At 47.8% G+C, this 922,746-nt stretch carries 930 protein-coding genes, 2 tRNA genes, 1 other RNA gene, 37 pseudogenes, 4 riboswitches and 1 other annotated feature (2 of these 975 running past the window's edge); of the genes and pseudogenes, 658 read left to right on the top strand and 312 right to left on the bottom strand.

Annotation, left to right across the window (positions count from 1 at the left end):
* The 24 genes and pseudogenes from VV089_RS11205 to VV089_RS11095 all read left to right on the top strand — a co-directional run.
* Positions 1–811, top strand: partial view of a hypothetical protein gene (locus VV089_RS11205; RefSeq protein WP_334335924.1) — the 3' portion only. The gene continues 1,328 nt to the left of window position 1, outside the view; 811 of the gene's 2,139 nt are visible here — the last part of the coding sequence; its start codon lies beyond the left edge, outside the window; it ends in the stop codon at positions 809–811.
* A gap of 164 nt (positions 812–975) precedes the next feature.
* On the top strand, positions 976–1,212 hold the full coding sequence (locus VV089_RS11200; protein ID WP_334335923.1) for a hypothetical protein: 237 nt from the start codon (positions 976–978) through the stop codon (positions 1,210–1,212).
* A complete protein-coding gene (locus VV089_RS11195; RefSeq protein ID WP_302140352.1) occupies positions 1,187–1,618 on the top strand; it encodes a type II toxin-antitoxin system VapC family toxin in 432 nt (143 codons plus the stop codon). The genes VV089_RS11200 and VV089_RS11195 overlap by 26 nt, the downstream gene beginning before the upstream one ends.
* A 456-nt stretch (positions 1,619–2,074) precedes the next feature.
* Positions 2,075–2,323: pseudogene (locus VV089_RS11190) on the top strand (transposase); the annotation flags it as partial.
* 31 nt (positions 2,324–2,354) lie between these two features.
* Complete coding sequence (locus VV089_RS25260; protein ID WP_442891524.1) at positions 2,355–2,819, top strand: hypothetical protein; 465 nt, start codon at positions 2,355–2,357, stop codon at positions 2,817–2,819.
* Complete coding sequence (locus VV089_RS25255) at positions 2,816–3,688, top strand: VirB4-like conjugal transfer ATPase, CD1110 family (RefSeq protein WP_442891523.1); 873 nt, start codon at positions 2,816–2,818, stop codon at positions 3,686–3,688. The genes VV089_RS25260 and VV089_RS25255 overlap by 4 nt, the downstream gene beginning before the upstream one ends.
* A gap of 125 nt (positions 3,689–3,813) precedes the next feature.
* On the top strand, positions 3,814–4,056 hold the full coding sequence (locus tag VV089_RS11180) for a type II toxin-antitoxin system Phd/YefM family antitoxin (protein ID WP_334335922.1): 243 nt from the start codon (positions 3,814–3,816) through the stop codon (positions 4,054–4,056).
* On the top strand, positions 4,053–4,430 hold the full coding sequence (locus VV089_RS11175) for a type II toxin-antitoxin system death-on-curing family toxin (protein WP_334335921.1): 378 nt from the start codon (positions 4,053–4,055) through the stop codon (positions 4,428–4,430). The genes VV089_RS11180 and VV089_RS11175 overlap by 4 nt, the downstream gene beginning before the upstream one ends.
* 88 nt (positions 4,431–4,518) lie before the next feature.
* Positions 4,519–5,271: a DUF6075 family protein gene (locus VV089_RS11170; RefSeq protein ID WP_334335920.1), complete on the top strand. Its 753-nt coding sequence runs from the start codon at positions 4,519–4,521 to the stop codon at positions 5,269–5,271.
* Entirely contained in the window at positions 5,268–5,516 is a 249-nt protein-coding gene (locus VV089_RS11165) for a hypothetical protein (RefSeq protein ID WP_334335919.1), read from the top strand. The genes VV089_RS11170 and VV089_RS11165 overlap by 4 nt, the downstream gene beginning before the upstream one ends.
* Positions 5,500–6,393: pseudogene (locus VV089_RS11160) on the top strand (lysozyme family protein); the annotation flags it as partial. The gene VV089_RS11165 and the pseudogene VV089_RS11160, both read left to right, overlap by 17 nt.
* Positions 6,394–6,604: 211 nt before the next feature.
* Positions 6,605–6,988: a BlaI/MecI/CopY family transcriptional regulator gene (locus VV089_RS11155; RefSeq protein WP_334336249.1), complete on the top strand. Its 384-nt coding sequence runs from the start codon at positions 6,605–6,607 to the stop codon at positions 6,986–6,988.
* Positions 6,988–8,241, top strand: coding sequence for a M56 family metallopeptidase (locus VV089_RS11150; protein ID WP_334335918.1), 1,254 nt, complete (start codon positions 6,988–6,990; stop codon positions 8,239–8,241). Before VV089_RS11155 ends, VV089_RS11150 begins: the two co-directional genes overlap by 1 nt.
* A 13-nt stretch (positions 8,242–8,254) precedes the next feature.
* Positions 8,255–8,776 (top strand): hypothetical protein, encoded by a 522-nt coding sequence (locus tag VV089_RS11145; protein WP_334335917.1) that lies wholly within the window; start codon positions 8,255–8,257, stop codon positions 8,774–8,776.
* Between the two features lie 83 nt (positions 8,777–8,859).
* The gene (locus tag VV089_RS11140; RefSeq protein WP_334335916.1) at positions 8,860–9,048 is read left to right on the top strand and encodes a cysteine-rich KTR domain-containing protein; all 189 of its coding nucleotides are present in this window, start codon (positions 8,860–8,862) and stop codon (positions 9,046–9,048) included.
* Positions 9,049–9,397: 349 nt separating this feature from the next.
* On the top strand, positions 9,398–10,027 hold the full coding sequence (locus tag VV089_RS11135) for a GmrSD restriction endonuclease domain-containing protein (protein ID WP_334335915.1): 630 nt from the start codon (positions 9,398–9,400) through the stop codon (positions 10,025–10,027).
* Between the two features lie 25 nt (positions 10,028–10,052).
* The gene (locus VV089_RS11130) at positions 10,053–10,289 is read left to right on the top strand and encodes a hypothetical protein (protein ID WP_334335914.1); all 237 of its coding nucleotides are present in this window, start codon (positions 10,053–10,055) and stop codon (positions 10,287–10,289) included.
* Between the two features lie 26 nt (positions 10,290–10,315).
* Complete coding sequence (locus VV089_RS11125) at positions 10,316–10,744, top strand: TIGR02391 family protein (RefSeq protein ID WP_334336248.1); 429 nt, start codon at positions 10,316–10,318, stop codon at positions 10,742–10,744.
* A gap of 448 nt (positions 10,745–11,192) precedes the next feature.
* Positions 11,193–11,780: a helix-turn-helix transcriptional regulator gene (locus VV089_RS11120; protein WP_016290504.1), complete on the top strand. Its 588-nt coding sequence runs from the start codon at positions 11,193–11,195 to the stop codon at positions 11,778–11,780.
* Positions 11,770–12,498 carry a DUF6036 family nucleotidyltransferase gene (locus tag VV089_RS11115; RefSeq protein WP_172544189.1) on the top strand — a complete coding sequence of 243 codons (729 nt, stop codon included), beginning with the start codon at positions 11,770–11,772 and terminating at the stop codon, positions 12,496–12,498. Before VV089_RS11120 ends, VV089_RS11115 begins: the two co-directional genes overlap by 11 nt.
* A 112-nt stretch (positions 12,499–12,610) precedes the next feature.
* Entirely contained in the window at positions 12,611–13,282 is a 672-nt protein-coding gene (locus VV089_RS11110) for an ABC-three component system protein (RefSeq protein ID WP_334335913.1), read from the top strand.
* A gap of 340 nt (positions 13,283–13,622) precedes the next feature.
* On the top strand, positions 13,623–13,811 hold the full coding sequence (locus tag VV089_RS11105) for a hypothetical protein (protein ID WP_135988930.1): 189 nt from the start codon (positions 13,623–13,625) through the stop codon (positions 13,809–13,811).
* The gene (locus VV089_RS11100) at positions 13,804–13,926 is read left to right on the top strand and encodes a hypothetical protein (RefSeq protein WP_334335912.1); all 123 of its coding nucleotides are present in this window, start codon (positions 13,804–13,806) and stop codon (positions 13,924–13,926) included. The genes VV089_RS11105 and VV089_RS11100 overlap by 8 nt, the downstream gene beginning before the upstream one ends.
* A 206-nt stretch (positions 13,927–14,132) precedes the next feature.
* Complete coding sequence (locus VV089_RS11095) at positions 14,133–15,848, top strand: hypothetical protein (protein WP_334335911.1); 1,716 nt, start codon at positions 14,133–14,135, stop codon at positions 15,846–15,848.
* A 505-nt stretch (positions 15,849–16,353) separates the two neighbouring features.
* On the opposite strand, the gene VV089_RS11090 is transcribed toward VV089_RS11095, so the two are convergent.
* Positions 16,354–17,403, bottom strand: coding sequence for a transposase (locus VV089_RS11090; protein WP_334335910.1), 1,050 nt, complete (start codon positions 17,401–17,403; stop codon positions 16,354–16,356).
* Positions 17,404–17,546: 143 nt separating this feature from the next.
* Here VV089_RS11090 and VV089_RS11085 point away from each other — a divergent pair, with 143 nt between their 5' ends.
* The 3 genes from VV089_RS11085 to VV089_RS11075 all read left to right on the top strand — a co-directional run bounded on the left by VV089_RS11085 (position 17,547) and on the right by VV089_RS11075 (position 18,762).
* Entirely contained in the window at positions 17,547–17,795 is a 249-nt protein-coding gene (locus VV089_RS11085) for a BrnT family toxin (protein ID WP_334336247.1), read from the top strand.
* Positions 17,773–17,952: a hypothetical protein gene (locus tag VV089_RS11080; protein WP_120418853.1), complete on the top strand. Its 180-nt coding sequence runs from the start codon at positions 17,773–17,775 to the stop codon at positions 17,950–17,952. Before VV089_RS11085 ends, VV089_RS11080 begins: the two co-directional genes overlap by 23 nt.
* 285 nt (positions 17,953–18,237) lie before the next feature.
* Positions 18,238–18,762, top strand: a complete 525-nt coding sequence (locus VV089_RS11075; RefSeq protein WP_334335909.1) for a VanZ family protein — start codon at positions 18,238–18,240, stop codon at positions 18,760–18,762.
* 103 nt (positions 18,763–18,865) lie between these two features.
* On the opposite strand, the gene VV089_RS11070 is transcribed toward VV089_RS11075, so the two are convergent.
* The gene (locus VV089_RS11070; RefSeq protein ID WP_172542054.1) at positions 18,866–19,381 is read right to left on the bottom strand and encodes a hypothetical protein; all 516 of its coding nucleotides are present in this window, start codon (positions 19,379–19,381) and stop codon (positions 18,866–18,868) included.
* Entirely contained in the window at positions 19,378–19,911 is a 534-nt protein-coding gene (locus VV089_RS11065; RefSeq protein ID WP_334335908.1) for a hypothetical protein, read from the bottom strand. Before VV089_RS11065 ends, VV089_RS11070 begins: the two co-directional genes overlap by 4 nt.
* A 222-nt stretch (positions 19,912–20,133) precedes the next feature.
* On the opposite strand from VV089_RS11065, the gene VV089_RS11060 reads away from it, so the two are divergent.
* The 4 genes from VV089_RS11060 to VV089_RS11045 all read left to right on the top strand — a co-directional run bounded on the left by VV089_RS11060 (position 20,134) and on the right by VV089_RS11045 (position 23,404).
* Positions 20,134–20,625: an NAD(P)H-binding protein gene (locus VV089_RS11060; protein ID WP_334335907.1), complete on the top strand. Its 492-nt coding sequence runs from the start codon at positions 20,134–20,136 to the stop codon at positions 20,623–20,625.
* A 307-nt stretch (positions 20,626–20,932) separates the two neighbouring features.
* Positions 20,933–21,697 (top strand): type IV toxin-antitoxin system AbiEi family antitoxin domain-containing protein, encoded by a 765-nt coding sequence (locus VV089_RS11055; RefSeq protein ID WP_334335906.1) that lies wholly within the window; start codon positions 20,933–20,935, stop codon positions 21,695–21,697.
* Positions 21,687–22,664, top strand: a complete 978-nt coding sequence (locus VV089_RS11050) for a nucleotidyl transferase AbiEii/AbiGii toxin family protein (protein WP_334335905.1) — start codon at positions 21,687–21,689, stop codon at positions 22,662–22,664. The genes VV089_RS11055 and VV089_RS11050 overlap by 11 nt, the downstream gene beginning before the upstream one ends.
* On the top strand, positions 22,655–23,404 hold the full coding sequence (locus tag VV089_RS11045) for an SdpI family protein (RefSeq protein WP_334335904.1): 750 nt from the start codon (positions 22,655–22,657) through the stop codon (positions 23,402–23,404). Before VV089_RS11050 ends, VV089_RS11045 begins: the two co-directional genes overlap by 10 nt.
* 109 nt (positions 23,405–23,513) lie before the next feature.
* Here the strand turns inward: VV089_RS11045 and VV089_RS11040 are convergent, their stop codons facing one another.
* Both VV089_RS11040 and VV089_RS11035 read right to left on the bottom strand, forming a co-directional pair.
* Positions 23,514–24,671 carry a sensor histidine kinase gene (locus tag VV089_RS11040; RefSeq protein WP_120409705.1) on the bottom strand — a complete coding sequence of 386 codons (1,158 nt, stop codon included), beginning with the start codon at positions 24,669–24,671 and terminating at the stop codon, positions 23,514–23,516.
* Positions 24,668–25,348 (bottom strand): response regulator transcription factor, encoded by a 681-nt coding sequence (locus VV089_RS11035; protein ID WP_022024520.1) that lies wholly within the window; start codon positions 25,346–25,348, stop codon positions 24,668–24,670. The genes VV089_RS11040 and VV089_RS11035 overlap by 4 nt, the downstream gene beginning before the upstream one ends.
* A 93-nt stretch (positions 25,349–25,441) precedes the next feature.
* Between VV089_RS11035 and VV089_RS11030 the strand changes: the two genes are divergently transcribed.
* Genes VV089_RS11030 through VV089_RS11020 form a run of 3 tightly spaced genes read left to right on the top strand, consistent with a single transcriptional unit; the run spans position 25,442 to position 27,409 of the window.
* A complete protein-coding gene (locus VV089_RS11030) occupies positions 25,442–25,585 on the top strand; it encodes a CD1871A family CXXC motif-containing protein (protein ID WP_009263530.1) in 144 nt (47 codons plus the stop codon).
* On the top strand, positions 25,578–26,465 hold the full coding sequence (locus VV089_RS11025; RefSeq protein WP_009263529.1) for a 4Fe-4S binding protein: 888 nt from the start codon (positions 25,578–25,580) through the stop codon (positions 26,463–26,465). Before VV089_RS11030 ends, VV089_RS11025 begins: the two co-directional genes overlap by 8 nt.
* A gap of 41 nt (positions 26,466–26,506) precedes the next feature.
* Positions 26,507–27,409, top strand: a complete 903-nt coding sequence (locus VV089_RS11020) for a TlpA disulfide reductase family protein (protein ID WP_120409704.1) — start codon at positions 26,507–26,509, stop codon at positions 27,407–27,409.
* Positions 27,410–27,465: 56 nt separating this feature from the next.
* Here VV089_RS11020 and VV089_RS11015 read toward each other — a convergent pair whose 3' ends face one another.
* Complete coding sequence (locus VV089_RS11015) at positions 27,466–27,702, bottom strand: DUF6061 family protein (protein WP_074731292.1); 237 nt, start codon at positions 27,700–27,702, stop codon at positions 27,466–27,468.
* Positions 27,703–28,151: 449 nt separating this feature from the next.
* Between VV089_RS11015 and VV089_RS25250 the strand changes: the two genes are divergently transcribed.
* From VV089_RS25250 to VV089_RS10925, 19 genes and pseudogenes are all read left to right on the top strand, one after another.
* Positions 28,152–28,340, top strand: a complete 189-nt coding sequence (locus VV089_RS25250) for a hypothetical protein (RefSeq protein ID WP_442891522.1) — start codon at positions 28,152–28,154, stop codon at positions 28,338–28,340.
* Positions 28,341–28,382: 42 nt separating this feature from the next.
* Positions 28,383–29,168, top strand: coding sequence for a class I SAM-dependent methyltransferase (locus tag VV089_RS11010; RefSeq protein WP_172543387.1), 786 nt, complete (start codon positions 28,383–28,385; stop codon positions 29,166–29,168).
* Positions 29,169–29,188: 20 nt separating this feature from the next.
* Positions 29,189–29,812, top strand: coding sequence for a DUF3267 domain-containing protein (locus VV089_RS11005; protein WP_172543388.1), 624 nt, complete (start codon positions 29,189–29,191; stop codon positions 29,810–29,812).
* Positions 29,813–29,951: 139 nt separating this feature from the next.
* On the top strand, positions 29,952–30,371 hold the full coding sequence (locus tag VV089_RS11000; RefSeq protein WP_004055990.1) for a pyridoxamine 5'-phosphate oxidase family protein: 420 nt from the start codon (positions 29,952–29,954) through the stop codon (positions 30,369–30,371).
* Between the two features lie 114 nt (positions 30,372–30,485).
* Entirely contained in the window at positions 30,486–30,977 is a 492-nt protein-coding gene (locus VV089_RS10995; RefSeq protein ID WP_334335903.1) for a winged helix-turn-helix domain-containing protein, read from the top strand.
* Positions 30,978–31,132: 155 nt separating this feature from the next.
* A complete protein-coding gene (locus tag VV089_RS10990; protein WP_334335902.1) occupies positions 31,133–31,894 on the top strand; it encodes a sigma-70 family RNA polymerase sigma factor in 762 nt (253 codons plus the stop codon).
* A gap of 575 nt (positions 31,895–32,469) precedes the next feature.
* Positions 32,470–32,685, top strand: a complete 216-nt coding sequence (locus VV089_RS10985; protein WP_334335901.1) for a DUF6870 family protein — start codon at positions 32,470–32,472, stop codon at positions 32,683–32,685.
* A 138-nt stretch (positions 32,686–32,823) separates the two neighbouring features.
* Positions 32,824–34,398 carry a recombinase family protein gene (locus VV089_RS10980; protein WP_334335900.1) on the top strand — a complete coding sequence of 525 codons (1,575 nt, stop codon included), beginning with the start codon at positions 32,824–32,826 and terminating at the stop codon, positions 34,396–34,398.
* A 74-nt stretch (positions 34,399–34,472) separates the two neighbouring features.
* Positions 34,473–35,150, top strand: coding sequence for a tyrosine-type recombinase/integrase (locus VV089_RS10975; protein ID WP_172543393.1), 678 nt, complete (start codon positions 34,473–34,475; stop codon positions 35,148–35,150).
* A gap of 187 nt (positions 35,151–35,337) precedes the next feature.
* The gene (locus VV089_RS10970; protein ID WP_172543394.1) at positions 35,338–35,496 is read left to right on the top strand and encodes a hypothetical protein; all 159 of its coding nucleotides are present in this window, start codon (positions 35,338–35,340) and stop codon (positions 35,494–35,496) included.
* Positions 35,493–35,819 (top strand): type II toxin-antitoxin system RelE/ParE family toxin, encoded by a 327-nt coding sequence (locus VV089_RS10965; RefSeq protein ID WP_334335899.1) that lies wholly within the window; start codon positions 35,493–35,495, stop codon positions 35,817–35,819. The genes VV089_RS10970 and VV089_RS10965 overlap by 4 nt, the downstream gene beginning before the upstream one ends.
* Positions 35,820–36,294: 475 nt before the next feature.
* Complete coding sequence (locus tag VV089_RS10960) at positions 36,295–36,504, top strand: antitoxin VbhA family protein (protein WP_334335898.1); 210 nt, start codon at positions 36,295–36,297, stop codon at positions 36,502–36,504.
* 40 nt (positions 36,505–36,544) lie between these two features.
* Entirely contained in the window at positions 36,545–37,006 is a 462-nt protein-coding gene (locus VV089_RS10955; RefSeq protein ID WP_334335897.1) for a Fic family protein, read from the top strand.
* A 127-nt stretch (positions 37,007–37,133) separates the two neighbouring features.
* Positions 37,134–37,280, top strand: a complete 147-nt coding sequence (locus VV089_RS10950; RefSeq protein ID WP_334335896.1) for a hypothetical protein — start codon at positions 37,134–37,136, stop codon at positions 37,278–37,280.
* A 41-nt stretch (positions 37,281–37,321) separates the two neighbouring features.
* Positions 37,322–37,570 (top strand): annotated as a pseudogene (locus tag VV089_RS10945) (transposase); the annotation flags it as partial.
* A gap of 365 nt (positions 37,571–37,935) precedes the next feature.
* Positions 37,936–38,214: a BrnT family toxin gene (locus VV089_RS10940; RefSeq protein WP_334336246.1), complete on the top strand. Its 279-nt coding sequence runs from the start codon at positions 37,936–37,938 to the stop codon at positions 38,212–38,214.
* A complete protein-coding gene (locus VV089_RS10935) occupies positions 38,192–38,371 on the top strand; it encodes a hypothetical protein (RefSeq protein WP_120418853.1) in 180 nt (59 codons plus the stop codon). The genes VV089_RS10940 and VV089_RS10935 overlap by 23 nt, the downstream gene beginning before the upstream one ends.
* A 358-nt stretch (positions 38,372–38,729) precedes the next feature.
* Positions 38,730–39,089, top strand: coding sequence for a BlaI/MecI/CopY family transcriptional regulator (locus VV089_RS10930; protein ID WP_172540449.1), 360 nt, complete (start codon positions 38,730–38,732; stop codon positions 39,087–39,089).
* Positions 39,090–39,099: 10 nt separating this feature from the next.
* A complete protein-coding gene (locus VV089_RS10925; RefSeq protein WP_334335895.1) occupies positions 39,100–40,428 on the top strand; it encodes a M56 family metallopeptidase in 1,329 nt (442 codons plus the stop codon).
* Positions 40,429–41,387: 959 nt separating this feature from the next.
* Here the strand turns inward: VV089_RS10925 and VV089_RS10920 are convergent.
* A pseudogene (locus VV089_RS10920) lies at positions 41,388–41,880 on the bottom strand (hydroxyethylthiazole kinase); the annotation flags it as partial.
* A gap of 150 nt (positions 41,881–42,030) precedes the next feature.
* Positions 42,031–42,136: riboswitch (TPP riboswitch) on the bottom strand.
* Positions 42,137–42,242: 106 nt separating this feature from the next.
* Positions 42,243–43,034, bottom strand: a complete 792-nt coding sequence (locus VV089_RS10915; protein ID WP_172540451.1) for a hypothetical protein — start codon at positions 43,032–43,034, stop codon at positions 42,243–42,245.
* Positions 43,035–43,161: 127 nt separating this feature from the next.
* Here VV089_RS10915 and VV089_RS10910 point away from each other — a divergent pair, with 127 nt between their 5' ends.
* The 4 genes from VV089_RS10910 to VV089_RS10895 all read left to right on the top strand — a co-directional run bounded on the left by VV089_RS10910 (position 43,162) and on the right by VV089_RS10895 (position 46,062).
* Entirely contained in the window at positions 43,162–43,608 is a 447-nt protein-coding gene (locus VV089_RS10910; RefSeq protein WP_334335894.1) for a hypothetical protein, read from the top strand.
* Between the two features lie 82 nt (positions 43,609–43,690).
* Complete coding sequence (locus tag VV089_RS10905) at positions 43,691–44,692, top strand: DNA/RNA non-specific endonuclease (RefSeq protein ID WP_334335893.1); 1,002 nt, start codon at positions 43,691–43,693, stop codon at positions 44,690–44,692.
* A 71-nt stretch (positions 44,693–44,763) separates the two neighbouring features.
* The gene (locus VV089_RS10900; RefSeq protein WP_334335892.1) at positions 44,764–45,813 is read left to right on the top strand and encodes a hypothetical protein; all 1,050 of its coding nucleotides are present in this window, start codon (positions 44,764–44,766) and stop codon (positions 45,811–45,813) included.
* A 51-nt stretch (positions 45,814–45,864) separates the two neighbouring features.
* Positions 45,865–46,062 carry a hypothetical protein gene (locus tag VV089_RS10895; protein ID WP_334335891.1) on the top strand — a complete coding sequence of 66 codons (198 nt, stop codon included), beginning with the start codon at positions 45,865–45,867 and terminating at the stop codon, positions 46,060–46,062.
* Positions 46,063–46,193: 131 nt separating this feature from the next.
* On the opposite strand, the gene VV089_RS10890 is transcribed toward VV089_RS10895, so the two are convergent.
* From VV089_RS10890 to VV089_RS10855, 8 genes and pseudogenes are all read right to left on the bottom strand, one after another.
* A complete protein-coding gene (locus tag VV089_RS10890; protein ID WP_172540455.1) occupies positions 46,194–47,072 on the bottom strand; it encodes a LysR family transcriptional regulator in 879 nt (292 codons plus the stop codon).
* 138 nt (positions 47,073–47,210) lie between these two features.
* Positions 47,211–47,843, bottom strand: a complete 633-nt coding sequence (locus tag VV089_RS10885; RefSeq protein ID WP_334335890.1) for a helix-turn-helix transcriptional regulator — start codon at positions 47,841–47,843, stop codon at positions 47,211–47,213.
* A 469-nt stretch (positions 47,844–48,312) separates the two neighbouring features.
* Positions 48,313–49,018: pseudogene (gene thiD, locus VV089_RS10880) on the bottom strand (bifunctional hydroxymethylpyrimidine kinase/phosphomethylpyrimidine kinase).
* 94 nt (positions 49,019–49,112) lie between these two features.
* Positions 49,113–49,754, bottom strand: coding sequence for a thiamine phosphate synthase (gene thiE, locus VV089_RS10875; RefSeq protein WP_334335889.1), 642 nt, complete (start codon positions 49,752–49,754; stop codon positions 49,113–49,115).
* Positions 49,741–50,541, bottom strand: coding sequence for a hydroxyethylthiazole kinase (gene thiM, locus VV089_RS10870; protein WP_334336245.1), 801 nt, complete (start codon positions 50,539–50,541; stop codon positions 49,741–49,743). Before thiM ends, thiE begins: the two co-directional genes overlap by 14 nt.
* A gap of 168 nt (positions 50,542–50,709) precedes the next feature.
* Positions 50,710–50,815, bottom strand: a riboswitch (TPP riboswitch).
* Positions 50,816–51,188: 373 nt separating this feature from the next.
* Positions 51,189–51,713: a hypothetical protein gene (locus VV089_RS10865; RefSeq protein ID WP_334335888.1), complete on the bottom strand. Its 525-nt coding sequence runs from the start codon at positions 51,711–51,713 to the stop codon at positions 51,189–51,191.
* Between the two features lie 16 nt (positions 51,714–51,729).
* Positions 51,730–52,293: a chromate transporter gene (locus VV089_RS10860; RefSeq protein WP_172544465.1), complete on the bottom strand. Its 564-nt coding sequence runs from the start codon at positions 52,291–52,293 to the stop codon at positions 51,730–51,732.
* On the bottom strand, positions 52,290–52,853 hold the full coding sequence (locus VV089_RS10855; protein ID WP_334335887.1) for a chromate transporter: 564 nt from the start codon (positions 52,851–52,853) through the stop codon (positions 52,290–52,292). The genes VV089_RS10860 and VV089_RS10855 overlap by 4 nt, the downstream gene beginning before the upstream one ends.
* Positions 52,854–52,959: 106 nt before the next feature.
* Here VV089_RS10855 and VV089_RS10850 point away from each other — a divergent pair, with 106 nt between their 5' ends.
* The 3 genes from VV089_RS10850 (at position 52,960) to VV089_RS10840 (ending at position 55,147) form a co-directional block, all read left to right on the top strand.
* Complete coding sequence (locus VV089_RS10850) at positions 52,960–53,874, top strand: LysR family transcriptional regulator (RefSeq protein ID WP_172544467.1); 915 nt, start codon at positions 52,960–52,962, stop codon at positions 53,872–53,874.
* 133 nt (positions 53,875–54,007) lie between these two features.
* Positions 54,008–54,811, top strand: coding sequence for a hypothetical protein (locus VV089_RS10845; RefSeq protein ID WP_334335886.1), 804 nt, complete (start codon positions 54,008–54,010; stop codon positions 54,809–54,811).
* A gap of 207 nt (positions 54,812–55,018) precedes the next feature.
* The gene (locus tag VV089_RS10840; protein ID WP_172544469.1) at positions 55,019–55,147 is read left to right on the top strand and encodes a helix-turn-helix transcriptional regulator; all 129 of its coding nucleotides are present in this window, start codon (positions 55,019–55,021) and stop codon (positions 55,145–55,147) included.
* Positions 55,148–55,295: 148 nt separating this feature from the next.
* Here the strand turns inward: VV089_RS10840 and VV089_RS10835 are convergent, their stop codons facing one another.
* The 4 genes from VV089_RS10835 to VV089_RS10820 form a co-directional block, all read right to left on the bottom strand.
* Positions 55,296–57,776 carry an ABC transporter permease gene (locus VV089_RS10835; protein WP_334335885.1) on the bottom strand — a complete coding sequence of 827 codons (2,481 nt, stop codon included), beginning with the start codon at positions 57,774–57,776 and terminating at the stop codon, positions 55,296–55,298.
* Positions 57,773–58,447, bottom strand: a complete 675-nt coding sequence (locus VV089_RS10830) for an ABC transporter ATP-binding protein (protein WP_334335884.1) — start codon at positions 58,445–58,447, stop codon at positions 57,773–57,775. The genes VV089_RS10835 and VV089_RS10830 overlap by 4 nt, the downstream gene beginning before the upstream one ends.
* A gap of 61 nt (positions 58,448–58,508) precedes the next feature.
* On the bottom strand, positions 58,509–59,618 hold the full coding sequence (locus VV089_RS10825) for a HAMP domain-containing sensor histidine kinase (protein WP_334335883.1): 1,110 nt from the start codon (positions 59,616–59,618) through the stop codon (positions 58,509–58,511).
* Entirely contained in the window at positions 59,606–60,277 is a 672-nt protein-coding gene (locus tag VV089_RS10820) for a response regulator transcription factor (protein ID WP_334335882.1), read from the bottom strand. The genes VV089_RS10825 and VV089_RS10820 overlap by 13 nt, the downstream gene beginning before the upstream one ends.
* Positions 60,278–60,498: 221 nt before the next feature.
* On the opposite strand from VV089_RS10820, the gene VV089_RS10815 reads away from it, so the two are divergent.
* Positions 60,499–61,857, top strand: coding sequence for an IS701 family transposase (locus VV089_RS10815; RefSeq protein WP_442891542.1), 1,359 nt, complete (start codon positions 60,499–60,501; stop codon positions 61,855–61,857).
* On the opposite strand, the gene VV089_RS10810 is transcribed toward VV089_RS10815, so the two are convergent.
* On the bottom strand, positions 61,799–62,884 hold the full coding sequence (locus tag VV089_RS10810; protein WP_334335881.1) for a hypothetical protein: 1,086 nt from the start codon (positions 62,882–62,884) through the stop codon (positions 61,799–61,801). The two genes, VV089_RS10815 and VV089_RS10810, sit on opposite strands and share 59 nt — an antisense overlap.
* A 302-nt stretch (positions 62,885–63,186) precedes the next feature.
* Here VV089_RS10810 and VV089_RS10805 point away from each other — a divergent pair, with 302 nt between their 5' ends.
* The 50 genes and pseudogenes from VV089_RS10805 (at position 63,187) to VV089_RS10565 (ending at position 105,632) form a co-directional block, all read left to right on the top strand.
* Positions 63,187–63,417 carry a helix-turn-helix domain-containing protein gene (locus VV089_RS10805; RefSeq protein WP_334335880.1) on the top strand — a complete coding sequence of 77 codons (231 nt, stop codon included), beginning with the start codon at positions 63,187–63,189 and terminating at the stop codon, positions 63,415–63,417.
* A 426-nt stretch (positions 63,418–63,843) separates the two neighbouring features.
* Positions 63,844–64,185 carry a CU044_2847 family protein gene (locus VV089_RS10800; protein ID WP_334335879.1) on the top strand — a complete coding sequence of 114 codons (342 nt, stop codon included), beginning with the start codon at positions 63,844–63,846 and terminating at the stop codon, positions 64,183–64,185.
* Position 64,186: 1 nt separating this feature from the next.
* Complete coding sequence (locus VV089_RS10795; protein ID WP_334335878.1) at positions 64,187–68,071, top strand: trypsin-like peptidase domain-containing protein; 3,885 nt, start codon at positions 64,187–64,189, stop codon at positions 68,069–68,071.
* A gap of 104 nt (positions 68,072–68,175) precedes the next feature.
* Positions 68,176–70,584 (top strand): hypothetical protein, encoded by a 2,409-nt coding sequence (locus VV089_RS10790; protein ID WP_334335877.1) that lies wholly within the window; start codon positions 68,176–68,178, stop codon positions 70,582–70,584.
* Positions 70,585–70,744: 160 nt separating this feature from the next.
* Entirely contained in the window at positions 70,745–71,059 is a 315-nt protein-coding gene (locus VV089_RS25245; protein WP_442891519.1) for a hypothetical protein, read from the top strand.
* On the top strand, positions 71,032–71,733 hold the full coding sequence (locus VV089_RS10785; RefSeq protein ID WP_442891518.1) for an ABC transporter ATP-binding protein: 702 nt from the start codon (positions 71,032–71,034) through the stop codon (positions 71,731–71,733). Before VV089_RS25245 ends, VV089_RS10785 begins: the two co-directional genes overlap by 28 nt.
* A gap of 704 nt (positions 71,734–72,437) precedes the next feature.
* Complete coding sequence (locus VV089_RS10780) at positions 72,438–73,028, top strand: hypothetical protein (RefSeq protein WP_334335876.1); 591 nt, start codon at positions 72,438–72,440, stop codon at positions 73,026–73,028.
* 45 nt (positions 73,029–73,073) lie between these two features.
* Entirely contained in the window at positions 73,074–73,292 is a 219-nt protein-coding gene (locus tag VV089_RS10775; protein ID WP_334335875.1) for a hypothetical protein, read from the top strand.
* A complete protein-coding gene (locus VV089_RS10770) occupies positions 73,267–73,656 on the top strand; it encodes an rRNA biogenesis protein rrp5 (protein WP_334335874.1) in 390 nt (129 codons plus the stop codon). The genes VV089_RS10775 and VV089_RS10770 overlap by 26 nt, the downstream gene beginning before the upstream one ends.
* Positions 73,656–74,777 (top strand): DUF2800 domain-containing protein, encoded by a 1,122-nt coding sequence (locus tag VV089_RS10765; protein ID WP_334335873.1) that lies wholly within the window; start codon positions 73,656–73,658, stop codon positions 74,775–74,777. Before VV089_RS10770 ends, VV089_RS10765 begins: the two co-directional genes overlap by 1 nt.
* A 12-nt stretch (positions 74,778–74,789) precedes the next feature.
* On the top strand, positions 74,790–75,362 hold the full coding sequence (locus tag VV089_RS10760; protein ID WP_334335872.1) for a DUF2815 family protein: 573 nt from the start codon (positions 74,790–74,792) through the stop codon (positions 75,360–75,362).
* Between the two features lie 90 nt (positions 75,363–75,452).
* Positions 75,453–77,744 carry a DNA polymerase gene (locus VV089_RS10755; protein ID WP_334335871.1) on the top strand — a complete coding sequence of 764 codons (2,292 nt, stop codon included), beginning with the start codon at positions 75,453–75,455 and terminating at the stop codon, positions 77,742–77,744.
* Positions 77,717–78,307 (top strand): annotated as a pseudogene (locus tag VV089_RS10750) (hypothetical protein); the annotation flags it as partial. The gene VV089_RS10755 and the pseudogene VV089_RS10750, both read left to right, overlap by 28 nt.
* Positions 78,308–78,321: 14 nt before the next feature.
* Positions 78,322–78,651: a hypothetical protein gene (locus VV089_RS10745; RefSeq protein WP_334335870.1), complete on the top strand. Its 330-nt coding sequence runs from the start codon at positions 78,322–78,324 to the stop codon at positions 78,649–78,651.
* Complete coding sequence (locus tag VV089_RS10740; protein WP_334335869.1) at positions 78,648–78,845, top strand: hypothetical protein; 198 nt, start codon at positions 78,648–78,650, stop codon at positions 78,843–78,845. The genes VV089_RS10745 and VV089_RS10740 overlap by 4 nt, the downstream gene beginning before the upstream one ends.
* Complete coding sequence (locus VV089_RS10735) at positions 78,820–79,251, top strand: DUF7768 domain-containing protein (protein ID WP_334335868.1); 432 nt, start codon at positions 78,820–78,822, stop codon at positions 79,249–79,251. The genes VV089_RS10740 and VV089_RS10735 overlap by 26 nt, the downstream gene beginning before the upstream one ends.
* 2 nt (positions 79,252–79,253) lie before the next feature.
* Positions 79,254–81,485: a phage/plasmid primase, P4 family gene (locus tag VV089_RS10730; RefSeq protein WP_334336243.1), complete on the top strand. Its 2,232-nt coding sequence runs from the start codon at positions 79,254–79,256 to the stop codon at positions 81,483–81,485.
* Between the two features lie 172 nt (positions 81,486–81,657).
* The gene (locus tag VV089_RS10725; protein WP_334335867.1) at positions 81,658–81,969 is read left to right on the top strand and encodes a VRR-NUC domain-containing protein; all 312 of its coding nucleotides are present in this window, start codon (positions 81,658–81,660) and stop codon (positions 81,967–81,969) included.
* Between the two features lie 82 nt (positions 81,970–82,051).
* A complete protein-coding gene (tnpA, locus tag VV089_RS10720) occupies positions 82,052–82,477 on the top strand; it encodes an IS200/IS605 family transposase (protein ID WP_334335838.1) in 426 nt (141 codons plus the stop codon).
* 123 nt (positions 82,478–82,600) lie between these two features.
* Positions 82,601–83,965: a DEAD/DEAH box helicase gene (locus VV089_RS10715; protein ID WP_334335866.1), complete on the top strand. Its 1,365-nt coding sequence runs from the start codon at positions 82,601–82,603 to the stop codon at positions 83,963–83,965.
* Between the two features lie 112 nt (positions 83,966–84,077).
* The gene (locus VV089_RS10710) at positions 84,078–84,536 is read left to right on the top strand and encodes a hypothetical protein (RefSeq protein WP_334335865.1); all 459 of its coding nucleotides are present in this window, start codon (positions 84,078–84,080) and stop codon (positions 84,534–84,536) included.
* A gap of 132 nt (positions 84,537–84,668) precedes the next feature.
* Positions 84,669–85,028, top strand: a complete 360-nt coding sequence (locus VV089_RS10705) for an HNH endonuclease (protein WP_334335864.1) — start codon at positions 84,669–84,671, stop codon at positions 85,026–85,028.
* A gap of 249 nt (positions 85,029–85,277) precedes the next feature.
* On the top strand, positions 85,278–85,811 hold the full coding sequence (locus tag VV089_RS10700) for a P27 family phage terminase small subunit (RefSeq protein WP_334335863.1): 534 nt from the start codon (positions 85,278–85,280) through the stop codon (positions 85,809–85,811).
* Between the two features lie 7 nt (positions 85,812–85,818).
* Entirely contained in the window at positions 85,819–87,075 is a 1,257-nt protein-coding gene (locus tag VV089_RS10695; protein ID WP_334335862.1) for a site-specific DNA-methyltransferase, read from the top strand.
* Positions 87,072–89,351, top strand: coding sequence for a DNA cytosine methyltransferase (locus VV089_RS10690; protein WP_334335861.1), 2,280 nt, complete (start codon positions 87,072–87,074; stop codon positions 89,349–89,351). Before VV089_RS10695 ends, VV089_RS10690 begins: the two co-directional genes overlap by 4 nt.
* An 82-nt stretch (positions 89,352–89,433) precedes the next feature.
* Complete coding sequence (locus tag VV089_RS10685) at positions 89,434–90,186, top strand: virulence protein (protein ID WP_334335860.1); 753 nt, start codon at positions 89,434–89,436, stop codon at positions 90,184–90,186.
* Positions 90,170–90,385 (top strand): annotated as a pseudogene (locus VV089_RS10680) (DUF4314 domain-containing protein); the annotation flags it as partial. The gene VV089_RS10685 and the pseudogene VV089_RS10680, both read left to right, overlap by 17 nt.
* 341 nt (positions 90,386–90,726) lie before the next feature.
* A complete protein-coding gene (locus VV089_RS10675; RefSeq protein WP_334336242.1) occupies positions 90,727–91,674 on the top strand; it encodes an amidoligase family protein in 948 nt (315 codons plus the stop codon).
* Between the two features lie 116 nt (positions 91,675–91,790).
* Positions 91,791–92,483, top strand: coding sequence for a gamma-glutamylcyclotransferase family protein (locus VV089_RS25240; protein WP_442891517.1), 693 nt, complete (start codon positions 91,791–91,793; stop codon positions 92,481–92,483).
* Positions 92,467–92,685 (top strand): hypothetical protein, encoded by a 219-nt coding sequence (locus tag VV089_RS10665; RefSeq protein ID WP_334335859.1) that lies wholly within the window; start codon positions 92,467–92,469, stop codon positions 92,683–92,685. Before VV089_RS25240 ends, VV089_RS10665 begins: the two co-directional genes overlap by 17 nt.
* The gene (locus VV089_RS10660; RefSeq protein ID WP_334335858.1) at positions 92,682–92,873 is read left to right on the top strand and encodes a hypothetical protein; all 192 of its coding nucleotides are present in this window, start codon (positions 92,682–92,684) and stop codon (positions 92,871–92,873) included. Before VV089_RS10665 ends, VV089_RS10660 begins: the two co-directional genes overlap by 4 nt.
* 136 nt (positions 92,874–93,009) lie before the next feature.
* On the top strand, positions 93,010–93,249 hold the full coding sequence (locus VV089_RS10655) for a hypothetical protein (RefSeq protein ID WP_334335857.1): 240 nt from the start codon (positions 93,010–93,012) through the stop codon (positions 93,247–93,249).
* A gap of 101 nt (positions 93,250–93,350) precedes the next feature.
* Positions 93,351–93,728: a hypothetical protein gene (locus VV089_RS10650; protein WP_334335856.1), complete on the top strand. Its 378-nt coding sequence runs from the start codon at positions 93,351–93,353 to the stop codon at positions 93,726–93,728.
* A 125-nt stretch (positions 93,729–93,853) separates the two neighbouring features.
* A complete protein-coding gene (locus VV089_RS10645; RefSeq protein WP_160562223.1) occupies positions 93,854–94,042 on the top strand; it encodes a hypothetical protein in 189 nt (62 codons plus the stop codon).
* A gap of 13 nt (positions 94,043–94,055) precedes the next feature.
* Positions 94,056–94,340, top strand: a complete 285-nt coding sequence (locus VV089_RS10640; RefSeq protein ID WP_334335855.1) for a hypothetical protein — start codon at positions 94,056–94,058, stop codon at positions 94,338–94,340.
* A 117-nt stretch (positions 94,341–94,457) separates the two neighbouring features.
* Positions 94,458–96,065 (top strand): terminase large subunit, encoded by a 1,608-nt coding sequence (locus VV089_RS10635; protein ID WP_442891516.1) that lies wholly within the window; start codon positions 94,458–94,460, stop codon positions 96,063–96,065.
* Between the two features lie 86 nt (positions 96,066–96,151).
* Positions 96,152–96,457 (top strand): type II toxin-antitoxin system RelB/DinJ family antitoxin, encoded by a 306-nt coding sequence (locus VV089_RS10630; protein WP_016289663.1) that lies wholly within the window; start codon positions 96,152–96,154, stop codon positions 96,455–96,457.
* Entirely contained in the window at positions 96,454–96,786 is a 333-nt protein-coding gene (locus VV089_RS10625; protein WP_334335854.1) for a type II toxin-antitoxin system RelE/ParE family toxin, read from the top strand. Before VV089_RS10630 ends, VV089_RS10625 begins: the two co-directional genes overlap by 4 nt.
* Positions 96,787–96,933: 147 nt before the next feature.
* Positions 96,934–98,304: a phage portal protein gene (locus tag VV089_RS10620; protein ID WP_334335853.1), complete on the top strand. Its 1,371-nt coding sequence runs from the start codon at positions 96,934–96,936 to the stop codon at positions 98,302–98,304.
* Entirely contained in the window at positions 98,195–99,013 is an 819-nt protein-coding gene (locus tag VV089_RS10615) for a head maturation protease, ClpP-related (RefSeq protein WP_334335852.1), read from the top strand. The genes VV089_RS10620 and VV089_RS10615 overlap by 110 nt, the downstream gene beginning before the upstream one ends.
* Positions 99,014–99,029: 16 nt before the next feature.
* On the top strand, positions 99,030–100,250 hold the full coding sequence (locus tag VV089_RS10610; RefSeq protein ID WP_334335851.1) for a phage major capsid protein: 1,221 nt from the start codon (positions 99,030–99,032) through the stop codon (positions 100,248–100,250).
* Positions 100,251–100,296: 46 nt separating this feature from the next.
* Positions 100,297–100,572, top strand: coding sequence for a head-tail connector protein (locus VV089_RS10605; RefSeq protein WP_334335850.1), 276 nt, complete (start codon positions 100,297–100,299; stop codon positions 100,570–100,572).
* Entirely contained in the window at positions 100,572–100,913 is a 342-nt protein-coding gene (locus tag VV089_RS10600) for a phage head closure protein (protein WP_334335849.1), read from the top strand. The genes VV089_RS10605 and VV089_RS10600 overlap by 1 nt, the downstream gene beginning before the upstream one ends.
* Before the next feature lie 2 nt (positions 100,914–100,915).
* Complete coding sequence (locus VV089_RS10595) at positions 100,916–101,296, top strand: HK97 gp10 family phage protein (protein WP_334335848.1); 381 nt, start codon at positions 100,916–100,918, stop codon at positions 101,294–101,296.
* Positions 101,297–101,299: 3 nt separating this feature from the next.
* The gene (locus tag VV089_RS10590) at positions 101,300–101,638 is read left to right on the top strand and encodes a hypothetical protein (RefSeq protein WP_334335847.1); all 339 of its coding nucleotides are present in this window, start codon (positions 101,300–101,302) and stop codon (positions 101,636–101,638) included.
* A complete protein-coding gene (locus tag VV089_RS10585; RefSeq protein WP_334335846.1) occupies positions 101,622–102,251 on the top strand; it encodes a major tail protein in 630 nt (209 codons plus the stop codon). The genes VV089_RS10590 and VV089_RS10585 overlap by 17 nt, the downstream gene beginning before the upstream one ends.
* 3 nt (positions 102,252–102,254) lie before the next feature.
* Positions 102,255–102,632 carry a hypothetical protein gene (locus tag VV089_RS10580; RefSeq protein ID WP_334335845.1) on the top strand — a complete coding sequence of 126 codons (378 nt, stop codon included), beginning with the start codon at positions 102,255–102,257 and terminating at the stop codon, positions 102,630–102,632.
* The gene (locus tag VV089_RS10575) at positions 102,629–102,796 is read left to right on the top strand and encodes a hypothetical protein (RefSeq protein ID WP_334335844.1); all 168 of its coding nucleotides are present in this window, start codon (positions 102,629–102,631) and stop codon (positions 102,794–102,796) included. The genes VV089_RS10580 and VV089_RS10575 overlap by 4 nt, the downstream gene beginning before the upstream one ends.
* Before the next feature lie 201 nt (positions 102,797–102,997).
* Positions 102,998–103,252 carry a hypothetical protein gene (locus VV089_RS10570; RefSeq protein WP_334335843.1) on the top strand — a complete coding sequence of 85 codons (255 nt, stop codon included), beginning with the start codon at positions 102,998–103,000 and terminating at the stop codon, positions 103,250–103,252.
* A gap of 106 nt (positions 103,253–103,358) precedes the next feature.
* Positions 103,359–105,632 (top strand): phage tail tape measure protein, encoded by a 2,274-nt coding sequence (locus VV089_RS10565; protein ID WP_334335842.1) that lies wholly within the window; start codon positions 103,359–103,361, stop codon positions 105,630–105,632.
* 139 nt (positions 105,633–105,771) lie between these two features.
* Here VV089_RS10565 and VV089_RS10560 read toward each other — a convergent pair whose 3' ends face one another.
* From VV089_RS10560 to VV089_RS10550, 3 genes and pseudogenes are all read right to left on the bottom strand, one after another.
* On the bottom strand, positions 105,772–106,224 hold the full coding sequence (locus VV089_RS10560; protein ID WP_334335841.1) for a hypothetical protein: 453 nt from the start codon (positions 106,222–106,224) through the stop codon (positions 105,772–105,774).
* A 10-nt stretch (positions 106,225–106,234) separates the two neighbouring features.
* Positions 106,235–107,053 (bottom strand): ExeA family protein, encoded by an 819-nt coding sequence (locus VV089_RS10555; RefSeq protein ID WP_334335840.1) that lies wholly within the window; start codon positions 107,051–107,053, stop codon positions 106,235–106,237.
* A pseudogene (locus VV089_RS10550) lies at positions 107,054–107,620 on the bottom strand (integrase core domain-containing protein); the annotation flags it as partial. It lies immediately after the preceding gene.
* Positions 107,621–107,912: 292 nt separating this feature from the next.
* Between VV089_RS10550 and VV089_RS10545 the strand changes: the two are divergent.
* From VV089_RS10545 to VV089_RS10535, 3 genes are read left to right on the top strand one after another with little or no spacing between them, the layout of a single operon-like run.
* The gene (locus VV089_RS10545; RefSeq protein WP_334335802.1) at positions 107,913–109,031 is read left to right on the top strand and encodes a tyrosine-type recombinase/integrase; all 1,119 of its coding nucleotides are present in this window, start codon (positions 107,913–107,915) and stop codon (positions 109,029–109,031) included.
* Positions 109,024–109,977, top strand: coding sequence for a tyrosine-type recombinase/integrase (locus tag VV089_RS10540; RefSeq protein WP_172543525.1), 954 nt, complete (start codon positions 109,024–109,026; stop codon positions 109,975–109,977). The genes VV089_RS10545 and VV089_RS10540 overlap by 8 nt, the downstream gene beginning before the upstream one ends.
* Complete coding sequence (locus tag VV089_RS10535; protein WP_334335801.1) at positions 109,967–111,007, top strand: tyrosine-type recombinase/integrase; 1,041 nt, start codon at positions 109,967–109,969, stop codon at positions 111,005–111,007. Before VV089_RS10540 ends, VV089_RS10535 begins: the two co-directional genes overlap by 11 nt.
* 91 nt (positions 111,008–111,098) lie before the next feature.
* Here the strand turns inward: VV089_RS10535 and VV089_RS10530 are convergent.
* Positions 111,099–111,629 (bottom strand): annotated as a pseudogene (locus VV089_RS10530) (helix-turn-helix domain-containing protein); the annotation flags it as partial.
* A 133-nt stretch (positions 111,630–111,762) separates the two neighbouring features.
* On the opposite strand from VV089_RS10530, the gene tnpA (VV089_RS10525) reads away from it, so the two are divergent.
* Positions 111,763–112,188 carry an IS200/IS605 family transposase gene (tnpA, locus tag VV089_RS10525; protein WP_334335838.1) on the top strand — a complete coding sequence of 142 codons (426 nt, stop codon included), beginning with the start codon at positions 111,763–111,765 and terminating at the stop codon, positions 112,186–112,188.
* A 340-nt stretch (positions 112,189–112,528) separates the two neighbouring features.
* On the opposite strand, the gene VV089_RS10520 is transcribed toward tnpA (VV089_RS10525), so the two are convergent.
* Positions 112,529–113,050, bottom strand: a complete 522-nt coding sequence (locus tag VV089_RS10520; RefSeq protein WP_334335837.1) for a DUF6431 domain-containing protein — start codon at positions 113,048–113,050, stop codon at positions 112,529–112,531.
* Positions 113,051–113,312: 262 nt separating this feature from the next.
* Between VV089_RS10520 and VV089_RS10515 the strand changes: the two genes are divergently transcribed.
* From VV089_RS10515 to ftsH, 3 genes are all read left to right on the top strand, one after another.
* Positions 113,313–113,516 carry a helix-turn-helix domain-containing protein gene (locus tag VV089_RS10515; protein ID WP_016223867.1) on the top strand — a complete coding sequence of 68 codons (204 nt, stop codon included), beginning with the start codon at positions 113,313–113,315 and terminating at the stop codon, positions 113,514–113,516.
* A gap of 897 nt (positions 113,517–114,413) precedes the next feature.
* A complete protein-coding gene (locus VV089_RS10510; RefSeq protein ID WP_172544631.1) occupies positions 114,414–114,551 on the top strand; it encodes a hypothetical protein in 138 nt (45 codons plus the stop codon).
* 99 nt (positions 114,552–114,650) lie between these two features.
* Positions 114,651–116,495, top strand: coding sequence for an ATP-dependent zinc metalloprotease FtsH (gene ftsH / locus VV089_RS10505; protein ID WP_334335836.1), 1,845 nt, complete (start codon positions 114,651–114,653; stop codon positions 116,493–116,495).
* 90 nt (positions 116,496–116,585) lie between these two features.
* Here the strand turns inward: ftsH and VV089_RS10500 are convergent, their stop codons facing one another.
* Complete coding sequence (locus VV089_RS10500; RefSeq protein ID WP_334335835.1) at positions 116,586–118,235, bottom strand: L,D-transpeptidase family protein; 1,650 nt, start codon at positions 118,233–118,235, stop codon at positions 116,586–116,588.
* 245 nt (positions 118,236–118,480) lie between these two features.
* Between VV089_RS10500 and gltX the strand changes: the two genes are divergently transcribed.
* From gltX to VV089_RS10485, 3 genes are all read left to right on the top strand, one after another.
* Positions 118,481–119,935, top strand: a complete 1,455-nt coding sequence (gltX, locus tag VV089_RS10495) for a glutamate--tRNA ligase (protein WP_334335834.1) — start codon at positions 118,481–118,483, stop codon at positions 119,933–119,935.
* 32 nt (positions 119,936–119,967) lie between these two features.
* On the top strand, positions 119,968–121,797 hold the full coding sequence (locus VV089_RS10490) for an ATP-dependent helicase (RefSeq protein WP_334335833.1): 1,830 nt from the start codon (positions 119,968–119,970) through the stop codon (positions 121,795–121,797).
* A 321-nt stretch (positions 121,798–122,118) separates the two neighbouring features.
* The gene (locus VV089_RS10485; protein WP_334335832.1) at positions 122,119–122,799 is read left to right on the top strand and encodes an MgtC/SapB family protein; all 681 of its coding nucleotides are present in this window, start codon (positions 122,119–122,121) and stop codon (positions 122,797–122,799) included.
* A gap of 8 nt (positions 122,800–122,807) precedes the next feature.
* Here the strand turns inward: VV089_RS10485 and VV089_RS10480 are convergent, their stop codons facing one another.
* Complete coding sequence (locus VV089_RS10480; RefSeq protein WP_172544719.1) at positions 122,808–123,899, bottom strand: GntR family transcriptional regulator; 1,092 nt, start codon at positions 123,897–123,899, stop codon at positions 122,808–122,810.
* Between the two features lie 365 nt (positions 123,900–124,264).
* Between VV089_RS10480 and VV089_RS10475 the strand changes: the two genes are divergently transcribed.
* The 6 genes from VV089_RS10475 to VV089_RS10450 all read left to right on the top strand — a co-directional run bounded on the left by VV089_RS10475 (position 124,265) and on the right by VV089_RS10450 (position 130,051).
* The gene (locus VV089_RS10475) at positions 124,265–124,846 is read left to right on the top strand and encodes a D-sedoheptulose-7-phosphate isomerase (protein WP_334335831.1); all 582 of its coding nucleotides are present in this window, start codon (positions 124,265–124,267) and stop codon (positions 124,844–124,846) included.
* Positions 124,847–124,858: 12 nt separating this feature from the next.
* Positions 124,859–125,833 carry an ROK family protein gene (locus tag VV089_RS10470; RefSeq protein ID WP_334335830.1) on the top strand — a complete coding sequence of 325 codons (975 nt, stop codon included), beginning with the start codon at positions 124,859–124,861 and terminating at the stop codon, positions 125,831–125,833.
* A gap of 40 nt (positions 125,834–125,873) precedes the next feature.
* Entirely contained in the window at positions 125,874–127,382 is a 1,509-nt protein-coding gene (locus tag VV089_RS10465) for a sugar ABC transporter ATP-binding protein (protein ID WP_334335829.1), read from the top strand.
* 1 nt (position 127,383) lies between these two features.
* The gene (locus VV089_RS10460) at positions 127,384–128,355 is read left to right on the top strand and encodes an ABC transporter permease (protein ID WP_334335828.1); all 972 of its coding nucleotides are present in this window, start codon (positions 127,384–127,386) and stop codon (positions 128,353–128,355) included.
* Positions 128,356–128,418: 63 nt separating this feature from the next.
* Positions 128,419–129,450, top strand: a complete 1,032-nt coding sequence (locus tag VV089_RS10455) for a sugar ABC transporter substrate-binding protein (RefSeq protein ID WP_334335827.1) — start codon at positions 128,419–128,421, stop codon at positions 129,448–129,450.
* A 19-nt stretch (positions 129,451–129,469) separates the two neighbouring features.
* Positions 129,470–130,051: an SIS domain-containing protein gene (locus tag VV089_RS10450; protein WP_172544725.1), complete on the top strand. Its 582-nt coding sequence runs from the start codon at positions 129,470–129,472 to the stop codon at positions 130,049–130,051.
* A 105-nt stretch (positions 130,052–130,156) separates the two neighbouring features.
* Here VV089_RS10450 and VV089_RS10445 read toward each other — a convergent pair whose 3' ends face one another.
* Positions 130,157–130,405 (bottom strand): PRC-barrel domain-containing protein, encoded by a 249-nt coding sequence (locus tag VV089_RS10445; RefSeq protein WP_172544726.1) that lies wholly within the window; start codon positions 130,403–130,405, stop codon positions 130,157–130,159.
* Positions 130,406–130,707: 302 nt separating this feature from the next.
* Here VV089_RS10445 and nrdR point away from each other — a divergent pair, with 302 nt between their 5' ends.
* The 8 genes and pseudogenes from nrdR to efp all read left to right on the top strand — a co-directional run bounded on the left by nrdR (position 130,708) and on the right by efp (position 138,022).
* A complete protein-coding gene (gene nrdR / locus VV089_RS10440) occupies positions 130,708–131,160 on the top strand; it encodes a transcriptional regulator NrdR (RefSeq protein ID WP_172544746.1) in 453 nt (150 codons plus the stop codon).
* Positions 131,160–132,062 (top strand): annotated as a pseudogene (locus tag VV089_RS10435) (DMT family transporter); the annotation flags it as partial. The gene nrdR and the pseudogene VV089_RS10435, both read left to right, overlap by 1 nt.
* Positions 132,063–132,071: 9 nt before the next feature.
* A complete protein-coding gene (locus tag VV089_RS10430) occupies positions 132,072–132,608 on the top strand; it encodes a YqeG family HAD IIIA-type phosphatase (RefSeq protein WP_442891541.1) in 537 nt (178 codons plus the stop codon).
* Positions 132,609–132,700: 92 nt separating this feature from the next.
* Positions 132,701–133,780, top strand: a complete 1,080-nt coding sequence (locus VV089_RS10425; RefSeq protein WP_334335826.1) for a M24 family metallopeptidase — start codon at positions 132,701–132,703, stop codon at positions 133,778–133,780.
* Positions 133,781–133,937: 157 nt separating this feature from the next.
* On the top strand, positions 133,938–134,351 hold the full coding sequence (locus tag VV089_RS10420) for a hypothetical protein (protein WP_334335825.1): 414 nt from the start codon (positions 133,938–133,940) through the stop codon (positions 134,349–134,351).
* Between the two features lie 40 nt (positions 134,352–134,391).
* Positions 134,392–135,435 carry a type II TA system antitoxin MqsA family protein gene (locus VV089_RS10415; protein WP_172544729.1) on the top strand — a complete coding sequence of 348 codons (1,044 nt, stop codon included), beginning with the start codon at positions 134,392–134,394 and terminating at the stop codon, positions 135,433–135,435.
* A 369-nt stretch (positions 135,436–135,804) separates the two neighbouring features.
* The gene (locus VV089_RS10410; RefSeq protein WP_334335824.1) at positions 135,805–137,319 is read left to right on the top strand and encodes an FGGY-family carbohydrate kinase; all 1,515 of its coding nucleotides are present in this window, start codon (positions 135,805–135,807) and stop codon (positions 137,317–137,319) included.
* Between the two features lie 145 nt (positions 137,320–137,464).
* Entirely contained in the window at positions 137,465–138,022 is a 558-nt protein-coding gene (gene efp / locus VV089_RS10405; RefSeq protein WP_172544731.1) for an elongation factor P, read from the top strand.
* A 114-nt stretch (positions 138,023–138,136) separates the two neighbouring features.
* On the opposite strand, the gene VV089_RS10400 is transcribed toward efp, so the two are convergent.
* A tRNA-Arg gene (locus VV089_RS10400) sits at positions 138,137–138,209 on the bottom strand.
* Positions 138,210–138,458: 249 nt separating this feature from the next.
* On the opposite strand from VV089_RS10400, the gene VV089_RS10395 reads away from it, so the two are divergent.
* Positions 138,459–139,349: a DUF5688 family protein gene (locus tag VV089_RS10395; protein ID WP_334335823.1), complete on the top strand. Its 891-nt coding sequence runs from the start codon at positions 138,459–138,461 to the stop codon at positions 139,347–139,349.
* A gap of 141 nt (positions 139,350–139,490) precedes the next feature.
* The gene (locus VV089_RS10390) at positions 139,491–140,558 is read left to right on the top strand and encodes an SH3 domain-containing protein (protein ID WP_334335822.1); all 1,068 of its coding nucleotides are present in this window, start codon (positions 139,491–139,493) and stop codon (positions 140,556–140,558) included.
* A gap of 104 nt (positions 140,559–140,662) precedes the next feature.
* Here VV089_RS10390 and fliD read toward each other — a convergent pair whose 3' ends face one another.
* The gene (gene fliD, locus VV089_RS10385; RefSeq protein ID WP_172544734.1) at positions 140,663–141,529 is read right to left on the bottom strand and encodes a flagellar filament capping protein FliD; all 867 of its coding nucleotides are present in this window, start codon (positions 141,527–141,529) and stop codon (positions 140,663–140,665) included.
* 233 nt (positions 141,530–141,762) lie between these two features.
* Between fliD and VV089_RS10380 the strand changes: the two genes are divergently transcribed.
* The 7 genes from VV089_RS10380 (at position 141,763) to VV089_RS10350 (ending at position 148,821) form a co-directional block, all read left to right on the top strand.
* On the top strand, positions 141,763–142,200 hold the full coding sequence (locus VV089_RS10380) for a hypothetical protein (RefSeq protein ID WP_172544735.1): 438 nt from the start codon (positions 141,763–141,765) through the stop codon (positions 142,198–142,200).
* Positions 142,201–142,662: 462 nt separating this feature from the next.
* Positions 142,663–143,586, top strand: coding sequence for a class II fructose-bisphosphate aldolase (locus VV089_RS10375; protein ID WP_334335821.1), 924 nt, complete (start codon positions 142,663–142,665; stop codon positions 143,584–143,586).
* A 13-nt stretch (positions 143,587–143,599) separates the two neighbouring features.
* Positions 143,600–144,871 (top strand): PTS transporter subunit IIC, encoded by a 1,272-nt coding sequence (locus VV089_RS10370; protein ID WP_334335820.1) that lies wholly within the window; start codon positions 143,600–143,602, stop codon positions 144,869–144,871.
* An 11-nt stretch (positions 144,872–144,882) separates the two neighbouring features.
* Complete coding sequence (locus tag VV089_RS10365) at positions 144,883–145,194, top strand: hypothetical protein (protein WP_172544738.1); 312 nt, start codon at positions 144,883–144,885, stop codon at positions 145,192–145,194.
* A 13-nt stretch (positions 145,195–145,207) separates the two neighbouring features.
* Positions 145,208–145,672: a PTS sugar transporter subunit IIA gene (locus tag VV089_RS10360; RefSeq protein ID WP_172544739.1), complete on the top strand. Its 465-nt coding sequence runs from the start codon at positions 145,208–145,210 to the stop codon at positions 145,670–145,672.
* Positions 145,673–145,687: 15 nt separating this feature from the next.
* Positions 145,688–146,668 (top strand): hypothetical protein, encoded by a 981-nt coding sequence (locus VV089_RS10355; RefSeq protein ID WP_334335819.1) that lies wholly within the window; start codon positions 145,688–145,690, stop codon positions 146,666–146,668.
* 98 nt (positions 146,669–146,766) lie between these two features.
* The gene (locus tag VV089_RS10350; RefSeq protein WP_334335818.1) at positions 146,767–148,821 is read left to right on the top strand and encodes a BglG family transcription antiterminator; all 2,055 of its coding nucleotides are present in this window, start codon (positions 146,767–146,769) and stop codon (positions 148,819–148,821) included.
* A 299-nt stretch (positions 148,822–149,120) separates the two neighbouring features.
* Here the strand turns inward: VV089_RS10350 and VV089_RS10345 are convergent, their stop codons facing one another.
* Positions 149,121–153,374, bottom strand: a complete 4,254-nt coding sequence (locus VV089_RS10345; protein ID WP_334335817.1) for an acyl-CoA dehydratase activase-related protein — start codon at positions 153,372–153,374, stop codon at positions 149,121–149,123.
* A gap of 305 nt (positions 153,375–153,679) precedes the next feature.
* Here VV089_RS10345 and VV089_RS10340 point away from each other — a divergent pair, with 305 nt between their 5' ends.
* The 12 genes from VV089_RS10340 to VV089_RS10285 all read left to right on the top strand — a co-directional run bounded on the left by VV089_RS10340 (position 153,680) and on the right by VV089_RS10285 (position 165,691).
* A complete protein-coding gene (locus tag VV089_RS10340; protein ID WP_172544637.1) occupies positions 153,680–153,886 on the top strand; it encodes a LysM peptidoglycan-binding domain-containing protein in 207 nt (68 codons plus the stop codon).
* A 124-nt stretch (positions 153,887–154,010) separates the two neighbouring features.
* Positions 154,011–154,892, top strand: coding sequence for a hypothetical protein (locus tag VV089_RS10335; protein WP_334336238.1), 882 nt, complete (start codon positions 154,011–154,013; stop codon positions 154,890–154,892).
* A 187-nt stretch (positions 154,893–155,079) separates the two neighbouring features.
* Positions 155,080–155,871, top strand: a complete 792-nt coding sequence (locus VV089_RS10330) for a formate/nitrite transporter family protein (protein ID WP_172544638.1) — start codon at positions 155,080–155,082, stop codon at positions 155,869–155,871.
* Positions 155,872–155,964: 93 nt separating this feature from the next.
* The gene (locus VV089_RS10325; protein ID WP_334335816.1) at positions 155,965–156,936 is read left to right on the top strand and encodes an acyltransferase family protein; all 972 of its coding nucleotides are present in this window, start codon (positions 155,965–155,967) and stop codon (positions 156,934–156,936) included.
* A 129-nt stretch (positions 156,937–157,065) separates the two neighbouring features.
* Positions 157,066–158,112 (top strand): aldose epimerase family protein, encoded by a 1,047-nt coding sequence (locus VV089_RS10320; protein WP_172544640.1) that lies wholly within the window; start codon positions 157,066–157,068, stop codon positions 158,110–158,112.
* An 18-nt stretch (positions 158,113–158,130) separates the two neighbouring features.
* Entirely contained in the window at positions 158,131–159,627 is a 1,497-nt protein-coding gene (gene glpK / locus VV089_RS10315) for a glycerol kinase GlpK (RefSeq protein ID WP_334335815.1), read from the top strand.
* A gap of 57 nt (positions 159,628–159,684) precedes the next feature.
* Positions 159,685–160,227: a rubrerythrin gene (gene rbr, locus VV089_RS10310; RefSeq protein WP_334335814.1), complete on the top strand. Its 543-nt coding sequence runs from the start codon at positions 159,685–159,687 to the stop codon at positions 160,225–160,227.
* Positions 160,228–160,436: 209 nt separating this feature from the next.
* Positions 160,437–161,168, top strand: coding sequence for a hypothetical protein (locus tag VV089_RS10305; RefSeq protein ID WP_334335813.1), 732 nt, complete (start codon positions 160,437–160,439; stop codon positions 161,166–161,168).
* A 7-nt stretch (positions 161,169–161,175) separates the two neighbouring features.
* A complete protein-coding gene (locus VV089_RS10300) occupies positions 161,176–163,170 on the top strand; it encodes a LysM peptidoglycan-binding domain-containing protein (RefSeq protein ID WP_334335812.1) in 1,995 nt (664 codons plus the stop codon).
* Positions 163,171–163,283: 113 nt separating this feature from the next.
* Complete coding sequence (locus tag VV089_RS10295) at positions 163,284–164,504, top strand: ATP-binding protein (RefSeq protein ID WP_334335811.1); 1,221 nt, start codon at positions 163,284–163,286, stop codon at positions 164,502–164,504.
* A 144-nt stretch (positions 164,505–164,648) separates the two neighbouring features.
* Positions 164,649–165,332: a FlxA-like family protein gene (locus VV089_RS10290; RefSeq protein WP_172544646.1), complete on the top strand. Its 684-nt coding sequence runs from the start codon at positions 164,649–164,651 to the stop codon at positions 165,330–165,332.
* Between the two features lie 152 nt (positions 165,333–165,484).
* Positions 165,485–165,691, top strand: a complete 207-nt coding sequence (locus VV089_RS10285; protein ID WP_172544647.1) for a spore coat associated protein CotJA — start codon at positions 165,485–165,487, stop codon at positions 165,689–165,691.
* Here VV089_RS10285 and VV089_RS10280 read toward each other — a convergent pair.
* Complete coding sequence (locus VV089_RS10280) at positions 165,607–166,128, bottom strand: hypothetical protein (RefSeq protein WP_334336262.1); 522 nt, start codon at positions 166,126–166,128, stop codon at positions 165,607–165,609. The genes VV089_RS10285 and VV089_RS10280 overlap by 85 nt on opposite strands.
* Here VV089_RS10280 and VV089_RS10275 point away from each other — a divergent pair.
* Together VV089_RS10275 and VV089_RS10270 are read left to right on the top strand one after the other, a co-directional pair.
* On the top strand, positions 166,048–166,290 hold the full coding sequence (locus VV089_RS10275; RefSeq protein ID WP_334336237.1) for a spore coat protein CotJB: 243 nt from the start codon (positions 166,048–166,050) through the stop codon (positions 166,288–166,290). The two genes, VV089_RS10280 and VV089_RS10275, sit on opposite strands and share 81 nt — an antisense overlap.
* A 21-nt stretch (positions 166,291–166,311) precedes the next feature.
* Positions 166,312–166,530, top strand: a pseudogene (locus tag VV089_RS10270) (manganese catalase family protein); the annotation flags it as partial.
* On the opposite strand, the gene VV089_RS10265 reads toward VV089_RS10270, so the two are convergent.
* The 6 genes from VV089_RS10265 to VV089_RS10240 form a co-directional block, all read right to left on the bottom strand.
* Positions 166,461–168,137, bottom strand: coding sequence for a recombinase family protein (locus VV089_RS10265; protein ID WP_334336236.1), 1,677 nt, complete (start codon positions 168,135–168,137; stop codon positions 166,461–166,463). The pseudogene VV089_RS10270 and the gene VV089_RS10265 sit on opposite strands and share 70 nt — an antisense overlap.
* 462 nt (positions 168,138–168,599) lie before the next feature.
* Positions 168,600–168,962 carry a type II toxin-antitoxin system PemK/MazF family toxin gene (locus VV089_RS10260; RefSeq protein ID WP_334335810.1) on the bottom strand — a complete coding sequence of 121 codons (363 nt, stop codon included), beginning with the start codon at positions 168,960–168,962 and terminating at the stop codon, positions 168,600–168,602.
* Positions 168,963–169,568: 606 nt separating this feature from the next.
* Complete coding sequence (locus VV089_RS10255) at positions 169,569–170,084, bottom strand: sigma-70 family RNA polymerase sigma factor (protein ID WP_334335809.1); 516 nt, start codon at positions 170,082–170,084, stop codon at positions 169,569–169,571.
* 519 nt (positions 170,085–170,603) lie between these two features.
* Positions 170,604–171,377, bottom strand: coding sequence for a hypothetical protein (locus VV089_RS10250; protein WP_305139292.1), 774 nt, complete (start codon positions 171,375–171,377; stop codon positions 170,604–170,606).
* Between the two features lie 162 nt (positions 171,378–171,539).
* Positions 171,540–172,943 carry a sensor histidine kinase gene (locus VV089_RS10245; RefSeq protein ID WP_334335808.1) on the bottom strand — a complete coding sequence of 468 codons (1,404 nt, stop codon included), beginning with the start codon at positions 172,941–172,943 and terminating at the stop codon, positions 171,540–171,542.
* Positions 172,927–173,598, bottom strand: coding sequence for a response regulator transcription factor (locus VV089_RS10240; RefSeq protein ID WP_334335807.1), 672 nt, complete (start codon positions 173,596–173,598; stop codon positions 172,927–172,929). The genes VV089_RS10245 and VV089_RS10240 overlap by 17 nt, the downstream gene beginning before the upstream one ends.
* Before the next feature lie 264 nt (positions 173,599–173,862).
* On the opposite strand from VV089_RS10240, the gene VV089_RS10235 reads away from it, so the two are divergent.
* Positions 173,863–174,225 (top strand): helix-turn-helix transcriptional regulator, encoded by a 363-nt coding sequence (locus VV089_RS10235; protein WP_334335806.1) that lies wholly within the window; start codon positions 173,863–173,865, stop codon positions 174,223–174,225.
* A 27-nt stretch (positions 174,226–174,252) separates the two neighbouring features.
* Here the strand turns inward: VV089_RS10235 and VV089_RS10230 are convergent, their stop codons facing one another.
* Positions 174,253–175,854, bottom strand: coding sequence for a CHAP domain-containing protein (locus VV089_RS10230; RefSeq protein WP_334335805.1), 1,602 nt, complete (start codon positions 175,852–175,854; stop codon positions 174,253–174,255).
* A 275-nt stretch (positions 175,855–176,129) separates the two neighbouring features.
* On the opposite strand from VV089_RS10230, the gene VV089_RS10225 reads away from it, so the two are divergent.
* The 8 genes and pseudogenes from VV089_RS10225 to VV089_RS10190 all read left to right on the top strand — a co-directional run bounded on the left by VV089_RS10225 (position 176,130) and on the right by VV089_RS10190 (position 182,570).
* On the top strand, positions 176,130–176,375 hold the full coding sequence (locus tag VV089_RS10225; protein WP_334335804.1) for a DUF6431 domain-containing protein: 246 nt from the start codon (positions 176,130–176,132) through the stop codon (positions 176,373–176,375).
* A gap of 184 nt (positions 176,376–176,559) precedes the next feature.
* Positions 176,560–177,243 (top strand): annotated as a pseudogene (locus VV089_RS10220) (helix-turn-helix domain-containing protein); the annotation flags it as partial.
* A 261-nt stretch (positions 177,244–177,504) separates the two neighbouring features.
* Entirely contained in the window at positions 177,505–178,623 is a 1,119-nt protein-coding gene (locus VV089_RS10215; protein ID WP_334335802.1) for a tyrosine-type recombinase/integrase, read from the top strand.
* Positions 178,616–179,569: a tyrosine-type recombinase/integrase gene (locus VV089_RS10210; RefSeq protein ID WP_172543525.1), complete on the top strand. Its 954-nt coding sequence runs from the start codon at positions 178,616–178,618 to the stop codon at positions 179,567–179,569. Before VV089_RS10215 ends, VV089_RS10210 begins: the two co-directional genes overlap by 8 nt.
* Complete coding sequence (locus VV089_RS10205; protein ID WP_334335801.1) at positions 179,559–180,599, top strand: tyrosine-type recombinase/integrase; 1,041 nt, start codon at positions 179,559–179,561, stop codon at positions 180,597–180,599. Before VV089_RS10210 ends, VV089_RS10205 begins: the two co-directional genes overlap by 11 nt.
* Before the next feature lie 116 nt (positions 180,600–180,715).
* A pseudogene (locus VV089_RS10200) lies at positions 180,716–181,288 on the top strand (integrase core domain-containing protein); the annotation flags it as partial.
* A complete protein-coding gene (locus tag VV089_RS10195) occupies positions 181,289–182,107 on the top strand; it encodes an ExeA family protein (protein WP_334335799.1) in 819 nt (272 codons plus the stop codon).
* 10 nt (positions 182,108–182,117) lie between these two features.
* On the top strand, positions 182,118–182,570 hold the full coding sequence (locus VV089_RS10190; RefSeq protein WP_334335798.1) for a hypothetical protein: 453 nt from the start codon (positions 182,118–182,120) through the stop codon (positions 182,568–182,570).
* 170 nt (positions 182,571–182,740) lie between these two features.
* Here the strand turns inward: VV089_RS10190 and VV089_RS10185 are convergent.
* The 11 genes and pseudogenes from VV089_RS10185 to VV089_RS10135 form a co-directional block, all read right to left on the bottom strand.
* Positions 182,741–183,073: pseudogene (locus VV089_RS10185) on the bottom strand (hypothetical protein); the annotation flags it as partial.
* Positions 183,074–183,085: 12 nt separating this feature from the next.
* Positions 183,086–183,544: a hypothetical protein gene (locus VV089_RS10180; protein ID WP_334335796.1), complete on the bottom strand. Its 459-nt coding sequence runs from the start codon at positions 183,542–183,544 to the stop codon at positions 183,086–183,088.
* Positions 183,541–183,747 carry a hypothetical protein gene (locus VV089_RS10175; protein WP_334335795.1) on the bottom strand — a complete coding sequence of 69 codons (207 nt, stop codon included), beginning with the start codon at positions 183,745–183,747 and terminating at the stop codon, positions 183,541–183,543. The genes VV089_RS10180 and VV089_RS10175 overlap by 4 nt, the downstream gene beginning before the upstream one ends.
* A gap of 14 nt (positions 183,748–183,761) precedes the next feature.
* Positions 183,762–184,460: a hypothetical protein gene (locus VV089_RS10170; protein WP_334335794.1), complete on the bottom strand. Its 699-nt coding sequence runs from the start codon at positions 184,458–184,460 to the stop codon at positions 183,762–183,764.
* Positions 184,460–185,065 (bottom strand): hypothetical protein, encoded by a 606-nt coding sequence (locus VV089_RS10165; protein ID WP_334335793.1) that lies wholly within the window; start codon positions 185,063–185,065, stop codon positions 184,460–184,462. The genes VV089_RS10170 and VV089_RS10165 overlap by 1 nt, the downstream gene beginning before the upstream one ends.
* Positions 185,055–185,234, bottom strand: a complete 180-nt coding sequence (locus tag VV089_RS10160; RefSeq protein WP_442891513.1) for a hypothetical protein — start codon at positions 185,232–185,234, stop codon at positions 185,055–185,057. The genes VV089_RS10165 and VV089_RS10160 overlap by 11 nt, the downstream gene beginning before the upstream one ends.
* Positions 185,218–185,493, bottom strand: a complete 276-nt coding sequence (locus tag VV089_RS10155; protein ID WP_334335791.1) for a hypothetical protein — start codon at positions 185,491–185,493, stop codon at positions 185,218–185,220. The genes VV089_RS10160 and VV089_RS10155 overlap by 17 nt, the downstream gene beginning before the upstream one ends.
* A gap of 14 nt (positions 185,494–185,507) precedes the next feature.
* Entirely contained in the window at positions 185,508–185,813 is a 306-nt protein-coding gene (locus tag VV089_RS10150) for a hypothetical protein (RefSeq protein WP_334335790.1), read from the bottom strand.
* 217 nt (positions 185,814–186,030) lie between these two features.
* On the bottom strand, positions 186,031–190,173 hold the full coding sequence (locus tag VV089_RS10145; RefSeq protein WP_334335789.1) for a SpaA isopeptide-forming pilin-related protein: 4,143 nt from the start codon (positions 190,171–190,173) through the stop codon (positions 186,031–186,033).
* Between the two features lie 201 nt (positions 190,174–190,374).
* A complete protein-coding gene (locus VV089_RS10140) occupies positions 190,375–191,319 on the bottom strand; it encodes a ParB/RepB/Spo0J family partition protein (protein ID WP_334335788.1) in 945 nt (314 codons plus the stop codon).
* Positions 191,273–191,710, bottom strand: a pseudogene (locus tag VV089_RS10135) (ParA family protein); the annotation flags it as partial. The gene VV089_RS10140 and the pseudogene VV089_RS10135, both read right to left, overlap by 47 nt.
* Positions 191,711–191,839: 129 nt before the next feature.
* Between VV089_RS10135 and VV089_RS10130 the strand changes: the two are divergent.
* The 3 genes from VV089_RS10130 to VV089_RS10120 are packed head-to-tail and all read left to right on the top strand — an operon-like array spanning position 191,840 to position 195,045.
* Positions 191,840–193,066: a site-specific integrase gene (locus VV089_RS10130; protein WP_334335787.1), complete on the top strand. Its 1,227-nt coding sequence runs from the start codon at positions 191,840–191,842 to the stop codon at positions 193,064–193,066.
* A complete protein-coding gene (locus tag VV089_RS10125) occupies positions 193,059–194,045 on the top strand; it encodes a tyrosine-type recombinase/integrase (RefSeq protein ID WP_334335786.1) in 987 nt (328 codons plus the stop codon). Before VV089_RS10130 ends, VV089_RS10125 begins: the two co-directional genes overlap by 8 nt.
* Positions 194,038–195,045, top strand: a complete 1,008-nt coding sequence (locus VV089_RS10120) for a site-specific integrase (protein WP_334335785.1) — start codon at positions 194,038–194,040, stop codon at positions 195,043–195,045. The genes VV089_RS10125 and VV089_RS10120 overlap by 8 nt, the downstream gene beginning before the upstream one ends.
* A gap of 130 nt (positions 195,046–195,175) precedes the next feature.
* On the opposite strand, the pseudogene VV089_RS10115 reads toward VV089_RS10120, so the two are convergent.
* Positions 195,176–195,577 (bottom strand): annotated as a pseudogene (locus VV089_RS10115) (ParA family protein); the annotation flags it as partial.
* 175 nt (positions 195,578–195,752) lie between these two features.
* On the opposite strand from VV089_RS10115, the gene VV089_RS10110 reads away from it, so the two are divergent.
* The 3 genes from VV089_RS10110 (at position 195,753) to tnpC (ending at position 198,400) form a co-directional block, all read left to right on the top strand.
* Entirely contained in the window at positions 195,753–196,139 is a 387-nt protein-coding gene (locus tag VV089_RS10110; protein ID WP_172542955.1) for an IS66 family insertion sequence element accessory protein TnpB, read from the top strand.
* Entirely contained in the window at positions 196,132–196,488 is a 357-nt protein-coding gene (gene tnpB / locus VV089_RS10105; protein WP_334335784.1) for an IS66 family insertion sequence element accessory protein TnpB, read from the top strand. Before VV089_RS10110 ends, tnpB begins: the two co-directional genes overlap by 8 nt.
* 274 nt (positions 196,489–196,762) lie before the next feature.
* Complete coding sequence (gene tnpC / locus VV089_RS10100; RefSeq protein WP_334335783.1) at positions 196,763–198,400, top strand: IS66 family transposase; 1,638 nt, start codon at positions 196,763–196,765, stop codon at positions 198,398–198,400.
* 141 nt (positions 198,401–198,541) lie between these two features.
* On the opposite strand, the gene VV089_RS10095 is transcribed toward tnpC, so the two are convergent.
* From VV089_RS10095 to VV089_RS10065, 7 genes are all read right to left on the bottom strand, one after another.
* Entirely contained in the window at positions 198,542–198,721 is a 180-nt protein-coding gene (locus VV089_RS10095) for a hypothetical protein (RefSeq protein ID WP_300838082.1), read from the bottom strand.
* 307 nt (positions 198,722–199,028) lie between these two features.
* The gene (locus VV089_RS10090) at positions 199,029–200,366 is read right to left on the bottom strand and encodes a hypothetical protein (RefSeq protein WP_334335782.1); all 1,338 of its coding nucleotides are present in this window, start codon (positions 200,364–200,366) and stop codon (positions 199,029–199,031) included.
* Between the two features lie 4 nt (positions 200,367–200,370).
* Positions 200,371–202,374, bottom strand: coding sequence for an ATP-binding protein (locus VV089_RS10085; protein WP_217957231.1), 2,004 nt, complete (start codon positions 202,372–202,374; stop codon positions 200,371–200,373).
* Positions 202,371–203,351, bottom strand: coding sequence for a DNA-methyltransferase (locus VV089_RS10080; RefSeq protein ID WP_255202537.1), 981 nt, complete (start codon positions 203,349–203,351; stop codon positions 202,371–202,373). Before VV089_RS10080 ends, VV089_RS10085 begins: the two co-directional genes overlap by 4 nt.
* Positions 203,344–204,258: a nucleotidyl transferase AbiEii/AbiGii toxin family protein gene (locus VV089_RS10075; RefSeq protein ID WP_334335781.1), complete on the bottom strand. Its 915-nt coding sequence runs from the start codon at positions 204,256–204,258 to the stop codon at positions 203,344–203,346. The genes VV089_RS10080 and VV089_RS10075 overlap by 8 nt, the downstream gene beginning before the upstream one ends.
* Positions 204,258–204,866, bottom strand: coding sequence for a type IV toxin-antitoxin system AbiEi family antitoxin domain-containing protein (locus VV089_RS10070; RefSeq protein WP_334335780.1), 609 nt, complete (start codon positions 204,864–204,866; stop codon positions 204,258–204,260). The genes VV089_RS10075 and VV089_RS10070 overlap by 1 nt, the downstream gene beginning before the upstream one ends.
* A gap of 177 nt (positions 204,867–205,043) precedes the next feature.
* A complete protein-coding gene (locus VV089_RS10065; protein WP_334335779.1) occupies positions 205,044–205,256 on the bottom strand; it encodes a hypothetical protein in 213 nt (70 codons plus the stop codon).
* Between VV089_RS10065 and VV089_RS10060 the strand changes: the two genes are divergently transcribed.
* On the top strand, positions 205,243–205,713 hold the full coding sequence (locus tag VV089_RS10060) for a manganese catalase family protein (RefSeq protein ID WP_442891511.1): 471 nt from the start codon (positions 205,243–205,245) through the stop codon (positions 205,711–205,713). The two genes, VV089_RS10065 and VV089_RS10060, sit on opposite strands and share 14 nt — an antisense overlap.
* A 249-nt stretch (positions 205,714–205,962) precedes the next feature.
* Here the strand turns inward: VV089_RS10060 and VV089_RS10055 are convergent, their stop codons facing one another.
* Positions 205,963–206,337, bottom strand: coding sequence for a sporulation initiation factor Spo0A C-terminal domain-containing protein (locus VV089_RS10055; RefSeq protein WP_172544649.1), 375 nt, complete (start codon positions 206,335–206,337; stop codon positions 205,963–205,965).
* A gap of 293 nt (positions 206,338–206,630) precedes the next feature.
* On the opposite strand from VV089_RS10055, the gene VV089_RS10050 reads away from it, so the two are divergent.
* The 17 genes and pseudogenes from VV089_RS10050 (at position 206,631) to VV089_RS09970 (ending at position 228,100) form a co-directional block, all read left to right on the top strand.
* Entirely contained in the window at positions 206,631–207,821 is a 1,191-nt protein-coding gene (locus tag VV089_RS10050) for a MalY/PatB family protein (RefSeq protein ID WP_334335778.1), read from the top strand.
* Positions 207,822–207,897: 76 nt separating this feature from the next.
* Positions 207,898–208,614, top strand: a complete 717-nt coding sequence (locus tag VV089_RS10045) for a DUF3879 family protein (protein ID WP_334335777.1) — start codon at positions 207,898–207,900, stop codon at positions 208,612–208,614.
* A 422-nt stretch (positions 208,615–209,036) separates the two neighbouring features.
* Positions 209,037–209,762: a DUF5058 family protein gene (locus tag VV089_RS10040; protein ID WP_334335776.1), complete on the top strand. Its 726-nt coding sequence runs from the start codon at positions 209,037–209,039 to the stop codon at positions 209,760–209,762.
* Positions 209,763–209,938: 176 nt separating this feature from the next.
* Positions 209,939–210,598, top strand: coding sequence for a hypothetical protein (locus tag VV089_RS10035; protein WP_334335775.1), 660 nt, complete (start codon positions 209,939–209,941; stop codon positions 210,596–210,598).
* Positions 210,599–210,654: 56 nt separating this feature from the next.
* The gene (locus tag VV089_RS10030) at positions 210,655–212,097 is read left to right on the top strand and encodes a M20 family peptidase (RefSeq protein WP_334335774.1); all 1,443 of its coding nucleotides are present in this window, start codon (positions 210,655–210,657) and stop codon (positions 212,095–212,097) included.
* Between the two features lie 549 nt (positions 212,098–212,646).
* Complete coding sequence (locus VV089_RS10025; protein WP_334335773.1) at positions 212,647–213,717, top strand: GntR family transcriptional regulator; 1,071 nt, start codon at positions 212,647–212,649, stop codon at positions 213,715–213,717.
* A gap of 137 nt (positions 213,718–213,854) precedes the next feature.
* Positions 213,855–215,341 (top strand): annotated as a pseudogene (araA, locus tag VV089_RS10020) (L-arabinose isomerase).
* Between the two features lie 47 nt (positions 215,342–215,388).
* A pseudogene (locus tag VV089_RS10015) lies at positions 215,389–216,983 on the top strand (xylulokinase).
* A gap of 154 nt (positions 216,984–217,137) precedes the next feature.
* Entirely contained in the window at positions 217,138–218,253 is a 1,116-nt protein-coding gene (locus tag VV089_RS10010; protein WP_334335772.1) for a response regulator transcription factor, read from the top strand.
* A 9-nt stretch (positions 218,254–218,262) separates the two neighbouring features.
* Complete coding sequence (locus tag VV089_RS10005) at positions 218,263–219,786, top strand: sensor histidine kinase (RefSeq protein ID WP_334335771.1); 1,524 nt, start codon at positions 218,263–218,265, stop codon at positions 219,784–219,786.
* 359 nt (positions 219,787–220,145) lie between these two features.
* Entirely contained in the window at positions 220,146–221,216 is a 1,071-nt protein-coding gene (locus tag VV089_RS10000; protein WP_334335770.1) for a substrate-binding domain-containing protein, read from the top strand.
* 241 nt (positions 221,217–221,457) lie between these two features.
* Positions 221,458–222,975, top strand: coding sequence for a sugar ABC transporter ATP-binding protein (locus VV089_RS09995; RefSeq protein WP_334335769.1), 1,518 nt, complete (start codon positions 221,458–221,460; stop codon positions 222,973–222,975).
* A 1-nt stretch (position 222,976) separates the two neighbouring features.
* Entirely contained in the window at positions 222,977–224,032 is a 1,056-nt protein-coding gene (locus tag VV089_RS09990; RefSeq protein WP_334335768.1) for an ABC transporter permease, read from the top strand.
* The gene (locus tag VV089_RS09985) at positions 224,033–225,046 is read left to right on the top strand and encodes an ABC transporter permease subunit (RefSeq protein WP_334335767.1); all 1,014 of its coding nucleotides are present in this window, start codon (positions 224,033–224,035) and stop codon (positions 225,044–225,046) included.
* Between the two features lie 455 nt (positions 225,047–225,501).
* A complete protein-coding gene (locus VV089_RS09980; protein ID WP_172540252.1) occupies positions 225,502–225,720 on the top strand; it encodes a cation transporter in 219 nt (72 codons plus the stop codon).
* A gap of 64 nt (positions 225,721–225,784) precedes the next feature.
* On the top strand, positions 225,785–227,650 hold the full coding sequence (locus VV089_RS09975) for a heavy metal translocating P-type ATPase (RefSeq protein ID WP_334335766.1): 1,866 nt from the start codon (positions 225,785–225,787) through the stop codon (positions 227,648–227,650).
* 87 nt (positions 227,651–227,737) lie between these two features.
* The gene (locus VV089_RS09970) at positions 227,738–228,100 is read left to right on the top strand and encodes an ArsR/SmtB family transcription factor (protein WP_172540250.1); all 363 of its coding nucleotides are present in this window, start codon (positions 227,738–227,740) and stop codon (positions 228,098–228,100) included.
* Positions 228,101–228,106: 6 nt separating this feature from the next.
* Here VV089_RS09970 and VV089_RS09965 read toward each other — a convergent pair whose 3' ends face one another.
* A complete protein-coding gene (locus VV089_RS09965; RefSeq protein ID WP_334335765.1) occupies positions 228,107–228,733 on the bottom strand; it encodes an ABC transporter ATP-binding protein in 627 nt (208 codons plus the stop codon).
* A 299-nt stretch (positions 228,734–229,032) separates the two neighbouring features.
* Here VV089_RS09965 and VV089_RS09960 point away from each other — a divergent pair, with 299 nt between their 5' ends.
* The 17 genes from VV089_RS09960 (at position 229,033) to VV089_RS09880 (ending at position 248,619) form a co-directional block, all read left to right on the top strand.
* Complete coding sequence (locus VV089_RS09960) at positions 229,033–230,382, top strand: ABC transporter permease (protein ID WP_334335764.1); 1,350 nt, start codon at positions 229,033–229,035, stop codon at positions 230,380–230,382.
* Between the two features lie 186 nt (positions 230,383–230,568).
* Positions 230,569–231,852 carry an ABC transporter permease gene (locus VV089_RS09955; RefSeq protein WP_334335763.1) on the top strand — a complete coding sequence of 428 codons (1,284 nt, stop codon included), beginning with the start codon at positions 230,569–230,571 and terminating at the stop codon, positions 231,850–231,852.
* 328 nt (positions 231,853–232,180) lie between these two features.
* Positions 232,181–233,380, top strand: coding sequence for a sensor histidine kinase (locus VV089_RS09950; RefSeq protein WP_334335762.1), 1,200 nt, complete (start codon positions 232,181–232,183; stop codon positions 233,378–233,380).
* Positions 233,355–234,056, top strand: a complete 702-nt coding sequence (locus VV089_RS09945; RefSeq protein WP_172540245.1) for a LytR/AlgR family response regulator transcription factor — start codon at positions 233,355–233,357, stop codon at positions 234,054–234,056. The genes VV089_RS09950 and VV089_RS09945 overlap by 26 nt, the downstream gene beginning before the upstream one ends.
* A 112-nt stretch (positions 234,057–234,168) precedes the next feature.
* Positions 234,169–234,495, top strand: coding sequence for a DUF1622 domain-containing protein (locus tag VV089_RS09940; RefSeq protein WP_442891540.1), 327 nt, complete (start codon positions 234,169–234,171; stop codon positions 234,493–234,495).
* Between the two features lie 34 nt (positions 234,496–234,529).
* A complete protein-coding gene (locus tag VV089_RS09935; RefSeq protein WP_172540243.1) occupies positions 234,530–235,366 on the top strand; it encodes a Cof-type HAD-IIB family hydrolase in 837 nt (278 codons plus the stop codon).
* Positions 235,367–235,684: 318 nt separating this feature from the next.
* A complete protein-coding gene (locus VV089_RS09930; protein ID WP_172541642.1) occupies positions 235,685–235,867 on the top strand; it encodes a hypothetical protein in 183 nt (60 codons plus the stop codon).
* Positions 235,868–235,871: 4 nt separating this feature from the next.
* On the top strand, positions 235,872–237,548 hold the full coding sequence (locus tag VV089_RS09925) for an IS66 family transposase (RefSeq protein ID WP_334334951.1): 1,677 nt from the start codon (positions 235,872–235,874) through the stop codon (positions 237,546–237,548).
* A 257-nt stretch (positions 237,549–237,805) separates the two neighbouring features.
* Entirely contained in the window at positions 237,806–239,140 is a 1,335-nt protein-coding gene (gdhA, locus tag VV089_RS09920; RefSeq protein WP_334335761.1) for an NADP-specific glutamate dehydrogenase, read from the top strand.
* Between the two features lie 195 nt (positions 239,141–239,335).
* Complete coding sequence (locus VV089_RS09915; protein ID WP_334335760.1) at positions 239,336–240,520, top strand: DUF819 family protein; 1,185 nt, start codon at positions 239,336–239,338, stop codon at positions 240,518–240,520.
* Between the two features lie 339 nt (positions 240,521–240,859).
* Positions 240,860–242,275, top strand: a complete 1,416-nt coding sequence (locus tag VV089_RS09910; protein ID WP_334335759.1) for a transglutaminase-like domain-containing protein — start codon at positions 240,860–240,862, stop codon at positions 242,273–242,275.
* Between the two features lie 35 nt (positions 242,276–242,310).
* Positions 242,311–243,402 carry a dipeptide epimerase gene (locus VV089_RS09905; protein ID WP_334335758.1) on the top strand — a complete coding sequence of 364 codons (1,092 nt, stop codon included), beginning with the start codon at positions 242,311–242,313 and terminating at the stop codon, positions 243,400–243,402.
* 219 nt (positions 243,403–243,621) lie between these two features.
* The gene (locus VV089_RS09900) at positions 243,622–244,725 is read left to right on the top strand and encodes an AAA family ATPase (RefSeq protein WP_172541754.1); all 1,104 of its coding nucleotides are present in this window, start codon (positions 243,622–243,624) and stop codon (positions 244,723–244,725) included.
* On the top strand, positions 244,715–245,506 hold the full coding sequence (locus VV089_RS09895; RefSeq protein ID WP_334335757.1) for a hypothetical protein: 792 nt from the start codon (positions 244,715–244,717) through the stop codon (positions 245,504–245,506). The genes VV089_RS09900 and VV089_RS09895 overlap by 11 nt, the downstream gene beginning before the upstream one ends.
* 4 nt (positions 245,507–245,510) lie before the next feature.
* Positions 245,511–246,485 (top strand): D-2-hydroxyacid dehydrogenase, encoded by a 975-nt coding sequence (locus tag VV089_RS09890; RefSeq protein ID WP_334335756.1) that lies wholly within the window; start codon positions 245,511–245,513, stop codon positions 246,483–246,485.
* Between the two features lie 168 nt (positions 246,486–246,653).
* Positions 246,654–247,946 (top strand): AAA family ATPase, encoded by a 1,293-nt coding sequence (locus VV089_RS09885; protein WP_334335755.1) that lies wholly within the window; start codon positions 246,654–246,656, stop codon positions 247,944–247,946.
* 13 nt (positions 247,947–247,959) lie between these two features.
* Positions 247,960–248,619, top strand: coding sequence for a hypothetical protein (locus VV089_RS09880; protein ID WP_334335754.1), 660 nt, complete (start codon positions 247,960–247,962; stop codon positions 248,617–248,619).
* 551 nt (positions 248,620–249,170) lie between these two features.
* Here VV089_RS09880 and VV089_RS09875 read toward each other — a convergent pair.
* A pseudogene (locus VV089_RS09875) lies at positions 249,171–250,495 on the bottom strand (IS1380 family transposase).
* A 380-nt stretch (positions 250,496–250,875) separates the two neighbouring features.
* Here VV089_RS09875 and VV089_RS09870 point away from each other — a divergent pair.
* The 21 genes and pseudogenes from VV089_RS09870 (at position 250,876) to VV089_RS09770 (ending at position 260,958) form a co-directional block, all read left to right on the top strand.
* Positions 250,876–251,034 (top strand): hypothetical protein, encoded by a 159-nt coding sequence (locus tag VV089_RS09870; RefSeq protein WP_334335753.1) that lies wholly within the window; start codon positions 250,876–250,878, stop codon positions 251,032–251,034.
* A gap of 82 nt (positions 251,035–251,116) precedes the next feature.
* Entirely contained in the window at positions 251,117–251,539 is a 423-nt protein-coding gene (gene tnpA / locus VV089_RS09865; RefSeq protein WP_334335752.1) for an IS200/IS605 family transposase, read from the top strand.
* A gap of 106 nt (positions 251,540–251,645) precedes the next feature.
* Positions 251,646–251,870: an SMI1/KNR4 family protein gene (locus VV089_RS09860; protein WP_334335751.1), complete on the top strand. Its 225-nt coding sequence runs from the start codon at positions 251,646–251,648 to the stop codon at positions 251,868–251,870.
* 85 nt (positions 251,871–251,955) lie between these two features.
* On the top strand, positions 251,956–252,486 hold the full coding sequence (locus VV089_RS09855) for a HEAT repeat domain-containing protein (protein WP_334335750.1): 531 nt from the start codon (positions 251,956–251,958) through the stop codon (positions 252,484–252,486).
* A gap of 237 nt (positions 252,487–252,723) precedes the next feature.
* On the top strand, positions 252,724–253,164 hold the full coding sequence (locus VV089_RS09850; protein WP_334335749.1) for an SMI1/KNR4 family protein: 441 nt from the start codon (positions 252,724–252,726) through the stop codon (positions 253,162–253,164).
* A gap of 60 nt (positions 253,165–253,224) precedes the next feature.
* The gene (locus tag VV089_RS09845) at positions 253,225–253,362 is read left to right on the top strand and encodes a hypothetical protein (RefSeq protein WP_334335748.1); all 138 of its coding nucleotides are present in this window, start codon (positions 253,225–253,227) and stop codon (positions 253,360–253,362) included.
* Positions 253,349–253,639 (top strand): hypothetical protein, encoded by a 291-nt coding sequence (locus VV089_RS09840; RefSeq protein ID WP_334335747.1) that lies wholly within the window; start codon positions 253,349–253,351, stop codon positions 253,637–253,639. Before VV089_RS09845 ends, VV089_RS09840 begins: the two co-directional genes overlap by 14 nt.
* A 168-nt stretch (positions 253,640–253,807) precedes the next feature.
* Positions 253,808–253,984: pseudogene (locus VV089_RS09835) on the top strand (transposase); the annotation flags it as partial.
* Between the two features lies 1 nt (position 253,985).
* Positions 253,986–254,672 (top strand): hypothetical protein, encoded by a 687-nt coding sequence (locus VV089_RS09830; RefSeq protein WP_334335746.1) that lies wholly within the window; start codon positions 253,986–253,988, stop codon positions 254,670–254,672.
* A 210-nt stretch (positions 254,673–254,882) separates the two neighbouring features.
* Positions 254,883–255,101 (top strand): hypothetical protein, encoded by a 219-nt coding sequence (locus VV089_RS09825; protein ID WP_334335745.1) that lies wholly within the window; start codon positions 254,883–254,885, stop codon positions 255,099–255,101.
* Positions 255,085–255,876 carry a hypothetical protein gene (locus tag VV089_RS09820; protein WP_334335744.1) on the top strand — a complete coding sequence of 264 codons (792 nt, stop codon included), beginning with the start codon at positions 255,085–255,087 and terminating at the stop codon, positions 255,874–255,876. Before VV089_RS09825 ends, VV089_RS09820 begins: the two co-directional genes overlap by 17 nt.
* Positions 255,776–256,213, top strand: coding sequence for a hypothetical protein (locus VV089_RS09815; RefSeq protein ID WP_172541739.1), 438 nt, complete (start codon positions 255,776–255,778; stop codon positions 256,211–256,213). Before VV089_RS09820 ends, VV089_RS09815 begins: the two co-directional genes overlap by 101 nt.
* 81 nt (positions 256,214–256,294) lie before the next feature.
* The gene (locus tag VV089_RS09810; RefSeq protein ID WP_334335743.1) at positions 256,295–256,759 is read left to right on the top strand and encodes an SMI1/KNR4 family protein; all 465 of its coding nucleotides are present in this window, start codon (positions 256,295–256,297) and stop codon (positions 256,757–256,759) included.
* A 35-nt stretch (positions 256,760–256,794) separates the two neighbouring features.
* A complete protein-coding gene (locus VV089_RS09805; RefSeq protein WP_334335742.1) occupies positions 256,795–257,382 on the top strand; it encodes a hypothetical protein in 588 nt (195 codons plus the stop codon).
* A 206-nt stretch (positions 257,383–257,588) separates the two neighbouring features.
* Positions 257,589–257,828 (top strand): DUF3791 domain-containing protein, encoded by a 240-nt coding sequence (locus VV089_RS09800; protein WP_172541737.1) that lies wholly within the window; start codon positions 257,589–257,591, stop codon positions 257,826–257,828.
* Positions 257,825–258,295 carry a DUF3990 domain-containing protein gene (locus VV089_RS09795; protein WP_334335741.1) on the top strand — a complete coding sequence of 157 codons (471 nt, stop codon included), beginning with the start codon at positions 257,825–257,827 and terminating at the stop codon, positions 258,293–258,295. The genes VV089_RS09800 and VV089_RS09795 overlap by 4 nt, the downstream gene beginning before the upstream one ends.
* The gene (locus VV089_RS09790; RefSeq protein ID WP_172541736.1) at positions 258,292–258,504 is read left to right on the top strand and encodes a DUF3791 domain-containing protein; all 213 of its coding nucleotides are present in this window, start codon (positions 258,292–258,294) and stop codon (positions 258,502–258,504) included. Before VV089_RS09795 ends, VV089_RS09790 begins: the two co-directional genes overlap by 4 nt.
* 112 nt (positions 258,505–258,616) lie before the next feature.
* On the top strand, positions 258,617–259,165 hold the full coding sequence (locus VV089_RS09785) for a suppressor of fused domain protein (protein WP_334335740.1): 549 nt from the start codon (positions 258,617–258,619) through the stop codon (positions 259,163–259,165).
* A gap of 58 nt (positions 259,166–259,223) precedes the next feature.
* Positions 259,224–259,742 carry an Imm42 family immunity protein gene (locus tag VV089_RS09780; RefSeq protein WP_334335739.1) on the top strand — a complete coding sequence of 173 codons (519 nt, stop codon included), beginning with the start codon at positions 259,224–259,226 and terminating at the stop codon, positions 259,740–259,742.
* Between the two features lie 7 nt (positions 259,743–259,749).
* Complete coding sequence (locus tag VV089_RS09775) at positions 259,750–260,247, top strand: hypothetical protein (protein WP_304528280.1); 498 nt, start codon at positions 259,750–259,752, stop codon at positions 260,245–260,247.
* A 291-nt stretch (positions 260,248–260,538) separates the two neighbouring features.
* Positions 260,539–260,958, top strand: coding sequence for an immunity 22 family protein (locus VV089_RS09770; protein ID WP_334335738.1), 420 nt, complete (start codon positions 260,539–260,541; stop codon positions 260,956–260,958).
* Here VV089_RS09770 and VV089_RS09765 read toward each other — a convergent pair.
* Positions 260,872–261,330, bottom strand: coding sequence for an AAA family ATPase (locus tag VV089_RS09765; RefSeq protein WP_334335737.1), 459 nt, complete (start codon positions 261,328–261,330; stop codon positions 260,872–260,874). The two genes, VV089_RS09770 and VV089_RS09765, sit on opposite strands and share 87 nt — an antisense overlap.
* Positions 261,331–261,839: 509 nt before the next feature.
* Here VV089_RS09765 and VV089_RS09760 point away from each other — a divergent pair.
* The 6 genes and pseudogenes from VV089_RS09760 (at position 261,840) to VV089_RS09735 (ending at position 269,405) form a co-directional block, all read left to right on the top strand.
* Entirely contained in the window at positions 261,840–262,610 is a 771-nt protein-coding gene (locus VV089_RS09760; RefSeq protein WP_442891509.1) for a pseudouridine synthase, read from the top strand.
* A 37-nt stretch (positions 262,611–262,647) separates the two neighbouring features.
* Positions 262,648–264,600, top strand: a complete 1,953-nt coding sequence (gene ligA / locus VV089_RS09755; protein WP_334335735.1) for an NAD-dependent DNA ligase LigA — start codon at positions 262,648–262,650, stop codon at positions 264,598–264,600.
* Positions 264,597–265,415 carry a Cof-type HAD-IIB family hydrolase gene (locus tag VV089_RS09750; protein WP_334335734.1) on the top strand — a complete coding sequence of 273 codons (819 nt, stop codon included), beginning with the start codon at positions 264,597–264,599 and terminating at the stop codon, positions 265,413–265,415. Before ligA ends, VV089_RS09750 begins: the two co-directional genes overlap by 4 nt.
* A 245-nt stretch (positions 265,416–265,660) precedes the next feature.
* Positions 265,661–268,040 (top strand): annotated as a pseudogene (glgB, locus tag VV089_RS09745) (1,4-alpha-glucan branching protein GlgB).
* Positions 268,041–268,071: 31 nt separating this feature from the next.
* Positions 268,072–268,941, top strand: a complete 870-nt coding sequence (locus VV089_RS09740) for a mechanosensitive ion channel family protein (RefSeq protein WP_172542975.1) — start codon at positions 268,072–268,074, stop codon at positions 268,939–268,941.
* Between the two features lie 110 nt (positions 268,942–269,051).
* Positions 269,052–269,405 (top strand): molecular chaperone Hsp90, encoded by a 354-nt coding sequence (locus tag VV089_RS09735; RefSeq protein WP_172542974.1) that lies wholly within the window; start codon positions 269,052–269,054, stop codon positions 269,403–269,405.
* Between the two features lie 28 nt (positions 269,406–269,433).
* Here the strand turns inward: VV089_RS09735 and VV089_RS09730 are convergent, their stop codons facing one another.
* A complete protein-coding gene (locus tag VV089_RS09730) occupies positions 269,434–270,387 on the bottom strand; it encodes an Rpn family recombination-promoting nuclease/putative transposase (RefSeq protein ID WP_334335733.1) in 954 nt (317 codons plus the stop codon).
* 520 nt (positions 270,388–270,907) lie between these two features.
* Between VV089_RS09730 and miaA the strand changes: the two genes are divergently transcribed.
* From miaA to VV089_RS09615, 23 genes are all read left to right on the top strand, one after another.
* Positions 270,908–271,855 (top strand): tRNA (adenosine(37)-N6)-dimethylallyltransferase MiaA, encoded by a 948-nt coding sequence (gene miaA / locus VV089_RS09725; RefSeq protein WP_334335732.1) that lies wholly within the window; start codon positions 270,908–270,910, stop codon positions 271,853–271,855.
* A gap of 146 nt (positions 271,856–272,001) precedes the next feature.
* Complete coding sequence (locus VV089_RS09720; protein WP_334335731.1) at positions 272,002–273,285, top strand: methionine gamma-lyase family protein; 1,284 nt, start codon at positions 272,002–272,004, stop codon at positions 273,283–273,285.
* A 23-nt stretch (positions 273,286–273,308) separates the two neighbouring features.
* A complete protein-coding gene (locus VV089_RS09715) occupies positions 273,309–274,529 on the top strand; it encodes an NAD(P)/FAD-dependent oxidoreductase (RefSeq protein WP_334335730.1) in 1,221 nt (406 codons plus the stop codon).
* A gap of 162 nt (positions 274,530–274,691) precedes the next feature.
* The gene (locus VV089_RS09710; protein ID WP_334335729.1) at positions 274,692–276,308 is read left to right on the top strand and encodes an NAD(P)/FAD-dependent oxidoreductase; all 1,617 of its coding nucleotides are present in this window, start codon (positions 274,692–274,694) and stop codon (positions 276,306–276,308) included.
* Positions 276,309–276,513: 205 nt separating this feature from the next.
* A complete protein-coding gene (locus VV089_RS09705; RefSeq protein ID WP_334335728.1) occupies positions 276,514–276,765 on the top strand; it encodes a DUF4321 domain-containing protein in 252 nt (83 codons plus the stop codon).
* Between the two features lie 86 nt (positions 276,766–276,851).
* Positions 276,852–277,580 carry a RadC family protein gene (gene radC / locus VV089_RS09700; protein ID WP_172541893.1) on the top strand — a complete coding sequence of 243 codons (729 nt, stop codon included), beginning with the start codon at positions 276,852–276,854 and terminating at the stop codon, positions 277,578–277,580.
* A gap of 24 nt (positions 277,581–277,604) precedes the next feature.
* Entirely contained in the window at positions 277,605–278,612 is a 1,008-nt protein-coding gene (locus VV089_RS09695; RefSeq protein WP_334335727.1) for a rod shape-determining protein, read from the top strand.
* Between the two features lie 12 nt (positions 278,613–278,624).
* Positions 278,625–279,476, top strand: coding sequence for a rod shape-determining protein MreC (gene mreC, locus VV089_RS09690; protein ID WP_172543141.1), 852 nt, complete (start codon positions 278,625–278,627; stop codon positions 279,474–279,476).
* Between the two features lie 96 nt (positions 279,477–279,572).
* Positions 279,573–280,139, top strand: coding sequence for a rod shape-determining protein MreD (mreD, locus tag VV089_RS09685; protein WP_172543142.1), 567 nt, complete (start codon positions 279,573–279,575; stop codon positions 280,137–280,139).
* Between the two features lie 2 nt (positions 280,140–280,141).
* Positions 280,142–283,033: a penicillin-binding transpeptidase domain-containing protein gene (locus VV089_RS09680; RefSeq protein WP_334335726.1), complete on the top strand. Its 2,892-nt coding sequence runs from the start codon at positions 280,142–280,144 to the stop codon at positions 283,031–283,033.
* A gap of 11 nt (positions 283,034–283,044) precedes the next feature.
* A complete protein-coding gene (gene minC / locus VV089_RS09675; protein WP_172543144.1) occupies positions 283,045–283,737 on the top strand; it encodes a septum site-determining protein MinC in 693 nt (230 codons plus the stop codon).
* A gap of 37 nt (positions 283,738–283,774) precedes the next feature.
* Positions 283,775–284,560, top strand: coding sequence for a septum site-determining protein MinD (gene minD / locus VV089_RS09670; protein WP_172543145.1), 786 nt, complete (start codon positions 283,775–283,777; stop codon positions 284,558–284,560).
* A gap of 18 nt (positions 284,561–284,578) precedes the next feature.
* On the top strand, positions 284,579–284,857 hold the full coding sequence (gene minE, locus VV089_RS09665) for a cell division topological specificity factor MinE (protein ID WP_172543146.1): 279 nt from the start codon (positions 284,579–284,581) through the stop codon (positions 284,855–284,857).
* 13 nt (positions 284,858–284,870) lie between these two features.
* On the top strand, positions 284,871–285,995 hold the full coding sequence (locus tag VV089_RS09660; protein ID WP_172543147.1) for an FtsW/RodA/SpoVE family cell cycle protein: 1,125 nt from the start codon (positions 284,871–284,873) through the stop codon (positions 285,993–285,995).
* A 15-nt stretch (positions 285,996–286,010) separates the two neighbouring features.
* On the top strand, positions 286,011–286,406 hold the full coding sequence (mgsA, locus tag VV089_RS09655; protein ID WP_172543148.1) for a methylglyoxal synthase: 396 nt from the start codon (positions 286,011–286,013) through the stop codon (positions 286,404–286,406).
* Between the two features lie 145 nt (positions 286,407–286,551).
* Positions 286,552–286,971: a twitching motility protein PilT gene (locus VV089_RS09650; RefSeq protein ID WP_172543149.1), complete on the top strand. Its 420-nt coding sequence runs from the start codon at positions 286,552–286,554 to the stop codon at positions 286,969–286,971.
* Between the two features lie 149 nt (positions 286,972–287,120).
* Complete coding sequence (locus VV089_RS09645; protein WP_334335725.1) at positions 287,121–288,584, top strand: HlyD family efflux transporter periplasmic adaptor subunit; 1,464 nt, start codon at positions 287,121–287,123, stop codon at positions 288,582–288,584.
* Positions 288,577–289,278: a YggS family pyridoxal phosphate-dependent enzyme gene (locus VV089_RS09640; RefSeq protein ID WP_334335724.1), complete on the top strand. Its 702-nt coding sequence runs from the start codon at positions 288,577–288,579 to the stop codon at positions 289,276–289,278. The genes VV089_RS09645 and VV089_RS09640 overlap by 8 nt, the downstream gene beginning before the upstream one ends.
* A gap of 15 nt (positions 289,279–289,293) precedes the next feature.
* On the top strand, positions 289,294–289,821 hold the full coding sequence (locus VV089_RS09635) for a cell division protein SepF (protein ID WP_172543152.1): 528 nt from the start codon (positions 289,294–289,296) through the stop codon (positions 289,819–289,821).
* A 3-nt stretch (positions 289,822–289,824) separates the two neighbouring features.
* The gene (locus VV089_RS09630; RefSeq protein ID WP_334335723.1) at positions 289,825–290,580 is read left to right on the top strand and encodes a YlmH family RNA-binding protein; all 756 of its coding nucleotides are present in this window, start codon (positions 289,825–289,827) and stop codon (positions 290,578–290,580) included.
* Between the two features lie 90 nt (positions 290,581–290,670).
* Positions 290,671–291,777: a 3-dehydroquinate synthase gene (aroB, locus tag VV089_RS09625; protein ID WP_172543154.1), complete on the top strand. Its 1,107-nt coding sequence runs from the start codon at positions 290,671–290,673 to the stop codon at positions 291,775–291,777.
* A gap of 1 nt (position 291,778) precedes the next feature.
* Positions 291,779–292,321, top strand: a complete 543-nt coding sequence (lspA, locus tag VV089_RS09620) for a signal peptidase II (RefSeq protein WP_172543155.1) — start codon at positions 291,779–291,781, stop codon at positions 292,319–292,321.
* Complete coding sequence (locus VV089_RS09615; protein ID WP_334335722.1) at positions 292,299–293,225, top strand: RluA family pseudouridine synthase; 927 nt, start codon at positions 292,299–292,301, stop codon at positions 293,223–293,225. Before lspA ends, VV089_RS09615 begins: the two co-directional genes overlap by 23 nt.
* A gap of 275 nt (positions 293,226–293,500) precedes the next feature.
* Here VV089_RS09615 and VV089_RS09610 read toward each other — a convergent pair whose 3' ends face one another.
* On the bottom strand, positions 293,501–296,344 hold the full coding sequence (locus VV089_RS09610) for a YfhO family protein (RefSeq protein ID WP_334335721.1): 2,844 nt from the start codon (positions 296,342–296,344) through the stop codon (positions 293,501–293,503).
* Positions 296,345–296,473: 129 nt separating this feature from the next.
* On the opposite strand from VV089_RS09610, the gene VV089_RS09605 reads away from it, so the two are divergent.
* The 6 genes from VV089_RS09605 to VV089_RS09580 all read left to right on the top strand — a co-directional run bounded on the left by VV089_RS09605 (position 296,474) and on the right by VV089_RS09580 (position 298,439).
* Positions 296,474–296,556, top strand: a tRNA-Leu gene (locus VV089_RS09605).
* Between the two features lie 132 nt (positions 296,557–296,688).
* Positions 296,689–296,967 (top strand): hypothetical protein, encoded by a 279-nt coding sequence (locus tag VV089_RS09600; RefSeq protein WP_172543158.1) that lies wholly within the window; start codon positions 296,689–296,691, stop codon positions 296,965–296,967.
* Positions 296,968–297,148: 181 nt separating this feature from the next.
* Positions 297,149–297,280 carry a DUF4160 domain-containing protein gene (locus tag VV089_RS09595; protein WP_334335720.1) on the top strand — a complete coding sequence of 44 codons (132 nt, stop codon included), beginning with the start codon at positions 297,149–297,151 and terminating at the stop codon, positions 297,278–297,280.
* Between the two features lie 96 nt (positions 297,281–297,376).
* A complete protein-coding gene (locus VV089_RS09590) occupies positions 297,377–297,640 on the top strand; it encodes a DUF2442 domain-containing protein (protein ID WP_172543159.1) in 264 nt (87 codons plus the stop codon).
* Positions 297,633–297,965, top strand: coding sequence for a type II toxin-antitoxin system HicB family antitoxin (locus VV089_RS09585; protein ID WP_172543160.1), 333 nt, complete (start codon positions 297,633–297,635; stop codon positions 297,963–297,965). Before VV089_RS09590 ends, VV089_RS09585 begins: the two co-directional genes overlap by 8 nt.
* A gap of 222 nt (positions 297,966–298,187) precedes the next feature.
* The gene (locus tag VV089_RS09580) at positions 298,188–298,439 is read left to right on the top strand and encodes a hypothetical protein (RefSeq protein ID WP_172543161.1); all 252 of its coding nucleotides are present in this window, start codon (positions 298,188–298,190) and stop codon (positions 298,437–298,439) included.
* Positions 298,440–298,484: 45 nt separating this feature from the next.
* Here VV089_RS09580 and VV089_RS09575 read toward each other — a convergent pair whose 3' ends face one another.
* A complete protein-coding gene (locus VV089_RS09575; RefSeq protein ID WP_172543162.1) occupies positions 298,485–299,333 on the bottom strand; it encodes a helix-turn-helix domain-containing protein in 849 nt (282 codons plus the stop codon).
* 190 nt (positions 299,334–299,523) lie between these two features.
* Here VV089_RS09575 and VV089_RS09570 point away from each other — a divergent pair, with 190 nt between their 5' ends.
* From VV089_RS09570 to VV089_RS09500, 15 genes are all read left to right on the top strand, one after another.
* The gene (locus VV089_RS09570) at positions 299,524–301,038 is read left to right on the top strand and encodes a sugar ABC transporter ATP-binding protein (RefSeq protein WP_334335719.1); all 1,515 of its coding nucleotides are present in this window, start codon (positions 299,524–299,526) and stop codon (positions 301,036–301,038) included.
* Complete coding sequence (locus tag VV089_RS09565) at positions 301,035–302,015, top strand: ABC transporter permease (protein ID WP_172543164.1); 981 nt, start codon at positions 301,035–301,037, stop codon at positions 302,013–302,015. The genes VV089_RS09570 and VV089_RS09565 overlap by 4 nt, the downstream gene beginning before the upstream one ends.
* A complete protein-coding gene (locus VV089_RS09560; protein ID WP_172543165.1) occupies positions 302,015–303,256 on the top strand; it encodes an ABC transporter permease subunit in 1,242 nt (413 codons plus the stop codon). The genes VV089_RS09565 and VV089_RS09560 overlap by 1 nt, the downstream gene beginning before the upstream one ends.
* 151 nt (positions 303,257–303,407) lie before the next feature.
* Entirely contained in the window at positions 303,408–304,616 is a 1,209-nt protein-coding gene (locus tag VV089_RS09555; RefSeq protein WP_172543166.1) for a substrate-binding domain-containing protein, read from the top strand.
* Between the two features lie 69 nt (positions 304,617–304,685).
* On the top strand, positions 304,686–306,092 hold the full coding sequence (gene rhaB / locus VV089_RS09550) for a rhamnulokinase (protein WP_334335718.1): 1,407 nt from the start codon (positions 304,686–304,688) through the stop codon (positions 306,090–306,092).
* 265 nt (positions 306,093–306,357) lie between these two features.
* Entirely contained in the window at positions 306,358–307,614 is a 1,257-nt protein-coding gene (locus VV089_RS09545; RefSeq protein ID WP_172543168.1) for an L-rhamnose isomerase, read from the top strand.
* 514 nt (positions 307,615–308,128) lie between these two features.
* Positions 308,129–309,196: a class II aldolase/adducin family protein gene (locus VV089_RS09540; RefSeq protein ID WP_334335717.1), complete on the top strand. Its 1,068-nt coding sequence runs from the start codon at positions 308,129–308,131 to the stop codon at positions 309,194–309,196.
* 256 nt (positions 309,197–309,452) lie between these two features.
* Entirely contained in the window at positions 309,453–310,568 is a 1,116-nt protein-coding gene (locus VV089_RS09535; RefSeq protein ID WP_334335716.1) for an Ldh family oxidoreductase, read from the top strand.
* A 153-nt stretch (positions 310,569–310,721) separates the two neighbouring features.
* Positions 310,722–311,051 (top strand): anti-sigma factor family protein, encoded by a 330-nt coding sequence (locus VV089_RS09530; RefSeq protein ID WP_172540626.1) that lies wholly within the window; start codon positions 310,722–310,724, stop codon positions 311,049–311,051.
* A gap of 69 nt (positions 311,052–311,120) precedes the next feature.
* Entirely contained in the window at positions 311,121–313,760 is a 2,640-nt protein-coding gene (gene polA / locus VV089_RS09525) for a DNA polymerase I (protein ID WP_334335715.1), read from the top strand.
* A 57-nt stretch (positions 313,761–313,817) separates the two neighbouring features.
* Positions 313,818–314,408: a dephospho-CoA kinase gene (gene coaE / locus VV089_RS09520; protein WP_334335714.1), complete on the top strand. Its 591-nt coding sequence runs from the start codon at positions 313,818–313,820 to the stop codon at positions 314,406–314,408.
* Positions 314,409–314,562: 154 nt separating this feature from the next.
* Entirely contained in the window at positions 314,563–315,360 is a 798-nt protein-coding gene (locus tag VV089_RS09515) for an MBL fold metallo-hydrolase (protein ID WP_334335713.1), read from the top strand.
* Positions 315,361–315,395: 35 nt separating this feature from the next.
* A complete protein-coding gene (locus VV089_RS09510; RefSeq protein ID WP_172540631.1) occupies positions 315,396–315,665 on the top strand; it encodes an ACT domain-containing protein in 270 nt (89 codons plus the stop codon).
* 23 nt (positions 315,666–315,688) lie between these two features.
* Positions 315,689–317,053, top strand: a complete 1,365-nt coding sequence (locus VV089_RS09505) for a PFL family protein (RefSeq protein WP_334335712.1) — start codon at positions 315,689–315,691, stop codon at positions 317,051–317,053.
* Positions 317,054–317,078: 25 nt separating this feature from the next.
* Complete coding sequence (locus VV089_RS09500; RefSeq protein ID WP_334335711.1) at positions 317,079–317,723, top strand: HAD family hydrolase; 645 nt, start codon at positions 317,079–317,081, stop codon at positions 317,721–317,723.
* 1 nt (position 317,724) lies between these two features.
* Here the strand turns inward: VV089_RS09500 and VV089_RS09495 are convergent, their stop codons facing one another.
* A complete protein-coding gene (locus VV089_RS09495) occupies positions 317,725–319,002 on the bottom strand; it encodes a tRNA(Met) cytidine acetate ligase (RefSeq protein ID WP_334335710.1) in 1,278 nt (425 codons plus the stop codon).
* Between the two features lie 458 nt (positions 319,003–319,460).
* Here VV089_RS09495 and VV089_RS09490 point away from each other — a divergent pair, with 458 nt between their 5' ends.
* The 13 genes and pseudogenes from VV089_RS09490 to VV089_RS09430 all read left to right on the top strand — a co-directional run bounded on the left by VV089_RS09490 (position 319,461) and on the right by VV089_RS09430 (position 333,011).
* Positions 319,461–320,648, top strand: coding sequence for a hypothetical protein (locus VV089_RS09490; RefSeq protein WP_334335709.1), 1,188 nt, complete (start codon positions 319,461–319,463; stop codon positions 320,646–320,648).
* A 224-nt stretch (positions 320,649–320,872) separates the two neighbouring features.
* The gene (locus VV089_RS09485; RefSeq protein WP_334335708.1) at positions 320,873–321,700 is read left to right on the top strand and encodes a PRD domain-containing protein; all 828 of its coding nucleotides are present in this window, start codon (positions 320,873–320,875) and stop codon (positions 321,698–321,700) included.
* Positions 321,701–321,713: 13 nt separating this feature from the next.
* Positions 321,714–323,618: a beta-glucoside-specific PTS transporter subunit IIABC gene (locus VV089_RS09480; RefSeq protein ID WP_334335707.1), complete on the top strand. Its 1,905-nt coding sequence runs from the start codon at positions 321,714–321,716 to the stop codon at positions 323,616–323,618.
* 48 nt (positions 323,619–323,666) lie between these two features.
* On the top strand, positions 323,667–325,097 hold the full coding sequence (locus VV089_RS09475; RefSeq protein WP_334336235.1) for a 6-phospho-beta-glucosidase: 1,431 nt from the start codon (positions 323,667–323,669) through the stop codon (positions 325,095–325,097).
* Positions 325,098–325,372: 275 nt separating this feature from the next.
* Complete coding sequence (locus tag VV089_RS09470; protein WP_172541514.1) at positions 325,373–325,897, top strand: nitroreductase family protein; 525 nt, start codon at positions 325,373–325,375, stop codon at positions 325,895–325,897.
* Positions 325,898–326,099: 202 nt separating this feature from the next.
* The gene (locus VV089_RS09465; RefSeq protein WP_172541513.1) at positions 326,100–326,540 is read left to right on the top strand and encodes a LytTR family DNA-binding domain-containing protein; all 441 of its coding nucleotides are present in this window, start codon (positions 326,100–326,102) and stop codon (positions 326,538–326,540) included.
* Between the two features lie 10 nt (positions 326,541–326,550).
* Positions 326,551–327,021, top strand: a complete 471-nt coding sequence (locus VV089_RS09460) for a DUF3021 domain-containing protein (RefSeq protein WP_334335706.1) — start codon at positions 326,551–326,553, stop codon at positions 327,019–327,021.
* 33 nt (positions 327,022–327,054) lie between these two features.
* Positions 327,055–327,135: pseudogene (locus VV089_RS09455) on the top strand (transcriptional regulator); the annotation flags it as partial.
* Positions 327,136–327,477: 342 nt separating this feature from the next.
* A complete protein-coding gene (locus VV089_RS09450; protein WP_334335705.1) occupies positions 327,478–328,569 on the top strand; it encodes a PD-(D/E)XK nuclease family transposase in 1,092 nt (363 codons plus the stop codon).
* Positions 328,570–328,752: 183 nt separating this feature from the next.
* Positions 328,753–329,406, top strand: coding sequence for a TetR/AcrR family transcriptional regulator (locus tag VV089_RS09445; RefSeq protein WP_172541510.1), 654 nt, complete (start codon positions 328,753–328,755; stop codon positions 329,404–329,406).
* 313 nt (positions 329,407–329,719) lie between these two features.
* On the top strand, positions 329,720–330,964 hold the full coding sequence (locus tag VV089_RS09440; protein WP_172541509.1) for an MFS transporter: 1,245 nt from the start codon (positions 329,720–329,722) through the stop codon (positions 330,962–330,964).
* Positions 330,965–331,138: 174 nt separating this feature from the next.
* Entirely contained in the window at positions 331,139–332,713 is a 1,575-nt protein-coding gene (locus VV089_RS09435; protein ID WP_172541508.1) for an RNA-binding domain-containing protein, read from the top strand.
* 10 nt (positions 332,714–332,723) lie between these two features.
* Entirely contained in the window at positions 332,724–333,011 is a 288-nt protein-coding gene (locus VV089_RS09430) for a DUF1905 domain-containing protein (protein ID WP_334335704.1), read from the top strand.
* A gap of 26 nt (positions 333,012–333,037) precedes the next feature.
* On the opposite strand, the gene VV089_RS09425 is transcribed toward VV089_RS09430, so the two are convergent.
* Entirely contained in the window at positions 333,038–333,580 is a 543-nt protein-coding gene (locus VV089_RS09425) for a DUF2284 domain-containing protein (protein WP_334335703.1), read from the bottom strand.
* 111 nt (positions 333,581–333,691) lie between these two features.
* A complete protein-coding gene (locus tag VV089_RS09420) occupies positions 333,692–334,624 on the bottom strand; it encodes a LysR family transcriptional regulator (RefSeq protein ID WP_172541505.1) in 933 nt (310 codons plus the stop codon).
* 403 nt (positions 334,625–335,027) lie between these two features.
* Here VV089_RS09420 and VV089_RS09415 point away from each other — a divergent pair, with 403 nt between their 5' ends.
* The 30 genes from VV089_RS09415 to VV089_RS09270 all read left to right on the top strand — a co-directional run bounded on the left by VV089_RS09415 (position 335,028) and on the right by VV089_RS09270 (position 363,170).
* Positions 335,028–335,471 carry a MarR family winged helix-turn-helix transcriptional regulator gene (locus VV089_RS09415; protein ID WP_172541560.1) on the top strand — a complete coding sequence of 148 codons (444 nt, stop codon included), beginning with the start codon at positions 335,028–335,030 and terminating at the stop codon, positions 335,469–335,471.
* Positions 335,472–335,539: 68 nt separating this feature from the next.
* Positions 335,540–336,871 (top strand): MATE family efflux transporter, encoded by a 1,332-nt coding sequence (locus tag VV089_RS09410; RefSeq protein ID WP_172541561.1) that lies wholly within the window; start codon positions 335,540–335,542, stop codon positions 336,869–336,871.
* A 660-nt stretch (positions 336,872–337,531) separates the two neighbouring features.
* Complete coding sequence (gene abc-f / locus VV089_RS09405) at positions 337,532–339,070, top strand: ribosomal protection-like ABC-F family protein (protein ID WP_334335702.1); 1,539 nt, start codon at positions 337,532–337,534, stop codon at positions 339,068–339,070.
* 382 nt (positions 339,071–339,452) lie between these two features.
* Positions 339,453–340,412, top strand: coding sequence for an L-lactate dehydrogenase (locus VV089_RS09400; RefSeq protein WP_172541563.1), 960 nt, complete (start codon positions 339,453–339,455; stop codon positions 340,410–340,412).
* A 208-nt stretch (positions 340,413–340,620) separates the two neighbouring features.
* Entirely contained in the window at positions 340,621–341,409 is a 789-nt protein-coding gene (locus tag VV089_RS09395) for a CoB--CoM heterodisulfide reductase iron-sulfur subunit B family protein (protein ID WP_172541564.1), read from the top strand.
* A 15-nt stretch (positions 341,410–341,424) separates the two neighbouring features.
* On the top strand, positions 341,425–341,817 hold the full coding sequence (locus tag VV089_RS09390; RefSeq protein WP_172541565.1) for a 4Fe-4S dicluster domain-containing protein: 393 nt from the start codon (positions 341,425–341,427) through the stop codon (positions 341,815–341,817).
* A 23-nt stretch (positions 341,818–341,840) separates the two neighbouring features.
* A complete protein-coding gene (locus VV089_RS09385) occupies positions 341,841–343,826 on the top strand; it encodes a CoB--CoM heterodisulfide reductase iron-sulfur subunit A family protein (RefSeq protein WP_172541566.1) in 1,986 nt (661 codons plus the stop codon).
* Positions 343,817–344,263 carry a hydrogenase iron-sulfur subunit gene (locus VV089_RS09380; RefSeq protein WP_172541567.1) on the top strand — a complete coding sequence of 149 codons (447 nt, stop codon included), beginning with the start codon at positions 343,817–343,819 and terminating at the stop codon, positions 344,261–344,263. The genes VV089_RS09385 and VV089_RS09380 overlap by 10 nt, the downstream gene beginning before the upstream one ends.
* Positions 344,248–345,228, top strand: coding sequence for a 4Fe-4S dicluster domain-containing protein (locus tag VV089_RS09375; protein ID WP_334335701.1), 981 nt, complete (start codon positions 344,248–344,250; stop codon positions 345,226–345,228). Before VV089_RS09380 ends, VV089_RS09375 begins: the two co-directional genes overlap by 16 nt.
* Positions 345,229–346,251, top strand: a complete 1,023-nt coding sequence (locus VV089_RS09370) for a 4Fe-4S dicluster domain-containing protein (protein WP_172541569.1) — start codon at positions 345,229–345,231, stop codon at positions 346,249–346,251. It abuts the gene before it with no gap.
* The gene (locus tag VV089_RS09365) at positions 346,251–347,105 is read left to right on the top strand and encodes an FAD/NAD(P)-binding protein (protein WP_172541570.1); all 855 of its coding nucleotides are present in this window, start codon (positions 346,251–346,253) and stop codon (positions 347,103–347,105) included. The genes VV089_RS09370 and VV089_RS09365 overlap by 1 nt, the downstream gene beginning before the upstream one ends.
* 21 nt (positions 347,106–347,126) lie before the next feature.
* The gene (locus tag VV089_RS09360; protein WP_172541571.1) at positions 347,127–347,801 is read left to right on the top strand and encodes a 4Fe-4S dicluster domain-containing protein; all 675 of its coding nucleotides are present in this window, start codon (positions 347,127–347,129) and stop codon (positions 347,799–347,801) included.
* Between the two features lie 13 nt (positions 347,802–347,814).
* The gene (locus VV089_RS09355) at positions 347,815–349,419 is read left to right on the top strand and encodes an FAD-dependent oxidoreductase (RefSeq protein ID WP_172541572.1); all 1,605 of its coding nucleotides are present in this window, start codon (positions 347,815–347,817) and stop codon (positions 349,417–349,419) included.
* A 152-nt stretch (positions 349,420–349,571) separates the two neighbouring features.
* Positions 349,572–350,735 carry a permease gene (locus VV089_RS09350; RefSeq protein WP_334335700.1) on the top strand — a complete coding sequence of 388 codons (1,164 nt, stop codon included), beginning with the start codon at positions 349,572–349,574 and terminating at the stop codon, positions 350,733–350,735.
* Positions 350,736–350,961: 226 nt separating this feature from the next.
* Positions 350,962–352,167: a LysM peptidoglycan-binding domain-containing protein gene (locus VV089_RS09345; protein WP_334335699.1), complete on the top strand. Its 1,206-nt coding sequence runs from the start codon at positions 350,962–350,964 to the stop codon at positions 352,165–352,167.
* A 407-nt stretch (positions 352,168–352,574) separates the two neighbouring features.
* Positions 352,575–352,934 carry a DUF3796 domain-containing protein gene (locus VV089_RS09340; RefSeq protein WP_172541575.1) on the top strand — a complete coding sequence of 120 codons (360 nt, stop codon included), beginning with the start codon at positions 352,575–352,577 and terminating at the stop codon, positions 352,932–352,934.
* Positions 352,927–353,124 (top strand): helix-turn-helix transcriptional regulator, encoded by a 198-nt coding sequence (locus VV089_RS09335; protein ID WP_172541576.1) that lies wholly within the window; start codon positions 352,927–352,929, stop codon positions 353,122–353,124. Before VV089_RS09340 ends, VV089_RS09335 begins: the two co-directional genes overlap by 8 nt.
* Positions 353,125–353,839: 715 nt before the next feature.
* Positions 353,840–354,100 carry a DUF2164 domain-containing protein gene (locus tag VV089_RS09330; RefSeq protein WP_334335698.1) on the top strand — a complete coding sequence of 87 codons (261 nt, stop codon included), beginning with the start codon at positions 353,840–353,842 and terminating at the stop codon, positions 354,098–354,100.
* A 245-nt stretch (positions 354,101–354,345) separates the two neighbouring features.
* Positions 354,346–355,020, top strand: a complete 675-nt coding sequence (locus VV089_RS09325) for a response regulator transcription factor (RefSeq protein ID WP_172541578.1) — start codon at positions 354,346–354,348, stop codon at positions 355,018–355,020.
* A 74-nt stretch (positions 355,021–355,094) separates the two neighbouring features.
* On the top strand, positions 355,095–356,324 hold the full coding sequence (locus VV089_RS09320) for a sensor histidine kinase (RefSeq protein ID WP_172541579.1): 1,230 nt from the start codon (positions 355,095–355,097) through the stop codon (positions 356,322–356,324).
* Between the two features lie 63 nt (positions 356,325–356,387).
* Complete coding sequence (locus tag VV089_RS09315) at positions 356,388–356,597, top strand: hypothetical protein (protein ID WP_172541580.1); 210 nt, start codon at positions 356,388–356,390, stop codon at positions 356,595–356,597.
* A 250-nt stretch (positions 356,598–356,847) separates the two neighbouring features.
* Positions 356,848–356,988, top strand: coding sequence for a hypothetical protein (locus VV089_RS09310; protein ID WP_334335697.1), 141 nt, complete (start codon positions 356,848–356,850; stop codon positions 356,986–356,988).
* On the top strand, positions 356,936–357,268 hold the full coding sequence (locus VV089_RS09305) for a hypothetical protein (protein ID WP_334335696.1): 333 nt from the start codon (positions 356,936–356,938) through the stop codon (positions 357,266–357,268). Before VV089_RS09310 ends, VV089_RS09305 begins: the two co-directional genes overlap by 53 nt.
* Before the next feature lie 32 nt (positions 357,269–357,300).
* Positions 357,301–357,996 (top strand): polyphosphate polymerase domain-containing protein, encoded by a 696-nt coding sequence (locus tag VV089_RS09300; RefSeq protein WP_334335695.1) that lies wholly within the window; start codon positions 357,301–357,303, stop codon positions 357,994–357,996.
* A 154-nt stretch (positions 357,997–358,150) separates the two neighbouring features.
* A complete protein-coding gene (locus tag VV089_RS09295; protein WP_172541583.1) occupies positions 358,151–358,822 on the top strand; it encodes a DUF4956 domain-containing protein in 672 nt (223 codons plus the stop codon).
* A gap of 14 nt (positions 358,823–358,836) precedes the next feature.
* The gene (locus VV089_RS09290; RefSeq protein WP_334335694.1) at positions 358,837–360,744 is read left to right on the top strand and encodes a CotH kinase family protein; all 1,908 of its coding nucleotides are present in this window, start codon (positions 358,837–358,839) and stop codon (positions 360,742–360,744) included.
* A 137-nt stretch (positions 360,745–360,881) separates the two neighbouring features.
* Positions 360,882–361,538 carry an HAD family hydrolase gene (locus VV089_RS09285; protein ID WP_334335693.1) on the top strand — a complete coding sequence of 219 codons (657 nt, stop codon included), beginning with the start codon at positions 360,882–360,884 and terminating at the stop codon, positions 361,536–361,538.
* A gap of 173 nt (positions 361,539–361,711) precedes the next feature.
* Complete coding sequence (locus VV089_RS09280) at positions 361,712–362,020, top strand: hypothetical protein (RefSeq protein ID WP_172541586.1); 309 nt, start codon at positions 361,712–361,714, stop codon at positions 362,018–362,020.
* Positions 361,998–362,228, top strand: a complete 231-nt coding sequence (locus VV089_RS09275; RefSeq protein ID WP_334335692.1) for a hypothetical protein — start codon at positions 361,998–362,000, stop codon at positions 362,226–362,228. Before VV089_RS09280 ends, VV089_RS09275 begins: the two co-directional genes overlap by 23 nt.
* Positions 362,229–362,345: 117 nt before the next feature.
* Complete coding sequence (locus VV089_RS09270) at positions 362,346–363,170, top strand: Rpn family recombination-promoting nuclease/putative transposase (RefSeq protein WP_172541587.1); 825 nt, start codon at positions 362,346–362,348, stop codon at positions 363,168–363,170.
* Positions 363,171–363,611: 441 nt separating this feature from the next.
* Here the strand turns inward: VV089_RS09270 and VV089_RS09265 are convergent, their stop codons facing one another.
* Together VV089_RS09265 and VV089_RS09260 are read right to left on the bottom strand one after the other, a co-directional pair.
* Positions 363,612–364,769 (bottom strand): IS91 family transposase, encoded by a 1,158-nt coding sequence (locus VV089_RS09265; protein WP_334335691.1) that lies wholly within the window; start codon positions 364,767–364,769, stop codon positions 363,612–363,614.
* On the bottom strand, positions 364,762–365,628 hold the full coding sequence (locus VV089_RS09260) for a tyrosine-type recombinase/integrase (protein WP_334335690.1): 867 nt from the start codon (positions 365,626–365,628) through the stop codon (positions 364,762–364,764). Before VV089_RS09260 ends, VV089_RS09265 begins: the two co-directional genes overlap by 8 nt.
* Before the next feature lie 358 nt (positions 365,629–365,986).
* Here VV089_RS09260 and VV089_RS09255 point away from each other — a divergent pair, with 358 nt between their 5' ends.
* From VV089_RS09255 to VV089_RS09215, 9 genes are all read left to right on the top strand, one after another.
* Complete coding sequence (locus tag VV089_RS09255) at positions 365,987–366,397, top strand: ester cyclase (protein WP_172541588.1); 411 nt, start codon at positions 365,987–365,989, stop codon at positions 366,395–366,397.
* Positions 366,398–366,626: 229 nt separating this feature from the next.
* Positions 366,627–366,923, top strand: a complete 297-nt coding sequence (locus VV089_RS09250) for a hypothetical protein (RefSeq protein ID WP_334335689.1) — start codon at positions 366,627–366,629, stop codon at positions 366,921–366,923.
* A gap of 32 nt (positions 366,924–366,955) precedes the next feature.
* Positions 366,956–367,222: a hypothetical protein gene (locus VV089_RS09245; protein ID WP_172541589.1), complete on the top strand. Its 267-nt coding sequence runs from the start codon at positions 366,956–366,958 to the stop codon at positions 367,220–367,222.
* A gap of 186 nt (positions 367,223–367,408) precedes the next feature.
* Complete coding sequence (locus VV089_RS09240; RefSeq protein ID WP_172541590.1) at positions 367,409–368,221, top strand: alpha/beta fold hydrolase; 813 nt, start codon at positions 367,409–367,411, stop codon at positions 368,219–368,221.
* A 35-nt stretch (positions 368,222–368,256) separates the two neighbouring features.
* The gene (locus VV089_RS09235) at positions 368,257–368,598 is read left to right on the top strand and encodes a GNAT family N-acetyltransferase (RefSeq protein WP_334336234.1); all 342 of its coding nucleotides are present in this window, start codon (positions 368,257–368,259) and stop codon (positions 368,596–368,598) included.
* A gap of 21 nt (positions 368,599–368,619) precedes the next feature.
* Entirely contained in the window at positions 368,620–369,033 is a 414-nt protein-coding gene (locus VV089_RS09230) for a DUF3788 domain-containing protein (RefSeq protein ID WP_334335688.1), read from the top strand.
* A 97-nt stretch (positions 369,034–369,130) separates the two neighbouring features.
* Positions 369,131–369,688 (top strand): RNA polymerase sigma factor, encoded by a 558-nt coding sequence (locus tag VV089_RS09225; protein ID WP_334335687.1) that lies wholly within the window; start codon positions 369,131–369,133, stop codon positions 369,686–369,688.
* Positions 369,685–370,872, top strand: coding sequence for a hypothetical protein (locus VV089_RS09220; RefSeq protein ID WP_334335686.1), 1,188 nt, complete (start codon positions 369,685–369,687; stop codon positions 370,870–370,872). The genes VV089_RS09225 and VV089_RS09220 overlap by 4 nt, the downstream gene beginning before the upstream one ends.
* A 70-nt stretch (positions 370,873–370,942) precedes the next feature.
* The gene (locus VV089_RS09215; protein ID WP_334335685.1) at positions 370,943–371,482 is read left to right on the top strand and encodes a DUF1697 domain-containing protein; all 540 of its coding nucleotides are present in this window, start codon (positions 370,943–370,945) and stop codon (positions 371,480–371,482) included.
* Between the two features lie 241 nt (positions 371,483–371,723).
* On the opposite strand, the gene VV089_RS09210 is transcribed toward VV089_RS09215, so the two are convergent.
* The 3 genes and pseudogenes from VV089_RS09210 to VV089_RS09200 form a co-directional block, all read right to left on the bottom strand.
* Positions 371,724–373,505 carry a M56 family metallopeptidase gene (locus VV089_RS09210; RefSeq protein ID WP_334336233.1) on the bottom strand — a complete coding sequence of 594 codons (1,782 nt, stop codon included), beginning with the start codon at positions 373,503–373,505 and terminating at the stop codon, positions 371,724–371,726.
* 53 nt (positions 373,506–373,558) lie between these two features.
* A pseudogene (locus tag VV089_RS09205) lies at positions 373,559–373,783 on the bottom strand (BlaI/MecI/CopY family transcriptional regulator); the annotation flags it as partial.
* A gap of 259 nt (positions 373,784–374,042) precedes the next feature.
* Entirely contained in the window at positions 374,043–375,278 is a 1,236-nt protein-coding gene (locus VV089_RS09200; RefSeq protein ID WP_172544760.1) for an ATP-binding protein, read from the bottom strand.
* A 350-nt stretch (positions 375,279–375,628) separates the two neighbouring features.
* On the opposite strand from VV089_RS09200, the gene VV089_RS09195 reads away from it, so the two are divergent.
* Together VV089_RS09195 and VV089_RS09190 are read left to right on the top strand one after the other, a co-directional pair.
* Positions 375,629–376,186: an RNA polymerase sigma factor gene (locus VV089_RS09195; protein ID WP_334335684.1), complete on the top strand. Its 558-nt coding sequence runs from the start codon at positions 375,629–375,631 to the stop codon at positions 376,184–376,186.
* Positions 376,183–377,196: a hypothetical protein gene (locus VV089_RS09190; RefSeq protein ID WP_334335683.1), complete on the top strand. Its 1,014-nt coding sequence runs from the start codon at positions 376,183–376,185 to the stop codon at positions 377,194–377,196. Before VV089_RS09195 ends, VV089_RS09190 begins: the two co-directional genes overlap by 4 nt.
* A 119-nt stretch (positions 377,197–377,315) precedes the next feature.
* Here the strand turns inward: VV089_RS09190 and VV089_RS09185 are convergent, their stop codons facing one another.
* From VV089_RS09185 to VV089_RS09145, 9 genes and pseudogenes are all read right to left on the bottom strand, one after another.
* Positions 377,316–378,920, bottom strand: a complete 1,605-nt coding sequence (locus tag VV089_RS09185) for a M56 family metallopeptidase (RefSeq protein WP_334335682.1) — start codon at positions 378,918–378,920, stop codon at positions 377,316–377,318.
* Positions 378,921–378,974: 54 nt separating this feature from the next.
* Positions 378,975–379,334 (bottom strand): BlaI/MecI/CopY family transcriptional regulator, encoded by a 360-nt coding sequence (locus tag VV089_RS09180; protein WP_172544756.1) that lies wholly within the window; start codon positions 379,332–379,334, stop codon positions 378,975–378,977.
* 356 nt (positions 379,335–379,690) lie between these two features.
* Positions 379,691–379,867: pseudogene (locus tag VV089_RS09175) on the bottom strand (ATP-binding protein); the annotation flags it as partial.
* A pseudogene (locus VV089_RS09170) lies at positions 379,854–379,940 on the bottom strand (cysteine-rich VLP protein); the annotation flags it as partial. The pseudogenes VV089_RS09170 and VV089_RS09175, both read right to left, overlap by 14 nt.
* Positions 379,930–380,010: pseudogene (locus tag VV089_RS09165) on the bottom strand (sigma-70 family RNA polymerase sigma factor); the annotation flags it as partial. The pseudogenes VV089_RS09170 and VV089_RS09165, both read right to left, overlap by 11 nt.
* Positions 380,011–380,117: 107 nt before the next feature.
* A complete protein-coding gene (locus tag VV089_RS09160; RefSeq protein ID WP_334335681.1) occupies positions 380,118–382,256 on the bottom strand; it encodes a M56 family metallopeptidase in 2,139 nt (712 codons plus the stop codon).
* 153 nt (positions 382,257–382,409) lie between these two features.
* The gene (locus tag VV089_RS09155; protein ID WP_334335680.1) at positions 382,410–383,903 is read right to left on the bottom strand and encodes a recombinase family protein; all 1,494 of its coding nucleotides are present in this window, start codon (positions 383,901–383,903) and stop codon (positions 382,410–382,412) included.
* A gap of 154 nt (positions 383,904–384,057) precedes the next feature.
* The gene (locus VV089_RS09150) at positions 384,058–384,456 is read right to left on the bottom strand and encodes a DUF4236 domain-containing protein (RefSeq protein WP_334335679.1); all 399 of its coding nucleotides are present in this window, start codon (positions 384,454–384,456) and stop codon (positions 384,058–384,060) included.
* A gap of 73 nt (positions 384,457–384,529) precedes the next feature.
* A complete protein-coding gene (locus VV089_RS09145; RefSeq protein ID WP_162226826.1) occupies positions 384,530–384,892 on the bottom strand; it encodes a helix-turn-helix domain-containing protein in 363 nt (120 codons plus the stop codon).
* Positions 384,893–385,042: 150 nt separating this feature from the next.
* On the opposite strand from VV089_RS09145, the gene VV089_RS09140 reads away from it, so the two are divergent.
* From VV089_RS09140 to VV089_RS08815, 66 genes and pseudogenes are all read left to right on the top strand, one after another.
* Positions 385,043–385,285 (top strand): helix-turn-helix domain-containing protein, encoded by a 243-nt coding sequence (locus tag VV089_RS09140; RefSeq protein ID WP_120484869.1) that lies wholly within the window; start codon positions 385,043–385,045, stop codon positions 385,283–385,285.
* A gap of 13 nt (positions 385,286–385,298) precedes the next feature.
* On the top strand, positions 385,299–385,460 hold the full coding sequence (locus tag VV089_RS09135; RefSeq protein ID WP_334335678.1) for a BOW99_gp33 family protein: 162 nt from the start codon (positions 385,299–385,301) through the stop codon (positions 385,458–385,460).
* A gap of 38 nt (positions 385,461–385,498) precedes the next feature.
* Positions 385,499–387,079 (top strand): hypothetical protein, encoded by a 1,581-nt coding sequence (locus VV089_RS09130; protein ID WP_334335677.1) that lies wholly within the window; start codon positions 385,499–385,501, stop codon positions 387,077–387,079.
* On the top strand, positions 387,076–387,711 hold the full coding sequence (locus VV089_RS09125; protein WP_103240148.1) for a cell wall hydrolase: 636 nt from the start codon (positions 387,076–387,078) through the stop codon (positions 387,709–387,711). Before VV089_RS09130 ends, VV089_RS09125 begins: the two co-directional genes overlap by 4 nt.
* Positions 387,712–387,713: 2 nt before the next feature.
* A complete protein-coding gene (locus VV089_RS09120) occupies positions 387,714–388,094 on the top strand; it encodes a hypothetical protein (RefSeq protein ID WP_277820640.1) in 381 nt (126 codons plus the stop codon).
* Positions 388,075–388,659, top strand: coding sequence for a sigma-70 family RNA polymerase sigma factor (locus VV089_RS09115; protein WP_120484865.1), 585 nt, complete (start codon positions 388,075–388,077; stop codon positions 388,657–388,659). Before VV089_RS09120 ends, VV089_RS09115 begins: the two co-directional genes overlap by 20 nt.
* 50 nt (positions 388,660–388,709) lie before the next feature.
* Positions 388,710–389,090 carry a hypothetical protein gene (locus tag VV089_RS09110; RefSeq protein WP_334335676.1) on the top strand — a complete coding sequence of 127 codons (381 nt, stop codon included), beginning with the start codon at positions 388,710–388,712 and terminating at the stop codon, positions 389,088–389,090.
* A 12-nt stretch (positions 389,091–389,102) separates the two neighbouring features.
* Entirely contained in the window at positions 389,103–390,470 is a 1,368-nt protein-coding gene (locus VV089_RS09105; RefSeq protein ID WP_334335675.1) for a DEAD/DEAH box helicase, read from the top strand.
* On the top strand, positions 390,470–390,643 hold the full coding sequence (locus VV089_RS09100) for a hypothetical protein (RefSeq protein ID WP_334335674.1): 174 nt from the start codon (positions 390,470–390,472) through the stop codon (positions 390,641–390,643). The genes VV089_RS09105 and VV089_RS09100 overlap by 1 nt, the downstream gene beginning before the upstream one ends.
* Positions 390,636–390,848 (top strand): hypothetical protein, encoded by a 213-nt coding sequence (locus tag VV089_RS09095; protein ID WP_334335673.1) that lies wholly within the window; start codon positions 390,636–390,638, stop codon positions 390,846–390,848. The genes VV089_RS09100 and VV089_RS09095 overlap by 8 nt, the downstream gene beginning before the upstream one ends.
* A 6-nt stretch (positions 390,849–390,854) precedes the next feature.
* Complete coding sequence (locus VV089_RS09090; protein ID WP_334335672.1) at positions 390,855–391,088, top strand: hypothetical protein; 234 nt, start codon at positions 390,855–390,857, stop codon at positions 391,086–391,088.
* On the top strand, positions 391,070–392,197 hold the full coding sequence (locus tag VV089_RS09085) for a hypothetical protein (protein ID WP_334335671.1): 1,128 nt from the start codon (positions 391,070–391,072) through the stop codon (positions 392,195–392,197). Before VV089_RS09090 ends, VV089_RS09085 begins: the two co-directional genes overlap by 19 nt.
* A 2-nt stretch (positions 392,198–392,199) precedes the next feature.
* Positions 392,200–392,649, top strand: coding sequence for a gp33 family protein (locus VV089_RS09080; RefSeq protein WP_334335670.1), 450 nt, complete (start codon positions 392,200–392,202; stop codon positions 392,647–392,649).
* Positions 392,650–392,651: 2 nt separating this feature from the next.
* Positions 392,652–393,203 (top strand): hypothetical protein, encoded by a 552-nt coding sequence (locus VV089_RS09075; protein ID WP_334335669.1) that lies wholly within the window; start codon positions 392,652–392,654, stop codon positions 393,201–393,203.
* A 12-nt stretch (positions 393,204–393,215) separates the two neighbouring features.
* Complete coding sequence (locus tag VV089_RS09070; RefSeq protein WP_334335668.1) at positions 393,216–393,548, top strand: hypothetical protein; 333 nt, start codon at positions 393,216–393,218, stop codon at positions 393,546–393,548.
* A 22-nt stretch (positions 393,549–393,570) separates the two neighbouring features.
* Positions 393,571–394,374: a hypothetical protein gene (locus VV089_RS09065; RefSeq protein ID WP_334335667.1), complete on the top strand. Its 804-nt coding sequence runs from the start codon at positions 393,571–393,573 to the stop codon at positions 394,372–394,374.
* A 70-nt stretch (positions 394,375–394,444) separates the two neighbouring features.
* Positions 394,445–394,798, top strand: coding sequence for a DUF7768 domain-containing protein (locus tag VV089_RS09060; protein WP_334335666.1), 354 nt, complete (start codon positions 394,445–394,447; stop codon positions 394,796–394,798).
* The gene (locus tag VV089_RS09055) at positions 394,795–397,569 is read left to right on the top strand and encodes a DUF927 domain-containing protein (RefSeq protein ID WP_334335665.1); all 2,775 of its coding nucleotides are present in this window, start codon (positions 394,795–394,797) and stop codon (positions 397,567–397,569) included. The genes VV089_RS09060 and VV089_RS09055 overlap by 4 nt, the downstream gene beginning before the upstream one ends.
* A 411-nt stretch (positions 397,570–397,980) precedes the next feature.
* Positions 397,981–398,463, top strand: coding sequence for a hypothetical protein (locus VV089_RS09050; RefSeq protein WP_334335664.1), 483 nt, complete (start codon positions 397,981–397,983; stop codon positions 398,461–398,463).
* Positions 398,460–399,212 carry a hydrolase gene (locus VV089_RS09045; RefSeq protein WP_334335663.1) on the top strand — a complete coding sequence of 251 codons (753 nt, stop codon included), beginning with the start codon at positions 398,460–398,462 and terminating at the stop codon, positions 399,210–399,212. Before VV089_RS09050 ends, VV089_RS09045 begins: the two co-directional genes overlap by 4 nt.
* 64 nt (positions 399,213–399,276) lie before the next feature.
* The gene (locus VV089_RS09040; RefSeq protein ID WP_334335662.1) at positions 399,277–399,474 is read left to right on the top strand and encodes a hypothetical protein; all 198 of its coding nucleotides are present in this window, start codon (positions 399,277–399,279) and stop codon (positions 399,472–399,474) included.
* 11 nt (positions 399,475–399,485) lie between these two features.
* Positions 399,486–399,962, top strand: coding sequence for an ASCH domain-containing protein (locus VV089_RS09035; RefSeq protein WP_334335661.1), 477 nt, complete (start codon positions 399,486–399,488; stop codon positions 399,960–399,962).
* A 1-nt stretch (position 399,963) separates the two neighbouring features.
* Entirely contained in the window at positions 399,964–400,194 is a 231-nt protein-coding gene (locus VV089_RS09030; protein ID WP_334335660.1) for a hypothetical protein, read from the top strand.
* On the top strand, positions 400,187–400,579 hold the full coding sequence (locus VV089_RS09025) for a hypothetical protein (RefSeq protein WP_120484853.1): 393 nt from the start codon (positions 400,187–400,189) through the stop codon (positions 400,577–400,579). Before VV089_RS09030 ends, VV089_RS09025 begins: the two co-directional genes overlap by 8 nt.
* Entirely contained in the window at positions 400,557–400,829 is a 273-nt protein-coding gene (locus tag VV089_RS09020) for a glutathione peroxidase (protein WP_334335659.1), read from the top strand. Before VV089_RS09025 ends, VV089_RS09020 begins: the two co-directional genes overlap by 23 nt.
* A gap of 1 nt (position 400,830) precedes the next feature.
* A complete protein-coding gene (locus VV089_RS09015; RefSeq protein ID WP_334335658.1) occupies positions 400,831–401,079 on the top strand; it encodes a hypothetical protein in 249 nt (82 codons plus the stop codon).
* Positions 401,072–401,461: a hypothetical protein gene (locus tag VV089_RS09010; RefSeq protein WP_334335657.1), complete on the top strand. Its 390-nt coding sequence runs from the start codon at positions 401,072–401,074 to the stop codon at positions 401,459–401,461. The genes VV089_RS09015 and VV089_RS09010 overlap by 8 nt, the downstream gene beginning before the upstream one ends.
* Positions 401,421–401,582, top strand: a complete 162-nt coding sequence (locus VV089_RS09005; RefSeq protein WP_158604906.1) for a hypothetical protein — start codon at positions 401,421–401,423, stop codon at positions 401,580–401,582. Before VV089_RS09010 ends, VV089_RS09005 begins: the two co-directional genes overlap by 41 nt.
* Before the next feature lie 32 nt (positions 401,583–401,614).
* Positions 401,615–402,025 carry a VRR-NUC domain-containing protein gene (locus VV089_RS09000; protein WP_199735710.1) on the top strand — a complete coding sequence of 137 codons (411 nt, stop codon included), beginning with the start codon at positions 401,615–401,617 and terminating at the stop codon, positions 402,023–402,025.
* Positions 402,022–402,258: a hypothetical protein gene (locus VV089_RS08995; protein ID WP_120484849.1), complete on the top strand. Its 237-nt coding sequence runs from the start codon at positions 402,022–402,024 to the stop codon at positions 402,256–402,258. Before VV089_RS09000 ends, VV089_RS08995 begins: the two co-directional genes overlap by 4 nt.
* Positions 402,259–402,272: 14 nt before the next feature.
* Positions 402,273–402,644 (top strand): hypothetical protein, encoded by a 372-nt coding sequence (locus VV089_RS08990; protein ID WP_120484848.1) that lies wholly within the window; start codon positions 402,273–402,275, stop codon positions 402,642–402,644.
* A gap of 83 nt (positions 402,645–402,727) precedes the next feature.
* Entirely contained in the window at positions 402,728–402,991 is a 264-nt protein-coding gene (locus VV089_RS08985; protein WP_334335656.1) for a hypothetical protein, read from the top strand.
* A gap of 23 nt (positions 402,992–403,014) precedes the next feature.
* Positions 403,015–403,521 carry a hypothetical protein gene (locus tag VV089_RS08980; RefSeq protein ID WP_135976323.1) on the top strand — a complete coding sequence of 169 codons (507 nt, stop codon included), beginning with the start codon at positions 403,015–403,017 and terminating at the stop codon, positions 403,519–403,521.
* 708 nt (positions 403,522–404,229) lie between these two features.
* Complete coding sequence (locus VV089_RS08975; RefSeq protein WP_334335655.1) at positions 404,230–405,576, top strand: site-specific DNA-methyltransferase; 1,347 nt, start codon at positions 404,230–404,232, stop codon at positions 405,574–405,576.
* Positions 405,576–406,145: a hypothetical protein gene (locus VV089_RS08970; RefSeq protein WP_162226814.1), complete on the top strand. Its 570-nt coding sequence runs from the start codon at positions 405,576–405,578 to the stop codon at positions 406,143–406,145. The genes VV089_RS08975 and VV089_RS08970 overlap by 1 nt, the downstream gene beginning before the upstream one ends.
* Positions 406,132–408,045, top strand: coding sequence for a terminase gpA endonuclease subunit (locus tag VV089_RS08965; protein ID WP_334335654.1), 1,914 nt, complete (start codon positions 406,132–406,134; stop codon positions 408,043–408,045). The genes VV089_RS08970 and VV089_RS08965 overlap by 14 nt, the downstream gene beginning before the upstream one ends.
* A 15-nt stretch (positions 408,046–408,060) precedes the next feature.
* A complete protein-coding gene (locus tag VV089_RS08960) occupies positions 408,061–408,282 on the top strand; it encodes a peptidylprolyl isomerase (protein WP_334335653.1) in 222 nt (73 codons plus the stop codon).
* A gap of 11 nt (positions 408,283–408,293) precedes the next feature.
* A complete protein-coding gene (locus VV089_RS08955; protein ID WP_334335652.1) occupies positions 408,294–409,937 on the top strand; it encodes a phage portal protein in 1,644 nt (547 codons plus the stop codon).
* A gap of 19 nt (positions 409,938–409,956) precedes the next feature.
* The gene (locus VV089_RS08950; RefSeq protein ID WP_120484840.1) at positions 409,957–410,490 is read left to right on the top strand and encodes an HK97 family phage prohead protease; all 534 of its coding nucleotides are present in this window, start codon (positions 409,957–409,959) and stop codon (positions 410,488–410,490) included.
* 12 nt (positions 410,491–410,502) lie between these two features.
* Positions 410,503–412,071, top strand: coding sequence for a phage major capsid protein (locus VV089_RS08945; protein ID WP_120484839.1), 1,569 nt, complete (start codon positions 410,503–410,505; stop codon positions 412,069–412,071).
* A gap of 18 nt (positions 412,072–412,089) precedes the next feature.
* Positions 412,090–412,443 carry a DUF2190 family protein gene (locus VV089_RS08940; protein WP_120484838.1) on the top strand — a complete coding sequence of 118 codons (354 nt, stop codon included), beginning with the start codon at positions 412,090–412,092 and terminating at the stop codon, positions 412,441–412,443.
* Entirely contained in the window at positions 412,443–412,754 is a 312-nt protein-coding gene (locus tag VV089_RS08935) for a hypothetical protein (protein ID WP_334335651.1), read from the top strand. The genes VV089_RS08940 and VV089_RS08935 overlap by 1 nt, the downstream gene beginning before the upstream one ends.
* Positions 412,747–413,082: a hypothetical protein gene (locus tag VV089_RS08930; RefSeq protein ID WP_243126724.1), complete on the top strand. Its 336-nt coding sequence runs from the start codon at positions 412,747–412,749 to the stop codon at positions 413,080–413,082. The genes VV089_RS08935 and VV089_RS08930 overlap by 8 nt, the downstream gene beginning before the upstream one ends.
* Positions 413,079–413,660: a phage tail protein gene (locus VV089_RS08925; protein WP_120484836.1), complete on the top strand. Its 582-nt coding sequence runs from the start codon at positions 413,079–413,081 to the stop codon at positions 413,658–413,660. The genes VV089_RS08930 and VV089_RS08925 overlap by 4 nt, the downstream gene beginning before the upstream one ends.
* A gap of 4 nt (positions 413,661–413,664) precedes the next feature.
* Positions 413,665–414,183 carry a hypothetical protein gene (locus VV089_RS08920; RefSeq protein WP_120484835.1) on the top strand — a complete coding sequence of 173 codons (519 nt, stop codon included), beginning with the start codon at positions 413,665–413,667 and terminating at the stop codon, positions 414,181–414,183.
* Positions 414,180–414,470, top strand: coding sequence for a hypothetical protein (locus tag VV089_RS08915; protein ID WP_334335650.1), 291 nt, complete (start codon positions 414,180–414,182; stop codon positions 414,468–414,470). The genes VV089_RS08920 and VV089_RS08915 overlap by 4 nt, the downstream gene beginning before the upstream one ends.
* 18 nt (positions 414,471–414,488) lie before the next feature.
* Positions 414,489–415,952, top strand: coding sequence for a phage tail sheath family protein (locus VV089_RS08910; protein WP_334335649.1), 1,464 nt, complete (start codon positions 414,489–414,491; stop codon positions 415,950–415,952).
* 1 nt (position 415,953) lies between these two features.
* Positions 415,954–416,475, top strand: coding sequence for a phage major tail tube protein (locus VV089_RS08905; protein ID WP_120484832.1), 522 nt, complete (start codon positions 415,954–415,956; stop codon positions 416,473–416,475).
* On the top strand, positions 416,475–416,849 hold the full coding sequence (locus VV089_RS08900) for a phage tail assembly protein (protein ID WP_120484831.1): 375 nt from the start codon (positions 416,475–416,477) through the stop codon (positions 416,847–416,849). Before VV089_RS08905 ends, VV089_RS08900 begins: the two co-directional genes overlap by 1 nt.
* A gap of 132 nt (positions 416,850–416,981) precedes the next feature.
* A pseudogene (locus VV089_RS25235) lies at positions 416,982–418,121 on the top strand (phage tail tape measure protein); the annotation flags it as partial.
* Between the two features lie 2,259 nt (positions 418,122–420,380).
* Positions 420,381–420,665 carry a tail protein X gene (locus VV089_RS08890; RefSeq protein ID WP_334335647.1) on the top strand — a complete coding sequence of 95 codons (285 nt, stop codon included), beginning with the start codon at positions 420,381–420,383 and terminating at the stop codon, positions 420,663–420,665.
* Entirely contained in the window at positions 420,662–421,990 is a 1,329-nt protein-coding gene (locus VV089_RS08885) for a phage late control D family protein (protein ID WP_334335646.1), read from the top strand. The genes VV089_RS08890 and VV089_RS08885 overlap by 4 nt, the downstream gene beginning before the upstream one ends.
* Positions 421,991–422,004: 14 nt before the next feature.
* Positions 422,005–422,475 carry a hypothetical protein gene (locus VV089_RS08880; protein WP_207656161.1) on the top strand — a complete coding sequence of 157 codons (471 nt, stop codon included), beginning with the start codon at positions 422,005–422,007 and terminating at the stop codon, positions 422,473–422,475.
* On the top strand, positions 422,466–422,861 hold the full coding sequence (locus tag VV089_RS08875) for a phage tail protein (RefSeq protein WP_135976339.1): 396 nt from the start codon (positions 422,466–422,468) through the stop codon (positions 422,859–422,861). The genes VV089_RS08880 and VV089_RS08875 overlap by 10 nt, the downstream gene beginning before the upstream one ends.
* A gap of 18 nt (positions 422,862–422,879) precedes the next feature.
* Positions 422,880–423,236 (top strand): hypothetical protein, encoded by a 357-nt coding sequence (locus VV089_RS08870; protein WP_334335645.1) that lies wholly within the window; start codon positions 422,880–422,882, stop codon positions 423,234–423,236.
* A 15-nt stretch (positions 423,237–423,251) separates the two neighbouring features.
* Positions 423,252–424,406: a baseplate assembly protein gene (locus VV089_RS08865; protein WP_334335644.1), complete on the top strand. Its 1,155-nt coding sequence runs from the start codon at positions 423,252–423,254 to the stop codon at positions 424,404–424,406.
* Positions 424,399–425,406, top strand: coding sequence for a phage tail protein (locus VV089_RS08860; protein ID WP_334335643.1), 1,008 nt, complete (start codon positions 424,399–424,401; stop codon positions 425,404–425,406). Before VV089_RS08865 ends, VV089_RS08860 begins: the two co-directional genes overlap by 8 nt.
* 11 nt (positions 425,407–425,417) lie before the next feature.
* Positions 425,418–426,020, top strand: a complete 603-nt coding sequence (locus VV089_RS08855; protein WP_334335642.1) for a hypothetical protein — start codon at positions 425,418–425,420, stop codon at positions 426,018–426,020.
* Positions 426,020–427,306 (top strand): hypothetical protein, encoded by a 1,287-nt coding sequence (locus VV089_RS08850; protein ID WP_334335641.1) that lies wholly within the window; start codon positions 426,020–426,022, stop codon positions 427,304–427,306. The genes VV089_RS08855 and VV089_RS08850 overlap by 1 nt, the downstream gene beginning before the upstream one ends.
* A 407-nt stretch (positions 427,307–427,713) precedes the next feature.
* A complete protein-coding gene (locus VV089_RS08845) occupies positions 427,714–428,946 on the top strand; it encodes an RNA-directed DNA polymerase (protein WP_334335640.1) in 1,233 nt (410 codons plus the stop codon).
* The gene (locus tag VV089_RS08840) at positions 428,882–429,157 is read left to right on the top strand and encodes a hypothetical protein (RefSeq protein WP_146040051.1); all 276 of its coding nucleotides are present in this window, start codon (positions 428,882–428,884) and stop codon (positions 429,155–429,157) included. The genes VV089_RS08845 and VV089_RS08840 overlap by 65 nt, the downstream gene beginning before the upstream one ends.
* A complete protein-coding gene (locus VV089_RS08835) occupies positions 429,157–429,300 on the top strand; it encodes an XkdX family protein (protein WP_103240105.1) in 144 nt (47 codons plus the stop codon). The genes VV089_RS08840 and VV089_RS08835 overlap by 1 nt, the downstream gene beginning before the upstream one ends.
* Positions 429,290–429,484: a hypothetical protein gene (locus VV089_RS08830; RefSeq protein ID WP_103240104.1), complete on the top strand. Its 195-nt coding sequence runs from the start codon at positions 429,290–429,292 to the stop codon at positions 429,482–429,484. Before VV089_RS08835 ends, VV089_RS08830 begins: the two co-directional genes overlap by 11 nt.
* A gap of 92 nt (positions 429,485–429,576) precedes the next feature.
* Positions 429,577–429,885, top strand: coding sequence for a hypothetical protein (locus tag VV089_RS08825; RefSeq protein WP_103240165.1), 309 nt, complete (start codon positions 429,577–429,579; stop codon positions 429,883–429,885).
* Positions 429,886–429,955: 70 nt separating this feature from the next.
* Entirely contained in the window at positions 429,956–430,195 is a 240-nt protein-coding gene (locus tag VV089_RS08820; protein ID WP_103240103.1) for a hypothetical protein, read from the top strand.
* 10 nt (positions 430,196–430,205) lie between these two features.
* Positions 430,206–431,561: a phage tail tip lysozyme gene (locus tag VV089_RS08815; RefSeq protein ID WP_120398199.1), complete on the top strand. Its 1,356-nt coding sequence runs from the start codon at positions 430,206–430,208 to the stop codon at positions 431,559–431,561.
* Positions 431,562–431,721: 160 nt separating this feature from the next.
* On the opposite strand, the gene VV089_RS08810 is transcribed toward VV089_RS08815, so the two are convergent.
* The 4 genes from VV089_RS08810 to VV089_RS08795 all read right to left on the bottom strand — a co-directional run bounded on the left by VV089_RS08810 (position 431,722) and on the right by VV089_RS08795 (position 433,211).
* Positions 431,722–431,916, bottom strand: a complete 195-nt coding sequence (locus VV089_RS08810; RefSeq protein ID WP_103240102.1) for a PemI — start codon at positions 431,914–431,916, stop codon at positions 431,722–431,724.
* Between the two features lie 349 nt (positions 431,917–432,265).
* Entirely contained in the window at positions 432,266–432,562 is a 297-nt protein-coding gene (locus tag VV089_RS08805) for a hypothetical protein (protein ID WP_120398200.1), read from the bottom strand.
* Between the two features lie 12 nt (positions 432,563–432,574).
* Positions 432,575–432,787, bottom strand: coding sequence for a hypothetical protein (locus tag VV089_RS08800; protein WP_120398201.1), 213 nt, complete (start codon positions 432,785–432,787; stop codon positions 432,575–432,577).
* 133 nt (positions 432,788–432,920) lie between these two features.
* On the bottom strand, positions 432,921–433,211 hold the full coding sequence (locus tag VV089_RS08795) for a BlaI/MecI/CopY family transcriptional regulator (protein WP_334335639.1): 291 nt from the start codon (positions 433,209–433,211) through the stop codon (positions 432,921–432,923).
* Positions 433,212–433,550: 339 nt separating this feature from the next.
* Here VV089_RS08795 and VV089_RS08790 point away from each other — a divergent pair, with 339 nt between their 5' ends.
* Positions 433,551–433,790 carry a hypothetical protein gene (locus tag VV089_RS08790; RefSeq protein ID WP_172544753.1) on the top strand — a complete coding sequence of 80 codons (240 nt, stop codon included), beginning with the start codon at positions 433,551–433,553 and terminating at the stop codon, positions 433,788–433,790.
* On the opposite strand, the gene VV089_RS08785 is transcribed toward VV089_RS08790, so the two are convergent.
* From VV089_RS08785 to VV089_RS08765, 6 genes and pseudogenes are all read right to left on the bottom strand, one after another.
* Complete coding sequence (locus VV089_RS08785) at positions 433,751–434,116, bottom strand: DUF6194 family protein (protein ID WP_334336232.1); 366 nt, start codon at positions 434,114–434,116, stop codon at positions 433,751–433,753. The genes VV089_RS08790 and VV089_RS08785 overlap by 40 nt on opposite strands.
* 272 nt (positions 434,117–434,388) lie before the next feature.
* A complete protein-coding gene (locus tag VV089_RS08780; RefSeq protein ID WP_334335638.1) occupies positions 434,389–434,565 on the bottom strand; it encodes a cysteine-rich KTR domain-containing protein in 177 nt (58 codons plus the stop codon).
* Positions 434,566–434,567: 2 nt separating this feature from the next.
* The gene (locus tag VV089_RS08775; RefSeq protein WP_334335637.1) at positions 434,568–435,413 is read right to left on the bottom strand and encodes an AraC family transcriptional regulator; all 846 of its coding nucleotides are present in this window, start codon (positions 435,411–435,413) and stop codon (positions 434,568–434,570) included.
* 88 nt (positions 435,414–435,501) lie between these two features.
* A pseudogene (locus tag VV089_RS25230) lies at positions 435,502–435,618 on the bottom strand (DUF5131 family protein); the annotation flags it as partial.
* Positions 435,619–435,681: 63 nt separating this feature from the next.
* Positions 435,682–436,236: a DUF2812 domain-containing protein gene (locus VV089_RS08770; RefSeq protein WP_334335636.1), complete on the bottom strand. Its 555-nt coding sequence runs from the start codon at positions 436,234–436,236 to the stop codon at positions 435,682–435,684.
* Positions 436,229–436,552 carry a PadR family transcriptional regulator gene (locus VV089_RS08765; protein WP_334335635.1) on the bottom strand — a complete coding sequence of 108 codons (324 nt, stop codon included), beginning with the start codon at positions 436,550–436,552 and terminating at the stop codon, positions 436,229–436,231. The genes VV089_RS08770 and VV089_RS08765 overlap by 8 nt, the downstream gene beginning before the upstream one ends.
* 235 nt (positions 436,553–436,787) lie before the next feature.
* Between VV089_RS08765 and VV089_RS08760 the strand changes: the two genes are divergently transcribed.
* The 17 genes from VV089_RS08760 (at position 436,788) to VV089_RS08680 (ending at position 453,350) form a co-directional block, all read left to right on the top strand.
* On the top strand, positions 436,788–437,246 hold the full coding sequence (locus VV089_RS08760) for a hypothetical protein (protein WP_172543649.1): 459 nt from the start codon (positions 436,788–436,790) through the stop codon (positions 437,244–437,246).
* A gap of 2 nt (positions 437,247–437,248) precedes the next feature.
* Positions 437,249–437,506, top strand: coding sequence for a TfoX/Sxy family DNA transformation protein (locus VV089_RS08755; protein WP_172543650.1), 258 nt, complete (start codon positions 437,249–437,251; stop codon positions 437,504–437,506).
* 369 nt (positions 437,507–437,875) lie between these two features.
* Positions 437,876–438,001 (top strand): hypothetical protein, encoded by a 126-nt coding sequence (locus tag VV089_RS08750; protein WP_334335634.1) that lies wholly within the window; start codon positions 437,876–437,878, stop codon positions 437,999–438,001.
* Between the two features lie 26 nt (positions 438,002–438,027).
* A complete protein-coding gene (locus VV089_RS08745; RefSeq protein WP_172543651.1) occupies positions 438,028–438,870 on the top strand; it encodes a fumarate hydratase in 843 nt (280 codons plus the stop codon).
* A 1-nt stretch (position 438,871) separates the two neighbouring features.
* Entirely contained in the window at positions 438,872–439,429 is a 558-nt protein-coding gene (locus VV089_RS08740; RefSeq protein WP_172543652.1) for a Fe-S-containing hydro-lyase, read from the top strand.
* Positions 439,430–439,679: 250 nt separating this feature from the next.
* The gene (locus VV089_RS08735; RefSeq protein WP_334335633.1) at positions 439,680–440,324 is read left to right on the top strand and encodes a Fic family protein; all 645 of its coding nucleotides are present in this window, start codon (positions 439,680–439,682) and stop codon (positions 440,322–440,324) included.
* 55 nt (positions 440,325–440,379) lie between these two features.
* A complete protein-coding gene (gene fic / locus VV089_RS08730; protein ID WP_172543654.1) occupies positions 440,380–440,985 on the top strand; it encodes a protein adenylyltransferase Fic in 606 nt (201 codons plus the stop codon).
* 17 nt (positions 440,986–441,002) lie between these two features.
* On the top strand, positions 441,003–442,706 hold the full coding sequence (locus VV089_RS08725) for an AAA family ATPase (protein WP_334335632.1): 1,704 nt from the start codon (positions 441,003–441,005) through the stop codon (positions 442,704–442,706).
* A gap of 17 nt (positions 442,707–442,723) precedes the next feature.
* Positions 442,724–444,412 carry an AAA family ATPase gene (locus VV089_RS08720; RefSeq protein WP_334335631.1) on the top strand — a complete coding sequence of 563 codons (1,689 nt, stop codon included), beginning with the start codon at positions 442,724–442,726 and terminating at the stop codon, positions 444,410–444,412.
* A gap of 108 nt (positions 444,413–444,520) precedes the next feature.
* Positions 444,521–445,207 (top strand): YoaK family protein, encoded by a 687-nt coding sequence (locus tag VV089_RS08715; protein WP_172543584.1) that lies wholly within the window; start codon positions 444,521–444,523, stop codon positions 445,205–445,207.
* 29 nt (positions 445,208–445,236) lie between these two features.
* Positions 445,237–445,920 (top strand): trimeric intracellular cation channel family protein, encoded by a 684-nt coding sequence (locus VV089_RS08710; RefSeq protein ID WP_334335630.1) that lies wholly within the window; start codon positions 445,237–445,239, stop codon positions 445,918–445,920.
* Between the two features lie 84 nt (positions 445,921–446,004).
* Positions 446,005–448,674 (top strand): DNA translocase FtsK, encoded by a 2,670-nt coding sequence (locus VV089_RS08705; RefSeq protein WP_334335629.1) that lies wholly within the window; start codon positions 446,005–446,007, stop codon positions 448,672–448,674.
* 35 nt (positions 448,675–448,709) lie between these two features.
* Positions 448,710–449,648, top strand: a complete 939-nt coding sequence (locus VV089_RS08700; RefSeq protein WP_172543587.1) for a chitobiase/beta-hexosaminidase C-terminal domain-containing protein — start codon at positions 448,710–448,712, stop codon at positions 449,646–449,648.
* 3 nt (positions 449,649–449,651) lie between these two features.
* Complete coding sequence (locus VV089_RS08695) at positions 449,652–449,954, top strand: Dabb family protein (RefSeq protein ID WP_172543588.1); 303 nt, start codon at positions 449,652–449,654, stop codon at positions 449,952–449,954.
* Positions 449,955–450,078: 124 nt separating this feature from the next.
* Positions 450,079–450,963: a sulfide/dihydroorotate dehydrogenase-like FAD/NAD-binding protein gene (locus tag VV089_RS08690; RefSeq protein WP_334335628.1), complete on the top strand. Its 885-nt coding sequence runs from the start codon at positions 450,079–450,081 to the stop codon at positions 450,961–450,963.
* Positions 450,963–452,348: an NADPH-dependent glutamate synthase gene (gene gltA / locus VV089_RS08685; RefSeq protein WP_172543590.1), complete on the top strand. Its 1,386-nt coding sequence runs from the start codon at positions 450,963–450,965 to the stop codon at positions 452,346–452,348. The genes VV089_RS08690 and gltA overlap by 1 nt, the downstream gene beginning before the upstream one ends.
* A 228-nt stretch (positions 452,349–452,576) precedes the next feature.
* Positions 452,577–453,350 (top strand): DUF1266 domain-containing protein, encoded by a 774-nt coding sequence (locus VV089_RS08680; protein ID WP_334335627.1) that lies wholly within the window; start codon positions 452,577–452,579, stop codon positions 453,348–453,350.
* 84 nt (positions 453,351–453,434) lie between these two features.
* Here VV089_RS08680 and VV089_RS08675 read toward each other — a convergent pair whose 3' ends face one another.
* The gene (locus tag VV089_RS08675) at positions 453,435–454,073 is read right to left on the bottom strand and encodes a hypothetical protein (protein ID WP_334335626.1); all 639 of its coding nucleotides are present in this window, start codon (positions 454,071–454,073) and stop codon (positions 453,435–453,437) included.
* Between the two features lie 160 nt (positions 454,074–454,233).
* On the opposite strand from VV089_RS08675, the gene VV089_RS08670 reads away from it, so the two are divergent.
* Entirely contained in the window at positions 454,234–455,304 is a 1,071-nt protein-coding gene (locus tag VV089_RS08670) for a response regulator (RefSeq protein WP_172543593.1), read from the top strand.
* 101 nt (positions 455,305–455,405) lie between these two features.
* Positions 455,406–455,885 carry a 23S rRNA (pseudouridine(1915)-N(3))-methyltransferase RlmH gene (gene rlmH, locus VV089_RS08665; RefSeq protein WP_172543594.1) on the top strand — a complete coding sequence of 160 codons (480 nt, stop codon included), beginning with the start codon at positions 455,406–455,408 and terminating at the stop codon, positions 455,883–455,885.
* A 28-nt stretch (positions 455,886–455,913) separates the two neighbouring features.
* On the opposite strand, the gene VV089_RS08660 is transcribed toward rlmH, so the two are convergent.
* On the bottom strand, positions 455,914–457,314 hold the full coding sequence (locus tag VV089_RS08660; RefSeq protein WP_172543602.1) for an MATE family efflux transporter: 1,401 nt from the start codon (positions 457,312–457,314) through the stop codon (positions 455,914–455,916).
* A 582-nt stretch (positions 457,315–457,896) separates the two neighbouring features.
* Here VV089_RS08660 and loaP point away from each other — a divergent pair.
* The 23 genes from loaP (at position 457,897) to VV089_RS08545 (ending at position 479,914) form a co-directional block, all read left to right on the top strand.
* On the top strand, positions 457,897–458,448 hold the full coding sequence (loaP, locus tag VV089_RS08655) for an antiterminator LoaP (RefSeq protein WP_334336231.1): 552 nt from the start codon (positions 457,897–457,899) through the stop codon (positions 458,446–458,448).
* A gap of 83 nt (positions 458,449–458,531) precedes the next feature.
* Positions 458,532–458,663: a hypothetical protein gene (locus VV089_RS08650; protein WP_334335625.1), complete on the top strand. Its 132-nt coding sequence runs from the start codon at positions 458,532–458,534 to the stop codon at positions 458,661–458,663.
* Positions 458,664–458,679: 16 nt separating this feature from the next.
* A complete protein-coding gene (locus VV089_RS08645; RefSeq protein ID WP_334334700.1) occupies positions 458,680–459,195 on the top strand; it encodes a transcription termination/antitermination NusG family protein in 516 nt (171 codons plus the stop codon).
* A gap of 63 nt (positions 459,196–459,258) precedes the next feature.
* Positions 459,259–460,545 carry a DegT/DnrJ/EryC1/StrS family aminotransferase gene (locus tag VV089_RS08640; protein ID WP_442891506.1) on the top strand — a complete coding sequence of 429 codons (1,287 nt, stop codon included), beginning with the start codon at positions 459,259–459,261 and terminating at the stop codon, positions 460,543–460,545.
* A 50-nt stretch (positions 460,546–460,595) separates the two neighbouring features.
* The gene (locus tag VV089_RS08635) at positions 460,596–461,297 is read left to right on the top strand and encodes a sugar transferase (protein ID WP_334335624.1); all 702 of its coding nucleotides are present in this window, start codon (positions 460,596–460,598) and stop codon (positions 461,295–461,297) included.
* The gene (locus VV089_RS08630; protein WP_334335623.1) at positions 461,287–462,054 is read left to right on the top strand and encodes a glycosyltransferase family 2 protein; all 768 of its coding nucleotides are present in this window, start codon (positions 461,287–461,289) and stop codon (positions 462,052–462,054) included. Before VV089_RS08635 ends, VV089_RS08630 begins: the two co-directional genes overlap by 11 nt.
* A 43-nt stretch (positions 462,055–462,097) precedes the next feature.
* Positions 462,098–463,423, top strand: a complete 1,326-nt coding sequence (locus VV089_RS08625; protein ID WP_334335622.1) for a nucleotide sugar dehydrogenase — start codon at positions 462,098–462,100, stop codon at positions 463,421–463,423.
* A gap of 31 nt (positions 463,424–463,454) precedes the next feature.
* A complete protein-coding gene (locus VV089_RS08620) occupies positions 463,455–464,432 on the top strand; it encodes an ATP-grasp fold amidoligase family protein (RefSeq protein WP_334335621.1) in 978 nt (325 codons plus the stop codon).
* Between the two features lie 28 nt (positions 464,433–464,460).
* A complete protein-coding gene (locus VV089_RS08615; protein WP_334335619.1) occupies positions 464,461–465,501 on the top strand; it encodes a glycosyltransferase in 1,041 nt (346 codons plus the stop codon).
* 31 nt (positions 465,502–465,532) lie between these two features.
* Positions 465,533–466,723 (top strand): glycosyltransferase, encoded by a 1,191-nt coding sequence (locus VV089_RS08610; protein ID WP_334335618.1) that lies wholly within the window; start codon positions 465,533–465,535, stop codon positions 466,721–466,723.
* Positions 466,689–467,822 (top strand): EpsG family protein, encoded by a 1,134-nt coding sequence (locus VV089_RS08605; protein ID WP_334335617.1) that lies wholly within the window; start codon positions 466,689–466,691, stop codon positions 467,820–467,822. Before VV089_RS08610 ends, VV089_RS08605 begins: the two co-directional genes overlap by 35 nt.
* 39 nt (positions 467,823–467,861) lie before the next feature.
* Positions 467,862–468,404 (top strand): acyltransferase, encoded by a 543-nt coding sequence (locus VV089_RS08600; protein WP_334335616.1) that lies wholly within the window; start codon positions 467,862–467,864, stop codon positions 468,402–468,404.
* A complete protein-coding gene (locus VV089_RS08595) occupies positions 468,401–469,789 on the top strand; it encodes a hypothetical protein (RefSeq protein WP_334335615.1) in 1,389 nt (462 codons plus the stop codon). The genes VV089_RS08600 and VV089_RS08595 overlap by 4 nt, the downstream gene beginning before the upstream one ends.
* Before the next feature lie 26 nt (positions 469,790–469,815).
* Positions 469,816–471,219, top strand: coding sequence for a lipopolysaccharide biosynthesis protein (locus VV089_RS08590; protein ID WP_334335614.1), 1,404 nt, complete (start codon positions 469,816–469,818; stop codon positions 471,217–471,219).
* A gap of 23 nt (positions 471,220–471,242) precedes the next feature.
* Complete coding sequence (locus VV089_RS08585; RefSeq protein ID WP_334335613.1) at positions 471,243–472,358, top strand: SIS domain-containing protein; 1,116 nt, start codon at positions 471,243–471,245, stop codon at positions 472,356–472,358.
* Between the two features lie 30 nt (positions 472,359–472,388).
* On the top strand, positions 472,389–473,225 hold the full coding sequence (locus tag VV089_RS08580) for an SDR family oxidoreductase (protein ID WP_334335612.1): 837 nt from the start codon (positions 472,389–472,391) through the stop codon (positions 473,223–473,225).
* A complete protein-coding gene (locus tag VV089_RS08575) occupies positions 473,203–474,099 on the top strand; it encodes a sugar phosphate isomerase/epimerase family protein (RefSeq protein WP_334336229.1) in 897 nt (298 codons plus the stop codon). The genes VV089_RS08580 and VV089_RS08575 overlap by 23 nt, the downstream gene beginning before the upstream one ends.
* Entirely contained in the window at positions 474,087–474,866 is a 780-nt protein-coding gene (locus tag VV089_RS08570) for an SDR family NAD(P)-dependent oxidoreductase (RefSeq protein WP_334335611.1), read from the top strand. Before VV089_RS08575 ends, VV089_RS08570 begins: the two co-directional genes overlap by 13 nt.
* Positions 474,867–474,892: 26 nt before the next feature.
* Positions 474,893–475,612: an acylneuraminate cytidylyltransferase family protein gene (locus tag VV089_RS08565; RefSeq protein ID WP_334335610.1), complete on the top strand. Its 720-nt coding sequence runs from the start codon at positions 474,893–474,895 to the stop codon at positions 475,610–475,612.
* A gap of 2 nt (positions 475,613–475,614) precedes the next feature.
* Positions 475,615–476,586, top strand: a complete 972-nt coding sequence (locus tag VV089_RS08560) for an aminotransferase class IV (RefSeq protein WP_334335609.1) — start codon at positions 475,615–475,617, stop codon at positions 476,584–476,586.
* A gap of 26 nt (positions 476,587–476,612) precedes the next feature.
* Positions 476,613–477,443, top strand: a complete 831-nt coding sequence (locus VV089_RS08555) for an N-acetylneuraminate synthase family protein (protein ID WP_334335608.1) — start codon at positions 476,613–476,615, stop codon at positions 477,441–477,443.
* Between the two features lie 93 nt (positions 477,444–477,536).
* Positions 477,537–478,937 (top strand): hypothetical protein, encoded by a 1,401-nt coding sequence (locus tag VV089_RS08550; RefSeq protein WP_334335607.1) that lies wholly within the window; start codon positions 477,537–477,539, stop codon positions 478,935–478,937.
* Positions 478,938–479,158: 221 nt separating this feature from the next.
* Entirely contained in the window at positions 479,159–479,914 is a 756-nt protein-coding gene (locus VV089_RS08545; RefSeq protein WP_334335606.1) for a hypothetical protein, read from the top strand.
* A gap of 139 nt (positions 479,915–480,053) precedes the next feature.
* Here VV089_RS08545 and VV089_RS08540 read toward each other — a convergent pair whose 3' ends face one another.
* From VV089_RS08540 to VV089_RS08530, 3 genes are read right to left on the bottom strand one after another with little or no spacing between them, the layout of a single operon-like run.
* Positions 480,054–481,145 (bottom strand): helix-turn-helix domain-containing protein, encoded by a 1,092-nt coding sequence (locus tag VV089_RS08540; RefSeq protein ID WP_334336228.1) that lies wholly within the window; start codon positions 481,143–481,145, stop codon positions 480,054–480,056.
* A 59-nt stretch (positions 481,146–481,204) separates the two neighbouring features.
* Positions 481,205–481,993, bottom strand: a complete 789-nt coding sequence (locus VV089_RS08535) for a hypothetical protein (RefSeq protein WP_334335605.1) — start codon at positions 481,991–481,993, stop codon at positions 481,205–481,207.
* On the bottom strand, positions 481,990–482,442 hold the full coding sequence (locus VV089_RS08530) for a hypothetical protein (protein WP_334335604.1): 453 nt from the start codon (positions 482,440–482,442) through the stop codon (positions 481,990–481,992). The genes VV089_RS08535 and VV089_RS08530 overlap by 4 nt, the downstream gene beginning before the upstream one ends.
* Before the next feature lie 355 nt (positions 482,443–482,797).
* On the opposite strand from VV089_RS08530, the gene VV089_RS08525 reads away from it, so the two are divergent.
* The 13 genes from VV089_RS08525 to VV089_RS08465 all read left to right on the top strand — a co-directional run bounded on the left by VV089_RS08525 (position 482,798) and on the right by VV089_RS08465 (position 501,847).
* Positions 482,798–485,518 carry a hypothetical protein gene (locus VV089_RS08525; RefSeq protein ID WP_334335603.1) on the top strand — a complete coding sequence of 907 codons (2,721 nt, stop codon included), beginning with the start codon at positions 482,798–482,800 and terminating at the stop codon, positions 485,516–485,518.
* Positions 485,519–485,532: 14 nt separating this feature from the next.
* Entirely contained in the window at positions 485,533–488,061 is a 2,529-nt protein-coding gene (locus VV089_RS08520) for a hypothetical protein (protein WP_334335602.1), read from the top strand.
* 643 nt (positions 488,062–488,704) lie between these two features.
* Positions 488,705–489,826, top strand: coding sequence for a hypothetical protein (locus VV089_RS08515; protein WP_334335601.1), 1,122 nt, complete (start codon positions 488,705–488,707; stop codon positions 489,824–489,826).
* 468 nt (positions 489,827–490,294) lie between these two features.
* Positions 490,295–491,398, top strand: coding sequence for an ABC transporter ATP-binding protein (locus tag VV089_RS08510; protein ID WP_334335600.1), 1,104 nt, complete (start codon positions 490,295–490,297; stop codon positions 491,396–491,398).
* Between the two features lie 114 nt (positions 491,399–491,512).
* The gene (locus VV089_RS08505; protein WP_334335599.1) at positions 491,513–492,592 is read left to right on the top strand and encodes a PucR family transcriptional regulator; all 1,080 of its coding nucleotides are present in this window, start codon (positions 491,513–491,515) and stop codon (positions 492,590–492,592) included.
* Between the two features lie 50 nt (positions 492,593–492,642).
* On the top strand, positions 492,643–493,299 hold the full coding sequence (locus VV089_RS08500) for a YczE/YyaS/YitT family protein (RefSeq protein WP_334335598.1): 657 nt from the start codon (positions 492,643–492,645) through the stop codon (positions 493,297–493,299).
* Positions 493,300–493,445: 146 nt separating this feature from the next.
* Entirely contained in the window at positions 493,446–494,282 is an 837-nt protein-coding gene (locus tag VV089_RS08495) for a helix-turn-helix domain-containing protein (protein ID WP_334335597.1), read from the top strand.
* Between the two features lie 160 nt (positions 494,283–494,442).
* Positions 494,443–495,840 carry a sodium-dependent transporter gene (locus VV089_RS08490; RefSeq protein WP_334335596.1) on the top strand — a complete coding sequence of 466 codons (1,398 nt, stop codon included), beginning with the start codon at positions 494,443–494,445 and terminating at the stop codon, positions 495,838–495,840.
* Positions 495,841–495,851: 11 nt separating this feature from the next.
* Entirely contained in the window at positions 495,852–496,565 is a 714-nt protein-coding gene (gene azlC / locus VV089_RS08485; protein ID WP_334335595.1) for an azaleucine resistance protein AzlC, read from the top strand.
* Positions 496,566–496,627: 62 nt separating this feature from the next.
* On the top strand, positions 496,628–496,957 hold the full coding sequence (locus tag VV089_RS08480; RefSeq protein ID WP_334335594.1) for a branched-chain amino acid transporter permease: 330 nt from the start codon (positions 496,628–496,630) through the stop codon (positions 496,955–496,957).
* A 154-nt stretch (positions 496,958–497,111) separates the two neighbouring features.
* Positions 497,112–499,346, top strand: a complete 2,235-nt coding sequence (locus tag VV089_RS08475; protein WP_334335593.1) for an alpha-galactosidase — start codon at positions 497,112–497,114, stop codon at positions 499,344–499,346.
* A 485-nt stretch (positions 499,347–499,831) separates the two neighbouring features.
* Positions 499,832–500,887: an FIST N-terminal domain-containing protein gene (locus tag VV089_RS08470; protein ID WP_172542439.1), complete on the top strand. Its 1,056-nt coding sequence runs from the start codon at positions 499,832–499,834 to the stop codon at positions 500,885–500,887.
* Positions 500,888–500,899: 12 nt separating this feature from the next.
* Positions 500,900–501,847 carry a methyl-accepting chemotaxis protein gene (locus tag VV089_RS08465; RefSeq protein ID WP_172542440.1) on the top strand — a complete coding sequence of 316 codons (948 nt, stop codon included), beginning with the start codon at positions 500,900–500,902 and terminating at the stop codon, positions 501,845–501,847.
* A 152-nt stretch (positions 501,848–501,999) separates the two neighbouring features.
* On the opposite strand, the gene VV089_RS08460 is transcribed toward VV089_RS08465, so the two are convergent.
* Together VV089_RS08460 and VV089_RS08455 are read right to left on the bottom strand one after the other, a co-directional pair.
* Complete coding sequence (locus VV089_RS08460) at positions 502,000–502,977, bottom strand: serine hydrolase domain-containing protein (protein ID WP_172542441.1); 978 nt, start codon at positions 502,975–502,977, stop codon at positions 502,000–502,002.
* A gap of 21 nt (positions 502,978–502,998) precedes the next feature.
* Positions 502,999–503,820, bottom strand: coding sequence for a MerR family transcriptional regulator (locus VV089_RS08455; RefSeq protein WP_334335592.1), 822 nt, complete (start codon positions 503,818–503,820; stop codon positions 502,999–503,001).
* Positions 503,821–504,064: 244 nt separating this feature from the next.
* On the opposite strand from VV089_RS08455, the gene VV089_RS08450 reads away from it, so the two are divergent.
* The 17 genes and pseudogenes from VV089_RS08450 (at position 504,065) to VV089_RS08380 (ending at position 518,258) form a co-directional block, all read left to right on the top strand.
* Positions 504,065–504,751: an alpha/beta fold hydrolase gene (locus VV089_RS08450; protein WP_334335591.1), complete on the top strand. Its 687-nt coding sequence runs from the start codon at positions 504,065–504,067 to the stop codon at positions 504,749–504,751.
* A 63-nt stretch (positions 504,752–504,814) separates the two neighbouring features.
* Positions 504,815–505,357 (top strand): NUDIX domain-containing protein, encoded by a 543-nt coding sequence (locus VV089_RS08445; protein WP_334335590.1) that lies wholly within the window; start codon positions 504,815–504,817, stop codon positions 505,355–505,357.
* A 306-nt stretch (positions 505,358–505,663) separates the two neighbouring features.
* Positions 505,664–505,949 (top strand): annotated as a pseudogene (locus tag VV089_RS25225) (IS30 family transposase); the annotation flags it as partial.
* A pseudogene (locus VV089_RS25220) lies at positions 505,943–506,125 on the top strand (hypothetical protein); the annotation flags it as partial. The pseudogenes VV089_RS25225 and VV089_RS25220, both read left to right, overlap by 7 nt.
* 337 nt (positions 506,126–506,462) lie before the next feature.
* The gene (locus tag VV089_RS08440) at positions 506,463–506,669 is read left to right on the top strand and encodes a helix-turn-helix domain-containing protein (RefSeq protein WP_334335589.1); all 207 of its coding nucleotides are present in this window, start codon (positions 506,463–506,465) and stop codon (positions 506,667–506,669) included.
* Positions 506,663–506,887: pseudogene (locus tag VV089_RS08435) on the top strand (KilA-N domain-containing protein); the annotation flags it as partial. The gene VV089_RS08440 and the pseudogene VV089_RS08435, both read left to right, overlap by 7 nt.
* A 388-nt stretch (positions 506,888–507,275) precedes the next feature.
* Entirely contained in the window at positions 507,276–507,812 is a 537-nt protein-coding gene (locus VV089_RS08430; RefSeq protein ID WP_172542444.1) for a type III toxin-antitoxin system ToxN/AbiQ family toxin, read from the top strand.
* A 279-nt stretch (positions 507,813–508,091) separates the two neighbouring features.
* Positions 508,092–510,554 (top strand): heavy metal translocating P-type ATPase, encoded by a 2,463-nt coding sequence (locus tag VV089_RS08425; RefSeq protein WP_334335588.1) that lies wholly within the window; start codon positions 508,092–508,094, stop codon positions 510,552–510,554.
* 92 nt (positions 510,555–510,646) lie between these two features.
* Complete coding sequence (locus VV089_RS08420; RefSeq protein ID WP_172542446.1) at positions 510,647–510,976, top strand: metal-sensing transcriptional repressor; 330 nt, start codon at positions 510,647–510,649, stop codon at positions 510,974–510,976.
* A 115-nt stretch (positions 510,977–511,091) separates the two neighbouring features.
* Positions 511,092–511,286, top strand: coding sequence for a heavy-metal-associated domain-containing protein (locus VV089_RS08415; protein ID WP_172542447.1), 195 nt, complete (start codon positions 511,092–511,094; stop codon positions 511,284–511,286).
* Between the two features lie 75 nt (positions 511,287–511,361).
* On the top strand, positions 511,362–513,899 hold the full coding sequence (locus VV089_RS08410) for an FAD-dependent oxidoreductase (RefSeq protein ID WP_334335587.1): 2,538 nt from the start codon (positions 511,362–511,364) through the stop codon (positions 513,897–513,899).
* 52 nt (positions 513,900–513,951) lie between these two features.
* On the top strand, positions 513,952–514,329 hold the full coding sequence (locus VV089_RS08405; RefSeq protein ID WP_334335586.1) for an SdpI family protein: 378 nt from the start codon (positions 513,952–513,954) through the stop codon (positions 514,327–514,329).
* A gap of 73 nt (positions 514,330–514,402) precedes the next feature.
* Entirely contained in the window at positions 514,403–515,800 is a 1,398-nt protein-coding gene (locus VV089_RS08400) for an MATE family efflux transporter (RefSeq protein WP_334335585.1), read from the top strand.
* Positions 515,801–515,804: 4 nt separating this feature from the next.
* The gene (locus VV089_RS08395) at positions 515,805–516,392 is read left to right on the top strand and encodes a YdcF family protein (RefSeq protein ID WP_334335584.1); all 588 of its coding nucleotides are present in this window, start codon (positions 515,805–515,807) and stop codon (positions 516,390–516,392) included.
* Positions 516,393–516,443: 51 nt separating this feature from the next.
* Positions 516,444–517,013 (top strand): GNAT family N-acetyltransferase, encoded by a 570-nt coding sequence (locus tag VV089_RS08390; RefSeq protein ID WP_172542451.1) that lies wholly within the window; start codon positions 516,444–516,446, stop codon positions 517,011–517,013.
* A 29-nt stretch (positions 517,014–517,042) separates the two neighbouring features.
* A complete protein-coding gene (locus VV089_RS08385; protein ID WP_334335583.1) occupies positions 517,043–517,702 on the top strand; it encodes a DUF3786 domain-containing protein in 660 nt (219 codons plus the stop codon).
* A gap of 67 nt (positions 517,703–517,769) precedes the next feature.
* Positions 517,770–518,258, top strand: a complete 489-nt coding sequence (locus VV089_RS08380) for a prolyl-tRNA synthetase associated domain-containing protein (RefSeq protein ID WP_334335582.1) — start codon at positions 517,770–517,772, stop codon at positions 518,256–518,258.
* Positions 518,259–518,381: 123 nt separating this feature from the next.
* Here VV089_RS08380 and VV089_RS08375 read toward each other — a convergent pair whose 3' ends face one another.
* The gene (locus VV089_RS08375) at positions 518,382–518,810 is read right to left on the bottom strand and encodes a pyridoxamine 5'-phosphate oxidase family protein (protein WP_334335581.1); all 429 of its coding nucleotides are present in this window, start codon (positions 518,808–518,810) and stop codon (positions 518,382–518,384) included.
* 372 nt (positions 518,811–519,182) lie between these two features.
* On the opposite strand from VV089_RS08375, the gene VV089_RS08370 reads away from it, so the two are divergent.
* The 7 genes from VV089_RS08370 (at position 519,183) to VV089_RS08340 (ending at position 526,852) form a co-directional block, all read left to right on the top strand.
* Positions 519,183–520,499 carry a DUF512 domain-containing protein gene (locus VV089_RS08370; protein ID WP_334335580.1) on the top strand — a complete coding sequence of 439 codons (1,317 nt, stop codon included), beginning with the start codon at positions 519,183–519,185 and terminating at the stop codon, positions 520,497–520,499.
* Between the two features lie 52 nt (positions 520,500–520,551).
* Positions 520,552–521,877, top strand: a complete 1,326-nt coding sequence (der, locus tag VV089_RS08365) for a ribosome biogenesis GTPase Der (RefSeq protein ID WP_334335579.1) — start codon at positions 520,552–520,554, stop codon at positions 521,875–521,877.
* Complete coding sequence (gene plsY, locus VV089_RS08360) at positions 521,877–522,524, top strand: glycerol-3-phosphate 1-O-acyltransferase PlsY (protein ID WP_172542455.1); 648 nt, start codon at positions 521,877–521,879, stop codon at positions 522,522–522,524. Before der ends, plsY begins: the two co-directional genes overlap by 1 nt.
* Before the next feature lie 54 nt (positions 522,525–522,578).
* Positions 522,579–522,857 carry a hypothetical protein gene (locus VV089_RS08355; protein ID WP_334335578.1) on the top strand — a complete coding sequence of 93 codons (279 nt, stop codon included), beginning with the start codon at positions 522,579–522,581 and terminating at the stop codon, positions 522,855–522,857.
* A gap of 33 nt (positions 522,858–522,890) precedes the next feature.
* On the top strand, positions 522,891–523,901 hold the full coding sequence (locus tag VV089_RS08350) for an NAD(P)H-dependent glycerol-3-phosphate dehydrogenase (RefSeq protein ID WP_334335577.1): 1,011 nt from the start codon (positions 522,891–522,893) through the stop codon (positions 523,899–523,901).
* Positions 523,902–524,368: 467 nt separating this feature from the next.
* Complete coding sequence (locus VV089_RS08345) at positions 524,369–524,731, top strand: BlaI/MecI/CopY family transcriptional regulator (protein WP_172542458.1); 363 nt, start codon at positions 524,369–524,371, stop codon at positions 524,729–524,731.
* Positions 524,732–524,758: 27 nt separating this feature from the next.
* Positions 524,759–526,852, top strand: coding sequence for a M56 family metallopeptidase (locus VV089_RS08340; RefSeq protein WP_334335576.1), 2,094 nt, complete (start codon positions 524,759–524,761; stop codon positions 526,850–526,852).
* 24 nt (positions 526,853–526,876) lie between these two features.
* Here VV089_RS08340 and VV089_RS08335 read toward each other — a convergent pair whose 3' ends face one another.
* Both VV089_RS08335 and VV089_RS08330 read right to left on the bottom strand, forming a co-directional pair.
* The gene (locus VV089_RS08335; protein ID WP_334335575.1) at positions 526,877–527,263 is read right to left on the bottom strand and encodes a VOC family protein; all 387 of its coding nucleotides are present in this window, start codon (positions 527,261–527,263) and stop codon (positions 526,877–526,879) included.
* Between the two features lie 61 nt (positions 527,264–527,324).
* Positions 527,325–528,032, bottom strand: coding sequence for an MBL fold metallo-hydrolase (locus tag VV089_RS08330; RefSeq protein WP_334335574.1), 708 nt, complete (start codon positions 528,030–528,032; stop codon positions 527,325–527,327).
* Between the two features lie 267 nt (positions 528,033–528,299).
* On the opposite strand from VV089_RS08330, the gene VV089_RS08325 reads away from it, so the two are divergent.
* The 7 genes from VV089_RS08325 (at position 528,300) to VV089_RS08295 (ending at position 534,821) form a co-directional block, all read left to right on the top strand.
* Positions 528,300–529,328, top strand: a complete 1,029-nt coding sequence (locus tag VV089_RS08325) for an ABC transporter substrate-binding protein (protein ID WP_334335573.1) — start codon at positions 528,300–528,302, stop codon at positions 529,326–529,328.
* A gap of 164 nt (positions 529,329–529,492) precedes the next feature.
* Positions 529,493–530,422 (top strand): ABC transporter permease, encoded by a 930-nt coding sequence (locus VV089_RS08320; protein ID WP_334335572.1) that lies wholly within the window; start codon positions 529,493–529,495, stop codon positions 530,420–530,422.
* Positions 530,415–531,209: an ABC transporter ATP-binding protein gene (locus VV089_RS08315; RefSeq protein ID WP_172542851.1), complete on the top strand. Its 795-nt coding sequence runs from the start codon at positions 530,415–530,417 to the stop codon at positions 531,207–531,209. Before VV089_RS08320 ends, VV089_RS08315 begins: the two co-directional genes overlap by 8 nt.
* Before the next feature lie 482 nt (positions 531,210–531,691).
* Positions 531,692–532,225, top strand: coding sequence for an acetolactate synthase small subunit (ilvN, locus tag VV089_RS08310; RefSeq protein ID WP_172542850.1), 534 nt, complete (start codon positions 531,692–531,694; stop codon positions 532,223–532,225).
* A gap of 170 nt (positions 532,226–532,395) precedes the next feature.
* On the top strand, positions 532,396–533,412 hold the full coding sequence (gene ilvC / locus VV089_RS08305; RefSeq protein WP_172542849.1) for a ketol-acid reductoisomerase: 1,017 nt from the start codon (positions 532,396–532,398) through the stop codon (positions 533,410–533,412).
* Positions 533,413–533,943: 531 nt separating this feature from the next.
* Positions 533,944–534,588 (top strand): Rpn family recombination-promoting nuclease/putative transposase, encoded by a 645-nt coding sequence (locus VV089_RS08300; protein WP_334335571.1) that lies wholly within the window; start codon positions 533,944–533,946, stop codon positions 534,586–534,588.
* Positions 534,540–534,821, top strand: coding sequence for a hypothetical protein (locus VV089_RS08295; protein WP_334335570.1), 282 nt, complete (start codon positions 534,540–534,542; stop codon positions 534,819–534,821). Before VV089_RS08300 ends, VV089_RS08295 begins: the two co-directional genes overlap by 49 nt.
* A gap of 197 nt (positions 534,822–535,018) precedes the next feature.
* On the opposite strand, the gene VV089_RS08290 is transcribed toward VV089_RS08295, so the two are convergent.
* Positions 535,019–535,576 (bottom strand): SIS domain-containing protein, encoded by a 558-nt coding sequence (locus VV089_RS08290; protein ID WP_172542848.1) that lies wholly within the window; start codon positions 535,574–535,576, stop codon positions 535,019–535,021.
* Between the two features lie 338 nt (positions 535,577–535,914).
* On the opposite strand from VV089_RS08290, the gene VV089_RS08285 reads away from it, so the two are divergent.
* The 3 genes from VV089_RS08285 to VV089_RS08275 are packed head-to-tail and all read left to right on the top strand — an operon-like array spanning position 535,915 to position 538,890.
* The gene (locus VV089_RS08285) at positions 535,915–536,907 is read left to right on the top strand and encodes a Gfo/Idh/MocA family protein (protein WP_172542847.1); all 993 of its coding nucleotides are present in this window, start codon (positions 535,915–535,917) and stop codon (positions 536,905–536,907) included.
* Positions 536,904–538,067: an ROK family protein gene (locus VV089_RS08280; protein ID WP_334335569.1), complete on the top strand. Its 1,164-nt coding sequence runs from the start codon at positions 536,904–536,906 to the stop codon at positions 538,065–538,067. The genes VV089_RS08285 and VV089_RS08280 overlap by 4 nt, the downstream gene beginning before the upstream one ends.
* Before the next feature lie 58 nt (positions 538,068–538,125).
* On the top strand, positions 538,126–538,890 hold the full coding sequence (locus VV089_RS08275; RefSeq protein WP_334335568.1) for a 4Fe-4S binding protein: 765 nt from the start codon (positions 538,126–538,128) through the stop codon (positions 538,888–538,890).
* Between the two features lie 6 nt (positions 538,891–538,896).
* Here VV089_RS08275 and VV089_RS08270 read toward each other — a convergent pair whose 3' ends face one another.
* Both VV089_RS08270 and aroE read right to left on the bottom strand, forming a co-directional pair.
* The gene (locus VV089_RS08270; protein ID WP_334335567.1) at positions 538,897–539,541 is read right to left on the bottom strand and encodes an ECF transporter S component; all 645 of its coding nucleotides are present in this window, start codon (positions 539,539–539,541) and stop codon (positions 538,897–538,899) included.
* Positions 539,542–539,727: 186 nt separating this feature from the next.
* Positions 539,728–539,908: riboswitch (FMN riboswitch) on the bottom strand.
* 114 nt (positions 539,909–540,022) lie between these two features.
* Entirely contained in the window at positions 540,023–540,892 is an 870-nt protein-coding gene (gene aroE / locus VV089_RS08265) for a shikimate dehydrogenase (protein ID WP_334335566.1), read from the bottom strand.
* Positions 540,893–541,185: 293 nt separating this feature from the next.
* Between aroE and rsxC (VV089_RS08260) the strand changes: the two genes are divergently transcribed.
* The 16 genes from rsxC (VV089_RS08260) (at position 541,186) to VV089_RS08185 (ending at position 557,524) form a co-directional block, all read left to right on the top strand.
* Positions 541,186–543,147, top strand: coding sequence for an electron transport complex subunit RsxC (gene rsxC, locus VV089_RS08260; protein WP_334335565.1), 1,962 nt, complete (start codon positions 541,186–541,188; stop codon positions 543,145–543,147).
* Position 543,148: 1 nt separating this feature from the next.
* The gene (locus VV089_RS08255) at positions 543,149–543,772 is read left to right on the top strand and encodes a methylenetetrahydrofolate reductase C-terminal domain-containing protein (protein WP_172542841.1); all 624 of its coding nucleotides are present in this window, start codon (positions 543,149–543,151) and stop codon (positions 543,770–543,772) included.
* A 13-nt stretch (positions 543,773–543,785) separates the two neighbouring features.
* Positions 543,786–544,664 carry a methylenetetrahydrofolate reductase gene (locus VV089_RS08250; RefSeq protein ID WP_172542840.1) on the top strand — a complete coding sequence of 293 codons (879 nt, stop codon included), beginning with the start codon at positions 543,786–543,788 and terminating at the stop codon, positions 544,662–544,664.
* Between the two features lie 23 nt (positions 544,665–544,687).
* Positions 544,688–545,785 carry a DUF6709 family protein gene (locus VV089_RS08245; protein WP_334335564.1) on the top strand — a complete coding sequence of 366 codons (1,098 nt, stop codon included), beginning with the start codon at positions 544,688–544,690 and terminating at the stop codon, positions 545,783–545,785.
* 40 nt (positions 545,786–545,825) lie between these two features.
* A complete protein-coding gene (locus VV089_RS08240) occupies positions 545,826–546,044 on the top strand; it encodes a hypothetical protein (RefSeq protein ID WP_334335563.1) in 219 nt (72 codons plus the stop codon).
* A 219-nt stretch (positions 546,045–546,263) separates the two neighbouring features.
* A complete protein-coding gene (locus VV089_RS08235) occupies positions 546,264–546,644 on the top strand; it encodes a cobalt transporter (RefSeq protein ID WP_172542838.1) in 381 nt (126 codons plus the stop codon).
* Positions 546,645–546,673: 29 nt separating this feature from the next.
* Positions 546,674–546,865: a CooT family nickel-binding protein gene (locus tag VV089_RS08230; RefSeq protein ID WP_334335562.1), complete on the top strand. Its 192-nt coding sequence runs from the start codon at positions 546,674–546,676 to the stop codon at positions 546,863–546,865.
* Positions 546,866–547,027: 162 nt separating this feature from the next.
* The gene (locus tag VV089_RS08225) at positions 547,028–547,801 is read left to right on the top strand and encodes an ATP-binding protein (RefSeq protein ID WP_334335561.1); all 774 of its coding nucleotides are present in this window, start codon (positions 547,028–547,030) and stop codon (positions 547,799–547,801) included.
* A 153-nt stretch (positions 547,802–547,954) separates the two neighbouring features.
* A complete protein-coding gene (gene cooS / locus VV089_RS08220) occupies positions 547,955–549,847 on the top strand; it encodes an anaerobic carbon-monoxide dehydrogenase catalytic subunit (protein ID WP_334335560.1) in 1,893 nt (630 codons plus the stop codon).
* Positions 549,848–549,952: 105 nt separating this feature from the next.
* On the top strand, positions 549,953–550,714 hold the full coding sequence (locus tag VV089_RS08215) for an ATP-binding protein (protein WP_334335559.1): 762 nt from the start codon (positions 549,953–549,955) through the stop codon (positions 550,712–550,714).
* A 95-nt stretch (positions 550,715–550,809) separates the two neighbouring features.
* Positions 550,810–552,948: an acetyl-CoA decarbonylase/synthase complex subunit alpha/beta gene (gene acsB, locus VV089_RS08210; protein ID WP_334335558.1), complete on the top strand. Its 2,139-nt coding sequence runs from the start codon at positions 550,810–550,812 to the stop codon at positions 552,946–552,948.
* Between the two features lie 90 nt (positions 552,949–553,038).
* Complete coding sequence (acsD, locus tag VV089_RS08205) at positions 553,039–553,980, top strand: acetyl-CoA decarbonylase/synthase complex subunit delta (RefSeq protein ID WP_172543751.1); 942 nt, start codon at positions 553,039–553,041, stop codon at positions 553,978–553,980.
* A 25-nt stretch (positions 553,981–554,005) separates the two neighbouring features.
* Positions 554,006–555,358: an acetyl-CoA decarbonylase/synthase complex subunit gamma gene (acsC, locus tag VV089_RS08200; RefSeq protein ID WP_334335557.1), complete on the top strand. Its 1,353-nt coding sequence runs from the start codon at positions 554,006–554,008 to the stop codon at positions 555,356–555,358.
* Between the two features lie 77 nt (positions 555,359–555,435).
* On the top strand, positions 555,436–556,224 hold the full coding sequence (acsE, locus tag VV089_RS08195) for a carbon monoxide dehydrogenase/acetyl-CoA synthase methytransferase subunit (RefSeq protein WP_334335556.1): 789 nt from the start codon (positions 555,436–555,438) through the stop codon (positions 556,222–556,224).
* A 284-nt stretch (positions 556,225–556,508) separates the two neighbouring features.
* Complete coding sequence (locus tag VV089_RS08190; protein WP_334335555.1) at positions 556,509–556,835, top strand: helix-turn-helix transcriptional regulator; 327 nt, start codon at positions 556,509–556,511, stop codon at positions 556,833–556,835.
* Positions 556,832–557,524 (top strand): flavodoxin family protein, encoded by a 693-nt coding sequence (locus tag VV089_RS08185; RefSeq protein WP_334335554.1) that lies wholly within the window; start codon positions 556,832–556,834, stop codon positions 557,522–557,524. The genes VV089_RS08190 and VV089_RS08185 overlap by 4 nt, the downstream gene beginning before the upstream one ends.
* A gap of 129 nt (positions 557,525–557,653) precedes the next feature.
* Here the strand turns inward: VV089_RS08185 and VV089_RS08180 are convergent, their stop codons facing one another.
* The 4 genes from VV089_RS08180 to VV089_RS08165 all read right to left on the bottom strand — a co-directional run bounded on the left by VV089_RS08180 (position 557,654) and on the right by VV089_RS08165 (position 561,487).
* Positions 557,654–558,214, bottom strand: a complete 561-nt coding sequence (locus tag VV089_RS08180) for a ClbS/DfsB family four-helix bundle protein (RefSeq protein ID WP_334335553.1) — start codon at positions 558,212–558,214, stop codon at positions 557,654–557,656.
* Positions 558,215–558,355: 141 nt separating this feature from the next.
* A complete protein-coding gene (locus VV089_RS08175) occupies positions 558,356–559,285 on the bottom strand; it encodes a helix-turn-helix transcriptional regulator (protein WP_334336227.1) in 930 nt (309 codons plus the stop codon).
* A gap of 31 nt (positions 559,286–559,316) precedes the next feature.
* A complete protein-coding gene (locus VV089_RS08170) occupies positions 559,317–560,693 on the bottom strand; it encodes an ATP-binding cassette domain-containing protein (RefSeq protein ID WP_334335552.1) in 1,377 nt (458 codons plus the stop codon).
* Positions 560,690–561,487 (bottom strand): sensor histidine kinase, encoded by a 798-nt coding sequence (locus tag VV089_RS08165; RefSeq protein ID WP_334335551.1) that lies wholly within the window; start codon positions 561,485–561,487, stop codon positions 560,690–560,692. The genes VV089_RS08170 and VV089_RS08165 overlap by 4 nt, the downstream gene beginning before the upstream one ends.
* Here VV089_RS08165 and VV089_RS08160 point away from each other — a divergent pair.
* From VV089_RS08160 to VV089_RS08105, 12 genes are all read left to right on the top strand, one after another.
* Entirely contained in the window at positions 561,461–561,655 is a 195-nt protein-coding gene (locus VV089_RS08160; protein WP_334335550.1) for a hypothetical protein, read from the top strand. The genes VV089_RS08165 and VV089_RS08160 overlap by 27 nt on opposite strands.
* Positions 561,656–561,845: 190 nt before the next feature.
* Positions 561,846–562,538, top strand: a complete 693-nt coding sequence (locus VV089_RS08155) for a response regulator transcription factor (RefSeq protein WP_334335549.1) — start codon at positions 561,846–561,848, stop codon at positions 562,536–562,538.
* Positions 562,539–562,562: 24 nt separating this feature from the next.
* Positions 562,563–563,465, top strand: coding sequence for a sensor histidine kinase (locus VV089_RS08150; RefSeq protein ID WP_334336226.1), 903 nt, complete (start codon positions 562,563–562,565; stop codon positions 563,463–563,465).
* Between the two features lie 331 nt (positions 563,466–563,796).
* Positions 563,797–564,720, top strand: coding sequence for an ABC transporter ATP-binding protein (locus VV089_RS08145; protein WP_334335548.1), 924 nt, complete (start codon positions 563,797–563,799; stop codon positions 564,718–564,720).
* Positions 564,713–565,501, top strand: coding sequence for an ABC transporter permease (locus VV089_RS08140; protein WP_334335547.1), 789 nt, complete (start codon positions 564,713–564,715; stop codon positions 565,499–565,501). Before VV089_RS08145 ends, VV089_RS08140 begins: the two co-directional genes overlap by 8 nt.
* Position 565,502: 1 nt before the next feature.
* Positions 565,503–566,282, top strand: a complete 780-nt coding sequence (locus tag VV089_RS08135) for an ABC transporter permease (RefSeq protein WP_334335546.1) — start codon at positions 565,503–565,505, stop codon at positions 566,280–566,282.
* A 15-nt stretch (positions 566,283–566,297) separates the two neighbouring features.
* The gene (locus VV089_RS08130; protein WP_334335545.1) at positions 566,298–566,681 is read left to right on the top strand and encodes a YxeA family protein; all 384 of its coding nucleotides are present in this window, start codon (positions 566,298–566,300) and stop codon (positions 566,679–566,681) included.
* Between the two features lie 653 nt (positions 566,682–567,334).
* Positions 567,335–568,549 (top strand): MATE family efflux transporter, encoded by a 1,215-nt coding sequence (locus VV089_RS08125; RefSeq protein ID WP_334335544.1) that lies wholly within the window; start codon positions 567,335–567,337, stop codon positions 568,547–568,549.
* A 118-nt stretch (positions 568,550–568,667) separates the two neighbouring features.
* Positions 568,668–568,967, top strand: a complete 300-nt coding sequence (locus VV089_RS08120) for a cytidylate kinase-like family protein (RefSeq protein WP_334335543.1) — start codon at positions 568,668–568,670, stop codon at positions 568,965–568,967.
* A 121-nt stretch (positions 568,968–569,088) separates the two neighbouring features.
* Positions 569,089–569,991, top strand: a complete 903-nt coding sequence (locus VV089_RS08115) for a hypothetical protein (protein WP_334335542.1) — start codon at positions 569,089–569,091, stop codon at positions 569,989–569,991.
* A 296-nt stretch (positions 569,992–570,287) separates the two neighbouring features.
* Positions 570,288–570,743 carry an RNA polymerase sigma factor gene (locus VV089_RS08110; protein ID WP_334335541.1) on the top strand — a complete coding sequence of 152 codons (456 nt, stop codon included), beginning with the start codon at positions 570,288–570,290 and terminating at the stop codon, positions 570,741–570,743.
* A 40-nt stretch (positions 570,744–570,783) separates the two neighbouring features.
* Positions 570,784–572,916: a beta-propeller domain-containing protein gene (locus tag VV089_RS08105; RefSeq protein WP_334335540.1), complete on the top strand. Its 2,133-nt coding sequence runs from the start codon at positions 570,784–570,786 to the stop codon at positions 572,914–572,916.
* A 109-nt stretch (positions 572,917–573,025) separates the two neighbouring features.
* Here VV089_RS08105 and sigG read toward each other — a convergent pair whose 3' ends face one another.
* Positions 573,026–573,808 (bottom strand): RNA polymerase sporulation sigma factor SigG, encoded by a 783-nt coding sequence (gene sigG / locus VV089_RS08100; RefSeq protein ID WP_334335539.1) that lies wholly within the window; start codon positions 573,806–573,808, stop codon positions 573,026–573,028.
* A 308-nt stretch (positions 573,809–574,116) separates the two neighbouring features.
* Here sigG and VV089_RS08095 point away from each other — a divergent pair, with 308 nt between their 5' ends.
* The 9 genes from VV089_RS08095 (at position 574,117) to trmD (ending at position 583,030) form a co-directional block, all read left to right on the top strand.
* On the top strand, positions 574,117–575,274 hold the full coding sequence (locus VV089_RS08095; protein ID WP_334335538.1) for a DUF6688 domain-containing protein: 1,158 nt from the start codon (positions 574,117–574,119) through the stop codon (positions 575,272–575,274).
* Between the two features lie 232 nt (positions 575,275–575,506).
* Complete coding sequence (locus VV089_RS08090) at positions 575,507–577,426, top strand: beta-glucoside-specific PTS transporter subunit IIABC (RefSeq protein ID WP_334335537.1); 1,920 nt, start codon at positions 575,507–575,509, stop codon at positions 577,424–577,426.
* Between the two features lie 84 nt (positions 577,427–577,510).
* Positions 577,511–578,929: a 6-phospho-beta-glucosidase gene (locus VV089_RS08085; RefSeq protein WP_172540373.1), complete on the top strand. Its 1,419-nt coding sequence runs from the start codon at positions 577,511–577,513 to the stop codon at positions 578,927–578,929.
* A gap of 145 nt (positions 578,930–579,074) precedes the next feature.
* Positions 579,075–579,407, top strand: a complete 333-nt coding sequence (ylxM, locus tag VV089_RS08080) for a YlxM family DNA-binding protein (RefSeq protein WP_172540374.1) — start codon at positions 579,075–579,077, stop codon at positions 579,405–579,407.
* A complete protein-coding gene (gene ffh / locus VV089_RS08075; RefSeq protein ID WP_334335536.1) occupies positions 579,408–580,757 on the top strand; it encodes a signal recognition particle protein in 1,350 nt (449 codons plus the stop codon). It begins immediately after the preceding gene.
* A gap of 47 nt (positions 580,758–580,804) precedes the next feature.
* The gene (gene rpsP / locus VV089_RS08070; RefSeq protein WP_160563593.1) at positions 580,805–581,050 is read left to right on the top strand and encodes a 30S ribosomal protein S16; all 246 of its coding nucleotides are present in this window, start codon (positions 580,805–580,807) and stop codon (positions 581,048–581,050) included.
* Positions 581,051–581,127: 77 nt separating this feature from the next.
* Positions 581,128–581,358: a KH domain-containing protein gene (locus VV089_RS08065; protein ID WP_172540376.1), complete on the top strand. Its 231-nt coding sequence runs from the start codon at positions 581,128–581,130 to the stop codon at positions 581,356–581,358.
* Positions 581,359–581,456: 98 nt separating this feature from the next.
* Complete coding sequence (gene rimM, locus VV089_RS08060) at positions 581,457–581,966, top strand: ribosome maturation factor RimM (protein ID WP_172540377.1); 510 nt, start codon at positions 581,457–581,459, stop codon at positions 581,964–581,966.
* The gene (gene trmD, locus VV089_RS25215) at positions 581,966–583,030 is read left to right on the top strand and encodes a tRNA (guanosine(37)-N1)-methyltransferase TrmD (protein WP_442891500.1); all 1,065 of its coding nucleotides are present in this window, start codon (positions 581,966–581,968) and stop codon (positions 583,028–583,030) included. Before rimM ends, trmD begins: the two co-directional genes overlap by 1 nt.
* A 53-nt stretch (positions 583,031–583,083) precedes the next feature.
* On the opposite strand, the gene rpmB is transcribed toward trmD, so the two are convergent.
* Positions 583,084–583,269: a 50S ribosomal protein L28 gene (rpmB, locus tag VV089_RS08050; protein ID WP_160567313.1), complete on the bottom strand. Its 186-nt coding sequence runs from the start codon at positions 583,267–583,269 to the stop codon at positions 583,084–583,086.
* A gap of 342 nt (positions 583,270–583,611) precedes the next feature.
* Here rpmB and VV089_RS08045 point away from each other — a divergent pair, with 342 nt between their 5' ends.
* From VV089_RS08045 to VV089_RS08030, 4 genes are all read left to right on the top strand, one after another.
* On the top strand, positions 583,612–583,968 hold the full coding sequence (locus tag VV089_RS08045) for an Asp23/Gls24 family envelope stress response protein (RefSeq protein WP_172540379.1): 357 nt from the start codon (positions 583,612–583,614) through the stop codon (positions 583,966–583,968).
* A gap of 24 nt (positions 583,969–583,992) precedes the next feature.
* Positions 583,993–585,654 carry a DAK2 domain-containing protein gene (locus VV089_RS08040; RefSeq protein WP_334335535.1) on the top strand — a complete coding sequence of 554 codons (1,662 nt, stop codon included), beginning with the start codon at positions 583,993–583,995 and terminating at the stop codon, positions 585,652–585,654.
* A gap of 3 nt (positions 585,655–585,657) precedes the next feature.
* Complete coding sequence (recG, locus tag VV089_RS08035; protein WP_334335534.1) at positions 585,658–587,709, top strand: ATP-dependent DNA helicase RecG; 2,052 nt, start codon at positions 585,658–585,660, stop codon at positions 587,707–587,709.
* Between the two features lie 174 nt (positions 587,710–587,883).
* Positions 587,884–590,751 (top strand): hypothetical protein, encoded by a 2,868-nt coding sequence (locus VV089_RS08030; RefSeq protein ID WP_334335533.1) that lies wholly within the window; start codon positions 587,884–587,886, stop codon positions 590,749–590,751.
* 153 nt (positions 590,752–590,904) lie between these two features.
* On the opposite strand, the gene VV089_RS08025 is transcribed toward VV089_RS08030, so the two are convergent.
* Complete coding sequence (locus VV089_RS08025) at positions 590,905–591,111, bottom strand: alpha/beta-type small acid-soluble spore protein (protein ID WP_160567303.1); 207 nt, start codon at positions 591,109–591,111, stop codon at positions 590,905–590,907.
* A 601-nt stretch (positions 591,112–591,712) separates the two neighbouring features.
* On the opposite strand from VV089_RS08025, the gene VV089_RS08020 reads away from it, so the two are divergent.
* The 10 genes from VV089_RS08020 to VV089_RS07975 all read left to right on the top strand — a co-directional run bounded on the left by VV089_RS08020 (position 591,713) and on the right by VV089_RS07975 (position 604,052).
* A complete protein-coding gene (locus VV089_RS08020) occupies positions 591,713–593,626 on the top strand; it encodes a beta-glucoside-specific PTS transporter subunit IIABC (protein WP_334335532.1) in 1,914 nt (637 codons plus the stop codon).
* 137 nt (positions 593,627–593,763) lie between these two features.
* Positions 593,764–595,182, top strand: a complete 1,419-nt coding sequence (locus VV089_RS08015) for a glycoside hydrolase family 1 protein (RefSeq protein WP_334335531.1) — start codon at positions 593,764–593,766, stop codon at positions 595,180–595,182.
* A 215-nt stretch (positions 595,183–595,397) separates the two neighbouring features.
* A complete protein-coding gene (locus VV089_RS08010) occupies positions 595,398–596,246 on the top strand; it encodes a PRD domain-containing protein (protein ID WP_334335530.1) in 849 nt (282 codons plus the stop codon).
* Positions 596,247–596,249: 3 nt separating this feature from the next.
* Positions 596,250–597,728, top strand: a complete 1,479-nt coding sequence (locus tag VV089_RS08005) for an FGGY-family carbohydrate kinase (protein WP_334335529.1) — start codon at positions 596,250–596,252, stop codon at positions 597,726–597,728.
* A gap of 265 nt (positions 597,729–597,993) precedes the next feature.
* Positions 597,994–598,944: a hypothetical protein gene (locus tag VV089_RS08000; RefSeq protein WP_334335528.1), complete on the top strand. Its 951-nt coding sequence runs from the start codon at positions 597,994–597,996 to the stop codon at positions 598,942–598,944.
* Between the two features lie 640 nt (positions 598,945–599,584).
* The gene (locus tag VV089_RS07995; RefSeq protein ID WP_334335527.1) at positions 599,585–600,580 is read left to right on the top strand and encodes an Rpn family recombination-promoting nuclease/putative transposase; all 996 of its coding nucleotides are present in this window, start codon (positions 599,585–599,587) and stop codon (positions 600,578–600,580) included.
* Positions 600,581–600,597: 17 nt separating this feature from the next.
* The gene (locus VV089_RS07990) at positions 600,598–601,299 is read left to right on the top strand and encodes a response regulator transcription factor (RefSeq protein ID WP_172540396.1); all 702 of its coding nucleotides are present in this window, start codon (positions 600,598–600,600) and stop codon (positions 601,297–601,299) included.
* Positions 601,296–602,255: a sensor histidine kinase gene (locus VV089_RS07985; protein WP_172540397.1), complete on the top strand. Its 960-nt coding sequence runs from the start codon at positions 601,296–601,298 to the stop codon at positions 602,253–602,255. Before VV089_RS07990 ends, VV089_RS07985 begins: the two co-directional genes overlap by 4 nt.
* A gap of 173 nt (positions 602,256–602,428) precedes the next feature.
* Positions 602,429–603,361: an ABC transporter ATP-binding protein gene (locus tag VV089_RS07980; protein WP_334335526.1), complete on the top strand. Its 933-nt coding sequence runs from the start codon at positions 602,429–602,431 to the stop codon at positions 603,359–603,361.
* Positions 603,345–604,052, top strand: a complete 708-nt coding sequence (locus tag VV089_RS07975; RefSeq protein ID WP_334335525.1) for an ABC transporter permease — start codon at positions 603,345–603,347, stop codon at positions 604,050–604,052. Before VV089_RS07980 ends, VV089_RS07975 begins: the two co-directional genes overlap by 17 nt.
* 268 nt (positions 604,053–604,320) lie before the next feature.
* Here the strand turns inward: VV089_RS07975 and VV089_RS07970 are convergent, their stop codons facing one another.
* Complete coding sequence (locus tag VV089_RS07970) at positions 604,321–604,989, bottom strand: DUF3879 family protein (RefSeq protein WP_172540400.1); 669 nt, start codon at positions 604,987–604,989, stop codon at positions 604,321–604,323.
* 271 nt (positions 604,990–605,260) lie between these two features.
* On the opposite strand from VV089_RS07970, the gene VV089_RS07965 reads away from it, so the two are divergent.
* A complete protein-coding gene (locus tag VV089_RS07965) occupies positions 605,261–606,157 on the top strand; it encodes a hypothetical protein (protein WP_334335524.1) in 897 nt (298 codons plus the stop codon).
* A 281-nt stretch (positions 606,158–606,438) separates the two neighbouring features.
* On the opposite strand, the gene VV089_RS07960 is transcribed toward VV089_RS07965, so the two are convergent.
* Both VV089_RS07960 and VV089_RS07955 read right to left on the bottom strand, forming a co-directional pair.
* Positions 606,439–606,882, bottom strand: coding sequence for an FMN-binding protein (locus VV089_RS07960; protein WP_172540402.1), 444 nt, complete (start codon positions 606,880–606,882; stop codon positions 606,439–606,441).
* On the bottom strand, positions 606,879–608,900 hold the full coding sequence (locus VV089_RS07955) for a methyl-accepting chemotaxis protein (RefSeq protein WP_334335523.1): 2,022 nt from the start codon (positions 608,898–608,900) through the stop codon (positions 606,879–606,881). Before VV089_RS07955 ends, VV089_RS07960 begins: the two co-directional genes overlap by 4 nt.
* Positions 608,901–609,110: 210 nt before the next feature.
* Between VV089_RS07955 and VV089_RS07950 the strand changes: the two genes are divergently transcribed.
* From VV089_RS07950 to leuD, 7 genes are all read left to right on the top strand, one after another.
* Positions 609,111–610,391 carry a hypothetical protein gene (locus VV089_RS07950; RefSeq protein ID WP_334335522.1) on the top strand — a complete coding sequence of 427 codons (1,281 nt, stop codon included), beginning with the start codon at positions 609,111–609,113 and terminating at the stop codon, positions 610,389–610,391.
* Entirely contained in the window at positions 610,375–611,082 is a 708-nt protein-coding gene (locus tag VV089_RS07945) for an ABC transporter ATP-binding protein (RefSeq protein WP_334335521.1), read from the top strand. Before VV089_RS07950 ends, VV089_RS07945 begins: the two co-directional genes overlap by 17 nt.
* 3 nt (positions 611,083–611,085) lie before the next feature.
* Positions 611,086–611,643 (top strand): GNAT family N-acetyltransferase, encoded by a 558-nt coding sequence (locus tag VV089_RS07940; RefSeq protein WP_334335520.1) that lies wholly within the window; start codon positions 611,086–611,088, stop codon positions 611,641–611,643.
* Between the two features lie 3 nt (positions 611,644–611,646).
* Complete coding sequence (locus VV089_RS07935) at positions 611,647–613,101, top strand: phospholipase D-like domain-containing protein (protein ID WP_334335519.1); 1,455 nt, start codon at positions 611,647–611,649, stop codon at positions 613,099–613,101.
* Positions 613,102–613,259: 158 nt separating this feature from the next.
* A complete protein-coding gene (locus VV089_RS07930; RefSeq protein WP_334335518.1) occupies positions 613,260–614,636 on the top strand; it encodes a lipase family alpha/beta hydrolase in 1,377 nt (458 codons plus the stop codon).
* A gap of 119 nt (positions 614,637–614,755) precedes the next feature.
* Positions 614,756–616,024 carry a 3-isopropylmalate dehydratase large subunit gene (leuC, locus tag VV089_RS07925; RefSeq protein WP_172540409.1) on the top strand — a complete coding sequence of 423 codons (1,269 nt, stop codon included), beginning with the start codon at positions 614,756–614,758 and terminating at the stop codon, positions 616,022–616,024.
* Between the two features lie 52 nt (positions 616,025–616,076).
* A complete protein-coding gene (gene leuD / locus VV089_RS07920; protein ID WP_172540410.1) occupies positions 616,077–616,562 on the top strand; it encodes a 3-isopropylmalate dehydratase small subunit in 486 nt (161 codons plus the stop codon).
* Positions 616,563–616,858: 296 nt separating this feature from the next.
* On the opposite strand, the gene VV089_RS07915 is transcribed toward leuD, so the two are convergent.
* The gene (locus VV089_RS07915; protein ID WP_334335517.1) at positions 616,859–618,445 is read right to left on the bottom strand and encodes a methyl-accepting chemotaxis protein; all 1,587 of its coding nucleotides are present in this window, start codon (positions 618,443–618,445) and stop codon (positions 616,859–616,861) included.
* Positions 618,446–618,497: 52 nt separating this feature from the next.
* Positions 618,498–619,736: an extracellular solute-binding protein gene (locus tag VV089_RS07910; protein ID WP_172540412.1), complete on the bottom strand. Its 1,239-nt coding sequence runs from the start codon at positions 619,734–619,736 to the stop codon at positions 618,498–618,500.
* Positions 619,737–619,974: 238 nt separating this feature from the next.
* Between VV089_RS07910 and VV089_RS07905 the strand changes: the two genes are divergently transcribed.
* The 7 genes from VV089_RS07905 (at position 619,975) to xrtK (ending at position 627,904) form a co-directional block, all read left to right on the top strand.
* Positions 619,975–620,160, top strand: coding sequence for a hypothetical protein (locus VV089_RS07905; protein ID WP_172540413.1), 186 nt, complete (start codon positions 619,975–619,977; stop codon positions 620,158–620,160).
* A 104-nt stretch (positions 620,161–620,264) separates the two neighbouring features.
* Positions 620,265–622,151, top strand: a complete 1,887-nt coding sequence (gene cooS, locus VV089_RS07900) for an anaerobic carbon-monoxide dehydrogenase catalytic subunit (protein ID WP_334335516.1) — start codon at positions 620,265–620,267, stop codon at positions 622,149–622,151.
* A gap of 16 nt (positions 622,152–622,167) precedes the next feature.
* Positions 622,168–622,614: a 4Fe-4S dicluster domain-containing protein gene (locus VV089_RS07895; RefSeq protein ID WP_334335515.1), complete on the top strand. Its 447-nt coding sequence runs from the start codon at positions 622,168–622,170 to the stop codon at positions 622,612–622,614.
* Between the two features lie 2 nt (positions 622,615–622,616).
* Positions 622,617–623,855, top strand: coding sequence for an NAD(P)/FAD-dependent oxidoreductase (locus VV089_RS07890; RefSeq protein WP_172540416.1), 1,239 nt, complete (start codon positions 622,617–622,619; stop codon positions 623,853–623,855).
* Between the two features lie 141 nt (positions 623,856–623,996).
* Positions 623,997–624,950, top strand: a complete 954-nt coding sequence (locus VV089_RS07885) for an alpha/beta hydrolase (RefSeq protein ID WP_172540417.1) — start codon at positions 623,997–623,999, stop codon at positions 624,948–624,950.
* Positions 624,951–625,069: 119 nt separating this feature from the next.
* The gene (locus tag VV089_RS07880) at positions 625,070–627,097 is read left to right on the top strand and encodes a VIT domain-containing protein (protein ID WP_334335514.1); all 2,028 of its coding nucleotides are present in this window, start codon (positions 625,070–625,072) and stop codon (positions 627,095–627,097) included.
* 27 nt (positions 627,098–627,124) lie between these two features.
* Positions 627,125–627,904, top strand: coding sequence for an exosortase K (xrtK, locus tag VV089_RS07875; RefSeq protein WP_334335513.1), 780 nt, complete (start codon positions 627,125–627,127; stop codon positions 627,902–627,904).
* 201 nt (positions 627,905–628,105) lie between these two features.
* Here xrtK and VV089_RS07870 read toward each other — a convergent pair whose 3' ends face one another.
* Positions 628,106–628,612: a DUF6512 family protein gene (locus VV089_RS07870; RefSeq protein ID WP_334335512.1), complete on the bottom strand. Its 507-nt coding sequence runs from the start codon at positions 628,610–628,612 to the stop codon at positions 628,106–628,108.
* A gap of 248 nt (positions 628,613–628,860) precedes the next feature.
* Between VV089_RS07870 and VV089_RS07865 the strand changes: the two genes are divergently transcribed.
* The 6 genes from VV089_RS07865 (at position 628,861) to queA (ending at position 634,567) form a co-directional block, all read left to right on the top strand.
* Entirely contained in the window at positions 628,861–629,676 is an 816-nt protein-coding gene (locus VV089_RS07865) for a cell wall hydrolase (protein ID WP_334335511.1), read from the top strand.
* Positions 629,677–629,731: 55 nt separating this feature from the next.
* Positions 629,732–629,909: non-coding RNA, 6S RNA (ssrS, locus tag VV089_RS07860), on the top strand.
* A gap of 121 nt (positions 629,910–630,030) precedes the next feature.
* Complete coding sequence (locus VV089_RS07855; RefSeq protein WP_334335510.1) at positions 630,031–631,590, top strand: SpoIID/LytB domain-containing protein; 1,560 nt, start codon at positions 630,031–630,033, stop codon at positions 631,588–631,590.
* A gap of 46 nt (positions 631,591–631,636) precedes the next feature.
* Positions 631,637–632,515: a YihY/virulence factor BrkB family protein gene (locus tag VV089_RS07850; protein WP_334335509.1), complete on the top strand. Its 879-nt coding sequence runs from the start codon at positions 631,637–631,639 to the stop codon at positions 632,513–632,515.
* Between the two features lie 78 nt (positions 632,516–632,593).
* Positions 632,594–633,529, top strand: a complete 936-nt coding sequence (locus tag VV089_RS07845) for a magnesium transporter CorA family protein (protein ID WP_172540423.1) — start codon at positions 632,594–632,596, stop codon at positions 633,527–633,529.
* A 12-nt stretch (positions 633,530–633,541) separates the two neighbouring features.
* Positions 633,542–634,567 carry a tRNA preQ1(34) S-adenosylmethionine ribosyltransferase-isomerase QueA gene (gene queA, locus VV089_RS07840; RefSeq protein ID WP_334335508.1) on the top strand — a complete coding sequence of 342 codons (1,026 nt, stop codon included), beginning with the start codon at positions 633,542–633,544 and terminating at the stop codon, positions 634,565–634,567.
* Here the strand turns inward: queA and aroA are convergent.
* The 3 genes from aroA to aroF all read right to left on the bottom strand — a co-directional run bounded on the left by aroA (position 634,557) and on the right by aroF (position 638,248).
* Entirely contained in the window at positions 634,557–635,834 is a 1,278-nt protein-coding gene (aroA, locus tag VV089_RS07835; RefSeq protein WP_334335507.1) for a 3-phosphoshikimate 1-carboxyvinyltransferase, read from the bottom strand. The two genes, queA and aroA, sit on opposite strands and share 11 nt — an antisense overlap.
* 248 nt (positions 635,835–636,082) lie before the next feature.
* Positions 636,083–637,180 (bottom strand): prephenate dehydrogenase, encoded by a 1,098-nt coding sequence (locus VV089_RS07830; protein ID WP_334335506.1) that lies wholly within the window; start codon positions 637,178–637,180, stop codon positions 636,083–636,085.
* Positions 637,181–637,234: 54 nt separating this feature from the next.
* Positions 637,235–638,248: a 3-deoxy-7-phosphoheptulonate synthase gene (gene aroF / locus VV089_RS07825; protein ID WP_334335505.1), complete on the bottom strand. Its 1,014-nt coding sequence runs from the start codon at positions 638,246–638,248 to the stop codon at positions 637,235–637,237.
* A 286-nt stretch (positions 638,249–638,534) separates the two neighbouring features.
* Here aroF and VV089_RS07820 point away from each other — a divergent pair, with 286 nt between their 5' ends.
* The 28 genes from VV089_RS07820 to VV089_RS07685 all read left to right on the top strand — a co-directional run bounded on the left by VV089_RS07820 (position 638,535) and on the right by VV089_RS07685 (position 668,705).
* Positions 638,535–640,766, top strand: a complete 2,232-nt coding sequence (locus VV089_RS07820; RefSeq protein ID WP_334335504.1) for a transglycosylase domain-containing protein — start codon at positions 638,535–638,537, stop codon at positions 640,764–640,766.
* A gap of 90 nt (positions 640,767–640,856) precedes the next feature.
* Positions 640,857–641,339 (top strand): hypothetical protein, encoded by a 483-nt coding sequence (locus tag VV089_RS07815; RefSeq protein ID WP_172541785.1) that lies wholly within the window; start codon positions 640,857–640,859, stop codon positions 641,337–641,339.
* Between the two features lie 15 nt (positions 641,340–641,354).
* Entirely contained in the window at positions 641,355–642,386 is a 1,032-nt protein-coding gene (locus VV089_RS07810; protein WP_334335503.1) for a type II TA system antitoxin MqsA family protein, read from the top strand.
* A 145-nt stretch (positions 642,387–642,531) separates the two neighbouring features.
* Positions 642,532–644,607 carry an elongation factor G gene (locus VV089_RS07805; RefSeq protein WP_334335502.1) on the top strand — a complete coding sequence of 692 codons (2,076 nt, stop codon included), beginning with the start codon at positions 642,532–642,534 and terminating at the stop codon, positions 644,605–644,607.
* Positions 644,608–644,802: 195 nt separating this feature from the next.
* Complete coding sequence (locus VV089_RS07800; protein WP_334335501.1) at positions 644,803–646,065, top strand: rubredoxin-like domain-containing protein; 1,263 nt, start codon at positions 644,803–644,805, stop codon at positions 646,063–646,065.
* 23 nt (positions 646,066–646,088) lie between these two features.
* Positions 646,089–647,042 (top strand): hypothetical protein, encoded by a 954-nt coding sequence (locus tag VV089_RS07795; RefSeq protein ID WP_334335500.1) that lies wholly within the window; start codon positions 646,089–646,091, stop codon positions 647,040–647,042.
* A gap of 16 nt (positions 647,043–647,058) precedes the next feature.
* The gene (locus VV089_RS07790; protein ID WP_334335499.1) at positions 647,059–647,295 is read left to right on the top strand and encodes a hypothetical protein; all 237 of its coding nucleotides are present in this window, start codon (positions 647,059–647,061) and stop codon (positions 647,293–647,295) included.
* A 253-nt stretch (positions 647,296–647,548) separates the two neighbouring features.
* Positions 647,549–648,358 carry a metallophosphoesterase gene (locus VV089_RS07785; RefSeq protein WP_172544214.1) on the top strand — a complete coding sequence of 270 codons (810 nt, stop codon included), beginning with the start codon at positions 647,549–647,551 and terminating at the stop codon, positions 648,356–648,358.
* A 97-nt stretch (positions 648,359–648,455) separates the two neighbouring features.
* Positions 648,456–649,256 (top strand): segregation and condensation protein A, encoded by an 801-nt coding sequence (locus VV089_RS07780; RefSeq protein WP_172544231.1) that lies wholly within the window; start codon positions 648,456–648,458, stop codon positions 649,254–649,256.
* Positions 649,257–649,290: 34 nt separating this feature from the next.
* Positions 649,291–649,863 carry an SMC-Scp complex subunit ScpB gene (gene scpB, locus VV089_RS07775; RefSeq protein ID WP_334335498.1) on the top strand — a complete coding sequence of 191 codons (573 nt, stop codon included), beginning with the start codon at positions 649,291–649,293 and terminating at the stop codon, positions 649,861–649,863.
* 39 nt (positions 649,864–649,902) lie between these two features.
* Positions 649,903–651,057 (top strand): WD40/YVTN/BNR-like repeat-containing protein, encoded by a 1,155-nt coding sequence (locus VV089_RS07770; RefSeq protein WP_334335497.1) that lies wholly within the window; start codon positions 649,903–649,905, stop codon positions 651,055–651,057.
* Positions 651,058–651,169: 112 nt separating this feature from the next.
* On the top strand, positions 651,170–651,694 hold the full coding sequence (locus VV089_RS07765) for a hypothetical protein (RefSeq protein WP_334335496.1): 525 nt from the start codon (positions 651,170–651,172) through the stop codon (positions 651,692–651,694).
* A gap of 73 nt (positions 651,695–651,767) precedes the next feature.
* Complete coding sequence (gene miaB / locus VV089_RS07760; protein ID WP_334335495.1) at positions 651,768–653,219, top strand: tRNA (N6-isopentenyl adenosine(37)-C2)-methylthiotransferase MiaB; 1,452 nt, start codon at positions 651,768–651,770, stop codon at positions 653,217–653,219.
* A gap of 66 nt (positions 653,220–653,285) precedes the next feature.
* Complete coding sequence (locus VV089_RS07755; RefSeq protein WP_334335494.1) at positions 653,286–653,708, top strand: FMN-binding protein; 423 nt, start codon at positions 653,286–653,288, stop codon at positions 653,706–653,708.
* Positions 653,709–653,938: 230 nt separating this feature from the next.
* Positions 653,939–654,658 (top strand): hypothetical protein, encoded by a 720-nt coding sequence (locus VV089_RS07750; protein WP_334335493.1) that lies wholly within the window; start codon positions 653,939–653,941, stop codon positions 654,656–654,658.
* Positions 654,655–655,245, top strand: a complete 591-nt coding sequence (gene yfbR, locus VV089_RS07745; RefSeq protein ID WP_172544219.1) for a 5'-deoxynucleotidase — start codon at positions 654,655–654,657, stop codon at positions 655,243–655,245. Before VV089_RS07750 ends, yfbR begins: the two co-directional genes overlap by 4 nt.
* Positions 655,242–656,306 (top strand): zinc ribbon domain-containing protein, encoded by a 1,065-nt coding sequence (locus tag VV089_RS07740; protein WP_172544220.1) that lies wholly within the window; start codon positions 655,242–655,244, stop codon positions 656,304–656,306. The genes yfbR and VV089_RS07740 overlap by 4 nt, the downstream gene beginning before the upstream one ends.
* A 37-nt stretch (positions 656,307–656,343) precedes the next feature.
* Complete coding sequence (locus tag VV089_RS07735) at positions 656,344–657,177, top strand: deoxyribonuclease IV (RefSeq protein WP_172544221.1); 834 nt, start codon at positions 656,344–656,346, stop codon at positions 657,175–657,177.
* Positions 657,178–657,379: 202 nt separating this feature from the next.
* Positions 657,380–659,035 (top strand): methyl-accepting chemotaxis protein, encoded by a 1,656-nt coding sequence (locus VV089_RS07730; RefSeq protein ID WP_334335492.1) that lies wholly within the window; start codon positions 657,380–657,382, stop codon positions 659,033–659,035.
* Positions 659,036–659,360: 325 nt separating this feature from the next.
* Positions 659,361–660,374: a phosphate acyltransferase PlsX gene (gene plsX, locus VV089_RS07725; protein WP_334335491.1), complete on the top strand. Its 1,014-nt coding sequence runs from the start codon at positions 659,361–659,363 to the stop codon at positions 660,372–660,374.
* Between the two features lie 5 nt (positions 660,375–660,379).
* Positions 660,380–660,610 (top strand): acyl carrier protein, encoded by a 231-nt coding sequence (gene acpP, locus VV089_RS07720; protein WP_172544224.1) that lies wholly within the window; start codon positions 660,380–660,382, stop codon positions 660,608–660,610.
* Between the two features lie 173 nt (positions 660,611–660,783).
* The gene (gene rnc, locus VV089_RS07715) at positions 660,784–661,473 is read left to right on the top strand and encodes a ribonuclease III (protein WP_172544225.1); all 690 of its coding nucleotides are present in this window, start codon (positions 660,784–660,786) and stop codon (positions 661,471–661,473) included.
* 19 nt (positions 661,474–661,492) lie between these two features.
* On the top strand, positions 661,493–665,050 hold the full coding sequence (smc, locus tag VV089_RS07710; RefSeq protein ID WP_334335490.1) for a chromosome segregation protein SMC: 3,558 nt from the start codon (positions 661,493–661,495) through the stop codon (positions 665,048–665,050).
* A 28-nt stretch (positions 665,051–665,078) separates the two neighbouring features.
* Positions 665,079–666,011 (top strand): signal recognition particle-docking protein FtsY, encoded by a 933-nt coding sequence (gene ftsY / locus VV089_RS07705; protein WP_172544227.1) that lies wholly within the window; start codon positions 665,079–665,081, stop codon positions 666,009–666,011.
* Between the two features lie 245 nt (positions 666,012–666,256).
* Complete coding sequence (locus VV089_RS07700; protein ID WP_334335489.1) at positions 666,257–666,388, top strand: hypothetical protein; 132 nt, start codon at positions 666,257–666,259, stop codon at positions 666,386–666,388.
* Positions 666,389–666,429: 41 nt separating this feature from the next.
* Complete coding sequence (locus VV089_RS07695; protein WP_334335488.1) at positions 666,430–666,747, top strand: hypothetical protein; 318 nt, start codon at positions 666,430–666,432, stop codon at positions 666,745–666,747.
* Positions 666,748–666,810: 63 nt separating this feature from the next.
* Complete coding sequence (ilvA, locus tag VV089_RS07690) at positions 666,811–668,022, top strand: threonine ammonia-lyase (protein ID WP_172544229.1); 1,212 nt, start codon at positions 666,811–666,813, stop codon at positions 668,020–668,022.
* Between the two features lie 35 nt (positions 668,023–668,057).
* Positions 668,058–668,705 carry an L-rhamnose mutarotase gene (locus tag VV089_RS07685; RefSeq protein WP_334335487.1) on the top strand — a complete coding sequence of 216 codons (648 nt, stop codon included), beginning with the start codon at positions 668,058–668,060 and terminating at the stop codon, positions 668,703–668,705.
* Between the two features lie 99 nt (positions 668,706–668,804).
* Here VV089_RS07685 and VV089_RS07680 read toward each other — a convergent pair whose 3' ends face one another.
* From VV089_RS07680 to VV089_RS07670, 3 genes are all read right to left on the bottom strand, one after another.
* Positions 668,805–669,527 carry a glutamate synthase gene (locus VV089_RS07680; RefSeq protein WP_334335486.1) on the bottom strand — a complete coding sequence of 241 codons (723 nt, stop codon included), beginning with the start codon at positions 669,525–669,527 and terminating at the stop codon, positions 668,805–668,807.
* A gap of 71 nt (positions 669,528–669,598) precedes the next feature.
* Complete coding sequence (locus tag VV089_RS07675; protein WP_172541011.1) at positions 669,599–671,104, bottom strand: glutamate synthase-related protein; 1,506 nt, start codon at positions 671,102–671,104, stop codon at positions 669,599–669,601.
* On the bottom strand, positions 671,104–672,198 hold the full coding sequence (locus VV089_RS07670) for a class II glutamine amidotransferase (protein WP_172541010.1): 1,095 nt from the start codon (positions 672,196–672,198) through the stop codon (positions 671,104–671,106). Before VV089_RS07670 ends, VV089_RS07675 begins: the two co-directional genes overlap by 1 nt.
* 376 nt (positions 672,199–672,574) lie before the next feature.
* Between VV089_RS07670 and VV089_RS07665 the strand changes: the two genes are divergently transcribed.
* The 7 genes from VV089_RS07665 to carB (VV089_RS07635) all read left to right on the top strand — a co-directional run bounded on the left by VV089_RS07665 (position 672,575) and on the right by carB (VV089_RS07635) (position 686,042).
* The gene (locus tag VV089_RS07665; protein WP_334335485.1) at positions 672,575–674,671 is read left to right on the top strand and encodes a glutamine synthetase III family protein; all 2,097 of its coding nucleotides are present in this window, start codon (positions 672,575–672,577) and stop codon (positions 674,669–674,671) included.
* A gap of 164 nt (positions 674,672–674,835) precedes the next feature.
* Entirely contained in the window at positions 674,836–676,593 is a 1,758-nt protein-coding gene (locus VV089_RS07660; protein ID WP_334335484.1) for an ammonium transporter, read from the top strand.
* A 53-nt stretch (positions 676,594–676,646) separates the two neighbouring features.
* Positions 676,647–678,227: an asparagine synthase B gene (gene asnB / locus VV089_RS07655; protein WP_172541007.1), complete on the top strand. Its 1,581-nt coding sequence runs from the start codon at positions 676,647–676,649 to the stop codon at positions 678,225–678,227.
* A 230-nt stretch (positions 678,228–678,457) separates the two neighbouring features.
* Positions 678,458–680,056 (top strand): CTP synthase, encoded by a 1,599-nt coding sequence (locus tag VV089_RS07650; protein WP_334335483.1) that lies wholly within the window; start codon positions 678,458–678,460, stop codon positions 680,054–680,056.
* Positions 680,057–680,336: 280 nt separating this feature from the next.
* Positions 680,337–681,755, top strand: coding sequence for an amidophosphoribosyltransferase (gene purF, locus VV089_RS07645; RefSeq protein WP_334335482.1), 1,419 nt, complete (start codon positions 680,337–680,339; stop codon positions 681,753–681,755).
* A gap of 17 nt (positions 681,756–681,772) precedes the next feature.
* On the top strand, positions 681,773–682,876 hold the full coding sequence (carA, locus tag VV089_RS07640; RefSeq protein ID WP_334335481.1) for a glutamine-hydrolyzing carbamoyl-phosphate synthase small subunit: 1,104 nt from the start codon (positions 681,773–681,775) through the stop codon (positions 682,874–682,876).
* Positions 682,860–686,042 (top strand): carbamoyl-phosphate synthase large subunit, encoded by a 3,183-nt coding sequence (gene carB, locus VV089_RS07635; protein ID WP_334335480.1) that lies wholly within the window; start codon positions 682,860–682,862, stop codon positions 686,040–686,042. The genes carA and carB (VV089_RS07635) overlap by 17 nt, the downstream gene beginning before the upstream one ends.
* Before the next feature lie 40 nt (positions 686,043–686,082).
* Here carB (VV089_RS07635) and VV089_RS07630 read toward each other — a convergent pair whose 3' ends face one another.
* Positions 686,083–686,613, bottom strand: a complete 531-nt coding sequence (locus VV089_RS07630) for a flavodoxin domain-containing protein (RefSeq protein ID WP_334335479.1) — start codon at positions 686,611–686,613, stop codon at positions 686,083–686,085.
* Positions 686,614–686,617: 4 nt separating this feature from the next.
* On the bottom strand, positions 686,618–687,118 hold the full coding sequence (locus VV089_RS07625; protein WP_172543786.1) for a MarR family winged helix-turn-helix transcriptional regulator: 501 nt from the start codon (positions 687,116–687,118) through the stop codon (positions 686,618–686,620).
* Between the two features lie 132 nt (positions 687,119–687,250).
* Between VV089_RS07625 and VV089_RS07620 the strand changes: the two genes are divergently transcribed.
* The 4 genes from VV089_RS07620 (at position 687,251) to VV089_RS07605 (ending at position 689,483) form a co-directional block, all read left to right on the top strand.
* Positions 687,251–687,448, top strand: a complete 198-nt coding sequence (locus VV089_RS07620; protein WP_172543781.1) for a hypothetical protein — start codon at positions 687,251–687,253, stop codon at positions 687,446–687,448.
* A 48-nt stretch (positions 687,449–687,496) separates the two neighbouring features.
* Positions 687,497–687,787, top strand: a complete 291-nt coding sequence (locus tag VV089_RS07615) for a helix-turn-helix domain-containing protein (RefSeq protein WP_334335478.1) — start codon at positions 687,497–687,499, stop codon at positions 687,785–687,787.
* A gap of 767 nt (positions 687,788–688,554) precedes the next feature.
* On the top strand, positions 688,555–688,995 hold the full coding sequence (locus VV089_RS07610; protein ID WP_334335477.1) for a LytTR family DNA-binding domain-containing protein: 441 nt from the start codon (positions 688,555–688,557) through the stop codon (positions 688,993–688,995).
* Positions 688,996–688,997: 2 nt separating this feature from the next.
* Positions 688,998–689,483 (top strand): hypothetical protein, encoded by a 486-nt coding sequence (locus VV089_RS07605; RefSeq protein WP_334335476.1) that lies wholly within the window; start codon positions 688,998–689,000, stop codon positions 689,481–689,483.
* Positions 689,484–689,488: 5 nt separating this feature from the next.
* On the opposite strand, the gene VV089_RS07600 is transcribed toward VV089_RS07605, so the two are convergent.
* Entirely contained in the window at positions 689,489–689,818 is a 330-nt protein-coding gene (locus VV089_RS07600; RefSeq protein WP_172543789.1) for a winged helix-turn-helix transcriptional regulator, read from the bottom strand.
* A gap of 314 nt (positions 689,819–690,132) precedes the next feature.
* Between VV089_RS07600 and VV089_RS07595 the strand changes: the two genes are divergently transcribed.
* The gene (locus VV089_RS07595) at positions 690,133–690,651 is read left to right on the top strand and encodes a nitroreductase family protein (protein WP_172543790.1); all 519 of its coding nucleotides are present in this window, start codon (positions 690,133–690,135) and stop codon (positions 690,649–690,651) included.
* 229 nt (positions 690,652–690,880) lie between these two features.
* Positions 690,881–691,441, top strand: a complete 561-nt coding sequence (locus VV089_RS07590) for an RNA 2'-phosphotransferase (protein WP_334335475.1) — start codon at positions 690,881–690,883, stop codon at positions 691,439–691,441.
* A 378-nt stretch (positions 691,442–691,819) separates the two neighbouring features.
* Here VV089_RS07590 and VV089_RS07585 read toward each other — a convergent pair whose 3' ends face one another.
* Entirely contained in the window at positions 691,820–693,055 is a 1,236-nt protein-coding gene (locus VV089_RS07585; RefSeq protein WP_334334736.1) for an IS110 family transposase, read from the bottom strand.
* A gap of 300 nt (positions 693,056–693,355) precedes the next feature.
* Between VV089_RS07585 and VV089_RS07580 the strand changes: the two genes are divergently transcribed.
* Complete coding sequence (locus VV089_RS07580; protein WP_334336225.1) at positions 693,356–694,201, top strand: hypothetical protein; 846 nt, start codon at positions 693,356–693,358, stop codon at positions 694,199–694,201.
* 43 nt (positions 694,202–694,244) lie between these two features.
* On the opposite strand, the pseudogene VV089_RS25210 reads toward VV089_RS07580, so the two are convergent.
* Both VV089_RS25210 and VV089_RS07575 read right to left on the bottom strand, forming a co-directional pair.
* Positions 694,245–694,403: pseudogene (locus tag VV089_RS25210) on the bottom strand (DUF4368 domain-containing protein); the annotation flags it as partial.
* 1 nt (position 694,404) lies between these two features.
* Positions 694,405–694,557 (bottom strand): annotated as a pseudogene (locus VV089_RS07575) (relaxase/mobilization nuclease domain-containing protein); the annotation flags it as partial.
* 546 nt (positions 694,558–695,103) lie between these two features.
* Here VV089_RS07575 and VV089_RS07570 point away from each other — a divergent pair.
* Positions 695,104–696,081, top strand: coding sequence for a helix-turn-helix domain-containing protein (locus VV089_RS07570; RefSeq protein ID WP_334335474.1), 978 nt, complete (start codon positions 695,104–695,106; stop codon positions 696,079–696,081).
* Between the two features lie 246 nt (positions 696,082–696,327).
* On the opposite strand, the gene VV089_RS07565 is transcribed toward VV089_RS07570, so the two are convergent.
* The 3 genes from VV089_RS07565 to VV089_RS07555 all read right to left on the bottom strand — a co-directional run bounded on the left by VV089_RS07565 (position 696,328) and on the right by VV089_RS07555 (position 698,296).
* Positions 696,328–696,657, bottom strand: a complete 330-nt coding sequence (locus VV089_RS07565; RefSeq protein WP_334335473.1) for a restriction endonuclease — start codon at positions 696,655–696,657, stop codon at positions 696,328–696,330.
* Between the two features lie 385 nt (positions 696,658–697,042).
* Positions 697,043–697,888: a TraX family protein gene (locus VV089_RS07560; RefSeq protein WP_172543796.1), complete on the bottom strand. Its 846-nt coding sequence runs from the start codon at positions 697,886–697,888 to the stop codon at positions 697,043–697,045.
* An 84-nt stretch (positions 697,889–697,972) separates the two neighbouring features.
* Positions 697,973–698,296, bottom strand: a complete 324-nt coding sequence (locus VV089_RS07555) for a hypothetical protein (protein WP_172543797.1) — start codon at positions 698,294–698,296, stop codon at positions 697,973–697,975.
* 273 nt (positions 698,297–698,569) lie between these two features.
* Between VV089_RS07555 and VV089_RS07550 the strand changes: the two genes are divergently transcribed.
* From VV089_RS07550 to VV089_RS07450, 21 genes are all read left to right on the top strand, one after another.
* Positions 698,570–698,770 (top strand): hypothetical protein, encoded by a 201-nt coding sequence (locus tag VV089_RS07550; RefSeq protein ID WP_172543798.1) that lies wholly within the window; start codon positions 698,570–698,572, stop codon positions 698,768–698,770.
* A 685-nt stretch (positions 698,771–699,455) separates the two neighbouring features.
* The gene (locus VV089_RS07545; RefSeq protein WP_172543799.1) at positions 699,456–700,040 is read left to right on the top strand and encodes a manganese efflux pump MntP; all 585 of its coding nucleotides are present in this window, start codon (positions 699,456–699,458) and stop codon (positions 700,038–700,040) included.
* A 368-nt stretch (positions 700,041–700,408) separates the two neighbouring features.
* On the top strand, positions 700,409–703,018 hold the full coding sequence (locus VV089_RS07540; RefSeq protein ID WP_334335472.1) for a cation-translocating P-type ATPase: 2,610 nt from the start codon (positions 700,409–700,411) through the stop codon (positions 703,016–703,018).
* 417 nt (positions 703,019–703,435) lie between these two features.
* Entirely contained in the window at positions 703,436–704,830 is a 1,395-nt protein-coding gene (locus VV089_RS07535; protein ID WP_334335471.1) for an acyl-CoA carboxylase subunit beta, read from the top strand.
* A gap of 26 nt (positions 704,831–704,856) precedes the next feature.
* Positions 704,857–705,678 carry an OadG family transporter subunit gene (locus tag VV089_RS07530; RefSeq protein ID WP_334335470.1) on the top strand — a complete coding sequence of 274 codons (822 nt, stop codon included), beginning with the start codon at positions 704,857–704,859 and terminating at the stop codon, positions 705,676–705,678.
* 54 nt (positions 705,679–705,732) lie between these two features.
* Positions 705,733–706,101: a biotin/lipoyl-binding carrier protein gene (locus tag VV089_RS07525; protein WP_334335469.1), complete on the top strand. Its 369-nt coding sequence runs from the start codon at positions 705,733–705,735 to the stop codon at positions 706,099–706,101.
* Positions 706,102–706,141: 40 nt separating this feature from the next.
* On the top strand, positions 706,142–707,293 hold the full coding sequence (locus VV089_RS07520; RefSeq protein ID WP_334335468.1) for a sodium ion-translocating decarboxylase subunit beta: 1,152 nt from the start codon (positions 706,142–706,144) through the stop codon (positions 707,291–707,293).
* An 83-nt stretch (positions 707,294–707,376) separates the two neighbouring features.
* Complete coding sequence (locus VV089_RS07515; protein WP_334335467.1) at positions 707,377–708,783, top strand: oxaloacetate decarboxylase subunit alpha; 1,407 nt, start codon at positions 707,377–707,379, stop codon at positions 708,781–708,783.
* Between the two features lie 195 nt (positions 708,784–708,978).
* Entirely contained in the window at positions 708,979–711,396 is a 2,418-nt protein-coding gene (gene leuS, locus VV089_RS07510; protein WP_334335466.1) for a leucine--tRNA ligase, read from the top strand.
* 70 nt (positions 711,397–711,466) lie between these two features.
* Complete coding sequence (gene rsxC / locus VV089_RS07505) at positions 711,467–712,867, top strand: electron transport complex subunit RsxC (RefSeq protein WP_334335465.1); 1,401 nt, start codon at positions 711,467–711,469, stop codon at positions 712,865–712,867.
* A gap of 33 nt (positions 712,868–712,900) precedes the next feature.
* The gene (locus tag VV089_RS07500) at positions 712,901–713,845 is read left to right on the top strand and encodes an RnfABCDGE type electron transport complex subunit D (RefSeq protein ID WP_334335464.1); all 945 of its coding nucleotides are present in this window, start codon (positions 712,901–712,903) and stop codon (positions 713,843–713,845) included.
* On the top strand, positions 713,833–714,456 hold the full coding sequence (locus VV089_RS07495; RefSeq protein ID WP_172541909.1) for an FMN-binding protein: 624 nt from the start codon (positions 713,833–713,835) through the stop codon (positions 714,454–714,456). Before VV089_RS07500 ends, VV089_RS07495 begins: the two co-directional genes overlap by 13 nt.
* A 39-nt stretch (positions 714,457–714,495) precedes the next feature.
* Positions 714,496–715,185: an electron transport complex subunit E gene (locus tag VV089_RS07490; protein WP_334335463.1), complete on the top strand. Its 690-nt coding sequence runs from the start codon at positions 714,496–714,498 to the stop codon at positions 715,183–715,185.
* Positions 715,186–715,254: 69 nt separating this feature from the next.
* Positions 715,255–715,854: an electron transport complex protein RnfA gene (locus tag VV089_RS07485; protein WP_334335462.1), complete on the top strand. Its 600-nt coding sequence runs from the start codon at positions 715,255–715,257 to the stop codon at positions 715,852–715,854.
* Positions 715,855–716,002: 148 nt separating this feature from the next.
* Entirely contained in the window at positions 716,003–716,806 is an 804-nt protein-coding gene (locus VV089_RS07480) for an RnfABCDGE type electron transport complex subunit B (RefSeq protein WP_334335461.1), read from the top strand.
* A gap of 33 nt (positions 716,807–716,839) precedes the next feature.
* Positions 716,840–717,340: a Gx transporter family protein gene (locus VV089_RS07475; protein WP_334335460.1), complete on the top strand. Its 501-nt coding sequence runs from the start codon at positions 716,840–716,842 to the stop codon at positions 717,338–717,340.
* A gap of 123 nt (positions 717,341–717,463) precedes the next feature.
* On the top strand, positions 717,464–717,817 hold the full coding sequence (locus VV089_RS07470; RefSeq protein ID WP_334335459.1) for a NusG domain II-containing protein: 354 nt from the start codon (positions 717,464–717,466) through the stop codon (positions 717,815–717,817).
* A gap of 25 nt (positions 717,818–717,842) precedes the next feature.
* Positions 717,843–719,138, top strand: a complete 1,296-nt coding sequence (locus VV089_RS07465; protein ID WP_334335458.1) for a chloride channel protein — start codon at positions 717,843–717,845, stop codon at positions 719,136–719,138.
* 120 nt (positions 719,139–719,258) lie between these two features.
* Positions 719,259–720,077, top strand: a complete 819-nt coding sequence (locus VV089_RS07460) for a purine-nucleoside phosphorylase (protein ID WP_172541916.1) — start codon at positions 719,259–719,261, stop codon at positions 720,075–720,077.
* 33 nt (positions 720,078–720,110) lie between these two features.
* Positions 720,111–721,817, top strand: a complete 1,707-nt coding sequence (locus tag VV089_RS07455) for an AAA family ATPase (protein WP_334335457.1) — start codon at positions 720,111–720,113, stop codon at positions 721,815–721,817.
* Between the two features lie 141 nt (positions 721,818–721,958).
* Positions 721,959–723,251 (top strand): fused HPr family phosphocarrier protein/2-hydroxyacid dehydrogenase, encoded by a 1,293-nt coding sequence (locus VV089_RS07450; protein WP_334335456.1) that lies wholly within the window; start codon positions 721,959–721,961, stop codon positions 723,249–723,251.
* A 124-nt stretch (positions 723,252–723,375) separates the two neighbouring features.
* On the opposite strand, the gene VV089_RS07445 is transcribed toward VV089_RS07450, so the two are convergent.
* Positions 723,376–723,789 (bottom strand): hypothetical protein, encoded by a 414-nt coding sequence (locus VV089_RS07445; RefSeq protein ID WP_172541919.1) that lies wholly within the window; start codon positions 723,787–723,789, stop codon positions 723,376–723,378.
* Positions 723,790–723,936: 147 nt separating this feature from the next.
* On the opposite strand from VV089_RS07445, the gene VV089_RS07440 reads away from it, so the two are divergent.
* On the top strand, positions 723,937–724,098 hold the full coding sequence (locus VV089_RS07440) for a hypothetical protein (RefSeq protein ID WP_334335455.1): 162 nt from the start codon (positions 723,937–723,939) through the stop codon (positions 724,096–724,098).
* Positions 724,099–724,121: 23 nt separating this feature from the next.
* Here the strand turns inward: VV089_RS07440 and VV089_RS07435 are convergent, their stop codons facing one another.
* Complete coding sequence (locus tag VV089_RS07435) at positions 724,122–724,370, bottom strand: chorion class high-cysteine HCB protein 13 (RefSeq protein ID WP_172541920.1); 249 nt, start codon at positions 724,368–724,370, stop codon at positions 724,122–724,124.
* Positions 724,371–724,618: 248 nt separating this feature from the next.
* Here VV089_RS07435 and VV089_RS07430 point away from each other — a divergent pair, with 248 nt between their 5' ends.
* The 11 genes from VV089_RS07430 to VV089_RS07380 all read left to right on the top strand — a co-directional run bounded on the left by VV089_RS07430 (position 724,619) and on the right by VV089_RS07380 (position 737,591).
* A complete protein-coding gene (locus VV089_RS07430) occupies positions 724,619–725,425 on the top strand; it encodes a zinc dependent phospholipase C family protein (RefSeq protein ID WP_334335454.1) in 807 nt (268 codons plus the stop codon).
* 36 nt (positions 725,426–725,461) lie between these two features.
* Positions 725,462–726,703: an MFS transporter gene (locus VV089_RS07425; protein WP_334335453.1), complete on the top strand. Its 1,242-nt coding sequence runs from the start codon at positions 725,462–725,464 to the stop codon at positions 726,701–726,703.
* A gap of 78 nt (positions 726,704–726,781) precedes the next feature.
* Positions 726,782–727,005 (top strand) — a binding site (T-box leader).
* Positions 727,006–727,058: 53 nt separating this feature from the next.
* Positions 727,059–728,078, top strand: a complete 1,020-nt coding sequence (gene pheS, locus VV089_RS07420) for a phenylalanine--tRNA ligase subunit alpha (protein ID WP_172541923.1) — start codon at positions 727,059–727,061, stop codon at positions 728,076–728,078.
* 155 nt (positions 728,079–728,233) lie between these two features.
* Positions 728,234–730,654: a phenylalanine--tRNA ligase subunit beta gene (gene pheT, locus VV089_RS07415; protein WP_334335452.1), complete on the top strand. Its 2,421-nt coding sequence runs from the start codon at positions 728,234–728,236 to the stop codon at positions 730,652–730,654.
* Between the two features lie 38 nt (positions 730,655–730,692).
* Positions 730,693–731,412, top strand: a complete 720-nt coding sequence (locus VV089_RS07410) for a LytR/AlgR family response regulator transcription factor (protein WP_334335451.1) — start codon at positions 730,693–730,695, stop codon at positions 731,410–731,412.
* Positions 731,409–732,719: an ATP-binding protein gene (locus VV089_RS07405; protein WP_334335450.1), complete on the top strand. Its 1,311-nt coding sequence runs from the start codon at positions 731,409–731,411 to the stop codon at positions 732,717–732,719. Before VV089_RS07410 ends, VV089_RS07405 begins: the two co-directional genes overlap by 4 nt.
* 228 nt (positions 732,720–732,947) lie before the next feature.
* Positions 732,948–733,103 carry a hypothetical protein gene (locus tag VV089_RS07400; protein ID WP_334335449.1) on the top strand — a complete coding sequence of 52 codons (156 nt, stop codon included), beginning with the start codon at positions 732,948–732,950 and terminating at the stop codon, positions 733,101–733,103.
* A 1-nt stretch (position 733,104) separates the two neighbouring features.
* On the top strand, positions 733,105–733,800 hold the full coding sequence (locus VV089_RS07395; protein ID WP_172540663.1) for an ATP-binding cassette domain-containing protein: 696 nt from the start codon (positions 733,105–733,107) through the stop codon (positions 733,798–733,800).
* A 23-nt stretch (positions 733,801–733,823) separates the two neighbouring features.
* Complete coding sequence (locus tag VV089_RS07390; protein WP_334335448.1) at positions 733,824–734,852, top strand: hypothetical protein; 1,029 nt, start codon at positions 733,824–733,826, stop codon at positions 734,850–734,852.
* 127 nt (positions 734,853–734,979) lie between these two features.
* Entirely contained in the window at positions 734,980–735,948 is a 969-nt protein-coding gene (locus tag VV089_RS07385) for a Gfo/Idh/MocA family protein (RefSeq protein ID WP_334335447.1), read from the top strand.
* A gap of 29 nt (positions 735,949–735,977) precedes the next feature.
* Positions 735,978–737,591, top strand: coding sequence for an AAA family ATPase (locus tag VV089_RS07380; protein ID WP_334335446.1), 1,614 nt, complete (start codon positions 735,978–735,980; stop codon positions 737,589–737,591).
* Between the two features lie 103 nt (positions 737,592–737,694).
* Here VV089_RS07380 and VV089_RS07375 read toward each other — a convergent pair whose 3' ends face one another.
* Positions 737,695–738,282: a DUF1349 domain-containing protein gene (locus VV089_RS07375; RefSeq protein WP_334335445.1), complete on the bottom strand. Its 588-nt coding sequence runs from the start codon at positions 738,280–738,282 to the stop codon at positions 737,695–737,697.
* Positions 738,283–738,549: 267 nt separating this feature from the next.
* Between VV089_RS07375 and VV089_RS07370 the strand changes: the two genes are divergently transcribed.
* The 5 genes from VV089_RS07370 (at position 738,550) to VV089_RS07350 (ending at position 746,211) form a co-directional block, all read left to right on the top strand.
* The gene (locus VV089_RS07370; RefSeq protein WP_334335444.1) at positions 738,550–739,329 is read left to right on the top strand and encodes a hypothetical protein; all 780 of its coding nucleotides are present in this window, start codon (positions 738,550–738,552) and stop codon (positions 739,327–739,329) included.
* A 259-nt stretch (positions 739,330–739,588) separates the two neighbouring features.
* Entirely contained in the window at positions 739,589–740,389 is an 801-nt protein-coding gene (gene proB / locus VV089_RS07365) for a glutamate 5-kinase (protein WP_334335443.1), read from the top strand.
* Positions 740,390–740,425: 36 nt separating this feature from the next.
* The gene (locus VV089_RS07360; protein WP_334335442.1) at positions 740,426–742,123 is read left to right on the top strand and encodes an alpha-glucosidase; all 1,698 of its coding nucleotides are present in this window, start codon (positions 740,426–740,428) and stop codon (positions 742,121–742,123) included.
* A 210-nt stretch (positions 742,124–742,333) separates the two neighbouring features.
* Positions 742,334–744,907 carry a hybrid sensor histidine kinase/response regulator gene (locus tag VV089_RS07355; RefSeq protein WP_334335441.1) on the top strand — a complete coding sequence of 858 codons (2,574 nt, stop codon included), beginning with the start codon at positions 742,334–742,336 and terminating at the stop codon, positions 744,905–744,907.
* Between the two features lie 5 nt (positions 744,908–744,912).
* Entirely contained in the window at positions 744,913–746,211 is a 1,299-nt protein-coding gene (locus VV089_RS07350; protein ID WP_172541374.1) for an ABC transporter substrate-binding protein, read from the top strand.
* A 94-nt stretch (positions 746,212–746,305) separates the two neighbouring features.
* Here the strand turns inward: VV089_RS07350 and VV089_RS07345 are convergent, their stop codons facing one another.
* Positions 746,306–746,713: an RrF2 family transcriptional regulator gene (locus VV089_RS07345; protein WP_334335440.1), complete on the bottom strand. Its 408-nt coding sequence runs from the start codon at positions 746,711–746,713 to the stop codon at positions 746,306–746,308.
* Between the two features lie 189 nt (positions 746,714–746,902).
* On the opposite strand from VV089_RS07345, the gene cysK reads away from it, so the two are divergent.
* The 4 genes from cysK to VV089_RS07325 all read left to right on the top strand — a co-directional run bounded on the left by cysK (position 746,903) and on the right by VV089_RS07325 (position 751,433).
* Positions 746,903–747,835 (top strand): cysteine synthase A, encoded by a 933-nt coding sequence (cysK, locus tag VV089_RS07340; protein ID WP_172541376.1) that lies wholly within the window; start codon positions 746,903–746,905, stop codon positions 747,833–747,835.
* A 358-nt stretch (positions 747,836–748,193) separates the two neighbouring features.
* Entirely contained in the window at positions 748,194–749,495 is a 1,302-nt protein-coding gene (locus tag VV089_RS07335) for an O-acetylhomoserine aminocarboxypropyltransferase/cysteine synthase family protein (RefSeq protein WP_172544340.1), read from the top strand.
* Positions 749,496–749,626: 131 nt separating this feature from the next.
* The gene (locus VV089_RS07330; RefSeq protein WP_334335439.1) at positions 749,627–750,202 is read left to right on the top strand and encodes a hypothetical protein; all 576 of its coding nucleotides are present in this window, start codon (positions 749,627–749,629) and stop codon (positions 750,200–750,202) included.
* Positions 750,203–750,314: 112 nt separating this feature from the next.
* Complete coding sequence (locus VV089_RS07325; RefSeq protein WP_334335438.1) at positions 750,315–751,433, top strand: DUF3048 domain-containing protein; 1,119 nt, start codon at positions 750,315–750,317, stop codon at positions 751,431–751,433.
* 135 nt (positions 751,434–751,568) lie between these two features.
* Here the strand turns inward: VV089_RS07325 and VV089_RS07320 are convergent, their stop codons facing one another.
* The 3 genes from VV089_RS07320 to VV089_RS07310 all read right to left on the bottom strand — a co-directional run bounded on the left by VV089_RS07320 (position 751,569) and on the right by VV089_RS07310 (position 754,627).
* Positions 751,569–752,666 carry a tyrosine-type recombinase/integrase gene (locus tag VV089_RS07320; protein ID WP_334335437.1) on the bottom strand — a complete coding sequence of 366 codons (1,098 nt, stop codon included), beginning with the start codon at positions 752,664–752,666 and terminating at the stop codon, positions 751,569–751,571.
* Positions 752,667–752,900: 234 nt separating this feature from the next.
* A riboswitch (cobalamin riboswitch) is annotated at positions 752,901–753,099 on the top strand.
* A gap of 602 nt (positions 753,100–753,701) precedes the next feature.
* Entirely contained in the window at positions 753,702–754,019 is a 318-nt protein-coding gene (locus VV089_RS07315; RefSeq protein ID WP_334335436.1) for a LysM peptidoglycan-binding domain-containing protein, read from the bottom strand.
* 254 nt (positions 754,020–754,273) lie between these two features.
* The gene (locus VV089_RS07310; protein ID WP_172544345.1) at positions 754,274–754,627 is read right to left on the bottom strand and encodes an Hpt domain-containing protein; all 354 of its coding nucleotides are present in this window, start codon (positions 754,625–754,627) and stop codon (positions 754,274–754,276) included.
* A gap of 205 nt (positions 754,628–754,832) precedes the next feature.
* On the opposite strand from VV089_RS07310, the gene VV089_RS07305 reads away from it, so the two are divergent.
* Positions 754,833–755,582, top strand: coding sequence for an ATP-binding protein (locus VV089_RS07305; protein WP_334335435.1), 750 nt, complete (start codon positions 754,833–754,835; stop codon positions 755,580–755,582).
* Between the two features lie 80 nt (positions 755,583–755,662).
* Here VV089_RS07305 and carB (VV089_RS07300) read toward each other — a convergent pair whose 3' ends face one another.
* The 5 genes from carB (VV089_RS07300) to VV089_RS07280 all read right to left on the bottom strand — a co-directional run bounded on the left by carB (VV089_RS07300) (position 755,663) and on the right by VV089_RS07280 (position 762,543).
* Positions 755,663–758,893: a carbamoyl-phosphate synthase large subunit gene (gene carB / locus VV089_RS07300; protein ID WP_334335434.1), complete on the bottom strand. Its 3,231-nt coding sequence runs from the start codon at positions 758,891–758,893 to the stop codon at positions 755,663–755,665.
* Positions 758,894–758,948: 55 nt separating this feature from the next.
* Positions 758,949–759,383: a D-aminoacyl-tRNA deacylase gene (gene dtd, locus VV089_RS07295; protein ID WP_334335433.1), complete on the bottom strand. Its 435-nt coding sequence runs from the start codon at positions 759,381–759,383 to the stop codon at positions 758,949–758,951.
* Positions 759,384–759,386: 3 nt separating this feature from the next.
* A complete protein-coding gene (locus VV089_RS07290) occupies positions 759,387–760,025 on the bottom strand; it encodes a cytidylate kinase-like family protein (protein ID WP_172544349.1) in 639 nt (212 codons plus the stop codon).
* A gap of 103 nt (positions 760,026–760,128) precedes the next feature.
* A complete protein-coding gene (locus VV089_RS07285; RefSeq protein WP_172544350.1) occupies positions 760,129–760,893 on the bottom strand; it encodes an N-acetylmuramoyl-L-alanine amidase family protein in 765 nt (254 codons plus the stop codon).
* 51 nt (positions 760,894–760,944) lie between these two features.
* Positions 760,945–762,543 (bottom strand): MBL fold metallo-hydrolase, encoded by a 1,599-nt coding sequence (locus VV089_RS07280; RefSeq protein ID WP_334335432.1) that lies wholly within the window; start codon positions 762,541–762,543, stop codon positions 760,945–760,947.
* Positions 762,544–762,815: 272 nt separating this feature from the next.
* Between VV089_RS07280 and VV089_RS07275 the strand changes: the two genes are divergently transcribed.
* The gene (locus VV089_RS07275) at positions 762,816–763,118 is read left to right on the top strand and encodes a hypothetical protein (protein WP_334335431.1); all 303 of its coding nucleotides are present in this window, start codon (positions 762,816–762,818) and stop codon (positions 763,116–763,118) included.
* Positions 763,119–763,193: 75 nt separating this feature from the next.
* Here VV089_RS07275 and glgX read toward each other — a convergent pair whose 3' ends face one another.
* Positions 763,194–765,302 carry a glycogen debranching protein GlgX gene (glgX, locus tag VV089_RS07270; RefSeq protein ID WP_334336224.1) on the bottom strand — a complete coding sequence of 703 codons (2,109 nt, stop codon included), beginning with the start codon at positions 765,300–765,302 and terminating at the stop codon, positions 763,194–763,196.
* A 223-nt stretch (positions 765,303–765,525) separates the two neighbouring features.
* Here glgX and VV089_RS07265 point away from each other — a divergent pair, with 223 nt between their 5' ends.
* Positions 765,526–766,497: an FAD:protein FMN transferase gene (locus VV089_RS07265; RefSeq protein WP_334335430.1), complete on the top strand. Its 972-nt coding sequence runs from the start codon at positions 765,526–765,528 to the stop codon at positions 766,495–766,497.
* Between the two features lie 13 nt (positions 766,498–766,510).
* On the opposite strand, the gene VV089_RS07260 is transcribed toward VV089_RS07265, so the two are convergent.
* The 14 genes from VV089_RS07260 to VV089_RS07195 all read right to left on the bottom strand — a co-directional run bounded on the left by VV089_RS07260 (position 766,511) and on the right by VV089_RS07195 (position 782,875).
* Positions 766,511–767,434, bottom strand: coding sequence for an RnfABCDGE type electron transport complex subunit D (locus VV089_RS07260; RefSeq protein WP_334335429.1), 924 nt, complete (start codon positions 767,432–767,434; stop codon positions 766,511–766,513).
* A 16-nt stretch (positions 767,435–767,450) separates the two neighbouring features.
* The gene (gene rsxC / locus VV089_RS07255) at positions 767,451–768,767 is read right to left on the bottom strand and encodes an electron transport complex subunit RsxC (RefSeq protein WP_172544355.1); all 1,317 of its coding nucleotides are present in this window, start codon (positions 768,765–768,767) and stop codon (positions 767,451–767,453) included.
* 180 nt (positions 768,768–768,947) lie between these two features.
* Positions 768,948–770,075: a 30S ribosomal protein S1 gene (gene rpsA / locus VV089_RS07250; RefSeq protein ID WP_172544356.1), complete on the bottom strand. Its 1,128-nt coding sequence runs from the start codon at positions 770,073–770,075 to the stop codon at positions 768,948–768,950.
* Complete coding sequence (ispH, locus tag VV089_RS07245) at positions 770,056–770,907, bottom strand: 4-hydroxy-3-methylbut-2-enyl diphosphate reductase (RefSeq protein ID WP_172544357.1); 852 nt, start codon at positions 770,905–770,907, stop codon at positions 770,056–770,058. Before ispH ends, rpsA begins: the two co-directional genes overlap by 20 nt.
* An 87-nt stretch (positions 770,908–770,994) precedes the next feature.
* Positions 770,995–772,314: an SMI1/KNR4 family protein gene (locus tag VV089_RS07240; protein WP_334335428.1), complete on the bottom strand. Its 1,320-nt coding sequence runs from the start codon at positions 772,312–772,314 to the stop codon at positions 770,995–770,997.
* 78 nt (positions 772,315–772,392) lie between these two features.
* Positions 772,393–773,052: a (d)CMP kinase gene (cmk, locus tag VV089_RS07235; protein WP_334335427.1), complete on the bottom strand. Its 660-nt coding sequence runs from the start codon at positions 773,050–773,052 to the stop codon at positions 772,393–772,395.
* A 63-nt stretch (positions 773,053–773,115) separates the two neighbouring features.
* Complete coding sequence (locus VV089_RS07230; protein WP_334335426.1) at positions 773,116–774,342, bottom strand: NAD(P)/FAD-dependent oxidoreductase; 1,227 nt, start codon at positions 774,340–774,342, stop codon at positions 773,116–773,118.
* A gap of 54 nt (positions 774,343–774,396) precedes the next feature.
* Positions 774,397–775,170 carry a GNAT family N-acetyltransferase gene (locus VV089_RS07225; RefSeq protein WP_334335425.1) on the bottom strand — a complete coding sequence of 258 codons (774 nt, stop codon included), beginning with the start codon at positions 775,168–775,170 and terminating at the stop codon, positions 774,397–774,399.
* Between the two features lie 14 nt (positions 775,171–775,184).
* A complete protein-coding gene (locus VV089_RS07220) occupies positions 775,185–776,798 on the bottom strand; it encodes a CvpA family protein (RefSeq protein ID WP_334335424.1) in 1,614 nt (537 codons plus the stop codon).
* A 108-nt stretch (positions 776,799–776,906) separates the two neighbouring features.
* Positions 776,907–778,280, bottom strand: coding sequence for an MATE family efflux transporter (locus tag VV089_RS07215; RefSeq protein ID WP_334335423.1), 1,374 nt, complete (start codon positions 778,278–778,280; stop codon positions 776,907–776,909).
* 18 nt (positions 778,281–778,298) lie between these two features.
* The gene (locus VV089_RS07210) at positions 778,299–779,135 is read right to left on the bottom strand and encodes a TPM domain-containing protein (RefSeq protein WP_334335422.1); all 837 of its coding nucleotides are present in this window, start codon (positions 779,133–779,135) and stop codon (positions 778,299–778,301) included.
* Positions 779,128–780,786, bottom strand: a complete 1,659-nt coding sequence (locus VV089_RS07205) for a hypothetical protein (protein ID WP_334335421.1) — start codon at positions 780,784–780,786, stop codon at positions 779,128–779,130. The genes VV089_RS07210 and VV089_RS07205 overlap by 8 nt, the downstream gene beginning before the upstream one ends.
* Positions 780,787–780,889: 103 nt before the next feature.
* Positions 780,890–781,405 carry a GNAT family N-acetyltransferase gene (locus tag VV089_RS07200; RefSeq protein ID WP_334335420.1) on the bottom strand — a complete coding sequence of 172 codons (516 nt, stop codon included), beginning with the start codon at positions 781,403–781,405 and terminating at the stop codon, positions 780,890–780,892.
* 105 nt (positions 781,406–781,510) lie between these two features.
* On the bottom strand, positions 781,511–782,875 hold the full coding sequence (locus tag VV089_RS07195; protein WP_334335419.1) for a hemerythrin domain-containing protein: 1,365 nt from the start codon (positions 782,873–782,875) through the stop codon (positions 781,511–781,513).
* Positions 782,876–783,184: 309 nt separating this feature from the next.
* Between VV089_RS07195 and lexA the strand changes: the two genes are divergently transcribed.
* On the top strand, positions 783,185–783,802 hold the full coding sequence (lexA, locus tag VV089_RS07190; RefSeq protein ID WP_334335418.1) for a transcriptional repressor LexA: 618 nt from the start codon (positions 783,185–783,187) through the stop codon (positions 783,800–783,802).
* Between the two features lie 90 nt (positions 783,803–783,892).
* Here lexA and VV089_RS07185 read toward each other — a convergent pair whose 3' ends face one another.
* The 17 genes from VV089_RS07185 to VV089_RS07105 form a co-directional block, all read right to left on the bottom strand.
* Positions 783,893–784,516, bottom strand: a complete 624-nt coding sequence (locus tag VV089_RS07185; protein WP_334335417.1) for an NUDIX hydrolase — start codon at positions 784,514–784,516, stop codon at positions 783,893–783,895.
* A gap of 61 nt (positions 784,517–784,577) precedes the next feature.
* On the bottom strand, positions 784,578–785,264 hold the full coding sequence (locus VV089_RS07180; RefSeq protein WP_334335416.1) for a DUF554 domain-containing protein: 687 nt from the start codon (positions 785,262–785,264) through the stop codon (positions 784,578–784,580).
* 131 nt (positions 785,265–785,395) lie between these two features.
* Positions 785,396–785,758: a ribosome silencing factor gene (rsfS, locus tag VV089_RS07175; protein ID WP_172540953.1), complete on the bottom strand. Its 363-nt coding sequence runs from the start codon at positions 785,756–785,758 to the stop codon at positions 785,396–785,398.
* Between the two features lie 48 nt (positions 785,759–785,806).
* Entirely contained in the window at positions 785,807–786,391 is a 585-nt protein-coding gene (gene yqeK, locus VV089_RS07170) for a bis(5'-nucleosyl)-tetraphosphatase (symmetrical) YqeK (protein WP_334335415.1), read from the bottom strand.
* Positions 786,392–786,400: 9 nt separating this feature from the next.
* Complete coding sequence (nadD, locus tag VV089_RS07165; protein ID WP_172540951.1) at positions 786,401–787,060, bottom strand: nicotinate-nucleotide adenylyltransferase; 660 nt, start codon at positions 787,058–787,060, stop codon at positions 786,401–786,403.
* On the bottom strand, positions 787,029–787,322 hold the full coding sequence (yhbY, locus tag VV089_RS07160; RefSeq protein WP_334335414.1) for a ribosome assembly RNA-binding protein YhbY: 294 nt from the start codon (positions 787,320–787,322) through the stop codon (positions 787,029–787,031). Before yhbY ends, nadD begins: the two co-directional genes overlap by 32 nt.
* A gap of 39 nt (positions 787,323–787,361) precedes the next feature.
* Complete coding sequence (gene obgE, locus VV089_RS07155) at positions 787,362–788,654, bottom strand: GTPase ObgE (RefSeq protein WP_172540949.1); 1,293 nt, start codon at positions 788,652–788,654, stop codon at positions 787,362–787,364.
* Between the two features lie 95 nt (positions 788,655–788,749).
* On the bottom strand, positions 788,750–789,037 hold the full coding sequence (gene rpmA / locus VV089_RS07150) for a 50S ribosomal protein L27 (protein ID WP_087306297.1): 288 nt from the start codon (positions 789,035–789,037) through the stop codon (positions 788,750–788,752).
* A 4-nt stretch (positions 789,038–789,041) separates the two neighbouring features.
* Positions 789,042–789,362: a ribosomal-processing cysteine protease Prp gene (locus VV089_RS07145; RefSeq protein WP_172540948.1), complete on the bottom strand. Its 321-nt coding sequence runs from the start codon at positions 789,360–789,362 to the stop codon at positions 789,042–789,044.
* A 6-nt stretch (positions 789,363–789,368) separates the two neighbouring features.
* Positions 789,369–789,731, bottom strand: coding sequence for a 50S ribosomal protein L21 (rplU, locus tag VV089_RS07140; protein WP_172540947.1), 363 nt, complete (start codon positions 789,729–789,731; stop codon positions 789,369–789,371).
* Positions 789,732–789,829: 98 nt separating this feature from the next.
* Positions 789,830–791,065 carry a ribonuclease E/G gene (locus VV089_RS07135; RefSeq protein ID WP_334335413.1) on the bottom strand — a complete coding sequence of 412 codons (1,236 nt, stop codon included), beginning with the start codon at positions 791,063–791,065 and terminating at the stop codon, positions 789,830–789,832.
* Positions 791,066–791,095: 30 nt separating this feature from the next.
* Complete coding sequence (locus tag VV089_RS07130) at positions 791,096–791,815, bottom strand: TIGR03936 family radical SAM-associated protein (RefSeq protein ID WP_334335412.1); 720 nt, start codon at positions 791,813–791,815, stop codon at positions 791,096–791,098.
* A gap of 72 nt (positions 791,816–791,887) precedes the next feature.
* Positions 791,888–793,750, bottom strand: coding sequence for a TIGR03960 family B12-binding radical SAM protein (locus VV089_RS07125; RefSeq protein ID WP_334335410.1), 1,863 nt, complete (start codon positions 793,748–793,750; stop codon positions 791,888–791,890).
* A gap of 535 nt (positions 793,751–794,285) precedes the next feature.
* Positions 794,286–794,720: a hypothetical protein gene (locus tag VV089_RS07120; RefSeq protein ID WP_172540943.1), complete on the bottom strand. Its 435-nt coding sequence runs from the start codon at positions 794,718–794,720 to the stop codon at positions 794,286–794,288.
* 25 nt (positions 794,721–794,745) lie between these two features.
* The gene (locus VV089_RS07115; RefSeq protein ID WP_334335409.1) at positions 794,746–794,880 is read right to left on the bottom strand and encodes a hypothetical protein; all 135 of its coding nucleotides are present in this window, start codon (positions 794,878–794,880) and stop codon (positions 794,746–794,748) included.
* 51 nt (positions 794,881–794,931) lie between these two features.
* Positions 794,932–795,222, bottom strand: a complete 291-nt coding sequence (locus VV089_RS07110) for a DUF2442 domain-containing protein (RefSeq protein ID WP_172540942.1) — start codon at positions 795,220–795,222, stop codon at positions 794,932–794,934.
* Between the two features lie 182 nt (positions 795,223–795,404).
* Positions 795,405–795,671 (bottom strand): DUF4160 domain-containing protein, encoded by a 267-nt coding sequence (locus tag VV089_RS07105; protein WP_172540941.1) that lies wholly within the window; start codon positions 795,669–795,671, stop codon positions 795,405–795,407.
* Between the two features lie 119 nt (positions 795,672–795,790).
* Between VV089_RS07105 and VV089_RS25205 the strand changes: the two genes are divergently transcribed.
* The gene (locus VV089_RS25205; protein ID WP_442891494.1) at positions 795,791–796,183 is read left to right on the top strand and encodes a helix-turn-helix domain-containing protein; all 393 of its coding nucleotides are present in this window, start codon (positions 795,791–795,793) and stop codon (positions 796,181–796,183) included.
* Positions 796,184–796,743: 560 nt separating this feature from the next.
* Here the strand turns inward: VV089_RS25205 and VV089_RS07100 are convergent.
* The 12 genes and pseudogenes from VV089_RS07100 to VV089_RS07045 form a co-directional block, all read right to left on the bottom strand.
* Complete coding sequence (locus tag VV089_RS07100) at positions 796,744–798,669, bottom strand: hypothetical protein (RefSeq protein WP_334335408.1); 1,926 nt, start codon at positions 798,667–798,669, stop codon at positions 796,744–796,746.
* A gap of 48 nt (positions 798,670–798,717) precedes the next feature.
* Positions 798,718–799,026, bottom strand: coding sequence for a hypothetical protein (locus VV089_RS07095; protein ID WP_172540939.1), 309 nt, complete (start codon positions 799,024–799,026; stop codon positions 798,718–798,720).
* A gap of 112 nt (positions 799,027–799,138) precedes the next feature.
* Complete coding sequence (locus tag VV089_RS07090) at positions 799,139–800,443, bottom strand: DUF6056 family protein (protein WP_334335407.1); 1,305 nt, start codon at positions 800,441–800,443, stop codon at positions 799,139–799,141.
* 66 nt (positions 800,444–800,509) lie between these two features.
* Positions 800,510–801,598 (bottom strand): bifunctional phosphoribosyl-AMP cyclohydrolase/phosphoribosyl-ATP diphosphatase HisIE, encoded by a 1,089-nt coding sequence (hisIE, locus tag VV089_RS07085; RefSeq protein ID WP_334335406.1) that lies wholly within the window; start codon positions 801,596–801,598, stop codon positions 800,510–800,512.
* 1 nt (position 801,599) lies between these two features.
* Complete coding sequence (gene hisB, locus VV089_RS07080) at positions 801,600–802,187, bottom strand: imidazoleglycerol-phosphate dehydratase HisB (protein ID WP_172540937.1); 588 nt, start codon at positions 802,185–802,187, stop codon at positions 801,600–801,602.
* Between the two features lie 6 nt (positions 802,188–802,193).
* Complete coding sequence (hisD, locus tag VV089_RS07075) at positions 802,194–803,495, bottom strand: histidinol dehydrogenase (RefSeq protein ID WP_334335405.1); 1,302 nt, start codon at positions 803,493–803,495, stop codon at positions 802,194–802,196.
* On the bottom strand, positions 803,496–804,542 hold the full coding sequence (locus tag VV089_RS07070) for an acyltransferase family protein (protein ID WP_334335404.1): 1,047 nt from the start codon (positions 804,540–804,542) through the stop codon (positions 803,496–803,498). It abuts the gene before it with no gap.
* A gap of 64 nt (positions 804,543–804,606) precedes the next feature.
* Positions 804,607–805,296 carry an ATP phosphoribosyltransferase gene (gene hisG / locus VV089_RS07065; protein WP_334336223.1) on the bottom strand — a complete coding sequence of 230 codons (690 nt, stop codon included), beginning with the start codon at positions 805,294–805,296 and terminating at the stop codon, positions 804,607–804,609.
* A pseudogene (gene hisZ, locus VV089_RS07060) lies at positions 805,294–806,259 on the bottom strand (ATP phosphoribosyltransferase regulatory subunit); the annotation flags it as partial. The pseudogene hisZ and the gene hisG, both read right to left, overlap by 3 nt.
* 134 nt (positions 806,260–806,393) lie before the next feature.
* On the bottom strand, positions 806,394–806,927 hold the full coding sequence (locus tag VV089_RS07055; protein WP_172540933.1) for a Holliday junction resolvase RecU: 534 nt from the start codon (positions 806,925–806,927) through the stop codon (positions 806,394–806,396).
* A 21-nt stretch (positions 806,928–806,948) separates the two neighbouring features.
* Complete coding sequence (locus VV089_RS07050; protein ID WP_334335403.1) at positions 806,949–807,503, bottom strand: metalloprotease family protein; 555 nt, start codon at positions 807,501–807,503, stop codon at positions 806,949–806,951.
* 175 nt (positions 807,504–807,678) lie between these two features.
* The gene (locus tag VV089_RS07045; protein ID WP_334335402.1) at positions 807,679–808,662 is read right to left on the bottom strand and encodes an RluA family pseudouridine synthase; all 984 of its coding nucleotides are present in this window, start codon (positions 808,660–808,662) and stop codon (positions 807,679–807,681) included.
* A gap of 383 nt (positions 808,663–809,045) precedes the next feature.
* On the opposite strand from VV089_RS07045, the gene VV089_RS07040 reads away from it, so the two are divergent.
* The 4 genes from VV089_RS07040 (at position 809,046) to VV089_RS07025 (ending at position 812,855) form a co-directional block, all read left to right on the top strand.
* A complete protein-coding gene (locus VV089_RS07040) occupies positions 809,046–810,920 on the top strand; it encodes a flagellin N-terminal helical domain-containing protein (RefSeq protein ID WP_334335401.1) in 1,875 nt (624 codons plus the stop codon).
* 31 nt (positions 810,921–810,951) lie between these two features.
* Positions 810,952–811,329 carry a hypothetical protein gene (locus VV089_RS07035; protein WP_334335400.1) on the top strand — a complete coding sequence of 126 codons (378 nt, stop codon included), beginning with the start codon at positions 810,952–810,954 and terminating at the stop codon, positions 811,327–811,329.
* A gap of 238 nt (positions 811,330–811,567) precedes the next feature.
* Entirely contained in the window at positions 811,568–812,476 is a 909-nt protein-coding gene (locus VV089_RS07030; protein WP_334335399.1) for a helix-turn-helix transcriptional regulator, read from the top strand.
* 79 nt (positions 812,477–812,555) lie between these two features.
* On the top strand, positions 812,556–812,855 hold the full coding sequence (locus tag VV089_RS07025; protein WP_334335398.1) for a YciI family protein: 300 nt from the start codon (positions 812,556–812,558) through the stop codon (positions 812,853–812,855).
* Positions 812,856–813,112: 257 nt separating this feature from the next.
* On the opposite strand, the gene deoC is transcribed toward VV089_RS07025, so the two are convergent.
* The 59 genes from deoC to VV089_RS06730 form a co-directional block, all read right to left on the bottom strand.
* Positions 813,113–813,778, bottom strand: a complete 666-nt coding sequence (gene deoC / locus VV089_RS07020) for a deoxyribose-phosphate aldolase (RefSeq protein WP_172540926.1) — start codon at positions 813,776–813,778, stop codon at positions 813,113–813,115.
* A 33-nt stretch (positions 813,779–813,811) separates the two neighbouring features.
* Positions 813,812–814,522: a purine-nucleoside phosphorylase gene (gene deoD / locus VV089_RS07015; protein WP_334335397.1), complete on the bottom strand. Its 711-nt coding sequence runs from the start codon at positions 814,520–814,522 to the stop codon at positions 813,812–813,814.
* 16 nt (positions 814,523–814,538) lie between these two features.
* Positions 814,539–815,171, bottom strand: a complete 633-nt coding sequence (locus VV089_RS07010; RefSeq protein WP_334335396.1) for a YczE/YyaS/YitT family protein — start codon at positions 815,169–815,171, stop codon at positions 814,539–814,541.
* Between the two features lie 10 nt (positions 815,172–815,181).
* The gene (locus VV089_RS07005) at positions 815,182–816,117 is read right to left on the bottom strand and encodes an ABC transporter permease (RefSeq protein WP_172542724.1); all 936 of its coding nucleotides are present in this window, start codon (positions 816,115–816,117) and stop codon (positions 815,182–815,184) included.
* 1 nt (position 816,118) lies between these two features.
* Complete coding sequence (locus VV089_RS07000) at positions 816,119–817,186, bottom strand: ABC transporter permease (RefSeq protein ID WP_334335395.1); 1,068 nt, start codon at positions 817,184–817,186, stop codon at positions 816,119–816,121.
* Complete coding sequence (locus tag VV089_RS06995) at positions 817,179–818,705, bottom strand: ABC transporter ATP-binding protein (RefSeq protein ID WP_334336222.1); 1,527 nt, start codon at positions 818,703–818,705, stop codon at positions 817,179–817,181. The genes VV089_RS07000 and VV089_RS06995 overlap by 8 nt, the downstream gene beginning before the upstream one ends.
* 32 nt (positions 818,706–818,737) lie before the next feature.
* Positions 818,738–819,577, bottom strand: coding sequence for a YjjW family glycine radical enzyme activase (locus tag VV089_RS06990; protein WP_334335394.1), 840 nt, complete (start codon positions 819,575–819,577; stop codon positions 818,738–818,740).
* An 83-nt stretch (positions 819,578–819,660) separates the two neighbouring features.
* Positions 819,661–820,377, bottom strand: coding sequence for a Crp/Fnr family transcriptional regulator (locus VV089_RS06985; RefSeq protein ID WP_334335393.1), 717 nt, complete (start codon positions 820,375–820,377; stop codon positions 819,661–819,663).
* A 66-nt stretch (positions 820,378–820,443) separates the two neighbouring features.
* A complete protein-coding gene (locus tag VV089_RS06980; RefSeq protein WP_334335392.1) occupies positions 820,444–821,634 on the bottom strand; it encodes a phosphopentomutase in 1,191 nt (396 codons plus the stop codon).
* A gap of 3 nt (positions 821,635–821,637) precedes the next feature.
* On the bottom strand, positions 821,638–822,420 hold the full coding sequence (gene udp / locus VV089_RS06975) for a uridine phosphorylase (RefSeq protein WP_334335391.1): 783 nt from the start codon (positions 822,418–822,420) through the stop codon (positions 821,638–821,640).
* A 475-nt stretch (positions 822,421–822,895) separates the two neighbouring features.
* Positions 822,896–824,440, bottom strand: a complete 1,545-nt coding sequence (locus VV089_RS06970; protein ID WP_334335390.1) for a YjjI family glycine radical enzyme — start codon at positions 824,438–824,440, stop codon at positions 822,896–822,898.
* A 464-nt stretch (positions 824,441–824,904) separates the two neighbouring features.
* A complete protein-coding gene (locus tag VV089_RS06965; protein WP_334335389.1) occupies positions 824,905–826,029 on the bottom strand; it encodes a BMP family lipoprotein in 1,125 nt (374 codons plus the stop codon).
* A gap of 213 nt (positions 826,030–826,242) precedes the next feature.
* Positions 826,243–828,849, bottom strand: coding sequence for an ABC transporter permease (locus VV089_RS06960; protein WP_334335388.1), 2,607 nt, complete (start codon positions 828,847–828,849; stop codon positions 826,243–826,245).
* A gap of 1 nt (position 828,850) precedes the next feature.
* On the bottom strand, positions 828,851–829,525 hold the full coding sequence (locus VV089_RS06955; RefSeq protein ID WP_172543485.1) for an ABC transporter ATP-binding protein: 675 nt from the start codon (positions 829,523–829,525) through the stop codon (positions 828,851–828,853).
* A 269-nt stretch (positions 829,526–829,794) separates the two neighbouring features.
* Positions 829,795–831,108: a hypothetical protein gene (locus VV089_RS06950; protein WP_334335387.1), complete on the bottom strand. Its 1,314-nt coding sequence runs from the start codon at positions 831,106–831,108 to the stop codon at positions 829,795–829,797.
* On the bottom strand, positions 831,029–831,253 hold the full coding sequence (locus tag VV089_RS06945) for a hypothetical protein (RefSeq protein WP_334335386.1): 225 nt from the start codon (positions 831,251–831,253) through the stop codon (positions 831,029–831,031). The genes VV089_RS06950 and VV089_RS06945 overlap by 80 nt, the downstream gene beginning before the upstream one ends.
* A complete protein-coding gene (locus VV089_RS06940) occupies positions 831,220–831,438 on the bottom strand; it encodes a helix-turn-helix transcriptional regulator (protein ID WP_334335385.1) in 219 nt (72 codons plus the stop codon). The genes VV089_RS06945 and VV089_RS06940 overlap by 34 nt, the downstream gene beginning before the upstream one ends.
* A 482-nt stretch (positions 831,439–831,920) precedes the next feature.
* On the bottom strand, positions 831,921–832,082 hold the full coding sequence (locus VV089_RS06935; RefSeq protein ID WP_172540672.1) for a hypothetical protein: 162 nt from the start codon (positions 832,080–832,082) through the stop codon (positions 831,921–831,923).
* A 278-nt stretch (positions 832,083–832,360) separates the two neighbouring features.
* On the bottom strand, positions 832,361–832,600 hold the full coding sequence (locus tag VV089_RS06930; RefSeq protein WP_172540671.1) for a hypothetical protein: 240 nt from the start codon (positions 832,598–832,600) through the stop codon (positions 832,361–832,363).
* A gap of 78 nt (positions 832,601–832,678) precedes the next feature.
* Positions 832,679–833,101, bottom strand: coding sequence for a DUF2000 domain-containing protein (locus VV089_RS06925; protein ID WP_172540675.1), 423 nt, complete (start codon positions 833,099–833,101; stop codon positions 832,679–832,681).
* Between the two features lie 512 nt (positions 833,102–833,613).
* Positions 833,614–834,492: an MBL fold metallo-hydrolase gene (locus tag VV089_RS06920; protein ID WP_334335384.1), complete on the bottom strand. Its 879-nt coding sequence runs from the start codon at positions 834,490–834,492 to the stop codon at positions 833,614–833,616.
* Between the two features lie 15 nt (positions 834,493–834,507).
* Positions 834,508–835,065, bottom strand: a complete 558-nt coding sequence (locus VV089_RS06915; RefSeq protein WP_334335383.1) for a helix-turn-helix domain-containing protein — start codon at positions 835,063–835,065, stop codon at positions 834,508–834,510.
* A 183-nt stretch (positions 835,066–835,248) separates the two neighbouring features.
* Positions 835,249–835,671, bottom strand: a complete 423-nt coding sequence (locus VV089_RS06910) for a hypothetical protein (RefSeq protein ID WP_304431427.1) — start codon at positions 835,669–835,671, stop codon at positions 835,249–835,251.
* 28 nt (positions 835,672–835,699) lie between these two features.
* Complete coding sequence (locus tag VV089_RS06905; protein ID WP_334335382.1) at positions 835,700–836,893, bottom strand: serine/threonine-protein kinase; 1,194 nt, start codon at positions 836,891–836,893, stop codon at positions 835,700–835,702.
* A gap of 26 nt (positions 836,894–836,919) precedes the next feature.
* Positions 836,920–838,482: a recombinase family protein gene (locus VV089_RS06900; RefSeq protein ID WP_334335381.1), complete on the bottom strand. Its 1,563-nt coding sequence runs from the start codon at positions 838,480–838,482 to the stop codon at positions 836,920–836,922.
* Positions 838,472–840,142 (bottom strand): recombinase family protein, encoded by a 1,671-nt coding sequence (locus VV089_RS06895; RefSeq protein ID WP_334335380.1) that lies wholly within the window; start codon positions 840,140–840,142, stop codon positions 838,472–838,474. Before VV089_RS06895 ends, VV089_RS06900 begins: the two co-directional genes overlap by 11 nt.
* A 1-nt stretch (position 840,143) precedes the next feature.
* Positions 840,144–841,823, bottom strand: a complete 1,680-nt coding sequence (locus VV089_RS06890) for a recombinase family protein (RefSeq protein WP_162208655.1) — start codon at positions 841,821–841,823, stop codon at positions 840,144–840,146.
* Between the two features lie 115 nt (positions 841,824–841,938).
* Positions 841,939–842,217 (bottom strand): DUF6870 family protein, encoded by a 279-nt coding sequence (locus VV089_RS06885; protein ID WP_016220746.1) that lies wholly within the window; start codon positions 842,215–842,217, stop codon positions 841,939–841,941.
* A gap of 127 nt (positions 842,218–842,344) precedes the next feature.
* On the bottom strand, positions 842,345–843,943 hold the full coding sequence (locus VV089_RS06880; RefSeq protein WP_334335379.1) for an N-acetylmuramoyl-L-alanine amidase: 1,599 nt from the start codon (positions 843,941–843,943) through the stop codon (positions 842,345–842,347).
* Between the two features lie 151 nt (positions 843,944–844,094).
* The gene (locus tag VV089_RS06875; RefSeq protein WP_004070822.1) at positions 844,095–844,502 is read right to left on the bottom strand and encodes a phage holin family protein; all 408 of its coding nucleotides are present in this window, start codon (positions 844,500–844,502) and stop codon (positions 844,095–844,097) included.
* 246 nt (positions 844,503–844,748) lie between these two features.
* On the bottom strand, positions 844,749–846,155 hold the full coding sequence (locus tag VV089_RS06870) for a hypothetical protein (RefSeq protein WP_334335378.1): 1,407 nt from the start codon (positions 846,153–846,155) through the stop codon (positions 844,749–844,751).
* A 16-nt stretch (positions 846,156–846,171) separates the two neighbouring features.
* Positions 846,172–848,070, bottom strand: a complete 1,899-nt coding sequence (locus VV089_RS06865; RefSeq protein WP_334335377.1) for a hypothetical protein — start codon at positions 848,068–848,070, stop codon at positions 846,172–846,174.
* Between the two features lie 128 nt (positions 848,071–848,198).
* Positions 848,199–848,762, bottom strand: coding sequence for a YdeI/OmpD-associated family protein (locus VV089_RS06860; RefSeq protein WP_334335376.1), 564 nt, complete (start codon positions 848,760–848,762; stop codon positions 848,199–848,201).
* A 74-nt stretch (positions 848,763–848,836) separates the two neighbouring features.
* Positions 848,837–849,034 carry a hypothetical protein gene (locus tag VV089_RS06855; protein WP_172498536.1) on the bottom strand — a complete coding sequence of 66 codons (198 nt, stop codon included), beginning with the start codon at positions 849,032–849,034 and terminating at the stop codon, positions 848,837–848,839.
* A gap of 115 nt (positions 849,035–849,149) precedes the next feature.
* Entirely contained in the window at positions 849,150–849,566 is a 417-nt protein-coding gene (locus tag VV089_RS06850; protein WP_172498535.1) for a YjdF family protein, read from the bottom strand.
* Between the two features lie 198 nt (positions 849,567–849,764).
* Positions 849,765–850,214 (bottom strand): hypothetical protein, encoded by a 450-nt coding sequence (locus VV089_RS06845; RefSeq protein ID WP_004070832.1) that lies wholly within the window; start codon positions 850,212–850,214, stop codon positions 849,765–849,767.
* A gap of 60 nt (positions 850,215–850,274) precedes the next feature.
* Positions 850,275–850,757, bottom strand: coding sequence for a GNAT family N-acetyltransferase (locus VV089_RS06840; RefSeq protein ID WP_162208663.1), 483 nt, complete (start codon positions 850,755–850,757; stop codon positions 850,275–850,277).
* 76 nt (positions 850,758–850,833) lie between these two features.
* The gene (locus tag VV089_RS06835) at positions 850,834–851,196 is read right to left on the bottom strand and encodes a hypothetical protein (RefSeq protein ID WP_172498534.1); all 363 of its coding nucleotides are present in this window, start codon (positions 851,194–851,196) and stop codon (positions 850,834–850,836) included.
* Between the two features lie 2 nt (positions 851,197–851,198).
* Positions 851,199–854,138 (bottom strand): phage tail tape measure protein, encoded by a 2,940-nt coding sequence (locus VV089_RS06830; protein WP_334335375.1) that lies wholly within the window; start codon positions 854,136–854,138, stop codon positions 851,199–851,201.
* A 125-nt stretch (positions 854,139–854,263) separates the two neighbouring features.
* Positions 854,264–854,554 (bottom strand): hypothetical protein, encoded by a 291-nt coding sequence (locus VV089_RS06825; RefSeq protein ID WP_162208665.1) that lies wholly within the window; start codon positions 854,552–854,554, stop codon positions 854,264–854,266.
* Positions 854,554–855,627 carry a hypothetical protein gene (locus tag VV089_RS06820; RefSeq protein ID WP_162208666.1) on the bottom strand — a complete coding sequence of 358 codons (1,074 nt, stop codon included), beginning with the start codon at positions 855,625–855,627 and terminating at the stop codon, positions 854,554–854,556. The genes VV089_RS06825 and VV089_RS06820 overlap by 1 nt, the downstream gene beginning before the upstream one ends.
* Positions 855,628–855,727: 100 nt before the next feature.
* On the bottom strand, positions 855,728–855,892 hold the full coding sequence (locus tag VV089_RS06815) for a hypothetical protein (RefSeq protein ID WP_004070841.1): 165 nt from the start codon (positions 855,890–855,892) through the stop codon (positions 855,728–855,730).
* A complete protein-coding gene (locus VV089_RS06810) occupies positions 855,889–856,266 on the bottom strand; it encodes a hypothetical protein (protein ID WP_334335374.1) in 378 nt (125 codons plus the stop codon). Before VV089_RS06810 ends, VV089_RS06815 begins: the two co-directional genes overlap by 4 nt.
* A gap of 16 nt (positions 856,267–856,282) precedes the next feature.
* Positions 856,283–856,882 (bottom strand): major tail protein, encoded by a 600-nt coding sequence (locus VV089_RS06805; RefSeq protein WP_162208667.1) that lies wholly within the window; start codon positions 856,880–856,882, stop codon positions 856,283–856,285.
* A gap of 5 nt (positions 856,883–856,887) precedes the next feature.
* The gene (locus VV089_RS06800) at positions 856,888–857,205 is read right to left on the bottom strand and encodes a hypothetical protein (protein ID WP_162208668.1); all 318 of its coding nucleotides are present in this window, start codon (positions 857,203–857,205) and stop codon (positions 856,888–856,890) included.
* A complete protein-coding gene (locus VV089_RS06795) occupies positions 857,202–857,555 on the bottom strand; it encodes an HK97 gp10 family phage protein (protein ID WP_334336221.1) in 354 nt (117 codons plus the stop codon). Before VV089_RS06795 ends, VV089_RS06800 begins: the two co-directional genes overlap by 4 nt.
* Positions 857,556–857,592: 37 nt before the next feature.
* Complete coding sequence (locus VV089_RS06790; RefSeq protein WP_162208670.1) at positions 857,593–857,982, bottom strand: phage head closure protein; 390 nt, start codon at positions 857,980–857,982, stop codon at positions 857,593–857,595.
* Entirely contained in the window at positions 857,982–858,260 is a 279-nt protein-coding gene (locus VV089_RS06785; RefSeq protein ID WP_016220758.1) for a head-tail connector protein, read from the bottom strand. The genes VV089_RS06790 and VV089_RS06785 overlap by 1 nt, the downstream gene beginning before the upstream one ends.
* A gap of 41 nt (positions 858,261–858,301) precedes the next feature.
* Complete coding sequence (locus VV089_RS06780) at positions 858,302–859,513, bottom strand: phage major capsid protein (RefSeq protein WP_334335373.1); 1,212 nt, start codon at positions 859,511–859,513, stop codon at positions 858,302–858,304.
* A gap of 254 nt (positions 859,514–859,767) precedes the next feature.
* Positions 859,768–860,478, bottom strand: coding sequence for a head maturation protease, ClpP-related (locus VV089_RS06775; RefSeq protein WP_334335372.1), 711 nt, complete (start codon positions 860,476–860,478; stop codon positions 859,768–859,770).
* 283 nt (positions 860,479–860,761) lie between these two features.
* Positions 860,762–862,066, bottom strand: coding sequence for a phage portal protein (locus VV089_RS06770; protein WP_334335371.1), 1,305 nt, complete (start codon positions 862,064–862,066; stop codon positions 860,762–860,764).
* A gap of 68 nt (positions 862,067–862,134) precedes the next feature.
* Positions 862,135–862,719, bottom strand: a complete 585-nt coding sequence (locus tag VV089_RS06765) for a flavodoxin family protein (RefSeq protein ID WP_334335370.1) — start codon at positions 862,717–862,719, stop codon at positions 862,135–862,137.
* Positions 862,720–862,735: 16 nt separating this feature from the next.
* Entirely contained in the window at positions 862,736–863,047 is a 312-nt protein-coding gene (locus VV089_RS06760) for a hypothetical protein (protein ID WP_334335369.1), read from the bottom strand.
* 130 nt (positions 863,048–863,177) lie between these two features.
* Entirely contained in the window at positions 863,178–864,725 is a 1,548-nt protein-coding gene (locus VV089_RS06755) for a terminase large subunit (protein WP_334335368.1), read from the bottom strand.
* Positions 864,725–865,204, bottom strand: a complete 480-nt coding sequence (locus VV089_RS06750; RefSeq protein WP_334335367.1) for a phage terminase small subunit P27 family — start codon at positions 865,202–865,204, stop codon at positions 864,725–864,727. The genes VV089_RS06755 and VV089_RS06750 overlap by 1 nt, the downstream gene beginning before the upstream one ends.
* A 36-nt stretch (positions 865,205–865,240) precedes the next feature.
* On the bottom strand, positions 865,241–866,869 hold the full coding sequence (gene dcm, locus VV089_RS06745; protein WP_334335366.1) for a DNA (cytosine-5-)-methyltransferase: 1,629 nt from the start codon (positions 866,867–866,869) through the stop codon (positions 865,241–865,243).
* A gap of 2 nt (positions 866,870–866,871) precedes the next feature.
* Positions 866,872–868,008, bottom strand: a complete 1,137-nt coding sequence (locus tag VV089_RS06740) for a hypothetical protein (RefSeq protein ID WP_334335365.1) — start codon at positions 868,006–868,008, stop codon at positions 866,872–866,874.
* A gap of 267 nt (positions 868,009–868,275) precedes the next feature.
* A complete protein-coding gene (locus VV089_RS06735) occupies positions 868,276–869,010 on the bottom strand; it encodes a phosphoadenosine phosphosulfate reductase domain-containing protein (RefSeq protein ID WP_334335364.1) in 735 nt (244 codons plus the stop codon).
* Entirely contained in the window at positions 868,988–869,191 is a 204-nt protein-coding gene (locus VV089_RS06730; RefSeq protein WP_155962118.1) for a hypothetical protein, read from the bottom strand. The genes VV089_RS06735 and VV089_RS06730 overlap by 23 nt, the downstream gene beginning before the upstream one ends.
* A 383-nt stretch (positions 869,192–869,574) precedes the next feature.
* Here VV089_RS06730 and VV089_RS06725 point away from each other — a divergent pair, with 383 nt between their 5' ends.
* Complete coding sequence (locus VV089_RS06725) at positions 869,575–869,793, top strand: SymE family type I addiction module toxin (RefSeq protein WP_016220769.1); 219 nt, start codon at positions 869,575–869,577, stop codon at positions 869,791–869,793.
* 55 nt (positions 869,794–869,848) lie between these two features.
* Here the strand turns inward: VV089_RS06725 and VV089_RS06720 are convergent, their stop codons facing one another.
* From VV089_RS06720 to VV089_RS06545, 36 genes and pseudogenes are all read right to left on the bottom strand, one after another.
* The gene (locus tag VV089_RS06720; protein WP_334335363.1) at positions 869,849–870,202 is read right to left on the bottom strand and encodes an HNH endonuclease; all 354 of its coding nucleotides are present in this window, start codon (positions 870,200–870,202) and stop codon (positions 869,849–869,851) included.
* Between the two features lie 2 nt (positions 870,203–870,204).
* Entirely contained in the window at positions 870,205–870,405 is a 201-nt protein-coding gene (locus VV089_RS06715; protein WP_334335362.1) for a hypothetical protein, read from the bottom strand.
* A gap of 224 nt (positions 870,406–870,629) precedes the next feature.
* Positions 870,630–870,971, bottom strand: coding sequence for a hypothetical protein (locus tag VV089_RS06710; protein ID WP_334335361.1), 342 nt, complete (start codon positions 870,969–870,971; stop codon positions 870,630–870,632).
* Positions 870,926–871,114 (bottom strand): hypothetical protein, encoded by a 189-nt coding sequence (locus tag VV089_RS06705; RefSeq protein WP_334335360.1) that lies wholly within the window; start codon positions 871,112–871,114, stop codon positions 870,926–870,928. The genes VV089_RS06710 and VV089_RS06705 overlap by 46 nt, the downstream gene beginning before the upstream one ends.
* Positions 871,092–872,458: pseudogene (locus VV089_RS06700) on the bottom strand (SNF2-related protein). Before VV089_RS06700 ends, VV089_RS06705 begins: the two are co-directional and overlap by 23 nt.
* Positions 872,439–872,720: a VRR-NUC domain-containing protein gene (locus VV089_RS06695; protein WP_334335359.1), complete on the bottom strand. Its 282-nt coding sequence runs from the start codon at positions 872,718–872,720 to the stop codon at positions 872,439–872,441. Before VV089_RS06695 ends, VV089_RS06700 begins: the two are co-directional and overlap by 20 nt.
* 269 nt (positions 872,721–872,989) lie before the next feature.
* Entirely contained in the window at positions 872,990–875,365 is a 2,376-nt protein-coding gene (locus tag VV089_RS06690; RefSeq protein WP_334335358.1) for a virulence-associated E family protein, read from the bottom strand.
* 72 nt (positions 875,366–875,437) lie between these two features.
* Positions 875,438–877,229, bottom strand: a pseudogene (locus tag VV089_RS06685) (DNA polymerase).
* Positions 877,230–877,304: 75 nt separating this feature from the next.
* Positions 877,305–877,859: a DUF2815 family protein gene (locus tag VV089_RS06680; RefSeq protein WP_334335357.1), complete on the bottom strand. Its 555-nt coding sequence runs from the start codon at positions 877,857–877,859 to the stop codon at positions 877,305–877,307.
* A 4-nt stretch (positions 877,860–877,863) separates the two neighbouring features.
* On the bottom strand, positions 877,864–878,994 hold the full coding sequence (locus tag VV089_RS06675) for a DUF2800 domain-containing protein (RefSeq protein ID WP_334335356.1): 1,131 nt from the start codon (positions 878,992–878,994) through the stop codon (positions 877,864–877,866).
* 2 nt (positions 878,995–878,996) lie between these two features.
* Positions 878,997–879,440, bottom strand: coding sequence for a hypothetical protein (locus VV089_RS06670; protein ID WP_016220780.1), 444 nt, complete (start codon positions 879,438–879,440; stop codon positions 878,997–878,999).
* Positions 879,430–879,825 (bottom strand): DUF7768 domain-containing protein, encoded by a 396-nt coding sequence (locus tag VV089_RS06665; RefSeq protein WP_334335355.1) that lies wholly within the window; start codon positions 879,823–879,825, stop codon positions 879,430–879,432. The genes VV089_RS06670 and VV089_RS06665 overlap by 11 nt, the downstream gene beginning before the upstream one ends.
* A complete protein-coding gene (locus tag VV089_RS06660; RefSeq protein ID WP_334335354.1) occupies positions 879,785–880,153 on the bottom strand; it encodes a DUF7768 domain-containing protein in 369 nt (122 codons plus the stop codon). Before VV089_RS06660 ends, VV089_RS06665 begins: the two co-directional genes overlap by 41 nt.
* Positions 880,153–880,323, bottom strand: coding sequence for a hypothetical protein (locus VV089_RS06655; protein ID WP_016220783.1), 171 nt, complete (start codon positions 880,321–880,323; stop codon positions 880,153–880,155). Before VV089_RS06655 ends, VV089_RS06660 begins: the two co-directional genes overlap by 1 nt.
* 144 nt (positions 880,324–880,467) lie before the next feature.
* Complete coding sequence (locus tag VV089_RS06650; protein ID WP_016220784.1) at positions 880,468–880,911, bottom strand: DNA-directed RNA polymerase sigma-70 factor; 444 nt, start codon at positions 880,909–880,911, stop codon at positions 880,468–880,470.
* A gap of 172 nt (positions 880,912–881,083) precedes the next feature.
* Complete coding sequence (locus VV089_RS06645) at positions 881,084–881,236, bottom strand: hypothetical protein (RefSeq protein WP_022745080.1); 153 nt, start codon at positions 881,234–881,236, stop codon at positions 881,084–881,086.
* Positions 881,237–881,394: 158 nt separating this feature from the next.
* Positions 881,395–881,556 (bottom strand): hypothetical protein, encoded by a 162-nt coding sequence (locus VV089_RS06640; RefSeq protein WP_334335353.1) that lies wholly within the window; start codon positions 881,554–881,556, stop codon positions 881,395–881,397.
* Positions 881,557–881,894: 338 nt separating this feature from the next.
* A complete protein-coding gene (locus VV089_RS06635) occupies positions 881,895–882,521 on the bottom strand; it encodes a CatA-like O-acetyltransferase (RefSeq protein ID WP_016220786.1) in 627 nt (208 codons plus the stop codon).
* A gap of 32 nt (positions 882,522–882,553) precedes the next feature.
* A complete protein-coding gene (locus tag VV089_RS06630) occupies positions 882,554–883,000 on the bottom strand; it encodes a DUF6194 family protein (RefSeq protein WP_016220787.1) in 447 nt (148 codons plus the stop codon).
* Complete coding sequence (locus VV089_RS06625; RefSeq protein WP_334335352.1) at positions 882,987–883,538, bottom strand: GNAT family N-acetyltransferase; 552 nt, start codon at positions 883,536–883,538, stop codon at positions 882,987–882,989. The genes VV089_RS06630 and VV089_RS06625 overlap by 14 nt, the downstream gene beginning before the upstream one ends.
* 11 nt (positions 883,539–883,549) lie before the next feature.
* Entirely contained in the window at positions 883,550–884,311 is a 762-nt protein-coding gene (locus VV089_RS06620; RefSeq protein ID WP_016220789.1) for an MBL fold metallo-hydrolase, read from the bottom strand.
* A 20-nt stretch (positions 884,312–884,331) separates the two neighbouring features.
* Positions 884,332–884,814 (bottom strand): GNAT family N-acetyltransferase, encoded by a 483-nt coding sequence (locus tag VV089_RS06615; protein WP_334335351.1) that lies wholly within the window; start codon positions 884,812–884,814, stop codon positions 884,332–884,334.
* A 33-nt stretch (positions 884,815–884,847) separates the two neighbouring features.
* On the bottom strand, positions 884,848–885,450 hold the full coding sequence (locus VV089_RS06610; protein ID WP_016220791.1) for an alpha/beta hydrolase: 603 nt from the start codon (positions 885,448–885,450) through the stop codon (positions 884,848–884,850).
* A gap of 24 nt (positions 885,451–885,474) precedes the next feature.
* Entirely contained in the window at positions 885,475–885,906 is a 432-nt protein-coding gene (locus VV089_RS06605) for a hypothetical protein (RefSeq protein WP_016220792.1), read from the bottom strand.
* Between the two features lie 36 nt (positions 885,907–885,942).
* Positions 885,943–886,455, bottom strand: a complete 513-nt coding sequence (locus VV089_RS06600) for a GNAT family N-acetyltransferase (RefSeq protein ID WP_016220793.1) — start codon at positions 886,453–886,455, stop codon at positions 885,943–885,945.
* 194 nt (positions 886,456–886,649) lie between these two features.
* Positions 886,650–886,853, bottom strand: coding sequence for a hypothetical protein (locus tag VV089_RS06595; protein WP_334335350.1), 204 nt, complete (start codon positions 886,851–886,853; stop codon positions 886,650–886,652).
* Entirely contained in the window at positions 886,850–887,713 is an 864-nt protein-coding gene (locus VV089_RS06590; RefSeq protein ID WP_334335349.1) for a ParA family protein, read from the bottom strand. Before VV089_RS06590 ends, VV089_RS06595 begins: the two co-directional genes overlap by 4 nt.
* Positions 887,714–887,715: 2 nt before the next feature.
* A complete protein-coding gene (locus tag VV089_RS06585) occupies positions 887,716–887,958 on the bottom strand; it encodes a SymE family type I addiction module toxin (protein WP_016220797.1) in 243 nt (80 codons plus the stop codon).
* Between the two features lie 574 nt (positions 887,959–888,532).
* Positions 888,533–888,742 (bottom strand): cysteine-rich KTR domain-containing protein, encoded by a 210-nt coding sequence (locus tag VV089_RS06580; protein WP_334335348.1) that lies wholly within the window; start codon positions 888,740–888,742, stop codon positions 888,533–888,535.
* A gap of 127 nt (positions 888,743–888,869) precedes the next feature.
* Positions 888,870–889,256: a DUF3592 domain-containing protein gene (locus VV089_RS06575; protein ID WP_334335347.1), complete on the bottom strand. Its 387-nt coding sequence runs from the start codon at positions 889,254–889,256 to the stop codon at positions 888,870–888,872.
* Between the two features lie 11 nt (positions 889,257–889,267).
* Positions 889,268–889,909 carry an ABC-2 transporter permease gene (locus VV089_RS06570; RefSeq protein ID WP_334335346.1) on the bottom strand — a complete coding sequence of 214 codons (642 nt, stop codon included), beginning with the start codon at positions 889,907–889,909 and terminating at the stop codon, positions 889,268–889,270.
* Entirely contained in the window at positions 889,899–890,297 is a 399-nt protein-coding gene (locus VV089_RS06565; RefSeq protein WP_334335345.1) for a hypothetical protein, read from the bottom strand. The genes VV089_RS06570 and VV089_RS06565 overlap by 11 nt, the downstream gene beginning before the upstream one ends.
* Before the next feature lie 167 nt (positions 890,298–890,464).
* Positions 890,465–891,640, bottom strand: coding sequence for an IS91 family transposase (locus VV089_RS06560; RefSeq protein ID WP_334334785.1), 1,176 nt, complete (start codon positions 891,638–891,640; stop codon positions 890,465–890,467).
* On the bottom strand, positions 891,637–892,485 hold the full coding sequence (locus VV089_RS06555; RefSeq protein WP_172544120.1) for a tyrosine-type recombinase/integrase: 849 nt from the start codon (positions 892,483–892,485) through the stop codon (positions 891,637–891,639). The genes VV089_RS06560 and VV089_RS06555 overlap by 4 nt, the downstream gene beginning before the upstream one ends.
* Before the next feature lie 259 nt (positions 892,486–892,744).
* Entirely contained in the window at positions 892,745–893,323 is a 579-nt protein-coding gene (locus VV089_RS06550; protein ID WP_334335344.1) for an ABC transporter ATP-binding protein, read from the bottom strand.
* Between the two features lie 12 nt (positions 893,324–893,335).
* Positions 893,336–893,704 (bottom strand): GntR family transcriptional regulator, encoded by a 369-nt coding sequence (locus tag VV089_RS06545; protein ID WP_334335343.1) that lies wholly within the window; start codon positions 893,702–893,704, stop codon positions 893,336–893,338.
* Between the two features lie 346 nt (positions 893,705–894,050).
* On the opposite strand from VV089_RS06545, the gene VV089_RS06540 reads away from it, so the two are divergent.
* Entirely contained in the window at positions 894,051–895,286 is a 1,236-nt protein-coding gene (locus VV089_RS06540; protein WP_334334736.1) for an IS110 family transposase, read from the top strand.
* Positions 895,287–895,609: 323 nt separating this feature from the next.
* Here the strand turns inward: VV089_RS06540 and tnpA (VV089_RS06535) are convergent, their stop codons facing one another.
* From tnpA (VV089_RS06535) to VV089_RS06525, 3 genes are all read right to left on the bottom strand, one after another.
* Positions 895,610–896,038, bottom strand: coding sequence for an IS200/IS605 family transposase (gene tnpA, locus VV089_RS06535; protein ID WP_334335342.1), 429 nt, complete (start codon positions 896,036–896,038; stop codon positions 895,610–895,612).
* 616 nt (positions 896,039–896,654) lie between these two features.
* Positions 896,655–897,425: a MerR family transcriptional regulator gene (locus VV089_RS06530; RefSeq protein WP_172543986.1), complete on the bottom strand. Its 771-nt coding sequence runs from the start codon at positions 897,423–897,425 to the stop codon at positions 896,655–896,657.
* Positions 897,418–898,329, bottom strand: a complete 912-nt coding sequence (locus VV089_RS06525) for a DUF2268 domain-containing protein (protein WP_172543987.1) — start codon at positions 898,327–898,329, stop codon at positions 897,418–897,420. Before VV089_RS06525 ends, VV089_RS06530 begins: the two co-directional genes overlap by 8 nt.
* A 250-nt stretch (positions 898,330–898,579) precedes the next feature.
* Here VV089_RS06525 and VV089_RS06520 point away from each other — a divergent pair, with 250 nt between their 5' ends.
* Entirely contained in the window at positions 898,580–898,825 is a 246-nt protein-coding gene (locus tag VV089_RS06520; RefSeq protein WP_442891491.1) for a helix-turn-helix transcriptional regulator, read from the top strand.
* A gap of 394 nt (positions 898,826–899,219) precedes the next feature.
* On the opposite strand, the gene VV089_RS06515 is transcribed toward VV089_RS06520, so the two are convergent.
* The 24 genes and pseudogenes from VV089_RS06515 to VV089_RS06400 all read right to left on the bottom strand — a co-directional run.
* Entirely contained in the window at positions 899,220–899,792 is a 573-nt protein-coding gene (locus tag VV089_RS06515) for a hypothetical protein (protein ID WP_334335341.1), read from the bottom strand.
* Between the two features lie 16 nt (positions 899,793–899,808).
* Positions 899,809–900,681, bottom strand: coding sequence for an RsiV family protein (locus tag VV089_RS06510; protein ID WP_334335340.1), 873 nt, complete (start codon positions 900,679–900,681; stop codon positions 899,809–899,811).
* A complete protein-coding gene (locus tag VV089_RS06505) occupies positions 900,678–901,169 on the bottom strand; it encodes an RNA polymerase sigma factor (RefSeq protein WP_334335339.1) in 492 nt (163 codons plus the stop codon). Before VV089_RS06505 ends, VV089_RS06510 begins: the two co-directional genes overlap by 4 nt.
* A gap of 253 nt (positions 901,170–901,422) precedes the next feature.
* Complete coding sequence (locus tag VV089_RS06500) at positions 901,423–901,755, bottom strand: sensor histidine kinase (protein WP_334335338.1); 333 nt, start codon at positions 901,753–901,755, stop codon at positions 901,423–901,425.
* Positions 901,707–902,375, bottom strand: a complete 669-nt coding sequence (locus tag VV089_RS06495; protein WP_334335337.1) for a sensor histidine kinase — start codon at positions 902,373–902,375, stop codon at positions 901,707–901,709. The genes VV089_RS06500 and VV089_RS06495 overlap by 49 nt, the downstream gene beginning before the upstream one ends.
* Positions 902,368–903,078, bottom strand: a complete 711-nt coding sequence (locus VV089_RS06490; protein ID WP_172543993.1) for a response regulator transcription factor — start codon at positions 903,076–903,078, stop codon at positions 902,368–902,370. The genes VV089_RS06495 and VV089_RS06490 overlap by 8 nt, the downstream gene beginning before the upstream one ends.
* Before the next feature lie 90 nt (positions 903,079–903,168).
* Complete coding sequence (locus VV089_RS06485; protein WP_334335336.1) at positions 903,169–903,888, bottom strand: DNA alkylation repair protein; 720 nt, start codon at positions 903,886–903,888, stop codon at positions 903,169–903,171.
* Positions 903,889–903,940: 52 nt separating this feature from the next.
* Positions 903,941–904,447: a methylated-DNA--[protein]-cysteine S-methyltransferase gene (locus VV089_RS06480; RefSeq protein ID WP_334335335.1), complete on the bottom strand. Its 507-nt coding sequence runs from the start codon at positions 904,445–904,447 to the stop codon at positions 903,941–903,943.
* On the bottom strand, positions 904,416–905,054 hold the full coding sequence (locus tag VV089_RS06475; RefSeq protein ID WP_334335334.1) for a histidine phosphatase family protein: 639 nt from the start codon (positions 905,052–905,054) through the stop codon (positions 904,416–904,418). Before VV089_RS06475 ends, VV089_RS06480 begins: the two co-directional genes overlap by 32 nt.
* Before the next feature lie 659 nt (positions 905,055–905,713).
* Positions 905,714–906,076 carry a BlaI/MecI/CopY family transcriptional regulator gene (locus VV089_RS06470; protein WP_334335333.1) on the bottom strand — a complete coding sequence of 121 codons (363 nt, stop codon included), beginning with the start codon at positions 906,074–906,076 and terminating at the stop codon, positions 905,714–905,716.
* 169 nt (positions 906,077–906,245) lie between these two features.
* Positions 906,246–907,031 (bottom strand): 3'(2'),5'-bisphosphate nucleotidase CysQ, encoded by a 786-nt coding sequence (gene cysQ, locus VV089_RS06465; RefSeq protein WP_334335332.1) that lies wholly within the window; start codon positions 907,029–907,031, stop codon positions 906,246–906,248.
* 55 nt (positions 907,032–907,086) lie between these two features.
* Positions 907,087–907,815, bottom strand: a pseudogene (locus VV089_RS06460) (sulfate/molybdate ABC transporter ATP-binding protein); the annotation flags it as partial.
* Between the two features lie 22 nt (positions 907,816–907,837).
* Positions 907,838–908,725: a sulfate ABC transporter permease subunit CysW gene (cysW, locus tag VV089_RS06455; RefSeq protein ID WP_172543997.1), complete on the bottom strand. Its 888-nt coding sequence runs from the start codon at positions 908,723–908,725 to the stop codon at positions 907,838–907,840.
* Between the two features lie 66 nt (positions 908,726–908,791).
* Positions 908,792–909,643, bottom strand: coding sequence for a sulfate ABC transporter permease subunit CysT (gene cysT, locus VV089_RS06450; RefSeq protein ID WP_334335331.1), 852 nt, complete (start codon positions 909,641–909,643; stop codon positions 908,792–908,794).
* A 61-nt stretch (positions 909,644–909,704) separates the two neighbouring features.
* Positions 909,705–910,730, bottom strand: coding sequence for a sulfate ABC transporter substrate-binding protein (locus VV089_RS06445; protein ID WP_334335330.1), 1,026 nt, complete (start codon positions 910,728–910,730; stop codon positions 909,705–909,707).
* A 27-nt stretch (positions 910,731–910,757) separates the two neighbouring features.
* Positions 910,758–912,584 (bottom strand): adenylyl-sulfate kinase, encoded by a 1,827-nt coding sequence (cysC, locus tag VV089_RS06440; protein WP_334335329.1) that lies wholly within the window; start codon positions 912,582–912,584, stop codon positions 910,758–910,760.
* Positions 912,584–913,498 (bottom strand): sulfate adenylyltransferase subunit CysD, encoded by a 915-nt coding sequence (gene cysD, locus VV089_RS06435; RefSeq protein ID WP_334335328.1) that lies wholly within the window; start codon positions 913,496–913,498, stop codon positions 912,584–912,586. The genes cysC and cysD overlap by 1 nt, the downstream gene beginning before the upstream one ends.
* Positions 913,499–913,588: 90 nt before the next feature.
* The gene (locus VV089_RS06430) at positions 913,589–914,713 is read right to left on the bottom strand and encodes a DUF4422 domain-containing protein (RefSeq protein WP_334335327.1); all 1,125 of its coding nucleotides are present in this window, start codon (positions 914,711–914,713) and stop codon (positions 913,589–913,591) included.
* 31 nt (positions 914,714–914,744) lie between these two features.
* Positions 914,745–916,289 carry a glycosyltransferase family 4 protein gene (locus VV089_RS06425; RefSeq protein ID WP_334335326.1) on the bottom strand — a complete coding sequence of 515 codons (1,545 nt, stop codon included), beginning with the start codon at positions 916,287–916,289 and terminating at the stop codon, positions 914,745–914,747.
* 33 nt (positions 916,290–916,322) lie between these two features.
* Entirely contained in the window at positions 916,323–917,714 is a 1,392-nt protein-coding gene (locus tag VV089_RS06420; RefSeq protein WP_334335325.1) for a glycosyltransferase family 2 protein, read from the bottom strand.
* Positions 917,711–918,934 (bottom strand): glycosyltransferase family 2 protein, encoded by a 1,224-nt coding sequence (locus VV089_RS06415; RefSeq protein WP_334335324.1) that lies wholly within the window; start codon positions 918,932–918,934, stop codon positions 917,711–917,713. The genes VV089_RS06420 and VV089_RS06415 overlap by 4 nt, the downstream gene beginning before the upstream one ends.
* A 67-nt stretch (positions 918,935–919,001) precedes the next feature.
* A complete protein-coding gene (locus tag VV089_RS06410) occupies positions 919,002–919,952 on the bottom strand; it encodes a class I SAM-dependent methyltransferase (RefSeq protein WP_334335323.1) in 951 nt (316 codons plus the stop codon).
* Positions 919,953–919,991: 39 nt separating this feature from the next.
* Entirely contained in the window at positions 919,992–920,813 is an 822-nt protein-coding gene (locus tag VV089_RS06405; RefSeq protein ID WP_334335322.1) for a hypothetical protein, read from the bottom strand.
* A gap of 51 nt (positions 920,814–920,864) precedes the next feature.
* A protein-coding gene (locus VV089_RS06400; RefSeq protein WP_334335321.1) for a putative capsular polysaccharide synthesis family protein crosses the window boundary here: on the bottom strand, positions 920,865–922,746 show its 3' portion. It continues 137 nt past the right edge of the window; only the last 1,882 of its 2,019 coding nucleotides appear in the window; its start codon lies off the right edge, out of view; it ends in the stop codon at positions 920,865–920,867.

Here is a 922,746-nt window from a genome sequence, read left to right as displayed (position 1 = left end):
GCCATCTCAACTTATGCAACTATTTTGTATGACTTCTCCCACTACGGATTATTTTGAGGCGTTTTTAGGATTGTTTTCATCCTCAAGGACTTCTTTTGGAATAAATAAGCTTAGCAATGAACAAATGCAGGAAGTTTTAGGGCGAGTAGCTATGTATAAGAGTACAACGCCTGCTTTTGCTGAGAAAGTTCTTTCAAATCAATTGATTCAGTCAACCTTTGGAAAACAGGAGTCGGAGGAAGAAAAGAATCAGCTGATTGATGATGCTATGATTTCGACGGCAGAAGACATGGAGCAGGAGATAAACCTCAAAGATCAAATAATTTCTGAAAAGGAAGAAAGGTTAAAACAATCCGAAGAATCTCTTCGGAGGGCCGATAAAGAGATTCAGATAAAGCAACTTGATATAGAAAGGCTGTCTGAAGAAAACGAGGTGTTAGTAAAACAAACAGCAGCATTAGAACAGGACAATTTAAAGTATAAAGAAAAGTATGAAGTACAAGCAGAAAAAAATGCAAGAAAAAAAGCAATGGCTCGATATGCTATTGGTATTGTCATGACTATAATAGGTGTTATATTAATTATTATTTCAGTTATGGCTCTTTTTCCAGAAACTTCAAGATGTGTACAGCCAATATTTTTTCATATCACAGAAAGTGTATTTATAAAGGAAATAGATTCTCTGATTGATGTTATAGGGGTCTTTGTGACATTAGGTTTGGCGACAATTTCTGGAGGGTATGTTTTATTCAAGCCAGGATATAAGGGACTTCAACAGAAATATTTAAAGAAATATATAGATGAGCTCTAAAATAAAAAGTCTTTTGCAATTTTGTAATAGAGGATAGTATTTTAAATAAAAGTATAATATAATTAAAAATATGATAAGATTATAGAGGGAAGTTAATGTCATTGAAATAAATGAAGAATATATGATTTAATGTAGTTGGAAGAGAAGAGACTGGAGGTGTTAAGATGGTTGCAGTTCAAGGGCTGTATGAAAATGGGCGGATCGAATTATCTGAGGATGCTCCTATGAAGAAAGCAAATGTAATAGTTATATTTCCAGAAGAACAGGTTACAGAGGAACTCATAATTGGAAAATCTGCAAAAGAATTGTTTGAAGAATTTACTGGATGCATATCACGAGAAATTGATGAGAAAGCAGAGCGTATAGGGGCATTGGATGAAAAATATGCAAATTTTGATTGATACAAATGTAATTTTGGATTGGTTGATGCATAGAGAGCCTTTTAGTGAAAATGCAAAGTATATCATGGAAGAAGCGATGTTTGGAAATGTAGAGGGCTATTTGACAGCGCATACATTTTCGGATCTATTTTATATACTTCGCAAAGATATTGATGTAAGCAAAAGGAAACAGTTGCTATTATTGTTATGTGAATATTTTCATATTATTGTGGAAAATAAAGAAACTATTAGAATGGCATTATTGAACGAAAGATGGAACGATTTAGAAGATGGTCTTCAGATGCAATGTGCCATAGAGAAAAATTTGGATTATATAGTTACACGTAATAAAAAAGATTTTTCTTCTTCAAAGGTAAAAGCTATCTTGCCAGAAGAATGGATTGAGTTATATAAAAGGCAGGAGTAACTAATTGTAAATATGCTGGATTAAGTGACTATAAAACCTGAAAGGGCAATATAACGAGTAAATTTGGGGGGAAGAAATTTATCCCCCAAATGGAGAATGGCTATCCCCCAAATTTGAAAAATTAGAAATTGGAAATTTTAGAAAGCAAAATGGATTTTCCCCCAAAATAAAATTTGGGGGATACGGTTGAAAAGCCGCTAGTTTAGAGCAGTCAAAAATCACTGCAAAGCCAGTAAAATACATAGTTCCGGGGATATGTGACCGGAACACGAAAACGGGAAAGTTCGCAAAACAGATGAATCAGTAGAAATTTGTCGAAAACAGGCGAATAGAGATAGGAATGAGAACCCTTGTAAGTGGTGTAGATATGCTACTTGCAGGGGTTTTATATATTTTTACGAATAATAATTGCGAAGATGGATACAGAGTCTGTCTACAAAAAATATTGCAATTTACATGCGCATCGATGTGGCCGATGTCTATTCTCTTCTCAAGGAAAGCTTCAAGGACATCCTGCAGGAGTTGATGGAAGCTGAACTGGACGCTTCCCTTGGTTATGTAAAAAATCAAAAGGGGGAGCTTATCACGGATAACAAACGTAATGGGCATTCGCCAAAGACCCTCAAAAGTCAGTATGGCGAATTCCAGGTGGATGTTCCCAGAGACCGTAACGGCGAGTTTGAGCCAAAGCTCATTCCCAAATTTGACCACCCGTGACCAGAGGATGATGTTTGCGGTGGTGACGCTGGTCCATACGGCGGAAACCAAGGCACAGCTTGACGCAGACACGGACGCCCTTTTAACCACGGCAAGAAAGCATCTGTGCCAGTTTGCAGTTCTTAAGTACCAGCAGATGGACGGCCTCAACACGGCTCTGCCAATCGGACACCGGAAGATAGACGCACTTCGGACCCTGACCACGGAGAGCCTTGCGGTTCTGATGCCGTTCCGGGTGCAGGAGATTATGGATGAGGGAGGCATCTACTGTGGGGAGAACGCCATTTCCCATAACCTCATCATGTGCAACAAGACAAAGCTGTTGAATCCCAACTCGTTCCTTTTGGGCGTGCCGGGGAGCGGCAAATCCTTCAGCGCAAAAATGCTGATTGTGTTCCTTGCCCTTGCCACCGGGGATGACATTTTAATCTGCGATCCGGAGCGTGAGTACGCCCCCTCATCGAGGCCATGGGAGGCGAGGTGATCCGCATAGCCGCAGGGAGCCGGGACCATATCAACGCCATGGACATGGTGGAGGGCTGTGGGGACGGGGGAAACCCGGTGATCGACAAGTCGGAGTTTGTCCTGTCCCTCTTTGAGCAGTTGGACAGGAAGGGAGTGAGTGCAAAGGAGAAGTCCATCATTGACCGGTGCACCGCCGCCGTCTACGAGAACTACCAGAGGGGTGGGGCGGTTCCCACCTTATGCGGACTTCGGGAGAAGATGCTGGAGCAACAGGAAAAGGGGGCAAAGGATCTGGCACTGGAGCTGGAGCTGTTTACCAGCGGAAGTCTGGACGCCTTTGCCCATGAGAGCAACGTGGACGTGAACAACCGGATGGTGGTCTATGACATCATGGATCTTGGAAAGCAGTTAAAGACCATGGGGCTTTTGGTGATTACAGACGCCATGCTGAACCGGGTAACCGAGAACTGGAAGAGGGGAAAGCGCACCCACCTCTTTCTGGATGAATTTCACGTGGTGTTTGAAAATGAGTATTCCGGGGCGTTCTTCAACTCCGCATGGCGGCGTTTTGGGAAAAGAAACGCCTTTCCCAATGCCATTACCCAGAACGTGGAATATCTTCTGGATTTCGTCCTTGCCAGCACCATGCTTTCCAACAGCGAGTTTATCGTGATGCTCAATCAGGCGGCCTCCGACCGGCAAAAGCTGGCAGAGCTTTTGAACATCTCCAACGAGCAGATGGGCTATATCACCAATGCGGACGCAGGGTGCGGCCTCATAAAGTACGGGAGCTCCCTTGTGCCCTTTATCAATAAGTTCCCAAGGAATACGAGGCTTTATAAGCTGATGACCACAAAGCCGGGAGAGGACGGCATATACCAGAGATAAATAGGTGTTAGAAAAGTAATTGGAATGAAATAGATATTTATAGAAACTAGATAGTAAAACAAAAATAGGTTGTATTCTAGCTAGATTCGGCATATACTGTAATCAAGAAAGAGAGGCGATGAAATATGACAATCGATACAGCGGCCATGATTTCAATTACGGAGGCAAACCAGAATTTTTCAAGAGTAACAAAACTGGTGGACGAGCATGGAACCGCAGTGATTTTAAAAAATAATGTTCCCCGTTATCTGGTGGTTGATTTCAGCAGGGCAGAGAAAGAGAAAACCGCAGATACGGAAGATGTGCTTGCCATTTCCGAACGGCTGATCCGGCAGAATATGGAGGCGTATGAGGTGCTTGCAAAATGATTAAACTGACAAAAGAGCAGGTGCTGATGCTCCATGAACAGTTGATTGAAGTTACGGGAGGAAGTAAAGGGATTCGTGATGAAGGAATGCTGGAATCCGCACTTTTCAATCCATTTCAATCCTTTGGAGGGGAGGAACTGTATCCAAGCATTCAGGCAAAAGCAGCACAGCTTTGTTATGGCCTTGTCAAAAATCATGCAATGGTGGATGGAAACAAAAGGCTGGGTACACATATAATGCTTGTCTTTCTGGCATTGAATGGATATGAAATGACATACAGCCAGCAGGAATTGAGCGATACTATACTAGCGCTTGCGTCCGGAAAAATCAGTGTGGAAGAACTTCAGCAATGGATTATCAGCCATTTAAAGTAAAATAGTATCATATTAGAGAAAGCAGTGAGACATATAAAGCGTGACGGTTTTATATGTCTCTTTCTGTGTTCAAAAAAGGAGGCAGAATATGAGTGAAATTCGATTTGCATCAAAGGAGCATGAGCGCTTTTTCTTTTCCATGCTTGCAAAGTGCGGCAACAGTGACAGCTGCCACCGGGCTTTCTTCTACTGCGTAGGCATTTCCGACACGACAAGGGGGAACGTGGAGTGGCTGTTTGATTTTCAAAATGACCGTATCAACCCGGACGGCCTGCATGAGGGCTGGCAGACGGGAGGAACCATGCGGCTTACAAGGCTTGCTTTCAATCTTTGGAACGGGTATGTGGAGGAAACGGAAGAACGCCTGTCCACGCCTAACGAAATCTTTGACTGCGGCTATGCGCCTTATTTTTATGAGGCCGTCCGACAGAGATATCCGGAGGACTGCGATCCTTTTGGAAACGGGGACAATCTGATTGTCTACGGACACCACATCAAGGGTGGAAGAATGTTCGGAGCATTGACGGACTATACAAAAAAGGAGTTTTATGAGAGCCATAAAACCATCCGCTTTGATACGCTGGAGGAAATAGCCGAGTATGAGATCATCGCCGCATTTAAAACCACGGTTTATGATGACGCAGGCTTTCCCTATTACCTCTTTACCAGCGCCCACAAGGAGGAAGAGTTTACCGCTTATATGGAAACGTGCAGGGAACTTTCCCTTTACGACACGGGGGAAACAGCCGTGTATGGAGACAGGCTTTTAACCCTCTCCACCTGTGAGTATTCCGCTCCCAACGGAAGATTTGTGGTGGTGGCGAAAAAGGTCACAGAGTGATGGCAGGACGGGGCATTAAAACCCGCCAGATCCATAAGGATGTGAGGGCCATGGACAAGGCGGTTACCGGCATGGAAAAGATGAAACATGCCTATATCCAGACCAAGGACGGCATGGAGGAGGGGCAGACAAAAGAGAGGACGACGCCCGTTAAATATGCGGAGGAGCAGATCTCCCGGAGTACGGAGAGCGCCGTTATCAAAACATCCCAACAGATACGCAGACAGGGAGGTGGAGGCGTATGAGCCGGTGATCCGAAGATATGAACAGGAATACGGGATACCGGAATATGTGGAGCTTATCAAGGCGGTTATGATGCAGGAATCCGGAGGACAGGGCTTAGATCCCATGCAGAGCTCCGAGAGCGGATTCAATACGGAGTATCCAAGAGAACGGGGCGGCATTACCGATCCGGAGTATTCCATAGCCTGTGGCGTGCAGGAGCTGAAAGCCTGTCTTGAGAGCGCCGGGGTGGAAAGCCCCATCGACATGGAGCACATCAAGCTGGCCTTACAGGGCTACAATTTTGGAGCCGGATATATCTCATGGGCCAAGAGCAGCTACGGGGGTTATTCCGTTTTAAATGCCACAGAGTTTTCAGAGCGGATGGCGGAGCAGATGGGATGGGAAAGCTACGGGGACAGGCAGTATGTCCCCCATGTGCTCCGCTGCTATGTGTTTGGAAGAATCCAGACCGAGGCCGGAAGTGGGGAGATGGTGCAGACAGCACTCACACAGGAGGGCAACGGCGGGGAGCTTTACTGGAGCTGGTACGGCTTTGACGAAGAGGTGGAGTGGTGCGCCTGCTTTGTGTCATGGTGTGCGGATCAGTGCGGCTATCTGGACAGTGGAATGATACCAAGGTTTTCTCTTTGTTCGGATGGTGTGGAGTGGTTCAGTGCAAGAGGGCAGTTTGAGGACGGGAGCTATGTTCCGGTAATGGGGGACATCATCTTTTTTGACTGGGAAGGTGATGGAGGTGTAGACCATGTGGGAATCGTGGAAAGCGTAGAGAGCGGCAGGGTGCATACCATTGAAGGGAACAGTGGAAATGCCGTAAAGGGGCGGAGCTATTCTTTGGGGGATAGCCGGATTTATGGGTATGGTGTTCCAATGTGTTGAGGATAGGCAAAAGGCAGATAATATACATTTCTGTACCTTTTGCCATACATAAATTGGCTGATTTTACTTGTGAGATAGATTATATGTGTAACTTTGAATAAAAATGGAAAACAACTATTAATAATAAACATATGTTATCCGATATATGTTATAAAGATGCTTTTAATAAATTCGCATATTTAAGGAGGGATAATTATTGGAAAATGGAAACATGATGCCGAGTGAAAGTGAATGGCCAATAATGGAGGTTATTTGGGAAAGTAGCATGCCTTTGACATCGTCAGCAGTGATACATAAACTACAAGGAAAATTAAATATGACACCAAAGATGATTAGAGTTCTTATGAATCGTTTATGCCAAAAGGGGCTTTTAAGCTATACGTTGGATGAGAAGGATGCAAGAGTATATCATTATTCAGCTATGAAATCAAAGGAGGAATGTTTGAAAATTAAAAGTAAGAGATTTGCGGATAGTTTTTTTTCTGGTAATCAAACAAATGCGATTGCATCGTTAATTCAAAGTATTGCATTAACAGATGAAGAGATCAGTGAATTAGAAGAGATACTTGAAAAAAGCAAAAGGAAAAAGAAGTAATGGTGGAGCAAGTTTGGTGGAAGTTTCTCGGTTTCATAGTATTACTAAATGATTTTACCACCTATTTTTCGATTCTATTAGGTCGATGTGCATTATTATCATTTCCAATTTTAATCTTTGTAATTATTATGCGAAAAATCTTTTTAAAAAAGAAAATTTTTTTAAAAGGATTGATGTGGGGGCTTTTTTTGTTAGTTCCATTTATGGGAAAGCTGAATTTGTTTTATGATAATACATGGATGCGGAAGTCATTTATGTGGTGGAATGACATTTGCATGATTTATTGGTGGGTTAGATATGGATATATATTATGTATATTACTTTATTTAGTTTATATTGTTCAAAGGTATAGAAAAGTTTGGAAACAAATAAAAGTTATGGAGAAGGGTAACATTTGCGGTCAAAGAATTTTAATTAGTGAAATAATGATTACACCATTTGCAGTGGGGTTATTTCGGGCTAAGATTATAATTCCGAGGATATTACTTGAAAAATTTGAATTTGAAGAATTGAAATTAATTCTACTCCATGAAAAAATTCATATTCGATTAGGGCATTTGTGGTTTTATCTATTGTGGGACATAATAAGAATTTTGCTATGGCCCAATTTGTTTTTGACGCTCTGTATGAAAGATTTTAAAGAAGATATGGAGGATATATGCGATAGAATCACAATAAGAAGAAGTGGAGGGAGTGCAAATGAGTATGGGGAACTACTTATTAAATCTATCAAAATTCTAAGAGAGGAGGCTTTTGAAAGTGTTACAACTTTTGCAGGAGAGAGATGTTACAGGGACACAAAGCAAAGGATCATTAAAATTGCGGATTATAAAGCCTATAAACCAAAATATGCAAGAATTTTATGTGTTTTTTGTTTCATTACATTAGCAGGTTTGTTATTGATGATAGAAAAAAACTCTCTTCCACGTTACATAGAGGAGAACAATATGGTGCTGATAAATAGAGATAAGGAAACGAAAATATTAGAGGATAGTGAAACTTTAAGGAAAGCTATTTTTGTAGATGGCAAGAGTGTTTATATTGATAGGAAAACAATGGATCTTGTTCTTTTGCAATACGAAATAAAAGAAACTGAATTTTGGCTTCTTTTCGGCGGATACACTAAACTACCAGGTTTTGGGGGGAAGGGAAACCTTGTTTATATTAATTATACGGGACAAGAGAATGTATTAAAGATTTCTTATGATAATAGTGACAAGTATCTATCAACAATGATCTTTAAAATGATGTAAGGAGGAATATAGTATGACAAATTTAATATCTGGAGGATTAAGTTATGCGTTGATGTCTGCTGATTGCAGTGCGAAGGCGGCGCTAAAACCTATGAATATGGTATCAAGAGAACTTGAGAAACAAAATCCAGATTGGGAATTGGTAGAACGAGCTGGAAAATATGGAAGGAAAGAGTTAGACCAGGCTGAAGAGGCATTGGTTAAGGCACAGAAGGAATTAAAGGAGTCTCAAAAAAAGGCTAAGCAGGCTGAAAAGGCAGAAATGGAAACAAGGCTGAAAGAGAAAGCCGCAGAAAAAACAAGTGAAGAAAAAGTACAAGCGGATGAAAAAAATGTGAAAAATAATATTGCATCAAATAAGGATTTTGATATTATAGAAATCGATAAGATAATAACACCAACGGTTCAAGGAAAGGGTGATGAAAATTTATTTATTGCTGACAGTTTAGAAGAATCGGTTTTAGAAAAAGATAATTATGTGCCAGAAATGTTTAAAAATTCAATTTCTCAAAATAGAATAGACTTGAAAGTGTAATATTAAATTATTTTTGGTTTAGATAATATTCTTGTAGAATAACAATAATATCATGGCTCGATGAAATATATAATGGTTTTTCTATGGAGAAAATAAATTGGTTATATTGCCCGATTTGTCATAAGAAAACACGGATAAAAATGAGGGATGATACAGAACTGAAAAATTTTCCTTTATTTTGTCCTAAGTGCAGACAAGAAATCCTCATAAATGTAAAACAGAATATTATTACAATTATTGTAGAGCCAGACGCTAAGACGCAGAGTCAATGAACTTGTGAATTATTTTACAGGTCATTGGCTCTTATTTTAAATAGCAGAGATAGGTAAACTCACCTGATAAAAACAGAATTTTGGTGGGCAGTTTTGCTGTGCCCAAATAATTAACTAACAAGCACTCTCCAAACCTGTTTTGTGTTTGGAGGTTTTTATGTGTTAAGTTATAATAGCAACATCGATTTTCAATTTTGTGGTTCGCAGATTCGCAGAGACTACATGTCTTTTGCGGATTTTTTTGTTCTTTTTTGATTGAAATAGAGAGCAAGTTTCTTTTTATTTTATCTTGCCGCTCTCCACCAGACAATCTGGATCTTTAGCAAAAATTCAGATTGGAGGAAATAACATGGAGGGCCATCACCCGAAAAGAAGAAAGGACAAATATAATCCTTATACCATATATGAAAAGGATGGGCATTATTACATTTTGTTCAAAGATGGACAATCAGTACCCTATACGGTGTATAAATATGCATATCAAATTGAGATTAATTTTTCTAATCGAGTGCTTGAAGAATGCTTGACTAGAATGCGTAGCAAACTACCCACATTGGAATCCTTTACGAACAGTTTTAAGAATGTAGGATGGTCCCATCATTGGGCTGTTTATGAAGATTCCAAGAATAAAGAGCGTTGTCAGTTAGTTCTTGCTTTGCTAGAAAAATATATATCAGGGCGAGATATAAATATGGAAGTAACAATTGAACATATTTTGCCTGATTCAGAAAGCATTGATAATGCACAAATCGGAAATCTGTTTTATCTTGAGGAACGTTTAAATAAAAGGTGTGATAATAAGCCGCTTGAAGAAAAGTTTGATATTTATAGTGAGTCTGTATTACAGTGTCCACAAGGCTTTGTTCAGCGATATAGAGGAAAAGAATTTAATCCAGAAATACGAACTAAGTTTTTGGCAAAGTTTCTATATAATAATGTGTTAGGGATACCAGATCAAGGTATTCCTAATGAGGAATAGATTGATAGGATAATATGGTGGTTTTATGAGGGTACCTTATACGAACGAAATTATTGAGCTACAAAAGTGGGTAGAAAGAACTAATAATTGGATAAGTACAGGGCAAGTAAAGATGACTACTGTAGTAGAAGCGCAAGCCGTGTTACAATGGATCAATATTGTAGCAAATGCTATTAATGATGAATATCCATTTTATGCTGATGAACTTCCTGGTATTTCAAAAATATTGTTCTTTTTTAATATTATGGAACACCGGTTTTAAATCATGCGGCTTTTGGAGAACTTTTTATTATAGTAAAACAACTTTTTATTGAGCCACGAAATACGCAATTTTGGACAAATATTCATCCAAAAATAATTTTTGTTAGCAAAGATTTATATTGTGATGGGCATTATGCACCAGCAGCTGAAAAAGCAATCAAGGAAGTTGAAACTCGGTTAAGAGAATTGTTTCAGGAACTAAAAGAGGGTGCAGGAGTTCCGGCTAAAGTTAAAGATATCATAGGTGCATTATTTGGTGAGAATGGAATATATAACTTTTGTGACACATCAACTGTTAGTGGAAAAGATTATCGTCGAGGGGTACAATTGTTGTTGGAAGGAACATTCTCTGCGTACCGGAATCCTGCAGCACATGAAAATATCGATTATACAAGGCGTGAAGCTGTTGAGCAGATTATGCTTGCTAGTCAATTAATGTATGTGTTATATAGTTGATGATCAGTTATTATAAAGATATGTAATAGTGGCTATTTGGGGGAAAGAAGATATCCCCCAAATGGTTTTGGAAATCCCCCAAATTAAAAAGCAGACAGAAATTGCATATTCATCATTTGAAAGTGGCTGTCCCCCAAAAATAAATTTGGGGGAAGATGATGGAAGTGGCACATGAGAAAAATTGAAGATTTGTCAAAAGTCCAGTAAAATCACGGGATTTTGGATAGCTGTCAATCCATTGAAAATAAAAAGTTCGCAAAACAGATGAATCAGTAGAAATTTGTCGAAAACAGGCGAATAAAGATAGGAATGAGAACCCTTGTAAGTGGTGTGTATGCGCCATTTGCAGGGGTTTTTAGTGTTTTATGTTGAATTTTCATTTCTTGACACTGTCACGATATACCGTTATAATCAATAGAAAAGAATCCATGAAATGGAGAATAGAGAAATGGAATTGATGAATTTGTTAAAGGAAAAGCAGCTTTCTGTTTATCAGTGTGCGAAAGAAAGCCATGTACCATATACTACATTATCAGATATTGTGAAAGGGAAAACCAGGATTGAAAAATGTACCGCAGAAACAATATATAAATTAGCGAGGACACTTCATTTGACAATGGAAGAACTTTTAACAGAATGTTTTAAAGAAGATGAAAACGCTCCCAATTTAAGAGATTTTGAAATATATAAAAGTAATATCTGTCATTTAGTGAAAGATAAAGGAGAAATTGATTTTATTATTGACACTTTAAAGGAGAATCAAATAAGGACTTATTGGGAACGGCAATGGTATCGGGAAAGTTTTTATCTTCTGGCTATGGTAGATTATTTAAGCAGGGAAAATGGACTTCCATTGTGCAATGATTATGAAGATATAAGGAACTGTAAGCTGTCGGAGCCGTTATATCCGTGGGATGTTGTTCTTGCTGCAAAATTGGATGGTTCGCTTGATAGGAAAGAACAATGTTTAAAAGAAGCGATTCCCGAATTTCTGAGGTTTAATATTATAGAAAGCGAGATAAGGAATGTCTGTTGAGAAAGGTTTTACCAAAGAAAATTTGGATTATTATTTGAAAGAATTGGCAAAAGAGTTTCGGAAAAGAAATGGGAAAAATACACCTGCTGAGATTGTGTTAGTTGGGGGCGCAGCAATCCTTGCAAATTATGGGTTCCGTGAAATGACCTATGATATCGATGCAGTCATAACAGCATCATCAGCCATGAAGGAAGCGGTGAACGCAGTAGGAGACCGTCTCAGTTTGCCAAATGGCTGGCTGAATGCAGACTTTAAGAATACGAGTTCTTATAGTCCTAAATTGTCGCAATACTCTAAGTATTACCGTACCTATTCTAATGTATTGAATATCAGAACAATTAGTGCGGAATATCTTGTTGCCATGAAATTAATGTCCGGGAGACGTTACAAGAAGGATTTGTCTGATATTATTGGTATCTTAAGCGAACAAGAAGGAAGAGGAAAGTCTTTAAATTACCAGCAGATTGATTGCGCAGTAAAAAATCTGTATGGCGGGTGGGATAATATTTCCGAATATGCAATACAGGTTTTGAAAGCGGCTTTAGATTCAGAAAACCTAAAAGAATTATTCATGGAACAGGAATATGATGAAGCATTGTCAAAACAGGCAGTGCTTCAAGTTGAAAAATATGAAGGGGGAAAAGTAAAGGAAAGTAATGTGGATGAGATAATCCAGAGAGCGTTAAGTAAGAAGAATAATGGCAAGGATGCGAGATAGTTTAATGAAAACTGATTTTTACAAATTTTATCTATCAGATAGCGATAAAAATTTCTGTTATATCTTGATATAATGTGAGTTTAACGAATAGAGGAAGTCAAGAGGTGGAAATGTGAGTAGGGGTAATGATGCAATTCCCACATGGAGTGGATTTAATTACCAAGGTAAAGTAATGCTATTATATATATTAAAGCTGATAAATCAAATAAGTAAAGAGGAAGATGGAAGGGTATATTCTGTAAATTTAGAGGAGATAGAGGATTTTTGTATTTTGCGTGATTTTGAATATATTTCATTTCATCAAGTGAAAGCGTGGTTGTCGGTAACAAAATGGAGCAGCTATAGTACCGCAATGGACAAGCTGTTAAAACATCGAAATGGCTCCTCGAATCCAATGGCAAAATGTTACCTTATGGTAGCGAGGGATGTGGCTGACTGGGATGAAGATTCTAATACATATAATGCAAGCATAGAACTTTATAAGCACGATTCAAAAATTGTAGGAGTGTGCGATGTAAAGGATTTGATTATCGAAGAAATAAAGAAGTTTCTAGAGGAAAAAGGATATGATGAGAACCAAGTTGAAATTATATATGGAGAATTGTGTTTATTTTTAGACGATAGGATTGCCTTGATGCATAAACAAGGTACTAAGAAAAAGGGATTATACCACGGATGGCAGGTTCTTCGGAGCCTGCTTTTCTGTTTTGAGCAGAAAAATGGAGCGCTGCTCCATAGACGATCACTCATCTATTTTGCAACGCCCCCACAGATGAGAAAGTAATATGTGGAAAGCTTATTAATCAGAGAAAGACAGCAAAATACATAGCTTTTTTGACATTTGGCAGGGTATAGACAATGAAAAATTCACAAAGCAGGCTAAATGTAGCAAAACAGATGAATATGTAGAAATTTGTCGAAAATAGGCGAATAGAGATGAGAGTGAGAACCCTTGTAAGTGGTGCGAATGTGCCATTTGCAGGGGTTTTATGTATTTTCTATAATAGTAATTGGAAAGATGGGTATAGAGTCTGTCTACAAAAAATATTGCAATTTACATATTTTTTGCATATAATAAGTAAAAAGAGATAAAGATAGAATTCAATTCGTGAGGAGGTGTTGATATGGCAACATCAAGTATACTTACTAATATAAAGATTACAGATCCTAAAAAGGTGGAAGATTTTGTAGAAGCATTAGATATTTCAGCGCATGAACCAGAAAGGATACCTTCCAAACCTATTATTCCATTAGTTACTAATATAGGAGAAATACGAAAGTTCATGGGAATGGAGAATAGAGAGAATGAATGATTGTATAGCAGTAAATATTCAGGACATGCTTAAAGCAATCGGAGAGGAGAAATTATTAAAGCTTCTCTCCGATTTTTCGTGTCCTTTAAATAAGGAAGTGGAGGATTTTGAATGAGGAGAAAAACATTCTTGTAGGGATTTATACGTTATCTCATAAGGCTATCGAAATTACGAATTCTAATATTAGTAATACAACTCGTAAAAAGTTGTTGAGATATGCGACTTTGGACAAGGATACCAATAAATATAATATTTCTGCATTCCTTTATTATTCGTGTAAGCTTGTTTGGCGTAAATTCGATTGATGAGTTAAAATCAGATGTGAAGAAAGAATGGATTGCTGCTTGGGGTGCAGAAAAAGGTGTATCGCAGGAAAACTCCCAGAGGTTGAATAAAGTTGGTGATATTACTAAAAAAATATTTTCAACAGTGGGAGATTTTTTACCCGACACGGTAAAAAATATTGGAAATAGTATTTTGTCTGTAAATATTATTGATTTCATTTCAATTGCTCCAATAATAGAAAATAAAAAAGTAATTTTAGTATTTGATGATTTAGAGAGGGCAAATATGTCAAAGGGGGATTTGCTAGGATGTATTAATGACTATTGTGAAAACCAACATTTTAATACGATTGTCGTGGCAAACGAAGAAAAGATAAATAATGTAACAATAGGAGAAATTTCTTATGAGGAAATTAAAGAGAAAATAATACAGCGTACAGTGCGTCATATTCCGGATTATACTGAAATAATTAAAGGGGTTATTAAAGAATTGTCTTGTAGGCATGCAAAATATAAGAGTCTTTTGCAGGACAACATCGAAAATATCACGACTATTTTTTCTGGAACTACGGCGGATGGCGTGTCCTTAGATAATTTCGTTATAGCTCAAGAACGCAGATTTGGCAGCAGGGAGGAGAAAGAGCAAGATGAGCAAAGGCGCAGCTCAATTTTGAAAAGACGCCCACATAATATTAGAAGTATAAAATGTGCACTCCAGGATTTTGAACGTGTGTATGATAGAATGAGTAAGGAACAAATAAATTGCAATGAAAAGTGGCTGTGTTCATATTTGGCATATGTAATGGCTTTCAGAGCAGCGCTTGTAGAAGAAAATGAAAGATATGGAACATTACTTAGTGAGGAGAATCTGTCGATTTTGTATCCAGGTTTCTATAATTCTAAGTATATTTTGGAATCAATTATAAAATGGATAAGGACGGGAGAATGGAATTCGGAAGATATTGATGCAGAAATAAAATATGTTATAGATAGAGATAAAGCAATGGAGCCAAAAGACATTGTTCGTACACATAGAATTATTGATATTGAGGAAGAAGTCATAGAAAAGGGATTTCCTGAAATCTTACAGATGGCATATGATGGTGAATTGACCATTGATGAATATGTGAATTTTATACAGAATTCATATTTAGCAAGAGCATACGATGCGCCAATCCCTGATATAGAGTGGCATAAGATACGGACTGGATTAAAAACGAAAATAGATTCTTTGTTGCAGCAAGGCATTGAGCAATCACATACAAGAATGTATATAAGTAATGATCAAAAACAGTATTTTACAGAAGATGAATGGGATACATATGAGCTGATTAGTCAGATGCACGAGAAATCGATATTAATGTTTAATAGGAATCGTAAACGTTATGTACAACTTATGAAGCAGAATTCCGGACAGGCTTTTTCTGAATCACATAACAAGCGGTTTGATTATTTTAGCCATGAGATGGCAGAAGTAACAGCAGATGCTTTTCAGAATGAAGATAACGCTTCTAAATGTATGTTTCCTGGATATTTTGATGGTATGTGGGATCATTATACAAGTAGGCCAGATGTGGAAATAGAAAAAACAGTTGATGGATTTAAAGAATTAAAAGTGCGTTTGGAGCTGATTCAAAATGGGTATAAAAAACAGAAATATAATATAGCGGCGAAGCATACAGAAACTTTTATTAATGTTGTCAATAAGTTGATTGAAAAGGTAGAGGATAAGACAGAGGGTTCTTCAGATTGAAGCTTTTATATTGAAGGTTAATTTTGAGAGTATTATACATTTAATAAAGACGTGATAGAGATATGTTAAGTATAATGAATTATGAATTTGGGGGATACGGTTGAAAAGCCGCTGGCTTAGAACAATCAAAAATCACTGCAAAGCTAGTAAAATGCATAGTTCCGGGGATATGCGACCAGGACACAAAAAGGGGAAAGTTCGCAAAACAGATGAATGCATAAGGCGAAGTTTGCCTGGTTATTTTGAATGAAGAAACCCTTGTGAATGGTGTGGGAATGCCATTTGCAGGGGTTTTTGCTATTTCCTATAGTAATACTTGAAAAGAGATTAGGGAAAATGCAATTGATCTTGAGTTTCCGTAAACTGTAATTAAAAATTGAATATATCTTCCCAAAGTGCCAATCCGCCGTTGTTTTAAGAGTTATAGAATGGCAGTTCTCTGATTAAAGGCACCTTAATAAGCCCCGTCAGAACCGGACTTTGGGAGACATATTCTTTTATCTATTCATACGACCAGCTTAAGGCGGAGCTGGCGGTATGCAGGACGCTTTGTCCTGAACCAGAGCCTGATGCCCTCTTTTGCATGCGATAGTATGCCTGAGATGCCTTTTGCCAGCCGATAATAGCAAAATGCCACTTTTTCCCTTATTGATTTTGCGGTTCGTATGATTTCTGTCTTTAATACGTTTGTTTCTGACTTCACGGACATGTGAGCCAGAAATGCCATGCACAAGGTGATATAAAAGTTTAAGGCATTGATGGCTTTCAGCTTTCGAACCCGGAAGTTTTCAAACTGGAACACCTGCTTTTTGCAGCGGAAATATTCTTCAATCTTCCAACGGGAAAAATAAAGCATGGCTGCTCTTATCACGTCATCCTTGGACCGGATTTCCCTGTTCGTTGCAAGCATCATGGGATGCTCCGTGATTCCATAGACGAGAACGAGGTAAATGTCCTTTCTGGAAGCGGTTATCTGCACTTTGACATGTGAAAGATAGGCCTCATGCATTTTCCCTTTATAGAACAGAGGAAGCTTTACTTTCCCTTTCCTGCGGTTGCGAAGCTCGGTGGCGGATACCCATTTATTATGGCAGAGCAGCTTACGCCTGGAGGTTAGACGGATCACGTAATCTTGTCCCATGGAATCCAGTTTCAGGAACATCTTGTTATCATCATAGCCCTCGTCCATGATAAAGGCTGCCTTCCCGAACAAGGCGGCCGCCCGTTCCATGGCGGAAAAGGCAACATCATTGATGGAGGTGAAATCCTTTTCTTTGGAGGAAGTGCTTTTAGAACCGTCACGGACCCATCCAAGGTCCTCAAATTTACAGCCGTCAGGTTTCACGACGTCGCTGTCGTCAATAAGGATGACGGGATGAGCAGGACACCATTTCCTTAAGAGAGCCAGGTAGGCGTTTAAAGCTTCCTTGGGAGTGCCCTTGGTTAAATGAGCGGAGAGGCGGTCAACGGTGTTGATCTTTTTGCAGGGCTCAAGGAGCTTGTCAGAGATGTCGGTAAGCAGACAGCTCCTGGAGGCGAGGATACCGTAGAGCATGTCGGCAAAAAACTTTCTATCAGGTTTGGAAAGGCATTTGGAAATTTTGTTAGAAAAAGATAAAATTTCTCTTTTCAATTGGTAAGTAAATGATGTAGAATGAGTCATAATGGATCCTTTCTTTTTTGTTTAGGAGATAATGGCTGAGGTGGCTTTATTTTACTACAAAAAGGAAAAGGATTCCTTATATTTTAAGCATTTTTCAAAATTACATTGAAATGTTTGATTTTGAGCATAGTGTTGATGAGGATAGATATATTGCGATAGGGAAAGTCGGCGATGTACTGTTTGTAGTATTTACAGAACGAAAGGAAACGATTCGATTAATTTCAGCCAGGCTTGCAACGAATGCAGAAAAGGAGCTTTATTATGACCAGAACATTAATTATTGAAAGTGGACAAAAACCTACAGAAGAACAATTAAAAGAGGTTGAAGAGGCGAAAAAAAGTCCTATTAACTTTGATGAGGATTGTGGAGAATTGTCGCCAGCCATGATGAAGGCGTTTAAGAGTGCGGTTGTGCAAAGAAATCGTAAGAAGAAAGCTTAGGAATTTGGGGGATAGCACTATCTTCCAAATTTGAATGTAAAATGGTGTATCTTCCCTCAAATTATTATAAGTTATCATATGGAAAATTTGGATTGATGAAAAATATGAAATAATTTATAATATAGGAAGGGTAAAATGAATACTCGGTAGAGTATTTTGTGGACAAGATGGGGGATTATGACGAAATAATACCAGGCAGACGGGTGGAGTTTGTGACCTGGATTCGTGTAATGGATGAAATAATATCAAATAGATTTACCGGAGAAAAGAATAAAAGGAGATATAATGAAGTACCTGACAAAATATTTCATAGATTTTATAGTGTTGGTTTTCCTGTATACTTTCGTCTTTTTCAGGAAGTGGAGAGCCCAGGGCAGAGATAGCCTGCTCGTCAACACTCTCATGTATGCATACCTCTCTCTGGTACTCTATTTTACTATGATGCCGGTGGTTGTATCCATCCCGTTCATACTGAACCACCCCTATGAACCCATGAATCTTGTGCCGTTTATTGACGTCTCTTTGGGGAGAGGGGACTTTTTCAGGCAGGTGTTCTTGAACATTATCATGACTCTGCCTTTCGGGTTCCTGTTTCCGCTGACCCGGGACAAAAGGGCCAAATTTGGTATAACGGTGTTTTTTTGCTTTTTGATGAGCCTGGGTATTGAGCTGTTACAACCGTTTTTCGACCGAAACTCGGATATCACGGATCTGATCACGAATGTGATTGGCGGGGTGCTGGGCTATGGCCTTTATGTTATTTTTAAGCCGGTTACCTTCTGGATCTTGAAGTGTTTGAAAACCAGATGACAGGTTGGTTTGCGGAGGGATTTGAAAAGGATTTTGCAATATTATGCAAGGATAATCAAAAAGTGGCGGATGCTATTGCAGTGGGATTGCATATGGAAAGATTTTATGTGGCGGATGTTAAGGGAAATATTGTGGGACTGCTGGCGGTTTCGGATTGCAATGGCAGAACTAGTATTCCTCCAGCGTTCCATAAAGAAAGAATCGTAGGATGACAAAAACCTTTTAGAGAGGTTTTTTCTTCAAGAACACCATAGAGAATTTGTTGAAAAAATTCCTGAAATTGCCGGATAGAGTTTAGGCTGACGGGAATATATTCTTTCATTAACAAGCACTGGTTATATGCGACAGAAAGTTCTGTGAATTTGGAAAAGCTGTAGCTGACAAATACATTCATGGAAAGATGATTCAACATATCCTGTAATTTTTTTATAGAAGAGCTGTCTTGAGGATCAAAATCCTTTTTGCGGCAGATCCCGATTATAGAGTTTTCATAAAAGAGAAGGATGGCATTTGAAAGAACCCGTCCTATTTGATTAAGATAGGCTGATTTTCGTGTTTGGGCATAAGCAGGCTCCGGCAGAGGAAACTGATAGAGATACCAGATATCTACATTTTTCAAATTCTTTTTTTCAAATACTGCATAGTGGCGCGTTCGTCCACGGAAAATCCTTGCAACAATCGGATCACATAATAGTTTTCTTCTTCCTGTAAAATAGACGCTTGAATTTGATGCTTGATGGCTGTTTCTATCAGAGAAGAGATAACCAGTAGAAGATTTTTTTGAGCATCCGTAAAGGGTGCATTAATATCTGTTCTCCCTAAAGCACCTGCATGGTTTCCATCAATTTGAATGGGAATTGTTAGGGCATGATGTGAGGGATCCTGCCGGAAAATGCTAAGGATAATTTTGGATCCCTGTTTGATTTCCTGCATAATACGGCTGTGCTCATCTGGGTGGATAGATTCTATAGGGGTAAAACCAAAATAAACAACTTCGTTCCAAAGAGTTCCCTGAATGTCTTTTTGAAAAGAACCGGTCTGGTGCAGGACAACGCCGGTTGGATCAAAAAAGGCGATAGGATTATTCAAATAGGTTGTAGCATAGTCTAATAATTCCGAAAGCGGCTTATTCTCCAAAATTAATTCCATACTTCGATCATACCAGAGCTGATATTTAGTAAAATTGGGAGCTATGTTGATTCCGACTTATGTTTTAACACCAATTGCTGGAGATAATTATGGAGCTTTGTTTACACTTGCATCTGGATGTATGATCATCATGTTTGTCTGTGGGTTCTTAATTCCACAATTTGGAAACCGCCAGAAGATATAACTTGCTCAAATGAAAAAATGAAAGGATATGCGTGGTTAATGAAAAAAATATTATTAAACGGTTTGGATGGAAATTTTGGTAGAAAAGCCGCTGAGATTCTTTTAAAACGGCATCCGCATAAAGATTTGATATTTACGGCTCCCACAGAAAAAGGATTGACTAAATATAGAGAAATGGGAATAGATACAAGAATCGCTGATTTTCATGATCCGGATAAGCTTGCAGAAACCTTTAAAGGTGCGGATACGGTAATTTTAATTTCTATGCCGTTCGTAGGATCAAGGCGAAGGACAGCGCATAAAACAGCGATTGATGCGGCTGTAAATGCAGGTGTCAGAAAATTGGTTTATACCTCAATCGTTGGGGCAGGGCATAAGGATATTGATACTTATGAAGTGAATTTGCAATTACCTAAATTTATATTAAAAGACAAAGCAGAAGATAAATGTAAAATAGGAGACAGTCTGATAAATTGTTCAGGCTGTTTTTTGGACTTAATTTGTCGCTATCCCTTGGCGAAATCTAGGTAAAAACTAAGCAAATCCTAAATAGAAAACGAAAAGGTCGCAAAACAGATGGGGCTATGTAATATAGCTCTTTTTAACAAATAGTTAGTATGGAAGGACTTCAGAGAAATCTGAGACTCTTTTTCTTTTATGAAACTGAAATTTGGATTGCGGCATAAGAATTTATTTGTAAAAAATAGTTTAAAAACAAACTGTTTTGATTAAATTTTAAACTTGACAGAAAGAAAAAATTATTACAGTATAGATTAAAAATGCAGCAAAACAGTTTGGGAACAAACTATTTTGAATAAAAAATAAATGGTGAAGCGGTATGAAATTATATTTTGAATTACTAAAATATCCAGTATTCACAATGGAACATGTAAATCAATACTATGATAACATTGAAAGTGCGCGATCGGCGGTAAAACGTTTAGTAAAGAGTGGTTTTGCAGTAAAAATACGAAATAATCTTTACACCTGCATTAGTGGAGAAACAGATGCTCCATTGGCGAACCGTTATCAAATTGCAGGAGCTATTACACCTACCTCTTATCTTTCTCACCATTCGGCAATGGAGTATTATGGAATTAGTGACCAAATTTTTTATGAGGTTTATGTGTCTTCCAGTACTATGTTTCGAGATTTTGAATTTGATGGATACACATTTTGTTATGTATGTTCTAAATGTAATGACGGAGTTGAAACAGTAAAATACAGCGGCGGCGTGCGGATAACAGATAAAGAACGTGCTGTGATCGACAGTATTAAGGATTTGGATAAAATAGCAGGACTGGAAGAAGTGATTGATAATATTCAAGCAGTATCTGTTCTTAGAGAAAAACGTATGCTTGCATATTTAGAATGTTATGATAATCAGTTTTTATATCAAAAAGTTGGTTTTTTACTGAAAAGTCAACAGGAACGCATCGGATTATCAAATGAGTTCTTTCAGATATGCAAAGATAAGATTGGGCGCAGTAAACGTTATTTGACGAAAGATTACAATGAAGGAAAATATGATGCTATATGGCGGCTTGTAGTTCCAGAGCAGATGTATTATTTGAAAAATGAAGGAGGCAGGTGTGAAGTATAATAAGGGACAACTTGGACAAATGGCAAAGCAGTATGGATTCGTTCGGGATACATTTGAAAAAGTGTTGAGACTGAAAGAAATATTGACATATTTGAATGCAGATGAATATCTGCATGAACATCTGGCTTTAAAAGGTGGAACAGCAATCAATATGACCATTTTCAATCTGCCAAGGCTATCTGTTGACTTAGACCTGGATTTTACACCCAATTTGCCATTGGAAGATATGGAAAAAGCCAGGGAGAAAATTACAAAAATGGTGGAAAACTATATGACAGAGGAAGGATATTTTCTGTCAGGATCTTCCAGGTATAGTCATAGCCTAGATTCTATGCTGTTCCAATATCAAAATACTGGCGGTAACAGGGACAATATAAAGTTGGAGTTTAATTATTCCCTGCGCGCTCATATTTTTGCGCCAGTAGAGAGAAGGATGGTAACGGATATTTTTGAAGAAAAAGTTATAGTACGGACCTTGGAACCGATAGAGATATTTGCTGCAAAAGCAAATGCGCTTATGAACCGAGCGGCAGCCAGAGATTTATATGACTTCAATAATATGATTTATTTTGGTCTGTTTGATGAATCGGAGTATGAATTGTTCCGCAAATGCATTATTTTTTATGCATCCATATCAGCAGATAAGATCAATAAGATTTTTGATACATCCGCAATTGATGGTCTGGAGTTTTCAAAGATTAGGCGTGATTTGTTTCCGGTGCTTCGAAAAAAAGATAATTTTAATTTGGATGAACGTAAGAAGAAAGCAAAGAAGTTTATTGAGGAACTTATGGTTTTGACGGGGGAGGAAAAAGAGTATTTGGATATGTTTGAGAAAGGTGAATATATGCCTTCGCTTCTAATTTCTGATAATCAGATTTTGGAAAATATTGTACATTACTCTATAATGGTATTGCAAGACTGGTCAATATGGGTGCAGATATGGAAAATCTGTTTATGGCAGTAATTTACTATGGAACTGGACTGCTGTTTATGGTTATTGGAAATTATTTGCCAAAAGTGAAACAGAATAATACCATAGGAATAAGAGTTGTATGGTCTTTAATGGATGAAGAAAACTGGAATGCAACACATAGATTCAGCGGCAAATTATGGATGGCATCAGGTATTTTATGTATGCTTTGTGGACTTTTTGGGGAAAGCATGGCTGCACTGGTTGTGTATATTATAAGCATTATGGCAGCTGCAATCATTAGCATTCTCTACTCCTACCTTTTTTATAAGAAAAAGCTGGCAACCGGAGAAGGCTTAAAAATTCAGTATAATACAAAAAAAAGTGTGATATATCTGATCATCGCAATTTCCGCTATTGTGTTTACTATATGGACTTTGTTTTGGGGAAGCATTCAGATTCGTTGTAATGATCGTGATTTTAACATTGAAGCAAAAGGATGGAATGATTATACAGGGGAGTATTCGCAAATTGACAGCATTTCTTATGAAGAAAATGTATTGCAGAACGATAATGATTACAGAACTAATGGTTTTGGAAACCTGAAGTATGCTATGGGAAACTTCAAAAACGATATCTTCGGAGATTATATCCGCTACACTCATGCCTCCTGCCATTCATATGTTGTCGTGAACATAGATGGAAAAATATTAGTTGTAAATGGGGAAAATAACGCAGAGACAAAGGAAATCTATCAGAGAATAAGTGAGAAGGTGTCAAAGGAAAGAAAATAGTTGTCGGAAACGCTGAGAAGAAATTATTCTCAGCGTTTTTGAGACTATTCTATTTTTCTCATTTAGCAAATCTGTTTTAATAGCGTTGACAAATGTGTAAAATGGAACGCTACATTGAATGCTGTGCAAAAGTCACCTCGAAAATCGTTCCCCCAGTCTTGCCTGATTTGATACAAATACTGCCATCATGTACTCTAACGATTTCACGGACAAAAGCAAGACCTAGCCCTACGCCACCCAGCTCCCGGCTTCTGGATTTATCCACACGGAAGAATGGCTCGAACACTCTCTCCCTAAGCTCCTTTGGTATTCCGCTTCCCGTATCTTCTACAGACAGATAAACATGCTTGTTTCTCTGATATGCGGTTACTGTAACCTGTCCGAGCGGATGATTATATTTGATGGCATTCTCAACCAGATTGTATACAAGCCTGTAAATAAGGATATCACTGCCTATCATAGTGGCATCCTCACATTTTCCAATCAGCTTTATATTCTTTTCCACGGCAAGAGGCTCAAGGTCTGCCAAAACCTCTTCAACAATAGCATCCAATATAATTTTATCATCCCTTCCCACCGTCTGAAGCTCACTCATGTCAAGAAGAGTCTTTACCATCCTGTTTAATTTATCATTTTGTTCCGTAACCATTTTTATGGTCTGCAAAGTGTCTGCATCATTTCCCGGGTGAGAGGCAGAATTATATAAATCAAGCTGTACCTGCATTAACGCTAATGGAGTACGCAGCTCATGTGCTGCATTTGCAGTAAACTGTCTCTGTATCTCAAATGCTTCCGACAGACGCTCAAGCATCTTATTATAAGAAATACCCAGCTGGTTCAGTTCCTTAACATTGTTTTCCTCTATTCTTGAATCAGACAGATTCTGAGCCTGTACCTCTTCAATTTTATCTGAAAACTCCCTGATTGGTCTGAGTGCATGCCCGCTTATAAAATAAGTGACGACACCTCCCAAAAGCGCCAGCAAAACCGTGATTATCAGACTGTTTCTTTTATAGTCGGCCTTATTATTGTACACCTGAACCGAAAATTCATCCGCAAACTCATCCCACTTATCGTCCGGTATGCTGATATATATTTCATCTGATTTGTTTCCTTTTTCATCCCCCTGTGACTCTACCGCATCCTGCAGAGAATCGATGTAATTCACACCATTTTTATAGACAAACATAGTCAGGCAGCCACATATAATAGCAATACACAATGTAGTAATGCACGTAAGTCTCCACTGTAGCGACATTCTTTTCATCTGTCAGACTCCTCCCGTATTTTATAGCCTTCACCTACCTTGTTCTGAATGGGATCATATCCCAGCTTCGCCTTAAGCTTTTTTCTAAGTGAAGACATATGTACCCTGATTGCTCCGCTAAAGCTGTCTGCCGTGGCATCCCACACATGCTCTATCAGCTCCTCCTGACTCACCGGTCTGCCTATATTGATAAGTAAATATTCCAAAATACCATTCTCTTTTCTTGTCAGTGGAACCGGCTCTTCCTTTGCATATGCCTCGCGTTTAATCGTATCAAACTTTATTTCTCCGCATTTAAGACATATATCATTCTGTACAAATTTCCTTCTTGTCAGGCTTCTGATACGTGCCTCAAGCTCCTGCAGATGGAATGGTTTTTCCATGTAATCATTTGCTCCTGCATCCAGTCCCTCTACCTTATCAGCAATCTGACCTCTTGCAGATAATATCAAAACCTTAGTTTCATCATTGTATTTTCTAAGCTCCTTAAGAAGCTCCATGCCATCCATCCCCGGCAGATTCAAATCCAAAACTATCAGATCATAATTCTCCGACAGTATACATTCAAGAGCCTCTTTCCCATCATAACAGGTATCCACCTCATAACCGGCAGCATACAGACTCTTTGCAACCATATCACATATTTGTTTCTCATCCTCAACAATTAATAATCTCAAAATGTTCTCCTGCTTCTTAACAATAATTTTACAACCTATATTGTATAATACCAAAGTCAGCTGGTCAACAATACAACAAAAAGGAGCAACATTATGTTGAAATACCAAAAAACATGTCAAATCATTCTGCTTATCCTTGGTGTATCTATGATAAGCTATGGTGCAGTCAGAGGTGAGGCGGCTACAGTGCTTGGTAAAGCAATAAAACTATGTCTGGAGTGTGTCGGAATTGGATAAGGAAAAGAAATTACTATCAAGAAAACTGGCAAAAATACGTGGCTGGATACAGGCCGCAGCAACGCTGCTGACCAATATTCATATTCCAAATTTATTTAAGGGTAAAATATATCAGGGCAATGCAAAAACAGTATGCGTACCCGGATTAAACTGCTACTCCTGCCCTGCCGCGACAGGAGCCTGTCCAATAGGGGCATTTCAGGCAGTTGTCGGATCATCAAAATTTAAGTTTTCATACTACATAACCGGATTTTTTATTTTACTCGGTGTAACTCTCGGCAGATTTATATGTGGTTTTTTGTGCCCATTTGGATGGTTTCAGGATTTACTTCATAAAATCCCCGGAAAGAAATTATCCACAGCCAAACTAAAGCCTCTTAGGTACCTAAAATATGTCATTCTTATTGTTTTCGTTATACTTCTTCCGATGCTTGTAACGAACTCTATAGGAATGGGAGACCCGTTCTTCTGCAAATATATCTGTCCTCAGGGTGTTTTAGAGGGTGCTATACCGTTATCTATTGGAAATGCTGCTATCCGTTCTGCGCTGGGAAAGCTTTTTTCTTTCAAGTGTATGATTTTAATTGCAGTGATTGTACTAAGTATCTTATTTTACAGGCCCTTCTGTAAATGGATTTGTCCGCTTGGAGCAATCTACTCATTATTTAATAAGGTCAGCCTGCTCAAAATCACCGTTGATAGCAGCAAATGTGTCGGATGCGGTCAATGCTCAAAGGCATGTAAGATGGATGTGGATGTGTGTAAGACACCGGATCACCCCGAGTGCATACGCTGCGGTGCCTGCATAAAGGCCTGTCCGAAGGACGCCATCTGCTACCGGTTTATGGGAAAATCATGTCAAAAAAATGACAACAGATAGCTATTAAACATTTTACTATTATTTTAAAGGAGAAATTACTCATGAAAAACAAATTATCATTTATTTCTATTTTTACACTCTGCATAGCATTATCACTTACAGCATGTGGCGTAAAGCAAGCTTCCACAACAGATTCTAAGAACACTCAGACTGAAGCCGGCTCAGAAGCATCCGGCAAATCAGATTCCAGGCTTGATGATTTATATCAGCAGGAAAATCAGCTTTTTGCAGATCACGCTGATGTGTGGAACAAGGCATTTGGCATGATGAACAAAAGTGACGCCGATCCAAACGGAAATTATGCTGATTATCTTGCCGGTACCGTAGAATCAAACAAGAATTCATTCACAGACGATGAGCTTAAAACGCTTAATGAGGATATTGAAACCATACGAAAAATTGAGGAACAGATAGCAGAGCTTGAAAACAAAAATACATCATCAGACGATAACAAGAAGGACAGCTCTAAAGCCTCATCTGTATTCAGTGATTTTTCCGGTGAGGATTTTGATGGCAATAAGGTTGATGACAGCCTGTTTTCCGGTAATGCAGTAACAGTCGTCAATTTCTGGTTTACCGGCTGCAAACCATGTGTCGCTGAATTATCCAAGCTTAACGAATTAAATGATGCTATCAAATCAATGGGCGGAGAAGTTGTTGGCATCAACACTGAGACCTTCGATGGCAATAAAACAGCTATCAAAGAGGCTGCCTCTGTTCTTGAAAGCCAGGGTGTCAAATATCGTAATCTGTCAATTGACTCCTCTAGTGCTGCCGGTAAATATGCCTCAGAAATCATGGCCTTTCCAACAACTATACTTGTTGACAGAAATGGCAATATTGTAGGCGAACCAATGCTCGGCGGAATTGATAACAAGGACAACTATGATGCCCTTATGAAGCAGATTCAGTCTGTAATTGATGCAGACAGCACAAATAAATAGAGGTCTACATATAAAAAGCTCCTGTGCATTGCACAGAGAGCTTTTTTTGAACATTACTATAATGTCAAGGAATCTTCTGCATCTACCCACATCTGTAAATTCCCATCAAGATACAGTCTCGCATATTCTAGTGGTTCATCAATGGCAAGTGTGTTTAATGCACAATCTGATCCGGGTGTGGTTCTCAAATTCTTTTCTGCTTCCCAGCAGTCAATGCGAAGCATATAGTCTGCACTGGTATAAACATCAATGCTGTTTCGTCCGGGATTATATTCTGCAAATATTGTTCTCATCGTATCTTATCTCCTTATCGTTCAATCAATTATTTGCTACAAAAATCAGAAGCATTTCAATCAGTTCACCATGTCACTTTTATTTTGTGTTATACTGTTTTATATAATTTTTTTGCCCTTGTATTTTCCCTTATCAGAGTTCGTAAACACTGGTGGGACGATATAACACAAGGGAAACAATAAGGGAAAGCTCACCTGCGACAAATCCAGTGTTTTCAATGGTTTGCGGAGAATTTAATAACAAAATATAACAGTTATTAAATTTCTTAAAACAGGTGAAATCTCAATCGGGATTTACGGAGGTTAATGCTATGGGAAATATAGTTGGAGCGATTGTATTGGGTGTAATAGCAATTATATGTTTTGTATTTAGTTACTTGCAGTTTAATGAAAAAGGGTTCTTGTTTAACAATGCATATATTTATGCATCAAAGCAGTAGAGAAAAAACATGGATAAGAAACCACACTACAAACAATCGGGGATTGTCTTTCTTTTAATTGGAATTATATTTTTGATTAATACAATTAATATAATTTTACAAACGGTCTGGCTGGTTTATTTAGTAATAGGAGTTGTAATAGTTGCGATTGTATATGCGATTGTGTCATCGGTTATGATAGAGAAAAGAAAAAAGTAAAATTCCGGTTTGTCGGGCAAAAGAAATTTATGGAGGCATAGTATGAAGATAACTGATAGAGATATAGATAACGGAAAACCTTTTGATTGGGGGAAAACCTCTTTAGATTATGCAAAGTTCCGTGATATTTATCCAAAAGAATTTTATCAAAAAATTGTTGACCGCAAATTATGTATAGACGGACAATCTATCCTTGATGTTGGAACAGGGACAGGGGTTCTTCCCAGAAATATGTACCAGTATGGGGCGAAGTGGAGGGCTACCGATATTTCAGGAAATCAAATTGAACAAGCCAAAATCCTTTCAAAAGATATGGATATAGATTATTGCGTTGTGCCAACAGAAGATATAAGTTTTTCAGATAATTCTTTTGATGTAATCACAGCCTGTCAGTGTTTTTGGTATTTTAACCATGAAATTGTTATGCCTAAGTTTTATCGTATGCTTAAAAAAGAGGGAAAGATTCTTGTTTTATATATGGCATGGCTTCCATTTGAGGATAAAATTGCGGGAGCAAGTGAAAAACTTGTATTAAAATATAGTCCTAACTGGAGTGGTGCAGGAGAAACGATACATCAAATAGACATACCCGATTGCTATAAAGAAAACTTTGAACTTGTACATCACGAAGAATTTACTGTAAGAATACCATTCACCCATGAAAGCTGGAATGGAAGAATGAAAGCGTGTCGTGGAATTGGTGCTTCGCTTACCGAAAAAGAAATTTCTATGTGGGAACAAGAGCATAGAACACTCCTTGAACATATTGCGCCTAATGAATTTGATATTTTACATTATGGTGCTATTGCCGAACTAAAAAAGCGTTAAATTCAAATTAGGAATTATCTATGGCTGACGATAAAAGAAAATTAACAGAAAAAGAACTGAAACGTAAAGATTGCTTTGAAAAAATAAGCTCTGAAATGCAACAAAAAGGATATAAAATGAAGAATGTGGTTATCAATACACAAAAAGCAAAGTATTTTGCTCTTTTAGTCATGTTTCCGTTTATGGCTTTAACATTTTGGCTCTACAATAATGTGAATGGTTTTAATTTAGATGGTATTTCCTGGGGATATGCTGTGGCGTTGCCTCTGCTTATTCTATGCCTGATTATCGTGCATGAGCTAATACATGGAATTACTTGGGCGATTTTTGCAAAAAATCATTTTCATGCGATTGATTTCGGAATCGTTTGGAGTACTTTATCTCCATATTGCACTTGCTTCGAACCGTTGAAAAAGTGGCAATATCTGTTAGGAACTGCTATGCCTACATTGGTTTTAGGAGGTGGGGGTGCAGTGGTTGCGGTGATGACAAATCAGTTACTACTATTTTTTGCGGCAGAATACATGATTTTATCAGGTGGCGGAGATTTTCAACTTATACTGAGAAGTATATTAGCTGATAAGCGAGAAAGTTTGTATTGCGCCCATCCTTACGAATGTGCTTTTGTAGTTTTTGAGAAATAGGAACGAATACTATAATCGGTGTTTATAGGGGAGAACAAAACATTATCACAGAGCCAGACGCATAGACGCAGAGCCGATGAATAGGTGCGCAATCACAGTTTGGCATACTGAAAAATCACAGTTTAGGAGGAAATTTATTATGATGAGAAATCCAGAAGAAACTATCGGAAAAATTATTGATAAGGCAAGTACAAGTTTTATCGCCTATGTAGATGATAACGGTTATCCAATTACAAAGGCAATGCTAAAACCTAGAGAAAGAAACGGAATTAAGACAATTTGGTTTTCGACGAATACGTCTTCAAATAAAGTAAAGTATTTCAAGAAGAACAGCAAAGCAAGCGTTTATTTTATTGATAAACGCTTCTTCCGCGGTATTAGTCTGATTGGAACAATGGAAGTGCTGGAAACCGCAGAGGCAAAAGAGCGAATTTGGCAAGATGGCGATACTGCGTATTATAAAGAAGGAGTGACTGACCCTGACTATTGCGTATTAAAATTTACAGCGACTAAGGGAAGATATTATTGTAATTTCAAATCAGAGGATTTTGAGGTATAAATATTCCAGAGCTGATACGGAGAATTATGTATTTTGTTGAAGATTCAAAATAATGGTAAAAATCTTGAAATAAAGTTGATTTGAAAGAGGTGGTGACATGGGAAATTAGCCGTATTGGATATATCTGAATCCGGCAGACAAATTGGAGAAAAATTGTTTGCTTTGCTTGATACAGAGCAGCAGAAAGATTTATTGCAGTATATTCTTAATAGAGAAAATCTGAGTGATTTTCCCGATATTTTCCTATGTACTGTTTCTAAATGTCACGGTTTCCAGAATGGTTCAGTTCAACCATTATTGGAAATCCGGGAAGGTGATCTGTATTTTTGCCTGGAAGAAAGAACGGTGTGTGTCGGCAGTCAGGAGATAGAATTAACAGCTAAAGAATTCGATGCACTCCACTTACTGATTGTCAACAAGAAACGGGTATTGACCTTTGAGACCATAGCTTACCATGTTTGGGGCGAAGAATATATTGACGTTACACCGAAAACAATCCATAATCTGTTGAGCCGCCTTCGCCAGAAACTTCAAATTGCACCTAAAGCACCTGAATATGTTATCAGTGTGCGAGGCGTCGGTTATAAATTTGATGCTGGAATATGACAGATAAATTTAGGGCATTTTTAGGACATTACCGGGAAAGGCTGGCGATAAAAAGCGAATATGCCCCTGTATAATATCCCCCATGTAACAGGTTGGGGGATATATCAAAGGATAGTGACAAATCCATTTATACTCCCCCAGATATGGGGGCAGACATGAACATTAGAAAAGTCCTATATTTTCACAGGAAACGACAAAAAAATAGCCAAATATATTTTAGTGCCGCAGTTCAAAAAGCTGCGGCACTTTTTGTATCGACATATTTTTATTTTTTCTCCCAGCAATCAGCAAAATGTTCCATTAAGCGCGCGCCTGTAACAAAACGGGTACGCGCTCTTTTCTTATCTACAAAACAGACAAACTTTCCTGCTGCCTCTGTTGCAGGTGATAGTCCGGGGTGTCGCTCCCCACCCTCTGATTTCGATTTTGCCTATCAACTAAAAAAATCGAAATCGGAGGAATTACACATGAAAGAAATCAATCTGCGGGACTATTACCCGTTCTATACGAAAGATAATATTGTTGAAGTGCCGGACGAGGTGGCCGACCTGCTCCGGGAATATAAATTAAGCGAGGCAGCCCATTTCCTGCGTACATACCGGCATAAGGCATATTTTTCTCTGGACTATGACAAGAATGTTGAACGTGATGCCCTTGTGGTCGTGCTTGCGTCGGAAGATATTCTGATCCATGAGGAAGAACATGGGCGGCTGTACCGGGCCATTACCCTGTTGCCTGAAAAGCAGCGGAACCGGATATGCTCGCACTATCTGTTGGGAATGAGTCTTTCCGAAATTGCCAAAAGCGAACACTCGGCGGTAAGCTCCGTGCATGAAGGAATCCAGCGCGGGCTCCGACGCCTAAAAAAATTCTGGAAGAAATTTAATCCTGCCCCCGAAAATAACCCTCAAAAATGAAATGAATAATAGAGGGACATATTTATCCGGCGGGACAAGCCTGGCGGGTGTGGCCGTACAGCATATGCTCCGGCCCGCCCCAACTGAAAAACTGTCATAACTGCCACGCCCCTCGCTTGCTCCTTGACAACCGAATACACGCTGTTACAGGTACTTCATTCTGTGTTCCGAGCGGCAGATGGGGCGGCGCGGTGACAGGCGGCCTAAGGAGGTGATGAATCCAGGCTGTCCGAGCGGTAAACGCAACCCACGAAACCGGCTGTGGCAGGCCGGACGCGACAACGGCACAGATCATAATGGTACTTCCTCACGGCTCCCTAAAGACTTGGGGAGAGTTCCTGCGGCGTGCGCCTGCTCTGGCAAAGCGGCGGCGTATGCGGGGCTATGATGCGGCAACGCTATCCGCAGCCTGTAACAGCCCTGCCCTGTTCGTTCAGGGCCTGCCGGGGGGCGTGGCAAATACGGCAGCTGATCGAAATCAGATACAATGGGCCGGGTCTGTGAGTGTATGAGCGCAGGCCCGACTTATTCATGTGGTTTCGATAGCCAGAAATTTTCAGGAAGGAGTTGGTATTATGGAAAATACGGTTGTTGCCGGCAGAACCGGCGCACTGGTGGACAGCCGGGAGGTTGCCGTTGATAAGGAGCTTTCCCGTGAGGAACGGATCGCCGAATTTGTACGGCAGATCAAAGACCCTTACCGCTTCAAATGCGGGCGGTTCACCGTACAGGCCAGCTTTGCCGCAGGCGGCGCTACCCTGGAGGAATGTATCAAGGGAATCTTACGGTGAGCCGGATTATTTTAGGAAAAGGGCTGACTTTCCCACAGGGGCGTGGTACAATAAGAACTGGAAAAGGAATTGAATACGGCACAGCCACACTTCTTGGATTGCGGGGATTTTTCTGCGCAATGAAAGGAGTGTTTTTTTATGCAGGTTTACAAAGCCATTAAGTACATCCGTCTTTCTTATACCGATGATAAGACGGTGGAAAGCGACAGCGTCGCCAACCAGCGGCGGCTGATTGATGATTATATTGCCCGGCACCCGGAGATTGAAGTCGTGGCAGAAAAGATTGACGACGGTTACAGCGAGGTCCTCTTTCAAAGGCCGGCTTTCCGGAGAATGATGGATGACGCAAAGCGTGGAAAAATGAACTGTATTATTGTAAAGGATTTTTCAAGATTTGGAAGAGATTATTTAGAGACGGGAAATTATTTGGAACGGATTTTCCCGTTGCTTGGGATACGCTTCATTTCCGTAAATGATCAGTTTGACAGCGAGGACTGCATGGGAATGACAGGGGGAATGAGCATCGTACTGAAAAACATCATCAATTCCATGTACAGCCGGGATTTGTCAAAAAAGGTAAAGAGCGCAATGGAGACAAGAGCCGCCCGTGGTGAATACATGGGTGCGCTCATGCCTTACGGCTACTTAAAGAATCCGGAAAATGTCCACCAGCTGCTCCCCGATGAAGAAGCAGCGGAAATTGTGCGAATGATATTCACGATGGCGGCAAAGGGGAAGAAGAAACCGGAGATCGCACGGTTCCTTAACGGGCAGGGAACGCCTACCTGCATGGAACACTTCCAGGCGATGGGGCTGAAAAGAAAAAGCCACAGGGAAAAGGAGAAAAAGCTATGGACCATTACCACCATTGGCGATATGTTAAAGAATGAGGTTTATCTTGGAAGGACAATCTGGAATAAGACAAGGCAGGCGGCAGCCGGTTCAAGACGGCGGATAAAAAATGACAGGTCTGAATGGATCATTATAGAGGGGACACATGAGCCCCTTGTGACGCAGGAACTGTTTGATATGGCAAATGCAAATGCATTTACGCATAAAAAGAAAAATGTGCCGACAGGACGGAAAGCGCAGCCCATCCTTATCTGTCCGTACTGTAGGAGGCGGCTTACTCTGACCAGTTGGGGAAACGCTTACCGTTGCGGGCAGGCAGCAATTTCAGGCATTGCAGAATGCAAAACAATCCATGTGGATAAGGAACAATTAGAAAATACGGTATTATCCTGTACCCGAATTATGGCGAGCATGGTGGCGGCAGAGGCGTCCGGAAAGAAAAAGGAATGGTCGCAGACGGCAGCAATTGAAGAAAAAATAAAGATGCTGGGAGCGGAGGGAAAGAGGCTGTCCTCAAGAAAACTTAGGCTTTATGAGGATTACCGTTCCGGAAATATCACGAAAGAGCAGTATCTTAAAAAGTGTGAAAGTGCCGCCAGCCGGATCTTGGAAATAGAAAACAGCATACCAGAACTGAAAGACGAGGTAATACAGATCAAGGAACAGATGCAGCACATAGAAGAACGAGGGGCAGAGCTGGAAAGTCTGTTGTCGCTCGAAACGTTTGATAAAGACAAACTGGTTACTGTAATTGACAGTGTGCAGGTTTATAATGAGGAACGGATTGAAATAGTCTGGAAAATGGATGATGGCTTTTTCTCCAAAGTGTTGGGAGAGAAAGAAGTGGTTGCTCTGCAATAAAGCAATGTAGGGAATAATATGGGAAAGACATCATGGAGCTTGTTCTGTGGTGTCTTTTTTGTTGAGAGTGGGAAATGATATTTTTTTTTAGATTTTGCTTGACAAAAGCAGAGCTTGGAGGGTTGAAATGGTGTGATATTGATATGGATAAACAAGTAATTTTTATCAGACGTTCTTTGAGCTGTAGTTATTGCAACGGTGTAAAAAAGGAAATTCTTGTGACACCGAAAACCGTAAATTCTACAAGGCAGATACCATTTATAGGTGAGATGGAAGAAATACTGAAATCACAGAGGGAGAAACAGCTTTCATTGAAAAAAGAGTTAGGCGGCCGGTGGAGAGGAAAGGAAGAATTTGAGGATTTGGTCTTTACCACTGGAATGGGGAGCCCCTGCAGCAGATACATTGTAGAAAAGGAAATAAAGAAGATAATATTGCGGATACGTGAAAAAGAGGCTGTAGCGGCAGTTCAGGAAAACAGGGAACCGAAAGTGATTCGGGATTTTCATCCGCATACATTGAGATATACCTTTGCTACCAGATGCTTTGAGAATAAAATGGAGCCGAAGGTTGTGCAGGCAGTACTGGGGCATTCCAGTATCAGTATTACTCTTAATATCTATACGCATGTACTGGACAATAAGATAGAGGAGGAGATTAAGAAATTTGGAGTGGCAAAGACGCAGAGGATGGAGGCTTATTCTGGAGTGGATGTCAGGAAGGTGAGGATTACGGCGTTGAGCCATTGTTGATAGGATTTGTGGATAAAGCATTTTGGGAACGCTTGTAATCAAATTTGAGTATATGGGTAAAGAAAGTCAAGCAATTTTAAATTGTTTGTTGAAAAGCTTGCAAGGTTAAGGTATCATAAGGGTAAAAGAGGCAAGAGAAATATTTTACTCATTATAGAATATACTAGATTTAGAAAGGATGGTTTCTATGGCTGTTGTAGTAAGAGCTGATTATCAAGCAGCATTAAATGAACAGAAGAAAGAAGTCCGTGGCCTTGTGTTGGCAGGGTTAGAACAAATCAAGGAGGGAAAGACAAAAGACTTCCATACGGTGTGTGACAGATTGGAGAAGAAATACGCAAAATGAAACAGTACAAAATTGAAGTCACCGAACTGGCAGAGCAGGATTTGGAAAATACAGGTGATTATATTGCATATGAGCTTAAAAATCTGACTGCGGCTCAGAATACAGTAAAAGGTATTAGGGCACAGATTGATTCATTGTCTAACTTCCCTGAGAGGAATGAACTGGATGAAGATGAATTGCTTGCAAAGTTGGGTGTCCGCAAGGATTACTATCGTAATTATAAAATATATTATGTGATTGATGCAGACACCATATACATAGTAAGAATTCTTCATATGTTAGTTGACAGCAAGGCATGGTTATATCGCACCTTTGGTTTATAATTTTTGTTTGATATGTAGAGAGCGTATCCAAGCATTAATGATATAGAAAAGGTTTTTTTAATAGGATATTTATAAAAGTGTCGTATTAGTCTAAAATAGGGTTAGATATGTGCCACACATGTCAATTAAGAAATTTATAATAGTGAGGATGCAGGAGATAGATATTTATTCCGAGGTGGATGGTAGATTATAGCGTTGAGCCATCGTTAATGAAGTTTGGAGAGAAAATCTTTCTAAAGATTTTGGAAATTTATCTAAAAAGTATGGTAACAAAAGAACATATAGGGAATAATGGAGAGCTATATCTATTAATAGATATGGCTTTCCTTTTTAGTTGAAATGTAATCAAGAGATATATTTTATTGGATATAAGATATTAATGTGCAATTTAATATATTAAAAAATTTTCAAAAGAGAATTTTTATTCATAGTGTCAATATGCTATAAAAGTTGTAATGGATATTTTTTATAGCGTATGGTAGAATATAAAAAACAGAAATTGGGAGTTGATTTTATGCTAGTCAGTACAGATAAGAAATGGGATTATGCATTAGGTATGATTAAAGTAGACGGATTAGAGCCATCCCCAGAATTTAAAAAATTAATTGAAAAAGAAAGTCGTGGAGAAATGACCACAGAGGATATGCGTAAAGTTTTAGACAAAAAATATAAGATGAAAGAATAAGGACAATATTGTAAAAGATGCCACATTTGTCTTAGATAAAATGAACCAGTGCACTTGGGAAAAGGCATCTATTGATGAAGTGGCAGAAATATTTTCAAAATATTTAGCTGAACTTTGGAAAGTGCATCCGTATCGAGAAGGCAACACGCGCACGGTAATCACATTTTGTAGCCAGTTTATAGAGAGCAAAGGATTTTATATAGATAGCGATTTGTTCAAAGATCATGCGCAATATATGAGGACTGCTTTGGCTGCAGCAACCGCTTTGTTTTCAGATTTAGGAGATAAACGAAAACCGGAATATTTAGAGAAGATAGTTTTGGATGCTTTGGAAAGAGGACAGGAAATGAAACAAAGGGTTTCAGATGTTATAAAAGAAACTGGATTAAGAGTAACAGAAAGTCGAATCCGTAAGATTGTATATTGGAATCGTTTAGAGCGGCACGAGCATGGGGAACAAGATGTTAGATTATATTTATTACAAAATAGGGAATGTGAATAAATGGCTTATATAAAAAATCAAATATTACAGAATAATGCGCTTGAAGCATGGGCAATGGCAGTTAGATATTGTGATTATATTTTAGAGGGAAAGGTAAGAAACTCTGATCAGTAGCGCCCAGACAGATATGGCATATGTCAGCGATGATAATCTGGAAGCCTGTGGCGAAGGGATTACATTAATTGCACGGACAAATACGGCGTTGGCAGCGGCAGCAAACGGAAAACTGGAAGAAGGATTCTGTTACAATAAGGATGCCGGAAATGCCCGTTAAGAGAAAGCTGCCGTGTAGGGAGAGGGAAATCAAAGGAACGGAGTTACAGCATTACCCAGGCAAGCGAAAAGAACCTGGAAAGACTAAAATTTGAGGAGAGTGAATATTTCAGGGAACGGATGAAGATTCGTCATCGGATTGAAGAAAAGAATGGGGAATTAAAAGAAGCCCACGGATTACGCAGAGCGGATTCGAGAGGGCTGTTTGCCATGGAACTGCAAATGTATATCACAGCATTTGTGGCAAATGTCAAGAGAATCACGAGGCTGACGGAGCCGGTTATGCAGTAAGGGAACGCTTTTCCTTGCATGCTTTAGAGCAAACTTGTACACAGATGCTGTTTATATAGAGATAAGAAAACTCCCAACAAAAAAGTGGGAGTTTTTCAGTGCCCTCTAAAATACATAGTTCCAGGGTTGTTTGACCTGGACGCAGAAAAGGGAAAGTTCGCAAAACAGATGAATGCATAAGGCGAAGTTTGCCTGGTTATTTTGAATGAAGAAACCCTTGTGAATGGTGTGAGAATGCCATTTGCAGGGGGTTTTGCTATTTCCTATATTAAGACCTGAAAAGAGATTAGGGAAAATGCAATTGATGGATTGCTTATTTAATGGTATACTGTTAACGTAGAATAATCTAAGAGGAACGGCCAAAAATAAAATTTGAGTGGGACGAAGAAAAAAATATTATTAATAAGGAAAAACATAAAATTTCTTTTGAAACGGCAGCATATGTTTTTGATGATCCTCATTACATTGAAATGTTTGATTTTGAGCATAGTGTTGATGAGGATAGATATATTGCGATAGGGAAAGTCGGCGATGTACTGTTTGTAGTATTTACAGAACGAAAGGAGACGATTCGATTAATTTCAGCCAGACTTGCAACTAGTGCAGAAAAGGAGCTTTATTATGACCAGAACATTAATTATTGAAAGTGGACAAAAACCTACGGAAGAACAATTAAAAGAGGTTGAAGAGGCGAAAAAAAGCCCAATTAACTTTGATGAGGATTGTGGGGAGTTGTCGCCAGCCATGATGAAGGCGTTTAAGAGTGCGGTTGTGCAAAGAAATCGTAAGAAAAAAGCTTAGAAATTTTAAAAAGCAAAATGAATTTTCTGCCAAAAATATTTATAAGGGTGCTGCCATAACGGTAGGCGGCTATTTTTGTTGACTTGAATTCGGACTAGCCGTCTATCGACAGTACCTTTATGTAAATATATCTTAGCAGATTTATGCGGAATTCCTCATAGGCGGGGTAAAAGTCAGAGGTTTCTGTGATAGTATAGGGCATATCTGCTTGAATTAAATCTAAATTCATTTCAAATATTCCAATATATTCCATAATTATTTTAAAATTTAAGACCACAGTAGTATTGACGGAGGTTTAAGACTGTGGTAGTATGTATTTGTATCTACTACTACAGTCTTAAAAAGGAGGTGCTGTTAAATGGACATCAAGCTGTTTGATTCTGAACTGAAAGTGATGTCTGTCCTTTGGCGTAATGGAGATGTTCCGGCTAAGTATATCGCCAAGCTGCTTACCGGGGAATTGGGGTGGAATGTAAACACAACCTATACCCTGATCAAGCGTTGTATTAAAAAAGGAGCAATTGAACGCTCCGAACCGGGATTCATGTGCCATGCGCTTGTTCCGAAAGAGGAAGTCCAGGAGGCAGAGACAAATGAGCTGATTGACAAAATGTATGACGGCTCCGTAGATAAGCTGTTTGCCGCTTTGCTGGGGAGGAAAAAGTTGAGTGCCGCACAAATTGAAAAGCTGAAACAGATTGTCAATGATCTGGAGTGAGGTGATGTGGATGAGTCTGCTTCAGATGAGTTTTGCCGGGGGCATACTGATTTTAGCGGTCATCGCCATACGTGCTTTGGCAATCAATATATTATCCAAAAAGACTTTTAATGCACTTTGGGGGATATCGGTTGTGCGGCTGATGGTTCCCTTTTCTATCCCGTCTGCGTTTAGCGTGTATTCGCTGATGGGCAGCCATGCACCTGGAAATGGTTCACAGGCCATTCGTGAACTGCCGATTGGGGCATCAGGGCAGGCAGCGTCTATGCCGGGCAGCATCACAAATGCTGCGAATGCGGTTTCCGCATGGACGATTGTATGGGCTGCTGGCGTGTTGATCTGTGCGGTGTTTTTTAGTCTGGCATATTGGAAATGCCAGAAGGAGTTCCAGACATCCCTTCCGGTGAGGAATGACTTCACTGAAAACTGGTTAAGCGTCCATCAGCAGAGGCGCAGGATTTCCATCCGGCAGTCCGGCCGGTTTTCTGCACCGCTCACATATGGCGTACTTCACCCGGTGATTTTGATGCCTGCATCTACAAAGTGGGAAAATACAGATTTATTGGAATATGTTCTGGCCCACGAGTATGTGCATATCCGGCGTTTTGACAGTATTAGGAAATTAGTATTGATCGTGGTGCTGTGTGCACATTGGTTTAACCCACTGGTCTGGATTATGTACGTTCATGCCAACCGGGATATTGAACTGTCATGTGACGAGGCAGTTGTCCGCCTTTTCGGTGAAAGTACAAAAGCGGCCTATGCACGGGCATTGATCAGTATGGAGGAGACACGGAGCGGATTGACCCCTCTGTGTAACAATTTTAGCAAAAATGCGATTGAAGAAAGGATAACTGCAATTATGAAGATTAAGAAAACTACAGTTTTTTCACTTATCATGACCGGGTTTATTGTTGTGGGAACTGCAGCAGCATTTGCCACTTCTGCAAATGCACAGCCACAGCAGGCCGAATCTGTGGGGCCGGGCAGCGAGACAGAAATAGTGACCAAGCCGGATTCTATTCCGCTGGTTGATGACAGCTTTGGAATTTTTTTCAAGGATGGTGGAAAGGCTGTGGGTGCTGATGCAGAAGAGATAAAAACGGCTGTGCCGGTGCAGTCAGATGATATTTATGGCACACCAGCAGAAAAAACCAGTGCATTGGCAGATGACCTGTCTGGAAACAATATCATTTACTTTGACACAGAAGCAGAACGCGATGAGCACTTTCGGGCATTGGAGGCAAATGTGGAGGAAGGGTTGGAGCGTTATGCAGGATTTGAGGAAATGTATGCGAGAATAAATACTTCTGAGCCTGTGACGTATATTGTGAAGTAAAATTATCAAGATGGGGCAGCTTATCAATGAAGTAATCCTGCAAAAGTAACCGCCGCATATGGTAGGCCGCCATATGCGGCGGTCTGTCATGTGTGCCCAGTATGTGCGCAATCTAATCGCTGAAAGTCTGTAACACGCCCTGGTAGTGGGAAGTGTATAGCCAGGAGCAAGGGTGTACATCGTGAGGTGGAATGAAGAAAGCTGGAGGCAAAGATCTGGTCTGACGAACAGAAATCACATCAGGCTGCAGTTAGGGATAAGACTGCATGTCAAGCCGAAGTCCAATAACTACCTAGTAGTCCGTACCGGAAATCCTTGTGCATATTTCCAATACGGACTACTAGAACTAACTGTGGTAAATGTGGCAGATATATGGAGTGAAAGATTGTGTTCTTACCTGGGGAGGTCTCGTCTCGTCAGCGGATGGAACTACACAACACATAGGAAATCCGTAGTAACAACGAATGGCGAGAAGTCAGCAGAGATCATTATTACTGCCAATTACCAAGAGATAAAATGGAATGTTATTTTCATAGCCAAGAGGTTTCCTGTTACGAAAGCCCCTTGGCTTTTTCTGCACATTTTTAGCTTTTGCGGTTTAGATACCACTGCTTCCGGCGGTGTGCAGGCTGTTTTTGCAGGCCTTTCCCATGGGTATTCTGACAGGTGCGGCATCGGTATCCCCTATGGAGGCTATGCGCTGCACAGCGCAGGACGATAGGATTTGGATTGTTTCCACTGTTGGGATGACGCTGTTTACATTTGCGATTGGATACAATAGCAGAAGCAGCGGGCCATCCCTAACAAAGATGTACCAGTACGAAGAACCGGTAATAAATCCGTTGGAAACATTATAATTGAATCTGCTTTAGATAAAAGACCCCTTCTTTGCAAATTCGCCGGTCAGATTGAAATTGTGCTGCATGGGCCCCCGGCCTTTTCCCAGATCCAGCATAGCGCCCAACGCACCGGGCAAAATCCTTGGCGAAGACCAGCGTCTTGTCCAGGTTTTCCTCTGTCACCTTATCCGCTGCGTCAGCGTCTACACCCTTGGTAGTGCCGCTGCCCAGAGCCAGGGTCTTGATCTCCGAAATGTTGCCGCGGATCACGGTAAACCTCACCTTTTTCAGCAGTTCCAGAGCTGTGTCCGTCCGCAGCGTGGAGGCTCCAGCCCCCCACTGGGTCCAGCACTACGGGGCGCCCCAGTTCGCTGGCCCGTTTTCCGGCGGCAAACATAGAGGGAATGGTGTGCTGGTTCAGCGTTCCGATGTTGATGTTCAGCCCGTTGCAGATGGCTGTAATCTCCACGGCGTCCTCCGGATCGTCCGCCATGATGGGCGACCCGCCACAGGCCAGCAGCATGTTGGCGCAGTCGTTGACGGTGACATAGTTCGTGATATTATGGATCAGGGGGGATTTCTGTCTGACATTCTCAAACATTTTTTCAAACATAGCTTTTACTCCTTTGAGCTGGGAGAAGACATTTTCGTATGGCGGCGTTCCCCCCCTCAATCTGTGGCAGGCTGAGGCTGCTCGCATTATTTTTTTCCCTGCAGACAACAAAAAACAGGGTACATCCCGACAGGATGCCCCTAAAAAAGTATACGCCCCTTGGCAGCTTCCTCCGACGGCATTATCCGCATCAGGTGTAAGGGTCGAAGGTCTGCCTTCCTCTCAGCCTGTCACACAAGCTCCCCTGTTTACTTTGCTGCGGAAATTATAACACTGTATGTTCCATTTTGCAAGTGACTTTAAAAAAAAACGACATTATGTGATATTATTTGGTGTTACTGTTCACTCCGTGCCCAGTAACATTATTTGTTTCTATAAATCCGTCCCCCGTCTAATTCACTGTATCTGTAATCTTCAAAAAAACCTTGCCCGGTTTCCAGATTTTGCAGCCCCCAGCATTCCAGAATATCGTCAGCACTGTTAAATTCCCTGTGATTGTGCATCCAGGACTGGAACTCTACCGCACCATACAGTTCTGTGCCCGGTTCATGGCCGGCAGCGTCCGGGCTGTAGAGGATGAAATGTGCGCCAGGTTTGAGGGCGGCGCCGTCCAAGTCATTAAGACCATAGGGGTCGCTGGAAATAAAATGAAGGACATAACCGCCATCCAGTTCATCCCATTCTTCTCCCACGCTGCGGCCGGTGTCAAGCACCAGTTCTTCAAGCGTCAGCAGCCAGGAAGCGTCCGTGAGCTTTTCAACTTTGCCAAACCTTCCATGAAAATGACAGAGAGACACCTCGTCTGCATCAGCATCGGAATATTCCCCGGAAAAGCTGCCGTCCGGATTCAAGCCAAGGAATGTCTGCCATGCTCCCGCACCGCTGCAAAAAGACATTCCCAAGGTTTCTGTGATTGGCAGTCCGTCCGTTTCTTGGGGAACGACTGGCTTCTGCGCCGCTGACATGGTAATTTGGAAGTCTCTTAAATTCTCTAGCAAAGACTTGCCTTCATCTCTTATAAACTCCGGCTCCCGGCCATCCAGCCACCACAGGCTGTCATAAAGCTTTCCTTCTTTTTCGAAGGTATCCAGTAAGCTGCTGTCTGTACAAAGCATCGGAACGCTATGGGAAAATAAGTCATTGATTTCATCCATAAAGGCAGCGATGGCTTCCGGCTCAAAGCTATTGTGGATGGGAGAGCCAAAATTTATATCAAAATCATAGAAATGTTACATAATTCTATGCCTATTGGATATGAAACACAAATGTGGTACAATTCTTATGAAACAAATAGACATGAGGAGAGGACCGGATATGACAATTTTTATCTGTGTAGATGATAAGAATGGCATGCTGTTTAATCATAGACGGCAGAGCAGAGACGAGGCTGTTCTAAAAGATATGCTGGACATTGCAGAAGGAAAAGTCTGGATGAATACATATTCCTCAAAACTTTTTTGTGCGGTTCCGGATAGGATTGCAGCAGAAGATGATGTATTTGAATGTGCCCCTAAAGACAGCTGCTGCTTTGTAGAAAATATTCCATTGAAACCATATGAAGACCGGCTGGAGGTTATGATTGTTTACTGCTGGAATCGGACATATCCGGCAGATACCTACTTGGATATAGATTTAAACCTGGATTGGGAAATTACAGAAACAAAAGAATTTGGAGGAAACTCACATGAGAAAATCACACGAAAGATATACAAGCGTAAAAACCAATAAAATAACTTTACTATTAATCTTTTTATTTGCTGTTGTATTATCGGTTTCAGCCTGTGGAAGCTCTGCCGCTGCAGAGCCAGACTTGGAAGTTGAGGAGATTCAGGTAAATGAAGAAGAATCAATAGACGAGGCGGAAGAGGAATCCCCTGCAGAAGAACAGATAGAAGAAGTCCTTTCTATTGATGAAATTGTTACCAGCTTTGAACCGGAATCCGCTGTTGATATTCCGGACTATGCCGGTGAACCTTATGCCGTAATGAACGGTAATATTCCCTTTTTTACGAAAAGCAATCTTCCAACAGCATCTTTTGAATATTATTCGGAATTGGATGAATTGGGACGATGCGGAATTGCCTGTGCGAATATAGGACCGGATCTGATGCCGACGGAAGAACGCGGAGACATTGGAGAGATAAAGCCTTCCGGGTGGCAGACTATAAAATATGATAATGTAGATGGAAAATATTTGTATAACAGATGTCATTTGGTTGGGTATCAGCTTTCGGGAGAAAATGCAAATGAAAAGAATCTGATTACCGGAACCCGGTATTTGAATGTACAGGGAATGCTCCCGTTTGAGAATATGACAGCTGATTATGTGAAGGAAACGGGTAACCACGTATTATACAGGGTAACGCCTGTTTTTGATGAGGATGATCTTCTGGCCTATGGTGTTCTGCTGGAGGGCTGGTCTGTGGAAGATGAGGGAGACGGGATATGTTTTAATGTATTTGTATATAATGTACAGCCTGATATTGTTATAGATTATGCCACCGGCAACAGCCAGATGGATGAACGTGCGTTAGCATCTGCAGAGCCGGAACCGGCAGAATCGCAAGACAGCAATCCGGATACACAAAATGGGAATGAGCCCGGTACGCCGGCGCCTCAAGAATCTGTAGAACAACAGGAACCCACACCGGCTGGTACAGATTATATATTAAATACAAATACGAAGAAGTTTCATTATCCTGCCTGTGGAAGTGTAAAGCAGATGGCCGAAAAGAATAAACAGTTTTATTCTGGAAACAGGGACGATGTGATTGCTATGGGATATGATCCTTGTAAGAAATGTAATCCGTAAATAGAAAGATAATAGGAAATATTTATGATTTTTCTAAATGATAACCAAAACAAATGATGAAAGGATTTATAATGAATAACTGGAAAAGAAAAATTGAAGTTTGGGAATATGAATCCCAAGTTTTTCCAAAGCAGAAAAGCATAAATTGGTCAATTAAGGATTCAGCAAATGACCCGTATAAAACGGTACATAAGGATTTGGAGATAACGTTTTTTCAATTATTGCTTTCAACGGCAAAAAGTATGCTTACAAAATCATATAAGTATAGTACTCAAGTTGCTTTGTTTGCCAGATCTTATTCCGAAGTAATTCAGCTATTGCTGGATGATAAAGACGGATACCTGGCATTTAATTATGAATTTCGTGATATACTGAAAGATTTTTCAAAGGTTACGCGTCATGGAGAGATTGCTCAGGGTATTAATTATTTTTATGCCAAAGAACGTTTGGGGGCATATGCGGTGTATGACTTTAAAGATTATGCAAAGCGTTGTGGAATTTCGAAGAAGTGCTCTGGATATACACCGGATTATGTATACTGCCGCAGCAAAGATAAAGCAATCGGAATTCTTGAATCGAAAGGAACCATGCAGGCTACACCAACAAGCTTTTTGACACATGGCCATGAACAGTGCACAAATGGAGAAAATTACTTAAAAAATCATGGTATTGTTCCAGCTCATTCATATGTATCTGCAGTCAGCTTTGGTACAACATCAAGGGCTATCCGCAGATATAGCCGGATTTACATTTCGGATCCTTCAAACGAGTTTGCTTATGAAGATAAGAATCCAATGAAAAGTAATTTATATGAATATTCCAAACTGTTTTATCTTGCAGGTAAAAGGGAGATTACAGAAAAGCTAATGTCAGGGGAGAAGATTTTAGAATCAGATCTTGAGTTTGCGGGGCGGTTTTTTGTGAATAATGGACTGATAATTGGAGCATGGGATGTGAGAGATGCATTTACAAATAAAATGGTCAGACTGAACGTGGGTCTCAAACCCTCCTTGGTAGATTATTTGATAGGAAAAAATGATGATTTGGAGAAATATGAACATAATTCATCGGAATATCAAGAAGAGTTTTCAGATGGGACATTTATGATTATAGAAAGTTAAAGATATGGGATATGTTGTTTTTGTTTCTATAAACATCATACAAGGATTATTATGGAAAACAGTAACTATCTTGGTACGGAAAAAGTGGGGAAGCTGCTGCAAAAGTTTGCAATTCCCTGCATCTGTTCCCTTATCATTTCGTGCCTTTACAACATTGTAGACCAGATATTTGTGGGCAGCGGCGTGGGCTATCTGGGCAATGCCGCTACCGGCGTAATCTTTCCGATCACGGTAGTAGGGTGGGGTTAAGCCTGTTCTTTGGTGACGGCCTGCTGCGCCTGATTGGTGTGACGGATGCAAACATACAGATGGCGCATATTATAAAAGTGTTTCCGCACAGGAGTGGGTTTTGTATGTGATATCGCTTTTTACCGGGAAAGCTAATGGTAAGATGTGTTCGTTACGATAGAAATAAATTTTTTCAGCAAAGGACTTTGTGAACTTTTTTTATAAAAGAGACCATAGGATAATGGCTCGCTGTTTTTTAGAGGGACGGAACAGATATCAGAATTTACAAAATTCATCTGTGGAAGTACAGAACAGCCATATCCTGCCCTGACAAGAGTAAGAAGCACCTGAAGGTTTTCGCATACATAAGTGGATTCAGGCAGGATATGCTGTGAAATCTGGTTCTGCATTTCTGCGGCTTTGGCAGGAATTGCATAGGAGTTGCAGACAACAATATTCTCCAGATACAATTCTTCTTTTGCAAGCCCAGACCTGGCCGCATAAGGATGCGCAGCGGGAACAATACAGCACAGTGGTATCCGGAATAATTCTTTGTAGACGGTATCGCTTTTTATTGGGATATCATCCTGGAATCCAAACAGCAGATCCAGTTCTTCCTGGTAGAAGAGATTTAGAATGGACCTGTGGGGGATCACTTTCAAAAAAGGATATAGTCCCGGTATCTGTTCCCTGCAGGATTTCAGTATCTTACAGAGCAGGTCCAGATTAGCCTCACTCTGGCAGCCAATCGTTAAGACCTGCAAATTCGTGCTTTGATGGCGCTGCAGTTTCTGTTCGGCAATTTTTAATCTGCCTATAACATTTTTTGCATCTTCCAGAAAGCTGATTCCAGCAGGGGTAAGGGTAACTGTCCTGGTGGTGCGGTGAAGAAGTTTTGTCCCCAGTTCATCTTCCAGCGAATGAATCTGCCGGGAAACGGCAGACTGGGTAATCTTTAAAATTTCAGCAGCTCTTGCAAAGTTTAGGTTTTCGGCAACCTGGATAAAGCTCTTTAACTGGTCTGTATTCATGGGTCTCACCTCATTGTTGCGATTTTGTCATTGATAATACCATATTTTCGCTTATTGTTTCATAAAAAATATGCTTGCTGTTTGCGAGTAATAGAATATATATTTTGGGTATCAAACCAAGCTGATTATTTTCAATTCTTAAATTCGGTTCATAGTCCTATTTCTATATTCCTGAGGATTCATCCCGTAATACCTTTTAAACTTCTTATAAAAAAATCCAAGATTTTCATAACCAATACCATTCGCAATTTCATAGATTGGCAGATCCGTATTAGTCAATTGGAAACAGGCCTGAGACATTTTTTGAGCCATAATCAGCTCCGTAAATGTTTTGCCTGTTTTCTTTTTCAAATATGTACTCAAATAGGCAGTGCTGAAGCCAAAAGTCTCCGCCGTTGTCAGCAGGGTGGCAGTCTTAAAATTATCCTCCAGATATTGAAGAATTTTAATAGTAAGGTTCATTTTATTCAAAGAATAGCGGTTCAGAGTGTTCTTTTGAAATAGAGTGGCAAGATGTGTGAAAATGATGACCATATAAGCATCAATAATCTCAGAACGGCGATACTGCAGATCATAATATTCACACATCAGTTGCTGTATGTAAGTACGCAGCAGTAAATCATTTTCCGTATGAAAGATCAGATAGTGCTTGGAATTTGTCTGATCGGAAAGGATATGGCTGATAAACTGTGCAACAATGCCTTGAGAAGACAGATTAGATAAAAAATGTGTGGTAAAGTTTGCTTTTGCTGCATGCGGAAGATCAGGCAATGAGTACGGAAGTAATAAAGATCATGGTATTGGAGCTGATAGAGCTGTACAAAGAAAGGGATAGAAAGGAGTATATTTAGTGTTCCGGATGATGCAAATGAAAACCCTTCTCCCCAGCTAGGCTGGGGAGAATAGAATTAGTAGAAGCGTAGATTTTGCAATGTACTCACCTGCAAACAGTTCATTCAAAGTAATGTTTAAAAGAGTGCATAAAGGCATAAACAAAGACAAATCCGGCATAAAAATGAACACTTACCAACGGTAGAGTTGGATAAAACGGGACTTTTTAACTCTGCTGATAGTATAGTTCTGAACGGAATTTTGTGATGGAACTTCCAAACCATCGGTTTCTTTCGGTAAAGAGCGTATGGCAGCTTATCATAGAAAAGGCGAAGGGATTTGCAAAAAAAGGGACGGGAGAATGCGATGTTTGGAAAGCAATTTGTAACGAAGTTCACGGATTTAGGTTTTAGATAAAAGAACCCTCCTTTGCGAATTCGCCGGTCAGGTTGAAATTGTGCTGCATGGGCCCCCGGCCTTTTCCAAGATCAAGCATAGCTCCCAACGCACCAGAGAGATAGTTTTTCGACCGCTGGATGGAGACGGGCAGGTCAAAGCCCTTGGCCAGATTGGCGGCAATGGCGCTGGACAGAGTACAGCCGGTGCCGTGGGTGTTTGGATTGTCAATGTGAGCTCCATAGAACCAAGTCCCGATGCCGTCCCCATAGAGAAAATCGTTGGCGTCATTGATATTATGTCCGCCTTTGAGGAGGACAGCACAGCCGTAGGTGTCACTGATGCGTCTGGCAGCAGCCTTAATGTCTGACTCGCTGCGGATGGTTATACCAGAAAGAATCTCCGCCTCCGGGATATTAGGGGTGGCTACAGCCGCCAGAGGAAGTAAGCCGGCCTTCAGCGTGGCCACCGCCTCTTCGGAGATCAGCCGGTCGCCGCTGGTGGCCACCATCACCGGGTCAACCACAATATTTTTCGCTTGATAAAAATTTAGCCGCTCTGCGATCTTCTCAATTAACCCACAGGAGGCCACCATGCCGATCTTGACCGCATCAGGCGGAATGTCCTCGAATACCGCATTGATCTGCGCTCCCCAGATCGGCCTGAATTCCGGCCCCTCCGCTGGGATCTGTCCCAGCGATTGATAATGCTGTTTTCATTGCTGTTTCTCCTCTGTATTATTTTTGTTGAGCGGCTTTAAGAGCAGCGCCTTAAGTCCTCCGCTTAAAGTTCCCCCAATAGCTTTGCGAATCCTCATGGATTTACCATTTTCTCTGCCAGCGCCAGCAGCTCCCGGCAGGCCCCCTCGATGTCCTCCGCTCCGAAGATGGCGGAGACTAGGGCCGCGCCGTCCACTCCGCTGCCGGAGAGTTGGAGGATATTGTCTCGGTTCAATCCGCCTATGGCTACAATGGGCACGTCTGCTGCGGTGCAGATAGCCTGCAGGGTCTCTCCAGGCATCACATCCACGTCGGTTTTGGTGCCGGTGGGGAACACTGCGCCCAGGCCCAGATAGTCTGCGCCGTCCCGGACGGCCTGGCGGGCTTCCTCCACTGTGTGGACGGAGACGCCCAGGATCATGTTTTCTCCTACCCGTCGGCGCGCTTCTTCCGCTCCCATATCCTCCTGGCCTACATGGACTCCGTCCGCACCGCAGGCAGTGGCGATGTCCACGTTGTCGTTGACGATGAAGGGCACCCCATACTGCCGGCACAGGGCGCAGATGTCCCGGGCCTCCTGGAGGAACGCCGCTTCGTCCAGTTCCTTCTCCAGCAGCTGTACGCAGGTCACGCCGCCCTTTAATGCCGCTTCCACCTGCTGGTATAGCGTCTGCTTTCCAACCCAGGCACGGTCGGTGACAGCGTAGAGCAGCATGTACCGTTTATCGCACTTCATAATTGGCTCCCTTCTTCAGCGCCGCCGGGGTCAGACGGTACATGGCGTCGATGATGTAGTTCCGGTAAGAAGAGCTGCCGTCCAGCTTGGTCATACGCTGGAAGGCGATCTCCCCACACAGTCCCATAGCGCGCACGGCAGCGGCAGCAGCCTCCAGGGGCCGGTTTGGATTGGCAGTGACAAAAGCTGCCGTCAGGGCGGAGAGCTGGCAGCCGGTGCCGGTAATGGCAGACATTTCAGGACGGCCGTTGCGGATACAGAAAGCACGTTCCCCATTCGTCACAATGTCGATGGCCCCAGTGATGGCAATGACTGTTCTGGCGCGCCGGGCAAAATCCTTGGCAAAGGCCAGCGTCCCATCCAGGTTTTCCCCTGTTACCTTATCCGCCTCGTCAGCGTCTACGCCCTTGGTAGTGCCGCTGCCCAGAGCCAGGGTCTTAATCTCCGAGATGTTGCTGCGGATCACGGTAAACTTCACCTTTTTCAGCAGTTCCAGAGCCGTGTCCGTTCGCAGCGTGGAGGCTCCAGCCCCCACCGGATCCAGAACCACGGGGTGCCCCAGTTCGTTAGCACGCTTTCCGGCGGCAAACATAGAAGGAATGGTGTGCTGGTTCAGTGTTCCGATGTTGATGTTCAGCCCATTGCAGATGGCTGTAATCTCCACGGCGTCCTCCGGATCGTCTGCCATGATGGGCGACCCGCCACAGGCCAGCAGCATGTTGGCGCAGTCGTTGACGGTGACATAGTTCGTGATATTATGGATCAGGGGGGGATTTCTGTCTAACATTCTCAAACATTTTTTCAAACATAGCTTTTACTCCTTTGAGCCGGGAGAAGACGTCTTCGTATGACGGCGTTTCTCCTCAATCTGCAGCAGGCCGCGGCTGCCGGCATCATTTTTTCCTGCAGACAACAAAAAACAGGGTACATCCCGACAGGATGCCCCTGAAAAAGTATACGCCCCTTGGCAGCTTCCTCCGGCGGCATTATCCGCATCAGGTGTAAGGGTCGAAGGTCTACCTTCCTCTCAGCCTGTCACACAAGCTCCCCTGTTTACTTTGTTGTAGGAATTGTAACACTGTATGTTCCATTTTGCAAGTGACTTTCATAAAAAACAATATGAATCGACAATAGTGTTACTGTTCAGAGGTCAGCTTGTGATAAACAAACCGATGGTGTAGACTAATCTTAGTCGAAGCCATCGCTTTTCCATCCAAAGTACCACAATATAAAACCAACAACCACCAATATCAATGATAGTATCTGCGTATTTTTCCCACTAAAAATCACATAGTATGCACGAGCACAGATAATGGAAACAGGCAAGGCCAAGGAATATTCCTACACCGATAACCACACCATACCATGCAATATTCCAGCCCTCTATTCCGAATAGATTTTTTCTCACATATGGTTGCAGCTGTTTCATCTCTTTCATACAACTAAAAATTCATTTTCCTGTTCAATATACTTGCAGAACACAAAAATACCGCATATTATTTCCGGGGCAAAATCGTCCATAGCTTCTATGTTCCAGCCGCCGACTATTCCCCGGTGGAAAATTTGAATAATTGATTTGCGGGATTTATCGGATAATAAATAGTTCTGGTTGTTCTGCATTACCAGCAAATATTCGTTTTTATCAAACACAACCTTTGCATGATCTACTCTCGGCATACGGCATAAAGGCCAGCCAACTACAGTTGGGTCATCTCCCTTTGCATAATCCGGATTTGCGACTGCACATTTATTACCGCTGCTGTCAAATAAGATATATTGACGATAACGGACATTCCCCGCTTCATTTGGCGGAACCTCTAAGTTTGCTATATCCGTGTGCATAAGCATTGAACCGTTTGCAGAATAGATCTTCTTTTCCGAACCTATAAAGCTGCCTTTTATTCGGGCTGACACTATATCATTGAAGTATAAAGTTCCTGCTTTCATTATGTACTTCATGTTATACCTCCTCGTATCAAACAATGGAATACAGCAATACTCCGGCTGCACCTGCCCCCAACATCACATAAATGGGATTTACTTTCCATTTCCTTAAAACAAAAAAGCCAACAACAAAAATAATTACAGAAATTATGTTGATTCCACTCAAATCAACCGGCAGGTTTCTTTCTCCGTAAAAAGCCATGATTACTAAGGTAATGCCAGCAGATGCAATCATGGCTGCAACAGCAGGGCGAAGACCTGCAAGCACCCCCTGTACCATTCTTAATCCACGAAAACGATAATAAATATAGGCAAGCGTGATTACAATAACGCAAGACGGGAGAATACAGCCTATGGTGGCTATAATCGCTCCCGGAATTCCAGCAACCTGAATCCCTACAAAGGTTGCTGAATTGATGGCAATCGGCCCCGGTGTCATTTCCGCAATCGTCATAATATCTGCAAATTGGGTCATAGTCAACCACGGGTGAACATCAACAACTTGATTTTGAATCAGCGGCATGGCAGCATAACCACCGCCTATACTAAACAACCCAATTTGGAAGAAACTCCATAACAGTTCCAGATAAATCATGCCTGCCTCCCTTTCCTGCCAAGATACAAAGTATCAACTGCACCGATTATGGCACAGATTAGAATAATCAGGATAATGTTGACTTTCATGAAACGGACAGCAACAAAAGATGCAAACAAAACAATAATCGGCAGAACCCGTTTTTTTCGGAAAATGTTTTTTCCCATTGTGATTACTACATCACAAATTACAGCAGCTACTCCTGCAAGCATGCCTGTCATAGCCATGTGGACAATCATATTATCACGAAATGCAGTATAGAAAAAAGAAATGACAGAGATTATGATGAGTGGCGGCAGTACGGTTCCCAGCACCGTTATCAAAGCCCCGAACACGCCTGCCACATGATATCCTACAAGAATAGACGCATTGACAGCGATTGCACCGGGTGAGGATTGTGCGATTGCTGTCAAGTCCATCATTTCCTGTTCCTCTATCCAGTGCAGCTCATCAACAAATTTTTTCTGCATTAAAGGTATAATTACAAATCCACCTCCGAACGTGCAGGCGCTTAACTGAAAAGTAGATAAAAATAGCTTTGTAAATGTATTTTGTTTCAATGTGCTTCCCTCCTTATGCACATAAGTATAACACTTGCTTTTTGATAAAGGAAATAATATAATTTTATCTATATAATAAGTGAATTCATATAAGGCGGGATAAAATATGACAATACGGCACTTAAAAATATTCTTAACGGTTTGCAAAAATAATTTCAATACAACAAAGGCTGCAGAACAACTCCACATGACACAGCCCGCAGTTAGTCTTGCTGTCAAGGAATTAGAGCAGTATTATGGCGTATTTCTATTTGACAGAATCGGAAAAAGGCTTAAAATCACAGAAGCAGGACAACGGTTTTATGAGTATTCTATCCATATCACCTCCATGTTTGATGATATGGAAAAAGCAATGAAAGACTGGGATTCTTTTGGCATTATAAGAATCGGAGCAAGCATAACTATTGGTTCACAGTTTCTTCCCTGCTATATGAAAGCATTTTATAATCGCTATCCTGGTACAGAGATAAAAGTAACCATCAGTCCATCAGAGCAGTTAGAACAGAAAATATTGAATAATGAATTGGATTTTATACTGATTGAGGGTATTTCCCATACACCGGCTTTTGTTTCAGAAGAATATAGGGAAGACAATCTAACTGTTATCTGCCCGGCAGACAGTGGTTTTTATCCGGGGCAGCTGCTTTCCGTTGAAGAATTTCGCCAACAAAATTTTCTTCTTCGTGAACATGGAAGCGGCACCCGTGAAACCTTTGAACGGGTAGTTGAAGCTGCTGGATTTTCTGTTTCCCCTATCTGGGAAGCCATGAGTACCACGGCTTTAGTAAATGCTGTTATCAACGGGCTTGGAATTGCCGTATTGCCGCATCATATGGTAATCGGGCCAATAGAACGCGGTCTTGTTGTTGCTGTCCATGTAAAAGGACTTAGTTTCAAACGAAAGTTCCATATCGTCTATCATAAAGAAAAATTCCTTACTTCATCAGCGAAAGCCTTTATGGATTTGTGTCGAAATTATGATATGGATTATCCGCTGCCCAAATATAACGGATTGTATTAGAATGAGATCCAAGCTCTATCATCAGCTTCATTTCTTGCTTTCGTAAAAAACATACGGAATTATGGGGAATTGTCAATCAAACTAATAATGCATGGTGTGTGATAGGCGGCATGAAAAGGAGAATGGGGCAGATATGAAAGGAAAGATTATGCGCCATGTTGTTTCTTTGTGTGGAGGAGCAACAGCTGCTCTATTATTGACTGGCTGTAATCCAACAGCAGGCGCAACAGAATATGAGGTAATATATCCGTCCGGTTACAGCAGGGATTCCTATGCGTATGATGAAAAATCGCCCATTGAGGGAAGTTCCTGTTATCTTCAGTGGGAAGAAGCGGATGATTACAAGAAAACCTATGACTACGATATACATATCCTGGATGAAAATGGTTCTGTATTATATGAATATCCCGATATGGGGAGCAAAGCCATGCGTGGGAGTGTGCAGGAAGATGGTAATACCTGGGTTTGTGCGGAGCATTGGACAGCTCCACACCACAATGGCTATGTGGAAGGCTGGCTGAAAGAAAGCGAGCTGCTTTTGATCGATCTGAGTTGCGGCGAGATTCTGTTTCAGGATAAGGCAGGAGAAAATGAATTTTACCTCACTTCAAATGGAACACGATGCTATTTCTATCTCCCTGGAAAAGAAGAAAGCGACAAGCTGTTTGGATTGATAAAGATACCTGCGGAAAATGCGGTAATCTATTACAGAGATATTTCGGACTGGACGCAGAAACACACGGTTTACACGTTTGATTATGTGTCAGAGCCTGATATTGATACAAGGAACGGAGTTTTAACACGTATCAAATTTTATATATCTGAAAACCAGCTTAAAGTGGCATGGACATCTTATGAATCGGTTGGGAATGGGAATTGGGAGTACCTGGAGAAAAAGGCTTATGAGATCTCACTTGCCGAAAATGCTTTTCAGTGAGCTAAAAGCACAGATGAGGTGGTACGGGCTATGGAGGACAGTTTTGGTCGATAATGGCTGGACAGGAATGACAGGATTTCGCTGTTCCACTGTATCCAGGAGCTGAAGGGGAAAGAAGAGGTGCTGGATTATTTCCTGGATTATCTGTCCACAGAGGAAAATCCTACTTTGCTGATTTATGCCGTCTGGTGCACGGAGGGCATATAAATGGTGTTTGCTGACAAGTTACAGAGTTTACGGAAATCAAAGGGGTTGTCAGAAGAAGAGGCGGCTGAAAAGTGCAATGTCACAAGACAGTCCGTATCAAAATGGGAAACGGGGGTTTCCCATAGTTAAAGATACCACACCAAATATAACACACCAAACATAACAACACCACGCTTATACGGGACTTAGCACACCCCAAAAGAACATACAGAAATCCCCCATAAGCAACAAGGTTTGCTTTATGTGGGATTTCTTGTTTTAATTGTCGTTTTTGAAATTATTCAACAGTCTCAATAGAATCCACAATGCTCATTCTTGCAATAGAACGCAGAGGAATTGCCGTTGCAAGCAGGCAGGCCACAATAGAAATAATCGCAGCTTCCACAATCGCCATAACCGGAACAGCGACAAGCTGTAAAGCATCGGTCTGTGCTGCTCCGACAAAGATACAGCAGACATAGCCAAACACCATTCCAATCACTGACGCAATGATACCGTAATAAGCGCCCTCCCACAGAAATGTTTTATAAAGGCTTGCGGCACTCATTCCAATAGCCCGCTGCATCCCGATTTCACCGACACGAGTATGAATATTGCTGTAAACGGTATTGATGATGTTCAGGATGCCAATGATACCGATAAAGATGATAAGCACCCAGCACAGCATTTTGATCTGTGCAAAGCTTTCTATCATCTCATTGCTGCTTTGGAGATAGGAAAGCCAATGTGTTCCTGGATAATTGCTGCACCAGCTATCCAACCAGCTTTCAAAGGTATCTGTATCGGCGTTATCCTGTAATGTAGGATAGACTTCTGAATAACTGTCGTTTCCGAGCAGTAAACAGTATATTTCGTCATTCACGATGAGTTGAACACCATTCGTAAAGCCATCATTATTGATTGTGATTGCTGTATCGATCAATCCTAATACACGAAGTGTTCTGTCTCCCAGTTGAATGGTATCACCTACGGTAAGATCAGTCTGCTGAACAGTTGTATCTCCATAAGAAAAGGCAATGGGATTTTTTACAAGGCAGCCTGTTCCATCTTTCAAAGCCTGTTTATCCTGAGCAGACAAGTTAGGAGCATAGATTTGTAATTGTGCTTCATCCACATTTACAAGCTGCAAGGTTTCATGGCTCTGTACGGAAAGATCAGTTTCAAAGGGCAGTATATCACCGGCACCTGGCATAAATACAGAAAGCCGTGTAGTGGAAACACTTTCTACTGCGTCATTTTCCGTTAATGTTTTTACGGCTTCTGATGGGATGCCAACGGTTTCATTTGTAACTGCATAGTCGCTGAAATACATGTCCTGAACGGAACTGCTGGCATCAAGCAGCCCTGTAAAGTTCTGCAAGGCAACAAATACGGTAATACTCATAACCAAAGACAGAATGGTAACTGCTGTTCTTCCACGCCCTCGTTTTAGGTTGAGCCTTGCATAATAGGCTTCAAAATTACGTATGTTGCGGTTCCTTTTTATCCTGCGTTTGATTTTCACAGTCTGCCCCGACATAGCAACAGTAGGAGATACATGGGATGCGTACCGGGCAGCAGGAAAGGCAGCTAGCAGAGCAAACAGAAGTATGACTGCGATACTGGCAAAGAGCATCGGTAGTTTTACCGTACTGGCGGTGTTGATTGCAGAGTTCAATTCGGAAGTGCTGTTTGCCATGAACAGATCGGGATTGAGAAGCCCCGTAGCCACAATCAATACACCTTTTGCCGACAATATACCGAGCAGCAATCCGATAGGAATACCGGCTCCACAGAGAATCAAAAGCTGCAAAGAAACCAAACGATAGATTTGCCCTCGTTCTCCACCAATCGCACGAAGTGTTCCGTATTCTTTGATGCGTTTTGTGATAGAGATTTTCAGAATGTTGTAGATTACCAGCCCAGCCGCCAGCAAGACCAGCACACCCACCAAAATACACGCCGCAGTCATAAATGAAAATCCCGTACCGGTATCGCTGTCTGCCGCTTCATCATAGGAAATACCAATAGCGTCAAGCAAAACCCAGTTATATTGGATATACCGTTCATCCACGTTCAAATCTTCTGCGAGAGCATAAATGATGCTTTGAAAATTCTGCTTGTCATAAGTCTTAAAATCTATGGAATAAAGCAGATACTCTTTTGGCAACAGTTCTTCTGCGGTTCCCTCCCCGACAATCCCCTCAACCGTACCAGATGCGTAGCCGATATAGCTGCTTTCCAGAATGCCCGTCAATACAAAATCAGCAGAATATTCTAACTCTGACAGCGATCCATCCATAACGGAAACACTCAAATCCAGAGAAACGGTATCGCCAATTACAGCGTCCAATCCAAGATATTGAAGCGCATCCTCCGACAGGGCAATCTCATTCGCTTCCTCTGGTAATCGTCCCTCTTTTACGTTTCCGATTGCCGGGTACATAGATAATGCGTTATCGTGATATTCCCGAAGATATAAAGATAAACTACTGTTGCCTAATGGTGTGCTGCCGATAAAGATCGTATCGCCTACATCATATAGGCGATCATCTTCATGCAGCTTTTGAGCCTGTTCCTTGCCAAGCTGATGAAAGGTTGCATAACGGTTTCCGTTCAGACCCGCCGCCTGCTGAATACGCATGGATTGCAATATACCAATAGACTGACCGATCACTGTCGTCATAATCGTGGACATGATAACTGCAACCAAGATCAGGATTGCCGTGATTTTCTGTGCTTTCAGTTCTTTCCATGCAAGAGCTAAATAAGATTTCATCTTGCTGTCACCTCCGAAAGAACACCGTCCACAATTACAAATTGCCGGTCTGCCATTCTTGCAATGCGACTGTCGTGCGTGATGATAACCAGCGTTTTCCTCATCTTTTTCCATATGCTTTGTAGCATTTCCATAACCTCGCCGCCGCTCTTGCTGTCCAGATTTCCAGTCGGTTCGTCAGCAAAAATAATATCCGGCTTTGCGATCAGGGCGCGGGCAATCGCTACACGTTGTTGCTGACCGCCGGAAAGTTCATGGGGCAAATGGGTCAGCCGTTCACGAATACCTAACAAATCCGTAAGCTGATTTAGATATACTTCGTCCGGCTGCTTTTTGTCCAGAAGCAGGGGCATGATGATGTTTTCTTTTGCGGTCAGCACAGGGAGAAGATTGAATTGCTGAAAGATAAATCCGATGCGCCGACGGCGAAATGAGGACAGTTCTTTGTCATTAAAACGATAAATGTCTTTTCTATCGTATGTCAGACTGCCGGAAGTCGGCTTGTCCAGTCCAGACAGCAGGTGGAGCAAGGTACTTTTGCCGCTGCCAGATGGCCCCATAATAGAAATAAAATCGCTGGATGCAATTTCAAGGTTGACTTGATCCAACGCAACGACACGGCTCTCGCCGCTGCCGTAGATTTTCGATAGTTCCTTTGCTTCAATGTTCATAAAAAACACTCTCCTTGTTTATAATATAAGGAGAGTGTAAAACAGAAATCTCAAAAAACGCTCAAGGTTTCTGATTTATTTGGAAAGTAGCAGTAGCCGTTGCGCCATAACTTTTTCTGTTTTCCAGTGTAAGTGTTCCTCCATGCTTCAAACATAGTATCTGGCTGCTGTATAGCCCCATACCAAAGTGTGCGGAGTCTTCTTTCATTTTTCCAAACGGTTTCGGGCCGCTCTGTATTAACTCCACAGGATAGCCTGGCCCATCGTCTGTAACTGATAGATGCAAGAAGTTTCCTTTCTGTTCCAGATGAATTTCAATTTTACTCTTTGCAAACCGAGCCGCATTTTCAATTAGATTTTCAGCAACGGTTAAAACCAATCCATGATCTAATTGTATTGTCCCCTTATCAGGTGTGGAAACAGACGGTTCTAATGCTCCTGCAAGAATTTTTGCTGTTTCCTCTAATTCAGAATGTAGCAGTGAATATGAATACTCGTTTATCCGCACCGGCATTTGTTCTAATCGTTGGATGCTACTCATAGCTTCTACATACTGTTCAATCCGTAATGTATAGCTTTCCAATCTATCAATGGCTTGTTCATCTGCTGTGCCCTGCCGCAGTAATTTTATAGTTCCCTTTAAGACCGTGATCGGATTGCGCAAGTCATGGGAAAAGGCGGCATTTAGCCTTTTCCGTTCTTCTGCCTGCCGCCACAGTTCCTGATTTGATTTCAGGAGTTCTTCACGCATAGTATCAAAGGCGGTGCATAGCTGCCCCAATTCATCATCAGAATGGACAGGCATAGAAAAGTCAAGGTCATGGTTCCGAATCCGTGAAATCCCATTCTGTAACGTGGAGATTGGCTGTTTCAATTTGATATGATAATATAATATGCCGGATAGAGCCAGCCCGCCCATAGGGAGAACAATGCAGGACACAATTTGAATGATACCAAGCATGGACAATATATTTTGCTGGGTCTCTGTGGGGGGTTCCATTTTAACGATTGAACCGTCTGCTAAAATTTCTATTCCACCGGAGGGAAAGGTGCTGCTGATTGAATTGCATATCATAAAGACTAAGCCTAACATCAGGAGAGCCACCAAAACACAGGAAGCAGATAGGACGAGAAAAGTTTTCTTTAATTCCATATTTTTCAGACGTTCCACCGATAACCACACCCCCAAACTGTATCAATATAACTGTGAAGCGTACAAGCAGCCAGCTTCGCTCGGATTTTCCTGATATGTTCCATAACAGTATCACTGTTACCCTCGCCGTCAAGTCCCCACATTGTTTCATAAATACGCTCCCGGTCAAATACCTGCCCGGCATTCAGCGAAAGCAGCTCCACAATATCAAATTCCCTTTTTGATAAAGCAACAGGTTCACCCGCCACTGTGACGGTTCGGGCTGAATAATCAATCGTCAGTTCACCAAAGAAGCGAATTGTCGCTTTATTCCTGTGTCGCTGCTCCCTCCTCAGATGTGCGGCAACTCTCGCCCCTAATTCGTCCAGATCAAAAGGCTTAATGATATAATCGTCGGCACCTGCCTGAAAGCCGATGATTTTATCGGCAGATTCGACCCTTGCCGTCAAAAAAAGAATGGGGCAAGTAATAAGCCCCCGAATTTTCTGACAAAGGGTCAATCCGTCTATGTCCGGCATATTGATGTCGAGCAGGATTAAATCGGGCTGTCTTGCTAATTTTTGAAGTGCTTCATTTCCGCAATAAGCGGTCAACACCTCATATTGAGAAGAAAAATAACTCGCCATCATATCTACAATTCCCGGTTCATCATCAACAATAAGAAGCCTTTGTTTCATGCTATCATCTCCATTTGCAATTCATAATATTTATCGTAACAGCCAAATCTCAAAAAACGCTCAAACTTTTGCCGTCAGGAAAGTATAAAATCAATAGACTGATAAATTTATTATAATATTACACCACTTTACAAGTTTTTTAATAAAAAAAGTATCGTACAGGACTTTCTGATGTATAATGAGTTTGCTACAACCTTTACAAAGGAAAGTGACCCTGTACGATAAACTCATTATACAACAAAGATAACCTGATTGGTAGACTTCATCAATATTTTTTTACTTATTTTGAAACATTTTCTGCCCCTACTGTAGAGACGCTGTTTTTACTGGTACTATCCATACTGGCAATGGAATCAGCCCATTCCATACGCTTCCTTTACAGGCACTTTTTGTCCGGCATCACGGAAAAATCACTGAATGCATTTTACTATGCCTGCTCCCATGCGAAAGTGGATTATTCCAGGTTTATGAACGTAACAGCGGCCATGGCCCTGAAGCTGGTTCCGGAACGCCTGAAGTCACAGCCGGTTTTTCTCTGCATTGACGACACCATGGTGGCAAAGTTTGGGAAAAAGTTTGAGGATGTATCAAAACTTTTCGACCATGCCGCACATAATGGTTCCAATTACCTCAACGGGCATTGTTTTGTCAGCCTTATGCTTTGTGTCCCGGTATGGCGGAAACAGCGGATTGTCTACCTGGCAGTTCCCCTGGGATACCGTATGTGGAAAAAGGAAGTATCCAAGCTGGAACTGGCGGCATCCATGGTACGGCAGGTTATGCCGGAGTTTTCTGCACAGAGAAATGTCATCATCCTGTGCGACAGCTGGTATGCCAAAAAGGACTTGGTGTATGTCGTAGATGAGTATGCCAACCTGGATGTTATCTGCAATGCCAGGTATGACTCTGTTATTTATGACCTTGCCCCGCATCCTACAGGCAAAAAGGGCAGGCCTGCCAAACATGGGAGACGCCTGTCCATAGAGACAGATTTCACCCTTTCTGAGGAAAAGGTTGGGGATTATTACATTGGCGTGCGCCAGGTTCTCACCAGCCTCTTCGGGCAGAGGGAAGTCCTTGCCTATGTGACGGCCTCTGATAAAGCAAAGGGCGCCAGACGTTTGTTTTTCAGCACTATTTTCCCCTGGCAGATGGAGATATTCTGTGCCTGGCAGGAAAAGGCGCCGCTGAACCAGACCGGGAGCAGCCGCATGCAGTTTATTCCCCTGTTGTGTTACTATTTCAGGTGGAACATCGAGGTCAGTTACTATGAGCAGAAAACGTTCTGGTCATTATGCAGTTACATGGTCCGCAGCAGCAAAGGGATAGAAATGCTGGTCAATTTGATTAATGTCGCATACTGCGCAATGAAAATGCTGCCTTATCAAGATGAAGTTTTTTCAAAATACCGTAGCGAAAGCGTGCAGGAATTCCGGTTTGCCCTCAGTGAGGAAATTCGCCGGCAGGTATTTTATGCCACTTTCCTGCAAAATGTCGAAACGGGCATAAAATCAAGTGTCTTTACAAAGGTACTGAAACAGCTGCTTTGGCATCAATGTAGCGGTTGGCATAAGTTGTAAAGTGGTGTATAATATTACTCTGCTGATACAGCCAGTCCGTAAATTCTTTCGGGCTGGCTGTCTTTTCTTTTACAGCCTTTTTTCTCTTCAATGCTTCTTTCTTGAACGCTTCAAAAGCAGTCAGTATTTCTTCCAGCCGGTCAGCCGGGAATCCCACTGTCTTCTTCGCTTTGTTGATCTTATTACGCCAGTTCTGGCACTCGTTTTTATAAAGCAAATCGTAGTTGTTTTCCCTTGCCCTCTCGTCAAACTCCCTCTTGTTTTGAAGCGCCTGTGCTTTGTGGCACTTATCGCTGCACAGCTCATACCGCTGGCTCTTTGCCAGAAAATATTTCCTGCAGACCTTGCACTGCCGGAAGCAAAGCCCCCAGTCATTCAGCCTGTTCAGATAATAGGTAACCAACGGGTAGAGGGACGCATAGGCAGACACACATTCTTCTGTGCGCCGGTTGTCCGGAAACCAGAGGTCAAGCCGGGTATCTTCTGACGGTGCGCCTTTGAAATAAAGGCTGCCAGCTTGAAAATGTTTCGGTTTTCCTGTCTCCCTGTCAAAGCTCATGGCTTCGTTATGGAATACCCCGGTCAGGCTGCTCATTTTATCCATGAAGCGGTCACAGGCAGCGTTACGGTCACGGGGTTCTCTGGCAATCAGATAGCTGTTCCAGATACGGAACGCCACATACATTTTCAGAGGGTCGTTGCTAAGATATTTTCCCCAGAGAAATTCGCTTGCCGCCTGCTCCAGCTCCGGCTGTTTCCATCGGTTGGAGTGGAGGGCTTGCCGCAGTGGAGAAAGCCCGTATAAGTTCCAATTTCTGTCCGTGTCACGCTCAAAGTTTATCAAAAAAGTTCCCAGCGGGCGTGTCATATCACAAAGCACCTCTGTGTTTTGGCTCCCGTTCAGCCGGAAGCGGATCTGCTGTTCTTCCCCAATCAAAATCCGCTCTTTCATTTTCTTCCTGTTCAGCGTCAGGACAAACAAAATCCTCTCAAAACATGGCTCATGCCGTATAAACTGATTCTCCATCCCTATCCCCTGCCTTTTCTTATGGTAATTATATAATTTAGTTATATTAGTTACACTCATGGTATCGCAGAAGCATTGTTTTGTCAAGGATAGTCCGATATGATGATTGCAGTTGGTAATTTTGTACTACACAGTACTTTGACAAGTGAATGACCGTCCAAAAGGGATATGACCGGCAGGAAAAGTGACGCATCCGGCGCACCAATGCAGGGAAACACCGCAGGAATGGGGCAGGAAAACGGCTTTTGGGGAGAACGGCAACAGGAAGCATTTTAACCTATTTGATTTATGGGAGGAACAGAATGAACGATAAAAAGAGATTGAACAGCTACGAGGATTTACCGCTGGTTCTGGATGTGGCAGACATCCAGCGGGTTATGGGAATTTCAAGAGCGAGTGCCTATGAGCTGGTACACACACCCGGCTTTCCGGCGTTCCGCAGGGGCAGGCTTATCAAGGTCAGCAAAATTGCTTTCTTTGAATGGATGGCAAAAGGCTCCGAAACCGTACCGGGAAGCGACAAATACGCGTGATGTATTATCCCCTGACTGCAATACTGCCGCTTTTTCCAAAGGGGCATACAGATGTGTAGAACCAAACTTTGATACAATTTAATGCGGTGTAACGCCTTAAAATACTGTAAATAAGGCTTGCAGGATGGTGAAAATCGTTCTCGTGAGCCTTATTTTTTTGCGGACTGATTAAGGACTTGCCTTCACCATTCGGCAGGGGTGTACAGAATTTGTACACCCCTGCCGAAGTGGACATACACCCAGTACACCTTTTGAGGGCAAAATTAAAAAGTTTTTTTCGATAAGTCTTGATTGTCGAATCATGCAGAATATGTTAAAATATTATCAGCGGTAATTTAGGTAAATACAGGCAATACACAATTTTAAAGTTGTTAAGATTTCTATGAAAAAATAGCAAAAAGGAGGATGATGTCCTAAGAGCGGGCATTGATAAAAAAAATGGGGATAATAAGAACAAAAGCTGGAAATGCAGAAGTTTTGATTGAAACAATGAATGTAAACACTCAGAGTGCTTTTCCCGGAATGACAGATACGGCTTTCAGTGATGCCATTGATGGTAAAGTATTAGAAGTGTTTAAGAGTGCAAAAGAAGTGATTGATGGGATTGCAGAGGAATTTTCGGAGATTGCTACAAATGCAGTCAACCCGCCAGATGAAACAAAGATCGGATTTAGTATGTCGCTATCAACAGAAGGAAACCTTTGGGTAGTGAAAGGAGAAGGCAGTGTGACGCTGAATGTTGAGATGACATGGAAAAGGAATGAGTAAGATGCGTAGTCAGTTTTTTTCAAAAGATTCGGTTGTTTTGGAAAGGTCTGTCTGCTTAGTTACCTGGCAGACAAATGAGAGTAGAAATACAGGAAGCGGTTGGCTTTGTTCTGAAGATGGGTGGATTATTACGGTGGGACATATTTTTGTAAAGGATGGAACTGTTTTTTCAAACGATACTGATATTGCCGCAGGTACGGTTTCTGTAAAATTTCCAGATTGCAGTGAGATGTCGGCAAAACTTCTTTATGCAGAAAAACAAAATAAGGCAGGGATTGATTTTGCTGTATTGAGCTTGACAGAGCGTCCGAAAAAGATATCGCCGTTATATGTAAATTTGGGGAGAGAATATTGTACAGGAAAGGTCTGTATTGTTGGAATGGGGCAAATCTTACAGAAATATTCTGTAGCTGCCATGGGTTATATTGAAGGTCATTTAGTAGATATTGTAGAGGGAAATGATAGTTTTTTGCATATAGTGTCTGAAAATGCAGTACAGCCGCGCTACAGCGGAGCTCCGGTAGTTTCCCTAGAAGCTGGGGCTGTAATTGCAGTTCAAGCAATGGCAAGCGAATCCGGACAACATATGGATAAGAATTGGTTTGTTGCGGAGAGCAGAACGGTAAATGCCATGACAATCCAACTGATGATTGAACGGTATCCTGCGTTGAAAGAACATTTGATTGTATTAAAACGGGCGTTTTCTGGATTTGATGTGTTAAAAGCATTAGAGGAATATCGGCAACGTAAAAATAAGGAAAATCAACATTTTAGTGAAGATACGATTGATGAAATGATTCTGCCGATGATCCAAGAACAGAAAAAAAGAATAGAAATGAAGCACGATTTAAACCAACCTATTCTGGATGCAATACATAAAGCCAATGATAAGAATTGCTTTGTATTGGGTGAAGAGGGAGGAAGTGGAAAGACTATGGTATTGCTGAAACTTTTTTCCTCTATGTTGCAACAAAATACGATTAGAAGAATTCCGATTTATATTGAACTGAGGAACCTTCCTGAGTTGCATAGAGACTATACAGTGTATGATGAACCAGGTATGTTGCTTTCAGATTATTTGGCTTCAGAATTGTATGACAACTATTTTAATGAAAGTAGAGTTTTTGCAGGTAAAAATGATTTGCGTCAAAAACTTTATGATGAACTCAGAGATCCTTCTTGTTATGAAACCAGATATATATTGCTTTTGGACGGGCTAAACGAAGTTTCTCTTTCTAGAAGACAGGAAGTATGCGAAGAGATTCGGTTCTGGTCATGTAATCCATATACACAGGTTATTGTTACAAGTCGTTATAAAGAAGATGCACTTGTCGAAGGGGTAGAGCAAAAGTCAGGCTTTGGCAGTTTTGAAGATTTTATAATGGAAGACAGACAGCTCGATTATGAAAAGGATCAGGAAAATGATTTTCTGCTTTTGGTTATCCAAAAATTAAAAAGATTGGTCATTTTAGAGTATTTACGAACCTGCCAGATTCCAGAAGAAATGATTCAGAAGGTTTTGGATAATCAGAGTTTGTTTGAAATCATGAAAACTCCGATGTATTTAACAATTTTTTCAAAACTGTACCACAGTAAGATTTATTCGCACGAAATCAGTAAGGATGCCGGTTTAGCTGATATTTGTACAAGAGGGGAATTACTCTTCGAATTTTTTGGTGAAAAAAAGTTGCAGATTACGGGTTCCGTAGATGTACAAAAGGATAAACTGGAGAAAAAGAATACTGCAGAAATTCGAAAAAAAATGTTCATGTTCGAAAAAATTGTTCCCTATATTGCATACCATATGGCGGTTGAACATTGCTATAGCATAAACGAAAAAAATCTAATTTGGTTACTGAATGATCTTTTATCAGATGAAAATTCAATTATGAGAAAACGTGCAGTTTATGATCATAGGTATAAAACGATAAATGAAATATACCATAACTATAGTGATTTTTCCGGTTTTTGTGATGTGGATATGCGATATGGGCCTGCGGAGAGAATTGTGAGATTCATTGTGGAAGAACTGCATGTTATGAAAAAGATCCAGAGAGGATGGGAAATGGATGAGAAAGATACAGCGGTCATCACATATGAGTTTTTACATGAGAACCTTCGGGATTATTTTGCGGCTAGACAGTTGCAAGAAGATGTTAACTGTTTTGTATTTTTAAGAATAAATGAAGGGCTTTCACTGGCTTATCCTGATATTCCTAAAACAGTTCTTGAATTTTTTGGAGATATCTGTCGTGAACACGAATCCCGGCCGTTTTGTGACCACAAGAGTTGTCAGTGGGTGATACGGTATAAATCATTTATTATGAATGCTCTTGGTATGTTGCGTGGAAGGCATGATAAGGATGCCAAGGTTATGGTATCTAATATTATTTCTGTGATGCGATACTCCAGAAAAAACGATTTGTCAGGCTTAGACTTTCATAATATTGATTTCTCAGAAACTTGGTTGGGTGGCATCCGATTCAGTCGGGCTTATGGAAATACATACTTATCTACTGTTTTTGATGGGGCAACAATCAATGTTTCTAATTTGCTCCGAACCGGGCATGATGCATCTGTTACCTGTGTGCGTCGTAGCAGGCAAGATCTAGATATTGTTTATAGCGCAGATGTGTTGGGCAGCATCATGCAGTGGAGTTGCAAAAAGAGGAATGGTTTGGAAATCTGTCGACTCGATGATGCCATACGGGATATGATACTTGATTCTGTTGATGAAAATATGCTCTATATTGCTTCTGAGCATGTTATCTACCGGATTGCATTGTCTGATCTAACAGTCAGTAAGCTATATGAAACAAGAGATTTTATAGGGAATCTTAGGCTTTCAGATTCTGGGATTTCCTATAAAACAGACAGAAATCCGGTAGTATGGGTTACTTTGGTGTTCCGTGAGGATGGTTGTCTGATTCCGGCAATCGGAGAAGAGTGCTATATGTCTCTTTGGTTGACTGCTCATTCATGTGAAAGCAGTGATGGTCAATTTTTGATAACGGGTGGCAGCAGCAAGTCGCATCGTGTTGAAGTGTTTCACAGAACAAGTAGCGGAGACTGGAATCGGATTGCAGCGCAAGTTGTGTCGCTTCCTTATGGTAACAGTATGAGATGGATTGAAATGTCTGCAGATGAAAGTAGGATTTTGTTCTGCGTTCAAAAATACATGTATGAGTATTCTTTCGCAGACGGAATGCTGGGTACTGAGATATTTAGAATTGTTTCTAGTCATGAAATTGCTTTTGCATCTTATTGGTATAACGAGATGGGAGATTGTGACGGTATTCTGTATGCTGATGGGGCAGAGATTGTTCTGTTAGACAGATATTATAAAGAAGTGATGCGCTTAAACAGTGGAAATGGAGTTTGTTATCATATAACCCCACTTTTGCTCGATCAGGATTATAGGTTTTCAAGGCAAAGTGGGCTAAAAAGAGGGATACATGAAAAATATTATCTTTATATGAATCAGGAGGTTCAGGAGTTTGATGCTGACACAAATACCTGTAGTCGAATTTTTCGAGTAAACAGTCGTAATATGTTAGGGTATTGCTTAAATAGCCAAAATGTGCGTCTGTTCTTTTCAACGATGCGAAGTATAAATCTTAAGACATCTGAGATAGAAGATATACCGAAGGATGATGTTTTATTTATTGAACATGAGGAGATGCGAGATTCCGTTAGTTTCAGTGTTCAAAACTTGGGGAGACAGATTATCATATATGACCGTTACACTGGTGAAGAGGATTATTTTCAGGCATATCGCGGACTGTTTGTTCAAAATTGTTCTATGAAAAACATTGAGGGCGAAATGAAAGAGCCGATGTATCAAGAAATACTTAGACGTTATGGAGCTATACTGGACACCGATTAAATTTGAAGTAAGAGACTGATGGGGGAAGACTGTTGGTAGAAACAGAATTTGTATAAACTGTAAATCTAACCAGCATGCAGTATATTTATAGGAGAGTGGATATCATGAATTTGGAAGAAGTATATGTGGATGCACGTTTGGACAGTGGTCGAAATTATCCTTATGGGGAGTTTTTATTGGACTGTGGAATAAAGATCAGGGGAATTCACATTCAGCCGAAAAGCAATATTATCTATGTAAATTATCCGTCTGTGCGGGATAAAAAAGGAGATTTTCATCCATCATTTTGTATTCCAGACTCTTTTTCAAATCGGGCAATTAAAAATATTTTAATTGCAGCTTGGCAGCGAGCAAAAGATGATGTTAAAAGGTTCATTTATGGATATCGGAAGGTAAACTGTACCAAGGAAATTCAGGAAATTTCGGCGAATGATTTTGAATGGACGAATGAAAAGAGGGAATGTGAGGCTTCGTTTTCAAATTTGCGTCAGATGTTGGTTAGAGCCGAACTGGTTATGGACAAAAAAAATACGTTCCGTTTCAGACAGGCATTTGCAAAGATTTATTTCGCAAGGGACTTTGTTATTAAAAATGTAAGAATCCTTGCAGATTCGGCAGATAATTTTACAGTACAGTTTCCGCAGCAGAGACGAGAGGAAACGGTCACTTTTTTGTCAGAAGAAGACAGTAGTTGGGTCAAATCCTGTCTTATTGAACAGTTTCAGAGCAAGAGTGGTGATTTTAGAGTAATCAAAGAAGAAAATATCACCGATGAAGAGTACTTGTTTCAGGTGTTATGGAGTGCTTCTGAAAATGGATATATTTTACAGTCTAGAATCCGACAAATTTTGGAACAAAACCAAATTGACTGGAAAAATATTTATCATGTGGATAAGATTTCAAAACTGATTGAAAAGAGTCCGTTTATGTCGGTGCGGCAGTTGGAACCAACACCCGAGCATTATGTAAAATGGGTTGTAATATCTTATGAAAAGGATCCGGAACCAGTAATCATAAAAAATGATTCGAACAATCTTCTTACGGATGAAGTCAAAGAGGAGTTGCATGATATTTTGACTGATTTATATGAACAAAATGGTAAGGTGGATCTTTCCACAATCATTCCTTACCTAAAAGAAAAATATTTGCAGACATTTCAAAAACTCCCAAAAATAAAGTTAAAAGCCATTCTCCAAAGTTGTGACTTTATAAGGTTTGAGGGTGGTCCGAACCCACCAGTATATGTACATGTATTGGATGCGGTTTCAAAGACTGGATACATAGCAGAAGGGCCTAAGATAGAAAACGGCATTAAAAAACAAGAAATTGTATCTGAGACTTTTCATAAGACTATTTCCGATGAAGAGAATCCGGTGGAGAATGTATCTGAGAATCTGCTAGCAAAAAATAACCCATTTTCACTTAGAAAAAATACAAAGCTGGTTTTAGAACAGAGTATTCCAGATTCAAAACTACCTAAGATTACAACAGAACAGTCTATGAAAAATTATTTACTCATGTCAACTTTAGGACATTTAGATTCTATGGATCTAGAAATTTTATACTGGATATCCAATCTTCAGTATGCAAAATCAACATTCTTGTATGATTTAATTATGGGCGGGTTTATAGAAATTCCTGCTGGAAAAAATTTTTCTAAGGATAAGCTGAGTACTCGATTGATGCGACTTTATAAAATAAAATTTATTAATTTTTACAAGCTGTGTTCCGTAGATGAAAAAGGTATCATTACCAATAAGTCTAATCATCGGGTTTTGATGATTACTGCGTATGGTCGCACTCAACTTCGGGCTATTGGGCGGAAAAGTAATTATGAGTTTTTTATGGCATTGGATAATATAGAAAAAATACTCAATAAACTGTCTGTCAATCAATGGTTTACAAAGTACGTTACTGTATTTAAAAGTACTTTTTATTATTTAGATACTATAGTAGTAGCAAAAATTGCTGAAGCAAATGCGGCCAGAATTCCATTGGTCATCAACCTGAATGGCGTACCTGTTTTTGTAAAGGCATACAAAAGAGGAAACCTCTATAATCAGGATGTTCGTTCTGGAGAATTTGCATTTTGGCTTCAGCGTGTTAGCAATTTGTTAGAAAATTACAGTAAACTGTATATTAATAGCCAATATGTAGAGTTTCGGAAAAAGCCAAAGTTAGTTTTTGTTTGCGAAGATTTAGAGCATTGTGAAGAGGTATACCAGAATTTTCTTAACATAGTATCAGAAATGGAGAACCAGATGTTGAAGCAAAATTTGTGGTTTGCACAGGATCTTGATATTTATAATGATTTTTTGCATGCACACTTTCGTTTTGATATGGAAGGAAAGCGCGTTCCTGAGGCTATTGATGAATTTTTAGAAGTGAAAATTACTGGTTACCTAGGGGAAGAACCTGAAGATGCAAATGAACAGAGTACGGATGAGGATGAGCGTATTCTTGAAGAATTGGAATATGAGGAAAGACAGATGACGTTATTGATGGAAGAATAATCAAAAGAAACTGTGTATGAATATTAAAAAGACAAAAGCAAAAATATTCTATCAATTTTGCAAGGGTTCAGGGCTAAATAATGATGATTTATGCAGATTATAATGATAATTATATGCTTTCAATTGCAGAAATGAATGTCAAAGCAGAGGTTCATTTTTCTTGATTAGTGAGAAATGTGCCTATTATATCCCCTTGTGTAGTAATCATGATATGGAAAAGCTGATGATGCCTATTGCCAATATGCTGATGTGCGTTGTTATGTCTTTCCATGTGTTCAGGCAAATTAAGTTGTTCGACATGAGAATTTCCATATTGCGCCTTACTTCTGCAAGCATTGACTGTACCCTGCAGGCAGAGGAAATGGAGCAGATGGATGAAAAAGCAAGGTATTTTCTTCGAAAGGACATGGGATTGAATTTAAAAATGTGCATTTCTCTTATGAGAACATGGAGATACTCCACAGCATTGATGTGACGCTGTCTGACAGGACTACCACGGTGGTCATCGGACTTTCCGGTTCCAGCAAGACTACGCTGTGCAACCTGATCGCCCGCTTTTGGGATGTGAACAGCGGCAGCGTGAAGATTGACGGGGAGGATGTGCGGGAATACACGCTGGAGTCTCTGATGGAGCAGATCGGTATGGTGTTCCAGAATGTATATCTCTTTGCGGACACGATTGAGAACAATATCAAGTTCGACAGACCGCAGGCAACCCATGCGGGAGTAGTGGAAGCGGCAAGGAAAGTCTGCTTTGCAGATTTTATTGAGACGCTCCCGGATGGGTACGATACAGTGATTGGGGAAAGCGGCGCATCCCTTTCCGTTGGGGAGAAGCAGCGTATCTCCATTGCAAGGGCGGTGCTGAAGGATGCTCCCATTGTTATCCTTGACGAGGTAACTGCCAATGTGGATCCAGAGAACGAGGACTGGCTGCAGAAGGCAATCGAAGAACTGACCAGGGATAAGACAATTATCATGATAGCCCACAGGTTGAAGACCGTGCGGAATGCAGACCAGATACTTGTGGTGGATGAGGGGCGTATCGTCCAGAAAGGAAAACGTGAGGAGATGATCGGGCAGGAAGGTATCTATGCGGATTTCGTGCTTGGGCAGAAAGAAGCCATTGGATGGAAACTGCAGGCATAATAGAAATAACCGTTTCAAAATTGCGGGCAAATATATCGGCGACTTGGGAAACTGAGCCGTCTTATTTTTTATGTAAATTTTCATTAAATCATGCTTTCGCAATCCCGAATGTCATGCCCTGTCGTAACTTGCGTTTTGCTACTGTGTTTCTACTGCCAGCCTACGCTTGTTCTACGGTTTTATGCTTTATAATCTATATATTGCCGGTCGCACAGGGGACAAGCCGCAATGAAACACTGTCGTCCCCGGAAAGGAAACGCCATGGGACATATGCCGCATAAAGGGACAGGCTTCATGCCGCCCGCCACAGGAAAATATATACTTTTATAAATACCGCAATCCTTGAGGGGACTGCGGTATTTTTTTGTTCGACACGGTTCTATCGGTTTACTGTAAATTTTCCAATATACGGTTCTGTTTTTCAAAATCAGCGTTTCTGCCCCGGCACAGGGGAGCAATCCCAAAGATGAAAAGGCAGCAGCCGGCCTTTGACGGCTGAAAAAATAATATCGGTTGTCTGAGTGCGCAATTAGGCAAGGATACACATACCGTTTCCGAATGAGTCCGTTATACGGATTTTGTCGGAAACGGGCGGAGTACCCTCGCCCTGTTGCGCCCTTTTTCTGACGGGCCGCATCCGCAGGCGGCAGCACGGCCCTCCCTGTGTGTCCCTGCCTTTCCGCACCAGGCGGAAAGGACAATCAATGAAGATCAGGATTCTGTATGAAGAGGACATCAAAAACGGGGTTCCGCATTACACCACGGTGGAAATCCCGGACGGGGACTATGTGACGGTGCTGGAGCAGGACTACCAGATGCGCCTTGCGGACGCGCCCGAAGGGAAAAAGGATAAGGTGAAGCGGTGCGGCACCCTGCAGGAGCTTTATGACCGCCTCAACAAAGAGACCTATAACGGGTGGCACAGGCACGACAGGCATACGCTGGCAGACACAGCGCCGAAACGGCTTGACGGCAGGAAAGGATACGCACGTCCGGCAGGTGAGGAGGACAGCCCTATGGGCGATTCCATCGACCTGTTCGCAGACAACTCCGGCGAGGCGGAAAGGGAACGCAGGGAGGATTACGAGGCTGTGTGCGCCATGCTCCGCAGGCATCTGAAGCCCGACCAGGCGGAGCTCCTTATCGCTGTACATATTGACGGCATCCCGAAACAGGAATATGCCGCCCGCATGGGTATCACGCCGAGCGCCGTTTCCCACCGTTTGAAGACCGCAGAAAAAAATTTCAGAAAAATTTTCCCGTTACCCTCAAGTTTTGACCCTTCCCGTGGCTAAGAAGCAGGGGCGTTGGAAAATGCCCCGGAAATGGAGGACACGGGCATGAAGCACAATCTGAGAATCAGTGTTTCAAAAAAGCCGGTTTCCGGCGGGATCGTGAGCTGCCGCCATATCTCCGTGAGGGAGCGACTGCTGCGCTTCCTCCTTGGGGAGAAGCAGCGGCTGACCATCATCGTGCCGGGCGATTCCGTCCGGGAGCTGGCAATCAGTGAAGTCATGGAAGGAGGAAACGTACATGGGAAAAGTGAAGTTACTGCTTGACGTCATCGGGGACCTGCGCTCCCTTGCCGACAGCCTGCAGGCCGTTGCGGACGCGGTGGCGGACAATGGTGCGGCGGAGGCAGAGCTGACGACCACGAAGGAGCCAGAGGAAACAGGAAAAGTGGGAAAGACTGGGAAGGCTGCCGCAAAGAATACGGCAAAGAAGGAAGCGAAGGCGGCAAAGCAGGAGCCGGAGGAGAAGCCGCTGACGCTGGAGGAAGTCCGCGCGGTGCTGGCGGAGAAGTCCCGCTCCGGGCATACGGACGAAGTGCGGGAGCTGCTTGCAAAGCATGGCGCGGATAAGCTGTCGGAGATTGACCCGGCGGAATACCCTGCGCTGCTTGCGGAAGCGGAGGTGCTGTGATGGGGAGACACGCTTTACTGTCGGCATCCTCCAGCCACCGGTGGCTTGCCTGCCCGCCGTCGGCAAGGCTCTGTGAGAATTATGAGGATACCGGCAGCGAATACGCGCAGCAGGGTACCGACGCCCACAGCCTGTGCGAACATAAGCTGAAGCTGTCCCTTGGGATGGAAACGGAAGACCCGACCGTAGGGCTTTCCTTTTACGATGAGGAGATGGAGGAGTGCGCCTGCGGTTATGCGGAGTATGTCCTCTCGCTGGTGGAGGAGGCAAGGCAGACCTGCAAAGACCCGGTGGTGCTGATCGAGCAGCGGCTGGACTTCTCCCGGTATGTGGAGGAAGGCTTCGGCACGGGTGACTGCGTGATTATTGCGGACGGGACGCTGTATATCATCGACTACAAGCACGGCAAGGGCGTGGAGGTTTCCGCAGAGGGGAACCCGCAGATGATGCTGTATGCCCTGGGCGCGTTGGAGCTGTTTGACGGCATCTATGACATTGACACCGTCCGCAGGGCGATCTACCAGCCGCGCCGGGAGAATGTCAGCGTGTGCGCCATGGCAAAGGAGGAGCTTCTCCAGTGGGCGGAAGGTGAGCTTACCGAAAAGGCAAAGCTGGCCTATGCCGGGGAGGGCGAGTTCTGCGCCGGGGAACACTGCAAATTCTGCAAGGCAAAGGCGGTCTGCAGGAAGCGGGCGGAGTACAACCTGGAGCTTGCGAAGTATGACTTTGAGATGCCCGCCACTCTGGAGGATGACGAGATTGCTGCGATTCTTGTGAAAGCGGATGAGTTGGCGGCATGGGCGGCGGACGTGAAGGAGTTCGCATTGCAGCAGGCGCTTTCTGGAGTGAAGTATGCCGGCTTTAAGATTGTGGAAGTCCGTTCCAACCGGGAGTACACGGACGAGGATGCCGTGGCGGATACCGTGAAGAAGGCGGGCTTCGACCCGTATGAGCCGAAACTCCTGGGCATCACGGCCATGGAGAAGCTGCTCGGCAAGAAGAAGTTTGCGCAGATTTTGAAGGGCCTTGTGGAGAAGCCGCAGGGCAAGCCTGCGTTAGTGCCGGAGAGCGACAAGCGCCCGGAGATGAACACGGCGCAGGAAGATTTCAAGGAAGATTAGGAGGAAAATCATATGTCAAACACAGCCAACAATCCAACGAAAGTGATCACCGGCCCGAACACCCGGTGGAGCTACTGCAATGCATGGGAAGCGAAGGCAATTAACGGAGGCACGCCGAAGTTCTCCGTGTCGCTCATTATCCCGAAGTCGGATAAGAAGACCATCGCCAAGATCGAGGAGGCGATCAAGGCGGCTTACCGCGAGGGCGAGGCAAAGCTGAAGGGGAACGGCAGGAGCGTCCCTGCCCTTTCCGTTCTGAAGACCCCGCTGCGTGACGGTGACGTGGAACGCCCGGACGATGAAGCCTATGCGGATTCCTATTTCGTCAATGCCAACAGCTCCACGGCTCCGGGAATTGTGGATGCGGACCGTCAGCCGATTCTTGACCATTCCGAGGTGTATAGCGGCGTGTACGGCAGGGCGAGCATCAATTTCTATGCTTTCAACAGCAATGGCAATAAGGGGATCGCCTGCGGGCTGAACAATTTACAGAAAATCCGTGATGGGGAGCCGCTTGGCGGGCGTTCCCGTGCGGAGGATGATTTTGCGGATGAAGCCGGGGACGAGGAGGATTTCCTCTCCTGACGGTATAACAGGGATACACTGCCGGGTGGCGGGGAGAGGGCATCTGCCTTTTCCCTGCCGCCCTTAAGGCGGTGAAAGGAGCTGGTGGAATTGAAGTCTATCGAAATTGATATTGAATCGTATAGCGATGTGGATTTATCCAAGTGCGGTGTTTATAAATATTCTTCCTCGCCCAATTTTGAGATTCTGCTGTTCGGCTACAGTGTGGATGGCGGGGATGTGCGGGTGGTCGATGTTGCCTGCGGGGAGGAAATCCCGGCGGATATTGTGGCGGCGCTTTCTGATGAATCCGTCACAAAGTGGGCGTTCAATGCCATGTTCGAGAGGGTGTGTCTGTCAAATTACCTTGGGGAATGGCTGGAGCCGGAGTCCTGGAAATGCTCCATGGTCTGGTCTGCCACCCTCGGCCTCCCGCTGTCTTTGGAAAATGTGGGTGCAGTGCTTGGGCTGGAAAAGCAGAAGCTGTCTGAAGGGAAAGACCTGATCCGGTATTTCTGTGTCCCCTGCAAGCCGACCAAAGCAAACGGCGGCCGGACACGGAATCTGCCGGAGCATGACAGGGAGAAATGGGAGCGGTTCAAGGCATACAACCTTCGTGACGTGGAGGCGGAGATGCAGATACAGCAGAGGCTATCCAAGTTCCCTGTCCCGGATTTTGTATGGGAGGAATACTGGCAGGATCAGGAGATTAACGACCGGGGTATCGGTGTGGATATGGAAATGGTCAGGAACGCAATCGCCATGGAGGGGCGCTCCAAGTCGGAGCTGTCAGCTGCCATGCAGGAACTGACGGAACTGGAGAACCCAAACTCCGTGCAGCAGATGAAGCAGTGGCTTCAGGAGAATGGGATGGAGACGGATTCGCTGGATAAAAAGGCAGTGGCCGCACTGCTGAAGGATGCGCCGGAGCCTTTGAAGACCGTGCTGACGCTCCGGCAGCAGCTTGCAAGGTCCTCCGTGAAGAAATACCAGGCCATGGAGAATGCGGTATGTACAGACAGCCGTGCGCATGGGATGTTTCAATTCTACGGAGCCAATAGGACAGGGCGGTTTTCCGGCCGCATTATCCAGTTGCAGAACCTTCCCCAGAACCATATCCCGGACTTGGCGCAGGCGCGGGAGCTGGTGAAAGCCGGGGATTTTGATGCCCTCTCCATGCTCTATGAGGATATCCCGGATACGCTCTCGCAGCTCATCCGCACGGCCTTCGTGCCGCAGGACGGGAGGAAGTTCATCGTGGCGGACTTTTCCGCAATCGAGGCAAGGGTGATCGCCTGGATTGCCGGGGAGCGGTGGCGGCTGAAGGTGTTCGAGGGCGGCGGTGACATTTACTGCGCCTCGGCAAGCCAGATGTTCCATGTGCCGGTGGAAAAGCACGGCATGAACGGGCATCTGCGGCAGAAAGGAAAACAGGCTGAACTTGCCTGTATTACAGAGGGGCAGCCTGTCCTTACAGATAAGGGGCTGATCCCGATTGAAGCAGTAACCAGGGAAAACAGGCTTTGGGATGGAGAAAGTTGGGTAAGTCATGATGGAGTTGTATTTAAAGGGGAACGTGAGGTGATTGAATATGAGGGACTCAGGGCAACCCCCGACCACCTCGTGTGGGTTGAGGGGCAACCGGAGCCGGTACAGTTTGGAATCGCCGCCTCCTGCGGCGCACATCTCATACAAACCGGAGATGGTGGGCGAGCGGTACGGATGGGTGAAGATCATCAGTGCGGAAAAACGCTGGAACAGGGCGATGAACCACTGCTATGTATTAACGAGATGCACGGGGTGCGGGACAGTACAGTGGCAGTGCCTTACAAATCTCCGCAGCGGAAAATCAAGGGGATGCCAAAGCTGTTCACAGCCGAGACAGATACCTTTGTGGCTGGACCGACGGCTGACAGCGGCAAAACAGAGGTGCGAGAATCCAAACGATCCCGGATACCGCAATTACGGAGGCGGGGGATAAAATTCATGTTTCCAAGTGTGAAAGAGGCGGGGCTTTATTTGATAAAGATGTACGGGCTGCCAAAGAGGGAACTGGAAATCGACCGCATCAACAACGACAGGGATTATGCTCCTGGGAATCTCCGGTTTGCCACACATTCCGTGAACAACAGCAACAAACGCTGCACGGTCCTCAGCCATTTCTCACAGGAATACTGGCCTTATGCAAGAAGCGTGGTAATCCGCAAACTCTCCCAGGGACTGACCAGGGAAGGAATCATTCAGGATGCGGAAACGGCAGTGTTCGAAAGACGGAAAAACTGGCGTATCATCAGTGCAAGGCTCGACTTTATGACATACGAAATGCCGGAAAATATCACCGTTTTACCGTATCGGGTAAACTCGTCCATAACTGCGGATATGGAGGGGCAGTCGGAGCATTGAAAGCAATGGGTGCATTGGAGGCAGGGATGACAGAGGATGAGCTACAGCCGCTGGTGGATAGCTGGCGTGCATCAAATCCCAATATTGTCAGTTTCTGGTGGGCGGTTGACCGAGCCGTGAAGGAGTGCGTCAAAAAGAGGATGCCAACGGAAACACACGGCATCCGTTTTGATTACCAGAGCGGGATGCTGTTCATCACTTTGTTTTCCGGCCGGAGGCTTGCCTATGTGAAGCCGAGGATTGGTGAGAACCAGTTCGGCGGGGAGTCCGTCACATACATGGGCGTGGGCGGCACGAAGAAATGGGAGCGGCTGGAAAGCTACGGCCCGAAGTTCGTGGAGAACATCGTCCAGGCGGTCAGCCGGGATATTTTATGCTACGCCCTGCGGACGCTGAAAAACTGCTCCATTGTGGCTCATGTCCACGATGAGATCATCATTGAGGCGGACAGGAGGATGTCCCTTCCCGCCGTCTGCGAACAGATGGGCAGGACGCCGCCTTGGGCAAAAGGCTTACTGCTCCGGGCGGACGGTTATGTATGTTCGTTTTACCAGAAGGATTAGGCAGGAGGTGTGCGATGGAACGGCTGCGGATTGAATACGGGACGGGATACATGGAGCTTATTGTGGAGACGTTCTTCCCCTGCAGGATGCCGGCGATGCGGAAGGCAGCAAGGCTCATCAATCAATACTGCACGGATGAGATAAGGGCGGAGCTGCTCTTGGAGCTGTGGGAACTGGCGGACGGGTACAAGACACTGTGCGATATGTACAGGCAGAAGATGGAGGAACTTTCGGAGGAGTTGGCTGCGTATCGGTACTGGAGGGCGCAGTTCAACAAAACGGAAGTCCTCCGCAGACGGATGGAAAATAATATCAGACTAATTTCAGGAGGCGGAAAGGGATGAGCAGGGCGGCAATGCAGGGGTGCAGGACACACGGCGACTGTTTCGCAAACAGGGGCGGCGTCTGCACCTGCCTAAAAAACAATGACTTTGGCGGGAGGGACTGCCCGTTTTACAAGCCTGCGGACACGGTCCGGAAAGGAAACCGCAGGCAGGATAGAGGTGCGTTTTATGGGAATCAGCAGGTACAACAGTGAGGGATACAGCGACCCGACCAGCCATGCGGCACTGTCGGGAATCAGGAAGGAAGAAAGGGCGGCGAAGCGGGCATACCGGCCGCTTGTCTATATATGCTCCTCGTTTGCCGGGGACAGGTCAGGCAACACGCAGAAAGCGAGGCGGTACAGCAGGTTTGCGGTAAAGAACGGCGCGATCCCGTTTGCCCCGCACCTGCTCTTTCCGCAGTTCCTGGATGACGGGAAGCCTGCGGAGCGGGCAATCGGCATGTACATGGGGATGGTGCTTTTAGGGAAATGCGAGCAGCTATGGGTGTTCGGGAAAACCATATCCACAGGGATGGCGGCGGAGATTGAGAAAGCGGAAAAAAGGAATATGCCAGTCCGCTATTTCACAGAAAATTGTGAGGAGGTTGGATTATCTTGAAAATGACATTTTACACGGCAAACTGCAGGGGCAATGCAAAGAACAGTATTTATCCCAACAGGCGCGTCGTTGACAATGAGGATGATATTCTGGAAGTGATGGCATTTGACCATGTATGTGCGGAATTCAAAAACTGCCGCAGGAGCGGGGATAACTTCCTCTCCTGCGATGTGGACGTGATGGACTGCGACAATTCCCATTCCGACAACCCGGAGGACTGGATTCATCCGGAAGACTTGGATAAGAAAATTGGGAAGGATGTGGCGTTCGTTGTGGTGCCAAGCCGCAACAACATGAAGCCGAAGGAGGGGAAGTCTGCAAGGCCGAGGTTCCATGTGTACTTCCCGCATGATCCAATCACAGATGGGGAAGCGTGTGCGGCTTTGAAGAAAGCCATACAGCAGAAATTCCCGTTCTTTGACGCCAAGGCATTGGATTCTGTACGGTTCATCTTCGGGAATCCTGTGGATTCCATCCTCTGGCATGAGGGCGAGATCACTATCGACTGCATCGTGAAGCCGCAGGGCGGCAGGGAGATACCGCAGGGGCAGAGGAACGCCACCATGTCCCATTTCGCGGGGCGCGTGGTGAAACGGTACGGCGCAACGGAAAAGGCGCATGAGATTTTTATGGACGAAGCCAATAAATGCAATCTGCCTCTTGAAGATGCGGAGCTTGCCATGATATGGCAGAGCGCCTGCCGTTTTGCGGAAAAGGTGCAGGGGCAGGAGGGGTATGTCGCCCCGGATGCGTACAATGACGAGTTCGGACGGGAGTCCTTAAAACCGGGCGATTACTCGGACATCGGGCAGGCGAAGGTGCTGACCAGGGAGTACGGCGTGGAGCTGCGCTATACGGCAGCCACGGATTACCTGCGTTTCTGTGGGCAGTATTGGGTGGAGTCCAAGCAGCAGGCAGTGGGCGCGGCAGAGGAATTTTTAGACCTCCAGCTTGCGGACGCGAAGGATGAGATCGCCCGGACGAAACAGGCGCTCATGGACACCGGCATTTCGGAGGATGCCATTACCTCCGGCGGCAAGTCGCTGGAGAAGAAGATCAGCGGCGGGCAGATGGACGCCTACCTTGCGTATATGTCTGCCCAGGCGTATAGGGCGTTCGTGATGAAACGCAGGGACATGAAGTATGTGGTTTCCGCACTGCAGGCGGCAAAGCCGATGCTGGAGATCAGCGTGTCTGACCTGGATAAAGACGGGTTCCTTCTGAACACGCCGGACGGCACTTATTACCTCCCGGACGGGCTGGATGGGAAGCGCGACCACAGCCCGGAGGACTATATCACGAAAATAACGGCGGCAGCTCCCGGCGGCAGGGGGGAGAAACTGTGGCTGGATTCTTTAAACACTATTTTCTGCAAAGACCAGGAGCTGATTGATTATGTGCAGCAGATTGTGGGCATGGCGGCGGTGGGGCGTGTCTACATGGAGTCGCTGGTCATTGCCTATGGGGAAGGGAGGAACGGGAAGTCCACCTTCTGGAACACGATAGCCCGTGTGCTTGGAACCTACAGCGGGAATATGTCCGCCGACACCCTGACCGTGGGGTGCAAGCGGAACGTGAAGCCGGAACTTGCCGAGGCGAAGGGCAAACGGCTTATTATTGCTGCGGAGCTGGAGGAAGGGATGCGCCTGAACACTTCCGTGGTAAAGCAGATGTGTTCCACGGATGAGATTTTTGCGGAGAAGAAATACAAAGACCCTTTCAGCTTTACGCCGAGCCATACCCTCGTGCTTTACACCAATCACCTGCCGAGGGTGGGTGCCAATGATCCAGGAACGTGGCGGCGCTTAATTGTGATCCCCTTCCATGCCAGGATTGAAGGGGCGGGGGATGTGAAGAATTATGCCGATTTCCTCGTTTCGGAGGCAGCACCTTCTGTCATGGCGTGGATTATTGAGGGCGCAAAAAAGGCAATCAGCCGGAATTTCCATATCCCCTGCCCTGCCTGCGTGGAGGAGGCTATCAAAGCGTACCGTGAAGACAACGACTGGCTTGGGCATTTTCTGGGCGAATGCTGCGAGGTGGAATCGGGATATATGGCGAAGTCCGGGGAGGTCTACCAGGAATACCGCAGCTATTGTATGAGGACGGGCGAGTATACCCGAAGCACGGCTGATTTTTATAATGCACTGGAAACAGCAGGATTTAAGAAGCAGAAGAAAAAGGCGGGTATGTATATTATCGGGCTGCAGATCAAGGAAGACTTTGAAAGCTGAAACCCCTGTGTTTATGGGAAAGGTGCAGGTCGTTGACGGTCGCAGTATAAACCCCCTTTAGGGCAGTTTTTTCAGTAAAAAAACACTTATAGAGGACTTTATGTAACGACCGTCAACGACCTGCACCCTAAAGGCTGGAATGCTTGAAAAATAAGGGATTGGAGGCATTTGCATGAGAGAGAAGACCATAGAGCAGAAATTCAGGGCTGCAGTCAAGGCCGCCGGGGGCTTGGCAGTAAAGTTCACATCGCCCGGTTTTGATGGGGTGCCTGACAGACTGGCACTTCTCCCGGATGGGAAAATGGCGTTCGTGGAGGTAAAGGCTCCTGGGAAAAAGCCCCGCCCCCTGCAGCTTTCCTGGCACAGGCTGTTGCGGCAGTTGGGATTTAAAGTGTATGTACTGGATGACGAGTCGCAGATCGGAGGGATGATGAAATCGTATCTATATCCCCCATTTGAAATGGGGGCCGAGGCAAAGCCGTAGCGTTACCTAGAGTAAAAAAATCCTCCTATGTTACAATGATATTGGTTTCGCAGGCCATATCAAAACATAGGAGGTATCCAAAATGGATAATCAAAGTATACAACATACTCGTTGGAATTGCACGTATCATATAGTGTTTATTCCAAAATATCGTAGAAAAATTATGTATGGAGAAACAAAAAGAGACATAGTGGAAATTATTAAGAAACTATGTGAGATGAAACAGGTACAGTTAATCGATGGGAAAGTATGTGTGGATCATATTCACATGTATGTGGCGATACCGCCCAAAATGTGTGTTTCGGAATTTATGTCATACCTAAAAGGTAAAAGTACACTGATGTTGTTTGACAGACACCCAGAGTATCGAAGTAAATATGGGGATAGACATTTCTGGGCAAGAGGATATTACGTTTCAACAGTGGGAAATGTGAATGAAGAGACAGTACGCAGATACATTCAGGAACAAGAAGAGAATGATAAACTAGAGGACGGAAGAAAGCAGTGAGCCCTACATAGGAGGGCAACCAGAAATAATGGTACTGCGAAATCCCGCCTCTGGCGGAACCAGTAATAATCCCCGGAGGGGTAAAATCTAAACCCCCATTTGAAATGGGGGTTGCTAACTTTGATGAGATACAGTCCACATGAATACCAGAAATTTACAGCAGAATACATTGAGGCGCATCCGGTGTCCGCCATCTTCCTGGACTGCGGATTAGGGAAAACGAGCATCACGCTGACGGCAGTCAACGACCTGATGTTTGACAGGTTTGAAATCCACAGAGTGCTTGTGGTAGCGCCGATCCGTGTAGCTTCTTACAGTTGGCCGGCGGAAATTGAAAAGTGGGATCACCTTGAGGGGCTTAAGTACAGCGTGGCGGTCGGAACGGCGGCGGAGAGGCTGGCAGCACTGAAGCGGAAAGCAGATATTTACCTCATCAACCGTGAAAACGTACAGTGGCTGATTTCCGAGAGCGGCATACCGTTTGATTTCGACATGGTGGTGATTGATGAGCTGTCATCCTTTAAGAACCACCAGACGAAGCGGTTCAAGGCATTGATGAAAGTCAGACCGAAAGTAAAGCGCATCGTGGGGCTGACTGGCACGCCGAGCAGCAACGGACTGATGGACTTGTGGGCGGAGTTCCGGCTGCTGGACATGGGGGAGCGGCTTGGCCGGTTCATCGGGCAGTACCGCACCTCCTACTTCCGGCCGGATAAGCAGAACGGGCAGGTGGTGTTTTCCTACAAGCCGCTGCCTGGGGCGGAGAAACAGATATACGGCAAGATATCCGACATCACGATTTCCATGAAGTCCGCCGACCACCTGCAGATGCCGGAACTGATAAATTCCAGATACACGGTGTATCTTTCCGGGAAGGAGGATTCGCACTATGCGGATTTGAAGAAAGACCTCGTCCTGCAGCTGCCGGACGGCGATATCACAGCCGCCAACGCCGCATCCCTTTCCGGGAAACTGTCGCAGATGGCAAACGGCGCAATCTACACGGATGCCGGGGAGACGGTCGCCATCCATGAGCGGAAGCTGGACGCACTGGAGGACATCATCGAGGCGGCAAACGGCAAGCCGGTGCTTGTGGCATACTGGTTCCGGCATGACCTGGAACGCATCACGGAACGGCTGCACAAACTGAAAATCCCATGTTCCCGGCTGGACACGGACAGCAGTATCCGGAAATGGAACGCCGGGGAGATCCCGGTGGCGCTGATCCACCCGGCATCCGCCGGACACGGCCTGAACCTCCAGGCTGGCGGTTCCACCCTTGTGTGGTTCGGCCTTACCTGGTCACTGGAATTATACCAGCAGACGGTGGCGAGGCTGTGGCGGCAGGGGCAGCAATCGGAAACCGTGGTGGTGCAGCACATCATCACCAAGGGCACCATAGACGAGCGGATCATGAAGGCGTTATCCGAAAAGGACACCACGCAGGCCGCACTGATCGATGCGGTGAAAGCAGACCTTAAGATATAGGCGGGGAGAGCCGCCTCCAGTCAAAAAGCAAATCAGAGCCAATCAATGAAAATCAATGACAATCTTTGAAAATCCAGGGGAAGCAAATATATTTTGATTGGAGGCATGGCTTATGAGCATTATCTGGAAGTACCTTGACAAACGGTCGGCGGCCGTGGATGCGCTGAAGGATTACAGCAATATGAAATTTATCATCGAACACACGGATGATGAGATAAAGGCGGCATATGAGAAGATGGGCGGCGTCAGCAGCCCGCAGTCTGACGGAATGCCTCGCACGCACAATCCCCATGCTGTGGAGGACAGGATGATAAAGGGCATCGAGGAGATTGATGTGCTGAAGGAGCGTTACCGTCAGGCGGTAGAATATATGGCATGGTTCCTTCCGGCATGGGAGGAGCTTTCCGGGGATGAGCGCTATGTGCTGGAAACCTTTTATTCCGATGAGGAGAGGCAGACGGATTCCGTTTACGACATCTGCGACCGTTTCCACATCGAGCGGACATCCGCATACAAGAAAAAGAACCGAGCCCTTCAGAAACTGGTCACGCTGCTGTATGGGAAAAGCTGATGTCCAAAATCGCGGACGATTTTCCATATTGGACGTGGTACACTGTTATCATCGAAAACTGCATAAAGACAGCCGGCCTTCGTGGGAACAGCCCTGCGAGGGCTTTCTTTATGCCCGAAGGAGGTGAGGCAGATGCCAAGGAAACCGAAGAGGCCGTGTTCCTTCCCCGGATGCCCGGAGCTGACGGACGGGAGGTTCTGTGAGGAGCATGAGAAACAGGAGAACCGCCGCTACGAGAAGTACGACCGTGACCCGGCTGTACGCCGTAGGTATGGGCGTGCCTGGAAGAGAATCCGTGACCGCTACGCCGCAAAGCACCCGTTCTGTGAGGAGTGCTACAAGAAGGGCGTGCTGCATCCTGTTGAGGAGGTACACCACAAGCTGCCGCTGGCAGAGGGCGGCACGCATGACGAGGGAAACCTTGTGTCGCTGTGCCAGCCGTGTCATGCAAGGATTCATGCGGAGCGCGGTGACAGGTGGCATAAGCATTAATTTATTTTATGGGAATCAGTGCTGTGTTGATTTATGCTGTGGAGGTTTCTGCTGACCCGGAGGGGCGGTCGGAATCTCTACAGCATATTTTCTGTGGAACGGGCGTGGGGTGTCACGCACAAAAACCGGAAATCAAACGGGGGATTGCCCCACTCTGATTTTCCGCATTCCATAGGCTTTTTAGGTGCTGCGGCGTTTGATTTCCGCAGCATTTTTTTCAAACAAAATCAAAGAAACGGGGTGGAAACAGTGGCAAAAGACGGCAGCAACCGGGGCGGTGCAAGGCCGGGGGCTGGGCGCAAGCCCAAGGCGCTCACGGAAAAGATCAGCGAGGGGAAAACGGCCGCGGTCATGATGGAGCCTGCCGAGCTGGAGGGCGTGGATGTGCCGCCCGTGAAAGACTTCCTGAAATCCCCGCAGAAGAGCGGGCGGGAGCTGGTGGCGGAGGAAGTGTACCAGGAAACCTATGTCTGGCTGAAAGCGAGGGGATGTGAAAAGCTGGTCACCGTGCAGATGGTGGAGCAGTACGCCATGAGCGTGTCCCGGTGGATTCAGTGCGAGGAGATCGTGTCCTCCACGGGCTTCCTTGCAAAACACCCGACCACGGGGGCTGCCATCGCTTCCCCTTATGTCACCATGAGCCAGTCCTACATGAAACAGACCAACTACTGCTGGATGCAGATATACCAGATCGTGAAGGAGAACTGTTCGGTAGAGTTCCAGGGGAACACGCCGCAGGATGATGTAATGGAGCGGCTGCTCCGTGCAAGGAAAGGAGTGTAGATAAAAAATGGGTAAGACGACAACCGAGATGCAGCTCATCCCTTTGGGGAAGCTGGTGCCGTATGTGAACAATGCGCGGACGCACTCGCCGGAGCAGCTTGCGAAGCTCCGCTCATCCCTGCGGGAGTTCGGCTTCATCAACCCGGTCATCATCGACCGGGATTTCAATGTCATCGCAGGGCATGGCAGGATTGCAGCGGCGAAGGAAGAAGGCATGGGGGAAGTGCCATGTGTGTTTGTGGATTATCTGACGGAGGCGCAGAAGAAAGCCTACATCCTTGCGGACAACCGCATGGCTCTGGATGCCGGGTGGGATGAGGAGCTGCTCCGCATCGAGATTGAAAGTTTACAGGGTGCGGATTTTGATGTGTCCCTTACGGGCTTCGGTGAGGATGAGATTGCAGACCTTTTCTCCGGGGACGTTGAAAAAGATGTGAAAGATGATGATTTCGACCTTTCCGCCGCACTGGAGAAAGCGGCGTTCGTGGAGCGGGGCGACATCTGGACAGTGGGCAGGCACAGGCTGATGTGCGGTGACGCCACCAGCGCGGAGGATGTGGCGGCGCTCATGGACGGGAAGAAGGCAAACCTCATCGTGACGGACCCACCGTATAACGTCGCATTCAAGAGCGGAAGTGGGCTTTCCATCCAGAATGACAGCATGGAAAACGGGGAGTTCTACACATTTCTGTACAATTCGTTCTCATGCATGGTGGAGCATCTGGAAAGCGGCGGCGCGGCGTATGTGTTCCATGCGGACACGGAGGGGCTGAATTTCCGCAAGGCATTTGTGGATGCGGGGTTCCACCTTGCCGGGGTGTGCATATGGGTGAAGAATTCGCTGGTGCTTGGGCGCTCGGATTACCAGTGGCAGCATGAGCCTGTTCTGTACGGCTTTCTGAAGAACGGGAAACATCCGTGGTATTCCGACCGGAAGCAGACCACCATCTGGAACTACGACAAGCCGAAGCGGAACAAGAACCACCCGACTTCCAAGCCGCTCGACCTGCTCAGCTACCCAATCAGCAATTCCTCCCAGGAGAACGCCATCGTGCTGGACACCTTTGGCGGCAGTGGTTCCACGATGATGGCGTGTGAGCAGACCAACCGCATCTGCCATATGATGGAGCTGGATGAAAAGTACGCATCCGTCATCCTGCGGAGGTATGTGGAGGATACCGGGGATTCAGAAAATGTGTATGTGGTGCGCGGCGGGGAGAAAATCCCGTACTCTGCACTGGTAAAGGAGGTGGAGGCGGAATGAATGCAGATGCGATATATACCCATAGTAGTGAATCCTGCACTGGCAGCGGAAACACACCAAATCCGCAGACTGCGGATTCCAGACTGACCCTCGGCAGCCTGTTTGACGGCTCCGGGGGTTTTCCTCTGGGCGGGCTGCTTGCGGGCATCACGCCTTTATGGGCTTCGGAGATTGAGCCGTTCCCCATCCGTGTGACAACAAAGCGGCTGCCCTCCGTGGAACACCTGGGCGATATCAACAGCATCCGTGGGGATGAAATCGCCCCTGTGGACATCATCACATTTGGCTCGCCCTGCACGGATATGTCGGTGGCGGGAAAGCGGGCGGGACTTGACGGGCGGCAGTCCTGCCTGTTCTACCAGGCAATACGAATCGTAAAGGAAATGAGGTGTGCAACAGATGGAAAATATCCAAGGTTTATCGTGTGGGAGAATGTTCCTGGAGCCTTCTCATCCAACAAAGGGGAAGACTTCAAGGCAGTCCTCGAAGCGGTCTGCTCCGTCAAAGACGAAAGTATTTCTGTACCTGGATCTCCAAAGGGGAAGTGGGCAAACGCAGGAACTGTCGTGGGGGACGGATTTTCCCTCGCATGGCGGGTGCTTGACGCACAATTTTGGGGAATCCCCCAGCGGAGAAAACGCATCTACCTTGTCGCAGATTTTGCAGGCGGGAGTGCCGGAAAGATATTATTTGAGTCCGAAGGCGTGTCTGGGTATTCTGCGGAGGGCTTCCGTGCGTGGCAAGGAGCTGCCGGAGGTGCTGCGGATCGCACTGGAGCGGCAGGCGGCATCTGCTTAAACGACCAGGGCGGGCAGAGGATGGATGTGACGGATGATGTGACCTGCACCCTGCGGGCAGAGGCGCACCATCCTCCATGTGTGCTGGAATCGGCAGGTTTCTGCACGGAACATTCGGCAAAAGCGAGGGGTATCGGTTATGAAGAAGAAACCGCCCCGACACTCCGTGCCGGGACGGTCCCTGCGGCGGTGGCTTTGGAAAACCACCCTGCGGACAGCCGTGTGAAGCTGTCGGAGGACGGCAGGGTGCAGACGCTGACCTCCCGGATGGGGACCGGCGGCGGGAATGTACCGATGGTCATGAGCCGGGAGGATGCCGCCATGGAACCGGAACTTTATGAGAACCATTCACAGGATACGAGATACACGGGACCTTTGGAAACAGCGCCCACGGTCAGCTCCACCTACGGCATGGGCGGAAACAACCAGCCGTTCGTGGTGGAAACGCCCAAGACGCTGAAAATCCGCTCCGGCTGTGAAGGCGGCGGGAAAGGGGCGATCATACAAGATGACAAGTCCGCGACGTTCTCCTACAACAATGACCAGACGGTGTTCGTGCCGTTCTGCAAGGGATACCGCGCCCACTACAAAGGGGATGCGCCGACCTGGAAGGACGGGAAGGTGGCAAACACGCTGAACACCTTTGATGTCGGGGAAAGCCGATGCAATGAGCTGGTGGTGCAGGCATACGGCATCTGCTCCAAGGACAGCAACGCCATGAAATCGGATAACCCGCACAGCGGATTCTATGAGGCGGATACTTCTCGAACCCTGGACGGGAACGGCGGGAATCCCGGCTGCAATCAGGGCGGCATTGCTGTGGTGGCGGTGCAGGGCTCCATGATCGGCAGGAAGGATAAGAACGGGCCGCAGGGGAGCGGCGTGAATGAGGATGTGTCCTTTACGCTTGATGCCGTGGACAGACACGCTGTTGCATACCCTACCTACTGCACCAGCAAGAATTCCCACTTCACACGGGCAGAGAAAGAACTGGCGAACGCGCTGGTGGCTACGGATTATAAGGACCCCCCTGTCATCAACGATGTGCAGACTGCATCTGGAAAGGAAGTGTTCGGCACACTTTCCGCAAGCATGGGCTCCAAGCAGTGGCTCGGCAACCAGGAGGCGTTCAGCGGGGACTACCATATCATGGAGCCGGAGTATATCGTCCGCAGGCTGACGCCGACGGAGTGTGCGAGGCTGCAGGGCTTCCCGGACTGGTGGTGCAGCGGCCTTGGGACGGAAGAGCCAACAGAGGATGACCTTGCCTTCTGGCGGGAGGTCTTTGAAACCCATAGGAAGATTGCAGGGACTTCAACCAAGCCGAAGACCGATAAGCAGATCATCAAATGGCTGAAAGACCCACATTCGGATTCCGCTGAATATAAGATGTGGGGAAACGGCGTGGCGCTGCCGAATGTCTATTTCGTGCTTTCGGGCATTGTGTATTACGCACAGTTCCCGGACTTTTTATTGTGACATTTTTTCTCACATACCGCTTGCTATTTCTGCCGTTCAGAGTGATTAATGTAGTACCGAAAAACGAAGGAGGTACAAAAAAATGAGGTTTGAATTCAACAGGACAGGGGCAGAGCGGAAAGCGCTGGTGCAGGCGATGGGAGAGATTTTAGGGGTGAAGCCGAGATACCTTGGGATGCCGACGGCGGCTTACGAGGTGGATTATTTCCACATCGACAAGACCGGCGCGGTGGAGTTTGACGACCGGGCGGACAGTGAGGAGATTGAAAACCTGATGGAGCGGCTTGCCGAAAGGGGGATCATTGCAGCCCCGGCAGAGACGGCGCAGGAAGGCGGCACGGCGGAAGAAAGCACGGAGCCGGAAAACCATGCGGAGGAGCCGGAAACAGCGCCGCAGGAGGCGGATTTGGGGCTTACGGTGGCAATGCCGAGGGATTCCTTCACGGATGCCGCGCTGGAGAACCTGCGGAAGCTGGTGGATGCCAAGGGCAGCCTCATCAAAAAGGCGCTGGCGGTCGGAAGCCTCCCGATTGTGGCGGATGGGGAAAAGGTTTCTTTCCCATGGTTTTCCGAAACGGACAACAAGTCGGCAGCGGCCTACACCCATTTCATTGCCGCCCTCTGTGACATGGCGAGGAACCAGAAGCGCATCACGGCAACCGAGAAAAAGGTGGAGAATGAAAAATACGCCTTCCGGTGCTTCCTGCTCCGGCTCGGCTTCATCGGGGCGGAATACAAGGGCGAGCGGAAGATCCTGCTGAAGAACCTCTCCGGCAGCTCGGCCTTCAAGAACGGGGAAAGGAAGGAGGCGGGCAGCAGTGAAGTTTCCGAGTAGAGAGATTGTGGAGCGTGTCCGCAGGGAATACCCTGCAGGCACACGGGTGGGGCTTGTGCGGATGGAGGATGTGCAAGCCCCGCCCATCGGGACGAAGGGAACCGTGACGGGCGTGGATGACACGGCGAGCGTCATGGTTGCGTGGGACAACGGCAGCAGCCTCCATGTGGTTTATGGGGAGGATGCCTGCCGGAAGCTGGATGCGGTCAAAACCGTCTGCTACGGAAAAGAGGATGTTTGGGACAGCCGGAAAGAGGCGGCGGACTTCTTCCTCAGAGCCATTGCGGGGAGCGAGGGCAGCGAGTGTGAACGCTATACAAAAATTTATACGGAGCTGCTGATGGGAAAGTCGGTCTGCACGGACGGGGAATGAGGGCTTCAAGTTATAAAAAAACGCTGTAAAATACACAAAAAACAGAGGAAAACATTGTGTGGTTTATGCTCTAAATTGACTTGCTATTATCCCCTTTTAGAGCGAATATGTGTACTACCGAAAGGGAAAACACACAGGCCGGAAGGCAGAAAACGGAGGATTTCAGCATGAACGAAAAATTAGCAAGGCAGGTTGAGGAAATGAAAAAGCAGACCATCGGGGTTGAGGTGGAGATGAACAGCATCGCAAGGGACAGGGCGGCGAGGATTGCGGCTAAGTTCTTTGGCACAGGAAGGTACGAAAACACGGCGGCACGGAACGGCTACAGCACCTGGAGCGCATGGGACGCAGACGGTAGGGAGTGGAAATTCCAGAAGTACGTCAGCATCGCAGGGCCGGACAGCGAAAAATGCGAGCTGGTAACGCCGATCCTTACCTACGCGGACATGGAAACCCTGCAGGAGCTCATCCGGCAGCTGCGGCACGCCGGCGCAAAGAGCGACGCGGGAAGGGGCTGTGGGGTACACATCCACATCGGGGCAAAGGGCCACACGCCGCAGACGCTCCGCAACCTTGCCAACATCATGGCAGGCCACGAAAGCCTGATTGCGGACGCCCTGAACCTTGACAGGGGCAGGATGAACCGCTACTGCCGCACGGTAGACCCGCGGTTTTTGGAGCAGGTCAACAGGAAGAAGCCTTCCACGATGGCAGCCCTCGCGGACATCTGGTACACAAGCCACGGTGCCAATTACGGCAGAAGCCAGCACTACAACGACAGCCGCTACCATATGCTCAACTACCACGCAACCTTCACTAAAGGCACAGTCGAGTTCCGGCTCTTCCAGTTCGACGAGCCGGGAGACGGGCGCAGGGGCGGCCTCCATGCAGGGCAGCTAAAAAGCTACATCCAGCTCTGCCTCGCACTGAGCCAGATGGCGAAGGAAGTGAAAACGGCAAGCCCGAAGCCGCAGCAGAATGAAAACCCGAAATACGCCATGAGGACCTGGCTCCTCCGGCTCGGCTTCATCGGGGACGAATTCAAGACCGCAAGGGACATCCTCACAAGGAGGCTTGCAGGGGACGCATCCTTCAGAGGCGGAAGGGCTGCTTGAAGGGAACGCAGGAGGTAGCCTCCTGCCACCTTTCCTGCCGCGGAAACGGCAGCGGACCGCTACGGCGGTCTTAAGGTGGTAGAAGGGTGCCCCCTTCGGAAAGGATGGATTTCAAAATGGAAAAGAGATACTACATTGCTTACGGCTCAAACTTAAACATCCCGCAGATGCGGATGCGCTGCCCTGGGGCGAGGATCATCGGCACTTCGGCAATCGAAGGCTACCGGCTGCTGTTCAAGGGCAGCAGGACCGGCTCCTACCTCACTATCGAGCCGCAGGAGGGCGCAAGCGTCCCCGTGGCGGCATGGGCGGTGACGGAGGCGGATGAGGCGGCGCTGGACCGCTACGAGGGCTTCCCAACTTTTTATTACAAAAAGGAAATGGAGCTGCCCCTCAAGGGCATCAGAACCGGAAAGGTACGGATGCGGAAGGTTTTCGTCTACATCATGCATGAGGACCGCCCGCTTGGGATTCCGAGTGAGTTCTACATGGAGACCTGCAGGCAGGGCTACCAGAGTTTCGGATTTGATGAGGCATTTTTGGAACAGGCGTATGCCGACAGCACCGAGGAATTTCCGGGCGGGTGGAAAATGGGGGATGCCTGCTTCATGGCCACCAACCGGAAGAACGGCTGCACGGGCAGCTACACCGTGCTGGAATTTGACGGGAGGTATTTCACCCTTCAGAACAGCAGGGGGAGCCGTTACCGCGCATCCGCAGGCCGGATGTTCCGCAGCAGGGAGGCGGCGCTCGCCCCAAGGGAGGAAAACACGGAACCAGGAGGAAACCACGGTGAAAGAAACAGATAATATTGCGAGGATTTCAGTCTGCCCCAGGTGCGGGCAGACCTACCACGGGAGGCCGGCAGTTTCGCGGGCAGACGGCAGAACGCCGCTCTGCCCGGACTGCGGCACCAGGGAGGCGCTGGAGAGCATCGGCGTGGACGGGAAGGAGCAGGAACAGATCCTCGAAGCCATCCACAGATGCTACGGAAGGAGGCAGGAGCCGTGAAAGCGTATGGGAGGAACCTCCGCTGGATAGAGAACCACCAGTACGGGGATGAGATGCACACGGGGATTGCCATGCCTGCGTCGGGGAAAAGGCGCGGGCAGAGGCGGAGGCGCTACAAAAGGCCGTTTAAAAAGTCGGAGCGGCAGCATTCCAAACACATGATCCGCAGGGAGTCTGGCGGGGATTAGCCCGCCATAAACCGCACAAATACATTTGCACATATTTGTGTAGTTTATGCCTGTTATTGACTTGCTATTATCCGCAATCAGAGCGAATATGTGTACTACCGAAAGGGAAAACACAAAGAAAACGGAGGATGCAGGGATGAAGGTTTGGACGCTTGGAAAATTTGAGGAGATGGAGATCGGGCAAAAGGTTCTGGTGGCGAGGTGCGGGAGCGGGCATTCCTACTTCGGGGAGTTCGGCCGGCTGGCAAGGACGACTTCTCGCCACCTGGTTTTTGAAACGGAATCAGGCGCACAGGTAAAGACAGCCATCGACAACATCCACGAGGTGGTCGGAAAAAGCAAAGAAAGAAGGCTATTGGGTAAGCACCAGGATTGAAAACCGCGAGGACGATAAAAATTTTATACACGATGCGGTCAGCTTTTGGGATGAGAAGAAAAGCTGCCTGGTGAAAAAATAAGACAGAGGAGGACGCAGCCATGAGGAAAAGGACAGAGGTCATCCGGGAGTGGATTGACGCGAGGAAGGAATGGGGCGGGATCACAAAATGTATGTTTTACATTACGGTCCCGAAGGATACCGACCTTTGCAAGGATGAGACTATCAAGAAAATTGAGGGGATGCTTGACAGGAACCATGTCAGCCACGGCCATGTCGATACGGTCTGCGGCGCATGGAACCTGAACCGGGACTGGATTGAGACCGGGGAGGTGGACTGCATTGTGGAGTTCTGCGGCGTGTACCCCGTTGATTGGGATTTGGAAGATGTGGCAGAGTTTGAACGGATGGAGACCGAGGGTGAGATCATAGCACTGGTTGACTGGATAGAGGACGGGAAGCACATCCCCAACCATTGAAAACTACACAATTTCCGCTGCGGATATTTGTGCAGCTTATGACAGGAATTAACTTGATAAATGTGGTTTTAGAGCGAATATGTGTACTACCGAAAGGGAAAACAAAGAAAACGGAGGAACACAAAATGCTGAACAGGAAATTTGAAGGAGCCACACTTTTTGAGATTGACTACACGCCGAAGGGGACAAAGACCATGAAGACCGTTTCGGTCTGGGCGAAGAACCGGCTGGACGCATCAAACTACATGATTCTGAACCACATTTGGGGGAAACAGCATGAGATCAGGGTTGCAACGGTCAACCTGCTGAAATAAGGAGGGCGCGGTCATGAAGAAGCATGAGATTGATTTTTTACAGATAACCACAATCGAACACCTGCAGGAGAAAATCCCTTCCTGCTACGGGGCGGTTGTAACCTTCGGGGAGAAGGTCCTTGCCACCATGATGAACTGGAAGGGGCAGTACGAAGCAGCCACCTACGAATTCATCGAAACGCCGGAGGAGACGGGGCTTGGGGATATTGAGTGCAGGCTGAACCTTCTGGAGATTGCGGATGGGACTTTCAAGGACGGCGGCCATGCGATGGCCTGGGCATTGAAAGCGGCTGAGTAAAAAACTGAGACTGAACATTCCAAGGGCGGAGCCGGAAGGCTCTGTATCTTGTACCGATAGATTACGGCTTGCCACAGGCAGGCCAATTTTTATGCCATCTTCGGGGAGGTGATGCCGATGGCAATGCGGAAGCTGAAAAAATACAGGCCAACGAAATTCAGGGCGAAGGACAGCCGCTATGACAGGGATGCCGCCGATTTTGCCGTGATGTTCATCGAGAGCCTCTGCCATACCAAAGGCACCTGGGCGGGGAAGCCCTTTGAACTGATCGACTGGCAGGAGCAGATTATCCGTGACATTTTCGGAACGCTGAAGCCCAACGGCTACCGCCAGTTCAACACGGCCTATGTGGAAATCCCGAAGAAGCAGGGAAAGTCGGAGCTTGCCGCCGCCGTGGCGCTGCTCCTGACCTGCGGGGATGGGGAGGAACGCGCCGAGGTGTATGGGTGCGTCGCCGACCGACAGCAGGCCACCATCGTTTTTGATGTTGCTGCTGATATGGTGCGGATGTGTCCGGCTCTTTCCAAGCGGGTGAAGATACTCGCCTCACAGAAGCGGATTATCTACACGCCCACCAATTCCTTCTACCAGGTGCTTTCGGCAGAGGCGTATTCCAAGCATGGCTTCAACATCCACGGCGTGGTGTTTGACGAGCTGCACACGCAGCCGAACCGGAAGCTGTTTGACGTCATGACCAAGGGCTCCGGCGACGCCCGGATGCAGCCGCTGTATTTCCTCATCACCACGGCGGGGACGGACACCCATTCCATCTGCTACGAGACGCACCAGAAGGCAAAGGATATTTTAGAGGGCAGGAAGATCGACCCTACATTTTACCCGGTGATCTACGGTGCGGATGAAGCGGACGACTGGACGGACCCGAAGGTGTGGAAAAAGGCCAATCCCTCTTTAAATATCACAGTGGGGATTGACAAGGTGGAGGCCGCCTGCGAATCGGCAAAGCAGAATCCGGGGGAGGAGAACAGCTTCCGGCAGCTCCGCTTAAACCAGTGGGTGAAACAGGCAGTGCGGTGGATGCCCATGGATAAATGGGATGCCTGTGCCTTCCCGGTTTCGGAGGATGACTTAGAGGGGCGTGTGTGTTACGGAGGTCTGGACTTGTCCTCCACCACGGATATCACGGCGTTCGTGCTGGTGTTCCCGCCACTGGATGAGGAGGATAAATACTGCATCCTTCCGTACTTCTGGGTGCCGGAGGAGACGCTGGAGCTGCGTGTGCGGCGTGACCATGTCCCCTACGATGTGTGGGAGCGGCAGGGGAAGCTGATGACCACGGAAGGGAACGTGGTGCATTACGGCTATATTGAAAAATATATTGAACGTCTTGGTGAACGCTTTAACATCCGGGAGATTGCCTTTGACCGGTGGGGTGCTGTGCAGATGGTGCAGAACCTTGAGGGTATGGGCTTTACGGTGGTACCGTTCGGCCAGGGCTTCAAGGATATGTCCCCACCCACAAAGGAGCTGATGAAGCTGGTGCTGGAGCAGATGATTGCCCACGGCGGGCATCCGGTCCTTCGGTGGATGATGGACAACATCTTCATCCGCACCGACCCCGCAGGCAATATCAAGGCAGATAAGGAAAAGTCCACGGAGAAGATTGACGGCGCGGTGGCCGCGATCATGGGGCTTGACCGTGCGGTGCGCTGTGGGAACCAGACATCCGAAAGCGTGTACGATTCCCGCGGACTTTTGGTGTTCTGATTTGTGCATCCATACAAAAATCAAGCGGAACGCTTGCATACCGCAAGCAAAAGCGGTATACTATATAGTGAAAGGATGTGGTTTAAATGGCAAGGACATCAAATGTATTCGCGCGTGTGGAGCCTGAGATCAAAGAGCAGGCGGAACGGGTGCTTGACCAGCTTGGCATACCAATGTCAAATGCGGTCGGTATGTTTTTAAGGCAGGTCGTGCTTCAGCAGGGCATCCCGTTCGAGATGAAGCTGCCGAAGAAGGCGCCGCTTGCATACGGCTCCCTTACAAAAGAGCAGTTTGACGCAGAGATAGGAAAGGGCATGGAGGATATACGGGAAGGCAGGGTATATTCAGCAGATGCAGTGGAAGAAGAAATGCGGCGGGATTACGGGATATGAGCTGGGATATCGTATACACGGCCGGGGCGAGGCGTGATCTGAGGGATATATACGAGTATATTGCATATGAACTGCTTGTGCCGGAAACGGCAGCAGGGCAGACGCAGCGGATCATGAAGGAAATCCGCGCTCTTGATGAGATGCCGATGCGGTTCCGGCTGTACGAAGAAGAACCGTGGCACAGCGAAGGGCTCCGTTTTTTCCCTATTGATAATTACCTTGTGTTTTATCTGCCGGATGAAACCAGAAACACAGTGAGCATTGTCCGCATCATGTACGGCGGCAGGGATATCCGCAGACAGCTAAGTGAAACAGAAATAGAATACTGAACAGGAGGGCATCTGCCAGAAATGGCGGGTGCTTTTCTTATGCCGTTTGGACTATACAATTTAACTAAACAGGGCGTGGGCAGACAGAAGGCATCGCTTCGGCGGTGTCTTTTGTCTGTCTGTTTTTCGGAAAGGAGCGTGGTTCCTATGGGATTATTCAGCGGATTGTTCAGGGCGAGGGACGCCCCTCAGAACAGGACTTCCGGCAGCACCTATAGCTTTTTCATGGGCGGCAGCACCAGCGGCAAGCGTGTCAATGAACGTTCCTCCATGCAGATGACGGCGGTGTACTCCTGCGTCCGGATACTTTCGGAGGCGGTGGCAGGGCTGCCGCTGCATTTCTATAAATATACGGATAACGGCGGGAAGGAAAAGGCGGCGGACCACCCGCTGTATTTTCTGCTCCATGACGAGCCGAACCCGGAGATGACTTCCTTCGTGTTCCGGGAAACGCTGATGACGCACCTGCTCCTTTGGGGGAATGCCTACTCGCAGATCATCCGCAACGGGAAGGGGGAGGTCATTGCACTGTACCCGCTGATGCCGGACAGGATGACGGTCGACCGGGATGAAAAGGGGCAGCTTTATTATTCCTACCTGACGGGGAACGATGATGCGCCGACCATGAAAGGCAGCACCGTAAATCTGTCCCCTTCGGATGTGCTGCATATCCCCGGACTCGGCTTTGACGGGCTGGTGGGATATTCGCCTATCGCCATGGCAAAGAACGCCATCGGCATGGCGATTGCCTGTGAGGAATACGGGGCGAAGTTCTTCGCCAACGGCGCACAGCCGAGCGGCGTGCTGGAGCATCCGGGGACGCTGAAAGACCCTTCAAGGGTGCGGGAGAGCTGGCAGTCCACATTCGGCGGCAGCCACAATGCCAACAAGGTGGCCGTTTTGGAGGAGGGGATGAAATATACTCCGATCTCCATCTCGCCGGAGCAGGCACAGTTTCTGGAAACACGGAAGTTCCAGATCAATGAGATCGCGCGGATCTTCCGTGTGCCTCCGCACATGGTGGGCGACCTGGAAAAGAGCAGCTTCTCCAACATCGAGCAGCAGAGCCTTGAGTTTGTGAAATACACCCTCGACCCGTGGGTGTCGAGGTGGGAACAGTCCATGGCGCGGTCTTTGCTGACGCCGGAGGAAAAGAAGCAGTATTTTGTGAAGTTCAACGTGGACGGACTGCTCCGGGGCGATTACCAGAGCCGCATGAGCGGGTATGCCGTAGGGCGGCAGAACGGGTGGATGTCCGCAAACGACATCCGGGAACTGGAGAACCTTGACCGCATCCCGGAGGAATTGGGAGGCGACCTGTACCTTATCAACGGGAACATGACAAAACTTGCGGATGCAGGCATATTTGCGGAAGGGGCATCCGCCCAGAATGGGAAGGAGGAATCCGATGAAAACGAAGAAGTTCTGGAACTGGAAGAAAGTGAAGAACCAGGAAATGGAAGTGACAGAGCGGATACTGGAGCTGAACGGCACCATCGCAGAGGAAAGCTGGTTTGACGATGACGTCACGCCGCAGCTTTTCAAGGATGAGCTGAACAGCGGCACGGGAGACATTACCGTTTGGATCAACTCGCCGGGCGGCGACTGCGTGGCGGCGGCACAGATCTACAACATGCTCACCAACTACAAGGGGAAAGTCACAGTAAAGATTGACGGCATCGCTGCGTCGGCGGCATCCGTCATTGCCATGGCGGGCGACACCGTCCTGGTATCCCCGGTTTCCATGCTTATGCTCCACAATCCCGCCACCATCGCCTGGGGCGACCATGCCCAGATGCAGAAGGCCATCGATATGCTCTCCGAAGTGAAGGAGTCCATCATCAACGCCTATGTGCTGAAGACCGGGCTTTCCCGGCCGAAGCTGTCGCACCTGATGGATGCGGAGACATGGATGGACGCAAACAAGGCGGTGGAGCTTGGCTTTGCGGATGAGATTATGACGTGGGCAAAGACAGAGCCGGAAAAGGACGAGGGGGACAGTCTCGAAGAGGATGAGGAGAAAAAGAAATTCCCTCCCGCTCCAAGCTCCATGCTGTTCTCCCGCAGGGCGGCAAACAACGCCCTTTTGAATAAACTGGCCGCCAAGTATGGGCAGGCAGAACAGAAAAGCAGCATTCAGGCGCAGGCAGAAATTCCTGCACCAGATACAGAAACCGGCCGTTCCGTGGACGCACTCATGGAGCGGCTTAATTTATTAAAGCGATGAGAAGGAGGATTTCATTATGACGATTCTGGAACTGCGTGAGAAACGCGCAAAGGCATGGGAGGCGGCAAAGGCATTTTTGGATTCCCACAGGAAGGAGAACGGCGTCCTTTCCGCAGAGGATGACGCCGCATACACGAAGATGGAGCAGGAGATCACCGACCTTGGGAAGGAGATCGCAAGGCTGGAGCGGCAGGAGGCGCTTGACGCGGAGCTGAACCGCCCGGTCAACAAGCCCCTCACAGGAAAACCCATGAACGGTAAGCTTGAGGATGACGGCGAGGGGAAGACGGGGCGCGCTTCTGATGAGTACAAGAAGAATTTCTGGAACGCCATGCGCTCCAAGTCTCCGGTGCCGAATGTCACCAATGCCCTGCAGATCGGCACGGATACCGAGGGCGGCTACCTTGTGCCGGATGAATTTGAGAACACGCTGGTGGAGGCACTGGAGGAGGAGAACATCTTCCGCCAGATGGCAAAGATCATCCAGACCTCCAGCGGTGACCGCAAGATTCCCGTAGTGGCAACCAAGGGTACGGCATCGTGGATGGATGAGGAGGGGGCATATCCGGAAAGCGATGACTCCTTCGGGCAGGTTTCCATCGGCGCTTACAAGCTGGGCACCATGATCAAGGTCTCCGAGGAATTGTTAAATGACAGCGTCTTTGACCTGCAGTCCTATATTACCAGGGAATTTGCCCGCCGTATCGGCTCCAAGGAAGAGGAGGCGTTCTTTACGGGGAACGGCACCGGGAAGCCGCTGGGCATCCTTGCGGCCACGGGCGGCGCAGAGACCGGCATCACTGCGGCATCCGCTACGGCGGTCACTGCCGATGAGCTGATCGACCTTTATTACAGCCTGAGATCCCCGTACCGCAGGAATGCCGTGTGGACGCTGAACGATTCCACGGTCAAGGCAATCCGCAAGCTGAAGGACGGCAACGGGCAGTACCTGTGGCAGCCGGGCATCACGGCGGGCGCACCCGACATGATCCTCGGCCGGCCGGTCAGGACTTCCACCTATATGCCGGAAATCGCCGCAGGGGCAAAGACCATCGCTTTCGGTGACTTCTCCTATTACTGGATTGCCGACAGACAGGGGCGCAGCTTCAAGCGCCTGAACGAGCTGTTTGCGGCAACGGGGCAGGTGGGCTTCCTTGCTTCACAGCGTGTGGACGGCAAGCTGGTGCTGCCGGAGGCAGTGAAGGTGCTGGCACAGAAAGCAGCCTCCGGTTCATAAAAAGGGAGACAGTTATTGAAATTTTAAGGGAAGGGGGGCGGCAGGCATGGTGGTGACGCTTGAAGAAATGAAGAACTACCTCCGTGTGGATTATGATGATGACGATTCCCTCATCGGGCATCTTCTGCATTCGGCTGAAAAAATCTGCAGGGACATCATCCGCACGGATGACAGGAATGTGCTGGAAAAGGATGGGAATGCAAAGACGGCTGTCCTGTATGCTGCGGCTTACCTCTACGAACACCGGGAGGAAGCTGACCACCACGCCATGATGATGACGCTGCGGGCGCTCCTTTCCGGCAGCCGGAAGGAGGCGTTCTGATGGAGGTTTCCCTTTTGAATGTCCGCATCACCTTCCAGAAGAATGGTGTGGCGGTGGACGGCATCGGCAACCATAAGAACACATGGGCGGATTATTATTCCTGCCATGCCACGGCAGGCGGCGAGGCAGGGAAGCAGACCAGTGAAGTAGATGTGGCAGGGACCGTGGCGGATGAATCGGATATTTCGTTCACAGTAAGGTACTGTAAAAAGGCATCTGTGATTGATTCCACTGGATACCGTGTGGTGTTTGGCGGCGGGATTTACGACATCGTTGCCGTTGACCACATGAATTATAAAAAGAAATGCATCAAATTCAAATGCAGGAAAGCGAGGCGGTGACGATGGCGAACGGCGTATCTATCGACCGGATGGCGGAGGAGATCATGAAAGGTCTGACGGAATATGCGGACCTTGCCACGGAGGATGTGAAAAAGGCGGTGAAGAAAGCCGGGACTGCGGTGCGGAAGGATATTGAAGCCAACGCGCCGAAGGACACCGGGAAGTATGCAAAGTCATGGACGGTGAAGACCAGGTCGGAAACTTCCAATTCGCTGGAGGTGACGGTGCATTCCAGGAACCGCTACCAACTGACGCACCTTTTGGAACACGGCCACGCCAAGAGGGGAGGCGGGCGCGTCCCGGCAAAGCCGCATATCGCGGCGGCGGAGCAGGCCGGCATAGAGCAGCTTGAAAAAGAGATACAGAAAGCATTGGAGGGATAGGCTTTGGAAACATTGATAGCCATTTTGAAAGAGACCGGCATCCCCTTCGCCTATGACCATTTTGCGGAGGGCGAATCGCCGGAGCCGCCGTTTGTCTGCTACCTCCTGCCGCAGAGCGACAATTTCGCCGCTGACGGCATGGTGTACTTCAAGGCGAGTGGCGTGAAGATAGAATTATACACTGACACCAAGGACCTGTCGGTGGAAAAGAAGCTGGAGGACGCGCTGGATAGGCGGCACATCTTCTACAACAAATCGGAGGTCTGGATTGACAGCGAGAAGCTGTACGAGGTCCTCTACCAATTCGATATGGAGGTGGTTTGCGATGCCGAAGAAGAATAAAGTGAAATTTAATATCTGCAATGTGCATTACGCGCTGCTGACGCTGGGGACGGACGGGGCGGTGTCCTTCGGCACGCCTGTTGCGATGCCCGGCGCAGTTTCCCTTTCCCTGGACCCCAACGGCGAGCCAAGCAATTTCTATGCGGACGGGTACGCCTATTACACGGTCAGCAACAACATGGGCTACGAGGGCGACCTGGAGCTTGCCATGGTGCCGGAGAGCTTCCGCACCGACGTGCTGAAGGAGGCCCTGGATGAGAACAAGGTGCTTTTAGAGAACGCCAATGCGGAAACGGAGAACTTCGCCCTGCTGTTCGAGTTTGACGGCGATGTCCGGAAAATCCGCCATGTGCTGTACAACTGCTCGGCGGCGCGCCCGACCATTGAGTCCCAGACCAACGAGGAGGAGATCGAGGTGCAGACCGAGACGCTGTCCATCACGGCAGCGCCTTTGGCGAGCGGCTATGTGAAGGCAAAGACCGGGGACAGCACCACGGACGAGGTCTACCAGAACTGGTACAAGAGCGTGTACCTGCCGGATGCGGCATCAGGAGGCACTTCCGGCGGTGGTACAGAAAATGGCGGCACAACTGATACGGAAGGGGAGGGATAATCCATGAGCATGAAACAGAATATCGAGATTGACGGGAAGCAGGTGCCTTTCAGGGCATCCGCAGCCATCCCGCGGATTTACCGGATGAAGTTCCACCGGGACATATACAAAGACCTGCGTTCCCTTGAGAAGTCCATCGGTGACGGGGATGAGGAAAGCTCCAACCTGGATTTGTTTTCACTGGAGATGTTTGAGAACATCGCCTATGTGATGGCGAAACACGCAGACCCCAGTATCCCGGACAGCCCGGAGGAATGGCTGGATGAATTCAACACCTTTTCCATCTACCAGGTGCTTCCGAAGCTGATACAGCTATGGGGGCTGAACGTGCAGACGGATGTCCAGTCTAAAAAAAACTTCGCCCGACTGACCGGGAAATGACCACGCCGCTGTTCCTGCTCCGGTGCGTACAGCTTGGGCTTTCCATCCGTGACCTTGACCTTCTAACCATCGGCATGGTCAATGATATGTTCGCGGAGAGCAGGAACGACGAATACAAGGGCTATAAGGAAATCGCTACCCAGGAGGATTTCGACAAATTTTGATTATTGAAAATATACAGCAACAACGTTATAATTAAATAAATGATTTTTATGAATGTGTCGTAAAAATTGTTCTCCAACCTTGAGGATTGATTAAATGCAGGGATAATCCAGTAAGTTTATTGCCGGGTTCAGCTAAGAAGGTGACAGAGTGTCCGCTATCTCGTGCGTAATCAGACATATGGAGTCAAGGGGAAAGGAGAAATGCTCGTGGCTAAGAAAAAAGGAGTGTCATCAAAGACACACACGCAGCAGCAGCTTAATGATTATGCAAATCAGAACAATCCAAACAACAAAGCTTACAAAGCCAGAATGTCGAACGACAGGATGACGAAAAAGGTATCCCGTAAGCAGGATGCAAAACGCCAGGCAAAGCGTCAGGCTGAGTTTGAAGCAGAACATGGTGTGCTGTACCCTCTTGATTGGATGTGCTACAGCAATCCATATGATTTTGACTAATCATTGTAAGCGGACAAGGGAAGCATCTATCAGAAATGGTAGGTGCTTTTCTTATGCTCGGAGAAATCCGGGCTTTTTTGTTGCTCAAAAGTAGGAGGTGTCCGCCGTGGCGAACAGAATCAAGGGTATCACTGTTGAGATCGGCGGGGATACCACCAAGCTGCAGACTGCCTTAAAAGGCGTCAATTCTTCCATCCGGGATACGCAGTCGCAGCTTAAGGATGTGGAGAAACTCTTAAAATTAGACCCCGGCAACACGGAGTTGCTGGCGCAGAAGCACCGGCTTTTGGGAGAGGCAGTGGCGGGGACAAAGGAAAAGCTGGAAACCTTAAAGACCGCCGCAGAGCAGGCAAACACGGCTCTTGCCAACGGGGAAATTTCGCAGGACCAGTACGATGCCCTCCAGAGGGAGATCATCGAAACGGAAAACAATCTGCGTGATTTAGAGCGGCAGGCAGGGCAGTCCGCCGTGGCATTGCAGAAAATCTCCGCCACGGGGGAAAAGTTAAAGACCGTGGGGGATAACATTTCCTCCGCAGGACAGAAACTGCTCCCCGTCACGGCGGGCGTTACGGCTTTGGGGACAGCGGCAGTCAGCACGGCGGCAAATTTTGAGTCGTCCATGTCGCAGGTGCAGGCGACCATGGGAATCACGAAGGATGCCATGTCCACGGTCAACGGCGAGAGCGTCAATACGATGGATACACTTTCCGCACTGGCAAAGAAGATGGGCAGCGAGACGGCCTTTTCCGCTTCGGAGTGCGCGGAGGCTCTGAACTACCTTGCCCTCGCCGGATACGACACGCAGCAGATGTGCGACACGCTCCCTACCGTCTTAAACCTTGCGGCGGCGGGCGGCATTGACCTTGCAGCGGCGTCGGACATGGTGACGGACGCCATGTCCGCCCTGGGCATGGGCGTGGATGAGGCGGGGACGATGGTGGACCAGATGGCGAAGACCGCCTCATCCACCAACACATCCGTGGCGCAGCTTGGCGAGGGCATCCTTACCATCGGCGCAACCGCAAAGACCGTGAATGGCGGCACTGCGGAGCTGAACACGGCCCTCGGCATCCTCGCCAACAACGGCATCAAAGGGGCGGAGGGCGGCACACATCTGCGTAACGTCATCCTTTCCCTGCAGAACCCGACCGACAAGGCGGATGCCTGCATGGAGCAGCTTGGCTTGGATGTTTATGATTCTGAGGGGAATATGCGCTCCCTCAATGACATCCTGGGTGACCTGAACACAAGCATGGACGGCATGACGGCGGCGGAGAAGAGCAACATCATCGGGCAGATTTTCAACAAGACCGACCTATCCTCCGTGAACGCCCTGCTTGCCAATACCGGGACCACCTGGGATGAGCTGCAGCAGTCCATCATCGACAGCGGCGGCGCGGCACAGCAGATGGCGGACACACAGCTTGACAACCTGCAGGGGCAGCTCACTATTTTAAAGTCAGCCTTGGAAGGGCTGGCTATTTCTTTTGGGGAGCTTCTGCTGCCCGCCATCAAAATGATTGTCGGATGGGTACAGCAGTTCGTAGACTGGCTGAACGGCATGGACGAGGGGACGAAGAAAGTCATCACCACGGTCGCATTGCTGGCGGCTGCTCTGGGACCCGTGCTGATCGTCGTCGGGAAAGTGGTGTCTGCGGTCGGCACGATTATGACCATAGTGCCGAAGGTGGCGGGAGTGATTAACACAGTCAAGACCGCATTTGCCGCTTTAAACACCACCATGCTTGCCAATCCTATCTTCTTAATCATAGCGGCGATTACGGCTTTAGTGGCGGCGTTCATCTATCTGTGGAATACGAATGAGGATTTCCGGCAGTTCTGGATCAACCTCTGGGAGAATGTGAAGGAGGTCGCCATTGCCGTATGGGAGGCAATCAAAAACTTCTTTGCGGCGGAATGGGAGGCTATTTCCTCCACGGCGCAGGCTGTGTGGAACGGGATCAAGGATTTCTTTTCCGGGCTGTGGGAAGGGATAAAAACCATCTTCAGCACAGTGGTGGAAGTGATTAAAGCCATCATCACTACCTATTTCAATATTTACAAAACCATCATCACTACAGTTTTAAATGCGATAAAGACGGTATTCACGACCATATGGAACGGGATAAAGACCGTGGTCACCACGGTGGTGACGGCAATCCAGACCTTTATCACCACGGCATGGAATGCCATCAAAAATACAGTCACAACCGTCCTGAATGCGATAAAGACGGTCATCACCACGGTGTGGAACGGAATCAAAACCGCCGTTACGACAGTGGTAAATGCCATAAAGACAGTGATTTCTACCGTATGGAACGGGATAAAGAACACGGTCAGCACCGTGGTGTTGTTCTTCAGATTAAAAGAGCATTAGATTTGCAGATTATATTAGCAGGAAAGTAATCTATGATAGATTTCCCGTCACATTGTGGGAACATGGTTTCGCACATTATTCGGAACTGAAAATACCCCTATGCAAATTAATTGCGCAGGGGTATCTCTTCCTGAAAGGATCAGAATGGAAGTTCCTCTTCCTCTGTCAGTGGTTCAGGATATTTATAACGCAGGTACGCATACAGCAGATCTCTCTCTTTCAGAAAATCTATGAGAGTGAGGATCTCACAGCCCAGAAAGGTCTGTGCATCCCGGAGGTACTTTTTTGTCTCATCAAAAGAGCCATGGTCAGAGCGTCTGTCTGTATAAAAGTTAAACAGCTCCCTGTCCGAAGGCTCCCGTAAATCGAGAGGTTCCCTGACGGTGACCCACCGTGCCGTCCGATGCCATTCGATGAAGTCAAAAAAGGTACCATCTTCATGGGTGACCTGTTCCGGATTCTCATAGGGGCTGTTTCCAGCTTCCACCCAGGAACGCAGTTCCCCAAGTTCCAGCCAGCCAAGTGTCCCGGCATAGGCATCCTCCACCGCCTTAAGTTCCCGCTGCAGGGCTTTCCTTTTTATCTTATCCATAAGCGGCCTCCTATCCCAGTTCACAGTCGTTTATGGCCTGCATGACTGTGTCGGCATCCACCAGATCCAGCTTTTTTGCATCTGCACACAGCAGGCTCTGGCAGCAGAGGCGGTTAAGCACACGGGGCGTGCCGTCCGAAGCGTTCAGGATGGCCTCGGTGGCTCCTTCATCAAAGACGGCATGGCTGCATCCCGCCCCGTCAAGCTTTGCCCGGATGAAAGTCCTCCCCTCATCTTTCGTCATGCCCTCCATGTGGAAGTTCATCACGAGCCTCTGGCGCAGAGGCTCGTGGACGGACAGGCGCAGGGTATTGTTCAGCTGCCCCAGGCCGCACAAAAGGATCACGGCCCGGTCCCTGGAATCCATCTCGAAGTTAAACAGGAGTTTTAAGTCATTCAGGATTGCATTGCCTATATAATTCGCTTCATCAATAATGATGACGGGGGTCTTTTTCTTCTCCAGGCACAGCCGGCTGACTTCCTCCTGTATGGAACGGAAGTTATCCGGCTTGCGGAAGGAGGGCTGCCCGCCCAGGGATTCCACGAGGCTGCGGTAGAAATCCGAAACGGTGAGCGTGGAGAGGCAGGAATAGACCACCTTGTAGAGGGAAGGGTTCAGTGCTGCCGCCCAGTTTCTCACGGCAGTGGTCTTGCCCCGCCCCGGCCCGCCCGTGAGCAGGCCGAAGCCCTTTGTCTTAGCCAGATAGGAAAGGCGGAAGAGGGATTCCCGGTACTGGGCCGTCTCCACCAGGATCTCTTTGGAATTCTTCAGGAAAGGGTTGAATTCCAGCCCGAAACGCAAAACCTCCATGGAATGTCCTTTTTCCATTTATCCCTCACCCCCTTCGGAAAGGAGGAGTTTTTCCCGCTTCACGGAAGCGTTCTCCTGCTTGTTCAAGAGCCTTACCGGGAGCAGGGTGCCGTCCGCCTCTGCCACATAGACCTCGTCCATGCCCGGAGAGCAGCGCAGCCGTATCCTCTGCCTGGCAAAGCGCATGTCCACCTCATACTCCACGTTCCCGATGGTGACCACACTGTCTGCGGATACCCTGCGCTCCAGTTCCAGGAGGAAATCCGTTTTCATCTTTTCTTCCGGGAGACGGCGTACCTTTTCCGGCTCGGAGAAGAAACGTTCCTGAGGGGTGCTCCCCTTAAGGGAGGAATGGGCGGAAAGGTTGTAGCCTCGGACGTAGGCGCACAGGCTTCCGGAAAGGGCCTCCAGGGAAGGGAAATCCCGCATATCCAGGGAGGCCATCCACTGGTCCTTCATGGTCCGGAACCATCTCTCTACCTTGGCCTTGGCTGTCGGGGTATAGGGTCTGCAGTAATTAATGGTGGTTCCGATGCGGGCGGCCAGCAGTTCCATCTGTTTGTTCTTATAGGCGCTGCCGTTATCGACACTATCACGATATCGTGATAGTTTCGACTATACCGATGTTTTGACTATTCCGACATATGTCAAATCTGCTTGAAATATATGATTCTTTGCTGAGAAATATCGGAATAGTTTTTATGGTCAGTTAATGGTTTCTATGCCATACTTTCCACGAAAGGAGGTGTGGCTTATGGATAGAAGCACACTAAAGCTAACTGAACTTACGGATGCTATTCTTTCTCAAATGGATGCATCCGGGTTCATGGAATCAACAAGGGGGTTTTATGTAACCCTCTTCAGGAGGCTCTGCCGCATGGCGAAAGAAAGGGGGGATAATTACTATACTATTGAGTTGGGTCAGGCCTTTATAGGCGACCAGTCCCATGTGGTCCCAGAAAATACGGAGCGTTATCATCACGAGCGGACTGTTGCATATAAGAGATGCATAAAGCTTGTTGAGTCTTACCTGGCAACAGGCACTGTTGATTGGACCCCCGCATTACATTGTGCGGCTTTTCCCGTTGAATCCGATGCGCTTCGAACCAGCTTCTTAAAGTTCCTCTCGGAGCTGACGAACCGGGAACTTAAGCCGAATACGATTGATGGATACCGCAGGTTCACCTACTACTTTATTGAATATCTGGAGGGAAAAGGATATAGATCCCTTGCTGACGTTAAACGTGGTGATATCGCAGCTTTTATATCCGTCATATGCAGCGAACGTTACCAGGCAACCAGTCTCGGGGCGCATATGCCAGGCTTGAAACTGTTCCTCTCCATGTTTGGGGAAACAGAACCATTTCTGCCCGAAATACCTGGGCATTTGCCAAAAAAGCGTGACATACTCAAGGTATACAGTGATGATGAATACAACAGGATCATCGCCCATCTTGACGAGGCAGAAGGCCTGTCGTTCCGAAATAAAGCGATAACGATACTGGCCATGAATACAGGCTTAAGGGCGGTGGACATCTGTGCGGTCAGGCTGCGGGACATTGACTGGGAACATGGCATCATCCATATCGTGCAGCAGAAGACGGGAAGGACCCATGATATCCCATTGACAGAGGCCATTGGAAATGCGCTTGTCGACTGCCTTCTGAATGAACGGCCTGTGTCAGACCTGGATTTCGTTTTTCTCAGGTCCGTCGCTCCCCATGGCCCCTTGATGAGCCATGCGGGAATCCGGAACATCCTGTTCAACGTGGTCAATGATTCTGACATTGAAGCCAAAGGGCGGAGCTATGGAACCCGGATCACCCGCCACAGCACTGCTTCGCGCATGCTCAGGAACGGAGTGCCGCTTCCTGTCATATCAGAAGCCCTTGGCCATGGAAATAAGGACAGCGTGATGATATACATAACGACGGATAATGCCAAACTTGCGGAATGCACACTTCCCCTTCCGAGAGGAGGTGCATGCCATGGATAGCCGTACACTTAGGGAAAACGCCACGGAGTTTATCAATTACAAGCGTTCCATAGGCTATGCCTATGAGGCGCAGGAGTACCTGCTGAACCGATATGTCCAGTTCGCTGGGGCAAGGACGTCTTCACCTGTACCCGTTAAGGACACAACGGATGAATTCCTTTCCTCATTAACCGGCTCCCCGGGTACGCTGTACCAGATGGCAGCTGTCCTCCGGGAATTCAGCAGATACCTGCTGGCACGCGGATTTAAGGAGTCTTATGTGATTCCGCCCAAAACGGCATCCCAGCCTACTGCGGAGAATCCGTATTTCTTCACGGAAAAAGAGGTCGATGCGTTCTTTGAAAAGCTCGATGCCATTAAGCCCAATAGTTCTTTCAGGGGAAGGGAAATAGTTCTGCCTGCATTGTTTCGGCTGCTTTATTGCTGCGGGCTGCGGTGCAAGGAAGTACGCACGCTCCTTCGCGTCAACGTGCATACGCAGGATCATTATATCGATGTCATCCAGTCAAAGGGCCCGAAGAGCCGCAGGATTTTTATAAGCCATGAGCTGGCTGGATACCTGGCTGATTACGATGTGCGTATAGGCATCCTTTTTCCTGGCAGGGAATACTATTTCCCAAGCAGTACGGGAGGCTGTTACTCATCACTGTTTGTTTCCAGCAATTTCAGACGTTTTTGGCTGGAAGCGTTCCCGGATTTTGAAATGGCGACACGGCCGAGGGCCTATGACTTCCGCCACCATTTCGCATGGTCCAACCTCAACCGCTGGGCTGCGGAGGGGCTGGACCTGAATGTGATGCTTCCTTACCTTATGAGGTATATGGGGCATCAAAGCGTGAGCGGGACGCTTTACTATTTTCATTTTGTCCCTGAGTTCTTCCCTACATACAAAAGCATGACAGACGCCCTTGAAGATGTCATCCCGGAGGTATCCTATGAAGAATAAGAAAGATGCCTCCAAAAACAGTGCCGTGTTCTGGCAAATGGCGAAGGATTACGTGGACCACAGGCTGCCGGAGATCAGAAAGTCCAGCCCGAATACAGTAAAAGCTTACCGGGACAGTCTGAACAAGTACGTTGATTACCTTGAATCCGAGAAAAAAATAAGGAGGACGGATATCTGCTTCTCTGATTTCAATAAGCAGAACATCACCGACTTCCTTGATTGGATGCTTAATGCGAAAAAATATGCTTATAAAACCTGCAACCTGCGCATCACGGCGATACATGCCCTGCTGGAGTATGCCGCAAATGAGAACAGCACTGACCTGATGGCCCTCTACCTTGAAGCATGCACTGTAAAAGGGTTGAAAGTCACGGCAAACCCCATTGAGTATTTCGAAAGCTATCAAATGAAGGCCCTCCTGGCAGCCCCTGATGGAAAAACAACAACCGGGAGACGCAACCAGATGATGCTTATTTTGTACTATGACACAGCAGCCAGGATATCTGAACTTCTGGAGATGACAGTCAGCCAGCTCCACCTTGATGCCGATATTGCTTACCTGACAATCCTTGGAAAAGGAAGGAAGTACCGCAACATACCACTGATGGATAAGACAGTCAGACATTTAAGAAGTTATCTCCATGCCTTTCACAGGGATACCACTGCAGACTGTCCCCTGTTCTATGCAAGGTCACATGGCAGGATACATCCATTGTCCCATGATACAGTGGAAACCATGATAAGAAGGTATTGCAAGGTTTGCGTTGAAAACGGCACATCCATGCCAGGACAGCCGCATTGCCATATGATAAGAAAAACACGGGCCATGGACCTGTATAAAAACGGCATGCCCCTTGCCCATATCCAGCAGCTTTTAGGACATGAAAGCATGTCAACCACTTCCGGTTTCTATGCCTTTGCGACGATAGAAACCCTTTCAAAGTCTATGTCCGCAACGAATCAAGAAGACACAGGGGCAGGGAAAAAGTGGGATGACCGGGGCATCCTTGAGAAAATCTACTCTCTGTAAATGTAAAAAACTATTCCGACATTTCTGAACCTGAATGACCTGATTCACTCATTCCGGCTCAAAATGTCGGAATAGTCAAAACATCGGTATAGTCGAAATTGAACATCCTGGGCACGCCGTACTTTGCCACAGCGCTTTTCATCACTGACATGAGGTTTACGAAGGTATCCTCGAAGAACACCCCTGCCCCGGTGACAAGGCGGCTTGCGTCATCGATCAGGGCGATCACATATACCCTGCGTTTCCTGCCGTCTGCTGTCCTGAGGTACGGCCCGACGCTGGAATCCCCACACCAGACTTCGTTCACATGGGGGCGTTCATAGCGCCGCATATCCTGGACGGGCGTACTTCCTGCTTCCAGGGCGAGCCGGTTCACATACCTGTTCACAGTGGACTCGGAGACTTCGCCGCCTTTTATGCTGCCGTCCTCCTTTAACTGCCGGAAAATGGCGGCTGCACCCATGCGGGGACAGCGTCCTTTCAGATATGAGATTTTTTCTTTCAGGTCATCGTCCAGCTTTCTGGATCTGCCGCAGTCGTTCCTCCCGGCAGGAAGCAGGGCGTCAAATCCCCCTTTCTGGTAGCTGAAATACCATTTGTAGAGTGTTTTGGGTGCATAATGAAATCGTATCTATATCCCCCATTTGAAATGGGGGCCGAGGCAAAGCCGTAGCGTTACCTAGAGTAAAAAAATCCTCCTATGTTACAATGATATTGGTTTCGCAGGCCATATCAAAACATAGGAGGTATCCAAAATGGATAATCAAAGTATACAACATACTCGTTGGAATTGCACGTATCATATAGTGTTTATTCCAAAATATCGTAGAAAAATTATGTATGGAGAAACAAAAAGAGACATAGTGGAAATTATTAAGAAACTATGTGAGATGAAACAGGTACAGTTAATCGATGGGAAAGTATGTGTGGATCATATTCACATGTATGTGGCGATACCGCCCAAAATGTGTGTTTCGGAATTTATGTCATACCTAAAAGGTAAAAGTACACTGATGTTGTTTGACAGACACCCAGAGTATCGAAGTAAATATGGGGATAGACATTTCTGGGCAAGAGGATATTACGTTTCAACAGTGGGAAATGTGAATGAAGAGACAGTACGCAGATACATTCAGGAACAAGAAGAGAATGATAAACTAGAGGACGGAAGAAAGCAGTGAGCCCTACATAGGAGGGCAACCAGAAATAATGGTACTGCGAAATCCCGCCTCTGGCGGAACCAGTAATAATCCCCGGAGGGGTAAAATCTAAACCCCCATTTGAAATGGGGGTTGCTAACTTTCCTGACCTCCCCGTCCGGATGCAGCAGTCCTTTTTGTGATGTTTTCTCCAGATAGTCCGCCAGATTCCGGTACCCTTCCGGCAGGCCGGGGATGAGCGGAGCGATGGCCGAATAGCGCATCAGCGCGATGGCATGTCTGTATTCCTGTTCCATTGATCTGAAACCTCCTTATGTTTTTATGTCATCATAAGGAAAAGGGGCATGGGAGTCACCCAAAGTTATGTAGGCGGCACAAAGAGGAGGTTCCTGGTATTTTTTATCTGCATGAACTGGCGTCCGAAAAGTCGGATGCAGGACTTAGTGAGGGCATGGGCGGGGGACAGCGGGAGACTTTCGCTTAAGAGACGCTGCCGCCAGAAACGGATATATAAGGACAGGATGTAAAAGACCTGGCTGGGAGAGAGTTCCGGGTTCGTATCCATCACCTCCCTGCCGTCCCTCCCATCTTCAAAGGAAGAAGCTATGGCGGCGTGGTCCGTGAGGAGGACCTGGGAGTAGGGGACGATGCCGGAGGGAAGGAGGGCATGGGTGGCATTGCAGAGGCTGCACTGCACCCTGCGTATGACAAGGGGGATCTTTCCCAGTGCTGTTTTTATGGAGCGGGTATAGGCCCCGTGCCCTGCGAGGCAGCCGCAGTGGCCGCAGGAACACTCCAGCTGGCAGATCTGGATGGAATCCATGGCATCATCATAAAATTCCTGTGAAATTTCGTTGCATTCTTCTGTGATTACTGTTATCATATCCTTGTCTGTGGCGGAACCGTCCGCCATGGTGTGAGTAAGGACAGGGACACAAACTTTGGTCGGTGAGAGTTCCTGTCCTTTTTTCTGCGTATCAGATAAAAGGATAGCACAAAAGGTATGGAGATGAAATAATCTGACGGAAAATATATCAGATTAAAATATCCCATACCTTATTTAATTTGGAGAAAAACTGAGGATTTTGGTTCAGATAAACTAACGAATAACAAACAGTTGCGGAAAGAATGGGAGAGATTGGAACATGAGGAACAAAAAGCTGATACCTTTTGAAGTAATCGAAAAAGCCGTTGCCGGAGAGCCGGAAGCGGTAGACGCAGTATTGCAGCACTACACCGCACACATCAAATACCTGTCTATGTATAAGGGGCATATCAATGACGACACACAGGACAGATTAAAGGCAAAACTGGTTGAAGCCATATTGAAATTCCGCTTCGACCGATAGGAAGTAGCAAAGACGTGAAAAGCTGTCAAGGGTAAACTTCGCGCTATGCGCCCTTGACAGCTTTTCCCGCCTTTGCTAATGGGCAGTCAAGAGGACGAAATCAGTAGACTGCTTTCGCCCTCAATCCAGTATGGAATGATTGTTACACGATAGAGGGTGTTTCTCGCTTGATTTAAGCGCATTACAGCGGCGATAAGGACAAGGGTAAGGGTTTTATACTCCTACCCTTAAAAACGGTGTTCTATTGCGTAACATAGTAAACAATATTTCTTTATACTGCCGTTTCCGTTCCATTCTTTTCCATTCTTGCAGCTCTGTCACTATATTGTGCTTCAAAGGAAAGGGGTTAGGGGAAAGGATAGGAAAGGAATAGATATTTGATTAAGTCTGTATTTGGTTTTTCTTTAGTTAGTTATATCTTTATTTAATTGCGTTGGATTTTCCGATGTCGGATAACCCGGTGTCGGAAAATCCAATATCGGATAATCCAACACCGGGAGTTGTTACGGTGTTCAAAATCCGTCTAATCCAATCGCTTTATAAAACTAATGCTTTCTTGGGTAGGTATGTTACGCAGTAGAGGTTAAAAAGTCCTTGATTTATGCGGCTTTCAGAGCATGGAAAACACTTAGACGATATTTTATATCCCTACCCTCAAAAACAGCGTTCTATTGCGTAACAAAAAGCAGAGAACCGACCACTAATGAAAGTGATGTGTTCTCTGTTCTTGCTTGCACCCTGTTTGTCAGCGTTGATGATAAGTTAGTTTCTATACTTCCTTATCACTGTAAAGCGATGATGTTGATGGCTTTTTTATTCCATGGTATATTTGAATTTGTTGTCAGCAGCTCCGCATAGATTTTTTGTGGCCTTGTATTTTCAAAAAGGAGATTTGCTATGTCAGAATTATTAAACAGTATTCGTCCTCGTATTGAATCATTGGGGATAGGCTTTCAATTTGTAAAAACAATCAAAACCGGTGCGGATGGAGCAGAACGGGAAACATGGCTTCTGGATGGTTTTTCAAAATTTTAGAATTGGTTTAGAATTCTTTCATTGACCTGTGAAGCAGTTAGTGATACACTGCCCTTTGACAAATGAAAACTTTTATGGTATTCGAAACAGGAGAATGATGTGAAAGAAGTAAAAAACCCTAAAAAACCATTTTTGTATTATTATGTGATTGTTGTACTGGTTATGATCCTTTTAAATACTTTGTTTATTCCCAGAGCTCTTGCGCCGAAGGTGAAGCAGGTAGGTTACGATACCTTTCTGGATATGATTGATTCCGGACAGATCAAAGAGGTTCAGGTGGAGGATAACCAGATTATTTTTTCGGATAAGGCGGAAGATACCAATTATTATAAGACCGGCGTTTTTTATGATCCTGGTCTGGTGAACCGGCTGCATGAGTCCGGGGTGGTCTTTGGAACTGAGATAGTAGAGGGGCCTTCGCCCCTGATGTCTTTTTTGGTTTCGCTGCTTCCCTTTGTGCTTATGATTGTTCTCGGACAGTTTCTCATGCGCAGCTTGAGTAAACGCATGGGCGGAGCTATGGGCAATGCGATGACCTTTGGTAAAAGCAATGCCAAGATTTATGTGGAATCCACTACAGGCATTAAGTTTACCGATGTGGCCGGGGAGGATGAGGCCAAGGAGATTCTGACGGAGATTGTGGATTTTCTGCATAATCCGGAGAAGTATGCGGAGATTGGCGCATCGATGCCCAAGGGCGCGCTGCTTGTGGGGCCACCGGGTACCGGTAAGACGCTGCTTGCAAAGGCGGTAGCCGGAGAGGCGGAGGTGCCGTTCTTTTCGATTTCCGGTTCGGAGTTTGTGGAGATGTTTGTAGGTATGGGTGCGGCCAAGGTTCGGGATTTGTTTAAGCAGGCCAATGAGAAGGCTCCCTGTATTGTGTTTATTGATGAGATTGATACGATTGGAAAGAAGCGTGACGGAGGCGGAATGGGCGGCAACGATGAGAGGGAGCAGACCTTGAATCAGCTGCTCACAGAGATGGACGGCTTTGACGGGCGAAAAGGCGTGATTATTCTGGCGGCGACCAACCGGCCGGAATCTCTGGATCCGGCGCTGCTGCGTCCGGGCCGCTTTGACCGGAGGGTTCCGGTGGAGCTTCCGGATCTAAAGGGCCGGGAGGATATTCTGAAGGTACACGCCAGGAAGGTTAAGCTTGCGGAGGATGTGGACTTCAATGCCATTGCCCGGGCGGCAGCAGGAGCCTCCGGCGCAGAGCTGGCCAATATGATCAACGAGGGCGCTCTCAGGGCCGTACGCCAGGGCAGAAAGTATGTGGTCCAAAGCGATCTGGAGGAGAGCGTTGAGGTCGTTATCGCAGGCTATCAGAAGAAAAATAAGGTGCTCTCCGACAAGGAGAAGCTGATTGTATCCTACCATGAGGTGGGACATGCCCTGGTGGCCGCACTGCAGAATCATTCAGCTCCGGTGCATAAGATTACGATTATTCCCCGTACCTCCGGCGCTCTGGGTTATACCATGCAGGTGGAGGAAGGGGAGCACAATCTAATGAGCCGGGAGGAAATTGAGAATAAGATTGCAACGTTTACCGGCGGCCGGGTGGCGGAGGAGCTGATCTTCCGTTCGGTTACTACGGGGGCTTCCAATGATATTGAACAAGCCACAAAGCTTGCCAGGGCCATGGTTGCCCGGTTTGGCATGGCAGAGGAATTCGATATGGTGGCCATGGAGACAGTGAACAACCAGTACTTAGGCGGAGACACTTCCCTGGCCTGCTCCAACGAGACGGCAGCATTGATTGATAAGAAGGTTGTGGCGATTGTGAAGGAGCAGCATGAAAAGGCCAGGAAGCTTTTGAATGAGAATCTGTCCAAGCTCCATGAGATTGCAAAATTCCTTTATGAGAAGGAGACGATTACAGGGGAAGAGTTTATGGAGATTCTGGATGGGAAACCGCAGTTTTTGGATGCAGGAAAAGAATAAGAGCCATTGACGTTATGTTGTAAAATGAAAAGGGGCTGCCGCAAAATACGACAGCCCCTTTTTGATCTTGTGAAGAGTAAGGCTCTGCATTTACTGCGCGGCTTCCTCAACAGGCGCTTCTTCCTGCTGCACAGGCTCAGGGGGAGCCTCTTCCTGCGGAAGATCCTCTTGGGGCGTATCTTCTGTTACGGCGTTCTCCGGGTTGTCCGGATCTATGGGCATCTCTGCTTCCGGAACATATTCTGTGCCAGGCAGGTAGTAGCAGATAACGGGCGTTCCCTTTTCGATATGCCCGTATATTTCTTTTGCAGCGGAATAGGGCAGATTGATGCAGCCGTGGGAACCGTTTGTAAGGTAAATATCTTTCCCGAAGTCCCTTCTCCAGGTGGCGTCGTGCATGCCGATGTTATTGTTAAAGGGCATCCAGTAGGATACGGGTGTCCGGTAGGTTTCTCCTGTCAGTGTGGCATCGCGCTGCTTATAGGTAAGTCCGAAGATACCGCCGGGAGTGGTATAGCCGCGGGATACATTACCGGATACGAAATCAGATTCCAGAATCATCTGCCCGTCCTTGTAGAGGAAGAGATGCTGGGCTGACAGGTTGATCTCTACATAAGTGTCGCCGTAATCCGGTGTATCGTAGGAGGCTGCCGTCTGCCTGTAGACGGGAGTCCGTTCGCCGCTTTTTCCCTGTTCAATCATTTCCGTCAGTTCCGCCGTTTCCTGCTCGGTATCCATCCACCAGCCGTAATCGCCGTTTTTGATGGTGATTTCCGTGCCGTAGCTGGTCCGGAAGGTCCGGGGGTGGAAAATCGTGTCGTACTTTTTCTTAAGAGAGGATACGTATTCCCCTACCTGTTCCTTATCAAGGGTAACCTGGGTGCCTTCTGTATCAAGCCAGCTGCTGATGGTACTGCCGTCAAGGATTTCCTTCTGGCTTCCGAAGGTATAGGTGATGGTAGTCTCCGCATAGCTTTGGAGCTGAGCAAAGGTGTTCTTAAGGGCTTCGTTTTCTACGGTGATCTCTGGTTCCTCATAGCAGCCGGCCTCGTCCAGGTTCACCTCTTCGGCCAGTTCTGCCACAGCCGTCCCTATGGTTTCCAGGGTTTTGCTGTGATTCAGCTTGTTTCCCGGAACCTCCTCTACCATCTGGAACCCCTTTTCGGGTTCATAATCCGTTATGTATGCATCCTCCGGCGCCGTGACGAAATCTTTGTCAAATCCCTTAAGATTTTTTATCTCTGCTTCCAGGGAAGCTGCGTCGTAATCAATAAGATCTGCTATCTCGTGGGTATTTTCCTGGTTTAGAAACCACAGCCAGTTGTTCTGAGACTTTAGTATCTCTTGAATAGGCTCTGTGGAGGAATAGGAAAGTCCGATATCCGCTCCTAAGATTTCCTCTTCCAGTGTGGTTCCGTCTGCCTGGCGCTGCAGAACCCGGAGGCTGTAATCCTGTATCTGGGCTTCTAAGTCTGCAATGGTCATTTTGGACACATCCACCTGATCGATTACAGTGCCGTTTACAAAGTGATTCTGATAATAGAAGGCGCCGGCAAGATAGGCGATCAGAAGGCAGAGCAGAGGCGCGCATAGAAGAAAGGGCAGGATGGGGCGGCGCTTCTTCGGTTCTTCAAAGGAAGCTTCCTCTGATATGGTGTTTTCTGCCTGTTGGGACTCTTTTGTCTGTATATCTGCTTTTGTCAGCTTATTATCTTCTGTCAAATTTGTTTCTGTGTTCATAAGCTTTACTTGTCCTTTTTAAATTTGATTCTATTTACTAGTATACAGATTTTTTGTAAAAAGGCAACCGAAGAAGCAAAATTGAAAAATTGCCGGCAGTTTTCCCTTGTAAAAAGTGCTTTACTTTTTCGTGCTGTCACCCAGCGGCTGCAAATAGGAAAATATAGCTTGTAAACGATTTGGGTTTATTATATAATTTGCAGAGTGGTTTTTGATTTTTTATAGAAGCAGATAGGAGAGAGATTATGGAAAAGGTTCGGACAAGATTTGCGCCCAGCCCCACAGGCCGGATGCATGTGGGGAATTTAAGGACGGCGTTGTATGCATATTTGATTGCAAAGCATGAGGGAGGCGATTTTCTCCTTCGGATTGAGGATACGGATCAGGAGCGCCTGGTGGAGGGAGCGGTGGATATTATTTACCGGACTCTTGAGAAGGCTGGGCTTAAGCACGATGAGGGGCCGGATAAGGACGGAGGAGTTGGCCCCTATGTCCAGAGTGAGCGGCAGGCGGCTGGAATTTATCTGGAATACGCCAGGAAGCTGATTGAAAAAGGCGAGGCTTATTACTGCTTCTGCGATAAGGAACGCCTGGAATCCCTGAAAACCGAAGTGGCGGGCAAGGAGATTGTGATCTATGATAAGCATTGCCTTTCTCTGAGCAAAGAAGAGGTGGAGGAGAAGCTGGCAGCCGGTATTCCCTATGTAATCCGCCAGAATAATCCCACAGAGGGGACGACCACTTTCCAGGATGATATTTACGGCGCCATCAGCGTGGACAATGCGGAACTGGATGATATGATTCTCATTAAGTCGGACGGCTACCCCACCTACAATTTTGCAAATGTGGTGGATGACCATCTCATGGGAATTACCCATGTAGTCCGGGGAAATGAGTATCTTTCCTCTTCGCCGAAGTATAACCGGCTCTATGAGGCCTTTGGCTGGGAGGTTCCCACCTATGTGCACTGTCCGCTGATTACGGACGAAGAGCATAAGAAGCTGTCTAAGCGCTGCGGTCATTGCTCCTTTGAGGATCTGCTGGAACAGGGCTTTCTGCCGGAGACGATTATTAACTTTGTGGCTCTGCTTGGCTGGAGTCCGGAGGAGGATCGGGAGATCTACAGCCTGGAAGAGCTGGTTAAGGTTTTTGATTACCGTCATATGAGCAAGGCTCCTTCTGTGTTTGATTACACCAAGCTGAAATGGATGAACGGCGAGTATCTCAAGGCCATGGATTTTGATGTGTTCTATGAGATGGCTCTGCCTTATCTGAAGGAGGCAGTTACAAAAGACTATGATCTGAAAAAGATTGCGGCCATGGTGAAAACGAGAATTGAGGTGTTTCCGGATATTGCGGCCTTGGTTGATTTTTTTGAGGAGCTTCCGGAGTATGATACGGCCATGTATACCCACAAGAAGATGAAAACCTCTGCCGAGAGCTCTTTGGAGGTACTCCAGGAGCTGCTTCCCCTGCTGGAGGCACAGGAGGATTACAGCAATGATGCTTTGTACGCGCTGCTGACGGACTATGCAGCCAAGAAGGGATGCAAGAACGGCTATGTACTGTGGCCGGTGCGCACGGCTGTGTCCGGAAAGCAGATGACGCCCTGCGGCGCTACGGAGATGATGGAGATTGTGGGGAAAGAGGAATCCTTAAAGCGGATCCGCAGAGCCATCGAACTGTTAGAAAAAGTATAGAATGATTTGTTTTTTACGGAAAAGGTCTATTTATGAATCAATTATCCAATGCACAGCGTCGGGCCGCCTCTCATGTGGACGGCCCCATGCTGGTTCTGGCCGGGCCGGGAAGCGGTAAGACGACCGTGATTACCCGAAGAACCCGGTATCTCATTGAGGACTGTCATGTGAAGCCCTCGGAAATCCTGGTGATTACCTTTACAAAAGCAGCGGCAAAGGAAATGCGCGAGCGTTTCCTGCGGCAGACAAAGAGCGGCGGGACGAAGGTGTCTTTCGGAACCTTTCATGCGGTCTTTTTTCAGATCCTAAAGCTGGCCTACGGCTATGGGGCGGAAAATATTCTTCGGGAGGAGCAAAAATACCAGTTTCTGCGCGACAGTGTCCGCAAGGCGAACCTGGAGCTTGATGATGAGACAGAGTTCCTGTCCGACGCAGCGGCGGAAATCAGCCGGGTGAAGAACGAGCGCTGCGATTTGAACACCTATCATGCGTCTGTCTGCAATTCTGCTGTTTTCAAGAAGATTTATGACGATTATGATAACCGCCTGCGCAGAAACAATCTTATTGATTTTGATGATATGCTGGTGTACTGCTATGAGCTCCTTCGGGAACGGCCGGATATCTTAGGGGCCTGGCAGAGGAAGTACCGCTATATCCTGGTGGATGAGTTCCAGGATATCAATCAGCTTCAGTATGATATTGTGCGGCTTCTGGCTGCGCCGGAGGATAATCTGTTTATTGTGGGGGATGACGACCAGTCTATCTATCGGTTCCGGGGAGCGAAGCCGCAGATTATGCTGAATTTTGAGAAGGATTATCCCAAGGCCCGTAAAGTGGTGCTGGATGCGAATTTTCGCTCTACAGCGGAGATTGTAAAGGGAGCCGGGAAGGTGATCGGGCATAACAAGGAGCGGTTTCCCAAGGAGATTTATGCGGCGAAGGGAGACGGATTTGACATTTTCACCCATGAGTTTTCCGGGCAGGAGGAGGAAAATGCCTGTATTGTAGATAAGATTAAGGCTTATGCGGCCAAGGGAGGGGCTTATTCGGATATTGCCGTTCTTTTTCGGACCAATACCCAGCCGCGGCTTCTGGTGGAGGAGCTGATGTCGGCAGGGATTCCTTTCCGTATGCGCGACCGGCTGCCGAATCTCTATGATCACTGGATTGTGAAGGATATATTTACTTATATCCGGCTGGCCCAGGGGAGCAGGAAGCGGAGTGATTTCCTGCAGATTATGAACCGGCCGAAGCGGTATATCGGGAGGGAATGCCTGGAAGAAGAGGAAATTGCCTGGGAGGTGCTTTTGTGCTGCTATGAGGAAAAGCCCTGGGTGGCAGAGCGGATTGAGAAGCTGCAGTCGGATCTGAAGATGATTGGGAGATTGAGTCCTTTTGGGGCGATCCATTATATTCGGAATATTGTGGGGTATGAGGAGTATCTTAGGGAGTATGCAGAGTATCGGAACCGGAAGGCGGAGGATCTTCTGGAGATTCTGGACGAGCTGCAGGCCCTTTCGAAGGGATTCCAGACTTTTGGGGAGTGGTCTGCCCATATTGAGGAGTATAAGAAGGAATTGGAACGGCAGGCGAAGGCGCAGGAGAGGGAGAGTAATAGTGTGTCTGTGGCTACCATGCACAGCAGTAAGGGGCTTGAGTACCGGATTGTGTTTATTCCGGATGCCAATGAAGGGGTGACGCCTCATAAGAGGGCGGTGCTTGATGAGGAGGTTGAGGAGGAGCGGCGGCTGTTTTATGTGGCTATGACAAGGGCGAAGGAGCTGTTGTATGTTTTTTCGGTGAAGAAGATGTATAACAGGAAGGGGGAACGGTCGCGGTTTTTGGAGGAGCTGCTGGAGTGAAGGGGACGGACGGGGATGAAGCCGAATAAGACAGCAGATTTTCCATATCCTGTGTTCGGACGGTTCACGTACAGGTGTCTGCTCTGGATGTACATTGCATTTTTGGTTTTTGCGTGGGTTTTGGTTTTGGGCAATGTTCATCCATATCAGACGCCTGTGCGTGAACAGCCGGACACTAGATATTGGAAAATCTGCTGTCTTATTCGGCTTCATCCCCTGACTGTGGGGGTGGGAAGAAGGGGGAGCGTTTGGGTTTTGGTTGTTTTTGGGGTGGGTTTGGGGTAGAATGTAGGTGGAGAATGATGAAGGGGAGGGATTGGTATGTTTTTTGTGTCGTTGACGGAGTGGAGCTTGAGGAATGTGCTGCTGCGGATGGCGGCGGCGCTGCTGCTTGGGGGGCTTATTGGGATTGATCGGGGAGCCAAGAAAAGAGGGGGAGGGGCGCGGACGGATGCTGCGGTGTGTCTGGGGGCGGCTATGGTGATGATGACGGCTCAGTATATGGATATTGTATTTCCGGGGAGTACGGATATCTCGCGGATGGCGGCTCAGGTGGTGAGCGGCGTGGGATTTCTGGGAGCGGGCTCTATTATTGTGGCTGGGCGTCAGGTGAAGGGGCTTACTTCTGCGGCCAGTATCTGGATCTGTGCCTGTGTGGGGCTGGCGGCTGGTATTGGTTTTGTGGATGGGGCGATATTGGTGACGGTGGTTCTTTTGGTGGGGCTGCATTTACTGCCTTTTGTTGAGGAGAAGGCTTATCAGTATTCCAGATATGCCAGGCTGTACATAGAGGGGGAGGAAAACAGGACGGCGTCTGTCCTGCTTAGCAGGCTGAAGGCGGATGGATGTAAGATAGATATGTATGATGTGGACAAGCCTAAGACTGGGGGGCAGTCCTTTACGATCCGCATGACGATCTATATTCCCTACAGGCTGAATAAGCAGGAGTATCTGCAGAAGCTGTCGGAGATTGAAGGGGTTATGTTTGTGGATGTGATATAACCGGAAACTCACGGCAAAATACTGCAGACAGAGTCCCGTTCCACCAGATATGGCTGGAATACCATGCTGCCCTCAAAAGAGGGATCGTCGATAATCCGCAGCAGATTTCTGGCGGCGGTGTAACCGATGTGGGTCGGATCCTGGTGAAGGGAGGTAAGCTTCACCGGGTTTGTCTCGCACAGGTAGGAATCGTCAAAGCCGATGATGGAGATATCCTCAGGTACCCGGCAGCCGGACTGGGTGAGCAGCTGGTACAGGTTGACGGCGGCGCTGTCGTTGAAGCAGAAAAAGGAGGTTGTCTTTTTGGCAAGCTCCAGAATTCTGGAATCGTCCGCAGAAAAGATGGATTCCTTTTCGTTATGGCTGAACCACAGAACCGATTCAAAGGTGACGGGTGCGCTGCTGTAGTTGAGTGCTTCCGTAAAACCAGCGTAGCGCATACACCCAGAATATTCTTCGCTGTTCATAATGGATACAAAGGAAGTGTGCCCTTTCCGGATAAGATATTCCGCAGCCAGCTTTCCGCCCATATAATCATCGGTGATCACGCTGGGAATATTGAGAAAGGGAATCCGGTTGCCCATGAAAATGCAGGGAATCCGGTTTGCCTCTATATAGCGGTACAAAAACTGATTCGTATAGATGTGGGCGCTGTCGGAAGGAAACAGAAGGATGCCGGCATAGTCATTCTGAAATGCTTCCTTCAAAAGGGAGGCCTCCGCCTTGGGATTGTAATTGGACAGCTTAATAGTTAGTGTGTAGCCGGTATCCTGAAGGGCCTGCTCGATGCCGTTGATGCTTTTCAGAAAATAAAAATGTTCCGCCCGGGAAGCAATCAGAAGAATCTGTCTGGAATTGCTGATATAGGGCATGGGGGCGGCTAAGGTGCGGACAAAGCAGCCCTTTCCCTGGAAACGGCAGATGAGCCCGTCTGTCTCAAGCTGTTCCAGAGCTTTCCGGGCCATATAGCGGCTGACGCCATACTGTTCAATGAGTTCGCTTTCGGAGGGAAGCTTGTCCTCCGGAAGAAAAGTACGGTTTTCTATTTTGATTCTTAAATCATCATATATATATTCAAATTTCTTATTTATTTTTCCCATGACAGTCTCTTTTCAGTAATTTGTTCAAATCCACAGCTCACAGGAAATACGCTCTCTTTTTTTCAGAGGGCGCTGCGTCAGGAAGTAAGACAGCTTCTGTGGGCTGCAGGAGGCAATTTTATACAGATTTTATTATACACGCAGAAAAGTGCAAAATCAATAAAAGCAGATAAATTAATTACGCCCATACTTATTCGAAAATGTTACTAAAAACAAATAAGTTATTTTGTGAAAATGTCTGAAAAACACGAAAAATGTAAATATTTATTGACTTTAGCGATAAAACTAAATATAATCATAATTAACTTATTCGCATAAGTTAATTTAATTATTTGAATAAGATAAAGATATCCGGAGATAAGAGTATGAAAAGTACATTTAAAAAAGCGGCAGAAAGCCTTGTGGCAAGCCTGATGACCCATGAAGAACAGTATATACAGCCTCTGGAGAAGTGCATAGAAGTGTCGGCAGAGGCAGTTGGAAGACGGAGCTGCATTTTCGTGTGCGGCAACGGAGGGAGCGCGGCGACGGCTTCCCATATTGCCAACGACTTGTTGTGCCATCTGAAAAACTGGAACAGAGAAAGCTATCGGATTCTTGCTTTGACGGACAATGTTTCTGCAATCACCTCTCTGACGAATGATTACGGTCCGGAGGAGATGTTTTCAAGGCAGCTTTCCGCCTTTGGGCAAAAGGGTGATATTCTCTGGGCCTTCAGCACCAGCGGCAATTCAAAGAACTGCGTAAAGGCATTTGAAAAGGCGGGGGAGCTTGGGATAACGACAGTCGGAATCACAGGGCGCAGCGGCGGAAGGATGAAAGAGCTGGCAGATATCTGGATACCGGTGGATTCCGATGAAGTGACAAGGGTAGAGGAGCTTCATATGATTTATGCACACATTCTGGCGGAAAATATCGAAGCCATTGTGTCGCCGATGGAGGAATAGAGGGCCGTTACTATGAAGAAGCATTTTATATTGGCGATTGAGACCGGCGGAACGAAGATTCAGTTAGTGCTGGGATCAGATAAGGGAGAGATTTTTTATCGATACCGCACCTGTGTGGAACGGGAAAAAGGATTTGAAGGAATTCTTGACCGGGTAACAGAAGCGCTGCCGTCTCTGATAAAAAAAGCGGCGGAGCTGGGCGGAACAATCTGCAGAATCGGAATCGGCTTTGGCGGGCCGGTGCATACGTCAACCGGAACGGCAATCTGGTCGGCGCAGATCGACGGCTGGGGGAATTTTCCGGTGGCGCAGTATTTTGAAGAAAAGACAGGGATTCCCACACGCCTGTACAATGACAGCAATGCCGCTGCCTGGGGAGAGTATTGCCTGGGAGCGGGGCGGGGGACGAATATTTTCTTTTACACCAATATCGGAAGCGGCGTGGGAGGCGGAATCGTAATAGACGGGAAGCTTTTTGACGGCCAGGGGTTCGGCGTGGCGGAATTCGGCCAGAGTTATCTGTACGATCCCTGTTATCAGGGAAACTCTATCTATCCGGTGAATCACATCGAGCGCATCTGCTCTGGGTGGGGAATTGAGGCAAGGCTGAGGCGCGAAGCGATACCGGAGGATTCCATACTCCTGGAGCTGTGCGGACACAGGCAGCAGGAGCTGGACTGCCGGATGTGGGGCCAGGGAATTCACAAGGGGGATGCTTTTTCCCTTAAGATTCTGGAAGAGATGGCGGAGTATTTTGCAATCGCTCTCTGTAATGTTTTGTGCTTTTACAGCCCGGAGGTGATTGCTGTGGGCGGAGGTGTTTCGCTGATTGGGGAGCCGCTGCTCGAACGGATCCGCCGCTATACGGAACAGTACGTGTACCAGAACTGCAAGGGAAGATATCGGATCGTCAAAAGTGAGCTGGATGAGGACGTGGTGCTGGCAGGAACGCTGCTGCTGACAGGAGCAGATGAAAGGGCCCGGTGATGCAGGGGCGGAACATTACGGGATTTAGATGGAGGAAGGAATGAGTAAGCAAGCAGATACTATACTGGAATTTAAGAATATTTCCAAAGAATTTCCAGGCGTCAAGGCGCTGAACGATGTCTCCTTCTCAATTAAACGTGGAACGATCCACTGCATTGTGGGAGAAAACGGTGCCGGAAAATCCACACTGATGAAGGTGATTGACGGGCTGTACAAACCGGAAAAAGGAATGATTGAATTTGACGGAAAGCCCTGGAATCCCAAGGGAAGCGCACAGGCCAGACTGAAAGGAATCGCCATGATTCATCAGGAGCTGAATATTATCCCGGAGATGACCGTGGTGCAGAATATGTACCTGGGAAGGGAAGCATCCGGCCCTCTTAAGATTGCGCTGGATGATAAAAGGATGATGGGGGAAGCAAAAAAATACCTGTCAGATCAGGGGCTGTCCTATGACTTGAATCTGAAAATGAAAGAGCTGTCCCTTGCAGATGCACAGATGATCGAGATCATCAAGGCAGTGTCCTGCGACGCCAAGATTATTTTGATGGACGAGCCGACCTCTTCCCTTACGGAAAAAGAAGTAAAATACCTGATTGAGAAGATATTTGAGCTGAAAAAGCAGGGGATCACGATTATTTTTATTTCTCACAAGCTGGACGAGGTATTCCATATTGCGGATTACATTTCGGTATTCCGGGACGGAGCCCACATTATGACCGGAAAGGCGTCGGAGTATTCCAGGGCGGCGCTGATTGAGAAAATGGTAGGACGGGAAATGAAAGAGGTTTTTCCGCCCAGGGATCCGAAGATAGGAGAAGTCCTGCTTAGGGTTGAGAATTTTAATAAAAAGGGCATCTTTGAGGACATTAATTTTGAAGTGAGAAAGGGAGAGATTCTGGGGATATCCGGCCTGGTCGGCGCGGGGAGAACGGAAATCGCCCGGGCCATGATAGGACTTGACCCAAAAGACAGCGGAGAGCTGTACTGTGAAGGGCAGAGGATGGAGATTCGCAATGTGAATGATTCCATCCGGCAGGGGATTGCCATGGTCTCGGAGGATCGCCGCCGATACGGTTTGGTTCTGCTTCGCGACATTAAAGAAAACATTGCAATGGCGGCGCTGAAGCATGTATTTAAGAAGAAAGTCATCCCTCTTTCCAAGGAAAAGAGAATCGTCCATGATATGATGCAGAGATTTGCTATCAAAGCGCCTTCTGCGGCGGTAGAGACCAGAACTCTCTCCGGTGGAAATCAGCAGAAGGTAGTTCTGGCCAAATGGATGGCGGTAGCTCCAAGAGTGCTGATTATGGATGAACCCACCAGAGGGATTGATGTGGGAACAAAGTATGAGATCTATAAAATGATGAACGAAATGACGGATCAGGGAATGGCAATCATTATGATCAATTCTGATATGGAAGAGCTGCTGGGAATGAGCGACCGCATTCTGATTATCCGGCAGGGAAGGGTGGCCGGCGAGCTGTCCCGAGAGGAAGCGACGCCCGGAACGGTTATGAGCATGGCAGTGGGAGGGAATGGAGAATAAGATGGGAAACAAAGAAAAACTCATAGGATTTTACAATAAATATGGTATTGTCGTTATTCTGCTGGGGCTTCTGGTTGTGTGCTCTGTAATTTCGCCGGTATTCCTGTCCCAGGCAAATGTCGTCAATCTACTGTCGCAGATTGCAGTGGTTACGATTCTTACCTGCGGACTTACCCTGCTGATTATAGCCGGGCAGACAGACCTGTCCGGGGGCGCAGTGGTAGCGCTGACGGGATGTATCTGCGTAGGAACATATAAAAATCTGGCCGAGGGAGGCATGAATGGCATGCTGGCGGGAATTCTGGCCGTGCTGGCGGCGGTCGCCGTGGGAATGGCAGTGAATTTTCTCTCCGGAGTGATTGTGACGCAGTTTCATGCACCGGCATTTATCGTAACCCTTGCCATGATGAAGGCAGGAAGAGGCATCTGCTATATCTATACAGGGGGAACCCCGATCTATAACATCGGAAATATTTCCAGGCTGGGCCAGGGAAGGATACAGGGAATCGTGCCCTATTCCGTGCTAATCATGTTCCTTTGCATTGCAGTTACCTGGTTTGTTTTAAAGAAAATGCGCCTGGGCAGGTATATTTATGCAGTTGGAGGCAATGCGGAAGCAGCTACGGCCTCAGGTATCAGCAATCAATGGACAATTATTAAAACCTATCTGATTCACGGGATTTTTGTGGGGATTGCAGGAGCGCTGTTTATGACGAGACTGAATTCCGGACAGCCTGCAGAGGCGGAAGGATTGGAGTTTGATGCGATCACGGCGGCTATTATCGGCGGCGCAAGCCTGTCCGGCGGCGTGGGAAGCATCTACGGCAGTGTGATTGGCTCCATTATCATCGGCGTTATCACCAACATTTTAACCTTGAAGTCGGTACAGTCCTATTATCAAATGATTATCACCGGACTGATTATCGTAGCCGCAGTGGTTCTGGATATTGTGACCAAAGGAAAAAAAGAGTAGGAAAAGCAAAAGGGTGAAATTAATCCTGTAAGGGTTAATGAATAAAAAAGGAGGATGAAGAATATGAAGAGAAAGTTGACAGCAGTGTTACTTACGGTGGTAATGGCAGCTGCCATGGCCGGATGCGGCGGAAGCAAGGAGAGCAGCAATGCACCGGCTCCGGCCGAGGGAGAGACAGAAGAAACGGCGCCTGCGGAGGCGGAAGAGGCGGCGGAAAATGTGGCGGATGCGGCAGAGGGCAGTGAGGGCGCCTACAAGGTAGCATTCCTCTGCAAGAGTTTTACAGATACCTTCTGCCTTTCTGTAAAAGAACAGTTTGAGGAAGCGGCAAAGGGGTATGCGGACAAGTTCACGGTAGACTATTTTGATTCCGAAAATACGGCAGCCACCCAGAACGATCAGATCGAGACCTGCACGGCAGCCGGATATGATGCCATTGTATTCCAGCAGGTAGATGCAGAGGCTTCGGTAGAAGTGGTAAAGGCAGCTCTGGACAAAGGCATTTACGTGGTAGTTACGACGGGGCATATTGAAGATAACGGAGCGAGCTGGTATGTGGACGCAGATCCCTATCAGCAGGGACAGGTTGTAGTGGACTATGCCATTGAGCAGGGCTTCTGTGACGATGCGGAGGTTGCAATCTTAAGCGGCCCTACAGGAAACTTCCATTCCGAGAATCGTGTAAAGGCCTTTAAGGATGCGATTGAGGCAAAGGAGGGTGCGACCCTGGTGGCAACCGAGGTGGCAGAATGGTCCAAAGACAATGCAATGACCGTGGCACAGAACTGGCTGGTGGCTTATCCGGATTTGAAGGTGATTCTGGCGGCAAATGATGACATGGGCATGGGTGCAGTTGAGGCAATCGAGATGGCTGGCAAGGAGGATCAGGTAAAGGTATTTGCTATCGACGGAACTGAGGGCGGCCTGCAGGCAGTATCCGAGGGACGTCTGGGCGCAACCGTAAAGCAGGATGAAAAAGGATACGCCGTGGAAGCGATTAAAATTGTTGACGCGCTCTTAAGCGGCAGTGAGGCAGAGAGCCTCAATATTGACAGTACCCTTGTGACCAAAGACAATGTAGCGGATTTTCAGTAAAAAGGACGATTGAACGCATATGGATTATACAGGCTCGATTAAAAATTATGTGGATGAAGAAATCAGACTGCTGAAGGAACTGGATGTCACGCTTGTGAACGAGCTGCTGAAGGAACTGGTGTCGGCCTATGAAAAGGAGGCGACGGTCTATGTGTTCGGAAATGGAGGAAGCGCCAGCACGGCCTCCCATATGGCCAATGATTTTAACAAGGGAATCTCCGAATATACGGATAAGAAATTCCGGATATGCTGCCTGAACGACAACGTGCCTACGGTGCTTGCCATAGCAAACGACATCGGCTATGAGGATATCTTTTCGTTCCAGCTTCGCAATAAGGTAAAGCCGGGGGATCTGGTCATCGGCATCAGCGGAAGCGGCAACAGCCAAAATGTGATAAACGCCCTTACTTATGCAAAAGAGCAGGGGGCGAAAATCATAGGATGGGTAGGCTTTGACGGCGGCAGGGTTTCTAAGATAACGGATCTTACCTTCCATGTGCCGGTTGGAAATATGCAGCTGGTGGAGGATATGCATCTGATTCTGAACCATCTGATGATGTATGTGATTATGAAAGAATGGGGAATAAAGGCCCATTGCTGACAGCTGAATAAGGAAGTATAAAAACTTAAGGCTGCCGGGAGATAAGATATCAGAAAAGTCCGAAATCTTATTTCCCGGCAGCCTTAAGTATATCTGGATAGAATATCAAGGGCGTCCCTTATCGTGCTCCAGTTCTACCAGAATAATATCCGGCCCAATCTGTTTGATCTTGCACCAGGGGATTTCATACTCGCAGTCTTTTCCAAGAAGTCCCCAGAGTTTTTCATTGCTGGAGGTTACAAGGGCCTGGATGCAGCCGTTTTTCGGATCGAATACCAGATCCGACACACAGCCTAAGCGTTTGCAGTCGCAGATATTGATAACGTCTTTTTCACGTAGTTCACAGAAGGTCATGGGAAGCTCCCTGGAAGGTCTTTCCTTATCATATGCTTTCAGGGGGAAAGGTGTGAACTTTGCGGCTTTGGAGGAACACTTGAAAACAGAATCGAAGTGGAGAAATGTTTTACATAAGGTTTGACAGAAAAGAAGAACATGTACTATACTTAGATAGATGCATCGCTCTTGTGGAGGGCGGTTTGCCAGATTACAGCAAAATGCCGGAAAATCTGTTTCTTTTGGCGGGGCATAGGCGTGCCCGGATGTCTGCCACAGAAGTGATTTTGCGGAAGAGCCAGGAGAAAAGAGGGAGATACGCTATGAAATGTCCATATTGCAGCCAGGAGAACACCCGGGTCATTGATTCCAGACCGGCAGACGATAACAGCTCCATCCGCCGCCGCCGTCTCTGCGATTCCTGCGGGAAACGCTTTACTACTTATGAGAAGATTGAGTCGATTCCCGTTATTGTGATTAAGAAGGACAATAACCGGGAGCCTTATGACAGAAGCAAGATTGAGGACGGTATCCTGCGTGCCTGCCATAAGCGTCCTGTGCCCTTGAAGGACATTAACGGCGTGATCGACGCCATCGAGAGCGAGATCTTTAACCGGGAGGAGCGGGAGATAGCAAGCTGCGTCATCGGGGAAATGGTGATGGACAAGCTGAAGGACTTAGATTCCGTGGCCTATGTGCGCTTTGCCTCCGTGTACCGGGAATTCAAGGATGTGAATACATTTTTAAGCGAATTAAAGAAGATGCTGGATAAATAATGTCCCGGCAGCTTATAAATAAACATGTTAAGACAGAAAGAGACTTGGAAATGACGACAGACAGAAAAAAGGCAGCAGGGCATATCCTTGCCCTGCTTACCATTACCGTGTGGGGTACGACCTTTGTGGCGACGAAAACCCTGCTCAATCATTACGATGCGCTTCAGATTATGCTGATGCGCTTCTTTATCGCATGGGTAGTTTTGATGCTCTATACCCGGAAAGTGGAAAAGCCGGGGGGAGTGAAGGAGGAGCTGGGGATTTTTGCCCTCTCCCTTTCCGGCATCACTTTGTATTACTATTTTGAAAATACGGCCCTGACCTATACCCTGGCCGCCAATGTGAGCATTATCCTGGCGGCGGCCCCTGTTTTTACGGCTGTTCTGGCTCATTTATTTACCAGGGACGAGAAACTGTCCGGGCGGACGTGGGCAGGCTTTTTCATTGCCATTGCAGGCGTTGTGCTGGTGGTGTTTAACGGAACCTTTGTGCTGAAGCTGAATCCCCTGGGAGATGCCCTTTCCCTTCTGGCAGCCCTGTCCTGGGCTGTCTACTCCGTGCTTCTCAAAAGCTATGTGGGGCATATGGACAACTGGATTTTAACAAGGAAAATGCTCTTTTATGCATTGCTGCTGACAGCGCCCGCCGCTCTATGGGGGAAGGGCCTTCCGCCGCTTTCGCCTCTTGTAAGGGGAGACGTTATATTCTGCCTGCTGTTTTTGGGGGTGCTTGGAAGCGCTGTCTGCTACATTACCTGGAATATTGCCATCAAACGGATCGGGGTAGTGAACACCAACAATTACATCTATCTGAACCCCTTTGTGACCATGGTCTGTGCGGCAATTGTACTGAAGGAGCCGGTTACGGCGGCAGGCGTGACGGGAGCCGTTCTGATTGTGGGGGGAATTCTTGTGTCGGAGCTTCCAAAGGGCTTTTCCGTTTTTGGCGGCCTGTATCCCAGGGAGTATATCGCTTCCACCTACGAGATTGATTTTGAAGGCTTGTATCAGGCAGGATACCGCGGCGTCCTTTTTGATGTGGATAACACGCTGGTTCCCCATGATGCCCCGGCTGACCAGCGCAGCATCGCCCTTTTTGAGCGTTTACGAAAGCTGGGCTTTTCCACCTGCTTGATTTCCAACAACAAGGAGCCAAGAGTGACGCCCTTTGCCGATGCCCTGAAAACCCAGTACGTATATAAGGCCGGAAAGCCCAGGCGCAGAGGCTATCAGGAGGGCATGAAACGCATGGGAACCCATAAGGGCGACACCCTCTTTGTAGGAGATCAGCTTTTTACAGACATCTGGGGAGCGAACCGGGCAGGAATGTACTCTATACTGGTGAAGCCTATGAACCCTAGGGAAGAGATACAGATTGTACTGAAGCGTTACCTGGAGAAGCCGGTTTTGTATTGCTATCTGCGAAGGCAGAGGAGGAATTCTTCTTAGGCGGAGCATCCGGAGAAAGCATCCGTGCGCCGGCGGCATAGAAGCCGGGAAAAGTGATACTTGAAGAACATAGAAAGAAGGTTAATAGAAAAATGAGAATCCAGGCAGCAAGAACCTTATTAAAAGAAAAGGGACTGGATGCGGCATTCATCGCATCCCCGGCCAACATCCGCTATCTTAGCGGTTTTGCAGGTACAGACAGCTATCTGTATCTGTCCGGCAGAAAACAGGTAATCCTCACAGACAGCCGCTATACCCTCCAGGCAGAAGAGGAAGGAAAGGGCAGCGAGGTCCGGACGATCAAAGGCGAGCGGGGATACGGCGTTCTCTTAAAAGAGCTTTTAGAGGAGGATAAGGCCACACGTCTGGGCTTTGAGGACGGCGTAATGACCTGGCAGACCGTAAAAAAGCTCCAGGAAGCCCAGGAAGGCGGAAAGGAAGAAGAACGGTGGGTTCCCCTTGGAGAAGACTTGTCCCTGCTTCGGGCAGTGAAAGAGGAAGAAGAGATAGAGAAGCTCTCCCGTGCCGAGCAGATTGGCGACGAAGCATTTTCCTACATTCTGACAGAAATAAAGCCAGGCATCACAGAGCTTGAGATAGCCGCAAAGCTGGAATACTATATGAAGAGCCACGGAGCCCAGGAAAAAAGCTTTGACACCATCGCCGCCTCCGGTCTTCACAGCGCCATGCCCCATGCCGTACCTTCCGAGAAGGCACTGGAAAAGGGAGACTTCCTCACTCTGGACTTTGGCTGCAGATATCAGGGCTACTGTTCTGACATGACACGAACCATCGTGATCGGAAAAGCCAGCCAGAAGCAAAAAGAGATATATAAGATCGTACTGGAAGCCCAGGAGGCAGCACTGTCGGGCCTTCGGGCCGGCATGACAGGAGCCGAAGGCGACAGACTGGCAAGAAAAGTCATAGAAGAGGCAGGATACGCAGAATACTTCGGCCACGGCCTGGGCCACAGCGTAGGCCTGGAAATCCACGAAAAGCCAGCCCTGTCCCCCAAGGATCAGACAATCCTGAGACCCGGCATAATAGAAACCATAGAGCCCGGTATCTACATCCCCGGCTTCGGCGGCGTCCGCATTGAGGACATGACCGTAATCACAGAAAACGGAATCCGAAACCTGACAAGCTCCCCCAAAGAGCTGATCGAGCTTTAATAGGGCAAATACTTTAAGCAAAACAAAGCGAAGATCCTAACACTTCAAAATCCTTCATTCCAGCATATTGCTGGAACAAAATAATAAAAACCCCATTTAAACTTGACATCCAATCAATTGATTGTTACACTATCAATTGATAGCGAACTTGTTGGAGGTGAATCAAATCAAGCTCAGCATACAATCGAAAAAGAATGAAGTTATAAACTTTTTGGAGAAGCTTAATGCAATTCTCTGTGACAATGATTTTAATGCAGACACAGACATCATTTTAATTCGTAAGAAAAAGAAAAAAGAGGAAGAACCCTTTTCAACGCCATATACATTATTAGATTTAGATTATGATGTATCCGACGTTATTAACAGATTAAAAGAACTGACGCTGGAAGAATATGCAGAGACACTTATTGACAAAGATGATTTGAATCCTCCCCTGCTGTTTGTTTTCGGAAAAGAGATCAAGGAAAAGCAGATATACATGAAAGTAAAGGTAAAAGGGAACAGGAGAAAACATGTATTATGCGTGTCATTCCACTATGCCAAAGAAAAAATGTCATTTCCATACGCTTAACAGATATTACGGAACTGGAATGGAGAATGGAGGTAAGACAATGGAAGCTTATACAGTGATAAAAAAGATTCACATGAACTGTCCCCTATGTGACACAATCCATGAAGTAGAAGAAAGAAAACGCCTGGCGGCAGTCACAATCAAGGGCGAAGCAGTAACCTATGAAGAACGGTTTTATTTTTGTGCAAATGGAGACGGAGAAGAGCATGAATTTGAATCCGGCTCTATGACAAATGAAAACCTGCTCCATGCACGCAACGCCTACCGGATAAAGCATGGGCTGCTCACCTCCGGGGAGATTGTAGCCATTCGGGAGAATTACGGATTGTCCCAGGTAGATCTGGCAAAGCTTCTTGGCTGGGGAGAGGCAACCATATCAAGATATGAAAGCAAAGCTATCCAGGAAGAAGCCTATGACACAATGCTCCGTCTTATGAAAGACAATCCCCTGCAAGCATTGGAGTTTCTGAAAAAGAACGGAGATAAATTTCCGGATTTAAAGAGATTGGAAATCCGTTCAAGAATCGTTGAAAAACTGGATTCCTATGGAAAAGAATTTCTTACAAGACAGGCTCTGGAGGGAGAGTATGCCAATTTTGAGGAACTGTCGGATTCAAATGGATTTGTAAGATTGGATATTGATAAAATCGAAGCAGTTATTTCTTATTTTGCAGAGAGGGTTTCAAACCTGTTCAAAGTAAAGCTTATGAAAATGCTTTGGTATGCGGACGCATTATCCTATAAGAACAGGGGAAGAGCAATGACCGGGCTGGTATATAGGCACGAGCCCATGGGAGCCCTGCCCGTTGGACATTATAGCTTGATGAATCTGGAAAAGCTGAATGTCCAGGAGGAATTAAGCTATAGCTATGAACCCATGCTCCATATCTATCCCTGCGAACAGGCAGACTACTCTGTTATCAGTGAATGGGAGAAGGAGATTTTAGAAAAGGTAATTGAAAAGTTCAAGAGCTTTAAAGCAAAAGAAATTGTGGATTATATGCACGAGGAAAAAGCGTATAAGGAAACGGATGCCGGGTCTGTCATTCCCTTTTGTCTTGCCCAAGAGATTCGGGAATTTTAAAATACTGTCAAAATGCTTGACAGGGCCAAAACTGCGATTTATGATCTAATATAGAATGAATCCGTAAGTACAAACAGTCCAGCTGAGAAATGTTAAGTATTCTTTCAAAAATAATTTCTGCTGGACGGTAAAGCCGAGGAGGCGCACGAGAGGAACTTTTATGAGTGCCTTTTCGAATAAAAGTTCCTCTCATAACCGGTGTGCCGAAGCGGCCTTACCCTTTAGTGCCGTCGCGCAGCGACTTTAAAACAGTAATATCCCTCACAGAGCACAAATCGATTTTCAGACGCATGTTTTCTGCGGCTGGAAATTGATTTCATACCTGTGTACTGGGAGGGACATTACGGAACTGGAATAGGAGGAGAAAGCATGAAATACTTATTGGGAATCGACAATGGGGGAACCTTTTCCAAAGCTGCAATTTTCGATGAAAACGGAAAGCAGATTTCCGTAGCCAGCGTTCCGACCGTCACACTCACGCCAAAGCCGGGCTACACCGAAAAAGATTTAAACGAGCTGTGGCAGGTAAATGCGGACGCTATCCGCGGCGCCATAGAAAAGAGCTGCATCGATCCGAAGGACATTGCCGGCGTATCCTTTTCCGGAGCGGGCAAGGGCCTCTATATGGTAGGGCACGACGGAAAGCCCTCCTACAACGGAATTATGTCAACTGACACGAGAGCCTGGGCCCAGGTAGAAGGCTGGTACAAGGACGGAACCAACAAAAAAGTATATGAAAAAACCTTCCAGGAGATCCTGGCCGTGCAGCCCGTAAGCCTGCTGGCCTGGTTCAAGGAAAACCAGCCGGAGGTTCTGGAAAACACAAAATATATCTTCGCAGTCAAAGACTATATCCGCTATATGCTAACAGGCGAGGCCTACAGCGAATACACCGACTGCTCCGGCGGCAATCTGGTAAATATGGTGACCGGAGAGCATGACAAAGAGCTTATGGCCCTCTATGGCCTGGAGGACTGCTATGAAAAGCTTCCGCCTCTGCGCCATTCTGCGGATCTCTGCGGCCATGTAACAAAGGAAGCCAGTGGGAAAACCCTGCTTCCTGAGGGCACCCCTGTGGCAGCAGGCATGTTTGACGTGAACGCCTGCGGCATCGCTTCCGGCCTGTCCGATGAGGAGCAGATGTGCATGATAGCGGGAACCTGGAGCATCAACGAATTCATCGGAAAAGAGCCGGTGACGAACGGAACCGTGGCCTTAAACTCCATGTTCTGTATTCCGGGCTATTACCTTATCGAAGAGAGCAGCCCCACCTCCGCCGGAAATATGGAGTGGTTTGTCCGCAATCTGATGAACTACGAGAAGGAAGAAGCCAAGGGAAAGGGAGGCTCCGTGTACGATATCACCAATGAGTGGGCGGCTTCCGTCGAGCCCCAGGACAGCAACATCATATTCCTTCCCTTCCTGAACGGCTCCAACGAGGATGCCCTTGCAAAGGGAACTTTCGTAGGCCTAACTGCCTTCCACAGCAAAAAGCATATGCTGCGTGCAGTCTACGAGGGAATCGTGTTTTCCCATGTGACCCATGTAAAGAAGCTGCTGCGCAACCGCGAGACGCCGAAAAGCATCCGCCTTTCCGGCGGCGCCGCCAATTCCGACGTGTGGGTACAGATCTTTGCAGACGCACTCCAGATTCCCATTGACGTAATCGCAGACAAGGAATTGGGAGCCCAGGGGGCAGCTATTGCAGCCGGAATTGCAGCCGGAATCTATCCGGATTACCAGGAAGCCATCCGCCGGACTGTGACCATTACCAAGACCATTTACCCCCGGCCTGAGTACAAAGAAATCTATGAGGAGAAGTATGCAGCCTACCGGACAGTGATTGACGGCCTTAGCAGCGCATGGGAGAGATTTAAAAACTAAAAAATACTTGAAAAGCAGATTGTTTTATTATAAAATAGAGCGTAGATTTGTGCAGAGGATCTGCATGAATATAGTTCAAATTGAGACTGGTACAGTATAAATAAAGTACAGTTACGGAAGGAAAAACTAGGAGGAATAGTGAAGAATGATTTCAGCAGGAGATTTTAGAAATGGTGTAACCCTTGAAATTGAGGGAAATGTTTATCAGATTATGGAGTTCCAGCATGTAAAGCCGGGCAAGGGCGCAGCTTTTGTGAGAACCAAGCTTAAGAATATCATCAACGGCGGCGTGGTAGAGAAAACCTTCCGTCCCACCGAGAAGTTCCCGGCAGCGCGTATCGACCGCGTGGATATGCAGTATCTGTATTCCGACGGAGATCTGTTCCATTTTATGAACGTAGAGACCTACGATCAGATTGCACTCAACGCAGAAGACATCGGCGATGCGCTGAAGTTCGTGAAAGAGAACGAGATGTGCAAGGTATGCTCCTACAATGGCAATGTATTTGCCGTAGAGCCGCCTCTCTTTGTAGAGCTTGAGATCAGCGACACCGAGCCGGGCTTCAAGGGTGATACCGCAACAGGCGCAACCAAGCCGGCCGTGGTAGAGACAGGCGCTACCGTATATGTGCCTCTCTTTGTGGAGCAGGGCGATAAGATCAAGATTGATACCCGTTCCGGAGAGTATCTGTCCAGAGTATAAGCTGATAGGACATCACAGGTAAAGACAGAAAGACAGGCTGCCGCAGGTTTTTTGCGGCAGCCTTTTTTTCGGGCAAAACAAAAACCCGATCTGCAGTGAGATCGGGTTATCTGATGCATCTGACTAGATTCGAACTAGCGGCACCTGGCGTCGGAGGCCAGTGCTCTATCCACTGAGCTACAGATGCAAGTGATTAACACCTTGATTATTCTACAACAAAATTTGAAAATGTGCAAGCATTATCTGAAAAAAATCACCGAAAATTAATGTTACGGTTCGCTCCGTGACCAGTAATATATCAATTTCTAAAAAAAGTATAAAGTTCTTGTAATTGTAAAAAATTTACTGTATACTAAAAATGTCTTTCATTCAAAGCAGCGTTTCGCTGTATCAATCCCCAAAAGACAGATAAATCAACAAAGAAAGGAAGGAAAAGATGAACTATCAAGAATTTGTAGGCTCTGTGACCGGGTTTTTGCGGGAAACACTGCCCGGAGGCACAGAACTGAGCCTGATTCCCCTTGAAAAGAACAACGGGGTAATCCTGGAAGGATTGTCCGTGCGCAGGGAGGGAGAACGGGCAGCTCCGGCTATTTATCTGGATACCTATTACCAGGAGTATCTGGCCGGCCAGCCTTTAAGGCAGATTCAGGAGACAATCCTGGAGTGCTGCGAGGACAGTTGTTTTTTCGGGCAGTTTGACGCCGACTTTTTTGCAGATTACCGGAAGGTAAAACCTACCGTTGTCTACAAGCTGATCAATTATGAGAAGAACAAGGAGCTTCTGGGACGGATTCCCCATGTGCCCTTTTTGAATCTGGCTATGGTATTCTACTGCCTTCTCCCGGATACTCCGGTAGGGAATGCTACCGTGCTCATACATAACAGCCACATAAGGTACTGGCAGATCACCTGCACGGAGCTCTGCCAGGATGCAAAGCAGAATACCCCCCGTCTGCTTCCGGCAGAAGTAAAATCCATGAGCCAGGTGCTTTTAGAGCTCTCGGACGGAATGGAGGATTCCAAAGATGAGGTGATTCCCATGTATGTGCTGACTAATTCCCAAAAGGCGCTGGGGGCTGCATGCATCCTGTACGACAATATGTTAAAATACTGTGCGGAATGTCTGGGATCCGCCTATTACCTGCTTCCCAGCAGCATCCATGAAGTGATTCTCGTTCCGGAAAAGGCTGTGCCGGACTCTGGGGAACTGGCAGCTATGGTACGGGATATCAACCGGACACAGGTGCTGCGGACAGAAGTGCTTTCGGATCAGATTTATTTCTATCGGCCCGAATCCGGACGTTTATCCATGGTTAAGGAATAGATTTCACAAATTTATCACATTTTACAGTTGCCTTTTTTCCATAAGTTTGTTACAATCTTTTTATTACGAAATTGTTACATTTGTTAAGCAGATATAACTGTGCCGGATAAATGTAAAAACTAGAATTGAGGATGTGAAAAAATGTCGGATAAGTTTGGAAATTGGATAGCAAGGTATAAGCGTCAGACAGCGGCAGGCTGTATTCTCCTCTGCCTGCTGGTGGTAGCGGCAGTTGTACTGACGGGCAAAAAGAAGGGCGCGGCTCAGGAGGCCGAGGCAGCAGACGTACAGATACGGACAGAGGAAGCAGAAGGCGAAGGCGAAGACAGCGGAGCCGTTGTTTCGGCGGCAGGCAGCCAGGAGGGAACGGTAGCCCAGGTAGAGCCCAATGTGCTGGAGCAGGATGCCTATGAGGATGTGAATGCCATTGTACAGCAGTATTACAGCTTTCTGTCAGCAGGAGACATGGAAGGCCTGGCTACTGTGGTGGATGAGATCAGCGACGACGAGAGAAGCCGGATTCTGGGCTCCCAGAGCCTTGTAGAGGGCTATCAGAATATTTCCTGCTATACAAAGAAGGGAATGGAAGAGGGATCCTATGTTGTCTTTGTCTACTATGAATTGAAGTTTAAGCAGATTGAGACGGCGGCGCCGGGACTTTCTCCGCTGTATGTATATACCAACGAAGAAGGCAGTCTCTGCATTATGAACCGTGAAGCCAGCGACGAGCTGAAGGCCTATGTAGAGGAGATGGCGGACGGCGATGAGGTAAAAGCCCTTCGTGACGAAGTGAAGGAAAAATACGAGGCTGCAAAGGCGGCAGATGAAGATCTGGCGAAGCAGGAGGAGCGGTATGTGCGTCTCTCCTCAGAACCGGAAGAGCCTGTAGAAGTAGCAGAAGCAGAAGAAGAAGCTCCAGAGGAGACACCGGAAGAAGCGCCGGAGGAAACCCCGGAAGAACCGGAGGAGGAGCCGGCAGAGGAGCCTTCCCAGGAGCCTGCGCAGACAGGAGAGGGCACAGCCCAGAACCGTGAGACACGGTTTACAGAGAGTGTGCGCCTGCGTTCAGAGCCAAGCACAGAGGCGGAATATCTGGGCACGGCTTACCAGGGAGAGCATGTGACACAGATCGAGAGCTATGGGGATGGCTGGAGCAAGATAAAGTACAATGATAAGGAATGTTATTGTAAGACTGAATTTTTGGAATAAAAAAAGAATGAAAAGCGGCGGAGCCTTTTGTAAGGCTTCGCCGTTTTTGAATCATGTGCCTGGCGGCACACGTTTCCTATCACTCAAACTGCTTTTAAAAGCAATTATACCAGGGTGTTGAGCATAGAGCCTACCGCATAATAATTGGTAAGATTGTATGCGCCGCCCAGTGCAAATTTGGAAAAGATTTCAAAATCATCCAGATCGCTGATGGAATTTGCCTTGCTTTGCTTTTCGGCAACGCCGGCAATCTTTTCTACAGACGCATGGTCAAGGATGTCGGAAGCCTTGGTAGCCGCGCGCTCTGCCATGCCGAACTGTCCGCCCATAATATCCTTCACAGAATTGTAATTCTTATCCAGAGTGTCCTTCAGCTTATCCTCGTCAACCTGAAGATTGCCGGACTTGTCATAGCTTAAGCCGATTCTAGCCATTGCATCCTCTGTGGTCAGAGCGTTCTTCAGAGAATTCAGCTGTCTTACTACGGTAGAGCTGCGGTCAGAATTGTTCTCCAGGAAAGAAACGGCGTTGTTGTAAGCCTTTGCAAAATCCTTGACTGCGGTAACGATATCTTCCTTAGCCTTGTCTACGGCTGCCTGTGCAGCGGCTTTATCCTCATCGGTGTTTGCCCTCTGAAGATCCTTCATAGCCGTCTCGTATTTGGAAAATACGTTGTTGCGGCTGCCAACGCGCAGCGCCTCGGAGGCAGATTCCAGAGAGGTCAGATTGTGCTTATAGCTTAACAGGAATGTAGACGTGCTGGAGGAACGGGAAGTACTCGAGGTGTAAGAAGAACCGGTACTGCTGGTGTCCTTTTTGTCTGTTGTACTGGACGTTTTGTCGGTGCTGGAGCTTTCAGATGTATCGATTCCTAAGGATTCTTCCAGCTTTTTTTTATCTGCCGCTGCCTGATCCACCCAGGATTGATACTCATTGTTGCTGCCAAAACCAGATACTCCGCTTATTGCCATATTTTCAACTCCTTTCTGGTATGCATTATTGGATCTTCGTAATCCAATAAGTGTAAAATACCGTATTTTTCATTTTTGAAGGAAGAGGTCTCCTTCTAATATATATATCGGCAGAAATTTCCCAAATAAAATAAAAAAGGAATAAAAGACCATATATTTTGTTAGGAAAAGCGCATAAAAGGGGAAAATCTCCACACTCTATAGGAAAAGAGCGTGGGAGAAAGGAGTTTTTTATGCTTACAGGTGAAGATTTCGCGGTGCTCAATGAGGCGTACCGCAACAGTAAAATGGGAGTGGAGACCATCAATGCGATTATCAGTAAGGTTTATGACGAGGATCTGGCTTTGGATCTGAATCGGCAGGCGGTTAAGTTTCTCTCTTTTGAGGATAAGGTGACGGAGAAGATCCGTGAGGCGGATGAACGTCCGGAAACGGGCTCGCCGGTGGGGAAGGCTATGCTTTGGACTTCTATTCAGGCGAATACGCTTCTGAATACGAGCACGGAGCATGTGGCGGATTTGATGATTCAGGGGAATACCAGGGGGATTACAGATTTGATGAAGGCGGTGAAGGCGAATAAGGGGGCTAGGAAGGAGTATTGTGAGCTGGCGGAGGAGCTGATGGATTTTGAGGAGAAGAATATTGAGCAGTTGAAGAGTTATTTGAAGTAGGTGGGGGACGGACAGTTCAGCCAGCCTGTGGCGAAACCGCCCCTCTGGGGGTTCCATATCCGGTGTTCGGACGGTTCACGTACATTCTGTCTGCTATGTACGGACATTGACTTTTTTGGAAGCTTGTGTTTGCAGGGCCTGGGGTCAATGTCCGTTCATATCAGACAGCCTGTGCGTGAACAGCCGGACACTGGATATTGGAACCCCCAGAGGGGCGGTTTCGCCACAGGCTGGCTGAACTTGGTTGTGGGAATGGGTGTAATTTTTGCAGGGGGCTTTTTACAAAAGTTTCCCTGTTTTTTCGTTTCTGCGGCTGATAGAATGGAGGCATCAAGAAGTACTTCTTACGGAACTGGAAACAGTAATATTCCTCGATTTCCAGACGCATTTTTCTGCGGCTGGAAATTGATTTCATAACAGTGTACTTTGAGGGATATTACGGAACTGGAATAGGAGGAACGTATGCCGATTGTTAGAGAGAAGGATTTGTTAGCTGCGGCGGAGGAGAGGGGATTTGCGGTTCCTGGCTTTTTCCCTTTTAATCTGGATTTTATCAGGCCGATTATTGAGGTGGCGGAGGAGGAGGGGGCTCCGGTGGTTCTCTGCCAGGGGCCGGAGTTTATTGAGAGCTTTGGGGAGTATGTGTTTACGGAGGCCTGCAGGACGGCGGCTCATTATGCAAAGGTTCCGGTGGCTTTGTCTGTGGATCATACGTTTGTGACGGATGAGAGGACGATTCCGAAGCTGATCCGGGATATTCATTTGGGGTGGGGGTCTGTTATGGTGGACGGGTCACTGCTTCCCTATGAAAAAAATGTGGAGATGAGTAAGGAGCTGGCGGGAATCTGCCGGGGAGCAGGGGTGTCTAGTGTTGCGGCCCTGGGAGAGGTGCGGCGGTTTTTTCCGCAGGCGATGCAGTATGAGGGGCCTTTTCAGGAGAGTTTTGTGGTGCCGCCGGAGATTATGACGGATCCGGAGCAGGCGAAGGCCTTTGTGGAGGAGACAGGGATTGATACGCTGGCTGTTTCTGTGGGGCAGTATGTGCGCTCTCTGTGGGATGGGGAGCTTCCGCCTTTTAAAAGGACGGCACGGCTGGATTTTGACCGCCTGGAAAGGATTCGGAAGGCGGCGCCGGCTCATTTGCTGCTCCATGGTTCTACCCATGTCTGTGAGGATGACCTGCAGGGGGCCGTTCAATGCGGCGTCAGCATGATTAAGGTGGCTTCGGAGCAGGCTCTCATCTGGTCTAATGAGATCCGGCGGTTTGTTACGGAGAATCCGGATGTGATGTTCCCGGAGGATATTCAGAAGCCGGCTTTGATGGAAGTCAAGGAATCTATGAGGAAATATATTCGTCTGTTCCGGGCGAATCAGCAGGCAGGATAAGGAGGGGAAACGTATGAATATGGTTGTAAATGCACTGAACTGGTTTGGAAAGCTGCCGGGGCCGGTTATGATGTTCTTGTTGTTTTTGGTAATCAATCTGATTCTGCGCATTGGAATCGGAAAGTCTGTGAAGGCGGCTTTTATGTATGCGCTTGGGCTGTTTGCCCTGTCCACCTTTGCCTTTGATGTGTTTTTGGGGACAGTGGCGGCAGTAGGAGATGCCATGGTGGCGAATCTGGGACTGACGAAAACCGTTGTGGACTTTGGATCCGGCGTTACGCCTGTGATTCTGTCCAATCCCATTGTGGTGTGGGCGATTCCCATAGGCCTGGCCCTCAATATTCTGATGCTGGTGTTTAAGCTTACGAAAACCCTGGACGTGGATCTCTATAACATGCTTTATTTCTGGGGAATGCCGGCCGTTCTGGTTCTGACTGCTACGGGAAATGTGACCTTTGCCGTACTTTCCATTGTGATTACGGGCATTTTAACCTTGAAGATTGCGGACTGGTCGGCGCCGAAGATTCATGCGGTGCTGCCTCAGTACCAGGGCCTGTCGTTCCCCTATGTTTACAGCGCCTACTATGGCCCTCTTGCCTATTGGTTTAATAAGCTCTTTGACAAGGTTCCCTTTATCCGGGATTCCAACATTACGGCAGATGCCATCAAGGATAGGCTGGGCGTGCTTGGAGAGCCGGGAATCATCGGATTTATTCTGGGAATTGTGATGGGGCTTTTGGGTGGGTATTCCATTCCGGATGCCTTGAATACCGGCATTAAGCTGGGCGCAGCCTTGTACTTTGTCCCCTTGAGCACCAATATCCTTATCCAGGGCCTCAATGAGACGACCTCGGTGCTCACGGAGTGGGTAAAGCGCAAGTTTAAAGACCGGGAGATTTATATCGGACTGGACGGCGTAGTGCTGGCCGGAATGCCGGAGAATCTGGCTGTCGGCCTTCTGCTTGTGCCAATCGCCCTTTTGGTATCGCTGATTCTGCCCTGGAATACGGTGCTTCCCATTGGAATGCTGTCTGTGGGCTTTATCCTGGTTGCAATCTTTATGCCCTTTTTTAAAATGAATATTTTAAAGGGAACCATTTTCTGTGTGGTTGTAGTGATCTGCGAGCTGTTTATCGGCCAGATGATGGCGCCTTATTTTACGGAGATTGCTATGGGGGCGGGCTATGCCATTCCTTATGATTCTGTCCAGATTACCAATGCGGCAAACTGGCCCAATCTCATTTGCGTAAAATTATTTGAACTGATTCAGGGACTGATTTCTTAGGGAGGAAAGCGATGCAGAGTAAGAGAAAAATTCTTGTTATATGTGCCTTGGGATATGCCACCTCTACCATGATTAAAAAAACCATAGAAGACTTTTTGAAGGAAAAAGGCATTTCCGGCTGGAAGGTGGATGCAGTGGGATTGAATATGTCAGAGGGGCCCGTAAAGGATGCGGCAGTTATTGTATCCTCTCTGGAGCTGAATCCGAAGGATTACGCAGTACCCATTGTCAATGGCATATCGCTGATCAGCGGCATCAATAAAGAAGGAGCTTTGAAGGAAATTCTGGAGCTTGTGCAGAAAGCAGAAGCTGCAAACGGATGAAAGGAAGAGGGGTATGATTACCAGAAAAATGTTGTACGAGCATGCGCAGCTGCTGACCATAACAGGGGGAGGAACAAGTGAAGAGGTTCTTATGGAGCTGGGGGAGTATGCCGTGGAGCATCAATTGGCCAGGGAAGGATTTCCCGAGGCTCTTCTTAGGAGAGAACGGCAGTATCCTACGGGAATCCAGGGAGTTATGGGAGTAGCGATTCCTCATTCCGATCAGGAATATACAAAAGAGGCCTCAATTGTCATTGCATTGTTGGAGGAGCCTGTAAGCTTCCGCCCTATGGGCGGAGGCGGGCAGGTGGCGGTAAAGGTGATTTTTATGCTGCTTTTGAATAAGCAGGAGCACCAGGTGGAGGTACTGGAGAACATTGTGGGATTTATCCAGGACGAGCGTAAGCTGAAGGAGCTGTGGAGCGAAGATGCGCCGGCCAGGATTTACGCGGCCTTTGGACAGTATTTACATGGGTAAGGAGAGAGACAAAGGATGAACACGCAGATTGCCCTTGCTGGAACGATATTCGTTACATTCTTATGGGGTTCCTGGTTTCAGACAGTAAAGCATACCGGCAATTTCCCGGTGCATGCGTTTATCAGTATGATGTATGCCGTGTCTGTTGTGATTGTATGGGGAGCCATAGGATTTTTGGGGGCAGAAATGGTTCCCCATGGAGTTCTGAATGAAATGACTGGGAACCGGCCTCTGGCCCTGCTGGTTTTTGCCTGCGGCCTGGTCTTTGGAGTTGCCATGCAGCTGCAGCTGACGGTTGTGAAAAGGATTGGCTTGATTTTGTCTACATCCGTCAGCGCCACCTGCTCTATCTTAGGCGGAACGGCAGTATCCATGATGTTTGCCGGTATTCCGGAAGGCGTCTCCATTGTGATTCTGGTCACGGCGGCAGTGCTCCTTATTCTGGCTGCGATACTGTGCCAGCTTGCAGGAAGCAGGCGTGACCGGGAAGCCGGGCGCCTGGAAGAGCAGAGTTCGAGGGCAAAGGATGTACTGTTCCTTGTATTCATCAATTTGGTTCTGATGTCCTCCTATCCCCTGGCGACTTCTATGGGCCTGCGCTCTCCATTACGGCCGGAAGGTTTTGCCTCCCTTACCTGTATGGGGCTTCTGGTTGTGGGAGCGTGCATTGGTTCTTCTGGCTTTACTTTCCTCTCATGGAAAAAGGAAGAGAACTGGAGGAAGAGGAAAGAAGTTCCTATGGCCAGGCTTCTTTTCCTGGCAATGCTTGCAGCCTTCTGCCATTTCGGGGGAAATGTGCTGCATGCGGTTTTTGCGCCTGTAGTCAGCGTGGCCATTGCCACGGTAATGGGGAACAGCTATCACTGCTGGAGCTATATCTGGGGACTGGTTTACGGAGAATTCAAGGGAGCATCCGGGAAAACGTGCCTGATGCTTGGTTCCGGGATTTTGATGTTTCTGGCAGGAGTCGTTCTGCTGTCCCTTGAAATTGTTTAGAGAAATCCTTAAGAGTCTGCGGCAGGAGCTGCGGACTCTCCTTTGAGCCCCGGAGCATGCCTGATGATAAGGCATACTCTGGGGGATGGAGATGCGCTATGAATATGTTTACGGTACAGATACTGCAGATGCTGCTCCACGACGGGCAGGCAGAGCTTTCGGATATTCTTTGCAGGCTTGCAGTTACCAGAAGAATGTTTTTATATTATCAGAAGCAGCTCAACGACTTCCTGGAAGCCTCCGGACTGCCCGGCACGCTGCTCACAGAAGAGCGCCTGTATCTGAAAGGACCAGAACGGGAAGCATACATGCGGCTTTTAGAGGGGCTTGACCCAAGAGCATACTATCTGGAGGCAGGAGAACGCCGGGAATGTATGCTGCTTCTGATCGGCATCACAGGAAAGCCTCTGACCCTGGAGGATTTTGTAAATGTATTCCATGTATCAAGAAGAACCCTGCTAAGCGACGTGAACACAATCAAGGATTCCCTGCAAAAGCAGAAGATCGCCCTCTTAAACTGGCCCAAGTACGGCTATTACTTTCAGGGAGACGAGCTTCATATCCGCTATCAGCTTTTTCTCGCATACCACAACCGGGAAAATCTCTGCATCGACCGCATCAAGCGTCAGATCCTGACAGAGGAGCTTGCAAGACAGTATCCAAAGCTTGAGGCAGATGTGTTTCTGGAACACCTAGTCCATCTGCTGACCGAGAGCGAGACATGTGGGAAAGAGCATTTTGTATATTTTTCTGTCCAGGATCTGGCCCAGACCATCCTGCTGACACTCTTAAGGGGAAAAAAACAGCCCATTCTGCCTCTGCTTGACAAGAAAGAGATAAGCTGCACCGAGGGAACAGAATACTTAAAGAAAGGCTTAAGCCGCATGGAAATAGAACTGGAGCCCGGCGAGCAGCAGTACCTGTGGCTGGTATTGCAGTCTGCCAAGGTCAGCGGCAGCGACATCAGCGGCTGTCAAGAGCTCATACTGGAGCTGGCCAGAGACATCCAGACAGAATTCAAAATCGTCTGCGGCATAGACCTCTTTCAGAACATAGAATTTTTCGAAATGTTCCTGCTTCATGTCCGCTCCATGTATTACAGAACCAGATACCGGATAAAAACCACCTCCTTTTACGATCATCCAGAGGAAGTAAACCCGGCATTTTCCCATATCACAAAGCAGGTAATGGAAAAAATAAGCCCAAAGTACAATCTGCTCATGGACGAAGCCGAGATCCAGTTTATCAGCTACTACTTTTTCTGCATGGAAGAGCAGAAGCTTTCTTCCGGGGAAAAGCCGGAAGAAAAAGTCGTCATCGTCTGCGCCTCGGGCCTCGGAAGCTCCGCTTACATCCGCTGCCAGGTCTCCCGGCTCTTTGAGCACGCATTTGCCATCCAGCTTTCCGATTTGAGAAATCTGGATTCCGTCCTGGATGAGCATACCAGGCTTATCATCAGCACCTTAAAGATAGAAGAAAACCAGCGAAAAGGAATCCCCTTTATAAAAATATCAACCATCCTCACCCCACAGAACCGGCAGGAGCTGATAGACTGGCTGCTCCGCCAGGAGGCCTATATACAAAAGAACGGCGCCATCCGGGACATCCTGAGCATCATCAAAAAATACACCGTCATCCAGGATCACGAAAAGCTATTTTCCAGGCTGAACAAATATTTCCGCACAGATCCCCTATGGAAAAGAGACCTTACCCTAAGGGATCTCCTAAAACCCGAGTTTGTGCAGATCTACGACACAGCCCCTGCCTGGCAGGAAGGAATCCGGCTTGCAGCCCAGCCCCTCCTAAAAAGCGGCTATATCAAAGAAGCCTACTTAACAGCAATCCTGCAGACCATCGAAAAACACGGCCCCTACTGCGAGATAATAAGCGGCGTCCTCCTCGCCCACGCAGAGCCCTCCGGAAACGTATGCTGCCCCGTCATGTCCCTGGCCCTATTCCAAACCCCCATCTGGTCAGAATCCTGGAAAAAACACATAACCGCCATATTCATCCTAGGCGTCATAGACCACTACAGCCACGCCTCCGCCCTGGCCGAATTAGTAACAGCCCTATCCAAAAACGAAACCTACCGCCGCCTCCCCCAATACAAAACCCCCCAAGAACTCTACCAAACCCTCACAGAAGATCCCTAACCTAACCCACTCCACCCATACCAAACAAACAACCCACCCACCCACCAACATCACCCCTCGCCAAAACAACCAACTTAAGCACACAAACCTGCCGCCGCCAAAACATACAACTGCGGAAAATAAGACGGCAGGATTTTCCAATATCCAGTGTCCGGCTGTTCGCGTACAGGCGTCTGATATGGGCGGACATTACCAAGCAAAACCAAGATAGTCCCCAAAACCATCCAAGGTAATGTCCGTCCAGAGCAGACGCCTGTACGCGAACCGTCCGAACACAGGATATGGAAAATCCTGCCGTCTTATTTTCCGCCACCCCCCAAATCCCGATAAGCCGTAGCCAACATCAACTTCAACCGATTCAGCTGATTCACCTCACTAGCTCCAGGATCATAATCAATAGCCACCACATTCGACTTCGGATAAACCTTTCTCAGCTCCTTAATCACCCCTTTTCCTACCACATGATTCGGCAGGCACCCAAAAGGCTGGGTACATACGATATTATGCACCCCATTCTCAATCAGCTCCAGCATCTCCCCGGTAAGGAACCACCCCTCCCCGGTCTGATTGCCAAGAGACACAAACCTCGAAGCCATATCCCCCATCTTATCGATATTTCCCGGCGGTACAAAATGAAGGCTCCGCTCAAAAGCCTTCACAGCCGGCTTTCTAAGCCACTCCAAGGCCTTGATCCCCAGCCGTCCCTTTCTTGCAGAAGAGCGCTTCTTACCAAGATAATCCGCCTTAAACTCATTATTCTTAAAGCAGTAAAGCAGGAAGTCCATGAGATCCGGCACCACAGCCTCTGCCCCTTCCGCCTCCAGAAGCTCCACAATATGATTGTTGGCAGAGGGAGAAAACTTCACCAGGATCTCCCCCACAACGCCGACTCTGGGCTTTTTGAGATTTTCATAGATAGGAAGCCGGTCAAAATCTTCAATAATCTCTTTGCAAAGCCGCACAAATCTGCGGTGAGAGGCGTGAGCACTGGAGAGGAACTCCTGGCAGCGCTTTTTCCATTTTTCATGGAGGCGGTCGGCGGCGCCCGGCACCTTCTCATAAGGCCGCATCCGGTAGAGCGCCCGAAGGAAGATATCCCCGAACACCAGCCCGTAAAGTCCTTTCACGGCCAGACGGGGCGTGATCCGAAAGCCGGGATTCTTTTCCAGACCGCTTAAATTCATAGAGATCACCGGAATATCCGGATACCCGGCCTTGCAAAGGGCCCGGCGGATAAATCCGATGTAATTGCTGGCCCGGCAGCCGCCGCCTGTCTGAGTGACAATAACAGCCAGCTTTTCCGGGTTATAGCGGCCTGAGAGAATCGCAGTCATAATCTGCCCAACCACCACCAGAGAGGGGTAGCAGGCGTCGTTGTTAACGTATTTAAGCCCCGTATCAATAGCCGTCTTGTCAGAGTCAGGCAGAACCTCAAGCTGGAACCCGGAGGCCCGGAAAGCCGGCTCGATTAAGTCAAAGTGGATGGGTGACATCTGGGGACAGAGGATGGTATAGGTCTTGCGCATCTCCTCGGTAAATACAATCCGCTCATAGGAGGAGGACACAATGGAACGGCACACGGCCTTTTGTTCCCTCACCCGGAGGGCAGAAATGAGAGAGCGCACCCGGATTCTTGCCGCACCCAGGTTGTTGACCTCGTCAATCTTCAGACAGGTATAGATCTTCCCGGAATTGCTCAGAATATCATTAACCTGATCTGTCGTCACTGCATCCAGGCCGCAGCCAAAGGAATTGAGCTGTATGAGATCCAGATCCTCCCGTGTCTTCACAAAGTTAGCCGCAGCATAGAGACGGGAATGGTACATCCACTGATCCATTACCATCAAAGGACGCTCCACTCCGTAGAGATGGCAGATGGAGTCCTCGGTAAATACGGCAATGCCGTAGGAAGCGATGAGCTCCGGAATGCCGTGGTTAATCTCCGGATCTATGTGGTAGGGACGGCCGGCCAGAACAATGCCCCGGCGTCCTGTTTCCTTCAGATAGGAAAGGGTTTCCTCTCCTTTGCGCATCATATCTTCCCGGGCATTTTCAAGCTCCTTCCAGGCCTTGCGCACTGCGGCAGAGATCTCTGCTGCCGGGATGTGGTATTTCCCTTCAAATTCTTCTATGAGACGCTTCTCCAGAATCCCCATATTTTCAAAGGAAAGGAAGGGGCTGAAAAAGTCAATGGAGCCGTCTGCAAGCTCGTCGATGTTGTTCTTGATGTTCTCCGCATAGGAGGTGACAATGGGGCAGTTGTAGTGGTTGCCGGCATCGGGAAATTCATTCCGCTCATAGGGAATGCAGGGGTAGAAGATAAACGTAAGCCCCTTTCGTATCAGCCAGGTCACATGGCCGTGGGCCAGCTTGGCCGGATAGCACTCCGATTCACTGGGAATGGATTCGATCCCCAGCTCATAAATCTTCCGGTTGGAGGCCGGAGAGAGAACCACCTGGTATCTAAGCTCCGTAAAAAAAGTAAACCAGAAAGGATAATTTTCGTAAAAATTCAAAACCCTTGGAATCCCAACCTGTCCCCGGGACGCCTCGTGGATGGGCAGAGGCGTGTAGCCAAAGAGCCGCTTGTTTTTGTACTCGCAGAGATTAGGGACTTCCTCCTGGTTCCGGGACTTTCCAATCCCCCTTTCACAGCGGTTGCCGGAAATAAACTGACGTCCGCCGGTAAAACGGTTGATGGTCAGGCGGCAGTTGTTGGTGCAGCCCTTGCATTTGGACATGGTAGTGGTGAATTCCAGCCCCTTGATCTGTTCGATGGACAGCATGGAAGTCTTGGAGCCTTCCTGGTAGCGTTCTCTCGCAATGAGAGCCGCCCCGAAAGCGCCCATAATGCCGGCAATGTCGGGCCGAACCACCTCGCAGCCTGCAATTTTTTCAAAGCTTCGAAGAACGGCATCGTTGTAGAAGGTGCCGCCCTGGACTACGATATGACTGCCTAAGGAGGAGGCGTCGGAAACCTTAATCACTTTAAACAAAGCGTTTTTAATGACAGAATAAGCCAGTCCGGCGGAAATATCGGCAACCTGCGCCCCTTCTTTCTGGGCCTGCTTAACTTTGGAATTCATAAATACGGTACACCGGGTTCCCAGATCGATGGGATGCTCCGCAAAGAGGGCTGCTTTTGCAAAATCTTCTACACTGTAGCCCAGGGATTTGGCAAAGGTCTCGATAAAGGAGCCGCAGCCGGAGGAGCAGGCTTCGTTGAGCTGTACGCTGTCCACGGTATGGCTGCGGATGCGGATACACTTCATATCCTGGCCGCCGATGTCCAGGATGCAGTCTACCTTTGGATTGAAGAATTCCGCCGCATAGTAGTGGGCCACCGTCTCCACCTCGCCTTCGTCCAGCATGAGGGCAGCTTTGATAAGGGCTTCCCCATAGCCGGTAGAGCAGGAACGGGCAATACGTGCGTTTTCCGGAAGAAAACGGTAGATTTCCCGGATGGCCCGCAGGGTTGTCTTAAGAGGGCTTCCGTTGTTGCTGCTGTAAAAGGAATAGAGGAGGGAGCCGTCTTCTGCGACCAGCGCAGCCTTGGTGGTGGTGCTTCCGGCGTCAATGCCCAGAAAGCAGTTTCCCTCATAGGCCTGGAAATCGCTGCGCAGAACCTGGTGGCGGCTGTGGCGTTCCTGAAACTTGCCGTACTCATAGCTGGAGGTAAAAAGGGGCTCCATGCGCTCCACCTCAAAGTCCATCTGGATATGGGACTGAAGCAGAAGCTTCAGTCTGTCAAGAGAGGTTGTGACCTCCGGATTGCTGTTCCTGGCGGCTCCTATGGCGGCAAAGAGGTGGGAGTGTCCCGGCGCAATGGTGTGTTCCTCGTCCAGCTTCAGGGTGCGGATAAAGGCAGCCTGAAGCTCAGAGAGAAAATGAAGCGGGCCGCCCAGAAATGCCACATGGCCCCGGATAGGTTTGCCGCAGGCCAGGCCGCTGATAGTCTGGTTGACCACGGCCTGAAAAATAGAAGCGGACAAGTCTTCTTTTGTCGCTCCCTCGTTGATTAATGGCTGGATATCTGATTTTGCAAATACGCCGCAGCGGGCGGCAATGGTGTACAGAGAACGGTAATTTTTTGCATATTCATTGAGGCCCGCGGCGTCCGTCTGTAAGAGGGAGGCCATCTGATCGATAAAGGAGCCTGTGCCGCCGGCGCAGATGCCGTTCATGCGTTGTTCGATATTTCCGCCCTGGAAATAGATGATCTTGGCGTCCTCGCCGCCCAGCTCGATGGCGACGTCGGTCTTTGGAGCCTCGGCTTCCAGAGCCTGGGCCACTGCAACTACCTCCTGGATGAAGGGAACTTTCAGATGTCCGGCAAGGGCTAAGCCTCCGGATCCGGTAATGGCCGGGGCCAGTGTAAGATCCCCGAGAGAGGCTTCTGCTCTTCCAAGCAGCAGGGCCAGCGTCTCCTGAATATTCGCAAAATGACGTTCGTAGTCGGAAAATAACAGGGTTCCCCTGTCATCCAGTACTGCAATTTTAACAGTAGTGGAACCGATGTCGATTCCAAGCTTATATGCAGTCAGATTGTTCATATACCAATTTTTTCTGCAGAATTTGTACTGCAGCCTCCTTTTCTAGCGTCCCGGCACGAAAAACGTTCACAGGGGAACTGTTTCTGCCTGGCGGACATAAGGGTAGAAAAACTACATGATTTTACATTATACGACACTTAAAAAATTAAGGCAAATAAAAAAATTGTAAAAAATATTCTTAATTTTTGCCGGAAATACTGATTTGCGGCATTGTGATTGAAATTTTGAAGCTTTTGGAAACAGAAATTGGGTGAGGTGCATATAGTATTCTATATAATAAGGAAAGAGTTGAGGTAAACTTTTCTATGAATCATTGCCATGGATTTCTTCATATTGTAGAAAAAGGGGACACCCTTTATCTCTTAAGCCGCAGGTATCACGTGCCGCTGTGGGCTGTACTGAACGCCAATCCTTATGTGAATATCTACAATCTCCAGATTGGGGATGAGATCTGCATCCCCTGCAGGATACGGCCCAGGGAGGATTGCGCAGCCCCCTATGATTGTCAGTAACGGCTGTGAACGCTGTGTTGACAAACAGACGGCCCTCACCTATAATAAACCAAAAGAGCACTTGAAAAGAAAAAGGGAGATCCGGGGAAGACCGGAATCCCGGAGAAAGGAAGAAGATTACTGCATGAACTGGATTGATAAGCTGGAGAAGAAGTTTGGAAGGTATGCCGTTTCGAATCTGATGTATTATATTATTATACTGTATGCGGTGGGGTATGTGGTTCTGCTGTTTGCACCGGATTTGTATTACAACTACCTGTCGCTGGATGCATCGGCCATTGTGCACGGGCAGATCTGGCGTATAGCGACCTTTCTGATTTATCCGCCAAGTTCCAGTTTAATCTGGTTTCTGGTGGTGCTGTATCTTTACTATTCCATTGGAAGGGCGCTGGAAGCCCAATGGGGAACCTTCCGGTTTAACCTGTACTTTTTTATGGGAGTGCTGCTGCATATTGTGGCTGCCTTTGTGTGCCAGTATGTGTTCGGCGTAAACTTCAGCCAGCATTTTGGAACTTATTGGCTGAACAATTCCCTTTTCCTTGCTTATGCGGCTACCTATCCGGATATGCAGTTTATGCTGTACTTTCTGATTCCTATTAAAGCGAAGGCGCTGGGTATTATATACGCAATCTATTTCGGAGTGGAGATTGTGGTGGGCTTCCTTGCGGAACATTTAACAATCAATATGCTTTACGGCTTGTCGAGAATCGGAATCATCGTACATCCTGCTTATAGCCTGATGGCCCTTTTGTCCCTGGGGAATTTTGTGATTTTCTTTCTGGGAATGCGGAAGCTGCACCGTTATTCTCCCAAGGAGATTCATCGCAGGCAGACCTATGTGCGCAGCGTGAAGAGAGGGGAAAGGGCTGTGGGCACGCATAAATGCGCTATTTGCGGCCGCACGGAGAAGGACGGGGACAACCTGGAATTCCGCTTCTGTTCCAAGTGCAACGGAAATTATGAATACTGTCAGGAGCACCTGTTTACCCATACTCATGTAAAGTAAAGAAAAAAAGAAGCCTGCTGCCAGGCTTCTTTTTTAAAATCTTCCTACACAACGTATGATGGCATTTCCCGGGGAAGAGTGTTATAGTTTTAACAAGTTGAAATATTACGGAACTATTCATATGTGCCGAAGCGGCTTTACCATTTAGAGCTGCCGCGCAGCGACTACAAATAGGAGGTATGGAGAGATGAATACACCAGCGGAAATTGCACAAAATTATGTGGGAATCGGAAAAAAGAAGACGGAGCTGCCGCCTGTGAAGATGCTTGTGCTCGGCATTCTGGCAGGCATGTTTATCGGTTTCGGGGCGATTGGATTTCAGATTGCCACAGCTACAATCGGAGGAAATCTTGGAAAGTTTGTAGGAGCATTCCTCTTCCCCACAGGACTGGCGCTGGTTCTGCTTGCAGGAAGCGAGCTCTTTACGGGAAACTGCCTTCTGGTCATTCCTTTGCTGGAAAAAGAGGCGTCCCTTGCCGGAGTGCTGAAGAACTGGGTCTTTGTATACCTTGGTAACTTTTTGGGAAGCGCCATACTGGCATTCCTGCTGGTATATGGACATACGCCCTCTGCTATGGACGGTGCGCTTATGAATACCATGATGTCCACGGCAGCCGCCAAGGTGGGAATCAGCGTAGGAGATGCAATATTCCGCGGAATTCTCTGCAACATTATGGTGTGTCTGGCTGTGTGGATGTCCTTTTCTGCAAAGACGGCAGGAGGAAAGATTGCTGCCCTGTATCTTCCCATTGTAGTGTTCGTGCTGGCTGGTTTTGAGCATAGCGTAGCAAATATGTATTATATTATGGCGGGTATTTTCTGCAACGGCGTCTACGGCTTAGGGGAGGCCGGCGTGAATGTCGGCAGTATGCTGGTGAACAACCTGCTTCCGGTTACGGCGGGCAATATCATCGGCGGCGGCCTGGTGGGACTTACATATTGGTTCCTTTACTTAAAGGGCGCCAGGAAGAGCGCATAGACAAAAGAATAAAGATTATTTTAAAGGCATTGATCAAGGGGCTGTCCGTTGCGGCGGTCCCTTGCGTTTGCGTTTTACAGGAGGGAAGCTGTGATGGAACAGGAATTTGGAAGCTTCAGCAGAAAGGTGACATTTGTCTCTTTTTTGATGCAGCTTGGGATTGTGATGGTTCATATGAACACGGATCACTATTTTGAACCGGGTCCAGGGGAGACAGTGACGGACGTTCTCTGCCAATGGATATCCCGGCTGTGCCTGGACGGGGGAACGGTGAGCCTTTCCTTTTTTATGATCTGTTCGGCCTTCCTTCTCTACTATAATCTCACAAAAGAAAATATGCTGGAGAAGTTTCGGAGGCGTATGGCATCGCTTCTGGTTCCCTTTGTGATCTGGAATGCCGCCGGTATGATTTTCTGCGCCTTGTATTATTGGAATACAGAGGGCTTTACAATCATTTTCACCTACATTCCTTTTCAGTTTGCAATGTCCCGTTACTGCCCGGTGATGTGGTTTTCCCAGGCGCTGCTCTTTTTCCTTTTGTTTATCCCAGTGATTCTGTGGGTGATGAAGAAAAGAGTGATAGGCGAGCTTGTGCTTCTGGGAGCTTACCTGGGCGTCCGGTTTTCCAAAGGGATTATTTCCGAGACATACAACTGCCGTGCGGCAAAAGCGGCGGCTGTTATCCTGTGGATAGGGTCTTATGTGCTTCCAGACAGCTTTGCCGCCTACTGTCTGTCCATGCTCAGGCCATTGTACCTGTGGGTTATCCTGGATAAACGGTGGATTACATTCCGGCTTCGATGGTGGATGGAGAACAACTTTTTTATTTATGCAATCCACTACTTTCTTATACTGGCTGTCGTTCCGGTTCTTAGCAGGGTGTATGGCTTTTGGGAGCCGACGGCTGTGTTTGTGATCCTATGGCGTTTTGTGTGCTTTTTCATAATTACTCTGCTGTGCGAGCTTCTTGGGAGGCTGCTGATGAGGTTTGCGCCGAAGGCGTATGGGATTTGCACCGGTGGGAGGGCGCCGGAAGCGTGTTACCGGTCACGGAGTGAACGGTAACACTTTGAAAATGTCATTTAGCGGACGAAAGCGTATTGACTAACGGGCAGCAATCACATATGATAAAAGCAGCTGTATAGAGGCGGATTCTGCGGAATTTCTGCTGAAAAAGAAAGGTGGGCGAGAACTATGAGTATTGAGGTAAAGGACTATGGCGTGACGGCACAGGGGCAGCAGGTAAAGCAGTATGTCTTGGTAAATAAGCAGGGCATGAAGGCTGTGCTGCTGAATTACGGCGCCGTGATTACAGAGCTTCATGTGCCGGACAAAAAAGGGCAGTTCCATGATGTGGTCTGGGGCTATGGCAGTATAGCGGGCTATGAGGTGAATGAACCGGGGCTTGGCTCTGCCATCGGCCGGAATGCGAACCGGATCGGAAAAGCGCAGATTGCCATCGGCGGCAAAGTGTATGAGCTTCAGAAAAATGACGGGGAGAACAACCTTCACGGCGGCAATCCCGGCTACAACCGCCGTATGTGGAAGGGGCTGATTGCCGATGACAATAAGGTAGAATTCTCTCTGGAGAGCCCTGACGGCGATCAAGGCTTTCCGGGAAATGCCAGTGTGAGGATTTCCTACACACTGACAGAGGACAATGAGCTTCGGATCGGCTATGAAGCTTCGGCAGACCAGGATACGATTTTCAATCTGACCAATCACAGTTATTTTAACCTGGAAGGACAAGAGTCCGACAGCGTACTGGAGCATCAGGTGTGGATGGACGCCGATGCCTTTACCCCTACGGATGACGGTCTGATTCCCACCGGCGAGATTCGAAGCGTGGAGGGGACACCCATGGATTTTAGGAGCTTCCACACACTGGGGGAGCGGATTGAGGAGGATTACGAGCCCTTAAAGCAGGCGGGAGGGTACGATCATAATTACGTACTGAACAATGAAGGCGCTTATGCTCTCTGCTGTAAGCTGAGATCCCTGAAAACAGGAATTGTGATGGAGGTTTACACAGATCTTCCGGGCATGCAGCTTTACTGTGCTAATTTCCTGGATAATGAAGCCGGCGGAAAGAACGGACGGGTATACAAAAAGCGGAGCGCCGTATGCTTCGAGTCCCAGTACTTCCCGGACGCAGTCCACCACGAGAATTTCAAGAGCCCCATATGTAAAGCAGGGGAAACATACCGCAGCGTGACCGGATATAAGTTTACAGCTGAGTAAAGAAAAGCGGGAGGGAGTATGGCAAAGTATGTTATGGCGCTGGATGCGGGGACGACCAGCAACCGGTGCATTCTTTTTAATGAAAAAGGGGAAATGTGCAGCTCGGCTCAAAAGGAATTCACCCAATACTTTCCAAAGCCCGGATGGGTAGAGCATGACGCCAGGGAAATCTGGTCCACCCAGATAGGCGTTGCGGTAGAGGCCATGTCTAAGATTGGGGCCGCTGCCTCAGATATTGCAGCCATCGGCATTACCAATCAGAGAGAGACTGCGATTGTCTGGGACAAGGCCACGGGAGAGCCTGTCTGCCCAGCCATTGTCTGGCAGTGCCGCCGGACCTCGGCCTACTGCGATGAGCTCCGGGCAAAGGGACTGACCGAGGTGTACCGGGAAAAGACGGGCCTTGAGATTGACGCTTATTTTTCCGGAACCAAGCTGAAATGGATTCTGGATCATGTAGAGGATGCCAGAGAACGGGCGGAAAAGGGCGAGCTTTTATTCGGAACGGTGGAGACCTGGCTGATCTGGAAGCTGACCAAGGGTGCCGTTCATGTGACAGATTATTCCAATGCTTCCCGGACTATGCTGTTTAACATCCACACCCTTACCTGGGATGAGGAAATCTTACAAGAACTGTCCATACCTGCCTGTATGCTTCCCCAGGTGAAGCCCTCGGGCTGTCTCTATGGGATGACGGATCCGGCCTTTTTCGGAGGGCCGGTGCCGATTGCGGGCGCAGCCGGGGATCAGCAGGCAGCTCTTTTCGGACAGACCTGCTTCGAACCCGGGGAGGCTAAGAATACCTATGGAACGGGCTGTTTTCTGCTGATGAATACGGGCGAGAAACCGGTGTCCTCCAAAAACGGACTGGTAACGACCATTGCCTGGGGCCTTGACGGGAAGGTTACTTATGCCCTGGAGGGCTCGGTCTTTGTGGCGGGCGCAGCCATTCAGTGGCTTCGGGATGAGATGAAGCTGATTGACAGCGCACCGGCCTCGGAGGAAGCGGCTCTTCGTGTTCCCGATACGGCAGGCTGCTATGTGGTTCCGGCCTTTACGGGACTTGGGGCGCCTTACTGGGATCAGTATGCCAGAGGGAGCATTGTGGGGCTGACCAGAGGGGTAAACCGGGAGCATATCATCCGGGCAACGCTGGAGTCCCTTGCCTATCAGGTAAATGACGTGATCGGCGCTATGGAGGCGGACTCCGGAATTGATCTGCAGGCTTTGAAGGTGGACGGCGGCGCTTCCGCCAACAACTTTATTATGGAGTTTCAGGCTGATATTACGGGAGCGCCGGTGAAGCGTCCTGCCTGTGTGGAGACAACGGCCCTGGGAGCTGCTTATCTGGCCGGCCTGACCGTAGGCTACTGGAAGGACCGGGAGGACGTGAAAAAGAACTGGCAGATAGATCACATCTTTGAGCCAAGGATGGCAGAGGAAGAACGCCAGGCAAAGGTGAAGGGGTGGAAAAAGGCCGTGAAATGTGCCTTTGACTGGGCGAAGGATTCATGAGCAGCCTTGCTCTGAAGATAGATTACAGAACCGAAACAAGAAAAGGAGAAAAAGAAAATGAAGGAATTAAAAGGAACAAAGACAGAACAGAATCTGATGACCGCATTTGCAGGGGAATCTCAGGCGAGGAACAAGTATACATACTTTGCGTCCAAGGCAAAGAAGGAAGGCTATGTGCAGATTGCAAAGATTTTTGAGGAAACTGCAGACAATGAGAAGGAGCATGCAAAGATTTGGTTTAAGCTTCTGGAGGGCGGCAGCGTGAAGGACACGATTTCCAACCTGAAGGCAGCGGCAGAGGGAGAGAACTTTGAGTGGACAGACATGTACGCCGGCTTTGCAAAGGAAGCAAAGGAAGAGGGCTTTGATGAGATTGCAGCGCTTTTTGAGGGAGTGGCTGCCATTGAGAAGGAGCATGAGGAGCGTTACCGCAAGCTGCTTGAGCGTGTGGAGGGCGAAGTGGTATTTTCCAGGGATGGGGATGTGATTTGGCAGTGCTCCAACTGCGGCCATATCTGTGTAGGCAGGAAGGCGCCGGAGGTTTGCCCGGTTTGTGCGCATCCGCAGGCTTATTTCCAGGTGAAGGCGGAGAATTACTAATGAAGCTTCCTTGAAGGTATGGCTGAGGCTGTGGGCCGGCTTTAAGAGCTTGTGCCCGGAAAATTGGAAAGAATGAGAGGCTGCATGGACGGCCGGTATACTGACCGTTTGGAAAATAGCTGTTTTTTATTTTTCAGATGGTCAGTATTTTAATGGGGATTTTTTCAGAAGATTTGGGGAGCAGATAAGGCAAAGGAGTGTGGAGAACCGTGGATACATATCAGAAATGGCTGCAGGCGGAGATGGAATGGATTGATATTTATTGCAGCAAGATACGAAGGCAGACGCTATTTGTTACAACGCCGTTGGTTTTGGCCGGAACGGCGGTTTTGATAGGCGCTTTGACGGTTGTTGGCGGCGGAAGTATGGAGGATTTTGGGTATGGGGCTGTCAGCGGCTTTGTTCTGGGGATGATTGTCTGTAGTATCTTTCTGCTGATTCTTTTGCCGACGCTTAGGCCTAAGAGGTATGCGAAGAAGATTGATAAGTGTGTAAGAGGGCTTTCGCTGAATGAGCTGGAGAAGGAGCTGCTTGCCCGGGAAATGCTGGAGGCGGATGAGGAGCACAAGATTTCTTATACGATTACAGGGCCGGGGGCGAAGGGGACGCCAGGGCGGTTTGTTCTGACGCCGCATTTTGCGTTTTTGGAGGGGAGCTGCCCTTATGCGATTCTGGTGCGGCTGTCGGATGTGGCAAAGATTCGGAGGAATGAGGAGAGAAAGACGGCTGCGGAGCGGCATGCGAAGTCTAGGACGGTCTATCGGTTTACGCTGTATACGATTGGGTTTTATCGGAAGGATCGGTTTCAGAGAGGGCTTGCAAATAGTGATCTGCCGGATGAGGCTTTTGGGTTTTTTGATGCTGGGGTTCGGGAGAGGGTGATGGGGCTTTTGAAGGAGACGGGGATTGAGGGAGATTTGGATGGAATGATTGGAGGGTGAAGGGATTATGAGGCTGCGGAGAGGTGTTGCTGGGTTGGTGATTGGGATTGGTTTTTGGGGAATTTTTTGGGTGTGGTTTGGGGGGCGGGGGGAGGCGGATCCGGATCCGCTTTGTGATTTGATTGAGGAGGATCCTTGTTTTGTGGATGGGGTGTTTGAGATTTCTTGTGCGAAGGATTATCAGCGGTTTGTGGGGTATGTGAATCGGGCTGGGAAGGAGAATCCGGAGGATGAGGGGGCAGTGGCGGTTGATGCGCGGCTGATGGCGGATGTGAATATGGAGACGGAGGAGCGGTATGCGCTTCGGAAGAGTCATCCGTATATCCGGCAGGCGATTTTGAGTTATAGCGGGACTTTTGATGGGAATGGGCATCGGATTACCTGGATTTCAGAAGCTGGGAATGGGATGTTTGTCTGTCTTGAACGGGATGGGGTGGTGTGTGATCTTGTTTTTGAGGCTCCTTCTCTTGTCTGGGATATGGATGAGTATGGGGTTGGGATGCTCTGTATGATGAATTATGGAAGGCTTGAGAATTGTGAGACGAGGGGCCGGGTGGAAGGAACGGCCTGTTATGTGGGGGGACTTGCCGGGATTAACCGGGGGGTTATTGAGGATTGTGTGAACCGGGCGGAGGTTGTGGTGGATAGCCTGGGGGATTATGGGGCTGGCGGAATTGCGGGCCTTAGTAAGTGTGAGGTGCTGGAGGGGGAGAGTGAGGAGGATCCGATAATTCCGGAGATTCGGGGATGTGTGAATTATGGAAGGGTTCGGGGAACCTGGGAGGCCGGTGGGATCTGTGCTTACAATGACTGTGCTGATATTTATGGGTGTGGAAATGAGGGGGAGGTTTCGGTCCGGTATCAGAAAGGGTATATTTATCCGGAGGAGCCGGAGTGGTATGAACGGGCAATGGCTGGCGGAATCTGCGGCCGGATGGGGCGGAACCGCCTGGAAGACTGCTATAATAAGGGGAGTGTCTCTATATTGGAGGAGGGTGTGGAGGATACGTATGCCATTGCCGGGGATACGCTTTTTTGGATTCATACGGTTCGTGGGTGTGTGAGCCTGAAAGGGACGGCAAAGGGGGCGATGCGCCATGAGAGTGTGGCGGAGCTTACGGAGGATGAGATGGAGCTGTGGCTTTTGGATCACGAGAGCGTTTCGGACAGGGGGAATAACTGGGAGTTTGATTTGGAGGAGGCGAAGGAGAAGCTTCCGCTGATTCCTCTTGGGGTTACGGAGTCTCGGCTGACTGCCGGGAGGGAGGATGTTTTTCTCTGTGAGGAATTCTGCCTGCGAAGTGAGGATGGATATTCCATTGAACGGATTTCGCCGTATGCCCTCTGTATGGAGGCGTGTGGGGATTCGGATTCCAGGCTGCAGGTGTGGGTGATGCGGGTGCCTGGGGGACTTACGGATATTGAGGCTTATCTGGATGAGTATGAGAATTTTGTAAAGGATACGGGACATGAGGTGTGGCTTGGAATTGAGGGGTCACACTGGCTTCATCCGGGGCAGAGCTATAAGGATGACGTACATGTGAAAACAGTAGACTGTGAGCAGAGCGGACAGTGGGAAACCTGGCTGGTGCATTATCGGGATGACATGCTTGCCCATGCGGCGGTGGCGGATGAGTATGGGATGGTTGACAATGTGGCGGCTCTGCCCCTGCGGCATTCGGAAGTTTCGGGGTATGAGGCGGAGTGGCTGCTGTTATTTACAAACAAGGGGGATAATTACCGGCCCTCTTTGGCTGAGGTGGATGATGTTTTGAAGAATTTCACCTGGCTTCCTTGTGAACGGAAGGTAGAACGGGGGGACTGCCTCTATCAGCTTGCGAAGGAGTATACAGGGGACGGGATCCGTTATCCGGAGCTGGCGGCGGTGAACGGACTGGAGAATCAAGGGCTGCTGATTCCGGGGCAGACGCTTCGGATTCCGGAAGAGTGGCTGGCTTTTTATGCGGAAACACCTCGCAAAACAGCGGCGTATGAACAGTGACGTGATAAATGCTGCATTGCTGGCTAAAATGCGATCGAATCACTGATTGACACAGACAAAAGGAAAGACTATAATCAGTATATATCGAATATCAGCCGAAAAGGAGGAGGCGTATGGAGTATATCAGGCGTGATTTGGAGGAACAGATACCAGTTTTATCAGGGGAATACCCCTGTGTCCTGTTGATTGGGCCAAGGCAGGCAGGGAAAACGACTTTACTGAAGAGGCTGATGGATGAGAAGAGAACGTATGTGAGCCTGGAGGACTTTGAGGAACGGCGGATGGCAAAAACGGAACCGGTGCTGTTTTTGCAGATGCATCCGCTTCCTGTTTTTATCGATGAGATTCAGTATGCCCCGGAGCTTCTGGTGTATCTTAAGATTGCGGTGGACAATGGAGCGGATCCGGGAACCTTTTGGATTGCATCCTCCCAGATTTTCCCGGAGCTTACGGCGCTTTGTGAATCCTCTGCCAAGAGAGTGGCCGTGTGCAGGCTTTCCTTTTTGTCACAGCATGAGATGTATGGAAGCGGAAAGCAGATGCCTTTTTCCGTGCATCTGAACGGGTTGGTTCAGAGAAAGAAGAATCATCGGGCGGCGGATTTGAGCGAGATGTATCAGAGAATCTGGAAGGGGTCTATGCCGGAACTGATAAGCGGAACGGCTAAGGACTGGGCTTCTTTTTATAATTCTTATTTACAGACTTATATTGAGCGTGATGCCGGAGAGCTGGTCAGCCTGTCGGACAAAATGCAGTTCAGTGATTTTATCCGGGCTGCAGCCTGCCGTACGGGGCAGATGCTGAACCTGCATCAGATTGCCCAGGAGGTGGGGATTTCCGATGATACGGCCCGGCGGTGGCTGCAGGTTCTTGAGCGTACGCATCTGGTTTTCTGTCTCTATCCTTATCAGGATGAAAAGCTGAGGCGTGTGATTAAGGCGCCGAAGCTTTACTTTAACGATACGGGGCTGGCTGCATACCTGACCAGGTATGCTTCGCCGGAGATTTTGATGAGCGGTGCTTTGAGCGGCGGCATTCTGGAAAATTATGCGTTGGCGGAGATCCTTAAGTCTTATTGCGTTGGCGGGAAGTGCCGGTTCTGGTATTACCGGGATAAGGAGGGGAAGGAGATTGATCTGATCCTGGAACGGGATGGGTGGCTTTGTCCTTTGGAGGTGAAGCGGTCTGCGAATCCGGAGCAGAAGTGCACGCGTGTATTTTCAATACTGGATAAGGCGTCCCTTCCCAGGGAGAGGGGAGCGGTGCTCTGTCTGCAGGCGGAGCTTTCTGCATTTAACAGCAATGATTTGATGGTTCCTATCTGGATGATTTAAAAATTACACATTAAATTTTCCGGTTCTTTGGCCGATAGTAAAATAGGTGAGATCAATTTACAAATGCATGTTTTTGTGGCTGGAAATTGATTTCAGGCAGGTGTACTTTGAGGGATATTACGGAACTGGAATAGGAGGACAAAAATGCAGGGAATCAACAGTATGAAGATGTCCGGAATACAGAGCGGGCAGCTGCGGATATCACCCATGGGAGATGCGGTGACGAAACGGCTTCAAAGTCAGATAGAAGAGGTTCAGCGTCAGATTCAGAATGTTGCCGCCGACGAAAATATGACAATGGAGCAGAAGCAGAAAAAGAAGCAGGAGCTTCAGGATAAGATCATGGATCTCCAGTCTCAGCTTCAGCAGCATTTATCAGAACAGCGGCAGGAGCAGAAGGAAGAGCAGACAAAAGCGGCAGAGCACAAGACCTATGACGAGACGGGCATGCAGACGGTGATCTCCTCAGATGCTTCTATGAAGCATGCCAAGACACAGGAAGCCACGGCAAACCGTATGGAAAACAGGGCCTCTGTGCTGAAAAGCGAGATGGAGCTGGATGCAGGCCGGAACCAGGAGACGATTAAGAGCAAGGGAATCGAGCTGGCAAAGGCAGAACAAGGAGCAGCGAATGCCCGGGCATCCCAGATGCAGATTTTGGGAAAGACCAATCAGAATCTGGTTGATGACCATAAGAAGGAGCAGGATCCGGAGAGTCTGGAGGAGAAGGAGGCTGCGGAACGGAAAAAGGAAGAGATTTTGGGATATACCAGTGACGGAAAGCCGGTGACGGAAGACGAGGAGGCTCGGATTACGGCTCGGGCGTAGTTTTAGAGTCTAATAAGTATAGGAGCGAGAGGGGCTGTCAGGAAATACAACATCAGAAAAGTCTGATGTCATATTTCCCGACAGCTCCTTTTTTCACCCATTTTTCCCCCTTACATAAGATAAATGGAGATAAAATATGAAAGGAGCCTCTTATGGCAGACTGTAATATGCAATCCATGCAAAGGCCGAGACCCGGAAGCTGCTCCAGGGATCAACTCTCTGGGATGCATCTGGCGATTGCCTATGTGCCGTGGCAGCACTGGAACGAGACGTATCATTTGGATAAAGCAATGCAAACCGGGACAATTTTCCCGGAGCTTGATAAACCATTTCTTGGAAAGCGAGGTGCATGCAGATGATGAATCACGGATCTTTTGGACAGTATCAGAGGGGAAACTCCTGTAACCAGGGAAGAGGCCAGAATTCCTGCGCTCAGCCGCAGCCCCGGGGTACTGCCTCTTGCAATCAGCCGCAGTCCCGGCCTATGCCGTCTTGCAGCCAGACCCGTCCCATGCCGCCCTGCAATCAGCCCAAGCCCTGTCCGCCGCCGTCCTGCGTTCAGCCGCAGCCCCGGCCGACACCGCCCTGCAATCAGCCCAAGCCCTGTCCGCCGCCGTCCTGCGCTCAGCCGCAGCCCCGGCCGACACCGCCTTGCAACCAGCCCAAGCCTTGTCCGCCGCGCCGTCCTGTGGGTCCCTCCTGTCCCTGCAGTGAGATGAACCAGGAACAGCTTCTTCACTGGATTTCCCTTACGAAATTCGCCTGTGTTGACAGTGCTCTCTATCTGGATACGCATCCTTGCGACCCGGAAGCTATTGAGTATTTTAAGGAGCACGTGCAGTTCTACAATGAGGCACTGGCGGAGTATTCAAAGTCCTATGGCCCGCTTACCCTTGCTCATGCCCATCACTGCGACACTTATTGGGATTGGGTAAATCAGCCGTGGCCGTGGCAATAGAAAGGAGGGAAAGGTTTAGTTATGTTTAATTATGAAAAACGTTTGGAATATCCGATTCACATTAAGGAGACAAATCCGAAGCTGGCTAAGGCTATCATTACACAGTATGGCGGCCCCAACGGCGAGCTCGGAGCATCCATGCGCTATCTGTCCCAGCGTTATACCATGCCTTACAAGGAGTGCATGGCTTTGCTCACGGACATCGGTAGTGAAGCCTCTGAAATGTTCCGCCGTGCTTGCAGGGCGTTTTCAGAGGCTAACGCTTTTTTTAGCTGTCTGTCCTTTAGACAGTTTATGCTGCCCGCAACCGTATAGCTCCATTTAAGGGGAAGTAAATTCAGATATACGTCTATGTTTTCTCTGTCATTAATCACCATTTTGTCAAGTAGCTGTGTGTAAAATTCATCCTCGTACTCAATGCCGCCGATAAGCTCATCCACGGCGTTTTTAATGTCCTCCATCAGCTCCTTTTGCTTTGCAATTACAATCTGCTGTTTTTCCATGCTTTCCATCATGGATTTCAAGCTGTTGATTTCGGCATCGTATTTTGCCCTAAGAGCCGTAAATTCGTCACGGTCAATATCGCCGCTTGTGTAAAGGTCAATCAAATCAGTACGTTTTTTCTGCGCCGCTTCAATTTTATCTTCCAGAGTATTTGTATCTGCACCAGTCATATCCAGTGAAATCACCTTTTGAATCGTTTTAATCAAGTTATCCGCTATTTTCTGGCGGTCAATGGTGAGCTGCTTGCAGACAAGATACATAATGTGGATGGCTTCTTCGTTGCGGATGCTTGTTCCAGAGCAGCCCACTTGGTTTCCTGCTTTGTCGATGTGGGGGCTTCCATGCTTTGCGCCCTCAAAGCAACGCCATGCCTTATACTGGCTTCCATCCTTTCGGGTTTTGTATCGAGCAACATAGCTTGCCCCGCATCTGCCGCATTTGATTTTTCCAGAGAACGGATAGCGGTTGCTGTGTTTTGCCTTGCCCTCCTGCGAAAGCGATTTTGCATCTAAAATGCGGTTTGCCTTGTCGAAAAGCTCACGGGAGATAATCGGCTCGTGGTGGTCTTTGAGGATGACAAATTCCTCCTGCCCTCGGTTGTATTTCTTTTCATGGGATAGGAAGTCTGGCGTATAGGTTTTCTTCTGTACTAAGTCGCCGCAGTATTTTTCATTGCGTATCACTCGTAAAATGACGGTATTGCTCCATTCTTTCACACGCATGGGATTTATGCCCTCCTCCCGAAGCTCACGGGCGATAACATGGGTGCCTTTGCCCTCGTCCACAAACTTGCGGAAGATAAGGCGGACGATTTTCGCCCCATCTTCATTGATAGTCATTTTGCCGTCTTTTACATCATAGCCGAGCATACTGCGCCCGAACACAACGCCTTGCTCCATCTGGCGTTTCTGTCCCCATTTGACACGCTCGGAAGTCTTGCGGCTTTCCTCCTGTGCGATAGAGGACATAATGGCAAGGCGAAGCTCTGCATCGCCGTCCAAGGTGTTGATGTTGTCGTTTAGAAAGATAACGCCTACTCCGTGCTTTTTGAGGTCACGGGTGTAGAATATGCTGTCAAGGGTATTTCTCGCGAAACGGGAGATTTCCTTTGTGATAATCAAATCGAAATCGCCGTTTTTGGCACATGCAATCATGCGGTTAAATTCTTTTCTCTTTTTTGTGTTCGTTCCAGAGATGCCCTCATCAGCAAATATGGCATAAAGCTCCCAATCGGGGTTACGTTCGATATACTGGCGGAAATACCGCTGCTGGCTTTCAAATGAATTTGCCTGGTCGTCATTGTCCGTGGAGACACGGCAGTAAGCGGCAACTTTCTTTTTCATATTCTGTATTTTTCTCTCTTGATTGAGGGTTTCGTATTTGTCTATTGACATAAGAATAGCTCCTTTCCCGACAAAAGCCTTGCCGTATTTTAAGTATAGTTTCATAGAGGTATGTTGTCCAATGTGCAAATTTGGAAATCGTACATTTTTATTCTTGATTGAGTAGCGATGGTTCACGAAACATATGTAAAGAGCCAAGCGTTTAGGCTTGGCTGCGGTTGTTCTTTCTGTATTGCTTTTCTATTTCCTCGATACAACGCTCATACTGCGAGTGTGTCAATAGTTCTCTTTTTTTCAGAGAAGCAAGTATTGACTTTTGAAATTGCAGATAAAACGCTGTGTGTTCCTGTTCTGTGATTTGCGGAGCAGGCTCTCCGACATAGACAAACTCACGACACTTCAATCATCAACACCACCTCGCTATATGATATTCGTTAGGGTTTGTACGATATAACGGGATGGTTAGTCCTTTTTGGAAATACCGATGCTGATAGCCAAGGCATCATCTACCAATAACATGAAACGCCTGTCAAAAGTACCGATGTACTCTTGCAGGCGTTGTTTATCAAGTGTCCTTATCTGTTCAAGCAGGATGATAGAATCTTTTTCAAGGCATTCATAGCCTTTTGCGATGATGTGGGTGGGGAGTTTTGCTTTGGCGTGTTCCATGCCCGTAATTGCCGCCACAATGACCGTAGTGCTGTGCTTGTTGCCCATATCATTAGAGATGATAAGTACGGGTCTGTGCTTGCCGCCCTGCTCCGAGCCGACAACGGGATTTAATTTGGCGTAATAAATATCGCCACGCTTGATAGTCCTTTCCATTATGTGTTTGACCTCCTATCTGGATTTAGGCAGGGGTTTCCCGCCTATGTAGCAGCCAGATACAAGGGAGTATTTAAGGTCGGCGGGGTATAAAAACAAAGCCCTGTTTCCATAGACCGCCCTGCATCTGGCTTGATATGATAGGAGCATTTCTATGTTGTCCAAAGCCAGCAGAGCTGGCTTTACACCCACGAAATGCAAATGCGTTAGATAACGCATAGAATCCACCAAACGGTCAGCAGCGAACTGACGCCACGGGAATCGCACCCCAACTGTCGGTCTGACAGAGCCGCCCTCATTGCCTGCGACGGATTGGCTACCGCTCGGACTGTGACTGGACGGGAGTATCATTGTCCTCTTTGTGGGTCATGGCGAAATCGGGGGCTGCCCGATATTTTGAGTCGGTAGTTTCCGCTCACCACCTTTCATCGCTTCTGCTTTTTCGGCAGGTCATGGCGTACCGCTGCACACGCTTTTGCTCATCACAATCACAAAGAGAATGTATTTGGTGAATGGGTATTCGGTTGTCAAGGAGCTGCGGGAAGCCCATAGAAAAGCCCCCTCACTTTTCCAAAGGAAAAAATGAGGGGGCTATGCACGGAAAATTTAATTTTCCAAAAGTTTTTTGAGCTTTTGCAGGATTTTCATAATGTGCCTGCTGACGCTGGACTGGTTAATCCCATAGATACGGCTTAACTCAACCTGCGATTTGCCCTCATAGAAATGCTGTTGTATGAGCTTCCGTTCTTCTTCCGACAGCAGTGTGAGGGAAGATTTCAGCTTGTCCAACATCATTCTGCGGACAACGGTTTCCGCAACATTTACCGCTTCATCAGCTATAAACTCAAAACCGTTACCACTGTCATCAGCATTTTCTATCGCTTCTAAAGACAGCAGGCTGTTGTCTGCATCGAGCTTTTGCAGATAATGCCACCGTTCCTTGTCCCGATAGAACTCGATGTAGTGTGTTTGTTCCGTCTCAATCAGACAGCCCTGCACGGGGATAAAGAGCTTGTCCTTATAAGTTCCGTCCGTTTCCCTGCGGCGGCAGAAGTCCTCATAAGACAATTCCGTGTAGCCGCCATTTTCCTTGATATAGACCTTTCTTGGTGCATACTTCACCGTAAGTACCTCCAATCTGAATTGAGCAGGCTTCTGCCTGCGACGCTTCTTGACCGTTAGGTCAAGAAGATTGCTGTTTAACAGATGTCAAACTAATCCAGATAGAGAGGTGGGGAACGGCATCCCACGGCAGAAAGAGCCTTGCGGCGTATTTCTGCAAAAAACGACAAAAGAAAAACCGCAAAGGCTGTCACACCCATACGGTTTGAAGAGAATTTATTTCTATTATGCAGAGATTTTGCTTCTACTTTTGAGGTGTAAAATCCCCATGTGTAAGTAGAAATTTTTTTGACAAATGAACCTCTGATATATCAAATTGAGATTGTTTATGTACCATAGCGGCATCCTCCCATATGCCGCCACTTTTTTATCATGCTTTAAAAAGCTCTTTTACAACAAAAAACGGCGGCTTCGATTTCTCAAAAGCCGCCGTGTAAGAATAGGCGTGTGAAAATATCCCTGCTGTACGACGACTTTTTTTCTTTTGCCGTCGTGCGGCAGATTAAGGCAAGTGCATTTTTATTTAGTGATTTCTGTTCCTGCGTTGTGAATTTCAATCATATAAATGTCACAAGGCGATAGTTTCATATTTTCGGTAGACAAGCTATTTGCAAGTTCAGTGGACTTGTCTGTGAGCATTTTTTTAATATCGCCGCCCACAATTTCTTCTTCACTTAGACCATTCAAGTAATTTTGCATTTCTTCTTTGAATGTAAGCAACGCCTTATCTCGTTCTGCCACTGATACAAATTTCGGGGCTTGGATAGAATAAACGGCAGTTGCATCAACGAAACAGGTAAAATCATATACCGTTTCCCCCTCATCGTCCAAATAGTCGCAAGGTCTGCTTAGTTTGGAGAGTGGCATAGAAATAAAAAATTCCTCTCCCATATGCTCACCATATAATTCCTGTGACGAAAAACTGATTGTTGTAGTGAAGAAATCATAATTTTCGTCATCGGGGGATATGGTACTTATTACATCAGCTACTGCGGCAAGGAACTCTGTCAATTCATCGGGCGTTGAAGCAAGTGTTGTGTTAAAATCGGCTATGCTCTGCTGCCCGTAGCCCTCGGTCTTGTATGCAATCAGTTTTTCATATGCAGCAGACGTATTAGGGGAAATGGTCGGGCTTGAAGCCCCGGTTGTTGATGTTACAGGTTGGCTAATGTTGGTTTTGCTGCTCTGCGCGGTAGCATTGTTTTGTTCGGGCGAAGAATTTCGTCCTGCGCACCCTGTTAGCGCACTTACCATTAAGAGGGCGGCAAAGATGATGGGTAAACATTTTTTCATAGTAGAATCTCCTTTCTGTGAACAACAGTTTTTTTGTTACCTTTTCCGGGTACAGTTAAAGAATACCGTCCTAACTTGAATCTACTTTGAATTGAATATGTTTTTTATGTGGAGATAGAAAAAGCGGCAAGCTAACTGCTCGCCGCCTTTGAAATATATGTGCTAAAACTGTACAGAAACGATAACACCTTGAATAGTATTAGCAATTTCAACTTTCGCACCATGCAAATCAAAAATTGTTTTTACAATATACAATCCTAATCCTGTGCCGCCTGTTTGCCTGTTTCTTGACTGGTCTACCCTGTAAAATGGTTCAAACAGTTTGGGAATAGCTTCGTCGGGGATATGTGCGCCTGTATTCTCAATCGTAAGGGTGGTTGTTTCAGTTTCTTTCCATAACTTTATCAATACTTGATTTCCGGCTCCCGAATACGCCGCCGCATTTCCTAAAAGATTATCCAATGCTTTTTGAAGTAGCTGCATATCGCCTAAAACATAAATTTCCGGGGATATGGATTGTTCAACCGTCAAATCTTTTTGCATGAATAAATCTTCAAACGCTGTAACGCGGTCAATTATGAAATTGCTAAGATTAAGATTATTTTTTTTGCAAGTATAACCCGGAGTGTCTAATCGGGATATTGTTAAAAGCTCTTGTACCATTTTTCCTAAAGTGTCCATAATTTCCAAAGACTGTGCAAGATACGTTTCCCGGTCTTTATAGCGTCCCACTTGATAGAGCATACCTTGAAGCTGTCCTTTGATAATGGTGATAGGCGTTTTTAATTCATGGGAAGCTGCTGCAAAAAATTCTACCCGCTGTTTTTCAAGCCGCCTTTCCATGTCAATATCAGCTTGCAGCTTTTGGTTGGCTTCCTGCAATTCTGAAAGAGCCACCTCCAATTTCCGGGAGAGTGTATTTAGGCTGTCAGATAACACACCTATTTCATCAGTGCGCCCGGCAGAACAAAATCCGCTAAAATCCATATCTGCCATTTGCTTTGAAAGTTTGCTCACTTTCTTAATAGGCGCAGTCATATACCATGAATAGAAAAAGGCTGAAATGATAGAACCTAACAATACGACAAGGCAAAGCACCGGGAGCGTCCCTTGTATCGCTTCTTCTGTCTGGGTATGTTTTGCAGTATTCCTTGTTACCAATAACGTATAAATCGAATCGCTATCAGCAAATGAAGCGGTGTAGGGTTTTGTTTTTTCAACTTTATCAAAATCTGTAATCTGCCCACCGACAAGTTGGTTAATATCATGTAAGCTCACTTCCTGTCCGTCAGACTGAAAGAAATGCAGTTCAAATTCATTTTCGTATTGTTTCCCTATCCGTTCAGACTCAGCTTCAAGAAACATATAAACGTATTCTTTTTCGGTTCTCGATAATTCATCGGGCAAAAAGCTAAGTTCCAAATCGACATCTTCTATGTCATACTGATAGTTTTTTGGGGCAGCCTGTAAAATGAAACTATATGTTGTAAAACAACACACCGCTATCAATAACAATGTCAGCAAAAAAACTTTAACAGATAATCGGCTTTTAATCTTCTTTATCAATTCTATATCCCACCCCTCTAATCGTTTCTATGTAGTCAGCAGCACCAAGTTTTTTCCGTAAGTTCTTTATGTGTGTGTCAACAATCCGTTCTTCTCCGAAAAACTCATACTTCCAAAGCGTTTGCAACAGGTTCTGTCGTGTCAGAATCCTGCCTTTATGGGTCAACAGTTCCCGTAGAATCTCAAATTCACGGGGTGTTAAATCTATGCTTTTCTCCCCGATATAAACCTTATATCCCTCTAAGTCCAGTATTAGGCTTTTATAGGTCATAGTCTGCGGCATATCACTGTGCTTTGATGAACGGCGCAGGACAGCGGCGATTTTCCTTAGTAGTACGGGCATAGAAAAGGGCTTTGTGATATAATCATCAGCTTGTAAGTCCAGTCCCTTAAGCTGATTTTCTTCGTCATCCAATGCCGTGAGCATGATAATAGGTACATCCGATTTTTGACGAATAACCTCGCATACACCATATCCGTCTATTTTGGGGAGCATAATATCAAGCAATATCAAATCAAAGCTCTGTTCGGAATACTTCGCAAGGGCTTCCACTCCATCAGTCGCCAATACAACATGATATCCTGCTTCCTGTATAAAGTCTTGCAACAAAGCCTGTATAGATAAATCGTCCTCAACAATTAAGATTTTACTCATGGTGCACCTCCTAACCGCAATTATAACAGAGTAATGTGAATCTATTGTGTAGATTTGAAATTTTTATGTTTTTTACTTGTATCCAAGCGTTCTTTTCGTAGTATATCTGTTTGCATAAACAATATCAACTGTGCAAATATGAGTTTTTGCTTCTTGTTATAGGAGATTTAATATCCCGTTTAGAGAGATTTCAAATCGTTCAACCAGAAGCCATATCTCTGTAAAATATAAGGGTAAAATTTTCAGAAGATAGGTGGTGGACTTATGGATAAGAGAAACAATAGTTTTAAGTTTGATTTTACACCCATAGAACAAGCAATAAAAGATGCCAGAAAAGCCAGAGGTATGACAAGGGAACAGCTTGCCAATATCGTTGATTATGATATACGGCATCTTCAAGCGGTTGAAAATGAGGGACAGTACCCAAGTATTGAGTTGTTTATTCAGCTTATCACAATGTTCGACATTTCGGTTGACGAATATATACATACGGATAGAAGAGCTGCTAAAAGCTCTGTCCGCAGACGTTTGGATACCTCTCTTGACCGATTGGACGATAGGGAGCTTTCCGTCATAGAAGCAACTGTAAACGGACTATGTAAGGCAAAAGAGGAAACAGAGGAATAAGCCCCTCTGTTTTTCTTTTGCCCGATTTTAATAGGCAGGGATGCCGTATCCGTAGATAGAACTGCTACCGACAGGGTAGCTCCGCTGCCGACACGCATCTCCAGAGTTGCCCTCCACGGTGTAGACGATGCCGTTCTCGCACCGTTCTACGATGCCTACATGGTCGGTTTCCCCGTCACCCTCCCAGTCAAAGAAGATGATTTGTCCTGCTTCTGGCGTAAAGCTGCCGTCCTGCCATTGTCCCCTGTCCTTAAACCACTGGGAGCCGTTGACGCATCCCGCAAACTTGGGGATAACGCCGCTGTCGATATAGCCGCACTGGTCGGCACACCACGAAACGAAGCAGGCACACCATTCCACACGCCCGTCAAAGCCGTACCAGCTCCAGTACGGCTCGCCGCCTGCGTTTCCCACCTGCGACAGAGCCACGGTGACGATTTCGCCGTCCCCGATGGTGATGCCGTAAAGCACCGCTGACCAGAGGGAATTGTTTTCCTCGGCAAGTAATTCCGATAGCTGCTGCCGCTGTTCCTCGTTGAAGCCGTATTTGTCTGCCATTTCCCCGGCGGTCTTGTGGCTCACGGTGATATAAAGATAGGTCTGGGTGACGGTGGTTCCCGTTTCCACGATGTTCCCGTGACCGTCATCGCTCTCGGTTATCTGGGTTTCGGTCTTGCTCTCGGTGCGGAAGCTGATTTCGTTCATCTCCCAGAAGATGTCCTTTAGGAGCTGCTTCTTGTTATCGTCCATCGTGGCGACTTCCTGCGGGTTGTCTGGGTCGGTGGTGGTCTTGACGGAGTACACTGCAAGCACCTCTTTCCAGACCGCACGGCTTCCAGACATCTCCAGTACATCGTGGGATGTGCCGCCTATGATTTCATCAAGGCGGCTGTCGTAGTCGGCGTTGATTTCACGGACTACGGTCTGCATCGTCATTCCGTTGCCAGAGTCCTCGCCCGAAAAGAAGATGCCGAACACCGAGCCGACAAGCAGCCCGATAAGGCAGATAATGAGTATCACCGCAACGGCAATCCACCCGCCTGCCATGATTGCCGCTATCAGAGCCTTTGTGCCTGCGATAATCGCCTTGATTGCCGCAAGGGTGGCTTTGACTGCCACTTTCACTGCGTAGGCTGTCGCCTTGGCGGTGGCTTTTGTCGCCTGTGCCGCTTTCTGGGCTGTCTTTACAGAAGTCTTTGCCGCCGCTTTCGCTGCCTTGGCGGTCTGCTCCGTGGTCTTAATCGCCGCTTTAGAGGTGGTCTGGGCGGTCTTGATGCCTTTCTCCGCTGTCTTGACCGTACCCTTGGCGGCAGCTCTGGCGGCATCTTTTGATTTTACCGTACCTTGGGCGGCGGCTCTGGCGGCTTCTTTCGTTTTTACCGCGCCTTGGGCGGTAGATTTTACCGTCTTTTCGGCATTTCGGGCGGTGATCTTGATGGTCTGCTTTCCCTGCTGTCTGGTCTTGATAAAGCGGCTCTTTGCTTTTTCGCCTGCATTTGCGGGGTTATCGGGGGCAGGGGAACGGCTCGCCGCCCCGTGATGGGGCTGTGAGCCGTTCCGTTCTGCAGCAGCCTGGGCTTTCTGTTTCTCTGCGGCTTTTGCCGCCCTTTTTTCCTTAAAGTCTGCCACCTTGTCCTTTGCCTTGATGATGTTCTCCTTGGTGGTCTGGACGGATTGTTATTCGTTAGTTTATCTGAACCAAAATCCTCAGTTTTTCTCCAAATTAAATAAGGTATGGGATATTTTAATCTGATATATTTTCCGTCAGATTATTTCATCTCCATACCTTTTGTGCTATCCTTTTATCTGATACGCAGAAAAAAGGACAGGAACCCTCACCGACCAAAGTTTGTGTCCCTGTCCTTACTCACACCATGGCGGACGGTTCCGCCACAGACAAGGATATGATAACAGTAATCACAGAAGAATGCAACGAAATTTCACAGGAATTTTATGATGATGCCATGGATTCCATCCAGATCTGCCAGCTGGAGTGTTCCTGCGGCCACTGCGGCTGCCTCGCAGGGCACGGGGCCTATACCCGCTCCATAAAAACAGCACTGGGAAAGATCCCCCTTGTCATACGCAGGGTGCAGTGCAGCCTCTGCAATGCCACCCATGCCCTCCTTCCCTCCGGCAGCGTCTCTTAAGCGAAAGTCTCCCGCTGTCCCCCGCCCATGCCCTCACTAAGTCCTGCATCCGACTTTTCGGACGCCAGTTCATGCAGATAAAAAATACCAGGAACCTCCTCTTTGTGCCGCCTACATAACTTTGGGTGACTCCCATGCCCCTTTTCCTTATGATGACATAAAAACATAAGGAGGTTTCAGATCAATGGAACAGGAATACAGACATGCCATCGCGCTGATGCGCTATTCGGCCATCGCTCCGCTCATCCCCGGCCTGCCGGAAGGGTACCGGAATCTGGCGGACTATCTGGAGAAAACATCACAAAAAGGACTGCTGCATCCGGACGGGGAGGTCAGGAATTATGCACCCAAAACACTCTACAAATGGTATTTCAGCTACCAGAAAGGGGGATTTGACGCCCTGCTTCCTGCCGGGAGGAACGACTGCGGCAGATCCAGAAAGCTGGACGATGACCTGAAAGAAAAAATCTCATATCTGAAAGGACGCTATCCCCGCATGGGTGCAGCCGCCATTTTCCGGCAGTTAAAGGAGGACGGCAGCATAAAAGGCGGCGAAGTCTCCGAGTCCACTGTGAACAGGTATGTGAACCGGCTCGCCCTGGAAGCAGGAAGTACGCCCGTCCAGGATATGCGGCGCTATGAACGCCCCCATGTGAACGAAGTCTGGTGCGGGGATTCCAGCGTCGGGCCGTACCTCAGGACAGCAGACGGCAGGAAACGCAGGGTATATGTGATCGCCCTGATCGATGACGCAAGCCGCCTTGTCACCGGGGCAGGGGTGTTCTTCGAGGATACCTTCGTAAACCTCATGTCAGTGATGAAAAGCGCTGTGGCAAAGTACGGCGTGCCCAGGATGTTCAATTTCGACTATACCGATGTTTTGACTATTCCGACATATGTCAAATCTGCTTGAAATATATGATTCTTTGCTGAGAAATATCGGAATAGTTTTTATGGTCAGTTAATGGTTTCTATGCCATACTTTCCACGAAAGGAGGTGTGGCTTATGGATAGAAGCACACTAAAGCTAACTGAACTTACGGATGCTATTCTTTCTCAAATGGATGCATCCGGGTTCATGGAATCAACAAGGGGGTTTTATGTAACCCTCTTCAGGAGGCTCTGCCGCATGGCGAAAGAAAGGGGGGATAATTACTATACTATTGAGTTGGGTCAGGCCTTTATAGGCGACCAGTCCCATGTGGTCCCAGAAAATACGGAGCGTTATCATCACGAGCGGACTGTTGCATATAAGAGATGCATAAAGCTTGTTGAGTCTTACCTGGCAACAGGCACTGTTGATTGGACCCCCGCATTACATTGTGCGGCTTTTCCCGTTGAATCCGATGCGCTTCGAACCAGCTTCTTAAAGTTCCTCTCGGAGCTGACGAACCGGGAACTTAAGCCGAATACGATTGATGGATACCGCAGGTTCACCTACTACTTTATTGAATATCTGGAGGGAAAAGGATATAGATCCCTTGCTGACGTTAAACGTGGTGATATCGCAGCTTTTATATCCGTCATATGCAGCGAACGTTACCAGGCAACCAGTCTCGGGGCGCATATGCCAGGCTTGAAACTGTTCCTCTCCATGTTTGGGGAAACAGAACCATTTCTGCCCGAAATACCTGGGCATTTGCCAAAAAAGCGTGACATACTCAAGGTATACAGTGATGATGAATACAACAGGATCATCGCCCATCTTGACGAGGCAGAAGGCCTGTCGTTCCGAAATAAAGCGATAACGATACTGGCCATGAATACAGGCTTAAGGGCGGTGGACATCTGTGCGGTCAGGCTGCGGGACATTGACTGGGAACATGGCATCATCCATATCGTGCAGCAGAAGACGGGAAGGACCCATGATATCCCATTGACAGAGGCCATTGGAAATGCGCTTGTCGACTGCCTTCTGAATGAACGGCCTGTGTCAGACCTGGATTTCGTTTTTCTCAGGTCCGTCGCTCCCCATGGCCCCTTGATGAGCCATGCGGGAATCCGGAACATCCTGTTCAACGTGGTCAATGATTCTGACATTGAAGCCAAAGGGCGGAGCTATGGAACCCGGATCACCCGCCACAGCACTGCTTCGCGCATGCTCAGGAACGGAGTGCCGCTTCCTGTCATATCAGAAGCCCTTGGCCATGGAAATAAGGACAGCGTGATGATATACATAACGACGGATAATGCCAAACTTGCGGAATGCACACTTCCCCTTCCGAGAGGAGGTGCATGCCATGGATAGCCGTACACTTAGGGAAAACGCCACGGAGTTTATCAATTACAAGCGTTCCATAGGCTATGCCTATGAGGCGCAGGAGTACCTGCTGAACCGATATGTCCAGTTCGCTGGGGCAAGGACGTCTTCACCTGTACCCGTTAAGGACACAACGGATGAATTCCTTTCCTCATTAACCGGCTCCCCGGGTACGCTGTACCAGATGGCAGCTGTCCTCCGGGAATTCAGCAGATACCTGCTGGCACGCGGATTTAAGGAGTCTTATGTGATTCCGCCCAAAACGGCATCCCAGCCTACTGCGGAGAATCCGTATTTCTTCACGGAAAAAGAGGTCGATGCGTTCTTTGAAAAGCTCGATGCCATTAAGCCCAATAGTTCTTTCAGGGGAAGGGAAATAGTTCTGCCTGCATTGTTTCGGCTGCTTTATTGCTGCGGGCTGCGGTGCAAGGAAGTACGCACGCTCCTTCGCGTCAACGTGCATACGCAGGATCATTATATCGATGTCATCCAGTCAAAGGGCCCGAAGAGCCGCAGGATTTTTATAAGCCATGAGCTGGCTGGATACCTGGCTGATTACGATGTGCGTATAGGCATCCTTTTTCCTGGCAGGGAATACTATTTCCCAAGCAGTACGGGAGGCTGTTACTCATCACTGTTTGTTTCCAGCAATTTCAGACGTTTTTGGCTGGAAGCGTTCCCGGATTTTGAAATGGCGACACGGCCGAGGGCCTATGACTTCCGCCACCATTTCGCATGGTCCAACCTCAACCGCTGGGCTGCGGAGGGGCTGGACCTGAATGTGATGCTTCCTTACCTTATGAGGTATATGGGGCATCAAAGCGTGAGCGGGACGCTTTACTATTTTCATTTTGTCCCTGAGTTCTTCCCTACATACAAAAGCATGACAGACGCCCTTGAAGATGTCATCCCGGAGGTATCCTATGAAGAATAAGAAAGATGCCTCCAAAAACAGTGCCGTGTTCTGGCAAATGGCGAAGGATTACGTGGACCACAGGCTGCCGGAGATCAGAAAGTCCAGCCCGAATACAGTAAAAGCTTACCGGGACAGTCTGAACAAGTACGTTGATTACCTTGAATCCGAGAAAAAAATAAGGAGGACGGATATCTGCTTCTCTGATTTCAATAAGCAGAACATCACCGACTTCCTTGATTGGATGCTTAATGCGAAAAAATATGCTTATAAAACCTGCAACCTGCGCATCACGGCGATACATGCCCTGCTGGAGTATGCCGCAAATGAGAACAGCACTGACCTGATGGCCCTCTACCTTGAAGCATGCACTGTAAAAGGGTTGAAAGTCACGGCAAACCCCATTGAGTATTTCGAAAGCTATCAAATGAAGGCCCTCCTGGCAGCCCCTGATGGAAAAACAACAACCGGGAGACGCAACCAGATGATGCTTATTTTGTACTATGACACAGCAGCCAGGATATCTGAACTTCTGGAGATGACAGTCAGCCAGCTCCACCTTGATGCCGATATTGCTTACCTGACAATCCTTGGAAAAGGAAGGAAGTACCGCAACATACCACTGATGGATAAGACAGTCAGACATTTAAGAAGTTATCTCCATGCCTTTCACAGGGATACCACTGCAGACTGTCCCCTGTTCTATGCAAGGTCACATGGCAGGATACATCCATTGTCCCATGATACAGTGGAAACCATGATAAGAAGGTATTGCAAGGTTTGCGTTGAAAACGGCACATCCATGCCAGGACAGCCGCATTGCCATATGATAAGAAAAACACGGGCCATGGACCTGTATAAAAACGGCATGCCCCTTGCCCATATCCAGCAGCTTTTAGGACATGAAAGCATGTCAACCACTTCCGGTTTCTATGCCTTTGCGACGATAGAAACCCTTTCAAAGTCTATGTCCGCAACGAATCAAGAAGACACAGGGGCAGGGAAAAAGTGGGATGACCGGGGCATCCTTGAGAAAATCTACTCTCTGTAAATGTAAAAAACTATTCCGACATTTCTGAACCTGAATGACCTGATTCACTCATTCCGGCTCAAAATGTCGGAATAGTCAAAACATCGGTATAGTCGACACTATCACGATATCGTGATAGTTTCGATAACGGCAGCGCCTATAAGAACAAACAGATGGAACTGCTGGCCGCCCGCATCGGAACCACCATTAATTACTGCAGACCCTATACCCCGACAGCCAAGGCCAAGGTAGAGAGATGGTTCCGGACCATGAAGGACCAGTGGATGGCCTCCCTGGATATGCGGGATTTCCCTTCCCTGGAGGCCCTTTCCGGAAGCCTGTGCGCCTACGTCCGAGGCTACAACCTTTCCGCCCATTCCTCCCTTAAGGGGAGCACCCCTCAGGAACGTTTCTTCTCCGAGCCGGAAAAGGTACGCCGTCTCCCGGAAGAAAAGATGAAAACGGATTTCCTCCTGGAACTGGAGCGCAGGGTATCCGCAGACAGTGTGGTCACCATCGGGAACGTGGAGTATGAGGTGGACATGCGCTTTGCCAGGCAGAGGATACGGCTGCGCTGCTCTCCGGGCATGGACGAGGTCTATGCGGCAGAGGCGGACGGCACCCTGCTCCCGGTAAGGCTCTTGAACAAGCAGGAGAACGCTTCCGTGAAGCGGGAAAAACTCCTCCTTTCCGAAGGGGGTGAGGGATAAATGGAAAAAGGACATTCCATGGAGGTTTTGCGTTTCGGGCTGGAATTCAACCCTTTCCTGAAGAATTCCAAAGAGATCCTGGTGGAGACGGCCCAGTACCGGGAAGCCCTCTTCCGCCTTTCCTATCTGGCTAAGACAAAGGGCTTCGGCCTGCTCACGGGCGGGCCGGGGCGGGGCAAGACCACTGCCGTGAGAAACTGGGCGGCAGCACTGAACCCTTCCCTCTACAAGGTGGTCTATTCCTGCCTCTCCACGCTCACCGTTTCGGATTTCTACCGCAGCCTCGTGGAATCCCTGGGCGGGCAGCCCTCCTTCCGCAAGCCGGATAACTTCCGTTCCATACAGGAGGAAGTCAGCCGGCTGTGCCTGGAGAAGAAAAAGACCCCCGTCATCATTATTGATGAAGCGAATTATATAGGCAATGCAATCCTGAATGACTTAAAACTCCTGTTTAACTTCGAGATGGATTCCAGGGACCGGGCCGTGATCCTTTTGTGCGGCCTGGGGCAGCTGAACAATACCCTGCGCCTGTCCGTCCACGAGCCTCTGCGCCAGAGGCTCGTGATGAACTTCCACATGGAGGGCATGACGAAAGATGAGGGGAGGACTTTCATCCGGGCAAAGCTTGACGGGGCGGGATGCAGCCATGCCGTCTTTGATGAAGGAGCCACCGAGGCCATCCTGAACGCTTCGGACGGCACGCCCCGTGTGCTTAACCGCCTCTGCTGCCAGAGCCTGCTGTGTGCAGATGCAAAAAAGCTGGATCTGGTGGATGCCGACACAGTCATGCAGGCCATAAACGACTGTGAACTGGGATAGGAGGCCGCTTATGGATAAGATAAAAAGGAAAGCCCTGCAGCGGGAACTTAAGGCGGTGGAGGATGCCTATGCCGGGACACTTGGCTGGCTGGAACTTGGGGAACTGCGTTCCTGGGTGGAAGCTGGAAACAGCCCCTATGAGAATCCGGAACAGGCCATCCATGAAGATGGTACCTTTTTTGACTTCATCGAATGGCATCGGACGGCACGGTGGGTCACCGTCAGGGAACCTCTCGATTTACGGGAGCTTTCGGACAGGGAGCTGTTTAACTTTTATACGGACAGACGCTCTGGCCATGGCTCTTTTGAGGAGACAAAAAAGTACCTCCGGGATGCACAGACCTTTCTGGGCTGTGAGATCCTCACTCTCATAGATTTTCTGAAAGAGAGAGAGCTGCTGTATGCGTACCTGCGTTATAAATATCCTGAACCACTGACAGAGGAAGAGGAACTTCCATTCTGATCCTTTCAGGAAGAGATACCCCTGCGCAATTAATTTGCATAGGGGTATTTTCAGTTCCGAATAATGTGCGAAACCATGTTCCCACAATGTGACGGGAAATCTATCATAGATTACTTTCCTGCTAATATAATCTGCAAATCTAATGCTCTTTTAATCTGAAGAACAACACATATGGGGACGGCTCTGCTCCCGTAGTAGCCCTCGTGGGTGTCCGACACGTCGAAGTAGTATTTGAGGGTGTTCCTGCGCCCCTTGGTGTCGAATACGGCGATGCCTTTGCTGTCCTTGTTCACCCACCGCTTAAAGAGTTTGTTCCAGACCTCTATGGTGGTGACGGCGGTGGCATCGGGTCTCTGGGCGTAAATGAGGAGCTGCTCGTCAAAGCGGCACTTGTAATTGCGGCAGGCAGAGGACAGGAAGCCCTGCCACGCCTGCGGGTTCCTCGTGACGGTGACGCCCGTCCGCTGATACAGCTCCGTGATGAGCTGGTACTTTGCAGCCATTCTCACACCTCCTTATCGCTCTAAATCCTTGTTCCTGTGTTTTCGGTCATACTCGCCGCAACGCCCGGCAATCTCGGCGTACATCTTATCGTGCATCTCACGCTTAAAGGCTCGGTATTCCTTTGCATTTTCGGTTGGCTTGTACCAGACGCTGTCTTGGTCTGCCTTATCCATCTGCTCATAGCGGTGATTTATCTGGTCGATGTACCTCTTATAGATGGCGTGGGCGGCGGGAGCGTCCTTTGCGTAGCGGTAGCGGTCAAGGCTTCTGTGGGAACCGTGAAGCTGTGCATACTCATAGAGCATACGGATAACTTCACGGTCAAGCCCTGCCTGCCCCTCGGCGGCATAGACCTCCGACAGCCCGCTGCACCGCCACGAATGGAATGGGGCGGTGTCGTTGGAGCTGTGGGAAGATAGATACACGCCGTCTTTCTTCACGGTGATACGGTTGATAAGCTCGGTACTCATTCCGCACCACCGTCCAAAAAGGTGATGACCTTGTTCGCCCTGATGCTCTTTTGCAGGTCGTTGATGAGGGTGATGTCCGCCACCGTGATGCCCTGCATGGAGAGGATGTCGTCCATCGTCATGGCGGCGATGGCTTTTTCCTCGGTAAAGCCTGCGTCTAAAATCTTGTTCAAGACCTTGACGGCTTTCTGGTTTACTGCCATAGTTCCATTCCTCCTTATCGTTCATGGTCTTTGTGCTTCGGTGCTTTCTTGGGAGACGGCGGTTCTTCGGGCTTCGGCTCATAGCTGTGTCCGTTCATCTTCATCTTCTCCGCAAATTCGCAGATGTGGTAAAGGCTGCTGCCTACCTCGGTGTGGTACTCGTCAATGAAACGGCAGGTCTTTTCCGTCTTTTCTCCCCACGCATAGCTGATGATGATTCTGCCGCCGTCTGGGATGCGGAACCTTTCATTATAATGGGGGTCTATGAAGCGGATGCCCTGCCCGGCTTTCTGGATGTGACCGTCAAGCCAGTCCTTGACGTAGCAGTAGCAGTAAAAGTTATAGTCGCCTTTTGTGGGGTTGCAGCGGAGCAGGAAAGCGTGCTTTTCCGTATCCACACGGAAGCCGTACTCGGTGCAGTAGTTCCCCATAAAGGCGGCATCGGGATTCGCCCTTGCAAACGCCGCCATGTCACGGCGGTTGTGCAGAAGCCCCCTGCCCTCACGGAGTGTATTGATAACCTCGTCAAGCTCCGCCTTGAACTCGTCCGTTTTCCACCTGTCCCAATGGTCATCCCATGTGGTATAAAAGCCGTTCCCAGAGCTGTCGAAATCTCCACGCAGATGCCCGATACAGCCCGTCTGCCCTGCAATCTGCGTACTCTGGGAATAGGTGTATTTCTGTTCGGGCTGTGTCAAAGCTCGTACCTCCATCAGCGTCCCTCCCTGCTTTTAGATTTTTTCTCTTTCTCCTGCGCCTTGATTCTGGCAAGGGCTTCCTTTGCCCATTGGGGCATGTGGTCGGGCTTGATTTCCCCAAGGACATCGTACCTTTCCCATCTGCGATGCTCGCCCGTGGCAAGGCATGTGCCGAATACCGCCTGCCCCCTGCCGCCAGTCGCACCGTTTCCGCCGTCCGCAAGCACAAGCTGATAGGCGGAATGGCGGTATTCGTAGCGGTTGACCTCGGCATTGATGACAACGACTTTTCCCACGATGCTGCCGCCCCTATTGTCGGGGATGCAGTCGTCTATGGTGAACGGTTTCATATCGAACTTGAACTGTTCCTGCTCGGCTCTCACAAGCCCTATCTGTTCCTGCACACGCTCCGTGAAAATCTGCATGGCTTCCAGATAGTCATCCGAGCCGACAGCATCCGTCACCCATTCTGCGGACAGAGGATTGTCGTAGGTGCAGTGGCAGACCAAAAAGGGATATTCCGCTTTTTCGTCTACGCCGAACACCACTTCCTTTCTGCCGATGTGGATGCTCTGCGTGACCTCGTAAGAGCTTATCATCCTTTTTTCCTCATTCTCCATCGGGATTCTCCTTTCTCTGCTTTTTTTCTCTCTGCTCGTCTAAAATCTTTCGGATACAGACATCGCAGAAGATGGTGTATTTGTCCTTATATCGGGGATAGGGGCAGGTCGTACAGTCGTATCTTTTCTGGCTGTCCTTGGCAGCCGTATTCTTATCGCCCACGGTCATCACCGTTCCTCTGCTTGGGGGCAGGGGGATTGTTGTAGGGCATACGGCTCTCGGACTGGTATCGCTCATTGAGCTTCTCCCGTGCCGCCGACAGCTCGTTACAGTAATGCCCCCAGAAATAATTGTCCCCGCCCTTGCAGTACCAGCACACATAGGGGTTGGGGGCTTTTGGGTTATGCCCTATGACAAGCTCTGTACTCCCGATGGTACACCTCTCGATGATTTCATATCCTTGGTTGGAGCGTTTTTCTTCCTCCATAATCAAACCTCCGTTCAGTCGCTTTTTGCATATCTGCGGTATGCCTTTTCCCCTCTGGCTCGGAGCTTCTGCATCCGCAGGCTCCCATGCAGTTCGGGGTGCTTCTCCTGCAATCTGCGCCTTGTCCTGCTGATGCTCTCAAAGCTCGGCAAGCCCAGATATTTATGCTGTGCCATGACCTCGGCAAAGGGCATCGCCCCTGCGCCTTTCAGACAGGAATTGCAGACTGCAAGGTAAAGGGTCATGTCATCGTTTCTGGCTTCCTCGTCCTTTTCCAGAATCCGTCTGACCTTGCCCTCAATGGTTTTCAGATTGTGCATAGTGTACCTCCATAAAGGGTAGGGGCGGCATTTTCAGCCGCCCCGTCCCTGCATACTTGGGTTACTTATTTTTCCTGTGGCGTATGTTGAGCCACAAGGCTCCGCCGCCAATGAATGCCACAAGCACGATGGCGATGATGGTCTTTGCGTCCATTCTCATAAGACCTCCTTTCCGGTTTCTGACCGCAGGGGCTTCATGCTGCCCGTGATTCGGTCATCATTCCTCTTTTTTCTTCTTCCCTTTAATCCCAAGGAATCCCAGAACGCCCGCACCGATGGTGAATGCCGCCGCAAGGCTTACCCAGAGGGCAGGGTTGAAGTCATCGCCCGTTTTCGGGGTGTCACGGAGTTCATTGTGCATCTGGACGATGGTGGTGGCTCCCATCTGCACGGCAGCCTGCTTGTCGGCGGGCAGGATATAGCCTGCGGATGCCTTGTCGCTCACCTCGGAAACGGTATACTCGCCAATCCGCAAGCCCTCGATGGAGATTTCGCCGTTCCTGTCGGTCTTAAAGGTCTGGTCGTAGTTCACGCCCGTGATGCGGAAAGAGAAGCCCTCCACCCTGCCGTCCGAGGATGTCTTGACGATTTTGAGGTTCCCTTTCTGGGATTCGTTCAAGAAGCCTTTTCCTGCTTCATTCTCCACGGTGTAGGTCTTGCCGTTTTCCTCGATGGATACGGGGTAAACATTTTCATCAAGCACAAAGCCAGTCGGTGCCGTCTTTTCACGGACAAGGTACTTGCCGTAGCGGAGTTCGGTCATCTGGTAGACGCCTCCCTCCATCTCGGTCATCGTGCCGAGCAGTGCATCGTCCTTATCCAGTTTGCCGTCACCGTTGGTATCCGAATAGACCTCGAACACCGCCCCCGTGAGCTTGTTGTCGGGGTAGTCCTTATCCACTTTTGTGAGGGAGATGCTGCCACGGATGAAGTAGTTCACAAGCTCTACCTCGACAGCTTCATCCACCGCACCGATTGTCACGGCGATTTCTTTCTCGGAAAGTACATATCCTTTAGGGCTTTCAATCTCACGGATTACCCATGTGCCGTAGGGTACTTTGGCAAAAGAAAAACTACCGTCCTCTGCGGATACGGTAGTCGCAATGGCTGTCTCCTTGGTAAATTCAGTCATGCCAGTCTTGAAGATGCCGATTGTCGCACCGCCCAGAGCCTTGCCGTCCTCGTCCGATTTCTTCCCGCTGACAGAGCCGTAGATGAGTTTGTTCTCAATGGCGTTGCCCTCGTTTGCGGAGATATGGACGAGTGCCGTGTCCTGCCCTGCATACGCAAAGACAACAGGGTACTTGGTGTCGCTTGTGAGATAGGCGGCGTTGGTGTTGATTTCCTGCACATAGTAGCTGCCAAGGGGCAGGTCGATGACTGACTTCCCGTGACCGTTCCCGTCAAGGGAAAGCACCTCAAGCAGGCTGTCGGCAGGGATTTCCGCACCGTCTGCGACGGTCAGCCCCTCTGCCGTGTAGAGACCGAAGCTCACATCTCGGATTTCGCCGTTTGTCCCCACGCCATAGGCTTCGTCTGTCTCAAGGCTCTTTACTAGGTCAATCTCCACACGCTGACGCTCATTGTAGAAGTCCGTGGCAGTTTCTGTGACGGCGATTTCCTGCCCTGCATACACAAGCTCAACGGCGTGTACCTCGCTATTCAGCACAAAGCCAAACGGGGCGGTGACTTCCTTAACTTCATATTTTCCAAGATACAGTTCCTTGGACTTTGCCGTGCCGTCCGCACCCGTGGTAACGGTGTCAACCACTTCGCCCTTGGACGCTCGGAGAGTGCCGTCCAAAGTGTAAATGTCCTCGGCGGCGGTAATCTCATAGACCGCACCCTCAAGACCTGCCACGGAGAAAATCGGCTGGTACAGCTCCTTTGTGCCAGACACGGTGCTGAATACCTCGCCAGACTTCCCAACGGTGATAGTGCCTTTCTGTGCGGTGTTGGAGCGTACCACCTCAATGACGGTGATGCCGCTTTCTTCCTCGGAGTTCTCCTGCACCACGTCAAAATAGACTGGCTCGGAGTTTAGGACATAGCCGTAGGGAGCCTGCACTTCCACAAGGGAATATCCCGTGCCGTATTCCAGAGTCTGGGGCGTGATGAGGTCGCCGTCCGCCGTGGTGTAAAAGGTGTCGATGGTGGTCACTTCGGGATAGGTGAACGTCATAGTGACAAGCTCACCGTTGGGGTCGTAAATCTGGAAGCCCACACCTGCGTAGGGGATGGTGTTCCCCGTCTCTGCATCTTTCTTCACCACCTTGATATAGCTCTCAAAGTTGGCATTGTTGATAAGATAGCGGTAGGTGTTGCCGTTTTTGCTGATGAACACGTCAAAGGGCTTCATCAGCTCACGCCCCTCCCATCCAGAGGTCTGCTTTACGGTGTAGATGCCGTAGGGCATGTCCTTGGTCTGGGCGAAGCCGTTCTCATCGCAGGTGAGGATGTCACGCTCGGTTTCCTTGGCGGCTTCATAGCTGCCTGCGGATTTGAGGTAGACTTCAAATACGGCTCCCGTTTCGGGCGTTTCAATCTGAGTCTCGCCGTTGTCGGTGTGCTTGATGATGGCGATATTCCCCTTGATGACCTGCTCGTTCACATCGTTCTTGGCAGAATTGTATTCCACCGTGTAAAGCTCTGGCTCTGCGCCTACATGGTGGATTGTATTGTCCAGAAGATAGCCCTCGGACGGGGAAATCTCACGGATGCTCCAGTCATTGCCGCAGACATAATACTTGGTGGTGAACTGCCCGTTTTCATCGGTGGTGTAGCTGTCAATCAGTTCCTCGCCTTTATAGATGCCGTAGACCGCACCTGCAAGGGAAGCGTCCCCCTGCGGCGTTCCCGTCTCCACGTCCGTCTTTGTCACGGTGACGTTGAACTTCTTCAGCACGTTCACAAAGCTGCGGCTCGTGACTTTTTTCCATTCAATCGGGGCAGTCTGGGACGCAGGCAGCACATAGCGGATGGCTGTATCCACTTCCTCCAGTACATAGGGCGCATCTCCGCTGATAAGCACGTTCTCAAACCTTGCCACGCCGTCTGCGTTGGTGACGGCATATTCATCCACGGGCAGACCGCTTAGGGACGTGCCGAAAAGGTGGAACTTCATGCCCTCCACGATGCCGTCCTCGGAAGTCTTTATCACCTCCAGACTGCCACGCTTCAAGACGTTGTTGAAGTTCACGGTGGTCGTCCTGCCGCCGATTAGGGTCACGGTCTGGGTCTGCTGCGGCTCGTAGCGGTCAATGGACTGCTCGGTGATGGTGTAGGTGGCGGGGAACAAGCCCTCCACGGTGAGGTTGCCCTCTGCGTCCGTCTTTACGGTCTTGTCGAAGCCGTCGCCCTTGATGTGGAAAGAGATGCCCGAAACAACGCCGTCCTCGGAAGTCTTTTTGAGGGCTATCGTGCCGGTGGGGGTCTCGATGTTGAGATACGCCCTTACGCCGCCGACATTCTCCACGCCCGTCACCAAGTCCTGCAGGTTCGGGTCGCCGTAGGCAATCATCTTCGCCCCGCTGTCTACCGTGGGTACGCCGTCCTTGGTGGCGGTGATGCGTACCGTGCCGCCGATGGCTTTCGTGGAGCTGATGGTCAGCGTGTTCCCAGACTTTGTGACGCTCACGTTGGCATCGGAGCTTGCAAAGCTGAAATCGGAGAGTACGCCGTTGCTGTCGTTGAGGGTGAGGGAATATTTCCCGTCCTTGTAGGCTAGCTCCCTCGTGATGTCATTCTCACCGCCTGACATAAAGCTCGGTATGGTGTTGTGGTTCGCCATGAGGGACACAATCTGGTCGTAGGCAGCCCTCGCCCCGTCATTGGCGTAATTGGAGCCGAAGTGCAGGCTGTAGATGGTGCTGCTCGTCTGGTGGTAGGAGCCAGTGGATTCACGGCATCCCGTGACGAACTCCCACACGAGGGTCTGGGTGGCGAGCCATTTCTCGTCATCGCTTCCCGTGAGGTTATGGCGGTTGCCCTGGTATCCGTAGAGCAGGGCAAGCCCCACGGCTTTCCTCTGGCTGTCCGAGAGGGCGTTCCATGCGTCCGAGGAAGCCCGTCTTAGGGTGTTGCCCGTTTTCAGCGGTACGCCGGGCTGGATGCAGAACGCCGTCTCGCCGTCCACCGACATGCGGTACTTGTACTTGCCCGTGCCGCCTGCGGTGTAGCCGCCGATACTGGCACTGGAATTGTACCGCATGGCGTTCCCGCCGCTGTCATAGGTCATGGAAAAGGAAATCGTGCCGATGTCGCCTGCCGCAAACGCCGTGGTTGCGGGAATGACGGACAACGCCGTGACCGCAGCCATGACAAAAGCCGCAGCCTTTCTGAAAAATTTAGGGATTCTCATAGTTACCTCCTGTAATCTGGATTGTTGTTTGCCCGACTGACCGAAAAAAAGCTGCCCGACTGGACAGCTTAAATAAATCTCTTTTTCTCGGATAGTCTTGGCAGTATCAAGGGGGAGAGGTGTGGAGAGGGGGAAAGCCGATTCCGTGGCTATCCACCCATGCCGCAAAAGGGCAGACTTCGCCCTCGGTGTGCGGCAGCCCTACCTTTCCCGGTCTTTGCTCCGCTGCAAGTGGCGGTTGTAGAACTCCAACGCCTTGACAACGAAGTCTGTTTCCTGCCCTCTGGGGATGGACTTGGGGATGAGATTGGTTATCCTTTCGTCCTTGAAAGCAGGCTTTTCTTTCTGGTTGGGCTTTTCCTCCTGCATGATGCTCTGGATAACCTCATTGGTGAGCTTGCCCTCCTGCATGAACTTCTTCATCTTGATAGCCTGTGCAAGCGAGGGCGTGGCATCGCTGTACTCCATCGCTTCAAGCAGGGTGTACTGCTGTCCCTCGGTGAGATAGGATAGTTCCACCGCAGGACGGAACGCAATCTGGCGTTCATCTACCATTTGCAGGATTTCGGGGACAAGCTCGGTTAGGCGGATATAGCGGTAAATTTGTGGTTGGCTGTCACCACTTTTCTGGCTTATTTGTTGTGCAGATGTTGTCCCTTTCAACTTATTATCCAGTGGAGAAGAAGTTAAATCGCTTCTTTCTCCCTGCCTGTTCATAGCTTCAAGCCGCATCTTGTACGCAAAGGCTTTCTCACTCGGCAGAATGGTGGTTCTCTGGAGATTGCTCTCCACCATGACGATAATCGCCTCGTCACGGGTCAGCTCCTTGACCTCGCATTTGAGCGTTTCAAGCCCTGCAAGCTCACAAGCCTTTTTCCGCCTGTGACCGCTGATAAGCTCATAACGCCCGTCCTCTTTCATACGGACGGTGGCAGGTGTCATAACGCCGCTCCGCTTGATGCTGTCAACAAGCTGCTCCATATCCTCGTCCATTAAGACCTTGAACGGATGGTCTGGGAACTCGTCAATCTCCGCAAGGGGAATGTCCCGTATCTTGCTTAGGTTGGCTTCTTCACGGCTTTGGTCTGTTTCAAACAGGTCATCGTATGCGGTCAGCTCGATTTTGCTTTCTCTGCTTTTCGCCAAGCTCTGCCACCTCCTTTCCGAACTGTTCATAAGCTGCGGCTACCTTGCCGCCTTTGTCGTAGGCAAAGATGCTTTTCCCCTCTGCGGTGGCTTCCACGGCACGGATGGAGTGTGGTATCTGGGTATCGAACACCTTGATTTTCTGCCCATAGGCACTCCTTACCGTGGCGGTGATTTCCTTGGAGATGTTCGTGCGGGGCATTACCATCGTCATAAGGATGCCGTCAATCCGCAGAGGGGGATTGATTTGCCGTCTGACTTTCGACACGGAGCGAAGCAACAGCTCTAAGCCTTTGGCAGAAAGATAGTGGGGCTGTGTGGGGATAACCACGCTGTCAGCCGCCGCCAGTGCGTTGATGGTGAGCATACCAAGGCTCGGCATACAGTCTAATGCGGAGTTAAATATTATGCAGAGTAACTATCTGCAATCATTAATAAAACCTATGATTTTCTTTCTGTTTACTCAGCATAATATTCCATATAGAATACCTCTTACAAATCACAGAAAGGGGGTTCCTATATGGAGCAACACGAGGTAACTATTGAAGAATTAGTAAATGGGCTGATGGATCACCTTAAGCTCATTGGCTACAAAGAAAGTACCCGGGAAAGATACTTGGCTTATTATAAAGTCTTTATCAAGTACTGCAGAAAGAAGGGGATTGATTATTTTTCACTTGATCTTGGAAAGCAGTTTCTGTTAGAACATCACAAGCATAAGTGGGTTGATTTTGAAAATCTGACAATGGCTGAGAATTATCTCCAGCGTCACATATGGATGTTGTACGAATTTCAATTGTACGGTGAAATCCGCCAGAAAAAACGACTTTCAAAAAACATGAGACTTGAATATTTTGAGGGTGTTTTAGATGGCTACATTGCACATGAAACAGAAAGAGGACTTAAGGATACAACCTTAAAGGGCAAGGAATTTTCTGCGAGAAAAGTATTTAAGTATTTCGAAAGCATCGGGATAAAAAACACCAGCGACATACGGTCCGAGCATGCATATGGATTTTTGGCAAGCAGATCCTACTACTCTATAACGACAAAAGAGGCTTATCAGTATTTGCTTAGGAGCCTTCTCGCTTATATGAGCCAAAAGGAACTGTGCAGTAAGGATTTAGCTCAGATGTTTCCGGTTATTTCAATTCACACCAAGAATTCATATCCTTCGTATTTCACGCCGGAATGTATAACAAAACTGCTTCAAAGCATCGATACCGAAACGTTGTATGGGAAAAGAGATTATCTGATTCTCCTCTTGGCAGCAACCCTTGGAATGAGGTGTATCGATATATGCCGGCTTACTCTGGATGACATTGATTGGAAAAGGAAAACTATTGGTTTTGTACAGTCTAAAACCGGTGAATATGTTTCATTACCCATTAGTGATGAATTGCTTATGGCTCTTATCGATTATATAAAAAACGCACGTCCCGAATGTGGTTATAGAGAAGTATTGGTCAGCAACCGGGCGCCTGTGAAACCCTTTGATCACAGAAATTTCCATGAAATGCTGCAAAAATATTTTAAGCGTGCAGAAATTACTTTTAAAGAGGACCAGAAGCATGGGATGCATTCCATGCGTTCTTCTTTAGCAAGCAACATGCTTAGAAGTGAGGTCCCTATTCCTGTGATCTCAAATGTATTAGGGCATAAATATACAGATACGACAGGGATATATATCAAAATCGATTTAGAAGGACTAAGAAAAGTCGCATTGGAGGTGCCGAGGTATGAGTGAAAAAGAGATGGCTGGATTCGATGGTTTATATGGAGATACGTGTATCGCCTTTATAGAATACAGACGAAGCCTTGGATATAAATACGAGGGAAGAATCGTCCGTGCAATCAGGGAATTGAACCGATATCTGAATGAGCATGCCGCAGATGACACTATAAATCTGACAAAAGAATTGGTTCTTGGATTTGCTGCTAGGAGAGAAGGTGAACAGCCTATGACCCAAATGCGTAGAGAAGCACTGATAAGGCAGCTTGCAACATATCTGAACAGCATTGGTGTTCCTGCATATGTTCTTCCGGAACATCAGCATGAAAGGTGTTCATTTGTTCCATATATTTTCACAAGGGAACAGATTTGCAGTCTGTTAAAGGCGGCAGACAGCCTTCCGTATGCTTATCGTTCGCCTAATATGTACAATGTTTACCCTTTCCTCATCAGACTGCTCTATTGCTGCGGTTTGAGAATATCTGAGGCCTTATCCCTGAAGATATCTGATATAGATTTTACAGATAAAGTGATTACGGTAAGACAGTCAAAATACAATAACACACGTTTAGAGCCTATGTCGGAGTCCCTGTTCGCATGCTTAAGGGACTATATGAGCGCGGTCAGATACTCGGAAAATGATACCGGTCTTCTATTCAGAAACCGATGGGGTAAGGCTTACCGGCCGAACTCTATACTTCAGAAGTATAAGAAGCTGCTTGAAGAAGCCGGTATCCCATGTACGGCAAGCGGAAAGCTTCCCCGCCTGCACGACTTAAGGCATACATTTGCAGTTCATGCACTTGAGGGAATGACTGCCCAAGGAATTGATATGTATGTTTCCATACCATATCTTGAGGAATACATGGGGCATAGAAATATCAACTGCACAGAGAAATACCTCCGCTTAACAGCAGACTCCTATGATCGGATAATTGATGCACTCACACCATTATACAATGACATGATCAAGGGAGGGGATGCAGATGAGTAAAAAATATTTATCGGATTATCTTACTGACTATCTCACGAGATACCTTCCTCTGCAGATAGGAGCAAGCCCCAACACTATCAGGTCATACAGAGATGCCTTTATTGTATTTTTGCGGTACTGTCGTGATGAATTAAAGATTAAACCAGAGAAGTTAACAATGGATCAGATTTCAAGAAAAATGGTTGAAGTCTATTTGTTATGGCTGGAAGAAAACAAAGGCTGTGCCGTTAGTACAAGGAATCATAGACTTACAGTCATTCATGCATTGATGAGATATATCACGGTAGAAGATCCCCAGTACATGTCCAAATGTCGGGAAATACTCGGAATAGGCTTTAAGAAACGCGCCAAAAAAGAAGTTGAATATCTAACAGTCGATGAATTGAAAATCATTTTTAAGCAGCCTGACAGTAAAAGAAAAAACGGCCAAAGAGATCTTACCATGCTTTCACTTTTATATGATTCCGGGGCAAGAGTCCAGGAACTTGTAGATTTAAAACTGAAAGACATCCGCTTAACAAAGCCTGCAACTGTTACGCTTACAGGAAAAGGAAACAAGGCAAGAATCGTGCCATTGATGCCGGATACGGGATCGCTGATAGAAAAGTATACAAGTAACTATGGTATCACAGTGCCTGATCAGTACCTGTTTGTGAATAAGATGAAACAGAAACTGACGAGATCCGGAGTCGAATATGTGATATCGAAATATGTGGCAAAGGCTCAGGCTAGCCACCCTGAAATAGCCATCTTAAATGTGACACCTCATATTTTTCGCCACAGTAAAGCGATGCATTTGGTACAGGCAAATGTAAATCTGATTTATATCCGTGATTTCTTGGGGCATGAATCAGTCAAAACAACAGAAATATATGCGAAAGCTGATTCTGCCGCAAAAAGAGAAGCTCTTGAAAAGGCAAGCGAAAAAATCATTCCAGAAAGCCGATACAAAGATAAAAAGAGAGAAGAACTCCTTGATTGGTTAAAGGAAATGATTTAAAGAGATCAACAGAATGGAGAATTATTATGCAGAGTATAATACGGCACAATCACAGCGAAATGAATGAATTCAGCGGTTTACTCCGCATAATAATTTACTCCGCATTAGATTGTTTATGTGGTTATCCACATAAAGTGTCCACGAGTACATAGTCATAATTCTTCTTGACCTCGCTTATGCAGGTTTTCAGCACGCTTTCACGGCTTATGGCGTTAATCAGTCTTACTTCCAGTCCCGACAGCTCAATGTTGGACGGGAGCAGGTCAACGCCCTCGCTGTGGTGCAGGATGCCTTGGGCGACATCAACGGATTTATCATCTATGATGTCCTGCATGATGGTGGAGAGAGTGACCTGCAAATCGTCTGGTCTGTGGTAGCCGAGGGACATGGTTAGGTTTGCCTGTACATCGGCATCAATGAGCAGGATTTTCTTGCCCTGCTGTGCCAGAGTTACGCCCAGATTCACCGCCGTGGTGGTCTTGCCCACACCGCCTTTCTGGTTGGTTAAAGCAATTACTTTGCAGTTTGACATGGGTGCGTCCTCCTTTCGCATAGATTTAGCCGCTTTGTCAAGGCGGCTATGTAAAATGCTATACTAAACCACACACTTTTGAATCGTAATCGTCAAAACGCTCGCCTTTCGCTAAAGTCATTTTTAGTCCATACTTGAAAAAAGCAATAGATTTTTCAAGGAGGAACTAAAGACTATGGATCAATGTACTCATGAAGTCCGTGCCGAATACTGGAAGGGAATCATTAGGGCATGCGGACAACGTCCGGCCGGACAGTCGGCAAAGAACTGGATGGATGAAAACGGAATCTGTGAACAAAGCTATTATCATTGGCAACGGAAATTCCGGCAAAAGGCTTATGAAGAAATGCGGAAAAGCAGCGATGCCGTTCCTGCAGTGGCAGAAAAGCCGGAGCTTTCTTTTGTTGAAATTCCCTATTGCTCTTCAGCAAAGAAAAACGGGCAGATGATTTCAGGCAGCACAGTTGCAGTCATCGGTACTTCTACATTAAAGATCGAGATTACCAATGATATTTCGGATTCCCTTCTGAGCCTGATCATAAGGGAGGCGTCCCATGCTTAAAGATGCCGCCGGTATCCGCCGCGTAGTCCTTGCCTGCGGCACGGTTGACCTCAGGAAAGGGATTGACGGCCTGGCAACAATCGTAGGCGATAAGTATGGGCAGAATCCTTTTGAAAAAGGAACTCTTTTTCTGTTCTGCGGAAAGCGGTCTGACCGATGCAAAGGACTTTTGTGGATGGGCACGGGTTTTTTGCTTCTATATAAAAGATTCGAAGCTGGAAGACTGTCATGGCCGAGAAATACACAGGAGGCTGCCGAACTTACGGAAGACCAGTTCCATTATCTGATGATGGGTTTAAATCCCCTGGATCCTAAGATCAAAGATGTGGAGCCCCAAAAAATTTACTGAAATATTTGTGCAAAACAGAGAAAATATATCGCTGTTTTAGCGCATAAAAAATGTCTGTTTATGTAGGAAGCAGACCTGTGCATGAAAGCTTCTATCTGCTGTCATGGACCGTGGAAGAAACGTTTGGACCTTGAAAACCCTATATTTTTGAACGCTGGAATGGGGCATCTGTGTACTGCTGGCGGCATGGCAGAATGACGATGGCCGATTGGGAGCCAAATGGCATCTGTTCCTGTTTTCTGTTATACTTAACCTATAAAGAAAGGCGGCCGTCATGTGCAGAAAATTTACACCAGACGAACTCAATACGATGGATCATGAGTCCAAGAACGATGTCATCTATCAGATGCAGGACCGTCTTGACAAGCTTGAGCATGATTATGAAAACCTCATGGAACAGGTACGTCTTGCGAATCAGCAGCGTTTCGGCCGTAATACGGAAAAACTGGATGAAATCGCAGGACAGCTTTCCTTTTTTAATGAAGCAGAAGCAAACTGCAATGAAAATGTGCCAGAACCAACGATAGAAGAAACCATTGCCTGCGCCATGAAGCCGCCCCGGAAACGCAGGAAGAAAGGGCAGCGTGAAGAGGATCTTAGGGATTTTCCACAGGAAGGAATTTCCCATGATGTCGCGGCGGAGGAACTGGATGATGCCTTTGGCAGAGGGAACTGGAAAAGTATGCCGGATGAGATCTTCTGGCAGCTTCGTTTTGAGCCAGCCCGGTGGACTGCGGAAAAACATGTCATTAAAGTCTATGTTGGGACAGGCGGGCTGCATCAGGATGAATTTCTCCGTGGAGATCATCCTGCCACCCTGTTTAAAGGGAGCATCGCAACCCCTTCCCTGGAAGCGGCAGTCATCAACGCAAAGTATGTAAACAGCAATCCTCTTGACCGCATTGCCCGGGATTTTCAGGAGAATGGCCTGAATCTGTCCAAACAGACCATGTCCAACTGGACGATATGGTCAGCAGAAAGATATTTTCTTCCGCTGTATGAATGGATGAAAAAGCGGCAGCTTGAAGCCCATGTGAATCAGTGTGATGAAACGCCTTTAGAGGTAATCCATGACGGCAGGCCTGCCGGGAGCAAGAGTTATATGTGGGTTCATCTCACTGGCGAACTCAGTCCTGTGCCGAAGATCATTATATATGAATACCAGAAGACAAGGCACAGCGACCACCCCAAAGAGTATTATAAAGATTTTACCGGATTCCTCATGACGGACGGTCTGGAACAGTACCATAAACTGGAACGGGATCTGGAAGGGGTGACAAACGCGAACTGCATGGCACATGCAAGGCGCCATTTTGCCAATGCCATCAAAGCACTCGGCAAAGGGAACCAGAAAGCAGTCCGGTCATCCATTGCATACAAGGCGCTCGTAAGAATCGGAGCCATCTATGATCTGGAGGGAGCGCTGAAAGACCTGACCCCGGAAGAACGTTTAAAAGAACGACAGGCCTCAATCAAACCGCTGGTTGAGGAGTTCTTTGCGTGGATCCGTGAAACACTGGCTGACCAGAAAGTCCTGCCGAAAGGAGAAACAGCCAAAGGATTAAACTATTGTCTGAATCAGGAGAAATATCTCAAAGTATTTCTCACGGATGGAGAAGTACCGATTGACGATTCAGCCAGTGAACGGGCCCTGAGAAATTTTACAATCGGACGCAAGAACTGGGTAACGATAAATACAGTACGGGGAGCACAGGCAAGTGCCATTATCTACAGCCTTACCGAAACCGCCCGTGCGAACGATCTAAATATTTATTATTATGTGAGACATCTATTGACAGAGCTGCCCCAACTCATCTATGCAAATGGAAAGATAGAAGAATCAAGACTGGAACCGCTCATGCCGTGGTCAAAGACACTTCCAGCTGACTGCTACAGTAAGCGCCGCAAATAAGCGGCGCTTCAATTTATAGGGAGCGAAGGATTTGACGCTTACTTTGAATCCATCAATGGTGTGGTTTAATAAAAGGCAGGACGCAAAAAAGCCGCTTACTCTTAGTTGAATTAAGAATAAGCGGCTTCATAACGATGTGCCTTACACATATTCAATTTTTACTTTCTTTATCGGGGCATTGGCTACCTTGAAGATAAGCTCGTCAACGCAGTCCCCATATTTGCCCTGCTGTATGAGCTGATTTTTCAACTCCACAAGGCTATGTAAAAGTAATGATTTTTCCCTGCTGTCTACATATAAGTGTGTTTTCTTTTCCCTCATACCGTCCACCATCCTTTCTTGGCTTCATTGTATTATAAAGGCAATCCATCCTACAATGGTAAAAATACTATGCGGCAGAAATGGCACAATAGATATTGATTTTTCGCTGAGAGCCTTGTACAATAACGGTTGGTTGTTCAGCGTATGTAAAATGGTTGTTCTTTCCATACCTTGTGGGCTTGTCCTTTGTTACAATGTCATCTACCCAGAAGCCCACAAATAAAGGCTGTTCGGGCATTTCGGGAGAATGGAACATTTCCGATGCTTCAGTGGGTCGAGGTTACGAAAATGGCTCACTTCACAATTTCTATTGGATTATCTTTTCTTGAGCAAATGTTTTTAGTAAATCAGAGCTTGGATGGTCAGCTAAAGATACCAATTTATTAGCCATTACAACAGGAACGAGTGAATTATAATATAAGTCACATTTTAAAGCTGTAATATTATATAAAATCTCATTGATATTAATATAGTCGCTTATTTGGGGTTCAACCATTGCTTGAACATTTGGTATTGTTGCCACATATACATTGTTGTGCTCGGATTTAAAGATAACCTTATGCCCATAATATGATGAAATGGCATATGGCTCGCTATCCCTTCCGTTTCCAGGAATAATATACTTGTAAATATAACTATTTCCAAGTAGTAGCATCTGCTTTGGCAACATTTTTTTAGATGCCTGCACTGCATGTTCAACAAAAGAACCGCTTTTTTCAAGTCCAACTAGATAAATTGAATGGTTTTGATTTAAAAAAGTCATCAACTTACGCATAGGTTTATGAAGATTGGCGGTTTGACCGAAAAAAGCAAGGGGTCCATCCTTTACAAACAAGGTCTGGGATAATAAACTCGGTCTTATATTTAGCATTTGCTTGATAAGATATACGATTATTATTTGTTCAACCGCAGTCGTTAAATATCCAAGAATACCTCCTGCACCAAGTTCATTATCAATAACCTCATGAAGTCTTAAAATATCTGTAAGATATATCTTACCACCGCAATGAGGGCAAGTTATAGTGTAGTCATTCTGAACATTCTTTCTCTGTATATCAACGCCTATACTACAATGAGGACAAGTTGCTAAATGCCAAATCTTACTGTTATCAGAAGAACTATATTCTTCAAATATGAGCCATTTTAACGCATCCATAAAACCGTTTCTTTCTGGTTGGGAAATAAAGAACTCATATATAGTTCTTCTGACCGATGATACAAAGTCAATCTCACCATCAAGAGCGATTCCCTTCGTTGGGACTACGAGCTTTATTCTTTGAATATTTTGAAGCTTGGAAAAATCCTCTGGGTCTATAAATGGCTTTTCTTTCAAATCCAGTAAGTCTTGGTGTTTAAAAAACAATGCTCCAAATTGAAAGAAAGCAATCGTCGATGAAGGAAAATCTTCTTTTACAAAAACATTGGTATAACCGCCGTCAATAGTAATGATATTTTTAATCGGATTTTTTGTAGGTTCTTCAAGCATGAGAAGCTCAATATCTTTATCGTCTATTTCCTCATGATAAGGGGGAATTTTACATTTTGATAAAAAAGACTGAACCGTGGTATCGTTTATAATATTTGTGTGCGATGTCTTGCTTGCTCGTTCAAAAGGCTTGTTCGAGTAATCATTTCCATAACTCATATCTTCAATCTCCCTGTGCGGTAAATCTATCAATTTGTACTGGAACAATAAAGGCATTAGAGTATGTTTTCATCCTAATAAATCCTTTATCACTTCCTGAACTGTAGCGAATCAAACTATCACAAAAATCTGCAAAATCATAAAATTTCTTTATTTCTTTTAATTCATCATCATTATTCAAATGTGCAATAAACCAATTCTGTGTATTTTTTAATATATTTGAAGATATCGAACTCACTTCTTGTGTTGCATAGATAAGTCCAATATTTAGTTTAGCACCTTCCTTTGCAATCCGATTATAAATGCCGCTTAAATCCTTATCATCCTTTTTAGGAAATAGATTATGTGCTTCTTCAAAATAGAATTGTATAAAATTGTTAGGACGGTTATTAACAAAATTATCCATAGCGTTTCTAAATACGCTCAAACAAATTTTTTCTGCAAATGTTTGTTGAATAACAGGGTCTCCCTGCGATAAATCTATTATAACAATATTGCCTTTTCGAAGTTGGTTAACAATATCAATTTCAAACGGCGAATCGGATTGAACTGTATGATAATCCTTAAGCGGTACCAGTTTTCTATATCCTGTTAAACTTGCAGCACCAGTTAAATTACGCTTTCTTGTTAAAAATACAAGTAACGCCTTTAAGTCCTCATCTATCCAATCATGTCCATTTTTACTTCTATAATTAACAAAAAACTGGTCATCTTGATTTTCTGCAACCCAAGTCCAAAATGCAATAGCATCATCCAGACTAATGCCAGTAGCAGGGTCGATGGTTCGTCCATCAACAATACGGTTATTTATTTCCTTATTCCCTGTAAATTTCACTTTATAGTTATTAGGCACGGTAAAACCAGCCATTTTCAGACAGCACTGATAAACCGCAGACTTGCGTGCCCATCTGGTATGTGCAGAGCTAAACTTGTCTGTTGGCTCCTCCAAATCTATAGAAGTAAAGCTCTTTATGTAATCTCCGCTCTCATCAGCGAGCAAACTGCAAATCAATTCAAAACCTACTGAAATTTCATTGTAAAAATTCACTTTTAATACTTTAAAACCTGGTTTGTCAAGCACACTATAACGAGTCGTTATCTGAGCATACTTTTCAAATATTGCTGTTCCTTCATCTTGAAGATTAGCATTCGCATACTCACCGTTCATATCAAAAATGATTTGTCCCACTTTATATTTTGGAATACCATCATCTTTAAACTGATTTACATTGTCAATAGCGGAAGACGCTGATGCCTCATTACAAGTATCAGTTGATTTATTACTTATTTCTGTAGTCGCTTCGATTACCTTTTTTACTGTATTAGACTTACCTGTTCTCGTCATACCGAACAAAGCAGTTCGTTTACCTAAAAAATCGCTCGGACTGACATATACGGGAACATCTGGATGTTTATCTTGAAAACGACGACTGGAACTATAACGGATTTTTCCTATTCTGTAATCTGTACTGCAACCAATTGATGTATTTCCATCTCTAAAGTTTACAATCTGCTCAAGGATATCTCCAACAGGCTTATATGCCACATAATTATGAGCACTATAATAATTTTCAACATCAGCACCAAACTGAATTTTTCCGTTTGAATCACGGTAAAAGGTGCCGAGAATTCTACATTCGAGTCCAGAAAAGCTAAAAGTGTATTTCGTGAAGTCATCAAGCTGATTCTTTTTACCTGATGTCTTGAGATTATCTTTATAATATTCTACCATGGATGCAATGACATCATTATCGGTTGGTAGCTTTGCGGGTTTGATAGCTCGAAGTAACAAGCACTCATCTACATCATCATTCTCGTTTTCATAAAATGCGAGCAAAAAAGTACCTTGGGGTACACCGCCAACTTTTTCTTTCCATGCATCTGTTATCAATAAATAGGCTTTATCAAAATCCAGATAATATGGTCTACCGATAAATAAATCCGCTTTTTTAGCTTCTGTAAAAATATCCACCATAGCGAGATTTTTCAATTCCTGTGTTAAGCTCATAATATATTTTCCTCCATTTTTATATCAGAATTTAGAGATGGTTCCTCAAAACGAATAACAGATTGCATACCGTATTCCATATTTGCCTCTATACTTATCCATTTCCGTTTTTGCCTTTCGGCACAAAAACCTGTAGTATTACTGCCTCCAAATGGGTCTAAGACTAAATCACCCTCATCAGTTAAAAACTCAATAAAGAAACTGGCTAATTCGAGTGGCATCCGTGCAGGATGAGGAACAATTCCTCGTTCCTTGCAGGTTTTAGTGAAGAAATCATTTGACTTTGTATTTGATATGCTAAACATGGAATAGGGTAATCGTAATTCTTTATCCTCATTAATCTGTTCCAATTCTAAAACATTGTGCGAGATGCTTCCATGATTATCGGTTAAAAATCCTTTTTCACTTATGACATGTTCTGAAGGTCTTTTCCCAGAATTGAATTTTCCCGACTTAAGTAGCTTTTTCATACTTTTACTATAAGGTCGCAACACCCTACGATTATCTGCTTTAGGATAGTCCGAATTAGATATCCACCATACATGTGTAAAGCTGTCAATCGCTCTTATTCTATGAATTGTTACCCATTGAGCAGGTGACGGCAATCTGGCAGGATTATAACAAATAAATTCTTGACACAACCTAAGTCCCGCCTTTTCATTATTTACAAAACTAAGAAGGCTATTTAAATGAAGTAGTGACTGAACAGGACGATTTTTCTCCCACGCATTTCCCATTTCAATTACTATTGAACCATTTGGAGCTAATACGCTTGAAAATAATTCCGCTAATCCCGTAAACCATTTTAAATATTCCTCCCCATTAAGATTTCCATATTGCTTTTTGTTATTTAAAGGAAAAGGGGGAGAAGTTAGTATCAATTGTACTTTCTTCTGTAAATCTAATTCTCTAATGGTTTCTTCACATTTTCCTATATAGTATTTTCCGAGTTCTGTGCTGTATAATAAATCACTCATTTTCTTTTACCACTTTCCAATTACATTCTATCGAGTGCCATTGTTTTTGCCACTCATCCTCATTCACAATCGATTCAAATACAGGCTCAAGGAAAGTCTTTATTTCCTCAATGACCACCGAAAACTCAAGCGTATCATCTTTTATAGTTTTCAAAAAGAATTTCCACCGCTTCTGCATGTCCGCATCCTCGGCAAGTGTGAGAATACGCTTGAAGCTGTCCTTTTCGTAGGGCGTCCCTCGCCGTTCCAGTGTTCTGGATATTGCCGTCTGCAATCTCGCTCCGTCAAAATCAAAAGTCCTTGCGAGATAGTAAATATCGTAAAAATCTTTCATTCTGCCTGTCAGTTCAAACCGTTGCAGGATAGCGTCAAACTTTTCGGCTATGGTGCTTTCAAGAGAATAAGTCATAACAACAGGAGCTTCAAAATCGGGGAGCTGTGTATGGATAGTCCGTTGCTCGGCACGGGGGACAATCACATCGCCCACGCCAATATCCACATTAAAGGGGACACGGACATTTTTTATCTTTCCGATAATCTGTGTGCTAATACCGTGATATTTCCTTTGCGGCGAGATTTCCTCGAACCCTTTTGCAGTCATCTCAATATAATCATTGCCCGTAGGCGTAGCCAGAATTTTTAGGATAAGTGCTTTTACCTCGTCCAATGAATTGGAAACGCTACGAAGCAGGAAATCCACATCAATCGTCGCTCGGCTTTCAAAATTAGTGAGCGTATAGATAAACAATCCGCCCTTGAGAATAAGTGTATCCTCATATCCAGATTTTGAGAGTTTCCGTAAAAATTCCTCCTGCATAAATAGCTGTAGACATTGCTGATAGCTGATACCAGCCGCCTTCGCTTTATTCTTAAGCTTTGCCAAAACAGATGCCGCAACATCAGCCATCACAGCCACACTCCAATCAGTTCTTTTACTCGTTTTTGCACACGCAACACTTTGGCATATTCCATCAGATTCGGTATATTCTTTTTGGGGTCTTTTACATATCCTTGTATTGCCTTATTAAAAATCTCTTTGTCCATTTTGTTCATATTCCGCAGTACATCGCAAATGGTGCGGTCACGGTCATAGATACGGACATCCACAAAGTTAATGCTGCCTTTTGTTTCGCCGAGGGGTACTAAAACTGGCTCAACTCGATATGCCTTTACAAAGGGGTAGTCGATATTTGTACGACTTCTGGAGACATTTTTATCAATCGTAATATTCCACTCGGCAGGATTGCGGTCGCTGTACTGATAATAAAAGAGGGCAGTTTCCATACAAAGCACTGCATCGGGGAAAAGACGGTTGATAATTTTAACTTCCTGTTCGCCATAGATTTCCGTCCAATGATAATAGCCCCGTTTGATTTTTTCAATGTAGTCCTCGTTTAATAGATGCTGAATATCAGCATAGTAGATTCTATAGGAATCCAGTTGAGCTGTCGTCATTATATAATCGTGTTTGGAAAAAATCTTCCTAACAGCGTTTATCGACTTTTCATCAAGCATTGTCTCACCTCTACTAAACCACACGCAAATTTCTCAACGATTGTGTGTTTTACTATAGTATATCCGATTTGTCCCCAAAAGTCAACTTAGTAAAGCACACATGAGTAAAGCTAACGATGGTGTGGTTTACTATAGAAAAAAGAGCTTGTCCAACTTCTTTCAGACAAGCTCTTTTTCTCACGCTTCATAATTATAATAGACATCTGCGTCCGCTACCGCATAGAGATTTATCCATCTCGGAGTGCCGCCAAGCTCGATAAAATAAGGCTTTCTGCCGCCTTTCCTGTACCTTTCCTCATCCCACTTACCAATTCTTTCATAGCTGACAAAGCTATGTACAGATAAACCGAAAGCACTGGGCTTGTCCGTATAGGGCTTGATTTGGAACATTTCTGAGCACAATGTAGGCACGGAGGAGTTGGGGCATTTTGAAATGATCGCTACGATTGTGCATCAGCTTACCCGGAATATGACCATGGAGGAACTGAAGGCATCGGGGTTTGACGCCTATTATGTGGATCATACATTGGGACTGTGGCCCCAGGCTGCGTCCGGAACGCCTTTTTCAGCAGCAATGTTCCAGTCTGTTGGAGATCCGATTACGGATTTGACGGAGGATATGGCAGCAGAAGAAAAAGCCAAAACTACTTACGACAACATCCTGCGTCTGTCCGTGGATTCTCCGGATGTAACCGACGCCATCCGGTTCCTGCGGGCCAGAGAAGTCGTGCACTTCCAACGTTTCGGCGAAGCCCTCCGCATCGTCCAGGATCACCTGGACGAAAGAAACTTCTACGCCTTCAACCCAGCCTTTGACACCAACGGAGGAAACCCAGGCTGCAGGTAAAACCATTCCATAAAAAACAGTGATCCGGATGCGGGGAGAAGCACAATCGGCTGTCCGCCCCGGTTCCATACAGGCAATAGGTAATAGAGCATAAGAAGCGCTGCAAAATAGACCTTTATTTTGCAGCGCTTCCATGATTTTATTCCCATAGATAACGGTAGAAACCAAGGCGCTGCAGGGAAAAGAATTGGAAAAAGGAAGGCGCGAAAGCATCCGGGACAGACGCTGCGCCTTCCCCTAATACAAGAATTACTGATACTTACAGTCAGAATAGAGAAAATAAAACACAATGAGAGAAAGAAACTGGGAAACCGTGGGTTGTTTCTGGAGACTTTCAGAAGCTAAATCAGACAGAATTTTGGAATGGCTGTCCCAGGATATTCGGGCCACTGTGCGTATGTTGCGTTCCACGCTGCCGGCTGAAGTCTGGAAATTCTTTGCCACATCCGGATACAGGGATTTGGTGATGGTGATCAGCCGTTCCGGTTCTTTCATACAAAGGGCTACTGCGTAGGCAGCCTGGTAAAATCCGATATAGTTCGGGGTAATACCGAGAAGCAGAAAAAAGCGGTAGATTTCAGAGAAATTTTGTTCGGAACTCAAATTCATTTGTATATTCATCATGTGCCCTCCTTTTCTTTCAGTTTAATCCGAAAATTTGCAAAAAGAAAGGAAAACACAATGACTTTTTGGCAAGAAAATAGATGATTTACGACTGCAAAATATGTTTAAAGAAATAAAAAGGAAATTAAAGACAGGATACGACAGAATAAGATATTACCTCATTAAACGCATGCGCTTTTGAGGCTGGCAGAATTCGTCCGGTAAAGTTAAATATTTGCTATTTATGCGCTTCTCTGTTAAAATAAAGCAGAAAAAAATACGCATTGGATAAGAGATAGAATGGAGAAGGAAAGATGCAGTGTATATTTGACAAGCAAATCAACCGCAGAAATACCGGCAGCCTGAAATGGGATGTTGCAGATCATGAGCTTCCCATGTGGGTTGCCGACATGGATTTTGAGACGGCTCCGGAGATCATGGAAGCCATTAAAAAGAGAGCAGAGCACGGCGTATACGGCTACACAGTGCTTACAGAGGAATGGTACGACGCTTATCAGAGCTGGTGGCAGGAGCGCCACAGCTTCACTATTCAAAAGGAATGGCTGTTATTCTGCACCGGCGTTATCCCGGCTATCTCCAGTATTATCCGCAAAATGACAACCGTAGGGGAGAACATTGTAGTTATGACTCCCGTTTACAATAACTTCTTCCATTCCATTTTAAATAACGGGAGAAATGTCCTGGAAAGCAGGCTGCGGTACGAGGGCGGAGCCTATTCCATAGACTTTGACGATCTGGAGGCAAAGCTGGCCGACCCACAGACCTCCATGCTCATTCTCTGCAATCCCCACAATCCCATCGGGAAAATCTGGGACAGAGAAACCTTGAAGCGCATCGGCGAGCTTTGTATCCGGCACCATGTTCTGGTGCTGGCCGATGAGATCCACTGTGATTTGGCAAAACCAGGCTGCAGCTATACGCCCTTTGCATCTATATCAGAAGCATGCAGGGATAACAGCATCACCTGCATTGCTCCCACAAAGACCTTTAATCTTGCTGGTATCCAGACTGCCGCTGTCTTTGCGGCGGATCCGGTGCTGCGCCACAAGGTTAACCAGGGACTGAATACGGACGAGGCAGCGGAGCCGAATGCATTTGCCGCCGTGGCTCCTGTGGCCGCATTTACCAAAGGGGGCGCATGGCTTGATGAGCTGAACGCTTATGTCTGGGAAAACAGAACCTATGCGGAGCAGTTTATAGAGGCAGAGATAGAGGGCGTCCATGCCGTAAAGGGCGAGGCGACTTATCTTCTGTGGATTGACTGCCGGGAGACTGTAGGAGATTTTGCCGGGCTGTGCGGGTTTATCAGAAAAAGCAGCGGCCTCTATGTATCGGACGGCTGCGCCTACCGGAGCGCCGAGGGCTTTCTGCGGATGAATCTGGCCTGTCCGAAGGCCTTGGTTGAGGACGGACTTTGGAGATTGAAGAAGAGTATTGCGGCTTATAAGGCTCAGAAAATCAGCAATTTTCACAATCCTTCTTAAGAAATCCCGCCAAATCAGCGATATAATAATAAAGCATACAGCCAAAAAGAATTTATCGTTAAGGGGGGATTGCGTTATGTCAATGGTTGTAGGTTATAAGCCTTACACAGGTGCGATTGACACAAGCAGCGCGCGCTACAAACGTGCGAAAGCAATGTATGATGAAGGACATCCTGGCGGAGAAAAGCCTAAGTCTGCTGCAAAAGCAAAGCTTGAACAGGATTTGAAAAAACTGAAAATGCTTAAGCTGATGCTTGGGCAAAAATGCGACGACCTTACGCTTGATTTTAAAAATCCACTGGAAGCAGACGAGGAAACCTTTATTCGTAATTATATGGGGCTTTTTGACGAGGACGGTGATTTCGTAAATCCCTACGGTGTGGCGGGAATGGACATTACAGGTAAAGACCCGTCTGAATTCCATAAAATAATAGAAGTTTCCGAAACTGCCCGGCAGGATATGTTTGACGAAACAAAGCGCCATTTCCTGCAAGAAAACGGAGTTGCCAATGGCGATACAACAAAACGAACCGAGGTTTTTACCCGTTATCAGTTAAGCGTTGAAAAAGCAGACAGATTAAGCGGTACATGGACACTTGGACAATATGAGCGGATGTATACAAAAGCCTTTTTTGAAGCTGTTAGAGAAGCGGATCCGAACTGGCAGATTGGACAGCCGTTTGATAAAAACATTGTAAGCAGCATTACGCGCGAAGACGTAGAAAAACGCATTGTAAAAGGCAGCAGCGAATTTGCATTAAAGCCGAGGCCGTCTTTGGACGTTAAGGCATAATCTATAAAGCGGATAAACGTCAAGTCCGCTAAGGGGCAGTTCTACGGCTGCTTCACAGTGGAAGTGCAGCTTCCCCTGTGAGACAGCTGTAGAACTTTCTGCCTTTATAATATTACGGACAAGGCAGGCTATGCCCTCAGTTTCTTTCATTTCTTTATCTGTATTCTTATTTTTCCTTTCTCCATTTAGAATTTCACACAAGTCAATTTCATAGGAAGCTGGTATTTCAATCAAAACACAGTTTCTGCCTCAGAGGAATCCGGCCCATCGTGCGTCTTGGCTGAGGATGGACTTGCCACCCTTGCGTATTTCATGTATGATGGTAAGAAGTGATGCAGCGATCCCGGTCTGCCTTGAAAAGGTGCAGAAATCTACGGAATTGTTACAAAATCATCCGAATGAAAAAGAAAGCGAGGGAGCATATGAATTTTCATCCAAATAGTACACTTTTATTTATTTTAGCCGGGGCAGTGATTGTGTTTGTCATTGCCCAGTCCCTGTTTTTCCTGGTCCGGGCCTTCCGGAGAGGGAAGGAGCTGGGCATGGACATGGGACAGCTTCGCAGAACCGTATTGTCCACGGCGGTATTCACCATTGCGCCGGCCGTGTCCATTCTGCTGGGCGTTATCACCTTGTCGAAGTTTCTGGGGCTTCCCCTGCCCTGGCTGCGCTTAAGCGTTATCGGCGCTATCACCTATGAGCTGCCGGCGGCGACCTCCACGGCCAACGCTCTTGGCATCTCCCTTTCGGAGACTGTCACAGATCCTTCTGTGTACACGGCCATTGCCTGGGTTATGACTCTGGGAATCTTCCCCGGCCTTATCTGGGTGCCTCTGTTTATTAAGAAGATTCAGGGCGGTCTGATGAAGATAAAGAACAAGGACGGAAAATGGGGCGATATTCTGATGACGGCCATGTTCCTGGGCATGATTTCCGCATTCCTGGGTATGGTGTTTGCTGATATCCGATCCGGCCTTAAGGGATGGATTCCCATTTTTGTACTGCTGTTTTCCGCCCTGCTGATGGGAGTCTGCGGAATCCTCATTAAGAAATGCAAGGTAAAATGGCTGGAAAACTACGCCCTGCCCATCAGTATGCTGGGGGCAATGGCATTTGCGGCGGTGATTACACCCATAATAGGAGGATGAGAAATGCCTGGTGTTTTTGAAAACATTTTTTGCTGGACGGTAAAGCTGCAAAGGCGCACGAGAGGAACTTTTATGAGTGCTTTTTCGAATAAAAGTTTCTCTCATTACCAGTGTGTCGAAGCAGCTTTACCCTTTCGTGCTGTCGCGCAGCGACTTAGAATAGGAGGATGAGAGGTATGAAAAAGAGAAGCTACGAAGATATGACGCACATTTACGGACGCATCTGGATCTTAAGCGCCCTGGGGATGATATTTGCCTATCCCATCATTACCTGTATCTACTACAATGCCTGGCCCGGCTGGCGTCCGGTGCTCCAGGGACTTCTGGGCGTGGCGCCCATTTTCTGGACGGTGGGAATCATCGAGGTTATCACCTTTATTCCCATGCTGGGAACGGCAGGCTCCTACCTGGCCTTTGTGACGGGAAACCTTACCAATCTGAAGGTTCCGGCAGCCCTCACGGCTATGGAAAATGCAAAGGTAAAGCCGGGCAGCGACGAGGGCGAGGTGATTTCCACCATAGCGGTAGCCACCTCCTCCATGGTAACGGTGCTGATCATTGCCCTGGGCGTGGCCATGCTGGTACCGCTGACGCCGATTCTGGACAATCCGGCGGTGAAGCCTGCCTTTGACAATATTCTGCCTTCCCTGTTCGGAGGACTGGCGGTGGTATATGTGAGCAAAAACTGGAAGATCTCCGTCGCACCGCTGACATTTATGATTGTGCTGTTTCTGCTGGTGCCCTCCCTGGCCGGTTCCGTAGGCGTTCTGGTTCCGGTGGGAGCGCTGATAGCGATTGGAGGAGCACGGATTCTGTATAAGAAAAATATGCTGTAATAATATGAAAATAAAAAATCAGCGAACATGAAAGAAAAAGAAAGCAGGTGAGACCTATGTTATGGTATGTACTAGGAGCAGCAGTAGGCGCTGTGGTTATATTTCTGGCGGTGATTGTCCTTCGGGCGGCGCAGTTTCGTCCGAAGCCGGAGCTTACACCGTCAGCCGAGGAGGTAACCTTAGAGGAAGAAAAGATTGTGAGGGACATGCAGGAAATGATCCGCTGCAGGACTGTTTCCTACAACGATGCCTCTCAGATTGACGAGGCGGAGTTTGAAAAATTCCGCAAGCTTCTTCCGGAATTGTATCCCCAGATTCACGAAATCTGTGAGCAGACCTTCCTGGGAGTCAACGGAATCCTCTACCGCTGGAAGGGGCGTGAGGCGGGCGATCCCGTGGTGCTGATGTCCCACTACGATGTAGTTCCTGTGGAGGAGTCCCAGTGGGACAAGCCGGCGTTTGAGGGTATCTGTGAGGACGGCGAGATCTGGGGCCGCGGAACCCTGGATACCAAGGGGGCTTTGTGCGGCATTCTGGAGGCGGCGGAGAAGCTTATAGGCGACGGCTTTGTGCCAAAGCATGATATTTACTTTGCATTTTCCGGACAGGAGGAGATCAACGGTTCCACCTGTCCTTCCATGGTGGACTGGTTTGAGGAACAGGGCATTCATCCGGCTATGGTGGTGGATGAGGGCGGCGCTGTGGTGGACAATGTATTTCCGGGAGTGGATCGGGAATGCGCCCTTATCGGAATTGCGGAGAAGGGACTGACGAACATCGAATTTCACGCAAAGAGCGGCGGCGGACATGCTTCCATGCCTCCGGTACATACCATTGTGGGCGAGCTGGCCCAGGCAGTGGTGGACGTGGAGAAGCATCCCTTTCCGCGGCAGCTTACAAAGCCCGTTCGGGAGATGCTGGACACATTGGGACGCCACTCTACCTTTGCTTACAAGCTGCTATTCGCCAATCTCTGGTGCTTTGAGGGCCTCTTCGACAAGGTCTGCCAGAAGTCCGGCGGAGAGCTGAACGCCATGCTGCGAACAACATGCGCCATGACGAAGATGGAGGGCGGAAAGGCATTTAACGTGATTCCGCCTAAGGCCTCCGTGGGCATGAACCTGCGTCTCATCGGAAAGGATACGGTGGAGTCTGCCCGAGCATATCTGGAACAGGTGATTCACAATCCCAACATTGAAGTAACGGTCTTTGAGGGAAGAAACCCTTCCAAGGATTCGGACACTGACTGCCCGGAGTGGGGGCTGCTGTGCCAGGCTGTGGCAGATACCTGGAAGGAAGCGTTGGTGGCGCCTTATCTGATGATGGCCTGCAGCGATTCCTGGCATTACTGCCGGATTACAGACCGGGTGTATAAGTTCTCTGCCATGAAGCTTTCCAAGGAAGAGCGGGGCATGATTCACGGAAACAACGAACGGGTTCCGGTAAAGACACTCGTTAAGACCGTGGAATTTTATGTGCGGCTGATGGAGAAGTGTTAAGGCCGGAGGAGCAGAGGCTTAGCTTGTGACAGCGCTCTGCACGGAAAAACGGCGCACCAGCTTTGTGGAAATCTAAGACTTTTTGTATATAAGAACGGAATCAAACAGCGGACAGGTGTACATAGAAACATCTGGTTCGCTGTTTTAGTTTTCTGTATGTATAACCGTGTATTTTAACATTTCGAAACTTGTATTTTTATAAATAAATACAAGTTACAAAAACGGAAAAATATACAATAACAAAAACATATAAATCAAAGAAAAATCTATTGACAATTTAACATAAAAAAGATATAAATAAAATATAAAATGCTAGAAGTCATATACTATAATTAAAATAGAAAAAATACATTAATACAATATTAGTTGAATCTTACAAAATAAATATAAGTTATAAATAAAATACAAGTTTGACATAAAATACAAAGCTAAAAGGATAATATAGAATTACAAATCAAGCAAACAGAGACATTTTTCAAACCCATGGAACAGACCAGGTTCAAATCCGCTCCGGTAATATACGTTCCATAGAAAGGATAATTGGAATATATGGCAAAATACAAGCTCCTTGCAGAAGCGCTTCGGCAGAAGATCCTAGAGAATATTTATCAACCAGGCAGTAAGCTTCCTTCCGAATCGGAGCTCCAGAAGCAGTTCGCTCTCAGCCGCCAGACCGTCCGCAATGCTTTGGAGCTCCTGGAAAAGCAGGGCTTCGTCAGAAGCCGCCAGGGTAGCGGCACCTATGTGGCAGATCGGGAAGCAGAGGAGCAGAATAAAAGCAAACGCATTGCCGTAGTAACCACCTATGTAGACAATTACATATTTCCCAGGATCATACAGGGAATCGAGGGCGTGCTCTCCCAAGAAGGCTTCCAGGTTCAGATAGCATTTACAGGCAACCGTATCTGGAAGGAAGAGGCCGTTTTAAAGGATCTCCTAGAGCAGGACTTAAGGGGAATTATCATCGAGACAACAAAGAGCGCCCTGCCAAATCCCAATCTTCCCCTTTACCGCAGATTACAGGAAAAAGGAATTCCCATCCTTTTCATCAACAGCCGCTATCCCCAGCTTGACTGTCCCGTGGTCTGCCTCCAGGATCAGGAGGCCGGGCGTCTGGCCGCAGAGTGCCTTTTGGCAAAAGGGCACAAAAAAATAGGCGGATTTTTCAAGCTGGACGACGGACAGGGCATCCGCCGCTATCAGGGCTTTGTGGAGGCGCTGAGAGACGGAGGCATCCGCATAGAAGAGCAGAATATCCTCTGGTTTGACACAGAGGATGCCCTGGACTTTGGCAGCATGGAGGAGCAGATTGTAAAACGCCTGGGCACATGTACCGGAATCATGTGCTACAACGACAGCACAGCCTCCCATGTAATGGAGATCTGGAAACAGCATGGGATCTCCGTTCCGGAAAACGTATCCGTAGTCAGTGTGGACGATACGGATCTGGCTGAGCTCGGGGACGTAGGCTTGACCTCCGTCCACCATCCCAAGGAAAAACTGGGCGAAAAGGCTGCAAGACAGCTTGTCTCCATGATTCGCAGCCGGATTCCGGGAATCTCCTACGAATTCGAGCCTTATCTGGTGGAAAGGAATTCCGTAAAAAATCTGGCAGAGTAAAGGCTGGAAGATAAAAATAAAAAATACCTAGGAAGTAGGAATAGAAAAATATTTTAAATATGTGTGCAAGCGCCTTTTCCGGTTCCCGGCCGGTAGGAGTAACTCATAACAACCCAACTATTTTAGGAGGTAAAAAAATGAAGCAGTACAAGTTTTGGTTTGCAACCGGTTCCCAGGATCTATACGGCGACGAGTGTCTGGCCCACGTGGCAGAGCATTCCAAAAAGATTGTGGAGCATCTGAATCAGTCCGGCCTGCTCCCCTATGAGATTGTGTGGAAGCCCACCCTTATCACCAACGAGCTTATCCGCAAAACCTTTAACGAGGCCAACGCAGACGAAGCGTGCGCCGGCGTCATCACCTGGATGCATACCTTCTCCCCGGCAAAATCCTGGATCTTAGGCCTTCAGGAGTACCGCAAGCCGCTGATGCATTTACATACCCAGTTTAATGAAGAGATCCCCTATGATACGATTGATATGGACTTTATGAACGAGAATCAGTCTGCCCACGGCGATCGGGAGTACGGCCATATCGTAAGCCGCATGGGAATCGAACGCAAGGTAATTGTAGGCCACTGGTCAGATGAAAAGGTGATAAAGCGGATTGCCTCCTGGATGCGTACCGCCATCGGTATTATGGAGAGCAGCCACATCCGGGTTATGCGCGTGGCCGACAATATGCGCAATGTAGCCGTAACCGAGGGCGACAAGGTAGAGGCCCAGATTAAGTTCGGCTGGGAGATTGACGCCTACCCCGTCAACGAAATTGCCGAGTATGTGGGGCTGTGGCAAAAGCCGACATTGACACTTTGGTGGAAGAATATTATGATAAATATGAGATCTTATTGGAAGGCAGAGATCCGGAGGAATTCAAACGGCATGTGTCCGTGCAGGCTCAGATAGAGCTGGGCTTCGAGGGCTTCTTAAAGGAGAAAAATTACCAGGCCATTGTAACCCATTTCGGGGATCTGGGGGCCTTAAAGCAGCTTCCCGGCCTTGCGATCCAGCGTCTGATGGAAAAGGGCTACGGCTTCGGCGGAGAGGGCGACTGGAAAACGGCGGCTATGGTGCGCTTGATGAAGGTTATGACAGAGGGCATGAAGGACGCTAAGGGAACCTCTTTTATGGAGGATTATACCTACAACCTGACGCCCGGCAGGGAAGGTATTCTTCAGGCGCATATGCTTGAGGTATGTCCGACCATTTCCGAGGGCCCCATCGGCATTAAGGTAACACCCCTTTCTATGGGCAGCAGGGAGGATCCGGCCCGTCTGGTATTTACCTCCAAGACAGGCAAGGGCATTGCAGCGTCGCTGGTAGATTTGGGAAATCGGTTCCGTCTGATTATCAACACCGTGGACTGCAAGAAGGTAGAAAAGCCTATGCCTAAGCTTCCGGTGGCAACTGCGTTCTGGACGCCGGAGCCAAGCCTGGCAGCCGGAGCGGAGGCATGGATTCTGGCGGGCGGCGCCCACCATACGGCCTTTACCTACGACCTGACTGCAGAGCAGATGGGAGACTGGGCGGCGGCTATGGGAATCGAGACGGTCTACATTGACAAGGATACCACCATCCGTTCCTTAAAGAACGAAATGCTCTGGAACTCCATTGCTTTCCGGTAAGAAAAAACTGGGATATTACGGAACATAAGATCAGGAGGGTTTTACAGATGAGCAATTTGAAAGAAGCAATTGAAAACGGAAGAACATCCTTAGGAATCGAGCTTGGCTCCACCCGGATCAAGGCGGTACTCATCGACGAGTCCCACAAGCCCATTGCATCCGGCAGCTACGACTGGGAAAACCAGTTGGAGAACGGCATCTGGACCTACGCTCTTGAAGAGGTCTGGAAGGGCCTCCAGGGCAGCTATACAGCGCTTAGGGAAGATGTAAAAAAACAGTACGGCGCCGAGCTTACCACCATCGGCTCCATGGGAATCAGCGCCATGATGCACGGCTACCTGGTATTTGACAAGGAGGGGAACCAGCTGGTGCCTTTTCGTACCTGGAGAAACACCATCACCGGCCAGGCATCCGCAGAGCTTACCGAGCTCTTCCAATACAACATTCCCCAGAGATGGAGCATTGCCCATCTGTACCAGGCGATTCTGAACAAAGAAGAGCATCTTCCGGCCATCGATTACATGACCACCCTTTCCGGTTACATACACTGGAGACTCACAGGACGGAGAACTATGGGAGTAGGCGAGGCTTCCGGCATGTTCCCGATTGATACTGCTACCGGGCAGTTCTACGGACGTATGCTGGATCAGTTTGATGCCCTGACAGCAGACAAGAACTATTCCTGGAAGTTGAAAGAGATTCTTCCGGAGGTGCTCAGCGCAGGCGAGCCCGCCGGAACGCTCACCGAAGAAGGAGCAAAGCTTCTGGACGTATCCGGCACACTGAAGGCCGGCATTCCCTTATGCCCTCCGGAGGGCGACGCTGGCACCGGCATGGCAGCCACCAACAGCGTGGCGCAGCGCACCGGAAATATCTCTGCAGGAACCTCCGGCTTTGCCATGATTGTTTTGGAGCATGAGCTGAAAAAAGTGCATTCCGAGATTGACCTGGTTACCACCCCGGACGGCAGTCTGGTGGGAATGGCTCATACCAATAACTGTACCTCCGATCTGAATGCATGGGTAGGGTTATTTAAAGAATTCGCAGAGGCTTTCGGCATGAAGGTGGATATGAACGAACTCTTTGGCACCTTGTACCGGAAGGCGCTGGAAGGCGATCCGGAGTGCGGAGGGCTTTTGGCTTACAACTATTTTTCTGGAGAGCATGTGACCGGCTTTGAAGAGGGACGGCCTCTGTTCGTGAGAAAGCCGGACAGCAGGTTCAATCTTGCCAACTTTATGAGGGTGCATCTGATGACCTCTCTGGGGCAATGAGAGCCGGAATGGATATTCTGATCAAAGAAGAGGGCGTACAGGTAGATGAGATCGTGGGACACGGCGGCCTCTTCAAGACCAAGGGCGTAGGACAGCGGTTCGTAGCTGCGGTTATGAACGTTCCCGTGGTGGTTATGGAGACAGCCGGAGAGGGCGGCGCCTGGGGAATTGCCCTGCTTGCAGCCTATATGAAAAACCGGGACGAAGGCGAGAGCCTGGGAGCATACCTTGCCGAGAAGGTATTTGCCGGCGAGAAGGGCGAGCGGATGGAGCCGGATGCAGAAGATGTGGCAGGCTACGACACATTTATTGAGCGTTATACGGAAGGCCTTGCCATTGAGCGGGCTGCGGTGGAGCATCTGAGATAAAAGACGTAGAGCCGGAGAGCCCTGCAGCGAGCCGGGCGTATCATAAAGGCAGAATCGAAAAAGAGGATGACGCATATGGAAGAAGCTTTCCGCGCCATCCTCTTTTACGCAGGAAAGCATATATCTGCCGGATGGGTAAAATGAGGGAGGAACTATGATAAAAGTATTTTTGGTAGAGGACGAGGCGATTATACGGCGTGGAATCCGCAACAATATTGACTGGGAATCCCATGGCCTGGATCTGGTAGGGGAGGCGGAGGATGGGGAGTACGCCTATCCCATGATTCTAAAAAGCCGGCCGGACATCCTGCTGACAGATGTGAAAATGCCTTTTATGGACGGCCTGGAATTAAGCCGCCTGGTGAAAAAGGAGCTTCCCAGGACAAAGATCATCATTCTCAGCGGCTATGACGAGTTCGACTATGCCAAGGAAGGGATTAAAATCGGAATCAGCGATTATCTCTTAAAGCCGGTAACCTCGGTTACCCTCATTGAAGCCTTGAAAAAGGCGGCGGAAACCATTCGGGAGGAACAGGAGCATTCCCGCCTTCTGGAGCGGTATTTCGTCGATTATGAAAAATATATGGAATTCCCTGACAAGACTGACTACAGCGGTGTTGACCGGAAGCTTATCAAAAACTTTCTCAAAACAGGAGAAGTCGAAGAGTGCGGAATTTTCATTGACGAATACTTTGAGGCAGTGGGAAAGGAGAACTATATGTCCCTTCTCCTGCGCCAGTATATGACTATGGACATCTTTTACTGTGTCCGGGAATTTGTCAAGGCCGTAGGCACAGAAGAGGCGGAGGATTCTGACGAATGGATGGATCTGAAACGGCTTACAAAGGCCATTGAGAGCGCGGAAAATACCATACATTATTTAAAAGAGCTTTTTACCTTTGCCCTTACGGTAAGGGACAGTAACTCCGGCGACAAATACGGCCAGATCATCCGGGAGGCCAAGGACTACATCGGGGAGCATTTCGGCAACAGCGAATTTTCCCTGAACCGCATTGCTGAGTATATCGGCATGAGCCCCAGCTATTTCAGCTCCATTTTCAAGCAGGGAACCGGGCAGACTCTGGTGGAATACCTGACCCGGGTACGGATCGACAAGGCATGTGAGCTCTTGAAATGCACCAACCTTCGGGCTGCTGAGATAGGAGAGCAGGTAGGCTACAGCGACCCTCATTATTTCAGCGCCACCTTTAAGAAGATTATGGGACAATCCCCAAAGGAATTCCGGGGCGGCAGAAATACGGAGAATTAGGAGGAGAAGATGGAACAGGGAGAGAGAAAAAGGTCTTACCGCTTAACCTTGAAAATGCGCCTGTCCGTTCTTCTGTTTGTGACGGCCATTCCTTTGACGGGCATGATGCTTGGAATCTTAACGATGATACAGGAATACTCCGATTCCTACAATTCCATTATGGCGAATCTGAAGGTGGCCAATGAATACAACATCAAATTCAAGGAGGATATGGAGTATTCCATGTACCGGGTTATGATAGGCCTGATTGACGCCTCCAAGTTTGAAAACGGCGATATCCTGGAGGGCTCCACAGAATATGCCACGGTGGTGAAAAATCCCATCAATATGATAGAATCGGCCCGTCATTCCTTTGGAACGGTCATTGACCGGGTGCCTGGAACCGACAGCTACATTAAGATCCAGGGGATCCTGTCCTGCCTGGATACCCTGGAAACGGCAGTCAACCGGATGATTGCCAATTCCGTCGTGCCAGGCACCTATGGGGAGAGTGCGGCCATCTGGGAAAACGACATCAAGGGCCTCTGCTCTATGATTCAGGACTATATTACCCAGTACACCTACTATGAGCTGATGAATATGGAGGAGCTCCAAAAGCAGCTGGAGGAGCAGGTCAATCAGAGTGTCAGGGGATTTATGGCATTGCTTGTGAGTGTTCTGGCAGCAGGGCTGGTTCTGTCTACCTTGATTACAAAATCAGTTACTACCCCAATCAATTCTCTCAGACAGACGGCGGAACGCTTTGGTATGGGAGACCTGGAGGTACGGGCCAGAATGTATGCCTTGGAGGAGATCAATGTACTTTCCAGAACCTTCAATACGATGAGTGATAAGATAGCGGAGCTGATGAAGAAAACCAAGCAGGAACAGAAGAATCTCAGAGAGGCGGAGCTTAAGCTTCACCAGGAGCAGATTAATCCTCATTTTCTGTACAATACGCTGGACTCCATTGTATGGCTCGCGGAAGGGGGCAACAATCAGCAGGTGGTGGAGATGACGGCGGATTTAAGCGACTTCTTCCGCACCGTCCTCTCAGGGGGAAATGATTATATTACCGTGGCGGAGGAAGAGAGCCATATCAGAAGCTATCTAAAGATTCAGAAAATCCGCTACGAAAATATTCTGGATTACAGTATTTTTATGGAGCCGGGCATAAAGGGAGAGGGGATTCTGAAAATGACCCTGCAGCCTATTGTAGAAAATGCCCTTTATCACGGGATTAAGAACAAGCGCGGCGGCGGAAAAATCACGATACGGGGCTACGGGGAAAGCGATTATATAGTATTCGAAGTGGAGGACAACGGAATTGGAATGGACGAGGAAACCCTAAAGGAGCTGAAGAAAAAGCTTCGGGGCGAAAAGAGCCGTCTGGATTCCCAAAAAGGCGGCTTTGGCCTCAACAATGTGGCTCAGAGAATCCATATGTATTACGGAGATGAGTCAGAGATCACCATTACCTCAGAGAAGCACGTGGGAACCTGTGTCCGGGTCCGTCTGGGGCGTTCGGTGGAGGCGGAACGAAAAAAATTATAAATATTTACGAAAAAAGTGTATTTTTTTCACCGGTGGAGGGATGAAGCGCCCGAAACCGGTGTTTTTCATTACAAAATATTCAACCTTTTTCGAAAAATATCTCATGGTAAATAGAATGTCTGTTTTTTATAATAAGATTGTAAAAAACAAGTTTCATAAACAGTGACTCCTTGAACCACAGCGGAAGGATATGCGCAGGCAGATCCTTCCGGAACTGGAAACGGCAGCATTCTTCCGGTACACAGATTGACTTGCAGGTGCATGCACTTGCCGCCGGGAACTGATTTTGTCGAAGCGTACAGAAGAACTGCCAAAAGGGTGGAACAGGAGCCGCAAAACAAAAAGGAGGAAGAAAAAGTATGAAAAGAAAAGTTGTGTCCGCATTGTTGATTGCAGCGATGACCCTGTCCCTGGCAGCCTGCGGCTCCAAGGAAGCGCCGGCCGACACCCAGGCTCCGGCCGAGACGGAAACTCCGGCAGAAAGCGGCCAAGATGAGGAAGAGACACCGGCTGCAGACACGGGAAGCGGAGATTTGATTACCGTTGGATATGCGCAGGTAGGAGCGGAATCCGACTGGAGAACAGCCAATACTGAGTCCTTTAAGTCCACATTTACCGAGGAAAACGGCTACAAGCTGATTTTCGACGACGCGCAGCAGAAGCAGGAGAATCAGATTAAGGCAATCCGTTCCTTCATTCAGCAGGAGGTTGATTACATTGTAGTGGCTCCCGTTGTAGAGACCGGTTGGGAAACCGTTCTTGAGGAAGCAAAGGAAGCAGGAATCCCGGTTATCCTTTCCGACCGTATGATGGACGTATCCGACGACAGCCTCTTTGAAGCGTGGGTTGGCGGAAACTTCGTAAAGGAAGGCGAGACCTGCGGCGACTGGCTGGCACAGTACTTAGAGGCAGCAGGCAGAGGCGAGGAAGAGATTAACATGGTAACCATCCAGGGAACCATCGGCGCATCCGCACAGGTTGGACGTACCGAGGGTATGGCTAATAAGCTTGCCGAGCATTCCAACTGGAAGATGCTTGAGATGCAGTCCGGCGAGTTTACACAGGCAAAGGGCCAGGAGGTTATGGAGTCCTTCTTAAAGAGCTATGACGACATTGACGTAGTTATCTGCGAGAATGACAACGAGGCATTCGGCGCCATCGACGCAATCAAGGCGGCAGGAAAGACCTGCGGACCGGACGGCGACATCATCGTAGTAAGCTTTGACTCTGTAAAGGCTGCATTTGAATCCATGATCGCAGGCGATTTGAACGCTACCTTCGAGTGTAATCCTCTTCACGGACCCCGTGTAGCCGAGATTATCCAGAAGCTTGAGGCAGGCGAGACCGTAGACAAGATTCAGTATGTAGACGAGGCTTACTTTGATACCAGCATGGATCTGGAAGCTATCCTGGCTGAAAGAGCATACTAAGACAGGCAGAGTGAATGCTCAAAGCTCAATCTGAATGAGTAACAGGAGGCGCAGAGCCGGAGGCTTAGATTCTCCTCTCTGCGCCTTCTTTCTGTTCTGAAAGGAAGTTAAAAACAGCATATTCCAGACAGGGCCCAGATGGGTTTGCGGACACATCTTCTGGAGGCCGGAAATTCATCTGGATTAGGAAGTATTGTCTGGAATATGCGGAACTGGAATAAAAATAGGAGGCACAGCTTTTATGGAGAAAGATTCCGTTCTCGAAATGAGGCATATCTATAAAACGTTCCCCGGCGTAAAAGCGCTCCAGGATGTGGATTTTACCTTGAAAAAGGGAGAAATTCACGCATTGATGGGAGAAAACGGAGCGGGAAAGTCCACGCTTATTAAGGTTCTGACCGGCGTGGAGGAATTTGAAGCGGGGGAAATCACAATGGAAGGCGTGGAGGGCGCCATCATTAACCGCAGCCCCCAGGAGGCGCAGAAGCACGGCATCAGCACTGTTTACCAGGAAATCAATCTCTGTCCCAACCTTACGGTTGCAGAGAATCTTTTTATTGGAAGAGAGCCCAGAAAGGGCGGCATGATTGACTGGAAAACCATGAACAAGAAGGCAGCGGAGCTTCTTGCGGATCTGGATATTTTTGCGGATGTGACGAAAACCATTGACAATTATTCCATTGCCATCCAGCAGATGATTGCCATTGCCCGGGCGGTGGATATGTCGGCAAAGGTTCTGATACTTGACGAGCCTACCTCTTCTCTGGATGACAGTGAGGTGGAAAAGCTGTTCCGTCTGATGCGCAGACTGAAGGGCGAGGGCGTAGGCATTGTCTTTGTTACGCACTTTCTGGAGCAGGTGTATGAGGTCTGCGACAAGATTACGGTTCTGCGGAACGGCCAGCTGATCGGAGAGTTTACTACAGCGGAGCTTCCAAGGGTGCAGCTTGTGGCAAAGATGATGGGCAAGGACTTTGACGATCTGGCGGCTATTAAGCAGACCGAGGGAGAGGGCGCCGTCCACGGGGAAGAGGATATTGTGATCAAGGCGGCGGGCCTTGGGAAGAAAGGGTACATTAAGCCCTTTGATCTGGTGATACATAAAGGGGAAGTGGTTGGATTCACCGGGCTTTTGGGATCCGGACGTTCTGAGACAGTCCGGGTGCTCTACGGAGCGGAAAAGACGGATGAAGGGGAGCTTTTTGTAAAAGGAAAGAAGCTTTCGGCAAAGCATCCCATTCATTCCATGTACGAGGGAATGGCTTATCTTCCCGAGGATCGGAAGAATGAGGGAATCATTGCGGATCTGTCTGTCCGGGAGAACTTAATCATTGCCCTTCAGGCCAAGCGCGGCATGTTCCATCTCTTATCCAGAAAGCAGCAGGAGGAATTTACAGACAAATACATTGATATGCTGCAGATTAAGACGGCCAGCCGGGAGACGCCGATCAAGTCTCTTTCCGGCGGAAATCAGCAGAAGGTGATTATCGGAAGATGGCTTCTGACCAATCCGGATTTTCTGATTCTCGACGAGCCCACCAGAGGAATCGACGTGGGAACGAAAACAGAGATTCAGAAGCTGGTGGTGAAGCTGGCGAAAGAGGGGATGGCAGTTGTGTTTATTTCTTCGGAGATTGAAGAAATGCTTCGTACCTGCGACCGTATGATGGTAATGCGCGACGGCAGCAAGGTGGGCGAGCTGAGCGGCGAAGAGATGAATCAGTCGACGATTATGTCAACCATAGCGGGAGGACAGTGATATGAACGAGACTTTGAAAAATATAACATCCAAACGATTATTCCTGCCGGTGTTCTGCCTTGCCCTGGTGCTTTTGATTAACCTGGTTACAAGACCGGACTTTTTCTCCATTGAGATTCGGGACGGGGTGCTGTATGGATTTTTGATTGATATTATTAACCGTGCCTCGGAGCTGGTGATTCTGGCTGTGGGCATGACCCTGGTGGTATCGGCCTCCGCCGGAACGGATATTTCCGTAGGGGCAATTATGGCGGTCAGCGCGGCTGTGTGCTGCAACATTCTGACCGGAGGAGAGAGGGCGGCTACGGCCTATGCCAATCCTCTGATTCTGGGATTTCTTGCGGCGGTTTTGATTGGAACTCTGATTGGCTGTTTTAACGGGGTTCTTGTGGCGAAGCTGAATATTCAGCCTATGGTTGCCACCTTGATTATGTTTACGGCGGGGCGTGGAATTGCACAGCTTATCACAGACGGACAGATTACTTATGTGCGCGTGGACAGCTATAAGACACTGGGCTCTTCCTTCCCGGGATTTCCAGTTCCGGCTCCCTTTATTGTGTCCATCCTTGTTGTAGCAGCCACGGCGCTGCTGCTGAAAAAAACGGCTCTGGGGATGTATATTCAGTCGGTGGGAATCAATAAGAAGGCTTCCAGCCTTACGGGAATTAAGGCAGTTTTGATTATTTTTCTTACCTATGCTTACTGCGGCTTTTGTTCTGGGCTTTCGGGACTGATTGCTTCCAGCCGTATTTATTCGGCGGATGCCAATAATATCGGCCTTAATATGGAGCTGGATGCAATTCTGGCAGTGGCTATCGGAGGAAACTCTCTGGGGGGCGGAAGATTTTCCATTGCAGGCTCTGTGATTGGCGCCTATACGATTCAGGCCCTTACAACGACGCTGTACGCCATGCATGTTTCCTCGGATCAGATTCCGGTGTACAAGGCCATTGTGGTGGTGGTTATTGTTACGCTCCAGTCTCCGGGCTTTGCAAGATGGCGAAAGGCTCTGGCCCAGAAAAAGGCGGTCAGAGTGGAAGGAAAGGAGGCGGCATAGATGAAAAGCAAACGTACCTTGAATCAGACGGGTTTTCTACTTTTGATTACCATTGCGCTGTTTTTTGTGATGTATCTTGTGGGCTGTGTCCTTTTTAAGGATCAGGGCTTTGCAAAGACACAGAATTTTTTGAATCTCTTTATTTCTAATGCGGGATTGATTGTGATTGGTATTGGAATGACGGTGGTGATGATTACCGGCGGCATTGATATCAGCGTGGGCTCTTTTGTGGCTATGGGCTGCATGATGCTGGCCTGGATGATGGAAAAGGCCGGCATGGGCGCAGTTATGGCTGTGGTGATTGTGCTTGTTACGGGTATTCTGTTCGGACTGGTGCAGGGATTTCTTGTGGCTTATATGGATATCCAGCCGTTTATTGTTACGCTGGCGGGGATGTTTTTTGCCAGGGGTATGACGGCGATTATCTCGAAGGATATGATTAGTATCAGCAATGAGATGTTTATGGCCTGGGCGAAGATGAAGATTTACCTGCCTGTCGGGGGACATCTGAATAAGAAGGGAGTAATGATTTATCCCTATGTGTATCCGACTGTGGTGATTGCGCTGATTCTTTTGGTGATTGCGTTTATTATGCTGAAGTATACGAAGTTCGGGCGCAGCATTTATGCGGTAGGCGGCAATGAGCAGTCGGCGCTTATGATGGGGCTGAATGTGCGGATGATTAAGCTGAAGGCTTATATGCTGGACGGGTTTTTGTGCGGTGTGGGCAGTATTTTGTTTTGTCTCAATACCCTGGGGGGATTTGTGGAGCAGGCGAAAGGGTTTGAGATGGATGCTATTGCGTCGGCAGTTATTGGAGGGACGCTTTTGACCGGTGGTGTGGGGAATGTGATCGGGACGCTGTTTGGGGTACTGATTAAGGCCACGATTGAGGCGTTTATTACGTTTCAGGGGACGCTTTCTTCCTGGTGGACCCGGATTACGATTGCGGCGCTGCTTTGTTTCTTTATTGTTTTGCAGTCTGTGCTGGCTATGTTGAAGAAGAGGAGGTAGGACGGACGGCTTGGGAACAGCCGCCGGGCCCTTTTGGGGTATCTTTGGGACAGATGTAAAATCAGCCGGACGGCTTTTCCATATCCTGTGTTCGGACGGTTCACGTACACGCTGTCTGCTTTTGTCGGACTAACGTTTTGGGGTTTTGACAGGCTTCGCCTGATGGAATTTCGCTTTCGTTTGTCCGCCAATATCAGACAGCGTGTGCGTGAACAGCCGGACACTGGATATTGGAAAAGCCGTCCGGCTGATTTTACATCTGTCCCTGGATACCCCAAAAGAGCCCGGCGGCTGTTCCCAAGCCTGGTTGTGTGGGTGGGAGGGGGAATATGCAGGGGGGTGTGGATGGGATGGGAAAATAGTTCTTGACATTTGAAAATGGGGTGCTATAATTTAAATAACATATGAATGATTGTTCATATGAAAGAATATTAAGTGTATGGAGGATGGATACCATGAAGAAAACGTATAAGATTGATGTGGACTGTGCAAACTGTGCGAATAAGATGGAGGATGCGGCCAGGAAGACGGCTGGCGTGAAGGAGGCTTCGGTGAGCTTTATGACGCTGAAGATGGCGGTGGAGTTTGAGGAGGGCGCAGATTATAAGGCTGTGATGCAGGAGGTAAGGAAGAACTGCAAGAAGGTTGAGGATGACTGCGAGATCTTTTTGTAGAGAGACGGCTTTGTAAGCAGCCGAGGATAACAGACGGTTTGCTGGGAGCGAAAAGGAGGGCAAGATGAATAAAAAGCAGAAAAAAATGCTCGTCCGTATTCTGATTTCTTTCCTGCTTTTGATTGGCTTGAGTTTTATCCGGACAGAGGGGTATCTGCGGTTTGGCTTGTATCTGGTTCCTTATCTGGTAATCGGCTATGATATTTTGAAAAAGGCCTTTAAGGGAATCCGCAACCGGCAGGTTTTTGATGAAAATTTTCTGATGGCTGTAGCTACCGTAGGCGCCATTGTCCTGGGAGATTACCAGGAGGGGACGGCAGTTATGCTGTTTTATCAGATTGGGGAACTGTTCCAGAGCTATGCTGTGGGGAAGAGCCGGAAGAATATCAGCGATCTGATGGATATCCGCCCGGATTATGCCAATGTGGAGCGTGACGGAGGCCTGGAGCAGGTAGACCCGGATGAAGTTGAAGTGGGAACGCTGATTGTGGTACAGCCGGGAGAGAAGATTCCCATCGACGGCGTGGTGGCGGAGGGAAGCTCTACCTTGAATACAAGCGCTCTTACAGGAGAAAGCCTGCCAAGGGAGACGGAAGCGGGAGCGGAGGTTATCAGCGGATGCATCAATATGACAGGCGTTTTGAAGATCCGCACCACAAAGGAGTTCGGTGAATCTACGGTGTCAAAGATTCTTGACCTGGTGGAGAATTCCAGCGCCAAGAAGTCAAAGTCGGAGAATTTCATCTCCAAATTCGCCAGGTATTACACTCCGACGGTGTGCTATGGGGCTCTGGCTTTGGCGGTTCTGCCGCCCCTTGTACAGTTAGGCGCAGGGGCTGCGCCTCAGTGGGGGAGCTGGATTTACCGGGCTTTGACTTTTCTGGTAATCAGCTGTCCCTGTGCGCTTGTGATTAGTATTCCCTTAAGCTTTTTTGCAGGCATCGGGGGAGCCAGTAAAGCCGGGATTCTGGTGAAGGGATCGAATTACCTGGAGACCCTGTCTCAGACGGGCTGGGTGGTCTTTGACAAAACGGGCACCATGACCCAGGGGGTGTTTGAGGTGAAGGAGGTTCACCACAATACCCTTGAGAGGGAGAAGCTTTTGGAGTATGCGGCTCTTGCAGAGTGCGCTTCCTCCCATCCCATCAGCAAGAGCCTTCAGAATGCTTATGGGAAGCCCATTGACAGAAACCGTGTGACCGAGATTGAGGAGATCGGGGGCAACGGCGTCACGGCAAAGGTGGACGGCATACCGGTGGCCGCAGGAAGCGATCGTCTGATGGAGCGGCTGGGGATTGCCTTTGCGCCCTGCCATAAGACAGGGACGGTGGTTCACGTGGCGCTGGACGGAGTTTATGCCGGGCATATTCTCATTTCCGATATGCTGAAACCCAATGCTAAGGAAGCCATACGCCAGTTAAACAAAGCCGGTGTGAAGAATACGGTGATGCTGACAGGCGACCGCAGGGAAGCTGCGGAGCAGACGGCGAAGGAGCTTGGAATCCGGGAGGTGCACAGTGAGCTTCTGCCGGCGGATAAGGTGTCCAAGGTAGAGGAGCTTCTGGAGCAGAAAAGCGGCAGGGAGAAGCTGGTCTTTGTCGGGGACGGCATCAACGACGCACCAGTATTGTCCCGGGCGGACATTGGCATTGCTATGGGGGCGCTGGGCTCGGATGCGGCCATCGAGGCAGCGGACATTGTGCTCATGGACGATGATCCTGTGAAGATAGCCACAGCCATCCGGATTGCAAGAAAATGCATCCGCATTGTGTATGAAAATATTTATTTTGCCATCGGCGTCAAGCTTATCTGCCTGGTGCTGGGAGCTATAGGCATAGCTAATATGTGGGTTGCAATTTTTGCAGACGTAGGCGTGATGGTGATTGCGGTGCTCAATGCGATTCGCGCGCTGTTTGTAAAAAAGCTTTGATATTATCGCCATCTTTGATACCAGATGATGAATGGAGACGGTAAAGCTGCAAAGGCGCACGAGAGGAACTTTTAATAGGAGCAAAAAATGACAGAGAAAATCGAGGGATGCTGTGACACCTTTGAGGTGCATGAAAATCTTTTAAAAATCATTCAGGAAAAAATGCCGGAGGAGACGGAAGCCTACGATCTGGCGGAGCTCTTCAAGGTTTTCGGAGATTCCACAAGAATCCGGATCCTCTTTGTGCTCTTTGAGGCGGAGGTCTGCGTCTGCGATCTGGCGGAGGCTCTGAACATGACCCAGTCTGCCATATCCCATCAGCTCCGCATCTTGAAACAGAGCAAGCTGGTGAAGAGCAGACGGGAGGGAAAGTCCATTTTCTATTCTCTGGCGGACAATCATGTGCGGACAATTATCGACCAGGGACGGGAGCATATTGAGGAGGATTAGTTCTCTTTATGTACACAGGCGGCCGCCTTTCAGCTCATATACCATATCAGCTTCCTTGGCGGTTTCCATGGAATGAGAGACGATTATAACACAGCGGCCGTAATGATGGGCGGCATCTTTGAAAATGCCTGTAATTTCTTTTGCAGACGCTTCATCCAGATTCCCGGTGGGCTCGTCGGCTAAAATAATCGGATTCTGGGACGCAAGAGCTCTTGCAATGGCTGTCCGCTGCTGCTGGCCGCCGGAAAGCTTTAAAACATTTCTTTTGGATTCTTCTTTTGTGAGCCCCAGCTTTTCCAAAAGGGGCAGAGGGGCTTCCTTTGCGGTCAGCAGGACATTTTCTTCCGGCGTCATATAATCGATGAGATTGTAATTTTGAAAAATAAAGGAAATGTTATTTTGCCGGTGCTTATCCAGGCCGTAGGAGGCGATATCCTGATCATAAAAGTATATGTTCCCCTCTGTAGGAGAATCCAATCCGCCAATGAGGGAGAGCAGCGTAGTTTTGCCGCATCCGGAAGGGCCGAAAATGACGTACATCCTGCCGCACTCAAAGGCTGCATTCAAGTTGTAAAGGACAGCAGTTTTTTCCGTGTAACGATATGACACGTCTGATAATTTTAAGATACTCAATGGTTTATTTCCCCCTTAAACGGTTTTTCGAATGAAAATTTGATAATTTCATGTTAATAAATAAATCAATCGAAGTAAATAAAAATTCACAAAAAGCAAAAAAACGTACATGAAGCAGAACGTGTATGTTTTTTTGCTTTTTATGTACAGAATATTTAAAAGAATGAAAAAATTTATTATGATTGACCTAAGAGAGGTGTAGAGCTCAGCCTGATCAAGGCTTCCTGTGATAGAACAATTTATACAGGAAGAGAGTGAAGGAACACAAAGGAAAGCAGGGGAAAAGGGGTGCTCAAAACATGGATTGTAAAAAACGGTCTGTTCTGTATCTTTTGAGAAAGCGAAACCGATCCGTCATTTTATGGCTGATTTTATTCGTCATTACGACCCTTATGCTGGCCTGCATTACCATAGGACATGGAGCTGAGGCGGCAATGGAGAGACTGTTTCAGGCAATGGGCGGATATTTTAAAATTGAGGCGGATCATAAGCAGGGTTCCAATAAGTATGTAAATGACGAATTGGTCAATCATATCATGGATTCCTATGAAATACAGGAATTCAACGGCATGGATACGGTTTATTTTATGGCAGGGGACATGGAGCTGGCGCCGGGACGCTTTACCCAGGAAGGGGATGAAAAGGCGAAGCTGGCCAGATTAATGGGGAATACGGATACCAGCCTGAATGAATACTTTATACTGCAGTCCTTGCTGCTGGCAAAGGGGCGGCATATTACAGCGGAGGATTCCTATAAGGCCTTGCTTTCCCAGGAGCTTGCAGAAAAAAACGGGTTGTCCGCAGGAGACACGATTTCCCTGTCCTATTATGGCGGGGATGCGGGGCTGGATTGGCATACATTTGAAATCGCGGGGATTTTCCAGATAAAGTCGCGTCAGAATTCTTACACTTCCAATACTGCGGAATGTGATATGGTGGAAAATTTTATTTTTACGGATACCCGGAGCATACGGGAGATGGTTGGACGGGCATTGGAAAGGGAAATTGACAGTTACAGGAGCGGGGCGCTCTTTTTTGTGGATCATCCCCAAACGCTGGAGCGGATTGTCAGTGACCTTGCCGCTCAATCGGAACAGGGGAAGGAAGGCTGGCAGGTGGTAAAGAATAACAAGCAGTACCAGGAATCCAGAATTCCTTTGGAACGGTTAAAAAGCCTTACGACGCTTATCGTTGCCATTGTTATTGTGTTGGGATTCCTTATAGTGACCCTCATTCTGCTGCTTTGGATGAGGGAACGGGTACACGAGACGGGGATTTATCTTTCTATGGGAATCAGTAAGATTTCGATTCTGATGCAGCATATGATGGAGAATCTGATACTTGCCTTTTTGGCATTTGTGCTTTCCTGCATCCTTGCAGCAGGCGCTATGCCAAGGCTTGAGCAGGCTGTTCTTGCTGTAATGGATGATGAGTCTTGGTCCCAGACGAACGAATCTGGATCTTTGACAGAACAGGACATAGCACAGCCGGAATCGGAATCAGGCATAGAGGTAACTATGGAACTTAGCTTCCTTACCATTTTACAAATTGGTTTATTGGAGTTTTGTGTTGTGATTTTGGCCACGGGAATTTCGTCGATTTCAATCTTGAAAATGAAACCGAAGAGTATTCTGTCCACTATGAGCTAAGGAAGGGGATTTGTTATGGGAATTGGCAGACGTGCATTGTTATATCTTACACGAAAAAAAGGGCGGAGCTTTCTAATGTTTATGATCTTTTTCCTTTTGGCATGCTTTATTTTAGTTGGCAAAGCACTGGTTCGTAACTCGCAAAATCAGATTGACGTATTAACACGGAATTTAGGTACCAGTTTTGTGATTAAAATAGATGAGAACAATCCCGCTTACCGGGAGGATCGCATAGGGGATGGTTATAGTTATACAGTTTATGCAGGCCCTGAAATAACAGGGGGGATGGTTTCTGATATTTTAGAGATAGAAAGGGTGTCGGATTACTCCATCGACTTGGAAATTTTTGCATGGGCAGATTTAAAATTGAGACCTGGATTATGGACGGATTCAATGGAAGATCAGTATTTTACTCAAGAACAAGTGGACTTATCCGGTCAGACAATACGGGCATACATCTGTTCCAACGGAGACTTAAGCCCTAATTTTAGAACAGGAGCGTTTTCCATTACGTCCGGACATAACATTCAAAAAGAGGATCATTCGGCCGCCCTTATCTCGGAGTACGTTGCAAAAGAGAACGCTCTTTCTGTCGGGGACTTTCTTACGCTGGAAACGAAAAGGGGAATTTATGAACCCTGTGAGGACCCGTATGAAAGGGTAGGCGACCCTGTGGAAGTGGAAATTATTGGAGTTTTTGAAACGAATTTTAAACAGGAAGAGTCCGTTTATACGGCAGAAATGGACTATGCGGATAACTTTATTTACGTTGATTATGATACGGGAAAACAGCTTTATAACAATTTAAGCTTCATAGGCTTCGATAATCTGAATGACACCTATCGGGAAGTTACATTTTTTGCAGACGGTCCGGAGTATCTGCCGGAAATCATGCGTCAGGTGGAAGAGCGGCTTGATATCACTGGCTTACTCATGTATCGGGATGACACGGCATATCATGCATCCGTCAAGCCGCTGAAGCAGATCCGTATCATATCGCTGTTACTGTCAGGCATTGGGATTGCGGGATGTGTATTGATATTGTATTTGGTCTTTGTCATGTGGATGAAAGGACGGAGACGGGAAATGGGGATTCTGCTTTCCGTTGGCGTAAGTAAGAGGAAGATACTTGCACAGCTGCTGCTGGAAAGCATTGTGATAACAACGGCAGCCCTGGGAGCGGCCATAGGACTTTCGAGGCCGCTTGTTGAGGGATGCAGCAGTGTTATGGAGCAGACAATGAGCCCGGATTCGGAAACGGAAGCTTATGTAATGGATGTAAGTGCGGCAAATCCGAATCCCGTGATTCACAAGGTTTCTTCGGATCCCGTTGAATTAGACAGTTATATTTCTATACAGGACATCCTGTTTTTGGGGATCATGGTATATTTTATTTCCTGTGCAAGCGTCTGTACGGCATCTGTCCAGATAACACGGGTTAGTCCGAAATTGCTCTTGCAGGCCATATAGTTTTTAGAAGCAGCAGAAATTATACGCAAAAGAAAGCGGAGTTATTTGTTTCACATTGGGAAATGTGGTATGATAAATGAAATGCTGCCCATTTTAAAAGAAACGCAGCCGAAGAAAGGGCTGATGGATGCTGACGATTTTGGAACCTTGGACATTATGGACTTTTTTTGAGTGCATTTTTAATGGGATCGAAGTAATCTGGATCTATTTGTTTTGCAAATACCTTTTTTGCGGGAATAAGAAAATGCTGCGTCCGGTGATTGGCGCATTTGTTTTCTTTTTTTATATATGCCTATTGAATAATATCCAGACAATCAATGGAACTGCAATGACATTTTTATCCTTATGTGGAACGCTGCTGTACAGTCTGTGCTGTTTCAGGGGACATGTTTCCCAAAAGCTGTTCGCGGGGATTCTTCCCATCGTGATTACGGTTGTTTCCGACTTTGCCGTTTTTTCGATCTCTGTAGTATTGAGTGTTTTTCGGCCGGACAGCGCCTGGGTGCAGTCTTTTGAGCGCTTTATTATGACATTTATCTATTGCCTTATCAGTTCGCTTTTGTATGGAGTTATGATTGTTCTATGCAGAAAAAGCCGGCGGTTCCAGGATTATTCCGGCTGGGCATTGGCTGTTATGCTGCTCCTGTCAGGCATTGGCATTTTAGCGGTTAATGATTTAATCAGCATTGCATCTGCTTTGATGCTGTCAGATTCCGGAAACAGGCATCTTTACTTTTACATCATTTTTATCGGCGATGTATTTCTTGTTTTATTTGGATGCTTTCTGCTTTTTCTTATGAAATGGATAAAATTATCATACCAAAAGCAGGAATTGCAATTGCAGATGCAGTATATGGCATTGAAGGATGAGTATTATGAAAGCCTGCGGCTTGCCATAGAACAGCTTCACTTTTTCCGGCATGATTTTTCAAAGCATATGAATCTGCTGGAGATACTTTTAGAGACGAAAGAGTACCAAAAGGCATCGGCCTATCTGAAGGAATTAAATAATAGTTATGGCAGAAAATTAAACATCATTCATTATACAGAGGATGAAATCGTAAACTACATGATTTCGAATAAAAAACAGGCCGCAGAAGAGCAGCATATAAAAGTGCGTATCTCTGCTGCGCAGGCAGAATTCTCAGCCCTTTCATCCCAGGAATTGTGCTGTGTGTTTGACAATCTCTTTGATAACGCAATCCATGCCAATAGGAAGGTTGAAGCGGAAGAGGAACGATTCATAGAGTTGTTTCTTTTCGAAAAAGGCGGCTGCCTTTCTATTATTATGAAAAATAGATACGACGGCTCTTTTGCGTTTTTGGAATCCCAAATCAGTAAGAAAACAGGATTTAATGAAACGCACGGTTATGGCTTGCAGATTTTGGAGGGGATTGTCACACAAGCCCATGGAGAGATTTCCACCAGAATTGATATAGAGGATCGCATTTTTACAATGGAACTTACCATACCCATTCAGAATCAGGAAGGCGGTGCTTTTGATGAAGGCTGCAATTGTGGAAGATGACAAAGTTTATGCAGATTATTTGGAAAATATGTTATTGCAATGGGCGGAGGCGAGAGTAACGCTGGAAATCTCGAGCTATACGGATGCCAGAGAGCTTCTTGGCATCTCCTTTGATGTGATTTCGACTTATGATATTCTGTTCATTGATATTGAACTTCAATCGATGAATGGCATAGAGCTGGCGGCAAAGCTTCGGAATCAAGGGTTTAGCGGCGTCATTGTATTTGCGACCAATTATGAGAAGTATGCAGTAGAAGGCTATACCGTCAATGCTTATCGATATTATGTTAAGCCGCTGAAGCCAGAGGATATAAGCGAGTGCATGACTTTTGCTTTAGATACCATAAGCGGGGAATATTTTCAGTATTTCTATCACGGAGTAACAAACCGTATCCCTTTTCAAAGCATTCTATGTTTCGAAAGTATGCAGCATTATATGAACATTTATACAAAGGATAGTGTGATACAGATAAAGTATCCATTAAAAAAAGCATTGGAGCAAAGCCCGTCCTATTTTATAAAATGTCATAGATCCTTTATCGTCAATAAGAATTATATTCAATGCCGGATGGGAAACCTGCTTGTTTTAAGGAATCAGAAAAAGGTTGAAATATCGCGGATTTATTCCAAAGCCGTGGCCAATGCCATGAACGGCAAGGCAGGAAACAGGAATTAAACATGCCGGCGGGGGAATGACATTGCATTTTGTGCAGGGCTGTGCTATGATAGAGCAGCAGAAAGGAATGGCAGGGTTCTCTGCCATCCTGTAAGGAAGGCGGAAGAAGATGATTGAGATACTGGAACTGATACTGCATTATCTGGTGGAGGCGACCATTCCTGTATTTGAACTGATAGGAGTGGGGATTATCATTGCCTCCGGTATCCGGGGCTTTTACAGCTATGTGAGCCGGAAGCCGGATACGAAGCTGGCGCTGGCCAAGGGGCTGGCCATGGGCCTGGAGTTTAAGCTGGGCAGCGAGATCCTGCGCACGGTTGTGGTGCGGGAGTGGACCGAGATTGCGACTGTGGCCGGAATCATTGCTCTAAGGGCGTCCCTGACTTTCCTCATCCACTGGGAGATCAAGGAAGAGGAAAAGGGCATTGATGCAGATTAAACGGGAAAAACGGAACTTAAGATAAGGAGAAAGAATGAATCGGATCAAATTGATTGCTTTCGATCTGGACGGCACGCTTTTAAAAGACAATAAGGAGCTTGCCCCTGAAACGATGGAAGCTCTTCGCCAGGCGGCAGAGGCAGGAATCTGTCTGGTTCCCACTACGGGACGTCTCTACGACGGCGTGCCGGAGGAGCTGCGCACCCAGCCCTTTATCCGCTATGTAATTGCGGCAAACGGAGCAGAAGTGTACGACGCCAAAGAAAAGAAATCGCTTTACCGGGCAGAGCTTACGCCCGAAGAGGTACGGCGGTTTTTTGATGCTGTCCGGGATGTACCGGCCATTGTAGGGTGCTACAAAGGCGGACAGGGGCTTATGGGCCGTGAGGATATGGAGAAAATGGAAGCCTTTGCCGCACGGGGGCTTTTCCGCATGATGCGGAGGGTGTATACCCAGGTGGAGGATCTGGAAGCTTATCTTCTGGAGACAGGAGAGACGGTACAAAAGCTGATGCTCTTTTTTGCGGATCTGGAGGAGCGCGTGAGGGTGCTTAAGAGCATGAGGGAGGAGCTGTCGGATCTGGCGGTGTCCAGCTCGGTGGAAAATAATATCGAGGTAAATGCGGCAGCGGCCCATAAAGGAGCGGCCCTTCGGTTTTTGTACCGGCACCTGCAGATAGAGCGGACGGAGACAGCAGCCTTTGGGGACGGGAGCAACGATGTGAGCATGCTCATGGAAGCGGGCGTGGGGATAGCCATGGAAAATGCATGTCAGGAAGCAAAAAAAGCGGCAGATAGAATAACCTTGAGCAATGAGCAGAACGGGGTGGCTCATATGATAAAGGAATTCCTCAATGAGGCTGCCGTCTGAGCACGGGTTACTGTTCACTCCCTACATTTGACGATTGTGAAAAGTGACGAAATTTAAATTTTTTATATGTGGATAAATAAAGCGGACAGAAAAATGATGTTTATAGTTTTTCTGTCCGCTTTATTTATCAGAAAGTTATCCACATTTCTGTCTTCCGTTTCGTCCCAGGCATGCTTCCTTGCCCTCTTTTTATGGATAATATTTACTCGCTTTTTTTAAATTATCCACCGTCAAATTGACCATGCCCTCAAATACGGAAATTCGCATTTTGAGGGCATCTATAGTATAATTGCCTTATGAAAACGGAGGATTGAGAGAATGAAAAACATGGAAGATGAAATCGTCCTGCTTAACAAGGCCGTTGCCTGTCTCGAAGAGGAAGTCCAGGCAAAAAATGAAATCATCAGGCAGCAGGAACGCATCATTAAGGCCCAACAGGAACACAACGGTGAATTATCGGCGCTGATGAACAGAATTCTTGACTCCTTAAAGAAGGGCTGACCACATGAACGCTTCCTTTGAATACACCACCACTCTTGAATACAGGCTGAAAGCGGCCAACGCACAGATATGCGCTTTCAAATCCGGTGAAATATATGTCCGCATGCAGGAGGAATACCTGAAAGAATTACGTTCTTTGGAACGGGAAATCCGGAAATTGAAGGACGAGCTTTCACGTGCCCGCAGTGAAACCGTTTCCGTCCGCAATCAATGGTTTGAGATATTTGAAGAACTTCAAAAGGAATGCGAGCGAAAGCTGTCGGCCTTGCGAAAAGAATTGGAACGAATGGAAAGGCGTGCCATAAAGGCAGAAAGACAGAGAGACGCCGCACTGGACAAGGCAACCCGGCAGCGCCATAAGATCTATGGGCTGGAAACGGCGCTGGAAGAGGAAAAGGGCAGGAACTTGAAGCTGAGGGCGCAAATCAACCGGGATTATGAAAATTCCTCCATCCCTTCTTCCAAAACGCTCCGCCGCAAGAAGATCTCCAACGGCCGGGAAAAAAGCGGCCGTAAGCCGGGCGCCCAGCCGGGACATCCGGGACACCGCAGGAAAAAGCAGATCCCTGCCACGGATCCGGTTCTGCTGCCGCCGCCCCGGGAAGTGCTGGAAGATCCGGATTTCAAAAAGACTTCAAAAACGATCGTGAAACAGCTGGTCAACATACGTACGATACTGGAGGTCACGGAATACCACGCAGATGTGTATTATAATTCCAAAACCGGCGAGCGGATCCATGCGGAGTTTCCTCCCGGCGTTGTGGACGAGGTGAATTATGGTGGAAGCGTCAAGGCCTTCCTGTTTCTGTTGAATAACGACTGCTGCACTTCCATCGACAAAAGCAGGAAATTCCTTTCCGATTTGACTGATGGCAGGCTCAGCATATCCAAGGGCATGGTTAATAAGCTTGGCAGGGAATTTGCCAAAAAAACGGAACAGGAACGAAAAGCGACGTTTGCCGATCTGCTGCTTAGCCCCGTCCTTCATACGGATTGTACCAACGCAAAGGAAAACGGAAAAAATGCTTATGTATTTGTGTGCGCTGCCCCGGATGGAAAAGCGATGTATTTTGCACGCAGGAAAAAAGGGCACGAAGGAGTAAAAGGCACCCCGGTCGAAGATTACCAGGGAATCCTGGTTCACGATCATGAGAAAACCTTTTATAACTATGGTGCACAACACCAGGAGTGTCTTGCGCATGTCCTCCGCTATCTGAAGGACAGCATAGATAATGAGGCTGACCGGACCTGGAACAAGGAAATGCGTGCTCTGGTACAGGAAATGATCCACTACCGGAACGGCCTGCCGGAAGAGGCGCCTCCTGACACCGAAAAGGTCAGGGAGTATGAAGAACGCTACCGGGCAATACTGCAAAAAGCGAAAGAGGAATACGAATACATTCCAGCAAGTGAGTATTATAAGGACGGATACAACCTGTATCTGCGGATGGAAGAATACATGTCCAACCATCTTCTGTTCCTGCATGATCACAGAGTTCCGGCTACAAACAATGAAGCGGAGCGTCTGCTTAGAGGATATAAGCGCAAGCAGCAGCAGGCTGTGTCATTCAGGGGATTCGAGTCCATCGAGTATCTCTGTGAATGCATGAGCATGCTTATTCAGATACGCCAAAACGAAGAATCAAATTTATATAACAGAGTATCCGAGATATTTGGATAAAGAAAACCGATGGTTTCGACTAAGATTAGTCTACACCATCGGTTTGTTTATCACAAGCTGACCTCTGAACAGTAACGAGCACGGATATAAAAATCGGATTTTTATAAAAAACACTTGCAAACAGGCTGTGAGGTTGTGTATAATAGTCTTCGACAAAGGCGTCAAAAAAAGGCGTATGGCTTATGTCATACGCTTCGTTATTTTTTGTACGCTTTTTTTGTATTTGTGAGAGAGATAGAACAAGGAGGAGAAAAAACATGTCATACGTTGATGAGATTATTGAAGCAGTGGTTGCGAAAAACCCCAGCGAGCCGGAGTTTCACCAGGCTGTAAAGGAGGTATTGAATTCTTTAAGACCTGTGGTGGAGGCCAATGAGGAGAAGTTCCGCAGAGAAGCGCTTCTGGAGCGCCTGGTTGAGCCGGAGCGCCAGATTAAGTTCCGTGTTCCCTGGGTGGACGATAAGGGCCAGGTACAGGTGAATACAGGCTACCGCGTGCAGTTTAACAGTGCAATCGGGCCTTACAAAGGAGGCTTGCGCCTGCATCCTTCCGTAAACTTAGGCATCATCAAGTTCTTAGGCTTTGAGCAGATTTTCAAAAATTCGCTTACCGGGCTTCCTATCGGCGGCGGCAAGGGCGGTTCTGACTTTGATCCTAAGGGTAAGTCTGACCGGGAGGTTATGGCATTCTGCCAGAGCTTTATGACGGAGCTGTGCAAATATATCGGCGAGAACACTGACGTTCCGGCCGGCGATATCGGAACAGGAGCCAGAGAGATTGGATACCTGTACGGACAGTACAAGAGACTGACCGGACTTTACGAGGGCGTGCTTACCGGCAAGGGACTGTCCTACGGCGGTTCCCTGGCAAGAACCGAGGCAACCGGCTACGGCCTTCTTTACCTGACACAGGAAATGCTGAAGATGAACGGCATTGATATTGCCGGCAAGACGGCAGCCGTATCCGGATCCGGCAACGTGGCTATCTATGCCATCCAGAAGGCACAGCAGCTTGGAGTGAAGGTACTGACCTGCAGCGATTCCAACGGCTGGGTATACGATCCCGAGGGCATTGACGTGGCAGCTCTGAAGGAGATCAAAGAGGTTAAGCGGGCAAGACTGACGGAGTACAAGAATTACCGTCCGGGTTCCGAGTACCATGAGGGCCGGGGAGTATGGACGGTAAAGGTAGATCTTGCGCTTCCCTGTGCAACGCAGAACGAGCTTCATCTGGAGGATGCCAAGGCACTGGTGGCAAACGGCGTTACTGCAGTGGCAGAGGGAGCCAATATGCCTACGACCCTGGAAGCGACCGAGTATCTCCAGGAGCAGGGCGTGCTGTTTGCGCCGGGCAAGGCGGCCAATGCGGGCGGCGTGGCTACCTCCGCTCTGGAGATGTCCCAGAACAGCGAGCGCTTAAGCTGGACCTTTGATGAGGTAGATGCGAAGCTCCAGGGCATTATGGTAAATATCTGCCACAATATGGCCGATGCGGCAGAGCGCTACGGTTTTGCGAAGAACTACGTAGTAGGAGCTAACATTGCCGGATTTGAGAAGGTTGTGGATGCAATGCTGGCACAGGGTGTAGTGTAAAAAGTATTTTGCAGAATATCAAAGGCGCAGCCGGCCGCAGCATGCCGGCTGCGCCTTTTTCTTTAAAAATACGTCATGGGAAAAGCTGGTAATCCTTGCTTGACACAGGGTATTATTTTGTTGTATAATTATACCAATGTGTTGCTTGTTTTACAATAAATTATGTGCATTTTGCAAGATGAAGGGAGTGGAGTTATGATTCAAAACGGTTTTACCTACATAGCGTTTCTGATGTTCCTGGCGGGGATTCTCCTTGCTGCGGAGAAGTACACCAAGTGGAAGGTGTTTAATTACGTTCCGCCGCTTGTATGGATCTATGTACTGAATATGCTGTTCTGTACCATCGGAATGTTTGATTCGGAAGGGTGTTCTGCAGCCTTCGGCGTGCTGAAGAATAATCTTCTGTATGCGATGATTTTCGTTATGCTGCTGCGCTGCGATATCCGGAAGCTGGCGAAGCTGGGCGGACGGATGGTAGCTATCTTTATGGGCGGCGCGGTTTCCATTATGCTTGGATTCTTTATTGCGTTCCTGGTGTTCAAAGGCGCTCTTGGCGGCGGCGAAACGATCTGGGGCGCCATGGCGGCCCTGTGTGCTTCCTGGATCGGCGGCTCTGCCAATATGGCGGCTATGGAAGCGGCATTTACCATTGATGCCGGCGCTTACGGCTGTGCACTGGCTGTAGACACGGTTTACTATTCCGTATGGATTGCCCTGCTGCTGATCATGGTCCGCTACGCAGGCAAGTGGGACAAGTCCGTGAAGGCGGATACTTCCAAGCTCCAGGAGGTTGCGGATGCGGCCAACGCAGAGATTGAGAAGGAGAAGAAGAGAGCGACGGCAAGCGACTGGATTTTCCTGATTGGCCTGTCTTTGATGGTTTCCGCCATTGCACAGACAGTTGGCGCAGCTGGCAATACGGCTCTTAAGGAAGTGGGCCTTGCTATGTTTGACAAGGGAACGCTGACGACTGTATTTGTAACCATTCTGGGCCTGATTTGTGCTTTGAGCCCTCTTGGAAAGCTTCCGGCAGTGGAAGAGCTGTCCAATATTTATCTGTATGCGGTTGTATCCCTGCTGGCATCTACGGCAACGCTGGTGGATCTGGTGAGCGCGCCTCTGTGGATCGTGGCGGGTCTTGTGGTTATGATTATCCACATTGGGATTATGTATCTTTTGTCAAAGCTGTTCCATTGGGACTGCTGCATGGTTTCCACGGCATCACTGGCGAATATCGGAGGAAGCGCTTCGGCGCCCATCGTGGCTTCTGCTTACAATCCCTCCTATGCCGGCATCGGCGTACTGATGGGAGTTCTGGGAGCGGCTGTTGGCAACTTCTGCGGTCTGGCTATGGGGTATCTGATGCAGATGTTTATTTAGCTTAGGGAAAACGCCATAAGGCTTTTGGCGTATGGCGCGTTCCCGGCTTAAATTCACACAGGATAGGATTTCGTTGGTTCTTCGCCCTTGAGAAGGTGGGCGGAGAACCAATGTTTTATAGGGATGTTTCTGAAATATTGCGCAGCGATTCAGTTAGTCCAGCTAAGAAATGTCAAGAATTTATTAAAAAAACTTTGCTGGACGGTAAAGCTGCAAAGGCGCACGAGAGGAACTTTTATGAGGTTTTTTTCGAATAAAAGTTTCTCTCATTATAGGTGTGCCGAAGGGACTTTGCACTTTAGTGCTATCGCGCAGCGATTTAGAATAGGAGGGGAAGAGGTGCATATCAATGAATGCTTTCGTTATCTCCATGTGGGCCTTCCGGATGATATTTTACAGCGGAAGCTCTACGGGGATTTGGATGGAGCCTTAAAGCTGATTGACAGGCGTCTTGAGGCGGACGCGGTACCAGAGGCTCTGCGCTGCTGTCTGACGGCTCAGAGGGAAATGCTTCTGCGCAGAGGGGAGGATTACCCCTACACAAAGGAGGAAGCCCTGGCTGTGGTTCGGGAGCACATTTCTGATTTCTCGGAGGAGGAATTTGAGGAACGTGTGGATGCCGGAAAAATCGGCTGGATTTACATGAATGGAGAGAGGCGCTTTTTTAACCGGTTTTTCCAGAGTATGTGCAAGTCGGAACCTTCCTTCGGAGCCAGGGCTGGTGTGCAGCTTCCCGGAGTAGAGAGCGCGGGAACGGGAACGGCAGGAGAGGGACGGCTTTCCCGCAGCGCCCGTCTGATGAAGGAGAGGGGGAGCTTAAGCAACCGTATCCGCATCCGGGCCGGCGTGCGCATGAAGGATGAGATTTTTGAGCCGGGAATGTTCCTGCGTGTTCATCTGCCTATTCCCGCGGCCTGTGAGCAGCAGAGTGAGATTGTGATTGAAAAGATGTTTCCGGAAGGGGGGAGGATTGCGCCGGAGGATGCGCCCCAGAGGACGATCTGCTGGGAGACCTGCCTGGAGGAGAATCAGGAATTCTATGTGGAGTATTCCTATGTGCATACGGCCTGCTACCATGATGTGGAGAGGATGCAGGAGGAGGGCCTTTTTCTCACCTGTCCGCAGCCGGATTTTTTTACCAATGAGGAGGCGCCGCATATTCTGTTTACCCCTTATATCCGGGAGCTGGCGGCTGAGCTTATGAAGGGGGCTGCCGGGCCTCTTGAAAAAGCCCGGCGGTTTTATGATTTTATTACGCTGCAGATGAAGTATACCTTTATGCCGGCTTATTTTGGACTGGAACAGATTGCAGAATCCTGTGCACGGAATTTTACGGGGGACTGCGGCGTGTTTGCCCTGTTGTTTCTGACCCTCTGCCGGTGCGCGAGGATTCCGGCCTGCTGGCAGAGCGGCCTTACTGCGGAGCCGGATTTCTGCGGGGCCCACGACTGGGTACGGTTTTATGTCGCGCCCTATGGGTGGCTGTATGCGGATCCTTCCTATGGCATGGCGGCGGTACGGGCGGAGAATGAGGAGCGCAGAAGATTTTATTTCGGCAATCTGGACGCATACCGGATGGCGGCGAACAATGCATTTCAGGCGCCCTTCACCATAGAGAAGGAGCATTGGCGCACAGACCCCTATGATAACCAGCTGGGCGAGATGGAGACCAGTGACCGGGGGCTTAGGTATGGAGAGTTTGAGCGCAGCAAAGAGGTTCTGGCGTGTGTGGAGCTTAATGACAGCATTCTTTAAAGAATGCGGAACTAAAAACAAAAAGGAGTATAGCTATGAAAATTACAGAAGTAAGACTGGGAATTTTATCGGTTCCCTTACGGGTACCATTTAAGACGGCGCTGCGTTCCGTATCCAGTGTGGAGGATATTATTGTGGAGATTCACACGGATTCCGGGCAGATAGGTTATGGAGAGGCGCCGCCTACCGGCGCCATTACCGGCGATACGACAGGAGCGATTATCGGCGCCCTTAAGGATCATTTGATCAAAACCATTGTGGGCAGGGATGTGGATGATTTTGAGGAGCTGATCCAGGCAGTAAACCGCTGCATTGTAAAGAATACCAGCGCAAAGGCTGCAGTTGACATGGCTCTGTACGATCTGTACGGCCAGCTCTACAAGCTTCCCGTCTACAAGCTTTTTGGCGGAAGCCGCAGAAAAGTCGTGACGGACATTACCATCAGCGTCAACGATCCCCAAGTGATGGCGGAGGATACGAGAAATGCTGTGGAGCGCGGCTATGATACCATAAAGGTGAAGGTGGGCATGAATCCGGATCTGGATCTGGCCCGTCTGACTGCCGTGCGCCAGGCGGCCGGCCCAGAGCGGCAGATCCGCATTGACGCAAATCAGGCCTGGAGCCCCAAGCAGGCGGTACGGCTTCTGAATCAGATGCAGGAAAAGGGCCTTGGAATCGAGCTGGTGGAGCAGCCGGTACCTGCTCACGATTTTGAAGGACTCAAGTTTGTAACCCAGCGGTCATATGTGCCGGTTCTGGCGGATGAGAGCGTATTTTCCCCAGAGGATGCACTGAAGATTATGCAGATGGGAGCGGCCGATCTAATCAATATCAAGCTGATGAAATGCGGCGGCCTTTATAATGCGCTGAAGATTGCGACGGCAGCGGAGCTTTACGGCGTGGAGTGTATGATTGGCTGTATGCTGGAAGCCAAGATCAGCGTGAACGCGGCGGTTCATCTTGCCTGCGCTAAGAACATCATTACAAAGATTGACTTGGACGGCCCTGTGCTCTGCAGTGAGGATCCGATTCTGGGCGGCTCTCTATTTGAGGAAAAGAACATCACCGTCTCTCAGGAGCCGGGACTTGGAATTCGCGGAATTGAAGGGTTGAAGTATCTGGATTGAGTTTTGGATGGGATGCCTCCGCATTTTGCATTTTGACGATTCAGCATAGCGTATAAAAAAATCGAGACAGACGCAAAAAAAATACATAGAGATTGCATAAAAAGTTCAAAATATATTGAGGAATGCTATTTTCCATGTTATTCTAAAACCATACACTCAGTGGACAAAGGGACACTGAGTGTAATATTCCTTATGTATAGAATACAAGGAGGTGCGGCTATGCTGCAAAAGTTTAAGGTGCAGAATTTTAAAAATTTCCGTGACGAATTTGTATGGGATTTTTCCAACACAAAAAGCTATGAATTTCACCAAGAGTTTGTACCGCAGGGAATTATGAAAAATGCCATTGTGTTTGGGGAAAATGCTTCCGGAAAGACGAATCTTGGATGGGCTGTCATGGATATTGTGATACATTTGACAGATTCTATGAAGAATATTGCAAATTATCATAATTATGTAAATTTAAACAGCAGTGATAAGCTTGCTCGTTTCGAATATACCTTCTGTTTTGGCGGAAATTTGCTGGTCTATTACTATGAAAAGGAAGAAGTGGGAAAAGTTCTGCGTGAAAAGATAAGCATTAATCACCATGAGATCTTGTCAGCGGAACTGGGGTACGAGGCAAAAGTCCATTTGAAAGGAGCAGAGAACCTGAATTTGGATATGTGGGACGGATCTATTTCGTTTGTAAAATATGTGGTAAGAAATACGGTTCTCGATAGGAAGGATACAGACTGCAGAACCTTTAGACAATTCGTTCGCTTTGTTGAGCACATGTTCTGGTTCAGCAGCGCATATGGAAATAATTATATAGGATATAGTAATCGTGTGGGAAGTATTGGAAAAAATATAGTGGAGCTTGACGCTGTAGAAGAGCTTCAAATGTTTTTGCATGAATTGGGGATTGATGTAGAATTGGCGGCAGGAGAGGATGCGGAAGGAAAGAATTTGTACTGTGTCTACAAAAATAAAGCAGTTCTTTTTCAAAATATCTGGTCCAGCGGTACCAGTGCTTTGACATTTTTATTTTTGTGGTATCTGCAGATGAAGGATATGTCCTTTGTGTTTATTGATGAATTTGATGCCTTTTACCATTATGAACTGGCAGAAGCTGTTGTACGAAAATTGCTTGCTCTTGATACTCAGATTGTATTTACGTCACACAATACGGATTTGATGACAAATGAACTTTTACGTCCAGACTGTTATTTTGAACTGAGAGACAATCAAATAAAATCCTTTGCAGATCGAACCTCAAAGGCATTGCGGCAGGTTCATAATATCCAAAAAATGTACAAAGCAGGAGCATTTAATGAGAGATAGAAAGAAACATATCGCTTTTGTGTACGAAGGAGAAAAGACAGAAAAAGTACTGGTGGAGCGGATGCAGGAGTTGTTTTTTGAGGAGATTGCAGATGTGATGATTTTTTCTTTTCCGGCATGCGGCAATATCTATATGATATGGAATAAGCTCCGGGAATATGAATTTGAAATTGATGTAATTGACGCAATCCGGGAGATAAGTCCGAAGGCAAAGGAACTTTTGGAGGGGTATTCTATAAGCGATTTTTCAGAGGTATATTTGTTTTTTGATTATGATGCCCATAACGATAATCTGCCGCAGGTTTACCGCAGAACAGATGTGGTAGAAAAGCTGCTTCAGGCCTTTGATAATGAGACAGAAAATGGAAAGCTTTATATTTCTTATCCTATGATAGAATCGCTTCGGGAAATGAGCATAGAACAAGAGGATTATAAAAGCTTTTATGTGCCAATTGACGAACTGATTCATTATAAGCAGTATGTCTCGGAAGAGCTTGAGTTTCGGGATTTCCGCCATCTCACACAGGCGCAATGGTATACAGCTTGCCGTGGGTCAGTCAAAAGAGCACACTTGATAGTAAACTTCCAGGACGTGCTTCCTACATATCATTACTTTTTAAATGAATTGACACAGAAAAAGATTTATCATGCGCAGAGAGAGCGGTTTGTAAAGCTTAATCGTATGATAGGAGTGCTGAATAGCCTGCCCTTATTTTTGCTGGAATATTTTAAAGAAGAATTTTGGAAACGTGTTATTTGCAGAGAGTGTGAAAAGGAGTAAACAGATGAAAATTGTAATTCTGGACGGCTATACGGAGAATCCTGGTGATCTGAGCTGGGAAGGCTTCGAGCGGCTTGGAGAAGTGACGCTTTATGATCGCACTCCGGTAAAGGATGCGAAGGAGATACAAAACCGAATCGGGGATGCAAAGATTGTGATTACGAACAAAACTCCGCTGACAAGGGAAACGATAGAAGCCTGCCCCCAGATCCGCTACATTGGTGCACTGTCCACAGGTTACAATGTTATCGACATAGAAGCGGCAAGGGAGAGGGGAATTCCGGTGAGCAACATTCCGGCCTACGGTACGGATGCGGTGGCCCAGTTTACCTTTGCCCTTCTTCTGGATATCTGTCATCATGCGGCGCATCACAGCCAGGCTGTCCATGAGGGGCGCTGGAGCTCCTGCGCGGATTTTTGCTTCTGGGAGTATCCCCTTATTGAGCTGGCCGGAAAAACCATGGGCATTGTAGGCTTTGGACGCATCGGGCAGGCCGTGGGCAGATTGGCAAATGCCTTTGGTATGAAGGTACTGGCCTATGCAGCTCACAGAAGGCCGGAGCTTGAGACAGAGGCGTGCCGTTATGTGGAGCTTGAGGAGCTTTTTGCCAGATCCGATATTATATCTCTCCACTGTCCCCTTTTTCCGGAAACGGAAGGGATGATCAACAAAGAAAGTATCGCCGGAATGAAGGACGGCGTGGTGATTCTCAATACAGGCCGCGGTCCTCTGATTGTGGAACAGGATCTGGCGGATGCTCTGAACAGCGGCAAGGTATACGCTGCCGGGCTGGACGTGGTGTCCGCAGAGCCCATCAGTGAGGATAATCCTCTGCTCACGGCCAAAAATTGTCTAATCACGCCCCATATTGCCTGGGCCTCTAAGGAAAGCAGGCAGCGGCTGATGGATACGGCGGTGGGGAATCTGGAAGCATTTCTGGCAGGAACGCCGGTGAATGTGGTGAATCAGGGTATCTGAAAATAGGGGCTGTTGTAAAGTCAATGTCAAACAGTTAAGAGTAAACAAGCAAAATAAAATCTTTAAAAGCTGCTATGAGAGTGGTACAATACAAGCATGGATAAATAATAATAATTATTTTGTTATTGTTAAATAATAAAGAATAGATAGTAGTTAGAGGCAGCAATTATGTATTTAAAAAAAATATCTTTAGAAAATTTTAAGTGCTTTGAAAAATTGGATATGGATTTTCACAAAAATCTTACAGTTGTTATAGGAATCAACGGCGCTGGAAAAACATCTCTTCTTGAGGCTGTCGCAATTGCTGTAAGCACCATGTTTGCGCCGATGGATGGCCCCAAAGGGATTGGAATTGATAAAACCCAGGCACATTTGAAGGCGTATGTTATTGGAAGTGCAAGTGATATACAGCCGCAATATCCGGTAAAGGTTTCTGCAACGGCCATGATTGATGGACGGGAAGTGTATTGGCAGCGATGTTTAAACAAGGCCAAGGGTCAGACAACAATTAAAGAGGCAAAGGAAATGATTTCTGTTGCGGCTGACTATCAGAAAAGACTTCGTGATGGGGATACTACGTTAATTTTACCTATTCTTGCTTATTATGGAACAGGACGCCTTTGGGACTATCATCGTGAAAAGCAGACAGACATTTTTGAAACAAGTACAAGAACAAACGGCTATATTGACAGTGTTGATGGAATTGCAAATATCAAGCTGATGATGAATTGGTTTTTCAAAATGACAATTCAGAAATACCAGAATCAAGAGAATGGCCTTGGAGCGGTTCCGGAATTAGAAGCTGTATTTGCCGCAATGGAAAAATGCTATAATCAAATTACGGGTTCTGGCAATGCGAAGATTCAATATAATATTGGGACAAATGAACTGGATGTGGCTTATACGGATAAAGAAGGAAAACGGATGCGCATTCCGATAAATCAGTTAAGTGACGGATATAAAAGTACAGTTAGCCTTGTGGCAGATATTGCTTACCGCATGGCAGTCCTGAATCCGCAATGTTTGGGGAATGTATGTAATGAAACCAGTGGCATTGTTTTGATTGATGAAGTTGATTTGCATTTGCATCCAGCATGGCAGCAGCGTATTTTAAGTGACTTGACCTCTATTTTTCCTAAAGTGCAGTTTATAGTCAGCACTCATGCACCGGAGGTTATCAATTCGGTACCGAAGGAGAATGTGATTATAATTGAGGATAATTCGGCAATTCCTGCGCCCGTAGAAACATATGGGAAGGATGCAAATGGCATTCTTCGTTCTGTTATGCATGTGAAAGAACGGCCGCAGATTATTATGGAGAGATTTAATGAGTTTTACAGTGCGATAGATACTGAAGATTATGCAAAAGCAGGGGATATACTGAATTGCCTTGAAAATGATATAGGTGAAGATCCGGAACTTGTTTCCATGCGTGTGCAGCTTGATTTAGAGCAGCTTTGAGGTGGTACACAAAATGATAGAGATAAAAAAAGGAAATGAACCAAAGGAATTATTGCAATATCGCCAGCAGGATTTTGCATCATATGCTGATATGCCTTCGGATGTAAAGAAAAAGGTAATAGAAAGTCTGCTTTCGGAACAAGGTCATCTATGTGCGTATTGTATGAGCAGGATTGACGGAGGAAAGCATCGGGCTACGATTGAGCATTGTATACCTCAGTCAGCTTCTACCGAAAAAGAGCGATTGAATTATAAGAATATGGTGGCCGTTTGTTGGGGAAATCGTGACGCACATTCAAATAATGATAAAAGCTGCGATGCGAAAAGAGGAAGCCTGCCTTTGGAACAGCAGGACATGAAGAAATTGGATGTTTTTGATGGCAGAACATTAATGGACATTCAATATACCGCAAATGGGACTATTTTTTCTGAAAATTCTGATGTAAACGAGGATTTGAATAAAAGGTTGAATCTGAATTGCGAAGCACGCAGACTGAAAGAATGCCGATTGCAGGCACTTCGTACATTACATAGCAAAATCAACCAAAAATATCCAAATAGAACTGCCCCAAAGAAATATTTGCAGGAGTTACTTGCCCATTACATGGCTCAAAGCGAAAACAGAGAACCATATAGTGGGATAATGATTGCGTGGCTCAACAAGAAAATATAAAAATTTATTTATTCTAGCAGCATACAGTTAAGAAACAGGAAAATAGTTTTTATCTATTTCCTGTTTTTTAGTGTGTCCAGCAGCGCATATTTCTAACAGGTTAAAGTCCCGAATCTGCCCGGTAGTGGGAAGGATACAGCCGAAGGCGAGGGTGTCCATCGTGAGGCGGACTCTGACCCCTGCTTATACGGCCCGGCTCTGGAAAACGGGCATCCGTTTTACTCCCGCCAAGGCATAAAATCCTTTTGACAGTGCGTTTTCCTAATGCTGGAAGTCTTTTGGAGGAAAATAATGTTTAAAGTGTTTAATGCATTAGAAGAATTATATTTAAAGTCAAAAGAAAGCAAAACCTTAGAGTGTACAGATTTTCTTGGAAATATAATTCAACCTGAATTATTCACGGAACAGTATTTGAACTGATAACTGTACCATGAATCTGAAAATTGATCCTTGCAACCATAACATCACTCAATTAACCCGTCAAAAGGGCATAAAATCCCCGTGACAGAGTTCAGAGCAGTTGTTAAGCTGTCAAGGTTCGTTAATAGTTGCTATTCCAGCTGTACATTCAGCTTACCGATATTTGAAAGTGTCTCAGTGAATTCATTCTTATAAGGGCAGCTGCTACACAGCTTGAATATGATATATCTTGCTGAATGAATTACTTTTACAGCAATCTTCAGCAGTTTTAAACGGACAGTATCAATACGTTGCTTTCGCATATTTGCTGATAACGCCAATCGTCTAAACCAATTAAATATGTTATACGCAAGAGCGTGTATCTGAAGTCTGTTGGCATTTACCATTCTGGTATGACTGCTTACGGACGCAAAATCAAAACCGGATTTGCTTTCTTTGATGAAGTTTTCCATCAGCCCTCTCTTGCAGTAAAATTTGATGAGATACTCTGGGGAAGAATCCATGTTTGTGACAATAAATGTGTACATGTAAACCATCTGGTTTTCCGGTTTTTCAACTTTGCATACCACGCGCCTTTCATAAGGCCATGAACCTGCTTTGTACGTGAATTCACCATAAACTACCGCATAATCAACTTTATTATTCCTGGTGATCTCATCAAGCCCATCCACAAAATGGGATGCTTTTTCACGGAGAATGCCATTCTCTTTCAGCCGAATCACATAGCTTGTGCCATTTTCCTCACACTGCTTGTAAAGGTCAGGCGCAGCAAAACCGCTGTCACCCCGAAGCAGAATACGGATTTCCGGATAATCATCCAGGTATTCATCAAGTATCGGCTGCAGGAAGTCAACCACTCCGGTGCAGGAATACTGTGTTCCGTCACGAAGTTGGATTTTTATTAGATCTCCGGTCATTCCATCATAACAAACAAGTGGATGATAACCATTGCTTTGATAATGAAAATTAAAGGCGCTGCCTTCCTGTTTGCCGTATGCATCAAGAAGAGTGGAATCCAGATCCAGAATAACAGCCTGCGGCATCTGAATACTGTAAATTTTATTCCGAAGTATTCTGCCAATCGCAAGAAACTGGTTTAAGGTATCTTCATCCATACGGTTAAAGAATCTGGAAACAGCAGGCTGTGATGCAAGGGCATCTTTTTCAAGTATGGACTTGAATACGGGATCGTTTGTCAGTTCATCGGAATTATCATCTTCAAAATAACCGGCAATGATCATATAGATCATCTGGAGCAAGTTTTCCTGATCCGTATGATATCTGAATAATGCAGAATCATTGGTCTTGAAAGCTTTGCCTAATAGCTTATCAATCCCAGTTTGCTTACGAATTCTTTGATGAGAAGCAAGCCTGCATCGGAGGATAAATCTCCTCCATCAAAATTTATTTTAATCTGTCTATTGCTTTCTAATGGTAAGGTGTTTACAATACTCATAAAGGGCTCCTTTTGTTGGTATTATTTGAGATTAGACACCTTAATTTTATCACAAGTGGATGCTCTTTTTTCATTCACTTGACAGGTGAAAAGCAATATTCAGTTAAAATACAGCAACTATGTGGCTTTCAGACACTTTCACGGCTGTGCCGTGAATAATCTAGGTTAATTTAAATAGTAATGATAAATTTCTTGTAGATAATTTCATAAAAGGTATGAGGGAAAGGTGAGGTGAGTGAAAAATTAGTAATAACTCCTATCTGAATTAGGGGATGAAATTGTTTCAAAAGGAGTTAATGAAGACGCTGAAAAGGGATTTACAAGTTCAAGAAAAGAAGTTTAAAATAGATTTTTTGAAATAATATTACGGAAAAAAGGAAATGAAAATTAAAAGGGTAATAGATTTGACAGGAGAAAATTTTGATAGAATTAATTTTGAAGAGGCAGAAATTTTAAAATTTGATTTTAGAAATAAAGATATAAATAATGAAATAGACATATATCCCCCATTTGAAATGGGGGCCGAGGCAAAGCCGTAGCGTTGCATAAAGTACTAAAACCTCCTATGCTATAATGATATTGGTTTCGCAGGCCATATCAAAAGCATAGGAGGTATCCAAAATGGATAATCAAAGTATAGCACACACCAGATGGAATTGCACATATCATATTATCTTCATACCGAAATATCGAAGAAAAATCATGTATGGAGAGACGAAGAGAGATTTGGTAGAAATTATAAAGAAATTATGTGAGATGAAACAGGTGCAGCTAATGGACGGGAAGGTATGTATAGATCATGTGCATATGTATGTGGCGATATCGCCAAAGATGTGTGTATCGGAATTCATGTCATATCTGAAAGGGAAGAGTACATTAATGCTGTTTGACAGACATCCGGAGTACCGAACGAAATGGGGAGACAGACATTTCTGGGCCAGAGGATATTTTGTATCAACAGTAGGGAATGTAAATGAAGAAACAATTAGAAAATATATACAAGAACAAGAAGAGAATGACAAGTTAGAAGATGGAAGAAAGTAAAAGGCCCCCTGTAGGGGGCAACTGGTAAAGATGGTATTGCGGAACCCCGCCTTAGGCGGAACCAGTACTATACCCCGGAGGGGTTAAAACTAAACCCCCATTTGAAATGGGGGTTGCTAACTTAGTAAAAGAGACTCAACGATTTAGAAAGTATGGGTTGTCAAAAGAATATATTGTAATTAGGAACGTAGATGAATGGATATATTGTTTCAATAATCATAATGGTGAAGTTTCAAGTTGGGATAGAATTGAAAAAAGCCATTTAATTAAAGGGGACGATCTTGAGAAATATATTCTCAATGAGCTAATGGAGGCAAAGGAAGAATGGTAACTGGAACATCTGGTCAACTAGGAAACGGCAGGAGATAACCAGGGATGGCGAGCCGTCGGGCTGGTATATTGGGAGGATTTGAAAAATGATTACAAGGTTGGAGGCATTTTCCTTTTTAGAATCACATCAACCTATGCCTAGTGATGAAAAGCTTACGGAGATAGAAATTAAAAAATATGAAGAAGTTAGGACTTTTTTTATAAACAATCCAGATGAACAGTGTGTACCTTTGTTTTTGAATTCATTTGGAGGAAAAGATGGTTTAGGAATATACCAGATGGTTGAAGATGTAATTACAATGTATAAAAAAGAGATTGTGCTTCCACATATATTGCAGGCATTAAAAAATCCATATGAAGGTGTACAGTACTGGTGCATTCAGATTGCATCGAATTTTCCAGACGAAAGTCTGCTGTCGCCGTTGTCAGCTTTTTTACAATCGGAGGATCAAGATATAAAAGCAGCAGCAATAACAGCAATAGCACAGCTGGCCTTAAACCATATTAAAGCATACGAAGTGTTAGAAATACTACAAAAAGAGATTAAAGAAATATCAGATATGGATACGAAAGAATTTGCTATTGAAGTATTAACAGATATTCAAAATAGTATATAATGCAGATTACCATTTTATATCTTTTGGCTGGATAGGTGAAAATTAGTGTGATTGCAAGATAGAAAATTATTTAGTTTTGACTCCAATGTTATGTTTTTGAAGGAAGAAGGTGATTTTATATTAAAAGAAACAATGGAAAAGTTGAAAGAATTTAATCGGTCTTATGATGAGGAATTGGTATTAAGTGAAAAAATTTAAAAGTATATAGATAATTAAAAAATAAGGAAATTGATAAACATGGATAGTCTAAATTTTAAAAATATGATTAAGGAATTTTCTAATAAAAGACCTCTATTATTGTCACTGAATACAGATCAGAAGGCTGCTGAAGAAATGATTACAGACGTTGAAAAATATTATGATATAAAATTACCAAAACAATATAAAGAATTTGTAAAGGACTATGGAGGAGGGTATTTTGGTTTTATAGTAGTCTTTTCTTGTGATCATAATAGCATGTTTTATATTAAAGATAATGTTGCAAAAAATTGGATTTATGAGAAAAATTTTATTCCGATCATTGATTTGGAAACTGGGGATTTTTTGGGTTTTGAAATAAAGAAGGGAATATGTCAAAAGACTGTTGGCTTTTACTCTCACGAGGAAGATGAAATACAAGAGTCAGCAATGGACTTTTTTGATGTATTAATTAAATACGGTTTCAAGAGTAAAATCTAAATTACTGATGAGCATATACAAATATGACCGGCAGGTACTTATAGAGGAGATTTAATAAATGTGAATGCTCCATTAGGGCCATTACATCCGAATGTTGCAAATCCTGATCATGCGAATTATCCACATTATAATATTAAATTACCAGATAGTAATAAGGCAGCAATAATAAAAGGAGAAGACAGAAATGGAATTAAATAGTTTGATACAACATATGAAGCTGAGTAGAAATAAATCAGTGATTGTTGATCGATGTATACCAAAAGAATATCCCGGATATGTAAGAACCATAACAATTATGCAAAATAGCATTGCACGAGTAGAATTTGAGGTATATGGTTATGATGAAGGAGGTATAACTTACTTTATACAATATCTTGATTATGAATGCTTGGTAAAAAATTTAGAAGAATATTTGACAAAAAAATTGATGATTGGGATAATATTAATCAAACAGGGTTTTATCCAGAGGAAATGACTGTTAACGACATTGATACAATACATAAAAAAATTAAAACAGATTTGATCAATAAAAGGATAAGTCTGCCTCTTGGAGGGATAAAAATTTGGATGCCAGATGGATATTGGAAGACATTGATTGATAAACCGAACAAAACTGAAGATGTTTAGAAATTAACTTGAATGCAAGGTGGAAAACTTCATCAAAGAAAGCAAAAGCGGATTTGACTTTGCATCTGTCAGCAGTCATTCCAAAGCAGTAAATGCCAGCCAAATGCAGATTTACATGCTTGTGTACAAGTTATTCAATTGGTTCAGGCGATTGGTACTTCCTGCAAATGTGCGAAAGCAACAGGTTAATACGTATGAAAATTTCAGTAAAAAATCAACAAAGTGATTTAGATAATGAAGATATTAAATGGTACTTGTCAGAAGAAAAATTGTGGATAACCAAACACAATGAATATGCGGAAATTGAAAATAGTATTGAGAAATCAGTAGGAAGTTTTAATTGGTTATATGAAATTAATGATACTATTTTATTTAGCAAGAAAGATAAGAGATTTGAAACAGCGATTATTGATTTGTCAGGGAAAATAAGAGTTAGTGATTTGGAATCTGCTTTTGTAACTATGAAAAAGCAAGAGAAAGGAGAGTTGTTTTTTGCTGAAGAGGGAAATTGTGATTTTCAATTTTCATCTGAAATCATTTATATTAAAGATAGCGATGTCTTAGCTGCATATTCAGCAAATCCAGAAGAAAAAATGGCGTTTATATTATTGATTGCTGATGATTTTGGATTTGTTATTAACAATGCGCAACTTGAAGGATGGGTTTTAAAAAATGCAAGTAAACATATTTGTATATCGCAGCCATGTAGAAGTATGCATGAAGATGGGGGAGATTTATTAGAAAAATATTTAAATGCTTTAAATCTATGGGAAGAGGATGAAGAAAATACAACAGAATTGAGGAACCTTTTAGAAAATATTAAAACCAAAAGTGATCTTCTCAGCCTTGCCGTTAAAGAGAGTATTATAAATATTTTGTAAAAACACAAAAGGGGTTTAGAGAGCAGCGGCCATCTGGGATTAGGAATTGAAGCGCTCCAGAGGAATTGCAACATCTATTATTACCACAAGGATGAGCAATTGAGCACAGTACTTATGAATGCTCAAAATGGAGAAATCCAAAACCATTATCGCTATGATGTCTTTGGAAACCTGTTGGAAAGCGAGGAGAAGGCACAGAGGAGATAAATAGTGAGTACTGAAGAAATGAAAACCAGGATTGAAGAATTAAATATTCCAAGCAGATATTATTCTATAAATGGTAATATAGCATCTGATAGGTATATTTTCAGACAGATATATACTTACTGGGAATGCTTTTATATTGATGAAAGAGGTAATCAAATGGACTTTTGCGATACTTGTAAAGATAATGAAGGAGTATATATGAATTATGCAAACAACAATTAATAGAATAATACCTCAAAAGGGAAGTGCAAAGACAATTATACAAAGACTAAGAGCTTATATAGATCCGGTGGATGATACTTGGAGTACCAAAATACGACCAGCGAATGAAATGCAAATAGAAGAATTAAGGCAACAGTTAAATTTAGTTGAAAGGGGATTGGAATTACCAGAAGCCTATGTAGAATTTTTACATCATGCCGGAGAATGTGCTGGAGGATTATTTTCAACTTTTTGTGCAGAAATGTCAATATCTTCTTTAATATCAGATAATGAAGGTATATGTATTAACAATGCGGATGATACGAAGCCGTACTGTTTCACGTTTTTAAAGGATTATTTAGGAATATGTTATACAATGAATCTAGATAATCAAAACCAAAAAATATTTATGGAAGAGGACTATGCTGTTAGTGAGAATTTTGAAAATTTAGTTTTTCAGAGTGCAATTACACAATATGAGAAAAAATATTATCCTTTTTATGTATATTTTTCGTCAAGTATTCATGGATTAAATACTTCAGAAATAGGGATAAAAGAGATTGATTTGTTTGATTATGCAGATCAAATAGTGAAAAAGTATTGTTTAAATAAGTTATGGTTTAGTGATTCCTATTGTTTTTTTGCATGTTCAAATGAAATGTCTCTTATGCTGAATCGCAGTGGCGGGGGCGTTTATGGAGCAATTTGCTTTAATGAAAAAGAAATGCAAAGAGAAATGGAGAAAGTTTTATTATCTAAAATTAACACAAAGATACGTAAAAATTATTGCAGCTAATGAAGTTGTGAATATTTCTAAAGAGGATAGAGAATTGCTTATTTATAATAGTTGGGGGCTGGATGAAACAGATAAAGAGTTTTACCTGCTTCCAACTGATTTGAGAAAAGAACTACTGGATTTTGATGAACCTCAAGAGAATATCATGTCATCTAAATATGATAAACTAGTGAAAATATCTTGTGAATCGAGCTATAAACAATATACAAATGAAAAAATTGAAGCAATCCAGAGGAATCAGAGCATCCATTATTACCATAGAGATGAGCAGTTAAATACGGCATTTATGACTGCTCAAAATGGTGAAATCCAAAATCATTTTCGCTATGATGCATAAGGACAGACAGAAGGCAAAATAAAGTCAACAAATTGTTAAGCTTAAAAACAATCATAAGAATAAGCAGGAGGAAAAACCATAATGGATATTTTAAAAAATTTGAATGACAGATTAACTATGGCAGATGAAGAAGAGGTATGCTCTGGTGGAGAGGAGGACATTAAAGAAGTAATAAGCAAATCACCAGTGCAGTTACCAGAAGACTATATTGAATATTTGAGATGTACATCAGGAGGAAATGTTGGTGCTTCGTTCCTTGTAGATAATACTAGAGAGGAAATATATATTTGGAATGCAGGAACTGCGTTGGAAAAGTTTAAAGAATTCTCATACCCCATTCCAGACGATGATTTTTTTAAACAAGCATGGCTCATAGGAAGTGATTTGGGAGATTTGGTTTATTTTTATGCGGAAGGAAAAGATGGATTTGGCATTTATAGAGATGAAGCTGGTAACTTATACGTTAGAGATGGAGAAAAAATAGCAGATACACTTACAGATTTTCTTGTGAAAGGAACAGGGATTGATATTGCTCTAACACTGTGAAGAAATTATCTTTTACAAGGAAGGGGGGCTCTATATTGAATAACTCAATAGCTAAAAAGAAAGCAATGAATGAGTTATTTGAAGAATTTTTGTTTTTGTCTGCAAGATTAAGAACCAAATACGTCGATAGTTTAGGAGAAAGAAATAATAATTGGGAAAAGGTGTTTTATGACCTTTATGGTGAAATACCGGAATTATTTCAAGTTATTTACAATAAAGTGTCAGGAACTAGAAGGAATATCGCAGACCAAACACTTATGGATTTTATTCCTGGATTTAGACTAATTCATATTTGTGAATTGAAAGAGGAATCTGTTAAGTTAAATAGATATTATAATGATAAAATACAGGTAATAATTCCATTTTTGGCAAATTATTCAAGTGATTATATCTGCTATTGTAGAACTAATGCTGGAAAGGAATATATTGGCTCTATTTCTCATGATGATTTAATGGTAATACAAATGCATAAAAATATAAAAAAGTTTTTTGAAACGATTTGTGCATTTTATCAGTTTAATGTGTATTTTTTAGATACGGATGGATATCTAGATTATGATTTAGAGTTAGAAGGAACAATAGGGGCAGAAATAAATTTAGGTATCCCATATTGGTTAGAATAAATCAACCCTTTGTATTGTTTTTAAATTTGTTGCATAAGAAATTTTGAGATTTGATATTTGGCATTCTTTGATTGCTAAAAAATGTATTTCTGTGATATGCTGATTAAGAATTGTAGACAATGAATTTTAGTAACCAAGTTAAAACAAGTGCATCCTGTCAATCTTCCAGGATGTTTTGGCTAAAATAAAATAAAGGGAGACTATTTGTGATGCCGAACGAGAAAATCAAAAATTCCAGAGAGCTTGAATTTGCAGTATTCTGCATTGAAAATGTCGCCGCAAAGCTTGGCGTGGATGCAGAGCGTGTCTATCGGGCATTTACCAAAAAAAGCGATATTCTGAACGGCTACATCGTGCCGGAGTATGAAATGCTGCACACCCAGAGCCGGGAATATATCGTAGACGACCTCCTTACCGTGATGAAAGAAAGGGGTGTGGAAGTATGATGCTCTATCATGGTTCCTATCTGGAAATCGCAGAGCCGGACTTGATCCATTCCCGTCCCAATGTGGATTTTGGGCGTGGATTCTATGTCACGCCGATATATGAGCAGGCGGCGAAGTGGTGCAGCAAGTTCAAACGCCGTGGAAAGGCGGGAATTATCTCCTGGTATACGTTTGACGAAAGCCGGGAAGCGGAATTAAAAACGCTGAAATTTAATTCCTATTCCGAGAGATGGCTGGACTTTATCTTGAACTGCCGTAGCGGAAAAGACATAACCGACTATGATCTTGTGGCTGGCGGCGTTGCTAATGATAAGGTGTTTAATACCGTGGAACTGTTTTTTGACGGATTGATTGATAAGAGCGAAGCTATCAACCGTTTGCGCTATGAGAAGCCGAATCTGCAAATTTGTTTCCGCACAGAGAAAGCACTGGGGCTTCTGCGCTTTGAAGGGAGTGAAGATGTATGAACGCAAACCGGATTTTGCTTCAAAAAAAATATAGCCGTGTGATTGAGTGCTTTGCCAAACAGCAGGGTATCTCGTTGGATGCGGCACTGGACTTCTTCTACCATTCCGAGGTCTATCAGCTGATTCGGGACGGAGTATCTGATATGCACTGCATGAGCGATGCGTACCTGGCAGAAGAGCTGGAACAGGAATATAACCAGAAAGAATAACTCCAATGGCGTTATTAACGTTAATGAAAACCCTAATCCCCCAGTTAATCTGGGGAGCTGTTCAATAAGATTATCGGTGCTTAAGCAAAATATTCAGAGAAGATGAAAAAATATGGATTATAGTGAAAGTATAAAAGAACATTATAGAAAATTTTTTGGGGGATTTACAGAGCATGAATTCAATAAAGGACCGGTTAATGAGCTGCCTATAGGGTTTAAAATTTTAAAATTTCCACCCAATAGTAAGCGTAATATGTGGACATATGCGACTTGTGGGATGTCTGATAATTTAGATGTAAATACCATCGAAGTCCATATGTTTTCATCTGTTGAATATGACTTTTTAATAGAATTACTTACTATAATTGCACATTACCATATAAGAGGCGGCAATCTGGGCTTAGGTCATACTATTAACTTTGGATGTCCTTGGTATAAAGATTCAAATTTAGAATATGGGTTAATTTCATTACCTTATCTGGATGGGCCAATATTTGAGAATTTTCAAACTAAATCGAGAAATATACAATTTTTGTGGATTATTCCTATAACGCTTAATGAAAAGAATTATAAAAAACAAATGGGATTGGAAGCGTTAGAACAAAAATTTGACGAAATAAATTTAAACTATTTAAATCCATTTAGAAAAAGTGTCATTTAAGATCAACGATGAAAAGCCAAGAAAAACAATTTGGATTGTCTGCAAAGGGAAAAAGTTGATGTGTAGTTTAGAAGAATTGATAGGAGAAAAAGATAAATTTGCAATACAATATAAGATATTAGGGGTGGAAAGACCGTTTATTTTGGGGCATATATGTTATTGGATAAAAGGTGAACCAATTGGAGATTTTCAAAGTTCTACAATATTAAGTGATGTATATGTTTTTCTGCCACGAATTCTTTATAATAACGATAATAGACAACATGAAAAGTTATTTAAAATGAAAAAAGAAGATGTTCTTTATTTATTAGGCGGCCAAGCATATTTGGATGATGATAAATATGAAGAGCAGGCTCTTATAGAAATGTGGTCTAGATTCAATATTGAAATAGGACTGGATGTATTCAAAGGTACAATTGTAAAATTAATAGAAAATGCGAAAGATGCTCGTGCAATATTTTTTAGTAATAATGGATTTTTAAATGAGTTATATTTAAAGAAAGGAATCATAGATAGAGTTTTTGAAATTTTTGATGAAAAGCTTAATTTAATTTATAAAGAAATGAATTTTGAGTAAAAACATTATGGCAAACTTTAAGTATTATTCAGAGACGGTTAAACCTGTATTAGTTTTAGAGGAATATATACCTATACAAATTGAGTGGAAAAGAAAGAAGGAGGTGGTACAATATTTAGAATATGATGATGGACATAAATCATTATTAGAAATTGTTATTGGGGCTGAATCAAGAAAAATACATAAGATAATTATGCCATTATGTGATAATTATGTGGATAAAGAGTTAATAGAGTCTTATAATATTGAAGCATTAGATAATATCGGATTATATATAATAACAAATAGTGATAAAGAGCAGGTAAAATGTGACATAAATCTATACATATATGAAAATGAGATTAATATAGTTTTGTCTAGCGAGCCTTGTGAAGTGTACAAATATATTGAAAATGGAAGAATCCGATTTGGCATGGACAAGTTTGACTGTTTGATAAAAATAGACATAATGGATTTATCAAGTAAAGAAAAAAAGCATATAATTCAAGAGTTGGAATTGCAATAGCAAGGAATAATTTGAATGGATGGATTAATATCTGAATGAAATCACCAATCCCACAGCTATGCTGGGGAGAATAGAGTAAGCCGTAGTGAAGAGGGTGTCATAAAAAAGCTCCCTATTCTAATATGAGAAAGGTGTCGCAAGCCAATCTCAAGAATAAGAGCCGCTCCAAATGGGCAGTAAAAGTTTATCATATACAAGGTGAAAGATAAGCCATGCTATGATATTTGTAAGGTTATAAATTCAGCTTAATTTTGCTATGTTTATAAAAAAATGAAAGGAACAAAAATAAAAATGAGAGAAGTAGAAAAGAAAGATTATACGTTTAGTAACGATGAATATGATTCTATTTTTGTGGGGATTTGCAAATCACAGGAATTGCTTAATGAGTATTTTGATAAAGATTATGAATTGTTAAGCCTTGGTTATATTGGCTCTGAATTTGGAGTGGATTTTAATATCAATACTTATGATGAAGATTTTCTGGTATCGGTCGTAAATACTAAAATGTCAAACAATTTAGATGAAATATTTGCTAATGCAACAACTTTTGATATTGATTTGCTTAAAAAGGATTATCCGGATAATTTAGACAGACTTTACAATACGGCTATTGTTATAGGCGGATTAAAATATGAGGGAGAAATAAAAGAAATTCAAAATGAGGAATTTGGCTATTTCAAATTTTTGGGAACATATCCTGCTGAGGAATAAGCAGATTATTTGAGAGATAAGTTTCTTATTCTCTTTTGCCAGCTGGGACGGTATGGACTTCCATATCATAGAAATTTTCGGGAATTCGCTGATATTGGGGTGCTTGGCAAAGGTCTTTTCTGGCACGATCTTCTGGGCACTGGCCAGCATCAGATTCTGTAGAATGCGATCTACATCTTTGGTGATCTCAAAAAACTGCTTGTATTCCTCATTTTCATCAAAGTTAAAGTAGGCTGTATTTTCATAATAACGTCTGCCGAATTCTTTGAGAATCCAAGTTTTACCCACCTGACGCACACTCTTTAAAATTAACGGTTTGCGGTAAGGTGAATTCTTCCAATTCAGCAGCTTATTCAAAATCAATCGCTCCATAGATACATTCCTTCACACTTTTATTAGGATTATTGTGCATCATGATCACATTTTTGTTATATGCCAAGCCCGTGAAAAATACAACCCGTATCCCATAATTATTCTTGTATTATTCTTGTATTATTCTTGTACTCTGCCAGACTGTTGACAGAATCTACCTCATACTGGCACTTTTGCCATTACTGTTTATGTGATGCTGTTCTGCGAGGTGTTTCCGTACATTTTGTGCGGAAACATAAGGTTGTCTGCCGAGGGTGTCTAATTTTCTTGCAACTCCGTTCAAGATCCTCTATAATTAAGGTACATTGCAAAGAAAACATTTTGCAGAAACACCTTACAGGCAAGGTGAATTTGCCTGTAAGGCAAAGAGAAGGCGCCCTGGGGCGTATACCTTTATGCACAAAAAGATGTGTAATCTAAGGAAACACCCTACGGGCATACCTTTATGCACAAAAAACATGTGCAAATTAAGGAAACACCCTACGGGCATACCTTTATGCACAAAAAACATGTGCAAATTAAGGAAAGGATCACATCATATGGAAGAAATCCGTTTGAATAAATTTTTAAGCGAGGCCGGCGTATGCTCCAGGCGTGAGGCGGACAGAATGATTGAGGAAGGCCGCATTACCGTAGACGGCAGGAAGGCCGAGACGGGCATGCGCGTGCGCCCGGATCAGGAAATCAAGGTGGGAAAGAAGATCATTTCTATGGAGCGTGAGGAGGAAGTGCTTCTGGCAGTTTACAAGCCTGTGGGAGTTGTCTGCACCACCGACAGAAGGGAGAAGCGCAACATCGTGGACTATGTGGGCTATCCAGTCCGTATCTACCCGATCGGGCGTCTGGATAAGGATTCCGAGGGACTGATCCTGATGACCAACATCGGAAGCCTGGTCAATAAAATGATGCGTGCCGCCAATTACCATGAGAAGGAATACCTGGTTACCGTTCATAAGCCGGTGACAGACGCCTTTCTGGATCGTATGGCCAAAGGAGTGCGTATCCGCAAGGAGGAAAAGGGTGAGGTGCTCTTAGACGCCATGACAAGGCCCTGCCAGGTGGAAAAGCTTGGAAAATGCAGCTTCCGCATTATTTTAACCCAGGGCTTGAACCGGCAGATCCGCCGGATGTGTGAGGCGCTCGGCTATCAGGTAACCCATTTAAAACGAGTGAGGGTTCTGAATATCGAGTTAAAGGGCATGCGCCCGGGGACATGGCGGAAAGTGACGGACAAGGAATTAAAAGAGCTTTTCGAATTGCTGAGAGGATCTGCCGGATGAAAAGGCGCAGGTGCGGCATAGAAAGGAAGCAGTAGCAATGGACGAAAAAAAGGCGAGAATGAGGGAACTGGTAGAGCTTCTGAACCGGGCTGGACGGGCTTATTACCAGGAAGCCCGTGAGATTATGGACAATTATGAATATGACAAGCTCTACGACGAGCTTTTAAAGCTGGAAAAGGAAACAGGAACCATTCTGTCAGGAAGCCCCACGGTTCATGTGGGCTATGAGGTCTTAAGCGATCTTCCCAAGGAACGGCATGAGAGTCCAATGCTTTCCCTGGACAAAACTAAGGAGGTAGAGGAGCTGAAGGAGTGGGTAGGCGCACACAAAACCCTTCTTTCCTGGAAGCTGGATGGTCTGACCATTGTGCTCACCTACCGGGAGGGACGGCTTTTCAAGGCAGTTACCCGGGGAAACGGCGAGGTGGGCGAGGTCATTACCAACAATGCCAGGGTGTTTCGGAATATCCCTCTGCAGATTCCTTACCAGGGCGAGCTTATCCTTCGGGGCGAGGCCGTAATCGGCTACCAGGAATTTGCCCGGATTAATGAAGAGATTGAGGATGAACAAGACAGGTATAAAAATCCCCGGAATCTGTGCAGCGGCTCCGTCCGTCAGCTCAACAACGAGATAACCGCAAAGCGGAATGTGAACTTTTTTGCCTTTTCCCTGGTGTCGGCGGAAGAAGAGAGCTTTGAAAATTCCCACGAAAAAGAGTTTCTCTGGCTTCGGGAGCAAGGCTTTGAGGTGGTGGAATACCGGGTGGTGACGGCGGAAAATCTGGAGGAGGCTGTCCGCTGGTTTTCCGAACATATTTCGGAAAATGATTTCCCCTCCGACGGACTGGTGGCTGTTTACGACGACATTTCCTATGGCAGATCCCTTGGCCGGACATCCAAATTTCCTCGGGATTCCATGGCTTTCAAATGGGCCGACGAGATTCGGGAAACAAAGCTGAAGGAAATCGAGTGGAGCCCCTCGCGGACGGGCCTCATAAATCCGGTGGCCATCTTCGAACCGGTGGAGCTTGAGGGCACCACCGTAAGCCGGGCCAGCGTCCACAACATCAGTATTTTAAAGGCTCTGGAGCTTGGAATCGGCGATACCATCCAGGTTTATAAGGCCAATATGATCATTCCCCAGATAGCGGAAAACCAGACCCGGAGCAAAACAGTAGAGATTCCCAAGGTCTGCCCGGTCTGCGGAGGCGCTACGGAGATCCGGAAAGTCAACGATGCAGAGTCCCTCTACTGCACCAACAGCGAATGCCAGGCCAAAAAGATCAAATCCTTTACCCTGATGGTCAGCCGTGACGCCCTGAACATCGAAGGCCTTTCCGAGGCCACCCTGGAAAAGTTCATTGCCAGAGGCTTTATCCACGAACCGGCGGATATCTTCCGGCTGGAGCGCCATCGGGAAGAGATGGTGAACCTGGAGGGCTTTGGGGAAAAGTCTTATGAGAATCTTATGGCAAATGTGGAAAAGGCCAGGAATACTACCTTGGCCAGAGTGATTTACAGCCTGGGCATTCCGAACATCGGTCTGGCCGGGGCAAAGCTTATCTGCCGGGAATTTGACAACCGGACGGAAGCGATGCTGAATGCAGAACCGGAGGAGCTGGCGGCCATTGAAAGGATAGGTGATGTGATTGCCGAAAGCTTTGTGGGCTATTTTCGGGACGAAGGGAAAAAGGAGCGTTTCTTAAACCTGCTGTCAGAGCTTACCATTGCACAGGAGGAGAGGGCGGATGAGGAGCAGCAGACCTTAAAGGGAAAGGTGTTTGTTATCACCGGAAGCCTCAATCATTTTTCCAACCGCACAGAGCTTAAGGAACTGATTGAATCCAAAGGAGGGAAGGTGACTGGAAGCGTAACAGGCAAGACAGATTATCTGATCAACAATGACACAGCCTCGGGTTCCTCAAAAAACAAAAAGGCAAAGGAGCTGGGTGTGGCGATTATTTCGGAAGAGGAGTTTTTGACATTATGAAAAAGGACAGAAGGATTGTGTTTTTTGACATTGACGGGACTATCTTTGAACAGGGCAAGGGAATTCCAGACAGCACCAGGGAGGCCCTTGGACTGTTGAAAAAAAACGGACATATTCCAGTGGTGTGTACAGGGCGGTCCATGGCCAGTGTATTTCCGGAGATCCTGGATCTGGATTTTCCGGCGGTGATTGCAGGGGCCGGAACCTATGTGGAATATGAGGGGAAGGTGATCCGCAGCCAGCTTCTTGACCATAGACTTGTGGAGCGGACGGTGCCTCGCCTGGAGAGCTGCGGATGCTCGCTGGTTCTGGAAGGCCCGGAATATCTGAGCTACCGGAAGGAAGGGGATGCCACTGACTTTTATGAGGTTCTGAACCGGCTTCACAGAGAGTATCCCCATCGGATCAAGGAGATGGAGCCCAAGAAGGATGAGGCAAATAAGATTTCGGCCAGAATTTCGGATCCGGAGGCTTTTGGGGTTTTGGCCAGGGAGCTTGAGAAGGATTTTTCCATTGTCCGCTATGAGAGCTATCCCTTTGCGGAGATGATGCCGGCCGGAATCAATAAGGCAGCCGGGATTCAGATATTGATAGAGCATCTTGGAATTCCTCATGCCCATACATATGCATTTGGGGATGGCCCAAATGACTTAGAAATGTTACAATATGTACAGTACGGAACAGCCATGGGCAATTCCGAGCAGAGCGTGTTCCAGGCGGCAAAATACCGGACTAAGGGCATCTGGGAAGACGGAATCTACCTGGCGCTTAAAAGATATGGGCTTATCGGAGCAGGGGCTGCGTGCACTGTTTAAGGTTTGCGGAACTGGAAAACAGCAAAGCTTGAATAGTACACAGAAGAATTTACGGACACAATGTATTGTGACCGGAAATTCTTCTACCCATCGTGTACTATTTAAGGTTTGCGGAACTGGAAAACAGCAAAGCTTGAACAATGCACAGAAGAATTTACGGACACATGTTTTAGTGGCCGGAAATTCTTCTACCCCCGTGCATTGTTCAAGTTTTGCGGAACTGTAATAGAAAGGAGCAAAAAAGTATGGATGAAAAATTGTATGATTTGATGAACTGGCCCAGGATTGAGGCGATTGTTTATTCTGAGGAGGATCAGCCCCAGGAGATTCTCGGAGCTCACAGGGTGGGAGGCGGAATTCTGATTCAGACTTTTTTGCCCACAGCCGTAAAAGTAACGGTGGTCATCTATGGAAGCGGACGGGAATTCCCCATGGAGAAGGTAGATGAGAGCGGTTTTTTTTGCAGTTCTGCTCCCAACCGGAAGAAAGCTTCCGGAATATACGTATATGGTCGAGTATGACAACGGAACAAAGGAAGAGCTGGCCGACCCCTATTCCTTTACGCCGAAGGTATTTACAAAAGCAGATTTGGACAAGTTTGCGGCAGGAATCCACTATACCATTTATGAGAAGCTGGGTGCGCATCCCATGGCCGTTGACAACATGTACGGGGTATACTTTGCTGTCTGGGCTCCCAATGCCACGCGGGTCAGCGTGGTGGGAGACTTTAATCTTTGGGACGGGCGTCTTCATCCCATGTGCAGGATTCCGGATTCCGGCATTTTTGAACTTTTTATTCCCGGACTGCAGCCGGGGGAAAATTATAAATTTGAGATCAAGACCAAGAGCAGGCTTACCATGTTAAAGGCGGATCCCTATGCCAATGGGGCGCAGCTTCGGCCGGATACGGCTTCTGTTGTCCGGGATTTGACGGATTTCACGTGGACGGACAAAGCCTGGCTGGAACAGCGGAAAAAGACGGATTACAAAAAGTCCCCCATGCTGGTTTATGAGCTTCACTTAGGCTCCTGGAAAAAGCCGGAGGAGGAATCCGGAAGGGAATTTTACAATTACCGGGAGATTGCAGAGGAGCTGGCTCCTTATGTGAAGGAAATGGGCTATACCCATGTGGAGCTGATGCCGGTGATGGAGCATCCTTTTGACGCCTCCTGGGGCTACCAGGTGACCGGCTACTATGCGCCTACGGCCCGGTACGGAACGCCGGAGGACTTTATGTACTTTATGAATTATCTGCACAGTCAGGGCATCGGCGTGATCCTGGACTGGGTTCCGGCTCATTTTCCCAGGGACACCTTTGGACTGGCTGCCTTTGACGGGACATGCCTCTATGAACACTGGGATCCCAGGCAGGGTTCCCATCCTCACTGGGGAACCCTTATCTACAATTACGGCCGGCCCCAGGTAAAGAACTTCCTGATTGCAAACGCCCTGTTCTGGACAGAGGTTTACCATGCGGACGGCATCCGTATGGATGCAGTGGCCTCTATGCTGTACCTGGATTATGGGAAAAATGACGGAGAGTGGGTAGCGAATATCTACGGCGGCAAGGAGAATCTGGAGGCCGTAGAGTTCCTGAAGCATCTGAATTCCATTTTCAAGAAGCGCAGGGACGGAGCTCTGCTCATTGCAGAGGAATCCACCGCATGGCCCAAGGTAACAGGGGCTGTGGAGGAGGAAGGCCTGGGCTTTGATTTCAAATGGAATATGGGCTGGATGAATGACTTTATCGGATATATGCACTATGATCCGGTATTCCGTGCTTACCATCATGGGGAGCTCACATTCAGCATGATTTATGCCTACAGTGAGAGCTTTATCTTAAGCCTTTCCCACGACGAGGTAGTTCACGGCAAGGCATCCTTAGTAGGGAAAATGCCGGGAGATCGGGATTCCCAGCTCAACAACCTTCGGGCGGCTTACGGTTATATGATGGCGCATCCGGGGAAAAAGCTGCTCTTTATGGGGCAGGAGTTTGCGCCCTTTGAGGAGTGGAATGAAAACGTGGGTCTGGACTGGGAGCTTCTGCAGTATCAGGATCACAGCAATATGAGAGATTACGTAAAGGCTCTGAACACCTTTTTACGGGAGCATCCGGCTCTTTATGAACAGGATCATGAGCCGGAGGGCTTTGAGTGGATCAACAATATTTCCGCCAATGAGAATATGCTGGTGTTCTTAAGAAAGGCGAAAAAGGCCAGGGAAACGCTGCTGATTGTGTGCAACTTTTCACCTCTTGTATACGAAAAGCATAAAATCGGCGTGCCCTTTGAGGGAAGGTATAAAGAGATCTTCAACAGTGACAGCGAAGAATTCGGCGGAAGCAGCGTGCGGAATAAACGTGCGAAATTGTCGAAAAAGTCCGAATGCGACGGCCGGGAGAATTCCATTGAGATCACGGTTCCGCCCATGGGGATTGCCGTATTTACCTGTACGCCGGAGAAGGTTCCGGTGAAGAAAGGAAGGGCCGGGAAAACGGAGAAGCTCATAAAGACAGAAAAGCCTGAATTATCCGCTGGGGAGAAAAAGGTGTCCAAGACAGCCAGGGCTGAAGCGAAGAAGGAAACAAAAGCTGCAGAAAAAAAGCCAGCAGCAAAGAATAAATAAAAGCGTTGAAGAATAAAGTAGAGGAAAAGTTATGTTGGAGAACACAGATACGCCACAGGAAATAGAAGCAATTACAGAGGAAATAGACCGATTTCAACGATATATTGACGAGTATCTGCCAGGAGTCGTAGCTTTCGGCCTGCGTGTGCTGATGGCCCTTCTTGTATTCTTTATAGGCTCCCGGCTCATTAAGCTTTTACGCCGCATTGTGCGCCGCTCCATGGAGCGGGCCGGGGCGGACGTGGGTCTGGTACAATTTATAGACTCCCTGCTAAAGGCACTGCTGTACTTTGTACTGGTGATGCTCATAGCCTCCGGTTTCGGAGTGGACACCACTTCCGTAGTGGCCTTGGCAGGATCCGCAGGTCTGGCAGCAGGCCTGGCTCTCCAGGGCAGCCTGGCCAACTTCGCGGGCGGCGTTCTGCTTCTTATGGTGAAGCCCTTTAAGGTGGGTGACTATATTATTCAGGGCGATCTGGAGGGAACGGTTTCGGAGATTCAGATGATCTACACCTGTCTGCTGACCCCGGACAACCGGAAGGTGGTGATTCCAAACGGTAAGCTGGCTGACAACAGCCTTATCAATGCCACAGCCCAGGAAAAGCGGCGTCTCGACATTGATGTGGGAATCTCCTACACGGCAGATTTGAGAAAGGCTAAAGAAACAAGCATGGAGCTTTTGGAGAGGGAAGAGCGCGTGCTGAAAGAAGAGGAGCGTTTGACGGTAGTCTCCGAACTGGCGGACAGCGCTGTGATTCTGAAGCTGCGCTTCTGGGTGAAGCCGGAGGATTACTGGAACGTAAAGTGGGATATGACAGAGGCAGTGAAGCTTGCTTTTGACGCAGAAGGGATTGAGATTCCCTTTCAGCAGATGGATGTGCATATCCGGGAAGAAGCATAGAACGAATTTTGCTGTGGCAGCTCAATGCTAAGAGGGAGCATATTTTGCAATAGGACACAGTGTGAAGCATCTATTGTTTTAAACATAATAAACAGAAAGGATGAAAATTTATGAGTCAGACAGGAAAAGAGTATGTAATGGAAAAGGCAAGGGAGCTGATGGATGCCCATACCTGCTGCGCGGAAGCAAGAGAGGCGGCACAGGCGTGGTTAGATGCCATCGGGACGGACAAGGAAGCAGAGATGGCAGAGAATCTGATTGCGGAGCTAGAGGAAGATTTGATGCCGGTAGAGCAGCTGATCGCCTTTGCCGAATCCGAGGCGGGCGCAGGTGTTTTCGGGGACAAGGCAGGAGAGGTGGCTGCTCATGGCAGGACAATCAGAGAGGCCGGCGGAAAATACTGCGATTGCCCGGCTTGTGCGGCAGTGGAGGCGATTTTAGAGAAAAAGGGAGAGCTTCTGTAAGCCGCATAACAGACGGGACAGGCTGTTTCTATACCATCCAGTACTTTTTTAAATATTCCTCCGCTGTTTCAGGTGAAAGACAGAGACGGCGGATCAGCCTGGAGGAGGTTTCTTCTCTGGAACGGGAATCCTCCAGGCACATTTCAATGAGGGCTTTTGCACCCTGTTCTATACCTTGCTCTATGCCTTGCTTTATACCTAACTCCATTCCTTTTTTCTGGCCTTCCTCTCGGCCTCGTTTCAGATTGTAGTCCATTAGATAATTGTGATCCCGAATAGCTTTTTCCCTAGCCTCATATTCCAGGCGTTTTTCTTCGTCCGCACTGATATCTATTAGACGTTCATAGGCTTTTTCCACTTGTGGACTTGCCTCTGCTGCCATTTCGAATTCCTCCTTTTGTTCCGCATTGAAAAAACGGGCCCAATTCAAAAGCTCGGTACTGGGATAATTTCGCTCTTTAAGCTTGGGAAGCTCCAGGATATGGATTTCAAGCTTATCCGTATACAGCTGGCGTCTGTGATCCTCCCAGAGATGAAAACAGGAGTAAAATTCTTCCTCTTCCTCAAAGAGCACAAAATCCAGAATCCCCACATGGATGCATTTCTTAAGCACTTCATAGCTTTCGCCTTTGTGAATCTCTCCTGTAAACATCTTGGCCAGATAGAAGATAGAACGTTCCGGCCACAAGGGAAAAGGCGCAAGCTGAATTTCCAGATCCATCTGGCTTTCTTTTCTTGAGGCGGTGTTATCTGCCTCTTTTATCTGTTCGTAAACGGAAACACGGATATCCAGGATTCCAAGCTTATCCTCTGGATGATTTTTTCTTAAATGTGTGGGCAGAAGCTTTGTCCACGCAATTTCTTCCAGCCTGATGCCTAACAATGCGGAGATAAATCCCTTCCGAACCTCTGCATCCTCCATTAGTTCCTTGAAGCAGAAGTCTACCTTTGGTTTCATTAAAAATGTTTGTTCACAATTCAATACTGTGTTCTCCTTTCCTTGCTCTGCTTGTGTTTTCCGAGCATAAAGGTGTATGCCCAGGACACTTTTTGAAAGAAAGATATGAACAGCAGTAAATCTGCTTTTATTATAAGAGATTTCCCTCGCAGATACAATATCTTTCTTTCCCTGTTACCTTTGGTTTTATCTCATGGATTTTTTTGACGAAAACGTCGGAATATTTCTTAGAATCCCTGGATAGGAACAGTATATAACAAATTTTTCCAATTGACAAGCGGTTTTTTTACATTGATGAAAATGAAAAGGGATAAAAATTTTTCGGCAGGGAAAGGCCAGCTGTATTTGGAATCTTTTTCTTGCAAATCCCACCTCCATTCACTATAATAAAGCAGGCAGCGTATGATAGCGTTTGGCGCAGCTGGGCTGGCTATTTATTGAAGGCCCCTTAGGGAACAAGGCGAATACCTACTTGTTTCCTGAGGGTATTGTACTGTATGGGTATTACGGAACTTTGGAACTTTGAACAGGAGGCAGGAACAAAATGAAGGCTCCCCTTGTGATTCTCACCGGCCCTACGGCCGCAGGCAAGACAAAGCTTTCCGTCGCGCTGGCAAAGGCCATAGGCGGGGAAATCATATCGGCGGACTCCATGCAGGTCTACCGCCATATGGACATCGGCTCTGCAAAAATCCGGCCGGAGGAGATGGAAGGGATTCCCCACCACCTCATCGACATCTTAGAGCCGGAGGAAGAATTCAACGTAGTGCGCTTCCAGACCTTGGCCAAGGAGGCGGCGGCGCAGATCTATGAAAGAAACCGGATCCCTATTGTGGCGGGAGGAACCGGCTTCTATATCCAGGCCCTTCTCTACGATATTGATTTTACGGAAAATGAAGAGCATCCCAAGATACGCTCTGAGCTGGAAGAACTTGCAAAGGAAAAGGGAGCAGAATTTCTTCACCAGATGCTTAGAGAAGCAGATCCGAAAGGGGCAAAACAGATTCATGCCAACAATGTAAAGCGTGTGATCCGCGCCCTGGAGTACTACCGGCTGACGGGAGAGCGGATGTCTGAGCACAACGAGGCGCAGCAGAAGAAAGAAAGTCCTTATAACGGGGCGTATTTTGTGCTGAATGATGAGAGAGAGCATCTTTACCAGAGGATTGACGCCAGGGTGGATACAATGCTGGAAGAGGGACTTCTGGAGGAAGTAAAAGCCCTTAAGGCCATGGGCTTAAGCAGGGGGATGGTCTCTATGCAGGGGCTTGGCTATAAGGAGCTGCTTTCCTATCTGGAAGGGGAGCTTAGCTTTTCGGAAGCCGTAAGAATTCTGAAGCGGGATACGCGCCATTTTGCCAAGCGGCAGCTAACCTGGTTTCGCCGGGAACGGGATGTCATCTGGCTCAATCAGCCTGATTTTCAGTACGATCAGGAAAGGATCCTGGAAAGAATCCTGGAAGTGTTAAAGCAAAAAGGAATATATGGATAGTACCCTGCAGGTACAATGCACACTTTCGGGCCGGCCTTCGTTAAGGCATGCCTTAGGGGTATCCCATTTATGAATGTCTCTTTGAGGCTGGCGGACTTTGTCCGGTAAGGAATGTAATGCTATATTGGAAGAAATGGAGATTATGTATGAGAGAAACAGACGCCCTCTACCAGGAAATGGGAATCAGCCAGCAGGTTCTGGCCTTTGGCGCCCAGGTAGAAGCAGAATTGAAGGAGCGTTTTGACGCCATAGAAGAAAACGTGGAATACAACCAGATGAAGGTTCTTCACGCTATGCAGAAGAACCGCGTGGAAGCGGCCTGCTTTGCAGCCACCAGCGGCTATGGCTACAACGATCTGGGACGGGACAAGCTGGAGGCAGTCTATGCAGATGTGTTCCACACAGAAGCAGCGCTGGTGCGTCCCCAGATCGCCTGCGGCACCCATGCCCTGGCCGTGGCCCTTTCCGGGAATCTAAGACCGGGAGACGAACTGCTCTCCCCGGTTGGAAAGCCTTATGATACCCTGGAGGAAGTGATCGGAATCCGGCCCTCTATCGGTTCTCTTGCCGAGTACGGGGTATCTTACCGCCAGGTGGATCTGCTGGAGGACGGCAGTTTCGACTATCCGGCCATTGAAAAGGCATTGAATGAGCGCACGCGCCTGGTGACGATTCAGCGTTCCAAGGGCTATCAGACACGGCCCACCCTCTCTGTAAAACGAATCGGGGAGCTGATTGCATTTATCAAGGAAAGAAAGCCACATGTGATCTGCATGGTGGATAACTGCTACGGAGAATTTGTAGAGCCCATAGAGCCCACAGACGTGGGAGCGGATCTGTGCGTAGGCTCCCTTATCAAGAATCCCGGCGGCGGTCTTGCGCCCATCGGCGGCTATATTGCAGGAAAAGAGGCTTACGTGGAGAGGGCGGCTTACCGCCTGACTTCCCCTGGGCTTGGCAGGGAGGTTGGAGCCTCCCTGGGAGTTATGACCAGCTTTTACCAGGGCTTATTCCTGGCCCCCACAGTCGTGGGCGGGGCCTTGAAGGGAGCCGTCTTTGCAGCCAATCTTTATGAAAATCTGGGCTTTCCTGTTGTGCCAAATGGCAGTGAAAGCCGGCACGATATCATCCAGGCCGTGACCTTTGGAAATCCGGAGGGCGTGATTGCATTCTGCAAGGGGATTCAGGCAGCTGCGCCTGTGGACAGCTACGTGACCCCGGAGCCCTGGGCTATGCCCGGCTATGACAGCGACGTGATTATGGCGGCGGGCGCCTTTGTGCAGGGCTCCTCCATTGAGCTCTCGGCGGACGGCCCCATTAAACCGCCCTATGCCGTGTATTTCCAGGGAGGACTGACCTGGCAGCATGCGAAGTTCGGAATTCTCATGTCCATGCAGAAGCTGTATGAGGCAGGACTGGTGAAGCTATAGTTTGAGCAAGGGGATGAGGACATATGAGACAGGTACTTATTATAGGAGGCGGAGCCTCGGGCCTGATGGCCGCTGTCAGCGCAGCCCGGGCCGGAGCAAAGGTGACGGTGCTGGAGCAGAATAAGCAGGCCGGAAAGAAGCTTCTGGCCACAGGCAACGGGCGCTGCAATCTGACCAACCGGGATCAGACACTGTCCTGTTACCGCGGCAGCTCCCCGGAATTTATACAGACAGCGCTGGATGCCTTCGGGCTCTCCCAGACATTGGAATTCTTTTACAGCCTTGGAATTGTGATAAGAGACCGGGACGGGTATCTTTATCCCTACAGTGATCAGGCTTCCTCCGTTGTGGAGGTTCTGCGCATGGAGGCAGAACGTCAGAGGGTCAAGCTTGCGCTGAATACAAGGGTACAAAAGATTCGCCTGGAAAAGGAAGGTTTTCTGGCGGAAACTCCCGGATGGAGCTATGTGGGAGATGCCTTGATCCTGGCGGCCGGTTCCTGCGCAGCTCCCGAGACCGGCTCGGACGGAAGCGGTTATTCCTTTGCCAGAGCCCTGGGACATAAGGTAATAGAACCTTTGCCGGCCCTTGTTCAGCTCCGGACCAAAGATCCGGCCTTTCCAAAGCTTAAGGGGATCCGCATGGAGGCAGACGTGGCTCTTTATTCAGAAGGGACACTGCTGGCCAGGGATCAGGGTGAGGTTCAGTTTACGGAATACGGCTTGTCGGGAATTCCTGTATTCCAGGTAAGCCGTTATGGCGTGAGGGCGCTGCGCCAGGGAAAGAAGGTTCAGGTTCTTCTGAATCTGCTGCCCTTTTTAAAAGAGGGAGAGGCGGACGCTTTCTGGCAGGAGCGGATTCTGGCAGGAGCGTGCAAAAGCGCTGGACAGCTTCTGGTGGGGCTGTTTCCCAGGAAAATGGCAGACTGCCTCCTAAAGAGGGCCAAAATCTCCGCCGATCAGACAGCCGGGACATTCACAGACCGGGAGCGGAAGGCTCTGGTATCGGCCTGTACCGCTTTTGAGGTGGAGATATCAGCCGGCAACGGCTTCGACCGGGCGCAGGTCTGCAGCGGAGGCGTGGATACAAGGGAAGTGAACCCGAAAACCATGGAATCCCGGAAGGTGCAAAACCTTTACTTTGCCGGCGAGCTTCTGGATGTGGACGGAGCCTGCGGCGGCTACAACCTGCAATGGGCCTGGACCAGCGGCCGCCTGGCCGGGATACATGCCGCTGGAAATTGATTTCATACGAGTGCATTGAAAAAGATATTACGGAACTGGAATCAGTAATATCTTTTGCAATACACAAATCGATTTCCGGGCACATGTTTTTTGTGACTGGAAATTGATTTCATACGAGTGCATTGAAAAAGATATTACGGTACTGGAATAGGAAAGAAATTTATGATACGCATTCAACAAGTAAAACTGGCCATAGGCCATACAAGAGAAGAATTGGAGCAAAAACTCTGCCAGGAGCTGAAGCTTTCCAGGGAGGGTCTTTTACACTATGAGATCCGCAAGCAATCCATCGACGCCAGGAAAAAGCCCATCCAGTATGTTTACACCGTAGACGTACAGGTAAGGGAAGAAGCCCGTGCCCTGAGACGGGCCCGGAATCCCAAAGCATCCCAGGCAGAGATTCACCCCTATCAGCTTCCTAAGCCGGGATGCAAGCCCCTGAACCATCCCCCTGTAGTGGTGGGAAGCGGCCCGGCAGGTCTTTTCTGCGGCCTGATGCTGGCAAAGGCGGGCTATTGCCCTATTATTCTGGAGAGGGGGAAACCGGCCCGGGAGCGGAAAAAAACGGTGGAGCATTTCTGGAGTACGGGAGAGCTTGACCCAGGTTCCAATGTTCAGTTCGGGGAGGGCGGCGCCGGAACCTTTTCCGACGGAAAGCTCAATACACTGGTAAAGGATACGGGCGGCCGGAACCGCCTGGTGCTTGAGACTTTTGTGAAGGCCGGGGCTCCCAAAGAGATTCTCTGGCAGAATAAACCCCACCTGGGGACAGACTTACTGATAGACATTGTAGAGAACATACGCCGTCAAATAGAAGCCCTGGGAGGACAGATCCGGTTTGAGAGCCGGATGACAGACTTGAGCTTAAGGGAAGGCCGCGTGGAACGCATAGAGGCGGCGTGCAGTCAGGGAACAAAGGAAGAAACCTATGAGCTGGAAACGGACGTTCTCATACTTGCGCCGGGCCACAGTGCCCGGGATACCTTTCGGATGCTTTGGGAAAAAGGAATTCCCATGGAGCAGAAATCCTTTGCTGTGGGCGTCCGCATGGAGCATCCCCAGGAAATGATTAATTTCAGCCAATATGGGACAGACTATCCAAAGGAGCTTCCGGCCGCTTCCTATAAACTGGCGCGAAAGGTTTCCGGCAGCCGCGGGGTCTACTCCTTTTGCATGTGTCCCGGGGGCTATGTGGTCAATGCATCTTCGGAGGAAGGCGCTTTGGCCGTGAACGGCATGAGCTATCAGGCCAGAGACGGACGCAATGCCAACAGCGCCATGGTAGTGACCGTGGGAGAAAAGGATTTTGGCAGCAGCCATGTGCTGGCAGGCATGGAATTTCAGAGGAAGCTTGAGAAAGCGGCCTTCCTGGCAGGAGAGGGACGGGTTCCCCTGCAGCTTCTGAAGGATTTCTGCCAGGGCACAGTAAGCAAAGCCCTGGGCGATGTGGAGCCTTCCATCAAGGGCGCCTGGGCCTTTGGCAATGTAAGGGGAATTTTCCCTAAGGAGCTCTCCCGGGCTTTGGAGGAAGGAATCCTGGGCTGTGAGCAGATTCTTCCGGGCTTTACCAGAGGAGACGCACTCTTAAGCGGAGTGGAAAGCCGCACCTCATCACCCATCCGGATTCCCAGGGATTCCCGGATGGAGAGCGCCATAGGGGGACTGTATCCCTGCGGTGAGGGAGCCGGTTATGCGGGAGGAATCACCTCTGCGGCCATGGACGGCATTAAGACTGCCGAGGCAGTGATCGGGCGGTACGCTCCTGGAAAAGGAAGGTAAAGGCTTGCAATTGCTGAAAAATACTGTAAAAATATGACGAAAATGAGCAGAAAAACTTAAGATTTCTTCTCTATACAAGTGATTTTGTTTATGCTATTATATAAGTTGACCTAATACTGAGGAATGGTATTAATTTACAGATATTGAAGATTATGTAAACAAAAACCGGGGATTCCCTGGTGAAAATGCAGAAGATGGAGGGGTTATGAAGTCAAAAAATGGCTGGGTGCTGCTGATCATGCTGCTGTCAGGGATTGTTCTGGGAGGATTTATCGGGATGCTGACGGCCAATGTATCGGGCTTAAGCTGGCTGAATTATGGACAGAGCTTCGGGCTGGAAAGCCCGGTTGTCCTGAATCTTGGGCTGCTGGTATTGACCTTCGGCCTTACCATTCAGATTTCCATTGCCAGCATTATCGGCGTTGTGCTTGCAATCATTGTTTATCGGAAGCTGTAAGAACTGCTCTGAATATTTGGAGATCTGAACAATTTTTAAGCGCCGTATCCGAAGCCGGACTGCCTGGAGAGCGGAAAGGAAGACGGATGAAGGCAACCATGAAGGAATTATACGAGGGAGAACGGCCTTATGAGAAGTGCTTAACCTGCGGATCAAAAGCCCTTTCGGATAAGGAGCTTCTGGCAGTGCTGCTGCGGACAGGCACGGCGGGAGAGAACGCCCTTGAGCTGGCCGGCCGGATCTTGAACCTCCCGGGCTACCAGGGGCTTGCCGGCTTTGGCAGGATTCCTATGGAGCGCCTCTTAAAGCTTAAGGGCGTTGGAAAGGTAAAAGCGGTACAGCTGAAATGCGCCGCGGAGCTGGCCTTGCGTATGGCCAAGGCTGCAGCGGGAGAGCGGCTCTGCCTGAAAAGTCCGGCAACCATTGCCGACTACTTTATGGAGGAGCTTCGCTATGAGGAACAGGAGCAGTTGATCGTTCTGTTTCTGGATACAAGAAACAGGCTTTTAAAGGAAAAGCTGATGTTTAAGGGAACGGTGAACGCATCCCTGGCATCGCCCCGGGAGATTTTTCTGGAAGCCCTGGAGGTGCATGCAGTACATGTGGTTCTGGTACACAATCATCCCAGCGGGGATCCGGCTCCCAGTCAGGAGGATATCCAGATCACACAACGGATTTGCTATGCAGGAGAGCTTCTCGGCATCCGGCTTTTGGATCATGTGATTATCGGGGACGGCTGTTACTGCAGCCTTAAGGAATTGGAGATCCTGCCGGAAGGAAAAGAAGAACAGAAGGTCTGTATGGCAGACGGATGAACAGAAGAAGGAGAGGAAAACGAAATGCCTGCACAGAGTTTTGGATGTGACTTTGGAACAAGCAGTATTAAAATCTACAGTAGGGAGAGCGATACCATTTACTGTGAAAAGAATATGGTAGCCATCGAGGAAAAGAAAGGAATGATCGCCTATGGGGACGAAGCCTTCGATATGCATGAGAAGGCTCCGGCCAATATCGAGGTGCTCTATCCCATGTCCTTTGGCACGGTGGCCAGCATTACCTATATGCAGGATTTCCTGCGGGCTTTTCTGGAATCCCATACCAAGGGGAATTTGAAGGGAGCGGAGTTTTTGGTGGCTCTGCCTACCGACGTACAGGATCGCGTGTTTACGACCTTGATTCAGGGAACCGGCTTAAAGTCCAAGAATGTCCAGATGATTGACAAGCCCGTTGCGGCTGGTCTGGGTCTGGGCCTGGATGTAACCCAGGCCCAGGGCGTGATGGTGGTGGACGTAGGCGCAGACACCACAGAGATTTCGATTCTCTCCCTGGGTGGAACCGTAACCAGCAAGCTGATCAAGGTAGGCGGCAATAAGATAGACGAAGCGATTTCCAGCGCTATCCGCCGGGAATACGGCTATTTTATCGGCAATAAGACGGCGGAGATTCTGAAAAACGAGCTGGGCTATATGCCGGGCAATACGGAAGCAAAGCGGGAGATCTGCGGCCGCAATATGGCTCTGGGCCTTCCGGCCCTTCTGGAGATCACGGCTGATTTTGTGGCAAAGGCCATCTCCGAGCAGTTAAAGTCGATTGTGGATGCCATTAAGATGATTCTGGAGCGCACGCCGCCGGAGCTTGGCGTGGACATTATCCGCAACGGCATCTACCTTACAGGAGGCGTAGCGAACTTAAAGGGGCTGGATGAGCAGATTGCCAAGGCGACGAATATCCGGGTCAATATGGTAGACAGGCCGGAGGAATGCGTGGCAAGAGGCCTGGAGCGCGTCATCAAGGAGAAGGAGTTCCGCAGCCTGACCTTTGACACTAAGGAACAGGTTTTCAATTAATTCGGGTGCACTATGAAAAAACGAAATCATTTTTCCATACCGACAAAGTATATATTTGCGGTACTTGCGGCCGTCTGTGTAATATTGATGTTCCTATCCTACAGCACAGGGCTTGGAGGCACGGAGCTTGGCAGGATAGCCGGTTATATCTTCGTGCCCTTTGAGCAGGGGCTTAACGGGGTAGGCGGCTGGATGAGAGAAAAGAAGGACACCCTGGAAGATCTGGCGGCAGTCCAGGCACACAACCAGGAGCTGCAGGCTCTGGTGGATGAGCTTACCATGGAGAACAGCCTTCTTACCCAGAATCAGTATCGCCTGGCACAGCTGGAGGAGCTGTATGAGCTGGATCAGACCTACGGCAATTTTAACAAGGTGGCGTCCAATATCATTGCCACGGACGGCGGAAACTGGTTCAATACCTTTGTCATTGACAAGGGAAAAGAGGACGGAGTGGACGAGGGCATGAATGTGATTGCCGGCAGCGGCCTGGTGGGGATTGTCACCAAGGCCGGCGACAACTGGGCGCAGGTCCGTTCCATCATCGACGACTTAAGCAATATAAGCGCCAAGACGCTTTCTACTTCGGATCTCTGTTTTGTGAAGGGGGATCTGCAGCTGATGAACGAGGGCTTTATCCGTCTGGAGGAGCTTAAAGATCCAGATGATCAGATTGCCATAGGGGAGAAGATTGTGACCTCCCATGTCAGCGACCGTTATCACGAGGGGATACTCATCGGATATGTGAATGAGATTGAAATGGATTCCAACAATCTTACCAAGTCGGGTACCATAACGCCGGCAGTGGATTTTGAGCATCTTCACACGGTACTTGTGATTACGGATTTGAAGCAGGCGGTAGAGTAAAGACATTTTCTTATAAAAACAGCACTTTTTGACAGTGCACAACTGGCTGCTGGTCACGAAGTGAACAGTAACCACAACTGGAATAGGAATCTTTTTATGAAACAAAAGCTGGTAACTGCACTTTTGATCATGGTATGCTTTGTCTTACAGTGTACCGTGTTTAAGGCCCTGGCCCTGGCGTCTATTTCGCCCAACCTTCTTTTGATTGTGACATCTTCCCTGGGGTTTATGAGGGGAGAACGGGAGGGGCTTGTGATCGGGTTTTTCTGCGGCCTGCTGCTGGATATTTTCTTTGGAAGCCTCTTGGGCTTTTATGCGCTTTTGTATATGTTTCTTGGGTATGGGAGCGGTCTGTTTCATATGGTTTTTTACGATGAGGATATTAAGCTGCCTATGGTCTGGATTGGCTTAAGCGAGCTGGTCTATGGCTTAAGCATTTATTTCTTTATGTTTCTGATGCGCAGCAAGTTTGAGTTTGGTTATTATTTTATCCATATTATCGTGCCGGAGCTGATTTACACCGTGGCCCTGACGATCCTTTTGTATCAGCCGATTCAGAAGTTTAACGGGCTTCTTGATCGGCTGGGCGGAGAAACTGTCCGGGATTACTATACTTCATCGGGAACGGCGGGGCAGACAGACAATAAGATAGAGGAGCCATAGGATTGTTTAGAGATATCAAAGAAGCTTTGTGGAACATAATAAAATCAAGAATTTTCCTGCTGGCGTCTGTGTTCATAGTGATGTTTGCGATCCTGCTGCAGAGAGTGTTTTATCTGCAGATTGTAAAGGGAGATGAGTACCAGAAGACCTTTTCCCTGATGACGGAGAGAGAGCTTTCCTTAACCAGCACCCGTGGGGACATTTATGACCGGAACGGGAATGTGCTGGCCTACAGCGAGATCTCCTATTCCGTAACCATCCAGGACAACGGAACCTACCCCAACAACAAGACGAAGAATGCCCAGCTGAACCAGACCATTTACCGGCTGATTAAGCTGATTGAAAAGAACAAGGATCAGGTAGTCAGCGATCTGGGAATTGTCTATGAAAACGGGAAATACAGCTTTTCCCTGGAAGGAAACGCCCTTCTGCGTCTGAAAGCCGACGTTTACGGGAAAACTAAGATTAGTGACCTTACGGCGGAACAGGAGCTTTCGGATGCAGAGGCAGTGATGGAATATCTCTGTGAGAAGCGCTATGGCATTATGGAGTCTTACACAGAAAAGGAACAGAAGGATTACGGCCTTAGCGTATCCGGCTATACGCCGGAAGAGCGGCTTAAGATAGCTACCATCCGTTATTCCATGGCCTCCAACAGCTATAAGCGCTATGTGGCAACAACGGTGGCCGTCAATGTGTCGGAGGAGACGGTTGCGGCTGTGCTTGAGAACCAGGACGGCCTCCAGGGTGCGGATATTGCCCAGAGCAGCCGCCGTATTTATCCGGACAGCGAGTATTTTTCTTCCATCATCGGCTATATCGGAAAGGCTTCCCAGGAGGAGCTTGATGCCCTTCTGGCGGAAAACCCCGACTATGAGCTCAATGATATTGTGGGAAAGGCCGGAATTGAGCAGTATATGGAGCTTGCGCTCCAGGGCTCCAAAGGCTATGAGAAGATGTATGTAGACAGCGTAGGACGGGTTCTTGAGGTCATAGAGAGCAAGGAGCCGGTTCCCGGCAGCAATGTATATCTGACGATTGACAAGGATCTGCAGATTGCCGTTTACAATTTGATTGAGCAGAAGCTTGCCGGCATTCTCATCAGCAAGATTGACAATATGAAGGAGTATGTGCCGGGGCCCAACGCCAGTGCGGAAAAGATCCGTATTCCGGTCTATGATGTATATTATGCTCTCATTGAGAATCATATTCTTGATATTACAAGATTTTCCGGCGAGGATGCGTCGGAGCTGGAGCGGAGCATTTATGAGCGTTTCCTTGGAAAACGGGAAAGCGCCATAGCCGCCATATTATCCGAGCTGAATATGGAAAATCCAACGGCTTATCAGAATCTGTCCAAGGAAATGATGAATTACATGAGCTATCTCGTATCCGATGTTCTGATGGGGGAAAACCAGGTGCTGATGGGAAATGCCGTGAATACCTCCGACCCCACCTATATTGCCTGGACCACAGACGAGGTAATCAGCCTGCAGGAATATCTGAAGTACGCCATTTCCATGAACTGGATTGACGTGACCAAGATTTCGGGAGACAATCCCTATCTGGATTCCCAGGAGATTTATCAGTCCGTTCTGGAATATATGAAGGAGTACCTGATGGAGGACGATACCTTCTCAAGGATGCTCTACAAATATATGATTCTGGATGATCTTGTGACAGGAAAAGAAATTTCTCTTTTATTATATGAGCAAGGTGTGTTAGAATATGATGAGGAAACAATTTCCAAATTGAATACAAACCAGCTGACGGCTTACAATTTTATGATTGAAAAGATCCGGAATCTGGAGATTACGCCGGCCCAGCTGGCCTTGGAACCCTGCAGTGCGGGCGTGGTGATCGTAGATGTGAACACAGGGCAGACCCTGGCCTGTGTGACTTATCCCAGCTATGACAACAATCGTCTGACCAATGTGATGGATTCCGCATACTTCGGCAGCCTTCAGCAGGATCTGTCGTCGCCCTTTGTAAACCGTGCCACCCAGGAGAATCTGGCTCCCGGATCCACCTTCAAACCAGTGGTTGCCGTGGCCGGCCTGGAGGAAGGGGCAATCTCGGTGGGAGAGAATATTTACGGACGAGGCATTTTCACGGATGTGACAGATCGTCCGCCTACCTGTTGGATCTACAACCAGTACGGGGGCCATCACGGGGATGAGAATGTAAGCACGGCTATCCGTGATTCCTGTAATTACTATTTTTACGAGGTAGGCTACCGGCTGGCGGGAGGAAGAACCACCAACACCTACTCCACGGATCAGGGTCTTTCCAAGCTGGAAAAGTATGCCAGAATGTTTGGCCTGGGCGATAAGTCGGGCCTGGAGATTCCGGAGTATGACCCGCAGATTTCCGATATTGACCCGGTGCGTTCCGCCATCGGGCAGGGCACCAACAGCTTTTCCGTATCCCACATTGCCAGGTATATTGCCACGGTGGCCAACCGGGGAAACTGCTACAATCTGACTCTTCTGGATCGTCTGGAGACCACGGACGGGACTCTGGTGGAGAAGTATGAGCCCGAGCTTTATAACCGGGTGGAGATTGCAAAGAGCAGCTGGGATGCGGTTCAGGCCGGCATGCGGATGGTGGCGGAGAAGACAACCTCTTTAAACAGCCTGGGAATTACCATGGCAGGCAAGACCGGTACGGCCCAGCAAAGCAAGAGCCATCCAAACCATGCGCTGTTTGTAGGATATGCGCCTTTTGAACAGCCGGAGATCGCCATGGCAGTCCGGATTGCCAATGGATATACTTCCGGAAATGCAGCGGATCTGGGGGCGGATATTTTGAAGTATTATTTCCATCTAGCGGATGAAGAGGAACTCATAAGCGGAACCGCCAGCGAGGGTACCGGACAGAATATTGCAGATTAGGAGAGAAGATCATGGCAAACCAACCGGTTATTATAAAAAGTAATAAATACGGCTTGATTGTGATTTTGGATTCGAAGCTTTCTTTTGAGGATTTAAAGAAGGAAGTGACAGATAAGTTCCAGTCCTCCGCCAAGTTTTTCGGAGAAGCCCAGATGGCAGTCTGCTTCCAGGGACGGGAGCTTACCCTGGAGGAGGAGATGGAACTGGCGGATACCATATCGAAGAGCTGTCAGATTCAGGTTGTCAGCATTGTGGACGAGGACAAAGAGCTGGAGGAAAAGATGCAGAGAGCCGTGGAGCGGAAGGAAGAGGAGCCCGGCGATCTGATGAACCTTCAGGACGGGCGTTTCTATAAGGGAACCCTGCGGTCCGGCCAGGTACTGGAGTCCGAGACAAGCGTGATCATCCTGGGGGATGTGAATCCAGGGGCCCGGGTCATATCAAAGGGCAATGTGATTGTACTTGGCTGCTTAAAGGGCAATGTATTCGTGGGAGCCGCCGGCAATGAAGCCGCCTTCGTGGCGGCGCTGACCATGGATCCCATGCAGATCCGCATCGGGGACGTGATTGCCCGCTGTTCGGACAACGTTTCGGTGAAGAAAAAGAAAAAGGCGGCAGATACGCCCAAGATTGCCTATGTGGAAGATGGCAATATTTATATCGAGCCTATCACCAAAGAGGTTTTAAATGAGATAGATTTGTAACTGGTACTAGAATGAAAGAGTTGGAGGAAGAAATTGTATGAGTGAGGTAATTGTAATTACATCCGGAAAAGGCGGTGTGGGAAAAACCACTTCCACAGCGAATATAGGTACGGGGCTTGCAAAGCTCGGCAAGAATGTGGTGATGATTGATACGGATATCGGCCTTCGGAATCTGGATGTAGTCATGGGGCTGGAGAACCGGATTGTGTACAATCTGGTAGATGTGGTGGAGGGAAACTGCCGTATTAAGCAGGCGCTCATTAAGGACAAGCGTTATCCCAACCTGGCCCTTCTTCCTTCCGCTCAGACCAGGGACAAGACAGCCGTGAATCCGGAGCAGATGGTAAAGCTCATTGAGGAGCTGCGCAGTGAATTTGATTACATACTTCTGGACTGCCCGGCGGGAATCGAGCAGGGCTTTAAGAATGCCATAGCTGCCGCAGACCGGGCCATCATTGTAACTACGCCTGAGGTATCCGCAATCCGTGATGCAGACCGCATCATCGGCCTCCTGGAAGCCAATGAGATTCACAAGATTGATCTGATTGTAAACAGGCTTCGGATGGATATGGTAAAACGGGGCGATATGATGTCCATAGAGGATGTGATTGATATTCTGGCCATTGATTTGATCGGCGCTGTTCCCGACGACGAGAGCATTGTAATCGCCACCAACCAGGGAGAGCCGCTGGCCGGTGATTCTTCCATGGCAGGAACGGCTTACATGAATATCTGTAAGCGTGTTCTGGGTGAAGAAGTTCCCCTAATGAATCTGGAGGTCAATAATGGGTTCTTTGCCAAAGTTGCAAAGCTGTTTAAATAATCAAAGGGGGAAAGAAGAATGGCTTTAATGGATTTTTTCCGTAAAAAAAGCTCTGGTGATGTGGCAAAGGACCGTCTGAAGCTGCTTTTGATTTCAGATCGGGCCAATTGTTCCCCGGAGATTATGGAGCTTATTAAAAATGACATTATCAAGGTGATTTCCAAATACATGGAGATTGACTGCGACGGGCTGGACATTCAGATTACCCAGACAGAATCGGAGGGAGAGAACGGACGGGTGCCCGCTCTGTGTGCCAACATTCCCATTAAGGATATGAAGCATGGAATGGAACGCTAACTGAAGGAGTATTATGTTTAAACAGTATCAGCTAAGGGATTACAGATTCAGACTTTTGTTTTATGTATATGCAATCAGCATCATTGGAATTATGGTCATCGGAAGCGCCCTCAAATCCGTCCAGAGCTCTCAGATAAAGGGGCTTATTATCGGGACGGCCGCCATGGCTGCAGTTTCTCTTATGGATTACATCTGGGTTTTGAAGTTTTACTGGCTGATTTATGTGTTTAATCTTGTTCTGCTTGCATTGGTGAAGATTCCCTTTGCCGGGATTGAGCCCTTTGGCAAGGAAGTAAACGGAGCTACCAGGTGGCTCAACATCGGAGGGTTCCAGTTTCAGCCCTCAGAGCTTTCCAAGCTTCTGCTGATTCTCTTTTTTGCAAGGTTTTTTGAAAAATACAAGGAACAGCTGAATACCTGGAAGATACTGCCGTTGACGGCGGTGCTATTTGGGGTTCCGGCGCTGTTTATTGTGGAACAGCCGGATCTTTCCACCACCATTTCCATTACCGTGATCTTTTTGATTTTAATCTTTATCGCCGGTTTAAGCTATAAGCTGATTGGAGGAGCCCTTGCAGTGGCCGTCCCCTCTGCCATTGTTTTTATCAGTCTGATTCTTCAGCCGGATCAGAAGATTCTAAAGGATTATGCCTTCCGCCGGATTATGGCCTGGCTGGATCCGGCAAAGTATGCGGACGACGCCTACCAGCAGCTGAATTCCATTATGGCCATCGGTTCGGGACAGCTTGCGGGAAAGGGCCTGAATAACAATTCTGTGTCCTCTGTGAAGAACGGAAGCTTTATTGCAGAGCCCCAGACGGATTTTATCTTTGCGGTGACAGGGGAAGAGCTTGGTTTTATCGGTTGTGCAACTATTATTTTACTATTGGCGCTAATTGTGTTAGAATGTATTTGGATAGGAAAACGTTCCAGGGAATTTTCCGGAACCTTAATCTGCTGTGGGGTGGCAGGATACATTGGGTTCCAAAGCTTCGTCAATATCTGTGTGGCGACGGGAATTATGCCTAATACAGGAATTCCTTTACCCTTTGTCAGTTATGGCATGACCTCCCTGGTTACCTTATTCCTGGCTATAGGTTTTGTTTTGAATGTCGGCTTGCAGCCGAAAAAATATTAATTTGGGGGTGTTCGCATGAACATTGGATTGATTGCACATGATGCAAAAAAGAAATTGATGCAGAATTTCTGCATTGCGTACAGAGGGATTCTGTCAAAACACAATCTGTACGCCACCGGGACAACCGGGAGACTGATCGTGGAGGTAACGAATCTGAGCGTGCACAAGTACCTCGCAGGCCATCTTGGGGGAGAGCAGCAGCTTGCGGCGCAGATTGAGCACAATCAGATTGATCTCTTGATTTTTCTGAGAGATCCTTCGGAGCCGAAGAAGCATGAACCGGACGTGAACAATGTGATACGTCTCTGTGATACCTACAATATTCCTATGGCTACGAATCTGGCCACGGCGGAGCTGCTGATTAAGGCGCTGGATCGCGGAGATATGGAGTGGCGCGAGCTTTACGTATAGGAGAGAGCAGGATACAGAGGCTGCTGGCCGCAAAGTGGACAGTAACATACAGAGAAAGAGGTTGTCTTTTTCACAGTGATAGACTATAATATTACTATCACACATCAGAATATTGATAAAATAGAAACCCAAGGAGGACAAGGCTATGGTACAGTTAATCATTGGAAATAAAGGAGACGGAAAGACAAAGCATTTACTGGATAGAGTGAACAGCCAGATCAAGACGGCATCGGGGAACATCGTATATCTGGATAAGAGCACAAAGCATATGCATGAGCTGAACAATAAAGTGCGTCTTATCAATGTGACGGATTATCCTTTGAAGAACAGTGATGAATTCATCGGCTTTCTCTGCGGAATTATTTCCCAGGACTACGATCTGGAGCAGGTATATCTGGACAGCTTTTTGAAGATTGCGCATCTGGAGCATGGGGATCTGACGGACGCCCTGACACAGCTCAACCAGATCAGCGAGCAGTTCAAGGTGGATTTCTGCATCAGTATTTCCGTGGAAGAGAAGGAACTTCCGGATTTTGCAAAGGAGCAGGTTCTCATTTCCTGTTAAAGTACGGTACATAAGAGAGGGGCTGTCTGATTCACGGCAGCCCCGCATTTTCTATCTCACAGGAAAAACAGACAGGCTCTGCGGCTGCGCCTCCGTCTCAAAAGGGATGCCGGCTGCATGCTGCAAAACTGGAATAAGGAGTTGTATTCGTGGCAGGTTCCAGGAAAAAGAATAAGAAGGTTATCAAGTACCGGCGCCCTATGAATATCGGCGTTGTATTTTTTGGGTTTATAGCAGTTTATCTGATTGTGTGTGTTTATACGTTTTTTAATTCCACCCATATTTCCGGTTATGAAGTGATAGCGGGAAATCTGGCTGCGGATTATCATTATACAGGAATCGCTCTGCGCACAGAACAGGTTTTTCAGTCGGAAAAAGCCGGATACATCAGCTACTATGCCAGAGAAGATGAGAAGGTCTCTGTGAATTCCGCCGTGTATACGGTGGATGAAAGCGGCCGTATGGCGCAGGCCTTAAAGGACAGCGCCGGGGAGCTGAGCTTAAGTGAGGAAGATTACAATCAGATCCGCAGTGAGATAGCCGTTTATATGAGCAATGCCTCTGACATGAACTTTTCGGAGGTGTATGATTTTAAGACAGGGATAAACGCTACCATTCTGGATCTGATGAATCAGAATATGATTGCACAGCTTGACAGTGCGGAGGAAAGCGGCGGTATATTTGCCCGTTACAATGCAGGAACCTCCGGGGTTGTGGAGTATTATGTGGACGGCTTTGAGAATGCCTCCCTTGAGTCCCTAAGCAGCAGCTGGTTTGACCAGGAGGCTTATGAAAGGACGAATCTGCGGACCGAGGAGCTGGTGGGCCAGGGGGAACCGGTGTATAAGCTGATTACGGAAGAGACATGGAAGCTGGTGTTTCCCCTGGACGAGGAGATGGAGACGTATCTTTTAGACAAGATCCGGGAAAATCAGAAGACGGCAGAGGACGGCACGGTAATACAGAATACAACCTATATTAAAATCCGTATGGATAAGGATAAGGAAGAGCTGTGGCCGTCGGTGACGGTGGAGTACCGGGAGGGAAAGGCTTATGGGGTTCTGGATTTTGTGAATTCCATGATCCGCTACGCAAACGACCGTTTCCTTACATTTGAGGTTCTGATTGAGGAGACGAGAGGGCTTAAGATTCCCAAAACTGCAGTGACGGAAAAGGAGTTTTTTGTTATTGACAAGAATTATGTGACAACCTCCGGATCCAACAATAATATGGGAGTCATGAAGCAGACGGTGGGCGAGGACGGCAGCAGTCAGGCCGAGTTTGTGAATTGCACCATCTACTACCAGGATGAGGAGTACGCTTATGTGGATCCCAAGGAGGAGAATTTCAGCACCTCCGAGAAGCTGCTTCAAAGCGGCGACATGCTGATTCGGACTGATTCCGCAGAGTACTATCAGGTGGGACAGACGGCGAAGCTGAAGGGCGTTTACAATATCAATAAGGGCTACACGGTATTTAGGCAGATTCAGATTCTCTATGAGAATGAAGAGTACTGTATCGTAAAGGAGGGAACCAGCTACGGGCTGTCCGTTTACGATCATATTGTGCTGAATGCGGATACGGTGAATGAGGATGAGGTAATTTATGACTGACAATCTAGTAGTTAAAAATCTGGCAGAGGTAGAAAAAAGAATCCGCGGGGCCTGTGAGCGTTCCGGGCGGAAGAGAGAAGAGGTGACGCTCATTGCGGTGAGCAAGACAAAGCCCGTTTCCATGATCGAGGAGCTTCTCCCGGGAGGAACCTTAGACTTTGGAGAGAATAAGGTCCAGGAGCTCTGCAGCAAATATGAACAGCTTCCTAAGAATATCCGCTGGCATCTTATCGGGCACCTGCAGCGGAATAAGGTCCGGTATGTGGTGGACAAGGCGTGCATGATTCATTCCGTGGACTCCCTGCGGCTGGCTCAGGCCATCAGCGAGGAGGGGGTCAAAAGGCAGCTTACTGTGCCGGTGCTGATTGAGGTCAATGTGGCGGGGGAGGAGAGTAAGTTTGGCGTCCGGCCAAAGGAAACGGAAGAGCTTATCCGGAAAATCGCAGAGCTTCCGGCAATTTCCGTCCGCGGATTGATGACAATTGCACCATTTGTAGAGGATCCGGAGGAAAATCGTGCACATTTTGCCAATTTGAAGAAATTAAATGTTGACATAAAAAGGAAAAGCATTGATAATGTATCTATGAATGTCTTGTCCATGGGCATGACAGGAGACTATGAGGTTGCGATTGAGGAAGGCGCTACCATGGTCCGCGTTGGAACGGGGATTTTTGGGGAACGCAATTATAGTTAGATTGGAGAAGGTAAAATGAGTGTAATCGATAAATTCCTGGACGTCATGAAGCTGGGCGGTGATGACGACTACGATGATTATGACGACTATGATGATTTCGATGATGACTACGAGGACGAAAAGCCGGAAAGAAAAAATCCTTTTCGACGCAGAAAGGAAGAGGACTACGACGATTATGAGGCGGAAGAGCCTTCCAGGGAACGCAGCAAGGTGACCCCGATTCGTCAGACTTCGAGAAAGCAGGGGAAGGGTAGTATGGAAGTATGTGTGATTAAGCCCACAAGTTTTGATGATTCCAGAGAGATTGGCGAGACGCTTCTCAGCAACCGCACAGTTGTATTGAATTTTGAAGGCCTGGATGTGGATGTGGCACAGAGGATCATTGATTTTACATCTGGTTCCTGCTTTGCCATCGGCGGCAATCTGCAGAAGGTTTCCGGGAGTATCTTCCTGGCAACGCCAAGGAACGTGGATATTTCCGGCGATCTGCAGGATATTATCAGCGGCTCTATTGAGATACCTTCCGTGTACGGTAAGTTTTAGCCTATGACAAGGGAAGAACAGCAGCTTGAAAAGCGGTTTCTGGATTTGGCGGAGACGGCTTATCAGCGTGGAATTGTAACGTATTCGGATTTTCTGAATCTGAATGAACAGCATATTTTTCACAGTATCCGACCCAGGCTTTCCTACATACAGGCAGAGAGCTTTGGCGGATACGAAGCAGCGGAGCGTCAGATGGCAGCTTTTGTGCCTGATGCTCCCATGTTTTGTCCAAAATATCCCATTGCCTGCATCAAAATAGAGCCGCTTCAGAAGAAGTTTGCGGAGAAGCTGGCTCATCGGGACTACCTTGGAGCGCTTCTGAATCTGGGAATTGAGCGGTCTAAGACAGGAGATATTCTTGTGGAGGAGGAGCGGGCTTTTTTGTTTTGCCAGGAAAAGCTGGCGGATTTTGTCTGTGAAAATTTAACCCGGATACGCCATACTATGGTGACGGCCCAAGGGGTGGAGAAAGAGGATTTTTCCTATGAGCCTAAGCTGCGCGAGATTACCGGGACTATGGCTTCTGTCCGATTGGACAGCCTGTTATCCCTGGCTTTTGGCGCTTCCAGAAGCAGTCTCACCGGGCAGATCGAGGGCGGCAAGGTCTTTGTCAACGGAAGACTGGTGACTTCCAACGGCTGCCAGCCTAAGGAGGGAGATCTGATATCGGTCCGGGGAATGGGCCGTTTTCGTCTGGAAGCCATTGGCGGACAGTCGAAAAAGGGAAGAAGCTATGTGACGGTTTTAAAATATATTTAGGACTTCCTGTGAAGGCAGGTATCTTATGTGTTATTGTTTACAGAGTGAACAGTAACTCTTATGCAAAGCAGGAAAGGCCGGAGGAACAGGATGGAAGAGAAAAAGAGAGTTGTTTTGCCGGTGAAGATGGACGGAAGGTTCAGCTACTCCATTGTTCTGGAGGACAGCTTTGAGCAGCTTGCCCGAGAGCTTGCGCCTCTTGAGACAGAGGAGCGCAGGATCTGTATTGTGACGGACAGTCAGGTTGGTCCTTTGTACGGAGAGCTGGTAAGGCAGGAGCTTTCCAGGGTTTGTAAAAAAGTGACGGTTTATACCATAGAGTCCGGGGAAGCCCATAAGACGCTGGATACGGTGAAGGGGCTTTACGAGCATCTGATTCTGGAGCATTTTGACCGGAAGGATATCCTGGCGGCCCTGGGAGGCGGTGTTGTGGGAGATCTGACGGGGTTTGCGGCAGCCACGTATCTTCGGGGAGTCCGTTTTATCCAGATCCCGACGACCCTTTTGTCCCAGGTGGACAGCAGTATCGGGGGAAAGACGGGGGTGGACTTTGACAGCTGGAAAAATATGGTAGGGGCTTTTCATATGCCCGGCCTGGTGTATATGAATCTGTCTGTCCTTAAGACGCTTCCCAAGCGGCAGTTTGCTTCCGGCATGGCAGAGATTTTGAAGCATGGCCTGATACGGAATGCGGCATACTATGACTGGCTCCTTGAGAATCAGACAGCTATCCAAGGCCTGGAGTATGAGGCGCTGCTTCCTATGATAGCAGAGAGCTGCCGGATCAAGCGGGCTGTGGTGGAGGCAGATCCTACGGAACAAGGCGAACGTGCGCTTCTGAACTTTGGCCATACCATTGGCCATGCAGTGGAAAAGCTAAAGGATTTCCGGCTGCTGCATGGGGAGTGCGTGGCGGTGGGGATGGCAGCGGCAGGCTTCATCTCCTGGAAGAGGGGCTTATTAGATACGGCTGATTTGGAGAAGCTTACCGGGGGGCTCCGGGCGTTTTCCCTGCCGGAGACTGCGAAGGGGCTTGAGGCCGGGAAGGTGGTTGAGACGACCCGTTCGGATAAGAAGATGGAGGCAGGCAGCATTAAGTTTGTCCTTCTGCGCCGCATGGGAGAAGCCTTTGTGGATCGGACAGTAAGGGAGGAAGAGCTTCTTGAGGCTGTTTCCTGGATTTTAGAGGATCGATGAGATGAGAAAAAATATGAAATATAACCTGGCAGGCTTTGGGGCTGTGATTCTGCTCACGCTGTTGGATCAGTGGAGCAAGGCTCTCGCAGTCCTGCATTTGAAGGGACAGGAGCCCCTTGTATTGTGGGAGGGTGTGTTTGAACTGAATTATCTGGAGAACCGGGGGGCGGCCTTTGGCATTTTCCAGGGGCAGAAAGCGGCTTTTTTGGTGTGCACGGTTCTTATACTTGGTCTGGTGGCCTTTTATTATTTCCGGCTTCCGGAAGGGCGGCGCTTTTTCCCCATACGTTTTGTGGGAATTCTGCTGGCTTCCGGAGCTGTCGGGAATATGATTGACCGGATAGAGAACTCTTACGTGGTGGATTTCTTCTATTTTAAATTGATTGATTTTCCGGTGTTTAATGTGGCGGACTGCTACGTGACGGTGGGAGCGGCTCTTCTGGCGGTTTTGATTCTCTTTTACTATAAAGAGGACGAGCTGGAATTTTTCACGATGAGAAGGAAAGGGAAAGCGGCGGAGGATGGAAAGAAAGAAGAGCTTTGAGGTGGAGGGGAAGGCAGGGCTTCGGATTGACCGTTATCTGGCGGAGGAGCTGCCGGAGCTTTCGCGCTCTTATCTACAGAAGGTGATTAAGGAAGGCGGGGTCTGCCTTGGGGGAAGGCCCCTAAAGGCAAATTATAAAGTGAATCCAGGGGATGTGATTGAGCTTGCGCTTCCTCCTGCCGTGGAGACGGAGGTTGAGCCGGAGGATCTGCCCCTGGATATTTTATATGAGGATTCGGATCTGATTTTTGTGAATAAGCCGAAGGGGATGGTGGTGCATCCTTCGGCCGGGCATGCTTCCGGGACTCTGGTGAACGGGCTTTTGTATCACTGCCGGGGGGAGCTTTCGGGGATCAACGGGGTGATGCGGCCGGGAATTGTGCACCGGATAGACAAGGATACTACGGGGGTGCTGGTTGTGTGTAAGAATGACAGGGCACATAACGGGGTGGCGGAGCAGCTGAAGGTGCATTCGATCACCAGGCGGTATCGGGCGATTGTCTGTGGGGATCTGAAAAATGATACTGGGACTGTGGATGCGGCCATCGGGAGGCATCCGGTGGATCGGAAGCGGATGGCTGTGACGGCGAAAGGCGGAAAGAGGGCAGTTACGCATTACCGGGTGCTGGAGAGATTTGGAACGTATACGTATATTGAGTGTGAACTGGAGACGGGGAGAACTCATCAGATTCGGGTGCATATGGGGAGTATCGGGCATCCGATTCTGGGGGATGAGGTTTATGGGAGGGGGAAGCTGCCTTCCTGGATGCAGGGGATTCGAGGGATGCAGGGGCAGGTGCTGCATGCTATGGTGCTGGGGGTGACGCATCCTTCTACGGGGGAGTATTTGGAGGTGAGGGCGCCGCTGCCGGGGTATTTTTTGGAATTATTGAAAAAGATGTGAGGGGGACGGGATTTTTGCAGAATAAGCCGCCAGACGTTTCCGTATCCCGTGTCCGCGCGGTTCTCGTACACGCTGTCTGCTCTGGATGGACATTACCTTTTGTGTTTTTTGGATGCTGAGGTTTTTGGAGGTAATGTTCATCCATATCAGACAGCGTGTGCGCGAACAGGCGGACACTGGGATATCGGAAACGTCTGGCGGCTTATTCTGCAAAAATCCCTGTGGGTTGGGGGTGGCAGGGATGAGGGATATTGGTTTTGTGGCAAGGGGCTGTTTTATTTGGTGTTGGTTTGCTGGTGGGTAGAGGTGTGGGGGGCTTTTTTGGGGGTTCGCAGTCTGGGGTGGATGGTTTTGTCTGGCAGGAGGTAGAGGAGCCAGAGGGTTAGGGCCAGGGCAGTGATTAGGAGGCCGGGTTTTAGGCCGGGGGTGGTGTAGTGGAGCCGGATGGTGTGGGTGCCGGCTTCCAGGGGGAGGGAGAGGTACATGGTGTTGGACTGGAGGAGAGGGGCCGGGGTTTCGTCTACCTGGGCGGTCCAGCCTTTGGAGTGGGGGATGGACAGGCAGAGGACGCTGGGGCCGGACAGGGTGATGGCGCCGGTTATCTGGTTGTCGGTGAAGGTTACATTTTCCAGGTGTTCCTGGCTGAGGGCGGCTATCTGCTGGGTGAGGGAGTCCAGGGGGAGGCTGTGGATGGAGATGCCCTGGAAGGTGTAGGCGCCCCGGTAGGGGAAGGTGATGGTGATGGTGTGCTGGCTTTCCTGGGTGCAGCCCATGTTCAGGAGGAAGTCGGAGCGGTCGTAGGAGCTTTCGGTCAGCTGGTTGTAGTAGCAGAAGGTGGTTTCCAGCGCTTCGGAGGTGCAGGTGATTGGGAAACGGGATATGTTGGGGGTGTTTCGGTGGTCTTTCTTTTTCTGGCGCAGCTCGCGGGCAGTGAGGGAAGCCAGTTCTTCCTCAAAGTACGGAGCGGCGGCGTCCAGGGTGTAGAGATCCAGCTGGCTGAGGCTGTGAGCTTCCATTCCTTCCAGGAGGAGGTAGGTTTCGCAGCCGGGGACGCTCTCGAAGCTTATGGTCAGCTGGGCTCCTTCTTTCATGCAGTAGTAGGTGCCGTTTTCTTCGCAGATGTCGGAGCCGCAGGTGATGGATGCCGGGAGGGGCTGATCCTGGAAGGTGAGTGCCGGGGCTTTTGCGCCGTCTGGCAGGGTTTCGCAGACTACGCCCTGGAGAAGGGCCTGCTGACGCTCAAGGTAGGTGAGGGCGTTGTAGGTTTCCCGGGGAATGAGATTGCTGCAGGTGTAGCCAAAGGGCAGGTAGTCGCTTGTTTCGGAGACATAGTAGAGATCCCCCTGGTAGTCGTACACATTCAGGCCGTCGAAGGGATAAGGGAGGTATTTGTTGGGGTCATACTGGATGTACCAGCGGACACCGGCCAGGGCGTGGAGCTGTGCCCGGTTGTCCAGGCTGTCGTATTTGAAGGAACGCTCTTCGAAGGGAAGGGCCAGTTCGTTGAAAAAACGGGTAACGGCTCCGTTGGAAAGGCTCCAGTAGTAATGGATGCTGTTTGCTTTCTGAATGAGGGTATCGTTCCGCAGGGGGACGATGTCCTGGGCATAGCGGCAGAACTCGGAAGGATCCTTGAGGAAAAGGCTGACCATGCCGGAGGCGGAGTGCTCCAGGACAGCGAAGCCTTCTCCTCTGTCTACAAAACGGCTCAGATGGCTTTCTACGTTGTTCCGATAGTAGAAAAGGGAATTGGCGCAGATGTTTATGGATATCAGCAGGAACAGGCAGAGCTTAGCGCCCCTGGGATGTTTCTTCACATAGGGGGAGAGAGCCGTCAGGAAAAAGAGGGTTAAAAGCAGCAGGAACAGAGCGAAAAAGGCCTGGACGGATCCGATATTGGGCAGCAGGAATAAAAGGGCTCCATATACGAGAAGCAAAAAAGCCAGACAAAAGGCTTCTTTTTTGCTTAAGGAAAAGAGCTCGGGCCACAGATAAGCGGTGATAAAGGCAATGAGAAAGGAATAGCCGAAGCACCAGCGGTTGGCCGGATAGGAAAAGCCGTTCAGGAAGGAACCGGCAGCCGGGAGCAGGAGCGTAGCAGTCAGAATCAGAAAACCGGCTTTCAAAGCCTTCAGCCGCTTCCTTTTTAGGAATAGAAGGAATACGCAGAGGAGGGCCGGCGCTGCGAAGCAGAGATTCGTCCAGCTGGAAGAGTAGGACAGGGAGAGGAACTGATCCAGGATGTGCTCATAGTAGTCCGGCCTGTAAAGGGGGGAATAGGTAAGGCTTGTGTCGGAACGGGAGTCCGAGAGAAACTGCAGCAGCATGGGCAGCAGAAGAACAGCCGAAAGAGCGGTTCCTGTGAGAGAAAAGAACAGAGTCCGCCCCAGGCTGCTTCCAAGGTCTTTTTTCCAGTTTTCATGCTCCATGGTACAAAAACGAAGGATAAAGTATATCACAGTCAGTATGGCCAGCATGTAAAAGAAGTAGAAATTGCTCAGGGAAGCGAGAGCTGTCACGGCAATGAGCAGATTCCCTTTTTCTTTGTGAAGTACGCGCTCTACGCCGATAAGAAGCAGGGGGAGATAGATCATGGGATTGATAAAATATGGATGGACGGGGGCAAGGGCAATCCCGTAGCCGCAGAAGGTATAAATGAGGCTCCCGGCAAAGGCAGCCATGCCTTCACGCTTCATCCGGAAACAATAGCAGGAAAATGCAGCCCCGGCAAGATACAGGCGCAGAAGAACCAGGAAGGCGTATAAGCCTTCCAGAAAGCGCACCGGTGTCAGCAGGGACAAAAGATTCAGGGGATCTCCGATTACATAATAGTGAAGGGTCGTTAAAATATCGGAGCCGTAACCGATAGAGAAGTCCCACAGGGGGATGGAAAGCCGGTGCTCCGTAAGCAGCGTGCGCACAATGGACACTGCCCAGTTGCGGAAGTAAACCAGAGAAGTGAAGTGCTGGGTCAGGCCGTCCGGCTTCCAGATAAAGGATTTTCCGCTTAGGATAAATGGTGAAAATACAGCGGCAGACAGGAGAAGAAACGCCAGGGTATAGCAGAGAAAATAAAAACGCCGTCCGGCGGTATGTAATCGGAAGGTAAAAGGTTTCATAGCTGTGCCTCACAAATATTTTTTTTATTATTATATAGGATAAAAAAGGAAAAGTCTATGAACTTTTTGCTTGCCATTTTCGAAAACTTGTGATACAATGATCTTCGTTGCAGAGAAGAAAACACGCAGGCCGGCGTGTCGGAATGGCAGACGAGGCAGACTCAAAATCTGTTGTGGGCAACCACGTATGGGTTCAAGTCCCATCGCCGGCAGTATTAAAAAAGTTCGTAATGTCAGCAGATTAAGACATTTCAGAACTTTTTTTATTTTTGTATATTTTATCCACTTTTAGCATATGCTTCAAATATAATAAATAAGTGTGCAGATAAGGAGGACAAACTACAATGGCAGGAAGACCTGGCAGAAAGCCAAAGATGACATTAGAAGAGCAGATTGAACAAGTTTCGAATGACATAGAAGCATACAAGGAATCTGTTAAAACCTTAGAGGATAAGAAAAAAGAACTGCTAAAACAGAAACGTGAAGAAGATTTGTCTGCATTATATGAGCTTATGCAGGATATGAATTTATCGGTTGATAATGTCAAAGGTATTTTAAATGATATAAAAAATCAACAGGGTAAAGAGGAAAGTGATAGTTTGGAAGCTTTAAGGGTGGTGTGATTTAAAATGGCCTCTATATTGCCTTTATTTGGGCATATAGGGGTTTTTGTTTCTTTTATAGATATACATAGTAACTATAGATAGTTGCACGCTTTCTTGGCGGATGGTACAATATAATAAAAATAACCAAAGGAGAAATATAAAATGCCGGAAATAAGTAGATTTTATGGAATAGATTAAAATGTTTTTCAAACCGAAGGAACATGAACCGAGTCATTTGCATGCTCTATATGGTGAACATATAGGAATTTTTGATTTACGGACAATGGAAATGACAGAAGGCGATCTTCCAAAAAAGCGCAAGAGCTTGTAAAAGAGTGGATGAGAAACAATCAGAAAGAGCTGCTTGAAATGTGGGATAGTCAAAATTTAAGGAAATTACCGCCTTTATAAGAAATGGAGGGTTTATATGATTCCTAGAATTAAAAGTGTAAAACCATTAGAAAATTATATATTACATGTTATTTTTGATGATGGACGGGATTGTTTATATGACGTTGGAGAAGATATAGAAAATATAAAAGAATATGAAGATTTAAAAAGTGTTTACGGCCTTTTTGAAAATGTACAGCTTGATGAAAGCCGGACTTGTGTTTTCTGGAATGATTTTATTGATCTTCCGAGTGACATTATATATGAATACGGAAAGGAAGAAGCAGAATTACATGAGTGATTTATTATCATATAAGAATTACAATGGTACAGTAGAATACTCCAAAGAAGACAGCTGCCTTTTTGGAAAAGTGATGGGAATAAAGTCTTTGTTATCTTATGAAGGAAATTCTGTACAGGAATTAGAACGAGGCTTTCAGAATGTGATTGATGAATACCTGACAGATTGCAAAGAGCGAAATGTGGAACCTGAACAGCCTTATAAGGGTTCATTTAATGTTAGGATTAGTCCGGAGCTTCATCGAAATATTGCCGTGTATGCTATGGAACATGGAAAGAGTTTGAATGCTGCTGTTGAGGAAGCAATCGGAAATATGGTTGGATAAAAAATAGAATCAAGGAAGCTTTCACCGATTTTTTTGCATAAATTATCCAGGACAGGCATATACTGTCAGTAGTATATCCGCGATATTACGGAACTCAAAACAGTAATATCCTTCACAATGCACAAATCGATTTCCAGACACATGTTTTCTGTGGCTGGAAATTGATTTCAGACCAGTGTATTGTGGAGGATATTACGGAACTAGAAATAGGAGGACAAACATATGGCAAGGCCAAGAACAAGAGCAAGAAAAACCTACGACGAACTACTGGCAGAAAACGAGGAGAAGCTTAGAAAGCATACAGAAGCCGTTTCCCTGCTTCAAAAGGAAAGGGAAGAGCTGTTAAAAGCAAAGCGTGACGAAGAGATGCAGGAGCTTTATACTTACATGCAGGAGAACGAGCTTTCCGCACAGGATGTTCTTGTAAGCTTAAGAGAACAGAACAGCGATCTGGAAGAGCGGGAGGCTTCGTAAAAAGCCCGTCCGCTGCAAAAGCATATGGGGCGCCCCCGGCAGGCGCTAAAAGGCCTCCCGGAACTCGCTGGGCGTCATATCCATCAGCTTTTTAAAGGCCCGGCTGTAGGTCAGCGTATTTTTAAAGCCCACTTCCGTGGCAATGGCATGGATAGACAGCTTAGAATAGGTAAGATACTCTTTGGATTTGTTAACCCTGTATTCAGTCAGATACTGATACAGGGTTTTTCCTGTATGTTCCTTAAAAATCTTGCAGAAATAAAACTTGGAAAAATTCACCTTCTGGCAGATGCTGTCCACGGACAGGTCATCCTTGTAATGTTCGTCGATGTATTTCAGAGCTGTATTCACGATGGTCTGCTGGACGGGTGTGAGGAGCCTGGCCTCGTCAATCTCATGGGTGACGATCAGAAGCTCATGGATAATCTGATGGAGCAGGTAGCAGGCCTCCATCTGAATAAACAGATCCTTCGTATAATGATAGGAACACAGAGAAGTAAAATGTACGGAAATATTGTGAAGAGGGGTAACCGGAATCACGCCCTTCTTTCCGCGTATCATATTGTAATACAGCTTGGCATGGGTTCCGGAGAAAATAATATAAAAATACCGCCAGTTAGGCGTAGCCTTTGAAAACCGCAGCCGTGTATTGCAGTTGGAAATGATGATATGCTCCTTATGGACGTACTGGACATCCTTATATTTGGTATACTGGGCGATACCATCCAGAATATAAAAAATGATAAATTCCGAATAGTTTGCATTGCATTTTAACTCCCGTTCGTTGGAATATCCGCACTGGAGAACTTGAAAAGGCAGGTTCACGGACTTGTCGGACAGAAGATTTGACTTATGGATATATTTTGGGGGATATTCTTTTTGTGGTAATTTCATACGAAATAAAGTCCTTTCCTGGGAACAATTGTTTGAAATGACAAATAATTCACATGTTTTCCATCACTATAGCACAAAAATGCCAGAAAAGCAAGAAATGATACCGAAAAAACAATATTTGATATTGAATATTCCATATTTTTGAGGTTATCTAGTAGCATAAAGACCAAGCAAGGAAGGAGAAGACAAGGTGAACGAGCAAAATTACATTCTCGAGCTGAAGGATGTGGTCAAAACCTTCGGCGGCGTCACCGCCCTGGCAGGTGTGCAGTTTCAACTGAAAAAGGGTGAAATACACGCGTTGATGGGTGAGAACGGCGCAGGAAAATCCACCTTCATCAAAGTTATCACAGGCGTTCATAAGCCGGACAGCGGAATCATGCTGCTGGAGGGAGAGCGGATCAGCCCCCGGAACACCATGGATTCGGCAAAACTGGGAATTGCGGCGATCTATCAGCACGTAACGGCATTCCCGGATCTGTCTGTGACTGAAAATATTTTTATGGGGCAGGAGATTAAGAACAAGCTGGGCATGTACGACTGGCGTCAGATGAACCAGAGAGCCAAGGAACTGATTGAGCCTCTGAGCAAGGAGATTGACGTGACAAAGCCTATGGGTTCTTTAAGCGTTGCGGCACAGCAGCTTGTGGAGATTGCCAAGGCTCTTTCCAGAGACGCAAGAATTCTTATCATGGATGAGCCCACGGCTTCCCTGACTGCCAACGAGTGCGAGGAGCTTTATGCCATTGCAGAGCGGCTCCGGGACGAGGGCGTTTCCATTATTCTGATTTCCCACAGGTTTGAGGATATGTACCGCCTGGCAACCCGGGTAACCGTATTCCGTGATGCGCAGTACATAGGCTGCTGGGATGTGGATAAGATTTCCAACCAGAAGCTCATCGGTGCCATGGTAGGCCGCGAGCTGGATCAGATGTATCCGGAAAAGACGGCCAAGATTGGGGAAACCATACTGAAAGTGGAAGATATCTCCAAGGAAGGGTATTTTAAGAATATTTCCTTTGAAGTAAAGAGGGGCGAGATCCTGGCGCTTACGGGGCTGGTAGGAGCAGGGCGTACCGAGGTCTGCCAGACTATTTTCGGTATTATGAACCCTGACAGCGGAAGAATTCTTCTGGAGGGACAGGAGATTCATGTAAAGACGCCGGTGGAGGCTTTCCGCTACGGCATCGGCCTGCTTCCGGAGAACCGGCAGACACAGGGGCTTGTCAACGAGCTTCCCATTTATCAGAACGTGTCTTCTGCGGATATGACGCAGTTTGCAAAGGCAAATATGCTGGACGAAAATGCAGAGATTCAAAAAGCCATCGAGCTTTGCCAGAAGATTTCTCTCAAGGCCAAGGATATCAGCGCACCGCCTTCCTCATTGTCAGGCGGAAACCAGCAGAAGGTAGTATTTGCCAAGCTGCTCAATTGTTCCCTTAAGGTTCTGATTCTCGACGAGCCTACCAAGGGTATCGACGTAGGCGCAAAGTATTCGATTTATGAGATTATGAACGAGCTGGCGGCAAACGGCTATGCGATCATTATGGTTTCCTCCGAGATGCCGGAGGTTCTTGGTATGGCCGATCGGATCGTAGTTATGAAATCCGGCCATGTGACCGGCGAGTTTGACAACAAAGAAGTATCCCAGGAAATGATTATGGCAGCTTCCTTGGGAGAGCAGAGGAAGGAGGCCAGGGCATGAAAAAAGTATTCGGATACCGTAACATCGGTCTTATTTTCGGTCTGATAGGGCTTCTGGCGCTGGCAGGAATCATTACGCCCTCGATGTTTTCTCTCAATACCATTATTTCCATGCTGAGAAATAATGCGGTTTACGTATTCCTGGCTATGGGTATGATGGTCGTTCTGGTGACAGGAGGAATTGATCTGTCGGTTGGTTCTATTCTGGCTTTGTCCGGCGTGGTCTGCACCTCGCTGATGAGCAGCCATATGGAGATTCCCAACATCGTGTGGGTGATTTTAAGCCTTGTAATCGGAATTGTCTGCGGAGCCTTTAACGGTTTTGTAGTCGGCTATCTGAAGGTGGTTCCCATGATTGCGACACTGGGCACCATGTATATCTACAGAGGCTTTGCATTCCTCTTAAGCGGCGGCAACTGGTGGTTCCCCCATCAGATTTCCGAGGGCTACCAGGCATGGGCAGGCAGACAGATTCTTGGAATCCCAAGCATTCTCTGGATTGCGGCTATTGTATTCCTGACAGCGTACTGGTATCTCAGCTACCGTACCACCGGCAGGCGCATCTATGCGATCGGAACGAATGTAGAGTCTGCCAAGGTTGCCGGTATCAAGGAAGCGAGAATCCGTTTTCTGGCATTTGTAATCTGCGGCGCGCTGGCCGGCATCTCCGGTATGCTTTACACGGCCAACTATGCAATGTGTACCTACACCATCGGCGACGGCTATGAGCTGCAGGCCATCGCAATCTGCATCCTGGGAGGCGTCAGCATCACAGGAGGCCGCGGAACCGTGGACGGCGTATTCATCGGATGGCTGATGATGAGCGTGATTACGCAGTTTATCAGTCTGCTTCCGGGCTTGTCCGTATGGCAGAAGGCTCTGCAGGGCGCTATTATTATTGCGGCCGTATTCTTAAATATTGCGATGACACGCTCTTCTGAGAAGCGTTTCCTCAAAGAAAGGGGGGCACTGCTCTAATGGCTGAGAATAAAGCTGCGGTCAGAGATCTGACTGTCAAAGAGGGTTTTCAATTAAGCAAGTTTCTAGTAAAATGGGAAATGATCCTGGTTTACATATTGATTCTTATTAATCTGATTCTGGCGGCTGCCAGACCGGGATTGTATTTTAATATCGGCACCATTCAGTCTATTATTCAGTCCGGACTGGACCTGTCGCCTATGGTAATGGGTATGGTGTTTGTGCTGATGCTTGGAGACATTGACGTATCCATTGCTTCTAATATGGTACTCTCCGGTATGACAACGGGACTTCTGTATCAGAACGGAGCTCCGGCTGTTGTGGCTGTGCTGGCAGGCATTTTGACAGGGGCAGTCTGCGGAGCCTTTAACGGTATCCTGGTTGGATATGTGAAGATGCCCGCGGTTATTGTAACCATTTCCACCTCCATGCTGTTCCGCGGAATTGTAGAGATTATCCTGGATGTGAATTCGCTGAAGAATTTCCCGCCCTTCTACAATGCCATCGGCTGGAGAAACTGGTGGATCTTCCCCATTTGTATGGTGTTGTATATCATCATTACCGTGATTTTCTACTTTGTCCTTCATCGGTCTACCTTTGGACGGAAGCTGTATATCGTGGGAAATAATCCTGTGACGGCGGAATATTCCGGTATCCGGGTAGAGCGCGTAAAGCTCATTGTGTTTATCCTGATGGGCGTGATGGCGGGAATCGGTTCCATTTTCTTTGTAGGACGTATGGGCGGCGGACTTTCCTCCTCCATGGGTACAGGATATGAGATGGACACCATCGCTATCTGCGTATTGGGCGGCGTGTCTACCAACGGCGGTAAGGGTAAGGTATACGGTCCCTTTATCTCCACCTTTATTATGGCCTTCCTGCTGTACACTCTGGGACTGATTGGCGTGGATGCCAACACCCGGAAGATTGTAACAGGTATTGTGCTTTTGATTGCGGTTCTGATTCCCAGTGTGAACCGGCAGCTGATTGCAGACGTGAAGCTCAAGGTTCTCTATAAGAACAACAAGAACATTGAGGCTCTCAACATAAAGACGGCCGCTGAGGTAAAAGAGCTTAAGGCAGAGATTGCAAGGCTGAAAAAGACGGGCGATCCCGATGGAAAGATCCGTAAGGCGGAGGAGAGAATAGCATCCCTCCAGAATACCTGTAAGGAAAAAACCGCCCAGATGAAGGCGGAGCTGGAAGAGAATGCCCGGAAGAATAAAGAGCGTTTTTCTTAGGGAGAAAGCTTAGTATCTGTGAGGAGGGTATCTCACGGGCCAATTAGGAGAGCAGACCTTATTCTGCTGACATATGGTATATCCGGGGTTTAGAGCGCCCCGTATATATAAAAAGAGCTATAAAGCAAAAATAAAAGGAGGATATTTCATTATGATGAAAAAGATCTTAGCTCTGATGCTCAGTGTGAGCATGATTGCAGGACTTGCAGCCTGCGGTTCCAAAGAAACAGAAGCTCCGGCAGCTGAAGCTCCGGCAGCAGAGGCTCCTGCCGAGACAGGCGGAGACGACGCAGAGGCAGAGGCTCCTGCAGCACCGTCTGCAGAAGGCGGAAAGCATGTATTCATGTTCAAGTCCACCGGCAACAAGTTCGGCGATCTGATGTATGAAGGCTACAAAGAGTACATGGAAGCAAAGGGCTACGTAACCGAGTATGACAGCCCGGCTGAGACAACCGTAGCTGCTCAGGTTCAGATGCTTGACGAGCTGATTACCCAGGGTGTTGCTTCTATCGTTATTTCCACCAACGGAGATACCGGATATGATGAGATTTTCCAGAAGGCAAAGGATGCCGGAATCCCCATCGTTTCCATCGACTCTGAGGCAAGCGTTGATTACCGTCTGGCACACATCAACCAGGCAGAGGTACAGGATATCGGATCTTACCTGGTACAGGCAGCCGTTCTGATTACCCTCGGCGTAGATTATCCGGAAGATAAGACCATGGAAGAGGTTGTAGCAGAGCAGCTTGGAAGCTACTCAGGCGATGAGATCGTTCTTGGCGTTCTTTCCGCTGGTATCGACACTCCGGTTCAGAACAGCTGGATCGCAGCAATGGAGACAGAGCTGGCAAAGGATATGTACAAGGGCAAGGTCAGCCCGGAGCTTGACAAGAAATACGGAAATGACGACCCGGTTGAGTCCACAACCCAGGCAAATGCTTTCGTAGCAGAGAACAAGGTTGATTGTATCATTTCCCCGACTACTGTTGGTATCGCAGCAGCAGGACAGGTTCTTAAGGGCGCTAACAGCGAGATTAAGCTGACAGGTCTTGGACTTCCTTCTGAGATGCAGTCCTTCATGCCCAACGCAGCAGAGGATGATGCATTTGCATCCGTGTGTCCTTACATGATGCTGTGGGATGTTATCCATCTTGGCGCTGTAGCAGGTGCTGCAATTGACGCTGCTCTGACCAACGGATGGGCAGGAACTGACGGCGAGACCTTCACCATGGCTGCTTTCCGTGACTATGCTGAGGAAGATTACACTGTTTATACACAGGGTGACGGAACTTTCGTTCTGGCCGGTACACCGTACATCTTCTACAAGGGCAACATGTCCGAGTGGATCAGCAAGCTGTAAGATTTTAAATGTTATAAGCACTGGGGGACTGCACCTGCAGTCCCCCAGTTTTAAAGAAGGAGAAGAGGGATGGGAAACACCTATTATCTGGCAGTAGATATCGGGGCCTCCAGCGGACGCCATATTCTGGGACATCTTGAGGACGGGAAAATGGTTTTGGAGGAGATCTACCGTTTTGACAATGGCATGAAGCCGAAAAACGGGCATTTGTGCTGGGACGCAGAGGGTCTGTTTGGAGAAATCAAAGCCGGGATGAAGCGCTGTAAGGAGCTCGGTAAGATTCCGGCAAGTATGGGTGTGGATACCTGGGCGGTAGACTATGTTCTTCTTGACAAGAACGGGGAGCGTCTGGGGGATGCGGTGGGCTATCGGGATAAACGGACAGAAGGCATGGATCATAAGGTCTATGAGATCATTTCTCCGGAAGAGCTGTATGGGAGAACGGGAATCCAGAAGCAGATTTTCAATACCATTTATCAATTGATGGCCGTAAAGGAACAGCAGCCGGAGCTGATGGAAAAAGCGGAGCGGCTTTTGATGCTTCCGGATTATTTTCACTATCTGCTGACAGGCGTGGCAAAGACGGAATATACCAACGCCACTTCCGGTCAGCTTGTAAGTCCTGCGACAAAGGATTGGGACTATGAATTGATTGAACGTTTGGGGTATAAAAAGGAAATCTTCGGGCCTATCAGCCTTCCGGGCACAGTGGTAGGACCCTTAAAAAAAGAGGTGGCTGATGAGGTTGGCTTTTCCTGCATGGTGATGCAGCCGGCCACCCATGATACGGCTTCTGCGGTTCTGGCCGTTCCTTCCACAGAGGAGGATGTGATCTACATAAGCTCCGGCACCTGGTCTTTGATGGGAACGGAGTTAAAGGAAGCAGATTGCAGAGAGGAAAGCCGCAGGGCAAACTTTACCAATGAGGGCGGCGTGGACTACCGGTTCCGTTTCTTGAAGAATATTATGGGATTGTGGATGATCCAGTCTGTCCGCAAGGAGCTTCCGGTAAAATACAGCTATGCCGAGCTTTGCAGGATGGCCGAGGAGGTTTCGGCCTTCCCTACGGTGATTGACGTGAACGATCAGAGCTTTCTCTCCCCAGACAGCATGATTGAGGCCATCAAGGAGTACTGCAGGAAGCATGACCAGGCAGTGCCGGAGACACCGGGAGAGCTGGCGGCGGTAATCTACCAGAGCCTGGCCCGCAGCTACGGGGAGACGGTCTGGGAGATTGAGGAGCTTACCGGAAAGACTTATGACAAGATTCATGTAGTGGGAGGCGGCTCCAATGCGGATTATCTCAATGAGCTGACCGCCTGGTATACAAAGAAGGAAGTCCTGGCAGGGCCGGGAGAGGCCACGGCGCTTGGCAATCTGGCGGCCCAGATGATTGCAGCAGGGGAGCTTAAGGACATCTGGGATGCAAGGGTGTGCATCCGCAATTCCTTTGAGATACGCTCTTTTCGGGCCTAAAAGCAGTCATATCCTTCCCGGCGCCCAGGGAGAGATAAAAACGCAACTAGCAGAGCTGCCGCGCAGCGGCTATAATTAGTCCGGCTAAGAAATGTCAAGTATTTATTAGAAAAAATTTCTGCTGAACGGTAAAGCTGCAAAGGCGCACGAGAGGAACTTTTATGAGAGCTTTTTCGAATAAAAGTTTCTCTCACTACCGGTGTGTCGAAGCAGCTTTACCCTTTAGTGCTGTCGCGCAGCGATTTAGAATAGGAGGATGGTAAGTATGAATGTGAAAGAAAGATACGAGTCAGCAAAGGCAATGTATGCGAAAATCGGTGTAGACACAGATGCGGCTCTGGAGCGTCTGAAAGGGATTCCCATTTCTATGCACTGCTGGCAGGGAGATGATGTAATCGGATTTGACCATGACGGCCCTTTGACCGGGGGAATTCAGACTACAGGCAATTATCCCGGAAGAGCGAGAAACCCCGAAGAGCTGATGGCAGATATTGAGAAGGCGCTGAGCCTGATTCCCGGAAAGCATAAGGTGAACCTGCATGCATGCTATGCCATTTTTGAGGACGGCGAGCGGGCAGATCGGGATAAGATTGAGCCTAAGCATTTTGCAAAATGGGTGGAGTTCGGCAAGAAGAACGGGGTTGCCTTTGACTTCAATCCCACCTGTTTTTCTCATCCCATGGCAGAGGACAGCCTGACTCTCTCAAGTCCCAACGAGACAGTCCGCAAGTTCTGGGTGGATCACTGCATCGCATGTATTAAGATTTCCGAGTATCTGGCTGCAGAGCAGGGCTGTCCCTGCGCCATGAATATCTGGATTCCCGACGGAATGAAGGATGTTCCGGCAGACCGCCTTGGGCCCCGTGCAAGATTTAAGCAGTCCTTAGATGAGATTCTGGCCGTACCCTATGACAAGGAGAAGGTACTGGTGTGCCTGGAGTCTAAGGTGTTTGGCATCGGCATGGAGTCTTATACCGTCGGCTCCAGTGAGTTTACCATCAATTATGCCGCAAGAAACGGCATCATCAGCCTGATGGACAACGGACATTACCATCCCACCGAGGTGGTGTCCGATAAGATCTCTTCCATGCTGCTGTTCAATGACATGATTGCCCTTCACGTGACAAGAGGGGTGCGCTGGGACAGCGACCATGTGGTGCTCTTTGACGATGAGACGAGAGAGATTGCCAAAGAGATTGTCCGCAACGATGCCATTGACCGTGTTCTTCTGGCTCTGGATTACTTTGATGCAAGCATCAACCGGATTTCCGCCTGGGTAACGGGTATGCGCAATATGCAGAAAGCGCTTCTCTACGCCCTGCTTTCTCCCAATAAGAAGCTCAAAGAGCTGCAGGATGCCGGAAAGTTCACGGAGCTGATGATGCGCCAGGAGGAGATGAAAACATATCCTCTGGGAGATGTGTGGAATTATTTCTGTGAGCTCAACGGCGCTCCGGTGCAGGAGGATTGGTTTGCAGAGATTGAAAAGTACGAGGAAGAAGTGCTCTCCAAGCGAAAATAGACGGTAAAGCTGCAAAGGCGCACGAGAGGAACTTTTATGAGTGCCCTTTCGAATAAAAGTTTCTCTCATAACCGGTGTGTCGAAGCAGCTTTACCCTTTAGTGCCATCGCGCAGCGACTATAATAAATGGTAAAGCTGCAAAGGCGCACGAGAGGAACTTTTATGAGTGCCCTTTCGAATAAAAGTTTCTCTCATAACCGGTGTGTCGAAGCAGCTTTACCCTTTAGTGCCATCGCGCAGCGATTATAATAAATGGTAAAGCTGCAAAGGCGCACGAGAGGAACTTTTATGAGTGCCCTTTCGAATAAAAGTTTCTCTCATAACCGGTGTGTCGAAGCAGCTTTACCCTTTAGTGCCATCGCGCAGCGATTATAATAAATGGTAAAGCTGCAAAGGCGCACGAGAGGAACTTTTATGAGAGCTTTTTCGAATAAAAGTTTCTCTCATAACCGGTGTGTCGAAGCAGCTTTACCCTTTAGTGCCATCGCGCAGCGATTTGAAATAGGAGGAACGTATGATTGATTTAACGAAATTGGTGGAGATGTCAAACAAACACGGAAAGAATCCGGATCTGGTACTGGCCGGCGGAGGCAATACCTCTTACAAGAAGGACGGGGTTCTCTATGTAAAATGCTCCGGCACCAGTCTGGGAACCATTACAGCCGACGGCTTTGTGGCTATGGATATTGCAAAGCTTACGGCTCTTATGGAAAAAGACTATCCGGCGGAGGATGCGGCAAGAGAGGCGGCCTTTCTTACGGATGTTATGGATGCCCGGTGCGACGAAGATCTGAGCAAGCGTCCCAGTGTGGAGGCCCTCCTTCACAGCCTGTTTCCGCAGACCTATGTGCTTCACATTCATCCGGCGCTCATCAACGGCCTGACCTGTTCTAAGGGCGGGGAAGGACTTGCAAGGGAGATTTTCGGAGCGCAGATGATCTGGATTCCCATCTGCCGTCCCGGTTATACCCTTGGAAAGCTCTGCAATGAGGCTATGAAGGTTTACAAAGAAGAGCAGGGCCGGGAGGTACAGGTTGTGCTTCTGCAGAACCACGGTATCTTTATTGCGGCAGAGACTACAGAGGAGATTGACCGGATACTGGAGGATGTGATTGACAAGCTGGAGGCTTATGTGCGCACGGAAGGCAGAGAAGAGCTGACGGCAAAGCTTCACTCCATTACGGGCCGCGCGGCGGAGTTCCTGCCGATCCGTGAGGCTGTCCACTTTGTGAGCAGCAGGGAGAAGGCCCAGGCGCTTTTAAAACCCTTTACGCCGGATCACATTGTGTACTGCGGTGCGTTTCCGCTTTTTGTGGGAGAGGACGAGGATCTGGAGACGGCTCTGAATGCATTTAAGGAGAAGGAAGGCGATTATCCCAAGATTGTGCTTTTGCAGAATGTGGGAGCCTTTGCCCTCTGCCAGAGCGAGAAGGAGATCGGTAATGCCGAGCTTCTTCTGACAGACGCCATGAAGGTGGCTTATTATGCGGAGAAATTCGGGGGAATCCTGCCCATGACGGATGAGCTGACTTACTTTATCACCCACTGGGAAGCAGAGTCTTACCGGAAGAAACAAGCTTGATAATTTGATTTTGCCTGTAAAAACCAGGGATAGCTGTTTGTGCGGCAATCCCTGGTTTTTTATAGGCTTGTTTTGAATGTGAAGAACCCCATTGTATTGTTGAGATAAAACGAATATTATTAAGGTATACCCCGTCGGGAAGAGGGGACTTCGTCCCATAAGGGTATACCTTGCGGGTATCCCATTCATGCATGCCCCTCTGGGGCTGGCGGACTATGTCCGATAAGGTAAAGTAATAAAAAGGAGAGTATGCGGTATGGAAACAAGGCCTTATGTATCATGGGAATTAATGAATGATTTTATGATTGACGTTTTTGAGGCATACGGAGTACCTCGGGAGGAGGCGGCGATTTGTGCCGATGTGCTTCTGGAATCGGATCGGAGAGGGATTGAAAGCCACGGCTGCAACCGGTTCAAGCCGATTTACCTGGATCGTATTAAGAACGGCACGCTGCTTCCTGTGACGAATATCGAGATTTTAAAAGAGACGGAGACCACCTGCGTGATGGACGCTCACGACGGCATGGGAATGGTGGCCAGCTTCCGCATGATGGAAAAACTGATTGAAAAAGCAAAAAAATATGGAATGGCAGGAGGAGCAGTCTGCAATTCCACACATTATGGAATTGCCGGGTACTGGACAACCATGGCCTGCAAAGCCGGCATGATTGGAATTTCCGGAACCAATGCCCGTCCGTCCGTGGCTCCGACCTTTGGAATTGACACGATGATGGGAACCAATCCGCTGACATTTACCATGCCAACCGATGAAGATTTCCCTTTCAATTTTGACTGCGCAACTTCACCGATTCAGAACGGCAAGATTGAGTTCTATGCCCGTTCCGGCAAGGAGACGCCTGCCGGGCTGGTGGTAGACAGGGAAGGCAATGCCATGACAGACTCAGCCAATATCCTTACAGAAATGCGTGCCGGGAGAGCGGCTCTTGTACCCTTAGGAGGACTTGGGGAAGCGACTGCCGGATTTAAGGGATATGGATTTACGACGGTTGTGGAGATTCTTTCTGCAGCTTTGGCAGGGGGGCCCTTTATGCTGGATCTGAGCGGCAGGGATGCGGACGGCAATCATCAGATGTATCATCTGGGGCATTTCTTCTTTGTTATCAATCCGGAATTCTATATGGGTCTGGAAACATTTAAGAAGATTGCAGGCGGCATCTGCCGCGGACTGCGGAATTCAACGGTAGCCCCCGGAGCGGAACGAATCTATACGGCGGGAGAGAAGGAGTATCTGGCATGGCAGGAGCGGAAAGACAAAGGAGTGCCGGTGGGAGACGCCATTCAGAAGGAACTTATCTGCCTGCGGGATGAATTAAATTTAGATTATCATTTTCCTTTTGAGACGAAGGAATGATTAGCGACGTGTGAACAGCAATGGATATGATGGAAGTATAAAAAGAAAATGCGCCAGAGGTTTACTTTCATTGTTGAAAATAGTATACTGCTAATGATGGGGCTGTCTTATTTTGCAACAGCCCCTGATACATTGACAGAGAGGAGCCTGTCCATGACCTGTAAAGAAGCAGAGCAGATGGTAATGCCATACATTAACAAAGAGCTGACAGACAAGGAGTTAAGCGCCTTCCTGTCCCATATCCGCATATGCCGGGACTGTTACGAGGAACTGGAGATCTACTACACCATCTACACCGGCCTGGCCCAGTTGGAGGACGGAGGGAAGGATCAGAATATTCACAGGCTTCTGGAGGAATCCTTAAGAGTATCGGAGCTGCAGATCCGGGGCAGGAAGTTTTTTCAGGTGTACTATGTACTGTCTCAGGTACTGGCTATGGCGGCTTTGACAGCCATTATGGTAATGGAGTTTTTAAGCATTTAAGGACATATGCTCCTTCGGCCGGAAATGGTTCCGGGGCAGGGGGATTTTACGAGGATTCGGAGGAAAAATATGAGCGAAAAAATATTACTTGTTGACGGACACAGCATTATAAACAGAGCCTTTTACGGAGTGACCAATCTCACCAATTCCCAGGGGCTTCACACCAACGCTGTTTTCGGTTTCTTAAATACGCTGTTCAAGGTTTTGGAGGAGGAGAAGCCGGATTATATCACGGTAGCCTTTGATGTCAAGGCCCCCACCTTCCGCCATGAAATGTACGCAGAATACAAGGGAACAAGAAAGCCCATGCCCGAGGAGCTTCACGAGCAGGTTCCGGTATTGAAAAAGCTGCTCCATGCCATGGGAATCCTCACTATGGAAAAGGCCGGCCTGGAGGCGGATGACCTGTTGGGAACCGTGGCAAAGCGAAGTGAAAAAAGGGGGTTGGAAGTTACGGTGCTTTCCGGCGACCGGGATCTTCTGCAGCTTGCCACAGAGCACATCCGCATCCGCATGCCCAAGACCAAGGGGGGCGTGACGGAGATTGAAAACTACAATACCCAGGATGTAATCAACCGCTATCAGATTACGCCTTTACAGGTGATTGAGCTGAAGGCCCTTATGGGTGACTCCTCCGACAACATTCCCGGCGTTCCGGGCATCGGGGAAAAGACGGCTACCAGCCTTGTAGTCAAATACGGAACCATTGAGAATGCCTATGCCCATGTGGAGGAAATCACGCCGAACCGGGCAAAGGAGGCTCTGCGCAATCACTATGATATGGCCAAGCTTAGCAAAACCCTTGCCACCATCAACATTGACTGCGGCTGCGAGTACGACTGGGAAAAGGCCCGGCTGGGAAATATTTATACCCAGGAGGCCTATGAGATACTAAAGGAGCTGGAATTTAAAAATATGCTGTCCCGGTTTTCGGTGGAAGCCCCGGCCAATGAAGCCATTGAAAAGAGCTTTTTGACGGTGTCGGACCTGGGCGGGGCGGAGAATATTTTTGAAAAAGCAGGGAAGAGGGAGCGCCTGGCTTTTGAACTGATTCGGGAAAATGGGGCAGTACTGGCTCTTTCTCTGGCCTTATCAGGGGAAGAGGTATACATTTTCCCGGTACAGGGCTTTCTTACGGAAGGGTGGCTTACCGAGCGGCTGTCCCGTACCCTTACCGGAGTGAAGGAGATTGTATGCTTAGGGCTTAAGGAGCAGCTCGGATTTTTAGAGGTAAAGGAGCCAAAAGCCTTCCGGGATGTGGAGATTGGGGCATACTTACTGAATCCCTTGAAGGACAGCTATTCCGGTGAGGAGCTTGCAGGAGAGTACTTAAGCCTGTCCGTGCCTTCCAGGGCAGAGCTTTTCGGAAAGCAGCCCTTGAATGGGATTCTTGAGGAAAAGCCGGAGGAATTCTGCATCTATGCAGGCTATCTAAGCTATGTGCTCTATGAGGTGTTTCCCTTGGTGGAGAAGCGCCTTCAGGACGAGGGCATGGAGGCTCTTTACCATGATATGGAGATGCCTCTGGTATTTACCCTCCATTCCATGGAGCAGGCAGGCATACAGGTGGAGGCAGAGGAGCTTAAAAGCTATGGCGATGCTCTGGCTGTGCGGATAGGGGAATTGGAAAAGGAGATTTACGTGGAGGCTGGGGAGGAATTCAATATCAATTCTCCCAAGCAGCTGGGTGTTATTTTATTTGATAAAATGGGGATGAAGGGCGGAAAAAAGACGAAGACCGGCTATTCTACCTCGGCGGAGGTGCTGGAAAAGCTGGCCCCCGATCACCCTATTGTCTCGCACATTCTGGAATACCGGCAGCTTACAAAGCTGAAATCAACTTATGCGGATGGCCTGGCAGGGTATATTGGGGCGGACAGACGGATTCATACCACCTTTCAGCAGACGATTACGGCTACGGGACGCTTAAGCAGCGTGGAGCCCAATCTGCAGAATATTCCCATCCGTATGGAGCTTGGAAGGCTTATCCGCAAGGTTTTCGTCCCGGCGGAAGGCTATACCCTTCTGGATGCAGACTACTCCCAGATTGAGCTTCGGGTACTGGCTCATATGTCCGGGGACGAGAACCTTATCCAGGCTTACCGGGAGGCTCAGGATATTCACCGGCTCACGGCTTCCCAGGTGTTCCATATTCCCTTTGATCAGGTAACGGATCTTCAGCGGCGCAATGCTAAGGCGGTGAACTTTGGGATTGTGTACGGCATCAGTTCCTTTGGGCTGTCTCAGGATTTGAGCATTACCCGGAAAGAAGCCCAGGAATATATTGAGAAATATTTTGAGACATATCCCAGAATCAAGGAATTTCTGGACGGCTGTGTAAAGGAGGCCAGGGAAAAAGGATATGTGACGACGATGTTCGGCAGGCGGCGGCAGGTGCCGGAGCTGAAATCCTCCAACTTTATGCAGCGGTCCTTTGGGGAGCGTGTCGCCATGAACGCGCCGATTCAGGGAACAGCGGCTGATATTATTAAGCTTGCCATGATACGGGTGGATCGGCGGCTTAGAGAGGAAGGGCTGCGCTCAAGGCTGCTGCTCCAGGTTCACGACGAACTCCTGGTGGAGGCACATTGTGAGGAAACGGAAAAGGTGAAGGAGATTCTCTCTGAAGAAATGCACGGCGCAGCTAAGCTTTCGGTGCCTTTGGAGATTGATATGAAGCAGGGAAAGAATTGGTACGAGGCCCATTAACGGCAATGCCGGGAAAGGATGGAATCCGGCTTTGGGAAGCAGAGGAATTTAAAAGGGATGAGGGTTATTGGAATTACAGGAGGCGTAGGGGCCGGGAAAAGTGAGATTCTGGCCTTTCTGGAAAAGGATTGCAAAGCCAGAGTGTTCCAGGCGGACGCAGCCGGGCATCGGGTGATGGAGCCGGGGACGGATGCCTTTGAACAGATTGCAGCCTTGTTTGGCAGCGAAATTCTGGGACAGGAGGGAAGGATTGACCGCAGGGCCCTGGGAGCGGTGGTATTTTCTGATGAGGAAAAGCGGAAAGCCCTGAATCAGATCATCCATCCTGCGGTAAAGGCTATGGCTTTGGAAGAAATTGCCCGGGCGGGGGAAGAAGGAGGCTGTGAGCTTTTCGTGATTGAGGCGGCTCTGCTGATAGAGGATCATTATGAGGAAATTTGTGACGAGCTGTGGTATATTTATGCGGAACCCCAGGTGCGCAGAGAACGCTTAAGGGCATCCCGGGGGTATTCGGATGAGAAGATTTCGGCTGTATTTGCCAGCCAGCTTTCGGATGAGGAATTCCGGAAGCACTGCCAGGCGGTGATTGACAACAGCGGTTGTATAGAGGAGGCTTATAAAGAGATACAGGGGCTGCTCACTTCGTGACCGGTAACCTGCCGGGAGTTCTGCTGTTTGGTTTTGCCGGGGCAGATTGACAAAGCGCTTGAAATAGCGTATCTTTTAGAAGAAGCTGACAGTCTGCCAGGCGCCGGCAGAAAGGAGCCGGGGACTGCGTGTCTAGATTAGGAGAACGAAAGATATGAGAATGTGCAGTATCGCCAGCGGAAGCAGCGGCAACTGTATTTACATTGGTTCCGGGAGCAGTCATATCCTGATTGATGCAGGAATCAGTGGGAAACGAGTGGAAGCAGGCCTTAAGGATCTGGATCTGAAAGGAACGGATGTGAATGGAATTCTCATCACCCATGAGCATTCGGATCATATCCGGGGACTTGGCGTGCTGGCCCGGAAATATGAGATTCCCATTTATGCCACGCCGGGGACGGCGGCGGCTATCCGTGGGATGGACGGTCTTGGAAAGATAGAGGAAGGGCTGTTTGTGGAGATTGGGGCGGATGCGTCCTTTTTCATTGGGGATTTGAAGATTTCTCCTTTTCGGATTTCCCACGATGCGGCGGAGCCGGTGGCTTACCGGGCAGCCTGCGGGGGGCGTTCGGCTGCAGTGGCTACGGACTTAGGCGTTTATACAGATTATACGGTGGACAATCTGAAGGATCTTGATGTATTATTGTTAGAAGCGAACCACGATATACATATGCTTGAGGTGGGGGGCTATCCCTATTATCTGAAACGGCGGATTGCCGGGGAACGGGGGCATCTGTCCAACGAGTCTGCAGGAAAGCTTCTCTGCCGGGTGCTCCATGACAATCTCAAGGCCGTGTTTCTGGGGCATCTGAGCAAGGAGAACAATTATGCCGAACTGGCCCGGGAGACGGTAAGGCTGGAGATTCAGCTTGGGGATACGCCTTACCAGCCAGAGGATTTCCCTATCAGCGTTGCCAGCCGGGATGAGATATCGCCTTGTGTTGAGATATAAGCGGGATATTACGGAACTGGAATAGGAGGAACACTATGAAAAGAACGATTATTACGGTAGTAGGAAAGGATACGGTAGGCATTATTGCAAAGGTATGCACTTATCTGGCACAGAACGGAGTAAACATTCTGGACATTTCCCAGACCATTGTACAGGGCTTTTTCAATATGATGATGGTAGTGGACACAGGAAAGGTAAAGTCCTTTGAAAGCCTTTCTTCGGAGCTGGAGCAGATCGGAGAGGAGATTGGCGTTGTAATCAAATGCCAGCAGGAAGAAATTTTTAACCAGATGCACCGGATCTAAAGAACCTAGGGGGAAATGTATTTATGATTAATTTATATGAAGTAAGAGAAACCAACCAGATGATCGAGCAGGACAACCTGGACGTGCGCACCATTACCCTGGGAATCAGTCTTTTGGACTGCATCGACTCCGATTTGGATAGGCTGAGCCAGAAGATTTACGACAAAATTACGACTGTGGCAAAGGATCTGGCGGCCACGGGAAAGGCCATTGAGCGCGATTTTGGAATTCCCATTGTAAATAAGCGGATTTCCGTAACGCCCATGGCTTTGATTGGGGAAGCGGCCTGCCGTTCGCCGAAGGATTATGTAACCCTTGCCGAGACCCTTGACCGGGCGGCAAAGCAGGTGGGCGTAAACTTTATCGGGGGCTTTTCCGCCCTGGTATCCAAGGGTATGACAAAAGGGGAGGAATATTTAATCCGTTCCATTCCGGAAGCCCTTGCCAAAACAGACAGGGTATGCAGCTCTGTCAACGTAGGCTCGACCAAGTGCGGAATCAATATGGACGCCGTGCGTCTGATGGGTGAAATGATTTTAAAGACGGCGGAGTATACAAAGGAGCGTGATTCCCTGGGCTGTGCCAAGCTGGTGGTATTCTGCAACGCGCCGGATGACAATCCTTTTATGGCAGGAGCCTTTCATGGAGTGACAGAGGCGGATGCCATTATCAATGTGGGGGTCAGCGGCCCCGGTGTTGTGAAGCACGCACTTAAAAAGGTCCGGGGGGAGAGCTTTGAGGTTCTCTGCGAGACGATTAAAAAGACGGCCTTTAAGGTGACGAGGGTGGGCCAGCTTGTGGCACAGGAAGCCTCTAAAAGGCTTGGAGTTCCTTTTGGAATCCTGGATCTTTCTTTGGCTCCCACTCCGGCCATCGGAGACAGCGTAGCGGAGATTCTGGAGGAAATCGGCCTGGAGCGCTGCGGCGCGCCCGGAACGACGGCGGCCTTGGCCCTTCTCAATGACCAGGTGAAAAAGGGCGGCGTGATGGCTTCCTCCTATGTAGGCGGCTTAAGCGGAGCTTTTATACCGGTCAGCGAGGATCAGGGAATGATTGACGCGGTACAGGCCGGGGCGCTGACCATAGAGAAACTGGAGGCTATGACGTGTGTCTGCTCGGTAGGCCTGGATATGATTGCGATTCCTGGGGATACGAAGGCAGCGACCATTTCCGGCATCATTGCAGATGAGATGGCTATCGGCATGGTGAATCAGAAAACTACGGCAGTACGCCTGATTCCGGTGATTGGCAAGGATGTGGGAGAGATGGTAGAATTCGGCGGTCTTCTGGGGTATGCGCCTATTATGCCGGTGAACCGCTTCTCCTGCGACGCTTTTGTGGGGCGTACCGGGAGAATTCCGGCTCCTATCCATTCCTTTAAGAATTAGACAGGAGCTGCAGGGAGGGACAGCTATGAGGACTTATTCGCATTTGGTGTTTGATATTGACGGCACACTGATTGATACGGTGAAGATCCATATGATTTCCTTGGAGAGGGTTCTGAGGGAATACTGGGGAGAGGATGCAAAACTTCCGGATCTTAGATTTTCCTTTGGCATCCCAGGGGGAGCAGCGATGGAGGCTTTGAAGCTTCCGGATCCGGCAGAAGCTCATAAAAGATGGGAAAAAGAATACTTATCCTGTGCAAAGGAATCCCCGGGACAGCTGTTTCCGGGGATGGAAGAGACACTGGAGAAGCTGAGCGGAAGAGAGGTTCATCTGGGACTTATCACCTCCAAAACACGCTCTGAGTATGAGGCGGACTTCCGTGACCGGGAGCTTGGGGGGTATTTTGACTGTGTTGTGACATCCAGTGATACGAGGAAAGGCAAGCCTTTTCCTGATCCCATGCTGGAATATCTGAAACGGACGGGAGCAGAGCCCGGAGAGGTTCTTTATCTGGGAGACAGTGTCCACGACATGGCCTGCGCCCGGGATGCCGGGGTGGATCACGGGCTGGTTCTCTGGGGCAGCCTGATGCCGGATGGGATTGAGGCTACTTACCGGCTGGAGAAGCCGGAAGAGATTCTGGGCTTTGTGAAAGGGACGGATGTCTGACTCAAGGCAGTATGACGGGTGTCCGGGTGTATTCGTGGATAAAGTCTGCGCCATACCGGCACAGGCTCTCGGATTCGCAGATATGGGCTGCGAGGACGTCTTTTTCAAAAAGTGCATATTGAACTGGTGTGAGAATTGTCTGGGCGTCTGCCGCTTTTACAAGAAGCGGCGAGGCGCCTTTTTCCTTGACGGCGGCTAAAAGGGGGGCGGCGCTTTTTCGAAAGCCCAGGGGTTTTAGGTAGACGGGCCAGCCCTCTGCTTTTAAGGCGTCCAGCTCTGCCTGGCGAAGATCGAACAGGATATGGCAGAGGGCACGGGTGATGCGGCTGTGGGTCAGATCCTTTGTTTTTAAGAGATCGGCAAAGGCAGTGCAGCAGGTAAAGCGGAATCGGTTGTTTTCTATACGCGCAGCCAGTTCCGGGGAGATGTCCTGGAAGGAGGAGAGCTCCTGCCGGGAGAGGGTGAGGAGGCGGTAGAAGAGGAGGGAGGAAAAATCGTCTATGGTGAGGGGAGGGCAGACCTTGAAAGCCTCTTTTAGAAGCCGGAAGGAGGCTTTGGGAAGCTGGGCCTCTACGGACGCAGACAGGCCCTCCCTTTGAATGGCTTTCCGGATAGCCGAGGCGGAGGCGAATTCGCTGTCCATGGCGGTGTCGTGGTAGCCTGCAGAGACGCGGCGCAGGGTTATGGGGCGGATGCTGCTGCGGCGGCTTAGGAGGGCGCGGCAGTATTCGATTCCCAGTATGTTGTTGGGATGCTCAAGAAGCTCGGACTCCTGTCGGCAGTCGGCATCGTCCCGGGAGCAGACGCAGACGTGCTCGGTGTAATGGAGATATTCTTCGGCGGCTCTGCTTCTGGAGGCCGGGAATGAGAATCCCTGTTTCAGATAGTATTTTAGAAGGCTTTTGTAGTCCTCTGGCTCTTCTTCGAAAAGACGGGCGTAGGAGGAAAGGGCGTTCACATCTCCGCATTCGCTGCCAAAGCACAAGGCGTCGATGATGCCCAGCTCTTCCAAAAGGGATACGGCGCCTTGGGCAAAAGCCTCGGCGCTTCCGGCGGCGTAGGGGATAGGGAGCTCCAAGACGAGATCGGCTCCGTTTTCCAGGGCCATTTTGGCCCGAGTGTATTTGTCGGTTAAGGCTGGGAGGCCTCTCTGGGTAAAGGGGCCGCTCATAGCAACGACTGCGTAGTCCGCGGCGGCGAGGGATTTTGCTTTTTGGAGATGGAAGGCGTGGCCTTTGTGGAAGGGGTTGTATTCGGCTATGATTCCTACGGTTTTCATGGGGGCTCCTTTCTGCTTGGCGCCTTAGGGTGATATGGGGTTATTTTAGCATGGGAGGACGGGGGAGTAAAGGGGGCGGACGGGGATGCGGCAAAATAAGACAGCCTCCCTTTCCATATCCTGTGTTCGGACGGTTGGCGTACACGCTGTCTGCTCTTGGCGGACTAACGTTTGGGCTTGGGTGGCAGGCTTCGCCTGTTGGAGGTCTTGTATGTTAGTCCGCCAATATCAGACAGCGTGTGCGCCAACAGCCGGACACTGGATATTGGAAAGGGAGGCTGTCTTATTTTGCCGCATCCCCTGGAAATGGGGGAGGTTTTTGGGGATATTTTGCAATGTGCACAAAAAAGAAGGGGAAATTGGGAAATATGTGTATGGGGTTTTGTATTGTAAGATTGGGTGCAAAATGTTATGATGTACGCGGTAACGGAACGAATGGAAAAGGAGTTGGCGGATATATGATGAAGAAAGTGTTGGCGGTTTTGCTTGTGTTGTGTATGACGGCTGGTCTTGCTTCCTGTAAGGGAGGAAAGGAGGAAGAGCCGGGTTTGGCGGAAACGGAGGAGGGGCAGGAGGAAGCGGCGCCTCTTGGCAATCAGATTTATGTGATGACGGCGGCTCCGGACCACGGATGGACGGGTCAGGGGGCGGCTTATGCGGCAGCTTTTGTGGATGAGATTAATATGGGCATTCATGGGGATTATGCGGCTACTCATTATATTGCGGATAATGGGGAGACACAGAATGAGCAGGTGCAGGAGATTCTGGCCAATCAGGATGCGGCGGGAGTGATGTTCTGGGGCTGTGACGAGGCGGCCGGGGAGGGGCAGCAGGCTTTGACGGATGCGGGAATTCCTTGGATTTCTTATGACAGAATTATTGAGAGTACCATGAATGGCGCTGTTCTGAATTATTCCGGTGATAACTGGCAGTCGGGAGTTGCCGTTGCCTATTATTTGATTACCAATGGAATGACGCCGGACAGTACGCTGGTTCAGTTTTCCGGTGATGCTTCTACGGTGTCGGAGCGGAGGCTTGAGGGCTTTCAAAGGTTCCTAATGGGACAGGAGGATTATTACGATGCGGAAGGTGACCGGATCTATACCATGGAGGAGGTAAACCAAGGGAAGATCTGGACCCAGGAAGAGGTGGACAGGCTGTGCACGGAGAATTATTTTGAATATAATTGTGAGTGGTCCAATGAGAAGGCGAAGGAATACATTGGGAGCAATCTGCCTTCCTGGATTGAGGCGGCCAAGTCTACGGCTCATACGATGTTTATATTTTCCATGGATGATGAGATGTCTATGGCTTTTCTGGAGGTTCTGAGCGGGGACACCTTTGATGAGAGTGTGAAAGGGGATCTGGAGGCTCTGACGGTTTATATGTCTGCGGTGGGCGGTATGGAGGAGATGTATGCGGTTCTCCGAGGAGATAACCAGGAGCTTTGTGCTGCGGCGGATACTTATTTTGATGGCCTGATGTCGGTGTATTACAATCCTGTTATGACGCAGACGGCGATTCGGAAGCTGCTCGATTACCTGGATGGAACCTGGGATTATGTTCTGGGGGCGGAAGATTATGAGCCGGTATTTATTGTGGATTCGGAAAATGTGAAGGAGTATGAGGGATTTATCGGCAGGTAGGCTTAAGAGCAGGCTTTGCTGCGGCCAGTTTTTGAATATTTTTGAAAAATAGTACTTGACAAACCCTCCTGTGGTAGTTAAGATATTTTTAGAGTGTTACTGGTAATGCAGGCATGACTGGAAGAATGTACATAGTACATCTTTGAAGTCATGCCTTTTTGTTTTGCAGAACAGGAAGGATGCAAAGCAGAGGACGAAAGAAAAACGAAGGGGAGGGGACAGCCGTGAAGCTGATTAAGGCACTGAACAACAATGTGGCGCTGGTGCGGGACAGGAAAGGACAGGAGGCGGTTGTCATGGGCAGGGGGGTGGCCTTCGGGTGTAAGCCCGGAGATCCCGTTCGGGAAGCTCTCGTTGAAAAGCATTTTGTACTGAACGGAGACAACGGTAAAAAAGATTTTGACAGTCTCTTAAAGCGCATCACTGTGGATGATATCGAACTGGCCAGCGGTATTGTCCGGGAGGGCGAGGAGCAGCTTGGCTACCGCTGCAACGACAGTATTTTGCTGACATTATCAGATCACCTGGGAATGCTGCTGGAACGCATGAAGGAGGGCATCCATTTCGGGACGCCTCTGGAATGGGATATTAAGCTGATTTATCCAAAGGAATATGAGTTTGCAAGGAAGGTCGTAGCAGATTTGAGCAAAAAGACAGGCTATGAGATTCCGGAGCAGGAGGCGGCTTTTATCGTTCTGCATTTTATCAATGCCAATTCCAGCGGAAGCGGCATGGAAGAGACCATGATGTATACGAAGATTATCCAGAATATTCTGAATATCAGTAAGCTGCATTATGGACGGGAATTTCAGGAGGACAATTTTGATGTGAGCCGGTTTGTGACCCATGTGCGTTATTTTGTGAAACGGCAGATGAGTGGGGAGCGGCTGGAAATTGACGAGTCTATTGCGGCTGTCATTGCGCAGAAGTGTCCTGAGGATTACAAATGTGCCAGAAAGATTTCCCGGTTTCTTCACCAAACCTATGGATGGGAGGTCAGCGAGGGCGAGGAGCTTTATCTGACACTTCATCTGAATCGAATGAATAATTAAAGGAGAGTGCGCTATGAAATACACTGAGGAAGCAAAACAGATTGTAGCCCTGGTGGGCGGAGAAAAAAATATCAACAGTCTGGTGCACTGCGCCACAAGACTGCGTTTTGAATTGAAGGATGAGGGGAAAGCGGATAAAGAGGCTTTAAATAAGCTTTCCTACGTGCTGCAGGTGGTGATAAGCGGCGGACAGTATCAGGTTGTGATTGGGCCGGCAGTCCATGACTATTACGAAGCCATCCTGTCCATTGCCAGGATTGGAGGAGGAAGCGGCAGCTCCAAAAAGGAAGAAGGCAAAAATCAGAGCCTGATGAGCCGTGCCATGAAGGTAATTTCCGGTGCATTTTCTCCATTGATTCCGGCGCTGGCAGGTGCAGGTATGGTGAAGGCGCTGCTGACGCTTTTTACAGAGTTTGGAATTATGGGATATGAGGATCCGACCTATCTGATTCTGTCAGCGGCTGGCAACGCAGTGTTCTATTTCCTGCCTGTGTTCCTTGGAATTACCCTGTCTAAGCAGTTTGGGGCCAATCCTTATGTGGGAGGCACCATTGGAGCGGCCCTGCTTGAGCCGAACTTTACGGGACTTTTGAGTGCCGAGGGCGTGAATTTCCTTGGGATTCCGGTAACGCCTATTGATTATGCGGCAACGATTTTCCCGATTTTTATTGCAGTGATTATTTACAGTCTTTTGGAGAAAGGCCTTAAGAAGATTATCAAACAGGAACTGCAGCTCTTTCTGGTTCCCATGCTGTCTGTAATGATCATGGTGCCCTTTACGGTGATTCTTTTCGGACCCTTTGGAACAACTGTGGGCAACGGGGTTTCGGATGTCGTGGTGGCGTTGTTTAACTTTAACAGTCTGATTGCAGGACTTATTCTGGGCGCTGCATATCCCTTCCTTACGATGCTGGGACTGCACTGGGGATTTACGCCGGTAACCCTTCAGAACCTGGAGATGTTTGGAGGCGATGTCCTTGAGGGCGCGGCTGTCTGTGCGGTTTTTGCGCAGATTGGCATTGCCGTCGGCGTTTATCTGAAGGGAAAGAAGCATTCGAAGATCCGCGGGATTGCGGGCCCCACAATTATCACCGGCATCTGTGCAGGTGTGACGGAACCGATTCTCTATGGTATTGTGATGAATTATAAGCGGCTGATGGCTGTAGTTGCCATTGCCGGAGGCGTGGGCGGAGCGATCAACGGAGCTTTCCATGTGACCTGTGACGCTTATGTGTTCCACAATATTTTTGCCCTTGCCATGCGGACCTACTCGCCTTTTGCAGGATATCTCATCGGAATTACGGCAGCCCTGGCGGTTGGACTTCTGCTTACGTATTTCTGGGGAATTACAGAGGATGATAAGGAGGCCTTTGAGCCGGAGCAGCATGGGGATGAGAAGAATCCGGAGCTGTCCGCCGCCCTTGAGATTGCCGGGACAGACAGTGAAGAGGCGGCAGGAGAAGAGAGTCTTGAGGTTTGTTCTCCTCTGTCAGGCGAGGTTGTGGAGCTGAAGGATGTTCCGGATGAGGTGTTTGCAAGCGGCGTGGCCGGACAGGGGGTAGCGGTGAAGCCTTCGGCTGGCGAGGTGAAGGCTCCCTGCAACGGAGTGATTTCCGTGCTGTTTCCCTCAAAGCATGCCATTGGGATTGCGGCGGAGGACGGTACGGAGCGCCTGATTCATATTGGGCTTAATACGGTGATGCTGGACGGACAGGGCTTTGAGACTCTGGTGGAACAGGGGGATAAGGTGAAGAAAGGACAGCCTCTCCTTAAATTTGATATGGATTTTATTGAAAAGCAGGGATATTCTCTGATTTCACCAGTGCTTGTGACGAATGCGGATGATTATAAGGAGATATGCGTCCTGGGGAAAAAGCAGGTTGAGACAGGCGAAGCGATTTACCAGGTGATTAAGTAAAAGAGTATTGGTAAAAAGGAAGCTGCCAAGAATGAAACGGAAAAGGAGATTGCCATGAAAGAGAATTTTCTTTGGGGCGGCGCTGTGGCTGCCCACCAGGTAGAGGGAGCCTGCCAGGCCGGCGGTAAGGGTTTAAGCATTGCAGATGTAATGACGGCCGGGAGCAGGACGAAGGCGAGAGAGATTACGGACGGCATTGTGGAGGGAAAGTATTATCCCAACCATGAGGGAATTCGGTTTTATGATTTTTATAAGGAGGATATCGCCTTATTTGCGGAAATGGGATTTAAGTGCTTTAGGACTAGTATTGCCTGGAGCCGGATCTTTCCCAACGGGGATGAGGAGACGCCCAATGAGGAAGGCCTGCGGTTTTATGATGCATTGTTTGATGAGCTTCTTTCTCATGGGATGGAGCCGGTGGTGACTTTGTCTCATTTTGAGATGCCTTTTGGCCTGGTGAAGAAGTATAGGGGATGGCGGAGCCGGGAAATGATTGGTTTTTTTGTACGGTTTGCAGAGACGGTTATGGAGCGGTACCGGGATAAGGTGAAATATTGGATGACCTTTAACGAGATCAATAACCAGATGATTCTTTCCAATGGAATTTATGCTTTTACAAATTCCGGCATTTTGTTTGAGGAGGGGGAGGATCGTCTTAAGACGGTTTACCAGGCGGCCCACTATGAGTTTGTGGCCAGCGCTATGACGGTGAAGCTGGGGCATGAGATAAATCCGGAGTTTAAGATTGGCTGTATGGCTGCGGCTACGCCTGTTTATCCCAGGACATGTAATCCGGATGATGTGCTGCTGGCTATGGAGGAGGATCGGAAGAATCTTTTCTTTACAGATGTTCATGCCAGAGGCCGTTATCCTTCCTATGTGAAAATGGATTGGGAACGGAGGGGTTACGTCTTTGATATAACGCCGGAGGATTTGGCGGCTATGGAGCAGGGATGTGTGGATTTTATTGGGTTTAGCTATTATCTCAGCAGTGTGATGAGTGCAGATCCTAAAGTGGAAAAGCTGGGGGATGATCTGGCCGCAAGTCTGGATGCGGTGGAGAATCCGTATCTTGAGATGACGCCCTGGGGATGGACGATTGATCCGAAGGGGCTTCGTTATGTGCTGAATCAGTATTATGACAGGTATCAGCTTCCGCTGTTTGTTGTGGAAAATGGTTTTGGGTATGAGGATCGGCTTGAGGATGGGCAGATTCACGATGGGAACCGGATTGAGTATCTGGGGAATCATATTCGCCAGATGGTGATGGCTGTAGATGAGGATGGTGTGGATCTTTTGGGATACACGGTCTGGGGATGTATTGATCCGGTTTCCTTTGGTACGGGGGAGATGCGGAAGCGGTATGGGTTTATTTATGTGGATAAGGATGATGAGGGGAATGGGTCTTATAGGAGGATTCGGAAGGATAGTTTTTATTGGTATCGGGATGTGATTGCCAGGAATGGGGTTGATGTTTAGCATCGGGTTTTTGGATGAGAATAGGTGAGGGACGGACGCAGTCCGCCAGCCCTGAAAGGGCATGAATTACGGTGTTATACTTTAACATAGTCCAGCTAAGAAATGTCAAGTGTTTTTGAAAAATAAATTTTGCTGGACAGTAAAGCCGCAAAGGCGCGCGAGAGGAACTTTTATGAGAGTCCTTTCGAATAAAAGTTTCTCTCAATACCAGTGTGTCGAAGCGGCTTTATCCTTTAGTGCTGTCGCGCAGCGACTACAAATAGGAGGTTTTTCAGATGGATTTATTAAATGTTATGCAGAAAAGACGCAGTGTGAGAACGTATACGGAGGAGGCTGTGACTGAAGAAAAGTTAACTTGTATTTTGCAGGCGGGATTATTGTCAGCTTCCGGAAAGGCTATCCGGCCTTGGGAATTTATTGTGGTGCGGAATAAGGAGGCTTTAAAAATTATGTCCCAGTGCCGTGTGGCAGGATCTAAAATGCTTGCATCTGCGGACTGTGCAATTGTTGTCCTTGGAGATGAGGAAAAATCGGATGTCTGGGTTGAGGATTGTTCTGTTGCAATGGCAAATATGCATCTGATGGCAGACAGCCTTGGCGTTGGAAGCTGCTGGATTCAGGGAAGGCTTCGTGAAGCGCCGGAGGGAAGAACTACGGAGGATTTTTTAAGAGAGCTGCTTAAGTTTCCCGGCAGCTGCCGGTTGGAGGCGATTCTTTCTCTGGGAATGCCCAAGGATCATCCGGCGGCACATGAGCTGGAGAAGCTGCCTGTAGAGAAAGTGCATCGGGAAGTATTTTAAGGAAAACAGAAAAAGGATCACAGAGGCAGATTTTTCCAATTTTGGGAGAGCTGCCTTTTTTGTTTCAAAAGTTCTATCACTTTCATTTTGCCGGAAAAATACATTTTTATGACCGCTTATACTCTGAAATTAACCGACTATCGCAAATCTATTGAAAACAAAAGCTATTTTTCCTATAATGAGGTCACAAAGGAGGGGGCCTATGCAGGTTGAAATTAAGATGGACAATGCATATACCGAACCAAAGCTAATCCTAATGACCGCATCCATGACGAAGGAGGTTCAGCGCATATTAAGAAAGCTGTCTGAGGATGCGCCGCAGATTATTTCCGGCAGCAGAGATGAGAAGATTGAGGTGCTTAATCAGGAGGATTTGATTCGGATCTATGCAGATGCCGGAAAAATCTACGCTGTAACCGAAAAAGGAGAGTATACTTTGCGGCTTCGGCTTTATGAGCTGGAGGAACGGCTGGATGACCGGAAGTTTGTCCGCATTTCCAATTCAGAGATTATTAATCTGAGAAAGGTTGATCATTTTGATCTGAGCTTTACAGGTACCATTTGCGTCTGTCTGTCCAACGGAACCACAACCTATGCTTCAAGACGCTATGTTTCCAAAATTAAAAAAATTTTAGGAATATGAGGTGGAGATTATGAAAAAGAAAATCCTTTTACGGGGGGCTTTGGGATTCCCTCTTGGAATTACAATCGGATATATAATCAGCATTTTTGTCTCACTTCTGTGGGCCAGGGGCTATTATGTGCCCTGTGAACCGGAGCTTGTGACCATAATGGGAAATGAAATTAAAGCCGTTATTTTTCAGGCGGTGCTCTGCGGTATTCTGGGTGCAGGTTTCGGAGGGTGTTCCGTTATTTGGGAAGCAGAGGAATGGAGCCTTGTAAAGCAGACGGGAATCTATTTTCTCCTTGTTTCCATTATTATGATGCCGGCTGCTTATTTTAACTGTTGGATGGAGCACAGCGTAGGCGGATTTTTAAGCTATTTTGGAATTTTTGTTCTTATATTTGTAATTGTCTGGGTGGTACAATTTCTGATTGGCAGGCAGATGGTTAAGAAAATGAATGATTGTCTGTATCAGGTGAAGGATGGCATGGATGGGTAATGGGGGCGCTTTATCTGATGGGATCAGTATCATATGAATGAAAAAGAGCTTGTTGTTATGGAGGCCACAGCCGAAGGGAGCAAGAAAGCCAGAGAAACGGAGCTTCTAAAATAGGAACCTCCGTTTTTTCTGTTTTCAGAGAACGAGCAAAATCAAGGTTGATTTAGTACTTGCAGAGAGAAAAATTTTGTGTTAAGATAAGGTCTATGGACAGGAATAATTTTCCAGTTGCAATTCTTTTGCAATCAAAAGTCTTTTTGTCAATGTCTCCGGTTCGGAGAGGTTTTCAGCAAATTAAGAAATGGTACACCCGATAAGTATCCTTTATAGGAATAATGCATTTTGTGTCTCTTTTAGGCAGCGGATTTCATCCAGTAAGGTTATAGTTCAAAAATGTCCGCTTGTTCCATGGAGTCAAAATGTGCAAAAAATATTGTGGCGGAAAGGAGAAGGTGTATGGCAGATTTGAAGGAGTATTTTCCCATGATTCGGGAACGGAAGGAGGTTATGGAGGAAATAGGGAAGAAGGACAGTCTACGGGTGATGTTTGCATCCTGGACAGAAGAGCAGCAGGAAGAATTTCTGGACTGGTGTATGGGTGTGAGAGGTATTCGGATGCTCTATGACGGATTTTTTAAGGAGATTATGAATCCGGAAAGCACACCGGAACGATTGGACGAGCTTTTATCATTGCTTCTGGGATTTCCGGTGAGGATTCGCATGGTGCTTCCTAACGATTCCACCAGGCTTGCGGATGAATGTTCTCTACTGGTTACGGATTTGGTGGTGGAGCTTAAGGATGGAAGTCTGGCAAATGTGGAGGTGCAGAAGATTGGCTATATGTTTCCCGGACAGCGCAGTGCGTGTTATTCGTCCGATATGCTGCTGCGTCAGTATAAACGTGTGAGAAGCAAAAGAAGAAAAAAGTTCAGCTACAGGGATGTAAAACCAGTCTATACAATTGTGCTTTTTGAGACCAGTACAAAGGAATTCCATGAGTTTCCGCACGTGTATGTTCATCGGTTTGGACAGAGATCGGACACGGGGCTTAAGGCAGAGCTGCTGCAGAAATATATTTTTATCCCTATTGACATTTTTAAGAAAACACAGCAAAATAAAGATGTAACAGGGAAATTAGATGCATGGCTGCTGTTTTTGAGTACGGATGAGCCGGAAGAGATCATAAAGCTTATCAAAGCCTATCCGGAATTCAAGCCCATGTACCAGCAGGCGTATGAGATATGCCGGAACATGGAGGTTGTGATGGGATTTTTTTCAGAGGAACTGCGGGAAATGGACCGGAATACGGTACAATTGATGATTGATGAGATGCAGGAAGAACTGGATCGGAAGCGTGGAGAGCTGGAGAAGACGAGTGAGGAATTGGCTCGAAATAAAGGGGAACTAGCACAAAGCAAAGAGGAATTAGCACAAAGCAAAGAGGAATTAGTACAAAGCAAAGAGGAATTAGCACAAAGCAAAGAAGAGTTAAAACAGGCTCTCCTTCGAATCGCACAGTTGGAAAAGGAGCAGAGGCAGCGGGTTTAAAAATTTAAACAGAGAAAGCAGGAAAGGCTTTTTCATCGAAATGATTTTGTATTCACTATTTTTCGTAAATATATTTGACAAACATACTGATGGTATGTTAATATACATACTATCGGTATGTTTGGTGAACAACAAATTTTTAGTTTTTGTTCTGTCAAAGGAAAACGGGGAGGTACATGTACCATGGCGCGCAATAAAAACCCGGAGGAAACCGTAAATCGGATTTTGGACACGGCATACCGTTTGTTTTTGGAAAAAGGATACGAGCATACTTCCATCCAGGACATTATTAACCATTTGGGCGGGCTCAGCAAGGGAGCCATTTATCACCATTTTAAGTCCAAGGAGGATATCTTAGAGGCAGTAACAAACCGGATAACTGAGCAGTCTAACCGGATGCTTGCCGAGATTCGGGATAGAAGGGACTTGAATGGAAGTGAAAAGCTGAAGGCAATCTTTCAGGAATCCATTAACCGGCCGGTGCAGGATGAGATTTTTGCAATGGCTCCCAACTTTCAGAATAATGCCAAGCTTATGTTCAGTATGGTGACTGACAGTATAAAGCAGGTGGCGCCGAACTATATTCTTCCTATTATAGAGGAGGGGATTGCAGACGGAACCATTGTCACTGATTATCCGGTTCAGCTTGCGGAGCTGATTATATTTGTGGCAAATATCTGGATGAATCCGATGAATTTTGGGGATACCCAGGAGGAATCTTTCGGAAAATTTATGGTATTTCAGCAGATGCTCAAAGGATTTGGGCTGGATATTGTAGATGAGAAGATGCTTGAGCGTCTGCAGGAGCTTACAGTCATTTATCTGAAGAAAAAGTAGTACATGGGCAGTTGTGAAAATGGGGCTGCTGATTGAGAAGTGAGCAGCGGCTGATTTAACCGCAATGAGCAATGCTTAGTAATTGAAAGGCTGTTGATAGGCAGCTCTTTCTTTTAATCTTATACATACCAACGTTTGGTATGTAATGCTGCCAATATTTATTGTGGAAAAATTGCGGCACTTCTGCTAAGCTGCTCAATAGGACAAAAAGAAGTATCATATATCGACGGCTTAAAACTAGTAGTCCGTACCGGAAATCCTTGTGCATATTTCCGGTACAGACTACTAGTATTGAAAACATGGAGGTTTAAAAATGAAACAGAACTTATTTTCCAGAGACTTTACCCTGGTGGTCATCGGACAGATTATTTCCCTCTTTGGAAATGCGACCATACGATTTGCGCTGCCCCTCTATCTCCTCAACCAGACTGGTTCCTCGGCTCTTTACGGGACCGTGATGGCCTGCGCTTTTATTCCAACCATCCTGCTGTCCCCCATAGGGGGCATCGTGGCGGACCGGGTAAATAAGCGAAATATCATGGTGATTCTCGACTTTTTTACGGCGGCTGTAATCCTTATTTTTTCCCTTTTGATGGGTAGTGTGAACCTGGTAGTGCTTTTGACAGTGACAATGATGCTGCTGTATGGAATTGCCGGCGCCTATCAGCCTGCCGTACAGGCTAGTATTCCGGCTTTAACAGATCCGGAGCATTTTATGGAGGCCAATTCCGTCATCAATACCATCAGTTCCTTTGCCAATCTCATCGGCCCGGTGCTTGGCGGCATGCTCTACAGCGCCTATGGTCTGAAAATGGTGCTGATACTCTGCATGGTGTGCTTCTTCCTGTCGGCGGTGATGGAGATTTTCATCCGGATTCCTTTTGTCAGGCAGGCTTCAGAAGGAAGCATTTTGAAAATGGTAAAAGGTGATTTTTATGAAAGCTTCCGATTTATCCAAAAGGAAAAGCCCCAGATCGGGAGAGTGACCCTGGTGGTCTGCGGAATCAATCTCTTTTTATCTGCCATGATCATGGTAGCAGTGCCGTATCTGGTTACGGAGGTACTTAAGTTTGGCTCAGAAAATACGGCCAATACCCTTTATAGTTTTTCACAGGGAGCCTTGGCGGCGGGCGGTCTGACAGGCGGCATTCTGGCAGGCGTTCTGGGGAAAAGACTGTCCGTACAGAAGGCGGGAAGCTTGATTGCGGCAGCGGCGGCAGCAGTTTTCCCCATGGGAATTGCTTTGGCATTGGATCTCCCTGCCATGGAGAGTTATCTGGTGATTACAGGCTGCTGCTTTGCGATTATGGTGCTCTCAACTATGTTTTCCGTGCAGATGATATCCTTTGTCCAGGCAGAGACACCGGGACACCTTATCGGGAAGGTGATTGCGGTGATTCTCACCATTGCCATGTGTGCGCAGCCCTTGGGAAATGCCTTGTATGGAGTGCTGTTTGAGCTTTGCAAAGGCTTTGAGTTTGCGGTCGTTCTGTTTGCAGGGGGGATTTCTCTGGTGATTGCACTTGCAGCAGGGCGGCGGTTCCGGGAGCTTGCCTGAGAATTTGGGAGAGAGGGCGGAAAAATGCGTGTTACTGGACACGGAATGAACAGTAACAAATGCGTATGGAAAAAAGCCGGATAGCAAAAAATAATTTTGCAGGCACTGTTTTTCTGTGGTAAAATTTGGTCAGAGATATACACCACAATCTGTTTGGACAGAGGGGGCGGAAAAATGGATTTGAATACATTTCAGTCTATACTTACAATCGGAGAAACCATTGCGGTAGAATTTAAGCGCTGCGGAGATGGAATCGGGCCGGATGTTTACGAAAGCGTATGCTCCTTTTTGAATCGTTTTGGAGGGGATTTGTTTTTAGGTGTACTGGATGACGGAACAGTAACAGGCGTGCCGGAGAAAGCGGCGCCGGGTATGATTAAAAATTTTATCAATGTTATCAGCAATCCCAATCAATTTATGCCGACTATTTATCTTGCGCCGGAGCTGCTGGAGTACGAGGGTCATACGGTGATCCATGTTCACGTACCGCCTGGCGCCGAGGTTCACAGCTATAAAAAAGTCATTTATGATCGAATAGATGATGCAGATGTTAAGGTGACTTCTACGGCGCAGATTGCCTCTATGTATATTCGCAAGCAGAATATTTTTACAGAGAAACGAATTTATCCTTATGCGTCTTTGGATGATCTGCGTCTGGATTTACTGCCCAAGGTAAGGCAGATGGCTGTAAATCATGCAGGAGGCAGGCATCCGTGGGAGAATATGAGCGATCAGGAGCTGTTGATAAGTGCGGGACTTTATGGAACAGATATAGCAACAGGCGAGAAAGGGTATAATCTGGCTGCCTTACTTTTGCTAGGTAAGGATGAGGTGATTTTAAATGTCTGTCCGGCATACGAGACAGATGCTCTGGTTCGCAGAGTGAATGTGGATCGGTATGACGACCGCGAGATCGTCCGGACAAATCTGATAGAAAGTTATGATCAGCTGATGGAGTTTACCAGAAAACATCTGCCGGATAAGTTTTTTCTGGAAAATGACAACAGAGTGAGCCTAAGGAATATTCTTGCAAGAGAAATGATCAGCAATATTTTGATGCACCGGGAATTTACCAGCTCTTATGCGGCAAAAATGGTAATTCAGAAAGAGCGGATGTATACGGAAAATGCCAATCGTGCCCTGGGGGAAGGATTTATCACACCGAATAATCTGGAACCAAATCCAAAGAATCCGATTATTGCATCTTTTTTCCGAAATGTCGGCAGAGCGGACAGGCTTGGCTCCGGAGTGAGAAATTTGTTTAAATATAGTAAGCTTTATTCCGGAAAGGATCCGCAGTTTCAGGAAGGAGACATCTTTCGTTTGATTGTTCCGTTGAATGAGGAATATTCTTTTGATTATACTTTGTTAGACAAAGTCCCCTATCCCGAAGAAGTATGCGTTAATGAGGTATCTGTAAAGTATAGATTAGCCAATGAGATAAATGAAAAGGTTGAAATGGAAACTAGCGCAATGACTAGCGCAATGACTAGCGCAATGACTAGCGCAATGACTAGCGCAAAGTCCGGTTTAAAAAGCGAGAAAGAAATATTACGGAAATTAACAGATACAGAGCGCAGAATCATAGAACAAATCAAAGAGAATCCTTTTATTACACAAAAGGAGCTGGCTGCCGCAACGGGAATCTCTCATGCCGGAATTCGTTATGCAATGAAGGGGTTGAAAGAAATGGGCCTGGTAATTCGGATTGGAACGAACCGGATTGGAAAATGGCAGCTAAAAGACTAGGAGAGCAGCAGTGAATCAAAAGGTTTATGAATATGAGTCACTTATCTACGCAGCCGGAGACACAGGGGGAGCGTATGTGATCTTCCCCTATGACATCCGGAAGGAATTTGGCAGAGGCCGGGTGAAGGTGCACGTCACCTTTGACAGCGAGCCTTATGACGGCAGCATTGTCAATATGGGCGTGAAAAATGAGGACGGAAGCATCTGCTATATCATCGGCATCCGCAAGGACATCCGCGAAAAAATCAAGAAACAGCCGGGAGACTGCGTGCTTATACGGTGTGTTCAAAGAGAGTAAACCAGAGTTCCTGCGCAGAATGCAAATTACAAAGTACGCTCATCAAAGCAGTATATGCTGAAAAAAGCCGTAATACCCGGGGCGCAGTCGTAATCCATATGGCAGCGCTCCGCCATATCCTTTACAAAGATACAGTAAGCGGACATACAGGAATATTGAAGCTTTGGAAAACGGCAGGGCTGTTCCTCTGTGACGGCACAGGGATTGCAGAGGCTGCAGCCGCTGGCGCCGATCATCAGCCCCGGTTCCCCTGCCTTGTCAATCAGCTGACGGGTCAATTGGTTGTGCTGTGACTTGACCGGCTTAATCTGCGCTTGATCCAGGGGATCGTCAATATCCCACATGGTCTGCAGGACAAGGGCCTGCCGCCAGTGCAGGACTTTTTCGCGCATTTGCGCCACCGTGCCGCAGTCCGGGGGACAGGCGTAGTTGACGCCGTATTTTCCGCATAGGTTTTCCTCGCAGAGAGCGCGGAAGTTAGGGACAAATACCAGATCCTCCGTATGAATAACGGCCGCGTCCGCAAAGCCGAGATCCAGAGCCAGTTTTATAAGTTCTTTTCCATTCATAATGTTCCTCCTGTCTTTTTTGCATGTTTTATCGTAGATACTTCTTTTGGTACATGTTCTATACCGAAGTTCCCTTATTCCTAAGCTTTTCCTTTTCCAGAAATCACAGGCTTACCTTTTCTGGTTTATCAGCTCCCGAATCAATTCCGGATTCCCCTGCTTTGTAGAAAATACAAACCCAATCTCCCGGGAAGCAATGGGAAAGGGGGCAGGCAGCTCCAGAAGGGTTTCCTCCCTCAAATCAGTCTCCACAAACTCCCGGATTACACAGGCGATGCCAAGGCCGATTTTTGCAAAATCAATCAGAAGATCCATGGAGGTCGTTTCCAGTATATTCTCTGGGAAAAGCTGATGCTCCTTGAAGTATTGATCCAGATATTGACGTGTCAGATTGTCTTTATCCAGGAGCATTAGAGTTCCGGATTTCAGCAAAAGGGCAGAGTCAGAGGAGGAGAGGCTGGAAAGATTGGAACAGCCTTCAAGGCCTTCCTGCCCCGGGAACAGCAGCAGGTGTTCCAGATATTCCCGGGATGCCACGAATATATCCTGGATGTTTCGAAGAGGATAAAACTTCATGCCGTGCAGATGCTCAGGGCGTCCCGTAAGTCCAAGATCCAGCTCTTCCTGTTCCAGCATTTGAAGGGTATGGTTCGTAGACTGGCAGGCAATGGTCACCTGGACATGGGGATGAAGCTTTACAAAATCCGTAAGATAAGGCAGCAGCACGTATTTGCAGAGGGTAGAGCTGACCCCGATGCGCAGATGCCCCACCCCAAGCTCCCGGCGCAGGCGGAGCTGATGCTCACCGGCTTCCAAGGTCTGGAAGGCAGATTTTACATGAGCAAAAAGAAGCTCTCCTTCCTCCGTAAGCTGAACACCCCGGGAATTGCGGACAAAAAGGGCAGTGTCCAGGGACTGCTCCAGCTTTTTGATTGACTGGCTGATAGCCGGCTGACTGATAAAGAGCTCATCGGCTGCCTTGGAAATATTTCCGGCCAGGGCCGCGGCATAGAAAATGCGGTACAGGGATAGATTCTGGTTCATGGGCGCTGCTCCTGCTTCTGTGTTTTGGTTTCATAAGATAAAATTATGACAATGTGCTTTGCTATATGGTTAAATTATAAAATGCCTGTTTTGGAAATGCAAGAGGAAAGGTTAGAGGTTACTTAGTCTTTTCCTTAATTAGCTGACATTGTGAGAGAACCGTAACGGTCAGAGAAACTGTCTATGATTTTCACAGAATATTCACTTGACTTAAGTATGATTTCGTACTATACTAGCAGACATATTGGTACGAAATCGTACAAGATATTACGGAACTGGAATAAACAGTAATATCCCTCAAAGTGCACAAATCGATTTACAGACGCATGTTTTTGCGGCTGGAAATTGATTTCATACCAGTGTACTGGGAGGGATATTACGGAACTGGAATAAGAGGAATACCATGAAGTCCTATAGCTCAAAAGATATGAAGCGCTGCAATCACCTTCTTGGGGAGATTGAGGCAGTATACCATGAAATAGCTTTAAAATTCGGTCTTTCCGACAGCACTATGATCATCCTTTACACCATCTGCGACGAGGGGGACAAATGCCTCTTGAAGGATATCTGCCGCCGCTCGGGGCTTAGCAAGCAGACCGTCAATTCGGCTCTTCGCAAATTGGAAAAAGAGGGGATTGTACGCCTGGAGGCAGCGGGAGCCAGAAGCAAAAATGTCTGTCTGACGGAAAAGGGAAAGGATTTGGCAAAGGGAACGGCCGTCCGTGTGATTGAGGCGGAAAATGAGATCCTGGCTTCCTGGGGCCAGGAGGATGTGGAGAAATATCTGGAGCTTTTGGAGCATTTTTTAAGGGATCTTACAGAGAAAATGAAAGAGATAGTCCCGTGAAGGAACATAAAACGTTCCTTTGAATTTGCGCCGGGAGAATATGGCACCGGCTGGAACGGGAGGATAAGATGAGAATTTTACTATCGGATCACTTTAACTATAAAAAATTACTGCGGTTTACGCTGCCGTCCATGGTTACTTTGGTTTTTACATCCATTTACGGTGTGGTAGACGGATTTTTCGTGTCCAATTATGTAGGGAAAACGCCCTTTACGGCTGTGAATTTTATTATGCCTTTTTTGATGATGCTGGGCTGCGCCGGCTTTATGTTCGGGACCGGCGGAGGTGCGCTGATTGCCATGACTCTGGGACAGGGAAAGAAGGAAAAGGCTGTGAGCCTGTTTTCCCTGATTGTGTATGTGTCTGGGATACTGGGGATTGTACTGGCGGTTCTGGGCTTTGTTTTTCTTGAGCCCATAGCGGTTTTTCTTGGGGCAGACGGACAGCTTCTGGAGGACAGCCTTATCTATGGGCGCATTATTCTGCTGGCGATTCCGTCGTATATTCTGCAGTATGAGTTTCAATGTCTCTTTGTCACGGCAGAGAAGGCTGCGCTGGGGCTTTATGTGACCATTGCGGCAGGATGCACCAATATTGTTCTGGATGCCCTTTTTGTGGCAGTCTTTCACTGGGGGCTTCCGGGGGCGGCTGCGGCTACGGCGGTCAGTCAGCTTGTGGGCGGCGTGATTCCGCTGGTTTACTTTGCCCGGCCGAATGACAGCCTTCTGCGTCTTGGAAAGACAAGGTTTGACGGAAGGGCTTTGGTAAAGGTATGTACCAACGGCTCTTCAGAGCTTTTGAATAATATTTCCATGTCTCTGGTGAATATGCTTTATAATCTGCAGCTTTTGAAATACATTGGCCAGGACGGGATTGCGGCTTACGGGGTACTGATGTATGTGAGCCTGGTGTTTCAAGCGGTTTTCATCGGGTATTCCGTGGGCGTGGCGCCGATTATCGGTTATCACTATGGGGCGCAGAATTCTTTGGAGCTGAAAGGCGTGCTGAAAAAGAGCCTGGTGCTGCTGGCATTTTTTTCCGGGGCTATGTTTGGAGCCTCTTACCTGCTTGCGAGGCCCCTTTCCTTTGTGTTTACCGGTTATGATGCAGAGCTGCTTGCGCTGACGGTACGTGCTTTTTCGCTGTTTGCCTTTTCCTTCCTGTTTTCGGGGTATGTGATTTTCGGCTCCTCCTTTTTCACGGCTTTGAACAATGGGCTGGTTTCTGCGGCGATTTCCTTTCTGCGGACGATGGTGTTCCAGACAGCGGCGGTTCTTATCTTTCCGCTGATTTGGAAGGTGGACGGGATTTGGTTCTCCATGGCCGCTGCGGAGATACTGGCTCTAGGGGTGACGGTGATCTTTCTGGGAGCGGAAAAGAGGCGGTACGGGTATTGGTGATGGTTCCTATATCATTCTGCATTGCGAAGCGTGTTACTGGCCACGGTGTGAACAGCAGTGCGAATTGAGTTTTAAGCAAAGTTTTTAAAGATAGATACTTGACAACAGGCTTTGGTTTTTGTTATCTTAAACAAGAATACAACAGAAAGATTGACGAATTGACGAACAGGAAAAGGAGCTGAAAGGATGATTATTTATTTCTGCTAAGCAATGGTAAGTGAACAGTGAGCGAGATCGGGGCGGCGAAGGCGGCTCTTAAGATGTCCGGCAGAAATGAAATTCTTTCAGTGTATACCCAGTTACCTTCCTTTCCGCACAACTTTTGGGGGCAGGGGGGCGTCCGGTAGGGATAAAAAGCAGACAGACGCATAGTTTCAGTGGGAGCAGCAGGCGATACCTTCTTTTTGCGCATACGAAAGGGGGATGGCTTCGAAGATAAGTTCCATTGGGAGAAGGCGTATATGCGGCACGGAGAATGAGTTCTTCGTGCTTTTTTGTATAGTAAAAAGGATACCGCATCAGAGAAATCTGCTTATTCTGCAAAGGAAGAAGAGGGGATTTAGGAATTTCAGGATTGCTTTTTGATAGAGAAGAAACATCTGCCGAACAAGCAGGAAAAGCAGCGGGAGGGCTGTGAATGAAAGAAAGGATGTGGCTTGTATGGCTCAGATAAAAGTGAATGATTTAACCTTCTGTTATGAAGGCAGCTATGATAATATATTCGAACATGTAAACCTGCAGATAGATACGGACTGGAGATGCGGCCTGATTGGGCGGAACGGAAAAGGAAAAACGACGTTTCTAAAGCTGCTGACAGGCGCCTATGAATATTCCGGTTCGATTACAGGGCCGATGGAATGCGTATATTTTCCCTATACTTTACCGGACGAAGAAGGGGTATGCGTTAATGGGGTTACCTTGCCGGATGCAGCCGGTTCCTCACAGACTACCATGGAATTGCTGGAGGCGCTCAATCCGGAATACGAGCTGTGGAAGGTGTGCCGGGAGCTGGAGCAGCTTTCGGTGGATCCGGAGGTCTTAGGCCGCAGTTTCTCCACCCTGAGCGGAGGCGAGCAGACAAAGCTTCTCCTGGCTCTGCTTTTTTCGGGAGAAAACCGTTTTCTCCTGATTGACGAGCCAACCAGCCATCTTGACATGGAAGGGAGAGAAAAAACGGCGGAATATCTGCGGAAAAAGAAGGGCTTCCTGTTGGTCTCCCATGATAAGTGGTTTCTGGATCAATGTGTGGATCACGTACTGGTACTGGAGCGGCAGGGCGTAACCGTTATGCAGGGGAATTTCACCTCCTGGCAGGAGCAGAAAGCCAAAAGAGACGCCTGCGCCCTGGCGGAGAATGAGCGGCTGCAAAAGGACATTTCCCATCTGAAAAAGGCCGCGCGCCAGGCAGAAGGGTGGTCCAATGCAGTGGAAAAGACAAAGCTTGGAACACGCACCGGCGGCCTGCGTCCGGATCGGGGCTTTATCGGCCACAAGGCCGCCAAAATGATGAAACGATCCAAAAACACACAGCGCCGTATGGAGAAGGCCGCCCAGGAAAAGGAAGGGCTTTTGAACAACCTGGAGACAACGGAGGAGCTGAAGCTCTTCCCCTTAACCTACCATAAAGAATGCCTTATAAAGGCAAAAGGACTGTCTCTCTCTTACGGAGAAAAGCCCGTCTGCCGGGATGTCAGCTTTGAACTTAAAAATGGCATGCAGTTAGCCCTAAAGGGCGGAAACGGCTGCGGCAAGAGCAGCATCCTGAAAAAGATCCAGGGAGCCGGCATAGAGAGCAGCGGAGAGCTTCTTACGGCCTCCGGCCTGGTGATTTCCTATGTGCCCCAGGATGTAAGCCGGCTTTGTGGGAAGCTTTTGGACTTTGCCAGGGAGAGGGGGCTTACAGAGCATCTTTTTTTAGCCCTCCTTCGGAAACTGGATTTTCCAAGGGTGCAGTTTGAAAAGGATATGAGCTGCTACAGCGAAGGGCAGAAAAAGAAAGCTGCATTGGCGGCAAGCCTTCTGACAAAAGCGCACCTGTATATCTGGGATGAACCTTTAAATTACATTGATATCTTTTCCAGAATGCAGCTGGCAGATCTGATTCGCACCTACCGTCCCACGATGCTTCTGGTGGAGCACGACAGGAGCTTTCTTGAGGAGATCGGGGCGGAGCAGGTGGAGATAGAAAAATGCTTCTAATCTGCCGGGAAATAAAATATCGGCCTTTTGGTTAATAGAGTTAAGAATTTAACAATCTATTCCGGAATCTAAGGAGCTGCTCAAATGTGTATAAAAAGGCGAAAAAAAGGAATAATTGGAAAAACACAGAGAATATTCAAAAAGCAAAGAGGTTTCCTTTGGATTCATGTGGCATTATGTTTTTAAAAAAACTTTAAAATAATCTTTTCCAGGGGTTGTTAATTGTTTAACAACGTGTTATAATAAATCCAATTGATATAAAATTATCAATCAGTCCCGAAACAGAAAAGAAATCTGCTGTAGTTCCCCTTCCTGCCTTTACACGGATGACCGGCAAGGGGCCGGCTGCGGCAGAAATCAAAGGAAAGAGAGAGGTAAAAGTATGAGTCAGCAAACAGCAAACAAGATCGTTGTAGTCGGCGCAGGTAAGGTAGGAGAAACCATTTGTTACACCTTGATGCTGAAAACACAGGTAAGCGAGATTGTCATCATCGACGTAGACGAGGATCGCGCCAAGGGCGCAGCTCTGGATATCTCCCACGGCACGGCATTCTACAGCCAGGTACGGGTACGCCAGGGCGGCTATGAGGAGTGCGCCGATGCGAAGGCAATCATCGTGACGGCAGGCGTTCCCAGAAAGCCCGGCCAGACACGGCTCGATCTGGCAAAGGTTAACACCGGTGTGGCGAAGAGCATTGCCAGAAACATTATGGAGTACGCCAAGAATCCGCTGATTATCGTAGTTGCCAATCCGGTAGACGTGAATACCTACTTGATTCAGAAAGAAACCGGACTGCCCACCGGCCGTGTCATCGGTACGGGAACCTCTCTGGATACAGCCCGTTTCCGTTATCTCATCAGCGAGCGCTGCCATGTGGATATCCGTGACATCCAGGGCTACATCTTAGGCGAGCACGGAGACGCACAGGTGCCCATCTGGAGCGGCGTGAACGTGGCAGGAGAGCCGGTAGATCACTTCCTCTCCCAGGATCCCGAGGTACGGGCAAAGGAAAAAGAGGAGATTGCCCAGAAAGCACGCTCCGGCGGCGCAGACGTTATTTCTTTAAAAGGAGCCACCTTTGACGGAATCGCTATGTCCACCCTGCGAATTGTAGAATCCATCATCAAGGATCAGAACACGGTACTTCCCGTAGCCCATGTATTAGGCGAGGATTACGGCGATATGGCAGATTCGTGCATCAGCCTTCCCTGCGTGGTAAACAGCGACGGAATCGGCAAGGTTCTGAAGATCAGCATGACGGAGAAGGAAGAGCAGCAGATGGTTCATTCCGCAGACACCCTGAAGGCATTTATCAAAGATGTGTGCAGTAAGGAAGCATAATTTCATATATTGGAAAATGACTTCTAAGAAAAGATATGTTATTATTTAAAGAAGTACATTTTGGAAGTTAAAAAGCACGATTCACAGCAGCCGTCCGCCCGTGCATGCAGGCAAAAAAAGACTGTGGATCGTGACATCATGTATGCTCAGACTGCTCACGATAAGCATTGGGACAGTTCTGAGCGCATCAAAAAAGGAGGTTAGCCAAATGGTATACAGCTATTATCCGGGCTGTACCTTGAAGAACAAGGCCCAGGACCTGGATCAATATGCCAGAATGTCGGCAGAGGCTCTTGGCTTTACCCTGGAAGAAATCGAGGAATGGCAGTGCTGCGGCGCTGTCTATCCCCAGGCTTCCGACGAGATAGCCACAAAGCTTTCAGCAGTGCGCGCATTAAATGACGCAAAGGAAAAGGGCCGGGATCTGGTAACTCTGTGCTCCGCCTGTCATCATGTCATCAAGCGCGTCAACGATGATATGAAGCATGTGGAGGACATCCGCACAAGAGCCAACAACTACTTAAAGCTTGACGCGCCCTACGAGGGAGAGACGCAGGTTCTTCATTTCCTGGAGGTCTTAAGGGACAGGGTCGGCTTTGACACCGTAAAGGAAAAGGTGGTAAATCCCTTAACGGGCAGAAAAATCGGAGCCTACTACGGCTGCATGCTCCTTCGTCCAAGCGGCGTTATGGCCTTTGACGATCCGGAGAATCCCACGATTATAGAAGATTTTATACGTGCTCTGGGAGCCGAGCCGGTGGTGTATCCCTACCGGAACGAGTGCTGCGGCGGTTACATATCCTTGAAGGAAAAAGCCCTGGCCGGAAATCTCGTAGACCAGGTGATGGAATCTGCCGCAGACAAGGGAGCGGAAGAGCTCATCACAGCCTGCCCTCTGTGCCTGTACAATCTGAAAAACAGCGGAGGGGCGAAGAAGCTTCCCGTCCGTTATATTACGGAGCTTCTGGCAGAGGCCCTTGGTCTTATCACAGAATAAAGGAGGTCGGAAAAGGTGCACAGAACAGAACAAGAACAGGCAGAGCTGATCAAAGAGATCAGCGGCGTCAACACAAAAAAATGTATGAAATGCGGAAAATGCTCCGCCTCCTGTCCGGCCTATGAGGAAATGGACATCCGTCCCCATCAGTTCGTATCCTACGTGCAGAATGGAGATGTCAATGCACTTCTTGCATCCAAAAGCATCTGGAAATGCTTATCCTGCTTTGCCTGCGTGGAGCGCTGTCCCAGAGATGTAAAGCCGGCGAAGCTTATCGAGGCAGTCCGTCTTATGGTCATCCGTCAAAGAGGCGGCAATTATCTGACGCCGGACGAGGTGCCGGAACTTCTCGATGAAGAACTTCCGCAGCAGCTCCTTGCAAGTGCATTTCGCAAATATAGTAAATAACAGAAAGGTTGGAGGTGAATCGCGTGCAAAGAATAGGAGTATTTGTCTGCCATTGCGGCACCAACATAGCGGCAACCGTCGACGTTGCCCGGGTGGTGGAAGCGGCGGCTCGTGAGCCGGGGGTTGTCCATGCAGAGGACTACCAGTATATGTGCTCCGAGGCCGGACAGCTCAAGATCCGCGAGGCAATCAAAGAAAAAAACCTGACAGGCATTGTCGTCTGCTCCTGCTCCCCGCGGATGCATGAAAATACATTCCGCCAGGCCGCAGAGCGCGCAGGCATCAATCCCTACATGGTAGAGATCGCCAATATTCGCGAGCATTGTTCCTGGATTCATAAAGATATAGAAGAAGCAACAGAAAAAGCAGTGATTCTGGCAAGGGCGGCTATCGCAAAGGTAACCTTGAACGCCCCCTTACAGGCAGGCACCAGCAGAGTGGTAAAGAGAGCTTTAGTCATCGGCGGCGGAATCGCCGGTATTCAGACAGCCCTTGATATTGCGGACGCAGGCTATGAGGTAGATATCGTAGAAAAGACGCCGAGTATCGGCGGAAGGATGTCCCAGCTGGACAAAACCTTCCCCACCCTGGACTGCTCGGCCTGTATTCTGACGCCGAAGATGGTGGAGGCGGCGGCCCACGACAAGATCACCATTTACACCTACAGCGAGGTGGAAAAGGTATCCGGCTTTGTGGGAGACTTCCAGGTGGACATCCGCAAAAAGGCCAGAAGCGTCGATATGAGCAAGTGTACCGGCTGCGGCGTCTGCCAGGAGAAATGTCCATCCAAAAAGACGCCCAACGAGTTCAACCGGGGGTTAAATAACAGAAGCGCCATCTACACGCCCTTTGCCCAGGCCATCCCCAATGTGCCGGTGATTGACCGGGAGAGCTGCATCAAGTTCAAAACGGGAAAATGCGGCGTCTGCTCCAAGGTCTGCCAGGCCGGAGCCATTGACTATGAGCAGAAGGATGAGATCGTAACCCAGAATTACGGCGCAATCGTAGTAGCTACCGGCTTTGATACCATCAAGCTTGACAAGTATGACGAGTATTCCTACAGCACCAGCCCCGACGTCATTACGTCCTTAGAGCTGGAGCGCATTATGAACGCTGCAGGGCCGACCAAGGGACACCTGGAGCGTATGTCCGATCACAAGGCGCCCAAGTCCATGGTATTTATCCAGTGCGTGGGCTCCCGCTGCGCAGACAAGAGAGGGAAAAGCTACTGCTCCAAGATCTGCTGTATGTACACGGCCAAGCATGCCATGCTCATCCGCGACAAGTATCCGGATGTAGAGGTAACCGTATTTTACATAGATGTGCGTACACCTGGCAAGAACTTTGACGAGTTCTACCGCAGAGCCGTGGAAGAGTACGGCGTCAATTACATCAAGGGCCAGGTAGGAAAGGTAGCCGAGAAGGGCGGCAGGCTTCTGGTTCAGGGCGTGGATCTTATTGACAACAAGCGGATCCTTATGGAGACGGATATGGTGGTTCTGGCAACAGCCATTGAGCCCAATCCGGATGTGCGTAAGATTGCTACCATGCTCACGGCAAGCATTGATACGAATAACTTCTTAACCGAGTCCCACGCAAAGCTGCGTCCGGTGGAATCGCCTACGGCAGGTATCTTCCTCTCCGGCGTCTGCCAGGGACCCAAAGACATTCCGGAGACCGTGGCCCAGGCCGGCGCAGCCGCCGTGAAGGTGGTAGGGCTTCTGGCCAAGGATCACCTGGTGACGAATCCCTGCACGGCCAAGTCCGACGAGCTTTTGTGCAACGGCTGCTCCTCCTGCGAAAAGGTATGTCCCTACGGCGCCATTTCCTATGAGGAGAGGGAGGTCAACGATCACGGCATCCGTGAGACAAGAAGAGTGGCAAATGTCAACAGCGCACTCTGCCAGGGCTGCGGCGCATGTACCGTTGCCTGCCCCTCAGGAGCCATGGATCTGCAGGGCTTCTCAAACAGACAAATTCTTGCGGAGGTGGATGCGATATGCAAGTAGACAAAACAGAAGAATTCCGTCCGAAGATCGTAGCCTTTTGCTGCAACTGGTGCAGCTACGCCGGAGCGGATCTGGCCGGCAGCAGCAGACTTGCCTATCCGGCGGACGTGAAGATTATCCGGGTGCCCTGCTCTTGCCGGGTGAATCCCATGTTTATCTTAAGAGCCTTCCAGAGAGGAGCCGACGGCGTGATTTTGTGCGGCTGCCATCCGGGGGACTGCCACTATACAACGGGGAACTATTATGCCAGAAGAAGAATGACCTTACTGTTCTCCATGCTTGATTATCTGGGCGTGGAAAACGGCAGGACCCGTGTGGAATGGGTATCCGCCGCAGAGGGCGTGAAGTTCTCCACTACCATGAATGAGTTTGCAGCCAAGATTCATTCCCTGGGCGAAAATGTAAGATTGGGGGATTTGCGATGCAAGAGAGATTAATGGAACGGGCAAAGGAACTCCTGGCAGACGGAACCGTGGTACGCGTTCTCGGATGGAAACGGGGAGATCTGGGCTACAATCCGGAGCCGGCTTATTTCAACAGCCCGGAGGAATTAGAGGATTTCGTGTACGACGGCTTCTGCGGAGCCAACCTAAGCAAATATATGATAAATGCCGGAAAGCAGGAGGGAAGCACCCTGGTATTCTTAAAGCCCTGCGACACGTACAGCTTCAACCAGCTTATCAAGGAGCATCGGGTAAACCGGGATAAGACATATATCATCGGCGTGGGCTGCAAGGGAACCCTGGACATTGACAAGGTAAAAAATGCAGGCATCAAGGGAATCGAGACCATTGCTGCAGAGGGAGACACCCTGAAGGTACAGACCATTTACGGAGAAAAGGAATTTCCTTTTAACGATGCCCTTTTGGAACGCTGTACCGTCTGTAAGGGCAAGACTCATCAGGTATACGATGAACTGATTGGCGCAGAGGAAGGCGAGGAAGCGGGCCCGGTGGGAAACCGTTTTGAAATGGTGGAAAAGCTGGAGGCCATGACGCCCCAGGAGCGTTTTGCATTCTGGCAGGGCGAACTGTCCAAATGCATCCGCTGCAATGCCTGCCGCAACGTATGTCCGGCCTGCAGCTGCTTAAAATGCGTCTTTGACAGCAATAAATTTGACTCCGTCCAGAAGGCCAATGTGGATACCTTCGAGGAACAGATGTTCCATGTAATCCGGGCCTTCCATGTGGCGGGACGCTGTACGGACTGCGGAGAGTGCAGCCGGGTATGCCCCCAGGGCATTCCGCTTCATCTCTTAAACCGGAAGTTTATCAAGGATATCAACGAGTTCTACGGGCCTTACCAGGCAGGAGAGGACACGGACAGCCGGGCGCCTCTTACGGACTTTACCTTTGAGGATGCGGAACCCGGTATCGTGGCCGAGAGAGGAGGGAAGCGCTAAATGTACCAGATAAAGAAAGACCGCCTGCCGGAATTGTTTGCGGCTATGGCAGAGGCACAGGATTTGTTTCTTCCCATCCGGAAATGCAATCAGACCAACTACGGTCTCTGGAGCGAGGAAGCCCAGGTGGATCTGGATACCTTAAAAACCGTGAAATCCGGCAAAGACTGCTTCTTCCCTCAGAGCGAGACCTTATACAACTGCAAAAAGGAAGAGGGAAAGCTTTCCATCGATCCGGCAAAGCTTACAGATACGCCTTTTGTGGTGTTCGGTATGCGTGCCTGCGACGTACAGGGCTTAAAGGTTCTGGACAATGTATTTTTAAACGACCCCGTGGACAGCTTCTATGCGGCGCGCCGGGAGCACGGCACCGTGGTAGCCATTGCCTGCCATGAGCCGGAGGAAACCTGCTTCTGCAAGGTCTTCGGCATTGACGCAGCCAACCCGGCGGCAGATGTGGCGGCCTGGTTTGTGGGAGAGGATTTTTACTGGAAGGCGCTTACCAAAAAGGGCGAAGCTCTTACGGAATCTGTGAAAGAGCTTTTGACGGATGCGGACGAGGCGGCTGTGGAGGAAGAAAAGAAGCAGATTCAGGCTGTCATCGAGAAGCTTCCCTATTCCCATCTTGACCTTTCACGGTTTACCCCGGAAAGAACCATGGAGCTGTTTGACTCTCCTTTGTGGGAGGAAATGTATCAGCCCTGCCTGGCCTGCGGCACCTGTACCTTTGTGTGTCCCACCTGCCAGTGTTACGATATCAAGGACTTTAACACAGGAAGCGGCGTTCAGCGTTACCGCTGCTGGGATTCCTGCATGTACTCTGACTTTACTATGATGGCTCACGGCAATATGCGTACCAGCCAGATGCAGCGGTTCCGCCAGCGTTTTATGCACAAATTAGTATACTATCCGGCTAACAACGACGGAATGTTCTCCTGTGTGGGATGCGGCCGCTGCGTGAGCAAGTGTCCGGCTTCCTTAAATATAGTAAAGGTGATTAAGAAACTGGGAGGTGAAGGGTAATGGGCGAGTGTACCTGTGGAGGAAATCATAAACACGACAACCTGATCCCCATGATTGGTGTGATTACGGATATTCGTACGGAAACTCCCGATGTGAAGACCTTCCGTGTGGTAGGACGGGACGGAAAGAAGCTTTTTGAGCATATGCCGGGCCAGTGCGCCATGGTATCCGTACCAGGCGTGGGAGAGGCTATGTTTTCCATTACCTCTTCTCCCACCAACAAGGAATTCCAGGAATTTTCCATCAAGCGCTGCGGCAGCCTTACGGACGTCCTTCACGGAATGAATCCGGGGGACGAGATTACCGTGAGGGGACCTTACGGAAATGCATTTCCGGTGGAGACGGCCCTGAAAGGGGAAAATCTTCTGTTTATTGCCGGAGGAATCGGCCTTGCGCCCCTTCGCTCCGTGATCAATTATGTACTGGACAACCGGGAGAATTACGGAACGGTGGAGATTCTTTACGGCTCCCGCTCTGCGGATGATCTGGTGCAGCTTGAGGAGATTCAGCAGGTATGGTGTAAGACAGAGGGCGTGGATGTGTATCTGACCATTGACCGGGAGCAGGAGGGCTGGGACGGCCATGTGGGCTTTGTTCCCTCTTATCTGAAGGAAATCGGATTTACCACCAATAAGAAGGTTCTTGTCTGCGGGCCGCCCATTATGATTAAGTTCGTTCTGGCAGGCCTGACGGAGATGGGCTTTACCAAGGAGCAGATATACACCACCCTGGAGCTTCGCATGAAGTGCGGAATCGGAAAATGCGGCAGGTGCAACATTGGCTCTAAGTATGTATGCAAGGACGGGCCGGTGTTCCGGTTTGATGAAATCGACGAATTGCCCCCTGAGTACTAAGAAAGGACTGGTATAAATAAAATGCAGGAAATGGTAAACGTATATTTTTTTGGAAAACAGTATTCCGTACCGGCAGAATTGACCATTATGACCGCAATGGAATATGCAGGCTATAAATTAGTCCGGGGCTGCGGCTGCCGCCATGGGTTCTGCGGTGCCTGTGCAACCATTTACAGAATCAAGGGAAATAACGAGCTGAAAACCTGTCTGGCATGCCAGACACAGGTACAGGAGGGCATGTATGTGGCCACCCTGCCGTTCTTCCCTACTGACAAGCGGAAATATGATATCAACGAGGCAGAGGCCAAGCAGAAGATTATGATGGAGCTTTATCCGGAGATCTACAGCTGTATCGGCTGCAATGCCTGTACCAAGGGCTGTCCTCAGAGCCTGAATGTAATGCAGTACATTGCATACGCCCAGAGAGGCGATTTTGAGAAATGCGCAGAGGAATCCTTCGACTGCATCGGCTGCGGCATCTGTTCTTCCCGGTGTCCGGCAGGCATTTCCCATCCTATGGTAGGCGTGCTTGCAAGACGCCTTACGGGAAAATACATTGCTCCCAAGTCCCAGCACCTGGCCGAGCGTGTGGAGGCTATTAACAGCGGCGAGTTCGACAGTCTCATTGAGCAGGTGATGCAGAAGCCTATCGAGGAGATGAAAGAACTCTACAACAACAGGGATATTGAGAAATAGGAGGGGAGCGTATATGTTTACAGCAGAAATGTTGGAATCCATTAAAAAGGTAGAGGCTACCAGAGCCGGGCGCATCGGCATGGAGCCCAGAAGAATGACGGCTGAAGAAAAAGACGAGCTTCTCCGCAAATTCCATCCCGATTACCGGCAGGAGGGCTTTCAGGAGCTGAAGGTCGGCCCCAATAAGGGAGAAAAGGTGCCCTTTGAGCTTGGAACCTTACTTCACTCCAACAGCCGGATCAAGGATGTTCCCATTGACTTGAACCAGGCAGCTTATGACGTGGATGTGTTGGTCATCGGCGGCGGCGGCGCGGGCTCTTCCGCAGCCATTGAGGCTCATCAGGCAGGCGCCAACGTAATGATGGTGACGAAGCTGCGTATCGGCGATGCCAATACCATGATGGCAGAGGGCGGTATCCAGGCGGCGGATAAGGAGAATGACTCTCCCCAGCAGCATTATCTGGATGCTTTCGGCGGCGGACATTTTGCCGCAAGGCCGGAGCTCCTCCGCCGCCTGGTGATGGAAGCGCCCGATGCGATTAAGTGGCTCAATGAGCTGGGCGTTATGTTTGATAAGGATAAAGACGGAAGAATGGTAACCACCCACGGCGGAGGAACCTCCAGAAAGCGTATGCATGCCTGCAAGGATTACTCCGGCGCAGAGATTATGCGTGTGCTTCGGGACGAGGTTTGGAACCGTCAGATTCCCATTGCAGACTTTACGGCGGCTGTGGAGCTGATTAAAGATGACAAGGGACAGGCGGCCGGCGCCGTACTTCAGAATATGGAGACCGGCGAGTACAAGGTGGCCAAGGCTAAGACGGTGATTATTGCTACCGGCGGCGCAGGACGGCTCCACTACCAGAATTTCCCGACCTCCAACCATTACGGGGCGACTGCAGACGGTCTGGTGATGGGGTATCGTGCAGGCGCGCCTCTGTTGTACCAGGATACCATTCAGTATCATCCCACCGGTGTGGCTTATCCGGCGCAGATCTTCGGCGCACTGGTGACGGAGAAGGTGCGTTCTCTGGGAGCTATGCTGATCAATGCAGAGGGCGAGGCCTTTATGCATCCTCTGGAGACCCGGGATGTGTCTGCGGCTTCCATTATCCGGGAGTGCAAAGAGAGAGGCAAGGGCGTGCCTACGCCTACCGGCTTTGGTATCTGGCTGGATACGCCTATGATTGAGATGATTCACGGCGAGGGAACCATTGAGAAGCGGATTCCTGCCATGCTTCGGATGTATCTGAACTATGGCATTGATATGAGAAAGCAGCCCATTTTGATTTATCCTACCCTGCATTATCAGAACGGCGGTCTGGAGATCGGCGGCGAGGGCTTTACCAAGGCGATTCCCAATCTTCTTGTGGCTGGAGAGGCCGTGGGAGGCATTCATGGAAGAAACCGTCTGATGGGCAATTCTCTGCTTGACATTATCGTGTTTGGCCGGAATGCGGGTAAGGCTGCGGCGGCCAAGTGTAAAGAGGTGGAGCTTGGAACCATGAACCTGGATCACATCCAGGCTTATGCAGGAGAGCTTGAGAAAGCGGATCTGCATACGGGAGAGGTTTCTCCGCTGCTTCTGCCGAAGTATACCTTTGGTATGCCGAAGTAAAATATCACACAGTAAGCTGTGAAGTGTTTCATTTCTGCGGCGGCTGCCGGATCTTCATGCTGGCACAAAGTAAGCCCTGGGGCGAGAGGGTGTCTTGGGCTATGGATGTCCGGTTGGCTGTCCGCAGGAATAAAATTGAAAGGGAGTGTGTTATGGGAGTCGTAACATGGTTTCAGGAAAGTATATTTTCCAATACACTGATGATGGTGTTTCTCATTGCCGTTATCGGCTATTTGGTTGGCAGTATTAAGATTTGCGGATTGGAGCTGGGGACTGCCGGCATTTTGCTGGTGGCTCTGGTTTTTGGACATTTTGGAGTGGAGATTCCATCGCTGGTTCGGGAATTGGGTCTTATCTGCTTTGTGACATCCGTAGGATTTATTGCGGGACCGAAGTTTTTCCGGAATTTTAAGTTAAATGCTACTTCCTATATTTTGCTGGGAATTATTGTGATTGCGGCAGGTGCCCTTACTTGTGTGGCAGTGATTAAGATGTTTGGCGTGCCTGTGGATATCAGTTTGGGTATGATGACAGGAGCACTTACCAGTACGCCGGGACTTGCGGCGGCTTTGGATGCTACGGGATCGGATGCGGCGTCCGTGGGTTATGGAATTGCTTATCCCTTTGGCGTTGTGGGCGTGGTTCTGTTTGTGCAGCTTGTTCCGAAGCTTTTGAAGACGGATATGGCGGCGGAGCGTGCCAAATATGAGGCGGCGGCTAATGTGAGTGAGGAAGAGTACCACAAGACGAAGAAAGAAGAGCTGTTCTATGCGGACAGTATGGGATTTTTTCCATTTTCCCTGGCAATTGCTTTTGGGATTATTCTGGCGAAGATTGAGATTCCTCTGCCCGGCGGTGCGGTGTTTGCTCTTGGAACTTCCGGCGGGCCTTTGATTGCCGGATTGATTTTGGGGCATTTTGGACATATCGGCCGTTTAAGTGTTAAGGTGGAGAAGCATGTTCTGGAGTGTCTTCGGGAATTTGGACTGGCGTTGTTCCTGCTTGGGGCAGGTTCTCAGGCCGGGGCGGGCTTTGTGGAGATCTTAAAGGAACAGGGTGCGTTGTTGTTCCTTTATGGTGCTTTGATGACGCTGATTCCTATGCTGCTTGGGTATGTGTTTGCGGCGAAAGTGCTGCGGCTTAGTATTTTTAATACGCTTGGGTCTATTTGCGGCGGAATGACCAGTACGCCGGCTCTTGGAACGCTGATTCGTGTGACGGAGACGGATGATGTGGCTTCGGCTTATGCGGCTACTTATCCCATTGCGCTGGTTATGGTGGTGCTGGCCAGTCAGTTTATTGGGATCTTTTTGTAGCGGGAAGTTATGTACAAAGAGAACGGATGGCGTTCGGGATATTTTCGTACAAGGCAGAGGCTTACATGGACAAAGGATATCAAGCGGCCCCGATTTATAACAGCATACTTTACCCTTAGTGTGTAAGGGGACACACGCCCCATAATCGCAAATCTGTGGTGCAAAACCGTGTGACTGCTTGTACACTGAGGGTATTCGCATTGGAGCCTGAAACATGGAGATAAATATGAAAAAGAAGAAATTTTATATTTCTGTTCAATGGAAGATTTATGGCTGCATAGGGATTCTGCTTTTGTGCATTGGATATTTGAATGGCTGCGCCAGCCCTGTAAATAATGCAGCGGCAAAGGAAAGCACAGAGGATGAGTTTCAAGGTATCTATGCAGAGGATAACAGATTAGAATTCGTCAGTCATGAAACCTATGAGTATGACAAAGACGGTTCTTCCAATAGCAGTCTCTACTATGCACAGATAAATAAAATCTATGATGAAGAAGAGATTGCAGAGATTTCCCATGCATATTTTGACGAACAGAATCGTTTGCTCTATGTGTTAGGGTATTCGCCTAATATACTCGGCAACAGCTGGAGCTACTGTGAAGAAAATGTTTACCAGCGAGATGATGAAAAAGGTACGTGTAGATACATTTACTTTAAGTCGAACAGTATGCCTTACAGGGACGGCTATTATGTGGCGGCCCGGTATATGTTTGAGGTTTCGGATTATCAGTTTGATGAAGAGGGCAGACTACAGCGGAGTTTGACCTACAGGCGTGAGGTAGGTTCTGATCCCAACGGTTACAGCCCGGAGCTTTTTTTCAGCCGTGGATATCAGGCCTCTTATGAGGGAGCCCGTCTTATGGAGGAGCTGCAGTACTATGATTACTGGGGAACAAATGAAGTGGGTGCATGGGAGCATCGCCTCTATCAATACAATGATCAGGGAATCCCTATTCTGGAAGTGGTAACAACAGAGGACGAGATCACGCTCTATTCCTATGAATACCATGAGGACAGAGGGCAGGCAGAGGTATATACCTATCTGGTTAAAGAGGATTGGGAGCTTTCCTGCGAGGATGGAAGCATTTATTGTTTTCGTCCCCAATGGGAATCGCCTGCAATTAAGAAAGTGGCAGCGGACGGGACTGTGGAAAAAGAACTATTTTATGGAAAAGGGATGGATCTGGGGCAGCAGCATTATCTGATGCCGGAAGAAGTGGAAGAAACGATGGATGATCATAGGTATATAGTAAGTCCGGGGGACTGTCTGTGGAATATTGCGCACAAAAGCTATGGATGTGGTGAATATTATGACCTAATCTATCGTATGAACAGAAGTGTTATTGGCTGGGATGAAAATCTGATTCTGCCGGGAACACGATTATATATACCAGAAGTAGGAAATGAGCAGGATACGAAAGTGGGCGGCTGATGAATTTTCAGAACAGTCAGAGATGTATTCCTTGGATATTTCCTGTAATTTTAATTCTTTTATTGATACCCTCAGTGTACAGAGGTGTATATCCTTCTGTACATTGAGGGTATTTTTGAAATATTTCTATAAAAATAAAAAATCTTGTTAATGAAATTTGGTGATAAACTATATCAGGATAAAAAATGGTGTTTCTTTGTTTTTTCAATAAATTTTCTTAAAAGTTTCCTGCAAAGAGCCGAATCTATCTTTATCTTTTACAGTGTCCATATTAGTCAAATGGAATGACAAGTACGATTCTGAAAAATACTTTAAAACTTTCAATATATAATTTGACTTTCATTTTTTTGTGTGGTATATTTATAACATAAAGAGCGAAATACACCTCATACGAAAGGAGAATTTTTATGAAACGCAGGATTAACTACTTAGGACTTTTATCTCTGTTAGCATTGATAGCGATTTTAGGGTGGCAGACAGAAAATAAAGGTCTATATGGCTTTTTTGGATTTGCATATTATTTTCGTTATTTCTGGGTAATACCAGATGAATTTTTTCGGCTTAATGTACAAAAAGCTGCTGTATTTGCATTCATGTCGGAAATGATTTTGCTGGTTCCTTTTATCTTTGTCTGTACTTTTATTTATGGTGCTGCGAAAGCTGTTCCTGCTTCTTTTTCCTTAAGTTTTGCAGTAACCATTTTAGCGTTTACTATTGCTCTTATTTTTTTAGAGTGGAGAGAACGAAAGGGAGCAGAGAATGATTAAAAACCGGATAAAAGAATATAGGGCAAAGTACGACATGAAGCAGGAAGATTTGGCTAAACTTGTAGGAGTTCGCAGAGAAACGATTGGAAATCTTGAAAAGGGTAAATATAATCCCTCATTGGTTCTGGCATGGAACATTGCAAAGGTATTTCATGTTTCAATCGAAGAAATTTTTACTGTTGAGGAGTAGAGCCGATCAAGGGAGTAACAATACAAGAAAATTTGACCAGACAATCGTGTCTAATGGTGAAAATAGGGAATTTCCTGCTTTGTGTCGTGTTTTGCTGTCGACATTTATGGTAATGTGCAAGGAGGAAAACAGGATGGATACGAAAAAGGAGGATTTCTAAAGATACTTCGCAGGGAAAAAGGACTGACACAAGAACAACTTGCGGAAATTCTCCTTGTATCGGGAAGGAACGACTTCCAACCGCTTCCCGGTATCATTATCAACGAAAATAGAAAAATAAATCTTTCGTTTGCAATGTGAAAAATCATCGATGGATATATTCTTCACTTCGTAATTGATGACTGGATCAGCTTTTTTAATGATTCTCAGAATGATATTGTTTAGAAAGAGAGCTTGACAATAAGAAGTGCGAGCTGATCGCCTATGAGGATCTGGGCACGGAGTGAACAGTAATTAAAGAACAGGCTAAGGTTATGGTTACATGATTTTAGCCTTTTTTATGATGGAGTTAAGAAGTCTATGATGAGCCTAAACTGCTTATCTTTCCAACAAGGTGTGGTTTGGGGTGGTGAAAAAGTGAATGTGTGTTGTAAATGGGGGGTGGTTATTTTATAATGGGGTTAGTTTGTTGGAGTGATTGGATAGGCGAGGGGTGTTTTTGGGCTTGTGTTTTTTGGCGGGGGTTGAATGATGGAAGGATTGGAGGAGAGGTTGTATGAGAAGGAATTTGAATGAGGTAATACGGTTGAGTGACAGGCAGAAGGAGCGGCTTGTTCGGGAGATTAGGGCGTTTTATCTGGATGTCCGGGGGGAGGAGATTGGGATTATTGAGGAGCGGCAGCTGCTGGATTTGTTTTGTGAGCATCTGGCGCCGATTGTTTATAATAAGGCGTTGGATGATTCTATGCGCTGGTTAAAGGAACAGGTGGGGAATATTGAGGTTGATTATTATTTGTTGTATAAGGATGTGGAGTAGAGGGGGAGTTTGTTAAAAAATGTTGATTATCACCCTTGCCACTGCCAGTGGCGGATATTCCAAGTAAAATCGGTGGATTGCTGCATCAATATTTGGTAGGATAAAAGCGGCTGCCTGTGTTTCGAAAAATTTAGTCTCTCTTAAGCCTCATATGGTAAGCTATGCTTACTGGATGAAGTCCGGCTGTCTTGATGGAGCAGGCATTCACAGGTATTCCAAGGCTGCGAAGAAAGCGAGGTGAGAACATGAGACTTTTGATAGCAGAAGACGATCCCAGACTGCTGAAAACATTAATTCATATCTTTGAAAGCAATAAATTCATCGTAGACGGTGTATCAAACGGCACCGATGCCCTTGCCTATGGGGAGACGGAAGAATACGACGGCCTGATACTGGATATTATGATGCCTGGGTATGACGGCATACAGGTGCTGCAGGAATTGCGCAAGAAAAAGATCACAACCCCGGCGCTTTTTCTGACGGCTCGCACGGAGGTGGAGCAGAGGGTGGAGGGGCTGGATGCCGGGGCGGACGATTATCTGCCGAAGCCCTTTGCGGCCTCCGAGCTTCTGGCGCGGACAAGGGCCATGCTGAGGCGGAAAGACAACTACTGCCCGGATCTGCTGGCGCTGGGAGATGTTTTTCTGAACCGCTCTACATATGATTTAAGCTATAAGGAAGGCATACAGGCATTGAGCGGAAAAGAATTTCAGATTATGGAAATGCTGATGCAGAAGCCTCATATGATTATATCGACGGATCAGTTTATATCACATATCTGGGGATGGGACAGCAACGTGGACACCAGTGTGGTGTGGGTACACATTTCCAATCTGCGGAAGAAAATCAGCGGGCTTCATGCGCCTTTGGAGATCCGGTTTGTCCGCAGTGCGGGATATGTGCTGGAGGAAATCCCTTAAAACGGTAACGCAAATCTACCCGGATGATGCAGTGATACCCATGGGCTTTTGACTGTGTCAGAAAAGAGGAAATAATGATTTACAGCTTACGCAGGAAATTTATCCTGATCTCTACCATTTCCGTATTTTCCGTACTCATTGTTATCTTTGCGGTTATGTATGTGATGAATCATATGCAGCTAAATCACACAATGGATACACTGGCGGATGCCATAGTTTCAAATGACGGTGTTTTTCCAAGACATGATAAGGGGGGACGGCCCTTTCCATCCGGCGGTGCACCACACATGGACATTATTACAAAAGAAACCCCTTTCAGCACCCGTTTTTTTACGGTGTGGCTTGGGGCGGATCACCAGATTGTAAAGGTAAATGTGGAATCTGTTTTTTCCATCACAGAAGCAGAATCCCAGGAATATGTAGATCATGCACTGGGAAAAAAGTGTGAAAGGGGCTGGGTATCCGATTACCGTTTCTGCGTTTTCCAGTCGGGGAATCAGACGGCAATCGTTTTTGTGAATGGTGAAATGAACCGTATGATGTCTAACCGCTTTCTGCTGACTGCCCTTCTGACTTTGGTGGGAAGCGGTATGGCCGTTCTGTTATTGATTATTTCTATTTCAAAGAGGGCCGTTTATCCGGCTGCGGAAAGCTATGAAAAGCAGAGACAGTTTATCACGGATGCAAATCACGAATTAAAGACGCCTCTAACACTGATATTATCGGACTTGGATATCGTGGAATCGGAAGTCGGAAAAAATGAATGGCTTGACGATATGCGAAGCGAGGGCGAGAGAATGCGTACCCTGATTAACCAACTGGTTACCTTATCCAGAATGGATGAGGATCAGGCGAACTTAAGCATCGCTCCCTTTGATTTGAGCGGAGCAGTATTAGACACCGTATCCGAATTTCAGTCCCTGGCGGAAGAACGGAAAAAGCATCTGACGGCCAAAGCGGAGCCGTCGGTAGAGTATTGCGGCGATGAAGGGCTGATCCGTCGTCTCCTTACAATTCTTCTGGACAATGCAGTGAAATACTGCGACGAAGGCGGCAGCATAGAGGTCATGCTCTATCGGAAACGCCGTCCGGTCATCAAGGTTGAAAACACCTATGGAAATGTGGACAGCCTTAAGCTTGACAGGCTGTTTGACCGTTTTTACCGCGGGGATAAGTCACGAAGCTTTGACGGAAGCTTTGGCGTGGGCCTGTCCATTGCCAGAGCAATCGCCAAAAATCATCATGGAGACATTGCTGCGTATAAAAAGGAACAGACCATCGGATTCAAAGTAGAGTTAAAATAGAGAAGCAAAAGCGGCTTTACCCTTTAGTGCTGTCGCGCAGCGACTATAGATAGGAGACAATTCATGGAACAATATCAGAAACAAAAAGCCTCGTCTGAGGGCATCCGAATTACGCTGAGTGATTTAAAGGAGCAATTATACACCCTTAACATGCAGATGCTGCTGGCAATACAGTGCCGGGATGAGAAGACACAGGAGGAAATCAGAAAGAAAATGGAGGAGCTGCAAAAGCAGATGGCTCGTTTGAGTATGGGAGAAAGGCTGTCCTCCTAAAATATACTTACAAATTTACAAAAATCCCCGTTAGGAAACACAATGCACCAAGGCATTGATTCCTGTGGGGATTTTTTTAGCTTTACAGCAGTCCGGAGCTTACGGCGGCCCCTTATTTCACAGACTGTTCACAAGCTTCTTTAGGTAAGCTTTAGGCCGTGCTGGTATCGTAATGGAAGCCGGCACAGCCTGCATTTTTGGGCAGGCGGATGCAAAAAAGCAAATGGCAAAAGCAGCAAGGAGGCTTACGATGATTTCAGTAGAACATTTAACAAAATGCTATGGAGACGTAACGGCCATTGATGCTCTCTCCTTTGAGATTGATGAGGGGCATGTATATGGATTCCTCTGGCCAAACGGTGTATACATTTACCTCGGAAGAAAGGGATGAAGAACAGATCTGGTATTACCAAGAGGAAGAGCTTTCAGACTTAAGAACGGCATTGGTATACCTGGAGGCAGACCGTTTTACGGAGGAACAACAGGCCGGGAAGGAGGAAATCAGTCTGACGGTCTATCTGGAAAATGAGAATTGGCCCAAAATCGAGATAAAGCTGTACCGGTATGACGGGGAATACTGCCTGGCCGCAGTGGACGGAGAGCCTGTTTCCCTTGTCAAGCGTTCTGTGGCAGTGGATTTGATGGAAGCAGTACGCGGGATTGTGCTTTAGAATACAGACTGTTTGAAAGGAGTGGGATTGCGTTGAAGGATAAAAGCGAAGCATTCCGGCACGAATTGAAATACCGGATCAGACCAGCCGACTACTATGCCATCCGCCAAAGGCTGCGCCCGGTTATGAAGCCGGACGAGCATACAAGAGCAGACGGGCGGTATCTGATTCGGAGCATTTACTTTGACAATGTGCAGGATAAAGCGCTGCGCGAAAAAATAAACGGTGTGCAGAAGAGGGAAAAATTCCGCATCCGCTATTACAATGATGATTTTTCCTTCCTTATGCTGGAGAAAAAGATAAAACGGAACAATCTGTGTATGAAAATAGACGCAGAGCTTACGAAAGAGGAGTGCCGGGCTATGCTGGCCGGAGATATGGGATGGATGATAAGCCATCCTTCCGGCCTGGTGCAGGAGCTGTACTGCAAAATGAAGAGTCAGCAGCTGCGCCCAAGGGTTCTGGTTTCCTATGTAAGGGAACCATATGTATATAAGGCAGGAAATGTCCGTGTTACCTTTGATTCCAATATTCGAAGCACCCTTTTTCACAGGAGATTTTTAGAAGAAACTGTGACAGACATCGGCGTGGCCGGCAATCCGGGCGAGATGATATTGGAAGTGAAATTTGATGCTTTTCTGCCGGAGGTGATTCAATCCCTTCTGCAGACAGAGGGAATCTGGCAGCAGGCATATTCAAAATACAGCGCATGCCGCAGATTTGGTTAAAAAAAAATTGGAATATTACGGAACTGGAATAAAAAACAGTAATATTTCTCACAGTGCACAAATCGATTTCCAGGCGCATGTTTTTGTGACTGGAAATTGATTTCATACCCGTGTACTGGGAGGAATATTACGGAACTGGAATAGGAGCAAAAAGATGAGTTTTAATGACATTTTCAAATCAAGTTTTCTGGAAAACGTATCAGAATTTTCTATGATGGACACTTTTATTGGATTGGCAGCGGCCCTGGTGATCAGCCTGTTTATTTTTGTTATCTATAAAAAGACCCTGACCGGCGTGATGTATTCCGACAGCTTTGCCTTAACGCTTGTGGGGCTTTCTCTTGTAACAACACTTGTTATCATGGCGGTTACGTCCAACGTGGTTCTGTCCCTTGGCATGGTAGGCGCTCTGTCTATTGTCCGCTTTCGGACGGCAATTAAAGAGCCGGTGGAAATTGTTTTTTTATTTTGGGCCCTGGCCGCCGGTATTGTGATAGGAGCTGGGATGATTCCCCTGGCCATGATTGGATCGGCGGTTATCGGCGTGATTTTACTGTTGTTTGCCAATCGAAAGATACATAGCTGCCCTTATATTCTAGTCCTGGAACTAAAGAACGAGAAGACGGAAGAGGCTGTTTTGCAGATTTTGAAACAGAGTGTTGAGCATTACATCGTAAAATCCAAAACAATAAATGCAGCCGGTATGGAGCTGACAGCAGAGCTGCGCACAAAAGACGCCGGGACGGCATTTGTCAACCGAATTCACGATGTTCCGGGAGTGGAAAACGCAACGCTTGTGAGCTACAACGGCGAATATATGTCTTAACGGAGGAGCAAGCTATGATCGCACAGAAACACATGGCCAAAATCGCCGCTGCACTTATGGCCGCTGCCGTCTGCCTGTGCCTGGCCGCAATCATTTTTGCAGGAAAGATTTCAGAGAGCCTCGGCGGTTCGGGAATCGGGATGGAGTATAAGTCCAGGCTCTTTGACACGGAAGAAATCCTCTGCATCAATCTAGTGATGGACGAAGAGGATTGGGTGGATATGCTTGCCAATGCTGCGGCAGAAGCCTATTATTCCTGTGATGTGGAAATCAATGGAGAAATGTTTTACAATGTAGGGATCCGTCCCAAGGGGAATACGAGCCTTACTGCCATTGCCGGTGACCCGGATACAGACCGGTACAGCCTGAAGCTGGAATTTGATCAATATGTGGAAGGCCAGACCTGCTATGGGTTAGACAAATTGATTTTAAATAACGGCTATGCCGATGCAACCAGTATGAAAGAGGCATTGGTTTATGATATGTATCAATACCTGGGTGTGGATGCCTCTCTTTATAATTACGCAAAAATATCGGTCAACGGCGAATACTGGGGTGTGTATCTGGCGCTGGAAGCAGTGGAGGACAGCTTTCTTCTGCGCAATTACGGGACAGAAAAAGGCGCGCTTTATAAGCCGGACAGTATGGATATGGGAAACAAAGATGGAAAAAGCTTTGGCGGTATGCAGCCGCAGGAGCGCAAAGAGAAGAATGATTTTAACCCCGGAAGGCAGGACGGACCCACAAATGAAAATGCTTCCGCAGAAAAAATGCCTGATATAGAAAGAATGCCTGACGCAGAAAATATGCCTGACGCAGAAAATATGCCTGACGCAGAAAATATTTCCCCTCTGAGAGACGGCAAAGACGGCGGTTTTTCTATGAACGGCAGCGGAGCTAATCTGAACTACACGGATCAGGACTTGGACAGCTATTCCGCTATCTGGGAGGGAGAGGTGACAGATACCACGGACGCGGATCATAAACGTGTAGTAAAAGCGTTGAAAAATATTTCAGAAGGTACAAACCTTGAAACATATATGGATGTGGAGAATCTTCTCAGGTATATGGCGGTTCATGTGTTTTCTGTCAATGAGGACAGTCTTTCCGGAATGATGGCGCATAATTATTATCTGTATGAATCTGGCGGCCAGCTCAATATGCTTCCCTGGGATTACAACCTCGCTTTCGGCGGTATGGGAGGTATGGGAGGAAAGGGCCGCAGCGACAGCAAAGATAGTACGACAAGTATGGTCAATGACGCCATCGACCATGCCTTTTCCAGTACGGAATTTTTTGATATGCTCATGGAAAATGAGGAATATCATGCAAGGTATTATGGTTATCTGAAGCAGCTTGCGGAGGAATATATAGATGGCGGTGGGTTTGAAACGTTTTACCACCGTACGCGCAGTCAGATTGACTCTTTGGTTGAACAGGACCCTACGGCTTTTTATACCTATGAAGAATATGAGGAAGCGGCAGAGACCCTTTACGAAACTGTACGGCTTCGCGGCCAGTCCATAAGTGGGCAGATAGAAGGGACGATTCCGGCCACGGAAGAGGAACAGAGAGATTCGGATGCGCTGATTGATGCCTCCCATCTGGATGTGAGCGTCATGGGCAGTATGAGTATGGGGGATCGTATGAGGGACTGGAACGGAGAGGAAGGGGAAGACACGGCGTCTCCATCCGATGGCAGCGAAGCTTTGCAGAACCTAGAGACACCTCCATTTGACGAAGAAATGCCAGGCGGCGCACAGCCGCCTGGAACTGGTATGGAAAACATGCCCAATATGAATTTTGACAGAAGCAGCGCAGGCAAGATGACAGCGGATAATCTGCTCTTGTATGGCGTATGCGTGGGCATTTTGGTGATTGCGCTTGTATCTGCAAAGCGGTATCGAAGGCGAAAACATTGATGTTTGCAATAGCGAGGCAGCGGATTCATCGAACATAGAGGCTGTCGAACATAATAGGATGTATATAAATATCACGCCGAAAGAAAATGAAGTGATTGTAAAATCCTTTAAAACTCGTTATACTAGGAGGAATGATGATGAAAGCAGCTTTTATGGATTATACAGGTACGATTGTGCAGGAGGGCGGAAAGGAAATGCAGGAAACCGTCATGACGATGTGTCAGAATAGTAACCTGCACGAACCAAAAACTTTACTAAAAGAATGGTGGGGAATTGTCAAGAGATTGGAAGCGGAGAGCTGCGGCGATTCTTATTTGTCTGAGGATGAGATTGCAGATCGGGCGCTGAATTTCTTTGTAGAAAAATATCAACTTAAAGCAGACCTGGAAGAATTACATAAATTGATACAAGGTTTTTGGGTAAATGCTCCTGTTTTTTCAGATGTAAAGGAATTTTTTGAGGCATGTCCCCTGCCGATTTATGTAATCAGCAATAATGGAATACAGTATGTGAGCCGGGCAATGGAATTAAACAGCCTGTCACCGGCGGGGATTGTGTGTGCAGATATGGTTCGTGCCTATAAACCTCATAGGGAATTATTTGAAAAGGCATTAGAAGTCAGCGGCTGTGCGCCTGAGGAAGTGCTTCATGTAGGGGATTCTTATCAATCAGATGGAATTGGGGCAGTATCGGCGGGAATTAAACCGGTCCTGATTATAAGAAATGGGCCCAATGAACATCCGGAAATTACGACTGTAAAAAAATTATCCGAAGTATTGGATTTGCTGCATTGATGGAGAAGCACGAAAACAGCAGGCAGCATCCTCCCACTGATGAGCCGGGAACCAAAAAACAGGTTTCCGGCTCTGATACTATTTATTTACTCTTTCAAAACAGCGATATAATAAAAAAGTACAAAATCAAAAAAGAAAAATGATAAAAATTGGTATTGCGGCCGGTTTGTTCATTGGCGGATTATTTCTTTCTGGGACACAGAAATAAGCATGAATCAGAATTAACCGCTGCTTATGCCGATAAAAAGAAATCATCTCATATTCTTAATCTTGTTGGGATTGCTTTTATTGCCATTGGATTTTTATTCTGTCCAATGATTGTGCCTGCTGAAATGTATGTTTTAGATAATATCGTTTTGGCTTGCGGAATGGTATTAGCCGGCACAGGAGCTTTCTTATGCGTATATATGGCTGGTATTGTCCGGGCATACCGATTACTGATTATGAATGAAGAATATCATGAAAAAAGAAAGGCTTCCTAAAGGGGCAGAATTCGTTGGAACATTTCAGCTTTCACAGGAGGAGACAATAAAATTCGGAGAAAGCGAAACGAACAAAGAATTGTATCCTGTATGCGAAATACTCTGTTATAAGGATATACCTTATGTCACACTGGAGATTGCCGGTATGAAAATGATATTTAAGATATCAGACACGGCTATGGAATATCTTGCAGGTTATTTTCGCTAATACATTTTTAATACTTGTTATCAATTCCAATCAAAAGCACACCGGCTTCCGGCTTGTAAAATCAGGAGGTTTATGGTAGTATGAAGATACAAAACGGAAAGAAAGGCAGGTGTGGGGATGTTGACAACGGCGGAACAGCAACATCAGGAAGATCTACAGCGTCTGCGTGATTTACGGCCGATTGATGATGACTTCATGCGTTGTCTTTTTAAGGATAATATACCATTAGCAGAATTGGTGCTGCGCATTATCACAGATAAGCCGGATTTGATTATTACTGATTGTGAAACGCAAAAGGATATGAAAAGGCTGGCCGGGGCACGCTCTATTTGTCTGGACGCATACGGCACAGATTCAGCCGGAAAAAGATACGATTTGGAAATTCAAAGGCAGGAAAAAGGAGCAGATCCCCATAGGGCAAGATACCATTCCAGCGTGATGGATGTAGAGAATCTTCATTCCGGGCAGGACTTTAAAGAACTGCCGGACACCTACACGATCTTCATTATTGAGAAAGACTTTTATGGCAAAGGAGAGCCGGTTTATCCGATTGAGAGGATCAACCTTGCTACAGGTAAATTTTTTGAAGATGGGGAACATATCCTTTATGTAAATGGCGAATACAGGGGAGAATCCAATCTTGGAAAACTCATGCATGATTTTAACTGTACACAAGCATCTGATATGAATTTTGAACTGATGGCAGACCGAACACGGTATCTGAAAGAAAACCCGAAAGGAGTGAGTGAGATGTGCCGCATCATGGAAGACATGAGAAATGAATCACTGAAAGAGGGAATAAAAGAGGGAATAAAAGAGGGAATGAAAGAAGCAGCACTTCGTATGTTAGCTGCCGGAAAATACGCCTTAGAAGAAATTGCGAATATTTCGGGGCTTTCCCTGGAAGAAGTAAACCAACTGAAAGCAGAGCGAAACGCATAAGTTGTTCGTATCAATGGGCCAGGAATCTAAAAACAGGTTCCTGGCTCTGATATTGTAAATAAATGGGGCTAAACCAAATGAACCATTTCACAACAGGAAAATTTATATCAGAAATAACAGGAAAAAAATTTGACACAGGAACAGCCGGCAGATTATGATATAGTTCTTAAGGAAAGTATCAGATTCAGAGCAGAAAAAGAGAACAGCTTTATACAAAAGATAAAACTGCTCGGAATGTGATTCTTTCCAATTGTACCAATTCGCGGACGTGCAGCCGGTATGTATATGGGGATAGTATCTTTTCCAGCTCCCCTAAACAGGAGAATCCTATGAAAAAAGGCTGTGAAGGCAGGTCTTTGTTATGCGGTATTCGTATTTAAGGGCATGCTTCACAGACCTTCCGCCGGGAGGTCTTGAAAAACAGTATGAAAAAACGCTGTTTTATCCGGAAGGCGCATGCATTCTTCCAAGCTGCTTCATGGAAGCACAGCCGCACTCCGGGCAGATGCGGATATCAAAACCCCAGACCGCTTTGAGCAGTTCTGCCATGGCCATACCGGCATAACGCTGCCGGAAACGCTGTCCGCCCTGAAGTTTAAAAATAACCGTCAGGTTGTGTGTCTTCATGCGGTTGTTCAGGAAACCATAGTACCGGATTTTCTGAAAACCGGAAGGCAGGACGTGCATCAGATAGCGGCGGATGAATTCAATGTTGTCCAGTGTAATGGTGCGTTTTGGGTCATTAGGTTTTAAACCTCTGGCAGAAAAAGAGACCGAATCCCGTGAAACGGAAAGGAGCCTGCTGTTTGAAACAGCAATTCTGTGGGTGTAACGCCCAAGATATTCAATTGCATTGCCGAATCCGTTGAATGTTTCTTTTATGTAAGGGCACCAGTCCTTTGCATAAAGGGAATCCTTCCACTCCCTGAAAGAGCAGGGATTTTTAAGAGCGGAGCAGGAGGAAGGAAAAGCAAGGGAGCCGTCTTTGTAAAGCAGGCTGAGGCAGGCCATAAACTTTCCCTTGAATTTATCCCTCAGAACCCTGACCGGAATAAAAAAGTTATTGGAAGAGAGGCGTATCTTATGGTCCTTTGTAAGACCGCCTCCGGAAACAATACAGTGCATATGGACATGGTAGGAAAGCTCCTGGTTCCAGGTATGGAGGACCTGTATGATGCCGGGCACAGCCCCGAGATATTTCCTGCTTGAAGCTAATTCGAGAAGGGTCTGGGCGCAGCATCTGTGGAAAAGTCCGTAAAGAAGCTTTTGGTTGTGGTAAAAGAGCGGCCCCAGTTCATGCGGAAGAGTAAATACCACATGGAAATAGGGGGAATCGATAACCTCGGCCCTGCGCTTGTCCACCCAGATTTCTTTTAAGACAGCCTGACAGTCAGGGCAGCTGCGGTTACGGCAGGAATTATTGTGGAATACCATATGTCCGCAGCAGTCACAGCGGCTTACGTTACACCCGAGGGAAGGGGATTTACATTTCAGGATGGAATGTGCCGCTTTACGCTGTACATCCGACAGATAAGGCGCTTTTGCGGAATAAGCCTGATAAGAAGCTTCAAATACCTGCCGGATCTTAAATTCACCCATGAGAAACACCTGCCATGCGGTCAAAAGGGCTGACGGCGGAGCCGGTGCCATTGGAGGCCAGATGGACATAAATGGCGGTGGAGCTTAAAGATTTATGTCCCAGCAGAGCTTTAATGGTAAGCAGGTCAACGCCATCCTCATACAGATGGGTGCCGAAAGCATGCCGGAAAGAATGGCAGGTGAGCCTGCGCTCCCAGCCAAGGCGGTCCTCATGGGCATGGATATGCCTGGAAAGGAAAAAGGTGTCAATGGGCCTGTCCTGTCCGTTCTGCTTGGGGAAAAGATATCCCCGGGGCTTTCCGTATTGAAACCAGTACTGGGTAAGCAGGTCAAGAGCGGCTGTTGAAAGGATGGCATAGCGGTCATGGCGGTTCTTGCCATGAGTGATATGGAGTCTGAGATTCTTTCTGTCAACATCTTCATAACGCAGGGAGCATACCTCCCCGATGCGGAGGCCGGAGGAATACATCAGGGCAGTCATGGCCTTCTGCTTTAAATCAGGCATAGTGGATATGAAAGTCCAGGTATCCTGTCTGGAGGGGACATAGGGAAGATATTCATCGAACCTGCGGAAGGGTAGCTGGGTATCGTCCCATGTTTTGTGGAGGACATAGATGGTAAAAAAGCGGAGCTGTGAGATGGCACAGTTGATAGTCCTGTCAGAAAGGTTTCTGGATTTCTGGAGCCAGCGGATATAATCACGCAATTCATTCCAGGAAACATCTTCGGGAGCTTTAAGGAGAAAGCGGGAAAGGTAATCCAGATAGGCACGGATATAGGTGCAGTAATTTTTGAGTGTATGGTCCGTAAGGCCACGCAGGGAGATCATCTCCCGGAAAGTGTTTAAATAATTGTCCATAATAAAATCTCCTTTGATGAAATGTAAGAAAACAACGGGTTACATTTCAGAAAAGGCGGCGGACGAGGAAAATAAGATATACAGTTGTTGAAATGAGAAATCCATGATAAAATAAGCATAGCAGTTTTGGTTGTTATGTGATTGTGGATTAGGGGTAATTCAACAATACAACATAAAAACAAAAACTGCTACTTTTTTCTATAATGTAGCGAGAATAATTATAACTGGAGCTAGCCGTCGCGCTAGCGACTTGGTACAATATACCATATTATAAAATAAACATTTACAAACGCTGAATATACGGATGGCAATAAGCAGAGTTTCGTTTCAACGAAATTTGAAGTAATGGAGATAAAGGATGAACAATAAAGACATTGTAAAATATTTTTACGAAGTGATCGTTTCAGAAAATAGACTTGAAGCTCTTTCTAAGTACATAGCAGAGGACTGTATGCAAAGAACTGGTGAAAAAACAATTTTCATAGGAATAAACGGAATGAAGCAGCATGTTATAGCTGTGAAAAAAACGTATCTTGACTACACTATGAAAATTATTCGCCAATATGCAGAAGATGATTATATTATTTCAGAATTTATTATGAGAGGAACACACAGGGGAGATTTTGTCGGGATAACACCTACAAATAAAGTTTTGGAAATTACAGGGGTTAATATTGATAAAGTCATAGATGGAAAAATTGTTGAACATAGTGGTGCTGCGAATACCTTTGAAACCTTTTTTGAACACCATTTAATTAAACCCGTATAAAAGAAACCAAAAGAAATATGTTTGATTAGGTATTGTTCAAATGCTCTGCCCGGAGCTTTGCTGCATGGGGGTGGATAGAGGAAATCTGCAAAATGGGGTTATTTATAGAAAAAATCTCTTATCTGCTAACCAAAGAAAATGTATCCATTCCAATGATAAGATTAAAAGGAAATGAGAATATCATAGAAAAACTACAACATTTACTCTAAATCGTAAAAGGGAGGATATCATGTCAGTTCATGTAGCAGAAACATTTGAATTGTTGTTTGATAAAAATAATACAGCTGCTTATAAAGCATTACAGGAGTTACAAAAAGAAAGTGAAAACACGAATAGCGTTTATCTTTATATGGACAGATTAAGCGATATGCTTGACAGTGATAATTCTTATATTTGTACAAGAGGGCTTGTATTGCTTGCTCTTTTTGCACTTCATAATGCAGACACATCGGTTTATGACGATAGTATGCAGCCACTCGTTTATAAGGATATTCAAAAAGCATTGAAAGAAATAGAAAAATTGTAACAGATGCATTCAGAATTTAAAAGAGACCATCAATGGAAAAAGCAGATATAAAAGCAATTGTTGAAAACAGGTTCCGTGAACTTGGAGCAAAGCAAGTAGAATTATATCCCTCCGGCATTTGCTGGACAATGAATGGAGAATTTTTCAAAGTATCTACATTAACAGATTTTTGGGTCATAGAGTGGACGGATAACCATTCCTATGCTTCAAATTACTGCTTTGAAGATATTGACCCAATGCCATATGATCTATCTGAACAAGAGATAATCCGGCACATAGATCAATTATTGCTACAATAACGCATTGCCGCAAAGCAAAGTTTGCAAAGGAGAAATGTTCAACTTTTTCCCTTTCATTGGCAGTGATTTGACAATTAACCTTGTGGGATTTACTGGACTTCTGCTTGTAATTGTAATAGGCATCTGCCGGATTATTGATACAATCCGAAACAAAAGTGAATAATTCCGGCTTATGGAGACAGACAAATGATTGAAAAAACATATACAACACCATCAGGCACGATCCATTATTGGATTCATACAATAGCTGCTGACACCGCAGCCTTGGTTTTCCTGCCGGGACTGACAGCTGACCACAGATTATTTGACAAACAAATCGAATACTTTAAAAACCGCTACAATGTCCTTGTATGGGACCCGCCCGCCCATGCATCCTCATGGCCCTTTCAATTTGATTTTGATCTGATGGATAAAGCAAAATGGCTGAACGGAATCTTTGAACAGGAGAAAATAACAAAACCCGTGATTATAGGACAATCCATGGGCGGCTACGTTGGACAGGCCTACGCCCAGCTATATCCGAAGAACTTAAAGGGATTCGTTTCTATTGATTCCGCTCCATTACAAAGAAAGTATGTAACAGGAATCGAGCTCTGGTTATTAAAAAGAATGGAACCCGTTTACTTTTATTATCCCTGGAAATCCCTGTTAAAGTCCGGTACAAATGGTGTTGCAGTATCGGAATATGGGAGAAAACGGATGCATGAAATGATGATGGTATACGACGGAGATAAAAAGCGGTATTCCCAGATAGCCGGTCATGGATTCAAAATTCTTGCAAATGCAATGGAAAAGGATCTGCCCTATGAGCTCAAATGTCCTGCACTATTAATCTGCGGTGAAAAAGATCACGCCGGTTCCTGCATCAGATATAATAAGGCATGGCATCGAAACACCCATATCCCTTTAAAATGGATAAAAGACGCAGGACATAATTCAAACACAGATCAGCCGGAGATTGTAAATCAGCTGATTGAAGAGCTGGTAAGAAACATTTGATCAAATCGTCCCTGCCAGTGTAAAACCGCACCTTTATTCCATTTGTTAATCAAATATGGCAAGGGGATTATGACATAGAAAGAACACAGTGTGCATTATCCAGAACACGAAACATAACCGCCTATGACAATAAAATGCTAATAGGGTGCTTACGCATTCTTACGGATGGCTATTTTTTCGGAACAATTACGGAGCTGCTTGTCCTGCCGGAATATCAAAAACAGGGAGTGGGAAGCAAGCTTCTTCAACTGGCAAAGGAAAATACGCCTACTATGTTGTACTTTGGTGCACAGCCGGAGGCAGAGGGATTTTATGAAAAAAATGGCTGTCAAAAGAGCTTACAATCCTACCTCATAGAAAAGCAACCGATAACTTAAAATTTATATTAGGAGGCTGTCATGCTTGAAACAATACCTAACGCAGAAGAGATGACAATTTTAGTGGGAGAACCACTATACGATATCTGGAATCAATTAATTGCTGTCATTGATTCCAGATATGACATGGACTGTTCCTGGAATAAAGGCGGTAAAGCGTGGAAATATGAATATAAATACCGTCGGGGCGGCAAAACTTTATGTGCATTATATGCAAGAGAAAACTGTATCGGATTTATGGTTATCTTAGGGAAAGACGAAAGGTTAAAATTTGAGACAGATAGAGAGAATTATTCAAAAGAGGTTCAAAGGATTTATGATGAAACGAAAACCTATCATGATGGAAAATGGCTGATGTTTGAGCCGATGGATACGACCTTGTTTGATGATTTTATGAGACTTCTTGGAATCAAACGAAAGCCAAACAGAAAGTAGCTTCTTCGTACACATATTTTTGATAAAAATTAAATAAGGATGAGACATTTCATGTAAAAACCGTAGTATAAAGGTGAGGCAGAAAGGATGTGAAGAATTGGAAGATAGTAAGATCATCGATTTGTTCTATGAGCGCTCAGAGCAGGCAATCGTTGAACTATCTAAGAAATACAATTCTGTATTCACCAAGGTTGCAGACAATATATTAAATGATGTACGTGATACGGAAGAATGTGTAAATGACGCATATCTCGGAGCATGGAATACAATACCGCCTCAAAATCCAAATCCACTCTTGAGTTACGTCTGCCGCATTGTTCGTAATCTCGCCATCAAAAAGTATCATGTAAACACTGCAGCAAAACGAAACAGTATTTACGATGTTTCCCTGAATGAACTGGAAAACTGTTTTCCGGCATCCGCTTCGGTTGAAGATGAATTTCATGCAAATGAGCTTGCTCTTGTTATAGACAGATTTCTTGAAACACTGGATCAGGAAAATAGAATCATGTTTGTCCGCCGATACTGGTATTCCGATTCCATTGGAGATATTGCGGCGCTGTTTCATACAAGCAGCCATAACATATCGGTTCGGCTCTCCAGAACCCGTGGGAAACTGAAAAAATATCTGATACGAAACGGGGTATCCTTATGAGAAAAAGAAAAATTTCCGAAATCATCGGCAATATCAATCAAAAATATGTAGACGAAGCTGCCGCTTATACCGGCATTGAAAAGCATGACCGCCCTTATGCCTGGAAAAAATGGAGTGGGCTTGCAGCCAGCTTTGCCCTGCTTATGCTTGCAGGAGCAGCAATCCTGCCGGCAGTCCTTAAGGGCAGCGAAGCGGATTCGGCAAAATATAAATATCATATTTCTGGGGCGGAAGGGGATATGGAATGGCCCTGGGAATACAAAACCGACAGCGAGAAATATCAAACCATCGAATTTAACGGCAATGCATATAGCATTAAAAATCTAAATTCCATTGACACAGAATTGCTTGGAGATGCCCTTGGCACCTGCAAAGCAGAGGGGATAGATCCCTATACCGGAAAAGAATACACCGAGACATTTGAAGTGCGAAAAATCAATGGTGTATCAGAGGAAAGACTTGTTGCAGCCGGCAATGACAATGGATTCTATGTTTACCGGCTAAACGAAGAAACAACGCCTGCAACGTTCGGAGAAATGATAGAGCTCTATGGGCTGGCACAGAACCTCCAATTCAATCACTATACGGTCTGTGAGGGATATGATGAAAAAGGTTACTTTACTGTAAATGATGATGCGTATATCTGGCAGATCCTTTCAGAATGCCGTGATGCCAGGCTGTACAGCGAAACGGATGTATTTGACGGAAGTAATCGAAATTATCTGACATTTACCGCAACATCGGATGCTCTGGGGGTATACAAAGGGGCAGTATATATTTCTGAGGACGGATACTTTGCAACCAATATCTTTGACTACAGTTATATTTATTTCATCGGAGAAGAAGCAGCGGGAAAAATCATCAACTATGTTAAAAATAATTCTGCAAAGGCAGCATTTGAGCCTTATGAGCTTACCATAGCCGGAACACTGACTGAGATTGGTGACGGCTATGTGCTGGTTGACGATCGTGTTCTTTGCACAAACGAAGAGGACGGTACGGTCTACAAAATCTATACCGGCGATATAAGAATGAGAAGATGCATCGAATGCATAGACATAAAAGTTGGAGATACTGTTGCAGTAAAGTATAGAGGGAATATTTCTGATGGCAATGAAATTGGCAGTGCATATTCCATGTATAAAGGAACACTGGTTGACGGCGGTTTAGCCATCCCCGAATAATAAAGGAACAATGGACGGCATCACAGAAACTGAATTATTAAATCTGATTTGCATGGAGGAATCCGTACCTATGAAGAGATATATTGCATTTTTGCGTGGCATTAATATAAGTGGGAAAAATAAGATATCAATGGCAGAATTAAAGAAAGGCTTTGAAGAACTTGGCTTTCAGGAAGTTAAAACATACTTAAACAGCGGCAATGTGATTTTTTCAAGTGAGAAAGATGATACAGGAAGCCTTATAAACCAGATGGAAGCCATGATAAAAAACAAATTTGACTTGGACATTCCCGTTTTTGTTCTGTCACAAGAAGAGCTTGCGGACATTCTGCACCATGCACCTGACTGGTGGGGCGGGGAAAGCAAAGAAATCTATGACAATCTGATTTTCATGATACCTCCGGCCACATCAGCCGAAGTATTCAGTGAAATCGGAGAGCCCAAGGCAGAATTAGAGCAGGTAAAGGGTTACAAAGAAGTGATATTCTGGTCGTTCAGCCGAAAGGATTATCAGAAGACAAACTGGTGGTCAAAGACAGCAAGCACAAATATCAGCAGCAAACTGACAATCAGAACGGCAAACACGGTCAGGAAAATCGTGAACATGTAATTTGCTTTCCGGGTTATTCCTGCAGGCAATGAGCGAGACAGATATGTTAAATTCCGGCTTGCCGGTTTATAGAGTTGTTAAAAGGGGAGCAAAGATCAAAGAAAATCTGTCAGCAGTCAAATCCGGCCGGATAAACGAATGAAAGTGATTTTGATGGTTTGTGGGGATTTAAAAATCCCCACAATAAGCGGCAAACTGATCCTTTTTCTGCTGACAAAGGACAACTCTTATAAGCGGTACTTTATTGAATAGCATATATTTCTCCCTCGTCAGCAATATCTATCAGTGTAATTTCAAAGGACAATGTCATAGCTTCGCCGGACAGGCTGTCTGCAAGCTTAGCGGCTTCGTCTGTGAGGGCTGCTTTGATGCTGCCGTCTATGGCGCCGGCCGTAATTTCCGCTTCGCTTAGGCTGTCCAGGTAGTTTTGCATTTCTTCTCTGAAAGTTAATAAGGTCTGCTCCCTTTTGGCAACCGTTAAAAGTTCCGGTTTGCTGATGGAGTAAGTGACCTGGAGATCAACAAAGCAATTGAAGTCATACATGATTTCCCCCTCATTCAGCTCTTCTAAGGGCCAGCTCATTTTTGATATTGATGCGAAATATGTAAATTCTTCTCCCATTTTCTCGCAGTATAATTCGTTGGTGGAAAGATTCATGGTTGTTGCGAAAAAGTCATAGTTTTCATCATAGGGCGATATGGTGTTTATTACATCGGCCTGTGCTGCAAGCAACTCTGTTAATTCATCGGGTGTTGAGGCCAGTGCGGCGTTGAAGTCGGCTACACTTTGGTCTAAATAGTTTTCGGTTTTGTATGTTAGCAGCTTTGCATATGAGGGGGAGGAACTGGAAATGCCACCGATACCTGCTGCGGTTTTCATGATGAGTTCCTTTTCTGCCGCCGTAAGGGATTTCATTTGTTCGCATTGTTTTACAACGTCTTCCAAAAGTGTTTCCGAATTGGGGAAAGGACCGACAGTAGTATAGCTGCCTTTTCGCACTAATACAAACTGGATGTTTCCGGCGGTAACGGAAGCCTGCGGTTTGTCTTTTTCTTCTGCGCCATCGCAGAAGATGTAATAAACACCGTCTTCTGTTAAAACTTCGTTCTGTATTTCTCTGTCTTTCCATGTGGTTTTATTGCCGGATACGGCGTAGGCGCCCATTGCAAAAAAGCAGATACAGATCGCAGTGGAGAAAACAGCGGTAGCAGCAATAATGGTTTTTGATTTTTTCTTGAAATTGATAATAGCACCTAACCTTTCTTTTAATTGTTCTGCTCCTTCTGTCAAGGTGAGGGAAGCCAGGGAGCTTTTGTAAGGATTGCCTGTTTTTATAAAGGATATGAGTGTATCTCCATATTCACGTCTTGCCTTATGGTCAAGTAGGCTTATAACTTTTTCATCACATGCTAATTCACAGGCTTTATTTACCTCTGTTTCCAGTAAATATACAAAGGGGTTGAACCAGTGGATGCAGACAACAAATTGTATCAGCCATTTGTATAACAGGTCTTTTTGTCTGCAGTGTGTCAGTTCATGTATAAAGATATAGGAGAGCTCCTTATCTTTTAATTCGCCGACGGGTAAAATAATGTCTGGACGAATGAAGCCGGTCATTATGGGAGAAGCGGTCAATGAATTTTGGGATAGTTCTACGCTCGCTTTGATATTCAGTTTTTCTTTGCAGTCAGACAGGAGGTTTAAGATTTTGATATCGGATACCTCCGTACTACCGGCGTTCATGTATTTTAGAAAGCTCTGATACATGGTTATTTTGCGGACAAACAGAACCAGTGCGGATACGAACCAGATGAGAAACAGACAGATGTATCTGTCAAATGGCTTATCCGGGGCAGGGGCGCTTATATCTTTAATTATCTCTGGCGGTTCTGGGCTGTTGTCAGCCGTATTGATGGAAACGGGTGTATGCTGGCCTGTGGAAATTGTGTTTGCCTCGGGGGCTGTATCAAACCTTTCGAACAGGCTTCCGACAATCGTAGTGTCGGGGGTAAAGGGGAGCAGGAACCGCAGCGCTGCGATGATAAAGATGTAATACTGCCAGCGTCTGCCGAAAGAATGTCCTGCCGCAATAGGGTTGATACCAGATTTTTTACGTTTCCCCCGTAGACTTTGTCAAGAAATCTGTGGGTCTGCATGGCCTGGTATTCTGCCTCTGTTACAGTTGCCGTATATTCGTTCCGCCTGCCTATTTTCTTGATTTTCAGGAACTTTTTTTCTGCCAGACGGGAGAGCAGGGTGAGTACGGTGTTGTTCTTCCATTCGTTTTTGTCTTTTTCCAGTTCTTTTTTGCATCAGGGATCATATTGCTCAGCTTTCATATTCCCTTTCATTCCGGTTCCACGGATGAAGATCGGGAAGTGATTCCTGCAAAGAAAAAAATCAAAGGGTGCTCATAGCGCTCACCCTTTGATTTTAAAGTCTCCCACTGTCTGGCAGGAACTCTCCTGATGATGGTTTCCCATCTCTGATATTGTCATACGTTTTGGTAAGAAATATGTCAATAAAAATGAGCATTATATTGTACAGGGATTTTAGTCCTTATGTTTCACATAACAGCCAGTCAATCAAGTACAGGGACTTGATTCCGTCATAGGAATTAATATAGCTTCTATCCATGGACAATACAATTTTCTCGTAATTATCAGGTATCAGGCGCAATGGTCTGAGTTCCCGTTCACGGGTTTCAGGTGACAGCATGCTTTCCGTTACCTGAATATACAGCTTGTCATTGGGTTTTTCGGCCACAAAGTCAACTTCTGTTTCTCCCACCTTTCCGATAGAGACACGGTAGTCACGCCGAATCAGTTCCAGGAACACGATGTTTTCGATAATATGGCCCCGATCCCCGTCTCGATAGCCCAGGAGCATGTTGCGAAATCCCATATCAATGATGTAGTTCTTTCCTAATGTTTTCAACAATTGCTTGCCTTTTACATCATATCTTCCAACAGAGTAGAAGATAAATGCGCTGTGCAGCATGGAAATGTATTTATCTATGGTTTTTCCTGCGATATTTTTGCCTTTTCCATTTTGAATGCCGCCCTCATTGGACAGAACATTGCCGATGCTGTTGGGAGAGGTAATGCTGCCAATATTGGAGCAAAGGAACAGCACGATTTTTTGGAGGATTCCTTGATCCGCCTGATTGTTTCGCTGGAGAATATCACGCAGTACGACGGTGGAGTAAATACCCTCCAGCGCCTGATTGCTTCTTGCTTCATTGAAGTGATATTCTCTCAAAATCGGCATACCGCCAAACTGGAGATATCTCTGGAACTTCTCTTCCGCCGTGACAGAGGGGTCAAATTCGTAGAAAGTCAGAAATTCCTGAAAGGACAGCGGCAGCATACGGATTTCCACGTATCTGCCGGACAGCAGCGTAGAAAACTCCGTAGAAAGCAAGTAGGCATTGGAGCCGGTAATGTAGATATCTACATCAAAATCAAGGCGAAACGATTCCACGGCCTTTTCCCAATGCTCCACAGCTTGAAGCTCATCAAAAATCAGATAGGTCTTTTGTCCTTTCGGAATGCGCTCACTGACGTAGTCATAGAAAGCAAGGTAATCAGAAAGATTCCGATAGCGCAGGGATTCCAGGTTCATATGAATGATATTGGAATCAGCCACTCCATTGTCAGACAGATACTGGTGAAACAGATCCAGCAGGGATGATTTTCCGCATCTGCGGATACCGGTGACGATTTTGACCAGATCCACATCTTTGTTTTGGATAAGCTGATTTAAATATTTAGGGCGATTTATAAGTTCAACCATAGCGCACCTCCTAAAGCTCTTATCCTTATTATACCCAAAAAACCGGAAAAAGCAATTGTTTCGGACTTGAAATTCAGAAAATTAATAAAATAATATATTTTCAGACTTATAAGTCTGAAATTCTTATAATAGATAAAGTTTCATATGTGAAGGTCAGAAAAAATATTCAGAATACTTGATTCAAGGTCAGACAGTCAACAATTCCGGTCCGCCTTTTTCTTTTAGAATCATACGGGATACTGTATAATGTGAAAAAAATGAATAAAAAAACGTAATTCTCCCAATATTATTCCCTGTTTTGCGGCTATATAATGTGAAGAAACTCAAATTTTTGGGAAAGGAGACTGCAGGTGGAGGATGAACAGATTATTAAATGGTACCTTGAACGCAATGAAAAGGCGCTAAAAGAAACACAGAATAAGTATGGCTCCTATTGTTTTGGCATTGCGAAGAATATCCTTACTGTCCGGGAAGATGCGGAAGAGTGCGTAAATGATACCTGGCATTTATCATGGAATAAAATTCCGCCGGTTATTCCGGTGTCCTTAAAGGCATTTCTCGGAAAGCTTGTGAGAGACACGGCAATCAGCCAATACAGGGCAAATCATGCGAAAAAGAGATACAGAGGAATGGAAATGCTTTTTGATGAACTGGAAGAATGCATTCCCTCAGATTTCGATGTGGAAGAAAATTTTGCTCATCAGCAATTGGCGGAATGGATAAATAATTGGCTGGGAGAGCTTCCGAAAGAGGATCGGGTTCTGTTTATCAAAAGGTACTATTATGGTGATGCAGTAAAGAAATTGGCAAAAGTGACTGGCTGCACGGAAAATCAAATGGCACAAAGGATGCTGAAATTAAGAAAAAAATTGAAAATGTTTTTATACGGAAATGGGGTAAGTGTATGACGGTAGAGGATTTGTATCATGGGATATCAGAAATTCATCCAAAGTATTTAGAAGAGGCTGATGCTTATAAAGTACGAAAGCCCGCCGGGTGGAAAAAATGGGCAGCTGCTGCATGCATATGTGTCTGCTTTGGTTCTGCGGTGCCGGTTTTATCGGCTGCGGATAATAAAATTGCGTATGAGTTATTATATATGATTTCTCCATCTGCTGCTCAGAAATTAAAACCTGTCAGGATTTCCTGTGAGGATAATGGGATTAAGATGGAGGTAGCGGCGGCAAATATTGAGGGTCATAAGGCCGCAATCTTAGTGTCTATGCAGGACGTAAAAGGAAACCGCCTTGATGAGACCGCAGACTTATTTGACAGTTATAGCATTCATACTCCGTATGACCAAAGGGGAGGCTGCTTTTTCGCTGGATATGATGAGGAAACTGCAACAGTCACATTTCTGCTGGAGATTGAGCAGATGAATGAAGTGCTGATTCCCGGGGACAAGATTACTTTTTCAGTCGGAGAAATCCTGGTTGGAAAGAAACACAGCGATTTGAAGCTTGAGACAATAGACTTAAAGGAATTACCGGTGATAAATAATTTTAAGGCGAATCCTGATATCAGCGGATATGGCGGAATGGATCTGGATTCTTTGGAGGAAGATAAGATACGGCTTATGGAACCGGATAAGGAATCCGCAGTTGTTCTGGAAAAGGGTGTTGCCTTAACCGGATATGGAATTCTGGATAATGAGCTGCATGTACAGGTGCGATACGCTGATATTCTTGAGACAGATAACCATGGCAGGATTTATTTGAAAAATGAAAATGGGGAAGCAGTCTATGATCAGTATAGTGTCAGCTTTCGGGATGACGATGGAAGAGACAATTATCAGGAGTATGTTTTTCCCATACCTGCTGATGGTTTAGACAGCTATGAAATATGGGGGGAATTCTGGACGTGCAGCAGCGGACCCATAAAAGGCAATTGGCAGGTGACTTTTCCGTTGACTGATTAGCAGCGTGCCGGGGAGTGGGAGTGCTCCCCGCAATAGAAAAGGATAATTTCCATAAGTTGGAAAATATCCTTTTAATGGTGCAGTCACTTTTTCTCGCCTATCCCTTTTTACAAAATACTTTATTCAAATTCGATCCTGTACGCATGGGGATAATAATTCTGCAATTCCTCTACCTCCGTTTCCTGCCCCGCATAGGTCTGAAACCAGTTTTCATAGTCCGGGTTATTCCAGAAGCTTCCGTCCTCAAATACAACCTGCTTTAAACAAAGCAGTGCGTATGACGCCTGATACGCTTCGGCATACATAACTTTCGGGAAATCCTCTGTTATTTTATTGTGATACAGCGACCAGCCGCCGCTGTATTCCTCTGTTTCACCCGGTAAAATGTTCTTTTTTGCACGGACAATATTTTCAAAGCTGCCATCCGAACTGCTGTCAATGAAATACCAATGGAGCTTTAATGGGGAACCGTTTTCCTTGTACGCCAGCATACAATACTGGATTTCCGTAATGGTTTTGTCTGTATTGTTGGTAAGTATATCGTGAATGTAAGCATCCCCGTTTTCGTAATAGAGAATATCTGCGCTTTCATGGACAATGGACATGGCGCTTTTTTTGTCTGCGGCAATTGCTTTTGCATTTGTCCGTGGGTCACGGACCGGGGGCGTCCCGGTAAGGCTGCCGTCCGCTGAAACTGCCGGAGAGGTGGCGAACAGGCTGACCATAACAAATACGGTAAGGCAGGCGGACAGAAGAGCGGCAAGAGTGGTCCGTTTTGTTTTCATAATTGCAGTAATCCTTTCTTCGGCGGCATTTTTGCTGAAATTGCTGGAAAAGGGTGACAGTCCGCTTTTCTCCGCTTCCATGCGGATAAGCATTCGGGAATAGTCCCCTTTCGACTTTTCGCCCAATTGTTTTATAACACTTTCATCGCATGCCAGTTCTATGTCACGGTTGAAGAGAATGTACATAAGCCAGACAAAGGGATTGAACCAGTGAATACAAAGGGCAAGTGCCGCAATCAGCTTTGTAAGAGTGTCAAAACGGCGGATATGTACATATTCATGTGTGAAAATATATTGTAACTGGCTTACATTTTCCCAATCCGTTGTTTTCGGCATTAAAATAACAGGACGGAAAATACCATAGGTCAGCGGCGCAGAGATTCTGTCCGACTGCCGGACTGAGATTTGGCGCTTCAGGGAGTGTTCCTTTAACCATTGTCTGGCATAAGTGTTGCTAACAGGTAAGGCGGTCCGAAATTCCATCCGGCAGCGTAAGTAAGACAGGATGAAAAATACGGTCAGAAGTATCATTCCGGTGCACCAGATAAGAAACCAAACAAAGACAGAGAGACTGCTTGCCGGCAGTAAATCCGGTCCCTGTGTTGTGATAAGAGGTTCCTGTGATACGGCGGAAGTCACAGGGGCCGCTGGGGCTTTAAAAAACGGCGGAAATAAGGTATCGAATATCTGGTGATTGACACCTTGACGGAGGAAGCCCGTCTGCTCCAAAGGGGCTTGTATTAAGGGGTACTTATAGGGTATAAGTGTATAGACACTAAAAATGGACGGGATGGTAAAGGGAATCATCAGTCTTAAAAGTATCATTTCCCACAAAACAAGAAAGGTTTTTTTCGGAAGATGATTGATTGCTGCTGCCCGGATAATAGCAGCTGCAAGGATAAAGACAGCCCCGGAAAAACTTATTTCCAGTAAATTCATGGATTTTTCCTCCTGACATGGTTGCTGTGAAAGTAGTCTTCCAAACTTATTGCCTTATTCCAAGTCCGTAACAATCTGCTTCAGATTTTCTATCTGTTCTGCAGAAAGCTTTTTCCTGCTCAGCAGGGCGGCAAACAGCTTGTCTGCGGAGCCGTCATAGACTTTGTTAATCAGTTCGTTTGTCTCTGCTTCCTGCACTTCTTCCTTTGGAATCAGGGCATGGCACATGAATTTAGGTTCGGAACGCTCAATGGCTCCTTTTTTGATGCAGCGCTTGATCAGTGTATAGGTAGTGTTCACGTTCCAGCCTGTTTCCTCTTTTAAAACATCCGAGATGTGTTTTGCGGTTGCGTCGCCCTCCCTCCAGAGAACGTCCATTACTTTTAGTTCGGAATCGAAAAGTTTGATATCCATTGCTGTTTCCTTTCGTATACTACTGTAGTAGTTTCTGATATGTATATATTACCCTGTTTGGGGTTGATTGTCAATACTATCGCAGTAGTATTACGGAAAATTATGAAATTGCCGAGGGGTAAGTATTTGTCTTGAAGCGTATGATTTGTCTGCTGATTTAAAAGAACGGATGGAACGGTTCCGTGAAGGTACTGATGAAATTCTGGCGGAGCGTAGAAATGAGGAGCACAATAAAACCTATCAGGACCACAGAGCACTTCGGCATTAGTCAATAGGGAAAAAGAAAAAATGTATCTTTTTTCAGTAGGTTACACTGTCCTTGTCATTGTTCGTAGGCTCTCCTTTCCGTTCATCAGTTATTTTAACTGTTCCATTTTCCTCTGTGCCGTGGATTTTCTGATATTCTCTCCAGTAAAGAAAAGAGGGCAGCACATTTCAAGCAGACGGTCATAAATCCGGGCATGGGCAGTGCCCTCCGGGTGCTGCAATTCCTCCAGCGTCAAATTGGTTGTGACTATCAGCAGCTTCCAGCTTCCCGTCAAAGGGAAGCACGGCGGCAATGAACCAGCGGCAGAGAAGCGAATAGCTGATACTCTGCACATATACGTATGACGACTTTGCAGAAACCATTGAAAGAATACATGATATGTTCCCTGTATGCTTCTGTGCAATCCATAGAAAATCCCCCCTTTCTCCCACATGGGAAACAATATTGATAAGTTCATTTATTTTGCAAGAGGCAGCGTTGTTTTAGTCGGCTGCCCCTTGTTAAACCATAACAATTTAATCAAGCAATTCATCAGATAAGACTGCAGCAAAATTAGTTTTCTTATCTGTTTGCACCCTTTTCAGCCATTCCTGTTTTTCTTCCTTTGTCATGCAATCAAGTAGAATTGTAAACCGGGCAATATTATTAGCTTCATAGTATTTCTCGGCATATTTTTTCAAATCACTTGATTGCATATAATCTGAAAGTACGGCAAAGAAATTTGATTTATTATCCTGTTCCGATTTATCTACATACTGTAAAATTAAATCTGCGTCCATGTCCTGTACAATAGTTGAAAAGAGCGCAATTTTATCAGCGTCATATGCTTTCTTGTAGTAATTTTTTTGAGCTGCTTCGTCTAATACCGAAAAGAGTGCAGAAAATCTAATCAAGTCCTCATTTTGAAAATATTTTTCCGTCAATGCTGGTATATCATCAGCTGCAACAGGCGTTATGCTCATAATCAAAGGCATTTCTATTGCCGGACTAATATTGGCACTTTTCAAAGAATAAATCAATTCTTCTATTGCCGAAACAGCTCCGCTGTCATTTATATAATCTTTCGCAGTATCAGAAAAATACACTGTCATTTTCGAGTTGTCTTTCATGACAATTTCTGTTACTCCATAGTATTGCTGGGCTTTTGCATATACGTTCCAACCCATTTCAATAATATAGGAATTGCAGTAATATCCGTTTTGTGTATAAGTGTATTTGTATGATTCATCATTTTCAAAATCTGTTCTATCCAAATTTTCATTATCCAGATACCAACCAACCCCTAAATTTTCATCATAAATATATGTATCTGTTCCGTTGTTTTTCTTCTCTGCTATTGATGCCGCAGTTTCTATAACTAATTCCTTTTCTTTTTCTGTAAGATTTTTCATATATTTGCACTGTTCTGTGACATCTTCAAGAAGTGTTTCCTTATTGTCAAACGGTCCAATAGATGTCCAGCTATCTTTTCGCACCACAACAAACTTGATGCTTCCAACTGAAACAGATGCCTGTGGTTTATCTTCTTCGTCCGCACCTTCACAAAAGATATAGTACACTCCATTATCTGTTAAAACTTCATTCAATATTTCGCTGCCCTTCCACGTTTTCATATCATTAGCAACAGAGGGGGCAGCGTATGCACCAGTCACAAAAAAGCAGACACAGACAGCAACCGTAAAAATAGCAGTGACGCCAATAGTTATTTTTGATTTTTCCCTAAATTTCATAATCGCACCTAACCTTTCTTTTAACTGTTCTGCTCCCTCTGTCAAAGTGACGGAAGCCAAAGAACTTTTGTAAAGATTGTTTGACTTCAAAAAGGAAATCAGTGTATCTCCATACTCTCGCCTTGCGATATCGTCAAGTACAGATATAACTTTTTCATCACATGACAATTCACAAGATTTATTCACTTCCTTTTCCAGCAAGTATACAAAAGGATTGAACCAGTGGACGCACACAACAATCTGTATCAGCCATTTATAAAACATATCCCTTTGTTTATAGTGAGTTAGCTCATGCACAAAGATATAAGACAGCTCTTTATCTTCCAATTCGCGGACAGGTAAAACAATTCTTGGGCGAAAGAAACCAATCAGCATAGGGGAAGCAGCCAACGGATTACAGGATAGTTCCACCCTTGTTTTGATATTCAGTTTTTCTTCACAATCAGATAGCAGATTCAAAATTTTTATATCTGATACCTCTTTATTTCCCATTTTGATATATTGGATAAATCCTTGATAAACCGTTATTTTACGGACAAATAAAACCAGTGCTAATGCTGACCAGATAAAAAACAGGCAGACATATATATTAAATGGCTCACGCATAGCAGTGCCGGTTATTTCCCGGTTTGTCTGTATTGGCTCTGCTTTGCTGTTACCCGTACCTGCTGGAACGAATACGTTGGGGCTTGTAGGGATTTCATTTGTTATTGCTGCCGTATCGAATTTTTCAAACAGGCTCCCGACAATCGTAGTATCGGGAGTAAAGGGAAGCAGAAACCGCAGCGCAACAACTATCCAGACATAATACTGCCAACGCTTGCTGAACCTGTTTTTATACAGCGGCTTCAATCCCAAAATGAAAAGCAGTAACAGTGTGCCGGAAACAGACAGCGACAATAATATTTTTATAAATTCATTCATTTTCTTTTCTCCAAAATGTTTCAATCTCTTTCAATTCGTCTGCCGAAAGAATATCCTGCCGCAACAAGGTTGATACTAAGTTTTTCACATTCCCGCCGTAGACTTTAAAGAGTAAGCGGCTATTTGTTGTATAGAAACAAAAGCCGCCTTTCTTTAACAAAAAGCCCAGTATATAGTTATTTCCCCGTTCAATACTACAACCTTTTCTATAAGGCTATGCACCAGCGAATAGAGCCGATCAGCGTCCCCGGCTTCAATTACCCCGGCGAGAGAGGCAAGGGCGTCCGTAGCTTCCTTCTTAGACATTTTCCCGGAGTTTTCCCCCTCGGCTTCTTCCAGGCAATTCTGCGCCGTTTCCCGTTCTTCTTTAAGGGAAGCAAGGCGGCCTTGTATTTCTTCCAGGCTTACGATCCCCGTTTGATAGAGATTAAGGAGCCGCGTTATTTGCTTTTCGATATTTGCCAGGCGCTCCCGGAAGGCGTCCAGGTTCGGAGCTGCACGGGAGCCGCTTCTTTCTTCCACCAGGGCATCCAGGGACGCCGGATCGAGGGCGAGCTTTTTTATTTCCCCAAGAACCAGGGCATCCAGGTCGGCCACATTAAAATGGTTTTTCCGATTGGAGCAGGAGTCCGACCGGATCATCCGTTTAGAACAGCGGCTTACAGAGTAGCATATATATTTATTTACTTTGCTTCCTTTCCAGCCCCACTGGCGGATGGAAAGCCGCGCCCCACAATCGCCGCAGAACAGCAGGCCGGAAAGCAGGCCGTCCGAACCGGTATACGCCCGCTTATAGGCTTTTTGGTTTTGAGCCAGCCGGTCATTGACCTGCTTCCAGACTTCCGGGGAAACCAGGGCCTCATGCTTCCCAGCGTATTCCATATCATTCATAAAGACGCGGCCAGCGTAAACCGGATTACGGAGGACCCGGCTGCACTGATCCGCAGCAGCCCGCCGGTCCCGATCAGCATATACACCGTATTTCTTTTGAACATATACGCCGACTTCCCCCAGGCTTCGACCGGAGCTATAAAGACGATACATATCCTGGACGGCCTGGGACATATAGGAATCCACGACAAGCGCCCGCTTTCCGTTTTCTTGCAGTTCGGACTTGTAGCCGATAGGCGTTATGCCTGAGTAATAGTTACCTTCCTTAAGCCCGGCTTGCTTCCCCATCATTAAGCGGGATTTTATATTTTCCCGTTCCATTTGAGCGAAGGCGGCCAGTATTCCAACGATACACCGACCGAAGGGCGTGGCCGTATCAAAACTTTCCATAAGGGAAACGAAGTTACAGCCGTTTTCTAAAAAGACATCTTCCAGAAGCACAAGGGTGTCTTTTTGGGACCGGGAGAGCCGGTCCAGCTTCCAGACTATAACCTTTTTCACACAGCCAGAACGCACGTCCTTAATAACTTGATTGATGCCGGGACGGTTGAGAGTAGCCCCGGAGTACCCCGGATCTATATGGACCGCGTTTACAGTAAAGCCCATAGCGGAGCAGTAGGAGCGGAGCCGGGCCTCTTGTTCCCCGACGCTATAACCTTCCTCCGCTTGTTCCGTTGTAGATACCCGGATATAGAGATCGGCAACATTATCCAGGGAGAACGCCGCCGGAGCCGGGCTTATATTTCCTTTATTCATAAATACACCACCTTAAAAAAGAGCGCAAAAATAGCCCTACCTTTTACTTGTGTTTTCCGGCGGGCTGATGTATAATTAAGTAGCTCGGAATGTTTATACATGGCAGCCAGCCAGCCCGCGCCGCTTACACCAATAGGCGGCGCGGGCTTCCTTTTTATTCTTCAACAATTTCTTTTCGGCGGAGCCTTGCCGCCGCTTTCTTTGCCAGGTAAAACAGTTTTTTCCCTAAAAACACTACGAACTTACATAAAAGCACGGTGAACTTCCAGAGGTAAACAAAGATCATGCAGCAGGCCCAGATCGTAGCGACGAGAAGCCACCAAGTAAGATTTACAATGGCGGCGATAAAACCGCCGCCGCCTTTTTTAGACGACATTACTTTTCTATAGCGGAAGTTCGTCCCAGGTATTCCAAGACTTAATCCGACACGCCCTTTAGAGTTTACGCTGACACGGGCGCCCTTGACGCCAGCACTCAACCCGGCGCTTTTCTTTCCAACATTCAGCCGGACGCCGCCGCCCAGGTTTTTAGATTTTCGATATTGCAATCCCATATTACAGCCCCTTTCTAAAATTCTATGTACGTTATTTTTCCTTCGGTTCGGTACTTGTACTTTTTGCCATTTCTTACGCTTCCCTTTTTTGAGCCGCTGGCGTTTCCTTATAGGTCATTACGGCCATTTGCATTGTTTGAAGTATATACTTTTTGCCTTCGCTATTAAGGCTTCGGAAGTCCTTTAGTAACTTTTCTTCATCCGGATGCATTGCGTTATTTTTTGGCCCCAGTTCCTTCATACCATTAAGCCGCTCCAGGGAAACACATAGCCCCTTAGAGATTTTCATAGCAACCTCAAGAGCTACGGTTTTATTTTTCCTAGTTATTATACTGCGAAGCGTTGAGTCAGAAAGCCCGCAAGCCCTGGCCGCTTCGGGAATACTTAACCCTTTTTCGCTTAGTATTTCTTGCAGTATAGAGTAAAAATCCATCATACGCCTCCTTCCTTCCCTAATACGATAGCATAAAAAATCACGCATTGCAAGAAAAAATTTAGGAATAGGGCTTGACATTTCACGCATTGCACGATATTCTTTTATTGTACTTCACGCATTGCACGATTTTAGAAAAGGAGGGAAGCAAGCATGGCAAGAACAAATATAGCATTTGAAAACCTTCGGGCCGAGATGGCGAGAAACAATATAGCCATTAAGGACATGGCGGAGGCGGCAGGCGTTACCAGGGACACCATGAGCAACAAACTTTCAAGGAAAACGCCTATAAACCTTAACGAAGCCTTTTTAATTGTTACAAGATGCTTTCCAGGTTCGGACATTTGGGTGCTATTCAAAGAACTTGCAGACGACACCCAGACAAGCAGAGCATAAAGGAGGGCGCCGGATGGTTAAACACATTTTAGCAGACGGAACGGAGCTTAAAAGCATAGAGGGGCGGATCATACCGCCCACCGGAAAAACCGAAGCCGTTTACAAATTGATTGCTAACTTTTTAGCAGGCCAGAAGCCCGGCACGGAAGCAAAAACGCGGACAAGCCAGGCGTAAGAGGGCAAAGAAACCAGATAGACAAGGAGGGATAAGAAGTGAAATACCAGGACTTAAAAGCAGGCATAAGAAGCCACCTGGAGGACGCCGCCGAAGATTTTTTTATGGTTGGTTACTTTCTTCGGCAGATCAGCGAAAACGCACTTTTCACGGAGGACGGCTATAAAAGCATATGGGAATTTGCAAAAGGCGAGTACGGCTTAAGCACTTCCAGCGCTTCACGTTTCATGGCCATTAACGCCCGTTTTTCCATTGACGGCGGGGAGCATATGGCGGAGAAGTACATCGGGATGGGCGTAAGCAAGCTGCAGGAAATGTTAGGCTTGCCGGACGAGGAACTCGAAAAGGTAACGCAGGAAACAACGGTCCGGGAGATACGCGCCATGAAGAAAAGGCAGGAGGCGCCGCGTTCCTTCTACGGCTTTCCGAAAACGGAGCGCCCGGAAGGTTCCTTACTTACCACACCAGGATGCGGCGACGGAAAATACGATTGCTTTTCATGTTGCAGGGAGTGCGCCATAAGGCAGGAACCCAGGCACTGCAGAACCGCCCCGCTGGGGAACCCGTTCCCTTGTACCAGGGTAAACAACGAAGAATGGAAAAAAAATATAGCCTACAGCCTTTACAAAGACGAGTGCCAGCTTTTACACCCGGAACTCGCCCCGGTACGGGAAGGCGACAAGGAGCCAGACCCCTGCTGCCTTAATTGCACAAATAAAACTTGCTTCAACCGTTGCGACGTCGCAAAGAAAAAGGACGAGGACGAGAAAAAGCAGGCCCAGGAGGAACTGCGGAAGCAGCAGCGCGAGGCCGAAGCAAAGAGGCCGGAACCTTCCGACCGCGATATAAAAGCCTTTTACGACTGGGCCGGTATTAAGACCACGGACAACATCACGGCGGAGGACTTAAAGAAACGGTACAAAAACGCAGGAGGCGGAGGCGGCAGGGGAGCCGCGCTGCAGGATTACACCGGGAGCGCCAGGGGCATCCGGATCAACCACAAAAAGGAGCTTACCTGGGTGCAGATTGCTAAACGGATTAAGGAGATCCAGGAGGCGGAGAAAAAGAAGGCCGACTTTGTGGAGCGTTCCAACGGGGCGCAGAAAAACGTCCGCGACCTTATTAAGCAGCAGGAGGAAAAGCGCCGGATTGAGGCTGAGGAAAAGAAGGCAGCCAGGGCCGCCGCGAAGCTGCAGGCAGAGGCGGAGGAACCGGGAAAGCCGGAAATCATAGACGGCGATTTTCGGGAAGTCGAGGACGAGCCGATGGACGATCCGGCGCAGGAGGCAGCAAAGACCAGGGACGAGCGGCAGGAGCCGGAGCCGGTACTTTGCGACACTTGCGAGCATGAGGGTGAGTGCGCGGGCAAAAAGACCCACGAAAACGGCTGTATGGGGTACGAGGAAAAGGCCCAGGAGCTGGAGGCCGAAGCGGAGCCGAACCCGGAGGAATACTCCCGCTTTGACGTTGCGGACATTCTTAAGAGAGAAAGCGCCTACCTTAAGGACGGAGGCGAAGCAGGCGCCCCGGCAAAGTTTATCCGGAACCACAAAATCCTGGTTGACGCCTTAACCCTTTTACTTGAAAAGATGGACGCCGAAGGAGGTGCGGAGGATTGACGCGCAGAGAATACCGCAGACGGAGAAGGCGGAGGGCGCGGCGCCGGTACTTGATAAAGCGGATAGCAATAAGCAGCGCCTTTCTATTGGCAACCGGAAGCGTGTTCTTTTCAGTATACGCTGTGACGAACCAGGAGCGCCCAGCATTGGAGGAAACGGAAGCGGTCGGGGAAATGCCCACCATAGCGCCGGAAGCGCCTACAGAGGCGCACAGCGAGGCGCAGGAGGGGAAGGACTTAGGCTGGACAGCCGCCGAGGAATACAAGGCCGCAAGGATGGCCATGGCGGAGGCGGAGGGCGAGGACACCGAAGGGAAAGCGCTTGTTATTCTTGTAATTTATAACCGGCAGCACTCCGGGAAGTTCCCGGACACCGTAGGCGGCGTTATTTCCCAGGAGAACGCCTTTACTTCCTACCATAACGGCAGGTACGACCGAGTAAAGCCGGATGCGGACTGCTGGGCGGCGCTTGACTTGATACAGATCCAGGGCTGGGACGAAAGCCAGGGGGCGCTATACTTCGAGCGGACGCCGGAGGACGAGGAAAGCACCTGGCACAGCCGGAACCTTGAACGGCTTTTCATACACGGGAACCATACATTTTATACAGAGAAGGAGGCGAAAGCAAATTGAAGATGGCCATGAAGGAAGGGCAGATCCTTATAAAAGAAGCCGATAACACACAATTCACAATTATAAAGAGCTGGGGCAAGATGAAGTGGAGCAAAGCGGAGCGGATGTTTTACGGCCCGGCGGAGATTGAGCTTTTAAACAAGCTGGCCGGAATAGTACGGCTTCCGGGACCCATTGAAGCGGAACGGCAGCGGCTTAATATTATCGCCCAGGCAGTAGACGCGGAGCGCATGAAGCCGGAGCCGGAACCGCTTTACAAGTATCCGGTAAAGTTCCCCCTTTACAAGCACCAGACCAGGGCGGCAAACATGGCTCTTATTACTTTCGGATTAGTACCGCCGCCGGAGGATAAGGAGGGCGGTCATGGAAGCATTGAACAGTAAAGAGCGCAAGTTTGCGGAAGAAAACCACGGGCTTATATATTCTTTCTTGAATTACTACCGGCTTACCGAAGCGGAGCATTACGACATATGCGCCATAGCTTACCTGCAGGCGGTAAAGGAGTGGCACAGAAAGCCGGAGCTTCGGGACAAGTATAAGTTTTCAACGATTGCCTTCAAAAAGATGGAGTCCGCAAAAATAAAGAAATACCACGCGGACCGGCTGAGGGACTCTTACATATTATTCAGCCTTAACGACCTTAACGCGGAGGGCAACGAGTACCTGGGACAGATTGCAGATCAGCGCGACGCCATCCGGGAGATTGAGGACCAGCAGAACATAGAGGACCTTTTAAACGAGGTTATGCCAGCGCTTACGGAGCGGCAGCGGAAGCACCTTATGAGGATGGTAAAAGGCGAAACGCCCGTAGAGATTATGCGGGGCGGCCATACGGCAATAACGGAATTTTGGAAAGACAGAGAGCGCATAAAAAAGGCAGTATCCGCAGTTTTTGTGCGGGGGGGGGGTATTGAGGCGTGGGGCGGGCGGGTGTTATTGAGCTATTAAGGCTTTAAGCCTTGATATAAATAAAAAACGAAAAGGAAGGTATAAGCAGAATGAGAAAAGTAAAAGTATTGATTGAACACGAGGACGGCCACAAACAGGAGCTTAACGGCGATACGGTTATCTGCTTCACAGTAAGCAAGGCCGGGGAGTTTTTGGACGGGAAGGCGCAGCTTATAGACGCGCAGGCAGCATTTATCGGCAGAGAAATCCCCGCCCCGATTTACCCGGACACAATAGGGAGCCTCGTCGCTTCCACGATTGAGAAAAGCAGCGGAAACGCCGTAAGGGCGGGCTTCATTCTTCACATGGTGGCGCAGATTTTAGAGGCGAAAAGCAAAGAGGTTAAAAGCGGACTTACGGAGCAGGAGAAAAAGGAAGCCTTTAACCAGGTCATGGAAGAACTTTTAAAGGCCGCCGTATTTGGCAAGTAAGGAGGAAAGCGGATGGCAAAGAGGCAGCAGGCCGCCGCCCAGGGTAAAGGCTTCGGGCTTTTGTTTGAAATGGGCTGCGGCAAGACATTAACAGCGATTGCAATCGCGGGGGCAGCATACGAAAAGGGAGCCATTGAGAAGGTTTTAGTGGTTGCGCCTACTTCGGTTTGCAGCGTATGGCCGAAGGAATTTAAGGACTACGCGGACTTTAAATACAAAGTAAACGTACTTTTGGGCGACAAGAAAAAGCGCCTGCAGGAGCTGGAAGCCCTTAACAATTTTCCTTTTAAGGCGCTTAAGGTTGCGGTCATAAACTACGAAAGCACATGGCGCGAGGGATTGTTTGAGGCGCTTCTTGATTGGAAGCCGGATATGGTTATAGCGGACGAGAGCCAGCGGATCAAGACGCCCGACGCCGAACAGAGTAAGGCCATGCACCAGATCGGGGACATAGCGAAGTATAAGCTCATTCTTTCCGGTACGCCGGTACAGAATGACGCTATAGACCTTTTCAGCCAGTACAGATTTTTAAACCCTAACATTTTCGGCTATAACTTTTACGCCTTCCGGGGGCGCTACGCCATTATGGGCGGCTTCAACCGAAAGCAGATTGTAGGCTATAAGGACTTAGATCAGCTTATCCAAAAGGAGCATAGTATAGCTTACCGGGTAACGAAGGCGGAAGCCCTGGACCTGCCGGAGCAAACATTTTTAACGCGGTATATTCAGCTTGCAGGGAAGGAGAAGCAGCTTTACGACAAGATTAAAAAAGACAGCTTCGCAGAGCTGGAGAACGGCGGCATGATAACGGCCCCGACGGTACTTACAAAACTTTTGAGGCTACAGCAGTTTACCGGAGGTTTTATCCAGGCGGACGAGGGGACGAAGCCGGAGCTTGTATTTAAGGGGAAGCTAAACGCCCTGGAGGACATTTTAGAGGATTACGTTATAGGCGAAGGAAAGAAGCTGGTTATTTTCTGCCGGTTCCGCCCGGAGATTGACTTAATACAGAAGCTCCTGGAAAAGAAAAAGATACAGTACCGCAGCATATACGGCGACATCAAGATCGACGACCGGGGGCCGATTGTAGCGGACTTCCAGAAGATACCGGAAATAAAAGTATTCCTTGCACAGATTGACACCGCCGGGCTGGGGATTACCTTAACAGCAGCCGACACTTGCGTCTATTACAGCGAAAACTTTAATTACGCAGCGTACAGCCAGAGCCTGGCCCGTATTCACAGAATAGGGCAGAGGAACACCTGCACATATATCCATTTGGTAGTAGAGAAAACCGTAGACGAGATTATTTTAAAAGCACTTTCCAAAAAAGAGGACCTGGCAAAAACCATAGTAGACGATTGGAGGCAGTATTTTTGATGGAGGCTATTAAAGTAACCCGGAACCTTGACGGCAAGGGGCGCTTAATTCTTCCGAGGGATTTTAGAGAGGCCGCAGGCTTCGAGCCGGATCAGAGGGTGAGCGTAGCCCTTGCAGATTTTGAAGGGGAAAAAGTTTTCATTATAAGCAAGAAGGAGGAAAGCCATGAGTAAACCGAGCAAAGAAAAGGCAGTTTGTAAAACCTGCAGCAATTTATTGATGGAGGGCCGGAACTGCGGGAGAAACAACTTTTATTGTATGCACCCGGAAGCTAAGACAGAAACCATGCCGCACCGCAGGATCGCGCAGGACAGGGCGGACGAAATACCCATCAAGACGGCGCCGCGCTGGTGTCCGCTTAACCAGAAGGAGGGATAAGGAACCATGCCAAAACAGACCGAGCAGAAAGAAATTGTTATTTGCAAGCACTGCGGCAAGCCGGAATATTGGGGCGCTATGCGCTGGCTTTCCGGGCGTTGCGCTTGCCGGAATTGTTACCGCAGCTTTTGGGAGGACCAGAATCACAAGCGCTACACCTGGGACGACTTAGACGGGCCGCGCCCGACGCTTGAAGAATACAAAGAGCAGGAGGCAAAGAAATGCGAAAATACGAATTAAGCATAAGCGCCGACTACGTCCCGGAGTGGGGAGTAGTTGAGGCAACAAGAGAATTTTTTCAAAATTCCATAGACGAGCAGACCAGGGACGGCAGCAACAAAATGTTTTTCAATTACGACAGCGAAACCCAGGTTATGCGGATCGGAAACAAGCATAGCGACCTGGATATAAAAACGCTTCTTTTCGGCGTAACCACGAAGGCAAAGGACAGCGAGATGATCGGGAACCACGGCGAAGGCTATAAGATCGCTACCGTTGTTTTCCTTCGTTTGGGGAAAAGCGTTGTTTTCTACAATTACTGCCGCCGGGAAATTTGGCGGCCCCGGCTTGTAAAATCCAGGAAGTACGACGGCGCCCTGGTTCCTACGTTCTTCGTTGAAAACGAAGCCATATGGAAGGAAGTACCGGAGCATAGCTTAATTATTGAGGTCGGCGGGATAACGCCGGAGGACTACGAGAAAATACAGAGTTGCAATTTACACCTGCAGGAGAATTACAGCCGCAGGGAAACCAGCTACGGCGCGATCCTTGACGACGAGGAATACATAGGCCACATTTTCGTCGGAGGGCTTCATATTTGCAAGGACCAGCGGCTGGACATTGGAATCGACTTTAAGCCGAAGATCGTAAGATTGGAGCGCGACCGGAGCATGGTAAACAGCTTCGATGTTCAGTGGTACGCAGCCCGCATGATTGAGGAATTGAAGGACGCCGAAACCACAAAGAAAGCGCTTGAATCATACAGCGGGGTATATATCAATTCCTATTCAGTTCCGGCGGAGCTTCGGGACGAGATCGCGGAGGACTTCATGAACACACACGGAGCCAAGGCCGTCCCGGTAAGCGACCAGGAGGACATGGAAAAGATAAAGAAGCGGGGATATAAGCCGGTCATTGTTTCCCAGGCAAAGCGGGACGTTATTCTGAAATCGGAGCTTTACGCAGATATTAAAGCGGAAAACGATAAGGAGAGGGAAAAGGCCCGCCCGCTTTACGACCGTTTCTGCGAATTTGCAGAGAAGATCGAGAACCGGCTGGAGGAAAGCGAAGTAGCAACGCTTTATGGATTTTTGGACGAGATATCAGAGCTTGAAGAAAAGGAGGAATAAAAGTGGCAGATATTTTTACATTGATTGACGAATACAAGGGACTGCTGGACGAGAAGGACCGGCTTAAGGACGCCACCACGGAAAACAATAAGGAGCTGGAGAAAAAGCGCAAGGAGTTGGCGCAGGCCATGATCGACGCGGAAAGCCCGAAGGTAAGCCGGGGCGGCTTCCTTTACAGCTTGCAGGATAAGACCAAGTACAACAAAATCGGTGACTGCGACGAGGACGGCTTTTTTGAAACATTGGAGGAACATGGGCTGGGGGATATTATTAAGCGCACCGTAAACGCGCAGACCTTGAACGGAGCTATGGCGGGACTTGTTGAGGAAAACGACGGGGAGCTGCCGGAGGACTTCGAGGAATATATAAAGCCTTATCAGTATTACGACGTAGCAAAGCGCAAGGAAACAAATAAGGCGGCAAAGAACGCCAAAAAGAAGAAGGGAGAGTAAGCATGGATGCATACGAGCAGATGGAGATCGACGTAAGGCTCGAATCGGAAAAGGATCTTAAAACCAACGTAGGGAAGGTTATTAAGTTCTTCTACGACAAGCGCCGGATGGAGGCTGAGGAAAGCGGCTGGCCGCTTAAGAAGGTAGAGAGCAAACACGAAGGCTACGGAATCGCGGCGGAGGCATACAGCAAGATCGGAGCCAAGGCGAAGGTCCTTAAGAACGGCATGGAGGACTATTTAAAACTTTTGCAGGTAAAGGGCGAGGACGGCGTGAGCATTTGCGGGGATATTTACAACCAGGCGCTGGAGCTTGCTATGGAGGCCATAGGGATGGCAGCAGACGCTACCCGGATATTGAACGACCTTTATTACGGCTACGACAGCCGGACGCCGATAGAGCAGGCCATAGCCGAAATGAAGGCCCAGGACGGCCAGGAGGGCGCCGAGTTTGAGGACGCGGAAGAATCCCAGGGCGAGGGCGAAAACGACGCCCAGGAGGCGCAGGAGAGCGCCGAGAGCTACGATCCGGACGCAGAGCCGGGAGAAAATTAAAGGAGGGATAAGATGGCTTTAAAAGTAAATGAGATTGTAAAAGTTGAGGTTGAGGCCAGCGACGGCCAGGTCTTGAAGGAAGGCGACGCTATTATGCTTCGCATTAACCGGAGAACCCCGGAGGACGTCGTCTGCAGATACGCGGGGCTTTCAAACGGTTACTTTGTTACCACTACCCTGGACGGGCAGCACGAAAACAAATACCGCCAGGCAAGCATTGAAACCTGTTACCGCATTAAGGACGTAGAGAAGGTCCCGCCCCAGGCATTGAAGGAAGCTGGCAAGGATGCAGCAGAGGGAGCAGCGCAGGACGCCGCAGCGCCTTTATTGACGCCGGGCGCATAAATAAAAAGGAGGACACAAAACCATGGCAAAGAACGAATTGAAAGTAGTAGACAGCTTCGACCTGCAGACCATAAGCGGAGATTTGGCGCAGGCAGTAGCGGAGGAAATGGACGGGCTGGGGAGCCTTCCGTTTGACCGCGTTAAAATTCCTTCCGGGGGCGGCCTTGCCTTCGAGGTTCCCGGAGAGGACGACGAGAACCCGGAGAGCGCAACGGAGATCGTAGGCGTTATTTTGGACCACCACCCGGTCAATGCATACTGGCGCGAGAAGTTCGCAGGCGGAAACGAGCAGCCGGACTGTTCCAGCTTTGACGGAAAGCAGGGAGTAGATCGGGAAACCGGGGAAATTAAGGACTGCGCGAGCTGCCCTTATAACCAGTTCGGCAGCGACGACAAGGGGAAGGCTTGTAAGAACGTACACCGCGTTTTCATTCTTCGGGAAGGGAACCCCGTACCCCTGGTGCTTTCCCTTCCGCCGACCAGCCTTAAATATATGCGGGACTATATCGCAAAGCGCGTTATTTTAAAGGGCTTCCGTTGTTGGCAGGTTGTAACCAGGATTACGCTGAAGAAAGAAAAGAACGCCGCCGGAATTGCATACAGCCGCGCCGTATTTTCCTTCGTTGGTAAGTTAAGCTCCGAAAAGGAAAAAGAGGCCGGAGTCATGAAGGACTTTATTAAGCAGCAGCACCGGCAGATCGACATAGGCGACGACGATTACGCAAAGACCGGCAGCAGTACCCAGGAGGGACCGGCAGCACCCAAAGCAGACGAAGCGGGCTTTATGAACGTACCGGAGGGCGCCGAGGATTTACCCTTTAATTAAGGCACAAAAGCCTGGGGGCGCGGGCGCTTACCCCCCCCCAGGCGAAAATAGACGGTTGGAGGATAAGCGCATGAAAAAGGTATACATTATTTCACGCTACCGGGCCTTTACGGAACGGGGGCGCGAGTTTAACCGCAGGGTGGCGCGGTATTTCTGCAGGAAGGTTATTTTAGAAGGTAAGCAGCCTATAGCTCCGCACCTTTACTATACCCAGTTTTTAGACGACGGGGACGAGAGGGAGCGGCGGATCGGGACGCAGATAGGCATAAAAGAGCTTCGGGAAGCTGACGAATTTCTTTTAATTTTGATTGACGGGAAGATCAGCGAAGGGATGTACGCAGAGATCCGGGAGGCGACGAAGGAAGGGAAGCGCGGAAGAATAATATGCATGACCCGAAAAGAGATTGAGGAAGTGATGGAATGAACGCCGAGCAGCTTAACATTGACGATTTTGTAAATTACGAAACAGAATACCGGGCAATCATAAAAGGCGCGAAACCAAGCGGCGGGAACCTTGTAGGCCGCTGTCCCTTCCACGACGACCAAAAAAACAGCTTTAGCGTAAATTTAAAGACCGGCCAGTGGCACTGCTTCTCAGAGGATCGCGGCGGAAATTTTATTGATTTTTGGGCGGAGCTTAACGGCGTAGACACCAAAGAAGCATATAAGCAGATTTTAGAGAAGTACGGAAAGCTGGAGGAACCGAAGCAGGATAAAAAGCCGAAGCAGAAATATAAAAATTATAGCCTTGCAGAATACACCTTTACAAAGCATTTGCCGGAGGACTTCTTAAAAGACACTTGCGGCATCACCACGGCGAAAGACAAAGACGGCTCACAATACCTTAAAATGCCTTACTTCAACGAAGAAAACACAACCCCGATTTTTCGCAAGCGCTACGGCGACAAGGAATTTAGATGGAGCTGGGGCAGTTCCGGCAAGTTGATTTTATACGGCGATTGGAGGCTGCCGGAGCTACGCAAGACCGGCTGGGCCGTTTTGGTTGAGGGGGAAAGCGACACCCAGACTTTATGGTATTTGAAGGTCCCGGCGCTGGGCGTTCCGGGCGCAAGCAATTTTAACGCCCGGATGGTTCCAAAATTGCAGGACTTGAAACTATACATCCACCAGGAGCCGGACCAGGGCGGCCAGACGTTCCTGGCTAAAATTTGCCGGATATTGCAGGAGTCGGAGTTTGTGGGCGAGGTTTACACCTGGAGCTGCAAGCAGTACGGCGTTAAGGACCCTTCGGAGCTTTATCTTAAAGAGGGCGCAGAGAAGGCCACGGAGAAAATACAGAAGGCAATAAAACGGGCGCAGAAGATAGACCTTGACGACATATCCAGCGCGATCCCGGAAGCCATAAAGGGCGCACCCGTAAACCTTAGACAGCCGGAAGGCTGGATCTATTCAGAAAAGGGCATAAGCCACATAGACGAAAAGAAGGCGATACCGACCACGGTCTGCAGGACGCCGATCATATTAACCCAGCGCTTAAAGAGCATGGAAACCGGCGAGGAAAAAATAGAGATTGCCTTTAAACGGGACGGCCAGTGGAGCCGCGCTATATACCCGCGTTCTACGGTTTTTACTTCCCGGAACATAACAGCCCTTGCAGATTTGGGATGCACCATCACCAGCGAGAACGCAAAGCAGGTGGTGAGCTTCCTGGCCGCATTGGAGGCGGAGAACATAGACATCATACAGAAGGCAGACTCAACGTCCACCTTCGGCTGGCAGACAAAAGGGCGCTTCCTTCCAGGACACGGGGACGACATAGTCCTGGATATTGAGCCATCCTTAAGAGGCTGGGCGGCAGCATACCACGCCGCCGGAACCTTCGAGGGATGGGTGGACACCATGCAGCCACACCGGAGCCGGGACAAGTTCCGCTTTATTTTGGCGGCCAGCTTCGCGGCCCCGTTGCTTCGGATATTACAACAGCGGATATTTTTTGTATATAACTGGGGCGGCAGCAAGGGCGGAAAGACCGCAGCACTTAAGGCGGCGCTTTCGGCCTGGGGCGACCCGGAGCGCCTTATGGTAAATTTTAACGCCACCCAGGTCGCCCTGGAAAGGATGGCGGGCTTTTATAACGACCTTCCACTCGGCATTGACGAGCGGCAGCTTGCAGGCCAGAAGCAGGAGAACCTGGAAAAGATTGTTTACATGATCGCCAGCGGAACCGGACGCGCCAGGGGCAGCAAGGGCGGCGGCTTGCAGGCGCTTAATACATGGCGCACCGTAGCCCTGGCAACCGGCGAGGAACCCTTAAGCACAGACACCACGCAGACCGGCGTAAGTACCCGTGTTCTGGAGATATACGGCGGCCCTTTCGACGACGAGAAGTCCGCCAGCCTTATGCACCAGCAGGCGCCCGTAAATTGCGGCTGGGCGGGGCCGGAATTTATAACCCGGCTTCTTGAAACAGACGAGCGCACCATAACGGATCAATACGAAAAGATGGTAGAAGAAATTTACGCAGCAGCCAACGGAACCAGCGGCGCCCACATAGCCGGGATAAGCGCGGTCGCCCTTGCGGATGCGATCATAGATACATGGATATTCAGAGAGGGAAAAGCGGAGCAAAACGGCCAAAATTGTGACCAGGAAGCCGAAAATTGTTATCAAAACGGCGAAAAGCGTAAGAAAGCGCTTGAAATACGGAAGGAGTCATGGGAGCGGGCCGTACAGATGGCGAAAGCAATTATACAAGAACAGCTTACCGCAGGAGTAAGCGACGTAAACGAGAACGCGACACAATTTATAGTTGATTGGATATTGAGCAACCGCGCCCAGTTCGGGGACAAGGCAATCGGAACCTGCCTGGGCTTCATAAGTTCGACACAAGACAAGGCTTATATATTTCCTTCGCTTCTTAACCAGGCATTGACAAAAGCAGGATATAGCCCGCGAAAAACCATGAAATATTTAGCGGATAAAAATATTATTGCTTCCCAGCCCAAAAAGAACGGCGGCAGAGAATACAGTATTTCAAAATGGTTTGATAACAGATCAAGCCGCTTTGTTGAATTTGATATAGGGAGATTTTCAAAAGCTATTGACCCATTGGAAGAAGATGAGGCAGCAGAAGCCGCAGGAATTAAGGAAAAACCGAAAGCGGAGGAATGGCAGCAATTAGACTTTGACACAAAGTCGCCTTTCGAGGAAGAAGAAACGGAGCTGCCATATTAAACTATACCTTCTTCCTATCGCCTAAAAAATAGGCGATAGGTTAGGCGATAGGTTAGGCGATATGTAAAAAACACCGAAAACAAGCGGGCTTTTAAGCCTATTATATATATTCTTACGCCCTATCGCCTATTATATAGGCTTTATTGCAAAATAAAAAAGGTAAGAAATTTTAGACCTTTTTCAAAAAGTACGGGTATATTTCCGAAAATTAGGCGATAGGCGATAGGAAATACATTTAAGCCCCATAAATACAAGATTTTATTCATGTCGCCAAAGAGAAATAAAAAGGCGATAGGAAGAATAGGCGATAGGAGGTGAGCGGCTACGGAAAAAGCAGAAAAATCCCTTGAAAAAGCGGCGGTAACGCTTGAAAAATACCGGAAAAACAAAACGCTTGTCCCGCCGGAGGAATTGGCCGGGAGGTATAAAAAACCTTTTGAGAAATTGAAGCAGCAGCTCAAGGAAGAATTAGAGGAATATTTAAGGCTTTTTATTTTGGACGGCCTACAGTTCCGGGACGACGACGAAGGGCGGCAGCTTGTAGACGAGATTAACCGGGCCTTTAGGGAGGGGCAGATCGGAAAGCGAGTGGGGCGGGCAGCCTTCCGGGAATTTGACTTAGAGAAGATAAAGCAGATCGCCCAGGAACACCGCCAGAAGGTAGAGGGGATATATAAAGCATACTTCGACCGCCACACTTGCCTATACGCCGCCGGGCCTTCCTGGGACCCGGACAATCCACAGCCGCCGCTTATTTACAACGATATTGTGGACAAGTTTTACGACGAAGCAGCGGGCGGGTGGATAAGCAAAGAGAAGCCCCCAGGGGCGGCAATATTGATTTTCATAAAAAGTGAAAATAAAACAACCGAGCAAAAGGAGGAAACACCATGAACAGAGAGGAAAACGTAAAGAGCTTTGAGGAACTTATGGGCAGGGTAAACCGGGAAGGAAAAGACGCCTTGATGGACTACATCAGAAAAAGCGACTTCTACACGGCCCCGGCTTCTACCCGGTTCCACTTAAGCACCGAGGGCGGATTATTGCAGCATAGCCTAAACGTATACCGCTGCTTAAAGGCGAAGCAGGCCAGCATTTACTGGGGGCCGATTTTGGAGGCAGCAGGAAACGACGCCCTTATAATTTGCCCCTTGCTTCACGACCTTTGCAAGACGCATTTTTACAAGATCGATTTTAAGAACCAAAAGACCTATGACCCGGAGAAGGTATTAGCGGCGGAGCGCTGGCAGGTAAAGAAGGATAACGCCGGGGCTTTCATTTGGGAGAGCGTACCTTGCTACACCATAGACGACCGGGTGCCATACGGCCACGGAGAAAAGAGCGTTATGATGATTGAGCAGTTTATGAGGCTTACCGGCCCGGAGCGCTTCGCGATCCGCTGGCACATGGGATTTTCAGAAGCGCCGCAAGTACATATGCAGCTTACCCAGGCAATGAACAAATACCCGCTTATCCTTGCCTTGCACGAGGCGGACCAGGAGGCCAGCACGCTGATGGAGGACGAAAAGGACAATAAAGCCTGGCCGACCGAGAAGGCGCAGGACGACGCCCAGGAGAAGCCTGCTGCCGGTTGCGACTTTGAGGACGCGGAGGCGATAGGGGAAGAAAAGAATGGAATTTAATATTTTTCAACCGTTATGCCCTTACAACAGTTTAGCCTACGCATACCAGGACGACCACACGCGGATGGAGCCAGTATGCAATAGGGACGACCGGAGGCCAGACGGCCATAGTTGGAGTATTTGCGACGAGGCGCACTGCCCATATTTTGGAGTCCGCATAGTTGGAAACAACGCCACCATATACAACGGCCAGGGCGCAAGGCTGGGGGATTGTAAAAGTATTGAGGCAACGGCAGTATTAGATCCCGAAGATTACGAGTAGGAGGTGGAGGCTTGAAAGCTATAACCGTTTGGCAGCCCTGGGCGCAGCTTTTAGCGGAGGGCAAGAAGCACGACGAAACGAGAAGCTGGCGGACAAATTACCGGGGCGAGATATTAATCCACGCAGCGAAGAAAGATCCGCTTTTTGGAATTTCACAGATGCCGGACGAGGGATGGGAAAAGGCGTTACTTTCCTTCGGATTATACGAAGCATTTAACCGCTTTGAGAGGTTCCCGACCGGAGCAATAATCGGCACGGCGATTTTAACAGATTGCAAGCTGATAGATCAGACATACCACGACTTCATAAAGGAACTTTGTCCGGAGGAATTTCTTTACGGCGACTTCACGGTCGGTCGGTATGCCTGGAGGTTTGAGAAGCCGCAGCTATTCAAAAACCCGATACCGGCCTCCGGGAAGCAGGGCTTATGGACTTTCGGAGAAAACGTCCAGATCCGGGGCGGCGAACTATTCATAAAGGAGGCATAGCATGGAGGACAAAAAAGTGGAATTGACCAAAGAGCAGATCATAGAGAACCAGAAGAAAGAGCTGCGGACGCTGGCATCCCAAAATTGCATTTTAGGGGACCAGTTAAAAGAAGCGCAAAAAATAGCCGTGCAGCTTAAGGAGGAATTGAGGATCACCAGGAGCGACAACGAAACATTAAAAGAAGCTATTGTAAACCGTTTTATTTCAGATTGGGGGATAAGGCATGAATAAAAGCAGAGAGCCGCAGCGCTTCCCGGTTGAGCCGGAAACGGTTATGGCGGCATACGAGATTTTAATAAAAAATTGCAGGAACCATCACCACACCTGCCAGGGCTGCCCGCTTCACATTACAGATCCGGAGCCATACCAGAGCGGAATCCCGCGCTATACCTGCGCCGCATTTCCGGGCGACAATATACCGCCAGCAGCATGGCCGGAGCTTGACGCGGAAAACGCGGAAGGCGGGCAGGTCGTAGCAGTAGAGCAGGAGCCGCAGCGGATCGCCATAGCGATGGCCAGGGCAGGCCAGCGGAACCCGGAAGGGGCGCGGGCGTTCTTTAAATTGATTGAAAATTTTTGTAAGGAGGCGGAGCATGGGAAAGCAGAAAAGAAGTGAGTATTTGATAACGCGGGCAAGGTATAAGTCAATAAAGGCTTTCGACCACCGGCAGATGGAAAACTTTTGTGCGGACATTTATAAGAGCGGCTACGAGGACGGAAGGGCGAGCGTTCCTGGCGTCGACGTTGAAACCATTATGGAGGCAATACGGAGCGTAAAAGGGATCGGGGCAAAGAGGCTCTACGCCATCCGGGACAGCATAGAGGCAACATTTAAGGGAGCCGGAGAAGATAAAAAGGAGGAATAAGATGGATATTGAACAGAGAACTAAAACGCTTACTAAAGCGTATATTCATTCCTACAATTTGGCGCTGCAGGAGGTAAAAAATCCGAACCTTGCGGTGCAGATAGCAACGGCGGTTATTATAGTTATTAATACAAACATCCCGGAGCAACCGGCAATAAACCCTTTAGCGGCTTTCTTCGCACAGTTGGCAGAGCAGCAGAGGAAAGAGCCGGAGCCGGAGCCTGGGGAAAAGGAGGCAAGCAGTGACTAAAGAACAATACGACAAGGCGACGAAGATTAACGAGGAAATACGGAAATATACGAACCTGCTTAATAGCATTGAGTCCGGACGTTGTACCAAAATAATAAAGGACAGAGCAGCAAGAAAAACGCTGGAGAAAAGAGGCGGCGACCATAGCACGAGGTGGCAGCTTCTCCGGTTTTTCAGTTTAAAATTTGAAAAACAAAAGGTTATTGCTATACCGCATTACGAATTTTCACAAGGAATAGAGATGGACGCAGACCCGGAGCTGATCGCCGTTATTATTGATTATTTGAAAAAGAAAAAGACAGCCTATGAGGCAGAATTTGAGAGAATAGGAGGCGAGGACCGTGACAGAACAGAAAATGCAGCAGATAAACGCATGGCTTAAGAGGATAAACAAGGGCAAGCTGGAGATGCAGGAGAAGATGGCCATAGCCAACGCCACTATGGAGATGTTGGAGAAGTTGGAACCCATTTACGACAAATACAACGGCGGAAAGAAAGCGTAACCGTTGCGACGTCGCAACAAAAGGAAGAAAAGATGATTGATTTTGAACAGTTCAGAAGCAAGGCCGAGGTCATAAAGTACCTTAAGGCCACGAAGGACATATCCTGCCGGACAACCAAGGAGGCGGAGAAGTACCTGCGGGCGCACTTGCCGAAAGAAAGCTATTACCAGGATAAGATCATAAAACACATAAGGGAGCTGCTGCCTTCCGCTTTTGTTTGGAAGGCGGCGGCGGGGCCGTATAGCCGCCAGGGAATACCGGACGTTTGCGCCATAGTAAATGGCAGGTTTTACGGCTTCGAGGTAAAGCGGCCCTTTGTCGGAGTATTGAGCAAAATCCAGGAGCGGACCATAAAGCAGATCCAGGAGGCAGGCGGGAAGGCTTACGTTGTTACATATCCGGCGGAGGTTACAAGGATATTGCAGAAAGAGGTGAAATCATGATACAACCAAAGACCCCTAAAAAGATTAAGGGAGCCAGGAAAAAGCGAAGGGCGCAGGAAAAGGAAAAAGAGAAAGAAAAAAGAGAAGATACCGGGATATATAAATGCGGGAACACGCTATACATAAAGCGAGAGGTGCTTAATTCATACCTTGAAGCCGGACTTATAAAAAGCGGTATTGAATATTGCGCTATACCAGAATTACTTTCTTATTTACAAGTTCGGGGATATTAGGAAGGAGAAATACCATGAGCAGAGAAGCGGAACTTATACAAAACATTGACGAACACATAAAAAAAGCGGGCGGTCTTTACGGTTTGGAGCTTCCAAACAGCGACCTGCAGATCATACGGGCGGCACTTGTTGAGAAGAAAATCCGGAAAAGCAGGATCGAGGCGGGTGACGTTGTAACAGACAACGGCTACCACGGCCAGGTCGTTATAACACGCATTGACAAAAAGGGATATTTTGAAGGCTACTATGTAGTGGATGGCGTAACAGTAAAGGGGCTTGAAATTAAAGATTTTGTTAAGATTGCAGACAAAAGCGGAGAATGGAAGTCTTGCAGAAACGGCGCATATTTTCAGCGCAAGGGAGGCGATCCACCCATTGAGAAATAAAGAAGGATATAAGGACCCGACCGCCGGAGCAGCAATCGCCAGCGTAAGGCGGCGGGAGAAGCGGCGAAGGAAGGAGGAAAAGCGTGAACAGAAAGCAGGCACGAGCCATGAAGCACGGGAAGGCGAAGGGGCCGAACCTAAACGACCCCAGGCAGGCGCAGGAAATGCTTGAAAATTTACCTATTGCCACATTGGTGGCCGGAATTAACAATAGCCTTGCAATTCTTCAAAAAAGAGGTATTCCCATTTCAGACTGGGACCAGAAAAAGCGGGAATTGTATCGGCTTAAGGTTTTCGGCGGCAAGGTTTATTTTTTGGCGGCTAAGTTAGACAGATCCGAGCATTAAAACAGAGAAGGAGAACAAAGCCGATGGATCAGAAAAATAAACAGCGGAAAAACGAAAGAAACGAGGACAAGGAGCTGCTTAAAGCATATTTAAACCAGTATTACGCGGGCCGGATTAAGCGAACGCAGCTCGAAAGACGGCTTAAAAATATCCGCGAAGAAATGGCTACCCCCATAGGCGGCTACGGATATTCTCCGGTAAATTACGGAGGCACAAACAAGGTCGGACCCGGCGCCGCTTCTTTCGTTTACCGCATGAGCGAGATCGAAACCCGGATAGAGAGCCAAAAAAGCCGGGTAGAAAAAGCCCTTTTAAAAGTCATGGATATTATGGACTTTTTGGAGGAAAGCAGCACGGAGCGGATGGTTTTAGAGCTTCGCTTTATTGATTGCAAGCCCTGGGCAGCCATTGAGCGCGAGTTGAATTTAAGCCGAAGCTCGCTTTTTCAGTACCAGAACGAAGGGCTTGAAAAATTATTGCAGTATAAAAAGGTCCGCCAGATTTTGAGGGAGTATAAAAAGGCCGGTTAAATATAGCCCCCCTATGATACCCCCATATAATACCCCGTATTTTTCCCCGCATTTTTTTACAAGGGGAATTTATACGGGGCATTTTTTACCCAGGCAAAAGCGCGGAAAAGCCAGTATATACAAGGCTTCGGCGGCTTTTTTAAAGTTCGGACTCTATTGGACTTTTAAGTGTGCTATTATAGTAGCATGGGAAATAAAGAACAGCACCCCCACATATAGGCCAGGAAGCAAGCCCCTATTTTATACAGCCACTATTATATAGGCGTATTATAGGGGCGTTATTTATATACACCCCCATATAATAGCGGGCATATATAAGCCTATTATTATGCACACCCCCAGGCATAGCCACGCATAACAGAGCGGGAAATATATAGAGCATACACAAGACAAGGGCGCTCTATAGCATGGCAGCACAGAGGCAAGGCAGCCACGCAGCACGAGGCAGAACAAGCACAAGCGCAGGCGTTGAGGCAAGGAAGGCGAGGCAGGCAAGGCGCACCACGCACAGCCTAAACGAAGAAACAAAGCGCAAGGCGGCCAGGAGGACAGCGCGGCGCGGAGGCATACCCGCGCAAAAATTAAAAGGTACTTCCAGGACCTAAAAAGCCATGCGGGGCGAGGAAGGCGCAGTATTTTCGGCGCTGAAATCGAAAAAAAATTTTGCTTTTCGTTACGCGAAGCATAGGAAGGAGGGAAAACGGAACCATGGAGCTGATAAAACGGAACCTTTCAGACCTTAAACCGGCGGAGTATAACCCGCGCAAAGCGCTGACGCCCAGCGATCCAGAATACCAGCGCATAGCCGCCAGTATAGAAGAATTTGGGTACGTTGACCCGATTATTATAAATTCAGACAATACCATCATAGGCGGCCACCAGCGCCGCACGGTTATGCTTGATTTAGGCTATACGGAGGCGGACTGCATCCTGGTGGAGATGGACAAGACCAGGGAAAAGGCGCTTAATATTGCCTTGAACAAAATAACCGGGGAGTGGGACGAGGCAGCCTTAAAAGATTTATTGATTGATTTGGATAAGGCAGACTACAACGTGAACCTTACCGGCTTCGACGGCGACGAGATCGAAAAGCTCTTTGCAGCCGTTGAGCTTACCCAGGAGGCAAACGACGACGGCTACGATCCCGAAAAGAAGCTGGCGGAGCTTACCGAGATACGGACGCGGCCCGGCGACATTTGGCAGTTAGGCAGCCACCGGCTGATGTGCGGCGACGCTACGGACCTTTCCGACGTTGAGCGGCTTATGGAGGGCGCAGCGGCAGACCTTATCATCACCGACCCGCCGTACAACGTAGACTACGAAACCAAAGACAAGAGCCTGGAGCGTTCCTATAAGCGGAACCGCACCCGGACAAATAACGAGATCCAAAACGACAAGATGAGCGATAACGCCTTTTACAGTTTTCTGTACAAGGCGTTTTGTAATTTCAGCGAAGCAGCACGGCCCGGCTGTTCGGTTTACATTTTCCACGCCGACAGCGAGGGTATAAACTTCCGAACCGCCATGAGGGAGGCGGGCTTTTACCAGGCGCAGACGCTTATATGGGAGAAAAACCAGTTTGTTATAGGCCGCCAGGATTATCACTGGAGGCATGAGCCTATTCTTTACGGTTGGAAGGAGGGCGCCGGTCATTACTTCGGAGGCGGGCGCGGGCAAGATACCGTTTTTATTGAGGACGATATAGACTTTTCAGCCATGAAGAAAGCGGAGCTTATCGCCTACATTGAGGGCATCCGGGAGAAGCTGCAGCAGGACACAACGGTCTTATACGAGAAGAAACCGGCCCGCAGCGATAAGCACCCGACAATGAAGCCCGTATCCCTTTTCGGGCGGCTAATTTCCAACAGCAGCAAGTACGGGGACAGCGTAGCTGACTTCTTCGGAGGCAGCGGGACGACGCTGATCGCTTGCGAGCAGCTAAACCGCAGCGCGTACCTTATGGAGATCAACGAAAAGTACTGCGATATTATTTTAGACCGTTGGGAGGAATACACCGGCCAGAAAGCCGTAAGAGTAAGGGAGGGCGGAGAGTAATGGCGGAAGAAAAAAACAACGGCGGCCAGTTCGTAAAGGTTGAGGTCATAGCTCAGATTTTCGGCGTTACCGTCCGGAGAGTACAGCAGCTTACCCAGGAGGGCGTAGTTAAGACTACGGAGATCCCCGGAGAGGGCAGGCGTTACGAGCTGGTGCCGACCATTAAAACGTACATTCAATATTTGAGCGATAAGGCATACGGCAAGGGGAAATCCGAAAAGGAAACGGAGTTAAGGCAGCAGAAGCTGGAGGCGGAAATCGCCTTGAAGGAAAGCCAGGGAGAGATGCACCGCATGAGGGCGGAGATCGCCGCCGGGAAATATGTTGACGTTGAGGAAGTGGCGCTGGATTACCAGAAATTTTTTGTTACGTTTAAGCGCTTCGCGTTAAGTATTCCTTCCCGGCTTGTAAGCATGATCAGCGACAGCCTGGAACCGTTGGAGGCCCGCCGCGTAGAGAAGGAGATGAATGCCGAAGTAAAGCGTATGCTTCGGGCTTTTGTTGTTTCCGGTTGCGTACCGGAGGAACCGGGGGAGAAAAAGGCAAAGAAGAACCGTGCAGAAGCCTAAACAGCTACGCATAAGAAAATACGATTGCAAGCAGTACCAAAAAGCCGCGCTTGAATACTTAAACCCCCCGGAAGAAATGACGGTATCCGAGTGGGCGGAGCAGTACAGGATGCTTGACAGCAGGACCAGCGCGGAACCAGGTCCATGGAATAACGAGCGGACGCCGTACCTTGTAGAGATAATGAATGAGCTTCTAAACTACGAAACGGAAGAAATTATTTTTTGCAAGTGTACGCAGGTAGGCGGGACGGAGGTCGAGCTTAATATGTTAGGCTACGCGATCCAGCAGGACCCCTCACCGGTTGAAGTTGTTTACCCGACGGAAACCATGGCGAACAGCGTATCGGAAAAAAGAATAAAGCCCATGATTGAAAGCACGCCGACGCTTTACAAAAAGTACGACAAGAACAGCAGCAACCTGGAGCTTGACTTTGATGATATGTTTATAAAACTTGTTTGGAGTAACAGCCCTTCCGGCCTTGCTTCCTTTGCCATGAAGTATCTTTTTCTTGACGAAGTAGACAAGTACCCAGGAGCCAGCAAGAAGGAGGCCGACCCGATCAGCCTGGCGAAAGAACGTACACACACTTTCCGAAACAGCAAGGTCTACATAACCAGCACCCCGACCATACGCACGAACCACATATGGAAGGCGAAGGAAGGGGCGGACGCGGAAAAGCATTTCTTCATACCATGCCCGCACTGCGGGGAGTTTATAGAGCTTATCTTTGACAACCTTAAGTGGCCGGGCAAGGATAAGGACCTGGTGGAAGCATACGGCGAGGAAGCCATAAAGGAGAAGCTCGGCACATTGGAGCCGGTAGACGAGTCGGAAGGCTTAAGCAACGCGGACCGGGCGGAGTTTGCCTTTTACGTTTGCCAGGAATGCGGCTGCATTATTTCAGACGCGCAGAAGCAGCAGGCCGTAAAGAAGGGACACTGGGAAACGGTAAGGCAAAGAACCCGGTTCGTAAAAAAGGTTTGCTTTTGGATAAACGTGCTTTATAGCCCCTTTGTCCGCTTTTCAGAAATTGCGAAGGAATTTATGGACAGTAAAGACGATCCGGAGCAGCTTCAAAACTTTGTAAATTCCTGGCTTGCGGAACCGTGGGAAGATACCAAGCTAAAGACCAGCAAAGAGCTGGTTTTAGATAGGCAGACGGAGCTACCGGAGTTTATAGTCCCAGGATGGGCGAAGCTACTTACCGGCGGCGTAGATGTTCAAGAGAGCTGCGTATATTGGACCATAAGAGCCTGGGGCGATTACGTTACAAGCCAGAACGTAGCCCACGGCCAGGCATACAACCTGGCTGAGGTTGAGAAAATTATGAACCTTGAATATAAGACGGAGGGCGGCGGCGTTGCAATAGTAAACCTTTGCTTCATAGACTCCGGCTACGAGGCCGACGCGGTTTACGATTTTTGCGTCGACAATATGGACTGGGCGAAACCGGCCAAAGGTTCCAGTAACCCCATGCAAAGCCATTTCAAAATAAGCACCATAAACAGAGAGGCATCCAGGGCATACGGAATGGAGCTTGTTATAGTTGACGGCGACAAGTATAAGGACATGATCGCCAGCAGGATGCATAAGAAAAACGGGCGGGCAAGTTGGATGGTTTACCAGGGCTGCGACGAGGAATACGCCGAGCAGGTAACGGCGGAGCATAAAATCCTCGTTAAGAACGGAAACAGCAAGCCCCGGCTTAAATGGGTGCCGAAGCACAGCCACGCAGACAACCATTATTTAGATGCCGAAGTATACGCTATGGCAGCAGCCGACACCATGGGCGTCCGGATGCTTCATTTGCAGGGCGAGCAGCAGCAGGCGCAGCCGGAAAAGAAGGAGCAGTACACGCCGGAGGAAGAATGGATCAGCCAAAACGAGAGCTGGCTATAGGAAGGAGGAAACCGGGTGGAACAACAGATGACAGCGCAGGAAATGCTTACCGAAGTAAATAACGCTATTTACGCTATTTGCGTAGGAGGGCAAAGTTATAAAATCGGTTCCCGGCAGCTTAACCGGGCAGACCTTAACACGCTATACAAGATTAAGAACGACCTTATGGCGCAGGCCGCCGGAACTACGCCGGGCTTTTTGGACGATTGCTACGTCGCAGTATTTGACCGGAGATAGGAGGGCAAAAGTTGAGTAATTTTTTAGACAATATAATCGGCTTCATTTCCCCGGCAGCAGGAGCCAGGCGGGAAGCGTGGCGGCAGTACCTGGACGAACAGCGCCACTATGACGCCGGAAGCTACGACCGGCTTAACGCCGGGTGGGTGGCTTATAACCAGAGCGCGGAGCAAACGGACCGTTACAGCAGGGACACGATCCGCGCAAGGGCGCGGGACCTTGAACGAAACAGCGACATGGCGAACAGCATAATCGGGGCTTACCGCCGGAACGTAGTAGGCCACGGCTGGACGCTTCGGGCGAGGACCAGCAGCGAAACCCTTAATAAAAAAATCCAGGAAGCCTGGGCGGAGTGGTGCAAGCGGAAAAATTGCGACGTAACCGAAACGCAGAGCTTTAACCAGATGCTTAGAATGGCGGAGCGCCGGAAGAAAGTAGACGGCGGAATCCTTTTTAAGAAATGCTACACCGGCGGCGGCCTTCTTCCCTTTAAGTTGCAGGCGCTGGAGGTTGACGAGCTGGACACCGGCAGAGTGGCGCCGCATAACCCGAAGTGCCGCGTTATTGGAGGAATAGAGCTTAACACCTATAACAAGCCGGTCGGCTATTGGATAAGGCAGTATAACGTAGACGGCTTCGGGCAGATCGACCCCGTATACGTTCCGGCGAAGGATATTATTTATTTCTTCACGAAGGACCGCCCGTCCCAGGTGCGCGAGATGAGCGACCTGGCCCCCACCATTACCAGGGTAAGGGACGCAAACGAGTTTATGACAGCCGTAAGCGTAAAGGAGCGTATAGCCGCCTGCCTTGCGGTTTTCGTAAAAAAGATTATTCCCACAACGGGGAATTTTGCGAGGGGCATAAACCAGGACAGCAGGCCGCGTGAGGACTACGACGGGAAGCGGATCAGCCCCGGCATGATAAAGGAGCTTAACGCCGGGGACGAGATCCAGGTCGTAAACCCGACCGGGCAGGCGACGGACGCCGCCAGCTACATCAAGCTGCAGCAGCGGCTCATAGGAGCCGGGCAGGGCTTAAGCTACGAGGCCACGAGCCGCGACATGAGTCAGAGCAATTACAGCAGCGCCCGCCAGGGAATTATTGAGGACGGCCAGACCTACATAGAGGACATAGAGCTGCTGCAGGAGGTTGTGATGGATGAGGTATACGAAACCTTCATAATTTCCGGCGTTCTTTCCGGCCTGTTCAATATTCCCGGATTTTGGGAAGATAAGCAGAAATATTTTAAGCACGAATGGGTGGCAGCCCCGAAAAAGTGGATAGACCCAGGCAAAGAAGCGACAGCTACAAAGATCGCGTTGCAGACCGGACAAAAGACATACCAGCAGATCGCGGCGGAGAACGGCAAAGACTGGAAAGAGCAGATAGACGAAACCGTCGCCGTTTTGGAATACGCCAGGGAAAAAGGCTTAGAGATGGGAGGTGTTATATTTGACAGAACAGAAGCAGACCTTACCCCTGCAGACGAAAAAGACAAGCAGGACCCGGCAGCCGTACCAGTACCCGCAGACCAGGGCGGCGGAAACCAGCCCCCAGGGCAGCCGGCAGGACAGCAGCCAGGGAACCAGCCGGCAGAACAGCCAGCAGCCGGCAACGGACAGCAGGAGGGAGAATCAAACAAGGGCGTTTAGTACGGCAACCATACGCGCTATGGAGGGCGAGGGGAACGAGCGAAAGTTTATTCTTTCCTTTTCTTCGGAAGAACCCTACGAGCGTTTCTGGGGGAAGGAGATTTTAGACCATAACCCGGCAGCCGTTGACCTTACCAGGCTTAACAGCATAGGCGTCCTTCTTTTCAACCATAACCGGGATAAGGTTATAGGCAAAATTAACCGGGCATGGATTGAGAACCAGCGCGGCATGGCTGAGGTAGAATTTGACAGCGACGAAAAAAGCGAGGTTATTTTCCAGAAGGTAAAAGGCGGGACGCTTAAGGGCGTTTCCGTTGGGTACAAGATCGGCGTGATTGAGGAAGTTATGCCGGGGAAGGTATCCACCGACGGACGCTTTAACGGCCCTTGCGACGTCGCAAGAGAGTGGATGCCTTACGAGATAAGCATAGTAAGCGTACCGGCGGACGCTACCGTCGGAGTAGGGCGTAACTTAAGGGAGCAGAAACCAAAGGCTCCGGAAACTTTAACTTGCTTTGAGGCACAGCTTCAAATAAATAAAAACAGAAAATAGGAGGTAGACCACATGACACCGAAACAGAGAAAAGAAGCCGCCATGCTGAAGCAGCAGGCCATTGTGAACGCCGCCAAAGCGGACGGGAACCGGGCGCTGACGGCGGAGGAGCAGGCACAGTTTAACGACCTGCAGCGCGAGATCGACGACGCCCAGGCAGAGATCGACGCCCAGGAAAGAGGGCTTGCAGGAGGCGCAGGAGCGCCGTCAGCGCCCCCGGCAGCATTACCCCAGGGAAACACCGCCCAGACGGCTACAGCGGCAGCAGGGGCGCCCCAGGACGGCCAGAGGGCAGCAGAGGCAGAGCGCACCCGCGCAGCGGAGATTATGGCGCTTTGCAGAGATTTTGACATTGACCCTACGGAGTACGTCCGCAACGGTTCCACCATGGAGCAGGTACGCAGCGCGATCCTTGACAGCATGAGGCAGACCGGAAGCCCGGTGGGCGTCCAGGTTACGAGGGACGAGGGCGACACGTTCAGAGAGAGAGCAACCGACGCACTTATGATGCGGGCGGGCGTTTCCGTTGAGAACCCGGCAGACGGAGCGCAGGAGCTTAGATCCATGAGCCTGCGGGATCTGGGTATTGAGTGTTTGAGCAGGGACGGGCGCGACGTAAGAACCCTTTTACGGATGGACCCCGACGAGATGTACGGCGAGCTTTGCCGCCAGTTCTACAACCCTACGTCGGCCTTTCCGGCGATCCTTGACAACACGATCCGGAAAAGCATTGTGCAGCTTTACAACGCAGTACCTACGACCTTCCAGGCATGGACCACGAAGGGCAGCCTGAAGGACTTCAAGACCACGGCAGACCACGAGTACGTGATCGGAGGCATGGGCGACTTTTTACTGGTTCCCGAAAACGGAGAGCTTAAGCCGGATAAGCCGAGGACGGAGCTGCTGCCGAACCGTAAGCTGGATACCTACGGGCGCACATTCAGCATGACCCGCCAGGCGTTTATTAACGACGACATCGGCTTTTTAACCGAGGTTCCCGGACTTTACGCCCAGGCCGCGAAGAAAACCATTGATAAGCAGGTCTACAGCTTGCTTTACAACAACGGGAAAATTTTCGACGGCGTAAACCTTTTCCACAAGAATCACGGGAACCTTATGACGACGGGAAGCAAGCCGACGCAGGCAAGCATCCAGGCGATCATATTGCAGATGCAGCACCAGAAAGACCAGTTCGGGGAAGCGATTTACATTACGCCGCAGCACATGATCGTGCCGGTTGGGTACGAATTTGAGCTTGCAGTAATTATGAGAAGCGCCCAGGTAGTAGGCAGCAACAACAACGACATTAACCCGCTGTACAACTACCCGCTTAACATCATTCAGACCCCGGTACTTAACGCCCTGGCAGGGGAAAACGAGGTGCCGTGGTTTATGGTTGCGAACACCGCAAGCGCAAAGCATATCCAGGTGGACTACTTGAACGGGCAGGAAACCCCGACCGTAAGACGCATGGAAACGCCGGGCGTTTTGGGCTTCCAGTGGGACATTTATCTTGACTGGGGTATTTCAGTAAGGGACTTCCGCGGGATTGCAAAGAACCCCGGAGCGAAGATCGAATAAGAGAAGGAGGACAAAACCATGACTAAAGCCGCATTTTGGCAGAGAGGGGAAACCCTTGATTATACAAACCCCGGTACAAGCACCATTGAAGCAAATACAGTTATTTCCTTCGGAGGGCATATCGGGATCGCCGGAACGGACATTTTACCCGGCGAAGTTGGAACGCTTCACGTTACCGGAGTATTTGAGATGCCCAAAACGGCAACCACAGCCATCGAGATGGGGGCATCCGTATATTTTGACGGTACGGGCATTACGACCGCAGCCAACGACGGAGCAACGTCGAACCCGACAGCGTACCCCCTGGCAGGCTACGCGGCGCAGGCAGCCGCCGCAGGCGATACGGCTATCCTCGTTAAGTTGGCAGGCTGATGAAGCAGCTTATAGCCGTTTCCCCGATCCTTTTTGAAAGCGTAAATTATGAGCCGGGCAACGAGCTGCCGACACATAACGCCGGGCTTGTAGAAATATGGATCGGGAACGGCGCGGCCATTTGGCAGGACAACGAGGAACCGAAGAAAAAACCGGTAAAAGGGAAAGCGCAGACAGCGCCCGCAGGTCTTACGGGCGACGCTTACCCTTCCGCCGGGCCGGAGCAGGATTTAGTAGGGAAGCCGCCGTCCAGGAGCGCAAGGGGAGCGCCGCCGGAGCCGACGAAGGGAAGGAGGAAATCCCGTGCTTAAGAAGATGGGCTTTAAGGAGCTTTTGCGCCAGGACGTAAAAAATGTTTTTCTTAACCCCGCAGAGTTTGGAGAGGAACACACCGTAAACGGGAAGCGGATGCAGATCATAATTGACGACAACGAGCTGACGGAGCGCGAGAAGCGGATGAAAAGCAACATGGACGGGATATACAAGAAGCAAACGCTTATATACGTTTCCGCTTTGGATTACGGCCCGCTTCCGGGAATCGGCAAGCCGGTCAAGATTGACGGCGCAACCTTTATCGTTACCGACAGCCTTAACGAAGGCGGCGTGTATTCCTTGCATTTGGAGGCGAATAAAAGTTGATAGAAATAAGCTACGACCGGAATATGCTGGAGCAGGTTGAACGGCGGTTAGGCAGGATGAAAAGCGAGGCGCCGAAGGCGCTAAAAAACGCGATTAACCAGACAGCCAAGCAGGCCAGGAAGGACCTGGCGACCGAAGCGCAGAAAACCTATACCGTAAAAACCGGGCGCTTCAACAAGGCAATGAGGATTAAGAACGCGACCCCGTCCAGGTTGGAGGCGACCATAAAGGCAACGGGCAAGGTTATGGGGCTGAAAGATTTTAAGGTAAGCCCCGCCACCATGCGGACCGGAGAAAACCGCCCGGAGGTAGTAAAGGCGAAAGTATTAAAATCCGGCGGCATGAAGCCCCTGCAGATGGGCAGCCTTAAAGCCTTCGTTACAAAGTTCGCAAGCGGCCATGTTGCAGTAGCGCAGCGGCGCGGAGGCGAGCGTAAACCGATTAAGACTTTTTCCGCCAACTCCATCCCGGTTATGTTGGGAAACGAAAAGCGGGTATACGGCGTAGTAAAGCCGCATATTAAAGAAAACCTTAAGCGGAACGTACAAGCCCAGGTAACAAAGATTTTGGAGGGATAAAAAGATGGTTGCTACATTTCTGCAGCAGGAGCTGGCCGACGAGCTTAAAAAGATTTTTGAAGGCTTCCGGCTTAAGAATCCGCAGGGAGAGGAAAGCGAGCTTAATATATTTGAGCAGCTTTTACCCATGCCAGAACCGGCGGCGCAGGAGGAAGCCCCTCCGGAGCTTTTAGAGAACGGCCTGGCAGAAGAACAGACAGCGCCGGACCCGTACCCGTATATAATCGTCCGGATTGCCGACGGGGAAATAAAAGACGAGAACAGCGCTCAGGATGCCAACGTAACCCTGCTTTTTGGCATATACGAACCGGACTACGACAAGCAGGGACACAAAGACATATTAAACATTATAGCCAAAATCTATGAGAGGTTCGCAAAGTACCCGGTACTTAACGGAAAGTATACAATACAGTACCCCATATTATGGACTTTGCAGGACGAAGAATCCTACCCCTTTTATTTTGGGGGCATGAACTTAACTTTTGAGATTGCGGCAATAAGAAGGGAGGACCCATACGCATGAGCGAAGCAACAGAGAAAAAGCAGACGCCCAAAAAGGCAGCGGCAAAAGAGCCGGAGAAGCAGGCGGGGATCGTGGTCTATATTGGCCCGGACATTCCCGGAGCGAAGCAGTATACGACATACAACAACGGCTTGCCGGATGCATTGAAGGACCGCGTAAAAACGCAGCCCTTTTTTAATTCACTTATTGTGCCGGTTGAAAGACTGGCGCAGGCCAGCGCGGAGCTGGCGAAGGAGGGAAGCGCCTTAAGCGTTTTCTTCAAAAGAGCAGCAGAAAGCAGAAAATAAAGGAAGGAGAGAAAAGAGATGGCCTATAATCACGGCGTAAGAATTTTAGAAAACCCTACCAGCCTTACGGCGCCGATCCTCGGTACGGCGGCTTTCCAGGTAGTAGTCGGCGTTTCCCCGGTCAATTTGGCAGCGGACCCCTATAAGGCTACCAACGAAGTGAAGCTGGCTTACAGCTTCGCGGAAGCCAGCGCAGCGGTCGGGTATTCTAATAACTTAAAAGATTACACATTAAACCAGAGCATAAGCGCGACTTTCAAAAAGTTCGCGGTTGCGCCGATTGCGCTTATTAACGTCCTCGACCCGAAGAAACATAAGGACGCGATCCCCAAAAAAAGCTACCAGGTAGACGCCCTGCAGGCGACCGTAGATATTGAGGGAATCCTGCTTGATACCTTAGTTATTGAGAGCGGGGAAACCACGCTGCAGGCGGACACGGATTATGTAACGAGCTTCGACGACAACGGCTACGCGGTTATTACGCTTCTGGAGGACGGAGCGGGAAAAGACGCGACGTCCTTAAGCGTTTCCGGCGACAAGATCGACCCGTCCAAAGTAACAAGTAACGACATTGTGGGAGGCTACAACGTAAGCACCGGCAAGGAAAGCGGCCTGGAGCTTGTACGGCAGGTTTACCCGCTTTTCGGCATGACGCCCGGCCTCATTACCGCGCCCGGCTATTCAAAAGATCCCGTTGTTGCTTCGGTTATGGCGGCGAAGTGCCTTAAGATTAACGGTATTTTCACTTGCGAGTGCATCGTTGACCTAGACAGCACCGCAGACGGAGCGACGAAGTATACGGACGTAAAGACCGTAAAGGAGAAATCCGGCTTTATAAGCGAGCATATGTCGGTGGTATGGCCGAAGGTAAGGATCGGGGACGAGGTTTATTATTTCAGCGCCATTTATTCAGCGCTGATCGCCTACGTTGACGCCAGCAACGACGACGTGCCGAACCTTTCAGCCAGCAACAAGCCTATTCCTATTACCGGCCTTTGTTTGGACGACGCCACGGACAGCGAGATCGTCGTAGACCAGGAGCAGGCGAACCTGGTAAACAGCTTCGGAGTATCCACGGCGATCAATTTTAACGGCTTCCGTTCCTGGGGAAACAACAGCGCAGCATACCCCGGAACCACGGACCCGAAGGATCGCTGGTTTTGTTGCAGGCGCTTCTTTTCCTGGTGGGGGAACAGCTTTATTTTAAGCTATTTCCAGAAGGTAGACGATCCCGCAAATACGCGGCTCATTGAGTCGATTTGCGACGCGGAAAACATCCGGGGCAATTCTTACGCAGCCCAGGGGAAGTGCGCGGGCGCAAGAATTACTTTCAACCAGGACGAGAACCCGATCACGGACATTTTGAACGGAAAAATCCAGTTCCACCAGTATCTGGCGCCGTATACACCGGCGGAGGATATTCTGAACGTATTGGAGTTTGACCCGACCATGTTAGAGGAAGCGTTAGGAGGTGGCGAGTAATATGGCTTACAATATTCCTTCAAAAATAAATTCATTCAACGTATACAAAGATGGGACGAAGCTGGTCGGCATTTCCGACGAGGTAACGCTGCCGGACTTCGAGAGCTTAACGGAAACCTTAAGCGGCCCCGGCATTTTGGGCGAGATTGACGACCCCACCCTGGGGCACTTCCAGAGCATGGAGATGGAGATCCCGTTCAGACAGATGGACAAGGATTTATTTATTCTTTCGGACGATATTTCAAGCGTTACGGTTACTTTGAGAGGTTCGATCCAGTACACCGTAAACGACACCGGAGCAACGGCCTTTAAGCCCATGCGCGTGGTAGTTCGCGGAAAGAATAAGGGCATCACCGGCGGCAAGGCGAAGCAGGGGACCGGGACGGGAAGCAGCATAAAGCTGGAGCTTCTTTATATTTTGATTGAGATCGACAACGTAACGGAGATTGAGCTTGACAAGCTCAACTTTGTTTACAAGGTACACGGCAAAGACTTATTAGAGAAAGTGAGGAAAATGTGTTGATGGATAAGGAGAAAAATTTAACCCAGGCAGCAGAGGCAGAGGCGGCAGCAGTTGAGGCAAGAAAAAAGCAGGAGATGGAGGACAACCCCTTTCTGGTATTCTTTAAGAAGCCCTTCACCTTCGAGGGAACGACCTATGAAAGCGTGGACTTAAGCGGCTTAGAGAGCTTAAGCGCAGCAGACATGATCGCGGTAAACAAGACCATTGAGCGCGGCGGAACGGTAAACGTATTACCGGAAATGTCCCTGGAATACGCCTGCCTTATTTCCGCCAGGGCAAGCGGGAAGCCCGTAGAATTTTTTAAGGCACTTCCGCCGAAGGAGGCGCTCAAGATTAAAAACCGCGTAACAAATTTTTTGTACGGCGAGGACTAAAACCCACCGACGGCTCCAGCCTTCGGAAACTTACAATACATCTTTCAATTATTTTGCGGACAGGCTTAGACGCATTAGAGAGCCTGTCCGTTTTTGAATTATTGGAGATAGCAAAGGAGGTGACGGAGATTTATGGCAGCGAGCGGCGGCAAGGAAATGGAAATCGCTATTAAAATAGCGGGCAAGGTTGAAAGTTCTTTTAAGAGCGCCATCGGAGCGGCCACAAAGGGCCTGGGCAGCATTACGAAAGCGGTCAGCGCAGCGACAGCAGCAGCGGCGGCAGCCGTAGGAGCCATAGGCATGGCTGCCATAAATACCGGTAAGGAGTTTGAAGGAGCCATGAGCCAGGTCGCCGCCACCATGCTGATCGACAAGACCACGGCGGAGGGGCAAAAGGCTTTTGAAACATTGGAGAACGCCGCCAGGGAGTGCGGGGCAAGTACAGCCTTTTCAGCGACGGAGGCGGCGGAAGCCTTGAACTATTTAGCCCTTGCAGGTTACGACGCGGACAAAGCAGCGACGGCGCTGCCGACCGTTTTAAAACTTGCAGGGGCGGGAGCCATGAGCCTGGCAAACGCCAGCGACATGGTAACGGACAGCATGAGCGCCCTGGGGATTGCAGCAACGGAAGCGAACCTTACGCAGTTTTCCGATCAGTTGGCGCAGACGGCCAGCAAGGCGAACACCAGCGTCGCGCAGTTGGGCGAAGCCATTTTAACAGTAGGCGGAACGGCAAAGGGACTCGCCGGAGGGACTACGGAACTTAACACAGCGCTCGGCATTTTGGCCGACAACGGACTAAAAGGAGCGGAAGGAGGTACACACCTTAGAAATATTATTCTTTCCTTGCAGAACCCGACGGACAAGGCGGCAGCTTCCCTGCAGAGCTTAGGCGTTGACGTATACGACGCCCAGGGGAATATGCGCGGCCTTAACGACGTATTTAAGGACTTGCAGGGAGCCATGGCCGGGATGGATAACGCCTCGAAAGACAGTATTTTGTCTACGCTATTCAATAAAACCGACCTTACGGCAGCAAACGCCATGCTTTCAAATTGCGCGGACCGGTTCGACGAGTTAAGCGCAGCGGTAGAGAACAGCGCCGGAGCTTGCGAAAATATGTACGCTATTCAGCTTGACAACCTTAACGGGGATATTGCCATCTTGAAGTCCGGCCTTGCCGATTTGGGAATCAGCATATACAAAGACCTAAACGGCCCATTACGGGAAATGACCCAGTTAGCCACCAGTATGGTCGGGGAGCTTTCCGACGCATACAAGGAAGGCGGCATGGAGGGCATGGTCGGAGCAGTAGGCGGCTGCCTTTCCGAAGTAGTAAACACAATAGCGGAATACGCCCCGCAGGTAGTAAGCATGGGCGTGGACCTTTTGGAGAACTTCATAGGAGGGATAACAGAGAACTCCGGCGCACTTGCGGACGCAGCAGCGGACGTATTGAGCGCTTTTGTTGAGGGGCTTTTTACTTTGGTTCCGCAAGTTATACTGGCCGGAATAGACCTTATAACGGAGCTTGCGGACAGCGTAACACAGCAGGCCCCGCAGCTTATAAGCAGCGGAACGCAGGCAATCACGAATTTTGTAAGCGGAATTATTCAGCGCTTGCCTTCGGTTGTTTCTACAGCATTAACGCTGGTTCAGACACTTGTAAACAGCATAGGCAGCAACGCCCCGCAGCTTTTGAGCGCGGCGATCCAGCTTATAGGCGGATTGCTGCAGGGGATTGTAACCATGCTTCCCGAAATTGCAAATATGGCGGTCCAGCTTGTAACGGGCCTTGCTTCGGCAATTTTGGAAAACGTACCTTTGCTAATTGATACGGCGGTACAGCTTGTGCTTAACCTTATAAACGGGCTTCTTTCCATGCTTCCGCAGATTTTACAAAGCGGAGTACAGCTTGTAATGAGCTTATTGCAGGGGATTATATCAGCCCTTCCGGGAATAGCGCAGGCGGGCGTCCAGCTCATACAAGGGCTTGTGCAGGGGCTTGTAAGCAACTTACCGGCCATTTTGCAGACGGCCATGCAGATGGTTATGCAGCTTATACAAGGCATTGTAACCATGCTTCCCCAGATAATTAACGAGGGTATGCAGTTAGTATTGAGCTTAGTCCAGGGAATAGCGTCGGCGCTTCCTTCGATATTACAGATGGCCGTACAGCTTGTTGTACAGTTTGTAACCGGTTTAGCTTCCATGCTTCCGACGATTGTGCAGCAGGGCCTACAGCTTATTGTAAGCCTTGTCCAGGGAATAGCGGCTAATTTACCGGCCATAGTTCAGTCAGCAGTACAAATTATTTTTTCATTGATTACGGGCTTAATCCAGGCGATACCGCAGCTTATAGCGGCCATACCCCAGGTAGTAGGCGCGATAATTGATACGATTTTAAGCACAAACTGGCTCGACGTCGGCATCCAGATTATAAAGGGATTGATTGACGGAATAGTCAGCACCGGAAAGAGCTTGTGGAACGCTATAAAAAGCCTATTCACGGGCGGAGAGGTTGACATCCCGGACACTTCCAGCCAGAGCGCGGCTGTTGTGAACAGTTACGCATCCGGAATAAACAGCAACGCCGGAACGGTAACGGCAGCAGCGAACAGCATGGCAACAAACGCTTTCAGCAGCATGGAAACAACGGGAGCAACGACAGCGGGAGCGCAGGCCGGTCAGGCATTTTCTACCGGCTTAACAGACAGCCTCGCGGCGGCGCCTATCAATACCGGGGCGCTTACGGTTGATACTTCCGCATTTACCACTACCATGACGACAGCCGGAACCCAGGGAGCGACAGCAATCGGAACCGGGATGACCGGAAACAGCCAGGCAGTAACCCAGGCGGCAACGACCATGGGGACAGACATAAACACCGCTTTAGACAGCGGATGGCAAAAGGCCAACACAAACGCGCAGACGGCAATGCAGCGCCTTGCAACGACCGTAACGGACGCGGCCCGCTCCGCAGCGAGCGCGGTAAAAGCAGCATTTGAAAATATGACCATAACGATCCCGAAGCCGAGAATACCGGTTATAAGCGTTTCAACGAACTCGGTATCCTACGGGGACGGCGGAAGCGTAAGCGTACCGCAGTTTTCCGTAAATTGGAACGCGCTGGGCGGCATTATAGACCAGCCGACCATATTTAACACGTCCGCAGGAATGCAGGGCGTAGGCGAAGCGGGGCCGGAGGCAATTCTGCCACTTGATACATTATGGGCGAAGATGAAGGAGATCTTAAACGAGGCCATCGCGGCCAGCGGCGGAGCTTCCCTTATTGACGCCTTTATCGAAAAGCTGAAGGGCATAGGAACCGGAGGCGGCGGCCAGGGTACGCCGGAGCTTGCAGGAGCAGGCGGCCCACCAATTCAGTACAGCCCGGTCTACAACCTTTACGGGAGCGCCGGGAAGGACGAGATCGCGGAGGCCGACAAGTTGAGCCAGGCAGAATTTAACAAGCTGATGAAGCAATACGAGAGAGATCGGCAGAGGCGGAATTTATAGGAGGTGGCAAAGTTGGCAGCAACATATACCACGATACAAGGGGAAACCTGGGACCAGATAGCCTATAAGGTATACGGCGGCGAGGAATACGCCGCCTTCCTTATGGCGAACAACTACCCTTTTTTGGATATTCTTGTATTTTCAGCGGGAACCGTTCTTAATACTCCAGGCTTGCCGGAGGAAGAGGACGGGGAGCTGCCTCCGTGGAGGATCGGAGCAGAGGACGACGGGGACGACGACGAGCCGGACCCTTACGACGATTTTAACGACGAGGACGAAGCGGAGGACGACGAATGACAAAAGAAACACCCAGGCAGGCGAGCGTAAACGTAACATACCAAAAAAAAGTAAAATCCAAAAAGGCGGGCGGGGCAAAGAAGCGCCCCGCGTCCGTCATGGCGGAGTACAACGAAGGCTTTTCTTATACCGATCCGGCATCCGGAGAAAGCGACACTATAAGCATAACCTTAACAAATATAGACTTGCGCTGGGCAAACAAGTGGATGCCCAAAAAAGGCGACAAGTTGACAGCTAAAATCATTGAAAAGAGCTGGGACAAGCAGGGGAAAAAGAAAACTTTCTATTGCGGCAAGTTCTGCCTTGACGATTTGAGCTACGACGGCCCGGAGTGTACCTGCACGATTGGCGGGCTTTCCGTACCGGAAGGAAACGCTTTCAGAAGCACCGGCAGGAGTAAGACCTGGAAGAAAGCGACGCTTAAGGAAGTGGGTACAGAAATAGCTAAAAAGTACCACCTTAAGCTGCACTATACCGGCGGGACAATTAAGCTCGGAACCATAGAGCAGAGCAACGAACCCGACAGCAGCTTTTTAAAAAAGGTTTGCGAAGATTACGGGATGGCCATAAAAATCTATAGCGGGAAAATTGTTATTTACGACAAGGGCGCCTTTGAGGCGAGAAAGCCCGTTGCAACCTTGAAGCCCGTAGACCTGCAGGACTGGCACTACAACACCACCCTGGTCGGGACGTATACGGGCGCCCGCATAAAGTACACTTCCGGCAAAGACGACAAGGAGATGAAATGCGTTGTCGGCAGCGGGAAGCGCATACTTAACATTAACGAGAAGGTCGAGAGCTTGCAGGAGGCACAGCTTAAAGCCTGCGCCAAAGTAAACGCCGAGAACGAAAAGGCCGTAACGATGAGCGTTACCATCATGGCGAACAACCGGATCGCAGCGGGAAGCACGATACGGATAAAAGGGCTTTACGAGCTTTCCGGGAAATACTTTGTTGACAAGGTAACGCACAACATAGGGACGGACGCAGCATACACCATGAGCCTGGAATTGCACCGCTGCCAGAAGCGCATAACAAAAGCTACGGTTATGAAGGAATACCAGGGGCAGAAAAAGGCAGTTGCTACAAAGAAGGCAACCGCGCCGCCAGCAGCAACGGAAGCGCTCGCCGTGGGCGATAAGGTTATCGTAAACGGCCCGGCATATTGGGGCGGAAACGGCGGCAAGGCAAACCAGTGCAGCAACATGACGATGTACATTACGCAGATTTTAGGAGGCGGCTATAAATACCAGTACGGCGTGGCAAAGCGTAAGGGCGGGACCCGGTACGGCTGGTGCGATAAAGGCAGCCTTAAGAAAGCATAAGGAGGCGGGAGGCATTGAGCGACGGAGGAAACAGAATCGGAACCGTAAGCAGCGTAGACGCGGACACGGGAATGGTAAGCGTTGTCTTTGAGGACCGGGACGGCGAGGTCACGGAGCTACTACCCTACGCCACCTTTAACGAAGAATATAAGCTGCCGCAGTTGGGCGCGAAGGTTGTCGTTATTCACTTGAGCAACGGCGGGGAGATGGGGATCATCTTAGGGACCTATTGGAACGAATACAACGCAGCAGGGAACCCCGGAACCTTCCATAAGGACCTGGGCGGCGGCGCCTATATAAATTACAAAGATGGCGTATTGACGCTGGCGTCGGAGCATACCGTCATAGCTTCTTTAGACGGCAGCGAAACACACCAGGGCGCAGACGTTGAAACAATTCTTCTGAAGCTACACGACCACGAAAAGAGGATCGCAGCTTTAGAGAAGGCCGTAGGAGTAGGGAAGGGGGTAGTTGAATGGCCATAGGACACATCGGGAAAACGGTTGTATTTGAAACCAGCGACCGGAAAATCCTTAATTTTACAAAGATGCAGCGAACCGTAAAGGGGCGCTGGGCTTCCCATTCCCGCATAGGCAAGAAGCCGAAAAAACAGTTTTTAGGCCCGGACGCCGATCAATTAACTTTCAGCATTACATTGAACGCGGAACACGGAGTGCGGCCACGAAAGACCATAGAAAACATAGAGAAGCTGATCCGGACGGGGAAGCCCCAGACCGTAGTTATTGGCAGTAAAAAAGTCGGTTCCAACAAATACGCCATAACGGAGATCAGCGAGAGCTGGGAAACCATTCTAAACAAGGGCGAGGTCGTAAAAATTACTTGCGACATTACCCTGGAGGAATACTTATAAAGGGAAGGAGGCGGCCAGATGTTCAACGCACCGGAGGTGGCTATAATTGGCTTCGACTACCTTAACGCGACGGAGCTGGAGGAAATGCAAAGAAACCTTGATTTACTTTACAGCACCAGGGCTGGCACTTGCCCAGGCGACCGTAATTTTGGTTTGGAGCAGACCTTTGAGAGCTGCCCGACCAACGTGGCGCAAAATCTTTTTGCATTGGAAGTAATAGAGAAAACGGAGATATACGAAAATAAGGCGGAAGTATTAAGCATTGAGTACACGCAGGCTGAGGACGGAAACCTGACTCCGAAAATAACCATCGGCCAAAAGGAGCCGGACGACACCGACGAGGACGCCGACACCGACGCGGAAAACCAGGAATAAGGGAGGTGGTAGACATTGTCGGACATTCTTAACACAATAGATAATTTACCGGATATCAGCTTTATAGACGGGCTTACTTTGGAGGACTTGCAGAGCCAGATGTTAAGCGACTTCATGGAGAAGTACCAGGAGGTCACCGGGAAGAAAATACAGCTTTCAAAATCGGACCCGAACCGCATTATTATGCTTTCTTGCGCTCAAATAATTTACCAGGGCTTGCAGAACGTAGACAAGGCGGGCAAGATGAATTTTCTTAAATACGCCTACGACGACTACCTGGAGAATATGGGGGCTCTTAAGAAGGTAACGAGGAACCCGGCGAAGTTCGCGCAGGTTCCGGTCAAGTTCACGCTTTCCGGGAAAAGGGAGGCGGCCACCAGCATCCCCCAGGGGACCAGGGTAACGGCGGCCTACGAGGTTTACTTTGCTACGATTGAGTACGCGGAGATCCCGGCAGGGGAAACGGAAATAACAGTTATGACGGAATGCACCGAGGCCGGGACGATTGGAAACGACTTTGCAGCCGGAGAGCTTACGACGCTGGTGGACCCTATAGGCTTTATTTCAAAAGTATCCAACACGGAGAAAAGCACCGGAGGGACAGAGGTGGAGTCCGACCAGAACATGGCAGAAAGAATTTACCTTGCACCTTCCAGCTATTCAACCGCAGGACCGGACGACGCCTATGAGTACTGGGTAAAGGATAGCAACCCGAACATAGGGGATGTTAAAATAACCAGCCCGACACCCGGCGTCGTAGATATACGCTTTGTTATGACAGACGGGACGGTCCCGGACGATACCACAATAGCAGCAACTACGGCAGCAGTAACCCAGAGAGGGAAACGCCCGCTTACGGACCATGTACAAGTAAAGAAGCCGGAAATTGAGGAATACAGCATAGACGTGACATATTACATTAACACCAGCGACAGCAACGCGGCCACGGCCATCCAGGCGCAGGTGGAAAGCGCCGTAGAAAAGTATAAGTTATGGCAGGCTTCCAAAGTTGGCCGGGACATTAACCCGGACGAGCTGGTCGCCAACATAAACGACGCAGGAGCCAAAAGGGCGGTCGTAAGGGCGCCGGTCTTCCGCGTTATAGGCGAAACGGCGAAGGCCCAGTGTACCGGCGTAAACGTAATTTACGGAGGGCTTGAAGATGATTAGTTACTACGACGGGCAAATAACAGACATTCTGCCCGGAAACATAACCAAAAAGCCGGAAGTAAAGGCGTTAAGCTACGCCCTGCAGCAAGCCTGCCGCCTTCTTTACCGATACAGCAGGCGCTTATATATTTATACAAGTTTGGACGAGCAGCCGGAGGAAGTTATAGACCTTCTGGCTTCGGAGCTTCGCACCCAGTATTACCGGAGTACCCTGGACCTTGACACGAAGCGGCGGCTTGTAAAAAATACGCTTATTTGGTATATGAGCGCAGGAACCCCGGAGGCCGTAGAGGAACTCGTAGCGGTTGTTTTCGGGGAGGGCGAAGTAAAAGAGTGGTACGAGTACAGCGACGATCCTTATTACTTCAAAATTGCCACCAACGCCATATTAACGCCGGAGATGAACGACTTTTTTTCAATCATGATACGGCGGGTAAAGAATACCCGGTCACACCTTCGGGCGATTGACATCCACCGGACCATAGATCAAGAGCTTTTCGCAGGCGTAGGACAATTCCCGAACTACCGGCCCCCTGCAGTTATTGACGGCTACAGCGTAGACCGGAGGGCGGAGCAGATCATACACGCCGGAGCAGCTACGCGCCAGGAGAACCGCCCTGCTGCCATTTTGGACGGCTTTAAGGTTGAGGGTAAGGAAATCACCGGCGAAGTATTCACGGGCGCAGCAGGAGCCACCAGGACGCGCCAGGCGGCCATTGTGGACGGTTTTAGCTTCGAGGGTAAGCAAGTCATAGGGGAAGCGTATATAGGCGGCGCTGTGGCGGCCACAGAGCGCCAGGCGGCCATTATAGAAGGTTTGGAGGAACACGCGGAACCGGTAGAAGCCCAGGCACACGCCGGAGCTGCAGCAGGCCCAGGAGCGCCACAGAAACCGGCAGCAGTACGGGAGGGCTTAAGCACCCAGGGGCAGACCGTAATAGGGACTATTTCAGCCGGATCGGCGGCTGGTAGTAAATACAAAAATATTGTAAGAGAATAGGAGGAAACAAGATGCCACAGCCATTTAACAACGCAGTCATGACCAACGCGGGGGCGCGGCTTCTTACCAGGGCGCAGGCCGGGGAAATTAAAATAGAGTTTACCCGGATCGCCACCGGAAACGGAAGCTACACCGCAGCGGAAAAAACGCTGGATGCCTTGCAGAAGCGCACGGCCTTAAAATCGCTTAAGAATAGCTATCCCCTTTCGGATATTGACATATTCAGCGATTACAGCGTGAAGGTAACGGCGCTCATTACGAACCAGGACCCCGTAACGGGGCAGACGCTTGTAAACGCCGGGTACTACATTAACGAGATGGGCTTGTACGCCAAAGTAAAGGACGGGGCAAGCAGCACCGAAGTGCTTTACAGCATCACCACGACCGCAGGGGACAACGGCGACTTTATGCCGCCCTACAACGGCTATAACCCGGCGCAGATTACGCAGGATTATTTTGCAACCGTAAACAACAGTGCGGAGGTAACGATCAACAGCACCGGCGCGGCCCTTCTTGTTGAGGATGCAAACAAGATTAAGGACGACGCCACGAACCAGAAGTACAAGCTGGGAATTGATAACGGCTTGATTTATATTCAGGAGGTAGACGAGTAATGGGAGAAAAAATTTATATTGCAGACAAGGAAACGCTGGACAAGGTTTATAATATTTTGGCTTCCGATCCGGTTTTCGGATTTATTGAGCATAACAATATTTTAAGCCCCGGCAGCCGGATCGAGTACATCGGGCTTAACAAGGATTACGCGCCCCTGGTAAGGAATAAAACCAACGGAAGCATGGCCTTGAATAGTTGGGCGGACTTCCCGCTCATTAAGGCGAATAAGCCTTACATGGTTCGGGCAGACGGCACGCCGGACTACAGACTGAAGGAAACGGACTACACCCAGCGCGAGAGCGGCGGAGCTTCCGACGTTGCAAACAGCAACTACAACGGCGGCGCCTTTTCGTGGCTCATGAAGATTTATAAGAACGAAGAAATGGTAGGCGACGACCGGATCGTGCGCTTTTCCTTTACCGCCCGCGACGGGTATGAGCCGGTGGGCTTCATTGACCCGAACAATAAGGAGCTGGAGGGCGTATGGCTTCCCATGTATTACGGTTCCATTTTGGGCGCGGACGGAGCCACGCCGAGGATGGTAAGCCTTTCCGGTATGCAGCCGCACCACACGAAGGACACGGCAGCGCAGAAAACGGCAATTACTAATTTCAGCAGCCGGGCGGTATTCCTGGGCGGGCCGATTGTAGAAACCATTACCGACCTTCTTATTATGTTCGCAAAGACCACGAACCTGCAGGAAGCCTATGGGTACGGAAATTGTGCAGGCTACGACGCCAGCCAGTCCCCGACCTACGGAGTAAAGCAGAACGCCGTAGTGGGCGGCGGGCAGTTCTACGGAACCGACGATCAGCACAGCCTTAACAAGATTTTCCACAGCATAGTCCTGGGCAGCTACCAGCAGTGGATGCGCGACCCTTACGAAGTAGTTGTAAACGGGCGGGTGAAGGTAAGCAAAAATTACACCTACGACCCGACCGGGGCAGCATATACGGACACGGGGATCGTCGTACCGGACAATAAGACCTGGGACACGAACCACAACGCCCTGGACTACCCGGCCCATTTCAGAACCGTTCCGGGGTACGGCAGTATCCCGGCTTTAGGAATGGACGGAGGGAGCAGCGCGACCGGAGGATGCGACGGCTTATGGAGAAAAGACCCGAAGCAGACTTTCACGGGCGTCTGCCTACGGTTCGGTTCTTGCAACTATGGGCTTTATTGCGGCTTGCGGGCGCGGGATTGGGGCAACACGGCCGCGAATGCGGGCTGGGGCATCGGCGCCGCCGATCTTCTTTTGCCACCTGTCGGCGTAGCCGTATAAGGGGGGACCGGGGGCGCGAAGCACTCCCCCGGAAGATACCGGAGCTTTGAAGCAGCGTAAATTATAAACAACAAAATATAAGGGGATAGGGACGGCGTCACCTGGGGGCGTCTGCCTACGGTTCGGTAATTGCAACAATGGGCTTAATTGCGGCTTGCGGGCGCGGAATTGGAACAACACAGCCACGAATGCGAACTGGAACATCGGCGCCGCCTTTATTCTATTCATACGGAGTATTAACTTAAAGCCGTCCCTATTCCTACACCCCTGGGCGTTGAAATACGCCTTAACCGCCATAATTGGAAGGGTAAGTGGTAAATTAACTTGATACAGGGCGCACGGTAAAGCGGTCGCACCTGCCGTGCGTAGAGGATAGAAGAAAAAATATTCTTATAGGAGTATTGCTTATGCGGAGGAAGGAGCTGTGGCGGAAGGCAGAGGAAACCGCCCAGGAAAAAGGCGTAAAACAATACAAATATTTGTATCGACGGATGCTTGACGAAAATATTATACGGAAGGCATACAAGAAGCTGCGGAAGGGCAAAACGAAGCGAAAAGAGATACAGCAGATAGACGCCGATTTGGATAACGAAGTCGCCGCCATGCGGCGCATGATAGAGAACACGAAACCGCCGGACGTTCCGGTGGAACACCCGGAACTGGCATACAGACCGAAAAGACGAACCCCGAAACTTATAAGAGAAAAGGGGAAGCTCCGGAAGATTTTTATGCCGGAGATACACGAGCAATGGCTACACCACATAATCGTCCTTATTTTGGAGCCGATTATAACGGCCACGGCTTACCCATATTCCTGCGGCAGCTTCCCGAAGCGGGGCGCCCATTACGGAAAGAAGCGGCTTTTAAAAATTATACGGGGCGGAAAGAATATCCGAAACTTTGCAAAGATAGACATCCGCCATTTTTACGACAGCATACGCCTGGACATTCTTATGCGGGAGCTTCGCATAAGAATAAAAGACGAGCTTTTTCTTTACATAGTTGAGCTTTGCTTACAAGGCTTTAAGAAGGGAATACCCCTGGGCTTCTACATTTCCCAGTGGCTGGCAAATTATTTGTTGGAGCCGCTGGATCACTTCATAACGGACAAGCTGGGAATACCGAACCTTATCCGCTATATGGATGATATTGTTTTAGGACACGACAACAAAAAGAAGTTGCACCAGGCAATAGTAGAAATTAAGAAATTCATAGGGCGGAGGTTCCGGCTGAAGCTGAAGCGAAACTACCAGGTCTTTAAGTTCAACTACCAGAAGAAGAACGGGAAGGTCGTAGGGCGCGTTATTGATTTTATGGGCTTCCTTTTCTTCCGCAACCGGACAACGATGCGGAAAGCTATTATGCTTTCAGCCACCAGGCTGGCCAGCAAGCTACACGCAGCAAAGGAAGCCGGGAGGGGATATTTTAAGAAACACTTAGAGGCAATGTTAAGCTATATGGGCTGGTTCAGTTGTACGGACACTTACGACGCATACCAGGACTATATAAAGCCTTACATAAAAGTAAGACAGCTTAAGAAAATTATTTCAAAATTGACAAGGAGGGCAAACAGAAATGAAGCAGTGGACACAGGAACGAAGCGCAAGCCGGCCGGCAGAATTGCAGCTTGTGGCGCCTGATACTTTCATCCAGCGCCGGAACATTCAGCAGGAGGAACACGAAGCCACGGAGCAGGCGGCAGCCTATACGGACTTCGTATGCGAGAGCCGGGAGATCAGCGTCGGAGAGTACGAGATGCTTAAGAGCATAGAGGAAATCCGGACGGACGAGGCAGTGAGCGCAGCTATTGACGAGTACACGATGCAGCTTATGGAAGGAGGGCTTTTATAATGGCTTCGATTTTAGTAAACAGCCTTAAGAGGCTTTATGCAGCAGGCAGAGTCACCAGGGAACAGATCGGGGAACGGGTAGAGAAGGGAACCATCACCGAAGCCGATTACCAGGAGATCACGGGGGAGGAATATGGAGAATAGGAGCAGCGGCCCGCTGGAGATAGTAGAGCAGCAGAACGCCATTATAAGAATCCAGAGCGGCGTTATTGACGAGCTTTTCTTGCTTCTTATGCAACACATAAGCGCAGAAGAAGCGGACGGCCTTCCGTGTATTGCCAGGATTAACCAGGCGGCGGAAATCCGGGCGGGAATCGGCTTAGACTAATATTTCTACACTAAAAGGCAAAAGGCCCAGGAAACGGCGCAGGACGCGCCGTGGAAGGGGCTTATTTTATTGCAAGAAGGGAGGGCAAAAGCATGGACACACCCATCACCAGGGCAGAGCATCAGGAATTTGCAAAACGGCAGGACGAGGAAAACAAGCGGCAGAACAAGCGGATCGACGAGCTGGAGGAAACCGTGCGCCAGATTGGAACGCTTACCGCTTCCGTTGAAAAGCTGGCCGTAAGCATTGAGAGCATGGCGAAGGAGCAGGAGCAGCAGGGAAAACAGCTCCGGGAGCTTGAAGCAAAGGACGGCGAGATGTGGCGGAAGATTGTAGGCTACATAGCAACCGCCATTGTCGGCATTGTTATCGGCTTTGTTTTCAAGCAGATCGGGATGTAACAGGGCAACCGCGCCGGAAGGTTGGGAAACCCCGGCGCAAAAAAAATAAACCTTAAAGGAGGACAACACCATGAAACAGATTAACTGGGTAAAGAAACTTACAAGCCGGAAACTTTGGACGGCGGTCGCTTCCTTCGTTTCCATGATGATCCTGGCAACGGGCGGAGCCGAGAACACGGCGACGCAGGTAACGGCACTTATTATGGCCGGTGCTTCCGTTATTGCCTACATTATCGGGGAAGGATTGACGGATGCGGCAAACATTGAGGGCGAGGTCGGGATCGAGGTCCAGGAGGATACCGAGGAATAGGAGGCAGACCATGGGCATTATTTGGGGAGGCGTAGAGCGTGAGCTTTACGCCTTTTACAGTAGCAAGGGACTTTGTAACAATGGCATTTTCGGGCTGTTCGGCAACTTTTACGCAGAGAGCAGGATGAACCCGAAGAACCTGCAGAACAGCTTTGAAAAGAAACTCGGCTTTACAGACGAGAGCTACACGGCAGCAGTTGACAATGGAAGCTATAAGGACTTCGTACACGACGGTGCAGGCTACGGCTTACATCAATGCACATTTTGGAGCCGGAAACAGGCTATGCTTGCTTTCCACCAGGCAAAGGGCGTATCCATTGGCGACACCTTGACGCAGGCGGAATTTATTTACAAGGAGCTTTCCGAGAGCTTCCCGGCAGTCCTTAAAGTTCTTAAGACAGCCGCCAGCATCCGGGAGGCTTCCGATGCCGTACTGCTACAGTTTGAGAAACCGGGGGATCAGAGCGAAGCCGTCCAGAAGAAGCGGGCGGGCTATGGCCAGGAGTACGAAGCTCTTTACCAGAAAGAAGGAGGGAACGAAGGTATGACAGAGGCACAGGCAAGACAGAAGGTCGTAGGCATTATGCAGGGCTGGATCGGGCTTAAGCGTTCCGACAAAAGCCACGCCCCGATCATTGACACATATAACGGCGATAAGCCGCTGCCCAGGGGGTACAAGGTTACTTACACTGACGCATACTGCGCCACCACGACCAGCGCGGCGGCGATCAAGGCAGGCTATACGGATATTATCCCGGTAGAGTGTTCCTGCTATTATTTGATTGAGAAAGCCAAGGCTATGGGCATTTGGCAGGAAAACGACGCATACATCCCAGCACCGGGCGACGAAGTTCTTTACGACTGGGACGATGGGGCGAACTTTGCTACCACGGATTGCACCGGAACACCGGAACACGTCGGCATGGTTGAGGCAGTAAGCGGAAACACGATAAAAGTTATGGAGGGCAACATGAGCGGCGGAGTCGTAGGACGCAGGAACCTGCAGGTCAACGGCAGATATATCCGGGGCTTTATTTGCCCGAACTACGCCAGCAAGGCGACGGAGAAAGCTCCGGAGAAAAGCATAGACGAGATCGCCACGGAAGTCCTGGCAGGAAGATGGGGGAATAACCCGGAGCGCAAGCAGAAGCTGGAGGCGGCCGGCTACAACTACGAAGCCGTCCAGGCAGCAGTAAACCAGAAAGCGAAAAGCGGAGCTTCTGCAAAGAAAAGCGTTTCTGCAGTAGCCCAGGAGGTACTGGCAGGCAAGTGGGGCAATAACCCAGCCAGGAAGAAAGCCCTGGAGGCGGCCGGCTACGATTACAACGCCGTCCAGGCGGAAGTAAACAGGCTTTGCCAGAAGTAGTCACATTTTCACAAAGGAAAGCCCGGTATTTTGTCTATTTCAGTGAATAGATGAAATCGGGAAACAGGCGTATAATTGTGCGCCAGAGGGGGGTATAAGGGGGTAAAACCCCAGCCCCGAAAAGCGAGAAAAGCCCCGCTGCCGTTTTGGCAGTTGGGGCTTATTTTTTAATTCCAGATATGATTATTTTGTCGCCATCGAAAGAGGCTACGACGCTTCTATTATTCAGATCCACACCCAGGGCAGCCGCCCAGGGCTTCGGTACTGAGAGCTTGAAACCAACGGAACCAGAGCCGCCCTTATTGGCGATTAAGTTAAGTTCCCTTGTTTCAATTCCTTCTGTTGTTTTCTTCATTTCCTACACTTCCTTTTGCGACGTCGCAACGAATTTTATATAAAAGAGGCTTCCCGGCCGCCCTTCGGTATAGCCCGACGGGTAGAGCTTGCATAGCTCGGCTTCACATCACCTATTAACCTTTCTTCCACGCGCCAGGCGCAGATCCTGCGGAGGTTTACGAGTTGCACCGTTTCCCCGGACGGTTTTAAGATTTTCCCATTAAAAATCAGTAAAACTTGTTGAACGACACTCAGGCCGGGAAGCCTTGATTTATACATAGCACCCATCCCACAAGCTGGGGAGCTTGCTTTACTTCTACCCGCCGGGCTTTGGACCGGCCGTCGGTGGTTTAGTGCCAGGGCAGCAGCTACGCCGCCGCCCGTTCAATTTTAAATAACCAGTTTTCCTCGTCTTCGGTTACAAGCCCGAAGTATTCATCCGTCCGGGTAAAGTTGTATTCGATACCGAAGAACTGAAGGAGAACCATTTTATATACTTCCCATTGAGCCTGGCACCAGTCCGCAACCTTACGCTCGCGCTTGTATTCTTCGGTATAATATTCATTTACCCGGCAGGAGTCCAGAGCTTTGTCCCAGGATATAATACAGCACTTAAGCTCCGCCCCTACTTCCGTCTTTAAAAACTTTTCCTTATTCAGCTTCATAATTGCATCCTCCTATTTGTTCAGAGCTTTAACGGCATTTTTAAAACAACGCTCTTTTGCACTCGGTTCGTTTCCATATTCCCGGCGGCTTTTCCGCTTTCCGTTTTCCATAACCATATATCTCACACAGCAATCATCCAAGATGCAAACCACGCAGCGGGAGCAGTTCAGCCCTTCGTAATATTCCTTAAACATTGTATCTTTAACTTTCTTTAATTCAGCCATTTTTATCACCTTTCTTGCTTCCGTTTTTTTGTTTCCGTTCCCTTAAGGTGTGTGTATGGTAACTCTGAAAAGACGGTACGTCAAGTCTTTTTTGAAAGTTTTTTAAAAGAATTTTTAGTGGCATTTCTTACGGTTATTTACACAACAAATACCAGCGTATTATAACAAGAAAGCTGTGGGTCTGCATAGTCTGGTATTCTGCTTCTGTTACCGCAGCCACATACTCATTTTTCCTGCCGATTTTTTTGACTTTCAAAAATTTTTTTTCTCCTAATCGGGAAAGCAGCGTGAGTACGGTGTTGTTCTTCCATTCATTCTTGTCTTTCTCCAATTCTTCCATGATGAGGGAGTATAAAGCTGCCCCTCCATTCTTCCAAATGATTTTCATTAGTACCAATTCGGATTCAGAAATTTGCTGTGCCATAGGGTCCTCCTCTTATCTTAACGCTTTGTAGGTGTATATTCATCTTAACACTTTGTAGGTGATAATGCAATACTATAAAACAAATTAACAACATTTCCAACGGGCGGTGGGATAATCGATATGGAAATAAACTATGCTGCCTTATAGCTGCCCTTGCCCATATAATACCGCTGGAAGCCATGCCGCCGCCACACTTCCCCGCACTGATTTCTACCTACATAAAGACCGTTATAGGCGTGGGCTATAAGTTTGCTTCCGAAAAATGACAGACAGATTGCTATTGCCGGATAAATATAATACCCTCAGTGAATCCCCATAGAATGTAAAGGAGAAAATCGTATGGAAAAATTGATGTACATGATGATGATTGAGAAAAGCAAGACCTATAATAAAATGACAAAACAGGTAGTTGTGGAACACGTTGAGAACATAAGAAAGCTGGACGATGAGGGAAAGCTGGAAATCTGCGGTGTCTTTAAAGGTTATCCGGGAATGGCAGGTATGTATATCCTAAAAACAGAGAGCCGTGAAGTACCAAACTACCTGCGTTTCTTAAACTTCTCCTTTGCATACTCATAGGCTTCTTGGATATATGGTTTCAATTCCTCAAATGTCTTTTCAGAGGGGTTCAATGCACATATCCACGCCATCCATGCGTAGACAGGATGGGGGAGTATCTCATTCAATACGGTAAAGTCATAATCCATATCTACAACGCCGTCTGCTGGCGGACGTTTTGGGATTGCTCCAAACAATTCCGCAAAAGTGCTTTTCCGTATTCCCAGATTCACACGGCAGACGTTCTCTCTGTTTAAACCAGAACCTTTGTCATTATCACCGTCTTTTTCCTTAACAGTCAATATATAAACGCCACGCTTCAGCACATGGTCTGGGTTATAGAAAATCCCTTTCTCGCCCCAACTCTCAACTATGACTGTCCCCTCAAGATTTTGGGCAGATTTTTTAGTATTCCCTGCGGATGGGAATTTGATTCATATAATTTAAAATTGGGTGAGAGAATTTTATCCCTCACCCAATAGCCCGTTGGAAAATGGATTGTCTTAGAAACTTATAAGATTTTCTTCAGCTTTTCCATAAGTGTTCCAATCTTGCATAAATCGCTCCTGCAATCAATACCGATAATAGAGTTTCATTTTCAATATCATTCAGCAAGCCCTCAACGGTCTGGCTCTTTGATGACGGTTACTTGTAAATGTGTTACTTCAACCAATGTTTCCTGCTTGCATTTTGGACAGAATAGTGGGAAATTCTTTAGCTCTGTATCTTTCCTAATTCTGGTTCGGCTCTTGTTGCCGCAAATAGAGCAGTATATCCATTGTGTCTTAGTATCCATAGCTATTTTTTTACTACAGGTATCCATACTTCATATTGTGCATTTTGCGGGTCTGGATTTAGGTAAACCTCGACATCGGGAGCATTACCATATTCGTATCCCGATGTCGGCAGCCATTCTGTTACGATACGTCGTTCTAATTCCTGAATAGACTGATTTGTACCCTCTCCAGAAAAGATTGCCCATGTAGCTGCTGGCACGATATATTCTTCAAGTTCATTCTTTTCTTGTGAAGTTGATACTGCAATATAATACTTCCACGGTTCCGTATCATTACAAGTGCTGACGCCAAGTACTCCCATAGGCGGCGTATCCATCATACCGATTAATCTTTGCAATGTTCCGTTCATGGATATTTCCTGCCACTTTGGAGGTATCACTGTAAAATTTTTTTCAATGTCCTTATGAAGCGGTACCGATACGCCTACAATACGGAATGCATCTTTTGTTTCAATTCGATAATTCATTTCTTCCACTCCTTTAACTGTAATTTTAAATAAGATAGGCGGGAAGGATTTTACGGATACACCCTCGTTTTTAACAGCAGATGGGGCGACTCCATGAACAGATTGAAATGCTCTGTTAAATGCAGTAGGGGAATTATATCCATATTTTCCTGCCGCATCAATGATTTTCATACTTTTACTCTGTAAATCTACAGCGGCAAGTGACATTTTTCTCCTGCGGATGTATTCAGATAAAGAAATTCCTGCCATATAGGTAAACATTCTCTGGAAATGATAAGAAGAACAACAGGCAATCTGCCCAAGCTGTTCATAATCCATTTCATCTGTCAAATGTTCCTCAATATAACCGATTGCATCATTTAATCTTTCAATCCATTCCATAACAAAAATCCTCCTAACAGTTTTTAGTATAGATTATGATTCCGTTTTTTTCCTCTCAATCTTTGCACAAAAAAGAGAGGTGATTATTTTAGTAATTGCTATTTGCTTTTCTTGCTTGACTGCATAAGTTACGGGTAGATAAAGTATAGCTTTTTCCGTCTTTGATAAAATGTGTCCCACACTGCCGAAATTCAAAATGGATTTTCGTTTGTTTATGCTGGAGTGTGTACCCCGTTGTCATTGATGGCAGCTTTTATTCATATAATTCCTATCTCATACCACCATATTTATTTTTCAGCTTCCGAAGCTTAAATCCGCAATGGATAAATAAGTAAAGATACACGATCAGCAGAAGGGATATTAGAATGGTAAACATATCCGCAAAAGGATGGCTATACTCCATGCTGTTAACGAAGCTAGGGAACAGACAGCAGAAAAAAATGCATATCAGCGGAAGCATACGGGTTTTGACAATGTGGTTTACCATATCAATGCGGGAGTTGGCATCGGAGAATATCTCCGTATCCTGTTCCATATTTGTCTCTGACACAGGCTTTCGGAAGTAGAGCCATCCCGTGCAGCGTGTAACATATTCCCAGCCATAGTCCCGGAAGATTTGAAAATAATCATTGTTTTCCGTATTATTTTTATAATCCAGACGGTAGACAACATCCTTAGGCGTACAGCTTTCAAAAATAAAGAAGCATGGTACAATCATTTTCACCAGCTTCCAGCCATTTTGATGCTGACTGCGAAGCCAGATTTCTTCCTCCTCATAATCGGAAATGGTAAAAAAGCGTATCAGGGTCTTGCGGTTATTCATTTACATTCTCTCCTTTACTGTTTTTATACAGGCGTTCGATGCGGTGAAGCTCAAGAGTTAAGATTTCCTGCCCAAGCTCGGTGATCTGATACAGCTTTCGCTTTTCTTCCTCCCGCACAAAGGCAATCAGTCCGTCCTTTTCCATTTTGGAGAGGGTTCCGTACATCGTACCTGCGCTGATGGTCAAAGCGCCTCCTGTCATCTGCCTGACCTGCTGGCTGATTCCATAGCCATGCTGCGACTGCTGCAGACAGAATAAGATATAAAATCCGCTTTCTGTCATAGGTACATAGATTCGTCTGATCCTGCTGTCCATAAGTGCTCCTTACTATGAAAGGTTTACTATCCTGCTTCGATATATCGAGGTTCGAACTATATTATATCGAACCTCGATGTATTTGTCAACATTTTTTGCAATTGATTTGTCACTTATCATACTTATGAAAGGAAGAGATTATGGGCGGCAGCTTGCCATTGTAAATAATCAGTAATTATTTTATAATGAAAAATATAAGCCAGAATTTGAGATTTTGAAAGGAAGGGTGATTCTTATGGAAGAAATTATTAGAAAGCGTGAAATTCCGCCTATGCCGGAGGGCATCAAGATTCGTATGGCCAGCCGTGGATCATTGCCCAGTCAGGAAATCAGTGACATTTCCCAGTTGGGCGTTCAGGATATAGTCAAAAAAGTCCGCACCGGAAAATACCGTAGCGTGATGATGGCTCCGGATGAGGACAACGAGGAGGGCTTTTTAATGATGGAATCCTCTTCGGACTTGATTTTTTTGCAAATTTGGGATGCTGAAACGGAGACTGCCTGGGCCTGTTTTAACCCGGGATTGCTGGATTCTGATGAGGAAGCTCCCATTGAGCCAAGTGATGGGCAGTCCGTTTTCCCTTTGAAATGCACCATGGGGGATCGGGAGCTGGCGGCAAAATGCGTGGAATGGTATGCACACACATGTGAGCCGTATCCAGGTATGGACTGGCTGAAGAATACGGAGGAATAAATATGTCAGAATTAACATCCATGATGAATATTGGCAAAGAAATGGCAAATAAGCTCATATCGGTTGGCATTGAATCTTCCGAGGAGCTAATTGAGACAGGCGCAAAAAACGCATTTCTTAAGCTAAAGCAGAAATATCCGAAAGTGTGTCTGGTACATTTATATACATTGGAGGGAGCAATCCATAATACGGAATACAACAGACTTTCAGAGGATACAAAAAAGGAATTAAAAGAATTCAGCGATTTTCTGAAAAAATAGCAGGGGTGTAAAATGTTTCTATATGCATATTAGAACTGACGGAGCAGGAAAAGAAAAAATTCTGGGGAGTAATTGTAACTGTGGTAATTGGATCCGTGCTGATTTTGTTAGTGCCTGTAGTCTGCCATATTATTTTTTATGAGAAATAATTCGGACTTTGGCTAGGCAGTGCTTGCAGTTTGCTCTGAAAATAATTGAAATACTTTGTAAGAGACAGTATAATTAAATGAAAAATAAACCAGTGAATATGCATTGCAATTATTACGGATTTATTTTAAAATCAGATATAGAATTTGAAACCATTTCAAAATCAATGCAGATATTTAGGTAAATGTATTCATATTCATTCTCACCAAAAAGGAAACAAAGATGGGACAGATTGCGAATCAGATGGCCATTGAGCTTTACTGCAAGCTCAAGAAAAAGGCAAAGGAAGCAAGACTGCAGAAGCAGTCAGCCAAAAAACAGAATGGAATGAAACAAATTTCATTATAAATATTAAATTCAGGAGGTGGTTGCTCATGCGTGAGATTCAGGCACAGCAGATTACGGATGTTGTGGAGAAATTATGTATTGAAGCAAATCAGTATCTTCCCGAGGATGTTCAGGGTGCCATTCGGCGCTGCCGGGCATGCGAGGACTGGGAGATTGCCCAGGGGGTACTGGATAAGATTATTACAAATTTTGAGATTGCAGAACAGGAGAACGTTCCTATTTGCCAGGATACCGGAATGGCTTGTGTATTCCTGGAGATTGGACAGGATGTGCATATCGCGGGCGGCGATTTAAGAGAGGCCGTGGACGAGGGTGTGCGCCGGGGCTATGACAAGGGATATCTTCGGAAATCTGTAGTAAAAGACCCGGTGCGCCGTGGAAATACGGGAGACAATACACCGGCTATGCTCTATACGGAGATTGTTCCCGGAGAGCAGATTAAGGTGACAGTTGGGCCTAAGGGCTTTGGAAGCGAAAATATGAGCGCTATCCGTATGTTTAAGCCCTCCGCAGGAATTGAGGGAATCAAGGATTTCATTCTGGAGACTGTGGAGACGGCCGGTCCCAATCCATGTCCGCCTATGGTTGTGGGCGTGGGAATCGGCGGCACCTTTGATAAGTGCGCATTGCTTGCGAAGAAAGCTCTCATGCGCAGCACGGATGAGAGGAACCCGGACCCCTATTATGCGGATCTGGAGGCTGAGATGCTGGAAAAGATTAATAAGCTTGGCATTGGACCTCAGGGCTTTGGCGGAAAGACTACGGCTCTGGCTCTTAATATTGAGACGCTGCCTACACACATTGCAGGAATGCCCTGTGCAGTGAATATCAACTGCCATGTGACGCGCCATAAGACGGAGGTGATCTAGAATGGAAAAACATATTCAATTGCCGCTTACGGAGGAAATTGCAAAGACACTTCATGCCGGAGACAGTGTTTATCTGACCGGAACGATTTATACATCCAGAGATGCGGGGCATAAAAGGATGTGTGAGGCCCTGGCAAGGGGCGAGGAGCTTCCCTTTGATCCAACGGATGCGACTATTTACTATGTAGGGCCTACTCCGGCTAAGCCGGGACAGGTGATTGGTTCCGCAGGGCCTACTACCAGCGGCCGGATGGATGCTTACGCACCTACCATGATGTCAGTTGGCGCCAGAGGCATGATTGGCAAAGGAGCCAGACTGCCGGAGGTTGTGGACGCCATGAAGAAGTACCACGGCGTTTACTTCGGAGCCATCGGCGGAGCGGGTGCGCTTCTGGCAAAGTGTATTAAGAAGTGTGAGCTGATTGCCTATGAGGATCTGGGAGCAGAGGCTCTTCGGAAGCTCTATGTGGAGGATATGCCTCTGGTGGTGATTATTGACAGCGAGGGGAAGAATCTTTACGAGGACGGGAAGGCCGCTTATCTGGCTTCGCAGAAATAGAATGAAAAATACATAAAAAACAGGCCAAGGTTATGGATACATGATTTTGGCCTGTTTACGTTCCATAATGATTCTGGTGGCTTTTACAATGGGAAAATGATATAATTATGAAGGATACAAGCAGAGCGGTGAATGAAGGTGATTTCTGAATTTTACTGCTGCGGAAAACAAATGGAAAACGAAAACTGCTTGAAATAGATGTATTCCTGGTAAAAAGAAAAAGATTTATGAATGCTGGAGGAAAAAGAGAATGCATGATTCGGCTATAGAGATGGCAAAAAGAATGTTGGTGGATAGTATATGGAAAAGTGCGAATCTTGAAGGACTGGGAACTACATTTCCAAAGACCGAAGCAATTCTTGCAAATGCTCCTACAACTACGAAAACCGAAGAAGTATTATTTGTTATAAATATGAAGCGTGCATGGCAATTTTTGTTAGACAATCTTGAGTATCATAATTGTATTATGCTGTTGAGAGAGTTTGATAAGATTGTTGGAGAATTGTTGTTTCATTATGCTGGTGAAATAAGGACAATTCCGGTTCAGATTGGCGGCACATCATGGGAACCGGAGCTGCCGCATACAGGAATTATCATGGAAGCAATGAATGAAATAGAGCAAATAGAGGAGATTGAATTAAGAGCTTTAAAATATTTTTGTTTTATTGCGCGGACTCAAATGTTCATTGATGGAAATAAACGGGTAGCGCAGTTAATGGCCAACAAAGTTTTAATTGAAAATAATATAGGAATTTTTCAGATACCTATCGAAAAGCTGGAAGAATTTAAGGGGATGCTGATTGATTTTTATGAAACAGGAAATGATACAAAGATTATCGGATTTATGAAAGAATATTGCATTAGAAGGATACGGGGGGTAAAAGGATTGCTTTAACGATACCAATTGGAAGGGAAAGAAGAATAAAATAATAGATTTATGGAGGATTTATATGGCTCTGGAAAACAAATTAGGTATTAATGATTCGGCAGAGCTTGCGAGGGCAGAAGAAAGAATAAGCAAGACGAAAGCCGTTAGATTATATGAAAGTAAAATTGCCGAAGATTTTGAAGTTGGGAAATTTTCTGGACTTGCGAAGATTCATAAATTTTTATTTGACGAGATATATGACTTTGCCGGCAGGATAAGAACTGTAAATATAGCAAAAGGCAATTTCAGATTCGCACCTGTAATGTATTTGGATGCTGCGTTAAAACATATTGGTGATATGCCTCAATCTACATTTAATGAAATCATCGAAAAATATGTGGAAATGAACGCTGCTCATCCTTTTAGAGAAGGTAATGGAAGAAGCATGCGTATATGGCTTGATTTCATATTAAAAAAAGAATTAAAGTTAGTTATAGATTGGAATAAAGTTGACAAAGAAGATTATTTACTTGCTATGGAAAGAAGTCCGGTTAAGGATGTGGAAATAAAGGTTTTACTAAAGAATGCATTAACTGATCAAATAGACAACAGAGAAATATTTATGAAAGGAATTGACGCAAGTTATTACTACGAGGGGTACAATACATTTAAGGCAGAAGAATTGTAGAAAAGGAGGGAAAATGTGTGGCGAGAACAATCAGCATTGGATGTCAGAATTATGGGACGATTCGAAGAGAAGGCTACTTTTATATAGATAAAACCTCGTTCATCCGTGAATGGTGGGAGAGCGGGGACAGCGTAACCTTGATTACACGGCCCAGAAGGTTCGGAAAAACCCTTACCATGAGCATGACAGAGCAGTTTTTCTCTGTAAACTATGCCAAGAGGGAGGAGTTATTTGAGGGGCTTTCCGTTTGGGAAGATGAAAAGTTTCGAAAGCTCCAGGGGACGTATCCCGTTATCAGCCTGTCCTTTGCCAATATAAAGGAACAGAATTACGAGACAGCACGCAGGAAGCTCTGCCATATATTTTCCAATCTTTATTCCCAGTATGATTTTCTGTTAGAAGGGTCTTTGCTGAATGAGAAGGAAAAAAGATTTTTCGATGCTGTGTCTGTGGATATGGATGATGTAACGGCTACTCTGTCGCTGCATCAGCTGTCCTTGTACCTGTCGCGTTACTATGGAAAAAATGTGCTTATTCTATTAGATGAATATGATACTCCTATGCAGGAGGCCTATGTGCATGGATATTGGGAGGAAATGACGGCATTTACGAGAAGTCTTTTTAATGCGGCTTTTAAGACGAATTCCTGCCTGGAACGCGCCCTTATGACAGGGATTACCAGAGTGAGCAGAGAATCGATTTTTTCCGATCTGAATAATCTGAAGGTAGTAACAACTACTTCGGATAAATACGCAGACAGCTTCGGCTTCACAGAGGAAGAGGTCTTTGCGGCACTGGAAGAATTTGAACTGCCGGAGCGCAAACAGGAGGTAAAGAGGTGGTATGACGGCTTTACTTTTGGAAGCCAGACAGATATCTACAATCCCTGGTCAATCCTAAATTATCTTGATACAAAGCGGTTAGGCGTCTATTGGGCTGACTCCAGCTCCAACAGTCTGATAGGAAAGCTGATACGGGAAGGAAATAAGGAAATCAAGCAGGAATTTGAAAATCTGTTAAAAGGCGGAACGCTCAAGGTAGAGATAGATGAGCAGATTGTGTACGGGGAGCTTTACGGCAAGAAGAATTCTATCTGGAGCCTTCTGCTTGCAAGCGGTTATCTGAAAACCCTTGAGGTGGAATTCACGGAGGAAAACGGACAGTGGAATTACAGTCTGGTACTGACCAATAAAGAAGTGGGCATTATGTTTTCCAATATGATCCGCGGCTGGTTTTCCGGTTCCGACAGCAGCTATAACGAATTTATAAAAGCCTTACTGAAAAATGATTTAAAGGCCATGAATGCCTATATGAACCGGGTAGCGCTTGCGACCTTCAGTTATTTTGATACAGGAAAGCGCCCTTCCGGTTCAGAGCCGGAGCGGTTCTATCACGGCTTTGTACTGGGACTGATGGTGGAGCTTTCCGACCGCTATGTGCTGACCTCCAACCGTGAAAGCGGCTTTGGCCGGTACGATGTGATGCTGGAGCCGAAAAACGCCCAGGACGACGGGATGATTCTGGAATTCAAGGTGCAGGAAGAGGAAGAAGAGCGTGAGCTTTCCGACACAGTGCAGGCAGCCTTAAGACAGATTGACGAGCAGAATTATGAGGCTGCGCTTATGGAAAAAGGGATTGCCAAGGAGCGGATAAGAAAGTACGGCTTTGCATTTTGTGGGAAAAAAGTATTGATCGGGGCAGGACATCGCGCAGCGACTTAAAATAGGAGGGAAAATGTGTGGCGAGAACAATAAGTATTGGATGTCAGGATTATGGGACGATTCGAAGAGAAGGTTACTTTTATATAGATAAAACCTCATTCATCCGTGAATGGTGGGAGAGCGGGGACAGCGTAACCCTGATTACACGGCCAAGAAGGTTCGGAAAAACCCTTACCATGAGCATGACAGAGCAGTTTTTCTCTGTAAACTATGCCAAGAGGGAGGATTTATTTGAAGGGCTTTCCGTTTGGGAAGATGAAAAGTTTCGAAAGCTCCAGGGGACGTATCCCGTTATCAGCCTGTCCTTAGCCAATGTGAAGGAAAAGGGATACAAGGCTGCTATCCAGAGGATTTTTCAGATTTTAACGGAGTTGTACAATAAAAATATATTTCTTTTGGAAGGCGATTTGCTGACAGAGGAAGAAAAGGCTTATTTTCGCAGCGTGAATTACCGCATGGAGGAGGTAACGGCTACCTGGGCGGTGTATAAAATGTCGGATTTTCTGTCCCGCTATTATGGGAAAAAGGTGATCATCTTACTGGATGAGTATGATACTCCCATGCAGGAGGCCTATGTGGATGGATATTGGGAAGAGATGACGGCATTTACGAGAAGCCTTTTTAATGCGGCTTTTAAGACGAATCCGTACCTGGAGCGCGCCCTTATGACAGGCATTACCAGGGTGAGCAGAGAATCGATTTTTTCCGATCTGAATAATCTGAAGGTAGTAACAACTACTTCGGATAAATACGCAGGCAGCTTCGGCTTCACAGAGGAAGAGGTCTTTGCGGCACTGGAAGAATTTGAACTGCCGGAGCGCAAACAGGAGGTAAAGAGGTGGTATGACGGCTTTACTTTTGGAAGCCAGACAGATATCTACAATCCCTGGTCAATCCTAAATTATCTTGATACAAAGCGGTTAGGCGTCTATTGGGCAAACTCCAGCTCCAACAGTCTGATAGGAAAGCTGATACGGGAAGGAAATAAGGAAATCAAGCAGGAATTTGAAAATCTGTTAAAAGGCGGAACGCTCAAGGTAGAGATAGATGAGCAGATTGTGTACGGGGAGCTTTACGGCAAGAAGAATTCTATCTGGAGCCTTCTGCTTGCAAGCGGCTATCTGAAAACCCTTGAGGTGGAATTCACGGAGGAAAACGGACAGTGGAATTACAGTCTGGTACTGACCAATAAAGAAGTGGGCATTATGTTTTCCAATATGATCCGCGGCTGGTTTTCCGGTTCTGACAGCAGCTATAACGAATTTATAAAAGCCTTGCTGAAAAATGATTTAAAGGCCATGAATGCCTATATGAACCGGGTAGCGCTTGCGACCTTCAGTTATTTTGATACAGGAAAGCGCCCCTCCGGTTCAGAGCCGGAGCGGTTCTATCACGGCTTTGTACTGGGACTGATGGTGGAGCTTTCTGACCGTTATGTCTTGACCTCCAACCGTGAAAGCGGTTTTGGCCGGTACGATGTGATGCTGGAGCCGAAAAATGTCCAGGACGACGGGATGATTCTGGAATTCAAGGTGCAGGACGAGGAGGAGGAGCGTGAGCTTTCCGACACAGTGCAGGCAGCCTTAAGACAGATTGACGAGCAGAATTATGAGGCTGCGCTTATGGAAAAAGGGATTGCCAAGGAGCGGATAAGAAAGTACGGCTTTGCATTCTGTGGGAAAAAAGTATTGATTGGACGGGGATAAAGAAGAGGGGGCATGTTTCCTTGGGATGACTTGTAATATCAAAAAGAATTCGCTATACTAAAAGGAAGGCAAAAAGGATAAACAGTTTACAAAAAGGAGCGCCAAAACATGAAGCTTCGTTTGGAAAAGGCATCGGAGTCCTATTTGGTGGGTGTTTTATTGGCCATTGCAGGCGGATATCTGGATGTCTATACCTACATCTGCCGGGGCGGCGTGTTTGCCAATGCCCAGACAGGCAATATTGTCCTTCTAGGCATTAATGTGGCCGATAAGAACTGGGACAAGATTTTATTTTATATGTACCCGATCCTGGCCTTTATGGCGGGAATCCTGATTACGGAGTACGTGCGGAGGAAATTCCGCTATAATCCGGGGCTCCACTGGAGGCAGATAGTGATTGTTATTGAGTTTGTGGTACTGTGGGTGATAGCGTTTACCCCTTCCGGCGTGTGTGATGATCTTATCAACTCTGCAGTGTCCTTTGTATGCTCCATGCAGGTGGAGAGCTTTCGGCGTTTTAACGGCAGCGCCTATGCCACTACCATGTGCACGGGGAATCTGCGCAGCGCCACAGAGCAGCTTTTTTATTATAACATCAACAAAGACAAAGAAGCGCGGAAAAAGAGTCTGCAATATTACGGCATTATTCTCTTTTTTATCCTGGGTGCAGTCCTGGGAACGGCCATAACCCGGGCTTTTCTGGAACGCTCCGTACTTATTGTCTGCCTTCTGCTGCTTATGGTATTTGTCATTATGTTTATCCCCCCGGCGGAGCAGGCGCCGCCGGAGAAATAGCGTGGAATTTTTGAGAGAGGATAAAAAACGTGGATTATTCGGAAATCGTTTTATTTACCATGGAAATTGTGGGAACCATCGCCTTTGCCTCCTCCGGGGCCATGCTGGCCATCCGCAAGAACATGGACTTATTCGGTGTCGGCGTTCTGGGAGTTATCACCTCTGTGGGAGGCGGAGTCATAAGGGATCTGATTCTGGGCTGCACACCCCCGAATATGTTCCGGAATCCCGTATATACCATGGTAGCTTTAGGGGTATCAATCTTTCTGTTTCTTGTTATATATACCCTGCGCAGCTCCCGTCAGAGCATACCCTCTGGGGATGCTAAAGGAGTGCGCGCCCTGCCGGAGAAGCTTGCGGCGGCCTATGATAAGACGATGACACTCTTTGATGCCCTTGGGCTTGGAATCTTTACGGTAATGGGGATCAATACGGCCCGGACGCTTGGATATGATCAAAGGTTTCTTTTGATCTTTGTCGGCGTTATCACAGGCGTGGGAGGCGGACTGCTGCGGGATGTGATAGCGCAGGAAAAGCCCTATATACTGACAAAGCATATCTATGCCTGCGCATCCATTGCAGGCGCTTTTGCCTGTGTATACGCAGGGGAAAGACTTGGAGAGCTGGCCGCTATGGCATTGGGGGCCCTTGTTGTAATTCTTGTGCGCCTTTTGGCGATGCATTACCGGTGGAACCTGCCCCGGATTGGATGAATACGCAGCCTGCTTGTTTACTTTTCCAAAGAAAAATGATACAATGTCGAATGGTTAGTTTGAACTGGGAGGGACATAAAGGTTATGGCAACAGGCACATCCGGCAGACGCCGGGCCAGTACAAAAAAGAAAACGACAGCGGCGTCCAGAAAGGCAGCGGCAAAAAAACGGGAAGAGACGGCATTCATTCGGGATGAGGTTCTCATACTCGTTCTTTTTGCCGTGTCCGTTCTTCTGCTTATCAGCAATTTCGGCATTGGCGGGGCTGCAGGCGGATTTGTCAGCAGCGTGATGTTCGGTCTTTTTGGAATATTTGCATATTTACTGCCAATCGGGCTGTTTCTGCTTACGGCGTTTTCCATTTCCAACCGGGAGAATACCATTGCGGCGATAAAAGCGGCGGCTATGGGAACGGCGTTCTTTCTTCTGTGCGCAATTGCACAGCTTGTCAGCGGCGAAAAAGAAGGAGCAGGGACGGCTGGGGCTTTCTATGCTTACAGCGCAGAGCATAAAACGGGAGGCGGCTTTTTCGGAGGCCTGCTCAGTAAGATGCTTACGGGGGCTTTCGGAACCATCGGAGCCTGGCTGGTGCTTCTGGTGCTTCTGATTATCTGTGTCGTTGTGATCACGGAGCGTTCCTTTATCAGCGGTGTCAAGACAGGCAGCAAAAAGGTCTACAATACGGCCAGAGAGGATGCGAGACGCCATAAGGCGCTGGCCGGCGAACGCAGGGAAGCCCGCAGAAAGGCCATGGAGGAGCAGGAAGCAAAAGAGGAAGAGGAACGGAAAAAGAGCCGCATGGAGCGGAAGATTTCCGGCGTGGCCCTGGAGGGAACTACCATCAAAAAAGAAGCCTATACGGATGAGATGCGTGAGATTACCTTGTCGGAGGAACCGGATCTGAAGGATTTGGACGAGATGTTTGAGATTCCCATCCAGCGCCAGAGAAAGCTCCAGGAGGAACCGGAGGCAGAAGAGGAAGAAGCAGCAGATCAGATCGAAACAGAGACCGTAAGAGAGCTTCGGCCGGAACCGGAAGCCGTACAGGAGGAGGCTTATCCGGAGGAATGGGAAGAGGAGGAGCCGGAACCGGAACCGGAGGAGCCTCCCCGTATGGATACACGGCAGAGCGCGGCGCCTGCTTCCCGGGAATTTGCAAGACAGCCTGCGCCGGAGAATTCCGTCCGCCGTGTGGAGCCTGTTTCCCGGGCGAGCGGACAGAGTACGGCCCATTCGAATATTCCGTCCTCCGGCGGCGGACAGCGCATTTTCAAGAAGGCGCCTTATCAGTATCCGCCTATTCGGCTTTTAAGACAGGTAAAAAATAATGAAAATAAAGACGCAGACCGGATTCTTAAGGAGACAGCCATTCATCTGCAGCAGATTTTACGTGACTTTGGCGTAGGGGTAACCGTGACCAATGTAAGCCAGGGGCCGTCGGTGACGCGCTATGAGATTCAGCCGGATCAGGGAGTGAAGGTCAGCAAGATTGTATCCCTGGCGGATGACATCAAGCTGAACCTGGCTGTGGCCGATGTGCGTATCGAGGCGCCGATTCCGGGAAAAGCGGCCGTAGGTATTGAGGTTCCCAATGCGGAAAATGCCATTGTATCCTTCCGGGAGCTGATTGCATCTGCGGAATTTAAAAACCACAAGTCAAAAATCGCTTTTGCAGTGGGAAAAGACATTGCCGGAAAGATTATGGTGACGGATATCGGCAAGATGCCCCATCTGCTGATTGCGGGAGCCACAGGATCCGGTAAATCTGTCTGTATCAATACCTTGATTATGAGCATTCTCTACAAAGCCGACCCAGAAGAGGTTAAGCTGATTATGGTTGACCCTAAGGTGGTGGAGCTGAGCGTATACAATGGAATTCCTCATCTTTTCATTCCGGTGGTTACGGATCCCAAGAAGGCGGCCGGCGCTTTAAACTGGGCGGTGGCGGAGATGACAAAGCGTTACAAGCTGTTTGCGGATTATAACGTAAGGAATCTCCAGGGATACAATGAGAAAATCAAGGGAATCGAGCATATTGAAGATGAGAATAAGCCGGAGAAGCTGCCGCAGATTGTCATTGTGGTGGACGAGCTGGCAGACCTTATGATGGTGGCGCCGGGAGAGGTGGAGGATGCCATCTGCCGTCTGGCGCAGCTGGCGAGAGCGGCCGGCATTCATTTGATTATTGCAACCCAGCGGCCTTCCGTAAATGTTATTACTGGCCTTATTAAGGCAAATATGCCCTCGCGGATAGCATTTGCCGTGTCTTCCGGCGTGGATTCCCGGACAATTCTGGATATGAACGGGGCGGAGAAGCTTCTGGGAAAGGGCGATATGCTCTTTTATCCCTATGGATATCCCAAGCCTGTCCGTGTCCAGGGCGCCTTTGTCTCCGATGAGGAAGTAAGCGCTGTGGTGGAATTTTTGAAGGATACCAATGCTGAGGCTTCCTACAGCAATGAGGTGGAGGAGCATATGAATACCGTTCAGCCGGCATCACTTGACACAGGAGCTTCGGGAGAAGGGCCCCAGCGGGACGCACTGTTTGCGGAAGCCGGAAAGTTCATTATTGAAAAAGACAAGGCTTCCATCGGCATGCTGCAGCGGTGGTTCAAGGTGGGCTTTAACCGGGCAGCCCGGATTATGGATCAGCTGGCAGAGGCTGGAGTCGTGGGGGAGGAAGCAGGAACAAAGCCAAGAGAGATATTGATGACGATGGAAGAATTTGAACAATACATAGAGGAATGTGTATAAAGCAGGTGTCTTTGGAAGAGAAATGAGGGAAGTACATGCGGTGTCCCAAATGCGGTGCGGAGCTGGAAGCAGGAAGCATTTACTGTAATGTCTGCCTGCAGGAGCTTCAGATTGTTCCGGACTACGATCCTTTAGATGAAATGGTGATTGGTCAAGAGCCGGAAGAATCCCAAAAGGAAACAGAAGAACAATTACATATGGAACAAAAGCCTGTGCCAGGGCAGCTAAAGAAAAAGCTCCGGCAGTCGAAGCTGTTCTGGCAGCTTCTGTGTACATTTTTTGCTGTGCTGGTCTGCTTTGGGATCTTCCTTCTTTCCTATCGCTCCATGGGAAAGCAGAACAATTATTCCTATCAGCTGAAAAAGGGAAGAGAGTGCATGGAGGCGGAGCAGTATGAGGACGCGCTTCCTTTTCTCAAACAGGCACAAAGCCTTCTGGGCAATACGGAGGGAGGCGACATAGAGCCGCTGCGCCTGTTGGCGGAGGCTTATGTCCAGCTGGACGCAAAGGAGCTTGCACTGGAATGCATGAAGGATGCCATTTTGGTGGAAGCAGCCTGCAGAGGAGATCAATATGAGCTAGAGGAGCTTTATCTTGAGCTGATGGAGCTGCTGAACCAGACGAAACAGACAAATCTCATCGGGGAAATAATAGAGGAATGCGAGTACGAGGGGATTAAGGAGAAGCTGGAGCCTTACCGGATTGAAAAGCCTGTCTGTGATATGGCGGAGGGAACTTATCATTATTATGTTACGCTGGAACTGAAAGCAGAATATGGAACCATTTACTATACGCTGGACGGCACGGAGCCCACGCAGGACAGCATTCGTTATGAAAAGCCCATTGAACTGACAGAGGGAGAGAATCTCTTAAGCGCAGTGGCAATCAACAAAAAGGGCATGGTCAGCGAACCGCTGGTACAGATATACCGGCTGGAATTTAAATATAACCCAGATATGGACAAGGAGGACTAAAGCATGGTAAAACACCTGGTAATGTGGAATTTCAGGGAGGGTTTCCCGGAGGAAAAAAAGGAGGAGAAGGCCCGGGAGGCAGATGAACGCCTGAAGGCTCTGGTGGGGCAGATTAAAGGGCTGGCATTTGCAGAGATGCGCCTGAACCGGCTTCCTGGAAGCAGCCGGGAGCTTCTGCTGATTTCGGAGCTTGAGACGCCGGAGGATCTGGATGCCTACCAAGTACATCCCCTTCATGTGGCAGTGGCGGAGGAAGTGATTAAGCCCGCCGCCTGCGACCGGGTCTGCTTTGATTATGAAATGTAGGTTTTAGTTGAAATCTGACGAAAATTGCATTATGATATTAGAGATGAGTAATTCTGCGCAGTGGATAAGCATATATATTAGAAAATAAGGCACTGTACAAAAATGATACTCCAGGAGGAAGCATATGTTCAAGATTTTGAAAGCAGAGCAGCTCTCTGCAAATGTCTACATGAAAGTCGTTCATGCTCCAAGAGTGGCAAAGTCTTGCGAGCCGGGACAATTTATTATCGTAAAAGTGGACGAGACGGCAGAACGTATTCCGCTGACCATCTGTGATTACGACAGAGAGGCCGGAACCATCACCATCGTGTTCCAGCCCATCGGCGTTTCCACCCACAAGATGGTGGATCTGAAGGAAGGCGATTTCTTTGAGGATTTTGTAGGCCCCTTAGGAAAGCCCTCTGAGCTGGTAACGGATGATTTGGAAGAGGTAAAGAAAAAGAAGGTTGTATTTATCGCCGGCGGCGTGGGAACGGCTCCCGTATATCCCCAGGCAAAATGGCTTCACGATCATGGAATCGAGTGCGATATTATCGTAGGCGCCAGAACGAAGGAGCTTCTGATTCTGGAGGATGAGATGAGCAAGGTGGGCAATCTCCATCTGTGTACCGACGACGGCAGCTACGGCTTCCACGGCGTGGGAACCGCCATGCTGGAAAAGCTGGTGAGCGAGGGTCACAAGTACGATCTCTGTGTAGCCATCGGCCCCATGATTATGATGAAGTTTGCCTGTCTGACCACGAAGAAGCTGGGCATTCCTACCATTGTCAGCATGAATCCGGTTATGGTGGACGGAACCGGTATGTGCGGCGCCTGCCGTGTGCTGGTAGGGGACGAAGTGAAGTTCGCCTGCGTGGACGGACCGGAATTTGACGGCCATCTGATTGATTTTGACCAGGCTATGAAGCGTGCGGCCATGTATAAGACCGAGGAGGGCAGACGCCTTCTGGCTTACCAGGAGGGAGACACCCATCACGGCGGCTGCGGAAATTGCGGAGGTGACAAATAATGGGAGACGTATTAAAGAAAGTACCGGTAAGAGAGCAGGATCCGAAGGTTCGTGCTGCAAATTTTGACGAAGTATGCCTTGGCTACAACAAGGACGAGGCAGTAGAGGAAGCCCAGCGCTGTATCAATTGTAAGAATGCAAAGTGTATGGAAGGATGTCCCGTACAGATTCATATTCCGGATTTTATCAAAGAGGTAAAGGAAGGCAACTTTGAAGGCGCTTACCAGGTTATCAGCAAGTCCTCCGCACTTCCGGCTATCTGCGGCCGCGTATGCCCCCAGGAGAGCCAGTGTGAGGGACGCTGTATCCGCGGTATCAAGGGCGAGCCGGTCTCCATCGGCAAACTGGAGCGCTTTGTGGCTGACTGGGCCAGAGAGCAGGGCATTAAGCCGGAGGTTACCGTAGAAAAGAACGGCAAAAAGGTTGCCGTTATCGGTTCCGGCCCGGCGGGCCTTACCTGCGCCGGAGATCTGGCAAAGCTTGGTTATGACGTAACGATCTTCGAGGCTCTCCACAAGGCCGGCGGCGTGCTGGTATACGGAATTCCCGAGTTCCGTCTGCCCAAGGACGGCGTTGTGCTTCCCGAGGTGGAGAATGTAAAAGCCCTGGGCGTTAAGATTGAGACGGACGTTATCATCGGCAAGTCTGTAACCATTGATGAGCTGATGGAGGAGGAAGGATATGACGCTGTATTTATCGGATCTGGCGCAGGACTTCCGAAGTTTATGGGAATCCCGGGAGAGACGGCCTGCGGCGTGTTCTCTGCCAATGAGTACTTAACCAGAAATAACTTGATGAAAGCCTTTGATCCCAAGTACGATACCCCCATTGCCATCGGCAAGAAGGTTGCCGTAGTAGGCGGCGGAAATGTGGCTATGGATGCCGCACGTACTGCCCTGCGTCTGGGCGCTGAAGTACATATTGTTTACCGCCGTTCCGAGGAAGAGCTTCCGGCCCGTGTGGAGGAGGTTCACCATGCAAAGGAAGAGGGCATTATCTTCGATCTGCTGACCAATCCCACGGAGATTCTCGTAGGCGAGGACGGCTGGGTGAATGGGATCCGCTGCATCCGCATGGAGCTTGGCGAGCCGGATGCCTCCGGAAGGAGACGTCCCGTTGAGGTTCCGGGATCTGAGTTTGATATTGAGGTAGACACAGTGATTATGTCCCTGGGCACCTCCCCCAATCCCTTGATTTCTTCTACGACCAAGGGCCTGGAGATCAACCGGAGGAAATGTATCGTTGCCAGCGAGGATGTGGGAGCTACCTCCAAGGAAGGCGTATTTGCCGGCGGCGATGCGGTAACCGGAGCGGCAACCGTGATTCTTGCTATGGGCGCAGGCAAGGATGCGGCCAGAGGAATTCACGAGTATTTGAGCAAATAGCGAGTATACCCTTGTCCACTGAGGGTAAGAACGTTGTCGGAATTATGACAGCAATAAGAGGCTTTGGAGTGTATATGATGCATTCCAAAGCCTTTTTGTTACAAGATTTTTGAAAAAACAGCAGAATTATTATACAGTAAAAGAAAATGTCAGAAAAATAATAATCAGTGATTGACAAAGCCTTTTCCACAATGTTACCATAAAAGAAAGGCCAGGAGGGCAGGGCTTATGAAGAAGAAATTTAACTTCAAAAGAGTGGCAGCTTATTGTATGATCTTGGTTCTCGCTATCACAGGCACAACAGGGTGCGGTTTGAAGAAGGAGGAATTGCTGGAGGAGATAGAGCTGACGGATACTGTCCGTTGGTTTAATGCTACTTACGCCATATTGACGGAGACGAACAACTGGGATTACAATCTCTTTGGAGGCCTTACGAATACAGAGAAAAACCGGAAAGACGTCCGGAAGCTTTTAAATGAACGGTGGGGGGTTACAGACTGGAATTCAGCGGACATTAATCTGGAAACCATTCGGGATAAGGGCCAGCGTTCGGAATTTGCCAGAATTGTAAAGACGATGGAGAGGGACGGTATGAGCGATATCCCAAAGGAAGAGAGGGAAGCCTTTCTGATTGAGCATTATGATATCGGCGGCGAGGATCGGGCCGGCCTCTATGTGAGCTGGTATGAGATGTATGAGGAATACGGAATTGATGCCATCACAGGCTGGGACTACTGCCGGGCCATGAGCTTTCTGGGATATTATTACATTGCAGGCTATTACGGCAAGGAGGAGGTTCTTGACTTGTCGCTGGAGATTGCCCAGAAGATACAGCCCCTCTATGATTCCTGGGATGAGCTGATGGACAGCTATCTGCGCGGTTATGAATTCTGGTCCGAGGAGAGCAGCTCCTCCAGAAGAGCCTTATATGAGAAGATCAAGACCAGGGACGACAGTCCTTATGAGGTGGATTTTCATATGGAGCTTGAAAAGACGTGGTAAGACATATGGACACTGGAAATAAAGCATAAAGATAGAAAGGGAAGGAATGGGCTGTGATATGCGCCCTTCCTTCCCTTTCTATCTTTATGCTTCCTCGCAGAAATCGGAAGCCAGCTTATTCAGGAGATCCTCTTGAATATCCGGAAAATGTTCCCGTATCAGTTCGGAGACGGCCTCATATCTGCGAAGGTAAAAAAGCTCCTCGGGCAGGGAAACGTCCAGGGCTGTCACGGCTTCTGCGTGGATACCTTCCAAATGATACCAGTCTGTAACCTTTTCAATAAACGCATGCTCTGAAGCAGCCAGAAGTTTAAGCTTTTTTGCGCTTTGGAAGGAAACCATGCCGCCTGCAAAAAAGCCTGCAAAAAGCAGCAGCATTACAATCAGGGCAAAGTCATGGAAAGGAAAGGTCAGAACTCCAGTGAGAGCCAGGATCATAATCACAAGTCCGATACCGCCTACCGATACAAAAGTCCAGGCAGAAGAGCGCATGTCTGCATAGCGTTCCTCCGGGCTTTTGTAAGCTTTCACATATGCAGGCTTCTCCTTTGGCTCATCCAGAATGGCGGCCGGATCAAAATCCTCCGGAAATTCAAAGTCCTCGGGAATCTCAAAGTCCTCTTCCTGCTCCGGTAAAAGCTCCTCTACCAGATCTATATCACAATCAGGACAGTGGGTGATTCCTTCTCGATATTCATTTTTACATTTGGGACACCAGGCCATGGTTGTGTCCTCCTTTCTATCTGTGAACTATTATCTGAAATTTTTACGTTTGTGTCAAGAAAAACATCCTTGGAATAATTGAAATTCTGTCTTAAAAATCTTATAATAAGAGAAGATTTTGAAGTTACAATTCCCGGCCTGTGGGAAAAGGAGTGTTATTATGCAAAGGATATTAGTAGTGGACGACGCGGAGGTGAACCGCGAGCTGCTATGCGATATGCTGAAGGATGAATACCAGGTAGAGACGGCGGCAGACGGGAGGGAGGCTCTGCGGTTTCTTGACAAATACCCAAGAGAAATGGCAGCCGTCCTTCTGGATCTGCATATGCCGAATATAGACGGCTATGCCGTAATGGCGGAAATGGGCAAAAAGGAGTGGCTGAAAAAGATTCCGGTGCTGATTATCAGCAGTGAGCTGGCGGTAGAGGCAGAGAGCAGATGCCTGGAGCTGGGGGCTTCGGATTTTATTCATAAGCCCTTTGAGCGTGTTATCGTAAAAAACCGCATCCGTAATGCCATGCGGCTCTATACCCGGAAAAATCAGCTGGAGCGGAAGGTCGAGGAGCAGGCGGTGATGCTCAGAAAGCAGGATCAGATTATCCGGATTCAGGCGGAAAAGCTTAAGGAAGCAGAGCCCTTTCACCGTATGATGCTGGAATATCAGGCAGCGATCATGGAGATTGAAACGAGGCTTAAGATCCTAAATGCGGAATTTTCCCAGGAGTATAAACGGAATCCTTTTGAATCTATTAAGAGCAGGCTGAAATCTCCGGAGAGCATCTACGAAAAGCTGGAGCGGAAAGGATATCCGGTGACGGTAGAAAGCATTCAGGAGAATTTAAAGGATGTGGCGGGTATCCGTGTGATTTGTTCCTTTCCGGATGATATTTACCGGCTGGCGGATCTCTTGATTAAGCAGGATGACATTATCCTGCAGAGGAGAAAGGATTATATCCAGGCCCCGAAGTCCAACGGATATCGAAGCCTGCATTTGATTATCAGCGTGCCTGTTTATCTGTCCAGAGAGAAGAAGTATATGATGGCGGAGGTTCAGTTTAGAACCATTGCCATGGACTTCTGGGCGAGCCTGGAGCACAAGCTGAAGTATAAGAAGGTTGTGGATAATACGGAGGAAATTGTGCGGCAGCTGAAGATCTGTGCAGATTCCATTGAGGAGCTGGATTATCAGATGCAGAAGATTCGAAATCAGATTGATCATTCTAAGGAATAAAGTGAAAGACATGGTGTGGAAGTGCGGCATCCGGCGTACCTTTGGAGGGGGGAAGTTTGACGGGACGGCGTTGGAATGCGGTATTGGAGTAGGAGGGCTTATTGAAGATCACATGTATTGCCGTGGGGAAGATTAAGGAAAAATATTATACGGAGGCCGTGAAAGAGTACGCCAAGCGGCTGAGCCGTTACTGTAAGCTGGAACTCATAGAGCTGCCTGATGAGAAAACGCCGGACGGAGCAAGTCAGGCGGAGGAAGCGGCCATTCTGGAACGGGAAGGAGAGCGTATCCTGAAAGCGCTTAAGGAGGACGCTTATGTGATCGCCTTAGCCATTGAGGGGAAGGCTTTGGATTCGGTGGAGTTTTCCCGCAAGCTTGAGCAGCTTGGCGTGAGAGGGAAGAGCCATATTGCTTTTGTGATTGGAGGGTCTCTGGGACTGTCTTCTGCCGTGATGCAGAAGGCAGACGAGGCCGTAAGCTTTTCGTCCATGACCTTTCCGCACCAGTTGATGCGTGTGATTTTACTGGAGCAGGTGTATCGCGGGTTTCGGATTATGAAGGGAGAGCCTTATCATAAGTAAGGCTCTCTTTTTTTGATCCTCTAAAGTCTTAGGTTCTGCAGGGAGAATGCTTTTTCTCCGGCAAGAGCTCTTCACAGTGGGCAGATCCCAGCTTTTTCCCATAAACCTTTAGAATGTAAAAATACATACCTATCAGCAGCGATCCGGCCAGAACCCAGGCAGCCGGGCTTGCCAGGCAGACACCTAAGTAGCTGTGCTGCCTTGCGGCAATGACAGCCACCACGCCGCGGCCAGCCAATTCAGCTATGCCGGCTGTCATAGGCAGAAGACCGAAGCCCATGCCCTGGATGCCGTTCCGGTAGATATTTACAATGGTCAGAGGCAGGAAGAAATAGCCGATGCAGTTTAGGTAAAGATCAACCTTTCCGATAATATCCAGCACATGCTCTGACACAAAGAGATAGGTCAGATATTTCCCACTTGTCATTACAAAGGCAGAGGCCAGAATACTGTAGGCAAAGCCTATCAGCGTAGAGGCCCGGAAGCCCTGGCGCACGCGCTGCAGATCTCCGGCTCCTACATTCTGGGCGCAGTAAGTGGAGATGGTGGTGCCAAGAGCAACGTAAGCCTGGGTGACTACCTGCTCAATCTTGCTGGCAGCCGTAAAGGCTGCCACGGAGAGGGAGCCAAGCAGGTTCAGAGAAGACTGCATCATCATAGTTCCTATGGCTGTGATGGAGTATTGAAGGGCCATAGGGAAGCCGATTCCCATCTGAATCCGGGCCAGATGCCCGTCCGGAAGCCAGTCGTCCTTTTTAAGCTTTAAAAGAGGAACCTTCCTTATAATATAAATCAGACAGAGAAGGCCGGAAACGCCTTGGGAAATCACAGTGGCGAGAGCAGCTCCGGCTACCCCCATTTCAAAGTTGATAATCAGTACCAGATCCAATACAATATTCAAAAAGGCCGCTAAAATCAAAAAATACAGAGGCGTTTTGCTATTCCCAAGTGCCCGGAGGATGCAGGAGAGCAGGTTATAGAGCACCTGGGCAAAGATTCCGGCGCAGATGATCATAATATAAGTATAAGCATCTGCAAAAATATCATCGGGTGTGTTCATAAGCTTCATTAAAGGACGCATACCGAGCATACTGACTGCCGTCATAACCAGAGAAACGACCAGAGACAGCAGGGCAGCGCTTCCTACCGTTTTGCGCATGCCGTCCATATCTCCTGCTCCGAAGCGCTGGGCCGTGAGCACGGTAAAGCCTACGGTCATGCCCATAAGGAAGCCGAGAATCAGAAAGGTAATGGTTCCGGTGGAGCCTACGGCAGCCAGCGCCGGCGTTCCTACATATTTTCCTACAATGATGGTGTCAGCCATGCTGTAAAGCTGCTGAAATACGTTTCCAATAAAAATGGGAAGGGTGAAGCCGAGAATCATTTTCGCCGGGCTGCCCTTTGTCATATCTTTTTCCATAATTTTCATCCTCATGCGGCTGAAGCTTTCGCCAGCCGGTTTCTATCAATATCTGCGCTATTATAATAAAATGAAGAGGGAAGTGCAAGAGCTTTCAAGAAAGATTTTCAGGTCTGTGAAAATCAGAGAAGCCTGTAAAAAGCTGGATTTTCCATAGAGGGGAAAATGACAAAAATTCTGCTTTGAAGGCAGAATTTTTTGGAGATGACGGGTAGGAGGGCGGTTTGCGGTGAAGGTTTGTTTGTATCGAGAGAAGAGAACTATTGAAAATAAAAAAACAGAACCGAAGTTCTGCTTATTTTTCTTAGAGTAACCTGCTCTACGAAGAAAAAGATTAGGTTTTATGTTCAACGTTTATTATTATAACCAGATCTATGAAGTTTTTCAAGCTGAATTCTAATTTTTTCATTGTATTCTTTGTCAAATCATATAAAAATCCCCTTTTTTTAACAGATACAAGAAAATAGTGCTCTGTTTGGTGTGGTGAAAGACATATTGAAATTACAAAATTTAGAAAAATATATAAATTATTTCTTTTTGGTTTCGTAGAGCAGGTTACTCTACGAAAAATGCAGGCGCTGAACGGTTCCTATATTTTGTAGAAGAAACCGGGAAGCACAGAAAGGGGTCTTTGTTATCTGGTATGTACTTTACTGTCCCAATCAAAAGGAAGAAGAACTGCTGGGCGTATGTAAGCAGCGTTTGACCCGGGAGGCTCTGGAGGATGCTTTTGTGTTCACCTACGATCGCATGCGCCGTTATGGTGGTATATGGCATTTGGAACGCCAGCTTTTGTTTCCGGATTATCTGTTTCTGGAAAGCAGGGATGAGGACAAGCTTCGGGAAGAACTGAGGCAATATTCCCAGGTGCTTTCTGTGTTTGAAAATGACGGAAAGCTTGTACGGGTGGAACCGGAGGAGGAGAAGCTTCTGCGGATGCTCTGCGGATCAGGCCATCATTCACGGATGTCCAGGGGATATATCCGGGACGGACAGACTGTTGTGACGGAAGGGCCTTTGAGGGGAAGGGAGAATCTCATCCAGAAGATTGACCGCCACAAAAGGATTGCCCGGGTGGGGATGCCCTCTGTGGGGCGGTTGCGGGAGATGCAGGTGGGGCTGGAGATTGTGTCGAAGAGTTAGAAAAAGTATCATATCTGTTCTACAGTTTCAGACTGCGGAGCAGGTAGAAGTGCGTTATAAAGGAAGAAGATTTTATTTGGGGTATGGGCCGCAAAATGGCGAAGCATACCCATTTTCATATCCTGCCAGTATACCGTGAAGTATCTTTTGGCAGCCACAGAGTTTATCTGACAGGAGATACGCAGGGACTTTTGGAGCTTACGGGAAAGGGATAACGGGAGGAGCAGAAGTATGTGGTACGCCGTACAGACGATCACCGGAAATGAAGAAGAGGCCGCAAAGGAAATACGAAAGACGGTGGATGCAGACATTTATGAAGAATGTTTCCTGCTGAAACGGGAAGCGGTCTGGCGCATCCAGGGAAGCTGCCGGGTTCATGTGGAGCGGCTGTTTCCTGGATATGTATTTATAAGCACACAGCATCCAAAGGAACTGTACCAGCAGCTGAAACGGGTTTCTTCCTATACAAAGATACTTGGAAAAGAGGAAGAAGAATTTTATCCCGTTTCACCGGAGGAAGAGGAATTTTTAAAGGAGCTGCTTAATGGGGATAAGGAGCATACGGTGCGCCTTTCACCAGTAGAAACAGACGTGCAGGGGAATATCACAGCCTGCGGAATGCCTCTGAAGAAATATCTGGATCAAGTGGTAAAAAAACGGATCCGCCTGCGGTATGTGGTTATCCGGGTGCATCTGTTTGGAAGGAGCCGGGAGATTCTGATGGGGATCCGGCTGAAAGGGGATTAGAGGAATATGGAAAACGGGCAGGAGCTGTCTGAAGCATTATTAGGATAGATTAAGGGGAAAGCAATGGAACTTAACAGGAACAGTGAAACAGCAGAGAAAAAAATAAATATTTCATTTTCGCCTCCGGACATTTCAGAAGAAGAAATCAGGGAGGTTACAGACACGCTCCGCTCCGGCTGGATTACAACCGGGCCGAAGGTAAAAGCCTTGGAGGCACTGCTGACAGACTATACCGGGGCAGACGGCTGCGTCTGTCTGAACAGCCAGACCGCAGCCGGGGAAATGAGCCTGCGGCTTCTTGGAATCGGAAAGGATTCCTGCGGCATAGACGGGATATACGGCAGCGAAGAGGATGAGGTCATTACCTGTGCTTACACCTACACGGCATCCGCCTCGGTAATCTGCCATGTGGGCGCAAAGCCTGTGCTGGTGGACTGCCGGGAAGGGAGCGTGGAAATGGATTATGACGCCCTGGAGAGGGCTGTGAATGAGCATACCAAGGCGGTCATTCCCGTGGATCTGGGCGGAATCCCCTGCGACTATGACAGGATATTTGAAATCCTGGAGAGAAAGAAAGGGCTTTTCCATCCGTCCAACAAGCTTCAGAAAGCAATCGGGCGCGTGGCCGTAGTGGAGGATGCAGCCCATGCCCTGGGGGCCTCTTATAAAGGAAGAACCATTGGATCCATTGCAGATTTCACCAATTTCAGCTTCCATGCAGTCAAGAACTTTACAACGGCTGAGGGGGGAGCTCTGGCCTGGAAGCTGAAGGACAGGGATGCGGAAGAAATATATCACCGGCTGCAGCTGTTTTCCCTCCACGGACAGAGCAAGGACGCTCTTGCCAAGACAAAGCTCGGGTCATGGGAATACGACATTGTGGGGCCCTGGTATAAATGCAATATGACGGACATTATGGGCGCCATGGGGATAGCCCAGTTTGAAAGGTATCCGGATATGCTTAGGAGGCGCAGAGAGCTTATCAGCCGGTATGATTCCGTATTAAAGCCGCTTGGGGTGGAGGTGTTACCGCATTTTACAGAAGAGCATACATCCTCCGGCCATCTCTACATGACCCGGATTCCGGGCATAGGCCTTAGGGAGCGGCAGGAGATCATAGAAAAGCTGGCAGAAGAGGGGGTTGCGGCAAATGTCCATTACAAGCCGCTGCCTATGCACACGGCATATAAGAGGCTGGGCTTTCTGATCGAGGATTACCCCAACAGTTATAAGCTGTTTGAGAATGAGATAACACTGCCGCTGCATACGAAGCTGACGGATGAAGAGGCGGAGTATGTGCTGGAGAAGTACAGCAGTATCCTGGCTGGGTATCTGAAATCCCCCAAATAGGCTTAAGCCCAGGAAAAGGTTTCGGGAAAGGTGAAAATGGGAGAATGACTTTGAGAAAATGGGAAGATCTGCCGCAGTATATGCAGGTGAAAGAGGTAAGGAAGTATTATGATATATTGTACAGAAAAAAGAACATCCTTCTATTAAAGCGTATGTTTGATATTGCGGTGTCAGTCATACTGCTTTTTTTACTTTCACCGTTATTTTTGATTCTTGCAATTATGATAAAAGCAGATTCAAAGGGCCCGGTATTTTACCGGCAGGTCAGGGTGACCCAGTATGGGAGGAAATTCCGGATTCACAAGTTCCGCTCCATGATAGACAGGGCGGATGAGAAGGGAAGTCTGGTGACGGCAGGAGACGACAGCAGGATCACAAGAGCGGGCAGGTTAATCCGGGATAAGAGGCTGGATGAACTGCCGCAGCTTATCGATGTGCTCCAGGGGAATATGACTTTTGTGGGGGTGAGGCCGGAGGTGCCTAAGTATGTGAAGGCGTATACGCCGGAGATGAGGGCGACGCTGCTTCTGCCGGCGGGGATTACAAGCCTTGCTTCTATATATTATAAGGATGAGGGGAAGCTGCTGGATAACGCAGAAGATCCGGAGCGGATTTATATAGAGGAGATTCTGCCTAAGAAGATGGGGTGGAATCTTAGGGGGATAGAGGGGGTTGGGTTTTGGAATGATATTGGGGTTATGCTTATGACGTTTTTTTCCGTGTGTGGAAAGAACCCTCTTAATGAAAGGTAAGAAAATGATAAAAGGGCTGGTTTCTATTATAATGCCAACATATAATTGTGCCTCATTTATTGGAGAGACAATAGAGTCAATTCAAGCCCAGACATATGCGAGATGGGAACTGCTCATTGTGGATGACTGTTCTACGGATAATACACATGAAATAGCAGCGAGGTATATGGAAATAGATCCAAGAATAAAGTACTGGTGTCTGGAAACAAACTCTGGGGCGGCGACAGCCCGAAATGTGTCCATGGAGCAGGCAAAAGGTGAATATATAGCGTTCTGTGATTCAGATGACTTGTGGATGCCGGACAAGCTTGCAAGACAATTAAGGTTTATGAAAAAAACAGGATACAATTTTACATGTACTGCATATGAGCAGATAAAGGAAAACGGAAGAAGTCTGAAAAGAATTGTCAGACCCAGAAAGAAATGCAATTATAATCGAATGCTTCTTGACTGCCCAGTGGGGAATAGTACCGTAATGTACAATGTTGAAAATATGGGAAAATTTAAAGTTCCCAATATTCGTAAACGGAATGATGATGCTTTGTGGCTTACAATGTTAAAAAAAGAAAAATATATATGGGGAATGGATGAGGTTCTGATGCGTTATCGAATTCGCCAGAATTCTATTTCCAGTAATAAGCTGAAGGTTATTAAATATCATTGGATCCTTTACAGAGATATAGAGCATTTGAGTATTTTAAGAAGTATTTTTCATATTGGCTACTGGTGTTTTATAAAAACATTAAGAATAAAATAAATAAGGCTGGCTGCAGTATGTACATGAGGAAAAGGGGAATGATATGGCATCACTTTATGAGAAGCTGTTAAACAAAGAAGAAAAGCTGTCGGTAGTAGGGCTGGGTTATGTAGGAATGCCGATTGCTGTTGCATTTGCAGGAAAAGGAGTAGATGTAATTGGCTTTGATCTAAATCAAGAAAAAATAGATCTGTATAAAAGAGGGATAGATCCCACGAAAGAAGTAGGGGATGAAACAATTAAAAATACAATGGTACATTTTACAACAGATGAAAGCTTTCTGAAAGAAGCAAAATTTCATGTGATAGCAGTACCTACTCCTGTCAATATGGATCATACACCCAATCTTGCGCCTGTAACAGACGCTTCTAGGATCGTTGGCCGCAATCTGAGTAAAGATTCTATCGTTGTATATGAGTCAACGGTATACCCTGGTGTTACGGAAGATATCTGTATTCCGATTCTTGAACAGGAGTCAGGAATGAAATGTGGTATAGATTTTAAAGTTGGTTATTCTCCGGAACGTATTAACCCGGGAGATAAGATACACCGTTTGGAAAATATTCATAAGATTGTCTCTGGCATTGATCATGAAGCACTTCAAGAAATTAAAAAAGTTTATGATCTCGTGATTGAAGTCGGCACATATCCGGTATCCACGATCAAAACGGCAGAAGCTGTCAAAGTGGTGGAAAACAGCCAGAGAGATATTAACATTGCTTTTATGAATGAATTGGCAATGGTGTTTGATCGCATGGGGATAGACACCAATGAAGTAATAGACGGCATGAATACCAAATGGAATGCACTGGGTTTTAAACCAGGTCTGGTAGGGGGACATTGTATCGGAGTCGATCCCTATTATTTTACGTATGAGGCAGAAAAACTCGGATATCACAGCCAGATTATACTGAACGGCAGGATTGTCAATGACAGCATGGGCAGATACGTGGCTGATGCGGCAATTAAAAAGATGATTGAATCCGGCCAGGCGCCAAAGCATTCAAAAGTTGCTGTTCTGGGATTGACGTTTAAAGAGAACACTCCGGATATCAGAAACAGTAAAGTTGGTGATGTTATAAAGCGCCTAAACGAATTTATGATTTCTCCGATTGTTGTTGATCCCTGGGCAAATGAAGAAGATGCAGAAAATATGTATGGAGTGAAGCTCGCCCGGCTGGAGAATGTTGAAGATGTTGACTGTATAATCATAACCGTAGCACATGAAGAATTCAAAACGTTAGAGCTGGCGCAGATTAAAAAGCTGTTTAAAAAAGGCGAAGATATAGAAAAGGTTTTAGTAGATGTGAAGGGTATTTTTAAGGTGGCAGATCTAGAGGAATCGGGGATGAATTATTGGAGACTGTGATTCAGATATAGAGACACAAGGAGAAAACAGAATGCAGATTGAAATTATAAAAGGGATTAAGTCTGCTTTAAAAAAGAATGATGAATTAGCGTGGCGTTTAAAGCTTATTAATATGCAGTACAACCGGTATAGGGCGAAGCATGACAATGACAGAGATTTTATCATCAGACAGTATAAATTACGTACCGGTTTGGAACTTGATCTGGAACATCCGCAGACTTATAATGAAAAGATTCAATGGATGAAATTATATTATCGGGATCCGCTGCTTCATCAATGCGTAGATAAATATGAAGTGCGTAACTATGTAAAACAGAAATTACATGGAGATGAATATGATGATATTCTGATTCCCTGTTATGGATTATATGAATCAATAGAAGATGTAGATTTTGATGCTCTGCCGGAAGAATTTATTGTAAAGCTGACAAACGGTTCCAGTTTTAATTATGTATGTTATAAAAAAACAGAAAAAGAGATTCAAAAAATTAAAACGAGGTTTAGAAAATGGTGCAGACAGGACTACTATACGTATGGCCGGGAGTGGGCTTATAAGGGAGTGCCTAACAGGATAGTTATCGAAGAGCTTTTAAAACCTTCTAACGGTAATCCTCCGGAGGATTACCGGTTTTTTTGCTTCGACGGAAAGGTGAAAGCTATTTCTGTAGATATAGATTCCGTGGTAAATGGAGTTAAACAGGCAAATTATTATCGAAATATTTATGATTCATCCTGGAATAGAATTCCGGGCCGGATAGAATATCCGAATAAAAATGATATTGAGGCAGTATGTCCGAGGCAGTTAGATAAACTTGTAAAGATAGCAGAGATATTATCAGAGGATTTTCCGGCGGTGAGAGTTGACTTGTACTATTTTGATGAAAAAATATATTTCGGAGAATTAACGTTTTATCATTCGTCCGGATATCAGAAATTTTCACCCCAGGAATTTGCCGTACAGATGGGGTCGTGGATTAATTTAAGCAAAATGGATTCTAAGTATTGCTGAATCTTTTTTGAAACAGGAAGAGGTACAAATGGAGCGAATAGGGATTATCGGCTGCGTGGCAGAGGGAAAAAATCTATATGACGGACAGACTGTTTCTACAAGACTCTGGAAAGATGAGCTTGGAAAAAAGACAGGCCGGAAAGTGTATGTTGTAGACACATATCAGTATCGCAGACGTCCTTTTAGCGTCATGATTCACTGGCTGGTCTGTATGCTGTTCTGCTCCCATATAGTTATTATGTTATCCGTAAATGGATTACGCTTTTTCCTGCCTTTATTATACTATTCAAATAAATTATTTAAACGTTCTATTTATCATCGTGTCATAGGCGGCAATCTGCCTGAAACGGTGGAGAGGTATCCGGATTTTATTAAATATATGAATTCATTTGAAGTTAACTGGGTTCAATCATCCGTGATGGTAAAAAAATTAACGGATAAGGGGCTGAAAAATGCCGAGTATCTGGAAAATTTCCGGCGTATCAGACCGGCAGCTGTTTCTGAGATACAAAAGCCGCATTGCAAACCTTTTCGTTTTTGTACCTTTTGCCGTGTTTCAGAGGCAAAAGGTATAACAATTGCAGTTAAAGCGATAGAGCAGGTTAATAAAATCAGAGGAGAGCACATAGCAGTTCTCCATGTATACGGCCCGGTAGAAAAAGAATACCAGACAGAGTTTGAAATGCTGCAAAAACGTTACAGTGACTGCATGGAATATAAAGGATGTGTCCCTTCCAATGAAGCCGTAGGAGTATTAAAAAATTATTTTATGCATCTGTTTCCTACTACCTGGGAAGGGGAAGGTTTTCCCGGAACTTTAATTGACTGTTATAATGCCGGACTTCCCACGATTGCAAGCAGCTGGGCGTTTAATTCTGAATACGTTCATAATGGGAAAACCGGTTATGTGTATGACTGGAAAAGGCCGGAAGGACTGACAGAGAATATATTAAAAGCGATTGAAAACAGTAAAGACATTGACAGCATGAGGGCAGAATGTTTAGAGGAAGCCAGGAAGTATCACCCGGATGTAATCATGGGGAAAATAATACGGAAGATGGGACTTTAACCATACTATGTCTGTGGAGTAAAGAGAAAATATGAAAAACATATTGTTTTTGATTGAACATATACAGGGCGGCGGTGCAGAAAGAGTTATATGTGAATTATCTGCCGCATTTGAAATAAGTGATAAAGTAACGCTGGCAGTATTTGAAGAAAGAGATACTACTTATCGTCATTGCCATGATGTGATTAATCTGAATATACCAGGTACTTCAAATCCGATAAAAAAATGTATCAATCTGTTAAGACGGGTCAGGGCGGTCAGAAAGATCAAGAAAGAGAGAAAGATAGATGTTTCAATCAGCTTTATCAGTACAGCAAATATTGTAAATGTATTGTCCGGAAGAACTCATACTATCTGTTCGATCAGAACCGTGCTTTCAGATGTAAGAAAGGGAGAAATTGCGAGAAAAGCAGAAAGGTTTATTCTTAACAGATCAGATAAAATTGTAACATTATCAAAAAGTGTTGAGGCAGATCTGGTTTCTAATCTGAGTATAAAAAAAGAAAAGGTTGTCACGATATACAATCCCTGTATGGTTGATAAAAAAGAATTCGGGGCGGAATCTGCAAATAAAGATAAAGATGTTTTTGAAATTATAACAGCAGGACGGATGGTATCTGTGAAAGGACAATGGCACCTTATCAGAGCTTTCCGCCTGTTTCTGAAGAGTAATCCCGAAAGCAGATTAGTGATTCTGGGAGAAGGTCCCCTGCTGCAGACTTTGGAAGATTTGTGCATAAGCTTAGGAATCGAATCAAAAGTAGAATTCAAAGGATTTGTGAGTAATCCGGCAGAGGAATTGATGAAAGCAGATTTGTTTGTCCTTACTTCACTGTGGGAGGGGTTTGGTAATGCATTGGTTGAGGCTATGGCCTGCGGACTGCCTGTCATCAGCACGGACTGCAGCGGCGGTCCCAGAGAGATCATTGCACCAGATATGTTTGGGGAGGAACCTGTAAAAAAGGCAAAGACAGCCGACTATGGAATATTGATACCGGCTTTTCCTAAAAATGATCTGGAAATCAGAAAAAATTATGAATTAACAGAAGAAGAAAACCAGTTATACAGTGCGATGCTGAGCATTGCAGAACAGCCGGAGCTGAGAGCAGCATTATCGGCAAAAGCAATATTAAGGTCTGAAGATTTCCGGATGCCAGTTATTGTGTCACAGTGGAAGAAATGCATGGATGAGGTGCTTGCCGGTGGGATTGGGAATATTTGAATTTACGCAGGATTGGAGTACAAGTTATTTCATATTGTTTGTCGGGGTTTCTTTCGTGATTGCCTTTTTATGCCAGAAGGCAGCAGCGGCAAAAGGGCATGAGGCAGTAGAAACTTCCCGGTTTTACTACTGTATTGCATTTCTTATATTATTTAGCCTGGCAGCCTTCCGGTCAGACAAAGTGGGGAATGATACGGAAGAATATGTTGAATTTTTTGAGACAATGGGGCGTAATGGTTTTGCTTATGCAGTCAATTCTAAATTTGAGGTACTCTTTAATATCTATATTTTTATCATAAGCGCTGTTTCAAAAAATTATACGATTCTGTTTATGTGCAATGCCTGTATCACAATAGGTGTATTAATAAAATATATTTCTTTAAAGTGGAAAATGGGAGACAGTTTTGTCCTGCTCCCTTTATTTATTATTGGATTTCAATATGATCTGTCTGCCATGAGAAGCGGACTGGGTACAGCATTTATTCTGGCATCGCTGATAGCGCTTGATAATGAAAAATATATGAAAAGTATATTTTTATCAATTGCAGGGGGATTGTTTCATACAACCGCATTTTTTAATTTGTTTATTATATTCGCGCAGATATTATTAAAGATGAAAAAAAGATGGAAAGCAAAAACACTTTTTTGGGGGGCAGTTCTGGGAATTCTGGTTTTAAACGGTTCCATATATTATATACAGTCCATTCTGCTGGAAACAAGATATCAGGGCTATGTAAGGAAGCTTGGAAACGGCTGGTTTGGGAATTGGTATCTGATACTGGCAGCAATTTTGTCAGCCATAATTATAGGCAGAAGCTATAGAAAGAAGATGCCGGCTGCTTCAGAAAATATTGTAAATCTTCTTGTGTTATCTATGCTGCCTGTGTATGTAAGATTAAATGCATATAGAATTCCGAAGTATTATCTTATGTGCAGATGCTCAACTTACAAAACAATGTGCAATATTGTGGAGAGCAGGCAGCCCGATTTTCAATCAAAAATGTTTGCGAAAATCATAGAATTTATGATTCTTGTGTTTGGCTTATTATACTTTTTCAGCAGGAACGCAGCAGGAACATTATATGAATTAAGATTTTAAATATTTTTATAAGAAAAGGATAAAAAGGATTATAAAATAATGCTTAAAAAGTTATTTAAGGTCATAAAGCAATTATGCATGGATTTTAGATATTGTAACGATCACGTTTCTTATGCGCGAAGGATCGGGGTTAAGGTAGGAGACAACTGTAAGTTTTTATGCAATGTCCGCAGATGTTTCGGAAATGAACCTTATCTTATAACAATCGGGAATCATGTGGAAGTATGCGATTCTGTGCGGTTTATGCCCCATGACGGAGGACTTTGGGTATTTAGAGGTGAGAGGCCGGATTGTGCATTATATGGTTCCATTACAGTAGGAAATAATGTTTTTATAGGAATAAACAGTATTATTCTGCCAGGCGTCACAATCGGCAATAACGTTGTGATTGGAGCCGGGGCGGTGGTGACGAGAAACATTCCGGACAATACGGTGTATGCCGGTGTTCCGGCTAAGCAGGTTGGTACAATAGAAAAGTATAGAAATAAAATGGAGAGATATGGAGCAGATATATTAAAATTTTCAGCAGAAAAGAAAAAGGAATATTTAACCTGTACGACAACGGAAAGGGCCGGAAAATGAGCAAGTTTGAAGATATAGCAGAAAGATTTTGGAAAATGGAAAGGGAAGAGCGTCTGTTAGACTATGATTTGAATGGAGTTTTGATATGGAAGCTCATTCGGATTTATGTATTTGAAAAATTAGTTCAAAAAATTACTAAGACTGAGATAGGTCATCCTAATTTAAAGTGTGGTTTAAAAAAGCGGTTATATGAAAAAGTTCTGATTTTTAATCTGCTATGTACCAAGAATGCCTTTTTTAATAAGAAATCAGTTAAATATTTAGTTTTTCGCCATAGGAGAAGAATTAATGTAGATGGAAAAAATATTGAGGTTAATACGGAATTTATAGAGAACATCATAGATGATATTAATAAGGATAATACAGAATTTATAGAAACCGGCATAGCTTTTGAAAATCGAAATATTGAACAAAAAGCCCAGTTTTTGCTGGTTAATCCAATTAGAAATATCGTTGCTTATTATTTTTGCAAAGTATCGTATAGATTTAGGAATGAATATAAAGCAATTGACAGAATTAATAAAATAATTTTTTCTTATTTTGGAATTCATCTGGACATAACAGATATGGCTTTAAAAAACCGGATAGGTTTTAAAAATATGTATAATATTTTTTATAAATATATATTATTAAAAAAACCTCAGGGTATTTATCTCGTATGTTCCTATGGAAAAGAAGCATTGATAAAAGCGGCTTTTGATCTGAACGTGCCGGTATATGAGATTCAGCATGGTGTGATATCAAAATATCATATGGGATATTCTTTTCCGGGAGTTGGCAATGTTCCCTATTTTCCGGATAAAATATTAGTATATGGAGACTATTGGAGAACAGCAGCAGAATATCCAATAGATATAGAAAATATAATAGCGACAGGCAGCCCCTATTTTGAAATGCAGCTAAAGAAATACGCAGATATTTCAAGTGAAAAAAAGAGTATTATGTTTATTTCTGCCGGAGATATTGGAAAAGCAATGTCTGTGATTGCTTCAGATTTTGCGGATATGAAAACGGACTACAAAGTATATTATAAACTTCATCCCAGTGAATTTTCAGTGTGGAAAGAAATTTATCCTGCATTAACAGGGAAACAAAGGGATAATTTGATTGTTATAGAAGATGAGATTAATTTATATGAATTATTTGCAAGAAGTTCGTATGTTATAGGTGTGAATTCTACTGCTATTTTTGAATCCTTTGTGTTTGAACCTAAATTAATTCTTTTTAACAGGCCGGGCGTTGAATTTATGAGCGAACTTGTTAAAAATTATAAGATTCCAATCGTAAATAATGCAGAGGAACTAATAACTATTGTTAGTAATTATCCAGTAATGAAAAAAATAAAAAGAGACTATTTTTACAAAAATATATCAAAAATTATTTAGTATGCATAAAAATTGTGAGGCAGTGGATGTTTAGTTTAAGTAGTAATATTAAGAGTGTAAATAAAACCTTAATTCTTAATATCTGCAGTGTTATTTTACTCCAGGGAATTTCTTTTTTTACAGGCCCGATTTTTACAAGAATTTTAGGAGCAGAACAGTATGGTTTGTATTCGGTTTTTAATGCATGGGTATCTGTTCTTGCATGTGTTATGGGTTTTAACGTTAGTTCCGCTTTAGTTACAGCCAGATATCAGTTTAAAAATTCTTATGAATTATTTAAAAGCAGTGTACTATTGTTTGGAACAATCATATGTGGAGCTGTTGCTGTATTATGTATATGTTTTATTCGGCCGATTGCTGCTTTGACAGGATATTCTTATGGAATGGTAATATTGCTGCTGCTTATGGCATTTGCAAAGTTTGTAATAAAGTTTGCACAAGACAGTTGGACTTATGAAAAAAAAGCACAGATGAATTTTTTCGTTTCAGCAGCTGTAAGTATAATGAGTGTTAGTTTATCTTTGCTTATGGTATTTTCTATGAGTCCGGAAATAAGATATTTGGGCAAGATTTATGGGTATGCAATTCCTCATATAATTGCAGCTGTTATAATATGGTTTGTAATTTATTTGAAAAAGCCTGCCGGAATGAACCTGGATTATTGGAAATATTCTTTAACAATAGGTTTTCCTGTCATTTTTCATTCTTTATCACAAAATATACTGACACAATCGGACAGATTAATGATGGAGTATATGAATATCACTAATTCAAGCATAGGTATTTATAGTGTGTTCTATGGCTTGACAGCCGTTCTGGGCATTATTTTGAGTTCTCTGAATACTTCCTGGTGCCCATTTTATTATGATGATTTAGAAAATAAAAAATGGGAAGTTTTGGATAGAAAATGCAAAAATTATATAGAATTGTTTGTAGTTTTAACTTGTGGATTTATTTTGCTGTCAAGAGAAGCAGGATACCTTTATGCGGGGAAAGAATACTATGAGGGAATTAATGTAATACCAATATTAGTACTCGCAATTTTCTTTACGTTTATGTATCAGTTTCCGGTTAATTTTGAGTTCTTTCATAAAAAGACAAATATTATTGCTGTAGGCACTATGGGAGCTGCTGTTTCAAATATAATATTAAATGCAATAATGATTCCCAGGTATGGAATGTATGGCGCGGCTATGGCAACGGCAATTTCATATGCTTTTTTGTTTTTAGCGCATTATACCATAGTGAAACATTTTAAAAATAAATTTCATCTGAATATAAGAATTTTTATTCCGGGATTACTATTAATATCAGCTGCTGTCATGTTGTTTTATGTATTTCCCATGTTCTGGTATATAAGGTGGGGGATAGGCGGCATGCTGGGCATATTTGAAATATACCGCATTTGGAAACGTAAAAGTATTTTTTAAATAGATATTTGAAGGAGAAGAACATGATTGAAATAGTTTGTCTTGATATTGACGGTGTACTTACAGATGGTCTAAGCTATATTGATCAGAACGGAAATGAGTTTAAATCTGTAAGATTAACAGAACTGGATGCTTTAAATGATATTAAGAAACTTGGATACAAACTGGCAGCAATTACAGGTGAAGATACCCCTATTGTGGATGTATTCCGGAAAAGGATAAAATGGGACTGGTTTTCTTCCGGGTGCAAGGAAAAACTATCTGCAATAAAGGAGATAGAGATATATTTTGGTGTTACGAAAGAAGAGATATGCTATATGGGAGATGGAAAATATGATGTCCCGGTTATAGAAAATGCAGGGTTGGGAATATGCCCTAAAAATGCAATCCGGGATGCGAAAAATGCCGCGGATATAGTTACGAAAGGAGAGGGCGGCGAATCCTGCATAATGGATTTATATGAAATATTGAGGGGATTAAAACTACAATCTTGTAATAATAAAAAAAACTGCATAAATGATAGAAAGGAAGATGGTTATATGGATAAACAGAAAGGGATTGCATCCTGTCTTTATGATAGGTTGGACAGGCATATAGAGCTGTTCAAAGAATTGAAACAAAACAATGAGGTACAGATAAAAATACAGCAGGCAGCAGAGATTTTGTTGTGCTCCATCCGTAACGGTGGAGCGCTTTATTTATGTGGAAACGGCGGAAGCGCGGCAGATTCCCAGCATATCGCAACAGAATTTGTGAGCAGATTTTATAAAGAACGCAGGGCCATGAATGCGGAGGCATTGACGGTCAATACATCAAGCCTTACAGCGATTGGAAATGATTATGCTTTTGATAAAGTATTTTTACGGCAGCTGGAGGCCAAGGGAAAAGCCGGGGATGTGCTTATTGGTATAAGTACGAGCGGAACAGCACGGAATGTTATCAAAGCAATGGAATATGCGGCTTTTCACGGTATTCATACAATCCTTTTTACGGGAAATCGTAATAATAACTATGACGAGGAGATATATGAGTGCGTAATCCGGATACCTTCAGAGGATACGCCGCGAATTCAGGAAGGACATATATTTGTTGGGCATATATTGGCGGAATATGTGGAAGCCAATATGGATGAGAATTGATTTCATTAGCAGGGTTAGGGAGGAATGCATATGAGTAATACAATGGACATGTTTCTGATTGACGGGAAAATATGTATTATTACAGGCGGTGCAGGTCTTATGGGGTATAATCATGCGTCAGCGATTTTGTCAGGAGGAGGGATTCCGATTCTTCTGGATATAAATGAACCGGCACTTGAACAGGCAAAAATAAAGCTGTGCAGCGAATTCCCAAAAGGTATTGTGGAAACAAGAAAGGCAGATATAACAAACAAAGGCGAACTTGAAGAACTGAAAAACGAATTGCTCCAAAAATACCAGCATATTGACGCCCTGATAAATAATGCGGCGAATAACCCTAAGATGGAATCAAAATCAAAAAATCTGGGCGCTATACAGTTTGAGAATTTTCCGTTGGAAATGTGGAATGAAGATATAGCAGTCGGCTTGACCGGAGCGCTCTTCTGTGCTCAGATTTTCGGGGCACAGATGGCGCAGCAGGGAAGTGGTGTGATTTTGAATATATCATCAGATCTAGGGGTGATAGCTCCGGATCAGAGAATCTATAAAAAGGATGGTTTGTCATCAGAAGAACAGATTGTAAAGCCTGTAACCTATTCTGTTACAAAGCATGGCCTAATCGGACTGACCAAGTATATTGCAACCTACTGGGCAGATAAAGGAGTGCGGTGCAATGCCATATGTCCGGCCGGAATTGAAAATGGACAAGATGACAGTTTTATGAAAAAATTGACGAATCTTGTACCCATGGGAAGAATGGCCAGGAAAAATGAATATCAAGGAACAGTGCTTTATATGATTTCGGACGCAAGCAGCTATATGACAGGAGCAGTCGTGATTGTTGATGGCGGAAGAACCTGCTGGTAAAGAAGGAGAGAGAGTAATGATAACTTACGGTATCATGCAGGGAAGGCTGACCCCTTCGCAGGGAAGGGGAATACAGTTTTTCCCTTTTGAAAACTGGAGAAATGAGTTTTATGAAAGTGCAAAGCTTGGTCTTAATGAAATTGAATGGATTTTTGATTTTGATGATTATCAAAACAATCCGCTTTGGAGTGATGACGGATGCAGCAGCGTGAATCAGATTATAGGAGAAACAGGAGTAAAAGTTCATTCCATATGTTTTGACTATTTTATGCGGAGACCGTTTTTTAAACAAGAGTGCGATTCGGAGTATGTATTAAAAGAAAACCGGCTGATTATGAAAAAAGTCATCAGCAATATGAAAAAAGTCGGAGCTGAGCTGCTGGAAATCCCTTTCGTGGATGGTTCTTCTGTAAAAACGGAAGAAGAAGAGATACGGGCGATATCTTTTATCAAAGAGGCTGCTGATTATGCTGGAGATAAAGGAATTATAATCGGCCTGGAAACAGATTTTCCTCCGGGAAGATTTCGAAGTTTTCTGGGGGAGATAAAAAGAAGTAATGTTTATGCCAATTATGATTCGGGAAACAGTTCTGGATTAGGGTATGATCATGAAGAGGAAATCATGTCGCTGCATCAGCTGATTGCAAATGTGCACATCAAGGATCGAAAACTGCATGGGACAACGGTGGATTTGGGGACGGGAAATGCAGATTTTGATAAAGTCTTTTCTTCATTAAGAGCAGTCGGGTATGATAAAGCAATCATTCTGCAGGCAGCCCGTACAGAAGACGGCACAGAGACTGAAAACATATCTGCCCAATTATTGTTTGTAAAAAAGTATGTAGAGGAGTATGGGTTAATATGCATAAAATAGGAGCTTTTGAGGGAAAACGGATATTTATTTCCGGATCTTCAAAGGGAATTGGTTTGGCAGCTGCAAATAAGTTCTTAGAAGAAGGGGGAACAGTGGTTCTAAATGGAAGGGATAAAAACCGCTTGCGGAAGATATCAGAGCTTCTTAGTGAAAAGTATTCCCAAAAAGTGTATACTGCCCCGGGAGATCTTACAAATGGCAAAGATGCATATAGTGTTGCGGAAAGGATAAAGCAGCTCATTGGTAATTTAGATATTGTAGTAGCGAACGTTGGAAACGGGAAACCGGAGGGCGAGAATCCTCTTGAGCCTGCGGAATGGAAGCGTTTTTATGATATAAACGTGATGAGCAGCATTAATATTTTAAATGCGCTGTATCCAATAATCAGAAAACAAAACCAGGCAAATGTAATCCTGTTATCTTCTATTGCCGCGAAAGAAAAGATATCAGCGCCATGCGGATATGCAGCTGCTAAAAGTGCAATTGTTACATTAACAAGGTATCTGGCACAAGACTGGGCAGCAGACGGCATACGGGTGAACTGCGTAATGCCGGGCAATATATATTTCGAGGGGGGACGCTGGGAGGAGCTGTTTCGTGAGGACAGGGACGGCGTGAAAGCGTATATTTCAGAAAATGTGCCAATGAAAAGATTTGGAGAACCAAAAGATGTTGCAGAGGCAATTTGTTTTTTGGCATCAGAGAAAGCGTCTTTTATTACCGGAATATACCTTCCTGTTGATGGAGGACAGCTTAATATTATATAGAAATAAGTATTTAGGGAGAGATGAAAGTGGAAAAAGTTCCAGTAATAATACCTGCACGCGCAGGCTCAAAGGGGATTAAAGGAAAGAACATTATAAATTTCTGCGGCAGACCTCTTATTGCATGGTCGATTTTACAGGCCCGGCAGAGTAAGAACATTTCAAATATCTATGTCTCTACAGATGGGGAAGAAATAGCGGATATTGCACGGAAATATGGCGCAGTTGTTATCAAAAGACCTTCTGAACTTGCCTCTGATACGGCCAGTTCGGAGGATGCTTTACTGCATGCCGTAAATGAAATTACAAAAACAGAAGTATTTCATACGCTTGTTTTTTTACAGGCAACATCACCGATCCGAAGGGCATTTGATATTGATGCAGCAGTAGAAAAATTTGTGAAAGAAGGTCTGGATTCTCTTTTTTCCATGACGATATTAGAGGATTACTGTCTTTGGAAAAGGGGAAAAAATGGATTGGAAAGTTTCACCTATGATTATAAAAGTCGTGGGAGAAGGCAGGAGAGGGAACCTCTTTATCTTGAAAATGGGTCTCTCTATGTTTTTTCAAAAGAATTATTTATTAAGGAGAAGAACAGGCTCGGCGGAAATATAGGGATGTATGAAATGCCGATAGAATGTTCTTATGAAATTGATACAGAACAGGATTTAAAAATATGCGAGCAGATTATGGAAGCAATGAAGCTGAGTGCTGTTAAGAACACACATACAAAATACGAGGAGGATTAAAAATGCGTAAGGTATATTACAATGGAGAATTTGTTGATGAGGCCCGGGCCTGTATCAGTGTCTATGATTCGGCTCTTATGTTCGGAGATATGGTATTTGAAATGACCCGTTCTTTTCATAAAGAGCAGTTTAAACTTAGGGAACATATAGAGCGTCTCTATGCATCAGCAAAGTATCTTAGAATTGATCTGGAAGAAGCAATGTCAAAGGAGCAGATGGAGGCGGCAATCAAAGAAACAATACGAATAAATGAGGGAGAGTTTCAAGAGGACGATGAGCACAGGATTATGATTGATGTAACGAGAGGATTGCTGTCAATTTATGAAGGAGTTGTAGGTACACACAAAGGCTTGAATATTATTATTGCAGATTTTCCGCTTAGATGGACAGTAAGAGGGATGGGAGAGCTTTTTGACAAGGGAATCAATGCGGTTATTCCATCACAGAGAGCAATTCCGGCATCGCTGATTGATCCAAAGGTGAAAAACAGGAGCAGGATTCATTATCTGATGGCGAATATGCAGGTATCAAATTATGAAGGCAGCCGTAACTGGGCGCTCCTTTTGGATACAGATAACCATGTGGCAGAGGGGACAGGTGATAATTTTTTCATTGTAAAAAATGGTATCCTTTTAACTCCGGAGCCAAGGAATATTCTCAGAGGAATTTCCAGGGAGTATGTTTTTGAAATTGCAAAGGATCTGGGAATAGAGTATCAAGAATGTAATTTGGATGTCTATGATGTTGTAAATGCAGATGAAGCCTTTATGACAGGTACACCCTTTTGTATTCTTCCTGTTACAACGATTGACGGGCAAAGAATCGGTACAGGCAGACCGGGACCGGTTTTTAAAAGGTTAATTGATAAGTGGGGAGCAAACGTCAATCTGGATATTATTAAGCAGATTAAAGCTTGGAATGCATGCGAAGATCCTTCAGAAATTACAGTAAGTCCATATTCTTTTAAAAAATAATACAGTTAATCGAAAGGGGAAAAGTCATGAAAGAAACATTTGTTATTGCAGAAATAGGAATTAATCATAACGGTAGTCTTGAGATTGCCAAGCAGCTCATCGACTGGGCAGTTTTGAGCGGATGTAATGCCGTTAAGTTTCAGAAACGGACAGTGGAAAAGGTATACTCGAAAGAGGAACTTGACCGTTATCGAGAGTCGCCGTGGGGAACGACTAACAGAGAACAGAAAATGGGATTGGAGTTTGGAAAAGAAGAATATGATGAAATTGACAGTTATTGCAAAGAAAAAGGAATTGAGTGGTTTGCTTCTGCATGGGATATTGATTCTCAGCTTTTTCTGGCACAGTATCATTCAAAATATAACAAGATTGCATCTGCAATGCTGACAAATGTGGAACTTCTGGAAACAGTTGCAAAAGAGAAAAAATATACTTTCATTTCTACAGGTATGAGTACAATAGAAGAAATTGATGCAGCAGTTGATATATTTAAAAAATATGAATGTCCTTTTGAGCTGGTACACTGTAATAGTACTTATCCTATGAAGAATGAGGATGCAAATCTTAATGTGATCAATACGTTAAGAGAGCGGTATGGATGCTGTGTAGGATATAGCGGGCACGAGATAGGACGTATTGTGTCCTTTGCGGCTGCGGCTATGGGAGCCTCATCTATTGAAAGGCACATTACGTTAGACCGTGCGATGTATGGTTCTGATCAGGCAGCATCATTGGAGGTTCAGGAGCTGGTAAAATTAGTAAAGGATATCCGAAGCCTTCCGATGATTATGGGAAGCGGTGAAAAGACGCTCACAGCAGCAGAGACTGAGGTGAGGAAGAAGCTTAGAGGCAATTAATAGTGAAGCCAGACAGGATTACTGTGAGTGTATAATAGTTGAATTATAGTAAATGAGGGGTCATCAAAAATGGGCTGCAATAGATGAGCATAAATGAAAATGGTAAAAATTTACAGCGAGGGAAGAACCGTGAAATTATTTCCAAAATGGAAGAAAATTGTATTTACTGTTTTTGCGGCATTCACATTTATAAGAATCGTGTACATCCTAAACGGCGAAATAGAGAAAGAATATTATACGTCTAAAGACATTATTCTGGATGATGCGAGAGAAATTCCATGCAGAAATGTTTCCCAGACATTTTTATTAAATGGTGAAAAACGTTTAAACAGTATTGAGTTTGCCATGAATGGAATTCCGGAGGAAGAGAGTGGAACCATTGTTTTAACGATACAGGCGGAAGATGCATTTCTTTATCAGGCAAAGATATCTGCAGAAAATATCATCAATTGCAAGTGGAAGAAAGTCTATATTAATTTACCGGCAGTGCCGGGAAAGGAGTATAAAATCAGTTTTGATGCCAGAGATTTCACGCAGATTCCGACAATGCTGCTGACAGAAGGGGATAATGTATCTTTGGAAGCTGTTGTAAGCTATGCGGCCGGAAAACAGCTGGACGGCCAGGCAGCAGTGAAATTCGGCTATATGAGGGAACCAGTAATATTTGACAAACTGATGAATATAGCCGTCTGCTTAATCTGGCTTTTTATTGCAGCGATATTTTTGTATTATTTTGAATCTATCTGTAAAAGTCCCGGAAAAGTAGTGGGGGATATTGGCAGAAATACAGAAGTAATAGTATTCATATCTGAATTATTTCTTTGTCAGATTCTGCTTTATTCCGGAAGAATAGAGTTTCAAGAACCGACTAAAGTGATTTTTTACATTATATCTATATGCAGTGCGTGGAAATGGAGAGAAAAAAGGGCAGAGATTAGAAAACTGACTAATACGTATGGAAAGAAAACAGGATTGGTTTTATTATATTTATTTGGTTCGTTTAGTCTGGCAGGGCAGAGAATTCTGGTTTATCCGTTAAATCTGGAAATTACCCCGGATGGTCTGTTTGTATTTATTATTACAGCTATATGGTTTGTTCCGGTAATGGATACGATAATATATTTATACAGACATTTAAGCAAAAGGCTGCTCACGAAAACAGATATAAAGTACAGTAATTTTAAATTTGTTTTTATATGTGCTATTTTTCTGCTGCTGCCGGCAGGATTCAATTTGTATGCCAATAATCCGGGTATTTCAAGTTCGGATACACTTACCTGCATGGTTACAAATGCCCATCATTTAAGAGGAATGTTTGACTGGCATCCGGCTTTTTACTGTATGGTGCTAAGGGTGATTTTATCATTTTGGGATTCAACTTATGCAGTGATTCTGGTACAATATTTTTTCTGGTGCTATGTTGTGATAGAAGGCCTGTTATATCTTCGTGAAAAAGGCTTGAATCAGATATTTCTTTTGACAATCGCATTTTAAATACAATATGGAAGGATATACCGTATACGCTTTCATTATTGTGGAGTGTTATTCTTCTGGGGAAACTGGCACTTGATTTTAACAAGTATAAAAGAAAATGGTTTATCTATATAGAATTATTTGTCTCTCTTTTAGGAATATTCTTTTATCGTAAAAACGGTATGGTTTCATTCTTGATCATAGCTGTATCCATGATGTTTTTTTTAAAGCAGAACAAGAAAATGTGGATGATTCTGGCAGCGGCTGTGCTGGCGATATTTACGATAAAAGGCCCGGTTTATAGTTATTTTGAAATTGAAGATGCAGGAAAGCATGGAATTTATATTGGATTGAGCCAGGATATTCTCGGCGCGTATTATGCCGGAGGAGAGGTATCGGAAAAGACCTTACAGATGATAAATGTTATGACTTCCTACAATACTGCAGAGTATGAATATACACCTACCTGGGCAAGGCAGTCTTACGATTTGGATGTTCAGCCAGTGGAATTTATTATAAGCTATTTAGATACATTTATTAGGAATCCGGTATCTATGGCCAGGGCAGCAGCGGCACGCGAAGATGCTTTATGGAATATATTCCCTGGCGAAGATGCTGTTCTGGGCTGTGTAAATCGTACAGGGACAATTGAGAAAGAAAGCGAATGGAATCGTTTCTATCCTAAAAGGGTATACAATAGTTTTTACAATGCAATGGGGCGTTTTACTGCGTATACGGCAAGCACCCAATGGATTGCTGCACTTCAATGGAGATGCGGCGTTTTTACTTTACTTGGTCTGGCAGCAATTTTAACGATGGTATGGAGCGCAGGTTATAAAAAATATCTGCTTATATCAGCGCCGATTGCAGGCCATATTATCAGCCTTTTATTATCTACGGGATGGTCGGAGTTTCGATACTTCTGGCCGCTGAATTTAATGAACTTATTTTTACTGCTTTTTATGATCCCGGTTCTTAATGGGAACAGTGGAAAATAGACAGTATTTTTGCCTGCAGGGGAGGTAGAAATGTAAGGAACTCTCTTGCAGGTTTTAAAGAAGAGGGCATGTCAAGAGTATTTTTCATTTTATAGCAATTTTGGTGTTAGGAAAAAATCATAAATTTTTTGATTTTGCTTTAAGTATTTTGACTAAAAGCTTTATTATTAAGAATTTTCTGCGCTAAATAATGATAGATATGCTCATCTGCCTTCGTACTGATTTTATTGTATTTACTACTCATGGAGTATTCTCGCAAAAGTGATATCATTTTTACTTTATCTTCCATTTTATAAGAACCCTTGCGCAATTTTGATTCATCCATCCGGTAAACTTCTAATGATTCGCAGCCCTTTTCAAATTCGTCTATCAGTTCCCTCATTTCATTACAATCAAGAGAAGATTTTTCTGTCTTCTTTAATTTTTCATATGCATCTTTTTCTATAATAATGTCTGAGGTGTTTAACAGGAGTTGACCTCTTAAAAGTTTGGAATCCTCTGCTTCCGGATTTTTTACATCAAGGTTTATCCGACTGATCAGAAGCCTGTGCATAGTTGGACGCTTATTCCCCCCTGAAGAAACGGTTACTACACATGCCAGTCTGCATACAAGATCTTCGTGAAACAGAAACATATGGTTAAATGTCAGAAAACATATTTCGCCAATATTTTTTTCGGTTAAAATACAATAGCATGCAGACATGGACAGCGAGATTATCAACTTTCCTTTATAATATTTTTGTATCGGTTCGCCATTTTCTTTTCTTTTGTCTGTATCCAGAACCAGTTCGGCTACGCAATATTTTCCGTTGATGGAAGGTTCAAATTTCAAATTTCCCTGCAGAATTTTATTTTCAGATGAAATTGTTGAATTAAAATACACTTTAAAACTGCGTAGATAGCCTTTATATGCTGGATGGCTGGGGCTATATATGAGCATGTCTTCTTCATCAGATACATTTAAAATTTCTTCCCGGCAATCCTTGTCGTTAGTAAGAGAAAGTATATCCCCGGGATCGATCTCTAAAGCACGGCAAATTTTGGCTACATGAATCAGAGAAACTCTCGTATCTCCGGACAGAAATTTGGAAACGGTTGACTGTCCAAGTCCGCTTTTCAGAGCCAGTGTACCTTGAGAGATATCCCGTTCCTCCATAATCAGCTTTATTCTGACAATTACCTCTTTGCAGTATTCGTCTGCAAATTCATCATAGTCTTCATACCACATCATTTGTTTCAATGCCTTTTCCTCCATGCGCTTGTTTTAATTATTCTAAAAAATGTTGGCTCTTATTCCAAAACGGAATTACTCTTGGAATCCAGTTTTACCAGAAAGCGGTATAATTCCTTAGCTCGTTCCTTATAAATTTCTGCTACGGATGATTCATCCCGGCAAATATCGTGATAACGCATTACCATGTAATGAAAAATATCCTCTCGTATTTTTTCGGACATCTGGTATTTCAAGGCTTCCATACAACAGTAAATGCTCATAGAATAATAGTACAGGATAGCTGTTTCGTTTGCAGTCTGTGTTTCATATTCTTGTGCGTAATATTGGTTATCATTAGCGAGAAGCCACCATAGCTCATAGCATCCCGTATTTCCGTCAACGGTAATGGAATTTAATTGTTTTCGTCCGTTTATATATTCTTCCATTTCGGAAGAATGTGGGGCATTTTCAAGCCATTTTTTATAGTCAGTCTCCTTAGAAAACTGAGAAACTTTTTCTTTAAAATTATCCTCAGATGTTGTAAAGGTATTGTAAGTGTTTCCTTTATCATCTTTAAGTGTATTAGGAGTTGTGCCGCTTTTTTTGTGTTCGTATATTTTGTTCATAAGATTTAACACATACTCTTCTGACAGATAACTATTTTCGTTTCCCAGGAAATATACTTGTTCCTCGATCTCTTGTTGTAGAAGCAGATTTATATCTGGTTCATCTAAAATAAAGCGGTATTTTTGTGGTTTGGGAATACGCTGTTCTTCTGGCTGAGAAGATACTGTTTCAGAATTCTCTGTTTGGGGGTTATGTGTGGGTTCTTGCTGCTCTTCTTCATTTATACCTAAAATATTCAAGACGCCATTCCAACAAGCTTGTGCATTGTTAGGATTAAAGTAACAAATGACAATGAGCATGCATAAAAAAATGCTATTCTTATTAATGGCCGCTTTGAATAGTTTATAGTTTTTTTCCAGGTTTTGCGCTTTATACAATCTAAAGTATATCCAAATCCATCACAAGACAGGTGGTTGGCGTTCCTGTCATCATAGGCTTTTCGCAGTTTTTTACGTTCTTTTCTGTAATATTTGCAGCTGCCTATAATCTTTTTTAAAATAAGCAACTCGTTTCTGCATAATTCTTGCAATAGTAAATAAAGAGATATTGCAAAAACAGCACGAGGCAATTCGTTCCCAGGATGCCCCAAAAGCATGTCTTTTATTGCTAATACAGACTCAAGCAAAGGGATTGCTGCAATTATTTTATCCCAGGACCATTTTTCCTTTTGGCTATCCTTGGCTTTCATCTCCTGTTCTCCTAGGCTCGTCCGGCTTTGTATAAATTTTGTTTATTGGTATTATATCATAGTGCGCCACAAATAAAAAGTTATTTTTGGAAAAAATTCCGATAAAGAATTTTATAATTCTGATAAGGAAATAAGGGATTCTTTTTTGGAATTTGCATAGGAACATGTCAACCTTTTTGAGCGGTTAGTTCACATATAACAGGAGAGTATTTATTACGCTTTTTTCTAGATACATTTAATATATTTTATCTTGTTTTATAAATACATATAGTAATTGCCTCTTTAATTTTATATAATATAAGCAGCTGTTTTATATCAGATACTTTTAAACAATATATCAGATAGGAGAACTATAATGACAAAAGATAAAATATTAACCATTGTCAGAGGTGAAGAATTTAAAATCAATGTAAAAAAGGAGATTGAAGAAACTGACATATTTTATGAACAGTATGTAAAAGCTGCGAGAATCCTTGACGATATTGCTGCATCTGATAGTATGCCGGAAGTCAAGGAGTGGCTTAAAACAGAGTCTGAAAATAATATCATTGCTTTCTGCGGGGAACGGGGAGAGGGGAAAAGCAGTGCTATGATGAGTTTTATAAATGCAGCTTATACTTCTGATGCCGGTGCAAAAAGGACGATTTTTGGCGATTGCGAGAATGTAAAGAAAACGTTGTTTGCTGAACCGATTGTTATGGATCCATCCATGTTTGATGATGTGCATAATGTGTTGGATATTGTACTTGCGACATTGTATAGAAAGTTTCGAGTGAAGTACGATCTGGATAATCAGTGTCTCGGTATGAATGAAAGAGAAAAGCTGTTAGATCAGTTTCAAAAAGTATACCGTTGTGTGTCTTTAATTAACAACCAGGCAAAAATGCTCGATAATGAGTATGACTATGAGGGAAATATTAGTAAGCTTGCGAAACTTGGCGAAAGCACAGGATTGAGAAATGAACTAAAACAGCTTATTGAGCAGTATTTAAACGTTATGCTGGGCGTTCCAGGTCCGGATAAAAGCCAGAAAAGCTTACTGATTGCCATAGATGATTTGGATTTATGCAGTTCAAATGCTTATAAGATGACAGAGCAGATAAGAAAATATTTAATTATTCCCAAAGTAGTAATTATAATGGCAGTTAAAGTTGAGCAGCTGCAGTTATGCGTGTTGGAAGAGAATTTCAAAAGCTACGAAAATATTATAGGTTCTGGAGAACGGAAATCAGAGCTTTTTAATGAAATGAACAGTATGGCGGAACGGTATATAGCAAAACTGATTCCAAGGGCGAGGCGTATATATCTTCCCAAAGTACAGACAATCCTTCATGCAAGAATTTTGTATGAAAATAAGAACAAAGAGATTATTTTTGAAGGCAGTGTCAAGGACTCAATGAATGAAGCTGTTTTGGATTATATTTTTTTGAAAACTGGAATGAGGTTTTTGATAAATAAATCAAATGTAAACTTTCTTTTGCCGGATAATTTACGGGATATGGTAAATATGATAACTCTTTTGGGAGATATGGAAGAACCCGGAGGGGATAATAGCATTTATTACAATAACATTCAAAGGTTTTGTGATTATTTTGAAAAGGAATGGCTCCCGTCAAATTTAGAGTCAGAAGATTACAAGGCAATTCAAAAAGCTGTTCATAATAATTATATTCAATTGCATGAAGATGCCGAATTTGCATTGCGTAAATTTTACAATATGACTGAGAAAAAGGTGGATGTAGCTGTTGCAGATTATTTTCCAGAGGCAAATCACAGCTTCTTTAGAGTTATAAATTGGCTGGAGGTTTTCCGCCTAAATGTATTTGGAAATTTGGAAGAGAAATATGCATATGCATTTTATATCCTTTATACGATTCGTTTAAATGAATTATTAAGACAAAAAGAATATGATGAAATGGCAAAATTTATGGGCGGATATATATGGGCGGGCAGTTTTGTGAATGTCTTGCCAAATGTACAAGGGAATATGCTTAGCCGTTCAAGATTTATCCTTCCGACTATACGTGTTTTTAATACGATTGGCAGAATGCTTTATCCAGATGCAGATATTTTATTAACAGGTACAGCAGTTACTGAAAATTATGTGTCTAAGATTTCGGAAAAGGACGGAAATAGAGAAAAAAAGATATGGGTATGGCTGCTGCTGGGCTTATTATCAAATACGTATGGTTTTAATCAATCAAATCAAATTGTTTATACTTTTTATACCTTACGGGTTATTTTCCCTAATTATGTGCTTTTGCAGAATCTCCATGTCAGTTTGGAAAATTTTATGATAAGTCTATGTAACTTGACGAGCTTATATGAAAAAATAAACATGGAATTGCTGGGTATAGAAAAGGATGAATTTGTTAAATATATTGAAAACATAGAAATGTATAACAAAGATGTTATAGATGTTTTTAGAAATATTTTGATCAATATAGATTTAAGCTTAAAATTTAAAGAATACTGTCAAGAGCATAGAGAGAGTAGAGAAAGAGGTATAAAAGATGAGGTGGGAAGGACAAAGGCAGCTGTAGATCAATTTTTTAGAAATGTTGAAAATTTTGCAGATAAATATTTGGGAGGACCTAATGATGACTATACACGAATTAGGTTTAATTCTCTTGTATTGGACTGTGATAAGGAGGGGAATGTTACAGAGGTTGATATCAGTCAATTATATGGATTTCTGGTACAGGCTTGTGTGCAAAATGTTGAGAATATTCAAACAAATACAAACAATAAAAAGAAAGAAGAAGAAATAAACGTATTTACCTCAAAATTGAGAGAGAGAGTTCTTTTTGAAATTCCGCTTAGAGTTGTTTCTAGTTATTTACGAAACAAAAGTGCAGAAAATGTAAAAGCAAATATGGACAATCTAGCATCTAATATCCAGAGATATTATTCAAAACATCCAGAAGAAAGGATAGAAAATTCAGAAATAATGGCTCTGAGTAGTTTTTATTCTAAAATTATAGATTTGTTTATAGAAGATCCGAAAATGAATATTTCGGACGAATTACATGAAGAATATAAAGATATTGTTTATAAATTCCAAAAGACATGTTAATTTAGGGAGCGGCTATGGATATAGAACGAGGCAATCTGGAAATCCTTTTCCGGAAGATTCCATACAATTACATTGGCAGGAGATATGCACATACTTATAAAAATGTGAATAAAGCTTTGTATATGCGGTATTCCGTTGAAATTTTTGGGAATGAATCTGAAGATGAAAGAGAAAACAATTATGCTCTAATGATTCAACAGATGAGAGATGAACAAAAGGAAGGTTTAGGCGTATTTCGACTGATCTCAGATCTTGCAAAAAGAATGCTGATTCTGGACGGAGATGAAATCAAATGTAAATTTGAACAGTTGCTGCGCTGGAGAGAGATATCTTTTCAACTTGGACAGGACTTCTTTACCTGTGCATATCTGGCCGATTATGATTTAAACAGAGGCTGTGAAACAAAATGCTTTTCTTGGCTTCCTATTATCAAAAGCAATAATGACAGGCTTCATAATATCTTAAATGAAGGAATTGCTGAAAATCATTTTCATCTTAATGGCTCTACAAAGGTATTTGAATTAAACTGGCTTTGTCTGATGAATCTAATTGACGGCCGCTTACACGATTTTAAAAAAATCAACAGAACTCTCCAGGAACGGCACATGGATCGATTTGATGATACAGTTAAAAATGAGAGCTTTTATGCAGAATGCCAAAGGGCTGCTTTATACAGAGTATATCTGTTTTCAATAATGAAAAAAGATACATTTTTGACAGAGAAGCTTGAAAAATTGCTGCTGTGGATAAATAGGGGAATGGCATTGGAAGAAGTGGTGGCAGAAATACAGGATGCAATTACGATGGCAAAGAGTCTTTATGGGGCAAGGCTTGATGGAAATCTTCTTGATTATGCCCTGGAAAAGAGTATTATAGGTGAAAATAGTAATGAGTGCCGGCTGCTCGCAGGTGAAAGAAAGTTTCTATACGATTGCTATAAATATGCAGCAGCAAATCAATTTACCGAAATACAGAAAGATTTATTTTATAGTTATTTGGTGATTAGGAGTGATTTTCGTGGTGAAATTATTCAGATAAACAGGCAGGTCGGTTTTGCTAATTTTTCGGATTATCAGAATAGAAAAGAATATTTTATTGAAGGGGAAAAGGCTTATGAGAATGAACTGGTACGCCTTGCGTTAAATGAGACTCTCAGTAAGATAAATGTGATTTCACTAGAGGCACGTATTTGTCCGAAAAAAACGTCATCAGCATTATGTAAAACCTTTAAAAATTATGAAAATATCGTAAAAGGAAATAAAAAGGAGAAAAACAATAAAGCATATGAAAAGTTGATCTATGTGCTGCATTTCCCGAAGTTGGCAGACAAATCCTTTGTACCAGGCATTCCAAGAAATAACAATGTGCGTATGCTGTCCATGCAGCAGGCAAGAAGCATTGTATCATTGGTAGAAAAGCGTATGGAGATTAACCGGCATATCAGAGGAATTGATGCGTGTTCCAGTGAAATTGCATGCAGGCCGGAAGCTTTTGGTCAGATATTCCGGTATTTATCGGATGTTCCTGTGGTATGTGAAGATGGGCTTAAAAATGTGCCGGAAGGCAGGTGCCATACGAGAAGTCTGCATACAACATACCATGCAGGAGAGGATTTTTTTGATATTATAGATGGCTTGCGTGCAATTGATGAAGCATTGTTGTTTTGCGGTTTGAAAAGAGGAAGCAGGCTTGGCCATGCCCTTGCGCTGGGGATTGCGCCAGAAGAATATTATAGGTTTAAAGGATACAGAGTAGTATTATCCAAACAAATTTTATTGGACGATATTACATGGATGTTATGCAGGGCAGATGAATGGGGATGTAATGTGGATGGGGCTCTGCGAGCTGATTTGGAAGAAAAGTTTTATAGTTTATATGAAGAGATTTTCAGAGGTAACACAGGTAATAGATATCATCCGTCAATTTATGATTATTATCAGAGCTGGAAATTGAGAGGTGATAAACCGGAGTTATATAGATTGAATATGGAAGAACTCGAAAAAAAGATGGAGAATACAGAACTTCAGAGATATGATAGGTATCAGTTTAATAATAGAATTGGTGATGTCCTTAGAAAAAATGAAAATTATCGGAACTTGTATTATTGCTATCATTTTAATGGAAAAGTACGAGAGAAAGGTGATGAGATTACAGTGCTTAAAATTGAGCGGACCTATATAAGACTTACAAGACAATTACAAGATAAAATGATTCGACATCTGGTGAATATGGGAATTGGAATTGAGACAAATCCCTCATCCAATTATCTGATAGGTACAATTAAAAAATATCAAGAACATCCAATTGTCCGGTTTAATTCTAGGAAATTGAGAGAAGTGGAACCCAATATGTCTCTAAGTGTTTCAATTAATACAGATGATCAAGGTGTCTTTGATACATTGCTAGAGAATGAATATGGGTTAATGGCACTGGCTTTAAAAAAGGTAAAAGATAAGGATAACGTTTCTCTCTATGATTTAGAAAATATATATGAATGGATAGATTATGTCAGACGAATGGGAATTGAACAGGTATTTCGGTAAAATAAAAATCTGCCAAAAGTTTGTCATGTCCGCACATGGCGAAAGATAAAAATGTCTTTTTGATCCGGAGGGCAGGGTGAAGGGGGCTCATTGAGACGAAGTATAAGGAGGACGAAGCTGCCCTGGAGACTGTGCGCAGCTTGTTTGGCTATATAACCAGGGATTTTATCACCACTGTTAATGAAAAAACCATTGTTCTTGTAAAGGAAATATCCGGAGCCAGGCTGTTTAGAGATGTAAACCAATGGCAGATTGCTTTCTAAACTGCAAAGCGGTTGCTCTAGAGGTAAAGGGCGTCTATACTAGAGGAGCATAAAGCAATAAGAATAAGAAGTGGCAAACTCGGGATGATTTTGAATGGAAACGGCAAATCTGCATTGTCCATACTATCTTTATGTGAATTTTTTACAAAACATTTCCGGAAATTCTTGAAAATAATTTATGATTCTGCTATTATGATGATACTGCAATATATCTGATAATTCTGAATCTTCAGATACGTTTTGATTCAACCGTTTATGGCCGGTCGCCATAGTTTTCATTCAAATCATAATAGCAGGATCATACATATGAAATACCATCTGTTTTGCAGGCAATGCATCTTGCAGCTATTTCTATTTGTGAATCCGGAAAAGGAGGGTATGTGGGTAAGAATAGAACCCAGGAGGAAAAACAAACAGAAGAGAAGCTTTTAGAGGAAGAGAGCATGTTTTCCGATCAACTTCCGGAGGAAGTACTTAGGGAATTGACCCCGGAGATTCGGAGGCAGTACTTCCTTTGGGATGAGATACTAAAGAGAGAGGTGGAGCTCTATCCATGGCTGACCCTGCCGCTGATAGAAGAAAATTTTCACAAAAAGTACCGACAGAATACAAGGATTCAGCTGCTTTCCACAGAATATACCGTAAGCCGCATTCACAAAAAAGGGGAGAAGCTGCTGCATTCCATTCGTGCGGATTTACTGCTTCGGATTGGAACGGATCTGTACCATTTAGAATGCCAGATGAAAGCGGACAAAACCATGGCACTTAGAATGCTGGAGTATGATACTCATGTTGCCCTTGTACATGGGGCGAACAAGAACCAGCTCTCCTTTCCAAAATCCGTAGTCCTTTATTTGAGTCATTCAAAAAATATGTCGGATTATGAGGAATGTATGCTTCATTTTCAAGATGGTTCCAGTCATTTATACCAGGTGCCCATAATGAAAGTGCAGAGCTATTCTCTGGAAAAGATAGCGGAAAAGCATTTAAATATTCTGATTCCCTTTCTGCCGATCCGTTTTATGAAACGCATAAAGAACGGGAAAGGAAAGAGCAGAAAAAGGCTGAAAGAGGATTTGACAGAATTCCTGGCAGAATGTATCATGATATTAAATCGTGAGAGAGAAAAGGGAGCGTTGACAGAGCATGCACAAAATGATATAGGAGAATTTTTATATAAAGCATGTGAACATCTGTTGGCGGAGGAACCGGAGCTGCTTGGGGAGGTGTTTGAAGCTATGGAACCGGCAATTAAGCTAAATCGGGAAATTATAAAGGAGCTGCAGGATGACAAAGATCAGCTTCTGCAGGATAAGATTCAATTAAGCAGACAGCTTCAGAACAAAGATACAAAATTGGAAAGTGGAATTGTAAAATTAATCCGCAGAATCAGGGACGAGGGAAAGACTGCGGCAGATGCCGAGTATGCCCTGGAGGATGTATTTTCTCTGGAAAAAAAGGAAGCCCGGGATAAAGTGATACTTTATTGGGAAAAGGAATAAACTTAGTTTTCTGCTGTGCAGAAAAGAGAAATTTCATTGTAAAAAATAAAACGCTCTCGATTTAAGTAATCTGCTTAACCGGGAGCGTTCTTATATGGATACGTATATAATATACATGCATGTATTGTACTTAAAGGTGTGTACTAGTAGGGTGTAAATTACAGCCGGGTACAATTGTGGTTTATGAATCTACTGTATATCTGGGAGTAATCGAGGATGTTTGCATCCTGATATTAGAGCGGCAATCCGCCGAAAAAATAAAAGTATTTTCGCCATTCTGCCGAAAATACAGTTACCGTTTTCCCCACAACAGCATTCCCCCCAAAAGATCCCCAAAAACTTTGGGACATCCGCCCATACCACAACCCCGGCTCCTCCGTTATACTTTCTTTAAAGACGATTCCATGCCAGAGCCAGAGGCCGGCATGGAGAATAAAGCGAAAAAACAGAAGGCATGGAGGAAGAAAAATGGCAGGCTTATCCTTAAAGCACATATGTAAGGTATATTCCAACGGTTTTGAGGCAGTAAAAGATTTCAATCTGGAGATTGAGGACAAGGAGTTTATCATCTTCGTAGGCCCCTCCGGATGCGGAAAGTCCACAACTCTGCGCATGATCGCAGGCTTAGAGGATATCTCCTCCGGGGAATTGAAGATTGGAGACCGGCTTGTAAACGATGTGGAGCCAAAGGATCGTGATATTGCCATGGTGTTCCAGAACTACGCCCTGTATCCCCATATGAATGTATTTGACAATATGGCCTTCAGCTTAAAGCTCCGCAAAGTTCCCAAGGCTGAGATTGAGAGCCAGGTGAGAGAGGCAGCCAAGATTCTCGATCTGGAAAAGCTTCTGGACAGAAAGCCTAAGCAGCTCTCCGGCGGACAGCGTCAGCGTGTGGCCATGGGCCGCGCCATCGTGCGTAATCCCAAAGTATTTCTGATGGATGAGCCCCTTTCCAACCTGGATGCCAAGCTTCGTGTACAGATGCGTACCGAGATTGCCAAGCTTCACGAGCGTCTGGGCGCTACGATTATTTATGTAACCCATGACCAAACGGAGGCAATGACCCTGGGAACCAGAATTGTCGTAATGAGGGACGGCATCGTTCAGCAGGTAGATACGCCCCAGAACCTGTACAATAAGCCCTGCAACCGGTTTGTGGCAAGCTTTATCGGCTCTCCCCAGATGAATTTCTTTGAGGCAGTCTGTGAGGAGCAGAACGGCAGTGCCGTCTTAAAGATAGGAAATGATTCCATCAGTCTTCCAGGCGAAAAGGGCAAGGCGCTGCTTTCGGGCGGTTACAAGGGAAAACAGGTAATTATGGGGATACGTCCCGAGGACGTCCATGAAGCCAAAGCCGAAGAGACGGAAAATGTAATCCAGTCGGAGGTGACCGTTTATGAGCTTCTGGGCGCAGAGGTCTATCTCTACTGTGAGATTCAAAAAACCAATGTGATTGCCCGGGTAGCCGCTTCGACTACGGCCAAAGTAGGCTCTAAGGTACGGTTTGCCTTTGACACGGAGAAGATTCATGTCTTTGATAAGGATACGGAAAGAATCATAACCAATTAGGAGAAGGAACACAAAGCCGGATATCTGTGCTTGCACAGATATCCGGCTTTGTGTTATTTTAAATAGAGAAAAGGGAATGTATAGGAGCTGCATTCAGACAGGAGCGGAACAGAGATGATTTCAGAACAGAAGATACAGGCCGTGATTGATGAGGTGCGCGACATTGCCCGGCTGGATGTGTGCGTATTTGAGCCGGAGGGGCGGCCGGCAGCCTCTACCATAGAGCCTGGGGAGCTTCCCGGGAAAGAGCTGGTGGAGAGCTTTGCCTTGTCCCCGGCGGAGAACCAGACTGTTTTGGGCTGGCATTTTTTCAAGGTGGCGGTAAAGGGACAGACGGAATACATTCTGGCAGTAAGAGGCTATGGACAGGATGTGGATGTGATCGGCAGACTGGCTGCAAGCCAGCTGGGAAGCCTGATTTCGGCCTACGAGGATCGCTATGACAGAAATGCATTTATCCAGAAGCTTCTGATAGACAATCTTCAGCCCTCCTATATCTGCAGATGGGCCAGAAAGCTTCACATCCGGCAGGAGGCAAAGCGGAGGGTTTTTCTTATTGAGACAAAATATGAGCAGGACAAAGCTGCCTTAGAAACGGTGCGCAATTTATTTGGCCATGTGTCCGGCGATTTTATCACAACGGTTGACGAAAAAACCATTGTCCTGGTAAAGGAGATGACGGGGGAGCGAAAAGAGCCGGAGCGCATTGCCCGAACACTGGTGGATATGGTAAATGCGGAGGCTATGACCCAGGTGAGGGTTGCCTACGGAACGGAGGCGGAACGCCTGGAGGAAGTGGTGAAGTCCTGTGGGGAGGCCGGAATTGCCCTGGAGGTGGGCCGTATCTTCTATGGGGAGCGTGTGGTGATGTCTTATGAAAGGCTCGGCATCGGCCGCCTTATTTATCATCTGCCCCTTGAGCTGTGCGGGCAGTTTGTCCGGGAGGTGCTGGGAGAGGAGACGGAGGAGCTTCTGGATGAAGAAACCCTGGGAACGATCCACAGGTTTTTTGAAAACGGGCTGAACATGTCGGAGACGGCCCGGCAGCTTCATTTGCATCGGAATACGCTGGTCTACCGCTTGGAAAAGCTTCAGAAGGCCACAGGGCTTGATATCCGGGTATTCGAGGATGCCATGACCTTCCAGATTGCACTGATGGCCTCTGCTATGGAGAAATGGGTGAAGAGCAGATAATGGGAATGGTTTTGAATGAAATAGAGAGAATGTGGAGGAATGTACATCTTATGAAAAGGACTATGAAAGAGACGCTTTTAAGAGTGCTTATTTTACTGGCAGGGCTTACGATTGCTCATCTGGGCGTGACCTTGTTCCTGCTTGCGGATCTGGGGGCAGACCCTTTTAACGTACTGGTGCAGGGGATTTTCCGAACGGCCCGTGAAGCGGTGGGCTGGGAGGCTCTGACTCATGGCTATACGCACATTGCCATATGTTTTTTGATTATTGTGGTGCTTTTGTTTGTAGACAGGAGCTATATTAAAATCGGGACTTTACTCTGCATGGTCTGCGGCGGGCCGATTATTGACTTTTTTACATATTTTCTGGGATTTCTTTTTGCGGCGGAGCGGCCTTTGTGGTTTAAGCTTCCCATTCTGGCAGCCGGCTGCGTGATTCTTGCTTTTGGCATGACAATTGTGATTAAATCAGATGCCGGAACCGGGCCCAACGATCTGGTGGCCCTTGTGATTAGCGATAAGAGTTCTTTTAAGTTCAGCATTGTCCGTGTGATTGTGGATGTCTGTTTTGTGGCTGCGGGCTTTTTGCTGGGAGGGGCCTTTGGGATCGGCACCCTTGTGTGCGCCTGCCTGGTAGGGCCGGTGGCGGGATTCTTCCTGCCAAGAAGCGAGAAGCTGGTGAATAAGTTGATTTCTTTGGTAAACTAACGGTAGAATCGTGCTTCTAAACTGTAAATCGGTTGTTCTTCCCGGAGACGTCCTTTATACTGAAGGAGCGAAAAGGTTATTCACGGAAAAAACTTTGTTCACCGAGAGTAACACTATTTTACAGCGCAGAAGGAAAGGATAAATCGATGGAACGTGAATTGCATGAACAGGAAAAGATGGCTAAATTCATATTAGAAATGAGAAAAGCCAGGAATTTAACGCAAAAGGAGCTGGCGGAACAGCTGGGAGTGACAGACAAAGCCGTTTCCAAGTGGGAACGGGCGGTCAGCAGTCCGGATATCAGCCTGCTGATTCCTTTGGCGGAGGTCTTGGGCGTATCAACAGGAGAGCTTCTTGGCGGAGAGAAAGCGGAAGAACGGACAGAGGCCATGGTAAATGAGGCGCTGAAGTATTCTCACAAATCAGCCGAACAAAGGGTGAAAAGGCTGTGGGAGCTCTTGTTTGCAGGAATTTCCGCAAGCTTTCTCTTGGGGGCTGTCGTATGCCTTATCTGTAACTATGCGGTTTCGAGGGAGCTTTCCTGGTCTCTTTTGGTACTTGTGTCCCTTGGGGCGGCCTGGGGAATCCTTGCGCCCTTGTTCAAGGCTGGGCAGAAGCGCATCTTCAAAGGCCTGCTGGCTTTAAGTCTGCTGCTCTTTCCCTATCTGGCGGTATTGAGCTTTCTTTTGAAGGTTACGCTTCTGCGTACTATGGGAATGTGGATTGGAGCTGCGGCTCTTTTGGGACTGTGGGGCGTCTACAGTATTCTCATCCGTGTGGGAGGCGGAAAAAAGTATTTTGCCCTTTCCATGATATGCTTTCTCTTGGTTGCGGAAGAATATGGAATTAATCGTATTATAGACGCATTTTTGGTAAGAACGGCAGAAGAGCAGTCCTTCAATTACCTGAAAGATATCATTATTTTGATATTGGCGGCGGCCTGCCTTGGCATGAGCTATTTTCGAGAATGGAGAAAGCAATAGATATTATTTAGAGTATTGGGAAAATCATTGTTAAATTTTACCTGCTAAAAGGCTTGCGTTCCCACTCGGGTTCCGATACAATAGAGAGACATAGCGTTATCTTTTTGACAGAAGGATAAAAAGGTAAGGATGAATGTAAGGAAATACAAGGAGGACGAGAATGAGGGAAGGTGAAAATACGGGAGCGCTGCTCCATGTGGGAAGAGCCAGGAGCAGCTTTTCGGGCAAAATGGGCTATGTTCTGGCAGTTGCCGGATCGGCTGTAGGTCTGGGAAATATCTGGCGTTTTCCCTATCTGGCGGCAAAATACGGAGGAGGCATTTTTCTTCTGGTGTATCTCATTTTGATGATGACCTTTGGCTATGCCTTGATTGTATCAGAGACGGCTCTTGGGCGTATGACAAAGAAAAGCCCGGTGGGGGCCTTTGGAGCCTTTGGAAAAGGAATAGCTTTCCGGCTGGGAGGATGGATCAATGCAGTAATCCCCATGCTGATTGTGCCCTATTACAGTGTGATCGGCGGATGGGTGACAAAATATCTCTTTGAGTATCTGAAGGGAAATACGGCGGCTTTGGCGGACGGCGATTATTTTACCGGTTTTATCGGAGAGGGCTTTTCGGCGGAGCTGTGGTTTCTGCTTTTCAGCCTGGTGGTTCTTGCAGTTCTTTTTGCCGGTGTGAAGCAGGGCGTGGAGCGTGTTTCAAAAGTCATGATGCCGGTGCTTGTGATTCTGGCTGTTTTTGTGGCAGGCTATTCTATGACGCGGCCCGGCGCCTTTGAGGGGGTTAAGTATTTTCTGGTTCCCAAGTTTGAAGATTTTTCCTGGATGACGGTGGTAGCTGCCATGGGACAGATGTTCTATTCCCTGTCGATTGCTATGGGAATTCTCTATACCTATGGTTCCTATATTAAGGAAGATGTGGATATTGAAAAGTCCACAAACCAGGTGGAGATTTTTGATACGGCCATTGCCATGCTGGCCGGTCTGATGATTATTCCGGCAGTCTTTGCTTTTTCCGGCGGTGAACCGGAAACGCTGCAGGCAGGCCCGTCCCTGATGTTTATCACCATTCCCAAGGTATTTGCCAGCATGGGCTTTGGAACCGGGGCGGGTGTGATGTTCTTCCTGCTGGTGCTTCTTGCGGCTCTTACCAGCGCCATTTCCCTGGCGGAATCCGGCGTGTCTACCTTTGAGGATCAGTTGGGATGGAACCGTCACAAGGCGACCCTTTTGATGGGGGGGATTATACTGGCCTTTGGTTCTGCCTCGGCCCTTGGATTCGGCGTCCTGGATTTTGTGAAGATTCTGGGAATGTCGATTCTGGACTTCTTTGACTTTCTGACCAATTCTCTGCTGATGCCGGTGGCGGCGCTGGCAACCTGCTTTTTGGTTACCCGGGTGGCGGGCCTTGACCGGATTGCGAAAGAAGTGGAGCAGTCCTCACGTTTTCGGCGCAAGGGAATGTACTGCCTCTTTATGCGGTTTCTGGCGCCTGTCTGCATAGCGGTGATTTTATTGAGCTCTATTGCAAGCGTGCTTGGATGGATTTCTATGTAGGAGGCTTTGGGATGTCGGAGAAAGGAATATGCAGAAAGGCCTTTAAAGCGGCGTTTCCTCATACGATTCCCATTTTTGCCGGGTTCTGGTTTCTGGGAATGACGTATGGGATTTATATGAATGTTTCGGGCTTTCCCTTTTGGTATCCGATGCTGATGAGTCTGACTATTTTTGCAGGATCCGTGGAGTTTGTGGCCGTGAATCTGCTGCTTGGGGCGTTCAATCCGCTCCAGGCGCTGGCCATGACGCTGATGATCAATGCCCGGCATTTGTTTTACGGGCTTTCCATGCTTGAGAAGTATCGGGGAAATGGGTGGAAGGATTTTTATTTGATTTTCGGTATGTGCGACGAGAGCTTTTCTATTAATTATACGGCGGAGATCCCCCAGGGAATCCATAAAGGGTGGTTTATGTTTTTTGTCACCCTGCTCAATCATTTTTACTGGTTTTTCGGCGCTTCTTTGGGCGGAATTTTTGGCTCTCTCATCCAGTTTGATACAAAGGGGCTGGATTTTGTAATGATGGCTATGTTTGTGGTGATTTTTATGGAACAGTGGATGAAGGAGAAGGAGCATGCAAGCTCCCTTGTGGGGCTTGGGGTTACGCTTCTGTGCCTGATTGCTTTTGGGGCCGACCGCTTTTTGATTCCGGCGATGGCGGTGATTCTCGGTGTGCTGACCTTTCTTAGGAAGCCCCTTGAGAGACGAAGAGAGGCCGGGGATTGAGGCATGCCAAGTCTCAGGGCTGCTGAGCCGGAAAAATTACGATAGAATTGGAATATGTGATTATGACATTTACAGAACAGATGATTACGATTGGAATGGTGGTTCTGGGGACTGTGCTGACCCGGTTTCTGCCATTCTTGATTTTCCCGGCGGGAAAGCCTGTGCCCAGCTATATCCGCTATCTTGGGAAGGCGCTTCCGCCGGCTGTGTTTGGGCTTCTGGTGATTTATTGCCTTAAAAATGTGAGCTTGTTTGCAGGCAGCCATGGGGTGCCGGAGTTTCTTAGTATTGCGGTTGTTGCGGGGCTTCATCTATGGAAACGGCAGATGCTCGTTTCCATAGCGGGAGGGACGATCTGCTATATGGTCTTGGTGCAGGCGGTGCTGAGGTAGGCGCCGCTTGTTTTCGAGATTGTTGTACCAGGAAACATTTTGACTGTTTTTTGAAACAAAAACATCTAACGGCTTCGAAAAAGTGCTGATACAATAGGACAATGAAAATCACAAAACACAGGCCGGGCAGTTCCGGCGGAAAAAGGAGAATCAAATGGGAATTGTATACCACGAAAGCAGCAGAACCTTTCATCTTTATAATGATACCATAAGCTATGTGATGGTTATTTTGAAAAACAGCCACCTTGGACAGCTTTACTATGGAAAGCGGATTCGGGACAGGGAGGATTTTTCATATTTTCTGGAGACAAGTCCGCGGCCTATGACGGCCAGAGTTTTTGAGGACGATGATACCTTTTCCCTGGAGCATATCCGGCAGGAGTATCCGGTATTCGGCACCACGGATTTCCGCCAGCCGGCAGTGGAGGTCTGCCAGGAGAACGGAAGCAGGCTCTCAGACTTTCGCTATCAGAGCTGCCGGATAGAGGGAGGAAAGCCGAAGCTTCCGGGACTTCCGGCCACCTACACGGAAAATGAAGGGGAGGCTGAGACCCTGACAATTACCCTCAAGGATCCCTTGACAGGGGTCAGGGTGGAGCTTTTCTATACGATATTTGCAGAAGGAGGCGTTCTTACAAGAAGCGTGGGCTTTCGAAATGAGGGCGGTGAGACGGTGCGCCTTACCCGTGCCATGAGCCTTTCCCTGGATCTGCCGGATCGGGACTACGTATGGCAGCAGCTTTCCGGCTGCTGGGCCAGGGAGTGCCATATCCACAGCCGGAGGCTGGAGCCGGGAATCCAGGCAGTGGGAAGCATGAGGGGCAATTCCTCCCACGAGCACAATCCCTTCCTGGTGCTTAGGCGCCCCCATGCAGATGAGCGTCAGGGGGAGGTCATCGGGCTTTCCCTAATCTACAGCGGTAATTTCCGCATCCAGGCAGAGGTAGATGCCCATGATACCCTGCGCATAATGGCAGGGATAGATCCGGAGACCTTTACCTGGAAGCTGGAAGCCGGGGAGAGCTTCCAGACACCGGAAGCGGTTCTGGTCTATACGGATAAGGGAATGAACCATATGAGCCAGACCTTCCATAAGCTTTACCAGAGACGGCTTGCCAGGGGATACTGGAGAGATAGGACGCGGCCCATTCTGAACAACAACTGGGAGGCTACCTACTTTGACTTTACAGAGGAACGGCTTCTGGAGCTTGCAGCCAAGGCAAAGGAGTGCGGTGTGGAGCTTTTTGTCCTGGACGACGGGTGGTTTGGCAGGCGCAGCAGCGACCACGCAGGACTGGGGGACTGGCAGGCCAATCTTGAGCGTCTGCCGAATGGAATCACCGGCCTTGCGGAGCGGATGGAGGAGCTCGGGCTGAAATTCGGCCTCTGGTTTGAGCCGGAGATGGTGAATAAGGATTCGGATTTTTACCGGCAGCATCCGGACTGGATTCTGGCGGCGCCGGGACGAAGCCAATCCCAGGGACGCCATCAGTGTGTACTTGATTTTTCCAGGCAGGAAGTGGTTGAGGCTGTCTATGAGCAGATGGCGAAGATTCTTAAGGAGGCAAAGCTTTCTTATATCAAATGGGATATGAACCGGAGCATTACGGAGTGCTTTTCCAAGGGGTGGCCGGCTGACCGCCAGGGGGAGGTTTATCACCGGTATATTCTTGGGGTGTATGCCCTCTATGAGCGGCTGACCTCGGAGTTTCCCCATGTGCTTTTTGAATCCTGCGCAAGCGGCGGCGGACGCTTTGATCCGGGAATGCTTTATTATGCGCCTCAGGGGTGGCTGAGCGACGACAGCGATGCCGTGGAGCGTCTGAAAATCCAGTACGGTGCATCCATGTGCTATCCTGTCAGCAGTATGGGGGCTCATGTGTCGGTTACGCCGAACCATCAGGTTTACCGGAACACGCCCCTTCATACCAGGGCCAATGTGGCCTGCTTCGGAACCTTTGGATATGAGCTGGATTTGAATAAGCTTTCCAAGGAGGAGACGAGGGAGGTTAAGGATCAGATTGCTTTTATGAAGAAATACCGTCATATTCTGCAGTTTGGGACGTTTTACCGGCTTAACAGTCCCTTTGAGGGAAATGAAGCGGCCTGGATGGCGGTAAGTGAGGATAAAAAGACGGCTATAGTTGGATGGTATCGTATTTTGAACGATGTGAATGGGCGGTATATGCGTCTTCGGCTGGAGGGGCTTTGTCCGGAGTATGCGTATCGGAATCGTAACAGCGGTCTTATCCATTATGGAGATGAGCTGATGTATGCAGGATTAATTACTACGGATGATACGGCAGGGCAGGTGTCGGAGGAGGCTCATTCTACGGATTTTGAGTCGCGGATTTATGTGTTGGAGGCGGACGGGTCGACGGCAAAATAAGCCAGCCTGCGTTTCCATATCCCCAGCAATAAGGAATCCTCCCGCCTTGCGGGTCCCTCCTTATCACAACGGTTCGGACGGTTCACGTACACGCAGTCTGCTCTGGACGGACATTGACCTCTCGAATCTTTTGGTTCGGGAGGTTTTTTAGGCCAATGTCCGCCCAGCTCAGACTGCGTGTGCGTGAACAGCCGGACACTAGATATTGGAAACGCAGACTGGCTTATTTTGCCGCGACCCTGCGGGTTGGGGGTGGCAGGGGAGAGGTGTGGATGTGTGTTGGAAAAGGTGGGGGGATGGGGAGGCGTTTTGGGGAGGAGTTTTTTGGCGGGGTGAAAATTTTTGTTGACGGGGGGAGGGGGTGTACCATATAATGTATTTGGTCTTTGTGGCTTTTTTTGGAAGGGTATGGGGGCTGTTTGGATTTGATTGGATTTTGGGTTTAGATATGGAAGGTACTCGGATTGAGAGAGGAGCATTTTGGCATGAGGCAGTTTTATGGTAAGAGTGAGTTTGGTGATTTGAAGGAAGCGGTTCGGGGGCTTAGTAATCCGCAGTTTCTTATGCTGTTTTCGAATAAGGATCAGTTTGATTCTCATGTGGCGGAGCTTGAGAAGCTTTATCCAGGGGTTCCCAGTATCGGCTGTGTGGGGATGTGCTATGACACGCGTGTTGTGGAGAAGGGTGTCGGGGTGATTGCTTTTTTGGATGGGGTCCAGGCTGCGGTGAATGTTCTGGAAGAGGTTTCTGTGATGCCGGTGAAGTATATCGAACGGCTGATGCAGGATGTAAAAGCGGTGAATGGCTCCCAGGAGAATACGATTTGTATTGATTTTTGTGCGGGGAATGATGCCTGTGCGCTGACGACGATTTATTCTGTGCTGAAGAATAGGGGGATTTCTCTTGTGGGAGGCACGGGGGATGCCAATAAGGTGTCGGCGAACGGACGGGTTTATGAGGATTCGGTTGCCTATGGCCTGGTGAAGAATCTGCATGGCAAGGTGAAGGCTTATAAGGAAAATATTTATCATCAGATGAAGGACTACCGCTTTATTGCTTCTCAGACGGACAAAGCCAGATATCTGATTGGCGCTTTGAACGGGCGGCCGGCTAAACGGGTGTACCAGGATATTTTACATATTTCAGACGAGGAGGTTCAGAACCAGACTTTTAAGAATCCCTTCGGCAAGCTGAATGGAAATGATATCTGTATCGTGTCTATCAAAGAGGTGGTAGGGGATGCTTTGACCTGTTACCGGCAGGTAAATGACTCGGATGTCCTGGTGCTTCTTCAGCTGGGCGATTTCAGGGCCACTGTACAGAATACGGTGCGTACTATACAACATGAGTTTCCAAGGATTTCGGCTGTGTTTTCTATTAATTGTCTTTTCCGTTATCTGCTGTTCAGCCAGAATCATTATATGGACGAGTATCTGGCGGAAATGGGCAGGCTGGGCGGTCATGCAGGCCTGGTGGGCCTGGGAGAGCACTACAATAACCGGTTTATTAATCAGTCTATGTCCTGTGTCGTATTTGAGTAGAGGGGGAGCATTATGTTGTTTGGAAGGAAGAATGGGAGAGAAAAAGGAATGCCGGCAAAGGAGAAGTCTCTGGCTCCTGTGCTGCATGTGATAGATACTTTGAAGGATTACCGTACAGAGCTGGTGCAAAAAGAGGTGAGTTCCCTGGAAGAGCTTGGGAAGATTAGAGGCTCTTTTGGAAATGTCCTTCAGGAGGCGGAGAATTTTGAAGAAAAGCTTCAGGATTTCGGCCAGAATTTTACCAGTATTGAGATGGTGTCGGAGCGGTTTGTGGAGGTAAGGGAGACGATCTCCAAGTCTGTTTCCCGGGCCCAGAATGAGGTAGAGGAGTTAAAGAGCAGCTCCATGCAGGTGGAAACATATTTTGGAGAGATGGAGAGTACCTTTGAGGCTCTGCAGGAGGCTGTGTCTAAGATTAAACAGTGTACGAATAAGATTGTGTCCATTGCGGAGCAGACGAATCTTCTGGCGATCAATGCGTCTATTGAGGCTGCCAGAGCCGGACAGCAGGGGAAGGGCTTTGCTGTGGTGGCTGTTGAGGTTAAGAAGCTGGCAGATGAGATTAAGGAGCTGACCGGGGAGGTTGACTCCGGGGTTCACGATGTGGAGAAGGGGACGGAGCAGCTCAGCAATAGCATCGCCACTTCCCAGCAGGCCCTTGGAGCCAGCATTTTTAAGGTAAATGAGACGTATGATATGTTTGATGAGATTACCCGGTCGGCGGACAGCGCCACGACGGTGCATACGGAGATCTCAGGAGTGATTGAACAGTCGAAGGAGGCTCTTCAGAGGCTTTGTGATTTCTTTGTGCAGGTGAAAGGGCAGTACCAGGTGGTGGTGAAGCATATTAATCAGGCCAGTGCTTTGGGGACGACGAAGAGCACGATGTTTGAGGATATTGATAATATGATGGCGCAGATGCCTCCGATTATTAAGGAGTATGAGGAGGGACGGAAGTAGGGAATTCTCTCGGCTTGCGTGCCCCTCTTTAAGGCAGCGGCTCGGACGGTTTACATACATGCAGGCTGCCTTGACGAGATACAGACCTCCCGGATCTTTTGGGTTCGGGAGGTTTTTTACCCCCTTTGGGGTTGGCTATCCTATAAACAGTTTTACTGAAACAGGGGTTCAAGCTCTCTTTTTATGAAAGTTACCCTGTCTTTCACTCTTGGAGCAAAGAGGGAAGAAACAGCAATCACAATTCTGCCTTTCGGATTAACATAGATCGCATTTCCGCCGTCGCCTAAAGCGGCATACGAATGCTCTGCCTCATCTATCACCCACCACAGATACCCGTACTTTAGATGGCGTGCTTTCCAAACACTTTGTACCTGTGTACTCTCTTCAATCCATTTTCCGGAGACAATCTGTCTGCCGTTCCAATATCCTTCATTCAAATACAACTGCCCTAATTTTGCCATGTCGTTAGTTGTAAGGGATAATCCCCAGCCGGCCGTATTCGTACCCTTTGGGTCGGAAACCCAGCCATTTTCACCTTTTGATTTGTAAAAAGCGAGCTGTTCTTCCTTGCTTTGAAAAGATATACTTTTATCAACAGAGATTCCCAAGGGAGAAAAAAGATTGTCCTGTGCAAATGTTAAAACGGATTTCCCTGTAGCATGGATCAGTATGCCGGATAAAATATCAATTCCGATGACAGGCGCATATTTGAAATCCCCAATCTTTCCGCTTCCGCCCAAATAGTCAAGGGAGGATATGACCCAATCCTCACTGGAAAAATATTTTGGATAAGGGTTGAATCGATACTTATAGGGGGCAGTCATGGTAAGCAGATTCCGGATTGTGATATGCTGCATTGTTTTTTCCTTTTTCTTGATTTGATAAGCCGGAAAGAAATCAATTACCTTTTCATCGAGATTTTTGATATAGCTTTTCTCTAAGGCAATTCCGAATAACATGGAGATGATGCTTTTTGTCACCGAAAAGATATGGATGGGGTCATTTTCTGAACACTGATTAAAATAATGTTCGTAAACAGTATGATTTTCTTTAAGTACAATGATTCCGGCTATATTGCCATATTTATTTTTCACTTTATTTTCTAAAGCTGCTGTCTGCTCCTGCTTCATGGTATTTGGTGAACCTCCGTTTCATATCTTTCTAATGGGATAATAGACTTCTGTAATCAGTTCATCCTCTGTTGTAACTTGAGAGGGGTCTGTTACATATACCTCAAACAATGCGCCGGTACATTCGTACCCTTTTTCTTCTGCCCATTTTGTCTGCCTGGCATATACAGAGGACAAAATCGAATAACTTCCCTTTATAACGGTTTTCAGACATAGCCCTGCCTTGAAATCCCTTGTTCCGGTTACATATTCCCTAATAGGGATGGCAAATTCGGTGTCTAAGCCGAAAGGGCTGAACTCCTTGCTGTGGAATAAGACCATTGGGGGATTGGCTATGGTTAAATTTTCTTTTCTTATCCGGCCTGACAGCTTCCCAAAACAGATACCGTATTCATCAGAAAAAATATCGGCTTGAACCATTTTGCGGACAGAGAGGAGACGCATCACTGGAACTTCTGCAAGCTCTACATCAATCATATCTAAATAGGACATGATGGGCTTTCCGTTTTTTAGGTTTGCTATATCGCATTCCAGCTGATGCAGGCTCTTTTGTTGTTCATGTAATTGTTTTTTCATATCTTCCCGTTTTTTGGTTAGGGCAGCATACAGTTTTTCCTCGTTCCATTCTCCCGATTCTATGGTCTGCTTTATTTCCTCCAATGAGAAATTGTAGGATTTCAAACGGATAATAAGCAGCATAGTTTCCAGCTGTTCAATAGCATAGTACCGATACCCGTTTTCTGGGTTGATTTCGCTGGGCAGAATGAGCCCGATTTCAGCGTAGTATCTGAGCGTTTTTGCAGACACCTTGCATATTTTTGAAAACTCGCCAATAGACAGCACGGATAACCACCTCCCTTTTCTTTCTTACAAGTATACACTTTGCCCTAAGGGGAAAGTCAAAGGCATTTTTAAAAATTCATATTTTTATCCGAAATGAAAGGCTGGGATTACTTAACATTTTGAGCGGATCATATTTTGAAACATTTCAACTTCGTGATTGATTTTTCAAGGTTTATTTTGTATGGTTATTTTATATAGAAATGTTCTAATAGGAATATATGAAATGATTTGTGGGGAGATGTAAATGAATATATCATTATATTATCAGGAAAAGGGAAATAAGGAGCCTTTCATCCTTTTGCACGGGAACGGAGAAGACAGCTCTTATTTCAAACATCAAATCGATTATTTCAGCGACAGATATAGGGTAATTGCTATAGACACACGAGGCCACGGCAAATCACCAAGAGGCACGAAACCTTTTACGATTGAGCAGTTTTCCCATGACTTATATGATTTTATGATAAGTCATAAAATTTCAAATGCGGTTATTTTGGGATTTTCTGACGGGGCAAATATTGCAATGAAGTTTGCAATGAAATATCCTGACAAGGTAAAGGCGTTGATATTGAACGGGGGCAACCTGAATCCGAAAGGGGTAAAAAGAACGACGCAAATTCCTATCGAATTGGGATACAGAATAGCCAGAGGATTTGCTTTAAAATCGTCTGGTGCAAAAAAGAGCGCTGAAATGCTTGGGTTAATGGTGAACGAACCGAATATTGAACGAACCGAACTGTCAAGAATAACTGCCCCCACGCTCGTAATCTGCGGAAGAAATGATATGATTAAGGAATCCCATACAAAAGAAATTGCGGAAAATATACCGGGTGCAAAATTGTCCATTGTGAAAGGCAGTCATTTTATTGCAAATAAGAGATACCTTGCATTTAACAAAGAGGTTGAAAGCTTTTTGGAGACAATTCAATAAAGTCTCTTTTACAGAGCAGGTACAATCAAGAAGAATGAACTTACGGAGGCAGAAGAATATAAAATGCGTATTTTGTTTGAAATGGATAAAAAAGATTATGTTCCTGACGGAAGCGTTTTTAGCAGGCCTTCTGCAAGAGCTATCATCATTAAAGATGGAAAAATAGCAATGGTTTATAGCAAGAAATATAATTATTATAAATTTCCGGGCGGAGGCATAGAAACTGGTGAATATGTGGAAGAGGCTCTGATAAGAGAAGTATTAGAGGAAACAGGTTTATGCGTTATTAGAGATTCTATTCGCGAATATGGGCAGGTTCATCGCATTCAGAAGGGTACAAAAGAGGATATCTTTATACAGGATAATTTTTATTTCCTGTGCTGCGTGAAAGAGAATATAGAACAACAAAGTTTGGACAAGTATGAAGCGGAGGAAGGCTTTACGCTTGAATTCCTGAATCCGCAGCTTGCGATAGATGTAAACAGGGAAACTATACTGGATGATTTTGCTCAGGTAATGGTGGAACGAGAGGCGCTTGTATTGGAATTACTGATACAAGAGGGATATTTTGAATGTGGAGGTAAATTAACTTGTTGTGCTAGTTGATTGTTGATATAGAAAAACTTCAACACCATATGCTGCCCTTTAGTTGTACATGACTAGTCGAAAATACGTTTTGTTGGAAATTATATTGCTTTTTTTGCAAATATCCTCAATTGCAATCCAAGATTCCATACCTGCTATTCCAGATAAGTATAGAAGTTAATCATTATTGGCGCAAAAGAAAGGTATAGATTTTCTTTTGCAAATGAAATGGGGCTGACTGAATAGTTGGCTTCTTTTCTGTTATGCTTTGATTTCTGGTGACTGGAAAGGAGTCATCATGTCAAAGTTTTGTCCTATAAAGATCGAATGCTCATTGCTCAACGCCTTCAAGAGAATGCCTCTTTTGGTGCAATCGGAAAAGACGGACAACCATCGCTAAAGAAATTAAAAAGTATTCCTACGACAAGAAAAGTGGCCGTCTCGGATACCCTTATAATCATGCAAATTCCCCACCATATGTAAAGCAAAGAAATTGTGTGGAATGAGCTGCACACATCCATCTGCTTACAAATGCAGCCTATGTTCGGAGTGTACACTTCACTGCCTGGATTTTATGGAGGATGTTTGTTCTGTTAAAAATAAACTGCCTTATTGATGAGCCATATCAATTCTTACAAACAAGAAAAGCTGAACAACCGTAGCCCATACGAAGTGTTCAGCTTTTATTACGGAGAAGATGTGCTTAAGAAACTGGGATGTTCAGTGGTTGCTTATCCAAGCAAAACAGGGATGGAATCTCCGAATACAAAAATTTTGAGAGGGAATTGAGCTCTGGCTGTTGTATACAAATTTATTGCTGAACGTATTATAACATATCGAAATAGGAATGAAAATCCGGGAATTTTACTTACAAAACGGGATTTTCAGTTACAAATAGGGAATCTTAGTTGCAAAACGAGACTCTTGGATTATAAATTGGATTCTCGGCTTGCTGTTTACCATATCCTCAATTGCAAATATATTAAATAAAAACATCAAGAACTTGCGATTTTTGTCACAAACGCAGCTTAAAATGTTGACATTTTAATGTTGGTAATATACAATCATATTTATAAAGGTAAATAGCAAGCCGAGAATCATATTTATAAAATGAGGAATGTGCATTATGAAGATAAGTTATAAAAAATTATGGATACTGCTTATTGAAAAAGATATATCTCCTGCTACGCTAAGAAGGGATTTAAATATTGCTTCTGGGACAATGACAAAAATGCGTCGAAATGAGGAAGTAGCCCTATCAGTACTTTTACGAATATGTGAATATTTGGACTGTAATATAGGTGATATATGTGATGCCATACGGATGGTATGACTGCGAAACAATGGAGAGATAAAAATTCTGATAAAAAAGGCAATATCCGGGATTATGCAAGTATAAATGAATTGATATGCCTATCAAACATGGAAAACATCAATGCAGTGCTGATTGAAGATGGGCTGAACCAAAAAGAACGCTTGATAAAACTGAATAAAATTGCAATACATCAGATGTCTATTTTGGAAGAACAGACTACAAAGGTCTTGAAGTGATTTAATTCCCCCGAATTCGGGGGAATTAAAATTACCACAGTTCAAGGATGTCTCCAGCATAAATCCACATTAGCAAGTTGCCATCGAGTGCTAAGCAGGAATATTTAAGCGTCTCATTTATTTCTAAGAGAAGCGGAGGATTTCTTTAAGGCTACAGCTTTTGGGAGTTATGGTATGCTTCTTTGAAAAATGTGGAATCACTAAAATAGAATTGAGTGATTTTATGTATTTACGCAAAAAAAGATTGACTATTTTTGGAAATATGGTATTATACTACTAGTGGTGAGTCCTACCGCAAAGTGGACTGCTAAAAGCGTTAGCAACTCTAATGGAGTTACTACACAAATGGCTATGTGGAAACGCATAGCCATTTTTTACGAGGAGAAATATGCAGACAGATTTTAACTTATACAAGGTAGATATGAAATATATCCGCAATTTACATAATATAGATGATAAAGTGCTTTCTGTTTCGCCACAGACGGGAAAAGATAACAGGGTTTTTGTTGGAATTGTTATTATCTGTGGTATTTATAAATATTGTATACCACTTTCATCACCAAAAGAAAAGCATAAAAAAATGAAGAACTCTATAGATTTTTCAAGGATTGAAATAAATGGGAAGCTTTTAGGTGTCCTGAATTTTAATCTGATGATACCTATTGAAGAAGAACAATTACAGCTTGTTGATACAACTATTTTTAAGAGAGACAGGGAAAACATCAAATATTATAAACGATTGTGTGTTCAAGAATTAGAATGGTGTCGGATCAATAGTGAAGTAATCTGTAACAAAGCAAACGTCTTGTATAAAAAGTACATCTCCAATGAGCCATTTTCAGGCAGAAATCGCTGCCTGAATTTTCCTAAATTAGAATCAGAATGTGAGAAATATAATTCAAAAATAAAGAGAGGAACAGACTGAATCCCATATCTTATTGAACTTGTGAAATAAAATTGCAGTTCGCTGGTTCTGTTTATTCTGGAACAAAGTGGAGGAGTTCTTTAAGGCCGCAGCTTTTGGGAGTTATGGTATGTTTCTTTGAAAAATGTGGAATCACTAAAATAGAAATAAGCGCAATTGTGAAAAATCTCCTTGACAAAGATACCCCAATGGGGTATATTGAAAATAAAGATACCCCAATAGGGTATATAACTTGGCGGTAAAACTGGTTTGCTGCCAGATAGGAGAGGAGTGAGTTACATGAATCAGGAAGTAACATTGATAATAGAAGGAATGACCTGCGCCTCCTGCAGTGCGGCAGTGGAGCGTGTCACCGGGAAGCTGCCCGGAGTGGCAAGCAGCCAGGTGAATCTGGCAACCAACCGGGCGCGGATTGTGTATGATCCTAAGCAGGTAACGGTAGAGATGCTTTGTGAACGGATTGAGCGTGCCGGTTTTGGCGCCAGAGAGGAGCAGCGGGCAGAGGCGAAAAACCAGGAGATCACCTTGAATATAGAGGGGATGACCTGTGCCTCCTGCAGTGCGGCGGTGGAGCGTGTCACCAGAAAGCTGCCTGGAGTCATCAGCAGCGAGGTGAACCTGACCACCAACAAGGCGCATATTGTCTACGATCCTACCAAGGTAAAGCTTGCGGATATTAAGCTTAAGATAGAAAAAGCCGGCTTTGTTCCAAAGGATGTGGAAAAAGAAGACCGGAGCGCAGAGCAGAACGAGCAGATGGAGAAGCTGCGCAGGCAGAAGCAGAACCTGATTGTTACGATTTGTCTGGCAGTGCCTCTCCTGTATATTTCCATGGGACATATGATACCTGTTACACTGCCTCTGCCGGATTTCCTGCATATGCACAGCCATCCGCTGAATTTCGCCTTGGCCCAGCTTATTTTAACGGTATTGATACTTTGGCACGGGCGGAAGTTCTATGTTGTAGGATTTAAGACGCTGTTCCGGGGGCATCCAAATATGGATTCCCTGGTGGCAATCGGAACGGGAAGCGCCTTTTTCTACAGTCTCGCCATGACTGTGGGCATTCCCTCGGATCCGGCCTGTGTGGAGAATCTCTACTATGAGTCGGCGGCCGTGGTGGTAACGCTCATTATGCTTGGAAAATATCTGGAGGCGAGAAGCAAGGGAAAGACCTCCGAAGCTATCCGCAAGCTGATGGAGCTTGCGCCGGATACGGCCATTCTCTTAAGGGACGGTCAGGAGATAGAGGTACGGGTGGAGGAAGTGGTTCCCGGTGATATCCTTCTGGTAAAGCCGGGCAGCAAGGTTCCTCTTGACGGAACGGTGACGGGAGGATCCAGCAGTGTGGACGAATCCATGCTGACGGGAGAGAGCATTCCGGTGGAAAAGGAAGCAGGCGACACTGTAATTGGCGGCAGTATGAATTTTAACGGGGCCATGGAGATTGAAGTAACCCATGTGGGGGCGGATACCACTCTTTCCCGGATTATTCAGATGATGGAAGACGCTCAGGGCAAGAAAGCCCCCATTTCCAAGCTTGCAGATACGGTGGCAGGATATTTTGTGCCGACGGTTATGGGGATTGCGGTTGCGGCGGCCCTTATCTGGGCTGCTCTCGGACACGATGCGGCCTTTGTGCTGACTATTTTCGTATCGGTTCTGGTGATAGCCTGTCCCTGTGCCCTGGGACTGGCAACGCCCACGGCGATTATGGTGGGAACGGGACTGGGAGCCAGCCACGGAATTCTGATAAAGAGCGGCGAGGCTCTGGAAACTACCCATAAGGTGCAGGTAGTGGTTCTGGATAAGACAGGAACGATTACAGAGGGAAAGCCAAAAGTGGTGGATGTGATTTCCCATGAAATGGAGCCGGATGAACTTCTCAGATTAGCCGCAAGCTGCGAGCGCTCTTCGGAGCATCCTCTGGGTGAGGCCATTGTGGCCGGCGCACAGGAAAAGGGACTTTCCCTTGCCCAGACAGAAGCCTTTCAGAGCATTACCGGCAAGGGCATTGAGGCAGTTCTGGAAGGACATTATTTCCATATCGGAAACCGAAGGATGCTGGAGGGAAATAAGGTATCCCTGGGAGAATACGAGGAAGCAGCAAAGAAGTCCGCAGGCAAGGGACAGACGCCGATGTTTGTTGTGATGGACGAAAAGCTTGTGGGAATGATCTGCGTGGCAGATACCATTAAGGAAACGAGTAAGGAAGCCGTTGCCCAGATGCGTAATCTTGGAATCCGCGTGGTGATGCTGACAGGGGACAATCAGCTCACGGCAGATTATATCGGAAGCCAGGTACAGGTAGACGAGGTCATTGCTGAGGTGCTTCCGGGGGATAAGTCCCAGGTGGTGGAGCGTTACCAGAAGGAAGGCTTCTCCGTAATGATGGTGGGAGACGGCATCAACGATGCGCCGGCCCTGGTTCAGGCCGATGTGGGGGCTGCGATTGGAAGCGGAAGCGACATTGCGCTGGAATCCAGCGATCTTGTACTGATGAAGTCGGATTTGAAGGATGTGTACAAGGCCATCCATTTAAGCAGGGCAACCATCCGCAATATTAAGCAGAATCTCTTCTGGGCTTTCTTTTATAACACTTTGGGGCTTCCCATTGCGGCCGGATTGTTGTATGCTTTAGGTGGGCCCCTGCTGAACCCGATTTTCGCCGGGCTCGCCATGTCTTTCAGCTCAGTGTCTGTGGTCAGCAATGCACTGCGGCTTAAGAGGCTGAAGCTGTAGGAGAGACAGACACATGTAACTGTGGCTGGAAATTGATTTCATAAAGATGTGCTTTGAAGATTTTTATGGTACTGGAATAGGAGATTTTAAGTATGGAACAAGAGAAACGCAAAGAGAGCTGCAGCTGCCAGGAGGGCTGCTGCGTGAAAACGAAGCACCGGGACAGTGAAGAGTACAAAAGCCTGATTCACCGCCTGAACCGCATCGAGGGCCAGGTACGGGGCATCCGCAGCATGCTGGAAGAGGAGCGCTACTGCGTGGACATTCTCACCCAGGTATCTGCCATCCAGTCAGCCTTAAACGCCTTTAACAAAGAACTGCTTTCCAACCATATCAAAACCTGCGTGGTGGAGGATATTAAAAAGGGAGACGAGGCCGTGGTAGACGAGCTCTGTGATACCATCCGCAGGCTGATGAAATAACAGAATACACGCACCCAATAGTTTCCCAAAACATATTCTGTGGCGCAAAGGGAAGTCTGCCGCAGGAAGGTGCCGGGTATAAATGCATTTTAAGAAAATGAAGGAGGAACAAAAAATGACCGTATTAAAAGCAGAGGATATGCACTGTGAGAAATGTGTAGAGCGCATCACCAAGTCCCTTACAGGAGCAGGACTGGACTTCAAGGTAAGCCTTGCAGACAAAACCGTCACCATCGACGGCTGCGAGAACTGCGTAGCAAAGGCCCGGGAGCTGATGGATGATCTGGGATTCGAGACTACCGTGGTTTAAATCGGAAAACAAAAAAACAAATCACAAGCTACAAGGGTTGCCGGCAGACGCTGACAGCCCTTTAAGGAGGTAAATATGGAAGCAAAGGCATATAAGCTCAGAGAAAACTTCTACTGGGCAGGAATTCTGGACGACAGACTTCGTGTATTTGACATCATTATGTACACAGAATTCGGCACCACCTACAATTCCTATGTATACAAGGCAGGAGATAAAACCATCCTGTTTGAGACTGCAAAGGCGAAATATTTTGACGAATATCTGAAGGAACTGGAAGAAATCGTAGATGTAAAGAAAATTGACTACCTGGTTGTAAGCCACACAGAGCCGGATCACGCCGGAAGCGTGGAGCGTCTTTTGGAGCTGAATCCAGGGCTTAAGGTGATCGCCACCCCTACGGCTGTCTCCTTCCTTAAAAATATCGTAAACCGGGATTTCTGCAGCATAGCGGTAAAGGACGAGCAGGAGATGACCTTAGGGACGCTTAAGCTGCGTTTTCTTCATGTGCCCAACCTTCACTGGCCGGATACCATGTACACCTATCTGGAGGAGCAGCAGATCCTGGTGACCTGTGATTCCTTCGGCTCCCATTACGCATTTCCGGAAATTGTGTCCAGCAAGGTGACGGCAAAAGAGGATTACTGGAAAGCCACACGTTATTATTTTGACTGCATTATCGGGCCCTTTAAGCCCTTTATGCTGAAGGCTCTTGACCGGATAAGCGATCTGGACATTTCCATGATCTGTACGGGGCACGGGCCTGTTCTGGACAGCGGCATTGACCGGATGCTGAATACCTACCGGGAGTGGTGTACCGTAGTCAATCCCAATCCAAAGAAAACCGTGGTCATCCCTTATGTGAGCGCTTACGGCTACACGGCGCAGCTTGCCGAAGAGATTGGAAGAGGCATTGGGGACAGCGGCGATATTGACGTGCGAAGCTACGATCTGGTGACGGCGGATCAGGGCAAGGTACTGGAGGAGCTTGGCTTTGCGGACGGTATTTTGTTTGGAACGCCTACCATTGTTGGAGAGGCCTTGAAGCCTGTCTGGGATTTGACCACCTCCATTTTTGCCGGAACCCACGGCGGAAAGCTGGCCAGCGCTTTTGGAAGCTACGGCTGGAGCGGAGAGGGCGTGCCTCATATTATAGAGCGTCTGGAACAGCTGAAAATGCGTGTGACAGAGGGCTTCCGGGTACGGTTTAAGCCCAGTGAGGTTGATCTTCTCAATGCCTACGAGTACGGCTACAATTTCGGCTGCATGCTTCTGGATAAAGAGAACCCCAAGAAGGCAGCAGGGAAAACAAGCCTGGTAAAATGCCTGGTATGTGGAGAAATTTTTGATTCCTCCCTGGAGATCTGTCCAGTCTGCGGCGTGGGAAAGGAAAACTTTGTGCCGGTGGAGAGTGAAACGACGGCTTACCGGAAGGATACCAGCAATCTCTACGCCATTCTTGGAAACGGGGCAGCCGGGTTCAACGCGGCAAAGGCCATCCGGGAACGGGACAAGACCGGCGGCGTCTACATCATTTCCAATGAGGAATATCCCTCCTACAACAGGCCGATGCTGACAAAGTCGCTGGTGGCCGGGCTGGATGCGGATCAGATAGCCATTCAGGACGCCTCCTGGTATGAGGAAAACAATGTGGTTCAGATTCTGGGCAGACAGGTGACATCCATTGATACAGAGGAAAAGGAAATTCTCACAGAGGACGGGGCAAAGTTTAAATATACAAAGCTTATTTATGCCCTTGGCTCCGAGTGCTTCATCCCGCCGATTACAGGCGCAGATAAGTCGGAGGTTGTGGCGATACGAAAGCTTTCCGATACGCAGAAGGTGACGGAGCTTTTGGAGAAGACAAAGGAGGCCGTGGTCATAGGCGGAGGCGTGCTTGGCTTAGAAGCCGCCTGGGAGCTTAAGAAGGCCCACTGCAAGGTGACGGTTCTGGAGCTTGCTCCCCGTCTTATGGGACGGCAGCTGGATGCGGGAGCCGGAGAGATGCTAAAGAGCATCGGTGAAGGCCAGGGGATTGCCATTCACACCGGAGTGCAGATTTCTGCCATCGAAGGAGAGGAGCATGTGACCGGCGTCCGTCTGGGCGACGGAACCGTGATTCCGGCCCAGCTTGTGATCGTGTCCTGCGGCGTGCGCTCCAACATTCAGATTGCAAAGGAAGCAGGCGCTGCCGTTGACCGGGCAGTGATTGTGGACAGCCATATGGCTTCCAGCGTGCCGGATATCTATGCCTGCGGCGATTGCGCCCAGTACGAGGGCATCAATTATGCCATCTGGCCCCAGGCAGTGGAGCAGGGGAAAACAGCCGGGGCAAATGCAGCCGGCGAGGAGCTTTCCTACACCACAGTTCCGGCGGCTCTGACCTTCCATGGTATGAATACGGCGCTGTTTTCCATCGGGGATAACGGCGGCAATCCGGATCTGGTTTACCGGACGGTTGAATTCAAGGATATGTCCAGGAAACAGTATGAGAAATACTACTTCCGCAACAACCGTCTCTGCGGAGTGATTCTCATTGGGGATGTGTCGAAGATGGGAGAAATGACGGAGGCTGTGGAGCGCAAGGCTTCCTTCAAGGAGTTGTTCGGGCGGTAACGTGCGGTAAAATGTAAAACCATTTGAAGGCTTATAAAAGTGAGGTGTGCTTATGGGATTCTGGGTTTTAATGCTGTTTATGAATATGCTCGTTCCCCTTACGATGATTGGCTTTGGAGTGATGTTTCTGCACCACATTCCGAATGAGCTCAATATGGCATTCGGATACTGCACAAAAATGTCCACCAAAAATCAAGATACCTGGGAATTTGCACATCAATACTGCGGAAAACTATGGGTTATCTGTGGGCTGGCACTGCTGCCTTTATCGAATGTTCCTATGCTCTTTGTGATAGGGCAGAGCGAGGATGTAGTAGGGAATCTGACCGGTGTGATCTGTATTGTTCAGTGTGTAATTTTGACGGGAACTATATTTCCTACGGAACGGGCGTTACGGAAAAATTTTGATCAAAATGGGATAAGGCGGTAAATGTTTTTACCGCCTCATATCTTCTGCCGGAAAAGACGGGTGGAAGAGGTTACGGAAAAGGACGGAAGAAGCCATGAAACAGGCAATGACTGCGGAAGAAAAATATAAAATGATGATGGATACGCCCATCAACAGGCTGATTCCCCGTCTTGCGGTGCCTACCATCATCAGTATGCTGATCACTTCTATCTACAACATGGCCGACACTTTTTTCGTAAGCCAGCTCAGCACCAGTGCATCCGGCGCCGTGGGAGTGAACTTTTCGCTGATGGCCATGATCCAGGCAATCGGCTTCACCCTCGGAATGGGCAGCGGCAATTATATGTCCCGTATGCTGGGAGCTAAGGAGACGGAAAAGGCCCAGACGGCCTGCTCCGTCTCCGTCTATACGGCTCTGGCCTTCGGCCTGCTGCTGGCTGTGGCGGGAATCTGGAATATCGACGCCCTGGTATCGGCTCTGGGAGCTACGAAGACAATCGCCCCCTATGCAAAGGATTATGGAAAATACATTCTCCTTGCCGCGCCTTATATGACGGTGTCCTTTGTGTTTAACAATCAGCTGCGCTCCCAGGGAAACGCCATGCTTTCTATGATCGGCATTACCACAGGAGGCATTCTCAACGTGATCCTGGATCCGATATTGATTTTTAACTTAAAGATGGGAATCTCAGGGGCGGCCATTGCCACGATTTTCAGCCAGTTTATCAGCTTTTTGATCTTGCTGGCCCTGGTAATCCGCTCGGAAAATGTATTAAAGCCTCATCCAAGGTATTTTACGATGAAAGCATGGGTCTATAAAGAGATACTGTCTGCCGGTCTGCCCACGCTGGGACGCCAGGGCCTGGCAAGCGCAGCCTCGGTACTGTTAAATGTGGCGGCTTCCGGCTTTGGCGACGCTGCAGTGGCGGCGATGTCCATTGTAACCCGGATTATGATGTTTATTAATTCTGCGCTCATCGGCTTTGGACAAGGCTTTCAGCCGGTCTGCGGCTTTACCTTTGGGGCCAGGCGGTATGACCGGGTGCTTGAGGCTTATTACTTCTGTCAGAGAGTGGCATTTGTGTTTCTTCTCATCATGGGAGTGGTGATGTTTTCCGTCTCCACGCCGATTATGCGGATCTTCCGCCGGGAGGATGCGGAAGTGGTTCGAATCGGAGCGCTGGCGCTTCGGCTTCAGTGCACATTGCTGCCTTTGCAGGCATTTACCATTATCGGAAATATGCTCACCCAGTCCATCGGCTATAGTTTCCGGGCGACCTTGACGGCCATCGGAAAGCAGGGCCTGTTCTTTATTCCGGCTATCTTGATTCTGCCGGGAACCCTCGGCCTGTTGGGGCTGCAGCTTGCCCAGCCGGCAGCGGATCTTTTGACCTTTGTTTTTACCCAGGTGATTGTGGTCTTTGTGCTAAAGGAGCTAAAGGAGATGCGGCGGGAGCAGGAGCAGTCCGGCACAACAAAAAGACAAGGTTAAAACCATGAAAAAAAGAACAATCATTGCATCCGTTATTTTTCTATTCCTTTTTTATATTCTTGAAAACATCATAAGCATCTGTGCTTATAGCATCCGGGACGAGCGCTGCGAGGCGGACGTGGTCATTGTCCTGGGGGCAGCCGCCTATGACAGGGGCGTTTCCCCGGTGTACCGGGAGCGGCTGAATCACGGCATCTGCCTGTATCAGCAGGGGCTGGTCAAAAAGATCATTGTCACAGGCGGAGTGGCAAAGGGAAATAAGCATTCGGATGCATACTCTGCGAAAGAATATGTGCTGAGCCAGGGTGTTCCTAAGGAGGATATTCTGATGGAAGAGGCCTCCGTAATCACCCAGGAAAATCTGGAGAATTCCAAGGCGCTGATGGAGAAAAACGGATATCAGACAGCTATCGTAGTCAGCGATCCGCTCCACATGAAGCGCGCCATGCTGCTGGCAGAGGATGCAGGAATGAAAGCCTATAGCTCCCCCACGCCGACCACCATGTACCGCAGCTTAAAGACAAAGCTTCCCTTTCTGACCCGGGAATTGTTTTACTGCGTGGGGTATAAATGGTATCGGATTTTTCATTAAGGGAAAGAGCATAGAAGCTTCAAATTACAACATAAGGATAGGAGACTCTATATGACAGTTCAATTAGTGCCGGCATATCAGTTGCCCCAGGAGGTACGGCAGCTATTTTCAGAATACACAGAGATGCTGCTGCAGGGAGATCCTGCATTTCGAGAGTATCTTACCGTGCAGAATTATGAGGATGAGCTGGAGCATCCTGAGAAAAAATACGGTTTACCCGGAGGAAGGCTGTACCTGTGCTATGCATTTTCGGAGGACACCGGCCGGCCTGAAAAGGATGGGAACCGCGGTATAACAAAAAGGCACGGGCTGCCAGAGAAAGGGAAGAATAGCGGCGGAAATCTGGCCGGATGCATCGGCCTGAAAAAGCTTGATGAAGCAGGCTGCGAAATGAAGCGTCTCTATGTAAGGCCCTGTTTCCGGGGACAGGGAATAGGGGACATTCTGATTCGGCAGATTATTAAGGATGCAAAGGAAATCGGCTACCGCCATATGCTTTTGGACACCCTGCCGTTTCTGCAAAGCGCCATACATATGTACAGAAAATATGGATTTTATGAGATTGAGAGCTACAATGACAGTCCGATGGACGCTTCCATATATATGAGGCTGGACTTATAATTGAGAAAGGACGGTCGAAGTGGAAAAAAATGGAAATAAAAAACAGAGCTTCGAATTATGAAAAAATGAAAGACCAGATGGCAGAAGTCTTTTTGCAGTACGATCAGGAAAAAATGATTCAAAAATTTGAGCTGGAGCATGACAAAAGTTATCTCTACCTATATTTTATAGGGCGGAAGTACCGCATACATCGGCTGACCGGAGCAGCCGCCTGGTCAAAGGATTCCTTTCAGACCGAGGAAAAAGCGGACTATAATGAGGCTATGACAATTTATGATGTGCTTTGTTATTCCAAAGAAGACTGCAGACTGTCCCATGAGTGGGTAAACATAGACAGTTGTTCGTCTGTTCAGGGAGGCTCATTGGCAAAAGGGAATCAGTTTTTTGGGCATGCCGCAGAAGCCTTTGATGGAAAAGAGACGGCATTTGCCGCGGCATGCGAGAAGCTGGGAGGAAGAAAAATTAATAAAGGGGATGCAGCATACGACATAGACATGTTTCCATTTCTGCCGGTGTCATTACGTTATTGGGCATCTGATGAGGAATTCCCGGCAAGCCTTCAGATTCTTGTGGATAAAAATATTTTGGATTATATGCATTATGAAACATTGATGTTTGCAATTACACATTTGCTCTATAGATTGAGAAGCGAATGTGAAGAATATGAAAAAACAAAGGCTGCACTATAAATTACATAAGCCAAAGAGCAGCGGAAATCTTGGGCTGCTTACTGCAAAACTTAAAAGGGAAGTAATCATGAATAAACAAGAGGTATATGAATATCTGAAAAACAGAGGCATCTGGCATGAAATCACAGAGCACAAAGCCGTCTACAATATGGAAGAGCTGTCCGGGGTAGAGCTGCCCTACCCGGCGGCCGATGCGAAAAATCTTTTTGTACGCGACGATAAAAAACGCAGCTATTATCTGATAACGGTGCCGGGAAGCAAACGGGTGGATCTCAAGGAATTTCGCAGGAAAAACGGCACGCGCCCCTTAAGCTTTGCCTCAAAGGAAGAACTGATGGAGCATCTCAAACTCCTGCCCGGTGCGGTAACGCCTCTTGGCCTTTTGAATGACGAAGCCCACAGCGTGCAGTTTTTCCTGGACAAAGCATTTCTGGAAGATCCGGGGCTGATAGGCGTTCATCCAAATGACAATACGGCTACTGTCTGGATGAAAACCGAAGATTTGCTGAAAATCATAGAGGAGCATGGCAGCCGGGTCTGCTTGTTGGAGATTTAACAGTCTTTCCAAAGAAACGAAGATGGAATTAAAGGAATTTAGCGATTATTTAAAGAGTTGATGCCAGTAACCCCATATGCCGTCCGATTACCGGGCGGACAGTAAGGTGGCAGATTCCGGGCGTCAGCTCAAATCCGCAACAGAAAAGCTTTCCGATCTTAAATCACAGTAATGACGTCCCTTAACCGCTGTGAATTTCAGTACACAGTAATCGGGATCTGTCACGCCCTGCTTGTAGAACATATTGTCCCCGGTACGCCAGATTTCCTTTTTGATTTCCTCATCCTGCAAAACTTCCATATTACCAGTCAGCATAATCCCTTCATATCGAAAGCGTCCCCGGTTGTAAAAATAAATGCTTGCCCTGGGATTTTTCAGAAATTGCTGTGCACGCATGGAGGAGGTATTGGTGGTAAAATAAAAACAATTCCCCTCAATTTTACGCGGCGCAAACATAGCCTTCATATTGGGAAAGCCATCTTCATCTACGGAGGCAATAAAGGCAGTCTTTTGCTTCCGAATAAATTCAAGTATCTGTTCTTTTGTTCTCATTGAAATCCTCCAAGTGGTCAGCATACCCGTATAAGCCGGATTTTCAGACACAAGTACATATGCTGTAAATCTATGTGAGTATTTTATGGGAATATGCTGTTAAGATTGTTTGTTATTTGTCTGAGAATAACATAGAAGCCGGGGAAGCGCAAGATAAAATGAAACTTGCACACAAGGTCCGTAATGTGTAAAATTAACATAGAGGAAATCGCTGGAAATGAAAGCCCGGAGTTTCTGCGGTTTCGTAAAATCATGCAGAAAAAAATACCCTTTGAGTACTCTAAGAATACATACCACTTTGGGCAGCGAACTTCATTCGGAAGGGTATGAGATATAAAGGATAAGCCGCAAAGAAAAAGGAGGCTGCAAGCCATGAAAAAAAACAAAGAACACGTCATCAGCCGGATAGAACCGGGCAGCATAGCGGAGGAGCTTGAACTGGCGCCCGGCGACGCGCTGGTATCCGTCAACGGCCAGAGCATAGAGGACATTTTTGATTATCACTATCTGATTAACGAGGAATATTTGGAAATCCTAATCCGTAAATCCGACGGAGAGGAGTGGGAGCTTGAGATTGAAAAGGAGTATGAGGACGACCTGGGGATTGTATTTGAAAACGGCCTTATGGACGAGTACCGCTCCTGCCGGAACAAGTGCATGTTCTGCTTTATCGATCAGCTTCCCAGGGGAATGCGTGAAACCCTCTATTTCAAGGACGACGATTCCCGTCTGTCCTTTTTGCAGGGAAATTATGTAACCTTAACAAATATGAGCGATGAGGATGTGGAGCGTATCATCCGCTACCATCTGTCCCCCATCAACATATCCTTCCACACCATGAACCGGGATCTGCGCTGCAGGATGCTCAATAACCGCTTCGCCGGGGATGCCTTAGACAAAGTAGAGCAGTTTTACAAAGCCGGCATCACCATGAATGGCCAGATTGTACTCTGTAAGGGAATCAACGACGGGGATGAACTGGAGCACAGCATAGAAGCGCTGACAAAATACCTCCCCCATCTCCAAAGCCTTTCCGTGGTTCCTGTGGGACTTACGGATCACCGGGAAGGTCTGTATCTTTTGGAGCCGTTTACCAGGGAGGATGCGCTGCAGGTGTTAAAGCAGCTTCACGCCTGGCAGGATCGCCTCTATGAGAAGTACGGAACCCACTTTGTTCATGCCGGCGACGAGTGGTATCTTTTGGCCGGGGAGGAGCTGCCGAGGGAGGAAAGCTACGACGGCTACCTTCAGCTGGAAAACGGTGTCGGCATGGTGCGGCTTCTCCACGAAGAACTTAAGAACGAGCTTGCCTGCCGCTCCGGCGACGATAGAAGCCGGAAAGTGACCATTGCCACCGGAACACTGGCCGCCCCTATCCTTATGAAAGAGGCAGAACAGATACGCAGAAAGTATCCTAATGTGGAGATTCAGATTTTTCCTGTCAAAAATGACTTTTTCGGCAGATCTATCACAGTGGCCGGCCTTCTCACCGGACAGGATTTGAAAAAACAGCTAAGCGGACATGCTCTGGGAGAGGAATTGCTGCTGACAGAGCACATGATGAAGAGCGGCGAGCGCATTTTTCTGGACGATATGACGGTGGAAGAGCTTTCCAGGGCTTTACAAGTGCCCGTAATTATTGTAGAATCAGACGGAAAAGCTTTGTTAGAGGCAGTATTAGGAGACTGAGGAAAAGCAGTGCCATAAAACTGCGGAACTGGAATAGGAGATATGTAATATTATGAGCAGACCAATCGTAGCCATCGTAGGGCGCCCCAACGTAGGGAAATCCACCTTGTTCAACGCCCTGGCAGGCGGGGAGATTTCCATTGTAAAGGATACGCCGGGTGTAACCAGGGATCGCATTTACGCAGACGTTACCTGGCTTGACCGGGCATTCACACTCATTGACACAGGCGGTATCGAGCCTGACAGCCGGGACGTGATTCTCTCCCAGATGCGGGAGCAGGCCCAGATCGCCATTGACACAGCGGATGTCATTGTATTTCTCACCGATGTACGCCAGGGGCTGGTGGATGCGGATTCCAAGGTGGCCGATATGCTCCGCCGTTCGGGAAAGCCGGTGGTTCTGGTAGTCAACAAGGTAGACAGCTTCCAAAAGCTGATGCCGGATGTGTACGAGTTCTACAACTTAGGTTTAGGCGATCCCGTTCCCATTTCCTCCGCCTCCCGTCTGGGACTGGGAGATATGCTGGACGAGGTGGCGAGCCATTTTCCGGATCATTCTGAGGAAGAGGAGGAGGACGACCGTCCGAAGATTGCCATTGTAGGCAAGCCCAACGTGGGAAAATCCTCCATTATCAATAAGCTTACGGGAGAAAACCGCGTCATAGTCTCGGACATCGCCGGAACGACCCGGGACGCCATTGATACTAACGTGATGCATAACGGCCAGGAGTATGTCTTTATCGACACGGCCGGACTGCGGCGCAAAAGCAAGGTCAAGGAAGAGCTGGAGCGCTACAGCATCATCCGCACCGTGACAGCGGTGGAACGTGCCGACGTGGTGGTGCTGGTGATTGACGCAGTGGAGGGCGTTACCGAGCAGGACGCCAAGATTGCAGGCATTGCCCACGATCGGGGCAAAGGCGTCATCATTGCGGTGAATAAGTGGGATGCCATTGAGAAAAATGACAAAACCATCTACGAGTATACAAACCGAATCCGCACTATCCTGTCCTACATGCCTTATGCGGAAATGCTGTTTCTCTCGGCTCTGACAGGACAGCGGCTTTCCAAGCTCTTTGATCTCATAGACCTGGTGATTCAGAACCAGAACCTGCGGATTGCCACCGGTGTGCTCAATGAGATTGTAACCGAGGCTGTGGCTCTGCAGCAGCCGCCGTCAGACAAGGGGAAACGGCTGAAAATCTTCTACGTCACCCAGGTAGCCGTGAAACCGCCCACCTTTGTAATCTTTGTCAACGACAAGGAGCTGATGCATTTTTCCTACACCCGGTATCTGGAAAATAAGATCCGGGAGGCCTTCGGCTTCAAGGGTACGGCGCTTAGATTTTTCGTTCGGGAAAGAAAGGGGCAGCAGTGATGGAACGCCTTATTTGCGTACTTATAGGATATGTGTTTGGTCTGTTTCAGACAAGTTACTTATATGGAAGAATGAGGGGAATTGACATCCGGGAGCATGGAAGCGGCAACGCCGGAGCTACCAATGCCTTAAGAACTCTGGGGAAAAAGGCCGGGGCCATTACCTTTTTCGGAGACTGCTTCAAATGCGTCTTTGCGGTGATTGCAGTAAGGCTTCTTTTTCGCAATTACGGCGATCCCTCAGAGAACATAGGCGTTCTCTTTGGCATGTATGCCTCCATGGGTGTGATCCTGGGCCACAATTTTCCCTTTTACCTGGGATTTAAGGGCGGCAAAGGCATCGCAGCCACAGCCGGCCTGTTTGTGAGCCTGGATCCGGTGCTGATGGTCATTGCGGCGGTCAGCTTTGTGCTGTCTGTGGCTGTGACAAAGTATGTGTCCGCAGGCTCTGTTCTTGTGGTAATAGAACTGATGGCCGGCGTGCTGATTTACGGCTTCCTTGGAAAATGGGGCCTTGCGCAGCCGCATTTGTATGAGCTGTATGCCATCACGGCTTTTCTGACGGTTCTTGCCCTTTACAGGCACAAGAAAAACATCAAAGGACTTATAAACGGAACAGAGCGGAAGCTGGGACAGAAGGCGGATTGAGGCGGCTTTACCCTTTAGTGCTATCGCGCAGCGATTTAGAATAGGAGAATGAATATGTGGTTGTTTTTTTGCATCATTGCGGCAGCAGCGGCGGTATTAAATGTAATATGGACAATAAAAGGCGGGGAGGCCAAATGGTTTCGGTTTATCAGTTTATCATTTACGGCTTTCACGCTCTGCGCATTTTACAGCGCCGATGCAAAATGGGTGCTCAGCGAGGACTGGAGCGCGCTGCTGGACGTCACTCCGGTAATGTCCAAGGCTTTGTGGATAGGCACGGTTATTTCGATTGTGATTAACAGTGTGTCTTTATTTAAAAGTCCAAAGAAGTAAAAAATAAAAAGAATCAAAAAGGAGACGGATACAATGGCAAAGGTAAGTGTTATAGGAGCTGGAAGCTGGGGAACGGCCCTGTCCATATTGCTCCACAATAACGGACATGAAGTAACTTTGTGGTCGATTATGGAAGCCGAGGTGGCGATGCTGAACCAGCAGCATGAGCACAAGGATAAGCTTCCAGGCGTAAAGCTGCCGGAGGATATGCGTATTACGACAGATCTTGAGAGCAGCATCAAAGGCGCAGAGATGATGGTACTGGCAGTTCCGTCTCCCTTTACCAGAAGCACGGCTCACAGTATGGCTCCCTTTGTGGAGGACGGGCAGATTATCGTAAATGTGGCCAAGGGAATTGAGGAATCCACCCTGATGACCCTGTCGGAGATTGTGGAGCAGGAGATACCAAACTGCCGTGCAGCCGTACTTTCCGGCCCGAGCCATGCCGAGGAGGTAGGCCGGGGGCTTCCCACGACTGTAGTAGCCGGGGCCCATGACCGGGAGACGGCGGAATATATCCAGAATATTTTTATGAACCAGGTATTCCGTGTGTATACCAGCCCTGATATGCTCGGCATTGAACTGGGAGGCGCTCTTAAAAATGTCATTGCTCTGGCGGCCGGCATTGCAGACGGTCTCGGCTATGGGGATAATACAAAGGCGGCTCTTATCACCAGGGGAATTGCGGAGATGAGCCGGATCGGGCTTGCCATGGGAGGAAGGATTGAGTCCTTCAGCGGCCTGTCTGGCATTGGTGATTTGATTGTAACTTGTGCTTCTGTCCACAGCCGGAACCGGAAGGCCGGATATCTGATGGGACAGGGGAGAACCATGAAGGAGGCCATGGATGAGGTGAAAATGGTGGTGGAGGGTGTTTACTCTGCCAAGGCTGCCGTGGGGCTTGCGAGAAAGTATGGGGTGGAGATTCCGATTATTGAGCAGGTGAATGCGGTGCTGTTTGAGGATAAGCCGGCCAGGGAGGCTGTGAATGAGTTGATGATTCGGGATAAGAAGATTGAGAATCCGTTGATGCCTTGGGAGTAGGGGTGGTTGTGGCCGCTGGTGTCGCAAAATAGGGCGGCAGGCTTTTCCATATCCTGTGTTCGGACGGTTCGTGTACACCTTGTCTGCTCTGTACGTACATTGCCATTTTTTGTTGTTTTGGGTGTTTGGTTTTTTGGCAATGTTCGTCCATATCAGACAAGGTGTACGCGAACAGCCGGACACTGGATATTGGAAAAGCCTGCCGCCTTATTTTGCGACACCAGCGTTGTTACGTTGTTGGGGGGACGAGTGGGAGGAGGTGGATTTCTATGCCTCGAAGCTTGATGGGCTGCTGCGTGATCTGGAGAAGAAGTATGGGGATGATGAGCTGCTAAGGGAACCGGTGTACAGCAATTTTTTCTTGACATATGAGACTACTTGTAGTAGTCTTATGATATAGACTACAAATTGTAGTACAGAAGAATTGATGATAGGAAGCAGAGAACAGCAGGAAAGGTGAGGGGATCATGGCAGAGATACAATTAGGCGTAATCGAGGCCCGGTTTGCAGATATGATTTGGGAGCATGAGCCGGTTACTTCTTCGGAGCTTGTGAAACTGGCGGCAGAAGCGTTTACCTGGAAGCGGACGACTACCCATACGGTTTTAAAGCGGCTGTGCAGTAAGGGCTTATTTGAAAATCAAAAGGGAACCGTGACCAGTCTCATTTCCCGCGGGCAGTTTTATTCCATGCAGAGCCGCAGGTTTGTGGAGGATACTTTTGACGGCTCCCTTCCGGCCTTTATTGCCGCCTTTACCAAGAACAGCACTTTGACCTCGGAGGAAGCGGCCAGGATCAGAGAAATGATCGACAAAGCCGAGGCGGATTAGGAGCAGGTTTCACACAGAGGTGAGAATATGGAAAAGATCTTTTTAAAATTGCTGAATATGAGTATTGCCGCGGGATGGCTGATTCTGGCTGTGATATTCCTTCGGATACTGTTGAGAAAAGCCCCTAGATGGCTGTCCTGTATTCTGTGGGGAATCGTGGCTGTCCGCCTGGTATGCCCTGTTTCCTTTGAAAGCTCTCTGAGCCTCATTCCAAGTGCGGAAACCATCAGCCCTGAGAGCCTCGGCCAGTCCCAGGCGCCTATTATGAGCAGCGGTATCCCGGCGCTTAACAGCACGGTAAATCCCATACTGCAGGAAACCATCGGCGCAGCCTCCAAAGCTTCCGGCGCAAATCCTTTGAATACAGGAATGCATTTGGCAGGGATTTTCTGGATTCTCGGCATGATTTTCCTGCTGCTGTATGCCTTTGTAAGCTATCTGCGCCTTTCTGTCCGGCTTCGGGAGGCTGTTCCGCTGGGGGAGGCAAAGAAACATATCTGGCTTTGCGACGGGGTGAATTCTTCTTTTATTCTGGGAATCCTGCGTCCCCGGATCTATCTGCCTTCCGGTCTTAACCAGGAAGAAACCAGGTATGTCCTTGCCCATGAACGGGCCCATTTAAAGCGAGGGGATCATTTCTGGAAGCTTCTGGCCTATGTGCTGCTGTCTGTCTATTGGTTCCATCCCCTTATGTGGGCGGCCTATATGTTGTTTGGCCGGGATGTGGAGCTTGCCTGCGATGAAAAGGTGATTGGCTCTATGAACAGCAGCGGAAAGAAAGCTTATTCCCACGTTCTTGTCACCTGCAGCGAAGGGAAAAAGATGGTTCTGGCCTGTCCTTTGGCCTTTGGAGAAATCGGAGTCAAAGCAAGGGTCAAGGCAGTGCTGAATTACCAAAAGCCTGCCTTCTGGGTGATTCTGACTGCTGTTCCGGTCTGTATTGCAGCAGCCGTCTGCTTCCTGACCAATCCCAGGCAGGACGCCTATCAAGTGAGAATTGTAATTCCGGCAGGCAGCGAGGGCGGAATCTATTATTCTGACGAAGAAATTTCTCCCAATAAGGGAAGCCTTACCCTCTGGGCGGGGGAAGGCTTAGGCGATACGGAGGTTGTCCTGCTGCCTGTTGACGCAGAGAAGGAGCAGCTCGATACGCCTGCCTATATGACGCCGGGGATGCCGGTAGAGATCAAGGCGGAAAAAGGCGCCTGGTTCCGAATCGGCGTAAATGCTGATAATTCCACAGATGAGGATAGGACGGTCTATGTAAAGGCTGAGGGCGTGGAAGTCAGAATTGCCTCAGGAACAGAAGAAGATAGGAAGTATGACGTGATTCCTATGGTTCTGGTAAATGATAAATATTATTATGATACCGGAAGGGAGAGCACAAAAGCGGACCGAAGCCCGGACATGGACGGAGAAATCACCTCTGCCGTAGACGGAAGCGAGATACCGGCGGAAAATAATCAGTCCAATTTCGGCGCAGGCTACAGCTACCAGTTTGGAGAAAAAGATACCATTGAGATTCAGGTAAATGGAAAATGGATGATTTTTGAGTACCGGGGCGGAGACGGCAGTCTCATCCGCTACCACAATCACTGGTATAATGTGAATGATTTGTCCGAGGAAACCATAGAATGGCTTAAGTGGTATAACAGCCTTTCCGAAGAGGAGCAGCTTTCGGTGAGCGCTGTACCATGGGATCTGCAGCTTAGTGAGAATCCTGATAATAGAACAGAGGATGCAGTAAAGCCTCAGGAAGCCCAAGGTTCTCTGGAAGAGGCTGTTTCCCTTGATACGGACAAGGCGGTAGAGCAGCTGTTAAACACCATATGCAGCAGTCCGTCCGCTTCCTCCAATCCCCGGGATTATGTAGAGGAGCATTACGCAGAGTACAGGGAGCTGGTTTATTATGGAGAATACACGCTCCGCTATTGTCTGAACCGTTTTCAAGATGGAGAGGAAACCGGTTTGGAGGGCCGGATTATGGCCCTGATCTGTGAAGAGCTTTTGCAGACAAAAGGAAAAATCCCGGCCGATGCGGACACGGCCGGGACGGGGCAGTTCTGGTACGATACCCTTTATGCACATGGAAGTAATCTGCTAGAGCCGTATTTGGAATAAAGGGAAGTTTGACGCCCCATCAGCTTACTGTGGGGTGTTTGACTTGGCCGGGACTATCTCAATCCAATAGCCATCCGGATCCGCAATAAAATAGATTCCCATATCAGGATTTTCATAGCAGATACAGTTCATTTCCTGGTGCTTTTTGTGGGCGGCATCCATATCGTCGGTGGTGAATGCCAGATGGATTTCATTGTCGCCCAGATTGTAGCGATCCCCTTCCCAGTCACGAAGCCAGGTGAGCTCAAGCTGAAAGCCAGTCTTGCCGTCGGTTAAGTAGGAGAGGATAAAGCTGCCGTCCGCAGCTTCCTTTCTCCGGGCCTCCTTAAGTCCAAGGGCTTTCTCGTAGAAGTCCAGGGACTTCTCCAGGTTGATTACATTGTAGTTGTAGTGTGCAAATTGAAAATTCATGGCAGTTTCTCCTTTCATGGCTCTGCATATGTTTTAAATGCGAAAAGGCATAGGGCGGCTTTCACTGTATAAAATGCTGGCCGCGCCCTGTAACGGGTACAATCCGCCGGCGCTCTGGATGGCTTGGATGCTCCGTAAGCCATTGGTCAATGATACGGTAATCCTCCCAGCAATGCATAGGATAGATGCGTTCATCCTTATTTCCCTTGGCAGTCAGAGACAAAAAGTAATCAAACCCCAGAGAATAGTATGCCTCCTGCCTTGGATCCAGTGGAAGAAAGGCGGCGTCTATGTGCATATCGCGCAGGGGTTCCACATAGTTGTCATAATGTTCCTTCATCTGCCGGTTCCAGTTCTCCGGCTCTCCCGGCCAGCGCCAGTCATTTAGATCCCCCGCATGGTAGAGGGTCTTTCCTTCAACCCAAACCAGAAAAGCGACGCCCTCATCCGTTGATTTCAGCGTTCTTAAGGACAGGGAGTCCAAATCACGGCTTTCTCCTGGTTTTAGGCGTAATGTCTGGCTGCGGCGCTCTTTGGGAATCCGGCATTCCCAGATATCTTTGGACAGGCAGAAGAAGATATTCTCATGTGTCTCTGCCAGAGAAAAGATCTCCGGGTTAAAATGATCCGGATGCCGGTGGCTGGCAAACACGTAGAGCTGTTTTTCCAAGGGAAGCTGAGGCAGAGAGCCTTCGTAATAGTCAAATAACAGGAGGGTTTCCCGAAGCTCAACCAGAAAACCGCTGTGTCCAATGTATGTGATCTGCATAGTTCATCCTTTCTCTCTTCATACTATAACGTTTCCCACGGCTTTGCGCAAGCTTGAAAATTTTAGTTTTTGATTGTTTCACGATCGATAACGAGAAATAGCGAGAAAAATTCAAAGAGAAGGTTCAAAGAGAAAAAATCATGGATTGACAAATCTTCTTCTTTGGTATACAATTTCTAAGGTGGGTTAACGCTTTAATGCGTCACAGCGTTGTGGCGGAAAAGCAAAAGCTCCCAAACAGGAAAATTTACTAGGAGGAAGATAAGTATGAAAAAGTTATTGGCAATGCTCCTTGCGCTGTCCATGGCAGTATCTGTGGCAGCATGCGGCAGTAAGAGTGAAGAACCGACAGAGGCTCCTTCCGAGACGCAGGAGGAAGCTTCCGGCGAAGAGGCAGGAACAGAGGCACCCACAGACGGCGCTGAGTACGTGGTAGGTATCTGCCAGCTTGTACAGCACGATGCGCTGGATGCTGCGACCCAGGGCTTCAAGGATGCGCTGACAGAAGAATTCGGCGATAAGATTTCCTTTGACGAGCAGAACGCTTCCGGCGATGTGCCCACCTGCTCTACGATTGTAAATCAGTTTGTATCAGACGAGGTAGATCTTATCCTTGCAAATGCAACCCCGGCGCTCCAGGCGGCACAGGCAGGAACCGGAACCATTCCGATTCTGGGAACATCCGTAACAGAGTACGGCGTGGCTCTGAACATCAGCGATTTTAACGGAACCGTCGGAGGCAATATCTCCGGTACTTCCGACCTGGCGCCCTTGGATGAGCAGGCACAGATCGTAAAAGAGCTGTTCCCGGATGCAAAGAACGTAGGACTGGTATACTGCTCCGCAGAGGCCAATTCCCAGTACCAGGTAGACACGGTTCAGGGCTTCCTGGAAGAGCTTGGATACACCTGTAAGCAGTACTCCTTCGCAGACTCCAATGATCTGTCGTCCGTAACCCAGACAGCCGTGGATGAAAGCGACGTCCTCTACATTCCTACCGACAATACGGCTGCAAACAACACAGAAGTCATCCGGAATATCTGTGAGCCGGCTAAGATGCCTGTAGTAGTAGGAGAGGAAGGCATCTGTGCAGGCTGCGGCGTTGCAACCCTGTCTATCAGCTACTACGATCTGGGTGTTGCTACCGGCAAAATGGCTGCAAAGATTCTGAAGGGTGAGTCTGATATCGCAGCGATGCCGATTGAGTACGCTCCTCAGTTTACCAAGAAATACAACCAGGAACTGTGCGATTCTCTTGGCATCACCATTCCGGAGGGCTACGAAGCAATCCAGTAAGCCCGGCAGCAGGTGAGAAAGCAGCGCATAAATCATTGTTTTGCTTGAAAAAGATTATAAAAAGCAGCAAAAAAGACTTTCCTTTTTTGCTGCTTTTTGTTATAATTATGAAAGCTTTGTGCCTTTTGACAGGACATTGCGGAACTATACTAGGAGGAACAGTTATGGAAATTGTGAAGTTTTTGAATGCGCTGCCAGGAGCCTGCGCCCAGGGGCTTATCTGGGGGATTATGGCGATTGGCGTCTATATTACCTATAAGGTTCTGGATTTGGCAGACCTGACAGTGGACGGAACGATGGCCACAGGAGGAGCGGTCTGCGTCATGATGATGCTTAGCGGACATTCCGCAGGCTTTTCCCTGCTTGCAGCAGTGGGAGCCGGCATGCTTGCAGGTCTGGTAACGGGAATCTTACATACGGCTATGGGGATTCCTGCAATTTTAGCGGGGATTCTCACACAGCTTGGACTTTATTCCGTCAATCTGCGGATTATGGGAGGAAGAGCCAACCAGTCCATCGGCGTGGACCAGTATGAGCTGTTGGTATCTCTGCGCTGGGTGAAGGATGTGCCTTTTTATCAGAATCCGATTTTCGTGGTAGGAATCTTTGTACTTCTTTTGATTGCAGTTCTTTACTGGTTCTTTGGAACAGAGCTTGGCTGCTCCATCCGCGCGACGGGCTGCAACGCAAATATGTCCCGGGCACAGGGAATTAACACAGACATCAGCAAGATTCTGGGTCTGGTGATTTCCAACGGTATTGTGGCGTTTTCCAGCGGACTCTTTGCGCAGTATCAAGGCTTTGCGGATATCAATGCAGGACGGGGCGCCATTGTCATCGGCCTGGCGGCTGTGATTATCGGCCAGGTGGTGTTCGGAAAGATTCGGGGAAATTTTGCTTTTAAGCTTTTATCGGTGGTGTTCGGATCCATTATTTATTATCTGGTACTTCAGGTTGTGTTAAAGATGGGCCTGGATTCGAATGATTTGAAGCTTCTGGCTGCGGTTGTAGTTGCTGTTTTCCTGGCAATCCCATATTTGAAAGGGAAGTATTTTGCAAAACCGGTGAAAAGGGGAGGTGCCTCCAATGCTTAGGATAGAACATATCTGGAAAACCTTTAACGTGGGTACGGTAAATGAGAAAACGGCCCTTAAGGATTTGTCCCTGGAATTGAGGGAAGGAGATTTTGTAACGGTTATCGGCGGAAACGGAGCCGGAAAGTCCACGATGCTCAATGCGGTGGCCGGGGTGTGGCCTGTGGACGAAGGAAAGATTTTTATTGATAATATTGACGTGACCCGGCTGCCGGAGCATAAGCGGGCGGCTTATCTGGGACGGGTGTTCCAGGATCCTATGACGGGAACGGCGGCAAATATGCAGATCCAGGAAAATCTGGCTCTGGCTTTAAGAAGGGGAAATTTCCGTTTTTTGAAGTCCGGGATTACCAGGGCGGAACGGGAGGATTACAAGGAGAAGCTTAAAGTGCTGGATCTGGGCCTTGAGGATCGGATGACCAGTAAGGTAGGTCTGCTTTCCGGAGGACAGCGGCAGGCTCTGACCCTTTTGATGGCAACCTTGAAAAAGCCGAAGCTCTTGCTTCTGGATGAGCATACGGCGGCTCTTGATCCCAAGACGGCGGCAAAGGTTTTGGATGCTACGGAGCGGATTGTGGGGCGTGATCACCTTACAACTCTTATGATTACTCATAATATGAAGGATGCCATTGTTCATGGGAACCGGCTGATTATGATGTATGAGGGAAATGTGATTTATGATGTTTCCGGGGAAGAGAAGAAAAAGCTGAAGGTGGCGGATCTGCTGGCTAAGTTTGAGCAGGCCAGCGGCGGGGAGTTTGCGAATGATCGGATGATTTTGAATTGATAGGGGGCGGACGGGATTGTCGGAAAATATGCCATCCGTATTTTCCATATCCGTGTCCGGACGGTTCTCGTACACTCTGTCTGCTCTGAACGGACATTGATTCTTTTTTGTGGTTGCATAACTGTTTGGTTTTGGGCAATGTCCGCCCAGATCAGACAGAGTGTGCGCGAACAGGCGGACACTGGATATTGGAAAATACGGATGGCATATTTTCCGACAATCCCTGACTTTGATGGACGGTTGGTGTGAAGCGGCTTTGGGTGTTGGAGTGCGGCTGTTTCGAGGGATTGGGGCGGATGTTGTTTTGAAGCTGACTTGAAGATTTGATTTGATTGACAAGGATTGGATAACTTGTTAGAATTGAGGAAGTGTTATTTGGTGTTGGCCTGGGGCTGCGGGGAGTCTTTTTGGTTTGGTTGGAGAGGGCTCTGAATTTTGCGGTTTTGGGATGTGGAATTTTGGACGGAGAGGTGAAAGGGTTTATGAGAAAAGTTGTTTTTTCTATGTTGGTGGATAATACGTCTGGTGTTTTGAGCCGGATTGCCGGGCTGTTCAGCAGGCGTGGATATAATATTGACAGCCTGACGGTTGGCGTGACGGCGGATCCCCGGTATTCCAGGGCTACGGTGGTGGCGAAAGGGGATCGGACGATTCTGGAGCAGATTGAGAAGCAGCTCAGCAAGCTGGTGGATGTGATTGATATTAAGCGGCTGGAGCCGGAGAGTTCTATCTGCCGGGAACTGATTATGATTAAGCTGAAGGTGAATGAGGAGAACCGGCAGTCGATTATTTCGGTGGCCAATATTTTCCGGGCTAAGATTGTGGATGTGTCGAAGGAGTCTCTGCTTATTGAGCTTACAGGGAATCAGTCTAAGATTGAGGCGTTTATTGATCTGTTGAATGGGTATGAGATTCTGGAGCTTGCGAGGACGGGGATTACGGGACTGTCCCGGGGTGTTTTTGATGTGAAGATGTATGATGAGGACGGGCAGCTGATGGATTATGATTTCAGCTGACAGCGGCGTGATTTGCTGATATGCGGCCAAAGAGCTGGATAGTCCGCAGGGATGGTACGGTATTTGAGAAAAGCCGCGCTGAGTTTGAAAGTTGATGGAGAAGCTTTACTTTGGCTTTGAAGTTTTTACCCTGCTTGTAACTATAATTAAGAAAATGGAGGAATGAAAAAATGGCAAAGATTTATTACCAGGAAGATTGTAACCTTTCTTTACTGGAGGGCAAGACGATTGCGGTGATTGGCTATGGAAGCCAGGGACATGCCCATGCGCTGAATGCGAAGGAATCGGGCTGTCATGTGATTATCGGCCTTTATGAGGGCAGCAAGTCCTGGGCGCGTGCCGAGGCCCAGGGATTTGAGGTGTATACGGCTGCAGAGGCTGCGAAGAAGGCAGACATTATTATGATTCTGATTAATGATGAACTGCAGGCCGCTATGTATAAGAAGGATATTGAACCCAACCTGGAGGAGGGCAATATGCTGATGTTTGCCCATGGCTTTAATATTCATTTTAATCAGATTGTGCCGCCTAAGAATGTGGATGTTACCATGATTGCGCCTAAGGGACCGGGACATACGGTGAGAAGCGAGTATCAGGCCGGCAAGGGCGTTCCCTGTCTTGTGGCTGTACATCAGGATGCTACAGGGAAGGCTCTGGAGAAGGCTCTGGCTTATGCTCTGGCTATCGGCGGCGCGAGAGCGGGCGTTTTGGAGACAACCTTTAGAACAGAGACGGAGACGGATCTTTTTGGCGAGCAGGCGGTTCTGTGCGGCGGTGTCTGTGCGCTGATGCAGGCAGGCTATGAGACCTTGACTGAGGCAGGCTATGATCCGAGAAATGCTTATTTTGAGTGTATCCATGAGATGAAGCTGATTGTGGATTTGATTTATCAGTCTGGATTCGAGGGGATGCGTTATTCCATCTCGAATACGGCAGAGTACGGCGATTATGTGACTGGGCCGAAGCTGATTACAGAGGAGACAAAGAATACGATGAAGAAGATCCTGAAGGATATCCAGGATGGATCTTTTGCTAAGGAATTCCTGCTTGATATGTCTTCTGCAGGCGGACAGGCGCATTTTAAGGCTATGCGGAAGCTGGCGGCTGAGCATCCTTCAGAGAAGGTCGGCAAAGAGATTCGGAAGCTTTATAGCTGGAATGGCGAGGATAAATTGCTTGATAATTAAAGATGTGTGAAAGATTTGCCGCAATGTGAGACAGCAGGCTTTTCCATATCAGCGTCCGGACAGATGATGTACGGACGCTGATATGGAAAAGTCAGCTGTCTTATTTTGTGACAGGCCTATTGATGCTGTGGTGATATGGAAAAGAAAATGGAATTTTTTCGTACCCCTTAGTTTATGAAAATTTTATTTGTTTTTGAGTGTAACTTCGTTTATACTGTTTCTATCGAGTGATTCAGACGTTTCTGTCAGAGATATCCCGTAGATGATGAAATGAGCAGGACGCAGGAGATGTGTATGCTGCTGGTTACAGAGTGGGCGGTAATATGTATATATTACTGGGCACGGAGTAAACAGTACCATGTATATGGTTTTTGGAACTGGAGTGGAAAGAAAGATATTGTGCCAGATGGGGAGATCCATTATAATAAAGGCAGATGTACTGCTTTCTGTATTTTCTTTCCAGGGATGCCTTTTGGGGCAGGGCTTTGTTGCTTGGAAAATATGAGAGGATTAAGAAAAGGAGAGAGCAGTATGAGTAATGAACAGACATTTTTAATGAAACCGAAGGTGGATTTCTGCTTTAAGGAGTTGATGGAGGATGCGGAGGTACGAAAGGGATTTATTTCGGCTCTGCTGGGGGTAAAGCCGGAAGAGATTGAGCATACAGTGCTTTTACCTACCCATTTAAGGCAGGAGCATCCAGAGGATAAGCTGGGGATTCTGGATATTCGTGTGTTTATTTTTGAACGGGGAAAGGGGAAGGATGCAGCTTCCCAGAGTAGAAAGCAGATGGATCTGGAGATTCAGCTTGCGCCTTTTCCTCTGTGGCCGGAGCGTTCCGTATTTTACCTGGCTAAGATGTACACCGGGGAGATTCAAAAGGGAGAGAGTTATGGGGTACTTCAAAAATGTATTCATGTAGGAATTTTAGATTTTGTCCTTTTTGGGGAGGATGAGGAATTTTATTCTTGTTTTCATCTCTGGGAGGATCATGGACACAGAATGTATACGGATAAATTGGAACTCCATATTTTAGAGCTTCCCAAGATTGCAGAAAAAGAGTATCAGGAAACGGAGCTGTTGAACTGGGACGTTTTTTCAATGGGGAAAAGAAGGAGGAGTTTGAATTGGCAGCGCAAGGAAGTTTTTATATTGAAAAAGCTTATGAGAGGCTGACAGAAATTAGTGCGGATGATTTGAAGCGCCTGGAATATGAAGCCAGGGAAAAAGCTATTCGGGATCACAATTATCTGATGGATTATAATTTGGAGCTTGGGATAAAAAAGGGGCTGGATCAAGGGGCAAAGGCTCTGATCGAAACCTGCCGGGATTACTCCTGTTCAAGAGAGGAGGCATTTTCCAGGCTGGTAGAGAAGCTATCCCTTTCCCCGGAAGAAGCGGAGAAATAACAAATAATATTTTTAGCTCTTTGTGTCCTGTGCCGTCCGGTAAGCCGTATATTACAGCAGCAGTATTTCTGCAATGAGAAGCATCTGCAAGCTGATGGAGGGTCATGGTTCTACAGTCTTCCTTGTGGCAGGAGATATACTGCCAGATGAGGCGGTCGCTTGCGCTCATATGCTCATAATGCTCTTGTACCAGATCATCAAGCTTCATGGTCAGCCTCCTTTCGCTGGTGGTATTCCAGATATTTTAAAAAGAGGATATCGATTAAAATAAAATAAGCCGTGGTGGATTCATACTGCCAGTGCATAGGTGTTTCAAAATGATTGCTCTCATCTACGTACAGGTTAAAATCGCAGAGATGGGCCAGCGTATTTTCCCTGTTTTTGGTGATGGACATCAGATTGACGCCGGCAATGCGGAGTTTCTTAGCGGCCTCCACCATCTTTTTGTTCTGGCCGGATACGGAAACCAGGAGGGTGCCGAACATGCCCATATCCAGGGTTTTGATATTGGCAATCATAGCAAGGCCGCTGGGGAGACCGATGACGAATAAAAGCGGCAGCTGATTGAACACACACCAGGCGCCTTGAAGAATGACATTCCAGATTAAATACCACATACTGGTCGGGGCAGCCAGGGAGCCTAGAACTGCTTCTGTGGTGCACAGGGTGCCGATTCCGACCATGATACCTGCAAAGGAGAACAATAGTACTGGGGTGAACATGGCACCGCCAAACTTTTGAATCTTTTGCATCATTGTTACAACACTTCCCTTCTTTTTGTTTTTGTTACTTTTGCATAATATCATTCTCCCGGGATGATGTACTTGAATAATATCTTGTGGTGAATTCATCGTAGCAGGTCAAGGTGGGAAATGCAATATGATGGGAGGATTCTGGTATGGGGTTGGAGAGGTTGGTATTTGTAACAAAAAGTGTGAAACGTAACGGGCACATTCCTTGGCTGCAGCCGCAAAGGAAAATGGTTCTTGACAATTAGTAAAAAGAGTGTACAATATAAAAATAAAGTAAAAGCGTTGTACTAATTAGCGTAATCAGGATACATGTATATCAAAAGAAATGGAGGACAATTGTGATGAGAAGAATTAAATGGGGCGTTTTAGGAACAGCATATATCTTTGAGCGCGATACGGCAGAGGGAATGAAGCAGGCGGAAAACTGTGGGCTATATGCAATCGCAGGCCGCAGCATGGAAAAAGCACAAGCCTTTAAGGAAAAATACGGTTTCCAAAAGGCTTACGGAAGCTATGAAGAGCTGCTTTCCGATCCGGAGGTAGAGGCAGTCTATATCCCACTTCCCAACACCCTGCATTATGAATGGACGCTCAAGGCCTTAAAGGCAAAGAAGCACGTTCTCTGCGAAAAGCCCTTAGCGCCCACGGCCGAAGAGGCTGAAAAGATGTTCAAGACCGCCCGGGAGGAGCAGGTTTTGCTGATGGAGGCTTTTGCTTATCAGCACAGCCCTTACATTGCGCAGGTTCAAAAAGAGATTGAACAAGGAACCATCGGGGAGGTACGCTATATGGAGGCCGCTCTGATTACCTCCGATTATGTAGAGGGGAATATCCGCATGCGCCGGGAAACACTGGGGGGAAGCACTTACGATCTGGGAGTTTACTGCAGCAGCCTGATTCTCCGCATGACAGGAAAAGAGCCGGAGACGATCAAGGCCGTCAGCACATTTTCCAAGGAAGGCGTAGACATGTACACAACCGTCCTTATGGAATATGAAAACGGCATGCGCGCCAGCTTTGACTGCGGCATGGTGCTTGCCACAGAGAAGAATTCCGCTTTAGACCGCTTCCAGATCCACGGAACGGAAGGCTCCATTGAGGGAGTGGAGTTCGGATTTAACGCTCCGGGAGAGCTGAGCTACCGGGTACGTACCTTTGACGGCAGGGAAGAGCTGAAAACCGTGGCGGTTCCTCAGAACTACCGACTGGAGGTGGAGCAGCTTGGACGCTGCATTACAGAGGGTGAGACGCCTGCCGTATCGGAAGCATTTTCCCTGGCAAATGCCCGGAGTATTGATCGCATTTTGAAATGCATCGGATATTGTCAGAGATGAGGGACGCAGGACTGAACAATACGACACTGCGGAAACAAAACCGGGGACTTGTTTTAAAGCTGATTGCCACAGATGAATGCGCGTCCAGAATCGAGCTGTCCCAAAAGACGGGGCTTTCCAAGATGGCGGCAACACATATTATCGGCGAATTTCTGGAAGAGGGAATCATTGAGGAAAAGGAATCTCTGCTGGTGAAGGGAAAGGGGCGCAATCCCATCCGCCTGAGTCTTTCCGAACATGCCCCCAAGATGATAGGAGTTCATATTTTCCGGGATGAGTGCAGTGTGGTATTGTGCGACCTTCAGCTTCATGTGAAAATGCGCCGGAAATTTGCCATAACCGAGGAAAACCACGAAAGCATCTGGGAGCGGTTGTATGAAAGCATTGACGCAGTTCTTCAAAATGCAAAAGGGGAGCGGATCTACGGAATAGGGATCGGCTCCCTGGGCCCAGTGGATATCAAGAAAGGTAAGATTCTGAATCCGCCTAATTTCTACGGGAAAAAGGATATTGAAATTGTATCCATGCTAAAGGAACGGTACAGCCTGCCGGTCTTTTTTGACAGCCAGTATAATTGCGCGGCTCTGGCTGAGAAATATTACGGAAACGGCCGGGATGCGGAGGATTTTCTTTTTGTGGGAATTTCCAACGGAATCGGTTCCGGCGTGGTGTCCGGGGGAGAGATTAACCGGGACTTTTGCGGTTTTACAAGTGAGCTGGGCCATGTGAGCATTGACTGGAACGGCAGAAGGTGCACCTGCGGCCGCAAGGGATGTCTGGAAGCGTATGCAGGCAGCAGGGTTATTACAAAGCGCATGGCTGAGCTTACCGGCAGGCATCTGGAATTTCAGGAGCTTTGCCGTCTGGCAGAGGAGGATTCCCTGGCTCACAGTATATTTGAGGATATGGTGGATAAGCTGGCCTGCGGCATTACGAATGCGGTAAATCTGTATAATCCCCAGAAGGTTCTGATCGGACACGAGGGCTTCTGGCTGCCAAAGCGGTATCTTTTAAAGCTGCAGGAGCAGATTAACAAAAGAAAGCTTTTGGGAGATTACCATGAGGTAAAGGTAGAGAAGCCGGCATTCCGGGAAAACTCCCATGTGATTGGGTGTGCCTGCAGCCTGCTGGAACGGATTTTTGAAGGGGAAGTGCTCTAGGAGATCGCTGTACTAGGAACAGACCAAGCCGAAAATGTACGGGAAAAGGAGAAAAAATATGTCTGTTTATGAAATTCATTTCAGCCCCACGGGAGGCACAAAAAAGGTTTCCGATATTTTTACAAAAGCCTTTGCGTCGGAAAGCACCTATCTTGATCTGACGAAGCGGGAGGATGATTTTTCCACATATGCATTCCAGAAAGAGGACATCTGCATTGTGGCGGTTCCTTCCTACGGGGGCAGGGTTCCAGATGCTGCCGTATCAAGGCTGCGCCAGTTAAAGGGAAACGGGGCCCGGGCAGTTCTGATGGTGGTGTACGGCAACCGTGCCTACGACGATACTTTTGCGGAACTGCAGGATGTTCTGGAGGAGGCCGGTTTTTCCTGCGTGGCCGGGATAGCGGCAATTGCCGAGCATTCCATTATGCGCCAGTTTGCCGCCGGAAGGCCGGATGCCCAGGATGAAAAGGAGCTTGCCGGTTTTGCCAGGGAGCTTCGTGCTAAGATAGAAGCAGGAGAAGCGTCAGCGCCCGTAAAGCTTCCGGGAAACCGGCCTTACCGTGCGTATGGCGGCGTTCCCATGAAGCCCAGGGCAGGAAAAAACTGCAGCCAGTGCGGTCTTTGCGCCAAGGAGTGTCCGACAGGTGCGATTTTGCCGCAGGAGCCGTCAAAAACAGATACGGATGTCTGCATTTCCTGTATGCGCTGCATCGCAGTCTGCCCACGGGAAGCCAGGAGCGTCAGCAAAGCGCTCCTGGCGGCAGGAAGCATGAAGCTGAAAAAGGCTTGCAGCGTCCGCAGAGAAAATGAATTATTTTTATAAGAAGGGTTAGATGATACCCTTCATTACAAGCACGGAAACTGCGCAGGTTGCAAAGAGGAAGAGGGAGAATACAATCACTCCCTTGGAATCCCCGGTCTGCTCTGCGGTGGAGGGCAATGCAAGCTTGGCTTTCCGAAGAGCCGTCACCACAGGCTTGTAGAAGAGAAGTGCAATCGCCGTATTAAGGCCGCCCTTTAACAGGTTGAAGGGCAGGAAAGCGGGCAGCAGCAGCTCGGCTACGGCGGCTCTCGGATATCCCATGTAAATAGGAGTCACTAAGTAATTCCACAGCAGCATTACCATAACCATGACGCCGCAGCCGGCAAAGAGGCCAAGCATGGCTCCCGATTTGGTGTGTTTTTTCTTGTAGATAAAGGCGGCGGTGCAGGCAAAGCTGCAGCTTGAGAGCACATTCATAATAAAGCCGATGATGCCGGTATCGCTGGCCGAGATCATTTCGATAAAGGAAACCACCACTGAGATAATAAAAGAGGCAAAGGGTCCCAAGAGGAAGCCGCCGATGACAATCATGACATCCTTGGGATCGTACTTTAGAAAGAGTACGACCGGAACGCGCCCTACCACCATCAGGGCGTAGGCGATGGCACAGAACATGCCGATTAAAGCGATTCTTTGTGTTTTCTGGTTCATTGTTATATTCCTCCATTTCTGATTCCGGAAGCTTCCTTGAAGCTGCAAGTGTGAAATCACTTTGGGGAAGACTCCGGATTTTACTGTAACAAAAGACACCTAAAAAACGTTCGTCTTCCAGGTGTCATAATCATCAGAATAAAAAGCAATACAACAAAAACTCTGCCAAAACAATTCTGACCTTGTACACATCTTCTCTCATCCAGACTATACTGTCGGTTTTGGAATCTCACCAAATCCTGTCCTGAACAAGAAACCAATCCAAAGGCATACCTGCCCTTTGGGAAAAGCTTCTCTCAGAACCTGCGCATACACGCTCGCGGACTATACCGCCGATCGGGAATCTCACCCTGCCCCGAAGACTTTCCGTATTCAAATGTCGATTTCATTATAGCAAGCCCTTTTATACCTGTCAATGAATAATTTGCGAATTTACAATATTTTACAAAACCATTCTTGAAAGCTCCTTTTTAAGTACACGCTACTGAAAAAATTTCTCCCGGATAGTCCCCACAGGCATATCCTGCCCTGTCCACAGGCGGAACGCCATAGCCCCCTGGTGAAGGAGCATATAAAGCCCGTTGAACACCATACAGCCTTGCTCCTTAGCCATATGCAGGAGCGCCGTAGTTCTTGGATTGTAAATCACGTCCCCCACCGCCAGATCCGGATGAAGCATGGAAGCATCGGGAATCAGACAGGCGTCCGTCTTAGGCGCCATTCCCACAGACGAAGCGTTGATCAGGCAGTAGCTGTCCTTAAGGCTTCTGGCAAGCTGGGAATGATCCTGCAAATCATACAGATGCAGAAGACAGGCAGTCTTACTGCGGATAAGGTCTGCCTCCTGGGCAATAAGCCGGGTGGAAGCGCTGTGAGGCCTGGAAAAAATATCAATGGAATATACGCCGTCCAGAGCAGCCTGTGCAATGATCGAGGCGGCCGCCCCTCCGGAGCCGAGAACCGTCAGACGCTTGCCGGCAGCACGAAGCCCGGCGTCAGCCATAGACTGCATAAAACCGTAGCCGTCCGTATTGTCTCCGTATAAAACACCGTCTTTATTTACCACCGTATTGACAGAGCCGGTGAGAAGGGCCGTATCCGAAAGGACGTCCACTCTCTGATGCATCAGCCGTTTTAAGGGCATGGTGCAGTTCCAGCCGGTTGCGCCTATGGCAGTGAGCCCGTCGACAGCCTTTCGGAAAGTGTCCTCCGTCACGTCAAAGGCCAGGTAAGCATAGTCAAGCCCCAGAAGACGGAAGGCTTCGTTGTGCATGGCCGGGGAGATACTGTGTTCCACAGGACTTCCAAGCAGCCCGGTTAGTTTTGTTTTTCCGGTAATCATATCTTTCATGGGAAATGCCTCCATAATAAAAATCCAAAAGAACCGCAGTGAAACTTCCGCAGGGTTCCTAAGATTATGGCTATAGGCCGTATTTTTCTATTATGGCTTATGCTATAGGAGTTTTGCAAAAAAGTCAAGAAGAAGAGACGAGGGATCAGAAACAGGAGGTACTAGTCACAGAGTGAACAGCAACACAGACGACAAAAAGATATAAAATACAAAATATTTAGACTGGAAAGAACCGAAGATATATGATATATTGATAAAAGATTTGTGAATCAATTTAACAGGAAGGTGATCAATTGGAAAACTATACGAAGTATAAGTTGAAGAGCAATGAAGAACTGGCGTCATTACTGGACGGAAAGGATCAGCTGTTCCTGATTGCATGTAACAAGTGCTTCAAGGAATTCGAGACTGTTGACGAACCGGACTGCGGCGAGCTTGAGAAGCTGGCCCGCGAACTGGGAAAGACGGTTACGGGCAGCGTGAAGGTTGACTTTTTGTGCAACAAGGTACAGACGGAGAAGAAATTGCAGGGCTTGATTCCGGAAGGAACCGAGAATGTGATTGTTATTTCCTGCGGTCTTGGCGTTCAGACGGCTGCCGGCATGGGGGACAAGCCCGTATATGCGGCTGCCGACTCCATCAATTACAGAGGCCATCACGGCATGGCCCTGACCCAGAAAAACTGCGGCGCGTGCGCGCAGTGTTACTTGAATAGTACAGGGGGCATCTGCCCTGTGGTTGACTGCTCCAAGAGCCTGCTGAACGGACAGTGCGGAGGCGCTAAGAACGGCAAGTGCGAAGTGGACAGCAGCAAGGACTGTGCGTGGGAGAAGATTTACAAGCGTCTGGAAAAGCAGGGACGGCTTGCGGAGTTTTTGGCCGAACCCGTACATATGCGCGACTTTTCCAAGATCAATCATAAGGCAATTCAAGACTATGTAAAGTCCATCCGGGAGAACCGCTTTGCCGGGTATTACGGCGGCGTGCATCCTTTGGAGCGCAAGGAATTTACAGAGCATCTTGCTCTGCAGAGATTCCCGGAGCCGGAGGTTGTGGTGATTCCGCTGTCCATGCATGCGGGCGCCCCAGCCAATCCCATTGTGGAGGTGGGCGATACGGTGAAGGCAGGCCAGAAGATCGGGGAATCGGCCGGATTTATCAGCAGCCCCGTTCATTCCAGTGTCAGCGGAACCGTAACGGCAATCGAGGTACATAAGCATGCCACAAGAGGCGAATGCTTGTCCGTAGTGATACGTTCCGACGGAAAAAATACGCTGGACGAATCCGTAAAGCCGGGCAAGAGTCTGGACAGCCTGACGCCGGATGAGATTGTTGAGATTGTCCGTGAGGCGGGAATCGTAGGCATGGGCGGCGCGGGCTTCCCTACATCGGTAAAATTAAAGCCGCCGAAGCCCATTGATACCGTGCTGCTCAACGGCTGCGAGTGCGAGCCGTATCTGACTGCGGACCACAGGGTGCTGCTGGAATTTGCGGACGACGTGATTTTCGGTCTTAAGGCAATTGTCAAGACCGTAGGTGCGGAAAAAGGAATCATTGTTATCGAAGACAATAAGCCGGACGCCATTGAACTGCTGACGGCCAAGACGGCGGATATGGCTGAACTTGAAGTTGTTACGGCTAAGACAAAATATCCTCAGGGCGCTGAGAAGATGCTCATTAAGCGCGTGCTGAAAAGACAGGTTCCAAGCGGCGGACTTCCGGCGGATGTAGGCTGCGTGGTGAGCAATATCAGCACCACGAAGGCAATCTCCGACGCCATCCAGAAGGGCATGCCTCTGGTGGAGCGCGTGGTGACGGTTACCGGCGAGCATGTGAAGAAGCCGGGCAACTATATTGTGAAGATTGGCACGAATACAAAGGATCTTCTGGATTACTGCGGCGGTATCACTGGTGAGGATGTGACCATCAAGGCAGGCGGCCCCATGATGGGCTTCGTTCTGACCGACACGAATGTACCGATTATGAAAGGCTCCAACGGAATTATTGCCGTGGATACCGGCCATACGGCTGAGCAGCCATGTATCAAGTGCGGACGCTGTGTGGATGTATGTCCCATGGAACTGTCTCCTTTGTATTTTGCAAAATTTGCAGACGAGGAGAACTGGCAGGGCATGAAGGATAAAAATATCATGGATTGTCTCGAATGCAGGTGCTGTGAGTATATCTGTTCCTCCAGAATTCCGCTGGTTGCCAAGATCAAGGCCGGCAAAAATGCAGTAAGGGGGATGAAGTGATATGTTGATTACTGGGTTAAAAGAGAAAGAAACACTCCTGTCACTGACAGGCGGCAGAAAGGTCTTTATCATAAATTGCCATGGATGCCGGGAGGTTCATTTTCCGGAAAAAGAAGCGGAGGAGCTTCAAAAGGAATTGCAGGCTTCCGGCAATGTGACGGGAAGCATAACAACGGAGTATGTCTGTAACCCGGAAAACATGAAGCTGAATCTTGAGAGGAATATGGACAAGATAGAAGCGGCCGATGTGGTCTTTGTATTTTCCTGCGGTATCGGCGTGCAGACTATTTCCGAGTATCTGGAGAACAAGACGGTATATGCGGCCTGCGATACATATCCCCTGCCGGGCTTTCAGGGAGTGACGCCCTTAGAATATGATTGTGATCAGTGCGGAGAATGCTACTTGAATCTGACCGGAGGGATCTGCCCCATCACGGCCTGCTCCAAGAGCCTGGTCAACGGTCAGTGCGGCGGATCGAAAAACGGAAAGTGCGAGGTGGACAGCGAGATGGAGTGCGGCTGGGAGCGCATCTACAGACGCCTTGCACAGATTGGACGCCTTGATGTATTAAAATGCCCCACACAGGTGCGGAATTTCGCAACTGACAAAGAAGCAGCTGAATAAGGAGAGTGAAATCATGAAAATTACGGAAGCATTTGAGCGTGGTGAATTTGTAGTTACGGCGGAAGTAGGACCGCCAAAAGGATTTCATATTGAACATATGCTGGAGGAGGCTAAAACCTACTTGAGCGGCATTACGGCAGTGAATGTAACGGACAATCAGTCCTCGGTTATGCGCCTTGGTTCTCTGGCAACATGTAAGGCTCTGAAGGACGAAGGCCTGACCCCTATTTTCCAGATGACCTGCCGTGACAGAAACAGGATTGCGCTGGAGTCGGATCTGTTAAGCGCCGCATTGTTCGGGATTGAGAATCTGCTGCTTCTGACAGGAGATCATACGACGCTGGGCGATCATCCTCAGGCGAAGCCGGTATTTGATCTGGATTCCGTATCTTTGATTCATGCGGTGAAGCAGATGGAATCAGGCGTTGATCTGGGCGGAAACGAGCTGGTCGGTGAGCCGCCGAAGTTTGCCAAGGGAGCGGTTGTATCACCCTGCAGTGATTCTGTGGATGTCCAGCTGGCCAAGATGGAACGCAAGGTTGCCGCGGGAGCGGAATATTTCCAGACACAGGCAGTCTATGAGCCGGAGAAGTTCATTCAGTTTATGGAGAAGGCAAAACAGTTTGGCAAGCCGGTTCAGCTTGGAATCGTGATTCCGAAATCCGTGGGAATGTGCAGATATATGAATGCAAATGTTGCCGGGATTCATGTTCCGGAGGAAATGATTGAGGAATTGAAGGCGGATAAGGAAAAGACGAAGGCAGGCATCACTGGCGTGGAGATTGCGGCCCGTGTGATTAAGGAGTGCAAGCCTTACTGCCAGGGAGTACATATTATGGCTATGGGATGGGAATCTAAGGTTCCTGAGCTTCTTTCGCAGGCCGGAATTTAAATATTCTGTTTTAGGGGGACAATATGTTAGATATACTGAGAAAAAAAGCAAGAAAATCAAACATTTGGCGGATTGTTTTATCCGTTGCAGGTGTTGTGATATTGCTGGCAATTACAAAATTTGCTATCTTTGACGTCATTACGGGGCCGACCCGTATGGATATTACCGAAGATCCTGCATCTTATGAAGGCAAGTATGTCACCATTGACGCCGAGTTTTTCCTGTACGACTACGTAGAGCACACGACTACCACCAAAAAGAAATACGGCGGCAGTTCCACCTCCACGGACGGATACAGCTATATTGCGTTCCAGTGGGTGGACGACTACGAGAATGACGCGTCTGTCTGGTATTTTTACAGTATTTTCCTGAAAAAAGACAGGCAGAATGAAATGAACTCCAAGATCGATCAGGCTTTTGCTTATCTGTCTGACGAGACAGGCAGCACGCCTCCTCCGGAACCAGTCACGGTTACCGGTGTCTGGAATAAAATGGACTACCAGACAGAAGAATATTTCAGGAGTTCCATGGCGGAATTAGGCATTACGGAATCCGAGTACGACAAGTTCTATTTTTATGAACTGGATACAAAAAATATCGGCGGTGTGAATGGCCTGTTATTCTGGGTTATGATGGCTGGCGCTGTCGGCCTTCTCGCATTTGCTGCTTTAAGCGCCGCCGGTCTTTTCAGTGATTCTTATTCCAGGCCTATCCAGCAGTACCTCCAGAAAGAAGGTTCCGTCTCTATGGCAGCCATTGAGGAGGACTTTCATCAGGCGCGGCTGATTGGGTCAGGTGTATGGGTGGGAAAAAGGTGGACCATCTACATGCAGGGCAGCAAGGCTAAGATTCTGGCCAATAAAGATTTGGTTTGGGGATATTATTTCAGGCGTACCGGCCGGAACAGCGTAAGTGAGATGCGTCTCTTTACGAAGGAAAGAGACAGGTTCGGAATCAGCCTGTCGGAAGATAATACCCAGGAAGCCTTAAGGGTTTATGAGGCGGAACAGCCTCATATGGTGATTGGATACAGCGCTGAACTGGAAAAGATGTATAACAAAGATTTCAATGCATTTTTGGGATTAAAATACCATACTGCTGCAAGAGAAACCGAATTCTAAAAAAGAGAGGGAGGGGCTGTCTGGAAATACAACATCAGAAATGGCTGATGTCATATTTCCAGACAGCCCCTCCAATTCTGTATTGGGAAGATACAAAATTTTACAAAACTCTCAAAAGTTGCATCTGGACTTTCTTCTTACAATCAATTATGATGTGGTTGACATAAAAGATGCTTTAAAAAGCGTACCTGTCCCTGGCCGGAAAAATCGCTGCGGTGCAAAATGTATTGAAAAAAAAGCAATTCCCCAAAGGAAATGAACTTGATTAAATCCCCCATATAGGGTATAATAACCCTAAGTTTGTGATGAAATTAACACAATATAGTGATTGATATGGGACTTATTACGGAACTGAAAACAGTAATATTTCTCAAAGTGCACAAATCAATTTACAGACACACGTACTTGTGGCTGGAAATTGATTTCATAGAAGTGTACTTTGGGAAATATTACGGAACTTTAAATAGGAGGAGAAGTTATGCATATCGTAGACGGCGATCATGGCCATACCCACGGCCATACACATGAACATACCCACAAGGACGGCTGCACCCACACCCATGCACATGAGCATGCCCACGGACATGAGGAGGAACACAACCACACCCATGAGCATGAACATTGCGGAAACTGCGGCGGCTGCGGAGGAGAGCATCCGGCCAATGAGCAGGAGGCAATTTTAGCATATATGCTGGATCACAACAAGCATCACGCGGCAGAGCTGGCAGAGATTGCGAAGCAGTTCCGCAAGGACGGAAAGGAAGAGGCGGCGTCACAGATTGAGAAGGCTGTTGAGAACTTTGAGAAGGGCAACCTGTATTTGAGCGTGGCGCTTTCCAGTGTGAAGACTCCGCAGTAGAGCGGAAGAACCGGAATGGAGGTAGCATTATGTGTCTGGCAACGGTTTATAAAACCACCAAGGATACGGAAGAAGTTGTATTAAAAAATGTAAGCAAGATTTACGCAGAGGGAAGCCAGGTGCGCCTGGTAGATATCATGGGAGCCGAGACAGTGGTGGAAGGAAGCATTTCCTTTGTAGATCTGGCCGGTTCCGTTGTAAAACTGAACTGTCCGGCTTAAAAGCCGTATGAATTGCAGATGGATATTGCGGAACTGGAAACAGCAATGTCCCATTCAGTACCCAGATGGATTTACGGACGCATGTTTTTTTGCGGCCGGAAATTCATCTCTGATACTTGGGTACTGAAGGGGACATTGCGGAACTGGAATAGGAGATAAAAAATGGCACACACAATAGCGGTAGCCGGTAAGGGCGGCGTAGGTAAGACAACCCTGACAGGTCTTTTGATTGAGTACCTGTGCCAGAAAAAGCAGGGCCCCGTACTGGCGGTAGACGCGGATGCGAATTCCAATTTGAATGAAGTGCTTGGAGTAGAGGTAGAAGCAACCTTGGGCGAGATTCGGGAAGAGATTGCCCAGGCGGAGATTTCCAATACCAATCCCATTCCTCTGGGGATGTCCAAGCAGGATTATGCGGAAATGAAGTTCAGCTCCGCACTGGTAGAGGAGGACGACTACGATCTTCTTGTGATGGGTCACACCCAGGGCAAAGGCTGCTACTGTTTTGTAAACGGACTTCTGACGGCCCAGATTTCCAAGTACGCCCAGAATTACAAATATGTAGTGGTGGACAATGAGGCCGGAATGGAGCATATCAGCCGGGGAATACTTCCCAAGGTTGACACGATTATTCTGGTCAGCGACTGCTCCAGAAGAGGCGTCCAGGCAGTCGGCCGTATCGCCAAGCTGATTCCTGAGTGCGGCTTAAAGCCCAATACGGTAGGGCTGATTGTAAACCGCGCCCCGGGCGGCGTCTTAAACGAGGGAACAAAGGAAGAGATTGAGAAGCAGGGCTTAACCCTGCTGGGCGTGGTGCCCCAGGATGAGCAGGTTTTTGAATTTGACTGCGACGGAGTGCCTACCGTGAAGCTTCCGGAGGATTCCCCGGTGCGCAAGGCCCTGTACGGCATCATGGGAAAATTGGATTTGTCATAAGAGTTTGTTCCGGCTTGCCGGAACGAGGGAATATCATCAGGAAAACGAGCAGATATTCTTACAAATGCGGAACATGATAAGAGCAGGCCCATTGCCTTACAGGTTTAAAATGAGCTTGCAGATTTTTATCATAAATATTTTAGGAGGTTTATAATGGGAGACTTTAAATTAACAACGGTGGAAGAATTTGAAGCCGCAACAGCCAGACTGTTGGAAACAGGAGCGAAGGTGGGCGCCGATTCCTGGCAGCTTCGTGTGAAGAACCAGACCCCCCACTGTAAGTTCGGTGAGCAGGGCGTCTGCTGCCGAATCTGTTCTATGGGTCCCTGCCGTATTACACCCAAGGCGCCGAGAGGTATCTGCGGATGTGACGTACACGGTATTGTAGGACGTAATTATCTGAAGTTCACAGCCGGCGGAGCTGCAACCCACTCTGACCATGGCCGTGAGATCTGCCACACCCTGCACTGCACGGCGCCGGACGGAAACTACAAGGTAAAGGATCCGGAGAAGCTCATCCGCATTGCCAAGGAGTGGGGCATTGAGACAGAAGGCAAGGATATCTACGATCTGGCTCACGAGGTAGCCGTAGAGGGCCTTATGGAGTATGGAAAGCCCTTCGGACATCAGCGTTTCTTAAAGAGAGCGCCTCAGCATACCCAGGAGCTTTGGGAGAGAGAAGAGATTGCTCCACGTGCTATTGACCGTGAGGTTGCAAGCTCCTTACATATGACGCATATGGGATGTTCCTCCAAGCCGGAGGCGCTGATTCGCCAGTCCTTACGTACCGGTCTTTGCGACGGATGGGGCGGTTCCATGATGGGTACAGAATTCTCGGATGTACTGTTTGGAACACCGAAGCCCATTGATACCGAGGCAAACCTTGGCGTTATGGTAGCAGAGAATGTCAATATCGTGGTTCACGGACATGACCCGTCACTTTCCGAGATGATCTGCGAGTACGCAGACGATCCGGAGATGATCGCATATGCCAAGAGCGTAGGTGCAAAGGGCATCACCATTTCCGGTGTATGCTGTACTTCCAACGAGGTTGCCATGCGTCGGGGAATTCCCATGGCAGGTAACTTCTTACAGCAGGAAAACGTAGTACTGACAGGCGCTTGCGAGGCGATTGTCGTAGACGTACAGTGTATTTTCCCGGCTTTGGGACCCTTAAGCAAGTGCTTCCATACAAAATTCGTAACTACTTCTAAGATTGCACAGATGCCTGATTCCGAGTTTATGCATTTCACGGCAGAGACAGCGGGCGAGAATGCAAAGGCAATCGTGAAGATGGCTATTGATAACTTCAAGAACCGTAAGCCTGAGCTGGTTTATATCCCGGATATGAAGCAGAAGGCAACGGTAGGATATTCTGTAGAAGCTATCAAGAAAACCCTGGATACCGTTACCAATTCCTACGTGGATGTGACGGGAACCACCATGCCTTTGGTTGAGTGCGTGAAGTCCGGCGTACTGCGCGGCGCCGTTGCCATGGTAGGCTGCAACAATCCGAAGATTCGCCCGGACGTTGCACATATTGAGCTGATGAAGAAGCTGATTGCAAATGATATCATTATCATTGCTTCCGGATGTTCCGCACAGGCAGCTGCAAAGGCCGGCCTGATGAACAAGGATGCCAAGGAGCTTTGCGGCGCAGGCTTAAAGAGAGTCTGCGAGCTTGCAAACATTCCTCCTGTACTGCATATGGGCTCCTGCGTGGATATCAGCCGTATGATGATTCTGGCAGCTGATATTGCCAAGGATTCCGGCTGGAACATTTCCCAGGTTCCTGTTGTAGGCTGTGCTCCCGAGTGGATGTCCGAGAAGGCCGTTTCCATCGGAAACTACGTAGTAGCTACCGGTATTGACACCTTCCTGGGCGTAGATCCTTATGTATGCGGCTCTACAGAGGTAGATAATCTTCTGAAGCACGGCATCAAGGATTGGGTAGAGGCTTCCTATACCGTAGAGAAGGATATCGACAAGCTGGTTGACGCAATGATCGACCGGATTGAAGAGAAGAGAACGGCTCTGGGTATCTAATGCGGAACATGCCTGTAAGGGAATTTTCCGAGCGGAGCGGATGAGGCGTAAAGCAGTTCAAACGTATAAATCAGATGGATAAGCAGCAGTTAGGAGTGTAGATGTATGAAGATTGCAATTACCGGTAAGGGCGGCGTTGGAAAGACCACATTTGCGGCAACCCTTGCAAGAATCTGTGCAGAGGAAGGCAGGACGGTACTGGCAGCGGATGTGGATCCGGATGCAAATCTGGGCCTGGCATTGGGATTTCCGGAGGACATTCTGGATACCATAATCCCCATTTCCCGGATGCGCAAGCTGATTGAAGAGCGCACGGGAGCGGGAGCCGACAATACCTTTTACACCTTGAATCCAAAGGTGGACGACATACCGGATACTTACAGCAAGACTTATAACGGCGTCAAGCTTCTGACCCTGGGAACCGTGGAAACCGGCGGAGGCGGCTGCGTCTGTCCCGAGCATGTGATGCTGAAACGGATCCTCAATTACTTAAGCCTCCGGAGCAAGGACGTGGTCATCATGGATATGGAGGCCGGTCTGGAGCACTTGGGGCGGGGCACCTGCGAGGGTGTGGATCAGTTTGTGGTAGTCATTGAGCCGGGAGCGAGAAGCGTACAGACTTACAAGAACGTGAAGCGTCTGGCGATGGATCTGGGCGTGAAAAGAGTACGTGTAGTTGCCAACAAGGTACGCGGGCCGGAGGACGAGGAGTTTGTCCGTTCCAAGATCCCGGCGGAGGATTTGCTTGGCTTTATCCATTACAATACGGATGTCATCGACGCAGACCGGCAGGGGAGATCCCCCTACGACATCAGCCGGGAGGCGACGGAGGAGATTCGAAAAATAAAGGAACTATTAGAAAAGTAAAAAGTTTCCGCAGTGCTAAGCTCGAAAAACCATTCCGTTTTCAAAGTTTTTGCCGCGCACTGCTTGCAGCTAATAAAAAATAGGAGGTTTATACCGTGACATTATTTGACAGAGTATTCAGCGGTTCCAACGAAATGTATGCCTGGGCCGAGAAATCGGTTGCAGAAGCATTGGAAAAGTATGGTGCCGACGCGGCAGTATCCCTGCCGAGCACCGCATACAGCCTTCCCTGCTACTATGCGGTAACAGGAGAGAAGCTGACCACCTTAGGAGAGGTGAAGGCCGCTCTTGAGGGAAGAATCAAGGAAATGATGACAAGAAAGGAACGTTTACATAATGTATTTCAGTCTGGTATCGCAACAGCCCTGGCGGCAGAGATCATCGAGACGATGAAGTACATGGACGGCGCTGCGCCCTACGAAGAGCCCTATGTAGGACATTTTACAGACGCTATGATCCGTGAGCTGGGCGTTCCTCTGGTAACAGGCGATATTCCCGGCGTGCCGGTTATCATCAACGCAGCTCCCTCAGTGGAGGAGGCCGTTGCTCTGGTTAAGAGCTACCAGGCACAAGGCAACTTTGTTACCTGCGTAGGCGGCATCTGCGATCAGCTCATTGAGGCCGGCTACAACACAGGCTTCAATGTTCGTGTAACTCTGATGGGCAAGGACATCACCTCCGCAGCTCACGTAGTTTCCATCGCACTTCGTGCGGCACTGATCTTCGGCAACATTACACCGGGCGATCTGCCGAATCTGATGAAGTACACCTTCGAGCGTGTATTTGCCTTTGTAAATGCATTTGCTCCTGTTGACGATTTGACCGTAGGCTGCGGCGCCGGCGCAATCGCATTCGGCTTCCCGGTTATCTCCAACGATCTGGAGAGCCTAAAGGGCATGAATGTACCTAAGAGCCTGATTCTCCAGGGCGATACCGAGAAATTCAATCCTACCTCCATTGAGGCAAGAGATGTGAAGATCAAGGTAACGGATATTGATATTCCGGTAGCATTTGCATCCGCATTTGAGGGCGAGATCATCCGCCGGGGCGATATGCAGGTTGAGTTTGACGGTTCCCGTGTAGACTGCTTCGAGCTGGTACAGACCAAGGAGGCTTCCGAGGTAGAAGACCATAAGATCGAAGTCATCGGGCCGGATCTTGACGAGTTTGAGGTTGGAACAAAGCACAGCATCGGCTACATCGTAGAGGTTGCCGGACGAAACATGCAGTCCGACTTTGAGCCGGTATTCGAGCGTAAGTTCCACAGCTATCTGAACTGTATCGAGGGCGTAATGCATACCGGACAGCGCGATATGATCCGTGTGCGTGTGGGCAAGCCTGCATTTGATGCCGGCTTCCGTGCAAAACACATCGGCGAGGTGCTTTACGCTAAGATTAAGAATGAGTTTGACGCTGTTGTTGACAAGTGCCAGGTGAAGGTTATCACCGATCCGGAGAAGTGTACGGAGCTTCGCCATAATCTGGCAATTCCGTCCTTTGACAAGCGTGACGACCGTCTGCGCACCCTGACCGACGAGTCTGTAGAGGTTTACTACAGCTGTATCCTCTGCCAGGCATTCTCCCCATCCCACGTATGTGTGGTAACTCCGGAGCGTCTGGGCCTGTGCGGCGCCGTTTCGTGGCTTGACGCCAAGGCAACCAACGAGCTGGATCCCCAGGGACCCTGCCAGGTAATCACCAAGGAGCGCATTATCGACGAGCGCACCGGTGAGTACGAAGATGTTAACGAGGCTGTTAAGATGTACTCCCAGGGAGCGCTGGAGAACGTATCTCTGTATTCCATTATGGAGAACCCCATGACCTCTTGCGGCTGCTTTGAGTGTATCTGCGGTATTGAGCCCTTCTCCAACGGCGTTATCATTGCCAACCGTGAGTACGCCGGCATGACGCCTCTTGGAATGACCTTCCCGGAGCTGGCTTCCATGACAGGCGGCGGTGTGCAGACACCGGGCTTCATGGGACATGGAAAGCACTTCATCGCTTCCAAGAAGTTTATGAAGGCAGAGGGCGGCATTGAGCGTATCGTGTGGATGCCCAAGGAACTGAAGGATACTGTTGCAGAGCGTCTCAACGAGTCCGCGAAGGAGCTTTACGGCATCGACAACTTTACCGATATGATTGGTGACGAGACCATCGCAGAGGATCCGGAAACATTACTTGCATTCTTAACAGAAAAAGGCCATCCTGCACTTGGCATGGACCCGATGATGTAGTATAATATGTGTTAGCATTTTGGTTTTAAGCATAGGGGATTTTCTTCCTATGCTTAAAACCGTGTAAAAGATAAAGGAGGTAACTAAGAAATGCCGTTTAATGGAAAATCAGGAAAGTTTAACGCTGCTATCCGTACCGTAGAGATCGGTACCGGCGACAAGGCAGTGAAGCTTGGCGGAGAGAATGTATTGCCTTTCTATACATTTGATGCGCCAATCGAGAATGCACCCAAGATAGGAGTTATGATTACTGACATGGGTCTGGAAAATGAGCCTGAGGGAATCAAGAATTACTACAATGGATGCACAAGCTTTGCAGAGATTGCAAAGAAGGCTGAGGAGATGCCGGGCGCAGACTTTGTTGTACTTCGTTTTGAGGGCGCGGATCCCAACGGCGAGAACAAGTCCGTGGAGGACTGTGTTGCCATTGCAAAGGAAGTGGGCGACGCCATTACAGCTCCCCTTGTGATTGAGGGCTGCAAGCATGTGGAGAAGGACGCTGAACTCTTTGCCAAGGCTGCAGAGGCTCTCCAGGGAAAGAACGTACTTATTTTATCTGCAAGAGAAGAGAACTACAAGGGCGTGGCCGCCGCTGCAGGACTGGCTTACAACCAGAAGGTAGGCGCAGAGTCAGCCGTAGACATCAACCTTGCAAAGCAGCTTAACGTACTTATCGGACAGCTTGGCGTAGATCAGGCAAATGTTGTGATGAACGTAGGTTCCGCAGCAGCAGGCTACGGCTTTGAGTATGTGGTATCTACCATGGATCGTATCAAAGCTGCGGCTCTGTCCCAGAATGACGCACAGCTTCAGATGCCTATCATTACTCCCGTTGCGGAAGAAGCATGGAGTGTGAAAGAGGCAATGGCTTCCGAGGCAGATATGCCGGAGTGGGGTTCCCAGGAAGAGCGTGGCATTGATATGGAAGTAGAAACGGCTGCAGCAGTATTGGCGTCTGGTTCCAATGCGGTAATTTTGAAGCATCCCACATCAGTTGCAACGATTTCGAAATTAATCAAAGAACTGGTTTAAATCGAGGGAAGGAGGAAAAATTACCATGGCATTAAAAGGCTTAGACATTTTTAAATTAACACCAAAGACAAACTGTAAGGAGTGTGGAAGCCCTACCTGTATGGCATTTGCTATGAAGGTGGCTCAGGGCGCAGTTGATATTGCCAAGTGCCCCCACATGTCCGATGACGCGCTGGCAACTCTGTCCGAGGCTACCGCGCCGCCTATGAAGACCATCAAGGTTGGAACCGGTGAGGCAGAGTATACCCTGGGCGGCGAGACTGTACTGTTCCGCCATGAGAAAACATATGTAAGCAAATCCCGCTATGCGGTTTCCGTTTCCTGCTGTGAGGAAAATATGGATGCCAAGCTTGAGGCTGCAAAGGCAGTTGATTATGACCGTATCGGCGAGCGGATGCATGTAGAGATGCTGTACCTGGATTACTGCGGCGACTGCGATGCAGCCGGCTATGCGGAGTTCGTGAAAAAGGCGGCAGAGAGCGGAAAGACTCTGGTTCTTGGCTGCACCAACGTAGATGCGGCAAAGGCTGCTTTAGACGTATGCAAGGACAGCAAGCCCATCCTGGACGGCGCTGACGCTTCTAACTACGAGGCAATGAGCAAGCTGGCGGCTGAGGCCGGTGTTGTTCTGGGTGTTCGCGGCGGAGACATCAACGAGCTCTATGACACCGTTGCAGCTATTGAGAAGCTTGGAAATAAGAACCTGGTTCTGAATGTAGGAACGGCTTCCATTAAGGATGCATTTGCCACAACCGTTCAGATTCGCCGGGCGGCACTGAAGAATACGGATCGTACCTTTGGATATCCTTCCATCGTGAATGTCGGCAAGCTGGCTCCCGGAGATGCTGCGATGCAGGCAGCTCTGGCTTCCCTGTTTACCGTAAAATACGGCTCTGTGATTGTAATGGAGAGCATGAATTATGCACAGGCGCTTCCCCTTTACGGTCTGCGTCAGAATGTATTTACCGATCCGCAGAAGCCCATGAAGGTAGAGCCGGGCATCTATGCTCTCAATGGCGCAGATGAGAATTCCGTATGTCTGACCACCGTTGACTTTGCTTTGACTTACTTCGTTGTATCCGGCGAGCTGGAGCGCTCCGGCGTTCCCTGTAACCTGGTGATCAGCGACGCAGGCGGACTTTCCGTACTGACTGCATGGGCGGCAGGCAAGCTGTCCTCTACTTCTGTTTCCAAGTTCATCATTGAGAACGTAGAGCCGAAGGTAAAGAGCAGAAAGCTTATCATTCCCGGCAAGGTTGCCGTTCTGAAGGGTGACATTGAGGCGAAGCTTCCTGGATGGGAAGTAATCGTGGCGCCCAACGAGGCTGTTCAGCTTGTGAAGTTCTTGAAGGACATGCAGGCAAACGGAGAGATCTAAGAACGTATTTGAAATCGTAGTGATATAGAAAATAGTTGGCGGCAGCCAGGCTGCCGCCCGGATAAAGGAGAAGAACTATGGCAAAATTTGTTGTTATTGGCGAGAGACTTTCCACAACCGCACCGGCAATCAACCGTGCATTCACTGAGAGAGATCCGGAGCCGATCTTAAAGCGTGCAAAACAGCAGTTGGATGCGGGCGCAACCTATCTGGACGTAAACATCGGACCGGCTGAGAACGACGGGCCGGAGCTGATGAAGTGGGCAGTTGAGCTTCTGCAGGGCAGCTTTGACAATGTTCCTCTGGCGCTTGATACCTCCAATGTGGCAGCTATCGAGGCTGGTATTTCCGTTTACAATCGTTCCAAGGGAAAACCCATTGTAAACTCTGCTGACGCAGCAGGCAGAATCGAGTACATTGACCTGGCTGCAGCGAACGATGCGATTGTTATCGCTCTTTGCAACGGCGAGGGTATCGCTAAGGATAACGATGAGCGTATGATGTATATGCAGACCATGATGGAGCGTGGTATGGAGCATGGCATGGCGGTTGACGAGGATATGTGGTTTGACCCGCTGTTCCTGGTTATCAAGGGAATGCAGGATAAGCAGATGCAGGTTCTGGAGTTCATTAAGATGATTTCCGATATGGGTATGCAGAGCACCGGCGGTCTGTCCAACAACTCCAACGGTATGCCCAAGCACATTCGCCCGATTATGGACTCCGCTATGGTTGCTATGGCTATGATGAACGGCCTGACCTCCGCTATCGTGAACCCCAACGATCTGCGTCTGATGGAGACCATTAAGTCTTGCGATATTATTAAGAATAATAATCTTTATGCAGATTCTTATCTGGAGATCTAATCCGGAATTGGTTCTATAAGAGCCGGAACTTATACAAAAGAAGGAGACCTGTGAGACAGGCTCCTTCTTTTGTTGTTTTTCTAGTTACGATTCTTGACGTATCTGTCAAATGTTTTCCGTTGATTTACCCAACATATGAAAAAACTTATTGATATTACAACAAAAATGTTGTATACTATAAAACAAGAAAGGAATCAAAAAGTATGAATAGGACTTTTATATTTGACGGAGGACGAGAAAAAGGCATTTAAAGCCGTGGTAAAAATTTTGAAGGAGGATAGTTCATGGGAGATTTTTTTGACGATACCATGCAAGGGCTTTTAGAGGCAGTTGAGATCGAAAGAGGAGAGATTCCTTTGGTACAAAAGGAAGACATGCCGGCGCCTACATTTACTGCTTATGACAAAGAGAAGGAGTTGATTGATGAAATCATCCGCCTAAGAAAAGCACAGAAAATGTCCCAGAGCCAGCTGGCAAAGCTGACAGGGAATAAGCAGCAGGCGATTTCCCGCATCGAGAATAAAGAGCACAGTCCGTCTTTAAAGCTGTTTTACAGTATGGTCAGAGCTTTGGGGTATGATTTGGAGATTGTGAAGGAGGGGAAAGTTTGAAGATTACCATCATCCATGGCCAAAGCCACAAGGGTTCCACCTATCACATAGCAGAAATGCTTGCAGAAAAACTGAATGGCGATGTCACGGAATTTTTCCTGCCAAGGGATTTCGGCGCTTTTTGCATCGGATGCACCAATTGTTTCGGAAAATCAGAAGACATGTGTCCTCACTATGAGACTTTGAAGCCCATTACAGAAGCCCTGGACAATGCAGATGTAATTATCCTGGCAAGTCCGGTCTATGTATATCATGTGACGGGAGCGATGAAAAGCTTTCTAGATCATTACGGTTATCGCTGGATGGTTCACCGCCCGGAGGAGCGGATGTTTCAAAAGCAGGCTGTCTGCATCTCAACTGCTGCTGGAGGAGGAATGAAGAGCGCCAATAAGGATATGGCAGACAGTACCTTCTACTGGGGCATTCCAAAGACCTACCGGTACGGCGCAGGCGTAGCGGCAGTATCCTGGGAAGGGGTAAAGCCCAAGCTAAAAAGGCGTATAGAAGCAAAGACAACTGCGCTGGCACGGAAAATTCAAAGGAATCAAGGCAGGGTGAAGCCCACCCTCAAGACAAAATGCTTTTTTTATATTATGAGACTGCTGCAGAAAAGAGACTGGAATCCAGTGGATGCGGACTATTGGAGAGAAAAAGGGTGGCTTGGGAGAAAGCGGCCGTGGAGAAGATGATAGATTTATTACACTTGCGCCAATGGTGTGGGAATTGGAGAAGAAATGGGCAGAGTGGAGATTGGCGGGAAGATATACGGATTTCAGAGAGCACCGCTAAATTTTGATGCTCTCTGATTTTACATGTATTTAGTTGTCAGATACTGCTGCAAGGCTTTTACAATTCTTCTTATGCGCCTTCAGCTTCTTCATCGCCCAGTCATAATGGCTGGAAGTGGTGCTGACAAAGTAAGAGCCCAGTGTGCTTGTGCCCACCCATTTATAAACGCCTTTTGAAAAAAGCTCTTCATTAGAATAGCTTTCTGCAAGCTGCAGAACCTCCTTATGCGACTTGAAAAACAGCTCCCGGGCCTCCTCCAAAGGAGTATCTTGATGCTTTTTCCAGAAGCCCGTATTCATATCCCCGTAAGTTTTCCAGGTATAGGGCCGTGGAATAAAAGGCTTCGGATCCCCGTTTTCATTGGCGGCAGTCCAGCGAAGAAGAAGCTGATGCCATTCATAGAGATGGATATAAATATCCCGAAGATTCTTATCCCGTCTCCAGTGACGCTCTTTCTTTTTCTCATCATTCGAAAAGTCAAAGGGCGCTGCCTGCTCAGTCTCAGTAAGCGAAGAAATAAGCTGATTCAGTTTTTCAAAGTTAACAGCGGCGGCAGTGAGTAAATCCGATTTTGAAGCTGGTCTTCCCATAATATTTCTCCATTCTTTTCATAGGGCATTCTTGGACGAGAACCCTTATCCATAAGGAATGCATGGATGGGAAACTCGTTGAATATAGGTTATCTTGCATTTGTTACATACAGTATAAGCCCGAAAACATGACATATTATGTCAGGTTTTAAATTTTTCATAAATTAATTTCCCCTGCCTGGCCAGAATCTCCTTCAGATAAGCCGGTTCCATCACATCCACCTGATCCCCGAAGGACAAAAGAAAGCTCACAAGCCATGCGTCCGCAGGCATATAAGCAGACACCAGAAGCGTTCCGTTTTCCTCCTGGGTAACGTACTCCCGGTCAAACTCATCATAGACCCGGTAAGCCAGCTCCCTTGGAAAGCGAAGTGTAATCTGCGCGCAGGCAGCATCCGAAGTCTCTTCCCCGTCCGGAAAAGCACGAGGCACAAAGCCCTCCTCCAGAACCTCCAGATCCAGAATCCGGTTCAATTTAAAGATCCGGAAATCCTGCTTCCTGGTACAAAAGGCCTTGAGATACCAGGCCGCTCCCTTATAAGCCAGCTTTAAGGGCTGCACCGTCCGTTCACTCAAAGCCCCATAAGAATTGGCATAAGAGATCCGCACGCATTTACACCGCAGAATGGCCGACTTCAAGAGCGAAAACGAATCACTCTGCCGCTTCGGTTCCCACCACCTGGAAAAATCCACTTCAAACCAATTTTCCGAAGAAACCTGAAAAATCCCGGACAGCTTTTCCAGAATCCCCAGCTCAAAATCATGTCCCACCACCGCCAGGCTCTGCAGGGCAGAGAGAATCTCCTGCTTTTCCTGGGTAGACAGCACCGCCCGGTCCAGCACAAAATCCTCCATCAAACGAATCCCGCCATTCCTTCCGGCCTCTGTATAAACCGGAATACCGGCGCCGCTAAGGGCATCAATATCCCTGTAAATGGTCCGCACAGACACCTCCAGCTTCCTGGCAAGCTGCGGAGCAGAAGTCTGGCCATGCTGCAGCAAATGATACAAAATTTGAAACAATCTGCTTTCCTGCATATCCGCCTCCTCTTGTTCATTGAAGGTAAGTATAACACAAAAAATCAGACAGTCAATGTCAGTATTAAAAAAATAAAATCCAATCACAAACATTCAGGTAATCACAATTTTCCACCGTCAAGATAACAACCCCGATTCCTTTTCCTTTCAGCAAATTAATGATTTCGGCAATATACTTCTTAATGGCCAGATCATTTTCCGAAAAAGGACAGTTAAAAATCACAAGCCTGGGATGCAGCAGACAGAGCCTTTCATAAAGCAGCCAGATCCGCTGCTCCTTAGTGAGAAACTCAATACTCCTGGCATCCACAAGATTCCCGGCCGTTTCCCTGGCATTCTTCTTAATCCCTTTCAAAACACGTTTGGAGCGAAAAGGCGTGTTCAGACGCAGATTAAGGCCGATACAGAGATTATCCAGATAACTCAGCTCATTCATCATCATTGTATTAGCAAGATCCCTCTGAACAATCAGGATACTGTTAGGTGATGGGGGACACTGGTAAAAGTCTTTTTCTTCAAATACAATCTTCCCGATATCCGGCCTCCTTATCCGCTGAAAAAGCTGAAGGAACAGAAGAAAGTCCTTCTCCTCCCGTCCCCGGATTCCGATACATTCCCCTGCCGCTACAGAAAAGGTCAGATCATAGAAGGTCTCCAGATACAGATGGCTGACCTGCAGCAGAGGAGGCGCCGTCCGCTCCCTGGTACAAGGGGCAGGAACAGAGATATAGTCAGAGAGGAGGCTGCGCATAGCATACTGGTTATGGCGGTCTGTCACCTTTACGTCATGGCCATTGTGAATAAAGAGACACCGGTCACAGCTGTGGGAAAGATACTGGTGGGGAAAGCAGATAAAAAGAACGGCAAACTGATGCCGCGCCACCTGTTCCAGAAGCTTTTTCACAGCCGCAAACTGGCTTTTGCTTAAAACCTCCTCCAGCTGGCTTATGATAATCAGCTTAGCCTCCGACACCACGGCCCGGAGAATTTCAATAACACACCGCTGGAAGATGGTGATTTCCTTGCTGTCCGCATCCAGAACGGAGGAGAGCCCGTACTCATTGCACAGCCAGAGAAATTCCCGAAGCTGCTGCTTTTTCCGGATCATAAACCGGGTAGACTTTACCGGCGACAGAAAAATATTGTCAATCACCGAGAGATCCGAGATCAGCTTGCTGTTCCGATCCACGATGCTGATTCGGTTCCTGGTAAAATTGCTGTAATCATGCCGGTTCACCAGCTGCTCCCCTATGTAGATGCGTCCGGAGGAGATAGGCCGGTTGTAGCACAGGATTTCCATCAATTTGTCTACGCCCACATCGTTCAGCTTTACAATGGCCGCCGTCTCCCCTTGAAAAAGATTCATATTAAAATCATCCAGGTTGGACAGGGCTGAATCCTGTGTGGACACATGCTCCATCCGTAATATTTCCTTCTTCAATCGGTCACCTCATCCTTGCTGCGGACAATCGGAAGAGTAATATTCACATCCGTGCCCTCCCCTGGTATGCTTCGGATATAGATTCCATAGATATCCCCAAAGAGCAGTTTGATCCGTTCATTTACATTGCTGATGGCAATCCCTCCTTTTTCCGTGTCGCTGGAGGGAATATTCCGTGCCAGGCGGTCGTTGAGGGTGTTCAGCGTGTGGGGCGGCATTCCCACGCCGTTATCCGACACCTGTATCAGAAGGCGCTGCTGGGTGAGAATAAAATGAATCACCACCTCGCCGGCCCCGGCCTTCTTTTCAATCCCGTGAAAAACAGCATTTTCCACCACAGGCTGGAGGGTAAGCTTCGGGATGTAAAGCCCCGGAATCTGGTTCGTGTCTCCCTCCATATCGATTTTCAGGGACAGGCGGCTGCCGAAGCGGTAATGCTGGATGGTGTAGTAATTGTTGATGTTGTCAAGCTCCGCAGAGACAGGTACAAGCCGGTCCAGATCGGAAATGGTGTAACGAAAGAAGGTAGCAAGGGCCTCCGTCATATTTGCTACCGTATCTACCTTGTGGATAAGGGCTTCGCTGCGGATGCATTCCAGCGTATTGTAGAGAAAATGGGGATTGATCTGGTTCTGCAGCGCCAGGTACTGGGCCTGCTTTTTCAAAATCTTCATCTGCCTGCTCCGATTGGCGGATTCCCGGATGGTCTGGTAAAAAAGAAGCTCGGTGGAATTCCAGATAAGAGAGCCATGCACCAGGCAGTCCTCATGCTTGGTCAGAAGGTAATCTTCCATGTTTTTCTGCTTCTGAAGAAGGGAAATAAGAAGATAGAAAGAGCATACGCCAAGGACTGCAAGGAAAGCTCCGGCCGGGATGAGAAGCAAAAGCCCGGGAGCCCGGCGCAGGGCATCCAGAAACAGAATGGCAGAGAGCGCTGTCTGGCATATCAGAACAAGCTTTAACAAATTTGTTTTTGAAAAGGCTCTGTATCATGCAGGGCTTTTTTGTTTGACAAAAGGACAGAATGAATGAGTGGGATTCCACAATGCAATTTTAGGTACTTGTCATTGCCAAAATTTCCACATATAATTATAATGCGGCTGTAATCTCGGCATATGGATATGTAATTTGATAAACGGAGGAATGTCAATCATGAACAGGATTTTGATTATAGATGATGACAAGGAACTTTGTGTACTAATCAAGCAGAGTGTTTTACAGGAAAGCATAGAAGCCGACTGCTGTCATTCCGGAAAATCCGGTCTGCAGCAGCTGAAAGAAAAAGAATACCAGCTTGTCATATTGGATGTCATGATGCCCGGCTTTGACGGCTTTGAAACTTTGGAACAGATCAGAAAAGAAAGCAGCCTGCCAATCCTGATGTTTACATCAAAAAATGATAGTGCTTCAAAAGTGCGCGGTTTACGGGCGGGGGCTGATGACTATCTAACAAAACCTTTTGACATGGACGAGCTGATTGCCCGTATTCTATCATTGATTAGACGCTATACTCGCTTTAACCCCAAAGACGGACAGCTGCAGACATTTGATTTTGACGGGCTGGTTATTGACTTTAATAACCGTTCTATCCATGCGGTAAATGGTGATTTTGAACTGCCGCCGAAAGAATTTGATTTACTGTTGTTTCTTGCAAAAAATCAGGGAAAGATACTGACAAAGCAGCAAATTTATGAGAATGTATGGGGAGAAGATTATGTCTATGATGACAGCAATATTATGGCAATTATCAGCCGTCTGCGGAAAAAGATAGAAGAGAATCCGGGCAATCCACGGTATATACAGACCGTGAAGGGGATTGGCTATCGTTTCAATAGGGAGGTGTGAATATTGTATACAGAAGCAGTTACAATGATTGCACTGGGTGCTGCGTTTGCTTCGGTTTGCGGGGCTTTTTTTATAGTCCAACGTGTGAAAAAGCAGCTATTAGAAATGTCTGATGTTTTGAAAGATGTAAAAAACGGAAATGGAAACAGGCGTATCTTATCGGAGACACATGAACTTGTGGCTCCGCTTGCTTATGCAATCAACGATATTATCCTGTCCTACGAGAACAGGCTTTCTGCCTATCGTCAAACAGAAGAAACCAACAGGCAGCTTATGACGAGTCTTTCCCATGATGTAAGGACACCACTCACCACACTGATTGGATATTTGGATGCTGCACATAAAGGGATTGTTGATGGAAAAGAACGTGATGATTATATAGAAACAGCCCGCCGGAAAGCCCACGATTTAAAAGAATATATAGATGTGCTTTTTGACTGGTTCAAGCTGGGTTCAAATGAATTTTCCATGAATATATCTGTTGTTGATTTAACGGAACTGACACGGAACATACTGATAGATTGGATCCCCATATTTGAAGATACGCAGATAGATTTTACAGTGAACATTCCGGAGCAGCCATTTCGGGTGCAGATGGATCCGGATGGATATATGCGGATATTAAACAATCTGATACAAAATGTGATTTCCCATAGCCATGCGGATAAAATAGAAATCTCTTTATCAGGGCAGGGAGGGAATATAAAAATTCTTTTGTCTGATAATGGAGTAGGGATTGATAAGAAGGATTTGAAACATATTTTTGAGCGGCTTTACAAATGCGATAAAGGGCGGTCTGAAAAAGGCAGCGGACTTGGTCTGTCTATCGTACATCAGCTTGCAGCCAAATTGAATGGAACAATAACAGTGGAAAGCACGCCGGGAGAGGGAACCGTTTTTATCCTGCTTTTCCCACTGGCAGAATGAATCAGCACTGTTTTATGGTGGCAATAGAATCTCCGTCCTGCGGGGATTTTATTTTTTCAGAGAGTTGCTTCTTTAAATGCAAGGTTAATGCAAGGTTCGTGCAAGGTTTCTGCAAGGTTGGCGTGATAGAATAGCAGATATGAAAAGTCCAGCTAAGAAATGTCAAGTATTTATTAGAAAAAATTTCTGCTGGACGGTAAAGCTGCAAAGGCGCACGAGAGGAACTTTTATGAGAGTCCTTTCGAATAAAAGTTTCTCTCATTACCGGTGTGTCGAAGCAGCTTTATCCTTTAGTGCTGTCGCACAGCGACTTAGAATAGGAGGTTTCGTAATGAGCAAATATGTAATTGAAACAAAAAATCTTACAAAACAATATGGAATACAGAAAAGTGTTGCCAATCTGAATATCCATGTTCAGAAAGGGCGTATCTATGGTCTGCTTGGCAGAAACGGAGCCGGAAAAACGACGACAATGAAAATGCTGCTTGGACTTACGCAACCGACTTCCGGGGAAGTTTCGATTTGGGGAAAGCCTTTGGCGGCAAATGAAAAGAAGCTGCTGCCCCGTATTGGCAGTCTGATTGAATCCCCCGGATTTTATCCGAATCTTACCGCTACGGAAAACCTGCGCATTTTTGCTGCTCTGCGGGGGGTGCCGAACCGGAGCGCAATTAAAAACGCACTTGATTTGGTTGGTCTGCCTTATAAAGATAAGAAGCTGTTTTCCCAATATTCACTTGGCATGAAGCAGCGGCTGGCGATTGCCCTTGCCATTATGCACGACCCGGAGCTTTTGATTTTGGACGAACCGATTAACGGTCTTGACCCGATTGGAATCGCAGAAGTCCGTTCCTTTATCCGTGACCTCTGCAATAAGCGTGGAAAAACAATTTTGATTTCCAGCCATATCCTTTCTGAAATTGCATTATTGGCTGATGATATAGGCATTATTGACCACGGCGCATTGCTGGAAGAAGAAAGTCTTGCGCAGCTGGAAGCAAAGAGCAGCAAACATATCCGATTTGCTGTTTCGGATACGGCACAGGCAGCAAGAATTTTAGAGCGTACCTTCCATGAAGGCCGGTTTACCATACAGGATGACCACAAGATACAGGTGCATAACCTTGATTTACCAATAGGAAAAATTGTTACTGCTTTTGTAGAAAATGGCTTGGAAGTATCGGAAGCCGTAACTTCAGAAGAAAGTCTTGAAGATTACTTCAAACGTGTAACAGGGGGTGAAGGGATTGCTTAAACTTGTTATTTGTGAGTTTTCGAAATTGAAGCGAAAAAAATTTATATGGCTGGTTGTTCTTTCGGCGTTTTTATTTCCAGTGCCGCTGACAGCATTGATGACTATGCCCCAGGCAGCAGGACAATATGACAGCAAAATAGATATTTTTAATGATTATTTTCAGTGTGTTATGGGATATGGGGTAGAACTTCTTTTGCCATGCGTGATCGGAGTGATGGCAGCCATGCTCTTTTTTATGGAACGGGATAATGATACGTTTAAAAACCTGCGTACAATCCCTGTCACAAGCACACAGATGATTTTGGCAAAAATAATTGTCCTGTTCTTTTTCGGGAGTGTTTTTAGTCTGACATCGGCATTGATATCAATCCTTTGCGGCGGGATGATTGCAGAAGTAAACAGTATTGCTTACCGATTATTTTTTGCGCTGGAAATGGGTGTATTTATTACCGCCGGGACACTGCCGTTAGTCGTTCTTGTAGTGTTCTTTAGTAAGAACTATGTATTTTCTGTTTTATTATGTGTTTTTTACAGTGTCCTAAGTTTGACAGCCGAATCATCTTTTGGCGCACTGCCTAAAGTGATGTGCTGGTTAATGCCGATTCCGTTTACAACCCTTTGGAGTGCAGGGGATTTAACTGCACATGGAGCTATGGACGGCGTGGGGATGCTGGAATATTTAATTCCGACTACATTTCAGACAATCATTATTTTAGCCGTTATTGCTTTGCTTTCTGTTATATTGGTTGATTATATGTATAAAAAGAGAGGAGATGAATGATATGTTTCGCATGGTTAAGACCGAAATATGGAAATTAAAGCGGTATCATATGATATGGGCAGGTGTTTTTCTGATGCTGCTTTCCGTCCTGCTGACGCTTTTTTCCACAACCGCATTGGACGGAACAGTCTGGACATTTTCTTTCTTTACGGAACAAGTGATCAAAAACAATGTTACCATGATTTTTCCCATGTGTATTGTTTTGATTGCCGGATATATCATAGCAAGGGAAGCAAAAGATGATACGCTGAAAAGTATTTTGACGATACCTGTTTCATATAGCAGTTTGTTGTGGGGGAAGCTGCTTGTATGTGCATTGCTTTCTTTGTTTTTTGGACTGGTAAGCGCAGCATTTACGGTAATCGCTGATTTGATGATGGGATTTCCGGGAATTTCTGTAACATCAATCTTGCAGACATTTATTCAGATTATTTTTAACTGCCTGTTTTTGTATATTGGTGTCATGCCTGTTATTGCATTCGCTGCCCGTATACCAAACGGACATATGATCGGAACAATTATTGCTTTTGTTTATGGTTATGGCGGTATGTTTGCCTCTGGAAATGCTGCATTAGCAAATGTTTATCCTGTTACTGCAAGTTTAGGCTTAATCAGTTACAGAAGCTACGATCCGGCTGTACATTGGAATGTGTTAATCTGTCTGTTTAGCATGACTGCCGTATTGATGATTACTGCTGTTTTCGTATTCACGGCAAAAGAAAACGTGCCGGTCAAGGCAGCAAAAAAGCACAAAAAAACAATAACAAAAAAAGGCTGGTAAGAGGAGGATATAGGAATGAAGAAAAAATTGTCTATCGGGATTGCGGTAGTTGTAATAATTGTTGTAGGTTTTATTGGTTTTTGTATGTGGTTCCTTTCGGGAACTGGCAGCACGTACTACTATTCACAGATTGATAACAGTAAAATAGAACAGACCGAATCAAAAGGCGGTGTAATTAACTTTAGCGGAAGTATGGATTACTCATACACTTTATTTTCTTACGATGAGAATGGAAAAGGAAAAGACATTACATTCGGAGCATCAAAGGAATTGAAAGAGGGAGCTTTTATCCGGTTAACGGTAATGCCGATCCGAGGTGTTCTTGAATGGAAAGAGGTACAATATGATGAACTTCCTGCTGCTGTGCAGAGCAATTATGCAGCGCCTGCAAATGAGTAAAGTTCGTTGTCTTTAGTAAATAAAATAAGGGAAAGATTGAAAAGCGATATGGATGCTTTCCGGTATCCATACCGCTTTTTTGTGTGAAAGCGAATAGTAAGGAACAGCCATACCCTGCCCTGGCAAGAGTAAGAAGCACCTGCAGGTTTTCGGCAGCCTGGATAAAACTTTTTAACCGGTCTGTATTCATGGACTCCACCTCCATTATTGCGTTTTTGTCATTGATAATACCATATTTTCACTTCTCTTTCAAGAGCAAGTGTGGTTTAATATGTATTGCAAAGATTAGCACTCAAAAAATATGAGTGCTGACAATAAAAAGAAAGGCAGGTATCGGGGAAGAGAAGTTAGAGATTTTTTCAGATGTGTTAAAGAAAATGCAGAAGAATATGAAGCTGACAGAAAAGGGAGCCGGGTATGGATAAGATGCCGGATACCCACTCAGCAGATTTATAAAACCGGGAGGTAGAAAATGGAAGCAGCAATAACGAAAATCAACCCTCTCGGCACAGAAAGGGTTGGAAAACTGATGATGCGTTATGCAGTGCCAAGTATTATTTCCATTGTGGTGAATTCACTGTATAACATGGTAGACCAGGTCTTTATCGGCCAGGGGGGTAGGATATCTTGGAAATGCGGCAACGAATGTAATTATGCCGATTTCAACGATTATGCTGGCCCTCGGCTTTATGTTTGGGGACGGGGCGGCAGCTTTTATGAGCCTGCACCTTGGGAAAAAGGAACCGGAAAAAGCTGCAAAAGGCATAGGGAATATGGTAGCGATAGTCATTGGAACCGGAATTGTCCTGATGATCTTGTTTGAATTGTTTTTGACACCGCTTTGCCGGCTGTTTGGGGCTACGGATAACGTACTTCCTTATGCGCTGGACTATGGACGGATCATTGTACTTGGATTTCCCTTTTCAATCATCTGTTCTGCTTTTGGAAGTCCGATCCGTGCTGACGGCAGACCGAAGATAAGCATGGCCGGTCTCCTGATCGGATGCGCTGCAAATATGATTCTTGACCCGGTTTTTATTTTTGTATGTGGGTGGGGCGTAAAAGGAGCTGCATGGGCAACGATACTGGGGCAGGTATTGAATGCGCTTTACTTTATTATCTGTTTGTTTCAATTTAAGACAATTAAAATAAAAAAAGAATATTTTATCCCGGATGTAAGGGTTGTGGGGAACATCGCTTCTCTTGGAACATCCAGCCTTATTTCACAGATTGCTTCGGTGTTCGTTATTGCAATTATGAATAATATGCTGGTAAAGTACGGGGCGGTTTCTAAATATGGAGCTGATATTCCATTGGCAGCGTTGGGTGTCACGATGAAGGTCAGCCAGTTGATTACCGGGGTTACATTAGGGATTGCAAGCGGCGTGCAGCCGATTCTTGGATACAATTACGGAAGCAGACAGCATGACCGTGTTAAAAGTACATTGAAATGGTCGCTTATTTTGGGTACCGCAATCATGTTTGCGGCATTGTTTATCTTCCAGGTTTTCCCGGAGCAGATCATCGGTATTTTTGGCCAGGAATCAGACCTTTATGTAGAATTCGCGGTAAAATGTTTCCGCATTTATCTGCTTGCCTGTTTTCTGATCCCGTCGGGCGCAGTTGTAGGTATTTTTTTTCAGGCAATCGGAAAGCCGATTCCAGCTGCGGCGCTTACCCTTTCAAGGCAGATTATCCTGTTGATTCCTGCTATGCTGATTTTAGGTTATACAATGGGGGTGGAAGGAATTTTATGGGCAGGCCCGTTTTCTGACGCTTTGTCTGGAATTATTGCATTGATTACAGTGAAAGTATTCTGGAAACGTATTTTTGAGAATAAGGGACAAAAAGAAACAGCAGGGAGGTAATGGATTATGGCAGGTCAGGCTATTACAATCGGACGGCAATGCGGAAGCGGCGGACATACCATAGGGGAGCAGGCTGCTAATCATCACGGAACTTGCAGAAAAAGGACCCTGTGTGATCGTGGGACGCTGTGCGGATTCTATTCTGAAAGAAACAGGAAACAGTCTGAATATCTATATTCATGCGGAAAAAGCATATAAGGCAAAGCATCTTATGGAAAGAAACCGTGTGTCTTATGATGAGGCTGTCAGAGAAATGGAACGGCTGGATAAACGCAGGGCTTCCCATTATAAATATTATACGGACCAGGTATGGGGCCTTGCAAAGAATTACCATCTGTGCCTGGACAGCAGCCTGATTGGGATTGAAAAATGTGTTTCTGTAATCTGTGATATTTATCAGTCCATAAATGCAGGGTAATAGAGAAGAAACCATCCATTTGCTGTAATTAAAGGTTAGCCAATCGAGACTATCTGCCGATATAACTATAAAGAAGTGTAAAGCTTGTGAAGATAGAGGCAAGAAACGGGAGGTGTAGTTTTTGGATTTTACAGCAATACAATCATTGGGCGTATATACAAAAAATATGGAAATGCAGTTGAAGTGGCAGAAGAAAAAGGCGGACAATGACTTTACTGCGGACGGAAGCACAAAATTGACGGATCCCACAGCACGTCAGGCCGAGGAGATTCGCAAAGCGCAGGCGGACGGCTCCGCCAAGCTTTCTTCTCAGATACGCACAAAGCTGGCCACAGGCAAAAAGCTGACCCAGGAGGAGATGGCGTATCTGGAGAAGCACGATCCCCAGATGTACCAGAAGGTAAAAGCCATCGAAGCCGAGCAGAAAAGCTATGAAAAGAAGCTGAAAAGCTGCAAGACGAAGGAAGAAGTGCAGCAGGTCAGGACGGAGCGTGTGGCAGCGTCCTTAAGCGTCGTAAACAATGTGAAAAATAATCCGGCCATACCCGAGGGAGCCAAGCTTGGAATTATGTGGCAGGAGCTCCAGAAGAATATGGCAGTGGAAGAGACCGTAAGAAAATTTGTAGAGAGCGGCCAGTATGCCCAGCTTCCAACAGAAGCAGAGAAACAGGAAGTGGAGAAGGAACTCAAGGAATTAAAGGAAGCCGAGCTTGGAATCAAGGATACCCAGGAGAGCGGCAAAGAGAAAGAACCGGCGGAACATACCGAAGAAAAGGAAGGAAAAGTACAAGAGCCTGGGACAGGCAGCGTGAAGGAAAATATTCCGGCAGAACATGCAGAAAAGGCAGAGAGCCCTGAAAGCGCCAAAAAGGAGCAGCTCCTCTTGCAGGAGCGAAGGTTTACACGTGCCCGGCTGGAGGCAGCGCCGGAAACGCTGAAGGTGAAGCGTGCCAAAGCCAGGGCGGCATATAAAGGAAGCAGTGTTGAGATTCCGGAACAGATTGTGGATGTTAAAGTAAAGTGAATAACATCCTGATCAAACGGAATCACATATAAGGAAATCCCTGAAAAGAAAATATGCGGCGCAGAGCCGGAGCAAGCCCCTGTGAAACGAGACAGGCGCCTGCTCCGGTTTTTTGTATCCCTTATGAGAAATTTCTCAAAAAGGATATTACTTGAATAAGAATGGGATCTATGTTAATTTCATAGAAGAAATTTTATGTTTTTTGTACAAATTTCTTTTTTTTCTGCAACATTTCAACAATTCAGAGACTCTATATTATTAGAAATGCATTTCAAGAACAAGTGAGGTGGGAGGAAATGGAACGCTTTTTGGAGCAGTACCAGGCAGTTTATCAAGACATGTATCGCCTGGCTTATTATTACATGGGCAATGCCCAGGATGCCGAGGATGCAGTTCAGGAGACAGCGCTGGCCGCCTATGAGAATTTTCATAGATTGAAAGACAAGGAAGCCTTCCGCCCCTGGATCTTCCGAATCCTGGTAAACCGCTGTAAGAAAAGCTTAAAGAAACGAAACCGCTGGGGAATTCGAAAGGAAGCGCCGGAGCCCTTCTATGAGCCAAGCCTCACTTCCCAGGCAGAGGTTTTAGAGCTTCTTGGAAGACTGGAGGAAGAGGAACGCCTGATCGTAGCCCTTACCGTATTCGGCGGCTACAAAGGGGAGGAAATCGCCCGGCTGCTGAATAAAAACCACAGCACTGTCCGCTCCAAATACCGCCGGGCACTCAAAAAGCTGGAATCGGAGCTTACATAAGTGATATTGACATTCGGAACTGGAAATAGGAGATGCAGAAATGAAGAAAGAAGAAGAAATTTTAAATAAAATCCGTGAAAAAGGGAAGAAACTAGAGATTCCGCCCGGCCTGGCTCCGGAATGGATGCAGGAAACCTTAAAAGAGCATGCAAGAAAGCAGTACTTCCGCAAAGGCCGCCTGTATCCGGCTCTGGCTGCCGCAGCCAGCTTTTTTCTGATAGCCGGACTTTTACTGCATATTGCTTCCTTAGGCCTTCTGTCTCAAAAAAATTACCTGGATGTGAAGGTTCTTCCCCAAGTAGAAATAAATAATCCCCAGGGGCAGCCGGAGGCCCCAAAAGAAGAGCAGGAGCTTTTAAACCTCCCAGAGATGACCTACGAGGAAATCTATGCCCGTCTCTCCGAAAGCTGGCAGTCTTACCAGGAGGACTTAGCCTATGAAGCAAGAAGAGAAGCCTCCTATGATACGGCTGGCAATTCTGCCGCTCCGACAGTGGAGCAAAAACAGGAGGCAGTCAAGGATGCCGAGGCTGAATCAGCCTTTGGCCGGACCAATATACAGACAGCCGGAGTTGACGAGGCCGACCGCATTAAAAACGACGGCCGTTACCTGTACCAGATAGCCAGAAAGCAGATAAAAAAAGAGGACGGCGCGCCGGAGGGAGAAGAACAGGGCATTCAGATCCTGGATACCAAGGACGGTCTTAAAGAAGCAGCCTTTCTGGAGGGATTTGAGAACCTGGAAGAATTTTATCTGTGGGAGGATTTCATCATTACCATAGAAAATAAATACTACGAAACGGAAGACACTGTTTCCATGGCAAAAAAAGAAGGCGTCAAAGAAGCAGAGGATCTGGCAGTCTGCGGCGCAGATCTGCAGAGGGCCTACCATGAGATCACCATCTACGACATTGCAGACAAGAGCAGTCCGAAGAAACAGAAAACCTTCACCCTCCAGGGAACCTGCGAGAGCTCCCGGATATCCGAAGGCTTCTTCTATGGAATCAGCTCCTTTACAGCAATGCCGGGAGAGGGAGAAAAAGACTATGATGCCTATATACCCACCCTGGACGGCAGCAAGCTGTCCGCTGACAAAATATACTGCCCGGACTATGTGGAAGGAAGCAGTTTCCTGGTACTGGTATCCATTGATCTTTCCAATCCCACAGAATTTGCGGACACCCGGGCTGTTCTGGCCGGATCCGGCGACTGCTATGTAAGCCGGAAAAACATTTACATGACCTATTATCAGTCTGTCTACGAAAAAGAACCCCTGCAGGAAGGCCCTGTCCTTGACAAAACCAAGATTCTGCGTTTCTCTTACTTAAAAGGCCGGTTCTACGCCCAGGCAGAGGGTGAAGTCCCGGGACGTACAGACAACAGCTTTTCCCTGGACGAATACCAGGGCGACCTCAGAATTGCCACAACCGTCCAGGAATACCAGGCTCGAAAAATAACCGATGACCGCACCGGCGGGGTCCTTGGCTACGACTACGGAGAAAGCAAAGAAACCAACGCTCTGTACGTTCTGGGACGCTCTCTCAATATAAAAGGAAAAATAGAGGGCTTAGCAGAAGGCGAACACATCAAATCCGCCCGTTTCCTAGGAGACACCGGCTACCTCGTCACCTTCCGTCAGACGGATCCCCTGTTTGCTCTGGATCTGTCCGACCCTGAGAACCCAAAAGTCTTGGGCGAACTGAAGATAAGCGGATTTTCCGAATATCTCCATTACTACGGAGAAAATCTGCTCCTGGGAATCGGAATGGAAGTCGACGAAGAAACAGGCCGGGAAGAAGGCATGAAGCTGTCCATGTTCGACATTGCCAATCCGGCTTCCCCGAAAGAGCGGGCGAAGCTGAATCTTAAGGATTATAATTACAGCGAAGCCTTATGGGATCACCATGCTCTTCTCATTGACACCACTGAAAACATCATAGGCTTCGAAGCCGAAGGCAGCAGCCGCGGCAGCTATTGGAAGGAATATCTCGTCTACTCCTACGAAAACGGTGCTTTCATCCAAAAATTAAGATTAAAGCCCTCAGATGACACTCAAACCTGGAACCGGACCCGCGGCACCTTCATAGGCGAAACCTTTTACATCCTCTCCGAGAACGGAACAGCCAGCTCCTACAGTCTTGCCACCGGCGCATTAATAGAAGAATTGAAGTAATACCATCCTGACTGTGACTGCGGAAATTCCGATTCGAAAACCAGGAAACGGCAGGAGCCTGCTCCACAGACTCTTGCCGTCTTTCTATATTTTAAACCTCTCTCGTTTTTTAAGAAATCTTCAAATAATTTCTCATATTCTTCAAAGCATTCTTTTCCAGCCTGCTGACCTGCGCCTGGGAAATCCCAATCTCATCCGCCACCTCCATCTGCGTCTTGCCCTGGAAAAACCGCAGATTAATAATATAATTTTCCCGTTCCGGCAGTTTCTTCATAGCCTCCGAGAGTGAGAGCTCCTCCACCCAGAGCTCTTCCTTATTCTTCTTGTCACTAATCTGATCCATTACATACAGCGTATCTCCGCCCTCTGTATAAACGGGCTCATAAAGGCTCACCGGGCTCTGAATCGCATCCAGAGCAAAAATAATATCCTCATCGGGAATCCCAATCTCCTCTGCAATCTCGCTAATCGTAGGCTCCTTAGAATTCTTCCGCATCAGCTCTTCCTTGGCATAAATCGCTTTATAAGCCGTATCGCGAAGAGACCTGCTCACACGAATGGAATTGTTATCTCTCAGATATCTTCGGATCTCCCCGATAATCATCGGCACTGCATAAGTAGAAAACTTTACGCCCAGCTTATCATCAAAATTGTCAATGGCTTTCATAAGCCCGATACACCCAATCTGAAACAGATCGTCCACATTTTCACTGCTGGCAGAAAATCTCTTAATCACACTCAAAACCAGCCGCAGATTTCCCTTGATGTATAGTTCCCGTGCTTCTTTATCCCCCTGTGAGATCCGCGCCCACAGTGCGTCCTTTTCCTCTTGTTTCAGAAGAGGGAGCTTAGCCGTATTTACTCCGCATATTTCCACCTTGTTTAATGCCATCCCGCGAAAGTCCTCCTTGCTGTCTTAAGAACCGCAACAAAAATCTATGTAAGGATTTTCCTAGATTGTTTGTGCTGTTTCCTGTTATTAAAAAGATTTCCAGCAGCTATGTTTCTATACGCAGTAAGTGGAAAATAAAAAAAATAATAGTCCTTGACAATTGAAAAAGAACGGATTTTATTGAAAATCAATAAAAATTTTTTGAAAAATGAAGTTATCAGAGGTATAATAAAAAACAGGAAGATATAGAGCTTTTTCCGGTTTTAAGGGAATCATGTTCTACATTGAAAAGAAAGAGGTGCAAACATATGGGGTATCTGCTGCTGTTTCTTCTGTTCCTTGGCCTGATGCTGATTCCAGGCCCTCTGCTTACTGTCTGGAATATTCAGAATCTGCTGCTTCAGCGGGAACATACAGGGAAGTTTGAAGCTGTATTATTTGGCGTAGGCATCCTTTACAGCTTTCTGCTTTATGGTCTCTGGGATCCCAGAGGCTGGAAGGAAAGCATTCAGATAAATCAGGATATGTCTTCCCTTCATGAGCCTCTCTCCGGTGAGCATATGCTGAGCATACTGGCGCTGATAGCGGTAGGCTTGATTTCCTATGCCTATCTGAAATCAAAAAAGGATACGGCGCCGCCTTTGGCAGCCGTGCTCTCCATGGCGGGAGTGTATCTTGGCATTATGGTGAATCTGCTGGTGATTGTGCAGTTGTTTGGGGGAGCTGCGGCAGATGTGCCCTTTGGAAACACATTTCCCGGAGATATTCTTTTGATGATGCTGGTTCCCTTTAATTATATTCTGCTGTCGGTGCATCTTTTGCTCCGGGTAGTAAAGGGGCAGAGCAGGAGGGTGCAGAGCGAGAGAGCAGAGCAGCAAGGGGCTGGGACGGGGGAAGAGCCTGGGCCTTATAAAACCCCTTTTTTAAATGACTGCAGCCGCATTCTGGGAGAAAGTGAGCATTGGGCCTTGTATGCCCTGCTCTTAACACTGCCGCTGCTTTGCATCATCGCTTCGGCGCTGCTGTTATTCGGACAGCGGCCGGACAGCGTTATCCGGGCTTTTACAGAGACAAGCGACTGGGCCTTGTCTGCCAGGGTATCGCCGCCGGAGGTGCTCATTGACAGCCATTATCTGTGTACCGTGGCCATGCAGGGCCATCGGGAATTGGTGAAGCCCCAGAGGCTTGGACTTCGAAGGGGCAGTAAGATCATGGTAAACCGCCAGCTCTGTGTAGCCAATGCCTTTGAGCAGCTGCTGGAGGAGCGCACACCCAGGTTTCACCGGGCAGTGCGGAAGTTTTATGATACCTGCGGTTATCCCATTTCCAGGCATATCCGCACGCCGCTGACAGCCGATATCATCTATTTGATTATGAAGCCCCTGGAGTGGCTGTTTGTGGCAGCGCTGTATCTCTTTGACGCAAAGCCGGAGGATCGTATTGCCCGGCAGTATCTTCCGCTATAAGCTTTACAACGGACTACCAGGAAAACCTCTGTTACAAAGACAGGGGTTCTTTTTTGACGATTTCTGAAACGATGAAACTATCCTTTTTCCATTCATTGCTGGAAAAGGGCGCTTATGCTATATTCGATTTAACAAAAGGAGGCCAAAGCCCATCGCCCGGGGAAAGAAGATGGGAATATAGCTGACAGGAAGCTTCGCAGTGATCCTTGAAAAAATGAAGGAGGGAATATCTATGGGAAAATACCATGAGCTGGCAAAAGAGATTGTAAAAAATGTCGGCGGAAAAGAAAATATTTTAGGACTTGTACACTGTATTACGCGGCTTCGTTTTACGCTGAAGGACGAGAACATTGCAAAAGACGAGGTGCTTAAAGCCATGGAAGGCGTTGTGACCGTAATGAAGAGCGGCGGACAGTACCAGGTGATTATCGGCAACCATGTGCCGGAGGTATTTGAGGATGTGATGGAGCTGATTGATTTAAAGGAGGGAACTGCTCCGGCGGCAGAACAGAAATCCGGAAGGTTTTTTGATCGGGCCATTGACGTGGTGTCCGGCATCTTCCAGCCTATTCTTGGCATTATGGCAGCCTGCGGTATGCTGAAGGGCTTAAATACGCTGTTTGTGGCTCTGGGGCTGTATAGCGCCGAGTGCGGCGGATATCTGATTATCAATGGAGCCGGAGACGCTCTGTTTACCTTTCTGCCCTTGTTTCTGGGTTATACGGCGGCAAAGAAGTTCGGTTTAAAGCCTATGCTCGGCCTGGCTGTCGGCGGCGCCATGTGCTACCCGGGCATCCAGGCAGGAACCCTCTCGGCAGGACTGGAACCTATGTACAGCATATTGGAGGGAACCATGTTTGCTTCCCCGGTTTACATTGATTTTTTCGGCATCCCTGTTATTTCCATGGATTATACGGGAACGGTGATTCCCGTTATCCTGGCAGTGTGGTTTGCGTCCAAATGTGAGAAATTTTTTAATAAGATCATTCCGGATCTGGTAAAGTTTTTCTTTGTGCCTATGCTGACTCTGCTGATCACACTGCCTGTATCCGTGATTTTCCTGGGGCCGGTTGCAGCCTTCGGATCTACCTTGATTTCAGAGCTTACACTGGGGATCCGCAGCTTTAGTCCGCTGCTTGCAGGGGGAATTGTGGGCTTTACCTGGCAGATACTTGTTATCTTTGGCATGCACTGGGGCTTTATTCCCGTTTACATCAACAATGTAATGACGCTGGGCTATGACAATGTGATGATGCCGTTCTTTGCATGTACCTTTGCAACCTCTGCGGTGGTATTGGCGATTTTCTTTAAGACAAAGGATAAGAAGCTTCGGGAGATGGCGATTCCCAATTTTATCTCCGGCATTTTCGGTGTGACGGAGCCGGCTATATACGGTATTTTGCTGCCTTTGAAAAAGCCCTTTATTATCAGCTGTATTGCCGGCGGCATCGGAGGAGCTTTTTACGGACAATTCAACTTCCGGAAATTTATTCTGGGCGGTATGGGTATCTTTGAGCTGCCTAATATGATGAACCCGGACGGAACCATGGGAAACATGATTGTGGCCTTGGTGGGAATTGCCATATCCATGGCAGTGGGATTTTTTCTTACCATGCTGTTTTATAAGGATAAGGAACCTGAGGAGGCGGAGAAGACGGCTGCGGTGACAGAGACGAAGGCGGCTGCAAAGGCAAAGGATGAGGAGATTACGCTTGCAAGTCCCTTGAATGGAAAGATTGTGAAGCTGTCGGAGGTGAAGGATGAAGCATTTTCCTCCGGCGTCCTGGGACTGGGCGCAGCCATTGAGCCGGAGGAAGGCGTGCTTTATGCGCCTGCAGACGGAAGGATTTCCGCCCTGTTTCCCACAGGGCATGCCATCGGCCTTACGACAAAGACCGGATTGGAGCTTTTGATGCATGTGGGAATGGACACGGTACAGCTTGACGGGAAGGGCTTTAAAGTCTTTGTGGAGGCAGGCGAAGAGGTGAAGCAGGGGCAGAAGCTTCTGGAGTTTGACAGGAAGCTCATTCGTGAGGCAGGCTATTCTCTGGTGACACCTGTACTGGTGACAAATTCCGACGAGTTTGAGCTGGTGGAGCCTACCGAGGCAGAGAAAGTCCAGGCAGGAGACTTACTGCTGCGTGTTATGTAGGTTGTGTATTGTTTTTGGTGTCTGGAAATTGATTTCATAAAGGTGTGCTGAGAGGGAACTTTCGGAACTGGAATAGGAGACTATATGAGAAAAGATTTTTTGTGGGGCGGCGCTACGGCCGCCAACCAGTGTGAAGGCGGCTGGCAGGAAGGCAAAAGGGGCATGGCCCTTGTGGATGTGATTCCTTATGGGGAGAACCGGATGCCCGTGATGGAGGGGCGTATGGATTACCGGGAGCTGCCGGCGGATTCCATTTACCCGGGGAGAGAGGCCATTGATCTGTACGGACATTATAAGGAGGATATTGCACTCTTTGCGGAAATGGGCTTTCGATGTTATCGCTTTTCCTTGTCATGGTCCCGGATTTTCCCCACAGGGGAAGAGACGAAGCCTAATGAAGAGGGGCTTAAGTTCTACGAGGCGCTGATTGACGAGCTGCTGCAATACGGCATAGAGCCGGTTGTGACTATCTGCCACTTTGATATTCCGCTGAACCTTGTGGACAAATACGGTTCCTGGCGCAATCGGAAGGTCATTGATTTTTATCTCAATTACTGTGATGCCGTTTTCCGTTATTTTAAGGGCAAGGTGCGGTACTGGATTACCTTTAATGAAATCAATATGCTGATGCATCTTCCTTTTATGGGAGCCGGAATCCGCTTTGAACAGGGAGAGAATGAGCTTGCGGTTAAGTACCAGGCGGCTCATAACGAGCTGACTGCTTCTGCCTATGCAGTAAAGCTGGCCCACGAGATCAATCCGGAATACCAGGTGGGATGTATGCTGGCAGCAGGAAGCGTGTACCCCTACAGCTGCCGTCCGGAGGATGTGTGGGAGAGCATGAAACGGGATAGGGAAAATTATTTCTTCATTGACGTACAGGCCCGGGGGGAATATCCGGCTTATGCAAAGAAGCTGCTGGAACAGAAAGGCATCCAATTAGAAATGGGCCCCTGGGACACAAGGATACTGAAGGAACATACAGTGGATTTTATTTCCCTATCCTATTACAACAGCCGCTGCGTCCGGGCTGACGGCCAGGGAGAGGCCTCGGGAGGGAATGTATTTGCCTCGGCGAAAAATCCTTATCTGGAATGCAGCCAGTGGGGATGGCCCATCGATCCCCTGGGACTTCGCATTACATTGAATGCGCTTTATGATCGCTATCAGAAGCCCCTGTTTATTGTGGAAAATGGTCTGGGAGCCCGGGATGAGCCGGATGAAAATGGAAGAATTGCGGACGATTACCGGATTGATTATCTAAAGGCTCACATCCTGGCTATGATGGACGCTGCGGATGAGGATGGTGTAGATTTGATAGGATATACGCCCTGGGGGTGTGTGGATCTAATAAGCGCCACTACAGGAGAGATGTCCAAGAGGTACGGTTTCATTTATGTGGATAAGGATGACAAGGGGAACGGCACCTGGAAGCGTGTGCGGAAAAAATCCTTTTTCTGGTACCGGGAAGTAATTGAGGCGAATGGGGAGAATTTGAGATAAAAAGAGTAAGGAAAATGTAGGAAATCCCTCGCAAAACAGTTATGTGTGAACAGTACCCTTAAAACTTCCGGGAAAAATATTGTCAAGAGAAAACACTTGACACACGTGCTTTTTTCGTGTAAGATAATCCAGGCAGGTGATAAGCATGGAAAAAATTCTGGAGCAGACACTGCTGTATGATTTTTACGGAGAGCTCTTGACGGAGCACCAAAAGCAGATATACGAGGACGTGGTTCTCAACGACTATGGTTTCAGCGAAGTGGCCCAGGAGCAGGGTATCAGCCGCCAGGGGGTTCACGATCTGGTCAAGCGGTGCAGCCGGATTCTTAAGGAATACGAAGCCAGGCTCCACCTGGTAGAGCGTTTTCTGACGATCAAGAGCAGGATAGAAGAGATAGAGAGCTCCCTAAGAGATACCGAAGAGCCGGACAGGGAAGCGCTTATCCGGCAGCTACAGGACATATTGGAGAATTTGTAGATGGCATTTGAAAGTTTATCCGATAAATTGCAAAATGTATTCAAGAGCCTGCGGGGCAAAGGCCGTCTCACCGAGGCAGATGTAAAGGCAGCCTTGAAGGAAGTAAAGATGGCCCTTCTGGAGGCTGACGTAAGCTTCAAGGTGGTGAAGCAGTTCATCAAGTCCGTGGAAGGACGTGCTGTAGGAGCCGATGTGATGAACAGCCTGACTCCGGGACAGATGGTGATTAAGATTGTCCATGAGGAGATGATAAGCCTCATGGGAAGCGAAACCACAGAGCTCAAGCTGAAAGGCGGCAATGAAGTAACCATCCTGATGATGATGGGCCTTCAGGGCGCCGGCAAGACCACCACAGCGGCCAAGATCGCCGGGAAGCTCAAGGCCAAGGGAAGAAAGCCCTTGCTGGCCGCCTGCGACGTCTACCGCCCGGCTGCCATCAGGCAGCTTCAGGTAAACGGAGAAAAGCAGGGCGTGGAAGTATTCACCATGGGAGAGAACCAGAAGCCGGTGAACATTGCCAGGGGAGCCTATGAGCACGCCAGGAAGAACGGTTTCAACGTACTGATTCTGGACACTGCGGGCCGTCTTCACGTAGATGAGGACATGATGGCGGAGCTTCAGGAGATAGCGGCCAATCTGGAGATTGACCAGGCCCTTTTGACCGTAGACGCCATGACCGGCCAGGACGCAGTAAACGTAGCAAGCACCTTTGACGAAAAGATTGGAATAGACGGCGTTATCCTCACCAAGCTGGACGGAGACACCAGAGGCGGAGCCGCGCTGTCCATCAAGGCAGTGACCGGAAAGCCTATCCTCTTCGTAGGTATGGGAGAAAAGCTAAGCGACCTGGAGCAGTTTTATCCAGACCGCATGGCCTCACGGATCTTAGGTATGGGCGATGTGCTGACGCTCATCGAGAAAGCCCAGGAATCTGTGGATGAGGAAAAGGCCAAGGCCATGACCCAGAAGCTGAAAAAAGCCCAGTTCGGCTTTGACGACTATCTGGAAAGTATGAACCAGATGCGCAAGATGGGAGGGCTGACAAGCATTCTCTCCATGATGCCCGGCATGGGCAGCCAGCTAAAGGGCTTAGAGGATGCCATTGACGAGAAGAAGATGGCTCAGATTGAGGCGATTATCCTCTCCATGACTCCAAAGGAGCGGGCTAATCCGGAGATTTTGAATCTGTCCCGGAAGAGCCGCATTGCCAGAGGCGCCGGGGTGGATATTGCAGAGGTCAACCGGCTGGTAAAGCAGTTTGACCAGATGCGCAAGATGATGAAACAGATGCCCGGCATGATGGGCGGCAAAGGTTTTGGTAAAAAGGGACGTTTCCGAATGCCCTTTTAACATAAAAAGAAAACAAAAGAAGAATTATATTTTGGAGGTGAAAAGAGATGGCAGTAAAAATCAGATTGAGAAGAATGGGTCAGAAGAAAGCTCCTTTCTATAGAATTATCGTAGCAGATTCCAGATCCCCCAGAGATGGCAGATTCATCGAGGAGATCGGTACCTACGATCCGAGCACAGACCCCAGCACATTCAACGTAGACGTTGAGGCGGCAAAGAAGTGGCTGAACAACGGTGCGCAGCCCACAGAGGTAGTAGGCAAGATCTTAAAGGCCGCAGGTGTTGAGAAATAAACCGCAAAGCTTTGGAAAGGCAACAGCGCAGCAGCTGTTCTCAATAGGAACGGCAGCATCGCATTCGGAGGAAAAACATGAAAGAATTGGTAGAGGTGATTGCAAAATCACTGGTGGAGCATCCGGAAGAAGTTGCTGTGACAGAGACGGAGAATGAGAAAACCATTCTCGTTGAGCTTCGCGTGGCACCGTCCGATATGGGAAAGGTGATCGGCAAACAAGGCCGTATCGCAAAAGCGATCCGCTGTGTGGTTAAAGCAGCATCATCAAAGGAAGAAAAGAAGGTTGTTGTGGAGATTCTGCAGTAGAATTTATCACAGGACAGACAGGCGGGTGGAAACACCCGCTGTTTTTCACAGATTGAGAGAAAAAAGGACGCAGGCAGACAGGCAAAAAGGAGAAAAGCATGGAGTCTTATTTAAGGGTAGGCGTTATCGCATCCACCCATGGCTTAAAGGGCGAGGTTAAGGTATTTCCCACCACGGATAATCCAAAGCGTTTCCGCGAGCTGAAGAAGGTGCTTCTGGATACAGGACATGAATACAAGCCCTTAGAGGTGGCCGGAGTGAAATTTTTCAAAAACCAGGTCATTCTGAAATTCCGGGAATTTGACGATATCAACGAGGTAGAGCAGTACAAAGGGAAAGATCTTCTGGTGACACGGGATCAGGCCGTGCCCCTTGAGGAAAATGAAAATTTTATCACAGATCTCATCCACATGGAGGTTTATACGGATGAGGGGATCCGCCTTGGAACTCTGACGGACGTCCTGCAGACAGGGGCCAACGACGTCTATGTGGTAGAGACAGAGGAAGGAAAGGAAGTGCTTCTTCCGGCCATTCCCTCCTGCATTCTCAAAGTAAGTGTGGAAGAAGCCCGGATGACTGTGCATATATTGGAAGGATTGTTGGAGTAATGAAGTATCACGTATTGACCTTATTTCCGGAAATGATTGAGCAGGGACTTCGCACCAGCATCCTGGGCCGTGCCATGGAAAAGGGAATCATAAGCCTTGAGGCGGTAGACATCCGGGATTTTACAGAGGACAGGCACAGGAAGGTGGATGATTATCCCTACGGCGGAGGAGCCGGCATGGTGATGCAGGCGGATCCCGTATACCGTGCCTGCGAGGAAGTGCAGAGCCGGCTCAAGGGAGCGGGGGCCCGGGTTATCTATGCGACGCCCCAGGGAAGGGTTTTCGATCAGGCCCTGGCCCAGGAACTGGCAAAAGAGGAGAATCTGATTCTGCTCTGCGGTCATTATGAGGGAATTGACGAGCGTGTTCTGGAGGAGGTCGTGACGGACTATGTGTCCATCGGGGATTATGTGCTCACAGGAGGGGAGCTTCCCGCCATGGTGATGATCGATGCCGTTTCCCGTCTGGTTCCCGGAGTTCTGAGCAATGAGGTATCGGCGGAATTCGAGTCCTTCCACGACTATCTGCTGGAATACCCACAGTACAGCCGCCCGGAGGTATGGAAGGGAAAAAAGGTTCCCCAGGTACTCTTAAGCGGAAATCACGACCGCATTGAGGATTGGCGGAGAGAGCAGTCCGTCCTGCGTACCAGATCGCGCAGGCCGGATCTTTACGAGCAATATCAGAAAGAACAGAAAGAGAAAAAGAAGAGCTCCGCCAAAAAGAGGCTAAAGCTGATTCTGGCGGAAAAACAGGTTTTGGAAGAAAAAGCCTGGGCACAGGAATTTCAGGAGTTTATTCTGGAATCGGGCCTGGAGCTTGTTTTGGTATCCGGGGACAGCCCGGACAGATTCTGCAGAGCTTTGGAGGGGAAAAAGCCGGGAAGGCAGGGTGTTCTTGTGTTTGCTGCTTCGGCAGAAGGAGTGCTTGCGGCGAGGGCAGATAAGCTCCGAACCGTCTATTTTGCAGCAGACGGAAGAGAAAAGGAGCCAAAAGATCTGATTTACTACAGAAAGATTTCCGATCTGCTGGAAGGAATAGCTGTTTTGCGCAGACTGATATAAAAGCAAAAAAAGAAGCTGTCACATTCGCAACAGCTTCTTTTATTATCCACGCCTTACGCTCTTTCCACTTTGCCGGATCTCAGACAAGAAGTACAAACATACATCTTCTTGGAGCCGCCATCAACCTTAACTCTTACAGACTTAACATTGGATTTCCACATCTTATTGGAACGTCTATGTGAATGACTTACAGCATTTCCGAAGTGAGCGCCTTTTTCACAAATCGCACATTTAGCCATCTTAGCACCTCCTTGATCTTTAGTGAACCCTATATCTAGGCTCGCAACATGTATTATTCTAGCAGAAAGTACTATATTTTGCAAGTGTTAATTTGAAAATATTGCAACTTTTTGAGAAACTGGTTAAAATTTGAAAAATCACTTTGAATTTTAAGGGAAAAAGGGTATACTGTCAATATAGAATCATCATACTCCGGAAAAAGCCTGATGAAATGCCGGAGCGTTCTCATAGGGAAAGCTACATAGTTCATTCAGCTTCCGTTGCGGCAAAGGCCGTAACCGGCTTTCCACATACCGGCGAAAGGGCCGGACATGTTAAAAACATAAATGGAGGTAATCATAATGAAGGGACTTATGAATACACAACTAGGCGCAGTAATCATCGACCCGGAAGTCATAGCCAGATATGCCGGCTCCGTAGCCGTGGAATGTTTCGGCATTGTGGGTATGGCTATGGTCAATGTCCGTGACGGCATTGTCAAGCTTTTAAAGGGCGACAATCTGACCAGAGGCGTTAACGTCCAGATCAACGACAACCGCATCACCTTATCCTTCCATGTGATCGTATCCTACGGAGTCAGCATTTCTGCAGTATCCGACAATCTGATCAGCAATGTAAAGTACAAGGTGGAGGAATTCACAGGTATGTCCATTGAGAAAATCAACATCTTTGTAGAAGGTGTACGGGTAATAGACTAATAGCAGGAGGAGCTTAGCGAAGTTATGAAGACCATAGATGTAGAAACACTGACAAAGATGTTCCTGGCCGGTGCCAAAAATCTGGAGGCGAAAAAGGAATGGATCAATGAGCTGAACGTATTCCCTGTTCCGGACGGAGATACGGGAACGAATATGACGCTCACCATTATGTCAGCCGCCTCAGAGGTGAATAATCTGCCGGCGCGCACCATGGAGTCCGTGGCAAAGGCCATTTCCTCCGGATCCTTACGGGGAGCCAGAGGCAATTCCGGCGTGATCCTGTCCCAGCTTTTACGAGGCTTCACCAAGGGAATCCGCAATTATGAAACATTAGACACGGTGATCTTTGCAAATGCCTTTCAGAAAGCCGTGGAGACGGCCTATAAGGCAGTTATGAAGCCCAAGGAAGGAACCATCCTCACCGTAGCCAGAGGAGCTGCGGACAAAGCGGCCGAGCTTGCCCAGTCCGAGGAGGATCTGGAAGTTTTCTTCCGGGAGATTATCGGGGAGGCGGAGGCGGTTCTCTTGAAGACGCCGGAGCTTCTTCCCGTGTTAAAGGAAGCAGGGGTGGTAGATTCCGGCGGACAGGGCCTGGTGGAGGTGCTGAAAGGCGCCTATGACGCCTTCTTAGGCAAGGAGGTGGACTACACCTTTGAAGCTCCCAAGGCAGCGCCGGTGAAGATCAGCCCTCAGACCGAGGCGGATATCAAGTTCGGCTATTGTACCGAATTTATCATTATGTTAGATAAGGAATTCCCCTCCGAGACGGAGCATGAATTCAAGCAGTTCCTGGAATCTATCGGTGATTCCATTGTGTGCGTGGCCGATGACGACATCGTGAAGATCCACGTACATACCAATCATCCCGGGCAGGCCATTGAGAAAGCTCTGACCTACGGTTCCCTGTCCCGGCTGAAGATTGATAATATGCGTGAAGAACACGAGGAAAAGCTTATTAAGGATGCTTCCCGGATTGCCGCCCGTCAGGCGGAGGAGGAAGCGGCAAAGAAGGCGGCGCAGCCCAGAAAGGAGATGGGCTTTATTTCCGTGTCCATCGGCGAGGGAATCGGGGAGATCTTCCGGGGACTCGGCGTGGATTATCTCATCGAGGGCGGCCAGACCATGAATCCCAGTACCGAGGATATGCTCAATGCCATTGAGCAGGTGAATGCGGATCACATCTTTATCCTGCCGAACAATAAGAACATCATCCTGGCAGCCAACCAGGCCCAGGCGCTCTGTAAAGATAAGGACATCATTGTAGTGCCCACCAAGACAGTGCCCCAGGGAATCACGGCCATGATCAACTACATTCCTTACATGTCTCCCCAGGAGAACGAAGAGCGGATGACGGCGGAGATTCAGAATGTAAAGACCGGCCAGGTAACCTATGCCGTCCGGGATACCCATCTGGATGATAAGGAGATCAAAGAGGGCGACATTATGGGAATCGGAGATCACTCCATTCTGTCTGTGGGAAGCGGAATTTCAGATGTAACCCTTGATATGCTTAAGGAACTGGTTGATGATGATTCGGAGCTTATCAGCATTTACTATGGTGAGGGCGTCAGTGAGGAAGATGCGGAAGAACTGGGAGCAAAACTTGGAGAAGTCTGCCCCGATTGTGATATCGAGGTGCATTTCGGCGGCCAGCCCATCTACTATTATGTGGTATCAGTGGAGTAATATATGGATTCACCAATTACAAGCATCAAAGGAATTGGAGAAAAAACAGCCATGCTCTTTCACCGTGTGGGAGTTCACACGGTGGGAGAGCTGTTGTCATATTATCCCAGAACTTACGACATGTACCAGGAGCCTGTGACCTTTGCCAACTTAAAGGCAGAGGAGATTCAGGCCGTTGCCGGCTTTTTAAGGAAAGCGCCGTCAGTCACAAAGGCAAAGCGTTATGCCGTGACCACTGTGGTCTTGGAGGAATTCGGGGAATATCTGCATCTTACCTGGTTTAATATGCCCTTTTTAAAAAATACCCTGACTCCTGGGAGTACTTACATTTTCAGGGGAAGGGTTCAGAAGAAAAAGGGCCGTCTGGTGATGGAGCAGCCGGAATACTTTACGCCGGAGGCCTATGAGGAGAAGCTGAATACCATGCAGCCCATTTACGGACTGACGGCAGGCCTTTCTAACAAAACCGTGGCAAAGGCCGTAAAGCAGGCTCTGGACGGAAGGAATCTGAACCCGGAGTATCTGCCGGAGGAGATTCGTATGAGCCAGGAGCTTGCAGAGTACAATTTTGCCCTGCAGACCATTCATTTTCCGGTGAAATGGGAGGATCTGCTGCTGGCGAGAAAGCGCCTGGTTTTCGATGAATTTTTCCTGTTTATTCTGGCACTGCGCCAGATGAAGGAGGCGTCGGAACTAAGGAAAAACGAATGTCCCTGCTCTCCGGTGAAGGAGACACAGCAGCTTCTTGCGTCCCTGCCCTATGAGCTGACAGGGGCGCAGAAAAAGGTCTGGGAGGAGCTTCAAAGGGATCTGTCCGGGGAGGGCGTTATGAGCCGCCTGATTCAAGGGGACGTGGGATCGGGCAAGACGGTGGTGGCTCTGCTGGCTTTGGTCTGCGCCGTGTACAACGGGTATCAGGGAGCGCTGATGGCTCCCACGGAGGTTCTGGCCAGACAGCATGGGCAGTCCATCCGGGAGATGCTGGAGGGCGCCGGGCTTTCCCTTTCCGTAACAGTTCTCACAGGCTCTATGACTGCAAAGGAAAAGCGGCTGGCATACGAGGCCATCGAGAGCGGGGAGGCCAAAATCGTGGTCGGCACCCATGCTTTGATACAAAACCAGGTTCGTTTTTTGCGTCTTGGGCTGGTGGTAACGGATGAGCAGCACCGTTTTGGTGTCCGCCAGAGAGAGACACTCACAGATAAGGGGGAGTATCCCCATGTGCTGGTTATGAGCGCCACGCCTATTCCGAGAACCCTGGCGATTATTCTCTACGGGGATCTGGATATTTCCGTTCTCGATGAATTGCCGGCCAGCCGGCTGCCCATCAAAAACTGTGTGGTGGACGAGAGCTACCGGGCGACGGCCTACCGCTTTATGGAAAAGGAGATTGCAGCCGGAAGGCAGGTGTACGTGATCTGCGCCATGGTGGAGGAGAATCCGGAGCTTGAGCTGGAAAATGTGGTGGATTACACGGAAAAGCTAAAGAAGGCCATGAATCCCTCCATCGCCATCGAATATCTCCACGGAAAAATGAAAGCAGCAGAAAAAAACAAGATTATGGAGCGTTTTGCTGCCGGAGAGATCCAGGTATTGGTATCCACCACTGTGGTGGAGGTGGGCGTCAATGTACCAAACGCAACAGTGATGATGGTGGAAAATGCAGAACGCTTCGGCCTGGCGCAGCTTCATCAGCTTCGGGGCCGGGTGGGACGGGGAAAACACCAGTCCTATTGTATCTTTGTCAGCGGAAATGACAGTCCGGATACGAAGAAGCGTCTGGAGATTCTGAACAAATCCAACGACGGCTTTTACATTGCCAGTGAGGATTTGAAGCTTAGAGGGCCGGGGGATCTCTTCGGCATCCGCCAAAGCGGCCTTCTGGAATTCAGAATCGGAGACGTATTTACGGATGCCGGGATTCTGAAGGCGGCCGGAGAGGCAGCGGCCAGGCTGCTTCGGGAGGATCCCTCCCTTCAAAAGGAAGAGCACCGGGAGCTTCGAAAAAGGCTGTCCGCCTGCCGGATGGGTGGAGACGGGAATGTAAGCCTGTAAGACTGTTTTTTTGAGTGGATGCAGGGGTTGTAAAATGTGAAATATTCGTGATCAAAATTGACATTTACCTGTTTTATGGTAAACTAATACAGACTTATACTGTAAAAGCAGCATATCATAAAAGCAGAATCCGGCAGACAAAACATGTTTTGGCGGTAAAGATAGGAGAACGGCATGAGAGGAAACGGCAGAAAGAGAAAAACCTTTGCAGGCGCATTGCTTATGGCAGCTTTACTGGCTGCCCTGTGGAGCGTGCCTTCTTATGCAGAGCCTGAGGAAAAGGAGCTTGATCTGGCAAAAGGCGATATTGTGATCACAAACGGAGGCTACACCCAAGGGGGAGGCAGCGAGGTATCCCACCAGGGAAGCTACGTTATCACAAGCTCCGGAACAAAGCCCGCTGCCCATACCATTACCGTACAAAGCGATCTGGCGGATATCACCTTAAAGGATGTAAAGACAGCCTCCAAGGGAAGCCCCTTTTCCCTGGGGAGCGCCATGGATCATGCCATGGTGCGTCTGAGTCTTGACGGAACCAATATCCTTCAGAGCATTGAGGGGGATCATGCGGGGATTTACGTGCCGGAGGGCGCCTTTCTTGTAATTGAGGACAGCGCCGGATCTTTGTCCGTCACCGGATCGGGAACAGCAGCCGGAATCGGCGGCACCGGAAAATCCGAGGCCTTGGAGGGAACCTCTCCCGAAAACTGCGGAAACATCACCGTTCACGGAGGAATTGTTACTGCAACAGGCGGAACCGGAGGAGGAAGCGGAATCGGAGGGGGCGTAAAGGGATCCTGCAAAACGATTGAGATTACCGGCGGTTCCGTGACGGCTTCGGCCTCCACCAGCGGAACCGGATTGGGAAGCAGCCCCTTGTGGGAGGACAAAGAGGCGGCGGGAACCATACATATCATCGGCGGCACGGTCAAGGTGAACGGAAGCCTGGGGATGTCTGGGGACGTGCTTACCGGAGATGAGGAGTCTGCCTCCTGGGTGGAGGCGGATCAGAGAAAAGCCAGAATCAGCGGTTTTTCCGGCGTGCTTTTTGAAGGGCGCATGGGGCAGTTTTACGGAAATAAAAATTATGTCCTGGAGCAGGATCGGGTGATTCCAGTGGGAAACACGCTGACGGCAGATGCCGAGACAGTTTTTGAGATTCGTGAGGGAGCCAGCCTTACCTTAAACGGAAAATTGGTAAATGAGGGCTCTCTGCGTCTGGCTGCCGAGGACTGCATCAAGCAGGGGAAGGAAGGAAAGCTGGAGGGCAGAGGAAAGTTTACGGTTCCCGGAATCACGGCGGATATGATTCTTGTGCCGGATAATCTGGTGTATGACAGCGAAGAAGGGGAGGATATCACAGAGAGCGTCCTGGGGCAGATTGAGCTGAACCGGAAGCGGAGGGGGCATAAGGAACTGTTCGGCGCAGAGTTTTCCGTGATACCGGACTTTACCGGCTGGGACACAAAGGAAATCGACTGGCCCATTCTGGAACCAGGAGAATATACGGTGACCTATTCCAAGGCAGGAGAAAAGTCCTTAAGCAAGCGCTTCATGGTGTATTCTCCGGGAGAAGCGGAGCGTACCGGCCTTTCTTCCATCAAGGTATTTCAGAAGCCCTATCAGATGACGTACAGCTACGGCGATCCTTTCGACGGCACGGATTTGATTGTGACGGGCACCTATGAGGACGGCAGCGTCCGCAATGTAACCAGCCTTACTAAGGTACAGTGGGAAACCCTGGATCTGGGCGTTCATTCCGTGGACATTACCTGCGCCAGGGATGAGGAGCGGCAGGAACTGCGCTGTGTTCTGGACGGAATAACCATTGTGGCAAAGGAGATTGACGTCTCAGGGGCGTACTGGGATATCACAGAGTTTGTGTACGACGGTATGGAAAAGACTGTGTCTTTGGAGGGCACGCTGCCGGAAGGAGTGATTGCCAGCCGGAAAACCTCCAGCGGAACGGAGGCCGGAAGCTATAAGGCAAGCGTCTATTTTTCTCTGAGCGGAAGTCTAGACAAAGAACACTATGTAATTGTAGGGCCCAATCCCCTCCAGGCAGAGTGGAAGATTGAGCCCAAGGAGCTGGCCTGGGATACCACAGGACTTTCGGCAGCCGGCCAGGCCGGGGAGAGCTTCGACAAAAGTATTTCCATCTATGGAAGCCTGGGGGTAACGGGGATTCTCTCCCAGGATCGGGAGGAGACGGAAAGCCAGTGGCCGGCCGCCCGTCTGGAGGGCTCTTATGAGGGAACGGAAGCCGGAGAGCAGGAGATTACCCTGGCATGGAAGACCGGCCGGGAGCCTTCGGTAGGGGGCAATTATTGTCTGCCGGAGGAGATGCCGGTGATTACGGCAATGATCAACGATGTAAAGGCCCTGCCGGAGGCGGAGGAGCTTGCCGGAAACGGGCTTAGCTGCCGTCAGGAGATGGAGATTGGAATCTCCCATGTGCCGGATGCACTTATGGAGCTTCCAAAGCTCAACAGCCCCAAAGGGGTTGAGACAAGAATGCGCACGGCCATTACGGAGAAAGACCCGGCGGTGCTGATTACCAATACCAGTGTTTATGATGTGCGGCTCTTAGTCCAGCAGGAAGATAGCAGCTGGAAAAAAGCCGGGCAGGAGGTTTTTCCGGAATCAGGCATTACGGTGAGGCTGCCTTATCCCAGCAATACGGCTAAGGGAGGGCCCTATGAATTTACGGCAGCCCATATGTATACGGAAAAAACAGGCTCCCATAAGGCCGGGGACATTGAATACCTTGCAGTGAATCAGACGGCAGAGGGGCTTGAGCTTAAGGTGAAGAGCCTGTCGCCTATTTCCATCGGATGGAGGCTGGCAGCACAGGGAGCGGTAAGTGAAAATGAGAGCCCTTCCAGAACAGTTTCCAATGACGTGATTGCCGTGTCGGTGATCCTGGTAATTGCAGTGCTTACCGTGACTGCATTGATTGTTATTGTGCGGCTTGGAATTCTGCCAAGGCTGAAAAGGAAAAAGAAGACGGCGCCCAAAAGGCATATTGATTACAGAGCTTAGCTGCCTGCATCGTATTCTGCCTGCTGTGGGAGCATTGCCTTTTTGAAAGGCATAAGAAAGGCCGATCCGAAAACAGATTTGTCTGCGGATCGGCCTTCTCATTTTTTAATCCCTGCTTCTTGGGATTTTACAGAAAATCAAAGCTGCCGTCTCTTATTTGCCGGCCATCTGTCTTTCCTGTGCCTCAATCATTTTCTTAACCATATAGCCGCCTACGGAACCGTTCTGCTTGGAAGTCAGATTTCCGTTGTAGCCGTCGGTGAGAGGTACGCCAAGCTCGCTTGCTACCTCATACTTGAACTTGTCCAGAGCGCCCTTTGCCTCGGGAACGGCTGCGGTGTTAGATGATTTGTTTGCCATAATAAACGCCTCCTTACTGCAGATATTAAAAAATGCTGTCTGCGGTTTGTTGTTGTTTATCCGTGACGGCTTCCTTTATCCGGGCCTTTTATTTTTTAAAAGCCTGCGTGAAGCTGCCGCGGTTGTTACGAGAATAGTATGTGGGATTTTTTTTTCAATACACTGGCAGTTGCTTGTTATTTTGATAATATTTGACAAAGTGTTTCACGGCATTTGTTTTTTCCTTATTACAATATAAAAGGCGCCGGAGTAGTTTTGTTTGGATTAAAATCTAAAAAAGAATCAAGCTGTAACCAAATAATCATAAAAATGTATTAAAACAATCTTAAAAACTATTGAAGATTTAGGATAAATGTGTTAAAGTAAGGTTGTTCAAAAACATATATAGAATGACGTGTTACTGGTAAAGCAGGCAAGATCAGATTGAAGCAGGGAAGAGACAAAAGATGTTTCTTCGTATTTTCGATTTGATCTTTTTTATTTCTTTCATTTCTGTAAGCCGGCAGACACGGATGGGCAGTCCGGACAATCTGTGCAGTGTATAGCCCGAAATCAAGCGCTGTACATAGAAAAAAGAAAAACATAAGGAGAGGATGAGGTTATGGATTACGGCAGAATCGCCAGTGACATTCTGGCAAATGTAGGCGGAAAAGAAAATGTAAAATCAGTTACCCACTGTTTTACCCGGCTTCGCTTTGTCTTAAAGGATGACAGCAAGGCTAAAAAGGATGTGGTGGAGCATCTGGAGGGTGTAATCTCTGTTGTGATTGCAGGGGGACAGTTCCAGGTGGTCTGCGGTGCGAAGGTGACCAAGATTTATGATGCGGTGCTTCCCCTGGTGGGAGATCTGGACGAAAGTGCTTCCGAGGGCGGCGGCAAAGGCGGCTTCAACCTGGTTCTTCAGAAGATTTCCGAGATCTTTACACCCATTGTTCCGGCCATTGCGGCGGCTGGACTGATAAAGGGACTTCTGGCGGCTTGCTCCAGACTTCCTATGTTTGAGGCTTTTACGGCTACCAGCACCTATACGCTGCTCAACACGGCCAGCAATATCATTTTCTACTTTATGCCTGTTTTTCTGGCTTATACGGCTGCAAAGGCTCTGAAATGCAACCAGATCATTGCCATGGTTTTAGGCGGCTTCCTCTGTCATCCCGTTGTGGACGCGCTGATCCAGGATGTGGCGACACCCTCCACGATTTTCGGCCTGCCTGTGATTAAAAAGGCATTTACCATCGGAGAATCCACTAAGGTGTTCAGCTACACGGAGTCGGTGATCCCGATTATCCTGGCTGTGCTGGTCATGGCTGCGCTGGAGCGGTTTTTGAAGAAGGTGATTCCGGAGATTCTGCAGATTATCCTGGTTCCCGGCCTCTGCCTTATCATTATGCTTCCGGTTATGCTTGTGATAGTAGGCCCTGTGGGAATCTATGTGGGTTACTTTATCCAGTGGCTGTATCAGATGCTTTACTCCTTCAGTCCCCTTCTGGGCGGTATTATTGTGGGCGGCTTGTGGGGCGTCTGCGTTATCTTCGGTGCGCACCGGGCTCTTTTGCCTATCGGTCTGAACGATGTGGCGATTTCCGGAACCAATACGCTGATGTGCTTTGCGGGAGCGGCAAACTTTGCCCAGGCAGGAGCGGCTCTCGGCGTTACCCTGAAGACAAAGAGTGCAGAGACAAAGCAGGTGGCGGGAGCGGCAACCTTGTCGGCCTTCCTGGTCGGTATTACGGAGCCGGCTATTTACGGATGTAATCTGCGTCTCAAGCGTCCGATGATCTGCGCCGTGATTGCAGGCGCTCTGGGCGGTGCCATTATGGGTATCGGTAACGCAGTGAATACGGGCTTTGCAAACAACGGTATTTTAACAATTATGTCCTACTACGGCGAGGGAACCAGCTTTTCCCGGTTCCTGGCTTATCTGATTGGTATTGCAGTGGCATTTGTGGGAGCCGCAGTTCTTACCTATCTGGCAGGCTTTGAGGAGGTTGTTCCCGGGACAACGGCAGCGGCGATTCCGGAGAACACAGCTCCTTTTGTAAAGGTAACAAAGGAAAATGCAGATCTGACAATCGGCTCTCCGGCAGAGGGCAAGGCGGTTGCTTTAAAGGAAACGGCAGACGAGGTATTTGCTTCGGAGGCCCTTGGAAAAGGAATTGCAGTGATTCCTTCGAAAGGAGAGATCCTTGCGCCGGCAGACGGAACCCTTTCCGTGCTGTATCCGACGCTCCATGCTCTTGGCTTTGTGCTGGACAATGGGGTGGAACTGTTGATTCACATCGGCATCAATACGGTGGAATTAAACGGGGAGCATTTTGAGAAGTATGTAGAGCAGGGCGCCAAGGTAAAGAAGGGCGACCGGCTGGTGAGCTTTGACATTGATGCCATCCGGAAAAAGGGATACGATCCTACGGTTATGGTTCTGATCTCCAACACAGACCAGTACGCCGGCGTGGACGGCGTGCCGGGAGATCGGGTTTCTTTGGAGAAGGATGTTATCTTGATTAAGAAATAGGCAGTTACGGAATTGGAAACAGTAATATTCCTCAAAGTGCACAAATCGATTTACAGACGCATGTTTTTGCGGCTGGAAATTGATTTCATACCCGTGTACTGTGAGGGATATTACGGAACTATAAATAGGAGATAGTTATGAAAGCAAAATTTCCGGAACATTTTCTCTGGGGCGCCGCTTCGTCGGCCTTCCAGATTGAGGGCGGATGGGATGCAGACGGAAAAGGAATGACAGTTGCGGATTTCAATTCCTTTAAGCGCTCTGACCGCCAGGCAGACAGCAAGGTGGCAAGTGACTTTTACCATCATTGGAAAGAAGACATTGCTCTGATGAAGGAGCTTGGCCTTAAAACCTATCGTTTTTCCCTTTCCTGGGCGAGGATCATTCCCGACGGAGACGGGGAAGTGAACCCTAAGGGCATTGATTTTTACAACCAGGTCATTGACGAGCTGCTGGCCAATGGAATCCTTCCTTTTGTGACCCTGTATCATTTTGATCTGCCCTATGCCCTGGTGGAGAAATACAATGGCTGGGAGGACAGAAGGTGCGCCTATGCCTTTGAGCGGTATGCGAGAGTGTGCTTTGAGGCCTTTGGCGACCGGGTGAAATGGTGGCTGGTGCACAATGAGCAGAATCTGATGATCCGCGTGGACGAGCGCATGAATATTGTGGAGAAGGATAACTGGAAGGCGGATAAGATCCGCGCGCAGATGGATTATCATATGTTCCTGGCCCATGCGCTGGCGGTAAATGCCTGTCACGAAATGGTTGAGGGAGGTAAGATTGCCCCGGCGGTCTCTTCTACCTGCACGTATCCTTTGACGAATAAGCCGGAAGATGTGTGGGCGGCTAAGATGAACGACTGGTTTAAGACGAATTATTGTCTTGATATGCATTATTATGGGGAATATCCTGGGTATTATATGCGGTATCTGAAGGAGCGGAATATCGTGCCGAAGACAGAGGCAGGGGATACGGAGCTTTTGAAGAGCGCAAAGATGGATTTTATTGCCCTGAATTATTATCGGACGCTGTGTGCAAGCTATCTGCCGGCGGACGAAGAGCATCCTGTGGGGATGCGCGTGTTCCGGGGAAATGAAGTTGATTTTGACCAGTATGGATATTGCCGGGATGAGAAGAATACGAATCTGAAAGCCAGTGAGTATGGGGCGCAGATTGATCCCATGGGGCTTCGGATTGTGCTGAATGATTATTATGCGCGGTATCATCTGCCGCTGATTATTACGGAAAACGGCCTGGGGACGCCGGATGTGCTGACGGAGGACGGGAAGGTTCACGACGATTACCGGATTGATTATATCCGGGGGCATTTGGACGCTATGGCTCTGGCTATGGAGGATGGCGTGGAGCTGATGGGGTATTGTCCCTGGTCAGTGATTGATCTTTTGAGCTCTCATCAGGGATTTCGGAAACGATATGGGTTTGTTTATGTGAATCGGGATGATATGGATCTGAAGGATTTGGGACGGGTTCGAAAGGATAGTTTTTATTGGTATCAGAGGGTTATTAAGACGGACGGGGCAGGCGCAAGCTAAGCCATCAGGTATTTCCATATCCTGTGTTCGGACGGTTCACGTATATCCTGTCTGCTCTGTACGGACATTGCTTTGAAGGTTTTGGGTGTTGATGTTTTTGAGGCAATGTGCGTCCATATCAGACAGGGTGTACGCAAACAGCCGGACACCGGATATCGGAAATACCTTCTGACTTAGCTTGCACCTGCCCCTAATGTTGGGATAGGGAGAGGGATATGCGGGTAGTTAAGGTTTTGAATAATTCGTTAGTGCTTGCTTTGGATGAACAGGGATGTGAAACTATTTTGATGGGGAAGGGGATTGGGTTTCATAAGGCTTCGGGGTATGAGTTTGAGGCGGATGAGGTGGAGAAGGTTTTTGTGCTCCGGGATCGGTCGGTTGCCAGAAGTATTATCCGCCTGGCGGCTGAGACGGATGGGGTGTTTTTTGAGATTGGGAAGAATGTGATTGATTATGCGAAGGATACGTTTGATATGAAGCTTCTGGATCATATTTATCTTTCGCTTACGGATCATCTGGCTTTTGCGGTGCGGAGGGTGGAAAAGGGGATTCTGGTGCCGAATTTTTATACCCAGGATATGCAGCATTTTAATCCCAATGAGTTTCAGGTGGGACATTTTGCGCTGCGGCTTGTCCGGGAACAGATGGGGGTGGAGCTTCCGGAGGATGAGGCTGGGAATATTGCGTTTCATTTTATTAATGCGCAGGAGGATCATCCCTTTAATGAGAGAAACAGGAAGATTCAGCAGCTTACGGAGGATGTGCTGGATGTGGTAAAGTATTATTATCAGTTGGTGTATGATGAGGATAGTATTGCTTATTCCAGGTATCTGACGCATATCCGGCTTTTTGCCCAGCGGCTGGTGGCTGGGCAGCAGCTTCCGGAGGACAGATCCAGGCTCTTGTATGATCAGATTGCCCAGGTGTGTACCTCGGAGTTTTCCTGTGTGAACCGGGTGGAGCGGTTTGTACGGGAGCGGTTTGGCGTGGGATTGACGAACCAGGAGGGGATGTACCTGGCTTTGCATATACATAGGGTTCTGGAAGGCGGAAGAAAGGGGTAAGGTATGAATACATTGATTGTTGATATTGGAACTTCCAGTATGCGTGGAATTCTTTTTACGGAGCAGGGGGAGCGGCTTGCTTCCTGTCAGGTGCTTTATGAGCCGGTGAAGTATCCGGACGGGCGGATTGAGCAGGCGCCTGGGGATTTTTCAGGGGCTCTTAGGGAGATTGCGTCCAATACTGCAGATGAGGCTGCAAAGAGGAACGTGTCTGTGGATGCGGTGGCGGTGACAGCCCAGCGCTCGTCGATTATTCCGGTGGATCGGGACGGGAAGCCTCTGATGGATACGGTTATGTGGCAGGATCGGCGGAATGCAGGGATTTGTATGGAGCTGGAAGGGAAAAATGATTTAATTTTTGAGCGGAGCGGCGCCCGGATCAATACGGTTTTTTCCGGCAGCCGGATGGCCTGGATCCTGCGGAATTGTCCCAAGGTCTGCGAGAGGCTTTTTAAGCTTGTGAATATTCCGGAGTTTGTGATGCATGAGATGACGGGGGAGTATAAGACGGATGTGACGTATGCCAGCCGTTCTCATTTGATGAATCTGCGGACGCGGCAGTGGGACGAGGAGATGCTTGCGCTTTTTGGAGTGCCAGGGGAGCTGCTCTGTGAGATTCTGGAGCCGGGAAGTGTCTGCGGCAGGGTGACGAGGGCTTTTTCGGAGGAGACGAGACTGCCGGAGGGGATTCCGGTGATCACGGCAGGCGGTGATCAGCAGTGTGCCGCCGTGGGACAGGGAGCTTACCAGGAAGGGACGCTTTCTCTTGTGGCAGGTACGGGGGGCTTTTTGGTGACAGCTCTGGATGCAGTGCCGGAACGGCCGGATCCGCAGCTGATTTTTAATTGCTCTTCGGTGAAGGGACGCTATATGGTGGAGGCCAATGTGCTTACCTGCTGTTCGGCTTTTGACTGGTTTGGCAGGAATTTTTACCCTCTTAAGGAGGGAAAGATTGATTATGGGGCCATCAATGGAGAACTTGAGGAGCTTGAGGGGAAGGTGAGCAGCGTTTTGGCGCTGCCATATTTCCAGGGGCGCAGCACGCCTGACTGGAATCCGGGGGCAAAGGCTCATTTCGGGGATATTTCTCTGGCTTCCGGACGGGGGGAGCTGGTGAAGGGGCTTCTGGAAGGGATTTTTTTGGAGATTCGCAATAATATTCTGCTGTTTGGGGATTATGCCGGCATCCGCAAAGCTTATATCAGCGGAGGGCTGACCAACAGCGAAGCGATCAATCAGATCCAGGCGGATGTATACGGGATTACCCTTTATCATATGGAGGACAGCGAGTCTACGGCTTTTGGGGCGCTGATGGCGGCTTTGACCGGTCTTGGCGTTTACGGGACTTTGGATGAAGCTTTTTCGGCCGTGAGGGGCGGTTCAGGGATGAAGTGCTATGAGCCGCAGAGGGAGCTGTTTGCGGAGTATGAGAAGAAGCGTGAACGGATGAATGAGATGTATAAGAAGCTGTATGGGATTTGAGGCTTTGCCTGTCCGGCAAATGGGGCAGATCGATGGAAGGACGTCGGTCTGCCGTTTTTTGCGGTCGATATCAAGATTGAGCTTCGTCAATGTACGCCCAAATCAAGTTACTGTTTAGGTGGCGGCGGTGTGGGCGGACAGTAATAAAATCAGACACGCATACGGGAACAGTCTGGTAATGGTGTTACATTAAGGATATATTTGTGGTATGATGGTTTACAGCACAGAATATTTGGAATAAGCGAAAGAGGAGGAAATTCGGGAAATGAAAAGAAAAATGGCTGTCATATTGCTGTTAGTCTGTATGGCTGTCGCAGGATGTACGGCGAAGGGAACAGGGAATGAGGGCGATACAGAAGCAGCAGAGCGTATGGAGGATGAAAGCGCCAAAAGCGGTGTGACGGATGGGGAAGCGGGGAGAGACGAGAATGCGCAGCAGCAACGGCAGGCTGAGCCGGAAGCCGCCGTACAAGAGGAGGATATGGAGGACAGTATGCTTTATCGGGATGCGGTTTTAACCAGAGAAGCTCCGGAAGATAAGGTATCTATTCTTGTTCAGCCTTCCGTGTTGAGAACCTATAGCTCTTATTACTATACACCCGGCGGCGTGGATCAGGAATGGCTTCGGCAATTTATGGATTCGCTGCCGGCCGGGGGAGAATCCGGGACGGGATTACAGAAGGGCTTAAAGGAAACCGGCTGGCAGATTGCTTACGGTGATAAATGTTTTATGGCCTTTGAGGGGGGATACCTGCAATGGAGCGATGTGGATGAGAAGGGGGATTTTGCCGAATATTTTACGGAGGCTCCGAAGCTGTGCGACTATATACAAATCATGTTACAGGAAAAATTGGGCTATACTTCGTTTGAGCCTGCCGATATCAAAGATATCGTATCGGCGAGATTGGACATTCGCAGCTTCTCTGCCGGCAATGAGCTTTACAGCCAGACAATAACGGATAAGGAAGCTTTGAAATTATTGGAAGGATGGTTTTCCAATGCCGAATATATCTATGGAGGGGCGGATTGCGGAAATCAGTGCGCCTGTCTGGAACTAGCCCTGGCGGATGGATCGGCAGTCTGCTTATCAATGGCCGTGGACAGCTGTTCCAACTTTGGCATCAATGGTGTGTATTATGACTATCGGCCAGTATCGGACTGGGACAATCGGGAGTTTTTTGAGCTGTTTGATGAGATACTGTGGGACTGGAACTAAACGGTGCAGGCGGCAGAAAAGGAATTGTAATTTTTACGTGGGCAAGACAATGTTTACCAAGGAATGGCGGGAGAATCAGGATATGGTGACACGGATCGTCTGGTCGAGCTGTTTTGGGAAAACCCTGAATTAAGTCTGGTGGAGCAGTTCTTTTTCCGTGAAATGCGTGAATCGTGGAGAGCTGCTTGGATATACCGATGTATTGTAAAGAGTGTTACAGAACTGGAATAAGAGAGGACAGGAGGGAAAGAACTGCTATATTGTAGTTGATGTGATTCAAAAAACTATTTTAGGGAACTATATTCTTGATTTGGACGAATTATATGGTTCGGGATTTCCGCACATAATGTGCAAAAACATCTTGCAGAATAGTTGTGCGTGAACAATAACGTGTTGATCAGTGAATCTTTATCTATCTAAAAATTTCGCTTGCTATTTGGTAAAATCTGGTATATACTGACTCTGTCGAAGGATTCTAAGCAGTTTTCAGACATTTCCGTCAGAAAAATCCCGAAGATAATAGCATTTTGTAAGGAAAGAAAGATATTGTATCAGATAAGGAAATCCTTTATAATAAAGACAGATTTACGGCTGTTCCTATCTTTCTTCCGGAAGCATTCTGCAGGAAAGGAGAACCGTATTGAGCAGGGAACAGACATTTTTAATGAAACCAAAGGTGGATTTCTGTTTTAAGGAATTGATGGAGGATGGAGAGGTCCGAAAGGGTTTTATCTCCGCATTGCTGGACGTGAAGCCGGAGGACATCCGGAGTACGGAGCTGCTGCCGACTCATCTGAGAAAAGAGCATGAGGAGGATAAGCAGGGGATTTTGGATGTCCGGGCATTTGTCAGAAGCCAGGCGAAAGGGAAAGAAGGCACATTCGAGGAAGAAAATCAGGAGGAGGTAAGCCAGATGGATCTGGAGATTCAGCTTGCGTCCTTTCCGTTATGGCCGGAGCGTTCCATATTTTATCTGGCTAAGATGTATGCAGGAGGTATTCAAAAAGGGCAGAGCTATGAAGTGCTTCCCAAATGCATCCATGTAGGGATTCTGGATTTTCTTCTCTTTGAGGAGGATGAGGAATACTATTCCCGGTTTCATCTCTGGGAGGATACCAGACGCCGGATGTATTCGGATAAGCTGGAGCTCCATATCCTGGAGCTGCCGAAGCTTGCAGGGAGAGAATATCCACCGACAGAGCTGCTAAAATGGGCCAGCTTTTTCAGAGCGGAAAAGAAGGAGGAGTTTGAGATGGCGGCAGAAGGAAGTTCTTATATTGAAAGAGCCTATGAACGACTGACGGAAATCAGCGCGGATGACTTGAAGCGTCTGGAGTATGAGGCCAGGGAGAAGGCCATTCGGGATCATATGTATCTGATGAATTATAACTTGAAGAAGGGATTGGAGGCAGGAAGAGAAGAAGGTAGAAAAGAAGGTAGAAAAGAAGGTAGAAAAGAAGGTAGAAAGGAGGGCCTTGAGGAAGGCCTGGAACGGGGATCGAAAGCTTTAATAAAAATGTGCAGGGAATATTCCTGTACAAGAGAAGAGGCTTGTTCCAGGTTAATGCAGGAGTTTTCCATTTCTTCCGAAGAGGCAGAAAAGTATCTGGAAAAATACTGGATCGCTCAGCCATAAACAGGGAAGGAGTATCAATGAATAATAACACAATCCTCCTGGTAGAGGATGACAGGGAAATCAGCGAAATGCTGCAGAGCTATCTGACAGCGGAAAATTTTGAAGTGCTCTGCGCCTATGACGGCAGGGAGGCATGCCGGATATTTGACCAGACGCAGGTGCAGCTTGTGCTTTTGGATCTGATGATTCCAAAAATCAGCGGCATGGAGGTTATGCAGTATATCCGGAAAAGCAGCTATGTTCCTATTATGATTCTTTCCGCCAAGGATTCCGAAGGCGACAAGACGCTCGGCCTTGGCCTGGGTGCGGATGATTACATCACAAAGCCCTTTTCCCTGGCAGAGCTTCTTGCGCGGATCAAGGCGAATCTCCGAAGAACCACCCAGTACGATGCGGCGGCCGCGCCGGCGCCGGTTGTACTTACGGCAGGAGAAGTGACCATGAATCTGTCTGACTATACTGTGTCCAAAGGCGGAGCGCCCCTTGAGCTGACCGCCAAAGAATTTGAAATCTTAAAATTATTTCTCCAAAATCCCAAAAAGGTTTATACAAAAGAACAAATCTACGCCCTTGTCTGGAAGGACGCCTACTATGGAGATGAGAATGCCGTCAATGTACATATCAGCCGATTGCGAAATAAGCTGGAGGACGATTCCCGGAATCCAAAGTATGTGCTGACTGTCTGGGGAATTGGCTACAAGCTGGGGGATGCCTTATGAACAGCCCGATTCTTCTATTCTTTTTGTGCCTTCTTCCGGGTATTCTCTCTGCCCTCCTCCTTTATCAGCAGTACGCCTTCCGGACAGGCACGCAGGCAAAGCTTCGCGGCATTCACGAAAAGCTGAAGGAAATCCTGGACACGGACAGCCAGGAGCGCATTCTGGTTTTCACAGAAAATAAAGAGCTTCAGGAGCTGACCGCCCAGCTCAATGAGCTCCTGGAACGCCATGCAAGGGTAAAAGCCGATTACCGCAGGATGGAGCAGACCTCCAAAAGAATGCTCTCCAACATTTCCCATGATATCAAAACGCCCATGACGGTGATTCTGGGCTATCTGGAAATGATGCGCTTAAACGGCGGGGCTGCGCCGGAAATGCTGGGGAAGACGGAACAGAAGGCAAAGGATGTGGTGGAGCTGGTGAATCAGTTCTTCACCCTGGCCAAGCTGGAGGCAGGGGATATGGATCTGACCCTTTCTAAAATCGAGCTTACCGAAATCTGCCGGGAATGCGTTCTGGGCTTTTATGAAATCTTGCAGGAGAAGGAGTTCCAGGTGGAGCTTTCCCTTCCGGAAACACCTGTCTTTCTTTATGGAAATCGGGAGGCCCTATGGCGGATTCTGACCAATCTGATTTCCAATGTGATCCGCTATGGATCAGAGGGAAAGTATCTGGGCGTCTTTCTTAAGGAAGAGGAAAAAGCAGTGTGCCTGGAAGTGGCAGACAAAGGGCCAGGGATTGGGGCGGCTATTGGAAATCGTGTGTTTGATCGTCTCTTTACCATGGAGGATTCCAGAAGCCGCAGCATCCAGGGCAACGGTCTTGGGCTGACCATTGCAAAGCATCTGGCGGAGCAGCTTGACGGCGAACTGACCTTTGAGAGCGAGCCTTATGTCCGGACGGTATTTATGCTGAAATTGAAAAGGAATATTCTGCCTGAGCCCCTTGTCCCATAAGTGGAATGCTGCTGACTGGGGAAAATTGGAGAGCTGTTTTAACGTCATTTTACAAAAGAAAGAAATTTGTAAGATTTAAGCAAGAGTTTTGAAAATCAAAGCCGTTATGATAGAGTTCATAGAAAAGAGGCTGAAGCTGCACAGAATAGATGCGGTTCAGGAAAGGAGAATAGATGTCTTATATTTTACAGACAAATCATTTGACAAAAACCATTGGCGGCAAAACTCTTGTGAGAGATATCAATCTTCATGTGAAAAAAGGAGAGATCTACGGCTTCTTAGGCCCCAACGGCGCAGGCAAAACCACGGTTATGAAGCTGATTACCAATCTGTGGAAGCCTACGGCGGGAACGGTAGAGCTTTTCGGGAAAACACTTACCCCAAAGTCCTATGAGGTTCTGAAGCGGATGGGAAGCATCATTGAATTTCCTACTTTTTATGAGCATCTGACAGGGTATGAAAATCTGAAGCTTCATGCCGAGTATATGGGCTATTACCAGCATGGCAGCATTGAAAATGCCCTGAAGCTGCTTCATCTGGCGGATGCAGGAGAAACGCCTGTGAGGAATTATTCCCTTGGGATGAAAGAGCGTCTGGGGATTGCCAGGGCAGTGCTCACCAGGCCGGAGCTGCTGATTCTGGACGAGCCGGCCAACGGCCTTGACCCGGCAGGTATGAAGCAGATCCGGGATCTTCTCAAGACGCTGTGTGCGGAGTATGAGATTACGATTATGATTTCTACGCATATTCTTTCGGAGATTGAGAGTATTGCAGATACCATCGGCGTGATTCACCACGGAAGGATGCAGAAGGAAATCACGATGGAGGAGATTCAGGAAATGAGCTTTGCTTATATTGAGCTCTCGGTGGAGAATCCGAAGGGGGCGGCTTATGTGCTTTCCGAGAAGCTTGGGCTTACGAATTTTAAGCTGGCTGCAAAAGGGCAGATCCGTATTTATGACAGCCGTGTTTCCGTTCAGGAGCTTTCTAAGAAGCTTGCGCTGGAGGATGTGGCTGTGACGGCTCTTGGGAAAAGGTCGGAAACCCTGGAAGATTATTTCTTGAAAATGACGGAGGAGGTATCGCCTTATGTTTCAGCTGATTAAATTGGAGTGGAAGAAAAATAAGATTGGGAAATATATTCGCAATGCTGTGATTCTGGATGCTGTTTTGTGCCTGTTTGTCTTTGCATTTGCGTTTCTGGGGATTGCAAATGATCCGGAAACGGGGGTTCCGGACGTAGCTTTTGAAACGGGAATGCTGTCTTCTACCATTGAGATGCTTACCAATATGTGTTTTCTGGTCTTTACGGGGGTGATGCTGGCTTCGTTTGTTGTGGGAGCTTATAAGAATAAGACTATGAATATTATGTTTTCTTATCCCATTAAACGGCAGAAGATTCTTGCTGCGCAGATGCTTGCGGTGTGGATTTTTGATTTTGCGGCTTTAGCTGCGGCGAAGCTCCTGGTTTATGGGTGTGTCCGCCTGGGGGCGTGTTTTATGGAACCGGCGTTTCCGGTGGATTTTGATATGATGAGCGCCGGGTTTTATGTGCAGGTACTTGTGAAATCTTTGGTGATTGTGACGATGGGGTTTGCTGCGCTGTTTGTGGGGATGCGGATGAGGTCTTCTAAGGCGGTGATTGTTTCTTCTTTCCTGCTGATCTTTTTGACACAGGCGAATGTGGGGGATGTTACGCTTCGGGATAATGTGGTTTTTTTGGTGGTACTGATGGGGGTATCGGCGGGGTTTGCTTTTCTTTCGGTTTTGGGGGTGGAGAAGAAGGATTTGGGGTGAGGGGGGATGGGGGACGGAATTGCCCCCAAATAAGCCAGCAGGCTTTTCCATATCGGTGTTCGGACGGTTCGCATACACGCTGTCTGCTCTGTGCGGACATTACCTTGGAGTGTTTTTTGGATGTTTTGGTTTCTTGGTAATGTCCGTCCATATCAGACAGTGTGTTCGCGAACAGCCGGACACCGGATATTGGAAAAGCCTGCTGGCTTATTTGGGGGCAATTCCTGGTTGTGGGGGTGGTTATGAATAAGTGGGTGGCGAGGGAAAGTTATGCTTTTTGGTTGAAGGGGTGTTGGAGGTGGGATTCTATGGATTCACGGGTGACTTTGTCTAGGGCGCCGGAGGGGATGGGGCGGCCTAGCTGCCAGGTGGGGTCGGCTTCTTTGGCGGCGGTGAGGAAGGCCTGGCGGCAGGCGCGTTCGTATTGCTGCATGGTGTAGCCGGCAGCGAGGCGGTCGTTTTTTGGGACTTTGCGGTACATGTTGGTGTAGACGTCGGAGCGCCGGGTGGTGTCGCCGTTTAGGATGCCGTTTTCTTGTAGGAATTCTTTTTTGGTCTGGTTGAACATTTCTTCTTTGCTGCTTTCTGGGATGGGGATGATGCGGCTGCGGCTGGCGGCGTTTTCTTCGGTGAGGAGAAGGCCTGCAAGACCGGTGGTGGGATCGATGTAGTCGCCGTCCTGATCGTAGGATTTCATGGAGTTTTTGATGGCCTGGATGTTGGTGTACATGGCTCCGTTTCCTTTGCTGGCCTGCATCATTTCTTTTATGACGGCTTTGTATTGCTTGCTGTTGGTGTCGATTCCGGCGGCTCTCAGCTGTGCCTGCACGGAGCGGCTGTTTAGATTGGAGAGCTGGAAGCTGCCTATGGGATTGGCGGCTTTGGCTGCGCCGGGCAGATTTTGAAACAGGTAGCTGTAATCTATGATTCTTGGCATGTGTGGTTCCTCCTTGCTATGCTTGTGAGATGGAATTGGTATGTTTTCTTGGTTTTTACCCTTATGTATATATCGAAAAAAACGATAGAAACTTTATGCATTTCACATCATTTATGAACAATTTCATGTCATTTTGGCTCTTGTTATGGGCGTGTTCTTATCGTATAATAAATAATAAGTGTGAAATTTTGTTATGGCTGGATGTGAAGAAGGCAGCAGATATTTGGATGTTCCCAATCCAATAAATATAAAGAAAAGGAGTTGTATCAAAATGTTCAATTTATTTGGGAAAAAGGAAGCTTCAGCTGATTCCGTAGGGGATTGCCAGCGGAAAAAGGACTGGGCAGGGCTTGCGAAGGCTTACTATCGGATGGGTGTTGAGGCAATGGAGCAGGATAGGCTCAATGAGGCGAATCTGTGGCTTCACCGGGCGGATACTATCTACAGCGCAGTGGATGAGATTTATGAAAAGGTAGGAGAGGGGATTACGGAGGACTGCTCCGAGCGGATTGGAGAATTGGAGGATGAGGCCCTTCTTTATAATGATGTTCCGGCAGAGGTGGAGGAGAGATCTGAGGCGCTGCGGTATGCTAAGGTGCGGATCTGGGGGCTTTTGTCATTGGCAAGGCTTGTGAAGCTGGGTGAACGGCTGTCATCCCTTCCGGGCTGCGAGGTTTTTGGAAAGCTTGATTGGGCTGTGGACACAGCATTCCGGTGTCTGCAGGGGCCGCCCAGCCAGGAAGAGTTTAACGGTCTGAGGGATCTGTGCGGTGCGCTCTATGAACTGGGGGATGATCCGATCTTCTGGGGAATGGGAAGCGAGATCAGTGTTCCGGGCGGCGCGCCCTTCCAGGTGTTTGACTTGAACGGACTCTACGGGGTTCATCTGGAGATCGATGCTTATTTGGACGGAATCCTGCAGATGGTCTGTGCCTTGAGCCAGGATGAAGAGCCGCCTTCACCGGAGACAGGCATTATCACAGGAGCGCTGCTTCCCGATTATTATGTCCGCACAGGGGCCGGCAATCTGGAGGAGGTTCCCCAGATCAAGGCAGAGCTTGAACGGATTTGGAGAGATTATGAGTTTGTGAGCGGTGATATCACTTGGGAGATGATAGAAGATCGGATTGCGGAATATAAGAAACTGGATGTTTTGGCGCATATTTAACAAAAATAATTTGTAATATAAAGGTTATTGAAAAAGCCTATGAGAGATTGATTCTACTCAAAAGAGAAAACTGCCTCAAGATTGATTCGGATGCTTGACCTTTCACAAAAGGCGGCGGAAGAATATGTAGAAAAATACTGGAAGGTTTCAAAAGAATAAAACCCGGCTGTTCGGACACAGACGCTGAAAAGAATGGGGAGATGCGGTTTTTCGAAGCCGCATCTCCCTATTCCGGCAATAAGAGCAGGTATAGGATTTTGATCGCAGAAGCCGGCTGCGTTCTAAGAAGCCGTATCAACAATCACAATGCTGGAATCCCCTTTCCGGGCCTGCTCAAGCACTGCTTCCGCCAGCTTTTGAAAGGAACTGTGGGAGGAGGTGGCGCCTGTTAAGGCGTCAATCCCGTCCGCCTGTCCGTCCTCCAGAAGCTGACTGGCATAAAAGCGCATATACTCATTGGGATAGGTTCCGTCGGAGTGGAGCATGGTCTGCATATAGGCATTGTCCCAGCTTTTAATAAAACCGCTGGGATTTTCTGCATTGTACTCCACAGAGACAATGCTTCCACCCTTCACCATAATCGTAATGTATTCCTTCCAGCCATGGCTGAACTCAGATGCCTGGGCCGTGTAGTAGCCGTCCTGCAGCTCCGAAGCTGTTTTGCAGGAGGCCAGGGGCGTTACAAGCAGCAGAAGAAGGAGTGTCATGCATAAGATTCGTTTCATCGGTTATTTTCCCCCTTTAAAACAAATTTTTTCACCTGATCCTGGAGAGCTTCCGCTTCCTTTGCAAGCAGGCCGCTGGACTGCTCCGTTCCGCCGGCGTTCTGCAGGTTCTGATTTGCAATGGCGGAGATAGCCTCAATCCGTTCATCCATGATGGCCAAGGCGCTTTCCTGCCCATGCACGGCAGCTACAAGCTGATCCGAGATGGCGGAAATCTCATCCGAGACAGAAGAGATGGCCTGCAGGGAGCCGGCTGTATCAGCCGTCAGTTCTACGCCCGTCTGGATGATAGACCGGGTATTGCTTACCATTTCCGTAGCGCTCTGGGCGGCCACGGCGCTTCTTGCCGCCAGATCCTTTACCTCATTGGCTACCACGGCGAAGCCCTTTCCGGCGGCTCCGGCCCTGGCTGCCTCCACAGAAGCATTGATAGCCAGAATACTTGTCTGGAAGGAAATATCCTCAATGGCTTTTGCAATCTTGGTGATTTCCTGGGCATTGGCGCTGATGTTATCCATGGCATGTGTCAGAGATTCCATCTGTGTATTGGCATCCTGGACACATCTGGTGATTTCCTCTGTTTTTGTCCGGGTCTGGGTGCTGCTTTCCGTTACGTTGGCAAGACGCTCCTTTACACGGGTTACCTCCTGGACCAGAGACTCTGTGGTCTGATTCTGTTCAAGGGAGGCCTGGTGCAGGATACCGGACTGGCTGTTAAGCTCCTCGGACATATCTGTAAGCCGGACGGCTGCAGAGCGGAAGCCGGCAAGCGTATCGTTCATAGACTGAATAATGGTGCTTAAGCTTGTGCGTATGAGAGCAAAATCACCCTGATATTCTACCTGGGGCTCCACACAGAGATTGCCTTTTGCAACCTGGGTTAATACCTCCTGGATATCGTCTATGTAACGGTTGAGGCTTTTCACAGTAGCGTCCAGGGTCTGGGTCAGTACCTCCAGCTCATCACCGGAACGTACCGATTCCACCTCTGTGTGCAGGTCGCCGTCCGAGAGCGTTACCATCCGGTTTGTCACATGCTTTACCGGACGGGAGATGGAGCCGGCCAGGCGCAGAACCAGCAAAATAGAAACGGCCAGTACGGCCAGAGTTGTAAGAACCGCCGCAAACACTGCCGCATTGATCAGTGAATTGTAGTCGGCCTTTGGAACTTCAATGACAAGTGACCACTGGGTTCCCCGAACGGGAGAAAAAGCGGCTATCATCATCTCGCCGTCTGCGGAAAATTCGGCTGCGCCCGTCTCTCCGGTGGTTACACCGCTCAGAGACTCGCTGTTTCCGCCGCTGAGATCTGCCAGAGTACTTCCTGCCAGCACCAGGGACTGTTCCGGATGTCCGGTGACAATGCCATCCCGGTTCACCATATAAGCGGCTCCGTGTTTTCCGATATTGATACTGCTGATTACATCATTTAAGGTATCATATTTGTAGACACCTACTACATAGAGGATGGTTTCCCCGTTTTCCTTTACCGGCATCCCCATGGTGATACCGAGCTTATCCCCAAAAATCGTAGAGGAATAAGTAGTCAGATTATCCGTCTCCTTAAGAAGTCCGAAAAAACCGCTGTCCAGGCTTTCCGGCGCGCCGCCGATTTCCTGAAGCTTCCGGCCTTCCGGATCGTAAAGAGCGATGTTGTGAAGCTCATAGGTTTCGGCCGCCTCAGTAAGAAGGCTTTCCCGGCTCTCGTAAAGGGCTTGTGCGCCCGAACCGGCCGTGTTCTCCCCGGCAGTCAGGGTCATACGGGGATCTCCGGCAATGGTCATCATGCGATCCGCAAGCATGTGGATGTTGGCCTCCACGGTTTTAGCCGACTGTCGGGCCATGGGCTGCAGGCTGTCCAACAGAATGTTGTTTGCCAGCGACTGCATCGAGAACGCCATAATTACGCAGCAGATAATCACCAATACCAGAATATTAAGTGTGGTGCTTCTCAATATCCTCCCATTGAGGCTCCGTCGGAACTCCCGGTGGCGGGAGATCGTTCTTTTTCCAGTCACGTCTGAATCTCTCCTTTTCGTAAAATCTTTTTTTGCAAAATACGCCGTTTTTTAGTATACCACAGTCAGAGAGGCAAAGGAAGTAAAAATACTCACTTTTCGCTTTGTGAATTGTAAAAAAATATATGTTTTTTCTTGAGTTCTCGTTAAAAACATGTTTATAATAAGCATAACAAGTGTGATTAATAATCCTAATTTAAAATGAGGGCCATGCAGGAGACTTATTCTTTTTTTATCAATAAAAAAATAGAGCTTACAAAAGGGATGGCATTTCTTGTGCTTCTGATATGCTATTCATATTTTGGCGAGGCTTTGGATACCGTTTTGATGCGGCGATTTAGTCCGTTTAATCGGATCTATGTATGCCGGCTTGCCTTTTTTGCGCTTCTGGCAGGCCTGACCGTATGGATTTGTATTCGTTTCCTTTGTTATATCAAAAGGAACTGGGAAAGCTTGTTCCTGCTCGGAATCACTCCTTTCGAGTTTCTTTTGCTGTTTTTTCTTACAAATACGGAGGTCTTGTTTCTGCAGCTTTATCTGGGCACTATGCTGTTTTGGATACAAGGCGCTGAAGGCGGCATTGCCTTAGCGAGCAATGTGCTCTGGAGTATCTTGATCTTCCTGGCGGGAGTGATGCTGGGCCTTAAAGCTCACACAGGCAGTCTGACTGTCATAGGCTCTTTGTCGGCGGTGGGGCTTGCTTTTTTGCTTGGAACCGGCCGGCTTAACTATTCTATGGTTTCCGGGTGGGTGATGTCCGAAAGCATAAGCGGTATGTTTGGGGAAAACTACTGTTTTTTTGTGTTGCTTCTTTTGTGCCTTTCGATCTTTTGGATGCTTGGACTTTGGATGTATCAAAGGGCTGATTTGTCTGCAATTGCGGATTCACAATATGCCTTTCACGCTTATTGGATTGGCGATTTGCTTCACAGGCTGAGTCGATGGTGCATTTGGAAGAAGAATTATATTTGGATATACCGGAACAGAGAGTTTCTTTTTTGGAAGCTGTCTGCCGGTGTGTTCTTTGCTATGGTCTGTTGTCTGTCTGAGAGCTTTTTGGCAGTGTTTCTTACGGCCTATGGAATCTGCCTTGTTACCTCTTTTTATCTTTTAGAGGTTTACAGGTTTGAGCGAAGAAATTTTTTGATATATTTTATGTCTGATTATTCTTATCCGAGACTTTTGCGGGACGAGGTATGGGGAGGCTTCTGGCTTCTTGGGGATCATATTTTTCTGCTTTTTGCGCTGCTTCGCCTGCGGAATGGGACAGAGCTTTTTTATCTGCTTCTTCTGGCTGCTGTTATTTTTCTTCTTTCTGCTTTTGTAAATGGAGGTCTCTTTGCTTTTTATCCGAAGAAGCAGTGTACCGCAGACATTTGTGTAATTTTGCTGAAGCTGCATCTGCCGGTTGTGCAGGTGTGGTTCTTGCATCGATGGATTCGACAGGGAAAAAAGAATTGGGAGCATTTGAGCTATGAATACCAGGCATGAATTGAGCTTTGAGCATGTGACAAAATTATATCGTGGAACGTATGGAATCCAGGATCTGTCAGTGAAGCTTACCTCTGGGGAGATTGCGGCGTTTATCGGGCCGAACGGCGTGGGAAAGACCACGCTTGTGAAGGCTGCGGCCGGATTGCTTTCATTGTCCGGAGGAAGTGTCAGTCTGTGGGGGCAGAACACAAAAGAGAGGTCCTGCCGGGCTGAGATTGGCTATATGCAAAGCGACATGAGTTTTTATGAAAAAATGACCGTGTATGAGGTATTGGATTTTTTGAACAGTGTGAAATTCGGCGGCCGTTATTTTGCGGAAATTGAGTCCGGCCTTTATCGTTATCATTTGCACGAACAGAGGAACACCCGGATTCATCAGCTTTCCCTTGGCATGAAGCGGAAGCTCTCGATTCTTATGGCCCTTATGGGGGAGCCAAAACTGATTCTTTTGGATGAGCCGGAGAGCGGGGTGGATACTTCCGGGATTATACGTCTTAAAGCAGATCTGACCGCCTGTGCGGCAAGAGGGGCTATCGTGATATTGACCGGCCATGTACTGGATTTTTTGGAAAAGGTGTGCACACGCTGTATTTTTTTGAAGGACGGAAGAATTGTGAAGGACGTTTCCCTTAAAGAAAAGAGTGTGGGGTTAGAGGCGCTTTATGAGGAGATCTATGGAGGAAATTGAAACATGATTGAGATTCGGAAAGGAACCTTAGAGGATGTTTCCCAGGTTGCAGGGATTTATGAGCATATTTTAGATAAAGAGGAGGCCGGTCTTAGCGTAACCGGATGGATCCGGGGCGTCTACCCGACGGAACAGACAGCAAGAGAGGCAGCAGAAGCCGGAGAGCTGTTTGTGCTCTTAAGTGACGGGACGGTGGCAGCCGCAGCCAAGATCAACCGGATCCAGGTGCCGGAGTATAGGGACGCTGACTGGGAATACGCCGACGCACCGGAAGCTGCGGTTATGGTTCTCCACACCCTTGTGGTAGATCCTTCCTTTGCAGGAAAGGGATACGGCACCCGGTTTGTCAGCTTTTATGAGCAGTATGCCGCTGAGAACGGCTGTCCTTATCTGCGTATGGACACCAATGCCAGGAACCAGGCGGCGCGCAGACTGTACGGGCATCTGGGCTACCGGGAGGCAGGAATCGTTTCCTGTGAATTCAACGGCATACCCGGAGTACGGCTGGTGTGTCTGGAAAAGACTCTGTCCCTTGAACACTGTGGGCAGCGTAAGGAGTAATATATGATCCGAAAATCAAAGAAAGCAAGAAAGCATTTCCTGGCGCACAAGCTTCTCTGCCTGGTATTGCTTATATTTGTCTATCTGATCACAGGGGCCACGGTTCCTTTTATGCGTTTTCCAAAGCTTCGTCCGGAGACGGCAGGGGAATTTGATCCTTCTGCTTTTCGTAATGGCGTCCCTGGGGCGGATCGGGCGGCTCTTCTGGAGACAAATGAAAGCGCCTGGGAAGAGCGGATCCGGCTGATGGCCAGAGCCAGGGAGCGGATTGTGCTCTCTACCTTTGATATGCGGCCGGGGGAGAGCACGATGGATATTCTGGCGATGCTTTTAGAGCGGGCGGACAAAGGGGTACAGGTGCAGATTCTGGTGGACGGCTTCAGCGGAGCTATCCGTATGGAAGGCAAAGCCCTGTTCTACGTCCTTTCTTCCCATCCCAATGTGGAGATTCGGATTTACAATCCAATGAACCCTTTGTTTCCCTGGAAGCTCCAGGGGCGGATGCATGACAAATATGTGATTGTGGATGACCAGGCCTATATCCTGGGAGGGCGCAATACCTTTGACTATTTTATCGGAACCTACACAGACAAAAATGTGAGCCGGGATCGGGAGGTTCTCATATACAACACAAAGCCGGGAAGCACGGAAACCTCCCTTTGGGAGCTGGAGGAATATTTCCAACAGGTCTGGAATCTGGAGGTCTGCAAGCCTTTCCACAACGATGAGGGTTTGGCCCAAAAAGAGAAGGTGAAGGAGCAAAGAGCCCTTTTGGAAGAACGCTATGTCCAGCTAAAGGAAAAAGCTCCGGAGCTCTTTGACATGGAATGGGATTATGTGCAGCACACCTATGAGGCAGGCAGCATCCGTCTTATCTCCAATCCCACGGGGATCTACGCCAAAGAACCGGTTGTATTTTACAAGCTGGTGCAGCTGATGAAGGAGGCCGGAGAGAGGGTTGTGATTCAGTCGCCCTATGTGGTCTGCAATGCTTATATGTGCGAACAGCTTACCTCCTTAAAGGAGGCTGTTCCCGATGTGAAGATTTTGCTGAATTCCGTAGAAAACGGTGACAATTTCGTGGCTTCCAGCGATTATCTCCGGAATAAGGATAAGATTCTGAATACCGGAATCCCTCTATACGAGTATGACGGCGGAATCTCCAATCATGCAAAGAGTATCTTGATTGACGATGATTTGTCCGTGATTGGTTCCTACAATCTGGATCTGAGAAGCTCCTATCTGGATACGGAGCTGATGCTGGTGGTGGAGAGCCGGGAACTGAACCAGGAGCTTGGGGGCTATATGGAGGAAATGGAGGCAGACAGCCGCAGAGCCCTCCCTGACGGGACTTATGAAGTACCGGAGCATGTGACGGTGGAAGAGGTTCCCTTCTGGAAAAGGGCCGCCTGGAGTGTCGTAGGTTTTCTGCTGCAGCCCTTCCGGATGCTGGTATAAGCCCGGAAGAAGCAGAATGCTGTCGCGCAGCGACTTTAACAGTAAGTGTTTTCCAGTGCACAAATCAATTTCCAGACGCATCTTTTTGTGGCTGGAAATTGATTTCATATCCTGTGTACTGGAAGGCACTTACGGAACTGGAATAGGGGGTGAAAGCAATGAGTAAGGCCATAAAGCGTTGTATTCTGGCAGCGCTTCTTCCATGCATGATGAACGTTATCCTGCTGTCCGATGCGGTCAATCAAGAGATGTCAAAAGCCCAGGTTTCTCTCGTGCCGCGCATGGCAGCTTTGTTCACCCTTGCAGTGTGCTTTGGCCTTATTTATCTGGGCTTTCTTGTGATGCCTGCCTTTGACCGGGTGAAGACAGGGCTTCGTGTCCGTATGATGCTTGGCGGCCGAAGCCTGGTGTACGAAGGCTTTTACGCAATCATAGTCCAGATGCTTGTGTTTGTGATTTTTTACATATGGAGAGCGGGTCCCTTTGATTTTGGCGCCGGGGTTCTGATTGCCAACGGGATACTGGCGGTTCTGGGAGCTTTTCTCCTGATATTCGCAGGAGCCGTCCGGATTTTTTTCACTTCCCGGCGGCTGAGCATTGCCAGGCGTGCAGTGATGCTTCTTACCATGTGGATTCCGGTGCTCAACCTTTTTGTGCTCCTCTATGCCTGCCGTCTGGTCTATGAGGAATATGACTTTGAACGGGAGAAGGTTCTGCTTAGGGAGCTCCGGGTGGACACAAAGCTTTGTAAAACACGTTATCCGCTGCTGATGGTTCACGGCGTGGGGTTTCGGGATCTGCGGTATTTTAACTATTGGGGCCGGATTCCGGCGGAGCTGATGCGAAACGGAGCAGTCGTTTACTACGGCAATCAGGAGGCTTTCGGAACCATTGCCTGCAACGGAGAAGATATCCGCAGAAGAATTTTTGAGATTCGAAAGGAGACAGGAGCCGAAAAGGTCAATATCATCGCGCACTCCAAGGGAGGATTGGACGCCCGTTATGCCATTTCTACTTTGAATATGGCTCCCTATGTGGCCTCCTTAACCACCATGAGCACCCCTCACCGGGGATGCCGTTTTGTGGACTATGCCTGCCGCCTGCCGGAGGGGCTCTACCGTTTTACCGCCTCCTGCTTTGACCGGACGTTTGGAAAGCTTGGCGATAAAAATCCCGATTTTTATACGGCCACCCATCAATTTGCTACAGAAGCCAGCGCACAGTTTAACAGGGAAAATCCCGATGCTTCCGGGGTGTATTACCAGAGCTATGCTTCTAAGATGAAGTACCCCTGGAGTCATCTGCTGCTTGGGATTCCCTGGTGCCTGATACGTCCCTTAGAGGGAGACAACGACGGACTGGTGAGCATTGAATCTGCAAAATGGGGGGAATTCCAGGGCGTGTTCTCCAACAGCCGGACACGCGGAATCTCTCATGGGGATATGATTGATTTGAAACGCCAGGATTATAAGGGCTTTGATGTGGTGGAAGCCTATGTGCAGCTTGTGGCAGGCCTTAAGGAGCGCGGATTTTAGCTGTTTCGTAATATAATCTTTACTTATAAAAGCTATTAATAATATATATTTTACTTATATCAACACACATGTTAGAATACATACAGAAAACGGAACTGGAAGTAGGAGGAGTAGACAGTATGGGAATGACAATGACACAGAAAATCCTTGCGGCCCACGCAGGCCTTTCAGAGGTAAAGGCCGGACAGCTTATTGAGGCAGAGCTGGATCTGGTTCTGGGAAATGATATCACAACGCCTGTAGCCATCCGCGAGATGGAAAAAATGAACAACAAAGAAGTATTCCACAAGGATAAGATTGCCCTGGTAATGGACCATTTTATCCCCAACAAAGACATTAAATCCGCTGAAAACTGCAAATGCGTCCGTGAATTTGCCTGTAAGCACCAGGTAAGCAATTACTTCGATGTAGGAGAGATGGGCATTGAGCATGCTCTTCTTCCGGAAAAGGGCCTCACTGTGGCAGGCGACTGCATCATCGGCGCAGATTCCCACACCTGTACTTACGGAGCGCTGGGAGCCTTTTCCACGGGTGTAGGCAGTACCGACATGGCCGCAGGCATGGCAACCGGCAAGGCATGGTTCAAGGTTCCCTCCGCCATCCGGTTCAACATCATAGGAAAGCCCTCCAAATGGGTCAGCGGCAAGGATGTTATTCTGCACATCATCGGCATGATCGGCGTAGACGGAGCTCTTTACAAATCGATGGAATTCACAGGCGAGGGCATTCAGAACCTGTCCATGGACGATCGTTTCACCATAGCAAATATGGCAATCGAGGCAGGCGGAAAGAATGGCATCTTCCCGGTAGACGATCTGGCAAAGGCATACATGAAGGAGCATTCTGTAAGAGAATATAAGATATACGAGGCAGATTCAGACGCAGAGTACGATGAGGAATACACCATTGACTTAAGCACCTTAAAATCCACAATAGCCTTCCCCCATCTGCCCGAAAATACAAAAACCATCGACGAGATCACAGAGGAGATTGCAGTAGACCAGGTTGTAATCGGATCCTGCACCAACGGCCGCATGGACGACCTTCGCGCCGCGGCAGAGATATTAAAAGGCAGAAAAGTGAAAAAAGGCCTTCGCTGCATCGTGATTCCCGGAACACAAAAGATCTACATGGATGCCATGGAAGAAGGACTCTTAAAAATCTTCATCCAGGCCGGAGCCGCTGTAAGCACCCCAACCTGCGGCCCCTGTCTCGGCGGCTATATGGGAATCCTTGCAGCCAAAGAACGATGCGTATCCACCACAAACCGGAACTTCGTAGGCCGGATGGGACACGTAGATTCCGAAGTTTACCTGGCAAGCCCGGCAGTAGCCGCCGCCAGCGCAGTAACCGGCAGAATATCCGCACCGGAAGAGCTTGGATTATAAAAATAAAACGAAAAATAATAAAATTTCCGAACAAAGACAGGAGAACATATCTATGCAGGCAAAAGGAAACGTATTTAAATATGGAGACAATGTAGACACCGACGTAATCATCCCGGCCAGATACCTGGCCATCGCAGATCCAAAAGAACTGGCAGAACACTGCATGGAAGACATTGACAAAGAATTCATCCAAAAGGTACAGCCCGGCGACATCATGGTAGCAAACAAAAACTTCGGCTGCGGCTCCTCCCGGGAGCACGCCCCCTTAGTCATCAAAGTATCCGGCATCTCCTGCGTAATCGCCGAAACCTTCGCCCGGATCTTCTACCGCAACGCCATCAACATCGGCCTCCCCATCATCGAATGCCCCCAGGCCGCACAAGACATCAAAGACGGCGACCAGGTAGAAGTAGACTTCGACAGCGGAAAAATCCGCAACCTCACCACCCAAAAAGAATACCAGGGCCAAGCCTTCCCCGAATTCATGCAGCGCATAATCAAAGCCGAAGGCCTAATCAACTACATCAACGAAAACTAACCTACAAATCCATGTGCAGAATAAAAAACAACTGCAAGAAATAAACAATTGAACCACTCCCAAGCAGAGGTTTTGTGAGAAAAGAGGCACCCAGGGGTTCCCAATATCAAGTGTCCGGCTGTTCGCGCACAGTCTGTCTGAAATTGGCGGACTAACGTCCAAAAACTCCAACAGGCGCAGCCTGTCAAAGCAAAAAAACGTTAGTCCGAAAAGAGCAGACAGACTGTACGCGAACCGTCCGAACACAGATATGGGAACCCCTGGGTGCCTCTTTTCTCACAAAACCGACCACCCCACTACAAATTATCAAACACCACCGTCTCCTCCTTCAACTCCCCGACAATAGCCTGATTAACCCCCATCCTCTGCGTAATATCCTCCATATCAATCACCAGATTCCTCGTACTATCCGCAACCCCCGTAATTCCGGAAGCGCCTTCCCCAATCGCCGTAGTAATAGCCCCAATAGACTCCACAATTCCCGACATAGATCCCCTCAGATGCTCCGTCCGCTCCTTAAAATTATCCATAGACTGCTTAATATAAGCCGCATCCTCCTGATACTGCTTTCCCGACCGGACAAAATCCTGAAACTCTGTCAAAATAGAGCTGTTCATATAATCTACCAGATTCTGTGCATTCTGAGAAAGATTATAAACAGCAGAAGTAACAACCGAATTAATCTCCTGAATACGATTGGCCGCATCGCTGCTGGAATTGGCAAGCTGACGGATTTCCTTGGCAACCATAGAGAAGCCCTTGCCGGCCGCCCCTGCATTAGCCGCCTCCACCGTAGCATTCAGGGCAATCAGCCGGGTAGTCTGCGAAATCTTCAAAATTTCGTCCGTAAGGCTGTTCACCTGATCCACACTGCGGCTCTGTGCAATCGCCTCATTTAAAGACTCCAGAATATCCGCCGCCTTTGCGCTGGTAATCTCCACATTCGCCTTAGCCGACTGCTCCATATCATCCGCCCGGGTTTTCATAGCCACAGAGTAGGCTGTGATACTGGCGCATTCCTCCGCCGTATTGTGGGCATCCCGGTTCACTTCCTCAGCGCTCTGTGTAATCACCGAGGCGTTGCTGGCGACTTCTTGAATGGTAGATGAGAGCTGCTGCATCAGATTGGACAGATCCGATACACTTTCACGGGAAGTAGCCGTCCGCTTGCGCACTTCGCTGGTCATATTGTCAATGCGGTCCGAGCTTTCACGAATCGTACTTAAGATACTCTTAATCGGCGTCACCACATATTTGATAATTAAAGAAATCGTTCCAAACACAAGGGCCGTGCAGATGGCAATGGAAAGAAGGCTGATAATCAGGGAAATGACATACACTGCCGAAAGCCGCCCTCTGGCATCAGAGGTCTGCTCACTGATGGAGGCATCAAGAGCGTCAATGCTGCTCTCGATGGTTTGGGCATAAAGGGCCACATCTTCATTGGCCAAAAGGTAAGCTTCCTGGGTCTTATGCCCGGCACTTTTGCATACCAGCTTTACCAGAGCATGCTTAAAGGAATCATAAGCAGACAGAAGGGCATCATAATCCTTTTTGTCCTCCTCTGTGACAAAGCCTTCATACTCGGAGAGCATATTGTCCAGCAAGGCTTCCTCTTCTTTGATCTTATTTACCACGGTGATCATGGTATTGTAATCCGTAGCCACAATGTGAGAGAGAGCCAGATTGTGAATATTCATGGCAGACTGGGAGATCTCCGCAAGCCGGCTTTTTCCCGACATAAGATTGTCGGCAATGTTGGCTGCGTTGGAATTGACATTATGTATGTTAATAACAGCTAGGGCATTGGAAATAAGAGCCACAATGCCAAGAAGGGCAATAGGCAGAATTAAACGCCGTTTGAGGCTGATTTGTTTCGTCATAGTAATAACCTCCAAAATATTTGCTGCAATATTCAAATACGTACATGGCGTGTTAAGGCGCCGTGATATCCTCTACCATTTTATCAAGCTGTTCCTGGAGCCCCTGTCCGGTGGGATTGCCTGCGGCCATATTTCCGGCAAAGACAGTTACAGGATCCCAAAAATTACCGCCCAGACGCTGCACTGTGGAAAATTCGGACTGGCTGAGAAGCGCGGAAATAGCAGGGGAGCTCTGCACCTCCTGGGAAGCTGCCGCATTTTTGTTGGCAGGCCCCTGTCCGCGCAGCTCAAAACGAAGCTTCTGGCAGGCTTCGCTGGAAATCCACTGAGCCAGGAGGGAAGCCCACTCATGGGAGGCGGAATAAGCGTTGACGCCGATAAGCTTATAGCCGGAATAGGAGGCCATCTGAATCTGCTGTCCGCTGCAGTTGTAGGAGGGAAGCCTTGACGCTCCGTAGTCCGCCCCCCAGGCTTCTTCTATGGCTAGGGCGTTCCAGGTGCCGCTGACTCCAGCGATCACCGTTCCATCCTGGACGCCTTTTAGAAAGCCTTCGTCCGTAGTATTCAAAAATCCGGGACTTGCCGCCAGATTCAGCATAGACTGGGCCACGTCCGTTCCGCGGATGGGGCCCTCAGTTCCGTTCCAGGTACAGAAATTGGTGATGCCGTCGTCATTGAGGCCTACTTCCAGTCCCGTGTTCCCAAAGAAGGAGTACACATACCACCCGGAGGACCAGTCCATACTTACCTTCTTTTCCTGGGCGGCAGCAATCTCCAGCATTCGTTCCAGAGAAGTGATATCTGCTTCGGTAAAATAGCGTTTATTATAATAAAGAAAATACCCGTTGTCCGCAGTAAGGGGATAGGCATACAGGGTATCCCCCACACAGGCGGCGTGAACGGCCTCCAAAAGATTGGAGGCTTTGATTGTATCTGCCGGTTCCACCGGCTCTAGAGCGCCCGCGGCCACCAAAGTATTCAACTGATCATCCGCAAAGGCAAAAACATCAGCGCCGTTTTCCAAATCATTCATCAGGGCGTCCATACAGCTGCTTTCGCTCTGAGGGGAAAAGGTGATATGAAAATCGGCCTCTCCCTGGTACTTTTGCTGAAAGCTTTCAAAAATCTGATTGAGCAGAGCTTCGTCCTCCGCTGCGCCCCAGACCAGAAGGTCTACCTGAGCCGGAGCTTTGGCTGAGGCATCGGCCGCTTCCGGATCGGCTTTTTTGCATCCGGCAGAGAAAACGCAGAGAAAGGCGGCCAGGATGCATAGATAAGTTGATTTCTTCATAATCGTGTCTCCGTGATATTCCCTTGTGGGTACAGATACCCCGCGAGCCTGCCGCGAGGTATGAGAGTATGTACCTTTTGGGATTTTTTCTACTGAAAATTTTATCATTTAGAGGAGAATTCTGCAAGTGGTTTTGAAAGACTTCTTTATTGCAAAATATCAGAAAATTCACTATAATAGAAAAGAAATGGTGGAAAAGATCGGAAACCCTTTCACACAGGAGGCATAACAGGAGTCTATGAGACAAAAGAAAGAGCCAAAGAAAAAAGAGAGAAACGATTCCCTATGGTTTACCGCAATTGTTTTAATTATGGTATACGTGATCCTTATGGATAGTATGTCCGGATCCCGGGAGAAGGCATGCACAAGCCGTCTAAGAGAACAGCTCCAAGTGATTTCAGAGGAGAACGGGAGCGAACAGTAACTTTCAGACACCTAAATTTCCCCAAAAAAATCGGATAATTCTTGCGGATTTTCTGACAAAATGCTACAATCACAATAATAATTATTACATAAAGGAGAACCCATATGAACGAATGCTACGGATGCAACACCTGCAAGAGTGCGGATAAGCCCTTAGAGGAATTTATCGCCGGACTTCCCATGGAGACTTCCCATCACCGGGTAGACAGCCAGAAGACAAAATGCGGCTTTGGCTTAAAGGGCGTCTGCTGCCGCCTGTGCTCCAACGGCCCCTGCCGGATCACCCCGACAGCCCCCAGAGGAATCTGCGGCGCAACGACAGACGTTATTGTAACGCGGAATCTGCTTCGGGCAGTCGCAAGCGGAAGCGGATGCTACATCCACGTTGTGGAGAACACCGTCCGGAACCTAAAGGAAACTGCCCTCGCCAAGGGAACCGTCAAGGGAGAAAATGCCCTCCGGCTTCTGGTTCACGAATTTGGCCTGGAAGAATCCGATGATTTACATAAAATGGCCGAGGCGGTTGCCGACAAGGTATTGTCCGATCTCTACAAACCCGATTACGAAGAAATGGAGCTCATAGAAAAGCTTGCCTACGCTCCCCGCTATAAAAAATGGAAAGAGCTCGGCATCCTCCCCGGCGGAGCAAAATCCGAAGTCTTTGCCGGCGTGGTAAAATGCTCCACCAACCTGAACTCCGATCCCGTCAATATGCTGATGACCTGCCTGCGCCTCGGCATCTCCACAGGACTTTACGGACTGACCCTGACCAACCTGTTGAATGACGTGATGCTGGGCGAGCCCCAGATCCGAATGGCTCCCGTAGGCCTCAATGTCATTGATCCCGATTACATCAACATCATGATCACCGGCCATCAGCATTCCATTTTCGTAGATCTCCAGGAGCGTCTTGCGTCTCCAGAGGCAGTGGAAAAGGCAAAAGCCGCAGGAGCCAAGGGCTTCAAGCTGGTAGGCTGTACCTGTGTAGGGCAGGATCTGCAGCTGCGCGGCGTACACTACACAGACATTTTCGACGGCCATGCGGGCAACAACTACACCAGCGAGGCCGTACTGGCAACGGGAGCCATTGACGCAGTGCTCTCTGAGTTCAACTGCACCCTTCCCGGCATCGAGCCCATCTGCGAAGAGTTAAAGATCAAGCAGATTTGTCTGGACGATGTGGCAAAGAAGGCGAACGCAGATCTCATGCAGTTTTCCTTTGGCAAGAGGGAAGAAATCAGCAGTCAGGTTATGGACGCCATTCTCGCCTCCTATAAGGAGCGCAGGGGGCAGGTAACCCTTCGCCTTCTTCCGGAGCACGGAAACAAGAATACCCTCACCGGTGTCAGCGAAGGCTCCCTCTATGATTTCCTAGGCAAATCCTGGAAGCCTCTTCTGGATCTTATTGTATCCGGCAAGATCAAGGGCGTTGCAGGGGTAGTAGGCTGCTCCAATCTGACAGCTCTGGGCCATGACGTGTGCACGGTTGAGCTGACAAAGGAGCTCATTAAGCGCGATATTATCGTTCTTTCTGCTGGCTGTTCCTCAGGAGGAATCGAGAACTGCGGCCTTATGACGCCGGAAGCAGCCGAGCTTGCAGGAGACGGCTTAAAGGAGGTCTGCAAGAGCCTTGGCATTCCGCCGGTGCTGAACTTCGGCCCCTGCCTTGCCATCGGCCGTCTGGAGATGGTAGCAACTGCCCTGGCAAAGGAACTGAATATCGATCTTCCGCAGCTTCCCCTGGTGCTTTCCGCGCCCCAGTGGCTGGAGGAGCAGGCCCTTGCAGACGGAATGTTCGGCGCGGCCCTTGGACTTCCTCTTCATCTGGGACAGCAGCCCTTTATCGCAGGCAGCGATCTCACCGTAAAGGTGCTTACCGAGGACTTGAAGGACATCACCGGCGGACAGGTGATCGTAGAGCTTGATCCGGTGAAGGCCGCCGATAAGCTGGAACAGATCATTGAGGAGAAGCGCAAAGGGCTTCAGATTTAGGAAGGGAGGCACTAACATGAAACGAATCATGATCGATCCTTCCAAATGCGACGGATGCAAAAGCTGTGCCCTGGCCTGTATGGACAGCCACAGAACAGACGGAAAGACAGGGGTGGAGACATTGAATTTCAATGATCTCGCCACCGAATCCCGAAATGAGATTGTCTGCGACGGTAAGGGCGGCTATCTTCCCATGTTCTGCCGTCACTGCAGCTCTCCGAAATGTATGGAAAGCTGTATGAGCGGCGCGCTCTACCGGGATGTCGAAACGGGACATGTGCTCTATAAGGAAGAGCGCTGCGGCGCCTGCTTCATGTGCGTGATGAACTGTCCTTACGGTATTCCCAAGCCTGACGCAGCCAGGAAAAAGATTGTGAAATGCGATTTCTGCATGGATCGGGAAGAAGGCCCGGCCTGTGTGGCAGCCTGTCCCAAGAAGGCTATTTACGTGGAGGAGGTGTGAGTATGGTAAGACCTTATGTGATCATAGGAACCGGGGCGGCCGGAATGGCGGCGGCAGAGCGGCTGCGTCTTTTAAAGCCCGAAGCGCCCATACAGATGATGTCCGTCGACGAGTATTCCCACTCACGCTGCATGCTTCATAAATATCTGGGCGGCGAACGGGACGAAAAGGGGCTTTCTTTTGTGGACGAGGACTTCTTTGAAAAGAAAAACATCATGTGGGGAAAGGGGCAGACGGCGAAGGCCATTGATCCCAAGGAAAAACGGGTGATCCTGGAAGAGGGCTATCAGCCCTATGAAAAGCTGCTGATAGCGACTGGTTCCGTGTTTGGAATTCCCCCAATTCCCAATTTCCGCACAGCCGCCAATGTATTCGGCTTTCGGGATTTAAGCGATGCCCAGAAGATGAACAAGGCCATCGAAGAGCTGAACGCAAAGCAGGTGTTTATCGTAGGAAGCGGACTTGTGGGCCTGGATGTAGCCTATGCCCTGATAGAGAGAGGGATTCAGGTGACAATAGCCGAGATGGCGGATCGTGTTCTTCCCTTACAGACAGACGCAGTTTCCGCCAAGGCTTATCAGGAGCTCTTTGAGAAGGCAGGCGCCCGGTTTAAGCTTGGCATCGGCGCCAGCGATTCCGTGATAAATGACAAGAACCAGATCACGGCAGTAAAGCTGTCAAACGGGGAAGAGATTTCCTGTGATTTCGTAGTCTGCGCAGCAGGCGTAAGGCCCAATCTTGCCTTTCTGGAGGGCAGCGGCCTTGCAGTGGAGCGAGGGCTTGTAGTGGATGAAATGATGCGTACCTCTGACCCGGATATCTATGGAGCCGGCGATGTGACGGCCCTTTCCGGCATCTGGCCGAACGCCATGGATCAGGGGCGGATTGCCGCCGCCAATATGTGCGGCCGGCAGCAGAAGTATACGGATACCTTCTGTATTAAGAATACCATCAACTTCTTCGGCCTTACCATGCTTTCCGTGGGAGAGGTGGAGCCGAAAGAGGAGGGAAGCCAGGTATTTACCAGGGAATGCAGGAACGCTTATCAGAAAGTGATTGTAAGGGACGGAGTCGTAAAAGGCGTTCAGTTCCAGGGAGACATCTCCCACACGGGATTCTGGCAGTACCTTATTAAAAACCAGATCGACATTTCCGGGAAGCTGAAGGAGAAATCCGTATTTGATCTCGGGTACGGAGATTTCTATGGAACGGATGAGCTGGGTGAGTATCAATATAGATAAAGTAATACAATAAAAAAGTCAGGCCTGCGTACTTAAGACGCATGCCTGCAGATTTAATGATGAAAGAACAGGGATGCCGGAATGTCAGGCGCATATGCCTGGAAAAAAGGCATCCCTGCAGGTTTGGAGGCTTGTTTCAAAATGAAGATACTGATAGGAGCATGCATACTGCTTGTGTCTCTGTGCATACTGATTGTTTATATCACCTACCGGCAGGTATTTTATGCTGTCCCCAAGGCGGACGAGGACGCGCACGACATACCTGGCGGAGAGCAGTATAAGAAAATCGAGGATCGGATGCACACTCTGATTGGCAGAATGGAGCAGCTGCCCTATGAGCTGCTCTTTATTCAGGCATGGGACGGAACACGCCTTGTAGGGAGATATTATCACGTAGAGGACGGCGCGCCTTTTCAGATCCAGTTTCACGGCTACCGGGGCAGGGCCCTTCGGGATTTCTGCGGAGGAAACAAGCTGGCCCGGGAAATGAGGCATAATACTATCGTGGTAGACCAGAGGGCCCACGGAAGAAGTACCAGCAGGACGATTACCTTCGGCATCAAGGAGCGTAAGGACTGTTTAAGCTGGGCCAATTACGTCTGTGAAACCTTTGGCAGCGATACGCCTATCTTCCTTTCCGGTGTCTCCATGGGAGCCGCTGCGGTTCTCATGGCTTCCAGCCTGGATTTGCCCCAAAATGTGCTTGGCATCATAGCGGACAGCCCATACTCCTCCCCGGCAGCCATTATCGAGAAGGTCTGCCGGGACCGGGGATATCCAACCTCCGTGATGCTTCCCGTTATTCGGCTGGGAGCCAGATGCTTCGGCCATTTTGATCTGGATGAGGCAACTGTCATAGATGCCGTCCGGCGCACAAGAATCCCCATTCTGCTGATTCACGGAGAGGACGATCGTTTTGTGCCCTGCCGTATGAGCCAGGAGATCTGGTCTGCCTGTGGAGGCCCCCGGACGCTCAAGACATTTCCCGGCGCCGGACACGGGCTTAGCTACATGGTGGATACGAAACGCTATGAGCGTCTGGTGCGCCAGTTTGTGGAGGAATGTATGCAGAGACAGCGGCTTAAAAACAGCTGACTTACTTAAAAATGATGCAAATATGATGTTTTCGTGACGCTCTTCTGACGCTTTGTGGGTGTAAGTTTATCTTATCAACAGACAACAAACCCATCAAAGAACAGAAGAGGTGTATCAGAATGAAAAGGAGAAACAGATGGCTGTGTGCAGCTCTGGCAGGTATTCTGCTGCTGTCCTGCCCCATGACGGTTTTGGCGGGCCGTGAGGAGTCAGAGCAGGATAAGGACGTAACCCTGGCGCCTTATTTTTTTATTGAAGGAACCGATCCATCCACCGATCCTTTCCCCTTAAAAGGAACCGAAGTCACGGCAAATGTAAACGGCGCCATCGCCGAGATCCGTCTAATCCAGCGCTACGCCAATGAGGGAGAAAATCCCATCAACGCAAAATACGTATTTCCCACATCCACTCGTGCTGCCGTCCACGGCATGACCATGACCGTAGGCAGTCACATGGTACGGGCACAGATCAAGGAAAAAGAAGAAGCCAAACAAGTGTATGAGGAAGCCAAGAGCGAAGGCAAAAATGCCTCTCTTCTGGAAGAGCAGCGCCCCAACGTCTTTTCTATGGATGTGGCCAATATTATGCCAGGAGACGAGATCGCCATAGAGCTGACCTACACCGAGCTTATTGAGCCGGAAGAAGGTGTTTATCAATTTGTATTTCCCACCGTAGCAGGCCCGCGCTACAGCGGCCAGGTATCGGAGGAAAAGGCAGAGGCAGACCAATGGGTGGAAAGCCCCTATCTGGAAGAGGGGACGCCGGTGGAAAGCACCTATGATATCACCGTCAACCTGTCCACAGGCGTTCCGATTACGAATCTTTCCAGCAGTTCCCACAAAATAAACATCCGCCAAGAGCAGGATACAAAGGCAGAAGTAACCCTGGCCGACAAAGATACCTTTGCCGGAGATCGGGATTTCATTCTGAACTACGAGCTGACAGGAGAGACTATGAACTCCGGGCTCATGCTCTATGAGGGAGAAAAAGAAAACTTTTTCCAGCTTACCGTACAGCCGCCCAAGCGGTACGCTCCAAAAGAAATTCCCCCCAGAGAGTACATATTTGCCCTGGATGTATCTGGCTCCATGGACGGCTATGCATTGAATACAGCCAAAAAGCTTATAAACGACCTGGTGTCTGATCTCAAAGAAACCGACCGCTTCAACGTCATCCTCTTTTCCGACACGGTATGGACCCTGTCCCCCAATTCCTTGGAGGCAGTGAAGCCTAATATCGACAGAGCCCTGCAATTAATCGAAGATCAGAAAGGCGGAGGCGGAACTGAGCTTCTGTCAGCCCTTCTGACCGCTTACCACATACCCAAGGAAGAGGACGCAGCCAGAACCGTGGTTATGATCACCGACGGCTACATCTCCAATGAAAAAGAAATATTCGCTCACATCCGGGAAACGCTGGGAGATGCCAGCTACTTTGCCTTCGGCATTGGAAGCTCCGTCAACCGCTATCTCATCGAAGGAATCGCAGCCACAGGCATGGGCGAAGACTTTGTAGTCACAGAAGAATCTGAGGCGGCCGTGGCAGCAGAGCGTTTCCGCACGTATGTAGAGGCACCCCTTCTCACAGACGTCCAGATAGAGTTCGACAGCATGGAGGTCTACGGAACAGAACCTTCTAATGTACCAACCCTATACGCCAGCCGTCCCATCGTTCTCTATGGAAAATGGCGCGGCGAGCCAGGAGGAACCGTCCGCATCACCGGAAAAAGAGGCGGCGAAGATTTTGTAGAAGAAATCCCCATAACCGAAGAAAGCATTTCCCAGGAAAATGAAGCCATTCAGTATCTCTGGGCCAGAAAACGGGTAGAAATGCTGACCGACTACAGCTCCGACACAGGAAGCCAGGTAAGAAAAGAAGTCGTCTCCATCGGCCTCAAATACAGCATGGCCACCCCTTACACCTCCTTTGTAGCCGTCGTAGAAGAAGTGCGGAACCCCGGAGGCGGCAGCAAAGACGTAGATCAGCCCAACACCCTGCCCTTCGGCGTATCAGGACTGTCCGTAGGAGGCGGCTACATGACAGGCGCAGAGCCAGACACAATCCTTCTGATCCTGCTGCTTTTCATAACAGCCCTGCCCCCTTATATCCAAAAAGCACGTTCAAAAACAAAAAGCCCGGCCCATTGACCGCAAGAATAAAAACGAGGCAGAAAAATGAAAAATAAAAAAACAGCAGCCCTTTACCTTCTGGCATTCCTAATTGTCATATACCTAAAACACTATGCCGACAGAGCAGGCAGCGACAGCCTGCTCTGGATCCTGCGCCCCACCACATGGTGGACCAGCCTCCTAAGCGGCCACTCCTTCACCTACGAACAAGGAACCGGCTACATAAACCACAACCTGCGCTTCATCATCGCCCCCGCCTGCGCCGGCCTGAAATTCTGGATGATAACCTCCCTAATGCTCACCTGCTCCTTCCTGCACAGAATAGAAGGCCCCAAAAAACAACTCCTCTGGCTCCTAATCTGCTTCCCAGCCGCTTTAGCAGCCACCATATTTACAAACGGAATCCGCATCACCCTCTCCATCACCCTGCCCCAGATCCTCCAAGCCCAAGAAAACCTGCCCCCCATCCTCACCCCGGCCCAGCTTCACACAGCCATCGGAACCCTGGTATACTTCCCCTCCCTAATCCTGCTATACAAACTAGCCGACCACCTCACCCAAAACCCAGAAAAACCAGAACCCCCCCCAACCTCCCCCAACCCTCTATGGAAAAAATACCTCCCAGCCCTATGGTACCTAACCCCAGTACTAGCCCTCCCCCTCCTAAGCCGCCTAGCCCACAGAGACTACAAAAACCTCACCCGCTACGAACTCCCAGTCCTCACAATCTCCACAATCATCATCCTCCTCTACACCCTGTTGCTCCTGCGCACCCCAAAGAAAGTACACAATAACACCCCACATCCCCAACCAACAGCAAAATAAGGCGGCAGGCTTTTCCGATATTCCAGTGTCCGGCTGTTCGCGCACACCGTGTCTGAGCTTGTCGGACGAACCCCAAAACCCTACAACAGGCAAAGCCTGTCACAGCCCCAAGCGTTCGTCCGCCAAGAGCAGACACGGTGTACGCGAACCGTCCGAACACGGAATACGGAAAAGCCTGCCGCCTTATTTTGCGTCCCCCCCTCACACCGTATAAAACATAGGCAGCCCCGGCGGACTAAAAGTAAAAGAAAAAAAGCAAATCACCAGCAGCAGCAAAAGCGCATAATTCGCCAAAAGCGGCAGATGCATCCCCGGGCACTGCACCTCAAAATACCGCGAACACAAAAAAGTAACCAACACACTAAACACAAAGATCAAAATATCAGCCGCCAGAAAATCCTTCCCACTGATCCCCGTATAAGTAAAAAAAGCCGCCACAATAAAAAACATTCCCAAAAGCACCCCGGCAATCCGCGAAGTAAGAAACCTTCCCGAAGTCTTAAAAAGCACAATCACCTCAAAAAGCGTATATAGAAAAACCGGGAAAAACAGCATTTTCAGATGCTCCCACACCGATTCATTCACCGGAGCAAACAGAGCCACAAAGGGGTTTTCCATACTCCATTCATAAGCAAAATGCAGAAGAACTCCGGCAACAATCGTAAAAAGAATTCCTAAAAGCAGATTCGTACCTTCTCTGATTTTCATGGTAATCTCCTTATATATTTCATAAATATTAAAAAAAACTAATATCAGTGTAACATATCCGCAATTATTATATGCAGCTTAGAACCGGAAAAACTTCTAATAATACGCAGACATTTATAAGAAAATTTGTCCACAATCACCGTAATAAACTCATAAATGGATAAAAATGTAATTAATTTACAAAAACAGTAATGAAATTATGGATGTACGGTTGACGGACAGGCGGAAGCTTTTTATAATATGGTATTATGAACAAGTTAAGAGATTGTGCAATTGTGCTGGGATTGGCGGGAGCCCTGCTTATGGTAACTGCCGATACGAAAGAAGTAGAAGCAATGAATAACATCTCTTACAAAAGCGAAACAGTCGCCTGCATCAGCTTTCAGGTAACAGGCGGTGAGTGGTTAGAAGCGGGAGAAAGCGAGCTTATAAGAATCCAAGAGGAACAGGAGATAGAAAAAGAGCTTGCAAGGCAGGCAGCCGAGCAGGCAGAAAAGGAGCGAAAGGAGGCAGAAGAGAGAGCAGCAGAAGAGGAGGAACAAAGAGCGATAGAGGAAGCTGCTAAGGAGGAAGAACGAAAGGCGGCAGAGAAAGAGGAAGCCGAAGCATTGAGTGCGGAAGCAGAAAATGCACTTGCAGAAGAGGTACAGCCCTTCGGAAACGAGGGATGGATCTATGAGGTATCGGAAGCCGACTATGCGGCCCTTTTAAAAATCGTGGAAGCAGAGGCCTCCGGCGAGGATGTAACCGGAAGGATGCTGGTAGCCAATGTGGTATTAAACCGGGTCAAAAGCGGCGCATTTCCCAGTACCATAGAAGGAGTCGTCTATCAGACAAAAGGCGGAAGAGCCCAGTTCTCCCCGGTAGCCACCGGAAAGATTGAACGGGTACGGGTATCCGATACCACCAGAGAGGCCGTGGAGCGCGCCCTCTGCGGCGAGGATCCCTCACAGGGCGCCCTGTACTTTGTGGCGCCGGCCTATGCAAATCCGGAAAATCTTCAATGGTTCCGCAACAGTCTGACGCTGTTGTTTGCCTACCATGGACATGAATTTTATGTTTGAATTTTCTAGTTGCCAAGAGGCATAGAATAGGGTATAATGACAAAAGATAAGAAAGTAAATCCTGGGGTGTTCGTTGAGCCGCTATTTTGAACCTACATTTACGTTCATGGGATTCCAAAATCGCAGTTCGGATGTCAGGCCTCCGTTTGCAGTGGAAGGCAGAAGGGCTGTTGAGGTTACCCACCTAGCTCTGCTAGGCGTCAAAATTGCGGAGACGGCATTTTGGGTTTACTTAAAGAAAAGCAGCCGTAATGCGGCTGCTTTTTTGCGGCATGACATTCCTGGAAAAGCTTCTAAATACAGCCCCTTGAGAATAAAGTAAAAGATAAGAATGATTTTTAAGGACAGGTTAAGATGAGAAAACAGATCGATCCCATGCTGAAAACAAAGCTGTACCTGTTAGCCATTGGAATACTGATCCTGGCCGTGCTTCTGGTCAAGACAAAAGAGGAACCCCAAAAGCAGCCGGAAAAAACAGAACCGCCCACGCAGGAGGAAGAGGCGCCCGAGACGGAGCCAGAGGAAGAGAAGGAGCAGGAGAGAAAGACGCCGGTTTACAACGGCAGCATCCGGGTGCTTTTAAAAACAGACGGTTTTGAAAGCGAAATCCATGAGACGGTAAAGCTGGCCTGCGGCCAGGAGCTTGTGGTTCTGGGGAAAGGAACGGATGAAAACGAAAGCCTGGAGACGGAGTACGGCAGCGGTGTGGAACTGACCTTTTCCAGAGAGGAGGAAAGCCTGTTTCTAAACGGCGAGCTTCTGGCAGAGGCTCCGGCCTGCTTTGTGATTCGAAACAGAGAAGAGGGGCAGGCAGAGCCTGTCTCGGTGGCCAGCATAAACCGGGGATACGGAGCGCCCTCCTACGAAGGAACCCTGGAGATCTGGCCGGTGGAAGGAGGCTTTGTGCTGGTCAATGAGCTGCCCCTGGAGACCTACCTCAACTATGTAGTGCCAAGCGAAATGCCTTCCCGTTATTCTCAGGAAGCGCTGAAGGCTCAGGCTGTCTGTGCCAGAACCTACGCCTACAAGCACCTGCAGTCCTATGGTTATCCCGACTACGAAGCCCATGTGGACGACAGCGTCCGCTACCAGGTATACAACAACACCAGCCCGGCAGAAAGCACCACTCAGGCCGTGGAGGAGACGGCAGATCTGATTTTGACAAGTCAGGGACAGCCCATTACGGCATATTACTTTTCCACCTCCTGCGGCTATACGGGAAACGAAGAGGTCTGGTGGGAGGGATCTTCGGAGATGACCCCCTACTTAAGAGGAAAGACCGTCAACGAGGCAGGCGAATGCCTGGATATGACAGATGAGGAAGTTTTCACAGCGTTTATTCTTGAAACAGATGACACCTGTTATGACCGCAAGGTAAGCTGGTATCGGTGGGAGACGGAAATTGACGTGGAAACCCTCTCTGATAACCTGAATGAAGTCCTTAAGAGCCGTTATGAAGCAAACCCAGAGGCCGTCCGGACAAAACGGGGGCGGAATTTTGTAAGCAGGCCCGTGGAGACCATCGGAACCATAAAGGAAATCGAGATTCTGGAGCGAAATGAGGGAGGAGCCGTCCAGCGCATGCGCATCAGCGGAAGCCGCCGGACTATCGAGATTGCCACGGAGTACAATGTGAGAGCCCTTTTAAATGTAAAGGGCGGCGTCATTGTCCGGCAGGACGGAACCACGGCAGAGGGAGGAACCCTGCTTCCCAGCGCTTATCTGATCGTCACCCCGGTATTCGACGAGGAAGGAGCCCTGTCCGGTTTCCGCTTCCAGGGAGGCGGCTATGGGCACGGAGTAGGGATGAGCCAGAACGGCGCGAACGGAATGGCGGAACAGGGAAAAAGCTTTGAGGAAATACTCCGTTTCTTTTATACGGACGTGGAATTGACGGCGATTCATACTTTATGATAAGATATCCAGGATAGTTTTAAAAGACAGACATAGAGGGAATAGAATGAAACTGATTCAGAAAATCATAAAACTGGTAAGGGGCTTTTTAAAGGCCATGAATGAGGATCACGTAGGCGCTTATGCGGCACAGAGCGCCTACTTTATTATGCTTTCCTTTATCCCGTTTATCATTCTGCTGCTGACGCTGATTCAGTATACGACACTGACCCGGGCGGATATCTATGGGGCGGCGCAGGTGATTTTTCCCGACAGTATGAATGGGTTTGTGATAGATATTATCAACGAGGTCTACAGTAAGACAGCGGTAACCGTATCCCTTTCTGCGATTACGGCGGCCTGGTCTGCCGGAAAGGGTTTTCTGGCTCTGATGCGGGGCATGAATTCCGTGTATGATGTGGAGGAATTGCGGAATTATATTGTTCTGCGGTTCCGCTCTGCCATTTACACCCTTATCTTTGTGATTTCCATTATTTTGTCCCTGGTGGTTCTGGTATTCGGAAATTCCATCCACCAGGCGGCTATGGTGCATATGCCTTTTCTGGCTGTGATTACGGGCATGATTCTGCGGTTAAAGGATGTGGTTTCCATTGCATTTCTGACGCTGGTGTTTATGCTCCTCTACAAATTTGTGCCCAATCGGAAGGCAAAGCTTTTGAGCCAGGCCCCGGGAGCTGTATTTTCCTCTGTCTGCTGGTATCTCTTTTCCATCGGATTTTCCCTTTACGTGACGTATACGCCGGGACTCAGCAATATGTACGGAAGCCTGACAACGATTATCCTGGTAATGCTGTGGCTGTATTTCTGCATGTACATCATACTTCTGGGAGCGGAGATCAATTCCTACTTTGAAGAACAGTTCCGTATGGTCAGCCGTTACCGGAGCCTGCTCCACGAAGAGAAAAAAACCAAAACGGAAAAATAAACGTGACACCGGATATTTGTCCGTGATAGAATAAATTATGCTTTCCGTTATAAGACAAAAGAGAGGGGGCTTGGCAGAATGTTTTATTCCATACATGAGAAGGAAATCCGGGAGGTCGCTCTGGAGCAGATTGACAGCCATGATATCTGCGTAGGCTATCTGACCCTGGAGGAGCTGCGCAAATGCTATGACAAGCTGGGCCTGTCTGAGGTAGCGGTGAAGGACTGCATGACCGATTTTACCCATTTTCGGACAAGCATCGATGTGTACGATGAATTCAGCTTCGGCATGATCAACATTGTGGATATTCTGAACTTAAGCAGCAAGCGGAACCGGATCGGTTTTTTTATTAAAAAAAATCTGTTTATTATAGTGAAAATCATTGATAAGGGCGACAGCATCCGCCAGATGTTTCAGGACGCCATCGGGCGTTTCCGTCAGAATGCTACTATGGAGAAAGTGATCTACGGCGTGCTGGAGCGGCTCTTATCCAGCGGCAACCGGGGACTCGTCATGACAGAGCGGCAGATCATTGCCATGGAGCGTGAGGTGGTCAACGGCAAGATCGACGAGGATCTGAACAAAGAGATTTTTGATCTTCGAAACCGCCTGTCTACCTTGAAGAATTATTACGATCAGCTGATTGACATCGGGGAGGCCCTCCAGGAAAATGAAAATGATCTATTTGAGGAAGAGGATCTGCGCTACTTTAAGATTTTCACGGACAAATCCGAGCGGCTGAGCAACAATACCCAGCTGCTCTGCGACAATCTGATTCACTTGAGAGAGGCTTTAGATGCCACCCTCAATTACAATCTCAATAATACCATGAAGCTGTTCACCATTGTGACCATTATTTTCCAGCCCTTGACGCTGATTGCAGGGTGGTACGGCATGAACTTTACCAATATGCCGGAGCTTGTCTGGAGGTTTGGCTATGTGTATGTGATTGTGCTCAGCATTACCGTGGTGGCAGGAATTCTATTCTACTTTAAAAAGAAAAAATATATGTAAGGAAGCGTTCCAATGAAAACGAGTGATTTTTATTATGATTTACCCCAGGAATTGATTGCACAGGATCCTTTGGAGGAGCGGAGCAGTTCCAGGCTTCTGGTTCTGGACCGCAAGACGGGAGAGAGGGAGCACCGGGTATTCCGGGAGATTGTTGATTTTCTGCATCCAGGGGACTGCCTGGTGGTAAATAATACTAAGGTGATCCCGGCCCGGCTTATGGGCGTAAAGGAAGGAACGGGGGCAGGCATCGAGGTTCTGCTTCTAAAGCGCTGTGAGGATAATGTATGGGAAACCTTGGTTAAGCCGGGAAAGAAGGCGCGGCCGGGAGTGCGAATTTCCTTCGGAGAAGGGCTTCTTACAGGGGAAGTGCTGGAGGTGGTGGAGGAAGGGAACCGCCGTATCCGCTTTACTTATGAGGGGATTTTTGAGGAAATCCTGGACAGGCTGGGACAGATGCCTCTGCCGCCCTATATCACCCATCAATTAAAGGATAAAAACCGGTATCAGACTGTTTATGCCAGGCATGAGGGATCGGCTGCGGCTCCTACGGCTGGGCTTCATTTTACGCCGGAGCTTCTGGAAGCGATTAAGGAAAAGGGCGTAAAGCTTGCCCATGTAACTCTTCATGTGGGGCTTGGCACCTTCCGTCCGGTGAAGGTGGAGGATGTGGCCCAGCATCATATGCATTCGGAATTTTATATGATAGAAGAGGAGCAGGCCCGGCTGATCAACGAGACAAAGGGAGCGGGAGGCCGGGTAATCTGCGTGGGAACCACAAGCTGCCGGACTCTGGAATCGGCGGCAGATGAGAAGGGGGTACTTCACGCAGGCAGCGGCTGGACAGATATTTTCATTTATCCAGGCTATGGATTTAAGCTGATGGATGCTCTGATCACCAACTTTCATCTGCCGGAATCCACCCTTTTGATGCTTGTGTCAGCCTTTTCCGGAAAGGAGCAGGTGATGGCGGCTTATGAGGAGGCGGTAAAGGAGCGGTACCGGTTCTTTTCTTTTGGGGATGCGATGTTTATCCAATGACATCCAAATCCCTATAAAACCCGGGATAAGAGATATTCACACACTCTGCGCCAAGAATCTTAGTTTCTCCGTCTGCATTCAGCCCTGCAATGGCAAAGGACATGGCAATCCGGTGATCCAGGCGGCTGTCAATGACAGCTCCATGCAAGGGATAGCCGCCCTCAATGATCATTCCGTCCTCTGTGGCTGTGATATGCGCGCCCATAGCGGACAGATTCTTTACCATAACGTCAATCCGGTTGGATTCTTTCACCTTCAGTTCCGCAGCATTCCGAATAACCGTTCTTCCTTCCGCAAAACAGGCCATCACCGCAATTACCGGAATCTCATCAATCAGGGCAGGAATCAGATCCCCTTCCAGAATACAGCCCTGTAAACGGGAGGTTTTGACCAGAAGATCCGCCACAGGCTCCCCGTCACTGTTGTCTGCCGGGAAAACAGCCACATCCGCCCCCATCCTTTTTAAAACACGCAGAATGCCGTCCCGGGTGGGATTGACGCCTACATTTTGAATCAAAAGCTCAGAACCGGGGGTGATACATCCGGCGGCAAGAAAATAGGCGGCGGAAGAAATATCGCCGGGCACACAAACCTTCTGCCCCGTAAGGCGCGGCTGAGGTTTTATGGAAGCCGTTGTTCCGTCCGTCTCAACACTGGCGCCAAAAGAGCGGAGCATCAGCTCCGTATGATTGCGGGAAAGGGCAGGCTCCGTGACACTTGTGGGGCCGTCCCCATACAAGCCGGCCAGGAGAATGGCAGATTTCACCTGGGCAGAGGCAACCTTTGTGGTATAGTGAATGCCGTGAAGAGGACGGCCTTGAATCCGCAGAGGTGCGCAGCCGTTTCCTTTCAGACTTTCTATGGAGGCTCCCATCAAAGTGAGGGGTTCCATAATGCGGCCCATGGGGCGTTTCTGAATGGAGGCGTCTCCGGTGAGGGTGGTTTCAAAGTCCTGGCCGCTCAAGATGCCGGAGATCAGCCGTGTCGTAGTGCCGCTGTTGCCTGCATCCAGAATATCCTGGGGCTTTTTAAGCCCATGCAGTCCCCTTCCGTGAATCAGAAGCCTTTCCTTCCCCTGTTCTTCAACCAGAATGCCCATCCGGCGGAAGCAGTCGATGGTAGAAAGGCAGTCAGCGCCCGGAAGGAAGCCTTCGACTTCCGTAAGCCCTTCAGCCAGGGCGCCGAACATGACGGCCCGGTGGGAGATAGATTTGTCGCCGGGGACGGTGAGTTCACCTTTTAGATTCTTTTTACGCGTAAATATCATTTTCTGCTCCTATTTATAGTTCCGTAAGTGTCTTCCAGTACACGGGATATGAAATCAATTTCCAGCCGCAAAAAACATGCGTCTGTAAATCGATTTGTGCACTGGAAGGCACTTACTGATCCTAGTTCCGTAATATCCCTCAAAGTACACGAGTATGAAATCAATTTCCAGCCGCAAAAACATGCGTCTGAAAATTGATTTGTGCACTTTGAGGGATATTACTGTTTCAAGTTCCGTAAGATTCAGTTTCAACGCTCATATATGGTATACCGGTATTTCCGAAGGAGGGCAATCGCCTTTTCATAGGAAGCCTCGTCGTAAAGCTCTACCTTCAGCACGGCCTCTTCAAACTCCCGGTTGTGAATAATCCCGATATTTTTCAAACTGACGCCGCCTGCTGCCAGGATGGTTGAGAGAACTGCAACGCCGCCGGCCTCATCTACCATGTCGCAGTAAAAGGCGTACATTTTTTTGATCGGCCCGGCAGAGGAATCGGGAATGGAATTCCGGTAATTTCTGGAGGTTTCAAAAAATCGGTAAAGTCCGTCGCTGTCCTGTTCCTCCAGCTGTTTTTTCACCGCGGCAAGCTGTGTGAGATAGCAGTCGAGAACCTGTATGAGATTTTCTTTATTTGTCGTACAGATTTGCTCCCACATTTCCGGCGAGGAGGAGGCGATACGGGTAATATCCTTGAATCCGCCTGCGGCAATGCGTTTCATTAAGGCGTCTGTGCTGTCAAGCTCCTGCACCAGATTCACCAGGGAAGAGGCGATCAGATGGGGCAGGTGGCTTACAGAGGCCGTAATAAAGTCGTGCCGGCGGTAATCAAGCACCAGGGGCAGAGCCTTCAAGGAGGCAATAAAAGGCACAAACACATCCACCGCTTCCTTAGGAACCCGGGCGGAGGGGGTAATAATATAGTAAGCATTCTCAATGAGATGGGGCTTGGCATTGGCATAGCCCGTTTTCTCCGACCCGGCCATGGGATGGCCGCCGATAAAATGCTCCTCCAAATCAAGCGCCGTCACGCGCTCATGGATGTCGGTCTTCGTGCTTCCCACATCCGTAAGAATACAATCTGTTTTGATCACAGGCTTTAGCCGTTCCAGATACATAGCATTGGTAGAAACAGGGGCGCAGAGGAAAATGCAGTCGCAGGCGGCAAACTGGCCGTCTACCCCAGTGCAGGCAATGTCCACGGTTCCTTCGTTGGCCGCCTCAATCAGCGTGTCCGTGGTCCGCATATAAGCCATGATCTGAATTTCCGGGTGGAAAGCCTTAATGGCTTTGGCGATGGAACCGCCGATCAGCCCAAGACCTACAAACCCTACGGTTTCTATCTTCATATTTTTGCTCTCCTATTCTAGTACCGTAACATCTCTTCCAATCCTCCCAAAAACTTAAAAGCTTCTGCCGGAAAGGGCTGCATAGGCCTTTAGTTCTTTTGCAAGCTCGTCAAACTGGGCAAAGGTCAGGGATTGGGGCCCGTCGGAGAGGGCGCAGGCCGGGTTGTTATGTACCTCGATCATCAGGCCGTCCGCTCCTGCGGCTACTGCGCATTTTGCAAGGGGCGCCACATAGGCCCGGACACCGGAAGCGTGGCTTGGGTCTACGATTACCGGCAGATGGGACTTGGATTTCAGCACCGGAACGGCGCTGATGTCCAGGGTATTGCGTGTGGCCGTCTCATAGGTGCGGATGCCGCGCTCGCACAGAACGACATTCCGGTTGCCCTCGGCAATGATGTACTCTGCCGCATTGAGCCATTCATCAATAGTAGAAGAGAGCCCGCGTTTTAAGAGAACCGGAAGCCCGGACTGCCCGGCTTCCCGGAGAAGCTGGAAGTTCTGCATATTCCGGGCGCCGATTTGGAGCATATCCACGTATTTGACAGCCGCCTCAATGGAGGATTCGCTGATAACCTCGCAGACAGTGGCAAGACCCGTTTCCTCCTGGGCCTTTTTCATATACCGCAGGCCTTCCTCCTCAAGGCCTTGAAAAGAATAAGGAGAGGTACGAGGCTTGTAGGCGCCGCCTCGCAGGAAGGAAGCGCCGGCTTTTTTGACAGATTTTGCAATCAGGAGCAGCTGCTCCTCCGATTCGATGGCGCAGGGGCCGGCCATGAGGGCCAGATGGCCCGGGCCGATAAAGGTATTCCCTACCTGGACGGAGGTGGGATCCGGGTGGAATTTGCGGTTGCTGAGTTTATAGCTTTCCGTAATGGGAACGATTTTATCTACATCCGGCGCAATTTCCAGATTGGAGAGGTTCAGACGGGTCTTGTCTCCCACGACACCAATAATCGTAACCTGCTTACCTTCTGACAGATGGGTTTCCAGGCCGTTTTCACGAATGATTTCCATTACATGTTCAATGGAAGCCTTGGGAGCTTTTGGTTTCATTACAATAATCATAAAAAATGCCTCATTTCTTTCAATTCTCTTTGCAGCACACAAACAAGTATCAGTTTACGATTTTTTTATGGGAATGTCAATACTCTTTTGCTTTAAAGCGATGAAATTGAAAAGTGAGAGTTACTGTTCGATCCGTGCCAAGTAACAAATGAGGAATCATAGAACATTAACAGATATTCCAAAGAAAAATATATTTTTTTGGTAGGGCGATCCCCTTTACCAAATGGAGAAAGTAATATAAAATAACTGCATACTCTATTAAGAAGCATGAAGATGGAACAACTCTATGAAAGTAATAAAAAGAATCTTTAAAATCCTAATCATTCTAACCGTCACAGCCCTCCTTGTCCTGGGCGGCGCCGTAATTTACAAGGTCTACCCTTTGTATGAGGAATACAGCCTGGAGGCTGCGCGCGCTGTGGAGGAGTCAAACAGCAATACTTTTAAGCGGAACCTGACCAGTTATTTCTACGACGACGAGGGGGGTCTGCTCACTGAGCTGTCGGGAAATGGAAGCAAGATTTACTTGACCTTCGATGAGATCCCGGAAAATGTAGTGAATGCCTTTATTGCTGTGGAGGATCGGAGCTTTTGGGAGCATAAGGGCATTGATTTAAAGGGCATTGTCCGGGTTGGGATTGAGTTTGTCACCTCCGGAGGCGAGAGGGTTCACGGAGCCAGCACCATCACCCAGCAGCTTGTGCGGAACGTATTTATCACAAAGGAAGTTACCCTGGAGCGAAAAATCAAGGAGATCTGCTATGCCCTGGAGGTAGAAAAAAAGTATTCCAAGGAAGAAATTATAGAATTCTACATCAACAACATTTATTTTGCAAATAACTGCTACGGCATAGAGGCGGCGGCACAATTTTATTTCAACAAACCGGCCTGCGAGCTGTCTTTAAATGAGACAGCCTATTTGTGCGCCATTCCCAATTCGCCCTCCTACTACGATCCGCTGAAGAACAAAAGCAACGCAATTCCCAGACGGGATAAGGTTCTAAAGGACATGCAGGAATGTGAGATGATCACGGAGACCCAGCGCATCCAGGCCCTCCGGGAGGACCTGGTTCTCAATGAAAAGAAGCCGATTGAGATCAAAGATTATGAGACTACCTATGCCATTGACTGCGCCGTGCGCTACCTGATGAAGCTTGACGGCTTTTTGTTCCGCTATTCCTTTGCAGCCATGGAGGATTATAACTTCTATATGGAGACCTACAATCAAGCCTACGAGCGGATTCGGGCAGAATTGTATACAGGAGGCTATGTAATAAAAACCACATTAAATAAGGAAAAGCAAGAGCTCCTTCAGATGAGTGTAGACAATGCCCTTGCCTTTGACGAGGAGAAAGCGGAAAACGGCCAGTTTGCCCTCCAGGGAGCCGCCACGGTGATCAACAATGAAACCGGCAAGGTAGAGGCGATTGTGGGAGGGAGAACCCAGGGTGGCGGCACTTATACCTTAAACAGGGCCTACCAGTCCTACCGTCAGCCGGGAAGCTCCATTAAACCGTTGATTGTCTATCTTCCGGCTTTGGAGCGGGGGTATACAGATCGTTCTGTTTTAACGGACATTGACGTGGAAAAGGCAAAGGAGGAGCCGGAGAAGGTTCTTGAAATGTACGGCGCCAAGATTACTTTGCGCGCCGCGGTGGAAAGCTCAAAAAACGGTGCGGCCTGGCGGCTTTTCTGTGAAATCACGCCTAAGGAAGGCTTGTCCTATCTCCAGAATATGAGCTTTAACCGGATTGTGCCGGATGACTATTACCCGGCTTCCTCTTTAGGCGGATTTACCTACGGGACTACGACCGTAGAGATGGCAAATGCCTACTCCTGTGTGGCAAATCACGGCCAGTTTCAGCAGACAGACTGTATTGTGTCTATTTTAGATAAATATGGGGAGGAGCTTTACGAGCCTTATGAGATCAGGCAGGTGTATGGGGCTGAGCAGGCAGATCTGATGATCGATATTTTAAAAGGCGTGATCAAAAAGGGCACTGCAAGAAAAATGGGCTGGAAGAGCACCGTGGAGGCCGCCGGAAAGACAGGCACTACCAACAACAGCAAGGACGGATGGTTTGTGGGAAGCACCCCGGACTATGCCATGGCAGTCTGGGTGGGCTACGATATGCCAAGGGAGCTTAGCAATCTCTACGGAGGAAGCTATCCGGCCCAGATTTGGAAGGATGCCATGGAGGCGCTTGTGGAGGGGACAGAGCAGGAGCGCTTTGAGACCGCCGCGGGGATTGCGAACGGCGATGAGAAGTATTATCCGGGACGGGACGGATCCGAGGTTCTTTCGCCAGGCTATACGATACAGAATTACCGGGACGATCACGCCCTGGCAGACCGCATTGAAGCCTTGATCCAGCAGATTTCCCAGGAAACCGACCGGGGACAGCAGGAGGCTTACTATGAGCAGGCCTTAACCCTGGCGGAGCAGATTTACGGCCAGACGCTCAAAGGAGCCCAGAGAAGGCGGCTGGAGGAAGTTTATCATATGTATTTCGATTGAGACAGAGATAATTTTCTGGCGAATAGTTGACATTATTTTTTGATAAGTGTAAAATGGTATCAAATGATACCGGAATAGAGGAGTACAGAGTTGGCAGATGGAAAGGAGAGAGTTGAGAGTGAACCAGAGGTTCGCGCTTATTTACAAAATTTGAAATATGCCCTGGAGCATGATGCCCAGATTGCATTTCAGGAGATGCGCCAGATTGATCAGAAGCGGGATATACGCTATACAAATGCATATACAGTTGCAGAATTATTTCCCGGTGAGAATCCGGTAGATGCATTGCGCAGAGAATTGCAGACTTTAACGGTAAAGGAATATATGCGCACTGTAAAAGATTTGCGGTTTCCAAAGAGAAGCGAAATGCGTGAATTCGGAAAAGTATACAATGGCACCAAGGATGTGTATATTAAGATAAGAGTAGAACTGCTGGCGGCATATGGCAGGCATACAACCTTTATTATGTCTTTTCATTTTGCGGCACAAGCTTTTACTCCAGAGATGTTTCCTTATGGAGATCATACCGGCAATATCTCTTCAACCGTTGAAGTGAATAATGAGCAGGAATAAGAAAGCGGTGAAATCATGAACAGGAAATTGCTGAATCGAAAAAAGATGCTTTGTTTAAGCTGCATGGAAGAGCATGAAGTAGAGATGGTAAGTTATATAGACAAAAACATTTTTAAAGGTGTTTCCGTAGAATTTCCGGCAGAGTATTATTATTGCAGCAGAACGGAAGAATATTATGCGGATGAAATACAGATGTGCGCCAATGATATTTCCATGAAAGATGCATACCGGCAAAAGCAGAGGCTTCTGACTTCAAAGGACATTTCAGCTATTCGTGAAAAATATGGGATTAGCCAGAGTGATCTCAGCCTTTTGCTTGGATGGGGCAAAAAGACAATTACCAGATATGAAGGGCATCAGGTACAGGATGCGGCCCATGATACGATCTTAAAAAAGCTTAGGGATGATCCGGAATGGTTTCTGGCCTTGCTGGATCTGGTGAAGGAGTCTTTTACGGAATCTTCTTATGCAAAATATAGGACTAAAGCGATACGCATTTTTGAGCAGGAACGGGATCAGTATCTTCGAAAGGCAATTTTTGCCCAATATGCAAGATTTTCCGATAATTTTGAATATAGTGGGAATGTGCGGCTTTCTCTTGATAAAGTAGTTGATGTTATCCGCTATTTTTCCAATGCGCCGCAGGTAATCAAGCTTTACAAGGTAAAGCTTATGAAGCTTTTGTGGTATTCGGATACACTTTCATTTAAGCGCAGAGGCCATGCGATAACAGGCCTTATCTACCAGGCCCTTCCAATGGGGGCAGTTCCCATTGCCCATGATTCCATCATTGATCTTTACGGTGTTGATTATGATGAGGTTGAACTGGGGGATGGCACAGGGTACTATTTTAAAAAATCAGTAAATGAACAATATCAGTCTCTTTCCAAAGAAGATATGGATATCCTTGATGAAATTATTCGTGTTTTTGGAAGCTGTACCAAGGATACGATTATTCATGCTATGCATATGGAAACAGCCTATGTAAAAACAGCTTCAAGAGCTGTTATTTCTTTTCAGTATGCAAAGGAATTGTCTATTCCATAAATAAGGCGCTTGCATCCCAGGCTTTCGTCTGTCGATTTGTATAAAACACTTGAACTTTCCTTTGATTTTTAGTAGAATATATACATGGCAGTCTCCGGGGTGGAAACGAGGCACGGAGGCGCAAAAAAATATTGGAGGATAAGGCATGAACATTTACACAACTGACAAGATTCGGAACGTAGTGCTCCTGGGACACGGCGGCTGCGGCAAAACCAGTCTGGTGGAAGCCATGGCGTATGTATCCGGGCTTACGACCCGAATCGGTAAGGTAACCGATGGGAATACCATCAGTGATTATGATAAGGAAGAGATTAAGAGAAAGTTCTCAATCAGCACTTCCGTGATTCCGCTGATTTGGCAGGACTGCAAAATAAATATTTTAGACGCGCCGGGATATTTTGACTTTGTGGGAGAGGCAGAGGAGGCAGTTGCAGCTGCGGACGCTGCGATCATCGTGGTATCCGGCAAGGCCGGCGTAGAAGTAGGAACGGAGAAGGCCTGGGAGATGTGTGAAAAGTACAAGCTGCCCCGGATGTTCTTTGTGACCGAGATGGACGTAGACCATGCATCCTTCCGTCAGGTTGTGGAGGACTTAACTGAGCGCTACGGTAAGAGGATTGCTCCCTTCTATCAGCCTATCCGTGAGGACGAGAAGTTTGTAGGTTATATCAATGTATGCAAGATGGAAGGCCGCCGGTTCACAGATATCGGAAAGCGCGAGCCCTGCGACATTCCGGAATACTCCAAGGAAAATCTTGCAATCTGCCGGGAGGCCCTTCTGGACGCAGTAGCGGAGACCTCCGATGAATTTATGGAGCGCTATTTCAACGGTGAGGAATTTACCGTCAGTGAGATTCGTGCAGCCATGAAGTTCAATGTGGGCGACGGCTCTGTGATTCCCGTTTCCATGGGATCCAGTGCGGAGCTTCGGAACATCCACAATCTGATGAACGACATTGTTGAGCTGTTCCCAAGCCCGGATAAGAAGGCCTGCAACGGCATCAACACCAAGACCAACGAGATTTTCGAGGCAAACTATGATTTCTCCAAGGCAAAATCCGCTTATGTATTTAAGACCATCGTGGATCCCTTTATTGGAAAATACTCTCTGATTAAGGTGTCCTCCGGTGTTATTAAGTCCGATGATACCCTCTACAACCAGGATAAGGAAGCAGAGGAGAAGCTGAGCAAGCTTTATGTGATGCAGGGCAGTAAGCCCATCGAGGTTACCGAGCTTCATGCGGGCGATATCGGCGCCATCGGAAAGCTGAACAGTACCAAGACGGGAGATACTCTTTCTACCAAGGCTGTGCCGGTGGCATTCGGAAGAACCGAGGTTTCCAAGCCCTATACATATATGTGCTATAAGGCAAAGAATAAGGGAGATGAGGATAAAATTTCCCAGGCTCTTACCAAGATGATGGAGGAGGATCTGACCCTTAAGGCAGTCAACGATTCCGAGAACCGCCAGACGCTGCTTTACGGCATGGGCGATCAGCACCTGGACGTAGTTGTGAGCAAGCTGGAGGAGAAGTTCAAGGTTGCCGTGGAACTGAGCCGTCCCAAGGTTGCCTTCCGTGAGACCATCCGTAAGAAATCCGATGTGGATTCTAAGTATAAGAAGCAGTCCGGCGGACACGGACAGTACGGCCATGTAAAGATAACCTTTGAGCCCTCCGGAGATCTGGAATCTGCTTATGTGTTTGACCAGATCGTAGTAGGCGGAGCAGTTCCCAAGAACTATTTCCCCGCAGTGGAAAAGGGCGTTCAGGAATCCGTTATCAAGGGACCCTTGGCCGGATATCCCGTTGTGGGCGTGAAGGCAGTGCTCTACGACGGATCCTACCATCCGGTAGACTCCTCCGAGATGGCGTTTAAGACGGCTACCATCCAGGCATTTAAGAAGGGCTTTATGGATGCCGGCCCGGTGCTTTTGGAGCCTATCTGCTCTATGACCGTAACAGTTCCCGACAAGTATACGGGCGACGTTATGGGTGATTTGAATAAGCGCCGCGGCCGCGTACTGGGCATGAACCCGGTAGCCGGCGGAAAGCAGGAGGTTGTGGCGGATGTGCCTATGACTGAGATCTTCGGATATTCTACAGACCTGCGTTCCATGACGGGAGGAAGCGGCGTCTATGCTTACGAGTTTGCGCGTTACGAGCAGGCTCCGTCTGATGTACAGGAGAGGGAAGTGGCAGCGAGAGCTGCAGAGGAATAAGATACATGCTGCAGAAAAGCTTTTGACAGCGGCAAAAAGTATGGAAAGGGCGGATTTTCTCACAGAGGAATCCGCTCTCATACTTTGAGCGGGGGGAGTTCCCCAGTCCATGGGACATGCATTGACGCGGCAGCCCAGGGCATAATACAAAGGTACAAGAAATGCAGTGCATCAAACAGTGAAAGGATAACAGGAATGGACAAAAATAAGATTCAGAAGGTATCGGATCCCATCATCCGCCTTGCGGATGTGCATTCTATGGGAGTGATTGGAGATCCGGGCTGCGAGGGCCTTGGAACCTACAATATGAAGGTATATGCAGGCGCTTTGGAGGAGACCGGCAGGGACGGCATCACGCTTGTTGTGGGAGATCTGGTGCCGGCGGGGACCCGGCATCATTATCAGACTATACAGGAGCTTACAGAGGTTCTGGCAGGAAATGAAGTCTACGCCCTTCGCGGAAATCACGATACGGGAGCTTACACAGACTACTTTGGGGAAAAGAATTATGCGCTTCTTATGGAGGAATTTGCAGTGGTTGTGCTGGACAATGCGCAGCGCAGCTTTGAAGAGGAAGGCATTGAACTTTTGTCCAGGGTGCTGGCTATGGAGGAAGTGGAGCAGGCAGTCATTGCGTTTCACATCCCGGTGCCCAATCATTTTATTCGAAACTGCGTGACTGAGGAGGAGTTTGCACGCCTTCAAAGGGCCTATGAGCCATGGAAGGAAAAGGTAAAATACCTTCTCTGCGGCCATGTTCATTCCGGATTTGAGGACTGTGTGGACGGGATTCCTCTGATCTGCACCGGCGGAGGCGGAGCTATGATTGAGGATGTGTCAGAGGATATCCGGGCCAGTGATGTGGAGCACCATGTGGTTCATTTCTATGTGAAGGATGGGGCATTGTGCCATTATACTGCGAACCTTTCCGAGGACTGCTATCGCCGTGAGCGTGAGGACGGAATTTTGAAGCAGAAGCTGAAAGAGAGCGTAGAGGGGGAGCTGATGGCCCATTTCAAATATATGATGTTTGCGGATCGGGCAGAGCGCAGAGGAATGAAGAGGATTGCCAATCTCTTTCGCGCCCTTGCGGCCTCTGAATATTATCATGCACGGAGTTTTTATTCCGTACTGGACCGCCCGGCGCCTTTTTTGGAGACAGTGGAAACCTTTCTTCCGGGGGAAGCGTTTGAGCAGAAATATTTTTACCGGATGCTTATGGATTACGCAAAGGAGCACGAATTCCCGCTTGCGGAGCAGGCGTATGCGGGCGCTGCCGCAGCGGAAAAGGAGCATACCATGCTGTTAAAGGAAGCGGCGGGTATGGATGGATTTTCAAGGGATGTGATTTATGTCTGCCCTGTCTGCGGCTATGTGATGACCGGCGACAAGGCCCCGGAGCGCTGTCCAGTGTGCGGTGGGCCGAAGAAGCAGTATGAAGCCTTTACAGGAGAGTGATGTAAGAAAACGGGAGGATGGATATGAAAAAATGGTATCGAACAGGGATGGCAGGAGCTTTGGCTTTGCTTCTGGCAGCGGCCGGCTGTTCCTCAAAAGCCGGGAAAGCGGAGCCGGAAGATCGGATCTTAATGGTTAATGATATTTTGTATTATGGAACGGAAGAGACTGGCCCTATGGGGGATGCAGGATGTGTGGAGGGAAAGATCCAGTCCAGTGCCGAGGCAGGTGAAACTCCTGCTGAAAACGGCCAGTCCAATTTTGGGTGCGTGGGGAATCCTTACACTTATGATTTTGGAGACGGAAGAATCCAGGTGTTTGTAGAGGATGAGTATTTTTGGTTTTATGCAAAAGATAAAGAAGCTGTGGAGAAATTATTGGGACAGGCAGAGGAATTGAGCGAAGAAGAGGAAGAAGCGCTTCCCGGCGTTTTTCCCTGTGATTTTGTTTTTTCCAGCGGAGCGGGAGCCTGGGGAACCTTTCTGACCCTGGAGGGGGACGGAGCCTTTACGGGAGGCTATAATGATTCCGATATGGGAGACAGCGGGGAGGGATATCCCCATGGAAAGCATTATTATTGTGAGTTTCAGGGGAAGTTTGGAAGCTTCGAGAGGATAGACGAAGATACCGTTTCCATGACATTAGAAGAGCTGGCCTTTCAGCCGGAGGAAGGATTTGAAGAAATCAAGGATGAGATTTTGTATGTTGGGGCGAAGCCCTTGGGGCTGGATTCCGGAACGGAATTTATCTTATATCTGCCGGAAAAATCACTTACCGATTTGCCGGAGGAATTTTTAAGCTGGTGGCCGGGGCGCTATGAATGGGATGGGGAGACAAAAAGGCCGCTTGGCTGTTATGGAATCTTAAACCAGGAGACAAAAGACGGCTTCTTTTCAGGTTCGGCCTGTGCAGCCTGCGGCGCTGCGTCTGTTTCGCTTCAGACAGGAGTATGCGGTATGTGCGGGGCTTCCCAGTAAAGGAGAGAAAATTCGGGTGAAAAAGGGGTTAAATGGAAACCAGCTGAAAATCATTGCCATGTCTGCCATGACCATAGATCATGCGGCCTTTGAGATGTTTACTGCCCTTACAATTCCTATTCTAAAATGCTACAACGGCCAGAGAGGGAAGTGGAAGGGGATGAAGTGGTTCTTTTATCTCTATTATCCGCTGCATCTTTTTCTGTGCGGCATTCTAAGGCTTGCGCTCCATGGAAATGCAGGGGTGTTTTAACAATTCAGACAGTCAGAGGCAGAGCGGCCAGACCGGATTTTCCAATATCAGGTGTCCGGCTGTTCACGCACATGCGTCTGATATTGGCGGACGAAAAGTCTGACAAGAGCAGACACATGTACGTGAACCGTCCGAACACAGATATGGAAAACCCGGTCTGGCCGCTCTGCCTCTGACTGTCTGAATTGTTATTGGGCGGATCGGGGGTAACAAAGAAATTGCTTTTTCTAAAGTTTTATGATATTCTATCCCCATGTCTGAATTTAAACAATTTCATTATCATTTGAATACGGAAAAGCTTTTGAGGGGCAGTGGGGATCTGACCTTTCTTCTTATGTCTGATATGCATAATCATGTCTATGGCCCTGGGAACGAATTGCTTTTGAGGGCTGTGGAGGCACAAAAACCAGACGCGGTTCTCGTAGCCGGCGACATGCTGATAGCCCGCAGCGAGGAGTCTTTCGCTCCGGCGTTGGAGCTGTTTCGGCGGCTTAGGGAGAAGAAGCTGCCTGTTTTTTACGGAAACGGCAACCATGAGTACCGTATGAGGCTTCGTCCGGAAATTTACGGAACCATGTACCAGGAGTACACAAAAGGACTTCGGGACTGTGGCGTGATTCTTTTGGAAAACAAAAGCATACCCTTTGAGAAAAAGGGGCTTAAAATGCGGATATACGGCTTTGAGCTGGATTGGAAATATTATGAGAAGAGGAATCATATCCCCTTTTGTCCGGAGGAGCTGACAAAAGTATTTGGAAAGCCGGAGGAGGAATGCTACAATATTCTTCTGGCTCACAATCCGGTGTATTTTGACAGCTATGCCGGCTGGGGAGCGGATCTGACCGTCTCAGGGCATCTTCACGGGGGAATTATCCGGATTCCTGGGATTGGCGGATTGATTTCGCCCCAGGCCAGATTATTTCCCAAATATGATGCGGGTCATTTTGAGAAGGACGGAAAGGATTTGGTCGTCAGCCGCGGACTTGGCACTCATACTGTCAACATCCGGATTTTCAATCCGGCGGAGCTGTCAGTGATTCATCTGCATCCAAAAGAAGCGTAAGTGCTGGATAAGAGGCATATGCGTTTTGCGGCTGGAGATTGATTTCATATCCGTGTTCTTTGAGGGATATTACGGAACTGGAATAGGAGATATCATTATGGGCATCCCCGTAAAATTACCGATATTTGAAGGTCCTCTGGATCTTCTTCTGCATCTGATAGAGAGCAATAAAATTGATATTTATGACATTCCCATCGTTATGATCACCGAGCAGTATATGGAATACATCCGCGCCATGGAGACAAGGGATCTGAATACCATGAGTGAATTCCTGGTTATGGCCGCTACGCTTCTTGAGATCAAGGCCAAGCTTCTCCTTCCGGCAGAGGTGGATGAGGAAGGGGAGGAAATCGACCCCAGAGCCGAGCTGGTGGAGCGTCTCTTAGAGTACAAGATGTACAAATACATGGCCCTGGAGCTGAAAGACCGCCAAAGCCTGGCGGCCAAGGTTCTTTATAAGGAAGCTTCCATTCCCGATGAGGTGGCCTCCTATATAGAGCCAGTGGATCTAGAGAAGCTGGTGGGCGATCTGACCCTTCAGAGGCTCAACGAGATTTTTAAGTCCATCCTGCGCAGGCAGGAGGACAAGATTGACCCAGTGCGCAGCAAGTTTGGGGATATCGAGAAAGAAGAGGTCAGCCTGGAGGAGAAGATGTCTTTTGTGGAAGTTTATATCCAAAAGCACAGGCGCTTCAGCTTCCGGAATCTTTTAGAACAGGAAGCAAAGAAGAGCAAGATTCACGTGATTGTAACCTTTCTGGCCGTATTGGAGCTGATGAAGACAGGAAAGGTCGCCGTCCAGCAGGAAGAGACCTTTGGCGAGATTCTGATTGAGGCAAAGGAACCGGTTTTCGGGGAAGAAGCCGGGATACAGGTGTCGGCATCTTCTTTGGGCTGAATTTTGAAAAAGGGAAAACGAGGAGTAGTATATTGTGGAAAATCAGAGACTGACAGCAGCTATCGAGGCCATCCTGTTTACAATGGGGGATTCTGTAGAAATCACTCAATTGGCGGCAGCCCTGGAGGTGGAGGCTGAAAAAATACAGGATCTTCTAAAGGAAATGAAACAACGCTATGAAGAAGAGGATCGGGGAATCCGTATTCTGGAGCTGGAAAACGCCTGCCAGCTCTGTACCAAAACAGAATACTACGATTATCTGATCCGCATTGCAAAACAGCCGAAAAAATACGCCCTCACAGAGGTACTTTTGGAGACGCTCTCCATCGTGGCCTACAAACAGCCGGTAACCAGGCTGGAGATTGAGAAGATCCGGGGAGTAAAATGCGATCACGCAGTAAATAAGCTGGTAGAATACGGACTGATTGAGGAGGTGGGCCGTCTGGACGCCCCGGGCCGTCCTCTTTTATTCGGCACCACCGAGGATTTCCTGCGGAGTTTCGGGGTTTCTTCCACGGAGGCTCTGCCCAGGATGTCGCCGGAGCAGATAGAGGACTTCAAAGAGGAAGCCGAGGAGGAAATTCAGCAGAAGATTCATAAAAAATAGTTTATATGGTTGAAATGAATGGGGAAGCAGGCAGAATGCATGAATGAAAAGAAATTGTTTTGGACTTTGGTTGTACTCAGCCTGGCATCGGCGGTTCTTCTCGGCTTCTTTTTTCTATCCGGTTTTCTGCCGGGCGGGGAACGGCTGGATGCGGAGATGAAGGTTTATTTCGGAGAAAACACAGAGTTTGTAAAAGACGAAGAGGATAAATACATTTACTGCGCATACAGCCTGCGTGAGGAACCGGAAGCTGTATGGTTTCAGGTGGATAAGAAAAGCCCTTTAGAGAATAATTTTATAGAGCAGATGATGAAACGGGATGCGCTGACTTTCTGGAGGACGAAGAAGCGGGAGGTTTACTTTGTAAACCGTAACAAAGAAGTATATACATTAGAAGAAGCACAGACTTACCGGCTGGAAGAACCAGTATATCTGAGCCTTTCCTGCAGTTCATGGGAAGATCTTTCTGCCTGTGCGGACGAAATGAAAGAATGGGCAGAGTATGTCAGGAAGGAGCCGCGGTATTTCTGGAATTATCACCAGGCCGATGTTGCGGCCTCTTTCAGGGATGTTTTTTCACAATTCGAAGTGCGGATAAAAGGAAAAGCATTCTGGGTAGATTTTTCCGGTGCCTGGATTTTGAATACAACGTCCGGACTTAAGGAAGAATTAATGGATTTGATGGAGACAGAATTTGACAAGCTGTTTCCTGATGAACCAAAGCCGGAAAAGCCAAAGGAGGAGCCTGCTGCCGAATATGAGATCCGGCAGAGGGCTTTGGAGGAAGAGGAAGCCAGGCAGGAGGCTTTGACAGAAGAAGAGGCCTGGCAGGAGTCTATGGAAAAATGGATACAGACTTATGATGGTGAATTTGAACCGGAAGCTTCGGCAGAATTCCTTCTGGAGGACAGAAACGTCTGCTACCGGCTTATAAATACAGACTATATCATGGGAGATTGCTTTTATGTTCTCATCAAAAGCACAGACGGGAAAAAGACCTGGGAGCTGGTGAATGCAGATCCCTTTGACGGTTCCATGTATGGGGCGGCGGAAATCACCTTTCAGGATGAAAACCACGGAACCATTGCGGGAATTTACACCGATCACAGCAGTAACCAATACCGGAAAAAGATTTATGTTACGGAAGACGGCGGAAAAACCTTTGTTGAAAGCAAACGGCCGCAGCCGCGGTAAATGCAGAACCGCCTATAGAGGGACCAGCCAGGCAATACCATTATATGGAAAAATGCCGGGAATGGGTTCGGAGATTCTGAAGCGATACAAGAGGGGGGAATAGGGAGGGATTATGGAAAGAAATATAAGTGTTATAAAAGATGTGAATGGGAAACAGATTGTTATTGTAAATGATATTCGTTTTAAGGGAAAAAGAAATATAGATTGGGATGACGTGGAGCAGTATTTAAAACGGTATGTTGGAGAATTTATAGAAATTGCCGAAAGTAAAGAAATTATATATATTGGCAGTGACCTGCCTGATGAATATTCGGGCTCGAAGTATACTGCAAAATTAAAAGGAGCATTAGCAAAGGCAAAAGCAAATGCCGCACAGGGAATTCCGGAGATAATAGAAATTGCGGAAAATAAAAGATTTCAGGAAAATTTGGAAAGAAAACATAGCAAAAATGCAAAATATGGCTGGTATCGATATGATTCCAGATTTGCAATACCGGTTTTTGATGAAAATAATGATGTTTTGCGGTATAATGTATTTCATGCAGAGTTGGTGATAAGACATTCTGAAAACAGAAAGCTGTATTTATATGATATCATAAATATAAAAAAAGAAACGAGCACCCCGCTTGAGCCATAAAGCTGTACGGTAAAAAACCCGTTTCTTTTTTATGCATTAATTATATGATAGAAAGGGAAAAAAGTCAAGAAAAATGTATCAGGAAATTGATTTAGATAAAATAGACATTTATACAGAACCGCCCATAGAGGAGCCGGCCAGGCAATACTATTATATGGCGAAATGCCGGAAGCTGGTGGAAAAAGAGACAAAGCAGAGGGGACGCCCCTTCACGTTTTGCGTCACCACCTTCGGATGCCAGATGAATGCCCGCGATTCGGAAAAGCTTACCGGAATCCTGGAGCAGGCAGGCTTCCTTCCGGCTCCTGACGAGCATGCAGACTTTGTGATCTACAACACCTGCACGGTAAGAGAAAATGCAAACCTCAAGGTCTACGGACATCTCGGCCTTTTAAAGCACGAGAAAAAATCCAATCCTCATATGCGGATCGCTCTCTGCGGCTGCATGATGCAGGAGCCCAAGGTGGTGGAGAAGCTGAAAAAAAGCTACCGGTTCGTGGATCTTATCTTCGGCACCCACAATATCTTCAAGTTTGCAGAGCTTCTGGCCCGGACGCTGGAGGGCCAGGGGCAGGTAATTGATATCTGGGAGGGCACGGATGAGATTGTGGAGGATCTGCCCCTTGAGCGGAAGTATCCCTTTAAATCCGGGGTGAATATTATGTTCGGCTGCAACAATTTCTGCAGCTACTGTATTGTTCCTTATGTAAGGGGCCGGGAGCGGAGCCGCCGCCCGGAGGATATTCTGCAGGAGATAGAAATGCTGGCGCAGGATGGAGTTTCCGAGGTTATGCTTCTTGGGCAGAATGTCAACTCTTACGGAAAAACGCTGAAGACTCCCATTTCCTTCGGAGAGCTTCTTCGCCGGGTGGAGCAGATAGAAGGCATCCGGCGGATTCGGTTTATGACTTCCCATCCTAAGGATTTGTCGGAGGAATTGATTCAGGTAATGAAGGCTTCAGAGAAGATCTGCCGCCATCTCCACCTGCCCCTCCAGTCGGGAAGCACCCGGATCTTAAAGGCCATGAACCGCAGATACACCAAGGAGCAGTATCTGGATCTGGCAGAGCGGATCCGCAGGGAGATTCCCGATATCTCCCTGACGACGGATATTATTGTGGGATTTCCGGGGGAGACAGAGGAGGATTTTCTGGAAACTCTGGATGTGGTGCAAAGGGTGCAGTATGACAACGCCTATACCTTTATCTACTCCAAGCGTACCGGAACCCCGGCAGCGGCCATGGAGAACCAGGTGCCGGAGGCAGAGGTGAAGTCCCGGTTTGACCGGCTTCTGTCCCTGGTGCAGGAAAATGCCAGAGCACGGACGGCCCGCTTTGCGGATACGGTCCAGGAGGTGCTGATAGAGGAAGTCAACGAACACGATCCCTCTCTTTTGACAGGACGGATGAGCAATAATCTTCTGGTACATTTTCCCGGTGACGCAGCACTTATGGGAAGCATCCGCAAAGTGCGGCTGAATGAGTGCAGAGGTTTTTATTATATGGGAACATTGATTTCGGATTAAAATGAATCAAAACGGGGTATGCTGATTTAGAAGAGGACGAAAGATATTTTTCTAAGGAGGCATAGTATGGCGATACAGGCTGAACCAAATAAGAGGGGAATTCTTTCTCTGATTGCGATTATCATTCTGATGGTTCTTGTTACTGCGTTATCCAATCCCATTTATAAGGCCCTGTCCGGGAAAGGCGGCCAAGTTACGTATACGGCTTCGAATCAAGGCTACGGCGGCGAGGTGATTGTGACCCTGACTGTGGAGGACGAGCGGATAGAGAGTCTTACCGTCCAGGGAGATTCCGAGACGCCGGCCATCGGGCAGAAGGCGGCTGCCCAGTATAATGAGACAATCTTTGCCGAGCTTTCCGATGCCTATATTGACGAGGTGAGCACCCACCTGGATGCGGTCAGCGGAGCGACCATTACTTCCGGGGCTGTGGCAGCCGGATTTCAGGAGGTTGTGGAAAAGGCCCAGGCAGCGGAAATGACAGAGTGAGTGATCCGGCCCGCAGCTGTTCGTACATGGAATGTCTGATATTAGAGGACTTTTGTCTGGTAATATCAGACATTTTCTGCGTAAAACCTCCGAATACAGGATAGAGATAGGGGATGTATTGAAAACATAAAAATTCTTATTTCAAAGGGCAGGGTATGATGACATCTGCCTTTTTTTGTGGTATACTAACAAAGCAGGCATTTATGAAAAAAGCTATGAGGAGAAATTGTATGGAATCAAAGCGTTACTGCCTAAGGCATCCATATTTTTCGATAAAGACACAAAATGATTGCTCCTTTGGGGGAAGCCAGACCTGGTCTGCCAGCCGCATGATGCGCAAATACGGCTGCGGTGTGGTGGGGATGGCGGATGTGCTTTTGTACCTGGGCCTTCACCAGACCTCCTGCGAGACGGATCTGCTCTATGGGATGCTGCGTGAGGACGGTTTTTTATCCTATCCCCGTTATGAGCGCTATCTGATAAAGATGCGGCGGAGATATCTTTCTGTGATTCCCGGCTTCGGAGTCCCGGGTTTTTTCCTGCCGATGGCCATGAACCGCTATTTCCGGCATTACCGCATTGATCTGAGAGCCGCCTGGTGTCTTCGGCCGGGAAAGATTCTTCCGCGTATTGAGGAGATGCTGCGGCAGGATATCCCTGTGATTCTGGCCATAGGCCCCAATTTCCCCATGTTCTGGGGCAGGCGCAGGGTTCCCTTTTACCGGAAGGAGAACGGAGAATATCTGTATGCCACGGAAACAAAGGCCCACTTTGTGGTGGTAACCGGCATGATGGACGGTTATCTGCAGATCTCATCCTGGGGAAAAGAATACTATCTCCCCTGGGCAGAGTATCAGAAGTATGTGAAAAAATACAGTACCTGTCTTACCAGCAATATCTGCCGGATTCGGCCGAAGCGGAGATGGAGAAGGGCGGGGGAAAAGGCATGAACAGTTTTTTTGCCATGATGTCCCGGATGAAATATATTGACCGCTGGGCCTTGATGCGCAATTCACGGAATGAAAATTTAAGCGAACACAGTCTGGAGGTCTCCATGATCGCCCATGCCCTTGCAGTCATAGGCAACAGCAGCCTTGGAAAGAAGCTGGATACGGGAAAGGCTGCGGTGCTGGGGCTGTATCACGATGCCACGGAGATCATTACAGGGGATATGCCCACTCCGGTAAAATATTACAACAAGGAGATCCGCAATACCTACAAAGCCATAGAACGCCGGGCCTCCGAAACTCTTTTGGGAATGCTTCCGGAAAAAATGCAGGATTCTTACCGGGAGATTTTTGAAAAGCAGGAGGAGGATGCCTACCTGTGGAAGCTGGTAAAGGCAGCCGACAAGCTGTCTGCCTACATTAAGTGTGTAGAGGAGGAGCAGACGGGCAATCTGGAATTCGTCAAGGCAAAGGAGCAGACCTTGATACACATCCGGCAGATGGAGATCCCAGAGGCAGATCTGTTTCTGGAATATTTTATGGACGCTTACGGAAAAAATCTAGATGAACTAACAGGAGGAGAGCCATGAGTGAAAAACGAGATTTTGATTTTTGTCCCCGGTGCGGTGCATTGATGCAGAACGGCGTATGCCAGAGCTGCGGCCGCGGAATGCCAAGGCCTCCCCAGATGACAGACGGATATTATACGCAGAATCCGCCCAATCAGACGCAGATGCAGCAAGGGAATCCGGGCATGCAGTACGGTTCCGGCGTGTCGGGCGGTCCGGGAACAGGCCCGGTCTACATACATGCCGCGCCTGCAAAGCGGAAAAACCATACGGCTGCCATTGTGATCGGCGTAAGTCTGACGGTCATTCTGATCGTGGGACTTCTGACTGCCTTGATTGTCTCTTTGGCGAATTCTGCAAGGAACAGCGTTAACAATGGAAGAGATCGTTCGGGAAGAGACAGCTATGATGAATACTACGACGATTATTACGGCGGATATGACGATGAGTATGATTACGGCTACTATGAGCCGGATGAAAATGATCCCTACTATGAAGAGATTGTAGACTGGACCCGGACAGATCTGGATTACGGTATCCAGTGGGTTGTGGAATCGGTGGATCCCGATGACGAATCGGACGACTGCACCTATTATACCACATACCCCGTTCTGGACAGGGAAGGTTTTGAAGAATTTGATGCTGTCAATGAGAAGATCCGACAGAAGGCAGTATCCTACCGGGCTTCCTATAAGGATTATGAAGGAGGCGTATCAACCTTCGGTTATGTTACGATGATGGACGAAGAGAAAATAAGCGTCGTATTTAAACACAATTTTTATAAGGAGGATGTTGTAGAGGTCCGTCTGGATGCATGTACCTTCTGGATTGATTCCAAAGAGGAAGCGGCGCCGGAGGAGATGACGGATCTTGACCTGGATCTGGCCATGCGCTTCCAGTCCCAGGATAAGATTCAAAACGACGGGGTGGAATATGTGCAGAATCTCACAGGAGAGGAGCTTCTGGAGATTTTAAAGGATCCGAAACAGGCGGTGTTTTTCTATACGCCTGTAGGGCTGGAAGTCGGATTGAATTATGAAAGCGGCTGGGTAACCGTCACCTTGAAGGAACAGGCTCTTTGATACAGTTGGCCGCTTATGAAAAAGGAGTTTTTACGTCATGATGAAGATTGGAAACCATATTTCTTCCTCCAAAGGTTATGAAGCCATGGGAAAGCAGGCGTTGAAGCTTGGAGCCAGCACCTTTGCCTTTTTTACCAGGAATCCCAGAGGAGGCAGTGCAAAGGCCATTGTTCCGGGAGATGTTGCGGGCTTTTTGGAGCTTTGGCAGGAAAAGGGGTACGGGCAGATTGTGGCTCACGCTCCCTATACCTTAAACGCCTGTTCTGCCAAACAGGAGGTGCGGCGCTTTTCCTGGGAGACCTTTGCCGATGATCTGGAGCGTATGGAATATACTCCCGGAAATTATTATAACTTTCACCCGGGCAGCCATGCAGGGCAGGGGACGGAAGAAGGAATCCGCCTGATTGCCGAAATGCTCAATGCCTATTTAAAGCCGGAACAGACCACAACGGTACTTCTTGAGACAATGGCGGGAAAGGGCAGTGAAATGGGCCGAAGCTTTCAAGAGCTTCAAGGAATCCTGGATCGGGTAGAGCTTTCGGATAAAATGGGCGTGTGCCTGGATACCTGCCATGTGTGGGACGCCGGCTATGATATTGTTGAAAATCTGGACGGCGTATTGGAGGAATTTGACCGGACACTGGGGCTGTCAAGGCTGAAAGCCGTTCATCTCAATGACAGCATGAATCCCAGAGGGAGCCGTAAAGACCGCCATGCCCGCATCGGAGAGGGAGCCATCGGGCTTGAGGCTTTTAAAAGGATAATCAATCATCCGGCCCTTCGGGAACTGCCCTTTATTCTGGAGACGCCCAACGACGACGAGGGCTGGGCAAGAGAGATTTCTATGCTGCGGGGATATTACAGGGAATGACAAAAAGTATTTACAGATTATTTGAAAATTAATTGAAAGAATCCCACAATTATTAAGAAGAATGTATTGAAAAAGGGTATGGGTCTATGGTACACTATATCTGTACCGACAGTTGACAGGAGCCGGAAGATATGCTTTTGTCAATTTCGGGTGTTATTTTTTAGAAATTCTATTATATAACAAAAAAGGAAGGTAGATAGTCATGCGTAAAAGCATCAAAAAAATGGTTGGAATCCGAGTAGCGGTTGCTCTTGCCGCCGTCCTTCTGTTCAGTGTGATGATGACCATCAACATTATGCGTGTTGACCGTACACAGACAGCCAGCATTCAGGCAAACGCTCTGCTTGACAGAGCACAGAAAGCAGAGGTGGCCCACTATAAATGGTCCAGCAATTTGAGCAACGCCCTCTATGCAGGAACAGAATTTACAGGAAGCATTGATCCCACCACCTGCGTTCTGGGGCAGTGGCTTTACGGAGAAGCAGGCACAGACGATGCCCAGATTCTTTCCCTGCGGTCACAGCTTGAGCCTTTACATAAAGAGCTGCACGAATCGGCAACAGAGGTTCTTGAGATGCTTAGCACCAATCCGCAGCAGGCGCAGTCTTATTACCAGGAGACCATCCAGACGAATCTCAACACCTTGGTAGGCCTTTTGGAAAATGTTGTAGAGCGCGGAACGGCCCTCAATGACGAAACGAAAGAGGAGATGTCCCAGACGCTTGTGATGATGCACATTACCTCGATTGTCGGACTTGCGCTGTCACTGATTGCTCTGATCAGTCTTGTTCTCTATGTGTTAGGCAAGATTGTAAAACCGCTGATTCTGATTACCACGAAGAGCAAGCCCCTTCAGGAGGGACAGTTGGAGCTTGAGATTAATTATCATACAAGGGATGAGCTGGGAGAGCTGGCCGAAACCCTGGAGCTTTCCATGGAGCGGATCGGCGGCTATGTGAATGATATCAACCGGATGATGGGCCAGTTATCCTCAGGAAACTTTGACGTTCAGGTTTCCGAGCCTTATATCGGGGATTTCCGTTCCATCGAGGAGTCTCTTACCAGCTTTACGAGAACCATGTCCTCGGCTCTTGCCAATATCAACGGAGCACAGCAGAAGGTATCCGGAGGAGCGGCACAGCTTTCAAGCGGAGCCCAGGCGCTGGCTCAGGGAGCTACGGAGCAGGCAAGCGCAGTGGAAGAGCTTTATGCAACTCTGGATGAGCTCTCCAAGAGCGCGGCACAGAACGTGAAGGTGGCTTTGAACGCCCAGGAGGACGCGCGCCTTACAGGCGAGCAGGTAACCTTGAGCAGCCAGCAGATGGAAGAGATGGTAGCCGCTATGCATGATATTTCCGTATCCTCCCAGGAGATTGGCAAGATCATCGCAACCATTGAGAACATTGCTTTCCAGACGAATATTCTGGCATTGAATGCAGCGGTAGAGGCTGCAAGAGCGGGAACGGCAGGAAAGGGCTTTGCAGTGGTATCCAGCGAGGTAAGAAGCCTGGCTACCCAGTCCGATCAGGCAGCGAAGGCCACCAAGGAATTGATCGAGAATTCCGTTCAGGCCGTAGAACGGGGAAGCCGCATTGTAGGGGAGGTATCCCAGACACTGAGCAAGACGCTGGAGCTTGTTATGCAGTCCGGCGACACCATCGGCGATATTGCCAAGGCTGTGGAGCGCGAGGCAGATTCCATTTCCCAGGTGACGGACGGCATCGGCCAGATATCTTCCGTTGTACAGACAAACTCCGCAAGCAGTGAGGAGTCTGCGGCAGTCAGCAATGAACTGTTCGAGCAGGTACGCTTCCTGCAGGAGCAGACAAAGAAATTCCGCTTAAAGTCTGCCCGTTAGGCACAGGGGCTTCCTTTGTGAATGACAGCAGAGATGCTTAAAAAAAGAAGAAAATGAGGCTGCCGCAGGAGCGATTCAGCGGCAGTCTTTTTCTGTGAAAGAAAGAAAATAAAGGATTTTCACAATCCCAGGAAGCCCGTGGCCGGCTCTCTGGGGCAGTAAAGGGAATGAAATAAGAAGCAGTAAAAATATTAGGTTGATTTCTCCAACAATATTTAGTATGATGATAGAGGATCGGCATGAAGGGTGCAAAATACGAGAGACTGTATCTTGGATTGACAACAGCTTTGGAAGCATCCGGACATGGGATTAGGAGGAAACTGACATGCAGGAAATGATTCGGGTTGCGGTGGACGCAATGGGCGGCGACAACGCGCCGGATGAGATTGTCAAGGGCGTAGTGGAAGCCGTGGGCCTAAGAGAGGATATCAAGGTATTTCTCGTAGGAAAAGAAGAACTGGTAAAAGAAAAGCTGAAGGCTTATTCCTATAAAGAAGATCAGATTGAGATTGTGGATGCCCAAGAGGTCATTGAGATGGCGGAGCCGCCGGTGGCGGCTATTCGGAAGAAGAAGGACTCCTCCATTGTAGTGGCTTTAAAGATGGTAAAGGAAGGAAAGGCAGATGCCTTTGTGTCAGCCGGAAGTTCCGGCGCGGTTCTGGCAGGAGGACAGCTGCTGGTGGGACGCATCCGGGGCGTGGAGCGGCCTCCCCTGGCGCCGTTGATTCCTACAAGGAACGGTGTTTCCCTCCTGATTGACTGCGGAGCCAATGTGGATGCCCGTCCTTCTCATCTGGTGCAGTTCGCCAAGATGGGTTCCATCTATATGGAGCACGTAGTGGGCGTGAAAAATCCCCGGGCTGCCATTGTGAACATCGGAGCCGAGGAGGAGAAGGGCAATGCCCTGGTGAAAGAGACCTTTCCTCTTTTGAAGGAATGCAGGGATATCAATTTTATCGGAAGTATCGAAGCCCGGGATATTCCGGCAGGAGGCGCAGACGTGATTGTCTGCGAGGCATTTGTTGGAAATGTGATTTTAAAGCTTTACGAGGGAATGGGTTCCGTTCTCCTTGGGAAGATTAAAGAGGGTATGATGACCAGTCTGCGCAGTAAGATAGGCGCGCTTCTGGTGAAGCCGGCGTTGAAGGAGACCTTGAAATCCTTTGATGCATCGGAGTACGGCGGCGCGCCGCTGTTAGGTTTGAATGGTCTTGTTGTGAAAACACACGGAAGCTCAAAGGCGCAGGAGGTGAAAAACTCCATTATCCAGTGTGTAACCTTTAAGGAGCAGCAGATTAATGATAAGATCAGAGAGAATATTATAAGAGAGGAAGGATAAGGCGTATGGAATTTGAGAAACTGAAAGGAATCATTGCAGATGTTCTGAACGTGGACGAAGAAGAGATTACCATGGACACGACTTTTGCGGACGATCTGGGTGCGGACTCTTTGGATGTGTATCAGATTATCATGGGACTTGAGGAGGAATTTGATATCGAGATTCCTCAAGAAGAGGCAGAGAAGATCGTTTCCGTAGGTGATGCGGTTGAGCAGATTAAGAAAGTTACTGCCTAGCATGGATAATAGCTAGTGTGTCATCTGTCTGGCAACAGACATCTTTGCCAGCAGTCAGAATGGGTACACTGGGTTTATAGAAGGATGGGCTGCCACAAGTGTAAGACTGTCAGAGAGGACAGTGGTTTCTTTGTGGCGGCTTATTTCATGTGTGAGGCGTGAAGGAGGTATGGATGAAATTCGAACAGTTAGAAGAGAGGATTGGGTATCGTTTTAAAGAACCGAAGCTTCTAAAGCAGGCCATGTGCCACAGCTCCTTTGCCAATGAGCGGCATATGGACAGGCTTTTGAATAATGAAAGGCTGGAGTTTCTGGGGGATGCGGTTCTGGAGCTGATTACCAGTGAATTTTTGTTTAAAAATTATCCCAAGATGCCGGAGGGGGAGGCCACCCGGACAAGAGCCAGCATTGTGTGCGAACAGACCTTGGCGCTCTGTGCCAGGGAGCTTGGGCTTGGCGCTTTTCTGCTTCTTGGGAAGGGGGAGGATCTGACCGGAGGACGGGACAGGGATTCCATTACCTCGGATGCTTTGGAGGCTCTTTTGGGAGCCGTTTATCTGGATGGTGGTTTTGCTAGTGCAAAAGAATTTGTGCATCGTTTTGTTTTGAATGACATTGAGCACAAGAAACTCTTTTTTGATAGCAAGACTATCCTTCAAGAGGAGATTCAAGGGGAGACCACAGAGCTTCTTCATTATGTGCTGACAGGGGAGGAGGGCCCGGATCACAATAAGCGGTTTATGGTTCATGCCTGCCTGGGCAGCCAGGTGATTGGAGAGGGAAGCGGCCGGACGAAGAAGGCGGCGGAGCAGGAGGCGGCTTACCGGGCGCTGATTGAGCGCCACCGGGCAAGGAAGGATTAAATGACTAACGGAGCAGAGTATGTATTTAAAGAGTATTGAGGTGCAGGGCTTTAAGTCTTTTGCAAATAAGATTGTTTTTGATTTTCATAACGGAATTACAGGCATTGTTGGGCCGAACGGCAGCGGTAAGAGCAATGTGGCGGATGCGGTGCGCTGGGTTCTGGGGGAGCAGAGGGTAAAGCAGCTCCGCGGCGGAAGTATGCAGGATGTGATTTTCTCCGGAACGGAGAGCCGCAGGCCCTTAAGCTATGCTTATGTTGCCATTACCCTGGACAACGGGGATCATCAGCTTGCCATTGATTACGAGGAGGTGACGGTTTCCCGGCGTCTGTACCGATCCGGGGAGAGTGAGTATCTCATCAATGGGACTGCCTGCCGGCTTAAGGATATCAACGAGTTGTTTTACGATACGGGTATCGGAAAAGAAGGGTATTCTATTATCGGGCAGGGACAGATTGACCGGATCTTAAGTTCCAAGCCGGAGGAGTCCAGAGAGCTCTTTGATGAGGCGACTGGGATTGTAAAGTTTAAGCGGCGGAAAAATACAGCCCAGAAGAAGCTGGAGGACGAAAAGCAGAATATTCTGCGTATCAACGATATTCTTTCGGAGCTTGAAAAGCAGCTGGGCCCTCTGGAGCGCCAGTCGGAGACGGCGAAGGTTTATCTGAAGAAAAAAGAGACATTAAAGATTTACGATGTGAATATGTTTCTTTTAGAGACGGCCCGTCTGGAGGAGCAGCTTTCTGAAGTAGAGAAGAAGTCGGAGACGGCCCAGAAGGAGCTTGAGGATACCACACGGGCCTATGAAAGCATTAAGCTTGAGCATGCCAAGATTGAGGAGGAGCTTGAGCAGCTAAATACGGATCTGGAGCAGACGAAAGAGTCCTTTTCCCAGGCAGGCATAAGCCGTCAGCAGCTTACAGGGCAGATTGAGCTCTTAAAGGAGCAGATCAATTCTGTGAGGGCCAATGACGAGCATCTGGAGGGGCGCCTGGCGGCCATTGGCACGGATGTGCTGGAAAAGAAGGAGTCCAGGAAGAAGCTGACGGAAGAGCAGAAGCAGCTCGATACGCAGCTTAAGGAGATTTCCGGCCGTTCCAGGGAGGCTTCAGAGCGGTTAAACGGCATCCGCCGGAAGGCGGAGGCGCTGAACAGCCGGGTGGAGCAGCGGAAAAACGCTATTATCGGCCTTTTGAATGAGCGTGCTTCTACAAAGGGAAGGCTGCAGCGGTATGACGCCATGCAGGAGCAGGCTCAGATACGCAGGGCAGAGCTGAATAAAAAGCTTTTGGAAGCACGGAGCAGCGAGGCTGAGCAGAAGGAGCTTTATGAGGAGTTCAAAAATAAGCTGGAGGGAATTTCCTCCGGGATTCTGGAGCTGACGGCTGCTCAGAGGGAAAAGGAGGAGGAGGCAGAGAGCTGCCGCCGTACCTTGGGAAAGCTTAATGAGCAGCTGGAGATCGGGCAGACCGCATTTCACAGGGAATCCTCCAAACTTGAGTCTCTTAGGAATCTGGCGGAGCGGTATGACGGCTATGGCAGCAGCATCCGCAAGGTGATGGAGCGCAAGGAGCAGACCCCGGGGATTCTGGGTGTTGTGGCGGATATTATTAAAGTGGATCAGAAGTATGAGACGGCCATTGAGACGGCTCTCGGGGGCAATATTCAAAATATTGTCACGGATAATGAGGCAACAGCCAAGGAGCTTATCGCCTATTTGAAAAAGAATAAGCTGGGGCGCGCCACATTTCTTCCTCTGACCAGTGTAGGGGGAAGGGATAATTTTCCAAAGAAGGAGGCTCTTTTGGAGCAGGGGGCGCTTGGGCTTGCAAGCACTCTGGTAGAAGCGGAGGATAAGTACGCCGGCGTGATTCAATATCTCCTTGGGCGTGTTCTGGTGGTAAAAGAGATTGACGCTGCTATCCGCATTGCCCGGAAGTATCATCATTCCTTACATATCGTGACTTTGGAGGGTGAATACTTAAGTCCGGGAGGCTCTATGACAGGAGGCGCTTTCCGCAATTCCAGCAATCTTCTGGGACGCCGCCGGGAGCTTGAGGAGCTGGAGGAAAATGTGAAGCGTCTGGAAGAGGAGATGAATGCCGCCAGGCTTCGGATTGAGGAGGTTAAAGATCGCCGCCGTGCCTTCCGGCAGGAGGCGGAGGAGTTAAACGTCCGTCTCCAGGAGCAGTATCTGCTGCAAAATACGGTTTCTTTGAATGCAGACCAGGCCAAAGAGAAGCTTGCGGAGCTGGCTTTGGGCTACGAAGGACTGAATGGGGAGCTTGGCCAGCTTGAGGAGCAGCTTAAGGATATCGGCGAGAGCCGGAAGGCCATCAGCCTGGAGCTTAAGGCTTCGGAGGAGCAGGAGAAGGAGCACGAGACAGATACCATTAAGGCCCAGAAAGAGTTAGAGGAGATCCGGGAGCAGGAAGAGAGCAGCGTGAAGGAGTGCGAGAGCATTCACCTTGAGGTTGCGGCCATTACTCAGAAGGCGGAGTTTGTCAATGAAAATGTGGCCCGTATTGACCGGGAGCTGGAGCGTTTCCGTATGGAGGAAGAGGAGCTTAAGGCCGGGGTGGTACAGGGCAGCCAGGACATTAAGGCCAAGGAGGAAGGCATCCTGGCCCTTACCGGGCAGATTGAGCAGCTGAATTTGAGAAGCCAGACTTTGGAGGAGAGAACCGTCTCCCTGACGGAGAAACGGGATGCTCTTCTTAGCGGCCAGAAGGAATTCTTTGCCAAGAGGGAGGAATTGTCTGAGCACAGGAGCCGTCTTGATAAAGAGGCATTCCGCTTAAACAGCCAGAGAGAGCGTCTTGAGGAGAGCACGGAGGCTCAGGCTAACTATATGTGGGAGGAGTATGAGCTCACTTACAATTCAGCTCTTCCGCTTCGAAATGAGGAGTATGAGGATCTGGGTGACTTGAAGAAGCAGATTTCCTCCTTGAAGGATGAGATCCGCAGGCTTGGGGATGTGAATGTCAATGCTATTGAGGATTTTAAGAATTTGTCTGAGCGCTATACCTTTATGAACAATCAGAGAAATGATCTGGTAAAGGCGGAGGAGACGCTGCTTGGCATTATAGCGGAACTGGATTCCGGTATGCGCAGGCAGTTTAAGGAGCAGTTTGAGCGGATCCGGGTGGAGTTTGACAAGGCCTTTAAGGAGCTGTTCGGAGGCGGAAAGGGGACTCTTGAGCTGAATGAAGAGGAGGATATTCTGGAGGCAGGCATCCGTATCATTGCGCAGCCCCCGGGAAAGAAGCTGCAGAACATGATGCAGCTTTCCGGCGGAGAGAAGGCGCTGACGGCGATTTCGCTGTTATTCGCCATTCAGAATCTGAAGCCGTCGCCTTTCTGCCTGCTGGATGAGATTGAGGCGGCCCTGGATGATTCCAATGTAGGACGTTTTTCAAAATATCTTCATAAGTTGACAAAAAATACACAGTTTATTATTATTACACATAGGAAGGGAACCATGGAGGCCGCAGATCGGCTGTATGGCATTACCATGCAGGAAAAAGGTGTGTCGGCTCTTGTTTCCGTGAACCTGATTGAAGAGGATTTGACGTAGTATATTTTATGATTAGGGGGACATGGCTGTGGCAGAGGAGAAAAAAGGATTTTTCGGAAGATTGGTATCAGGGCTTGCTAAGACGCGGGCAAATATTGTGGCCGGGATGGACAATATCTTCAGCGGCTTTTCGGCGATTGACGATGAATTTTACGAGGAGATTGAAGAAACGCTGATTCTTGGGGATATCGGCATCAATGCGACCAATGCTATTATCCAGGATTTGAAGGCCAAGGTGAAGGAGCAGAAGCTTAAGGAGCCCTCTCAGTGCAAGGATCTTTTGATTGCCAGTATCCGGGAGCAGATGGAGGTGGGCGAGGTGGCCTACCGGTTTGAGGCGGAGAAGTCCGTGGTTCTGGTGATCGGGGTCAACGGGGTCGGCAAGACGACTTCTGTAGGAAAGCTTGCCGGGAAGCTTAAGGATCAGGGGAAGAAGGTGATTCTGGCGGCTGCGGATACCTTTCGCGCGGCGGCAGGCGAGCAGCTGACGGAGTGGGCTTCCAGGGCCGGGGTGGATATTATCAGCGGCTGCGAGGGGGCGGATCCGGCTTCTGTGGTGTATGATGCGGTTTGTGCGGCGAAGGCCAGGAATGCGGATGTGCTGCTCTGTGATACGGCTGGGCGGCTTCATAACAAGAAAAATCTGATGGAGGAGCTGCGTAAAATTAACCGGATTATTGACAGGGAGTATCCCGAGGCTTATCGGGAGACGCTTGTGGTGCTGGATGGAACTACGGGGCAGAATGCCCTGGAGCAGGCCAGGCAGTTTAAGAGTGTGGCGGATGTTACGGGAATTATTTTGACAAAGCTGGATGGCACGGCTAAGGGAGGAATTGCGGTGGCTATTCAGTCGGAGATGGGGATTCCGGTGAAGTATGTGGGGGTTGGGGAGAGTATTGATGACCTGCAGAAGTTTAAGGCGGATGAGTTTGTGAATGCTTTGTTTCATCAAGGGGAGTGAGGGGACGGACGGGGCTGCTGCAAAATAAGGCGGCAGCCGTTTCCATATCCTGTGTTCGGACGGTTCGCATACAGGCCGTATGCTCTGTTCGGACATTGACTTTTTGGGTTTTGGGATGGATTTGATTTTTGGGCCAATGTCCGTACATATCATACGGCCTGTACGCGAACAGCCGGACACTGGATATTGGAAAAGTCTGCCGCCTTATTTTGCAGCAGCCCCTGGTTTTTGGGGAGGGTGTGGGGATGGGGTGGTGTGTTTGGGGGGGTGTTTATTTGCTGGAGGCTTACCGGGAAGGGGTGCTGGAGGGGGAGCGGATTGTTGCTTTGGCTAAAATTGCTGCTTTGACGGGGATGTTTTTAATGAAACAAACATGAGAATGGCGTTGGAGAAATATATACCTGACGGGGAGACGTTATTGGCGGGTATACATGCTATTGCAAAGGAAACGAATATTATAGGTATATTTGATAAGTGTATTTGTACAGAATATAGTCTGCGTCCGGATGAAAATGGCGGGATGAATGATATTGGGACATGCTATAATTTGACGGATATTCAAAAGTGTGAGATAAAAAAGGGGTGGATGGGTTCTGTGAAGTGCAATATTGCGATGAAGAACGGAACTTATTTTAAGCTTCTGCTTCCAAAGCTGGGGGGACTGGGTGGAGATATGCCCAATCATACACAGTACAGGGATGCTATTATTGCGCGCCTGGGCGGAGGGAGTATTTAGGGCTCAAAAGGCAGCTTTTTGCAAAGTTATTTATAGAGATCAAAGAAAAGGAGTACCAGAACCATGCTGACATTGGAGAAGTTTGAAGAAGCATCAGAGGTAGTAAAGCAGGTGGCAATTGAGACAAAGCTGCTGTACAGTGCGTATTTCAGCAATCAGACGGGTAATAAAGTCTATCTGAAGCCGGAAAATATGCAGCTTACAGGCGCTTACAAGATTCGGGGCGCTTATTACAAGATAAGCACGCTGAATGAGGAGGAACGGAAAAAGGGACTGATCACAGCCTCCGCCGGCAATCACGCCCAGGGTGTGGCTTATGCGGCCAAGGCGTTTGGGGTAAAAGCTGTGATTGTTATGCCTACCACAACACCGCTTATGAAGGTGGAACGCACGAAAAGCTATGGGGCAGAGGTGGTGCTCTACGGAGATGTGTACGACGAAGCCTGCGCTCATGCTTATGAGCTGGCGGAAAAGGAGGGGTATACCTTTATCCATCCCTTTGACGATCCGGCCGTAGCTACGGGGCAGGGCACAATCGCCATGGAGATTGTAAAAGAGCTTCCGCTGGTAGACTACATTCTTGTTCCCATCGGAGGGGGCGGACTTTGTACAGGCGTTTCCACGCTGGCGAAAATGCTGAATCCCAATATCAAGGTTATCGGCGTAGAGCCTGCCGGGGCCAACTGTATGCAGGTTTCTCTGAAGAATGGAAAAGTGACCACTCTTCCTTCTGTAAATACCATTGCCGACGGCACGGCGGTAAAGACGCCGGGAGAGAAGATTTTCCCCTATGTTCAGAAGAATCTGGATGATATTATTACTGTGCCGGATGACGAATTGATTGTGGCCTTCCTGGATGTGGTGGAGAATCACAAAATGGTGGTAGAGAATTCGGGACTGCTGACCGTGGCGGCCTTGAATCATCTGGATGTGAAGAATAAGAAGATTGTATCTATCTTAAGCGGCGGCAACATGGATATTATCACCATGTCCTCCGTGGTGCAGTTCGGACTGCGTCAGAGGGATCGGATCTTTACCGTGTCCGTACTTCTGCCGGACAAGCCGGGCGAGTTGGTGCGGATCGCCGATCTGATTGCGAAGGAGCAGGCAAATGTAATCAAGCTGGATCACAACCAGTTTGTCAGCACCAATCGAAATGTAGGCGTGGAGCTCCGGATAACCGTAGAAGCCTTTGGAACAGAGCATAAAAACCGGATCTTCAATAAGCTCAAGGACATGGGCTGCAGGCCGAAATTAGTGAATGTAATGATGTGAGGAATATTACGGAACTGGAATAGGAGGTTTGTTTTATGGAAAGACATGCAGCTGCAATGCGGATTCAGCCTGGATGCTTCAATACATACAGGCGGAAATTAGGCGAGGTATGGAAACCTCTTGTTGAAATCCTGGATCGAATCGGAATCCAGAATTTCAGTCTTTGGAACATTGAGGACAAGGTATTCGGCTACTGTGAGACACCGGACGGCGTGACTGTATCGGAGAAAGACTGGGAAGCGTTTCACAAGCTGGAGGAAATGATGGAGGGCACCTTTTCCTGGATATCCACCCCGGGAGAGCCTATGCGCTTGATGTATGAGGATTTCGGTGTCGTACGGGAAAATAAGGAGCAGATCCGCCACCGGGTATTTGTGACGAAATTAAAGCCGGGAATGCAGGAGGAGTACAAGCTGCGCCACGATCGCCTGGCGGAAGCAAGAAACGGAAAAATCACACAGGGCCCGGACAGCAATTTCTCCATCTGGAATGCGGGAGATTACATCTTCGGCTACAATGAGATCGACATAACCATGGAAACAGAGGAGACCGAAGAAAGCCGTCAGGATACCATTGCCTGGGAGACAAGAATGCTGGAGATCATGAGCTGGTATACCGACGATGTGGACTGGATCACAGGGCTTCATCATAAGCATATCCAGAGGATTGGGTATCACAACTAAAAGATAAAATTCCGAATGGCTGATGTCATATTTCCCGACAGCACCTTTCCTCCTTGTGTAGAGAACACCAACAAAACCGAATGCCAATGGTCTTGTTTTTCAATTTGCCGCATACATCTGTTTATACGGATTTTTACTGTCTGGCGTGACGACAGTAAAAGGCTCGGATAAAAGTTCGTCCATAGAATAACCGAAGTCTGAGCAGTATTCAGACAGATATTCCCGGATTTCGTCTAAATCTTCTGAGGCTGCGCCTCGTGCGGTAACCTGTTTTGGGAAGCGGATATTCTCGCAGCTGCCACGCAGGAACATCTTACCTCCATGCATTCCGGTACAGGGGAAATTGCCTACAAGGCTTCTGTTATTTTTATGAAGTCCAAGGACAATGATCACGCCTCCTGCCTGGTATTCTCCAAGAAAGCTTCCGGCACATCCGCCGATGATCATAACAGGAATTTTTTCTTTGTAAGCCTTCATATGGATTCCGGCGCGGTATCCCGCGCTGCCCTGTACATAGATTTTGCCGCCGCGCATGGCATAACCGGCAGCGTCTCCGATGCTGCCATGAATCAGAATCTTTCCTTCATTCATGGTATCGCCCACAGCGTCCTGTGCATTGGCATTTACCGTAATATTGGCATTGTTTAAGTATGCCCCCAGCGCATTCCCCGGTATCCCGTTAATTGTAAGATTCTTGCCGGACATACCGGCGGCAATAAATCTCTGGCCGCAGCAGCCTTCGATGATGTAATCGCTTCCTGCTTTACGCAATGCTTCATTTATAGCTCTGTAATCTAAATTTGCTGCATCAATCATTTGCATCTGACACCATACCTCCCCAAAATCTTTTTGTTTTTCTACAGAAAATGCAGTAGAAGTAACTGCTTTTTCAATTATTCCCCGGCATGAGAGATACCGAGTATCTCCAGCTCCTTTTCCGTTAAGCCGATGCCGCGGAGCATCAGCCGGTTTCCCCGTAAAGCCTCAATGGAATTGATTCCCATACCGCCCATGAATTCTTTTATTTCATGCTTCCATGCGGTCATCAGATGGATCAGGCGTTCACTGCCCACTGCAGGATCAAGCCTTTTCACAAGCTCCGGCCGCTGAGTTGCGATGCCCCAGCTGCATTTACCGCTTTGGCAGGTGCGGCAGAGATGACAGCCAAGGGCAAGCAGGGCGGCAGTCGCTACATAGCAGGCGTCTGCACCGAGCGCAATGGCTTTTACTACATCTGCCGCGCTTCGGATACTGCCGCCGGCCACAAGAGACACATGGCTGCGGATCCCTTCATCCCGAAGTCTCTGATCGACGGCTGCCAGGGCCAGCTCAATTGGAATGCCTACATGATCGCGGATCCTGGTCGGCGCAGCTCCGGTACCGCCGCGGAATCCGTCAATGGCGATGATATCTGCTCCGCTTCGGGCAATGCCGCTTGCGATTGCTGCAATATTATGTACGGCGGCGACTTTTACAATCACAGGTTTTTTATATTCCGTAGCTTCTTTTAGAGAGAAGACAAGCTGGCGTAAATCTTCGATGGAATAAATATCATGGTGGGGCGCCGGGGAAATGGCATCAGACCCTTCCGGGATCATACGGGTACGGGATATATCTCCTACAATTTTTGTACCGGGAAGATGCCCTCCGATACCTGGCTTTGCACCTTGCCCTATTTTGATCTCAATGGCTGCGCCTGCCTCCAGATAATCCGCATGGACGCCAAAACGGCCGGAAGCTACCTGCACGATGGTATTTTCCCCGTAACAGTAAAAATCTTCATGGAGGCCTCCTTCTCCGGTGTTATATAAAATACCAAGCTCTGCAGCTGCAAGCGCAAGGGACTTGTGGGCGTTGTAGCTGATGGAACCATAACTCATGGCAGAAAACATAACCGGCATAGACAATTCCAGCTGCGGAGGCAGCTTGCAGTCTAAGGTTCCATCTTTTGCCCGTTGTACTTTTGACGGCTTCTTTCCAAGATAAACTCTGGTTTCCATGGGTTCCCGCAAGGGATCAATGGAAGGGTTCGTTACCTGTGATGCATTGATCAGGATTTTGTCCCAATAAACGGGGAAGGGCTTTGGATTACCCATGGATGACAAAAGAACGCCGCCGCTGCCAGCCTGTTTATAGATCTCTTTTATCATTTCCGTTGACCAGTTGGCGTTTTCACGGAGGGTACAGTCGCTTTTTACAATCTTCAAGGCTTTTGTGGGACAAAAGGAAACGCAGCGCTGGCAGTTTACGCATTTTGAGTCGTCACATGTCATGATTTTGTGCTTTTCATCGTAGCTGTGGGCTTCGTTTGCACATTGTTTTTCACATACACGACAGGAAATACATCGGTTTTCGTTTCTGATTACTTCAAATTCCGGATAAATAAATGCGATACTCATTAAAATGCACCTTCCTTTACTTGAACGACGACAGGCTCGCCGCCTGCCGGAGACCATATATTTTCTGCATTCGGCTCCATAGTCCGGATAGCGGCTTCTTCACTGGCAATGAATACCCGGTCATCCTTTTCCCCCACAACCATGGAACGAAGCTTCAGCCGGTCATTCAGCGCCATCAATCCGCCCTCAAATCCCAAAACGATAGAGAACGGACCGGTGATCAGAAGGCTCGGAAACATCGTTCTAAGGTAAGTATGTTTCTTTTGATCTTCCAAATCCGTTTTTGCCGCAATGGTACTCCAGAACGGGGCAGCGATTACACTTGCGGCTTCGCCCAGCGTAAGCCCCTGTACGCGGAGCAGGTAATCCATCATATAGGTAATGACTTCCGTATCGGTCTGGAGGGTGCATTTATAGCCAAACATCTCGATAAACCGGCGGTTGGCATCATAGGAAGATATTTCTCCGTTATGCACAACGGAATAGTCAAGCAGTGTAAAGGGATGCGCGCCTCCCCACCAGCCGGGAGTGTTTGTGGGATAACGTCCGTGTGCCGTCCAGGAATATCCTTCGTATTCTTCTAATTTATAAAAGACACCCACATCCTCCGGGAAGCCGACCGCTTTGAAGGCGCCCATGTTCTTGCCGCTGGAAAAGACGTAAGCACCGGACATTTCGGCGTTGATCTTCATAACGGTTTTGGCCACAAACTCTTTTTCTTCTAACTGTAAAGATACAAGAACGGATTTTAAGGGCGCGGCAAAATATCTCCATATGATCGGTTCGTCTGTGACTTCCGGAATCTTCCGGGTCGGAATAATTTCCGATTGGATGATTTCAAAGCGTTCTTTTAAGAAGGCTTCACATTCCTTGCGTGTGTCCCGGGAATCAAAAAACATATGGAACGCATAAAAATCTTTATATTCCGGATAAATGCCGTAACCAGCAAAACCGCCGCCTAATCCGTTGGAACGGTCATGCATGGGTTTCATGGAATTTGTGATCATTTCACCGGACATCTTATTTCCGTCTTTGGAAATGACTGCTGAGATTGCGCACCCGGAAGGGATTCTTACTTGACCTTCGATTTTCATAAACCTTGTACCTTCCTTTCAACATAAATCAAAAAAGCAAAGGCATCCGCTTTTGGGGCAGGTGATCCCTGCTCCAAAAATGAACGCCTTTGCTCATATTTTATATTTATACAGCGGATGAGGTACTTTGTCAATCTTTTTTGGAGACGATAGAAAAAATAAAAAAAGGATTGACAAATGATTTTGAAAGGTGTATCATCCAACACGTAAAGGCAAAGGCGTCTTTGAGAGGAAGCTCTCAGAGACGCTTTTTACTTTACAAATGAAAATACATACAATTTGATATAAAAAGGCAAGGGAGTCTTTTGCGGCGCAGGAAAACGCACCATGAAAGCTGTCCTTGCCTTTTTCTTTTCAAATTGGAAGGAGTGGGATTATGAAAAATGTATCGGATTTTTTTGGATGTAACGTATTTGATGACAGAGTGATGAAAGCAAATTTATCGGCAAAGGTTTATCAGTCTTTGAGAAAGACGATTGATGAAGGCGCAAAGCTTGATATCGGCGTGGCAAACGCAGTGGCGGCGGCTATGAAAGACTGGGCGGTGGAGCATGGCGCTACGCACTATACCCATTGGTTCCAGCCCCTTACCGGCGTTACAGCAGAAAAGCACGACAGCTTTATTTCTCCGTCCCCCGATGGCGGTGTGATTATGGAGTTTTCCGGAAAGGAGCTGATCAAGGGAGAACCGGATGCTTCGTCGTTTCCCTCCGGCGGACTTCGGGCTACTTTTGAAGCACGTGGATACACAGCATGGGATCCTACATCTTATGCATTCATAAAGGGCAATACCTTGTGTATTCCGACCGCCTTCTGCTCTTATGGCGGAGAAGCCCTGGATAAGAAAACGCCTCTGCTCCGTTCTATGGAAGCCTTAAATAAGCAGGCAATCCGTATTCTTCACCTGTTTGGAAACGACGATGTAAAATGTGTCCGCACGTCCGTAGGGCCGGAACAGGAATATTTTCTGATTACAAAAGAAATGTATGAACAGAGGAGAGATCTCCAATTTACAGGACGCACGCTTTTTGGCGCAAGACCGCCAAAAGGACAAGAGATGGACGATCATTATTTCGGCGTGATCAAGCCGAGGGTTGCAGCCTATATGGAAGAATTGAATGAGGAGCTCTGGAAGCTGGGTATTCTGGCAAAGACAGAGCATAATGAAGTTGCCCCCGCACAGCACGAGCTTGCCCCTATCTATACCACAACAAACATTGCAACAGACCATAACCAGCTGACCATGGAAATGATGCAGAAGGTTGCGGCAAAGCATGGGCTTGTATGCCTGCTGCATGAAAAACCATTTGCTGGAGTAAACGGAAGCGGAAAGCATAACAACTGGTCTCTGACTACAGATGGAGGCGTGAATCTGTTGTCGCCGGGGGAAACGCCGTATGAAAATGCGCAGTTTTTATTATTCCTTTGTGCGGTTATTAAGGCGGTGGACGATTATCAGGATCTGCTCCGTCTTTCTGTCGCAACAGCAGGAAATGATCACAGACTTGGGGCAAACGAAGCGCCTCCGGCCGTCATTTCGATCTTCCTTGGCGAGGAATTACATGCGGTACTGGAAGCGATTGAAACCGGCACTCCCTATGCGGGAACGGAAAAAACACAGATGAAGCTGGGCGTGGACGTACTTCCAAAGTTTAACCGGGATACCACAGACCGCAACCGCACGTCGCCCTTTGCATTTACCGGGAATAAATTTGAATTCCGTATGCTTGGCTCTTCCAACAGCATTGCCTGTGCCAATATTATGCTGAACAGCGCGGTTGCGGAAAGCTTGAAAATCTATGCGGACAGACTGGAAAAAGCAGAGAATTTTGAAGATGTGCTCCATGAAATGATTCGCAAGACCATCAAAGATCATAAGCATGTTATTTTCAACGGGAATGGTTATGACGACACCTGGATCAAGGAAGCCGTGGAAGAGAGAGGGCTTCTTAACTATCGTACAACACCGGATTGTATGCCGCATCTGCTGGATGAAAAGAATGTACGGATGCTGACAAGCCACAAGGTTTTTTCGGAAGCAGAGCTGAAGTCCAGATGTGAAATTATGCTGGAAAACTATTGTAAGGCGGTTTTGATTGAAGCAAATACTATGATCGATATGGCAAAGACAGAAATTGTTCCGGCAGTAAGTGCATATGTACTGGAGCTTGCAAATACAGCGGCGGCAAAAAAGGCAGTCGATGATTCCATTTCATGCGGTTATGAGACGAAGCTTGTGAGAAACCTTGCAAAATTAGAAGAGCAGATTGCGATCAAGACAGATGAATTGGAAGAAGCCGTGATGAAGCTTCAGGACGCAGAAGATGTGGAAGCAGAAGCTTATAGGATTCGGGATGCTGTTTTGGGAAAAATGGGAGAATTAAGAGCTGCCTGCGATGAAGCAGAAGCGATGACGGCAAAGAAATACTGGCCGTTTCCAACTTATGGCGATTTACTGTTTGGCGTAAAGTAAGATGATGACTTGTACTTTAGTACTGTCGCGCAGCGACTTTGAATCAGTAATATCCTTCAAAGTGCACAAATCAATTTACAGACACATGCATTTGTGGCTGTAAATTGATTTCATACCCGTGTACTTTGAAGGATATTACGGAACTGGAATAGGAGGAAGAGAATATGGATGAAGCTATGAAAGCGTTTGTGCAGGAAGCAGTATCCGGCGAAGTGTTCGGAGTCTGGTTTTTAATCGGAGCCGCATTGGTATTCTGGATGCAGGCAGGTTTTGCAATGGTAGAGGCAGGTTTTACCAGAGCAAAAAATACAGGAAATATCATTATGAAGAACTTGATGGATTTTTGTATTGGAACCGTAGTATTTATACTGATTGGGTTTGGGCTGCTGATGGGAGAAGACCTGTTTGGGTTTATCGGAAAGCCGGGATTTGATTTGTTTACTGCATATGCGGAGTTTGATTTTTCAAGCTTTGTATTTAACCTTGTATTCTGTGCTACAACGGCAACCATCGTATCCGGCGCAATGGCGGAACGTACAAAATTTCTATCCTATTGTATTTATTCCGGTGTAATTTCTGCGTTGATTTATCCAATCGAAGCACACTGGATATGGGGAGGAGGATGGCTGGCACAGCTTGGCTTCCATGATTTTGCCGGCTCCTGTGCGATTCATATGGTAGGCGGTATTTCCGCATTGATTGGTGCAAAAATTCTTGGTCCGCGTATCGGAAAGTTTACCAGAGATAAGAGCGGAAACATTGTGAAAGTAAATGCCTTTCCGGGGCACAGCATTGCACTTGGAGCACTTGGGGTATTTATTCTTTGGCTCGGCTGGTATGGATTTAATGGTGCGGCTGCAGCTTCTATTGCACAGCTTGGTTCTATTTTCCTGACAACAACCGTTGCGCCAGCTGTTGCAACGGTTGCCTGTATGATCTTTACATGGATAAAATATGGAAAGCCGGATGTTTCCATGTGTCTGAACGCATCTTTAGCAGGACTTGTGGCAATCACAGCACCGTGTGATGTGACAGATGCATTCGGTGCGGCTATCATTGGAGCCGTTGCAGGCCTTTTGGTTGTGTTTGGCGTATGGCTTCTCGACCATGTGCTTTATATTGATGATCCGGTGGGGGCAGTTGCCGTGCATTGCATGAATGGGATCTGGGGTACACTGGCAGTTGGATTATTTGCTACAGACACAGCTCCTGGATACAATATTGCAGATGCTTCGGGAGAAACTTTAACCGGTCTGTTTTATGGCGGCGGATTTGATTTATTAAAACTTCAGTTTATCGGCTTTGCCGGTGTCGCGGCATGGACAGCGGTTACGATAACGATTGCATTCCTTGTGATTCGAGCGATTGTTGGTCTTCGCGTAGACAGAGAAGAAGAAATGACTGGCCTTGATGCGGCAGAGCATGGTCTTCCTTCTGCATATGCAGGCTTTGCAATGCTTCCGGAGTATATTGAAGAGGGAAATGACCCTGTGGCGGTATCCGGTGACACTCCGGTTGCGGAAGCGATTCCGGTTAAGAAAGTTCCTGCATTTGAAGAAGGCACTCCGAAGTTTACAAAAATTGAGATTGTCTGCAAGGAATCAAAATTTGAAGCATTAAAGAATGCAATGATAAAGCTGGGAATTACCGGTATGACAGTATCCCATGTCCTTGGATGCGGAATACAGAAAGGCAAGCCGGAATATTATCGCGGTGTACAGGTAGAAGCGAATCTGTTTCCCAAAGTACAGGTGGACATTGTAGTCAGTGCAGTTCCGGTCCGTAAAGTGATTGAAACAGCCAAGAAGGTACTTTACACAGGGCATATTGGAGATGGAAAGATTTTCGTCTATGATGTGGAAAATGTGGTGAAAGTAAGAACCGGAGAAGAAGGCTTTGACGCCCTTCAGGATGTGGAATAAAAGCCGGGACAGATAGAAAGCTGAATTACTTAAATTTATGGAGGTATATTCCGATGTGTTCTATTATGGGATATTGCAGCCGCGGCGCTGCTTTTGATGCTTTTATGGAAGGATTTAACAGGACGAAGTCAAGGGGGCCGGATGACAGCCGGATTGTTGAAACGGGAGAAGGCCTGCTTGGATTTCACAGATTATCCATTATGGGGCTGGCTCCGTCGGGGATGCAGCCGTTTAAACTAGGTAACAGCTATATAGTCTGCAACGGAGAAATATATGGTTTTAAGAAGCTGAAAGAAAAACTGTCAGAGAAATATACTTTTAAGAGCGAATCGGATTGTGAGGTTCTTTTACCGCTGTATCAGGAATATGGAACAGCTATGTTCGCCATGCTGGATGCAGAGTTTGCCTGTATTCTTTATGACGGAGACGCAGGAGAATTTATTGCGGCAAGAGATCCGATTGGGATCCGGCCTTTGTATTATGGATATGACAAAGAAGGAGCTGTTATATTCGCCAGCGAGGCGAAAAATCTGACAGGGCTTACGGATAAGATTATGCCCTTTCCCCCAGGACACTATTATAAAAGCGGTCAGTTTATCCGATACTGTGACATTGCTAAAGTGGATCGTATCTGCCGCGATAATCTGGAAACCGTATGCAGACACATTCACGATAAACTGACAGCCGGAGTGGAGAAGCGTCTTGTCGCTGACGCAAAAGTGGGTTTTTTGCTTTCCGGCGGACTGGATTCTTCTCTGGTATGTGCGATTGCGGCAAAGAAAAGCAAAGAACCCATCAGAACCTTTGCCATTGGTATGAGAGAAGACGCCATTGATTTAAAGTATGCAAGGCAGGCGGCGGATTATATTGGAAGCGACCATACAGAGGTTTATATGACGCCGGATGAAGTGCTTTCTTCTCTGGAGACAGTCATTCAGCTCCTTGGAACGTATGATATTACAACAATCCGTGCATCCATGGGAATGTATCTGGTGTGCAAGTGGATCCATGAACAGACGGATATCCGTGTTGTGCTGACGGGGGAAATATCGGATGAACTGTTTGGATATAAATATACAGATTTCGCACCGGATGCAGCGGCTTTTCAGATGGAGGCGGAGAAACGAATCCGGGAGCTTCATATGTATGACGTTCTTCGGGCCGATCGCTGTATCTCCGTAAACGCACTGGAAGCAAGAGTTCCTTTTGGCGATTTGGATTTTGTAAAATATGTGATGTCTATTGATCCGGAATTAAAAATCAACACGTATGGAAAAGGGAAATATCTGCTGCGCCGTGCATTTGAAGGTGGTGATTATTTACCGGAAGAGATTTTGTGGAGAGAGAAAGCGGCGTTTTCAGATGCGGTTGGACATTCCATGGTAGATTACTTAAAGGAGTATGCAGAGCGTAAATATACGGATAAAGAGTATGAAAGTATGTGTGAAAAATATACATATGCCAGACCGTTTACAAAGGAATCCTTGCTATACCGGGAGATTTTTGAAACCTATTATCCGGGGCAGGCCGGGATGATTGCCGGCTACTGGATGCCGAACAAGGAATGGAAAGGATGCGACGTGAAGGATCCTTCTGCAAGGGTGCTGTCAAACTATGGAGACAGCGGAAAATAGAGTTTTCTGTAGTCCAGCTAAGAAATGTCAAGTGTTTTTGAAAAAAAATCTGCTGGACGGTAAAGCTGCAAAGGCGCACGAGAGGAACTTTTATGAGAGCTTTTTCGAATAAAAGTTTCTCTCATTACCGGTGTGTCGAAGCAGCTTTACCCTTTAGTGCTGTCGCGCAGCGACTTTTAATAGAAAGAATGATAACAGCAGTGAAATTTGAATAAGGAAGCAAAATGATTATGACAAAATATATATTTGTGACCGGAGGTGTGGTATCGGGTCTTGGAAAAGGGATAACGGCAGCTTCTCTTGGACGGCTTTTAAAGGCGAGAGGCTTGAAGGTGGCGGCTCAGAAGCTAGACCCATATATTAACGTGGATCCCGGCACCATGAGTCCTTATCAGCATGGCGAAGTGTATGTGACGGAGGATGGGGCTGAAACAGATTTGGATTTGGGGCATTATGAACGGTTTATCGATGAGAATTTGAATCAGTATTCCAATCTGACTACAGGAAAAGTCTACTGGAATGTATTGAATAAGGAGCGAAGAGGGGAATACCTTGGTTCTACGGTTCAGGTAATTCCCCATATCACGAATGAAATCAAGGAATTTGTGTATCGTGTGGGAAAAAAGACAGGAGCAGATGTGGTGATTACAGAGATAGGCGGAACCATTGGCGATATAGAATCACAGCCTTTTGTAGAGGCGGTACGTCAGATCTCTCTGGAAGCAGGCAGAGAGAACAGCCTGTTCATTCATGTGACATTGGTTCCGTATTTAAGCGGTTCCGGAGAGCATAAATCAAAGCCGACGCAGCACTCGGTAAAAGAGCTCTGTGGGATGGGCATTCACCCGGATATCATTGTTCTGCGTTCCGACAAGCCCTTAGAGGAATCGATTTTTCAGAAAATTTCTCTCTTTTGCAATGTAAAACCAGATTGCGTCATCGAAAACCGGACATTGGAGAATATTTATGAGGCCCCCCTGATGCTGGAGAGGTCAGGGTTTTCCTCCGTTGTGTGCAGGGAACTGAATATGAAAGCGCCAAAACCGGATTTGACGGATTGGGAAGAGATGGTGGAACGCATCCGTCTGCGATCAGAGGTAGTACATATCGGATTGGTTGGAAAGTACGTAAAACTTCATGACGCATATCTGTCAGTGGCGGAGGCCATGAACCATGCAGGATATGAACGGAATGCATTCGTAAAAATTCACTGGATTGATTCGGAAACGATCACGAAAGAAAATGTAAATGACATATTAAAAGGAATGAATGGGATTATTATTCCGGGCGGATTTGGAAATCGCGGCATAGAAGGGATGATTTTATCGGCGAAATATGCCCGGGAAAACCAGATACCTTATCTTGGAATCTGCCTTGGTATGCAGATTGCAGTTATTGAATTTGCAAGAAATGTATCGGGAATTGCAGATGCGCATTCTGGGGAATTTGATGAGCAGTGTAATCATAAAGTAATCGATTTTATGCCGGGACAGAGCGAGGCGGTTGATAAAGGCGGAACACTGCGCCTTGGAAGCTGTCCCTGCAGGATTAGGCCGGGAACAACAATGGAAAAATGCTATGGCACAGAGATGATACAGGAGCGTCATCGCCACCGCTATGAATTTAATAATAAGTATCGCAAAGAACTGACCGAAGCCGGGCTTGTGATCAGCGGTACATCGCCGGATGACAGTCTTGTGGAAGCGGTAGAGCTGCGCGAGCATCCTTTTTTTGCAGGCGTGCAGTTTCATCCGGAATTTAAAAGCCGTCCCAATCAGCCGCATCCGCTGTTTAAAGGATTTATTGCGGCTGCATTGGAGCAGGCATGAGCAGAATGCTCTACATAGTCCAGCTAAGAAATGTCAAGTGTTTTCGAAAAAAATTTCTGCTGGATGGTAAAGCCGCAAAGGCGCACGAGAGGAACTTTTATGAGTGCCCTTTCGAATAAAAGTTTCTCTCAATACCAGTGTGCCGAAGCAGCTTTAAAACAGTAATATCCCTCAAAGTGCACAAATCGATTTACAGACGCATTTTTATGCGGCTGAAAATTGATTTCATACCTGTGTACTTTGAGGGATATTACGGAACTGGAATGGAGGAAATAAGGTTATGGCTATCCATGAAGAGTGCGGCGTATTCGGAGTGATGGGTACAAAAAAGGAAAATGTGGCAAGCATTGTTTATTATGGGCTGTATGCCCTGCAGCACAGAGGACAGGAGAGCTGCGGAATTGTTGTGAACGATGACGGCGTATTTTCTTCCTACAAAGATCTGGGGCTTGTCAGTGAAGTATTTTCGAAAGATACATTCAATCATTTTCCCATGGGAAATATGGCAGTTGGACATGTAAGATATGGAACAACCGGAGGAAACACAAGAAATAACTGCCAGCCTATTGAAGTCAATCATCAGAAAGGAAAGATGGCGCTGGCGCACAATGGAAATCTAACCAACGCATTAGAGCTTCGCGATAAGCTGGAATTATCGGGGGCAATTTTCCATACAACCAGTGATACGGAAACCATCGCTTATGTGATTACGAGAGAACGGCTTATGACGCCAAGCATTGAGGAAGCACTCAGCAATACCATGGGTTTACTGGAAGGCGCTTATTCGCTGGTGCTGATTTCTTCTACAAAGATGATTGCGGCAAGAGATCCATATGGGTTTCGGCCGCTTTGCTATGGAAAGACGGCGGACGGGGCATATGTGGCTGCATCCGAAAGCTGTGCGCTGTCAGCGGTAGGAGCAGAATTTATCCGTGATGTGCTGCCGGGAGAGATTCTGGTGTTTACAAAAAACGGTGTGGAATCAAGGAGAGAGCACTGTGAAAAACAGAGAAAAAAAACCTGTATTTTTGAATATATCTATTTTGCAAGACCGGATTCTGTTATAGATGGCATATCCGTACACGAATCTCGTATGAAGGCCGGAGCATTGCTGGCAGAGAGTTATCCCAAATGCGCGGATATTGTGATAGGAGTTCCCGACAGCGGATTGGATGCAGCATTGGGGTATGCGGAAAAATCCGGAATTCCTTATGGGATTGGGCTGATAAAAAACAAATATATTGGCAGGACATTCATTTCTCCGGGACAAAATGAACGTTTGGACAAGGTCAGGATTAAGCTGAGCCCGGTCAAGAAGGTAATCGATGGAAAAAGGGTTGTGCTGATTGATGATTCCATTGTCAGAGGGACGACCAGCAAACGGATTGTAAAGCTTTTGCGTGATGCCGGAGCGAAAGAGATCCATATGAGAATTTCTGCTCCTCCATTTTTATATCCCTGTTATTATGGAACAGATATTGACTCGGAAGAAAACCTGATTGCATGTCATCATAGCATGGACGAGATTGCAAAGATAATAGGAGTAGATTCTCTGGGATATTTGCCGATAGAGAAGCTGAATAAACTGATAGACAGCGAGGGTTATTGCGCTGCCTGCTTTCAGGGGGAATATCCGACGAAAATCCCGGCAGATCTGCGTAAGGACCGTTTTGAAAGGAAGCTGTCTGAACGGGTTTGAGCGAAAGAGGTGCATGTATGATGAAAAAATTTGACAGAAAACTGATTCTGTCCGACGGCAGCGAATACTGTGGATATGGATTTGGTTCTAAGCTTGAAAAAATGACGGAAATTGTATTCAATACTTCTCCGGTTGGATATCAGGAAATCCTTTCCGATCCCTCCTATACTTATCAGACAGTCGTGATGGCATATCCTTTGATTGGCAATTACGGAATGGCAGAAGATGATTTTGAAACGGATATTCCGACTATCGGCGGACTGGCGGTGCGGGATTACAACGGCCAGCCGTCCAATTTCCGCAGTAAATACACCTTATCGGAAATTATGGAGAAATATAAGATACCGGGCATCTACGGGATTGATACAAGAAAGCTGGTACGTTCCATACGCGACCTTGGAAGCCGAAAGGCATTGCTCACAGATATTGATACATCCTTAGAGGATGGACTTCGTAAACTGGATTTATATGATATTCCAAGGGACGCCGTGTCGCAGGTAAGCCGGAAGGAAATGCAGCAATACCTTGTGCCGGATGAGAAGTATCATGTGGCCGCTGTTGATTGTGGGATGAAACAGAATATTGTGAGGACTCTGAACCGGAGAGGATGCAGCGTGACAGTCTTTCCGTGGAATACTTCTGTGCGGGAAATCGAAAAGTTGAGACCGGACGGAGTCTTTTTATCCAACGGACCGGGAAATCCCGAAGATGTGCAGACGGTGGTAGAACTGGTCAAAGAACTAAAAGGCAAATACCCGATATTTGGCATCTGCCTTGGCCATCAGCTGATTTCTCTTGCATATGGGGCCAGGATTTATAAGCTGAAGTTTGGCCACAGGGGAGGAAATCATCCGGTGAAAAATCTGCAGACCGGCAAGATAGAGATTACGTCCCAGAACCATTCCTATGCAGTGGATGAAGGAAGCCTTGCAAATACCCGATTGAAGGTAACGCATCGAAATCTGCTGGATCAGACGGTAGAAGGCGCGGCCTGTGAGGAAGATAAGGTATTCGGTGTGCAGTATCACCCGGAAAGCGCGCCTGGGCCGCAGGACAGCGGTTATCTGTTTGACCAATTTATAAATATGATGGAGGGAACAAAGAATGGCGAAAAGAACTGATTTAAAGAAAATACTTGTCATTGGTTCCGGCCCGATTGTGATTGGCCAGGCAGCAGAATTTGACTATGCAGGTACGCAGGCATGCCTCGCATTGAAAGAGGAAGGATACGAGGTTGTACTGTGCAATTCCAATCCGGCAACCATTATGACGGATACGGCGGTTGCGGATAAAGTGTATATGGAACCGCTGACGCTGGAATATGTGGCGAAGATTGTCCGCCATGAGCGCCCGGATGCCATTGTGCCGGGGATTGGGGGGCAGACCGGACTGAATCTGGCGATGCAGCTTGAAAAAAAAGGAATTTTAAAAGAATGCCGGGCGGAGCTTTTGGGAACGTCTATTGAAAGTATTGAACGGGCAGAAGACAGGGAACAGTTCAAAAAGCTTTGTGAAGAACTGGGAGAGCCGGTACTTCCCTCTGCCATTGCGAATACGGCGGAAGAAGCGGTAAGGGCAGCGGAGCAAATTGGTTATCCGGTGGTGCTGCGCCCTGCGTTTACCCTTGGAGGAACGGGTGGAGGCTTTGCGGATGACGAGCAGGAATTTATGGGACTGATTAAAAATGCCCTTGCGTTATCTCCGGTTCATCAGGTATTGATTGAAAAAAGCATCAAAGGCTTCAAGGAAATCGAATACGAAGTGATCCGCGACGCCAACGATACGGCAATCACAGTCTGCAATATGGAAAATCTAGATCCGGTGGGAATACACACAGGAGATTCCATTGTGGTATGCCCATCCCAGACACTGACCAATAAAGAATATCAGATGCTGCGGGACAGCGCATTGAAAATCATCCGTGCACTGAAGGTAGAGGGAGGATGTAATGTGCAGTTTGCCCTTGATCCGGATTCTTTTCAGTATTACCTGATTGAGGTAAATCCGCGGGTCTCCCGTTCTTCCGCCCTTGCATCAAAGGCAAGCGGCTATCCAATTGCGAGGGTGTCTGCAAAAATCAGCGTGGGGATGAGGCTGGATGAGATTATGCTGGTAAATACGCCGGCTTCCTTTGAGCCGGCATTGGATTATATCGTGACAAAAATGCCGCGTTTTCCATTCGATAAATTTACGGATGCAAACCAGGAGCTTGGTACGCAGATGAAAGCTACCGGGGAAGTGATGAGTGTAGGAAGAACTTTTGAAGAAAGCCTGTTAAAAGCAATCCGTTCTCTGGAAACGGGGGCCTATCATCTGTACATGGCAAAGTTTGAAAAGGATCCTGTAAACGCATTGATGGAATCTATAAAAATTGGTACAAATGACAGAATTTTTGCTATTGCACAGCTATTAAGATTGGGCGTCTGCGTTTCAGAGATTTCCGGGCAGACCGGAATTGACAGCTTCTTCCTTAACAAAATGAAAAAGGTGATAGATCTGGAAACGGAACTGAAATCATGCGCCGGCGACAGGGAAGCTCTGTATCAGGCAAAGAAAACAGGCTTTTCCGATAAGGCTGTGGCAGAGCTGTGGAATAGGACAGAAGCAGAGGTTTTTGAGCTGCGTAAGAAATGGGGTATTTTTCCGGTTTATAAGATGATCGATACCTGTGCGTCAGAGTTTGAAAGCTATGTTCCGTATTTCTATTCTACCTATGAGGAAGAAAATGAATCGGTAATCGAAGACAGAAAGAAAATCGTTGTGCTTGGCTCCGGCCCAATCCGTATCGGCCAGGGTGTGGAGTTTGATTATTCCACGGTACATGCAGTTAAGGCCATCAAGGAAGCCGGATATGAGGCAATTATTATCAATAACAATCCGGAAACCGTGTCTACGGACTATACTACATCAGACAAGCTGTATTTTGAACCCTTATGCGTGGAAGATGTTATGAATGTGATTGAAATGGAAAAGCCGGATGGGATTATCGTATCTTTTGGCGGACAGACTGCGATTAATCTGGCAGAGCCATTAGAAAAAAGAGGAGTAAAGCTCATGGGTGCAGATTGTGCAGCCATTGAAAAGTCTGAAAACAGAGATGCTTTTGAAAAGCTGCTGTCAGAGCTTTCCATCCCAAAGCCAAAAGGACAGGCTGTGACATGTATGGAAGATGGCGTAAAAGCTGCAGAAGAGATCGGCTATCCGGTATTGGTACGTCCAAGCTTCGTGCTCGGCGGAAGAGCCATGCAGATTGTGGCAAAGGAAGAGCATCTGCGCCATTATTTAAAAACAGCCGTAGAAATTGATGAAGATAAACCGGTGTTGGTGGATCAATACATCTGCGGCAGGGAAGTGGAAATTGATGCTGTTTGCGACGGAAAGGATGTATTTGTTCCTGGAATCATGGAGCTGGTAGAAAGAACCGGCGTACATTCCGGTGATTCCATCTGCGTATATCCTGCCTTCAGCATATCCGAAAAGGTAAAAGAAAGGATTCTGGACTATGCAGAGAAATTGGGGCTTGGCATCGGCATTGTCGGTCTGTTCAATATTCAGTTTATTGTGGATAAAGAGGAGAAAGTATCTGTCATTGAGGTGAATCCGCGTTCTTCGCGAACCGTACCGTTTTTATCAAAAGCAGCCGGGTATCCGCTGGCTGATATTGCAGCGAAAGTCATTCTTGGAAAGAGCCTGAAAGCACAGGGGATTGATGAAAGATACCCGAAAGAAAAGCAGCGATGGTACGTAAAAGTACCGACATTTTCCTTTTCCAAATTAAATGGAATGGATACCTACCTTTCACCGGAAATGAAATCCACGGGAGAGGCAATCGGATATGACAGGAAGCTTCACAGGGCCATGTATAAAGCCATGACTGCCTCTGGTATCCGCGTGCAGAATTACGGGACTGTAATCGTGACACTTGCAGATGAGGATAAAGGCGAAGCCCTTCCTTTGATCCGGCGTTTCTATGATATGGGGTTCAATATAGAGGCAACCTCTCTCACAGGAGAGTATCTGAAGCAGCATGGGATCCGTACCCGTATACTGGGGAAGCCTTCGGAAGGCAGCAGTGAAATTCTGGATGCAATCCGGGCCGGATATGTCAGCTATGTCATCAATACCCGCGCAATTCTTTCCGGCGTTCATTATGAAGATGGCGCAGCAATCCGAAGGGCGGCAGCACAGAGCAATATTACGATGCTTACATCACTGGATACGGTGAGGGTGCTTTTAGATGTGCTGGAGGAAGTGACCATTGGTGTGTCTACGATAGATGCGGAATGAAGCGGTAAAAATATGAGGTATGGCGGCTGCCATACCTTTCCTAAAATGCATCTTTTTTCAAATATTGCAAAATCGGTTCAATATACTTTTTGTCCGAAATATCATAAGACGAAGAAATCATTTTTACCATGATCTGTTCTGCTTCAGTCTTATTCTTTTGGGCTTTAAGTGCTGTTACAAACATTTTCATAATAAGTTTCGACGTTATAGACATTTTTTCATAATTGAATCCGCCCGGGCAGTAGAAAGCTTTTACATTTTTCTGTTCTGACTCGTTGAAATTCCGTTTAAGAGCTATGTCAATTTCCGGGTTGTCGACGGGACTTGCTCCAACACAGAATGCAATCAGCTTCTTATCGGCCCATTTATCAATATTTCCCTTGAACCATTTTATTTGGCTGATGCTGCCGGCACAGGCCCAGCCTCCGAAAATGATTGCATCATAAGCGGTCAAATCTTTCTTTTTTGCGGCGGATAATTCAAAACAGTCCGCCCTGGCCGCTTCCGCTATCCACTGGGCATAACGTTTTGTAAACCCTGTTTTTGAAGTATAGATTACGATTGTCTTCATCTGCTTAAATCTCCCTGTCTTTTTTCATTGCAGCTCTCTTTTCCAGATTTTCTATTCCGGCATACAGCTGTGATAGAAGAATGAAAAGAGTTTCGACCTCTTTGTCGGTATAAACTTCAAAAAGATAATTCAAATCCTCTTGGTATTCTGCAAAATCATTTACATAAAAGGCATCTGCCTTTTCGGTGGGGCAGATACACATAGCTCTTGTGTCATGGGGGCTTTGCTGAATCGTAATAAATCCTTTTTTCATCAGGACATTGGCCAGTTTTTTGATATTTTGTCTTGAACAGCCTAACAGATTTCCCAACTGGGTGAATGTCAGCGGTTCCTTTGACTGCCTGACGATTGACAGCAGCATAAATTGTTTTAACGATACCTCTGGAATATAGTTGTCAAAAAGTGTCTGCAGCTTGTTTCCGGCAATGAATAATGTGCTGAAAATGGCCTTTCTTTGATTTTCTGTAGAACTTGAAAATTTTGCAGTCAAATCGTCTAGATTCATACAGTCCTCCTGATTGGAAACTTGTTACGCATTTAATTGTAGCAACATGTTACCTATATGTCAATATGAATGATAGAAATGAGATAAGGATAAAATTCAAAATTTTGTTTAAGACAACAGGTACAACATTTTATGATTTTAGCAATGACCTTCTCAAAAACGGTCAACAGATATATAATATACTTGCATGAACCTACAAAACAAGCAAAGCATTTTGCCAATGGAGATAATCCAGAGCAGGTAAATACGGAAATAGAAAACTTTATCATCGAAACTGTCTGCCAAGAAATCAACTGCTGGTTGAATCTTTCAAAATCAACCAATGGTTAGTTCTAGAGCAATTTTTTCTGTTATACTGATGAAAAGGAGGATGGAAACATGAACCAGGAAACGATAGGAAAATTCATTGCAGCCTGTCGGAAAGACAAGGAACTTACACAGACACAGTTAGCAGAAAAGCTAAATATTACCAACCGGGCAGTGTCAAAATGGGAAACGGGAAAAAGTATTCCGGATGCCTCCATTATGCTGGACTTTTGTAAAATACTTGGTATCAGTGTAAATGAACTGCTCAGCGGAGAAAGGATTGCTATGGAAAATTATCAAAAAAAGCAGAAGAAAATCTTGTGGAATTGCAGCAAAAAGCAAATAAAGCCCAAAAAAGCATAAATTTCTTTATAAGGCTTGTAATCCCAATTTTAGGAGTGTTCTTTCTAGTCAAATATGGAATAGGAAGCAGAACCTGGCATTTTGTAGATTCCACCAGTATGGAATTTATCCTGATTCCCTGCCTTCTGATACTGCTGTGTACAGGATATTGGCGGGACTTTCTAAAGGCATTTGTCTATATAATTAAGAGAGAGAATTGCACGGCTGAAATGATAAGGGACAGCTCAAACGCACTTAAGCTGGTATGCAGATCCAGTTTGATTTGGAGAAGCATCGGTTTTACAATCAACATGGTGAATCTTTTGCGGTATCATATGCTTGATTCCGAGTTTGCTTCACCTACATTATGGGGCGATATAGCGGTGGCTCTGGTTTCCTTGTTTTACGCCCTGGTTATAAATGCAGTACTTGTTCCATTGTATTTTGAGCTAAACCGTTTACATAGGAAAAAAACAAAGTGAGAGTATGAAATCGCCGACTTTTCAAAACACGCCGCTATAGGAAGGAACGTATAAAAGTTATTTGTATATGATGCGGTAAGATAAAAAAGAAGCACCAACAGATGAATCAATCATCCAATGGTGCTTTCTTTTTGCCCTGGATATGCAAGAATATGCAGGATACTTCAAATTTTTGTCGAAAATATAACTCCCCATATTTTTACATGGCAGCTTATGTGGGAAAAACGACATCCTGCGTGCAGGCCTCTTGATAAGCCGCTTATTTCGGATATAATAAATCACATCCAGACCCAAGGAGGTGAGGCTTTGAATATTGAAATACATGTGGATGATCAGGCAGAGGAGCTGAGCGTCTCCATTACATGCCGCCGGCTGACTCCCGATGTGGAAAAAATACTGGCGACACTGCGGATGATGAACCATCAGTTAACGGCGAAAAAGGATGACGAGATTTATTTTCTGGATATTGCACAGATCGTATATATCGAGAGCGTAGACAGAAAATGCTTCTTATACACCTTGGATGAAATATATGAATCCGATCTTCGCCTGTATGAACTGGAACAGCAGTTGGAGGAATACGGTTTTTTTCGTGTAAGCAAGTCCTTCCTGATCCATTTGCAGAGCATCCGGACATTGAAAGCAGACATCAACCGAAGAATCCGCATCACCATGTCGGGCGGCGAGGAGATTATCGCTTCCAGGCAGTATGCGGAAAAATTGAAAAAAAGATTAGGAGTGAGATAAGTATGGAAGAGAAGAGAAGTATTTTGGATTATCTGGCACAGGTGTTATTGATATTCGGCTTTGCAATGGTGATGATCAATCTGTTCTGCCTTGCATTTGGAGCTTCTGCAGAGGAGGTCTCCGCCATGTTTTCCCTGGGGGATAAGGGGATTCCGGTGAATGTTGTTTTTCAATTCCTGGCAGTATCCCTTTTGATTACAGCCCTTCGTTTTATGTTTTTTACAGATACTTTCATCCGGAAAATGGCGCTCTGGCTTAGAAGCCTTTGTTTGTTCACAGGGATTGTGATTGTCATATCCGCATTTATCATAGCTTTCCGCTGGTTTCCGGTGGGAATGTGGCAGTCCTGGGCAATGTTTTTTGCCTGCTTTGGGCTTTCTGCCCTGGGGAGTTACCTGCTGATGAACCTGAAAGAAAAGGATGAGAACAGACGGATGGAAAAAGCCCTGGAGCGGTTAAAGGCAGAAGAAGGGAAAGTAAACGGGTAGGCAGGCTATTTGCAGCTCTGTCCGTCTAAATAACCTTCGCCCCAATTACACATGGCGTCTAAAACAGGAATGATGCTTTTGCCCAAATTGCTTAAGGAATATTCAACTTTCGGCGGAACCACGGGATAAACAACACGGATAATTAAAAGATCTCTTTCAAGCTCCCGTAATTGCTGGGTAAGCATTTTGGGCGTAGCTTTGGGAATTAATTTGCTGATTTCATTAAAACGCAGCGTTTTGTTAATCAAATGCCACAAGATAAGCGCCTTGTACTTACCGCCGATCAAATCGATGGTTGCTTCTACGGGACAATTATAATTACCTGCACATTTCATAATTTTCTCCATTCCAGTTCCGTAGAACTTCATTCAGTACCCGGTATCTAGTAGTCCGTACCGGAAATCCTTCTGGCACAGTATGAAGTTCTGCTGTTTCCTTACATGATCTCTTACTGGACGAAGTCTGCCCGCCCTGTAGGGGATGCATGAATGGGAAGATTTGCAAGGTATACTTTTGGGTACTATATATCAAAAAAGTGCGTTCTTGCCTTTAAAAAAATAAGTGTTAGAATTATAGCATAAGGCAGTGGAAATATCAACTCCAGCCTTAGCTTGCAATCAAAGTACATACAAAGAAAGGAAGGAATGTTATGAGTTTTTTAGAACTTGCAAAAAAGAGGTACAGTGTCCGTTCCTACACACCGCAGAAAGTTGAAGAGGAAAAGCTGGACAAAATTTTACAGGCAGCTCACGCAGCTCCCACAGCCGCCAATCTTCAGCCGGTTCGTTTAATTGCAGTACAAAGCGAAGAGGGACTTGAAAAAATCGGGAAAGCAGCAAATATCTATGGTGCGCCCCTTGCCGTCATTGTCTGTGCAGATCACAATAAGGCGTGGGTGCGTCCCTTTGATAAGAAGCAGACGGCAGATATAGACGCTTCGATTTTAACCGACCATATGATGCTGGAGGCAGCGGAGCTGGGTTTAGGTTCCGTCTGGGTTTGCTATTTTAAGCCCGATATTATAAAAAAGGAATTTGAATTGCCGGGCAATCTTGAACCCATCAACATCTTGGCGATAGGGTATTCAAACGAAGAAGCTGCCGATCCGGAACGACATTCACAGACCCGTATTCCAATAAAGGAACTGGTATCTTACGAAAAACTGTAGGCCTATTCCAGTGGCTCTGCAAAGAAAAAACGATACGTACGCATTTAGGGACTGTCAGAATCTGACAGTCCTTTTGAATACCCGGAATTGAAACTGTTTGTCCGGCGGTATATGGAAGAGCATTCTACACAGTAGATGATGCACCGTTTATATGGAATAATTTGGATAGTTTTTTGTGAGAGGGTATGCTATACTTATAAATTAAGGATTGATTTTATTTGGAGGATATATGGGAAAGTTAGATAAATTAAGTGTATTTATTAGTCTGGTGTTAAGACACAAACCAGACGCAGCAGGGATTACTCTGGATGAACATGGATGGGCAAATGTTGAAGAACTTCTTGATGGCATAAATAATATCGGGCGTAAGATAGATATGGGAGTATTAGAAGAAATTGTTAGAACGGATCATAAACAGAGATATCGTTTTAATGAAGACAAGACGCTGATTCGGGCAAATCAGGGACATAGTATTCCAGTGGATGTAGAATTGAAAGAGGAGGAACCGCCAGAATTTTTATATCATGGAACTGCGGATAGATTTATAAAAGCTATTATGGAAGAAGGCTTGAAACCAATAAGCCGTTTATACGTACATCTTTCAAAGGACATTGAAACTGCAGCTAAAGTCGGAAAACGGCATGGAAAACCAGTCATCCTGAAAGTACATAGCGGACAGATGTGCCGGGAAGGAATCAGGTTTTACCTTTCTGAAAATGGTGTGTGGCTGACTAAAAAAGTGGAAGTCAGATATATAGAACAAATGAATGTCCGGCAGGGTATCAGATAATGAGGATGTGTATATTTTAGGAGATTTTAATGCAGATAAATTAAGATATGCCTGGAGTGATTCATAAAAACTGGCTTAATTGGAGGTGGCAAAGTGTCAGAGAAAAACGTATATGAAATTATGCATATGGACAGAAGAGTTGCAAAGATAACTGATTCTGGACAATGTAAAATATATTATAAGTCATTTATGCCATATCATTTATATTTAGAGGAAGCAAAAGACATTGATACGTTAGTCAATAACATTACAAACTTCAATTATTGGTGCGCAACAAGAATTCTTACTTTACTGTGAAACATAATCTTCCGGGTAGCCAAAAAAGCGCAGACTGCCCCTATCAAGCTTAAAAGAAGTTTTTGACCCTGTCTGGAAGACTCAGGCGGCAACTACCGGGGCTTCCCAACCAAGTGCTTTTAACTTTTTCAGATACGCATTGATTTTGCGTTCTTTGTTGAACTGGTTATAATAATCAGCTCCAAGATCCTTGAACACCACTCCGTCTTTGAGGATATGGTAAATGGCTATGAGCATGGAATGGGCAACTGCGACATAGGCCCTCTTCTTTCCCCTGTGGGAGCTGATCCTCATGAACTGCGCATGGAAATAGGACTTTTTATTCTTTACAGCTGAATGCGCGCAGGTAATCAGGGTTGTCCGCAAAAGGGAGTTCCCTTTTCTGGTCTTGCCGGACTTCCTCTTCCTGGCGCTTTCATTATCACCAGGGCATAATCCGGCCCATGACGAGATATGCCTGTCCGTAGGAAAACGTTCCATATCCGTGCCAATGACGGAAATGATGGCCTGCGCGCTGGTATTCCCTATACCAGTCACATCCTGGATGGCATGGGAAGCCTGTTTTTCCTCCGGCTTCATGAAGTTGTCAATCTCATCATTCAGATTTTTGATGTGGATATTAAGCTCGTCCAGGTGTGCCAGAAGCTCCTTCATCATCCGGCGCTGGAGAGGGCTCATCACACCATTGAGGTCGTCTATGATCTGCTCCTTGGTGGCCTTGAGATTATGGGCGATGATCTTCTGTTCATACATCTCATCATATTTCGGTCCATCCACGGACGCCCCGGTGAGAAGATACTCCAGGATGTTGCGCGCGCTCTTGCCGTTGATATCCGACACAGTACCGGACAGCTTGATGTTGGCGCCTTCCAGCATCTTCTGGAGGCGGTTGAGCTCCCTGGTGCGTTCACCAACAAGGCTCTTGCGGTAACGGACCAGCTCACGCAGTTCCCGCTGCTCTTTATCAGGGATGTAACTGGGCTGGAGCAGCCCATGCTGAAGAAGATCCGCAATCCATTCAGCATCCCTGACATCTGTCTTGCGTCCTGGGACAGCTTTCATATGGCGGGCATTGACCACCATAGCGTTCAGGCCGGACGATTCAAGGATGTTATACAGAGGCTTCCAATAAGATGCCGTGCTCTCCATTGCGGTCATTTCACAGCCGCCGTCTTTGAGCCAGTCAGCCATTTCGAGAAGTTCTCTGGTTGTTGCGCCAAACTCCCGTATCTCCTGCTTATTGCCTTTTCGAAAGCAGGCAACGATGAGTTTTTTGTGCACGTCAATACCACAACAATTGTCGTAAATTCTATCCATAAAGGCACCTCCTGGGTAAATTTACGGCATGGTACTCTGTCTGTTATCATTTTACTGTACGTCCTTTTGCCGTAAGAGGCTGGACAGGTGGTGGTGCAAATGAGAGTACCTGAAATCAGTTTAGAAAACGGGCTGCAGGCCCAAAATTAAAACGATCTTTGCCGTTGGTTATAGTATAGACAATGGCAAAAACAAATTCAATAACCTATCGCTTGCACAGTTTCATTTATGGTGGTGCCAAATGTGGGGCATGAGGGTTTAGACAGAAAGTATGCAAAAGAAATATTAAACAGCATCGGAATGTTACAGGCAGTGACTGACAAAGAAAGGGCAAAAATTGCACTCACATATAGATGTGCTTCATTAACAGATGTTTTTTGGGTAAAATTAAAGCAAGAAAAGATTTTATTCAAAGATATTAATTTATATGAAAATCATTTAGATAACACATTTATTGATATTGCCTTAAGAGGGAGGCAGTATAGCGTACAAAATGAAAATTTAGCGAGAGACTTATCAACCAATGGGTGTTTTCCGAAAGCCTGGCAGAGGATTCCTGATGGATTTAGGCTTTTGAAAGACGGCGGCGCAGAAGCAGTTGAAAGAGAACTGCTTGCCAGTCAAATCTGCAGATGTTTTGATGTTTCACAAGTATTATATGAGAGGGATTATTTTGACGGAGAAAAAGTCAGTGTAAGCAGTAATATTACATCAAAAGAATATTCAATTGTTTCTATGGAAGCATTCGAGGTATATGCAGCAAACCACGGCAGGAACACAAAAAAATATATTCTTTCTTTAGATAAACATAATTATTATATGATGAATATTATTGATTATCTTATTGGAAATACAGACAGACATTGGGGAAACTGGGGGGTATTCGTTCGCAATTCCAACAATAAGCCAGTAAGGCTATATGATTTAATGGATTTCAATCAGGCTTTTAATTCCTATGACAATATAGATGGTTCTAATTGCCAGACGATGTTTGGAGAGCATGTCAGCCAGAGGGAGGCTGCAATTAAGTCTGTTGAAAAAATCGGCTTAAATCAAATCAAAGAAGTAAATAAAACATGTTTTAATGAATTACCTCAGTTCTATCATATGTTTTGTAAAAGATTAGAATTATTAAAATCAATATAATTTTAGTTTAATGTGTGAAATTATTCCAATAACGGGCAGCAGATTCGTGGATTACGATTTTCTCCACAAATTCCCACAACAGGGTAGGGGTGAGTTCCTCAAAGCTGGTGTACTTGCGGACTATTTTCATAAACTTCTCGGCGTTCGCCGTGGCTTCCAGTGTCCTTGAAAGCTCGCCCTGCAGAACAGCGGCTTTCTCTTTAGCTTTGAAATAATTCCATAGCTGCGTCCGTACAGCGGTGCTTGCAGCCCTCCCTTGTGTCCGCTGGTCTTTCCATGTAGGGAAGCAGCGGCACTTCCGCAATCCGTAGGGAATTGATTACGATATGCACATGAATGCTGCCGCTGTGGTTATAATTCAAGGTGCGGTAACTGTTTGAACTATTCCGCTCCTTAAAATTTTCTCTGGCAAAATCATAAAAGTATTTATTTTGACAACTGGCGTTATTCTGTTAATGGTTGTCAAAATATTTAAAACACACTGCATAAACTATATGGCTTAATAAAAATATACCTACAGCAATCATGCAACCTACCATATCTGCCTTGCAGATAGCGGAATACAAAGCAAGAACAATAAAACCAATATTTGCAAATTCAGATACAAGGCCGATAATCATGGAACAATCACAGCGAGGGATAATTACGAACTGACCGCCATGCTCTATACAAGGCAAAAAACAAGGCAAAGGGGTCTTGAGTAAACTTAAATGGAAGTATGTTTGCATTTGTGGTAGAATAAAGCCATTAAACAATTCTATAAAATTGGACTAATAGCAGAAAAAACAGCAGTTGCAACTAATAGTTGCCATATAGTTGCCCATATTTTCTATATAGTTGGTAGAGTGCAATTGGATAAATCAGTATATTATCGCTATCAGAATTATACGGAGGTGCGTAATATGAATGAAAATCGATTGGCAGAAAATCTAATGTACTATCGCAAAAAGAAAGGACTGTCACAGGAAAAAATTGCAGAATATTTGGAGGTCAGCCGTCAAGCCGTAACCAAATGGGAAACTAATACTTCAAAACCAAACTCTGACAATTTAATTAAATTAGCACAATTATTTGAAGTTGAAGTTGATACATTACTAGGGAATGAGAGTGGGGAAAAATCATCAACACAAGGGGAAGTATCAATAGGAAAAATGTCATGGATTTTTATAGGAATATCTGTTTTGTGTATATTGGCATATATCATTTACAGTGCATTAACGGATATTTTTCGTGTTGGGATATTCATCTGTATGTTTATTCTATGTATGCCCATACAACTGTTCCTGCATATCTATTTTTCCAATGCGATAAAAAATAATTCTTTTAATGGAATTGCAGGATTTGATGACAAGATAGAGTATAATATTTTTGAAGTGAAGAAACTGCTTGTACAGATTGATTTGCATATTGGAATCATGTCTACTGTATATATTTTTCTGCTTTGTGTGATAAATGGGATAAATTTGAAAATGCAATGGTTTAATAGCGTTCTGATCGTTGCATATATACTGAATTTTACCACAAGCATAGAAATGAGCAACTACAAAATGATAGATAAAATCTATCGCAGAGAAGATGACAGGAAACGTGCCAAACGCAGTATTCCAGCAACTGCAATATTTTTCTTAATATTATGTGCAGGAATAGGAATGGCGGTTATTGTATTTGAAATAAAGGGAATTGAGAATAATACACTGCCTGCGACGAAAATATGTGGATTGCTGCTTTTGGGTATAATAAGTGCAACCACTGGATTCTTATTTGAAAATAGCAAAATAAAAAAGTGGAATCCTGCAAATACAAACTATAGAACAAATAAAGTAAGTATTATCAGTTTGCTTATATGTGCGATAATGTATGGGCTGATGTGTGTTGTATAAAGATATGTGGAGCGTTATTCTTATTTATTCGCAAATATTAAATAAATATGTCATGTTAGAAGAAAGTTGAAAAATTGAATACGGTTTACCTTTGGGTAGCGATTATCTTAACAGACAATCCGCTGCCTTTTTTATTCTCCCAATTCGTTTATTTGTTGCTACTGACTATCTCTGCCCCACACAGCTTATATTTATACGGAAAATGAATATTTCACTCCCATTAAAGCCCAAAATAAAGGGCATCCCTTAACTCATTGCATATGCTCTTGTCTCGCTTGACATACGGTTATTTGTTATTACTACCGGATACCCGTCATTTCCAAAATAATTACATCCTGTATATACTTCTTGTACAGGTGTCTTTCCAACTGGTCTGTTATGGAATTTACATTGTATGTAATATTTTAAGTGACTTCCCCTTTCTCCCAGTGTCGCAATAATGTCAACACCATTGTCATTTCCCTTTGTCCGCTTTGCGTCAAATTTTAATGCGGTCAGTATCCCTTGCACCCATAGTTCAAAGTCATATCCTGACATACAATTTTTTGGCATAAAGCCATCTGTTTTATCGAGCATTAGTTCGATTTCCTTAAAAAGTACTCACAGTTATCCTGTTGTACTTTTTAATATTTGAATGTATACAGGCATTAGATGGGTGTAGTAACTGGCACGTATACAACTCATTTGTAACGTATAGCCCCTTTTTGTCTCCGAACCATATTTAATTTTAATCATATTGTGTATTGGGTATAAAATATGGGCTGGAATCTCTAGATTTTGAGTACGTGATAAAGGGCATAAAAATAGACGATGGTTTTGAGCCATCGCCTATAATTACATCAATTGATTGTATACTGTTTTTCTTGGCAAGTTAATTGATACTATCGTTTTATGTGAACATTCAGCTATTAAGCAAAGCATGAAAGCAGTAAAAAATGTTTGCAATCTTTTTCACAAATTATCAAAAATCTCTTATATGCAGGATGAAAAAGAGAAGATATACGTGAACAGGGTAATAAATGTAAAATAAATATTTAAGGCTATGACCTTTTTCTCCATTGTAGAGGAGCATAAACGGGATTGCCAAACACATACACCATTGTGTATCCACAAACAGATCAAATATACTACAGACTGCTGGCGTTAACATAACAGGACAACCTGTCGTGATGAAAGAAACTGGTATTATCGTACAAACAAGTGATAATGCCGCAAATATAGCACAATTTATTAGTCTATTATTGATAAAATACCACGCAATTCCCATTAGAACAAACAGGATGGAATAATCTACATTCATAGGAGATGGGAAAAATATGGATATGATTCCCCACGCCGTACTATATCCGTATCTTGGCAAAATAATGTTGAGTGCATAAAATAAAAATGGAATAATCAATCCACATATTGCAGTACAAACAACTTTCAGATTTTTAGGATTATTTACAATATGTTCTATGCAAATGATAAACAACGCTGTATAGAAGAACATTGGTAATGTATTGCCAATTGAAGGTCCTTCTGTGGCTCCTTCTATTATTCGATTTACTATCTCAATCACAGTGCCAGCCATATACAATCGAAGAAGATACTTAGTTTTGTTTCGTGTATGACGCACACCCTCTACTACCATAAATAGAAACAGTGGTGCAGCAATTCTACCAATGATTCCCAATCCATCGTTAATTGTCCGATTTTGAGTGATTGTTTGATAGCTGCTAATGTGGTCTAAAGTCATTGTAATTAACGCAATCATTTTTATTTGGAAAGCATTAAAACTAAATGTATGTTTGAAATTCGTTTTCATATTTTCTCCCAATATTCATTCTGTTAAAATCAAGAATACTTTTTGCATTTATAAAATTCAAAGCATAACCTAAATTATACATGATTAGCTTTTCACAATAGTAATGTTATATACTTCTCCCAACTGTGCAGGATAGGATTCTAAAATATCTCCGTTATATTCAATTTCAATAATATTTCCCGTTTGCAATTCTAGCCCGTCTTTGTTTGGTATACTGAACTGATCTGATGAACTAAGTTCCGAAGAACCCTCTATCGGTTCTACTAAAATTGAATTACCTGTGACTTCAATTACTGTTGCTTGAAATGTTACCGTTTCGGTAATGCTGTCTACGGAATTGTTACATGCGCATAACATAATCGAAACAAGACTACATAAACAAATAATGTAATATAACTTCTTTTTCATGGTTATAATCCTCAAAAAATACATTTTATATCATACATTATTTTATTGTATATTTCAACGTACATATATCAATCTTAAGAATGAATGAAAAATATATTGACAATATTCTACTGATACAACTATCGTAGACCAAATATCCTATTACTGGGAAAATGTATAAAATCATTGAAAATGTATATTTATACACGTATTTCACCAGCAACAATTAAACGAACTGGGACTTTTTATTTTCCGAAACTATTAACACAGCACAGAAAGAATGAGGTATCAGAAATGATTGAGAACAAACAGGAAATCAGAAAGGACTTAGAAAAAGCATTACAGGTATTGCAACAGGCAAAACAGCGTGTAGCCAACGAAAAGAAAAAGCAGAACGAGAAGAAACGCAAAGCCGAGAACCACCACAAGTACATCATGGGCGGTATTATCGTGAAGTATTTCCCCGACTGTTACCGCTATGATGAGGGAGAGTAAAACCGCATCTTGTCGGTATGGAGCCATAACAGATAGGGCGGCGGGGATAGTCAATGCCTATTACCGCCGCCCTATTTTAGTTTTTTATCTGCATGAATTTTTTGAGACTCATCCAAAAGGGACAAAATTTGTGTCAACATTTCTTCAGCCCAATCTATGGGGACACGCTCCAGTGCCCGACGGACTTTTGACTCAAGTTCAAGGCACAAAGGAGCTTCCCGTGTGCCACATACGGTAAACAAATATTCCCACTCGTTCCATAGATGTTGCATCCCTATGTTCAGATAACTCTGAGACGAAGAATTAAAAATTTTTCTTGCCATTCGTGGTAAAATGTAGTAAAATACATCAAAACACCCATACAAATCAGCTATAAGGGAGTAGTTGGCGGCTCAGCACTTTAAAGGACTGGGACGTAACAAGATCAACATCATGGCTGCAAGGCCTGGTTTTGTTTGAAACAACGAGACTTATCTACAGAGAAAAACTGTGGATAAGTCTTTCTTTTTTACAAAACAACCCTATCCTTTCAATGACACAATGTAAGGGAATCTGCGGAACTAAAACAGCAAAATCCCTTACAATGCACAAATCCAATTCCAGGCAGACGGTTTTGTGACTGGAATTGGATTTCATAGAAGTGTATTGTAAGGGAGTTTGCGGAACTAAACATGGAGGAAAAAACATGAATCTACCAGAAATATTTTTACTGGCAGTAGGCCTTTCCATGGATGCCTTCGCCGTATCCATCTGCAAAGGCCTCTGCGTCCCCAAAGCAGGCATCCGTGAATGCGGCACAGCCGGAATCTACTTCGGAGGCTTCCAGGCCCTCATGCCCCTTCTGGGATTTCTCTTAGGCGTACAATTCAAAGAGTACATTACCAGCATCGATCACTGGATAGCCTTCATCCTGCTGGGAATCATCGGTATCAACATGCTTCGGGAAGCCAGAAGCAAAGAAGAGGACTGCGAAGTCTGCTCCAGCGAAAGCACAGAGAACCCCTTTTCTTTCAAATCCATGCTCCCTCTGGCCGTTGCCACCAGCATAGATGCCCTGGCCGTAGGCGTAACCCTGGCCTTCCTCCAGGTAGAGATCTTCCCAGCCATCACCTTTATCGGAGCCGTCACCTTCGCAATCTCCGCCGCCGGCATCCGCATCGGAAACATATTCGGCAGCAAATGGAAATCAAAAGCCGAATTTGCAGGAGGAATTATACTTATCTGCATGGGAATGAAAATTTTATTGGAGCATTTGGGAATAATAAGGTAAACGGAACCAGAATATCGTAGAATTTTACGGAACTATTAACAGTAAAATTCTTGCTTGTGCACAAATCAATTTCCAGACACATGTACTTGTGGCTGGAAATTGATTTCAAGGCAGTGTACAAGGAAGAATTTTACGGAACTATTAACAGTAAAATTCTTGTTTGTGCACAAATCAATTTCCAGACACATGTACTTGTGGCTGGAAATTGATTTCAAGGCAGTGTACAAGGAAGAATTTTACGGAACTATTAACAGTAAAATTCTTGTTTGTGCACAAATCAATTTCCAGACACATGTACTTGTGGCTGGAAATTGATTTCAAGGCAGTGTACAAGGAAGAATTTTACGGAACTATTAATAGGAGGCCAAATGAACAGTCACAGTCAAACTATAGAAGAACTGCAGAAACACCTAAAAACCACCCCCGAAGGCTTAAGCAGCATTGAGGCCCAAAACCGCCTCAAAGAATACGGTGAAAACCGTCTGAAAGAAGCCGGGAAAAAATCCATCCTGGCAAAATTTCTGGAACAGTTCAAGGATGTCATGGTACTGATCCTTTTAGCTGCAGCCGCCGTATCTTTTTTTGTCGCCCTGTCTGAGCACGACAGCGCCGCCTTCTTTGAACCGCTGCTTATCCTGCTCATCGTCGTATTAAATGCAGTCATGGGCGTTGTCCAGGAAAACAAAGCCGAGCGATCGCTGGAGGCGCTGATGCGCCTTGCCGCACCCCACGCCCGCGTTCTTCGCGGAGGACAGGAGCAGGTCATAGACGCCGCCCAGCTTGTTCCCGGCGATGTCATCAAGCTGGAAGCAGGCGATTTCGTCCCGGCTGACGCAAGGCTGCTGACCTCCTCCAGTCTCAAATCCGAAGAATCCGCCCTCACAGGAGAATCCCTCCCGGCAGAAAAAGACGCAGCCGCCATCCTGAATACCGATGCACCCTTGGGCGATCGGATCAACTGTGTCTATTCCGGCTGCAGCATCGTCTACGGAACCGGAACTGCCATAGTAACCGAAACCGGCATGAATACCCAGATGGGCCGGATCGCAGGCATGCTGGAAGGAGAGAGTGAAGTCCAGACCCCTCTGCAGCAGAAGCTTGCCCAGTTAGGAAGATACATGGGAGCCTTAGTCCTCGTAATCTGCGCTGCTATCTTCTTTATGGGACTTGCCGGAGGCATGCCGGTAATGGAGATCTTTATGACCGCCGTATCCTTAGCAGTATCCGCCATCCCCGAGGGCCTTCCGGTCATTGTAACTATCGTCCTCTCCATCGGCGTGGAGCGGATGGCAAAACAAAATGCCATCGTCAAAAAACTTCCGGCCGTAGAAACCTTAGGCTCCACCTCCGTCATCTGTTCTGACAAAACAGGAACCCTGACCCAGAACAAAATGACCTTGACCCAGGCATACGCAGACGGCGAAGACGAAACAGAAGCAATCAACGGCGAGAACACCCCAGGCGTTTGCCGCCTGCTCTTATACGGAGCCCTCTGCAGCAACGGCTCCCTCCGCTTTGAAGAAGGACGGGAAATCCACATCGGAGATCCCACAGAAACAAGCATCCTGTCCGCAGCCCGCAAAAACGGCATTTACCAGGAAGAAATCAAAGCCCAATATCCCAGGATAGGAGAGCTTCCTTTTGACTCCGACCGGAAGCTTATGACAACCATCCATACCATAGACGGAAAAACCATAGCCATCACAAAAGGAGCCTTCGACATGCTCCAGGAGCGCTGCGTCCAGGGGGATCTGGAAAAAGCCGCCGCCGTTACCCGGCAGATGAGCTCCCAGGCCCTCCGGGTTCTGGCCATAGCCTGCCGCACCCTGGATCAGATCCCGGAAGAGCTGACAAGCGAAGAGCTGGAACAAAACTTAACCTTCTTAGGACTGGCAGGCATGATCGATCCTCCAAGAGAAGAGGCAAAACAAGCCGTGGCACTCTGCCGGCAGGCCGGAATCCGTCCCATCATGATCACCGGTGACCACGTCATCACCGCCTCTGCCATAGCAGAGCAGCTCGGCATCCTCTTAGAAGGCCAGGAAGCCATAACCGGAACAGAGCTAAAAGCTCTGACAGAAGAAGCCTTCCACAAAAAGCTGGAAAACATCTCTGTCTACGCCCGGGTAGCCCCCGAGGACAAAATCCGCGTCATAAAAGCCTGGCAGAAAAAAGGCAGAATCGTTTCCATGACAGGAGACGGTGTAAACGATGCCCCGGCTCTCAAAGCCGCCGACATTGGCTGCGCCATGGGGATCACCGGCACCGACACAGCTAAGGGAGCCGCCGACATGACCCTCCAGGACGACAACTTCGCAACCATTGTCTCCGCCGTCCGGGAAGGCCGCGGAATCTACAACAACATCCGCAAAACCGTAGGCTTTCTCCTGGGCACCAACATCGGAGAGGTACTATTAGTATTCAGTTCCATGCTGCTTTTCAAAGCCTCTCCCTTACTTTCCATGCAGCTTTTGTGGATCAATCTAGTCACCGACAGTCTCCCAGCCATCGCTTTAGGCATGGAGCCGGTAGAAGACAGCGTTATGAACACAAAGCCAAGACCCAAAGAAGAGGGAATCTTCGCCCACGGCCTGGGAATCCAAGTCATTCTCCAGGGAATCATGTTCGGCCTCCTGTCCCTGTCCGCCTTCTGGATAGGATGCAGCTCCTCCGGCGGCCTGAAAGCCGGACGGACGATGGCCTTCCTAGTCCTGGGCTACAGCCAGATCCTCCACGCCTACAACATGAGATCCGCCAGATCCCTCCTAAAAACCGGCATCTTCACCAACAAAAAACTAAACCTGGCAGCCCTGACCTCCACCCTGTTCATGTCCTGCGTCCTATTCATTCCGCCCCTGGCCCAAATATTCGGCCTGACCACCCTCCAGCCCGGAATGTACGGAACCGGCTTCACCCTGGCCCTCTTCCCCATAGCTGCCCTGGAGCTAACCAAGGCCCTGGGCCTGACAGCCCGCTAAAACAGCCGCACCATCAAAAAATACCCTTTTCAGGAAAAGGAAACCCAATAAAAAATCATCCCATACACCCCCGCCGCTCCCCACCCTTACCACCCCCAATACCAGGGAAGGTCACAAAATTGCGCGGCAGGCTTTTCCAATATCCTGTGTCCGGCTGTTCGCGCACACTCTGTCTGATATGGACGTACATTGTCAAGAGACCTAAAAGCCCTCACACAAAAAAACAATGTACGCCCAGAGCAGACAGAGTGTACGCGAACCGTCCGAACACAGATATGGAAAAGCCTGCCGCACAATTTTGTGACCGTACCGTCCCCCTTTTTTTCACAAACCCCTTGATTCTTTGACAAAAAATTGCTAAAATGGTAAACGGCATGAAATGGTTTAGAATTATCATATAAAAATGGAGGGCTGAAAATGAGTACTACAGCACAAACCTTGGCAGGTAAGAGAATCGAGAGCTTACTTGACGAGAACAGTTTTGTTGAAATCGGCGGCATGGTAACAGCCAGAAGCACAGATTTCAACATGCAGCAAAAAGAAACACCGTCCGACGGCGTCATCACCGGATACGGCGTCATAGACGGCAATCTTGTGTATGTATACAGCCAGGACGCATCCGTACTGAACGGGACCCTTGGGGAGATGCATGCAAAAAAAATCACAAAACTCTACGACATGGCCTGCAAAATGGGCGCGCCCGTCATCGGTCTCATCGACTGCGCAGGCGTCCGTCTTGAGGAAGCCACAGACGCATTAAACGGCTTCGGAGAGATCTATCTCAAGCAGACTCTTGCATCCGGCGTAGTTCCGCAGATAGCAGCCGTATTCGGAACCTGCGGCGGCGGACTGGCTGTAGTCCCCGGACTGGCTGATTTTACATTCATGGAAGAGAAAAAAGCAAAGCTCTTCGTAAACTCCCCCAACGCCATCGAGGGAAATGAGATCTCCAAATGCAACAGCGCATCCGCAGCTTTCCAGGCAGAAGAAGCCGGAACCGTAGACGTAGTAGGAGACGAGGCAGGCATCCTCTCCCAGATCCGCGAGCTTATCACCATGCTCCCGGCCAACAACGAGGACGATGCTTCCTACGAAGAATGCATGGACGATCTGAACCGCGTATGCGAAGATTTGGGAAATGTAGAGTACTCCGCACCCTACATACTTTCCAGTATTTCCGATGGAAACGTATTCTTCGAGACGAAAAAAGATTATGCAAAAGATATGGTAACCGGCCTCATCAAGCTTAACGGAATGACTGTAGGAGCAGTGGCAAACAACGATACAGAGCTGACAGCCAGAGGCGCCCAGAAAGCGGCAGACTTTATCAGCTTCTGCGATGCCTTCAACATCCCGGTGCTTTCTGTAACCAATGTGAAGGGCTACAAGGCAAACATGTGCACCGAGCGCAACATCGCAAGAGCCATGGCTAAGCTTACCTACGCCTTTGCGAATGCCACCGTACCCAAAGTAAACGTCATCGCAGGCGCAGCCTATGGAAGCGCCTACGTATCCATGAACAGCAAGGGAATCGGCGCCGACATGGTTTATGCATGGACAGGTTCCGAGATCGGCATGATGGATGCAAAGCTGGCGGCGAAAATCATGTATGCCGATGCCGATGCAGCCACCCAGAAGGAAAAAGCAGCCCAGTACGCCGCACTTCAGTCCAGTCCTGAGGCAGCAGCTAAGAGAGGCTATGTAGACAGCATTATCGAGCCCAAGGACACCAGAAAATACGTCATTGGCGCATTTGAGATGTTATTCACAAAGAGAGAAGATCGCCCGGACAGAAAACACGGAACGGTTTAAGAGAGGTGAATAATATGAGAAGAAACATGAAAAAAATAATCAGCCTTCTGGCAATGCTGATTTGTGTCCTGTCCCTGGCCGGCTGTGCGGCGAGAGAGAAGCTTCCCAAGGAAGAGATGTACCAGGCCAAATCCGATCGGTATGTCCAGATGCTGGCCTCCATGAGCGAGGAAGAGTTAAATGAGCAGATTGCAGGACTGGAAGAAAACTTTGAGGACTTTGAGCAGGAAGTAGCCCTGTATCCCTATATCAGCGGAGCAGGCCAGAAGTTTGACTTTACGGCTGAAGCTTACCTGACCCTCTTCAAATCCTATGCAGGCAACATGGACGAGTTCGGCGCCTATGTGGGTCTAAAGGAATACGAAGGCGGCGTGGAAAACGACGGCGAAGTTACCTACGATGCGGTGTACGAGTTTGAGAAGCATGACATGCGGCTTTCTCTGGTGTACGACAGCCACGACATTGTTATTACCGTAACGGCCGATCCCATCTACAGCACCGGTGAGATCCTTCAGAAAGCAGGTATGAACACCCTCCTTGGAATGGGAGTCGTGTTTGCGGTTCTGATTCTCATCAGCCTTATTATTTCCTGCTTCAACTTTATACCGGCTATCGAAAGAAAGTTCGGCAAGAAGAAAGCGGCGGAAAAGAAGGCGGCGGCTCCGGCAGCTCCTGCAGCAGCCCCGGCCCCGGCAGCTCCTGCAAAAGCAGCAGAAGCAGCCGACGATCTGGAGCTTGTGGCAGTTATTACGGCAGCAGTGGCGGCTTCCATGGGAACCACGTCTACGGACGGCTTCGTAGTGCGTTCTATCAAGCGTAAAAGCAGCCAGAAGTGGAAAAGAGCGTAAAAATAAATCTGGAAATAGTACACATCATTCAAATTTTTAGGAGGAATCAATAAGATGAAAAATTATACAATCACCGTAAATGGCGTGGCATATGATGTAACCGTAGAAGAAGGCGGCGCAGGAAGCACACCGGTCCGCACAGCGGCTCCGGCGGCAAAACCGGCGGCAGCTCCGGCACCCGCAGCAGCAAAGCCCGCAGCAGCGGCGGGCGGAATCGAAGTGAAGGCTTCCGTTCCCGGCAAGGTATTTAAGGTAGAGGCTTCCGTAGGCCAGGCAGTGAAGGCCGGAGACAGCATCGTGATTCTGGAAGCTATGAAAATGGAGATCCCGGTTGTTGCTCCCGAGGATGGTACGGTAGCCAGCATCAATGTCGGAGTAGGCGACGCAGTAGAATCCGGTGATTTACTGGCATCCCTGAACTGACAAAACACTGGAATCCTATCAAACTAACGGAGGTTAAGACATGGGATATATATTAGAAACACTGGGAAATCTCATGCATCAGACAGCGTTCTTCAATCTGACCTGGGGAAACTATGTCATGGTCGGTGTTGCATGCTTTTTCCTGTTCTTGGCTATCAAAAAGGAATATGAACCGCTTCTTTTGGTTCCCATTGCTTTTGGTATGCTGCTGGTAAATATTTATCCGGACATTATGCTCAGTCCGGAGGAATCTGCAAACGGCGTAGGCGGCCTTCTCTATTACTTCTATGTGCTGGACGAGTGGGCGATTCTGCCGTCCCTGATTTTCATGGGCGTTGGAGCCATGACCGACTTCGGGCCGTTGATCGCAAACCCCAAGAGTTTTCTGCTGGGCGCTGCGGCACAGTTTGGTATCTTTGCCGCTTACCTTGGCGCTATGGCCATGGGCTTTTCCGACAAGGCGGCAGCGGCTATTTCCATCATCGGAGGAGCCGACGGCCCTACATCCATTTTCCTGGCCGGAAAACTGGAGCAGACAGCGATTATGGGCCCCATTGCGGTGGCAGCCTATTCCTACATGTCTCTTGTTCCTGTCATCCAGCCGCCTATTATGAAGCTGCTGACTACGGAAAAAGAGCGTAAGATTAAGATGGAGCAGCTCCGTCCCGTATCCAAGCTGGAGAAGATCCTCTTCCCCATCATCGTTACGGTAGTAGTCTGCCTGATTCTGCCCTCAACCGCACCCCTGGTAGGTGCGCTGATGCTTGGCAACCTGTTCCGCGAGTCCGGCGTAGTCCGCCAGCTCCAGGAGACGGCTTCCAATGCACTGATGTACATCGTGGTTATTCTTTTGGGTACCTCTGTAGGCGCAACCACAAGCGCCGAGGCGTTCTTGAACTGGGATACCATTAAGATCGTGCTGTTAGGTCTGGTTGCATTTGCCTTTGGCACGGCGGCAGGCGTTATATTCGGAAAGATTATGTGCAAGGTTACAGGAGGCAAGGTAAATCCGCTGATCGGATCCGCAGGCGTGTCTGCGGTACCTATGGCAGCCCGTGTATCCCAGAAGGTAGGCGCGGAGGCAGATCCCACCAACTTCCTTCTGATGCACGCCATGGGCCCCAACGTAGCCGGCGTAATCGGTACGGCCGTAGCAGCCGGAACCTTTATGGCTATCTTCGGTGTAATGTAATAATGGAAAACAGCAATGCTCAGTTTTTTTCATGCACGGTCTGAGTATTGTAAAACAGGAATAAGAATAGGAGGTTTTAGAGAATGTCACAGACAAAACCGGTAAAAATTACCGAAACCATACTGCGTGATGCCCATCAGTCTCTGATTGCCACACGTATGAGCACAGAGCTTATGCTTCCCATCGTAGAGAAGCTTGACCAGGTAGGCTATCACTCACTGGAATGCTGGGGAGGCGCAACCTTTGACGCGTCTTTGCGTTTCCTTCACGAAGATCCCTGGGAGCGTTTGAGAAAGATCAAAGAAAAGGCAAAGAAGACGCCTCTGCAGATGCTGTTCCGCGGACAGAATATCTTGGGCTACCGTCCTTACGGCGATGACGTAGTAGAGTATTTCGTACAGAAATCCATTGCAAACGGCATTGACATCATTCGTATTTTCGATTGCTTAAATGACCTGCGCAACCTGGAGACAGCCGTAAAGGCTTCCAACAAGGAAAAAGGCCATGCACAGATCGCTCTTTCCTATACTCTGGGCGATGCTTACACGCTGGAGTACTGGACGAACATTGCAAAAGAGATCGAAAGCATGGGTGCGGATTCCATCTGTATCAAGGATATGGCCGGCCTTCTGCTGCCCTATAAGGCAACGGAGCTGGTAACCGCATTGAAGGAAGCTGTCAAGATTCCGATTCAGCTCCATACACACTATACCTCCGGCGTAGCTTCCATGACCTATATGAAGGCCGTAGAGGCGGGCGTGGACGTGATTGACTGCGCAATGTCACCCTTGGCGCTGGGTACTTCCCAGCCTGCAACTGAGGTTATGGTAGAGACCTTTAAGGGAACTCCCTACGACACCGGCTACGATCAGAACCTTCTGGCAGAGATTGCCGATTACTTCCGTCCCTACCGGGATGAGTGCCTGGAGAGCGGTCTGCTCAATCCGAAGAACATGGGCGTTAACATCAAGACCCTGCTGTACCAGGTGCCGGGCGGCATGCTGTCCAACCTGACTTCACAGCTTAAGGATCTGGGCGCAGAGGATAAGTACTATGAGGTTCTGGAAGAGGTTCCTCGTGTACGTAAGGACTTCGGCGAGTGTCCTCTTGTTACACCGTCTTCACAGATCGTAGGAAGCCAGGCCGTTATGAACGTAGTGGCGGGCGAGCGCTACAAGATGGTAACCAAGGAGACGAAGGACGTTCTTTCCGGCAAGTACGGAAAGACGGTAAAGCCCTTCAATCCCGAGGTACAGAAAAAGTGTATCGGTGATGCAGAGGTGATTACCTGCCGTCCGGCAGATCTGGTTCCCAACGAGCTGGAGACTCTGGAAGCAGAGATGGCACAGTACAAGGAGCAGGATGAGGATGTATTATCCTATGCACTGTTCCCTCAGGTAGCCGTAGACTTCTTTAAATACAGAGAAGCCCAGAAAACCAAGATGGACGCTTCTGTGGCAGATACCAAGAACGGAGCGTATCCCGTATAAAAAATACTGAAACAAAGAGGCTGGCGGCTTATGATGCTGCACAGCCTCGTTTTTTGAATCTTTGAAGGGGCAATTAACTTGACAAACTGCCCCTTCATGTTTATGATAAAATTTAGTGAAATCAGGCTCAATTGCGGCAGATTACTGCGCCGTATCCAACTGGGGCCGAAAAAGAGAAAGAGGAGTGTAAAAACAATGGCAGTACCTTACAATCACCGCGCAGTAGAAGAAAAATGGCGCAAGCACTGGGAAGAGCATCCAGTGAATGTCAATGACGGAAAAAAAACAAAATATTATTGTCTGGATATGTTTCCTTATCCCTCCGGCAACGGACTGCATGTAGGCCACTGGAGAGGCTACGTCATCAGTGACGTATGGAGCCGCTATAAGCTTATGCAGGGCCATTACATCATCCACCCCATGGGCTGGGACGCCTTCGGCCTTCCGGCTGAAAACTATGCAATCAAAATGGGCGTTCATCCTGCCAAATCCACCGCAGAGAACGTGGCGAATATTAAAAAACAGATCAACGATATCGCCGCCCTCTACGACTGGGATATGGAAGTAAATACCACGGATCCCGAATTCTATAAGTGGACTCAGTGGATCTTCGTAAAAATGTTCAAAGAGGGTCTGGCCTATGAGAAGGAATTTCCTATCAATTGGTGCCCCTCTTGTAAGACGGGCCTGGCCAACGAGGAAGTGGTAAACGGCGTCTGCGAGCGCTGCGGCACCACCGTGACAAAGAAGAACCTGCGCCAGTGGATGCTGAAGATCACGGCCTACGCAGAGCGTCTCTTAAGCGATCTGGACAAGCTGGACTGGCCGGAAAAGGTAAAGAAGATGCAGACCGACTGGATCGGCAAGTCCTACGGCGCAGAGGTAGAGTTTCCCGTGGAGGGCCGGGAAGAGAAGATCACCGTCTACACCACCCGTCCCGACACGCTCTACGGCGCAACCTTTATGGTACTGGCTCCGGAACATGCCATTGCAAAGGAGCTGGCAACCGACGAGACAAGAAAGGATGTAGAGGATTACATCTTCCGTTCCTCCATGCGTTCCAATGTGGATCGTGTCCAGGATAAAGAAAAAACAGGCGTATTTACCGGAAGCTATGCCGTCAATCCTATGAACGGAGCCAAGCTTCCCATCTGGCTGTCCGACTATGTACTGGCAGACTACGGCACAGGAGCAATTATGTGCGTACCGGCCCATGACGATCGTGACTTTGAATTTGCCAAAAAATTTGACATTCCCATTATTCAGGTAATCGCCAAGGATGGGGTAGAAATTGAAAATATGACGGAAGCCTATACGGCTGCCAGCGGTACGATGATCAATTCCGGAGACTGGAACGGCATGGAGTCCGCTGTCTTGAAGCAGGAGGCGCCGCTGATTGTTGAGAAAATGGGTGTGGGAAGAAAGACCGTAAACTACAAGCTTCGTGACTGGGTATTTTCCCGCCAGCGTTACTGGGGCGAGCCGATCCCCATTATCCATTGTCCTCACTGCGGCAATGTACCCGTGCCGGAGGATCAGCTTCCCTTAACCCTGCCAGATGTAGAGAGCTATCAGCCTACGGGAACCGGGGAATCGCCTCTGGCTGCCATTGACGAGTGGGTCAACACCACCTGCCCTGTCTGCGGAGCTCCGGCCAAGCGTGAGACCAACACCATGCCCCAGTGGGCAGGATCCTCCTGGTATTTCCTGCGCTACGTGGACAATCACAACAGCAAGGAGCTGGTAAGCAAGGAAAAGGCAGACAAATATCTGCCGGTAGATATGTACATCGGCGGCGTGGAGCATGCGGTGCTTCATCTGCTGTACTCCCGTTTTTACACCAAGTTCCTCCACGACATCGGCGCAGTGGACTTTGACGAGCCCTTTACCAAGCTGTTCAACCAGGGTATGATCACCGGAAAGAACGGCATCAAAATGAGCAAATCCAAGGGAAATGTAGTATCTCCCGACGATCTCATCCGGGATTACGGCTGCGACGCCCTTCGGATGTATGAGCTTTTTGTAGGGCCGCCGGAGCTGGACGCAGAGTGGGACGACCGGGGAATCGACGGCGTTTCCCGTTTCTTAAAGCGTTTCTGGAACCTGGTTCTGGACAACAAAGATAAAGATGCGAAAGAAACAGCCGAGAGCGTGAAGCTGCGCCACAAGATGGTTTACGATATCAGCACCCGGCTTGACAGTTTTAGCTTAAATACGGTTATTTCCGGATTTATGGAGTATAATAACAAAATGATAGATCTTGCCCGGAAGGAGGACAGCATTGACAGAGAAACTCTGGAAGCTGCCATTACGCTCCTTGCACCCTTTGCGCCTCATATTGCAGAGGAGCTTTGGGCACAGATGGGACACCAGGACAGCGTATTTGCCCACGGATGGCCCTCAGCGGACGAAGAAGCCATGAAGGACGACGAGATCGAAATCGCAGTCCAGGTAAACGGCAAGACGAGAGGAACCGTCACCATTTCCAGCAGCGCCTCCAAAGAAGAGGCCATCGCAGCCGGAAAAGAAGCAGTGGCAGACCGTCTGAGCGGAACCATCGTGAAAGAAATCTACGTTCCGGGAAGAATCATTAATATTGTGGTAAAACCATAGAACAGGTGTGTCGAAGCGGCTTTACCCTTTCATACTGTCGCACAGCGACTTAGAATAGGAGAATTTGAGTATGGGTTATGGAGGTTTTCGCGGCGGGGTGCATCCCTTCCGCGGAAAGGACATAACCAAAGAGAAAGCCATTTCGGAATATCTCCCCCAGAAAGAGCTGGTATATCCCTTGTCACAGCACATCGGCGCTCCTGCCAAAGCAGTTGTGTCAGCGGGAGATGAAGTACTGGCAGGCCAGATACTTGGAGAGGCCGCCGGCCCCGTGTCTGCCAATGTCATAAGCTCCGTATCCGGACGTGTCCGGGTCATCGAGAGGCGGATGCTGGCGACCGGGGTGATTTCCGATTCGGTAATCGTAGAAAACGACAGAGAATACCGTTTGGCGCCCGGAATTGGAAAGGCCCGGGAGCCGAAGGAGATGACAAAGGAAGAAATTCGCACAGCCGTAAAAAATGCCGGAATTGTAGGCTTAGGCGGCGCCGGATTTCCCACCCATGTAAAACTGGCGCCAAAGGACGATGACGCCATTGAATATGTGATTGTAAATGCGGTGGAATGCGAGCCTTACCTGACTGGCGACTACCGTCTGATGCTGGAAGAAGCAGAGGGAATTCTTGCCGGGCTTCAAGTGCTTTTGCGCTTGTTTGAGAAGGCAAAAGGCATCATAGCCATAGAAGCTGACAAGCCGGAGGCCGCAAAGCGGATGAAAGCCGCAGTCGAAGAAAAGGGCCTTGGAGATTCTGTCGAGGTATGCGTTTTAAAGACGAAATACCCCCAGGGCGCCGAGCGGAATCTTATTTTTTCGCTTACAGGCAGAAGGCTGAACTCCAAAAAGCTTCCGCCGGATGCAGGCTGTATCGTATCGAACGCCTCCACCGTTCATGCAGTGGGACAGGCCGTCTGTGAAGGGCTTCCGTTGATGAACCGCATTATCACAGTTACCGGAAACGGAATCGCAAATCCGGGAAATTTCCGGGTAAAAACTGGTACCAATTACGGGGAACTGATTGAAGCCGCAGGGGGATTTGCCTGCCGGCCGGAAAAAGTAATTGCCGGCGGTCCCATGATGGGAATGGCCCTTACAGTTCCCGATGTTCCAGTGACAAAGACTTCCTCTGCCCTTCTCGTATTTGAAAAGGATCCGGTTGCAGAAGTGAAGCCGGGAAGCTGTATCCGCTGCGGCCGCTGTGTGAAGGCATGTCCCTGCCGCCTGCTTCCCTTGAAAATGTGGCAGGCCTGCAAGCATTACAATTTAGAGTTGTTTCAAAAGCTATACGGAACAGAATGCTATGAGTGCGGCTCCTGTACCTATGTCTGTCCGGCGAGGCTGTCTCTGACCCAGAGCTTTAAGCAGGCCAGGATGATGGTGTTCGACCAGAAAAAACAGGCCCGGTCTAAAACAGACGGTATCCAGAACCAGTTTCAGCTGCAGGAATCTGCGGCCCCAGATGGTTTGAGATGAGGGTACTTACAGGACTGGAATAGGAGGAGCTGGATGAAAGAATTGTGGAATGTGTCGTCGTCGCCTCATGTGAGGGCGTATGCCGGCACGCAGAACCTGATGTTTGACGTGGCTCTGGCTCTGATGCCGGCCGCAGCCTTTGGCGTCTATCGTTTTGGCCTTTATGCCCTGTGCATTTTGGCGACGGCCGTAGGCTTTGCCCTGCTTACGGAATATACCTACGAGGCCTGTGCGGGGAAGGAAAGCACCCTGTGGGACGGGAGCGCTCTGGTGACAGGGCTTCTTCTCGGCATGAATCTGCCGCCCTTTGTGCCTCTTTGGATTCCCATGCTTGGCAGTATCTTTGCCATATTTATTGTAAAGCAGTTATTCGGGGGAATCGGGCAGAATGTGGTCAATCCGGCTATGGCAGCCAGATGTTTTCTGCTTATCTCTTTTGCAGAGCAGATGAACTGCTATTTTGGAATGGACGGGATATCCGGGGCAACCCCTCTGGAAATGCTGAAAAACGGAGGAACTGTAGATCTGGCAGCTATGTTTACAGGCTTCACCACAGGATCCATCGGCGAAATATCAACACTGGCTCTTCTTGCCGGAGGTATTTACCTTTTGGTAAAAGGGGTAATTGACTGGGTGATCCCTGTGGTGTATTTGGGCAGCTTTGCTCTGTTTATGATAGTATTCGGCGGACATGGGGCGGATCCCGCCTACCTTGCGGCGCAGCTGTGCGGAGGGGGACTGATGATAGGGGCCTGGTTTATGGCCACGGACTATGCCACAAGCCCTGTGACGGAAAAAGGAAGATTTCTCTATGCCTTATTTTTGGGAATGCTCACCGGAATTTTCCGGCTGTGGGGCGCTTCGGCAGGAGGCGTGTCCTATGCGCTTGTTACGGCGAACTTACTGGTGCCGCTGATTGAGAAAATAACCATACCGAAGGCATTTGGATGGGAGGGACAAAAAGGATGGATAAGATAAAGGACGCTCTGACACTGACGCTGATTACTTTAGCTGCCGGAATTCTTCTGGGAGGCGTGTATGAGCTGACAAAGGAACTGATTGTGCAAAGGCAGATTGAGGCCAATGCCAAGGCGTACCAGATGGTACTGCCGGAAGCAGCAGAATTCCGGGCAGACGAGAGCCTTTCCGGAAAAGTAGCCGTATCGGACAATCTGCTGAAGCAGAGCGGCTTATCTATGGAACAGGTGACCATTGACGGAGCCCTTTTCGGCTATGATGAGAGCGGCGCTTTTGCAGGCTTGATTGTGGAGGCAACCTCCAAGGACGGATACGGAGGCGCAATTAAGCTTGCCGTAGGCATACGGGAAGAGGGTTCGGCGAAGGTGATTTCCGGAATTGATTTTCTGGAAATCAACGAAACAGCCGGACTTGGCATGAAGGCTGTGGAGCCGGCTTTTAAGGAGCAGTTTGCGAATAAGCAGGCCGATCATTTTGAACTGACCAAGGACGGGGCCCTTGAGGAATACCAGATTGACGCTTTAAGCGGAGCCACAAGAACTTCCAACGCGGTCACAAACGCAGTAAACGGCGCACTCTACTTCGCACGGGAATCTGCGCTGAAGCAGTGAGGCGGAACTATTACGGAACTTAAATGGAGGCAGATATATATGAATAGTTATCTGGAGCGATTATATAACGGCATTGTAAAGGAAAATCCCACCTTTATTCTGATGCTCGGCATGTGTCCCACCCTTGCGGTGACCACATCGGCCTTTAACGGCCTGGGAATGGGCCTTTCTACCCTGGCGGTTCTGGTGGTGTCCAACCTTATCATTTCGGCTCTGCGGAATGTGATTCCGGACAAGGTGCGGATTCCGGCTTACATTGTGATCGTAGCTTCTCTGGTGACGGTTGTGCAGCTTTTGATTCAGGCATACATTCCGGCCCTTTACGATGCCCTTGGCATCTACATTCCTTTAATTGTAGTGAACTGTATTATTCTGGGCCGGGCAGAAGCCTATGCTTCCAAGAATCCGCCTCTGCTGGCAGGATTTGACGGAATCGGCATGGGGCTTGGGTTTACCATTGCGCTCACCTGCATGGGATTTTTCCGGGAGCTGATTGGCGCCGGAACCGTATTTTCGGGAACCTCCTTCGCCTACAGCCTGCCAAAGATTTACGAGCCCGTATCCATCTTTGTTCTGGCTCCCGGCGCTTTCCTGGTATTGGCCTTGATTATCGCCTTCTTAAACGCCATGAACATAGAGAACAACGGAAACAAAAAGGTAGACGGCTGCGGCAGAGCCTGCGGAACCTGCAAAAAAGCCCCAAACTGCGACAAAGCAGCACGAAGATAAATAAGAAATGCTTCTGGATAGGGTGTACGGAACAAGGATTTGCGGAACTGGAATAGGAGATAAAAGACAATGAAAGAAATGATGCTCGTTTTAGTGGGAGCGGCTTTAGTTAACAATGTGGTTTTAAGCCAGTTTTTCGGCCTCTGTCCCTTTCTTGGTGTTTCCAAGCAGGTCAAAACAGCGGCCAGCATGGGAGGAGCGGTGATTTTCGTAATCACTATCTCCTCGGCAGTGGCGAGTCTGATTTATGACTTTGTTCTCGTGCGGTTCGATTTGAAATATTTACAGACCATTGTATTTATTCTGGTGATTGCTGCCCTGGTGCAGCTTGTAGAGATGTTCTTAAAAAAAGCGAGCCCAGCTCTGTACCAGGCCCTTGGAGTGTATCTGCCGCTGATCACAACCAACTGTGCCGTATTGGGCGTGGTGCTTCAGAATGTGCAGAAGGAGTACATTTTTTCAAAAATGGGCTGGAACGCTCTGCTTGTCAGCGTGGTAAACGGCTTCGGCACGGCAGTCGGCTTTACCATTGCCATCGTGATTATGGCCGGGATTCGGGAGCGGATAGCTTACAACGACATTCCGAAGCCCTTCCAGGGAGCGCCCATAGTCCTGCTGACGGCCTGCCTGATGGCCATTGCATTTTTTGGATTTTCCGGGTTAATCTAAAAATATACGGCATATTACGGAACTGGAATCAGTAATATGCCTTATAGTGCACAAATCGATTTACAGGCACACTATGTGTGACTGTAAATTGATTTCATGGTGGTGTACTGGAAGGCATATTACGGAACTGGAATGGAGGAATATAAGTATGAATGTGATGGGAGTAGTTTCAGCGGCTCTGGTAATCGGAATTACCGGGCTGTTCGTAGGCCTTCTTCTTGTGGGCGCAGCGTCTAAATTTCATGTAAATAAAGATGAGAGAGAAGAAAAAGTACGCGGCCTTCTGCCAGGCAATAACTGCGGCGGCTGCGGTTATGCAGGCTGTGACGCCCTGGCTGCGGCCATTGCCGCAGGAGAGGCGGACGTATCCTCCTGTCCGGTAGGCGGAAGCCGTGTGGGGAAAGCCATTGCCAAGATCATGGGTGTAGACGCAGGGAACAAGGTGCGTATGACTGCCTATGTAAAATGCGCCGGAACCTGTGACAAAACACGGGATAAGAGTAATTATTACGGGGTAGAGGACTGCCGCATGGCCGTGATTGTTCCCGGAAGGACTTCCAAGAAATGTACCTACGGCTGTCTGGGTTACGGAACCTGTGTGAAGGTCTGCCCCTTCGACGCGATCCATCTGGAAAACGGCATTGCAAAGGTAGATCCGGGCGCCTGCAAAGCCTGCGGAAAATGTGTGGCTGCCTGTCCGAACAGTCTGATCGAACTGGTCCCCTACCGTTCCCGTTACCGGGTACAGTGCAGCTCCAACGACAAGGGAAAGGCTGTCCGGGAAGCCTGCGACGCCGGCTGCATTGCCTGCCGCGCCTGCGAGCGTGCCTGCGAGTACGGCGCCGTAATCGTAGAGAATAATCTGGCCCGGATAGACAGTGAAAAATGTGTAGGCTGCGGAGCCTGCGCTGCGAAATGCCCCACCGGGGTAATCCGGGTGGAAGGGAAATAGAATATAAAGGAACCGGAGTAAAAGGGGGATTGGATGTCAAAGAAGGTAGCTGTTTATGGGATGCTGGTGGCTCTGGCGTTTCTGCTGAGCTATGTGGAGACGCTGATTCCTTTTTCCTTTGCCATACAGGGAATCAAGCTTGGCCTTGCAAATCTGGTTGTAATTACGGCTCTTTACTGTGTGGGAGAACGGGGAGCTTTTGCCGTTTCCATGGTGCGGATAGTGCTGACTGGCCTGACCTTTACCAGCCTTTCCGTCATGCTGTACAGTCTGGGCGGCGGCCTTTTAAGCTTTTTCTGTATGGTTCTGGCAAAGCGCTTTACCTCTTTTGGGATTACCGGGGTCAGCGTTCTGGGAGGCGTTACCCATAACCTGGGTCAGCTTCTGGTGGCGGTTTTTGTTGTGCACACAGGCAGCCTTTTGTATTACTTTCCGGCTTTGCTGGCTGCCGGTACGGTGGCTGGAGCCCTGATTGGACTTCTGGGCAGAATGGTAACAGAGCGGCTGCGGCCTTTTTTACAGCAAGGCGTATGAAGCTTATCAGAAACCGGAAAATACGATCAAAACCGGAAACATACGATCGAAGCCAAGGAGTTGTGCACATACAGCATACAGAGCTTTGTTTCATGGATGCCATAGGGAAAGGTAGGAAAAAAGGTGAAAAAGCAGGATGGTATTTTAATTTTGGTTCTTCTGACGGCTGCGGCCGTTTTCTTTTTGGGTTACCGCATTTGGAATCGGAAAACGCCGGAGGAGGTTGTGGTCTATGTGGGAGAACAGGAGTATGCCCGGTTTCCCATTAAAGAGGATCGGGAGCTTCTGATTGAAACGGAAAAAGGCATCAACCGCCTGATAGTAAAAGATAAAAAGGCAGATGTGACAGAAGGCTCCTGCCCGGATAAGATCTGCGTGCGCCAGAGCCCTATTTCCCAGACAGGGGAAACCATTGTCTGTATGCCTAACCAGGTGATTGTGACTATAGAGCAGGCCGCCGGTACACTGCGGCACTAATCTTTGCAGAGAAAGAAGGACTTTTATGAAGCTTTGGAAAGAAAAACTGACAAAGAAGCTGCCGGAGGCATCTGCCTGGGTGCAGCATACCATCGGGAACCGCCTGCTGCTGTTGGCGCGGTGGCTGCTCTTTTCTGTGATTACCGGAGGCTGTCTTGGACTGACCGGAACCTTTTTCGGAAAAAGCGTGGCCTATGTGACGGAGCTGAGGACATCCCACCCCTGGCTGCTCTTTGGCCTGCCTTTCGGCGGCCTTTTGATTGTGTGGATGTACCATTGGGAGACAAAGCAGGAGCGCAGCAGTACCAACCGAGTTCTGGACGCCATCCATGCGGAAAAGGAGATTCCCATCAAGACGGCCCCCCTTATCTTTGCCTCTACCGTGCTGACCCACCTTTTCGGCGGTTCTGCGGGCAGAGAGGGTGCGGCCCTGCAGCTTGGAGGCAGCATCGGAAATTTCCTCGGCAAATGCTTCCGGATTGATGAAAATGATAAGCGCGTGGTGATTATGTGCGGAATGAGCGCCGCCTTTTCCGCCCTCTTCGGAACGCCTATGGCTGCGGCTGTATTTTCCATGGAAGTCGTAAGCGTGGGAATTATGCACTATGCGGCGCTTGTTCCCTGTGTGGTGTCCTCTTACATAGCGAGCGCCATTGCCAAGTCCTTCGGCATGGAGGGAGAGCACTTTGTAATCGGGCAGATTCCAGAACTTACGCTGTTAAACGGAGGGAAAATCCTGCTTCTTGGCTTCCTGTGCGCAGCTGTCAGCATTCTTTTCTGCGTAGTCTTACATAAAACAGAGCATATCTTCCATGAGAAGCTTCGGAATCCCTTTTTGCGTACCTTTGCGGCAGGATGCCTGATTATTGTTCTGACCCTTGGCTTTCGGACGACGGATTATCTGGGGTCCGGGATGCACATTATTGAGGCGGCTATGGAGGGAAATGTAATCTGGGCGGCATTTCTGCTTAAGATTATTTTTACGGCCCTTACCCTGGCCGGGGGCTTTAAGGGCGGCGAGATTGTGCCGACTTTCTTTGTGGGTGCGACCTTTGGCTGCCTTGCAGGAAAGGTTTTGAGGATTTCTCCTTCGCTGGCGGCGGCCTGCGGCATGACATCTGTCTTCTGCGGCGTGACCAACAGTCCCATTTCCTCGCTGCTGATTGGGCTTGAGATGTTCGGCTTTGAGGGAGCGCCTTACCTGTTTCTCTCCTTGGCAGTCAGCTATATGCAGTCCGGATATTACGGGCTCTATCACAGCCAGCGGATTGTGTATTCGAAGGTGAAAACGGAGTTTATTAATCAGAATACGAAGGAGTAGAAAAATATGTATAAAATAGGCCATTTGGCCTTATTTTACAGCACATAATATTGTATACTGTTCTTATCAGATAAAAGCAGAAGGATATGTGCAGCAGCTTAGAATAGGAGGAATCAGAATATGACATTTTATGACAAAGTACAGGAATCAGCGCAGTATGTAGAAAGCAGATGTAAGGAAAAACCGACCATTGGCATTATTCTGGGAAGCGGCCTTGGAAGTCTGGTGGATATGATGGAGGATAAGGTGATTATTCCATATAAGGATATTCCAGGTTTTCCCCAGTCCCATGTAGCAGGCCATGCAGGAAATCTGGTAATCGGCCGGATTGGAGCACAGGTGATAGCTGCCATGCAGGGAAGATTTCACTATTATGAGGGCTTTGAGATGAAGGAAGTTACCTATCCGGTGTATGTGATGAAGCTTCTCGGCATTGAGAGCCTTATTGTGACCAATGCCTGCGGCGGTATCAACCGCAGCTTTGTGCCGGGAGATCTGATGATTCTTACGGATTATATCAATATGCTTGGTAAGAATTCTCTGATCGGGGAAAATGACGAGCGCTTTGGCGTCCGCTTCCCGGATATGTCGGAGGCTTACTCCAAGGAGTTGATTGAAAAGGCGGAGCAGGCGGCAGAGAAGCTTGACATCTCCTACAAGAAAGGTGTCTATGCCATCTTTTCCGGCCCCTGCTATGAGACGGCGGCAGAGATCCGGGCCTATGAAACCCTCGGGGCGGATGCCATTGGAATGTCCACGGTTCCGGAAACCATTGCGGCCAATTATCTTGGCATGAAGGTATTCGGAATCGCCTGCATCACCAATATGGCCACAGGAATTGCCACAAAGAAGCATACACACGAGGAGGTTGTGCGGATAGCAAACGAGAGCAGCAGCAAGCTTTGTGCCTGGGTAAAACAGCTTCTTCTGGACTTTTGAGAAATGTATTAAAAAGGAAAGGAGCAGACAAGCTTGCAGGAAATAAAAAAACTGCCCGTAGGCGTTGAGAATTTTGAAAAGCTTCGCACCGAAGGATTTTACTATGTAGATAAAACGGGGATTTTGAAGGAGTTATTAAACAATTGGGGAGAGGTGAACCTGTTTACCCGTCCCAGAAGATTCGGCAAATCCCTGAATATGGACATGCTGAAAACCTTTTTTTCCTATGGCTGTGACGCCAGTCTCTTTGAAGGACTTCAGATTGCAGCGGAAAGAGAGCTTTGTGAGAAATATATGGGAAAGTTCCCGGTGCTCTCCATTACCCTGAAGGATATGGATGCCAGGGATTTTGAGGGCGCAAAGGCGGCTCTTAGCACCATCATCGGACGGGAGGCTCTTCGCTTTTCATTTTTGTCAGAGAGTGGGAAGCTCACAGAGGAACAAAAGGCGCAGTATGCACAATTAATAAGGAATGATACGGCTGGCCGTCAGATATTTTCCGTGTCGGACGAAGCTTTGAAGGACGCTTTGCGGACTTTGTCCGAGCTCCTTTACAGGCATTACGGACAAAAGGTGATTCTGCTGATTGACGAGTATGATGTACCTTTAGATAAAGCGCACCTCTTTGGCTATTATGACGAAATGGCTGACCTGCTGAAAAATCTCTTAAGCCGTGCTCTAAAAAGCAATGAAAGCATTTACTTTTCCGTATTGACGGGATGTCTGCGGATTGCAAAGGAAAGTATCTTTACCGGACTTAACAATTTTAAGATTTACTCCATTTCCGATGTCCGCTTTGATGAATATTTCGGATTTACCGAAGAGGAAGTCAAAGCTATGCTGGGCTATTACGGCCTGGAAAAATATGAGTCCCTTATAAAGGAATGGTACGACGGCTACCTTATTGGAAATACCAGCGTGTACTGCCCTTGGGATGTGATCAACTATGTGGATCTTCTTCGAGCCGATCCGGATGCCGCCCCAAAAGCCTTTTGGATCAACACCAGCGGAAATGACATCATCCGGACATTTCTTAGCATGGCAAAGCAGAGTACAAGGCGGGAGATTGAACAGCTCATCCAGGGTGAAACCGTGGCAAAAAAGATTCGCGAGGAGCTGACCTACCGGGAACTTTATGAAAATCTCGACAATCTCTGGAGCGTGCTTTTTACGACAGGCTATCTCACCCGAAGAGAAAAAGCCGAGGGAGAAATCTACCGCCTGTCCATTCCGAATCTGGAGATACGCAGGATTTTTACAGAACAGGTTCAAGAATGGTTCCAGAAGGAGGCCAAAAAGGATGTGCCAAAGCTGGACGCTTTCTGCGAAGCTTTTGTCCGGGCCGACATTGAGACCATCGAAAAGCAGTTCAACGCTTATCTTTGCAAAACCATCAGTATTCGCGACACAGCTGTGCGGAAAGAAAAAAAGGAAAACTTTTATCACGGTATACTCCTGGGGCTTTTAAGCCACAGAGGAGACTGGGATATCGTATCCAATGCAGAATCCGGGGAGGGCTATAGTGACATTCTTGTAGAAATTGAGGATAAGGGCATTGGGATGGTAATAGAACTTAAGTATTCGGAGACAGAGGATATGGAAGCTGCCTGCCGGGAGGCATTGCAGCAGATCGAAAAAAAGGATTACAAGTCTCGTCTTATCGAAGATGGAATGGAAACCATTTTTCAATATGGAATTGCCTGCCGGAGAAAGAAATGCCAGGTAAAAGTCCTTAAGTGATAATCGTAACGTACAGATGATAGAATTCTAAGGGTCTCCCTGTCCGTGAAAGCCATGCATGATCATGGGTCATTTGGATATATTATTTCTAAGAGCGTGTAAACATGCCCAAAGATGTCCAGATGAAGGAGAAGGAAGCCCATGAAAGAAATCATATATCAAGTAACAAATCCCTTAGGAGTACATGCGCGGCCCTGTGCGCTGCTGGCACAGTGCTGCGTGGATTTTAAGAGTCTTGTGACCGTCACAGCCAATGAAAAGACAGCCGACGGGCGCAATGTGCTGGAGCTTCTGGCTTTGCGCATAAGAAAAGGAGATACCTTGCGGCTTGAGGTAAGCGGAGAGGACGAGGAACAGGCATGGAAAGCCGTCCGGGAAGTGATTGACCGGGAATTCAATGAGAAGAAGGCCGCGGCCCTCTTACGAATTGCATTTTTCGGCACCAAGGATTATGACCGTATCTTTTTCAGCGGGCTTACGAGAGATAAGGGGGAGGGAACCTACAATTCCGATATCAAATATTTTACCTCAAATCTGGGGCCGGAGACCGTGAATCTGGCGGAGGGCTTTGACGCAGTCTGCGTGTTTGTCAACGACAACGTATCCCGTCCGGTGGTGGAGCGTCTCAAGGAGAGCGGCGTGAGGCTCATCCTGCTGCGCTGTGCCGGCTTCAACAATGTAGATCTGGCGGCAGCCAGAGACTGCGGCATGACCATCCTGCGCGTGCCGGCCTATTCGCCTTATGCAGTAGCGGAGCATGCCATGGCCATTGTACAGATGGCGAACCGCCGTCTCCACAAAGCATACAACAAGGTAAAGGATAACAATTTTGCCTTAAGCGGCCTTTTGGGACTGGATCTCCACAACAAAACGGCCGGAATCGTAGGTACAGGCAAGATTGGCGTCTGTATGGCAAAGCTCTGCAAGGGCTGCGGCATGACCGTTCTGGGCTGGGACGCCTACCCCAATGAGGAGCTTGAGAAAGAGGGGCTTCTGGCCTATGTGGAGAAGGAAGAGCTGTTCCGGCGCGCAGATTTGATTTCTCTTCATGCGCCTTTGTTTCCGGCTACCCATCACATTATCAATGAGGAGAGCATTGCCTTGATGAAGGATACGGCCATGCTGGTGAATACGGCAAGAGGCCCGCTGATTGACAATGAAGCCCTCATCCGTGCTCTGAAAAAAGGAAAATTCCAGGCAGTGGCTTTGGATGTCTATGAGGGAGAGGATGAGAATGTCTATACGGATCGCAGCGACAAGGCAATTACGGATGATATTACGGCACGGCTGCTGATGTTTCCCCAGGTGGTGCTGACCAGCCACCAGGCGTTTTTTACAAGAGAGGCGATGCAGGCCATCGCTGTGGTTACCATGGAAAATGCCCGGAATTTCAATGAGGGAAATGATTACGGCAATGCAGAGGTAAAGGCCTGACGCTTTCAAAAAAATCCTTCTATGACGTAATGAACATGAGGCCAAAGGCTGATTTCATTATATCATAGAAGGATTTTTAAACAGTCATTTGAAATTTTGGCATAAGCTTAGGGCCTGGTCATGCTTACTGCATAAAGCTTTTTGCCAACTGTACCATCTGCTCCATCCGGGCAACTTCCTCCGGGGATTTTCCCTGCTTTAATGTCTCGAAAATCTGGTTGAATTCCTCCTGAGACATCTGCTGATTGGAGTTTTTGGCTGCGTTCATCATTTTCTGAAAATCATTTGGATTCATGGACTCACTCCCTTCCGGCATGGGTGGCGGGGAAAATGGATCCGGATCCGTGCCCTCCCCAGATTGATTCTGCATATGAAACATATGAAATAAATCCGACATGTCAGGCATCATACTGGAATACTGCATATAGGTGGTAAGCATTTCCATAATCCGGATAATGGAATCAATTTTCTGATTTAATTCATTGCATTTTTTCTGCACATCGTAAAGAAGCTTGTAGCTGTCTTCTGTGAAATTCATAGAAATTTCCCCCTCTTCTTATTCAATATATGTACGCTCATAGAAAATATGAATATCATAAAGGTGAATCTGTTGTTTTATTCAAAAATGGCTGTTGTCTGATCCAAAAACAAAAAAGGCAGTATGCAGCCGGAACAGGAGGCTTTTATGGGACGTTTGATCATAGATGATACGACGATTTACGAGATGGACGAAGAGTGCCTGCGGCAAAAAGAAAGGAAGGAAAAGGATCTGAAGTCAGCAAATGTGGAATCATGGGAAAGCAAGGCTTCCCATACAGACAAAGGGAAGGAAAGGCCGGCTCCATAGAGCCGGCCTTTCGGGATGGCTGATTAGCAGCCGCATCCGCCATTGTTTCCGCAGAAGCCGCCATTGCCGCCGCAGCAGAACAGAAGCAGGATGATCCACAGACAGCTGTTGTCTCCGCATCCGCCGTTGCCGCCGAAGAAGCCATTGTTTCCGCCGCATCCGCCGCAGCAGGAGAGCAGGAGAAGGATCCAGATCCAGGAACAGCAGCTGTTGTTGCCGCCGGCCATTTCATTACATCCACATCCACAGTTTGTAGCAGTCAAATCACTCATGAGAAATCCTCCAAAATAATTATTTACAATCCCATACTATGTAGAAGCAAAGAAAGTGTGAATCCCGGTATGATGTTTTCCAAGGGACAGAGTGGAAAAATTTACTTGTACAAACCCGTCCTTTATGAGAGAATAAGAAAGAGGAAATTATAGAAGGATAAGAAAGAGTAAGACTGCCTCGCAAATAAGAAAGAAAGGACTGCGGCCTTCAAAGAGCTGGTACAGGCCGTGGGAATAGGAATAAAATTATGCCTGCAACTTATGCACATTATCATTTCGGCAAGCTGGTCTTCCAGGCGCTGCCAAAAGAGATACGGACTATGATCAAAGAGAATAAGGAGGCGTATCTTCTGGGGCTTCATGGGCCGGATCTTGTCTTTTATTACCGGCCTGTGGGGAAGAATCCGGTGAATCAGCTCGGAGTACAGATGCACAAGGAGTCAGCTTCCGGTTTTTTTGAGAAGGGAAGGCAAAATTACCAGGAGCAGCCAAGCAATGTGCTTTTGTCATATCTGTGCGGTTTTCTCTGTCATTTTATGCTGGACAGCGAGTGCCATCCTTATGTCAACCGCTATGCAGAGAAGCACCATCTTGGCCATTTAGAGATCGAGACGGATTTTGACCGTTTTTTAATGGAAAAGGACGGCAGGGATCCGGTGCGGCAGAATTGCACGGCCCACCTGCGCAGGGATTATGACACGGAGAAAGCCATTGCTTCTATGTTCGACGGGGTAACCTCACGGCAGATTGACCAATCCATCCAGGGCTTCCGCCGGTGTATCCGCTTTTTCCAGTGCCGCTGTAAAGCAAAAGCATTGTTTTTGAGGGCATTGTCCAGGATTGCCGGACAGGATAGAGAGATTGGCGGCCTGATTATGGACGGGATACCGAAAGCTGCCTGTGAAGAGAGCAATCTGGAACTGGAAAAGCGGCTTTCTGCTGCGGTCGTCTTGACGGCTCCGGTTATTGAGGAATATATTTATGAGATTGCTGCAGGGGAAGCCCTGAACCCACGGCTTGACAGAGACTATGAGAGAGAGCCCGAGCTGCAGTAAGGTCCGTGTCCTTTGGAACAAAAGTAGGAGTGCAGAATGGATAAATTGACGAATTTGGAGAAAAAATGGATTCTTTATGATGTAGGCAACTCGGCCTTTGTGCTTCTGACTGCCACCATCATTCCCATCTATTATAAAAATATAGCCGAGACAAGCGGAATCACTGCGGCGGATTCCACTGCGTATTTCAGCTATGCAACCTCGATTGTGACGATTATTGTTGCCGTATTGGGCCCTGTGCTTGGAGCATTGGCAGATACCAAGGGCTTTAAAAAGCCGGTATTCACCTTTTTTATGATGATGGGCGTCCTTGGATGTGCCGGACTTGCCGTACCAAAGACCTGGCTTGTCTTTCTGGTGGTCTATGTGCTGGCGAAGGTGGGCTTAAATGCCAGTCTTGTCTTTTACGACGCCATGTTGGGAGATGTGACGACGGATGAACGGATGGATGTAGTTTCGGCCCAGGGCTATGCATGGGGATACATCGGAAGCTGTGTTCCCTTTATTTTCAGCCTGGTCTTTGTGCTTTTTTCGGAGAACATCGGTATCAGCGGAAATACGGCTATGGCCATAGCCTTTCTTGTCAATGGGGCCTGGTGGCTTCTGGTGACGCTGCCGCTTCTGAAAAGTTATGAACAAAAGCATTATGTAGAGCGCACCCTTCATCCGGTGAGGGACAGCTTCGGGCGTCTGGCCGGTATCTTTTCGGAGATTCGCAGGAAGCCTTCTGTGTGGTGCTTTCTCCTTGCATTCTTCTTCTATATTGACGGTGTGTATACAATTATTGATATGGCAACCTCCTACGGCAAGGATGTGGGGATCAGCGATACAAACCTTTTACTTGCGCTGCTGCTGACGCAGGTGGTTGCGTTTCCATGCTCGGTTCTTTTTGGCTTCCTTTCCAAGCGCGTGAAAAACACGACGCTGATTCAGGTGTCGATTATCGGATATTTCGGAGTCGTGCTGTTTGCCCTGCAGCTGGATAAGACCTGGGAGTTCTGGTTTCTAGCCGTGTGGGTGGCTGTGTTCCAGGGGGCGATCCAGTCTCTGTCCCGCTCCTATTTTGCGAAGATTGTGCCCAAGGAAAAAGCGACGGAGTACTTCGGGTTCTTTGACATCTTCGGCAAGGGCGCGGCTTTTATGGGTACAATGCTGATGGGAATCTCCACACAGCTTTTCGATACTTCCCGGGCCGGAGTAGCAATTCTGGCCGTGATGTTTGCCGCAGGGTTTCTTCTCTTCCGGAAGGCGGTGGAAAGGGCGGAAAACGCTGCGTGATCGGAAAACAGCTGTCTTTTGATTAAATGCTTGACAATTCTGCCATACTTGTTATAGAATAAATCCCAGCAGAAAAAATCAAATGCAGTGAAGGTGCAAAGTAGATGATTCTTCTTCTGACAGAGAGGGAATGTCACCGGCTGAGAGCAGTCCCAAGTTCAGAAAATCATTGAATTTCCCACCGGAGCAGCGCCGCTGAAGGAGATAGTAGGCGGCGACGGGTTGTACACGTTACGTATAGAATGAGCGCCTGCAAAAAGCAGGAATCAGGGTGGTACCGCGGAAATGATTTCGTCCCTATTTAGGGACGTATTTTATTTCTGCGTATTTTTATGGACAAATAAAGGAGAGTAAAATGAAGGAGAAGCTGCAGAAAATCCGTGAACATGCCATGGTGCAGATTCAGTCAGCGGAAAATTTGAACATGCTGAACGATGTACGCGTAGCTGTTCTCGGAAAAAAAGGGGAATTAACAAGTGTTCTGAAAGGCATGAAGGACGTTGCGCCTGAGGATCGGCCGAAGGTAGGCCAGCTGGTCAACGAAACACGTGAGGAAATCGAGCATGTCCTGGAGCAGGCCAAGAAAAAAATGGAGGCTTTGGTCCGGGAAGAAAAGCTGAAAGCCGAGGTTATCGATGTAACCCTCCCGGCCAAAAAGAATCAGTCCGGCCATCGGCACCCCAACACCATTGCCTTAGAAGAGGTAGAGCGTATCTTCATCGGCATGGGCTACGAGGTAGTGGAAGGCCCGGAGATTGAGTATGATCTCTACAACTTTGAAAAATTGAACATTCCTGAGGGCCATCCGGCCAAGGATGAGCAGGATACCTTCTACATCAACAAGGAAATCGTACTGCGCACCCAGACCTCGCCATGCCAGGCCCGGGTGATGGAACAGGGAAAGCTTCCCATCCGCATGATCGCCCCGGGGCGGGTGTTCCGTTCCGATGAGGTGGATGCCACGCATTCCCCCTCCTTCCATCAGATCGAGGGCCTGGTGGTAGATAAAAATATCACCTTTGCAGACCTAAAGGGAACCTTGGAGGAATTTGCCAAGGAGCTTTTCGGGCCGGAGACCAAGACCAAATTCCGTCCCCATCACTTCCCCTTTACGGAGCCAAGCGCCGAGGTAGATGTAAGCTGCTTCAAATGCGGCGGCAAAGGCTGCCGGTTCTGCAAGGGAAGCGGCTGGATCGAGATCCTGGGCTGCGGCATGGTGCATCCACACGTACTGGAGATGTGCGGCATCGATCCCGAGCAGTACACAGGTTTCGCTTTCGGCGTAGGGCTGGAGCGTATCGCACTGCTGAAATACGAGATTGACGATATGAGGCTCCTGTATGAAAACGATATACGGTTTTTAGGACAATTTTAAGCAGTAGTACCCTGGGATATTGTAGAACTTTAAACAGCAATATCCTTCAAAGTGCACAAATCGATTTACAGACGCATATTTTGTGCGGCTGGAAATTGATTTCATACCCGTGTACTTTGAGGGATATTACGGAACTTTAAATAGGAGATATGAGTATGGATACATCATTATCATGGATTAAAGCATACGTGCCGGATCTGGACGTGACGGCACAGGAATACACCGATGCAATGACCCTTTCCGGAACAAAAGTGGAGGGTTATCGAGCCCTGGATGCGGATCTGGAACACATCATCATCGGACAGATTTTAAAGATAGAGCGCCATCCGGACGCAGATAAGCTGGTGGTATGCCAGGTGGATATAGGAGGGGAAGCTCCGGTTCAGATCGTAACAGGCGCCCCCAACGTAGAGGAAGGCCAGAAAGTCCCGGTAGTTCTGGACGGCGGCCGTGTGGCAGGCGGCCACGACGGAAAAATGACGCCGGGGGGCATCAAGATCAAAAAAGGCAAGCTGCGCGGCGTAGAGTCAAACGGCATGATGTGCTCCATCGAGGAGCTGGGCCAGACCCGGGAGCTGTTCCCGGAGGCCCCGGAGAACGGCATCTACATTTTCCCTCAGGATGTGACGGTAGGAGAGAGCGCCATCAAAGCCCTTGGCCTTGATGATGTGATCTTCGAGTACGAGGTTACCTCCAACCGGGTAGACTGCTACAGCGTCATCGGCATTGCCAGAGAAGCGGCGGCTACCTTCCGCAAGCCCTTCATTCCCCCCAAGGTAAGGGTAAAGGGCTCCGGCGGCGATGTAAACGACTATATCCGGGTCGATGTAAAGGATGCGGATCTCTGCCCCCGTTACTGCGCCAGGGTCGTAAAGAACATCAAGCTTGCACCCTCACCGAAGTGGATGCAGCGCCGTCTGGCAGTAAACGGAATCCGCCCCATCAACAACATCGTAGACATTACCAACTACGTGATGGAGGAATACGGACAGCCCATGCACGCCTACGATCTGGATACCATTGCAGGGAATCAGATCCTGGTGCGCCGTGCAGAAAAAAATGAAAAATTCGTCACCTTAGACGGCCAGGAGCGGACCATGGACGATTCTGTGCTGATGATCTGCGACGGAGAGAAAGCAATCGGTATTGCCGGAATCATGGGCGGAGAGAATTCCATGATCACCGACAACGTAAAAACCATGCTCTTTGAGGCCGCCTGCTTTGACGGCGTCAACATCCGCCTTTCCGCAAAGAAAGTAGGACTGCGTACCGAGGCTTCGGGCAAATTCGAGAAGGGTCTGGATCCCAACAACGCACAGGCTGCCATTGACCGTGCCTGTCAGCTGATCGAGGAGCTGGGCGCCGGTGAGGTTGTGGACGGCATGGTGGATGTATACACGGGGATCAAGGAGCCTGTCCGTGTCCCCTTTGATGCAGAAAAGATCAATTCCCTTCTGGGTACGGATATCACGAAGGAGCAGATGCTTTCCTACCTCCATATGGTAGAGCTGGAATATGACCAACAAACCGGAGAAATCCTTGTGCCAACCTTCCGGCAGGATGTTCTTCGCCTGGCAGACTTGGCGGAGGAGGTCGCCCGGTTCTACGGCTATGACAACATTCCCACAACCCTGCCAACCGGAGAGGCAACCACCGGAAAGCTGCCCTTTAAGCTTCGTGTGGAGGAGGCTGCCCGGGATATCGCAGAGTTCTGCGGCTTCTCCCAGGGAATGACCTATTCCTTTGAGAGCCCCAAGGTTTTTGACAAGCTGCTGCTTGAGGAGGAAGATCCCCTGCGCCGTGCCATTACCATATCCAATCCCTTGGGAGAGGATTTCAGTATTATGCGCACCACTTCCCTAAATGGGATGCTGACCTCTCTGGCGACCAACTACAACCGGAGAAATAAAAATGTCCGTCTCTACGAGCTGGGAAATATTTATGTGGCAGAAGAGCTTCCCCTGGCCGGGCTTCCCGACGAGCGGATGCAGTTTACCCTGGGTATGTACGGAGAGGGAGACTTCTATACTATGAAGGGCGTAGTAGAGGAATTCTTTGACAAAATCGGCCTTCACAAAAAGGAGGTTTACGATCCAAAGGCAGGCAAGCCCTTCCTTCATCCCGGCCGTCAGGCGAATATCATCTACGACGGCAAGACCGTAGGCTATCTGGGGGAGGTACATCCTGCCGTGGCCGATACCTACGGAATCGGAGAAAGAGCCTATGTGGCGGTTCTTGATATGCCGTCCATAGAACCCTTCGCCACCTTTGACCGGAAATACGAAGGGATCGCAAAATATCCGGCAGTAAACCGTGATATTTCTATGGTAATTCCCAAGTCCGTCTTAGCCGGACAGATCGAGGAAATTATTGAAAATAAGGGCGGAAGCTATCTGGAGAGCTGCCAGCTTTTCGATGTGTACGAAGGCGCCCAGATTAAGAAGGGCTATAAGTCCATGGCTTACTCTATCGTATTCCGCGCCAAGGATAAGACCCTGGAGGAAGCAGATGTGGCTTCGGCTATGAAGCGGATTCTGAAGGGCTTGGAGGCGCTTGATGCGGAACTGCGGCAATAGAATGATGTTTTTCTATAGCAGGAACCGGAGGGAAAGGAATGCTGCAGATTGCAATTTGCGATGACGAACAGGAGATGGCAGCGGCCCACAGACAGGCCGTGGAAGCTGCCTTGTCAAACTGCAGGGCTGTGGGGGAGATTGCAGTCTACACCCACAGCGATAACCTGTTCTGTGATATTGTGGAGGACGGCTTTCATTTTGATTTGATCCTTCTTGATATTGAAATGCCGGGGAAAAACGGAATGGAGCTTGCAAAGGAGCTCCAGCCGTGCCTGCCCCATGTTAAGATTATTTTTATCACCTCCCATGTGGAATATGCCATTGACGCCTATGAGCTGGCTGTTTTTCGATACGTTCCGAAAAACGACGAAAAAAAGCGTCTTATGTCAGCCTTGGAGGATGCGATCCGTCTGCTCCTGATTGAGGACGGCAAGGTCTATACCATCCAGACAAACAGCCGCTTGGAGAAAATCCCTTATCGGGAGATTTACTTTATCGAGCGCGACGGGAAAAATGTCAGTATCACCTGGGAAAAAGGAACCTCAAAGGTGCGCGGCAGCCTCCAGCAGATTTATGATGAGCTGGCAGCGGAGGAATTTATTTTTATCGATCGGGGCTGTATTGTGAACCTTATTCATGTGATGCAGGTGAAAAACAGCATGGTTTTCCTGGAAAACGGCGCCAGCCTTCCGGTCAGCCGTTCCCATCTCCAGGGTGTGAAGGAGCAGATCAACGCCTACTGGGGGATGCACATATGAGACAGGGAATGATTGTATCGTCCGTATTTCTGACCGGAAGCCTACGCACCTGGCTGTATTTTCTTCTGGCAGGCTGTGTATTGGAGAAAAAGAACCGGGCGGAACAGAAAAATATCCTTCTGGGAGCTTTGGGAGCGGGGGGAATTGGGGCGCTGCTTTTCCTGCTGCCAGTGCCGGATTACGGAAGACTCTGCCTGGAAGCCCTCTGGCTTGGAGGCTGCGGGGCTTATTTTCTGGGGACAGAAATAAGGATGAGCCTTTTTTTGGGTGTGTTTTATGAGATAACCTTCTCACTGTGGCAGTTTTTGCTTTCGTCAGCCTTGGGAATATGGCAAAATACCGGAGTCTTTCTGGATGGACGCAGTCCGGAAGGACAGGCAGGCGCCTGGCTGGCCTTCTGCTTTCTGGGGTTTGTGGCTCTCTATGGGGCAAAGCGGCCAGGGATGAGAGAGCAGGAGTATTTTAGGCTTTTGTCTTTTCCGGTTCTGGCCGGATTCCTTGGGATAATAACCCTGTCTGAGCAGCGGCCCATTTTTATCCAGGAGGATCTGCTTGATATCTGGACTATGCTGTCTCTTGTGCTTTTGATGGGCCTTCTGGTCTTTCATATGAACCGGCAGTACCGGATAGAGCAGGAGCTTGCCAGTCTTAAGGCGGAACAGGCGGAACTTTTGGAACGTGATTACCAGGCGCTGAATCAGTCCTATGGGGCCAATGCCCGTCTGTTTCACGATATGCACCGCCATCTGGAGGCTCTTTACCGCCTCCTTTCCCAGAAGCGCTATAAAGAGGCAGAAGGATATCTGGAGGATCTGCAGGCTCCTATCCGGGAAATGGCAGAAACCGTCTATACCGGGGATGAGGCCGTGGATTATCTGCTGAACAGCCGGGCAGCGGCGGCCGCCCGGGAGGGCATTGCTCTGGAGCTTCAGGCAGAATTTCCCCGTCATACCAATCTGCGGAGCGCTGATCTGTGCGCAATTCTGGGGAATCTTCTGGACAATGCATTGGAAGCAGCCAAAAAAGTGGCAGATCCAGGAGGGAGGCAGGCGGCTCTCACCATCCGGCGGATTCACCAGATGCTCGTGATTAAGGTGGAAAATACTTTCGCTGAGGAGGTAACGGAAGAGGACGGTGAGCTGAAAACCTCAAAAACCGAAGAAGGGCTTCACGGCTGGGGGCTGAAAAGCGTCCGGACTGCGGCAGAGAAGTATGAGGGAACGCTTCGCACCTCCTGGGAAGGAAAAAAGTTCCGTGCAGTGGTAACCCTCGCATACCAGGGGATGCCGGATGAAAAAAATCTTTGAAAGGCCTGGAACGCTGTTTCCCAAATCATGGCAGATCGTATTGTAAGAAAGAGCTTGCACTTATCAAATGAGTAGGGCTCTTTTTTTCGTTTCCTTACCAATGGCGGTCAAAAAACGACCGATTATGGACATTTCGGCAGAGCGGATCATTTTGAGTTATGCTTTAAGCACAACAAAACAACCGATGTGAAAACAAAAAGAAATTTTATCGAACAGGAGGACTTAAATATGCGTCATGTTTGGATTCGCAGTATTCTGGCTTTGGTTTGGCTGGCGGCAGCTCTTATAAGCGGGGGAGCCTTGAATGTGGTTCTGGGAATGGTATTTCTTGTTTCCGCTTACTCCGCCTGGAAACGGGAAAAGAATGGGAAGGGAGAGGACTAAAATGTCAGATCTATTGTCTATTCAGAATCTGAATGCCTGGTATACACCCGGTAAGCCGGTGCTGAAGGGACTTTCGCTGGAGCTTCATGCCAATGAGATCACAGGGCTGATAGGGCTGAACGGGGCTGGAAAAACAACTTTTCTGAACATCCTTTCCGGCCTTCACAAGGACTTCCAGGCAGATGGGCTGAAAAAAAACAGAAAGCCGGTATCTTTCAGGGATGAGGTTTTTAAGAAATGCCGTTACACTGTATTTGCGGAGGATCACTCCTTTTCCTTCTTTACCTTTCGGGAATATGTTTCCTATGTATTCGGAGCTTATAAAAAGCCCCTTCCAAAGGCAGAGGATTTGATACAGGGCTTTGGATTCGAGGCATACACGGATAAGCTTTTGGGGGATTTGTCCATGGGAAACCGGAAGAAGGCGTTTTTGATAACGGCATTCGCCCTGAAGCCGGAGCTGCTGCTTCTGGATGAGCCGGTAAACGGCCTGGATTTTTCCGGTACGGAATTTTTATATGAGCAGATAAAAGGGTATGGAGCTTACGGAACCCTGTTATTTTCTTCTCATGTTCTGGAAAGCGTCACCCTTACGGCAGATCGGGTACTGGTGATGGAGGAAGGGCGGATAAGCCGAAGTGTGTCCCGAGAAGAAATGGATGGGGAGGAGCTTCGGAAGTCCTTAAAAGAAGTATAGGAGTTTCGAAGGGGGACAGGATTATGTGGAAGGGATTTGCAGTTTATTTATTCGGTTCAAGGTATGAGAAGGCAGGAAAGAGCAGCCTGATTTGCCTGTTTGTGTTCTGGGGGTTAAGACAGGCGGAGGTTTCGGTGCAAATTGCGCCGGGTATCTTGTATCTGATGGCGTTTACTGTTACTGCCGGCTCTATGTGGCAGGATCTTGCGGCAAACAACGAAGCCTTGAAGGGAAAGAATCTTTTTATGCTGCCTTTTTCCGGATGGAAACTGACAGCGGCCTATATAGGCGCGCTGGGGGCTTATACCTTTCTTACACGTACGGCCCTTGTTCTGGCTGCGGCCCTGGCTGTCTCCTCCTGGGGAGCCATGGAACTGACGGGCTGCCTGCTCTTGTCCCTCTGTGGGATTCTGCTGACGGCCTGGGTTTATGGGGAACGGCGGTATCATTTTCAAAAAAGGCTGGATGCCTATGCATTTTATGAGGAGGATGCGGCTGCAGCCAGGGCAAAGGAACTAAAAAGTGTTGAAACGGCTCTGATTTGGACGTATTTCTTCCGGTATCTTTGGTATCACAGGAATTATCTTGTGAATACGCTGATCCTTTGGGGCGCTGCCGCAGGCCTGCCCTTTTGCCTTTTACAGATAGAGAGAAGCTTTGCGCTTCCAATCGGTTTCTCTCTCCTTACCTTAAATACGCCTGCCTGCATCCTTTTGTCCTGTGATCCCCATCTGGAACAGGCGCTTCGGATGCTTCCTGGACAAAGGAGGAGCTTTCTCTTTCCCTATGGTTTGTTTCTCTTTCTCTTGAATCTGACGGGGGATTTTATTTTTCTCCTAAGCTTTTGGCTTCAAGGAGGCGGCTCGGATGTAAGGTACGTGTTTTTCGCTGTGCTGTCTGCCGGCTTGGGGGCTGCGGGGTCAGTAGGAATGGAGTGGTATTTTCCCATACGTAACTGGAAGACCCTAAGCGATCTCTGGCATCATCCCAGAAAATACGCAGTACCTGGAAGCCTTCTTCTCTTATCTGGGCTTCTGAGCCCATGGATCTAATGTACACGGCCTGGGCGACGCTTACAGATTTCCAATCCCATCCCTTTCCGGGGATTGAAATACTGGGAAAAGTAGGGTACAATCAGAGTATCAAATACGGAATTTGTATAGTAAAAGGAGAAGAGCGATGAGAGTAGGTATTGCAGGTGCCGGCATGATTGTGCCCACCTTTCTGGATGCGGCGGCTTTGGTAAAGGAGATGGAGATCTACGCTGTCTTTGCAAGAAGAGAAGAGGTGCGCGAGGAATTCTGCAGCAAATATCAGATTCCCGTTGGTTATGCCTCCTATGAGGAGCTGCTGGCGGATTCCAAAGTAGATGTGGTTTATGTGGCGCTTCCCAATAACCTGCATTTTTCCTTTGCAAAGGAGGCGCTTTTGGCTGGAAAGCATGTGATTCTGGAGAAGCCTTTTACCGTTACCTATGAGGAGGCGGAAAAGATAGCGGCAATTGCCAGGGAGAAGAAGCTGTATCTCTTTGAGGCCATTACCAACCAGTACAATCCCAACTACGATAAGATGAAGGAGCTTCTTCCAAAGCTTGGGGACATCAAGCTTGCGGCTCTTAACTTTTCCCAGTATTCCAGCCGGTATGACAACTTTAAGAAGGGCATTGTAAGCCCCTCCTTTGATCCGAAGAATGCCGGAGGCGCTTTGATGGATCTGAATATCTACAACATTCATTTTGTGGCAGGGCTTTTCGGAAAGCCTTTCAAGGTGCGTTACTGCCCCAATATGGAGCGCGGCGTGGATACTTCCGGAATCCTGGTGATGGAGTATCCTGATTTTCAGGCTGTGTGCATTGCCGCCAAGGACTGTGGAGCGCCTCTTAGCGTCAGCATTCAGGGAAATAAGGGCTTTTTCCACAGCGATTACGCTTCCAGTATTTTGGCGGAGTTTACCTTCCAGGAAAATAAGTGCGAGCCCGAGCGCTATCATCTGGCCGACAACCCGGAGCGGCTGTTCTATGAGCTTGAGACGTTTGCGAAATATTATGAGGAAAAAGATTGGGATGCCTTTGATAAGCGGCTTGACCACAGCCTGATGGTGATGGAGATTGTAGATCAGGCCAGGAGGATGGAGAATCAAGGGCTGTAAGAAAACTCTTTTTGAGAAGGGGGCAGGAGATGGGCGTTTACCTAAACAGTACAACTGCATATACGCTGTACAAAAGTGAAATGGCAAAGCCTTATTTTGTAGATAAGACGGCGATGTTGAAGGAGTTGTTTCCCCTTGTGGAAGAAGGAAACAGCTATATATGCGTTACCAGACCAAGGAGGTTTGGAAAAACTGTTACTGCAAATATGATTGCCGCTTTTTTCTCCCAATCGAATAACACGACGGAATTATTTTCTACTTGTGCCATAGGGAAGGAGCTGGATTGCCCACATTACCAGAATCAATATCCGGTTATCCACATTTCCTTTCATGATCTTCCGAAGCGCTGTGATTCCTATGAAGATTATATCTCCAGGATTGAGGAACGGATGATACGCGATCTGCGGCAGGAATATCCAATGACAGAGATAGAACCAGAGGAAGCTGTCTGGGATATTCTGACCGATATTTATGCAGAGGATGAGAATGCCAGGTTTGTATTTGTACTTGACGAGTGGGATTTTATTTTTCACCAGGATTTTGCCCATGAAAAGGATAAAAAGGCTTACCTGCTGTTTCTTCGGAATCTGCTGAAGGATCGTCCCTATGTGCGGCTTGCGTATATTACAGGAATTTTGCCGATTGCCAAGTATTCCAGCGGATCAGAACTGAATATGTTTGTGGAATATACCATGGTTACGGAAGAGAAGTTCAGCTCTGCTTTTGGATTTACGGAAATGGAAGTGGATGGGCTTTATAAACGGTATCTGGAAAATACGGAAAATGTCAGGATTTCCAGAGAGGAGTTAAAGGAGTGGTACAATGGATACCATACTTTTTCAGGAGAGCGTGTCTATAATCCCCGTTCGGTTGTCTGTGCGCTTCGGAACAATAATCCGGGAAATTACTGGACATCATCGGGGCCCCATGATGAAATCTATTATTATATTCAGAAAAACATAGCAGAAGTAAGAGATGATCTGGTACGCATGGCTGCCGGATTTCCGGTACAGGCAAAGGTGCGCGAGTATGCGGCTTCCTCCATGCGGCTTCAGACCAGGGATGAGATTTTTTCTGCTATGGTAGTGTATGGATTTTTAAGTTATGAAAACGGAAAAGTTTCCATTCCGAACCGGGAACTGATGGAGCGCTTTGACGAAATGCTGCAGAAAGAAAGCTCTCTTGGATATGTAAACCGTCTGGCAAAAGAATCAGTTCGGATGCTGGAAGCAACCCTTGCCGGAGATACAGAGACGATGTGTGAGATTCTGGAAATGGCTCATAATACAGAGGTTCCGCTGCTTCACTATAATAATGAGACAGAGCTGACGGCAATTGTGAACCTTGTTTATCTGGCGGCAAGGGATCAGTACCGGATAGAGCGTGAGGAAAAGGCCGGTATCGGATATGTGGATTTCATCTTTTATCCGGAACTGGATAAGAGTGCAGATTGCATTATATTAGAATTAAAGATAGATCACTCTCCGGAAGAAGCGATTCGGCAGATTCGGGAGAAACAGTATGATTTGCGGTTTCGGGGATACCTTGGGAAAGAATCAGAATACACTGGGAAAATCCGGGCTGTTGGAATCGGGTATGATCGGAAATCAAAAAAGCATAGCTGTAAGGTTGAGATTTTTTGAATCGGATACATTCAAATGAAGCCCCTCCGCAAAAAAGCGCATCCTTGCCGGATTTTAGGCGGAGGGGGATGAAAGATTCTGTCCCTAAGCGCAGCCAAGCCTTCTACACATGAGCAAGCCACTTGCACTCAGTAATTTCCATATTGGAAAAGGAAGCCTGAAAGGAGGAGTCCTCCGGTGAGCAGGCGTAGATGCCGAAGCGGATTTCCCCGGCTCCTTCCTGCATATGGCAGATCCGCATCTGCTTAAAATGTTCCCCGTCCACAGAGCACTCGATACAGTAGTCAGATTCCCGGCGGCTCAGACGATACCACATGGACTTGATTTCCGCAGAAATATCGGTGGTTGCCCAGTCCGAATAGCCGTGATTGGTCACTACGCTGCCCAGACGCTGGAAACTGTCATTTTCATACTCAATGGAAGCTTTCAGCCAGTTCTCACTGTCCAGATACATGATAATGCCGCACTGGTCAAAACGCCGCTTGCTGGCGAATTCTGTTTTTACCACAAAAGAAAAATAAGCCTCTGCTGTTGTAAGCTGCAGGAGAGGGGCATTGTCATTCTGAAAGCCGTAGTAGGTTCTCTGCCAGAGATCCGTTCCCGGCTCAGTGGTAATCGTGATGCAGTCCTCCTGGATGGTAAATTCTCTTGGTTCTCTTGTCCATTTCAAATCGTTTAAATCCCATTTCATAGTAAGTTCGTCCTTTCTGCTGCAATATGTATTATTATACCAATTGTAATAATCTGCATCAATATCAGATTTTTGTCCCTGACTGTTTTTATACCTGGAAGATTCTAAAAAAAGTAGTAGATATACGGCATAAATCTTAGTATAATATCGTTAGGCATCAAAGACATATACAGGCTTTGGTGCAAAAGCTATGCTGCCGGGAGCGAAAAAGGCGATTCCCGGCAGAACCATCTGACTTAGATACGAACCAGAACCAGGAGGAATAAAATGGGACTTGACATTTACGCCGGAACACTCACACGCTACTACGCACACAACTGGAAGACCGTCACACAGCAATGGGCCGAGGTCAACGGTTTTTCTTTTTCACGCATTACCCCTCAGGGCGAGAGGGCGGAACAGGAAGAAAAACAGGATCCCCAGGAAATCAAAAAAGCCATGGAAAACTGGCAGAGCCAGATCCTTGCGGCTGTTTCCCCCAAGGAGGGGCCTTCCTACGAGCCCTGGACTGAGGACAACGAGACGGCCTATTACACCGACAAGCCTGACTGGGACGCCTTTGGAGCCCTCCTTCTCTATACGGCTGCCAGAACCTATGGGGAGCCTTTGCAGGAAACCGTGGAAAAGAACTGGGATTTTGAAAATCATCCTTTGATTCAGCGGATGGGAGAGGATGAGGAGAGAGGGGTCTGGTCTCTGTTTATCGGGGCCAGCTGGTGGCTTCCCATAGCGGACGGCCTGGCCTTCAACGCCCCCTGCCCCACAGACGAGGAGATCACCTTCTCCACTACCGGCGCATTGAAAATGGAGCTTGAGCAGATTAATTCCATAGGCTTCCAGGCAGATGAGAAAACCATTTTAAGCTGGTCCCGGACAGAGGGCTACCCGGCAGACGGAGAGATTCACAACGGGAAGCTGACAAAAGAGGGCATCAAAGAGCACACCCTATACAACACAGAATCTCTGGCGAAGTTCGCCTTTTCCATCCTATGGCGGGCCGTTAAGTTCTCCATAGAAAAACAAGTGCCGATATTGTTAGATTTTTAACAGCCAGCATGCCTTTTGCGGCTGGAAATTGATTTCATAGCCGTGTATTTTGAGGGATATTACGAAATTATAATTAGTCCAGATAAAGAAATGTCAAGTGTTTTTGAAAATAATTTCTGCTGGATGGTAAAGTCGCAAAGGCGCACGAGAGGAACTTTTATGAGGGCCCTTTCGAATAAAAGTTTCTCTCATTACAGGTGCGTCGAAGCGACTTTACCCTTTAGTGCTGTCGCGCAGCGACTTTAAATAGGAGAAAAAGATGAGTCTAAAACAAGAGAGAATCGTTATTAAGGCAGGCACCACCACCTTAACCAACGAACTGGGCAACAGCAACCTCCGCCGCATGGAGGAGCTTGCCATGACCATTGCAGATATTCAGAATATGGGACACCAGGTGATCCTTGTATCCTCCGGCGCCATCGCCGTAGGAGCCAACAAAATGCGCTTAAAGGAAAAACCGGACAGTATGCGGATGAAGCAGGCAGCCGCAGCCGTTGGACAATGCACCAACATGTTCCTCTACGATAAATTTTTCGGCTACTACGACAAAACAGTAGCCCAGATCCTGCTCAATGCCGAGGACATCACACAGGAGGAAAAAAAGGAAAACCTGACCAACACCTTTGATGCCCTCTTAGAGCACGGCGTCATCCCCATTGTCAACGAAAATGATTCCGTAAGCTACACGGAGATTGAGTCCGAGGAAAAGCTGTTTGGAGATAACGATATGCTGTCTGCAGTCGTGGCAGTCCTCTGCAATGCAGATAAGCTGATTATTCTCTCCGACATTGACGGCTTTTACAACAAAGACCCGCGTCTCTATAAGGATGCCGTGCTGATTGAACAGATAGATGAGATTAACGACAGCACCTACGAGCTTGCGGGCGGAGCCGGCTCCAGAAGAGGCACCGGCGGTATGCGCACCAAGCTTCAGGCCGCAGATCTTGCAACCTCCCAGGGCATTGACACCATCGTAGCCAACGGCAGTAATCCGGCTGCTCTGTATGACATTGTAAAAGGGAAAAAAACAGGGACAAGATTTACCGCCAAAAAAAAATAGGAGCAGCAAATCTAAATTTTGATTCTGGAGGCAGAGATGAAAAAAAGATGGTGGCACAATAAAACAGCATATCAGATTTATCCCAAAAGTTTTCTGGACAGCAACGGGGACGGCATCGGGGATCTTCGGGGAATTATAGAAAAACTAGACTATCTAAAGGAACTGGGAATCGGGATTGTCTGGATATCCCCCGTTTACCAGTCGCCTTTTGTGGATCAGGGCTACGATATCTCCGATTACTACGCCATCGATCCGGCCTTCGGGACTATGGAGGATATGGAAGAGCTTCTGGCCGAGGCAAAAAAGCGGGACATCGCCATTGTCATGGATCTGGTGATCAACCACTGCTCCGATCAGCACGAATGGTTTCAAAAGGCCTTGAAGGATCCCTTCGGCCCTTACGGAGCATATTTCTACATACGAGAGGGAAAGGACGGCAGGCCCCCCTGCAACTGGCGCTCCTACTTCGGCGGCAGCGTGTGGGAGCCCCTTCCCGGCTATGACAATCTCTTCTACCTGCATATGTTTGCAAAAGAACAGCCGGATCTCAACTGGGAAAATCCAAAGCTTAGGCAGGAGATCTATAAAATGATACGCTGGTGGCTGGAAAAAGGCGTAGCCGGCTTTCGCATAGATGCGATTATCAACATCAAAAAGGATCTGCGGTTTTCAGACTTCCCCGCAGATCGGGAGGACGGCATGTGCGCCGGAACCACCATGCTGGCCTGCGCCCACGGAATTCTGGATTTTCTGACAGAAATGAAGGAAGAGGCTTTCGCCCCTTACCACGCATTTACCATCGGAGAGCTTTTTGACTTCGATCAGCAGGAGCTAAAACGCTATATCGGAGAGGAGGGCTGCTTCGAATCCATCTTTGACTTTGCGCCCCACCTCTTAGGAGGCAGTGATCATGGCTGGTACAACCGGAAGCCCGTAACGATGGACCAGTTCCGGGACGCCGTCTTTGAAAGCAAGGCCATTTCCCAGGAAATCGGTATGATGGCAAATATCATCGAAAATCACGATGAGCCAAGAGGCGTCAGCCGTTATCTTCCGGCAGAGGGACAGACGGAGAGAGGCAAAAAGCTTCTGGCAGGCATTTCCCTTATGAGCTTCGGCCTCCCCTTCCTCTACCAGGGACAGGAGATCGGCATGACCAACAAAACGTTTCATTCCATCCAGGAGGTGGACGATATCAGTACTCTGGATGAATACCAGACAGCACAGGAGCATGGTTATTCCAATGACGAAGCCCTTGTGCTTGTGGCCCAGATGAGCCGCGATAACGCCCGGACCCCTATGCAGTGGAATGGAGAGCTTCATGGAGGCTTTACCACAGGTATCCCCTGGCTTCCCGTAAATGAAAACTATCACCAGATCCGTGTAGACGAGCAGGAGCGCCGGGAAAATTCTGTTTTGAACTTTTACAAAGAGCTGATTGCACTTCGGACAGATGCTGTGTATGGAGAAACCGTCGTCTATGGAAGGCAGGAGCCCTTTCTTCCGGATCAGCCTGATTTTACAGGCTTCTACCGAAAAGGCAGAGAGAATACCCTTCTTGTCCTGGCGAATATACGGGAGACGCCAAGAACCATAGAGGTTCCGCTAGCCTTAAAGAAGGTTTTATTAGATAATTGCAGTACCGGACACAAGGCGGAGGAAACCAAAGAAACAGCGGCGGGCAGCCCCGTTTGTATGCAGGGCTTCCAGTTTCTGGTTTTGGAAGTCTTTTAGGCTGCCGGCCGCGAAGCGGACAGTAACTGTTTTAAGTATTCTTGTTTCCTCAGACTAAAGAAACGTTTTGACCTAAAGCCCTAAGACTGCTATAATAATAGTGACAGTTCTTTCTGCACTTAGGCCAAGCAGCGGTATGGAAAGAAAAACATTTGTTCTAAAGCTTCACATATTGTTTATGGAAAGATTATCAAAAGGTCATTGGATAAGATGAAAAGAGCGAATCAGGAGAAAAAAAGCAGCAAAAAAATTTTAATTGTGCTTATTTTGACAGTATTTATCATTCTGGGCAGCTTTGTATTCTTCATTGCCGCAAGAATATCGCATGAGATGTCTCAGTCTGCCATTGGGAATCTCAGTGAAAATCTTGAGCTTTTAAAGGGCACCATAGAAGTACTATTCCAAAGAGAAGCCCAATACCAGAAAATGATAGCGGAAGAACTGTCTATCATTGAGGATCCAAAAGAGTTTATTCTCTCCTATGATCGAAACGGCAATCTGGCTAAAATGTCCCTTGTATTTACCGGAGAGACAGAAGGCATTTCCAATACCGGTGAAGTATTTTATCCGCAGGAACTGGATTTTTCCAACCAGGAAACGGTAGAAGAACTGCCCGTTTCTGTCTCCTATATCAATGACATGGGAACCTGGGCTTATACGATGAAAAGCCCGGTTACCAAGGACGGCCGGGAGATTGCCTGTCTTTATGTGGAATATATTTATGATTCTTTTGACAAAGCCCTTCCGGAGCGGCTTTACAACGGAAGCGCCACGCTTTACATTATGGATGGAAAGACTGAACGGTTCCTTTTAAAGCCCAAAGGCGTAGGAGAGAGGGATGCCGGCCATCTGAATTTACAGGATTTTTACCGTGCCAACGACATTTTAGAAGAAGATCTTCAGAAAAACGTACACGAAAGCATAAAGAATAACGGGAATATGATGTTCTATCACAAGATACGGAATAAGGATTCCCTGATTTTTATGTGGGCGGTAAACAACGGTTCCGTGTACCTTATCGGTTATGTGCCGGTAGAAGCCATTCAGAGAGAGGGCAATGCCGTCAATCAGAATATTCTGACTGTAGTGATCTTTATGCTTGCAGCCTTTTTCATCTGCTGTGCAGTATTTTTCTTTTATGAGCGGCAGCAGAATAAATTCCGCCGGGAACAGGAGGCAGAACGGGAGCTTCATAATGAGCAGCTTGGGCAGGCTCTCAGAGCTGCACAGGCGGCTAACAACTCGAAAACCACCTTCCTTTCCAATATGTCCCACGACATTCGGACACCCATGAACGCCATTCTTGGATTTACCACTCTGCTGAACAAGGATGCGGAGAATCCGGCCAAGGTAAGGGAATACACCAGGAAGCTTGCAGCCTCCGGACAGCATCTTTTAAGCTTAATCAACGACGTATTGGATGTGTCAAAGATTGAGAGCGGAAAGTCTGTGCTTACCATTGGGGAATTTCGCTTAAATAGTGTGATTTCCTCTGTTGACGCCATTATCCGTCCGGCTGCCAAGGATAAGAAGCAGAACTTTGATATCCTGGTAACAGGAATCCGCCATGAATGTCTCATAGGCGACGAGACAAGGCTGAATCAGATCCTGATCAACCTTCTTTCCAATGCGGTGAAATATACCCCCGAGGGAGGCACCATCTGGTTCCGCATCATTGGCCTGGAGCAGCGCTCCAGCCAGTATGAGCATATCCGTATTGAGGTGGAGGATAACGGGTACGGCATGACCCAGGAATACCTGCAGATCATTTTTGACGCCTTTACCAGGGCAGAGAACAGTACCACCAACAAGGTACAGGGTACAGGGCTTGGAATGGCCATTACCAAGAATATTGTGGAGCTGATGGGAGGCACCATTGACGTTGCCAGCGAGGTGGATAAGGGAACGATCTTTACGGTGGAGCTGGAGCTCCGTATTTCCGATCAGGAGGAGGATTCCAGGTTCTGGAAGAACCACGGCGTCAGCCGGATTCTGGTGGTGGATGACGATGAAGATGTGCGTGAAGGCATCCGGGCACTTATGGAGGATACGGATGTCCGGATCGATTTTCTGGAGGACGGCGAGACTGCCGTGAAGATGACCGCAGAAGCATATGAGGAACAGGATCCCTATTATATGGTGCTTCTGGATTGGAGGATGCCGAAGATCAGCGGTATTGAGACGGCCCGACGCATTAAGACGGAGATTGGAGCCTACGTTCCGATTATGCTGCTGACAGCCTATGATTGGGATGAGATTGAGGCGGAGGCTCTGGAAGCAGGGATTGACGGTTTTCTCACAAAGCCTTTCTTTGTCTCTGCATTGAAGGAAAAGGTTCTGGAGCTCTCTGCCCGCAGCAAGGAGTATACCCGGATGGAGGGAGAAGCCATCAGCCTTGAAGGAATGCATTTCCTGGTAGCGGAGGATAATGAGATCAATGCCGAGATCCTGGAGGAGCTTCTGGATATTGATGGGGCAGACTGTGAGGTTCTCGGAAACGGAGAGCTCGTTGTGGAGCGTTTTGCTCATTCTGCCCTGGGAGAATTTGATGCGATTCTCATGGATGTGCAGATGCCGGTGATGAACGGCTACGATGCGACACGGCACATTCGTGCTCTTGAGAGGGAGGATGCGGCGGTCATCCCCATTATTGCCATGACTGCAAATGCTTTTGCGGAGGATGTCAGGGATGCCATGAATGCCGGGATGAACGCCCATGTATCGAAACCGGTAGATATGGAAGTGCTGAAGAGGACCGTAAAAGAGTTAAAGAGAAGAGGTTAGTTGATATGAAAAGGCAATATAAACTATGTTTTATCCTGCTTTTGACAGTAATGCTGTTTGTGGGAGCAGCAGCCTGCGGCAAGAAGGATGGTATGGTAAATCTTGCGGAGGATGTAAAAAAGAATACAAAGGTGGTAAATCTGTTCGGCCCCATGGAAAAGTCCAATCCAAATGCAGATAATATAGCCAGAAGCGCTCATGATCTGACTGTGATTATGGCAGAGGAGGCTTTGGGGCTTACGGTAGAGTATCGGACTTATACGGCAGAGGACTATCAGGATAAAACATATGATGACGTGGTTCTGGCACGGGCGCGCAATGACATGGATGATGTTTATCTTCTGAATCCGGATACGATTCAGGTTCTGGGGGCAGAAGGGAAGCTTTTGGATCTGTCCTGCCTTGAGAGCGCTGCCAATCTGCGTGAGGTTGTGAAAGTGTCTAATACGGTGGACGGAAAGCTGGTGGCGATTCCCCAGGAGGTTGTGGTATATGGTCTTTTTGTGAATCAGGATATGTTTGATGAGTATGATTTGAAGCTCCCCAACACCCCGGAGGAATTTTTGGAGTGCTGCAGAGTTTTTAAGGAAAACGGGATTGAGACTCCTGTGGGGGCCAACCGCTGGTGGCTGGAGAATTTTGTGTTTTCCCAGGCTTATGCGGATCTGTATAACGGGGGAAATACGGAAAATGAGATTGCGGCTCTTAATAGCGGCGAGGCAAAGTACAGCGACTATATGCGCGAGGGCTTTGAGTTTCTAAAGACGCTCATGGATCTGGGGTATGTGGATGCTGAGAAGGCTTTAACCTATGAGGCTATTGAGGGAGAGGGGCCGGACTTTCTGGCTCAGAAGACTCCGATCGTAATGGCGTACTGGGGAGCGGCCAATGCGGACACGGCTTATGGAAAGCCGGATTTTAATCTGCAGGTAATCGGGTTCCCGACCAATCGCGGACAGATGCCGGTGGTATCGATGTCAGGTTATGGAGTCTGTGTGAACGCAGAGCATCTGGAGGATACCATTGCGGTGCTGGATATTATGCTCTCAGATGAAGCCCTTCAGGTTTATACGGAGACGAATAAGGTGATTTCGCCTTCTAAGAATGTGGAGGTGGAATGTATTGATGCGCTGAAGCCCTTGAATGATCTTGTGAATGACGGCGTTTATGTGCTTGGATCGAATGCCGGTATGAAGCTGGAGCAGTGGGGGAATACGTGCCTTGTGGTGCGCAGACTTCTGGAAGGGGCTTCGGTGGAGGAGTGTTTGGAGGAGATGGATCGGCTGCAGGAGGACGCAAAATAAGCCGGCAGACTTTTCCGATATCCCAGTGTACGCGAACCGTCCAAACACGGGATACGGAAAAGTCTGCCGGCTTATTTTGCTGGTGAATTCTTTTCTAGAAGCGCCCTTCCATCAAAGCTTCCAGTGAAATCTGAAAAAAGAAATCATGTACAAGCGCATCGTACTTCTCCCAGAGCGGAAGCGTGATACAGCCTTCCTTCCTTGGACAGATCTGCGCGCCGGGCAGGCGGCAGGCAACGCAGGCAAGGGGCCCTTCTGTCAGCTCGATAATTTCCCCGATGGAATAGTCCGATGGCTTACGGGTAAGCATATAGCCTCCGCCTTTTCCCCGAAGCCCTTTTACAAGCCTTCCCTTTACCAAAAGACGCAGAATAATTTCCAGATATTTTTCGGAAATCTCCTGCCGGGCGGAAATATCCTTCAGCGGAATATAAGCATCCTCCCGGTGCTGTGCTAGATCGATCATCACTCTCAATGCATAACGGGCTTTCGTTGAAATCATAGCATTTTCCCCCTGTTTCTTTTGTCTATTATAACCCGGCGGAAAATTTTTTTCAACAAAAACCTATATTCCTATTGACTTAGTATGTAAATAGTGGTATTCTCTCTTCAACGGCAGAAGTAAGAAATGACAGATCTGGATAAATATTGAGGAACTGGAAACCGGACTACAGAACTAGGAGGAAGTATTATGGGAAAATATTATAAGGGAGCAGTCGAGCTAATTGGAAACACACCTCTTTTAGAGGTGGCAAATATCGAAAAGGAGCTGGGGCTTCAGGCTGCGGTTCTCGTAAAGCTGGAATATTTAAACCCGGCTGGAAGCGTAAAGGATCGGGCGGCAAAATCTATGATTGAGGATGCGGAGAGCCGGGGGCTGTTAAAGGAAGGTTCTGTCATCATTGAGCCTACCTCCGGCAATACAGGAATTGGTTTGGCATCAATTGCAGCCGTGAAGGGCTACCGGATGATCCTCACCATGCCAGAGACCATGAGCGTAGAGCGCAGAAATATACTGAAGGCCTACGGCGCTGAGCTGGTGCTGACAGAAGGCGCAAAAGGAATGAAAGGAGCCATCGAAAAGGCCGAAGAGCTGGCCCGTGAAATTCCGGGCAGCTTTATTCCCGGCCAGTTTGTGAATCCCGCTAACGCTGCCGCCCACAGAACAGCCACCGGGCCGGAGATTTGGGAGGACACCGGCGGAAAAGTAGATATTTTTATTGCAGGCGTTGGAACCGGCGGTACCATAACCGGAATAGGAGAGTACTTAAAGGAGCAGAATCCCAATATTAAGATTGTTGCTCTTGAGCCGGCCGATTCTCCGGTATTATCTGAAGGAAAGGCAGGTCCGCACAAAATACAGGGAATTGGGGCTGGCTTTGTCCCGGAACTCTTAAATACCTCCGTCTATGATGAAATTTTTCAGGCACAGAGCGAGGATGCCTTTGCCGCCGCAAAGCTATTAGCAAAAAAGGAAGGAATCCTGGTGGGCATTTCCTCCGGAGCCGCCCTCCACGGAGCCATAGAGCTTGCAAAACGGCCGGAAAACCGGGGGAAAATGATCGTCGCACTTTTGCCTGATTCCGGCGATCGGTATTACTCTACGCCTTTGTTTACAGATTAGAAGTATAAATACAACGTGTGCCGAAGCGGCTTTACCCTTTAGTGCCGTCGCACAGCGACTAAAAATAGTCCAGCTAAGAAATGTCAAGTGTTTTAAAAAAATTTCTGCTGGACGGTAAAGCTGCAAAGGCGCACGAGAGGAACTTTTATGAGTGCTTTTTCGAATAAAAGTTTCTCTCATAACCGGTGTGTCGAAGCAGCTTTACTCTTTAGTGCCGTCGCGCAGCGACTTTAAAACAGTAATATCCCTCACAGTGCACAAATCCATTTCCAGACACATGGGTTTGTGGCTGGAAATGGATTTCAGACCAGTGTACTGGGAGGGATATTACGGAACTTGAACTAGGAGGATTCAAAAAATGGCAGATATCAGAGATTCAAAAAACTGGGGATTTGAGACAAGACAGTTGCATATCGGACAGGAACAGGCAGACCCGGTCACAGATGCGAGAGCCGTGCCGATCTATGCATCCACATCCTATGTGTTCCACAACTCACAGCACGCAGCAGACCGCTTCGGCCTGCGCGATGCCGGAAATATCTACGGAAGGCTGACTAACCCCACAGAGGATGTGTTTGAGCAGAGGATCGCATCCCTGGAAGGCGGAGCAGCGGCGCTGGCCGTAGCTTCTGGAGCGGCAGCCATTGCCTATACCTTCCAGGCCCTTGCCAAGGCAGGAGAGCACATTGTGGCATCCAAGACCATTTACGGAGGTACCTACAATTATCTGGCCCACACCTTTCCATTGAATAATCAGGTGACAACTACCTTCGTAGATCCTTATGTGGAAGGCTCCTTCGAAGCGGCCATTCAGAAAAATACAAAGGCAATCTTTGTAGAGACCCTAGGCAATCCCAATTCCAATCTGATTGATCTGGAAAAGCTGGCCCGGATTGCCCACAAACATAACCTTCCCCTGGTGGTGGATTCCACGTTCGCAACGCCTTATCTCATCCGCCCCATCGAGTACGGGGCAGACATTGTGATACATTCCGCCACAAAGTTTATCGGCGGACACGGAACAGCCATTGGCGGCGTGATTATAGACGGAGGAACCTTTGACTGGAAGGCGTCTGGGGCATATCCCTGGCTATCGGAAGCAAATCCAAGCTATCATGGGGTATCCTTTACAGATGCTGCCGGGCCTGCAGCATTTGTAACTTATATCCGCGCAGTCATTCTCCGGGATACGGGAGCAACCCTTTCCCCCTTCCATGCGTTTCTCTTCCTGCAGGGATTGGAAACCCTCTCTCTCCGTGTAGAACGCCATGTGAGCAATGCCCTGCAAATTGTAGATTATCTGAACGGCCACCCACAGGTAGAGGCGGTGCACCATCCGTCACTGCCTGCAGAGCCAACCCATGAGCTGTACAAAAAATATCTGCCGAAGGGAGGCGGCTCCATTTTCACCTTTGAGATCAAGGGAGACGCAAAGACAGCCCAGGCCTTTATCGACAACCTGGCCATCTTCTCTCTGCTGGCAAATGTGGCGGATGTGAAATCCCTGGTGATTCACCCGGCGACTACCACCCACAGTCAATGCACGGAGGAAGAACTCTTGGAGCAGGATATCAAGCCCAATACCATCCGCCTGTCCATAGGTATTGAGAAAGCAGAGGATTTGATTGCGGCGCTGGATGCAGCCTTCCATTCGGTTTGAAGGGAGGCTGCTCCTGGTAAGTAAAGTTTAATATTTTCTGAATTTAACAGTAGAAATATTGACATTTTTACATACGTCTCTATAATCAAAAACAGAAAAATATTTATTTTACACCAGGAGGAAATTCAAAAATGGGCAGTTATTACAAGCATAAAAAGAAAGAGACGATTGATGTATCCTATTCCTTCCGCTGCGAACAGTGTATGAAGGAAAGCGGCCCTCAAAAAGCAGTCATTTCCGGCATGGAGGCGGAGATCAACAGCAATTATAAGACCCTGGATGACAAAAAGCAGAGCAGCTTAAACGAAATGGCCCATGCAAACCTTGTAAGCGCCGTAAAGGAAGCATACAGCAATGCTGTGGAAAAGCATATCTTCGTAAAAGCCTTTAAGGACGAATGTCCCCACTGCCATAAGCCCCAGACCTGGGGACTCAGCGGTCTCAAGGATGATATGTTCGGCACGCCGATTGTCTGTGTGATCCTGGGAATTATCCTTGGGGCCGGATGCTATTTCTTTTCCGGAGTGGAGAACAATCTGATGATCGCTTTGGCAGCCGCCGGAATCTGCTTTGTAATCGGAGCAGGCAGTCTTGTTCTGAACATCCTAAAGTTAGGAAACAAAAAGAAACAGACAGCCGGCGTTATTCAGAAAAATGAACCCGTAATTGATTGGAGCAGTGTACAGCACATTTTAAATGAAAGATAAAAGAAAGAAGGATTTATTACAAATAATTCTAGAATATTTTAAAAATGTGTGTTATAATTGTTACGAATTTTAATAATTCAACACACAACAGGAAAACAGAAAGGAATCACTTATGAGGAAACGAGTATTGTGGATTCTGCTGGCACTGTCACTTGGAATCTGCGCAGCAGGATGCGGCAAAAAGGAGGCAGAGGTATCTGCTCCGGCCGAAGAAGAGCTTTCTACCGAAGATGAGATCTTAGCGGAAGAGCCGGAAGAGACATCGGAGGAGGAAGAAGAGGAAGAGGAGATTGGCCCGGAGGGAATGTACCGGAGCGAACTGACCAATGAGTGGATCAGCGAGGATCTGAAAGAGCAGCGCCCCATTGCGGTAATGGTGGACAATGAGAAGACAGCATTGCCTCATTACGGACTTACAAGGGCAGATGTGGTTTACGAGATGATGAACAGTACTCTGAACGATCAGATCACCCGTTTCATGGTTCTCTTTAAGGATTACGACAGCGTTGATCAGATCGGAAGCGTGCGGAGCGTGCGTCCTACGAACCTGATGATTGCTCCCGAATGGAACGCCATTGTCTGCCATGACGGCGGCCCCTTCTACATCAACCCTTATCTTGAGAAGCCCCATACGGATCATTTCAGCGGAACCTTCTCACGTGTGAACAATGGAAAGCCCAGGGAATTTACCGAGTATATTCTTCCGGGCGATATGGAGAAGAACTTCAAAAATTCCAGCGTTTCCAGAGAGTATAACGATTACAGGCCCACAGAGCCCCATTTTGAGTTCGTATCTGAAAAGAAGCCTGTAAAAATGGAAGAAAAAGAAGGAAACTTTGACTGTACTTTAGTGGATCTTCCCTTTGGCCACAACGGTTCTCAGCTTGATTACGATGCGGCCTCAGGTACATATCTGTACTCCGAGTACGGCAGTGCACACAAGGATCCGGGCAACAATAATGAACAGCTTGCATTCAAGAACGTAATCCTTCAGAAAATGACCTTCAGCCAGCTGGATTCCCATGGATATATGGTATGGAACTGTCTGGGAAGCGGTGAGGGTTATTATATCACGGACGGAAAAGCCATTCCCATCACCTGGGTGAAAAATGCAGAGCAGGAGCGTACCGTTTATTTTGATTCCGCCTCTGACGAGATTGAGGTAAATACAGGAAAGACTTATATCGGCTTTGTTCCGGATACCCGCTGGAGCGAGCTGGTTGTAGAGTAAGCCGTCAAAGTACGCTGTTTTGAAAAACATGTAATACCATAAAAATTAAAAGATGCCGGAAAAGTCAGATAACTGATTTTCCGGCATCTTTTTTCCGAATCTTCTTTATAAAATAGTTTTACTGTTCCTTTACCGTTAATCTTCACGAAGTTTTACTGCCTTGGCAGCCATCCGGCGGCGGTTCTCATCCTGGGCTGCATAATGCTTCCGGGTGGTATTCACATCCTTATGGCCAAGCACATCAGCGACCAGGTAAATATCCCCGGTTTCCTGGTACAAGGTAGTTCCGTAGGTACTTCGGAGCTTGTGGGGAGTGATTTTCTTAAGGGGAGTTACCTGCTTTGCATATTTCTTCACCAGGTTTTCCACAGCACCTACGCCGATGCGACGTTTTTGGGTGGAGTAGAAGAGTGCCAGTTCATGCCCCTCCTGGGGAATGACCTCTTTGCGGCTCCCATTGATGTAATTCTGAAGAGCCTGCTCCACCTCTTCCCCAAAGTAAACAATCATCTCTGAGCCGCCCTTTCGGGTCACCTTGATTCCGTTGTTATGAAAATCCACGTCTGTAATGTCAAGGCCCACACATTCGGATACACGGATACCGGTTCCCAGAAGGAGGGTGACAATCGCCAGATCCCGTTCCTTCGTCTTTTCATAATATACCTTTTTCTGCCCCGTAAGACCGTCGCCGCCATGCTCAATAAAGTCCAGAAGCCTTGCAGTCTCATCAACATCCAGACGAATGATCGCCTTGTCGTGGAGCTTTGGCATGTCCACAAACACCGTAGGATTGTGCTCTAAAAGCTGCCGCTTATAAAAATATGCATAAAAGCTCCGCAAAGCGGACATTTTTCGTTTTAATCCCCGTTCGCCATTGGTAATATCTATGGTGTCGAAGCTTTCCTTCTCCTTATCCGTACCGGAATAAGCAATTTTTTTCTGATACAGCTTCAGATACTCCTGATATTCTTCAATATCCACAGCCTCAACCCGATCCAGATCACTCAGCTTAAAATCTGTAGTTTCATAATTTTTGTAAACCGGGTTTTCTTCAATGAGAAATCGAAAAAAAACTCGGATATCATAGGCGTAGGAGATTCGGGTCTTTGTGGAGGTGGTAGGCTCGATTGCCCGAAAATAATCCTTGGCAAAGGATGGCAGTGTTTTCAATACCTCTCGCAGCTTACGAATATTTTCCATATCGTTTTGTTCATGGTAGGTTTTGTATTCCATAATTGAAAAATTCCTTCCTAAGTATTGTATAGGTTCCCTATATAATATATAAGTTTACATAATAAAATTATGTAACTTATCAATCAGTTTCTCGTTACAATTCACACCTATATCAATTTTGAACTATTTCCATTCATTGCTGGTGCAAATTGTAAAGATCATAACAACTCATAACAAATAGCACTAAGAGTACCTTGACGTATCACCAGGTCAATGCTATACTTAATAAGTACAATTCCATATAAGGTATTAAGTGCCTGCCTAATTAAAAATTTTGGCAGGAAGAGGGAATTAGGTGCGAGTCCTAAGCGATCCGGTCACTGTAAGCAGGGAATATTTCCTAACGAATCCATTGTACAACTTTTTGTATGAGAAGGAAAGGAAAATATGCAGATCTGTAAGCCAGGAAACCTGCTTAATACTTGAGGAGAGACTTCCGAAGAAAGTTCAGTTCCTGTCAAAAATGCCTTTTGGCTTTTTGTATGTGTCTGTTTCCATGGGAGCAGGCATTTTTTATCATATGGAATGCTCAATGTGGAAGAACGTACCATCTGAAGGTGACATATCCTAAACGCGCAGGTCTGATAAGCTGTGACGGCATTCGGCTTACTCACGCCTTTCCCAGGTTTCCTTTGGATGCCCTGGCGTCTGTCTGGGTTTTGTTGTAAGAAGCTTTTGTACCGATGAAAGAATATCTGCAGCTGTTCTTTTTCGGAATACAGGATGCTTTCTGAAAACAATTCTTGTGGCAGGCGCTTTTTTTACAGTCGGACTGGCATACGAACAACGCTTGCCGAAATTTTTGCCTTTAGATCTATGTGAAAAACATGTGTTTGTCGCATAGATCTAAAGCGCCGTATTTATAGAAGGGCTAATTGAAATTGCAGATTTTATTTCTACTCTCTGTTAGGTTTTGGCAAAACCTAGCAGAGCTTTCCGCTCTCCATAAGGATATCGATTTCAAAAAGCCGCCTTGGGGATCCGATATCATCTCCAAGACGGCATAATCAAAAAGCCTCCAGGCAATTAACAAGCTTAAAGTTTATATTCCGTAGAGTAATACGGCATAATCAGAGTCTGGCCGGAAATGATCTTACCGTCCTTAATAGAGTTTAACTGGCTTACTTCCTGAATGTACACTTCTTTGGACTCATAATATTCCAAAAACTCATCTGCCAGATCCCACAGGGTGTCGCCAGGCTGGATCTCAATGCTGGTATAATACTTGTAATAAGTAACCTCCGGCGCCTTATTCTTCGCCTTTGACAAAAAGCTTCCGAATGTAAAAGCCAAAGCCAGAATCAGACAAACCGTTAAACAAACCGTTAAAGCAACCTTTCTTTTCCTGCACATATCTCTTCCCCCAATAAAAAAATCGAACATATCTTCCGAACAATTGTTTCTTATCTATATTGCCATTATACACACAGAACAATTGTTTGTCAATACATATGTTCGAAAAATGTTCGTTTTTTTGTTCGGGCTGATGTTAGAAAAATCTGTCTGAAACGCTCTCTTACACGGTTTCTTTCTTTTCACGGGCTGTATATAAAAAATCACCCGGATGTCCTGAAAATCTGCATCCGGGTGATAAAATCTCGTCTTGCTTAATCCAACTGCTTAATACAGTCAATGGTAACCTGGTAATCTTCCTTAACCTTCTCAAGCACAGGCTCTAGGTCTGCGCTGTAGTCCTCCTTGTTACGCAACAGTTCAGCAAGGTTGTTGGAGGATTCGTAGAGCCGGTCCAGGGAAAGATTCTGGCAGATACCTTTTATCGTATGGGCTGCCCGGAAGGCCTCAGGCATATTCCGGTCTTCGATTGATTTGCACAGCAGCTCATAGCTGGAATCATTGAGAACGCGAAGCACAAACTTCTTAATCCGCTCTTCCGTTCTCAAGCGTCCTTCTACGTCTGCGTAATTTCCTCCCATAGCATCATAGCATTCTCTAATTGTCATTTTATCTTTACCTACCTTTCTGTTGCTCCTTCTTACAATTTATCATAATTGCGCCCGTAATTCAAGATAAACGCCGAAATTTAGATGATATTTCATTACTGTTCACTCTGTACCCAGTAACGATATTTCGCTTGCCAGACAGGTGCTTACATGGTATCATATCCGGGATGGATTTTGAAAAACAGAGAAAGAAGGCATTTACCATATGAAGCTGCAGCAGCTCTTAAGCTATACACGCAGAGCCGTGGATGATTACCATATGATACAGGAGGGAGACAAAATCGCCGTAGGAATCTCCGGCGGAAAAGACAGTCTTGCCATGCTCTATGCCCTCCATGGCCTGAAGCGCTTTTATCCGGCCTCCTTTGAGCTGGAAGCCATTACGGTAGACCTGGGCTTTCCAGGCTTTGATTTAAGCGGAATACGGGCCCTGTGTGAGGAAATGGGTGTACATTATACCGTTGTGGCCACAGATATCTATGATATTATCTTCCGTGTCCGCAAGGAAAGCAATCCCTGCGCCCTTTGCGCCAAGATGCGCAAAGGAGCTTTGAACCAGGCCATCAAAGAAACCGGCTGCAATAAGATAGCCTACGCTCATCACAAAAATGACGTGGTGGAGACGATGCTCCTCTCCCTTATCTTTGAGGGGCGCTTTCATACCTTTGCACCGGTAACGTATCTGGATCGGATGGATCTCACTGTGATTCGCCCACTAATGTATGTGGATGAGGCTGATGTCATCGGCTTCCAGCACAAGTACAGCCTGCCTGTCTGCAAAAGCCCTTGTCCGGCCGACGGCCATACCAAGCGGGAATACGCCAAGGATCTGCTCCGCAGTCTGAACCAGGAGCATCCGGGCACCTCCGAGCGTATGTTCCGGGCGATTCTGGAAGGTATATACAAGCCCTATGAAGCCTTGGAATACGTCCAGGCATTGTCTGAGACAAGATAAAGAAGGTGCCGGGAACTATGATATCAGAAAAGCCTGACGTTATAGTTCCCGGCACCTTTTTCAAATGAATGGGTCAATCCTTACCCAACCTCAATCTCACTGTGGAGCTGCTGCAGGGACTTCACCTCCAGCTTGCCTCCTTTTTCTTTTGCCTTGCGGATTCCCTCTGTGGTGGCGATAGCCGCCGCCATAGTAGTCATATAAGGAATCTTCCCCTTAATAGCCGCCTTGCGGATATAGCTGTCGTCATAACGGCTCTCCTTGCCAGAGGGCGTATTGACAATCAGCTGAATCTCTCCGTTGGCAATGGCATCCATAATATTCGGCCGCCCCTCCTGGAGCTTCTTCACCTTCTTGGCCGGAATTCCGTCCGCCGCAATCATATCGTAGGTGCGTCCTGTAGCCATAATGGAAAATCCGTCTTTATAAAAGCCTCTCGCCACCTGAAGCACCTCCGGCTTATCCCGGTCGCTGACACTGATCAGCACCGTACCCGACAGGGGCAGACAGGTCTGGGTAGCCTCCTGGGACTTATAGAAGGCCTCTCCAAAGTTGGAAGCAAGGCCGAGAACCTCTCCCGTAGAACGCATTTCCGGTCCGAGAAGGGGGTCTACCTCCTGGAACATATTGAAGGGAAACACAGCCTCTTTCACTCCGTAATGATGGAAATGGCTCTCCTTTAAATCCGGAACCGGCGAGGGCGTTCCCGTCAGCTCCTCTGTAATTACCTGGGTTGCCAGCTGCACCATCTGAATGTTGCAGACCTTGGACACCAAAGGCACAGTACGGGATGCTCTGGGATTGGCCTCCAGTACGAATACCTTGCCGTCCTCAATGGCATACTGCATATTCATCAAACCACAGACATGCATTTCCTCCGCAATCTTTTTCGTATATTCCTTGATGGTCTTTAAATTCTCTTCCGAAATATTTAAGGAAGGCAGAATACAGGCCGAATCACCGGAGTGGACGCCGGCCAGCTCAATATGCTCCATCACCGCGGGAACAAAGGCATGTGTTCCGTCACAGATAGCATCCGCCTCACACTCCATGGCATGATGCAGGAAACGGTCAATCAAAATGGGCCGATCCGGCGTCACGCCCACAGCCGCGCGCATATAGCCAATAAGGCTTTCCGGATCGTGAACCACCTCCATGCCCCGTCCGCCCAGCACATAGGAGGGGCGCACCATAACGGGATAGCCGATCTTCTCCGCAATGGCCAGAGCCTCGTCCGCATTGACTGCCATTCCGGCTTCCGGCATAGGAATCTCCAGCTTCTCCATAATCGCCCGGAAGCGATCCCGGTCTTCTGCCAGGTCAATGATCTCCGGACTGGTGCCTAAGATGCGCACGCCGTTCTTTTCCAGCTCCGCCGCAAGATTGAGAGGCGTCTGGCCGCCGAATTGGGCAATTACGCCCACCGGCTTCTCCTTCTCATGGATGCTCAGCACGTCCTCCAGAGTCAGCGGCTCAAAATACAGCTTATCCGAGGTGTCGTAATCCGTGGAAACCGTTTCCGGATTGCAATTTACAATGATCGTCTCAAAACCCAGCTTTTTAAGTGCAATGGCTGCATGGACACAACAGTAATCGAACTCAATGCCCTGTCCGATCCGGTTGGGGCCTCCTCCCAAGATCATAATCTTGGGCCGATCCGTGCTGACCGTACTGTGATCCGGCGCATTGTAGGTAGAGTAATAGTAAGCATTGTCCTTGGTACTGCTTACGTGTACGCCCTCCCATGCTTCCGTAACGCCGATTGCCATCCGCCCGCTGCGGATATCCGCCTCGGGAACCTCCAGGATCTGGCTCAAATAGCGATCCGAGAAGCCGTCCATCTTGGCCTTTTTAAGAGCCTCCGCCTCTGGCACTCTTCCGCGGCTGGAAGAAAGAAGCGCCTCCTCCTCTTCCACTAGCTCCTTCATCTGCTCGATAAAATAATGCTTGATCTTTGTCAGCTGGTGAAGCTCTTCCACTGTTGCGCCCTTTCGGAGGGCCTCATACATTACAAACTGCCGCTCGCTGGTAGCCGTATCCAGCAGCTTTAAGAGCTCACGCTTGGTTTTATCGTGAAAATCCTTGGCAAAGCCCAGACCGTAACGGCCGTTTTCCAGGCTTCGTATGGCCTTCTGAAAGGCCTCCTTGTAGGTCTTTCCGATGCTCATAACCTCGCCCACAGCCCGCATCTGGGTGCCCAGCTTGTCCTCCACGCCCTTAAACTTCTCAAAGGCCCAGCGGGCAAACTTAATGACTATATAATCTCCGTCCGGCACATAGCGGTCCAGCGTTCCGTATTTGCCGCAGGGAATCTCATCCAGAGTAAGGCCGGAAGCAAGCATGGCAGAGATAAGGGCAATGGGGAAGCCTGTAGCCTTGGATGCCAGGGCAGAGGAACGGGAGGTCCTAGGATTGATCTCAATGACAATATCCCGATCTGTCACCGGATCATGGGCCCACTGCACATTGGTGCCGCCGATGACCTGGATGGCCTCCGCAATGCGGTAAGACTTCTCCTGGAGTCTTTTCTGGATATCTTCCGAAATGGTCAGCATAGGAGCAGAACAGAAGGAATCTCCCGTATGTACTCCAAGGGGATCGATATTCTCAATAAAACATACGGTAATGATATTGTTCTTGCTGTCCCGGACAACCTCCAGCTCCAGCTCCTCCCAGCCCAGGATGGACTCTTCCACCAGCACCTGGCCAACCAGGCTGGCCTGCAGGCCCCTTGCGGTAACGGTTTTCAGCTCTTCTACATTGTACACCAGGCCGCCGCCGGCTCCGCCCATGGTGTAGGCCGGACGCAGAACCACCGGATAACCCAGCTTTTCCGCAATGGCTACGGCTTCGTCTACCGTATAGGCTACCTCGCTGCGGGCCATCTCAATGCCGAGACTGTCCATGGTATGCTTAAACTCGATCCGGTCTTCCCCCCGCTCAATGGCATCTACCTGGACGCCGATAACCTTTACATCGTACTTTTCCAGGATGCCGGCTTTGGAAAGCTCTGAACAAAGATTAAGACCGGACTGTCCGCCGAGATTCGGCAATAAGGCATCTGGTCTTTCCTTCTCAATAATTTGTGTCAACCGTTCCACGTTGAGCGGCTCAATATAGGTGACGTCTGCGGTTTCGGGATCGGTCATAATGGTGGCCGGATTGGAATTCACCAATACAATCTCATACCCCAGCTGCTTTAAAGCCTTGCATGCCTGCGTGCCGGAATAGTCAAACTCACAGGCCTGCCCGATGATAATGGGGCCGGAACCGATAATCAGAACTTTGTGGATATCGTTTCTTTTACTCATAGATGTTCTCCTTTATATATTAACAGAACAAGCTGAAAAACTGTCCTGCTTCTAGCTACTCCAGAATGATGGTAAAGGGCCCGTCATTTAAAAGCTCTACCTTCATATCTGCGCCGAAGCTTCCATGCTGTACCTTGGAAGCCCGGTCTTTACAGCTCTCGATAATATATTCATATAACTCCTCGGCAAGCTTCGGATCTCCGGCATTCGTAAAGCCTGGCCGGTTTCCGTGGCTGCAGTCAGCATAGAGGGTAAACTGGGAAACCAGAAGAAGCTCCCCCTCTACATCCCTTAAAGACAGATTGATCTTTCCATTCTCATCGGGAAAAATCCGAAGGCCCAGCATCTTTTTTACCAGACGATCCGCCTCCGCCCTGGTATCTCCCTGTCCGACGCCGATGAGAACCAGGTAACCTTTTCCTATATTTCCAATAACAGTCCCATCCACCGTTACCGATGCATGGGACACTCTCTGTATGACAAATTTCATAGACTAAATTCTCTCATGTTCTTTTTCTTTATATGTAACAAATTCCCGGATCAGATGGACAGTGCCGTCAATGCCCAGGGTACTGGTATTGAGACACAGATCATAGCCTGAGGCCTCTCCCCACTTTTTACTGGTATAGTAATTGTAGTAGCTGGCACGGCCCTTATCTGTCTTGCGGATCAGATCCTTGGCCTTGGCGTCGGTGAGATCATGCCGTCTGGCAATGCGAACAATCCGGGAGGGAAGATCCGCATATAGAAAGACATTCACCACGCCTGGAATATTCTCAAGGGCATAGTCGGCACAGCGTCCTACGATCACGCAGGGCCCTTCCGCCGCAATCTTCTTGATGCTGTCAAACTGCGCCAGAAAAACCTTATGGTTCAAGGGCATCTCAGAAAATGCCGCTGAAGAATAGCCGGTGGAATAAGTGTCCATCACCAGAGAATATAAAAAGCTGTTGGTAGGCTTCTCGTCGTGATTCTCGAAAAGCTCCCGGCATAAGCCGCTGTCCTTGGCCGCCCTTGAGAGAAGCTCCTTATCATAGAAGGGAATTCCCATCTTCTCCGCCAATTTGATTCCGATGTCGTGTCCGCCGCTGCCGTATTGCCGTCCGATGGTAATAACCGTATTGTTTGCCATATGGGTGTCACTCCTTTCTGAAACTAAGTGAAACTGCTTCCTTGCAGCGGGATTCAAAAAATATCCGGCGCTGCCTTTTATCTATAAAAACAGTATACACCAGTTACTCGGTTTTTTCCAGACTCATAATAATTCCTTTGGCGATTCCTTTGGCCACATTGTTCTGGTAGGTGTCGTCTGCAAGGCTTGCAGCTTCCTCTTCATTGCTGATATAGCCTGCTTCTATGAGGACAGAAGGCATCTCTGTATCGGAAATAATGCTGAAGCTGCCCTCTTTCGTTCCGCCGTCAGCAGCGCCGCTTTCTTTTAAGAGAGCCTCCTGTATCTTTTCCGCAAGATACTGGCTCTGCTGATTGTCCTTGTTATAGTAGCTGACCGCTCCGGAAACGCCGGAATCATCCGAATAGCCGCCATGGATGCTTACCAATAAATCCGCCTTGGAATCCAGGGCCTTTGCAAGCCGCTCCTCTTTGGAAATCCGGGTATCATCCTCACGGATCAGAATCACCTGGTAACCCTGGCCTTCCAGCATGGTTTTCAGCTTGGAACAAATCTCCCAGGTTACGTTCTTCTCCACCGTCTCCCCACTGCTTCGTCCGATATCCTCGCCGCCGTGACCGGCATCAAGTGCTATGACATAGGTATCTCCATTGGCAGCGATTCCCTTGGAGGAACCGCCGGAAACCAGACGGACAATTCCGAAAATAATCAATCCGATAACGGCAAGCACCAGAATACCGCCTCCAAGCAGGATCATCATCCGTATCCGCCTTTTGCGGGCCCGCTCCTTCTGCCGGCGCTTTCTGGCCTCCATTCTTCTACGGCGTTCCGCCGGGGTCATCTGCCTTTCTCTTTCGCTGCGCTCCATTGCTTTTGTTCATCCCCTCATTTTTTGTCAGTTGTTCGATAACCAGGCTGCTTATTTCTCCCACTTTTCACAGAGAGCCTGCAGCTGGTCCGCAAGTTTGGCCAGATCCTTATTCGCCCATCCCTTGCTCTTGTCGATCAAGCGCATAAGTCTCTTACCAACCTCCACCAATCTATCATAAACGGTAGAGGACGGTTTGGCAAGCTTTTTATCCCGCTCAATGCGTATCTTATTGCCCACTTCAAGATGGGTATTCGTAATCAGATCATAGCAGCCGCCGCTGTAAGGCGCCCTGGCGTCATAACCATAGTTTTCCAGGCACTCCACAAAGTGATCGCAGACCGTGTCCTCTCCGTGAACGACAAAGACTCTCTTTGGCTTCTTCTCAAAGCCCTGGAGCCAGGAAATCAGCCCCTCCTTGTCCGCATGTCCGCTGATGCCCGCCAGCTTCATAATTTTAGCCCGGATCTCTATCTCCTCGCCAAAGAGCTTCACAGTAGAAGCGCCTTCCACAATGGCCCGGCCAAGGGTTCCCACGGCCTGGTAGCCTACAAAGAGAATCGTGCTGTCCTCTCTCCAGAGATTATGCTTCAGATGATGGCGGATACGTCCCGCCTCGCACATGCCGGAGGCAGAAAGAATAACCTTGGGTTCATCATCAAAATTGATGGCCTTTGACTCATCGCTGGTAATCGACAGGTTCAGTCCCGGGAAGGCGATGGGATTGATCCCTTTCTTCACAAGAGCCATCGTCTCTTCGTCAAAGCATTCATACATATTTTTATTGAAAATGGTGGTTGCCTGAACAGCCAGGGGACTGTCCACATAGACCTGGAAGCCTTCATGCCCCTGGATAAGCCTCCGCTCCTTAATCTCCCGGAGAAAATAGAGCATCTCCTGGGTTCTTCCCACGGCAAAGGAGGGAATGACCACATTGCCGCCCCGGTCAAAGGTATCCTTAAGGATTCCGGTGAGGGCTTCCACATAATCCGGCCGCTCTCCGTGGCTGCGATCCCCGTAGGTGGATTCCATAACCACATAATCCGCCTCCGCTACCGTCTTAGGCTCCTTTAAAATAGGCTGGTTGTGATTGCCGATATCGCCGGAGAATACGATCTTGCGCTCCTGCGCACCTTCGGTCAGCCAGATCTCAATGCAGGAGGAGCCCAAAAGGTGTCCCACATCCGTAAAGCGGATGGCGATTCCCTCCGCTACGGATATCCGCTCTCCGTAAGCGCAGCCGCAGAACAGCTTCATGGCGCCGTCCGCATCGGCCATATCATAAAGGGGAACATACTCTTCTCCGCCGGAACGTCTCGCCTTCCGGTTCCGCCATTCTGCCTCGAACATCTGGATATGAGCGCTGTCACGGAGCATGACCTCACACAGATCCCGGGTAGCCTTCGTTGAAAAAACAGCTCCGCGAAAGCCTTGCTTGTACAAAAGGGGCAAAAGTCCGGAATGATCGATGTGAGCATGGGTCAGAAATACAAAATCAATGTCCGCCGCAGCTGCCGGAATCTCCCGGTTCTTGTAATAATCAGGGCCCTGTTCCATACCATAATCTACCAGTATCACTTTGCCGCAGGCCTCCAGCATATGGCAGCTTCCAGTCACCTCGTGGGCCGCTCCCAAAAATGTAAGCTTCATTCGCCGTCTCCTTTCCATTTTTCCAGAACACATTTATTATCTATTATTATAACGTTTTCTCATTGGAAATACAATGAAAAAGTTTCAGAAAAATGGGTTCCAAAAGAGCATCCAAATCCCTTTTACGTTACAATTCACACTGACGTCAGATTTCATCCATCCTATTTGCAGCTTTTTTTATCATTTCGTGACATTCTCTTGCTTTTTCACATCGGAAGAATTGATTTTCCCACAGGAAGGCTTTATGATTGAAAAAAACGAGGTGATTATCTATGAGCATCCATTCTATAAGCGCCGGAACCCCTGCCCTCCAGGGAGGAGCTTCCGGGTCTAAAGAAGAGTCCCAGATCAAAACTCTGGAGCAAAAGCTGTTACAACTGAATAAAGAGAAGGACAAAGCAAAAAAAGCAAAGGATATGGACAAGGTAAGGGAACTGGAGCAGAAAATCCAAAAGCTAGAACGCCAGTTAGAAGAGCTTCGAAACCGGAAAAACGGCAAAGAAGATGAGACGGCCCAGGCCCGGCCTTCTGCCTCCCCGGACGATATGGGGAATTATGTGGATGAATTTGCTTAAAAAGCGCTGCCAGGAAATGAGACATCCGAAAAATCCGGTGTCTCATTTCACGGCAGCGCCTTTTCCTATCCAGTCTTAGGAGGGCCCTGTCTTCCCCACCAGAACTATCACACTTCTGGCCTTAATGACAAGATTTCCTCTCACAATTCTTCCGGGCTTTTGCTCTTCCTCCCAGGTATCTGCCGCAGCCTCCCAGTGCATTTCCCTGGGCAGGGCAGGCAGAACTGCCTCAAGCTCCTCCCAGTAAGCATTGGAGGCAAGGTAAACCACCTCCGGTCTTTGGCCGGCTTCCTGTCCGGCGAACATAACGCCTATATAATGATCGTATTCCTCAAACTGTTCCTTCCAGGGCTTGGTTCCGTGGAAGCTCACATCCGGGAAGCCGAGAGCCCCGTTGCTGACATTGGTACGCAGCACCCGATGGCTTTTGCGGAACTGAATCATATATTTGAAAAACCGGAACATTCCCTGGTGCTCGCGAAGCTGCCGCCAGTCCAGCCAGGAGGTCAGATTGTCCTGGCAGTAAGCGTTGTTGTTGCCGAACTGGGTATTGCAGAACTCATCTCCGGCCAGGAACATGGGAATTCCGCGGCTGCACATCAGCACTGCAAAGGCATTGCGCATGAGACGGCAGCGCAGGGCCAGAACGGCCGGATCCCTTGTCTCCCCTTCTACACCGCAGTTCCAGCTGTTGTTGTCATTGGCGCCGTCCGTATTGTTCCACCCGTTTTTTTCATTGTGCTTGTTATTGTAGGAAAAGAGATCGTTCAGCGTAAAGCCGTCGTGGCAGGTGATAAAGTTCACGGAGGCATTTTCACGGGAAAGGACCCCGTAGATATCCTGGGAGCCGCTGATCCGCTGGACAGCCGCCTGGGCCATGCCGGCGTCTCCTTTCAGATACCGGCGCAGATCATCCCGGTAACGTCCGTTCCATTCCGCCCACCGGTTCCAGGAGGGGAAGCTTCCCACCTGGTACAGCCCGCCTGCGTCCCAGGCCTCGGCAATCAGCTTTACATCTCCCAGAATGGGGTCAAAAGCAAGGGACTGGAGAAGGGGCGGATTGCTCATAGGCGTTCCGTCCTCATTCCGGGACAGAATGGAAGCCAGATCAAAACGGAATCCGTCTACCCGGTAAGTGGTAACCCAGTAGCGCAGACAGTCCAGAATCATCTGACGCACAATGGGATGGTTGCAGTTCAGGGCATTGCCGCAGCCGCTGAAGTTGTAATACTTCCCGTCCGGCGTAAGCATATAGTAAATATTGTTGTCAAAACCCTTGAAGGAGAAGAAGGGCCCGTTCTCATTGCCCTCCGCCGTATGGTTAAACACCACATCCAGGTAAACCTCGATGCCGTTCTCATTGAAATCCCGGATGAGGCTTTTCAGCTCGTTGCCCTCGCGATTGTATTCCGTGCTGGCCGTGTAGCTGGTATTGGGGGCAAAAAAGCTCACTGTATTGTAACCCCAGTAATTGTAAAGCTCCTGTCCGTCTACCTGGCGGTAATCCTGCATCTCGTCAAATTCGAAAATCGGCATCAGCTCCACCACATTGACTCCCAGTTCCTTTAAATAGGGAAGCTTTTCCCTCAGACCCGCAAAGGTGCCAGGCTCAAAAACCCCGGAGGACTCATGCTTTGTAAAACCCCTGACATGAAGCTCATAGATAATCAGATCCTCCATAGGCAAAAGAGGCGCTTGCAGATTCTCCCAGTCAAAATCATCCTTAACCACCCGGGCTTTGTAGTGCTTATCTGCAGAGAAGGAGGCGCCCCACACACTCTGCCCTGTAACGGCCTTGGCATAGGGATCCAGAAGATAGCGGTTCTTGTCAAAAATCATCCCTTTCTCCGGCTCGTATGGCCCGTCTACCCGGTAAGCATATTCAAATTCTTCGATATTCAGTTTAAACACAATCATGGAATATACATTGCCGATGCGGTAATGCTGGGGAAAGGGGAGCACGGCAAAGGGCTCGTCCTGCTCCCGATGGAACAGAAGAAGCTCAATGGAAGTCGCCCCGTGGGAATGAACCGTGAAGTTTACACCTCCCGGAATAGCTGTAGCCCCGTTCACATCATAAAAGCCGGGCCGCACTTCAAAGCCGCCCACAATGTCCAGAGGGACCAGATGAATGGTGCGCGGAAGGCCTACCTCCTTTATTGCTTCATACTTTTGGGACGTCATGCGCCCTGTCTTACTCTCATCCATATAAAATTACCCTCCATTAAGAGTTCCGCAATATCCTTCACAATACACGGATATGAAATCAATTTCCAGCCGCTTAAAGCTGCGTCTGTAAATCGATTTGTGCATTGTGAAGGATATTACTGATTAGAGTTCCGTAACATGTCCCCTTGACAGCCCTTTCTCCGATCCGATACAATAGTACAACGAAAGGAGGCTGTCCATGAAGCGTAGCATTCACTCCCTTTTCCCCGTTATACTCTGTTTCCTTCTGTGCCTTTTTCTTGGAAGCTGCAAAAAGGCGCCGGAACCTATTACGAAAACAAGCTTTAAGCTCAATACAGTTGTAACCATAACAATCTATGATTCTTCGGACGTATCGCTCCTGGAGCATTCCATGGAGCTTTGCGATTACTATGAAGATCTTTTCAGCCGTACCCGGGAGACAAGTGAAATCTATCAGATCAACCAGGGTCTAAAAAACAATCTCTCCCCGGAAACGGAGGAGCTTCTGGAGACGGCTCTCTCCTACAGCCGTATCTCCGGAGGTCTTTTTGATCCAACCATCGGGCCTGTTTCCAGTCTGTGGGATTTTCACGCAGAGCAGCCGGAGGTTCCAGAGGATGCCCGGATTCAAGCGGCCCTTCCCTTGATTGATGCCGGAAAAGTCCACATTCAGGATCATACCATTTCCATGGATGAGGGCATGATCCTGGATCTGGGCGCTGTTTCCAAAGGCTACATTGCCGACCGCATCAAGGAATACCTGGTAGAAGAAGGGGTGAAAAGCGCCCTGATCGACCTGGGAGGCAATGTGCTCTGCATCGGAAACCGCCCGGACGGCACGCCCTTTCAGATAGGCATCCGCCAGCCCTTTGCAGATACGGTATCTGCTGTCACAGCCCTTTCCGTCACCGATCAGTCTGTGGTAACCTCCGGCATCTATGAGCGCTGCTTTACAAAGGACGGTATCCTCTACCACCACCTGCTGGATCCCGGTACAGGCTATCCCTGCGAAAATGAACTGGCCTCCGTGACCATCATTTCCGATCACTCCGTGGACGGAGATGCCTTAAGCACCTGCTGCTTCCTGATGGGACCCCAGAAAGGGATGGAGCTCATAAACAGCCTGAAGGATGTCCGGGCCGTCTTTCTCACCCGGGAAGGCGGGCTTCTTTACTCCGAAGGCTTTTAAATGAAACTGGATTCTAACGTCTTCGCCCAAAGGCTCTTGGAACCGTTATCTTTTCAATAATAGGCGTCAGAAGATTCGTCAGAAGTATGGCGTAGGATACGCCCTCCAGGGCGCTGCCGTACAGCCGGAACACAGCGGCCAGGGCACCGATGATGGCTCCGTAGAGAAGCTGCCCCCTTTTTGTAATGGGAGAAGTGGTATAGTCCGTGGCCATAAACCAGAAGGCAAGCATCAGCCCTCCGCTGCAAAGCTCCTGAACCAGGTAGATCTCGTCAAAGCCTCTTCCCCCTAAGAAAATCAGCATTCCGGTAAACACCGCAAAGCAGGAGGCCGGAATCCGCAGATTGATAATTCCGAATCCCAGAAGAATGACCGCCCCAAGCAGAATGGCCAGGGCAGAGGTCTCTCCGATACACCCTCCCGTATTTCCAAAAATAAGATACAGCGGATCTACCGCATCGCCCTGTTTCAAGGCTTCCAGAGGCGTGGGGCCGGTGTAGGCGTCGCAGGCAAAGCTGGTCATATGCCTTGCAAAGGAAATCAGAAGAAAGCAGCGTCCCGCCAAAGCCGGATTCACGATATTCTGCCCGATTCCACCAAAGAGCATCTTCACAATCAGAATCGCAAACACACCGCCTGCAAATCCAATCCAGAGGGGCGCATTGACCGGAAGGGACAGGGCCAGTAAGAGCCCGGTAACCGCAGAGCTGAAATCTCCGATTGCGACAGGCCGGTCTGCAAAGGCCTCATAGGTAAATTCCGTAAGCACACAGGTTACAATACACACAATCATATGATAAAGGGCACGGATGCCGAAATTGTAGATGCCAAATCCGGCCGCAGGCAGCAGGGCCAGAATCACAAGCCTCATAATTTTGGAGGTAGACATGGTTCCTCTGATGTGAGGAGCTACCGATACATTTCTTTTATTTTCCATCTAAGCTTCTCCTCTCCTACCTCTTTCCCTTTGCCAGAAGCCCCCGGCGCATGGCCCGGATGGACTGGGTCAGATGCCGCCTGGCCGGGCACACATAGCTGCAGCTTCCGCATTCCATACATTCCATACCGTACATAGACCGGAATTCTTCTTCCTTAAAATGTTCCGCCAGCTCTGCCAGCTTTGCAGGCAGAAGCCCCTCCGGACATGCCTCCACACAGGAGCCGCAGCGGATACAGGCGCTTGGCCGGAAGCGCGCCGCGTCGTCCTTTGTCATACAGAGCAGGGCGGATGAGGTCTTGACAACAGGCACATTCAGATCGAAAAGACTGATTCCCATCATGGGGCCTCCTGCCACAAGCTTCTTAGGCTCCACGGAAAAACCGCCCGCCGCGTCAATGAGCTCTGCAAAGCTGGTTCCAATGGGAACGTTAAAGTTCCGGGGATTCACAAGGGCTTTTCCCGTCACCGTCACCACCCGTTCTGTCAGGGGACGTCCAAAGGCCAGAGCCTGGTAAATGGCGCAGACCGTATCAACATTGTGGACAATACAGCCTGCATCCGCAGGGAGCTTGGAAGAATTGATCTCTTTTCCTGTGCAGGCATAAATCAGCATCCGCTCAGAACCCTGGGGATACTTGGTCTCCAGTACCTTTACCTCCATCCGGCTTTCCTTTCCGGAGGCAAGCTGCAGCGCCGTGACAGCATCCCGCTTGCTGTCCTCAATGGCAAAGATGCCTACGGCGCGCTCAAAGAGGCTTAAGATCATCTTAAGTCCCATCACAAGCCACTCCGGATTCTCCACCATCCGACGGTAGTCTGAGGTCAGATAGGGTTCGCATTCAGAGCAGTTTACAATTACGGTACGGATTTTCTTTGGATTTTTTACTGCCAGCTTCACATGAGTGGGAAAACCCGCGCCTCCCATACCCACAATTCCGGCTCGCTGAATCTGCAGAATCCGATCCCCCGGCTCCAGCTCCTGCCAGGGACGGAAGCTTTCAATCGGGATACGCTCATATTGATTGTCATTTTCCACTACAATGGATAACACCGCATTGCCGGAAACGGTCATTCGGGGTTCAATGGCCGTTACGGTTCCGGACACCGATGCATGGATGGGGACAGAGATATAGCCGTCCGCTTTGGCAATGACCTGCCCCTTTAACACCCGTTCTCCCACCTTTACAATGGGAACGGCCGGGCCTCCTATATGCTGGGACACCGGATAAACCAGCTCTCCCTTGGGATAATACTCCCGGATGGGCTTTTCTCTGGTAAATCGTTTCCGTTTATGGGGATGAATCCCGCCTTTAAAAGTTGAATGTGCCATAAGTTCCTCTCTTCCTACAGCCGTTACTTTCTTTTGTGATCATGCAGGGCCTGATTCCTGAAATAAAAGAATGTCTCTCTTTACAAGGCGCGAGGACACGCACGCTCGTGCCTGTCCTCCCGTCACTTATCTCACTCTTTAATTTCTGCAAATAATATGCCGGAGCCGTCCGATGGATGCTTACTCTTCCTCAGCGGCAACTGCATCAATATCTACGTCTGCCACGTCCTCATCATATTCCTCTTCCGGTTCACTCTGGGATGCCTGAAGAGCCTTCATGCTCAGGCTGATCTTCCGATCCTCTTCATTGAAGTCTACGATCTTTGCTTCGATCTCCTGGCCGATTGCAAGAATATCAGCCGGCTTCTCTACATGCTCTCTGGAAATCTGGGATACATGAAGAAGGGCGTCCACACCCGGTTCCAGCTCTACAAAAGCGCCGAAATCCGTCATTCTGGCTACTCTTCCCTCTACGATGTTGCCCGGTGCATACTTAACAGCCGCATCTAACCAGGGATTCTGATCCTCAAACTTCAGGCTCAAAGCAATCTTGGTATCGTTGATATCTTTAATCAGAACCGTGATCTCCTGGCCTACCTTGAATACCTTCTTGGGATTCTCCACACGGCCCCAGGACATCTCGGAGATATGCAGAAGGCCGTCAGCGCCGCCCAGATCCACAAAGGCGCCGAAATCCGTGACGTTCTTTACTACGCCGTCTACCACGTCGCCTACCTGGATGCGCTCAAACAAAGCCTTCTGAAGCTCTGCCTTCTCAGCAACGACAAGCTGCTTGCGGTTGCCGATAATTCGGCCTCTTCTGGGATTGAACTCTGTAATAATAAAGCTGATCTCCTGCCCCTCATACTTGGCAAGATTCCGCTCATAGGTGTCGGATACCAGGCTGGCAGGAATAAATACTCTGGACTCGTCCACAACAACGCTCAAGCCGCCGTCAAGGGCCTGGGTTACGGTTGCGGTAATTACCTCTTCATTCTCGAATGCTTCTTTCAGCCGCTTGCTTGCTCTCTCGGCTGCCAGTCTCTTATAGGTAAGGAGTACTTGTCCTTCCCCGTCATTTACCTTCAGTACCTTAACCTCCATGGTATCGCCGACGGATACGCAGGTGGTCAGATCCACCGGAGTGTTGCTGTATTCGTTCTTGGTAAGAATACCGTCTGATTTGTAGCCTATGTTTAAGATGATCTCATCTTCTTTGACATCAATAACAGTGCCCTCGACAACCTCTCCATTCCGTATTGTTTTTAATGAATCTTCCAGCATTTGTTCAAAACTTAATTCCGACATGTTTTTGAACCTCCTCAATAATTTTCTTTGGGGTGGAAGCCCCTGCGGTAATACCTACGCAACGAATGGATTGCGATGCCTTTAAATCCAAATCCTCTAGTTTCTGTATATGGTAAGTATTTTCACATTCCTTCTTACATATTTCAAATAGCTTCTGCGTGTTGGAGCTGTGGCTTCCGCCTATGACAATCATGGCATCTGATTGGGATGCAATCTGCCTGGCTTCCGTCTGCCGCTCCTCTGTGGCACTACAGATCGTATTTAAAACAATTATATCATAACCCTTTTTCGAAATAATTTCAACCATATCTTTAAATTTCTTGTAGTTAAATGTCGTTTGCGATACGACGCAAAGCTTTTCCCTGGGATCCACGGTGAAATTTTGGGCCTCTTCTATGGATTCAACCACATAGGAGGAGGTACTGCACCAGCCGCGGATGCCTTCTACCTCCGGGTGTCTGGCATTGCCGATGATCAGAATCTTCCGGCCGTTTGCGCCTTCCTTCTGGACGATGCGGTGGATCTTGCGGACAAAGGGGCAGGTGGCGTCCACCAGGCGGATTCCTTTATCTTCCAGCAGATCATAGATATGCTTTCCTACGCCGTGAGCACGGATGATGACGGTTCCCTCTTTTAAGCTGCTCAACTCTTCCTTTGTACTTAGGACACGGACGCCCTGCTCTTCCAGCTCCTGTACCACGGTTTCGTTATGTACGATGGGGCCATACGTGTAAATGGGAAATGCTCCTTCTTCTATCTGGGTATAAACCGTGTCAACGGCTCTTTGCACGCCGAAACAGAAGCCGGCGGTTTTGGCGAGTTTTACTTCCATAGTGGGATCCTTTCTTTTATTACTTTTATTTGGCATTGGCCGTTTAAGGCAAACGATATCCGACAAGATATAAAAACATTCCATATCTTATCTGCGGCAGCTTATGGACAAAGCAGCCAAAATTTCCTCATGCTCTAAGGGACAAAGATGCAGATCCGCTTCCTTCAGATTCGGCATTTCCAGCAAAAGTCTGCAATCAGAAAAATTCGTGCCGTACAAAGACAGCCTGCGTACATTTCTACAATATCTTAAAAAGGAAAAATCATCCACATAAATATGCTCGATGACAAGGGTCCGCAGTCCGGTCATTTTCCCGATGATGGACCAGTCATAAAGATCATAGTAATAAGGCTCCGGCGGAAAATACTCAGAAGGCGGACAAATATAAACCGTATCCGTCCCCTCCTTCCTGCCCCTTGGCTCCAGCTTCAAAGTTTTCATACGACCTAAGTCCTTCCCCCAGTCATAGGCCGTCAGGGGAAGGCGGTTAAAATATTCCTTCATTGCAAAAGCCACAATAGGATGAACGGCAATCCCACCCGGCTTGCGGGGACGTTTCATACCCAAATCCTTTTCCTGGCTTGTTGTAAGCCGCAAATGATACGGTTGATACCTTGGTTTTGGAGCCGACTGCAGGGCCTGAAACATCTGCTGCTGCATCTCTTCCCTATCCTGCTCTCTCCGATTGGCCGTAATCAAATCATAATAATCACCGCTAACCGTATAAAAATACAGCCGTTCCAGCTCCGTATCCAGACAATTGCCAGCCGCTTCCAGCCGTTCTGGATCAATCCCTCTCTTTTCAAGCGCCTTCTCAATCTCCGGCAGTTTTGTATACCGTTCCTTACTGTGATAGCCATACGCGGCCTCCGCAAGCATCCCCTTTAAAAACACCTCCGTATTATCCGCACACCTTTTAAAAGTAACAAAATCATCCTCCGTACTCATATAAACCGGAGGATCCGCCGCCCCGTCCTGCAAGTCCTTTATCAAATATCCCGCATTCCAGACTCCCTGATTCTCCGCCCAGATCAGCAAATAATTGTCCGTAACAGTCCCCCATTCCGCTTCTGGAAGCTGTCGCAGCGTAAAATACGCATTATCCGCATAATCCCCCTGGCATCCATTCCTCCCAGCATCCAAAAACTCCTCTTCCCATTCCTCAAGGGTCTCGCGAACCGCCTCATAAGAAGTAAAAATCTCCTCCGGAGGCTTATTCAGCTGATTATGCCTTGTATTCACATCATCCTTCCCATACTCCAAAAGAAATCTGCGATAACAAACAGGAAAAGACACCCCCACCCTTTTCTCCGCCGCCTCAATCTCCGCCTCAGAAAATCCGCGATGCTCCCCCTCACAAAAGAAATCCATCAATTCCGAAACACTCAAACCATACCGAATTCCCACAAAAATCCCCTCTTCATTCTAAAATTCCCAAACAAAAAACAGCACCATACCCTCTTACCACAGCCATAACACTCCCCATCACCTTTTAACAAGCGCGAGTATCTTTTCCACAACCTCCTGAATCGTCAGTTCCGAAGAATCCAGAAGAACCGCATCCTCCGCCTGCCGAAGAGGTGAATGTTCCCGTGTCATATCCTGATGATCACGCTTCGCAATATCTGCCTCAATCACTGCAAGATCGCAGGCCTCACCCTTAGCCGTCAGCTCGTCAAACCGCCTCTTCGCCCTGCAGCCTACAGAAGCCGTCAGATAAATCTTTACATCGGCAGCCGGAAGCACGCAGGTTCCGATATCCCGGCCGTCCATCACTACGTTCTCCCGGCCCGCCAGCTCCTGCTGCAGCTCAACCAGCTTCTTCCGCACATCCGGATTGGCCGAGGAAACAGAAGCCATATTCCCAACCTCCTCCGTGCGCAAAAGCCCCGTCACATTCTCCCCGTCAAGAAGCACCTGCTGAAGCCCGTCCTTGTAGGCAATGGTGATATCCGCCGCCTGGCTGGCGTCGCTGATTTTCCCAGAGTCATCCATGGGAATCTCCTTGCGCAGCAGATACAAAGCCATAGCACGGTACATAGCTCCCGTATCCACATAAATAAATCCAAGTCTCTTGGCAATCTCCTTGGCAATTGTACTTTTCCCGGCGCCCGCCGGGCCGTCAATAGCAATCTGGTAACTCATAATCATACTCCTCCTATTAAAAGTCGCTGTGCGACAGCACTAAAGGGTAAAGCCGCTGGTACATCAGACCCCGTTCCCAGCCGCATAAGCGGTAGACCAGGCAATCTGCAGGTTAAAGCCTCCGGTAACTGCGTCCAGATCCAGAACCTCTCCGATAAAATAGAGTCCCGGAACCAGCTTAGATTCCATGGTGGAAGGATTGATTTCTTTAACGGACACCCCTCCCCGGGTGATAATCGCTTCCTCAAAGCCCCTAAGCCCGGTGACGGTCATTTCCAGATGCTTGATAAGAGATGCAAAATGCTGCCGCTCCTCCCGGGAGATCTCGTGAATCTTCTTGTCCGGGCTGATGCCGCTTAAAGAAATCATAACCGGAACCAGCTTTGCCGGAAAAAGTCCGGTGACGGCATTTTTAAAAGCTTTATTTTTATGCTCCTCAAAATCCCGGAGAATCCGCTGATCCAGCTGTTCCATGGTCAGAGCCGGCTTCAGATCCAGAACCATGGTTAACTCCTGCCTGGCAGCAAGCTTTCCTACATGGCTGCTGGCCGTGAGAATCAGAGGGCCGCTGACGCCGAAATGGGTAAAGAGCATCTCCCCAAATTCCCGGTAAAGCTCCTTTTTGCCGTTTCGGATACAGATTTCCACATTTTTCAGGGAAAGTCCCTGGAGCTCTTTTACAAAAGGCTCACGGATATTAAGGGGAACCAGAGCCGGCTGGCAGGGGGTTACCTTATGCCCCAGCTTCTCGGCAAAGCGGTATCCGTCCCCAGTGGATCCGGTGCTCCTATAGGAGAGGCCGCCGGTTGCTATGATAACGGCGTCCCCTGTAATCTGCTTTCCGTCAGACAGACAGATGCCGGCGGCATGTCCTTCTTCTATTATAATGTCTGCCGCTTCCGCATGCAGATGCACCTGGACTCCCGCCTGCTTCATCTGCCGGCGCAGCCCGTCCAGTACATCGGCCGAGCGGTCCGACCTTGGAAACACCCGGTTTCCCCGCTCTATCTTCAGAGGAACCCCTGCCTTTTCAAAAAAATCAATGGCATCCTCATTGGTAAAGCCGTAAAAAGCACTGTAAAGAAACTTTCCATTGGTGCAGACGCTCTCAAACAGCGTATCCATCTCGCAGGCATTGGTAAGGTTGCAGCGGCCCTTGCCTGTGATATAGAGCTTCTTTCCTGTCTTTTCATTTTTTTCAAAAAGATGAACCTCATGGCCATTGCGTCCGGCAAATACAGAGGCCATCATCCCGGCAGCTCCGCCGCCGACAATTAGGATTTTGCTCATACTGCTACTCTTCTTCCTATCCCCGGTGAGCAAGGGGAGATATGTCTCTCTTTTTCACAACAAAACTTCATAAGCCGTATAGGGATGAGACATCTGATAGCCAAGCTGCCGGGCCAAGGCCAGGGATTCCGGATTCTGGGCGTCCCAGCTTGGATACAGGCCGCGCTTTCGGCATTCCAGAATTAATGCGGCGCCGCAGGCGCGGGCCAGCCCTTTTCTGCGGTGATCCCTTCTGGTATCAATCTGGATCTCGATCCCTTCCTGATAAGCAGAATAAGAGGACGCTCCCGCTATGATTTCATTGCCCTTTAAGACGGCAAAGCCAAGTCCAAGCCTCTCATATTCTGCAAAATTCCGGTACTGGCCCACCAAATCCCGGCTCCATTCCCTGTTCCTGCATCGAAGGTACAGTTCTTGATCAATGGGCCTTATGACACATCCTTCAGGCAGCCGGGAAGCCATTTCCAAAAGCTTTTTCCGGTCAAATACATCCGGGTCTTTTTTCACCGCATACCGTGTGACTTCCTTTGCTTTTTTCCCCCAGCATTCCAAGATAGCCCTGCCCCATGCCTCGTTTTGCGGAATCATGATGATAAAATCCCGGCTGCTGCCCTCCGGCTTATATGAGGCAAGAGCATGGCTTGGCTTTCCGGCCAGAAAGCAGAAATCGCCAAGGATCGCTGCCGCAGAGGCCGGCTCCTTGGGATGATCGCCGTATACACCGCCCATAACGCCCTGGAGGCAGGACCAGATAAGGGTCTCTTCCCATTCTGCAAACAAGGCTGCGGCACACTGAGGCTTCTGCAGCCGACTGATGAGCTGTTCCATTTTGAATTCCTTTCTTACTTAAGCTCTACAACCTCCCAGGTGTCCGTCCCTTCCAGACAGCCCATGGAAATACGGTCTCCAGGCTCATAGCGGACGATTCCGACGAAATCAGACAGACTGATTTCAAAAATGTCCTCGGAGTTTTCCAGCATCAGATAATAATAGGTATTGCCGTCAATCACTCCGGGGGTAATCTTGCGGATAACGCCCGTCCGTTCCTGGATGGCATCCGCATCTGTCTTTGTAATCTGATTTTCCGCCATCAGAGAGCGGTAAGCCTTTTCACACTCTGCCGCCGTATCGCCGATAGCCACTATCTGATAACGCTGGATATTCACCATGGCATACTTCTTCACCAGACCCGCGCTGTCCTTTAAGGCAAGAAAATAGGTAGGCTCTCCGGATATATTGAGCAGCAGGGGGAAGGCGGCCCGGTAGCCTAAGTTCTGTACCTGTCCTTCTGCTGAGGACATGGCGGAATATTCTTCCGCGCCGGCGCAGGTATAGTACCGTGTCTCCATCGTCCGCTGGTTCATCAGCACAAAACCTACATTAGACTCGTCTCCCGATACGGAAGTTACGCCGGTATATACCCACACGTCGTCGTCCATGGCAATGTAATTGAAGCCGTCCGTCGTCCGCAGACAATCCCTCTGTCCTAAGATACTGTTAAAATAGCCGTTTTTCAAAATACCGTGATAATCATAAAGCTCCACCAGCAAATCTGCCGGATAAACGCGATCCACCCACTCCGGAACCTGATCCACGTCCATACTCTGGGTTTCCCCGGTAACGGCATTGCACAGAACCACCTTTCCGATGGTCTGGCCGCCGAACAGGCCTACATTGAACTGCTTCACCGGACAGATCCAGTAAGGCGTTCCCTCGTCGTCAATCTCAAAGCTGAGCTGATCGAAGATATAGGTGGGATAATTGAAACGCAGATGGCGGTAGATATTCCGCCCAAAATACTCGGACATGGAATACCGGATAGGCTGCGCCAGCTTGACGCACTCCGTCTCCTGGGTCGCCATATCGATCATAATGTAAGCCGGAATGCCGTCGGCCTGGTTGGTCAGCCATTTTATAGGGCTGGCATAGACCAGGGGCGTTACACGGACAGGCTTCCCTTGATAATTGATCTGGCTGTAAATGCTGCTGACCTCAAACTGAGATACGTACTCCACCATGGTTCCCATTTTCCGGTTGCCCAAAAGCTCGGCGGAGGCTTTGTCAAGAAGGGGAATCTGGTTGTAGTCTACAGGTTTGATGTCCTCTGCAAACTCCCTATTTTCCACCGTGAGCAGCTGCTGGTACTTTTTCGCATTGATAATGGGCGAGGACAAAAGGCTTCCCACCAGTAAAACCAGAACCAGCAGGCCCAGAATTCCAAAACCAAGCTTGGCGAAGGTGAATCCTTTTTCCTTTTCATACTCCAGCTTTCCGTTCTTTGTAAAACGGATTTTTCTAAAAGAAAATAAAAAAACAATGACGGCCCAGCCGCAGATGAGAAACATCCAGGTTCCAGTGGAGTGGATGTTGAAGGCCGGGATGGTTACATAATAATAAATAGCGGCTGCCAGAAGAAGCACAATGATAAGAGGCAGCTTTTTCAAGGATTTTTTCATTCAATACCTTCCTTTCAATCCGGGGACGGCAGAGGTGTAGATTTCTGCACATATGTTTTAGATATAGGAGGTATTGTACTCCGTTTCAGAGAATTTTACAAGAGATTTTCAAACCAGCCGTCCGGTCAGCCATTTTCCACGAAAAAGCCGGATCAGAAAGAGTACTCCCCGGACGCACAGCTCGACGCACATGGCAAGCCATACTCCGGCAAGTCCCAGACGGGGAGCCAGAAGCAGGGACAGGGTAATGCGGACGCCCCACATGCTTGCCAGATTCAGAATGCTTGGGATCAAGGTGTCTCCGGCTCCGCGCAGCGCCCCGGCCGCCACAATAGAGGCTGCAAACATAGGCTCCGCAAATGCCTCAATGCGCAAGACCCTTGTTCCCAGAAGCCGGATAGCCGGATCGGGCGTCAGCAGGGAAAACATCCATGGAGCGCCCAGGAACATCAGCCCTCCGGTACACGTCATAACTGCCATGCCAAAGAGTACACAAAGCCGGGCATAATCCTTTGCAAGCTTCTCATCTCCTGCTCCGATGCTCTGTCCCACCAGCGTTGTGGCCGCAGCTCCGATTCCGTAGCCCGGCATGTAGCAGAGGCTTTCCGCCGTCACACCCAGGGAATTGGCCGCCACGGCTACCGTTCCAAGGGGCGCCACAATCCGGGTTCCCATGATCTGCGCACCACAGAGAATCGTATGCTCCAGAGCCATGGGAAGCCCCAGGCGGAAGGAGATATTTAAGCATTTCCCTTCCGGCCGCCATGAGCCGTGAGGCTCAAGACGCAGGCTCTTAGAGCGGAAGCAGACTGCATACAGCATAAGAAATGCGGTGATAAGCTCCGAAACCGCCGTCCCAAGCGCTGCGCCCACCACGCCAAGTCCCACTCCCGGTATGGGGATCGCAAAACCGGATATAAGAAGCTGCCTGGCCGGGAAGATCAACAGACTGTTGAAAAACACATCCAGAAAGCACATGAGAATATTCAGGCGGCTGGGGGTGCGCATATCTCCGCTGCACTGAAGCATATTTCCAGCCAGATGGCGAAGCTGCACGGCAGGAAGGGCACAGGCATAGATCAAAAAGTAACGGGAGGAATTCCGGGCCGTATCTCCTTCTCCCCCCAGCCACAGGGGAAGAAAAGAGCTGATACTGATTCCGACAGCAGCAAGAGCCAGGCCAAAGAGAAAGGTACATAAAAGCCCCTGGCGCAAAACCCGGCGCGCCCCTTCCTGTTCTCCCGCGCCGATAAGCTGCGCTGTCTGTACGGAAAATCCGGCTGCCGCTGCCATGCAGAGCCCTCCGAACAGCCAGGTGGTACTAGCAACAAGGCCGATGGCCGCAGTGGCCTCCGCTCCAAGGCTTCCGGCCATTGCCGCGTCAATGTACTGCATAATAATGGAGCTTATCTGGGCAAGAATAGCCGGAATACTTAGCTTCAGCACATGCCCAAGGTGCTCCCTGTATGTTTTTACTCTCATTTCCATCCTTCCCGGCCTTTAAAAGCTGTGTCCGCCGCCACCGCCGCTTCTTCCGCCTCCTCCCCCTCCACCGCCGCCGCTTCTTCCGCCTCCTCCGCTTCCTCTGGACACCGGATCGTAAATCTGTGTCTGGTGGGTGTAGGTGCCCACAATACCGGAATAATGAAGCTTTCTGTGGATATCAGCAAGAATGGCGTCCTCTCTTGGCTTTCTCAATCGGGTAAAGAAGATAATAAGCCCGAAATTCCCAAGGAGGGCAAGGATCATGGCCAAAAGGGCATTGCTGATGTATTTCATGGGCTGGGCTATCTTCTGACCCTCAAGCAATGCCTGGATTTGCCGGAATGCTTCCCTGGCACAGCCGTAATAATCTTCCCTGGAGGCATAGCGGTATACATTGTCCGTTATGGTATTGGCATAGGCGGCCGTTATTACCTGATAGATGCCGCCGTCGCTGTGAATCCAGATATTGCGGTTATCCATATCAATCAGAAATACGGTTCCGCTGTCCGTTCCAAACTGCTTCCGGTAATAACTCCGGGCCAGCTCCTCGGTACTGCCGTCATTCCTGTCTACAGTGAGAAATGCGGCATTTCCGTAGGCGGTAATCTTCTTCATCTCTTCCAAAAGCTCCAGGCGTTCTTCCTCGGTAAGCAGCTCTGCCTCATCCTCCACTACAATCCGGCAGCCGGTATCGGAATTTTCATAAAGCTTCTGGGTCTCATCCGGTTCTTTCCCGTAACATTTCGGCATTTCAAAAGACAGCATCATACTGCAAAGGATGAGGAAAGTCCCAAGAACAGGAAGGAGCCGAAGCCGTCTTTGGTTATTCTTTCTGTACAATGCGTTATCCAATCTCATCACCTCCCCGTCTGCCAAGCTGTGGAAGCTTCCGGGTGGTCAGCAGGTTATGCTGCCGGATGATATCCATAATTGCCCAGAGCACTGTTCCCATACACACGAAGGCTCCTATGTAATAAAACCAGTCGGAAACCGGATTCCATATAAGAATCATAAGAGCAAGAAGGATACCAGCCAGGGGCTTCATAAGAATGGGCCATTTTTCCTTGAAATGTCCGCCTAAAAAAGGCTTTTTCCTGGAAGTGCGCCCTCCTTTGTACCGGTTCCCCGCACCAAGGGCACGAAAAGCTGCCGTGAAGATTAGGATCGGCAGAAAGACGGTCAATAGGGAGCCAATCCCCGCTCCCACACCGCCCAGCATAGCAAAAAGCATGGGAAGGAGCAATGTAATTCCCAAAACCGCTGCCGCCGTAATAAGCATCTTTTCCAAAGGGCCTAACAGGCCTCTGGTACGCTTTTTTACGGCCCATTCGGGAAGGGGCCGTTCGAGTGTCCGGCTTTTACTTAAAACCCCTTTGTCATCCTCTCCCGACTCCCTGGCCAGAATATGCGTAATCTGGCTGTTGGAGATGACAATGCAGAGAAATGCCAATAAGGCTGCAATCATCAGGAGCTTCCCTGGGATAATGGTGAAATTAAGATTCAGCCAGAAAAACAGGGGGACCGCCAGTAGCAGAGAACCGAGCAGATACCGCTTTTTATCTACAGGAAGATCCGCCGCTGCCTTTCCTGTCTGGCCGTTTACCACCGCATAGCTGACCCGGTCGCCGTTTCGGCAGGACAAAAACCAGACCGGCAGCAGGGCAAGCTCCGCACTGCTGCCAGAAGGGCGCAGGGCATTTTTCAAGGCATACTGCGTCTCTCCCCGGCCTGCTCCGTAATTTCTGCATACCGGCTCCCTTGCCAGCGTGCTGCAGGCATCCTTAAGAACAAACTCCTCTGCGTCGCTAAGATAGACCTCCGCCTCCACATCACGGGTATCGGCATAAAAGCCGCTTAAAAAGGAAGGGGTGAAGGCCTTTTTCTGCTTTAGGTCAAAAGGTGCAATGGCTTCGCTGAGACTGTCCGAAAAGGAGGCTGAGGCGTCATAGGCCAGGCCGCTGTATTCTGCGTCTACCCGGCAGTCCAGCCGGTAGTGTTCCGTGATCAGATAGTCTCCGCTTCGATAGGTGTGTGCGCCGGGGAACTGGATACGCTCCTTTTTTTCAAAGGAATAGACCCAGTAAGGCATGTAGATGCCTCTGAATTTTTCGATCAGTGTTTCGTCCTTCAATTCTTTTGGGGCGAACCAGGCCCGGCGCAGCATTTTTCCGTAAGCCGCCCGGCAGTCTTCCTTTGTCCTGGTAAATGGAATGATGGAACCGGGACGCCGTTCCAGGCTCACGCGGCTGTCTAATATGGTGGAGGCGCCGCAGAAGCTGCAGAAGGTAGCGGCCGTGGTATCCTCACTGATCAGTTCGGCGCCGCACTGGGGGCAGGAGAATATGGTCGCCTCGTATTCTCCTAAGGGAGATTCCCTTTCTTCTGCGTCCTTTTCCCGGCGGCAGCCGTAGGGATCTATCCTCGTCTCGCAGTAGGTGCAGCGCAGCATTTGACTGGCGATGTCAAAAGTTAGATTTCCGGCGCAATTTGGGCATTTGTACATGGCTTTCTCCTTTTGAATCGTATGTAACCTATGGCAAATGTGTATTTTCCTGCAGATTTGCCATATAAAAATAAGGGCGTAAGCTATGTATCACATTACCGAACTATTCCTTCGGAGATGTTCCAAGCTTTTCATAGGCCAGTCTCGGATAGGAATCCTCCTCCACATAAATCGTTCCGCAGTGGACAAAGCCGCATTTCTTTAATAGGTTCTGCATCACAAGATTGTCGCTGTGGGTGTCTATGCGTAAATGACCGCCGCTCTGCCGAAAAGCCCATTCCAGGCAGAAGCTTCCGACTCCTTTTACAGAACCGCTGGATGCCACCCGGTGAACAACGCCGTAAGGGCTCTCATCCAGCCATGCGCCGTCCTCTATCACCTGGTAAGCAGGCTCAATATCCTTTCCCTGGCAATAGAAAAATGTCCCCGCAATCTGTCCGCCGCAGACGCACACATAACTATTGCCCTCTGTGATGTCCGAACGTATCAGTTCCTCTGGCGGCCAGTTTGCGGGGCCCCATTGATTGGGATTTCCGTGCTCCTTCATAAATTGCCGTGCGTGTCGATACAGTTCCATAATAAGGGGAATATCCGCTATTGCTGAATGACGTATTTCCATTTTTTGTGTCTCCTCTGTGTATTCATATGCTTGTGTGCCGGCGGATTTTCCGCTTTTCCGTTTTAGAAAGGGGTTGTATTTTCCTACAACCCCTTCGCTGTACTTCTATTTTTTTGCATTTTTCTTTTCAAAAAAGGCATCGATTTCCTTCTTAATCTCTGCCGGCTTTGAGCCCTTGATCAGATATCCGGCCGGTTTTAAGGGCATCACCTTGATCATACTCTCCGGATCCCTTCTTCCTGTAAGGAAAATAACCGGAATATCCTCGAATGCCTTCTCAGAGCGGAGCATCTCCAGTGTCTGTCTTCCGTCACAGACGGGCATCTCATAATCCAAAAGCACCAGATCCGGCTGATTCAGGGTAATGGTCCGGATAGCGGCTACACCGGATTCGGCAACCGCAATCTCATAGTCTTCTCCCAGAAGCTGACGCATTCCTTCCCGGATAGTCAGCGAGTCGTCTACCACCAGGATCTTCGGCTTTTGATTTATGATCTCCTGTTCCTCCCGCTTCATCAGGTACTCTTCCACCTCAGTCAAGGCATTATCCTCCCCGATGGGCGTCCCCACGCCGTTTTCCAGGAGATGAGGCGCGATGACGCAGTAGGAAAAATATCCGGCGCCTGTGTTAAATAAAAGGCTGGCCTGGAGCTTTTCGCTCTCAAAGATCTTTCGGAATTCCTCATAGGACAGAAGGTTCTCTTCCTTCAGCTTATAGTCCTCAGTCGTTGGGAAATGCTCCAGTATCCGCCCGACAAACTGCTGCGCCGTATACCGGGTGGCATGGATCAGCTTGCTCTCCAGCTTATTGGTCTGGAGCCCCATAGCCTTTCCCACAGTGTTGATAATAAGCTTCTCCTCAAATACAAGAATAATCTCCTGCTTCTGATCTTCCTTCCCAGCTCCGTAAACCATGCGGTAGTAAACGCCTCTTCCGAACTTTTCACCGTTGTAGGCATCACTGATCATCTGGGATTCCAAATGGAACATGTCAAATACAAGCTGAACAATCACCTTCTTCATGGCCGCAAGCTCTTCACCGGGCAGAAGATTCTCCCATTTCCGAATCTTCTTTCCTACTATAGCCATATCCTCCGTCAGGGTGTGGCCAATCAGCCAGCCGGCGCAGACGCCGAGAAAATGATCCACCGTATCCTCTGTATAACCTGACTGCTCCAGCTCATGCTCCAGAGCCGGAAGGGTATTCTCGCGAAATCCCTTATGTATCCGCCTGTGCTGCTCCAGCCCCTCGTATCCGATGGATGTCATATACGCTTCTTCTTCTGCAAAATGCTTCACCGCATGCCCTTTAAAAAACTTAATTCCTTCCTGGCATGCCCATTGATTGTTTTTTTCCTCTTCCTTCATTCTGAAAAGCTTGTTGATAATCTTAAAAAGTCGCTGGTGTTCTTTATCGATGCTGTCCACACCGATAACAAACTCCTCCTGCCATTCAAACTGGGCGTCCATGAAAAAAATCCTCCTTTGCCGTATTCCTTATTTTTTTGCAAAACCGCAATGAAACCCCTTTTATGGGGTTTTTCTTATACTCATTATACAACATTTTGTGTTTGTTATGCAATGGCAAAAATGCAGATTTCCTCTGCAAAACACAGAATTTATTAAGCTGCGCAGAGAAAAAAGGAATAATTTGTAATACTTTTCCAAAGGTTAAGAACAAACTTTCAAAACATTTGTTTGCATTTTTTTCGAACATATGTTATACTAGACCCAGTTGGAAGGTTAATCACAGAATCAGAGTGAAGGAGGATACATTATATGCCCTATGGCAAGATTTCCAAGAAGCAGACAGAAATTTTAGAATATATTAAGTCACAGATTCTGAACAAGGGCTATCCGCCCTCCGTTCGGGATATCTGCGAGGCCGTGGAACTGAAGTCCACCTCCTCGGTACATTCCCATCTCGAGACTCTGGAGAAAAACGGCTATATCCGCCGCGACCCCACTAAGCCCCGGGCCATTGAGATCATAGACGATAATTTCAATCTGGTGCGCCGTGAGGTTGTCAATGTGCCTATTGTCGGCCGGGTGGCAGCAGGACAGCCCATTCTTGCAGTTGAGAACGTAGAGTCCTACTTCCCCATTCCCATGGAGCTTATGCCCAATGAACAGTGCTTTATACTGAAAGTACAGGGAGATTCCATGATCAATGCCGGCATCTTTGACGGGGACACGATTCTGGTGGAACAGCGCCAGACTGCCCGGAACGGGGATATGGTGGTGGCTCTTGTGGATGATTCCGCCACGGTCAAGACCTTTTACCGGGAAGCCGACCACATCCGCCTTCAGCCGGAGAACGATTCTATGGAACCCATCATCGTTCCGGACTGTCAGATTCTCGGCAAGGTGTTTGGCGTTATGCGCTTTTTTAAATAACACAAACTATAGTACAAAAAGTACCGGGGCTGTCGGGAAATATGACATCAGGCTTTTCTGATATCATATTTTCTGACAGCCCCTTGTTTTTTATACTTTGCAGCCTTCCAGAAAACCAAAGGGCTTTTTGGGATCGTCATGGAGAAAATGCATCATCATATAAGCACACATAAGAGATACATGCTCTTCCTTCAGTATCCGCAGAACCTCCTTCCGGTCTGCAAGGACAACCTCGATCTCCTCCGTCTCCTCCTGCCCCTTTTTCGAGATCTCCCCCTCTGCCGTTCCGTAGACAGCGGCGCAGGCCTCATCCGTCATGCCAATGGTGGTAAAATAAGGCTTGGAATAGATGGGATCTGTCTCTATGGGATGAAAGGTAAGTCCTGTTTCCTCCCAAAGCTCCCGGATACCGGCAGCATGGAAATCCTCGCCCTCGTCTACCAGGCCGGCCGGGAATTCATAGATATACGTGCCGATGCTGTAACGGTACTGCCGGATCAAGACCACCTGCTCCTGCTTCTCGCCGTAAAGGGCATAGATAATCACTCCGTCAGGCTTGTTTTCCCCTGTGGAGAGCTTCAAGGCTTCCTTATGCCGGGCTCTGGACGCTACCTGGTAGGAATGGCGGTTTCCGTTCTTGTCCTCCACATCCAGATCATACATGTTTAAGAAACGGTTGTCCGTTACCTGTGTTACGTTTAAAATTTTACCCATTTGTACCCCCTTATTCCATATAACATCCGACGCAATTGGTCTTATGATTTTGAAGGCTGCATTACATAAATCTGCAAAGAAGAATCGGCAGAAACACAGCCGGTATAGAATTCATAACGCAGATCTTATTTTTAAAGAGCATGTTGATGGCCACTCCTATAATCAGCAGGGAACCCACGCAGGTCATTTCATGGATCACAGAGTCTGTCAAAAAGGGCCCGATAAACTGGGCGCACAGCGCCAGCCCTCCCTCATACACGAGACAGAAAATGCCGGCAAAGAGAACGCCGAAGCCCAGGCTTGAGGCCAGAACCACGGCTGCTATCCCGTCAATCAGGGATTTTGCAAAGAGGGTACTGTGATCCAGGGACAAGCCGCTCTGAAGGGAGCCTACGATGGTCATAGCGCCTGTGCAGAACAAGAGGCTGCTGGTGACAAAGCCCTCTGCTACAGATACCTTGCTGTCTTTGGACTGAAATTTATTCTGGATCCACTCTCCCAGCTGCTCCATGCGCTCATTTAAGTTAAGGAGCTCTCCAATCACTGTTCCGCCTGCCATGGACACAATGGCTATCAGCACATTTTCTCCCTCAAAGGCTCCGCTGATGCCGATGTAAATGACACAGAGGGAAAGGCCTTTCATAATGGAATCCCCCATCCGTTCCGGAAAGCCTTTTTTCAGCAGAAGGCCCACTGCGCTTCCTGCGAATACGGCAAGTGCATTCACGACTGCTCCTGTCAATATCATTGGTAACTTCCTCCTATAAAAGTCGCTGTGCGACGGCACTAAAGGGTAAAGCTGCAGAAATTATTTTTCAAAAACACTTGACATTTCTTAGCTGGACTGTTAAATGCTGTAGTAACTGCCGTGCCAAGGCTTTATGCATCCAAGTCTTCCGCTTTTATCAGAGCGCCGTCCCTCCAGATACGTTCCAGATCGTAGAAAAGGCGGTTTTCCTCGTCAAAGACATGGATGATGATATCGCCGTAGTCCAGAAGAACCCAATTGGCTGTATGGTAACCCTCTATCTGCCTGGGATCAAAGCCGGCCTTGTGAAGCTCCTCCTCCACATTGTCCACCATTGCCTGAACCTGGTTCCGGTTGGAGCCGCTTGCAATGAGAAAATAGTCCGCAAGCACGCTGACTTCGGAGATATCCAGAATGCGTACATCCTTTGCCTTCTTATCCTCTAAGGCCTGACAGGCTCTCTTTGCCATTTCCTTTGAATGCTTCAGTGTCATAAAAGTTCCTCGCTTTCTTATTCCAGTACCGCAGCGCTTCCGCTCGTATCATAACGCCTCTTGCGCTGAGCGGTAGTATTCATAGGCTTTCACGGTCATCTCGTCAATCTCTCCGGATCCCTTGTCCAGATAGCCCAAGGTATCTGAGAGAATCCGGTACAGGGCCTTATCAAGATCTACAAAGGCCAGCTTGCGCACTTCCGGCAGATTCTCTGCTTTGTTTCGCTTTGGCTCTATATAATCAGCTACATAGACAATCTTATCTAAAAGTGACATGTTGGGCTTTCCTGTGGTATGATTTAAAATGGCGCTGATAATCTCCTTATCCGTTATCCCATACTGATCCATGGCCAGAAACGCCCCAAGCTTTGCGTGAAGCAGAAAAGGATTTCTGCGCTCTGTCTCTGTCATCTGGATGTTATGCTTCTCACAGAGCTTCAGCTTCTTTCCGTTGGGAATGCATTTGGCGCAGTCGTGAAGCAGTCCTGCAAGCTGGGCTTTCTGGATGTCGTATTCATAGCGCATGGCAAGGGCTGCACAGGTATACATCACGCCCAGGGTATGCTGATAACGCCCTTCATCCATCTCATGCTTCAATTTTTTCTGATAAGCTTTCATATCATAATTTTTCATACGAATGCCTCATTTCCTGTGGTTTTCGCAATATAAATTTTGTTCCCGGATATAGGCTTCCACGGCTTCCGGCACGTAGTAGCGGATGCTTTTGCCTTTCTGCACCCGTTCCCGGAGCATATTGGAGGAAATGTCAATGTTCGGTGTCTCCAGGGGCTCGATTACGGCGCCGAACTCTTCTTTTAAGCGTTCTATATGGCCCCGAAGCTCCTGAATCTCCATGCGGTCTCTTGCAGCCGCCAGTATCCGGCAGCACTTGCAGATCCGGCCTGGCTCCATCCAGGTGTGGAAGTGAACCAGGGAGTCGGCTCCCAATATAAAATAGTAATCCGTATCCGGATGCTCCTGCACCAGGAACTCCAGTGTCTCATAGGTATAATGATAATCCTGGGGTGTTTTTTCAAAATCTGACACTTTCAAATGCTCGTTGTCACCGGAGGCCAGCTCTGCCATGCGGGTGCGCTGTGCCATGGATGCATGAACCTGGCCGGGCTTGTGGGGAGGATTGCCGTTTGGCATAATCAGAACATAATCAAGCCGGAAGGACTCGAAGGCTGTCTCTGCCAGGATCAGATGGCCTGTGTGAATGGGATCAAAGGTTCCTCCCAGGATTCCTACTTTTTTTCGCTTTTCCCCTTTACCGGGGCAGTTCAATCCGTTTTTTGTCATCCTTGCCCTCTTTGTAGAGTACGATTTTTTTTCCGATTACCTGTACTACCTGGGAATGGGTGCGCTCTGCGATTGTTTCTGCGATTGTTCTGGGATCGTCGGCGCAGTTTTGCAGGACGCTTACTTTGATTAGCTCTCTGGCGGTCAGCGCCTCTAGGATGGCTGCTGTCAGCTCTGGCGTTACGGAGGATTTTCCAATCTGGAAAATGGGATCCATGGTCATGGCCAGGCTTTTTAGATAAGCCCTTTGTTTGCTTGTCATCTGTAGAATCTCCTTTTGTGCTGGATGTGATTTCCTTGGCTAGCGGAAGTATTCGAAGGCTAAGCCGTACATTTTTACGGTGTCGCCTTCCTGAATTCCGGCTGCTTCTAGTTCTTTCAGGATGCCTGTGTCTTTTAGGAAGTTTTGGAAGAATACGAAGCCTTTTTCGGAGTCTAAGTTTGTGTAGCCTAGCATCTTCTCAATTTTGGGGCCTTCTACAATGAATACACCCTCTTCTTCATCGGATTTTTCTACCGTGTAAGGAAGCTGTTCGTCTATGCGCATTTCTTCCGGGAAGAATTCCTGCTCAAATACGATGGGCTCCTGGCTGGCGCTGTTAAGAAGCTCTCTGGTATGATAGAGAAGCTCTTTTAGGCCTGTCCCGGCGGCAGCTGAGATGGGGAGTACACGGATACCTTTTGGTTCGAACTCTTCTTTCAGCCGGTCAATGGGGCTTTTTTCGCCGCCTTCGTATATGGCGTCTATTTTGTTGGCGGCTATTACCTGGGGCCTGGCGGCTATTTCTTCGCTGTAGGCGGCCAGTTCCTGGTTGATGGCGTACACATCGGCTACGGGATCCCGGCCTTCTGTGGATGCGGCGTCTACCAGATGGATGATGACCCGGGTCCGTTCGATGTGGCGCAGGAATTCGTGGCCTAAGCCTACGCCCTGGGAGGCGCCTTCAATCAGGCCTGGGATATCGGCTATGACAAAACCGCCGCCCTCCAGATCCACGACACCCAGATTGGGATTCAGGGTGGTAAAATGGTAATTGGCGATCTTGGGCTGAGCGTTGGTGACACGGGACAGGAGGGTGGACTTTCCCACATTGGGGAAGCCTACCAGGCCTACGTCTGCAATTACCTTCAGTTCCAGAAGGACTTCCAGCTCCTGGGGCGGCTGGCCAGGTCTTGCATATTTGGGGACCTGCATGGTGGAAGTGGCAAAGTGCTGGTTGCCCGCTCCTCCAAGGCCTCCTTTCAGTATCACCTGACGCCGGTTGCTGCCGGACATGTCGGCTATGACTTTCCCGCTTTCTGCGTCTTTGACTACGGTTCCTTCGGGAACCTTTAATATGATATCACCGCCGTTTTTTCCGTGGCAGCGTCGTTTTCCGCCTTCTTCTCCGTCTCCGGCCTTGAATTTCCGCTTATGACGGTAATCGTAGAGGGTGTTGAGTCCCTCGTCTACCTCAAAAATCACATCGCCGCCCTTACCGCCGTCTCCGCCGTCTGGGCCGCCGTTGGGAACGTAGAGCTCCCGGCGGAAGCTTACATGGCCGTCTCCGCCTTTGCCGGAGCGGATCCATATTTTCGCTCTGTCTGCAAACATGAAAATACCTTTCTGATTTAAAAGAGGCTTCAAATCTATCGACTTGAAGCCTCATCCGACTTATTCTGCGTTACTGGGCACGAAGTGAACAGTAACTATTCTGCTGCTACCGGAACGATAGAAACCTGTTTCTTATCTCTTCCTTTTCTTTCAAACCGGACAATCCCGTCTGTCAGTGCAAACAGGGTATCGTCTCCTCCGCGGCCTACATTCACTCCCGGATGAATCTTGGTTCCGCGCTGCCGGTAAAGAATGTTGCCGGCCTTTACAAACTGTCCGTCTGCTCTCTTTGCGCCAAGACGCTTTGACTCGGAATCTCTGCCGTTCTTGGTAGAACCTACACCTTTTTTATGTGCAAACAACTGAAGGTTCATCTGTAACATGGTCTTACACCTCCTTGAAGATCAATCTGATATATTGCTTTCCATAGTTATTCTGTACGTCTGTTAAGCCTAGCACCATGGAATCCATCAGAAGCGCCGCCTGTGAAGACAGGGGAGCTTCAAACTGGCAGGTGAGAAATCCGTTTTTCTCCTCCGCCACAAGTCTGTCTCCGGTAAACCGCTCAATGGAATTTACCGTGTTCACCGTCAGAGCGCTGGCTGCGGCACAGATGATATCAAAGCCCTCCTGGGCGTAGCCTGCATGTCCCTCTACGGAAAATCGCTGATACTGACCGGAATTCTTATATATGGTAACTGTAATCATAACGACTTATACCGCTGCTTCTGTCTCAGCTTCTTCAACAGCCTTCTTTGCCCGCGGCTTTCTCACAGAGATCTTCTCGATCTTAACTTCTGTGTACTGCTGTCTGTGGCCGTTCTTCTTGTGATATCCGCTTTTTCTCTTGTACTTGTAAACGATGACTTTCTTGCCTTTTCCGTCACCGACTACAGATGCGGTAACAGTTGCTCCAGCCACGGTGGGGGTTCCAACTGTCAAGGTGTCTCCGCCCACTGCGAGAACCTGATCAAACTTATACTTTGAACCAGCCTCCGCGCCGAGCTTTTCCACTCTGATAACATCGCCCTCGGATACTTTGTACTGTTTACCACCTGTTGCAATAATTGCGTACATATGGCACCTCCTATTATCATTACTCGCCAGCTTCGGTGACATGCATTTTCTTTAAAAAAGCACATACTTTTACCCCACTGTGCGGCATCCTTAACAGATTAGCATGTGGGCTTGAAATTGTCAAGCATTATTTTTCCGGCTTTTGCCTGTTCTTTCAAAGTTTTCCGCACCTTTTTCCGGGTGATCTCCACAAGGCCTAAGGGCGTCATGTCAACCAGGACGGTTTTTACCGGATCCTTTAAAAGCTCCTGCTCCAAAAGCTCCATCAGCGCCTTCTTGTCTGCCTCCTCCTCCATATCAATGAAGTCCACCACAATGATCCCGGACAGATTCCGAAGACGAAGCTGGCGGGCAGTCTCTCTGGCTGCCTCCAGATTGATGCGCAGGAAGGTTTCCCGGGACTTTCCACGGCCGTCGTACTTTCCCGTATTCACGTCAATGACCGTCAGGGCTTCCGTTGGCTGAATGATAAGGTAGGCCCCGGATTTCAGCCACACCCGTTCCTGTAAGGCTGCTTTTAAGGAAGAAGCAACTTTGTAGAGCCGGTTTAAGTCAGGGCTTTCCTCCGTATAAAAACGAAGCTTTCCCCGATCTTCCGGCTGATATGTCAAAAGATACTCGGAGAGGGTCTCGTAAATCTCAAGATCGTCCGTTATAATCCGGGAAAGCGATTCTTTTTTCAGACTGCGGATCCCAGCGGCATAAGCCGGAGGCTCCCGGTAAACTCTGGAAAAGCAGCTCTGATGCTTTCCAGCGGTCAGAACCTTGCGGCAAATACTGCTTAAACGCTCAAATTCTTCCCGAAGAAGTTCTTCCGGCGCCTGGGCTGCATTGGTCCGCACTATGACGCCGAATTCCCCGGTCAGAAAAGGCTCTGCAATGACCCGAAGCCGCTCCTTTTCCTCTTTGGAAAGCTTTGACGAAAGCCCCAGCTTTTTTTCCCCCGTAGTCAGCACCAGGTATTTTCCCGGAAAATTCAGATTGCAGGTAACGGCCGGGGCCTTGGTTTTTACTGCTTCCCGGTTTACCTGCACCAAAAGCTCGTCTCCCGGGGACAGCCTGCTCCCTGTTTTCTCCTTGATGTAAAGAGGCTCTTCCTGTTCCCTAAGGGAATAATAACAGAGGATCCCACCTTCAATTTCGATAAAGGCGGCTTCAATATTTTTCACAATATTCTTCACTTTTCCGATGTAAATGCTGCCAAGAAGCTCTGTCTCTTCCGGACAGAAGCAGGACAGCTCCACAGCCTTCCCATCCTCATAATAGGCTGACACAATCAGCTCCTGCTCCTCTTGCCTTTGTCTCGTAATGATAAATGTTCCGTTCTGTTCCATATCCATGCTCCCAAAGAATCAAAATAGAATTCAAGCCTGGCCTAAGTAAAGCTCTTCCCCAAGAGACTCCAGGGATACCAGCTTGCGCTGCTCTTCTGTCCCTGTGTTTCCATAGAGCTCCAGCCTGTGTACCAGAAACGCAAATTCCGGGAACGAAAGGCCGGCCCAGGCAGCAAATGCTTCCATTACCAGCTCCGGCTTCAGATTCCGGGCGCTTCCGGCTGCTGTCTGCATAAAGATGCAGTCCTCACGCCGTTCTATCCGGTAGATCAGAGGGCGGATGTCCACTTCCCGTTCCCCTTTTTTTGATTTTTTTATTACTTGGACTGATTCCAGGCTGCAGAACCGGTCAAAGTCCTCCTGCCATCCCTCCGCCGGGGCGCAGCCTTCCCGAAACCGTACCTCATAGTCGGCAGCTGCCGTAAGAGCCATGGCGTTGGAGGCTTTCCCGTCGGCGATTTTCCGGAAGGAGACAACCTCCATTCCTTCCGCCATCACGGAATTCAGACGCTGCAGGGCATCCTTTGAGGAGCAGGCCTCTCTCACTTCAATATCCAGATATTCTCCGCTGCTGGTAAGCCCTACGCCAAGAGGCGATGCAAAGGACATAATCATGTGGGGGCTAAAGCCCTCGGAATAACAGATATCGATTCCGGCCCTGCGGATAGCTTTCTGAAAATAGCGCATCACGTCCAGATGGCCGATAAATTTCATAACTCCGAATTTTCGGAATTTAATCCGGATTTTCATAACGTTCAGATCCTCGTTTTCTTATAATTCGTTTCTTTATCGTATCTTAGGTGCAGTGCCGGGAATGAATTTTTAACTGCGCTCTAGGCAGACACCGCTTTGATACCGTCCTGCGCCGCATCCCTGGCACTGCATGCGGCAGTTAGGCGTAACCTGCTCTTCCCTTGCCTTCTCCCACTCCCGGTAAAGGAACTTCTTTGTAACGCCGCTGTCAATAAAGTCCCAGGGGAAGACCTCCTCCGGCTTCCTCTCCCTTGTGATGTAGAAGGAAAGATCCGTCCCGGTCTCGGTAAAAGCCTCCATCCACCGCTCATTGTGAAAGCTTTCCGTCCAGGAATCAAAGAGACAGCCCTTCTCATAGGCCTTAAGAAGCAGGCTTGAAAGCCTTCGGTCGCCCCTTGCAAACACTCCTTCCAGCACCGTCACATCTGCCTCGTGCCAGTTATACTTGATGCTTTTCCGGTTTAACTGGTCTTTAATCTCCATATTCACCCTATGGGCCCTATCCAGAAATTCCTCCCGTGTGCACATCCTGGCCCACTGGAAAGGCGTAAAGGGCTTTGGTACAAAGAAAGAGGTGCTGACGGTAATCTGGCATTTTCCGTTCCTCTGATCCTTTGGGATCTCGTAATAACGCTTTGCAATCTTTTCGGCCAGCCATGCAATGCTCTTCTGATCTTCCTCCGTCTCGGTGGGAAGTCCCAGCATAAAGTAGAGCTTCACCTTATTCCAGCCGCCTTCAAAGGCCGCGCCTGCGCCCTCCAGAATCACTTCCTCCGTAAGACCTTTGTTAATCACGTCCCGAAGCCGCTGAGAGCCTGCCTCCGGCGCAAAGGTAAGGCTGCTTTTGCGGATATCCTGTACCTTGCTCATCACATCCAGGGAAAAGGCGTCAATCCGCAGGGAAGGCAGGGAAATATTGACCCCCTCTGCGCCGAAGCTCTCCAGCAAAAATGTCACCAGCTCCGGAAGCCTTGAATAGTCGCTGGAGCTTAGGGAGCTTAAGGAGATCTCCTCGTGGCCGGTGGCTTTCAGCATCTTCTTGGCGGACTCCTTCAGCATTTCCAAATCCCGTTCCCTTGTGGGCCGGTAGAGCATTCCGGCCTGACAGAAACGGCAGCCCCGGATGCAGCCTCTTTGAATCTCCAGCACCACCCGGTCCTGGGTTACCTTAATGAAGGGAACCAGAGGTTTTTCCGGGTAAAAGGTATGGGTCAGATCGGTTACGGCCTGCCGCTGTACCTTGGAAGGCGTCAAGGGACTTTCCGGCTCCATGGAAGCAATGGTTCCGTCAGAATGGTATGTCACTGTATAAAGCGACGGTACATAGATGCCTGGAATCTGTGAAGCCTTCAAGAGAAATTCTTTCCGGCTTCCTCCCGCCTTCTTATGCTCCTTGTATGCATCAATCAAAGCATAATAAGAGGTCTCGCCCTCGCCGATGTAAAAGAGATCGAAGAAATCCGCCAGGGGCTCGGGATTGCAGGCACAGGGGCCTCCTCCGATTACAATGGGATCCTCCTCCCCCCGCTCCCTGGCAAAGAGGGGAATGCCGCTCAGATCCAGAATCTGCAGCACATTGGTATAGCACATTTCATACTGGAGGGTAATCCCCAGAAAATCAAAGCTCTTCACTGGATCCTGGGATTCCAGGGCAAAGAGGGGTATCTTCTTCTCACGCATTACCTGATCCAGATCCACCCAGGGGGAGTAGACGCGTTCGCACCATACATCCTCCCTCTGGTTAAACATATCGTAGAGAATCTGGATTCCCAGATGGGACATGCCGATCTCATAGACGTCTGGAAAGCACATGCAGAACCGCACGTCAATCCGGGACTTGTCCTTCTGCACGGCATTGATCTCATTTCCCAGATAGCGGGCCGGCTTTTCTATTTTCAATAATATGGTATCGTCAAGAGCCAGTTTTTTCATACATCTTCATCCTTCATCATTCCTTTGAAAAAGGCTGCTGCAAACGCCTGTGAACTTTTGCAGCAGCCTCTTACTTTATTCAGTATATAAGCTTTGTTAAAAAAAGTCAATCCTGCGGACAAAACATGCGTAACGGTTGCTTATTTTCGATATATTTGCAAATAGGGAAATAAACGATGATTAAATTTGAAAATGAAAATGCCGATAGAATAGTATAGGAGAAGGAAAGAAATGAATAACAAAGAACGCCTGCCATACATAGAAAAATACTTAGTTCCAAATTATCTTTCGATTAGTTAAAAAATATTTTGCCCTAGAATACGGATATGCCGGGTCATCGATTGAATTGAGCAGCAAAAGACATTTAATTTTTGCCGGATATAAAATAGGATTGGAATCTATGGAGGCCAAATGAATCTACTTTTTTTGTGCAGTCAAAATAAGAGGCGCAGTTTAACGGCTGAAAAAATCTTTGACGGGCAGAACGGACATATGGCACGCTCTGCAGGGACAGAGAAAAATGCCAGAATAAAAGTTACACCAGGGATTCTTGGTCAGGAACGATTAATTCAAAAGAAAATGTACGTTCTTTTCTGTTATTCATAACAAATAATCTGACTTCGGAAAAATTAAAATAGTCAAATAGCATTTGCTTATAATCATGTGAATGGTGCTCAGTGTATCCAAGTTGAAAGTTTTTATCTAATCTGTTTTGATTCCATGTGATAATATCATCAAAAGAATCATTTTCAAATCCCCAATAACCACTTTTAAACACAAGCCCGGAATGGATCAGGGTTTTACAAAAGGAGTCAATAGCATCTCGGCCTTTATTCAGTTCAAACGTTATTGAAAAATATGCTGGCATGATAGTTCTCACAATACATATTATGTTTTTCGTAACACCTCTTAGAGCAAATGGTGAGTTAGATTCTTTATCATTTCTTTCATGAAAAGCTATATATTCCATAAACCTTTCCATCCTCCTACGGTACTTAGCTAAAGAAATCAAACTCATCCACCGCAAAAGCGATGTCAATCTGGAAGGGCTCACGCTGCGGCATCTGCAATCCCTGTTCGTCTGCAATGACCAGATAGCTTCTGTTGAATTTTGGACTCACTGAATCCAAAATTGTATTTAGTGCTTTAGAGATTTTCGCAAAATTCTGTTGTATAGGAATCTATATCACCATTGAATATTCATAACTATTATCATACATAAATTCTGGTGCACAATCAATATTCCCATCATCCCAAGTAACCACACCATGATCTATAACAGGATTTTTAAATACATCCTCTTTTTTTAAAGGTTCAAATACTTCTCCTTGTAAAATTGTTGCATCAAACAGCCGTTTTTCACCTGTCGAAAATGATACAAGCATAATCATATCATCTAATACTTTTACACTAGATATTTCTATACTTGCGGCAGGCTCTCCACCATAAACAAAACCATTCATAATATACATTTTCTGCCTCCTAATTTAAATCGCTGCGCGATAGCACGAAAGTGTAAAATCGCTTCGACGCACCGGTAATGAGAAAAACCTTTATTCGAAAAGACACTCTTAAAAGTTCCTATCGTGCATCTCCTCGACTTTACCGTCCAGCAGAAACTATTTTAATGAATACTTGATATTTCTTAGCTGGACTATTTCAACGGTTCTATTTTAGAAAATGGCTTTTCTCTTACTGCATTATTCCATGCCATATACAATTCATCCTCATGTAATGCCATCCACCCAGATATCATTCTATATTGCTTTAATGGTAACTTACCCTCTAACATTTCACCATCAAGAGCTACAGATGCTTCATATTCACCATAATAAACATGAACATGTGGTTTGTGATGCTTTTCGTTATCTTTAAATATCATTTTTATTACAATACCATAGAAACGGCTTATTTCAGGCATTTTTGTTACCTCCTGTATTTATTATATTATATGAAAAATTTTGCTCTTTTTCAAGTCAAACTTAAAACATCCGCCCCAGCGCATGCGGTTGCCAGGAGACAAGCCTTCCCTTTTATAAGGTGGCTGAAATATTAAATGTATCTCGACAGGCAGTCTCAAGATGGGAAACGGGAGATGCGAGCCCGTCAATAGACAATTTAAAATGTCTGAGCATCTTATATAAAGTGTCAATAGATTATTTGGTTAATGATAACGAGGAGGATTTCCGTGAGGATCACAATGTTCAGGTAAAAAGTGACTGTGAAGAAAAGAAGGGACTTGCATCAAATCCCAGATTAATGTTCAAATTAGGGTTGTTTTTTGTATTTCTTATGGTGCTGATTGTAATAGGAAACATATTTAACATTCCTATACAAATGTTTATTATATGCGAGTGGCTTTTGATATTTGCCTGTATTGCCTGGGCAATACGGGCAATAAAAAGAAGGGGACGCAAGGCAGACTGCCAATAACTTAATATTCATTGTACCAGTGCAAGGGGGCACACTGTATGGATAAAAAAATTAGAATTGTTTACTATGTAACAGACGGAATAACAATTGGTGCAAGTTCTGCTTTGGCATGGTATCTGCACTACACATTTTTAATAAATTATTACATAGAAATTCCATCTATTCTTTTTTGTTCTCTTTTAACGTGCTTGATTTTTATACATTTATTGTTGTATAAACTCTATCACCTATATGATTTAAAGCCGGCTTCCTCCGGTAAAACGGAGACTTTGTCTATTTGTAAGGCCAATTTAATGAGTATCTGTATTATGATATTCATTAAAGTTTTGAGCAGGCAGAACCCTTATATGTTTTTTATATCCTATACTTTTTTTGCTTTATTTTTTGCAATAAATATGTGTACAGCCATCATTATAAGGAAATGTGTGCACAGGCTGAGATTCTCCGTATAAAAAAGTACTGACTGTAGACAAAGAATTGAATTTTAAATAACTTTAAAAGCGGCCTCACCATTGATTGATGAGACTGCTTTTTTACAATTCACGCAGGAACAAGCCCCGTCAAGGCAGCACCACCCGGTCGGGAACCAGATTCGGAACCCCCACATGCCAGAAGGCAAAGAGGGACAGCAGACAGGTACAGACCAAAATCCACCGGATCACCTTGTCCTTTTCCGGCTCCTTCGTCCTTGCCGCCAGATAGGAAATAAAGAACAGCACCGGCAGAAGATAACGTCCCTGGGGCTGGAAGTCGATAAACCAGGAGTTAAATACAACCAGGGCGTACTGCAGGAAGCAGCAGAAAGCCGCCGCCCCGTATTCCTGCCACTTCTGCCGATCCTTCATCTTTACAAAACACCAGGTAATCCATCCAAGAAGACCCAGGTACAACATCCCCATAACAAGATAATACCAGTCCCTTTCCCCAAAGGTGTAGGTTCCAAAGAAGCCTGCAAAGGTCCGGAACAGATTCGTGTGAAAATCAAACTGTGTCAGAAGCTGTCCCAAAGTAATGCCCTTTCCGAAAAAGCTCATGGAATAGGCCTGTTCTATAGGAGGCGTGGAGGGCTTATAGCCATATTCCGCCCGCAGCTCTGTCACCTCAATCACAACCCCAAGTTTGTTAAAGCCATAGTAGGGATAATCCGTGATAAGATACCTCACCACAAAGATTCCCAGGGTCAGTCCCACAAGAATCAGATACTTGCGAAGCAAAAGCCCCCTCTCCTGCTTTTCCTGATGCAGAAGGCGTATCAAAAGAATCAGGAATAAAAAGACCAGGATAGGATAAAAGGATGCTTTTGCCCAAAAAAGATGCACAAACAAGATGCTTAAAAGCCCGTAATACAGCAGATGCCGTCTGCGATAGGGTTCCCTCAGCAGGCGGTTCAGCATACTATGATCCTCTAAAAGCTCATACAGACTTAGAAAGCCTGCAAAAAAATCCAGAGCGTCCGAGGTAGAATAGCTGAAAATATACCATACCTGCGGGGTCAGTAAAAGGATCAGCAAAAAGGAATAGTGCTTACGAATATTTTTAAGCACAATTCCGGCCATAACGGAAAAGAGAATCAGGCTGAACAGCCGCATCTGAACGGCCGGATCCGAAAAAAAACGTCCCAGCTTGCCGGCATAAAAGTAAAAAAGATTCCACTCAAAATGCCGGGAAGTCCCATACACAGGAAAGCTGTCTGTAATGATATCGCTTCGGATGTCCGGCGGCATAAAATGGGTGAAATAATAATTAACCGCCGCCTTCACATCATACTCATCCGGGTTCAGCCAGAAGGGACTCCGAAGCCCCGTGTAAACACACATAAGAACCGCGCCCAAAAGCCCGGCGGCAAAGAGAAAGCCTGTCCACCGCTGGAGGCCGGAAGCATCCCGAAACTCCCGGTACAGCCAGCGGCACAATAAAATCAGAAGCGCCCAGACACCTAAGGACGCTAGAAAGCCCATAAAAAATACCGGAAACCGGAACTGCCGGTACAAGGAACAGAAGCTTTCCTTGGGAAGCAGCTGGGGATCCTCTCCCGTAACGGCAAAGGTAAAGCCGGTCTCGTCCGTAAACTGCACATGCTCATTTCCCGTAAAGCACTCCCGAAGCTCCTCCCCGGTAAGATCTATGGTCAGAAATCCGTTCTGGCGGACGGTCAGCCGTTCCACCGTCAGCGTTCCCTCGGTGTAGGACTGATCCAAGGGATCGATCCGCTTCAGGGAACAGTGAGTTCCGTAACGGACATCCAGAAAAGAGATCCGTGCCGTGCCGCTGTTCACCACCCGGCTTCTGGCGTCGGAAGGACGAACATGCTGCCTGGGGCCTGCATATACGGTTGTGATTACCTCGCCCCTGGGATCTTCTGCGAATTCCAATGCTACAGTCGTGTACACAGGTGTAACTATCATACAGGACAGAAACCAGAAAACAATTGCTCCCAGTACGAAAATCCGATATTTTTTTCCAAGGCTGCTCCATCTTCTATTCATAAATCTTTTCTTATGCTCCTCAAAATATAACTCGTAAAAGTCTTTCGTTTACGGTGACAGGGCTTCCTCCCCTTCCCCGGATACCCAGATATTGTCAAGGGCTTTGCCAAGGGTTTCTGCAAGATCCAGATCTTCCGTCAGATCCTTTCTGACCTCCGTACAGATACGGGCGCTGTCCACTTCATAAACGGATGCCTTTGTATAATCCAGAATCACATAACAGAGAAAGAGACAGAGGCAGATGTAAAACCGGATACGGAAAAAGCTTACCGGTTCCTCCGTCTCGGCCGTCTGGTGTCCCTGCTGTGCCAGCAGCATCTGTCGGTACTGCCCTCCTGCTTTTTGTGCCTTTGCCATAAGATCTCCTCCCTTTTGGAAGCTTATGTTACGTTTCACTCTGATAAACGAATCAGAATTGTAACCTTTGTATGATCTTATGAAAGCCGGGACAAAAATATGAACGCCCCTGTTACGCTGCTCTATGCCGCCGGGAAACCGCCCTCGTCCTGTTCCATTCCAGAGCGCAGAACATAGCCAGAAACAGAAAGCCGTAGTTCATAAACACACTGGTACGCTCCACGGAGATCCAAACCGTAGGGGACATTCCCATACTAGCCTTGGAAATAACGGCGCTTGCCAGAAGCACAATCATATCCAGGCATTTTTCCGTGGATCCCCAGATAAGATAGAGGGTATAAACCACGCAAAAGCAGCAGACGGTATAAATCAGCATCAGAAGCCTTGCCTTGTTTGGAAGGGAGCCCTGATACCACACCACAGGCTGATCAAATTCAAAAATATTCACAATATAGTGAACCAGCTCTATATTACAGTAAGGGGCAATCCCTTTGAGCGCCAGAAGACCTGCATTGGAGGCCAGGGGAAGCCCTGCAATCACAAGTTCCAGAGGCCGCCGCTTCCTGGATGCCGCCGTCAAAAACAACACTCCGGTGAGCAGCACATAAGTCCAGTTCATTTCCTTGTACAGGGTCAGAAGAACGCCGTACCATCCCAGAAGCCCTTTCTGAAGCAGATGAAAGCCGGCATAGCCCGGAAACCACATATCCGCGCTGAAATCACTTCGTATGGCATTGCCCGGACAGGTAAGAATCCCGTACAGCGACACAAGGGTAAAGACCAGCAGCAGATATACATACCAGGAGGCCTTGCGCTTCAAAACCAGATCCCGAAGCGCCATATAGAGGGCCATGGTCAGAACCAGCAGGCAGATCTGCTCATGGTTGATGGAAAACACAGCCGCCGGTACAGCCGCCCCATAAGCCCATTTTCTTCCCCTGCTTTTTTCCGGAAAGGTAAAGGGTAAGAAGGCTATGAGAATGGCTGCCAGGGACCACCAGTAATTGATGGTAGTCGTGATCCATCCTGCCGAGGACAGTTCCCGGAAATCATAGGAAAGCAGCAAAAGCAGCAGAAATACAGCCAGAGGCGCAGAGACGGAATGCTCAGCCTCCCGGTAAAAGAGAAACCGCACCACAAGAACTGCAATAAGCATGGATACCAGAATATCCAGAACCACCCACACTCCGGAGGGCAGCTGCACAACCAGAAGCAGAAGCCCCTCAATGATGCTCCGGGAAGACCAGTCATTCCAGCGATCCAAAAGAATTGTCAGAATCCCGTCTTCAGCCAGGCAGGCCTGGTAATAGGAGTCATCCCCCTCTCCAAGCTGCAGCCAGAAGAGATGGAATGCAATTACCAGGATGCCGTAGATCAGAAGTACGCCTTGTATTTTTCTATCCTTAAATGGAGCCATCCCGTATCCTTTCCCACTCACATGTCTCAAAGTTCATTCCGGTCTGCCCGGCCAAAGCCTGCAAGCCTACCGGTTCGCAAGCTCTCTGATAACATCCTCCCAGGTAACGCCCCTCTCCACCATAAGCACCATGGCGTGATAGAGAAGATCCGACAGTTCATACTTGATTTCCTCGGGATTGGGATTCTTAGCTGCAATGATAAGCTCCGCCGATTCCTCGCCAATCTTTTTGAGTATCTTGTCAATTCCCTTATCAAAGAGGTAGTTTGTATAAGAGCCCTCCTTGGGATGGGCCTTCCGATCCCCGATAATCCCGTATACATGCTCAAACACTTTCAAGGGATTGGTGTTCTGATATTCCGTCTTTGCAATCTCATGGAAAAAGCAGGAATGGTTTCCCGTGTGGCAGGCCGCCCCTGTCTGGGACACTTTAGCCAGAATGGTATCACAGTCGCAGTCCACCCGAAGCTCCTTCACATACTGATAATGGCCGCTGGTCTCCCCTTTCAGCCAAAGGCTCTGACGGCTGCGGCTGAAATACGTCATTTTCCCCGTCTCGATGGTCTTATGGAAGGCTTCTTCATTCATGTAAGCTGCCATCAGAACCTCGTCTGTCCGGTAATCCTGGACTACAACGGGAACTAAGCCGTCCGGGCCCAGCTTGAACTCGGGCCATTCCATATTGCAGTTCAGGGGACGGAGCTGTTCTTTGAAAGGCTTTAACTCTTCCATGGAAATCAGCTCGCTTACGTACTCCTCTGCCAGCGCGGCAGGGGCGCTCACCACATCGGAGCTGTCCACGGAGGCGGCGATTTTCTCTTTTCCGAAGCGCGTTGAAACCTCTTTTGTGAGATCAATGTTGCTCTGCTTGGCGTAATTTAAAATCACCTTTGAGCATCCGGCATAGAGAAACTTCTTTACATCCTCCGTCCGCTCAATATGCCCCCCGGCCTTTACCGGAACCTCCGCCGCCCGGCAGATTTCCTTGAGCATGCCGATGGATGCCTCATGTTCCGCCTCGGTATCTGAGCAGTCAAAGACAAGGATCTCCTCTGCTCCGTTGTCGCTGTAATACCTTGCAAGAACCGCCGGATCCTGCTCCTCTTCCGCTGTCTTTTTATTCAGATAGATTACTGCACGATTCTTTTCCATCATTCTACAAACTTCCTTTCGTTGATAACACGTCTGCAATTCTCGGATCCAGTGCAACTGCCATATCCAGAGCCTTTGCACATGCCTTGAACATTCCTTCGATCATATGGTGGCTGTTCTCTCCGGAGAGCAGCTTAAAGTGGAGATTCATACCTGCGCTGTAAGAAAGGGCGTAGAAAAACTCCCGGACCATCTGGGTATCCATGTCCCCCACCCGTTCTGTGGGAAATACTGCATCGGATACATAGTAAGGCCTGCCTGACAGATCCAGCGAGCACAGCACCAGAGCTTCGTCCATAGGAAGGATGCAGCTTCCAAAACGCACCATGCCCTTCTTGTCTCCTACGGCCTCCCGGATGGCCTGCCCCAGCACAATTCCCGTATCCTCAATGGTATGATGGCAGTCCACCTCCAGATCGCCCTTTACATGGCAGGTAAGATCAAAAAGCCCGTGGCGGGCAAAGCCGTTCAGCATATGGTCAAAAAATCCTACCCCCGTAGCAATGTCGCCGCTGCCCGAGCCGTCCAGGCAGAGGGTTAGAGATATCTGGGTTTCTTTTGTATTTCTGGTAAGGGATGCGGTTCGCTTCATGGCAGTTCACTCCTTTTCCTCTTCAAAGCGCACGGCTATGGAATTGGCATGGGCCGTAAGCCCCTCTGCCTGTGCAAAACGGACAATATCTTTCTGCACAGCCGACAGCGCCTCTCTGGAATAATAGACAAGGCTGGATTTCTTAATAAAGTCGTCCACACCAAGGGGGGAGAAAAACTTCGCCGTTCCGTTGGTGGGCAGCACATGGTTAGGCCCTGCAAAATAATCCCCCAGGGGCTCGCTTGCGTATTCTCCGATGAAAATAGCGCCTGCATTGCGTATCTTTGTCATAACCTGGAAGGGATCCTTTGTGACAATCTCCAGATGCTCCGAGGCAATGGCGTTTGCCGTGTCGATGGCTTCCTCCATGGTGTCCGCCACCAGAATCCACCCATAGTTTTCCAAGGATTTCATCAAAATATCCTTCCTGGAAAGCCGGGTTAAAAAAGCATCCGCCTCTGCCGACACCTCTTGGGCCAGCGTGGGGCTTGTGGTCACCAGAATAGCGGAGGCCATCTCGTCATGCTCAGCCTGGGACAACAGATCCGCCGCCACAAAACGGGGATTGGCCGTCTCGTCGGCAAGCACCAGAATCTCGCTGGGGCCGGCGATGGAATCAATGCTCACAAAGCCGTAGACTGCTTTTTTTGCCAGGGCCACATAGATATTCCCGGGGCCTACGATCTTGTCTACCTTTGGAATGCTTTCCGTCCCGTAAGCCAGGGCGCCGATGGCCTGGGCTCCTCCTGTCTTGTAGATCTCGTCCACACCGGCTTCATGGGCGGCTACCAGCGTGTTCGCACTGATTTTTCCGTCCTTTCCAGGGGGCGTGGTCATAATGATCCGCTCTACTCCGGCAGTCTTGGCCGGAACAATGTTCATCAGTACAGAGGAAGGATAGACGGCTTTTCCGCCGGGCACATACACGCCCACAAGAGCCAGCGGGGTGATCTTCTGCCCCAGCAGGGTTCCGTCCGGCTGGCTGTCAAACCAGCTGGTGCGCTTCTGCTTCTCGTGGAAGCTTCTGATATTCGCCAGGGCTTTGCGGATGACCGCAAGGAGCTCCGGATCTATCTGGGCATAGGCCTCCTCGATCTCCTCCTTTGTCACACGCAGGGTATCCTTTGTAAGGGTTACGCCGTCAAAACGCTCCGTAAAGGAAAAAAGCGCCTCGTCTCCCTTTTCCTTTACCTCCTTAAGAATGGCGTTTACCTGCTCGGTGTAAGCCTCATAGTGATTGGGGCTGCGTTTTATAAGCTCGTCCAGCAGATTTTTCCGGCTGTCTGCATTCAATGCTGTGATTCTCATTTATGTCCTCCCAAGTAAATATTTAAAATAACGGTTAAAAATCCAGATAATCGGAAGCTCCGCCACGCAGGCCGCAGCCGCGATACTGATATAAAGAACCAGATCCGTCATAGGAATAAGCTTCCGGACAAAAAACATTCCCAATGATACATAGTATAGCACGAACATGCCCGTATGTGTACACATAATGATCAAAGAATTCCGTCCAAGATAGGAAACAGCCCTGCTCACCGGCGCCGCTCTCAGCAGATTCAAAAGGCCTGCACAGGAACAGGCGGCCGCCCCATAGTGGAGGGGCGAGAGAATCAGATAATGGAGATCCATAACCGGAAGCTGCCCGGATAAGAAGATTCCCATTCCCAGAAACAAAAGGCCGGATAAACACAGCATTGATTTTTTCTCTGCACCGCTGCTTATTTTCCCGTACAGATGCCCCAGCCAGAAAAAGGGCTGTACAATCAGCGCCCGCAAAAATACAATCAGAATATCCATGACTGCATACCAGCCAAAGGTTCCTTCCGTAACCGGGTATTCCGTCACATGAAGCACAGAGGCCATAAGAAGCCCAAAGCCAGACAGCAGGAAAATATAGAAGCCCAGCCGCAATTGTCCATACCGCTTACCTCTCAGAGAACGGCACAGCAGGGAAAAAAGAAGGCCGGAAAGGAAGTAAGCCGGAAGAAACCACAGGGTGTAAAGACCGTAGCCAGTCAGGCTCTCTACAAACTCCTTGATAAGCTCTCTTCCAGTGATCCGCTCCGGCTGTACAAAATATTCAAAGGTTCGCATGGTGAGCATGATCACGGAAAAGGAGACATAGGGAACCAGGATTCCTTTTGCTCTCCTTATCCACTGCTCCCCCAAGGAAGAAGGGGAAGCTTCTTTTACATAGGCCAGGACGCCGCCCGCCACAAAAAACAAGGGCATATGGAAGGAAGCAATCCACCGTTTTATATCCGGATCCAGATACTCAATGTGGCCGAGAATCACCAGAAAAATTCCCACGCCTTTTGCCATATCCAGATAATAAAGTCTTTTGTTCGGCATACAATCTCCCTCTTCAAAAAGACGCCCGTCTGCGCCTGCCGCCTGTTACGGCTGCCAAAAGCGGCTACAGAACAGCCTGAAGATCCCGTATCAGTCCGGTAATCCGCTCATGCTCAAGCTTCATGCTCACCTGGTTCACCACCATCCGGGCGGAAAGGGGCATAATCTCCTCCAGAACCTCCAGGCCGTTTTCCCGAAGGGTGGAACCTGTCTCCACAATATCTACAATCACTTCCGAAAGCCCCACTAAGGGAGCCAGCTCAATAGAGCCGTTCAGCTTGATGATCTCCACCGTCTGATGCTTCCGGTTATAAAAATAATCTTTGGCAATATCCGGATACTTGGTAGCCACCCGGATCTGCTCCTGGTGGTTCAGCTTTTCCCTGGCTCCGGCCGGGCCGCAGACGCACATCCGGCATTTTCCAAAGCCCAGATCCAGCACCTCATACATCTTCCGGCCTTCCTCTGCCAGAGTATCCTTTCCCACCACGCCGATATCGGCGGCTCCGTACTCTACATAGGTAGGCACATCCGGCCCCTTTGCCAGGAAAAACTTAAGCTTCTGCTCGTGGTTTACAAAGATCAGCTTCCGGCTGCTGGGATCCTTCATTTCCTCGCAGGTGATTCCCGCCTGCTCCAAAAGCTCCAGCGTTTTCTTTGCAAGCCGTCCCTTGGTAAGAGCTATGGTCAGATACCGCTCCTTTTGGGAAACCGGATCCTTGTCCACTCTCTCGCTTCTTTCCACGGCGCGCATAAGCTGATCGATGACAATGGCAAAGCCCACTGCCGGAAGCTCCCGTCCAAAATGGGACAAAAGAGTATCATAACGTCCTCCCTTCACAATAGGCTCCCCATATCCGTAGGAATAGGCCTGGAAAATAATTCCCGTATAATAATTGTACTTGCTCAGCATTCCTAAGTCAAAGCTTACATAATTCTCCAGAGATAATTCCTTTAAGCCCTCGTAAATCTGTTTCAGCCGATCTAAGGCCTCCCGGGCTTCCTCGTTGCCTGTCAGGGACTTGGCTCTTTCGATTACCTCCGGGCCGCCGGAAAGAGTCGTCATCTCCAGAAAAAGGCTGCGAAGCTCATTGGGCAGCTCCCACTCCGAGAGCAGTTCCTCTGCGCCAAACCTGTTTTTATCGGAAATCAGCCGGCGCAGCCGCTTCTGCGTCTCACTGTCAATGCCGGCCTCCTTTAAAAGGCTTTTAAAAAACATAACCTGGCCGATGCTGACCTGGAACCGGGAAAGTCTGGCCTCCTTTAAAGATTTGATGAGAAGGGAAAGCATCTCCACGTCTGCTTTTACGCTTCCGTCCCCCATCAGCTCCGCTCCTAACTGGGTGCTCTCCTTTAGGCGTCCCAGATACTTGTCATAATTGATAAAGGTATTCCCCATATAACAAAGGCGGATGGGTGTCTCATGGTGGAAATACTTTGCTGCCGCCCGGGCAATGGAAGGGGTAATATCCGGGCGCAGCACCAGGGTGCTGCCCTCGCGATCGAAAAACTTATAGAGCTCCCGGGAAGGAACCGTTCCCACCTCTCTGGAAAATACGTCAAAAAATTCAAGGGTCGGGGTCTCGATGCCCTGATACCCCTCTTTCGCCAGCATCTGGTAGAGCTGCTGCTGAAGCTCAAACTTCTGTATAAATTCACTTCCGTAAATATCCCGGACGCCTTCCGGGGTATGTAAAATCTGTTCCTGGTTCTTCATTCTGCTTTAACCTTTCTCTGGTAATCCATACCGGAAACCTGTATACGTATTTTAGACGGAAACGTCCGGTCTGCGTCCCCTGCGGCGCTTTACCCTGCTAATTCAACAAAGTAACAGGTGCTATTATAAAGCATTTACTCCATGCTGTCAATTACCTTTTGAATGCCGTCAAGATAAGGAACCAGATATCCCCCGTGAGGCGTGAGAACGTATCTTGGATCAAGCTCCTCATGGCGGAAGCTTTTGCGCCCTCCATTCCTGGCCCTGTCCCAAAACCAGCGCATCTTTTCATAGGTAAGGAAATACAGTTCATTCCGATGGGAAAACAAAAGGATGAGAAAGGCAATTCCCTCCTGTTTTTCAAAATCCTCCATAAATTTTACCTGATGCTCATGAATATTCTGGAGGGGAAAGGTATCGCTGTCGCATTCCTTGGCGTCAAAGCACACAGGAAGCCCCTGGACAGCTCCGATATAATCCACAGTACTTTTCTGCTCAAAATAAGCCAGCGTAATATGCCGGTGCTCTTTGTCGATCTTAATCGGAGTGATGGGGGTGGGCACCTTCTGAATCAGTGCAAGCCCCTGCTCCCGGTATTTTTCATTGGTCCGGTTTACAAGCTCTTCTAATGTGGAGCCTCTAAGCCCTCTGGAATTCCAGGTTGCCATCGTTCTTTTTGCCTTTCTAAGCTACAATATATGTATTAAGAATCCTGTGGCCAGCACGGTAAGCACGGCCGCATACGTCAGATCCAGCCATAAGATTTTTTCAATGGAGCAGATATAGATAAGCGCCACAAAAGGAGCCGCTATTACTTTCCATAGCTGGCTTGCCTTGGGATTCTTAATGATACGGCTTATCATAACCTTTGCGTCCCCTCTGCTTGGAAAGGCATGCATCAGAATGGAGAACCCCAGCCATCCGGCCAGCAGTATTAAAGGATTATTATACTCCCGAAAGACCATAAGGTCAATGGATATGGGAAGAAGAATCGACATTCCAAGTACGCTGTTTATAAAAAACGGGCCCATACAGGTGAGAAATACCTTCCAGGAGCAATCTGTGGATTCGTGAACCACATATCCATTGGGATTACTTAATTGGAAATATTTTACTTTATAGACCTTAAGGCCGCAAAATATACAGAATATCTGATGCGCCAGCTCGTGAACGACTACTCCCGGAAAGGTTATCAGTGAAATCAGAATTCCCAGTTCCAGAGAACAGCAGCATTGAGCATCCATGGTATCGCCCCCTTCCCCTTTGCCTTGCTCATTGCCTGTGAATATTATTTCAAATTATAAACCAATTCTGCAACAAATGCAATTAACAGGAAGCAGCGGAAGGGAACAAAAATCGACAAAAAAGGACTGCCGTTCCAAGCAGTCCTTTATCTGTTTCAACGAATTGGTTTTTAAGCTATGTTCCCTCCAGAATTTTTTCAAAAACCGACGGCAGGGGCGCTTCATACTGCTGATTGGAGAGCTGTTCCAAGGGGCCGGTAAGCGCCGGAAATTCCAGCCGGAAGGCATGCAGAAGCTGATGCTCCAGACCAAAATGCGCCCGGAAATAGCGGTTTACCTCCGGATTTCCATACTTGGCGTCGCCGATCAAAGGATGGCCGATACCTGCCAGATGCGCCCGAATCTGATGGGAGCGCCCCGTAATCAGCTGAACCTCCAGATAGGTATATGCTCTTCCTCCCTCCTGAAAGGTTTTAAGAGGCAGATACTCAGTGCAGATATACAGGCTTCCCTTCTCTTCTTTTTCAAAAAGAGCCGCCTGATTCGTTTTCTCATTCTTTTTCAGCCAGCCCTCTATCCGCTTCTGCTGTTTCAAAGAGCCGGCTGCAATGCATCGGTAAAATTTGCACAGCCGGTGCTCACGGATCAGTTCATTCATTGCCTGGAGGCCGGGAAGGGTCTTTCCGGCTGCGACCAGGCCGCTGGTATTCCGATCCAGGCGGCTGCAGATGCCCGGACGAAAGCTTCGCAGCTCCTCCTGGCTGATCTGGCCGGATTCCAGCAGATAACCTGTCATCTGCTCCACCAGGGAAATATCCTCCGGCTTTGCTTTCTGGGACAGAAGGCCCGCCGGTTTGTTTAAAATAAGAATATGGGAATCCTCATGGATAATGGAAAAGCCAGGCCTGGAGTTCTGCTTCTCGTTGGTATATATACGTAAGGTTGTGAAGCTTTCAATGGTCTCCTTCGAGAGAAACAGGCGGATTTCGTCGCCTGCTTTCAAACGCTCGCTGCCTTCGGCCTTTCTTTTGTTTAAGGTTATATTTTTCTTTCGCAGCATTTTATAGAAAAAGCTTTTAGGCGCTTTATCCATATATTTGGACAGAAATTTATCCAGGCGCTGATCTGCTTCGTTTTGTTTGATAATAATAACTTTCATAAACGCTTCCTGTGCTTTTCGCTTTAATTATCTTAGAACTCTTTCAAACGGAATCTGTATATCGGATAAATTCAAAAAAACATGCTGTTTGTTGTGCCTGTTCTTTTCTACGACATATTAACATAAAACTTTTGAATATTCAATTCATTTAAACCCTCTCTTAAATACCGCCTCCTGGAAGTCATTACTATTCGCTCCCGTGACCAGTAACTGACATTCGTACTGCCAAATCCGAAAAAAGTATTGTATAGTTATGGCATAAAAATGACGGTTTTCTGATAGAATAGCTTAAGTTACAGTGTTAAAATGCCGATAGCCTGTTATACGAGTACTTTTCATTTAGTAAATCTAATAGAAAAGCAAATGGAAAAGAGGTGAGGCGCTTGCGTATCCAGCATAATGTGACAGCTTTGAATGTTCACAGAAATTTGATGGGAAATAACAGCTCGGTAGCAAAGAATCTGGAAAAACTCAGTTCCGGATACAAAATCAACCGTGCTGGAGATGATGCGGCAGGCCTTGCCATTTCTGAAAAAATGCGGGCGCAGATTACCGGACTTAAACAGGCCACGCAGAATGCTGAGGACGGTATCTCCCTGGTTCAGACAGTGGAAGGCGCCACCACGGAAATCCATGCCATTCTCAACCGCATGATGGAGCTCTCCGTTCAGTCTGCAAACGGTTCCTATTCGTCTCAAGAGCGTTTTATGATGAATCAGGAAATCGAACAGCTGAAAACGGAGATTTCAAGAATTGGAGACGCCACAACCTTTAACAGCATCCAGCTCTTCCCCGGCCACAGCTCTATGGGAACAAAAGAAGCTTCCACTACCACCTACAATCTTACAGTGGATCTAAAAAACCGCACCTGCCAAGTGGCTTGTACGGACAGCTCTGCAGCCGTCTCTCCCGGAAGCCTAAGCAAAGCTGCAAGAGCCAACGATCAGTTGACGGAAAAAATTGCCAAAGAATATTTTCCCAATGCCATAAGTCAGATTTTAAATGCCTTTCCTACATTGAATACAGCGATTGGAACCGACACCATCGGCATGGAGCTCCATATCAGCCGTATAGACGGCAAGGGCGGAATGCTTGCCTATGCGCAGTTTTCTTTTTACGCAACCGGTAAGGCCGGCAATATGCTGATCAAGCTGGACTCCTCTGATTTTTCGGATGCCTCTCTTTCGGGGCCGGACGCCGTTGTACTGGAGTCTACCATTGCCCATGAGCTTATGCATTCAGTTATGCAGTACACCATGACAGATCAGATGAGCGGCCGGAACGGAGCAGAAAAATTCCCCGAATGGTTTTCGGAAGGAACCGCACAGCTCTCCGGGGGCGGCTTCCCCACCAACTGGAACGACGAGCTGGTTCAAATTGGAAAATCTATTACCAGCGCCAACGATACCTCCCAGGATGCTGCAATCGCCAATTATCTGCGGAAATATTCCGTAGCGGGGAGACCCTACGGGCACGGTTATCTGGCAAGCGCCTATATCGGCCATCTGGCAAGCGGCGGCGGCGCTGCAGTGAGCGGAGCCAAAATTGCGGCCGGAATGGATAAGATTTTTGACGAAATTATAAACAACAACGCCGGATTATACGGCGCTATATCCCAGCATACCGGCGGAAAAATCCACGACGGAGGCAGCCTGGAGCAATTGTTCCGCCAATCCGATGCGGATCTTGTAGAATTTGTCAGAAAGCTTATCTATGAATCCAAAAGCGGATCCGGTTCTGTCATAACGAACAGTTTAGGCGATCTCTCCATGATTGGCAGCGGTGCAGTGGGAAATCAGCCCTTTTACATTACAGATATAGCCACCAAACCTACAGGCACAGGTATTGCCAGCACTGACGGCATTGAATTGATGGTAGGAGAACGCAATAAAGAAGAAAACATCATCCGCGTAGAGCTTTATCAGATGAGCCCGGACGCCCTGGGACTTATGGATACGGATATCTTGGAACAGGACAATGCCCGTAACGCCATCGACGACATAAACAGCGCAATTGATCAAGTCAGCTCTGTGCGGAGCTATTACGGCGCTCTTCAAAATCGGCTGGAGCACACAGTCTCCAATCTAAACTGTACCGTGGAAAATCTGACCGCATCCGAATCACGGATTCGAGACATGGATATGGCGAAGGCCATGATGGAACATGTACGCAACTCCATTCTGGTTCAGAGCAGCCAGGCCATGCTGGCACAGGCAAATCAGCAGCCCTCCTCGGTTCTGCAGCTGCTTGGAGCTTAAGGAGAGGGCAGATTAAGGAGAGGAAAACATTATGGGTAGGGTTAACCGGTTTATATGTCCTTCCTGCAAAATGACCTGGCAGATTCAGCTGGGCCACGGATTCCGTCACGCACGGCTGGAAAACGTGCTGGATGCATTTCCGGCAGACATTCAGGAGAAAATTCTTGCAGATACAAAAGGGGAAGCCTTTCCTTCTTTTGAATTTCAATACAAGGCTGCCATATGCCCCAAGTGCCGGCAGGTACTCTCCGTCCCTGTGATTCATCTTCACCAAAGCGGAAACACCTACGCTCCTGCCTGTCCGGACTGCGGAATTTCCGTGCAGATTAAAGAGGAAGAAGAAACGCTCATCTGCCCTGTCTGTGGGGAAAGCCCTCTTTTTTCCGAAGATGCCGGCAGATGGGATTAAAGCTGCCTGCAAAATTTTTAACCCCTTATTGATCTTTTAATTTCTATGTATACTGCATTTTGTAAATACAGGAGCTTTGGACGTTACGCCTAAAGCTCCCTTTTCATATGCATAAGACTATAAAATATAATTGAAAAGCCATATAAAATAAGCTATATTAAAAATAATCATCAAATATGACAGCTACCTGTCGCATTTCATGTGTTATAGTGAAACCACAGCATAAGGAGCGGCCGCCATGCAGATAGAACGTCTGGTACAGATGGTATTTTATATCGTCAGCCACGGGCATGTAACAGCAAAAGAATTATCCGATTATTTTCATGTATCCACAAGAACAATCTATCGGGATATCAACACCTTGAGCATCGCCGGAATCCCTATCTTATCTACAAAGGGAACCGGCGGCGGAATCTCCCTCATAGAAGGATACACCATTGACAAATCTCTTCTGTCCAAAGAGGAACAGCAAAGCATTTATCAAGGCCTGCAGATTCTGCAGGCAGCAAAATACCCCACAGCAGAAATGGCCCTGAGCAAGATCAGCGCTATTTTCCGAAATGCTATGGAATCCAGATGGCTTGACATTGACTTTACCTATTGGGGAAGCGGCGAAAAAGAAAAAATAAAAATTTCCGAGCTGCAGTATGCCATCCTCAACAAACATGTCATCACCTTTGTATACCGCAATACAGATCTGAAAAAGTCAGAAAGAACCGTTGAACCACTGCGATTGATGTTCAAATCACACGCCTGGTACATTGTAGGATATTGCCGGTACAAGCAGGAAATCAGAACCTTCCGCCTGTCCAGAATCAAACAGCTCCAGGTTATGCCAGAGCTATTTGAGCGAGAGCTTCCAAAAGACGACACACTCTCATCCGAGTGCACAGAAGAATCTTCTTCCCCACTCTTTAAACTAAAATTCTCGCCCAAAATTGCCCACCGGCTGTACGATGAATTTCAAGAAGAACAGGTCTCATTCCAAGAAGATGGAAGCTACTATGTCACCATACCATACGAGCTGAATCACTGGACTCTTCACTATCTCCTATCCTTTGGAGAATATGTAGAAATTCTCGAACCCGAAGAAGCCCGTATTATGCTGAAAGAAAAAGCAGCCAAGATCGTGAACCTCTATCCTTAGCGTATCGTCATTTCACCGCTTCACCAGAAGCCAAGGCTGCCAACTCAAAACAAAACAATTTCAAAAAGGAGAAAACAACATGGAAAAATGGTTATACGTCATGACAATCAAAAAAGGAAAAACCTTTAACAAAGTCACAAAAGCCGTAATCACCAGACACGTAGAAAACCTCAGAAAACTAGACAACGAAGGAAAACTCGAGCTCTGCGGCCCCTTCAAAGGATATCCCGGAGTCGCAGGCATGGTAATATTTAAAACCGCATCCTACGAAGAAGCCGAAGAGCTCTGCAAACAAGAACCACTCGTATCAGAAGGATTTGCAACCTACACCCTTGCATCCTTACAAGTAGCCAACAAAGAAAACAATTATTTACTTTAACGCCACACCTCTCCCCCACCCCCAAAAACCAGGAGCATCCGCAGCAGCAGAAGGCCTGTGGGTTTTCCAATATCAGGTGTCCGGCTGTTCACGAACACTTTGTCTGATATGGACAGACATTACCAAAAACCACAAGCTATAAACCCATAGCAAAGTAATGTCTGTACAGAGCAGACAAAGTGTACGCGAACCGTCCGAACACCGATATGGAAAACCCACAGGCCTTCTGCTGCTGCGGATGCTCCGTCCCCCTAAACTTAATACCCCGAAGCCGCCTCATTCCTCACAATCTTCACAATCCGGCTCGTCCCAAGGCGATCCGCCCCAAGCTCCAGGAATCTCTCTGCATCCTCCATAGAAGAAATCCCCCCGGCAGCTTTCATCCGCACACCAGGCCCGATATTCTCCGAAAACAGCTTAATATCCTCAAAAGTAGCCCCAGCCTTAGAAAATCCCGTAGAAGTCTTAATAAAATCCGCCCCAGCCTTCGTAACCGCATGACAAAGGGCAATCTTCTCCTCATCCGTCAAAAGACAAGTCTCAATAATCACCTTCAGAATCTTCTCACCGCAAGCCTCTTTCAGCGTCCGGATCTCATCCTCAATGGCATCAAACTTCCCTTCCTTGGCCCAGCCGATATTAATCACCATATCGATCTCATCCGCGCCGTTTAAAAGGGCATCCTTCGTCTCAAACTCCTTAGCGGCCGTAGTCATATATCCGTTCGGAAACCCAATCACCGTACAAACCGCCATCTTATCCTGCACATACTCCTTCACCTGCTTCACAAAGCTTGGCGGAATGCAAACCGACGCAGTTTTGTAAGCAATGGCATCGTCACAAATCTGCTGAATCTCCGCCCAGGTAGCCGTCTGTGTCAGCAGCGTATGATCCACATGTCCCAAAATCTCTTTTGCTTCCATATTTCGTTCTCCTATTTCAGTTCTAAAAATAAATTAAGCCAACTCCAAAGCAATCTCCATCATCTTCCCAAAGCCGACCTGCCGCTCCTCGGCGCTTAAAGCCTCGCCTGTATAAATATGATCTGAGATCGTCAACAGACAAAGCGCCTTCTTCCCGGCCTTCGCCGCATTCATATAGAGAGCCGCCGCTTCCATCTCCACCGCAAGCACACCCATGCTCCTCCACAGATCATTGGCATCGCTCTTGGCATTGTAAAATACGTCAGAAGACAGCACATTTCCCACAACCACATGGGTTCCCTGCTTCTCTGCCACGGCAATGGCTTTGCTCATAAGTCCATAGTCCGTTGTAGGAGCAAAGGTTCCCGGAAGGCCGAACTGATAAGCATAATTGGAATCTGTACAGGCTCCCATGCCTACTACCACGTCCATCACCTTCACATGATCCTGCAGAGCCCCCGCCGAACCGATGCGGATAATATTCTCCACATCATAAAAGTTGAACAGCTCATAAGAATAAATTCCAATGGAGGGCATTCCCATACCTGCTCCCATGACGGAAATTTCTTTTCCATGATACGTTCCCGTATAACCGAACATATTGCGGACAGCCGTCACCAGTCTGGGATTCTCCAGATAAGTCTCCGCAATATACTTTGCTCTCAAAGGATCTCCCGGCATCAGAACCGTCTTGGCGAAATCTCCTTCTTTTCCCCCGTTGTGGGGAGTTGGTATCTTAGACATATTCTACTCTCCTCTCTTAACATTTATTATTTTTAATGAAATACTTTTTCAACAACCTTGTAAAAAACTGAATCACCGGCCCTACAGCCAATGCGGTAACTACCGTGACGACTCCAAGCCTGCCGCCCAGAAGCGTTCCCAGGATCACCATAGTCAGATCAAATCCAATCTTTACATAACGGTACTCCTTTTTCAAACCATCACGCAGCACCAGAACTACCCCGGTAAAGGGATCCACGCCAATGTCCACCGTAATATAGATGGCCACGCCCAGGGATAAGAGCACACATCCCAGCACACTGAAGACAACCCTCACCCAGATATCCTCCGAAGCTCCATGCAGGCCATAGAGGAAATTCCCCAAATCCACACAAAAGCCATAGGGAAGCAGGTACACAAAGGTGCCGACGCTCACATAACGCCTCCCCACAAAGAAGAGGAACACCAGAAGCACAATATTTACCGCATTGGACGCCATGCCAAGCTGGGCCTGGTTCATGCCGCTGATACTGCGGATTCCGTCATAAACGATCCCCACAGGATCGTTTCCGAATCCGGCACAATTATTAAAAGCAACCCCCACACCCACCAAAAGAACCCCGAAGGCTGCGGCGAGAATGCTTTTTCCTGTAATCTTACGCTTTTCCATGAGACACCTGTTATTTCGACTTTACGAAAATCTTTCCGTTTGCCGCAGGTGTATGAGCCTTTCCGACAAAGAGTACCAAAGCCAGAATGGTCACAATATAAGGAATCATGGAAATCAAGTTGGGCGAAACCGTATTGCTCTGTCCGGCCAGGGTCTTGATGCCGCTGCACAGGCCAAAGAGCAGACAGGCCTTTGTCGCTCCTCCCGGAGAGAACTTTCCGAAAATAACTGCCGCAATGGCAATAAAGCCCTGTCCCACGATTACGCTGGGGCGGAACTGGTTGATAGTTGCCAATGTCACAAAGGCTCCGCCGAGACCGGCCATGAAACCAGAGAGGATCACACAAGTATAGCGGACCTTGTATACGTCAATGCCAAGAGACTCACAGGCCTCCGGGTGCTCTCCCACTGCCCTCAGGTGTGCGCCGAACTTTGTCTTATAGAACACAAACCAGCAAACAAGGGCCAGGAGAAATACCAGGTACGCCACCGAGTACACATTCAGCACATTGCTCCAGAAGGATCCGGCCGGGAATACGCCCTGGAACAGCTTGGGAAGCTTGCAGCTGGGATCCATAGCCGGTGTATCCGAGGAGTTGTTGTACATAGCCTTACATAAGAATACCGCAAGGCCAGGCCCAAGGAAATTGATAGCCGTCCCGGCAATGGTCTGATCTGCATGAAAAGAAATACACGCCACTGCATGAATCAGCCCGAACAATGCCCCGGCCAGACCGGCGCATAAGAATGCAATCCAGCCGTTTCCCGTCGTCAGTCCCATAACAGCCCCCGTAAAGGCCCCAATGGTCATCATTCCTTCGATTCCAATATTGACAACGCCGCTGCGCTCGGAAAAGCAGGAGCCCAGAGCCGCCAGCAGAAGAGGCGGTGTGGCAATCAAGGTTGCGTTGATAAGTAACCCAAGATCTTTAATAATCACATCCATTCTACTTTCCCTCCTTTTTTCCGAAACGGGCAAACAGTACCCGGAATATCTGGGAAATAGCGATAAACAAAATGACGCATCCCATGATAATGTCTACAACTTCTGAGGGCGCCTTCACGATACTGAGCTTGGAGCCGCCGTATTTCATGGCGCCATAAAACAGTCCGGAAAAGATGCAGCCGATGGGACTGGAAGAACCAATCAGCGCAACCGTAATTCCCTCAAAGCCAAAGCCCTCCTGTCCGGCAAACTGGCTTAAACGCCCGGACATACCAAGAATCTGCACAGCGCCTCCAAGACCGGCCAGGGCGCCGGAGATGCCAAGAGCCGTCAATACAGACCGGTCTGCATTGATTCCGGCATACAGGGCTCCGTTGCTGTTGAAGCCAACGGCCTTTAATTTATATCCCAGAGTGGTTTTTTCTATAATCACCCAGATAATCACAGCCGCCAATATGGCCATAACAATGCCCCAGTTGGCTGCGCTGCAGTCGAATGCCTTGCGAAGCCCCTCCGGGAAGAGAAGCCTTGCGGAGTCAAGCACATCCTTGGAAGCCTCGCCGCCGCCCTCTTTGTGGATGACTGCCAGGTTTACCACATAGTTGGACAGATAAAAGGCAATCCAGTTAAACATAATAAAGGAAAGAACCTCATGGATTCCCCGTTTCACTTTTAAAATTCCCACAATCAAAGACCAGATCATTCCGGCTGCCGCCGCTGCAATGATGCAGAGGGGAACGTGAATCACTGCCGGAAGATCCACCAGAATTCCAAGGCTGCAGGCTGTCAGGGCTCCCACTACAAACTGTCCCTCTGCGCCGATGTTAAATACGCCGGTACGGAAGGAAAAAGCCACGCTGAGGCCTGTAAAAATCAAGGGACTGGCGTAGATCAAGGTCCAGAACAGATATTTCGGTTTTCCGAAGATACTGTTGAACAGCTTTCCGTAAGCTACCGCTGGGCTGATTCCTGCAATCAGCAGGAAAACGGCTCCGATCACAAAGCCGGCCCCAATGGCAATCAAGGTATAGAATACATTACTTTCCAGGATACTCTTCTTCTTATTCATGCTTCTTACCTCCCGCCATCATAAATCCAAGCTCCTTCTCGTCCGCATCCGTCCCGTGAACGCTTCCCGTGATCTGTCCGTCAAAGATAACCTCAATCCGGTCAGACAGGCTCATAATCTCGTCCAGCTCAAAGGAGACCAGAAGAACCGCCCTGTTCTTATTCCGCTGCTCCACTAGGTATTTATGTACAAACTCAATGGCCCCCACGTCAAGGCCTCTGGTGGGGTTCACTGCGATCAAAAGCTCCTTGTCATTGGTCACCTCTCTGGCGATAATAACCTTCTGCTGATTTCCTCCCGACAGCGTCCCGGCCGGAGCGCCCTCGCAGCCTCTGGGCCTTACGTCGAATTTCTCAATCAGCTCCAAGGCATGATCCCGTACTGCCTTCCGGTTCAGGATATGCTTCTTTGCAAAGGGCTCCTCCTCAAAATGCTGCAGAATCAGATTATCCTCATTGGAGAATTCCAGAATGAGCCCATGCTTCTGACGGTCCGCCGGAATGCTGGAAATACCGCTGTCAAAGGTTTCCTTCGGCGTTTTGTTAAATACATCCTTTCCAAGAAGGGACGCTTCGCCGCTGTCTGCCTTTCGAAGGCCTGTCAGCACCTCCACAAGCTCTGTCTGTCCGTTGCCGTCCACGCCTGCAAGACCTACAATCTCCCCTCTCCGCACAGTCAGATTAAGGCCTTTTAGGATCTCCACATCCCGGTAATCCTTTGCATGGAGATTTTTTACCTCCAGAACGACCTCGCCGGGTGTCATTTCTTTTTTGTCCACCTTGAAGTTTACATCCCGGCCTACCATCATGGCAGCCAGCTCGTTTTCATTGACCTCGTCTACCTTCACGGTGCGGATGTATTTTCCCTGGCGGATGATGGTGCAGGTGTCGGAGCAGGCGGTGATCTCCTTGAGCTTATGGGTGATCAAAATCACGCTCTTGCCGTCTGCCGTCAGATTTTCGATGATCTCCATCAGTCCCTCAATCTCCTGAGGCGTGAGGGAAGCCGTAGGCTCGTCCAGGATCAGAGTGTCCGCCCCACGGTAAAGAACCTTCAGAATCTCTACTCTCTGCTGCATTCCAACGGAGATGTCCTCCACCTTTGCGTCCGGATCCACCTTCATTCCGTACCGCTCGGAGAGCTCCAGAACCTTCTCCTTTGCCGTGTTGTGATCGACGACAAGCCCCTTTACAGGCTCTACGCCAAGAATGATGTTGTCTGCAACGGTAAACGGCGGAATCAGCATAAAGTGCTGGTGCACCATTCCGATTCCGATGTCAATGGCATCCTTGGGACTTGAAAAATGGACTTCCTTTTCGTTGATAAAGATCTGTCCGCTTGTGGGCTTGTAAAGTCCACAGAGTACATTCATCATCGTACTCTTGCCTGCGCCATTTTCTCCTAAAATGGCATGTACCTCTCCTTTGTGCACGGTGAGATTGATGTGGTCGTTGGCTGTGAAATCGCCGAACTTTTTCACGATGTCCTTCATCTGGATGACAACCTTGCTCTCATCCATATGGCTCACTTTTCCCACTCCCTCTACCTCCTTTAAATAATGATAATGTCTTGAAATCCGCAGCTTCTTAAGATATCCGCCATTTTCTCCAGGTATTTTGGATCCGGTACCCGGCAGTCGGCATATTCCCTGCGCACGCCCATGGGTCTGTAGGCAATCACCTTGATGCGGAATGGATTGACAGCCAGACAGGGGGCAAGAAATTCTCCCATTCTGCGTATACTGCGCTCCGTGTCGTAAAGATCGGGAGCGATTACAGTTCTTACTTCATATAGTTTTTTATGCTCGGCAAGCCAGAGCGCATTGGAAAGCACCGTCTCATTGGAAACCCCTGTGAGGGCCCGGTGCTCTTCGCTGTCAAAGGCTTTGATATCCAGCATAACCCCATCCGTCACTTCCATCAGATGGGGATAGCTGCAAAAGGGGACGGTTCCGTTGCTGTCAATCAGGGTGGTAAGGCCATCTTTTTTTGCCAGACAGAACAGTTCCGTAAGAAAATCCGGATGCAGCATACACTCGCCGCCGGATACGGAAATCCCCCGGATAAAGGGAAGCTGGCTCTTTACCCGTTCGTATGTCTCCTGGGGCGTCAGCTCTTCTGTCCTGGGAGAGCTGTCATGGGGACAGATATGGATGCAGGTGTCGCACTGGACACATGCCGAAGGGGTGAACTGAACCTTCCCTTCTTCGATGGAAAGCGCACCTGCCGGACATTGCTCCACGCAGAGGCCGCACTGCCTACACATGCCTCGTGTCTCCGGGTTGTGGCAGTATCTGCAGTCAATGTTGCAGCCCTGAAGAAAGATAGCCGTGCGGTTTCCGGGGCCGTCTACGCTGCTGAAGGGGATAATCCGATTGATTACTGCTTTCATTTTTTGCTGTCTCCTTTGTTCTTTCTCTGTCTGCACCCTATCCGGTTTTTAAGCAGTCCCCGGCTGAATCAGGCGGCGCCGGCTTACTCGAATGTATATAGCTTATCCTCCAGCAGCTCCCGGATCATCTCATACTGCTTTTCGGAAATGCGGATCTTCCAGCCCTCTCTTGTAATGCAGCCCTTTTCCTCCAGTCCCTTTAAGGTACGGGTTACGGTGCGTTCCGAGATGCCGGCTGTCTCCATAAAATCCTTTCTGCTCATATACAAAAGACAGCTTCCGCCCCTGGCGTAATTCTGATACATTTTATAAAGGACAAGATAAATCCGCTCCACCCCCTGGAGCAGCACATAGAGCCGTTCTTTTCTGGCCTGCTCAAGGAGGTAATGGCCTACCTTTTTGCACTCCATCCGATAGGCGCAGAAGTCGTGCTCAAACCACTTCCGGAAGGCTTCCCGGCTTGTCTTTAAAAACAGACAGTCCATAGTGGCTGCCAGGGTGGTCTGGTAGACATCCATCTCAAACATCAGCTCCATGACCCCGAATACCTCCACAGGGGCAAACCGGATAAAGCCGTAGGTCATATCCTTTACACGGTGCTCCTCTGCCACTACATTTCCCTTTAAAAGAATGTAAATGTCCTTTGCCGGATCTCCCTCTGTGATAAAGGTTTTATTTCCGGGCAGGCGAAGAACCTGAAAGGCCTCCATCAGCCAGAAAGGAGCGCCTGCAAAGTAAGTCTCCAGATAAAGTCTGTCTTGCTTGTTCAGTTGTCGGATCAGATTAAGGGCCTCGCTCATAAGAGAATCACCTGTCATGTAAAAATCCGTGTTTGATAGTCTCAAAATGCCCTGTGAAGCATGGCCTTACTGCAGCTTCTCAAGAAGGGACGTTCCGACGGTTCCTTCGGGCATGGCAATTCCGAAATTGTCGGCTACCGTCGCTCCGATGGCGCCGAAGGTATCTGTCTCCGGAAGGGCGCCGTGTCCTTCCATGGAGGGGGAATAAGCCAGGAAGGGAACCTTTTCCCTGGTGTGATCCGTTCCGGTGTAGGTGGGATCGTTGCCGTGATCTGCCGTGATGATCAGAAGATCATCCTCCTTTAACAGTTCAAGAAGCACCCCGAGGTTCTTGTCAAATTTCTCGATTTCCCGGGCATAGCCTTTGGGATCTCTCCGGTGCCCCCATAAGGCGTCAAAGTCTACCAGGTTTACAAAGCATAAGCCGTGGAATTCTTCTTTTGCCACGTCGATGGTCTGCTCCATGCCGTGAACGGAGCTCTTGGACTTTAAGGCTCTGGTGATGCCCTCCCCGTCAAAGATATCTTTGATCTTTCCGATGGAGATTACATCCAGTCCTGCGTCCTTTAAGGCATCCAGAGCTGTCTTTCCAAAGGGCTTTAGGGCGTAGTCGTGGCGGTTGCTGGTCCGCTTGAATTCACCGCGCTTTTTTCCTATATAGGGCCTTGCTATGATGCGGCCTACCTTCCACTCGTCCTTCATGGTGATTTCCCTGGCGATCTCGCAGCAGCGGTAAAGTTCCTGTAGATCAAAGGTTTCCTCGTTGCCGCAGATCTGCAGTACGGAGTCTGCGGAGGTGTAGACGATCATATGGCCGGTAGCGATTTCTTCTTCCGCAAGCTCTTCCAGTATCTCGGTTCCGCTGGCGCTCTTATTGCCGATGATTTTGTGTCCCGTCCGTTTTTCCAGCTCTTCGATCAGCTCCGGCGGAAAACCGGTTTCCGTAAAGGTCTTGAAGGGCTGCTTTCCCTCTAAGCCCATAATCTCCCAGTGTCCGGTCATAGTGTCCTTGCTTCGGCTCTTTTCGTTCATTTTGGTATAGTAGGCCAGGGGCTTTTCTACCGGGGGCACTTGCTTTAAGTTGCACAGATTGGCAATGCCAAGCCTTCTTAGGTTGGGAATATCGAAGGTTTCCACGGACTCGGAGATATGCTCCAGGGTGTTGACGCCTGTGTCTTTGTATTCTTTGGAATCTGTCATTTCTCCCACGCCTAAGGAATCTATTACGACTACAAATACACGCTTACATTTCTGCATGATTTATTTTTCCTTTCCCATATCTTCTTTGATTAGCTTCCGCAGAGCCTCTACTGCAGTGCGGATGGCCATGTCGGTGTCATGGACCACAGGGTTTTCCAATCCCTCTCTTTCACGCTCCTGGTTGGCTACTACCAGGAAAATGGATCCGACCCGGACATGGAGGCTGCTTGCCACGATGAAAAGGGCGGCTGATTCCATCTCGGAGGCCAGGCAGCCCAGGCGCTTCCAGGCTTCCCATTTGTTCAGAAGCTCGTAGCTTACAGGCATGGTTTCCGGGGAATGCTGTCCGTAGAAGGCGTCCTTGCACTGTACGACGCCTGCGTGACAGCCGGTTTCCATCTCTTTTGCCGCGGCCATCAGTGCGTTTACAATATGGATGTCGGCTACGGCCGGGAATTCGATGGGGGCATATTCTTTGCTGGTTCCTTCCATGCGGATGGCTCCGGTGGCTATGACGAGATCACCGCTTTTAACATCTAGCTGCATTCCGCCGCAGGTGCCTACGCGGATGAAGGTGTGGGCGCCTGATTTTACCAGCTCTTCCATGGCGATGGATGCGGAGGGGCCTCCGATTCCTGTGGAGGTGACGCTGACTTTTACGCCTTCCAGATAACCGGTGTAGGTGACGTATTCGCGGCTGTCGGCCATTAGCTTTGCGTCGTCGAAGTATTTTGCGATTTTGGCGCAGCGCTTGGGATCTCCGGGAAGGATGACGTATTTTCCGATGTCTCCTTCGCCGACCTGGATGTGGTATTGCTTGGTTGCATCTTCTGAATAATTCATGGGGGCCTCCGTTTCTTGTATGATGTGTTTCTTGGATTTTTGTTCGTCATTTTTTGGTTTTTTTTTGAACTGTTTATATTATTTATATCATATTTTCACAAATTAAAAAAGGACATTTGGCAAATTTGAGAAAAAAATTCATAATGAGGGGGGGGGGACGGGAAGTCACAGAGGAAGGCGGCAGGAGGGTCCATATCAGTGATCGCGCGGTTCTCGTACACACTGTCTGCTATTGTCGGACAGGGGGGATGTTTTGGGATGTTTTTTGGGATGGACTGTCCGCCTATAGCAGACAGTGTGTGCGCGAACAGGCGAACACTTGATATTGGACCCTCCTGCCGCCTTCCTCTGTGACTTCCCTGGCTTTTGGGGGTGGTAGGTGGGGGTGGTTCTTTTTTGGGGGGGAGTGTTTTTTTGGATATAAAGTATCCGCCGTCGGTGAGGGGACGGCGGATAGTGGATTTAATTATATGGGTTAGCGGATTTTTCGTTCTAGGATGTGGCCGTTTTTGGAGGCGCCTAGGCCTAGGCCGGTGGTGTTTTGGAGGACGGCTAGGCCGCTGTCTAGTTTTTCCATTTCGGAACGTTTTACTAGGTAGCCGGTTACGCGGATTACGTCGCTGTCGCTGGAGTAGAAGGACAGGTAGCGTAGATCCTGCCGGAAGGCTCCTTTGATGATGTCTAGGACGAATTCTGGGTTTTTATGTACGGTTAGGTCGATTGGGAAGATGTCGCCGGTTCCGGATGGGAAGTATTTGTGGAAGCGGTTTAGTACTTTTAGGTGGTCTATCAGCTCCTTGGGTTCTTCTCCGATGGGGATCCGGGTTCCGGGGGTTACGTGTTCGTCCTCTGCCAGGCCTACCTGGGCGTGGAGGAGGTAATGGCCGCCGGTTACTTCGCAGTAGGGGGCTTCGTGGCTGCTGTTGAACTGGTCGATGATGTTCATAATCTCTACGCCCAGATCGTTGGCGGCTTCGCTGTGGCCGAAGCGTCCCTCTTTTCCTTCTTTTTCCATGAGGATGTTTACGCATTCTGCCAGGCCTACTAGGCCGAACATGGCGGTGAAGCGGTCTCTTGCTACAAAGCCTTCTTTTACCAGGAAATGGTTTTCAAAGAAGCCGCTCTCTTCTACCTCGAAGCGGACGCGGGCGTCCATGTACCTTGCCATAATGTCAAGGACGTAGGGAAGCTCACGCTCTTTGAAGTCCTGGATGTTTTTGGCGCGCTTGGCGATGTTGCCCAGGATGAGGCGGCAGAGGGTGTAGGCGCCTCCGCCTAAGGGCAGGCCGTTGTAGCAGCTTGCGATCACGTATTTTTCGGTGAGCTCGCTCTTAAACATGGCGTGGTTGGCGAAGCTGGGCTTTGCGCTGTGCAGGGCACATTCGATGGCTTTCAGTGCAAATGCGTCGTCTGTTACGCCTTCTTCGTATTTCATGGTCAGGTTGGGTACGGCATGTTCCAGCTCGGTCTCTACTTCCAGAAGAAGTCTTCCAGCCTTTGTGGCCTTGGGGCCTATGTTGGCGTGAGAGAAGGAGTCCAGGACGGTGCGGTCAATGTGAATCATAAACATGCGGAGAAGCTTCTTGGCCTGGGCCTCGTCTACGGTGTCTATGAAAGGCTCCAAAAGCTCGTCGAGCTGTCCCACGTATACGGGATAATTGGTGACGCTTGGCACATGCTTGTAGAATATGAGCAGGCTGTTCAAGGCCTCGTAGAGATCCGCAGGCGCAGAAAGCTGAAGAAACCCGCAGCCCTCATTCATAAATTTTGCGTAGTCCGGCGCTATGTAACGGGGGCGCACCGGGGCGTGGCCTTCGCACAGATCGCAGATGCACTGTTTGTCGATGCCTGTATTCAGAAGCTCATCCAGGCCTTCTGGCAGCTCCAGTACTTCCATTAAGGAATCCGCCTGGTTTGCAAGGTTGGTCAGCTTCTGCTCATGGGTCAGTACGGGGCTTTCGATAATCTCCAGTATCTTTTCCCTCGTTTTGTTTACCCGTTCCATGGAAATGTCTCTCATAGATAGAATCCTCCTATTTAAAGTCGCTGTGCGACAGCACTAAAGGGTAAAGCTGCTTCGCCACACCGGTAATGAGAGAAACTTTTATTCGAAAAAGCGCTCATAAAAGTTCCTCTCGTGCGCCTTTGCAGCTTTACCGTCCAGCAGAAATTTTTTCTAATAAATACTTGACATTTCTTAGCTGGACTATTCCAGTTCCGTAATATCCATCCAAGTACACTGGTATGAAATTTTTATGTATTATTTATACCACAGAAGGGCCCTGTATGCAAAGGCCAGATGGCACTTTTGATAAGAATATTTCACATAATAACGGGAGCTTCTCTAGTGAATTATGAGGCATCCGCCTTGCGCGCTGAAGGTAAGGCGGCAAAGCGCCGGGACGCTCTGTTCTTGGAACAGACGCAGCCCCGGCGCTTTCTCGTTATGTAGCTTTTCACTTTTTCAAGCTTTTGTACAGGAATTTAGTCTAACTCGTATACGTCGCCGTGAGCAGCCTCGAACTCGGCCTGGGTGGACGGTACGGTTACTTCGCCGCTGATGATCTTAGCCTTAACTTCCTCTACTGCCTTGATAACGTCGTCGGTCAGAAGATCCTGTGTCGGTGCAATGTCTACGCCGCCTGCAGCAAGATCGTAGGTGTGAACGCCGCCTTCAAGAGTTCCGTTGATAAGAGCCTGTACGGAATCAAATACTGCGTTGTCTACTCTCTTCATTGCAGAAGTGATGATGGTCTCCGGTGCAAGATGTGCCTGGTCGCTGTCTACGCCGATTGCGTATACGCCGTCAGCCTCGGAACAAGCCTCAATGACGCCCTGTCCGGTTGCGCCTGCAGCGTGGAAGATGATATCTGCGCCGTCGGTGATGCACTTGTTAGCGCTGCTCTTTCCAGTTGCCGGATCTGCGAAGGAGTTGGCATTGATCTGCTGAATCTTTACATCGGGATTGGCATCCAGCGCACCTGCGCAGTAACCGTAGCCGAAGAGGTTCATGTTCTCATTTGCCATACCAAGAACGAAGCCGATGTTGTTGGTCTGTGTCATAAGGCCGGCTACATAGCCTACCAGGTAGGAAGCCTGCTCCTGCTTGAACATCAGGCAGCTTACATTGTCAAGCTCGATGGTAGCGTCGTCAATGATTGCAAACTTCACATCGGGATTCGCCTCTGCTGCGGTTCTGGTAGCGTCTGCAAGCATATAGCCTACGCAGATGATGAGATCACACTCTTCGTCGATAAAGGTCTCGATGTTGGGAACGTAATCTGCATCTGTTGCGGACTCAAGATAGCTTGCTTCTACGCCGAGCTCATCCATGGCTCTCTGAAGGCCTGCCCATGAGGACTGGTTGAAAGAACCGTCGTTTACTCCGCCTACGTCTGTGATAAGGCCGATCTTAAAGTCAGCGCCGTTGCCTGCCGGAGCTTCTGCCTCCGCGTCTTCTCCTTCTGCCGGAGCTTCTGCGTCATCGCCTGTCTGCTCGCTGCTTTCAGCAGGAGCTTCTGTCTCTGCGTCCGAAGAGCCTCCCCCACATGCTGTCATGGCAGCCACCATAGCAGCGGTCAATAGAAGTGCCAGAATTTTCTTTTTCATATGTTTCTCTCCTTTTTCTTTTTTGGCTTTCGCCGGAGTCTGTTCCAACCTGCAAGCTCTGCCGTCCGGCATAACGGCAGAATCGCTGTTGCACATGGGGACAATCTCCTATGCCCTATCTTAACATCTTTTGAAAGAAAAAGGAAGCCGGAAATTTTTTTTGTTTTTTGTCTGTCTATCGTAAAAAATTGTACATTTTATCTGTAAATTCCGTCATTCAGCCTCCCGAAGCCTTTCAACTACGCTCTGACGCTCCACGGTCCGGTAAGCCAGCGCCGGAATCAGCATGCCGAGAGCCAGGAATACCAGAAGCATTCCAAGGATGGGGATCCAGATCCATTTTGCCGTAAAAAACCACAAAATATGCTCTAACTGCCCAAGCACCAGGCTCTGCATCAGAAGGCTTAAGATCAGCGACAGAAGGATGGCGGATATCCCGTAGGCGCAGCCTTCCAGCATCAGCATTTCCTTCAGCTGCCGCCCGGTCATGCCGATGCTCTGAAGCATGGCCATCTCCCTGCGCCTGGCGCGGATTCCCGTTACAATGGCGTTAATGAAGTTTAAGACGCCTACCAAAGCCACAACCAGGCTGGCTGCCGATCCAATCAGAAGAAACATCTGACGGAAGGATTGAAACTGGCTGCTGAACCCCTTTTTGGATTCAAAATCCAGATCCGAGTCTACATTTTCTATATATTTTTCCAGAAATTCCTCCATCTGATCCTCCATGCCTTCCTCCATATTCACAAGGCAGCTCATACGGGAAGCTTTTTCTCCCGCTTCTTTTTTCAAGTTCTCCGAGGCAAACGCAAAATTCGCACCGCCAAATCTCCGAACGGTCAGAGGCCCCGGCAGAATGGCTGTAGCGCCGATGGTATAGGTTTTCTCATGGCTTTTGTAAATGACAAGCTCTGCATCCATGTCATCGCCAATGTATTCATACTCATCCGCAAAGGTAAAGGTTACTTCATCTCCCACGGAATAAGGCGCTCTTTCAAGGTATGGATTTCCGTAATCGTCCTGATGAACAAGCTGGATGATTACATTTCCTTTTTTTAATTCCTCATAATCCACTTCCCCGTCGACAAACTTCAGATATTGGAAGGGCATCTCGTCCAATCCATAGATACCCACAGAAGGGTTGGTAAGATCCTCATCCTTAAGCGCCTGGAATTCATCGCCCAGGAACTGAAGCTGCATGGGATCCAGGAACCGCAGGTACTGGGCTTTTGTCATGGGGGCTGTGGTATTTCCCGTATCATAGTAAATCAATCCGGATTCCTTAATTCCCTCTACGCTGCTGACAGAGGCAATGAACCCATCCTTTAGCTCCTGATTTTCGCTTCCGAACCGATTCTTAAAAACATCTTTGTGGCCTGCCAAATAGTCGGCTGTCACGAATTTTGCAACGAATTTATCCATATCAAAGCCTGCGGAAAATGCGCTTACACCGTAGAGCAGCACCACGCTCAAGGACAGAGAAAGGATGACGAGAACCGTCTTTTTCCTGTTTCTTCCCAGGTTGGCCAGGGCCATCTGAAATACCTTGGGGCCTGGCGTGTCTTTTTTACGCTTTTGCTTCCTGCCGGAAGCCCTTTCCGTATAGCGCACCGCCTCTATAGGAGACACAGCCCCGGCTATCCGGCCGGGCTTGTGGCAGCTTAGAAGAACCGTCAGCAGGGAAAACAGGGCCGCCCCAAAGAAAATCCATGGGTTCAGGGTCTGATAAACCTGCTGTTGCGACATATTTTTTATAACAATAGCCGAGATCCGGTTTCCAGCCAGGTAACCGGCAAGAAGTCCCAGGGGAAGCCCCAGGATACACAGCTTTAAGGCCTGAAGCCTTATCATGGCGCGGATCTGCCGTCTGGTTGTACCGATGGTTTTCAAAAGTCCGTAGAAACGGATGTCGGTTGACACGGAGATCTGAAAGATGTTGTAAATAATCAGATACCCGGTCAATACAATCATCAAGGTAAGAAATGCAACAGCCGCAATGCCTAAGAGCTCGTCTCCCTGACTGCTGTGGGTGCTTAGGTAAGCCCAGTTGACGCCGGTATGCAGATAATTTTCAGCCCCGGCATCTTCGATCTGATAACCATGATCTTCCGCAATTGTTTTCAGATTTTCACGAATATTTCTGCTGTCGGCAAAGCAGATATCCAAGTTCCATTTGCCTGCGCCCATAGAAATCATCCGATTGTCCGGCGTATATTCCGAGAGCATTTCGTCTACAAATTCCTCAGACAGCCACATCTCACTGACTATGGCGGCGCTGTCCTTTTCCCAGAAACCGCTTAGGGTGAAGGTTTCTTCTCTGGTTTCTCCGTGAAAGACAAAGGGTACGGTGATCTGCTCTCCGATTCTATGGGGAACGCCCAGCTGATCCAGAACCCATGTATCGGCCGCAAGCTCACGTGCTGTCTTTGGGAGGCTGCCGGTTGTAGGGCTGCAAAAGAACATATCGGCGCCTATCTCGTCTATATAGCGGACTTCTACGCGGTTTTTTTCAAAAACCCCCTCCTCTAAGGCGGTCAATACTTTGTTTGTACCGTATTTTTCGATCAAGGGATGGTTTTTCAAGGCTTCTTTTTGTTCTTCTGTCAAATCCTTAAAGCCGCCGTGGGCGTAGCCTCCTACCTGGCGCATGGTGGACTGTTCGGCGGAATATTTGACGGAAACAGCCGTGGTAAAAAGGGCGCTGAATAAGAGGGTGGTTAAAATGACGGCTATCACTGCCATGATGTTCCGCAACCGGTTGGCCGAAAAGCTCCGGCTGGCAAGACGGCGGATGGTTTTCTGATTTCTTACGCGCAGCATGTTACTCACCGTCCTTTACAATGCGGCCGTCCTCGATGCGGATGATGCGGTCGGCAGTCTGGGCGATCTCCTCGTTGTGGGTGATCATAACGATTGTCTGATGAAAGCGTTCGCTTGTTACCTTCAACAGACTCATTACGTCCTGGCTGGTCCGGGAGTCCAGGTTGCCGGTGGGCTCGTCGGCCAGGATGATTGCCGGCTTTCCTGCCAGGGCCCGGGCAATGGCTACTCTCTGCTGCTGGCCGCCGGAAAGGCTGCCTGGAAGGTTTTGGAGCTTTTCTTCCAGTCCTAAGAGGGCGATGATTTTCTGGATGTATTTTTCATCAGGGCGGCCGCCGTCAAGCTCGATGGGAAGCAGGATGTTTTCCTTGACGTTCAGAACCGGAATCAGGTTATAGCTTTGGAATATGAAGCCGATTTTTCTCCGGCGGAAAATGGTGAGGGCTTCTTCTTTTAAGGAGAAAATGTCTTTTTTATCTACAAAGACTTTTCCTTCTGTGGGGCGGTCCAGGCCGCCGAGCATATGGAGCAGGGTGGATTTTCCGCTGCCGGAGGTACCGACGATGGCGGTGAAGGTGCCGTTCTCAATCTTTAGGTTTACGCCGTCTAGGGCTTTTACGGTGTTTTCGCCGGAATTGTAGTATTTTTTTAAGTCTCTTGTTTCCAGGATGGTCATAGGATAAGTCCTCCGTTTCTTTTATGGTTAAGCGGTATAGGCGGCCCGGGACGCAGGGTGTAAAAGGCGGTTCGATCCTTGGCTGCGCGCGCGGGGCGGCCTGGGGCTTTATGAAAAGAGTATAACATGGGGGGCTTTCTCTGTTCTTTCAGGAATATAACGGAGGTGTAAGATTTGTAATTTTATTTTGGCGAGACAGACAGGAGAAGGGCAGGATGGGGTGATTTGGGCTGGGGCGGGTTGTTGGGGCTGACAGTATTTTTTTGAAGCTAGTTTTTGTATTGGTTTGTCAGGGTTTGGAGGTTGGATTGGATTTCTTTTTTATTTACGCTTTGGATGGTAATGGTGCGCTGTAGGGTGCGGGGGGCTTGGGTAGTTCTGGTTATGCCGGTTTCGGTGTGGTCGTAGTAGATGAGGGTATTGTATCCGTTGAGGATGTAGCGGTCTGTGGCGGTGAGTTCTGTTAATTCTTTATTGTTTTTTAGGGTGGCGCCGCAGGCCTCAAAGTCTTGGTTATAGGTGATGGTGTAGCAGGTGTTTTGGTTGTGGTCTTCTTTTTTGATGGAGGTTATGGCTTTGGGGTTGATATTTGGCAGGGCTGTGTAGGGTTCGTTAATCCAGAATTCGGGTTCGTCCTGGTTTTCTGCCCATAGTTCGGCCCATTCGTTTTCGGAGATCCAACGGCCTTCATGGGCCATTTCCCAAGAGAACGGATCTTGGGATTTGCGGTGGTATTCGCGATAGATGGTTTCGTCGTTTCCTGGATTTAAGATCTGGTTGTAAAGTTCTCCGTCGCTTGCAAGGCAATGGACGTGGAATAGGTCATAAAGGCTGTCCTCTTCGTATATGGGTTTTTCTGGCTGGGTATCGGTTTTCAAGGTATAGTCCATTTGGTAGTTTGACAGGGCGTAGTAATTGTTGATTCCGTGCTCTACTTCTTGTACCATGCGTTGTTCTTCTTCTGTGAGGAAGGACAGGTTTATTTGCTCTGCTCTGGCGGAAAAGGCGAATATGTCCAGGGAAATAAAATACAGGGCTAAGAGCGTTCCGCAGACTGCCGGGATCCAGGATTCGCTTTTTTGTCCTTTTTCTTCCATGGTTTCGTCCATAAGCCAGGCATAGTGTAAATACGCCAGGTGGCACAGTCCCCAGTATAGGATAAGGCCGGCGGCAAGCATAATCCAGGGAAGCGGATGGCTGGCTCCGTAAACGGCCCAAAATAGAAGCCAGGCAATAACGCCGTTCTCAAGGCCAACCAGGATATAGGAAGTCTTTCCCTTGCTGCGGTCATAGAATTCCTGATTTCCAAAATAGCAGCTATATAAAAAACGTCCGCTTTCTATAATCGTAACAATCTGAAATACCATGATATTCGGCAGAAGATTGAGGCCTGTGTCTTCGCCCGTATAAGCCCTTGACAAAGAGACGATACTCGGCCACAAAACGGCAAACATAATAAGCAGCTGTATCAAAGTCTTATATGACCAGTAATAGTTTTTCCACTCAATCTGCTCCATCCGTTCGTCCGCCGTGATATCCTCCGGATTCTGAAGCACATTCCATAAGAACCATTCCTTTTTCATCGCTCTCTCCTATTCCAGTTCCGTAATATCCTTCACAATACACGGGTATGAAATCAATTTCCAGCCACAAAAGCATGTGTCTGTAAATTGATTTGTGCATGGTGAAGGATATTACTGTTCTTCCAATTCCGTAATATCCTTCCAAAAAATCTCATCCAAAGTTTTCCCCAAAACATGGCAGATGCTCAGGCAAAGATTCAAAGTAGGATTATAATCCCCCCGTTCAATCATATTAATCGTCTGCCGAGACACACCAACCAGCTTCGCCAAATCCTCCTGAGAATAATCAAGCTCCGCCCTCGCCGCCTTCAGCTTCAGATTCTTAGCCACACCCTGCCACCCCCAATCCACAAAACAAAACCCACTCCCACCACCCAGCAGTCCGCCTCAAACGCCAAGCTTCCACCACGTCCACTTCCCAGCAACCCACTTACCCTCTTATCTTTTCTAAACTCATCTTATCACCTACACGACATTTTGTCAAATATAATTGACATGAGAAATCCAAAACGGACACTCTAGGTTACTATTCACTCCGTGCCCAGTAACACGCTTCATCTGATAAGAATTGTAAAGTATTGATGTGGATTGTTTGAAACTATGGGGTTGTTGCTCCTTTTTGGTTTCTGCCATATTCTCTGCTTTACATAAAAACAGAGCGCATAGACTGGTTTCTATACGCTTTGATGCTGTGTTATATTCCTTATTCAGTTGTGATTGTGGTAATGGTTGTTTTGACAAACTGGAATTTGTTTAATTGTTCAGCGCTGTTATTTTACCACAACCGCATACACAATTCCATTAAATTTTACTTAATCTCTCTTTACCCTATTCTTTGCAATCATCATCTGTCTTGCCCGTTCTCTCTGCTCGGTACTGACTGCCCTCAGTTTACGGCAGCCGATAAAAGACTTCGGAAAGGAATAGGTCTTAGATACCTCGTCCTGCCCTGTCAGCTTGTTCCACAAACTCATTCAGCTTGAGCGTTGTCATTTCCTCTGCGTTGCTGTACCTCTCAGCCAATTATAAGAAACGTGCGGCAGATTTGCGGTCATTTTCATACTGTGCCTGTTCCGTTCTGTAACCGTCCAGTTCGCTCTGCATCCGAAGCCAGATTTTGCTATTCCTGTTATATCCATTTCAATCGCCTCTCTGTTTTGCCGGAAAGTAAGCATCTATGAACACAATTCTGCTAAAAGTGACTTGTACCTTTACAAGGGATGCCTTTAAGCACTTTCTCTGCTCAAGGTAATTATGAGACTGCTGCAAAACCTCCACAGCACCATGCTCCCGTTTCAGCTATTCCACAACCTCCTCCAGTGTATGGGGATTGGTGGTAATCTGCTTTTTTTATCCTATTCCTTCTTATTTTGAGGAAATAATTCTGTATGCGTGTTCTAAGTTTTACCTTACCGCCTTTCCCGGCAATAAAAATACTTGTCGGCCCGTCCGCCCCACCTATAATGGATACGCTGCTTGCAACCTTGTCCATACCTACATCTCCCTGCGGAAACGTCAGACCACCGCATATGGCGATCTACCATATGCGGCGGTTACTTTTGTGTATCCTTTATCTCAGCAGCGCCATACTCCCTGTCAACTTGTTTACTTTCTTTTTCGCACCGCAGATGGCAACCCCATAATAATTCAGTTCCGTTTCGGAAACATCCTTCATCTTTTCAATAAACTCATCATAGGTCTTGCACCCCTGCGCAAGGTCTGAAAAATCCACCACCGTTAAGTCCGAAAACTCCGGCTCATACAGCTTTTCACGGACAGACTTGATCACCTCCACATTGCCCTTTAAGATCGGCACCGGAAATTCAATGATCCCCAAATGCCCGTTACCCGTCCTGTCATACACATCTGTGCCTACAACTTCCGGCATCTGCTTCCCCAGCGTGATGCCCATAATAGCCGCCGTGTTCACTATGATACCAAGCGGCAGGTTCTCGTCAATCACCATGACACATTTTTCATTCTGTAAATCCATCCTTCAATCCTCCTGATTTTTTTGATAACAGCGGTAGAGATAAGCCCTGCAAACCGCAGGATGTCCTCCAAGCCTATATCTGACAGGTTCCCGTCCAGCAGGAATAAAAGCCCTTGACACTTTACCCCGGTGACCGTCTCTCCCGCCATGACATATTCCGTCCCACTGTTCCCACTTTTTATGAACAGCCTCTCTGGCATTTTCCCTTTCAAGCAAAGTTCTTCGGTATCCGTTGTTAAATTCCATTCGCTGACCACGCCGCATTTTTCCAGCCCATACCCATTGTCCGTAAGGATGGAACTCAGATCCTTACTTCTTTCTTCATGTGGATTACCTTCTTGTCAAGAGCCATTTTACCTCTTATTTTTTTCTGCGTCTTGTAAAATATCTTCATTTTTCAGATTGATCGGTTTTATTTCTCGTGGTGATGATCTGATTTTTTCAAGTGATTTCTGTAAAAATTAACCGCCGCATATGGAATAAAACCATAGCGGCGGTCTGGATATGTCCTCTTATATCCTCTGCCAGAGCAGCATACTGTCCTGAAATTCAGCCGACAATTTTTCTGTATCTTTCAGCCACGAAAGGCAGGACCGCACCGTGCTCCCCACCAACACATACTGCTCAAAATTCATGGCAAGTCCATAGCCTTTGAATACTTCCTGCAAAATCCGCTCAAAACACATTGGTTCTTCACAGATTGATAGAATCCTCTCTGCAATGCTCTGCACCTTATCCCTATTGTAACGGACAAGCTCCTTCACATCAGCAGAGGCATCCGCATGGGCGGGGACAAACATGGCCGCCTCCATCTGCTCCACCTTATCCAGCGTCTCCAGATAAGCACCTACGTCATAAATGAAGGAAACCGCATATTTATCCAATATCTCCCTACTGCTGATACAGTCCGCAAGGAACACCACATTGTCCGGCATACGGAACCCCGCCATGTCAAAGAAATGCCCCGGCATGGGAATCACCTCAATCTCCTTCGGGAAACTTTCATCTGAAAAATCCGTCACATCGCTTTCCTGCGCCATCAGGAACTTATGCCGCAAATCCTTACACGGATAACCACCGTAAAGGAAGGACGGCTCCAAGAGCGGGTATTTTGTAAAAGCCGCCTCTATGCCGCCGGAATACACCTTACAGCCCGTCTGCCCCTGCAGGTATCTGTTCCCACCGATATGGTCTGCGTTGGAATGGGTATTCAGGATTGCCGCCAGATGCCATCCGTTCTTATCCAGTATCTGCCGAATCTTCCGCCCCACATCTTTGTCATTTCCGCTGTCAACCAGATAAACATTATCCTTGTCTGCCACATAGACACCTATCTTCGCCGGACAGTTTATGTAATAGCATTTCTCACTGACTTGAACCAATTCATACATTTTTCGTTGCCTCCTTTAATTGTTCGGATAAAATATCACATTATAAGCAGCGCAGGCTTTATCTGAAGCATTGTGGTATGCGTGGGAAACATCCGCCCCAAACCGTATGGACTGTTTTTCCTGCAGCACTACTTTCTTCCTGCCTATTACCATTTTCAATGTCCCATGCACCATAAAAACATATTCCTCCACACCCGCCACATGAGGAAGCGATTCGTGCTGCACCCCTGCGTCAAACTCAATATAGAAAGCCTCCACATTCCTTATCGGGTCAAAGGGAAACAGTGGGTAAGCCCGCATCCCTCCGTTTTCCTCTGTAATCACATTCTCCCCGTCAAGCCCGGCAGCCATGTATTCCGCTTCTTCCTGTTTGCAGAAAAAGGACAATGGAATTTTCAGCCCTGTTGAAATCTTCCATAATATGTTGATGGTGGGTGAGGACTGCCCACGCTCGATCTGTCCCAACATGGGCTTGCTCACGCCAGTCAGTTCCGCAGCATCATCCAGCGTGAGCTGCCTTGTATTCCGGATTTCTTTCAGCCGCTCCCCTATCTTTAATGAAACCTGCTCCATGCTTCTCTCCCTAAATATGTTTTGTTAAATAAAATATATTATAACATATTCACAGCTAAAACAAAAGAAAAATATGTTGAACCGCAAGGCAGCACCGATTTCACACGTTCATCGGCTCTGCTTGTGTCAAGTAAAGGACAAAAAATTTTCCAACTTTTTTATTCCTCTATATCAAGACTCCCTTTATGCAATTTTCAATACTTCATATATTGCCTCTAAACAATCTTCTATTGTAAGTGCTTTACCGTTTTCAAAAAACACTGATGTAACAGCTTGATTTTTGCAACTCTCCTGAGTGGATAAAACATCATCAAAAATATCCCTAACCTCATCCAAATCTGCTCTGGAAATATCTAATGCATTTTTCCAATATCTAACAAAATGTTTCTTAAAAGATTCATAGTCCGAATAAAGCCCCATTGGATTATCCTGTAGGCCATATCGCATCGGCTGAAAAAGAGACGCTATATCCCTTACATATTCATATACCAACTTTTCTTTACCTCTGACATTTGACATATTTGCTGATGCCGAATTGATATCAAGATTAAACTTCATCCACATATGACTTTGAAACTGATTTCCTGTGATAAAATATTGTTGCATATTCCTACCCTCTTTCTAATATTTTTCATTAACTAATTATTGCCAACAACTCTCCACAATCCCCATACCGGTCCTCCAAATTTCCCGCCAGACACTTCATCACAATATTAATCTGCCTATCTGATAAATCCGGAACGGCATTGCCCAAATATGTCCTCATGTCGCTCCCATGGGGCGCTCTCCCACAAAGCAGCCAGTACCAGATTGCACCTATGGAATATATATCACTCCTGCAATCTCTCAATTTTGGATTTTCCTGCAATAAGGGATCAATAAAAGCACCGCCCGCCACAGCTTCACCCGTCTTGGTTAGTTTTGTATTATTTTCCGTATCTAAAAAGGCGCTAACTCCAAAATCAATAATCTTAAATATCTTCTCCTTTGTTGAAAACACCACATTGCTCGGTTTTAAGTCCCTATGTATAATCCCCTTTCCATGGGCATATTTTAATCCGTTCAAAATAGGCTTTATTACTTTTACACTATATTCAAAACTTAACATACCATACTTTTTCTGCAGTCCATTCAAATCATACCCTTCAATATACTCCATTCTTATAAACGGTCCTTCTGAAATCCTCCCCGCATCATATATTTTAACAATATTCATATGATTCAACTGAAACAGCATTTTAGCCTCTCTGAAAAAACGCCTCTCCCCCTCTCTCTGCTCATCCGATGATACAAAAATAGGTGAATATACCTTCACAGCAAAATCCATATCCAAACAAGCATTGTGATATTTAAAAACAGAGCCAAAGCCCCCATATCCTATCTGTTCCACTCTTTTATACTGCTTTATCTGTGAAAACGGATCTGCTTCTTCATCAGAATGTTCCTCTATATATTCAATCAGACGATTTATGGAATCCGTGATCAACGTCCTTCTTCCCGCATAATTGCCGGACTCATTCTGCATATATCTTCTAAATTCATCTGCTGTCCTGCAGCTTCTGATAAATTGGGGAATCTGTTCTTTAATGCTTACGTTTTCCAGCAATGCGTTTCTTGTCTGAATATAATATTTATCGTCAATCGTTCCGTCTGTCGCCTTTGACAATAACCCCATCTTATACTCGTCCAGCATATCTATCAATTCTGTTTTTGTCACTGTCCCACCTCTCTCTTTAATCCAACATCTTTCCAGACAAAAACAATTACATTCTTCGCATCCACAGCCATTATACCCCAAAACCACCAAAGCCACAAGCACCCCGCTCATGGCTCCGTCAATCTTCCTACAAATTTTTACGAATCTCCCCCGCCGAACATATCCCCGCCCTTCCAAACAACCTCAATCCGCCCTTCTCCAAACACCCTGATTCTCTCAATCCCCTTCCGCAGCACCCCCTTATCAAACTCCCGCAGAGCCGCAATCCCCTCCAGCGCAGCCTCCCCCTCCTGGGAGCCACACCCTTTCAGCCTCTCAATCCCATCCTCTGCCTCCCCCATCTCCTTCCCAATCTCCTCAACCCTCACACCCATACTCCCCGTCCTCCCCACAAACTGCTCCCGCGACATCCCCCCAGACCGGTACTTATCATACAAAAACATCTTCTCCGCCGAAATCCGCTCCTTCTCCCTCCGCAGAGACTCCAGCTTCCTCCCCAATGCCTCCCACTCCGCTTCCACATCTTTCCGCCTGGAATTGCCCAGCATCACCTCCGCCGTCTTCCGCACATACTCCATAACACTCCCTTCCAGCTTCTCCATATCCTCCACCGCCCTCCTGCACTCCGTATCAGTCCCGCAGGTCCGGTAACGGCAGCAATACTTATGGTTCTTCTTCACCATAGACCGCCCGCAGTACCCGCAAACAAACAGCACCTCCCGCTTAAAGCCGCTCATATCCACGCCGCTCCTGTCCCTCTTCTTCGGCTTCGCCCTCTCATTCGCCAAAGCAAACAATTCCTCCGACACCAGCGGCTCATGCTGCCCGTCCACAACCACCCACTCCGAACGGTCATGCCACAGCATCCGCTTCCCCGTAGTGATAGACTTTTCCGAACGGTTCCACACCACCTTCCCGATATAAGTCTCATCCGACAAAATAGAGCGCACCGACTGGGGCCCCCACAGCTTCTTCACCCCGCCGCCCGGATGCTGATACCGGCTGTTCTTCCCCTGCTTATACTCCACGCAGGTAAGCACACCATTATCATTCAGATAACGCGCAATCCCCGAAACCGTAACCCCTTCCGCCGCCATGGTAAAAATCTTCCTCACCACCTCCGCCGCCTCCGAGTCAACCACCAACCGGTGCTTATCCTCCGGGGACTTCTCATACCCATACCTGGCAAACCCGCCCAGATACTCCCCTTTCCGCGCCCGCGCCATCTGCGCAGACCGTATCTTCTTAGACAAATCCCTGCTGTACAGCATATTAATCAGGTTCTTAAACGCCACATTCAGACCGCCAGCCGTCCCCAGCACACCCTCACTGTCATAATGGTCATTCACCGAAATACACCGCACCTCCATCAGCGGGAAAATCTGTTCCAGATAACTCCCCACCTCAATATAATCCCTCCCCAGACGGGAAAAATCCTTCACAATGACACAGCCAATCTCCCCACGCTTCGCCGCCTCCATCATGCCCTCAAAACCGGGGCGCCGGAAATCGGTCCCGCTGAACCCGTCATCACAAAATTCCAGCACCCGGCACCTTCTAAGCCCCGCATCCCCCTCAATAAACCCGTCCAGAAGCCGCCTCTGGGACACAACACTGTTGCTCTCCTGCTTCACGCTCCTCCCGGTATCCACATCCTCATCCGACAGCCGGATATACTTAGCCACCACATCAACCTTCATCCTTCTCCGCCTCCCTTTCCCTCACAGCTCCCAAAAGCTCCGCAAGCATATCATCATAGGCCAGGACCACCTCACAGTTCCCATCCCTGTCCACAGAAACCCTCGTCACAAAAGCGTCCACCATCCCCTGGGTCAACTCCCGCTCCCCCAGGGACCCGCGCACCGTCTTCTCCCAGCCTTCCTCTATATGAAAATCCCTCTCATACCTCTTCCGCTCCAGCTCCGCAGAAAGCGCCTCCGCCTCCTTCGTATACCGCTCCGACAGCGCCGCATATTCCTCCCCGTCAATCAGCCGCTCCGCAAAATCCGCATACAGCCCCGCCTTCTTCCCAGCAGCCTGCCGCATCCTCTCCCGGATACGTTCCGCCTGCCTGGATATCAGCCTGTACCGCTCCATCCCCTGCCTCCCGGCATTCAGCTTCCGGACCAGCCGTTCCGCATCCAGACAGGCATCCATATGGCTCCTGATAACCCCGAACACCGCAGCCTCCAGATCCTCCAGCATGACCTTATGCCGGTACGGACACACCTTCCGGCTCCTGTTATGGGAACTGCAGCCATAAAAAAACTTATCCCCCTCCTGCGATACCGCCCGGAACAGATACATCGTCTTTCCACAGTCACTGCACACCACCTTCTTCTTAAACTTATTCCTCCCCGCCGCACAGCGCCTGCCCTCCGCACGTTTCCCGTTATAAACCCGCACCTGTTCCGCCTTCATCTCCTGTACCCTGTCAAAATCAGCCCTAGAGACCAGCGCCTCATGGGTATCCCTTACCACATACCCACCGGCGTCCGCTCCCCCGCCGGAGCCGCCCCCAAACAGCTTCCCGCCGGTCTTCCCATGGACAGAATCCCCCGTATAATACTCATTCGACAACAGCCGCTTCACCACGATCCCCGTCCATTCCACACACCCCTTATGCCCCGTCACCGGAAGCCCCCTTGACTTCCGGTAGACCTCCGGACATGGGATGCCCTCCCCGTTCAGGATTCCCGCAATCCTCCCATAGCCGTTACCCTCCAGGAACAGCCGGAAAATACGCTTCACAACCCCCGCCGTCTCCCCGTCCACCACCAGGCTCTGCTTATCCTCCGGAGATTTCAGATACCCGTAAGGAGCCAGCTTGATCACAAACTTCCCCTCCGCCCGCGCCGTATTCAAGGCAGAAGTCACCTTCCGGGAAATATCCTTCGCATAATACTCATTTACGATATTCTTCAAAGGCATGGACAAATCCGTCCCGCCCCGGAAAGAATCAAACCCGTCATTCACCGAAATAAACCGCACATTCAGAAACGGGAACACCCTCTCAATATAATTGCCGGCCTCCACATAATTCCTCCCAAGTCTGGACAGATCCTTAACAATGACACAATTAATCTTCCCGTCCCGGATATCCCCCATCATCCGCTCAAAACCCGGACGCTCAAACGTGATCCCCGTAAAAGAAGCGTCAGAATACGTCTCCTGCACCACGATATCCTCCGTCCCCTCCACAAAGCCCCTCATAAGCTCCATCTGCGTCTCAATAGTTCCCCGCTCCCGGTTCACCCCGGACTCATAAGAAAGCCTCGCATACAGCCCCGCCCGGAACAGCACAGCCTTCTCCACTTTCCCAACAGCCCCGTTCAGCTTCTTCCTGCTCTTCCTTGCCATGTCAGACCGCCTCCCTTCCGGCAGACAACCCTTCCGGTCCCGGACACTCCCTGCCCTCCACATATTCCAAAGCCTGCCGGTACTGGTCCGCAAAATCAAACACCACCTCAATATTCTCCCTGTCATACACCCGCACTTCCGAAATCAGGGCCACCACCACATTCCTGGTCAGCTCCCCGATATCCCGATACTCCTTAAAATAAGAAATCCACCGGTACTTGTCCTCATGCCCTTCCAGGACAGCCCGGATCTCCCTCTCCGCCTTCCCTGCCGCCTCCTGCGCCTCCTTCCCCCTGGCCTCATACGCGGCATGGAGCTCCACATAATCCTCCTTCGTGATCACCCCGTCCTTCATGTCCTCATAAAGCATCATACGCAGCTCCCGGCACCTCTCCGCCTCGCCTAACAGCTTCTCCCGCCGTTCCTCCAGCTTCCGGACATCCAAGTCCCTAAACGGCACCGTCCCCGCATATTCCAGCACCCTCTCCAGATCCAGGATACACCCTATATGCCTCTTCAACAGGACAAACACCGCATCCTCCAGCGCCTGCACCGGAATCCGGTGAGGGCCGCAGCTCCCGCCCGCCTTATGCCCGGAACAGATATAATAACAATACCTCTTCCCATTCACCGAAGACACCTTCCGCACCATCGGGGCCCCGCAGTCCCCGCACACGGCAATCCCGGACAGCAGATACACGCCCTCCCTGTCCGGCGCCGTCCTCGTATCCATCCCCAGCAGCTTCTGAACAACCGCAAAATCCCTCTCGCTGACCACCGGCTCATGGTTCTTCTCAACCCTCACCCAGTCCCCTTTATCCTTCCGTATGGATTTCTTCACCTTATGGTTCGGCGTGGACTGCCTCCCCTGCACCAGATTTCCAATATAGACCTCATTTTCCAGAATACGCCTCACCGCCACCGGGCTCCACCCGGACGCCGCCTTCACCCGGAACGCCGTCCGGAAATTGATACCCCGGCTGTTCTTATACTCCATCGGAGAAAGGATACCGTCCCTATTCAGCTTCCCGGCAATGGCATCCTGGCTCATGCCGTGCAGCTTCATACGGAAAATATCCCGCACCACCCCGGCCGCATAAGCATCAACCACAAGCCTATGGCGGTCCTCACCGTCCTTCTGATACCCATAAGGCGCAAAAGCGCCGATAAACTCCCCGTTCCTCCGCTTCACTTCCAAATGGCTCCGGATCTTCACCGAAATATCCCGGCAGTAAGCGTCATTGATCAGGTTCTTAAAAGGAACCAGAATCTCGTCCCCCTGCCCGTCCCCTCTCAAACTGTCATAATGGTCATTCACCGCAATAAAGCGCACCCCAAGAGCCGGGAACAGCCGCTCAATATAGCGTCCCGTATCAATGTACTCACGCCCGAACCTGGACAGATCCTTGACGATCACACAGTCCACCGCGCCCCGCCGTATATCCTCCAGCATCTGCTGGAACCCAGGCCGCTCAAAACTGGAACCGCTGTACCCGTCGTCCACCCGTTCCGAAACCACCACAATATCCTCTTTGTCCTTCAGGAAATCTCTGATAAGCTCTTTCTGATTAGAAATGCTGTTGCTCTCCGCCTTAGACGCGCCCGCAACATCGCCATCCTCCTTCGACAACCGGACATAGATGGCGGCATGATAGATCTTCTTGAATTGTTTGTTCTTCATGTGCTCCCGCTCCTTTCTAATTTGCCAGAATCACCTGCAAAATCAAAAAGGCGGATGCACTAACTTGTCCCTAAGACAATCATAGCGCCTCCGCCCCCAAAAGTCCAATGTTATTTTAAACATTCCGCAGCATATTTTCAAAAGCCTCTTCAAAAGAGCCTCCGCCCTCCATAAACCGCACCCTCACCTTCATATCCCCCACACGCACCGCATAAGGATTCCCCACCGCTTCCAGATAAGCCCTCTTCCTTTCCTCCAGCGGCAGGCTCCGGTCAATCTCCACCTCCCGGATATCCACAAGCCCCTCCTTCTCCACAGTCCTCACATCCACGTCTTTCAGCGCGTCCAGCTCCATCACCGTCATAACCAATTCCCTTACCTTTCCAAAATTCATACCAACGGCATGGTATGTACCGCCGGGGAATCCCCCGGCCGACGCGCCGCCCAGACCTCAACAGCCCTCCGGCAGCATATAGCAAGACAAAAAAATAAGGCATCCCTGCCCCTCAACAAAAACGCCCTTACAGCCTCGTCACAAAATCCAGCGAAATCCACCCGTTCCGCTCCCTCTTATACGACTTCAAAAGCCCCCATTTCCCGGCTCCCTTCCCGTCCGCTTCCTCCACAACCGTAAACACACCCACACCCGTAAACAGCCCCGTCCGGGCAAAATCCGTCCCCGGCCCCTTGCGGATATTCAGATCCGGGATATCCACCCGCACCAGATAAGAAGACTTCCCCGGCAGCCTCTCCATAAACATCACATACTCCGCATCCGCCGTGATAAAAAGCCCCGATTTCAGCCTGTACCACCGCCTGTCCGCGCTGATGCCCGTAACCGTATAAATCCCCTCATACACCACCTGGTCCACATTGTCCCCCATGCAGGGAGCAGTCCGCACATTCACCCCGTCCCTGCCCTTATAGAACACCTTCACAAACCCGGCCATAGGCTCCACCGGATTCCCCGGCACACCGCAACCGCTTCCGCCGCTCCCGGCCTCCCCGGTAATCTCCCTCAAAATCCCCAGGACCTTCTCCCCATACCCGGCTCCCGCAGCCCAGCCTTTCCCCTGGGGATTCTCCTGGACACCCAGCCACTCCACATAAGGCGCACACCCCCTTGCCACATACCTAAAGCGCGGGTCCACATTCCCATTCACCAAATCCTCCGTACAGGCATAGGCTTTCAAATGCTGCACCTGGCACCGGATACCAAGCAGCGCCGTATTAAAACACAGCCCCTTCACCCCGTTTTTCACCACGCCCATCCCGGCAAAATTATTCTGCTCCAAAGAGACCGCCGAACCCGAAAACGTAAAATTCCCCGTCTCCAGGCACGACTGGGCAAAAGCCACATCCCCTCTCACGCCCTCGGCCTCCCCTTCCGACAGATACAGCGGCACCATATCCAAAACCGACTGCGCCACCCCCGGATTCTTCCCCTTCACATACTCCCGCATCTGCTCCGCCGTCGCCACAGCCTTCCCCATAATCCTTGTAAGCCCGGAAACACCCGCGCCAGAACCGCCATCCCCGCCGCTGTCATTCCCAGTCTCCGCACCGTCCATAGCCGCCCTGATATCCTTCCGAAACTGCCCCATAGACAGCCCAAACCGCTTCCAGATATGCTCCACGTCCCCGTGATTGCTTGCAATCCCCCTCCTATGCCCCTCGGAATGGGAAACCACAACCCCGTCCGCCAGAGGGTCCAGCCCAAACATCTGGCACAGATAAGCAAACAGCTCCACCGCATACCCATAAGCGGCAAGCACATGATCCCTCGTGCCTCTCCCGTCCCCGGTCTCCGTCCAGGCCGAACCGCCCGTATACCGGATCGTGGCAGGCTCCGTCATCTCCACCCCAATATGCGTCCCGTTCCCGTCGCCGCCGCAGTGCCATCCCCTATAATCCCAAGGCAGAAGCTGGTACACATCCCCTCCCGGTTCCACAATAGCATGGACACAAGCCCCCGCATCCGCCTTATCCCAATTCTTCATAAACACAGAAGCCTTCGGCTGTGGACACCCCACCGAATGGATCATCAGCCCCTTCACCGCAATCTTCCTCCCCGCCTGGTAACACCCGGACTCCGTTAAAAACTTCTGAATCAGCTTCATACAAAATCACTCTCCTTCTCCCGTTCCCTGCCCGGAACATTCTCCAATTCACTGCACGAAAAAAGGCACCAGCTTTCACACTGATGCCCGCTCACAAAAACCCTAAAAAATATCTCCCTCTGTACTTCCCGCCCTTATCCTCCGTACTTTCCTACTCCTTCCCCTTTTCCTCACGCAACTGCGCCAGAACCCCTTTCAGCTTCTCCGGCACCGGCAGCCCAATCCTGGCCGCATTCTCCAGAATCGAAATCCCCTCATTGGACAGATAAAAGAAAATCACCGCCGTCCGCACCGCGCTCCCGTTCTGAATAATATGCGTGTCCAAAATATGCCCCAGCGCCACCAGACAAAAAATCACAATCTTCTTAAAAATCCCCCGGAACCCCACGCCGCTAGACAACCTCTTCTCCACCGCCGCGGCCATCAGCCCCGTCACATAATCCACCGCCACAAACACCACCAGGGCATACAGAAAACCGTCAAACCCTCCCATGGCCCAGCCCAGGTATCCGCCCATAGCCGCAAACCCGCACTCTATCACACTCACAAACTCCTTCATACAAAATCCCTCGCTTTCTCTGATTTTTCTATGGAAAAAGCGGCCCGCTCCCAAAAGCCGCCGCCCTGTTCCCAATCCCAATATCCGCACACCATTCCCTAACATTTCATCCCATTCCCACACACCTCAGCCCATTTCCCTGCACTCCATACCATTCTCCCATATCCCAAACCATCCCCTGCTCATCCCTGCCGTCCCATGCCGTTCCCGCCTATCTCAATCATTCTCCGCCATTCCATACCTTTCTCACCCCTCCCCACTCGCAGCCTCCGTCAGCGTATAAGTAATCTTCATGGTCTTATTCGCATCCTTCACCACCGCCGAAGAAAGATTATTGATCGTAGCCAGATAAGGCGTCAGCAGATACATATGCCGGTACTCATTCCCATAACTGCCTCCCCACCCCACCAGAAACTGCTTATAGTGGAACAGCGGCGTAGCCGCGCTCCCCAGCCTCGCGCTCCCCTGGGTATGGATAACCACATCCTCTGCCGTCACCTGAAAATCCCCGCCCACAATCAAATCCCCAACCAAAGTCAAGAACAGCTCACAAGTCCCCGACTCACAAAGCGGCTTCATCTTAGAAGTAAACCCAAAAGCAATCAGCGACACATCCGCCGTATTCGCCACATTGATCTTATAAATCCCCTTCTTGTCATAGGCCGGCACATACAGATACCCATTCCTCATACAGCACCGGCACTTCCGCTCCGGATAACTCCCGCTCATATCCCGCTCCCCCACAGCCATCAGCCTGGCATTGGAAAGCGTCCACTCCCCCTCCGTCACCGAATAATCCGCCTTGGAAATCCTCACCCAAAGCACCCTCGCGCTCCCGGAAGAATTGCCCTCATTGGAAAACCCGTACCAATACCCGTCCTTCCCGTCCAGAAACTCCCCATACAGCGTATAACTCCCCAGAAACAAAAATGTCTCCACCGAAACCGCATGGTCCTCCAGCACCCTGTAAGAAGAATCATCCAGCCTCTCATTCAGCCCCACACTGAAAACCGGCAGCCTCACCTTCCGCACCCTCACACTGGAATCCTCAAAACAAATCGAATACAGCAAATCCCTCTCAAAATCCATCTCCACTGCTTCAAACAACACAACCTGCCTCGCCTTCCCCAGATCCCCGATATCCAGCTTCTTGATCTGCAGAAATGCGCTGCCATCCCCCACCAGGCTCCCGTACCCGTTCTGCCCGCCCTGGGCGCTGGTCAGCGCCACCGCCGCAATCGTCCCGTTCCCCTGGCTCGGCGTAAACTCCCACACAAACTTATACCCATCCTCCAAAACCTTGCTCTCCGTCTGGTTCAGACTCCCCCTGGCCGCATTCGCCGTAGTATTCATATTATTGGAAGCATAAGCCACCGGCAGATTGTCCGACAACTCATAAATATGCCCCGCATCCTCCTCCAGCGCCTTGGAAAAAAGCAGAATCCCCCCTACCATATTCGGGCAGACCGGCAGCAAAACATCATTCCACGACAACACATCCGCCAGCCGTTCCTCCGAATAAAACACTCCCATGGGGTTCATCCCCAGAATATCATTCACCGCCTCCGTCACCATATTTTCCTCCGTGACCGTCTCCACCTCCCCCGTGGCCCCATCCGTCAGTTCCAGAACCATTGTCCCTTTCAGTTTCATACACGCCCACTCCTTCCTAACCAATCTCAAAAGGCTTCCCAAAAGCCCCGATCAATACCTTCCCCATACTGTCCCCATAACTCCTTTGCACCAGCTCCATGGTCTCAATCCCCATATCCCCGGCAAACACCTTCATCCCCAGGCCGCCGCCCAAAGCAAACCGCCTCATAGGTTCCTCTACCGTAACCGTACCGTCCCAGGCAGCCGCCGCGGCCATCCCCTGCCCGCTGATAGAAGCAATACACCCGCCCGTCTCAATCTTCCCCGTGCCGCCCTCCATCCGCAGATACACATTGAACGTATTGGTAATATTCGGCACAAGACCATCAATCGGATAATACAAAGACAGAATATGCCTCCCGCTCCCCCAGGTCTCCACCGGCCGGTGAGCCAGAATCTCTGAATCATTCAACTCATAAGTAACAAAAACAGCCGCCTGCCCGTCCTCCGTCCAAATGACAGGAAGCTCCACCTCCACCGTGACATTCTCCGTACTTTCCCCGGTTCCGCCATCATCCCCGGCACTCCCGGCCTCTTCTCCGTCACCGGAAACCGCACCAACAGCCACTCCGCCGCCCGTTCCTCCGCCAGCCCCCGCCACAGGAACCGGGACCACAACACTCCCGGACGCACAAGCCCTCCGCTCCACCTGCGCCGCCCTCACATCCAAAACCACCTGCCCGAAAAACTGCACATGGGTCTCTTCCTTCGCCGCAAACTCAATACTGATCACCCGCACCCTGTCCTCCGCCACCACATAAGCAGAAGCATTGGTAAACGTATGAATCCCCACCTTCCCGGCCTCAATCTGGTTCAAAAGCCCGGAAATATTCTTGTCATTCTTAGACTTCGCCTGGGCCAGCCTGGGATTCTTACCCACACATTTCAGGCTCTGCCTCCCGCCAATCCTGCACTGGAAAGACGTGATACAAGTCATCTGCTCCCCGTCCGCCTGCCCGCCCGTAAACGTCAGCACATCCCCCAGATCCAGCGCCGGATTCCCTATGGTACTGGAATCAAAAGGCACATAATTCACCGCCGCCAGGTCAGCCAATATATTCCCGCACAACTGCCTCCTGGTCTCCTCCAGCCCAAACTGCAAAAGCGGGTTCACCCCCAGATTCATGGTCAGCCCGTCGTCCACCTCCAGCCCATAATACTCCGCCGTCTGCGTCCGCAGGTTCGTAGAACTCACCGCCGTATACCTGGTAATAAAATCAGAAAAACTGCTGGAAAACCGGTGCCTCCCCTGCACCTCCAGCACCGGCTCCGCCCCGTACTTCCGAAGCTCCAGCCTCCCCCGCCGGTTGATACAGAAAAACCCGCCCAGCACCTGCCCCACAAAAAACAGCACGTCCCGGTACGTCCCAATATCATTCTCCGGGTAGATCGAAAGCAGCTCCCTCCCGTTGGGCATCCCCTCAATCTCCCCCTGCGTATTCTCCATCTCCACACCGCAGGCCTTACAGCACAGCTCCAGAAAAGCCCAGGCATTCCCCACAGACTCAAACCCGTTAAAACTCTTCTCAAACCGCAGCATATAATCATAGGCTTTCAGTTCCAGGCAGTGCAACCTCCGGTTCGCCTCGCTCACCTCAAAAATCCCCATCGGCACTTCCTCAAACCCACCGCCCTCCACCCGCAGATGATAGAAAAGCTCCACCTTCGCCCCGTCCAGCGTATACCGATCCACCTGTGAAAACAACGTAACGCCCATCTCCGCCGCATACACCGTCCCCAGCTCAATCTCCGCGCTCCCGCAACACTGGGCGAAAATATACCCGCTCCCCTTCACAATATCCTCATACCCGAACGGATAGACCGCCCCGCCCTTCGTAGTGATCCGCCCCGTCCAATAATACCTCCGGGTATTCTCCTGCACCGCCCGCAGGAACGCCTCGCTCACCGGATACATGAAAACACCCCCTTCCACGCAAAAAGCACCAGCCCTTTCAGACTGATGCCTTCCCTAAAAACAATCATAATCTCCTTAAAAAATAAGAATCTTTCAAAACACATTCTATCAATAAGCACATGTACCGACTACATAGGTTTTAGATTTTTATTAAGTCTATCCACCATCCACGCAATCCGCTTTTCCCGTCCGGCATCCGTCTTTGCGTCAAGAAACGCCCGTGTATAAGTCTTCTTCACAGATAAAGACATCGCCTGAAAATTTGTGTAAGCTGGCTCACAGCTTTCCAATATCGCAGAAAGCCGCGCAATCTGCTCTTCCGTAATAACCGCCAGCGGATTTACCGCATCCCATTGGCCGTTCTTTTTGGCATCCTCTATTTTCTTTCTGCCATGATCAGTCATACGCCCCTGCTCTTCAAGCCTTTTGGCTAATTCCTTATTTTTGTCCGACCACTTGCTATTCTCCCTGCGCATCGAAAAATACTTTTTATAAGTTTTCTCGTCAATCTTTTCCATCTGGCCGTCAATCCATCCAAAGCAGAGCGCTTCTTCCAGCGCTTCTCCCGCCTTTATTGTTTTCGGTCCGCCAGCCTTGCCAAACAAAACCCAAATACCGGCACTTGAAAGGCAGTTATCACAGAGCCATTTTCTAAACTCATCTCTGCTCCCAAATTCCATTAGATCGCTCATTACGCGCCACCCCCTTTCCCATGTCTCATCCGCCAAAGGCCCGCTATCTCCACAAAAATGAATTGAAAATACCTTTAGATCAATTCCAGAGCCCTTTTATAAAGCGGGTCCATCTCACAGCCGCAGCTCCCGCATTCCCTATCCGCCTGCTTAACCGCTGATATGAATGCTTCCCTGTCAAACTTCCCGTCTAACCATTGCTGTGCCGGAACAGATATCAAATCCCACCCCGATGCAGCAAACTTCTCCATAATAGATTTTAATTCTTCCATAATGTGCTCCTTTCATAATAAAAGTTTTCGGCTCCTTGCCACCATTATACAAGACATCCCACCAAAAGCTCCCGACTGATACCCATTGATACAACCATACCCGAAACACAAAAGCCTACCTGCCCCTGTGCTTCTCCTTCCGCTTCTGCTGTTTCAGCTCAAACATCCGCTGCTTCTCGGCCTCCTTCTGCTCCCTGCCGGCCTGCCTGCGCTCCGTCTTCCTCTCTTCCCTCTGCAACTGCAGCGCCTGCTGGGACTTCGTACCTATCCCCGCCTGCATGGTCTGCCTCCCGGCCTCCCTCTGCCTCCGCTTCGGGTTCACCTTTCCGTCCCTCACAGCCACCGGGGCAGCCGGACTAAACTTCAAGCTGTAATAATTTTTAAGGATAAACTCCCACACCTCATAGTCCCTGGGTTCACTCCCAAAAACCACCCGGCATACCGAAAGTTTCCCGTCCTCAACACGCTCAAACACGCCAACCCAGAACGGCCCCTCAAAAAATACCGTCAAGCCTGCCTTTCCTCTGTCCATAACGAATCCCTCCTTAAAATGTGTTATGAACAAAGAACGGACAACCCAGGAGGGCAGGTTACTTACCCTGATACCATCAGGACGGCCGGGCTACCTACCGGCTCTGGCACATCCAAAAGATGCACGTTGCGTTTTTATCTTTGCTGTTTATATTTCCAGCAGGATAAACTCCCGCTAAAAACCAAAATCTATCCCTTCCTATAACTTCTGTATCTCCTTCAACGCCTTTTGAATATCCTTATAAACAAGCGGCTGCATACTGTCATCATAAAAAGATATATCCGCCCTCTCCAGCGCCGAACAAATATCATTTCTCAACTCCGGCTTATCCTTCGCGATCATGGGCAGCAGCTTTATACACTGTCTTGCCGTGATCGGCTTCACGTCTGTTATATGCTTCAAATATCCGTCAATAATCTCATCAATCTTATTATCCTTATCCCATCTCGCATTATAGGCAATCAGCGTAAGCCCCCTGGTACGGATATAGGAATTGTCACTGTCAAGCATATCACCCAGCCTGTCCATATAAGGATAGACCTTGTCCGTTTCCACGCTTTCTTTCTGCAATTCCTGTAATGCCCTGTATGCCGTCTTATTATTTTTATCAAACAGCAATTCAAATGCTTCTGCTGTATCCATCGACATAATAACACCCTTGCCTTTCACTGCCGCGTTTGGTCTATTCAAAGCCAAACGGACATTTATCTATTTTTCCATAATCAATTCTTTGCACTTCCATTCTTCACCCAGAATACAATATTTTTCTGTTGTATCAAGAACTACATCGCTAAAACCGACTGCTTTATAACAATAATAAGCCGGAAGATTATTCTCAAAAACGCCCAATGATACTTTTTTTGCCCCATATATTTCAAATACAAATTTCAGACCTAACCGGAGCATAGCTTTTCCATAGCCTTTTCCTCTCTTTTGAGGATTAACGATAACAAAGCCAAAGCGCAATTCATCCAGTGATCCATCAGGATTCCTTAGTGTAAAAAAGCCAATAATTCCCGTTTCATCAAACGCAGTAAACGGCATTAGAGATTCAACAAAACAAAATTCATTTTGTGTTATAGGATAATTACCAAGTATACCTGCTGTCCATTGATAAAATGCTTTTTCATCCTGGCACCACGATAATATCGTATCTGCATCCGAAGCTTTATATGGTCTTATTCTAATCATACATTTTTCCTCACCAAATTCTGATCCATGCTTCCCATTATACAGGATATCCCGCTAAAAATCACTCTCTATTTTCTTAAAATTCCCTCAACGTAAAACTCACCTTCCAAAGCCCCTTAAAAGAAGTATCCTTCACCAGCACCGCCTTATACCCCTCAACAAACATCTCCGCCTCCTTCATCTCCAAAGTCTCCGTATCAAAATACCCCACAGAAATTTTCTCCCTCTGCTTAAACCCCGTCAGCACTTTCAGCCACTTGGGGGAAACCGAAAAACTCACCGCAATAGACACCACCCCCAGCCTTACCACATCCCTCTGGGTAGTCCCCGCCTCCGTCTCCCCGCCCGAATCCGCCTCCACATCTGCCAACTGCACCTCATAAGAATCCGGCAGAGGAAGCAGAACACCGTCAAACACCAGATACTGTACAAACGCCATCCCTATCTCCCTCCCGACCTAAGATTCTGCCTAGCCTGCGCATCCACCACCACCTCATCCAGCAGCGTGCCGCCCACATACACCGGAATACAGATCGTCCCAAAATTCTCCCCGCTCTGCATCCCCGCAAACATCTCCCGCAGCCCAGAAACCATCTGCCGCACAGCCTCCAGAGAAGCCCCCTGCGCCTGGACCGCCTGCATATCCGCCATCTTCGGGCTCACCACCATATCCCCGGCCACGCCCTCCACAGCTTTCCGCACCAGCCCCCGGCTCCTCTCAATCCCTCTCGCCAGACCGCCCATAAAATCCGGCATCCAGCTCTCATAATCCGTCAAAGGCCCCTCGTCCGGCACAGAAAAATGCAGGAAAGAACGTATCTTATCCGCCACGTCAGACACCGCGCTCACCACATTCCCTACGGCACTGCGGATACCCTCCGCAATCCCGTTGATAAAATCCATCCCCCACTGCAAAGCCCGCCCCGGCAGAGACGTAATAAACCCAATCGCCGACTGGAACCCGTTCTGCACCACGCTCCCCAGAGAACCCAGCGCCGAACCGATCCCCGACACCATCCCCCGGAAAGCCTCCACCGCCGACTGCCTCAAATTCCCCGCCACGGAAACCACCAGATTTTTCAGCCCATTCCATGCAGCAACCGCCGCCGAAGACACCACAGACCACAGGTTCCCCATGAAATCCCGCAGCCCCGACAACAAAATAGACACATGGTCCACCAGCCCCTGCACCGCAGAACCCACAACTTGCTGTATGCCGGACCAAATCGTGGAAGCCGCCTGCTGAATATTCGTCCAGATATGCAGCGCATCCTCTTTCAGCTTCGTAAAATTCCCCGTCACCAAGTCAATCAGCAGCAGGACCGGCCCCAGCACCACATTCTTAATCAACTCCCAGGCCTCCGAAGCCGCAGCCTGAATCCCAGACCAGATCCCCTGCAACGTAACAGAAAGATTCTCCCACAAAGAGCGGATCATATCCACAATCCCGGCCAGCACCGGATTCTCCATCATGCCCGTCCAGACACTCCCGAAAAAATCCCCCACCGACTGCCAAAGCCCCGACCACCAGGCCGGAATCCCCTCAAAAAACGAAACCAGCGCCTCCCAGGCCGCCGGTATAGTCTCCGTAAAAAACGAACAGATAACCTCCCAAGCAGAAACAAAAAAGTCCCTCACCTGCGCCCAGACCGCATCCACCGCATCCCGGAACCACTCACACTTATTATAAAGCAGCACCACAGCCCCAATCACCGCAGCAATAGCGACAGGAACCCACCCGATAGCCGCCACCACCGCCGACAACGCCGGAACCACCGTCCCCGACACAAACCCGATCACCCCGGAAACAGCCCCCGCAACCTTCGGAACCACCGTCAAGATCGTCCCGACAGCCCCGACAACCTTCCCGACCACAATCAACACCGGCCCCAGAGCCGCCGACACCAGAGCCACCGTCACAATGACCTTCTTCGTCCCCTCGTCCAGACCATTCAGCCAGTCCACAAGCCCTTGAATCCACCCCACAATCTGCCGGATGGACGGCATCAGAATCTCCCCGATAGAGATTGCCAGTTCCTCCAACTGGCTCTTCAAAATCGTAAGCTGCCCCGCCAGATTGTCCTGCATGGTCTCGGCCATCCGCTCCGCCGTACCGTCACAGTTATTGATAGCGCTGTTCAGCTTCTCAATATCCCCAGGAGCCGCGTTCATCACCGCCAGGAACCCGCTCATGGCATTCTTCCCCACCAGAGCCTCCGCATTGGCCGCCCTCTCCGCCTCCGACATCTGCGAAAACGCCGCCCGGCAGTCTCCCAGGATATCCCCCAGGCTTCTCATACTCCCGTCCGCATTGACCGTCTGCACCGTCAGCTCCCCAAAGGCATCCCCTACAAATGTCACTTCCCCGGTAAGGCTCGTCAGCATGGTCCGCATAGCCGTACCCGCCTGGGAAGACTTGATTCCCGCATTGGCCATCAGCCCGATAGCCTCCGCCGTATCCTCCGCCGTGAATCCCAAAGCCCCGGCAACCGGCGCACAATACTTAAACGTCTCCCCCATCATGGCAACATTCGTATTCGCATTAGAACTCGCCGCCGCCAAAATATCCGCAAAATGCCCCGAATCCGCCGCCGACAGCCCCAAAGCCGTCAGAGCGTCCGTCACAATATCCGAAGTAGTCGCCAGGTCCTCCCCGGAAGCCGCCGCCAGGTTCATGATTCCCTCAATCCCCTCCAGCATATCCCCGGTCTTCCACCCGGCCATAGCCATATAATTCATAGCCTCCGCCGCCTCCGAAGCGGAGAACTTCGTCTTACTCCCCATCTCCCTGGCCTTGTCCCACAGGGCATCCAGCTCCTTCCCCGCAGCCCCGGACACCGCCGCCACCTGGCTCATGGCAGAATCAAAATCAGAAGCCACCTTCACCGCAGCCGCAGAAAGCCCGCCCACAGCCGCCGTCACCGGCATCAGCTTCCGCCCGGCCCCCTCAATAGCCGGACCCACATCCCGCAGCTTCTCCCCCGCAGCCCCAATCTTCTGCAAAGCCACCGAAGACCGCTCCGCCTGCCTCTCCAAGTCCCGCAGGGCCTGCTCCGTCTCCACAATCTCCCTCTGCAGGGCATCATACTGGCTCCGGGAAATCTCCCCCTTCGCCAGAGCCTCATTCGCCTGCTGCCCCGCCAGCCTCAACGCCTCCAGCTTCTCCCTGGTCTCCCCCACAGCCTGGGCCAGAAGCCTCTGCTTCTGCGCCATCAGTTCCGCATTGCCGGGGTCCAACTTCAACAGCTTGTTCACGTCCTTCAACTGCGCCTGCGTGTCCCGGATTTCCTTATTCACCTTTGAAAGCGCCGTGGAGAGCTTCGTAGTATCCCCGCCAATCTCCACCGTAATCCCCTGAATCCTGGATGCCACAACCCTCATCCGCCTTTCTCCAACGAAAAAAGGAGCCACCCCGGCTCCCATAAAAATGCAACAAAAAGCGCCTGCCATTCCTGACAAACGCCTTATGTAAAAATCTTCCCTATTCTGTTTTCAATTCTTTATTGCTATTTATCCGAACTTAAAGTCTCTTTTGCAAGTTCCGCTTCTTTTTCTCTTTTTAGTTTTTCTAAAAAACCATAGGCGTTACTTGCATTTTCCTGGATAGTGCTAGGCATACTGGAACTCGCCATGTTATGAATACATTTCTCCACAAAATGCTTTTGCGTCAACTCGCCTCCCAAATAGTTCTCCAGCTCCTGCATATTATTCTCATTCAGAAGTTTATTAATATGTCCTTGTTCCTGTACAATATCATTTATTTCTTTCAATAATTTGGCTCTTTTATCCTGGCTCATTAGTTATCCTCTCTTTCATCATTTTCCCCATTATCTTCTTCCCATTGTTTTTGTAACCGCTGATAATATCCCGGTTTAGTACAAAGCATATATCTATTTTTCTCTGGAAATTCACCCATATTAGCATTTCCATTCGCATACACCAATACCTGCACCATTTCCACAGCCAAATCAAAGCTGAACTGTTGATAATAACAGTTTTCGTCTTCACTAAGCAGACTATCTTGGAGTTCCCATATAAAAGAACATTGTACTGCCCTATTTCCACCTTTCCCATCAAAATATAATTGAAAATGAAAATTCTTTTCTTTTATCAGCCTCACTTCATTCAAAAGTCTTTGATACAGTTTTTCATATATACGATTACGAATAGATTTATTAGCAAAAAGAAAATCCATTTCCCCATATGCCGCTGTTAATGCATTCGTGCGCACTTCCTGAAATCTCAAAAATGATCTCATAGCATCTTCTAACTGTCTGCTATATTTTTCTATTTTCTTTTTACATTCTTCATCCAAATATTCCTTAATTTGAAAAGGTTCCTTATAAACTTCTTTTGTTCTTTCATCCGTATTTTGCCATACATAATCTCTAAACGCATTTTGCGCATCATAATCTAACTTCATATAATTACGACTGTATACTTCATCTGCTTTTTGTTGATTCTCAAACTTTGCAGTACCTTCTGCTAAATGTTTATTGAATCTCATATCACTTTCATTATTATCCAATTCACCTAAAACACTTTGCACAAGTTCTTTCGGCTCATCTGGAAGAAAGTATTTTATTTTCAAAAACTCCCGTTCTAAATCCTCTGCCGTTAAATACATATTTTCCAAGGCTTCTACCCGTTCATTCCTATATTCAACAGCAGAAATCAAAAATGTAACCAAAGCACTTGTAAACAAACCACTTGTTATAACTATCCCCAACTGTTTGAGATTAGATAAGAACTCTGTTCCGCCCGAAATACCTATCAACTCATAACAGCGAAACTGTAAAATAATAAATCCTACAATTCCTATTATAGCAATAACACCTGAAATATATAGTGTGCCTTTTTTATTTTTCAATTAAATTCCCCTTTTCACAATATAACAATTCCTTCTTTATTTATCAGCCTTTTTCCACCACCAAATTATAGCAGAAAAAGGCCGCCATATCAATCAGATTTCAAAACCGGTCCATATCCTCCTGCGTCCCAATCTCCGCATACCTGCACTCGTCATTCCGGCTCTCCACAAACATATCATTCACCAGCCCAATAGACAAAAGCTCCATATCCGCCATAGAAATCCCAAGCTGCACACACCGGAGCAGGAACAGCGGCGTAGTCATCTCCCGCTCTGTTGGCCGAAGTTTTTTTTAGCCTCCGCCTCCGTCTTCACATTCAGCCCCCACAGCTTGATCAGCTCCGGCAGCACCTGATAAATCGAAAACGTATTAAACCCGTCCAGCCATTCCTCCACATCGTCCGGGATAGCCGGGTCTGCGTGCTTCGCCATCGTATAAGCGATATTCTCAAACATCTCCAAAGAAAACAAATCCAAGTTGGAACGCTCCTCATCCCCCTCCCCAATGCTCTTCTCCAGAATCCGCAGATCCTTATAAATATCCCTCTGGAACTTCAACCGGTAAATCCTCGGGATCGCCGCCGATGCCTTAAACAGCACCTCCTTCCCGTCAATCCCGACCTTCCTCACAATACTCATACCCTTTCAGCCTCCTTCAACCCTGTCCCTCTTCCTCGACACCGCCGCCGGCCTCCGCCCTCGGAACCGGCAGATATACACTCTTATACCAACCCTCATACGTCTCCGCCGAAGTCTTATTCCCCGTCTTCGCCTTCACATACCCGCTTGCCAGCGGCCTGGCCTTCACCGTCAGCGTCTCCGTCTGCACCTCCCGGCTTTCCTCATTGGTCTTCCCCTCAATCTTCGGCCTGCTGGCAGAACAATTATACAGCACATGCCGGATCTTCCTGATATCCCCGTCAAACTCAAACAAAAGCGCGAAAGCCCCCGTCTCCGAATTGGCGTTCTCCACCAGCACCTCATTCCCGTCCGCTTCCTCCTTCAACACATCCGTCCGGAAACTCTCCGGGATCAACGCCAGCTCCAGATCCCCGTCATACCCCATATTGTTGGCAATAATATAATACTCAATCCCGTCCGCATAAAACGACTCCGGCTCCCCATTGGGGTCCAGCGCCAGCGAAACCGCCCCTGGCATCGCCACCGGCACGTCAAACGTCATCTCCCCGTCCTCCGCCACCCTCTGCAGCGCATAATGACAATTACAGATATTAAACTTCACCTTGTTATTCATCCGCCCTAAACCTCCATCTCATACAAAACCTCATACAGCCGCTCCGACTCGATCCAGACCTCACTCTTCCCATAGAAAATCCCATGCCTCAACAGCACCGCCTCTATGCCCTCCTCCAGCTCCGGGTCCTTCAAGTCCGTATACACCTCAATATCCAGCGCATTCCTCTTAAAATACGCCACCCCGTCCGCAGAAAAATTATCCGCCCTGGGATAAAGGAACACCGCAAACGGCGGCTCCGGCGCCTCCCCTTCCACAAAATGGTCATAGGCAAAAGGAAGCCCCAGTTCCTCCATCATTTTCAGCACATCCTCATGGTTCATCTGGACAGCCCCCTTTTTATCCCCTCTTCCAGCTCCCGGACACCCTTTTCCTCCGCCGGGGCAATATGCGGAATGGCCCTCACCCTCCCGCCGCCCCGCTTCGCATGACCCTTCTCCAGAAGATGGGTAAGCTGATACCGGTCCCTGCTATGCACCACCACCTCCAAAACATTGGAAGTCTCCCTCTGCCGCCTCACCGCCCAGCTCTTCTTATACCTCCCGGTCTTCACCGGCGCGCCCGTCTTTGCCTCCCGCTTCACCGTATCCCCGGCCTTCCTCACACAGTCCTTCATAACGTCCGCGGCAAGCTCCGCATACTCCGTAAGCCCCTCCATAATGACATCCGCCATCCGGTCCACAGACACCCTCTGATTCTCCGACACCCAATCACCTCTTCACCAAAGAAGCCCGCAGCTTCAACATCCTGTTCTGATACCGCACATTGTCAATAAACGTGATATTATACACCTGCCCCCGAAACAAAACCCGGTAATGCTCCGTGTCCATACCGGCCACCTCCGAACAATACCGGATAATAAAATAGACATCCCTCTGCGCGTTCACCTGCGCCGCCTCCCAATACTCCTTCCCGGAAAGACCGTTCACAAAAGCCGAACAGCAAAAATAATCCTCCCAGACCAGCACATGGTTCCCGGCCTTATCATTCCCCAGGGAACTTCTCTGGATCATGATCCGCTCCTTCCACTCCCCCAGAGGATACCCCTTCCGGAACCCTCCGCCGTCCCTGCTGCCGCTGCCCCCGCTCCACTCCGCCATCAGAACACTTCCCTCCTGATACCGAACAACAGAGAGCGCAGCGTCTGTACCAGTTCCTCATGGTCCGCCTGCTCCCTGTGCTCATACAGATAAGCAGTGACATACAGAACGGCAATCCGCGCCATAGGAAGATGCCCTTCTAACTCTTCCGCTTCCATCCGCGCCATATCCGCGCACATGCTCTCCCCAGTCTCCAACAGCCCGGAAATAAACCCATCCTCGTCCCCGCTGTCCACCCGGAGATACTGCTTCGCCTCTTCCAGCGTCACAACCGCCATCCTGCATCCCTCCTGCCTTTAAAACCAAAACACCCCGAACCTTACGCCCCGGCGCTGCTCCCCTTGATCGCCATAGTCTTCACCGCCTCCGACAGAATCAGCTTCCCATCCACCCTCTGGCTCGCCAGGAAACCCACCTGCCCGTTAGCCGCAAACAGCTCATTCAGCCTCTTAAAAGACCTCCCCTGCCGGTCCGCGATCCAGTAATAAGAAAAATCCCCGAAAGCCATCACCTTCGCCCCGGCCGCCACCTCCGGCACATAAGCCGAAGTATAATAAGGCCGGTTCAGGATCATATCCGGCTGCCCCGCCTGCACCGACGGCTGCCAGATATAATTCCCGTTATTGTCCTTCAGCTTCCGCAGGGCCTTCACCGTCGTATCATTCAGCACCCAGACCGCCTTCCTCCGATACGGCGACTTCAAAGCATAAAACAGATCCATCACATCATCAAAAGAAATACCCGCCGCGGCCGTAGTCACCCCGTCAGAAGCCCCGCCCACGGCATTAAAAATCCCCGTAGGCTTCCCCTTCCCGTCCCCGGTAAAGAACGCCTCTTCCTCCTTCGTCCCGATCCTGCGCCCGAACTCCTTAGAGATATACGCCTCCAGGTCAAACACACTGTCATTCAGAAGCTCATCCGACACCTTCAACATCGTAGCCACCTTATAAGCCCCAATGGAAACCTGCCCGAAAGAATCATCCGACTCCGGGTAAGCCCCCTCCTCGTCAATCCAGGAAGCCGTCCCCTTCGTGGCCACCACCGGGATCTTCCGGTCCCCGCTGGAAGTCTGGATCACCGTGGCGATCCCCCGGAAAAAATTCTCCTCCTCCAGAGCCTCCACCAGCGTATGCTCAAACTCGTCCGGCACCAGATACCCGCCCTCCGAATCCGTCCCCACCTGCAGGGCATTCTCCACATCATAAAAACTCTTCCGCCGCATGGCATTCCAGAAAGTCCTCCGGTACTTGTCCGAAGCCCTCCCCTTCTTCCCGTCCCCCTCCGGGTCATTGTTCGGCTTATTCACAATCGGCTCCGAAGTAGGCTTATTCAGCTCCGCGTCAATCGCCGCCTGCCGTTCCAGCCTCTCAATCTCCTTCCCCAGATCCACAACCTCCTGCTCCATCCTCTCATAAGCAGCCGTATCCTCCGCCGACAAAAGGCCGTCCTCGCCCCTCTTACTGTCCAGAAAAACCTTCGCCGCCTCCCATGCCTTCGCACGCTTCTCCCTCAACTCCAAAATCTTCTTCATCTCCATACCTCCATCAATCAATTTTTTATAAAATTTCCAGAACCAACACTTCCAGTCTGTACACAGCCCCGGCCCCTCACAACCGTTTCCAAATCTCCCGGCTCCCAGGATTCCCGAACCGCCGCAGCCCATAACCTCACCAAAAACCACACTGTCTTAAAAGCGTCAACGTCTCAATATCTTAACGGCCCCAGCGTCTGAATGCCTTAACACCTCAACACCTCAAAGCCTTAACATCTCAATGCCATAACGCCTCAATGCCGCAAAAGCCCCAGCCGCTTTTCCAACTGCTCCACCGGAACCTTCTTCTCCGTTTCCTTATGCTCCGGTATCAGCTTAGACAGCAGCGAATTAGTCACCGCCATGCGCGAAAACATCACGCCCTCCGGCTCCCCACTCCTGGCCTTATCCTCCGTACCGCTCCCATGCAGAACCCCGTCCGCAAACCCAAGCTCCACCGCCTTCCTTGCGTTAAACCAGCTCTCTGCATCCATCAGGTGGGAAATCCTGGCCCGGCTCATGCCCGTCTTAATCTCATAGGCATTCATGATACTCTCCTTCACCTCGTCCAGCATCTCCCCCGCCCTCTGCATCTCCTTACTGTCCCCAATGGCAATCGTCATGGGATTGTGGATCATCATCATGCCCACCGGAGACATCAGGACCTCCGTCCCCGCCATGGCGATCACAGACGCCGCCGAAGCCGCCAGAGCGTCCACCTTCACCCACACGTCTCCCTTATACTCCATCAGCATGTTATAAATCCGCGCCGCCGCAAACACATCCCCTCCCGGAGAATTGATCCAGACCGTAATATCCCCCGTCCCTGCGTCCAGCTCCTTCTGGAACAGCGCCGGCGTAACCTCATCCCCATACCAGGTCTCATCCGAAATCTCCCCATTCAAAACCAGCGTCCTCTCCCCGTCCGCCTCATTCCGTACCCAGTTCCAAAACTTCCGCTTCATCCCTGCACCTCACTTTCCGATTTTTCCAAAACTTCCCACCGGTTCCCATATAAACCGGCACACAAAAAAGCCAGCAGATACACCCGCCTGCCAGCTCCCAAAACTCCCTGTATGCCCTTCTCCCTCTACTTCTCTACTCTATCTCTTCCGCTTCACACAAATCCTAACACAGCAAATCCCGAAACCTGCCGTCCATATCCGCCAAACAACATTTACCACGGTTCATCTCTACAGCGCCACGCCCATGAAAGCCGGAACACTCCACTTTCTAAATATCCGTACCTCACAGCCCCAGCCCGGAATCCCCCTGCCGAAACTGCCTCCCGTCCGGCGGCTCCTGCCCCGTCTGCCCTTTTCCCGCAAACAGCCCCGCATCCTTCAACTTACACAGATTCCCATTCACCAGATACAAGTCCCCGCCTTCCTCCGCCGGGATCGGGTTCATATCCTCCATCTCCCTGATATCATTCGTAGACAGCCACCCATTCTGCCGCCCCACAGAATACCCGGTCATCCGGCTCTGATAATCCCCCCACAGAAGCCCGTCCACATTCAGCTTCACAAAATACTCCCGCTTCTCCCGGGGCAGCAAAAGCGCCCTCTGCAGCGACTGCTCCCACCGCACCACCCAGGGGTCCAGCGTATACTTCACAAACTCCAAAGACTGCTGCTCAATATTACTAAAACTGCTCTTATCCAGATCCCCAACCATATGCGGCGGAATCCGGTACAGCCTGGCGATCTCATCCACCTGGAACTTCCTGGTCTCCAGAAACTGCGCCTCCTCCGGCGGAATCCCAATCTGCTGGTACTTCATGCCCTCCTCCAGAACAGCAACCTTCCCCGCATTCTTAGAACCCCCGTAAACAGCGTGCCAGCTCTCCCGCACCTTCGCCGGGTCCTTCAACACCCCCGGATGCTCCAGAACGCCTCCCGGCGTGGCCCCGTTCTCAAAGAACCCCGCCCCGTATTCCTCACAGGCCAGCGTCATCCCCACCGCATTCTTAGCCATGGCAATAGGCGAATACCCCACCAGCCCGTCAAACCCAAGCCCGGGGATATGCAACACATCCTCCCGCCGAAGACACACCCTGCCGTACTCCCCAAAATTCGGATTCTCGTCACTGTACCGGTCATAAACATAAAAAATCTCCCCCTTACCGTCCCGGTCAACCTCCACCCGGTCCGGCAGCAGCGGATACAGCCCCAGCACCCGGCCCCCGCCGTCCCGTATAATCTGCGCATAAGCATTCCCCCATATCAGCAAGTGACTCATCAAAGTCTCCCGGAACACAAAAGAAGTCATCTCCGGGTTCGGCTCGTCATGCAGGAGATAATACAAAGGATGGTCATACACCCGCTCCTTCCCCTTCCCCGCATACCGGTACAAATGCACCGGCAGAGACGCCACAGCCTCCGCCAGAATCCGCACACAAGAATAGACCGCCGTAGCCTGCATGGCCGTCCGCTCATTCACAACCTTCCCGCTGCTGCTTCTTCCAAAGAAAAAAGAATAAGCCGGCCCCCTGTACCTGTCCTCCGGCTTATCCCTCGCTCCCCTGATACCCAAAATCGACGCTAACCCCATACACACCTCCTGCTAAAAATGAACAAAAGAAAAGCACCTCCGAAGAGATGCCATTTCATGTAAGTATTTCAGTCCCTATAAAGATTTTTCCCAAACTCATACGCTTCCCGCAGATGCCCAGTCTTATCAATCTGCGGCTTCCCGTTCGTATCTCCACAGCCACCGGCCAATACCATCCCCCTGTCATGGAAACCTATATAATTGACAACCGCAAACTGATAATAAGACACCGCCTGCTCAAAAGTCCAGAAAAATTCATCCGCCGATGTCATAAGCAGCGCACTGTCCTTCACCGGATACCTCTCATACCGTCCATAAGGCGGGTCAGCATCTTCCTCCGCAATACAATAAAACCTCTCAATAAAAGCCTTCAACTTTGAAGATATCGTCCAAAAATACAGAGGCGACGCAAACACAACCAAATCCGCCCCCTTAATCTTCGGAACCAGCTCATTGAACCCGTCCTTCTGAACACACTGCTTCCCATACCTGCAGGCATTACACCCCAGACAGCCCTTTACCTCCGTTTTCAACAGCGACACCTTTTCCACCAAATGCCCTGCTTCCTCTGCGCCCTTCACAAACGCATCCACAAGCTGCGCCGTATTCCCCTTGGGACGGCCTCCGCCCATCACAACCACAATATTCTTCATAAATAAACCCTCCAAATTATAGTTTTTTAAAGGTATTTGTCTTTAAGCTATCCTTTTTTTGCACTTGAATCCCCAAAGTTTTTTGATGTTCAAATAGCTTCACACCAAGATTAGCTGGTGGAGTATCAATAAGATCTCTCAATGCAAATACTGTATCCTTCTCCATCCTAGAAATTTTATCTACAACAGTCTTCCATAGATTTCCATAAGTCCTATCTTCTAAAACAACATCTTTACAATAACTTGGTACATCTGGATATCCTGCTTTTTTAGATAATTCTTCCAGCTTGTTCCATTGCATATCATCTACACTAAATTGAACTCTCATAAACCAATCTCCTTCTACATGTATTAATATTTAAGGCATCTGTTCAAATCCCTTTTATAGAATATCATGTTTAAGGCGTTTGTTCAAGTCCCTTTTTATATTTAATTTAGCGATTCTTAAAAGCCGAATCTTAAAGGGACAAAATCCCCCTCTCATCATACACGCTCCCCGTACTCCCGCCATTCCTTACCGCCCGGTCCAGCGCCATAACCGCCGCCACAGCGCCGTCAATCTTCTCCGTAGACTTCTCCTTGTCCGGCTTGATATTCCCCGCCGGGTCCGTCCGCACAAAAATATTATCCATCATCCACCGCAAAACCGGATGCCCGCCATGGGCAACATTCCTCTCCAGAACCAGCTCCATCAGCCTCTTCGTAGGCGGCGACATATCCTTGAACCCCTGCCCGAACGGAACCACCGTAAACCCAAGCCCCTCCAGGTTCTGGACCATCTGCACCGCTCCCCACCGGTCAAAAGCAATCTCCTTAATATGAAACCGCTTCCCCAGCTCCTCAATAAACCGCTCAATAAACCCATAATGGATCACATCCCCCTCCGTAGTCTCCAGAAACCCCTGCCTCTCCCACACATCATAAGGCACATGGTCACGCCGCACCCTCCGCACCATGTTCTCCTCCGGTATCCAGAAAAACGGCAGGAACACATACCGCTCCGAATCATCCCTGGGCGGAAACACCAGCACAAAAGCCGTGATATCAATAGAACTTGACAGATCCAGCCCGCCATAACACTCACGCCCCAGAAGCTCCCCCTCATCCACCGGAAAAGCACAGGCATCCCACTTCTCCATCTGCATCCACCGTGTAGACTGCTTCACCCACTGGTTCAGCCGAAGCTGCCGGAAAATATTCTCCTCCGCCGGATTGTCCCTGGCGCTCAAACACGCATTCCGCACCTTCCCAATATCAATCGTATACCCCAAAGACGGGTTCGCCCGATACCACACTTCCTCCGAAGTCCAGTCCGCATCATCCGCCGCCCCATAAATCACCGGATAAAACGTCGGGTCCACCTTCCGCCCGCACAAAATATCCTCCGCCTTCTGATGCTGCTCAAAACAGACCGAATGCCGGTCCGTCCCCGCCGTAGTGATCAGAAAAAACAAAGGCTGTGTCCTGGCATCCCCGGAACCCTTCGTCATAACGTCAAACAGCTCCCGGTTCGGCTGGCTGTGCAGCTCGTCAAAGATCACCGCATGTACATTCAGCCCGTGCTTCGTATACGCTTCCGCAGACAGCACCTGGTAAAAACTGTTCGTCGGCTTATACACCAGCCGCTTCACCGACATCACCGGCTTGATCCGCTTCTTTAACGCCGGGCACTGCTCCACCATGTCCACCGCCACGTCAAACACAATGGAAGCCTGCTGCCGGTCAGAAGCACAGCCGTAAACCTCCGCGCCCCACTCATTGTCCCCGCAGGTCATGTAAAGTGCCACCCCCGCCGCCAGCTCCGACTTCCCGTTCTTCTTCGGGATCTCCACATAGGCCGTATTATACTGCCTAAAGCCGTCCTCCTTCACCGTCCCGAACACGTCCCTGATGATCGTCTCCTGCCACGGCAGCAGGTCAAACGCCTGTCCCCGCCATCTCCCCTTCGTATGTTTCAGGCAGCGGATAAACTCCACCGCCCTCTGCGCCTTCGCCTCGTCAAACACTATCCGCCGCCTCCCTTGAACAACAGGAGCTCCATGGCATCGCTCTCCTTATCCTCCCCGGCATCCGCCACAATCCGGCTCCTGGAAGAAGGCGTAAGCCCGAACTGCTCACAGAACCGGTTCATGATCTTCAGATAAGTCTGCGCAATAGACACCTGCGGGACCTGCTGGCAGTACCCGGAAGGCGTCTCCATGATCGCCCCATGCTCTGAAATATATTCCTCCGCTTCCTTCCACCTGGCATACGCCTGGCAGTATCCCGCAAAAGCCGCCATGTCAATCTCCGTCAGAATCCCAAGCCGCTCCATCTGCTTCGCCATCCGTTTCCATTCCTTCTTTGCCTCCGCTTCCAGCCATGCCGGACACCTGGGGGCCTTCTTCTCCGGCTTCGGCTCCCCCGCATTCAGCCCCCGCTTCCCAGGATTCCCCTCCAGCACCTTCACCGCCGTAGGCTTCGGCTTCCGCCCTCTCTGCGCCACCGCACTCACCTCCCTCCGTACCGGCTCACGCACCATCTAATCCAAAAAATCAAAATCCCCGCCAGGCTCCGCCACGGAATCCCCCGGAACTTCCCCTGCCGCATCTTCCATTTCCATATCTCCAAAATCATCCCACTCTGTACCTGATACAGAATCATCAAAATTTCTACTTTCCATTTTCTCCACGGAATCACCAAACTCTTCCCACACCGCCTCCATCTGCGCCAGAAGCTCCCGGCTCTCCGGCAGGGCCATGGCAACCGCATAAGCCACCGTCGCCGTGACCGCATTCCCGGCCTGCTTATAAAGCTGTGTCTCCGAATTGACAGCCGCCGCCCGCTCATACAGCCCATCCGGGAACCCCTGCAGGCGGAAACACTCCCGGGGCGTCAGCCTCCGTATCCTCCCGCACCTCGTCACCGTCCCCATCATGCACCCCGTATCCAGCGTCTGCGAACAGCCCTTTCCAACCCGGCCCCGCCTGGATTCACTTTTCGGATATGACAGCACAATCCCGTCTCCCGGATACGCCATATCATATCCCTGCTTCGTAGCATTGCGTACAGGCAGCGCCATCTCTGGCTCCGCACCCCCGCCCGCCTCTTCCGGCAGATAAATCCCGTGCTGGTCCTGCGCCGTCAGCGTGAACATCGGCTCCCCGGCCTCCTTCATCCGCCTGCCGTTCTGCCTCTTCTCCACCCGGTCCGGCGTCAGCACCGCCCTGGCTCCCGCCATGCCGCCGTCCCCGCTCACGGCTTCCCAACCTGCGGTTTCCAACACCCCCGAATTGCCATAATTCGTAAGCCCGGCATTATACTGTGCCACCAAACACCGGGCAACCTCCGTAACCTTCGGACGGTTCAGCGTCTGGTCCACAAACACCTTGCTCCCCTGGCCCTTGTTCACAGTGACAGCCGGCGCAAGCCCCCTGGCATCATAGACACAGCCGTTCATCCCCTTCCCGCTAGGGTTCACATTCCCCACGCAGTAAAGCCCGGTCTTCGCGCCCATACCCCCGCCGCTGGCCCCGATACTCACCGAAATCCCCGACGGGTCATACACCCGGTATCCCTGCATCCCGCCTATAACCTCTTTAAGAGCTCCGCCGTCTTCTCCGGTGACAGGTAATACTTCCCGTCCACCTCTGCTTCTAAGAACTGCGATAAGGAATACCCTCTCCCGGTTCTGGGGGACTCCGAAATCCTTGGAGTTAAGCACCTGCCACCGCACATCATACCCTGCTTCGTCCATTTCAGACAGAACCTCGGCAAAATCGAATCCTCCATTGACTGATAACAGGTTCTTAACGTTCTCAACAAGTAAGTATGTGGGCTTATCACCTTCCTCTTTGCCTTTGATGAGGTCAATAATGCTGTAATAGATCCCACTTCGCTTTCCTCTAAGCCCCCTCTGCTTTCCCGCAATAGAGATATCCTGGCATGGGAATCCAAAGCACCAGATATCTGCATATGGGACATCCCCCGATCTAAGTTCTGTAACGTCATACGCCTTCCACTCCCCCTCCGTATCATACATGGCCTCATAAGAAGCCCTCGCAAACTTATCATACTCACAATACCCAATACACTTATGCCCGGCCCATTCCAGCCCCAGCCGGAATCCGCCAATCCCCGAACAGATATCCAGAAACGTAAGCCGCCCCATAATCAGACCACCTCCCCGCTTTTTCCGCCGGCGCACATCCCATCAGCACCCATTTCCCCAAATTTCAGGTCATAAAAATAAGCGGCCTCCGGAAACCGCCGCTCAAAATCCTCCAGATATTTAAAACAGGCGCTCTGCCTGCCATTCATCTCCCCAAACTCCCGCAGGCTCTTTTTATAAAAAAGCCCCGGCTGGTTCGCCCACCTCGCAATGGTCACATACATCCCCCGGAACGGACTCTCCCTGTACCGCTCATACCGCATCACATAAGGCAGACACCCGTATTTCATCAAAATCTCCACCCGTTTCAGCAGTCCGAAAACATCATCCGCCCAGAAATCCCCATCCCACACGTCCGCCCGGTCAAACCCACAGAAACAGTAAAACCGCAGGCGCACGTCCGTATGCTTCCTTACCAGAATGAGCTTCCTTTCAATCAGCCCAGCGTCCCCCACGTCATCAAAGGCAAACGTATAATTCCCGTCATAACGGCTGGAAAACAGCTCCCGGCACTTCCCGTCATCCAGAAGCCGCTCGTCCAGCCCCTGCCGGAACTGAAAAGGCTTCCCCGTCCGCTTTAATGCGTCCAGCATCTCCTTCCAACGGGGATGCCCCAGAAAATTGTCATCCAGCAGGCACACCTTCCTCCGCTCCGGGTCCAGGAACTCCTCCAAGGGGCTGTGTATACACACCCGGTCATAATTCCTGTTCACACAGAACGCACACTTCCGGAAACGCCCCCTTGTGAGGAACCCGATAGAATAATCCAGATAAAACTGAAAATCACTCCGCTTCGCCCCGGCATCCAGCCTCCCCTGCACCCACCCGTCGTACAGATGATAGTCCGGCATACAATGTTCCACTTCCTCCGGCAGAGACGGCGCCCTGTCATAAAAGAACCCCGTCCCTCCATAAGACACATTCCCCATCCCAAGGACACCCTCCGGCACTTCCGTATCCGTGAACACCTTCGACACATACACCCGGTCAAACCCGTCCAGCCCCTCATAATCCGTTTTCAGCGCCACATCATCCCCGCGCCCCTTGTGGTATCCCGACAGCTTCATGCAGGCAAGGTTCGGGAACCTGTGCTTCCTCCTTCCAATCAAATCCGCATCAATCACCGCAACCCGTTCCATCCTGCACCTCCCCTTCCGCAGACCCCCGCCGCCATGCCCCACGGAAAAATCCGCACCGGCAGCACATTAAACCAAATCCAAATACCCCATAGCAGGCTACAAGGTATTTTTCCCTCGCAGCAGTCTCCAAATAGACATGCCAGCATGTCCGTCTGGCTCTCTACCTGTAAGAATAACACTGCCTACAGCCGTCCCCGGCTCAACCAAAAGACCTGCTGCCCACAGCTTCTCCCACTGCCACATTATCCATATAATCCAAAGCATGAATCACCCATGCTCCCTAATCCGCTCCCGCAGTTCCCGGAAAAATTCCTTCCCCCGGATACGCTTTCCCTCCCGCACCCGCTCTTCCTCAAACCGGAACCTGATCTCCAGTTCCTCCACAGAAAAATCCTTCCGGAAATTCCGCCATGTCTGCGCCTCCCATTCCAGAAGCTGCTCCCACAGCTCCGGGAACTCCCGCCGCAGCGTCCGCAGTTCCTCCAGCCCCTGCAGAGGGCAGCACCAGCAGGATACCCGGTCAAACAGCCGGTACAGCCCGCCCCAGTCATACCCCCGCTCATAGCAGTAAGCCAGACAGTCCTTCTCCGTCATCCCCCACTCCACCAGGGGATACCGGTATTCCTTCACCCTCTGGGGCTCATCCGCCGCAATGCCGATATACTGCACAACCTCATACCGCTTCCGCAGCCCCGAAAGGTATTTATTAATCACCGCCGTCTTCAACATAGAAGTACACCACCGGTTCTTAGGCCCCGCCCAGCTCATCCCCGGCTTATCCGCATAGGGAGAATCCGGGACCGGCAGCTCCTTTTCCAGCCTCCCCACATGCTCATACATCTGGGGAAATTCCAGCCCCGTGTCACAGAACATCACAAAGGCCAAAGGCCAGCCTTCTTCCACCAACCGCAGAAGCATAGCCGTGGAATCCTTCCCGCCGGACAGCGAAGCCGCATACAGCTTTTCCTTTCCGCCGTCCTCACGCACCCGGCATGGCGGCACTCTTCTCCGCCATCTCTTTCTGCAGGTTCAGCCTCACAGCCTCCCCATAACCTTCCATCCCGTTCGCCTTACAGTAATTCCGCACAATGTCACGGGACAGCCCCACGGCAGAGGCCACAGCCTTATAGCCCTTCCCCTGCATCCGAAGCTCCCTAATCCGCTCCGCCTGTTCCTTCGTCATATCTTCACCCCCAAATAAAAAGAGCCAAAAAAACACCCTTTTCCGACAGTTTTTCAGCCCCAAAATGCAGGATTTATAAAGGCTCCCGGAACCGCTCCACCCCCGGAAATCCTTATAAATCCCGCATTTATGTATACCGGGATAATGTGCCACCTATCCCCCCTGCCAATTTCTGCGAAAATTCACATTTGAGGGGGCGGCGGTGTCCAGGGGGACGGCTTCTGGAGATTCACACCGCCCCTCCCCTCCGGCTCCCGGCAGAACCTACAGCTCACGGAAAAAATCTTTGTGAAGATCACCGGCCAAATTTTACTGGAGATCCACACGGTTCCCCGGTAAAATAGTAGTCAGCACCACACCAAATCCAAAGGAGGCACATGTCTATGAAATCAAAGCTGATCAAAGTAATCACTTCCTCACGTCTTACCTATCCCAAAAACCCTTTTGACGACACCAAATACATCCGGACACCTAAAATCCAGATAGAAGGAAACTGGCTGGAATCCCTCGGCTTCCACATCGGGGACCGCCTGCAGGTGGATTATGAAGAAGGCTCCATACACATCCACCCTGCGCCGCCGGAATCGGAATGTCCCGCTTAACCTGCATTCAAGAACACTGCAAAAAGCCTTGGAATTTCCCAGGGCCTTTTTGCTGTCAATACTTATATTCCTGATATCTGTCTTCGGTCATAGTCTTACTGTCATGGCAGCTTTTACAAAGCGCCTGCCAGTTCGATTCATCCCAGAACAGCTTCTCATCCCCTCTGTGCGGCACGATATGGTCAACCACCTCCGCCTTCACGAACCGCCCTTTCTCCTTGCACTTCTCACACAGCGGATGCCATTTCAAAAAACTTTTCCTCGCTTTCCGCCACCTGCCGTCATACCCACGCCCGGAAGCATCCACACGGTCAGCCCTGTGCAGTGCCGCATGTTCCTCACAGAACTCCCCGTCCGTCAGCTTCGGGCATCCCGGATGCCTGCACGGCTTCTTCGGTCTCCTCGGCATGACTACCACCGCCTCACTCCGCCGTAATACTTATCCGCTATGGCATCCTGCTGATGCTCCGGCAGGCTCCTTAACCGTTCCCTCGCTTTCTCCAAAGACCGCTCCTGTTCCTCTTTCGTCTTATGAAAACCGCAGGACTTCCCCTGGCACTGCCTTCCAATCACGCCACAGTACCCATTCCTGCATACCGCAAAACAATCCATCAAAATCTCCTTTCCATCCCCTCAATCTCAAAAAAGGCAGCGGTGAAAGGATGAAGCCCGCTGCCCTGCAAAGACAAAAGAAAAAGCCCCATGGACATATCCACAGAGCTCCTTACAGTTCTTCGCATTCTAAGAATACCACAGCTTCCAATAAACTTTCAATAAACCCTTACCGTACCTTTACTAAACCATTACCCAACCATTACTAAACCAAAGCCCGCCAATCATTCCAGAAGGAACCGCCCCACCGTCTTCTCCCGTATCATGTACAACTCCTTCATCTCCGCCAAAGCCTTTTTCCTGTACTTTGCTATCATCGTCTCGCTCACATTATACTTTTCCGCCATCTCACGCCATGTCATCTCATCAACCACCATGTCCCGTACCACCTCCGGCAGCCTCCCGCTCAACTGCCCCACGGCATACTCAAAAAACTCCAGTTCTTCCTTCACCGCCTGATACCGCCCCAGCAGATACTCGAACCAGTCATCATCCAGCCGCTCCTTCACCTGCCGGTACTTCACCGCCGTATTCCCCGTCTTATCCGAAGTCCCGCCGCCCTGCACCTTCTCCCCTGGGGCTGCCCCAAACACATACTCCTTATCACGTCCTCATACGGCACACCCTCAAACCGTGACAGCTCAAACTCCAAAAGCCCCATATCCTTCTTCCAGCTCCGGTATTCCTTAAACAGCTTCTCTATCTCCATCCTTTCCGCCTCCAATCCTCGCCCTCACCGCATCCACAAGCGCCGCCTGTCCGCAGTCCTTCCTCTCCAGGGCCGCCATCACCCGCTCATCCAGCGTCCCCTTCGCTATCAGATGGTGGACCACCACCGTATCCTCCTGCCCCTGCCGCCACAGCCTTGCGTTTATCTGCTGGTACAGCTCCAAAGACCAGGTAAGCCCGAACCATACCAGCGTGGAGCCTCCCGCCTGCAGGTTCAGCCCATGCCCCGCAGAAGCCGGATGGATCACCGCCACCGGGACCTCCCCGGCATTCCACCTTTGCATATCCTCCGCCGTGTCCAGCTCCACCGCCCCAACCCTCTCCCGTATCCGCTCCAGGTCATGCCTATACCAATACGCCACCAGCACCGGCTTCCCGTTCGCCGCCTCAATCAGATCCTCCAGCGCTTCCAGCTTCCGGTCATGGATACGCTTCACCTTCCCGTTCTCGTCATAGACCGCCCCGTTCGCCATCTGCAGCAGCTTATTGGAAAGCCCCGCCGCGTTCACCGCATCAATATCCCCGTCCGCAAACGGCAGCAGCATATCCCTCTCCAGCCGTTCATACAATTCCATCTCCCTCCCGCTCATGGAAACCTCCACCCAGTTATACACACACTCCGGCATATCCAAATAGTCACAAGCCCTCATACTGATACAGATATCAGAGATCAATCCATAAATCGCTTCCTCCGCCCCGTCCCTGGGCTTATAGGAAAATACCATCTGCCTGCTCCGCTTATCCGGCAGAAAAAACCGTTCCCGGTATCCGCCGATAAACCGCCCCAGCCTCTGCCCCATATCCAGCAGCCCAATCTCCGCCCACAAGTCAATCAGCCCGTTCGGTGCAGGCGTCCCGGTCAGCCCCACAATCCGCCTCACCCTCGGCCGGACCTTCTTCAAAGCCTTAAACCGCTTCGCCCTATGGGACTTGAAAGAAGACAGTTCATCAATCACCACCATGTCAAAATCCCACCTGCCGGAATCCACCAGCCACTCCACATTCTCCCGGTTGATGACATACACCTGCGCCTCCCGCTCCAAAGCCGCCAGCCGCTCCTTCTCCGGCCCCAGCACCTTTGACATCCCAATCCCGGACAGATGCTCCCACTTCTCCAGCTCCCCCCCCAGGTATCCCTCGCCACCCGCAGAGGCGCAACCACAAGCACCTTCCGGACATCAAAATAATCAAACAACAACTCCCACACCGCCGTCAGCGTGATCACCGTCTTCCCAAGCCCGCAGTCCAAAAACAGCGCGCTCACCCTCTCCCTGATGATAAACTCCTTCGCATACTCCTGATACTCATGGGGAACATATCTCATCCAGCACACCTCCAATCTGTTCCACCCCGTCCATCACATAGACCGGAAACCCCAGTCCCTCCAACTGCCTCTTCCGCTTCTCCTGCAGCGGCCTCAATCTCTTCCCAGGCGCCTTCAGCTCCACAAAAGCAACCTTCCCTCCCGGCAACAAAACAATCCGGTCCGGCACCCCATCCAATCCGGGCGAAACGAACTTCACCGCCATGCCGCCCAGCCGCTTCAACGATACGGCCAGCCGCCGTTCAATCTCACTCTCCCGCATCCATACACCTCCGTCCCGTCACGGAACAAAGCCCGGAACATGGATACAAAAAATCCCTTATACCTTATACGTGTATATATCACGTACAAAACCGCTTCTTTTTCTTATTACCCATACCCCACTAAGAGATTCTTGTTCCCTTGTTCCAGCCTGCCCCGCAACCCTTGATTTTACAGAATCCCCTGTATGGGAACTACCGTCAGAACAAACTCCCTCTTGTTCCGCTGGTTCCGTTCTGCCTTGTTCCACCACAGACAGACTTGTTCCACCTATTTCCCGTCTCGTTCCCGCACATACGCCCTCTGTTTCCCGTAAATCGGAAAACCGGACATCCCGTTCTTCGTCTCCGCATACTTCCCCCATCCCTCAATCTTCCGCATAATGCCGCTGATCTCATAGGAATCTATCTTTTTCAGCGCAGAGGACTCCCGCCCAAAACACTCACACCAGATCTCCATATTGCACACCATCATCCGGCGCACCGTACCAGTCTGCCGTTCCTCTCCAAACTCGCTGCCGTTCAGAAAATTCCTCCGGTCATACAGGCTCATGGAATCCCAGTTCTCCGGCAGGAGCGTGTCAAGATACGTCCGCACCAGCCCTTCCCGGTCATCCGTCTCCATAGCCTCCGCCTGCTGGGACACAGCCATGGCCGCAACCTCCCCCTCCAGGTACAGCCGCTCCCCGCCTTCATAGACAGCCTTCGCCTCCGCCCATACCTGCAGCACATCTTCCCCGGAAATTTGCCATGGCTTCTTCACACTCTCACCATTTACCCGTACCGGCCAGAAGCGCCGGTTCCCGGTAATGTCCCGCAGAAACCCGCTCTCCGTGTTCGTACTCCCCACGATCACGCACTGCCTTGGGTGGCTCTCCACATTCAGCCCATAGCTGGCCCGGTACTTGTCATCCACCCTGGAAAGAAAAGACTTCACCGTCTCCACGTCCGTCTTCTTCATCCCCGCAAGCTCCCCCAGCTCCAGAATCCAGTACCCCTGCAGCTTCTCCGGCCCCGACTTATCCCGCATGTCCGTAAGCGTCAGGCTGTCCGAAAACCACGCCCCCGCAAGCCTGGCAAACAGCGTGGACTTCCCGATCCCCTGCGGCCCGTTTAAAATCAACACACTGTCAAACTTCGTCCCCGGCTGGTAGATCCTCGCCACGGCCGCCGCCAGCGTCTTTCTAATGACCGCCCTCGTATATGCGGAATCCTCCGCCCCCAGATAGTCCGCCAGCAGCGTGTCAACCCGCTTCACCCCGTCCCACTCTGGCAGGGCATCCAGATACTCCTTCACCGGATGGTATGCCCGCTCCGAAGCCACAGCCAGCAGAGCGTCCTTCGTCTTCGTGGGCGCATACACCCCGTACCCCTTATTCAGATACACCTTCAAAGACGCAAAATCAGAATCATTCCACCCCGGCTTGATCTGCTTCCAGGGCAGACCCTCCCCGGCATCAATCCCGTCCCTGTGCAGATTAAAAGCGATAGACTGCAGGCCCTCATCATGCCGGATCGCCAGCACCAGATTATCCAGCGTGTCCTTCACCTTCCCCTGCCGGTCCAGTTCCAGCCCCTTGCGCCAGTCATCCTCCCCGGAAAACTCCCTCTTGGCAGACTCCGCCCGTTCCTCCGCCAGCGTCAGCTTCACCCTTTCGTCACTAACCGCAAACTCACTCATAGCCCTAAAAGACGGCAGCTTACAAGCCTCCGTATCCTCCGAAGCCCTCACGTCCAGCTCCCCGAACCTGTGAATCCGCACCATATCAAAAGCATTCATCAGCTTCCCGCAGGCCGGGTCCGTGGCATGATGGGAATAAGCAAACCTCCCCTCATAGACCACCACCCCCGCCTGGGAATCCGCCGGGACATAATCATACCGCCCCTGCATCACACTCGGCCGGTACACATCAGCCAGAAACACCTCCACCGCTTCCTCAATCGAATACGTCCGGCAGAACGCCCCAACCACGCCCTCCTTCCCAAGCGGGTCCGCCTGCTTCTTCATCTCCCTCAATACCACCGCCTGCTGCCGCCCGCTCACCGGCCACTCCGAAGAATCCCACCAGTCCCTATACCTTGCAAGCACCACATCCGGGTCCAGTATCTCCCCCGCAACATCCCGGAACACAAACTCCCCGTCCGCAGACGTGGACGGCCAGTACATCAGGCGGGACGGCTCATAAGTGGTATCGTCAAACAGCTCCATCCCGATATCCTCCGCCACCTTCCGCGCCACCGCCGCGTACTCGTCCGGCGACACATTCCTAGATAAAGGAATCACCAGCCGGAACCTGGGCGCCTCCGGCGTATGCTTATGCGTAGAATAGATCAGACACCGGAAATCAAAAAACAACTCCATCTGCTCCGGTACATCCCCCACGGCATGGTCCATATCCAGCGTCAGCGCGGACCGGAACACCACACAGTCCTTCTTCCGCCTGCCGCCCTTCAACTTCCCCATCACAAAACCGCCCACGTCCTTAATGGAATCCTGCCTCGCCTTGGACAGCTTCCGGTACTGCTCCACCGTCTCCGCCGTCCGCACCGTCCGGGAAATCCTCCGGACAAAATCCTCCAGCTCCATCTCCCCGCCGTTCCACCGCTTCTCCATCCTCGAATTGCCCGTAGAAACAAAAACCTTCATACACACATACCCCCATTCTCCCCTGTCAATTTCCTTCCCGCATCATTCCCGTACCCCATAAAAAACGTCCTCCTACTGTTTCTGATAAAACCCACACTCATACCCGTCCGCCCGCAGCGGCAGCCCCTCCGCCCAGGACGGGCAGACCGCCATCATCTCGCACATTTCTTCCACAGAGCCGGTCCTCTCCGGCACCTCCGCAATGATCTCATCATGGCAGTGCATCACAATGGGATAGCCTTTCCTCTCCACCCGCAGCATAGCCTCCGCCAATAAATCCCTGGCCGTCCCCTGCACGATATTCTCCACCAGCTTAGGCCCGTAAGTCTCAATCCGCCCCCACTTCTTATTCTCCAAAATCCCCTCATAAGTCAGGCCCTCCCGCCCAAACCTGTTCACCCCCATCCTCGGCTTCACATACGCCAGCCTCCGCCCGGACGCAAGCATGACAAACAGAATCCCGCTCCTGTACTCAAACGCGATCCTCCCCGCCCGTGTCCTCGTTCTCTTCACCACAGCCTCCACAGCCGCCTTATCCACATCCCACCAAAACTGCGTGATATGCGGGTTCGCCCTGCGCCATACCGCCACCAGGGACGGCAGCTCCTCCTCCGAAAGCCCCATATCCAAAGCCCCCATAGAAATCAGCGCCCCCGCAGCCCCGCCGTACCCCAGGCCAAGCTCCGCGATCTTCCCCTTCTGCCGCAGAGGGGAACCCTTCGTCACTTCCTCCACCGGCACATGGAACATAGCGGCCGCCGAAGCCTCATAAATCTTCCCATGGGAAGAAAACACCTCCAGCCGCCACGTCTCCCCCGCAAGCCACGCCAGCACCCGCGCCTCAATCGCAGAAAAATCCGCCACCACAAACCGGCACCCCTCCTCCGGCACAAACGCCGTCCGTATCAGCTCCGAAAGCACCTCCGGCGTGGAACCGTAAAGCATCTCCACATCCTCAAACCTCCCCTCCCTCACAAGCCCCCTCGCCAGCTTCAGATCCGGCAGATGGTTCTGCGGGAGATTCTGCACCTGCACCAGCCTCCCCGTCCGCCCCCTCGATCAGCTCCGCCACCGCCTTCCTGGACAGGCTCTCCGCCTCCACCCCGTTCTCCCCCAGCCAGCCCTTCAACTGCGCCACAGAGTTGGGATTTTCAAGCCCAGTAAGCTCATATGCCCGCTCCGTCACAACCTCCTTATGCAGACGCTCACACCTCACCGCCTGCCGCACCAGCCCCATATCCACCAGCACGCCCCGGTCATTGATCCGCTGGTCCAGCCGGTACACCTCCATCTCCCCCTCCGGTATCGGGAACTTCCCCAGCTTCCGCCGTATGGCCTTCTCCACATCCACGTCCCTCCTGCAGTAACGCTTGAACACCTCCCACTTCTCCGGCGCATGGCACGGCAGATTCCGCCTCCTGCCCCCGTTGGCCTTCGTAGGCTTACAAGGCACACAGAAATACCGTATCAGCTCCCTCCCCTCCTTCATCTTCCGCTCGTCCAGTCCCAGCACCGCCCCCACGTCCTCCAAAGACCTTGGCAGCGCCAGCACAGCCGCCTGGACCGCGCTGCAGTGCCAGGAATCCGGCGGAAGATACCGCCCGAAATACTTAGAAAGACACGTCCGCTCAAAATTCGCATTGAACGCCGTCTTCACCACAGAACCGTCAAAAACCGCCTCCACAACATCCCCCGGAAGCACCTCCCCCTGCGCCAGATCTATCACCCTGGTCTCCCCACCGTCAAACGAATAGGCAAACAGCAGGACTTCAAAAGCAGGGCTGTCCGCATAAGCGTAAACCCCGCACTTTATCAAATCCACATCACTGAACGTCTTAATATCAATCCCTAAAATCCGTCCCATAACACCACCGCTCCCTTCCTCCTGTAATTCTCCCCAGCGGGAAACGGGCGGCAGTCCCCCGCCGCCCCCACAAACCTATCCCAGGAAATCTTCCTCGTCATCCACTTCCACCGCGTCAAAATCATCCTCGGCGTTCGTCCTCCCACCCAAAGATTCCCCGTCCCGCAGCTTCTGGATATTCCCCAGCCCCGCCGCGATCCCACGGTTCCCGTTGCTGTTGAACCCGTAAAAATTCACACTGATCCGCCCATAACACCCGGAATACACCTCCGACTGGTCCAGGATCGGCTGCACATTCTTATCCACCACCTGCGGCGTCTGCTTACTATTTGCATTAAAGAAATAACTGTCCGCATAAGCCTCATCCTCCGGCCGGTCAATATCCCCGTCCCGCAGCGGCAGCTTCAAATTCGCCGGGACCTTCCCGCCCCACTTGGAAACCGAATCCTTCTTCGCCTGCTCAATCGCCCTCTGAATCTTCCCAATCGTCTCCGTGTCCGACTTCGGAATGATAGCCGACACCGAATACTTCGGGTCCCCGTCATTCACCGCATTAGGCTCCCAGCAGTGCAGATAAGAAAACCTGCAAGGTACGATCACTTTTGTCAAACTTACATTTTCGTTACTCATAAATTCATTCCTCCTTAAAATCCGCCTCCGCCGTCGCCAACACTTCCTGCCTCTTATCCGACTCCGGCACCAGCGTAATCTTCCCCTGGGGCTTATACACCAGCTTCCCCAGGACCTCCGCAAACCTCTTCTTACCCATCAGCTTCTCCATCTCCGTAATCCCGATCAGCGACCTCTTATAAATATCCTCATACCCGGCAGCCACAGCCGCCTCCGCCGCCTCTTCCTCATCCGTATACTTCCGGCAGCTCCTGCCCTCCACCAGCTTGAACCCGGCCCACTTCTTCCCCTTGGACACAGCCTCGTCCTGGGCATAGGCATACACATCCGCAGACCACCTGGCCAGCTCGTCCGCCGCCTTCAAGACCTCCGCCACCTCGTCATCCGTCAAAAGCGCCGGAACCTTAAACTCCATCTGCGCCAGCCTCAAAAATCCCTCCGCCCGCGCCCTGCAGGTATTCTTCGCTTTACAGAACCGGCACCAGGAACCGCTCCGAAACTCCCCCTCGCCCGCAATGGCAAGGGCCGCCCTGGGCTTCAATTCTTTATCCACCCACTCCATCAGGTCAGATACGGAAATCTCCCAGGTACTCACCGATTCCAGCCGCGGCTGATAAATAGCCATACGCACTGTCTCAATATCATAGATCGCCCCGAACAGCTCCAGAGCGCCCAGCCCATACAGCATCATCTGCGGGTTCCACTCCGCATCCACCGCAACGCCCTTCCCGTACTTCAAATCAACCACCGTCAGCACCCGGTCCGCCACGATCAACAGATCCCCTGTGCCGAACCCCTCCGGCACATAAGCCGAATAATCCAGCCGCTGCTCGATCAGCACCACCGGGTCCTTACACTCCTGCCTGGCAAGCTCCACCTGCTCCATGGCATAAGCCACATACCCGTCCGTGCATTCCTCCATCTCGTCACACTGGTAATCCGACACCGGACGCTTGGACCTCCGTTTCAGGCACCGTTTCAGCTTATGCTCCGCAAGGGCATGGGCGGCAGTCCCTTCCTCCGCATACACACTATTTCCCGTCTCTTCCGCAAACTGCTCTTCCATCCTTGCGGACGGCGTACAGTTCAGCCACCGCCTAGAAGAAGACGCCGACAACAACGCATGTCTCCCCATAATCAAAGCACCTTCGCTTCCTTCAAAAGCGCCGGGTAATGCTCCGGGTCCACCCCGGACAGCTTCACCGCCCCGTATTTCTGTAGCAGCTCCTTGATCCCCTGCGACTTCCCCTCCTGGGTCTTCTGCGCCATCACCGCCCGCACATCCTCAATCGCCACAGCCTTCTTAGAATCCGCCGCCTTCTTATCCACCTTCTTATCCGCTTCCCCGGCCTTCTGCCCCTTCCCGGAACCAGAATCCCCGGCCTCCGCAGCACCGGTCTCCACGGCATCCCCGGCCTCTCCCGCTTTCCCGGCAGTATCCACAACAGCATCAGCCTCCGTCACAGCCGCATCCTTCTCCGCCGTATCAGCAGCACCGTTCCACTCCATACCGGCAAGCCCCCTAAGCCCGTCCGCCACCATGGAAAACCCGTCCGCGATCCTCAACAATTCACTTCCCATCTTGCAATCCCTCCATATCTTCCAATCGTTCTATCAGTTCCTCGGAGTACATGGCGCACACCAGCATCTCCTTCCCAATCTCCGGGCGGCTGAAATACTGCGCCTTCTCCCCGTACCTCTTTTGTACCTCCGCCTCCATCAGCCTGCGCCGCTCGCCCCTCTCAAAGCCGAACACCCAGATCCCGTCCGCTTTCTCCATCAGCCTGGACACCAGAATCCCCTCCACAGCGCTCCCAAGCTCATCCTTGAAAATCCCGTGGAAACAAAGGAACGGACTCACCGGGATCTTCCCCTTATGGGCCGCATACCGGCAGTATTCCTCCGCCCTCTGCCGGTCCAGCTCCTCACTCCCCGTCAGATGCGTCAAAACCAGCACCATCTCCATGCCCGTTCCCTCCTTCCATGCCTTCCGGCTCCATGAACCTCACCCCGATCCCATGCTCTGCGGCAAAAGCGATCTCCGAAGCCATCCCTTCCGTGGCCTCCCCGAACACCCACACCTCGTCACAGCACAGGAGCAGCTCCAGCCCCATGGCAAGCCCCGCCTGCCGCTCCGCCTCGATCCCCTCATTCAGAAACTGCGGGAACAAAAGATGCGGCGCAACCGGCAGGAACCCTCTCTCGCAGGCCGCCCGGCAGTACCCGGCCGCCTTCCTTGCATTCCCCTCCATGTCCCCACGGAAAGGGCTGCAGATAAACACCTTCTTACGCATCACCACTTCCATCCTTTCTTCGCTTTCCGTCTGCCGGCCACTGCCGCCGCACCGGATTCATACGCCTGCACACTTTTCTCAATCTGCATCAGCTTCACCGCCAGGCTCTTGGCCACAATGCTGATCGCCTGCAGGATACCAATAAGCTCCTGCGTATTCTCTCTTTCCACTGCCTTCATCCCTCCTTTCCGGGGCTGTCGTATCTATCCCCTTCACTGCCGTAATGACACTTTTTTTAAAATAGGCAACGAAATCCTAAAACTTTTTCAAAAACCATTCGACACAGACAAAAAATATTGTCGAACGCCCCCATATCACACATCTATCCCCCTCTCTCGAAAAAAGCGGCGCAGCTTTTCCAGCACCTTATTCTTACGGAAATCCAGCGTCCGCCGGTTCTTCCCGCTAACCCTCGCATACTCATAGACACTCATTTCCTCCCCAAACACCTTCTCCGCTATCTCCCTTTCTTCCGGCAGCAGGTTATCCAGAGCGTCCTTCAATACCCCCAGCAGCATCCTCTTCTCCGCCAGTTCCTCCGTATCCTCCGCAAACAGTTCATTCCTCATGTCGTTCTCCTTCCATTCCTCATAAGACTCCTCCGTATACCCCTTTTCCTCCATCGCCTCCCGGTTCCTCTGCTCCCTCTTCTTCTGCCTCCACCACGGGCGGAAATACCTCTGGTACTCTTCCTCCGTGACCTCCATCCTCACTTCCTCATTCCCAGACCTGATGGTAACGATCCTCTTTCCAGACATAAAGCGTTCCTTTCTTTACGCCTTCGTAAAGCCAGAAACGCCGGAAGCTCTATGCGGGACAATTCCGTAAAACCAAAAAAGGCCGGAGTAAGCTACTTAATTCCTAGCTTTACTCCGGCCATTCGGTGACTCGACACTATGCGGTCCCACTCGCTCGGTCGTAAAAATACATTCAGTTCTTCAATCCTGCACGGGCTGGCAGCACAATCCTCACAATCTTCCCGCAGTGCGGACACCGCAGTTCAAAAGCAATTTCATATGCCCGGTCCCGCCTCACGTCCAGGAGCCTCCTGCCGCACAGCGGACAGACCTTCTTTTCCCCCACGCCGCCTCCTTTCCTGCCACTACAGGGACAGCGGCACGGCATCCATGCCATAATTTTCCATGCATAATCCAAGTATTCCCCATTTCCCGCAGGATAAACACCACAACGCAAAAAAAGACGGCCCCCGCACCCTCGCAGAAGCCGTCCCGCTTATGTACCTATCTTTTCTTTTGCTTTTTCTTCTCACTCTTTGGTTCCCAGTACACCGTAACAATATGATTGCAGTTCGGGCACCTGGTCTGTGCCTCCACTGGCTTCGGGGATTCCGTGCAGATATCCATAATACGCTTTCCGCACCTTGGGCATTTCAGTCTCTCCATTCATGTCCACCTCCTCGTATACAGCCCCGGTTCCTGGCTGCCGGGGCTCTAACCTGGCGATTGTCTCATTGTCTACCTCCTGTCAAATTTCTATCAACACTTTCCCGTCAGGAAAGCCTTCTTCCTCATGTGCCTCCGTCTATCTCTTCCGTCCTATCACAAACACGTCCAAACCGCCGCCCATGCCTATAAATCTCCTGAACCTCTCTCCCTCCATCCCGGCACATATTTACGCGCTATCCCAGATCAAATCCATATCCAGATCCAGATCAAACCGTGATACCTTCATCTGGCCGTGTTATTGACATAATCCTATATATAAAATCCAACCTCCGCTCCTAAAATGAATCCAAATATTCCTGGAGCCTATCCACAAACTGTCCAACATGTATCCCATCCACAAAAGAATGATGAGCCTGGACCGATACGGGCATGACAATCTTACCATCCTTCTCATAATACTTCCCCCAGTCAAACAAAGGCGTCGCATTATCCTTTTTTCCGGAATTGGTATGTGAAATATGCGTATAGGTAATCCACGGCATAGGCGAACACTGGAACACATCATTTCCAAGAGGGCCTGTAAAATATTCCTTCTGCTCCCTTGCAATCCTCCCCGCCGTCTCCACATATTCCTGGATACTGCCCCGAAGCGGCACATTGACCACTTTGAACAGCCCCGTATCCTGATTCAGATAAGTAAACGCAGTATCAATATGCTCAAAAAGAACCACCTTCCCATCCAGAAAACGATACCGGAACGCTTCAATCTCATCCGCGCATTTACATACCGCATACACAAACGCAAGCGTAAAAGAAAGATCCTGCGCCTTCACCTTCCGCCGGAAATTCGTGATATCCGCCTCAAATGTCACACAGAAAGCAGGCTCCACGCTTCCCCTGAAAACTATACAGTGCATGGCCCTCTCCCAATTTTTCTCGTCTATCACCTGATAAGTATTCATCCCAGCTCCTCCCTTTTGTTTCCCCACACATTTCATTTTCTTTTGGCAAATTTCTCTTTTGCGTATTCATATGCTTCCCGAATATACGGCCTCAAAGCCTCAAAAGTCTCTTCCGATGGGTTCAGCACACACATCCACCCCATCCACGCATAGACCGGATGCGGCAAAAAACAGTCAGCCGCAGAAAAATCATAATCCATTTCCACAACCCCGCCTGCCCCCGGACGTTTTGGCACAGCCCCGAACAGCTTCACAAACGTATCCTTACGGACACCCAGGTTCACCCGGTAAACCCCCGGCCTGTCCAGCTTAGAGCCTTTATCATTATCCCCGTCCTTCTCCTTGACCGTCAATATGTACACGCCCCTTTTCAGCACACGTCCGGGATTATAAAAAATCCCCTTTTCTCCCCAGCTCTCCACAAGGACGCTGCCCTCCAGATTTTCCAGACAATACTTCAATATCTCATCCGGCTTCATATCCCACCCCTATACTTTCCAAATCCTTTTTATAAATCTCCAATTCATAAGTTTTCCCACTGCGCTGGTCTGTCCTCCGCTCCGAATACTGATAAGTCAATCCACAGGATAAGGCCAGTGCCCTTGAAGCAAGATTCCCTGCCCGTGTAGAATAATAAAATTCCTGCCCGTCTAAAGAAATACAGTATTCCATCAATAAACGCAGAATCTGTTTCCCATATCCCCTTCCCACATACTCTGGCCCCAGGGCAATACCAGTCTCATGAAAAATACGCGGCTCTGTTTCCTCCACTCCGGCAAAACCAATGGCCTGCCCGCTGCCCCTCTCATAGACCAGCCACGCATCATGGGTTTCCTGCCACGCGATTGTCCTCTGTATCCTCTCCCTGGCCCCATCCTCATCAGCCGTCACTTTCCATACCATATATTCTGCTGTTTCCGGCCTTGACCACACATTCCGGTATATCGATCTCCAATCCTCATATTTTGCCTTTCCTAGAATAATATCTTCTGTCTCCATCCTGCCTTCATCCCTCATAAATACCCCCATCACAGCCAGACCGCCCAGTCTCCGTAATCAAAAGTTCCGCTCCCATGACGCAGTTTCCCGCTCTCCTTCAATCCCCGGAAAGCATCCCTCATACGGCCGATGATCTCCGGCTGGATATCCATGGAATGGTGCGCCGGAAACACCCTTTCCACAGGAAGAAGCGCCATCTTTTCCAGTGAGGAAAGATAAGCTCCCGGATCTGTAGATGGATAATACGCAAACAAGGTATCCTTGTAGATCAGATCCCCTGTAAAAAGGTATCCTCGCTCCGGTTCCCAAAAGCACATATGCCCCGGTGAATGTCCCGGCGTATGAAGCACCTTTATCATCCTCCCGCCAATGTCAATCTCTTCCCCGCCGTGCAGAATCATGGACGGTCTCCCCTGGAACATCTCATAGCTGCCCACATCATAACCTTCCGGCAGTTCACAACGGTCAACTACCATGCCCCTGACCGTTTCCATAGGCAAAGGAAATCCGCCCGACAGCCACCCCAGTTCCTCTTCATGGGCATAGAAATCCGGAAAATATTTATGCCCTCCGATATGGTCCCAATGGATATGCGTGGCAACAGCCGTAACTGGCTGGTCTGTCAGCTTCACCACCTCGTCATAAATATTACAGATCCCAAGCCCCGTATCGATCAGCAGGCTCCGCCCGGAACCATTCAGCAGATAACAATGTGTTTCCTCCCAATGCCGGTATTCGCTGATGATATAAGTATCCTCGTCTATCCTGTCAACCGTAAACCATTTATCCATCTGTTCCCTCCTGAAAATCTTTATCCCTTTCCATCTGCCGCCTTTTCCATTGTATGGTAACAGAGATAATCCCCGCCCCCTGTCTCAATCTTCTCATAGGTTTTTATCCGGTATCCCCGTTTCAAATACATACTTTCCGCCGGAAAAGACGCATCAATATGTACTGCCTGATATTTCCTGAAAACCATATCTTCCAGGAAATCCATCAGCCTGTTTCCATACCCCTTTGCCTGGCATTCCGGTAAGATAAACAGCCTGCAGATTTCATTCCCCCGGATGCTCCCGGTTCCCACAATTTCCCCCTGCACCTCCGCAAAATAAATATCTTCCCTGGCAAGCGCTTCCCTTATCCTCCGCTCGTTATGCAGATCCAGAAAAAACTGTACTACCCCAGAAGGATAATAATGGGGATAGACGGCCCTTATTGTCTTCTCCACGATCTCCGCAACCTTTACGGGACATTCCGCCCGCTTCAACTCCATACGAAAATCCACATTCCTCATCTGGCTGCCTCTTTCTCTCCAATTTCTATCATTTTAACATATTACCCTTTTCATCCAGCCATCTAAAAAGGCAAGCTGTTTATCTGTATGAAACCAATGCTCCCCATTTTCCATCACAGTAAGAGCCACATGATGACTACTGACAAACATGTCCACTGTCTGACGGGATATAAGGGTATCGTTTCCTGCATATAAGATCTCCGTAGGAATATTCCATGTTATTGGATTATCCCTGACGAAACATAAATATGTCCATGACAGCTTTTCTCCAAAATCAGTAATAATTTCCTCCTTTTCGCACAGTTCCCTCTCCGATACATCTGCCCACCCCATCATATCCAGTATAAGCCTTTCCATATCAAGTACAGGCGATATAAAGAAAGCCTTCTCAATATCACAATTTTGTAATGCGTGCATTGCAAAGTAAGCTCCTATACTATTCGCAATGATATAAATATGGTTATATCTTTCACAGGCTTTATCGTATGCCGCCCGAATCTGATCCTGCACAACCCACGGGACATCATCCTGGTAGTCTATCCCAACCATATCAAAGCCAATACAATTTTTCCTGTACTGTTCAACTTCCATATAACTTCCATTTTTTCCATGAATATATAAAATTACTTTTTCCATAAAATTGCCTCCATATAGCCAAAATCATCCTTTTCTCTGCTTTAATAGTTTCATCCCTAATAGAAAGCTAAACCCACCAAGCAATACAAAGAATAACCATACCGCATTCCAATAAATCGAATCTACATCAAACATCCACAACAAAAGTTTATTCCAAAATTCCAATCCAGACGCAATCGCATATAGATCAAATAGCACATAAGCGCCGCCAAATAGATATATCCATCTCCACCAATAGTTGTTACCCCGGCATTTCGTAAAAGTAAAGATTCCTAAAACGCACAATCCTGCCAATACTCCCATCAGCGTAAAGTAAAACGGCCCTTTACTTCCTAATATGCCCATCCAAAACCCGGCATAAGAATCTCTGTCTATCACTCCCCATATCCTATGCAGATGGAACAGCCCAAAAGCCATGAAGAACCATGGTTCCCATATTAACACTTTTTTCTCCATTCTAGTCTCCACAATGCCCAATCCAAATTCTAAAATCTATACTTCCTCTTTCAACAGAGAATACATTTTCATATCGATCACTTTCCCGTTTTTTACCGCATTATTTCTTAACGTCCCCTCATACTGAAAACCTGCTTTTTCCAGGACACGGCAGGATGCCGTATTATACGCAAATGGCTCTGCATAAATACGGAGAATATCACTTTTCTCAAAAACATATTTGCAGACCTGTTTTACAGCCTCTGTCATAATCCCTTTTCCCCAGTATCCTTCCGCAATATAATATCCCAGCTCGGCTGTCTGCCTGTGGATATTCCCCTGACGGAAAACACCGATACTTCCCACCACCCGTCCATCTGCAGTTATGGCAAAAGCAAATGTTTCATTTTCATCAGCAGACAGCATAGCAGAAATAAAATCCACTCCGTCTTGTTCCGTATAAGGATACGGCAACCCATCTCTAAGATTATCCTGTATTTTTCTATTGGAAAGAGCCGCCGCCAAATCCGCCGCATCCGCCAAATCCCATTTTCTTATTTTACAAATCACTTTTCCGCCTCCCTAATGGATCGTCTTCCATAACAGACTCTATTATACAGCATATCGCCCGCCAATGGAACGGACTTTCTAAGAACTTACCAAAAACAAATCAATACATATACAGCTACAATGTACTTACATAAGAAAATTCCGACATATATCAATATGCCAGAATTTTCCCTATTTTACCTTCAAGCCATATATTACGAACGCTTCCGTCCATTCATCTGAAACACATCATGCCCTTTGATACTCTTCACCGCCTGCCCCAGACTCCTGGCCCTCCCATGCTGATGATACGGCTGGGAAGCCCTGTGCTTATGAAAAATAACACACTCCCCCTCCCCCGGATACTCCGGATTATGGATATACCAGATATGCCCCGTATTCTTCGACTGGAGCGTCACATCATATTCCTCCACCAGAATAATGTTAAAATAAGACCTATCCAGCCTCCCGATCTCTTCCGCCCGGAACATCGGCCGCTCCCCCTTTCCCGAACCACGCCGCCAGCGCGTCCTCCACGATACCCGCCACATCCGCAGGCTTCACACTCCGCCACCGGCAGGCTGTAATAAATGCTCTCCCCCACCTTCACCGTACTGGGAATCCTCGTCTCAAACACCCGTATCTGCTCCTGGAAGTTCTCCGTCACTTCCTCCGTCAGCACCTTACACAGCTTCGTTCTGGACTCACACATGGTCATCAGGATACTCGCAATCCCAAGCCCCGGATTGATCCGCTTCCGTATCTTCACCACCGTCCGCAGAAAATCCTGCATCCCCATCATAGCCAGAAGCTGGGGATTCACCGTAATAATCACCTCGTCCGAAGCAGCCAAAGCATTAATCGTCAAAGTCCCAAGGGACGGGCAGGTATCAATCAGAATATAATCATACCTCTCCCGCAGCGGCTCCAGAATCCCGGACAGCATCTTCTCCGCCCCCATTTCCAGCCGCAGCTTTGCATCCACCACCGACAGATAAATAGACGATGGGATGAAATCCACCCCGTCCTTCGTCCGTATGTACCTCTTCGGGGATGGCATCTTCTCGTCCTCAATCCGCACCATCATCAGATGCCCAATAGTATCCTCCAAAACCCCCGTATCCTCCACGCCGAAACACGTTGTCAAGTTCGCCTGACTGTCAAAATCCACAGCCAGAACCCGCTTCCCCATCTTCCGCAGACAGTACGCCAGATTGAACGTAGTGGTAGTCTTGGCCGTACCCCCTTTTTGCGAACCGATCATATATATCTTTCCCATTCTCAATACCTCACTTTCTTCTCCGCAACCATGCTCAACTGCTGCTCCTCAAACACATCAATATAATCCACTGTCTCCCTCGGAACAATGACCAGCTTCCCTTCCTCACACCGGACCGTCAAAAGCGTCCCCGCCCCGAACCCCAGCTCTTCCAGCCACAGCCCCTTCAACATGATCGTAGGCGTGGGCTTATAATTATGCCCGCTCTGCTCATACACCTTAATCTTCCGAACATCCTTCTTCATCTATATCCCGTCCCTTCCACCGGCCCGCAGACCGGACTATCCATTGCTTCTCCGTCACTGAACTAACCCTGGGATTTTACAGAAACCGCTCCAGGCGCAACAGCCCGTGCCTCTCCCTGTAAAACAGAACTATTTGTTTCCGAACGAAACGATATGCCATCTATAAAAATCAAAAACTCCGCTACACAAAAACTTCAAAACCATCACAACAATATGGGCGCTGTAAGTTCCCCGGCTTTCCGTAAATAAATCTCATTTGTTCCCATGGTACAGAAACACAGGTTTAACCCTCCCATGGCGCCCGGTTCACATTAAACCCGGCCGAAACCTGTCAGCCAGTATTACAACGCCCCCGTTGCAACCCGTCAGCATTTATAAGGACTTCGGACCTTCAAATCCATCACCAGAGGATGGTATGGTTGCTTTAATCGCTATCAGACTTTCATACTGCTGGCCAGCAATATATGTACGGCTCCCGGACGGAAACCAGAAATGCGGTGATTCCGTTTACCCTTTTGAGGGCAAAAAAATAAGGGGACAAGTTAGTGCAACCCCTTGATTTTACTGGGTTCCTCTAACTTGTCCCTATTATAACACGGTCATCTGCATCTAAAGTGTCTGGCTCTGTGAGGACTGTTATCTGTAAATTCTTTACATCACTCAAGGCTTCCTGCTTGTATTTCGGACAGTAAAGAGGATAGTTTTTTAAAACCGTATCTTCTCTGATTCTGTCACGGGTTTTGCCGCCGCAAACAGGGCAGCGTATCCATTCAGTTCTTTTCATTATTGTCCAATTCTGCTATTTCTTTCTGCTTTTCCATGCTTTATAAATCAAGTTTGCAATAGGAAGCAGAATACAGATCATTACAAACCATTCTGGAAAATGCGGCATATCCTTTATCCCCCTTTCTCTAATGGATTTGCATAAGTACAGCTATCAGTACGCTGCCTATGCCAATTAAAAATCCCATGATGATTCGTTTCGCAGAATAACTGTATATTCTCTCTGGTTGGTTTCGGTCATAACGAACGGTAATCGGTGTTCCTATTTTGGATGTTAAAGGTACTTGTATGCGATTTTTAGATACAATGTTTCTGTCATTAACCCGATAGGAAATCTCTGCCAATTTTGCATTACGCCACTTTTCATTCATCGGATTTGTTGATTTTATGGAAACAATCGTTCCATTCGTTTTCGTTGTCTTTCCATGTTTTGCGAGAAAAAGAATACAGTTGAATAAGGCAAAGGAAAACGATACACCCGCTATTATATACAAGACTATTACATCACGTTCCATATGAAAACCTCCTATGTCAAATCACTTTTTTCAAAAAACCGAATTGACAGAATGGCTGATATTGAAAAGGCGGCAAGACTGATGATAATGCTTAAAATTGCTATCGTTATTGTTGAGATACTGTCTAAAAAGCTAAATCTTACTGCATTTTCTGGTTTAAACAGAAAGGCAAATAAAACAGGGGATGCCATAATAATTATGACAAATACAAATTTTGTCTTTTCGTATCCCAATTTATACAAAGCAGGAAAATAAAAAGATAATGGTATCGTGATTACCAAAAAAGTGATAGCCGCCATTCTTATATCAAATGTTCCTAATTTCGGGAAAATGATTGTGTCAATCCCAAAAACCAAACAGCAGGCCGCATAAATAATCAGACAAAAACAGTATTTTGAAAGCACAATCATTTTTCGGGGATAGGGCAATGCACAAAGCAGGGTAGTTGCCTTTGGATACTGGTATTCTTTTAAAGAAACATACTGGGTCAACATGAAAATGCTAAAAATAACAGTGAGCGTAAATCCCATTGCCCCCGCCACTTCTGGCATCCGCCAAAGCATAATGGGCGGAATCAGAAATGACACGATAAGCATGATGCCTACATATTTCTTTACAATCAGAAATTCTTTTTTCACTAAGCTAATTAACATCTTTTTTTCTCCTTTCCACATTCGCAAGCATGATGTCCTCTATTGTGGGTCTTTCTGTAAGAACATCCTGCATATGCTCCATAACATCAGAACCCTGTTTTGTGATTCCCGTAAAGCCGAAAGCACTTTCCTCAATGTTCAAAAAATATTTTCTTGTATCCGTATTCAGTTTTTCAGTGCTTCCCTTTATGATTCGGCAGCTGTCAAGCAACTGGTCTTTTTCCTCTTGAAAAACAATCTCACCGCCATCAATCATAATCAGCATATCTGCAATCTTTTCCAAATCGTTAAGGAAAGAATCGAAGGTGGTGCAAACGAAAAAGCAGCTTTGATCTTTCGATAACTGCCCTTTCGTTTGCATCAGTTTCGATTTTTCCTGGTTGAACAAAGGCGCGTCTGGGTAGCCGCTGTATATGGGCTTTCAATTTTGACGCTCTTTGCAAAACAGTATGTTGGATACCTGTGCATATGGAGAGGAATTTTTAAAAATCATTTCCAGCGCACCACGAATAAGCCCCCATAGGAAGCTTTTTTTAAATATTCAGCTACTGGTATTCAACATAATAAGTGTGGCTCAAGTCTTATGCAATACCTGCCAGATGGCAGAGGAATGATGTTCCCTCCGCAGGATGAGCATTTGCAGACATCCTTGTTGTAGAGCAGCTTGATAATAGCGGGCACATCAAGAGCCTTAAGTCTGGAAATGTATCTCTTACAGCCAAGCAGGTTGCGGCATAGTGTAATCTTCCTGTTTTTATTCCGGGAAGAAAGCAGACCGTAATGCCGGATCCGCACAAAACGCTTGGGAGGAACATGCATCAGAAACCTCCTGATGAATTCCTCCCCGGAAAGTGTGAGTTCCTTCCACTGCCCATGGTTTTTGTAATCCTTCACAGTAAACGTAACCGTGGAATCCGTCATACCCTTTATGCGGTAGTTGCTTATGGCAATCCTGTGGGTATATTTGCCAAGATATTTGATAACAGACTCCGCACCATGAAATGGCCTCTTGCAATAAGGAATCCATTCTTTGGCATAGCACGCGTCCAAAAGCTGTTTGAAAGCATAATGATTTTTGTAAGGTTCCGCTGTTCCATAGAACTCCAGCTTTCCATCCACCCATAGCTGTTTTAGCCCGGCAAGATACTTGCCCCGAAAAACCTTGGAAAGGACCTTGACAGGGATAAAAAAATCCTCACCGTTATCCTTCCAGTGGTTCTTAGCATCCAGACCTCCGCCTAACACGATGGTGTGGATATGGGGATGGAAATTCATTGCACTTCCCCAGGTATGGAGAATGCAGATATAGCCTATGTCTGCCCCAAGATATTTTTTATCTCTGGCAAGTTCGCTTAAAGTATCGGAGGCAGCATGGTAAAGGGCATTGTACAAAAGCTTCTGGTTGCTGTAAATGACGGGATTAAGTTCTTCCGGTACAGTGAAAACCACATGAAAGTATGGGGCGTCCAGTATATCCTCCCTGCGGGCATCCACCCATTTTTCCCTCGGGAACTCCTGACACATAGGACAACACCTGTCCCGGCAGGAATTATAATGGACGGAAATACAGCCGCAGTCCATGCAGACGCTTACATTGACACCAAATGCGCCGGTTTTGCAGTTCATGATGTGATAAACTGCTTTCTGCTGTGCTGCAGACAGTCCATGGGTTTTCTCATAGTCAGGATAAAAGCGGTTAAACACATCCTGTATCGTGCAGTTTTCGCTCATGACTCACCGCCTTCCGAAACATCAAAAGGGCTGCGGATTCCAAGCAGCGTTTTGTTGCTTACATGCAGATATACATCTGTAGAGCGGGGATCGACATGGCCAAGAAGTGACTGGATATATTTGATATCCACCCCGCTTTCGAATAAGTGACTGGCAAAACTGTGACGGCAGGCGTGGGAAGACACGCGGCGTATTATGCCGGCCTTTTTAGCGCTTGCTTTGAAAAACTGGTTAACGCTTGAAATATCGAGGTAATCCCCAGTCCATGAACTCGGGAAGAGAATGCCCTTTGGTCTGCCACACTGAAACCAGTATTCGGTAAGCAGGTCGAGATTCCTCTGGGAAAGGATCGTATATCTGTCGATGCGGCCTTTTGTTTCCCGGACATGAATGGTCATGTTAGTACGGGAAATATCATCATAGTGCAAATGGAGAGCCTCAGATACACGCAGCCCGGAAGAATACATGGTAGCGATGATGGCCTTATGCTTAAGGTTATCAGTCGCTTCAATGACAGCATTGATCTCCTGTGGCGTAAGCACAGTTGGAAGATTCCGCTCACGCTTCATGGCAGGGACTTCCTCGTCATCCCAGGCAATCTTCAGGACTCTTTTGTAGAGAAACTTGATAGAGGAACGATAGTGATTATGAGTTTCAGGGGATCTGCCCTCCAGACGTTTCATGGTAAGAAAGGCCTCTGCATCCTCAAGCGTGAGGTCAGTAACAGGCTTATTGGTGCAGCGCAGGAAATAGCTGACATTACTGCAATACAGTTGAATTGTCCGTTCTCTAAGGTTGCGTTTTTCCGCAGCATGGCGGATGGATTCAAAAATATCTTCGTACATAAAAAACCTCCATGATAAGTAGTATTGAGTGTTTAAAGTGACGTCTACTTACCAGGGAGGTGCATTGGCATCATAATTCCGGTTGCGGAAGACACCAAAAAATGATATTGTATTCATAGGCAGTGGAGGTCTCCGTATTTGATTGTTTTGTGTGGTAACTTAACAATACCGTATTGCGGAAGATTTTTCCACTGCTTTTATTTAGAGGAACGTAAAAACTGCGCCACAGCCCTGGCAGGCCATCGCGCAGCGATTTTGTTCAATCGGAAGTAATATGTGTAGAAAAAAATACGCCCTTTCCACCTTTGCCCATATAGTCCTTTAATATATTTAAAAGCCAGCTTCGGACTAATGGGTCAAGACCGCTTGTTGGCTCGTCCATGATAAGCAGTTCCGCTTTATGGGAGAGTGCCAGAGCTAAAGCGTATTTCATCCGCATTCCTTTTGACAGGGTATTGATTTTCTGTTTCGGATTCAATGAAAACTGTTCCATGTAATCTATAAAGTCCTGTTCGCACCAATTCCTGTAAGCAGGGGCAATTACATTTTTCATTTCTGAAAGCGTTAGTTCATCATAAAAACATCCTTCATCAAACACAATGCCAATGCGGTCTTTTATTTTACTTTCATTCCCATCCATGTCCATGCCAAAAAACTTTATATTTCCAGACACCTTGTTTGTAAGCCCTAAGATGCTTCGGAGAGTAGTAGTTTTTCCCGCTCCGTTGATTCCGACAAATCCCGTGATACAGCCGTCTGGCAAATAAAAGGAGATGTCTTTTAAGGCAAAATCACCATACCTTTTATTTAATCCAGATACTTCTAAAATGTTATCCATTCAGTTTTCCTCCTACTCGTATAAAATGTCCATCATGGCATTTAATTCATCTTTACTAATGCCCAAAGATTTCGCCGTCTGAATCATATCAAGCATTTTTTTCTCCACAAGCCGCCGCTTGGAATCCCGCAATAATTCAATGTTGCTTGTAGAAACAAAAGTGCCGATACCGACTTGGCTTGTTACAAATCCCTCTTGTTCCAACTCATCATAGACTCTTCGTATTGTTAAGACGCTGACCTTTAAATCATTTGCAAAGGCACGAATAGACGGAAGTGCATCACCCTCTACTAATTCTCCTTTTAAGATTGCGTCTTTTATCTGGTCTTTGATTTGTTGGTAAAGGGGGGCTTCCGATGTGTTCGATATTACAATCTTCAAATATCCTGCCTCCTTTAATGTGATGTTAACACATGCACATTATATACATACAGCACTTACATGTCAATATTATTTCTCTTTTTTCTAAACCCTCATGCCCCACATTTGGCACCACCATAAATGAAACTGTGCAAGCGATAGGTTATTGAATTTGTTTTTGCCATTGTCTATACTATAACCAACGGCAAAGATCGTTTTAATTTTGGGCCTGCAGCCCGTTTTCTAAACTGATTTCAGGTACTCTCATTTGCACCACCACCTGTCCAGCCTCTTACGGCAAAAGGACGTACAGTAAAATGATAACAGACAGAGTACCATGCCGTAAATTTACCCAGGAGGTGCCTTTATGGATAGAATTTACGACAATTGTTGTGGTATTGACGTGCACAAAAAACTCATCGTTGCCTGCTTTCGAAAAGGCAATAAGCAGGAGATACGGGAGTTTGGCGCAACAACCAGAGAACTTCTCGAAATGGCTGACTGGCTCAAAGACGGCGGCTGTGAAATGACCGCAATGGAGAGCACGGCATCTTATTGGAAGCCTCTGTATAACATCCTTGAATCGTCCGGCCTGAACGCTATGGTGGTCAATGCCCGCCATATGAAAGCTGTCCCAGGACGCAAGACAGATGTCAGGGATGCTGAATGGATTGCGGATCTTCTTCAGCATGGGCTGCTCCAGCCCAGTTACATCCCTGATAAAGAGCAGCGGGAACTGCGTGAGCTGGTCCGTTACCGCAAGAGCCTTGTTGGTGAACGCACCAGGGAGCTCAACCGCCTCCAGAAGATGCTGGAAGGCGCCAACATCAAGCTGTCCGGTACTGTGTCGGATATCAACGGCAAGAGCGCGCGCAACATCCTGGAGTATCTTCTCACCGGGGCGTCCGTGGATGGACCGAAATATGATGAGATGTATGAACAGAAGATCATCGCCCATAATCTCAAGGCCACCAAGGAGCAGATCATAGACGACCTCAATGGTGTGATGAGCCCTCTCCAGCGCCGGATGATGAAGGAGCTTCTGGCACACCTGGACGAGCTTAATATCCACATCAAAAATCTGAATGATGAGATTGACAACTTCATGAAGCCGGAGGAAAAACAGGCTTCCCATGCCATCCAGGATGTGACTGGTATAGGGAATACCAGCGCGCAGGCCATCATTTCCGTCATTGGCACGGATATGGAACGTTTTCCTACGGACAGGCATATCTCGTCATGGGCCGGATTATGCCCTGGTGATAATGAAAGCGCCAGGAAGAGGAAGTCCGGCAAGACCAGAAAAGGGAACTCCCTTTTGCGGACAACCCTGATTACCTGCGCGCATTCAGCTGTAAAGAATAAAAAGTCCTATTTCCATGCGCAGTTCATGAGGATCAGCTCCCACAGGGGAAAGAAGAGGGCCTATGTCGCAGTTGCCCATTCCATGCTCATAGCCATTTACCATATCCTCAAAGACGGAGTGGTGTTCAAGGATCTTGGAGCTGATTATTATAACCAGTTCAACAAAGAACGCAAAATCAATGCGTATCTGAAAAAGTTAAAAGCACTTGGTTGGGAAGCCCCGGTAGTTGCCGCCTGAGTCTTCCAGACAGGGTCAAAAACTTCTTTTAAGCTTGATAGGGGCAGTCTGCGCTTTTTTGGCTACCCGGAAGATTATGTTTCACAGTAAAAATACCTATATGTCTTCCAAAAAAAACGACAGAGCCTTTACACTCTGCCGCTTTGTCTGCCTATGCGAAAGTGATTTCTTCGTTCACAATCTCCCTCGCACAAGCTCTTATGCTGTTGAACCGTCCTAATCACCAACCCCCACTTCAAGTGGGGGTTTGAAAAACGCCCCCAAGGGCTCTGTTACTGCTCGCCTGAAAGGCGGGTATCGCAAGCTTATACTACTTGCCTCCGCTAAAAAGCGGCTCCCTCACTTTCTTCTTTTTGGGACTCTTCTGACTGATCCCGGATATATTTTTTTATGGCATCCTCTGTTACATTTCCTACCGTTGCTACATAATACCCTCTTGCCCAAAATGCTTTATTCCATTTGCTTTGTTGCTCCGGATGCCTGTCATATATCATTAGCGTACTCTTCCCCTTTAGGTATCCCATAAAATTTGAAACACTTAGCTTTGGCGGAATACTTACGCATATGTGTACATGGTCGGCACACACTGCTCCTTCTATTATTTCTACTCCCTTGTATCTGCACAATGTACTTATTACTTCTCGTACATCGAGCTTCAACTGACCGAATAATTTCTTTTTTCGGTATTTAGGTATAAATACAATATGGTACTGGCATTTCCATCTTGTATGTGATAAACTTTTACTGTCCATTTGGACCGCCTCCTATTCTTGAGATTGGCTTGCGACACCTTTCTCATATTAGCATAGGAGACTTTTTTAAGGTATCCTCTTTGCTACGGCTTACTCTATTCTCCCCAGCATAGCTGGGGGATTGGTGTTTTCATTGAATGTTACACCGTTTTCCATTATCATAGAATTCATCATACAGTCCCTTATCTTTGTTTATTCGCAAACTCAAGCATCGGTGTACAAGGGGTACAAACAAGATTAAAAAGAAATGTTAGATTTGAAAGTAAGTAGAGTGGCAAAATCAAGAGTGTTCAGATTTTCCACTCTACTTGAACGTGGTCGCTGGTTGCGCTGATTGAAATAATCAGGCCGTCAGCGGCTTTTCTTTTGTCGTCAAAGTCAATGCTGTCCCAGTGGTCAAGGAAATAGGAAAGCTCCTGTTCTTTTTGGGGTGACATTGCTTGAAATTTGTTATTTCAAAACCGCCGTAAGGCTACTGCATTTTGTTTTGGCGCGTGAATATCCAGCCGCCGAAACAACGGTTTTTTTATATGCCGTTGTTTCGGGGCTCATTCGTTTTATTCTAAGAATATCCTTTTTAGCAAGAGTAACAACGAAATTGTTTTGTCCCCAATTTCTATCCTTCTGATACTGAGCAATATATTTTAATTGCTTCATTAAAAAAATTAGCCAAATTTCCACAGCCAAATCTATTTATATATGAGGAAAAACGTTCATCTGAAATATAGAGTTTGCCTAAATATGAAAGCATTTCTTTGTTACAACTATAAAAGTGTTCTGAAATGTAGTCTCGCCATACTTGCACAATTTGCTGAACCTCTTTGCAAGCGGGAGATTGCGTTTCATATAGCGCAAGTTTTTCAAATATCGTTTGCGCCATCGAAAGAAACCTTTCCATTTCTTCATTTTGGATTTTTTTACTTTTTGTAGAAAACATAGCTTCAAACTCTTTAAAACTATGAGTTTCCCCCCATTTTTCCAAAATTTCCGCTCTGAAGCTCTCCTGTAATTCAACTATTTTTGAATGTGAAAATGCGGAAAAGGAGTTGACTTGCTCTCCACTAATTTCTGCTTTTACCAGTTTGACTAAAGCATCTATCCGCTCTCTTTGTGCTTCTAAAATTGCAAGTTGCTTTTTTAGCACTTCAGATCGATTGTAATATGGAGAGTTAAGTAACTCTTTTATTTCTTTTAGAGCAAACCCCACTTCACGAAAAAACAGTATTTCCTGCAATCGACTTAAATCATCTTCTGTATATAAGCGATACTTCGCATCCGTAAGCATAGTAGGTTTTAGCAAGCCTATTTCGTCATAATAGTGGAGCGTTCGTATTGTTATACCGGATAATGTGGCTACTTCATGGACAGTCATAGGCTTATTATTCATTCCAAAAATCCTCCGAAACTTCCAAAATCTCGCTTGCGGGCAATAAGGTTGCTTCAACAATGCTTTTGCCTGTCTTTTTCAGATAATGCTTTACTAAATGATACCCACAGGCATATCCTGCACAATAAGGCAAGCCGACAGCCGGATAGCTTTGCAGATTTGCCATTTCATCTCCATACAAATAGGCATTAAGATTTTCAAGGCCCTGTACATTTAATCCATCATAAATAATCGGTTTGATATATTCGTTTAAGGTTTTTATATCAGTTTTAGTTACCCACGGCCCCGCTTTATCTTCGCCATATAAATAAGTTGCAAAATTTTCAGCAAGTCCTTCGCTAACCATCATTTCGGCCAGTGTAATGTCATTTCTCCATCGAATAAATTGAAATCGAATATTATGATTGACTTCATGTGCAAGAGCAACTGGCAACCGCTCCAAAGTATATTGATTGGGAACAAGCCATGCAAAAATATAGCCGGGAATACCTCCATCGCCACAATACCCTTCATTAAGTGAAATATAGGGACTTTCGGGATCTGCTAACAAAATTGTAAAAAGATATTCCTGTACTGGTACTTCAATACCACTGTTTGCAAAGCAATCCAAAGATTTCTGAATAGATTGTTGACAAGCAGTCCACAGTAAATCAGAAGAAATTTGCTCAATATTTTTCTGCTGGGATTTGTCTACTCTATTTGGAGCAATATGACCAAGCATACTGCTTGCCATTATTACATCATATCCATTAGGCGTTGATGCTTTCATTGGGACACTATAACAGTCCCATTTTTTCTTGAAAGGCATCATTAACTCATAACGATAGATGTCATTTTTCTTTTCAATGGACGCATTTGCGATTTTTTGATAAACGCCGTCAGAACGAATATACTTTACTTTCATTTTAATCATCCTTTCCTGTTTTCTCTATAATACACTATGACGTTACGTGAAAGTCAAGCGTGTAGAAGTTGTTTTTGCCGTTCAATATAAAATTAAACAGTCATTAGTATGAAATATATAATCGTTCAAATAATAACACCTGAAATGTAAAATTACATTAGGTGATATTATGAAGATTGAGAGAGATGAACGACGATTTGATTTTCACGATATAGGGCTCGCCATCAAGCGAGCGTGGGAGGCTGCTGGAATGACGCAGGAGCAACTGGCCTATATTGTTGACCGGGCTCCGCGCACCATCATGTATAACGAGAATGACGGCCAGCCCCCCAGCCTCAATACCTTTTATCAGATGGTGACAATGTTTGATATATCGGTAGATCAATACTTCTATCCGTCCAAGAACAAGGGGAGCGAATGCAGAAAGCGGATTGACGCCATGCTCAACGCCCTGGACCCAAGCAGAGTTCCGGTGGAAGTCTCCGTTTGTTTATAAGTTCGCACCTTAAGGTATAAAGTAATCTTAAAGCTTCTTCGCCAGCATTTGTCAATACATTGTATCTTTTGCATGGCCTGCTATATCTTTCTGCGGTATAATAAGGATAACTATGCCAAAGAACTTACCGAAAAAAGCGATCTGAATGAAACCTATTTTGAGGTGCAGGAGCCTGCTTGGACGGACGGATTTTCCAATATCCTGTGTCCGGCTGTTTGCAAACGCTCTGTCTGATATGAGCGTACATTGCCAAGAGATCTAAAAGCCCTCTCACACACAAAGGCAATGTACGGCCAGAGCAGACAGAGTGTACGCGAACCGTCCGAACACAGATATGGAAAATCCGTCCGTCCAAGCAGGCTCCTGCACCTTAAATCGTCCCCCTCACCAAAATCTACCACCTATAATTAATCCCCGTAATCTCAAACCCTCCATTCACCACCCCAAAAGTAATACTAGCGCTCCCCTCCGCATCATAGTCCATTAGGGTAAACCCAGCCATACTAGCAGCCAAATCCTCCACATCCGCCTTCTCAATAGAACTCTGCATCCCCTCCGAAAACACCTCATCCGGATCAAGGGCCAAAAAGGCCTCCTTCGTCTCCACTACACCAACCTCGTCCAGTCCAACATAAACCGGAAAACCCGTCAGCTCTGCAAGCTTCCCCAGATCCTTCTCAGCCACAGCCTCTTTGATCAAAGCCGCAAAATCCGCAACCTCACCCATATCCGCATCAAAATTATCCAAATTACTATCCGGTTCCGTCATTCCATCCTCAGAAGCTTCCACCTCATCTCCTGGTTCTGCTTCCTCCTTTGCAGGAATCTCCTGTGCATCCTCCGCCTCATCTTCCGTCTGCTCCACAGCCGCCGGAGTCTCTTCCTCTTTCTTCTCATCCCCCTTACAGGCCGAAAGTCCCATCACTAAAACCATTGCCACTGCCAAAATAAATCCTCTTCTTTTCATATCCATCATCCTTTCCTTATAAAGCAATCTCAAACTCCACCTCACCCATACTACCGGGCGCAATGGCGTATTTTTCAAATACAATCACCGGATTCCCCTTGTCATTCACATAGAAATCAGGTTCTGCCTCAATCGTTTCAAAACCGCCCTCCTCCGCTGTAAAGAAGGACTCACCCTTTTTTGTCCGTTCCTCAATCTGGGCGCGAATGCTTTCGTTTGCCCTCTCCATATAGTCCGGCCCCAGAAGATCTCCAAGCGTCAGAAATTCACAGCTGTCCAAATCCAGATTATAAAAACGAGTCTCAGCGTAAGCGCTCGTCCAGCTCTCAGTCCCCTTTACCACAAACGACAGAATCTTCTCCGTCTGATTCTTAATCTCATACCATACATTGATACGGATATCATGCTCCGCCCATTCTTCTTCTGTGCCTCCGGTTTCCAGGAAGGCCTTTTTATACTCCTCAGCCCTCTGGACAGCTTCACGCTCATACTGGGCCGTCATTTTCTCAATCTGCGCATTCACCTCCTCTGACAGGCTCTGTCCGCTCTCGCCTAGAGCCACACCTGGAATCTCTGCGGCAATCTGAGTGTCTCCTTCTGTTTTTTCATAAGAACGGATCGTCAGAATCCGTGCAAGCTCTCCAACCACAGGCAGCTTCTGCGCTTCCATTGCAAAAGCCTCGCTGGTATTCAGCCCAATGACAGTCGCTGCGGCGAATGCGGCCGCCATTCCCATGGCCCATTTGTACACCTGCCTTTGTCTGCTTCTAAGAAGCCTTTTTGCTCTCTTTTTCCGGGATGCTTTGACAGCCTCCTGTACCTTTTCCTCCAAAGCCTCCGGAATCGGGATTCCTTCATAAGTCTCTCTGCTCTTCTCCAAGTCGTTCAAATCTTCATTCCCTCCATTTCCACACGCAGGGCCTTAAGACCCCGATAAAGCTTCGCCTTCACCGTATTCAGATTAAGCATTGTAACCTCCGCAATCTCCTGCAGGGACAATTCCTCATAAAACCGAAGCCGGATGATATTCTGCACCTCCGCCGGAAGCCCTTGAATCCGTTCATACAAGTCCTCCCTGCCGGCGTATTCCGGATCGCAGACGCAGGCTTCCTCGTCCAAAGGCTCCGAAAGCAGCAGTTCCCTGCGGCTTTTCCGAAGAAAGCTCATGCTCTCGTTTGTCAAAATCCTGTAAAACCAGGTCTTTAACGCATGGATATCCCGAAGATCCGCCGCATGCTCCAAAGCCTTACAGACGGCATTTTGCACCACATCCATTGCGTCCTGCTCATTTTGCACATTCGAATATGCAATCCGGTAAAACTTTTTTTGATTTTCTAAAATGTATTCCACAATTTCTTCAAAATGATCCTGCTGCATTTTTCCCTCCTGACTGCGCAGCCCTTGTCTCTTTCACCAGTACAAGTTATCAAACAGTATTCTTTTATAATGATGTAAAAAAGCTTTTTTACCCTTTCATATGATAGACTATAGAATCCTTGGAAAAGTTGCAGACTTTATAAAAAAACAGCATTGCATAAATAACAGTGAATCCTGGCCCGGATAGCGGGCGCAGGATTCACTGTTATTTATACCTATAGGATAACCATTCTGTACCAGGCAGACATTTTCCTTATTCCGCCTTGGCTTTGCATACAATGGCTGTAAGATACGCTTCTTCCCTCTTTGGAAGAAAGATGGAAAACACCGTCTTCTCTCCCGATGCCACCTTCATATAGCCTCCCTGGACCCGGATAATTTCCCTTGCCAGATAAAGGCCAAGCCCTACTCCTTCCTCCTCCCGGTTCTTAGGCGAGCGGTAAAATCTCTGAAAGATCTTTGGAATATCCTCCTCCGGAATTCCCTTTCCATGATCCGTCACATCAATCCGGTAAAAGAGCTCATAAGCACGCCCTTCTATAAGAACCGTATCCCCATGGAAGGTATACTTGACGGCATTGTCCAAAAGATTCCACAAAGCCTCCCCGTCCACTTAGGGTCAAACCAGGCCAGATCCGTCCCCTCCTCAACCTGCCATGCAAGGCGTACTCCCTTTTTCTCTGCAAGAAAAGCGCCTTCTTCCACAGTCCCTGCCACAAGCTCACGAACGGAGTTCATCTTGGGAGAAGGGCAGATAATTCCATGTTCCAGACGGGAACCCTTGATAAGGGATGTAATAAGAAATTGAAGCTTTTCCGCCTGCAGGGTAAGCTGCCGGGAAAGCTCTCTTGATTCTTTTGGCACCTGCTCCCCAAGGAGGCCGGCATACAATACCAGATTGGCGATAGGCGTCTTCGTCTGATGGGAGATATCTGCAATCAGTCCGTGAATTTCTGCTTGTTCCTTTGAAAGCCTCTGTTCCTTTCCTGACTGCCGGCTAAGATACTGGCAGAGCCTTGCTTCAAAGGAAGAAAGGCGGCTTTCGTCATAATGCTGCTCTTCAAAGCTTCCGTCTATGGCTGCTTCCAGCATTTGATCCATCCGATCCAGATGACGGTGGATCCTGCTTCTCTGTACAAGGATACAGACGGCCAGCGCTGCCGCAATGACAGCAAATACGGCACAGAGGATCGTCTCATTATCCATGGGTACCTCTCTGCATGCCTCCTATACGCTCATCCGACCAGGTATAGCCGATCCCGTAGACAGTTTTGATGTATCTGGGGGCAGAGGAGTTATCCTCCAGTTTATCCCTGAGACGCTTGATGGTGACGGATAGGGCATTTTCATCTACATACTGGGCGCCGTCGGTCCAGATGCGATCCACAAGTTCACCCCTTGATAGGGTGAGCCCCCGGTTCTCCACCAGAAGCTTTAGGAGCTTCTGTTCGGTTTTACTAAGCTCTATGCGCTGGTTTCCTTTGATAAACTCCATACTGGAGAAGGAAAAATAAAACTTTCCTGCCTGGTATACCTGCAATCCGCCCCGGCGCATTTTCCGCATCTGGGTGTTGATCCGGGCTCTCAGCACCATAAGGCTGAAGGGCTTGGTGATATAGTCGTCCGCCCCAAGCTCCAGTCCGGTGACAATCTCGGTTTCCAGATCATTTGCCGTGAGTATCACTACCGGCGTCTCCTGCTTTTCCTTAATCTCCGAAAGAAGCGTAAGCCCATTGCCGTCCGGCAGATTCAAGTCCAGAATCACCAGGGAAATCTCTTGACGCTCTAAGGTTTTCCTGGCCTCTGCCAGATCATGGGCCTGTAAAAACAAATAGCCTTCCGCTTTTAATGCCAGGGCAATGCCATTGCTTAAGGCTTTATCATCCTCAACAATCAAAATCTTTTCCATTTGTTATGCTCCTTCTTGCTGTCTGATGTACCAATGTTTCGATTGTAGCGGAAGAATTTTGAAAAAGGATGATTCTTTTCTTAAGAATTCTTAAATTTTCCGCTTCATCCCGCGCAGCAGCTCCTTCATCTCCTTCTCCACCCGGTAGGATTCTGTAATCTTCTGAATGGCCTTATTGTAGGTCCAATTATCCAGCTGGTTGTTCTTTAAATACTTCATGCTTTCTTCCGGGAAGTGCACAAAATAGACGGACACGGCCCAGGCTACAGCCATACGCACATAATAAGCATCACTGTCAATGGCGTCAAAGGCTGCAAAGGCCTTTTCAAGATAAGCTTCCTCCACAAAATGGCTCAAAAGCATCACAACCCCGAAACGAAGCTCATACTCCTCCTTGGACTTCAGATACGGCTGAAGGAACTCCCATACTTCTTCCTTGTGCTTCTTCGCCTCCTTAAAAGAGCCGCAGAAGATATCACAGACCGCCCAGTTGTTAATGCGCGGAATAAATTCCCGGGTCAGCTCAAGACGGCGGTCAAACTCCATCTTAGCCGAGGCAGTCACCAGCCCCTGAAGCATATCCTTCTCATACCACTCCCGGTCATTTTCCAAAAGAAAGGCCTCCCAGTCCCCCTTCGCAATCTCCTTTGCCAGCTTGCGCAGATCTGGTACGCGCACTCCCAAAATATTGTCAACTCCCGGAAGAAGTCCTCCATGGAACTCCCTGTATCTGCCGTCCGCAAGCTCCAGAAGGCGTCTGCGAACCGCCTCCTTATTCAAGCCATAAGCCGCTTCTTTTGTCATATCCATTTGATTCCCCTCCGATTCCACAGGCTCTCTTCCAATCGCATCAATACCCTTATTACAGCTTTACGCCTTCCAGCTTCAGCAGATACGCCTTGATATCCAGCGCCTTATTCTTCCCGGCATACCCGGTAAGGCTTCCATCCGCTCCAATTACCCGGTGACAGGGAACAATGATCGCAACGGGATTACTCCGGTTCGCCATTCCCACCGCCCGGCTTCCTTTCGGACAGCCAATCGCTGCCGCAATTTCCCCATAGCTTCGAGTCTCCCCATAGGGAATTGCAAGAAGCGCCTCCCAGTCACGCATCTGAAACTCTGTCCCGTGGAGGGAAAGCGGAAGCTCAAACTGCTTACGCTCCCCTGCAAAATACTCCAGAAGCTGACGCTTCGCCTCAAGAAGAAGCTCCGTCTCCTCCTCCGGAACATCCCCATTCTCCGAAGAAGCTCCAAAAGAAAGGCTGCAGATTCCCTTCCCGTCCTCCACAAGCTCCAGCTCCCCCACAGGCGTCCCAGCCATACACTTTTTCTTGTTAAATATAGTTGCTGCTTCTCGCTTCGTCATAATAAATCACATTCTCCTGTCTTAAAGTAATCTTCCCCTCATCCACATCCAGAATCGAAACCCCGCAATTCTTATGCACGCCCCCATTCCAGAAATCCTTCAAATCCGTAATGGTGAAACTGCTCAAAAGCCCCTTCACCACAGCTCCATGGCCAGACAGCAGAATCGTCTTATCCTGGTAATCGGGATGATGAACCAATTCCTGCAAAAACTCCGTAGTCCGCTCACAAAGATGCCGGATAGACTCCCCTCCCTCCGGCGGCACATACGCCCCTGGATTCAGAAAGAAATTCCCAAAATCCGGATCCGGAATATTCCACCCGTCCTTATGGCAGCAGAGCCCCTCAAAAGGCCCAAAAGCAATCTCCCGAAGACGCTCATCCGGAATAATCGGAATCCTGCGCTCCCCCCGGATAATCTCCGCCGTCTGCCTCGCCCTCTTCAAAGGACTGGTAAAAATCACATCAAACTCCACATCACAAAGCCCCTCCGCCGTAAGCTGCGCCACCTCAATCCCATTCTGATTCAGCGGAATATCCGTAGCCCCCTGCAAAAGCCGCTTCGTATTCCAATCCGTCTCTCCATGACGAATCAAATAAATCACCATCGCATGATCCACTCCTCACATCCATATTTTCCAAACAAAAAATCCAGCTATCCTCCAGTATAGCGGACTTTAAACCAGAATACAAGATTTTAAAGTTTCATAAAAACCACTCCACCCATTCCCAAAACCAGGGACAGCTGAAAAATAAGTCCTGCGCCTGTTCCAATATCCAGTGTCCGGCTGTTCGCGTACACAGTGTCTGATATTGGCGGACAAACGTCAAAGCACACAACATGCCATAACAAAACCACGTTCGTACGACAAGAGCAGACACTGTGTACGAGAACCGTCCGAACACAGATATGGAACAGGCGCAGGACTTATTTTTCAGCTGTCCCGTCCGTCATACTTCATAGGCAATTCCCCAAAATCACTCTCCAAAATCGCATCCCTCACCTCAGGACTAAAAATCCCATCATAATACCGAGAAAAGGTGCTCCAAGAATTCACCAAAAATTGATTATGGCTGGTATCCGACCGATTAATATGCAGGCTGTGCTTTTGAAGCCCTCTGCCCGGTCTTGTTCTCCTCATTCTGCTGCTCTATGCCGAAGGCTCTTCCCTGGGACATTTCCGCAGAAACAAACGGACTATAAGCACCATTGCGAACACATAAGATCCTGCCAGGCTCATATGGCAGATGGATTGAAACAACGCTGTCATAGCCTTCCCTCCTTATAATCCTCAATCATCTGTTCAATCTCCGCCACCTGCTCTGCTGACAGGCGTTTCCGTTCCATAAAAGCAGCAATCATTTTCGGAAGAGAGCCGTGAAAGGCTTTCTCCACAAACTCCTCCCCCCGGCTTTGCAGGTAAGCCTCCCGGCTGATAAGCGAGGTTACGGTTGCCTTCTCATTTTTGAAAATGCCCTGTTCGCAAAGCTTTTTTAAAAATGTATAGGTGGTAGATTTTTTCCATCCAAACCGGTCGCTGCAAAGCCTTACCAGCCGGCCGGAACCCACCGGCTCCTGCTCCCAGACTAGGTCTGCAAACTTTTCTTCCGCCTCTGTCATTTGATACATGGTACACCTCCCCCAATTTTTATCTGATAATAACGCTTCTGAGTTCTCGATACAGTAAAAGGTCGGTAAATTATAGACCTCATCCTCAAGAAAAGTCTATAACACACCGACCTATTTGTCAAGATGAAAACAAAAAAATGAATACAGCCTCTTTGTAACTATATAAATGTTACACCAGCAGATTCTCCGCCCGATTCACAATATAAAACCCTTTGGAATTCAAGCTGTCCGCTCTGTTGTAAGTCATAACCGTTCCGTCCATCTGCCGGAATACGGCTCCGGCTTCCTCCGCAATGCACTGCATGGCTGCAGTATCCCATTCCATTGTTGGATTAAAGCGGTAGTATATATCTGCTTTATCTTCCGCTATCAGGCACCCTTTCAGGGAGCTTCCCATCTTCACCAGGTTCTTAAACTGATATTTTTCTATCAGTTCATTCATCTGCGCACACTCGTGGGAATTGCTTGCCACAACCCTGAGAGAGGCTGTATCCGTATGTTCCGACACCTTCAGCCTCTTAATTTCCCCGTCCGATGTTCTTTTATAAGCCCCATACCCCCGGGCTGCATAATACAGATCGCCTGCCGCCGGCACATAGATAACGCCCATCACTGCCTCATGCTTATACGCCAGGGCAATATTAACCGTAAACTGTCCGTTCCTTTTTAAAAACTCCTTTGTCCCGTCCAGGGGATCGACCACAAAGCAGAGATCCTGTTCCAGCCTCGACTTATTGTCCTGTTCCTCTTCCGACAAGACCGCATATTCCGGAAAGCCTTCTCTTAATGCCTTTATGATAATCTGGTTGGCCGCTTTATCCGCTGCTGTCAGCGGAGAGCGATCCTCCTTATATTCCACCCGGACCGGCGCGGCTTCCCTGTAGATCTCCATAACCGCCTTTCCGGCTTCCACGGCCGCAGCCTTCGCCGTTTCAAGCTCCTTCATCCATTCCATGAAAAAATCCTCCCGTTTAGAGCTGTGTAATATCCAGACGCCGTAAGCCCCTGATTCCCTTCAGCGCTTCAAACCGCTCTGCATCAATAAAATCAGCCACAAACTCCGTCTCAGGCTTGCGGCAGATTTCTTCCGGAGTCCCGATCTGCTCAATGCTTCCCTCATTGATTATCAGGATCACATCGGCTGTTTCCATAGCCTCCTCCTGATCATGGGTTACAAAAATGCTGGTAATTCCCACTCTTTCAATCATCTCCCGAAGCCAGGCACGCAGCTCCGCCCGTACCTTTGCGTCTATGGCCGCAAAAGGCTCATCCAGCAGCAGGAGCTGCGGATTGGGCGCAAGGGCCCTGGCAAAGGCCACACGCTGGCGCTGGCCGCCGGAGAGCTGATGGGGATAGCGCTTCCCTAAGTCCTTCATGGAGATCAGTTCCAGAAGCTCCCCGACCCGGTCTTTGATCTCCGCCCGGCTTTTCTTCTGGACCTGCAGGCCGAAAGCGATGTTATCCGCCACAGTCATATAGCGGAACAGCGCGTAATTCTGGAATACAAACCCGATTCCCCGCCTGCTTCCCTTCAGATCGTTTACCCGGACTCCGTTAATCAGGATATCCCCGGAATCCGGCCGGTCCAGGCCTGCAATCATCCGCAGAATCGTTGTCTTTCCGCTTCCGCTGGGCCCCAGCAGCGCCGCCATATGCCCCTTCTCGATTCCAAAGGACACATCCCTGGATGCATGAAAGCCGTCAAAAGTTTTATTTACATGTCTCATTTCTACATACATGGCATTTGTCTCCACTGCAAAATTACTTTCTCTTCCACTCCACAATATTTCTCGCTATGAGAATCAGCACCGCCAGAACCACCAGGATCGAGGATACTGCAAATGCCGCCGTTGTGTTGAATTCATTGTATAGGATCTCCACATGAAGGGGCAGGGTGTTTGTTTTCCCCCTCAGATGGCCGGAGATTACCGAAACTGCCCCGAATTCCCCCAGGGCCCGGGCCGTGCACAGAATGACTCCGTAAAGCAGCGCCCATTTTATATGAGGGAAGGTAATCCGCCGGAAAATCGCAAATCCCCCCGCCCCCATCAGAGCCGCCGCCTCCTCCTCGTCCTTTCCCTGGGCGTTCATCACCGGAAACAGTTCCCGGAACACAAAAGGAAGGGTTACAAAAATGGTAGCCAGAATCACGCCCGGAACGGCAAATACGATTTTTATCCCGTTTGCCTTCAGGAAGGCTCCCATCCATCCCACATTTCCAAAAGTCAGGATGAATAACAGGCCGGCAATCACCGGTGAGATGGAAAAAGGAATATCAATCAGTGTTGCCAGAAGCTGTCTGCCCCGGAAATAATATTTCGATAAAAGATACGATGCGAAGATTCCGAATACGGTATTGGCTGCCGCTGCACAAAGGGCTGCGGCCAGCGTAAGCTTTAAGGCCTTCTGCGTATATTCATCCAGAACCGCCTCCATGTATGCATCCCATCCTTCCCGGAGGGCATTGGATATCACTACAATCAGGGGAAGAACCAGCATCAGGAACAGAAACAGCGCGCTTACGCCGATCAATATATACTTCATCCCATGGCCGGACGCCTCACGGGGCGGTTCTATCACCTTTCGTATGGAATTGATTCCATCCCCCACGGTATCCTGCTCATAAGTTCTCGCTGTCTTCTTTGACATCATCATTCTCCTATTAAAAGTCGCTGCACAACAGCACGAAAGGGTAAAGCCGCTTCGACACACTGGTTATAACTTACTGAATCTCTGCATATAAATCTGTGCGGAATTAATCCCAAACATCAAAACAAAGGATATCACCAGCAGCACCAGCGCGATTGCCGCTGCATCTGCGTATTTGTACTGCTCCAGCTTTGTCATAATTAAAAGGGGCGCAATCTGGGTCTTATAGGGAATATTTCCGGCAATGAATACCACGCTTCCGTACTCCCCGATTCCTCTGGCAAACGCAAGCCCGAACCCGGCCAGAAGCGCAGGAAACAATTCCGGCAGTATCACCCGGAAAAAGATACAGGCCCTGCCTGCCCCAAGAACTGCCGCCGCCTCCTCGTACTGCCGGTCCAGCTTCTCCAGCACCGGCTGCACAGACCTCACCACAAAGGGAATTCCCACAAATATCATGGCAATCGTAATTCCTATACGGGTATAGGCAATCCGCACTCCCGCCTTGGCAGACAGCGCGCCGATCCACCCCTTGTCGGAATACAGATACGTAAGGGAAATTCCAGCCACTGCAGTGGGAAGGGCAAAGGGCAGCTCGATGAGCCCGTCCATAAGACGCTTCCCCGGGAAATCATAGCGCACCAGCACCCAGGCCAGAATCATGCCAAATACGCCGTTTACCGCTGCCGCAAAAAAGGCACAGGAAAGGCTGACCGCATAGCCGGAAACAACCTGCCGGGCAGTCACTGCCTCTATGAACTCCCGGATGCCGAGACGTCCTGCGCTTAAGAAAATAGATGCAAGCGGAATCAGCACCAGGCAGCACAGCATAGCCAGCGTCACGCCCAGGGAAAGCCCGAAGCCCGGAATCACCCTGACCCCTCTCTTATTTTTTACCTTTACAATCTGCTGTTCCATAAAGCAGAGGTTCCTTTCTCACTCCTGTCCCGAAAGAAACAGGAATCATTTTCCAAATCCTTCATCCGCCGTAGATCTGATCAAACACCGCGCCGTCGTTAAAATATGCATCATATGCGGCGTCCCATCCGCCAAAATCTTGGATGGACACAAGCTCCATATCCAGGTTGAACCGGCCGGAGAATTCCTGCAATATCTTCTCATCCGAAGGACGGTAATAATTCTCGCCCGCAAGCCTCTGGGCATCCTCGCTGTAGAGATATTCCAGATAGGCTTTGGCAAGGTCTTCCGTCCCGTGCTCCGCTGCATTGCTGTCCACCACTGCCACGGAAGGCTCTGCAATTATGCTGATGCTGGGAGTTACAATCTCATACTCCCCCGGATACTGCTCTATGGAAAGATAAGCCTCATTTTCCCAGGCGATCAGCACATCCCCCTGGCCGTTTTCCACAAAGGTATTGGTGGCCCCTCTTGCTCCGGAATCCAGAACCAGCACATTTTCATACAGTTTTTTCAGAAAGGCTTTTGCCGCCTCCTCATCGCCGCCGCTTTGCTTCATCTCATAGGCCCAGGCCGCAAGGAAATTCCAGCATGCGCCACCGGAGGTCTTCGGGTTGGGCGTGATCACCTGGACTCCTTCCTCTGCCAGATCCCCCCAGTCCCTGATTCCTTTTTCATTGCCCTTCCGGACAAGAAATACAATGGTTGACGTATAGGGCGCACTGTTGCTGTCAAATTCTTCCATCCACCCCTCCTCAATGAGTCCCGCTTCCTCAACAGCCGTAATATCCCGGGCAAGGGCAAGCGTTACCACATCCGCCTCATTTCCCTCTATCACAGAACGGGCCTGGGAGCCGGAGCCTCCGTGGGACTGGGCCACGCTTACCTCCTCGCCTGTCTTTTCCTTCCAGTATTCCGAAAACAGCTCATTATACTCTGCATAAAACTCTCTGGTGGGATCGTAGGAGACATTCAAAAGCTCCCTGGCGCCGCTTCCTTTTTCTGCGGCTTTCCCTCCGCATCCGGCAAACAGCGCCGAACATGCCATTGCGGTTAACAATATTCCTGCCGCCATTCTTTTTTTCATAAATCTCTCCTCTTCCTGGGGTGTGAATCACATGTATTTTTCCAAAGCCTGCAGTACCAGATCCGCAGATTCCTCAAGGGACTGCCTGCTTGTGTCTATGACTATATCTGCATTCTTTGGAGCTTCATACGGGCTTGAAATGCCTGTAAAGTTGGGGATCCTGCCCTCCCTGGCCTTCTGATAAAGGCCTTTGGCATCTCTCCTTTCGCATTCCTCCAAAGGGGTGCTTACATAGATCTCGACAAAGTTCGTCTCCCCGACGATATTCCTCGCATTCTGCCTGTCGCCGGCAAAGGGGGAGATAAACGCCGTAAGCACTATCAGCCCCGCATCATTCATAAGCCTTGCGACCTCCGCAATCCTGCGTATATTCTCTATCCGATCCTCCGGCTCAAAGCCCAGGTTTTTATTGAGCCCCATCCGGATATTGTCGCCGTCCAGAAGCATGGTGTACCTTCCGGCAACGCTCAGGCGCTTCTCAAGCTCATTGGCCAGGGCAGACTTCCCGGAACCGGACAGCCCGGTAAACCACAGGGTCAGGGGCTTCTGCCCCATCCTTCCAGCGCGGATTTCCCGCGTGATATCCAGTTTCTGCCACACGATATTCTCGGATCTCCGCAGGGAATGCTCCACCACGCCGCAGGCTGAGGTCATATTGGTTACTCTGTCAATCAGTATAAAGCTGCCTGCCCCTTTGTGCTTTTGGAAGGTGTCGTATACAATCTCCTCAGCCGCCGCAATATCGCAGACGGCAATCTCATTCTTATACAAGCGTGTGGCCGCCAGATGTTCTCCTGTGTGAATATCAATTCGGTACTTGATGTCCATAACAGCGGCTGAAATTAGTTTAGTTCCTATTTTAACCAGAAAGTTCTTTCCCTGTGTCAGTTCTGAATCATCCATCCAGAGAATCACTGCCGTAAACATACTGCTGACAATCAGCTCTGTATCCTTCACCAGCATACAGCCCCGGGAAACATCGATTTCCCTGTCCAGGGTAAGGGTTGCCGCCTGCCCCTTCCAGGCCTGGGACGCTTCCTGGTCTGTCACAAAAACGGCCTGCACATGGGCCTTCTCCCGGCTTGGCAGGACCGTAATCTCATCTCCCCTGTGAACAGATCCCGATTCTATCTGGCCCTGGAAGCCCCGGAAGGTATGGTCCGGACGGCAGACTCTCTGCACGGGCAGGACAAAGCCCTCTTCCTCCGACGCATCCTCCACTTCTACTGTTTCCAGATGGCCCAGCAGTGTCTTTCCCTTGTACCAGGGCATATTGGAAGACTGCAGTGTAACGTTGTCGCCCTCCGTGGCGGAAACAGGAATTACCGTTACATGCGCAAGCTCCAGATCCACGGCCAGTTTTTTAATTTCTTTCTCGATCTTCCAGTATATCCCCTCATCATAGCGGATCAGATCCATTTTATTGACGGCAAATACAAAATGCCGGATTCCCATAAGGGCGCAGATCCTGGCATGGCGCCTTGTCTGAATCAGGATTCCCTGTGAGGCATCCACCAAAACTACGGCTAAATTCGCATAGGATGCGCCAACAGCCATATTTCTGGTATATTCCTCATGGCCCGGCGTGTCCGCAACGATAAAGCTTCTCTTTTCTGTAGTAAAATACCGGTATGCCGCATCTATCGTAATTCCCTGCTCTCTCTCTGCCATCAGCCCGTCCAGCAGCAGGGAATAGTCTATCTGCCCCTCACGGCTTCCCACACGGCTGTCAAGCTCCAGGGCGCGCTCTTGATCCGTAAACAGCAGCTTGGCATCGTAGAGCATGTGCCCTATCAGAGTGGACTTTCCGTCGTCCACGCTTCCGCAGGTAATAAATTTTAACAGTCCGTTCATTAGAAATATCCCTCCCGTTTGCGCCTTTCCATGCTTCCTGCCGCTTCGTGGTCAATCACCCGGCTTGTGCGCTCAGAGGTGACGGCTCCAAGAGTCTCTTTTACAATCTCCTCCAGGGTATCTGCCGTCGATTCCACGCCGCCGGTAAGGGGATAGCAGCCAAGAGTCCGGAAGCGGACGCTTTTCTGTTCTATCTTCTCTCCGGGCAGAAGCCGCTCACGCATCCTGTCGTCGTCCACCATAATGATGTTGCCGTCCCGGTACACAACCGGACGTTCTTTTGCAAAGTACAAGGGAACAATCTCGATTTTTTCCCGTTCGATATACTGCCAGATGTCCTTTTCCGTCCAGTTGGAAATGGGGAAGACACGGATACTCTCGCCCTTGTGAATCCGGGTGTTGTACTGTTTCCACATCTCCGGCCTCTGGTTTTTCGGATCCCAGGCCTGCTCACTGTTGCGGAAAGAAAAAATCCGCTCCTTGGCCCTGGACTTTTCCTCGTCCCTGCGGCCTCCGCCAAAGGCTGCCGTGAACCCGTACTTCCCAAGAGCCTGCTTTAACGCCTGGGTCTTCATAATGTCCGTGTAGGCGGAGCCGTGGTCAAAGGGATTGATGCCCTGACGCAGACCCTCCTCGTTGGTATAGACCAGCATTTCGATTCCCTTCTCTTTTGCAATGCGGTCACGGAAGGCTATCATGTCCTTGAATTTCCAGGTGGTGTCAATATGTAAAAAGGGAAAGGGCGGCTTTTCCGGGTAGAAGGCCTTCAGCGCCAGGTGAAGCATGACGGAGCTGTCCTTTCCGATGGAGTAGAGCATAACCGGCTTCTCACATTCTGCCGCTACTTCCCTCATAATGTAGATGGCTTCCGCCTCCAGGGTGTCTAAGTGGGTATTGGTTTTACTTTCTGTCATATAGGTTCTCCTTTAACTGTCATTTCCATTATATTTCCAGACTCTCACTCTTAAGGCATCGGTCTGCTTTCATGTCTGGAATTACATATTTCATCTCTCAGCAAAGTGCTTCCTGGCATGAACAATCTTATAGTGTTCTTCGTGGTGCAGAAAATAAATCGCCATCAGACGTTCGGCAAGAAAACCGATGTAACGGTTCTGATACGGCTCCGCTTTCTCCCGGCAGCGGACTTCACAATAAGCCAGTATCGGAAACAGCCAGGCACAGTAATCCTCAAGAATCTCCCGGCGCATGATAAACATATTGTAAGCATGGTAATATTTTCCATATTCCAGGCACTCTGCCGCTTCCATATAATCCGGTGCCAGAACGGAAAGACCTTCCATCATAATGTTCCAGTCCTCTAGTATATGATCCTGCTCATATACGGCTCTTACATTTGGAATATTTAAGATAGGGATCGTAAGAACCGCATCGATATCCGACTGTGCCAATGCTTTAAGCAGCTCCGGATTCACCTCAAAATGTCTCCGATAATGATCCAGACCTATGTATTCTGCCTTGTCATGTTTCCAGATCCAATAGAGAGCTGTCAGCTCGCAGTATTTCTGATTTTTATCTGAAATATGTTCTCCCTGGTTGTCACATATCTCACAAATACGTTTATCTGTAAGTGATGCCCCTGCCTGGATGGGTATTTCCCAGGAATACCGGGAAAGATCCTCCTGCAGAACCTTATCCGCATGGCTCTGCACCGTATAGATATGAACCCTGGAAGCTCCTTTGTCTGATTCCGGCAGGTATTTTTCCGCTTCTTCCTCAAGGGTTCTGTATGGCTTCTGCCTAAAACGCTGGTATTCTATAAAGTGCTGCTCCCGAACCCGTTCCCACAGGTCACTGTTGAAAGTCAGAGGAAGGATCTGCGTATAACCTCTCTCTCTTAACTTTTCCAGAATAGGGTCCAGATGTTTCTCGGATGTCCCTATCACAATCACAGCATCCCTGGGTGTTATTTTGTCAGCCGTATCCAGATCAATCACCGGACTTCCGAACAGCTCGTCCGGGTTGTCCTTTTTATCCGAAACTATAAAATATTCGGCCCTAAGCTCATAGGGCTTCTCCATAAGACAGCCCGCCACCTGCCGGGCAATCACGCCCGCTCCATACATAATGAAAGATTTGCGTTCCTTCAGTTCCTCTAGCCAGCGCTCCATAATACGCCTCCTCTTTTTTCCTTTTCAAAATTCAAAGGCTTCTTTTCAGGACTTTTTCGTAGATATCCAGGATTTCACGGAGATTTTTTTCCGTTGTGTAGGTCCGGGATGCATATTCCCGGCCGGCCCGGGCAATCCTTCTTGAGAGCTCCGGCCTGGATACTGCTTCCCTTATCACTTCTGCAAGCGCTTCTGCGCTTCCTCCCTGATAAAGATATCCGGTCTCTTTATCCCGGATCAGTTCCCTGGTTCCTCCGGAATCCACTCCGATCACAAGACAGCCCGCCGTCTGGGCCTCTATGGTCACTCTCCCATAAGCTTCCCGGCCGCCGCATGTAAAAGAAATATCCGACTGCGCATACAGCTCATAAACCCGGCTGCTTATGCCGCAGAAGGTAACGGAATCTTCCAGAGCATGGCTTTTCACAAGCTGCCAGAGCTCTTTCACATAATCCTTGTCTCCCTTTCCTACAATCCGTAAATGGAATACCATATCCGTTTTCCTCTTTAAAACGGCACAGGCTTCAATTAATTCTTTCTGCCCTTTAAAAGGAGCGATTGCCCCGACTATGATCATCTGCACGGATTCTGAACAGAAAATTTCCCGTTTCCTGAGATATTTCTCATCAGCCTCCACCGGATCATAAATGACATTTACCAGGCCTGGCTGTCCAAAGTCTGTCAGGCCTTTTATATAATCCGATACGGCTATCACTGCCGCCGCTTTGCGCATCAGCTTCACGGCCCATCTCCCGGCAAATATCCGGCATCCCTGGTTTTCCATGTTTTCCCTAAGATGCCAGACATAAGGAACGCCCAGATGACCTGCTGCTGCCGCACCGATATAAGTATAGGTTGTATTGCAGTGCACCAGATCAATCTGATGCTCTTTGAGCAGTGCACAAATCTTTCTGTAAGCCGGATAGTTGCTTATCAGAGCCGCTGAAAATTTTATTTTTTCCAGCAGATCCTTTTCCCTGGCAAGCTCGAATCCCCAGTCTTCTGCCGGTATGTAGGTATAGGGAAGCCTTTTTTCATCCAGCAGGGAGCTGCCTGTCCCATAAGAAGGGAGAACAATCACTGCCCCGATTCCCTGTTTCTTAAGCTGACCGCACAGTTCTGCCATACACAGAAAAGCTCCAGATGTCCTGCTGTTGTCGGACGCCATAAAGAGTACCCTGGCCTTTGCATCCGGCCGAAAACGCACCGGATTCTGCCGGTTAAAGTCCAGCATGGCCCATGTGCATAAATCCTTATAGAACTGCTCCGTGACAAAGAGTGCCTTTTGAAACCGCAGTCTGGATAGCTCTTTTTGAATTTCCCGATGCAGATCCGGCAGCGTGGCAACGATTACAAGACTGTCATTCCGCCTTGCTTTTAACTCTTCAATCCCATATATCCGGAATCCGCACAGGGAGGTTTTGTTCTGGTCTTTTCTGCTGACTGCATAGCCGATGATTTTTCTCTGCAGTCCGTTCGCGCATAAGTAATTCCCCACAAGCCCGCCTACCAGGCCTGCGCCGTAGAGAATGATGCGATCGTACCCTGCAAGTAATTTAATCCATCCACGTTTCATACCTGTCTCCACCACCGGAACCGCTTTTTGACATCAGATATCCGATTCATCATTCAGAATCCTTACAGCCATTGTTAAATCGCAAATTGACTTCTCTGTATAAAGGAAACATATCCTGTCTGCTCCTACCCCCTGCTCCAGCAGATTCCGATACATTTCCTTCTGATACACAAAGCTTGATATCAGGATGCAATTTACATCTTTCGGCATTTTCTTATAGCAGAATACCCTTCTATTCCAAAATTCCTTCCTTTCATCCTCTGATGAAACGAGAAAAAACAGATTCGCCTGTATCCTCCCTATCTTTTCTTCATACAAACGTAAAAGTGTCTCTGTATGCATTCCAATCCCATAAATACCAACGTTTATATTTTCTTCCTGAAAGGGCAGGCCAGATAATTTCTTCAATATCTGATTCCAAATCTGCTCCTGTATCTGCTTTCGCTCTCTCTTACACTCCTCTTTTTTCTCTAAGCGCTCTTTGAGCATTAAAGCATAAGCAAGATCCGCTTCATAATCCCTGTGCTCCTCCAAAAAAAGGAAAGCCCAGTTTTTGAAAAACAATTCTGTAAATCTATGCCTGAAAGAAGTAATAAGCTTTTTCTGTGTACACTTTGATAAATCGTAAAATGTATGTAAAACCCCGAAAGCAATAAACCTCCGCAGCAATTCCTTCTGCGCAAGCCAGACAGGATTATTTACAAGATACTGCCACATTAACTCCTGATTTGTAATCAAATCTCTGCACTTTTTTTCCGACATGCTGCTTGTCATAATAGAATTTTCTCTGCATCTTCTGATATACAGTGAATCAGGAATACCGGATATGCGATCCGCATTTGATATCACCTGCAGGCTGAAGAAGTTATCCTCAAAATAGATTCCCTCCGGGAACGCGATACGGAATTCCTCCAAAAATTTTCTATGATAAGCTGCCACCCAGGCGCATACCGTAAATTGTCCGGGAAATGCGCATTCAAAATATTTCATTCCCTGCATACATGCACCATTTAACTCATCCATATGGCAGAATGCGTCCGCTCTTTCTGATGAGGGAATATCATACTGTATTTCCACATTGTAATACAGTACCTGGATTTTCCTTGCATGCAATGCTTTTTTTATAACTTCACACGCTTCCTTTCTGATATAATCATCCGAATCCACAAATAAAACATAATCCCCTGACGCCCTCTTTAAGCCTGCATTCCTTGCTGCTGCCAGTCCGCAGTTACTCTGACTGATCAGTATGATATTCGGATATTGATCGGCATATGCTTTACAGATCTCCTGACTTCCGTCTGTAGAACCATCATTAATCAGCAGAATTTCATCAAATGCTTCTGTCTGGGTAATTAAACTTGTGATACATGTATCCAGATAATCTTCTACATTGTAAACCGGAACAATAACAGACAGCTTCATCCTCTTTCTCCTAACAAATCATTCCTTTTACCCACTTCCTGCATCTGTTCCGCTGCCGGAACCAGATATTTATTCTTCCTATCCACAAACAGCCACTCCTGTAAAATAAAAATACGGCTGCACAATATTCTCTCAAGCATCTCTGCCACCTTATCAGCATCTATAACTACCGTAATAATAACGCTGTCTATCTTCGGTAATTTATCTGACGGTGTATAAACAGGTATCTCTTTGCGAATTTTATCAGCATTTCTGTCAATATAATACCGAACATCCATATCATCCTTTAGATCGGCATATAAGTATTCTCCCAACGTTCCACAGCCGTAAATTGCGACCGTTCTTATTCCTGTCCCGATTAAATAATCTGAATATCTGATGCCGTTTTGTTTTAATTTTATCCATTTATCCAGTATACTGACTTTCTGTCTAAATGAATCCAGGTCTTTTATCCTTCTCATGTTTAACCGGAAAAAACCCTGCATTAATAAATTAAAATCTCTGTCAGAAAAAAGTCTTTTCTCCTGCACAAGGCTCATAATCTCCTGTTCCGATTCCAGCATAGCTATAACATCATCAGAAGTATTCTCTCCCGTTAAAACATGTTCAAACAGCACCTCTTCATTTAGTGCAAATGAAGCTCCTTCTGACAGCATACACAGCCATAAGAACCAGTCATCCGCACCATTATGTTTCAATATATTCTCCTTCCATGTATTCGAAACAGACTCTCTCTTCATAAGCACCTGGCCCGGTGAAAGAATCGGATTCCACCCTGTCAATGCCAGATCTCTGGATAATATACTTCCCGAAATAAGATGTTCTAAATAAAACTTCTCTCCTCCCTGAACAGCACTGCATACTACCGCATCATTTTCTCCAATAGCCTGAAGCTGACTGTATAAATATTCCGGCTCAATCTTATCATCCTGATCTAAAAACAGAACATACTCTCCCTTGCATCGCTTCAGGCCTTTTATTCTGGCTCCTTGAATCCCTATATTTCTATCTGTATTTACAATGATGATATCTATCCATTCAGATTCCCGATTTTGAAAAAGCGGGGCATCCGGAGCATCATTTATAAATAAAAGTTCAATCTTGTACTCTGCACCAGGATATTTACAGCACGCTTCTACCTGATCTATGATTTCTGGAATATATTTCTGACCATAATAAACAGGTACTATGACGCTGACTGTCAGGATTTTTGCCTCCATATCACATTCGCTCCTCATCCTATATCAAATCATGCTCTAAAAATCACATAAATAAAAAAGTATACTGTTAAAAAAGCTCGTCAGCATAATATTTGCATATTTTTTTATACTTTTTATCCAATTCTTCTTTTATCCATAAATCCATAACAGAAATCAGCATACACGATGTATCGCCTTCGTCTATCTCTTTATCCAGACTTAAAACAGGTAAATCCTGTATCTTTTCTGCATTTTTATCTATCACTTGTATTTGAACTGTATTCAACTCTTTTAACAGCTCATACAAAAGTCTGCCAATTGGTCCATATCCATAGACATAAATATTGCGAAATCCATTTCTCTTAATAAAATGTTCCATTTTTTCTTCTTTGTTTTCTGTTTCTATCCATTTCAATAAACAAAAATATCTTCTGCTCCATTCAAATGCATGTTTATAACGCCTTTCGCATTTAAACTTTGGAAAAGCATCCAAATCCAGTTCTTCTGAAGCTTTTGCTAACACCATCATCGTGTCGTTATTTCCTTCATCTGTCCATTCCTGTGAAACATTTTCATCCGGTACTCCGGATACCGTAACATCAATAACCTCAAACCCTCCCCACTTTGCTAATGCACGAAATCCATCCGCATAATACCTGTAGCAGTCCAAAGGGTAACGATGCTCATAGATAGAATTAGGGGCCAGAATACATGCAAATCCACCCCATTTTAGTTTTTTGAAAATCTCTCGTATTGTCAGCCAGGGAAACTCTATATGTTCAAAGGCATTTCCTGAAATAACATAATCAAAGCTTTCATCCTCCAGTTCGTCCCATGAATATGCATCTTTAGGAATAAAGTCTACATTAGGTCCTTCCTCAAGATCCAGACCGACGTACTTAAGCTTATATCCCTCAAAAAGTTCTTTATAGCAGCCAAAAATATCATAGCTTCCAATATCTAATACCCTGACATCTGCTCCATCCTTTACATAATGCTCTACAAACCATTCCATACGAAGCATTGCGCTTTTATGCATAGCCTACATCCCTTCCTTTTCCAAGCCTGTATTTAGCTTTTAGCTGTTTGCCTTCATACATCTCCATATCTTTTTTCCCATGCTGTCACTTCTTCTGAAAACATTTATACCATTACTTTCTTCCAATTTCATATCATCCAAAAGCTCTGAAATTTTTATGCCGCCTTCCCCAACCAGATCTTCATTCACCAGTTCCTTTCTCACTTTACGTAAATGTTCTTCCAATTCTCTCTTATTTATAACTGTAAGCGGTATGATTTCCAGCTTGTCCCATCCATCCATATAATGTAATATGTGACATCCCAGGAGTTGAAAAGCGTACCATCTTCTTTCTGATACCTTTTTCCAAAAAAATTGATCCGTGTATTCTATATGATAAGTTTCAAGAAGCTTCGGAACCGGGAAAATATCTTTGGTCCTGGACATAAGTTCGCCTTGCATTTTACAGTCCTCACTTACATCCGTTACTTTTAATGATTCCAAATCCATTCTTTTTACAGGAAAGCCTTCTTCGTCAGGAACAAAAAATACGCTTCTCTCCCCCAGGATTACTTCGTCTATAAAAAAGGGCTCTTTTTCTTCCACCCTGATTTCGATAGAAGTAAGGGTCTGATCCGACAAATTCCAAATATGCACATGTCTGCCTTTCCACGGACACATGTAAATTTTATTTTTTCTCAAAAAAACCTCCTTATGTATATTTCTTTGAGCCAGTTTTTCATCCTCAAAATATCCCAGAAAAGCAGTTTTTCCTGTCTCCAGTTCCACCTTATACAACCCGTTATAATACCTGCCCGAAAAATAAGCGTATCCGTCTGTCTCAACAAAATTTGTACAGGCAATTCTTTCCAGCGCTCTCATCTCCCACCTCGTTTACATAGCTGCTTCCCTGATAAATGCTTCATACCGATTTTAAGCATTGTTCAGAATTTTCCCCTTCCATTTACTTAAAAATTCTTTCTGTTCTTCCTCTGTATAAAAATGCTCGATATAAGGATGATGGTTATAATAATGCTCCACATATTCCTTTGATAATTTGATGTTTTCCTTCATATCCTGATATAGATGAGCATACTCTTTGTTTTTTCCAACATTATCATTCAACAATTCAAGATGAGAATTACCGGTAAAATCCCGGATTACATTTGTCAGCTCTGAAAACTTCTCTACTTTTAAAAGCAATATTTCTACTTCATTTGCAGAAATAACCGTGTAGCCCTTCTCTTTGTCAAAAGGATAAGAATAAATATCTACACCACATAATTCTTTTAATTCATCCTCAAACCATTCAAACTGGCGATTTTGTATTTTCACCATCAGTTCAAATACAATCTGCTGAAAATCTTTTCCCTCTTTTATCCTCTGCGCAAAAAACCTGTCGGCAGTTCCGCTTCCAATCCATTGGAAGACTGTGGATAAATCAACTGCAATGGGTTCTCGCACCATTGTTATAATTTTTCTGCCTTTCACCTCATTCTTCAGCAACTCTGTATATTCGGAATTGTGCAGAGTAAAAACGTTTGAATTTTTTAAAAACTCTGTTTCTTCTTCTCCAAGTATCAGTTCTCCGACAATATCTCTTTTAAAAAAGAATCTGTGAATATGTGCATTTTCAACACCTGCATTCTGCAGACTTTTAACAATCGTTGATGATCCTACCTTACCATTCTGATAGACCCAGACAGGGCTGCTGCATGCACACTTAACATGGTTTGCCCGTAATCCTAATTCGTTATACCACTCTCCTAAAGCGGACACTTTCGACCTGAGTGTTTCCAAATCAACTATGGAATATTTGTAAAGCAGTTCTAATGCAAAAAACGACAGATGTTCTGCATCCTCTATACATGCCAATGTCTGTTCTATTTCTTTTTTCCACTCTTTATTTTCAATTGCAATAATTATCAGCAGATTTTTCTTTTTTTCAATTTCTGCAATTGAAAAAACACTGCCGCCCATGAAATTTGTCCCATGTTTATGGAAATCTCTGTCACAGAAATCAAACTTGTGGTAATTCAGCTTTTGCAGCATCTCTGCCGCCCTCTTTCCGTAATTACCGGCGCCATATATAACAATCTCTTTTCCTTCCAGGCATCGGATATTCTCCAATACCTCATAATCCATAAAGTCTTCTTCTGCGTTCGCTGCTGCCGTTTTATAACGATTTTCCCATTCTAAGACATCTGCTTCTGATTCCTGATTTTTCAATAATGCGCCATACAAATCTGACAACAATTCATTCTGTGTATTTCTGACATCCTCATAGGAATAATCCGAATGACAATAACCCCGCTTAATAATCCGCTTTAATTTCTGCTGCAAAGTATCATCAAATCTGCAGTTAAATAATTTGCTTAATTTTTCAAGAGCCTGTGACTGCTCCAGAATATCTTTATAATTTATCAGCAGATAATCCTTCCCCTGCAGATATTTCAGAACGCTGAGATTGTAATGAATCCACAACAACAAACCATGTCTGCTGCTGTAGCCATCTCTTTTTCTTAGTGACTCCATAATCTCTAATGGATTTCTAAATACCCATATATAGCGAACCTCAACCTCCAGTTCTTTCAGAGCTCTGTCCCATAAAGGCAGTAACAGGCATATTCTCGGATCTTTGATCACTGCCATATCACTCTTTTCAAGAAGACGGCAGACAACTGCCTTTATATTTTCCATTTCCTTTATTATCTTAAAATCTTTATAATCAGGCATCGGTGCTTCCAGTGAATACCATTCTCTGCCGCAGAAATGCAAGATTCTGTTATTAACAGCGACAGCCTCCATATTCTCA

Origin of the sequence: Candidatus Merdisoma sp. JLR.KK011 (assembly GCF_036941125.1) — a bacterium.
Taxonomy (GTDB): domain Bacteria; phylum Bacillota; class Clostridia; order Lachnospirales; family Lachnospiraceae; genus Laedolimicola.
The sequence above is the reverse complement of the archived record's forward strand: the minus strand, read 5'-3'. Positions and strand labels throughout refer to the sequence as shown.

Bases quoted from the DNA above. Each gene is read 5' to 3' on its own strand.
- VV089_RS07680 (WP_334335486.1), bottom strand. From the start codon at position 669,527: ATGCAAATGATTGATGCAGCAAATTTAGATTACAGAGCTATAAATGAA.
- VV089_RS10345 (WP_334335817.1), bottom strand. From the start codon at position 153,374: ATGAACAATCTGACTGCATATAAGCTTGGAATCGACATCGGTTCCACT.
- VV089_RS08110 (WP_334335541.1), top strand. From the start codon at position 570,288: ATGGAACGCTTTTTGGAGCAGTACCAGGCAGTTTATCAAGACATGTAT.
- ylxM (WP_172540374.1), top strand. From the start codon at position 579,075: ATGGAAAAAATTCTGGAGCAGACACTGCTGTATGATTTTTACGGAGAG.
- VV089_RS10285 (WP_172544647.1), top strand. From the start codon at position 165,485: ATGGCAGACTGTAATATGCAATCCATGCAAAGGCCGAGACCCGGAAGC.
- VV089_RS06965 (WP_334335389.1), bottom strand. From the start codon at position 826,029: ATGAAAAAGAAAATTCTGGCACTTCTATTGACCGCTGCTATGGTGGCT.
- acsC (WP_334335557.1), top strand. From the start codon at position 554,006: ATGGCATTAAAAGGCTTAGACATTTTTAAATTAACACCAAAGACAAAC.
- VV089_RS08020 (WP_334335532.1), top strand. From the start codon at position 591,713: ATGGATTACGGCAGAATCGCCAGTGACATTCTGGCAAATGTAGGCGGA.
- VV089_RS08585 (WP_334335613.1), top strand. From the start codon at position 471,243: ATGATTGAAATAGTTTGTCTTGATATTGACGGTGTACTTACAGATGGT.
- VV089_RS06630 (WP_016220787.1), bottom strand. From the start codon at position 883,000: ATGAAGCCGGATGAGATATTGAAGTATTGTCTGGAAAATCTGGAGGGC.
- VV089_RS09980 (WP_172540252.1), top strand. From the start codon at position 225,502: ATGAAGAAAACGTATAAGATTGATGTGGACTGTGCAAACTGTGCGAAT.
- VV089_RS07120 (WP_172540943.1), bottom strand. From the start codon at position 794,720: ATGGAATATATAGCTTTTCATGAAAGAAATGATAAAGAATCTAACTCA.
- VV089_RS08690 (WP_334335628.1), top strand. From the start codon at position 450,079: ATGTTCAAGATTTTGAAAGCAGAGCAGCTCTCTGCAAATGTCTACATG.
- VV089_RS07830 (WP_334335506.1), bottom strand. From the start codon at position 637,180: ATGAAGATAGAAACCGTAGGGTTTGTAGGTCTTGGGCTGATCGGCGGT.
- VV089_RS08335 (WP_334335575.1), bottom strand. From the start codon at position 527,263: ATGAATTTTCAATTTGCACACTACAACTACAATGTAATCAACCTGGAG.
- VV089_RS08820 (WP_103240103.1), top strand. From the start codon at position 429,956: ATGAAACAGATTAACTGGGTAAAGAAACTTACAAGCCGGAAACTTTGG.
- VV089_RS10250 (WP_305139292.1), bottom strand. From the start codon at position 171,377: ATGAAAAAATGTTTACCCATCATCTTTGCCGCCCTCTTAATGGTAAGT.
- VV089_RS10840 (WP_172544469.1), top strand. From the start codon at position 55,019: ATGGTGTTTGCTGACAAGTTACAGAGTTTACGGAAATCAAAGGGGTTG.
- VV089_RS08030 (WP_334335533.1), top strand. From the start codon at position 587,884: ATGAGAGGAAACGGCAGAAAGAGAAAAACCTTTGCAGGCGCATTGCTT.
- VV089_RS10360 (WP_172544739.1), top strand. From the start codon at position 145,208: ATGATTACCAGAAAAATGTTGTACGAGCATGCGCAGCTGCTGACCATA.
- VV089_RS07335 (WP_172544340.1), top strand. From the start codon at position 748,194: ATGGCAGATATCAGAGATTCAAAAAACTGGGGATTTGAGACAAGACAG.
- VV089_RS09915 (WP_334335760.1), top strand. From the start codon at position 239,336: ATGATTCAAAACGGTTTTACCTACATAGCGTTTCTGATGTTCCTGGCG.
- VV089_RS10075 (WP_334335781.1), bottom strand. From the start codon at position 204,258: ATGGCTGATGTTGCGGCATCTGTTTTGGCAAAGCTTAAGAATAAAGCG.
- VV089_RS10580 (WP_334335845.1), top strand. From the start codon at position 102,255: ATGAGCATGAAACAGAATATCGAGATTGACGGGAAGCAGGTGCCTTTC.
- VV089_RS09515 (WP_334335713.1), top strand. From the start codon at position 314,563: ATGAGAATGTGCAGTATCGCCAGCGGAAGCAGCGGCAACTGTATTTAC.
- VV089_RS09055 (WP_334335665.1), top strand. From the start codon at position 394,795: ATGAACGCCGAGCAGCTTAACATTGACGATTTTGTAAATTACGAAACA.
- VV089_RS10070 (WP_334335780.1), bottom strand. From the start codon at position 204,866: ATGCTTGATGAAAAGTCGATAAACGCTGTTAGGAAGATTTTTTCCAAA.
- pheS (WP_172541923.1), top strand. From the start codon at position 727,059: ATGAAGGAGAAGCTGCAGAAAATCCGTGAACATGCCATGGTGCAGATT.
- VV089_RS08395 (WP_334335584.1), top strand. From the start codon at position 515,805: ATGAAAAAAAGAACAATCATTGCATCCGTTATTTTTCTATTCCTTTTT.
- VV089_RS10500 (WP_334335835.1), bottom strand. From the start codon at position 118,235: ATGAACACAGAAACAAATTTGACAGAAGATAATAAGCTGACAAAAGCA.
- VV089_RS10295 (WP_334335811.1), top strand. From the start codon at position 163,284: ATGGAGTATATCAGGCGTGATTTGGAGGAACAGATACCAGTTTTATCA.
- VV089_RS10695 (WP_334335862.1), top strand. From the start codon at position 85,819: ATGGGTAAGACGACAACCGAGATGCAGCTCATCCCTTTGGGGAAGCTG.
- VV089_RS08025 (WP_160567303.1), bottom strand. From the start codon at position 591,111: ATGGCAAACAAATCATCTAACACCGCAGCCGTTCCCGAGGCAAAGGGC.
- VV089_RS09285 (WP_334335693.1), top strand. From the start codon at position 360,882: ATGAAAGCAGCTTTTATGGATTATACAGGTACGATTGTGCAGGAGGGC.
- VV089_RS06960 (WP_334335388.1), bottom strand. From the start codon at position 828,849: ATGCTGCGCGTAAGAAATCAGAAAACCATCCGCCGTCTTGCCAGCCGG.
- VV089_RS25240 (WP_442891517.1), top strand. From the start codon at position 91,791: ATGGAAAAGAGATACTACATTGCTTACGGCTCAAACTTAAACATCCCG.
- VV089_RS10575 (WP_334335844.1), top strand. From the start codon at position 102,629: ATGACCACGCCGCTGTTCCTGCTCCGGTGCGTACAGCTTGGGCTTTCC.
- VV089_RS10600 (WP_334335849.1), top strand. From the start codon at position 100,572: ATGGAGGTTTCCCTTTTGAATGTCCGCATCACCTTCCAGAAGAATGGT.
- VV089_RS07805 (WP_334335502.1), top strand. From the start codon at position 642,532: ATGAACATTTACACAACTGACAAGATTCGGAACGTAGTGCTCCTGGGA.
- VV089_RS07540 (WP_334335472.1), top strand. From the start codon at position 700,409: ATGAACAGTCACAGTCAAACTATAGAAGAACTGCAGAAACACCTAAAA.
- VV089_RS07480 (WP_334335461.1), top strand. From the start codon at position 716,003: ATGAATGTGATGGGAGTAGTTTCAGCGGCTCTGGTAATCGGAATTACC.
- VV089_RS08300 (WP_334335571.1), top strand. From the start codon at position 533,944: ATGAGTAATGAACAGACATTTTTAATGAAACCGAAGGTGGATTTCTGC.
- VV089_RS06805 (WP_162208667.1), bottom strand. From the start codon at position 856,882: ATGAATAACAAGGTGAAGTTTAATATCTGTAATTGTCATTATGCGCTG.
- VV089_RS11075 (WP_334335909.1), top strand. From the start codon at position 18,238: ATGAAGTACCTGACAAAATATTTCATAGATTTTATAGTGTTGGTTTTC.
- leuS (WP_334335466.1), top strand. From the start codon at position 708,979: ATGGCAGTACCTTACAATCACCGCGCAGTAGAAGAAAAATGGCGCAAG.
- VV089_RS08315 (WP_172542851.1), top strand. From the start codon at position 530,415: ATGCTTAGGATAGAACATATCTGGAAAACCTTTAACGTGGGTACGGTA.
- VV089_RS10275 (WP_334336237.1), top strand. From the start codon at position 166,048: ATGAACCAGGAACAGCTTCTTCACTGGATTTCCCTTACGAAATTCGCC.
- VV089_RS10605 (WP_334335850.1), top strand. From the start codon at position 100,297: ATGGTGGTGACGCTTGAAGAAATGAAGAACTACCTCCGTGTGGATTAT.
- VV089_RS09580 (WP_172543161.1), top strand. From the start codon at position 298,188: ATGGCAAGGCCAAGAACAAGAGCAAGAAAAACCTACGACGAACTACTG.
- VV089_RS09105 (WP_334335675.1), top strand. From the start codon at position 389,103: ATGGCAAAGAGGCAGCAGGCCGCCGCCCAGGGTAAAGGCTTCGGGCTT.
- gltA (WP_172543590.1), top strand. From the start codon at position 450,963: ATGGGAGACGTATTAAAGAAAGTACCGGTAAGAGAGCAGGATCCGAAG.
- VV089_RS09705 (WP_334335728.1), top strand. From the start codon at position 276,514: ATGAAGTCAAAAAATGGCTGGGTGCTGCTGATCATGCTGCTGTCAGGG.
- VV089_RS08280 (WP_334335569.1), top strand. From the start codon at position 536,904: ATGAGGGACGCAGGACTGAACAATACGACACTGCGGAAACAAAACCGG.
- ffh (WP_334335536.1), top strand. From the start codon at position 579,408: ATGGCATTTGAAAGTTTATCCGATAAATTGCAAAATGTATTCAAGAGC.
- VV089_RS09345 (WP_334335699.1), top strand. From the start codon at position 350,962: ATGAAAAAGAAGAAATTTTATATTTCTGTTCAATGGAAGATTTATGGC.
- VV089_RS10745 (WP_334335870.1), top strand. From the start codon at position 78,322: ATGGAACGGCTGCGGATTGAATACGGGACGGGATACATGGAGCTTATT.
- VV089_RS07055 (WP_172540933.1), bottom strand. From the start codon at position 806,927: ATGGCAACCTGGAATTCCAGAGGGCTTAGAGGCTCCACATTAGAAGAG.
- VV089_RS10705 (WP_334335864.1), top strand. From the start codon at position 84,669: ATGCCAAGGAAACCGAAGAGGCCGTGTTCCTTCCCCGGATGCCCGGAG.
- VV089_RS07355 (WP_334335441.1), top strand. From the start codon at position 742,334: ATGAAAAGAGCGAATCAGGAGAAAAAAAGCAGCAAAAAAATTTTAATT.
- VV089_RS06705 (WP_334335360.1), bottom strand. From the start codon at position 871,114: ATGGAGATAGAGAAGCTGTTTAAGGAATACCGGAGCTGGAAGAAGGAT.
- VV089_RS10180 (WP_334335796.1), bottom strand. From the start codon at position 183,544: ATGAGTACCGAGCTTATCAACCGTATCACCGTGAAGAAAGACGGCGTG.
- VV089_RS10780 (WP_334335876.1), top strand. From the start codon at position 72,438: ATGAAGATCAGGATTCTGTATGAAGAGGACATCAAAAACGGGGTTCCG.
- VV089_RS07960 (WP_172540402.1), bottom strand. From the start codon at position 606,882: ATGAAACGAATCTTATGCATGACACTCCTTCTTCTGCTGCTTGTAACG.
- VV089_RS10395 (WP_334335823.1), top strand. From the start codon at position 138,459: ATGAACTATCAAGAATTTGTAGGCTCTGTGACCGGGTTTTTGCGGGAA.
- VV089_RS08325 (WP_334335573.1), top strand. From the start codon at position 528,300: ATGAAAAAGTTATTGGCAATGCTCCTTGCGCTGTCCATGGCAGTATCT.
- VV089_RS07740 (WP_172544220.1), top strand. From the start codon at position 655,242: ATGAGTGAAAAACGAGATTTTGATTTTTGTCCCCGGTGCGGTGCATTG.
- VV089_RS10730 (WP_334336243.1), top strand. From the start codon at position 79,254: ATGACATTTTACACGGCAAACTGCAGGGGCAATGCAAAGAACAGTATT.
- VV089_RS10835 (WP_334335885.1), bottom strand. From the start codon at position 57,776: ATGAAATCTTATTTAGCTCTTGCATGGAAAGAACTGAAAGCACAGAAA.
- VV089_RS09310 (WP_334335697.1), top strand. From the start codon at position 356,848: ATGATTTCAGTAGAACATTTAACAAAATGCTATGGAGACGTAACGGCC.
- VV089_RS08590 (WP_334335614.1), top strand. From the start codon at position 469,816: ATGTTTAGTTTAAGTAGTAATATTAAGAGTGTAAATAAAACCTTAATT.
- fliD (WP_172544734.1), bottom strand. From the start codon at position 141,529: ATGGCAATAAGCGGAGTATCTGGTTTTGGCAGCAACAATGAGTATCAA.
- VV089_RS07430 (WP_334335454.1), top strand. From the start codon at position 724,619: ATGCCTGCAACTTATGCACATTATCATTTCGGCAAGCTGGTCTTCCAG.
- VV089_RS11200 (WP_334335923.1), top strand. From the start codon at position 976: ATGGTTGCAGTTCAAGGGCTGTATGAAAATGGGCGGATCGAATTATCT.
- VV089_RS09830 (WP_334335746.1), top strand. From the start codon at position 253,986: ATGAAAATTTCAGTAAAAAATCAACAAAGTGATTTAGATAATGAAGAT.
- abc-f (WP_334335702.1), top strand. From the start codon at position 337,532: ATGGCTCAGATAAAAGTGAATGATTTAACCTTCTGTTATGAAGGCAGC.
- VV089_RS10095 (WP_300838082.1), bottom strand. From the start codon at position 198,721: ATGAGGGAAAAGAAAACACACTTATATGTAGACAGCAGGGAAAAATCA.
- VV089_RS07325 (WP_334335438.1), top strand. From the start codon at position 750,315: ATGAGGAAACGAGTATTGTGGATTCTGCTGGCACTGTCACTTGGAATC.
- VV089_RS07930 (WP_334335518.1), top strand. From the start codon at position 613,260: ATGAGTAAGGCCATAAAGCGTTGTATTCTGGCAGCGCTTCTTCCATGC.
- VV089_RS09735 (WP_172542974.1), top strand. From the start codon at position 269,052: ATGAGTCAGACAGGAAAAGAGTATGTAATGGAAAAGGCAAGGGAGCTG.
- VV089_RS08005 (WP_334335529.1), top strand. From the start codon at position 596,250: ATGAATACATTGATTGTTGATATTGGAACTTCCAGTATGCGTGGAATT.
- VV089_RS08445 (WP_334335590.1), top strand. From the start codon at position 504,815: ATGCGTATTTTGTTTGAAATGGATAAAAAAGATTATGTTCCTGACGGA.
- VV089_RS09810 (WP_334335743.1), top strand. From the start codon at position 256,295: ATGGATATTTTAAAAAATTTGAATGACAGATTAACTATGGCAGATGAA.
- VV089_RS08400 (WP_334335585.1), top strand. From the start codon at position 514,403: ATGAAACAGGCAATGACTGCGGAAGAAAAATATAAAATGATGATGGAT.
- VV089_RS09435 (WP_172541508.1), top strand. From the start codon at position 331,139: ATGGATTTGAATACATTTCAGTCTATACTTACAATCGGAGAAACCATT.
- asnB (WP_172541007.1), top strand. From the start codon at position 676,647: ATGTGTTCTATTATGGGATATTGCAGCCGCGGCGCTGCTTTTGATGCT.
- proB (WP_334335443.1), top strand. From the start codon at position 739,589: ATGAGTCTAAAACAAGAGAGAATCGTTATTAAGGCAGGCACCACCACC.
- yfbR (WP_172544219.1), top strand. From the start codon at position 654,655: ATGAACAGTTTTTTTGCCATGATGTCCCGGATGAAATATATTGACCGC.
- VV089_RS07895 (WP_334335515.1), top strand. From the start codon at position 622,168: ATGAAACGAATCATGATCGATCCTTCCAAATGCGACGGATGCAAAAGC.
- VV089_RS08180 (WP_334335553.1), bottom strand. From the start codon at position 558,214: ATGGGAAGACCAGCTTCAAAATCGGATTTACTCACTGCCGCCGCTGTT.
- VV089_RS09750 (WP_334335734.1), top strand. From the start codon at position 264,597: ATGAAAAAGGACAGAAGGATTGTGTTTTTTGACATTGACGGGACTATC.
- VV089_RS08660 (WP_172543602.1), bottom strand. From the start codon at position 457,314: ATGAAAATTATGGAAAAAGATATGACAAAGGGCAGCCCGGCGAAAATG.
- VV089_RS10445 (WP_172544726.1), bottom strand. From the start codon at position 130,405: ATGACCTTCTGTGAACTACGTGAAAAAGACGTTATCAATATCTGCGAC.
- VV089_RS11130 (WP_334335914.1), top strand. From the start codon at position 10,053: ATGAGGGTACCTTATACGAACGAAATTATTGAGCTACAAAAGTGGGTA.
- VV089_RS06905 (WP_334335382.1), bottom strand. From the start codon at position 836,893: ATGAGCGGGGTGCTTGTGGCTTTGGTGGTTTTGGGGTATAATGGCTGT.
- hisD (WP_334335405.1), bottom strand. From the start codon at position 803,495: ATGAGAATCACAGCATTGAATGCAGACAGCCGGAAAAATCTGCTGGAC.
- VV089_RS09535 (WP_334335716.1), top strand. From the start codon at position 309,453: ATGGAAACAAGGCCTTATGTATCATGGGAATTAATGAATGATTTTATG.
- VV089_RS10160 (WP_442891513.1), bottom strand. From the start codon at position 185,234: ATGACCGTGGGCGATAAGAATACGGCTGCCAAGGACAGCCAGAAAAGA.
- VV089_RS08970 (WP_162226814.1), top strand. From the start codon at position 405,576: ATGGCGGAAGAAAAAAACAACGGCGGCCAGTTCGTAAAGGTTGAGGTC.
- VV089_RS09850 (WP_334335749.1), top strand. From the start codon at position 252,724: ATGGATAGTCTAAATTTTAAAAATATGATTAAGGAATTTTCTAATAAA.
- VV089_RS08935 (WP_334335651.1), top strand. From the start codon at position 412,443: ATGAAGCAGCTTATAGCCGTTTCCCCGATCCTTTTTGAAAGCGTAAAT.
- VV089_RS08840 (WP_146040051.1), top strand. From the start codon at position 428,882: ATGAAGCAGTGGACACAGGAACGAAGCGCAAGCCGGCCGGCAGAATTG.
- VV089_RS06470 (WP_334335333.1), bottom strand. From the start codon at position 906,076: ATGTATCAAATGACAGAGGCGGAAGAAAAGTTTGCAGACCTAGTCTGG.
- VV089_RS09015 (WP_334335658.1), top strand. From the start codon at position 400,831: ATGGATATTGAACAGAGAACTAAAACGCTTACTAAAGCGTATATTCAT.
- VV089_RS09250 (WP_334335689.1), top strand. From the start codon at position 366,627: ATGTCAGTTCATGTAGCAGAAACATTTGAATTGTTGTTTGATAAAAAT.
- VV089_RS07025 (WP_334335398.1), top strand. From the start codon at position 812,556: ATGGAAAAATGGTTATACGTCATGACAATCAAAAAAGGAAAAACCTTT.
- VV089_RS09545 (WP_172543168.1), top strand. From the start codon at position 306,358: ATGAATGTGAAAGAAAGATACGAGTCAGCAAAGGCAATGTATGCGAAA.
- VV089_RS06835 (WP_172498534.1), bottom strand. From the start codon at position 851,196: ATGGCGTTTGTACAGTATCTGGTGTTTGACGGTGTTCTGCTTCCTCTG.
- VV089_RS10240 (WP_334335807.1), bottom strand. From the start codon at position 173,598: ATGAGTAAAATCTTAATTGTTGAGGACGATTTATCTATACAGGCTTTG.
- VV089_RS09720 (WP_334335731.1), top strand. From the start codon at position 272,002: ATGAGAGAAACAGACGCCCTCTACCAGGAAATGGGAATCAGCCAGCAG.
- VV089_RS10610 (WP_334335851.1), top strand. From the start codon at position 99,030: ATGACGATTCTGGAACTGCGTGAGAAACGCGCAAAGGCATGGGAGGCG.
- VV089_RS08790 (WP_172544753.1), top strand. From the start codon at position 433,551: ATGGAAAAATTGATGTACATGATGATGATTGAGAAAAGCAAGACCTAT.
- VV089_RS08770 (WP_334335636.1), bottom strand. From the start codon at position 436,236: ATGAATAACCGCAAGACCCTGATACGCTTTTTTACCATTTCCGATTAT.
- VV089_RS06665 (WP_334335355.1), bottom strand. From the start codon at position 879,825: ATGGAGATGGTGCTGGTTTTGACGCATCTGACGGGGAGTGAGGAGCTG.
- VV089_RS08650 (WP_334335625.1), top strand. From the start codon at position 458,532: ATGGGCCGCAAAATGGCGAAGCATACCCATTTTCATATCCTGCCAGTA.
- VV089_RS09115 (WP_120484865.1), top strand. From the start codon at position 388,075: ATGGAAGCATTGAACAGTAAAGAGCGCAAGTTTGCGGAAGAAAACCAC.
- VV089_RS07465 (WP_334335458.1), top strand. From the start codon at position 717,843: ATGAAGCTTTGGAAAGAAAAACTGACAAAGAAGCTGCCGGAGGCATCT.
- VV089_RS08610 (WP_334335618.1), top strand. From the start codon at position 465,533: ATGAAAAACATATTGTTTTTGATTGAACATATACAGGGCGGCGGTGCA.
- VV089_RS09540 (WP_334335717.1), top strand. From the start codon at position 308,129: ATGATTGATTTAACGAAATTGGTGGAGATGTCAAACAAACACGGAAAG.
- VV089_RS08345 (WP_172542458.1), top strand. From the start codon at position 524,369: ATGGCAGAGATACAATTAGGCGTAATCGAGGCCCGGTTTGCAGATATG.
- rpmB (WP_160567313.1), bottom strand. From the start codon at position 583,269: ATGGCTAAATGTGCGATTTGTGAAAAAGGCGCTCACTTCGGAAATGCT.
- dcm (WP_334335366.1), bottom strand. From the start codon at position 866,869: ATGGGGCGGCTTACGTTTCTGGATATCTGTTCGGGGATTGGCGGATTC.
- VV089_RS10935 (WP_120418853.1), top strand. From the start codon at position 38,192: ATGACCAGAACATTAATTATTGAAAGTGGACAAAAACCTACGGAAGAA.
- VV089_RS09335 (WP_172541576.1), top strand. From the start codon at position 352,927: ATGATTAAAAACCGGATAAAAGAATATAGGGCAAAGTACGACATGAAG.
- VV089_RS08645 (WP_334334700.1), top strand. From the start codon at position 458,680: ATGTGGTACGCCGTACAGACGATCACCGGAAATGAAGAAGAGGCCGCA.
- VV089_RS08415 (WP_172542447.1), top strand. From the start codon at position 511,092: ATGACCGTATTAAAAGCAGAGGATATGCACTGTGAGAAATGTGTAGAG.
- VV089_RS06650 (WP_016220784.1), bottom strand. From the start codon at position 880,911: ATGTCTGGAAAGAGGATCGTTACCATCAGGTCTGGGAATGAGGAAGTG.
- purF (WP_334335482.1), top strand. From the start codon at position 680,337: ATGGCTATCCATGAAGAGTGCGGCGTATTCGGAGTGATGGGTACAAAA.
- VV089_RS07850 (WP_334335509.1), top strand. From the start codon at position 631,637: ATGAAACTGATTCAGAAAATCATAAAACTGGTAAGGGGCTTTTTAAAG.
- VV089_RS10065 (WP_334335779.1), bottom strand. From the start codon at position 205,256: ATGTTCCAAATCAAGCCCTATACGGACAAGCCCAGTGCTTTCGGTTTA.
- VV089_RS09490 (WP_334335709.1), top strand. From the start codon at position 319,461: ATGATGAAGAAAGTGTTGGCGGTTTTGCTTGTGTTGTGTATGACGGCT.
- VV089_RS09450 (WP_334335705.1), top strand. From the start codon at position 327,478: ATGGCAGATTTGAAGGAGTATTTTCCCATGATTCGGGAACGGAAGGAG.
- VV089_RS09575 (WP_172543162.1), bottom strand. From the start codon at position 299,333: ATGAAATTACCACAAAAAGAATATCCCCCAAAATATATCCATAAGTCA.
- VV089_RS10195 (WP_334335799.1), top strand. From the start codon at position 181,289: ATGGAAAAAGGACATTCCATGGAGGTTTTGCGTTTCGGGCTGGAATTC.
- VV089_RS10235 (WP_334335806.1), top strand. From the start codon at position 173,863: ATGGATAAGAGAAACAATAGTTTTAAGTTTGATTTTACACCCATAGAA.
- VV089_RS09790 (WP_172541736.1), top strand. From the start codon at position 258,292: ATGAACGCAAACCGGATTTTGCTTCAAAAAAAATATAGCCGTGTGATT.
- VV089_RS07045 (WP_334335402.1), bottom strand. From the start codon at position 808,662: ATGAAAGTTATTATTATCAAACAAAACGAAGCAGATCAGCGCCTGGAT.
- VV089_RS07375 (WP_334335445.1), bottom strand. From the start codon at position 738,282: ATGAAATGGGATTTAAACGATTTGAAATGGACAAGAGAACCAAGAGAA.
- VV089_RS07545 (WP_172543799.1), top strand. From the start codon at position 699,456: ATGAATCTACCAGAAATATTTTTACTGGCAGTAGGCCTTTCCATGGAT.
- VV089_RS07485 (WP_334335462.1), top strand. From the start codon at position 715,255: ATGAAAGAAATGATGCTCGTTTTAGTGGGAGCGGCTTTAGTTAACAAT.
- VV089_RS08370 (WP_334335580.1), top strand. From the start codon at position 519,183: ATGAAAAAAAACAAAGAACACGTCATCAGCCGGATAGAACCGGGCAGC.
- VV089_RS10480 (WP_172544719.1), bottom strand. From the start codon at position 123,899: ATGGGAAAAATAAATAAGAAATTTGAATATATATATGATGATTTAAGA.
- VV089_RS10085 (WP_217957231.1), bottom strand. From the start codon at position 202,374: ATGAGCTTAACACAGGAATTGAAAAATCTCGCTATGGTGGATATTTTT.
- VV089_RS08630 (WP_334335623.1), top strand. From the start codon at position 461,287: ATGAAAGGTAAGAAAATGATAAAAGGGCTGGTTTCTATTATAATGCCA.
- VV089_RS06725 (WP_016220769.1), top strand. From the start codon at position 869,575: ATGAAATCAAAGCTGATCAAAGTAATCACTTCCTCACGTCTTACCTAT.
- VV089_RS08815 (WP_120398199.1), top strand. From the start codon at position 430,206: ATGGGCATTATTTGGGGAGGCGTAGAGCGTGAGCTTTACGCCTTTTAC.
- VV089_RS09925 (WP_334334951.1), top strand. From the start codon at position 235,872: ATGAACGCTTCCTTTGAATACACCACCACTCTTGAATACAGGCTGAAA.
- VV089_RS08045 (WP_172540379.1), top strand. From the start codon at position 583,612: ATGAAGGGACTTATGAATACACAACTAGGCGCAGTAATCATCGACCCG.
- VV089_RS10130 (WP_334335787.1), top strand. From the start codon at position 191,840: ATGGAGCAACACGAGGTAACTATTGAAGAATTAGTAAATGGGCTGATG.
- VV089_RS10450 (WP_172544725.1), top strand. From the start codon at position 129,470: ATGGATTATACAGGCTCGATTAAAAATTATGTGGATGAAGAAATCAGA.
- aroE (WP_334335566.1), bottom strand. From the start codon at position 540,892: ATGAAAGATATGATTACCGGAAAAACAAAACTAACCGGGCTGCTTGGA.
- VV089_RS10775 (WP_334335875.1), top strand. From the start codon at position 73,074: ATGAAGCACAATCTGAGAATCAGTGTTTCAAAAAAGCCGGTTTCCGGC.
- VV089_RS09420 (WP_172541505.1), bottom strand. From the start codon at position 334,624: ATGAACCAGAATCTATCCCTGTACCGCATTTTCTATGCCGCGGCCCTG.
- VV089_RS06895 (WP_334335380.1), bottom strand. From the start codon at position 840,142: ATGGCAAGGAAGAGCAGGAAGAAGCTGAACGGGGCTGTTGGGAAAGTG.
- VV089_RS06760 (WP_334335369.1), bottom strand. From the start codon at position 863,047: ATGAGAGTTCAATTTAGTGTAGATGATATGCAATGGAACAAGCTGGAA.
- VV089_RS07370 (WP_334335444.1), top strand. From the start codon at position 738,550: ATGGGACTTGACATTTACGCCGGAACACTCACACGCTACTACGCACAC.
- VV089_RS08255 (WP_172542841.1), top strand. From the start codon at position 543,149: ATGTTGATTACTGGGTTAAAAGAGAAAGAAACACTCCTGTCACTGACA.
- VV089_RS09820 (WP_334335744.1), top strand. From the start codon at position 255,085: ATGCAAACAACAATTAATAGAATAATACCTCAAAAGGGAAGTGCAAAG.
- VV089_RS09880 (WP_334335754.1), top strand. From the start codon at position 247,960: ATGATAGAGATAAAAAAAGGAAATGAACCAAAGGAATTATTGCAATAT.
- VV089_RS09445 (WP_172541510.1), top strand. From the start codon at position 328,753: ATGGCGCGCAATAAAAACCCGGAGGAAACCGTAAATCGGATTTTGGAC.
- VV089_RS08735 (WP_334335633.1), top strand. From the start codon at position 439,680: ATGCATGATTCGGCTATAGAGATGGCAAAAAGAATGTTGGTGGATAGT.
- VV089_RS09120 (WP_277820640.1), top strand. From the start codon at position 387,714: ATGGCCATGAAGGAAGGGCAGATCCTTATAAAAGAAGCCGATAACACA.
- VV089_RS08290 (WP_172542848.1), bottom strand. From the start codon at position 535,576: ATGATGCAAAAGATTCAAAAGTTTGGCGGTGCCATGTTCACCCCAGTA.
- VV089_RS09785 (WP_334335740.1), top strand. From the start codon at position 258,617: ATGGATTATAGTGAAAGTATAAAAGAACATTATAGAAAATTTTTTGGG.
- VV089_RS10650 (WP_334335856.1), top strand. From the start codon at position 93,351: ATGAGGAAAAGGACAGAGGTCATCCGGGAGTGGATTGACGCGAGGAAG.
- VV089_RS09945 (WP_172540245.1), top strand. From the start codon at position 233,355: ATGAAGGCTGCAATTGTGGAAGATGACAAAGTTTATGCAGATTATTTG.
- VV089_RS07810 (WP_334335503.1), top strand. From the start codon at position 641,355: ATGAACAGGAAATTGCTGAATCGAAAAAAGATGCTTTGTTTAAGCTGC.
- deoD (WP_334335397.1), bottom strand. From the start codon at position 814,522: ATGTCTAAGATACCAACTCCCCACAACGGGGGAAAAGAAGGAGATTTC.
- VV089_RS06425 (WP_334335326.1), bottom strand. From the start codon at position 916,289: ATGAAACGTGGATGGATTAAATTACTTGCAGGGTACGATCGCATCATT.
- VV089_RS10535 (WP_334335801.1), top strand. From the start codon at position 109,967: ATGAAGAATAAGAAAGATGCCTCCAAAAACAGTGCCGTGTTCTGGCAA.
- deoC (WP_172540926.1), bottom strand. From the start codon at position 813,778: ATGGAAGCAAAAGAGATTTTGGGACATGTGGATCATACGCTGCTGACA.
- VV089_RS09140 (WP_120484869.1), top strand. From the start codon at position 385,043: ATGGCAAGAACAAATATAGCATTTGAAAACCTTCGGGCCGAGATGGCG.
- VV089_RS07400 (WP_334335449.1), top strand. From the start codon at position 732,948: ATGCGTCATGTTTGGATTCGCAGTATTCTGGCTTTGGTTTGGCTGGCG.
- VV089_RS07650 (WP_334335483.1), top strand. From the start codon at position 678,458: ATGACAAAATATATATTTGTGACCGGAGGTGTGGTATCGGGTCTTGGA.
- VV089_RS10900 (WP_334335892.1), top strand. From the start codon at position 44,764: ATGAATAACTGGAAAAGAAAAATTGAAGTTTGGGAATATGAATCCCAA.
- VV089_RS07135 (WP_334335413.1), bottom strand. From the start codon at position 791,065: ATGGAACAGAACGGAACATTTATCATTACGAGACAAAGGCAAGAGGAG.
- VV089_RS08150 (WP_334336226.1), top strand. From the start codon at position 562,563: ATGATTGCACTGGGTGCTGCGTTTGCTTCGGTTTGCGGGGCTTTTTTT.
- VV089_RS06775 (WP_334335372.1), bottom strand. From the start codon at position 860,478: ATGAAGCGGAAGTTTTGGAACTGGGTACGGAATGAGGCGGACGGGGAG.
- VV089_RS08905 (WP_120484832.1), top strand. From the start codon at position 415,954: ATGGCTTACAATATTCCTTCAAAAATAAATTCATTCAACGTATACAAA.
- VV089_RS09270 (WP_172541587.1), top strand. From the start codon at position 362,346: ATGTTGACAACGGCGGAACAGCAACATCAGGAAGATCTACAGCGTCTG.
- VV089_RS08605 (WP_334335617.1), top strand. From the start codon at position 466,689: ATGAGGTGCTTGCCGGTGGGATTGGGAATATTTGAATTTACGCAGGAT.
- rsxC (WP_172544355.1), bottom strand. From the start codon at position 768,767: ATGGCACATTCAACTTTTAAAGGCGGGATTCATCCCCATAAACGGAAA.
- VV089_RS09095 (WP_334335673.1), top strand. From the start codon at position 390,636: ATGAGTAAACCGAGCAAAGAAAAGGCAGTTTGTAAAACCTGCAGCAAT.
- VV089_RS10785 (WP_442891518.1), top strand. From the start codon at position 71,032: ATGGAGATACTCCACAGCATTGATGTGACGCTGTCTGACAGGACTACC.
- rsxC (WP_334335465.1), top strand. From the start codon at position 711,467: ATGGGTTATGGAGGTTTTCGCGGCGGGGTGCATCCCTTCCGCGGAAAG.
- VV089_RS07670 (WP_172541010.1), bottom strand. From the start codon at position 672,198: ATGAAAATCGAAGGTCAAGTAAGAATCCCTTCCGGGTGCGCAATCTCA.
- VV089_RS08805 (WP_120398200.1), bottom strand. From the start codon at position 432,562: ATGAAGCTGAATAAGGAAAAGTTTTTAAAGACGGAAGTAGGGGCGGAG.
- VV089_RS07915 (WP_334335517.1), bottom strand. From the start codon at position 618,445: ATGACGAAACAAATCAGCCTCAAACGGCGTTTAATTCTGCCTATTGCC.
- cysQ (WP_334335332.1), bottom strand. From the start codon at position 907,031: ATGGAATGGATGAAGGAGCTTGAAACGGCGAAGGCTGCGGCCGTGGAA.
- VV089_RS06785 (WP_016220758.1), bottom strand. From the start codon at position 858,260: ATGGCGGTTGTGACGCTGGAAGAGGCGAAGCAGTATCTCCGGGTGGAC.
- efp (WP_172544731.1), top strand. From the start codon at position 137,465: ATGATTTCAGCAGGAGATTTTAGAAATGGTGTAACCCTTGAAATTGAG.
- VV089_RS10265 (WP_334336236.1), bottom strand. From the start codon at position 168,137: ATGAAAAAGAAAGTTGCCGCTTACTGCCGTGTCTCCACGGACAATGAC.
- radC (WP_172541893.1), top strand. From the start codon at position 276,852: ATGAAGGCAACCATGAAGGAATTATACGAGGGAGAACGGCCTTATGAG.
- VV089_RS09780 (WP_334335739.1), top strand. From the start codon at position 259,224: ATGTGTAGTTTAGAAGAATTGATAGGAGAAAAAGATAAATTTGCAATA.
- VV089_RS10965 (WP_334335899.1), top strand. From the start codon at position 35,493: ATGAAACAGTACAAAATTGAAGTCACCGAACTGGCAGAGCAGGATTTG.
- VV089_RS08125 (WP_334335544.1), top strand. From the start codon at position 567,335: ATGCCGATTTCAACGATTATGCTGGCCCTCGGCTTTATGTTTGGGGAC.
- VV089_RS09090 (WP_334335672.1), top strand. From the start codon at position 390,855: ATGCCAAAACAGACCGAGCAGAAAGAAATTGTTATTTGCAAGCACTGC.
- VV089_RS08855 (WP_334335642.1), top strand. From the start codon at position 425,418: ATGCCACAGCCATTTAACAACGCAGTCATGACCAACGCGGGGGCGCGG.
- aroF (WP_334335505.1), bottom strand. From the start codon at position 638,248: ATGATTATTGTAATGAAACCAAAAGCTCCCAAGGCTTCCATTGAACAT.
- VV089_RS07700 (WP_334335489.1), top strand. From the start codon at position 666,257: ATGGGGTGGTGTGTTTGGGGGGGTGTTTATTTGCTGGAGGCTTACCGG.
- gdhA (WP_334335761.1), top strand. From the start codon at position 237,806: ATGTCATACGTTGATGAGATTATTGAAGCAGTGGTTGCGAAAAACCCC.
- VV089_RS09425 (WP_334335703.1), bottom strand. From the start codon at position 333,580: ATGAATGGAAAAGAACTTATAAAACTGGCTCTGGATCTCGGCTTTGCG.
- VV089_RS09320 (WP_172541579.1), top strand. From the start codon at position 355,095: ATGATTTACAGCTTACGCAGGAAATTTATCCTGATCTCTACCATTTCC.
- VV089_RS09565 (WP_172543164.1), top strand. From the start codon at position 301,035: ATGAAAAAAGTATTCGGATACCGTAACATCGGTCTTATTTTCGGTCTG.
- VV089_RS07280 (WP_334335432.1), bottom strand. From the start codon at position 762,543: ATGAAGCTTACATTTTTGGGAGCGGCCCACGAGGTGACTGGAAGCTGC.
- miaB (WP_334335495.1), top strand. From the start codon at position 651,768: ATGTATCAGGAAATTGATTTAGATAAAATAGACATTTATACAGAACCG.
- VV089_RS10335 (WP_334336238.1), top strand. From the start codon at position 154,011: ATGAACTGGATTGATAAGCTGGAGAAGAAGTTTGGAAGGTATGCCGTT.
- VV089_RS09930 (WP_172541642.1), top strand. From the start codon at position 235,685: ATGAAAAACATGGAAGATGAAATCGTCCTGCTTAACAAGGCCGTTGCC.
- hisG (WP_334336223.1), bottom strand. From the start codon at position 805,296: ATGCGCGCCGTGGAAAGAAGCGAGAGAGTGGACAAGGATCCGGTTTCC.
- pheT (WP_334335452.1), top strand. From the start codon at position 728,234: ATGGATACATCATTATCATGGATTAAAGCATACGTGCCGGATCTGGAC.
- VV089_RS09075 (WP_334335669.1), top strand. From the start codon at position 392,652: ATGGATGCATACGAGCAGATGGAGATCGACGTAAGGCTCGAATCGGAA.
- VV089_RS11100 (WP_334335912.1), top strand. From the start codon at position 13,804: ATGAATGATTGTATAGCAGTAAATATTCAGGACATGCTTAAAGCAATC.
- VV089_RS10210 (WP_172543525.1), top strand. From the start codon at position 178,616: ATGGATAGCCGTACACTTAGGGAAAACGCCACGGAGTTTATCAATTAC.
- VV089_RS07220 (WP_334335424.1), bottom strand. From the start codon at position 776,798: ATGAAAAAATCCTTGAAAAAGCTGCCTCTTATCATTGTGCTTCTTCTG.
- VV089_RS11080 (WP_120418853.1), top strand. From the start codon at position 17,773: ATGACCAGAACATTAATTATTGAAAGTGGACAAAAACCTACAGAAGAA.
- VV089_RS09255 (WP_172541588.1), top strand. From the start codon at position 365,987: ATGAACAATAAAGACATTGTAAAATATTTTTACGAAGTGATCGTTTCA.
- VV089_RS09470 (WP_172541514.1), top strand. From the start codon at position 325,373: ATGGATTTATTAAATGTTATGCAGAAAAGACGCAGTGTGAGAACGTAT.
- VV089_RS07525 (WP_334335469.1), top strand. From the start codon at position 705,733: ATGAAAAATTATACAATCACCGTAAATGGCGTGGCATATGATGTAACC.
- VV089_RS10545 (WP_334335802.1), top strand. From the start codon at position 107,913: ATGGCGAAAGAAAGGGGGGATAATTACTATACTATTGAGTTGGGTCAG.
- VV089_RS08595 (WP_334335615.1), top strand. From the start codon at position 468,401: ATGAGCAAGTTTGAAGATATAGCAGAAAGATTTTGGAAAATGGAAAGG.
- VV089_RS11000 (WP_004055990.1), top strand. From the start codon at position 29,952: ATGATGAGAAATCCAGAAGAAACTATCGGAAAAATTATTGATAAGGCA.
- VV089_RS08510 (WP_334335600.1), top strand. From the start codon at position 490,295: ATGGCAGGCTTATCCTTAAAGCACATATGTAAGGTATATTCCAACGGT.
- VV089_RS08355 (WP_334335578.1), top strand. From the start codon at position 522,579: ATGTGGTTGTTTTTTTGCATCATTGCGGCAGCAGCGGCGGTATTAAAT.
- lexA (WP_334335418.1), top strand. From the start codon at position 783,185: ATGCCCTATGGCAAGATTTCCAAGAAGCAGACAGAAATTTTAGAATAT.
- VV089_RS07985 (WP_172540397.1), top strand. From the start codon at position 601,296: ATGAACAGCCCGATTCTTCTATTCTTTTTGTGCCTTCTTCCGGGTATT.
- cysC (WP_334335329.1), bottom strand. From the start codon at position 912,584: ATGAACGGACTGTTAAAATTTATTACCTGCGGAAGCGTGGACGACGGA.
- VV089_RS06675 (WP_334335356.1), bottom strand. From the start codon at position 878,994: ATGGGGAGACATGCGTTGTTGTCGGCGTCTTCTTCTAGGCGGTGGCTG.
- VV089_RS10260 (WP_334335810.1), bottom strand. From the start codon at position 168,962: ATGGAAAGGACTATCAAGCGTGGCGATATTTATTACGCCAAATTAAAT.
- VV089_RS07970 (WP_172540400.1), bottom strand. From the start codon at position 604,989: ATGCCAAGAATCATAGATTACAGCTACCTGTTTCAAAATCTGCCCGGC.
- VV089_RS09185 (WP_334335682.1), bottom strand. From the start codon at position 378,920: ATGAATTTACTGGAAATAAGTTTTTCCGGGGCTGTCTTTATCCTTGCA.
- rsfS (WP_172540953.1), bottom strand. From the start codon at position 785,758: ATGACACTGAAGCATTCAAAGGAAATGGCAAAGAGAGCCTGTCAGGCC.
- VV089_RS09180 (WP_172544756.1), bottom strand. From the start codon at position 379,334: ATGGATATCAAACTTTTCGATTCCGAACTAAAAGTAATGGACGTTCTC.
- VV089_RS08850 (WP_334335641.1), top strand. From the start codon at position 426,020: ATGGGAGAAAAAATTTATATTGCAGACAAGGAAACGCTGGACAAGGTT.
- VV089_RS06515 (WP_334335341.1), bottom strand. From the start codon at position 899,792: ATGAAAAGAAGAGGATTTATTTTGGCAGTGGCAATGGTTTTAGTGATG.
- VV089_RS06855 (WP_172498536.1), bottom strand. From the start codon at position 849,034: ATGGAAGAATTAAAATCTATTATGGAGAAGTTTGCTGCATCGGGGTGG.
- VV089_RS09245 (WP_172541589.1), top strand. From the start codon at position 366,956: ATGGAAAAAGCAGATATAAAAGCAATTGTTGAAAACAGGTTCCGTGAA.
- VV089_RS07490 (WP_334335463.1), top strand. From the start codon at position 714,496: ATGAATAGTTATCTGGAGCGATTATATAACGGCATTGTAAAGGAAAAT.
- VV089_RS06915 (WP_334335383.1), bottom strand. From the start codon at position 835,065: ATGGAGCAGGTTTCATTAAAGATAGGGGAGCGGCTGAAAGAAATCCGG.
- VV089_RS07990 (WP_172540396.1), top strand. From the start codon at position 600,598: ATGAATAATAACACAATCCTCCTGGTAGAGGATGACAGGGAAATCAGC.
- VV089_RS10145 (WP_334335789.1), bottom strand. From the start codon at position 190,173: ATGAGAATCCCTAAATTTTTCAGAAAGGCTGCGGCTTTTGTCATGGCT.
- cmk (WP_334335427.1), bottom strand. From the start codon at position 773,052: ATGAGTTACCAGATTGCTATTGACGGCCCGGCGGGCGCCGGGAAAAGT.
- VV089_RS06715 (WP_334335362.1), bottom strand. From the start codon at position 870,405: ATGGATTGTTTTGCGGTATGCAGGAATGGGTACTGTGGCGTGATTGGA.
- VV089_RS07550 (WP_172543798.1), top strand. From the start codon at position 698,570: ATGATTGAGAACAAACAGGAAATCAGAAAGGACTTAGAAAAAGCATTA.
- VV089_RS07935 (WP_334335519.1), top strand. From the start codon at position 611,647: ATGATCCGAAAATCAAAGAAAGCAAGAAAGCATTTCCTGGCGCACAAG.
- VV089_RS10340 (WP_172544637.1), top strand. From the start codon at position 153,680: ATGAATCATTGCCATGGATTTCTTCATATTGTAGAAAAAGGGGACACC.
- VV089_RS09295 (WP_172541583.1), top strand. From the start codon at position 358,151: ATGAGTTTTAATGACATTTTCAAATCAAGTTTTCTGGAAAACGTATCA.
- VV089_RS10790 (WP_334335877.1), top strand. From the start codon at position 68,176: ATGAATTTGGAAGAAGTATATGTGGATGCACGTTTGGACAGTGGTCGA.
- VV089_RS10635 (WP_442891516.1), top strand. From the start codon at position 94,458: ATGGCAATGCGGAAGCTGAAAAAATACAGGCCAACGAAATTCAGGGCG.
- VV089_RS10300 (WP_334335812.1), top strand. From the start codon at position 161,176: ATGAGGCTGCGGAGAGGTGTTGCTGGGTTGGTGATTGGGATTGGTTTT.
- VV089_RS06590 (WP_334335349.1), bottom strand. From the start codon at position 887,713: ATGGGAAAGATATATATGATCGGTTCGCAAAAAGGGGGTACGGCCAAG.
- rimM (WP_172540377.1), top strand. From the start codon at position 581,457: ATGGAGTCTTATTTAAGGGTAGGCGTTATCGCATCCACCCATGGCTTA.
- VV089_RS09375 (WP_334335701.1), top strand. From the start codon at position 344,248: ATGCAAGAGAGATTAATGGAACGGGCAAAGGAACTCCTGGCAGACGGA.
- VV089_RS10830 (WP_334335884.1), bottom strand. From the start codon at position 58,447: ATGAACATTGAAGCAAAGGAACTATCGAAAATCTACGGCAGCGGCGAG.
- mreC (WP_172543141.1), top strand. From the start codon at position 278,625: ATGAAAAAACGAAATCATTTTTCCATACCGACAAAGTATATATTTGCG.
- cysW (WP_172543997.1), bottom strand. From the start codon at position 908,725: ATGTCAAAGAAGACAGCGAGAACTTATGAGCAGGATACCGTGGGGGAT.
- VV089_RS06875 (WP_004070822.1), bottom strand. From the start codon at position 844,502: ATGAAGGAGTTTGTGAGTGTGATAGAGTGCGGGTTTGCGGCTATGGGC.
- miaA (WP_334335732.1), top strand. From the start codon at position 270,908: ATGAAGGCTCCCCTTGTGATTCTCACCGGCCCTACGGCCGCAGGCAAG.
- VV089_RS07445 (WP_172541919.1), bottom strand. From the start codon at position 723,789: ATGAATTTCACAGAAGACAGCTACAAGCTTCTTTACGATGTGCAGAAA.
- VV089_RS08745 (WP_172543651.1), top strand. From the start codon at position 438,028: ATGCGTGAGATTCAGGCACAGCAGATTACGGATGTTGTGGAGAAATTA.
- VV089_RS08700 (WP_172543587.1), top strand. From the start codon at position 448,710: ATGCGGTGTCCCAAATGCGGTGCGGAGCTGGAAGCAGGAAGCATTTAC.
- VV089_RS09510 (WP_172540631.1), top strand. From the start codon at position 315,396: ATGAAAAGAACGATTATTACGGTAGTAGGAAAGGATACGGTAGGCATT.
- rnc (WP_172544225.1), top strand. From the start codon at position 660,784: ATGAAATTCGAACAGTTAGAAGAGAGGATTGGGTATCGTTTTAAAGAA.
- VV089_RS10860 (WP_172544465.1), bottom strand. From the start codon at position 52,293: ATGATTTATCTGGAACTGTTATGGAGTTTCTTCCAAATTGGGTTGTTT.
- VV089_RS08495 (WP_334335597.1), top strand. From the start codon at position 493,446: ATGGAACGTGAATTGCATGAACAGGAAAAGATGGCTAAATTCATATTA.
- VV089_RS07440 (WP_334335455.1), top strand. From the start codon at position 723,937: ATGGGACGTTTGATCATAGATGATACGACGATTTACGAGATGGACGAA.
- VV089_RS08530 (WP_334335604.1), bottom strand. From the start codon at position 482,442: ATGAAAGCCAAGGATAGCCAAAAGGAAAAATGGTCCTGGGATAAAATA.
- VV089_RS10850 (WP_172544467.1), top strand. From the start codon at position 52,960: ATGACAATACGGCACTTAAAAATATTCTTAACGGTTTGCAAAAATAAT.
- tnpA (WP_334335838.1), top strand. From the start codon at position 111,763: ATGGATAATCAAAGTATACAACATACTCGTTGGAATTGCACGTATCAT.
- VV089_RS10960 (WP_334335898.1), top strand. From the start codon at position 36,295: ATGGTAGAATATAAAAAACAGAAATTGGGAGTTGATTTTATGCTAGTC.
- VV089_RS09715 (WP_334335730.1), top strand. From the start codon at position 273,309: ATGAGACAGGTACTTATTATAGGAGGCGGAGCCTCGGGCCTGATGGCC.
- VV089_RS08385 (WP_334335583.1), top strand. From the start codon at position 517,043: ATGGAAATAAAAAACAGAGCTTCGAATTATGAAAAAATGAAAGACCAG.
- VV089_RS09465 (WP_172541513.1), top strand. From the start codon at position 326,100: ATGCAGGTTGAAATTAAGATGGACAATGCATATACCGAACCAAAGCTA.
- VV089_RS08490 (WP_334335596.1), top strand. From the start codon at position 494,443: ATGAGGGAAGGTGAAAATACGGGAGCGCTGCTCCATGTGGGAAGAGCC.
- VV089_RS07185 (WP_334335417.1), bottom strand. From the start codon at position 784,516: ATGGGTAAAATTTTAAACGTAACACAGGTAACGGACAACCGTTTCTTA.
- VV089_RS09505 (WP_334335712.1), top strand. From the start codon at position 315,689: ATGATTAATTTATATGAAGTAAGAGAAACCAACCAGATGATCGAGCAG.
- VV089_RS09410 (WP_172541561.1), top strand. From the start codon at position 335,540: ATGAGAATTTTACTATCGGATCACTTTAACTATAAAAAATTACTGCGG.
- VV089_RS07345 (WP_334335440.1), bottom strand. From the start codon at position 746,713: ATGATTTCAACGAAAGCCCGTTATGCATTGAGAGTGATGATCGATCTA.
- VV089_RS07880 (WP_334335514.1), top strand. From the start codon at position 625,070: ATGAAAAGGAGAAACAGATGGCTGTGTGCAGCTCTGGCAGGTATTCTG.
- VV089_RS10485 (WP_334335832.1), top strand. From the start codon at position 122,119: ATGTTTTTTGTGTCGTTGACGGAGTGGAGCTTGAGGAATGTGCTGCTG.
- VV089_RS08425 (WP_334335588.1), top strand. From the start codon at position 508,092: ATGAATCAGGAAGTAACATTGATAATAGAAGGAATGACCTGCGCCTCC.
- VV089_RS06795 (WP_334336221.1), bottom strand. From the start codon at position 857,555: ATGGCGGATGTCATTATGGAGGGGCTTACGGAGTATGCGGAGCTTGCC.
- VV089_RS06840 (WP_162208663.1), bottom strand. From the start codon at position 850,757: ATGATTAGAATAAGACCATATAAAGCTTCGGATGCAGATACGATATTA.
- VV089_RS09325 (WP_172541578.1), top strand. From the start codon at position 354,346: ATGAGACTTTTGATAGCAGAAGACGATCCCAGACTGCTGAAAACATTA.
- VV089_RS07495 (WP_172541909.1), top strand. From the start codon at position 713,833: ATGGATAAGATAAAGGACGCTCTGACACTGACGCTGATTACTTTAGCT.
- VV089_RS08330 (WP_334335574.1), bottom strand. From the start codon at position 528,032: ATGCAGATCACATACATTGGACACAGCGGTTTTCTGGTTGAGCTTCGG.
- cysK (WP_172541376.1), top strand. From the start codon at position 746,903: ATGGGAAAATATTATAAGGGAGCAGTCGAGCTAATTGGAAACACACCT.
- tnpA (WP_334335752.1), top strand. From the start codon at position 251,117: ATGGATAATCAAAGTATAGCACACACCAGATGGAATTGCACATATCAT.
- sigG (WP_334335539.1), bottom strand. From the start codon at position 573,808: ATGGCATTAAACAAGGTGGAAATATGCGGAGTAAATACGGCTAAGCTC.
- VV089_RS09895 (WP_334335757.1), top strand. From the start codon at position 244,715: ATGAGAGATAGAAAGAAACATATCGCTTTTGTGTACGAAGGAGAAAAG.
- VV089_RS10820 (WP_334335882.1), bottom strand. From the start codon at position 60,277: ATGAAACAAAGGCTTCTTATTGTTGATGATGAACCGGGAATTGTAGAT.
- VV089_RS07580 (WP_334336225.1), top strand. From the start codon at position 693,356: ATGTTACAGGCAGTGACTGACAAAGAAAGGGCAAAAATTGCACTCACA.
- VV089_RS08525 (WP_334335603.1), top strand. From the start codon at position 482,798: ATGACAAAAGATAAAATATTAACCATTGTCAGAGGTGAAGAATTTAAA.
- VV089_RS06550 (WP_334335344.1), bottom strand. From the start codon at position 893,323: ATGGATAACATTTTAGAAGTATCTGGATTAAATAAAAGGTATGGTGAT.
- VV089_RS07675 (WP_172541011.1), bottom strand. From the start codon at position 671,104: ATGAGTATCGCATTTATTTATCCGGAATTTGAAGTAATCAGAAACGAA.
- VV089_RS10725 (WP_334335867.1), top strand. From the start codon at position 81,658: ATGAGAGAGAAGACCATAGAGCAGAAATTCAGGGCTGCAGTCAAGGCC.
- VV089_RS10415 (WP_172544729.1), top strand. From the start codon at position 134,392: ATGGAAGCTTATACAGTGATAAAAAAGATTCACATGAACTGTCCCCTA.
- obgE (WP_172540949.1), bottom strand. From the start codon at position 788,654: ATGTTTGCAGACAGAGCGAAAATATGGATCCGCTCCGGCAAAGGCGGA.
- VV089_RS09000 (WP_199735710.1), top strand. From the start codon at position 401,615: ATGATTGATTTTGAACAGTTCAGAAGCAAGGCCGAGGTCATAAAGTAC.
- VV089_RS10950 (WP_334335896.1), top strand. From the start codon at position 37,134: ATGGCATATGTCAGCGATGATAATCTGGAAGCCTGTGGCGAAGGGATT.
- VV089_RS09775 (WP_304528280.1), top strand. From the start codon at position 259,750: ATGGCAAACTTTAAGTATTATTCAGAGACGGTTAAACCTGTATTAGTT.
- VV089_RS10595 (WP_334335848.1), top strand. From the start codon at position 100,916: ATGGCGAACGGCGTATCTATCGACCGGATGGCGGAGGAGATCATGAAA.
- VV089_RS09070 (WP_334335668.1), top strand. From the start codon at position 393,216: ATGGCTTTAAAAGTAAATGAGATTGTAAAAGTTGAGGTTGAGGCCAGC.
- VV089_RS09190 (WP_334335683.1), top strand. From the start codon at position 376,183: ATGACGGTAGAGGATTTGTATCATGGGATATCAGAAATTCATCCAAAG.
- VV089_RS07425 (WP_334335453.1), top strand. From the start codon at position 725,462: ATGGATAAATTGACGAATTTGGAGAAAAAATGGATTCTTTATGATGTA.
- VV089_RS06890 (WP_162208655.1), bottom strand. From the start codon at position 841,823: ATGAAGAACAAACAATTCAAGAAGATCTATCATGCCGCCATCTATGTC.
- VV089_RS06925 (WP_172540675.1), bottom strand. From the start codon at position 833,101: ATGGATTTACAGAATGAAAAATGTGTCATGGTGATTGACGAGAACCTG.
- VV089_RS07110 (WP_172540942.1), bottom strand. From the start codon at position 795,222: ATGTATATTATGAATGGTTTTGTTTATGGTGGAGAGCCTGCCGCAAGT.
- VV089_RS06480 (WP_334335335.1), bottom strand. From the start codon at position 904,447: ATGACGAAGCGAGAAGCAGCAACTATATTTAACAAGAAAAAGTGTATG.
- VV089_RS06560 (WP_334334785.1), bottom strand. From the start codon at position 891,640: ATGAGCGAAAACTGCACGATACAGGATGTGTTTAACCGCTTTTATCCT.
- VV089_RS11055 (WP_334335906.1), top strand. From the start codon at position 20,933: ATGAAATTATATTTTGAATTACTAAAATATCCAGTATTCACAATGGAA.
- VV089_RS10025 (WP_334335773.1), top strand. From the start codon at position 212,647: ATGGCAAAATACAAGCTCCTTGCAGAAGCGCTTCGGCAGAAGATCCTA.
- VV089_RS06505 (WP_334335339.1), bottom strand. From the start codon at position 901,169: ATGCAGCAGGATCATTTTGAAGAAATTGTGGAATACATTTTAGAAAAT.
- VV089_RS08130 (WP_334335545.1), top strand. From the start codon at position 566,298: ATGAAGAAAAAATTGTCTATCGGGATTGCGGTAGTTGTAATAATTGTT.
- VV089_RS06690 (WP_334335358.1), bottom strand. From the start codon at position 875,365: ATGAAGGTTTTTGTTTCTACGGGCAATTCGAGGATGGAGAAGCGGTGG.
- coaE (WP_334335714.1), top strand. From the start codon at position 313,818: ATGAGGGTTATTGGAATTACAGGAGGCGTAGGGGCCGGGAAAAGTGAG.
- VV089_RS10715 (WP_334335866.1), top strand. From the start codon at position 82,601: ATGAGATACAGTCCACATGAATACCAGAAATTTACAGCAGAATACATT.
- acpP (WP_172544224.1), top strand. From the start codon at position 660,380: ATGGAATTTGAGAAACTGAAAGGAATCATTGCAGATGTTCTGAACGTG.
- VV089_RS06430 (WP_334335327.1), bottom strand. From the start codon at position 914,713: ATGGAGCGCTGGCTAGAGGAACTGAAGGAACGCAAATCTTTCATTATG.
- VV089_RS07535 (WP_334335471.1), top strand. From the start codon at position 703,436: ATGAGTACTACAGCACAAACCTTGGCAGGTAAGAGAATCGAGAGCTTA.
- VV089_RS06880 (WP_334335379.1), bottom strand. From the start codon at position 843,943: ATGAAGCTGATTCAGAAGTTTTTAACGGAGTCCGGGTGTTACCAGGCG.
- VV089_RS09635 (WP_172543152.1), top strand. From the start codon at position 289,294: ATGAGTGTAATCGATAAATTCCTGGACGTCATGAAGCTGGGCGGTGAT.
- VV089_RS07450 (WP_334335456.1), top strand. From the start codon at position 721,959: ATGAAAGAAATCATATATCAAGTAACAAATCCCTTAGGAGTACATGCG.
- mgsA (WP_172543148.1), top strand. From the start codon at position 286,011: ATGAACATTGGATTGATTGCACATGATGCAAAAAAGAAATTGATGCAG.
- VV089_RS07570 (WP_334335474.1), top strand. From the start codon at position 695,104: ATGAATGAAAATCGATTGGCAGAAAATCTAATGTACTATCGCAAAAAG.
- VV089_RS08155 (WP_334335549.1), top strand. From the start codon at position 561,846: ATGAACAGGATTTTGATTATAGATGATGACAAGGAACTTTGTGTACTA.
- VV089_RS09585 (WP_172543160.1), top strand. From the start codon at position 297,633: ATGAGTGATTTATTATCATATAAGAATTACAATGGTACAGTAGAATAC.
- VV089_RS07820 (WP_334335504.1), top strand. From the start codon at position 638,535: ATGAAAGTAATAAAAAGAATCTTTAAAATCCTAATCATTCTAACCGTC.
- VV089_RS08215 (WP_334335559.1), top strand. From the start codon at position 549,953: ATGAAGATTGCAATTACCGGTAAGGGCGGCGTTGGAAAGACCACATTT.
- VV089_RS11010 (WP_172543387.1), top strand. From the start codon at position 28,383: ATGAAGATAACTGATAGAGATATAGATAACGGAAAACCTTTTGATTGG.
- VV089_RS06490 (WP_172543993.1), bottom strand. From the start codon at position 903,078: ATGGAAAAGATTTTGATTGTTGAGGATGATAAAGCCTTAAGCAATGGC.
- VV089_RS07615 (WP_334335478.1), top strand. From the start codon at position 687,497: ATGAACCAGGAAACGATAGGAAAATTCATTGCAGCCTGTCGGAAAGAC.
- VV089_RS09595 (WP_334335720.1), top strand. From the start codon at position 297,149: ATGTTTTTCAAACCGAAGGAACATGAACCGAGTCATTTGCATGCTCTA.
- VV089_RS09150 (WP_334335679.1), bottom strand. From the start codon at position 384,456: ATGGGATTGCAATATCGAAAATCTAAAAACCTGGGCGGCGGCGTCCGG.
- VV089_RS10865 (WP_334335888.1), bottom strand. From the start codon at position 51,713: ATGAAGTACATAATGAAAGCAGGAACTTTATACTTCAATGATATAGTG.
- VV089_RS09610 (WP_334335721.1), bottom strand. From the start codon at position 296,344: ATGAAACCTTTTACCTTCCGATTACATACCGCCGGACGGCGTTTTTAT.
- VV089_RS10045 (WP_334335777.1), top strand. From the start codon at position 207,898: ATGTCAATGGTTGTAGGTTATAAGCCTTACACAGGTGCGATTGACACA.
- VV089_RS06660 (WP_334335354.1), bottom strand. From the start codon at position 880,153: ATGCGTAAGAAGGTGTTTATCTGCAGCCCTTTCCGTGGGGACATGGAG.
- VV089_RS09460 (WP_334335706.1), top strand. From the start codon at position 326,551: ATGAAAAAGAAAATCCTTTTACGGGGGGCTTTGGGATTCCCTCTTGGA.
- VV089_RS06920 (WP_334335384.1), bottom strand. From the start codon at position 834,492: ATGTATGAATTGGTTCAAGTCAGTGAGAAATGCTATTACATAAACTGT.
- cysD (WP_334335328.1), bottom strand. From the start codon at position 913,498: ATGACAGAAAGTAAAACCAATACCCACTTAGACACCCTGGAGGCGGAA.
- VV089_RS11015 (WP_074731292.1), bottom strand. From the start codon at position 27,702: ATGAGAACAATATTTGCAGAATATAATCCCGGACGAAACAGCATTGAT.
- VV089_RS10585 (WP_334335846.1), top strand. From the start codon at position 101,622: ATGCCGAAGAAGAATAAAGTGAAATTTAATATCTGCAATGTGCATTAC.
- VV089_RS07035 (WP_334335400.1), top strand. From the start codon at position 810,952: ATGGGTAGGGTTAACCGGTTTATATGTCCTTCCTGCAAAATGACCTGG.
- VV089_RS09160 (WP_334335681.1), bottom strand. From the start codon at position 382,256: ATGAATGAATTTATAAAAATATTATTGTCGCTGTCTGTTTCCGGCACA.
- VV089_RS08475 (WP_334335593.1), top strand. From the start codon at position 497,112: ATGGGAATTGTATACCACGAAAGCAGCAGAACCTTTCATCTTTATAAT.
- VV089_RS10630 (WP_016289663.1), top strand. From the start codon at position 96,152: ATGGCAAGGACATCAAATGTATTCGCGCGTGTGGAGCCTGAGATCAAA.
- VV089_RS10205 (WP_334335801.1), top strand. From the start codon at position 179,559: ATGAAGAATAAGAAAGATGCCTCCAAAAACAGTGCCGTGTTCTGGCAA.
- VV089_RS10975 (WP_172543393.1), top strand. From the start codon at position 34,473: ATGATATTTTTTTTTAGATTTTGCTTGACAAAAGCAGAGCTTGGAGGG.
- VV089_RS07380 (WP_334335446.1), top strand. From the start codon at position 735,978: ATGGGCGTTTACCTAAACAGTACAACTGCATATACGCTGTACAAAAGT.
- VV089_RS10425 (WP_334335826.1), top strand. From the start codon at position 132,701: ATGAGAATCCAGGCAGCAAGAACCTTATTAAAAGAAAAGGGACTGGAT.
- VV089_RS09995 (WP_334335769.1), top strand. From the start codon at position 221,458: ATGGAGAAAGATTCCGTTCTCGAAATGAGGCATATCTATAAAACGTTC.
- cooS (WP_334335560.1), top strand. From the start codon at position 547,955: ATGGGAGACTTTAAATTAACAACGGTGGAAGAATTTGAAGCCGCAACA.
- dtd (WP_334335433.1), bottom strand. From the start codon at position 759,383: ATGAAATTTGTCATACAGAGAGTGTCCCATGCATCGGTAACGGTGGAT.
- VV089_RS08860 (WP_334335643.1), top strand. From the start codon at position 424,399: ATGATTAGTTACTACGACGGGCAAATAACAGACATTCTGCCCGGAAAC.
- leuD (WP_172540410.1), top strand. From the start codon at position 616,077: ATGCAGGCAAAAGGAAACGTATTTAAATATGGAGACAATGTAGACACC.
- VV089_RS09340 (WP_172541575.1), top strand. From the start codon at position 352,575: ATGAAACGCAGGATTAACTACTTAGGACTTTTATCTCTGTTAGCATTG.
- VV089_RS10165 (WP_334335793.1), bottom strand. From the start codon at position 185,065: ATGGAGAATGAGGAAAAAAGGATGATAAGCTCTTACGAGGTCACGCAG.
- VV089_RS09040 (WP_334335662.1), top strand. From the start codon at position 399,277: ATGGAGCCAGTATGCAATAGGGACGACCGGAGGCCAGACGGCCATAGT.
- minD (WP_172543145.1), top strand. From the start codon at position 283,775: ATGAGTGAGGTAATTGTAATTACATCCGGAAAAGGCGGTGTGGGAAAA.
- VV089_RS07735 (WP_172544221.1), top strand. From the start codon at position 656,344: ATGATGAAGATTGGAAACCATATTTCTTCCTCCAAAGGTTATGAAGCC.
- VV089_RS08375 (WP_334335581.1), bottom strand. From the start codon at position 518,810: ATGAGAACAAAAGAACAGATACTTGAATTTATTCGGAAGCAAAAGACT.
- VV089_RS07195 (WP_334335419.1), bottom strand. From the start codon at position 782,875: ATGGACGCCCAGTTTGAATGGCAGGAGGAGTTTGTTATCGGTGTGGAC.
- VV089_RS06580 (WP_334335348.1), bottom strand. From the start codon at position 888,742: ATGAAAAGAACTGAATGGATACGCTGCCCTGTTTGCGGCGGCAAAACC.
- VV089_RS07555 (WP_172543797.1), bottom strand. From the start codon at position 698,296: ATGAAAAAGAAGTTATATTACATTATTTGTTTATGTAGTCTTGTTTCG.
- VV089_RS06555 (WP_172544120.1), bottom strand. From the start codon at position 892,485: ATGTACGAAGATATTTTTGAATCCATCCGCCATGCTGCGGAAAAACGC.
- VV089_RS07200 (WP_334335420.1), bottom strand. From the start codon at position 781,405: ATGGAAATACGTCATTCAGCAATAGCGGATATTCCCCTTATTATGGAA.
- trmD (WP_442891500.1), top strand. From the start codon at position 581,966: ATGAAGTATCACGTATTGACCTTATTTCCGGAAATGATTGAGCAGGGA.
- VV089_RS09215 (WP_334335685.1), top strand. From the start codon at position 370,943: ATGAAGAGATATATTGCATTTTTGCGTGGCATTAATATAAGTGGGAAA.
- VV089_RS09110 (WP_334335676.1), top strand. From the start codon at position 388,710: ATGAGAAAAGTAAAAGTATTGATTGAACACGAGGACGGCCACAAACAG.
- queA (WP_334335508.1), top strand. From the start codon at position 633,542: ATGAAAACGAGTGATTTTTATTATGATTTACCCCAGGAATTGATTGCA.
- VV089_RS07685 (WP_334335487.1), top strand. From the start codon at position 668,058: ATGGAAAGACATGCAGCTGCAATGCGGATTCAGCCTGGATGCTTCAAT.
- VV089_RS08145 (WP_334335548.1), top strand. From the start codon at position 563,797: ATGAGCAAATATGTAATTGAAACAAAAAATCTTACAAAACAATATGGA.
- VV089_RS07215 (WP_334335423.1), bottom strand. From the start codon at position 778,280: ATGAGAGTAAAAACATACAGGGAGCACCTTGGGCATGTGCTGAAGCTA.
- VV089_RS08940 (WP_120484838.1), top strand. From the start codon at position 412,090: ATGACTAAAGCCGCATTTTGGCAGAGAGGGGAAACCCTTGATTATACA.
- VV089_RS10000 (WP_334335770.1), top strand. From the start codon at position 220,146: ATGAAAAGAAAAGTTGTGTCCGCATTGTTGATTGCAGCGATGACCCTG.
- VV089_RS10390 (WP_334335822.1), top strand. From the start codon at position 139,491: ATGTCGGATAAGTTTGGAAATTGGATAGCAAGGTATAAGCGTCAGACA.
- VV089_RS08945 (WP_120484839.1), top strand. From the start codon at position 410,503: ATGACACCGAAACAGAGAAAAGAAGCCGCCATGCTGAAGCAGCAGGCC.
- der (WP_334335579.1), top strand. From the start codon at position 520,552: ATGAGCAGACCAATCGTAGCCATCGTAGGGCGCCCCAACGTAGGGAAA.
- VV089_RS08135 (WP_334335546.1), top strand. From the start codon at position 565,503: ATGTTTCGCATGGTTAAGACCGAAATATGGAAATTAAAGCGGTATCAT.
- VV089_RS10455 (WP_334335827.1), top strand. From the start codon at position 128,419: ATGAAGAGAAAGTTGACAGCAGTGTTACTTACGGTGGTAATGGCAGCT.
- VV089_RS07315 (WP_334335436.1), bottom strand. From the start codon at position 754,019: ATGTGCAGGAAAAGAAAGGTTGCTTTAACGGTTTGTTTAACGGTTTGT.
- VV089_RS07905 (WP_172540413.1), top strand. From the start codon at position 619,975: ATGAGACAAAAGAAAGAGCCAAAGAAAAAAGAGAGAAACGATTCCCTA.
- glpK (WP_334335815.1), top strand. From the start codon at position 158,131: ATGGCAAAGTATGTTATGGCGCTGGATGCGGGGACGACCAGCAACCGG.
- VV089_RS08470 (WP_172542439.1), top strand. From the start codon at position 499,832: ATGAGGCAGTTTTATGGTAAGAGTGAGTTTGGTGATTTGAAGGAAGCG.
- lspA (WP_172543155.1), top strand. From the start codon at position 291,779: ATGAGAAAAAATATGAAATATAACCTGGCAGGCTTTGGGGCTGTGATT.
- VV089_RS06810 (WP_334335374.1), bottom strand. From the start codon at position 856,266: ATGAGTATTGTGAGGAAGGTCGGGATTGACGGGAAGGAGGTGCTGTTT.
- VV089_RS10735 (WP_334335868.1), top strand. From the start codon at position 78,820: ATGGGAATCAGCAGGTACAACAGTGAGGGATACAGCGACCCGACCAGC.
- VV089_RS08340 (WP_334335576.1), top strand. From the start codon at position 524,759: ATGGAAAAGATCTTTTTAAAATTGCTGAATATGAGTATTGCCGCGGGA.
- aroA (WP_334335507.1), bottom strand. From the start codon at position 635,834: ATGATATTTACGCGTAAAAAGAATCTAAAAGGTGAACTCACCGTCCCC.
- VV089_RS08405 (WP_334335586.1), top strand. From the start codon at position 513,952: ATGGGATTCTGGGTTTTAATGCTGTTTATGAATATGCTCGTTCCCCTT.
- VV089_RS08430 (WP_172542444.1), top strand. From the start codon at position 507,276: ATGCAGACAGATTTTAACTTATACAAGGTAGATATGAAATATATCCGC.
- VV089_RS10925 (WP_334335895.1), top strand. From the start codon at position 39,100: ATGAGTCTGCTTCAGATGAGTTTTGCCGGGGGCATACTGATTTTAGCG.
- VV089_RS09350 (WP_334335700.1), top strand. From the start codon at position 349,572: ATGGGAGTCGTAACATGGTTTCAGGAAAGTATATTTTCCAATACACTG.
- VV089_RS10740 (WP_334335869.1), top strand. From the start codon at position 78,648: ATGAGCAGGGCGGCAATGCAGGGGTGCAGGACACACGGCGACTGTTTC.
- VV089_RS09615 (WP_334335722.1), top strand. From the start codon at position 292,299: ATGGAAAGAAAGAAGAGCTTTGAGGTGGAGGGGAAGGCAGGGCTTCGG.
- VV089_RS09330 (WP_334335698.1), top strand. From the start codon at position 353,840: ATGAGAAGGAATTTGAATGAGGTAATACGGTTGAGTGACAGGCAGAAG.
- VV089_RS09660 (WP_172543147.1), top strand. From the start codon at position 284,871: ATGTTTAAACAGTATCAGCTAAGGGATTACAGATTCAGACTTTTGTTT.
- VV089_RS08160 (WP_334335550.1), top strand. From the start codon at position 561,461: ATGCTTGGTCAGAAGGTAATCTTCCATGTTTTTCTGCTTCTGAAGAAG.
- VV089_RS08275 (WP_334335568.1), top strand. From the start codon at position 538,126: ATGTCTGTTTATGAAATTCATTTCAGCCCCACGGGAGGCACAAAAAAG.
- VV089_RS25250 (WP_442891522.1), top strand. From the start codon at position 28,152: ATGGATAAGAAACCACACTACAAACAATCGGGGATTGTCTTTCTTTTA.
- VV089_RS08010 (WP_334335530.1), top strand. From the start codon at position 595,398: ATGCGGGTAGTTAAGGTTTTGAATAATTCGTTAGTGCTTGCTTTGGAT.
- VV089_RS06720 (WP_334335363.1), bottom strand. From the start codon at position 870,202: ATGCCGAGGAGACCGAAGAAGCCGTGCAGGCATCCGGGATGCCCGAAG.
- VV089_RS11195 (WP_302140352.1), top strand. From the start codon at position 1,187: ATGAAAAATATGCAAATTTTGATTGATACAAATGTAATTTTGGATTGG.
- VV089_RS08040 (WP_334335535.1), top strand. From the start codon at position 583,993: ATGAAGACCATAGATGTAGAAACACTGACAAAGATGTTCCTGGCCGGT.
- VV089_RS08465 (WP_172542440.1), top strand. From the start codon at position 500,900: ATGTTGTTTGGAAGGAAGAATGGGAGAGAAAAAGGAATGCCGGCAAAG.
- VV089_RS06815 (WP_004070841.1), bottom strand. From the start codon at position 855,892: ATGACTACGCCGCTGTTCCTGCTCCGGTGTGTGCAGCTTGGGATTTCT.
- carA (WP_334335481.1), top strand. From the start codon at position 681,773: ATGATGAAAAAATTTGACAGAAAACTGATTCTGTCCGACGGCAGCGAA.
- VV089_RS07530 (WP_334335470.1), top strand. From the start codon at position 704,857: ATGAAAAAAATAATCAGCCTTCTGGCAATGCTGATTTGTGTCCTGTCC.
- VV089_RS08800 (WP_120398201.1), bottom strand. From the start codon at position 432,787: ATGGCTGAATTAAAGAAAGTTAAAGATACAATGTTTAAGGAATATTAC.
- VV089_RS06680 (WP_334335357.1), bottom strand. From the start codon at position 877,859: ATGAGTAACGAAAATGTAAGTTTGACAAAAGTGATCGTACCTTGCAGG.
- VV089_RS10615 (WP_334335852.1), top strand. From the start codon at position 98,195: ATGAAAACGAAGAAGTTCTGGAACTGGAAGAAAGTGAAGAACCAGGAA.
- VV089_RS10320 (WP_172544640.1), top strand. From the start codon at position 157,066: ATGAGTATTGAGGTAAAGGACTATGGCGTGACGGCACAGGGGCAGCAG.
- VV089_RS10765 (WP_334335873.1), top strand. From the start codon at position 73,656: ATGGGGAGACACGCTTTACTGTCGGCATCCTCCAGCCACCGGTGGCTT.
- VV089_RS08990 (WP_120484848.1), top strand. From the start codon at position 402,273: ATGAGCAGAGAAGCGGAACTTATACAAAACATTGACGAACACATAAAA.
- VV089_RS08000 (WP_334335528.1), top strand. From the start codon at position 597,994: ATGAAAAGAAAAATGGCTGTCATATTGCTGTTAGTCTGTATGGCTGTC.
- VV089_RS07910 (WP_172540412.1), bottom strand. From the start codon at position 619,736: ATGAAGAAATCAACTTATCTATGCATCCTGGCCGCCTTTCTCTGCGTT.
- VV089_RS09200 (WP_172544760.1), bottom strand. From the start codon at position 375,278: ATGGTTGAACTTATAAATCGCCCTAAATATTTAAATCAGCTTATCCAA.
- VV089_RS08105 (WP_334335540.1), top strand. From the start codon at position 570,784: ATGAAGAAAGAAGAAGAAATTTTAAATAAAATCCGTGAAAAAGGGAAG.
- VV089_RS06540 (WP_334334736.1), top strand. From the start codon at position 894,051: ATGGATAGAATTTACGACAATTGTTGTGGTATTGACGTGCACAAAAAA.
- VV089_RS07105 (WP_172540941.1), bottom strand. From the start codon at position 795,671: ATGCCTGAAATAAGCCGTTTCTATGGTATTGTAATAAAAATGATATTT.
- VV089_RS09360 (WP_172541571.1), top strand. From the start codon at position 347,127: ATGCAGGAAATGGTAAACGTATATTTTTTTGGAAAACAGTATTCCGTA.
- VV089_RS11040 (WP_120409705.1), bottom strand. From the start codon at position 24,671: ATGAAAAGAATGTCGCTACAGTGGAGACTTACGTGCATTACTACATTG.
- VV089_RS06850 (WP_172498535.1), bottom strand. From the start codon at position 849,566: ATGGACAGAGGAAAGGCAGGCTTGACGGTATTTTTTGAGGGGCCGTTC.
- VV089_RS08705 (WP_334335629.1), top strand. From the start codon at position 446,005: ATGGCAACAGGCACATCCGGCAGACGCCGGGCCAGTACAAAAAAGAAA.
- VV089_RS07180 (WP_334335416.1), bottom strand. From the start codon at position 785,264: ATGATATTGACAGGAGCAGTCGTGAATGCACTTGCCGTATTCGCAGGA.
- smc (WP_334335490.1), top strand. From the start codon at position 661,493: ATGTATTTAAAGAGTATTGAGGTGCAGGGCTTTAAGTCTTTTGCAAAT.
- VV089_RS08580 (WP_334335612.1), top strand. From the start codon at position 472,389: ATGAGTAATACAATGGACATGTTTCTGATTGACGGGAAAATATGTATT.
- VV089_RS06790 (WP_162208670.1), bottom strand. From the start codon at position 857,982: ATGGCGGAGTGGAGCGGGGGCAGCGGCAGCAGGGACGGCGGAGGGTTC.
- VV089_RS07565 (WP_334335473.1), bottom strand. From the start codon at position 696,657: ATGCTCGATAAAACAGATGGCTTTATGCCAAAAAATTGTATGTCAGGA.
- VV089_RS07475 (WP_334335460.1), top strand. From the start codon at position 716,840: ATGTCAAAGAAGGTAGCTGTTTATGGGATGCTGGTGGCTCTGGCGTTT.
- VV089_RS11180 (WP_334335922.1), top strand. From the start codon at position 3,814: ATGACAATCGATACAGCGGCCATGATTTCAATTACGGAGGCAAACCAG.
- VV089_RS09900 (WP_172541754.1), top strand. From the start codon at position 243,622: ATGCTGCAAAAGTTTAAGGTGCAGAATTTTAAAAATTTCCGTGACGAA.
- VV089_RS07595 (WP_172543790.1), top strand. From the start codon at position 690,133: ATGAGTTTTTTAGAACTTGCAAAAAAGAGGTACAGTGTCCGTTCCTAC.
- VV089_RS09815 (WP_172541739.1), top strand. From the start codon at position 255,776: ATGGAGCAATTTGCTTTAATGAAAAAGAAATGCAAAGAGAAATGGAGA.
- VV089_RS10090 (WP_334335782.1), bottom strand. From the start codon at position 200,366: ATGAGTTATGGAAATGATTACTCGAACAAGCCTTTTGAACGAGCAAGC.
- VV089_RS10475 (WP_334335831.1), top strand. From the start codon at position 124,265: ATGAAAAGTACATTTAAAAAAGCGGCAGAAAGCCTTGTGGCAAGCCTG.
- aroB (WP_172543154.1), top strand. From the start codon at position 290,671: ATGGAAGAGAAAAAGAGAGTTGTTTTGCCGGTGAAGATGGACGGAAGG.
- VV089_RS06485 (WP_334335336.1), bottom strand. From the start codon at position 903,888: ATGGATATGACAAAAGAAGCGGCTTATGGCTTGAATAAGGAGGCGGTT.
- VV089_RS10380 (WP_172544735.1), top strand. From the start codon at position 141,763: ATGCTTACAGGTGAAGATTTCGCGGTGCTCAATGAGGCGTACCGCAAC.
- VV089_RS08765 (WP_334335635.1), bottom strand. From the start codon at position 436,552: ATGGACAGCAGGATCAGACGAATCTATGTACCTATGACAGAAAGCGGA.
- VV089_RS06995 (WP_334336222.1), bottom strand. From the start codon at position 818,705: ATGGATGAGAGCAAGGTTGTCATCCAGATGAAGGACATCGTGAAAAAG.
- VV089_RS10990 (WP_334335902.1), top strand. From the start codon at position 31,133: ATGAACATTAGAAAAGTCCTATATTTTCACAGGAAACGACAAAAAAAT.
- VV089_RS07890 (WP_172540416.1), top strand. From the start codon at position 622,617: ATGGTAAGACCTTATGTGATCATAGGAACCGGGGCGGCCGGAATGGCG.
- VV089_RS08570 (WP_334335611.1), top strand. From the start codon at position 474,087: ATGCATAAAATAGGAGCTTTTGAGGGAAAACGGATATTTATTTCCGGA.
- VV089_RS06885 (WP_016220746.1), bottom strand. From the start codon at position 842,217: ATGAATTTTGGAAAGGTAAGGGAATTGGTTATGACGGTGATGGAGCTG.
- VV089_RS08520 (WP_334335602.1), top strand. From the start codon at position 485,533: ATGGATATAGAACGAGGCAATCTGGAAATCCTTTTCCGGAAGATTCCA.
- VV089_RS08540 (WP_334336228.1), bottom strand. From the start codon at position 481,145: ATGATGTGGTATGAAGACTATGATGAATTTGCAGACGAATACTGCAAA.
- VV089_RS08250 (WP_172542840.1), top strand. From the start codon at position 543,786: ATGAAAATTACGGAAGCATTTGAGCGTGGTGAATTTGTAGTTACGGCG.
- VV089_RS06475 (WP_334335334.1), bottom strand. From the start codon at position 905,054: ATGGTGATTTATTTGATTCGTCATGGAGAGACGGATTGGAATACGAAG.
- VV089_RS10325 (WP_334335816.1), top strand. From the start codon at position 155,965: ATGGAACAGGAATTTGGAAGCTTCAGCAGAAAGGTGACATTTGTCTCT.
- fic (WP_172543654.1), top strand. From the start codon at position 440,380: ATGGCTCTGGAAAACAAATTAGGTATTAATGATTCGGCAGAGCTTGCG.
- VV089_RS09440 (WP_172541509.1), top strand. From the start codon at position 329,720: ATGAAACAGAACTTATTTTCCAGAGACTTTACCCTGGTGGTCATCGGA.
- VV089_RS06575 (WP_334335347.1), bottom strand. From the start codon at position 889,256: ATGGAACGTGATGTAATAGTCTTGTATATAATAGCGGGTGTATCGTTT.
- VV089_RS09365 (WP_172541570.1), top strand. From the start codon at position 346,251: ATGGGCGAGTGTACCTGTGGAGGAAATCATAAACACGACAACCTGATC.
- VV089_RS08235 (WP_172542838.1), top strand. From the start codon at position 546,264: ATGCATATCGTAGACGGCGATCATGGCCATACCCACGGCCATACACAT.
- VV089_RS06845 (WP_004070832.1), bottom strand. From the start codon at position 850,214: ATGTCGATGGATACAGCAGAAGCATTTGAATTGCTGTTTGATAAAAAT.
- VV089_RS09305 (WP_334335696.1), top strand. From the start codon at position 356,936: ATGGATTCCTCTGGCCAAACGGTGTATACATTTACCTCGGAAGAAAGG.
- VV089_RS07010 (WP_334335396.1), bottom strand. From the start codon at position 815,171: ATGGAAAAGCGTAAGATTACAGGAAAAAGCATTCTCGCCGCAGCCTTC.
- VV089_RS10030 (WP_334335774.1), top strand. From the start codon at position 210,655: ATGTTATGGTATGTACTAGGAGCAGCAGTAGGCGCTGTGGTTATATTT.
- VV089_RS10655 (WP_334335857.1), top strand. From the start codon at position 93,010: ATGAAGGTTTGGACGCTTGGAAAATTTGAGGAGATGGAGATCGGGCAA.
- VV089_RS09500 (WP_334335711.1), top strand. From the start codon at position 317,079: ATGAGGACTTATTCGCATTTGGTGTTTGATATTGACGGCACACTGATT.
- VV089_RS07395 (WP_172540663.1), top strand. From the start codon at position 733,105: ATGTCAGATCTATTGTCTATTCAGAATCTGAATGCCTGGTATACACCC.
- VV089_RS09870 (WP_334335753.1), top strand. From the start codon at position 250,876: ATGAAAATTAAAAGGGTAATAGATTTGACAGGAGAAAATTTTGATAGA.
- ispH (WP_172544357.1), bottom strand. From the start codon at position 770,907: ATGGAAGTAAAACTCGCCAAAACCGCCGGCTTCTGTTTCGGCGTGCAA.
- VV089_RS07845 (WP_172540423.1), top strand. From the start codon at position 632,594: ATGTTTTATTCCATACATGAGAAGGAAATCCGGGAGGTCGCTCTGGAG.
- VV089_RS07590 (WP_334335475.1), top strand. From the start codon at position 690,881: ATGGGAAAGTTAGATAAATTAAGTGTATTTATTAGTCTGGTGTTAAGA.
- VV089_RS09065 (WP_334335667.1), top strand. From the start codon at position 393,571: ATGGCAAAGAACGAATTGAAAGTAGTAGACAGCTTCGACCTGCAGACC.
- VV089_RS09145 (WP_162226826.1), bottom strand. From the start codon at position 384,892: ATGATGGATTTTTACTCTATACTGCAAGAAATACTAAGCGAAAAAGGG.
- VV089_RS08670 (WP_172543593.1), top strand. From the start codon at position 454,234: ATGCAAAGGATATTAGTAGTGGACGACGCGGAGGTGAACCGCGAGCTG.
- VV089_RS08870 (WP_334335645.1), top strand. From the start codon at position 422,880: ATGTTCAACGCACCGGAGGTGGCTATAATTGGCTTCGACTACCTTAAC.
- VV089_RS08555 (WP_334335608.1), top strand. From the start codon at position 476,613: ATGAAAGAAACATTTGTTATTGCAGAAATAGGAATTAATCATAACGGT.
- VV089_RS09265 (WP_334335691.1), bottom strand. From the start codon at position 364,769: ATGGGTGAATTTAAGATCCGGCAGGTATTTGAAGCTTCTTATCAGGCT.
- VV089_RS08245 (WP_334335564.1), top strand. From the start codon at position 544,688: ATGTTAGATATACTGAGAAAAAAAGCAAGAAAATCAAACATTTGGCGG.
- tnpC (WP_334335783.1), top strand. From the start codon at position 196,763: ATGTGCAGAAAATTTACACCAGACGAACTCAATACGATGGATCATGAG.
- VV089_RS06930 (WP_172540671.1), bottom strand. From the start codon at position 832,600: ATGGACAAGGTTGCAAGCAGCGTATCCATTATAGGTGGGGCGGACGGG.
- rplU (WP_172540947.1), bottom strand. From the start codon at position 789,731: ATGTACGCAATTATTGCAACAGGTGGTAAACAGTACAAAGTATCCGAG.
- VV089_RS09480 (WP_334335707.1), top strand. From the start codon at position 321,714: ATGAAATACACTGAGGAAGCAAAACAGATTGTAGCCCTGGTGGGCGGA.
- VV089_RS11140 (WP_334335916.1), top strand. From the start codon at position 8,860: ATGGAGAAAATAAATTGGTTATATTGCCCGATTTGTCATAAGAAAACA.
- VV089_RS08875 (WP_135976339.1), top strand. From the start codon at position 422,466: ATGGCCATAGGACACATCGGGAAAACGGTTGTATTTGAAACCAGCGAC.
- VV089_RS07945 (WP_334335521.1), top strand. From the start codon at position 610,375: ATGAATACCAGGCATGAATTGAGCTTTGAGCATGTGACAAAATTATAT.
- VV089_RS09695 (WP_334335727.1), top strand. From the start codon at position 277,605: ATGCCTGCACAGAGTTTTGGATGTGACTTTGGAACAAGCAGTATTAAA.
- VV089_RS08550 (WP_334335607.1), top strand. From the start codon at position 477,537: ATGAAAATGGTAAAAATTTACAGCGAGGGAAGAACCGTGAAATTATTT.
- VV089_RS07515 (WP_334335467.1), top strand. From the start codon at position 707,377: ATGTCACAGACAAAACCGGTAAAAATTACCGAAACCATACTGCGTGAT.
- VV089_RS08600 (WP_334335616.1), top strand. From the start codon at position 467,862: ATGCTTAAAAAGTTATTTAAGGTCATAAAGCAATTATGCATGGATTTT.
- VV089_RS07310 (WP_172544345.1), bottom strand. From the start codon at position 754,627: ATGACAATTAGAGAATGCTATGATGCTATGGGAGGAAATTACGCAGAC.
- VV089_RS07390 (WP_334335448.1), top strand. From the start codon at position 733,824: ATGTGGAAGGGATTTGCAGTTTATTTATTCGGTTCAAGGTATGAGAAG.
- VV089_RS08460 (WP_172542441.1), bottom strand. From the start codon at position 502,977: ATGAAGCAGGAGCAGACAGCAGCTTTAGAAAATAAAGTGAAAAATAAA.
- VV089_RS11145 (WP_334335917.1), top strand. From the start codon at position 8,255: ATGACAAATTTAATATCTGGAGGATTAAGTTATGCGTTGATGTCTGCT.
- VV089_RS08620 (WP_334335621.1), top strand. From the start codon at position 463,455: ATGCAGATTGAAATTATAAAAGGGATTAAGTCTGCTTTAAAAAAGAAT.
- VV089_RS11175 (WP_334335921.1), top strand. From the start codon at position 4,053: ATGATTAAACTGACAAAAGAGCAGGTGCTGATGCTCCATGAACAGTTG.
- VV089_RS11120 (WP_016290504.1), top strand. From the start codon at position 11,193: ATGGAATTGATGAATTTGTTAAAGGAAAAGCAGCTTTCTGTTTATCAG.
- VV089_RS07005 (WP_172542724.1), bottom strand. From the start codon at position 816,117: ATGGATGTGATTATTAAAGATCTTGGGTTACTTATCAACGCAACCTTG.
- VV089_RS09495 (WP_334335710.1), bottom strand. From the start codon at position 319,002: ATGAAAACCGTAGGAATCATAGCCGAATACAACCCCTTCCACAAAGGC.
- VV089_RS08675 (WP_334335626.1), bottom strand. From the start codon at position 454,073: ATGGCCTGGTGTCCCAAATGTAAAAATGAATATCGAGAAGGAATCACC.
- VV089_RS07225 (WP_334335425.1), bottom strand. From the start codon at position 775,170: ATGGAACAGCTCATCAGTCGGCTGCAGAAGCCTCAGTGTGCCGCAGCC.
- VV089_RS08950 (WP_120484840.1), top strand. From the start codon at position 409,957: ATGGAGGGCGAGGGGAACGAGCGAAAGTTTATTCTTTCCTTTTCTTCG.
- VV089_RS10110 (WP_172542955.1), top strand. From the start codon at position 195,753: ATGGATCAATGTACTCATGAAGTCCGTGCCGAATACTGGAAGGGAATC.
- VV089_RS10170 (WP_334335794.1), bottom strand. From the start codon at position 184,460: ATGGAGGTACGAGCTTTGACACAGCCCGAACAGAAATACACCTATTCC.
- VV089_RS11135 (WP_334335915.1), top strand. From the start codon at position 9,398: ATGGAGGGCCATCACCCGAAAAGAAGAAAGGACAAATATAATCCTTAT.
- VV089_RS06585 (WP_016220797.1), bottom strand. From the start codon at position 887,958: ATGAAGAAGGATGTTCGGAAGATTAAGGTGTATGAGCAGAGCGGGCAT.
- rbr (WP_334335814.1), top strand. From the start codon at position 159,685: ATGAAGGAATTAAAAGGAACAAAGACAGAACAGAATCTGATGACCGCA.
- VV089_RS08750 (WP_334335634.1), top strand. From the start codon at position 437,876: ATGGGACAGATTGCGAATCAGATGGCCATTGAGCTTTACTGCAAGCTC.
- VV089_RS10280 (WP_334336262.1), bottom strand. From the start codon at position 166,128: ATGCGTATCCAGATAGAGAGCACTGTCAACACAGGCGAATTTCGTAAG.
- nadD (WP_172540951.1), bottom strand. From the start codon at position 787,060: ATGACAAAAAACGGATTGAACTGCCCCGGTAAAGGGGAAAAGCGAAAA.
- VV089_RS09840 (WP_334335747.1), top strand. From the start codon at position 253,349: ATGGAATTAAATAGTTTGATACAACATATGAAGCTGAGTAGAAATAAA.
- VV089_RS10895 (WP_334335891.1), top strand. From the start codon at position 45,865: ATGGAAAACAGTAACTATCTTGGTACGGAAAAAGTGGGGAAGCTGCTG.
- VV089_RS11030 (WP_009263530.1), top strand. From the start codon at position 25,442: ATGTTGAAATACCAAAAAACATGTCAAATCATTCTGCTTATCCTTGGT.
- VV089_RS06980 (WP_334335392.1), bottom strand. From the start codon at position 821,634: ATGCAGAAATGTAAGCGTGTATTTGTAGTCGTAATAGATTCCTTAGGC.
- rpsP (WP_160563593.1), top strand. From the start codon at position 580,805: ATGGCAGTAAAAATCAGATTGAGAAGAATGGGTCAGAAGAAAGCTCCT.
- VV089_RS10970 (WP_172543394.1), top strand. From the start codon at position 35,338: ATGGCTGTTGTAGTAAGAGCTGATTATCAAGCAGCATTAAATGAACAG.
- VV089_RS07145 (WP_172540948.1), bottom strand. From the start codon at position 789,362: ATGATTACAGTTACCATATATAAGAATTCCGGTCAGTATCAGCGATTT.
- VV089_RS06800 (WP_162208668.1), bottom strand. From the start codon at position 857,205: ATGAACCATGAGGATGTGCTGAAAATGATGGAGGAACTGGGGCTTCCT.
- VV089_RS07360 (WP_334335442.1), top strand. From the start codon at position 740,426: ATGAAAAAAAGATGGTGGCACAATAAAACAGCATATCAGATTTATCCC.
- VV089_RS09030 (WP_334335660.1), top strand. From the start codon at position 399,964: ATGGAGGACAAAAAAGTGGAATTGACCAAAGAGCAGATCATAGAGAAC.
- VV089_RS07030 (WP_334335399.1), top strand. From the start codon at position 811,568: ATGCAGATAGAACGTCTGGTACAGATGGTATTTTATATCGTCAGCCAC.
- VV089_RS08615 (WP_334335619.1), top strand. From the start codon at position 464,461: ATGGAGCGAATAGGGATTATCGGCTGCGTGGCAGAGGGAAAAAATCTA.
- VV089_RS08625 (WP_334335622.1), top strand. From the start codon at position 462,098: ATGGCATCACTTTATGAGAAGCTGTTAAACAAAGAAGAAAAGCTGTCG.
- VV089_RS09975 (WP_334335766.1), top strand. From the start codon at position 225,785: ATGAATAAAAAGCAGAAAAAAATGCTCGTCCGTATTCTGATTTCTTTC.
- VV089_RS09555 (WP_172543166.1), top strand. From the start codon at position 303,408: ATGATGAAAAAGATCTTAGCTCTGATGCTCAGTGTGAGCATGATTGCA.
- VV089_RS08795 (WP_334335639.1), bottom strand. From the start codon at position 433,211: ATGGCACAGCAAATTTCTGAATCCGAATTGGTACTAATGAAAATCATT.
- VV089_RS09415 (WP_172541560.1), top strand. From the start codon at position 335,028: ATGAAGTCCTATAGCTCAAAAGATATGAAGCGCTGCAATCACCTTCTT.
- VV089_RS06830 (WP_334335375.1), bottom strand. From the start codon at position 854,138: ATGAGGGTTGTGGCATCCAGGATTCAGGGGATTACGGTGGAGATTGGC.
- polA (WP_334335715.1), top strand. From the start codon at position 311,121: ATGAGCGAAAAAATATTACTTGTTGACGGACACAGCATTATAAACAGA.
- VV089_RS11060 (WP_334335907.1), top strand. From the start codon at position 20,134: ATGAAAAAAATATTATTAAACGGTTTGGATGGAAATTTTGGTAGAAAA.
- udp (WP_334335391.1), bottom strand. From the start codon at position 822,420: ATGAATTATTCAGAAGATGCAACCAAGCAATACCACATCCAGGTCGGC.
- VV089_RS10955 (WP_334335897.1), top strand. From the start codon at position 36,545: ATGAACCAGTGCACTTGGGAAAAGGCATCTATTGATGAAGTGGCAGAA.
- VV089_RS06740 (WP_334335365.1), bottom strand. From the start codon at position 868,008: ATGGAACGGGTTGCGGTGATTGATGCGGATTTGATTGGAAGGAGGAAG.
- VV089_RS07940 (WP_334335520.1), top strand. From the start codon at position 611,086: ATGATTGAGATTCGGAAAGGAACCTTAGAGGATGTTTCCCAGGTTGCA.
- VV089_RS07230 (WP_334335426.1), bottom strand. From the start codon at position 774,342: ATGAGCAAAATCCTAATTGTCGGCGGCGGAGCTGCCGGGATGATGGCC.
- VV089_RS10040 (WP_334335776.1), top strand. From the start codon at position 209,037: ATGAATTTTCATCCAAATAGTACACTTTTATTTATTTTAGCCGGGGCA.
- VV089_RS09640 (WP_334335724.1), top strand. From the start codon at position 288,577: ATGACTGACAATCTAGTAGTTAAAAATCTGGCAGAGGTAGAAAAAAGA.
- VV089_RS08440 (WP_334335589.1), top strand. From the start codon at position 506,463: ATGAAGATAAGTTATAAAAAATTATGGATACTGCTTATTGAAAAAGAT.
- VV089_RS07130 (WP_334335412.1), bottom strand. From the start codon at position 791,815: ATGAAAATCCGGATTAAATTCCGAAAATTCGGAGTTATGAAATTTATC.
- VV089_RS09380 (WP_172541567.1), top strand. From the start codon at position 343,817: ATGCAAGTAGACAAAACAGAAGAATTCCGTCCGAAGATCGTAGCCTTT.
- VV089_RS09990 (WP_334335768.1), top strand. From the start codon at position 222,977: ATGAACGAGACTTTGAAAAATATAACATCCAAACGATTATTCCTGCCG.
- VV089_RS09275 (WP_334335692.1), top strand. From the start codon at position 361,998: ATGAAAAAAGAAAGGCTTCCTAAAGGGGCAGAATTCGTTGGAACATTT.
- VV089_RS09765 (WP_334335737.1), bottom strand. From the start codon at position 261,330: ATGGAGCGATTGATTTTGAATAAGCTGCTGAATTGGAAGAATTCACCT.
- VV089_RS07050 (WP_334335403.1), bottom strand. From the start codon at position 807,503: ATGGATGCTCAATGCTGCTGTTCTCTGGAACTGGGAATTCTGATTTCA.
- VV089_RS10375 (WP_334335821.1), top strand. From the start codon at position 142,663: ATGCCGATTGTTAGAGAGAAGGATTTGTTAGCTGCGGCGGAGGAGAGG.
- VV089_RS07765 (WP_334335496.1), top strand. From the start codon at position 651,170: ATGGAAAGAAATATAAGTGTTATAAAAGATGTGAATGGGAAACAGATT.
- VV089_RS11090 (WP_334335910.1), bottom strand. From the start codon at position 17,403: ATGCTCTACGGTATCCTCGCCTCCAGGAGCTGTCTGCTTACCGACATC.
- VV089_RS06635 (WP_016220786.1), bottom strand. From the start codon at position 882,521: ATGAATACTTATCAGGTGATAGACGAGAAAAATTGGGAGAGGGCCATG.
- VV089_RS10570 (WP_334335843.1), top strand. From the start codon at position 102,998: ATGCTCGTGGCTAAGAAAAAAGGAGTGTCATCAAAGACACACACGCAG.
- VV089_RS11020 (WP_120409704.1), top strand. From the start codon at position 26,507: ATGAAAAACAAATTATCATTTATTTCTATTTTTACACTCTGCATAGCA.
- VV089_RS07290 (WP_172544349.1), bottom strand. From the start codon at position 760,025: ATGGCAAACAATACGGTTATTACCATCGGACGGCAATACGGCAGCGGC.
- VV089_RS09760 (WP_442891509.1), top strand. From the start codon at position 261,840: ATGTGCAAATTAAGGAAAGGATCACATCATATGGAAGAAATCCGTTTG.
- VV089_RS10225 (WP_334335804.1), top strand. From the start codon at position 176,130: ATGATAACAGTAATCACAGAAGAATGCAACGAAATTTCACAGGAATTT.
- VV089_RS06625 (WP_334335352.1), bottom strand. From the start codon at position 883,538: ATGAGGGATGAAGGCAGGATGGAGACAGAAGATATTATTCTAGGAAAG.
- VV089_RS06695 (WP_334335359.1), bottom strand. From the start codon at position 872,720: ATGCGGGAGAGTGAGATTGAACGGCGGCTGGCCGTATCGTTGAAGCGG.
- VV089_RS08480 (WP_334335594.1), top strand. From the start codon at position 496,628: ATGACATTTACAGAACAGATGATTACGATTGGAATGGTGGTTCTGGGG.
- VV089_RS08190 (WP_334335555.1), top strand. From the start codon at position 556,509: ATGGGAGATTTTTTTGACGATACCATGCAAGGGCTTTTAGAGGCAGTT.
- VV089_RS10540 (WP_172543525.1), top strand. From the start codon at position 109,024: ATGGATAGCCGTACACTTAGGGAAAACGCCACGGAGTTTATCAATTAC.
- VV089_RS07885 (WP_172540417.1), top strand. From the start codon at position 623,997: ATGAAGATACTGATAGGAGCATGCATACTGCTTGTGTCTCTGTGCATA.
- VV089_RS08885 (WP_334335646.1), top strand. From the start codon at position 420,662: ATGACAAAAGAAACACCCAGGCAGGCGAGCGTAAACGTAACATACCAA.
- VV089_RS09885 (WP_334335755.1), top strand. From the start codon at position 246,654: ATGTATTTAAAAAAAATATCTTTAGAAAATTTTAAGTGCTTTGAAAAA.
- VV089_RS08545 (WP_334335606.1), top strand. From the start codon at position 479,159: ATGTGGATGATTCTGGCAGCGGCTGTGCTGGCGATATTTACGATAAAA.
- VV089_RS10910 (WP_334335894.1), top strand. From the start codon at position 43,162: ATGAAACAAATAGACATGAGGAGAGGACCGGATATGACAATTTTTATC.
- VV089_RS07305 (WP_334335435.1), top strand. From the start codon at position 754,833: ATGAAGCTGCAGCAGCTCTTAAGCTATACACGCAGAGCCGTGGATGAT.
- VV089_RS07410 (WP_334335451.1), top strand. From the start codon at position 730,693: ATGCTGCAGATTGCAATTTGCGATGACGAACAGGAGATGGCAGCGGCC.
- VV089_RS09315 (WP_172541580.1), top strand. From the start codon at position 356,388: ATGGAACAATATCAGAAACAAAAAGCCTCGTCTGAGGGCATCCGAATT.
- VV089_RS09740 (WP_172542975.1), top strand. From the start codon at position 268,072: ATGTTGGAGAACACAGATACGCCACAGGAAATAGAAGCAATTACAGAG.
- VV089_RS10330 (WP_172544638.1), top strand. From the start codon at position 155,080: ATGAATACACCAGCGGAAATTGCACAAAATTATGTGGGAATCGGAAAA.
- VV089_RS10805 (WP_334335880.1), top strand. From the start codon at position 63,187: ATGAACGATAAAAAGAGATTGAACAGCTACGAGGATTTACCGCTGGTT.
- cysT (WP_334335331.1), bottom strand. From the start codon at position 909,643: ATGGAACAGCAGATTGTAAAGGTAAAAAATAAGAGAGGGGTCAGGGTG.
- VV089_RS09710 (WP_334335729.1), top strand. From the start codon at position 274,692: ATGATACGCATTCAACAAGTAAAACTGGCCATAGGCCATACAAGAGAA.
- VV089_RS09045 (WP_334335663.1), top strand. From the start codon at position 398,460: ATGAACAGAGAGGAAAACGTAAAGAGCTTTGAGGAACTTATGGGCAGG.
- VV089_RS07755 (WP_334335494.1), top strand. From the start codon at position 653,286: ATGGCGATACAGGCTGAACCAAATAAGAGGGGAATTCTTTCTCTGATT.
- VV089_RS08390 (WP_172542451.1), top strand. From the start codon at position 516,444: ATGACAGTTCAATTAGTGCCGGCATATCAGTTGCCCCAGGAGGTACGG.
- VV089_RS10355 (WP_334335819.1), top strand. From the start codon at position 145,688: ATGAACACGCAGATTGCCCTTGCTGGAACGATATTCGTTACATTCTTA.
- VV089_RS07285 (WP_172544350.1), bottom strand. From the start codon at position 760,893: ATGGAGCGCAGCGAAAGAGAAAGGCAGATGACCCCGGCGGAACGCCGT.
- VV089_RS08505 (WP_334335599.1), top strand. From the start codon at position 491,513: ATGATTTCAGAACAGAAGATACAGGCCGTGATTGATGAGGTGCGCGAC.
- VV089_RS10490 (WP_334335833.1), top strand. From the start codon at position 119,968: ATGAATCAATTATCCAATGCACAGCGTCGGGCCGCCTCTCATGTGGAC.
- VV089_RS10555 (WP_334335840.1), bottom strand. From the start codon at position 107,053: ATGGAAAAAGGACATTCCATGGAGGTTTTGCGTTTCGGGCTGGAATTC.
- minE (WP_172543146.1), top strand. From the start codon at position 284,579: ATGGCTTTAATGGATTTTTTCCGTAAAAAAAGCTCTGGTGATGTGGCA.
- VV089_RS10510 (WP_172544631.1), top strand. From the start codon at position 114,414: ATGTCAGAATTATTAAACAGTATTCGTCCTCGTATTGAATCATTGGGG.
- VV089_RS10770 (WP_334335874.1), top strand. From the start codon at position 73,267: ATGGGAAAAGTGAAGTTACTGCTTGACGTCATCGGGGACCTGCGCTCC.
- VV089_RS09370 (WP_172541569.1), top strand. From the start codon at position 345,229: ATGTACCAGATAAAGAAAGACCGCCTGCCGGAATTGTTTGCGGCTATG.
- VV089_RS06970 (WP_334335390.1), bottom strand. From the start codon at position 824,440: ATGAGAGACATTTCCATGGAACGGGTAAACAAAACGAGGGAAAAGATA.
- VV089_RS10215 (WP_334335802.1), top strand. From the start codon at position 177,505: ATGGCGAAAGAAAGGGGGGATAATTACTATACTATTGAGTTGGGTCAG.
- VV089_RS10690 (WP_334335861.1), top strand. From the start codon at position 87,072: ATGAATGCAGATGCGATATATACCCATAGTAGTGAATCCTGCACTGGC.
- hisB (WP_172540937.1), bottom strand. From the start codon at position 802,187: ATGAAGCGAACCGCATCCCTTACCAGAAATACAAAAGAAACCCAGATA.
- rpmA (WP_087306297.1), bottom strand. From the start codon at position 789,037: ATGTTACAGATGAACCTTCAGTTGTTTGCACATAAAAAAGGTGTAGGT.
- VV089_RS07800 (WP_334335501.1), top strand. From the start codon at position 644,803: ATGGACAAAAATAAGATTCAGAAGGTATCGGATCCCATCATCCGCCTT.
- VV089_RS07785 (WP_172544214.1), top strand. From the start codon at position 647,549: ATGTCTGAATTTAAACAATTTCATTATCATTTGAATACGGAAAAGCTT.
- ilvA (WP_172544229.1), top strand. From the start codon at position 666,811: ATGCTGACATTGGAGAAGTTTGAAGAAGCATCAGAGGTAGTAAAGCAG.
- VV089_RS09630 (WP_334335723.1), top strand. From the start codon at position 289,825: ATGACAAGGGAAGAACAGCAGCTTGAAAAGCGGTTTCTGGATTTGGCG.
- VV089_RS09600 (WP_172543158.1), top strand. From the start codon at position 296,689: ATGGCAGGAAGACCTGGCAGAAAGCCAAAGATGACATTAGAAGAGCAG.
- VV089_RS10365 (WP_172544738.1), top strand. From the start codon at position 144,883: ATGCAGAGTAAGAGAAAAATTCTTGTTATATGTGCCTTGGGATATGCC.
- plsX (WP_334335491.1), top strand. From the start codon at position 659,361: ATGCAGGAAATGATTCGGGTTGCGGTGGACGCAATGGGCGGCGACAAC.
- VV089_RS08695 (WP_172543588.1), top strand. From the start codon at position 449,652: ATGGTAAAACACCTGGTAATGTGGAATTTCAGGGAGGGTTTCCCGGAG.
- VV089_RS09855 (WP_334335750.1), top strand. From the start codon at position 251,956: ATGATTACAAGGTTGGAGGCATTTTCCTTTTTAGAATCACATCAACCT.
- carB (WP_334335480.1), top strand. From the start codon at position 682,860: ATGGCGAAAAGAACTGATTTAAAGAAAATACTTGTCATTGGTTCCGGC.
- VV089_RS07855 (WP_334335510.1), top strand. From the start codon at position 630,031: ATGAGAAAACAGATCGATCCCATGCTGAAAACAAAGCTGTACCTGTTA.
- VV089_RS09025 (WP_120484853.1), top strand. From the start codon at position 400,187: ATGAATAAAAGCAGAGAGCCGCAGCGCTTCCCGGTTGAGCCGGAAACG.
- ilvN (WP_172542850.1), top strand. From the start codon at position 531,692: ATGAGAAAAGTTGTTTTTTCTATGTTGGTGGATAATACGTCTGGTGTT.
- VV089_RS10845 (WP_334335886.1), top strand. From the start codon at position 54,008: ATGAAAGGAAAGATTATGCGCCATGTTGTTTCTTTGTGTGGAGGAGCA.
- VV089_RS07100 (WP_334335408.1), bottom strand. From the start codon at position 798,669: ATGAATAGAAGATGGAGCAGCCTTGGAAAAAAATATCGGATTTTCGTA.
- VV089_RS08500 (WP_334335598.1), top strand. From the start codon at position 492,643: ATGAAAAGGACTATGAAAGAGACGCTTTTAAGAGTGCTTATTTTACTG.
- VV089_RS10620 (WP_334335853.1), top strand. From the start codon at position 96,934: ATGGGATTATTCAGCGGATTGTTCAGGGCGAGGGACGCCCCTCAGAAC.
- VV089_RS06955 (WP_172543485.1), bottom strand. From the start codon at position 829,525: ATGACCATCCTGGAAACAAGAGACTTAAAAAAATACTACAATTCCGGC.
- VV089_RS10465 (WP_334335829.1), top strand. From the start codon at position 125,874: ATGAGTAAGCAAGCAGATACTATACTGGAATTTAAGAATATTTCCAAA.
- acsD (WP_172543751.1), top strand. From the start codon at position 553,039: ATGCCGTTTAATGGAAAATCAGGAAAGTTTAACGCTGCTATCCGTACC.
- VV089_RS09060 (WP_334335666.1), top strand. From the start codon at position 394,445: ATGAAAAAGGTATACATTATTTCACGCTACCGGGCCTTTACGGAACGG.
- VV089_RS08830 (WP_103240104.1), top strand. From the start codon at position 429,290: ATGGAGAATAGGAGCAGCGGCCCGCTGGAGATAGTAGAGCAGCAGAAC.
- VV089_RS10675 (WP_334336242.1), top strand. From the start codon at position 90,727: ATGAACGAAAAATTAGCAAGGCAGGTTGAGGAAATGAAAAAGCAGACC.
- VV089_RS07750 (WP_334335493.1), top strand. From the start codon at position 653,939: ATGGAATCAAAGCGTTACTGCCTAAGGCATCCATATTTTTCGATAAAG.
- VV089_RS07870 (WP_334335512.1), bottom strand. From the start codon at position 628,612: ATGAAAATCAGAGAAGGTACGAATCTGCTTTTAGGAATTCTTTTTACG.
- VV089_RS06640 (WP_334335353.1), bottom strand. From the start codon at position 881,556: ATGGAGAGACTGAAATGCCCAAGGTGCGGAAAGCGTATTATGGATATC.
- VV089_RS07660 (WP_334335484.1), top strand. From the start codon at position 674,836: ATGGATGAAGCTATGAAAGCGTTTGTGCAGGAAGCAGTATCCGGCGAA.
- VV089_RS08380 (WP_334335582.1), top strand. From the start codon at position 517,770: ATGAATAAACAAGAGGTATATGAATATCTGAAAAACAGAGGCATCTGG.
- VV089_RS08980 (WP_135976323.1), top strand. From the start codon at position 403,015: ATGGATCAGAAAAATAAACAGCGGAAAAACGAAAGAAACGAGGACAAG.
- VV089_RS10710 (WP_334335865.1), top strand. From the start codon at position 84,078: ATGAGCATTATCTGGAAGTACCTTGACAAACGGTCGGCGGCCGTGGAT.
- VV089_RS10470 (WP_334335830.1), top strand. From the start codon at position 124,859: ATGAAGAAGCATTTTATATTGGCGATTGAGACCGGCGGAACGAAGATT.
- VV089_RS09220 (WP_334335686.1), top strand. From the start codon at position 369,685: ATGAGAAAAAGAAAAATTTCCGAAATCATCGGCAATATCAATCAAAAA.
- mreD (WP_172543142.1), top strand. From the start codon at position 279,573: ATGAAACAAAAGCTGGTAACTGCACTTTTGATCATGGTATGCTTTGTC.
- VV089_RS06780 (WP_334335373.1), bottom strand. From the start codon at position 859,513: ATGAAGAAGATTTTGGAGTTGAGGGAGAAGCGTGCGAAGGCATGGGAG.
- plsY (WP_172542455.1), top strand. From the start codon at position 521,877: ATGGAACGCCTTATTTGCGTACTTATAGGATATGTGTTTGGTCTGTTT.
- VV089_RS07520 (WP_334335468.1), top strand. From the start codon at position 706,142: ATGGGATATATATTAGAAACACTGGGAAATCTCATGCATCAGACAGCG.
- VV089_RS06870 (WP_334335378.1), bottom strand. From the start codon at position 846,155: ATGAAACTGAAAGGGACAATGGTTCTGGAACTGACGGATGGGGCCACG.
- VV089_RS10930 (WP_172540449.1), top strand. From the start codon at position 38,730: ATGGACATCAAGCTGTTTGATTCTGAACTGAAAGTGATGTCTGTCCTT.
- tnpA (WP_334335838.1), top strand. From the start codon at position 82,052: ATGGATAATCAAAGTATACAACATACTCGTTGGAATTGCACGTATCAT.
- VV089_RS10520 (WP_334335837.1), bottom strand. From the start codon at position 113,050: ATGATAACAGTAATCACAGAAGAATGCAACGAAATTTCACAGGAATTT.
- VV089_RS08910 (WP_334335649.1), top strand. From the start codon at position 414,489: ATGGCCTATAATCACGGCGTAAGAATTTTAGAAAACCCTACCAGCCTT.
- VV089_RS07460 (WP_172541916.1), top strand. From the start codon at position 719,259: ATGACATTTTATGACAAAGTACAGGAATCAGCGCAGTATGTAGAAAGC.
- VV089_RS10155 (WP_334335791.1), bottom strand. From the start codon at position 185,493: ATGGAGGAAGAAAAACGCTCCAACCAAGGATATGAAATCATCGAGAGG.
- VV089_RS06410 (WP_334335323.1), bottom strand. From the start codon at position 919,952: ATGCATAAAAGCGCAATGCTTCGTATGGAATGGTTTGTAGAGCATTAT.
- VV089_RS08095 (WP_334335538.1), top strand. From the start codon at position 574,117: ATGGGGTATCTGCTGCTGTTTCTTCTGTTCCTTGGCCTGATGCTGATT.
- VV089_RS08915 (WP_334335650.1), top strand. From the start codon at position 414,180: ATGAGCGAAGCAACAGAGAAAAAGCAGACGCCCAAAAAGGCAGCGGCA.
- VV089_RS07205 (WP_334335421.1), bottom strand. From the start codon at position 780,786: ATGTACAAATGCCCAAATTGCGCCGGAAATCTAACTTTTGACATCGCC.
- VV089_RS08090 (WP_334335537.1), top strand. From the start codon at position 575,507: ATGGGAAAATACCATGAGCTGGCAAAAGAGATTGTAAAAAATGTCGGC.
- azlC (WP_334335595.1), top strand. From the start codon at position 495,852: ATGTCGGAGAAAGGAATATGCAGAAAGGCCTTTAAAGCGGCGTTTCCT.
- VV089_RS07320 (WP_334335437.1), bottom strand. From the start codon at position 752,666: ATGGAATACAAAACCTACCATGAACAAAACGATATGGAAAATATTCGT.
- VV089_RS08285 (WP_172542847.1), top strand. From the start codon at position 535,915: ATGAGAAGAATTAAATGGGGCGTTTTAGGAACAGCATATATCTTTGAG.
- VV089_RS10560 (WP_334335841.1), bottom strand. From the start codon at position 106,224: ATGGATAAGATAAAAAGGAAAGCCCTGCAGCGGGAACTTAAGGCGGTG.
- VV089_RS09355 (WP_172541572.1), top strand. From the start codon at position 347,815: ATGTTTACAGCAGAAATGTTGGAATCCATTAAAAAGGTAGAGGCTACC.
- VV089_RS07560 (WP_172543796.1), bottom strand. From the start codon at position 697,888: ATGAAAACGAATTTCAAACATACATTTAGTTTTAATGCTTTCCAAATA.
- VV089_RS07095 (WP_172540939.1), bottom strand. From the start codon at position 799,026: ATGGCAAAGGCACAAAAAGCAGGAGGGCAGTACCGACAGATGCTGCTG.
- VV089_RS08780 (WP_334335638.1), bottom strand. From the start codon at position 434,565: ATGGATACTAAGACACAATGGATATACTGCTCTATTTGCGGCAACAAG.
- VV089_RS08760 (WP_172543649.1), top strand. From the start codon at position 436,788: ATGGAAGAAATTATTAGAAAGCGTGAAATTCCGCCTATGCCGGAGGGC.
- nrdR (WP_172544746.1), top strand. From the start codon at position 130,708: ATGAAATGTCCATATTGCAGCCAGGAGAACACCCGGGTCATTGATTCC.
- VV089_RS09935 (WP_172540243.1), top strand. From the start codon at position 234,530: ATGAATCGGATCAAATTGATTGCTTTCGATCTGGACGGCACGCTTTTA.
- VV089_RS06935 (WP_172540672.1), bottom strand. From the start codon at position 832,082: ATGAGTTTGTGGAACAAGCTGACAGGGCAGGACGAGGTATCTAAGACC.
- VV089_RS10005 (WP_334335771.1), top strand. From the start codon at position 218,263: ATGGAACAGGGAGAGAGAAAAAGGTCTTACCGCTTAACCTTGAAAATG.
- VV089_RS10350 (WP_334335818.1), top strand. From the start codon at position 146,767: ATGAATATGTTTACGGTACAGATACTGCAGATGCTGCTCCACGACGGG.
- VV089_RS07330 (WP_334335439.1), top strand. From the start codon at position 749,627: ATGGGCAGTTATTACAAGCATAAAAAGAAAGAGACGATTGATGTATCC.
- VV089_RS07265 (WP_334335430.1), top strand. From the start codon at position 765,526: ATGAAGCGTAGCATTCACTCCCTTTTCCCCGTTATACTCTGTTTCCTT.
- VV089_RS09860 (WP_334335751.1), top strand. From the start codon at position 251,646: ATGGGGGTTGCTAACTTAGTAAAAGAGACTCAACGATTTAGAAAGTAT.
- VV089_RS06520 (WP_442891491.1), top strand. From the start codon at position 898,580: ATGACGCAGGAGCAACTGGCCTATATTGTTGACCGGGCTCCGCGCACC.
- VV089_RS11170 (WP_334335920.1), top strand. From the start codon at position 4,519: ATGAGTGAAATTCGATTTGCATCAAAGGAGCATGAGCGCTTTTTCTTT.
- VV089_RS07600 (WP_172543789.1), bottom strand. From the start codon at position 689,818: ATGAAATGTGCAGGTAATTATAATTGTCCCGTAGAAGCAACCATCGAT.
- VV089_RS07350 (WP_172541374.1), top strand. From the start codon at position 744,913: ATGAAAAGGCAATATAAACTATGTTTTATCCTGCTTTTGACAGTAATG.
- VV089_RS09260 (WP_334335690.1), bottom strand. From the start codon at position 365,628: ATGGACAATTATTTAAACACTTTCCGGGAGATGATCTCCCTGCGTGGC.
- VV089_RS07795 (WP_334335500.1), top strand. From the start codon at position 646,089: ATGAAAAAATGGTATCGAACAGGGATGGCAGGAGCTTTGGCTTTGCTT.
- VV089_RS10050 (WP_334335778.1), top strand. From the start codon at position 206,631: ATGCAGTGTATATTTGACAAGCAAATCAACCGCAGAAATACCGGCAGC.
- VV089_RS09240 (WP_172541590.1), top strand. From the start codon at position 367,409: ATGATTGAAAAAACATATACAACACCATCAGGCACGATCCATTATTGG.
- VV089_RS09905 (WP_334335758.1), top strand. From the start codon at position 242,311: ATGAAAATTACAGAAGTAAGACTGGGAATTTTATCGGTTCCCTTACGG.
- VV089_RS10120 (WP_334335785.1), top strand. From the start codon at position 194,038: ATGAGTAAAAAATATTTATCGGATTATCTTACTGACTATCTCACGAGA.
- thiM (WP_334336245.1), bottom strand. From the start codon at position 50,541: ATGTTAGACAGAAATCCCCCCCTGATCCATAATATCACGAACTATGTC.
- VV089_RS06825 (WP_162208665.1), bottom strand. From the start codon at position 854,554: ATGAGCCAGGATAAAAGAGCCAAATTATTGAAAGAAATAAATGATATT.
- VV089_RS08775 (WP_334335637.1), bottom strand. From the start codon at position 435,413: ATGGAATGGATTGAAAGATTAAATGATGCAATCGGTTATATTGAGGAA.
- VV089_RS09230 (WP_334335688.1), top strand. From the start codon at position 368,620: ATGCTTGAAACAATACCTAACGCAGAAGAGATGACAATTTTAGTGGGA.
- VV089_RS06570 (WP_334335346.1), bottom strand. From the start codon at position 889,909: ATGTTAATTAGCTTAGTGAAAAAAGAATTTCTGATTGTAAAGAAATAT.
- VV089_RS09020 (WP_334335659.1), top strand. From the start codon at position 400,557: ATGGGAAAGCAGAAAAGAAGTGAGTATTTGATAACGCGGGCAAGGTAT.
- VV089_RS06770 (WP_334335371.1), bottom strand. From the start codon at position 862,066: ATGGGGTTAGCGTCGATTTTGGGTATCAGGGGAGCGAGGGATAAGCCG.
- VV089_RS06730 (WP_155962118.1), bottom strand. From the start codon at position 869,191: ATGACGAAGGAACAGGCGGAGCGGATTAGGGAGCTTCGGATGCAGGGG.
- VV089_RS07770 (WP_334335497.1), top strand. From the start codon at position 649,903: ATGAATGAAAAGAAATTGTTTTGGACTTTGGTTGTACTCAGCCTGGCA.
- VV089_RS08995 (WP_120484849.1), top strand. From the start codon at position 402,022: ATGATACAACCAAAGACCCCTAAAAAGATTAAGGGAGCCAGGAAAAAG.
- recG (WP_334335534.1), top strand. From the start codon at position 585,658: ATGGATTCACCAATTACAAGCATCAAAGGAATTGGAGAAAAAACAGCC.
- VV089_RS08640 (WP_442891506.1), top strand. From the start codon at position 459,259: ATGGAACTTAACAGGAACAGTGAAACAGCAGAGAAAAAAATAAATATT.
- VV089_RS06860 (WP_334335376.1), bottom strand. From the start codon at position 848,762: ATGAGCGATCTAATGGAATTTGGGAGCAGAGATGAGTTTAGAAAATGG.
- VV089_RS07435 (WP_172541920.1), bottom strand. From the start codon at position 724,370: ATGAGTGATTTGACTGCTACAAACTGTGGATGTGGATGTAATGAAATG.
- VV089_RS07950 (WP_334335522.1), top strand. From the start codon at position 609,111: ATGCAGGAGACTTATTCTTTTTTTATCAATAAAAAAATAGAGCTTACA.
- VV089_RS06865 (WP_334335377.1), bottom strand. From the start codon at position 848,070: ATGTATCCGGTGAGCGAGGCGTTCCTGCGGGCGGTGCAGGAGAATACC.
- VV089_RS09985 (WP_334335767.1), top strand. From the start codon at position 224,033: ATGAAAAGCAAACGTACCTTGAATCAGACGGGTTTTCTACTTTTGATT.
- VV089_RS06910 (WP_304431427.1), bottom strand. From the start codon at position 835,671: ATGCAACAATATTTTATCACAGGAAATCAGTTTCAAAGTCATATGTGG.
- VV089_RS10625 (WP_334335854.1), top strand. From the start codon at position 96,454: ATGAGCTGGGATATCGTATACACGGCCGGGGCGAGGCGTGATCTGAGG.
- VV089_RS11115 (WP_172544189.1), top strand. From the start codon at position 11,770: ATGTCTGTTGAGAAAGGTTTTACCAAAGAAAATTTGGATTATTATTTG.
- VV089_RS08715 (WP_172543584.1), top strand. From the start codon at position 444,521: ATGAAGCTTCGTTTGGAAAAGGCATCGGAGTCCTATTTGGTGGGTGTT.
- VV089_RS10645 (WP_160562223.1), top strand. From the start codon at position 93,854: ATGCTGAACAGGAAATTTGAAGGAGCCACACTTTTTGAGATTGACTAC.
- VV089_RS07605 (WP_334335476.1), top strand. From the start codon at position 688,998: ATGGAAGAGAAGAGAAGTATTTTGGATTATCTGGCACAGGTGTTATTG.
- VV089_RS09560 (WP_172543165.1), top strand. From the start codon at position 302,015: ATGGCTGAGAATAAAGCTGCGGTCAGAGATCTGACTGTCAAAGAGGGT.
- VV089_RS10985 (WP_334335901.1), top strand. From the start codon at position 32,470: ATGGAAAATACGGTTGTTGCCGGCAGAACCGGCGCACTGGTGGACAGC.
- VV089_RS11065 (WP_334335908.1), bottom strand. From the start codon at position 19,911: ATGGAATTAATTTTGGAGAATAAGCCGCTTTCGGAATTATTAGACTAT.
- VV089_RS07090 (WP_334335407.1), bottom strand. From the start codon at position 800,443: ATGGCTCCATTTAAGGATAGAAAAATACAAGGCGTACTTCTGATCTAC.
- VV089_RS08975 (WP_334335655.1), top strand. From the start codon at position 404,230: ATGGAGCTGATAAAACGGAACCTTTCAGACCTTAAACCGGCGGAGTAT.
- leuC (WP_172540409.1), top strand. From the start codon at position 614,756: ATGGGAATGACAATGACACAGAAAATCCTTGCGGCCCACGCAGGCCTT.
- VV089_RS11105 (WP_135988930.1), top strand. From the start codon at position 13,623: ATGGCAACATCAAGTATACTTACTAATATAAAGATTACAGATCCTAAA.
- VV089_RS10150 (WP_334335790.1), bottom strand. From the start codon at position 185,813: ATGCACAATCTGAAAACCATTGAGGGCAAGGTCAGACGGATTCTGGAA.
- VV089_RS11150 (WP_334335918.1), top strand. From the start codon at position 6,988: ATGGTGGAGCAAGTTTGGTGGAAGTTTCTCGGTTTCATAGTATTACTA.
- VV089_RS08825 (WP_103240165.1), top strand. From the start codon at position 429,577: ATGGACACACCCATCACCAGGGCAGAGCATCAGGAATTTGCAAAACGG.
- VV089_RS08810 (WP_103240102.1), bottom strand. From the start codon at position 431,916: ATGAAGAAAACAACAGAAGGAATTGAAACAAGGGAACTTAACTTAATC.
- VV089_RS07625 (WP_172543786.1), bottom strand. From the start codon at position 687,118: ATGAATCTAGACGATTTGACTGCAAAATTTTCAAGTTCTACAGAAAAT.
- minC (WP_172543144.1), top strand. From the start codon at position 283,045: ATGGCAAACCAACCGGTTATTATAAAAAGTAATAAATACGGCTTGATT.
- VV089_RS06615 (WP_334335351.1), bottom strand. From the start codon at position 884,814: ATGAGGAATGTGGATTTTCGTATGGAGTTGAAGCGGGCGGAATGTCCC.
- VV089_RS08350 (WP_334335577.1), top strand. From the start codon at position 522,891: ATGGCAAAGGTAAGTGTTATAGGAGCTGGAAGCTGGGGAACGGCCCTG.
- VV089_RS10010 (WP_334335772.1), top strand. From the start codon at position 217,138: ATGATAAAAGTATTTTTGGTAGAGGACGAGGCGATTATACGGCGTGGA.
- VV089_RS06990 (WP_334335394.1), bottom strand. From the start codon at position 819,577: ATGAAAGCAGTAATCAATCGGATTATCCCCTTCAGCAGCGTAGACGGC.
- rhaB (WP_334335718.1), top strand. From the start codon at position 304,686: ATGGGAAACACCTATTATCTGGCAGTAGATATCGGGGCCTCCAGCGGA.
- VV089_RS08920 (WP_120484835.1), top strand. From the start codon at position 413,665: ATGGTTGCTACATTTCTGCAGCAGGAGCTGGCCGACGAGCTTAAAAAG.
- VV089_RS10190 (WP_334335798.1), top strand. From the start codon at position 182,118: ATGGATAAGATAAAAAGGAAAGCCCTGCAGCGGGAACTTAAGGCGGTG.
- VV089_RS09155 (WP_334335680.1), bottom strand. From the start codon at position 383,903: ATGAATAAAGGAAATATAAGCCCGGCTCCGGCGGCGTTCTCCCTGGAT.
- VV089_RS09795 (WP_334335741.1), top strand. From the start codon at position 257,825: ATGATGCTCTATCATGGTTCCTATCTGGAAATCGCAGAGCCGGACTTG.
- yhbY (WP_334335414.1), bottom strand. From the start codon at position 787,322: ATGACAAGCAAACAAAGGGCTTATCTAAAAAGCCTGGCCATGACCATG.
- VV089_RS10515 (WP_016223867.1), top strand. From the start codon at position 113,313: ATGAGGAACAAAAAGCTGATACCTTTTGAAGTAATCGAAAAAGCCGTT.
- VV089_RS11045 (WP_334335904.1), top strand. From the start codon at position 22,655: ATGGCAGTAATTTACTATGGAACTGGACTGCTGTTTATGGTTATTGGA.
- VV089_RS07125 (WP_334335410.1), bottom strand. From the start codon at position 793,750: ATGAAAAAACTGGCTCTTGACGATACCATATTATTGAAAATAGAAAAG.
- VV089_RS07980 (WP_334335526.1), top strand. From the start codon at position 602,429: ATGTCTTATATTTTACAGACAAATCATTTGACAAAAACCATTGGCGGC.
- VV089_RS08755 (WP_172543650.1), top strand. From the start codon at position 437,249: ATGTCAGAATTAACATCCATGATGAATATTGGCAAAGAAATGGCAAAT.
- VV089_RS06605 (WP_016220792.1), bottom strand. From the start codon at position 885,906: ATGGAGAAAAAAGTGTTAATATGGGAACCATGGTTCTTCATGGCTTTT.
- VV089_RS07665 (WP_334335485.1), top strand. From the start codon at position 672,575: ATGAAAAATGTATCGGATTTTTTTGGATGTAACGTATTTGATGACAGA.
- VV089_RS10080 (WP_255202537.1), bottom strand. From the start codon at position 203,351: ATGAGTGATTTATTATACAGCACAGAACTCGGAAAATACTATATAGGA.
- VV089_RS08085 (WP_172540373.1), top strand. From the start codon at position 577,511: ATGAGAAAAGATTTTTTGTGGGGCGGCGCTACGGCCGCCAACCAGTGT.
- VV089_RS07965 (WP_334335524.1), top strand. From the start codon at position 605,261: ATGTTCAATTTATTTGGGAAAAAGGAAGCTTCAGCTGATTCCGTAGGG.
- VV089_RS09650 (WP_172543149.1), top strand. From the start codon at position 286,552: ATGGTACAGTTAATCATTGGAAATAAAGGAGACGGAAAGACAAAGCAT.
- VV089_RS10410 (WP_334335824.1), top strand. From the start codon at position 135,805: ATGAAATACTTATTGGGAATCGACAATGGGGGAACCTTTTCCAAAGCT.
- rpsA (WP_172544356.1), bottom strand. From the start codon at position 770,075: ATGTCGGAATTAAGTTTTGAACAAATGCTGGAAGATTCATTAAAAACA.
- VV089_RS10035 (WP_334335775.1), top strand. From the start codon at position 209,939: ATGAAAAAGAGAAGCTACGAAGATATGACGCACATTTACGGACGCATC.
- VV089_RS11155 (WP_334336249.1), top strand. From the start codon at position 6,605: ATGATGCCGAGTGAAAGTGAATGGCCAATAATGGAGGTTATTTGGGAA.
- VV089_RS09950 (WP_334335762.1), top strand. From the start codon at position 232,181: ATGACATTTTTATCCTTATGTGGAACGCTGCTGTACAGTCTGTGCTGT.
- VV089_RS09530 (WP_172540626.1), top strand. From the start codon at position 310,722: ATGACCTGTAAAGAAGCAGAGCAGATGGTAATGCCATACATTAACAAA.
- VV089_RS06610 (WP_016220791.1), bottom strand. From the start codon at position 885,450: ATGGAAAAAGTAATTTTATATATTCATGGAAAAAATGGAAGTTATATG.
- VV089_RS06445 (WP_334335330.1), bottom strand. From the start codon at position 910,730: ATGAAAAAAAGAATGGCGGCAGGAATATTGTTAACCGCAATGGCATGT.
- VV089_RS07865 (WP_334335511.1), top strand. From the start codon at position 628,861: ATGAACAAGTTAAGAGATTGTGCAATTGTGCTGGGATTGGCGGGAGCC.
- VV089_RS08845 (WP_334335640.1), top strand. From the start codon at position 427,714: ATGCGGAGGAAGGAGCTGTGGCGGAAGGCAGAGGAAACCGCCCAGGAA.
- VV089_RS07780 (WP_172544231.1), top strand. From the start codon at position 648,456: ATGGGCATCCCCGTAAAATTACCGATATTTGAAGGTCCTCTGGATCTT.
- VV089_RS07385 (WP_334335447.1), top strand. From the start codon at position 734,980: ATGAGAGTAGGTATTGCAGGTGCCGGCATGATTGTGCCCACCTTTCTG.
- VV089_RS06670 (WP_016220780.1), bottom strand. From the start codon at position 879,440: ATGGGAAGTGAATTGTTGAGGATCGCGGACGGGTTTTCCATGGTGGCG.
- VV089_RS08240 (WP_334335563.1), top strand. From the start codon at position 545,826: ATGGCTGATGTCATATTTCCAGACAGCCCCTCCAATTCTGTATTGGGA.
- VV089_RS09395 (WP_172541564.1), top strand. From the start codon at position 340,621: ATGGTATACAGCTATTATCCGGGCTGTACCTTGAAGAACAAGGCCCAG.
- VV089_RS07585 (WP_334334736.1), bottom strand. From the start codon at position 693,055: ATGGATAGAATTTACGACAATTGTTGTGGTATTGACGTGCACAAAAAA.
- VV089_RS10915 (WP_172540451.1), bottom strand. From the start codon at position 43,034: ATGGATGAAATCAATGACTTATTTTCCCATAGCGTTCCGATGCTTTGT.
- acsE (WP_334335556.1), top strand. From the start codon at position 555,436: ATGGCAAAATTTGTTGTTATTGGCGAGAGACTTTCCACAACCGCACCG.
- VV089_RS08450 (WP_334335591.1), top strand. From the start codon at position 504,065: ATGAATATATCATTATATTATCAGGAAAAGGGAAATAAGGAGCCTTTC.
- VV089_RS06765 (WP_334335370.1), bottom strand. From the start codon at position 862,719: ATGAAGAATATTGTGGTTGTGATGGGCGGAGGCCGTCCCAAGGGGAAT.
- VV089_RS07630 (WP_334335479.1), bottom strand. From the start codon at position 686,613: ATGAAGACAATCGTAATCTATACTTCAAAAACAGGGTTTACAAAACGT.
- VV089_RS08575 (WP_334336229.1), top strand. From the start codon at position 473,203: ATGGCGGAAGAACCTGCTGGTAAAGAAGGAGAGAGAGTAATGATAACT.
- VV089_RS10460 (WP_334335828.1), top strand. From the start codon at position 127,384: ATGGGAAACAAAGAAAAACTCATAGGATTTTACAATAAATATGGTATT.
- tnpB (WP_334335784.1), top strand. From the start codon at position 196,132: ATGCTTAAAGATGCCGCCGGTATCCGCCGCGTAGTCCTTGCCTGCGGC.
- VV089_RS07000 (WP_334335395.1), bottom strand. From the start codon at position 817,186: ATGAATAAGAAGAAGAGTATCCTGGAAAGTAATGTATTCTATACCTTG.
- VV089_RS09770 (WP_334335738.1), top strand. From the start codon at position 260,539: ATGAGAGAAGTAGAAAAGAAAGATTATACGTTTAGTAACGATGAATAT.
- VV089_RS06985 (WP_334335393.1), bottom strand. From the start codon at position 820,377: ATGAGCGAGGCCCTTAATCTGATCCGACAACTGAACAAGCAAGACAGA.
- VV089_RS07070 (WP_334335404.1), bottom strand. From the start codon at position 804,542: ATGCCGAACAAAAGACTTTATTATCTGGATATGGCAAAAGGCGTGGGA.
- VV089_RS10810 (WP_334335881.1), bottom strand. From the start codon at position 62,884: ATGGAGAATCAGTTTATACGGCATGAGCCATGTTTTGAGAGGATTTTG.
- VV089_RS08560 (WP_334335609.1), top strand. From the start codon at position 475,615: ATGCGTAAGGTATATTACAATGGAGAATTTGTTGATGAGGCCCGGGCC.
- VV089_RS09135 (WP_334335678.1), top strand. From the start codon at position 385,299: ATGGTTAAACACATTTTAGCAGACGGAACGGAGCTTAAAAGCATAGAG.
- VV089_RS08900 (WP_120484831.1), top strand. From the start codon at position 416,475: ATGGATAAGGAGAAAAATTTAACCCAGGCAGCAGAGGCAGAGGCGGCA.
- VV089_RS09960 (WP_334335764.1), top strand. From the start codon at position 229,033: ATGGATTGTAAAAAACGGTCTGTTCTGTATCTTTTGAGAAAGCGAAAC.
- VV089_RS07275 (WP_334335431.1), top strand. From the start codon at position 762,816: ATGAGCATCCATTCTATAAGCGCCGGAACCCCTGCCCTCCAGGGAGGA.
- VV089_RS07620 (WP_172543781.1), top strand. From the start codon at position 687,251: ATGATTTTAGCAATGACCTTCTCAAAAACGGTCAACAGATATATAATA.
- VV089_RS08740 (WP_172543652.1), top strand. From the start codon at position 438,872: ATGGAAAAACATATTCAATTGCCGCTTACGGAGGAAATTGCAAAGACA.
- VV089_RS08410 (WP_334335587.1), top strand. From the start codon at position 511,362: ATGGAAGCAAAGGCATATAAGCTCAGAGAAAACTTCTACTGGGCAGGA.
- thiE (WP_334335889.1), bottom strand. From the start codon at position 49,754: ATGAAGTGCGATAAACGGTACATGCTGCTCTACGCTGTCACCGACCGT.
- VV089_RS06900 (WP_334335381.1), bottom strand. From the start codon at position 838,482: ATGAAGGTTGATGTGGTGGCTAAGTATATCCGGCTGTCGGATGAGGAT.
- xrtK (WP_334335513.1), top strand. From the start codon at position 627,125: ATGAAAAATAAAAAAACAGCAGCCCTTTACCTTCTGGCATTCCTAATT.
- VV089_RS10125 (WP_334335786.1), top strand. From the start codon at position 193,059: ATGAGTGAAAAAGAGATGGCTGGATTCGATGGTTTATATGGAGATACG.
- VV089_RS09400 (WP_172541563.1), top strand. From the start codon at position 339,453: ATGAGTCAGCAAACAGCAAACAAGATCGTTGTAGTCGGCGCAGGTAAG.
- VV089_RS08320 (WP_334335572.1), top strand. From the start codon at position 529,493: ATGGAAATTGTGAAGTTTTTGAATGCGCTGCCAGGAGCCTGCGCCCAG.
- VV089_RS06950 (WP_334335387.1), bottom strand. From the start codon at position 831,108: ATGAAAAAGGAATGGTTCTTATGGAATGTGCTTCAGAATCCGGAGGAT.
- VV089_RS06415 (WP_334335324.1), bottom strand. From the start codon at position 918,934: ATGGAGGCAAAAATCCTGACAGTCAGCGTCATAGTACCTGTTTATTAT.
- VV089_RS10175 (WP_334335795.1), bottom strand. From the start codon at position 183,747: ATGGCAGTAAACCAGAAAGCCGTCAAGGTCTTGAACAAGATTTTAGAC.
- VV089_RS08230 (WP_334335562.1), top strand. From the start codon at position 546,674: ATGTGTCTGGCAACGGTTTATAAAACCACCAAGGATACGGAAGAAGTT.
- VV089_RS09085 (WP_334335671.1), top strand. From the start codon at position 391,070: ATGCGAAAATACGAATTAAGCATAAGCGCCGACTACGTCCCGGAGTGG.
- VV089_RS07260 (WP_334335429.1), bottom strand. From the start codon at position 767,434: ATGGAAAATAAAAGAAATGTATCGGTAGCTCCTCACATCAGAGGAACC.
- VV089_RS06525 (WP_172543987.1), bottom strand. From the start codon at position 898,329: ATGAAAGTAAAGTATATTCGTTCTGACGGCGTTTATCAAAAAATCGCA.
- VV089_RS06420 (WP_334335325.1), bottom strand. From the start codon at position 917,714: ATGAAGCTGTCTGTTATTGTTCCGGTTTACAATGTAGAAGATTATCTG.
- glgX (WP_334336224.1), bottom strand. From the start codon at position 765,302: ATGACGTCCCAAAAGTATGAAGCAATAAAGGAGGTAGGCCTTCCGCGC.
- VV089_RS08225 (WP_334335561.1), top strand. From the start codon at position 547,028: ATGGCACACACAATAGCGGTAGCCGGTAAGGGCGGCGTAGGTAAGACA.
- VV089_RS08835 (WP_103240105.1), top strand. From the start codon at position 429,157: ATGGCTTCGATTTTAGTAAACAGCCTTAAGAGGCTTTATGCAGCAGGC.
- VV089_RS10055 (WP_172544649.1), bottom strand. From the start codon at position 206,337: ATGATGAATATACAAATGAATTTGAGTTCCGAACAAAATTTCTCTGAA.
- VV089_RS06620 (WP_016220789.1), bottom strand. From the start codon at position 884,311: ATGGATAAATGGTTTACGGTTGACAGGATAGACGAGGATACTTATATC.
- VV089_RS06405 (WP_334335322.1), bottom strand. From the start codon at position 920,813: ATGAGAGCGCTGGAAAGAATTGCCTGTACAAATTTTGTTGAGACAGAC.
- carB (WP_334335434.1), bottom strand. From the start codon at position 758,893: ATGAGTAAAAGAAACGATATCCACAAAGTTCTGATTATCGGTTCCGGC.
- VV089_RS10685 (WP_334335860.1), top strand. From the start codon at position 89,434: ATGAGGTTTGAATTCAACAGGACAGGGGCAGAGCGGAAAGCGCTGGTG.
- VV089_RS08680 (WP_334335627.1), top strand. From the start codon at position 452,577: ATGAAGAAGAAATTTAACTTCAAAAGAGTGGCAGCTTATTGTATGATC.
- VV089_RS10980 (WP_334335900.1), top strand. From the start codon at position 32,824: ATGCAGGTTTACAAAGCCATTAAGTACATCCGTCTTTCTTATACCGAT.
- yqeK (WP_334335415.1), bottom strand. From the start codon at position 786,391: ATGAAAAATTATGATATGAAAGCTTATCAGAAAAAATTGAAGCATGAG.
- VV089_RS09290 (WP_334335694.1), top strand. From the start codon at position 358,837: ATGATCGCACAGAAACACATGGCCAAAATCGCCGCTGCACTTATGGCC.
- VV089_RS08065 (WP_172540376.1), top strand. From the start codon at position 581,128: ATGAAAGAATTGGTAGAGGTGATTGCAAAATCACTGGTGGAGCATCCG.
- cooS (WP_334335516.1), top strand. From the start codon at position 620,265: ATGAACGAATGCTACGGATGCAACACCTGCAAGAGTGCGGATAAGCCC.
- VV089_RS10890 (WP_172540455.1), bottom strand. From the start codon at position 47,072: ATGAATACAGACCAGTTAAAGAGCTTTATCCAGGTTGCCGAAAACCTA.
- hisIE (WP_334335406.1), bottom strand. From the start codon at position 801,598: ATGATGGAAAAGAATCGTGCAGTAATCTATCTGAATAAAAAGACAGCG.
- VV089_RS07730 (WP_334335492.1), top strand. From the start codon at position 657,380: ATGCGTAAAAGCATCAAAAAAATGGTTGGAATCCGAGTAGCGGTTGCT.
- VV089_RS08270 (WP_334335567.1), bottom strand. From the start codon at position 539,541: ATGAACCAGAAAACACAAAGAATCGCTTTAATCGGCATGTTCTGTGCC.
- VV089_RS09970 (WP_172540250.1), top strand. From the start codon at position 227,738: ATGACAGAGAAAATCGAGGGATGCTGTGACACCTTTGAGGTGCATGAA.
- VV089_RS08165 (WP_334335551.1), bottom strand. From the start codon at position 561,487: ATGGAAGATTACCTTCTGACCAAGCATGAGGACTGCCTGGTGCATGGC.
- VV089_RS08015 (WP_334335531.1), top strand. From the start codon at position 593,764: ATGAAAGCAAAATTTCCGGAACATTTTCTCTGGGGCGCCGCTTCGTCG.
- VV089_RS09100 (WP_334335674.1), top strand. From the start codon at position 390,470: ATGGAGGCTATTAAAGTAACCCGGAACCTTGACGGCAAGGGGCGCTTA.
- ilvC (WP_172542849.1), top strand. From the start codon at position 532,396: ATGGCAAAGATTTATTACCAGGAAGATTGTAACCTTTCTTTACTGGAG.
- VV089_RS07975 (WP_334335525.1), top strand. From the start codon at position 603,345: ATGTTTCAGCTGATTAAATTGGAGTGGAAGAAAAATAAGATTGGGAAA.
- VV089_RS06530 (WP_172543986.1), bottom strand. From the start codon at position 897,425: ATGAATAATAAGCCTATGACTGTCCATGAAGTAGCCACATTATCCGGT.
- VV089_RS10760 (WP_334335872.1), top strand. From the start codon at position 74,790: ATGTCAAACACAGCCAACAATCCAACGAAAGTGATCACCGGCCCGAAC.
- VV089_RS10640 (WP_334335855.1), top strand. From the start codon at position 94,056: ATGAAGAAGCATGAGATTGATTTTTTACAGATAACCACAATCGAACAC.
- ligA (WP_334335735.1), top strand. From the start codon at position 262,648: ATGGACGAAAAAAAGGCGAGAATGAGGGAACTGGTAGAGCTTCTGAAC.
- VV089_RS10290 (WP_172544646.1), top strand. From the start codon at position 164,649: ATGCAGGGAATCAACAGTATGAAGATGTCCGGAATACAGAGCGGGCAG.
- VV089_RS11005 (WP_172543388.1), top strand. From the start codon at position 29,189: ATGGCTGACGATAAAAGAAAATTAACAGAAAAAGAACTGAAACGTAAA.
- gltX (WP_334335834.1), top strand. From the start codon at position 118,481: ATGGAAAAGGTTCGGACAAGATTTGCGCCCAGCCCCACAGGCCGGATG.
- tnpA (WP_334335342.1), bottom strand. From the start codon at position 896,038: ATGGACAGTAAAAGTTTATCACATACAAGATGGAAATGCCAGTACCAT.
- VV089_RS06495 (WP_334335337.1), bottom strand. From the start codon at position 902,375: ATGGATAATGAGACGATCCTCTGTGCCGTATTTGCTGTCATTGCGGCA.
- VV089_RS07405 (WP_334335450.1), top strand. From the start codon at position 731,409: ATGAGACAGGGAATGATTGTATCGTCCGTATTTCTGACCGGAAGCCTA.
- VV089_RS09890 (WP_334335756.1), top strand. From the start codon at position 245,511: ATGAAAATTGTAATTCTGGACGGCTATACGGAGAATCCTGGTGATCTG.
- VV089_RS07500 (WP_334335464.1), top strand. From the start codon at position 712,901: ATGAAAGAATTGTGGAATGTGTCGTCGTCGCCTCATGTGAGGGCGTAT.
- VV089_RS08420 (WP_172542446.1), top strand. From the start codon at position 510,647: ATGGAACAAGAGAAACGCAAAGAGAGCTGCAGCTGCCAGGAGGGCTGC.
- VV089_RS09590 (WP_172543159.1), top strand. From the start codon at position 297,377: ATGATTCCTAGAATTAAAAGTGTAAAACCATTAGAAAATTATATATTA.
- VV089_RS10370 (WP_334335820.1), top strand. From the start codon at position 143,600: ATGAATATGGTTGTAAATGCACTGAACTGGTTTGGAAAGCTGCCGGGG.
- VV089_RS10795 (WP_334335878.1), top strand. From the start codon at position 64,187: ATGCGTAGTCAGTTTTTTTCAAAAGATTCGGTTGTTTTGGAAAGGTCT.